The organism is Streptomyces sp. NPDC051822 (assembly GCF_044452745.1).
GTDB lineage: Bacteria > Actinomycetota > Actinomycetes > Streptomycetales > Streptomycetaceae > Streptomyces.
The window spans coordinates 292,065-1,144,557 of the sequence record NZ_JBITBZ010000001.1 but is presented as its reverse complement, the minus strand read 5'-3'; the positions used below and the strand labels follow the sequence as shown (position 1 = coordinate 1,144,557).

The 852,493-nt window shown below is 72.0% G+C and carries 741 protein-coding genes, 13 tRNA genes, 1 other RNA gene, 6 pseudogenes and 3 riboswitches (1 of these 764 running past the window's edge); of the genes and pseudogenes, 416 read left to right on the top strand and 345 right to left on the bottom strand.

What is annotated here, in order from left to right; genetic code table 11:
* A partial coding sequence (locus tag ACIA8N_RS05140; protein ID WP_399415691.1) for a helix-turn-helix domain-containing protein occupies positions 1–183 on the bottom strand: 183 nt, incomplete at its 3' end.
* A 217-nt stretch (positions 184–400) separates the two neighbouring features.
* On the opposite strand from ACIA8N_RS05140, the gene ACIA8N_RS05135 reads away from it, so the two are divergent.
* Positions 401–1,033, top strand: a complete 633-nt coding sequence (locus ACIA8N_RS05135) for an ATP-binding protein (RefSeq protein WP_365777859.1) — start codon at positions 401–403, stop codon at positions 1,031–1,033.
* On the opposite strand, the gene ACIA8N_RS05130 is transcribed toward ACIA8N_RS05135, so the two are convergent.
* Positions 1,009–1,260 carry an HNH endonuclease gene (locus tag ACIA8N_RS05130; protein WP_399415689.1) on the bottom strand — a complete coding sequence of 84 codons (252 nt, stop codon included), beginning with the start codon at positions 1,258–1,260 and terminating at the stop codon, positions 1,009–1,011. The genes ACIA8N_RS05135 and ACIA8N_RS05130 overlap by 25 nt on opposite strands.
* Before the next feature lie 112 nt (positions 1,261–1,372).
* Positions 1,373–1,678 carry a hypothetical protein gene (locus ACIA8N_RS05125; RefSeq protein ID WP_365778213.1) on the bottom strand — a complete coding sequence of 102 codons (306 nt, stop codon included), beginning with the start codon at positions 1,676–1,678 and terminating at the stop codon, positions 1,373–1,375.
* Between the two features lie 714 nt (positions 1,679–2,392).
* On the opposite strand from ACIA8N_RS05125, the gene ACIA8N_RS05120 reads away from it, so the two are divergent.
* From ACIA8N_RS05120 to ACIA8N_RS05105, 4 genes are all read left to right on the top strand, one after another.
* On the top strand, positions 2,393–3,088 hold the full coding sequence (locus ACIA8N_RS05120; protein WP_365778178.1) for a hypothetical protein: 696 nt from the start codon (positions 2,393–2,395) through the stop codon (positions 3,086–3,088).
* Between the two features lie 17 nt (positions 3,089–3,105).
* A complete protein-coding gene (locus ACIA8N_RS05115; RefSeq protein WP_365777861.1) occupies positions 3,106–4,533 on the top strand; it encodes a hypothetical protein in 1,428 nt (475 codons plus the stop codon).
* Positions 4,530–6,356, top strand: a complete 1,827-nt coding sequence (locus ACIA8N_RS05110; protein WP_365777863.1) for a DEAD/DEAH box helicase — start codon at positions 4,530–4,532, stop codon at positions 6,354–6,356. Before ACIA8N_RS05115 ends, ACIA8N_RS05110 begins: the two co-directional genes overlap by 4 nt.
* Positions 6,357–6,598: 242 nt before the next feature.
* Positions 6,599–7,762: a DNA (cytosine-5-)-methyltransferase gene (locus tag ACIA8N_RS05105; protein WP_365777865.1), complete on the top strand. Its 1,164-nt coding sequence runs from the start codon at positions 6,599–6,601 to the stop codon at positions 7,760–7,762.
* On the opposite strand, the gene ACIA8N_RS05100 is transcribed toward ACIA8N_RS05105, so the two are convergent.
* Positions 7,744–8,241, bottom strand: coding sequence for a very short patch repair endonuclease (locus ACIA8N_RS05100; RefSeq protein WP_399415686.1), 498 nt, complete (start codon positions 8,239–8,241; stop codon positions 7,744–7,746). The two genes, ACIA8N_RS05105 and ACIA8N_RS05100, sit on opposite strands and share 19 nt — an antisense overlap.
* Positions 8,242–8,293: 52 nt before the next feature.
* On the bottom strand, positions 8,294–9,325 hold the full coding sequence (locus tag ACIA8N_RS05095) for an SEC-C metal-binding domain-containing protein (RefSeq protein WP_365777867.1): 1,032 nt from the start codon (positions 9,323–9,325) through the stop codon (positions 8,294–8,296).
* A gap of 62 nt (positions 9,326–9,387) precedes the next feature.
* Here ACIA8N_RS05095 and ACIA8N_RS05090 point away from each other — a divergent pair, with 62 nt between their 5' ends.
* On the top strand, positions 9,388–10,197 hold the full coding sequence (locus ACIA8N_RS05090; protein WP_399415684.1) for a class E sortase: 810 nt from the start codon (positions 9,388–9,390) through the stop codon (positions 10,195–10,197).
* Here the strand turns inward: ACIA8N_RS05090 and ACIA8N_RS05085 are convergent.
* A complete protein-coding gene (locus ACIA8N_RS05085) occupies positions 10,155–11,558 on the bottom strand; it encodes an MFS transporter (RefSeq protein ID WP_399415682.1) in 1,404 nt (467 codons plus the stop codon). The genes ACIA8N_RS05090 and ACIA8N_RS05085 overlap by 43 nt on opposite strands.
* Positions 11,559–11,651: 93 nt before the next feature.
* Between ACIA8N_RS05085 and ACIA8N_RS05080 the strand changes: the two genes are divergently transcribed.
* The 4 genes from ACIA8N_RS05080 (at position 11,652) to ACIA8N_RS05065 (ending at position 14,533) form a co-directional block, all read left to right on the top strand.
* Positions 11,652–12,194 (top strand): helix-turn-helix domain-containing protein, encoded by a 543-nt coding sequence (locus ACIA8N_RS05080; RefSeq protein WP_365777869.1) that lies wholly within the window; start codon positions 11,652–11,654, stop codon positions 12,192–12,194.
* 93 nt (positions 12,195–12,287) lie between these two features.
* Complete coding sequence (locus tag ACIA8N_RS05075; RefSeq protein ID WP_030554746.1) at positions 12,288–12,599, top strand: DUF6412 domain-containing protein; 312 nt, start codon at positions 12,288–12,290, stop codon at positions 12,597–12,599.
* A 207-nt stretch (positions 12,600–12,806) separates the two neighbouring features.
* Complete coding sequence (locus ACIA8N_RS05070; protein ID WP_365778186.1) at positions 12,807–13,538, top strand: membrane protein insertase YidC; 732 nt, start codon at positions 12,807–12,809, stop codon at positions 13,536–13,538.
* 137 nt (positions 13,539–13,675) lie between these two features.
* Positions 13,676–14,533, top strand: coding sequence for a fumarylacetoacetate hydrolase family protein (locus ACIA8N_RS05065; RefSeq protein WP_365777871.1), 858 nt, complete (start codon positions 13,676–13,678; stop codon positions 14,531–14,533).
* A gap of 29 nt (positions 14,534–14,562) precedes the next feature.
* Here the strand turns inward: ACIA8N_RS05065 and ACIA8N_RS05060 are convergent, their stop codons facing one another.
* Both ACIA8N_RS05060 and ACIA8N_RS05055 read right to left on the bottom strand, forming a co-directional pair.
* Positions 14,563–15,039, bottom strand: a complete 477-nt coding sequence (locus tag ACIA8N_RS05060; protein ID WP_365777873.1) for a heme-degrading domain-containing protein — start codon at positions 15,037–15,039, stop codon at positions 14,563–14,565.
* Positions 15,036–16,142, bottom strand: a complete 1,107-nt coding sequence (locus ACIA8N_RS05055; protein ID WP_365777875.1) for a Gfo/Idh/MocA family oxidoreductase — start codon at positions 16,140–16,142, stop codon at positions 15,036–15,038. Before ACIA8N_RS05055 ends, ACIA8N_RS05060 begins: the two co-directional genes overlap by 4 nt.
* A gap of 137 nt (positions 16,143–16,279) precedes the next feature.
* Between ACIA8N_RS05055 and ACIA8N_RS05050 the strand changes: the two genes are divergently transcribed.
* From ACIA8N_RS05050 to ACIA8N_RS04990, 13 genes are all read left to right on the top strand, one after another.
* Positions 16,280–17,383, top strand: coding sequence for an ROK family transcriptional regulator (locus tag ACIA8N_RS05050; RefSeq protein ID WP_365777877.1), 1,104 nt, complete (start codon positions 16,280–16,282; stop codon positions 17,381–17,383).
* Between the two features lie 123 nt (positions 17,384–17,506).
* Positions 17,507–19,099, top strand: a complete 1,593-nt coding sequence (locus tag ACIA8N_RS05045; RefSeq protein ID WP_365777879.1) for a hypothetical protein — start codon at positions 17,507–17,509, stop codon at positions 19,097–19,099.
* Between the two features lie 50 nt (positions 19,100–19,149).
* Positions 19,150–19,917: a GntR family transcriptional regulator gene (locus ACIA8N_RS05040; protein WP_365777881.1), complete on the top strand. Its 768-nt coding sequence runs from the start codon at positions 19,150–19,152 to the stop codon at positions 19,915–19,917.
* A gap of 133 nt (positions 19,918–20,050) precedes the next feature.
* Positions 20,051–21,172 (top strand): TIGR03364 family FAD-dependent oxidoreductase, encoded by a 1,122-nt coding sequence (locus ACIA8N_RS05035; protein WP_365777883.1) that lies wholly within the window; start codon positions 20,051–20,053, stop codon positions 21,170–21,172.
* Between the two features lie 5 nt (positions 21,173–21,177).
* A complete protein-coding gene (locus ACIA8N_RS05030) occupies positions 21,178–21,870 on the top strand; it encodes a phosphonatase-like hydrolase (protein WP_365777885.1) in 693 nt (230 codons plus the stop codon).
* Positions 21,867–22,937, top strand: coding sequence for an ABC transporter ATP-binding protein (locus ACIA8N_RS05025; RefSeq protein ID WP_365777887.1), 1,071 nt, complete (start codon positions 21,867–21,869; stop codon positions 22,935–22,937). Before ACIA8N_RS05030 ends, ACIA8N_RS05025 begins: the two co-directional genes overlap by 4 nt.
* Positions 22,927–23,829, top strand: coding sequence for a 2-aminoethylphosphonate ABC transporter permease subunit (locus ACIA8N_RS05020; protein ID WP_365777888.1), 903 nt, complete (start codon positions 22,927–22,929; stop codon positions 23,827–23,829). Before ACIA8N_RS05025 ends, ACIA8N_RS05020 begins: the two co-directional genes overlap by 11 nt.
* Complete coding sequence (locus tag ACIA8N_RS05015) at positions 23,816–24,631, top strand: ABC transporter permease subunit (RefSeq protein ID WP_365777890.1); 816 nt, start codon at positions 23,816–23,818, stop codon at positions 24,629–24,631. The genes ACIA8N_RS05020 and ACIA8N_RS05015 overlap by 14 nt, the downstream gene beginning before the upstream one ends.
* Before the next feature lie 59 nt (positions 24,632–24,690).
* The gene (locus tag ACIA8N_RS05010; protein ID WP_365777892.1) at positions 24,691–25,749 is read left to right on the top strand and encodes a 2-aminoethylphosphonate ABC transporter substrate-binding protein; all 1,059 of its coding nucleotides are present in this window, start codon (positions 24,691–24,693) and stop codon (positions 25,747–25,749) included.
* Positions 25,750–25,899: 150 nt separating this feature from the next.
* Complete coding sequence (locus tag ACIA8N_RS05005; RefSeq protein WP_365777894.1) at positions 25,900–27,435, top strand: alkaline phosphatase family protein; 1,536 nt, start codon at positions 25,900–25,902, stop codon at positions 27,433–27,435.
* A gap of 272 nt (positions 27,436–27,707) precedes the next feature.
* A complete protein-coding gene (locus ACIA8N_RS05000) occupies positions 27,708–28,487 on the top strand; it encodes an HAD-IIA family hydrolase (protein WP_030223957.1) in 780 nt (259 codons plus the stop codon).
* 116 nt (positions 28,488–28,603) lie between these two features.
* The gene (locus ACIA8N_RS04995) at positions 28,604–29,218 is read left to right on the top strand and encodes a hypothetical protein (protein WP_365777896.1); all 615 of its coding nucleotides are present in this window, start codon (positions 28,604–28,606) and stop codon (positions 29,216–29,218) included.
* Positions 29,219–29,220: 2 nt separating this feature from the next.
* Entirely contained in the window at positions 29,221–29,901 is a 681-nt protein-coding gene (locus tag ACIA8N_RS04990) for a class F sortase (RefSeq protein WP_365777898.1), read from the top strand.
* 60 nt (positions 29,902–29,961) lie between these two features.
* Here ACIA8N_RS04990 and ACIA8N_RS04985 read toward each other — a convergent pair.
* Positions 29,962–30,035, bottom strand: a tRNA-Lys gene (locus tag ACIA8N_RS04985).
* Between the two features lie 184 nt (positions 30,036–30,219).
* On the opposite strand from ACIA8N_RS04985, the gene ACIA8N_RS04980 reads away from it, so the two are divergent.
* The 5 genes from ACIA8N_RS04980 (at position 30,220) to ACIA8N_RS04960 (ending at position 37,044) form a co-directional block, all read left to right on the top strand.
* Positions 30,220–31,638 (top strand): peptidoglycan-binding protein, encoded by a 1,419-nt coding sequence (locus ACIA8N_RS04980; RefSeq protein WP_365777900.1) that lies wholly within the window; start codon positions 30,220–30,222, stop codon positions 31,636–31,638.
* A 25-nt stretch (positions 31,639–31,663) separates the two neighbouring features.
* Positions 31,664–34,045, top strand: a complete 2,382-nt coding sequence (locus ACIA8N_RS04975; protein WP_365777902.1) for an SPFH domain-containing protein — start codon at positions 31,664–31,666, stop codon at positions 34,043–34,045.
* Positions 34,046–34,172: 127 nt separating this feature from the next.
* Positions 34,173–34,766 (top strand): lytic polysaccharide monooxygenase, encoded by a 594-nt coding sequence (locus tag ACIA8N_RS04970; protein ID WP_365777904.1) that lies wholly within the window; start codon positions 34,173–34,175, stop codon positions 34,764–34,766.
* 305 nt (positions 34,767–35,071) lie between these two features.
* On the top strand, positions 35,072–36,451 hold the full coding sequence (locus ACIA8N_RS04965) for a sensor domain-containing protein (RefSeq protein ID WP_365777906.1): 1,380 nt from the start codon (positions 35,072–35,074) through the stop codon (positions 36,449–36,451).
* Positions 36,385–37,044: a response regulator transcription factor gene (locus tag ACIA8N_RS04960; protein ID WP_365778188.1), complete on the top strand. Its 660-nt coding sequence runs from the start codon at positions 36,385–36,387 to the stop codon at positions 37,042–37,044. Before ACIA8N_RS04965 ends, ACIA8N_RS04960 begins: the two co-directional genes overlap by 67 nt.
* A 68-nt stretch (positions 37,045–37,112) precedes the next feature.
* On the opposite strand, the gene ACIA8N_RS04955 is transcribed toward ACIA8N_RS04960, so the two are convergent.
* Both ACIA8N_RS04955 and ACIA8N_RS04950 read right to left on the bottom strand, forming a co-directional pair.
* Positions 37,113–37,186, bottom strand: a tRNA-Lys gene (locus ACIA8N_RS04955).
* Positions 37,187–37,262: 76 nt separating this feature from the next.
* Positions 37,263–38,021 (bottom strand): IclR family transcriptional regulator C-terminal domain-containing protein, encoded by a 759-nt coding sequence (locus ACIA8N_RS04950; RefSeq protein ID WP_365777908.1) that lies wholly within the window; start codon positions 38,019–38,021, stop codon positions 37,263–37,265.
* A gap of 419 nt (positions 38,022–38,440) precedes the next feature.
* Between ACIA8N_RS04950 and ACIA8N_RS04945 the strand changes: the two genes are divergently transcribed.
* Both ACIA8N_RS04945 and ACIA8N_RS04940 read left to right on the top strand, forming a co-directional pair.
* A complete protein-coding gene (locus ACIA8N_RS04945; protein ID WP_365777910.1) occupies positions 38,441–39,532 on the top strand; it encodes an LLM class flavin-dependent oxidoreductase in 1,092 nt (363 codons plus the stop codon).
* 258 nt (positions 39,533–39,790) lie between these two features.
* Positions 39,791–41,494: a glycosyl hydrolase family 18 protein gene (locus ACIA8N_RS04940; RefSeq protein ID WP_365777912.1), complete on the top strand. Its 1,704-nt coding sequence runs from the start codon at positions 39,791–39,793 to the stop codon at positions 41,492–41,494.
* Positions 41,495–41,620: 126 nt separating this feature from the next.
* On the opposite strand, the gene ACIA8N_RS04935 is transcribed toward ACIA8N_RS04940, so the two are convergent.
* Complete coding sequence (locus ACIA8N_RS04935) at positions 41,621–43,591, bottom strand: putative bifunctional diguanylate cyclase/phosphodiesterase (RefSeq protein ID WP_399415672.1); 1,971 nt, start codon at positions 43,589–43,591, stop codon at positions 41,621–41,623.
* 356 nt (positions 43,592–43,947) lie between these two features.
* Here ACIA8N_RS04935 and ACIA8N_RS04930 point away from each other — a divergent pair, with 356 nt between their 5' ends.
* Positions 43,948–45,198, top strand: coding sequence for a M6 family metalloprotease domain-containing protein (locus ACIA8N_RS04930; protein WP_365778192.1), 1,251 nt, complete (start codon positions 43,948–43,950; stop codon positions 45,196–45,198).
* A gap of 63 nt (positions 45,199–45,261) precedes the next feature.
* Here ACIA8N_RS04930 and ACIA8N_RS04925 read toward each other — a convergent pair.
* The 4 genes from ACIA8N_RS04925 to ACIA8N_RS04910 form a co-directional block, all read right to left on the bottom strand.
* Positions 45,262–45,335: transfer RNA gene (locus tag ACIA8N_RS04925), tRNA-Lys, on the bottom strand.
* Entirely contained in the window at positions 45,326–46,021 is a 696-nt protein-coding gene (locus tag ACIA8N_RS04920) for a hypothetical protein (protein ID WP_365777914.1), read from the bottom strand. The genes ACIA8N_RS04925 and ACIA8N_RS04920 overlap by 10 nt, the downstream gene beginning before the upstream one ends.
* A 173-nt stretch (positions 46,022–46,194) precedes the next feature.
* Positions 46,195–46,551: a hypothetical protein gene (locus tag ACIA8N_RS04915; protein WP_030552834.1), complete on the bottom strand. Its 357-nt coding sequence runs from the start codon at positions 46,549–46,551 to the stop codon at positions 46,195–46,197.
* A gap of 103 nt (positions 46,552–46,654) precedes the next feature.
* Positions 46,655–47,269 carry a TetR/AcrR family transcriptional regulator C-terminal domain-containing protein gene (locus tag ACIA8N_RS04910; protein ID WP_365777917.1) on the bottom strand — a complete coding sequence of 205 codons (615 nt, stop codon included), beginning with the start codon at positions 47,267–47,269 and terminating at the stop codon, positions 46,655–46,657.
* A gap of 90 nt (positions 47,270–47,359) precedes the next feature.
* Between ACIA8N_RS04910 and ACIA8N_RS04905 the strand changes: the two genes are divergently transcribed.
* Positions 47,360–47,968 carry a peroxiredoxin-like family protein gene (locus ACIA8N_RS04905; protein WP_365777919.1) on the top strand — a complete coding sequence of 203 codons (609 nt, stop codon included), beginning with the start codon at positions 47,360–47,362 and terminating at the stop codon, positions 47,966–47,968.
* 24 nt (positions 47,969–47,992) lie between these two features.
* On the opposite strand, the gene ACIA8N_RS04900 is transcribed toward ACIA8N_RS04905, so the two are convergent.
* Genes ACIA8N_RS04900 through ACIA8N_RS04885 form a run of 4 tightly spaced genes read right to left on the bottom strand, consistent with a single transcriptional unit; the run spans position 47,993 to position 52,880 of the window.
* Complete coding sequence (locus ACIA8N_RS04900) at positions 47,993–49,336, bottom strand: AAA family ATPase (protein ID WP_365778194.1); 1,344 nt, start codon at positions 49,334–49,336, stop codon at positions 47,993–47,995.
* A 5-nt stretch (positions 49,337–49,341) separates the two neighbouring features.
* Entirely contained in the window at positions 49,342–50,931 is a 1,590-nt protein-coding gene (locus tag ACIA8N_RS04895; RefSeq protein WP_365777921.1) for a hypothetical protein, read from the bottom strand.
* 37 nt (positions 50,932–50,968) lie between these two features.
* Positions 50,969–52,120 carry a hypothetical protein gene (locus ACIA8N_RS04890; protein WP_365777923.1) on the bottom strand — a complete coding sequence of 384 codons (1,152 nt, stop codon included), beginning with the start codon at positions 52,118–52,120 and terminating at the stop codon, positions 50,969–50,971.
* The gene (locus tag ACIA8N_RS04885) at positions 52,053–52,880 is read right to left on the bottom strand and encodes a phosphatase PAP2 family protein (protein WP_365777925.1); all 828 of its coding nucleotides are present in this window, start codon (positions 52,878–52,880) and stop codon (positions 52,053–52,055) included. Before ACIA8N_RS04885 ends, ACIA8N_RS04890 begins: the two co-directional genes overlap by 68 nt.
* 144 nt (positions 52,881–53,024) lie before the next feature.
* On the opposite strand from ACIA8N_RS04885, the gene ACIA8N_RS04880 reads away from it, so the two are divergent.
* Positions 53,025–53,621: a histidine phosphatase family protein gene (locus ACIA8N_RS04880; RefSeq protein WP_030213454.1), complete on the top strand. Its 597-nt coding sequence runs from the start codon at positions 53,025–53,027 to the stop codon at positions 53,619–53,621.
* Positions 53,622–53,670: 49 nt separating this feature from the next.
* Here ACIA8N_RS04880 and ACIA8N_RS04875 read toward each other — a convergent pair whose 3' ends face one another.
* Positions 53,671–54,957 carry a tetratricopeptide repeat protein gene (locus tag ACIA8N_RS04875; protein ID WP_365777928.1) on the bottom strand — a complete coding sequence of 429 codons (1,287 nt, stop codon included), beginning with the start codon at positions 54,955–54,957 and terminating at the stop codon, positions 53,671–53,673.
* 224 nt (positions 54,958–55,181) lie between these two features.
* Between ACIA8N_RS04875 and ACIA8N_RS04870 the strand changes: the two genes are divergently transcribed.
* Both ACIA8N_RS04870 and ACIA8N_RS04865 read left to right on the top strand, forming a co-directional pair.
* Complete coding sequence (locus ACIA8N_RS04870) at positions 55,182–55,637, top strand: hypothetical protein (protein WP_365777930.1); 456 nt, start codon at positions 55,182–55,184, stop codon at positions 55,635–55,637.
* 44 nt (positions 55,638–55,681) lie between these two features.
* A complete protein-coding gene (locus tag ACIA8N_RS04865; protein WP_365777932.1) occupies positions 55,682–56,545 on the top strand; it encodes a fused MFS/spermidine synthase in 864 nt (287 codons plus the stop codon).
* A gap of 24 nt (positions 56,546–56,569) precedes the next feature.
* Here ACIA8N_RS04865 and ACIA8N_RS04860 read toward each other — a convergent pair whose 3' ends face one another.
* Positions 56,570–57,184 carry a hypothetical protein gene (locus tag ACIA8N_RS04860; protein WP_365777934.1) on the bottom strand — a complete coding sequence of 205 codons (615 nt, stop codon included), beginning with the start codon at positions 57,182–57,184 and terminating at the stop codon, positions 56,570–56,572.
* Positions 57,185–57,261: 77 nt separating this feature from the next.
* On the opposite strand from ACIA8N_RS04860, the gene ACIA8N_RS04855 reads away from it, so the two are divergent.
* The 3 genes from ACIA8N_RS04855 to ACIA8N_RS04845 all read left to right on the top strand — a co-directional run bounded on the left by ACIA8N_RS04855 (position 57,262) and on the right by ACIA8N_RS04845 (position 61,054).
* Complete coding sequence (locus ACIA8N_RS04855; RefSeq protein ID WP_365777936.1) at positions 57,262–57,969, top strand: response regulator transcription factor; 708 nt, start codon at positions 57,262–57,264, stop codon at positions 57,967–57,969.
* Positions 57,966–59,372: a HAMP domain-containing sensor histidine kinase gene (locus ACIA8N_RS04850; RefSeq protein WP_365777938.1), complete on the top strand. Its 1,407-nt coding sequence runs from the start codon at positions 57,966–57,968 to the stop codon at positions 59,370–59,372. Before ACIA8N_RS04855 ends, ACIA8N_RS04850 begins: the two co-directional genes overlap by 4 nt.
* A 161-nt stretch (positions 59,373–59,533) precedes the next feature.
* Positions 59,534–61,054: a cellulose binding domain-containing protein gene (locus ACIA8N_RS04845; protein WP_365777940.1), complete on the top strand. Its 1,521-nt coding sequence runs from the start codon at positions 59,534–59,536 to the stop codon at positions 61,052–61,054.
* A gap of 90 nt (positions 61,055–61,144) precedes the next feature.
* On the opposite strand, the gene ACIA8N_RS04840 is transcribed toward ACIA8N_RS04845, so the two are convergent.
* The 6 genes from ACIA8N_RS04840 to ACIA8N_RS04815 all read right to left on the bottom strand — a co-directional run bounded on the left by ACIA8N_RS04840 (position 61,145) and on the right by ACIA8N_RS04815 (position 69,628).
* Positions 61,145–62,794 carry a bifunctional aspartate transaminase/aspartate 4-decarboxylase gene (locus ACIA8N_RS04840; RefSeq protein WP_365777942.1) on the bottom strand — a complete coding sequence of 550 codons (1,650 nt, stop codon included), beginning with the start codon at positions 62,792–62,794 and terminating at the stop codon, positions 61,145–61,147.
* 9 nt (positions 62,795–62,803) lie between these two features.
* A complete protein-coding gene (gene aspT / locus ACIA8N_RS04835; protein WP_365777944.1) occupies positions 62,804–64,507 on the bottom strand; it encodes an aspartate-alanine antiporter in 1,704 nt (567 codons plus the stop codon).
* Between the two features lie 16 nt (positions 64,508–64,523).
* Entirely contained in the window at positions 64,524–66,206 is a 1,683-nt protein-coding gene (aspT, locus tag ACIA8N_RS04830; protein ID WP_365777946.1) for an aspartate-alanine antiporter, read from the bottom strand.
* A gap of 114 nt (positions 66,207–66,320) precedes the next feature.
* Positions 66,321–67,145 (bottom strand): carbohydrate ABC transporter permease, encoded by an 825-nt coding sequence (locus ACIA8N_RS04825; protein ID WP_365778196.1) that lies wholly within the window; start codon positions 67,143–67,145, stop codon positions 66,321–66,323.
* A 75-nt stretch (positions 67,146–67,220) separates the two neighbouring features.
* Positions 67,221–68,249: a carbohydrate ABC transporter permease gene (locus tag ACIA8N_RS04820; protein ID WP_399415664.1), complete on the bottom strand. Its 1,029-nt coding sequence runs from the start codon at positions 68,247–68,249 to the stop codon at positions 67,221–67,223.
* Positions 68,250–68,257: 8 nt separating this feature from the next.
* Positions 68,258–69,628, bottom strand: a complete 1,371-nt coding sequence (locus ACIA8N_RS04815) for an extracellular solute-binding protein (RefSeq protein ID WP_365777948.1) — start codon at positions 69,626–69,628, stop codon at positions 68,258–68,260.
* A 167-nt stretch (positions 69,629–69,795) separates the two neighbouring features.
* Between ACIA8N_RS04815 and ACIA8N_RS04810 the strand changes: the two genes are divergently transcribed.
* The gene (locus ACIA8N_RS04810; protein ID WP_365777950.1) at positions 69,796–72,459 is read left to right on the top strand and encodes a cellulose binding domain-containing protein; all 2,664 of its coding nucleotides are present in this window, start codon (positions 69,796–69,798) and stop codon (positions 72,457–72,459) included.
* On the top strand, positions 72,444–73,784 hold the full coding sequence (locus tag ACIA8N_RS04805) for an endo-1,4-beta-xylanase (RefSeq protein ID WP_365777952.1): 1,341 nt from the start codon (positions 72,444–72,446) through the stop codon (positions 73,782–73,784). Before ACIA8N_RS04810 ends, ACIA8N_RS04805 begins: the two co-directional genes overlap by 16 nt.
* Before the next feature lie 58 nt (positions 73,785–73,842).
* Here ACIA8N_RS04805 and ACIA8N_RS04800 read toward each other — a convergent pair.
* The 4 genes from ACIA8N_RS04800 to ACIA8N_RS04785 all read right to left on the bottom strand — a co-directional run bounded on the left by ACIA8N_RS04800 (position 73,843) and on the right by ACIA8N_RS04785 (position 76,799).
* A tRNA-His gene (locus ACIA8N_RS04800) sits at positions 73,843–73,915 on the bottom strand.
* Between the two features lie 120 nt (positions 73,916–74,035).
* On the bottom strand, positions 74,036–74,638 hold the full coding sequence (orn, locus tag ACIA8N_RS04795) for an oligoribonuclease (RefSeq protein WP_030213412.1): 603 nt from the start codon (positions 74,636–74,638) through the stop codon (positions 74,036–74,038).
* A 158-nt stretch (positions 74,639–74,796) separates the two neighbouring features.
* Entirely contained in the window at positions 74,797–75,966 is a 1,170-nt protein-coding gene (locus ACIA8N_RS04790; RefSeq protein WP_365777954.1) for a helix-turn-helix domain-containing protein, read from the bottom strand.
* Positions 75,967–76,343: 377 nt separating this feature from the next.
* Positions 76,344–76,799: a hypothetical protein gene (locus ACIA8N_RS04785; protein ID WP_365777956.1), complete on the bottom strand. Its 456-nt coding sequence runs from the start codon at positions 76,797–76,799 to the stop codon at positions 76,344–76,346.
* A gap of 346 nt (positions 76,800–77,145) precedes the next feature.
* Here ACIA8N_RS04785 and ACIA8N_RS04780 point away from each other — a divergent pair, with 346 nt between their 5' ends.
* Positions 77,146–77,667: a universal stress protein gene (locus ACIA8N_RS04780; protein WP_030552875.1), complete on the top strand. Its 522-nt coding sequence runs from the start codon at positions 77,146–77,148 to the stop codon at positions 77,665–77,667.
* A 154-nt stretch (positions 77,668–77,821) separates the two neighbouring features.
* The gene (locus ACIA8N_RS04775; RefSeq protein WP_365777959.1) at positions 77,822–78,388 is read left to right on the top strand and encodes a GPR1/FUN34/YaaH family transporter; all 567 of its coding nucleotides are present in this window, start codon (positions 77,822–77,824) and stop codon (positions 78,386–78,388) included.
* A 257-nt stretch (positions 78,389–78,645) separates the two neighbouring features.
* On the opposite strand, the gene glmS is transcribed toward ACIA8N_RS04775, so the two are convergent.
* A complete protein-coding gene (gene glmS / locus ACIA8N_RS04770; RefSeq protein ID WP_030213394.1) occupies positions 78,646–80,463 on the bottom strand; it encodes a glutamine--fructose-6-phosphate transaminase (isomerizing) in 1,818 nt (605 codons plus the stop codon).
* 53 nt (positions 80,464–80,516) lie between these two features.
* Positions 80,517–80,792 (bottom strand): hypothetical protein, encoded by a 276-nt coding sequence (locus ACIA8N_RS04765; protein WP_365777961.1) that lies wholly within the window; start codon positions 80,790–80,792, stop codon positions 80,517–80,519.
* 192 nt (positions 80,793–80,984) lie between these two features.
* On the opposite strand from ACIA8N_RS04765, the gene ACIA8N_RS04760 reads away from it, so the two are divergent.
* Positions 80,985–82,598: a beta-N-acetylhexosaminidase gene (locus tag ACIA8N_RS04760; protein ID WP_365777963.1), complete on the top strand. Its 1,614-nt coding sequence runs from the start codon at positions 80,985–80,987 to the stop codon at positions 82,596–82,598.
* 98 nt (positions 82,599–82,696) lie between these two features.
* Here the strand turns inward: ACIA8N_RS04760 and ACIA8N_RS04755 are convergent, their stop codons facing one another.
* On the bottom strand, positions 82,697–83,917 hold the full coding sequence (locus ACIA8N_RS04755) for an FG-GAP-like repeat-containing protein (RefSeq protein ID WP_365777965.1): 1,221 nt from the start codon (positions 83,915–83,917) through the stop codon (positions 82,697–82,699).
* A gap of 57 nt (positions 83,918–83,974) precedes the next feature.
* Complete coding sequence (locus ACIA8N_RS04750) at positions 83,975–84,499, bottom strand: precorrin-3B C(17)-methyltransferase (RefSeq protein WP_365777967.1); 525 nt, start codon at positions 84,497–84,499, stop codon at positions 83,975–83,977.
* A gap of 134 nt (positions 84,500–84,633) precedes the next feature.
* On the opposite strand from ACIA8N_RS04750, the gene ACIA8N_RS04745 reads away from it, so the two are divergent.
* A complete protein-coding gene (locus ACIA8N_RS04745; RefSeq protein ID WP_365777969.1) occupies positions 84,634–84,981 on the top strand; it encodes a hypothetical protein in 348 nt (115 codons plus the stop codon).
* Positions 84,982–85,050: 69 nt separating this feature from the next.
* Here the strand turns inward: ACIA8N_RS04745 and ACIA8N_RS04740 are convergent.
* From ACIA8N_RS04740 to ACIA8N_RS04730, 3 genes and pseudogenes are all read right to left on the bottom strand, one after another.
* A pseudogene (locus ACIA8N_RS04740) lies at positions 85,051–85,649 on the bottom strand (S1 family peptidase); the annotation flags it as partial.
* Positions 85,650–85,715: 66 nt separating this feature from the next.
* Positions 85,716–85,925: a DUF397 domain-containing protein gene (locus tag ACIA8N_RS04735; RefSeq protein WP_365777971.1), complete on the bottom strand. Its 210-nt coding sequence runs from the start codon at positions 85,923–85,925 to the stop codon at positions 85,716–85,718.
* Positions 85,922–86,761 carry a helix-turn-helix transcriptional regulator gene (locus ACIA8N_RS04730; protein WP_365777973.1) on the bottom strand — a complete coding sequence of 280 codons (840 nt, stop codon included), beginning with the start codon at positions 86,759–86,761 and terminating at the stop codon, positions 85,922–85,924. Before ACIA8N_RS04730 ends, ACIA8N_RS04735 begins: the two co-directional genes overlap by 4 nt.
* 100 nt (positions 86,762–86,861) lie before the next feature.
* On the opposite strand from ACIA8N_RS04730, the gene ACIA8N_RS04725 reads away from it, so the two are divergent.
* The 4 genes from ACIA8N_RS04725 (at position 86,862) to ACIA8N_RS04710 (ending at position 89,264) form a co-directional block, all read left to right on the top strand.
* Positions 86,862–87,275: a hypothetical protein gene (locus tag ACIA8N_RS04725; protein WP_321184444.1), complete on the top strand. Its 414-nt coding sequence runs from the start codon at positions 86,862–86,864 to the stop codon at positions 87,273–87,275.
* A gap of 383 nt (positions 87,276–87,658) precedes the next feature.
* A complete protein-coding gene (locus ACIA8N_RS04720; protein WP_365777975.1) occupies positions 87,659–87,892 on the top strand; it encodes a DUF397 domain-containing protein in 234 nt (77 codons plus the stop codon).
* A 66-nt stretch (positions 87,893–87,958) separates the two neighbouring features.
* A complete protein-coding gene (locus ACIA8N_RS04715) occupies positions 87,959–88,852 on the top strand; it encodes a JmjC domain-containing protein (protein ID WP_365777977.1) in 894 nt (297 codons plus the stop codon).
* Between the two features lie 28 nt (positions 88,853–88,880).
* Entirely contained in the window at positions 88,881–89,264 is a 384-nt protein-coding gene (locus ACIA8N_RS04710) for a hypothetical protein (protein ID WP_365777979.1), read from the top strand.
* Between the two features lie 65 nt (positions 89,265–89,329).
* Here ACIA8N_RS04710 and ACIA8N_RS04705 read toward each other — a convergent pair whose 3' ends face one another.
* The 9 genes from ACIA8N_RS04705 to ACIA8N_RS04665 form a co-directional block, all read right to left on the bottom strand.
* Positions 89,330–91,108: an IucA/IucC family siderophore biosynthesis protein gene (locus tag ACIA8N_RS04705; RefSeq protein ID WP_365777981.1), complete on the bottom strand. Its 1,779-nt coding sequence runs from the start codon at positions 91,106–91,108 to the stop codon at positions 89,330–89,332.
* The gene (locus ACIA8N_RS04700; RefSeq protein ID WP_365777983.1) at positions 91,105–91,635 is read right to left on the bottom strand and encodes a GNAT family N-acetyltransferase; all 531 of its coding nucleotides are present in this window, start codon (positions 91,633–91,635) and stop codon (positions 91,105–91,107) included. The genes ACIA8N_RS04705 and ACIA8N_RS04700 overlap by 4 nt, the downstream gene beginning before the upstream one ends.
* A complete protein-coding gene (locus ACIA8N_RS04695) occupies positions 91,632–92,915 on the bottom strand; it encodes a lysine N(6)-hydroxylase/L-ornithine N(5)-oxygenase family protein (RefSeq protein WP_365777985.1) in 1,284 nt (427 codons plus the stop codon). Before ACIA8N_RS04695 ends, ACIA8N_RS04700 begins: the two co-directional genes overlap by 4 nt.
* A complete protein-coding gene (locus ACIA8N_RS04690) occupies positions 92,902–94,341 on the bottom strand; it encodes an aspartate aminotransferase family protein (RefSeq protein WP_365777987.1) in 1,440 nt (479 codons plus the stop codon). The genes ACIA8N_RS04695 and ACIA8N_RS04690 overlap by 14 nt, the downstream gene beginning before the upstream one ends.
* Positions 94,342–94,486: 145 nt before the next feature.
* Complete coding sequence (locus ACIA8N_RS04685) at positions 94,487–95,347, bottom strand: siderophore-interacting protein (RefSeq protein WP_365777989.1); 861 nt, start codon at positions 95,345–95,347, stop codon at positions 94,487–94,489.
* A 153-nt stretch (positions 95,348–95,500) separates the two neighbouring features.
* Positions 95,501–96,661, bottom strand: coding sequence for an acyl-CoA dehydrogenase family protein (locus ACIA8N_RS04680; RefSeq protein WP_365777991.1), 1,161 nt, complete (start codon positions 96,659–96,661; stop codon positions 95,501–95,503).
* 8 nt (positions 96,662–96,669) lie between these two features.
* Positions 96,670–97,599, bottom strand: coding sequence for a hydroxymethylglutaryl-CoA lyase (locus tag ACIA8N_RS04675; protein ID WP_365777993.1), 930 nt, complete (start codon positions 97,597–97,599; stop codon positions 96,670–96,672).
* Entirely contained in the window at positions 97,596–99,521 is a 1,926-nt protein-coding gene (locus ACIA8N_RS04670) for an acetyl/propionyl/methylcrotonyl-CoA carboxylase subunit alpha (RefSeq protein ID WP_399415766.1), read from the bottom strand. Before ACIA8N_RS04670 ends, ACIA8N_RS04675 begins: the two co-directional genes overlap by 4 nt.
* A gap of 38 nt (positions 99,522–99,559) precedes the next feature.
* Positions 99,560–101,167: a carboxyl transferase domain-containing protein gene (locus ACIA8N_RS04665; RefSeq protein ID WP_030552906.1), complete on the bottom strand. Its 1,608-nt coding sequence runs from the start codon at positions 101,165–101,167 to the stop codon at positions 99,560–99,562.
* 86 nt (positions 101,168–101,253) lie between these two features.
* On the opposite strand from ACIA8N_RS04665, the gene ACIA8N_RS04660 reads away from it, so the two are divergent.
* Positions 101,254–101,850 carry a TetR/AcrR family transcriptional regulator gene (locus ACIA8N_RS04660; protein WP_365777997.1) on the top strand — a complete coding sequence of 199 codons (597 nt, stop codon included), beginning with the start codon at positions 101,254–101,256 and terminating at the stop codon, positions 101,848–101,850.
* A gap of 78 nt (positions 101,851–101,928) precedes the next feature.
* Positions 101,929–102,705 (top strand): phosphatase, encoded by a 777-nt coding sequence (locus ACIA8N_RS04655; RefSeq protein ID WP_365777999.1) that lies wholly within the window; start codon positions 101,929–101,931, stop codon positions 102,703–102,705.
* A 4-nt stretch (positions 102,706–102,709) separates the two neighbouring features.
* Here the strand turns inward: ACIA8N_RS04655 and ACIA8N_RS04650 are convergent, their stop codons facing one another.
* The 4 genes from ACIA8N_RS04650 to ACIA8N_RS04635 form a co-directional block, all read right to left on the bottom strand.
* Positions 102,710–103,699: a cation diffusion facilitator family transporter gene (locus ACIA8N_RS04650; RefSeq protein WP_365778001.1), complete on the bottom strand. Its 990-nt coding sequence runs from the start codon at positions 103,697–103,699 to the stop codon at positions 102,710–102,712.
* 24 nt (positions 103,700–103,723) lie between these two features.
* On the bottom strand, positions 103,724–104,593 hold the full coding sequence (locus ACIA8N_RS04645) for an acyl-CoA thioesterase II (RefSeq protein ID WP_365778003.1): 870 nt from the start codon (positions 104,591–104,593) through the stop codon (positions 103,724–103,726).
* A 6-nt stretch (positions 104,594–104,599) separates the two neighbouring features.
* Positions 104,600–105,757 (bottom strand): acyl-CoA dehydrogenase family protein, encoded by a 1,158-nt coding sequence (locus ACIA8N_RS04640; RefSeq protein ID WP_030552914.1) that lies wholly within the window; start codon positions 105,755–105,757, stop codon positions 104,600–104,602.
* Positions 105,758–105,881: 124 nt separating this feature from the next.
* Positions 105,882–107,057 (bottom strand): helix-turn-helix transcriptional regulator, encoded by a 1,176-nt coding sequence (locus ACIA8N_RS04635; protein WP_365778005.1) that lies wholly within the window; start codon positions 107,055–107,057, stop codon positions 105,882–105,884.
* Between the two features lie 163 nt (positions 107,058–107,220).
* Between ACIA8N_RS04635 and ACIA8N_RS04630 the strand changes: the two genes are divergently transcribed.
* The gene (locus ACIA8N_RS04630; protein ID WP_365778007.1) at positions 107,221–107,826 is read left to right on the top strand and encodes a hypothetical protein; all 606 of its coding nucleotides are present in this window, start codon (positions 107,221–107,223) and stop codon (positions 107,824–107,826) included.
* A 29-nt stretch (positions 107,827–107,855) separates the two neighbouring features.
* Here ACIA8N_RS04630 and ACIA8N_RS04625 read toward each other — a convergent pair whose 3' ends face one another.
* On the bottom strand, positions 107,856–109,289 hold the full coding sequence (locus tag ACIA8N_RS04625) for a PucR family transcriptional regulator (RefSeq protein ID WP_365778009.1): 1,434 nt from the start codon (positions 109,287–109,289) through the stop codon (positions 107,856–107,858).
* Positions 109,290–109,435: 146 nt separating this feature from the next.
* Here ACIA8N_RS04625 and speB point away from each other — a divergent pair, with 146 nt between their 5' ends.
* A complete protein-coding gene (gene speB, locus ACIA8N_RS04620; protein ID WP_365778011.1) occupies positions 109,436–110,419 on the top strand; it encodes an agmatinase in 984 nt (327 codons plus the stop codon).
* Positions 110,420–110,523: 104 nt separating this feature from the next.
* Positions 110,524–112,206, top strand: coding sequence for a thiamine pyrophosphate-binding protein (locus ACIA8N_RS04615; RefSeq protein ID WP_365778013.1), 1,683 nt, complete (start codon positions 110,524–110,526; stop codon positions 112,204–112,206).
* A gap of 50 nt (positions 112,207–112,256) precedes the next feature.
* Here the strand turns inward: ACIA8N_RS04615 and ACIA8N_RS04610 are convergent, their stop codons facing one another.
* Entirely contained in the window at positions 112,257–112,631 is a 375-nt protein-coding gene (locus ACIA8N_RS04610) for a hypothetical protein (protein WP_365778015.1), read from the bottom strand.
* 230 nt (positions 112,632–112,861) lie between these two features.
* On the opposite strand from ACIA8N_RS04610, the gene ACIA8N_RS04605 reads away from it, so the two are divergent.
* The 3 genes from ACIA8N_RS04605 to ACIA8N_RS04595 all read left to right on the top strand — a co-directional run bounded on the left by ACIA8N_RS04605 (position 112,862) and on the right by ACIA8N_RS04595 (position 118,783).
* A complete protein-coding gene (locus ACIA8N_RS04605) occupies positions 112,862–116,665 on the top strand; it encodes an ABC transporter ATP-binding protein (protein ID WP_365778017.1) in 3,804 nt (1,267 codons plus the stop codon).
* Between the two features lie 154 nt (positions 116,666–116,819).
* Complete coding sequence (locus ACIA8N_RS04600; RefSeq protein ID WP_365778019.1) at positions 116,820–117,236, top strand: hypothetical protein; 417 nt, start codon at positions 116,820–116,822, stop codon at positions 117,234–117,236.
* A gap of 98 nt (positions 117,237–117,334) precedes the next feature.
* The gene (locus ACIA8N_RS04595) at positions 117,335–118,783 is read left to right on the top strand and encodes an aminopeptidase (protein ID WP_365778021.1); all 1,449 of its coding nucleotides are present in this window, start codon (positions 117,335–117,337) and stop codon (positions 118,781–118,783) included.
* 65 nt (positions 118,784–118,848) lie between these two features.
* On the opposite strand, the gene ACIA8N_RS04590 is transcribed toward ACIA8N_RS04595, so the two are convergent.
* On the bottom strand, positions 118,849–120,663 hold the full coding sequence (locus ACIA8N_RS04590; RefSeq protein ID WP_365778023.1) for a glycoside hydrolase family 3 protein: 1,815 nt from the start codon (positions 120,661–120,663) through the stop codon (positions 118,849–118,851).
* A 556-nt stretch (positions 120,664–121,219) separates the two neighbouring features.
* Between ACIA8N_RS04590 and ACIA8N_RS04585 the strand changes: the two genes are divergently transcribed.
* Positions 121,220–121,774 carry an AAA family ATPase gene (locus ACIA8N_RS04585; RefSeq protein ID WP_365778025.1) on the top strand — a complete coding sequence of 185 codons (555 nt, stop codon included), beginning with the start codon at positions 121,220–121,222 and terminating at the stop codon, positions 121,772–121,774.
* A gap of 89 nt (positions 121,775–121,863) precedes the next feature.
* On the opposite strand, the gene ACIA8N_RS04580 is transcribed toward ACIA8N_RS04585, so the two are convergent.
* On the bottom strand, positions 121,864–122,535 hold the full coding sequence (locus tag ACIA8N_RS04580) for a DUF4097 family beta strand repeat-containing protein (RefSeq protein ID WP_365778027.1): 672 nt from the start codon (positions 122,533–122,535) through the stop codon (positions 121,864–121,866).
* Between the two features lie 278 nt (positions 122,536–122,813).
* The gene (locus tag ACIA8N_RS04575) at positions 122,814–123,860 is read right to left on the bottom strand and encodes a LacI family DNA-binding transcriptional regulator (protein WP_365778029.1); all 1,047 of its coding nucleotides are present in this window, start codon (positions 123,858–123,860) and stop codon (positions 122,814–122,816) included.
* 136 nt (positions 123,861–123,996) lie between these two features.
* On the opposite strand from ACIA8N_RS04575, the gene ACIA8N_RS04570 reads away from it, so the two are divergent.
* The 3 genes from ACIA8N_RS04570 to ACIA8N_RS04560 are packed head-to-tail and all read left to right on the top strand — an operon-like array spanning position 123,997 to position 127,096.
* The gene (locus ACIA8N_RS04570) at positions 123,997–125,148 is read left to right on the top strand and encodes a Gfo/Idh/MocA family oxidoreductase (RefSeq protein WP_365778031.1); all 1,152 of its coding nucleotides are present in this window, start codon (positions 123,997–123,999) and stop codon (positions 125,146–125,148) included.
* Positions 125,145–126,296, top strand: a complete 1,152-nt coding sequence (locus ACIA8N_RS04565) for a dihydrodipicolinate synthase family protein (RefSeq protein WP_365778033.1) — start codon at positions 125,145–125,147, stop codon at positions 126,294–126,296. The genes ACIA8N_RS04570 and ACIA8N_RS04565 overlap by 4 nt, the downstream gene beginning before the upstream one ends.
* Positions 126,297–126,322: 26 nt before the next feature.
* The gene (locus ACIA8N_RS04560) at positions 126,323–127,096 is read left to right on the top strand and encodes a sugar phosphate isomerase/epimerase family protein (RefSeq protein WP_399415764.1); all 774 of its coding nucleotides are present in this window, start codon (positions 126,323–126,325) and stop codon (positions 127,094–127,096) included.
* Positions 127,097–127,210: 114 nt separating this feature from the next.
* Here ACIA8N_RS04560 and ACIA8N_RS04555 read toward each other — a convergent pair whose 3' ends face one another.
* Both ACIA8N_RS04555 and ACIA8N_RS04550 read right to left on the bottom strand, forming a co-directional pair.
* A complete protein-coding gene (locus ACIA8N_RS04555; protein WP_365778037.1) occupies positions 127,211–127,627 on the bottom strand; it encodes a PIN domain nuclease in 417 nt (138 codons plus the stop codon).
* A complete protein-coding gene (locus tag ACIA8N_RS04550) occupies positions 127,624–127,860 on the bottom strand; it encodes a type II toxin-antitoxin system VapB family antitoxin (RefSeq protein WP_365778039.1) in 237 nt (78 codons plus the stop codon). The genes ACIA8N_RS04555 and ACIA8N_RS04550 overlap by 4 nt, the downstream gene beginning before the upstream one ends.
* Before the next feature lie 132 nt (positions 127,861–127,992).
* On the opposite strand from ACIA8N_RS04550, the gene ACIA8N_RS04545 reads away from it, so the two are divergent.
* Complete coding sequence (locus ACIA8N_RS04545) at positions 127,993–130,218, top strand: ATP-dependent RecD-like DNA helicase (protein WP_365778041.1); 2,226 nt, start codon at positions 127,993–127,995, stop codon at positions 130,216–130,218.
* Between the two features lie 179 nt (positions 130,219–130,397).
* On the top strand, positions 130,398–131,687 hold the full coding sequence (locus ACIA8N_RS04540; RefSeq protein WP_030213252.1) for a citrate synthase: 1,290 nt from the start codon (positions 130,398–130,400) through the stop codon (positions 131,685–131,687).
* 543 nt (positions 131,688–132,230) lie between these two features.
* Here the strand turns inward: ACIA8N_RS04540 and ACIA8N_RS04535 are convergent.
* Entirely contained in the window at positions 132,231–134,519 is a 2,289-nt protein-coding gene (locus ACIA8N_RS04535) for a heavy metal translocating P-type ATPase (protein WP_365778043.1), read from the bottom strand.
* An 82-nt stretch (positions 134,520–134,601) separates the two neighbouring features.
* Complete coding sequence (locus tag ACIA8N_RS04530) at positions 134,602–134,826, bottom strand: cation transporter (RefSeq protein WP_365778045.1); 225 nt, start codon at positions 134,824–134,826, stop codon at positions 134,602–134,604.
* 161 nt (positions 134,827–134,987) lie between these two features.
* On the opposite strand from ACIA8N_RS04530, the gene ACIA8N_RS04525 reads away from it, so the two are divergent.
* A complete protein-coding gene (locus ACIA8N_RS04525; RefSeq protein WP_365778047.1) occupies positions 134,988–136,250 on the top strand; it encodes a cation:proton antiporter in 1,263 nt (420 codons plus the stop codon).
* Here ACIA8N_RS04525 and ACIA8N_RS04520 read toward each other — a convergent pair.
* Positions 136,228–136,929 (bottom strand): TetR/AcrR family transcriptional regulator, encoded by a 702-nt coding sequence (locus tag ACIA8N_RS04520; RefSeq protein WP_365778049.1) that lies wholly within the window; start codon positions 136,927–136,929, stop codon positions 136,228–136,230. The two genes, ACIA8N_RS04525 and ACIA8N_RS04520, sit on opposite strands and share 23 nt — an antisense overlap.
* A 163-nt stretch (positions 136,930–137,092) precedes the next feature.
* On the opposite strand from ACIA8N_RS04520, the gene ACIA8N_RS04515 reads away from it, so the two are divergent.
* From ACIA8N_RS04515 to ACIA8N_RS04505, 3 genes are read left to right on the top strand one after another with little or no spacing between them, the layout of a single operon-like run.
* Positions 137,093–139,387: an MMPL family transporter gene (locus tag ACIA8N_RS04515; protein WP_365778051.1), complete on the top strand. Its 2,295-nt coding sequence runs from the start codon at positions 137,093–137,095 to the stop codon at positions 139,385–139,387.
* Between the two features lie 16 nt (positions 139,388–139,403).
* Positions 139,404–140,738 carry a tachylectin-related carbohydrate-binding protein gene (locus tag ACIA8N_RS04510; protein ID WP_365778053.1) on the top strand — a complete coding sequence of 445 codons (1,335 nt, stop codon included), beginning with the start codon at positions 139,404–139,406 and terminating at the stop codon, positions 140,736–140,738.
* A gap of 33 nt (positions 140,739–140,771) precedes the next feature.
* Positions 140,772–142,073, top strand: coding sequence for a tachylectin-related carbohydrate-binding protein (locus tag ACIA8N_RS04505; protein ID WP_365778055.1), 1,302 nt, complete (start codon positions 140,772–140,774; stop codon positions 142,071–142,073).
* A 122-nt stretch (positions 142,074–142,195) separates the two neighbouring features.
* Here ACIA8N_RS04505 and ACIA8N_RS04500 read toward each other — a convergent pair whose 3' ends face one another.
* Both ACIA8N_RS04500 and ACIA8N_RS04495 read right to left on the bottom strand, forming a co-directional pair.
* On the bottom strand, positions 142,196–142,393 hold the full coding sequence (locus tag ACIA8N_RS04500; RefSeq protein WP_030222057.1) for an AlpA family transcriptional regulator: 198 nt from the start codon (positions 142,391–142,393) through the stop codon (positions 142,196–142,198).
* Between the two features lie 262 nt (positions 142,394–142,655).
* On the bottom strand, positions 142,656–143,600 hold the full coding sequence (locus tag ACIA8N_RS04495) for a sugar phosphate isomerase/epimerase (protein WP_365778057.1): 945 nt from the start codon (positions 143,598–143,600) through the stop codon (positions 142,656–142,658).
* A gap of 244 nt (positions 143,601–143,844) precedes the next feature.
* Between ACIA8N_RS04495 and iolC the strand changes: the two genes are divergently transcribed.
* The 6 genes from iolC (at position 143,845) to ACIA8N_RS04465 (ending at position 152,944) form a co-directional block, all read left to right on the top strand.
* A complete protein-coding gene (iolC, locus tag ACIA8N_RS04490; RefSeq protein ID WP_365778200.1) occupies positions 143,845–144,861 on the top strand; it encodes a 5-dehydro-2-deoxygluconokinase in 1,017 nt (338 codons plus the stop codon).
* A 9-nt stretch (positions 144,862–144,870) separates the two neighbouring features.
* Positions 144,871–145,761: a 5-deoxy-glucuronate isomerase gene (iolB, locus tag ACIA8N_RS04485; RefSeq protein ID WP_365778059.1), complete on the top strand. Its 891-nt coding sequence runs from the start codon at positions 144,871–144,873 to the stop codon at positions 145,759–145,761.
* Positions 145,762–145,791: 30 nt separating this feature from the next.
* Positions 145,792–147,660, top strand: coding sequence for a 3D-(3,5/4)-trihydroxycyclohexane-1,2-dione acylhydrolase (decyclizing) (iolD, locus tag ACIA8N_RS04480; protein ID WP_365778061.1), 1,869 nt, complete (start codon positions 145,792–145,794; stop codon positions 147,658–147,660).
* Positions 147,661–147,674: 14 nt separating this feature from the next.
* Complete coding sequence (gene mmsA, locus ACIA8N_RS04475) at positions 147,675–149,177, top strand: CoA-acylating methylmalonate-semialdehyde dehydrogenase (protein ID WP_365778063.1); 1,503 nt, start codon at positions 147,675–147,677, stop codon at positions 149,175–149,177.
* A gap of 189 nt (positions 149,178–149,366) precedes the next feature.
* A complete protein-coding gene (locus tag ACIA8N_RS04470) occupies positions 149,367–152,072 on the top strand; it encodes a CocE/NonD family hydrolase (protein ID WP_365778065.1) in 2,706 nt (901 codons plus the stop codon).
* On the top strand, positions 152,069–152,944 hold the full coding sequence (locus ACIA8N_RS04465) for an ABC transporter permease subunit (RefSeq protein ID WP_365778067.1): 876 nt from the start codon (positions 152,069–152,071) through the stop codon (positions 152,942–152,944). The genes ACIA8N_RS04470 and ACIA8N_RS04465 overlap by 4 nt, the downstream gene beginning before the upstream one ends.
* A 9-nt stretch (positions 152,945–152,953) precedes the next feature.
* On the opposite strand, the gene ACIA8N_RS04460 is transcribed toward ACIA8N_RS04465, so the two are convergent.
* Entirely contained in the window at positions 152,954–153,670 is a 717-nt protein-coding gene (locus ACIA8N_RS04460) for a DNA-binding response regulator (RefSeq protein WP_365778069.1), read from the bottom strand.
* Positions 153,671–153,905: 235 nt separating this feature from the next.
* Between ACIA8N_RS04460 and ACIA8N_RS04455 the strand changes: the two genes are divergently transcribed.
* The 4 genes from ACIA8N_RS04455 to ACIA8N_RS04440 all read left to right on the top strand — a co-directional run bounded on the left by ACIA8N_RS04455 (position 153,906) and on the right by ACIA8N_RS04440 (position 159,517).
* Positions 153,906–155,564: a von Willebrand factor type A domain-containing protein gene (locus ACIA8N_RS04455; RefSeq protein WP_365778202.1), complete on the top strand. Its 1,659-nt coding sequence runs from the start codon at positions 153,906–153,908 to the stop codon at positions 155,562–155,564.
* A 33-nt stretch (positions 155,565–155,597) separates the two neighbouring features.
* The gene (locus ACIA8N_RS04450; RefSeq protein WP_365778071.1) at positions 155,598–156,065 is read left to right on the top strand and encodes an anthrone oxygenase family protein; all 468 of its coding nucleotides are present in this window, start codon (positions 155,598–155,600) and stop codon (positions 156,063–156,065) included.
* 360 nt (positions 156,066–156,425) lie between these two features.
* Positions 156,426–157,310: an AfsR/SARP family transcriptional regulator gene (locus ACIA8N_RS04445; protein ID WP_365778073.1), complete on the top strand. Its 885-nt coding sequence runs from the start codon at positions 156,426–156,428 to the stop codon at positions 157,308–157,310.
* A 182-nt stretch (positions 157,311–157,492) separates the two neighbouring features.
* Positions 157,493–159,517 carry a helix-turn-helix domain-containing protein gene (locus tag ACIA8N_RS04440; RefSeq protein ID WP_399415638.1) on the top strand — a complete coding sequence of 675 codons (2,025 nt, stop codon included), beginning with the start codon at positions 157,493–157,495 and terminating at the stop codon, positions 159,515–159,517.
* A gap of 109 nt (positions 159,518–159,626) precedes the next feature.
* Here the strand turns inward: ACIA8N_RS04440 and ACIA8N_RS04435 are convergent, their stop codons facing one another.
* Positions 159,627–160,889 carry a transposase gene (locus ACIA8N_RS04435; protein ID WP_030553000.1) on the bottom strand — a complete coding sequence of 421 codons (1,263 nt, stop codon included), beginning with the start codon at positions 160,887–160,889 and terminating at the stop codon, positions 159,627–159,629.
* Positions 160,890–161,259: 370 nt separating this feature from the next.
* Between ACIA8N_RS04435 and ACIA8N_RS04430 the strand changes: the two genes are divergently transcribed.
* Together ACIA8N_RS04430 and crcB are read left to right on the top strand one after the other, a co-directional pair.
* The gene (locus tag ACIA8N_RS04430; protein ID WP_365778077.1) at positions 161,260–161,703 is read left to right on the top strand and encodes a CrcB family protein; all 444 of its coding nucleotides are present in this window, start codon (positions 161,260–161,262) and stop codon (positions 161,701–161,703) included.
* A complete protein-coding gene (gene crcB, locus ACIA8N_RS04425; protein ID WP_365778079.1) occupies positions 161,700–162,053 on the top strand; it encodes a fluoride efflux transporter CrcB in 354 nt (117 codons plus the stop codon). Before ACIA8N_RS04430 ends, crcB begins: the two co-directional genes overlap by 4 nt.
* Positions 162,054–162,065: 12 nt before the next feature.
* On the opposite strand, the gene pucL is transcribed toward crcB, so the two are convergent.
* The gene (gene pucL, locus ACIA8N_RS04420; protein ID WP_365778081.1) at positions 162,066–162,983 is read right to left on the bottom strand and encodes a factor-independent urate hydroxylase; all 918 of its coding nucleotides are present in this window, start codon (positions 162,981–162,983) and stop codon (positions 162,066–162,068) included.
* A gap of 413 nt (positions 162,984–163,396) precedes the next feature.
* Between pucL and kdpF the strand changes: the two genes are divergently transcribed.
* The 4 genes from kdpF to ACIA8N_RS04400 are packed head-to-tail and all read left to right on the top strand — an operon-like array spanning position 163,397 to position 167,921.
* Positions 163,397–163,486 carry a K(+)-transporting ATPase subunit F gene (gene kdpF, locus ACIA8N_RS04415; RefSeq protein ID WP_033204243.1) on the top strand — a complete coding sequence of 30 codons (90 nt, stop codon included), beginning with the start codon at positions 163,397–163,399 and terminating at the stop codon, positions 163,484–163,486.
* An 8-nt stretch (positions 163,487–163,494) separates the two neighbouring features.
* Complete coding sequence (kdpA, locus tag ACIA8N_RS04410; RefSeq protein WP_365778083.1) at positions 163,495–165,159, top strand: potassium-transporting ATPase subunit KdpA; 1,665 nt, start codon at positions 163,495–163,497, stop codon at positions 165,157–165,159.
* Positions 165,156–167,261, top strand: a complete 2,106-nt coding sequence (gene kdpB, locus ACIA8N_RS04405; RefSeq protein ID WP_365778085.1) for a potassium-transporting ATPase subunit KdpB — start codon at positions 165,156–165,158, stop codon at positions 167,259–167,261. The genes kdpA and kdpB overlap by 4 nt, the downstream gene beginning before the upstream one ends.
* Positions 167,262–167,267: 6 nt before the next feature.
* Entirely contained in the window at positions 167,268–167,921 is a 654-nt protein-coding gene (locus ACIA8N_RS04400) for a potassium-transporting ATPase subunit C (protein WP_365778087.1), read from the top strand.
* Between the two features lie 35 nt (positions 167,922–167,956).
* Here the strand turns inward: ACIA8N_RS04400 and ACIA8N_RS04395 are convergent, their stop codons facing one another.
* Positions 167,957–169,105, bottom strand: a complete 1,149-nt coding sequence (locus tag ACIA8N_RS04395; RefSeq protein ID WP_365778089.1) for a winged helix DNA-binding domain-containing protein — start codon at positions 169,103–169,105, stop codon at positions 167,957–167,959.
* Positions 169,106–169,236: 131 nt separating this feature from the next.
* Here ACIA8N_RS04395 and ACIA8N_RS04390 point away from each other — a divergent pair, with 131 nt between their 5' ends.
* Positions 169,237–170,574: an esterase-like activity of phytase family protein gene (locus ACIA8N_RS04390; RefSeq protein ID WP_365778091.1), complete on the top strand. Its 1,338-nt coding sequence runs from the start codon at positions 169,237–169,239 to the stop codon at positions 170,572–170,574.
* A gap of 49 nt (positions 170,575–170,623) precedes the next feature.
* On the opposite strand, the gene ACIA8N_RS04385 is transcribed toward ACIA8N_RS04390, so the two are convergent.
* The 5 genes and pseudogenes from ACIA8N_RS04385 to ACIA8N_RS04365 all read right to left on the bottom strand — a co-directional run bounded on the left by ACIA8N_RS04385 (position 170,624) and on the right by ACIA8N_RS04365 (position 174,384).
* Positions 170,624–171,280 (bottom strand): endonuclease, encoded by a 657-nt coding sequence (locus ACIA8N_RS04385; RefSeq protein ID WP_365778093.1) that lies wholly within the window; start codon positions 171,278–171,280, stop codon positions 170,624–170,626.
* 161 nt (positions 171,281–171,441) lie between these two features.
* Positions 171,442–171,936, bottom strand: a complete 495-nt coding sequence (locus ACIA8N_RS04380; RefSeq protein WP_365778095.1) for a hypothetical protein — start codon at positions 171,934–171,936, stop codon at positions 171,442–171,444.
* A gap of 501 nt (positions 171,937–172,437) precedes the next feature.
* A complete protein-coding gene (locus tag ACIA8N_RS04375) occupies positions 172,438–173,658 on the bottom strand; it encodes a lipase family protein (protein WP_365778097.1) in 1,221 nt (406 codons plus the stop codon).
* Positions 173,659–173,828: 170 nt separating this feature from the next.
* Positions 173,829–174,247: pseudogene (locus ACIA8N_RS04370) on the bottom strand (hypothetical protein); the annotation flags it as partial.
* Positions 174,248–174,311: 64 nt separating this feature from the next.
* A tRNA-Arg gene (locus ACIA8N_RS04365) sits at positions 174,312–174,384 on the bottom strand.
* Positions 174,385–174,686: 302 nt separating this feature from the next.
* Here ACIA8N_RS04365 and ACIA8N_RS04360 point away from each other — a divergent pair.
* The 7 genes from ACIA8N_RS04360 (at position 174,687) to ACIA8N_RS04330 (ending at position 183,626) form a co-directional block, all read left to right on the top strand.
* Positions 174,687–176,297, top strand: coding sequence for a dynamin family protein (locus tag ACIA8N_RS04360; RefSeq protein WP_365778101.1), 1,611 nt, complete (start codon positions 174,687–174,689; stop codon positions 176,295–176,297).
* A 133-nt stretch (positions 176,298–176,430) separates the two neighbouring features.
* A complete protein-coding gene (locus ACIA8N_RS04355) occupies positions 176,431–178,200 on the top strand; it encodes a GTP-binding protein (RefSeq protein ID WP_365778204.1) in 1,770 nt (589 codons plus the stop codon).
* A gap of 195 nt (positions 178,201–178,395) precedes the next feature.
* Positions 178,396–178,896: a single-stranded DNA-binding protein gene (locus ACIA8N_RS04350; protein ID WP_365778103.1), complete on the top strand. Its 501-nt coding sequence runs from the start codon at positions 178,396–178,398 to the stop codon at positions 178,894–178,896.
* Positions 178,897–179,272: 376 nt separating this feature from the next.
* Entirely contained in the window at positions 179,273–180,568 is a 1,296-nt protein-coding gene (locus ACIA8N_RS04345) for an LAETG motif-containing sortase-dependent surface protein (protein WP_365778105.1), read from the top strand.
* A gap of 286 nt (positions 180,569–180,854) precedes the next feature.
* Positions 180,855–182,519: an energy-dependent translational throttle protein EttA gene (gene ettA / locus ACIA8N_RS04340; RefSeq protein WP_030219429.1), complete on the top strand. Its 1,665-nt coding sequence runs from the start codon at positions 180,855–180,857 to the stop codon at positions 182,517–182,519.
* A gap of 4 nt (positions 182,520–182,523) precedes the next feature.
* Entirely contained in the window at positions 182,524–182,949 is a 426-nt protein-coding gene (locus ACIA8N_RS04335) for a thioesterase family protein (RefSeq protein WP_365778107.1), read from the top strand.
* Entirely contained in the window at positions 182,946–183,626 is a 681-nt protein-coding gene (locus ACIA8N_RS04330) for a hypothetical protein (protein WP_365778109.1), read from the top strand. Before ACIA8N_RS04335 ends, ACIA8N_RS04330 begins: the two co-directional genes overlap by 4 nt.
* Before the next feature lie 702 nt (positions 183,627–184,328).
* Here the strand turns inward: ACIA8N_RS04330 and ACIA8N_RS04325 are convergent.
* The 7 genes from ACIA8N_RS04325 to ACIA8N_RS04295 all read right to left on the bottom strand — a co-directional run bounded on the left by ACIA8N_RS04325 (position 184,329) and on the right by ACIA8N_RS04295 (position 195,991).
* Positions 184,329–185,321 carry an ABC transporter ATP-binding protein gene (locus ACIA8N_RS04325; RefSeq protein WP_365778111.1) on the bottom strand — a complete coding sequence of 331 codons (993 nt, stop codon included), beginning with the start codon at positions 185,319–185,321 and terminating at the stop codon, positions 184,329–184,331.
* Entirely contained in the window at positions 185,318–188,224 is a 2,907-nt protein-coding gene (locus tag ACIA8N_RS04320) for an FtsX-like permease family protein (protein WP_365778113.1), read from the bottom strand. Before ACIA8N_RS04320 ends, ACIA8N_RS04325 begins: the two co-directional genes overlap by 4 nt.
* A gap of 227 nt (positions 188,225–188,451) precedes the next feature.
* Positions 188,452–191,814: an ABC transporter permease gene (locus tag ACIA8N_RS04315; protein ID WP_365778115.1), complete on the bottom strand. Its 3,363-nt coding sequence runs from the start codon at positions 191,812–191,814 to the stop codon at positions 188,452–188,454.
* 198 nt (positions 191,815–192,012) lie between these two features.
* A complete protein-coding gene (locus ACIA8N_RS04310; RefSeq protein ID WP_365778117.1) occupies positions 192,013–194,349 on the bottom strand; it encodes a hypothetical protein in 2,337 nt (778 codons plus the stop codon).
* A 104-nt stretch (positions 194,350–194,453) separates the two neighbouring features.
* Positions 194,454–195,077 carry an ABC transporter ATP-binding protein gene (locus ACIA8N_RS04305; protein WP_365778119.1) on the bottom strand — a complete coding sequence of 208 codons (624 nt, stop codon included), beginning with the start codon at positions 195,075–195,077 and terminating at the stop codon, positions 194,454–194,456.
* Between the two features lie 62 nt (positions 195,078–195,139).
* Complete coding sequence (locus tag ACIA8N_RS04300; protein WP_365778121.1) at positions 195,140–195,427, bottom strand: hypothetical protein; 288 nt, start codon at positions 195,425–195,427, stop codon at positions 195,140–195,142.
* Between the two features lie 159 nt (positions 195,428–195,586).
* On the bottom strand, positions 195,587–195,991 hold the full coding sequence (locus ACIA8N_RS04295) for a globin (protein WP_030219449.1): 405 nt from the start codon (positions 195,989–195,991) through the stop codon (positions 195,587–195,589).
* 84 nt (positions 195,992–196,075) lie between these two features.
* Here ACIA8N_RS04295 and ACIA8N_RS04290 point away from each other — a divergent pair, with 84 nt between their 5' ends.
* Positions 196,076–197,041: a methyltransferase domain-containing protein gene (locus ACIA8N_RS04290; RefSeq protein WP_365778123.1), complete on the top strand. Its 966-nt coding sequence runs from the start codon at positions 196,076–196,078 to the stop codon at positions 197,039–197,041.
* Positions 197,042–197,050: 9 nt separating this feature from the next.
* Here the strand turns inward: ACIA8N_RS04290 and ACIA8N_RS04285 are convergent, their stop codons facing one another.
* The 14 genes from ACIA8N_RS04285 to ACIA8N_RS04220 all read right to left on the bottom strand — a co-directional run bounded on the left by ACIA8N_RS04285 (position 197,051) and on the right by ACIA8N_RS04220 (position 216,131).
* Positions 197,051–198,436 carry an FHA domain-containing protein gene (locus tag ACIA8N_RS04285; RefSeq protein ID WP_365778125.1) on the bottom strand — a complete coding sequence of 462 codons (1,386 nt, stop codon included), beginning with the start codon at positions 198,434–198,436 and terminating at the stop codon, positions 197,051–197,053.
* Positions 198,437–198,477: 41 nt separating this feature from the next.
* Positions 198,478–199,815, bottom strand: a complete 1,338-nt coding sequence (locus ACIA8N_RS04280) for a VWA domain-containing protein (protein ID WP_365778127.1) — start codon at positions 199,813–199,815, stop codon at positions 198,478–198,480.
* Positions 199,816–199,874: 59 nt separating this feature from the next.
* Positions 199,875–201,263, bottom strand: coding sequence for a PP2C family serine/threonine-protein phosphatase (locus ACIA8N_RS04275; protein WP_365778129.1), 1,389 nt, complete (start codon positions 201,261–201,263; stop codon positions 199,875–199,877).
* A 2-nt stretch (positions 201,264–201,265) separates the two neighbouring features.
* On the bottom strand, positions 201,266–203,905 hold the full coding sequence (locus ACIA8N_RS04270; protein WP_399415626.1) for a tetratricopeptide repeat protein: 2,640 nt from the start codon (positions 203,903–203,905) through the stop codon (positions 201,266–201,268).
* Complete coding sequence (locus tag ACIA8N_RS04265; RefSeq protein WP_365778130.1) at positions 203,902–205,179, bottom strand: hypothetical protein; 1,278 nt, start codon at positions 205,177–205,179, stop codon at positions 203,902–203,904. Before ACIA8N_RS04265 ends, ACIA8N_RS04270 begins: the two co-directional genes overlap by 4 nt.
* A 58-nt stretch (positions 205,180–205,237) precedes the next feature.
* Positions 205,238–206,275, bottom strand: coding sequence for a glutamate ABC transporter substrate-binding protein (locus ACIA8N_RS04260; protein WP_365778132.1), 1,038 nt, complete (start codon positions 206,273–206,275; stop codon positions 205,238–205,240).
* Positions 206,276–206,286: 11 nt separating this feature from the next.
* Entirely contained in the window at positions 206,287–207,714 is a 1,428-nt protein-coding gene (locus ACIA8N_RS04255) for a hypothetical protein (protein WP_399415624.1), read from the bottom strand.
* 297 nt (positions 207,715–208,011) lie between these two features.
* On the bottom strand, positions 208,012–208,986 hold the full coding sequence (locus tag ACIA8N_RS04250; protein WP_365778134.1) for a BadF/BadG/BcrA/BcrD ATPase family protein: 975 nt from the start codon (positions 208,984–208,986) through the stop codon (positions 208,012–208,014).
* Complete coding sequence (locus ACIA8N_RS04245) at positions 208,977–210,242, bottom strand: 6-phospho-beta-glucosidase (RefSeq protein WP_365778136.1); 1,266 nt, start codon at positions 210,240–210,242, stop codon at positions 208,977–208,979. Before ACIA8N_RS04245 ends, ACIA8N_RS04250 begins: the two co-directional genes overlap by 10 nt.
* A 7-nt stretch (positions 210,243–210,249) precedes the next feature.
* Positions 210,250–211,143: a carbohydrate ABC transporter permease gene (locus ACIA8N_RS04240; protein WP_365778138.1), complete on the bottom strand. Its 894-nt coding sequence runs from the start codon at positions 211,141–211,143 to the stop codon at positions 210,250–210,252.
* Between the two features lie 3 nt (positions 211,144–211,146).
* Entirely contained in the window at positions 211,147–212,145 is a 999-nt protein-coding gene (locus ACIA8N_RS04235) for a carbohydrate ABC transporter permease (RefSeq protein WP_399415621.1), read from the bottom strand.
* Positions 212,146–212,164: 19 nt separating this feature from the next.
* On the bottom strand, positions 212,165–213,502 hold the full coding sequence (locus ACIA8N_RS04230; RefSeq protein WP_365778140.1) for an ABC transporter substrate-binding protein: 1,338 nt from the start codon (positions 213,500–213,502) through the stop codon (positions 212,165–212,167).
* 114 nt (positions 213,503–213,616) lie between these two features.
* A complete protein-coding gene (locus ACIA8N_RS04225; protein WP_365778142.1) occupies positions 213,617–214,831 on the bottom strand; it encodes an ROK family transcriptional regulator in 1,215 nt (404 codons plus the stop codon).
* A 205-nt stretch (positions 214,832–215,036) separates the two neighbouring features.
* On the bottom strand, positions 215,037–216,131 hold the full coding sequence (locus ACIA8N_RS04220) for a mechanosensitive ion channel family protein (RefSeq protein ID WP_399415619.1): 1,095 nt from the start codon (positions 216,129–216,131) through the stop codon (positions 215,037–215,039).
* 249 nt (positions 216,132–216,380) lie between these two features.
* Here ACIA8N_RS04220 and ACIA8N_RS04215 point away from each other — a divergent pair, with 249 nt between their 5' ends.
* Entirely contained in the window at positions 216,381–216,944 is a 564-nt protein-coding gene (locus ACIA8N_RS04215) for an HNH endonuclease (RefSeq protein WP_030555638.1), read from the top strand.
* A 94-nt stretch (positions 216,945–217,038) separates the two neighbouring features.
* Here ACIA8N_RS04215 and ACIA8N_RS04210 read toward each other — a convergent pair whose 3' ends face one another.
* Positions 217,039–220,245 carry a beta-N-acetylglucosaminidase domain-containing protein gene (locus tag ACIA8N_RS04210; protein WP_365778146.1) on the bottom strand — a complete coding sequence of 1,069 codons (3,207 nt, stop codon included), beginning with the start codon at positions 220,243–220,245 and terminating at the stop codon, positions 217,039–217,041.
* A 250-nt stretch (positions 220,246–220,495) separates the two neighbouring features.
* Here ACIA8N_RS04210 and ACIA8N_RS04205 point away from each other — a divergent pair, with 250 nt between their 5' ends.
* From ACIA8N_RS04205 to ACIA8N_RS04195, 3 genes are read left to right on the top strand one after another with little or no spacing between them, the layout of a single operon-like run.
* Positions 220,496–220,741: a hypothetical protein gene (locus ACIA8N_RS04205; protein WP_030555635.1), complete on the top strand. Its 246-nt coding sequence runs from the start codon at positions 220,496–220,498 to the stop codon at positions 220,739–220,741.
* A gap of 1 nt (position 220,742) precedes the next feature.
* Positions 220,743–222,836: a 4-alpha-glucanotransferase gene (gene malQ / locus ACIA8N_RS04200; RefSeq protein WP_365778148.1), complete on the top strand. Its 2,094-nt coding sequence runs from the start codon at positions 220,743–220,745 to the stop codon at positions 222,834–222,836.
* Between the two features lie 57 nt (positions 222,837–222,893).
* On the top strand, positions 222,894–223,121 hold the full coding sequence (locus ACIA8N_RS04195; RefSeq protein ID WP_030219499.1) for a hypothetical protein: 228 nt from the start codon (positions 222,894–222,896) through the stop codon (positions 223,119–223,121).
* 77 nt (positions 223,122–223,198) lie between these two features.
* On the opposite strand, the gene ACIA8N_RS04190 is transcribed toward ACIA8N_RS04195, so the two are convergent.
* Positions 223,199–223,705 carry a MarR family transcriptional regulator gene (locus ACIA8N_RS04190; protein ID WP_365778150.1) on the bottom strand — a complete coding sequence of 169 codons (507 nt, stop codon included), beginning with the start codon at positions 223,703–223,705 and terminating at the stop codon, positions 223,199–223,201.
* A gap of 151 nt (positions 223,706–223,856) precedes the next feature.
* Between ACIA8N_RS04190 and ACIA8N_RS04185 the strand changes: the two genes are divergently transcribed.
* The 4 genes from ACIA8N_RS04185 (at position 223,857) to alc (ending at position 228,473) form a co-directional block, all read left to right on the top strand.
* Positions 223,857–224,855: an EamA family transporter gene (locus ACIA8N_RS04185; RefSeq protein ID WP_365778152.1), complete on the top strand. Its 999-nt coding sequence runs from the start codon at positions 223,857–223,859 to the stop codon at positions 224,853–224,855.
* Positions 224,856–224,989: 134 nt separating this feature from the next.
* The gene (locus ACIA8N_RS04180; RefSeq protein ID WP_365778154.1) at positions 224,990–226,252 is read left to right on the top strand and encodes a transposase; all 1,263 of its coding nucleotides are present in this window, start codon (positions 224,990–224,992) and stop codon (positions 226,250–226,252) included.
* A 105-nt stretch (positions 226,253–226,357) separates the two neighbouring features.
* The gene (locus ACIA8N_RS04175; RefSeq protein ID WP_030555623.1) at positions 226,358–227,284 is read left to right on the top strand and encodes a LysR family transcriptional regulator; all 927 of its coding nucleotides are present in this window, start codon (positions 226,358–226,360) and stop codon (positions 227,282–227,284) included.
* Positions 227,285–227,342: 58 nt separating this feature from the next.
* Complete coding sequence (alc, locus tag ACIA8N_RS04170) at positions 227,343–228,473, top strand: allantoicase (protein WP_365778156.1); 1,131 nt, start codon at positions 227,343–227,345, stop codon at positions 228,471–228,473.
* Positions 228,474–228,642: 169 nt separating this feature from the next.
* Here the strand turns inward: alc and pepN (ACIA8N_RS04165) are convergent, their stop codons facing one another.
* Positions 228,643–231,222 carry an aminopeptidase N gene (gene pepN / locus ACIA8N_RS04165; RefSeq protein ID WP_365778158.1) on the bottom strand — a complete coding sequence of 860 codons (2,580 nt, stop codon included), beginning with the start codon at positions 231,220–231,222 and terminating at the stop codon, positions 228,643–228,645.
* A gap of 140 nt (positions 231,223–231,362) precedes the next feature.
* Complete coding sequence (locus tag ACIA8N_RS04160; protein ID WP_365787595.1) at positions 231,363–232,379, bottom strand: aspartate-semialdehyde dehydrogenase; 1,017 nt, start codon at positions 232,377–232,379, stop codon at positions 231,363–231,365.
* Positions 232,380–232,551: 172 nt separating this feature from the next.
* On the opposite strand from ACIA8N_RS04160, the gene ACIA8N_RS04155 reads away from it, so the two are divergent.
* On the top strand, positions 232,552–233,076 hold the full coding sequence (locus tag ACIA8N_RS04155; protein ID WP_399415761.1) for an RNA polymerase sigma factor: 525 nt from the start codon (positions 232,552–232,554) through the stop codon (positions 233,074–233,076).
* Between the two features lie 2 nt (positions 233,077–233,078).
* The gene (locus tag ACIA8N_RS04150) at positions 233,079–233,849 is read left to right on the top strand and encodes a hypothetical protein (protein ID WP_365787591.1); all 771 of its coding nucleotides are present in this window, start codon (positions 233,079–233,081) and stop codon (positions 233,847–233,849) included.
* A gap of 117 nt (positions 233,850–233,966) precedes the next feature.
* Here the strand turns inward: ACIA8N_RS04150 and ACIA8N_RS04145 are convergent, their stop codons facing one another.
* Together ACIA8N_RS04145 and ACIA8N_RS04140 are read right to left on the bottom strand one after the other, a co-directional pair.
* Positions 233,967–237,281 carry a S8 family serine peptidase gene (locus tag ACIA8N_RS04145; protein ID WP_365787589.1) on the bottom strand — a complete coding sequence of 1,105 codons (3,315 nt, stop codon included), beginning with the start codon at positions 237,279–237,281 and terminating at the stop codon, positions 233,967–233,969.
* A 234-nt stretch (positions 237,282–237,515) separates the two neighbouring features.
* Positions 237,516–238,058, bottom strand: a complete 543-nt coding sequence (locus ACIA8N_RS04140) for a CGNR zinc finger domain-containing protein (protein ID WP_365787587.1) — start codon at positions 238,056–238,058, stop codon at positions 237,516–237,518.
* Between the two features lie 142 nt (positions 238,059–238,200).
* Between ACIA8N_RS04140 and ACIA8N_RS04135 the strand changes: the two genes are divergently transcribed.
* The 5 genes and pseudogenes from ACIA8N_RS04135 to ACIA8N_RS04115 all read left to right on the top strand — a co-directional run bounded on the left by ACIA8N_RS04135 (position 238,201) and on the right by ACIA8N_RS04115 (position 242,079).
* The gene (locus ACIA8N_RS04135; protein WP_365787585.1) at positions 238,201–238,656 is read left to right on the top strand and encodes a VOC family protein; all 456 of its coding nucleotides are present in this window, start codon (positions 238,201–238,203) and stop codon (positions 238,654–238,656) included.
* Positions 238,657–238,693: 37 nt separating this feature from the next.
* Complete coding sequence (locus tag ACIA8N_RS04130; RefSeq protein ID WP_365787583.1) at positions 238,694–239,575, top strand: pyridoxamine 5'-phosphate oxidase family protein; 882 nt, start codon at positions 238,694–238,696, stop codon at positions 239,573–239,575.
* A gap of 126 nt (positions 239,576–239,701) precedes the next feature.
* Positions 239,702–240,225: pseudogene (locus ACIA8N_RS04125) on the top strand (HPP family protein).
* Positions 240,226–240,250: 25 nt separating this feature from the next.
* Complete coding sequence (locus ACIA8N_RS04120) at positions 240,251–240,718, top strand: NUDIX hydrolase (protein ID WP_365787581.1); 468 nt, start codon at positions 240,251–240,253, stop codon at positions 240,716–240,718.
* Positions 240,719–240,837: 119 nt separating this feature from the next.
* Positions 240,838–242,079, top strand: coding sequence for a serine hydrolase domain-containing protein (locus ACIA8N_RS04115; RefSeq protein ID WP_365787579.1), 1,242 nt, complete (start codon positions 240,838–240,840; stop codon positions 242,077–242,079).
* 18 nt (positions 242,080–242,097) lie between these two features.
* Here ACIA8N_RS04115 and ACIA8N_RS04110 read toward each other — a convergent pair whose 3' ends face one another.
* Together ACIA8N_RS04110 and pepN (ACIA8N_RS04105) are read right to left on the bottom strand one after the other, a co-directional pair.
* Positions 242,098–243,111, bottom strand: a complete 1,014-nt coding sequence (locus ACIA8N_RS04110) for a hypothetical protein (protein ID WP_365787577.1) — start codon at positions 243,109–243,111, stop codon at positions 242,098–242,100.
* A 155-nt stretch (positions 243,112–243,266) separates the two neighbouring features.
* Positions 243,267–245,813, bottom strand: a complete 2,547-nt coding sequence (gene pepN / locus ACIA8N_RS04105; protein ID WP_365787576.1) for an aminopeptidase N — start codon at positions 245,811–245,813, stop codon at positions 243,267–243,269.
* Positions 245,814–245,956: 143 nt separating this feature from the next.
* On the opposite strand from pepN (ACIA8N_RS04105), the gene ACIA8N_RS04100 reads away from it, so the two are divergent.
* Positions 245,957–246,592, top strand: coding sequence for a DsbA family protein (locus ACIA8N_RS04100; protein WP_365787574.1), 636 nt, complete (start codon positions 245,957–245,959; stop codon positions 246,590–246,592).
* Positions 246,593–246,701: 109 nt separating this feature from the next.
* Here ACIA8N_RS04100 and ACIA8N_RS04095 read toward each other — a convergent pair whose 3' ends face one another.
* The 3 genes from ACIA8N_RS04095 to ACIA8N_RS04085 all read right to left on the bottom strand — a co-directional run bounded on the left by ACIA8N_RS04095 (position 246,702) and on the right by ACIA8N_RS04085 (position 250,394).
* Positions 246,702–247,346: a superoxide dismutase gene (locus ACIA8N_RS04095; protein WP_365787572.1), complete on the bottom strand. Its 645-nt coding sequence runs from the start codon at positions 247,344–247,346 to the stop codon at positions 246,702–246,704.
* Positions 247,347–247,472: 126 nt separating this feature from the next.
* Positions 247,473–248,882, bottom strand: coding sequence for an amino acid permease (locus ACIA8N_RS04090; RefSeq protein WP_365787570.1), 1,410 nt, complete (start codon positions 248,880–248,882; stop codon positions 247,473–247,475).
* A 114-nt stretch (positions 248,883–248,996) separates the two neighbouring features.
* A complete protein-coding gene (locus tag ACIA8N_RS04085) occupies positions 248,997–250,394 on the bottom strand; it encodes an amino acid permease (RefSeq protein ID WP_365787567.1) in 1,398 nt (465 codons plus the stop codon).
* A 273-nt stretch (positions 250,395–250,667) separates the two neighbouring features.
* On the opposite strand from ACIA8N_RS04085, the gene ACIA8N_RS04080 reads away from it, so the two are divergent.
* A complete protein-coding gene (locus tag ACIA8N_RS04080; RefSeq protein WP_365787565.1) occupies positions 250,668–251,261 on the top strand; it encodes a biotin transporter BioY in 594 nt (197 codons plus the stop codon).
* 104 nt (positions 251,262–251,365) lie between these two features.
* Here the strand turns inward: ACIA8N_RS04080 and ACIA8N_RS04075 are convergent, their stop codons facing one another.
* On the bottom strand, positions 251,366–252,811 hold the full coding sequence (locus ACIA8N_RS04075; RefSeq protein ID WP_365787563.1) for an amino acid permease: 1,446 nt from the start codon (positions 252,809–252,811) through the stop codon (positions 251,366–251,368).
* Positions 252,812–253,008: 197 nt separating this feature from the next.
* Between ACIA8N_RS04075 and ACIA8N_RS04070 the strand changes: the two genes are divergently transcribed.
* A complete protein-coding gene (locus ACIA8N_RS04070) occupies positions 253,009–253,503 on the top strand; it encodes a ribose-5-phosphate isomerase (protein ID WP_365787561.1) in 495 nt (164 codons plus the stop codon).
* The gene (locus ACIA8N_RS04065; RefSeq protein WP_365787559.1) at positions 253,503–254,312 is read left to right on the top strand and encodes a DNA-formamidopyrimidine glycosylase family protein; all 810 of its coding nucleotides are present in this window, start codon (positions 253,503–253,505) and stop codon (positions 254,310–254,312) included. Before ACIA8N_RS04070 ends, ACIA8N_RS04065 begins: the two co-directional genes overlap by 1 nt.
* A 36-nt stretch (positions 254,313–254,348) precedes the next feature.
* On the opposite strand, the gene ACIA8N_RS04060 is transcribed toward ACIA8N_RS04065, so the two are convergent.
* Positions 254,349–255,578 (bottom strand): GNAT family N-acetyltransferase, encoded by a 1,230-nt coding sequence (locus ACIA8N_RS04060; protein ID WP_365787557.1) that lies wholly within the window; start codon positions 255,576–255,578, stop codon positions 254,349–254,351.
* A gap of 106 nt (positions 255,579–255,684) precedes the next feature.
* Here ACIA8N_RS04060 and ACIA8N_RS04055 point away from each other — a divergent pair, with 106 nt between their 5' ends.
* Entirely contained in the window at positions 255,685–256,830 is a 1,146-nt protein-coding gene (locus ACIA8N_RS04055) for a PP2C family protein-serine/threonine phosphatase (protein ID WP_359208825.1), read from the top strand.
* A gap of 169 nt (positions 256,831–256,999) precedes the next feature.
* Positions 257,000–257,194: a hypothetical protein gene (locus ACIA8N_RS04050; protein WP_015033610.1), complete on the top strand. Its 195-nt coding sequence runs from the start codon at positions 257,000–257,002 to the stop codon at positions 257,192–257,194.
* A 149-nt stretch (positions 257,195–257,343) separates the two neighbouring features.
* Here the strand turns inward: ACIA8N_RS04050 and ACIA8N_RS04045 are convergent.
* Positions 257,344–257,414, bottom strand: a tRNA-Gly gene (locus ACIA8N_RS04045).
* A 133-nt stretch (positions 257,415–257,547) separates the two neighbouring features.
* On the opposite strand from ACIA8N_RS04045, the gene ACIA8N_RS04040 reads away from it, so the two are divergent.
* The 5 genes from ACIA8N_RS04040 (at position 257,548) to clpX (ending at position 262,206) form a co-directional block, all read left to right on the top strand.
* Positions 257,548–257,624, top strand: a tRNA-Pro gene (locus ACIA8N_RS04040).
* A 171-nt stretch (positions 257,625–257,795) separates the two neighbouring features.
* Positions 257,796–259,181: a trigger factor gene (gene tig, locus ACIA8N_RS04035; protein ID WP_030222582.1), complete on the top strand. Its 1,386-nt coding sequence runs from the start codon at positions 257,796–257,798 to the stop codon at positions 259,179–259,181.
* 239 nt (positions 259,182–259,420) lie between these two features.
* Positions 259,421–260,038 (top strand): ATP-dependent Clp protease proteolytic subunit, encoded by a 618-nt coding sequence (locus ACIA8N_RS04030; RefSeq protein WP_030222580.1) that lies wholly within the window; start codon positions 259,421–259,423, stop codon positions 260,036–260,038.
* Positions 260,039–260,103: 65 nt separating this feature from the next.
* Positions 260,104–260,766 carry an ATP-dependent Clp protease proteolytic subunit gene (locus ACIA8N_RS04025; RefSeq protein WP_030222575.1) on the top strand — a complete coding sequence of 221 codons (663 nt, stop codon included), beginning with the start codon at positions 260,104–260,106 and terminating at the stop codon, positions 260,764–260,766.
* Between the two features lie 156 nt (positions 260,767–260,922).
* On the top strand, positions 260,923–262,206 hold the full coding sequence (gene clpX, locus ACIA8N_RS04020) for an ATP-dependent Clp protease ATP-binding subunit ClpX (RefSeq protein WP_015033605.1): 1,284 nt from the start codon (positions 260,923–260,925) through the stop codon (positions 262,204–262,206).
* Positions 262,207–262,288: 82 nt separating this feature from the next.
* Here clpX and ACIA8N_RS04015 read toward each other — a convergent pair whose 3' ends face one another.
* Positions 262,289–263,251, bottom strand: coding sequence for a hypothetical protein (locus ACIA8N_RS04015; RefSeq protein ID WP_365786082.1), 963 nt, complete (start codon positions 263,249–263,251; stop codon positions 262,289–262,291).
* A 138-nt stretch (positions 263,252–263,389) separates the two neighbouring features.
* On the opposite strand from ACIA8N_RS04015, the gene ACIA8N_RS04010 reads away from it, so the two are divergent.
* The 22 genes from ACIA8N_RS04010 (at position 263,390) to galE (ending at position 295,039) form a co-directional block, all read left to right on the top strand.
* Positions 263,390–266,011 (top strand): valine--tRNA ligase, encoded by a 2,622-nt coding sequence (locus ACIA8N_RS04010; RefSeq protein WP_365786080.1) that lies wholly within the window; start codon positions 263,390–263,392, stop codon positions 266,009–266,011.
* 144 nt (positions 266,012–266,155) lie between these two features.
* On the top strand, positions 266,156–267,298 hold the full coding sequence (locus ACIA8N_RS04005) for an ATP-binding protein (RefSeq protein WP_365786078.1): 1,143 nt from the start codon (positions 266,156–266,158) through the stop codon (positions 267,296–267,298).
* A gap of 68 nt (positions 267,299–267,366) precedes the next feature.
* Positions 267,367–268,866: a folylpolyglutamate synthase/dihydrofolate synthase family protein gene (locus ACIA8N_RS04000; protein WP_365786075.1), complete on the top strand. Its 1,500-nt coding sequence runs from the start codon at positions 267,367–267,369 to the stop codon at positions 268,864–268,866.
* A gap of 5 nt (positions 268,867–268,871) precedes the next feature.
* Complete coding sequence (locus ACIA8N_RS03995; RefSeq protein WP_030550529.1) at positions 268,872–269,237, top strand: DUF4233 domain-containing protein; 366 nt, start codon at positions 268,872–268,874, stop codon at positions 269,235–269,237.
* 66 nt (positions 269,238–269,303) lie between these two features.
* Positions 269,304–269,717, top strand: coding sequence for a nucleoside-diphosphate kinase (ndk, locus tag ACIA8N_RS03990; RefSeq protein ID WP_030550527.1), 414 nt, complete (start codon positions 269,304–269,306; stop codon positions 269,715–269,717).
* Between the two features lie 224 nt (positions 269,718–269,941).
* Complete coding sequence (locus tag ACIA8N_RS03985) at positions 269,942–270,961, top strand: rod shape-determining protein (protein ID WP_030222552.1); 1,020 nt, start codon at positions 269,942–269,944, stop codon at positions 270,959–270,961.
* Between the two features lie 90 nt (positions 270,962–271,051).
* Complete coding sequence (mreC, locus tag ACIA8N_RS03980) at positions 271,052–272,068, top strand: rod shape-determining protein MreC (protein ID WP_365786071.1); 1,017 nt, start codon at positions 271,052–271,054, stop codon at positions 272,066–272,068.
* A complete protein-coding gene (gene mreD, locus ACIA8N_RS03975; protein WP_030550523.1) occupies positions 272,065–272,733 on the top strand; it encodes a rod shape-determining protein MreD in 669 nt (222 codons plus the stop codon). Before mreC ends, mreD begins: the two co-directional genes overlap by 4 nt.
* A 19-nt stretch (positions 272,734–272,752) precedes the next feature.
* On the top strand, positions 272,753–274,936 hold the full coding sequence (gene mrdA / locus ACIA8N_RS03970; RefSeq protein WP_365786068.1) for a penicillin-binding protein 2: 2,184 nt from the start codon (positions 272,753–272,755) through the stop codon (positions 274,934–274,936).
* A gap of 4 nt (positions 274,937–274,940) precedes the next feature.
* Positions 274,941–276,140 carry a rod shape-determining protein RodA gene (gene rodA / locus ACIA8N_RS03965; protein WP_365786066.1) on the top strand — a complete coding sequence of 400 codons (1,200 nt, stop codon included), beginning with the start codon at positions 274,941–274,943 and terminating at the stop codon, positions 276,138–276,140.
* A 19-nt stretch (positions 276,141–276,159) separates the two neighbouring features.
* Positions 276,160–277,692, top strand: coding sequence for a CYTH and CHAD domain-containing protein (locus tag ACIA8N_RS03960; protein ID WP_365786064.1), 1,533 nt, complete (start codon positions 276,160–276,162; stop codon positions 277,690–277,692).
* A 52-nt stretch (positions 277,693–277,744) separates the two neighbouring features.
* Entirely contained in the window at positions 277,745–279,673 is a 1,929-nt protein-coding gene (locus tag ACIA8N_RS03955; protein ID WP_365786062.1) for a TIGR03960 family B12-binding radical SAM protein, read from the top strand.
* 69 nt (positions 279,674–279,742) lie between these two features.
* Positions 279,743–280,408: a hypothetical protein gene (locus tag ACIA8N_RS03950; protein WP_365786060.1), complete on the top strand. Its 666-nt coding sequence runs from the start codon at positions 279,743–279,745 to the stop codon at positions 280,406–280,408.
* Between the two features lie 225 nt (positions 280,409–280,633).
* Positions 280,634–281,422, top strand: a complete 789-nt coding sequence (locus tag ACIA8N_RS03945; protein WP_365786059.1) for a TIGR03936 family radical SAM-associated protein — start codon at positions 280,634–280,636, stop codon at positions 281,420–281,422.
* Between the two features lie 236 nt (positions 281,423–281,658).
* A complete protein-coding gene (locus ACIA8N_RS03940; protein WP_365786057.1) occupies positions 281,659–285,606 on the top strand; it encodes an Rne/Rng family ribonuclease in 3,948 nt (1,315 codons plus the stop codon).
* A gap of 240 nt (positions 285,607–285,846) precedes the next feature.
* Positions 285,847–286,167: a 50S ribosomal protein L21 gene (gene rplU, locus ACIA8N_RS03935; RefSeq protein WP_030217574.1), complete on the top strand. Its 321-nt coding sequence runs from the start codon at positions 285,847–285,849 to the stop codon at positions 286,165–286,167.
* A 13-nt stretch (positions 286,168–286,180) separates the two neighbouring features.
* Positions 286,181–286,435, top strand: a complete 255-nt coding sequence (rpmA, locus tag ACIA8N_RS03930; RefSeq protein ID WP_030317577.1) for a 50S ribosomal protein L27 — start codon at positions 286,181–286,183, stop codon at positions 286,433–286,435.
* Positions 286,436–286,540: 105 nt separating this feature from the next.
* On the top strand, positions 286,541–287,980 hold the full coding sequence (gene obgE, locus ACIA8N_RS03925) for a GTPase ObgE (RefSeq protein ID WP_365786055.1): 1,440 nt from the start codon (positions 286,541–286,543) through the stop codon (positions 287,978–287,980).
* A 167-nt stretch (positions 287,981–288,147) separates the two neighbouring features.
* Positions 288,148–289,794 (top strand): glycosyltransferase, encoded by a 1,647-nt coding sequence (locus ACIA8N_RS03920; protein ID WP_365786053.1) that lies wholly within the window; start codon positions 288,148–288,150, stop codon positions 289,792–289,794.
* A 208-nt stretch (positions 289,795–290,002) separates the two neighbouring features.
* Entirely contained in the window at positions 290,003–292,786 is a 2,784-nt protein-coding gene (locus tag ACIA8N_RS03915; RefSeq protein WP_365786051.1) for a CDP-glycerol glycerophosphotransferase family protein, read from the top strand.
* The gene (locus ACIA8N_RS03910) at positions 292,779–293,933 is read left to right on the top strand and encodes a glycosyltransferase (RefSeq protein WP_365786049.1); all 1,155 of its coding nucleotides are present in this window, start codon (positions 292,779–292,781) and stop codon (positions 293,931–293,933) included. Before ACIA8N_RS03915 ends, ACIA8N_RS03910 begins: the two co-directional genes overlap by 8 nt.
* A 113-nt stretch (positions 293,934–294,046) precedes the next feature.
* Entirely contained in the window at positions 294,047–295,039 is a 993-nt protein-coding gene (galE, locus tag ACIA8N_RS03905; protein ID WP_365786047.1) for a UDP-glucose 4-epimerase GalE, read from the top strand.
* A 70-nt stretch (positions 295,040–295,109) separates the two neighbouring features.
* Here galE and ACIA8N_RS03900 read toward each other — a convergent pair whose 3' ends face one another.
* Positions 295,110–296,663 (bottom strand): DUF6056 family protein, encoded by a 1,554-nt coding sequence (locus ACIA8N_RS03900; protein WP_365786045.1) that lies wholly within the window; start codon positions 296,661–296,663, stop codon positions 295,110–295,112.
* A gap of 241 nt (positions 296,664–296,904) precedes the next feature.
* Here ACIA8N_RS03900 and ACIA8N_RS03895 point away from each other — a divergent pair, with 241 nt between their 5' ends.
* From ACIA8N_RS03895 to ACIA8N_RS03865, 7 genes are all read left to right on the top strand, one after another.
* Entirely contained in the window at positions 296,905–297,900 is a 996-nt protein-coding gene (locus ACIA8N_RS03895; RefSeq protein WP_365786043.1) for a glycosyltransferase family 2 protein, read from the top strand.
* The gene (locus ACIA8N_RS03890) at positions 297,900–298,367 is read left to right on the top strand and encodes a GtrA family protein (protein ID WP_365786041.1); all 468 of its coding nucleotides are present in this window, start codon (positions 297,900–297,902) and stop codon (positions 298,365–298,367) included. Before ACIA8N_RS03895 ends, ACIA8N_RS03890 begins: the two co-directional genes overlap by 1 nt.
* A 124-nt stretch (positions 298,368–298,491) precedes the next feature.
* Positions 298,492–299,595, top strand: a complete 1,104-nt coding sequence (gene proB, locus ACIA8N_RS03885; RefSeq protein ID WP_365786086.1) for a glutamate 5-kinase — start codon at positions 298,492–298,494, stop codon at positions 299,593–299,595.
* Positions 299,596–299,753: 158 nt separating this feature from the next.
* Positions 299,754–300,275, top strand: coding sequence for a hypothetical protein (locus ACIA8N_RS03880; protein WP_359208764.1), 522 nt, complete (start codon positions 299,754–299,756; stop codon positions 300,273–300,275).
* A gap of 105 nt (positions 300,276–300,380) precedes the next feature.
* On the top strand, positions 300,381–301,664 hold the full coding sequence (locus tag ACIA8N_RS03875; RefSeq protein WP_365786039.1) for a glutamate-5-semialdehyde dehydrogenase: 1,284 nt from the start codon (positions 300,381–300,383) through the stop codon (positions 301,662–301,664).
* A gap of 76 nt (positions 301,665–301,740) precedes the next feature.
* Positions 301,741–302,310: a hypothetical protein gene (locus ACIA8N_RS03870; protein WP_365786037.1), complete on the top strand. Its 570-nt coding sequence runs from the start codon at positions 301,741–301,743 to the stop codon at positions 302,308–302,310.
* A 77-nt stretch (positions 302,311–302,387) separates the two neighbouring features.
* Positions 302,388–303,482 carry a hypothetical protein gene (locus ACIA8N_RS03865; protein WP_365786035.1) on the top strand — a complete coding sequence of 365 codons (1,095 nt, stop codon included), beginning with the start codon at positions 302,388–302,390 and terminating at the stop codon, positions 303,480–303,482.
* On the opposite strand, the gene ACIA8N_RS03860 is transcribed toward ACIA8N_RS03865, so the two are convergent.
* Positions 303,467–304,603, bottom strand: coding sequence for a M48 family metallopeptidase (locus ACIA8N_RS03860; protein ID WP_365786033.1), 1,137 nt, complete (start codon positions 304,601–304,603; stop codon positions 303,467–303,469). The two genes, ACIA8N_RS03865 and ACIA8N_RS03860, sit on opposite strands and share 16 nt — an antisense overlap.
* 247 nt (positions 304,604–304,850) lie before the next feature.
* Here ACIA8N_RS03860 and ACIA8N_RS03855 point away from each other — a divergent pair, with 247 nt between their 5' ends.
* The 6 genes from ACIA8N_RS03855 (at position 304,851) to ACIA8N_RS03830 (ending at position 308,835) form a co-directional block, all read left to right on the top strand.
* Complete coding sequence (locus tag ACIA8N_RS03855; protein WP_030550482.1) at positions 304,851–305,012, top strand: hypothetical protein; 162 nt, start codon at positions 304,851–304,853, stop codon at positions 305,010–305,012.
* 51 nt (positions 305,013–305,063) lie between these two features.
* Complete coding sequence (gene nadD / locus ACIA8N_RS03850) at positions 305,064–305,684, top strand: nicotinate-nucleotide adenylyltransferase (protein WP_030217516.1); 621 nt, start codon at positions 305,064–305,066, stop codon at positions 305,682–305,684.
* A gap of 19 nt (positions 305,685–305,703) precedes the next feature.
* Positions 305,704–307,467, top strand: coding sequence for a LytR C-terminal domain-containing protein (locus ACIA8N_RS03845; protein ID WP_365786030.1), 1,764 nt, complete (start codon positions 305,704–305,706; stop codon positions 307,465–307,467).
* Between the two features lie 83 nt (positions 307,468–307,550).
* Complete coding sequence (gene rsfS / locus ACIA8N_RS03840; protein ID WP_037630646.1) at positions 307,551–308,018, top strand: ribosome silencing factor; 468 nt, start codon at positions 307,551–307,553, stop codon at positions 308,016–308,018.
* Positions 308,015–308,668, top strand: coding sequence for a histidine phosphatase family protein (locus ACIA8N_RS03835; RefSeq protein WP_030550477.1), 654 nt, complete (start codon positions 308,015–308,017; stop codon positions 308,666–308,668). The genes rsfS and ACIA8N_RS03835 overlap by 4 nt, the downstream gene beginning before the upstream one ends.
* Before the next feature lie 94 nt (positions 308,669–308,762).
* Positions 308,763–308,835, top strand: a tRNA-Ala gene (locus ACIA8N_RS03830).
* A 3-nt stretch (positions 308,836–308,838) separates the two neighbouring features.
* Here the strand turns inward: ACIA8N_RS03830 and ACIA8N_RS03825 are convergent.
* A complete protein-coding gene (locus ACIA8N_RS03825; protein ID WP_365786028.1) occupies positions 308,839–309,789 on the bottom strand; it encodes a helix-turn-helix transcriptional regulator in 951 nt (316 codons plus the stop codon).
* 101 nt (positions 309,790–309,890) lie between these two features.
* Here ACIA8N_RS03825 and ACIA8N_RS03820 point away from each other — a divergent pair, with 101 nt between their 5' ends.
* Both ACIA8N_RS03820 and ACIA8N_RS03815 read left to right on the top strand, forming a co-directional pair.
* Entirely contained in the window at positions 309,891–311,324 is a 1,434-nt protein-coding gene (locus ACIA8N_RS03820; protein ID WP_365786026.1) for an MFS transporter, read from the top strand.
* A 137-nt stretch (positions 311,325–311,461) separates the two neighbouring features.
* Entirely contained in the window at positions 311,462–311,695 is a 234-nt protein-coding gene (locus tag ACIA8N_RS03815; protein ID WP_015033559.1) for a hypothetical protein, read from the top strand.
* Here ACIA8N_RS03815 and ACIA8N_RS03810 read toward each other — a convergent pair.
* Entirely contained in the window at positions 311,674–312,900 is a 1,227-nt protein-coding gene (locus ACIA8N_RS03810) for a glycosyltransferase 87 family protein (RefSeq protein WP_365786024.1), read from the bottom strand. The two genes, ACIA8N_RS03815 and ACIA8N_RS03810, sit on opposite strands and share 22 nt — an antisense overlap.
* Positions 312,901–313,024: 124 nt before the next feature.
* On the opposite strand from ACIA8N_RS03810, the gene ACIA8N_RS03805 reads away from it, so the two are divergent.
* The 9 genes from ACIA8N_RS03805 to ACIA8N_RS03765 all read left to right on the top strand — a co-directional run bounded on the left by ACIA8N_RS03805 (position 313,025) and on the right by ACIA8N_RS03765 (position 324,880).
* A tRNA-Ala gene (locus tag ACIA8N_RS03805) sits at positions 313,025–313,097 on the top strand.
* A gap of 259 nt (positions 313,098–313,356) precedes the next feature.
* Positions 313,357–316,233 carry a leucine--tRNA ligase gene (gene leuS, locus ACIA8N_RS03800; protein ID WP_365785427.1) on the top strand — a complete coding sequence of 959 codons (2,877 nt, stop codon included), beginning with the start codon at positions 313,357–313,359 and terminating at the stop codon, positions 316,231–316,233.
* 153 nt (positions 316,234–316,386) lie between these two features.
* The gene (locus tag ACIA8N_RS03795; RefSeq protein ID WP_365785429.1) at positions 316,387–317,112 is read left to right on the top strand and encodes a hypothetical protein; all 726 of its coding nucleotides are present in this window, start codon (positions 316,387–316,389) and stop codon (positions 317,110–317,112) included.
* A 49-nt stretch (positions 317,113–317,161) separates the two neighbouring features.
* Positions 317,162–318,007: a DegV family protein gene (locus tag ACIA8N_RS03790; RefSeq protein WP_365785431.1), complete on the top strand. Its 846-nt coding sequence runs from the start codon at positions 317,162–317,164 to the stop codon at positions 318,005–318,007.
* A gap of 108 nt (positions 318,008–318,115) precedes the next feature.
* The gene (locus ACIA8N_RS03785; protein ID WP_365785433.1) at positions 318,116–319,153 is read left to right on the top strand and encodes a ComEA family DNA-binding protein; all 1,038 of its coding nucleotides are present in this window, start codon (positions 318,116–318,118) and stop codon (positions 319,151–319,153) included.
* A 110-nt stretch (positions 319,154–319,263) separates the two neighbouring features.
* Positions 319,264–321,786 (top strand): ComEC/Rec2 family competence protein, encoded by a 2,523-nt coding sequence (locus tag ACIA8N_RS03780; protein WP_365785435.1) that lies wholly within the window; start codon positions 319,264–319,266, stop codon positions 321,784–321,786.
* Positions 321,787–321,842: 56 nt separating this feature from the next.
* Positions 321,843–322,499, top strand: coding sequence for a helix-turn-helix domain-containing protein (locus tag ACIA8N_RS03775; RefSeq protein WP_365785437.1), 657 nt, complete (start codon positions 321,843–321,845; stop codon positions 322,497–322,499).
* A 5-nt stretch (positions 322,500–322,504) separates the two neighbouring features.
* Positions 322,505–323,767, top strand: coding sequence for an MFS transporter (locus ACIA8N_RS03770; RefSeq protein WP_399415591.1), 1,263 nt, complete (start codon positions 322,505–322,507; stop codon positions 323,765–323,767).
* 219 nt (positions 323,768–323,986) lie between these two features.
* On the top strand, positions 323,987–324,880 hold the full coding sequence (locus ACIA8N_RS03765) for a YceI family protein (RefSeq protein ID WP_365785441.1): 894 nt from the start codon (positions 323,987–323,989) through the stop codon (positions 324,878–324,880).
* Positions 324,881–324,888: 8 nt separating this feature from the next.
* On the opposite strand, the gene ACIA8N_RS03760 is transcribed toward ACIA8N_RS03765, so the two are convergent.
* Positions 324,889–325,149: a hypothetical protein gene (locus ACIA8N_RS03760; protein ID WP_399415589.1), complete on the bottom strand. Its 261-nt coding sequence runs from the start codon at positions 325,147–325,149 to the stop codon at positions 324,889–324,891.
* A gap of 33 nt (positions 325,150–325,182) precedes the next feature.
* Here ACIA8N_RS03760 and holA point away from each other — a divergent pair, with 33 nt between their 5' ends.
* A complete protein-coding gene (holA, locus tag ACIA8N_RS03755) occupies positions 325,183–326,175 on the top strand; it encodes a DNA polymerase III subunit delta (protein ID WP_365785445.1) in 993 nt (330 codons plus the stop codon).
* A 694-nt stretch (positions 326,176–326,869) separates the two neighbouring features.
* Here holA and rpsT read toward each other — a convergent pair.
* Positions 326,870–327,136: a 30S ribosomal protein S20 gene (gene rpsT / locus ACIA8N_RS03750; RefSeq protein WP_030217470.1), complete on the bottom strand. Its 267-nt coding sequence runs from the start codon at positions 327,134–327,136 to the stop codon at positions 326,870–326,872.
* A 184-nt stretch (positions 327,137–327,320) separates the two neighbouring features.
* Between rpsT and lepA the strand changes: the two genes are divergently transcribed.
* The 3 genes from lepA to hemW all read left to right on the top strand — a co-directional run bounded on the left by lepA (position 327,321) and on the right by hemW (position 332,588).
* A complete protein-coding gene (gene lepA / locus ACIA8N_RS03745) occupies positions 327,321–329,186 on the top strand; it encodes a translation elongation factor 4 (RefSeq protein WP_365785447.1) in 1,866 nt (621 codons plus the stop codon).
* 221 nt (positions 329,187–329,407) lie between these two features.
* Positions 329,408–331,285: a long-chain fatty acid--CoA ligase gene (locus ACIA8N_RS03740; RefSeq protein WP_365785449.1), complete on the top strand. Its 1,878-nt coding sequence runs from the start codon at positions 329,408–329,410 to the stop codon at positions 331,283–331,285.
* A gap of 61 nt (positions 331,286–331,346) precedes the next feature.
* Entirely contained in the window at positions 331,347–332,588 is a 1,242-nt protein-coding gene (gene hemW / locus ACIA8N_RS03735) for a radical SAM family heme chaperone HemW (RefSeq protein WP_365785451.1), read from the top strand.
* A 24-nt stretch (positions 332,589–332,612) separates the two neighbouring features.
* Here hemW and ACIA8N_RS03730 read toward each other — a convergent pair whose 3' ends face one another.
* The 3 genes from ACIA8N_RS03730 to ACIA8N_RS03720 all read right to left on the bottom strand — a co-directional run bounded on the left by ACIA8N_RS03730 (position 332,613) and on the right by ACIA8N_RS03720 (position 335,585).
* Complete coding sequence (locus ACIA8N_RS03730; protein ID WP_365785453.1) at positions 332,613–333,785, bottom strand: Cmx/CmrA family chloramphenicol efflux MFS transporter; 1,173 nt, start codon at positions 333,783–333,785, stop codon at positions 332,613–332,615.
* A 257-nt stretch (positions 333,786–334,042) separates the two neighbouring features.
* Entirely contained in the window at positions 334,043–334,846 is an 804-nt protein-coding gene (locus tag ACIA8N_RS03725; RefSeq protein ID WP_365785456.1) for a DUF3097 domain-containing protein, read from the bottom strand.
* A 10-nt stretch (positions 334,847–334,856) separates the two neighbouring features.
* Positions 334,857–335,585, bottom strand: coding sequence for an MBL fold metallo-hydrolase (locus ACIA8N_RS03720; RefSeq protein ID WP_365785458.1), 729 nt, complete (start codon positions 335,583–335,585; stop codon positions 334,857–334,859).
* A 148-nt stretch (positions 335,586–335,733) separates the two neighbouring features.
* Here ACIA8N_RS03720 and hrcA point away from each other — a divergent pair, with 148 nt between their 5' ends.
* From hrcA to ACIA8N_RS03675, 9 genes are all read left to right on the top strand, one after another.
* Entirely contained in the window at positions 335,734–336,753 is a 1,020-nt protein-coding gene (gene hrcA, locus ACIA8N_RS03715; RefSeq protein WP_030217447.1) for a heat-inducible transcriptional repressor HrcA, read from the top strand.
* The gene (gene dnaJ, locus ACIA8N_RS03710; protein WP_365785460.1) at positions 336,754–337,893 is read left to right on the top strand and encodes a molecular chaperone DnaJ; all 1,140 of its coding nucleotides are present in this window, start codon (positions 336,754–336,756) and stop codon (positions 337,891–337,893) included.
* Between the two features lie 152 nt (positions 337,894–338,045).
* The gene (locus ACIA8N_RS03705) at positions 338,046–339,143 is read left to right on the top strand and encodes a nitronate monooxygenase (RefSeq protein WP_365785462.1); all 1,098 of its coding nucleotides are present in this window, start codon (positions 338,046–338,048) and stop codon (positions 339,141–339,143) included.
* Complete coding sequence (locus ACIA8N_RS03700; protein ID WP_365785464.1) at positions 339,140–339,883, top strand: 16S rRNA (uracil(1498)-N(3))-methyltransferase; 744 nt, start codon at positions 339,140–339,142, stop codon at positions 339,881–339,883. The genes ACIA8N_RS03705 and ACIA8N_RS03700 overlap by 4 nt, the downstream gene beginning before the upstream one ends.
* A 28-nt stretch (positions 339,884–339,911) precedes the next feature.
* Positions 339,912–341,216 (top strand): ATP-binding protein, encoded by a 1,305-nt coding sequence (locus ACIA8N_RS03695; RefSeq protein ID WP_365785466.1) that lies wholly within the window; start codon positions 339,912–339,914, stop codon positions 341,214–341,216.
* Positions 341,213–342,316: a tetratricopeptide repeat protein gene (locus ACIA8N_RS03690; RefSeq protein ID WP_365785468.1), complete on the top strand. Its 1,104-nt coding sequence runs from the start codon at positions 341,213–341,215 to the stop codon at positions 342,314–342,316. The genes ACIA8N_RS03695 and ACIA8N_RS03690 overlap by 4 nt, the downstream gene beginning before the upstream one ends.
* A gap of 77 nt (positions 342,317–342,393) precedes the next feature.
* Positions 342,394–342,753, top strand: a complete 360-nt coding sequence (locus ACIA8N_RS03685) for a histidine triad nucleotide-binding protein (RefSeq protein WP_365785470.1) — start codon at positions 342,394–342,396, stop codon at positions 342,751–342,753.
* 3 nt (positions 342,754–342,756) lie between these two features.
* Positions 342,757–343,662, top strand: a complete 906-nt coding sequence (locus ACIA8N_RS03680; protein WP_365785472.1) for a ribonuclease Z — start codon at positions 342,757–342,759, stop codon at positions 343,660–343,662.
* A gap of 2 nt (positions 343,663–343,664) precedes the next feature.
* Entirely contained in the window at positions 343,665–344,660 is a 996-nt protein-coding gene (locus ACIA8N_RS03675) for an adenosine deaminase (protein ID WP_365785529.1), read from the top strand.
* A gap of 45 nt (positions 344,661–344,705) precedes the next feature.
* Here ACIA8N_RS03675 and ACIA8N_RS03670 read toward each other — a convergent pair whose 3' ends face one another.
* Positions 344,706–346,037: an MFS transporter gene (locus tag ACIA8N_RS03670; RefSeq protein WP_365785474.1), complete on the bottom strand. Its 1,332-nt coding sequence runs from the start codon at positions 346,035–346,037 to the stop codon at positions 344,706–344,708.
* Between the two features lie 271 nt (positions 346,038–346,308).
* On the opposite strand from ACIA8N_RS03670, the gene ACIA8N_RS03665 reads away from it, so the two are divergent.
* The 5 genes from ACIA8N_RS03665 to ACIA8N_RS03645 all read left to right on the top strand — a co-directional run bounded on the left by ACIA8N_RS03665 (position 346,309) and on the right by ACIA8N_RS03645 (position 350,727).
* Positions 346,309–347,430 (top strand): PfkB family carbohydrate kinase, encoded by a 1,122-nt coding sequence (locus tag ACIA8N_RS03665; RefSeq protein ID WP_365785476.1) that lies wholly within the window; start codon positions 346,309–346,311, stop codon positions 347,428–347,430.
* A 105-nt stretch (positions 347,431–347,535) separates the two neighbouring features.
* Positions 347,536–348,567 (top strand): PhoH family protein, encoded by a 1,032-nt coding sequence (locus tag ACIA8N_RS03660; RefSeq protein ID WP_365785478.1) that lies wholly within the window; start codon positions 347,536–347,538, stop codon positions 348,565–348,567.
* 12 nt (positions 348,568–348,579) lie between these two features.
* Positions 348,580–349,077 (top strand): rRNA maturation RNase YbeY, encoded by a 498-nt coding sequence (ybeY, locus tag ACIA8N_RS03655; protein ID WP_030217410.1) that lies wholly within the window; start codon positions 348,580–348,582, stop codon positions 349,075–349,077.
* Positions 349,078–349,087: 10 nt separating this feature from the next.
* Positions 349,088–350,377, top strand: a complete 1,290-nt coding sequence (locus tag ACIA8N_RS03650; protein ID WP_399415757.1) for a hemolysin family protein — start codon at positions 349,088–349,090, stop codon at positions 350,375–350,377.
* Positions 350,374–350,727, top strand: coding sequence for an MmcQ/YjbR family DNA-binding protein (locus tag ACIA8N_RS03645; RefSeq protein ID WP_365785482.1), 354 nt, complete (start codon positions 350,374–350,376; stop codon positions 350,725–350,727). The genes ACIA8N_RS03650 and ACIA8N_RS03645 overlap by 4 nt, the downstream gene beginning before the upstream one ends.
* On the opposite strand, the gene ACIA8N_RS03640 is transcribed toward ACIA8N_RS03645, so the two are convergent.
* Positions 350,728–352,128 carry an MFS transporter gene (locus ACIA8N_RS03640; protein ID WP_365785484.1) on the bottom strand — a complete coding sequence of 467 codons (1,401 nt, stop codon included), beginning with the start codon at positions 352,126–352,128 and terminating at the stop codon, positions 350,728–350,730.
* Between the two features lie 167 nt (positions 352,129–352,295).
* Here ACIA8N_RS03640 and ACIA8N_RS03635 point away from each other — a divergent pair, with 167 nt between their 5' ends.
* The 6 genes from ACIA8N_RS03635 (at position 352,296) to era (ending at position 357,868) form a co-directional block, all read left to right on the top strand.
* On the top strand, positions 352,296–353,117 hold the full coding sequence (locus ACIA8N_RS03635; protein ID WP_399415755.1) for a helix-turn-helix transcriptional regulator: 822 nt from the start codon (positions 352,296–352,298) through the stop codon (positions 353,115–353,117).
* 129 nt (positions 353,118–353,246) lie between these two features.
* Positions 353,247–353,609, top strand: coding sequence for a cytidine deaminase (locus ACIA8N_RS03630; RefSeq protein WP_365785488.1), 363 nt, complete (start codon positions 353,247–353,249; stop codon positions 353,607–353,609).
* A gap of 196 nt (positions 353,610–353,805) precedes the next feature.
* Entirely contained in the window at positions 353,806–354,285 is a 480-nt protein-coding gene (locus ACIA8N_RS03625) for a hypothetical protein (protein ID WP_365785490.1), read from the top strand.
* A 215-nt stretch (positions 354,286–354,500) separates the two neighbouring features.
* Entirely contained in the window at positions 354,501–355,835 is a 1,335-nt protein-coding gene (locus tag ACIA8N_RS03620; protein ID WP_365785492.1) for a beta-xylosidase, read from the top strand.
* An 83-nt stretch (positions 355,836–355,918) separates the two neighbouring features.
* The gene (locus ACIA8N_RS03615; RefSeq protein WP_365785494.1) at positions 355,919–356,887 is read left to right on the top strand and encodes a WxL protein peptidoglycan domain-containing protein; all 969 of its coding nucleotides are present in this window, start codon (positions 355,919–355,921) and stop codon (positions 356,885–356,887) included.
* A gap of 30 nt (positions 356,888–356,917) precedes the next feature.
* On the top strand, positions 356,918–357,868 hold the full coding sequence (gene era, locus ACIA8N_RS03610; protein WP_399415580.1) for a GTPase Era: 951 nt from the start codon (positions 356,918–356,920) through the stop codon (positions 357,866–357,868).
* Between the two features lie 64 nt (positions 357,869–357,932).
* Here era and ACIA8N_RS03605 read toward each other — a convergent pair whose 3' ends face one another.
* A complete protein-coding gene (locus ACIA8N_RS03605; RefSeq protein ID WP_365785498.1) occupies positions 357,933–358,196 on the bottom strand; it encodes a protealysin inhibitor emfourin in 264 nt (87 codons plus the stop codon).
* Positions 358,197–358,228: 32 nt separating this feature from the next.
* On the bottom strand, positions 358,229–359,281 hold the full coding sequence (locus ACIA8N_RS03600) for a M4 family metallopeptidase (protein WP_365785500.1): 1,053 nt from the start codon (positions 359,279–359,281) through the stop codon (positions 358,229–358,231).
* 298 nt (positions 359,282–359,579) lie between these two features.
* On the opposite strand from ACIA8N_RS03600, the gene leuA reads away from it, so the two are divergent.
* The 3 genes from leuA to ACIA8N_RS03585 all read left to right on the top strand — a co-directional run bounded on the left by leuA (position 359,580) and on the right by ACIA8N_RS03585 (position 363,765).
* Positions 359,580–361,343, top strand: coding sequence for a 2-isopropylmalate synthase (leuA, locus tag ACIA8N_RS03595; RefSeq protein ID WP_365785502.1), 1,764 nt, complete (start codon positions 359,580–359,582; stop codon positions 361,341–361,343).
* Between the two features lie 245 nt (positions 361,344–361,588).
* On the top strand, positions 361,589–362,941 hold the full coding sequence (locus ACIA8N_RS03590; protein WP_365785504.1) for a choice-of-anchor A family protein: 1,353 nt from the start codon (positions 361,589–361,591) through the stop codon (positions 362,939–362,941).
* 131 nt (positions 362,942–363,072) lie between these two features.
* Positions 363,073–363,765: a TerB family tellurite resistance protein gene (locus ACIA8N_RS03585; RefSeq protein ID WP_365785506.1), complete on the top strand. Its 693-nt coding sequence runs from the start codon at positions 363,073–363,075 to the stop codon at positions 363,763–363,765.
* A gap of 19 nt (positions 363,766–363,784) precedes the next feature.
* Here the strand turns inward: ACIA8N_RS03585 and ACIA8N_RS03580 are convergent, their stop codons facing one another.
* From ACIA8N_RS03580 to ACIA8N_RS03555, 6 genes are all read right to left on the bottom strand, one after another.
* Positions 363,785–365,155: an FAD-binding oxidoreductase gene (locus tag ACIA8N_RS03580; RefSeq protein WP_365785508.1), complete on the bottom strand. Its 1,371-nt coding sequence runs from the start codon at positions 365,153–365,155 to the stop codon at positions 363,785–363,787.
* 78 nt (positions 365,156–365,233) lie between these two features.
* Entirely contained in the window at positions 365,234–367,018 is a 1,785-nt protein-coding gene (locus ACIA8N_RS03575) for a LuxR C-terminal-related transcriptional regulator (RefSeq protein ID WP_365785510.1), read from the bottom strand.
* 73 nt (positions 367,019–367,091) lie between these two features.
* Positions 367,092–368,462 carry an FAD-dependent oxidoreductase gene (locus ACIA8N_RS03570; RefSeq protein ID WP_365785512.1) on the bottom strand — a complete coding sequence of 457 codons (1,371 nt, stop codon included), beginning with the start codon at positions 368,460–368,462 and terminating at the stop codon, positions 367,092–367,094.
* 145 nt (positions 368,463–368,607) lie between these two features.
* The gene (locus tag ACIA8N_RS03565) at positions 368,608–369,423 is read right to left on the bottom strand and encodes a hypothetical protein (protein WP_365785514.1); all 816 of its coding nucleotides are present in this window, start codon (positions 369,421–369,423) and stop codon (positions 368,608–368,610) included.
* A 44-nt stretch (positions 369,424–369,467) separates the two neighbouring features.
* A complete protein-coding gene (locus ACIA8N_RS03560) occupies positions 369,468–369,737 on the bottom strand; it encodes a DUF397 domain-containing protein (RefSeq protein WP_365785516.1) in 270 nt (89 codons plus the stop codon).
* On the bottom strand, positions 369,719–370,552 hold the full coding sequence (locus ACIA8N_RS03555; protein ID WP_365785518.1) for a helix-turn-helix transcriptional regulator: 834 nt from the start codon (positions 370,550–370,552) through the stop codon (positions 369,719–369,721). Before ACIA8N_RS03555 ends, ACIA8N_RS03560 begins: the two co-directional genes overlap by 19 nt.
* A gap of 132 nt (positions 370,553–370,684) precedes the next feature.
* Here ACIA8N_RS03555 and ACIA8N_RS03550 point away from each other — a divergent pair, with 132 nt between their 5' ends.
* Together ACIA8N_RS03550 and ACIA8N_RS03545 are read left to right on the top strand one after the other, a co-directional pair.
* A complete protein-coding gene (locus ACIA8N_RS03550) occupies positions 370,685–370,906 on the top strand; it encodes a hypothetical protein (protein ID WP_030217359.1) in 222 nt (73 codons plus the stop codon).
* Positions 370,903–371,124 (top strand): hypothetical protein, encoded by a 222-nt coding sequence (locus ACIA8N_RS03545; RefSeq protein ID WP_030217357.1) that lies wholly within the window; start codon positions 370,903–370,905, stop codon positions 371,122–371,124. Before ACIA8N_RS03550 ends, ACIA8N_RS03545 begins: the two co-directional genes overlap by 4 nt.
* An 18-nt stretch (positions 371,125–371,142) precedes the next feature.
* Here the strand turns inward: ACIA8N_RS03545 and ACIA8N_RS03540 are convergent, their stop codons facing one another.
* Both ACIA8N_RS03540 and ACIA8N_RS03535 read right to left on the bottom strand, forming a co-directional pair.
* Complete coding sequence (locus tag ACIA8N_RS03540) at positions 371,143–371,601, bottom strand: MarR family winged helix-turn-helix transcriptional regulator (protein WP_365785521.1); 459 nt, start codon at positions 371,599–371,601, stop codon at positions 371,143–371,145.
* Positions 371,598–372,209, bottom strand: a complete 612-nt coding sequence (locus ACIA8N_RS03535; protein ID WP_365785523.1) for a maleylpyruvate isomerase family mycothiol-dependent enzyme — start codon at positions 372,207–372,209, stop codon at positions 371,598–371,600. The genes ACIA8N_RS03540 and ACIA8N_RS03535 overlap by 4 nt, the downstream gene beginning before the upstream one ends.
* Before the next feature lie 71 nt (positions 372,210–372,280).
* On the opposite strand from ACIA8N_RS03535, the gene ACIA8N_RS03530 reads away from it, so the two are divergent.
* From ACIA8N_RS03530 to ACIA8N_RS03515, 4 genes are read left to right on the top strand one after another with little or no spacing between them, the layout of a single operon-like run.
* Positions 372,281–373,264: a LysR substrate-binding domain-containing protein gene (locus tag ACIA8N_RS03530; protein ID WP_051751334.1), complete on the top strand. Its 984-nt coding sequence runs from the start codon at positions 372,281–372,283 to the stop codon at positions 373,262–373,264.
* Positions 373,261–374,010, top strand: coding sequence for a DNA repair protein RecO (gene recO, locus ACIA8N_RS03525; protein ID WP_365785525.1), 750 nt, complete (start codon positions 373,261–373,263; stop codon positions 374,008–374,010). The genes ACIA8N_RS03530 and recO overlap by 4 nt, the downstream gene beginning before the upstream one ends.
* A gap of 17 nt (positions 374,011–374,027) precedes the next feature.
* Positions 374,028–374,852 (top strand): isoprenyl transferase, encoded by an 825-nt coding sequence (locus ACIA8N_RS03520; RefSeq protein ID WP_030550367.1) that lies wholly within the window; start codon positions 374,028–374,030, stop codon positions 374,850–374,852.
* A 19-nt stretch (positions 374,853–374,871) separates the two neighbouring features.
* A complete protein-coding gene (locus ACIA8N_RS03515) occupies positions 374,872–375,372 on the top strand; it encodes a YcxB family protein (RefSeq protein WP_365785527.1) in 501 nt (166 codons plus the stop codon).
* Between the two features lie 76 nt (positions 375,373–375,448).
* On the opposite strand, the gene ACIA8N_RS03510 is transcribed toward ACIA8N_RS03515, so the two are convergent.
* The 4 genes from ACIA8N_RS03510 to ACIA8N_RS03495 all read right to left on the bottom strand — a co-directional run bounded on the left by ACIA8N_RS03510 (position 375,449) and on the right by ACIA8N_RS03495 (position 378,654).
* Positions 375,449–375,865, bottom strand: a complete 417-nt coding sequence (locus ACIA8N_RS03510; protein ID WP_365785906.1) for a Fur family transcriptional regulator — start codon at positions 375,863–375,865, stop codon at positions 375,449–375,451.
* 61 nt (positions 375,866–375,926) lie between these two features.
* A complete protein-coding gene (locus ACIA8N_RS03505) occupies positions 375,927–376,826 on the bottom strand; it encodes a metal ABC transporter permease (RefSeq protein ID WP_365785904.1) in 900 nt (299 codons plus the stop codon).
* 2 nt (positions 376,827–376,828) lie between these two features.
* Complete coding sequence (locus ACIA8N_RS03500) at positions 376,829–377,602, bottom strand: metal ABC transporter ATP-binding protein (protein ID WP_365785902.1); 774 nt, start codon at positions 377,600–377,602, stop codon at positions 376,829–376,831.
* A gap of 26 nt (positions 377,603–377,628) precedes the next feature.
* Positions 377,629–378,654: a metal ABC transporter substrate-binding protein gene (locus ACIA8N_RS03495; RefSeq protein WP_365785900.1), complete on the bottom strand. Its 1,026-nt coding sequence runs from the start codon at positions 378,652–378,654 to the stop codon at positions 377,629–377,631.
* A 76-nt stretch (positions 378,655–378,730) separates the two neighbouring features.
* On the opposite strand from ACIA8N_RS03495, the gene ACIA8N_RS03490 reads away from it, so the two are divergent.
* Positions 378,731–380,200 (top strand): hypothetical protein, encoded by a 1,470-nt coding sequence (locus ACIA8N_RS03490; RefSeq protein ID WP_365785897.1) that lies wholly within the window; start codon positions 378,731–378,733, stop codon positions 380,198–380,200.
* A gap of 66 nt (positions 380,201–380,266) precedes the next feature.
* A complete protein-coding gene (locus ACIA8N_RS03485; RefSeq protein ID WP_365785895.1) occupies positions 380,267–381,649 on the top strand; it encodes a glycine--tRNA ligase in 1,383 nt (460 codons plus the stop codon).
* Positions 381,650–381,730: 81 nt separating this feature from the next.
* On the opposite strand, the gene ACIA8N_RS03480 is transcribed toward ACIA8N_RS03485, so the two are convergent.
* Both ACIA8N_RS03480 and ACIA8N_RS03475 read right to left on the bottom strand, forming a co-directional pair.
* A complete protein-coding gene (locus ACIA8N_RS03480) occupies positions 381,731–382,321 on the bottom strand; it encodes a TetR family transcriptional regulator (RefSeq protein ID WP_365785893.1) in 591 nt (196 codons plus the stop codon).
* Between the two features lie 44 nt (positions 382,322–382,365).
* Complete coding sequence (locus ACIA8N_RS03475) at positions 382,366–383,400, bottom strand: aldo/keto reductase (RefSeq protein ID WP_365785891.1); 1,035 nt, start codon at positions 383,398–383,400, stop codon at positions 382,366–382,368.
* Between the two features lie 212 nt (positions 383,401–383,612).
* Here ACIA8N_RS03475 and ACIA8N_RS03470 point away from each other — a divergent pair, with 212 nt between their 5' ends.
* Positions 383,613–383,837, top strand: a complete 225-nt coding sequence (locus ACIA8N_RS03470; protein WP_365785889.1) for a DUF6243 family protein — start codon at positions 383,613–383,615, stop codon at positions 383,835–383,837.
* Positions 383,838–383,912: 75 nt separating this feature from the next.
* On the opposite strand, the gene ACIA8N_RS03465 is transcribed toward ACIA8N_RS03470, so the two are convergent.
* On the bottom strand, positions 383,913–385,271 hold the full coding sequence (locus ACIA8N_RS03465) for an MFS transporter (RefSeq protein ID WP_399415753.1): 1,359 nt from the start codon (positions 385,269–385,271) through the stop codon (positions 383,913–383,915).
* A 217-nt stretch (positions 385,272–385,488) separates the two neighbouring features.
* Here ACIA8N_RS03465 and ACIA8N_RS03460 point away from each other — a divergent pair, with 217 nt between their 5' ends.
* From ACIA8N_RS03460 to ACIA8N_RS03445, 4 genes are all read left to right on the top strand, one after another.
* Entirely contained in the window at positions 385,489–386,352 is an 864-nt protein-coding gene (locus tag ACIA8N_RS03460; RefSeq protein WP_365785912.1) for a helix-turn-helix domain-containing protein, read from the top strand.
* Between the two features lie 93 nt (positions 386,353–386,445).
* On the top strand, positions 386,446–387,582 hold the full coding sequence (dusB, locus tag ACIA8N_RS03455) for a tRNA dihydrouridine synthase DusB (RefSeq protein WP_365785887.1): 1,137 nt from the start codon (positions 386,446–386,448) through the stop codon (positions 387,580–387,582).
* Between the two features lie 356 nt (positions 387,583–387,938).
* Positions 387,939–390,650, top strand: a complete 2,712-nt coding sequence (gene ppdK / locus ACIA8N_RS03450) for a pyruvate, phosphate dikinase (protein WP_365785885.1) — start codon at positions 387,939–387,941, stop codon at positions 390,648–390,650.
* A gap of 624 nt (positions 390,651–391,274) precedes the next feature.
* Complete coding sequence (locus ACIA8N_RS03445; protein WP_030550336.1) at positions 391,275–392,309, top strand: helix-turn-helix domain-containing protein; 1,035 nt, start codon at positions 391,275–391,277, stop codon at positions 392,307–392,309.
* Here ACIA8N_RS03445 and ACIA8N_RS03440 read toward each other — a convergent pair.
* Entirely contained in the window at positions 392,279–393,439 is a 1,161-nt protein-coding gene (locus ACIA8N_RS03440) for an alkaline phosphatase PhoX (protein ID WP_365785882.1), read from the bottom strand. The genes ACIA8N_RS03445 and ACIA8N_RS03440 overlap by 31 nt on opposite strands.
* Positions 393,440–393,702: 263 nt before the next feature.
* Between ACIA8N_RS03440 and ACIA8N_RS03435 the strand changes: the two genes are divergently transcribed.
* From ACIA8N_RS03435 to ACIA8N_RS03425, 3 genes are all read left to right on the top strand, one after another.
* Complete coding sequence (locus ACIA8N_RS03435) at positions 393,703–394,749, top strand: hypothetical protein (RefSeq protein ID WP_365785880.1); 1,047 nt, start codon at positions 393,703–393,705, stop codon at positions 394,747–394,749.
* A 68-nt stretch (positions 394,750–394,817) separates the two neighbouring features.
* On the top strand, positions 394,818–395,270 hold the full coding sequence (locus ACIA8N_RS03430; RefSeq protein WP_365785878.1) for a group III truncated hemoglobin: 453 nt from the start codon (positions 394,818–394,820) through the stop codon (positions 395,268–395,270).
* A 121-nt stretch (positions 395,271–395,391) separates the two neighbouring features.
* Positions 395,392–395,805 (top strand): VOC family protein, encoded by a 414-nt coding sequence (locus ACIA8N_RS03425; protein ID WP_365785876.1) that lies wholly within the window; start codon positions 395,392–395,394, stop codon positions 395,803–395,805.
* A 32-nt stretch (positions 395,806–395,837) separates the two neighbouring features.
* On the opposite strand, the gene ACIA8N_RS03420 is transcribed toward ACIA8N_RS03425, so the two are convergent.
* From ACIA8N_RS03420 to ACIA8N_RS03395, 6 genes are all read right to left on the bottom strand, one after another.
* Positions 395,838–396,599: an SDR family oxidoreductase gene (locus tag ACIA8N_RS03420; protein ID WP_365785910.1), complete on the bottom strand. Its 762-nt coding sequence runs from the start codon at positions 396,597–396,599 to the stop codon at positions 395,838–395,840.
* 24 nt (positions 396,600–396,623) lie between these two features.
* The gene (locus ACIA8N_RS03415; protein ID WP_365785874.1) at positions 396,624–398,036 is read right to left on the bottom strand and encodes an MFS transporter; all 1,413 of its coding nucleotides are present in this window, start codon (positions 398,034–398,036) and stop codon (positions 396,624–396,626) included.
* Between the two features lie 111 nt (positions 398,037–398,147).
* Positions 398,148–398,732: a TetR family transcriptional regulator gene (locus ACIA8N_RS03410; RefSeq protein WP_365785872.1), complete on the bottom strand. Its 585-nt coding sequence runs from the start codon at positions 398,730–398,732 to the stop codon at positions 398,148–398,150.
* A 37-nt stretch (positions 398,733–398,769) separates the two neighbouring features.
* Positions 398,770–399,129 carry a nitrite reductase small subunit NirD gene (gene nirD / locus ACIA8N_RS03405; protein ID WP_365785870.1) on the bottom strand — a complete coding sequence of 120 codons (360 nt, stop codon included), beginning with the start codon at positions 399,127–399,129 and terminating at the stop codon, positions 398,770–398,772.
* Positions 399,126–401,678: a nitrite reductase large subunit NirB gene (gene nirB, locus ACIA8N_RS03400; protein WP_399415566.1), complete on the bottom strand. Its 2,553-nt coding sequence runs from the start codon at positions 401,676–401,678 to the stop codon at positions 399,126–399,128. The genes nirD and nirB overlap by 4 nt, the downstream gene beginning before the upstream one ends.
* A gap of 1 nt (position 401,679) precedes the next feature.
* The gene (locus ACIA8N_RS03395; RefSeq protein ID WP_365785868.1) at positions 401,680–402,870 is read right to left on the bottom strand and encodes an FAD-dependent oxidoreductase; all 1,191 of its coding nucleotides are present in this window, start codon (positions 402,868–402,870) and stop codon (positions 401,680–401,682) included.
* 190 nt (positions 402,871–403,060) lie between these two features.
* On the opposite strand from ACIA8N_RS03395, the gene ACIA8N_RS03390 reads away from it, so the two are divergent.
* Positions 403,061–403,846, top strand: a complete 786-nt coding sequence (locus ACIA8N_RS03390) for a TSUP family transporter (RefSeq protein ID WP_365785866.1) — start codon at positions 403,061–403,063, stop codon at positions 403,844–403,846.
* A 4-nt stretch (positions 403,847–403,850) separates the two neighbouring features.
* Here ACIA8N_RS03390 and ACIA8N_RS03385 read toward each other — a convergent pair whose 3' ends face one another.
* From ACIA8N_RS03385 to ACIA8N_RS03375, 3 genes are all read right to left on the bottom strand, one after another.
* A complete protein-coding gene (locus ACIA8N_RS03385) occupies positions 403,851–404,468 on the bottom strand; it encodes a class F sortase (protein ID WP_365785864.1) in 618 nt (205 codons plus the stop codon).
* A 131-nt stretch (positions 404,469–404,599) separates the two neighbouring features.
* A complete protein-coding gene (locus ACIA8N_RS03380) occupies positions 404,600–405,106 on the bottom strand; it encodes a hypothetical protein (RefSeq protein WP_365785861.1) in 507 nt (168 codons plus the stop codon).
* Positions 405,107–405,352: 246 nt separating this feature from the next.
* Positions 405,353–406,114, bottom strand: a complete 762-nt coding sequence (locus ACIA8N_RS03375) for an aminotransferase class IV (protein ID WP_365785859.1) — start codon at positions 406,112–406,114, stop codon at positions 405,353–405,355.
* Positions 406,115–406,205: 91 nt separating this feature from the next.
* On the opposite strand from ACIA8N_RS03375, the gene ACIA8N_RS03370 reads away from it, so the two are divergent.
* From ACIA8N_RS03370 to cutA, 4 genes are read left to right on the top strand one after another with little or no spacing between them, the layout of a single operon-like run.
* Positions 406,206–406,862 (top strand): NAD(P)H-dependent oxidoreductase, encoded by a 657-nt coding sequence (locus tag ACIA8N_RS03370; RefSeq protein WP_365785857.1) that lies wholly within the window; start codon positions 406,206–406,208, stop codon positions 406,860–406,862.
* Between the two features lie 12 nt (positions 406,863–406,874).
* Positions 406,875–408,608 (top strand): ABC transporter ATP-binding protein, encoded by a 1,734-nt coding sequence (locus ACIA8N_RS03365; RefSeq protein ID WP_365785855.1) that lies wholly within the window; start codon positions 406,875–406,877, stop codon positions 408,606–408,608.
* Positions 408,605–410,491: an ABC transporter ATP-binding protein gene (locus ACIA8N_RS03360; RefSeq protein ID WP_365785852.1), complete on the top strand. Its 1,887-nt coding sequence runs from the start codon at positions 408,605–408,607 to the stop codon at positions 410,489–410,491. Before ACIA8N_RS03365 ends, ACIA8N_RS03360 begins: the two co-directional genes overlap by 4 nt.
* Positions 410,488–411,207, top strand: coding sequence for a divalent cation tolerance protein CutA (gene cutA / locus ACIA8N_RS03355; protein WP_365785850.1), 720 nt, complete (start codon positions 410,488–410,490; stop codon positions 411,205–411,207). The genes ACIA8N_RS03360 and cutA overlap by 4 nt, the downstream gene beginning before the upstream one ends.
* Here the strand turns inward: cutA and ACIA8N_RS03350 are convergent.
* From ACIA8N_RS03350 to ACIA8N_RS03340, 3 genes are read right to left on the bottom strand one after another with little or no spacing between them, the layout of a single operon-like run.
* On the bottom strand, positions 411,194–413,293 hold the full coding sequence (locus ACIA8N_RS03350) for a molybdopterin oxidoreductase family protein (RefSeq protein ID WP_365785848.1): 2,100 nt from the start codon (positions 413,291–413,293) through the stop codon (positions 411,194–411,196). The genes cutA and ACIA8N_RS03350 overlap by 14 nt on opposite strands.
* A 45-nt stretch (positions 413,294–413,338) precedes the next feature.
* Positions 413,339–414,055, bottom strand: a complete 717-nt coding sequence (locus ACIA8N_RS03345; protein WP_365785846.1) for an ElyC/SanA/YdcF family protein — start codon at positions 414,053–414,055, stop codon at positions 413,339–413,341.
* 30 nt (positions 414,056–414,085) lie between these two features.
* Positions 414,086–414,808, bottom strand: coding sequence for an aquaporin (locus ACIA8N_RS03340; protein ID WP_365785844.1), 723 nt, complete (start codon positions 414,806–414,808; stop codon positions 414,086–414,088).
* Between the two features lie 75 nt (positions 414,809–414,883).
* Here ACIA8N_RS03340 and ACIA8N_RS03335 point away from each other — a divergent pair, with 75 nt between their 5' ends.
* The 6 genes from ACIA8N_RS03335 (at position 414,884) to ACIA8N_RS03310 (ending at position 422,194) form a co-directional block, all read left to right on the top strand.
* Positions 414,884–415,345, top strand: a complete 462-nt coding sequence (locus tag ACIA8N_RS03335) for a GNAT family N-acetyltransferase (protein ID WP_365785842.1) — start codon at positions 414,884–414,886, stop codon at positions 415,343–415,345.
* 123 nt (positions 415,346–415,468) lie between these two features.
* The gene (locus ACIA8N_RS03330) at positions 415,469–416,389 is read left to right on the top strand and encodes a sirohydrochlorin chelatase (RefSeq protein ID WP_365785840.1); all 921 of its coding nucleotides are present in this window, start codon (positions 415,469–415,471) and stop codon (positions 416,387–416,389) included.
* 35 nt (positions 416,390–416,424) lie between these two features.
* Positions 416,425–417,783, top strand: coding sequence for a deoxyguanosinetriphosphate triphosphohydrolase (locus ACIA8N_RS03325; RefSeq protein WP_365785838.1), 1,359 nt, complete (start codon positions 416,425–416,427; stop codon positions 417,781–417,783).
* 120 nt (positions 417,784–417,903) lie between these two features.
* Positions 417,904–419,163: an FAD-dependent oxidoreductase gene (locus ACIA8N_RS03320; protein WP_365785836.1), complete on the top strand. Its 1,260-nt coding sequence runs from the start codon at positions 417,904–417,906 to the stop codon at positions 419,161–419,163.
* 29 nt (positions 419,164–419,192) lie between these two features.
* The gene (gene dnaG / locus ACIA8N_RS03315) at positions 419,193–421,091 is read left to right on the top strand and encodes a DNA primase (protein ID WP_030223445.1); all 1,899 of its coding nucleotides are present in this window, start codon (positions 419,193–419,195) and stop codon (positions 421,089–421,091) included.
* Between the two features lie 53 nt (positions 421,092–421,144).
* Positions 421,145–422,194, top strand: coding sequence for an RNA polymerase sigma factor (locus ACIA8N_RS03310; RefSeq protein ID WP_365785833.1), 1,050 nt, complete (start codon positions 421,145–421,147; stop codon positions 422,192–422,194).
* 8 nt (positions 422,195–422,202) lie between these two features.
* Here the strand turns inward: ACIA8N_RS03310 and ACIA8N_RS03305 are convergent, their stop codons facing one another.
* From ACIA8N_RS03305 to ACIA8N_RS03285, 5 genes are all read right to left on the bottom strand, one after another.
* Entirely contained in the window at positions 422,203–423,417 is a 1,215-nt protein-coding gene (locus ACIA8N_RS03305) for a TerD family protein (RefSeq protein ID WP_365785831.1), read from the bottom strand.
* A gap of 60 nt (positions 423,418–423,477) precedes the next feature.
* Positions 423,478–425,409 carry an ABC transporter ATP-binding protein gene (locus ACIA8N_RS03300; protein ID WP_365785829.1) on the bottom strand — a complete coding sequence of 644 codons (1,932 nt, stop codon included), beginning with the start codon at positions 425,407–425,409 and terminating at the stop codon, positions 423,478–423,480.
* A complete protein-coding gene (locus tag ACIA8N_RS03295) occupies positions 425,409–427,142 on the bottom strand; it encodes an ABC transporter ATP-binding protein (protein ID WP_365785827.1) in 1,734 nt (577 codons plus the stop codon). The genes ACIA8N_RS03300 and ACIA8N_RS03295 overlap by 1 nt, the downstream gene beginning before the upstream one ends.
* 89 nt (positions 427,143–427,231) lie before the next feature.
* Positions 427,232–428,671, bottom strand: a complete 1,440-nt coding sequence (locus ACIA8N_RS03290) for an FGGY family carbohydrate kinase (RefSeq protein WP_365785825.1) — start codon at positions 428,669–428,671, stop codon at positions 427,232–427,234.
* Positions 428,672–428,701: 30 nt separating this feature from the next.
* Positions 428,702–429,013: a YtxH domain-containing protein gene (locus ACIA8N_RS03285; protein WP_365785823.1), complete on the bottom strand. Its 312-nt coding sequence runs from the start codon at positions 429,011–429,013 to the stop codon at positions 428,702–428,704.
* Positions 429,014–429,149: 136 nt separating this feature from the next.
* Between ACIA8N_RS03285 and ACIA8N_RS03280 the strand changes: the two genes are divergently transcribed.
* From ACIA8N_RS03280 to ACIA8N_RS03270, 3 genes are all read left to right on the top strand, one after another.
* Positions 429,150–429,222, top strand: a tRNA-Asn gene (locus ACIA8N_RS03280).
* Positions 429,223–429,227: 5 nt separating this feature from the next.
* Positions 429,228–429,300, top strand: a tRNA-Asn gene (locus tag ACIA8N_RS03275).
* Positions 429,301–429,465: 165 nt separating this feature from the next.
* A tRNA-Ile gene (locus tag ACIA8N_RS03270) sits at positions 429,466–429,542 on the top strand.
* A gap of 138 nt (positions 429,543–429,680) precedes the next feature.
* Here ACIA8N_RS03270 and ACIA8N_RS03265 read toward each other — a convergent pair.
* Positions 429,681–430,418, bottom strand: a complete 738-nt coding sequence (locus ACIA8N_RS03265; RefSeq protein ID WP_365785822.1) for a hypothetical protein — start codon at positions 430,416–430,418, stop codon at positions 429,681–429,683.
* Between the two features lie 79 nt (positions 430,419–430,497).
* Here ACIA8N_RS03265 and ACIA8N_RS03260 point away from each other — a divergent pair, with 79 nt between their 5' ends.
* Entirely contained in the window at positions 430,498–431,400 is a 903-nt protein-coding gene (locus ACIA8N_RS03260) for a LysR family transcriptional regulator (RefSeq protein WP_365785820.1), read from the top strand.
* Between the two features lie 58 nt (positions 431,401–431,458).
* Here the strand turns inward: ACIA8N_RS03260 and ACIA8N_RS03255 are convergent, their stop codons facing one another.
* Positions 431,459–431,899, bottom strand: coding sequence for an MmpS family transport accessory protein (locus ACIA8N_RS03255; protein ID WP_365785818.1), 441 nt, complete (start codon positions 431,897–431,899; stop codon positions 431,459–431,461).
* Positions 431,900–432,227: 328 nt separating this feature from the next.
* Here ACIA8N_RS03255 and ACIA8N_RS03250 point away from each other — a divergent pair, with 328 nt between their 5' ends.
* The 5 genes from ACIA8N_RS03250 to ACIA8N_RS03230 all read left to right on the top strand — a co-directional run bounded on the left by ACIA8N_RS03250 (position 432,228) and on the right by ACIA8N_RS03230 (position 444,957).
* Positions 432,228–440,876, top strand: coding sequence for a DNRLRE domain-containing protein (locus ACIA8N_RS03250; protein ID WP_399415556.1), 8,649 nt, complete (start codon positions 432,228–432,230; stop codon positions 440,874–440,876).
* 127 nt (positions 440,877–441,003) lie between these two features.
* Positions 441,004–441,501: a hypothetical protein gene (locus ACIA8N_RS03245; protein ID WP_365777597.1), complete on the top strand. Its 498-nt coding sequence runs from the start codon at positions 441,004–441,006 to the stop codon at positions 441,499–441,501.
* Positions 441,502–441,619: 118 nt separating this feature from the next.
* Positions 441,620–442,456, top strand: a complete 837-nt coding sequence (locus ACIA8N_RS03240; protein WP_365777595.1) for a class II glutamine amidotransferase — start codon at positions 441,620–441,622, stop codon at positions 442,454–442,456.
* Between the two features lie 19 nt (positions 442,457–442,475).
* On the top strand, positions 442,476–443,576 hold the full coding sequence (locus tag ACIA8N_RS03235) for a glutamate--cysteine ligase (protein ID WP_365777593.1): 1,101 nt from the start codon (positions 442,476–442,478) through the stop codon (positions 443,574–443,576).
* A gap of 151 nt (positions 443,577–443,727) precedes the next feature.
* Positions 443,728–444,957 carry a SpoIIE family protein phosphatase gene (locus ACIA8N_RS03230; protein WP_365777591.1) on the top strand — a complete coding sequence of 410 codons (1,230 nt, stop codon included), beginning with the start codon at positions 443,728–443,730 and terminating at the stop codon, positions 444,955–444,957.
* A 57-nt stretch (positions 444,958–445,014) separates the two neighbouring features.
* On the opposite strand, the gene ACIA8N_RS03225 is transcribed toward ACIA8N_RS03230, so the two are convergent.
* From ACIA8N_RS03225 to ACIA8N_RS03200, 6 genes are all read right to left on the bottom strand, one after another.
* Positions 445,015–446,631 (bottom strand): MFS transporter, encoded by a 1,617-nt coding sequence (locus ACIA8N_RS03225; RefSeq protein ID WP_365777589.1) that lies wholly within the window; start codon positions 446,629–446,631, stop codon positions 445,015–445,017.
* Positions 446,632–446,708: 77 nt separating this feature from the next.
* The gene (locus tag ACIA8N_RS03220) at positions 446,709–448,139 is read right to left on the bottom strand and encodes a DUF2252 domain-containing protein (RefSeq protein WP_365777587.1); all 1,431 of its coding nucleotides are present in this window, start codon (positions 448,137–448,139) and stop codon (positions 446,709–446,711) included.
* 3 nt (positions 448,140–448,142) lie between these two features.
* Positions 448,143–448,592: an amphi-Trp domain-containing protein gene (locus ACIA8N_RS03215; RefSeq protein ID WP_365777585.1), complete on the bottom strand. Its 450-nt coding sequence runs from the start codon at positions 448,590–448,592 to the stop codon at positions 448,143–448,145.
* A gap of 54 nt (positions 448,593–448,646) precedes the next feature.
* On the bottom strand, positions 448,647–449,060 hold the full coding sequence (locus tag ACIA8N_RS03210; protein WP_365777583.1) for an SHOCT domain-containing protein: 414 nt from the start codon (positions 449,058–449,060) through the stop codon (positions 448,647–448,649).
* 161 nt (positions 449,061–449,221) lie between these two features.
* The gene (locus ACIA8N_RS03205; RefSeq protein WP_365777581.1) at positions 449,222–451,279 is read right to left on the bottom strand and encodes a phosphocholine-specific phospholipase C; all 2,058 of its coding nucleotides are present in this window, start codon (positions 451,277–451,279) and stop codon (positions 449,222–449,224) included.
* Positions 451,280–451,507: 228 nt separating this feature from the next.
* Positions 451,508–451,924 carry an organic hydroperoxide resistance protein gene (locus ACIA8N_RS03200; protein ID WP_365777579.1) on the bottom strand — a complete coding sequence of 139 codons (417 nt, stop codon included), beginning with the start codon at positions 451,922–451,924 and terminating at the stop codon, positions 451,508–451,510.
* A gap of 118 nt (positions 451,925–452,042) precedes the next feature.
* Between ACIA8N_RS03200 and ACIA8N_RS03195 the strand changes: the two genes are divergently transcribed.
* The 4 genes from ACIA8N_RS03195 (at position 452,043) to ACIA8N_RS03180 (ending at position 458,159) form a co-directional block, all read left to right on the top strand.
* Positions 452,043–452,525, top strand: a complete 483-nt coding sequence (locus tag ACIA8N_RS03195; RefSeq protein ID WP_365777577.1) for a MarR family transcriptional regulator — start codon at positions 452,043–452,045, stop codon at positions 452,523–452,525.
* 85 nt (positions 452,526–452,610) lie between these two features.
* Positions 452,611–453,057: a GNAT family N-acetyltransferase gene (locus tag ACIA8N_RS03190; protein ID WP_365777575.1), complete on the top strand. Its 447-nt coding sequence runs from the start codon at positions 452,611–452,613 to the stop codon at positions 453,055–453,057.
* Positions 453,054–454,316 (top strand): MFS transporter, encoded by a 1,263-nt coding sequence (locus tag ACIA8N_RS03185; RefSeq protein WP_365777573.1) that lies wholly within the window; start codon positions 453,054–453,056, stop codon positions 454,314–454,316. Before ACIA8N_RS03190 ends, ACIA8N_RS03185 begins: the two co-directional genes overlap by 4 nt.
* A gap of 156 nt (positions 454,317–454,472) precedes the next feature.
* Positions 454,473–458,159 (top strand): S8 family serine peptidase, encoded by a 3,687-nt coding sequence (locus tag ACIA8N_RS03180; protein WP_365777571.1) that lies wholly within the window; start codon positions 454,473–454,475, stop codon positions 458,157–458,159.
* An 85-nt stretch (positions 458,160–458,244) separates the two neighbouring features.
* On the opposite strand, the gene ACIA8N_RS03175 is transcribed toward ACIA8N_RS03180, so the two are convergent.
* The 4 genes from ACIA8N_RS03175 to ACIA8N_RS03160 all read right to left on the bottom strand — a co-directional run bounded on the left by ACIA8N_RS03175 (position 458,245) and on the right by ACIA8N_RS03160 (position 463,758).
* Complete coding sequence (locus tag ACIA8N_RS03175; RefSeq protein ID WP_365777569.1) at positions 458,245–459,693, bottom strand: acyl-CoA synthetase; 1,449 nt, start codon at positions 459,691–459,693, stop codon at positions 458,245–458,247.
* 78 nt (positions 459,694–459,771) lie between these two features.
* Positions 459,772–460,956 carry a NarK/NasA family nitrate transporter gene (locus ACIA8N_RS03170; protein WP_365777655.1) on the bottom strand — a complete coding sequence of 395 codons (1,185 nt, stop codon included), beginning with the start codon at positions 460,954–460,956 and terminating at the stop codon, positions 459,772–459,774.
* Positions 460,957–461,141: 185 nt separating this feature from the next.
* On the bottom strand, positions 461,142–462,599 hold the full coding sequence (locus ACIA8N_RS03165) for a GAF domain-containing protein (protein ID WP_399415549.1): 1,458 nt from the start codon (positions 462,597–462,599) through the stop codon (positions 461,142–461,144).
* Between the two features lie 97 nt (positions 462,600–462,696).
* The gene (locus ACIA8N_RS03160; RefSeq protein ID WP_365777567.1) at positions 462,697–463,758 is read right to left on the bottom strand and encodes a rod shape-determining protein; all 1,062 of its coding nucleotides are present in this window, start codon (positions 463,756–463,758) and stop codon (positions 462,697–462,699) included.
* A gap of 453 nt (positions 463,759–464,211) precedes the next feature.
* Here ACIA8N_RS03160 and ACIA8N_RS03155 point away from each other — a divergent pair, with 453 nt between their 5' ends.
* The gene (locus ACIA8N_RS03155; protein ID WP_365777565.1) at positions 464,212–465,126 is read left to right on the top strand and encodes a hypothetical protein; all 915 of its coding nucleotides are present in this window, start codon (positions 464,212–464,214) and stop codon (positions 465,124–465,126) included.
* A 30-nt stretch (positions 465,127–465,156) separates the two neighbouring features.
* On the opposite strand, the gene ACIA8N_RS03150 is transcribed toward ACIA8N_RS03155, so the two are convergent.
* Positions 465,157–466,041: an NAD(P)-binding domain-containing protein gene (locus ACIA8N_RS03150; RefSeq protein ID WP_365777563.1), complete on the bottom strand. Its 885-nt coding sequence runs from the start codon at positions 466,039–466,041 to the stop codon at positions 465,157–465,159.
* Between the two features lie 50 nt (positions 466,042–466,091).
* Between ACIA8N_RS03150 and ACIA8N_RS03145 the strand changes: the two genes are divergently transcribed.
* Positions 466,092–466,499 carry a MerR family transcriptional regulator gene (locus ACIA8N_RS03145; RefSeq protein WP_365777561.1) on the top strand — a complete coding sequence of 136 codons (408 nt, stop codon included), beginning with the start codon at positions 466,092–466,094 and terminating at the stop codon, positions 466,497–466,499.
* Positions 466,500–466,512: 13 nt separating this feature from the next.
* Here the strand turns inward: ACIA8N_RS03145 and ACIA8N_RS03140 are convergent, their stop codons facing one another.
* On the bottom strand, positions 466,513–466,941 hold the full coding sequence (locus tag ACIA8N_RS03140; RefSeq protein ID WP_365777559.1) for a MarR family transcriptional regulator: 429 nt from the start codon (positions 466,939–466,941) through the stop codon (positions 466,513–466,515).
* Between the two features lie 106 nt (positions 466,942–467,047).
* Here ACIA8N_RS03140 and ACIA8N_RS03135 point away from each other — a divergent pair, with 106 nt between their 5' ends.
* From ACIA8N_RS03135 to ACIA8N_RS03120, 4 genes are all read left to right on the top strand, one after another.
* Positions 467,048–468,061 carry an NADP-dependent oxidoreductase gene (locus tag ACIA8N_RS03135; protein WP_365777557.1) on the top strand — a complete coding sequence of 338 codons (1,014 nt, stop codon included), beginning with the start codon at positions 467,048–467,050 and terminating at the stop codon, positions 468,059–468,061.
* Positions 468,062–468,133: 72 nt separating this feature from the next.
* The gene (locus ACIA8N_RS03130) at positions 468,134–468,556 is read left to right on the top strand and encodes an organic hydroperoxide resistance protein (protein WP_365777555.1); all 423 of its coding nucleotides are present in this window, start codon (positions 468,134–468,136) and stop codon (positions 468,554–468,556) included.
* A gap of 118 nt (positions 468,557–468,674) precedes the next feature.
* Positions 468,675–469,514 carry an EI24 domain-containing protein gene (locus ACIA8N_RS03125; protein ID WP_365777553.1) on the top strand — a complete coding sequence of 280 codons (840 nt, stop codon included), beginning with the start codon at positions 468,675–468,677 and terminating at the stop codon, positions 469,512–469,514.
* 11 nt (positions 469,515–469,525) lie between these two features.
* A complete protein-coding gene (locus tag ACIA8N_RS03120; RefSeq protein WP_365777551.1) occupies positions 469,526–470,353 on the top strand; it encodes a pectate lyase in 828 nt (275 codons plus the stop codon).
* 60 nt (positions 470,354–470,413) lie between these two features.
* Here ACIA8N_RS03120 and ACIA8N_RS03115 read toward each other — a convergent pair whose 3' ends face one another.
* Positions 470,414–471,127: a carbon-nitrogen hydrolase family protein gene (locus tag ACIA8N_RS03115; RefSeq protein WP_365777549.1), complete on the bottom strand. Its 714-nt coding sequence runs from the start codon at positions 471,125–471,127 to the stop codon at positions 470,414–470,416.
* A gap of 8 nt (positions 471,128–471,135) precedes the next feature.
* Entirely contained in the window at positions 471,136–471,705 is a 570-nt protein-coding gene (locus tag ACIA8N_RS03110) for a TetR/AcrR family transcriptional regulator (protein WP_365777547.1), read from the bottom strand.
* A gap of 154 nt (positions 471,706–471,859) precedes the next feature.
* On the opposite strand from ACIA8N_RS03110, the gene ACIA8N_RS03105 reads away from it, so the two are divergent.
* On the top strand, positions 471,860–474,295 hold the full coding sequence (locus ACIA8N_RS03105) for a glycoside hydrolase family 3 C-terminal domain-containing protein (protein ID WP_365777545.1): 2,436 nt from the start codon (positions 471,860–471,862) through the stop codon (positions 474,293–474,295).
* Positions 474,296–474,355: 60 nt separating this feature from the next.
* On the opposite strand, the gene ACIA8N_RS03100 is transcribed toward ACIA8N_RS03105, so the two are convergent.
* The gene (locus ACIA8N_RS03100; RefSeq protein ID WP_365777543.1) at positions 474,356–475,267 is read right to left on the bottom strand and encodes an SGNH/GDSL hydrolase family protein; all 912 of its coding nucleotides are present in this window, start codon (positions 475,265–475,267) and stop codon (positions 474,356–474,358) included.
* A 259-nt stretch (positions 475,268–475,526) separates the two neighbouring features.
* Here ACIA8N_RS03100 and ACIA8N_RS03095 point away from each other — a divergent pair, with 259 nt between their 5' ends.
* Positions 475,527–476,021: a DUF3145 domain-containing protein gene (locus tag ACIA8N_RS03095; RefSeq protein ID WP_030220896.1), complete on the top strand. Its 495-nt coding sequence runs from the start codon at positions 475,527–475,529 to the stop codon at positions 476,019–476,021.
* A gap of 87 nt (positions 476,022–476,108) precedes the next feature.
* Here the strand turns inward: ACIA8N_RS03095 and fabF are convergent, their stop codons facing one another.
* From fabF to ACIA8N_RS03070, 5 genes are all read right to left on the bottom strand, one after another.
* Positions 476,109–477,371 (bottom strand): beta-ketoacyl-ACP synthase II, encoded by a 1,263-nt coding sequence (gene fabF, locus ACIA8N_RS03090; protein ID WP_359210699.1) that lies wholly within the window; start codon positions 477,369–477,371, stop codon positions 476,109–476,111.
* 79 nt (positions 477,372–477,450) lie between these two features.
* Positions 477,451–477,699: an acyl carrier protein gene (locus tag ACIA8N_RS03085; RefSeq protein ID WP_030220891.1), complete on the bottom strand. Its 249-nt coding sequence runs from the start codon at positions 477,697–477,699 to the stop codon at positions 477,451–477,453.
* A 56-nt stretch (positions 477,700–477,755) separates the two neighbouring features.
* Positions 477,756–478,787: a ketoacyl-ACP synthase III gene (locus ACIA8N_RS03080; protein WP_030547933.1), complete on the bottom strand. Its 1,032-nt coding sequence runs from the start codon at positions 478,785–478,787 to the stop codon at positions 477,756–477,758.
* 18 nt (positions 478,788–478,805) lie between these two features.
* Complete coding sequence (locus ACIA8N_RS03075; protein WP_365777540.1) at positions 478,806–479,747, bottom strand: ACP S-malonyltransferase; 942 nt, start codon at positions 479,745–479,747, stop codon at positions 478,806–478,808.
* A gap of 89 nt (positions 479,748–479,836) precedes the next feature.
* Entirely contained in the window at positions 479,837–481,018 is a 1,182-nt protein-coding gene (locus tag ACIA8N_RS03070) for a helix-turn-helix domain-containing protein (protein ID WP_365777538.1), read from the bottom strand.
* 81 nt (positions 481,019–481,099) lie between these two features.
* Here ACIA8N_RS03070 and ACIA8N_RS03065 point away from each other — a divergent pair, with 81 nt between their 5' ends.
* Positions 481,100–481,756, top strand: coding sequence for a pirin family protein (locus ACIA8N_RS03065; RefSeq protein ID WP_365777536.1), 657 nt, complete (start codon positions 481,100–481,102; stop codon positions 481,754–481,756).
* A gap of 92 nt (positions 481,757–481,848) precedes the next feature.
* Here the strand turns inward: ACIA8N_RS03065 and ACIA8N_RS03060 are convergent, their stop codons facing one another.
* The gene (locus tag ACIA8N_RS03060) at positions 481,849–483,021 is read right to left on the bottom strand and encodes an Ig-like domain-containing protein (protein ID WP_365777534.1); all 1,173 of its coding nucleotides are present in this window, start codon (positions 483,019–483,021) and stop codon (positions 481,849–481,851) included.
* Between the two features lie 210 nt (positions 483,022–483,231).
* On the opposite strand from ACIA8N_RS03060, the gene ACIA8N_RS03055 reads away from it, so the two are divergent.
* The 5 genes from ACIA8N_RS03055 to ACIA8N_RS03035 are packed head-to-tail and all read left to right on the top strand — an operon-like array spanning position 483,232 to position 489,052.
* Entirely contained in the window at positions 483,232–484,419 is a 1,188-nt protein-coding gene (locus ACIA8N_RS03055) for a peptidoglycan bridge formation glycyltransferase FemA/FemB family protein (protein ID WP_365777532.1), read from the top strand.
* The gene (gene murJ, locus ACIA8N_RS03050) at positions 484,416–486,131 is read left to right on the top strand and encodes a murein biosynthesis integral membrane protein MurJ (protein ID WP_365777530.1); all 1,716 of its coding nucleotides are present in this window, start codon (positions 484,416–484,418) and stop codon (positions 486,129–486,131) included. Before ACIA8N_RS03055 ends, murJ begins: the two co-directional genes overlap by 4 nt.
* Positions 486,132–486,183: 52 nt before the next feature.
* Positions 486,184–486,867, top strand: a complete 684-nt coding sequence (locus ACIA8N_RS03045) for a response regulator transcription factor (protein ID WP_365777528.1) — start codon at positions 486,184–486,186, stop codon at positions 486,865–486,867.
* Positions 486,864–488,429 (top strand): HAMP domain-containing sensor histidine kinase, encoded by a 1,566-nt coding sequence (locus tag ACIA8N_RS03040; RefSeq protein WP_365777526.1) that lies wholly within the window; start codon positions 486,864–486,866, stop codon positions 488,427–488,429. The genes ACIA8N_RS03045 and ACIA8N_RS03040 overlap by 4 nt, the downstream gene beginning before the upstream one ends.
* Positions 488,426–489,052, top strand: a complete 627-nt coding sequence (locus ACIA8N_RS03035) for a hypothetical protein (protein ID WP_365777524.1) — start codon at positions 488,426–488,428, stop codon at positions 489,050–489,052. Before ACIA8N_RS03040 ends, ACIA8N_RS03035 begins: the two co-directional genes overlap by 4 nt.
* Before the next feature lie 18 nt (positions 489,053–489,070).
* On the opposite strand, the gene ACIA8N_RS03030 is transcribed toward ACIA8N_RS03035, so the two are convergent.
* Positions 489,071–489,901 (bottom strand): serine hydrolase domain-containing protein, encoded by an 831-nt coding sequence (locus ACIA8N_RS03030; protein WP_365777522.1) that lies wholly within the window; start codon positions 489,899–489,901, stop codon positions 489,071–489,073.
* A gap of 50 nt (positions 489,902–489,951) precedes the next feature.
* Here ACIA8N_RS03030 and ACIA8N_RS03025 point away from each other — a divergent pair, with 50 nt between their 5' ends.
* A complete protein-coding gene (locus ACIA8N_RS03025; RefSeq protein ID WP_030547911.1) occupies positions 489,952–490,368 on the top strand; it encodes a MerR family transcriptional regulator in 417 nt (138 codons plus the stop codon).
* The gene (locus tag ACIA8N_RS03020) at positions 490,365–491,405 is read left to right on the top strand and encodes an aldo/keto reductase (RefSeq protein ID WP_365777519.1); all 1,041 of its coding nucleotides are present in this window, start codon (positions 490,365–490,367) and stop codon (positions 491,403–491,405) included. The genes ACIA8N_RS03025 and ACIA8N_RS03020 overlap by 4 nt, the downstream gene beginning before the upstream one ends.
* Before the next feature lie 14 nt (positions 491,406–491,419).
* Here the strand turns inward: ACIA8N_RS03020 and ACIA8N_RS03015 are convergent, their stop codons facing one another.
* From ACIA8N_RS03015 to ACIA8N_RS02985, 7 genes are all read right to left on the bottom strand, one after another.
* Positions 491,420–492,616 carry an acyltransferase gene (locus tag ACIA8N_RS03015; RefSeq protein WP_365777517.1) on the bottom strand — a complete coding sequence of 399 codons (1,197 nt, stop codon included), beginning with the start codon at positions 492,614–492,616 and terminating at the stop codon, positions 491,420–491,422.
* The gene (locus ACIA8N_RS03010) at positions 492,613–493,593 is read right to left on the bottom strand and encodes an alpha/beta hydrolase (protein WP_365777515.1); all 981 of its coding nucleotides are present in this window, start codon (positions 493,591–493,593) and stop codon (positions 492,613–492,615) included. Before ACIA8N_RS03010 ends, ACIA8N_RS03015 begins: the two co-directional genes overlap by 4 nt.
* A 214-nt stretch (positions 493,594–493,807) precedes the next feature.
* The gene (locus tag ACIA8N_RS03005; protein ID WP_365777513.1) at positions 493,808–494,488 is read right to left on the bottom strand and encodes a response regulator transcription factor; all 681 of its coding nucleotides are present in this window, start codon (positions 494,486–494,488) and stop codon (positions 493,808–493,810) included.
* Positions 494,485–495,984, bottom strand: a complete 1,500-nt coding sequence (locus ACIA8N_RS03000) for a sensor histidine kinase (RefSeq protein ID WP_365777511.1) — start codon at positions 495,982–495,984, stop codon at positions 494,485–494,487. Before ACIA8N_RS03000 ends, ACIA8N_RS03005 begins: the two co-directional genes overlap by 4 nt.
* Positions 495,985–496,098: 114 nt before the next feature.
* Complete coding sequence (locus ACIA8N_RS02995; RefSeq protein WP_365777509.1) at positions 496,099–497,085, bottom strand: DUF4429 domain-containing protein; 987 nt, start codon at positions 497,083–497,085, stop codon at positions 496,099–496,101.
* A 65-nt stretch (positions 497,086–497,150) separates the two neighbouring features.
* Complete coding sequence (locus ACIA8N_RS02990) at positions 497,151–498,365, bottom strand: alpha/beta hydrolase (RefSeq protein WP_365777507.1); 1,215 nt, start codon at positions 498,363–498,365, stop codon at positions 497,151–497,153.
* A gap of 63 nt (positions 498,366–498,428) precedes the next feature.
* Positions 498,429–499,115, bottom strand: a complete 687-nt coding sequence (locus tag ACIA8N_RS02985) for a TetR family transcriptional regulator (RefSeq protein ID WP_365777505.1) — start codon at positions 499,113–499,115, stop codon at positions 498,429–498,431.
* Positions 499,116–499,233: 118 nt separating this feature from the next.
* On the opposite strand from ACIA8N_RS02985, the gene ACIA8N_RS02980 reads away from it, so the two are divergent.
* Both ACIA8N_RS02980 and ACIA8N_RS02975 read left to right on the top strand, forming a co-directional pair.
* Positions 499,234–500,859 carry an MFS transporter gene (locus ACIA8N_RS02980; RefSeq protein WP_365777503.1) on the top strand — a complete coding sequence of 542 codons (1,626 nt, stop codon included), beginning with the start codon at positions 499,234–499,236 and terminating at the stop codon, positions 500,857–500,859.
* A gap of 183 nt (positions 500,860–501,042) precedes the next feature.
* Positions 501,043–501,444 carry a peptidase inhibitor family I36 protein gene (locus ACIA8N_RS02975; protein ID WP_365777501.1) on the top strand — a complete coding sequence of 134 codons (402 nt, stop codon included), beginning with the start codon at positions 501,043–501,045 and terminating at the stop codon, positions 501,442–501,444.
* Here ACIA8N_RS02975 and ACIA8N_RS02970 read toward each other — a convergent pair.
* Both ACIA8N_RS02970 and aceE (ACIA8N_RS02965) read right to left on the bottom strand, forming a co-directional pair.
* Entirely contained in the window at positions 501,425–502,246 is an 822-nt protein-coding gene (locus ACIA8N_RS02970) for a potassium channel family protein (RefSeq protein ID WP_365777499.1), read from the bottom strand. The two genes, ACIA8N_RS02975 and ACIA8N_RS02970, sit on opposite strands and share 20 nt — an antisense overlap.
* Positions 502,247–502,365: 119 nt before the next feature.
* Positions 502,366–505,098: a pyruvate dehydrogenase (acetyl-transferring), homodimeric type gene (aceE, locus tag ACIA8N_RS02965; protein WP_365777497.1), complete on the bottom strand. Its 2,733-nt coding sequence runs from the start codon at positions 505,096–505,098 to the stop codon at positions 502,366–502,368.
* A 430-nt stretch (positions 505,099–505,528) separates the two neighbouring features.
* Here aceE (ACIA8N_RS02965) and ACIA8N_RS02960 point away from each other — a divergent pair, with 430 nt between their 5' ends.
* The 6 genes from ACIA8N_RS02960 to ACIA8N_RS02935 all read left to right on the top strand — a co-directional run bounded on the left by ACIA8N_RS02960 (position 505,529) and on the right by ACIA8N_RS02935 (position 509,948).
* Entirely contained in the window at positions 505,529–505,951 is a 423-nt protein-coding gene (locus ACIA8N_RS02960) for a DUF3052 domain-containing protein (protein ID WP_030207808.1), read from the top strand.
* Between the two features lie 131 nt (positions 505,952–506,082).
* Complete coding sequence (locus ACIA8N_RS02955; RefSeq protein WP_365777495.1) at positions 506,083–506,541, top strand: peroxiredoxin; 459 nt, start codon at positions 506,083–506,085, stop codon at positions 506,539–506,541.
* A gap of 137 nt (positions 506,542–506,678) precedes the next feature.
* On the top strand, positions 506,679–507,254 hold the full coding sequence (locus tag ACIA8N_RS02950; protein ID WP_030207810.1) for a TerD family protein: 576 nt from the start codon (positions 506,679–506,681) through the stop codon (positions 507,252–507,254).
* 82 nt (positions 507,255–507,336) lie between these two features.
* Positions 507,337–507,912 carry a TerD family protein gene (locus tag ACIA8N_RS02945; RefSeq protein WP_030207814.1) on the top strand — a complete coding sequence of 192 codons (576 nt, stop codon included), beginning with the start codon at positions 507,337–507,339 and terminating at the stop codon, positions 507,910–507,912.
* Positions 507,913–507,941: 29 nt separating this feature from the next.
* Entirely contained in the window at positions 507,942–509,087 is a 1,146-nt protein-coding gene (locus ACIA8N_RS02940) for a DUF475 domain-containing protein (RefSeq protein WP_365777492.1), read from the top strand.
* 123 nt (positions 509,088–509,210) lie between these two features.
* Entirely contained in the window at positions 509,211–509,948 is a 738-nt protein-coding gene (locus tag ACIA8N_RS02935; RefSeq protein WP_030207819.1) for a Tellurium resistance, read from the top strand.
* Between the two features lie 87 nt (positions 509,949–510,035).
* Here ACIA8N_RS02935 and ACIA8N_RS02930 read toward each other — a convergent pair whose 3' ends face one another.
* Entirely contained in the window at positions 510,036–510,941 is a 906-nt protein-coding gene (locus ACIA8N_RS02930) for a TerD family protein (RefSeq protein WP_365777651.1), read from the bottom strand.
* Positions 510,942–511,118: 177 nt separating this feature from the next.
* On the opposite strand from ACIA8N_RS02930, the gene ACIA8N_RS02925 reads away from it, so the two are divergent.
* From ACIA8N_RS02925 to ACIA8N_RS02915, 3 genes are all read left to right on the top strand, one after another.
* Positions 511,119–512,375, top strand: a complete 1,257-nt coding sequence (locus tag ACIA8N_RS02925) for an HpcH/HpaI aldolase/citrate lyase family protein (protein ID WP_365777489.1) — start codon at positions 511,119–511,121, stop codon at positions 512,373–512,375.
* A gap of 18 nt (positions 512,376–512,393) precedes the next feature.
* Positions 512,394–514,928 (top strand): phosphoribosyltransferase, encoded by a 2,535-nt coding sequence (locus ACIA8N_RS02920; protein ID WP_365777487.1) that lies wholly within the window; start codon positions 512,394–512,396, stop codon positions 514,926–514,928.
* A gap of 104 nt (positions 514,929–515,032) precedes the next feature.
* A complete protein-coding gene (locus tag ACIA8N_RS02915) occupies positions 515,033–515,842 on the top strand; it encodes an HAD family hydrolase (protein ID WP_365777649.1) in 810 nt (269 codons plus the stop codon).
* A gap of 12 nt (positions 515,843–515,854) precedes the next feature.
* Here the strand turns inward: ACIA8N_RS02915 and ACIA8N_RS02910 are convergent, their stop codons facing one another.
* Together ACIA8N_RS02910 and ACIA8N_RS02905 are read right to left on the bottom strand one after the other, a co-directional pair.
* Positions 515,855–516,073: a zinc ribbon domain-containing protein gene (locus tag ACIA8N_RS02910; protein WP_359216438.1), complete on the bottom strand. Its 219-nt coding sequence runs from the start codon at positions 516,071–516,073 to the stop codon at positions 515,855–515,857.
* A gap of 56 nt (positions 516,074–516,129) precedes the next feature.
* Positions 516,130–517,428, bottom strand: a complete 1,299-nt coding sequence (locus ACIA8N_RS02905) for a hypothetical protein (protein WP_365777647.1) — start codon at positions 517,426–517,428, stop codon at positions 516,130–516,132.
* A gap of 304 nt (positions 517,429–517,732) precedes the next feature.
* Here ACIA8N_RS02905 and ACIA8N_RS02900 point away from each other — a divergent pair.
* Positions 517,733–517,807, top strand: a tRNA-Val gene (locus ACIA8N_RS02900).
* A 62-nt stretch (positions 517,808–517,869) separates the two neighbouring features.
* On the opposite strand, the gene ACIA8N_RS02895 is transcribed toward ACIA8N_RS02900, so the two are convergent.
* The 16 genes from ACIA8N_RS02895 to ACIA8N_RS02820 form a co-directional block, all read right to left on the bottom strand.
* The gene (locus tag ACIA8N_RS02895) at positions 517,870–519,012 is read right to left on the bottom strand and encodes a site-specific integrase (protein ID WP_365777485.1); all 1,143 of its coding nucleotides are present in this window, start codon (positions 519,010–519,012) and stop codon (positions 517,870–517,872) included.
* Positions 519,012–519,209, bottom strand: coding sequence for a helix-turn-helix domain-containing protein (locus ACIA8N_RS02890; RefSeq protein ID WP_365777483.1), 198 nt, complete (start codon positions 519,207–519,209; stop codon positions 519,012–519,014). Before ACIA8N_RS02890 ends, ACIA8N_RS02895 begins: the two co-directional genes overlap by 1 nt.
* 85 nt (positions 519,210–519,294) lie before the next feature.
* A complete protein-coding gene (locus tag ACIA8N_RS02885; protein WP_365777481.1) occupies positions 519,295–520,689 on the bottom strand; it encodes a phage/plasmid primase, P4 family in 1,395 nt (464 codons plus the stop codon).
* Positions 520,686–521,558: a DNA primase gene (locus ACIA8N_RS02880; RefSeq protein ID WP_365777479.1), complete on the bottom strand. Its 873-nt coding sequence runs from the start codon at positions 521,556–521,558 to the stop codon at positions 520,686–520,688. Before ACIA8N_RS02880 ends, ACIA8N_RS02885 begins: the two co-directional genes overlap by 4 nt.
* Positions 521,555–522,283: a DNA methylase gene (locus ACIA8N_RS02875; protein WP_365777477.1), complete on the bottom strand. Its 729-nt coding sequence runs from the start codon at positions 522,281–522,283 to the stop codon at positions 521,555–521,557. Before ACIA8N_RS02875 ends, ACIA8N_RS02880 begins: the two co-directional genes overlap by 4 nt.
* 80 nt (positions 522,284–522,363) lie before the next feature.
* Positions 522,364–522,714 (bottom strand): hypothetical protein, encoded by a 351-nt coding sequence (locus tag ACIA8N_RS02870; RefSeq protein WP_365777475.1) that lies wholly within the window; start codon positions 522,712–522,714, stop codon positions 522,364–522,366.
* Between the two features lie 5 nt (positions 522,715–522,719).
* Positions 522,720–523,193 carry a hypothetical protein gene (locus tag ACIA8N_RS02865; protein WP_365777473.1) on the bottom strand — a complete coding sequence of 158 codons (474 nt, stop codon included), beginning with the start codon at positions 523,191–523,193 and terminating at the stop codon, positions 522,720–522,722.
* 10 nt (positions 523,194–523,203) lie between these two features.
* Positions 523,204–523,392 carry a hypothetical protein gene (locus tag ACIA8N_RS02860; RefSeq protein WP_365777471.1) on the bottom strand — a complete coding sequence of 63 codons (189 nt, stop codon included), beginning with the start codon at positions 523,390–523,392 and terminating at the stop codon, positions 523,204–523,206.
* A gap of 33 nt (positions 523,393–523,425) precedes the next feature.
* A complete protein-coding gene (locus tag ACIA8N_RS02855; RefSeq protein ID WP_365777469.1) occupies positions 523,426–523,677 on the bottom strand; it encodes an RRQRL motif-containing zinc-binding protein in 252 nt (83 codons plus the stop codon).
* On the bottom strand, positions 523,674–524,267 hold the full coding sequence (locus ACIA8N_RS02850; RefSeq protein WP_365777467.1) for a hypothetical protein: 594 nt from the start codon (positions 524,265–524,267) through the stop codon (positions 523,674–523,676). Before ACIA8N_RS02850 ends, ACIA8N_RS02855 begins: the two co-directional genes overlap by 4 nt.
* A 228-nt stretch (positions 524,268–524,495) precedes the next feature.
* The gene (locus tag ACIA8N_RS02845; RefSeq protein WP_365777465.1) at positions 524,496–526,829 is read right to left on the bottom strand and encodes an FtsK/SpoIIIE domain-containing protein; all 2,334 of its coding nucleotides are present in this window, start codon (positions 526,827–526,829) and stop codon (positions 524,496–524,498) included.
* Positions 526,830–526,909: 80 nt separating this feature from the next.
* Positions 526,910–527,236 (bottom strand): hypothetical protein, encoded by a 327-nt coding sequence (locus ACIA8N_RS02840; RefSeq protein ID WP_365777463.1) that lies wholly within the window; start codon positions 527,234–527,236, stop codon positions 526,910–526,912.
* A gap of 32 nt (positions 527,237–527,268) precedes the next feature.
* Positions 527,269–528,465, bottom strand: coding sequence for a hypothetical protein (locus ACIA8N_RS02835; RefSeq protein ID WP_365777461.1), 1,197 nt, complete (start codon positions 528,463–528,465; stop codon positions 527,269–527,271).
* A complete protein-coding gene (locus tag ACIA8N_RS02830; RefSeq protein WP_365777459.1) occupies positions 528,462–528,701 on the bottom strand; it encodes a hypothetical protein in 240 nt (79 codons plus the stop codon). Before ACIA8N_RS02830 ends, ACIA8N_RS02835 begins: the two co-directional genes overlap by 4 nt.
* A complete protein-coding gene (locus ACIA8N_RS02825) occupies positions 528,698–528,886 on the bottom strand; it encodes a hypothetical protein (protein ID WP_365777457.1) in 189 nt (62 codons plus the stop codon). The genes ACIA8N_RS02830 and ACIA8N_RS02825 overlap by 4 nt, the downstream gene beginning before the upstream one ends.
* Positions 528,883–529,152, bottom strand: a complete 270-nt coding sequence (locus ACIA8N_RS02820; RefSeq protein ID WP_365777455.1) for a hypothetical protein — start codon at positions 529,150–529,152, stop codon at positions 528,883–528,885. The genes ACIA8N_RS02825 and ACIA8N_RS02820 overlap by 4 nt, the downstream gene beginning before the upstream one ends.
* A 486-nt stretch (positions 529,153–529,638) precedes the next feature.
* Here ACIA8N_RS02820 and ACIA8N_RS02815 point away from each other — a divergent pair, with 486 nt between their 5' ends.
* Positions 529,639–530,772 (top strand): helix-turn-helix transcriptional regulator, encoded by a 1,134-nt coding sequence (locus ACIA8N_RS02815; protein WP_365777453.1) that lies wholly within the window; start codon positions 529,639–529,641, stop codon positions 530,770–530,772.
* Here the strand turns inward: ACIA8N_RS02815 and ACIA8N_RS02810 are convergent.
* On the bottom strand, positions 530,756–531,532 hold the full coding sequence (locus ACIA8N_RS02810) for an NUDIX domain-containing protein (protein ID WP_365777451.1): 777 nt from the start codon (positions 531,530–531,532) through the stop codon (positions 530,756–530,758). The two genes, ACIA8N_RS02815 and ACIA8N_RS02810, sit on opposite strands and share 17 nt — an antisense overlap.
* Positions 531,533–531,662: 130 nt before the next feature.
* A complete protein-coding gene (locus tag ACIA8N_RS02805) occupies positions 531,663–532,964 on the bottom strand; it encodes a hypothetical protein (RefSeq protein ID WP_365777449.1) in 1,302 nt (433 codons plus the stop codon).
* Between the two features lie 413 nt (positions 532,965–533,377).
* Between ACIA8N_RS02805 and ACIA8N_RS02800 the strand changes: the two genes are divergently transcribed.
* Together ACIA8N_RS02800 and ACIA8N_RS02795 are read left to right on the top strand one after the other, a co-directional pair.
* Positions 533,378–533,743, top strand: a complete 366-nt coding sequence (locus tag ACIA8N_RS02800; protein WP_365777447.1) for a DUF6009 family protein — start codon at positions 533,378–533,380, stop codon at positions 533,741–533,743.
* 429 nt (positions 533,744–534,172) lie between these two features.
* The gene (locus ACIA8N_RS02795; protein WP_365777445.1) at positions 534,173–534,901 is read left to right on the top strand and encodes a hypothetical protein; all 729 of its coding nucleotides are present in this window, start codon (positions 534,173–534,175) and stop codon (positions 534,899–534,901) included.
* A gap of 307 nt (positions 534,902–535,208) precedes the next feature.
* On the opposite strand, the gene ACIA8N_RS02790 is transcribed toward ACIA8N_RS02795, so the two are convergent.
* Complete coding sequence (locus ACIA8N_RS02790) at positions 535,209–535,421, bottom strand: hypothetical protein (protein ID WP_365777443.1); 213 nt, start codon at positions 535,419–535,421, stop codon at positions 535,209–535,211.
* Positions 535,422–535,806: 385 nt separating this feature from the next.
* On the opposite strand from ACIA8N_RS02790, the gene ACIA8N_RS02785 reads away from it, so the two are divergent.
* Positions 535,807–536,346 (top strand): DUF4231 domain-containing protein, encoded by a 540-nt coding sequence (locus tag ACIA8N_RS02785; RefSeq protein ID WP_365777441.1) that lies wholly within the window; start codon positions 535,807–535,809, stop codon positions 536,344–536,346.
* Positions 536,347–536,418: 72 nt separating this feature from the next.
* Here ACIA8N_RS02785 and ACIA8N_RS02780 read toward each other — a convergent pair whose 3' ends face one another.
* Complete coding sequence (locus ACIA8N_RS02780) at positions 536,419–536,868, bottom strand: lamin tail domain-containing protein (RefSeq protein ID WP_365777439.1); 450 nt, start codon at positions 536,866–536,868, stop codon at positions 536,419–536,421.
* A 129-nt stretch (positions 536,869–536,997) separates the two neighbouring features.
* Between ACIA8N_RS02780 and ACIA8N_RS02775 the strand changes: the two genes are divergently transcribed.
* Entirely contained in the window at positions 536,998–537,804 is an 807-nt protein-coding gene (locus ACIA8N_RS02775) for an MBL fold metallo-hydrolase (protein ID WP_365777437.1), read from the top strand.
* Here ACIA8N_RS02775 and ACIA8N_RS02770 read toward each other — a convergent pair.
* A complete protein-coding gene (locus tag ACIA8N_RS02770) occupies positions 537,746–538,504 on the bottom strand; it encodes a GntR family transcriptional regulator (RefSeq protein ID WP_365777435.1) in 759 nt (252 codons plus the stop codon). The two genes, ACIA8N_RS02775 and ACIA8N_RS02770, sit on opposite strands and share 59 nt — an antisense overlap.
* A 188-nt stretch (positions 538,505–538,692) precedes the next feature.
* Between ACIA8N_RS02770 and ACIA8N_RS02765 the strand changes: the two genes are divergently transcribed.
* Positions 538,693–538,917 carry a hypothetical protein gene (locus ACIA8N_RS02765; protein ID WP_030207855.1) on the top strand — a complete coding sequence of 75 codons (225 nt, stop codon included), beginning with the start codon at positions 538,693–538,695 and terminating at the stop codon, positions 538,915–538,917.
* Positions 538,918–539,020: 103 nt separating this feature from the next.
* Entirely contained in the window at positions 539,021–539,281 is a 261-nt protein-coding gene (locus ACIA8N_RS02760) for a DUF2277 domain-containing protein (RefSeq protein WP_365777432.1), read from the top strand.
* Here ACIA8N_RS02760 and ACIA8N_RS02755 read toward each other — a convergent pair.
* The 5 genes from ACIA8N_RS02755 to ACIA8N_RS02735 form a co-directional block, all read right to left on the bottom strand.
* On the bottom strand, positions 539,241–539,864 hold the full coding sequence (locus ACIA8N_RS02755; RefSeq protein WP_030207860.1) for a VTT domain-containing protein: 624 nt from the start codon (positions 539,862–539,864) through the stop codon (positions 539,241–539,243). The two genes, ACIA8N_RS02760 and ACIA8N_RS02755, sit on opposite strands and share 41 nt — an antisense overlap.
* A 413-nt stretch (positions 539,865–540,277) precedes the next feature.
* A complete protein-coding gene (locus tag ACIA8N_RS02750; RefSeq protein ID WP_365777430.1) occupies positions 540,278–540,850 on the bottom strand; it encodes a DoxX family protein in 573 nt (190 codons plus the stop codon).
* 184 nt (positions 540,851–541,034) lie between these two features.
* Positions 541,035–541,685, bottom strand: a complete 651-nt coding sequence (locus ACIA8N_RS02745) for an HNH endonuclease family protein (RefSeq protein WP_365777428.1) — start codon at positions 541,683–541,685, stop codon at positions 541,035–541,037.
* A 258-nt stretch (positions 541,686–541,943) separates the two neighbouring features.
* The gene (locus ACIA8N_RS02740; protein ID WP_365777426.1) at positions 541,944–542,612 is read right to left on the bottom strand and encodes an HAD-IA family hydrolase; all 669 of its coding nucleotides are present in this window, start codon (positions 542,610–542,612) and stop codon (positions 541,944–541,946) included.
* A gap of 358 nt (positions 542,613–542,970) precedes the next feature.
* The gene (locus tag ACIA8N_RS02735) at positions 542,971–543,198 is read right to left on the bottom strand and encodes a peptidoglycan-binding domain-containing protein (RefSeq protein ID WP_365777424.1); all 228 of its coding nucleotides are present in this window, start codon (positions 543,196–543,198) and stop codon (positions 542,971–542,973) included.
* Here ACIA8N_RS02735 and ACIA8N_RS02730 point away from each other — a divergent pair.
* The 3 genes from ACIA8N_RS02730 to ACIA8N_RS02720 all read left to right on the top strand — a co-directional run bounded on the left by ACIA8N_RS02730 (position 543,188) and on the right by ACIA8N_RS02720 (position 547,260).
* Complete coding sequence (locus ACIA8N_RS02730) at positions 543,188–543,910, top strand: hypothetical protein (RefSeq protein ID WP_365777422.1); 723 nt, start codon at positions 543,188–543,190, stop codon at positions 543,908–543,910. The genes ACIA8N_RS02735 and ACIA8N_RS02730 overlap by 11 nt on opposite strands.
* A gap of 374 nt (positions 543,911–544,284) precedes the next feature.
* On the top strand, positions 544,285–546,345 hold the full coding sequence (locus ACIA8N_RS02725) for an MFS transporter (protein ID WP_365777420.1): 2,061 nt from the start codon (positions 544,285–544,287) through the stop codon (positions 546,343–546,345).
* Between the two features lie 102 nt (positions 546,346–546,447).
* Positions 546,448–547,260: a hypothetical protein gene (locus tag ACIA8N_RS02720; protein ID WP_365777418.1), complete on the top strand. Its 813-nt coding sequence runs from the start codon at positions 546,448–546,450 to the stop codon at positions 547,258–547,260.
* A gap of 20 nt (positions 547,261–547,280) precedes the next feature.
* Here the strand turns inward: ACIA8N_RS02720 and ACIA8N_RS02715 are convergent, their stop codons facing one another.
* Complete coding sequence (locus tag ACIA8N_RS02715; protein ID WP_399415521.1) at positions 547,281–547,766, bottom strand: GNAT family N-acetyltransferase; 486 nt, start codon at positions 547,764–547,766, stop codon at positions 547,281–547,283.
* A gap of 108 nt (positions 547,767–547,874) precedes the next feature.
* Complete coding sequence (locus tag ACIA8N_RS02710; protein ID WP_365777414.1) at positions 547,875–548,216, bottom strand: antibiotic biosynthesis monooxygenase; 342 nt, start codon at positions 548,214–548,216, stop codon at positions 547,875–547,877.
* Positions 548,217–548,443: 227 nt separating this feature from the next.
* On the opposite strand from ACIA8N_RS02710, the gene ACIA8N_RS02705 reads away from it, so the two are divergent.
* Positions 548,444–549,628, top strand: a complete 1,185-nt coding sequence (locus tag ACIA8N_RS02705; RefSeq protein WP_365777412.1) for a serpin family protein — start codon at positions 548,444–548,446, stop codon at positions 549,626–549,628.
* Here ACIA8N_RS02705 and ACIA8N_RS02700 read toward each other — a convergent pair.
* The 3 genes from ACIA8N_RS02700 to ACIA8N_RS02690 form a co-directional block, all read right to left on the bottom strand.
* Positions 549,621–550,289 carry an O-methyltransferase gene (locus tag ACIA8N_RS02700; protein ID WP_365777410.1) on the bottom strand — a complete coding sequence of 223 codons (669 nt, stop codon included), beginning with the start codon at positions 550,287–550,289 and terminating at the stop codon, positions 549,621–549,623. The genes ACIA8N_RS02705 and ACIA8N_RS02700 overlap by 8 nt on opposite strands.
* The gene (locus ACIA8N_RS02695) at positions 550,286–551,383 is read right to left on the bottom strand and encodes a DUF2330 domain-containing protein (RefSeq protein WP_365777408.1); all 1,098 of its coding nucleotides are present in this window, start codon (positions 551,381–551,383) and stop codon (positions 550,286–550,288) included. Before ACIA8N_RS02695 ends, ACIA8N_RS02700 begins: the two co-directional genes overlap by 4 nt.
* Before the next feature lie 129 nt (positions 551,384–551,512).
* Positions 551,513–552,760 carry a cytochrome P450 gene (locus ACIA8N_RS02690; RefSeq protein WP_365777406.1) on the bottom strand — a complete coding sequence of 416 codons (1,248 nt, stop codon included), beginning with the start codon at positions 552,758–552,760 and terminating at the stop codon, positions 551,513–551,515.
* Positions 552,761–552,987: 227 nt separating this feature from the next.
* On the opposite strand from ACIA8N_RS02690, the gene ACIA8N_RS02685 reads away from it, so the two are divergent.
* Entirely contained in the window at positions 552,988–554,166 is a 1,179-nt protein-coding gene (locus ACIA8N_RS02685) for a steroid 3-ketoacyl-CoA thiolase (protein WP_030547809.1), read from the top strand.
* Positions 554,167–554,272: 106 nt separating this feature from the next.
* Here the strand turns inward: ACIA8N_RS02685 and ACIA8N_RS02680 are convergent, their stop codons facing one another.
* From ACIA8N_RS02680 to ACIA8N_RS02650, 7 genes are all read right to left on the bottom strand, one after another.
* Positions 554,273–554,674, bottom strand: a complete 402-nt coding sequence (locus ACIA8N_RS02680) for a transglycosylase SLT domain-containing protein (RefSeq protein WP_030547800.1) — start codon at positions 554,672–554,674, stop codon at positions 554,273–554,275.
* A gap of 284 nt (positions 554,675–554,958) precedes the next feature.
* Entirely contained in the window at positions 554,959–555,831 is an 873-nt protein-coding gene (locus ACIA8N_RS02675; protein ID WP_365777403.1) for an ECF transporter S component, read from the bottom strand.
* Positions 555,828–557,537 (bottom strand): ATP-binding cassette domain-containing protein, encoded by a 1,710-nt coding sequence (locus tag ACIA8N_RS02670; RefSeq protein ID WP_365777401.1) that lies wholly within the window; start codon positions 557,535–557,537, stop codon positions 555,828–555,830. Before ACIA8N_RS02670 ends, ACIA8N_RS02675 begins: the two co-directional genes overlap by 4 nt.
* Positions 557,534–558,655 (bottom strand): energy-coupling factor transporter transmembrane protein EcfT, encoded by a 1,122-nt coding sequence (locus ACIA8N_RS02665; RefSeq protein ID WP_365777399.1) that lies wholly within the window; start codon positions 558,653–558,655, stop codon positions 557,534–557,536. The genes ACIA8N_RS02670 and ACIA8N_RS02665 overlap by 4 nt, the downstream gene beginning before the upstream one ends.
* A 28-nt stretch (positions 558,656–558,683) precedes the next feature.
* Positions 558,684–559,397 carry an SCO2322 family protein gene (locus tag ACIA8N_RS02660; protein WP_365777397.1) on the bottom strand — a complete coding sequence of 238 codons (714 nt, stop codon included), beginning with the start codon at positions 559,395–559,397 and terminating at the stop codon, positions 558,684–558,686.
* 23 nt (positions 559,398–559,420) lie between these two features.
* Positions 559,421–560,671, bottom strand: a complete 1,251-nt coding sequence (locus ACIA8N_RS02655; protein ID WP_365777395.1) for a prenyltransferase/squalene oxidase repeat-containing protein — start codon at positions 560,669–560,671, stop codon at positions 559,421–559,423.
* Between the two features lie 95 nt (positions 560,672–560,766).
* A riboswitch (cobalamin riboswitch) is annotated at positions 560,767–560,846 on the bottom strand.
* 73 nt (positions 560,847–560,919) lie between these two features.
* Entirely contained in the window at positions 560,920–561,957 is a 1,038-nt protein-coding gene (locus ACIA8N_RS02650; RefSeq protein WP_365777393.1) for an MBL fold metallo-hydrolase, read from the bottom strand.
* Positions 561,958–562,088: 131 nt separating this feature from the next.
* Between ACIA8N_RS02650 and ACIA8N_RS02645 the strand changes: the two genes are divergently transcribed.
* The 4 genes from ACIA8N_RS02645 to ACIA8N_RS02630 all read left to right on the top strand — a co-directional run bounded on the left by ACIA8N_RS02645 (position 562,089) and on the right by ACIA8N_RS02630 (position 565,131).
* Positions 562,089–563,549: an aldehyde dehydrogenase gene (locus ACIA8N_RS02645; RefSeq protein WP_365777391.1), complete on the top strand. Its 1,461-nt coding sequence runs from the start codon at positions 562,089–562,091 to the stop codon at positions 563,547–563,549.
* The gene (locus ACIA8N_RS02640) at positions 563,549–563,785 is read left to right on the top strand and encodes a ferredoxin (protein ID WP_365777389.1); all 237 of its coding nucleotides are present in this window, start codon (positions 563,549–563,551) and stop codon (positions 563,783–563,785) included. Before ACIA8N_RS02645 ends, ACIA8N_RS02640 begins: the two co-directional genes overlap by 1 nt.
* A 110-nt stretch (positions 563,786–563,895) precedes the next feature.
* The gene (locus tag ACIA8N_RS02635) at positions 563,896–564,471 is read left to right on the top strand and encodes a hypothetical protein (RefSeq protein WP_365777387.1); all 576 of its coding nucleotides are present in this window, start codon (positions 563,896–563,898) and stop codon (positions 564,469–564,471) included.
* A 99-nt stretch (positions 564,472–564,570) separates the two neighbouring features.
* Complete coding sequence (locus tag ACIA8N_RS02630) at positions 564,571–565,131, top strand: hypothetical protein (protein ID WP_365777385.1); 561 nt, start codon at positions 564,571–564,573, stop codon at positions 565,129–565,131.
* 47 nt (positions 565,132–565,178) lie between these two features.
* Here the strand turns inward: ACIA8N_RS02630 and ACIA8N_RS02625 are convergent, their stop codons facing one another.
* Positions 565,179–565,811, bottom strand: coding sequence for a TetR family transcriptional regulator (locus tag ACIA8N_RS02625; RefSeq protein ID WP_365777383.1), 633 nt, complete (start codon positions 565,809–565,811; stop codon positions 565,179–565,181).
* A 228-nt stretch (positions 565,812–566,039) separates the two neighbouring features.
* Here ACIA8N_RS02625 and ACIA8N_RS02620 point away from each other — a divergent pair, with 228 nt between their 5' ends.
* The 4 genes from ACIA8N_RS02620 to ACIA8N_RS02605 all read left to right on the top strand — a co-directional run bounded on the left by ACIA8N_RS02620 (position 566,040) and on the right by ACIA8N_RS02605 (position 570,005).
* Positions 566,040–567,359, top strand: a complete 1,320-nt coding sequence (locus ACIA8N_RS02620) for a glycosyltransferase family 4 protein (RefSeq protein WP_365777381.1) — start codon at positions 566,040–566,042, stop codon at positions 567,357–567,359.
* Positions 567,360–567,495: 136 nt separating this feature from the next.
* Positions 567,496–568,236: a class I SAM-dependent methyltransferase gene (locus ACIA8N_RS02615; protein ID WP_365777379.1), complete on the top strand. Its 741-nt coding sequence runs from the start codon at positions 567,496–567,498 to the stop codon at positions 568,234–568,236.
* Positions 568,233–569,333, top strand: a complete 1,101-nt coding sequence (locus ACIA8N_RS02610) for a prenyltransferase (RefSeq protein ID WP_365777377.1) — start codon at positions 568,233–568,235, stop codon at positions 569,331–569,333. Before ACIA8N_RS02615 ends, ACIA8N_RS02610 begins: the two co-directional genes overlap by 4 nt.
* A gap of 120 nt (positions 569,334–569,453) precedes the next feature.
* Positions 569,454–570,005, top strand: a complete 552-nt coding sequence (locus ACIA8N_RS02605) for a hypothetical protein (protein ID WP_365777375.1) — start codon at positions 569,454–569,456, stop codon at positions 570,003–570,005.
* Positions 570,006–570,009: 4 nt separating this feature from the next.
* Here the strand turns inward: ACIA8N_RS02605 and ACIA8N_RS02600 are convergent, their stop codons facing one another.
* From ACIA8N_RS02600 to ACIA8N_RS02590, 3 genes are all read right to left on the bottom strand, one after another.
* The gene (locus ACIA8N_RS02600) at positions 570,010–571,020 is read right to left on the bottom strand and encodes an LLM class F420-dependent oxidoreductase (protein ID WP_365777373.1); all 1,011 of its coding nucleotides are present in this window, start codon (positions 571,018–571,020) and stop codon (positions 570,010–570,012) included.
* Positions 571,021–571,136: 116 nt separating this feature from the next.
* A complete protein-coding gene (locus ACIA8N_RS02595) occupies positions 571,137–572,000 on the bottom strand; it encodes a DUF5336 domain-containing protein (RefSeq protein ID WP_365777371.1) in 864 nt (287 codons plus the stop codon).
* Positions 572,001–572,105: 105 nt separating this feature from the next.
* A complete protein-coding gene (locus tag ACIA8N_RS02590) occupies positions 572,106–572,990 on the bottom strand; it encodes an N-acetylmuramoyl-L-alanine amidase (protein WP_365777369.1) in 885 nt (294 codons plus the stop codon).
* Between the two features lie 444 nt (positions 572,991–573,434).
* Here ACIA8N_RS02590 and ACIA8N_RS02585 point away from each other — a divergent pair, with 444 nt between their 5' ends.
* Positions 573,435–575,219 carry a hypothetical protein gene (locus ACIA8N_RS02585; protein WP_365777367.1) on the top strand — a complete coding sequence of 595 codons (1,785 nt, stop codon included), beginning with the start codon at positions 573,435–573,437 and terminating at the stop codon, positions 575,217–575,219.
* 10 nt (positions 575,220–575,229) lie between these two features.
* Here the strand turns inward: ACIA8N_RS02585 and ACIA8N_RS02580 are convergent, their stop codons facing one another.
* The gene (locus ACIA8N_RS02580) at positions 575,230–575,859 is read right to left on the bottom strand and encodes a class I SAM-dependent methyltransferase (protein WP_365777365.1); all 630 of its coding nucleotides are present in this window, start codon (positions 575,857–575,859) and stop codon (positions 575,230–575,232) included.
* A gap of 57 nt (positions 575,860–575,916) precedes the next feature.
* Positions 575,917–576,324: an ATP-binding protein gene (locus tag ACIA8N_RS02575; protein ID WP_365777363.1), complete on the bottom strand. Its 408-nt coding sequence runs from the start codon at positions 576,322–576,324 to the stop codon at positions 575,917–575,919.
* Between the two features lie 84 nt (positions 576,325–576,408).
* Here ACIA8N_RS02575 and ACIA8N_RS02570 point away from each other — a divergent pair, with 84 nt between their 5' ends.
* The 11 genes and pseudogenes from ACIA8N_RS02570 to ACIA8N_RS02520 all read left to right on the top strand — a co-directional run bounded on the left by ACIA8N_RS02570 (position 576,409) and on the right by ACIA8N_RS02520 (position 590,888).
* The gene (locus ACIA8N_RS02570) at positions 576,409–577,248 is read left to right on the top strand and encodes a helix-turn-helix transcriptional regulator (RefSeq protein WP_365777361.1); all 840 of its coding nucleotides are present in this window, start codon (positions 576,409–576,411) and stop codon (positions 577,246–577,248) included.
* The gene (locus tag ACIA8N_RS02565; RefSeq protein ID WP_365777359.1) at positions 577,217–577,489 is read left to right on the top strand and encodes a DUF397 domain-containing protein; all 273 of its coding nucleotides are present in this window, start codon (positions 577,217–577,219) and stop codon (positions 577,487–577,489) included. Before ACIA8N_RS02570 ends, ACIA8N_RS02565 begins: the two co-directional genes overlap by 32 nt.
* A gap of 2 nt (positions 577,490–577,491) precedes the next feature.
* Positions 577,492–577,953, top strand: coding sequence for a hypothetical protein (locus ACIA8N_RS02560; RefSeq protein WP_365777357.1), 462 nt, complete (start codon positions 577,492–577,494; stop codon positions 577,951–577,953).
* A 344-nt stretch (positions 577,954–578,297) separates the two neighbouring features.
* Positions 578,298–579,515: an RNA-guided endonuclease TnpB family protein gene (locus ACIA8N_RS02555; RefSeq protein ID WP_365777354.1), complete on the top strand. Its 1,218-nt coding sequence runs from the start codon at positions 578,298–578,300 to the stop codon at positions 579,513–579,515.
* A 19-nt stretch (positions 579,516–579,534) separates the two neighbouring features.
* Positions 579,535–583,092: pseudogene (locus tag ACIA8N_RS02550) on the top strand (polymorphic toxin-type HINT domain-containing protein); the annotation flags it as partial.
* 10 nt (positions 583,093–583,102) lie between these two features.
* Positions 583,103–583,777, top strand: coding sequence for a hypothetical protein (locus ACIA8N_RS02545; RefSeq protein WP_365777352.1), 675 nt, complete (start codon positions 583,103–583,105; stop codon positions 583,775–583,777).
* Positions 583,778–583,877: 100 nt separating this feature from the next.
* Positions 583,878–584,849, top strand: coding sequence for an endonuclease/exonuclease/phosphatase family protein (locus tag ACIA8N_RS02540; RefSeq protein WP_365777350.1), 972 nt, complete (start codon positions 583,878–583,880; stop codon positions 584,847–584,849).
* Between the two features lie 54 nt (positions 584,850–584,903).
* Complete coding sequence (locus ACIA8N_RS02535; protein ID WP_365777348.1) at positions 584,904–585,791, top strand: alpha/beta hydrolase; 888 nt, start codon at positions 584,904–584,906, stop codon at positions 585,789–585,791.
* Between the two features lie 121 nt (positions 585,792–585,912).
* Positions 585,913–588,105, top strand: coding sequence for an acyl-CoA dehydrogenase (locus tag ACIA8N_RS02530; protein ID WP_365777346.1), 2,193 nt, complete (start codon positions 585,913–585,915; stop codon positions 588,103–588,105).
* Positions 588,106–588,117: 12 nt separating this feature from the next.
* On the top strand, positions 588,118–589,332 hold the full coding sequence (locus ACIA8N_RS02525) for a lipid-transfer protein (RefSeq protein WP_365777344.1): 1,215 nt from the start codon (positions 588,118–588,120) through the stop codon (positions 589,330–589,332).
* An 89-nt stretch (positions 589,333–589,421) separates the two neighbouring features.
* Complete coding sequence (locus tag ACIA8N_RS02520; protein ID WP_399415508.1) at positions 589,422–590,888, top strand: MFS transporter; 1,467 nt, start codon at positions 589,422–589,424, stop codon at positions 590,886–590,888.
* A gap of 20 nt (positions 590,889–590,908) precedes the next feature.
* On the opposite strand, the pseudogene ACIA8N_RS02515 reads toward ACIA8N_RS02520, so the two are convergent.
* Positions 590,909–591,325: pseudogene (locus ACIA8N_RS02515) on the bottom strand (response regulator); the annotation flags it as partial.
* 301 nt (positions 591,326–591,626) lie between these two features.
* On the opposite strand from ACIA8N_RS02515, the gene ACIA8N_RS02510 reads away from it, so the two are divergent.
* The 3 genes from ACIA8N_RS02510 to ACIA8N_RS02500 are packed head-to-tail and all read left to right on the top strand — an operon-like array spanning position 591,627 to position 594,560.
* Complete coding sequence (locus tag ACIA8N_RS02510) at positions 591,627–592,481, top strand: MaoC/PaaZ C-terminal domain-containing protein (protein ID WP_365777340.1); 855 nt, start codon at positions 591,627–591,629, stop codon at positions 592,479–592,481.
* Between the two features lie 42 nt (positions 592,482–592,523).
* On the top strand, positions 592,524–593,600 hold the full coding sequence (locus ACIA8N_RS02505; protein ID WP_365777338.1) for a Zn-dependent alcohol dehydrogenase: 1,077 nt from the start codon (positions 592,524–592,526) through the stop codon (positions 593,598–593,600).
* Positions 593,601–593,615: 15 nt separating this feature from the next.
* A complete protein-coding gene (locus ACIA8N_RS02500; protein ID WP_365777336.1) occupies positions 593,616–594,560 on the top strand; it encodes a 3-oxoacyl-ACP reductase in 945 nt (314 codons plus the stop codon).
* Between the two features lie 108 nt (positions 594,561–594,668).
* On the opposite strand, the gene ACIA8N_RS02495 is transcribed toward ACIA8N_RS02500, so the two are convergent.
* Together ACIA8N_RS02495 and ACIA8N_RS02490 are read right to left on the bottom strand one after the other, a co-directional pair.
* Positions 594,669–594,797, bottom strand: coding sequence for a hypothetical protein (locus ACIA8N_RS02495; protein ID WP_365777334.1), 129 nt, complete (start codon positions 594,795–594,797; stop codon positions 594,669–594,671).
* A 48-nt stretch (positions 594,798–594,845) separates the two neighbouring features.
* Positions 594,846–596,030 carry a hypothetical protein gene (locus tag ACIA8N_RS02490; RefSeq protein WP_365777332.1) on the bottom strand — a complete coding sequence of 395 codons (1,185 nt, stop codon included), beginning with the start codon at positions 596,028–596,030 and terminating at the stop codon, positions 594,846–594,848.
* Between the two features lie 228 nt (positions 596,031–596,258).
* Here ACIA8N_RS02490 and ACIA8N_RS02485 point away from each other — a divergent pair, with 228 nt between their 5' ends.
* The 4 genes from ACIA8N_RS02485 to ACIA8N_RS02470 all read left to right on the top strand — a co-directional run bounded on the left by ACIA8N_RS02485 (position 596,259) and on the right by ACIA8N_RS02470 (position 600,402).
* Positions 596,259–597,308 (top strand): iron-siderophore ABC transporter substrate-binding protein, encoded by a 1,050-nt coding sequence (locus tag ACIA8N_RS02485; RefSeq protein ID WP_365777330.1) that lies wholly within the window; start codon positions 596,259–596,261, stop codon positions 597,306–597,308.
* 87 nt (positions 597,309–597,395) lie between these two features.
* Positions 597,396–598,214 (top strand): Nif3-like dinuclear metal center hexameric protein, encoded by an 819-nt coding sequence (locus tag ACIA8N_RS02480; protein ID WP_365777328.1) that lies wholly within the window; start codon positions 597,396–597,398, stop codon positions 598,212–598,214.
* Entirely contained in the window at positions 598,211–598,954 is a 744-nt protein-coding gene (locus ACIA8N_RS02475; protein WP_211270337.1) for a zinc ribbon domain-containing protein, read from the top strand. The genes ACIA8N_RS02480 and ACIA8N_RS02475 overlap by 4 nt, the downstream gene beginning before the upstream one ends.
* Entirely contained in the window at positions 598,954–600,402 is a 1,449-nt protein-coding gene (locus ACIA8N_RS02470) for a bifunctional RNase H/acid phosphatase (RefSeq protein WP_365777326.1), read from the top strand. The genes ACIA8N_RS02475 and ACIA8N_RS02470 overlap by 1 nt, the downstream gene beginning before the upstream one ends.
* On the opposite strand, the gene eda is transcribed toward ACIA8N_RS02470, so the two are convergent.
* Positions 600,377–601,060 (bottom strand): bifunctional 4-hydroxy-2-oxoglutarate aldolase/2-dehydro-3-deoxy-phosphogluconate aldolase, encoded by a 684-nt coding sequence (gene eda / locus ACIA8N_RS02465; RefSeq protein ID WP_365777324.1) that lies wholly within the window; start codon positions 601,058–601,060, stop codon positions 600,377–600,379. The genes ACIA8N_RS02470 and eda overlap by 26 nt on opposite strands.
* Before the next feature lie 62 nt (positions 601,061–601,122).
* Positions 601,123–601,890, bottom strand: coding sequence for a peroxide stress protein YaaA (gene yaaA / locus ACIA8N_RS02460; protein WP_365777322.1), 768 nt, complete (start codon positions 601,888–601,890; stop codon positions 601,123–601,125).
* Positions 601,891–602,020: 130 nt separating this feature from the next.
* Here yaaA and ACIA8N_RS02455 point away from each other — a divergent pair, with 130 nt between their 5' ends.
* On the top strand, positions 602,021–603,463 hold the full coding sequence (locus ACIA8N_RS02455) for an RNB domain-containing ribonuclease (protein ID WP_365777320.1): 1,443 nt from the start codon (positions 602,021–602,023) through the stop codon (positions 603,461–603,463).
* On the opposite strand, the gene ACIA8N_RS02450 is transcribed toward ACIA8N_RS02455, so the two are convergent.
* Both ACIA8N_RS02450 and ACIA8N_RS02445 read right to left on the bottom strand, forming a co-directional pair.
* Entirely contained in the window at positions 603,408–604,274 is an 867-nt protein-coding gene (locus ACIA8N_RS02450; RefSeq protein WP_365777318.1) for a hypothetical protein, read from the bottom strand. The two genes, ACIA8N_RS02455 and ACIA8N_RS02450, sit on opposite strands and share 56 nt — an antisense overlap.
* The gene (locus ACIA8N_RS02445; RefSeq protein ID WP_365777316.1) at positions 604,271–605,035 is read right to left on the bottom strand and encodes a MerR family transcriptional regulator; all 765 of its coding nucleotides are present in this window, start codon (positions 605,033–605,035) and stop codon (positions 604,271–604,273) included. Before ACIA8N_RS02445 ends, ACIA8N_RS02450 begins: the two co-directional genes overlap by 4 nt.
* 133 nt (positions 605,036–605,168) lie before the next feature.
* Here ACIA8N_RS02445 and ACIA8N_RS02440 point away from each other — a divergent pair, with 133 nt between their 5' ends.
* Both ACIA8N_RS02440 and rnpB read left to right on the top strand, forming a co-directional pair.
* Entirely contained in the window at positions 605,169–605,747 is a 579-nt protein-coding gene (locus ACIA8N_RS02440) for a Uma2 family endonuclease (protein ID WP_365777314.1), read from the top strand.
* Between the two features lie 46 nt (positions 605,748–605,793).
* Positions 605,794–606,192, top strand: an RNA gene (rnpB, locus tag ACIA8N_RS02435) — RNase P RNA component class A.
* 60 nt (positions 606,193–606,252) lie between these two features.
* On the opposite strand, the gene ACIA8N_RS02430 is transcribed toward rnpB, so the two are convergent.
* Together ACIA8N_RS02430 and ACIA8N_RS02425 are read right to left on the bottom strand one after the other, a co-directional pair.
* Positions 606,253–606,774, bottom strand: coding sequence for a DUF1203 domain-containing protein (locus tag ACIA8N_RS02430; protein WP_399415501.1), 522 nt, complete (start codon positions 606,772–606,774; stop codon positions 606,253–606,255).
* Positions 606,775–606,854: 80 nt separating this feature from the next.
* Positions 606,855–607,847 (bottom strand): YafY family protein, encoded by a 993-nt coding sequence (locus tag ACIA8N_RS02425; RefSeq protein ID WP_365777312.1) that lies wholly within the window; start codon positions 607,845–607,847, stop codon positions 606,855–606,857.
* Positions 607,848–607,973: 126 nt separating this feature from the next.
* On the opposite strand from ACIA8N_RS02425, the gene ACIA8N_RS02420 reads away from it, so the two are divergent.
* Entirely contained in the window at positions 607,974–608,435 is a 462-nt protein-coding gene (locus tag ACIA8N_RS02420) for a VOC family protein (protein WP_365777310.1), read from the top strand.
* A 51-nt stretch (positions 608,436–608,486) separates the two neighbouring features.
* Here ACIA8N_RS02420 and ACIA8N_RS02415 read toward each other — a convergent pair whose 3' ends face one another.
* Entirely contained in the window at positions 608,487–609,644 is a 1,158-nt protein-coding gene (locus tag ACIA8N_RS02415) for a serine hydrolase domain-containing protein (RefSeq protein ID WP_365777308.1), read from the bottom strand.
* 163 nt (positions 609,645–609,807) lie between these two features.
* On the opposite strand from ACIA8N_RS02415, the gene ACIA8N_RS02410 reads away from it, so the two are divergent.
* Positions 609,808–611,043, top strand: coding sequence for a histidine kinase (locus ACIA8N_RS02410; RefSeq protein WP_365777306.1), 1,236 nt, complete (start codon positions 609,808–609,810; stop codon positions 611,041–611,043).
* Entirely contained in the window at positions 611,040–611,756 is a 717-nt protein-coding gene (locus tag ACIA8N_RS02405) for a response regulator transcription factor (protein WP_365777304.1), read from the top strand. The genes ACIA8N_RS02410 and ACIA8N_RS02405 overlap by 4 nt, the downstream gene beginning before the upstream one ends.
* Positions 611,757–611,777: 21 nt before the next feature.
* On the opposite strand, the gene ACIA8N_RS02400 is transcribed toward ACIA8N_RS02405, so the two are convergent.
* Positions 611,778–612,212 (bottom strand): I66 family serine proteinase inhibitor, encoded by a 435-nt coding sequence (locus ACIA8N_RS02400; RefSeq protein WP_365777302.1) that lies wholly within the window; start codon positions 612,210–612,212, stop codon positions 611,778–611,780.
* Positions 612,213–612,343: 131 nt separating this feature from the next.
* On the opposite strand from ACIA8N_RS02400, the gene ACIA8N_RS02395 reads away from it, so the two are divergent.
* Both ACIA8N_RS02395 and ACIA8N_RS02390 read left to right on the top strand, forming a co-directional pair.
* Positions 612,344–613,516 carry an excalibur calcium-binding domain-containing protein gene (locus ACIA8N_RS02395; protein WP_365777300.1) on the top strand — a complete coding sequence of 391 codons (1,173 nt, stop codon included), beginning with the start codon at positions 612,344–612,346 and terminating at the stop codon, positions 613,514–613,516.
* 70 nt (positions 613,517–613,586) lie between these two features.
* Positions 613,587–613,910 carry a nuclear transport factor 2 family protein gene (locus tag ACIA8N_RS02390; RefSeq protein ID WP_030208062.1) on the top strand — a complete coding sequence of 108 codons (324 nt, stop codon included), beginning with the start codon at positions 613,587–613,589 and terminating at the stop codon, positions 613,908–613,910.
* Between the two features lie 24 nt (positions 613,911–613,934).
* Here the strand turns inward: ACIA8N_RS02390 and ACIA8N_RS02385 are convergent, their stop codons facing one another.
* On the bottom strand, positions 613,935–614,711 hold the full coding sequence (locus tag ACIA8N_RS02385; RefSeq protein ID WP_365777298.1) for an SDR family oxidoreductase: 777 nt from the start codon (positions 614,709–614,711) through the stop codon (positions 613,935–613,937).
* Between the two features lie 102 nt (positions 614,712–614,813).
* Between ACIA8N_RS02385 and ACIA8N_RS02380 the strand changes: the two genes are divergently transcribed.
* Positions 614,814–616,457: an alkaline phosphatase D family protein gene (locus tag ACIA8N_RS02380; protein WP_365777296.1), complete on the top strand. Its 1,644-nt coding sequence runs from the start codon at positions 614,814–614,816 to the stop codon at positions 616,455–616,457.
* Here the strand turns inward: ACIA8N_RS02380 and ACIA8N_RS02375 are convergent.
* Positions 616,444–617,472 (bottom strand): Gfo/Idh/MocA family oxidoreductase, encoded by a 1,029-nt coding sequence (locus ACIA8N_RS02375; protein ID WP_365777294.1) that lies wholly within the window; start codon positions 617,470–617,472, stop codon positions 616,444–616,446. The two genes, ACIA8N_RS02380 and ACIA8N_RS02375, sit on opposite strands and share 14 nt — an antisense overlap.
* Before the next feature lie 83 nt (positions 617,473–617,555).
* Between ACIA8N_RS02375 and ACIA8N_RS02370 the strand changes: the two genes are divergently transcribed.
* Complete coding sequence (locus ACIA8N_RS02370; protein WP_365777642.1) at positions 617,556–618,908, top strand: multidrug effflux MFS transporter; 1,353 nt, start codon at positions 617,556–617,558, stop codon at positions 618,906–618,908.
* Between the two features lie 124 nt (positions 618,909–619,032).
* A complete protein-coding gene (locus tag ACIA8N_RS02365; RefSeq protein WP_365777292.1) occupies positions 619,033–620,016 on the top strand; it encodes a small ribosomal subunit Rsm22 family protein in 984 nt (327 codons plus the stop codon).
* Between the two features lie 82 nt (positions 620,017–620,098).
* On the opposite strand, the gene ddaH is transcribed toward ACIA8N_RS02365, so the two are convergent.
* Positions 620,099–620,929, bottom strand: coding sequence for a dimethylargininase (gene ddaH / locus ACIA8N_RS02360; RefSeq protein ID WP_365777290.1), 831 nt, complete (start codon positions 620,927–620,929; stop codon positions 620,099–620,101).
* Between the two features lie 182 nt (positions 620,930–621,111).
* On the opposite strand from ddaH, the gene ACIA8N_RS02355 reads away from it, so the two are divergent.
* Positions 621,112–621,732 (top strand): TetR/AcrR family transcriptional regulator, encoded by a 621-nt coding sequence (locus ACIA8N_RS02355; RefSeq protein ID WP_365777288.1) that lies wholly within the window; start codon positions 621,112–621,114, stop codon positions 621,730–621,732.
* A 113-nt stretch (positions 621,733–621,845) separates the two neighbouring features.
* On the top strand, positions 621,846–622,625 hold the full coding sequence (locus ACIA8N_RS02350; RefSeq protein ID WP_365777286.1) for a bifunctional DNA primase/polymerase: 780 nt from the start codon (positions 621,846–621,848) through the stop codon (positions 622,623–622,625).
* Between the two features lie 70 nt (positions 622,626–622,695).
* On the opposite strand, the gene ACIA8N_RS02345 is transcribed toward ACIA8N_RS02350, so the two are convergent.
* The 7 genes from ACIA8N_RS02345 to ACIA8N_RS02315 all read right to left on the bottom strand — a co-directional run bounded on the left by ACIA8N_RS02345 (position 622,696) and on the right by ACIA8N_RS02315 (position 630,196).
* Positions 622,696–623,730 carry a hypothetical protein gene (locus tag ACIA8N_RS02345; protein ID WP_365777284.1) on the bottom strand — a complete coding sequence of 345 codons (1,035 nt, stop codon included), beginning with the start codon at positions 623,728–623,730 and terminating at the stop codon, positions 622,696–622,698.
* On the bottom strand, positions 623,687–624,568 hold the full coding sequence (efeU, locus tag ACIA8N_RS02340) for an iron uptake transporter permease EfeU (RefSeq protein WP_365777282.1): 882 nt from the start codon (positions 624,566–624,568) through the stop codon (positions 623,687–623,689). The genes ACIA8N_RS02345 and efeU overlap by 44 nt, the downstream gene beginning before the upstream one ends.
* Positions 624,569–624,598: 30 nt before the next feature.
* Positions 624,599–625,852, bottom strand: coding sequence for an iron uptake transporter deferrochelatase/peroxidase subunit (gene efeB, locus ACIA8N_RS02335; protein WP_365777280.1), 1,254 nt, complete (start codon positions 625,850–625,852; stop codon positions 624,599–624,601).
* Between the two features lie 26 nt (positions 625,853–625,878).
* Complete coding sequence (gene efeO / locus ACIA8N_RS02330; RefSeq protein WP_365777277.1) at positions 625,879–627,036, bottom strand: iron uptake system protein EfeO; 1,158 nt, start codon at positions 627,034–627,036, stop codon at positions 625,879–625,881.
* Positions 627,037–627,201: 165 nt separating this feature from the next.
* Entirely contained in the window at positions 627,202–628,059 is an 858-nt protein-coding gene (locus ACIA8N_RS02325; RefSeq protein WP_365777275.1) for a heme ABC transporter ATP-binding protein, read from the bottom strand.
* Positions 628,056–629,165 carry an iron ABC transporter permease gene (locus ACIA8N_RS02320; protein ID WP_365777272.1) on the bottom strand — a complete coding sequence of 370 codons (1,110 nt, stop codon included), beginning with the start codon at positions 629,163–629,165 and terminating at the stop codon, positions 628,056–628,058. The genes ACIA8N_RS02325 and ACIA8N_RS02320 overlap by 4 nt, the downstream gene beginning before the upstream one ends.
* Complete coding sequence (locus tag ACIA8N_RS02315; RefSeq protein ID WP_365777270.1) at positions 629,162–630,196, bottom strand: ABC transporter substrate-binding protein; 1,035 nt, start codon at positions 630,194–630,196, stop codon at positions 629,162–629,164. Before ACIA8N_RS02315 ends, ACIA8N_RS02320 begins: the two co-directional genes overlap by 4 nt.
* Positions 630,197–630,276: 80 nt before the next feature.
* Between ACIA8N_RS02315 and ACIA8N_RS02310 the strand changes: the two genes are divergently transcribed.
* The 3 genes from ACIA8N_RS02310 (at position 630,277) to ACIA8N_RS02300 (ending at position 634,144) form a co-directional block, all read left to right on the top strand.
* Positions 630,277–631,701: an HtaA domain-containing protein gene (locus ACIA8N_RS02310; protein WP_365777268.1), complete on the top strand. Its 1,425-nt coding sequence runs from the start codon at positions 630,277–630,279 to the stop codon at positions 631,699–631,701.
* 58 nt (positions 631,702–631,759) lie between these two features.
* Positions 631,760–633,391: an HtaA domain-containing protein gene (locus ACIA8N_RS02305; RefSeq protein WP_365777266.1), complete on the top strand. Its 1,632-nt coding sequence runs from the start codon at positions 631,760–631,762 to the stop codon at positions 633,389–633,391.
* An 84-nt stretch (positions 633,392–633,475) separates the two neighbouring features.
* Positions 633,476–634,144 (top strand): PhzF family phenazine biosynthesis protein, encoded by a 669-nt coding sequence (locus tag ACIA8N_RS02300; protein WP_365777264.1) that lies wholly within the window; start codon positions 633,476–633,478, stop codon positions 634,142–634,144.
* Here the strand turns inward: ACIA8N_RS02300 and ACIA8N_RS02295 are convergent.
* The gene (locus ACIA8N_RS02295) at positions 634,134–634,784 is read right to left on the bottom strand and encodes a biliverdin-producing heme oxygenase (RefSeq protein ID WP_365777262.1); all 651 of its coding nucleotides are present in this window, start codon (positions 634,782–634,784) and stop codon (positions 634,134–634,136) included. The genes ACIA8N_RS02300 and ACIA8N_RS02295 overlap by 11 nt on opposite strands.
* Before the next feature lie 128 nt (positions 634,785–634,912).
* Positions 634,913–635,770, bottom strand: coding sequence for a type I methionyl aminopeptidase (gene map / locus ACIA8N_RS02290; protein WP_365777260.1), 858 nt, complete (start codon positions 635,768–635,770; stop codon positions 634,913–634,915).
* A 61-nt stretch (positions 635,771–635,831) separates the two neighbouring features.
* Here map and ACIA8N_RS02285 point away from each other — a divergent pair, with 61 nt between their 5' ends.
* Positions 635,832–636,062: a hypothetical protein gene (locus ACIA8N_RS02285; protein ID WP_365777258.1), complete on the top strand. Its 231-nt coding sequence runs from the start codon at positions 635,832–635,834 to the stop codon at positions 636,060–636,062.
* 85 nt (positions 636,063–636,147) lie between these two features.
* Here the strand turns inward: ACIA8N_RS02285 and ACIA8N_RS02280 are convergent, their stop codons facing one another.
* Complete coding sequence (locus ACIA8N_RS02280) at positions 636,148–637,431, bottom strand: MFS transporter (protein ID WP_365777256.1); 1,284 nt, start codon at positions 637,429–637,431, stop codon at positions 636,148–636,150.
* A gap of 85 nt (positions 637,432–637,516) precedes the next feature.
* Positions 637,517–638,119 carry a hypothetical protein gene (locus ACIA8N_RS02275; RefSeq protein WP_365777254.1) on the bottom strand — a complete coding sequence of 201 codons (603 nt, stop codon included), beginning with the start codon at positions 638,117–638,119 and terminating at the stop codon, positions 637,517–637,519.
* Positions 638,120–638,222: 103 nt separating this feature from the next.
* Here ACIA8N_RS02275 and npdG point away from each other — a divergent pair, with 103 nt between their 5' ends.
* Positions 638,223–638,921, top strand: coding sequence for an NADPH-dependent F420 reductase (gene npdG / locus ACIA8N_RS02270; RefSeq protein WP_365777252.1), 699 nt, complete (start codon positions 638,223–638,225; stop codon positions 638,919–638,921).
* Positions 638,922–638,998: 77 nt separating this feature from the next.
* On the top strand, positions 638,999–639,184 hold the full coding sequence (locus ACIA8N_RS02265) for a hypothetical protein (RefSeq protein ID WP_030208108.1): 186 nt from the start codon (positions 638,999–639,001) through the stop codon (positions 639,182–639,184).
* 8 nt (positions 639,185–639,192) lie between these two features.
* On the opposite strand, the gene ACIA8N_RS02260 is transcribed toward ACIA8N_RS02265, so the two are convergent.
* The gene (locus tag ACIA8N_RS02260; protein WP_365777250.1) at positions 639,193–639,987 is read right to left on the bottom strand and encodes a site-2 protease family protein; all 795 of its coding nucleotides are present in this window, start codon (positions 639,985–639,987) and stop codon (positions 639,193–639,195) included.
* Between the two features lie 115 nt (positions 639,988–640,102).
* On the opposite strand from ACIA8N_RS02260, the gene ACIA8N_RS02255 reads away from it, so the two are divergent.
* Positions 640,103–643,564, top strand: a complete 3,462-nt coding sequence (locus ACIA8N_RS02255; protein WP_399415489.1) for a BTAD domain-containing putative transcriptional regulator — start codon at positions 640,103–640,105, stop codon at positions 643,562–643,564.
* 27 nt (positions 643,565–643,591) lie between these two features.
* Here the strand turns inward: ACIA8N_RS02255 and ACIA8N_RS02250 are convergent, their stop codons facing one another.
* From ACIA8N_RS02250 to panB, 3 genes are all read right to left on the bottom strand, one after another.
* A complete protein-coding gene (locus ACIA8N_RS02250; RefSeq protein ID WP_030547635.1) occupies positions 643,592–644,452 on the bottom strand; it encodes an ABC transporter permease in 861 nt (286 codons plus the stop codon).
* Positions 644,449–645,441 carry an ATP-binding cassette domain-containing protein gene (locus ACIA8N_RS02245; protein WP_365777245.1) on the bottom strand — a complete coding sequence of 331 codons (993 nt, stop codon included), beginning with the start codon at positions 645,439–645,441 and terminating at the stop codon, positions 644,449–644,451. The genes ACIA8N_RS02250 and ACIA8N_RS02245 overlap by 4 nt, the downstream gene beginning before the upstream one ends.
* A gap of 107 nt (positions 645,442–645,548) precedes the next feature.
* Positions 645,549–646,412 carry a 3-methyl-2-oxobutanoate hydroxymethyltransferase gene (gene panB / locus ACIA8N_RS02240; protein WP_365777243.1) on the bottom strand — a complete coding sequence of 288 codons (864 nt, stop codon included), beginning with the start codon at positions 646,410–646,412 and terminating at the stop codon, positions 645,549–645,551.
* Between the two features lie 394 nt (positions 646,413–646,806).
* Here panB and ACIA8N_RS02235 point away from each other — a divergent pair, with 394 nt between their 5' ends.
* The gene (locus ACIA8N_RS02235; protein ID WP_365777241.1) at positions 646,807–647,835 is read left to right on the top strand and encodes an endonuclease/exonuclease/phosphatase family protein; all 1,029 of its coding nucleotides are present in this window, start codon (positions 646,807–646,809) and stop codon (positions 647,833–647,835) included.
* A 96-nt stretch (positions 647,836–647,931) separates the two neighbouring features.
* On the opposite strand, the gene ACIA8N_RS02230 is transcribed toward ACIA8N_RS02235, so the two are convergent.
* The gene (locus ACIA8N_RS02230) at positions 647,932–649,695 is read right to left on the bottom strand and encodes an NAD+ synthase (protein WP_365777238.1); all 1,764 of its coding nucleotides are present in this window, start codon (positions 649,693–649,695) and stop codon (positions 647,932–647,934) included.
* A gap of 254 nt (positions 649,696–649,949) precedes the next feature.
* Here ACIA8N_RS02230 and ACIA8N_RS02225 point away from each other — a divergent pair, with 254 nt between their 5' ends.
* Together ACIA8N_RS02225 and ACIA8N_RS02220 are read left to right on the top strand one after the other, a co-directional pair.
* Complete coding sequence (locus ACIA8N_RS02225) at positions 649,950–650,708, top strand: DUF998 domain-containing protein (protein WP_365777236.1); 759 nt, start codon at positions 649,950–649,952, stop codon at positions 650,706–650,708.
* A complete protein-coding gene (locus ACIA8N_RS02220) occupies positions 650,705–651,571 on the top strand; it encodes an alpha/beta hydrolase (protein ID WP_365777233.1) in 867 nt (288 codons plus the stop codon). Before ACIA8N_RS02225 ends, ACIA8N_RS02220 begins: the two co-directional genes overlap by 4 nt.
* On the opposite strand, the gene ACIA8N_RS02215 is transcribed toward ACIA8N_RS02220, so the two are convergent.
* From ACIA8N_RS02215 to ACIA8N_RS02200, 4 genes are all read right to left on the bottom strand, one after another.
* Positions 651,556–651,975, bottom strand: a complete 420-nt coding sequence (locus ACIA8N_RS02215; protein WP_365777231.1) for a CBS domain-containing protein — start codon at positions 651,973–651,975, stop codon at positions 651,556–651,558. The genes ACIA8N_RS02220 and ACIA8N_RS02215 overlap by 16 nt on opposite strands.
* A gap of 124 nt (positions 651,976–652,099) precedes the next feature.
* The gene (locus ACIA8N_RS02210; RefSeq protein ID WP_399415748.1) at positions 652,100–652,759 is read right to left on the bottom strand and encodes a DUF305 domain-containing protein; all 660 of its coding nucleotides are present in this window, start codon (positions 652,757–652,759) and stop codon (positions 652,100–652,102) included.
* A gap of 17 nt (positions 652,760–652,776) precedes the next feature.
* On the bottom strand, positions 652,777–653,424 hold the full coding sequence (locus ACIA8N_RS02205; protein ID WP_365777227.1) for a DUF3105 domain-containing protein: 648 nt from the start codon (positions 653,422–653,424) through the stop codon (positions 652,777–652,779).
* 74 nt (positions 653,425–653,498) lie between these two features.
* A complete protein-coding gene (locus ACIA8N_RS02200; RefSeq protein WP_399415484.1) occupies positions 653,499–653,918 on the bottom strand; it encodes a hypothetical protein in 420 nt (139 codons plus the stop codon).
* A 301-nt stretch (positions 653,919–654,219) separates the two neighbouring features.
* Here ACIA8N_RS02200 and ACIA8N_RS02195 point away from each other — a divergent pair, with 301 nt between their 5' ends.
* From ACIA8N_RS02195 to ACIA8N_RS02185, 3 genes are all read left to right on the top strand, one after another.
* Positions 654,220–655,581, top strand: coding sequence for a glutamine synthetase family protein (locus ACIA8N_RS02195; protein WP_015033133.1), 1,362 nt, complete (start codon positions 654,220–654,222; stop codon positions 655,579–655,581).
* A gap of 240 nt (positions 655,582–655,821) precedes the next feature.
* Positions 655,822–657,153 (top strand): PQQ-binding-like beta-propeller repeat protein, encoded by a 1,332-nt coding sequence (locus tag ACIA8N_RS02190; RefSeq protein WP_399415482.1) that lies wholly within the window; start codon positions 655,822–655,824, stop codon positions 657,151–657,153.
* 94 nt (positions 657,154–657,247) lie between these two features.
* The gene (locus ACIA8N_RS02185) at positions 657,248–657,736 is read left to right on the top strand and encodes a GNAT family N-acetyltransferase (protein ID WP_365777221.1); all 489 of its coding nucleotides are present in this window, start codon (positions 657,248–657,250) and stop codon (positions 657,734–657,736) included.
* Here the strand turns inward: ACIA8N_RS02185 and ACIA8N_RS02180 are convergent.
* The 3 genes from ACIA8N_RS02180 to ACIA8N_RS02170 form a co-directional block, all read right to left on the bottom strand.
* A complete protein-coding gene (locus ACIA8N_RS02180) occupies positions 657,733–657,891 on the bottom strand; it encodes a hypothetical protein (RefSeq protein WP_365777219.1) in 159 nt (52 codons plus the stop codon). The genes ACIA8N_RS02185 and ACIA8N_RS02180 overlap by 4 nt on opposite strands.
* Before the next feature lie 62 nt (positions 657,892–657,953).
* A complete protein-coding gene (locus ACIA8N_RS02175; RefSeq protein ID WP_365777217.1) occupies positions 657,954–658,385 on the bottom strand; it encodes a VOC family protein in 432 nt (143 codons plus the stop codon).
* Between the two features lie 137 nt (positions 658,386–658,522).
* Positions 658,523–660,541: a PIG-L family deacetylase gene (locus ACIA8N_RS02170; RefSeq protein WP_365777215.1), complete on the bottom strand. Its 2,019-nt coding sequence runs from the start codon at positions 660,539–660,541 to the stop codon at positions 658,523–658,525.
* 313 nt (positions 660,542–660,854) lie between these two features.
* Here ACIA8N_RS02170 and ACIA8N_RS02165 point away from each other — a divergent pair, with 313 nt between their 5' ends.
* Complete coding sequence (locus tag ACIA8N_RS02165) at positions 660,855–663,842, top strand: bifunctional [glutamine synthetase] adenylyltransferase/[glutamine synthetase]-adenylyl-L-tyrosine phosphorylase (RefSeq protein WP_365777213.1); 2,988 nt, start codon at positions 660,855–660,857, stop codon at positions 663,840–663,842.
* 70 nt (positions 663,843–663,912) lie between these two features.
* Here ACIA8N_RS02165 and ACIA8N_RS02160 read toward each other — a convergent pair whose 3' ends face one another.
* The gene (locus ACIA8N_RS02160; RefSeq protein ID WP_365777211.1) at positions 663,913–664,857 is read right to left on the bottom strand and encodes a phosphatase PAP2 family protein; all 945 of its coding nucleotides are present in this window, start codon (positions 664,855–664,857) and stop codon (positions 663,913–663,915) included.
* Between the two features lie 89 nt (positions 664,858–664,946).
* Positions 664,947–665,969: a LacI family DNA-binding transcriptional regulator gene (locus ACIA8N_RS02155; protein WP_365777209.1), complete on the bottom strand. Its 1,023-nt coding sequence runs from the start codon at positions 665,967–665,969 to the stop codon at positions 664,947–664,949.
* 349 nt (positions 665,970–666,318) lie between these two features.
* Between ACIA8N_RS02155 and ACIA8N_RS02150 the strand changes: the two genes are divergently transcribed.
* From ACIA8N_RS02150 to pulA, 7 genes are all read left to right on the top strand, one after another.
* Positions 666,319–667,596, top strand: a complete 1,278-nt coding sequence (locus ACIA8N_RS02150; protein ID WP_365777207.1) for an extracellular solute-binding protein — start codon at positions 666,319–666,321, stop codon at positions 667,594–667,596.
* 19 nt (positions 667,597–667,615) lie between these two features.
* A complete protein-coding gene (locus tag ACIA8N_RS02145) occupies positions 667,616–668,632 on the top strand; it encodes a carbohydrate ABC transporter permease (RefSeq protein ID WP_030208160.1) in 1,017 nt (338 codons plus the stop codon).
* Positions 668,626–669,495: a carbohydrate ABC transporter permease gene (locus ACIA8N_RS02140; protein WP_365777640.1), complete on the top strand. Its 870-nt coding sequence runs from the start codon at positions 668,626–668,628 to the stop codon at positions 669,493–669,495. Before ACIA8N_RS02145 ends, ACIA8N_RS02140 begins: the two co-directional genes overlap by 7 nt.
* A gap of 62 nt (positions 669,496–669,557) precedes the next feature.
* Positions 669,558–671,225, top strand: coding sequence for an alpha-amylase family glycosyl hydrolase (locus tag ACIA8N_RS02135; RefSeq protein WP_365777204.1), 1,668 nt, complete (start codon positions 669,558–669,560; stop codon positions 671,223–671,225).
* Positions 671,213–672,298 carry a LacI family DNA-binding transcriptional regulator gene (locus ACIA8N_RS02130; RefSeq protein WP_365777202.1) on the top strand — a complete coding sequence of 362 codons (1,086 nt, stop codon included), beginning with the start codon at positions 671,213–671,215 and terminating at the stop codon, positions 672,296–672,298. The genes ACIA8N_RS02135 and ACIA8N_RS02130 overlap by 13 nt, the downstream gene beginning before the upstream one ends.
* Positions 672,299–672,420: 122 nt before the next feature.
* The gene (locus ACIA8N_RS02125; RefSeq protein WP_365777200.1) at positions 672,421–674,139 is read left to right on the top strand and encodes a carbohydrate-binding module family 20 domain-containing protein; all 1,719 of its coding nucleotides are present in this window, start codon (positions 672,421–672,423) and stop codon (positions 674,137–674,139) included.
* Positions 674,140–674,209: 70 nt separating this feature from the next.
* Positions 674,210–679,501, top strand: a complete 5,292-nt coding sequence (gene pulA, locus ACIA8N_RS02120; RefSeq protein WP_365777198.1) for a pullulanase-type alpha-1,6-glucosidase — start codon at positions 674,210–674,212, stop codon at positions 679,499–679,501.
* Here pulA and ACIA8N_RS02115 read toward each other — a convergent pair.
* Positions 679,488–680,006: a GNAT family N-acetyltransferase gene (locus tag ACIA8N_RS02115; protein ID WP_365777196.1), complete on the bottom strand. Its 519-nt coding sequence runs from the start codon at positions 680,004–680,006 to the stop codon at positions 679,488–679,490. The two genes, pulA and ACIA8N_RS02115, sit on opposite strands and share 14 nt — an antisense overlap.
* Before the next feature lie 65 nt (positions 680,007–680,071).
* Between ACIA8N_RS02115 and ACIA8N_RS02110 the strand changes: the two genes are divergently transcribed.
* A complete protein-coding gene (locus ACIA8N_RS02110) occupies positions 680,072–680,404 on the top strand; it encodes an isomerase (protein WP_365777194.1) in 333 nt (110 codons plus the stop codon).
* Here the strand turns inward: ACIA8N_RS02110 and ACIA8N_RS02105 are convergent.
* Positions 680,389–681,111 (bottom strand): TetR/AcrR family transcriptional regulator, encoded by a 723-nt coding sequence (locus tag ACIA8N_RS02105; protein WP_365777192.1) that lies wholly within the window; start codon positions 681,109–681,111, stop codon positions 680,389–680,391. The two genes, ACIA8N_RS02110 and ACIA8N_RS02105, sit on opposite strands and share 16 nt — an antisense overlap.
* A gap of 37 nt (positions 681,112–681,148) precedes the next feature.
* Between ACIA8N_RS02105 and ACIA8N_RS02100 the strand changes: the two genes are divergently transcribed.
* Positions 681,149–681,553 carry a hypothetical protein gene (locus tag ACIA8N_RS02100; protein ID WP_365777190.1) on the top strand — a complete coding sequence of 135 codons (405 nt, stop codon included), beginning with the start codon at positions 681,149–681,151 and terminating at the stop codon, positions 681,551–681,553.
* Positions 681,554–681,556: 3 nt separating this feature from the next.
* On the opposite strand, the gene ACIA8N_RS02095 is transcribed toward ACIA8N_RS02100, so the two are convergent.
* The 5 genes from ACIA8N_RS02095 to ACIA8N_RS02075 form a co-directional block, all read right to left on the bottom strand.
* On the bottom strand, positions 681,557–682,612 hold the full coding sequence (locus ACIA8N_RS02095; RefSeq protein WP_365777187.1) for a PDR/VanB family oxidoreductase: 1,056 nt from the start codon (positions 682,610–682,612) through the stop codon (positions 681,557–681,559).
* Positions 682,612–683,496: a metal-dependent hydrolase gene (locus ACIA8N_RS02090; protein ID WP_365777185.1), complete on the bottom strand. Its 885-nt coding sequence runs from the start codon at positions 683,494–683,496 to the stop codon at positions 682,612–682,614. Before ACIA8N_RS02090 ends, ACIA8N_RS02095 begins: the two co-directional genes overlap by 1 nt.
* Before the next feature lie 159 nt (positions 683,497–683,655).
* On the bottom strand, positions 683,656–685,890 hold the full coding sequence (locus ACIA8N_RS02085) for a hypothetical protein (protein ID WP_365777182.1): 2,235 nt from the start codon (positions 685,888–685,890) through the stop codon (positions 683,656–683,658).
* 95 nt (positions 685,891–685,985) lie between these two features.
* Positions 685,986–686,786, bottom strand: a complete 801-nt coding sequence (locus ACIA8N_RS02080) for a tyrosine-protein phosphatase (protein ID WP_365777180.1) — start codon at positions 686,784–686,786, stop codon at positions 685,986–685,988.
* Positions 686,787–686,866: 80 nt separating this feature from the next.
* Entirely contained in the window at positions 686,867–687,877 is a 1,011-nt protein-coding gene (locus tag ACIA8N_RS02075; protein ID WP_365777178.1) for an NAD-dependent epimerase/dehydratase family protein, read from the bottom strand.
* A 278-nt stretch (positions 687,878–688,155) separates the two neighbouring features.
* Between ACIA8N_RS02075 and ACIA8N_RS02070 the strand changes: the two genes are divergently transcribed.
* Both ACIA8N_RS02070 and ACIA8N_RS02065 read left to right on the top strand, forming a co-directional pair.
* Complete coding sequence (locus ACIA8N_RS02070) at positions 688,156–688,725, top strand: hypothetical protein (protein ID WP_365777176.1); 570 nt, start codon at positions 688,156–688,158, stop codon at positions 688,723–688,725.
* Positions 688,726–688,768: 43 nt separating this feature from the next.
* The gene (locus ACIA8N_RS02065) at positions 688,769–690,241 is read left to right on the top strand and encodes a PepSY-associated TM helix domain-containing protein (RefSeq protein ID WP_365777174.1); all 1,473 of its coding nucleotides are present in this window, start codon (positions 688,769–688,771) and stop codon (positions 690,239–690,241) included.
* On the opposite strand, the gene ACIA8N_RS02060 is transcribed toward ACIA8N_RS02065, so the two are convergent.
* The 3 genes from ACIA8N_RS02060 to glnII all read right to left on the bottom strand — a co-directional run bounded on the left by ACIA8N_RS02060 (position 690,242) and on the right by glnII (position 693,471).
* Positions 690,242–690,781, bottom strand: coding sequence for a winged helix-turn-helix domain-containing protein (locus tag ACIA8N_RS02060; RefSeq protein WP_365777172.1), 540 nt, complete (start codon positions 690,779–690,781; stop codon positions 690,242–690,244).
* A 316-nt stretch (positions 690,782–691,097) separates the two neighbouring features.
* Positions 691,098–692,267 carry a transposase gene (locus ACIA8N_RS02055; protein ID WP_365777170.1) on the bottom strand — a complete coding sequence of 390 codons (1,170 nt, stop codon included), beginning with the start codon at positions 692,265–692,267 and terminating at the stop codon, positions 691,098–691,100.
* A gap of 172 nt (positions 692,268–692,439) precedes the next feature.
* The gene (gene glnII, locus ACIA8N_RS02050; RefSeq protein WP_365777168.1) at positions 692,440–693,471 is read right to left on the bottom strand and encodes a glutamine synthetase; all 1,032 of its coding nucleotides are present in this window, start codon (positions 693,469–693,471) and stop codon (positions 692,440–692,442) included.
* Between the two features lie 290 nt (positions 693,472–693,761).
* Between glnII and ACIA8N_RS02045 the strand changes: the two genes are divergently transcribed.
* Positions 693,762–694,736, top strand: coding sequence for a Gfo/Idh/MocA family oxidoreductase (locus tag ACIA8N_RS02045; RefSeq protein WP_365777166.1), 975 nt, complete (start codon positions 693,762–693,764; stop codon positions 694,734–694,736).
* Here the strand turns inward: ACIA8N_RS02045 and ACIA8N_RS02040 are convergent.
* Together ACIA8N_RS02040 and ACIA8N_RS02035 are read right to left on the bottom strand one after the other, a co-directional pair.
* Positions 694,667–696,085: a PLP-dependent aminotransferase family protein gene (locus tag ACIA8N_RS02040; RefSeq protein ID WP_365777164.1), complete on the bottom strand. Its 1,419-nt coding sequence runs from the start codon at positions 696,083–696,085 to the stop codon at positions 694,667–694,669. The two genes, ACIA8N_RS02045 and ACIA8N_RS02040, sit on opposite strands and share 70 nt — an antisense overlap.
* A gap of 45 nt (positions 696,086–696,130) precedes the next feature.
* Entirely contained in the window at positions 696,131–696,490 is a 360-nt protein-coding gene (locus tag ACIA8N_RS02035; protein ID WP_365777161.1) for an ArsC/Spx/MgsR family protein, read from the bottom strand.
* A 148-nt stretch (positions 696,491–696,638) separates the two neighbouring features.
* Here ACIA8N_RS02035 and ACIA8N_RS02030 point away from each other — a divergent pair, with 148 nt between their 5' ends.
* Positions 696,639–696,914, top strand: a complete 276-nt coding sequence (locus ACIA8N_RS02030) for a hypothetical protein (RefSeq protein WP_030547551.1) — start codon at positions 696,639–696,641, stop codon at positions 696,912–696,914.
* Positions 696,915–696,991: 77 nt separating this feature from the next.
* On the opposite strand, the gene glnA is transcribed toward ACIA8N_RS02030, so the two are convergent.
* Positions 696,992–698,416 carry a type I glutamate--ammonia ligase gene (glnA, locus tag ACIA8N_RS02025; RefSeq protein ID WP_365777159.1) on the bottom strand — a complete coding sequence of 475 codons (1,425 nt, stop codon included), beginning with the start codon at positions 698,414–698,416 and terminating at the stop codon, positions 696,992–696,994.
* A gap of 221 nt (positions 698,417–698,637) precedes the next feature.
* On the opposite strand from glnA, the gene ACIA8N_RS02020 reads away from it, so the two are divergent.
* Complete coding sequence (locus ACIA8N_RS02020) at positions 698,638–699,105, top strand: RDD family protein (protein ID WP_365777157.1); 468 nt, start codon at positions 698,638–698,640, stop codon at positions 699,103–699,105.
* A gap of 73 nt (positions 699,106–699,178) precedes the next feature.
* Here ACIA8N_RS02020 and ACIA8N_RS02015 read toward each other — a convergent pair whose 3' ends face one another.
* The 4 genes from ACIA8N_RS02015 to lipB all read right to left on the bottom strand — a co-directional run bounded on the left by ACIA8N_RS02015 (position 699,179) and on the right by lipB (position 702,244).
* Positions 699,179–699,883 carry a DUF4191 domain-containing protein gene (locus ACIA8N_RS02015; RefSeq protein WP_030314289.1) on the bottom strand — a complete coding sequence of 235 codons (705 nt, stop codon included), beginning with the start codon at positions 699,881–699,883 and terminating at the stop codon, positions 699,179–699,181.
* A gap of 10 nt (positions 699,884–699,893) precedes the next feature.
* Positions 699,894–700,109: a hypothetical protein gene (locus ACIA8N_RS02010; RefSeq protein ID WP_148004411.1), complete on the bottom strand. Its 216-nt coding sequence runs from the start codon at positions 700,107–700,109 to the stop codon at positions 699,894–699,896.
* 275 nt (positions 700,110–700,384) lie between these two features.
* A complete protein-coding gene (gene lipA / locus ACIA8N_RS02005) occupies positions 700,385–701,332 on the bottom strand; it encodes a lipoyl synthase (RefSeq protein ID WP_365777155.1) in 948 nt (315 codons plus the stop codon).
* Between the two features lie 102 nt (positions 701,333–701,434).
* Positions 701,435–702,244, bottom strand: coding sequence for a lipoyl(octanoyl) transferase LipB (lipB, locus tag ACIA8N_RS02000; RefSeq protein WP_365777153.1), 810 nt, complete (start codon positions 702,242–702,244; stop codon positions 701,435–701,437).
* Positions 702,245–702,539: 295 nt separating this feature from the next.
* On the opposite strand from lipB, the gene ACIA8N_RS01995 reads away from it, so the two are divergent.
* A complete protein-coding gene (locus tag ACIA8N_RS01995; protein WP_365777151.1) occupies positions 702,540–704,084 on the top strand; it encodes a regulator in 1,545 nt (514 codons plus the stop codon).
* 155 nt (positions 704,085–704,239) lie between these two features.
* On the opposite strand, the gene ACIA8N_RS01990 is transcribed toward ACIA8N_RS01995, so the two are convergent.
* Together ACIA8N_RS01990 and ACIA8N_RS01985 are read right to left on the bottom strand one after the other, a co-directional pair.
* Entirely contained in the window at positions 704,240–705,604 is a 1,365-nt protein-coding gene (locus ACIA8N_RS01990) for an NAD(P)/FAD-dependent oxidoreductase (protein WP_399415746.1), read from the bottom strand.
* A 270-nt stretch (positions 705,605–705,874) separates the two neighbouring features.
* Positions 705,875–706,789, bottom strand: a complete 915-nt coding sequence (locus tag ACIA8N_RS01985) for a TIGR01777 family oxidoreductase (protein WP_365777147.1) — start codon at positions 706,787–706,789, stop codon at positions 705,875–705,877.
* A gap of 46 nt (positions 706,790–706,835) precedes the next feature.
* On the opposite strand from ACIA8N_RS01985, the gene ACIA8N_RS01980 reads away from it, so the two are divergent.
* Positions 706,836–707,336 carry a GNAT family N-acetyltransferase gene (locus ACIA8N_RS01980; protein WP_365777145.1) on the top strand — a complete coding sequence of 167 codons (501 nt, stop codon included), beginning with the start codon at positions 706,836–706,838 and terminating at the stop codon, positions 707,334–707,336.
* Here the strand turns inward: ACIA8N_RS01980 and ACIA8N_RS01975 are convergent.
* Positions 707,326–708,009, bottom strand: coding sequence for a TetR family transcriptional regulator (locus ACIA8N_RS01975; protein ID WP_365777143.1), 684 nt, complete (start codon positions 708,007–708,009; stop codon positions 707,326–707,328). The two genes, ACIA8N_RS01980 and ACIA8N_RS01975, sit on opposite strands and share 11 nt — an antisense overlap.
* Before the next feature lie 131 nt (positions 708,010–708,140).
* Here ACIA8N_RS01975 and ACIA8N_RS01970 point away from each other — a divergent pair, with 131 nt between their 5' ends.
* Complete coding sequence (locus tag ACIA8N_RS01970) at positions 708,141–708,935, top strand: SDR family oxidoreductase (RefSeq protein ID WP_365777141.1); 795 nt, start codon at positions 708,141–708,143, stop codon at positions 708,933–708,935.
* Between the two features lie 52 nt (positions 708,936–708,987).
* Here ACIA8N_RS01970 and ACIA8N_RS01965 read toward each other — a convergent pair whose 3' ends face one another.
* Entirely contained in the window at positions 708,988–709,509 is a 522-nt protein-coding gene (locus ACIA8N_RS01965) for a DUF4240 domain-containing protein (RefSeq protein WP_365777638.1), read from the bottom strand.
* Between the two features lie 98 nt (positions 709,510–709,607).
* Between ACIA8N_RS01965 and ACIA8N_RS01960 the strand changes: the two genes are divergently transcribed.
* Positions 709,608–710,528, top strand: coding sequence for an SDR family oxidoreductase (locus ACIA8N_RS01960; protein ID WP_365777139.1), 921 nt, complete (start codon positions 709,608–709,610; stop codon positions 710,526–710,528).
* Positions 710,529–710,587: 59 nt separating this feature from the next.
* Here ACIA8N_RS01960 and ACIA8N_RS01955 read toward each other — a convergent pair whose 3' ends face one another.
* The 6 genes from ACIA8N_RS01955 to ACIA8N_RS01930 all read right to left on the bottom strand — a co-directional run bounded on the left by ACIA8N_RS01955 (position 710,588) and on the right by ACIA8N_RS01930 (position 720,431).
* Entirely contained in the window at positions 710,588–711,553 is a 966-nt protein-coding gene (locus ACIA8N_RS01955) for a WYL domain-containing protein (RefSeq protein ID WP_365777137.1), read from the bottom strand.
* Between the two features lie 42 nt (positions 711,554–711,595).
* A complete protein-coding gene (gene aceE / locus ACIA8N_RS01950) occupies positions 711,596–714,310 on the bottom strand; it encodes a pyruvate dehydrogenase (acetyl-transferring), homodimeric type (protein ID WP_365777135.1) in 2,715 nt (904 codons plus the stop codon).
* A gap of 311 nt (positions 714,311–714,621) precedes the next feature.
* Complete coding sequence (locus ACIA8N_RS01945) at positions 714,622–715,245, bottom strand: GntR family transcriptional regulator (RefSeq protein WP_030208296.1); 624 nt, start codon at positions 715,243–715,245, stop codon at positions 714,622–714,624.
* Positions 715,246–715,365: 120 nt separating this feature from the next.
* Positions 715,366–717,183, bottom strand: a complete 1,818-nt coding sequence (sucB, locus tag ACIA8N_RS01940; RefSeq protein WP_399415466.1) for a 2-oxoglutarate dehydrogenase, E2 component, dihydrolipoamide succinyltransferase — start codon at positions 717,181–717,183, stop codon at positions 715,366–715,368.
* Between the two features lie 62 nt (positions 717,184–717,245).
* Positions 717,246–718,634 carry a dihydrolipoyl dehydrogenase gene (gene lpdA, locus ACIA8N_RS01935; protein WP_365777131.1) on the bottom strand — a complete coding sequence of 463 codons (1,389 nt, stop codon included), beginning with the start codon at positions 718,632–718,634 and terminating at the stop codon, positions 717,246–717,248.
* A 288-nt stretch (positions 718,635–718,922) separates the two neighbouring features.
* Positions 718,923–720,431 (bottom strand): leucyl aminopeptidase, encoded by a 1,509-nt coding sequence (locus tag ACIA8N_RS01930; protein ID WP_365777129.1) that lies wholly within the window; start codon positions 720,429–720,431, stop codon positions 718,923–718,925.
* Positions 720,432–720,746: 315 nt separating this feature from the next.
* Here ACIA8N_RS01930 and ACIA8N_RS01925 point away from each other — a divergent pair, with 315 nt between their 5' ends.
* From ACIA8N_RS01925 to ACIA8N_RS01905, 5 genes are read left to right on the top strand one after another with little or no spacing between them, the layout of a single operon-like run.
* Positions 720,747–722,870 (top strand): hypothetical protein, encoded by a 2,124-nt coding sequence (locus ACIA8N_RS01925; RefSeq protein WP_365777127.1) that lies wholly within the window; start codon positions 720,747–720,749, stop codon positions 722,868–722,870.
* A 26-nt stretch (positions 722,871–722,896) separates the two neighbouring features.
* Complete coding sequence (pelF, locus tag ACIA8N_RS01920) at positions 722,897–724,441, top strand: GT4 family glycosyltransferase PelF (protein WP_365777125.1); 1,545 nt, start codon at positions 722,897–722,899, stop codon at positions 724,439–724,441.
* The gene (locus ACIA8N_RS01915) at positions 724,438–725,877 is read left to right on the top strand and encodes a hypothetical protein (RefSeq protein ID WP_365777123.1); all 1,440 of its coding nucleotides are present in this window, start codon (positions 724,438–724,440) and stop codon (positions 725,875–725,877) included. The genes pelF and ACIA8N_RS01915 overlap by 4 nt, the downstream gene beginning before the upstream one ends.
* A gap of 13 nt (positions 725,878–725,890) precedes the next feature.
* Entirely contained in the window at positions 725,891–726,508 is a 618-nt protein-coding gene (locus tag ACIA8N_RS01910) for a spherulation-specific family 4 protein (RefSeq protein ID WP_365777121.1), read from the top strand.
* A complete protein-coding gene (locus ACIA8N_RS01905; RefSeq protein WP_365777119.1) occupies positions 726,505–727,293 on the top strand; it encodes an endo alpha-1,4 polygalactosaminidase in 789 nt (262 codons plus the stop codon). The genes ACIA8N_RS01910 and ACIA8N_RS01905 overlap by 4 nt, the downstream gene beginning before the upstream one ends.
* Positions 727,294–727,305: 12 nt before the next feature.
* On the opposite strand, the gene ACIA8N_RS01900 is transcribed toward ACIA8N_RS01905, so the two are convergent.
* Positions 727,306–728,070, bottom strand: a complete 765-nt coding sequence (locus ACIA8N_RS01900) for an adenosylcobinamide-GDP ribazoletransferase (RefSeq protein WP_365777117.1) — start codon at positions 728,068–728,070, stop codon at positions 727,306–727,308.
* 76 nt (positions 728,071–728,146) lie between these two features.
* Here ACIA8N_RS01900 and ACIA8N_RS01895 point away from each other — a divergent pair, with 76 nt between their 5' ends.
* Positions 728,147–728,911 carry a hypothetical protein gene (locus ACIA8N_RS01895; protein ID WP_365777115.1) on the top strand — a complete coding sequence of 255 codons (765 nt, stop codon included), beginning with the start codon at positions 728,147–728,149 and terminating at the stop codon, positions 728,909–728,911.
* Here the strand turns inward: ACIA8N_RS01895 and ACIA8N_RS01890 are convergent.
* The 4 genes from ACIA8N_RS01890 to ACIA8N_RS01875 all read right to left on the bottom strand — a co-directional run bounded on the left by ACIA8N_RS01890 (position 728,851) and on the right by ACIA8N_RS01875 (position 733,788).
* A complete protein-coding gene (locus tag ACIA8N_RS01890; RefSeq protein WP_365777113.1) occupies positions 728,851–729,573 on the bottom strand; it encodes a hypothetical protein in 723 nt (240 codons plus the stop codon). The two genes, ACIA8N_RS01895 and ACIA8N_RS01890, sit on opposite strands and share 61 nt — an antisense overlap.
* Entirely contained in the window at positions 729,570–731,333 is a 1,764-nt protein-coding gene (locus ACIA8N_RS01885) for a phosphatidylglycerol lysyltransferase domain-containing protein (RefSeq protein WP_365777111.1), read from the bottom strand. Before ACIA8N_RS01885 ends, ACIA8N_RS01890 begins: the two co-directional genes overlap by 4 nt.
* A gap of 103 nt (positions 731,334–731,436) precedes the next feature.
* Complete coding sequence (gene cobT / locus ACIA8N_RS01880) at positions 731,437–732,528, bottom strand: nicotinate-nucleotide--dimethylbenzimidazole phosphoribosyltransferase (protein ID WP_365777109.1); 1,092 nt, start codon at positions 732,526–732,528, stop codon at positions 731,437–731,439.
* A 57-nt stretch (positions 732,529–732,585) separates the two neighbouring features.
* Positions 732,586–733,788 (bottom strand): bifunctional adenosylcobinamide kinase/adenosylcobinamide-phosphate guanylyltransferase, encoded by a 1,203-nt coding sequence (locus tag ACIA8N_RS01875; protein WP_365777107.1) that lies wholly within the window; start codon positions 733,786–733,788, stop codon positions 732,586–732,588.
* A 91-nt stretch (positions 733,789–733,879) separates the two neighbouring features.
* Here ACIA8N_RS01875 and ACIA8N_RS01870 point away from each other — a divergent pair, with 91 nt between their 5' ends.
* Positions 733,880–734,086 (top strand): hypothetical protein, encoded by a 207-nt coding sequence (locus ACIA8N_RS01870; protein ID WP_030208345.1) that lies wholly within the window; start codon positions 733,880–733,882, stop codon positions 734,084–734,086.
* 517 nt (positions 734,087–734,603) lie between these two features.
* Here ACIA8N_RS01870 and ACIA8N_RS01865 read toward each other — a convergent pair.
* The 3 genes and pseudogenes from ACIA8N_RS01865 to ACIA8N_RS01855 form a co-directional block, all read right to left on the bottom strand.
* A pseudogene (locus ACIA8N_RS01865) lies at positions 734,604–735,245 on the bottom strand (S1C family serine protease); the annotation flags it as partial.
* Between the two features lie 97 nt (positions 735,246–735,342).
* Positions 735,343–736,119: a methyltransferase domain-containing protein gene (locus tag ACIA8N_RS01860; protein WP_365777104.1), complete on the bottom strand. Its 777-nt coding sequence runs from the start codon at positions 736,117–736,119 to the stop codon at positions 735,343–735,345.
* 65 nt (positions 736,120–736,184) lie between these two features.
* The gene (locus ACIA8N_RS01855) at positions 736,185–736,790 is read right to left on the bottom strand and encodes a DUF3043 domain-containing protein (protein ID WP_365777102.1); all 606 of its coding nucleotides are present in this window, start codon (positions 736,788–736,790) and stop codon (positions 736,185–736,187) included.
* Between the two features lie 273 nt (positions 736,791–737,063).
* On the opposite strand from ACIA8N_RS01855, the gene ACIA8N_RS01850 reads away from it, so the two are divergent.
* The 5 genes from ACIA8N_RS01850 (at position 737,064) to ACIA8N_RS01830 (ending at position 743,685) form a co-directional block, all read left to right on the top strand.
* The gene (locus ACIA8N_RS01850) at positions 737,064–737,861 is read left to right on the top strand and encodes a PspA/IM30 family protein (RefSeq protein ID WP_365777100.1); all 798 of its coding nucleotides are present in this window, start codon (positions 737,064–737,066) and stop codon (positions 737,859–737,861) included.
* Between the two features lie 51 nt (positions 737,862–737,912).
* The gene (locus tag ACIA8N_RS01845) at positions 737,913–738,191 is read left to right on the top strand and encodes a hypothetical protein (RefSeq protein ID WP_365777098.1); all 279 of its coding nucleotides are present in this window, start codon (positions 737,913–737,915) and stop codon (positions 738,189–738,191) included.
* Positions 738,192–738,393: 202 nt separating this feature from the next.
* Positions 738,394–739,635, top strand: a complete 1,242-nt coding sequence (locus ACIA8N_RS01840; RefSeq protein WP_365777096.1) for a sensor histidine kinase — start codon at positions 738,394–738,396, stop codon at positions 739,633–739,635.
* The gene (locus tag ACIA8N_RS01835) at positions 739,632–740,321 is read left to right on the top strand and encodes a response regulator transcription factor (RefSeq protein WP_365777094.1); all 690 of its coding nucleotides are present in this window, start codon (positions 739,632–739,634) and stop codon (positions 740,319–740,321) included. The genes ACIA8N_RS01840 and ACIA8N_RS01835 overlap by 4 nt, the downstream gene beginning before the upstream one ends.
* 187 nt (positions 740,322–740,508) lie before the next feature.
* On the top strand, positions 740,509–743,685 hold the full coding sequence (locus ACIA8N_RS01830; RefSeq protein WP_365777092.1) for an efflux RND transporter permease subunit: 3,177 nt from the start codon (positions 740,509–740,511) through the stop codon (positions 743,683–743,685).
* 94 nt (positions 743,686–743,779) lie between these two features.
* On the opposite strand, the gene nadA is transcribed toward ACIA8N_RS01830, so the two are convergent.
* The gene (nadA, locus tag ACIA8N_RS01825; protein WP_365777090.1) at positions 743,780–744,967 is read right to left on the bottom strand and encodes a quinolinate synthase NadA; all 1,188 of its coding nucleotides are present in this window, start codon (positions 744,965–744,967) and stop codon (positions 743,780–743,782) included.
* A 255-nt stretch (positions 744,968–745,222) separates the two neighbouring features.
* Between nadA and ACIA8N_RS01820 the strand changes: the two genes are divergently transcribed.
* Positions 745,223–745,579, top strand: a complete 357-nt coding sequence (locus ACIA8N_RS01820) for an iron-sulfur cluster assembly accessory protein (RefSeq protein WP_365777088.1) — start codon at positions 745,223–745,225, stop codon at positions 745,577–745,579.
* A gap of 92 nt (positions 745,580–745,671) precedes the next feature.
* Here the strand turns inward: ACIA8N_RS01820 and ACIA8N_RS01815 are convergent, their stop codons facing one another.
* Together ACIA8N_RS01815 and ACIA8N_RS01810 are read right to left on the bottom strand one after the other, a co-directional pair.
* On the bottom strand, positions 745,672–747,171 hold the full coding sequence (locus ACIA8N_RS01815; RefSeq protein ID WP_365777086.1) for a hypothetical protein: 1,500 nt from the start codon (positions 747,169–747,171) through the stop codon (positions 745,672–745,674).
* A 67-nt stretch (positions 747,172–747,238) separates the two neighbouring features.
* A complete protein-coding gene (locus tag ACIA8N_RS01810; RefSeq protein ID WP_030547471.1) occupies positions 747,239–747,445 on the bottom strand; it encodes a hypothetical protein in 207 nt (68 codons plus the stop codon).
* Between the two features lie 176 nt (positions 747,446–747,621).
* On the opposite strand from ACIA8N_RS01810, the gene ACIA8N_RS01805 reads away from it, so the two are divergent.
* Positions 747,622–748,596 (top strand): carbohydrate kinase family protein, encoded by a 975-nt coding sequence (locus ACIA8N_RS01805; RefSeq protein WP_365777084.1) that lies wholly within the window; start codon positions 747,622–747,624, stop codon positions 748,594–748,596.
* Positions 748,597–748,654: 58 nt separating this feature from the next.
* On the opposite strand, the gene ACIA8N_RS01800 is transcribed toward ACIA8N_RS01805, so the two are convergent.
* A complete protein-coding gene (locus ACIA8N_RS01800; RefSeq protein WP_365777082.1) occupies positions 748,655–750,040 on the bottom strand; it encodes an aminotransferase class V-fold PLP-dependent enzyme in 1,386 nt (461 codons plus the stop codon).
* A 423-nt stretch (positions 750,041–750,463) separates the two neighbouring features.
* Here ACIA8N_RS01800 and coxB point away from each other — a divergent pair, with 423 nt between their 5' ends.
* From coxB to ACIA8N_RS01780, 4 genes are all read left to right on the top strand, one after another.
* Positions 750,464–751,429 carry a cytochrome c oxidase subunit II gene (gene coxB, locus ACIA8N_RS01795; RefSeq protein WP_365777080.1) on the top strand — a complete coding sequence of 322 codons (966 nt, stop codon included), beginning with the start codon at positions 750,464–750,466 and terminating at the stop codon, positions 751,427–751,429.
* Positions 751,426–753,162, top strand: coding sequence for a cytochrome c oxidase subunit I (gene ctaD / locus ACIA8N_RS01790; RefSeq protein ID WP_030547465.1), 1,737 nt, complete (start codon positions 751,426–751,428; stop codon positions 753,160–753,162). The genes coxB and ctaD overlap by 4 nt, the downstream gene beginning before the upstream one ends.
* Positions 753,159–753,557 (top strand): cytochrome c oxidase subunit 4, encoded by a 399-nt coding sequence (locus ACIA8N_RS01785; RefSeq protein WP_030219715.1) that lies wholly within the window; start codon positions 753,159–753,161, stop codon positions 753,555–753,557. Before ctaD ends, ACIA8N_RS01785 begins: the two co-directional genes overlap by 4 nt.
* A gap of 122 nt (positions 753,558–753,679) precedes the next feature.
* The gene (locus ACIA8N_RS01780; protein ID WP_365777077.1) at positions 753,680–754,936 is read left to right on the top strand and encodes an Ig-like domain-containing protein; all 1,257 of its coding nucleotides are present in this window, start codon (positions 753,680–753,682) and stop codon (positions 754,934–754,936) included.
* 140 nt (positions 754,937–755,076) lie between these two features.
* Here the strand turns inward: ACIA8N_RS01780 and ACIA8N_RS01775 are convergent, their stop codons facing one another.
* The gene (locus tag ACIA8N_RS01775) at positions 755,077–755,478 is read right to left on the bottom strand and encodes a hypothetical protein (RefSeq protein WP_030547461.1); all 402 of its coding nucleotides are present in this window, start codon (positions 755,476–755,478) and stop codon (positions 755,077–755,079) included.
* A gap of 202 nt (positions 755,479–755,680) precedes the next feature.
* Between ACIA8N_RS01775 and ACIA8N_RS01770 the strand changes: the two genes are divergently transcribed.
* The 6 genes from ACIA8N_RS01770 (at position 755,681) to ACIA8N_RS01745 (ending at position 762,864) form a co-directional block, all read left to right on the top strand.
* Complete coding sequence (locus ACIA8N_RS01770; protein WP_030219706.1) at positions 755,681–756,301, top strand: heme-copper oxidase subunit III; 621 nt, start codon at positions 755,681–755,683, stop codon at positions 756,299–756,301.
* A gap of 74 nt (positions 756,302–756,375) precedes the next feature.
* Positions 756,376–757,185, top strand: coding sequence for a c-type cytochrome (locus ACIA8N_RS01765; protein ID WP_030547456.1), 810 nt, complete (start codon positions 756,376–756,378; stop codon positions 757,183–757,185).
* Complete coding sequence (locus tag ACIA8N_RS01760; RefSeq protein WP_365777073.1) at positions 757,182–758,234, top strand: Rieske 2Fe-2S domain-containing protein; 1,053 nt, start codon at positions 757,182–757,184, stop codon at positions 758,232–758,234. The genes ACIA8N_RS01765 and ACIA8N_RS01760 overlap by 4 nt, the downstream gene beginning before the upstream one ends.
* Positions 758,231–759,853, top strand: a complete 1,623-nt coding sequence (locus ACIA8N_RS01755) for a cytochrome bc complex cytochrome b subunit (RefSeq protein ID WP_365777071.1) — start codon at positions 758,231–758,233, stop codon at positions 759,851–759,853. Before ACIA8N_RS01760 ends, ACIA8N_RS01755 begins: the two co-directional genes overlap by 4 nt.
* 132 nt (positions 759,854–759,985) lie before the next feature.
* Positions 759,986–761,050 carry an anthranilate phosphoribosyltransferase gene (gene trpD / locus ACIA8N_RS01750; RefSeq protein ID WP_365777069.1) on the top strand — a complete coding sequence of 355 codons (1,065 nt, stop codon included), beginning with the start codon at positions 759,986–759,988 and terminating at the stop codon, positions 761,048–761,050.
* Between the two features lie 100 nt (positions 761,051–761,150).
* Positions 761,151–761,267, top strand: a riboswitch (SAM riboswitch).
* 205 nt (positions 761,268–761,472) lie between these two features.
* The gene (locus tag ACIA8N_RS01745; protein ID WP_365777067.1) at positions 761,473–762,864 is read left to right on the top strand and encodes an aminotransferase class V-fold PLP-dependent enzyme; all 1,392 of its coding nucleotides are present in this window, start codon (positions 761,473–761,475) and stop codon (positions 762,862–762,864) included.
* A gap of 70 nt (positions 762,865–762,934) precedes the next feature.
* Here the strand turns inward: ACIA8N_RS01745 and ACIA8N_RS01740 are convergent, their stop codons facing one another.
* Both ACIA8N_RS01740 and ACIA8N_RS01735 read right to left on the bottom strand, forming a co-directional pair.
* The gene (locus ACIA8N_RS01740) at positions 762,935–763,216 is read right to left on the bottom strand and encodes an Lrp/AsnC family transcriptional regulator (protein ID WP_030205672.1); all 282 of its coding nucleotides are present in this window, start codon (positions 763,214–763,216) and stop codon (positions 762,935–762,937) included.
* Entirely contained in the window at positions 763,213–763,965 is a 753-nt protein-coding gene (locus tag ACIA8N_RS01735; protein WP_365777064.1) for a rhomboid family intramembrane serine protease, read from the bottom strand. The genes ACIA8N_RS01740 and ACIA8N_RS01735 overlap by 4 nt, the downstream gene beginning before the upstream one ends.
* A gap of 156 nt (positions 763,966–764,121) precedes the next feature.
* On the opposite strand from ACIA8N_RS01735, the gene ACIA8N_RS01730 reads away from it, so the two are divergent.
* From ACIA8N_RS01730 to ACIA8N_RS01710, 5 genes are all read left to right on the top strand, one after another.
* Entirely contained in the window at positions 764,122–764,364 is a 243-nt protein-coding gene (locus tag ACIA8N_RS01730) for a hypothetical protein (RefSeq protein WP_017238847.1), read from the top strand.
* Positions 764,365–764,397: 33 nt separating this feature from the next.
* Positions 764,398–765,762: an NYN domain-containing protein gene (locus ACIA8N_RS01725; protein WP_365777062.1), complete on the top strand. Its 1,365-nt coding sequence runs from the start codon at positions 764,398–764,400 to the stop codon at positions 765,760–765,762.
* Between the two features lie 256 nt (positions 765,763–766,018).
* Entirely contained in the window at positions 766,019–767,068 is a 1,050-nt protein-coding gene (locus tag ACIA8N_RS01720) for an NlpC/P60 family protein (RefSeq protein ID WP_365777060.1), read from the top strand.
* Between the two features lie 192 nt (positions 767,069–767,260).
* Entirely contained in the window at positions 767,261–768,283 is a 1,023-nt protein-coding gene (locus tag ACIA8N_RS01715) for an NlpC/P60 family protein (protein ID WP_365777058.1), read from the top strand.
* 49 nt (positions 768,284–768,332) lie between these two features.
* Positions 768,333–769,547, top strand: coding sequence for a hypothetical protein (locus ACIA8N_RS01710; protein WP_365777056.1), 1,215 nt, complete (start codon positions 768,333–768,335; stop codon positions 769,545–769,547).
* An 84-nt stretch (positions 769,548–769,631) separates the two neighbouring features.
* Here the strand turns inward: ACIA8N_RS01710 and ACIA8N_RS01705 are convergent, their stop codons facing one another.
* Positions 769,632–770,912: a glycosyltransferase family 87 protein gene (locus ACIA8N_RS01705; RefSeq protein WP_365777054.1), complete on the bottom strand. Its 1,281-nt coding sequence runs from the start codon at positions 770,910–770,912 to the stop codon at positions 769,632–769,634.
* An 87-nt stretch (positions 770,913–770,999) separates the two neighbouring features.
* Between ACIA8N_RS01705 and ACIA8N_RS01700 the strand changes: the two genes are divergently transcribed.
* Positions 771,000–772,142: a glycosyltransferase family 4 protein gene (locus tag ACIA8N_RS01700; RefSeq protein ID WP_365777052.1), complete on the top strand. Its 1,143-nt coding sequence runs from the start codon at positions 771,000–771,002 to the stop codon at positions 772,140–772,142.
* A 90-nt stretch (positions 772,143–772,232) separates the two neighbouring features.
* Here ACIA8N_RS01700 and ACIA8N_RS01695 read toward each other — a convergent pair whose 3' ends face one another.
* Positions 772,233–774,029, bottom strand: coding sequence for an AMP-dependent synthetase/ligase (locus ACIA8N_RS01695; protein WP_365777049.1), 1,797 nt, complete (start codon positions 774,027–774,029; stop codon positions 772,233–772,235).
* A 255-nt stretch (positions 774,030–774,284) separates the two neighbouring features.
* On the opposite strand from ACIA8N_RS01695, the gene ACIA8N_RS01690 reads away from it, so the two are divergent.
* The 6 genes from ACIA8N_RS01690 to ACIA8N_RS01665 all read left to right on the top strand — a co-directional run bounded on the left by ACIA8N_RS01690 (position 774,285) and on the right by ACIA8N_RS01665 (position 779,107).
* The gene (locus tag ACIA8N_RS01690; protein ID WP_365777047.1) at positions 774,285–775,052 is read left to right on the top strand and encodes a metallophosphoesterase; all 768 of its coding nucleotides are present in this window, start codon (positions 774,285–774,287) and stop codon (positions 775,050–775,052) included.
* A gap of 91 nt (positions 775,053–775,143) precedes the next feature.
* Entirely contained in the window at positions 775,144–775,584 is a 441-nt protein-coding gene (locus ACIA8N_RS01685; RefSeq protein WP_365777044.1) for an SRPBCC family protein, read from the top strand.
* A 46-nt stretch (positions 775,585–775,630) separates the two neighbouring features.
* Complete coding sequence (locus tag ACIA8N_RS01680) at positions 775,631–776,779, top strand: ArsA-related P-loop ATPase (RefSeq protein ID WP_365777042.1); 1,149 nt, start codon at positions 775,631–775,633, stop codon at positions 776,777–776,779.
* A 43-nt stretch (positions 776,780–776,822) separates the two neighbouring features.
* On the top strand, positions 776,823–777,284 hold the full coding sequence (locus ACIA8N_RS01675) for a DUF5304 domain-containing protein (protein ID WP_365777040.1): 462 nt from the start codon (positions 776,823–776,825) through the stop codon (positions 777,282–777,284).
* 66 nt (positions 777,285–777,350) lie between these two features.
* Complete coding sequence (locus ACIA8N_RS01670) at positions 777,351–778,292, top strand: ROK family glucokinase (RefSeq protein WP_030219647.1); 942 nt, start codon at positions 777,351–777,353, stop codon at positions 778,290–778,292.
* A 71-nt stretch (positions 778,293–778,363) separates the two neighbouring features.
* Positions 778,364–779,107 carry an endonuclease/exonuclease/phosphatase family protein gene (locus ACIA8N_RS01665; RefSeq protein WP_365777037.1) on the top strand — a complete coding sequence of 248 codons (744 nt, stop codon included), beginning with the start codon at positions 778,364–778,366 and terminating at the stop codon, positions 779,105–779,107.
* 12 nt (positions 779,108–779,119) lie between these two features.
* Here ACIA8N_RS01665 and ACIA8N_RS01660 read toward each other — a convergent pair whose 3' ends face one another.
* Both ACIA8N_RS01660 and ACIA8N_RS01655 read right to left on the bottom strand, forming a co-directional pair.
* Positions 779,120–779,815, bottom strand: a complete 696-nt coding sequence (locus tag ACIA8N_RS01660) for a hypothetical protein (protein WP_365777035.1) — start codon at positions 779,813–779,815, stop codon at positions 779,120–779,122.
* Positions 779,808–780,590 carry an alpha/beta fold hydrolase gene (locus ACIA8N_RS01655; RefSeq protein WP_365777033.1) on the bottom strand — a complete coding sequence of 261 codons (783 nt, stop codon included), beginning with the start codon at positions 780,588–780,590 and terminating at the stop codon, positions 779,808–779,810. The genes ACIA8N_RS01660 and ACIA8N_RS01655 overlap by 8 nt, the downstream gene beginning before the upstream one ends.
* 173 nt (positions 780,591–780,763) lie before the next feature.
* Here ACIA8N_RS01655 and ACIA8N_RS01650 point away from each other — a divergent pair, with 173 nt between their 5' ends.
* From ACIA8N_RS01650 to ACIA8N_RS01635, 4 genes are all read left to right on the top strand, one after another.
* Positions 780,764–781,510, top strand: coding sequence for a lysophospholipid acyltransferase family protein (locus ACIA8N_RS01650; RefSeq protein WP_365777031.1), 747 nt, complete (start codon positions 780,764–780,766; stop codon positions 781,508–781,510).
* Between the two features lie 151 nt (positions 781,511–781,661).
* Positions 781,662–782,873, top strand: coding sequence for a MacS family sensor histidine kinase (gene macS, locus ACIA8N_RS01645; RefSeq protein WP_365777029.1), 1,212 nt, complete (start codon positions 781,662–781,664; stop codon positions 782,871–782,873).
* Positions 782,870–783,553 (top strand): response regulator transcription factor, encoded by a 684-nt coding sequence (locus ACIA8N_RS01640; protein WP_365777027.1) that lies wholly within the window; start codon positions 782,870–782,872, stop codon positions 783,551–783,553. The genes macS and ACIA8N_RS01640 overlap by 4 nt, the downstream gene beginning before the upstream one ends.
* Positions 783,554–783,641: 88 nt before the next feature.
* Positions 783,642–784,640 carry a 2-hydroxyacid dehydrogenase gene (locus tag ACIA8N_RS01635; protein WP_365777025.1) on the top strand — a complete coding sequence of 333 codons (999 nt, stop codon included), beginning with the start codon at positions 783,642–783,644 and terminating at the stop codon, positions 784,638–784,640.
* Here ACIA8N_RS01635 and ACIA8N_RS01630 read toward each other — a convergent pair.
* The 3 genes from ACIA8N_RS01630 to ACIA8N_RS01620 all read right to left on the bottom strand — a co-directional run bounded on the left by ACIA8N_RS01630 (position 784,637) and on the right by ACIA8N_RS01620 (position 789,590).
* Complete coding sequence (locus tag ACIA8N_RS01630; protein WP_365777023.1) at positions 784,637–786,508, bottom strand: anthranilate synthase family protein; 1,872 nt, start codon at positions 786,506–786,508, stop codon at positions 784,637–784,639. The two genes, ACIA8N_RS01635 and ACIA8N_RS01630, sit on opposite strands and share 4 nt — an antisense overlap.
* 110 nt (positions 786,509–786,618) lie before the next feature.
* Positions 786,619–786,675 carry a trp operon leader peptide gene (locus tag ACIA8N_RS01625; protein ID WP_071892416.1) on the bottom strand — a complete coding sequence of 19 codons (57 nt, stop codon included), beginning with the start codon at positions 786,673–786,675 and terminating at the stop codon, positions 786,619–786,621.
* A 92-nt stretch (positions 786,676–786,767) separates the two neighbouring features.
* Entirely contained in the window at positions 786,768–789,590 is a 2,823-nt protein-coding gene (locus ACIA8N_RS01620; RefSeq protein ID WP_365777021.1) for an N-acetylmuramoyl-L-alanine amidase, read from the bottom strand.
* Positions 789,591–789,745: 155 nt separating this feature from the next.
* On the opposite strand from ACIA8N_RS01620, the gene ACIA8N_RS01615 reads away from it, so the two are divergent.
* The gene (locus ACIA8N_RS01615; protein ID WP_399415445.1) at positions 789,746–791,098 is read left to right on the top strand and encodes a class II 3-deoxy-7-phosphoheptulonate synthase; all 1,353 of its coding nucleotides are present in this window, start codon (positions 789,746–789,748) and stop codon (positions 791,096–791,098) included.
* Positions 791,099–791,230: 132 nt separating this feature from the next.
* Positions 791,231–791,485 (top strand): (2Fe-2S)-binding protein, encoded by a 255-nt coding sequence (locus tag ACIA8N_RS01610; protein WP_365777019.1) that lies wholly within the window; start codon positions 791,231–791,233, stop codon positions 791,483–791,485.
* On the opposite strand, the gene bfr is transcribed toward ACIA8N_RS01610, so the two are convergent.
* The gene (gene bfr, locus ACIA8N_RS01605) at positions 791,482–791,958 is read right to left on the bottom strand and encodes a bacterioferritin (protein WP_365777017.1); all 477 of its coding nucleotides are present in this window, start codon (positions 791,956–791,958) and stop codon (positions 791,482–791,484) included. The genes ACIA8N_RS01610 and bfr overlap by 4 nt on opposite strands.
* A 177-nt stretch (positions 791,959–792,135) precedes the next feature.
* On the opposite strand from bfr, the gene ACIA8N_RS01600 reads away from it, so the two are divergent.
* Positions 792,136–792,780, top strand: coding sequence for a sulfite oxidase-like oxidoreductase (locus ACIA8N_RS01600; protein ID WP_365777015.1), 645 nt, complete (start codon positions 792,136–792,138; stop codon positions 792,778–792,780).
* A 68-nt stretch (positions 792,781–792,848) separates the two neighbouring features.
* Here the strand turns inward: ACIA8N_RS01600 and ACIA8N_RS01595 are convergent, their stop codons facing one another.
* The 6 genes from ACIA8N_RS01595 to thiO all read right to left on the bottom strand — a co-directional run bounded on the left by ACIA8N_RS01595 (position 792,849) and on the right by thiO (position 798,534).
* Positions 792,849–793,376, bottom strand: coding sequence for a DUF4396 domain-containing protein (locus ACIA8N_RS01595; protein WP_365777014.1), 528 nt, complete (start codon positions 793,374–793,376; stop codon positions 792,849–792,851).
* 68 nt (positions 793,377–793,444) lie between these two features.
* A complete protein-coding gene (locus ACIA8N_RS01590; RefSeq protein ID WP_365777012.1) occupies positions 793,445–794,308 on the bottom strand; it encodes a deoxyribonuclease IV in 864 nt (287 codons plus the stop codon).
* A 6-nt stretch (positions 794,309–794,314) separates the two neighbouring features.
* Complete coding sequence (gene pknB / locus ACIA8N_RS01585) at positions 794,315–796,225, bottom strand: Stk1 family PASTA domain-containing Ser/Thr kinase (RefSeq protein WP_365777010.1); 1,911 nt, start codon at positions 796,223–796,225, stop codon at positions 794,315–794,317.
* A 103-nt stretch (positions 796,226–796,328) separates the two neighbouring features.
* A complete protein-coding gene (locus tag ACIA8N_RS01580; RefSeq protein WP_365777008.1) occupies positions 796,329–797,123 on the bottom strand; it encodes a thiazole synthase in 795 nt (264 codons plus the stop codon).
* A 5-nt stretch (positions 797,124–797,128) separates the two neighbouring features.
* Positions 797,129–797,329: a sulfur carrier protein ThiS gene (thiS, locus tag ACIA8N_RS01575; RefSeq protein ID WP_030219578.1), complete on the bottom strand. Its 201-nt coding sequence runs from the start codon at positions 797,327–797,329 to the stop codon at positions 797,129–797,131.
* The gene (gene thiO / locus ACIA8N_RS01570) at positions 797,326–798,534 is read right to left on the bottom strand and encodes a glycine oxidase ThiO (RefSeq protein ID WP_365777006.1); all 1,209 of its coding nucleotides are present in this window, start codon (positions 798,532–798,534) and stop codon (positions 797,326–797,328) included. Before thiO ends, thiS begins: the two co-directional genes overlap by 4 nt.
* Positions 798,532–798,645, bottom strand: a riboswitch (TPP riboswitch). It overlaps the preceding gene by 3 nt.
* Before the next feature lie 82 nt (positions 798,646–798,727).
* Here thiO and ACIA8N_RS01565 point away from each other — a divergent pair.
* The 5 genes from ACIA8N_RS01565 to ACIA8N_RS01545 all read left to right on the top strand — a co-directional run bounded on the left by ACIA8N_RS01565 (position 798,728) and on the right by ACIA8N_RS01545 (position 803,070).
* Positions 798,728–799,951 carry an FAD-dependent oxidoreductase gene (locus tag ACIA8N_RS01565; RefSeq protein ID WP_365777004.1) on the top strand — a complete coding sequence of 408 codons (1,224 nt, stop codon included), beginning with the start codon at positions 798,728–798,730 and terminating at the stop codon, positions 799,949–799,951.
* A 43-nt stretch (positions 799,952–799,994) separates the two neighbouring features.
* A complete protein-coding gene (locus ACIA8N_RS01560; protein ID WP_030219572.1) occupies positions 799,995–800,360 on the top strand; it encodes an Rv2175c family DNA-binding protein in 366 nt (121 codons plus the stop codon).
* Positions 800,361–800,462: 102 nt separating this feature from the next.
* Complete coding sequence (thiE, locus tag ACIA8N_RS01555) at positions 800,463–801,122, top strand: thiamine phosphate synthase (protein WP_365777002.1); 660 nt, start codon at positions 800,463–800,465, stop codon at positions 801,120–801,122.
* A 154-nt stretch (positions 801,123–801,276) separates the two neighbouring features.
* Positions 801,277–802,194: a methylenetetrahydrofolate reductase [NAD(P)H] gene (gene metF / locus ACIA8N_RS01550; protein ID WP_030211497.1), complete on the top strand. Its 918-nt coding sequence runs from the start codon at positions 801,277–801,279 to the stop codon at positions 802,192–802,194.
* Between the two features lie 54 nt (positions 802,195–802,248).
* Positions 802,249–803,070 (top strand): hypothetical protein, encoded by an 822-nt coding sequence (locus ACIA8N_RS01545; protein ID WP_365777000.1) that lies wholly within the window; start codon positions 802,249–802,251, stop codon positions 803,068–803,070.
* Positions 803,071–803,123: 53 nt separating this feature from the next.
* On the opposite strand, the gene ACIA8N_RS01540 is transcribed toward ACIA8N_RS01545, so the two are convergent.
* The 5 genes from ACIA8N_RS01540 to ACIA8N_RS01520 all read right to left on the bottom strand — a co-directional run bounded on the left by ACIA8N_RS01540 (position 803,124) and on the right by ACIA8N_RS01520 (position 809,245).
* Entirely contained in the window at positions 803,124–804,545 is a 1,422-nt protein-coding gene (locus ACIA8N_RS01540; RefSeq protein WP_365776998.1) for an NAD(P)/FAD-dependent oxidoreductase, read from the bottom strand.
* A gap of 121 nt (positions 804,546–804,666) precedes the next feature.
* Complete coding sequence (locus ACIA8N_RS01535; protein WP_365776996.1) at positions 804,667–805,314, bottom strand: DUF4126 domain-containing protein; 648 nt, start codon at positions 805,312–805,314, stop codon at positions 804,667–804,669.
* A 302-nt stretch (positions 805,315–805,616) separates the two neighbouring features.
* On the bottom strand, positions 805,617–806,228 hold the full coding sequence (locus tag ACIA8N_RS01530; protein WP_365776994.1) for a TetR/AcrR family transcriptional regulator: 612 nt from the start codon (positions 806,226–806,228) through the stop codon (positions 805,617–805,619).
* A 43-nt stretch (positions 806,229–806,271) separates the two neighbouring features.
* On the bottom strand, positions 806,272–808,359 hold the full coding sequence (locus ACIA8N_RS01525; protein ID WP_365776992.1) for a YhgE/Pip domain-containing protein: 2,088 nt from the start codon (positions 808,357–808,359) through the stop codon (positions 806,272–806,274).
* Positions 808,331–809,245 (bottom strand): ATP-binding cassette domain-containing protein, encoded by a 915-nt coding sequence (locus ACIA8N_RS01520; protein ID WP_365776990.1) that lies wholly within the window; start codon positions 809,243–809,245, stop codon positions 808,331–808,333. Before ACIA8N_RS01520 ends, ACIA8N_RS01525 begins: the two co-directional genes overlap by 29 nt.
* 163 nt (positions 809,246–809,408) lie before the next feature.
* Here ACIA8N_RS01520 and ACIA8N_RS01515 point away from each other — a divergent pair, with 163 nt between their 5' ends.
* From ACIA8N_RS01515 to ACIA8N_RS01505, 3 genes are all read left to right on the top strand, one after another.
* Positions 809,409–809,984 (top strand): SAV_6107 family HEPN domain-containing protein, encoded by a 576-nt coding sequence (locus ACIA8N_RS01515; RefSeq protein WP_365776988.1) that lies wholly within the window; start codon positions 809,409–809,411, stop codon positions 809,982–809,984.
* A 66-nt stretch (positions 809,985–810,050) separates the two neighbouring features.
* Positions 810,051–810,839: a methyltransferase gene (locus tag ACIA8N_RS01510; protein ID WP_030211512.1), complete on the top strand. Its 789-nt coding sequence runs from the start codon at positions 810,051–810,053 to the stop codon at positions 810,837–810,839.
* Positions 810,840–811,110: 271 nt separating this feature from the next.
* Entirely contained in the window at positions 811,111–811,518 is a 408-nt protein-coding gene (locus ACIA8N_RS01505) for a DUF3040 domain-containing protein (protein WP_030547372.1), read from the top strand.
* Positions 811,519–811,667: 149 nt separating this feature from the next.
* On the opposite strand, the gene ACIA8N_RS01500 is transcribed toward ACIA8N_RS01505, so the two are convergent.
* The 4 genes from ACIA8N_RS01500 to ACIA8N_RS01485 form a co-directional block, all read right to left on the bottom strand.
* Positions 811,668–814,097, bottom strand: a complete 2,430-nt coding sequence (locus ACIA8N_RS01500; RefSeq protein WP_365776985.1) for a DUF3488 and transglutaminase-like domain-containing protein — start codon at positions 814,095–814,097, stop codon at positions 811,668–811,670.
* On the bottom strand, positions 814,094–815,446 hold the full coding sequence (locus tag ACIA8N_RS01495) for a DUF58 domain-containing protein (RefSeq protein ID WP_365776983.1): 1,353 nt from the start codon (positions 815,444–815,446) through the stop codon (positions 814,094–814,096). The genes ACIA8N_RS01500 and ACIA8N_RS01495 overlap by 4 nt, the downstream gene beginning before the upstream one ends.
* On the bottom strand, positions 815,446–816,465 hold the full coding sequence (locus tag ACIA8N_RS01490) for a MoxR family ATPase (RefSeq protein ID WP_030211521.1): 1,020 nt from the start codon (positions 816,463–816,465) through the stop codon (positions 815,446–815,448). Before ACIA8N_RS01490 ends, ACIA8N_RS01495 begins: the two co-directional genes overlap by 1 nt.
* A gap of 144 nt (positions 816,466–816,609) precedes the next feature.
* Positions 816,610–817,182 carry a carbonic anhydrase gene (locus tag ACIA8N_RS01485; protein ID WP_365776979.1) on the bottom strand — a complete coding sequence of 191 codons (573 nt, stop codon included), beginning with the start codon at positions 817,180–817,182 and terminating at the stop codon, positions 816,610–816,612.
* Positions 817,183–817,508: 326 nt separating this feature from the next.
* Between ACIA8N_RS01485 and rsmH the strand changes: the two genes are divergently transcribed.
* The 16 genes from rsmH to ACIA8N_RS01405 all read left to right on the top strand — a co-directional run bounded on the left by rsmH (position 817,509) and on the right by ACIA8N_RS01405 (position 835,253).
* Complete coding sequence (gene rsmH / locus ACIA8N_RS01480) at positions 817,509–818,465, top strand: 16S rRNA (cytosine(1402)-N(4))-methyltransferase RsmH (RefSeq protein WP_365776977.1); 957 nt, start codon at positions 817,509–817,511, stop codon at positions 818,463–818,465.
* Complete coding sequence (locus ACIA8N_RS01475; protein WP_365776975.1) at positions 818,462–819,064, top strand: septum formation initiator family protein; 603 nt, start codon at positions 818,462–818,464, stop codon at positions 819,062–819,064. The genes rsmH and ACIA8N_RS01475 overlap by 4 nt, the downstream gene beginning before the upstream one ends.
* A gap of 7 nt (positions 819,065–819,071) precedes the next feature.
* Positions 819,072–821,054, top strand: a complete 1,983-nt coding sequence (locus ACIA8N_RS01470; RefSeq protein ID WP_365776973.1) for a penicillin-binding transpeptidase domain-containing protein — start codon at positions 819,072–819,074, stop codon at positions 821,052–821,054.
* Positions 821,055–821,070: 16 nt separating this feature from the next.
* Positions 821,071–822,750, top strand: coding sequence for a UDP-N-acetylmuramoyl-L-alanyl-D-glutamate--2,6-diaminopimelate ligase (locus ACIA8N_RS01465; RefSeq protein WP_365776971.1), 1,680 nt, complete (start codon positions 821,071–821,073; stop codon positions 822,748–822,750).
* Between the two features lie 4 nt (positions 822,751–822,754).
* The gene (gene murF, locus ACIA8N_RS01460) at positions 822,755–824,179 is read left to right on the top strand and encodes a UDP-N-acetylmuramoyl-tripeptide--D-alanyl-D-alanine ligase (protein ID WP_365776969.1); all 1,425 of its coding nucleotides are present in this window, start codon (positions 822,755–822,757) and stop codon (positions 824,177–824,179) included.
* The gene (gene mraY / locus ACIA8N_RS01455) at positions 824,176–825,246 is read left to right on the top strand and encodes a phospho-N-acetylmuramoyl-pentapeptide-transferase (protein WP_365776967.1); all 1,071 of its coding nucleotides are present in this window, start codon (positions 824,176–824,178) and stop codon (positions 825,244–825,246) included. Before murF ends, mraY begins: the two co-directional genes overlap by 4 nt.
* On the top strand, positions 825,228–826,667 hold the full coding sequence (gene murD / locus ACIA8N_RS01450; protein ID WP_365776965.1) for a UDP-N-acetylmuramoyl-L-alanine--D-glutamate ligase: 1,440 nt from the start codon (positions 825,228–825,230) through the stop codon (positions 826,665–826,667). Before mraY ends, murD begins: the two co-directional genes overlap by 19 nt.
* A 55-nt stretch (positions 826,668–826,722) precedes the next feature.
* The gene (ftsW, locus tag ACIA8N_RS01445; protein ID WP_365776963.1) at positions 826,723–828,063 is read left to right on the top strand and encodes a putative lipid II flippase FtsW; all 1,341 of its coding nucleotides are present in this window, start codon (positions 826,723–826,725) and stop codon (positions 828,061–828,063) included.
* Between the two features lie 6 nt (positions 828,064–828,069).
* A complete protein-coding gene (gene murG / locus ACIA8N_RS01440; protein WP_024757246.1) occupies positions 828,070–829,164 on the top strand; it encodes an undecaprenyldiphospho-muramoylpentapeptide beta-N-acetylglucosaminyltransferase in 1,095 nt (364 codons plus the stop codon).
* 28 nt (positions 829,165–829,192) lie between these two features.
* Positions 829,193–829,996 carry an FtsQ-type POTRA domain-containing protein gene (locus ACIA8N_RS01435; RefSeq protein WP_365776961.1) on the top strand — a complete coding sequence of 268 codons (804 nt, stop codon included), beginning with the start codon at positions 829,193–829,195 and terminating at the stop codon, positions 829,994–829,996.
* A 282-nt stretch (positions 829,997–830,278) separates the two neighbouring features.
* Positions 830,279–831,493, top strand: coding sequence for a cell division protein FtsZ (gene ftsZ / locus ACIA8N_RS01430; RefSeq protein WP_030547340.1), 1,215 nt, complete (start codon positions 830,279–830,281; stop codon positions 831,491–831,493).
* Entirely contained in the window at positions 831,490–832,218 is a 729-nt protein-coding gene (gene pgeF / locus ACIA8N_RS01425) for a peptidoglycan editing factor PgeF (RefSeq protein WP_365776959.1), read from the top strand. Before ftsZ ends, pgeF begins: the two co-directional genes overlap by 4 nt.
* An 8-nt stretch (positions 832,219–832,226) precedes the next feature.
* Entirely contained in the window at positions 832,227–832,946 is a 720-nt protein-coding gene (locus ACIA8N_RS01420) for a YggS family pyridoxal phosphate-dependent enzyme (RefSeq protein WP_365776957.1), read from the top strand.
* A 138-nt stretch (positions 832,947–833,084) separates the two neighbouring features.
* Positions 833,085–833,705 (top strand): cell division protein SepF, encoded by a 621-nt coding sequence (locus tag ACIA8N_RS01415; RefSeq protein WP_351819012.1) that lies wholly within the window; start codon positions 833,085–833,087, stop codon positions 833,703–833,705.
* A gap of 80 nt (positions 833,706–833,785) precedes the next feature.
* Entirely contained in the window at positions 833,786–834,076 is a 291-nt protein-coding gene (locus tag ACIA8N_RS01410) for a YggT family protein (RefSeq protein WP_017238790.1), read from the top strand.
* Positions 834,077–834,131: 55 nt separating this feature from the next.
* Entirely contained in the window at positions 834,132–835,253 is a 1,122-nt protein-coding gene (locus tag ACIA8N_RS01405) for a DivIVA domain-containing protein (protein ID WP_365776954.1), read from the top strand.
* Between the two features lie 181 nt (positions 835,254–835,434).
* On the opposite strand, the gene ileS is transcribed toward ACIA8N_RS01405, so the two are convergent.
* Complete coding sequence (gene ileS, locus ACIA8N_RS01400) at positions 835,435–838,578, bottom strand: isoleucine--tRNA ligase (RefSeq protein ID WP_365776952.1); 3,144 nt, start codon at positions 838,576–838,578, stop codon at positions 835,435–835,437.
* A 539-nt stretch (positions 838,579–839,117) separates the two neighbouring features.
* Here ileS and ACIA8N_RS01395 point away from each other — a divergent pair.
* From ACIA8N_RS01395 to ACIA8N_RS01370, 6 genes are all read left to right on the top strand, one after another.
* A complete protein-coding gene (locus ACIA8N_RS01395) occupies positions 839,118–839,927 on the top strand; it encodes a TraR/DksA C4-type zinc finger protein (RefSeq protein WP_365776950.1) in 810 nt (269 codons plus the stop codon).
* Positions 839,928–840,007: 80 nt separating this feature from the next.
* Entirely contained in the window at positions 840,008–840,628 is a 621-nt protein-coding gene (lspA, locus tag ACIA8N_RS01390; protein ID WP_365776948.1) for a signal peptidase II, read from the top strand.
* Between the two features lie 40 nt (positions 840,629–840,668).
* Positions 840,669–841,610, top strand: coding sequence for an RluA family pseudouridine synthase (locus ACIA8N_RS01385; protein WP_365776946.1), 942 nt, complete (start codon positions 840,669–840,671; stop codon positions 841,608–841,610).
* The gene (locus tag ACIA8N_RS01380; protein WP_365776944.1) at positions 841,607–842,074 is read left to right on the top strand and encodes a GNAT family N-acetyltransferase; all 468 of its coding nucleotides are present in this window, start codon (positions 841,607–841,609) and stop codon (positions 842,072–842,074) included. Before ACIA8N_RS01385 ends, ACIA8N_RS01380 begins: the two co-directional genes overlap by 4 nt.
* 103 nt (positions 842,075–842,177) lie before the next feature.
* Complete coding sequence (locus ACIA8N_RS01375; RefSeq protein ID WP_365776942.1) at positions 842,178–843,764, top strand: Na+/H+ antiporter; 1,587 nt, start codon at positions 842,178–842,180, stop codon at positions 843,762–843,764.
* Positions 843,765–843,792: 28 nt separating this feature from the next.
* The gene (locus tag ACIA8N_RS01370; protein WP_365776940.1) at positions 843,793–844,371 is read left to right on the top strand and encodes a dienelactone hydrolase family protein; all 579 of its coding nucleotides are present in this window, start codon (positions 843,793–843,795) and stop codon (positions 844,369–844,371) included.
* Positions 844,372–844,470: 99 nt separating this feature from the next.
* Here ACIA8N_RS01370 and ACIA8N_RS01365 read toward each other — a convergent pair whose 3' ends face one another.
* The 5 genes from ACIA8N_RS01365 to ACIA8N_RS01345 form a co-directional block, all read right to left on the bottom strand.
* Positions 844,471–845,442 (bottom strand): zinc metalloprotease, encoded by a 972-nt coding sequence (locus ACIA8N_RS01365; protein ID WP_365776938.1) that lies wholly within the window; start codon positions 845,440–845,442, stop codon positions 844,471–844,473.
* Between the two features lie 359 nt (positions 845,443–845,801).
* On the bottom strand, positions 845,802–847,451 hold the full coding sequence (locus ACIA8N_RS01360) for an alkaline phosphatase D family protein (RefSeq protein ID WP_365776936.1): 1,650 nt from the start codon (positions 847,449–847,451) through the stop codon (positions 845,802–845,804).
* Positions 847,452–847,619: 168 nt separating this feature from the next.
* Entirely contained in the window at positions 847,620–848,435 is an 816-nt protein-coding gene (locus ACIA8N_RS01355; RefSeq protein ID WP_365776934.1) for a DsbA family protein, read from the bottom strand.
* Between the two features lie 78 nt (positions 848,436–848,513).
* Entirely contained in the window at positions 848,514–849,197 is a 684-nt protein-coding gene (locus ACIA8N_RS01350) for a hypothetical protein (RefSeq protein ID WP_365776932.1), read from the bottom strand.
* Between the two features lie 75 nt (positions 849,198–849,272).
* A complete protein-coding gene (locus tag ACIA8N_RS01345; protein WP_365776930.1) occupies positions 849,273–850,598 on the bottom strand; it encodes a DUF2252 domain-containing protein in 1,326 nt (441 codons plus the stop codon).
* Positions 850,599–850,775: 177 nt separating this feature from the next.
* Here ACIA8N_RS01345 and dnaE point away from each other — a divergent pair, with 177 nt between their 5' ends.
* Positions 850,776–852,493: the 5' portion of a DNA polymerase III subunit alpha gene (gene dnaE / locus ACIA8N_RS01340; RefSeq protein ID WP_030211573.1), read on the top strand. The gene runs 1,822 nt beyond the window's last position; 1,718 of the gene's 3,540 nt are visible here — the first part of the coding sequence; the start codon lies at positions 850,776–850,778; the stop codon falls past the right edge of the window.

Genomic DNA, 852,493 nt, shown 5'->3' with positions numbered 1-852,493 from the left:
GCGGCACAGGGCGTCCACGATGGGCCACTTCACGGGGCCGGACTGGGTTTCGTACCGGCTCACCGTCGCCTTGGATACGCCGACACGGCCGCCGGCTTCTTCCAAGGTCATGCCTGAACGTGCTCGCAGCTTGCGCATGGTCGAGCCGAGCTGGCGGCGGCGGGTCGTCGTCCTCGATGACAAGCGGCTGCCCTTCGTAGCTGTTCAGTGCCCTTCTTCTGGGCTCAATCAGGCTATGTGGCAGGAGCGTTGGCATCTCCTGATTCACTCGATCGAGTCTGGTGAGAAGTTACTTGGCGAGAATTCTCACTGCCATACTCACCTCAGGTCATGGTTACGTAGCGTCCCCGTACAGATGCGGTGGGTTGATCGCTGGCGTGGCCGGAGAGGGAGTCTCGCTATGACTTTCAGGGGAGAGGGCGGTGAGACGCTCCGCTGCGTCCTGCCGTTCGAAGCGGTGCCTGGAGAGTTCAGGCTGCTGCGTGGTGCTGTCCGCTCGACACTCGGGCAGTGGGGTGTTCTGGCAGCAGCTGACGAGGTTGAACTGGTGGTGACGGAACTCGCGACGAACGTCATGAAGCACGTGGGTGAAGGTGCGTCGGCGACCCTCGTCCTCGAACCGCGAGGGAGTCGCCTCAGGGTGGAGTTGCACGACAAGAGCTCTGTGGTGCCGAAGAGGGACGGCATTGCCGATTGCGAGCAGGAGTGCGGCCGGGGGCTGCATCTCGTGGCGTCGATGTCGGTCGACTGGGGCACGCTGCTCACGGGGACGGGCAAGGCCGTCTGGTGTGAGGTGTCGGTGATTGCTGACGCTTTGTACGCGCGAGCCCAGCGTGCGGGCACGGTTCTCGGCGGCTACCGGGAGCTCCTCGGCGTGAGGGTGCCGCGTCAGGTCTCGCGCTCCAGAGTGAACGAGGAGGCGGCCGTCACGCTGATTGCAGACCTTCTCGTCTGGCTCAATCTCCAGGGCAGTGATCCCGATGAGGCGCTTTGCCGCGCGCAGCAGCTCTACGAGGCCGGCGAAGCTGCATGACGGGCGACCGCGCGCATTTTCTCGCGGAGGTCGTCGGGCGTGCGCCAGGCTTCTCCCGTGTAGTTCCTGTGACACATGCGATGGCAGTTCGCGCACAGGAGTGCTAGATCCCCCAGCGGGGTCTCGCTGGGGCCGGCGGCGTGAAGGGGTGTGATGTGGTGCACCTCGATGTAGTCGGCGCCGACGTCGAACGTGCACGTCTCGCGCCGGATCGGCTGGTTTAGCATCGCGACTGCCCTTCGGGAGGTCTTTCGCTCTTGGAGGTGACGGGGTCGAGGGGGAGCAGCGTGAGCGAAGCCGGATGAGCGGTGAAGAAGTCGCACTGACTTCTGTTCTTTGTCAGGTCTGTGCCGGCGTATGCGCAAGCGCGGCCCGGAGGATCGCGCCGGCATCGTCTGCCAAGCCCAAGGCGTGCAGCTCAACTGCGATGCGCATGACGTCCTCTTCGGCGCGGCTTCGGCCGTTAATGGCAATGACTGTGTCTGCGAGGTCATCCTGTCCGTCACGCAGCAGTGCGATGGCCGCCGCACTCTCCAGAGGGGACAGTGATGCCGCAGTGTCCTGGATGAGGGCGACCGCGTGACCGATCTGTCCGCTTCCGTGGAGAGTGGAAGTGCTGGTAGCGAGTTGCTGCGCCGCAGTCACATCACGCGCTCTCCGCTGCCGGTCCCCCGCGAGGCGGGGGACCGGCAGCGGAGTACGGCGCGTGAGAGAGGCCGGATTGCTTCCCTCCGCGGTAGCGGGCCCCAGCGAACTTCTGGAGACCTGACGTGCAAGAAGCCGGCTGTTCTCGCCACGAAGCCGCTGGTTTTCGCTGAGTACCGGACCACAGTTCCGGCAGAAAGTCGTCTCGGCTGACGCATGGAGCCTGCGCAGCTCCGCCGGAGAGAACGTCACTGCGCCGGGTACTGCCCGTTCGGCAGCGAGCCTGTGGAGCACAAGGACCAGTTCTATGGGGGGCTTCCGGCGCCCGCTGCGGTAGCGGGAGAGTTCGCTCGGGTCCTTCTGCCACCCCTCTGACGCCAGGAGTGCCGCAGCCTCGGCCAGCGTTCTGACTGCCAGGTGCTCGTAGAGAGCAGCTATCGCCCCAGCGAGCGCCTTCCGCCCTGGTGGCAGGTCCGGCATTGCCGTAGCCGTGCCCACTGAGCTTTTTCCCGCCATGTCCATTCCTCCTGAAGGCGCGCAGTTCATTGTGCAGCAGAGGGATTTGACTACCTTGCGCGCAAAGCCAGCCGGGGGTAGACGGCGCCTCTGGCCACCGTGCTGAATGGTTGAGCCAGCCGGAAGTCTGGCAGCGCAGGCGCTCTCAGGCCTGTACTGCCTGGTGAACGGCTCTTCAGGGTGTTCGTTGAGCGGAGGATGCAAGTGGCAGTTCCGTCGTGGCTCGACAAGTCGTTCGGCAGCAAGGTCCGTGCTGGCCTGTGGCTGGTGTCGGAGGTCGGGGAAGGCAACATCTTCACCAAGGGGCAGTTGAGGGCCGCGTTCCCGGAGGTGGCACAGATCGACCGCCGGGTGCGCGACCTGCGAGACCACGACTGGCAGATCGACACCAGGCGCGAGGACGAGTCGCTCCACCTCGACGAGCAGCGTTTCGTGAAGAGGGGGGCTGACATCTGGCTTCCCGGGCAGTCGAAGTCCCCGAAGGAGAAGTCCGGGCTGACCGCAGCTCAGCGGACCAAGGTTTTCGTGGCTGACAGCTTCCTGTGCCGGTCCTGCGGCATCGGCGCGGGCGAGTCATTTGGCGACGGAGGCCAGGACGCGCAGCTGGACGTGGCACGGCGGCAGGTGCGGATGCCGGACGGAACGAGCGAGATCCAGCTCGTCACCGAGTGCAACAGGTGCCGGGTTGGCGGCCGCCAGCGTCAGGCGGATCTGGCCGGTGTACTGGGCAGCATCGAGCGTCTTACCCCGCTGGAGCGGAGTGTGTTCCTCGGCTGGCTGAACGCCGATCACCGCGACCCGAGCCCGCTGGAGCGGCTCTGGGGCGAATACCGCACCCTGCCCGAGCCGGCCCGCGAAGCGGTACGGGACGCTGTCCACGGCACGGCCAAGTAACGAACGAGGGGAAGCAGATGAAGCAGGAATTTCCGTTGCCGCCGCGCGCTGCCGAGTTCAGCGAGCTGGTCAGGAAGCGGCTTGAGGACGTGAAGAACGCCGGCGGAACCCGCGAAACGGTCACGGTGGACTGGAACGGCCAGGCGCTTCACTGCGAGGTGATCGACTGCCCCATCAGCTCTGTCTTTTACAACCCCGGAACCCACCGCATCAGGGCACAGCGCAGCCACGACCCCGTCAAGGACGCGGCCCTGACCGCAGACCCCTGGACGGGAGGAAGCCAGGAGTACCTGCGATTCCTCCTCCAGGCCGACCCTGCCGATCCCAACCGCAGGGACCCGGACTTCGACAAACTGAAGGAGAGCCTTGACCAGTTCGGGCAGAACGACCCTGGTCTGATCACCTACAGCGGCATCCTCGTCAACGGCAACACGCGCACGGCAGCACTCCGTGAGCTGGGCCGACAGACGATGCGGGTCGGCGTTCTGCCGGAGTCGTTCAACTGGGACGACATCAGTGCCGTTGAACTGGCCCTCCAGTTGCGCCGGGACCACCGGCGGGACTATTCGTACATCAACCGTCTGCTCGCTATCGAGGAGCAGGCTGGCCTCGGCCGGACGCCCGATGCCATTGCGAAGGACTTCCGTATCCGGCCGTCCACCTACCACCAGGAGCGCTGGATCCTCGGCACGATCCGTGAGCAGATCTCGCGTAGTGCGAACGGTGGTACGACCGGGCTGCGACTCGTCGATTTTGAGGACCACCAGGAGAAGCTCAAGGAACTCCACCGCGCGTACGAGAAGCTCGCTACGGTCGATCCTGACCGCGCGGACGTCCTGAAGGAACTCCGCATGGCAGCCATTGTCATGGGCTTCGCCAAGACGGACGTGCGGCATATCGATGAGGGCTTCCGCGACCGGTACCTGTCCCGGACGATGTCCCCGGACTTCAGCAAGTCGGCGGGCGAGCAGGCGACCGTATCCGTGCCTGGGCTGGGGGGTGTGACGCTTCCTGGAACTTCTTCCGCGGTTTCGGCAGCCCGGTCCTTGAACGACAAGGTGCTCCGTGCGAAGGCGATGGCCAGCGCCTCCAGCGATGTGGCTTCTGAGCAGGACAGGAAGCAGGCTCAGGACGTCTTCCAGGAAGCGCGCGAAGCTTTCGACCAGGCGATTGACGCTGCCGGCCGTGACGCGAGGCTGAAGAAGAGGAAGCAGATGGCACCCGCCCGTATCGCGGATGCCTGCGCCGATATCGACCAGAGCGTCGTGGAACTTGTGCAGGCACGAGCCTCGCGCAGCCTTGACGAGGAAGCTTTCGACGAAGCCGTACTCAAGTTGCGCGAGAGCCTGCGCAAGCTCGCTCAGCAGGCGGGGCGTGGCACCGCGACCCCTGGTGACGGTGTGGCCTGGCTCATCGAGGCTGTTTCCCTGGAGACCTCCGGATGAGTGAGGTCACCGCTGGTATGTCGCTGTGTCTCGATTTCGATGAGACGCGCACGAAGGTCGTTCTCCGGACGACGGAAGAACACCGGGGCGAACTCGTCCAGCTGGCCGCCCGTTTCAGGTCGGGCGGCCAGCTCGGCCCGGTAGCGGCCGTAGTCGAGCTCAATGATCTGCTGGGGGGCCTGAGTGCCCTCTCCTCCTGGTCGGACGCGTCCGGTGTTGAGTGGGCTCCGGAACTTCAGGAACTGGTCGTTGGCGTCCTTCAGGATGCCCAAGCGGTCAAGGAACGCCTGGATGCGCCGGACCATACGGGAGAGATCCATCCGGACGAGGTTCCCTTTCTGCTGGGAGAGGAGTGGAAGGCTGATCTCAGCGATTTCCAGCGGCGTGATGTAGCTAAACTTCTCTCGCTTCAGCACGGGGCCAACTTCAGTGTTCCCGGTGCCGGCAAGACGCGCGTGGGCCTAGCCGTGTACGCCAGTCAGAAGGCGCAGGGGAAGGCCAGCCGACTGCTCATCGTCTGCCCCAAGTCTGCTTACGAGTCGTGGCAGTACGAGAGCGCGGTCTGTTTCCGCCATCCGCTGCGCACGGACATCCTCGGCAAGTCGTACGACCAGTGGGCGGAGGTGCTGATCGTCAACTACGAGCGGCTGGACCGGTCGCTCACGATGCTGGCTGCATGGCTGAAGGCTGCCCCCTCTGTGATCGTCCTTGACGAGGCACACCGCATGAAGCTCGGCGCGCGGGGTACGTACGGCGCTGCCTGCATGGCCCTCGGGCCACTCGCCAGTCGCAGGCTGATCCTTACCGGCACGCCGGCCCCCAACGGGGCCAAGGACCTGGAGAACCTGCTCGGATTTGTCTGGCCAGGGCATGGACAGCGCACGGTCACACAGGCGGTCGCCGGTGGAGACCTGGCGTACGCGAGCACTGTCCTGCGTCCCTTGTTCACCCGCACGACCAAGCAGGAACTCGGGCTCCCGCCGATGTCGCTCCAGATGCGCTACGTGGACATGCCGCCACTGCACGAGGAGATCTACACCTCACTGGTAGGAGGAGAGGCGAGCGGGGCGGCGCGCGAAGATCTCAGCGCGCTCGGGAAGACCGCGCTGCGGCTGCTGATGGCCGCAGTGTGCCCCGCGCTCCTGACCGAGGGGGCGAACCGGTACGACCCGCTTGCTTACCAGCTGCCCCCGCTGGAGGTGCCGCAGGGAAGTTCGCTCTACTCCCTTATGCAGAACCTCCCGGACCATGAGATGTCGCCCAAGTACCAGGAAGCAGCGCTTATCGTGGCGGAGAACGCGGAGAAGGGACGCAAGACGCTTGTCTGGACAACTTTCGTCAGAAGTCTCGCCACTCTTGAGAAGCTCCTCGGAAAGTTCGGCCCTGCGGTGGTGTACGGGGGGACCCCCGACAGGGAGGAGCAGTTGCGCCGCTTCCGTGAAGACCCGGACTGCATGGTGCTGATCTCCAACCCGGCCACCTTGGGCGAGGGGATCAGCCTGCATCAGGTGTGTCATGACGCCGTGTATGTGGACCGGGACTTTATGGCTGGCCGGTTCCTGCAGAGCATGGACCGGATTCACCGCCTCGGGCTGTCGCCGGACACTGAAACCAACGCGACGGTTCTTGTGGCCCGGCACACCATCGATGAAGTGGTGATGACGAGACTGGAGCAGAAACTGGATTTCATGGGGCGGATCCTTGATGACCCCTCGGTGCAGCAGCTTGCGGACCTTGAAGAGGAGCCGGCGGTAGCCGCAGGGCTGGCGCCGAGCGACATGGCTGCCCTGCTGAGCCATATGGGGCTGCCGACAGTCAGGTGAGCAGGCAGATCTGCCGGGTGCGGTCGGAGTGACGTCACTGTCCGTCGCTGTCCTGCGCCATAGTGTGCTGGTGTGCGGGCGGTGCACCTCAGTCATTGTGTGATGTTCGTGCGAAGGGTGGTGGCAACGACATGAAGCGCCGTTCCGGGGCCGCCCATCCTGAGAGACTGTGAGCACTGCCGGGATGTCACCGGTGGATGCGACACTTGCGTGTCTGCAATCAGTCACACCAGGAGGCTTCGATGGGTTCCAGCGGTCAGCCGCTGACATCGATTGAGATCTGCGCAGGAGCGGGGGGGCAGGCTGTCGGCCTGCACCAGGCAGGGTTCCGCCACCTCGCACTCGTTGAGATCGACAGGCACGCAGCGGGGACGCTGGAGCTCAACGTCATCAAGAAGAAGCGCTGGGGAGCCGATGTTGCGGCAGAGTGCGATGTTCTTGAGATGGACGTAACGAAATTCCGCCCAGCGCTGGATCTGAAGAAGTTCAACGCACGCATGAAGCGTCCCATTGCTGAAAAAGAGCTCGGGCTCCTAGCTGGCGGTGTTCCGTGCCCTCCGTTTTCTGTGGCGGGAAAGCAGTTGGGTCGTGATGATGAGCGTGATCTTTTTCCGACGATGCTTGATCTTGTTGATGAGCTGAAGCCCAAGGCGGTGATGATCGAGAACGTTGCCGGACTGGTGAAGCCGCGAGATAAATTCTACGAATATCGCGAAGAAATCAAGCAGCGTTTGCGTGATTCCGGATATGTGGTTTGTGGCTGGAGGCTGCTTGAGGCCGCCGACTATGGTGTGCCGCAACTTCGCCCCCGAGCCATCCTGGTCGCAATTCGAGAGGATCAGTATCGGGGATTCGAGTGGCCTGCCCCTCGGAAGGAAAGGGTCACGGTAGCCGCCGCCCTTGAGCCTTCGATGAAGCGGCGTTTCGTCGAAGCTGGCCGCCCGGAAGGGTTCCATAAGTGGCTGGATGATGCCAGTGCGGGAAGCGTGGCCCCCACGCTGGTTGGCGGCTCGAAGAAGCATGGTGGCGCTGATCTTGGACCTACTCGTGCCAAGAGAGCGTGGGCCGCGCTGGGCGTGAACGGCATGGGCGTTGCCAATGATGAGCAGGACGTAAACCTGGACCGGGATCTCGGGGACCTTCAGAAGGAGATCGGTCCCATGCTGACTGTAGAGCAGGCGGCGATTATCCAGGGCTTCCCTGAGAAGAGTAAGTGGGAGTTCGCTGGCCGGAAGACGGCAAGGTACCGCCAGGTCGGTAACGCTTTCCCGCCGCCAGTAGCTGAGGCTGTAGGGCGTGCGATCAAGGAGGCTCTTGAGCGCGAAGGTGTCATCTCTGAGCCGCCCTTGGGTGACCTGGAGCCCGATGGTACGACGTGGGATTCGGCTCAGAGCACCCTGCTTTGAAGCAGGCGTCTCCTTTCGGTAACGGTTTGAGTGATCTCGGCAGCGCACTCCTCTGCTGCTGAGTGCTCCCAGAAGCGCAATACCAGCCAGCCTGCCTCCGTGAGTTTCAGGTCTGTATCGCGATCCCGGATTATGTTTCCTTCGACCTTCTTTGACCAGTAACCGGGGTTGGTTTTTGGCGGAACGTAATGCTCGGGACAGCCGTGCCAGTAGCAGCCATCGATGAATACGGCTACTTTCGCGGGCCGGAATACCATATCTGCGGTTCGGCGGAGGCCTGGCAAGGGTTTAGCGGCTACGCGGTAGCGGAGGCCCTGTGCGTGAACAAGCCGGCGGATAGCTTGCTCAGGCTTGGTGTCGCGGCTGCGGATGGCCTGCATGTTCCGGCGTCTGGCGGCGGAAGATGCCCAGGACCCTTCAGGTGGAGTCCATTCCACGTCCTCGTGCATCAGCAGGTGCTCAGTGGTGTCTGTGTTCATGCAGATTGCCAAGTTCCTGGAGGGTAAACCGACCCATATCAGGTATTCGTCCTCATTGTGTGGGTCCAGAAGCGAGCTTCTCATGTCCATCCAATGCGTGGCATTCCCCGTACGTCCGGCCCGACCCGCACCAGCACGCCGCCCCCCGCGCCGGCGGCCAGGCCGCCGCGCGGCCGCGGGCCGCCAGGGTTGTCGCGTACTGGGGGAGGAGGTCCGCGTTTGAGGGGTGGGTGGATTCTGAGGCTGCGAAGGCTTCGTACGAGGGGACCGTGGCGCGGACGATGCCCAGGTTGGGGGTGCCCGCCTGGGAGAGTTCGCGGAGGGAGGCCTCGATGTCCGTCAGGTGGGCGCGGTACGTGGGGTACTCCGCCTCCAGTTCCGGGTACGCCGCCAGGAGCTCGTCCAGTTCCGGTTCCGGCCAGTGCAGGACCGCCACCGGGAACGGGCGGGAGAGGGCCGTGCGGTAGGTGCCCAGTTCCGAACGGAGGCGGGTGATCTCCGCCTGGAGTTCCGCCGGGTCCGAGGAGCCGAGCGACCACAGGCGCTTCGGGTCGTGGAGCTCGTCCAGCGGGACCGCCGCCGTGTGGAGCCGGTCCGCCAGGTCGTCCCAGTCGTCGTGCGGCAGCGCCAGCATCCGGCGCACCCTGTGCCGGGTCATCAGGAGGGATTCGGTGGCGTGGGGGAGCTCCGTGGTCGTCTTCACCAGGAGTTCCGCCGCCTCCGTCAGCGTCGACTCCGCCGCCTCAAGCTCGTCGTGCGCCTCCAGCGTCTCCGCCGTGATCTCCCACGGGGTCGCGTCCGAGGGCCGTGCCCTGCGGAGGCCGTCGATGATCGCCCGGGCCTCGGCCTCGTGGCCGTACTCCCACAGGTTCGCCGCCTTCAGCGCCCTGATCAGGTGCGGCTGCGCCGGCTCGGGGGTCAGGAGGGAGTCGTAGAGGGCCGTCGCCCCCGGGCGGTCGCCCGCCAGTTCCAGGTGGGCCGCGGCCTGGAGGAGCAGGGGCTCCCGGTCCTCCGGGTACTGCGTGGCGGTGCGCAGCAGGCGTTCGGCTTCGGTGGTGTGGGCGGCAGGCGTGTCGGGGCGCATGCGTCCCACCGTACTGCCGTGCGGGTCTGGAGAGTTGGTGCCTCAGCGCTTAAGGTGCCCGCGTGCGGGCCAGGGGGCGGGAGCGGGTGCCGGTCGTCGTCCAGTCGCGAGGGCGGCGGCGTACGCCTGCCCGTCTGCTGTGGACGGGTGCCGAGGCCGTCGTCACCTGTGGCGTTGTCCTTCTCCTTCTCGTCGTCCACCAGCTGTGGTGGACCAACCAGGAGGCCCGCGCCGAGGCCCGTGAGCAGGTGCGTGTTCTCGAGCGGGAGTGGGACATCTCTCCACCCCCCGTTCCCCGACCGGTTCCTCCCTCTGTACCTCCGCCCGTTTCTCCGTCTGTACCTGCGGCTGTCTCTCCGTCCGTCTCCTCCTCCCTCTCCCCTCCTGCCGGCCGTGGCGGTTCCCGGCCGTCCTCCGGTCCCTCCTCCTCCGCCGCCTTCGCCGTCCTCCGTATCCCCCGCCTCGGGCTCACCGCCCCCGTCGCCCACGGCGTCTCCAAGCGGTCCGTGCTCGACAGGGGGTACGTCGGCCACTACCCCGGCACCGCCGCGCCCGGCCGGACCGGGAACTTCGCGCTCGCCGGGCACCGGAACACCCACGGCGAGCCCTTCCGGTACCTGAACCGGCTGGTGAAGGGCGACGAGATCTCCGTACGGACCCGGGATGCCACGTACACGTATCGCGTCGACCAGATACTTGCCCGGACCGCTCCCCGCGACGTGGGGGTCATACGGGCCGTGCCGCGGTCGCTCGTCAAGCCCTCGTACGGGTACGGGGCTCCCGGCGCCTACCTCACCCTCACCACCTGCACGCCGGAGTTCAGCAGCGCCTACCGGCTCGTCGTCTGGGCGACGCTCGTCCCGGACCGGTGACCTCGTGCCAGTACGAGGGTGAGTGCCGCGCCGGTCGCCGCCAGGCCCGCCGAAACGAGCAGGGCGGTGTCCGGGCCCGCAGGCCCCAGGGCCAGGGTGAGGGCCACGCCCGCCGAGGATCCGATGTAGCGCGCGGTGTTGTTGGCGCCCGACCCCATCGCCGCGCGTTCCGGAGGCACGGAGTCGACCGCGAGCCGGGGCAGCGCCGCGTTCAGGAGGCCGCTGCCCGCGCCCGCCAGGAGGAGGCCGGGGACGAGGCGTGGCCAGGGGCCGCCCTCGACGCTCCCGAGGAGGGCCAGGATTCCTGCCGCCGACAGGGCGAACCCCAGCGTTAGTTGGTAGGGGGCCGAGACCGCCAGCCGGCGTGCCTGGAGGGCCACCACGAACGCCGTGCCCGACCAGAGCACGAACAGCCACGCCGCCCCCAGCGGTGACATCCCGGCCCCGCCCTGGAGCAGCGCGGGCACCACGCTGAACAGGCCGATCACCGCCAGGCCCGTGAACAGCGCCCCCAGGACCGACGCCAGGAACGCGGGCCTCCGCAGCAACGCCAGGTCCACCATGGGCGTACGGATCCGGTGTTCCACCGCCGCGAACGCCGCCGTGAGGGCCGCGGAGGCCAGGAGCAGGAGGCCCACCTGGGGGCGCAGCCAGCCGTCCCTGCCCAGGGTGAGTGCGGTGAGCAGGGCCGCCAGGGCCAGGCCGAGGGTGGTCGCGCCCGCGATGTCGGGGCGGCGGTCTTGATGGTCGGGTTCCGGCCTGTCGTACGGCAGCCTCCGCGCGCCTGTCGCCGCCGTCACGAGTGCCGCCGCACCCAGTACTCCGTACGCGAGCCGCCAGTCCGCCAGGCTCAGCGCGCCCGCGAGCAGCGGGCCGAGGGCTATGCCGCCGCTGACGGACGCGCCCCAGATCCCGGTCGCCCTGATCCGGTCCCGGCCCGCCGGGTACGCGTGGGCGAGCAGGCCCAGGCTGCCCGCGAGGACGGCCGCGCTCGCCGCGCCCTGGGCGACACGGGCGAGGGTGAAGGTGAGCGTGGAGCCGGCGAGGGCGCCGAGGGCGGTGGTGACGCCAAGGGCGAGGGTGCCGAGGAGGAAGACCCGGCGGCGCCCGTGCGCGTCGGCGAGGCTGCCGGCGACGAGGAGGAGGACGGCGAGGCCGAGCGGCGTTCCGTTGAGGAGCCAGGCCTCGGCGGAGGCGGGGGTCCCGAAGGCGGCGGCCATGTCGGGGAGGGTGAGCATCGGGGCCGTGTAGTTCATCAGCGCGACGGCGGTGGCCGTGGCGGTGACGGCCAGGGTGGTGGCCGGGCTGCGGGAGCCGTGCGGCGGGGCGGCGGCGTGGGCGGCGGGCGCGAGCTCGGGCACGGCAGGAACCTCCACCTGTGAGCGGTTGGGCGGCGCGGACTCAAGCTAGCAGGTGAGTTCATTGAATGAACCTTCGTGGGTACGATGGATCCCATGGCTCTCGGCAAGGACTACGCCCAGCAGCAGTGCTCCATCGCCCGCGCCCTCGAGGTCGTCGGCGAGCGCTGGACCCTCCTCGTCGTCCGCGACGCCTTCTACGGCGTCCGCCGCTACAACGACTTCCTCACCCACCTCGGCGCCCCCCGCGCCGTCCTCGCCGCCCGCCTCCAGGCCCTCGTCGAGGCCGGCGTCCTCGAACGGCGGCGCTACCAGGAGTCGCCCCCGCGCGACGAGTACGTGCTCACCGCGCGCGGGCTCGCCCTCTGGCCGGTGCTGCGCGCGCTCGGCGCGTGGGGACGGGCCGAGGTCCCCGGCGCCGTACCGGTACGCCACTTCCACCACGCCGACTGCGGCACCGAACTCGGCCCGTACGGCGAGTGCCCGGCCTGCCGCGTCCCCGTGCCGCCGGGCGACGTCGAGATGCGCCCCGGCGCCGGGCTCGACCCGGATCCCGGCGATCCGGTCGGCCGCGCACTCCTCGGCGCCCGCCGGCTCCTCGTGCCTCTCCAGCACGATCCTGAGGGCGGGAACTCCTGAAGGAGCCCGTGCGTCTTTTCGGTGAGAGATCACGTGACATCGGTGAGAGACCACGTGACATCACGTGACACACGACGACGAGGAGGTGGCGGGATGACGATCAGGGCACTGGTCCTGCGCGTGCTCGCGCCGCTGTTCTTCCTCCTCGCCCTCGCCGATCTGCTCCTCTCCGACGGCGGCGGTGTCGTCTCCGGTGGCGTCTCCGGCGCCGTGGCCCTCGCCGCGAGCACCGTGGTCTGCGCCCTCTTCGGAGCCCGTACGGCCCCGGCCGTGCCGCCCACCGCCGTCCGTACCGCCATCCGCGACCGCGAGCGGCGCACCGCCTTCCTGCCCCAGCGCGACCCCGACGCCGCAGGGCGCCGCAGACCCCGCGCTCCCGGCCGTCCCCTCCTGACGGCCGTGTAGGGAGCCCCCGCACCACCGGTCCGACCGCCACGCGTCCGGACCACCACGTGTCCGGACCGCCATCGCATCGGACCGGCACCACCACTCCGGACCTATCAGCATCACCCCGGACCAGCTCCCGCGCGGATCCGTCATGCCGAGACCCGAATCTCTTCCGGTTTCCCCCGGCACGACGAGACCCCACGGAGGGCTCCCTTGTCCGACCTCCTGTCCGACCTTCTGTCCGTCTTCGCCTCCCTCGTCGAGCGGCTCGCCGACCTGCTCCAGCCGCTCTTCGCCACCACCGCCACGGCCGCCGCGATCGTCCTCTGCACGATGCTCGTGCGGCTCGCGATCCACCCGCTGTCCCGGGCCTCGGCCCGTGGCCAGAAGGCCCGCACCCGGATCGCGCCGCAGATCGCCGCGCTCCGCAAGAAGCACGCCAAGAACCCCGAGCGGTTCAGGAAGGAGCTCACCGCACTCCACGCGCGGGAGAAGGTCTCGCCCCTCGCCGGGATCCTCCCCAGCCTCCTCCAGGCACCCGCGTTCCTCGTCATGTACCACCTGTTCGCCGGCGACCGGATGAGCGGGCACACCCTCTTCGCCGCCCCGCTCGGCGACCACTGGGCCGACGCCCTCGCGCACGGCGGCGTCGTCGGTCCCGCCGGGCAGGTGTACCTGGTCCTCTTCGCGCTCGTCGCGGGGGTGGCCGCCTTCACCTACCGCCGTACGAAGCGGCAGCTCGCAGCCCAGCCCCTCGACCTGGGGCAGCCCACCCCGGGCGCCGGAGCCATCACCAAGGTCATGCCGCTGCTCTCCTTCGCCACCCTGATCACGGTCGCCGTCGTCCCGCTCGCCGCCGCCCTCTACGTGGTCACCAGCACCACCTGGTCCGCCGTCGAAAGGGCCCTCCTCTTCCGCGAGGAGGCGGAGGCCAAGCCCCTTGCTACTCGCGCGTAAGGGTCCAGGGTGTGAACGGGGTCTTGCAGAGTGACCCTTTGTCTTGGAGGATCGACCAATCCTCCGATGGCCGCACTCCATCGGCCGGGGTACCTCAGGGCCTTTCCCGGGCCCGCCTCGACCACAGGGAGAAGTCCATGAAGCTGCTGCGTGTCGGCCCCCCGGGAGCCGAGCGTCCCGCCCTGCTCGACCGGGACGGGGTCCTCCGCGACCTGTCCGCCCTTGTCGACGACATCGACGGCAGTCTGCTCGCCGACGCCTCCGCCCTCGACCGGATCCGGGGCGCCGCGGGCGCCGGCGTGCTGCCCGCGCTCGACGCCACCGGGCTGCGCGTCGGCCCGCCCGTCGGCCGGATCGGCAAGGTCGTGTGCATCGGGCTGAACTACCACGGGCACGCCGCCGAGACCGGCCAGGCCACCCCCGCCGAACCCGTCGTCTTCCTGAAGGCCTCCGACACCGTCGTCGGCCCCGACGACACCGTGCTCGTACCGCGCGGCTCGGTGAAGACCGACTGGGAGGTGGAGCTCGCCATCGTCATCGGGCGCACCGCCCGCTACCTGGAGACCGACGAGGAGGCCCTCGCGCACGTCGCCGGGTACGCCGTCGCCCACGACGTCTCCGAGCGCGAGTTCCAGATCGAGCGCGGTGGCACCTGGGACAAGGGCAAGAACTGCGAGACCTTCAACCCGTTCGGCCCCTGGCTCGTCACCGCCGACGAGGTGCCCGACCCGCAGGCGCTCGGCCTCCGGCTCTGGGTCAACGGCGAGCTCAAGCAGGACGGCCACACCTCCGACCAGATCTTCCCGGTCGCGGAGGTCGTCCGGTACGTCAGCCGGTTCATGACCCTCTACCCGGGCGACGTCATCAACACCGGCACGCCCTCCGGTGTCGCCATGGGGCAGCCGGAGCCCAAGCCGTACCTGCGCCCCGGTGACGTCGTCGAGCTGGAGATCGACGGCCTCGGCCGGCAGCGGCAGGAGCTGAAGAGCGCCTGACCGACAGGGGGTGCCCGCAGGGGTACCCCCTACACGGAGGCGTACGAGCTGAGCAGGCGTTCCAGCGCCTCGACGACCATGGCGTGGTCCTCGGCCTGCGGCAGGCCCGAGACCGTGACCGAGCCGATCACGCCCACGCCCTCGACCGCGACCGGGAACGAGCCGCCGTGTGCGGCGTACCGGTCGGGGTCGAGGCGCGAGGACGCCTCGAAGGTCGTCCCCTTGGCGCGGAACCGGGCGCCGACCAGGAACGAGCTGACGCCGTACCGCTCGACGACCCGCCGCTTGCGGTCGATCCAGGCGTCGTTGTCCGCGCTGGAGCCGGGCAGTGCGCAGTGGAAGAGCTGCTGCGGCCCGCGCCGGATGTCGATCGCGACCGGGGCCTCGCGCTCGCGCGCCAAGCCGACGAGCAGGGTGCCGAGCGTCCAGGCGTCCTCGTACGTGAACCGGGGGAGGACCAGGCGTGCTTCCTGGGCCTCGATGGCGGTGACCTCCGGGCTGCTCACAGCGTCACCGTGACGTTCTCGCGGGCCGACCGCTTCGCCGCCTCCAGGACGTCGAGCGCGGCGGCGGCCTCGTACGCCGTCACCGGGTTCTCGCCGGTGCCGCGCAGGGCGGCGGCGACGGCCGCGTAGTACGCCGGATAGTCGCCGGGCAGCGACTCGACCGGGGTTCCGCCGCCGCTCAGCGGCGACTCGCCGGCGCCGAGCCGGCCCCACAGCTCCTCCGGTTCCGCGCCCCACACCGCGCCCGGCGCGGGCCGCAGGCCTTCGCGCAGGGCCGCCTCCTGCGGGTCGAGCCCGTACTTCACGAAGCCGGCGCGCTGCCCGAGCACCCTGAAGCGGGGGCCGAGCTGGGCGGTGGTGGCGCTCACGTACAGATGGGAGCGGACGCCGTTCGCGTGGGTGAGCGCGAGGAAGGTGTCGTCGTCGGCGGCCGCGCCCGGCCGGCGCACGTCCGACTCGGCGTACACCGAGACCACCGGGCCGAAGAGGACGAGCGCCTGGTCGACGACGTGGCTGCCGAGGTCGTAGAGGAGCCCGCCGATCTCCTCGGCCGCGCCGGACTCGCGCCAGCCGCCCTTGGGCATCGGGCGCCACCGCTCGAAGCGGGACTCGAAGCGCTGGACCTCCCCGAGCGCGTCCTCGTCGATGAGGCGGCGGAGGGTGCGGAAGTCGTTGTCCCAGCGGCGGTTCTGGAAGACGGAGAGCAGCAGGCCGCGTTCCTCGGCGAGGGCGGCGAGGGTGCGGGCCTCGGCGGCGGTGCCGGCCAGCGGCTTGTCGACGACGACCGGGAGACCGGCCTCCAGGGCGGCCGTGGCGAGGGCCACGTGCGTCTTGTTGGGGGAGGCGATGACGATCAGGTCGAGCCCGTCCGCCCCGTCGGTCCCATCCGTCCCGCCCTCCCACAGCTCCTCGGCGGTGGCGACCACCCGGACCCCGGGGTAGGCGGCGCGGGCCTCGGCGGCCCGCTCGGGGTTGCCGGTGGTGACGGCGGCCAGGACCAGGTCCTCGGAGGCGGCGATCAGTGGGGCGTGGAAGACGGAGCCCGCGAGGCCGTAGCCGACGAGTCCGACGCGGAGGGGGGTGCGGGAGTCGGTGCCAGTCATGCCGCCCACTTAAGCAACGGGGTTGCCAAAGTGCAAGCGGCGGCGACAATGGGCAGGTGACGAGGGATCTGGGTGGAGTGAACGGGCCGACACCGGCACCGGGGGCGGGGTCGGTACCGGTACCGGTACCTGTACTGGTGTCGGCGGCGCGCAGTCGCGGCGCGGCGCTCGTGCTCGACCTGCTGCGCACTGCCGGGGAGCCGGGCATCAGCCGACTGGAGCTGGCCGAGCGGACCGGCCTCACCCCGCAGGCCGTCAGCAAGATCACCGCGCGACTCCGGACGGAGGGCCTCGCCACGGAGGCCGGGCACCGGGCCTCGACCGGCGGCAAGCCGCGCACGGTCCTGCGGCTCGTACCTTCCGCCGGGTACGCCGTCGGCGTCCACCTCGACCGCGACGAGCTGACGACGCTCCTCACCGACCTCGCGGGGGCGGTCGTGGCCCTGCGCCGCCGCCCCCTGGACCTAGGGGAGGGGGCGGGGCCCGTTCTGGACGCGGTGACGGAGGAGGTACGGGCCCTGCTCGCCGGCACGCTCGACGACACGAGTGTCGACGTGCCTGCCGACGTGCCTGCCGACGTGCCTGCCGAGGCGCGTGCCGAGGCGCGTGCCGTCCTCGGCGTCGGGGTCGCCATGCCGGGCCCCCTGGACCACCGCGCGGGCGTGGCGGGCCGGGTGACCGGCTTCCCGCAGTGGGACGGCCATCCCGTACGCGAGGAGCTGGCCGGGCGCCTCGGGCTGCCCGTCGTCCTCGACAAGGACACCAACGCCGCCGCCCTCGGCCTCGCCATCCGGCCCGCCGCCCCCGGCTCCTTCGCCTACGTCCACCTCGGTACGGGGCTCGGCGCCGGGCTCGTCCTCGGCGGGGCGCCGCTGCGCGGGGACAGGACGGGGGCCGGCGAACTCGGGCACCAGATCGTGCAGCTCGACGGGCCCCCGTGCGGGTGCGGCGGGCGCGGCTGCCTGGAGGTGCTGTGCCTGGCGGCGGTCGGGCGCGGCGAACCCGCCGAGGCGGCGCGCATCCTCGGCGCGGGCGCGGCCAACGTCGTACGGCTCCTCGACATCGACCAGGTCCTCCTGGGCGGGCGTGCGGTGCTGGCGGCGCCGGGTGTGTTCGCGGACGGGGTACGGGAGGTCCTGGCGGGGCTCGGCCTGACGGCCCCCGTGGGCGTCGCGGCGGAGCCGGACGCGGTGGCCGAGGGGGCTGCCTGGCTCATCCTCGGTCCGATCTTCGGAAAATAGGCTGATCGGGCGGATTGGGCGGCCGGTCCGGGGCGAGGGCGGTGTCGCTGCCCGGCCCGCTCCTCCGGGCGTGGCAGGGTCGCGGCCGACCCGTACGTCGGCGAGCAGCAAAGGCCAAGGCCCATGGCATCAGCCCCCCTGCGACCGCGCAGCGCCCGCGCCGCCCTGGCGGCGGCAGCCGCGATGGCAGCCACCGCGACGGCCGCGACAGCCGCGATGGCGGCGACTGCGACGACCGCGACGGCGGCCCCCGAGACCGCCGCCCAACGGCCCCTGACGGCACCGGCCACAGGCACCCGTGCGACCGCCCAGGCCCCGGGCTTGGCAGCCCCGCCGGTCGCGTCCGCCGGCCGGGTGGCCCCCGGTCTGGCGGCCCCCGGTCTGGCGAGCCATGGCCTGTCGGCCCCCGGCGTGGCGGCTGCGTCGCTCGCGGCCTCCGGTCTGGCGACCCCCGGTCTGGCGACCCCCGGTCTGTCGGCCCCCAGTCCCGTGGCCCTGTCGGTTGCGGTTCGGGGCTCCGCGGCCCCGTCGCTTCCGGCCCTCGGCCTGGCGCCCCCTGGCCTGCTGCCCCCGGGGGTCGTGGCCCCCGGCCTCGCCGCCCCGTCGTCAGCGGTTCCGGGCCTCGCGGCCCCCGGCCCGACCGCCTTCAGCCCGGCGCCCTCCAGCCGTTCGGGCCTGTCGCTCTCGGTCCCTGGCTTCGTCCCCCCGGCCTTCGCCTTCGTGTCCCCGGCCTCCGCCTCCTTGCCCCCGGCCTCCGCCTCCGTGGCTTCTGGCCGCCTTCAGGTCTCGCCACCCGCATCGCTGAAGCCCGCGCCCTCCACCCGCTCCGGTCTCTCCGCTCCCGCCCCACCAGGTCCCGCCCCCGCAGGTCTCGCTCCCGCCGACCTCGCTCCCGCCCCCGATCCCCCCGCACCCCTCTGCGGTACCGCCGAGGGGTCCGCCTTCCCCCTCGACACCCGGCTGCACGGCGGGCCCGTCGACTATCCGGCCGGCGGGCCCTTCCGGGAGTGGAAGCTCGACCTCACCAACACCACCACCGCACCCTGCTCCGGCGTCCACCCCGTCCTCGTCCTCACCGACCGCGACCGCGCGCTCCGCCCCGAGCAGATCCGCTTCGAGTTCTACGACGAAGGGGCCGCACGGTGGCACCCCGTCACCTTCGAAGGGACCGAAGAGGCGGAGAACGTAGGCGTGTTCACCGACTTCGGCGGCTTCTCGGTTCCCGCGGGCGGGACCGTCACCGTCCCCGTACGGCTGGCCTTCCGCGCGGAGACCGCCCCCGACGAGGTCGTCGTCAACGCCGCCGTCGTGCAGCGCCGCGGCGCCGACGGCGACTGGGTCGGCGAGTCCGGCGACTACCGCCTCACCGTCGGCCCCGCCGACCCCATCGCGCCCGAAGAGCCCACGGCCGACCCGACCGCCCCGCACGACCCGGCCGACCCGTCCGCCCTGCCCGAGCCCCCCGACGCCTCCAGGGCCCCCGGTATCGCGCCGCGCCCACCCGGCTCCACCCCCCGTGACCCGGCCGATCCAGGCCGTGAACTCGCCAGCACCGGCGGCGAGTCGGAGCGGTACGCCCTGGTGCTCGCCCCCCTGGCCGCCGTACTCGTCCTCTCCGGCGCCGCCCTCATCCGCTCCAGCGCGGTCCTCGCCCACACCGGCGCCGTCCTCGCCCGCTCGGGCCGTCGCCACCGTCGCCGCGTCCCGCACCGCTGAGACATGCGGCGTACACCTTCCCGTTCATCCCCGTCTGCGACCATCCCCCGGTGAACTACCAGAACACCCCCGGAGCCCCCGGCGCCCCCGTCCGCTCCGGCATCCCGGAGCACGGCCGCGTGCCCAAGTACTACGCCGTCAAGGCCAAACTGACCGTGATGGTGGACGAGTTGGGGGAGGGCGGGCTGCTGCCCACCGAGCGCGATCTCGCCGTCCGGTACGAGGTGTCCCGCGAGACCGTCCGGCAGGCGCTGCGCGAACTCCTCCTGGAGGGGCGGCTGCGCCGCCAGGGCCGGGGCACGGTCGTCGCGGGCCCGAAGCTCGAACAGCCCCTGTCGCTCGCGAGCTACACGGAGGGCGTGCGCCGCCAGGGCCGCCGCCCCGGCCGCAGTCTGATCTCGCTCGACCGGTTCCCCTGCCCGGAGGCGCTCGCGCCGGAGGTCGGCGCCCGACACGGCGAGCCGGTCTGGCACATGGAGCGGGTGCTGCTCGCCGACGACGAGCGGGTCGGCCTGGAGAGCACGTACGTCTCCGAGGCCCGCGCCCCGCGTCTGGACGTCGAGTTCGACCCGGACTCCTCCTTCTACGCCTACCTCCACGAGCGGCTCGGCATCTCGTTCGGCACGGCCGACGAGCGCATCGAGACGGTGCTCGCGACCCCGCGCGAGGCCCTGCTCATCGGCACGCCGCCCGCCCTCCCGATGCTGCTGCTCCACCGGGTCTCCCGGGACACCGCGGGACGCCCCCTGGAGCGGGTGCGCACGCTCTACCGGGGCGACCGCTTCAGCTTCACGGCCCATCTGGGGGAGCAGGGCTGACAGGGAGTCGGCCGCCCCGACCCACGTAGCATCACGGAACGGTAACGGGTCTGGTCCAAGCTTGTCGGTCCGTTCACCGTCCCGTCGCCCACCGTCCCCGCCAGGGCCACCCGCCGCCGCGACCGTCGTCGGCATGAAGGTGATCGTCGTAGGAGCCGGCGTGGTGGGAACCATGCACGCCTGGCACGCAGTGGAACGCGGCCACGAGGTCGTACACATCGAGCGCGAGGCCGAGGCGCGCGGAGCCTCCCTCCGCAACTTCGGACAGATCTGGGTCAGCGGCCGGGCGGGCGGGGAGGAACTCGACACCGCCCTGCGCGCCCGCGAACTCTGGGAGGGCATCGGGGCCCGCGTCCCCGGCCTCGGCTTCCGGGCCATCGGCTCCCTCACCCCCGTGCGGAACGCCCACGAGCTGGCCGTCGCCGAGGCCGCCGTGACCCGGCCCGACGCCGCCGCCCGCGGCTACGAGCTGCTCACGGCCGACGAGGCCCGCGCGGTCAACCCGGCCCTGCGCGGCGCGTTCGAGGCCGCGCTCTGGTGCGAGCGCGACGCGGCCGTCGAGCCGCGCCTCGCGCAGCTCGCCCTCCGCGAAGCCCTCCTCGCCACCGGGAAGTACACCTTCCTGCCGAACCGCGAGGTCCGGGATGTCGTTGGAGAGAACGCGGTCCGCGACGACCACGGCGACGTCCACACCGGCGACGCCGTCGTCCTGTGCACCGGCGCATCGCTCTCCGGCCTCGTCCGCGAGGTCGCCGGCGAGATACCCGTCCGCAGGGTCCGGCTCCAGATGATGCAGACCGAACCCCTCGGCGAGCCGCTCACCACCTCGGTCGCCGACGCCGACTCCTTCCGCTACTACCCGGCCTACGCCTCCGAGGCCCTCGACGCGCTCCAGGCCGCGCAGCCGCAGGACCCGACCGCCGCCGCCCACAAGATGCAGCTGCTCATGGTGCAGCGCCTCGACGGCGGACTGACCATCGGCGACACCCACGAGTACGAGCACCCCTTCGCCTTCGACACCCTCGAAGACCCCTACGAGCACCTCACCCGCGTCGTCGAGTCCTTCCTCGGCCGGCCGCTGCCGAAGATCAGGCGGCGCTGGGCCGGGGTGTACGCGCAGTGCGTCGACACCAGCCGGGTCGTGCACCGCCAGCGGGTCCGCGACGGCGTGTGGCTGGTGACGGGACCCGGCGGCCGGGGCATGACCTGCTCGCCCGCCATCGCCGAGACCACCGCGAACGAACTGGGCTGGTAGATCACATGAGCATCAAGAAGCAGCAGCGGCACGACCTCGTCGTCCTCGACATGGCCGGCACCACCGTCGCCGACGACGGCCTCGTCGAACAGGCCTTCACCGTCGCCGCCGAGCGCCTCGGCGAAGACCCGGCAACGATGATCGACCACGTCCGCGCCACCATGGGCGAGTCCAAGATCTCCGTCTTCCGCCACCTCCTCGGCGGCGACGAGGACCGGGCCCGGCAGGCCAACCTCGCCTTCGAGGAGGCGTACGGCGAACTCGTCGCCGACGGCCGCATCGCCCCGATCCCGGGCGCCGCCGAGACCATCGCCACGCTCCAGGAGCAGGGCAGGACCGTCGTCCTCACCACCGGCTTCGCCCGGGTCACCCAGGACGCCATCCTCGACGCCCTCGGCTGGCGCGACCTCGTCGGCCTCACCCTCTGCCCGGCCGACGCCGGCGGCCGGGGCCGCCCGTACCCCGACATGGTCCTCGCCGCCTTCCTCCGTACCGGCGCCGTAGACGACGTCCGCCGGATCGTGGTCGCGGGCGACACCTCGTACGACATGCTCAGCGGCGTCCGCGCCGGCGCCGGGATCGTGACGGGCGTCCTGACCGGCGCCCACGGCGAGACCGCGCTCGCCGAGCACGGCGCCGACCGCGTCCTGCCCTCCGTCGCCGGACTGCCCGCACTTCTCCGGGAGTTCGAGGCATGACCAGCGGCATCCGCTTCGACGCCGTGTCCGTCGCGTACGGCGGCACCACCGTCCTCGACCGGCTCGACCTGACCGTCGAGCCCGGCGAGGTCATGGCCCTCCTCGGGCCCTCAGGCTCCGGCAAGACCACCGCGTTGCGGGCCGTCGCCGGATTCGTACGGCCGGTCTCCGGGCGGGTGCTCATCGGCGACCGCGACGTCACCGCCCTCCCGCCGTACCGGCGGGGGATCGGGATGGTCGTCCAGCAGTACGCCCTCTTCCCGCACCTGCGGGTCGAGGCGAACGTCGCCTTCGGCCTGAAGGCGCGGAAGACGCCGAAGGACGAGATCCCCGGCCGGGTCGCCGAGGCCCTGGAGATGACCGGCATGGCGGCCTACGCCCACCGGTACCCCCGCGAACTCTCCGGCGGCCAGCAGCAGCGCGTCGCCATCGCGCGGGCGCTCGCCATCCGGCCCAAGGTCCTCCTCCTCGACGAGCCGCTCTCCGCGCTCGACGCGCAGCTGCGTTCCGGCATGCTCGCCGAACTGGCCCGGCTGCACCGCGAGTTGCCGGACGTGTCGATCCTGTACGTCACCCACGACCAGGTCGAGGCGCTGACCCTCGCCGACCGGATCGCCGTCATGGACAAGGCCCGGCTCCAGGACTGCGGCACCCCGCAGGACCTCTACCGCAGGCCGCGTACGGAGTTCACGGCGTCGTTCGTCGGCAACGCGAACCTGCTGCCGGTGACGGTGACCGCCGACGGGGTCGCCTTCGAAGGGACCGGGCTGAAGGTCGCCCCCGGCGCCGCGGCCCCCGGCGCCGCGGCCCCCGGCGCCGCCGCCACCCTCTGCGTACGCCCCCACCTCGTCGGCCTCGGCGAGGGCCCGAACGCGCTGCGCGGCCGGATCGTCGAGGTCCAGTGGCGCGGGTCCACGCACCGGCTGTACGTCGAGATCGGCGGGCACCGGGTGAAGGCGGACGTGCGGGAGCTGCGGGAGACGCCGCGGCTTGGCGCCGAGGTGACGCTGCACTTCGCGCCTGAGGACGCGGTGGTGCTGGCCGCAGGGGTGAACGATGGCCACTAGGGCTCCAGGTCTCGTCGAGGAGCACCCCGCAACCGGCGTCGTGCCCGCCCCTTCCGCCCCGGCGGAACCCGTGCCCGCGACGGGCGGGCAGCGCACGATCCCCGCCTGGGTCTGGGCCCTGCCCCCCGTCGCCGTCCTCGCCGTCGTCTTCCTCTACCCGCTCGCGCTCGTCGTCCAGGAGTCCCTGGCCCCCGGCGCCTACGCCGACGTCCTCGCCTCCGCGTCCTTCCGCGAGGCCCTCGTCACCACCGTGTGGCTCGCCGTCGCCTCCACCGCCGGCTGTCTGGTCCTCGGCTTCGTGCTCGCGGTCGTGATCGCGTTCGTCCCGTTCCCCGGCGGGAAGGCGGTGTCGAAGTTCATCGACGTCTTCCTCTCCTTCCCGTCCTTCCTGATCACGCTCGCCCTGCTCTTCCTCTACGGCACGGTCGGCATGGCCAACGGCCTCTGGACGGACGTCACCGGTGACTCGACCGGCCCCTTCCACTTCCTGACCACGCCCTGGGGCGTCCTCCTCGCCGAGATCACGTACTTCACCCCGTTCGTGATGCGGCCCCTCCTCGCCGCCTTCTCCCAGATGGAGACGGCCCAGCTGGAGGTCGCCTCCTCGCTCGGCGCCCGGCCGCTGCGGATCGTCCGGCAGGTGATCCTGCCCGAGGCGCTGCCCGCGCTCGCAGCGGGCGGCAGCCTCGTCCTCGTCATGTGCCTCAACGAGTTCGGGATCGTCCTCTTCACCGGCGCCAAGGGCGTCACGACCCTCCCGATGCTCGTCTACGGCAAGGCGATCCTCGAATCGGACTACGCCGCCGCCTGTGTCGTCGCCGTCGTCAACGTCGCCCTCTCCGTGGGCCTCTACGTCCTCTACCGGGGGGTGAGCCGCCGTGCTGGTGCATAGCCGAACGGGCAGGTGGACGGCGTGGGCCGGGTTCGCCGTCCTCTTCGTCCCCCTCTTCGCCCTCCCGCTCCTCGTCATCGTCGCCGCCTCGTTCTCCACGAACTGGTCCGGCGCCTTCCCCTCGGGACCGACCACCGCGCACTACGCGGCGGCCGTGCGCGGCGAGTCCCTCCAGGCCCTCACCACCAGCCTGGTCACCGCCGTCACCGCGAGCCTGATCGCGCTGACCGCCGGCACCTGGGCGGCGCTCGCCGGAGCCGCGCTCGGCGCGGGCGGCCCCTGGGGCAGAAGGGCCAAGAGGGTCCTCGACGCCCTGTTCATGCTGCCGGTCGCCGTGCCGTCCGTGGTCGTCGGCCTCGCCGTCCTCGTCGCGTACTCACAGCCGCCGGTACTCCTCAACGGCACCCGCTGGATCGTGATCCTCGCCCACACCGTCCTGGTCACGGCCTTCGCCCACCAGTCCGTGTCGGCGGCCGTCGTGCGGCTCGACCCGATGTACGAGCAGGCGGCGGCCAGCCTCGGCGCCCGCCCCTCGTACGTCCTGCTCCGGGTGAAGCTGCCGCTCCTCCTGCCGTCCCTGAACGCCGCCGCCGGGCTCTGCTTCGCCCTGTCCATGGGCGAGCTGAGCGCCACGATGATGCTCTACCCGCCGGACTGGACGCCGCTCCCGGTGCTCATCTTCACCCGCACCGACCGCGGTGCCCTCTTCACCGGCTCGGCGCTCGCCGTGGTCCTCATGGCGGCGACCCTCCTCGCCCTGCTCGCCGTCTCCCGCATCCGCACCAAGGCCTCGTACCGCTAGGGCCTGCCGTAGAGCCCCGCTTCCCTGCCGCTTCACTTCCGCTAGGAGAAAACGACGTTATGCGCACGTACGCCAAGCCGATCGCCGCCCTCGCCGGCTCCCTCGTCCTCGCCGGGAGCCTCACCGCCTGCGGCGGCTCCCCCGCCGCCTCCGACGAGAAGATCGTCACCGTCTACAGCGCCGACGGCCTCAAGGGCGAGGCGGGCGACGGCTGGTACGACAAGGTCTTCGCCGACTTCGAGAAGAAGACCGGCATCAAGGTCAAGTACGTCGAGGGCGGCTCCGGGGAGATGGTGCAGCGCGCCCTCCGCGAGAAGAGCAACACCCAGGCCGACGTGATCGTGACGCTGCCGCCCTTCATCCAGCAGGCCGACTCCAAGGGCCTGCTCCAGTCGTACGAGCCCCAGGGCGCCGACCAGGTCGACGGCGGCGACAAGTCCGGCGACGGCAAGTGGACCTCCGTCGTCAACAACTACTTCGGCTTCATCCACAACAAGAAGGAGCTGCCCGCCGCCCCGAAGACCTGGGAGGAGCTGCTCGACGCGAAGTTCAAGGACAAGCTCCAGTACTCCACCCCCGGCGTCGCGGGCGACGGCACCGCCGTCCTCATCAAGGCGATGCACGACTTCGGCGGGAAGGAGCCGGCCATGGAGTACCTGAAGAAGCTCCAGGCCAACAACGTCGGCCCGTCCTCCTCCACCTCCAAGCTCGCCCCCAAGGTGGACAAGGGCGAACTCCTCGTCGCCAACGGCGACGTGCAGATGAACTTCGCCCAGTCCAAGTCCATGCCGAACCTCGGCATCTGGTTCCCGGCCAAGGACGGCGGAAGGCCCACCACTTTCGCCCTGCCGTACGCGGCCGGCCTGGTGAACAAGGCCCCGCACACGGAGAACGGCAAGAAGCTCCTCGACTTCATGCTGAGCGAGGGCGCGCAGCGCGAGGTCAGCGCCATCGGCGGCGGCTTCCCGGCCCGCAAGGACGTCAACGCCACCGACGCCAACGCCATCCAACTCGCCAAGCTGATGGTGGACGTCGAGGTCTTCGAACCGGACTGGTCCGACATCGACCGGAACCTCAAGGCGTATGTGGACGCCTGGAAGTCCGCGACCGGAAGCTGATCGGCACCAAGAGTTCACCGCACGACCCTGGAACACCTCCGTACATCGCGGAAGGATAACGGGTACGGACCAACGCCCCTGAGGAATCGGGGGCGTTGGCGCGCCCGCACCCCCTTCCCCCTTCCACGGACTTCCACGGAGGACTCCGACATGCCGATCACCGGCATCTCCCGCCGCACCGTGCTCGCCGCCGCCGGCGCCACCGCGGCCGTCGCCGCCACCGGCCTCGCCACCGCCCCCGCCGCCCAGGCGGCCTCGCCCACGCTCCCCAACGGCACCAGCAAGGACAAGGTGCTCGTCGTCGGCATGGACGGCCTGCGGTACGACCGGATCGACGCCGCCAAGGCCCCGCACCTCAAGTCCCTGATCGCGAACGGTACCTACGGCCGCTCGCTGCTCTACGCCAACCCGATGGCCGCGACCTCCTCAGGACCCGGCTGGTCGACGATCTCCACCGGTGTCTGGCCCGACAAGCACGGCGTCAAGGACAACAGCTTCACCGGCAAGAACTACGGCCAGTACCCCGGCTTCCTCGCCCGGCTGCACCAGATCCGCCCCGAGCTCTCCCTCTTCGCCGCCGTCGACTGGCCCGAGCTCGACACCCACGGCACGGTCACCCCCGGCGCCGACGCCAAGATCGTCTACAACAACAACTATGTCGTCAATGATCTCGTGATCACCGACATCACCGAGGACATCCTGCGCAACCAGAACCCCGACGTCCTGTTCGTCTACTTCGGCGAGACCGACGAGATCGGCCACAACCACGGCGCCGCGAGCCAGAAGTACCTCGACGCCATCGACGTCCAGGACGCCTACCTCGGCCGTCTCCTCACCGCGATCAAGGCCCGCCCCGGGTACGCCACCGAGCGGTGGACGGTCATCGTCACCACCGACCACGGCCACACCGACGCCGGAGGCCACGGCGGCTCCGCCATCGAGGAGCGCCGCACCTTCGTCCTCGCCCAGGGCCCCGGCATCGCCGCCGGCCTGCGGCCCATCGACACCCGCCTCGTCGACGTCGCCGCCACCGTCTACCACCAGCTCGGCATCACCCCCGACCCGTCCTGGGGCCTCGACGGCAAGCCGATCCAGGAGCGCTCCACCGACCCCTTCGACGCGCTCTACGGGTCCCTCTCCGGCCGCGTCGACGAGACCGGCATCCCCGCCGGGGTCCTCGGCTTCACGCACACCGCGCCCAGCGGCTGGTCCGTCATCAACAACGCCATGGGCACCGGCGGCATGACCGAGTGGCGCGGCTGGTCCTTCGCCACCGACGAGTTCTGGTCCCGCACCCAGCGCGACCAGTCCCGCGAACTCAACGTCCGCGCCCGGGGCGTCTTCGCCGTCGCCGACTCCGACGAGTGGGCCGACAAGACGTTCTCCGGTACGTACGACTCGACCCTCGTGACCCCCGCGTACGGCGTCTCGGGCGCGTCCAGGGTCACCCTCGACTTCACGACCTTCTACCGCCAGGAGGGCGCCCAGTCCGCCCAGGTCCTGGTGAGCTTCAACGGCGGCACCCCGACACCGGTCAGGAGCTACACGGCCGACGTCATCTCCAAGCCGCAGTCCCTCACGGTCGCCGTCCCCGCCGGCGCCTCCAGCGCGAGCTTCCGCTTCCGCTACACCGGCGCCAACAACTGGTACTGGACGATCGACGGGGTCAAGGTCACCGCATCCTGATCACCAGGGTCAACATCAGGACATCCTGACTCAGGACCTCCCCGCCCGCACCGGCTGGGCTCGCGGGCTCTGGCACGCACATCTGCCGCGTTGTCGTCGGTCGCCATGGCTCCGCCATGCCTCCCTCCTCCGCCTTGCAGCTGCACGCACCAGAGCCCGCTCCCTGACCCAGCCTGCGCGGGCGGGCAGGCCCTAGGCTTGGGGGCGTCGCCACAGCGCTGTCGCGGCGCCCCCAGTACACCGCACGTCAGTACGGCAGGAGTCCCGCACCCATGGCAGAGCGCAAGCCGATCGAATCCTGGCTGACCGACATGGACGGCGTCCTCATCCACGAGGGCGTGCCGATCCCCGGCGCCGACGCGTTCATCAAGAAGCTGCGCGAGACCGGGAAGCCCTTCCTGGTCCTCACCAACAACTCGATGTACACGGCCCGCGACCTGCACGCCCGCCTCGCGCGGATGGGCCTCGAAGTCCCCGTCGAGAACATCTGGACCTCGGCCCTCGCGACCGCGAAGTTCCTCGACGACCAGCGCCCCGGCGGCACCGCGTACGTCATCGGCGAGGCCGGCCTCACCACCGCGCTGCACGACATCGGCTACGTCCTCACCGACCACGCCCCCGACTACGTGGTGCTCGGCGAGACCCGTACGTACTCCTTCGAGGCGATGACGAAGGCCGTACGCCTCATCAACGCCGGCGCCCGCTTCATCTGCACCAACCCCGACGAGACCGGCCCCTCCCTGGAGGGCCCGCTGCCGGCCACCGGCTCGGTCGCCGCGCTCATCACGAAGGCCACCGGCAAGGAGCCGTACTTCGCCGGCAAGCCGAACCCGCTCATGATGCGCACCGGCCTCAACGCGATCGGCGCCCACTCCGAGACCAGCGCCATGATCGGCGACCGGATGGACACCGACATCCTGGCCGGTCTGGAGGCTGGCATGCAGACGTTCCTGGTGCTCACGGGCCTGACGACGCAGGCGGAGATCGACCGCTTCCCGTTCCGCCCGTCCAAGATCGTCGACTCGATCGCGGACATCGTCGACCGGGTGTAGCGGCCCTCCGGCCGAGCCCCTGCGGATGCGATCAGTACGGATCCGGGTGACCCTGCCAGTACCAGGAGGTCACGATGCGTTCAGGTCCCATTGCTCTCCGTGCCGCAGGGGCGGCCGTGCTGCTCGTACTGGCGCCCGCCGCCGGCGGCGCGTACGCCCATGACGGGGTGAAGGTCACCGTCACCCCGTCCACCGCCTCGCCCGGCGCCGACATCGACGTGCGCGTCCAGGGCTGCAAGGGCACGACGGGCGCCGCGAAGTCCCAGGCGTTCGTCGCCGACGCGGAACTCACCGGCCGCGACGGCGGGGGCAAGCCGCTCTTCGGCGACACCACGGTGAAGTCCGGTCTCGAGACCGGTACGTACAAGGTCAGCGTGACCTGCGACGGCCACGACCACCCCGACGTCGGCACCGTCCAGGTCCAGCACCGGAAGCCCACGCACGAGCCGACGCACAAGCCGACGGGGAAGCCGACTGAAAGGCCGACCGAGAGGCCGGCCGGCAAGCCGACCCACCACGCGAGCCCGGTCGCCCCGGTCCGCGCGGGCGGCGGCGGCACCGCCGCGTTCGCCGCACCGGCCGCCCCCGGCGTCGCCCAGACCACGAGCGAGAGCGGTCTCGGCACCCCGTACACCCTGCTCGGCCTCGGTCTGGCCGCCGTCGCCGCCGTCGCGGTCGCCTTCCGCAGCTCCCGCCGCCGCACCACCGGCTCCGGTACGGACGCGGAGTGACGATGTCGTCCGGATCCCGCCCGGCGGGCACCGGGCGACTCGTCACCGGCGTGACCTGGGCGCTGCTGCTCGTCGGGCTCTGGCTCTGGGGCCGCGAGGCCACCGAGGGGCCCGGCGGCAGCTCCGCGCCGACCACCGGCGACATCGCCGCCGTCGGCCGACCGCTCGGGGCGGCGCTGCCCCCGGCCCGCGACCCGCTCGCCCCCGTCGCACCGCGACGGATCGAGATCCCCTCCCTCGGCATCAGCGCGCCCGTCGTGGCGCGGGGCCTGGACGGCACGGGGGCGATCGAACCGCCGCCGTACGAGATGCCGCACACGGTCGGCTGGTTCGGTTCCGGCACCCGCCCGGGCGCGGCGGGCCCGGCCCTCTTCGTCGGACACGTCGACACGGACACCCGCCCGGCCGTCTTCTACGGCCTGAGCGCGGCCCGTCCCGGCGCCAAGGTCCGCGTCACCCGGACGGACGGATCGGTCGCCGAATTCACGGTCGACGACGTCCAGGTCCACTCCCGGGAACACTTCGACGCCCGGAAGGTCTACGGCGCCCGCGAGCCGCACCGCGCCGAGCTGCGCCTGATCACCTGCGGCGGGACCTTCGACCGCGCGGCCGGTACGTACTCGGCGAACGTGGTGGTCTCGGCGTATCTGACGGGTTCGGAAAGGGCCCCGGCCGGCGTCTGAGCCGGTGGCCGAAAACGGTCAAGACCCCCTCACCATCGGTGAGGGGGTCTTGACTTTGCGTGCGCCGCCAGGGACTCGAACCCCGGACCCGCTGATTAAGAGTCAGCTGCTCTAACCAACTGAGCTAGCGGCGCCTGCTGACAGAGAGAACTCTACCTGACGTGCGGGCGTGCTCCTGACCAATATCGGTCACCACCGGCCTGTCGGATGGTCGTATAGAGCCTTTAGTTCGTCAAAATGCGATATGACCAGACAGTTGAGACACTGACGCCCAAAACCAAGGGTCAAAAGATCTTGACGAGTGTGGAGGGGAATCGCATGAGCGTGCCGGTCTTCGAGGAGTTCGAACCAGCGGCCGACTGCGGCTGCCCGGGGTGCGCCCGGCAGCGGCGCGACCTCGCGCTTGGCCTGCCCGTCAGAGCGGGTGGCCACCCCGCGGCCCACGGCGCCCGCCGCGCCCTGGTCCTGGTGACGGCGGCGGGCGTGGTCCTGGGCGGAGGCGGGGCCTCGGTGGCGACGGCCCTCCCGCCGCCGGCGGGCCCGTACACCCCGGCGGATACGACGGATACGACGGACACAACGGATGAGACGGACGCGGTGGACTCCACGGATGCGGTCCGCACCGCCACCGTCCCGCGACCCGACACCCCGCAGGGCAGGCCGGAACCCCTGCACGGAGCGCCGGGCCCCGGGCCCCAGCCCTCCCCGATCGCGACTCCGACGACCAGTCAGGTCTCGACCGGCACCCTGCGGAAGACGACCCGGTCCGAGATCATCAACCGCGCCAAGCTGTGGGTGACGGCCCAGGTCCCGTACTCCATGGAGAAGTACTGGTCCGACGGCTACCGCCAGGACTGCTCCGGCTACATCTCGATGGCCTGGAACCTGCGCAGCAACGAGTGGACCGGCAGTCTCGACCGCTTCGCCGACCGCGTCGACCGGACCGAGCTCCAGCCCGGCGACATCCTGCTCTTCCACAACCCGGCCAACCCGACGCGCGGCTCCCACGTCACGATCTTCGGCGGCTGGACCGACTACACCCACACCTCCTACGTCGCCTACGAGCAGACCAAGCCGCGCACCCGCAGGCAGGCGACACCCCTGGCGTACTGGGAGAACTCCAACCGGTACGTGGCCTACCGCTACAAGGGCGTGGTCAGCGGCGGAAGCGGCGGCGGCAGCACCGGCGGCGGGGCGACGCCCACGGCGACGCCGTACCCCGGCACGGCCATGTTCGGTCCCGGCGCCTCCAACGCGTACGTCACCCAGCTCGGCAGGCTCCTCGTCGACCGCGGCGGCAAGAAGTACTACAGCAAGGGACCCGGCCCGAAGTGGGGCGACGCGGACCGGCGCGCGACCCAGGCGTTCCAGCTGGCGCAGGGCTGGAAGGGCAAGGAGGCGGACGGCCTGCCCGGCCCGCAGACGTGGAAGCTCCTCGTGACCGGCGGGGGCAAGAGCATCGGCGGTTCGGGTGGTTCGGCCGGGTCGAGTTCGAATGCGTCGGGCTTTCCCGGGCGTGGCTCCTTCCGTCCGGGCCAATCCAACGCATATGTGGAGAAGCTGGGCAAACAACTGGTGAAGCGGGGCTTCGGCAAGCACTACCTGTCGGGACCCGGTCCGCGCTGGACGGAGGCGGACCGCCGCAACGTCGAGGCGTTCCAGCGGGCACAGGGATGGCGCGGCGCGGCTGCCGACGGCTACCCGGGCCCGGAGACCTGGCGGCGTTTGTTCCGATGACCCCGAGAGCATGAGGTGGACCCGAATGACGGCATCGCTCCCCAACCCCGCGGACTCCGGCGCGGCGGCCTCGCGTGACGCGGCCCGTACCGCCAGACGTCTGACGGACGGCACCCTTCCCCGCACGTCCCCTCCCCAGGACGCACCCCCGGGCACCCCGCCCGGGCCGGCCTCCCAGGACCCGGCGGCGGCTCCCGCCGGGACCGAGGAGGTCCGGGCCACGGGGAGCGAGGCGGCGGACGCGGTCGCCGGGGGAGGGGCGGAGGCTCCGGCCGCCGGTGGCGGGGGAGGGGTGGAGACTCCGGCCGCCGGTGGCGGGGTGGCGGTGCCGCCCGTCGGCGAGGCGCAGGCGCCCGCCCCGGACGGCCCGTCACAGGCCACGGATGTCCTGACGCCCCTCGGGGGGCCGATGCCCCGCGCGACGGACGGCAACGACGGCGGAGCCCCCGCTTCTGCCGTCGTGCGCCCGGTTCCTGGCGGTACGTCACCGGACCTTCCGGGTCTCCCAGGCCTTCCGGTGGCTTCCTCGGGCGTCGTCCCGAAGCTCACGCGGGACGGGTCCGGCTCGGACGCGTCACGGGACGGGCAGGCCGGGCCCGATACGGGCGGAACCGCGTCCGGCGCCTCCCCGGCGCGCCCGGCCGAACGGTCCGGCGAGCCGCCGACGCACCCGGCCGGCCCCGCCCGTACGTCGCCGACGCACCCTGCCGGTTCGTCCGGCATGCCATCGGTCCGTCTGATCGAGGGACCCTCCGGTACGTCGCCGTCGGCGCCGGTCCACCTCACGCCGCCTTCCGCCGTCCGCATCCACAAGGCCACGACCGGCTCGGCCCCCGGTGCGGCCGCCGGTACGCAGCCCGGCACCGCTACCACCCCCCCGGCCGCGGCCGAGCCCACGCCCGCCGTCGGCGTGTCGGCGGGACGGCACCGCGCCTCCCCGCCGGAGGCGGTCACCGACGCGGAGGCCGGCCCGGACGCTCCGAGGGGCCCCGCGCCCGCTCCCGCCACGGGTCCCGCCCGCGCCTCCGCCCCCTCCGCCGGCGTCGCCGAGCGCAGCGGCCCCGCCCCCGACTTCGGGCGGATCACCGGAGCCCGCGTCGGTACCGTCGCCGTGCCCGTCGCCGCCGTCGTGCGGGTGGCACGGCGGAAGAACGTGATCGGGGCGGAGACCACCGGCTCCATCCCGGTCCACCTGCTCTTCCGCGACGAGCCGGAGACCGCCGGGCCCCGGGCGGCGGGCGCCGACGACGGGGGTCCCGACACCGTCGCCATGGCCGCGCCCCTGACGCAGACGAACGGCCGCGGGGCCGCCATTCCGGCCCCGTCGAAGGTCCAGCCGCAGACCGGGACGGCGACCAAGCCCGTATCCGAGCCCGCGACCAGGGACGCGACCAAGTCCCCCAGCAGGTCCACCGCCAAGGCCCCCGCCAAGGCCAGACCCGCGTCCAAGCCTCCTCAGACCAGAGCGACCGCCTCCACCTCCCGGCCCGCCCCCACCGCCGACCCCGGTCTCGTCGAGCGGCCGGGCGCGGTACTGCCGGGGTGGGTCGGGGTGATCGGCGGGGCCGCGGCGCTCGCCGGCTGCGCGGCGATCGTGTGGTGGACCGGGGCGGTGCCGGAGGAGGCGGCGCGGATGCTGCGGCTGCCGGAACGCCCGTACCACGGCATCCACCTCGGCCAGTGGGCGCTGCTCGCGCTCGGCGTCGTGCTCGCCCTGTTCGCGCTCGGCGGTCTCGGCCGGGGCCGGGTCGGCTACGCCTGGGTGCTGACGCTGTTCGGTGACTACCGGGGCACGGTCCGCCGTACCGGTCTGGTCTGGGTCAGCCCGCTCCTGCTGCGCCGCAGGGTCGACGTACGGCTCCGGCACTGGCGCAGCGAGCCGCTGTCGTCCGTGGACGCGAAGGGCACCGCGCTCGACGTCACCGTCCTCGTGGTGTGGCGGGTGCGGGACACGGTGCGGGCGGCCCTGGGGGTCGACGGGCACGAGGACTACCTGCGGGAGCAGGTCGAGGCGGCGATGGCGCGGGTCCTCTCGCAGCTTCCGGCGGACGCCTTCCACGAGGACGCCCCGACGCTCCGGGACGCGGAGGCGGTCGGCGCGGCCCTGACGCGGATGCTGTCGGCGGAGTGCGCCCCGGTCGGGGTGGACGTGTTCTCGGCGCAGCCGACGCGGATCGAGTACGCGCCGGAGGTGGCGGCGGCGATGCGCAGGCGCCGGATCGCGGCGATCGACGCGAAGCACCGGGACAGCGTGCTGACGTCGGTGGTGGACGCGGTGGACGACGTGGTCCACCGGCTGACCAGTCGTGGTCTGGTGGAACTGGACGACTACGAGCGCAAGGCGCTGGTCAAGGACCTGACGGTGGCGTTCTACACGGGTCGGACGGGTCCGGTGGAGGGGGCCTGAGGGGATGGACATGTTCAACTTCCGTCCATACCTTGGTACTTGGTCCAGACCAAAATGAACGACCGCAGGAACCGCACGCGCGCGCACGGCCCAATGGAACTCCCCCACGTTCTCCTGGAGCGACAGCATGCGCAAAAAGTCAGTCGGGGCGGCGGTGGTGGCGCTCGGCGTCGCCGGCGCCACCCTCCTCGCCACCGGTAGCGCCGGAAGTCACGGCTACACCGACTCGCCGATCAGCCGCCAGAAGCTCTGCGCCAACGGCACCGTGACCAACTGCGGCTCCATACAGTGGGAGCCGCAGTCGGTCGAGGGCCTCAAGGGCTTCCCCGCCGCCGGCCCCGCCGACGGCAAGATCTGCTCCGCCGGGCTCACCCAGTTCGCCCAGCTCGACGACCCCCGGGGCGGCACGTGGCCCACCACCCGGCTCACGGCCGGGCAGAGCTACAGCTTCCGCTGGCAGTTCACGGCCCGGCACCGCACCACCGACTTCAAGTACTACATCACCAGGAACGGCTGGGACCCGAGTCAGAAGCTGACCCGGGCCGCGCTCGACCCCCAGCCGTTCCTGACCGTCCCCTACAACAGCCAGCAGCCGCCGGCGACCCTCTCGCACTCCGGGACGGTCCCGGCGGGCAAGACGGGCCGTCACCTGATCCTGGCGGTGTGGACGGTCGCGGACACCGCGAACGCGTTCTACGCCTGCTCGGACGTCCAGTTCTGACGCCGGCCTGACACCACCCGTGCCGGGGGGCGAGCCGCACCCCGGCATCCTGCTCGACCAACCCGCCGGAGCACCCGCTCCGGCCGGCGCGGCGGCCCTCGCGGGGGCCGCCGCCGCCGGAACCAGCCCGCCCAGGCGCCGAACCAGCCCGCCCAGGCGCCGAACCAGCCCGCCCAGGCGCCGAGCCGACCCGCCCAGGCACCGGACCGACCCGCCCCGGTGCCCGGAGGTAGGCCCAGCCCCACCTCCTCCCCACCCCCCAGGCCCATGGCCCCGCCTCCCGCGCCCGCCTACCGTGGGCGTCCATGGACCCCCGTAACCTCTGGCAGGCACTCGCCCGGCCCCGCTTCCCCCGGGGCTCCTGGCCCTGGAGGGCCGCCGGGTATCTCGCCACCGGTGCGCTCGTCGGGGCCGCCGCCTGTCTCGTGCTCCTCGTGCTCGGCGTGTTCTCGCTCCTCCTCGTCGGGCTGCCGCTGCTCCTCCTCTCCGGCACCGCCGTCGGCGGCGTGGAACGGCTCCGGCTCCGGCTCGTCGACCTGGATCCCGCCCCCGACCCGCACCGGGTCCCCGCCGTGCCCGGTCTCGCCGCCTGGCTCCGGCTCCGGGCGGGGGAGCAGGCGACCTGGCGGGAGCTCGCGTACGCCCTGCTCCTCGCCACCGTCCTGTGGCCGCTCGACCTCATCGCGCTCGCCGTCGGCATCGGCCTGCCCGTCGCCCTCCTCAGCACCCCGCTCCAGCTGGCGGTCGACGGCCACGAGGTCAAGGTGGTCAAGGCGTACCTGGTCACCTCCTATCCCGAGGCCTTCGCCGCCGCCCTCCTCGGGGCGGTCCTCCTCGTCCTCCTCGCCTACCCCCTCGCCGCCGTCGCCGGGGCCCGCGCCGCCCTCGCCCGGGCCCTGCTCGCGCCCCGCGAGACCGGGCCGGAGGACGGGATCGGGGAGGTCATCGCCTCCCGGGCCCGGCTCGTCGACGCCTTCGAGGCCGAGCGGCGCCGCATCGAACGCGATCTCCACGACGGGGCCCAGCAACGCCTGGTCGCCCTCACCATGACCCTCGGCCTCGCCCGGCTCGACGCCCCGCCGGGCCCGCTCGCCGACCAGCTGGCGAAGGCCCACGAGGAGGCCGGCCAGGTGCTGACCGAACTGCGCGAGCTGATCCACGGCATCCATCCGCAGGTCCTGGCCGACTACGGGCTCGGCGCGGCCCTCGCCGACGCCGCCGACCGGTCGGCCGTCCCCGTCGACCTCGCCCTCGACAGCGACCTGCCCCGGCTGCCCGCCGCCGTCGAGAGCGCGGGCTACTTCGCCGGCTGCGAGGCGCTCGCCAACATCGGCAAGCACAGCGGCGCCCGCCAGGCGAGGATCACCGCCCGGCACGCGGACGGCGTCCTGCGGCTCGTCGTCGAGGACGACGGGCGGGGCGGCGTGGACCCGGCCAGGGGCAGCGGACTCACCGGTCTCGCCGACCGGATCGCCGTCCTCGATGGCACACTGACGATCATGAGCCCGCCGGGCGGGCCGACCGTCCTGCGAGTGGAGATCCCGTGTCCCGCACCGACCGAGAAGCCGGCACCGACCGAGGAATCGGCATCGACCGAGAAACCGGCACCGACCGAGCGATCGGCGCCGACCGTAGGCTCCGCGTCGTCCTCGCCGAGGACAGCGTCCTCCTCCGGGAGGGACTGATCGGGCTCCTGGCCCGTTTCGGCCACGAGGTCGTCGCCGCCGTCGGCGACGCCGACGCCCTGCGCGAGGCGGTCGCCGCCCATGATCCGGACATCGTGGTCACCGACGTCCGGATGCCGCCCGGCTTCCAGGACGAGGGGCTGCGGGCCGCGGTCGCGCTCCGCGCCGAGCGGCCGGCCCTGCCGGTCCTCGTCCTCAGCCAGTACGTGCAGCGCAGCTACGCCGCCGACCTCCTCGACGCGGGCGACGGCACGGGCGTCGGCTATCTGCTCAAGGACCGGGTGGGGCAGGTGGAGGAGTTTCTCGACGCCCTCGGCCGGGTCGCGGACGGTGGGACGGTGGTCGACCCCGAGGTCGTACGGCAGCTGCTCCGGCGGCACCGCGACCCGCTGGAGGCGCTGACCCCGCGCGAGCGCGAGGTGCTCGGGCTCGTCGCGGAGGGCCTCTCGAACGGGTCGATCGCCCGCCGTCTCGTGGTGACGGAGGCCGCCGTCGGCAAGCACATCGGCAACATCCTGGCGAAGCTGGACCTGCCGCCGGCCGATGACACCCACCGCCGGGTCCTCGCCGTCCTGACGTACCTCAGGGCATGACGGGTGTGACGGCTGTGACGGGGACGACAAGAAAGCCCCTCGCTTCCGCGAGGGGCTTTCTCTGTCTGTGCGCCGCCAGGGACTCGAACCCCGGACCCGCTGATTAAGAGTCAGCTGCTCTAACCAACTGAGCTAGCGGCGCCTGCTGACAGAGAAAATACTACCCGGTCCCGGGGGGTGCTTCCGACCACCCCGCGGGACCGGGTCCCTCCGCGTCCTCAGATCGCCAGGGAGAGCACCACCGGCGCGGCCCTGCGGTTCAGCGTGTCGGCCGCCGAGCGCAGCCGGTGCGCGTGCTCGATCGGCAGGGAGAGCGCCAGGCAGCCCACGGCGGAGCCCGCCGTCAGCGGGACGGCGGCGCAGACGGTGCCCACCGCGTACTCCTGGAGGTCGAGCACGGGGACCGTCGCCGGCTGGCTGTCGAGCTTGGAGAAGAGGATCCGCTCGTTGGTGATCGTCCGGGAGGTCAGCCGGGCGATCTTGTGCCGGGAGAGGTGGTCCCGCCGGCCGTTCAGGTCGAGCTGGGTGAGCAGGCACTTGCCGACCGCGCTGGCGTGCGCGGCCGAGCGGAAGTCCACCCACTCGTTGACCTTGGGTGTGCGCGGGCCGTCGGCGAACTGGGTGATCTTCACCTCGCCGTCGATGTACCGGCTGATGTACACCGCCGCGCCGACGGAGTCGCGCAGCTCGGTCAGGGTCTCCTGGAGCTTGGCCTCCAGGGCTTCGCGGCGGGTCATGCCGGAGCCGAGGAGGACGAGGGAGTCCCCGATCACGTACGCGCCGTCGGCGACCTGTTCCACGTACCCCTCGCGGCGGAGCATGAGGAGCAGCGAGGAGAGGTGGGCGACGGGCAGGCCGGTTTCGCGCGCGATCTGGACGTCTGTCACTCCGCCACCGTGCCGCGAGACCGTCTCGAGGACGCGCAGGGCGTATTGCACCGAGTGGAACGGCGCGGTGGGCTCGGGCTTCAGCGCCACGGTTTCCCCCTACCAGGTTGTGACCGCAAGCTTTCGTCCCACGATAGCCGCCAAGCCCCTTTTTAGGGGCGGCTGTTGGCGAGAATGATGCGGAGCATCCAGGCCCTACGCTGGGGCTCGCCACCCTGGCATATGCCAAGGTCATGAGTGGTTCGTAGACCCTCAGGTCAGGGCCGTGCGGGCGGGTGCTCGGGCGTCAGTTCGGGCCACGGCGGGCGGGAGATTTTTTGCGCGGAATCCAGGGGAAGCGGACGCCGTCGCCGACCTCCGCGGTGGCTGAGAACCGCCGAAACCGGTCGGAATAAACGGAGACCCCCTCCTGTTATGCCTCCGAAGCAGCTGCAGAAGCGGCTGCAGAAGCAGCCGCAGAAGCAGCCGCAGAAGCAGTGACCGTACGTGTGCCGAGGAGGGTCCCGAAGGTGTCCGACGCTATTCGAGGAGAGGTGCGGGGTACCGCGCCCGTTCCGCTGTCCGTACTGGACCTGGTGACCGTCGGCAGCGGCAGGACCGCGACCCAGGCGCTGGCCACCAGCGTCGAGCTGAGCCGGCTCGCCGAGCGGCGCGGCTTCCACCGCCACTGGGTGGCGGAACACCACTCCATGCCCGGCGTCGCCTCCTCCTCGCCGGCGGTGATCCTCGCCCACCTCGCCGCCCACACCAGCCGCATCCGCCTCGGCTCGGGCGGTGTCATGCTGCCCAACCACGCCCCGCTCGTCATCGCCGAGCAGTTCGGCACCCTGGAGGCCCTCGCCCCCGGCCGCGTCGACCTCGGCCTCGGGCGCGCCCCCGGCACCGACGGGGCCACGGCGGCAGCCCTGCGCCGCTCCGACACCCTGCACGAGGGTGCCGACGACTTCCCCGAGCAGCTCGCCGAACTGACCCGGTTCCTGGACGACGACTTCCCCGACGGGCACCGGTACGCCCGGATCCACGCCGTGCCCGGCCCGGTCCAGGGTCCGAAGGGCCGTCCGCCGATCTGGCTGCTCGGCTCCTCCGGCTTCAGCGCCCGCCTCGCCGGTGTGCTCGGACTGCCCTTCGCCTTCGCCCATCACTTCTCGGCCAGGAACACGATCCCGGCGCTCGATCTCTACCGCGACTCCTTCCGGCCCTCCGCCGTCCTCGACGCGCCGTACGCGGTGATCGGCGTGGCCGCGCTCGCGGCCGACGACCCGAAGGAGGCGCACCGCCAGGTCCTCACGGGCGCGCTGTCGATGCTGCGGCTGCGCACCGGCCGGCCGGGGCTCATCCCGACGCCGGAGGAGGCGGAGGCGTACGGATTCAGCCCCGCCGAGCGCGAGTTCGTGGACGGCTGGCTGGCGAACGTCGTGTACGGCACGCCCGACGAGGTCCGTACGGGTCTGGACGACCTGAGGAAGCGGACCGGGGCGGACGAGCTGATGATCACGGCCAACGCGCACGGCGGTGAGGCGCGGCTGCGGAGCTACGAGCTCATCGCCGACGCCTACGAACTCCCGGAGCTGACGGATTCCGAGCCGGGGGCGGCCGGGTAAAAACCTCGGTCCCCGCGCGCGGCTGGTTCCTTCGCGAACGGCCCCCGCGCTCCCCCTAAGTGAACCTTAAACCGCTCGTCACCGATGGTGGCGGGCGGTTCCGCTTTGTGCTGCACCCCTCTGACAAGGGCTTTCGGCAGGGAATTGGTCTAGTCCTCAATCTGGTTCAGACCATTGACGAGGTGTTCACGCGCCGGTTATCACTTCCTCATCTCCTGTACGGCACCACCCAGTTCTCCCCCACTTCGGAGGCCGCACGTGCACCCCCGTAAGCCATTGATCGCCGCGCTCCTCAGCTCGGCCCTCGCCGCCGGCGCCCTCGCGGCGACCGCAGGCCTCGGCTCCGCCCAGGCGGCCGACACGACGACCACTGCCTCTGCGGGCAATGTGCGCATCGCGTACTACGACCAGTGGAGCGTCTACGGCAACGCGTTCTACCCCAAGCACCTCGACACCCGGGGCATCGCGAGCCAGCTGGACGTCATCAACTACTCGTTCGGCAACATCCACCCCACCGACCTCACCTGTTTCATGGCCAACAAGGCCGCGGGTGACGACAACAACCCCAACGCGGGCGACGGTGCGGGCGACTCGTACGCCGACTACCAGAAGTCCTTCTCCGCGGCGGACAGCGTCGACGGCGTCGCCGACAAGTGGGACCAGCCGATCGTGGGCGTCTTCAACCAGTTCAAGGAACTGAAGGCGAAGTACCCCCACCTGAAGATCAACATCTCGCTCGGCGGCTGGACCTACTCCAAGTACTTCCACGACGCGGCGAAGACGGACGCGAGCCGCAAGAAGCTCGTCACCTCCTGCATCGACCAGTACATCAAGGGCAACCTGCCGGTCGAGGGCGGCTTCGGCGGTGCGGGCACGGCGGCCGGCATCTTCGACGGCATCGACATCGACTGGGAGTACCCCGGCTCCTCCGGCGGCCACCTGGGCAACCACTACGGCCCCGAGGACAAGCAGAACTTCACCCTGCTCCTCGCCGAGTTCCGCAAGCAGCTCGACGCGCACGGCGCGGCCAACGGCGGCAAGAAGTACCTGCTGACCTCGGCCCTCCCGGCCGGCCAGGACAAGATCAAGTACATCGAGACCGACAAGATCGGCCAGTACTTGGACTACGCCAACATCATGACGTACGACATGCACGGCGCCTGGGACGGCGACGGGCCCACGTACCACCAGTCCCCGCTGTTCCCCTCCCCGAACGACCCGACCGACGTGATCGCGCCGGGCACGGAGAAGTACAGCATCGACTCGGCCATCGACTCCTGGATCGACGGCAACCCGGCGTACGGCATCGCGGGCGGCTTCCCCGCCAACAAGCTGACCCTCGGCTACGAGTTCTACTACCGCGGCTGGAAGGGCGTCCCGGCCGGCACCACCAACGGCCTCGCCCAGACCGCGACCGGCGGCTCCAACGCCCGCCCGCTCAGCCAGCAGGCCGGCATCGCGCACTACAAGGAGCTCGGCGGCATCGTCGACAACGCGGCGACCACCTTCTGGGACGACCAGTCCAAGTCCTCGTACTTCTACAAGGACGGCGAGTTCTTCACCGGTCTGAACCAGAAGTCCATCCAGGCCCGGGTGGACTACGGCAAGCAGCGCGGTCTGGCCGGCGCGATGATGTACTCGCTCCTCGGCCTGGACAACAACGCCACGCTGCTGACCCAGATCAACACCGCGCTCGGCGGCACCACGGCCCCGCCGACCACGACGCCGCCGACCACCCCGCCGACGACGCCCCCGACCACCCCGCCCACGACCACGCCTCCCACGACCACGCCGCCCACCGGCAGCTGCACCGCCCCGGCGTACGTGGCCGGCACCGTCTACAACGGCGGCGCGCTCGTCTCCCACAAGGGCCGCACCTGGAAGGCCCAGTGGTGGACGCAGAACGAGGAGCCGGGCACGACCGGCGAGTGGGGCGTCTGGAAGGACCAGGGCGCCTGCTGAGGCCCTGACATGACCGGCTGAGCCCCCTCATGAACCGCTGCCCCCGCCCGGGATGTCCCTCCCGGCCGGGGGCAGTTCCATGCCCGAGCCCATGCCCGTGTCCCACGCCCTCGCCATGCGGGAGCTTCAGACGGGCAGCGGTTCCACGCCGATCAGCTCGGCGATGCGGTCGGGGGCCACCGCCCGCGAGTACAGCCAGCCCTGCCCCGTGTCGCAGCCGATCCGGCGCAGCCGGCTCGCCTGCCCTGAGGTCTCGACGCACTCGGCGGTGACCGTGAGGCCCAGCCGGTGCGCGAGCTGTACGAGCGCCTCGACGATCAGCTCGTCCGCCGGGTTGGCGTGCTCCTCGTCCTGGAAGCCGCGCACGAACGATCCGTCGAGTTTCAGCACCGAGACTGGCAGCCGGCTCAGATAGGCCAGGTTCGAGTAGCCCGTGCCGAAGTCGTCGATCGCGATCCGCACGCCCATGTCGCTCAGCGCCTGGAGTGCCTGGAGCGGCCGCCCTGCCGAGCCCATCACGGCGGACTCGGTCAGCTCCAGCTGCAGCAGGTGCGGCGTAAGCCCGGTCTCGGCGAGGATCCCCGCCACGTCCGCGACGAGGTCGGAGTCCCATACCTGACGGACCGCCACGTTGACGCTGACGAAGATCGGCCGCTCGCACGGATGGTCCTTCTGCCACTGCCTGGCCTGCCGGCAGGCCGTGCGCAGCACCCACCGGCCCAGCTCCACGATGGAGCCGTCCTCCTCGGCGATCCCGATGAACCGATTCGGCGCCAGCGTGCCGAACTGCGGGTGGTTCCAGCGGACCAGCGCCTCCACCCCGCGCACCGCTCCGTCCGCCAGGTCCACCAGCGGCTGGTACTCCAGGCCGAACTCCCCCCGCTCCACGGCGGGTCGCAGGGTGGAGGAGAGCGCCTGCCGGGTCATCCGGTGCGCGTTGCGCTCCGGGTCGAAGAGGGTCCAGCGGGCCTTGCCGTCCGCCTTCGCCCAGTACAGCGTGGTGTCGGCGGCCTGCATCAGGGCGGTCGCGGTCGTCCCGTGCCCGGAGCGCTCGACCACGCCGATCGAGGCGGAGACCGAGAGCCGCTGGCCGCCCAGGTCGAAGGGGTCCTGGAGTGCGTCGAGCACCGAGCTCGCCAGGTCGGCGAGTTGCTCGGTGCCGGTGGACTCCTCGACCAGGATCGCGAACTCGTCACCACCGAGCCGCGCCACGAGATGGCCGCCGCTGCGGGTGTAGCCGTCGCTGTCCGCGCACTCGGTCAGGCGGCCGGCGACGGCGGCGAGGAGCCGGTCGCCGACACGGTGGCCGAGGGTGTCGTTGACCGCCTTGAAGCCGTCGAGGTCGAGGTAGCAGAGACCGATCCGCCCTGTTCTGCCATACCCGTAGGACTCGTACGAAGAGCTGATGGTGTCCTTCGCGCCGATGCCGTCCGTACGGTCGGCGCAGGAGCCCCCGACCGCCTCCGTCGCCGCCTCGGCGTCGAGGGTCGAGGCCTCCAGGGCGGCCGAGAGGCGCTCGAAGAACAGGGCGCGGTTGGGCAGCCGGGTCACTGGGTCGTGCATCTGGAGGTGGCGGAGCCGCGCCTGGAGCTCACGCCGGTCGCTGATGTCCGCGATCGACAGCAGGACGCTGCGGCTGTCGGGCACGGGGGCCACGGTGACCTCGGCCCACAGCGAGCGCCCGTCGGGGTGCTTGAGGCGGCGGGTGCAGCGGAAGCGGGAGCGGCGGCCGCGCAGCACCTCGCGGTACGCGTGCCAGGTGCGCCCGTCGGACGCGAGGTCGACGAGGTCGGCGGCGGCCTGCTCCCGCAGGTCGGCGGCCTCGGTGCCGAGGAGCGTGCCGAAGGAGTCGTTGGCGGCGACGACCACGCCGTCCTGGTCGACGACGGCCATGGCGAGCTGCGAGATCCGGAAGGCGGCCATGCAGTCGCGGTGTTCGGCGTCGGGGCGCTCGCCGGGGGGCCGGGGGGCGAGGCCGGGGTGGAGCCCGCAGTGACGCTCGGCGCGGGGCTCGGGGTGACGCTCCGTGAGTGCGGTCTCTGCCGCGTACTTCTCCGGCGGCTCTGGGTGCACCGGTCCTTCGGGGGTTCCGCTCACCGCTCGCTCCCGTAGTGCAGTCGGGCCGGTCACATGTGGTCGGGACGGTCGGCCAAGGAAGAGTGAGCCGATCATAGAGCCAGCGCGGGGGAGCCTTCCAGCTTCGGAGGCCCTCCGGGGGCTCCCCGGCCCTGTGAGGCTGCCCACCGTCGACGACTGCGCGATCGTTTCTGCGCGGGTCTGACACGGGTCGGTGGTGACGTGACCGAATGTGACTTTCCGTGAGCTGAAGCGCGCCCGTGTCGCGTCGACCCCGGGCCGGTCTCTCACCCGACCGGGGCAGTGGAAACGTGCGAAACACCGCAAACCATCACAAGGTGGGTGGGGTGTCCCGCATTCGCGATCCGGAGGTCCACGTGAGGGGTCAGCAGCCACCCGGGGGAGTGGAACGCTCACGGCTGCGCGCCGGAGCGGCCGCCTTCACCTCGTTCGCCGCCCTGGCCGCCACGGGGCTCGTCGCGGGCCCCGCCGTCGGCGCGTCCTCGGCGAATCCCTGCGCCCTGCCCCGTACGACGGCTCACCACTCGCTGGGCCTCGACACCTGGAACAGGTCGTACCCGCGCCCCGACCGCGCCCTCGACGCGGTCATGATCTTCCTGTCCTTCCCGGACGCCGAGCCGCTCACCGAACCGGCCGAGCTCGCCGCCGACCACTTCCCCGCCACCAGCGAGTACTTCTCGCGCGCCTCCTACGGGCGCTTCACCCTGCGCCCGCACATCCAGACGGCCTGGACCCCGATGCCGAAGCCGTCGAGCGCGTACGACATACGGCGTGACTGGGACGCCGGGCAGCGCGCCGCCTACCTCAGGGACGCGGTCGCCGCCGCCGACGGGGGCGTCGACTTCTCCCGGTACGACATCGTCTACCTGGTCGCCGACCCGGACGCGCCCGGCGTCGACTCCGACGCGACGAAGGTCGTCAACCTCGAACGCCCCCTGGAGGTCGACGGCACCGAGATCAAGCGGGTCGTCACCGTCTTCGAGCGGCACCCGCCCGACCGCAACGTCCTCGCCCACGAGACCGGCCACGTCTTCGACCTGCCCGACCTCTACCACCGCCCGGAGGACGGCAAGGGGGACTGGGACACCCATGTGGGCGACTGGGACGTCATGGGCAGCCAGTTCGGACTGTCACCCGACCTCTTCGGCTGGCACAAGTGGAAGCTCGGCTGGCTCTCCCGGGCGCAGATCACCTGTGTCCAGGGCACCGAACCCCGGATGGTCACCCTGGAGCCGACCGACGCCCCGCCCACCGCCGGCGGCACCCTCGGCACCCGGCTCGCGGTGGTCCGCACCGGCCCCGACACCGTCCTCGCGGTCGAGGCCAGGACGGACGCCGGGAGCAACGCCGACACCTGCACCGAGGGCGTGCTCGTCTACCGGGTCCGGGGCGGCGCGGCCTCGGGCGACGGCCCGGTCGAGGTCGTCGACGCGCACCCGCGCACCGACGCCTGCTGGGACCGCTCCGTCTACCCGCCGCTCGCGGACGCACCGCTGGAGGAGGGCGAGACCCTCACCGTGCCGGGGGTCGGGGTCAGGGTCGAGGTCAGGGACCGCACGGAGGCGGACGGCTGGACGGTACGGATCACCCCGCCCCCCGTCGGCTGACCGAGGCGCCCGCTCCGGGACACGAAGAAGCCCCCCGCTTCCGCGAGGGGCTTCTTCCGTCTGTGCGCCGCCAGGGACTCGAACCCCGGACCCGCTGATTAAGAGTCAGCTGCTCTAACCAACTGAGCTAGCGGCGCCTGCTGACGTCGTAGACATTAGCACCCGGATCGGCGGGAGGAAAAATCGATACCCGCACGTCGGCGGCGGAAGCCGCCCGTACGGCGCGCACACAGGCCCAGAGCACGACCTCGGGGCCGGGCAGCCAGGGGTGACGGGTGTCGGGGGCGACCAGCCAGCGCGGTCCGGAGGGTCCGGAGGCGTCGGAGCGGGCGGAGGGGACGAGCGGCGGCACGGTCACCGCGTCGCCGAGCCCGTGGCAGAGCGGCCGGGGGACCGCCTCGCCCCACTCCTCCCAGTCGAGGAGGGCCGGCAGGCGCTGGGCCGTGCCGGGCGCGGCGAACAGCATCATCCGGCCCCGGTGCACGGCGACGGGCCCCGATCCCGGGCCCTCCTCCCAGAGGCGGCCGAGGATCCGGCGCCCGAAGACCGGGTCCACGTTGACGACGTCGAAGGCCGATCCGCACGGCAGCACGGCCGACGAGTCGGGCCGGGCCTCCCAGCGGCCGAGCGCGGCCGCGCCGCCGGCGCCGACGGCCGAGGTGAGCCAGGCGGCTCCGTCGGCGGTCACCCGGGCCGTCTGGTGCCGCCCCTCGTCACCCTCCCGGAGGAACCGGAAGATGTCGTGCGAGGTGTCGGGCGCAATGTCAGGCGCAATGTCGTGCGCAATGTCGTGCGAGGTCTCGTCGCGCAGCCACGTCGTCATGGCTCCAGATCTACCGGGCGTGACGCCTCTGTCGCCGAGGGTTGGCGAATCCCGGACAGGAGGGGTGGGCGAGGAGTATCGTGCGGCCCGCATATGCCAGGAGGCGCTTCCGGCAGCAACCGGAAGCGCCTCCCGACCGGGCCTGGCCCCTATGGGTCCTTGCCGAGCAGGCCCTACTCCTCCGCCGGGCGTCCGTTCGTCCGGATCAGGTCGCGGCCGAACTCGATCATCTTGCGCGCGTAGTCCTCGGTCCACTGCGCCCGGTCGGCGACGTCCGCCTCCGTCAGCCGGTCGAAGCGGCGGGGATCCGCCAGCTGCGCCGCCGCGATGGCCTGGAACTCGGTCGCCCGGTCCGCCGCCGCGCGGAACGCGAGCGTCAGCTCCGTCGCACGGGACAGCAGCTCGCGCGGGTCCTCTATCGACTCCAGGTCGAAGAAGTGCTCCGGATCGGCAGTCGCCTCGGCGGGTTCGAAGATCAGCGGAGCCGGCCTGAGCCGCCGCTGTCCGCTCCGCTCCACGGGTTCCGCCATCGTCCGTTCCTCCTCGCACAGGCACGGCCCGGAGACCCGGGCCGACTTCCATTGTCCCGCGCCCCGCAAGGGGGTGTCGTGGCCAGGGCCGCACTGTCGGTCGTCAGTCGGCGAGCCCGCGCAGGATCAGTCGCAGGCCGCCGAAGAACTCCTCGTCCGGTCCGACCCCGCCGGCGGTCCGTGCCGTCTCCGCGAGGAGCGGGAACCGGTCCTTCGGCAGGTTCGCGATCACCGCCGTTCCCTCGCCGGAGAGCGCCCCGAGGTGTTCGAGCTGGATCGCCCCGGTCACGTACGCGTGGAGGGCGCGCAGGGCGACGACCCGCCGCGCGTCGTCGACGCCGGCCTCGGCCAGGATGCCGAGAACGGTCTCCGACCAGCGCAGGCCGGCGGCGGCGTGGTGGCGGTGGATGACGGTGAGCGGGATGGCCGCCGGGTGCCGGATGACGGCGTCGCGCAGCCGCCCGGCCATCGTCTCCACGCGCTCCTGCCAGGGGAGGTCGGCAGGGGGCGGGGTGGCGTCGACGGCGCCCAGGACGCGGTCGACCACGAGACCCTCCAGTTCCTCGCGGTCGGCCACGTAGCGGTAGAGCCCCATGGGGCTCATGGAGAGTTCCTTGGCGACGGTGCGCATCGAGAGGCCGGCCAGGCCGTCGCGGTCGATGACGGCGAGGGCGGCGAGGGCCAGTCGGTCGAGGGTGAGGGAGCGGGGTCGTGGCATGGCGGTTGACAGCGTACGCCCTACGCTTACGCTGATGAGCATACGCCGTACGCTTACGCGTGCGGTCAGGCCTCGCAAGGAAGGTGTCCCATGCGCGCACCCCGTACCTCGCCGCTGCCCCCCGTCTCCCGGAGCCGACTCGAACCCGGGCACAGCGTGTCCTCCCGGCCCCTGCAGCCGGTCCTCGGCCCTCCGCTGACCCTCCCGGACCCCGAACGGCTCACCCACGTCCAGTTCCGGCGCTTCGCCGGCTGCCCGGTCTGCAACCTCCACCTGCGGTCGGTGGTCCTGCGGCACGAGGAGATCGAGCGCGCCGGGATCCGGGAGGTCGTGCTCTTCCACTCGCCCGCCGACGAACTGCGCGAGCACGTGAGCCATCTGCCGTTCGCCGTGGTCGCCGACCCCGACAAGCTGCTGTACGCCGAGTTCGGAGTGGAGGCCCACCGCAGGGCCCTGCTCGACCCGCGCGCCTGGCCGGCGATCGTCCGCGCCGTGCTCCTCGGCACGGCGGACCTGCTCAGGGGCAGGGGGCGGCTGCCCGCGACCGTGCAGCCGGGCGGCCGGATCGGCCTCCCGGCCGACTTCCTCGTCACGCCCGGCGGCCGGATCGCCGCCGTGAAGTACGGCGAACACGTCTACGACCAGTGGTCGGTCGACGAACTCCTCGCCCACGCGGCGCAGCTCAGGACGGTCGGCTGACGCAGGGCCGTGGACGCGGGAAGGTCACGGCGTCCAGGTCACCCGGTGCTCCTCCAGGTGGGAGAGGACCGCGTGGTTGGCCTCCCAGCCGTCGGGGAACGAGACCACGGCCCCCAGCTGGACCGGATCCGTCGACGGGTGCTCGTCCAGGAGTTCCGCCACGCCCGCCCGGCACACCACCACGCACGCGTGCCGGTGCCGGGAGGCCAGCACGCACAGCCGGCCCGTCTCCAGGTGGAAGGCCGTCGCGTCCGGGCGGCCGGAGAGCGGGTGCAGGACGACCGTCACGTCGTACTCACGTCCCTGCAGCCGGTTCGCGGTGTCCACCGTCACGCCCGTCACGCCGAGGTCCGCGAGCGCCGCCCGGACCGCCGCCGCCTGGTCGCGGTGGGCGGTGCCGACCGCGACCCGGTCCGGTGTCAGCGGCACCGGGGTCTCCGAACGCTCCGAGACCGCAGCCCCACCCCGGTCCAGGAGCCTGCGCACCACCAGGGCGACCGCGCCGACGGCCTCGGGGTCGGTGCGCGGGGTGTGCTGGGCGGGCAGTTCGAGCAGGCCCCAGCCCGACTCCGCCGCCTCGTCGAGGACCTGGTCGGGGCCCGAACCGTCCGACGCCACCCCGAAGGACAGCCTCCGGTCCCCGGGCCCGGTGCCGCTGCGGAACGGCGTGTACGGATAGAAGGCGTCCGAGACCAGCGGCGCCGCCGAGGCGGGCAGCCGCCAGGAAACCGGAAGGCGGTGCTGCGGCAGCTCGGGGTTGTGCGCGAGCAGCGTGGAGACCGCGCTCGCCGACGGGTCGTACGTGAGCCCCGCCCACTGCTCGGCGGCCACCACCGAGAACGGGTCGAGCTGCCCCGGGTCGCCCACGAACAGCGCCCGCTCGAACAGCCCCGCGACGGCGAGCAGCGCGTCCGAGCGCATCTGGTACGCCTCGTCGACGATCGCGTGCGCCCACGGCTCGACGTTCTTCACGTGCCCCCATTTGGCGGACGTGGAGATCACCACCGGAAGCCCGGTCAGCTCACCGGCCTTCGCGGACTTCCGTACGTTCTCCAGGTCGTCGAGCGCCTTGTCGTACGGGTCGCTGTCGTTGGAGTGCAGCCGGCCCACCTGGAGCTCCGGCTCCTTCTCGGCCAGCCGCAGCACCAGGTCGTCCACCTGCGCGTTCGTCTGGGCGACCACCATGAGGGGGCGTCCGGCGGCGGCCAGTTCGAGCGCGGCCCGCACCACGAGCGTCGACTTCCCCGCACCCGGCGGGGAGTCCACGACGACACCGCGCGAGGTGCCGTGCAGGGTGTCCGCCAGGATGGCGGCCGTCGCCCGCCCGGCCTCGGCGGAGGGATCGAAGGCCCCCCGCGCGGTATCGATCCGGCTCACAGCACGTCCTCGGGGGTCACGGCGTCGGGCAGTTCCACGGCGTCCGTCCGGGGCGGACCGCCGTGCGTCCAGGGCGTCTCCTCGGGGTCAGGCAGCTGCGGCCCGACCCGCTGGTCGTGCTCGAACAGCGTCCAGGCGATCCGCTCGCCCTTCTCCGGCACCGAGCCCTCCGCGGGCTCCTTCGACCGGCCCATCCTGTCCAGCAGCCGAAGCAGCAGCGAGCCGTCCTCCTCGTACCGCACGAACTCCGCCGTCTGCGGCTTCCCGTCCAGCGACCGGTACACCCGCGTCTTCTCACCCAGGTGCGGCCGGTCCTCCGTGCGGACCGTGAGGAGCGGGCGCGGCGCGGGTCGCTTCGACTCCGTCCAGGCCATCGTCACCTCGGTCACCTCGGCCGTGAACGCCTCGCCCGCGAGCCTCCGCCCGGCGAGCACCAGCGGATCGTCGAGCGCCTCGTGCGCCTCCAGCTGCCCCTGCGCCTGCTCGCGGGCCGCGAGCTTCCGGGCCGCCGTCACGGCGTCGTCCCGGCGCGGCTGCGGCGGCTCGCCGGCCGCGACCCGGTCGCGGTGGGCGGTGAAGGACCAGCGGTCCCGGGTCCAGCGGTCCTCGACCCTGGACCCCTCGGGCAGCTCCCGCAGCAGGTCGATCGCCCGCCAGACCCCGTCCCAGGTCGGCCTGAGCTGGGAGACGACCAGCCGGCGCAGCTCCCGCTCGGCCCGGTGCAGCTCGCCGAGGCCGATGTCGGCCGCCTCGCCGTCCTGCGCCGCGCCGACCGCCTGGCGGGCCCGGTCGTACCGCTCGATCGCGGGCGCGAGGAGCTTGTTGTCGAAGGCCGGGTCCGTGGCGGGACCGGCCGGCGGGCACAGCAGCTGGCCCCGGGAGTCCCGGCCCGTCTCGGCCCGCAGCGCCGCCTCCGCGCCCGGCTCCCCGTCGTAGGGGTCGATCCACGCGAGCAGCGCGCCCAGGTGCTGGTCCTCAAGGGAGGACTGGCCCGTCGCCCAGTGCCGGTTGAGCAGGTCGGTCGCCGCGAGCAGCAGCGAAGAGCCGGGCACCCGCGCCCGGTCGCCGAAGTGCGTCAGCCAGCGCCCGAGCAGCGGGACGCGCGGAGGCGCGGGGAACGGCGTCTCGGGGTCCTGCTCGGCCGTCCGCCGGAACCGCGTGGAGCGCCCGAGCAGCCGTACGTACTCGACGCCGGCCCGGCTCGGCACGATCAGCTGCGGCGCGTCCGCGCACAGCTCGACCTCGACCTTCACCTTCTTGCCGGTCTCGGGGTCGACCTCGCTCTTCTCCGCAGCCTCGACGACGTCCGCGAACGAGTCGACGTACGGCAGGACCTCCTCCGCCAGGTCGGCGAGGAAAGCGAACCGCAGGTCACGGTCGCGGGGCTGCGCCACCACCAGGAGCCGGGGCTCCTCCCGGTCGGTGCCGACCAGGGCGCCGAGCGGGGCGCCCGCCTCACCGGCCGTCGTCAGCGGCACGAGGACGAGGGGCCGCTCGGAGACCCGGCGGTGGCGGACGGTCGCCAGGGGCTGCGCCCGGCCCGACTCGACGGCCTCCATCCGGGCCAGCGTGGAGATCAGCGACATGCGGGGGCCTTCCGGGGCGCGACGCGGGAACGAGGGGTCAGCAGGGGCATTCGACGCTCTCCCGGGCCACTCGGGCGGGCGCCGACTCCAGCGCCTCCACCCGCAGCGCCCGCGCCCTGCGCAGCGCCGCCACCGCCGGGTCCTCCGGGTCGCCCTCCTCACCGCGCGCCGCCGCGAGGACCGCGCCGACCGTCGTCAGGCCGCCCAGCTCACCCCGTACCGAACGGCCCAGGGTCTCCACGGCGCCCGCCTCCCGGGCCCGCGACCGGCAGTGGAAGGCCAGCTCGCAGGCGGCCAGGCACTCCGGCGCGTACTGATGGGGTACGGACTCCACGGCCGCTGTCAGCTCCGCCGGCGAGCGCTCCGCCACGTCGAAGCTCGTGCCCTCCGGCAGGGCGTCCGCGATCTCGTCGATCCGGGTCAGCCGGGCGAGCTGGCGCCGGGTGACCGACCGCTGCTTGCGCACGTCGACGACCGACGCCGTCGGCACGTTCGAGAAGTCCTTCGGGCAGACCAGGAGCACCGAGTGCGCGACCCGGGCGCCCTCCGTGCGAGCCGCCACCCGCTCAAGGGCGAGGACGTACACCGCGGCCTGGCGGGCCGCCGCGCCCACCTTCGACGCGTCGGCCGCGCCGTCGACCATCGGGAACGACTTGATCTCCACGACCGTCCACCCGCCGTCGGGACGGACCACCACCGCGTCCGGCTCCAGGTACACCGGCGACCCCGCCACCTCCAGGGCGAGCAGCGGATGGTCGAGCAGGGCCCACGCCCCGGCCCCGGTCGCCTCCCGCAGGGCGAGCGCCGTGCGCGCCACCCGCCCCTCGGGCCCGGCCGCCGCCAGGTCGGGCACGGAGACGACGCCCGGCTCCTCGACGCCGATCAGGCGCAGCAGCTCGCGGCCGCCGTCCGCCTTGACCTTCGCCTCGAAGGAGTTGCCCCGGACGATCGCGAACTGCGACTGCCCGAAGGGGGCGGGCGAGCCGAGCTTCGAGGCCAGCGCCGACTTGTCGACGCCGGCGCCGTCAAGCAGGGCCCGCCGCCGGCAGCCGGGGTTCGCGGCGAGCGCCGCGAGCGCCCTCGCGTCCAGCGGGCGCGGTGCGACGCCCGGTCCACGCAGCTCAGCGAGCAGCTGCCGACGTGTCGTCCGCGGTGTTCGTGACAGACCGCTGTCCAGGGATGCGCTCACCCGTGGAAGTCTCGCATCCGCCACTGACAACCGGAGGCGCTTCCGCCGTCCCGCGCCGCCGCAGCACGTACAGGGCGAGCAGCAGACCGGCGCCCATCACCGCCGCACCGGCGACGGCGTCGAGCAGATAGTGATTGGCCGTCCCCATCACCACGAGGGTGGTGAGCAGCGGATACGCCACCCCGAGGGTCTTGAGCAGCGGCGTCCGCCCGTGCCGCCACAGCATCACCCCGCACCACAGCGCCCAGCCGACGTGCAGGCTGGGCATGGCCGCGTACTGGTTCGTCAGCCCGCCGAGACCGCGCGGCGCGCTGGCCTCGCCGCCCCACCAGCCGTACGCGCTGAAGTGGGCCATCGTGTCCGTGAAGCCGTGCGCCGGGTCGAGCAGCCGTGGCGGGCAGGTGGGCAGCAGCGTGAAGCCGACGAGACCGAGCAGGGTGGAGGCCATCAGCCAGGTGCGGGCGGCCCGGTAGTGCGCGGGGCGGCGGTGGAAGAGCCAGACCAGGACCGCAGGGGTGACGAGGTAGTGCAGGGAGGCGTACGCGAAGTCGGCGGGGATGCCGAGCGCGGGGACGCTCGTGAAGAGCCGGTTCAGCGGATGCTCGGCGTCGATCCCGAGGCTCTCCTCCAGGCGCAGGATCGCGAGGCCGTGGTCGACGGCCGAGGCCTCGTCGCCCCGCACGAGCAGCCGTCCGCCGGAGTAGGCGGCGTACACGACGGCGATCAGCGCCAGTTCGGCCCACCAGCGTGGTCTGTGCATCGAAGAAGTTCCCCCCGGACGGTGACGGCCCGGGGGAGGGGACGCCGGTGGCCCCCGGAGGGTTGCCCGGACGTCACCCCGAATCCACGTGGGCGATGATGGAGAGGCACGTCCGCACCGTGAAACCCCTGGAGAGTCCTTCCCATGGCACCGCGCATCCTGCTCGCCCGGCACGGCCAGACCGAGTGGTCACTTCTCGGCCGGCACACCGGCAGGACCGACATCCCGCTGCTCGACGAGGGGCGGCGCGGCGCGAAGCTGCTCGGCGAGCGCCTGCACCGCGGCCCCTGGCAGGGGCTGCCCGGCGTGGAGGTGCGCACCAGCCCGCTGGTCCGCGCGAGCGAGACCTGCGAACTGGCCGGCTTCGGCGACCGGGCCGAGCCCTGGGACGCGCTGATGGAGTGGGACTACGGGGCGTACGAGGGGATGACCCCGCCCGAGATCCAGGCCGTCCAGCCCGGCTGGTTCATCTGGCGCGACGGCGTCCCCGACGGGGAGACCCTGGCGCAGCTGTCGGACCGCGCCGACGAGATCGTGAACTGGGCCCGCTCCGCCGACCGTGACGTGCTGGTCTTCGCCCACGGGCACATCCTGCGTTCGATCGGCGCCCGCTGGCTCGGGGAGGACGTGTCCTTCGCGTCCCGCATCCGTCTCGACCCGACGAGCCTGTCCGTCCTGGGCTGGGCGTACGGCGCCCCGGCGGTCGAGCGCTGGAACGACACCGGCCACCTGGAGCAGTAGGGCCTGTCCGGCGGATCAGGGTCGGACAGGCCCTGGCGGCCGGAGGGCCTCAGTACGCGGCGAGCACCCGGCGGGTCTCGGCGAGCATCCCGCGGATCCGGGCCGAGGCGATGCCGTCCAGGGAGTCCACCACCCGCTTCGCCTCCGCCGCGGCCTCGTCGGGGCGCCCGGCGTGCGCCAGGTCCTTGGCGAGGTGGGCGCGGTAGAGCGCCAGGTTCCGGGCGAAGTACGGATTCTGCAGGACCGTGGCCCGGTGGGCGTGCCGGGACGCCCGGCCCCACTCGCCGAGCGCCGACCAGCACTGGGCCTCCAGGGCCTCGCGCTCCGGCTCGCCGAAGAACGACATCCACTCCGGGTCGCCGTCGGCCGGGCCCCGGTCGAAGAAGCCGTGGGCGCGTCCGAGGGCCTGCTCGCAGGCGGAGCGGTCGCCGATCCCCGCCCACGCGCCGGCCTCGCGCAGCGACAGCAGGGAGAGCAGCCGGGCCGAGTTCAGCGGCTGGGCGGCCCGCAGGCCGGCCTGCGCCGCCCGTACCGCCTCGCGGTACCGGCCGGTGTCCCTGGCCAGGAACGACGTGTTGCAGAAGGCGTGCGCCTCAAGAGCCGCGTTGCCCGACACGCGCGCGGTCGCGAGGGCTTCGGCGTAGTGCGAGCGCGCGTCCTCGTGCCGCCCCGAGTCGTGGGCCAGCCAGCCCACGGAGAGGGAGAGTTCGCCCGCGCCCGCGTGCAGCCGGTCCTCGGTGGAGCGGCGGGTCATGGTGCCCGTGTCGAGCAGCGCGTACGCGGCGCGCAGCGGCTGGGCGGCGACCTTGTAGAGCCCGTCGGCACCGTGCCGGTCGTCGAGCAGCCGGATCTGCCGTACGGCTTCCTCGACGGCCCGCACCTCGGACTCGCCGATCCGGTGGGTGCCGCGGGGGGCGGGGATCGCGACGGCGGGGCCGCCGAGTCCCAGCGAGGCGGTCGCCAGGGTGGCGGAGCCGCTCGCAATGAATGCGCGACGCAGCACGTCGCTCTCCTCATCGTTCCGGGTGGTGATGGCGGCGGGAGGCGCTGCCCCGGCCGGGACGGCCTGCCGCCGGCCGCGTACCGTCTCCCGCGCGGAGAACCCCAGGTCGGCGAGGCCGAGTCCGGGGAACATGTGCAGGAAGACCCGCTCGTACGCGTAGTTGGGGCAGCGGATCTCTCCCGCTTCCACACGCCCGATGTAGCGGGCGTCGCACGCGACCTGTTCGCCGATCTCCCGCGCCGCCCGGCGGACGGCCGCGGCGAACTCCGCCGGCGAATGCTGTCCGCGGAGCCGGCGGAAGGCGAGATTGGGAACTGCCCGTGACGTCGTCATGGCCGAGCCCTCTCCTGAGCTGCCGGGTGGTCCGGCGGCAAGAACGTACCTGCTGTGACCGGATGCGTACGCAGAGTTTGGCTACAAATCGGATATCTCGCCTGTGATCTGCCATGAACTGCCATCCTTTGCGGCGGCATGGCGCCGTAGCCGTTGACGCGCACGGGCGTTGAACCGTAAGGGAGAGACGGAACGTGTCTCCTCTGGAGCGAGGAGGGGTCCCCATGTCGGAGATCGGTTCGCAGTCGTCGGCCACGTGGCACGCGCCCGCCCCGGACGCCGACGGGCCCAAGCCCGCCGCCGGACCCTGGGACCTGGTGACCGTCCCCGTCCGGCAGGGTCTGGAGGCCGTGGACATCCTGCGCCGCGGCGCCGTCCCCTCCGTCGGGCCCGTCGTGCACGACGGCACCTGCGACACCCTGGGCTTCCTCGTCCCGCCGGGCACCGCCGCCGCCTGGGACATGCCCGGCAGCGCCTGTACGAGGACCTCGGGGCGCGGCTTCCGCCTCCCCGAGCTGCCGGAGCTGCCGGAACTGCCCGATCCGGCAGGGGGCGCGCCCCGCCCGGCCGGCTGGCTGCTGCCCCCCGGGGACACCGACCCCGTCACCGACCCCGTCGTCCTGCGCGAGGCGCTCGGCGAGGCGGCCCGGCTCATCGAGGCGGCCGACGGCTGCCACTGAGCCCCTGGGGGCCGTCTTGTCGCGGATGCACCGATAATGGGCCCGTGGCCAGGAACAAGCAGCGCGAGCGGGCGGCCGCCGCCCCCGTCGTCGAGACCGTCGACGGCGGTCTCGCCGAACTCATACCCGACCGGGAACGCCCGCGCGCCTGGACGCTCCTCATCGACGGCGCCCCGCAGTCCCACGTGGACCTCGACGACCCGGCGCACCTCTCCTTCGAGTACCAGCGGCGCCTCGGCCACATCGCCGACCTCGCCGCCCCGCCGAACCGGCCGCTCCAGGTCGTGCACCTCGGCGGCGGCGCCTTCACCCTCGCCCGGTACGTCGCCGCGACCCGGCCCCGCTCCACCCAGCAGATCGTGGAACTCGACGGGCTCCTCGTGCAGCTCGTCCGCCGGGAACTGCCGCTCGACAGCGCGGCCCGCGTCCGGGTCCGCTCCACCGACGCCCGCGCCGGCCTCGCCAAGGTCCAGGACGGCTGGGCGGACCTGGTCATCGCCGACGTGTTCGGCGGCGCCCGCACCCCGGCCCATCTGACCAGCACCGAGTTCCTCGCCGAGGTGCGAAGGGTGCTGCGCCCCGGCGGCTTCTACGCCGCCAACCTGGCCGACGGGCCGCCGCTGACCCATCTGCGCGGCCAGATCGCCACGGCCGCCGCCGTCTTCCCCGAGCTGGCGCTGACCGCCGATCCGACGGTGCTGCGCGGGCGCCGCTTCGGCAACGCGGTGCTCCTCGCCTCCGACCGGGAGCTTCCGGTGGCCGAACTGACCCGCCGGGTCGCCACCGACCCGCACCCGGGCCGGGTCGAACACGGCCGGGCGCTGGCCGACTTCGCCGGGGGAGCGGCGCCCGTCACCGACGCGAGCGCCAAACCCTCACCCGCACCGCCCTCGTCCGCCTTCCAGTGACGGCGGCGAGTGACGGCGGCCGCGTCAGGTGGCGCGGTCCTCGATCTCCACGCGGGGCGCGGTGTCGTGCCAGACGCAGAAGACGGAGAGCTCACGGCCGTCCGCGGTGAAGGTGACCCGGATCCAGGACGGCTGCTTCCACACCTGCATCTGCCAGCCGGCCGCCGGGGTCGCCGAGACCAGTTCGGCCGAGGTCTTCCCGAGGTCGAAGGTGACCCGGCCGCCGTCCACCGTGTAGGTCTTCACGTTCGACTCGTTCGACTCGTCCGAGCCGCCCGATGCCGTACCGCCGGCGGCCGGGGTGGTGGCCGGCGGAGCCGCGGTCGTCGGCTTCGCCGTCCGTGAGGGGGCCGCCGTCGGGGCGGCGGAGCTCGTGGCCCCGTCGCTCGGCGCCGGCTTCGTCGTCACCGGCGCGGAGGGCTCGGTCGTCCCGGGCCGCCGGGTCGACGAGGTCAGCGGATCGCTGCCCGCCGAGACCCGGTCGGCGGTGCCGCCGGCCGGGAGGGGCAGGGCGCGCGGGGGGTCGTACACCGTGCCGGACAGCACCGTGTGCACTCCCCACCAGGACAGGGTGACCGCCGCGCCGGTGGCGAGGGACCAGGCCAGGGCGTGAACGAGTCCTCTTCGCATCCGGGCCATACTGCACCACCCCGAGGGGACCCGTACCGGAGGGTGGTCCGTACCTGACCTCACCCGAATGGCGTACGGTGCCGCCCATGGCAAGTGTGCTCGTGGTCGAGGACGACCAGTTCGTGCGCTCCGCCCTCATCCGGCAGCTGTCCGAAGCCTCCCACACCGTACGGAGCGTCGGCACGGCCCTGGAGGCGCTGCGCGAGGTCGCCCATTTCCGTTTCGACGTGGTCGTCCTGGACCTCGGACTGCCCGACCTGGACGGGTCCGAGGCCCTCAAGATGCTGCGCGGGATCACCGACGTACCGGTGATCATCGCGACCGCCAGGGACGACGAGGCGGAGATCGTACGGCTCCTCCACGCCGGGGCCGACGACTACCTGGTGAAGCCCTTCTCCGTCGACCACCTCTCGGCCCGGATGGCCGCCGTCCTGCGCAGGGCGCGGTCGGCCGCGGGCGAGGTGCCGCCGTCCCGGGTGATCCGGGTCGGCGGGCTCACCGTCGACCCGCTGCGTCGTCAGGCGGATCTGGACGGCACGCCCTTGGACCTGACGCGGCGAGAGTTCGACCTGCTCGCCTTCCTCGCCGGGCGGCCCGGTGTCGTCGTCCCGCGCAAGGAGCTGCTCGCCGAGGTGTGGCAGCAGTCCTACGGGGACGACCAGACCATCGACGTACATTTGTCATGGCTGCGACGCAAATTGGGCGAAACGGCCGCCCGGCCGCGCTATCTGCACACCCTGCGTGGAGTCGGCGTGAAACTGGAGCCGCCCCGGACGCCGGAGCCGCGGCCGTGAGATGGGCCCTCGTCAAGGTGTCGCTCGCCGTCACCGCCATGGTCGTCGTCGCCTTCGCCGTACCCCTCGGGCTCGTCGTCAAGGAGATGGCCCGCGACCGGGCCTTCTCCAACGCCGAACGGCGGGCCGCCGGGCTCGCCCCCGTCCTCGCCATCACCACCGACCGCGACGAACTCGACAAGGCCGTCGCCACCACCGAGGACGGGCCCGCCGGACGGCTCGCCGTCCACGTCCCCGCCGCCGAACCCGGCACCGCCGACCTGGAGATCGGCACCCGGCGGGCCGCCGACGAGGACCTCGCGACCACCCGCGGGCTCGGCCGCGCCACGATCGCCGAGGTCCCCGGCGGCTTCGCGCTGCTCCAGCCCACCGCCCTCAGCAGCGGCAAGGTCGCCGTCCTCGAACTCTTCGTGCCCGAGGGCGAGGTGTCCAACGGCGTCGCCACCGCCTGGCTGGTCCTCGCCGGAGTCGGCATCGCCCTGATCGTCGGCTCCGTCGCCGTCGCCGACCGGCTCGGCGTCCGGATGGTCCGGCCCGCCCAGCGGCTCGCCGGCGCCGCCCACGACCTCGGCGAGGGCAGGCTCGGAGCGCGCGTCCCCGAGGAGGGGCCGCCCGAACTCAAGTCGGCCGCCGTCGCCTTCAACTCCATGGCCGACCAGGTCGTCCAACTGCTCGCCAACGAGAGGGAACTCGCCGCCGACCTGTCCCACCGGCTGCGCACCCCGCTCACCGTCCTCCGGCTCAACGCCGCCTCGCTGGGCTCCGGCCCGGCCGCCGACCAGACCCGGGCGGCCGTCGAACAGCTGGAACGCGAGGTCGACATCATCATCCGCACGGCCCGCGACGCGAAGCCGCAGACCCAGGCGACCGGCCCCGGCGCGGGCTGCGACGCCGCCGAGGTGGTGCGCGAGCGGATGGGCTTCTGGTCGGCGCTCGCCGAGGACGAGGGCCGCCGGGTCCGGATCGCGGGCGTCGAACGCCCGGTCCGCATCCCGGTCGCCCGCCCCGAACTCGTCGCCGCGCTCGACGCCCTGCTCGGCAACGTCTTCCGGCACACCCCCGAGGGCACCGCCTTCTCGATCGACCTCCACAACGGAGACGACGCCGTCATCGTCCTCGTCTCCGACGCGGGCCCCGGCATCGCCGACCCCGCCGCCGCGCTCGCCCGCGGCAACAGCGGTGGCAGGGACGGATCCACGGGCCTCGGCCTCGACATCGTGCGGCGCATGGCGGAGAGCACCGGCGGCGACGTCGCCATCGGCCACTCCGTCCTCGGCGGCACGGAGGTCCGCATCTGGATCGGGCTCGACGGACGCCGCTCGGGCGGCGCGGGACGCCGGGACCGCCGCCCGGCCCGCCGCAGGCGCGGGGGTACGGGCGCCCGCCGCGCCGCCGACGCCTGACCCCGTGGGGGGGAGTGAACCTTTCGTGGTTCCGATGCCCTCCTTAAGCGGACCCTAAGGATCCCCGCCCACGCCCCCGGACACCCCTTTGTCCGTTTTCCGGTCGCTAGCGTGCTGCCGCACCCCCTCCCCACTCCCCAGTACGCAGAGGCAGGCACGCGATGGGCACCAGTTCGCACCGGCGCAGGGCGAGCACCAGGACCAAGGCCGTCGGAGCGGTCGTCGCCGCGGCGGTCGTCGGCGGCGCCGTCTTCGCGCTCACCGGTACGGCCCAGGCCGCCGCCGTCGGCGCCGCGTACACCAGGACGAGTTCCTGGAGCGGTGGCTACACCGGGCAGTACGTCGTCACCAACGAGACCTCCACCGCCCAGTCCGACTGGACCCTGGAGTTCGACCTCCCGGCCGGCACGACCGTCGGCTCCCTCTGGAACGGCGAGCACACCGTCTCCGGCCGCCACGTCACCGTGAAGCCCGCGAGCTGGAACAAGCAGCTCGCCCCCGGCGCGTCCGTCACCGTCGGCTTCGTCACCTCCGCGACCGGAGAGGCGGGCGACCCGGCGAACTGCCTCATCAACAAGGCCACCTGCTCCGTCGGAGGCGCCACCCCCACCCCCAGCGGCCGCCCCACCGACCAGCCCACCGCCACGGCCTCCCCCTCGGCCACCACGAGCCCCGAGCCGACCGCCACGGCCACCACGAGCCCCAAGCCCACCGCCACCGCGACCACGGCGCCCCCCACCGCCACCCCCACCCCGACGCCCACCGCCACCGCGACCGGAGCCCCCGGCGGCGGCGCGAAGTACGCCCCCTACGTCGACACCTCGCTCTACCCGGCGTACGACCTGCTCGCGACCGCCGACGCCACCGGCGTGAAGGAGTTCAACCTCGCCTTCATCACCTCCGGAGGCTCCTGCGCCCCGCTGTGGGGCGGGGTCACCGGCCTCGGAGACGACAAGGTCGCCGCCCAGATAGGCGCCCTGCGGGCCAAGGGCGGTGACGTCCGCGTCTCCTTCGGCGGCGCCGCGGGACACGAGCTGGCCCTGAACTGCTCCTCCGCCTCGGCGCTCGCCGCCGCGTACGGCAAGGTCATCGACCAGTACAGGCTGACCAAGGTCGACTTCGACGTCGAGGGCGCGGCCCTGCCGGACACCGCCGCCAACACCCGCCGCTCGCAGGCCATCGCCCAGCTCCAGAAGTCCCACCCCGGCCTGAACGTCTCCTTCACCCTGCCGGTCATGCCCGAGGGCCTCACCCAGCCGGGCGTCGACCTGCTCGCCGACGCGAAGCGGAACGGGGTCCGCGTCGACGCCGTCAACATCATGGCGATGGACTACGGCCCGGCGTACAGCGCGGACATGGGCACCTACGCGATCCAGGCCGCGACCGCGACCCAGGCCCAGATCAAGGGCGTCCTCGGGCTCTCCGACGCCGCCGCCTGGAAGGCCGTCGCCGTCACCCCGATGATCGGCGTCAACGACGTCACCACCGAGATCTTCAAGGTCGACGACGCCACCCAGCTCGTCGACTTCGCGAAGTCCAAGGGCATCGGCTGGCTGTCGATGTGGTCCTCGACACGGGACAAGCAGTGCGCCGCCGGCGCCGTGAACCACGCCGACGCCACCTGCTCCTCGATCCTCCAGCAGCCCCTGGCCTTCACGAAGGCCTTCGCCGCCTACAAGTAGGCACGGCCCCCGAGTCCCCCCACACCGCGCGCCCCGGCCGGAACCACCCCACCGCCGACCGGGGCGCGCACCCCTTTCCCGTACCGCCGGCTAGGCCTTCGAGGCCTTCCACTCCTCCGCGTAGTCGTTGAAGATCGCCCGCAGGTGGTGGCCGATCTTCAGGTAGTCCAGGTCGTCCAGGTTGGCGAGCGAGACCCGGACCGACCACTCGGGGCCGTCGAAGCCGCCGCCGTTGAGGAGGACGACGCTGGTCTGCTCGGCGAGCCGGAACAGCGGGTCGACCGGCTCGTAGTTCTTCTCCAGGAAGTCCGCGAAGTCCTTCCCGTGCACCCGCTCGGCCTCCGCGACGAGGTCGAGCTCGATGTAGTAGCAGGCCCGCTTCGGGTCATCGGCGATCTTCATCTGGGCGCCTTCGAGCAGCAGGTCGAGACGCTGCCGGACGATGGCACGGATCCTCCGCTTGTACGCCTGGCCCTCCTCCAGCATGTCGAAGAGGGAGAAGAGCGACATCATCACCTGCTGCGGGAGGGAGAGCCCCGCCGTGTGGTTGAGGGCGACCTGCCGGGAGTCGGCCACCAGACGGTCGATGAACCGGATCTTCCCGGGCTCGAGACTCAGCGTCCCGTACCGCTTGTCCAGGCGGTCCTTCTCGGCCTGCGGCAGGTCCGCGAGCATCTCGTCGATGACGTTGTCGTCGTTGAGGCCGATGACGCCGAGGCGGTGGCCGGTGCAGCCGTAGTGCTTGGAGTACGAGTACACGAGGAGCGTGTTGCGCGGCAGGTCGGCGGCGAGGGAGCGGAAGCCCTCGACGAACGTGCCGTAGACGTCGTCCGTGACGATCAGCAGGTTCGGGTTCGGGCCGGCGACGATGTCCTTGATCTGGTTCGTCACCCGCTCGCTCATCGCGAGCGACGGCGGGTTGGACGGGTTGACGACGCAGACCAGCCTCACCGACGGGTCGGCCAGCTTCTCGACCTCCTCGGCCGGGTAGCGCCATTCGCGCACGCCGGTCTCGGTGAAGAGGCTCGCGTTGACGGTGACGACGTCGAACTCGTACGTGTCGAGCTCGGGGATCTCGATGTACGGGGTGAAGACCGGCACCATCAGGGCGACCCGGTCGCCCTTCCTCAGGATCCCGTTCTTCATGAGGGAGTCGAAGATGTAGCACATGGCGGCCGTGCCGCCCTCGGTCGCGAAGAGCGACAGGTTCCCTGCCGGCGGCCGCTTGTCGAACATCTCGTCGCCGACGTAGCCGCGGACGATCTGCTCGGTGTGGGCGAGGATCCGGTCCGGTACGGGGTAGTTGTCGCCGATCGAGCTGTCGGTCAGCTCGTGCACGAAGGCGTCCTTGTCGAAGCCGAAGCGCTCGACCGCGTACTCCACGCAGTCCCGGAGCAGTTCGATCCCCGGCAGGTCCGGGTGCTGCCGTACGAAGGTGTCGAAGCGGGCGCCCGAGCCGGGGAGTTCCGGCATGCCGCCGAGGTTGTCGGCGGTCCACACGCGGCGCGACTCGGAGAGCGCGAAGTAGCCGAGCGCGTGGAAGGCCTCGCGGGGGCCGGTGGCGACCCAGTTCGGGTTGCCGCGGCCCGCGTTGAGCATCTGCGTCTGCGACTTCTCCTTCTGGCCGGGCTTGTCGGCCTGCGCGGCCTGCGCGATCTGGATGAACTTGTCCTTCAGCTCGAACGGCGAGAGCTGCGCGAAGGACTGGATCTGCTCACGGGTGAAGGTGGTCTTGGGCACGGGGCGTCCTTAGTGGTTGAGGATGACGATCACGGCGCCCCAGATGGTCAGCAGGACGTTGCCCACCGCGTAGGGGATCGTGTAACCGAGCGTCGGGATCTGGGACCTGGACTGTTCGTTGATCGCGCCGATCGCGGCGGTCGTCGTCTGGCCGCCGGCCAGGACGCCCATCAGGATCGGGAAGCGGATCTTCTGGACGTGGTGGCCGTACACGAAGCCCACGATCAGCGGGATCACGGTCGCGACCGCGCCCCAGACGAGCAGGCCCCAGCCGGCCGTCGACAGGCCGCTGGTGAAGCTGGGCCCGGCGTTGATGCCGACGACCGCGACGAAGAGGCACAGGCCGAGGGTGTCCATGAACCACTGGGCACCGGGCGGCACGTTGCCGTACGTCGGGTACTTGCCGCGGATCCAGCCGAAGACCAGACCCATGATCAGCGCGCCGCCTGAGGTGGACAGCGAGATCGGCACGCCCGAGACGGTCAGGGCGGGGATGCCGATGCAGCCGCCGAGGAAGATGCCGAGGCCCACCCAGAGCATGTCGGTGGCGAACGAGGTCGGCACCGGCTTGCCGAGCGTCCTGCCCGCCGGGTCCACGAGCCGCTTCGGGCCGGTCAGGACCACCGTGTCGCCGCGCTCCAGCTCCGTCGACAGCCGGTACGGGAACTCGGTGCCCGAGCGGTAGATCTTGTCGATGTACACGCCGACCATGAAGGGCTCGCGGCGCAGGTCCGCGACGCTCTTCCCGAGTTGCTCCTTGTTCGAGGCGACGACGTGCAGCGTCTCGGTCTGGTATCCGAGCAGTTCGACGTCGTCGGTCTCGGCGCCGATGTGGGTCCGGGCGTCGAAGGCGACGAGCGAGCCGCGCAGCGCGCTGACCGCCACGATGTCGCCCTCGCGGAGCACCGTCCGCTGGTCGTGGTCGAGGATCTTCCCGTCGCGCCGCACCCGGGTCAGGTAGATGCGGTGGCCGAGCGTCCGCTGCTGGTCCTCGAAGTCGTCGATGGTGCGGCCGACCAGGTCGGGACGCTCGATGCGGTACGCGCGGAGGACGACCTCGTAGTAGCCCTCGGCCAGGTCCGGGTCGTCGCCCGGGGCGTCCAGCTCCTTGGCGAGCTGCGCGGACTCGGCGGCCAGGTCGCGCTTGTACAGCTTGGGCAGGACGTTGGCGAGGAGCATCGCGCACAGGATGGTGCCGAGCGGGTACGTGACCGCGTAGCCGATCGCGACCAGGTTCTCCTCGGTCTTGATCTGTTCGGCGGAGAGCCCCGGCAGGTTGCCGATGGCGTCCTGGGCGACACCGATGACCGCGGACTGGGTGAGCGCGCCGCCGAGCAGACCGGCGGAGAGCCCGGGGCCGTACCCGAGCATCACGGCGAAGCCCCAGGAGACCAGGAGGCCTGTCACACAGACCACGAGGGCGTTGACGACCTGCGGCAGACCGTCCTTCTTCAGGCCCCGGAAGAACTGCGGGCCGACCTTGTAGCCGAGGGCGAAGAGGAACATCGTGAAGAACAGGTTCTTCACCGTGCCGTCGATCGTGACCTTGAACTGGGCGCCGAGCAGCAGCCCTGCCACCAGGCAGCCGGTGACGGCGCCCAGCGCGATCGCCTTGTAGCGGAGCCTGCCGAAGAGGAAGCCGAGCGCGACGGTGATGAAGACGAGGAGTTCGGGGTGGGGCTGGAAGATGTTCCGGTTGAGGAAGTCGATCATCGGGTGATGCGTCCTCTCACGCTCCGAGGATGCCGACGAGGAGCGGGCCGGTCAGCGGGAGCAGGAAGTTCGAGAGCGTGTACGTGATCGTGTAGCCGAGCATCGGGACCGAGCTCTGGGCCACCTGGGTGATCGAGGTGATCGCAGGGGTCGAGCACTGCTGGCCAGCGATGGCACCGATGAGCAGCGGCTTCTCGATCTTCAGCAGTTTGGTGCCGACGATCAGCGAGATCGTCGCCGGGATCAGGACCATCGCGATCCCCGCGAACGGCAGCAGCGCCCCGTACTCCTTGAGCAGCGGCCAGGCCTGCGGACCCGACACCAGTCCCGTACAGGCGATGAAGATCGCCAGGCCCATGTCCTTGAGCGTGGACGCGGCCTGCGGGGGGAACGCGCCGAAGGTCTGCGTCCGGGAGCGGAACCAGCCGAAGAGCAGTCCGGAGATCAGACAGCCGCCGCCGGTGCCGAGCGACATCGGGACGTCGCCGAACTCGACCACGACCTGCCCGAGGAGCGAACCGGCGACGATGCCGAACCCCAGGTAGATGAAGTCGGTGGCGTCGTTCTTGACGACCGCGCCGACCTTGGAGGCCAGCTTGCCGAGGCCCGAGCGGGAGCCGACCAGGGTGAGCACGTCACCGCGGCCGACGACGGTCTCCGGGGTCGCGGGCAGATGCTGCTCGTTGCGCACCACGTCCGTCACGTACACCCCGCCGGAGGAGAACTCCGGGTGCTCCTTGTTGAGGGTGTCCAGGGACTTGCCGACGATGCCCTTGTCGGTGAGCGAGACCTGGGTGGTGGCGAGCGGGGTGTCCAGGCCGGGTACGGCCGGGGTCTCGGGCCCGATGACCCGCCCCGCCTCGATGATGTTGGCCCGCCGGCCGACCGTGAGCACCAGGTCGGAGAGCGTCAGCTCGAAGTCGGGCGGGGGAGGGGTGAGGACCTTGCTTCCCCGCTTCACCGCCTCGACCGTGACCCGCCCGCCGAGCCGCCGTTCCAGGTCGCCGACCTCGGCGCCGTCCGCGAGCGTCACCAGGAACGTGCGGCCGACCATGCCCGGGAGCGCCTCCCGCTCGTCGTCCTCCAGGCCGCCGCCGGAGCCGCGCATCTTCTCCCAGAGTTCGCGCGAGGCGTCGCGGAGGTTGATCCGCAGCATCATCGGCATGATCTGGCTGGTGTAGATGACGATGGTGATGAGGCCGAAGAGGTAGCAGACGGTGTACGCGGTGGCCACGTGCCCCTGGTACTGGGTGATCTGCTCCTGCGTCAGGTCGGACAGCTTGCCGATGGCCTCGGTGGCCGTACCGACGACCGCCGACTCGGTGGCGGCTCCGGCGAGGATGCCGGCGGCGGTGCCGACGTCGAGGTCGAAGGCCTCCGCGAGGCCGAGGGCGATGCCGACGACACAGACGACCTCGATGAGGCAGAGGGTGAAGAAGCGCAGGCTCTTCTTGTTGAGGTTGGCGAAGAACTGCGGTCCCGCCATGTAGCCGAGGGAGAAGATGAACAGTGCGAAGAAGATCGTCTTCACGTCGTCGGAGACGGTGACCTTGGTCCAGGCGCCGACGAGCAGCGAGACGATGAGGGTGCCGCAGATGCCGCCGAGCGTGATGGGGCCGACCCGGAGCTTGCCGACGAGATAGCCGGCCGCCAGGCAGAGGAAGAGGGCGAGTTCGGGATTGTCACGAAGGATCCCCATCCGCCCTCACCGCGCCCAAGAGGGGCTAAATGTGAGGATATTGGACATAAGGGGACGCTAGCAGGGAGGGTGTGGAAGTGGATCACTCGTTCGCCTGAACGGGTGAGGGGGACATCAGCCCTTCACCGCGCCCCGCATCACCCCGCCCACGATGTGCCGCCCGAACAGCGCCAGCACGACAAGCAGCGGCAGCGTCCCCAGCAGCGCCCCCGCCATCACCACCGACTGGTCCGGCACATGCCCCCGCCCCAGACCCGTCAGCGCCACCTGCACCGTCGGGTTGCCGGCCTGGGTCAGCACGAGCACCGGCCAGAAGAAGTCGTTCCACGCCGCCACGAACGACAGCGTCCCCAGGACCGCCATCGCCGGCCGCGCGGCAGGGAACACCAGGTGCCACACCACCCGGGCCGTCCCCGCCCCGTCGACCCGTGCCGCCTCCAGGAGCTCCGGCGGCAGCGCCCGCTGGAGGTGCTGGCGCATGAAGAAGACCCCGAAGGCCGAGACGAGCGCGGGCAGCACCACCGCCTGCAGCTCGTCCGTCCACCGCAGCCGCGCGATCAGCAGGTACAGCGGAACGACCCCCAGCTGGGGCGGGATCAGCATCGTCGCGCCCACGAGCAGCAGCAGCGCGCCCCGGAACCGGAAGCGCAGCCGGGCGAAGGCGAACCCGGCGAGCGTCGAGAAGAGCACCGTGCCCGCCGCGACCGCGCCCGCGACCAGGGTGGTGTTGACGAGCGCCTCGCCGAGCCCGCCCTCGTTCCAGGCGATCCCCAGGTTCCGCGGCAGGTTCCGCCCGAACCGGAACGGCGGCGGCGCCGACGCGAGCCGCGTGCTCGTCCGCGAGGCCGCCACCGCCGTCCACAGCAGCGGGAAGAGGGACACCGCGGAGAAGAGACCGAGCAGCGTGTACGTACCCCAGCCCGCCCGCACCGTCCGCATCAGGCCGCCCTCCCGGTCTGCTTGGGGCTCGTCCGCATCAGGCACCCCTCCCGGTCCGCTTGAGGCTCGTTCGCATCAGGCACCCCTCCCGCGCAGCACCGGCCGCAGCAGCCGGGCCGCCCCGAACACCACCGCCAGGATCAGCAGCATCGCCCAGGCGATGGCCGCAGCCCGCCCGAGGTGCAGGTTCACCCAGCCCTGCTCGTACAGATAGAGCCCCAGCGTCTGGTACTGGTGGTCCGCACCGCCCGAGGCGCCCGCCCCGCTGCCGAACAGCATCGGCTCACCGAACAGCTGGGTCGCGCCGATCGTCGACACGAGGACCGTGAACAGCAGCGCGGGCCGCAGCCCCGGCAGCGTCACATGCAGGAACTGCCGCCACCGCGAGGCCCCGTCGAGCGCAGCCGCCTCGTACAGCTCGCGCGGGACGGTCTGCATCGCCGCCAGGTAGATGAGGGCGTTGTAGCCCGTCCAGCGCCAGATCACGATCGACGCGACGGCGACCTTCGACGCCCACGGGCCGTTCTGCCAGTCCACCGGGGCGATCCCGGCAAGCCCGATCGCCCAGTTGACCATCCCCTGGTCCCGCCCGAAGAGCAGCGCGAAGACCAGCGTCGCCGCCGCCACCGAGGTCGCGTACGGCGCGAGCGCCACCACCCGGAAGGCCAGCCGCGCGCGCAGCCGCACGTCCAGCAGATGCGCCACGCCGAGGGCGAGCAGCAGCTGCGGCACGGTGGCGAGGACGCCGATGGCGGCGGTGTTGAAGAGGGCGTTCCAGAAGAACTCGTCGTGCAGCAGCCGGGCGTAGTTGTGCAGCCCCACCCACTCCCGGGCCTCCGGCGCCGTCAGCTCCACCCGGAACAGCGAGGTCCACGCGGTGGCGACCAGCGGGAAGAGGCCGAACGCCCCGAACAGCAGGAAGAACGGCGCGACCAGCGCGTACGGCGCGGAGCGGGACCGCAGCCGGCCGAGCCGCTCCCGCCGCACCCGCCCCGGTCCCGGTCCCGTCCGTGGGGGCGCGGCGCCGGGCGGCGAAACGGGCGGCGCGACGGGCGCGCCTGCGGGTGGCAGGAACGGATCCACGGGGTCCCTCGTCTCGGTCACGCGCGCGCTCACCGGTCCAGTGCGTTGTCGATCGCCTTCATCGCCGCCCGCCAGGCCGAGTCGGGCGACCGCCCGGTCTGGTCGACCTGGAGCATCCCGGTGTCGGAGAGGATCTGGTGGACGAGCCCGTCCTTCGGTCCCACCGGGGCCGGCGGCACGCCCCGGGCCGCCGCCGCGAAGAGCGGGCCGGTCGGCGCGTCACCGAAGTAGGGGTGCCGCGCCTCCGCCACCTCCGGCAGCCGGTACGCGGCGGAGGCGCTGGGGAAGGCGCCGCGCCGGGCGAAGAGCCGGGCCTGCTGCTCGGGCGCGGTCAGCCAGGCCGCGAGCCGTGCGGCCTCGGCCCGCTGCCGCCCGGCGGAGGGCACGACGAGGAAGGAGCCGCCCCAGTTGCCGGGCCGGGGCGACACCGCCACGTCCCACCGCCCGCGCGCGGCCGGTCCCGCCTTGTCCTGGATGTAGCCGAGCATCCAGGCCGGGCAGGCGATCGTGGCGAAAGACCCGCGCGCGAACGCCTGGTCCCAGTCGGGCGTGAACTGCTGGAGCCGGGCGGTCAGGCCCTGCCGGGCGAAGCCGGCGGCGAGGTCCCAGGCGGCCCGCACGTACGGGTTGGTAGCCACCACCAGGTCGCCGCGCGCGTCGTAGTAGCGCACCGGCGCACCCGAGACGGCCGCGGCGAACACCCCGGAGGCGGAGTCGGTGAACGCAACGCCCCGCGGGGCCCGTTCGGCGAAGCGCCGCCCCGTCTCCTCGTACTTGCGCCAGTCCCCTGCCCACAGGCGTCCGACCGCCTCCCGGTCGGTGGGAAGTCCGGCCGCCGCGAAGTGGTCCTTGCGGTAGCAGAGGGCGAGCGGGCCGATGTCCGTGCCGAGCCCGAGGGTGCGGCCGTCGGGGGTGGTGGCCTGCGCCCACTTCCACGGCAGGAAGGCGTCCTGGTCGACGCCGGGCGCCGAGCCGAGGTCGTCGAGCCGCCCGGCCTGGGTGGCGACGACCTCGGCGATGTTGCCGCCCTCGACGGCCTGGACGTCGGCGAGTCCCGAGCCGGCGGTGAGGTGGGTGAGCAGCTGGGGGTAGTACACGTCGTTGCGGGTGAGCGAGGTCTGCCGGATCGCGACGTCCGGACGGAGCCGCATGTACGCGTCGTAGAGCCCGGCCTCCTGGTAGCCGAACTCGCCGAAGACGCCGACGGTGAGGGTGATCGGCCGCCCGGCGCCGTCGACGCGCTCGCGGGCGGGCACGGGGGACGGTTCCGGCGGGTCGGTGGCGCACCCGGCGGAGAGCGCGGCGCCCAGGAGGAGCGCGAGGGCGAGGGCGCGGGTGGTGGTGGTGCCGCGTACGGGAGCCCCGTGTCCGGCGGCGCCGGGTCCGCTCCTCCACCACATGGCCCCGACCGTAGTGCGCGGGCCGTCCGGCGGCAGGGACCCACCCGGCCGCGCCACCCGTCCGGCCGAACGTCGTCGAACGTCTTCGACGGGTCGAGCACCTTGACCCTGTTCTGACAGCCGCCCAATAGTGGGAGCGCTCCCATTCAATCTTCGACAGGACACCCATGCGCAGACCACGACACCTCCTGGCGGGGCTCGCACTGACCGCCGGCCTCCTCGCGGGAGCCGTCCCGGCCACCGCCGCACCCGCCCCCGCCCCCGACGCCGCACCCGCCGCCGCCCCGGCGGCAGCCCCCGCGTACACCTGGAAGAACGTCCGGGTCGACGGCGGCGGCTTCGTGCCCGGCATTGTCTTCAACCGCAGCGAGAAGAACCTCGCCTACGCCCGCACCGACATCGGCGGTGCCTACCGCTGGAACCAGGCCACCTCCACCTGGACCCCGCTCATGGACCACATCGGCTGGGACGACTGGGGCCACACCGGAGTCGTCGGTCTCGCCACCGACTCCGTCGACCCCGACCGGGTGTACGCCGCCGTCGGCACCTACACCAACGACTGGGACCCCGGCAACGGCGCCGTCCTGCGCTCCGCCGACCGGGGCGCCACCTGGCAGCGCGCCGACCTCCCCTTCAAACTCGGCGGCAACATGCCGGGCCGCGGCATGGGCGAACGCCTCGCGGTCGACCCGCACAAGAACAGCGTCCTCTACCTCGGCGCCCCCAGCGGCAACGGCCTCTGGCGCTCCACCGACTCCGGCGCCACCTGGTCGAAGGTCACCTCCTTCACCAACCCCGGCGACTACCAGCAGGACCCCACCGACACCAGCGGCTACAACTCCGACAAGCAGGGCATCGTCTGGGTCACCTTCGACGAGTCCACCGGCACCGCCGGCAGCGCCACCGGCACCATCTACGTCGGCGTCGGCGACAAGCAGAACGCCGTCTACCGCTCGACCGACGCGGGCGCCACCTGGACCCGGCTGCCCGGCCAGCCCACCGGCTACCTCGCCCACAAGGGCGTCCTCGACGCCGAGAACGGCTACCTCTACCTCGCGTACAGCGACACCGCCGGCCCCTACGACGGCGGCAAGGGCCAGGTCTGGCGGTACGCCACCGTCACCGGCGCCTGGACGGACATCAGCCCCGTCGCCGAGGCCGACACCTTCCACGGCTTCAGCGGCCTCACCGTCGACCGGCAGAACCCCGGCACGGTCATGGTCTCCGCCTACAGCTCCTGGTGGCCGGACACCCAGTTCTTCCGCTCCACCGACAGCGGCGGTACGTGGACCAGGGCCTGGGACTACAGCTCGTACCCCACCCGCGCCAACCGCTACACGATGGACGTCTCCTCCTCGCCGTGGCTGACCTGGGGCGGCAACCCCGCCCCGCCCGAGCAGACCCCGAAGCTCGGCTGGATGACCGAGGCCCTGGAGATCGACCCCTTCGACTCGAACCGCATGATGTACGGCACCGGCGCCACGATCTACGGCACCACCGAACTCACCAAGTGGGACACGGGGACGAACTTCACCATCAGGCCGATGGTCGAAGGACTCGAGGAGACCGCCGTCCTCGACCTGGCCTCCCCGCCCTCCGGGGCCCCGCTCATCAGCGCCCTCGGCGACGTCGGCGGCTTCCGGCACACGGACCTCACCAAGGTCCCCCCGATGATGTTCACCGGCCCCAACTTCACCTCCACCACCAGCGTCGACTTCGCCGAGACCAAGCCGGCCACCGTCGTACGCGCCGGACACCTCGAAGGCGGCCCGCGCGTCGCCTTCTCCACCGACAACGGCGCCAACTGGACCGCCGGGCAGGAGCCCTCGGGCGTCACCGGCGGCGGCACGGTCGCGGCGTCCGCCGACGGCAGCCGCTTCGTCTGGAGCCCCGAGGGCGCCGGCGTCCACACCGGCACCGGCGGCGCCTGGACGGCCTCCACCGGCATCCCGGCCGGTGCGACCGTCGAGTCCGACCGCGTCGACCCGCTCACCTTCTACGGCTTCAAGGCCGGCACCTTCTACGTCAGCACGGACGGCGGCCTGACCTTCACGGCCAAGGCCACCGGTCTCCCCGCCAAGGGCAACGTCCGCTTCAAGGCCCTCCCCGGCAAGAAGGGCGACGTCTGGCTCGCCGGCGGAGCCCCCGACGCGACGTACGGCCTCTGGCACTCCACCGACGGCGGCGCCGCCTTCACCCGGGTCGCCGGGATCGAGCAGGCCGACACCATCGGCTTCGGCAAGGCCGCGCCCGAAGCCTCGTACCCCGCCCTCTACACCAGCGCGAAGATCGGCGGCGTACGCGGCATCTTCCGCTCCACCGACGCGGGCGCGAGCTGGGTCCGGATCAACGACGACGCCCACCAGTGGGGCTGGACCGGCGGCGCCATCACCGGCGACCCCCGGGTCTACGGCCGGGTGTACGTCTCCACCAACGGCCGCGGCATCATCTACGGCGACACGGCCGAGACCGGCGGCGGCGACGGCGGCACCGAGCCGCCCGCACCCACCGGCGCCTGCAAGGTCACGTACAAGGTGACCAACCAGTGGCAGGGCGGCTTCCAGGCCGACGTCACCCTGACCAACACCTCCACCACCGCCTGGACCGGCTGGAAGCTCGGCTGGGACTACCCGGCGGGGCAGCGGGTCGGCCAGATGTGGAACGCCACCCCGGCCCAGACCGGCACCGCCGTCACCGCCCAGAACGTCGGCTGGAACGGCGCCGTCGCCGCCGGGGCCTCGGCCTCCTTCGGCTTCACCGGCACCTGGACCGGCACCAACCCCGCGCCGGCCGCCTTCACCGTCGGAGGTGCGACATGCTCCGTCGCCTGATCGCGGCGACGGCGCTCCTGGCCGCCGCCCTGACCACCACGCCCGCGAGCGCCGCCACCGCCGCCGACGCCCCGCTGCGGGACCTCGCCGCCGCCCGCGGCGTCTACCTCGGCACCGCCGTCACCGGCGGCAAGCTCACCGGCGGCTACGCGGACACGGCCGCCGCCCAGTTCGACTCGATCACTCCCGGCAACGAGATGAAGTGGGACGCCGTCGAGCCCGTCCGGGGACAGTTCGACTGGGCGGGGGCGGACCGGGTCGTCGCCTTCGCCGAGGCCCACGCCCAGAAGGTCCGCGGCCACACCCTCGTCTGGCACAGCCAGCTGCCGTCCTGGGTGAACAACGGCACCTGGACCGCCGACACCCTGCGCACCGTCATGACCGACCACGTCACCACCGAGGTGAGCCGCTACAAGGGCCGCGTCGACCACTGGGACGTCGTGAACGAACCCCTCGACGAGGACGGCACCCTGCGGCGGTCCGTCTTCGGCGCCACCCTGGGCGAGTCGTACATCGCCGACGCCTTCCGCGCCGCCCGCGCCGCCGACCCGGCCGCGAAGCTGTACATCAACGACTACTCCACCGACGGCGTCGGCGCCAAGAGCGACGGCATGTACGACCTGGTGAAGCGGCTCCTCGCGCAGGGAGTCCCCATCGACGGCGTCGGCTTCCAGGCGCACCTGATCCTCGGCCAGGTCCCCGCGTCCATGGAGGCCAACCTGCGCCGCTTCGCCGACCTCGGCGTGGACGTGGCCGTCACCGAACTCGACATCCGGATGACCCTGCCCGCGACGGCCGAGAAGCTCGACCGGCAGAAGGCCGACTACGCGGCCGTCATGCGGGCCTGCCTCGCCGTCACCCGCTGCGCGGGCGTCACCGTCTGGGGCTTCACGGACTCCGACTCCTGGATCCCGGACTTCTTCCCCGGCGAGGGCGCGGCGACCCTGTACGACGAGGGCCTGAACCCCAAGCCCGCCTACGCCGGAGTCGCCGGGGCGCTCGCTCCCACGACGCCGCCGCCCGCGGGTGTGTGCTCGGTCACGTACACGGTCACGAGTCAGTGGGCGGGCGGCTTCACGGCCCAGGTCACGGTCCGGAACACGGGGACGACCGTGCTGAACGGCTGGACGGTCCGCTGGGCCCAGCCCGCCGGCCAGCGGGTAGCCCAGGCCTGGAACGCGGCCGTGACCCAGACGGGGGAGGAGGTGACGGCCACGCACCTCTCGTACAACGGGACGGTCCCGCCCGGCGGCTCCACCGCCTTCGGCTTCAACGGCACCTGGACGGGCTCCAACCCGCCCCCGACGGCCTTCACCTGCGCCTAGGGAACGGCGAAACGACTCAGGCCCCCGGTTCTTCCGAACCGGGGGCCTGAGCCTTCAGGGTGAGTAACGGGACTTGAACCCGCGACATCCTGGACCACAACCAGGTGCTCTGCCAGCTGAGCTATACCCACCATGACCGGCGTCGGTGTTCCCGAAGGTTTCCCTGACCGGCCGAGAAGAAGTCTACAGGGTTCTGGAGGGTGCTCGCGCCCGCGTTTTCCGAAGGGGCTTTCGAGGGCGCGAGCGGGCGGTCATTCCGCGGGCAGGACGTGGCGGGCCGCGATCTTCTTCGCGGTCTCCGAGTCCGGGCCGGGCTGCGGGACGAAGACCGCCTCCCGGTAGTAGCGCAGCTCCGCGATCGACTCGCGGATGTCGGCCAGCGCCCGGTGGTTGCCGTTCTTCTCCGGACTGTTGAAGTACGCCCTCGGGTACCAGCGCCGGGCCAGTTCCTTGACCGAGGAGACATCGACGATCCGGTAGTGCAGGTGGCTCTCCAGGGCCGGCATGTCCCGCGAGAGGAAGCCGCGGTCCGTGGAGACCGAGTTCCCGCACAGCGGCGCCTTGCCGGGCTCCTTGACGTGCTCGCGGATGTACGCGAGGACCTGGGCCTCGGCGTCGGCGAGCGTGGTGCCGCCGGGCAGCGCGTCGAGCAGACCCGAGGCCGTGTGCATCTGGCGCACGATCTCCGGCATGGTCTCCAGGGCCGCGTCCGGCGGGCGGATCACGATGTCCACCCCGTCGCCGAGCACGTTCAGTTCCGAGTCGGTGACCAGTGCGGCCACCTCGATGAGTGCGTCGTCCGTCAACGAGAGCCCGGTCATCTCGCAGTCGATCCACACCATGCGATCGTTCATGCGTCCACCTTAGGTGCTCTTTCCGCAGGGGGAAGCGGCCCGACGGCCGACGGGCGCCCGGGGGAGGTGTCCCCGGGCGCCCGCCGGTCCTGCTGTGCGCCGCTTGTGGCAGCGCGGGTCGGTGTCAGGGTGTCCGGCGGATCAGGGCCGGACACCCCTTACGGCGCGCTGCGCTGGCCCGGCAGTGACGACGCGCGCCCGGGAGCGAACGCGTCGGACTGCGGCCTGCCGTCCAGCGGGGACGGCTGGCGCCGGATCCCCGCCGAGACCTGGGCGGGCACGACCGCGTCGAGCACCGCCGTGGCGGTCTCGCCCTGCGGCCGCCGGGCACGGTACGCCGCCCGGTAGGCCGCCGGCGAGGAGCCGAGCTGCCGCCGGAAGTGGCCGCGCAGCGCCACCGGGGACCGGAAGCCGCACCTGCCCGCCACCTCGTCGACCGAGTAGTCGGAGGTCTCGAGCAGCCGCTGGGCCTGCAGGACCCGCTGGGTGATCAGCCACTGGAGCGGGGCCGAGCCGGTCAGCGAGCGGAACCGGCGGTCGAAGGTCCGCCGTGACATGTACGCGCGGGCGGCCAGGGTCTCCACGTCGAACTGCTCGTGGAGGTGCTCCAGCGCCCAGGCGACGACCTCGGCCAGCGGGTCGGCGCCGATCTCCTCTGGTAAAGACCTGTCGAGGTAGCGCTCCTGACCGCCGCTGCGCCGCGGCGGGACGACCAGCCGGCGCGCCAGGGCGCCCGCGGCCTCCGTGCCGTGGTCGGTCCGCACGATGTGCAGACACAGATCGATTCCGGCCGCGGTGCCGGCGGAGGTGAGGACGTCGCCGTCGTCGACGAAGAGCTCCCGGGGGTCCACATGGACCGACGGATAGCGCTTGGCGAGCGTCGGCGCGTACATCCAGTGGGTGGTCGCCGGGCGGCCGTCGAGCAGGCCGGCCGCGGCGAGGACGAAGGCGCCGGTGCACAGACCGACGATCCTGGCGCCCTCCTCGTGGGCCCGGCGCAGCGCTTCGAGCGCCTCCGGCGGTGGCGGCGAGGTGATCGACCGCCAGGCCGGTACGACGACGGTGCCCGCGCGGCCGATGGCCTCCAGGCCGTACGGCGCGGTCAGTTCGAGTCCACCGGTGGTCCGCAGTGGCCCGTCCTCGCCGGCGCAGACGAGCAGCCGGTATCTGGGCACCCCGGCGTCCTGCCGGTCGATGCCGAACACGGAGAGCGGGATGGAGCTCTCGAAGATGGGGCCGCCACTGAACAGCAGCACCGCGACGACTTCGCGACGGCGGCGCCCGGTCAGCTTCCGTGCGACCTCCGGTGCGGCGGAGTCCTGGCTCATGACGCTAAGCCCCCCTCGGTGTTCGCGTCTCCCTGGTCGTGTCGCTCCTGCACGTTTCCCCTCGGTTTTGCACGAGACCCCAGTCTTCGGTACCCATGATCGAATCTACTGCGTCCCGTGGCGCCGGCGTGACAAGTTCTCCATCCGGTGGATTGTCGACAAGGCCACTTGGCGCGAAGCGATCGATCGCGAAGTCTTCCGTCCGACGGCCGCCAGGGGAAGAGCGGTGGGACGAACGCCCCCGTACGCGGGGGGTGCGAGCCCCCGGGGCGGGGTATTCGGGGGTGTCGGCACCCGGGTTGGCCAACCGTTTTGCCAAGGACTCGCCGAGAGATGGAAGTTGGCCGAAAACATATGGGTTCGCGTGTACGAACCTGTCAACTCGAAGAGGGGCGGGAGCGGTGCGGGCTCCGATTCGACCCGTTTCGTGACGGGCTGCCCCCTGCGGGCCGCCCGCCGCCGGCGCTCTCGCCCCGCAGCCCCTGCTCCGAGCGGCGCAGAAGCACCCGGCAGGCCGCCGTCACCGAGACCAGGCCGAGCGCGGTTCCGGCGGCCCCGCCGAGCGAGGTGCCGTAGACGACCAGGACCACCGGGACGAGCGCGCAGCAGAAGACCGCCCAGCGGACGACGTCACCGGCCTGCTCGCCCGCGCCCGCGCCCGCAGCCGCGCCCGTGCCCGCCAGCGCTCGCGCCGTCCGGGGCGTCGTCCCGGGGTCCTGCCCGGCCGCCGGGGCCGGGGACGGCACGGGTGCCCTGCGGCGGCCGCGGGGTCCGGCGAGCGGGCCGGCGGGGGCGGTGGAGGTCTGGCCGGCGGCGGTCGATGGTGCGGGCACGGGCGGTCTCCCTGCGACGGTGGGCTGGACCTGTGGGGAACGAGGAGTGGAACGTTCCGGTCACTCTCGGCGACGTCCGTTTGGCCCCCGTACGGACGCCTGTAAGGCACAACCGGCATTGCCATATCCCGAGCCGCTCGTGCATGCTCCCTGGAACGCCGCGTGAGAGCGGCGGGCACGCCGGGAGTGGCGCGGCGGGCTCTGGGCAGGAGAGGAGTGTCGCCGTACCCTTGGGGGTATGGGCTTGGGAAGATGATTCCCGGACACACAGCTCCGCCGCCACCCTTGTTCCGTCCCCCTCCGTTCCCCGTCCCTTCCCACGAGGACTCTCTTCGCCGAGACACCGATGGCCGGTCACGAATTCTCCGAACCCGCGGACCGCAAGCGCGTCGCCGATTCCACGGTCGACCCCCTCGCGGTAGAACAGCCACGTCATGCCTGCGACCCGGCCTTCCGGCACGGGGTCGTGGTCGGCTTCGACGGCTCCACGTCCAGTGAGCGCGCTCTCGCGTACGCGATCGGCATGGCCCGGCGCTCCGGCTCGGGCCTGATCATCGTGCACGTGGCCAACCGGCTGCCCACCACGGTGTGGGCCGGCTGCGAGCCCCCGGTCTTCGTCGACGTGCCCGACCACCGCACCGAGGTCCTCGGCCTGGAGCTGGCCTGCGCCGAGCACCTCTCCGAGGTGCCGTGGATCCTCGTCGAGCGCGGCGGGGACATCTGCCACGAGCTGGAGGAGGTCGGCCGCGAGTACTCGGCCGACGCGATCGTGGTCGGATCCACGCACGGCATCGTCGGGCGGATCTTCGGCTCGGTAGCCGGGCGCCTCGCGCGGCGCGCCAAGCGGCCCGTGATCGTCATCCCGTAGCGCCCCCTTCCACTGCTGCTCGATCCCCAACTGGCGTGCCCCGGCCATAAATTCGGCCTTCCTCAGGTGAATTGTGCGCTTGTGAAGGGTAGATAAGGGTCACCGGATCACAGCAGCTCACGCAGCACGACTGCACTCCTGAAGGGAGCCCGCCGTGGACAATGAAGTCGCCGCGGGAAACAGCACCTCCAATCTCGGCAACCTCGCACTCGGACTGACCCTGCTGGCCTTCGGGCTGGGCGGGACGGGTGTCATCGACAACGTCGCGGCAGCGGATGCCGCGGGCCTCGCCACCTGGGTCGGCGGGGTGGCGCTCTTCCTCGTCGGCCTGCTCGCCCTGCGCGCCGGCAGCACGGGCGAGGGAACGGCGTACACGGCGCTCGGCGCCTTCTGGTTCACCTGGGGGACCGCAGTGGGCAGCGAAGCCTCGGCGGACGCCGTGGGGCTCTTCATGCTCCTGTGGGCGCTCCTCGCGCTCACGCTGACGATGGCCGCGTCGGGCAGCGGTCTGTTCGGGCAGGGCGTGTACGGGCTGCTGTTCGTCGGGCTCCTGCTGCTCGGCATCGGCGCGCTCGCCGACAACGGCGGGCTCGGCAAGGCGGGCGGCTGGGTCGCGGCCCTCGCGGGTCTCCTCGCCTGGTACGGCGCTACGGCGGCGGTGGCGGGCTGGCCGACGGCGCTCCGCCGCTCGGCGGGCACGAGCGCCCCGGCGGCGGGGTGACCCGCAGGGCCGGCGAGTGAGCCGAAGGGGCGCGCGGCTGTCGTAAGGGAGAGCGCGCGGAGGTCCCGAGGGACGAGGGACCGAGCACGGTCGACCGTCGACAGTCGCACCAGCGCCCCGGAGGCGAACCGAGCCCTCAAAAAAAGCGGTCCCCCGCGCACCTGGGTGTGCGCGGGGGACCGCTTTCGTGTCCGGTCGAACCGCCGGGGGACAGGCCCGGCGGCGCGGGGGTCGGGGGGACAGGCCCCGACCGGCTGCTACTCGACCGTGACGGACTTGGCCAGGTTGCGCGGCTTGTCGATGTCGCGGCCCATGGCGAGCGCCGTGTGGTAGGCGAGGAGCTGGAGCGGGATGCCCATGAGGATCGGGTCCAGCTCGTCCTCGTTCTTCGGCACGACGATGGTGTGGTCGGCCTTCGCCTGCGGCTGGTGCGCGACCGCGAGGATGCGGCCGCTGCGGGCCTTGATCTCCTCCAGGGCGGCGCGGTTCTTCTCGAGCAGGTCGTCGTCGGGGACGATCGCGACCGTCGGCAGGGCCGGCTCGATCAGGGCGAGCGGGCCGTGCTTCAGCTCGGAGGCCGGGTAGGCCTCGGCGTGGATGTAGGAGATCTCCTTCAGCTTGAGGGAGGCCTCCAGGGCGACGGGGTAGCCCCGCACGCGGCCGATGAACATCATCGACTGGGCGCCCGCGTACTCCGCGGCGATCTTCTTGATCTCGTCCTCGGTTTCGAGGATCTCGCTGATCTGCGCGGGCAGCTTGCGCAGGCCCTCGATGATCCGCTTGCCGTCGGTGACGGACAGGTCGCGGATGCGGCCCAGGTGCAGGGCGAGCAGCGCGAAGGCGGTGACCGTGTTGGTGAAGCACTTGGTGGAGACGACGCAGACCTCCGGGCCGGCGTGGACGTACACGCCGCCGTCGGCCTCACGGGCGATGGCGGAGCCGACCACGTTGACCACGCCGAGGACGCGGGCGCCCTTGCGCTTGAGCTCCTGGACGGCGGCGAGCACGTCGTAGGTCTCACCGGACTGCGAGACGGCGATGTAGAGGGTGTCGGGGTCCACGACCGGGTTGCGGTAGCGGAACTCCGAGGCCGGCTCGGCGTCGGCGGGGATGCGGGCCAGGGACTCGATGAGCCCGGCGCCGATGAGGCCGGCGTGGTACGAGGTGCCGCAGCCGAGGATCTTGATGCGGCGGATGGTGCGGGCCTCGCGGGCGTCGAGGTTCAGGCCGCCGAGGTGCACGGTGGAGAAGCGGTCGTCGATCCGGCCGCGCAGCACGCGGTCGACCGCGTCGGGCTGCTCGGAGATCTCCTTGTGCATGAAGGTGTCGTGGCCGCCCATGTCGTAGGAGGCGGCCTCCCACTCGACGGTCTCCGGGGTGGCCGTGGTGGTGGCGCCGGAGGTGGTGTACGTGCGGAAGTCGTCGGCCTTGAGGGTGGCCATCTCGCCGTCGTCGAGGGTGACGACCTGGCGGGTGTGGGCGATCAGGGCGGCGACGTCGGAGGCGACGAGCATCTCCTTCTCGCCGATGCCGAGGATGACCGGGGAGCCGTTGCGGGCGACGACGATGCGGTCGTTGAAGTCGGCGTGCATCACGGCGATGCCGTAGGTGCCCTCGATGACCTTGAGCGCCTCGCGGACCTTCTCCTCGAGCGTCGTGGCCTGGGAGCGGGCGATGAGGTGGGTGATGACCTCGGTGTCCGTCTCGGAGGCGAAGACGACGCCGTCGGCCTCCAGCTTGGCGCGGAGCTCCTGGGCGTTGTCGACGATGCCGTTGTGGACGACGGCGACCTTGTTCTCGGGGTCCATGTGCGGGTGCGAGTTGATGTCGCTCGGCGCGCCGTGGGTGGCCCAGCGGGTGTGGGCGATGCCGGTGGTGCCGGTGAAGCGCTTGGGGACGCGGGCTTCGAGGTCGCGGACGCGGCCCTTCGCCTTGACCATCTTCAGGCCGGAGGCCTTCGGGCTGGTGACGACCATGCCCGCGGAGTCGTAACCGCGGTACTCGAGGCGGGCGAGGCCTTCGAGCAGCAGCGGGGCGACGTCGCGCTTACCGATGTAACCGACAATTCCGCACATAAAGGTGAAACCCCTCCAGGTTGGTGAGCGTGCTCGGCCGTGTGGGCCGTGACTCAGCCGTAGACGATGCGCCGCAGCTGCCGGAGCGAGAGCTCCGCCGGTGCCACGGCCCGGTGCGGCAGCTCCGCCGCGATCCGTTCGAAGATCTCGGTGTTCACGGCCCCGCCGGACTGCAGCTCGCGGTGGCGGCGGCGGACGAACTCCTCGGTCGTCTCGTCGAAGTACGCCAGGACGTCGAGTACCACCCGGGCGGCCTCACCGCGCTGGAGCGCGGTGCTGCGGACCAGATGGTCGACGAGGTCGTCGTGGGACGGGCGGCGTTCGAGCACCCGTGAATACTGAGGGGTCGAGCCCGCTCTTCGCAAGAATCCTGCCCGAAATCGGGCAGGGAGGCCATGATCACACCCAAAAACAGGTTCTTTGGTCCAGACCTCGACTCCGCGGAGTGGTGAGGGTACGCATGGTGACGGATCGGATATAGAGACTACGGACGTGTCGATCGCTCGAAGGGGAGCTTGCCTGTGAGACAGCGCCGAAGGATTCCTCGCCTGATCGGATCCCTCCTCCTGTTCGCCACCGCCGGCGTCGCCGTCGGTCAGACACCCGCCCACAGCCGTTCCGCCGCCGAACCCGAGGTCCGCCCGCTCGGCCGCATCGTGCCCGTACCCGCCTCCGTGGCCCCCGGGGGCGAGCCGTACACCCTCACCCCCGCCACCCGCATCGGCGTGGACACCGCCTCCCGCGAGTCCAAGGCCCTCGGCCGCTACCTCGCGGGACTGCTCCGCCCCGCCACCGGCTTCCCGCTCCCCGTCGTCGACCAGGCCGCGGCCCGCGGCGGCATCCGGCTCCGGCTCAGCCCCGGCGAGACCGCGCTCGGCGACGAGGGCTACCGGCTGCGCTCCGCGCCCGAGGGCCTCACCCTCACCGCCCGCGAACCCGCGGGACTCTTCCGCGGCGTCCAGACCCTGCGCCAGCAACTGCCCGCCGCCGTCGAGCGCAAGAGCGTCCAGACCGGACCCTGGAAGATCGCCGGCGGCACGATCACCGACAGCCCGCGGTACGCGTACCGGGGCGCCATGCTCGACGTCTCGCGCCACTTCTTCACCGTCGACGAGGTGAAGCGGTACATCGACCAGCTCGCGCTCTACAAGATCAACACGCTCCATCTGCACCTCTCCGACGACCAGGGCTGGCGCATCGCCATCGACTCCTGGCCCCGCCTCACCACCTACGGCGGCTCCACCGAGGTCGGCGGCGGACCCGGCGGCTTCTACACCAAGGACGAGTACCGGGAGATCGTCCGGTACGCCGCCTCCCGCTACCAGGAGGTGATCCCCGAGATCGACATGCCCGGGCACACCAACGCCGCCCTCGCCTCCTACGCCGAGCTCAACTGCGACGGCGTCGCCCCGCCCCTCTACACCGGCACCAAGGTCGGCTTCAGCTCCCTGTGCGTGCCGAAGCCCGTCACGTACGACTTCGTGGACGACGTGATCCGCGAGATCGCCGCCCTCACCCCCGGCCGCTACCTCCACATCGGCGGCGACGAGGCGCACTCCACCAGCCACGCCGACTACGTGGCCTTCATGGACAAGGTGCAGCCGGTCGTCGCCACGTACGGCAAGAAGGTCGTCGGCTGGCACCAGCTGACCGGCGCGAAGCCCGCCGACGGCGCCCTCGTCCAGTACTGGGGCCTGGACCGCACCCCCGCCGCGGAGAAGGAGCGCGTGGCGGCCGCGGCCCGGAACGGCACCGGCCTGATCCTCTCGCCCGCCGACCGCACGTACCTCGACATGAAGTACACGAAGGACACGCCGCTCGGCCTGGCCTGGGCGGGTTACGTCGAGGTCCAGCGGTCGTACGACTGGAACCCGGCCACGTACCTGCCGGGGGTGCCCGAGAGCGCCGTCCGGGGCGTCGAGGCCCCGCTGTGGACGGAGACCCTGGCCACGACCGACGACCTCGACGTGATGATGTTCCCCCGCCTGCCGGGCGTGGCCGAACTGGGCTGGTCTCCCGCGCGGACCCACGACTGGGAGACGTACAAGGTGCGCCTCGCGGAACAGGCCCCGCGCTTCGACGCGCTGGGCATCGACTACTACCGCTCACCGCAGGTGCCGTGGCCGGCGGGGTAGTACGCCCACGCACGCGGAACGCCCGGCCGGTTCGATTCCGGCCGGGCGTTCCGCGTGGATGGGGGGCGCCAGGAAGGCGCCCAATCCTCGCCGGTGGATCAGAAGGCGCCGTTGAGGCCCCACCATTCGCCGTCGTGGCGCTCGCCGGCCGCGAAGCCGCCGGTGCCGAGACCGCGGTAGCCGACCAGCCATCCCCAGTGCCCGCTGCCGCCGTCGATGACGTAGCTGCTGTTGGTGACGGTGGAGAGGTCGGGCCTGCCGTCGCCGGTGGTGTCACCGACCGCGAGGAAGGTGTCCATGGCGTTCCAGCCGCCGGACCCGATCAGCTTGCGGGCCCCGACGCCACCGGAGGTGGTCCCCGGGTAGAACCAGAGCTTGCCGGTGGACTTCTCCCGGGCGATCAGGTCGACGCGACCGTCGCCGTTCGTGTCGCCGGCGCCGACGAGGGCGTTCATGGCGTTCCAGCCGCCGGTGCCGATCAGCTTGCGGGCCCCGAGGGCGCCCGAGGAGGTGCCGGGGTAGAGCCAGAGCCTGCCCGTGGAGTTCTCGACGGCCACCAGGTCGGCGCGGCCGTCCCGGGTGAGGTCGCCGACGCCGGTGATCCGGTTCATGCCGTTCCAGCCGCCCGAGCCGATGAGCTTGCGCGTGCCGAGCGCGCCCGTCCCCGTGCCGGGGTACAGCCACAGCCTGCCGGTGGACCGCTCGCGGGCGACGAGGTCCTCGCGGGCGTCGCCCGTGAAGTCCCCGTGGCGGGTGAGGGCGTTCATGGCGTTCCAGCCGCCGGAGCCGACCATCCGGCCCGTGCCGTCGCCGGGCAGGAACCAGAGCCGCCCCACCAGGTCCCGTACGAGGGCGTCGGCCCTGCGGTCGCGGTTCATGTCACCGAAACCGGCCACCGTCGGGGACGTCTCCGCGTACCACCGGGGGTACGCGGCCTGGGAGCACTCGCGCTCCGTCCGGACGAACTTCAGCGAGGCGATCGTGGTCGTCCCGCCGGAGGTCCAGGAGCCGTTGGACGACGGCTCCTCCGACCAGTAGCCGTTGTACGCCTTGTAGTCCGAGGACTCGTACAGGCAGGCGTACACGGACGTCCGGTTGATGTACGAACCGAACCGGGTGCCCCACGAGCCCATCGTGGCCATGTTCGTCTTCGTCTTGAGCATCGAGCCCCGGGCGTTCTCCTGCGTCCACGCGCAGAAGTAGCCCGCCGGGCAGTCGCTCACGGCCGCCTGGGCCGGCGCGGCCGTGGTGACGGCGACGGTGCCCAGCGTCGCGAGGCCCAGCAGCGACGCCAGACCCCGCTTCATCATCTTGCGCAATGTGATCCCCTTTCGCCGGGTGAGACTCACGAGCGGGCGAAAGGTTGTACGGGCGGGTCAGTGACCTCCGAGGCCCGGGAGGCACGTGCCGTCCATGGTGCGGCCGGCGACCTCGGCGGTGACCTGGCCCTGCCCGTCGATACCGCCGTTGACGCAGACCTTGCCCTCGCCGCCGCCGAGTTCGACGTACTCACCGCGTTTCCGGTACTCGACCTCGTTCGGCTCCAGGCCGAGAGCGGCGGCGGCCGCCGCCCGGACCTCGGCCTCACCGGCCGGCGTGCCCGCGAGACCCCGCAGGGCCTTGCCAAGGGCCTCCGCCTTGCCCCGCGCCCCAGCGCGCTGCTCCTCGCTGATCGCCATCTGACGCCGGTAGCCGTGGTTCTCCGCGTACTTCTGGGCCGGGTCCTGGGAGATGCACGGCGTCCGCGGGTCGATCGGAGGCTCGTTGGGCCCGGGGCAGTACCGCATGCCCTCGGAGGAGGCCGTCGCACGCGGGTCGTCACGGGGTTCGGCGCAGCCGCCGAGGAGGCCGGCGAGCAGAAGCGTGCCGAGGGCGGCGGTACGGAGGAGGTGACGGCTCATGTCCCTCATCCTGAGGACCGGATCCGATCTCCAGGCCCGTTCCCCCGAGATGTGACCGAGCCGTATCCGGACGGGAGCGCGTGTCGGTCCGGGGCTAAGCTCCGTGGATGGAGCGAGCTGAGATTCTGAGGCGAGTGATCGGCATTCTGACGGAGGCTCAGGAGATCCGGCGGGCGGTGGAGGACGGGGACGCGGAGGTTCCGGAGTCGCCGTCGGAGGTCGCACCCCGGGTGATCACACAGATGCTGAACGAGATGCTGCCCCACATCAGGGTGCCGGCCGACGCCACCCCACAGGAGGTGTCCCGCCTCCTCGCCACGGCGCTCGGTCCCGCGCTGTACACGATGGTCTCCGGGTTCACCCTGGCCTTCACGAGTCTCGCCATGGCGCACGACGAGGGGCGGACCGACGTCTCCTCGGCCGAGGTGCTGCAGACCCTCGCCCTCCAGGTGGAGGCGGGCCGCTTCGACGAGGGGGCCTGAACGGCCCCCTCTCCCGACCGGCCGCGGTCGGGAGGGAAGGCAGGCGCCTCGGCTCGACGGCCGTCAGGGTCAGGCGTCGCGCCTGATGGTCCTACGGATCCAGTCCGCGTAGGCGGGCACATCGGCGTAGAGGCCCGGCCCGGCCGAACAGTCGACCCCCGGGGCGCCGGGACCCGACGTCGCTCCGACGAGCTCCCATCGCCCGTGCCTGCCCTTCTGGAGCTGCGGCCCGCCGGAGTCCCCGAAGCGCGCCATGGTCCGGGGCACACGGCTGATCGTGCACAGCCGGGTCCGGTCCGCCTAGCCGGGAGCGCACTCGCCTGCGGCACCCGTACGCGTCTCCAGCTCCCGCAACCGCTCCACGAACCTCAGCTCGGTGTCGAGGGTGGTTCCGAACCCCAGGATCCGGGTCGGGGTGCCGGGCCGTCCGGCCCGGTCCGCGATCCGGACGGGCTGCTCGTCGACCGGGCGGTCGAGGCGGAGCAGCGCGATGTCGTTCTTGTTGGGGCCGTCCCGTCACCGCTCACGAAGCCGGGGTGAACGACGGTCCGTTCGATGGCCCGGACGGTTCCCCCGGACTTCCGCTCCTCGCTGCCGATCCGGACGATGCCGTCCAGGACCAGGCCGTCCCCCCGCACACAGTGGGCCGCCGCCAGCACCCACTGCGGACCTGCTTCGATCCTCAGGCCGTACCCCCGAGATGTGACCGAGCAGTAGCCGGAGCGCGGCCGAGGTCAGGCGGTGCCGAGTCGGCCGTCCTTGACGCCGGCCACGAAGGCGGTGAAGGCGGTGGGGGTGATGTCGAGGACGGGGCCGGTGGGGCGCTTGGAGTCACGGACGGGGACGGTGCCGTGGGAGTCGGTGAGGTTGGTGGCGACCTCGACGCAGTTGCCGCCGTTGTCGCTGTAGGAAGACTTGAACCAGCGGGGGGAGTCGGTCGTCACGAGGTGCCCTTTCGCGCTTCTTGGATCACGGCCACGGATTCTGCCTGGGAGAGCGATGCGGCCTGAAGCTGATGGTAGGCCGTCAACATGGGCACCACGGACGGCATTTCTCGGTCGAAGTGCCCCTGTGTCTGCGACTCGGCGTAGCACACCACGGCCCGGTCAGCGAGCGTGAGGAGGTTGACCGGCAGGTTGAACGTGCGGCGCTCTCCTATGGCGTACGGGGCGATCTGGAGAAGGGAGGTGGGGCGGTCCGCGTACTCCACGAGCCACTCCAGCTGGGCGTCCATCACCTTCTGTCCTCCGACCGGCCGCCGGACGCAACTCTCGTCCATCACCACGAAGATCATGGGCGGTTGATCCCGTTCCAACGCAGCTTGACGGGCGGTCAGGAAGGCAACCCGCTCGTCGGCCTGGTCGGGGGTGATGGCTCCTCGCTTCACGGCGCTGTTCGCGAGTACCCGCGCGTACTCCGGAGTCTGCAGCAGGCCGGGGATGATTCCGATCTCGAACAGCCGGATCTCCACGGCCCGGCCCTCGTACCCGACGTACTCCGGGAAGCCCTCCAGCAGGACGCCGTGCCGCATGTCCCGCCACTCGCGTTCGAGCGACTCGCTGGTTCCGGCGAGCCCGAAGAGCTGGTCGGCCTTACGCGAGAACGGCAGGGTCGGCGGTTTGCGACAAGTTTCCACGGCGGAGATGTGCTGGCTGGTGCAGCCCATGGGACCGGCCAGGTCCTCCTGGGTCCAGCCCCGCTCCTCCCGCAACCTGCGCAGATGGGCCCCGTAGGCCGCCCGCGGGCTGGATTCAGGCCGTAATTCCTTGCGATTGACCACAACTCATCCTTCGGCTCGGGCTAGTTGAAGGCACGCCAAGCCTAGGCCACCGTAGGCACCCCTGGTAGTGAAATCACTACGGAGAGGAGTCACCGTGCCCGTGCACAGCCAACCCGCCACCGGCGCCTTCGTGGCCGACACCGGCAACGGAACGACCCGGCTCGGCCGGGTGTCGCGCAGTCAGGCGGGGAGTATCTACCTGCGCCCGCCCGGCGGCGGTGCCGAGTGGACCGCCTCGCCCGAGGACCTGCGCGCACCGACCGAGGACGAGTGGTCGAGCATCCGGATCCTCACCACCCCCGTACGCCCCGCGCTCGTCCTCTCCGCCGACCACGGGCTCCGCCCCCGGCCCGAGCCGGTCCCGGACTGCACGCCGTGCGCGTACCTCGTCCAGTGGTTCGACCGCTACATGGGCACCGGGCCGGAGCACGACGAATCCGCCGCCGTCGACTGCGTCGTCGAGATCCGCAACCACCCGCACGACCCGCCGAAGATGCGCATCGAGGCGCCGTGACGGCGGCACCGGTGGACGTACCCGTGACCACCGGATCGGCCCGCACCCGCAGGGGGAGGTCGTCGCGAAGGCCTACTGCCTGGACGGCGAGTGCACCTGGGAGACGCAGCCGACGCCCGCACCCCCGGGCGTGAACGTCGAGTGCCTGGCGCACGCCGTCGCCGCCGGGCACGACACCTTCGCCGTGACGGTCGAGTACGTCGCCCGGGTGACGGACGGGTCCCGGTGAGGCTCCACGCGGTGGCGGTCACGGCCGTGGGGGTCCTCGGCATCCTCGCCATGGCCCTGGCTGTCACGCGGTAGTCCGCGAACACAGACCCCGTTCCCTCCACGAGGGGGAGCGGGTGCATCCCGTCGAAGACAGAGACAGGAGATCAACAGTAATGAGCGATCTGTACGACCGTGAGGTGGCCGGTCCCTTCGCCGCACTTTGCGGGGGCGGAACGGACAACACCGGCAACATGGAGAGCTGCATCACCCTCGCGGAGCTGCACGGAGGTGGGTACGCGCTCGGTGACAACAAGCCCGAGGGGGCCGACCGTGAACTGAGGATGAGCGCGGACGAGATTACTGCGTTCGCGCGGGCTTGGATCGCCAAGGTCGACGCGGCCAACTGACCCATGGCGGGGCCCGCGCCCATGTGACGGGCCCCGTTCGGCTCCCCCCACCCGAAGGAGTCAGCAATGCCGCTGGCTGATCTTGTGGACCGCGTCCCGGAGATCCTGGCGAGGTGGCCCACCCGGCCGACGCTCTTCCGCCGCGACCCCGGCACCCTGGCCCGCCTGTGGTCCATGGGCGAACTCAACGCTCTCGTGGACGCCGAGTGCCTTCCGGCCCGGAACGTCGTCCTGGTCAAGGACGGCAAGGTCCTTGAGCGGTACGCGTACATCGATGGTGACATGCCCCGGTCCGGCGCGATCCGCGACCACCTCGACGACGGGGGCACCGTCTCGGTCCGGCAGCTCCAGACGGTCAAGCCCTCCCTGAGCGTTCTGCGACGCGAGATCCAGGACGAGACGGGTTGCCTGGTTCATGTGAACGCGTACCTGACCCCGCCGGGGGCGCAAGGGCTCAAGTACCACTACGACCCGTACGTGACGCTGATCGTCCAGCTCTCAGGACGGAAGGCGTGGCCGCTGCACCCGCCCTTCGTCGCGAACCCGACGACGGAACACGGCAACTTCCTGGAGAGGGGATTCACTCCGAAGGAGCGGCACTATCTCGCCAACACGCCTCCAGCCCAGTCCTTCACGCTGGAACCCGGTGACGTGTTCTGGCTGCCGCGCGGCTATGTCCATTCGCCGTACACGGTGGGGGACCAGCCCTCGCTGCACCTCACGTTCGCGCTCAAGGAGCGTACGTTCCACTGGCTGGCGTCCGAGATGGCGCGCGAGGTCCTCTCCCAGGCTCTGGTGGACCCCGCGCTGCGGGCCGAGATCGCGCCGGCTGCCCTGCTGGACGCGCCGGAGGAGGCGATCCGGTGGACGCGCGAGTACCTGATCGGCGCACTGCTGCTCCTGGAGTCCGCGGACGTGGCCGAACTCGCACGGAGGACCGCTGTCCGTGTCACGCGGTGAGGACCTCGGGCGGGGCTACGTTGCGCCCGTGACACAGCACTGGCACGCGTACGCGTACACCGGCCGGGCGTATCCGGATTCGGCGGTCCGGCGGAGGGAGGTGCCGGCGGACCATCCGCCGATCGAGATCAAGGACTGGCTGAGGCGGCCCGGTGATCAGGTGGTGGCCACGTTCGCCGACGTGGAGGCGGCAGTCGCCTGGGTCGAGGGGGAGCTGACGCAGAACCCGCCCGTGGACCAGGAGCACTTCCCGGTCTGGGACCGGTTGGAGCGCACTCGGGAGACCTTGCGGCTGGCGGCGGGGAACGATGTCGTCTACGGGCATTACTCCAAAGCCCAGCAGTACGTGTCGCGGGCGCTCATCGCGTGCCCGCGCGAGGCAGGGCAGCACTGCCCTTACGGAGTGACGTAACGAGATCAGATGTGAGCCCCGGCGGGGACCGTACCCGCCGGGGCTCACATCGGTATGGGGAAGGGTTACGCGAAGCGGGCGATCGGGTTCGCCAGGTCGCCGACCAGCTGGAGGGCCGCCGACGGGTCCGCCAGGTCGACCATCTGCTTGTTGTTGCGCAGCTGGAGGCGGTTCAGGGCCGACAGGGCGAACGTCTCCGCGAACATGTCGTACTGGGCGAACCTGTCCGCCAGTTCGGGCTTCGACGCCTCGTAGTCGCGGACGCACTCCGCCACCGTCCGCCAGAAGTCGTCCTCCGCGAGGACGCCCTCCGCCGCCAGGGTCGCGCCCAGGAAGCGGAAGAAGCAGTCGAAGACGTCCGTGAAGACCGAGAGGAGCTTCATGTCCTCCGGGATCTCCGCGCGGACGCGCTCCACCGCCGGCGGCAGGACCGCCGCCGGGTCCATGACGACGATCTCCTCCGCGATGTCCTTGAAGATCGCCCGCGCCACCGCGCCGCGCTCGTCGAGGACCAGGATCACGTTCTCGCCGTGCGGCATGAACGCCAGGTCGTACGCGTAGAAGCTGTGCAGGACCGGGAGGAGGTACGCGTCCAGGTACCGGCGCAGCCAGACGGACGCCTCCAGACCCGATTCCTTGATCAGGGCGCCCGCGAACGACGCTCCCGCGTGGTCCAGGTGCAGGAGCGAGGCCATCGTCGCCAGGCGCTCGCCCTCGGCGAGGGACGGCACGGGGGACTCGCGCCAGAGCGCCGCCAGCATCTTGCGGTACGGCGAGTAGCGGTCGGTGGCGGCCTCGTACTCCAGGTGCCGGTAGCCGACGGCCGCCCGCTCCCGGATGATCGAGAACCGGGCCGCCGCGAAGACGGAGTCCGACTCGATGAGCTGGTGCAGCCAGTCGTTGATCGCCGGCGTCGCCTCCATGTACGCGGCCGACAGACCCCGCATGAAGCCCATGTTGAGGACCGACAGGGCCGTCTTCACGTAGTGCTTCGACGGGTCCGACGTGTTGAAGAACGTACGGATCGACTGCTGCGCCAGGTAGGTGTCGTCGCCCTCGCCCAGGTAGACGAGACGCTGCTGCGCCACCTCGGCGGCGAAGGTCACCGACAGCTTGTTCCACCACTGCCAGGGGTGGCAGGGCATGAGGAGGTAGTCGGCCGGGTCCAGGCCGCGGGCGGCCAGCGTCGCCGCGAAGCCGTCCACCGCCGCGTCGCCCAGCTCCGCGCGGACGAACGTCTCGTACTCGATGTCCGCGCCCGCCGTGAACGTGGTGCGGTCGCGGTGCGCCGCCAGCCAGACCAGGTGGATGTCGCTCGCGGCCTCGGGGGCGTACGCGCGGAACTCGTCGACGCCGAAGCCGAGCCGCCCGTTGTTGGCGACGAAGCAGGGGTGGCCCTCGGTCATGCCCGTCTCGATGGCCTGGAAGCCGGCGTGGGTCAGCTCGGCGGAGGTCACCTGCGGCTTGGTCGACTTGTAGGCCGTGCCGGCGAGGGTGGAGGAGATCTCCTCCAGGTACACCGGCAGGACCTCGTCGCTCAGGCCGAGGGCGCCGCGCAGTTCGGTGATGAACTGCAGCGCGTCGAGCGGGAGCTGCTCGTCGCCGCGGTGCCGGCTGATCGACTCGGGGTAGACCTGCCAGTGGTCGAGGGCGAACCGGTCCGCGGTGAAGCGGTACTCGGTCACGCCGTCGTCGGCGAGGACCTTGTAGCGGCTCTCGCCCAGCTCGCGCGGGTCGAGCAGCCGCTCGTGGGCGAACTCGGCGAGGCCCTTGCGGATCAGGGCGCGGTTGGCGTCGGCCCAGCGCTCGGGCGTGAGGTGGGCGACGGGATCGGTGAGGGTCATACGGTCGCTCCCACTGCGGCCTCGAACTGCTCCCGGGTGCAGAAGCTCAGCAGGGCCTTCTTCTCCGGCTTCTGGATCTCCCGCTCGGGCACGAACCCGACGGCCTCGTTGAGGGCGTGGACGGCCTTGTTGGACACGTCGGGCTCGACGACCACGCGGGCGGTCGCCGGGTCGGCGAACAGCTCCGCCATCACGGCGGTGATCACGGTCCGGGTGAAGCCGTGCACGGGGGTGTCGGTGGGCGCGACGAGGAAGTGCATGCCGACGTCACCGGGCTGCGGCTCGTAGAGGCCGACCAGCTCCAGCTGCGAGGGGTCGTACCGCTCCATCAGGAAGGCGGGCTCGCCGTCGACGAGGCCGATGAAGGCGTCGTGGTGCGGGTGGGCGGTGATCGCCGTGTACTCGCGCTCGACGTCCTGGAGGGTGGCGCCCTGCATCATCCAGAAGGCGGCTTTGGGGTGGGTGACCCACGGATGGATCAGCCGGGCGTCCTTCGACGGGTCGAAGGGACGTATCGATACGGTCATGCCGCGAACTCCTGGAAAGCGATGGTCTTCTCGACGGGGTAGTAGTCGTATCCCAGCATCGCCCCGATGATGTACGCGTTGCGGTACGCCCCCATGCCGAGGTCGGGCGAGGTGATCGAGTGGGTGTGCACGCCGGCGTTCTGCAGGAAGACCCCGCGGCCGGTGGTGTCGATCGCGTAGTTGCGGGCCACGTCGAAGCGGCCCTGGCCGTCCCACTTGAGGCGGTCGCGGACCGGCTCAAGGAAGGCGGGGACGGCGTACTTGTATCCGGTGGCGAGGATCAGGCCCTCGGTCTCCAGGGTGAAGTCCTTCTCCTGCTCCTCCTGGTGGAAGCCGAGGGTGTACGTGCCCGTCTCGGCGTCGTACGCGGCTTCGTGCAGGGCGGAGTTGGTGAGGAGCCGGGTGGGCACGGGGCCGTTCAGGTTCTTCTGGTAGAGCAGGTCGAAGATGGCGTCGATCAGCTCGCCGTCGATGCCCTTGAAGAGGCCCTTCTGCTGGGTCTCCAGGCGGTAGCGGGTCTGCTCGGGCAGCGCGTGGAAGTAGTCCACGTACTCCGGGGAGGTCATCTCCAGGGTGAGCTTGGTGTATTCCAGCGGGAAGAAGCGCGGGGAGCGGGTCACCCAGTTCAGCTTGTAGCCGTGGACGTCGATCTCGCTCAGGAGGTCGTAGTAGATCTCGGCGGCGCTCTGGCCGCTGCCGACCAGCGTGATCGACTTCTTCTTCTGCAGCTCCTCCTTGTTGGGGAGGTAGCGCGAGTTGTGGATCAGGTCGCCGCCGAGGCCCCGGCAGGTCTCGGGGACGTACGCCGGGGTGCCGGTGCCGAGGACGAGCTTCCGCGAGCGGAACGTTTCTCCGGCCTCGGTGGTCACCACGTACACCTCGGTGGCCTCGTCGAAGGTCACGGTGGCGACGGTCGTCGAGAAGCGGACCGAGGAGAGCTTCCCGGCGGCCCAGCGGCAGTAGTCGTTGTACTCGGTCCGCAGCGGGTAGAAGTTCTCCCGGATGTAGAACGAGTAGAGCCGGCCCTTCTCCTTCAGGTAGTTCAGGAAGGAGTACGGCGAGGTCGGGTCGGCCATCGTGACCAGGTCCGACATGAACGGCGTCTGGAGGTGTGCGCCTTCGAGGAACATCCCCGAGTGCCATTCGAAGTCCGGCTTCGACTCCAGGAAGAGGCCGTTCAGCTCGTCGATCGGCTCGGTCAGGCAGGCGAGTCCGAGGTTGAACGGACCGAGCCCGATGCCGATGAAGTCGTACGTCTCGGTCGTCTCAGGCGTGGACAAGGGTCTCTCCCAGGTACTGCTCGGCGTGGCCGGCGATCAGATCGAGGACGGCGGCGATGTCCGCCACGGTGGTCTCGGGGTTGAGCAGGGTGAACTTGAGGTACTGGCGGCCGTCGACCTTGGTCCCGGCGACGACGGCCTCGCCGGAGGCGAACAGGGCCTTGCGGGCGTGCAGGTTGGCGCGGTCGATGTCCTCGGGGGAGGTGACGGCCTCCGGGATGTAGCGGTAGACGAGCGTGGAGAGCTGCGGTTCGACCACGACGTCGTAGCGCGGGTCGGCGGCGAGCAGCGCGAAGCCCTCGGCGGCCAGGTCGCAGACCTCGTCGAAGAGCTGCCCGACGCCGTCGGCGCCCATCACGCGCAGGGTCATCCACAGCTTGAGCGCGTCGAAGCGGCGGGTGGTCTGGAGGGACTTGTCGACCTGGTTCGGTATCTGCTCCGCGATGGTGCGGCGGGGGTTCAGGTAGTCCGCGTGGTAGGTCGCGTGGCGCAGGGTGGCCCCGTCGCGGACCAGGACGGCCGAGGAACTGACCGGCTGGAAGAAGGACTTGTGGAAGTCGACGGTGACCGAGTCGGCCCGCTCGATGCCCTCCAGGAGGTGGCGGCGGGTCGGAGACGCGAGCAGGCCGCAGCCGTAGGCCGCGTCCACGTGCATCCAGGCGCCGTACTCGTCGGCCAGGGCGGCGATCTCGGGCAGCGGGTCGATGGAGCCGAAGTCGGTGGTTCCGGCGGTGGCGACGATCGCCATCGGCACGAGGCCCTCGGCGCGGCAGGCGGCCAGCTCGGCGGCGAGGACGACGGACTGCATCCGCTTGTTCCGGTCGACCGGGATCGAGACGACGGCGTCGTGGCCCAGGCCGAGGAGGGTGGCCGACTTCTGGACGCTGAAGTGGCTGCACTCGGAGGAGAAGATGCGCAGCTTCGCCAGGTCGCGTGTCTTGGCCTCCTCGCGGGCGAGGAGCAGGGCCTGCAGGTTGGACTGGGTGCCGCCGCTGGTGAACACGCCGTCGGCGGCCGGGCCGAGACCGATGCGGCCGGTGGTCCAGTCGACGAGCTTGCGCTCGATGAGGGTGCCGCCCGCGCTCTGGTCCCAGGTGTCGAGCGAGGAGTTGACCGCCGAGAGGACGGCCTCGCCGAGGACGGCCGGGATGACGACCGGGCAGTTGAGGTGGCCCAGGTAGCGCGGGTGGTGGAAGTAGACGGCGTCGCGGAGGTAGACGCTCTCCAGCTCGTCGAGGGCGGCGGAGGAGTCGCCGAGCGGCCGGTCGAGGTCGACGGCGTCGATGACGGGGCCGAGGTCGGCGGGCGTCACACCGGTGAACGGGCCGCGCGTCGAGGCGAGTTTGGCCGCCACGCGCTCGACCCCTTCGGTGACGGAGCGGCGGTAGCTCTCCGCCGTGGCGTCATTGAGCAGGTGCGAGCGCATGTGGGGGGCCTCCGGGCAGCAGAGAGGGGCGAGGGCGGCGATGCGTTATTAGGTTAGCCTAACCTAATAACGCATCGCAACGCCCCCTCGCCCTCTCAGGGCACAACAGTCGTAAGGGAGTTGAACGCCGTGAGGCGCCGAAGGCCTATGCGTCTTCCTGCGTCTCGTCCGGCACCTCGCGCAGCGCGTCCTCGGAGAGGCCCTTGCGCCAGTAGCCGACGAACGTCACCCGGCGGCGGTCGAGTTCGCGCTCCCGCACGAAGTGCCGGCGCAGCGCCTTCACCGCCCCGGACTCGCCCGCGATCCACACGTACGGGGCCTCCCCGGGCAGTTCGACGCCACGCACCGCGTCCACGGCGGACGGCGCCCCCTCCTCGCGTACGAGCCAGGTGACGGTCGCGTCGGCCTGTGTCGCGAGCTCCGTCCGGTCGCCCGAGTACGGCACCTCCAGGAACACCTGGGCGCGGGTCTCGGCCGGCAGCCACTCCAGGATCGCCGAGGCGGCCGGAAGGGCCGTCTCGTCCGCCCAGATCAGCACGGAGTCGGCGTCCTCGGGCAGCTGGAAGCGGACGCCGGTGTTGTCGGCGACCGCCGGGCCGAGCACGACCACCCGGTCGCCGGACCTGGCCTGGGCGGCCCAGCGGCAGGCGGGTCCGCCGTCCTCGTGTAGGGCGAAGTCGATGTCGACGGCGTTCTCGCCGTGCTCCGGCTCCGTGCGCTGCTCGCGCACCGTGTACGAGCGCATGACGGCCCGCTCGTCGTCCGGCAGTGCCCGCCAGGCGCCCAGGATGGCGTACATGTCCGGGTCGTCGAGCGGCGGCAGGACGGGCGCGTCCTGGCCGGGGTGCGGCAGGAAGAGGGAGAGCGACTGGTCGCGGCCGCCGGCGGCGAAGTTCTTCAGGTCGTCACCGGTGAAGGTGACGCGCACCAGGGACGGGCCGAGGCGGCGGGTCCGGTCGACCTGGAGGCGGAAGAACTGGAAGGGGGCGGTCTCGGCGTGCGTCATGGGGCAGGACACCTTTGCGGTACGGGCGAGGGTCGCTCCTAGGGGAGTCAAAGATAGGTTAGCCTAACCTCATGACGCGGGGTAAGGCCGGGGGGCACAGAGCGAGGCCCGCCGCCCCGGAGGGGACGACGGGCTCCGCGCCTGGGGGAGTGCTCAGGCCTGCAGGCCCAACTCCCGTGCGATCAGCATCCGCTGGACCTCGCTGGTGCCCTCGCCGATCTCAAGGATCTTCGAGTCGCGCCACATCCGGGCCACCGGGTACTCGTTCATGAAGCCGTAGCCGCCGTGGATCTGGGTCGCCTCGCGGGCGTTGTCGACCGCCACGGTGGAGGAGTACAGCTTCGCGATGGCCGCCTCCTTCTTGAACGGCTCGCCGAGCACGAGGCGCGAGGCCGCGTCCCGCCAGCCGATCCGGGCCATGTGCGCCCGCATCTCCATGTCGGCGATCTTGAACTGGATGGCCTGGTTGTCGCCGATCGGACGGCCGAAGGCGTGACGTTCCTTCGCGTACTTCACCGACTCGTCCACACAGCCCTGCGCGAGCCCCGTCGCGAGCGCCGCGATGGCGACCCGGCCCTCGTCCAGGATCCGCAGGAACTGCGCGTATCCGCGGCCCTCCTCGCCGAGCAGGTTCGCCGCAGGGACGCGGACGTCGGAGAAGGACAGCTCACGGGTGTCCGAGGCGTTCCAGCCGACCTTCGAGTAGGGCGCGGCGACCGTGAAGCCCGGGGTGCCGGACGGCACGATGATCGAGGAGATCAGCGGACGCCCGTCGGGCTTGCGGCCGGTGACCGCCGTGACCGTCACCAGACCCGTGATGTCCGTACCGGAGTTGGTGATGAAGCACTTCGAACCGTTGATGACCCACTCGTCGCCGTCGCGCACGGCGGTGGTGCGGGTGCCGCCCGCGTCCGAGCCGGCGCCCGGCTCGGTCAGACCGAACGCGCCGAGCAGCTCACCGGCGCAGAGCCGCGGCAGCCACTCGCGCTTCTGCTCCTCGGTGCCGAAGAGGTGGAGCGGCATCGCGCCGAGCGAGACACCGGCCTCCAGGGTGATGGCCACGGAGGAGTCGACCCGGGCCAGCTCCTCCAGGGCGATCCCGAGCGCCAGGTAGTCGCCGCCCATGCCGCCGTACTCCTCGGGGAACGGCAGCCCGAACAGGCCCATGCGGCCCATCTCGCGGACGATCTCGTAGGGGAACTCGTGCCGCTCGTAGTAGTCGCCGATCTTCGGCGCCACCACGTCGTGGGCGAACGCCTCGACGGTACGGCGGAGTTCCTCGTGCTCGGTGGTGAGCCGGTGGTCGAGGGTCATGGCTGGGGTCACTCCTTGTGGGAGAGGGCGCGGACGGTGCGGGAAGGGCTGGGCCTGCCCAGGTGGTCGGCCATCCACGCGCTCGTGGCGGTGAGGGCGGCCAGGTCGATCCCGGTCTCGATGCCGAGACCGTCGAGCATCCACACGAGGTCCTCGGTGGCGAGATTGCCCGTCGCGCTCTTCGCGTACGGGCAGCCGCCGAGGCCTCCCGCGGAGGCGTCGACGGTGGTCACCCCGTGGCGCAGGGCGGCCAGGGTGTTGGAGAGGGCCTGGCCGTACGTGTCGTGGAAGTGCACGGCGATACGGGAGGTGGGGACGCCCGCCTCGTTCAGCGCGGTCAGGAGCGCCTGGACGTGGCCCGGGGTGGCGACCCCGATGGTGTCCCCGAGGCTCAGCTCGTCACAGCCCATGTCGGCGAGCGCCTTGGTGACCCGGACGACCTGCTCGATCGGGACGGCGCCCTCCCAGGGGTCGCCGAAGCACATCGACAGATAGCCGCGGACCCCGAGCCCCGCCTCTATGGCCCGGGTGACCGTCGGGGCGAACAGCGCGAGGGCCTCGTCGACGGTCCGGTTGAGGTTGGCCTTCGCGAAGGACTCGGTGGCCGAGGCGAACACGGCGATCTCCCGGACCCCGAGGGCGAGCGCCCGGTCCAGGCCCCGCTCGTTCGGCACGAGCACCGGGAGGCGGACCGGCAGGTCGCGGACGAGCGGGAACAGCTCCTCCGCGTCCGCCAGCTGGGGCACCCACTTGGGGTGCACGAAGCTGGTCGCCTCGACGGTGGAGAGGCCCGCCGCCGCGAGGCGCCGCACGAACTCCGCCTTCACGGCCGTCGGGACGAGCGCCTTCTCGTTCTGCAGCCCGTCCCGGGCCCCCACCTCGTGGATCCGGACCCGGGTGGGAAGTCCCGGGTCGGGCACGCTCATGGGCAGACTCATGCGGTGTCCTCCTCGCGGGGTGCCACCACGGCCAGGATCTGGTCCATGGCGACGGTGGTGCCGGGGGTGACGTCCAGTTCGGTGACGGTGCCGGCGTGCGGGGCGGAGATGACGTGCTCCATCTTCATCGCCTCCACGACCAGCAGGCTCTGCCCCGCCTCGACCTCGTCCCCGACGGCCACCTTGACGACGGTGACCGTGCCGGGCATCGGCGCGGCGAGCGTGTCGGCCCCGCCGTGCTTCGCCCCGCTGAGCGCGGCCTCGACGGGGTCGTGGTCGAGGACGTGCCAGGAGTCGCCGTCACGGCCGAGCCAGTTGCCGGCGCGGTGGAAGTGGTGGACGAGCCCGTCCACCGTGACCGTCACCGCGGTCTCCGTGACCCGGGCGCCGACCGGCGCCTCGACCGTGACGGGTTCGCGTCCCGACACGCGTACGGGGAAGGGCAACGGAGCCGGACGACCGCCCAGGCGCCAGCCGCTCGGCGCAGAGAACGGGTCCGTCCAGCCGTCCCGGGGTGCCGGGGCCAGCGCAGCGAGCCGTACGGCCGCCGCCGCCGCGTACACCTCCTCCGGTACGCCCTCGGGGATCAGGCTCTCCGCGTCCCGCTCCACCAGGCCGGTGTCCAGGGCACCCGCCACCACGTCCGGGTGGGCGAGGAGCCTGCGCAGGAAGCCCGCGTTCGTCGGGACGCCGAGGGTGACCGTTCCGGCGAGGGCCGCGCGCAGCTTGCGGAGGGCCGTGGGGCGGTCCTTCGCATGGACGATGACCTTCGACAGCATCGGGTCGTAGAGGGAGGAGACCTCCGTGCCCTCGCTCAGGCCCGAGTCGGTACGGACCCCGTCGCCCTGAGGCTCGTTCAGGGACAGGACCGTGCCGCCCGACGGCAGGAAGCCACGGGAGGGGTCCTCCGCGCACAGCCGGGCCTCGATCGCCCAGCCGTCGAGCCGGACGTCGTCCTGCGTGAAGTCGAGCGGCTCCCCGGCGGCCACCCGCAGCTGCCACTCCACCAGGTCGACGCCGGTGACCAGCTCGGTCACCGGGTGCTCGACCTGGAGCCGGGTGTTCATCTCCATGAAGTAGTACGACGAGGGGTCGACGCCCGGCACGATGAACTCGACCGTGCCCGCGCCCACATAGCCGCAGGAGCGGGCCGCCTCGACCGCCGCCGCGCCCATCGCCGCCCGGATCTCCGGGGTGAGGAGGACGCTCGGCGCCTCCTCGATGATCTTCTGGTGGCGGCGCTGGAGCGAGCACTCGCGCTCGCCGAGGTGGACCACGTTCCCGTGGGCGTCGGCGAGGACCTGGATCTCGATGTGCCGGGGCCGGTCGATCCACCGCTCCACGAGCAGCGTGTCGTCACCGAAGGACGAGCGGGCCTCGCGGCGGGCCGCCGCGATCTCGTCGTCGAGCGTCGACAGGTCGCGCACGAGGCGCATGCCCTTTCCGCCACCGCCCGCCGACGGCTTGAGGAGCACGGGCGCGCCGAGCTCGCGGGCCGCCGCCTCCAGTTCGGGGTCGGCCGCGCCGGGGACGACCGGGACGCCCGCCGCCTTCACGGTCTCCTTGGCCCGGATCTTGTCGCCCATCAGGGAGATCGCGGAGGCCGGGGGGCCGATGAAGACCAGACCGGCGTCCGCGCAGGCCTGCGCGAAGGCGGTGTTCTCCGCGAGGAAGCCGTAGCCCGGGTGGACGGCCTGCGCGCCGGTGCGGGCGGCGGCTTCGAGCAGCGCCGGGACGGACAGATACGACTCCGAGGCCGGCGGCGGACCGATCCGTACCGCCGTGTCCGCCTCCCGTACGTGCCGGGCGTCGGCGTCCGCGTCGCTGTACACGGCCACCGAGCGCACGCCGAGCGCCCGCAGGGTGCGGATGACCCGGACCGCGATCTCGCCGCGGTTGGCGACGAGCACGGTGTCGAACATGCTGTGCTGGAACAAGCTGCGCATCTCCTGGGAGCCCCTCACATCCGGAAGACGCCGAACTGGGGGTCACCCAGGGGCGCGTTGGCACAGGCGGTCAGGGCGAGGCCGAGGACCTGCCGGGTCTCCGTCGGGTCGATGACCCCGTCGTCCCAGAGCCGGGCGGTCGCGTAGTAGGCGCTGCCCTGGGTCTCGTACTGCTCGCGGATCGGGGCCTTGAAGGCCTCTTCCTCGTCCGCGCTCCACCCGTCGCCGAGCTGGTCGCGCTTGACGGTCGCGAGGACCGAGGCGGCCTGCTCGCCGCCCATGACCGAGATCTTGGCGTTGGGCCACATCCACAGGAAGCGGGGGGAGTACGCCCGGCCGCACATCGAGTAGTTGCCCGCGCCGTACGAGCCGCCGACGACGACCGTCAGCTTCGGCACCCGGGTGGTGGCCACGGCCGTGACCATCTTGGCGCCGTGCTTGGCGATGCCGCCGTGCTCGTACGCCTTGCCGACCATGAAGCCGGTGATGTTCTGCAGGAAGACGAGCGGGATCCCGCGCTGGTCGCACAGCTCGATGAAGTGCGCGCCCTTCTGGGCGGACTCGGCGAACAGGATGCCGTTGTTGGCGACGATGCCGACCGGGTGCCCGTGGATCCTGGCGAAGCCGGTGACCAGGGTCTGCCCGTACTCGGACTTGAACTCCTGGAAGCGCGAGCCGTCCACGACCCGGGCGATGACCTCGCGCACGTCGTACGGGGTGCGGGAGTCCACCGGCACCGCGCCGTACAGACCGTAGGGGTCGACCTTCGGCTCCTCGACGGGCTCCACCGACCACGGCAGCGGGCCGCGCTCCGGGAGCGTGGCGACGATGTTCCGCACGATCCGCAGCGCGTGGGCGTCGTCCTCGGCCAGGTGGTCGGTGACGCCGGAGATCCGGGAGTGGACCTCGCCGCCGCCCAGCTCCTCCGCCGTGACGACCTCGCCGGTGGCTGCCTTCACCAGGGGCGGTCCGCCCAGGAAGATCGTTCCCTGGTTCCGTACGATCACGGCCTCGTCGCTCATCGCCGGGACGTACGCGCCGCCGGCCGTGCACGAGCCGAGGACGGCGGCGATCTGCGGGATGCCCGCGCCGGACATCCGGGCCTGGTTGTAGAAGATCCGGCCGAAGTGCTCCCGGTCGGGGAAGACCTCGTCCTGCATCGGCAGGAACGCGCCGCCCGAGTCGACCAGGTAGAGGCAGGGGAGACGATTCTCCAGCGCCACCTCCTGGGCGCGGAGGTGCTTCTTCACCGTCATCGGGTAGTACGTGCCGCCCTTGACGGTCGCGTCGTTGGCGACGATCACGCACTCGCGCCCGCTGACCCGGCCGATGCCGGCGATGACGCCGGCCGCCGGGGCCTGGTCGCCGTACATGCCGTTCGCCGCGAGCGGCGCCAGCTCCAGGAACGGGGATCCCGGGTCCAGGAGGGTGTCCACCCGGTCCCGGGGCAGCAGCTTCCCGCGCGCGGTGTGCCGGGCCCGGGACTTCTCACCCCCGCCCAGGGCGGCCGCCGCGAGCTTGGCGCGCAGCGTCGCGGCCAGCTCGTGATGCGCCGCCTCGTTCGCCCGCCAGGCCGGCGAGGCGGGATCCGCCGCACTCGTCAGCACAGGTGCCTGCTGCATCCCTCGAGCTCCCTTGCTCGGTTAATGAGCGTTAACGTATGTCGTTCAGGTTAACGACCGCTAACCGGGTTGTCTAGAATCGACTTATGACCACGACCCCGTTCGCCACCGGCAGGACCGATGCCCCGACGCGGCGCGAGCAGATCCTCAAGCAGGCCGCGCGCCTCTTCGCCGAGCGCGGCTTCCACGGCGTGGGCGTCGACGAGATAGGGGCGGCCGTCGGCATCAGCGGCCCCGGCCTCTACCGGCACTTCCCCGGCAAGGACGCGATGCTCGCCGAACTCCTCGTCGGCATCAGCGAACGGCTCCTCGACGGCGGGCGGCTGCGGGTCGGCGAGACCACCGGCGACCCCGAGGCCCTCCTCGGCGCCCTCATCGACGGGCACATCGACTTCGCCCTCGACGACCGGCCGCTGATCACCCTCCACGACCGGGAGCTCGACCGGCTCAAGGACGAGGACCGCAAGCGGGTGCGGCAGCTCCAGCGGCAGTACGTGGAGCTGTGGGTGACGGTGGTCCGCGAGCTGTACCCGGACGCGGCCGAGAGCGAGGTGCGGACGGCGGTCCACGCCGTCTTCGGCCTGCTGAACTCCACCCCGCACCTGGCGGCGGTCGGCCGCCGGTCCATGGAGGACCTGTTGCGCAGGCTGGCCCACGGGGCGTTCGGGGCACTGGCCGGGTAGCTGTTCCCCGGGCGGGGCGGGGGTCCACGGGGCGAAACGTGTGTCCATCGCGTCCGCCGCTCGGACAGAATGTGGCCCATGCCGATACTCAGCCGTGACGCCCTCGTCGAGCACCTCGTCCGCACCAGGATCGCGGGAGACGTCGCCACCCCGCGCGACAACAACCTCTCCCACTACCGCAGGCTCGCCAACGGCGACCGCCACTACTGGCTCGGCCTGGAGCTCGGTGACCGCTGGGCCGACGAGCAGGACGTGCTCGCCGTCATGGCCGAGCGCTGCGGAGTGATCGACGACCCGGCCCACCGGACCGGCCAGGACACCATCGACCCCGAGCTGACCGTCGACGGCCTCGACCGGATGGCCGCCCGGCTGCGCAAGGCCGCCGCGGGCAAGGAGCGGGTCCTCTTCGCGACCGGCCACCCCGGCGCGCTGATCGACGTGCACAGCCGGGTCGCCGCCGCGCTGCGCGCCCAGGGCTGCGACATCGTCCGCATCCCCGGCGGGCTCGTCGCCGACGAGGGGTACGTCGTGCAGTTCGCGGACGTCGCCGTCTTCGAGCGGGGCGCGAGCCTCTGGCACACCCACTCCCCGGAGCCCATGAACGCGATCCTGGACGCGCTGGGCGAGGACGGCCGGCCCGACCTGGTCATCGCGGACCACGGCTGGGCGGGCCGGGCGGGCCAGCGGGGGATCGACTCGGTCGGCTACGCGGACTGCAACGACCCGGCGCTCTTCCTCGGCGAGGCGGAGGGCACGATGCAGGTCACGATCCCGCTCGACGACCACGTCCTCGACCCCCGCTTCTACGAGCCGATGACGGCGTACACGCTGAACGCGGCGGGCCTGGCGGTCTGAGCGTTCATCCGTCGGTACGGGGCCGTGCCACCCCCGGGGCCGGGTTCACGCCCGGGGTCGGGTCCAGGTAGACCCGGCGGATCGCCGGGAAGCGTTCGCGGAGCTGGGACTCCGCGTCCTCGCAGGCCCATTCCACCTGCGCCGCCGACGCCACGTCCCGGAAGTCGACCTTCGCCGCGATCAGGACCTCCCCCGGCCCCTGGATCAGGGTCGTCAGGTCGAGGACGTCCACGACGTGCGGGACGGAGAGCAGCTCCTCGCGGACCTCGTCCCGCATCTGCCGGGGCAGCGGGCGGCCGATGAGGAGTTCGGCGTTGGAGCGGCCGAGCACCCAGGCCACGTACACGAGCAGCACGCCGATGAGGATCGAGGCGACGCCGTCCCAGACGCCGGATCCGGTGATCTGGCCGCCGAGGAGGCCGCCCGTGGCGAGCATGAGGCCCGCGATCGCGGCGGAGTCCTCCATGACGACCGCCTTGACGGTGGTGTCGGGGGTGAGCCGCAGGTACTTCCCGAAGGGCGCCCTCATCCGCTCCGCCTCGGCCTTGACCTGCCGGATCCCGGTCCGCAGCGAGAAGCCCTCCAGGACGAAGGCGACGGCGAGGACGATGTACGAGATCAGCGGGTCGCCGAGTTCCTCGCCGTGGGTCAGGGTGTGGATGCCGTCGTAGACGGAGAAGACCGCGCCGCCGACGAAGGTGGCGACGGCCGCGAGCATCGCCCACACGTACCGCTCGCCGGCGTGTCCGACCGGATGGTCCTCGTCGGCCGGCTTCTCGCTCCGCTTGAGCGCGGTGAGGAGCATGACCTCGGTGACGGTGTCGGCGAGCGAGTGGGCCGCCTCGGACAGCATCGCGCTCGATCCGCTGACGACACCCGCGACGGCCTTGGCGGCGGCGATCCCGAGGTTCGCCACCGCCGCCACGATCACGGTGAAGGTGCTCTCCCCGTTCCCGGAGTCCTTCCCCGGACCCGTCCCCGAATCTTCTGTCATGACATCGGACGGTATGTCCGGGCGTCAGCGCGGGACGCGAACGACACCCTCCTGGATGACGGAGATCGCGAGCTTCCCGTCCCGGGTGAAGATCCGGGCCTGGCCGAGGCCGCGCCCGCCGGACGCCGTCGGCGACTCCTGGTCGTACAGGAGCCACTCGTCGGCCCGGAAGGGGCGGTGGAACCACATCGCGTGGTCCAGCGACGCCCCGACCACGTCGCCGAGCGCCCAGCCGCCCCGCCCGTGGGCGAGGAGGACGGAGTCGAGCAGGGTCATGTCGGAGACGTACGTGGCGAGGACGACGTGCAGCAGCGGGTCGTCGGTGAGCTTGCCGTTGGTGCGGAACCACACCTGCGAGCGCGGCTCGCGCGGCTCGCCGACGGAGCCCCAGGGCGGGGTGTCGGCATACCTCAGGTCCACCGCGGCGCGCGCCTCGACGAGCCGGGTCGCGATCTCCTCCGGCAGGTGCCGGGGCAGCATCTCGGCGGCCGTCGGCAGCGTCTCCGGGTCGGGCGCGGCCGGCATGTCCGTCTGGTGGTCGAGCCCCTCCTCGTACGCCTGGAAGGAGGCGGAGAGGTGGAAGATCGGCTGTCCGTGCTGGACGGCGACGACCCGGCGGGTCGTGAAGGACCGGCCGTCGCGGATGCGGTCGACCGTGTACACGATCGCCGCGCCCGGGTCCCCGGCGCGCAGGAAGTACGCGTGGAGCGAGTGCGCGAGCCGGTCGTCGGGCACGGTCCTGCCCGCCGCCACGAGCGCCTGGGCGGCCACCTGGCCGCCGAAGACGCGGGGGACGAGCGCGGAGCGGGACTCGCCCCGGAAGATGTCCCGCTCGATCTGCTCCAGGTCGAGCAGATCGAGCAGGTCATCCAGAGCGCTGTGCGCGTCGGGCACCTGTACCTACAGGCCCATCGACTTGGCGATGATCGACTTCATGATCTCGCTGGTGCCGCCGTAGATGCGGTTGACGCGGTTGTCGGCGTACAGGCGGGCGATCGGGTACTCGTTCATGTAGCCGTAGCCGCCGTGCAGCTGGAGGCAGCGGTCGATCACGCGGTGCGCGACCTCCGTGCAGAACAGCTTGGCGCTCGCGGCCTCGGCCGGGGACAGCTCGCCCGCGTCGAGGGCCTCCAGGGCGCGGTCGGCGACGGCCTCGGCCGCGTCGACCTCGGCCTGGCAGGCGGCCAGCTCGAACTTGGTGTTCTGGAACGAGGCGACCGGCTTGCCGAAGACGGTGCGGTCCGTGACGTACTGCTGGGCGAACCGGACGGCGGCCTTGGCCTGCGCGTACGCGCCGAAGGCGATGCCCCAGCGCTCGGAGGCCAGGTTGTGGCCGAGGTAGTAGAAGCCCTTGCCCTCCTCGCCCAGCAGGTCCTCGACGGGCACCTTGACGTCGACGAAGGCCAGCTCGGCCGTGTCGGAGGTGCGCAGGCCCAGCTTGTCCAGCTTGCGGCCGATCGAGTAGCCCTCGGACTTGGTGTCCACCGCGAAGAGGGAGATGCCGAAGCGGCGGTCGTCCTCGGACGGGGCGGAGGTGCGGGCGCAGACGATCACGCGGTCGGCGTGGACGCCACCGGTGATGAAGGTCTTCGAGCCGTTGAGGACGTAGTGGGTGCCGTCCTCGGAGAGCTTGGCGGTGGTCTTCATGCCCGCGACGTCGGAGCCGGTGCCCGGCTCGGTCATCGCGAGGGCCCACATCTCCTCGCCGGTGACGAACTTCGGCAGGAAGCGCTTCTTCTGGTCGCCGGTGGCGAGCATCTTGATGTACGGCAGGGCGAGCAGCACGTGCACGCCGGAACCGCCGAACTGGACGCCCGCGCGCGAGGTCTCCTCGTAGAGGACGGCCTCGAACTTGTGGGTGTCCAGGCCCGCGCCGCCGAACTCCTCGGGGACGTTGATGCCGAAGATGCCCAGCTCGCCGAGCTTGTCGTAGAACTCGCGCGGCGCCTGCCCCGCGGCGAACCACTCGTCGTAGACGGGAACGACCTCGGCCTCGATGAAGGCGCGGATGGTCTCCCGGAACGCCTCGTGGTCCTCGTTGAATACGGTACGGCGCACGAGCCGCCTCCTCGGAGTCCTGGGCGCCTGGCCCACTATGCCTAAGCGCTTGCTCAGTCAAGTTACCCGTCAGTTCGCGTCGCTGTCCAGATCTGCGCGCCCAAGGTTGCCCACGTCACGTCCTTCAGGACGCGGACGCCTCCTGGCGGCTCCAGCGGCGGTTCGCGGTGTCGTACTCGAACGACGGTCTGCCCGTGACGGGAGCGGTGCGGAACGGGGCACCGTCGTCGGTGATCCGGACCGTGCCCCGGCGCCCCTCCGAGCTCCACTCCAGCTCCAGGTACCAGCGGCAGTCGCACCCCGCCGCCCCCGCCGAGACCAGCAGTTCCTCCGGCTCGGCGGCGCTGACCGTGTACGGGAAGGAGACAGCCGGGAGCGTCCGGCCCTCCTGCCCGGAGGCGTCGTACCCGTCAAGGGGCCGCGCCACCGGCCGCGGCCGGTCCAGGTCCACCTCGAAACGGCGCGGCGTCACCGCCCCGCCGCACCCGCCGCCCATCCGGTACGCCGCCCACGGCAGCGGTGCGCCCCGCTCCACCACCCGCACGTGCAGCGCCTGGAGCACCACCGCCGCCGCGCCCTTCCCCTGCACCGACACCCGCACCAGCGTCTCCCCGCCGTCCACGGCCCCCTGCGCCGCCGCCCAGTTCAGCGCGTCGGCCGACTCCGGCGGGGGAGGGGGCGTCCGCTCCACGAGGTAGGTGTGCCCGCACCCGTTCTTCCAGAGGTGCGAGGCGACCGTCCACGTCAGGGGCGCCGGTGGTTCGGCGGCCCGCTCCCGGGTCTTCCCCGGCAGGAGTACGGCTCCGAGCGTCACCGTCGCCACGACGGCCAGCGCCCCGCAGACCACGCCCACCCACGCCCAGCGGCGCCCCCGCCGCCCGGACGGGAGGCCCGGCACGCGCGCGTGCACGGGTTCCAGCTCGGCCTCGGCCACAGGCTCCGTGGCCGGCTCGGGCCCGGGCTCGGGCTCAGGCGCCGACGCCGGCGCCGGCTGCGGTTCCGGGCCGGGCTCGGGCTCCGGCACCGCGCCGGGCTCCGGCACCGGAGGGCGACGGGTGCGGTCCGCGCGGCTCCAGACCACCTCCAGGGCCCGCCGCTCCTCCTCGTCCGCCCCGCACAGCAGGGCGAGGCGGTCGACCACGGCGAACTCCTCCGGGACGGTCGCGCCCGAGCAGTAGCGGTGGAGGGTGGACGCGCTGACGCTCAGGCGCCGGCCCAGCGCCTCGTAACTGCGCCCGTCCCGCGCCTTCAGCGCGCGCACGAGCCGCGCGAACTCCTCGACGGCGGCGTCCTTCGGCATTCCATCCCCCTCGACCCTGCGTCCCACCCTTCACGTCCTTGCACGTCAGCGGGGGTGGAATGGTTCCGGGACGGATGGTGGGCGCGTCACCGTTGCAGCCGGCGGGCGCCGGCCCGACGCTGGTGGAGCACTGACCGAACGACCCGACGGGGGATCCACCACCATGAACAAGCTCCGTACCGCACTCGCCACCGCCGCCGCTGCCGCCCTGGGCCTCGCCGCCCTCGCCACGGCCCCGGCGCAGGCCGCCGCCCAGCCCGCCTTCCTCGCCGCCTCCCAGATGCCGCCGTCGTCGACGCCGTGGACCGCCACCCAGATCTTCACCGGCGTCCCGGAGAACGGCGGCGCCCTCTGCGCCCCGTACAAGATCCCGGCGCAGAACACCCGCTACCGCGAGTTCAGCACCGAGCTCGACACCAACGGCGTCCAGATCACCACCGTCGCCCGCACCGAGGCCGACGCCGTGAAGCTGGTCGACACCCTCCGCAAGGCCCTCGCCGGCTGCGGCCCCCTCCTTGAGCAGCAGAACCCGGGCCTGCACGCCGTCAGCGCCTCCCACGGCAAGCTCGCCGTCGAGGAGGGCGCCTGGGTCTACAGCCTGGACACCGCCGACCCGCAGATCGGCATCACCGACATCCACCTCTTCTCCGTCGGCCGCGACGGCCGCACCGTCACCCTCGTCCGCTGGGGCCAGATGGGCGACTTCGAGGACGCCCCGCTGACCGCCTTCCGCACGACGACGAAGACCGCCGTCAACAAGCTCTACTGAGCCGGGGGCTCCCCCAAGGGCTGACCAGGTCACGAAGCGCGGAGGGCGAACCACAGCTCCATCCGTACGTCGGGATCGTCCAGGTCCCGGTCCAGGAGCGCCGCGCAGCGGGCGATCCGCTGCCGGACGGTGTTGCGGTGGATGTCCATCGCCACCGCCGTCCGGTCCCAGCCGCCGTGCAGGGAGAGCCAGACGCGCAAGGTCTCGGCGAGGGGTTCGGTGAGCGGTGCGAGCAGCGTCCGGGCGTACGCGGCGGCCTCGCCGGGGTCCACGAGACCGGCGAAGCCGCCCGCCCGGTGCCGGATCAGGGACGTGCGGGAGGCCTCCGCCCGGCGCAGCGCCCGTGCCGCCTGCGCGTCGGCGGCCGGCAGCTCCGCCGCCGCCACGGGGGCGCTCGCGCCGAGCATCCACCCCTCCTGCGCGGTGACGGCGGTGGAGGCGGGCAGGAGGAGCCGTACGGTTCCTCCGGCCTGGTCCGTCAGCGGTGTCCCGAGCGCCGCCGCGAGGCTCGCCGTCGCGAACGGGGTGCCGTCGCCGCCCGAGGCGTGGACCACCGTCCACGGGCCGGGACCGAGCGCGCCCGCCACCTCCGCGGGGGGCGCGCCGAGCAGCAGCCGGACCAGGGCCCCGTCCCGTACCGTCGCGTCCGCGCCCCGGTGCGGGGCCGTCAGCAGGGACAGCAGGACGACCGCGACGCCCGCGATGGTGTGGTCTCCGGGGTCCCGCCGCTCCGTCGCGACCCCGAGGGCCAGGCTGTCCCCGCCGCCCAGCGCGTAGGCGGCGAGCCGCAGCCCGTCCGCATCCCCGCTCGCCGAGGCCGGTCCGCCCGGCCCGCCGGAGACCAGACCCGCCAGCTCGGCGAGCGTCCCCGCCGCCTCCGCCGGGATCTCCGGCCCGGCCACCGCCGACTCCGTGCCCTCCGGACCGAAGAGCACCGCCCGTCCCGCCAGGCGCGAGGCCAGCGCGCCGAGGACCGCGGGGACCGGGGCCGGCCGGGCCGCGGCCGTCGCCAGGGACTGCTGCGCCTCCGTCACACGGCGCAGCTCGTGCAGCCGGGCCTCCGCCATCAGCTGCCACAGCGCCCGCGCCACCGCCGTGAACGGCGTCCGCGGCGGCACCTCGACCAGCGGCAGACCCTGACCGGCGCAGGCCTCGACGAGCTCGGCCGGGACCGTGTCGTACACCGGTGTCACCCCGAAGGCCAGCGCCGCCGCCCCCGCCTCCACCACCCGCTCGACGTAGCGCGCCGGATCGGTGAGCTGCACGCCCGCCGTCATGAGCAGCTCGCCGCCGAGGAGGTACGGATAGGGGTCGGCCATCTCCGAGGTGTGGACCCAGTGGAGGGGGACGTCCCCGGGCCCCGCGAGCAGCCGGAGGCCGAGATCCCGGCGCGCGAGCAGCGCGGTCAGCGGCACGGGTGGCGCCGGGGGAGTGGAGGCGGGGTGCGCCGAACGCGTCGTCATGGACTCTTCGTACACCACACGCTCGTACAGTGGAGAAAACGCACACTTCTGCACCGCTTTCCCGCCGCCTACCGTCGTGATGTCCGGCGTGCCGGAGAACCCAGCCGGAGAGCCCAGCCGGAGACACCCCCCAGGAGGACCCGACCATGAGCAGCAGCGACCAGAACACCCCGCGCGGCCCGATCGACTCGTCCCGCATCCCGCGGTACGCCGGTCCCGCGACGTTCGCCCGGCTGCCGCGGCTCGACGAGGTCGGCACCGCCGACATCGCCGTGGTCGGCGTCCCCTTCGACAGCGGCGTCTCCTACCGCCCCGGCGCCCGCTTCGGCGGCAACGCCATCCGAGAGGCCTCCCGCCTGCTCCGCCCCTACAACCCGGCGCAGGACGCCTCCCCGTTCGCCCTCGCGCAGGTCGCGGACGCCGGTGACATCGCCGCCAACCCGTTCAACATCAACGAGGCCGTCGAGACCGTCGAGGCCGCCGCCGACGAGCTGCTCGGCACCGGCGCCCGCATGATGACCCTCGGCGGCGACCACACCATCGCGCTGCCGCTGCTGCGCTCCGTCGCCAAGAAGCACGGCCCCGTCGCCCTGCTCCACTTCGACGCGCACCTCGACACCTGGGACACCTACTTCGGCGCCGAGTACACCCACGGCACCCCGTTCCGCCGGGCCGTCGAGGAAGGCATCCTCGACACCGAGGCGCTCTCCCACGTCGGCACCCGCGGTCCGCTCTACGGCAAGCAGGACCTCACCGACGACGAGAAGATGGGCTTCGGCATCGTCACCTCGGCGGACATCTACCGCCGCGGCGCCGACGAGGTCGCCGACCAGCTGCGCCAGCGCATCGGCAACCGCCCCCTGTACATCTCCATCGACATCGACTGCCTCGACCCGGCCCACGCCCCCGGCACCGGCACCCCCGAGGCGGGCGGCATGACCTCCCGCGAGCTCCTGGAGATCCTCCGCGGCCTCTCCTCCTGCAACCTGGTCTCCGCCGACGTCGTCGAGGTCGCCCCGGCGTACGACCACGCCGAGATCACGGCGGTCGCCGCCTCCCACACGGCGTACGAGCTGACGACGATCATGTCCCGTCAGATCGCGGAGAGCCGCGCCTCCGGCGCGAAGTAACCTCGGTGGGTTGTGGGCATTCGTTCCGCCGGGTGGAACGGGTGGGCACAACCCGCCCACCGGGCCGCACCCGCCCACCGAGCCACGCCCAAGGGGACCCGTTCATGACCCACGACCACGACCTGGTCCTGCGCCCGACCGCCGCACAGACGGAGGCCGCCCTGAACCCGCCCCCCGGGCGCACCGGCGGCGACCTCGTCGTCGAGACCCTGACGGGCCTGGGCGCCACCACGGTCTTCGGCCTCCCCGGGCAGCACGCCCTGGGCATGTTCGACGCCCTGCGCCGCTCGTCGCTGAGGTACGTCGGCCTCCGCGTCGAGAACAACGCCGGCTTCGCCGCCGACGCGTACGGCAGGATCACCGGCGAGGCGGCCCCGCTGCTGCTCTCCACCGGACCCGGCGCGCTCATGTCGCTCGCAGCGCTCCAGGAGGCCGCCGCGGCCTCCGCGCCCGTCCTCGCGATCGGCAGCCAGATCCCGGCGGCCGGCCTCGGCGGCGGCCGCCACGGCTACCTCCACGAGCTGCGCGACCAGCAGGCCTCGTTCCGGGACGTGGTCAAGTCCGTCCACACGGTCCGTACGCAGTCCCAGATCCCCTCCGCCATCGCGGCGGCCTGGGAGTCGGCGCTCACCGCCCCGCACGGGCCGGTCTGGGTCGAGGTCCCGCAGGACGTGCTCGTCGCGGAGACGGCGCTGCCCGTGGTCACCGCGATGGACGCCACGCCCGAGGACATCGCCCCGCGCCCCGAGCTGACGGCGCTCGCGGCCCACCTCCTGGCGAACGCCGAGCGGCCCGCGATCATCGCGGGCGGCGGCGTCGTACGCTCCGACGCCTCCGGCAAGCTCCGCGCGCTCGCGGAGCGCCTGGACGTCCCCGTCGTCACCACCTTCGGCGGCAAGGGCGCCTTCCCCTGGGAGCACCCGCTGTCGCTCCAGTCCTGGCTGGAGGACCGGCACACCACCGACTTCCTGGAGGACGCCGACGTCCTCCTCGTCGTCGGTTCGGGTCTCGGCGAACTGTCCTCGAACTACCACACGTTCGCCCCGCGCGGCCGGGTGATCCAGATCGAGGCCGACGCCGGGAAGCTGGAGTCCAACCACCCGGCGCTCGGCATCCACGCGGACGCCCGCCTCGCCCTCCAGGCGCTCCTGGAGACGGCCCCCGAGCGGCGGGACCCGACGGCCCCCGAGCGGGTGCGTACGGTGCTCGGCAAGGTCAGGGACCGGATCGCCGCGCAGGACCTGGACCTGGAGCAGCAGGTCGTCGCGGCCGTCCGGGCGGCGCTGCCGGCCCGCTCGCCGAGCTTCTGGGACATGACGATCCTGGCGTACTGGGCGTGGTCGGCCTTCGACGCCCGGCACCCCAACACCATGCACTCGGCGCAGGGCGCGGGCGGCCTGGGCTACGCCTTCCCCGCCGCCCTCGGCGCGGCCGTCGCGGACCCGTCCCAGCCGGTCCTCGCGGTCTCCGGCGACGGCGGCGCGATGTACTCGATCGCGGAGCTGGCGACGGCGAGGCAGTACGGACTGGACGTGACCTGGCTGATCGTCGACGACGGCGGCTACGGCATCCTGCGCGAGTACATGACGGACGCCTTCGGCGAGACCACGGGCACCGAGCTGACCCGCCCGGACTTCGTGGCCCTGGCGGAGTCCTTCGGCGTCCCCGGGACCCTGACCAGCCCGGAATCCCTGACCGCGGACCTCACGAAGGCCCTCGCGACCCCCGGCCCGTCGGTGGTGGTCCTCCCGGTCCTGCTGCGGATGTTCGAGCCGACGCACCTCTGACCCGGAAGACCGTCCGGCTCCCGCCGAGGGGGCCGGACGGCCCGGCCCGGTCAGTCGACGAGCTCCCCCCACCGCTCCCGGTACTCGGCGAGCTGTGCCACGTACCCCTGCCGGAACTCCTTCTCGTGCCCCTCACCGAGGCAGCCCCGGCCCATCGGCTCCGGGCGGATCAGCCGCCCGACGTCGGCGAGGACCACGGCGGCGGCCTCGGCGACGGTGCCGCCCTTCTGCCGGGCGGTGAACACGCGGTTCCCCACCTCTCTCAGGAGCTCCTCGCACACCGTGCGGGGCTTGCCGACCGCCGTCCTCATCGCCGCCTCGGGCACGGCCGCGACCCTGCCCGCCCCCGCGAGCCCGCCCAGGGCCCCCAGCGCCGCGTACAACCGTCCCCACGCGTAGTACTTCCCGTCCTCGACCCGCGTCAACGGACCTCCCCTTCTCCTCCGACCCTACGAACCGCCCTCCGACGGCCACCGCTTCCCTACCCAGACCGGGGATGACTTCTCTCCTCCGCGCAACGGCCTGACATCCCCTGAGGTCCTAGGACCAGCGACCGGTCTTGGCCCGTTCTTCGTCGCGGCGGGATGAAATCGCACGTCGGCCGCGTTGGGCCTTCCGGTAGAGCAGGACGGACGGGAGGCCATTCGTGGCGGCGGTGGGGCAGCGACAGGCGGCGGACGGACAACCGGCGGCCGACGGGCGACCGGCGGCGGACGGGCGGCAGGGGTGGGCCCGGCGGCTCACCGGGTACGCCTGGCGGTACAAGGCGAACGTGATCCTCGCGCTCGGCTCCTCCCTGCTCGGGATGGCCGTGCTCGCCCTCGTGCCGCTCGTCACCAAGGTGATCATCGACGACGTCATCGGGACGAAGACCCGCGACCTCGGCCTGTGGACCGGCCTCCTCATAGGCGCCGCCGTCCTCGTCTACGTCCTCACCTACGTCCGCCGCTACTACGGCGGACGCCTCGCCCTCGACGTCCAGCACGACCTGCGTACCGACATGTACGCCACCATCACCCGGCTCGACGGGCGGCGGCAGGACGAACTGTCCACCGGCCAGGTCGTCGGGCGGGCCACCAGCGACCTCCAGCTGATCCAGGGCCTCCTCTTCATGCTCCCGATGACCATCGGGAACGTGCTGCTCTTCCTCATCTCGCTGGCCGTCATGGCCTGGCTGTCGATCCCGCTGACCCTCGTGGCCCTCGCCGTCGCCCCCGCCCTCTGGTTCATCGCCAAGCGCAGCCGCACCCGCCTCCACCCCGCCACCTGGTACGCCCAGCAGCAGGCCGGTGTCGTCGCCGGAGTCGTCGACGGGGCCGTGACCGGCGTCCGCGTCGTCAAGGGCTTCGGCCAGGAGGACCAGGAGACCGGCAAGATCCGCGAGGCCGGGCGGAAGCTGTTCGCGGGCCGGCTGCGGACGGTCCGGCTGAACTCGAAGTACACCCCCGCGCTCCAGGCCGTCCCGGCCCTCGGCCAGGTCGCCGTCCTCGCCCTCGGCGGCTGGCTCGCCTACCGGGGCCAGATCACCCTCGGCACCTTCGTCGCCTTCTCCGCCTACCTGGCCTCCCTCGTCGGCCCGGTCCGCATGCTCGCCATGGTCCTCACCGTCGGCCAGCAGGCCCGCGCCGGCGTCGACCGGGTCCTCGACCTCATCGACACCGAGCCGGTCATCCAGGACGGCACCAGGGAACTCCCGGCCGACGCCCCCGCCACCGTCGAGTTCGACGACGTGTCCTTCGCGTACGAGGACGGCACCCCCGTCCTCGACGGCTTCTCCCTGGAGATCCGCCCCGGCGAGACCGTCGCCGTCGTCGGCGCCTCCGGCTCCGGCAAGTCCACCGTCTCGCTCCTCCTGCCCCGCTTCTACGACGTCTCCCACGGCGCCGTCCTCGTCGGCGGCCACGACGTCCGCGAGCTGACCCTCGACTCGCTGCGCGCCGCCGTCGGTCTCGTCCCCGAGGACTCCTTCCTCTTCTCCGACACCGTCCGCGCCAACATTGCGTACGGCCTCCCCGACGCCACCCAGGAGCAGATCGAGGCCGCCGCCCGCGCCGCCCAGGCGGACCGTTTCATCGCCGAGCTGCCCGAGGGCTACGACACCAAGGTCGGCGAGCACGGCCTGACCCTCTCCGGCGGCCAGCGCCAGCGCGTCGCGCTCGCCCGCGCGATCCTCACCGACCCCCGGCTGCTCCTCCTCGACGACGCCACCTCCGCCGTCGACGCCAACGTCGAGCACGAGATCCACGAGGCCCTCAAGTCGGTGATGGCGGGCCGCACCACCCTGCTCATCGCGCACCGCCGCTCCACCCTCAACCTCGCCGACCGCATCGCCGTCCTGGAGCACGGCCGGCTCGCCGCCATCGGCACCCAGGCCGAGCTGGAGGAGCACTCCCCGCTCTTCCGGCGCCTCCTCACCGACCCCGAGGAGCTGGGCGCCGTCTCGCCCGGCCACATCACCCCGCCCGACGTCCCCGAGGACCGCACCCTGCGGGCCGAGCTGGACGCCGAGTTCGACGCCGAGCGAGGCATCACCCCGGCCCTGTGGGTACGGGACGAGGCCGCCGGCCGGGAGAGCGATCCGCCCGGAGCCACCCCCGAGCTGCTCGCCGCGGTCGAGGCCCTGCCGCCCGCCGCCGACACCCCCGACATCGACGAGGCCCGCGCGGTCTCGCCCGAGGACGCGTACGGGCTCCGCCGGCTCCTCCGCGGCTTCCGCGTCCCGCTGCTCATCAGCCTCGGCCTGGTCGCCCTCGACGCCGGCGCCGGCCTGCTGCTTCCGATCCTGATCCGGCACGGCATCGACGAGGGCGTGAACCGGCTCGCGATCGGGGCCGTCTGGGCGGCCTCCGCGCTCGCCCTGGTCACCGTGCTCGTGCAGTGGGTCGCGCAGACCGCGGAGACCCGGATGACCGGCCGCACCGGCGAGCGGGTCCTCTACGCGCTGCGCCTGAAGATCTTCGCCCAGCTCCAGCGGCTCGGCCTGGACTACTACGAGCGCGAACTCACCGGCCGGATCATGACCCGGATGACGACGGACGTGGACGCCCTGTCCACCTTCCTCCAGACGGGCCTGGTCACCGCCTTCGTCTCCGTCGTGACCTTCTTCGGGATCATGGTCGCGCTGCTCGTGCTCGACCTCCAGCTCGCCCTGGTCGTCTTCGCGACCCTGCCGGTCCTCGCCGTCGCCACGTACTTCTTCCGCCGCTCCAGCGTGAAGGCGTACGAGCTGGCGCGCGAGCGGATCAGCGTCGTCAACGGCGACCTCCAGGAGTCCGTCTCCGGCCTGCGGATCGTGCAGGCCTTCCGCCGCGAGCGGTCGGGCGCGGCCCGGTTCGCCGAGCGGAGCGACTCCTACCGCGAGGCGCGCGTCCGCGGGCAGTGGCTGATCTCGATCTACTTCCCGTTCGTGACCCTGCTGTCCTCGGCCGCCGCCGCCGCCGTCATGATCGTCGGCGCCAACCGGATCGAGGCGGGCACGCTCACCACGGGCGCGCTCGTCGCCTACCTCCTCTACATCGACCTGTTCTTCGCCCCCGTGCAGCAGCTCTCCCAGGTCTTCGACGGCTACCAGCAGGCCGCCGTCTCGCTGAAGCGGATGCAGGAACTCCTCCAGGAGCCGACGTCGACGGCCGCCGCCGACGCACCCCTGGACGTGCTGTCCCTGCGCGGCGAGATCGCCTTCGAGGACGTCTCCTTCGCGTACGGGGGAGAGGACGGCGCCACCAAGAAGGAGACCGCCCTCACCGGCATCGACCTGCGCATCCCGGCCGGGCAGACCGTCGCGTTCGTCGGCGAGACCGGGGCGGGCAAGTCCACCCTGGTCAAGCTGGTCGCCCGGTTCTACGACCCGACCGGCGGCCGCGTCACGGCCGACGGCACCGACCTGCGGGACCTCGACCTCACCGCGTACCGCCACCGGCTCGGCGTCGTCCCCCAGGAGGCGTACCTCTTCGCCGGGACGGTCCGCGACGCCATCGCGTACGGCCGTCCCGACGCGACCGACGCCCAGGTGGAGGCGGCGGCCCGCGCGGTCGGCGCGCACGACATGATCGCCACCCTCGACGGCGGCTACCTCCACGAGGTCGCCGAGCGGGGCCGGAACCTCTCCGCGGGACAGCGCCAGCTCATCGCCCTCGCCCGCGCCGAGCTGGTCGACCCGGACGTGCTGCTCCTCGACGAGGCCACGGCGGCCCTCGACCTGGCCAGCGAGGCCCAGGTCAACCAGGCCACCGACCGCATCTCGGGCCGCCGCACCACCCTGGTCGTCGCCCACCGGCTGACCACGGCGGCCCGCGCGGACCGCGTCATCGTGATGGACCACGGCCGGGTCGCGGAGGACGGCACCCACGAGGAACTCCTCGCCCTGGACGGCCGGTACGCGACGCTGTGGCGCACGTTCATCGGTGAGCCGGGGACGGGGACGGGGACGGAGACGGAGACGGAGACGGAACGGGTCTGAGGCGGGAAGCGCGTACGGGCCGCCGGGTGGGACGAGTACCCCGGCGGCCGGCCCGGCCTCCGTCCGGCGGGGTGGGCCGGCGTGGCCGGAGGCAACCATTCCGGGGTCGGGCGCGTCGTACGCCCGTACGCTGATCCGTTCGGGAGGGGAACGCATGCTCACGGAGACGCAGGACCCACGGCGCGGCCGACGGCTGCTCACCCGGGTCCTCGCCCCGCTCCTCGCGGCCCTCGCCCTGCTCGTGCTCCCCGGCCCCGGGCCCGGCACCGGCACCGCCGAAGCGGCCTCCGTCTGCCAGGGCCGTCCGACCAAGACGTACCGTTTCGCCACCGGCGAGCTGCGCCTCTACAAGACCCGCCACTACGCCTGCGCCGTCACCGTCGCCAAGCGCCCGGGCGCCGCCCGCCCGATGAGCGTCTCGCTCCAGCCGCGCGGCGGCCGGCCCGCCGTCAAGTCCGGCCGGTACGCCCGGCAGACCGGCCCGGTCACCGTCCACGCCCTCAACCGCTGCGTCCGCGCCTCCGGCTCGGTGTCCGGCCGCGGAACGTCCACGGCCTGGATCCTGTGCTGATGTACAGGAAAGTCCAAGGGTAAGGACCAACTGGGTCTGGCGGTCCACACGTTGCCCCGCTAGGTTCGCGACACCGTTGTGAACCAAGGGGAGGACGAATGCGCAAGTCGCTCAGATGGCTGGTGTCGCTCTCGGTGCTCATAGGCACCGTCGGCTCCACGGGCGTGGCCACCGCCGCGAACACGGAGGCCGACAGCAGCACGGCTGTCGCCGACTCGCAGAGCACGGACATCAAGGACCGCATCCTGGCGATTCCCGGGATGAGCCTGATCGAGGAGAAGCCGTACGCCGGCTACCGCTATCTCGTCCTGAACTACGAGCAGCCGATCGACCACCGACGCCCGTGGGCGGGCACCTTCCAGCAGCGGATCTCCGTCCTCCACAAGGGCACGGACCGTCCCACCGTCTTCCGCACCAGCGGTTACGGGCTGAGCACCACCCCCAGCCGGAGCGAGCCGACCCGGATCGTCGACGGCAACCAGATCTCCATGGAGTACCGCTTCTTCACGCCGTCGCGCCCGCAGCCGGCCGACTGGTCGAAGCTCGACATCTGGCAGGCGGCCAGCGACCAGCACCGGATCTTCACCGCCCTGAAGAAGATCTACGCCGAGAACTGGCTCTCCACCGGCGGCTCGAAGGGCGGCATGACCGCCACCTACTACGAGCGCTTCTACCCGAAGGACATGGACGGCGTCGTCGCCTACGTCGCTCCGAACGACGTGGTGAACAACGAGGACTCGGCCTACGACCGCTTCTTCGCGAACGTCGGCACCAAGGAGTGCCGCGACCGCCTCAACGACATGCAGCGCGAGGCCCTGATCCGCCGCGAGCCGCTGCAGAAGAAGTACAAGGAGTGGGCGGAGGGCGAGGGCGCCACCTTCAACACGGTCGGCACCCTCGACAAGGCCTACGAGGCCGTCGTCCTCGACTTCGTGTGGGGCTTCTGGCAGTACTACGGCGAGGACGTCTGCGACCAGATCCCGGACGCGAAGACCGCGACCGACGACGTCGTCTACGAGACGATCGACGCCTACTCCGGCTGGTCCGCCTACGCCGACCAGGGCCTGGAGTACTACACGCCGTACTACTACCAGGCGGCGACCCAGCTCGGCTCGCCGACCATCCAGCAGCCGCACCTCGCGGGCCTCAGCCGCTACGGCTACCAGCCGGCCCGCAACTTCGTGCCGAAGTCCATCCCGATGAAGTTCCAGCCGCAGGTCATGCGGGACGTCGACAACTGGGTCCGCAGGAACGCGAACCAGATGCTCTTCGTCTACGGCGGCAACGACCCGTGGGGCGCCGAGCCGTTCCACCTCGGCAAGGGCGCGCGCGACAGCTACGTCTACACCGCGCCGGGCGCCAACCACGGAGCCAACGTGGCCGGGCTCGTCGACGCCGAGCGGGAGAACGCCACCGCCCGCATCCTGGCCTGGGCCGGCGTCTCCGCCCCGGCCGTCCAGGCGGCGCAGCCGCTGGCGAGCTTCGACGCCCGCCTCGACAAGGCGGTCGACGAGGACGTCACCCGGGAGCACGGCGTGCGGCCGTAACGCGTGACCCGTGGCTCGTCAGGTGCCCGGTGGTCCTCGGCGGAGGACCACCGGGCACCGTCGTGTCAGCTGTACGAGAGTCCGTGGCCGACCGGATACAGCACCTTCGCCGGTTCGTCCGCGTCCTGCACCGGGACCGGGAGCCGGCCCCTCGGCCGCGCCCGGCCCGCCAGGACCCGTACGGCCGCCCGGAGTTCGACGTCCGTCCAGGAGTAGGACGCCAGCGTCGCCCGCTGGCCGGCGATCCGGGCGATGTCGTACGGGTTGCGGATCGCGATCGTCACGACGGGCACCCCGGTCGCGACGAGCCGCGCCACGAGGGTGCGCTGCGGGCTGGCCGCGGTGACGTTGTACGTACCGACGACGACCACGTCCTTCCCGGCGGCCGCCGCCACCGCCTCCTCGATCCTCGCGGCCGTCGGGGTGATCCCGGTGGAGAGCGCGGTGGCGGTGAACCCCAGCTCGCCCAAAGCCGTCGCGAGGGTGGTGGTGGGCGGCCCGGTGGTCCCGGACGGCGAGGCCGGGTCGGCGCCGACGACGAGGACCCGGCCGTGCGAGGCCGGGCTCAGCGGCAGGAAGCCGTCCTCGTTGAGGAGCAGTGTCGTGGTGGCCTCGGCGATCCGGTCCGCCTGGGCGAGGTGGGCGGCGGTGCCGACCACCCGCTCGACACCGGCCCGGGTCGTGTACGCGTTCCGGAACAGGCCGAGCTTCGCCTTGAGGCGCAGGATCCGCAGGATCGATTCGTCGAGCCGGGCCTCCGTCAGCTCGCCGCCTCTGACCGCCGCCATGACCGCGTTCCACGCGACGTCGAGCTTCGGCGGGTTGAGCAGCTGGTCCACACCGGCCTTGAGCGCGAGCACCGGGACCCGGTCGTCGCCGTACTTGGTCCGCACGCCCTCCATGCCGAGCGAGTCGGTGACCACCACGCCGTCGTAGCCGAGCTGTTCGCGCAGGATGCCGGTGAGGATCGGCCGGGACAGGGTCGCCGGGTCCTCGCTCGGGTCGAGCGCCGGGACCACGATGTGCGCGGTCATGATCGAGTCGACCCCCGCGTCGATCGCCGACTCGAAGGGCGGGGCGTCCAGCTCGGCCCACTGCGCCCGGGTGTGGGTGATCGTCGGCAGACCGTAGTGGCTGTCCACGGCGGTGTCGCCGTGCCCCGGGAAGTGCTTGGAGGTGGCCGCGACCCCGGCCCGCTGGTAGCCCTTTATCTGCGCGGCGACCAGACCGGCGACCGCCGCCGGGTCGGAGCCGAAGGAACGGACCCCGATGACCGGGTTGGCGGGGTTGACGTTGACGTCGGCGACCGGGGCGTAGTTCTGCCGGATGCCGACCGCCGCGAGCTCCGTGCCCGCGATCTGCGCGGCCTTGCGGGCGTCCGCGTGCGAGCCGCCGGCGCCGAGGGCCATCGCCCCGGGCACCAGGGTCGCGGGCTCGCCCACCCGGCAGACGATGCCGTGCTCCTGGTCGGTGGAGATGAGCACCGGGACGGGCGTGTCCTGGGCGAGCGCGGCCTGCTGGATGCCGTTGGAGAGCTCGGCGATCTGCTGCGGGTCGCGGGTGTTGTGGGCCCAGGTGAAGTAGATGACCCCGCCCACGTGGTAGCGCTCGACCAGCTCGGCGGCCGTACGGACGCCGATCTCCTTGAGGTTGGCGTCGATGTCGGCCTGGTCGGGGGCGGTCGCGGAGTGGCCGTACACCCGCATCACGAAGAGCTGGCCGACCTTCTCCTCGAGGGACATGCGGTCGATGATCCGCCGGAGCCTGTCGTCCTGGTCGGCTTGGGCGGGCGTGCTCAACCCGGTGACGGCCGCCGCGGCGGCTGCGGCGGTCACCGTGAGGAGGGTGCGTCGGGAGGGGGCGGGGGCGCGGTGGTGCACTGATGCTCCTTCCGGCCGTGCGAGAGGGAGTGAAGGAAACTTCCAAGGAGACACGGATAGCCCGAAAGTAACTGCCAGGTCAAGGACCGCGCACGAATCGTCCAAGCGAGCCGGGCCCGACCGGCAGGGCACCCCCCGGGGCCGCGGCGGACCATTCGGGCGCTTCTCCGCCCCCTCCGGGGGACAGCGCACGCCCGTCTCCCGGCACCCGCGTGCGCCGGACGTTCACTGACGGCATGAACATGAAACCGCCGCGCGCTGTCCGGCGCCCTGATCGCTTCCCGCCTGACGGCGGGACAGGCCTCGGCCGCCGTGCAGCAGAACATCTCGCTCGCCGAGTCCGGCACCGACGGCTCGGTCGTCTCCTGCGAGCCGCGCCGGCCGCTACCACCGGGCGATCGCATCCGGAACCATGACGCTCCAGGACGGGGTCGGCAACACCCCGGGCAGTACGGGCCCGTGGGAGGCCCAGGAGAGCGGAACGCTGACCTACTGATCCGCGCGGCCCCGGTGATCGGCAGGCCTGGGGCCTGTCTCTCGGCCGTAGGGTGCCGGTATGGATCTCGTACCCGTCGACCGCACTCCCGCCCCGGGTGCCGTCCTGCTCAGCGGCATACCCGGCAGCGGCAAATCCACCGTCGCCGCCGCCCTCGCGGCCCGGTTCGCCATGTCCGCGCACATCGAGGTCGACGAGCTCCAGAACCTGATCGTCCGGGGCGGCCACTGGCCGGACCCCGAGGGCGACCCCGAGGCGGACCGTCAGGTCTTCCTCCGGGCCCGCAACGCCTGCCTCCTGGCGGACAGTTTCGTCACGGCCGGCTTCCTGCCGGTCGTCGACGACGTCGTCGTCCGCCGCTCCCACCTCGACTTCTACCGCTCCCAGGCGAAGGCAGGACCGCTCCACGCCGTCTTCCTGGCCCCCGGCCCCGACAAGGCCTGGGAGCGCAACAACGCCCGCCACAAGAAGCTGACGACGAACTGGGCGTTCCTGGACGAGGCGATGCGCGCCGAACTCTCCGGCGAGGGCGTCTGGATCGACAACGCGGACCAGACGGTGGAGGAGACGGTGGACGCGGTCCTGACGGCGACGGGCCTGACGGCGCCGGTCTGACGGAGCCCGGTCCGACGGCGCCCGGCCCGTCTCCGTCGGGGTCGACGGCGACGGGCCGGGCGCCCGAGAAGTGACCTGAAGGACGCGCCCTAGAGGCTGCGGGCCGTGATGTCGCCGTACGACGTGGTGGCCCGGATGCTCAGCTCCGCGGCCGCGCCCTCGGTGTTGGCGAGCGCGTTGTGGATCCGGCCGTAGGCGGTGCCGGCGTCCAGCGTCGCGGAGACGCCGGGGGCGGCGTCGACGGAGATCGCGCCGGACTCGGTGCGCAGGACGACCGTGCCGCGCGTGGCCTCCGCGACGCGGAGGTCGCCCTGCTGGGTGCTGATCTCCGCGGGGCCGCCGAGACGGCCGACCGTGATGTCGCCGGCGAGGAGGGCGAGGCGGGCGTTCGCGGTCTCGTCGAGCGTGACCGTGCCCTGCGCGCCCTCGAAGGTGACGTCGCCGAGCCGTCCGGTGCCGCGGAGTTCACCGGCGGCCGTCTTCGCCTCGACGCGGGAGCCGGCCGGGAGCTGGACGGTCACCTCGACGGACCCGGAGTCGCCCAGGATCCGGTTCTTCGCGGGGGCGGCCGCGATCCGCAGGACACCGTCGCCGTACTCGACCGTGATCTGCTCCGCGGCCTTCACGTCGGCGCCCTTGGCGGCGTTCGCGGGCCGGACGTCGACGGTGGTGTCGGTCCGGTCGGAGGCGGCGAGCCGGATGAGCCCGGCGGGGAAGTCGAGGACGGTGACGATGGCGGCGGGGGTGGCGAACTTGTGCATGATGAGCTCCTTCTCCGTCAGCGTGCACTCTGTCGGCCCGCTGTTTCCGATGAGTGAAAAGCTACGTTGCGTTCGCGTGGCTGGCAACGCTGTTGTTGCCTCAAGTTGGCGTCATTGCAGGTGGATGCGGGAATTTCATTGCAATGATTCTGCGATCTAACGCAACGGCACCTCTCCTGCGCGTTGCAACGAGCTGGAAGTGAAAGCTCCATCGGGCATGCGGAAACGACGAACGCCGCCGCGAGCGCTGCTCGCGACGGCGTTCCGAGGCCGAGTGCCTACTCCCGGGGCCGCCCCGTCGACCCCCGCACCACCAGCTCCCCCGGGACCGTCTCGGGGCCGCCCGCCGGAGGCTCCTCCGTGCCCATCGCCAGGCGGCCCGCGCGGACACCCGCCCCGTGCAGCGGGAGCCTTACCGTCGTCAGGGCCGGGACCGCGTCCACCGAGAACGGCAGGTCGTCGAAGCCCGCCACGGACACGTCGCCGGGGATGTCCAGGCCCCGTTCCCGCAGGGCCGCGCAGACGCCGAGGGCCACCGTGTCGTTGGCGGCGACGATCGCCGTGAGGTCCGGGTCGCGGGCGAGCAGTTCGGCCGTCGCCTCGTGGCCCGCCTGCCGGTCGTACGCGCCGCGGACCGTCGGCCCCTCCGGGACCCCGGCCGCCGCGAGCGCCGCCCGGTGGCCTTCGAGCCGGTGCCGCGTCGTCGTGCGGTCGGCGGGCCCGGCCGCGTAGCCGATGCGCCGGTGGCCGAGACCGAGCAGGTGCTCGGTGAGCTGCCGCGCGCCGGTCCTGTTGTCGAAGACGAGCGCCGCCGTGTTCGCGTCGCCTGGCACCGGCGGGCGTCCGCACAGCACGACCCGGGTCCCCGCCTCCGCCAGCCTGGCCAGCTTGGCCGCGGTGGCCGTCAGGTGCTCCGGGTCCTCCAGTGAGCCGCCCATCAGGATCACGGCCGCGGCCCGCTGCCGCTGGAGCAGGGTGAGGTAGGTCAGCTCGCGTGCGGGGGAGCCGCCCGTGTTGCAGACGACGGCGAGCTTCTCGCCCCCGCCGCGCCCGGCCGCGCCCTCCCCGATCGCGCTCTGCGCCGCGCTCGCCATGATCCCGAAGAACGGGTCGGCGATGTCGTTGACGAGGACGCCGACCAGGTCGGACGTGGCGGCGGCGAGGGAGCTGGCGGGGCCATTGAGGACGTAGTCCAGTTCGTCCACGGCACGCAGGACCCGTTCGCGGGTCGACGCGGCGACCGGGTAGTTGCCGTTGAGGACGCGGGAGACGGTGGCGGGGGAGACCCGCGCGCGGGCGGCCACGTCCGCCAGGGTGACGGTCATCGTGTGTGCGTACCTCCGGGGGCCTTGTCGACGGCGATGTCGGCAGGCTAGCGTCATCCTCGATGGAAAGCGCTTTCTATCCCAGAGAGAAGGCACTTTCCCTCAGGAACGGGAACACCGGGGAGAGGAACACTTCGTGACACGCAGGACAGTCCGCATCGCCATGAACGGCGTCACCGGACGCATGGGATACCGCCAGCACCTCGTCCGCTCGATCCTCGCCCTGCGCGAACAGGGCGGCCTCGACCTCGGCAACGGTGAGACCCTCTGGCCCGAGCCGGTGCTCGTCGGCCGCCGCGAGCCCGCCCTGCGCGCGCTCGCCGAGCGCCACGGACTCACCGAGTGGTCGACCGACCTCGACGCCGTCCTCGCCGACGACAGCATCGACATCTACTTCGACGCCCAGGTCACCTCCGCCCGCGTCGACGCGCTCACCAAGGCCATCGACGCCGGAAAGCACATCTACACCGAGAAGCCGACGGCGGCCGACCTGGCCGGCGCCCTGGAACTCGCCCGGCGCGCCACCGAGAAGGGCATCAGGCACGGCGTCGTCCAGGACAAGCTGTTCCTGCCGGGCCTCCTCAAGCTGAAGCGCCTCATCGACGGCGGCTTCTTCGGCGAGATCCTCTCCGTGCGCGGGGAGTTCGGCTACTGGGTCTTCGAGGGCGACTGGCAGGACGCCCAGCGCCCCAGCTGGAACTACCGCTCGGAGGACGGCGGCGGCATCGTCGTCGACATGTTCCCGCACTGGGAGTACGTGCTCCACGAGCTGTTCGGCCGGGTCGCCAGCGTCAGCGCGCACGTCGCCACGCACATCCCGCGCCGCTGGGACGAGCAGGGCAAGCCGTACGAGGCCACCGCCGACGACGCCGCGTACGGCATCTTCCAGCTGGAGGGCGGCGCCGTCGCCCAGATCAACTCCTCCTGGACGGTCCGGGTCAACCGCGACGAACTCGTCGAGTTCCAGGTCGACGGCACCCACGGCTCCGCCGTCGCCGGACTCCGCGGCTGCCGCGTCCAGCACCGCTCGGCCACCCCGAAGCCCGTCTGGAACCCCGACATCCCCGTCACCGAGTCCTTCCGCGACCAGTGGCAGGAGATCCCCGACAACGCCGAGTTCGACAACGGCTTCAAGGCCCAGTGGGAACTGTTCCTGCGGCACGTCGTCCTCGGCGAGCCGTACCACTGGGACCTGCTCGCCGGCGCCCGCGGAGTCCAGCTCGCCGAGCTGGGCCTGAGGTCCGCCGCCGAGGGCCGCCGCCTCGACGTCCCGGAGGTCGGCCTGTGATCCGCCTGCCGGGACCCGACGGCGGCGTACGGGAGTACGCGCCCCGCGCCGAGCCGCTCGCACTCACCGCGACCGGCCCGCTGACCTCCCGTACGGTCTTCTCCGCCGCCCACGTCGTCGCCGACCCGTACGCCGACACCAGCCCCGACTCGCCCGCCGCCGTCGACTGGGACGCCACCCTCGCCTTCCGCCGCCACCTCTGGTCCCAGGGCCTCGGGGTCGCCGAGGCCATGGACACCGCCCAGCGCGGCATGGGCCTCGACTGGAACGGCGCCGCCGAGCTGATCCGCCGCAGCGCGGCGGAGGCGCGCGGCGTGGGCGGCCTGATCGCCTGCGGCGTCGGCACCGACCAGCTCACGGGACCCGCCGGCCTGGCCGACGTCCGCAAGGCGTACGAGGAGCAGCTCGCCCTCGTCGAGGAGACCGGCTCCCAGGCCATCCTGATGGCCTCCCGCGCGCTGGCCGCCGCCGCTTCCGGGCCCGAGGACTACCTCGACCTGTACGGGCACCTCCTGCGCCAGGCGAGCGAACCGGTGATCCTGCACTGGCTGGGCCCGATGTTCGACCCGGCCCTCGAGGGCTACTGGGGCTCCGCCGACCTCGACGCCGCCACCGAGACCTTCCTCGACGTGATCAAGGCCCACCCCGACAAGGTCGACGGCATCAAGGTCTCCCTCCTCGACGCCCGGCGCGAGGTCGAACTGCGCCGCCGCCTCCCGGAGGGCGTCCGCTGCTACACGGGCGACGACTTCCACTACCCGGAGCTGATCGCCGGCGACGAACAGGGCTTCAGCCACGCCCTGCTCGGCATCTTCGATCCGCTGGCCCCGCTGGCGGCGGACGCCGTCAGGACCCTGGACACCGGTGACGTCGAGGGCTTCCGGGCGACCCTCGACCCGACGGTCGCCCTCTCCCGGCACCTCTTCCAGACGCCGACCCGCTTCTACAAGACGGGCGTCGTCCTCCTCGCCTGGCTGGCCGGCCACCAGGACCACTTCACGATGGTCGGCGGCCTGCAGTCCGCCCGTTCGCTGCCGCACCTGGCGCGCGCGTACGAACTCGCCGACGGCCTCGGCCTGTTCCCCGACCCGGCGCTCGCCGAGGCCCGGATGCGATCCCTCCTGACGGTGTACGGAGTCCCGCAGTGAACCTGGACCGCTTCGGCATCAACCAGATGACGGTCAAGCAGCTCGCCCTGCCCGAACTCGTGGCCCACTGCGTACGCCTGGGCATCCCGGGTGTGGGACTGTGGCGCGCACCGGTCCAGGAGTACGGGGTCGAGGCGGCCGCCGCTCTCGTCCGGGACGCGGGCCTCACCGTCACCACCCTCTGCCGGGGCGGCTTCTTCACCTCGGACGGCTGGGAGGAGGACAACCGCGCGGCGATCGACGAGGCGGTGACGCTCGGCACCGACACCCTCGTCCTGGTCTCCGGCGGCCTCAGCCCCGCCTGCCCGGACCTGCCGTCGGCCAGGGCCCGCATCGCCGAGGCGATCGGCGCACTCGCCCCCTACGCGGGAGAGCGCGGCGTCCGCCTCGCCATCGAACCCCTCCACCCGATGTACGCCTCCGACCGGTGTGCGGTCTCCACTCTGGACCAGGCCCTGGAGATCGCGGAGCGGTTCCCCGCCGAGCAGGTGGGCGTCACCGTCGACACGTACCACCTGTGGTGGGACGACCGCGCCCCGGCGGCGGTGGAACGCGCGGGCGCGGAGGGCCGGATCCACACGTTCCAGCTCGCCGACTGGACCACCCCGCTGCCGGCCGGTGTCCTCAACGGCCGGGGCCAGTTGGGCGAGGGCTGCATCGACCTCCAAGCCTGGGCGGACCTGGTCGAGAAGGCCGGCTACACGGGCCCGGTCGAGGTGGAACTCTTCAACGACGACCTGTGGGCCCGGGACGGCGTGGAGGTCCTGGAGGAGACGCTGGAGCGGTTCCTGGCGGTCTGACCGGTTCCATCGAGCTGCCCGGCCCCGGTGCGGAGGGGCCGAGGCGAGGCCGCCCGGCCGTGCGGGGCCGGGCGGCCGTGGGCGTACGAGGCCCGGCGCGCTGCCCGCGAGCGGTCACCCGCCCAGCTGCCGGACGTCGTGCTGCTCGACCTCCTTGAGGACGCGGGCGACCGTGGCGAAGTCGTTGTCCCTGTGCAGGATGGTCAACCCGTGGTGGACCGCCGTGGCGCAGACAAGGAGATCGACGACGCCCGCCGCGCGGTGCTGCCCCTTCTGCGTCAGCTTGTACTGGGCGGTCTCCACCCACCGCCACGCGTCCTTGGGGACGCGCACCGACGCGAACAGGGCGGTGAGGTCCTCGTCGATCTCTTCGCGGTCGTCCGGACCGACGGCGCTGAAAAGGATCTCCGCCCGGGTGGCCTCGCACATGCCGATGGCGCCGGTCTCGATCTCGGCATCCCAGCGTCGCCGTGCCGCGGGGTCGGTGCCGAAGTGGACGTACGCGCTGGTGTCGATGAGGTAGGTGATCACTCGGCGTCCGCGCCGTGCTGGGCGGCCTTGCGGGCTTCCCAGTCCCGGCGCGTGCGCTCCAGTTCCCCTCGCGCTCCGCGCTCCGCGAGACGCTGGAAGGCCGCCCGGCGGCGGTGACGCCTTATGACCTCTTCCAGCGCTGTGTTGATCGTGTCCTTCTTCGTGGTCGTACCGAGCAGTTTCGCGGCCTCGGCGAGTACATCGTCGTCCACGTCCACGTTCGTCACACCCATGATGACCCTCCAAGTGCACCATGTGGAAAGAACACCCACTCTTCCCACATGGTAGCTCAGGGCCGGTCCCCCGCAGCGGGAGTTGTCCACAGTCCCGCACCCCTTGTCGGTGGGTTTCGCTACGGTCGGCGCATGTCCAACGAGGGTCGTGGTCCGGCAGTGCTCGAAGGGGTCCTGGAGCGGATCACCTATGCCAACGAGGAGAGCGGGTACACGGTCGCGCGTGTCGACACCGGCCGCGGCGCCGGGGACCTGCTCACGGTGGTCGGCGCGCTGCTCGGGGCGCAGCCCGGGGAGTCGCTGCGGATGGAGGGCCGCTGGGGCTCGCACCCGCAGTACGGCAAGCAGTTCACGGTGGACAACTACACGACCGTGCTGCCCGCCACGATCCAGGGCATCCGCCGCTATCTCGGCTCCGGTCTCGTCAAGGGCATCGGCCCCGTCTTCGCCGACCGCATCACCCAGCACTTCGGGCTCGACACCCTCGACATCCTCGAAGACGCTCCCGCGCGCCTGATCGAGGTCCCGGGTCTCGGCCCCAAGCGCACCAAGAACATCACCGCGGCCTGGGAGGAGCAGAAGGCGATCAAGGAGGTGATGGTCTTCCTGCAGGGTGTCGGCGTCTCCACCTCCATCGCGGTCCGGATCTACAAGAAGTACGGGGACGCCTCGATCTCCGTCGTGAAGAACCAGCCCTACCGGCTCGCCGCCGACGTCTGGGGCATCGGCTTCCTCACCGCCGACAAGATCGCGCAGTCCGTGGGCATCCCGCACGACAGCCCGGACCGGGTGAAGGCCGGCCTGCAGTACGCCCTTTCGCAGTCCAGCGACCAGGGCCACTGCTTCCTCCCCGAGGAGCGGTTGATCGCCGACGCCGTCAAACTCCTCCAGGTCGACACGGGGCTCGTGATCGAGTGCCTCGCCGAGCTGGCCGAGGACCCCGAGGGGGTCGTACGGGAAGTGGTGCCGGGCCCCGAGGGGACGCCCGTCACGGCCGTGTACCTGATCCCCTTCCACCGGGCCGAGCTCTCGCTCGCCGGGCAGCTCCGGCGGCTGCTCGGCACCGAGGAGGACCGGATGCCGGCCTTCCGGGGCGTGGCCTGGGACAAGGCCCTCGCCTGGCTCGCGGACCGCACGGGGGCCTCGCTCGCGCCCGAGCAGGAGGAGGCCGTGCGGCTCGCCCTCACCCGTAAGGTCGCCGTGCTCACCGGCGGACCCGGCTGCGGCAAGTCGTTCACGGTGCGGTCCATCGTGGAGCTGGCCCGCGCCAAGAAGGCCAAGGTCGTCCTCGCGGCCCCCACCGGCCGGGCCGCCAAGCGGCTCGCCGAGCTGACCGGCGCCGAGGCCTCCACCGTGCACCGGCTCCTGGAGCTCAAGCCGGGCGGCGACGCGGCCTACGACCGCGACCGGCCCCTCGACGCCGACCTGATCGTGGTCGACGAGGCCTCGATGCTCGACCTGCTCCTCGCGAACAAGCTGGTCAAGGCGGTGGCTCCCGGCGCCCATCTGCTGCTCGTGGGCGATGTGGACCAGCTTCCCTCGGTCGGCGCGGGCGAGGTCCTCGGCGATCTTCTCGCCCCGGGAAGCCCCGTACCGGCGGTCCGGCTGACCCGGATCTTCCGGCAGGCCCAGGAGTCCGGGGTCGTCACCAACGCCCACCGGATCAATGCCGGCACACCGCCCCTCACCCAGGGCCTGCCGGACTTCTTCCTCTTCGTGGAGGAGGAGACCGAGGACGCCGCCCGGGTCGCCGTGGACGTCGCGGCCCACCGGATTCCGGCCAAGTTCGGGCTCGACCCGCGCCGGGACGTCCAGGTCCTCGCCCCGATGCACCGGGGCCCGGCGGGCGCGGGCTCGCTCAACGGACTGCTGCAGCAGGCGATCACCCCGGCCCGCCCGGACCTGCCGGAGAAGCGGTTCGGCGGCCGGGTCTTCCGGGTGGGTGACAAAGTCACCCAGATCAGAAACAACTATGACAAGGGAGCCAACGGGGTCTTCAACGGCACGGTCGGTGTCGTCACCGCGCTCGACGCCGTCGAGCAGCGGCTGACCGTGCGGACGGACGAGGACGAGGAGGTGCCGTACGACTTCGACGAGCTGGACGAGCTCGCCCACGCCTACGCGGTCACCATCCACCGTTCGCAGGGCAGCGAGTATCCGGCCGTGGTGATCCCGGTCACCATGAGCGCGTGGATGATGCTCCAGCGGAACCTGCTCTACACGGCGGTGACCCGGGCCCGGAAGCTGGTCGTCCTGGTGGGCTCCCGCCGGGCGATCGCCCAGGCGGTCCGCACCGTGTCCGCGGGCCGACGCTTTACCGCACTCGCGTTTCGGCTCACAGGTCGCACCCTCGTGTGAAAGATCACGGAGGACTACCGGAACCGGGGCGAAGGGGGCAGGATATGAAGGTTGGCGGCACTGAGTGCCGCCGATTGGCCCAATGGTCGACCCCGAGTGCACTCTCCTGAGCCAAATGGGGGATGGTAGAGACAGTCAGGGCACCTCGAAGAAGAGGCACTACGTCGGTGAGGGATGACGTGAGCGACAACTCTGTAGTACTGCGGTACGCGGACGGTGAATACACCTACCCGGTGGTCGAGAGCACCGTCGGCGACAAGGGCTTCGACATCGGAAAACTCCGAGCCCAGACCGGTCTGGTCACCCTGGACAGCGGATACGGCAACACCGCCGCCTATAAATCCGCGATCACCTACCTCGATGGTGAGCAGGGGATTCTGCGGTACCGCGGTTACCCCATCGAGCAGCTGGCGGAGCGCTCCACCTTCCTTGAGGTGGCGTACCTGCTGATCAACGGTGAGCTTCCCAAGGTCGACGAGCTCGCGACCTTCAAGAACGAGATCACGCAGCACACGCTGGTCCACGAGGACGTCAAGAACTTCTTCCGCGGCTTCCCGCGCGACGCCCACCCGATGGCGATGCTGTCCTCGGTGGTCTCGGCGCTGTCCACCTTCTACCAGGACAGCCACAACCCGTTCGACGAGGAGCAGCGCCACCTCTCCACGATCCGGCTGCTCGCCAAGCTGCCGACGATCGCGGCGTACGCGTACAAGAAGTCGATCGGTCACCCCTTCGTCTACCCGCGCAACGACCTCGGGTACGTCGAGAACTTCCTGCGCATGACCTTCTCGGTCCCGGCGCAGGAGTACGAACTCGACCCGGTCGTCGTCTCCGCGCTGGACAAGCTGCTGATCCTGCACGCGGACCACGAGCAGAACTGCTCGACCTCCACCGTGCGTCTGGTCGGCTCCTCGCAGGCGAACATGTTCGCCTCGATCTCCGCCGGCATCTCGGCCCTGTGGGGCCCCCTGCACGGTGGCGCCAACCAGTCGGTCCTGGAGATGCTGGAAGGCATCAAGGCCAACGGTGGCGATGTCGACTCCTTCATCCGCAAGGTGAAGAACAAGGAGGACGGCGTCCGCCTGATGGGCTTCGGCCACCGGGTGTACAAGTCCTTCGACCCGCGCGCCAAGATCATCAAGGCGGCCGCGCACGATGTCCTCTCGGCCCTCGGCAAGTCCGACGAGCTGCTCGACATCGCGCTCAAGCTGGAGGAGCACGCGCTCTCCGACGAGTACTTCGTCTCGCGCAACCTCTACCCGAACGTGGACTTCTACACGGGCCTGATCTACCGCGCCATGGGCTTCCCGACCGAGATGTTCACGGTGCTCTTCGCGCTCGGCCGCCTCCCGGGCTGGATCGCCCAGTGGCACGAGATGATCAAGGAGCCGGGTTCCCGCATCGGTCGCCCGCGCCAGATCTACACGGGCGAGGTCCTCCGCGACTTCGTCCCGGTCGAGGCCCGCTAGTCGCTTCGCCGTGACTGATGGCGCGCCCCTTTGCGGCGAGTGAGCCGAAGGGGCGCGTCGGTGCTGAGAGGGCGAACGCGCGGAGGCCCGACGAAGGAGGGTCGAGCACGATCGCCCTCTCAGCACCGGCTCCAAGCGCCCCGGAGGCGAACCGAGCCCTAAAAAGAGGTGTGCGAGAAGCGCCCCGCCGCCGATCCCCCCACGGGTCGACGGTCGGGGCGCTTCCCATATCCCGGTGCGGATTCCCCCCACGGGATCCGGGCCGGGCGTCTGCCCGCGTCAGCGGTAGCTGCGCGGAGCGCGGGTGGCGACGACGCGGTCTGCCGGGGTACGTACGGGAGGGCCGCTCAAAGCTCCCCGGTGCACGTCCCCCGGCTCAACGCTTGCCAACACGGGACGTCCCCCAAGACCTCCCGATGAACGTCCCCCAAGACGTTCTCTGGCATCGCCCACTTAGACTCGCGAACAGCCCAGATGGTTACCCCCCAATATCTGTGATCTAGATCTCCTTGTGAAGGTCCTGTGCGTCACGTGTGGGTGAATTCACGCGAAGCGTCGCAGCCGCAGGCTGTTGGATACGACGAACACGGACGAAAGGGCCATGGCCAGGCCCGCGATCATCGGGTTGAGCAGGCCGGCCGCCGCGAGAGGCAGCGCGGCGAGGTTGTAGCCGAAGGCCCAGCCCAGGTTTCCCCTGATCGTGGCCAGGGTCCGCCGGGACAGCCGGATCGCGTCCGCCGCGACCCGCAGATCGCCCCGGACCAGCGTCAGATCGCTCGCCTCGATGGCCGCGTCCGTACCCGTCCCCATGGCCAGACCGAGATCCGCGACGGCGAGCGCGGCGGCGTCGTTCACCCCGTCGCCCACCATGGCGACCGTCCGGCCCTCCGCCTGGAGCCGCCGGACGACCTCGGCCTTCTCCTCCGGCAGTACCTCCGCGATCACCTCGTCGATGCCCACCTGCGCCGCCACGGCCTCGGCCACCGCCCGGTGGTCGCCGGTGAGCAGCACGGGCCGCAGCCCCAGGCCGCGCAGCCGGGCCACCGCCTCGGCGCTGGTGTCCTTGACGGTGTCGGCGACGGTCAGGGTGCCGCGGGCCAGCCCGTCCCAGGCGACGTGTACGGCGCCGGGCTCGGACGCGCCCGCCGGGACCTCGACGCCCTCGGCCGCGAGAAGGGCGGCGCGGCCGACGAGAACCTGATGGCCGTCGACGGAGCCGCGCACGCCGAGCCCGGGGACGTTCTCGAAGGTCTTCGGTACAGGCAGCTCCCCGCACCGTTCGGCGGCGCCGGCCGCGACCGCGCGGGCCACCGGGTGTTCGGAGGCGTGTTCCAGGGCGCCCGCGAGCCGTAGCAGCCGGACCTCGTCGGTGGCGTCGGTGCCGTACTTCCCCCCGTACACGTGGACGCCGGCCAGCCGCATGCGGCCGGTGGTGACCGTCCCGGTCTTGTCGAGGACGACCGTGTCGACGCGGCGGGTGGATTCCAGGACCTCGGGCCCCTTGATGAGGATGCCGAGCTGGGCGCCCCGGCCGGTGCCCACCATGAGGGCGGTCGGCGTGGCGAGGCCCAGGGCGCAGGGGCAGGCGATGATCAGGACGGCGACGGCTGCGGTGAACGCGGCGGTCGGGTCGTCCGTCACGAGCAGCCAGGTGACCAGGGTGCCGAGCGCGATGAGGATGACGGCGGGGACGAAGACGGCGGAGACGCGGTCGGCGAGCCGCTGCACCTCGGCCTTGCCGTTCTGGGCGTCCTCGACGAGCTTCGCCATCCGGGCGAGCCGGGTGTCGGCGCCGACCAGGGTGGCGCGGACGACCAGCCTGCCGGAGACGTTGACGCAGCCGCCGGTGACCGGGTCGCCCTCGGTGACGTCGAGCGGCAGCGATTCGCCGGTGAGCAGGGACGCGTCGACCGCGGACGAGCCCTCGGCGACGGTGCCGTCGGTGGCGATCTTCTCCCCGGGGCGTACGACGAAGAGGTCTCCGGTACGCAGCGCGGCGACCGGGATCCGTACCTCCGTGCCCCCGCGCAGTACGGCGACGTCCTTGGCGCCGAGTTCCATCAGGGCCCGGAGCGCGGCGCCCGCCTTCCGCTTGGCGCGGGCCTCCAGGTAGCGGCCGAGCAGGATGAAGGTGACGACGCCGGCCGCGACCTCCAGGTAGATCGAGGAGGTGGCGTCGGAGCGGTCGACGGTCAGGTCGAAGCCGTGCCGCATGCCGGGCATGCCGGCGTCGCCGAGGAAGAGGGCCCAGAGCGACCAGCCGAACGCGGCGAGGGTGCCGACCGAGACGAGGGTGTCCATGGTGGCGGCGCCGTGCCGGAGGTTGGTCCAGGCGGCGCGGTGGAAGGGCAGTCCGCCCCAGACGACGGCGGGGGCGGCGAGGGTGAGCGAGAGCCACTGCCAGTTCTCGAACTGGAGCGCGGGGACCATGGCGAGCAGGACGACGGGCGCGGAGAGCAGTGCCGTGACGGTGAGCCGCTGCCGGAGCGAGGCGAGTTCGGGGTCCGTCGCGGGCTCGGGGCCGGTCTCCGGCTCGAAGGGTGTCTCCGGCTCCGGTGGTAGTGGCTCCTCGGCGGTGTAGCCGGTCTTCACGACGGTGGCGATCAGGTCGTCGACCGCGATCTCCGGCGGGTGTTCGACCCGGGCCTTCTCCGTGGCGTAGTTGACGGTCGCGGTCACGCCGTCCATCCGGTTGAGCTTCTTCTCGACGCGGGCCGCGCAGGAGGCGCAGGTCATTCCGCCGATGGTCAGCTCGGTGACGGTGGCGGCGACCGGTGCGGCGGTGGTGGCGGGGTCCGCGAGGTGGACGTCCGGGACGGTGGTGCGGGGCATGTGCGGTTCCAGGAGGTGCCGAAAAGGGTGCAGGGCCGTACCCGGTAACGGTACGACCCTGCGAGGCGGTGGGGGCGAGAGGTCAGACCAGCTCGTAGCCGGCCTCGTCGACGGCGGCGCGGACGGCCTCCTGGTCGAGCGGGGCGGCGGAGACGACGGTGACCTGCCCGGTGGCGGCGACGGCCGTGACGGAGGAGACGCCGGGCAGTGCCGAGATCTCGCCGGAGACGGCGCCCTCGCAGTGGCCGCAGGTCATGCCCTTGACCTGGTAGACGGTGGTGAGTTCGGTCTTCGTCTCTGCGGTCATGGCGGTTCTCCTCGTGGGTTCAGGACCGTACACCACGGATTTTATACCCCTAGGGGGTATTAATCCAGTCGGCTCCGGTCGGGGCGCGCCGGAGACGCCGGCAATCCCTCCACCGTCAGGCCGTCGGGCCGTCCGGCCGGAGCCTATGGTAAATAGCCGATATGTCGCATTCGGGGACCACGCTCATCCTGATCATGACCATCGCCGTCCTGGCGCCGCTGCTCGCCTACGGAGTCGGGCGGAAGCTCCCCGTCCCCCTCGTCATCTTCGAGATCCTGCTCGGCATCGTCATCGGCCCCGACGTCCTCGGCTGGGCCCACCCGAGCGAGCTGATCGACGGCCTCTCCGAGCTCGGCCTCACCATGCTGATCTTCCTCGCGGGCTACGAGATCGAGTTCGGCAAGGTCCGCGGCGACACCCTCCGGCGCTCCGTCCAGGCCTGGCTGATCGCCCTCGCCCTCGGGCTCACCGCCGGCATCCTGCTCGGCGGCGGCTACACCAAGGGCGTCTTCATCGGCGTGGCGCTCACCAGCACCGCGCTCGGCACCGTCCTGCCGGTGCTCCGGGACGCCGGCGACCTCCATGGACGGTTCGGGTCGGTCGTCATGGCCTTCGGCGCGGTCGGCGAGTTCGGCCCGATCATCGCGATGGCGCTGCTGCTCAGCGGGCGCGGTGCGGGCGAGTCGACCGTACTGCTCGCGATCTTCGCCGCGCTCACCGCGGGGGCCGTGTACTGGGCGCTGCGGCCGCGCCCGCCGTGGTTCTCCCAGGTCATCGCCAAGACCCTGGACACCAGCGGGCAGTTCGCGGTCCGGTTCGTCTTCCTGCTGCTCGCCCTGATGCTGGCCGCCTCGCAGGCCCTCGGGCTCGACGTCCTGCTCGGCGCCTTCGCGGCCGGACTCATCACCCGGCTCGTGCTGACCGGGGCCGCCCCCGAGTCCGGCCCGAAGATCCTGGAGAAGATCGAGGGCGTCGGCTTCGGCTTCCTCGTCCCGGTCTTCTTCGTCGTCACCGGGATCGAGTTCGACCTGGACTCGCTCCTCGCGGGCGGCCGGACGCTGCTTCTGCTGCCGCTCTTCCTGCTGCTCTTCCTGGCGGTGCGCGGCGGCCCCATCTGGTTCCGCGCCCCGCGCGACCTCGGCCGGAGCGACCGGTCCTGCCTCGTCCTGTACGGCTCCACCGCGCTGCCGCTCGTCGTCGCCATCACCACCATCGGCGTGGACGACAAGACGATGACGGCGGGCGAGGCGGCGGCGCTCGTCGGGGCCGGGATGCTCTCCGTCCTCGTCTTCCCGCTGCTCGCCCTGAAGCTGAGGGGGAGGGCGGGGGCGGAGCCGGGTGACGGACCGGGGGACGAGCCGGGTGGCGATCCGCGGGGCGAGGCCCCGCGCGGGGGAGCCGTCAGTGGCTCCGAGTCGTGGTGAGCGGCCCCTCGGTCAGCGGGGCGAGGTAGCGGAGGAGGAGGGTCTTCAGCTCGGCGATCATGGCGTCCCGCTCGTGCCCCTCGGGCGCGGCGAGGACCAGGTCCAGGCCGCCCTTGAAGGTCGCGAAGGTCATCTCGGCGACGCGGGCCCGCTCCTCGGCGGGCATGGCGGGGGCGAAGTGGGCGAGCACCTCCCGCACCCGGGCGAGCAGCGAGACGTGCAGCGCGTCGTGCTCCTCGGCGATCCGGCCGGGCGCGTCGGAGCCGTGCATCAGGGCGAGGAAGGCCGGGTTGGCGCAGTTGAACTCGATCATCGGATCGACCACGGCGTCGAGGAGATCGGGCAGCGGCAGCGCGAGGTTCTCCGGGGTGAACGCCTGGCCGTGGGCCTCCCGCATCTGGTGCAGCAGGCGCTCGCCCAGCTCGATCGCGATGGCCTCCTTGTTGGGGAAGTACTGGTAGAGCGTGCCGGGCGAGACGTGGGCCTCGCGCGCGATGGCGTTGGTGCTCGCGGCCGTGTAGCCGTTCGCGCAGAAGACGCTCGCGGCGGCCTGGAGCAGCTGCGCGATGCGGCGCTCGCCGCGTGCCTGGCGGCGGCGCGGCTTCGGCTCTTCCGGCGTCGCTTCGGACGCCGCTTCCGACGTCGCTTCGGGCACGTCTTCGGGCACGTCTTCGGACATGGCTGTCCCCAGCTCTCCTCAACACGTTTGACAAATGCGAGCGGTCGCTCGCATTCTTGGGGAACGCGAGTGATCACTCGTGTTTGCCAGTCTATGGCAACGGGCGACCCATGTGACCTGCCGGGAAGCGAGCGCAGGGGTCAGGTGAAGGGGACACCTCGTCATGGCCGAAGTCAAGAAATCAGCGCCCGGGAGCGGATCCCGTGGCGGGGGCGGACTCCGTGGCGGGGGCGGCGGGTGGACGCGGTTCGTCACCGCGCGGCCGCGTCTCACGCTCCTCGTGGCCCTCGTCCTCACCGCCCTCGCCGTCCTCGCCGGCGGCGGGGTCGCCGACCGCATGGGCAGTGGCGGCTGGGAGGACCCGGCCGCCGAATCCACGTACGCGACCGAGGCGCTCGAGCGCCGGTTCCCGGGCTCCCAGCCCAACCTGATCCTGCTCGTGAACGCCGGACCGGAGGGGGTCGACGCCCCGGCGGTGGCCGCCGAGGCCAGGAGGCTCGCCGAGCGGCTCGACGCCGAACCGGGCGTCGACGGCGTCGGCTCCTACTGGTCCACCGGTTCGCCCGCCCTGCGCTCCGAGGACGGCCGGCAGGCCGTGATCGCCGCCCGCATCGCCGGCGAGGAGAAGGGCGCCGCCGCCGTCCTCGACCGGATCGCCCCCGAGTACCGGGGCGCGCACGGCCCCGTGGAGGTCTCCCTCGGCGGTGGCCTCGCCGTCCGCCACGAGATGCAGGTGATCATCCAGGAGGACCTGCTGCGGGCCGAGCTCATCGCCCTGCCGCTCACCCTCGTCCTGCTCGTCATGGTCTTCGGCAGCGCCGTCGCCGCCCTGCTGCCGCTCGGCGTCGGCATCGTCGCCATCCTCGGCACCAACGCCGTCCTGCGCGGCATCACGGAGTTCACGGACGTCTCCGTCTTCGCGCAGAACCTGACGACCGCCCTCGGCCTCGGGCTCGCCATCGACTACGCCCTGTTCGTCGTCCGCCGCTACCGCGAGGAGCTGGCCGCCGGGGCCGACACGTACACCGCCGTCCGCACCACCCTGCGCACCGCCGGGCGGACCGTGCTCTTCTCCGCGCTGACCGTCGCCGTCTCGCTCGCCGCGATGCTGGTTTTCCCGCAGTACTTCCTGCGCTCCTTCGCGTACGCGGGCATCGCCGTCGTCCTGCTCGCGGCGACCGCCGCGCTCACCCTGCTCCCGGCGGCCCTCGTGCTGCTCGGCGACCGGGTCAACGCGCTCGACCTCCGGCGCCTCCTCCGGCGCCGTCGCGCCACCCGGGAGGGCGCGGACACGAACGAAGGCGGCGACGAGGGCGCGGGCTGGGCGCGGGCCGCCTCGCTCGTGATGCGCAGGGCGCCGGTCTTCGCCGTCCTCACCACCGCCGGACTCGTCCTGCTCGGACTGCCCTTCCTCGGCGTGAAGTTCGGCACCGCCGACGACCGCCAGCTGCCCGTCACCGCCTCCTCCCGAGTCGTCCAGGACGAGCTGAGGGACAGCTTCCCCGGCGACCCCGGCGGCGGGATCACCGTCCTCGCCGAAGGCGAGGCCACCCCCGCGCAGTACGCCTCCTACCGCGAGCGGATCGCCGCCCTCGACGGCGTCGCGCGGGCCGAGGGGCCGGTGACCGCCGCCGGCGGCCACGCCTACTTCACCGTCGTGCCCGAAGGCGAGACCGTCGGCGCCGAAGCCCAGCGCACGGTGAGCGAACTGCGCGCCGCACCGGCCCCGTTCGACACCTCCGTCACCGGGCAGGCCGCCGTCCTCGTCGACTCCAAGGACGCCCTCGCCGAGCGGCTGCCCTGGGCGGCGGGCATCGTCGTCCTCGTCACGCTGCTCCTCGTCTTCCTGCTCACCGGCAGCGTCCTCATCCCCGTCCAGGCCGTCGTCCTCAACGCCCTCAGCCTCACGGCGATGTTCGGCGCGGTCGTCTGGGTCTTCCAGGACGGCCACCTCGCCGGACTCCTCGGCTTCACGGCCACCGGCGACATCGAGACCACCCTGCCGGTGCTCATGTTCTGCGTGGCCTTCGGACTGTCCATGGACTACGGGGTGTTCCTGCTCTCCCGCATCAAGGAGGAGTACGACGCAACCGGCGACCACGAGCACTCCGTCCGCTTCGGCCTGCGCCACACCGGCGGCCTCATCACCGCCGCCGCCGTGATCCTCGCCGTCGTCATGGTCGCCATCGGCACCTCGCGCGTCACCAACACCAAGATGCTCGGCCTCGGCGTCGCCCTCGCCGTCCTCATGGACGCCATGGTCGTCCGCAGCCTCCTCGTTCCCTCCGTGATGAAGCTGACCGGCCGCCTCACCTGGTGGGCCCCTGGGCCGCTGCGCCGCTTCCACGACCGGTTCGGAATCAGCGAGACGGATCCGCACAACCATGCGTCGACTCCGGGTGTCATAGAGGTGTCCGAGGAGTTGCGGGAGACCGCTTCCTCACGATCAACAGGCTGAATCCATGGGGGATTTCGTGGCACGTGCACGTGCAGGTCTGGTTCTGGCGACGGTCCTCGTCGCCGGCATCGCACCGGTGGCGGTCGGGGGAGCAGCGGCTGTCGCCGCACCGGTGGAGGCCCGGTCGGGAACGACCTTCGAGCCGGGCACCGTGGTCCAGGAAGGCGGCCGGCTGACCGTGCCGGCCGGCGTGGAGGGACCGGTGACGCTGCGGTTCAAGGCGACGCCGCCGGCCGGCGTCACCGGCCCGGTGCGGGCCCGTGTCACCCTCCCCATCACCAACTGGCCGCCCGGCGGCTGGACCGACCACCGTGCGGCGGCTCAGATCGCATCCACGTGCTCGGTCGGTGGCGGGGCCTTCGCGGCCTGCGCCTGGCAGGGGACGAGCTTCACCGACGACCCCGGCCCGTACCGGATCGTCCTCGACCTGCCCGCCGTGGAGGCCTCGGCGACGCTCGACCACGCCGTCACGATCGACCTGCCGGAGACCCTCGCCTGGATCGGCTCGCTCGACGCGCCCGTCGAGCTGAGGGACGCCGCCGGGACCGTCGTGGCCCAGGGCAAGGTCGGCCTCGACGTCGTGGCCGGCAGCCCGCGGTCGTCCCTGTGGGGCGCCGTGCACGCCGTCGACAAGGACGGTGTCCTCTGGCGGTACGAGGCCACCGGCAAGGCCGACCGGACCCTGACGCCCCGCAAGCGGATCGGCGGCGGCTGGAACGCCTACGACCTGATCGTCCCGCTGAACCGCGCGACCGCCGCCGGCACGGGCGACCTGGTGGCCCGGGACAGGAGGGGCCACCTCTGGTACTTCGAGGGCACCGGCAACCCCGCGGCCCCCTTCCACCGCGCCAGGCGCACCTCAGGCGACCAGATCGGCAGGTGGCAGGAGTACACGTCCCTCGCCTCCAACGGCGAGGGTGGCCTCGTCGCCCGCGACAAGGACGGCGTCCTCTGGAACTTCGAGCGGTCGGACGAAGAGGGCATCAGCCTCTTCGAGCCGCGCGTGCGCGTCGGTGGCGGCTGGAACGTCTACACGCAGATCGCCGCCTTCGGTGACGGCCTGGTCGCCCGCGACGCGGCCGGTGCGCTCTGGAAGTACAACGGGTCCACCTCCACGTCGGCGGCGCGGCCGTTCGACGCCCGCTGGCGGGTCGGCGGCGGCTGGAACATCTACAACACCCTGGCGGGAACGGCCGAACTCGGCGCCGGGACCCACACCGAGCTCATCGCCCGCACCACCAACGGCGACCTCTGGGCCTACGACGCCAAGCCCTCCGGCTACGGCTACACGCCCAGCTCGCTCCGCACCCGGATCGGCTGGGGCTGGAGCATCTACAAGACGGTGATCTGACACCTCTGACCGGCACCTCTTCAAGGGGGATCCATGAGAAACACCCGTACGTTTCTGGTCGCGGCGAGTGTCCTGCTCGCCGCTCTGATCCCCCCGGCCACCGGAGGGGCGCAGGCTCTCGCCGCGCCCCTCACGGCGCGCACCCCCGGCCCGGCCACCGCGGCGCCCGAGCCCGGCACCGTCGTCCAGCGGGACGGCACCGTCGTCGTCCCCGCGGGCGAGGAGGGCCCCGTCACCACCTACCTGCTCGCCACCCTCCCGGCCGGTGCCACCGGACAGGTCTCGGCCCGGATCGACTGGACCAACCTCGAATGGTGGAACAGCGAACGGCCCGGCTGGCTCTCCTACCTCACCTGGTCGTGCTCCGTGAACGGCGGCCCGTTCACGCCCTGCCCGCTCAACGGTCCCCATGACGGGGAGCACCCCTACACCCAACTCCCGACGACCACGGCCGCGCCCACCATCACCTACGCCGTCCGGGTCGACGCGGCCACGTACGGTTCCGTGGGCGTCCCCGCCCGGGGCACCGTCTCGGTCACCGCGGCGGGCGAGAAACTCGCCGACGGGCCCGTCGAGTTCCAGTTCGTCGACGGCACCCCGGAGGCCTACCGGCGCACGGCGCTGCACGCCCGCGACCGGAGCGGCGTGCTCTGGCAGTACGAGGGGACGGGCAAGGAGGACGCACCCTTCAAGGCGCGCACGCGGGTCGGCGGGGGCTGGGGCGTCTACACGGCGCTCACCAAGCTCGGCCCCTCGACGGCGGACGGCGGCGGCGACCTCGTCGCCCGGGACGGCGCCGGCACCCTCTGGTACTACTCCGGCTCGGGCGACCCGGCCGCACCGTACTGGCCGCGCGTGCGGGTCGGCGGCGGCTGGAACGCCTACACCGCCCTCACCGGTACGCCGGGAGGCCTGCTCGCCCGGGACCGTTCCGGTGTCCTCTGGCACTACGTGCGCTCCCACCAGGCCCCGCCCGCGGCCCCCTTCAAGGCACCCGTCCGGGTCGGCGGCGGCTGGAACGCCTACACCGCGATGACCGCGCTCGGCGACGGCCTCGTCGCCAGGGACACGAGCGGAGTGCTCTGGCTCTACCGGCAGAGCCTCCCGCGCGACCCCGCCGTACCTTTCGCGCCGCGCGTCCGCGTCGGCGGCGGGTGGAACGTCTACTCCGGCCTCGTGGGCACCGGGGAGCTCGGGCGCCTCGGTCCGCCGGACCTCGTGGCCCGCGACAGGGACGGCATCCTCTGGACGTACGAGGGCACCTACTACGCGCCCCCGGGACCCATCCGGAAGCGGGTCGGCTGGGGCTGGAACATCTACGACGCCCTCGTCTGACACCGGCTGTCCCCCCCACGACGCGGCGCCGGCACCGGATCCTCCCGGTGCCGACGCCGTGGGGTGACCGTCGTGGCGCGGTTGTCTCAGTCGCGTCAGTCGCGTCAGTCGCGTCAGTCGCGTCAGTCGCGGCGGCCCCGGTTGCCGGGGCGGCTGGCGACCCAGGCGCGGATCGTGTCCGGGTACCAGTAGGGCTTCCCCGATTCGACCTGGTCGGGCGGCGGCAGCAGTCCGTGCTTCCGGTAAGAGCGGACCGTGTCCGGCTGGACCCGGATGTGCGCGGCGATGTCCTTGTACGACCAGAGCCTTCTGTCCGTCATGCCTGGTACCTCCCTGCGCGCCACGCAGCGGCGGCGGGGGTGCCGTTCGGGGGCGCTGCGGGCGGGCGTTGGCGATCACTGAGCCATTGCCCCCTGCAACGACCCCTTCAGACCGCAGGAGAACGCCTGTCGTGCGCCTGTGACGGAAGACCCGCGTAACGGAGACACGTGTGACGCCGAAGGGACGTGCGTGACGAAAGCGGAGTATCGGAACAACGGTGTGTCTCCGTGCGTCCTCCCCGGTCAGAGGGGTATGCGCCGGTCACGCGCCGCAGGAGCGCAGAAAGCGCCGGGTGCGCAGCGCGATCGGGTACGGGACGTCCGGCTCGCACGGGTACATGTCCTGCTCGACGATCGCGAACAGGTCCGCGTCCAGGGCCGACGCGGCGGCGAGCACGGGCTCCAGGGCGGGCACCCCGGACGGCGGCTCGCACATCACGCCCCGCGCCACCGCGGGCCCGAACGGCACCCCCTCGGCCACCACCCCGGCCAGCACCTCCGGGTCGACCTGCTTGAGGTGGAGGTAGCCGATCCGCTCGCCGTACGTCTCGATCAGCTTGACGCTGTCCCCGCCCGCGTACGCGTAGTGCCCGGTGTCCAGGCAGAGCGAGACCGCCTCCGGGTCGGTGGCGTCGAGGAACCGCGTGACGCTCTCCTCGCCGTCCAGATGGGTGTCGGCGTGCGGGTGGACCACGATCCGCAGCCCGTACCGCTCGCGCACCTCCCGGCCGAGACGCTCGGTCAGCCGCGTCAGGTCCCGCCACTGTCCGGTGGTGAGGGTCCGCTCCTCCAGGACCTCGCCCGTGCGGTCGTCGCGCCAGAAGGACGGGATGACGACGAGATGGCCGGCGCCCACGGCCTGGGCGAGGGCCGCGTTCTCCGCGACGTGCGCCCAGGTCCGCTCCCAGACGCCGGGGCCGTGGTGGAGGCCGGTGAAGACCGTCCCCGCCGAGACCCGCAGGCCGCGCCGCTCGGTCTCGTCCCTGAGGACGGCCGGATCGGTCGGCAGATAGCCGTACGGCCCCAGCTCGATCCACTCGTAGCCCGCGCCGGACACCTCGTCGAGGAAGCGCTGCCACGGCACCTGCCGGGGATCGTCGGGGAACCAGACACCCCACGAGTCCGGGGCGGAGCCGATCCGGATCCGGGACGGGGGCGACGGGGGCGGGGGCGACGGGGACAACGACGGCTTCGGCGGCTTCGTCATGCCTGCCACCTTCGCCGGGCCCCGAGAGCACCGTCAAGCGGGCCGCTCCGGCCTCGTCCGGTCCCGCCCGTTCCGCTCCCGCCGATCAGCCCCGGCCCGTCCCGCCCCTTCCGGTCGTCCGAATGTCCGGACATGTCGTTGACACGCCTCCGTACGGCCGACTAGACCTGGGGTGACCGGCCGGGACGGGCAGACCGGACGCGAGAGGTGGCGCGTGGAGACCGAGCCGTACGACCTGATCACCATGGGGCGCCTCGGCGTGGACCTGTACCCGCTCCAGACCGGCGTCGGCCTCGACCGCGTCGAGACCTTCGGCAAGTTCCTCGGCGGCTCCGCGGCCAACGTGGCCGTCGCCGCCGCCCGCCTGGGCCGTCGCACCGCCCTCGTCTCCCGCACCGGCGCCGACCCCTTCGGCACCTATCTGCGCCGCGAGCTCAAGGGCTTCGGCGTGGACGAGCGGTGGGTGGGCGAGGTCGAGGAGTACCCGACTCCGGTCACCTTCTGCGCCCTCTTCCCGCCCGACGACTTCCCGCTCACCTTCTACCGCCGCCCCAAGGCGCCCGACCTGGAGATCCACCCGCACGAGCTCGATCTCGACGCGATCCGCGCCGCCCGCGTCTTCTGGGCGACCGGCACCGGCCTGAGCGCCGAGCCGAGCCGTACCGCGACCCTGGAGGCGCTGCGGGCCAGGTCCGGCCGGGAGGTGACGGTCCTCGACCTGGACTGGCGGCCGATGTTCTGGGCGGACCCCGCCGAGGCCCGCCCGTACTACCGCGAGGCCCTGCGGCACGCGACCGTCGCCGTCGGCAACCTCGACGAGTGCGAGGTGGGGACGGGGGAGCGCGATCCGTACGCCGCCGCCCGCGCCCTGCTGGCCGCCGGCGGGGGAGGACTCCGGCTCGCCGTCGTCAAGCAGGGCCCCAAGGGCGTCCTCGCGCTCGCCGCCGACGGGACCGGCGCCGAGGTGCCGCCGCTGCCGGTGGACGTCGTCAACGGCCTGGGCGCCGGCGACGCGTTCGGCGGGGCGCTCGTCCACGGACTGCTCGCCGGCCGGGACCTCGACACGATCCTGCGCCACGCCAACGCCGCCGGGGCGATCGTCGCGGGCCGTCTCGCCTGCTCGTCCGCCATGCCGTACGCGGAGGAGATCGCCGAGGCGCTCGCGACGGGCACGGGAACGATCCCCGAGCGCCCCCGAAAGATCCCTGAGGGCCCCGGAACGAACCCCGAGAGCACGGGAACGATCCGGGAGAGGGGGTAGGGATCCGCCATGAACGCCGACCCGCCCGCCTCTTCCCCCGACCCGCCCGCCTCTTCCCTCCACCCGCCCGCTCCCTCCCTCCACCCGCCCGCTCCCTCCCTCCACCTGTCCGCCGGGACCGCCACCCAGGGCCCGTACGCGCTCCACATCGATCCCGGCCGGGCCGGATGGGCGTACTCCGCCCTGCGGGTCCTCACCCTCGGACCGGGGGAGATCCACTCCTTCGGGAGCGGGGATTCCGAATGGGTCGTGCTTCCCCTCTCCGGTGCCTGTAGCGTGCGCGTCGACGGCGAGATCCTCGAACTCCTGGGCCGCGCGAGCGTGTTCGACGGAGTGACCGACTTCGCCTATGTACCGCGCGACGCCCACGCCCAGATCGCCTCCGGTGCGGGAGGCCGCTTCGCTTTGGCAGGAGCGAAGTGCGAGCGACGACTCCCCGCCCGCTACGGCCCCGCGCCGGAGGTTCCCGTCGAGACGCGCGGCAGCGGCAACCGCGCACGCCGGGTGCGGAACTTCGCCTCGGCCGACGCCTTCGACTGCGACCGGCTCATCGCCGTCGAGGTCGTCACGCCCGGCGGCAACTGGTCCTCCTACCCGCCGCACAAGCACGACGAGCACCGCCCGGGCGCCGAGTCCGTCCTCGAAGAGATCTACTACTACGAGATCGAGGGCCCGCGGGGCCTCGCCTACCAGCGGATCTCCCCCTCCCGGCCCGGCGGCACGGAGCTCCTCGCCGAGGTGCGCGACGGCGACGCCGTCCTCGTACCGGACGGATGGCACGGCCCCTCGATCGCCCAGCCGGGGCACGACCTCTACTACCTCAACGTGATGGCGGGCCCCGGCCCCGAGCGCGAGTGGAAGATCTGCTTCCACCCGGACCACACGGAGGGATACGCATGAACAGGGGATACCGATGAGCAGGGGATCAGCATGACCATCCGGCTGACCGTCGCCCAGGCGCTCGTGCGCTTCCTCGCCGCCCAGTACACGGAGCGCGACGGAGCCCGGCACCGGCTGATCGCCGCCACCTGGGGCATCTTCGGCCACGGGAACGTCGCCGGGATCGGCCAGGCGCTCCTCGAAGAACCCCGCATGCCCTTCCACCAGGGCCGTAACGAACAGGCCATGGTGCACGCCGCCGTCGGCTACGCACGCCAGCGCAACCGGCTCTCCGCGCACGCCGTCACCACCTCCATCGGCCCCGGCGCCACCAACCTCGTCACCGGTGCCGCCCTCGCCACCGTCAACCACCTGCCCGTCCTGCTCCTGCCCGGAGACACCTTCGCGGGACGCCCCGCCGACCCCGTGCTCCAGCAGCTCGAAGTCCCGTACGCCGGCGACGTCTCCGTCAACGACTGCCTGCGCCCCGTCTCGAAGTACTTCGACCGGATCGGGCGCCCCGAGGCCCTGATCCCGGCCGCGCTCGCCGCGGCGCGGGTCCTCGCCGACCCCGTGGAGACCGGCGCGGTGACCCTCGCCCTGCCCCAGGACGTCCAGGCGGAGGCTTACGACTGGCCGGAGGAGTTCTTCGCCGAGCGGACCTGGCGGGTCCGCCGCCCCTCCCCTGACGAACACGAACTGACCGCCGCCGTCGCGGCGATCGGCGGGGCCACCCGTCCGCTGATCGTCGTCGGCGGCGGGGTCCGGTACAGCGGGGCCGAGGAGGCGCTCCACGACTTCGCCACGCTCACCGGCATCCCCGTCGCCGCCACCCAGGCCGGCAAGGGAGTGCTCCCGCACGGCCACCCCCAGGACGTCGGCGGCATCGGCCACACCGGCACCGCCGTCGCCGACCACCTGGCGCGCACCGCCGACGTGGTCCTCGGCGTCGGCACCCGCTGGACCGACTTCACCACCGCCTCCGGCACCCTCTTCGGCCACCCCGGCCTGCGGTTCGTCAACCTCAACATCGCCGCATTCGACTCCCACAAGATGGCCGCGCTCCCGCTCGTCGCGGACGCCCGCGAAGGCCTGGAACAGCTCCACGCGCTCCTCGACCCGCACCACGTCACCGCGCACTATGTGCACGAGTACGCCGAGGAGAAGCTCCGCTGGCAGACCCGCGCCGACGCCGCGTACGCCGTCCCCGACGAGGACGCCCGCCCCACCCAGGCCCAGGTCCTCGGCGTACTCGACACTCTGGTCGACGCCAGCGACATCCTGGTCAACGCGGCCGGCTCGCTTCCCGGCGACCTCCACAAGCTGTGGCGGACCCGCGCACCGGACCAGTACCACGTCGAATACGGCTACTCCTGCATGGGCTACGAGATCCCGGCGGCCATCGGCGTCCTGCTCGCCGCACCCGACCGGCCCGTCTGGGCCCTCGTCGGCGACGGTACGTACCTGATGAACCCCACCGAAATCGTCACCGCCGTGCAGGAGCGCCTCCCCCTCAGGCTGATCGTCCTCCAGAACCACGGCTACGCCTCCATCGGCGGCCTCTCGGAGGCGGTCGGCTCCGAGCGGTACGGCACCGACTACCGGCACCGCGACGCGGACGGCGGCTTCACCGGCCCGCCCCTCCCCGTCGACCTCGGCGCCAACGCCGCCTCCCTCGGGATGCGGGTGCTGCGTCCCCGCACCATCCGTGACCTGCGGGAAGCCCTCGCCGACGCGCGGGCCGCGACGGTTCCCACATGTGTCTACGTCGAGACCGAAACGCCAGACACTGTGTCGGGCCCGCCCCCGGCGCAGGCGTGGTGGGATGTGCCCGTGGCCGAGACCTCGACCCGCCCGTCGGCGGTCAAGGCCCGGGAGGAGTACGACCGGCACGTCACCGCCCGACGCCGCCATCTCTGAAGGAGTAACTCGTCATGACGAAGACCGTCCACCACTGGATCGGTGGCAAGACCGTCGAGGGCACGTCGGGCAACTGGGGCCCGGTCACGGACCCGGCCACCGGCGCCGTCACCACCCAGGTCGCGCTCGCCTCCGTCGAGGAGGTGGACGCCGCCGTCGCCGCCGCGAAGGACGCCTTCGCGACGTGGGGCACCTCGTCCCTCGCCCAGCGCACCACGATCCTCTTCAAGTTCCGCGCGCTGCTCGACGCCAACCGCGACGCCATCGCCGAGCTGATCGTCGCCGAGCACGGCAAGGTCCACTCGGACGCCCTCGGCGAGGTCGCCCGCGGCCTGGAGATCGTCGACCTGGCCTGCGGCATCACCACCCAGCTCAAGGGCGAGCTGTCCACCCAGGTGTCGAACCGGGTGGACGTGGCCTCGATCCGCCAGCCGGTCGGCGTCGTCGCCGGCATCACGCCCTTCAACTTCCCGGCCATGGTGCCGATGTGGATGTTCCCGATCGCCATCGCGACCGGCAACACCTTCATCCTCAAGCCCAGCGAGAAGGACCCCTCGCCGGCCCTGAAGATCGCCGAGCTGCTCGCCGAGGCGGGCCTCCCGGACGGCGTGTTCAACGTCCTGAACGGCGACAAGGTCTCCGTGGACCGGCTCCTGGAGCACCCGGACGTCTCCGCGATCTCCTTCGTGGGCTCGACGCCGATCGCCCGCCACATCCACACCACCGCCTCCGCCAACGGCAAGCGCGTCCAGGCGCTCGGCGGCGCGAAGAACCACATGCTGGTCCTCCCGGACGCCGACCTCGACGCGGCGGCCGACGCGGCCGTCTCGGCGGCGTACGGCTCCGCCGGCGAGCGCTGCATGGCCATCTCGGCGGTCGTGGCCGTCGGCGCCGTCGGCGACGAGCTGGTCCAGAAGATCCGCGAGCGCGCCGAGAAGATCAAGATCGGCCCCGGCACCGACCCCACCTCCGAGATGGGCCCGCTCATCACGGCCGTCCACCGCGACAAGGTCGCCTCCTACGTCCACGGCGCGGCGGACGAGGGCTGCGAGGTCGTCCTCGACGGCACGGGCTACACGGTCGAGGGCCACGAGGACGGCCACTGGATCGGCCTCTCCCTCCTGGACCACGTGCCGACCACGGCCAAGGCCTACCAGGACGAGATCTTCGGCCCGGTGCTCTGCGTGCTGCGCGCCGAGACGTACGAGGAGGGCCTCGCCCTCATCAACGGCTCGCGCTTCGGCAACGGCACCGCGATCTTCACCCGCGACGGCGGCGCGGCCCGCCGCTTCCAGATGGAGGTCGAGGCCGGCATGGTCGGCGTGAACGTGCCGATCCCGGTGCCGGTCGGCTACCACTCCTTCGGTGGCTGGAAGGACTCGCTCTTCGGCGACCACCACATCTACGGCACCGACGGCGTGCACTTCTACACCCGCGGCAAGGTCGTCACCACCCGCTGGCCGGACCCGTCCGAGGCCCCGGCGGGCGTGGACCTGGGCTTCCCGCGCAACCACTGACGGCACTGAGGTGAGGAAGGCCCCCAGGCCCGCTTCGGCGGATGCCCGGGGGCCTTTCCGCGGCACCGGGAGTACCGGCCGAATACCGCGCCCGTGGTACGGGGCCGCGCCACGTACGACCTCAGGAGGGCGGGCGCCTCCGTCCCCGGGCAGCAGAGGTCCACAGCGAGCCCGCATAGGCTCGACAGCATGCGACTCCGACTTCCCCGGTGGGCCGCGGTCACCGCCGTCCTCGCCGTTCTCGCGGGTGCCGGCACTGTGACCGCCGTCGCCTCGGACGATCCGCCGCCCGTGCACCGCGCGGACCGGATGCTCGACCTCGACGGCGTGAAACTCGACACCTCGTACTTCACCGGGGACGGTGACGGGCGCAGGCCCGCCGTCCTCCTCGGCCACGGCTTCGGCGGCTCGAAGGACGACGTCCGGGCCCAGGCCGAACAGCTCGCCCGCGACGGCTACGCCGTCCTCACCTGGTCCGCCCGCGGCTTCGGCGCCTCCACCGGGCAGATCGGCCTCAACGACCCCGACCACGAGGTCAGGGACGCCAGGAAGCTGATCGACTGGCTCGCCGCCCGGCCCGAGGTCCTCCTCGACAAGGCGGGCGACCCGCGCGTCGGCGTCACCGGCGCCTCCTACGGCGGCGCGATCTCCCTGCTCGCCGCCGGGAACGACCCGCGCGTCGACGCCATCGCCCCGCAGATCACCTACTGGAACCTCGCCGACGCGCTGTTCCCCGAGGGCGTCTTCAAGAAGCTGTGGGCCGGCATCTTCTTCTCCGCCGGAACGACGGCCCAGCCGGGCGCGCAACCAGGCGCACAGCCGGGCGCCCAGCAGGGCGCACAGCCCCGTGCCGCCGCGGGCAAGGCCGCCGCCGACGCCTGCGGGCGCTTCACCCCCGAACTGTGCGCGCTCTACCAGCGGGTCGCCGTCTCCGGGAAGCCCGACGCCGCCGCCCGCGCCCTCCTCGAAGCCCGCAGCCCCTCCGCCGTCGGCGCCAGGATCAAGGTGCCCGCCCTGCTCGTCCAGGGCCAGTCCGACTCCCTCTTCACCCTGGCCCAGTCCGACGCCATGGCCAAGGCCCTCACCGCCAACGGAGCCCCCGTCGCCGTCGACTGGATCTCCGGCGGCCACGACGGCGGCGACCGCGAGACCGAGCGCGTCGAGCGGCGTATCAGCGGCTGGTTCGACCGCTGGCTGAAGCGCGACACCTCCGTCGACACCGGCCCCGCATTCCGCGTCAGCCGCACCGGCGGCGTCGACTCCACCGACGGCCAGGCCACCCTGCGCGCCGCGACCGCCGACCGCTACCCGGGGCTCACCGCCGGCACCACGGCCGTCCCCCTCACCGGACCGGCGCAGACCTTCGCCAACCCCGCGGGCGCCGCACCGCCCGCCGTCTCAGCCGTCCCCGGCCTCGGCGGCGGCGTCGCCGGACTCTCCTCGCTCGGCGTCGGCATCTCCCTCGACTTCCCCGGCCAGCACGCCAGGTTCGACGCGAAGCCGCAGACCGAGCCGCTCCGGATCACCGGCACCCCGACCGTCCGCGTCAAGGTCACCTCCACCGCCGCCGACGGCTCCGCCGTCCTCTTCGCCAAGGTGTACGACGTCGGGCCCGACGGCCGGCAGCAGGTCCTGCCCGCCCAGCTCGTCACCTCCGTCCGCGTCGACGCAGCCAAGGCCGGGAAGGGCCTCACGCTCACGCTGCCGGCGATCGACCACGAGGTGGAGGCCGGGCACCGGCTCCGGCTCGTCGTCGCCGCCACCGACCTCGGCTACGCCTCCCCGGCCGCCCCCGCCGCCTACACCGTCGGCGTAGAGAGCCCGCTCACCGTCCCCACCGCGCCCGGCCTCGACACCCAGGCCGCCACGCTGCCCTGGTGGGTCTGGGGCCTGCCGCTCCTCGGCCTCGCCGTCGCCGCCGCGCTGCTGCTCACCGCCCGCCGCCGTACCACCGCCCCCGCGCCCGACCCCGAACTGGCCGCCGTACCGCTCCAGATCGCCGGACTCTCCAAGAAGTACAAGGGCGGCGACCGGTACAGCGTCCGGGACCTCTCCTTCCGCGTCGAACAGGGACAGGTCCTCGGCCTCCTCGGGCCGAACGGCGCGGGCAAGACCACCACCCTGCGCATGCTGATGGGCCTGATCACCCCCGACGAGGGCGAGATCCGGGTCTTCGGCCAGGCCATCAGGCCCGGCGCCCCGGTCCTCTCCCGGGTCGGCGCCTTCGTCGAGGGCGCCGGCTTCCTGCCGCACCTGTCAGGACGGGAGAACCTGGACCTGTACTGGAAGGCCACCGGCCGCCCCGCCGAGGACGCCCATGTCGACGAGGCCCTGCGGATCGCGAACCTGGGCGGCGCCCTGGAACGCGCGGTCCGGACCTACTCGCAGGGCATGCGGCAGCGCCTCGCCCTCGCCCAGGCCATGCTCGGCCTGCCGGACCTCCTCATCCTGGACGAGCCCACCAACGGACTCGACCCGCCGCAGATCCGCGAGATGCGCGAGGTGATGATCCGGTACGCGGCCGGGGGCCGTACCGTCATCGTCTCCAGCCACCTCCTCGCGGAGGTCGAACAGTCCTGCACCCACCTCGTCGTCATGGACCGGGGACAGCTCGTGCAGGCGGGGCCGGTCGCCGAGATCACCGGCTCCGGCGACACCCTGCTCGTGAGCCTGGCCCGGGAGATCGACGACGCGCTCGTCGAGAAGACGGCCGCCCTGCCCGGCGTCGCCGCGGCCACCCGCGCCGACGGCGGACTCCTGGTCAGGCTCGACGGCACCGACGCGACCGCCCTCATCGGCGAACTCGTCCGCCTGGACGTGCCGCTGACCGGGGTCGGACCGCACCGGCGCCTCGAAGACGCGTTCCTGACCCTGATCGGAGGCGGAGCCGCATGAGCACCCCCACCACCACCCGCACGGGCACGACGGAGTCCGCCCCCGGCTACCGCCCCGGACGCACCCTGCCGCTGCGCGTCGAGGCCCTGCGCCAGTGGAAGCGGCGCCGCACCCTGGTGATGGGCGGCATCCTGGTCGCCCTGCCGTTCATCCTGGTGATCGCCTTCGCGATCGGCGGTGAGGACGGCGACCGCAACGGCCGCATCACCCTGATGGACACGGCGACCGCCTCGGGCGCCAACTTCGCGGCGACCTGCCTCTTCGTCTCGGCCGGTTTCCTCCTCGTCATCCCGGTGGCCCTGTTCTGCGGGGACACCGTCGCCTCGGAGGCGAGCTGGTCCTCGCTGCGCTACCTCCTGGCCGCGCCCGTACCCCGGTCACGGCTGCTCGCCTCCAAGCTGGCCGTCGCCCTCGGCTACAGCGCCGCCGCGATGGTCCTTCTTCCGCTCGTGGCTCTGGCCGTGGGCACGGTCGCCTACGGCTGGGGGCCGCTCCAGCTGCCGACGGGCGGCTCGGTGCCCGCGGGGGACGCGCTGTTCCGCATCGCCGTCGCCGTCGCGTTCGTCTTCGCCTCCCAACTGGTCACGGCCGGCCTCGCCTTCTGGCTGTCCACCCGCACCGACGCCCCGCTCGGCGCGGTGGGCGGCGCCGTCGGCCTGACCATCGTCGGCAACGTCCTGGACGCCGTCACGGCGCTCGGAGACTGGCGCGAGTACCTGCCCGCGCACTGGCAGTTCGCCTGGATCGACGCGCTGCAGCCGCAGCTGGAGTGGGGCGGCATGGTGAAGGGAACCGCGATCTCCCTGACGTACGCGGTGGTCCTCTTCGCGCTCGCCTTCCGGGGCTTCGCCCGCAAGGACATCGTGTCCTGAGGCCAGAGGTCACACCCACCCCCTTCGAGCCGCTTCCGCGCCCGCGCGGAAGCGGCTCGTCGTGCCGAGGGCGGCCATCAGCTCGCCCACCCGGCGGCTGTACGTCCGCGCGGACATGCCGAGCCGGGCCGCCGCCGTCTCGTCCGTGAGCCCCGACAGGAGGGCGTCGAGCACCGGGCGCAGCTGCGGCGGCAGATCGCTCCGAGGGGGAGGCGGCGGTATGTACGTCAGCTCCTCGGCCGCGGCCCAGCAGGCGTGATGGGCGCGGACGAGGGCCTGCACCACCACCGGGTCGCGGATCAGCAGCAGGCCGTTGTAGAGCAGTTCCAGGTCGAGCGGGACCGCGGCCACCGCGCGGTCGACGAGGATCATCTTGAAGGGGATGGCCTCCGCGAGCCGGGCCCGGCCGGGCATCGCGAGCCCGCCTTCGAGCCGGGGCAGGGCGTGCCGCGGCACGATCCTCCTGACCTCGCCGGCCCGCTCGGCCGCCGCCCGCATGCACGCTCCCGCCAGTTCGAGGAACGGCCCCGGGATCGCGCAGCCCGCGGAGGCGACCGGATCGTCGAAGGTCAGCAGCTCGTACCGGGTGGAGGCGGCCAGCCCGGCGAGCGCCGCGCTGATGCGCCGCGCACCCCGGACCGGGCGCCCCGCGGGCCGCTGTCCCTCGGTCGCGGCCCGGTTCATCGCCGAACGGGCGAGCATCACGGAGCCCGCGCTCTCTGCCACCGCTGACCACCCCCGCCCGATCGATGTCCACTCCATGTACGCATGCGACTGCACACGGTGACAAGCCCTGTTGAGAAGGTTGGCGAATCCCTGCCATTGGTCGCCACCCCCTCGCCGTTGCAGCATCGAGATCCATCCGCAACCCCTTCGACGGGTCCCAACGGCCCTCTCGTTCGTCACATTCACAAGTGCCGGATCAAGAGGGGGAGATGACATGGGACGACCCATCGACAGGATGGACAGGACGGGCGGGGCGGACAGGACGGACAGGGGGGACGGTGCGGGCCGACGCAGACGGGGCCGGTTCACGGCCACGATCGCGGGCCTGCTCGCCGCGGGACTCGCCGTCGCGGGCTGCGGGGCGGGCGAGGAGAGGAGCACCTCCGACCGGTCGGACCTGTCGGGCCGGGAGTCCGGCGGGACCGCCCCGGCGGTCCCCGACGGCGGCGGAACCGCCCGCCCCGACGGCGGGAACGAGGAAGGGAAGGACGGCGAGCAGCGCTCACCGGCCCCGGCCCCCGACTACCTGTCCACCTTCGCCCTGGACGTGGACACCGCCTCGTACGGCTACGCCCGCCGCACCCTCGCCGAGGGGCGGCTGCCCGCTCCGGCGACCGTGCGCCCGGAGGAGTTCGTCAACAGCTTCCGCCCGGACTACCCGCGCCCGGCGGACAACGGCTTCAGCGTGACCCTCGACGGGGCCCGCACGGGGCAGGACGGCTGGTCCCTCGTCCGCGTGGGGCTCGCCACCCGGGGCGCGGACCGGGGCGCCGAGCGCCCGCCCGCCGCCCTCACCTTCGTCGTCGACGTCTCGGGGTCGATGGCCGAGCCGGGGCGGCTCGACCTCGTCAAGGAGTCCCTCGGCCTGCTCGCCGACCAGCTCCGCGACGACGACTCGATCGCGCTCGTCACCTTCAGCGACGAGGCCGAGACCCGGCTGCCGATGACCCGCGTGGGGGAGGACCGCGGCCGGATCCGCGAGGTCGTGGGCTCCCTCGCGACGAGCGCCTCCACCAATGTCGAGGCGGGTGTCCGCACCGGTTACGACGTCGCCGTCGAAGGCCACCGCAAGGGCGCCACCAACCGGGTCGTCCTGCTCTCCGACGCGCTCGCCAACACCGGCGCCACCGAGGCCGGGACGATCCTGGAGCGCATCGAGGAGGAGCGCCGGCGGTACGGGATCACCCTGTTCGGCGTCGGCGTCGGCAGCGAGTACGGCGACGAGTTCATGGAACAGCTCGCCGACAAGGGCGACGGCCAGACGACGTACGTCTCCAACTCGGCGCAGGCCCGCAAGGTCTTCGTCGACCAGCTGCCCTCCCACGTGGAGCTGCGGGCCCGCGACGCCAAGGCGCAGGTCGCCTTCGACCGGCGGACCGTGGAGAAGTTCCGGCTGATCGGCTACGAGAACCGGGAGGTCGCCGACGAGGACTTCCGCGACGACCGGGTCGACGGCGGCGAGGTCGGGGCCGGGCACACCGTCACCGCGCTGTACGCGGTCAGGACCAGGCCGGGGGCGACGGGGCCGGTCGCCACCGCCACCGTCCGCTGGCTCGACCCGGCCACGCGGGCGCCGCGCGAGCGGTCCGGCAGCGTCGCTACGGGCGGGCTTACCGGGGACATCTGGGGCGGCGGTCACGACAGCCTGCAACTGACGGCGATCGCGGCCTACTTCGCGGACGCCCTGCGCGGCGGCGGACTGCCGGGCGCCCCGGGGCTGAGGGCGCTTGCGGAGCGCGCCGAGGCGATCTCCGGCCGGTCGGGTTCGGCGGTGGTGCGGGAGCTGGCCGAGGCGGTACGGCAGGCCGAGGGACTGATGGGTCCCGGCGACGGCGCTCCGAGTGAAGGTCCCTCGCGCGAGGGTGAGTTGAGATCAGGGGACCCGTACAGCTGACGCGCGTGGCGGGCAGCGGGTCACAATGACCGCATGGCCTCCCTGCTGCTCGCCCTCGCCGTCGGATGCACCGGTCTGTACGCCGGATTCATGCTGATCTTCCAGACCGGGATCATGCCCGCGCTCGCCCGCCTCACGGACGCCGAGTTCGTCACGGCGATGCGCCGGATCAACGAGTACGTGCCGAAGGGCGTGTTCCTGACCGTCTTCCTCGGCGTCGTCGCCCTGCCCGCCGCCGCCTTCTTCGTCCCGGTCGACGGGCGCACGGACACCCAGAAGTGGCTGGTCCTGGCGGGGCTGGTGTGCGCGGTCCTCAACCACCTGGTCACCATCGGCGGCAACGTCCCGCTCAACAACGCGCTGGCCGCGTCGGAGGCCCCGGGCGACGACCCGGCGTCGGTCCGGGCCGCCTTCGAGAAGCGCTGGAACGGTTTCCACCGTGTCCGTACGGCTCTCATCATCGTCGCGTTCGGGCTGCTGACGGCCGCCGCCGTGCTCTAGAGCCGCTTCTTGAGCCTCTTGAGCCTCTTGAGTCGCCGGCAGAGCCCCTTTAGCCGGACCGGAACCATACCGAGCGCCCGGATTCTGGCGTGAACTCGCGCGTGTCGGCCCCTCCGGCATCCGCAAGGACCCTGCGAAAGCGTACCCCCGAGTCCGGAAACAGCCTTCCGAGGGGTGCAGGTCTGCGCCAGTGACGAAAACCTGACGCACCAATACTCCCGCAAAGGGGGTGAATCACCCCGATATCCCAGACCCGGATTCCGTACCCTCCGGTTTCTTATTGACATGCCTACGGGGGTCTTTTCTAATCAACAAGAGTCATCCCGCGCGCAGACACCGCACAGGCACTGAGGGGGCAAGGTGGACGTCCGGATCCTGGGGGGACTGTCGGTACGTGAGAACGGGGTCTCGATCACCCCGACCGCGGCCGCACCCCGGCAACTCCTCGCCCTGCTCACGGCCAGCGCCGACCAGGTCGTCCCCGTGACCGTGCTGACCGAGGAACTCTGGCCGTCCGGCGCGCCCCGCGGCGCCCGCGCCGAACTCCAGGCCCACATAGCCGAGCTGCGCGCCCTCATCACGGCGGCCCTGCTGCGCGGCACCGAACCTGCGGAATCCGACTCCGACTGGTCCGACCGGCGCACCGCCGACGCCATCCTCGTCTCCCAGCCCGGCGGCTACCGCCTCGACACCGGCGGCGGCGCCCACGACGTCTGGCAGTTCGAGCGCGCGGCAGGCGCCGGCTACCGCGCGATGGAGGCCGGCGACCTCCCGCGCGCCGCGCTCCGCCTCGGTGAGGCGCTCGCCCTGTGGCGCGGCGAACCCTATGCGGGCGTCGCCGCCGGCCCCCGCCTCCGCCGGGAGATCGAACGCCTCGAAACCTCCCGGCTGAGCGTCCTCGACCAGTGGGTGGAAGCACAGCTGGGCCTCGGCCGGCACGCCGACCTCGTCTCCGAACTCTCCGGGCTCGTCGCCCGCTACCGCACCAACGAGCCCCTCCACGCCCACTACATGGTGGCCCTGCTGCGCTGCGGACAGTACGACGAGGCCCTGACCGTGTTCGAGCGGCTGCGCGTGGCCCTCAAGGGGGAGAGCGGCATGGAGCCCTCGGCCCGCCTCCACCGTCTCCAGCGCTCGGTCCTCACGGTGCGGAACACCGTCGCCCGCCCCGTGTACGCGCCCCGCGTCCCCTCCCAGTACGACCCGGCACGGTCCCGGCTCGTCCCGGCGGGCTCCGTCGGCTGACCGCCGGGACGGCCCGGGCGGGCCGCGACCGGCTCCGCCGGACGGGGCTCACGGCCCCGCCACCGGGAATGAAGTGCGGCAACTCACCGTTGACCGACTCCCGAAGCCGAATTAGTTTCGGCGAGCAGTACGGGTTTCCGCCCAGGTGCCCGATTTTCGCTCGACCACGGGGGGACGGGACCATGACCTTGCACGGCGCCGACGGAGCCGGTGGTGCCGACGCGCTGCTCACGGTCCTCGAACTGCTCGCCCAGCAGGCCCCGCCCGCCCGCTTCGACGCGTTCCTCGACGAGGCCCGCCTCTCCGGACTCGCCGGCGAGGAACTCCACCGCCTCGAACGGGCCGTCGCACTCGCCGGCGAGGCCCGCGCCGCAGCCGCGCACGACACGCGCCGCGAAGCCGGACTCGCCACCCTCACCGACACCGCGCGCGACCTGACCTCCTCCTACGACCTCGACAGCCTGCTGCGCGTCATCACCCGCCGGGCCCGCCGGCTCCTCGGCCTCGACCTCGCGTACGTGACCCTGCGCGGCCCGCACGGAGCCTGCTACGTCCACACGACCGAGGGCTCCCGCACCGGCCGCACCGAAGGGCCGCGGCTCGCCCCCGGGCTCAGGATCGCCGAGGGGTACGGGCTCGGCGGCGCCGTACAGCTCCACGGCGAGGCCGTCTGGACCGCCGACTACCTCGCCGACGAGCGCTTCGCCCCCTCCGGCTCCCTCGACGCCGGAGTCCACGCCCCGGCCTTCGACGAAGCCGCCGAAGCGGCCCTGCGCGCCGAGGACCTGCACGCCATGATGGCCGCGCCGCGGCGCAGCGGCGACACAGTGATCGGCGTCCTGCACGGCGCCGACCGCCGCGTCCGCGACCACACCGCCGAGGAGATCGGGCTGCTCTCCGCGCTCGCCGACCTCGCCGCACTCGCGGTCGAGAAGGCCGGACTCCTCGACCGCACCCGGGCCGAGGTCTCCGAACTGGAACGGGACAGCTCCCGGGTCCGCACCAGCCTCACCCGCATGCGGCACGTCAGCGAGGCCCACGGCCGCATCATGAACCTCGTCCTCGCGGGCGGCGACCTGTGCCACGTGGCCAAGGCCGCCGCCGACGCCCTCGACGCCAGCGTGATGATCCGCGACCCCGGCGGACGCTGCCTCGCCACCGCCGGCGACATCCCCGGTCTCGACGAGGAGGCCGTCGCCAAGGCCTCGCTCGACGCGCACGCCCGCCGCCGCCCGGTCCTCGCCGCCGACGACACCTGGGTCGCCCCCGTCATCGCCGGCTCCGAGGACCTCGGCGGCCTGATCATCCGCGCGGCCGGCGGCCTCACCGGCGAGGACGAGCGGCTCCTCGAACTCGCCGCCCAGTCCTTCGCCTTCCTCCTCCTCATGCGCCGCTCCACGGCCGTCGCCGAAGGACCCGTCCGCGACGAGCTCCTCGACGACCTCATCGCCGACCCGCCGCACGCGCCGCAGCAGATCGCCCAGCGGGCCCGCCGCCTCGGCGTCGACCTGCGCAAACCGCACGTCCTCGTGCTCGCGCGGCCCGAGGGCGGCGAACAGGGCAGGGCCGTCGTCTGGGCGTCCTCGTACGCGTACCGCCTCTCCGGTCTGAAGACCGTGCAGGGCGGCTGCATCGTGCTGCTGCTCCCTGGGATCGACGCCTCGGCCGCCGCCAAGGCCGTCGCCGCCGAACTGTCCCCGCTGCTCGGGCACCCCGTCTCGGTCGCCGCCGCCGGACCCGGCTGGAGCCCGGACGGCGTCGTGCGGATGTACCAGGAGGCCGGGCGCTGCCTGGACGCGATGAGCGCGCTCGGCGGCACCGGCTCGGCGGCCTCCGTGCAGGACCTGGGCTTCCTCGGGCTGCTGCTGTCCGACGACAACGACGTCGACGGTTTCGTCGAGGCGGCGATCGGGCCCGTACTCGACTACGACGCCGAGCGGTTCACCGACCTCACGCACACCCTGGAGGCGTACTTCGCCTCCGGCGGCAGCCCGACCAACGCGGCCGAGGCGCTGCACGTCCACCCCAACACGGTCTCCCGCCGCCTCGAACGGATCGGTGAACTCCTCGGACCGGAGTGGCAGAAGCCGGGCCAGGTCCTGGAGGTCCAGCTGGCCCTGCGCCTCCAGCGCACCCGCGAGGTCCTGTCCCGCGGCCGCGCCGCCACCGGCCCCGACCCGTCACCGGGCCCGGCCGGAGCGCGCTGACCGACCGGAGTGCGCCGACCGATGGGAGCTGATCGACCGGAGCCGACCGACGGGAGCGCGCCGACCGGCGGGACCTCCGCGCGTACGGACGTCCCGCCCCGGCGAGCCCTCAGCTGGCCGTGCGGCCCGAGCGGTAGCCGGTGCCGTAGGGCGCGTCCCAGTCGTTCGCGGCCAGGACCGTCGCCGCGTGGGCGGCCGAGGCCAGCGTGATGTGCCGGTGCCAGCCACGGAACGAGCGGCCCACGAAGTCCCGCAGCCCCGCCTCCTCCCCGACCTCGGCGAAGTCCCGCTCCACCCGGCGGCTCAGCTTCGTGAGCCGCACCAGGGAGCCGACAGGCGAACTGGTCAGATCGCTGATCCACACCCGCGCCGGGGCGCGCCGCGGGTCGTCCCACTCGCCGAGCAGCACGAGCGGACGCATCCGCTCCCCGCCCGGCGTGGGCAGCGCCACCCGGACGGCCGTGGCGAGCGAGGTCCGCGAGGTCCGGGCGCCGGCCACGGTGTCGACCCAGCTCACCGGCCTGCGCAGGCCCTTGAGCGAGTCCAGGATCTGCAGGGCGGACAGCGGGCCCGCCCCGAAGCCGGGCAGCGACCGGTCGGCGATGGCGAGCCGGGAGCCCGGGTTGATCCGGGCGACGACCGGCACCCCGGCCGCGGAGAGCCGGGTGAGGGCCGCGCGCCCCGCACCGCCCCGGATGTCGAGCAGCACCGGCTTGCGGGTCACGTCGGACCAGCGGGCGGTGTCGAGCGCCGCGGCGACCGCGCACTCCTCCAGGGTCTCCTCGCCGGCCTCCTGGGGGACCTCCGCGCGGTCGCGCCGGGTGCGGTCGTTGACCCAGGGGTCCGGCAGGAACAGGCGCCAGTTGACGGGAACGCTCAGCTCCTCGCCGGCGAACCACACCCCGAACGCCTGCTGGCCGTGGAAGACCTGGCCGCGCTCCGGGTCGAAGCGCCGGTCCACGCCCACCGAGTGCTCCCCGGCCTTCGGGATCGGCATGGGCCGCACCACCCAGGCCTGCGGGCAGCTGTTCAGCTCCAGGAACCGGGCGAGCGCGGCCCGCATGGGCTGCCAGTCCCAGGTGGAGCTGGACACGAAGTGGTGCAGGCTCTGCTCGGCGGCCGGCCCGCCTATCTGGGCGGCGATGTTGCGGATCGACTTGCGGCCCTGCGCGGTGAGCAGGCCGTGCAGGTACTGCTCGGCCTTCAGGCGCTGGTCGCGGCGCGGGAAGCCGGAGAACAGCGCGGCACACAGCTCGGCGTAGACGTCCTCGCGCGAGCCGCCCGCGCGGACGGACCTGACGACGCCCAGGGGAGCGGCCGGAGGAACAGCCCCGGTGACGGCCCTGCGCTTGATTGCGACGGATGTACTCACGACACTCCTGCCCGAAGGTTGCGCAGCTCCCTCCCGCTGCCCCACCACCGTCCCCCGGCACCACCGTCCGGGACGAGGTGTACCCGGCACCCGAATCGGCCGCCGGATGGTGGCCGGACCACCCCTCGCCGTGTCGTCGCAGGTCGGAAGGGTCTCAAGCCCCCTCCGCGCCTCTCCTGCGGACCCCGGCCACGGCCCTCGGGGACGTCCCGGGGGGATCTGACACACTCGCCCGACCGGCTTTGACCCGTCGCAGGGCGTGGCCGGACCATCGCAGAGCGAGGCAGCACAGGCCGGATCCCGGTTAATGCCCCAGGCCGGGAACCGCGCCTGTGCGCCTCGCCTTGTCCACGCCTCGTAACCTGTGGGAATGCGACTGCGCGCCCAACTGCCGGTCGTCGGGGTGGTGGCCGCCGGCGGCGCCCTCGGCGCGAGCGCCCGCTACGGCGCCGGGCTGCTCTGGCCGACCCCGCAAGGCGCCTTCCCCTGGACGACGTTCACGGTGAACGTGACCGGGTGCGCACTCCTCGGCGTGCTGATGGTCCTTCTCACGGAGCGGTCGACCGAGTGGTCGACGGCCGTCCCGCACCCCCTTCTCCGCCCGTTCCTCGGCACCGGGTTCTGCGGCGGGTTCACCACCTTCTCGACGTACGGCCTCGAAACGGAGCGGCTGTTGAGCGGGGGTGACCCGACCCGGGGCCTGCTCTACCTGGGCGGGACCGCGGTCACCGCGCTCGCCGCCGTCCTGGCCGGGGTCACCGCCGCCAGGGCCGTACGCGCGCGGACCGGCCGGCGGCGGACGGGGCGCGCGTGAACTGGCTGCTCGTCGTCGCGGGAGCCGCCGTCGGCGCGCCCCTGCGCTACCTCACGGACCGTGCGGCACGGGCCCGGTTCGGCCCCGGCTTCCCCTGGGGCACGTTCCTGGTGAACGTGGCCGGCTCCTTCCTGCTCGGACTGCTCACCGGGGTCGCGTCGGTCCACGTCCACCTGTTGCTCGGCACGGGCCTGTGCGGAGCCCTGACGACGTACTCGACCTTCTCGTACGAGACGCTGAAGCTGTACGAGGACGGGGAGAAGGGGTACGCGGTGCGCAACGTCGCCGCGAGCCTGGCCGCCGGACTCGGAGCCGTGTGGCTGGGAGTCCGGGCGGCCGGGCTGCTGTGAGCCGGATACGAATCAGGCACTGATCCAGTCGCTGGTCGCGATCACCGGCCGGACGCCGTCGCGGTGGACGGTGCCCTCGATGAGGCCGTACATCCGGTCGGCGGCGAAGTACACCTCGTTGTCGTTCTTCAGGCCGAACGGCTCCAGGTCCACCAGGAAGTGGTGCTTGTTCGGCAGGTTGAGCCGGACCTCGTTGACCGTGGACACGTGGTCGAGGACCCGGCCGGCCATCGCGTGCAGGGTCTGCTGGAGCGAGTAGCTGTACGTCTCCGCGAACGCCTCCAGCATGTGGCGGCGCACCTTCTCGTAGGAGCGGTCCCAGTCGTGCTCCGCGTCCGCCGCCGTCGAGGCCGAGTTCGCCCAGCGGGCGGTCACCTTGGTGGCCAGGATCCGGTCGTACGCCTCCTTGAGCGTCGTGTACCCGTCCTTGATGAAGCCGTGGAACTCGGAGCCGGTCGAGTTCATCACCGTCAGGCCCTTCAGGCCCGAGAGGACCTGGAGCCCCGTGGCCTCCGAGTACGTGACCTGCGCGGTGCGGACCTCCTGCCCCTTGCGCACGAAGGAGTGCTGCTCCTTGCGCGTCGGGACCGGGATCCGTTCCCAGGCGTACTCCTCGACCCGGATCTGCGCTTCGTGGATCACCGGCTGCGAGGACACGAAGTGCCGGGCGAGGAGGACGGCGAAGGCCTCCGGGGAGGCCACGCCGTGCTCCTTGGCGAAGGCGTAGACCGTGTTCTTGGTGGTGTCCGTCGGCAGGCAGTTGCCGTTGTCGCCGGTCAGGTGGACGTCGCGGTACTCACCGCGCAGCGCCACCGACACGTTCAGGTCGCGGATCTCGTGCCACGCGCCGTCGCCGCCCTTGCGGGTGACCGTGACGATGCGGTTCTCGGCCTTGCCGTACTGGTTCTGGGCCAGGACGTGCTTGCTCATGTGCTGCTCAGCTCCTGCGGGTACGTGGATACGGATATCCCGTACGCCCGGCGTCCAGCTCCCCCGTCGTCCTGAGGGTCCGCTCCCCGCCGTCAGGCCCGTGAACGGCGGACCGCCCCGGGACTGACGAGCATCCCGGTCCGTAGGTTTCGCTCGAAGATATGTCCCCTTCCGGCCACTGGCAATGGGGAGAGCCTCGCGTAGGGGAACCGTCAAGACGGGCATTCGCGGCGTTAGGGGCACGTCAACGGCGGCGGAGAGCGGCTTGGAGAGAGGTTTCCTCATCTCGTCCGAGAATCCGTTCTTCCTTCTTCCTTCATCCGGGAGCTCACGATGGCCGACGTGGCCTTCGTCGTCACCACGGTCGCGGTCTTCGCGCTGGTGGCCTTCATCGCCAAGGGGGTGGCCAAGCTGTGAGTGCCGAGAACATCGTCGGTCTCCTCGTGGCCGCCGCCCTGCTTGGCTATCTCGTCCTCGCCCTCGTCAAGCCCGAGAGGTTCTGAGGTCGACGATGAGTCCTGTTCTTGCCGGCGTTCTCCAGCTGCTGGCGTTGACCGTCGCCCTGGGCCTTTCGTACCGGCCGCTGGGCGACCACATGGCCCGGGTCTACTCCTCCGACAAGCACCTGCGGGTGGAGAAGTGGATCTACAAGGGTATCGGCGCCGACCCGTCGGTGGAGATGCGCTGGCCCGCCTACCTGCGCGGCGTCCTCGCCTTCTCCGCCGTCGGCGTCCTCTTCCTCTACCTGCTCCAGCGGGTGCAGGGATCGCTGCCCGGCTCGCTCGGCTTCGTGTCGATCGACCCGGACCAGGCGTTCAACACCGCAGCCTCCTTCGTCGCCAACACCAACTGGCAGTCGTACTACGGCGAACAGGCCATGGGCCACGTCGTGCAGACCGGCGGCCTCGCGGTGCAGAACTTCGTGTCGGCGGCGGTGGGGATCGCGGTCGCGGTCGCCCTCGTACGGGGCTTCGCCAGGTCCCGTACCGGCGAACTGGGCAACTTCTGGACCGACCTGGTCCGGGGTGTCCTCCGGATCCTGCTCCCGATCTCCGTCGTGGGCGCGGTCGTCCTCGTGGCCTGCGGTGCGATCCAGAACTTCGCCGGGATCCACGAGGTGGGGCAGTTCGCGGGAGGGGCGCAGCAGTGGAACGGCGGCGCCGTCGCCTCGCAGGAGGTCATCAAGGAGCTGGGCACCAACGGCGGCGGCTACTTCAACGCCAACTCCGCCCACCCCTTCGAGAACCCCAGTCCGCTGTCGAACCTCTTCGAGATCTACCTCATCCTGCTCATCCCCTTCGCGCTGACGCGGACCTTCGGCCGGATGGTCGGATCGCTGCGGCAGGGGTACGCGATCCTCGGCACGATGGCGGCCATCTGGCTCGTCTTCACCGGCCTGATGCTGTGGACCGAATTCGCCGGCGGGGGACCGGCCTTCGAGCTGGCCGGCGGGGCGATGGAAGGCAAGGAGACCCGGTTCGGCATCGGCGGGTCGGCGATCTTCTCGGTCGCCACGACGCTGACCTCCACCGGCGCCGTGAACTCCTTCCACTCCTCGTACACGGGCTTCGGCGGCGGCATCACGATGCTGGGCATGCAACTGGGCGAGATCGCGCCCGGCGGGGTCGGCTCCGGCCTCTACGGCATGCTGATCATGGCGGTCATCGCCGTGTTCATCGCCGGGCTGATGGTCGGCCGGACCCCCGAGTACCTGGGGAAGAAGATCGGCACCCGCCAGATCACGTTCGCGGCCTGCTACATCCTCGTCACCCCGGCGCTCGTCCTCGGCTTCACCGCCGTCGCCATGGCTCTCGACACGCCGTCGCACTCGATGACGAACTCCGGCGCGCACGGATTCTCCGAGATCCTCTACGCCTACACCTCGGGCGCCAACAACAACGGCTCGGCCTTCGCGGGTCTGAACGCCGACACCCAGTGGTTCAACTCGACGATCGGCACCGCGATGCTGCTCGGCCGGTTCCTGCCCATGGTGTTCGTCCTCGCGCTCGCCGGTTCCCTTGCCGAGCAGACGCCCGTACCCGAGACGGCGGGCACCCTGCGGACCGAGAAGCCGCTGTTCACCGGCCTGCTCGTCGGCACGATCCTCATCGTCGCCGGACTCACCTACTTCCCGGCCCTCGCCCTTGGCCCGCTCGCCGAAGGACTCGCAGCATGAGCACCCTCACTCCCACCAGGCCCCCGGAGTCGGGGGCGCCCATCGGCCGGCCGGCCGGGGCCGGCCGCGTCGGCGGCGGCCTCTTCGACCCGAAGCAACTGGTCACGTCCCTCCCGGACGCGGTCAGGAAGCTCGACCCGCGGGTCATGGTCAAGTCGCCGGTCATGTTCGTGGTGCTGACCGGTTCGGTCGTGACCACGGTCCTCGCCCTCAAGAACCCGGGGGACTGGTTCGGCTGGGCGATCACCGCCTGGCTGTGGCTGACCACGGTCTTCGCCAACCTGGCGGAGGCGGTGGCCGAGGGCCGGGGCAAGGCGCAGGCCGACACCCTGCGCAAGGCCAAGACCGACACGGTCGCCCGCAGGATCGACGGCTCGCACGAGGAGCGGGTCCCGGGCACGGAGCTGCGCGTCGGAGACCTGGTGGTCTGCGAGGCCGGTGACGTCATCCCCGGCGACGGTGACGTCGTGGAGGGCGTGGCGTCGGTCGACGAGTCCGCGATCACGGGCGAGTCGGCGCCCGTCATCCGCGAGTCAGGCGGCGACCGGTGCGCGGTGACGGGCGGCACGAAGGTCCTCTCGGACCGGATCGTCGTGAAGATCACGACGAAGCCCGGCGAGACCTTCATCGACCGGATGATCAACCTGGTCGAGGGCGCGGCACGGCAGAAGACACCCAACGAGATCGCGCTCAACATCCTGCTCGCCTCGCTGACGATCGTCTTCCTGCTCGCCGTCGTCACCCTCAAGCCCTTCGCGATCTACGCGGGCGCCGACAAGCAGACGTCGATGATCGTCCTCACCGCCCTCCTCGTGTGCCTGATTCCGACGACCATCGGCGCCCTGCTGTCCGCCATCGGCATCGCCGGCATGGACCGGCTCGTGCAGCGCAACGTCCTCGCGATGTCCGGCCGGGCCGTCGAGGCGGCCGGTGACGTGAGCACCCTGCTCCTGGACAAGACGGGCACCATCACGCTGGGCAACCGCCAGGCGGCCGAGTTCGTCCCGGTGCGCGGGACGACGGAGGCCGAGGTCGCGGACGCCGCCCAGCTCTCCTCGCTCGCCGACGAGACGCCCGAGGGCCGCTCGGTCGTAGTCCTGGCCAAGGAGAGGTACGGGCTGCGGGAGCGCCACCAGGGTGAGCTGGCGCACGCCACGTGGATCGAGTTCACCGCGCAGACCCGTATGTCGGGCGTGGACGTGGACGGCCGGAAGATCCGCAAGGGCGCCACCGGTTCGGTCGTCGCGTGGGTGAAGGAGCAGGGTGGCACTGTCGCCGATGACGCACAGGCGCTCACGGACCGGATTTCCGAGGCTGGTGGCACGCCGCTGCTGGTGGCTGTGGAAGACGGCAAGGGCGCGCGTGTCCTGGGCGTCGTCCACTTGAAGGACGTGGTGAAGGAGGGCATGCGGGAGCGGTTCGACGAACTGCGCCGCATGGGCATCCGTACGGTCATGATCACGGGCGACAACCCCCTGACCGCGAAGGCCATCGCCGAGGAGGCCGGAGTCGACGACTTCCTCGCCGAGGCGACGCCCGAGGACAAGATGGCGCTCATCAAACGCGAGCAGGCGGGCGGGAAGCTCGTCGCCATGACCGGCGACGGCACCAACGACGCCCCCGCGCTCGCCCAGGCCGACGTCGGCGTGGCCATGAACACCGGGACGTCGGCCGCGAAGGAGGCCGGCAACATGGTCGACCTCGACTCCGACCCGACGAAGCTCATCGAGATCGTCGAGATCGGCAAGCAACTCCTCATCACCCGGGGCGCGCTGACGACGTTCTCGATCGCCAACGACGTCGCGAAGTACTTCGCGATCATCCCCGCGATGTTCACGGTGGCGTACCCGAGCCTGGACAAGCTCAACATCATGGGCCTGGCCTCGCCCGAGTCCGCGATCCTCTCCGCCGTCATCTTCAACGCGCTGATCATCGTCGCCCTGGTCCCGCTGGCACTGAAGGGCGTCCGCTACCGGCCGTCGAGCGCCGACTCGATGCTCCGGCGCAACCTCGGGATCTACGGACTCGGCGGCCTGATCGCCCCGTTCATCGGCATCAAGCTCATCGACCTGCTCATCTCTCTCATCCCCGGAATCGGCTGATCCACGATGAACAACTCAGCAGCGAACACGGGACGAGTCCTCTGGGCGGGACTGCGCGCCCTCCTCGTCCTCACCGTCGTGTGCGGCGTGCTCTACCCGCTCGCCGTCACCGGCATCGCCCAGGCGGCCTTCCCATGGCGGGCGAACGGCTCCGAGGTCGAGGACGCGAGCGGGAGGACCGTCGGCTCCGCGCTCATCGGCCAGACGTACCTGACCGACGGCAAGCCGGACCTGCGCTGGTTCCAGCCACGCCCGTCCAACGGCCTCGGCACCAACAGCGTCAACACCGAGTACCGGCTGATCCTCTCCGGCGCCACCAACCGCTCGGGCGACAACGCCGACCTGATCCAGTGGGTCGAGGCCGCGAAGGCGGCCGTGATCAGGGACAACTCGGTGAACGGCCACACGGTGAAGCCCTCGGACGTGCCCGCCGACGCGGTCACCTCCTCCGGCTCGGGCCTGGACCCGCACATCTCCCCGGCGTACGCGAAGCTCCAGGCGCACCGGGTCGCGGCCAGGAACCACCTGCCCGTCACGGAGGTCGACGAGCTGATCGCCGCCCACACGGACGACCGCGTCCTCGGCTTCGTCGGCGAACCCCGCGTCAACGTCCTCCAGCTCAACATCGCGCTGCGGGACGTGGTGGAGCGGCGGGGCTGACCGGTACGGGATGCCCGCGCTGTCGAGGCCCCGCGTCAGGCGGCCGGGAGGATCCGGGTCTCGACGCTCGGCAGCCCCTTGGCCCACCAGTGGTCGTAGCGGGCGTAGACCCGGGGGTCCCGCGCGGCGAGGAAGCCGCCCAGGGCGCCGGCCTCGGCCGCGAGGCCCTCCCAGGCCGCGGCGGGCAGCGGGTGGAAGGCCGAGGCCTCGATGCCGCCCTCGACCGGCCGCCACACTCCGGCGACGTACCCGTCGACGAGGAGCGTCGGCAGGGTGTCGCCGTTCACGCGGATGACGTGCTTGCGGTACGCGGGCGGGATGACGCGGCTCCGGTCCGCGTAGGCCAGCAGGACGCTGTCCCACATGGCCATGAGGCGGGGCGGCGCCTGGACCCCCTCGTCGGGCCGGGGCGCGCCGGGCACGTCGTACAGCACCGTGCCTTCGGGCCCCTCCAGCCGCTCCAGCTCCCCGTCGAGGGCCGCCACCGCCGCGCGCACCATGCCCCGGGGCGCCATCGTGAACTGCGCCATGTCGGGAACGGACGCCGGGCCGAAGCCCTCCAGGTAGCGCCGGACCAGGGTGGTGAGCCCCGCGTGCGCCGCCTCCGGGTCGGCGAGAACCGGCGGCGTGCTCGCCGTCACGAACGCCTGCGCCGGCCCGTACGACCACGGCGGCCCCGTCGGCGCGTGCCACAACGGCGCGTACTGGCGCATCATCCGCCACACCACGGCCTCCACCGGCCCGCCGCGCGCCGCCTCCAGGCGGGCCCGCAGCTGGGCCCCGGTCCGCGCCTCCCGGGCGTACGCCAGCAGATCGGGCAGCAGCTCGTCGGCGTCGGCCGCCGTGAACCCCGCCGCCTTGAAACGCGGATCGTGCAGCCGTGAACCGCGCAGCGTCGGCTCCATGCCCTCCCGGAAGGCCCGCCAGTCCTCGGCGTGCACCAGATGGAGGGTGAGCCGCATCAGGGTCGACCTGACCAGCTCGTAATCGGCCACGGCCCCGTCGAGCCGTTCCGGCTCGAAGCCCGCGACCCGGTTCCAGAGCGCGACGTACGGCGAACCCGGCTGCTGCGCCTGGAGCGCCACCACCCGCCGGACGGCCTCCCCGACGCCGACCGGGGTCCGGTCGAGGAGCAACTGCCGGGCGAGAGTGGCGCGGTTGAGCCCGCGCGTGGTGATCACCATGATCCGATTATCCCTGCGCGTTCACCCAGGGCTCATGCCGCCGTCGGGAGCCCGACGCTCGCCGTTGTGGCCGGAAACGGACCATGAGGCGGCCTCCACGGGTGGCATTCCACGTGTTCAAGGGAGTTCAGATGAATCCGCGCCTCCTCCGCAGGCCCGCCGTCGTGGCCCTGCCCCTGACCACCGCGCTCGCGCTCTCGGTGGTCATGGGCACGGCCGAGGCGGAGCCCGCGCGGCACGGCTCGCCCGCCCGGGTCCTCTCCACCTCGACCCTGCCCGACATCCCGCTGGCCGCCTTCAGCAACGGCCTGCTGCCCGGCAGCGTCGACGACGACCGGGACGTCGACCTGGGAGGCATCGGCAGCGACCTGTACCCGGCCGAACGGCGCGGCGAGTACTGGACGGTCACCGACCGCGGCCCCAACGGCCAGATCGCCGTCGGCAAGGACAAGCGGCGCACGTTCCCCGTGCCCGGCTTCGACCCGGCCATCGTGAAGGTCCGCGTCGTCGGCGACCGCGTCGAGGTCCTGAAGTCCATCCCGCTCACCACCGCCTCCGGCGCCCCCGTCACCGGCCTCCCGAACCAGCAGGGCCGCGACGAGGCCCCGTACACGTACGACGCCTCGACCCCCCTCCCGTACAACCCGAACGGTCTCGACACCGAGGGCCTCGTGCGGGACAGGGACGGCGGCTTCTGGCTGGTCGACGAGTACGGCCCCTCGCTCGTGCACGTCTCCGCGAAGGGCCGCGTCCTCGCCCGCCACGTGCCCGAGGGCCTGAACCTGACCGGCGCGGACTACCCGGTCGTCGAGTCCCTGCCGTCGGTCTTCCTCAAGCGCAAGACCAACCGCGGCTTCGAGGGCCTCACCCTGCTGCCCGACGGCGACCTGGTCATGGCCCTGCAGAGCCCCCTGCTCAACCCCGACAAGGCCTCCGGCGAGGACTCCCGGACGACCCGGCTGCTGCGCTTCTCGACGCGCGAGCACCGGGTCACGGCCGAGTACGCGTACCGCTTCGACCCGGTCGGCGTCGTCGAGCCCGGCCAGACCAAGACCTCCGAGCTGAAGATCTCCTCCGTGGTCGCGCTCGGCGGCGACCGCCTCCTGGTCCAGGAGCGCACCGACAAGGCCTCCCGCCTGTACGAGGTACGCCTCCGCCGCGGCTCCGACATCCTCGGCTCGCGCTGGGACACGACGGCTGCCCCCACCCTGGAGCAGCTCGACGACGAGACCGCCGCCGACGCGCCGGTCCTCGGCAAGCGCCTGGTGGTCGACCTGAACACGGTCGCGGGGGTCCCCGGCAAGATCGAGGGCGTCGCCGTCGAAGGCTCGTCGACGCTCGTCCTCCTCAACGACAACGACTTCGGCATGACGGACGGCCCGCAGGCCTTCGACGCGAACGGCCGCCTGGTCGACAGCGACGTGGACACCACCCTGGTACGCGTGAGGCTGCCCCGCCCGGTCCGCTGAGCACGACGCCGGGCTCGCGGGGCTCAGGCGGCGCGCGAGCACCGCTAGCTCAGGCGGCGCGCGACCGCACCGACTCCCGCAGCTCCCGCTCCGCGTCCTTGGACAGGCTGACGCGGACGAGGGCGGCAGCCAGCGGGGCCACGTCCTGGGGCGGGACGTGCCGGGCGAGCCCGGCCGGGGTGCGGGGGAGGCCCAGGCCGGCCGCGGTCGCGCAGGAGCGCTCGTCGAAGAAGGGGCGCAGTTCCGGCCAGACGGCCTGGACCTCCCGGCAGAAGATGTCGGCGCCGACGGGGCCGATCCGGGGCACCTCCCGCAGCAGCCCGCGCAGCTCCTCGACGTCACCGCCCGCCCGCTCCCGGAGCAGACGCAGATCTCCGTGGTACCGGTCGAGGACGAGCTCCGCCCCTTCTCCGAGGGCGGTGGCGGTGCTCTCGTCGTACCGCACGTAGTGGGCCCGCCCGAGCGCGTCCACGCGCTGCTGCCAGGAGGCGTCCAGCATGGCCCGGGGCGCCCGGAAGCCGGCGGAGAACAGCTCCCGGGCGGCGGCGGTGGCGACGTCGGCCCGGATCCGGACCGAGCACAGCACGGTGAGGACGAGCAGCTGGTAGAGCGGCGAGGGCTTGTCCCGCAGCCGTATCCCGGCCTCTGCGGCATAGGTGCGGCCGTGCTCCCGCAGGAGCCGGTCGATCAACGTGGCGGCGTCCACCGAAGACCTCCCTCCTGGGCCCTCCGTCCTTGGGCGCGTACCCGGAGGACGCCCGGGAACACGCCAGGCCGCCGGCGGAAACCGATGGCCTGGCTGCTGAGGGTGGGCGTCAGTGGTTGACGTCGACCGGAAACCGACGGCCTGGCTGCTGAGGGTGGGCGTCAGTGGTTGACGTCGACCACGATCCGGTTGGGCGCCGTCAGCTTGAAGACCTTGTAGGAGGAGTGCGCCCCGAGGGCGAGACCGAAGGTGTTGCTGTCCTCGAAGCTGTAGACGAGCGCCTGGCCCTTGATGCTCGGGAAGGCGAAGGTCTGCGACCGCGGGCTCGTGTAGGTGGACTGGTAATTGACGTCGAAGGCCTCGGCCGGCATCAGCGTGACCTTGAGGTAGGAGTCGCCCTGGATGGGCACCTGGGTCTCCGACCCCTCCTCGCCCCAGTAGAGCGGGGTGGTCTGGACGCTGGTCGTCCACCCGGGGACGGTGCCCTCGCCGAGGTCGATGACGAACCGGTCGAAGGTGGGGTGGGTGGCCGCGCGAACGCCGAGTATGCAGATGTCGGCGCAGGTGGGAGAGGTCACGGCGACGGCGGGCGTCTGGGTGAGCAGGGTGACCCCGAGCGCTGAGGCCGTCAGGGTGGCGAGTGCGGTCTTGCGCATGCGTACTCCTGCAAAGTGATGAAGTGATGATGTGCTGACGACAAATCAAAAAACCTGTAAAAGAAGCGGACTTCAACGCCGCGTGGGGAAGAAATCGCGCCCCCACCAGGCCGTTTCGGGCCTGGAGCCGCGTGACCGTAGCAAGGATCAGGACACCTCGGGCCGCCGCGAAAAGTAGTTGGCCGGTTTTCGCCTGGGGGTGTCCGTCTACGACCGGAGAAACGGGTCTCTTCAGGACCACGCACGTGATGCGGGCGAGTCCGGACGAGCGGGGACGAGTACGGGCACGCAGGCACGGCGGGAGACGTCCCCGAGCCCGTCATCGGGCACCGCCGGTCCGGTGTCCAAGACGATGTGACCGCGGACGAAGCCGGCGCCTTCGCCGTTCGGCGGCGCCCCGGCCGCCGGCAGCGGCCAAAGAGGAGGGCACGCACAAGTGCCTGACCCGGGTGCCCGGCCGGTCCGAGGTGTCCTTCGCCGGCCGGGCTCCCGCCCCCTGGGTCAGCAGGTGCTCGGCGCGGTCCTGCCCGCGAAGCGGTCCGCGAGCCAGGGGAGGCCGTCGGCGCTCGTGCCCCCGGCCGCGGCGATGTGGCCGGGGATGTAGTTGCCGGCGAACCGCACCGTCGCGCCCCGGCGGCACCAGTCGGCGGCCAGATCCTTGCCGACCTGCTGGGGGACGACGTCGTCCAGGGCGCTGTGGGAGAGCAGGACGGGCACGGCCGGCTTGCGCTTGCCGAGCTGCTGGTCGGCCACGATCGCGTCCCACGGGGCGCGCGTGAGGCGCTCGGTCAGCGGGCGCCCGTCCACGGTGAGGAAACGCGAGTTCAGGAACGGGTACTTGGCGAGGGCCTGCGTCGTGCACAGGTTGTCCCGGAGGTCGTTCGTGACGCGCTTCCCGTGGGCGTTCAGGTATGGGTCGATGTCGATGCCGTACGCGGTGGAGAGGCCGGACAGGGCGTAGTTGAAGAACGCTCCGTAGGCGGAGCCGTCCATGCCGGCGGCGACCTTGTTCATGTCCGCGGGCGGGGCGCCGACGACGGCACCCGTGATCTGGAGCTCGGGCGCGTACGTCGGGGCCAGTTCGGCCGCGGACGCCGTCGCGCCGCCGCCCTGGGAGTAGCCGTAGAGCGCGACGGGACCGGCGTCCGGGAGGTCCACCGCGTCCAGGCGCTGGGCCGCCCGGACGGAGTCCAGGACGGCGCGGCCCTGCGCCTCGCGGGTCATGTAGGTGTGGACTCCGGGCGTGCCGAGGCCCTGGTAGTCGGTCACGACGACGGCGTAGCCCTCGTCCAGGAGCTTCTTGACGGGCAGCGCCTCGTACTCGGTGCCGTCGGCCATCTGCCGCGAGGGCGCGCACTTGTCCGCCAGGCCCTGGGTGCCGGGGGCGAAGGCGACGATCGGTCGTCGGCCGTACGGCGAAGTCCTGGGGTTCAGTACGGTGCCGGTGACGGCGATGGTCTTCCCGGCGCGGTCGGTGGTGCCGTACATGATCCGGTGCACGCTCGCGTCGACCTTGAAGGCCTTGAGCGGGTCCAGGTAGAAGACGCCGGCCTCCGAGCTGAGCACGTCGCCGTTCGCCGCGGGCAGGATCCTCGGCCTCTCCGGCGTACGCGACGGGCCGGCGGCCGCCTCGCCGGACGACACGACGAAGGCGAGGGTGGCGGATGCCGCGGCGGCGAGTGCTGCGACAGCACGTCCGGCCGGGGTGCGACGACAAGGCACGAGGGCTCCTCGGTGAGGGAAAGGGAATCGGAAGATCCACTAGCTATCCGAGGCCCGGCACCCCTCCGCGCAGATACGCCGACGCGCCGCATTTATGGCGTGAACTGATCTCTTGCGTTCTTTGCGGCGATTCATCCGTTCTGCCGCCGGGGTGGCGGCGCCACGGGCGCTCAGGGGCTGGCGGTGTCGCGGACGAAGACGGGCTCGAGGTGCTTCTCGGGGAGGGCGTCCGGGATGTGGGCGCGGACGTTGTCGCGGGCGGTACGCGCGCCGAAGCCCTCGGCGAGCGTGCGGTGCCCGGGGTCGGGATCCACGTACAGGACGTCAAAGGCGCCGACGGCGCGGGCGATGTCGCACCCCTGCAGGCCGATGCTGCGGCGGGCGACGCCGAGGCCATGGCGACGACCGGATCGAGGCCGGCGGGCAGCGGGACCGGCATGGCGTCCGCGTACGGGACGTGGACGAGGTCGGAGAAGAGGCCACCCCGGCCGCCGCCGATCGACACCCCGTACATCGCCATGTGCGGGACGGTGGCGCAGCGGGCGGTGAGCCCGTCGCGCCAGCGGGCGCAGGCGCCGCAGCTGACGGATCAAGCCACCTGCGGCACCTCTGACCAGCGAAGAAGACCCTCCCGAAGGAGGGTCTTGATGTTGTGCCCCCGGCAGGACTCGAACCTGCGGCCAAGTGCTTAGAAGGCACCTGCTCTATCCACTGAGCTACGGGGGCCGGGTGGTGGCTGTGTGGCCGGGAACCCCTTGTGGGTGGGGTGTGGCCTGCCGGGACAAGGATAGGGCTCCGATCACCTTGGCCCGCTTGCTTCACCTGCGTGGCACGATGTGGAGGTTCGGTGAAGCGGAACGATAATCGCAGGCAGGTGCGATTCGCGCAGCGCTTTTCGCGCCACTCGGGGCGGGTGTTGTGCACTCGTTATGCCTGAGGTTCCGGCCACCGCCGCTCTCTTCGGCGCGCAGAGCCCTAATAGGCTTCAAAAACACTCATAAATTGGGCATTCTTCGCATGTGGTGACCTTGGACGAACGGCCTCAGCTGATCGACGCACTCTCCGCCCTGCGCGACCGTGTCGCCGCCGTGCGTCTCCCCCTGCCCCTCCCCGACACACCACGCGCCCGGCAGACCAGGGCCGAGCTGCTCGCCCAGCTCGACGACTACCTGGTGCCACGGCTGAAAGATCCCGACGCCCCGCTCCTCGCCGTCATCGGCGGCTCCACCGGAGCCGGCAAGTCCACGCTCGTCAACTCCCTGGTCGGGCGGCGCGTCAGCGAGTCGGGCGTGCTCCGCCCCACCACCCGGACGCCCGTGCTCGTCTGCCACCCCGAGGACCACCACTGGTTCGCCGGGATGCGGGTCCTCCCGCAGCTCACCCGCGTCTGGCTGCCCCAGGCCGACGAGGACCACCCCGCCGACGAGGCGACCCCCGAGGAGAACGCCCTGCGCGTCGAGACGGCCGCGTCCGTCCCCCGGGGCCTCGCCCTCCTCGACGCGCCCGACATCGACTCGCTCGTCGTCGAGAACCGGCTCCTCGCCGCCGAGTTGATCTGCGCCGCAGACATCTGGGTGATGGTCACCACCGCCTCCCGCTACGCCGATGCCGTGCCCTGGCATCTGCTCCGTACCGCCAAGGAGTACGACGCCACCCTCGTCACCGTCCTCGACCGCGTCCCCCACCAGGTCATCGGCGAGGTCTCCCGGCAGTTCGAGGCCCTGCTCGACAAGGCGGGCCTCGGCGACGTGCCCCGCTTCACCGTCCCCGAGCTGCCCGAATCCGCCGACGGCGGCAGCGGGCTGCTGCCCGACAGCGCCGTCGCCGCGCTCCGCGGCTGGCTCGCCCACCGCGCCGAGGACCCGGCCGCCCGGCAGCAGGCCGCCGTCCGGACCGCCACCGGCGTGATCGACTCCCTCGACGCCCGGCTCCCCGAGCTGGCCGCGGCGGTCGCCGCGCAGTACGCCGCCGCCGGCCGCCTCGGCGGCGCCGTCGAGACCGCCTACGGCGAGCAGGGCAAGCGGGTGCGCGAACAGCTCGGCCGCGGCGCCGTGCTCGCCGGGGACGCCCGCACGCGCTGGCGCGGCTACCCCCGCGACAGCACCGCCGACGAACTCCTCGACGCCCTCACCGAATCCCTCGCCGCCCTCCTCCACTGCGCGGTCTCCGCCGCCGAGGAACGCGTCCGCGACGCCTGGCGCCGCGAACCCGCCGCCGGCGCCCTCGGCCCCCTGCGGACCGGCGGCGACCGTGACACGGGCGAACGGATCGGCGTGGAGGCACGGCGCTGGCGCCGCGTACTCGAAGAGCTGGCGGAGGAGGAGGTAGGCGGGGTCGAGCGCCCCTCCACCTCCCGTACGGCCGCCCCCGAGGCCGACACCGTCGCCGCCCTCCTCGCCGCCGCCCTCCTCGGCGGCCGGCGCACCCGGGCCGCGGGCGAACGCCTCGCCGAACTCCTCGGCGCCCAGGCCGCCCTGCGCCTGCGCGACAAGGGCGGCGAACTGGTCCTCTCGTACGTCGACCGTGTCCTGCACGCCGAACGCGACCGGCGGGTCGCGCCCCTCGAAGCGCTCGACGTGACCCCCGAGCCGCAGGCGGAGCTCATCGCCGCGCTCTCCGTACTGCAGAAGGAGAAGTGACGTGGCGGATGGCCGCGACCGTGCCCTTGACCTCGACCCACAGAACCCCGAGCCATACAGCCCCGACCCGCACAACCCCGACCCACAGCACCCCGACCCACGGAACCGTGACCGCGAACGCTGGGACGACGGGCTGATCGCCCGGCGCGCGAGCGAGCGGGCGGCCGACGCCGTCGCGGTCGGCGGCGACACGCGCCCCGGCGGCGGCGACCAACCGGAGGAGGACACGCTGCCGCCCCTCGGCGGGAGTTACGGCGGCCCCCTCCGTACCCGCCTCGACGCGCTCCACGAACTCGTCGGACTCTCCCGTACGCGGGTCGAGAGCGAGGCCCTCGCCGAAGCCGGGCGCGTGCTCGACGAGGCCGCCGCCCGGCAGCGGCTCTCCTCCCGGCACACCGTGGTCGCCATCGCCGGCGCCACCGGCAGCGGCAAGTCCACGCTCTTCAACGCCCTCGCCGGCGTCCCCGTGTCCGAGACCGGCCTGCGCCGCCCCACCACCTCCGCGCCCATCGCGCTCAGCTGGTCCGAGGGCGCCGCCGGGCTGCTCGACCGGCTCGCCGTCCCCAGCCGGCTGCGCCGCAAGCCCCTCGCGGGGGGCGCCGCCGACACCGAACTCCAGGGGCTCGTCCTCATCGACCTGCCCGACCACGACTCCGCGGTCACCGCCCACCGCGACCAGGTCGACCGGGTCCTCGGGCTCGTGGACGCCGTCATCTGGGTCGTCGACCCGGAGAAGTACGCGGACGCCGCCCTCCACGAGCGCTACCTCCGGCCCCTCGCCGGGCACGCCGAGGTCACCTTCGTCGTCCTCAACCAGATCGACCGGCTCGGCACCGACGCGGCCGACCTCGTCCTCGACGACCTGCGCCGCCTCCTCGACGAGGACGGCATGGCCCTCGGCGAACACGGCGAACCCGGCGCCACCGTCCTCTCCGTCTCCGCGCTGACCGGCGAGGGCGTACCCGAACTGCGCGAGATGGTCGCCGCGTTCGTCCAGGAACGCACCGCCCCCGAACGTCGGCTCGCCGCCGACGTGGACGCCGCCGCGGCCCGGCTGCGCCCCGCCTACCTCGCCGACGGAAGACCCGGCCTCGACGAACGCGCCAGGGACGCCTTCACGGACCGGCTCGCGGCCGCCGTCGGCGCCCAGGCCGCGGGCGAGGCCGCCGAGCGGGTCTGGCGCCGGGGCGCCATCCGCGCCTGCGGCACCCCCTGGCTCCGGCTCTACCGCTGGTACGAGCGGCTGCGCGCCCACGGCTCCACCGACCCGCGCCTGAGCTTGCCCGTCGAGGAGGAACTGACGGCGCGACAGCGCGTGGAGCAGGCGGTACGGGCCGTCGCCGACGAGGCCTCGCGCGGGCTCCCGGCACCGTGGGCACAGGCGGTGCGCGAGGCGGCGACCCGTGGGGCGGAGGGGCTGCCCGAGGCGCTGGACGAGCTGACGGTCTCCATCGGCGACCCGGCGGCCCGCCCGCCGCGGCCCGCCTGGTGGCCCGCCGCCGTCCTCGCACAGGTGGTGATGACGTTTCTGCAGATCTTCGGCGCGGTGTGGCTGGTGGGGCAGATCGTCGGCGTCGTGGAGCCGGGACTGCTGCCACCGGTCCTCGTGATGCTCGGCGGGATCGTCGGCGGACCGCTCGTCGAATGGGCCTGCGAGGGAGCGGTGAAGGGCCCGGCGCGCCGGTACGGACAGGAGGCCGAACGGCGCCTGCGGGAGGCGGCGGCGGCCTGCGGCAGGGCCAGGGTGCTCGACCCGGTGGCGGCGGAACTGGTGCGCTACCGGGAGGTGCGCGAGCAGTACGCGACGGTGGCGGGTTCGCGCGCCTCGGCACGGATCGTCGGCGGACTCCGCTCCGGTACGAGCCGGCTGGGCGCGACCCGGGCGGGGGTACGGGGGAGGTAGCAGCGCGGCACCTCGAAATCCCGCGGTATCCCCTACTCCCTCTGGTCACTCCCTCCGGTTGACCCTTCCGGGTGGGGGAGTTGTCCACATCCGTTCCGCCGTCCACAGGCCCCGGCGGGATCTTCCGGAGGGTCCGACGATGGGTGTCGACAGGACAAGGACAGCGAAGTGAACGCAGGGTGGGGGACGGGGACCATGAACGAGACGACCGTGACGCTCGTCGGCAACGTGGCGACGGCGGTGGAGTACCGGGACACGGCGACGGGCGGGGTGGCCCGGTTCCGCTTCGCCGTGACCGCGCGCCGCTGGGACCGCGAGCGGGGACTCTGGACCGACGGGCACACCAGCTTCTACACGGTGTCGGCCTGGCGTTCGCTCGGCGCCAACCTCGCGGCCTCGGTGTCCGTCGGGGAACCCCTCGTCGTGCACGGCCGCCTGAGGGTGCGTGAGGACGAGCGCGACGGGCAGCGGAAGACCTTCGTGGACGTGGCCGCGCTGGCCGTGGGACACGATCTGAGCCGGGGGACGGCGGCGTTCAGGCGGGCGGCGCGGCCGGAGCAGAGGGCGGAGCCGGAGCAGGTGCGGGAAGGGGTACGGGAGGGGGCGGCGCTCGGTCCCGCACCCGGGGACGATCCGTGGACGGAGGCGGCGGCGGCCGCCGCGACCGAGGCGACTCGTTTGGTAACCGTCCCCTGACCTTGTGTTGTGGAGATTTGTCGACCAACTCGCCCTGAGTGATAACGATTCCGAGTCGGAATGGTTATCTGACCGGAAGGCAGGGCACCGGGGGGTTCCGCTTCCCTAGGATTCGCGAGTACTCATGTGGCACGTGAGCCCATCGGGTCTGTGAATTCTGCTGGCGTGCGCTCCCCCCACGCGGATCGACCAAGTTCGCGGAGCGGCTCGCCCGGAGGGGAATGCAATGTTTTCATTTCGTGGGCGAGGCGCTGCCCGCCTTGCCGCCGCGACCCTGGTCTCCGGCCTTGTCGCGGCCGGATCGATAGCGACCGCTGTTCCGGCCTTCGCCGATGACGCGCCGGGAACCGGTGGCGTCACGGCGAAGCTCGGCAGTATGACCGACGCCGGCGCCGTCCAGATCACCGAGAAGAGCGGCAAGTCGTGGCAGCTCGACGGTGGTCTTTTCAAGATGGAGGTCGAGGGCGGGGGAACCCTCTTCACCTACTGCATCGACCTCCGCACCGAGGCGATCCATGACTTCGACTACAAGGAAGTCGGCTGGGAGGAGTCCTCCCTGCACAACAACGAGAACGCGGGCAAGATCCTCTGGATCCTGGAGAACGCCTACCCGAAGCTCTCCGCCGACGCCCTCGGCGGCAAGCTGGGCGTCGACCTCGACAAGAAGGAGGCCGCGGCCGGCACCCAGGCCGCGATCTGGACCCTCTCCGACGACGTCAAGGCGACGCCGAAGGAAGAGGACGCCAAGAAGCTCACCGAGTACCTGCTCGAGAAGGCCGTCCAGCTCGACGAGCCGAAGGCCTCCCTGAGCGTCTCCCCGTCCTCCGTCGCGGGCAAGGCCGGCGGGAAGATCGGCCCGGTCACCGTCGACACCAACGCCGAGACCGCCAAGGTCTCGGTCGCCCCGGGCGCCCCGGCGGGCGTCACGCTCGTCGGCAAGGACGGCAAGCCCGTCACCGAGGTCCCGAAGGGCTCGACCGAGGTCTTCTTCGACGTCCCCGCCGGCACCGCCGACGGTGGCGCCGAGCTGACCGCCGAGGCCACCACCAAGGTCTCCCTCGGCCGCGCCTTCGTCTCCATCGACGGCCCCTCGCAGACCCTGATCCTGGCCGGCTCCAGCGAGTCCACGGTCAACGCCAAGGCCTCCGCGACCTGGGCGAAGACGGGCGCCGTCCCGGCCGTCACGGTCGCGAAGGACTGCGCCAAGGGCGGCCTCGAGGTCATCGCCTCCAACGAGGGTGACGAGGCCTGGACCTTCGACCTGAAGGGCACCTCGCACACGGTCGCCCCGGGCGAGCGCAAGACCATCCCGGTCCCGCTCTCCGAGGACGAGGCGTACAAGTTCACGATCACCGGCCCGAACGGCTTCGAGGAGACCTTCGAGGGCGTCCTGGACTGCAAGACGGCCACCCCCGGCCCGAAGCCGTCCGAGACCCCCACCACGGAGCCCTCGACCGAGCCCACCCCGTCGACCTCTCCGTCGACGTCCACCGGCACCACCGGTGACACCACGGGCGGCACCGGCACGACCGGCACCACCGGTGGCGGCGACCTCGCCGAGACCGGCAGCTCCAACGCCACCCCGATGATCGCGGGCATCGCCGCCGCGCTCGTCCTGGTCGGCGGTGGCGCGGTGTTCTTCCTCCGCAAGAAGAAGACCGCAGGCAACTGACGCGGGTTCCCGGTGCCGGCCCCGTCGGCACCGGGACGGAACCCGGTCCCATGGAGTGATCTGCGTCACATCCGCATCGCTCCGTGAACATCGCACGGCCCCGGACCGCACATCGCGCCCGGGGCCGTCGCACGTCCGGGCCCTGCCCCCGCCCCGAACGCCGCCGCGAACCCCCGGGCGTCCCCCTCGGAAACCCCGGCTCCCGCCTTACCGGTTTCCGCCTGAGGGTGGCGGTCAGGCAAGATGGGGTGTATCTGCCCACTCACTCCTAGCCGGACGGTTTCTCTTGGCTGAGTACATCTACACGATGCGCAAGACGCGCAAGGCGCACGGCGACAAGGTCATCCTCGATGACGTGACGCTGAGCTTCCTGCCGGGTGCGAAGATCGGTGTGGTCGGCCCGAACGGTGCCGGTAAGTCCACCGTTCTGAAGATCATGGCGGGCCTCGAGCAGCCGTCCAACGGTGACGCCTTCCTGTCGCCCGGCTACAGCGTCGGCATCCTCATGCAGGAGCCGAAGCTGGACGAGGCCAAGACGGTCCTGGAGAACGTCCAGGACGGCGCCGCCGAGATCATGGGGAAGCTCAAGCGCTTCAACGAGGTCGCCGAGCTCATGGCGACCGACTACTCGGACGCGCTGATGGACGAGATGGGCAAGCTCCAGGAGGACCTGGACCACGCCAACGCCTGGGACCTCGACGCGCAGCTCGAGCAGGCCATGGACGCCCTGGGCTGCCCGCCCGGCGACTGGCCGGTCACCAACCTCTCCGGTGGCGAGAAGCGCCGCGTCGCGCTCTGCAAGCTGCTGATCGAGGCGCCGGACCTGCTCCTCCTCGACGAGCCCACCAACCACCTGGACGCCGAGTCGGTGAACTGGCTGGAGCAGCACCTCTCGAAGTACGCGGGCGCCGTCGTCGCCGTCACGCACGACCGGTACTTCCTGAACAACGTCGCCGAGTGGATCCTCGAGCTCGACCGCGGCCGCGCGATCCCCTACGAGGGCAACTACTCCACGTACCTGGAGAAGAAGGCCACCCGCCTCAAGGTCGAGGGCCGCAAGGACGAGAAGCGCGCCAAGCGCCTCAAGGAAGAGCTGGAGTGGGTCCGCTCCAACGCCAAGGGCCGGCAGACCAAGTCCAAGGCGCGCCTCGCCCGCTACGAGGAGATGGCGGCCGAGGCCGACAAGATGCGGAAGCTGGACTTCGAGGAGATCCAGATCCCGCCGGGCCCGCGTCTGGGCTCCATCGTCGTCGAGGTCAACAACCTCTCCAAGGCGTTCGGTGACAAGGTCCTCGTCGACGACCTGTCCTTCACCCTGCCCCGCAACGGCATCGTCGGCATCATCGGCCCGAACGGCGCCGGCAAGACCACGCTGTTCAAGATGATCCAGGGCCTGGAGGCCCCGGACTCCGGCGAGGTCAAGATCGGCGAGACGGTCAAGATCAGCTACGTCGACCAGACCCGCGCCAACATCGACCCCAAGAAGACCCTCTGGGCCGTCGTGTCGGACGAGCTGGACTACATCAACGTCGGCCAGGTCGAGATGCCGTCGCGCGCGTACGTCAGCGCCTTCGGCTTCAAGGGTCCGGACCAGCAGAAGCCCGCCGGCGTCCTCTCCGGCGGTGAGCGCAACCGCCTGAACCTGGCGCTCACGCTCAAGGAGGGCGGCAACCTGCTGCTCCTCGACGAGCCGACCAACGACCTCGACGTCGAGACCCTGTCGTCGCTCGAGAACGCGCTCCTGGAGTTCCCCGGTGCGGCCGTGGTCATCTCCCACGACCGCTGGTTCCTGGACCGGGTCGCGACGCACATCCTCGCGTACGAGGGTGAGTCGAAGTGGTACTGGTTCGAGGGCAACTTCGAGTCGTACGAGAAGAACAAGATCGAGCGCCTCGGCCCCGACGCGGCCCGTCCGCACCGCGCCACGTACAAGAAGCTGACCCGAGGCTGAGTCAGTGACCAGGCACATCTACAGCTGTCCCCTGCGCTGGTCGGACATGGACGCCTTCGGGCACGTCAACAACGTCGTCTTCCTGCGGTACCTGGAAGAGGCGCGGATCGACTTCATGTTCCGGCTGGCGCCGGGGGACGGTTCCCCCTCGTTCTCCGGCGGGTCCGTCGTGGCCCGGCACGAGGTCGACTACCTGCGGCCGCTGGTCCACCGGCACGAGCCGGTGACCATCGAGTCCTGGGTCACGAAGATAGGCGCGGCGTCCCTGACGATCGCCTACGAGATCAAGGACCCCGACGTCACGTACGTACGGGCGGCCACGGTCGTCGTGCCCTTCGACCTGCAGGCGCAGCGCCCCCGGCGGATCACCGCCGAGGAGCGCAGCTTCCTGGAGGAGTACGTGGACGACGGGATGACCGTCACCGCATGACCGTGCTCGCTCCACTGCACTTCGCCGACGCCAGGGAGGCGGCGGCCCTCGCCGCCTTCCTGGGCCGGCTGGTCCACTACGACCGCGCCGCCGCCGTCCGCCTTCAGGCGGCCGGCGGAACGCTGGCCGTCTTCGGCCGGCCGCCGTCCTTCGAAGTGCTCGCGATCCGTACGGCCCGACTCGTCGACGCCGTCGGGCTCGACGTCACCGTCTCCGCCGGTGAGCTCCTCGAAGGCATCGAGGAGTCGGCGGGCAAGGCGGTCGTCCCGGACTCCGTCACCGGACCGCCCTGGACCGGGGTGCTCCCGCCGCGCGCCGGCTGGGCGCCGGTCGCCGGGCTGCCGGGTGCCGCGGAGATGCGGGCCGCGGTCGCCGCGGCCGTCGCCGAGTTCCGCGCGCGGGACGAGGAGCTGCCCGAGGAGCGGCGCACCAGGGCCGAGCGTGACCGCATCGGCCACGAGATCTGGTCCCGGACCCTCGGATCCACCGGACTCCCGCTCCGGGCCGTGCACGCCGCCCAGTCGCTGGGCTTCCTGCCGCCCACGCGGGAGGAGTCGCCGGTCGCGGAGTCGCCGGTCGCGCTGTTCGCCTCGGGACCGTGGCTGCGGCTGCGCACCCCGTACGGCTCGATCGCGCTGCGCACCGTATCGCTGTCGCTGGCCGTCTCCCCCCGCTGACGGCTGTCTCCGGCGCCCCGTGCGGCCCCTCGGCGCGGGTGCCGGGCGGCTCTCCCGCCGGCCGACGTGCCTCGCTCCCGCCGTCGCGGCGGTCAGCGTGAGCACGGCCAGGAACGCCGGGAGCCACGGCGAATTCGAGCCCTCTAGGGCCGGATCCACCCGCCGCCGCGGATCGTAGGCCACCCGGACCGTCGCGCCGTCCGGGGCGATCCGGCGGTCCTCCGCGAGGGCCGACGGGTAGCCGCCCGGGCAGCGCAGGGTGTGGTGGTAGAGCGTCGTGTCGAGGCCGCCGTCGACGATCGCCTCGTGGTGCTCCCCTGTGACCTTCACGACGACGCACGCGGCGACCTCCCCGCGCGCGGCCGCCTGGTCCACCGCGGCCGCCGTCAGGAGCATCCCGCCGGCCAGCGCGAGCGCGCCGAAGAAGCCGAGGTTCCCGGTGACGAGGACGAAGTACGTCACCCCCGCGACGGCGATGGCCGTCCCGCCGACCGAGACCGCGACCGTGGTGGACGGTGCCGTGTCGCCCCCGAAGCACCAGGCCGCCCAGAGGGCCAGCGCGACCGCGCCGACGGCCGGCAGGAACATGGCCGGCCGGGCCCGCCGTGCCTTCCTCGACGAGCTCGACGAGCTCGATCCGTTCGACGAGCTCGATGCGTTCGATGACATGGACACCCCCAGAGGGGGACGCCGGGTGCCCCGTCAGCGTTCCACGTCGTCCGGCCAGATCCCGATGTGGTCCTGCTCCAGTTCCAGGGCCACCCGGTGCTCCATGCCGAGGGCCTGCGTGTACTCCGCGGGCAGCTGGAGTCGGCCCGCGCGGTCGAGCATCGCGTACTCCCGCGCCACCAGCGACTCCTGGCCCTGCTCGTCGACCTCCGTGCGGCGCAGTACCTCCGAGGAGGTGCGGCCGTCGCGGATGGCGACCGTGCGGCGCACCTCGGAGGCGACAGCCTGGTCATGGGTGACGATCACGATCGTCGTGCCCAGTTCGTCGTTGGCGCGGCGGAAGGCCGCGAAGACCTGCTCGCCGGTGGCCGAGTCCAGCTCGCCCGTCGGCTCGTCGGCGAGGAGCACGGCCGGGTTGTTGGCCAGGGCGACCGCGATGGCCACCCGCTGCTGCTGGCCGCCGGAGAGCTGGTGCGGGCGCCGGTCGCGGGCGTCGGCGACGTCCAGCAGGGCGAGCAGTTCCTCGGCCCGTTCCGCCTTCCGCTTCGAGCGGCCCCGGAGCTGCATGGGGAGCGCCACGTTCTGCGCCGCCGTCAGGTAGGGGAGGAGATTGCGGGCGGTCTGCTGCCAGACGAAGCCGACGGTCTCGCGCCGGTAGCGCAGCCGCGCCTTGGCGTCCATCGCGACCAGGTCGCATCCGGCGACCCTGGCCGCTCCGGCGGTCGGCACGTCCAGGCCCGCGAGGACGTTCATGAGCGTCGACTTGCCGGAGCCGGAGGCGCCGACCAGGGCCATCAGCTCGCCCTCCTTCACCAGCAGGTCGAGCCCCTGGAGGGCCTGCACCTCCACCCCGTCCGTGCTGAAGATCCGGACCAGCCGGTCGCAGGCGATGAGCGCGTCATGACCGTACGAGGGGCGGTCGCGGCGCGCGGTCGCCCGCCGCTCCAGCTCCTCCAGGGTCGTGGCGCCGCCGGAAGCCGCACCCGTCCCTGCTTCGGTTCCCGTCCCGGTCCCGGCCTTCGTCATCGTGCGTCTCCCGCCCTGAGTTCCTTGATCGAGCCCTTGCGCCCCGCCCACCAGGCCTGTCCTGCCGCAGCCGCCCCGGTCAGGAGCACGACCGCGAGCGCGGGCACCGCCAGCGACCACGGGTCCGCCCGCAGCGGCGCGGTGACCGGCGGGGCCGCCCCCGGCGCCATCGCGAACGCGAGCCGGAACAGGTCGATGCCCGGGGCGAGCAGCGGGACCGTCGCCCAGCCGACCAGCGTGCCGCCGAGCGCCGCCAGGACCGCCTGCGGTACCGCTTCGAGCCCGAGCAGCCGCCGTCCCTGCTTCCGGGTCAGGCCCATCGTCCGCAGCCGCGCGAGGAGCACGGTCCGCTCGGGCGCGCTCTGCATGAGGGAGAGAAGGACCGCCACCACGGCGAATCCGGCGCCCGCGCCGATCGCGCCCAGGTAGATCCGCTCGGCGCCCGACTGGATCGGCGAGTCGACGAAGCCGGCCCGTTCCTCGGTCCGCATCGACACCAGAAGGGCGTCGGACCTCGCCTTCACCGTGGCCCGCAGCGCGGCCCCGTCCCGCGGCCCCGTGACGAGCAGCGTCGTGGGCGCAGGGCGCGTGAGGTCGGCGGTGTTGACGAGGAGGAAGTCGGTGTCGGGCATGGCCGGGGTCGCCGGCCGGACCGCGACCACCTTCACCCGGAACACCCCGGCGGCCGACACGATCTCCTGCGGCGCGTCGCCGAGCCGTTCGGCGACCGAGGGGGAGGCGACGGCGGGCAGCACCCGCTGCCTGTCGGCCGCCGTGTCCGGGCCGCCCTTCCCCGTGGACGCGAGCAGCCCCGCCGGGAACGCGCCGGTACCGGTCCGGCCCGCGAGCCGGGTGTACGAGTCCGGCTCGACGCCCACGAGCAGCGTGGTCATCGGCTCGTCCGCGGCCTGGACGGACGGCAGCGACACCCCGTACTCGATCTGCACGGGCGCCAGGTCCCGTACCCCCGCCGTACCGCGTACCGATGCGGTGAGACCGGCCGGCAACGGCGTCCACGCCACCGAGCCGTCGATCCGGGCGTCCGCGCCGATCGCCAGGAGAGCGGCCCGGTCACGGGCCTCGGCGACCCCCGCGAGCACCGAGCCGCCGAAGGCCGCCGTGGTCAGCGCGAGGACGAGGGCGAGCAGCGGGAGCGTGCCGGCGGCGGAGGAGCGTCCGGCGCGGGCCAGGGCCAGCGGGCCGACCGCCCCGCGCAGCCGGCGCACCGGCCGGCCCAGCCACCGCAGCGGCAGGGGGTAGATCCGCACGAGGAGCGTGGCGGCGATCAGGCCGACGAGTACCGGGGCGGCGCTCACCAGGAAGTCGGCCGAGTCGCCGGTGCCGCGCAGCCGCAGCGAGGAGACCGCGCCCGCGGCGAGGACGAGCAGGGTGAGTTCGACGACCGTACGGCGCGCGGAGGGACGCGCGGTGACCAGGTCGTCGCGCCCGCCGTGCAGGCGCGGGCGCCGGTGGCGTACGACCGCCCGCAGCGGCAGGACCAGCAGGGCGAGCAGGGCGACGGCGGAGGCGGCGAGCAGGGAGGGGAGCAGCGGGATGGCCGCGGCCCCGGCGGTGGCCCCCGCGGCTTCGGCGGTGGACCCCAGGGCCTCGGCTGCTGCGCCGGCGGCCTCGGCTGCGGCCCCGGCCGAGCCGGTGGCCGGCGCGTCGGCCACCGGCGCCCGTACGGTCGTCACCGCGAGCCAGAGGGCGAGCGCCGTCGCCGGCAGGACGACCGCGGAGGTCTCGCCGAGCAGCCGCAGACCGATGCCGGTGAGCGAGGCGCCGCGCGAGCGGATCAGGGCCAGCTCGCCGTCCCTGCGGGTGACGAAGAGGCCGCCGGTCATGGCGAGGACGACCGCCGCGACCGCGCCGATCCCGAAGACGGCGACGGCGACGACCGGATTGATCGCGTCGCGCGTCGCCCGGTACGAGTCGACGATCGTGTCGAGTTCGGTGGTGAGGGCGCCGGTGGGCCCCACGACCTTCCGCATCCTGACGAGATCGGGTCCGGCGGCCGCCGAGTCGAGCGCGGCGGCGAGCCTGTCGGTGTCGCGGCCCGTGAGATGGCCGTACGTGGGCATGAGGCGGACGAAGACCTCCGGTTCGCCGGTGGTGGCGAGCAGACCGGGCGCCGAGGCGGGGGAGACGAGCAGGGCCGCCTGCCAGTAGTACTTGACTTCGAGCCCCACCTGCCGGGAGGCGAACGCCGGGGTGTGGAGCAGCGGCTCGACGGCCCAGTACGGGCTCGCGGGCTCGCGGGGCTCCACGATTCCGGTGATCGTGAAGCTGATCGGCTCCGCGATGCCCCGGCTCGGTACGTGCACGACGGAGCCGGGCTTCAGCCGCAGCGACGCGGCGGTCTTCGCGGTCACCACCGCCTCCGGCGCGCGGGCCGTGCCCGCGGGGAGACGGCCCTTCCGCAGCGTCGCGTGCCGGGTCAGGTCGGACGGCGCGGAGAGCACGAACTCGGGCTGGAGGCCGTCCGGCCGGGGCAGCCACGGGTCGAGCCCGTTGACCCGCTTGACCGTGCGGACGCCCTGGACGGACTGTTCCGGATCGGTGCGCAGCGGCTCGGGCACCAGGGCCCGTACCTTGTCGCGCTGTTCCCGGAGGACGGCGGGCGCCAGGCGCGCCTCGCGTTCGGCGGGGTCGAGCTCCAGTCCGGGCGGGGAGGCGGTCAGTTCGAGGACGCTGTTCCGGGCGGCGGCGGTCCGGATGTCGTGCCGCAGGCTCTCGGTCTCGTACGCGTCCACGGCACGCGGCAGCGCGGCGGCGAGGTACGCGGTGACCAGGACGAGGAGGGCGAGGAAGACGGCGGTCCAGGGCGCGGTCCGCAGCCGGGTCCGCACCCAGGGCGCGGCGGCGCGGGCGGGCTTCTCGGACCGGGGCCGGGGCCGTGGCATGTCGGGGGCCTTTCTGCGTACGGCGGGCACGGCGGCGGGTATGGCTTGCACGGCGGGTGCGGCGGGTGCGGCGGGTGCGGCTGGTGTGGCCGGTGCTGCGGACACGGCAGGCACGGCAGGCCCGTCGGATGCGGCCGGTGCTGTGGGCACGGCGGGGGCGCTCGGCTCGGCGGGAGGCGGCTCCCCGTCCACGCCGGTCACCTCGGGGTTCTCGTCCGCCGCCGGCATCAGTGGTCCCCCTGGTGCCGTAGCGTCACGACCGGGTCGGCGGGGCGGAGGGCGATCACCGCGACGATGGCGAGCGGCAGCGCGGCGACGCCTGCGAGCAGCAGCGTCACCTGACCGAGGGGCAGTTCGACCAGGACCGGGGGGACGGGCCGGGCGGCCTGGCCGGTCAGGACGACGAGCGGCACGACGGCGCGGGCGAGCAGGGCGCCGAGTCCGGCGCCGACGAGCAGGCCGATGCCGATGAGCAGCCCCTGTTCGGCGGCGATCAGCCGGGCGAGGCGGCGGCGTGGCGTGCCGAGCGCCCGCAGCACCCCGAACTCGGCGGACCGTTCCCGCATCGCGGCGGCCGAGCCGACCGCGAAGCCGACGGCGGCGAGCGCCGCGGCCGCGGCGGCGACCCCCATCAGGGCGGCGTTGGGGCCCGCGCCGAGCGGGTCGCCGAGCAGCTCGGCGGCGATCTCGTCGCGTACGAGGATCTGCGCGGGGTCCGCGTCGGGCCGTGCACGCAGGGCCGCGGCGACCTCGTCCGTCCGGCCGGGTTCGACGGCCAGCCACCATTCGTTGGGCGGCACGGTCGAGACGGTGTCCGTGTCCGCAGACAGGAAGCGGTTGACGGACGCCAGGTCGAGAAGGATCGTTCCGCCGTCGTCGGGGGTCGCGGCGGAGCCGGTCGACGGGACCGTCCGGGCGCCGGGGCCGGTGGTGGGGAGTTCGTCGACGACCTGGTCGACGACGGCCCTGACGCGAGCGCCGCCGACGGAGACCTCGACCGGTTCGCCCGGCTCGGCGCCGGCCGCCGCCATGAAGGCCGCGGTGGCCACGGCCGGCACCCGCCCGGGTGCCTTCGGGCCCGGCGCGGCGGTCCGCAGGGTGAACTCCTCGGTGTCCCAGAAGAACTCCCCGCGGGGCGTGCCGGTGAGCGCGAACGAGAAGGCGTACGGGGCGGGCCGGCCCCCGGCGCCCGCGGTGCCGGGGATACCGGGCGTGGGCTTGCCGCCCGTGGGCGTGCCGTACTTGGTCTGCCCGAAGGAGTGCGTCCAGCGGGCGAGGACCCGGCCGGCGGCGTGGACCCGCTCACCGCCGTCGGCGCTGACGACGCCGAACCGTTCGACGTGGAGGGTCTGCGTACGGTTCTCGCCGTCGTCGATGCGGCCCGTGAGCTCCAGGCCGGTGAGGGTGAGGAGCCCGGCGGAGCCGCGGCTGCCCCCGGCGCCGGGGGCGGAGGCCAGGGCGCCGAGGTCGAGGGTCAGCCGGTGCGTCCGGCCGTCGTCGGGCAGCTGCCCCAGGACCTGCCGGTACGGGACGCTGCTCGGGTCCTCCAGGACGGCCGTGACCTGGGCGGCGCCGGTGGGTGCGGCGAGCCGCAGGTCGACGGTGAGGCCGCGGGTCCCGGCGGGCAGCGGGAGGCCCGCGCGGCTGGTGGCCGGAGGGACGAGCGGGGCGAGCAGGGAGCGGACGGGAACGCCGGCGAGGTCGGGGCGCAGCAGCAGGCCGGCGGCGGCGTCGCGGGTGTCCATGACGAGGACGGCCGCGTTCTTCCCTGACACGTCCGTGCTGGTGCGGAACGCCGGGGCCACCGCGCGGACACCGGGTACGGCGGCCAGCTGCGCGGTGTCCGTGGGGCCGCCGGGACCGGCGCCGAGGACGCGGACGGCCGCGCCGGCGCGGAAGTCGGCCTGGTCGCGCTGCGAACGTTCCCACGAGCCGCTCTGCCCGATGGCCAGCATGCCCATCGCCATGGCGAGGACGAGGAGGAGGACGGGGCCGGCCCCGCGCAGCGGCCGGCGGCTGAACTGCCAGCCGGCGAGCGCGGCGGACAGCCCGCGTCCGCCCGCCGCGCGCCGCTCGGCGAGCCTGGCGGCGGGCGGCAGCAGGCGCAGCGTCAGGACGGTGCCGGCGAGCAGCGCGAGGGCGGGCGCCACGACGAGCACGGGGTCGACGGAGCCGCCGCCGGACCCGTCCGCGCCCAGGGTGCCGCCCGTCGCGGAGGGACGTCGCAACTGCCAGTACGCGACGGCGGCGACGGCGAGCAGACCGAGGTCGGCCCCGGCCCGTACGGGACCGGGCAGCGCCGCCGAGCGGGCCTTGCGCAGCGGGACGACGGAGCCGTCCCCCGCGGCGAGCGCGGGCGCGACGACGGCCGCCGCGCAGCACAGGGCCACGGCGGCGGCGACCAGCCACACCTGGAGCGACGGCGTCGTGTCGAGCCGGACGCCGAGGGAGGAGAACGCGGAACGCTCGGCGAAGAGCCGGGTCAGCGGTCCCGAGAGGAGCGGGGCGGCGAGCGCGGCGGGCAGGGCGAGCAGCAGAGCCTCGGTGGCGGCGAGACCGGCGATCCGGCGCCGCGAGCCGCCGCGGGCCCGCAGCAGCGTGGTCTCGGCGGCGCGTTCTGTGCTGAGCAGCCGGGCGACGAGCAGCAGCGCGTACGCGGCGAGGAGCACCAGCTGGACGGCGACGATCAGGAGGGTGGAGCGGGAGACGAGCAGGGCCCGCTGGGTCTGTTCGAGGACGGTCGGGAGCGCGGTGGACGCGGCGACCGTCGTACCGAACCGGTCGGTGGCCCCGACCAGCGCCTTCGGGCCCTCGGTCGCCGTGGCGCGCAGGGTGTCGATGCGGTCGGTGGTGACGCCGGTGAAGTCGGCGGAGCCCAGCCAGGACGTGTCGCCGCGGCTCAGCGCTCCCGAGGTCATGACGGCCGGGTCGACGAGCAGCGGCCCGTACGTCGTGAACGCGACGGTCCGCACCCCGCGGCCGCCGGCGGGATCCAGCCGCCAGTACAGGTCATGGGTGTCGACGGGCCGGTAGACGCCGGTGATCCGGATCGTGACCCGCCGCCGGTCGTCGAGCCGGTCGCCCAGGTCGAGCACCGTCCCGGGGCCTGCCCGCAGTCGCCGCGCCGCCTCTTCGGGCAGCGCCGTCTCGACCACACCGGCGGTCCGGGTGGCCGAGGGCCAGGCGCCCCGGACGAGGGCGAGCCGCGAGCGGTCGAGCGCGGCGAGGTGGGTGAGGTCGGGGTCGCCCTCGCGGGCGGCGGGCGGCTTGAGACTCCGGGGCAGCGCGTACGGCCCCGAGCGTTCGAGCCGCCGCACGGTCACCGGCAGCCCGTCGAAGGTCCGCCGCATCCCCTCCCGGACGGCTTCCTCGGCTCCGGCCCGCCGGTCCGCGGGCACCTGCCCGCTCACGTGCAGCGAGGCGGCGGCCGCGGACCGGCCGCGCAGTCCGGCCTGGAGCGCCGCGTCCCCGACGGCCCCGGAGAACGAGGCGAGGGTGGCGAGCACCGAGGTGGTCAGGAGCACGGCGAGCAGCGCCGCGACGAGAAGCAGCCGGTGCGCCCTGACACGCAGGAATACGAACCCCGTCACTCATCCCCCTGAACCCTGAATCCCCTTGACCGGCCTCGCGCGCTTCGACGCCGCCGGAAGTCGGATGCTTTCAGAATGCACGGGTCGTCGGTAACCGCTTACGGACCGACCTTGATGCGATCGTGACCGTTATTCGGCGCTCCCTCTCCGAAATATGTCCGGCCAGGGAGGGCGGTCGTGTTCTCGGCCGTGCCGTCGTCAGTCGCCGTGGGGGACCCAGCGATGGGTGAACCGGGCCGCAAGCCATCCACCGGCCGCCGTCGCGACCGCGCAGACGGCGGAGGCGAGGACCAGACCGCCCACCAGGAGCCCGAGCGGGGAGTCTCCCGAAGGGGCGAGGAAACCGAGGTTGAACGCCGCGAGCAGCCCCGCGAAGAGTGTGGCGAGCACCAGTGCGGAGAGGGTCGGCACGCCCATGCCCCACCAGGCGACCCGCAGGTGGAACCGTACGCCCGAGGTGTATCCGGCCAGCGGACGCAGGGTTTCGGCCCGGTCCAGGAAGGCGTGCAGCAGGCCCGCCGCCCCCGTCAGGGCCAGGAAGGCGAAACCCGTCAGCGCCACCAGGAGCACCCAGTCGGCGATCCGGGCCCGCGCCGAGGCGCCGACGGTGAACTCGGTGCCGGGGACGCTGACATGCGGCAGCGGGAGGGCGGCGTACGCGGCCCGCTCGACCCGGGCGGCGCCGTCCGGTCCTTCGGTCAGGACGACGAAGCTGCCACCGCCCTCGCGCAGTTCGGCGGGTCCGGTCGCCGCCCGCACCCGCACGTCACCGAAGCTCATCCAGCGCAGGGCCTCCGTGCGGGCGGTGCGTCCTTCGTACGCCTCCGGGACCGGCACCGCGCGGTCCCGGGGGCACGCCCGCAGCGCGCCGAGGGCGGCGAGCGCCCGGCAGTCACCGACGAGGACGGGCTGCCCGGGAGGCGGTTCCGCGGCGGACCCCTCGTCCGCGCCTCCGGGGTTGGGGCCGGTGCCGGGGGCCGGGTCGGGGCCCGGACCGGTGCCGGGGTCGGCGTCAGGACCGTGATCCGGTTCCGAGATCCGCAGCACCAGGTCCCCCGGGCCCAGTCCCGCCAGGAACAGGGTCGCCTCCGCGGGGGTGGAGGCGCCGTCGACCTGGTGCAGACGGCCGTCGAGGCGTCCGGCCAGCGCACCCGCGCGACGGGCCTCGGACGACAGTTCGGTGACGCTCACCTGCACCTGGGCGAGCAGCCCGAGCAGCACCGCGAGCGCCGCGCAGGTGCGGGCGACGACACCGGGGTGCGCGGCGGCCCAGCGGTTCCCGATCAACCGGGCCGCGTCGCCCCGGTGATGCCCGGCCAGGCGTACGGAGAGCCGCGCGGCGGCCCGGCCGAGGAGCGGCGGCAGCCCCGCGAGCGCGACCAGGGAGCCGAGCGTGAAGATCCGTACCCCGACGGCGTCCCCGATCATCGCGCCCCACAGCGCGGCCAGGGTGCCGACCCCGCACAGCGCGCCCGGCCAGGCGGGCGGCCGGTCCCCCTCCCGCCGCGGGCGACTGCCCGTGGCGCGACGGATCCGCAGGTGGAGCGCGGCGAAGACCAGACAGAGCAGGGCCCAGAGGACGAGGAGCGAGAGGGGGAAGGCCCAGCGCAGCGGGGCGAGGTCGCGGGCGGCGATCCCGTACCCCGTGAGGGGGAGCCGGAGTCCGGTGAAGGCGAGGACGGTGAGCGGGACTCCGGCGACGGCCGTCCCCAGCGCCAGCGGGCGCAGGCATTCGCCCGCGGCGATGCGGCCGCGTACGGAAGGACCCGCGCCGATCGCGTGCAGGACGGCGAGCCGCCGGTCCCTGCCCCGCGCGCCGAGACGGGCGGCGACGACGAGGAGGACCAGGGCGGGCAGGCCGAGGAAGGGCACGAGGAGCCAGTGGAAGTCGGCCTCGGCGCGGTCGAAGCCCTGGCTGATGAAGGGCGGGGCGGACCCTGTGGACCCGCCGAAGCCTCTGATCCCGCGGAAGGGGGCGCCGGCCGCCAGCTTGGTGCCGGCTTCAGGGGCCCGGTAGACGAGGAGTTCGCCGGGGTCGGCGAGGCCGTCGGGTCCGATCGTGCCGGCGAGCCGGCCGTAGCGGGTGGCGGCCTCCGGCATCACGGCGAGGAGGGCGGGCGCGACGTAGGTCTCGCTCGGCGCGGGCCAGCGGGGAAGGCCGGGCGGCGGCGGTGCGGAAGCGCCTGCGGACCGTACCGTCACGACGGAGAAGCCGTGGTCGCCCCAGGTGTCCGGCTGTTCCCACCACCAGGCGACGGGCGGGGTTCCCGGGGCCGCGGTGAGCGGCATCCGCGCGGCGATCCGGTCCTCCCGGGCGCCGTACACGGAGTGGGTGGCCTCGGCGCCCCAGAGCAGCAGCGCCGCGGCGACGGCCGCGAGGGCCAGGCACAGGGACTGTACGGCGACCCGAGGATCCCGCCCACCGCCCGCGCCCCGCCGCCCGATGGCCAGCAACTGCGCGGTGGCACCACGCCGCGCCCGGCCTTCCGCCCGCCGAGCGCGGAACTCCGTCACGGGCGCTCCGGACTCCGTCACGGGCGCTCCGGAGCCCGTCACGGGCGTTCCGGACTCCGTCCCAGGCGCTCCGGACTCCGTCTCCAGCTCTTGCGCGCCCGGCTCCGTGCGCCCGGGGGTGCGCCTCACACGTCCGCCGATTCGCTCAGCCGGCCCCCGCGCAGGACGAGCCGGCGGTCGGCCCAGTGTGCGACCGAGGGGTTGTGCGTGACGGTGAGGAGCGTGGTGCCGTACCGGCGCGGCAGTTCGTACAGGAGGGCGCAGACATCGTCGGTGGCGTGCTCGTCGAGCGCGCCGGTCGGCTCGTCCGCGAGGATCAGCGGCGGGCGGGTGGAGAGCGCCCGGGCGACCGCGACCCGCTGCCGCTCCCCGCCGGACAGCACACCGGCGGGGGAGTCGGCCACCTCGGCCACTCCCAGCTCGGCGAGGAGCTGCTCGGCCGTGGCGTACGCGGTCCGGCGCCCGGTCCCACCTATGAGCAGCGGCAGCGCCGCGTTCTCCACGGCGCTCAGCTCGGGCAGCAGCTCGCCGAACTGGTACACGAACCCGATCGTCCGCAGCCGCCAGGCCGCCGCCTTCCCCGCCCTCAGCGCCCCGACGTCGGTCCCGCACACCCGGACGCTCCCCGCCGTCGCCGGAAGCAGCCCGGCGAGACAGGCGAGCAGCGTGGACTTCCCGCTGCCGCTCGGCCCCATGACGGCCAGGGACTCGCCGCTCCGCGCGGTCAGAACGACGTCCCGCAGGAGCACGCGCCCACCGACCGCACAACTGAGACCCCGGACATCCAGGGCGGGGGAGGAGCCCATCGGGATCAGTAGTGCTCCTTCCAACCCGAGCAGGGGTCAGGGGCGAAGGGGATGTTCTCGCAGACGTTGATGCGGTAGACGGAGGAGGTGCCGGAACCCGTCGACTCGCAGTAGCCGGCGCTCTCCTCCACCCGGCCGGACGCCCCCGACAGACGCGTGTACTCGGCGTACACGTTGAATCCGTCGACCTCGCGGTCGCAGACCCCGACGTACTTGTGGTCGCTTCCGATGTAGCCGAAGTCGTCGCCCTGGTAGGCGTAGAAGGTGCTGCCTTCGGCAAGGAAGAGGGGCATCCGCCGTATGCGGATGCCCGTTCGATGTGTTGCGTCCGTGAACCTATGGGGCGCCTGGGGGAGCCACCCCCTCCTTGCCCGTGGTTGGCCGGATATCCCGGCCTGTCGGCGTGAATCGCATGGCGTGCGGATCACCGGCGACGGGAGGAAGAGGGGGCGTCAGCCGGCCGTGTTCACCATCGAGGCCGCCGCGTAGGTCAGGTAGCGCCAGAGTTCCGCCTCGTGCTCCGGGGCCAGGGACAGGTCGTCCAGGGCCGTGCGCATGTGGCGGAGCCAGGCGTCGTGGGCCGCCTGGTCCACGGTGAACGGGGCGTGGCGCATACGGAGGCGGGGGTGGCCGCGGTGGTCGCTGTACGTGCGGGGGCCGCCCCAGTACTGCATCAGGAAGAGGGCGAGGCGCTCCTCCGCGGGGCCGAGGTCCTCCTCGGGGTACATCGGGCGCAGCAGCGGGTCCTCCGCGACTCCTTCGTAGAAGCGGCGGACCAGGCGGCGGAAGGTCTCCTCGCCGCCGACCTGCTCGTAGAAGGTCTGCTCCTGCACTGTTTCCCCGGGAATCTCGTTCACCGTTCCATCGTCTCAGATGACCCGCCCGGGACCTGAGGCCCAGGACCGCTCGCCGGGCTCCCGGGGCGGCGGGACAGTGGAGGCATGAGTGAGTGGCGGGACGAGTTCGCCGAGGCCGGCGCACGGGCGCGACGGGCACTCGTGCGGGAGGTCGTGCGCGAGGTCGAGGCGGACGGCGAGACGGTCGATGCCGCCTGGCGGGACGCCTTCGCCGAGGTCCCGCGCCATCTCTTCGTCCCGTACTACTACGTCCCCGGGGCCGGCGGCTACGAGCGGCTCTGGTGCGGCGACCCGGAGCGCGAGCGGCGGGGACGGTGGCTGAGCGGGGCGTACGAGGACACCGCGCTCGCCACCCGGGTACGCGACGGGGAACTGCTCTCCTCCGCCAGCCAGCCCTCCCTGATGGCGCTGATGCTCCAGGCCCTGGACGTACGCGACGGGGACGACGTCCTGGAGATCGGCGCCGGGACCGGCTACCACGCGGCGCTGCTGTGCCACCGCCTCGGCGAGGAGCACGTCACCACCGTCGACCTGGACGACGAGATCGTCGAGTCCGCCCGCGCCCATCTGGCCGCCGCCGGGTACCGCCCGACGGTGATCGTCGGCGACGGCGCCCGCGGCTGCGCCGAGCGGGCCCCCTACGACCGGATCGTCGCGACCTGTGCCGTGCCCTCGGTGCCGCACCCCTGGCTCGCCCAGTGCCGGCCCTGTGCCCTCGTCCTCGCCCCGCTCTCCACCGGGCTGCTCCTGCTGCGGGTGCGCGACGCGACGCACGCGGAAGGACGGTTCCTGGCGACGTCGGCGTACTTCGTGGCGCTCCGGGGCGCCGCGGGGCGCGCCCCGTACTCCGAAGCGGCCGGGGACGAGGGCTTCCGCTTCCTGTGGGGACTGGTCGGCGGGACCCTCGACAGACGCGAAGCGCTCTCGCTCTGGCTGCGCGAGCGGCGGCCGGAGCGGGAGCGCTTCGGGGTGACGGTCAGCGGCGACCGCCAGTGGTCCTGGCTCGACGACCCCGGAGGGCCGTACGCCTGGCCCCTGCCGGACGCGTGAGCGCGCGGATCAGCCCAGGCGGATCGTGATCGTCGTCCAGGCGCCGACGTGCACCCGGTCGCCGTCCTGGAGCTGGACGGGGACGTAGGGCTGGATCGGCTCCTCGCCGCCGTTGACCGTGGTGCCGTTGGTGGAGTTCTGGTCCACCACCGCCCACGAGCCGTCCGGCTGCTGCACGAGCACCGCGTGCTGGTGCGAGACGCCCGGGTCCTCCGGCGGCACCGACAGGTCGATGTCGGGGGACTCGCCGGTGGAGTGCCGGCGACGGCCGATGGAGATCTGGTTACCCTGGAGCGGCAGGTGCTTGGCCGGCGAGTAGGCGGGCAGGTTGAGACCCGTCGCCTCCGGGCCGCTGCGCTGCATCATCGCCATGAAGTAGTCGCGGTCGGGTCCGATGACCGCGGTCCAGGACAGGGGGCGGTGCGGCTGCTGGAACTGCTGCGGGGGTTGCTGCTGCTGTCCCTGGTGCGGCTGCCCCTGGTGCGGGGGCTGCTGCTGTCCCTGGTGCTGCGGCGGGCCCTGAGGGGGCTGGTGCTGCGGAGGCCCCTGGTGCTGCGGGGGCGCCTGCGGCGCCTGGTGCTGCTGCGGCGGGGGTGCCTGGTGCTGCTGAGGGCCCTGGTGCTGCGACGGCGGGGACAGGACCCAGTCGTCGTCCGCGCGCGGCTGCGGCGGCGCGGGCGGCGCCGGGGCCTGGGCGGGGGCCTGGAGGTACGCGGGCGGGGCCGGCGGCTGTTGCTGCTGCGCCTGCGGGCGCTGCGGCGGGGCCTGGTGGTGCGTGGGATCGCCACCGAGCGGCTCTGCAGGGCGGTTCACCTGCGAGGGCCGCGAACCCTGGTACCCGAACGGGTCCTGCGGCTGCGGCTGCGGCTGCTGGTGCTGCGGCGGCTGCTGCGCGGGCGGCGGCGAGGACTGGAATCCCGGCGGCAGGTTCAGGCCGGGCGGCGGGCCGGGCTGCTGCTGCGGCGGCGGGGCCGGGGCGTTCTGCGGGGCCAGCGGCGTGTACGAGGTCGCCGTGTTCGTGAGGAAGTTCCAGCGGCACTCCTCGCAGAACGGCGCCATGTACTCCCGCGGGGTGCGGCACTGCGGGCAGAGCTCCGCCTGCGCCGTCGCGTTCGGGTCGCCACCGGGGCCGAAGCCACCGGGAGCGGGCGGCGCACCGTGACCACCCGGGCCGGCGTGACCGCCGGGCGCACCGGGGCCGCCGGGCGCACCCGGTGGCGGGCCCGCCGGGGGCTGGCCGGGGCCGCCGGGGCCGGGGTATCCGTACGCGGGAGGCGGCGGCGGGGGAGGCGGCGGTACGGCACCCGCCGGCGCACCCGCCCCGGCCATGCGATGGCCGCAGACCTCGCACCAGTCGTCGGAGACCGACTGGTGTCCGTTCGGGCAGGTCGGCATGTCGGTGCTTCCCCCTCTCGTCGTCCGGCCCGGTGGCCGGGCTACCTCTTGACGCGAACGGTCTTGGTGGAGCGGGTTTCGAGTGTCATCTCGTCCGCTTCCGCGACCTTCGCCTTCAAACGCACAGTACCGGTCGCCGCATCGACGACGTCGACCACCTTCGAAAGCAGTTTCGCCGTATCCGCGTTCCCCGAGGCCGCCGCGAGCTGCACGGCGCGGCCCAGTTTGGCCGTCGCGCCGTCGTGATCACCCGATTTGCGGGCATCCAGACCCTGTTGGATGACGTCCGCCAGCTCCGCCTGCCCCGTGTAGTGCGCGACCTGCGGGTTGATCGACGTGGACATCGCCAGGTCGTCCGTCCACACCGCCCGTACCAGTCCCTGGGACAGCGGACGCGGCTCGCCGCCCGCCGGGTCCGGGGCGATGAGGGAGACCCGGGCGGCGAGCATCTCCTGCCCGATCGCGGCCCGCGGGACCCGCACGCTCACGTGGTAGTCGCGGGACTCGTCGCCCCACGAGCCCGTCGGATAGTCCCCGGCCCGCGGTCCGGCCTCGGTGCGCCGCGCGGTCAGGTCCTCGACCGTCGGCGCGACCTGCTTCACGAAGGAGATCTCCACCCCGACCGGTGTCCACAGGCGCAGCGCGACGTCCGCGACGCCCTTGTCCATCGCGTGTTCCATCATCGCCGTGAAGTCGGCGGCGAGGCCGGACGGGTCGGCGACGATGTCGGCGGTGCCGAGGAGTGCCGAGGCGATCCCGGTGACCTCCTTGACCTCCCAGTCGGTGCCCACCCCGCGCGCGTCACAGGTGAAGCGGCCCGCGCAGGCGTCGAGCGCGGCCCGCAGCTCCTCCGGCGACTCGTGCTCGTTGCGGCCGTCGGTGAGCAGGATGCCGTGCCGGATGGTGAGGTCGGCGGAGGCGAGCAGCCGGTCCGCGAGCCGCAGCCAGGTGCCGATCGCCGTGCCGCCGCCCGCGCTCAGCCGGCGCAGCGACTCCTTGGCCTCGGCACGGGTCCTGGCGTCGGCGACGGCGAGGCCGCCGTTGCCCGGGTAGACCTCCTTCGCCAGGTGCGTACCGGCGACGACGGCGAAGGACGTGCCGTCGCGCAGGGTGTCCACCGCGGCGGCGGTCGCCTCACGGGCGCCGCGCATCTTGGTCGAGGGGTAGTCCATCGAGCCGGAGCAGTCGACCATGATCACGACACCGGCGGTGCCGACGCCCCCGCCCGCCGGACCGAACAGCCGCTGTCCGCTCGTGCCGCCCCCGGTCGACGTGACCGTGACGATCGCGCTGACGTCCCGGCCGCCCTCGGGCAGGAACTCGTTCTGGTAGACGTCCACCGAGAACTGCGGCACGGTCGACTTGGAGAAGTTCGCCATCTGTTACTGCTCCTCGGGCAACAACTTCGAACGGTGAAGGGACGGGGATCGGCGACCGCTCAGGCGGATCCTGCCCCTTGGGAAGCGACGGTGAACGGCACGAGGGCGACCGTGATGTTGTCGTGGCCCCCGCCGTCCAGGGCGTGGCCGACGAGCACCTGCGCCCCGTGGAGCGGGCGCTCCGCCGCATCGGCCGGGACGACCCTGGCCATGTCGTCAGCGCCCTCCGCGTAGTTCCACAGGCCGTCCGTGCACACCACCACCACGCCGGACCGGTCCGGCTTGAACGCCGCCGTGTGCGGCTCCAGTTCGTACGAGTCGGCGCCCAGCCAGCCGGTGATCGCGTGGGCGCGCTCGTCGGCGTACGCCTCCGCCTCGTTCATCAGGCCCGCCGCGACCATCTGCGCCGCCCACGAGTCGTCCTCGGTGAGCCGGACCGGCGCGGTGGTGCGGTCGTCCGGCACCCAGTAGGCGCGGCTGTCGCCGACCCAGCCCACGACGAGCAGTCCGTCGGCGACGACGGAGCCCACGATGGTGCAGGCCGGGGCGTTGCGGTGGCGGTGCGGATCGTGCTCCGCGCCGTCCTGGCCCGGCTCCTCCGCGAGGGAGTTGACGGCCTCGGCGGCGGCCACGATCGCCTCGTGCATCGCCTGCTGCGGGTGGGTGCCCCGGGGCAGCGCCGCGAGCAGCGAGGCACCGGCCGCCTCGGCGGCGGCGGCGGAGGCCTCGTCGGGACGGGTCGCCGAGGACACGCCGTCACAGACGATCGCGACGGTGGCGGGGGAGCCGTCGGGGAGCGTGGTCGCGTACACGGCGAACGCGTCCTCGTTGCGGTGGTGGCGCAGCCCCCGGTCGCTGACGGCGGCGACGCCGCCGAACTCCCGCTCCATGTGGTCCCGTTCACGGGGCTGCGCGTGCCCGCAGTTCTCGCAGTAGCCGTCGGTGTCCACCCGCCCGGCCCGGCAGGCCACGCAAACGGCGGCGGTGGTGGTGGTGGTGGTGGCCGAAGCAGCGGGGACAGCGGGAGGCGAGGCCGGTGCGGGGGCTGGTGCCGAGGCCGGTGCAGGGGCCGCCCGTACCGCCGTACGCGGGTCCGGCGGGGGCAGTTCGAAGTCCCCGCTGCCCGCCGTGGTGTTCCCTCCCGGCGGCAGCGGCTCGTCCGTGCGGACCGGCATCGTGGGCAGGTCACGGCCGCCGGAGTCGGTGCCCGGCAGGTCACCCGGGTGCTGCGTCATGGTGGACAGCGAACCGGGCTCCCGGGGCGGGGCGTCCGGCCAGGCCACGGGGGTGCCGATCGCCACGGTCGGCCGGTCGGGACCGGCCTCGGCGGCCGGCAAGGCCGTGAGGTCGTGACCACACGCCCCGCAGAACCGGTCACCCGACTCCAGAGGCTCCGCGCAGTCCGGGCAGACCACGAGTCCGTGCGACGGCTTCGGCTTCTGGGACATCCTCACACCCACGTCCGGGGGCGGAAGCGGTTGGCCCGCTCCACCAGTTCGATCCTCTCCTCGCCCCGCTGGGCGAGCCGGGCCAGCACCCGGTACGAGCGTTCGAGGCCGAAGCGCAGTCCGCGCTCGTCCAGTTCACTTCCGAGCAGCAGCGCGCCGCCGCCCGGTTCCGCACCGGGACTCCCGGAGAGTACCCAGTCGAGGGCCGTTCCGAGCACCTCCACCGACAACTGCTCCCGGCGCACCGCGTCCAGACCGAAGCCCTGGAGCGCGGAGACCTGCGCCGCGGCCGCCGTCAGATCGGCACCGAGCGGCTCCCACGCCGGGCGCCGCCGCAGCCGCGCCCGCACGGTCGCCACGCGGGCCGCCGTGTAGTGGATCGAGGCCTCCGGTACGGACTCCAGGGTCGCGACGGCACCGGTGCGGTCGCCCGCCGCGAGCCGCACCCTGGCGAGCCCGAAGGCCGCGCTGACGAAGCTCGGGTCGGTGGCCCACACCAGGCGGTAGTACTCGGCGGCGTTGTCCAGCTGACCGAGCACCTCGGCGCAGATCCCGAGGGCCAGCTTCGGGGCCGGCTCGCCGGGGAAGGCGTCGTAGACCGCGTCGAAGGCGAGCGCCGCGTGCTCGTGGTCGCCGGTCACCAGAGAGGTGACGCCCCGGTACCAGACGACCCGCCAGTCGTCCGGGTCACGCTGCTCGATCCCGGCGAGCGTCCGCACGGCGGAGGGCAGGTCGCCCAGCTCCAGCTGGGCCCGCAGGGTGCGCAGCCACAGCTCGGCGGAGGCCACGGGCGCGGCGTGGAGCGCGGCGAGCAGCTCGCCGGGAGCGGCGGCGGCGAGACCGGCGAGGAAGCCGGCGTTGGGATCGCCCGGGTCGACACGCGGTACGGGCAGCGCGAGCGCGGTGGCGGGCGTGTCGAGCGGCGCGAGCAGCTCCCCGAGCCCCGGACCGCGGGACGGCGCGGTACCGGGGCCGCCCCCGGCAACACCTCCAGCAACAGCCCCGGGACCGGCACCCGGAACAGCCCCGGGACCGGCACCCGGAACAGCCCCGGGACCGGCACCCGGAACGCCCCCAGGACCGACCGCGGGCGCCTTTCTCCCACGCTTCCGCGCCCCGAGCAGCGACACGTCCTCCGTCAGCTCGGCGAAGAGCGCCGTGTCCGTGACCCGGACCTCCGTGCCGAACAGCGTCGAGAGCGCCGGGCGAGGCCGCCCCGACTGGAGCGCCACGACCTCCCGCAGCACACCCGTCAGCTGCTCCGCCATCTCCTGCGCGGAGGCGAACCGGCGCGCGGGATCGGGGTCGGTGGCGCGGACCAGGAAACGGTAGAAGGACTCGTACGTCCGGAAGACCGCGATGTTGTCTGGGTCGGGCAGCGAGTCCACGAAGACGTTCGTGTAGCCCTGGAAGTCGAAGGTCATCACGGCGAGGGTGCGCGCCACCGTGTACAGGTCGCTCGCCACCGAGGGGCCCACCTCGGCCACCTCCGGCGCCTGGTAGCCGACCGTGCCGTAGATCGCGGACTCCTCGTCGTCCATCCGCCGGACCGCGCCCATGTCGATGAGCTTGAGCTGGTCCTCGGACTGGATGGCGTTGTCGACCTTGAAGTCGCAGTACAGCAGGTTCCGGCTGTGCAGGTGCCCGAGCGCCTCGAGGGCCTCGATCCCGTACGCGCAGGCCTGCTCGACCGGCAGCGGATCGCGCCGCCCGTCCGGGGTCCGCCGGTCGTTGGCGATCTCCTTGAGCGACTTGCCGCCCACGTACTCCATGACGATGTAGCCGTCCAGGGAGCCGGTGCGCTGGTCGAGGTGCTCGACGAAGTTGTAGATGCGGACGATGTTGGAGTGCTCGATCTCGGCGAGGAAGCGGCGCTCGGAGATCGCGGCGGCCATGGCGTCCTGGTCGCCGGTGTCGAGCAGGCCCTTGAGGACGACCCACCGGTCGGAGACGGCCCGGTCGACGGCGAGGTAGATCCAGCCGAGGCCGCCGTGCGCGAGGCAGCCCGCGACCTCGTACTGGCCGTGGACGATGTCCCCGCCGCGCAGCTTCGGCACGAAGGAGTACGGGTGCCCGCACTTGGTGCAGAAGCCCTCCGTACGGCCCTGCCGGTCACCCCGCGAACGCCCCACGGGCGCGCCGCAGTCGGAACGGGAGCAGAATCGCTTCCGCTCGGGAACCTCGGGGTTGTCCATCACCGCGCCCCGCGGGTCGGGACGCGGGACCTCCGGGATCGACACCAGGCCCGCGCCGAGCCGGTTCCTGGCGGACTGGCCGGTCGACGAGCCCGAGCTGCGCACCGACACCGAGCGGGACGTGGAGGCCCCGGAGAGCGAGCGGGAGAGCCGTCCGGAGACCGAGCGGCGGGACGTGGACGAACGAGACGAGCGCGAGGAGGCCCGCGAGGACGCCCGCGAACTGCTGCGCGAGGAGCCGGAGTCCGGCCCCCCGACACCCGCACCCGTACCGGTGCCCCTGCCGGGCACGGCCACCCCCGTCGGCGTCGAGCCGATGAGCCCTCCGGGCGCCACCACCGGGGCGAGCCCGCAGGTGTCGCAGTACAGCTCACCGCCCCCCATGTCCTCGTACGCGCCCTCGCACGAAGGACGCTGACAGCTCCCCACGCCCGTCTCCCCGCTCACCACTGTCGTCCTCCCGCGTCTCTCGGGCCGGACAGTACGTCCGCCGCCGCCTGCTGGTAGCGCAGCACGGCCTGTTCCGCCACCCGCAGATCGCAGGGCGCGCTCCACAGCATCCTGCGGGCCGCGTCGTACCGCTCCACGAGCAGCGGGTCCTCCGCCGCGCCGAGGCGCGCCACCTTCGCCTTGTACGCGTCGAGCCGGCCGCGCAGCTCGGCCCGGACCGCGAGCGGCGCCGTGACCGCGGTCAGCGACTCCCGCGCACGCAGCAGTTCGTCCTCAGCCTCCCGCTCCAGGGACTCCAGGAGCGGCGAAAGCCGGTGCCACTGGGCGTGCCTGCGGTACTCCGCGGCGGCGGCCAGCCGTTCCTGGAGCACGAGCGAAGGCCCGCTGACGGCCGGCACCTCCGAGGCGGCGATCTTCGCGAGGACCTCGCCGCGCGCGGCCCGCGCCTCGGCGAGCGTACGGTCCGCCCGCGAGAGCACGTCCCGCAGCCGCAGGAGCCGGTCCTCGGAGTCCTGCCGGACCGCGAGCACCGCCTCGATCTCGCGCCGGATGTCCTCGAGGGCCAGGGCGGCCCGGTCGTACCGCACGGTGTCGGGCCTGCCCCCGCCGGGCGCCGAACTGCCCGCCGCGGGACGCCAGAAGGCCAGCGGATCGGTCACCACCTGGGTACGCAGCAGGGTCAGCTCGGCCGTGATCTCCTCGAGCTCGTCCCCTGCCGGGTGCTCCCCCGGCCGCACGCCCACCGAGTGGGCGAGCGAGCGCGTGCGGCCCAGCTCGGCCGCCAGCAGGTCTATCCGGGCGGGCAGCGCCGACCAGACGGCGTCCGCGGTGACCACCAGGTCGAGCGAGGACGCGTACAGCTCGTTCATCCGCCTGACGAGGCCCTCCAGGCTGAACCGCTCGGAGAGCAGCCCCTGCTCACCTGCGCCGCCCGCGACGACGACGCTCTCGCCGCGCAGCCGCTCGGTCAGCTCCACGAGCTCGTCACGGCCGGGCCAGCGGCGCCGGGCGCGCAGCTCGCGGGCGTCCCGCAGGGCGCCCGTGTACACGTCGAAGCAGGTCCAGAGCAGGGTGATGGTCCGCTCGGCCGCGGCCCAGCGGTCCCGGGTCGTGCCGGTCAGCTCGGCCCCTTCGAGCAGCCTGCGGCCCGCGTGGTCCTGGAGCGCGAGGAGCGAGTCCTCGATCGCCTTGTGCTCGGCGCCGAGCCGCGCCAGCGCACGGTCCACCTCGTCCCGGTCCATCACCGGCCCAGGGGGTCCCGTGACGCCCATCGATCACCTCTTCCGCCGCGCGTACAGGGGCTGCTGCATGCCGTGTTCCCCGGCCGGGTCACTTGTACAGGGGGGCGGGCGGCCCGGTTATGCCGGGCAGGTCCGCCTTGAGCCAGTGCTTGTACGCCTCCTGCCACGGCCCGTTGCGGTAGTTCACGAGGACGTGGTTGACCCGGCGGACCAGGTCGTCGTTGCCGAGTTTCGCGGCCACCCCGTAGAACTCGGTGGTGAACGGCCGGCCCTTCAGCTCGACCGCCGGGTCCTGGGCGGCCTGGCCGGCCGCGAGGGCGTTGTCGGTGACGACGGCGTCGACCTCGCCCAGCTGGAGCCTGGCCAGACAGTCCAGCTGGTTGGGGACGGTCAGCAGGTCCTTGTCGTCCTTGGTGCCGTCGCCGTCGTCCTTGAAGACCGCGCCGAAGGAGTTCTTCTCCAGGGCCTCGTAGGCGGTGGAGCCCTCGGCGGTGCAGACCCGCTTGCCGCGCAGCGAGGAGTCGTAGCCGGTGATGTCCTTGGCGCGCTTGGGCGCCAGGACCTGCTGCCCGGCCTGGAAGTAGGCGGTGGAGAAGGCGACCTGCTGGATCCGCCTGCAGTTGATCGTCATCGTGCGCACGACGAGGTCGATCTTGCCGCTGTCCAGGAGGGCGATCCGCTGGTTGGTCGGGATCGCCCGGAAGATGACGGCGTTCTCGTCGCCCAGGATGTCCTTGGCTATCGCCCGCGCCAGGTCGATGTCGAAGCCCTCCAGGACGCCCTTCTCCGGGTTCCGGTAGCCCCAGCGGAAGCTGGACTGGTCGACGCCGACGATCAGCTTCCCGCGGTCCTTGACGGCCTGGATCGCCGGGCCGTCGGCCGTCGAGGGCCGCAGGGACGCCTCCGGGTTCTCGCAGGTGTCCGCCTTGACCTGGACCCCGGTGCCGACGCCGGGTCCGGCCCCGTGCGTCCCGGGCGCTGCCGCCGCGCCGCCGGCGTCGTGGGCCAGCGGAAGAAGGGTGAGCGAGGCGGTGAGCCCGCAGGCCACGGCCATGGCGGCCACCCCGCCCCAGCCCCGGAACCGCATGGCTGCCCGCCGCACCAGCGGGTACGTGCCGTTCGGCATCCCGCCCCCTCTCACCGGTACTCCGACAGTCTGCGGTTGATGCCGAGCACGGCGCCCGCCGCGCCGAGGATCCCGAGGGCCGCCGCGCCGAGGGGCAGCGCCGTCAGCGCGTCCCTGGCGTTCCCGGCGGAGAGGGTGAACTCGTCCTGCTCGTGGTCGAGGGCCTTGTCCAGGGCCGCGTCGACCTGGTCGAAGGACTGGCCGGTCGTCTCCTTCGGGCCGACGATCCGGCCGAGGGCGCCTTCGAAGTCGCCGGCCTCGTCCTTCGCACGGGCGTCCTTGTGGCGCTTCTGCCACTCGCCGGTGCGGGAGGCGGCCTCGTCGACAGGGGTGCGGCCCTGGTCGTCGTCGGCCCGTCCGCGCGCCGTGGCGAGCGCGGTCGTCAGGGCGCCCATGCTCGCCGCGTACTCGGCCTCGTACTTGTCGTTCCTGCCGTCCTCGGTGAGGACGGCGCCCCGGGCGACCAGGGTCAGGTTCTCGTTGGCGCGAGCCGTGAGCGAGCTGATCCGGGCGGTGTTGAGGACCTGGAGGGACTCCTGCCCGTGGGTCCGCGCGCTGTCGAGCCCGGCCCGGGCGACCGTGTGCGCGGCGAGGAGCCAGATCGTGACGACCACGGTCGCGGCGGTGGCGGCGAGCAGGCCGTGGTTGAAGACCCGGTGCGTCCTGGCGTAGTTGCGGCGCTGGGCCCAGACGAGGACGGCGAGGGTGAGGAGGCCGAGGCCGAGGGAGAGGAACGGCCACGTACGGGCCGACTCCTCGTCCTCCTGGAGCCGTACCGTCTCCGCCGCGTACAGCCGCTCGGCGGCGGGCAGCAGGGTGCTGGTCATCTGCTGGTTGGCGTACCGCAGATAGGCCCCGCCCAGCGGGAGGCCCTGCCGGTTGGCGGCCCGCGCGCGCTCGACGAGACCCGTGTAGCGGGGGAGTCCCTCGTTGAGGGTGGCGATCTCGCGGGCCGACTCGCTCGAACCCTCGGTGCTCGCCGCGGCCTTCACGAGGAGCTTGGCGGCGGTGGCGATGTCCAGGTCGTACCGCGCGCGTGAGTCCGCGGGCTCCAGGGTGCCCGCGAGGAAGCCGCTGGCGGCGGTGGTGTCGGCGTCGGCGAGGGAGCGGTAGATCGCGGCGGCGTCGGCGGACAGCGGCTGGCTGCGGCTGACGACGTCGTCGGCTGCGGTGGCCCGGTCGTCGACCTGGAGGGCGGTGACGGCTCCGAACGCGACGACGAGCAGCGCGAGTACGGCCCCGAGGATCTGGAGCCGGCCGGGCTCCGTCGTCGTGGCGACGCGCAGCTTCTCCCGGCCCACGGCCCAGGCTCCGCGTCCCGCGGGCGGGGCGGCGGCGGGCGGGGGCGACGGCTGAGCGGGCACCCCGGCCGGGCGTGCGGGCGCGGGAGCCGTGCTCCGCGCCGCCGAGGCGGCGGGCGCGTTCGGCGGGTGTGTCACTGGACCTCCCCCTCGGTCGCTGACGTCGGCCGGTCCTGCCGGTGCTCCGGTGATCACCGGACCGTTGGACGACCACCCGGCCAGCAGTATGGCCTCAGGGGGCCGCCCGCACACCGGTATTGACTCGATCTTGTTCTTATCGTGCCGTATGCCTCCGGCACATCCCCAGGCGAACCCCCTCACTCTGAATACGTCCCCGGGCGGTGATCGGTTCCTGGCCGGACGTCGCTCGAACAGGTGAACGTGCGAGGGGGGTGCCCCTCCACAGCGGAGAAGCGCCCCCACGATCCGCCTCGTTCAGCCTCCGTAGTGCCCCCGCAGCCGGGCCGCCGCCTCGGGACCCGCCGCCACCTCGTCCAGGGCGAGCAGCCCCGCCCCGAGGACCGGCGGCGCCGTCACGAAGCCGATGACGGCCTTCGGCGCCCGTTCGCCGAGGAGTTCGCGGATCCGCGCCTCCAGCTGCGGGTGCCGGGCGGCGAGCACGCTGCCGCCCAGCATCACCGGGGCCTCCTCGTCGAGGAGACCGAGCCGCCCGAGCGCGACCGCCGAGAGGGCGACGACCTCCTCGGCGAGCCGGTGCACCAGGGCCAGGGCGACCGGGTCGCCGGCCGCGCTCACCCGGAACAGCACGGGCGTCAGCTCGTGCCGCCGCTCGAAGGGGACCCGGCCCAGGTGCAGCGCCTCGATCAGCGCGTACATCGTCTCCAGCCCGAAGTGCGCCGGCAGCGCGTGCGCGAGCGCGGTCGGCTCACCGCGCCCGTCCTCGGCGCGCGCCGCGAACCAGAGCGCCTCCTCGGCCAGACCGCTGCCGCCGCCCCAGTCGCCGGAGATCTTCCCGATCGCGGGGAAGCGCGCGGTCCGTCCGTCCGGGGTCATCCCGACGCAGTTGATCCCCGCCCCGCACACCACCGCCACACCGCGCGGCTCGTCGATCCCCGCCCGCAGGATCGCGAAGGTGTCGTTGTGCACCCGTACCGACCGGCTCCAGCCCCTGCCGAGGACCTCGGCCCGGAGCGCGGTCTCCTCGACGGGCAGGTCGGCGTTGGCGAGACAGGCGGTGACATGGTCGAACGCGGCGGGGACACCGGCCTCTTCGCACGCCCGGCCGACGATCTCCGCGAGCGCGTCGACCGCCGCCGTCACCCCCACCACAGGCGGCTGGAACCCGCCGCCGCGGGCCGCGCCGAGGACGGTGCCGTCCGCGCCGAGGACCGCGACATCGGTCTTGCTGTTGCCGGCGTCGACGGCGAGGACGGTTCCGGTCATGCCCACGCGAGGTGCTCCCGGTTGTGCGCGATCAGCCGGTCGGTGAGCCCGTCGGCGTACGCGTACTGCCCCACCAGCGGGTGTGCGAGCAGCGCCTTGAACACCCGGTCCCGCCCACCGCGCAGCGCCGCCTCCAGAGCCAGATCCTCGTAGGCGGTGACGTTCGCGATCAGACCGGCGTACAGCGGGTCCACCGGCGCGGCCGGCAGCGGCGTGGCGCCGTGCGCGCCCACCGCGGCCTGCGTCTCGATGACGGCGTCGTCCGGCAGGAACGGCAGCGTGCCGTTGTTGTACGTGTTGACCACCTGGTACGGCGAACCGCCCCCGCCGAGGAGCGCCGCCGCCAGGTCCACGGCCGCCTCCGAGTAGAAGGCGCCGCCGCGCTTGGCGAGCAGGGCCGGCTTCTCGTCGAGCGCCGGGTCCCCGTACATCTCCAGGAGCTCCTTCTCCATCGCGGCGACCTCGGCGGCCCGTGAGGGCTTCGTGCCGAGTTCCCGCACCACCTCGTCGTGCGCGTAGAAGTACCGCAGGTAGTACGAGGGGACGACGCCGAGCCGGTCGAGGACCGGGCGCGGCAGGCGGAGGTCGTCGGCGACGGCGTCGCCGTGCTCGGCGAGCAGCCGGGGCAGGACGTTCTCGCCCTCGGGGCCGCCGATCCGTACGGCGCGCTCCCAGGTCAGGTGGTTGAGCCCCACGTGGTCGAGGTGGATCTCCGACGGCGCCACACCGAGGAGCTTGGCGAACTTCCGCTGGAAGCCGATGGCGACGTTGCACAGGCCGACGGCCTTGTGCCCGGCCTGGAGCAACGCGCGCGTGACGATGCCGACGGGGTTGGTGAAGTCGATGATCCAGGCGTCCGGGTTGGTGCGCCGGACCCGCTCGGCGATGTCCAGGACGACCGGGACCGTCCGCAGCGCCTTGGCGAGGCCGCCGGCGCCGGTGGTCTCCTGGCCGACGCAGCCGCACTCCAGCGGCCAGGTCTCGTCCTGCAGACGGGCGGCCTGTCCGCCGATCCGCAGCTGGAGCAGGACGGCGTCGGCGCCCTCGACCCCGGCGTCGAGGTCGGTGGTGGTGACGATCTTCCCCGCGTGGCCCTGCTTGGCGAAGATGCGCCGGGCGAGGCCGCCGACGAGTTCGAGCCGCTCGGCGGCCGGGTCGACGAGGACGAGTTCGGTGATGGGCAGGGTGTCGCGCAGGCGCGCGAATCCGTCGATGAGTTCGGGGGTGTAGGTGGAACCGCCCCCCACGACAGTGAGCTTCATGGTCGATTCAGCCCTTCACTCCGGTCAGTGTGACTCCCTCGACGAACGCCTTCTGGGCGAAGAAGAACACGAGGATCACGGGGGCCATGACCAGTACGGTCGCGGCCATGGTCAGGTTCCAGTCGGTGTGGTGCGCGCCCTTGAAGGACTCCAGGCCGTAACTGAGCGTCCAGGCAGCCGGGTTCTCGGAGGCGTAGATCTGCGGCCCGAAGTAGTCGTTCCAGCAGTAGAAGAACTGGAACAGGGCCACGGCGGCGATGCCGGGCTTCGCCATGGGGAGGACGATCCGGATCAGGGTGCGGAAGTCGCCGCAGCCGTCGATCCGAGCGGACTCGATGTACTCGTTCGGGATGGTCATCAGGAACTGGCGCAGCAGGAAGATCGCGAAGGCGTCGCCGAAGGCCATCGGGATGATCAGCGGCCACAGCGTGCCGGAGAGGTCCATCTGCTTCGCCCAGAACAGGTACATCGGGATGATGACGACCTGAGGCGGCAGCATCATCATCGAGATCACGAGCAGCAGGGACAGGTGCCGGCCGCGGAAGCGGAACTTGGCGAGCGCGTACGCCACGGGGACCGAGGACACCACGACGAGGACGGTGCCGAGGCCCGCGTACAGCAGCGAGTTCCGCCACCAGGTGAGGAAGCCCTCCGTCTCGAAGACCCGGACGTAGTTGTCCCAGTGCCAGGAGTTCGGGGTCAGGTCCGGGGTGAGTGCCTGCTGGTCGCTCATCAGGGAGGTGAGGAAGACGAAGACGAACGGCAGCACGAAGAAGAGCGCGGCGGCGATGCCGAGCGAGTGGACGGCGATCCAGTGCAGCAGCGCCTTGCGGCGGGCGGTCTTCCCGGCCGGGCTCGGCGCGGTCCCGGCGGGAAGGTCGCGTACGGATGTGGTCGTCATGGTTCAGTCACCCGAGCCGATCAGGCCGCCGCGCCGGCGCATGAGGAGCGCGGTGAAGGCCATGGAGAAGGCGAAGAGCACCAGCGCCACCACACAGGCCGCGCCGTAGTTGAACTGGCTGAAGCCGAGGCTGTAGACGAGCTGCGGCAGGGTGAGCGTGGAGTCGTCCGGGTAGCCGGGATGGAAGACCGCTCCGGAGCCGCCCATCTTCCCCGAGGCGACCTTGGCGGCCACGATCGGCTGGGTGTAGTACTGCATCGCGCCGATGATCCCGGTGACGACCGCGAAGAGCACGATCGGCGAGATGTTCGGCAGGGTGATGTAGCGGAACCGCTGCCACGCCGACGCGCCGTCCAGCTCGGCCGCCTCGTACTGCTCCTTCGGTACGTCGAGCAGCGCGGCCATGAAGATGACCATGAGGTCGCCGACGCCCCACACGGCGAGGACGGTGAGGGCGGGCTTGGCCCAGTCGGCGTCGTTGAACCAGGAGGGGGCGGGGATGCCGACCGCCTCCAGGAGCGAGTTGACCGGTCCGGTCCCGGGGTTGAGCAGGAAGACGAAGGCCAGTGTGGCGGCCACCGGCGGTGCCAGGTACGGCAGGTAGAAGAGGGTGCGGAAGACTCCGGCACCCGTCTTGATCTTGGTGATGAGGAGCCCGACGCCGAGGCCGAAGAGCACCCGGCAGGAGACCATCACGACGGCCAGCCAGAGGGTGTTCTGCATCGCCGGCCAGAACTTCGGCAGGTCGGAGAAGACGTACGTCCAGTTCTCCACGCCCCGCCAGGCCGGCGCGTTGAGGCCGTCGTACCGCATGAACGAGAAGTACAGCGTGGAGATCAGCGGATAGGCGAAGAAGAAGCCGAATCCGATCAGCCAGGGCGACATGAACAGCGCGGTGCGCAGCGCGTTGCGCCGGCGCTTCGACCGCAGGGTGTTCCGTCCCTCCGGGGAGGCGGCGGCCGGGGCCGTCGCCTCCTTCGCGGGCAGGGTGTCCGTGCTCATGGGTGTGTTGTCCCGGCCGTCACTTCGCCGCGGCGATGTCGCGGTCGATCTGGGCCGCCGTGTCGGCGAGGCCCTTCTTCAGGTCCGTGACCTGGCCCTTCTCGTACTTGTGGGCGAGGTCGGAGAGGGTCTCCTGGTAGGTGGCGCCGTTCACCGCGCCGGCCATGGTGGTCGACTCGGGGTGCTGGGCGATGTCCAGGAAGGTCTTGAAGCTGTCGTCGAACTTCAGGTTCGGCGACTTCAGCGCCTCCAGGGTGGAGGGGACGTTGCCGATGTCGTTGGCGAAGCTCACCACGGCGTCGGTGTCCGTGGTCATGTACTTGATCAGTTCCCAGGCCGCGTTCTGCTTCTTGCTCTGCGGCGCGATGCCCATGATGGTGCCGGAGAGGTAGCCCTTGCCGTACTCGGCGACCTCGTCGTCGGCGACGGGCATCGGCGCGACGCCGACCTCGAAGCCGACCTTGGCCTCCTTGAGGAAGTTCAGCCGCCACTCGCCGTCCAGCTGCATGGCGACCTGGCCGGTGTGGAAGGGGTGCTTGGCGCCCCACTCGTCACCGAAGGTCGTGCGGTACTTGTCGAGCTTCTTGAAGCCACCCAGGGCGTCCACCAGGGACTTCTGGTAGGTCATCATCTCGGCGAAGGCCGGGTCCTTGGCGACGTTCGACTTGCCGTCCGCGTCGAAGTACGTGTGGTCCCACTGCGACATGTAGTGCTCGACGACGGTCTCGTAGCCGAGGTAGTTCGGCATGAAGCCGAGCTGCTCGTACGAGTCGCCCTTGGACTTGGTGAGCTTCTTGGCGACCTCGGTGAACTCGGACCAGGTCTTCGGCGGCGCCTTGATACCGGCCTTCTCGAAGGCGTCCTTGTTGTAGTAGAGGCCGTACGCGTCGGAGAGCAGCGGCAGCGTGCAGCGCTTGCCCTCGAACTGCGTGTACTCCTGGAGGACCTTCGGGAAGGTCTTGTCGAGGTCCAGCTTGGACTTCTCGATGAACGGCTTGAGGTCCGCGAGGGCGCCCGAGGCGCAGAACTTGCCGACGTTGGAGGTGGTGAAGGAGGAGACGACGTCCGGTCCGTTCGAGCCGCCCGCGCGCAGGGCCTGGCCCAGCTTGTCGTCGTTGATGTTGCCGACGACCTTCACCTTGATGTTCGGGTGCGCCTTCTCGAAGCGGGCGACGTTGTCCTGGATCGCCTTGACCTCGGCGGGCGCCGACCAGCCGTGCCAGAAGGTGATGGTCGTCTCGGCCTTGGGGTCGTCGGAGGACGCGTTGTCCGCGGAGCCGGTACAGGCGGAGGCGAAGAGGGCTATCGAGGCGGTGGCGGCGAGCGCGGCGGCTGCTCTGCGCGGGCGTACGGGCATGACGGTGTCTCCCTGGGCGGGTTTCGGGCGTACGGGGCGGACGTACGGGTCGGGCGTACGTTTCGGGCGAAGGTTTCGGGCGAGCGTTTCGGGCGGACGGAGGAGCGGGGACGGTCAGCGCGAGGTGTCGAAGACCTCGTCGCGCGTGACGGCGAGGGCGCTTTCGAGGGCGCCGCGCAGGACGGGCCGTACCGGGACGGCGGCGAGGACGAGCCGTGGCCGGGAGGCGGCGAGGTCGGCGAGTTCGGACTGCACGCGGGCGCGCAGGGCTTCGCCGCCGGCGACGAGGACGTCACCGGACAGCACGATGAGTTCGGGGTCGAGGACCGCGACGATCGAGGCGAGGCCGGTGGCGACGCGCTCGGCGTACCGGTCGAGCAGCTCCGCGTACCGCGGGTCGTCGCCGTGCGCCTCCGCGGCGTGCGCGAGCAGCCGCGACGCCACCGGTACGTACGGCTGCTCGGGCGTCTCGATCCCGGCGGCGCGGGCGATCCGGGGCACGGACTGGACGCCCGCGAGCTCCTGGTAGCCGCCGGAGTTGGCCTTGGTGACCTGGCGGACGAGCGGAGTGCCGGGCACCGGCAGGAAGCCGACCTCGCCGGCGCCGCCGGTGAAGCCGCGGTGGAGCCGCCCGCCGAGGACGAGGGCGGCGCCGAGGCCCTCCTCGTTCCACAGCAGGACGAAGTCGGCGTGGCCGCGGGCGGCGCCGACGCGCTGCTCGGCGACGGCGACGAGGTTGACGTCGTTCTCGTACTCGAACGGCATGGGCAGCACGGCGGCCAGCTCGTCCAGGAGCGTGGGGGAGTGCCAGCCGGGCAGGTGGGAGGCGTACCGCAGACGCCCGGTGGCCGGGTCGAAGGCACCGGGGGTGCCGATGACCAGGCGCCGGACGTCCGCGCGGGTGATGCCGGCCGCCTTGACGGCCCCGTCGAGGGCCTCGGTGACCTGGCGGACGACGCCGGAGGCGCCGCGGCCGGGGGTGCGGAGCTCGTACTCGCCGACGATCTCGCCCGTGATGTCGGCGACGGCGGCGTGGATGCGGAACTGGTTGACGTCGAGTCCCGCGGCGTACGCGGCCCGCGCGTTCACCGCGTAGAGCTGGGCGTTGGGTCCCGGCCGGCCTTCGGTGGTGCCGGTGGCGACGACGAGCCCGGCCGCTTCGAGGCGGGCGAGCAGCTGGGACGCGGTCGGCTTGGACAGGCCGGTGAGCTTGCCGATCCTGGTGCGGGAGAGCGGGCCGTGCTCCAGGAGCAGGTCCAGGGCGGCCCTGTCGTTCATGGCGCGCAGGACGCGCGGTGTGCCGGGTGTTCCCGGAGTCGTACCGGCCATGACGGTCGCACCTGCCTTCGAGTACCACTGAGCCCCACTGAGCAGCACCCAGCAACACCCAGCAACACTGCCCACACTGTTAGGAAAGTTTCCTATTCGGTGGGAGGAAAATAAGGCGGCCGTCACCGGGGCGTCAAGACCCGGGAACGCGAGACGCCCCCGACGGCAACCGAAGCGTTACCTGCGGGGGCGTCCTGCTGTGGCGCTACTTGTTGAGGTCCGGCTTCGGCAGCGGGGTCGCCGCCGCCGACTGCGGCGAGGTCGCCGAGGCGAACGCCGAAGGCGCCGCCATGCCCGCGGTCGGATCGGCGGCCTGCTCCTCGGCCGGCGCCGGGAGCCCGCCCACGATGCGGATGCCGGCCTCGTCCAGGCCGCGCTTGATGCGCCAGCGCAGCTCGCGCTCCACACCGAGCGCCTGGCCCGGCATCGTCTTCGCCGAGACCCGGAAGGTCATCGAGTCGAGCAGCACCTCGTTCAGACCGAGGATCTCCACCGGGCCCCAGAGGCGCTCGTTCCACGGCTCCTCCTTGGCCATGGAGTCCGCCGCCTCGGAGATCACGGACCGCAGCTGCTCCAGGTCCTCCGTCGGCCGGACCGTGACGTCCACGCCCGCCGTCGCCCAGCCCTGGCTGAGATTGCCTATCCGCTTGATCTCGCCGTTGCGCACGTACCAGATCTCGCCGTCCACGCCGCGCAGCTTCGTCACACGCAGGCCCACCTCGACGACCTCGCCGGAGGCCACGCCCGCGTCGACCGAGTCACCGACCCCGTACTGGTCCTCCAGGATCATGAAGACACCCGACAGGAAGTCCGTCACCAGGTTCCGGGCGCCGAAACCGATCGCCACACCGGCCACACCGGCCGAGGCGAGCAGCGGCGCCAGGTCGATCTTGAACGCGCCGAGGATCATCAGCCCGGCCGTACCCAGGATCAGGAACGACGCCACCGAACGCAGCACCGAACCGATCGCCTCCGAGCGCTGCCGGCGCCGCTCGGTGTTGACGAGGAGACCGCCGAGGGCCGTCCCCTCCACCGCCTGCGCCGATCGGTTCATCCGCTCGATCAGCTTCGTCAGGGCGCGGCGGACGGCCATCCGGAGCAGCAGCGCGACGACCAGGATCAGCAGGATGCGCAAGCCGGTGTTCAGCCAGGTGGACCAGTTCTCCTCCACCCAGCTCGCCGCACTCGTCGCCTTCTCGGCCGCCTCGTCCAGGGTCGTCGGAAGGGGCTCGGGCTCGGTGGCAGCCGCCAGGGCGGACCAGGACACGGAAGACCTCCAGGCATCGCGTACGCAGGCCATCCACAGTAACGGGGCGCCGGGGGTGGTCCCGTTGCCCTGTTCGAGGGAGAGACGGACCTCACCCGGGAAGACAGAAGGCAGACGGAGAAGTCGTCACAGAGAAGACAGACATGCCGATGTGGTCGAGAACACGCGGGGCCCGTCACCCCGATCCCGTTACGTGGTGGCGTTCCGACCAGGCATGAGGAGAGACTGAGAGCAGTTCGTCCCGGCGCGAGCCACGCGCCGCCGGCGTCATAGGAGGCATCCGTGCCGCATGTCCTGGTCCTCAACGCGTCGTACGAGCCGCTCGGCGTCGTACCGCTCCGCCGCGCACTCGTCCTCGTACTGGAGAACAAGGCTCTCTGCCTCGAGGAATCCGGCGCCTTCCTGCACAGCGAGACCCAAGTCGTCCCCGCGCCCAGCGTGGTGCGGCTGAAACGCTTCGTGCGGGTCCCCTACCGGGGGCCCGTTCCCTTGACCCGCAGGGCACTCTTCGCCCGTGACGGCGGGCGCTGCATGTACTGCGGGGCGGTCGCCACCAGCGTCGACCACGTCATCCCCCGCAGCCGAGGGGGCACGCACGCCTGGGACAACGTGGTGGCGGCCTGCCGCCGCTGCAACCACGTCAAGGCCGACCGCCACCTGCGCGAGATCGGCTGGCGGCTGCGCCACCAACCGGCCCCGCCGACCGGCCTGGCCTGGCGGATCATCGGGACCGGACACCGGGACCCCCGGTGGCTGCCGTACCTCCAGCCGTACGGTGCCGAGGACGTGATGGCCCGGATCGACTCCGTCGCAGAAGCCCCCGTGCGGGCGCTGACGACGGGTTGAGCCGGGCCTTTCGCGTACGCGGGGGCCGGCGCGGGCGCACGCGCGCGGGCCCTTCGCGTACGGGGCCGGCCACGGCCCGGGAGCGGCGTGCCCGTCAGGGGGCGGGCCGCTCCTCCGGCGTGTCCGCGGGCGGGGTCACCGGCTCCTCCGGCGGGTCCTGCGGCGCCACCGCGTAGGTCTCCACCGACCAGAGCGAGTAGCCGTACGGGGTGGCCCGCGTCTCGCCCTGCACCCGCAGGAAGCGCGTGTCCGCCGCGTCCATCCGGACCGACTCCCGGCCGCCCCTGCCGTCCGCCACCGTGGCCGCCGTCCGCCAGACGCGCCCGTCGGCCGACACCTGGACCCGGTACCGGGAGGCGTACGCGTCCTGCCAGTGCAGCACCACCTGACCTATCCGGGCCGGTTCGGGCAGCTCCACCTGCCACCAGGCGCCGTCCTCCGCGGGGGACGACCAGCGGGTGGCCGGATCGCCGTCCGCCGCCGAGGAGGCGGGGAAGTCCGGCGTCTCGTCGCCCGACGACGAGGCCGTCGCCGTCCGCGCGAGGTCCGGGCCGGCCGTACGGGGGAAGGCCCGCACCGTCAGGACCCGCTCCTCGCCCGCGAAGGACACGGGCACCCGGTACGCGCCGGCGGGCGCGTCCGGCGCCACCGACACCTCCAGGGGAACGGTCGTCCGCGCACCGCGCTCCACCACTGCCTGCTCCGGCAGCCGCACCGTGACGCCCTTCGGGGCCTTCGCCGTCAGCGGCCCGCGCACCTCGCCCGCGCGCTGCCCCGACAGCTCCACGTCCACCCGCTGGGGCGGACCGCCGATCTCGGCGTCCGTCTCCGTACGGGCCAGGGCGAGGCCCGCCCGCGGCCCGTCCGCGAACCAGGGCACCAGCGAACGCACCTCGGGCGCCGGTCCCTCGCCGTCCCACACCACCCGAAGCGCCTCGGCCCGCAGCCCCTTGAGCTCGGCCTGCGTCCACCCGGACGCCGACAGCGGGCCGAGCGGACGCCAGCCCTCGCCCGGGACATACGCCTCCACGCGCGCGTGGTTCGTGCCCGCGTCCGCGCCCGGCCCACCGGATTCGGCCGGTTCGACCGGTTCGACCGGCTCGGTCATCACCGTCAGGGCCTCCACGGGCCGCGCCCGGTCGAGCCGCACGGTGTACGAGCCGGAGGTGCGGTCGGCGGTGGCCGCCGGGGTGCGGTCGGCGCCCGTCCAGGCCTCGGCCCGGTCCACCGCGCGCGTGAGGAACGGATCCAGCACCCCCGCGCCGACCGTCACCCGGCTCGCCTTCAGGTCCTTCCGCAGCTGTTCGAGGCGCAGCTGCGCCTTCCAGGCCGCCGCTCCGTCACCGGCCGACTGGGCGAGCAGCATGTCGACCGCCGTCTCGCCCGCCAGGCCGTACCGGGAGAGCTGGTCGAGCCAGGGGCCCGTCTCGTCGTCGAGGGCGCCGCCCGCGGTCGCCGCGAGCCGTCCGGGGGCCTGGCGCATCACGGCGAAGGCGGCCCGCAGTTCGCGTGCCGCCTTCGCCCCGCCCGCCCCGTCGCCGCCCGCGCCCGTGCCCGCGGCCGTACGGGTGGCCCAGAAGGCCGCCAGGAGCGGCTTCAGGTAGGCCGATTCGCCCGCCGGGTCGAGGACCGAGGAGGCACCGTTCCCGGCGAGCGCCCGCAGGGCCTCGCGGGCGGCCGGGTCCGGGCCCGCGAGGTCGTCGACGGCCGCCCGCCACGACTCCCGCGGCCGGTAGCCCCGCGGGTTCCAGGCGTAGTCGGCGGTGGTGAAGAGCGGCACGCGGGAGGCCGCGGCCTGCTCCATGGCGTGGGCGAGGAAGGCGGCGGAACCGGCGGCCACGGCCGGCTCCCGCCCCGTGGCGGGGCCGAGGAACAGCCGGTCCTGCGCGTAGTCGTTGACCGGGTAGTTGTCCATGGTGACCAGCGGGTGGCGCAGCGCGCCGCGCGCGCCCGCCAGTTCGCCGCCGGTGATCGTGCGCGGGACGACCCCGACGCCGGTCCACGCCACCCGCACGTCCGCGTCGAGCGCCTCGGCGAGCTTCGTGCGGTAGGCGGTCGCGCCGTCCTGGTAGTACTCCGTCGGCATCACCGTCAGCGGCTCGGCGTCCGGGTGCCGTTCTGCGAGACGGTGGGCGATCGTGTTGGCCACGCGCGCGTGGGCGGCGGCAGCGGCCTCGGGGCCGCGCCCGAAGGTGTCGGCGTCCCGGTCGCAGTGCCACTCGTCGTACGAGGCGTCCTGGAACTGGAGCTGGAAGGAGCGCACCCCGAGCGCCCACATCGCGTCGAGCTTCGCGCTCAGCGCCGTCACGTCGGCGGCCGACGACAGGCACATGGACTGGGCGGGCGCGACGGCCCAGCCGAGCGTCACGTGCCGGGCGCGGGCCCGTTCGGCGAGCGCGCGGAACTCGGCCTGCTGGGCGGCCGGGTACGGCTCGCGCCACTGCACCCCGCGGTAGGGGTCGTCGCCGGGCGCGTACAGATAGCGGTTCTGCTTGGTGCGGCCGAGGAAGTCGATCTGGGCGAGCCGCTGCTCCGCGGTCCAGGGGCGGCCGTAGAAGCCCTCGGTGATCCCGCGCTCGGCCGTTCCCGGCCAGTCGCGGACGACGACCCCGGGGACCTCGCCGCCGGCGCCGAGGAGCTGACGCAGCGTCTGCACGGCGTGGAACAGGCCGTCCTCGCCCACGCCGTCCAGGACGACGGTGTCCCGCCCCTGGAGGCGGCCCGTGGCGAGCCGGTAGCCCCCGTGCGGCAGGTCGACACGGTCGGGCACGCGCAGGGCGGTCAGCGCCGCCCCCGCGGCCTCGCCGGAGGGCCCCGAGGCCCGGAGGACGGGCCCGCGGCCCGGGAGTCCGGTGTGGACGGTCCGCACCCCGGCGGACCGCAGCAGCTCGCGCAGGGCGGCGAGGGCGTACGGATCGGCGTCGTCGTCGGCGAGCAGCGTCACCTCGTCCCCGAGGCGTACGGAGGGCCCGACGGCTGTCAGGGACTGCGGCCGGGGCCAGACGGCGGGAAGCGATGCGGCCGGACGGGCGGGCGAGGCGGTGGGACGGGCGGGCGTGGCGGTGGGACGGGCGGGCGTGGCGGTCGGCGAGGGCGGGGCGCCCGGCGACGGCGAGGCGGTCGACGAGGCCACCGGCGGGGCCGGGTTCCCGGGCGACGGCGGGGCGAGCGGTGTCACGGGCGGGCGCGGCGCCTTCGGAGCCGCCTGCGCCGCCCCCGGCATCACCGCGCCGCCGAGGAGGCCGCCGATGACGGCGGCGGCGACGGCCGTCGCGGTGCGCCTGCTGCGCCCGAGGTGCACGGGATCTCCCTTCGGCCGGTCCGGCCGGTCCAGGGCCTGCGGTCGGTAACGAGTGGGTCACGAGCCCACCACCCGTCGCACTGAGGTGTCAATGAGGGTGGCCGATGTGTCGCCTTTGCCCGGCGAGCCGTCGGCGAGGTGACGTCACTTCGCCACTTTCCGCCGGTAAAACGAGGTGCGGTGGGTAGGGCTCAGTCATTGCCCCAGGTCCCACCTGTCGAGACGAAACCGGGAGACCCCCGTGACCCCCCTGAGCACGACCGCCCACCACCCCGGACGGATACGGATCGCACAGCGGTCGGCCCCGGCCGGCGAACCGCTCACCGGCGAACCGCTCACCGGCGAGCCACTGACCGGTGAGCCGCTGACCAGCGAGCCGCCGCTCCCCGACGCCGCCCCCCTCACCAGCGAACCGCCCCTCACCGTGGCGGCCCCCCTCACCAGCGAGCCCACCGCCCCCGGCAGCGCGGGCGGCCCGGAGTCCCCCGGAGTGTGAAGTGACCCTGGCCCGTCTCGCCGCCCGTCACGGCGTCGCCACCGCCTACAGCCCCTCCGAAGGCGTCACCGTCCCCGTGCCGGACGCCACCGTGGTCGCCGTGCTCGGCGCCCTCGGCGTGGACGCGGCCACGCCCGAAGCGGTCTCCGCGGCCCTCGACGCGGCGGAAAGGGCCGACCGGGAGCGCCTGCTGCCCCCGACCCTGGTCCGGCGCCACGGCGGGGAACCCGCCCGTCCCCCGGCCGGCCTGCCGCCCGGCACCCTGCTCCGGGTCACCACCGAGGACGGCACCGTCGTCATCGGCGAGGACTGGGAGCGGCTGCCCCTCGGTGTCCACACGGTCGAGGCGCAGGCCCCGGACGGCCGCACGGCCACCAGCACCCTCATCGTGAGCCCCGCGCGCGTACCCGGCCCCGAACACCGCACGTACGGGCTCCTCGTCCAGCTCTACTCCCTGCTCTCGCAGCGCTCGTGGGGCATGGGCGACCTCGGGGACCTCCGGGAGCTCGTCACCTGGGCGGGCCGCATCCACGGCGCCGGTTTCGTACAGGTCAACCCGCTCCACGCGGGCGTGCCCGGGGCGCCGAGCGACCCCTCCCCGTACCGCCCCTCCTCGCGCCGCTTCCCTGACCCCGTCCATCTGCGGATCGAGGAGATCCCCGAGTACGCCCTGGTCGGCCCCGAGCGCCGCGAGGAGCTCGACCGGATCCTCGCCGAGGCCGCCGAGCTGCGCGAACGGGTCCTCGCCAAGGGCGCGGCGATCGACAGGGACGCGGTCTGGGAGGTCAAGCGGCGGGCCCTGGAGCTCGTCGTCGAGAGCGTGGAACTCGGCCCCGGGCGCCGCGCCGACTTCCACGACTTCCTCGCCGCGCGGGGCCGCGCCCTGGAGGACCACGCCACCTACCAGGCCCTCGCCGAGCGGCACGGCCACCACTGGCGCGCCTGGCCCGAGGAGCTGCGCGAGCCGCGCACGGCGGAGGCCGTCGTGCGGGACGACCCCGCCCTGTCCGCCCGGGTCGACTTCCACCTGCGGCTCGCCTGGCTGACCGACCGGCAGCTGGCCGACGCCGCCGCGGCCGCCCGGGAGGCCGGGATGGCGGTCGGGATCGTCCACGACCTCGCGGTCGGCGTCCACCCCGAGGGCTCCGACGCCTGGGCCCAGCAGGAGGCCTTCGCGGCCGGCATGTCGGTCGGCGCCCCACCCGACGCCTTCAACGCGCGCGGCCAGGACTGGGGCCTGCCGCCCTGGCGCCCGGACGCCCTCGCCGCCGCCGGCTACGCCCCGTACCGCGGACTCCTCCGGGAACTCCTCCGGCACGCGGGCGCGTTGCGCATCGACCACGTGATGGGTCTCTTCCGGCTCTGGTGGGTGCCGCAGGGCCACGAGCCCACCCAGGGCACATACGTGCGGTACGACGCCGAGGCGATGCTCGCGGTCCTCGTCCTCGAAGCCCACCGCGCGGGCGCCCTCGTCATCGGCGAGGACCTCGGCACGGTCGAACCGGGCGTACGCGAGGAGCTGGCCGGGCGCGGGGTGTTCGGCACGTCCGTGCTCTGGTTCGAGCGGGACTGGGCCGGCACGGGCCGCCCGCTGCCGCAGGACGGCTGGCGCGCCGAGTGCGTGGCCACGGCCACCACCCACGACCTGCCGCCGACGGCCGCGCGGCTCTCCGGCGACCACGTCACCCTGCGGCACCGGCTCGGGCTGCTCCCGGGCGACCTGGAGCGCGAGCGGTCGGCGGACGCGGCCGAGACCGCCGAGTGGCTGGGCCTCTTCCAGCGGCTCGGGCTGCTGCCGGAGGGCCCGGGTGACGAGCAGTCGGAGATCAGGGCCGTCCACCGGTTCCTGCTCGGCACCCCGGCCCGCATGGTGGGGGTCTGGCTGCCGGACGCGGTGGGCGACCGCAGACCGCAGAACCTGCCGGGGACGTGGGACCAGTACCCCAACTGGCGGCTGCCGCTCGCGGGCGCGGACGGGCAGCCGCTCACCCTGGAGCAGCTGGCCGCCTCGCCCCGGGCACACGCCCTGCTGCGCGAGCTGCAGGCCCGAACGGCGGTCGGGAACGTCCGCGCGGGCGCGCCAGGGGGTGTCTGACGCCCGTACGGCACCCCCGGGCGCGCGGCCCGTTTAGGTGTTCGCTACGTTTGCACCGTGGACAAGAAGAACGCTCTGCGCGCCGGCTCGCTCGCGGCCGGTACGACGCTGATGATGCTGCTCATGTCGTCCCCCGCGCTCGCGCTCACCCGCGACGACGGCGACGACCCGGCCCCCAAGCTGGAGGTCGTCGAGACCCTCGGCCTGTTCGTGGCCGCCCCGCTGGTGCTGTTCCTGGTGATCGTCGGCCTCGTGATGGTGCTCGACAAGTCCAAGAAGGCCTGACCGCCTCCTCCTTCTCCTCGCCGAGGGCGCCGCACGGTACGACGTACCGTGCGGCGCCCTCGCGTGCGTCGAGCCCCTCACGCCGTGGTCGCGAGCAGCTTGCGGAGCAGCCCGGCCAGCTGCTCCGCCTCCTCCTCGCCGAGGGCGGCCTCCAGGGCCGCCCGCTGCTCCGCGAGACCGGCCCCCACGGCCTGGTCCACCAGCTCCTTGCCGCGCTCGCTGAGGGTGACCCGCAGGGCGCGCCGGTCGTTCGGGTCGGGGCTGCGGGTGAGCAGCCCGGCCTTCTCCAGTTTGTCGAGCCGGCCCGTCATCCCGCCGGTGGTGATCATCAGCGTGGCGGTCAGCTCGCGCGGCGAGAGCGTGTACGGCTCGCCGGAACGCCGTAGCGTCGCGAGCACGTCGAACTCCCCGAGCGCCATGCCGTAGGGCGCGTACGCCTTGTCGACCCTGCCGCGCATGGCGTTGGCCAGCCGGTAGATCCGTCCGAAGACCGCCATGGGGACGGTGTCCAGGTCCGGGCGGACGGCTGCCCACTGGTCGGTGATGGCGTCGACGGCGTCGTGGGCGGCGGGCTCCGTAGTCATGGATCCAGTGTTCCCTTCACGCCACCTCGATGGCAACTAAGCCACTCGCCACTAAGCCACTTGTAAGTAAGTAGCTTAGTGCTAAGTTAATTACTGCCAAGCCAGTCCGGAACTCCATCTCGGCCGGCACTCCAGAGCAGGGGGAACCGTCATGTCCCGCAAGGCAGCCGTCGTCGCGCTCACCGCCCTCGCCCCCGTCTCCTGGGGCTCCACCTACTTCGTCACCACCGAGTTCCTGCCGCCCGACCGGCCGCTCTTCACCGGCCTGATGCGCGCCCTGCCCGCCGGCCTGCTGCTCCTGGCGCTCACCCGCAAGCTCCCGCGGGGCGCCTGGTGGTGGAAGTCCGCCGTCCTCGGGGCCCTCAACATCGGCGCCTTCTTCCCGCTGCTCTTCCTCGCCGCCTACCGGCTCCCCGGCGGCGTCGCCGCCGTAGTCGGCTCCGTCGGCCCGCTCTTCGTCGTCGGCCTCGCCGCCCTCTTCCTGGGTGACAGGCCCACCGTGAAGTCGCTGCTCACCGCCGTCGCCGCGGCGTTCGGCGTCAGCCTCGTAGTCCTCAAGGCCGGCGCCGCGCTCGACCTCGTCGGGGTGATCGCCGGGCTGCTCTCCGCCCTCTCCATGTCGGCGGGCGTCGTCTTCACCAAGCGCTGGGGCCGCCCCGAAGGCGTCGGCGCCCTCGCGCTCACCGGCTGGCAGCTCACCGCGGGCGGCCTGTTCATCCTGCCCGTCGCCTTCCTGATCGAGGGCGCCCCGCCGGCCCTGACCGGCACTCACCTGGCCGGCTACGCCTACCTCGCCCTCGGCAACACCGCGGTCTCCTACTTCCTCTGGTTCCGCGGCATCGAGCGGCTCAGCGCCTCCTCCGTCACCCTCCTCGGCCCGCTCTCGCCCCTCACCGCCGCGATCATCGGCTGGGCGGCCCTCGGTCAGGCCCTCGGTCCAGTGCAGGTGCTCGGCATGGTGATCGCCTTCGGCGCCACGCTCGCGGGCCAGCTGGACCCCCGTACCCCGAGGGGCGCCGCCCCAGAGTCGGTCGAAGTGCCCAACGCCGCCGGAACGTTCAGCTCAGCTGAAATGAATGGAGCTCGATTGGGGCTCCGGGCGGGTGGTGTGCGGACGGACGCACGGCATCCTGCTCGCGCTCGCCAGTGATCATGATAGGTCATCCTATGAACTGAAAAATAAAGGTACGTGCGTATTGCTGCCCTTAACTTTTCAATTCCTGGCATCGACGCCAAGGGTTCGCCGCTGCGCTCTATCTTCGGGGTGTGAGTGGACGCGCGAGGGTGAAACGACAGTTCGGACATCGCGCCCGGCTGGTGCTTACACCTGCGCAGGTCCTCCTCATGGACGACCAGGCCCACGCTGCACGCGCGATGTGGAACTGCCTTCATGACTGGTGGACGATGCTCTCCCGGGAGCGCAGGTCCCTGGCCGCTGCCGATGCGGCGATCCGCCAGGCGCGGAGGGAGATCGACTGGCTCGCTGTGCTTCCCGCGCAGGCCGCCCAATCGGTGCTGAAGACGTACGTTCAGGCGTGGAAGAACTGTTGGGAGGGCCGGGCTGGCGAGCCGGGATTCAAGGCCCGTTTCCACACGGTCATGTCGGTGGACATCCCACAGGGCCGGGACCTTCAGATCAAGCGTGTGCACCGCCGCTGGGGCATGGCCAACATCCCCAAAGTGGGCCGGGTCCGGTTCCACTGGACGAAGGATCTTCCGGTCGGCAAGCACGCTCACACCGACAACCGGATCACCGGTGCCAGGCTGGTCAAGGACGCGCTTGGTTGGCACATCGCCTTCCGTGTGACAACCCTTGACCCCACTCCTCAACCCCATCAGGGGCCGGAAGTCGGCATCGATGTCGGCGTCACCGTCCCTCTGGCACTCTCCGACGGGACCACACACGATCACGGCAGGTGGCTTACCAAAACGGAACAGGCGACGCTACTCCGCCTGGAGCGGCGGGCCGCCCGCCGCAAGACCTGCCGCAACCGCGGGGAGCAGACCTCCCAGCGCCTGCGGCGCACCTATAACCGGATCCAAGGGCTTCGTGCGAGAGCCAAGCGCAGGCACCTGGACTGGCAGCACAAGACCACCACCGACATCGCCAAGAAGTACGGCACCGTCGTGGTGGAGGCATTGAAGATCACGAACATGACCAGGTCCGCCAAGGGAACTGTGCACTCCCCGGGTAAGAACGTCGCGCAGAAGTCAGGCCTCAACCGCTCCATCCACGCCGAGGCGTGGGGCCGCACGGTGGAGCTTCTGGCGTACAAGACCGCTCGCGAGGGCGGGACCCTGGTGAAGGTGCCCGCCACCGGAACTTCCCAGCGCTGCTCGGCGTGTGGGCACACCACCCCGGGCAGCCGGGAGTCCCAGGCCGTGTTCGCGTGCAAGAACCCCGATTGTGGGTGGACTGGCAACGCCGACCACAACGCGGGCCGGAACATTCTGGACCTCTATCGGATGGGCCTCGCGCTCATCCCGGCTGCCGGGAGGGCAGTCGTCAGGCGCGCGTGCCGCGTCAAGCCCGCCATCGTGAGATAGGTGGGAATCTCCTCCGCTCGCGGAAGAGAGCACTTCAATACCTCCAGCCCGTCTGTGGCCCGAGGCCGCTGAGTGCCGCCCGGCACGCCCGGTAGGTTGCGCCCCATGACCGAGTGGGACATCAAGAAGCTCCAGATCCTCCGCACGCTCCGCGACCGCGGCACCGTCACCGCGACGGCCGAGGCCCTGCTCATGACCCCCTCGGCCGTGTCGCAGCAGCTCACCAACCTCGCCAAGCAGCTCGGCGTACGGCTCCTCGAAGCCCAGGGCCGCCGGGTCAGGCTCACCGACGCCGCCCATCTGGTGCTGCGGCACGCCGAGGTGGTCTTCGCCCAGCTGGAGCGCGCCGACGCCGAACTCGACGGCTATCTGCGGGGCGAGGCGGGGCAGGTACGGGTGGCGGCGTTCCCGACGTCCGTGCCCGCGCTCGTCGTGCCCGCCGTGCGGCAGCTGCGGACCGCGCACCCCGGGCTCGACGTCCGCGTCCGGGAGGCCGAGGCGGCGGAGGCGTACGAGCTGCTCACGGCGGGCGAGGTCGACCTGGCGCTGTCCCTCGCCGCCCACGCGCCGACCGCCCGCGACCCCAAGTTCAGCCGGATGCCGCTGCTCGCCGACCCGCTCGACGTCGCGCTGCCCGCCGGGCACCCGCAGGCCGAGGCCCCCGGCCTGCGGCTCGCGGACCTCGCGGCCGAATCCTGGATCTTCGGCGGCTCGGGGCCCTGGTCCGAGATCACCACCGCGGCCTGCGAGGCGGCCGGTTTCGTCCCCGACCAGGCGCACAGCGCCTCGGGCTGGACCGCGATCCTCGCGATGGTCGAGGCGGGCATGGGGGTCGCCCTCGTGCCCCGGATGGCCTCCGCGGAACGCCGGGGCGGCGCGGGCGTCGTCATGCGCGTCCTCGCCGCCGACCAGCCGCGCCGCCATGTCGTCGCGGCGGTACGGCGCGGGGCGGAGGAGGGCCCGGCGGTGGCACGGGTCCTCGCCGCGCTGCGGCAGGCGGCGGCCGCCCGGGAGACCGTTCAGCAGAGCTGAACATACCCGTCGGAAACATTCGATGGACGCGGGGAAACGGTCGCGGGAGAGTCGTGTCATGAGCTTCGAAGCGAACGACGAGAACACGGACCCGCACGCCAACGACGCCGCCCCCTACTCCGGCGGCGACCCGTACGCCGACTACCGCACCGGTGACTTCCCCTTCACCGAGCTGGTCGACCTCGCCGACCGCCGCCTCGGCGCCGGGGTCGTCGCCGCCAACGACGAGTTCTTCGCCGAGCGGGAGAACCTCCTCGTCCGCGAGCGGGCCGTCTTCGACCCGGAGCACTTCGGCCACAAGGGCAAGATCATGGACGGCTGGGAGACCCGCCGCCGCCGTGGCGCCGACGCGGAGAACGTCTTCCCCGCCCCCGAGGACCACGACTGGGCCGTCGTCCGGCTCGGCGCCCCCGGCGTGATCCGCGGGATCGTCGTCGACACCGCCCACTTCCGCGGCAACTACCCGCAGCGCGTCAGCGTGCAGGCGACCGCCGTGGAGGGCTCGCCCAGCCCCGCCGAGCTGCTCGACGCGAAGTGGGAGGAGCTCGTCCCGCCGACCCCCGTCCGCGGCCACGCCGCCAACGGGTTCACGATCGACGTGGAGCGCCGCTTCACCCACCTCCGGCTCTGCCAGCACCCCGACGGCGGCATCGCCCGCCTCCGCGTCCACGGCGAGGTCGTACCCGACCCCGAGTGGCTGGAGCTGCTCGGCACGATCGACCTGGTCTCCGTACTCAACGGCGGTTCGTACGAGGACGCCTCGGACCGGTTCTACTCCTCGCCGACCCAGATCATCCTGCCCGGCACCTCCCGCAAGATGGACGACGGCTGGGAGAACCGGCGCCGCCGGGTCCGCGGCACCAACGACTGGGTGCGCTTCCGGCTCGCCGCGCAGGGCGCCGTCCGCGCCGTGGAGATCGACACCGCCTACCTCAAGGGCAACTCGGCCGGCTGGATCGCCCTCCAGGGCCGCAACGGCGAGTCCGGCGAGTGGTTCGAGATCATCCCGAGGACCAGGCTCCAGCCCGACACCCTCCACCGCTTCAAGCTCCCCGCCCAGGCCGTCGTCACCCACGTCCGCCTCGACGCCTTCCCTGACGGCGGCGTCGCCCGGATGCGGCTGCACGGCGGGCTGACGGAGCAGGGCGCGGCCGACCTGCGCGCCCGGTTCACGGCGCTCGGCGGCTGACACCCCCAAAACCTCCGCCCGGCGGCAGCGGCAGCGCACCGACGCCCGCCCGCCGGGCGGACACCAAGCGCGGAAGGGGCGCCCCCCGGGGGGAGGGCGCCCCTTCTCCGTACCGGACCGGCGGCGCCTCCGCGCGGGGGCGCCCCTTCTCCGTACCGGATCAGCCGTGTCAGACCGCCGCGGCCGCGTCCGCCGCCCGTGCCCTGAGGGCGCGCTCGATACCAGCGCGGCACTCCGTCACCATGCGTCGCAGCGCCGGGACCGGGTCGTGCTCGGCGATCCACGCGTCCGTCGCGTCCAGGGTCTCCTGCGAGACCTGGAGGGTCGGGTAGAGGCCGACCACGATCTGCTGGATCATCTCGTGGCTGCGGGTCTCCGAGACCCCCTTGATCGACGCGAAGTACTTCGCCGTGTACGCGGCGAGCAGCTCACGCTGGTCGGACTGGACGAACCCGCCGATGACGGCCTCCTGCACCGCGTTCGCCAGCTTGTCGTCCTCGACGACCGAGGCCCAGGCCTCCGCCTTCGCCGCCTCCGTCGGGCGCGCCGCGCGCGCGGTCGCCGCGTGCCGCTCGCCCGCCGCCGTGCGGTCGCGCTCCAGCTCGCCGGCGATCTCCGTCTCGTCGTAGACACCGGTCGCCGCGAGCCGCTGGACGAACGCCCAGCGCAGCTCGGTGTCGACGGCCAGACCCTCGATCGACTCGCGGCCCTCCAGGAGCGCGGCGAGCAGGTCGAGCTGCTGCGGCGTGCGCGCGGTCGCGGCGAAGGCCCGCGCCCACGCCAGCTGGTGGTCGCTGCCCGGCTCGGACGCCTGGAGGTGCGCGAGCGTCGCCTCGGTCCAGCGGGTCAGCCCGGCCTCCCGCCACTCCGGCGCCGCGTACAGGTCGAGGGCCGCCTTGACCTGGCCCTGGAGCGACTGGACCACGCCGATGTCGGACTCCTTGGCGACACCGGAGAGCACGAGCTCCAGGTAGTCACGGGTGGCCAGCTCGCCGTCGCGGGTCATGTCCCAGGCGGAGGCCCAGCACAGGGCGCGCGGCAGGGACTCGGCGAAGTCGCCGAGGTGCGCGGTGACGTTGGTGAGGGACACCTCGTCGAGGCGGACCTTGGCGTACGACAGGTCGTCGTCGTTGAGGAGGACGACGGCCGGGCGGGCCTTGCCCGCGAGCTGCGGCACGGCGGTCAGGCCGGCGGCCTCGACGTCGAGTTCGAGGCGCTCGGTGCGGACCAGCTTGCCGGCCTCGTTCAGCTCGTAGAAGCCGATCGCGATCCGGTGCGGGCGCAGCACGGCCTCGCCCTTGGCGCCGGCGGGCAGCGCCGGAGCCTCCTGCCGGACGGCGAAGGAGGTGATGAAACCGTTCTCGTCGGTCTCGATCTCCGGCCGGAGGATGTTGATGCCGGCCGTCTCCAGCCACGCCTTCGACCAGGTCTTGAGGTCGCGCCCGGAGGTCTCCTCAAGGGCGCCGAGCAGGTCGGAGAGGCGGGTGTTGCCGAAGGCGTGCGCCTGGAAGTAGGCCTGCACGCCCTTGAAGAACTCGTCCTCGCCGACGTAGGCGACGAGCTGCTTCAGGACGCTCGCACCCTTGGCGTACGTGATCCCGTCGAAGTTGACGAGCACGTCCTCCAGGTCGTTGATCTCCGCCATGATCGGGTGCGTCGACGGCAGCTGGTCCTGGCGGTAGGCCCAGGTCTTCTCCGCGTTGGCGAAGGTCGTCCAGGCGCCCGGCCAGCGGGTGCCGGCCACCGAGGCCTGGCAGGCGACCGAGGTGAAGGTGGCGAACGACTCGTTCAGCCACAGGTCGTTCCACCACTCCATGGTGACGAGGTCGCCGAACCACATGTGGGCGAGCTCGTGCAGGATCGTCTCGGCACGCCGCTCGTACGCCGCGTCCGTCACCTTCGAGCGGAAGACGTACTGGTCGCGGATGGTGACCGCGCCCGCGTTCTCCATCGCGCCCGCGTTGAACTCGGGCACGAAGAGCTGGTCGTACTTCGCGAACGGGTAGTCGTACGCGAACTTCTCCTGGAACCAGTCGAAGCCCTGGCGCGTGACGTCGAAGATGTGGTCGGCGTCGAGGAACTCGGCGAGCGACGGGCGGCAGTAGATGCCCAGCGGGACGCTCTGCCCGTCCTTCTCGTACGTCGAGTGCACCGAGTGGTACGGGCCGACGATCAGGGCGGTGATGTACGTCGAGATCCGGGGCGTGGGCTCGAACACCCACACGTCGTCCTTCGGCGTCTCCGGCGTCGGCGAGTTGGAGATGACCTTCCACCCGTTCGGCGCCTTCACGGTGAACTGGAAGGTCGCCTTCAGGTCGGGCTGCTCGAACGAGGCGAAGACGCGACGTGCGTCCGGCACCTCGAACTGCGTGTACAGATAGGCCTGGTCGTCGACGGGGTCGACGAAGCGGTGCAGGCCCTCACCGGTGTTGGTGTACGCGCAGTCGGCGACGACCTTCAGCTCGTTGCGGCCCGCGACGAGGTGGGCGAGGGCGATCCGCGAGTCGCGGAAGACGGCGGCGACGTCGAGCGCGTGGCCGTTCAGGACGACCTCGTGGACGGCGGGCGCGACGAGGTCGATGAACGTCGAGGCACCGGCCTCTGCGGAATCGAAGCGGACGGTGGTGACGGACCGGTAGGTGCCGCCCTCCTGCGCACCGGAGAGGTCGAGTTCGACCTCGTACGCGTCCACGGTCAGCAGCGCCGCCCGCTGCTGAGCCTCTTCACGGGTCAGGTTCGTGCCAGGCACCCGGTCATCTCCTCGGTTTCGTGACGTTTGGCCCATCCTTCCACGGGGCCCTTCCCCGGCGCACGACACATTTCCCAGGGCGAACACGGGAGGGGCGGCCACCCACCCGGGTGGCCGCCCCTCGCTGGTGTCCGTACGGGTCAGCCCTTGAGCTCGGCCGCGACCAGCTCCGCGATCTGCACGGCGTTCAGCGCCGCGCCCTTGCGCAGGTTGTCGTTGGAGAGGAACAGCGCCAGACCGTTCTCGACGGTCTCGTCCACGCGGATGCGACCGACGTACGAGGCGTCCTTGCCGGCCGCCTGGAGCGGGGTCGGGATCTCGGAGAGCTCGACGCCCTCGGCGTCCTTGAGGAGCTCGTAGGCGCGCTCGACGCTGATCGGACGCTCGAAGCGCACGTTCACCTGGAGGGAGTGGCCGGAGAAGACCGGGACGCGCACGCAGGTGCCGGAGACCTTGAGCTCGGGGATCTCCAGGATCTTGCGGGACTCGTTGCGGAGCTTCTGCTCCTCGTCGGTCTCGTACGAGCCGTCGTCGACCAGGTTGCCGGCCAGCGGGATGACGTTGAAGGCGATCGGGCGGCGGTAGACGCCGGGCTCGGGGAAGGCGACGGCCTCGCCGTCGAACGCCAGCTGGTCGGCGGTCTCGGCCACGGCACACGCCTGGGTGCGCAGCTCGGCGACACCGGCCACGCCCGAGCCGGAGACGGCCTGGTAGGTGGTGGCGACGAGCGCGGTCAGGCCGGCCTCCTGGTGGAGCGGCTTGAGGACCGGCATCGCGGCCATCGTGGTGCAGTTCGGGTTCGCGATGATGCCCTTGGGGCGGTCCTTGACCGCGTGCGGGTTGACCTCGGAGACGACCAGCGGGACCTCGGGGTCGCGGCGCCAGGCGGAGGAGTTGTCGATCACGACGGCGCCCTGGGAGGCGACCTTCTCGGCGAGGGCCTTGGAGGTGGCGCCGCCGGCGGAGAAGAGCACGATGTCCAGACCGGTGTAGTCGGCGGTGGAGGCGTCCTCGACCGTGACCCCGTCGACGACCGTGCCGGCGGACCGGGCGGAGGCGAAGAGCCGCAGCTCGTCGACCGGGAAGTTCCGCTCGGCCAGGATGCTGCGCATGACTGTGCCGACCTGACCGGTGGCTCCGACGATTCCGACCTTCACGGGGACTCCTCCGTACGTATGTGCAGGCTGCTGCCGGTCCATGATGCGTATGTCCCGGGGCGCCTTGTCCAATCCATTGTCCACAGGGCGGGACGCTTGCCCGGGGCCGGATCGAACGTTTCGTGCCGCTTCCGCGTCACAGGGGGGACGCGGAAGGGGAGGATGCGCGGTGGTGGTAGTGAGGAAGGCCCGGCGGCCCGGGGCCGACGATCCGCTGGACGCGGCCCTCGTGGACCGGGTGAGAGCGATCCTGGCACTGGGCGGGGTGCCGCACGCGGAGCTCCAGGACGGCGTGCAGCAGGTGCGGCTGAAGCTCCTGGAGTTCCGGGCGGGGGGACGGGAGCCGCTGCGGTCCACCGCCGCCTGGTGCGCGGTGGTGGCCTCCAACATCGCCGTGGACTGGCACCGGGAGCGCCGCCGCCGCGAGCGGCTCGACGAGCGGCTGACCGCGCTGCGGCCGTGGGACACGGAGCAGCCGGGCGTCGAGGAGGCACGGGTCCTGACGCTGTCGGTGGCGCAGGGGCTCGACGCGCTGCCCCTGCCGCAGCGGCAGGTCGTGGTGCTGCGCTTCTACGCGGATCTGGCGGTGGCCGAGATCGCGCAGGCGCTGGAGATCCCCGAGGGAACGGTCAAGAGCCGACTGCACGCCGCCGTGCGCGCGCTGCGTGCCCGGCTGCACACGGACGAGGTGGTGTGAGGGTGGAGAGGGACGAGCGGGACGAGAGCGACGCGGTACGACTGGCGGTGTCCGGCGAGCCGCTGCCCGAGGGGGCCGAGGGGGACCCCGACGTGCGGGCGGCGCTGGCCGACGTGGAGATCCTGCGCGAGCAGCTGGCCTTCATCGCCACGGCGGTGGCGGGGCCGGCACCCGCCCCCGAGGGGCCGCCGCGCCCCCGTCGGCGGCGTGCTCTGCGGCGGGCGCTCGCCGTGGTGGCCGCGGTGGCCGTCCTTGGCGTCCTGGGGACCGCGGGCGCCTACCTCGTGGCCCACAACGGACGGCTTGACGAGGGGATGGAGAGCGCGAAGCTCACCCCCGAGGGCCTGGTCGCGTGCGCCACGGACATCGCCGAGGGAACGGTGACCCGGGTCGAGCGGCTGGGCGGGGACGAGGGGCTCCGCGTCACCCTGAGCGTGGAGCGCAGGTACAAGGAGGGGGCCGAGGGGGAGGCCGAGAAGGAGGCAAGGACGGCGGGGACGGCGGCCGGGGAGTCCCGCCTCGTCTTCACCGCCGGGGACGTGCCCGTGGAGGAGCCTGGCGGCGGATCCTACTTCCGGGTGGGCACGCGCATGCTCGTCGTCGTCTCGCGGTTCCCCGGAGAGGGCCCGCTCACCTACCGGCAGGGGGACCCTCCGCCCCGGGACTCCGGCGAGGACGTCGGAGCGGTGCGCGACGGTCTGGAGTACGGCCGCGCATGGGTGGAGAAGGCGCTCCCCGGGTCCGCCGGAGCCGACTGCCCGCACCCCGGCTGACCGGCGCGCGCGGGAGGAACAGCACGCGGAGGAACGGCGCGCGGAGGAACGGCGCGCGGAGGAACGGGAGAGGGGCGGACACCGGAACCGGTGCCCGCCCCTCACTGTCTCGCGGTGTTACGGGGTGACGCTGCCGATCAGGACGCTGCCGGAGCCCGCGACGGTGCCGCGGGCGTTGAGCAGCTGGACCTCGCCGAAGAACTGGCGGCCCTCGGGAGCCGCCCCGGCGACCAGGACCTCGGCCGTGACCTTGGCGCTCGCGCCGTTGGCCAGCGGGTAGGTCGTGGCGTTGTCGACCTGGACGCTGCCGAGCGCGGCGGAGTAGTACACGTCCTTGTAGTCGAAGGTCGTGCCGCCCTCGGCGTGGACCGCGTAGCCGTCGATGACGACGGTGTACGTGCCCGCGGCCGGCTTGACGAGGGAGACGGACTCCTCCGAGTCGCCGTCCGCCGACTGGCCGACCTGCTTGCCGCCGAAGGAGACGGTCAGGTCGAGGTCGGCGGCCTTGTCGGAGGTGTTGCCGATCGCGATGTCGAGGCGCTCGACGCCCTCACCGATGGTGACGGTCTTCGTCTGCTGCTCGTGGTGCTGGATGGTCGGGGTCTCGACCTTGGCCGAGCCCAGCGGGCCGCCCTTCAGCTTGCCCTCGAGCGCGGCGAACTTGTTGGTGACGGTCCACTCGACGGGGGCCGGCGTGCCGACCTTCGCCTCGGCGACGGTCTGGACGGCCGGGTCGAACGAGGCACCGAGGACGGAGACGCCCAGGGTGAACGGGTTGTCCAGGTCGGGCGAGGTGCGGCGCGACTCGACCTCGATCTCCCAGACGCCCGGCGTCGGGTTGGCGTACGACCGCAGGTCCGGGCGGCAGGTGTTCGCCGGGTTGTAGTGCGGGTAGCACGCGGTGGACGCGGTGGACTCGATGGCCACGCCGTACGGGTGGATCGCGATGAACCGGGTCTGGCTCTTGGCCTTCAGGCCGCCGAGGGCGACCTCGAGGGACTTGGCGCCCTCCGGCACGGTCACGAAGTACGACTTGTGGCTGTTGCGCTGGACGGTGCCGGCGGTGGAGAAGCCGTAGCCGGGGGCGACCAGGTCGCTCGCGACGACCGAGGTGGCGAGGATCTGCTTGTCGACGCCCTCGGTGTCCTCGTCGTCGGCCTCCAGGATCACGCTGTGCACGCCGGCGCTGGTCGGACGGGCCTCGAGCCTGACGGTGACCGGCTTGTTCAGCGGCAGGTCGATCTCGTCGTCGCCCAGGATCCGGAAGGTGCCGTCGTTGTACTTGAGCTCGAGCTCGTGCTCGACCGCCCAGGCCGGGCCGTTCGTGCGCGTGACGGTGACGTCGTAGACCTTCTTCTGGCCGACCTTGAGGCCGCCCTCACGGTCGTACACACCGGTGCCGGTGTGCGGGGCCGGGAAGATGGCGGTGTCGACCGGGGCCTCGACCTTGTAGTCGTGGGCGGTCGCGCCGTCCTTGATGGAGTCCCAGGCCTCGTTGATGTCGATGCGGCCCGAGCCCTGCTCGTGCGCCTTGACGCCGTCGATCCGCCGGGCGGTCGAGGTGAGCGCGGTGCGCAGGGTGAGCGGGGAGAGCTCCAGGCCCCGCTGCTTCGCGGCCGAGAGCAGCAGCGCGCTCGCGCCCGCGACCTGCGGGGAGGACATCGAGGTGCCGTTGAGCATGCCGTAACCGGCGGGCAGCGCGTAGCCGGCCTCGGCGACGCCGGCGCCGGCCTGCCAGGTCGGGATGGTGTTCACGGCCGAGCCCGGACCGGTGATGGTCGGGGTGAAGCCGCCGTCCTCACGCGGGCCGCGGGAGGAGAAGGGGAACATGGCGTACGACTTGGTGACGGCCGAGCCGTAGTTGGCGGCCCAGGTCGACTTGGAGATCGCCGCGCCGACCGAGACGACCTTGTCGGCCAGGCCGGGGTCGCCGATCGTGTTGATGCCGGGGCCGGAGTTGCCGGCCGAGATGACCAGCTGCACGCCGTACTGGTCGATCAGACGGGTGTAGAGCCGGGCGCGGACGTTGTCGCCGTCGTTCTGCGCGGGCAGGCCGCCGATCGACATGTTGACGATGTCGACGCCGCGGTTGACGACGAGGTCCGTCATGCCCTCGGTGAGGGCGGTGTTGGTGCAGCCGCCGGTCCAGGTGCACGCGCGCGAGGAGACGATCTTCGCGCCGGGCGCCGCGCCGTTCATCCGGCCGCCGAACAGGCTGTTGGCGGCGGTGATGCCGGCGACGTGGGTGCCGTGGGAGGACTCGACGATGCCGATGTTGACGAAGTCGCGCTTCTGGCCGACCCAGCTGCCGCCGAGCGGGTCCATCGCGACGTCCTTGCGGATCTCGACGACGAACGGGGTCTTCTCCGCGACCTCGGTGGCCGGGTTGTCGGTACCGAAGTAGCCGACCTGGTGCCCGTCCTTGTACGGCTTCATCGGCGCGTTGTCCGTGAAGTCGTTGTTCTGGTCGGCGTCCACGCGGACGGTGCCGGCGGCCGGGTCGTACAGCATGCCGAACACGTCGGTGGTGTCGCCGTCGCGGTTGATGTCACCGGCCGGGTCGCCGCCCGCGGTGATCGACTCGCTGAAGCGGCTCCACTGGTAGGAGCCCTCGGGCGCCTTCCAGCTCTGGGTGGCCGCGGTGAAGACCGGGCCGGTGACCGGGGTGATCTGGGCGCGCCAGGTGGCGTCGCCCTCGGTCAGCGGGTCGGTGGCGGTGACCCAGTCGACGATCTTGCGCTCGCCGGTGGTGGTCTTCTGCAGGGCCGGGTGGCCCAGGTCGACACCGGAGTCGAGGATGCCGATGGTCACGCCGCGGCCGTCGGCCCGGGGGTGGTCCTCGACGAACTCGACCGCACCCGTCTCGTGGGACGGGTTGTACGGGTTCTTCGCCGGGGTGTTCTTGCCCGGGGCCGGGTACGTCGTGGTGACGGTCGTGCCCTCGACGGCGCCGGTGGTCGCGCCCGCGTCCGGGGTCGGGTCGTCCAGCGGGATCTCGGCCTGGAGGTCGATCGACTGGACGGAGGAGAGCTTCGCCGCGGCCTTGATGGCCGCGTCGGCCTTGGCGGTCGGCAGGGTCGCGCGGACGTAGCCGAGCGCGTCCTGCCGCTTGCCGACCGAGGCGCCGGCGACGGCGTCGAGCTGGCCCGCCACCTGCTCGGTGGCGCCGGGGGCGGTGGCGACGAGGATCGTGACGTTCTTCTCGCCGCTCGCCTCGGCCTCGGTGAGGCGCTGCGCGTCGGTGGCGCCGAGCTTGTCGGCGGCGTCGGTGGCCTTCACCGGGGGAGTGGTGGCGGGAGCGTCGATGGCCAGGACCGGGGCGGCACCTGTCGCGACGAGCGCGGCGACGAGTCCTGCGGCGGCCGCGATGCGGGCCGCACGTCTCCCGGAGGGCGAGCGCCCGGGTATGGAGCTCTGGGGGGTCATGTACATCCCTGATTGTGAAAGAGAGGGTCCGGATTTCGGTACCGGATGACCGCTGAGCCTTTCGCAAGTGACAGGGGTTTGTGGAGACTTGCCGGGTGGCGGAATGCGTCGATGGCGCACATCCGCCAGTGCGGACGATGCGCCATCGGGGATTAATCACCCGCAAACGGGGCGATCTGGCGGGGTGTTCAAGGGGCAGGGGCGTTCAAGGGGCAGGGGTGTTCAGGGCCCGGCAGGGGTTCAGGCGTCCTTCGAGCGGGCGTAGTGGCGCGAGGCCTTGGCCCGGTTGCCGCAGGCCGCCATCGAGCACCAGCGGCGGGTGCCGTTCCGCGAGGTGTCGAAGAAGTGCAGGATGCACGCCTCGTGGGCGCACGCCCTGATGCGGTCGGGCGCGGTGCGGAGCAGGTCGAGGTAGTCGCGGGCGGCGGTCCAGCCGGGGCCGTGGGCCGGGTCCGCGAACTCGACCTGCTCGCCGGGGCCGGCCGCGGTGAGCGTGGCCCGGATGCGGCCGTGGCCGAGGACCGCGTCGACGCGGGCGGTGGCGGCGGGGTCGCCGGGGTGGTCGACGAGCGCGGCGAGCGCGTCCCTCGCGGCGAGGGTGTGGCGCAGGGTGGCGGCGTCGGCCGTGAATCGCCGCTCCAGACCGTTGGCGGCGAGCCACACGGCGAGTCCCTCGACGTCGGAGAGCAGGTCCTGGCGGACGCCCTCCTCGTTCCAGCGGGTGTTGAGGAGGTCGAGCGAGACGGGCTCCCCGGTGAGCGGCCGCGGGTCGGTGGCGGTCATGGCGGGAACCTCCTCGGTGAACTGACCGTGAACTAACCCCTCAAGAGTACGTGAGCGGTTGACGCTCGCAATCCTAACCTCTAAGGTCGAGTTAAGAGGTTAGCCCGAGGGGCTGGCCCGCCATCCCAGGGAGAGCTACGCCATGACCGCGATCGGCACACTCGCCACCCACCACGTCGGCCTCAGCGTCACCGACCTGGACCGCTCCCTCGCCTTCTACGGCGACGTCCTCGGCTTCGACACCCTCGGTGAGGGCGCGGAGGGCGACAGCCGTTTCGCCTTCCTCGGTCAGAACGGCCGCCTGGTCCTCACCCTCTGGCAGCAGGCCGACGAGGCCTACGCCCCCGGCCGCGCCGGCCTCCACCACCTCGCCTTCGAGGCCGAGTCCCTCGACCACGTCCGCGCCGCCGAGGCCGCGCTGACCGCCCGCGGCGCCACCTTCGCGTACGAGGGCGTCGTGGCCCACCGCGAGGGCGCGGCCTCCGGCGGCATCTTCTTCCACGACCCGGACGGCACCCGCCTGGAGATCTCGGTCCCGAAGGGTGCCGAGGGCGCGGAGGCCCCGTCGGAGACGGCCCCCACCTGCGGCTTCTTCTAACAGCCGGCACTCGACCCGCACTCCAGGGAGGCCTGTCATGGACCCGTACACCCCCGGCTCGCTCGCCGTCCAGGCGCGTGTCGGCGTCCGCGAGGTCGCCCAGCACGTGGGCCGCTCCATCACCCCCGGCATCCGCCCCGTCGCCGCCGCCTTCCTGGAGCTCCAGCCGATGCTGATGATCGGCGCGGCGGACGGGGCGGGCCGCGTCTGGTCGAGCCTGCTCACGGGCGCACCCGGCTTCACCCGCGCCACCGGCCCGCACACCGTCTCCGTCGCCGGCGGCGTCCCCGCCCACGACCCGCTCGCCGGCGCGATCACCCACGAGGGCACCCCCGTCGGCACCCTCGCTCTCGACCCCCGCACGCGCCGCCGCATGCGCCTCAACGGCACCGCCCGCCCCAGCGCGCGCGGTTTCACCGTCGAGGCCGAGCAGGTCTTCTCCAACTGCCCGAAATACATCCAGAAGAGGGAGTGGTACGGCTCCGATCCCGACCGCACCGGGACCGGAACCGTCCACCACGGCGAGGCGCTCACCCCCGCCCAGGTGCGCCACGTCCGGGCGGCGGACACCTTCTTCGTGGCCACCGCCGCCCCCGACGGCGTCGACGTCGGCCATCGAGGCGGCAACCCCGGCTTCGTCAGGGTCGACGCGCCCGGGGAGCTCAGCTGGCGCGACTACCCGGGCAACGCGATGTTCCTGACCCTGGGCAACCTGGAGGAGGACGGCCGCGCGGGCCTGCTCTTCCTGGACTGGGAGACCGGGACCACCCTCCAGCTCAGCGGCCTCGCGCACACGGAGTACGGCCCCGGAGGACGCGTCACCCGCTTCCGCGTCGAGCGCGTGGCCGAGACCCCGGCCGGCAGCCCCCTGCGCTGGTCGCCCCCGGAGTACTCCCCGGCGAACCCGTCCGAGGTCTGACCGCCGACCGCCGACCGCCGACCGCCGACCGCGACCCCAGCCCGCCCTGCGGTCGGCCCCGTCGCCGCCCGAACCGACCCCCGAGGACCGCCCGTGCTGCCCACCGTCCCGGCCCCCGGCACCCCTCTGCCCGAAGCCGCCGCCGCCCTTGCCGGCACCCCTCCTCGCACCCGCCCCGGCCCGCCCCCTCGCCCCCGGCCCCGGATCCTGCTCGCCTCCACCGCCGGCAGCATCGCCGCCCTCCTGGTCCTGGTCGCCGTCGGCACCGTGCTCGACCAGCCCCTGCTCATCCCGCCGCTCGCCGCGAGCATGGCGCTCGTGGCGGGCGCCCCCGACCTCCCGCTGTCCCAGCCGCGCTCGGTCGTCGGGGGCCAACTGCTCTCCGCCCTCACCGGGTTCGCCGTCCTCCTCGTGGGGCGGGCCCCGGCCTGTGGGCCGCCGCCGTCGCGGGCGGCCTCGCACTCGGCGTGATGATGCTCGCGCGCACCCCGCACTCGCCCGCCGCGGCCACCGCGGTGATCGTCGCCCTCCAGTCCCCGCCGTTCTGGTCGTTTCTCGGCCTACTCGCCCTCGCCTCCCTCCTCCTGGTCGCCGTCGGCCTCGGCTCGGCCCGCGCCTCGGGCCGCACGTATCCGGCCTACTGGTTCTGACCGGCGGACGCTCTAACCTCTCCTCATGAAGCAGGAGTTGCGGGTGGCGGCCTACGCCGTGTGCGTACGGGACGGGGAGGTGCTCCTCGCCCGCTGGGTGGCGAAGGACGGCACCAGACGGTGGACGCTGCCCGGCGGCGGCATGGACCACGGCGAGGAGCCCGTGCAGACCGTCGTCCGCGAGGTGGAGGAGGAGACCGGCTACCTCGCCGAGCCCACCGCCCTCCTCGGGATCGACTCCATCCGGCGCGGACGGCTGCGCCGCCTCGGCGACCCCGGCGACTTCCAGGGCCTGCGGATCATCTACGAAGCCCAGGTCACCGGGGGTGCGCTGCGCAACGAGACCGGCGGCTCCACTGACCTCGCCGCCTGGCATCCGCTCGACTCCGTCCCCGGCCTGACCCGGGTCGAGCTCGTCGACATCGGCCTCGACCTGTGGCGCGAGCGGCCCCCGGTCGGCCGCTCCCGGCTCGCCGATCCGACCAACGGCTGACCCCGCCGCCGAACGGCTGAAAGACGCTCAACCACCGCACCCCCGCTCAACCGTCCCGCCCGCCCCGTGGTCCTCCCCGCCGACCGCAACACGCACCGCAGAATCTCAGGGGAGCCCGCATGTCAGCCGTACGCACGACCCGCACCGTCCTCGCCACCGCCCTGGTCGCGGGGCTCACCGCCACCGCGCTCGCCACTCCCGCCCTCGCGGCACCGGCGCCGGAGCGGCGCGACCACACGGCCACCCAGCAGGCGCTGCAGGCCGCGGTCGACGCGGGCGTGCCCGGCGCCGTCGCCCAGGCCCGCGACGGAGGCGACCGGTGGACCGGCACCGCGGGCGACCGCGGGGGCGACGACCGCTACCGGGTCGGCTCCATCACCAAGACCTTCGCCGCCACCGTCCTCCTCCAGCTCCAGGCGGAGGGCCGCCTCGACCTCGACGACCGGGTCGAGAAGTGGCTGCCCGGCGTGGTCAGGGGCAACGGCCACGACGGCCGGAACATCACCGTCCGCCAGCTGCTCAACCACACCAGCGGCATCTACAGCTACACCGGCGACCCCGCCTTCCAGGAGAAGGTGTTCGGCCCCGGCTTCCTGGAGCACCGCTTCGACACCTGGACGCCCGGGCAGCTCGTCGGAGTCGCCATGGCCCATGAGCCGGAGTTCGCCCCCGGCGCCGGCTGGAGCTACTCCAACACCAACTTCGTCCTCGCCGGAATGGTCATAGAGAAGGTCACAGGGCGCCCGTACGGAAAGTCCGTCGAGAACCGGATCATCAAGCCGCTGAAGCTCCGCGCCACCAGCGTCCCCGGTACCCGGGTGACCGTGCCGCAGCCCAGCAGCCGCGCGTACTCGCCCCTCTACGTCCAGGGCGGCCCCGTCCACGACGTCACCGAGCTCAACCCCACCCTCGCCCTCGCCGCGGGAGAGATGATCTCCGACTCGGCGGACCTCCAGACCTTCTACCGCGCCCTCCTGAAGGGCCGGCTCCTCCCGAAGTCCGGGATGAGCGAGCTGACCGCCACCGTGCCGGTCGACCCCGAGTACCCCCAGTTCCGCTACGGCCTCGGGATCTCGTGGCAGAAGCTGGGCTGCGGCACGGAGATCTGGGGCCACGGCGGCGGCATCCACGGCTCGATCTCGGAGGCGTACACCACCCGCGACGGGCGGCACACCCTCGCCGGCAACTTCAACGCGGACTGGACGGGCGACACCCAGAGCGTCATCGACGCCGAGTTCTGCGGTACGACCCCGAAGGGCGCCGACCCCAAGGGCCTCACCGCGAAGTCCGGGGAGGCCGCGAAGTTTGTGAAGTCCGCGAGGCCCGCGGTGACCCTGTCCGGCCTGGTCCCCATGAACTGACGCCCCACTCCGCCCCGTTCACCGCGGCAGGACGACGACGTACGCGGCGGGCTGCCGGTCGGGCGAGGCCATCAGGGCCGTACGCACCACGGTGGCCTGCTGGTCCCTCGCCTCGCGCAGCTTGCGCGGGGTGAGGTGGACGACCGTGATGCCGAGCCGTTCCAGGTGCTCCCGCTTGCGGGTGTACTCGGACCACAGCGCGTCGTCCTCCTGCCGCGGCGCCCGGGTGTCCAGCTCGACGGCGACCGCCTGGTCCGGCCAGTAGGCGTCCACCCCGCCCAGGTGCGGGCCGCCCGGCAGCCGCAGGTCCACGTTCCACAGCGGGTCCGGCAGGCCGAACTCCCGCACCATCTCGTACAGGCGCTCCTCGGAGAGCGCCCGTCCCTCGACGAGGAGGGCGTCCACCGCGTCCACCACGTGCGGCCGGGTCAGCAGCCGGGCCCGGCTCAACTCGCGTACGACCGTGGCCGGTTCGCAGTGGCCTCCACGGACGGCCTCGGTGAGCAGCCGGCGTACCGTCTCGGCGTCCGAGAGCCCCGACACCGCGTCGGCGAGGGCGCGGGCGACCGGGGCGACGGGAACGCCCGTCAGCTCCACCGGCTCGGGGGACTCCGGGGCACGCACGATCCGCACCCAGCCGGTCGACCGCAGTCGCCGGGTGCGCGGCACCAGGACGTCGATCCGGTCCAGGGCCGTGAGCGGGGGAGCGGAGGAGAAGCGGTGCAGGGTCAGGGCGGCGAGCCCGGTGATCATCGCCTCGGGTCCCTGCGTGGGGACGGCCCCGGTCCTGCGGGCGTAGAGGAGCGCGGCGCGGAGCCGGTCCTCGCTGGTGGGGGGTCCCGGCTGGAGCAGGAAGACGCCGGGGAGCAGCTGCTGCCAGCCGCCGGGCCCGCAGTGGGCGGCGACCTCGGCGGCGGGAACGCCCTGCGCCCTCAACTGCTCGGCGGAGGCGAGACGTTCGGCGCGACCCGTGGTGCCGATGCGGGAGGCGAGGGGGGCGGGGCGGGGGGTGATGGGGGTGTTGTGGTTCATGCCGGGGGTCTTCCGCTCCCGAAGGCTGCCCTAACCTCTGTTACACGCTCGTCGACAATTGGGGACAAGCCTGCCCTAAAGTACGCGCGTTCGAATGCCGAAAAGGGGCCGCGCGCCGAAGCCCGCGACCCCCTTCGATCTCACCGGTGTGAGGACTACGCCGCCAGGAGGTCGCAGGCCTGCGCGCGCAGCGCCCGCGCCAGGTCGTCCCGCGCCTCCAGGACAAGGCGCCGCAGCGCCGGCGCCGCCGACTCGTGCGCCGACAGCCACGCGTCCGTCGCGGTCAGCGTCGCCTCGTCGTCCTGGAGTCCCGGGAACAGGCCCCGGACCACGTCCATGCCGATCTGGATGGACCGCTCGGCCCACAGCCGCTCGATCGCCGCGAAGTACTTCTCCGCGTACGGGGCGATCAGCTCACGCTGCGAGGGCTGGACGAAGCCCGCGATCGTCGCCTCGACCAGCGCGTTCGACAGGGTGTCCGACTCGACGACCTGCGCCCAGGCCTGCGCCTTGACGGCGGCCGAGGGCCGCGAGGCCAGCAGGCGCACCTGGTGGCGCTTGCCCGTCGCCGTGTCGTCCAGGGCCAGCTCCTCGCCGATCCGGGCCTCGTCGGCCCGCCCGTGCACGGCGAGCGGGGACAGCAGCGCCCAGCGCAGCTCCTGGTCGACGTCGAGCCCGTCGATCTTCGCCGTGCCGTCGAGCAGCCCCTCCAGGAGCTGGAAGTCGGCGTCGGTGGAGGCCGTGGCCGCGAAGAACCGCGCCCACGTCAGCTGGTGCTCGCTGCCGGGCTCGGCGACCCGCAGCTCACTGAGGCCGCCCTCGGCGAGCAGCCGCCCGCCCCGCTCGCGCCACTCTGGGGCCGCGTAGAGGGTGACGGCGGACTTCGTCCAGGCGTGCACCATCTGCAGGACGCCGATGTCCGTCTCTCGGCCCGCGAAGGCCAGGGCCACGGCGACGAAGTCGCGGGCGGGCATCAGCCCGTCGCGGGTCAGGTTCCACAGCGCCGACCAGCACAGGGCGCGGGCGAGCGGGTCGGTGATGTCGCCGAGGTGCGCCCGCAGGGTGGCGAGCGAGCGCTCGTCGAAGCGGACCTTGCAGTAGGTGAGGTCGTCGTCGTTGACGAGGACCAGGTCGGGCTTCTCCTGGCCGGTCAGATCGGCGATGACCGTCCGGGTGCCGGTGATGTCGGCCTCGGCGCGCGCGTACCGCACGAGTTCCCCGCCCGACAGCCGGTAGAGGCCGACGGCGGCGCGGTGCGGGCGCAGCTCGTCGCCCTCCTGGAGGACGGCGAGCTCGGTGATCCGGCCCTCGGCGTCGTAGGTGACGGCCGGGGTCAGCGCGTTCACGCCGGAGGTCTGGAGCCAGGACTTCGCCCACGTCCTCATGTCGCGGCCGGAGGTCTCCTCCAGGATCGACAGGAGGTCGGCGAGCCGCGTGTTCCCGTAGGCGTGGCGCTTGAAGTAGCGGCGCGAGCCCTCCAGGAAGGCGTCCCGCCCGGCGTACGCCACGAGCTGCTTGAGCACCGACGCGCCCTTGGCGTACGTGATGCCGTCGAAGTTGAGCTTGGCGTCCTCCAGGTCACGGATGTCGGCCGTGATCGGGTGGGTGGACGGCAGCTGGTCGGCGCGGTACGCCCAGGACTTGCGGTTGTTGGCGAAGGTCACCCAGCTGTTGGTGAAGCGGGTCGCCTCGGCGTTCACGAAGGAGCCCATGAAGTCCGCGAAGGACTCCTTCAGCCACAGGTCGTCCCACCACACCATGGTGACCAGGTCGCCGAACCACATGTGCGCCATCTCGTGCAGGATGACGTTGGCCCGGGCCTCGTACGCGGCCTGGGTCACCTTGCCCCGGTAGATGTACTCCTCGCGGAAGGTCACCATGCCCGGGTTCTCCATCGCGCCGAGGTTGTACTCGGGGACGAAGGCCTGGTCGTACTTCCCGAAGGGGTACGGGTAGTCGAAGTTGTCGTGGAAGAAGTCGAAGCCCTGCTTGGTGATCAGGAAGACGTCGTCCGCGTCGAAGTGCTTCGCGAGCGACTTCCGGCACATCGCGCCGAGCGGGATCTCGAGGTCGCCGCGCGTGTAGCTGTCGGTCACGTAGTGGTACGGGCCCGCCACGACACACGTGATGTACGTGGAGATCGGCGCCGTCTCCGCGAACCGCCACACCCCCTCGGCATCCTGCTCGCCCGCGCCGTTCGACCAGACCGTCCAGCCCTCGGGCGCGGTCACCGAGAAGCGGTACGGGGCCTTGAGGTCGGGCTGCTCGAAGTTGGCGTACACCCGGCGGGCGTCGGCGGGCTCGTACTGCGTGTAGAGGTAGACCTCGCCGTCCTCCGGGTCGACGAAGCGGTGCATGCCCTCGCCGGTCCTGCTGTAGGCGCACCGCGCGTCCACCACGAGGGTGTTCTCGTCGGCGAGGCCGTCGAGCGCGATCCGTGAGCCGTCGAAGACGACCGCCGGGTCGAGGGAGCGCCCGTTGAGGGTGACCGCGTCCACGGAGGGGGCGATCAGGTCCACGAAGGTGCTCGTGCCGTCGCCGGTGCGGCGGAAGCGGATCGTCGTCTCCGAGCGGAAGGTGCGCACCGCCTCGTCGGAGTCGCCGACCGCCGACCGCAGGTCGAGGACGATCTCGTACCCGTCGACGGACAGCAGCGCGGCCCGCTCCTGGGCCTCGTCGCGGGACAGATTCTCACCGGGCACGGTCACTCCTTCGTGGCGCGTTCGAAACAGCACCGATCCTCCCATGTGCCACTGTCACGCGGCACACGGGAATGCCGTGGGGCGGTCATGGCGTTGGCTCGTTTCGGCCCATCCCCTTCAGCACGGTCGTACCGAGGAGTGACATGTCCGAGAGCAGGACCACCGCCGAGTTCTTCTTCGACCCCCTGTGCCCGTGGGCCTGGATGACCTCCCGCTGGATGCTTGAGGTCGAGAAGGTGCGGCCGGTCGACGTGAGCTGGAAGGTCATGAGCCTGGCCGTGCTCAACGAGAACCGGCTCGACGAGCTCCCGGAGGAGTACCGGGAGATGCTGGAGACCAAGGCGTGGGGCCCGGTCCGGGTCGTCATAGCCGCCCAGCAGCTGCACGGCGACGAGGTCGTCGGCAAGCTCTACACCGCGCTCGGCACCCGCTTCCACAACAACGGCGAGGGCCCGACCCGCGAGGCGATCGTCGGAGCCCTGACGGACGTCGGCCTGCCCGGGGACCTGGCGGACTACGCCGGCAAGGACACGTACGACACGGAGCTGCGCGCCTCCCACAAGGAGGGCATCGACAAGGTCGGCCAGGACGTCGGCACCCCGGTCATCGCGGTTCCGGGCGCGGACGGCGACGAGGTCGCCTTCTTCGGTCCCGTCGTCACCCCGACCCCGCGCGGCGAGGCGGCGGCCCGGCTGTGGGACGGCACGCTGCTCGTGGCGTCGACGCCGGGCTTCTACGAGATCAAGCGCACCCGCACGGCGGCGCCCAGCTTCGAGTAGTCCGGGCCCGCACACGGCGGAACCCCCGCGATTCACGTCATCGCGGGGGTTCCGCCTTCTTCCGCCTGCCCCGTGAAGGCTGAGAAGACGATCACGAGCAGGGCGTCTGTCAGCCGCCGATGAGCGGGGTGCGTCCCTGGGCGTCCGTGTAGCGCCTGCTCACGTCCTGCCAGTTGACGACCTGCCACATCGCCTCGATGAAGTCCACCTTCTGGTTCTTGTACTGGAGGTAGAAGGCGTGCTCCCAGGCGTCGAAGACCAGGATCGGGACGGAGCCCTGGCCGACGTTGCCCTGGTGGTCGTAGACCTGCTCGACGATGAGCCGGCGGCTGACCGGCTCGTACGCGAGGACGCCCCAGCCGGAGCCCTGGGTGGTCGCGGCGGCCTTGGTCAGCTGGGCCTTGAACCCGGCGAAGGAGCCGAAGGACTCGGTGATCGCGTCCGCGAGGTCACCGACGCCGTCGGCGGCCAGCGGCTCGCCGCCGCCACCGTCCTTCGGGCTGTCCATGTTCTGCCAGTAGATGCTGTGCAGGATGTGGCCGGAGAGGTGGAACGCGAGGTTCTTCTCCAGGCCGTTGACCGCGCCCCACGCGTCCTTCTCCCGGGCCTCCGCCAGCTGCTCCAGGCTGTCGTTGGCGCCCTTCACGTAGGCCGCGTGGTGCTTGTCGTGGTGCAGCTCGATGATCTCCGGGCTGATCACCGGTGCCAGCGCCGCGTAGTCGTAGGGAAGTTCAGGAAGTGTGTAGATCGCCATGCCGGGCCCTCCCACTGCTTATTGCACATTCTATGCAAGTGCAGGCTAGCAGCAAGAAGATCGACAGCACACGAAGAACCCCCGAACCGAGTGACGGTCCGGGGGCTTCGGGGAAGAAGGCGGGAATCAGGACGTACGGTCCGCCGTCCTCTGGCGTACGTAGCCAGCGACGGCCAGCAGCAGCGTCAGGCCGCCCGTCCAGTACAGCTGCACCCGGGTGCCCTCCTCGCGGGCCATCAGGACGAAGATCGCCGCCATGCCGGCCAGCGCCACCCACGTCAGAACCGGGAAGGCCCACATCCGCACGACCAGCTTCTCGGGCGCCTCGCGCTCGGTGCGGCGGCGCAGCACCAGCTGGGAGGCGGCGATGAAGAACCAGACGACCAGGATGATCGCGCCGATCGTGTTGAGCAGCCAGACGAAGATGTCCTCAGGGCGCCAGTAGCTGAGCAGCACACAGGCGAAGCCGAAGACGGAGGAGACGAGCACCGCGGGACGCGGGACCCCGCCGAAGGTGCGGCCGAGCGCCTTCGGGCCCTGGCCGCGCGAGACCAGTGAACCGGCCATGCGGGAGGCGCCGTAGATGTTGGCGTTCATCGCCGACAGGAGGGCGACGAGCACGACCACGTTCATGATCTGGCCGGCCGCCGGGATGCCCAGGTGGTCGAGGGTGGCGACGTACGGGCCCTTCTCGACGACCGCCTTGTCGCCCCACGGGACGAGGGTCACGATGACCGCCATCGAGCCGATGTAGAAGAGCGCGATCCGCCACATCGCCGTCCGCACGGCCTTGGCGACACCCTGCACCGGGTGCTCCGACTCGGCCGCCGCGATGGTGACCGTCTCCAGACCGCCGTACGCGAAGACGGAGGCGAGCAGACCCACGATCAGGCCCTCGGAGCCGTGCGGGAAGAAGCCGCCCGCCCCGGTGAGGTTCGCGGTGCCGGGGGAGTCCGTGCCGGGCAGGACGCCGACGATGGCGAGCACGCCGATGCCGAGGAAGAGGACGATCGCGCCGACCTTCAGCGCGGCGAACCAGAACTCGAACTCGCCGAAGTTCTTCACGGCCGCCAGGTTGGTGGCGCAGAAGACCAGCATGAAGAGCGCCACCCAGGCCCACTCGGGGCTGCCGGGGAACCAGCCGGTCATGATCTTCGCCGCGCCGATGCCCTCCAGGCCGACGGCGACACAGAGCAGGAACCAGAAGGCCCACCCGGCCGTGAAACCGGCCCACGGGCCGAGGGCCCGCTCGGCGTGGACGGAGAAGGAGCCGGACGCCGGGTTCGCCGCGGACATCTCGCCGAGCATCCGCATCACGAGCATGACGAGCACGCCCGATATCGCGTACGCGATGACGATCGAGGGCCCGGCGGCGGCGATACCCGCGCCGGAACCGACGAAGAGTCCGGCGCCGATGACGCCGCCGAGGGCGATCATCGACAGATGGCGCTGCTTCAGGCCGTGCGTGAGGCCCCCGGCAGGTGCGGTCGCGCCGTCCTTCCGGTCGGCCGGCGCGGGCGCGGTGGTCCGAGACATGGGCGAGCCCTGTTCACTAGCTGAGACGAGGAGAGCCCACAGTCTGGGCGGGCCCACCGCTCACAGGGAACCGGAGTCCGCTATACGGTCACCGACCTCACACATCGTGAAGGATTAGTTCCGGTTCGTACGCAGTTCCCGCACCCAGGCCACCAGGAGCACCGCCCCGGTCGCCCCCGCCGACCACAGCACCTGCGGCCGCGCCGCGTCGTCGGACAGCATCAGGACGAGCACCGCCCCCATCGCGGCGAGCGCCACCCAGGTCAGCCACGGGAACCCCCACATGCGCAGCGTCAGCGTCTGCGGCGCCTCGCGCTCGATCCGGCGCCGCAGCCGCAGCTGCGAGACCGCGATCAGCGCCCAGACGAAGAGCAGCACCGCCCCGACGGCGTTGAGCATGTAGAGGAAGACGGAATCCGGCCACTTCAGATTGAGCAGTACGGAGACGAAGCCGAAGGCCACCGAGGCGAGCACCGCCCGGCGCGGCACCCCTCCGCCGGACACCCGGAGCAGCCCCTTCGGCGCCTCCCCGCGCTCCGCGAGCGAGAACACCATCCGCGAGGAGCCGTACAGGTTCGCGTTGAGCGCCGAGAGCAGCGCCACGAACACCACCACGTTCATGATCTGCCCCGCCGCCGGCACCCCGATCGAGTCCAGGACCGCCACGTACGGCGACTCGCCCGGCTTCATCGAGGTCCACGGCAGCAGCGTCACGATGACCAGCATCGAACCCACGTAGAAGAGGAGGATCCGCCACACCGCGCTGCGCACCGCCCGCGCCACGTTCCGCGCCGGGTCGTCCGACTCGGCCGCCGCGATGGTGACGACCTCCAGGCCGCCGAAGGCGAAGACGACGGCGAGGACGCCGGAGACGACGCCCTCCCAGCCGTTCGGCAGGAAACCGCCCTGCCCGGTCAGGTTCGCGAGCCCCACGGGGTCCGTGTCGGGCAGCCAGCCGACGATCGCGAGCGTTCCGAGGATCAGGAAGAGCACGATCGCGCCGACCTTGAGCGCCGCGAACCAGAACTCGAACTCACCGAAGTTCTTCACCGCCGCCAGGTTGGCGAGGGTGAACACGATCATGAAGATCAGTACCCAGCCCCACTGCGGGACCTCCGGCACCCAGCCGTTCGCGATCCGCGCCGCGCCCGTCGCCTCCACGGCGAGCACCACCACGAGCAGGAACCAGTACAGCCAGCCCACCGAGAAGCCCGCCCACCGGCCGAGGGCCCGCTCGGCGTGCACCGAGAAGGCCCCCGAGGCCGGCATCGCCGCCGACATCTCGCCCAGCATCCGCATGACGAGCATCGCGAGCGCGCCGGCGAGCAGGTACGAGACGACGATGCCGGGCCCGGCGACGGCGATGCCCGCGCCCGAGCCGACGAAGAGCCCGGCGCCGATCACACCGCCCAGCCCCAGCATCGTCAGGTGACGCTGCTTCAGGCCGTGGGAGAGGGGCTCCGGTTCGGTGAGGGGGCCGGTGGCCCGGGGGGACGGCGGGGCGTCGCGCATGGTGGGGGCTCGCGCTCTCGGGGAGTTGACACTTTATGGAGACCCCACAGTCTCTCTGGTGACGTCCCTCCGACGCAAAAGGGACGTCTCGCGGAGAGCGCCAGTGACAAGGGTCACGTGGTGGGAAGCAGGGAATCCGGCATGGAATCCGTCCTTTGTCGGAACCCGATGAAGCGGCTGGCTCCCGCTTTGTCGGCGGCTGACGGTGATCGAGCGTTCACTCCTGGCATACCGTCAATCCGTCCCCCTCACCCTCACCCTCGCGGAGTACCGATGAGCACCGCCGCCGCCCCTGTCCGTACCCTCCGTGCGGGCACCGTCCTCGCCGACCTGCTCCCGGCGAGCCGCACCCGCGACATCGCCCTCGTCGTCGGAGGCGCCGCCCTCACCGGCCTCGCCGCACAGCTCTCCGTCCCGGTCCCCGGCTCCCCGGTCCCGGTCTCGGGCCAGACCTTCGCCGCCCTGCTCGTCGGCACCGCGCTCGGCGCCCGCCGCGGCTTCCTCGCCCTGGCCCTGTACGCGGTGGCCGGCATGGCGGGCGTGCCGTGGTTCGCTCAGGCCACCTCCGGCTACGGCATGCCGTCCTTCGGCTACATCCTCGGCATGCTCCTCGCCTCGACCGTCGTCGGCGCCCTCGCCCGCCGCGGCGCCGACCGCTCCGTGCTCCGCACGGCCGGCGCGATGGTCCTCGGCTCGGCGGTCATCTACGCCGTCGGCGTGCCGTACCTGGCCCTCGCCACCGGCATGACCCTCGGCCAGGCCGTCGCCGCCGGTCTCACCCCCTTCCTCATCGGCGACGCCCTCAAGGCCGCCCTCGCCATGGGCGCCCTCCCGGCCGCCTGGAAGCTCCTCGACCGCAAGGCCTGAGCCCCTCGGCACGGAAAAGGGCCCTGCCGCTCCCGGAGGAGCGACAGGGCCCTTTCGCGTACGAGCGGTCGTACGAGCAGCCGTAAGGGGAGCCGTACGAGGAGCTACACGAGGTCCCGGCGGCGGGCCGACTTCGCCACGCGCTCCTTGACCAGCGCGATGGCGATCACGAGCGCGGCCACCAGGAGCGAGAGCACGACCTGCTCACGGGCGCTGCCGCCGTCGTACAGCATGTAGCCGAGGACGAAGACGATCATGAAGATCGTCGCCCAGGTCAGGTACGGGAAGAGCCACATCTTCACGACCAGCTTCTCCGGCGTCTCGCGCAGGATGATGCCGCGCATCTTCAGCTGGGTCACGCAGATGACCAGCCAGACGAAGAGCGCCACGGCGCCGGAGGAGTTCAGCAGGAAGGCGAAGACGGTGTCCGGCCACTTGTAGTTGAAGAAGACCGCGACGAAGCCGAAGACGACCGAGCCGAGGATCGCCGCCGTCGGCACGCCCCGCTTGTTGACCTTGGCGAAGGCCTTCGGCGCGTCACCGCGCCGGCCGAGCGAGAAGGCCATGCGGGAGGCGGTGTAGAGGCCCGAGTTCAGGCAGGACAGGACGGCCGTCAAGACGATCACGTTCATGACCTGGCCGGCGTGCGCGATGCCGATGGAGTCGAGGGCGGCGACGTACGAGCCCTTGTCGACGATCGACTTGTCGTTCCACGGCAGCAGGGTGAGGACGACGAAGATCGAGCCCAGGTAGAAGACGCCGATGCGCCAGATCACGCTGTTGGTGGCCTTGGTGACCGCCTTCTGCGGGTCCTCGGACTCGCCGGCGGCGAGGGTGACGATCTCGCTGCCCATGAAGGAGAAGACGACCATCAGCACACCGGTGAGGATCGCGCCCGCACCCATCGGGAAGAAGCCCCCGGAGTCGGTGAGGTGGGCGAATCCGGCGCCCGGGTTGTCCGAGCCGGGCAGCACGCCGAAGACCGCGAGCAGTCCGATGCCGACGAAGGCGGCGATGGCGACGACCTTGATGCCGGCGAACCAGAACTCGAACTCGCCGTACGAGGCGACGGAGCCGAGGTTGGTCGCGGTGAGTACCACCATCACGATGAGGGCCCAGGCCCACTGCGGGACGGCCGGTACCCAGCTCTCCAGGATGACCGCGCCGGCGGTCGCCTCTACGGCGAGGACGACGACCCAGAAGAACCAGTAGAGCCAGCCGATACTGAAACCGGCCCAGCGGCCGAGGGCCTGGTCGGCGTAGGCGGAGAAGGAGCCGGAGGAGGGCCGGGCGGCGGCCATCTCGCCCAGCATCCGCATCACGAAGACGACCATGGTGCCGACGAGTGCGTACGAGAGCAGGATCGCGGGGCCGGCCGCGGCGATGCCGGAGCCGGAGCCGACGAAGAGGCCGGCGCCGATGACACCGCCGATGGCGATCATCGACAGGTGGCGGTTCTTGAGCCCGGCCTTGAGGCCGTCGGAGGAGTGCGACGTCCCGGGGGTACCGGTCTCCTCGCCGTCCTTCGTCAGGGTCGGTTGCGTGTTCATGGACGCTTCCTCGTGTCTGTGGGGGCGCTCGGGTCGCGAGCCTGAGCATTGAACACTGTGGACAGGGGTGATCGGAAGCCCGCATTCCGGAACGCCGTACGGGCGACCGCGCGAGAGTCGAAGGTCCGTACCAGACCGGGTGAACGTCCCGACCCCGCTGCCTGCTACCCGGCCCCTGACATGCCACACTCGGCACCATGCGCGTCTACATCGGTTCCGACCACGCCGGATACGAACTCAAGAACCACCTCGTCGAGTGGCTCACCGCACACGGCCACGAGCCGGTCGACTGCGGTCCCCACATCTACGACGCCCTCGACGACTACCCGCCGTTCTGCCTGCGCGCCGCGGAGAAGACGGCCGCGGACCCGGACGCCCTGGGCATCGTCATCGGCGGCTCCGGCAACGGCGAGCAGATCGCCGCGAACAAGGTGAAGGGGGTGCGCGCCGCCCTCGCCTGGAGCGAGCAGACCGCCGCCCTCGGCCGCGAGCACAACAACGCCAACGTGATCTCCGTCGGCGGCCGGATGCACACCCGGGAAGAGGCGACCAAGTTCGTCGAGATCTTCCTGAACACCCCGTACTCCGGTGACGAGCGTCACACCCGGCGCATCGACATGCTCAGCGCGTACGAGACCACCGGCGAGCTCCCCCCGATCCCGGCCCACCACCCGCAGGAGCCGACCGCCTGATGCCCGAAGGGCACACGATCCACCGACTGGCCGCCGACCACCGGGATCGGTTCGGCGGCCGGTCCGTGCAGGTGACCAGCCCGCAGGGGAAGTTCGCGGACTCGGCGGCACTGCTCGACGGCACCGTCCTCGAGACCACCGAGGCCCACGGCAAGCACCTCTTCCTCGGCTTCGCCGGCATGGGCTGGGTCCACATCCACCTGGGCCTCTTCGGCAAGGTGAACTTCGGGACGTCGCCCGCCGCGCCCCCCACCGACACCGTCCGGCTGCGCATCGCCCACGAGGACGGCCACGTCGACCTGCGCGGCCCCACCACGTGCGCCCTGATCACGGACGCCGAGAAGCGGGCGATACACGACCGCCTCGGCCCCGACCCGCTCCGCGAGGACGACGACCCCGCGAGGGCCTGGCACCGGATCTCGAAGTCCCGCACCACCGTCGCCGCCCTGCTCATGGACCAGAAGATCATCGCCGGCGTCGGCAACGTCTACCGCGCCGAGGTCCTCTTCCGGCACGGCATCGACCCGTACCGCGCCGGCAGGGACCTCACGGCGCGGGAGTGGGACACGATCTGGACCGACCTGGCGATGCTGATGCGCGAGGGCGTCCGACTCAACCGCATCGACACCGTCCGCCCCGAGCACACCCCCGAGGCGATGGGCCGCCCGCCCCGCGTCGACGACCACGGTGGCGAGGTGTACGTCTACCGCCGCGCGCACCAGCCGTGCCACATCTGCGCCACGGAGATCCGCACGGCGGACCTGGCGAACCGCAACCTCTTCTGGTGCCCGCGCTGCCAGGAACGCTAGACCGCCACAACGCTGCCCCGCTGGAACCCGCTCCCGCTAGAACCCGTGCGGCAACCACGGAGCGACCGGCGATCCGAGCGCCACCGACGCCTCGACCAGCGCCCCCTCCCGCAACTCCCGCACCCGTCCGGCCCCGGCCAGCGACACCAGCGAGTTCCCGCCGAGGTACGCCGCCCCCAACTCCCTTACGGACAGCGCCAGGTCCGGCGCGTCCTCCGTACGGACACAGCTCGCGCCCTTCTGGTCCCCGGTGAGCCGCCACCGCCCCGCGTTCCACGGGCAGAACGCGTCCTCGACCTCGAACACCACGTCCACCGGCGCCTGGTACGTCCGCGCCTCGAGGGCCGCACCCACCTCCACCAGCCGTACGTGCAGCGAGTCCCGCAGGGTGGGGGCACACCGCCGTACGTCGCTCACCAGGTGCTGCCAGCCGTCGTCGACCGGCCGGCTCCGGATCTGCACCTCCGAGACCAGGTCCACCGAGCAGAGGAAGCGCCACAGGGCCGCCTCCGCCGCCGGATCGAGCCCCATCAACTGATGGACCTGCACCGCCCCCTGGGCCCCCGCGGGCGACCAGTCCGGCTTGATCGCGTAGTGCGTGAACCCCACGACCTCCCCGTCCCGCTCCGCCAGCACGCACAACCGGGCCGAGGCCCCGTCCCGGTCGCCCGGAGGATCGATCAGCGGCAACCGCTCCCAGTGCGGCTGCCGGGCCGGCATCCCCGGCCGCCTCGGAACGAGCCGCGCGTACACCGCCTCGCAGGCGGCGGCGGACTCCGTCAGGTCGGCCTGCCGCAGCGCCACCCCGTCCGTGCCCTCCGGCACCGACAGCCGCACCCGCGTCGTGTCGATCGTCGCCCGCGCCCCGTACGCGCCGACGCCGTACCCGAACCGCCCGTAGATCTCCGGCTCCGAGGCCGTCAGCACGGAGAGGAACTCACCCGCGGCCCGCAGGTCGTCCAGCTGCCGCCGCATCATCGAGGTCAGGATCCCGCGCCGCCGGTGCGTGCCCGCCACGCTCACCATCGTCACGCCGGCCGCCGGGACCGACGCCCCGCCCGGCACCGTCAGCCGGAACGTGAACGCTCCCGCCGTCCCCACGCACAGGTCACCGTCCCAGGCCCCCAGGAACCGGTCGAACTCGGTCAGATCACGCCACAGCCGCCGCTCCTCCGGCGACTCCGGCACACCCCCGAAGGCGAGTTCGAGAACCCCGTACCAGCGGTCCCAGTCGCTCGGGTCGAGAACCCGCAGTTCAGTCGTCATATGCCATCGATATCAGCGGCGCGCGTCCAGGGCGACCCGATTTCGAGCGCATTGTCACCGGGGTACCCCTGCGCGATGTCGGACGGGATGGATAGGGTCCAGGCCAATGGGACACCGCGCCGGAGTGAACACGTACGCGGCCCGGACGCGCAGACGCGCCCGCCGGGCCCGCATCGCGCTGCGCAAGTCCGGCGTCGACTACTTCCGCGGCGACGGCTCCGACTGGCTCGCCTTCGCCGGACTCCTCCTGATGATTCCGGCCATCGCCGTCGGCACCCTCCTCGACCCCGTCTGGTGCTCGCCCGCCGCGCTCGTGCTGCCCATCGTGGCCGGCGGACTACTGCTGCGCCCCGCCAGCCTCCTCGGTCTGTACGCGACGGCCGCCGGCGCCCTCATCGTCGAATCCGTCGTCCTCGGCCCGTACACCCAGGGCCCGGCCAGGGTCACCCCCGGCACCGTCCTCGTCGTCGCCGCCTGCGGCCTCTTCGGTCTGCTCATCGCCCAGTTCAGGGCCCGGGTCGGAGTGCCCTGGCGGCGCGGCGGCACCATGCTCTTCGACCTGCGCGAACGCATCCGCGTCCAGAGCGCCCTGCCCCGGCTCCCGCAGGGCTGGCACCGCGAGATGGCGCTCCGCCCGGCCGGCGGCCAGTCCTTCTCCGGCGACTTCGTCGTGGCCGCGCGCACCCACGGCGGCCGCACCCTGGAGGTCGTCCTCACCGACGTCTCCGGCAAGGGCATGGACGCCGCCTCCCGCTCCCTGCTGCTCTCCGGCGCCTTCGGCGGCCTCCTCGGCTCGCTCCCGCCGCACGGCTTCCTCCCCGCGGCCAACGGCTACCTGCTCCGCCAGAACTGGGACGAGGGCTTCGCCACATCCATCCACCTCGTCCTCGACCTGGAATCCGGCGACTACGAACTCTTCTCCGCCGGCCACCTGCCCGCCCTCCAGCTCCACGCGGGCGGCGGCCGCTGGGAGGAGAAGGCCGCCGAAGGACCCCTCCTCGGCGTCTACGACGGCGCCGAGTTCCACCCGGTGAAGGGCTCCCTGCGCCCGGGCGACGTGCTCATGCTCTTCACCGACGGCCTGGTCGAGGCCTCGGACCGGGACATCGCCGAGGGCATCGACCGCCTCACCGGCGAGGCCGACCGCTGCGTCACCGAGGGATTCGAGGGCGTCGCCTGGCACCTGATCGAAGCCGTGGCCAAGGACGTCAACGACGACCGCGCCCTGCTGCTCATCTCGCGCCCCGCATAGGGAGCGTCGCTACCAGACGTCTCGCATTTTCCGCCAGCCGCAGACGAGACGATTCGTCACCGTGCAGCGGGGGCAGGGGGGTTGGTGGCACGATGGAGGCAGCGGGGGGTGTTCCGGGACTCGGACTCCCTGGTGGGCAAGGCGGGACCGACCGAGGGTGTGATCAGTTGTGGCCATTTCACTGTCTGTGGTGTTGCTGTTGGCAATCATCCTGGTGGTGCTGATCCGCGGGGGAAACCTCAAGGGCGGCCCGGCGGTGGTCGCGGTGCTCTTCGGCTTCTTCCTCGCCTCCACCGGCATGGCCGACGACATCCAGCGCTTCCTGGACTCGATAACGCAGACGGTGGCCTCCATCAAGTTCTGAGCGACGCCGCCGGGCCCCCGCCGACACCGGCGGGGGCCCGACGCGCGCGCGAGTGGTTTCGAGAACTGGGACGGGGGCGTCAGGGGCATGCCCCTGACGCCCCCGGAAACGAAGAAAACCCCAGGGTGACCTGGGGTTTTCCTCATAAGAGCGGGTGACGGGAATCGAACCCGCGTAGCTAGTTTGGAAGACTAGTGCTCTACCATTGAGCTACACCCGCACAGCATCGCGCCGCAGGTCAGAAGGACCGCGGCACGAAGAGCATGGTAGCGGTTCCGGGGCCGTTCGCGCACACCCGTAAAAACAGGGGGCGCCGCACAGTCCCCGTCCATGTACCCTACGTGTCGCACCGACGGGGTGTGGCGCAGCTTGGTAGCGCGTCCGCTTTGGGAGCGGAAGGCCGTGGGTTCAAATCCCGCCACCCCGACCATGACGATCACGCGCTCACCTTGCGCACCCTTGATCACGTTGTGGGCGTCATCCCGCTTGCGGTTACTATGCAAGCTGCGTGCCCGTGTGTCTTTCTGACCGGGCCGACCTGCCGGAACCGCTTCACGTGGTCCCGGTGGATTCCAGGAATCAGCCACAAGGAGACCGAACCGTGAAGAGCGCCGTGGAGACCCTGAACCCGACTCGGGTTCGGCTCACTGTCGAGGTGCCCTTCGAGGAGCTCAAGGACAGCCTCGACGCGGCGTACAAGAAGATCAACCAGCAGGTCACGGTCAAGGGCTTCCGTAAGGGCAAGATCCCTGCTCGCGTGATCGACCAGCGGTTCGGCCGCGGCGCCGTGCTGGAAGAGGCCGTCAACGACGCGCTCCCGAAGTTCTACACCGAGGCCGTCAACGAGGCCTCCGTCAACCCGCTCGGCCAGCCCGAGGTCGACATCACGGAGCTGAAGGACGGCGAGCTGCTGGCCTTCACCGCCGAGGTCGACATCCGCCCGACGATCGAGATCCCGGACTACTCCGGCATCGAGGTCACCGTCGACGCGGTCGAGGTCACCGACGAGGACGTCGAGAAGTCCGTGGAGCAGCTCCGTGAGCGCTTCGCCTCGACCTCCCCGGTCGAGCGGGCCGCCCAGGACGGCGACGTCGTCACCATCGACCTGGAGGCCAAGGTCGACGGCGAGGTCCTGCCCGACGGTGTCGCCGACGGTGTCTCGTACACCATCGGTTCCGGCGAGCTGCTCGACGGCATCGACGAGGCCGTCAAGGGCCTGGAGGCCGGTGGCGAGGCCACCTTCACCTCGCAGCTGAAGGGCGGCTCCGCCGAGGGCAAGGACGCGGAGGTCACCGTCAAGGTCACCACCGTCGCCGCCCGTGAGCTCCCCGAGCTCGACGACGAGTTCGCGCAGATGGCGTCGGAGTTCGACACCCTCGACGAGCTCAAGGCCGACAGCCGCAAGCGCCTCGAGAACATGAAGCAGTTCGACCAGGCCACCCAGGCCCAGGAGCGCGTCCTCGACGAGCTCCTCAAGCTGGTCGAGGTCCCGATGCCCGAGAAGCTTCTCGAGGACGAGATCAACACCCGCAAGCACAACCTGGAGCACCACCAGCTCGGTCAGATGGGCCTCGACCTCGCGAAGTACCTGGAGATCCAGGGCAAGACCGAGGAAGAGTTCCTGGCCGAGACCAAGGAGCAGGCCGAGAAGGGCATCAAGACGCAGTTCATCCTCGATGAGCTCGTCAACAAGGAGAAGCTCGACGTCTCCCGCGAGGAGCTCACCGAGCACCTGTTCCGCCGTGCCGCCTCCTCCGGCATGAGCCCCGACCAGTTCGCCCAGGCCGTGGCCGAGGGTGGCCAGGTTCCGATGCTCGTCGGCGAGGTCGCCCGCGGCAAGGCCCTCGCGGTCGTCGTCGAGGCCGCCAAGGTCGTCGACACCAACGGTGAGGTCGTCGACCTCTCCGACGACGAGGACGAGGTCGAGGCCGCCGCCGACGCCGTCGAGGCCGTCACCGGCGAGACCGAGGTCTCCGAGGACAAGTAAGGGCCCCCGCCTCACGCGGACCCCGTTCCACGGGCCCGTACGCACCCCTGTGCGTACGGGCCCGTGGACGTACGCGGACCCGCTCGTACGCCCCAACTACCTTGCGCTCCCAGCGAACAGTTCGGGAACCGGGATGGCGTTGTCCTACCTGCGCGTTAGGGTCCATGAATACGAGGGCAGTGCCCTCTGAACGAGACGCTGAGACGGCCCCCGGCCGTCGGAGACGAGCAGGTGGATACGTGACGAATCTGAAGCCTTACGCCGCGGGTGAGCCGTCCATCGGTGGCGGCCTCGGCGACCATGTCTACAACCGGCTGCTCGGCGAGCGCATCATCTTCCTCGGTCAGCAGGTCGACGACGACATCGCCAACAAGATCACCGCCCAGATGCTCCTCCTGGCCGCCGAGCCGGAGAAGGACATCTTCCTGTACATCAACAGCCCCGGCGGCTCCGTGACGGCCGGTATGGCCGTCTACGACACGATGCAGTTCATCCCGAACGACGTCGTCACCATCGGTATGGGCATGGCGGCCTCGATGGGCCAGTTCCTGCTCACCGCCGGCACCCCCGGCAAGCGCTTCGCGCTGCCGAACACCGACATCCTGATGCACCAGGGCTCCGCCGGCATCGGTGGCACGGCCTCCGACATCAAGATCCAGGCCGAGTACCTTCTCCGTACGAAGAAGCGCATGGCCGAGATCACCGCGCACCACTCCGGCCAGACCATGGAGACGATCATCCGCGACGGCGACCGCGACCGCTGGTTCACCGCGGAGGAGGCCAAGGACTACGGCCTCATCGACGACATCATCACGCACGCCGCGGGTGTTCCGGGCGGCGGCGGCACGGGCGCCTGAGCGCCGGCAGCCCCCCGAAGAGCCCCAGCCCCCCGCCGAACGCCACCAGGACGGTGAACACCCAGATGCAGAACAACCTCTCCCCGAGCGGCCTCTACACCGGCGCGCCGATGGACAACCGCTACGTCGTGCCGCGCTTCGTCGAGCGCACCTCGCAGGGCGTGCGCGAGTACGACCCGTACGCGAAGCTCTTCGAGGAGCGCGTGATCTTCCTCGGCGTGCAGATCGACGACGCCTCCGCCAACGACGTCATGGCGCAGCTGCTGTGCCTGGAGTCGATGGACCCCGACCGTGACATCTCGATCTACATCAACAGCCCCGGTGGCTCCTTCACCGCGCTGACCGCGATCTACGACACGATGCAGTTCGTGAAGCCGGACATCCAGACGGTCTGCATGGGCCAGGCGGCCTCCGCCGCGGCCGTGCTGCTCGCCGCCGGCACCCCCGGCAAGCGGATGGCCCTGCCGAACGCCCGCGTGCTGATCCACCAGCCGTCCGGCGGCACCGGCCGTGAGCAGCTCTCCGACCTGGAGATCGCGGCCAACGAGATCCTGCGCATGCGCAGCCAGCTCGAGGAGATGCTGGCCAAGCACTCCTCGACGCCGATCGAGAAGATCCGCGACGACATCGAGCGCGACAAGATCCTGACGGCCGAGGACGCCCTGGCGTACGGCCTGATCGACCAGATCGTCTCGACCCGTAAGACCACGTCCGCCGCGGCACACTGACGCCGACCTTTCCCCAGGCACGGTCCGCGTGGCCGAATCGCGACCATGTGAACCGTGCCAAGGGGGGCCCGAACGGGGGGCCCGGCAAGGTACCGTCGAATATGAGGCACCAGGAGTCGCTGAACCAAGCACTCCCAGGCGAAGGGGAAGCACCTCGTGGCACGCATCGGTGATGGCGGCGATCTGCTCAAGTGCTCGTTCTGCGGAAAGAGCCAGAAGCAGGTGAAGAAGCTCATCGCGGGACCCGGTGTGTACATCTGCGACGAGTGCATCGACCTCTGCAACGAGATCATCGAGGAAGAACTCGCGGAGACGAGCGAGGTGCGCTGGGAGGAACTTCCCAAGCCCCGCGAGATCTACGAGTTCCTCGAGGGATACGTCGTGGGGCAGGAGCCCGCGAAGAAGGCCCTCTCGGTCGCGGTGTACAACCACTACAAGCGCGTCCAGGCCGGCGAGAACGGCGGCGCGCAGGGCCGTGACGACGCCATCGAGCTGGCGAAGTCCAACATTCTGCTGCTCGGCCCCACGGGCTCCGGGAAGACGCTGCTCGCGCAGACCCTGGCCCGGATGCTGAACGTCCCGTTCGCCATCGCCGACGCGACGGCGCTGACGGAGGCCGGCTATGTCGGCGAGGACGTCGAGAACATCCTGCTCAAGCTGATCCAGGCGGCCGACTACGACGTCAAGAAGGCCGAGACCGGGATCATCTACATCGACGAGATCGACAAGGTCGCCCGCAAGAGCGAGAACCCGTCGATCACGCGTGATGTGAGTGGTGAGGGCGTCCAGCAGGCCCTCCTGAAGATCCTGGAGGGCACGACGGCCTCGGTTCCGCCCCAGGGCGGCCGGAAGCACCCGCACCAGGAGTTCATCCAGATCGACACGACGAACGTGCTCTTCATCGTGGGCGGCGCCTTCGCCGGCCTGGAGAAGATCATCGAGTCGCGGGCGGGCGCCAAGGGCATCGGCTTCGGGGCGACCATCCGCTCCAAGCGCGAGATCGAGGCGAGCGACCAGTTCCAGGAGGTCATGCCGGAGGACCTGGTGAAGTTCGGGATGATCCCGGAGTTCATCGGCCGTCTCCCGGTCCTCACCTCGGTCCACAACCTGGACCGCGAGGCGCTCCTCCAGATCCTGGTCGAGCCGCGGAACGCCCTGGTGAAGCAGTACCAGCGCCTCTTCGAACTCGACGGCGTGGAGCTGGACTTCGACCGCCCGGCCCTGGAGGCCATCGCCGACCAGGCGATCCTGCGCGGCACCGGCGCGCGCGGCCTGCGCGCCATCATGGAGGAGGTCCTCCAGTCGGTGATGTACGAGGTCCCGTCCCGCAAGGACGTGGCCCGGGTCGTCATCACGGCGGACGTCGTCCGCAACAACGTCAACCCGACGCTGGTCCCGCGGATCGTGAAGAACGACGGCAGGCACGAGAAGTCCGCCTGAGCCGTACGGACAACGAAGGGGCGCCCCACCGGACCGGTGGGGCGCCCCTTCCACGTGCGCCGCGTGCGCCGCGTGTGCCGCGTCAGAGCTTGACGCGGACTTCCTTGCGGAGCTTGGCGGCGATGCCGGCGGCGTCCTCCATGGAGCCCGCCTTGCCCGCGACCATGGCGGCCATGTCGACCGGGGTCACGAAGCCGACCGTGCTGTGGTCCGCCCACACGCAGACCGTCATGGAGAATGCCGGGGTGGCTGCGGAGGGGTTGGCCTCGGACTTGGCCTGCTGGCACTTGAGGACCGCGCCGTCGAGCTCCGCCGGCGTGAACTCCTGGGGGCTGCCGACGAGTTCCGGCTCACCCTCCTTCGCCGCGGCCTTGTCCTTCTCCGCGTTGGCCTTGATGCTCGCGAAGACGTTGTCGACGACCTTCTCGGGGTCCTCGATCTCGCCGTAGAGGCCGCTGAAGGAGATCAGCTTTCCGGCGAGCGGGTTGGCGGCGTTCTTCACCTCGTAGGTGGCGCCGACGTTCTTGGCGTTCTTGACGCCGTTCTGCTCGGCCTCCTTGAGGGAGTCCTTGTCCTTGTTCTCACCGGGCTTCTTCTTGTACTCGCCGAGCACCGTCTCCGGCGTGATCAGCTTGTGCGGGCCGTCGTTCGCGACCGAGGAGCCGCCACCGCCGAGCAGGAAGTACGCGCCCACACCGAGCGCCGCGACCACCGCGACCGCGCCGATGATGATGCCCGCCTTGGACTTCTTCGGGGCCGGCGGGTGCGGTACGTAGCCGCCGGGGCCCTGGGGGGCGCCGTACGGCGGCTGCTGGCCGTACCCGGGCTGCTGGGGCTGCTGGGGGTAGCCGTAAGGGGGCTGCTGCTGCGGCGGGACGCCCTGCGGGGCCTGCTGGGGGTATCCGTAACCCGGCTGCGGAGCCTGCGGCGGCTGACCGTACGGGCCCGGCTGCTGCGGCTGCTGGCCGTACGGGCCCGGCTGGCCGTAGGGGCCGGGCTGCTGGGGCGGTTGACCGCCGTACGGGCCGGGCTGGTTGTAGCTCATCGACAGGTTCCCCTCACAGAATGCTTATGGCTACCGAACATCCTGGCGGAACCGTCGAGCGGTCCGTGCGGCGGGGGCCACACCGTTACCGAACCAAAGCGTTTCAGGACAGGGCCGCAACACCCCTAAACTGGCCCGGTGACCGAGAACACTCAGCAGCAGACAGCGCCCACCACCGAACTGCCGACCCAGTACGCGCCGGCCGAGGTAGAGGGGCCGCTGTACGAGCGCTGGGTAGAGCGCGGGTACTTCGAGGCGGACGCGAAGAGCGAGAAGCCGCCGTACACCATCGTCATCCCGCCGCCGAACGTCACCGGCTCGCTCCACCTGGGCCACGCCTTCGAGCACACGCTCATCGACGCCCTCACCCGCCGCAAGCGCATGCAGGGCTTCGAGACGCTGTGGCAGCCGGGCATGGACCACGCCGGCATCGCCACCCAGAACGTCGTCGAGCGCGAGCTCGCCAAGGAGGGCAAGTCCCGCCACGACCTGGGCCGCGAGGCGTTCGTCGAGCGCGTCTGGCAGTGGAAGGCCGAGTCCGGCGGCCAGATCTCCGGCCAGATGAAGCGCCTGGGTGACGGCGTCGCCTGGTCCCGTGAGCGCTTCACCATGGACGAGGGCCTGTCCCAGGCCGTCCAGACCATCTTCAAGAAGCTCTACGACGACGAGCTGATCTACCGCGCCGAGCGCATCATCAACTGGTGCCCGCGCTGTCTGACGGCGATCTCGGACATCGAGGTCGAGTACCAGGACGACGACGGCGAGCTCGTCTCCATCCGGTACGGCGAGGGCGACGAGTCCCTGGTCGTCGCCACCACCCGGGCCGAGACGATGCTCGGTGACACGGCCGTCGCCGTCCACCCCGACGACGAGCGGTACAAGCACCTGGTCGGCAGGCAGATCAAGCTGCCGCTGACCGACCGCACCATCCCGGTCGTCGCCGACACCCACGTCGACCCCGAGTTCGGCACCGGCGCAGTCAAGGTGACCCCGGCGCACGACCCCAACGACTTCGAGATCGGCCAGCGCCACAACCTGCCGAACCTCGCCGTCATGGACGAGCGCGCGGTCATCACCGTGCACGGCCCCTTCCAGGGCCTGGACCGCCTGGAGGCCCGCTCCGCCATCGTCGCCGCGCTGCGCGCCGAGGGCCGGATCGTCGCCGAGAAGCGGCCGTACGTCCACTCCGTCGGCCACTGCTCGCGCTGCAAGACCACCATCGAGCCGCGCCTTTCGATGCAGTGGTGGGTCAAGGTCGGCCCGCTCGCGCAGGCCGCCGGTGACGCGGTCCGCGACGGCAAGGTCAAGATCCACCCGCAGGAGATGGAGAAGCGGTACTTCGACTGGGTCGACAACCTGCACGACTGGTGCATCTCGCGCCAGCTGTGGTGGGGCCACCGCATCCCCGTCTGGTACGGCCCGAACGGCGAAGTGGTCTGCGTCGGACCGGACGAGCAGCCGCCGGCGGGCGAGGGCTGGCACCAGGACACGGACGTCCTGGACACCTGGTTCTCCTCCGGCCTGTGGCCGTTCTCCACGCTCGGCTGGCCCGAGCGGACCGAGAGCCTCGAGAAGTTCTACCCGAACTCCGTCCTGGTCACCGGCTACGACATCCTCTTCTTCTGGGTCGCCCGGATGATGATGTTCGGTCTGTACGCGATGGACGGCACCCCGCCGTTCCACACCATCGCCCTGCACGGCATGGTCCGTGACCAGAACGGCAAGAAGATGTCGAAGTCCTTCGGCAACGTGGTCAACCCGCTGGACTGGATGGACGAGTACGGCTCCGACGCCGTCCGCTTCACCCTGGCCAACGGCGCCAACCCGGGCGTCGACGTCCCCATCGGCGAGGACTGGGTCAAGGCGTCCCGCAACTTCGCCAACAAGATCTGGAACGCGACCCGCTTCGCGCTGATGAACGGCGCGACGGTCGAGGGCCCGCTGCCCGACGCGTCGCAGATGTCCGCCACGGACCGGTGGATCCTCTCCCGTCTCAACAAGACGGTCGCCGAGGTCGACGCGTTCTACGACGACTACCAGTTCGCGAAGCTCGCCGACGCCCTCTACCACTTCGCGTGGGACGAGGTCTTCGACTGGTACGTCGAACTGTCGAAGACCACGTTCTTCGCGGGCGGCGAGCAGGCCAAGGTCTCCGGCCGGGTCCTCGGCGAGGTCCTGGACGTCATGCTGCGCCTGCTGCACCCGATCGTCCCGTTCGTCACCGAGACGCTCTGGACCACGCTCACCGGCGGCGAGTCCCTCGTCATCGCCGACTGGCCCAAGGACAGCGGCTTCCGCGACGAGGCCGCCGAGCGGGAGATCGAGCTCGTCCAGCAGGTCGTCACCGAGGTCCGCCGGTTCCGCTCGGACCAGGGCCTCCAGCCCGGCCAGAAGGTCCCCGCCCGCCTCGACGTGACCGGCACCGCGCTCGCCCCGCACGAGGCGGCCATCCGCCAGCTGCTGCGCCTCCAGCCGGAGGGCGAGGGCTTCTCCGCCACCGCCTCCCTGCCGGTCGCCGGCGCCACGGTCGCGCTCGACCTGTCGGGCACGATCGACGTGGCCGCGGAGCGCAAGCGCCTCGCGAAGGACCTCGCCGCCGCCGAGAAGGAGAAGGCCCAGGCGAACGGGAAGCTCGGCAACGAGGCCTTCCTCGCCAAGGCCCCGGACAACGTGGTCGACAAGATCCGTACCCGCCTCGCCAAGGCGGACCAGGACATCGCCCGCATCGAGGCCCAGCTGGCGAACCTGCCGCAGGCCTGACCCGTACGCGAAGGGGCCCGGAACCGGTACACGGTTCCGGGCCCCTTCGCATAAACCCCGAAGACGGGCGAAGTGCCCGAACTCACAACAGACGGGACTTCAGGTCCACGGCACCGGGCCGAAAGACCCTGGATGATGGAGGGCATGCTCCGCCTCCCCGCCGTCCCCGCGCTGCGCCGCCGCGTGGACCGATGGGCCGGCACCCCCCGCGCGCTCGACGTCGTCGCCGCCCTCAGCGCCTTCGGCCTCATGCTCCTGGACGTGCCGGGGCTCGCCCGCGCCGACAACTCCCTCACCGGCCTCACCGCGACCCTGGTGCTCGCGGCCGGAGCGGCGACCCTGGTGCTCCGGCGCCGATTGCCGGTGCTCCCTTACCTGGTGGCGCTGGTCCTGCTGGGCTGGCTGCACGAGCTGACCATGATCCAGTTCTCGCTGTACTCCATCGGCCGCTTCCGGGGGCGCCGCGCCGCCGTCGTCGCGACCCTGCTGTACGTCGGCGTGGCGTACGCGCTCTTCCAGACGCCAGGCTGGCCCGCCCGGCACGGCGACACCCTCAGCGACTTCCTGAGCCTGGTCGTCCCGATCGGCGTCCTCGCGGCGGGCGTCGGCGTCGCCGCGTACCGGCAGGACCTCGTCCGGGCCCTGGAGGACCAGCGGCGCGAGGCCGCCGCCCGGCAGGCCGTCCAGGAGGAGCGGATCTCCGTCGGCCGGGACGTCCACGACCTGGTCGGCCGTGAGCTGACCGTCCTCGCGGTACGGGCCGAGGTCCTCGCCGTACGGGCCAGGGGAGACGCCCACCGGAAGGACTTCGAGGAACTCGCGGACACCGCCCGGCGCGCCCATCTGATGCTCAACGAGACGATCGTGCGCCGAGCCGACCGGGACGCGGCCACCCCCTGCCTCGAAGGGCTCGCCGCGCTCGCGGGGGAGAGCGAGCGGATGGGCAGCCCCGTGGAGCTCGCGGTCGCCGAGGAGGCCAAGGCGCTGTCGCCGCTGCGGCAGGCCGCCGTCCACCGGGTCGTCCAGGAGTGCCTGACGAACGCGGCCAAGCACGCACCGGGCCTGCCGGTGACGGTCGCGATCACGGTGGAGGGCCCCGGTCTGCGGATCGAGGTCCGCAACCCGCTGCCGAAGACCCCGCCGGACCCGGCCCCCGTCTCGACCGGCACCGGCCTGCTCTCCATGGAGGAGCGGGTCACCAGCATGGGCGGCACGCTCAGGGCCCGCCAGGAGGACGACGGCTACGTGGTGACGGCGCTGCTCCCGACAGGCCTCCCCGGCCCCTAGGGGGTGACCGAAAGTCCCGAAAGGGGTGGGTCCATCGTCCTGTCGGTACCCCTCCGTAGACTGGGCCCGTGAGCGAGCCGAGCGACCCGAGTGACCAGTTCGACGACATCGTCGACGCCGAGACAGACCGAGACCCCGACCTCGCGGTGATCGAGGCCGGCAGCCGTACCCTGCGCACGCAGGCCGGGCCGCCTCCGGGCGACCCCGTCCCCGGCCGGCCCGAGGACCCGGAGCTGGACAAGGCGCTGCGCGAGGTCGAGACCGAGCTGTCCACCCGCTGGGGCGAGACCAAGCTGGAGCCCTCGGTCACCCGGATCGCGGCCCTGATGGACGTCCTCGGCGACCCGCAGCGCGCGTACCCCTCGATCCACATCACCGGCACCAACGGCAAGACGTCGACGGCCCGCATGATCGAGGCCCTGCTCGGCGCCTTCGAGCTCCGCACCGGGCGGTACACCTCGCCGCACGTGCAGACCATCACCGAGCGGATCAGCCTGGACGGCGCCCCGATCTCCGCCGAGCGGTTCGTCGAGACGTACCAGGACGTCAAGCCGTACGTGGAACTGGTCGACGCCCGCGAGGAGTACCGGCTCTCCTTCTTCGAGGTCCTCACCGGAATGGCGTACGCGGCCTTCGCCGACGCCCCGGTCGACGTGGCCGTCGTCGAGGTGGGCATGGGCGGCACCTGGGACGCGACGAACGTCATCGACGCCTCCGTCGCCGTCGTCACCCCGATCGACCTCGACCACACCGACCGGCTCGGCGGGACGACCGGCGAGATCGCCGGCGAGAAGTCCGGGATCATCAAGCAGGGCGCGACCGTGATCCTGGCGCAGCAGCCGGTGGACGCGGCGCAGGTCCTGCTCAAGAAGGCCGTCGAGGCGGACGCCACCGTCGCCCGCGAGGGCATGGAGTTCGGCATCGTCTCCCGCGAGGTCGCGGTCGGCGGGCAGCTCCTCACCCTGCGCGGTCTGGGCGGCGAGTACGACAACGTCTTCCTGCCGCTGCACGGTGCCTACCAGGCGCACAACGCGGCGGTGGCGCTCGCGGCGGTCGAGGCCTTCTTCGGGATCGGCGCCGACCACGCCAGGACCCTGGACCAGGACACGGTCCGCCGGGCCTTCGCCCAGGTGGCCTCGCCCGGACGGCTCGAGATCGTCCGCACCTCCCCGACGGTGCTCCTGGACGCCGCGCACAACCCGCACGGCGCGCGGGCGACGGCGGAGGGCGTCAGCGAGGCCTTCGGCTTCTCGCGGCTGATCGGTGTGGTCTCCACGAGCGGAGACAAGGACGCCAAGGGTCTCCTGGAGGCCTTCGAGCCGATCTTCGCGGAGGTCGTGATCACGGCGAACTCCAACCCGCGGGCCACGGACGTGGACGTGCTCGCCGCGGCCGCGGTCGAGGTCTTCGGCGAGGACCGGGTCGTCGTCGAGCCGCGACTGCCCGACGCCATCGAGGCGGCCATCACCCTCGCGGAGGAAGAGGCCGAGTACGGCGGCGCGGGTGTCCTGGTGACCGGTTCGATCTTCACGGTCGGCGACGCCCGGCTGCTGCTGCGAAGGGGCTGAACGGTATGCGCACGCTCTGTTCGTCGACGCTCATCGGCGAGTTCTTCGTGATCGGTTTCGCCGGGCTCGTCGCCATGAAGGACGACAGCCTCGCGATGTCCACCGTCTGGTGGGTCTGCGGTGTCGCGATGGTCTTCTCGGTGCTGCTGTGCGGGATGGTCACCCGGCCCGGTGGGGTGCAGCTCGGCTGGGCCCTCCAGATCGGCCTGGTCCTCAGCGGCTTCTTCGTCCCGACCATGTTCTTCCTGGGCGCGGTCTTCGCCGGCCTGTGGTGGGCCTCGGTGCACTACGGGCGCCGGATCGACGACATCAAGGCCCGCTGGGCCGAGGCGCAGACCGCCGGGGCCTCGGCAGGGCCTGACGCTGCGTAATCGAGGGGCGTGCGGGGCCTGTAGCCTCGGAGGTCCCGCACACCGCTTTTCCGAAGGAGTTCCCCCGTGAGCCAGCGCACGCTCGTCCTGCTCAAGCCCGACGCCGTCCGCCGTGGCCTGGTCGGCGAGATCATCGGCCGTATCGAGCGCAAGGCCGGCTGGACCCTGGCGGCCCTGGAGCTGCGCGAGCTGGACCAGGAGACCCTGGAGCTGCACTACGGCGAGCACAAGGGCAAGCCCTTCTACGAGCCGCTGATGGGCTTCATGTCCTCCGGTCCCGTCGTCGCGCTCGTCGTCGAGGGCGAGCGGGTCATCGAGGGCGTCCGTCAGCTGGCCGGCCCGACCGACCCGATCGCCGCCGCTCCCGGCTCCATCCGGGGCGACTTCGGCACCATCGTCCGGGAGAACCTGATCCACGCGTCCGACTCGGAGGAGTCCGCCCTCCGCGAGCTGAAGATCTTCTTCCCGGGTCTCGTCTGACCCGAAGAGACTGACCCGGCGTCAGCCGAACGCAGGACCCTGTGGGGCGACCGAAGGAATTCGGTCGCCCCCAGGCATATGAACGCCGATGGCGGGAACGGATCGCCGCGTCCTTCCGTCACCTGTACATGAGGTGGACCACCGCGCGGTATCCGGGCGGGCGGCACTACGATGGAAAACTCCACGCCGCACCACCCTTAGCCATGGGAAACAAGGGGAACTCAATGTCGTTCATCGGCCGTGACATGGCTGTCGACCTCGGGACCGCCAACACGCTGGTGTACGTGAGGGGTCGAGGCATCGTCCTGAACGAGCCGTCCGTCGTCGCCATCAACACCAACACCGGCGGAATCCTCGCGGTCGGCTCCGAGGCGAAGAAGATGATCGGCCGGACCCCCGGCAACATCGTCGCGGTCCGGCCCCTGAAGGACGGCGTCATCGCCGACTTCGAGATCACCGAGCGGATGCTCCGCTACTTCATCCTCAAGATCCACAAGCGCCGCTACCTGGCCCGCCCCCGCGTCGTCGTCTGCGTCCCCTCCGGCATCACCGGAGTCGAGCGCCGCGCCGTCATCGAGGCCTCGACCCAGGCCGGTGCCCGCCAGGTGCACATCATCGAGGAGCCCATGGCGGCGGCCATCGGCGCGGGCCTCCCCGTCCACGAGGCCACCGGCAACATGGTCGTCGACATCGGCGGCGGCACCACCGAGGTCGCGGTCATCTCCCTCGGAGGAATCGTCACGGCACAGTCGATCCGGGTCGCCGGCGACGAGTTGGACAACGCGATCATCCAGCACATCAAGAAGGAGTACTCGCTCCTCCTCGGTGAGCGGACCGCCGAGCAGATCAAGATCACCATCGGCTCCGCGTACGACCTCGACAACGACGAGCACACCGAGATCCGCGGCCGCGACCTCGTCTCCGGCCTCCCCAAGACGGTCGTCATCTCCGCCGCCGAGGTCCGCAAGGCCATCGAGGAGCCGGTCAACGCGATCGTCGACGCCGTGAAGACCACCCTCGACAAGTGCCCGCCGGAGCTGTCCGGTGACGTCATGGACCGCGGCATCGTTCTCACAGGTGGCGGCGCCCTGCTGCGCGGCCTCGACGAACGCCTCCGCCGTGAGACCGGCATGCCGATCCACATCGCCGAGGACCCGCTGGACTCGGTGGCGCTCGGTTCCGGCAAGTGCGTGGAGGAGTTCGAGGCCCTCCAGCAGGTCCTGGACGCCCAGCCGCGCCGCTAAGGGACGGCGTTCACCCGTACGCTCCACCCGCACGCGTTTCACCCGCACAGCCGAACAACCGAACCACGAGGAAAGGCACGGCCGCCGCACGTGAGGGACACACGAGAGAGCCGGCTGCTCCTGGTGCTGCTGATCGCCATCGCGTTCGCACTGATCACGGTGGACATCCGCGGCGGTCAGGAGTCACCCGTCGACGGTGCCCGGCAGGCCGCAGCGGCGGTCTTCGGGCCGGTCGAGAACGGTGTGGCGGCCGCCGTCGATCCCATCGGCAACGCCATAGGCGCGGTCCGGGACTCCGGCGAGCGGCACACCCGGATCGCCGCCCTGGAGAAGGAGAACGCCGAGCTCAAGGCCGAACTCGGCAGCGACGACCGCAACCGCAACCGGCTGCGTGAACTCGACTCCATCCTGAAGACCGCCGGCGCCGGGCAGTACGGCATCAAGGGCGCGCAGGTCATCGCCATAGGAGCGGCCCAGGGCTTCTCCTGGACGGTCACCATCGACATCGGCGCGCGCGACGGCGTCCAGCGGGACATGACCGTCCTCAACGGCTCGGGTCTCGTCGGGCGCGTGACCACCGTCGGCCCCTCGACCTCCACGGTCCTGCTGGCCAACGACCCCGACTTCACCGTCGGCACCCGCATGGAGAAGTCGAACGAACTCGGCTTCGCCACCGGCCAGGGCGACCGGCCGCTGCTTGTCCAGCTGCTCAACGGCAAGGCCAAGGTGAAGGCCGGCGACCGGCTCGTCACCTTCGGCTCCGCGGGCGACAGGCCCTTCGTGCCCGGGGTTCCGGTCGGCGAGATCGTGCGCGTCGACCCGGCGGGGGGCGGCCTGACCCGTAACGTCTACGTCCGTCCGTACGTCGGCTTCACCAGGCTCGACATCGTCGGCGTCGTCGTCCAGGCCCCGCCCTCGGACCCGCGCGACACGGTCCTGCCGCAGAAGCCCAAGCCCGCTCCGACCGTCACCGTGACGGTCACGCCACCGCCACCGGACGGCCAGGCGAACCAGCAGAACCAGGGCGAGAACCAGACGCGGGACCAGGGCCTGAACCAGGGTCAGAACCAGCAGGCACCGCAGGACCAGGGGGACGCGACACCGTGAAGTTCAACCGCATCCTCCTCTCAGCGACCCTGATCGTGGTGGCCCTGGTCGTCCAGGTCTCCGTCCTCGCCCGCCTCCAGCTCCCCGGAGCCGTCCCCGACCTGGTCCTCCTCACCGTCGTCGGCCTCGCCCTCGTCTACGGACCCGTCAGCGGCTCCCTGATCGGCTTCAGCGCCGGCCTCCTCGCCGACCTCGCCCCGCCCGCCGACCACGCCGCCGGGCGGTACGCCCTCGTGCTGTGCGTCATCGGCTACCTCGTCGGCCTGGCCCGGCCGGAGAACGGCCGGCTGACGTCCGCCGCCGGCCCCATGGCGGTCGTCGTCGCGGCGGCCGTCGGCTCCACCCTCCTGTACGCGGGTGTGGGCGCCCTCGTCGGCGACACCGCCGCCCGCCACGTCGGCCTGGGCTTCCTGCTGTTCACGGCCGCCGTCTACGACCTGCTCCTCGCGCCCTTCACGGTGCCGCTCATCATGGCGCTGGCCCGCAGAGCGGAGAACGACCCGCTCGCCGACGCCGGCGGGGGCAACGGCACCGACGTGGCCTCCGGCTGGCTCTCGTCGGGCACCGGCCTGCGGATCGGCACCCAGCGCGGCGGCCTGCGGGTGAAGACCGCCCGGAGCCGCGCCTCACGGGCCGGACGCATCAAGGGAGTCAAGCGACTGTGACCGAGGGGGCACCGGCGGTATGAGCAACATCCCCGAGACAGGACGGACCCCCCGGGTCCAGATCCGGCTCGTCGTCATCCAGATCCTCGTCTTCTCGCTGCTGCTGACCCTGGGGGGCCGGCTCTGGTACCTCCAGATCCGCAACGGCAAGGAGTACACGGACGAGGCGAAGAACAACCACGTCCAGCAGGTCGTGCAGCCCGCCGTGCGCGGCTCCGTCCTCGACGCCCGCGGCGTCCCGCTCGCCGACAACGAGACCCGGCTCGTCGTCTCCGCGTCCCGCACCGAGCTGATGAAGATGAAGGACCGGGGCAAGGGCGTCCTGACCCGGCTCGCCGGTGTCCTGGAGATGAAGCCCGACGAGGTCATCAACAAGATCCGGCTCTGCGACTCCAAGACCCCGAAGCCCTGCTGGAACGGTTCGCCCTACCAGCCGATCCCGGTCACCGACGACGCCACCACCCAGCAGGCGCTGACGATCCGTGAGGCCTCCGAGGACTTCCCCGGCATCACCGCCGAGCCCACCGCCGTCCGCCGCTACCCCGCGCCCGGCAAGGCCCGTACGGCCCAGGTGCTCGGCTACCTCTCGCCCGTCACCGACGGGGAGATCGAGAAGGCCAAGGACAGCGACTCGCCGTTCCTCCGCTCCGACCAGGTCGGCCGCTCCGGCATCGAGCGCACCTACGACAAGGAGCTGCGCGGCAAGGCGGGCGTGACCCGCTACGAGGTGGACAACCTCGGCCGCGTCATGGGCCAGACGAAGTCCGACCCGGGCGTCGCCGGCTCCACCCTCGTCACCAGCATCGACGCCCGCGTCCAGGCCGTCGCCGAGTACGAGCTGAACGCGGCGATGAAGCTCGTACGGGGCGAGACCGACAAGATCACCGGCCGCAAGTACGAGGCCGACGCCGGCGCCGTCGTCGTCATGGAGACCAAGACCGGCCGTGTCGTCGCGATGGCCTCCCAGCCCGACTACGACCCCAACGCCTGGGTCGGCGGCATCTCCGCCAAGGACTACGCCGCGATGACCAGCAAGGGGTCCAACTACCCGCTGCTCAACCGGGCGATCCAGGGCCAGGCGCCCGCGGGCTCCATCTTCAAGGTGGTGTCGGCGAGCGCCGCGGTGCGGGCCGGCCACGACTTCAACGACAAGTACAACTGCAGCAGCTCCTACAGCCTCGGCAGCCGCAGCTTCGCCAACTTCGAGTCCAAGGGCCACGGCCCCATCACGCTCGGCGAGGCGCTCAAGTTCTCCTGCAACACCGTCTTCTACGCCCTCGGTCACCAGGAGTGGCAGCGCGACGGCGGCCTCAAGGCCAAGCCGGGCGCCCACGACTGGTTCTACAAGACCGCCCGCGACTTCGGCCTCGGCTCCGAGACCGGCATCGACCTCCCCAACGAGGTCACGGGCCGCATCCCGGACCGCCAGTGGAAGCAGAACTTCTGGGAGGCGAACAAGGACGCCTGGTGCAAGCAGGGCAAGAAGGGCGGCAGCTACGTCGAGCAGATCGCGTACGAGAGCTGCCTCGAAGGCAACCAGCTGAAGGCCTACGACAGCATCAACTTCGCCATCGGCCAGGGAGACGTCCTCGTCACCCCGATCCAGATGGCCACCGCCTACTCCGCGATCTCCAACGGCGGCACCCTCTTCAACCCCACCGTCGGCAAGGCCGTGATCAGCCCGGACGGCAAGTCGGTCCGGGAGATCAAGCCCACCGCCCACGGCAAGCTGCCCGTCGGCGCCCAGACGATCCGCGACCTCGACAAGGGCCTGCGCTCCGTCGTCGAACCCGGCGGCACCGCCGCCTGGCGGTTCGGCGGCTGGCCCCAGGACAAGATCCCGATGCGGGCCAAGACCGGCACCGCCCAGGTCTACGGCAAGCAGACCACCTCGTGGCTGGCGACGTACACCGACGACTTCACCATCGTCATGACGATCTCCCAGGGCGGCACCGGCTCCGGCGCCTCGGGACCCGCCGTGCGCAACATCTACGACGCCCTCTACGGCCTCGACGACGCGGGCAACCAGGACCTCAAGCGGGCCCTGCTGCCCAAGCCGCAGAAGGCCCTGCCGAAGATCAACGCCGACGGCACCATCGACGCCCCCGACATCAAGCCGTACGACCCCAAGGCGCAGCTGGTCGACCCCGCCGACGGCGGCGTGCCTCCGCTCGCGGGCCCGCCTCCCCACCTGAGGGACTGACACGATGACGACCCGCACGAGCTTCTCCGTGTCCCGTTACGCCCCCGACCGCGGGCCGGTCGCACGCCTCACCGCCCGGGACTCCGTGCTGCGCCGGCTCGACTGGCCGATCCTCCTGTCGGCGCTGGCGCTGTCCCTCCTCGGCGCCCTGCTCGTCTGGTCCGCCACCCGCGGCCGCACCGAGCTCAACCAGGGCGACCCGTACTACTTCCTCTTCCGCCACCTGCTCAACACCGGCATCGGGCTCGTCCTGATGGCCGGCACGATCTGGCTCGGCCACCGCACCCTGCGCGGGGCCGTGCCGGTCCTCTACACCCTTTCGATCGTGCTCATCCTCGCCGTGCTCACCCCGCTCGGCGCCACGATCAACGGCGCCCACGCGTGGATCGTGATCGGCGGCGGCTTCTCGCTCCAGCCCAGCGAGTTCGTGAAGATCACGATCATCCTGATCATGGCGGTGCTGCTCGCCGCCAAGGTCGACGCGGGCGACCAGGTCCACCCCGACCACCGCACCGTCGCCAAGGCCCTCGTCCTCGCCGCCCTGCCCATGGGCATCGTCATGCTGATGCCCGACCTCGGCTCGGTCATGGTCATGGCCGTCATCGTGCTCGGCGTCCTGCTCGCCTCCGGCGCCTCCAACCGCTGGGTCCTCGGTCTGATCGGCGCCGGCGTCGGCGGCGCGGTGCTCGTCACCGCGCTCGGCATGCTCGACGAGTACCAGATCAACCGCTTCGCCGCCTTCGCCAACCCCGAGCTCGACCCCGCCGGCGTCGGCTACAACACCAACCAGGCGCGCATCGCGATCGGCTCCGGCGGTCTGTACGGCACGGGCCTCTTCAAGGGACACCAGACCAGCGGCCAGTTCGTGCCCGAACAGCAGACCGACTTCATCTTCACCGTCGCGGGGGAGGAGCTCGGCTTCGTCGGCGCAGGCCTCATCCTCGTCCTCCTCGGCGTCGTCCTCTGGCGTGCCTGCCGCATCGCCCGCGAGACCACCGAGCTCTACGGCACGATCGTCGCCGCGGGGATCATCGCCTGGTTCGCCTTCCAGTCCTTCGAGAACATCGGCATGACCCTCGGCATCATGCCGGTCGCCGGCCTGCCCCTTCCCTTCGTCTCGTACGGCGGCTCGTCGATGTTCGCGGTCTGGGTGGCGATCGGGCTGCTCCAGTCGATCAGGGTGCAACGGCCCATGACGGCCTGACCGACGCTAGATTCGAGGTATGGCCGAGACGAAACGCGAGATCGAGCGGAAGTACGAAGCCACCGGAGAGACCCCGGTACCGGACCTCGCACGGGTCCCCGGGGTCGGGGCCGTCGTGGACCGGGGCGTCATGGAACTCGACGCCGTCTACTACGACACGCCCGACCTGCGCCTCGCCGCCGACGCACTGACGCTGCGCCGCCGCACCGGAGGGGACGACGCCGGCTGGCACCTCAAGTTCCCCGTCGGCACCGGGATCCGCGACGAGATCAGGGCCCCGCTGGCCGACACCCTGCCGGGTGAGCTGGCGGGGCTGCTGCGTTCCCGGGTCCGCGGCGGCGAGGTCGTCCCCGTCGTCCGGCTCCGCTCCGCACGGGACGTCCGCCACCTCGTGGACGCGGACGGCACCCTCCTCGCCGAACTGTCCGTCGACACCGTCCACGCCGAACGGCTGCCGAAGGGCAAGGGTGAGGGCAAGGGCCGGGAGGCGACCTGGACCGAGATCGAGGTCGAGCTCGCGGACGGCACCGACCCCGCGCTCCTCGACGCCGTCGAGAAGCGCCTCGGGAAGAAGGGCATCAAGCCCTCGGCCTCCGCGTCGAAACTGGCCAGGGCCCTCGCGGACACGGGAGACGAGCCCCGCACACAGGCCGCTCCGGGGGAGCCGGGCACCGCCGCAGCCGCCGTCCTCGCCTACGCACGCCGGCAGATCGAAGCGATCGTCACCCAGGACCCCGCCGTACGGCGCGACCTGCCCGACGCCGTCCACCAGATGCGCGTCGCCTGCCGCCGGCTGCGCAGCGCCTTCAAGACGTACCGGCGCGTCCTCGACCGGGACGTCACCGACCCCCTCGGCGAGGAACTGAAGTGGCTCGCCGGGGAGCTCGGCGTCGCCCGCGACCAGGAGGTCCTCGACGAGCGGCTGCGCGCCCGCGTCGACGACCTCCCGCGCACCCTCGTCCTCGGCCCGGTCAAGGCCCGGCTGCGCCGCAGGGACGCCGCCCGGGGCAGGAGCGCCCGGCACCAGGCCCTCGCCGCGCTGGACTCCGCCCGCTACCTCTCCCTCCTCGACGGCCTCGACGCGCTCCTCGCCGACCCGCCGCTGCGCAAGGCCGCGGGCAGGGACGCGGAGAAGGTCCTCGCCAAGGCCGTCCGCAAGGACCACGGCAGGCTCGCCACCCGGATCGAGCGGGCCCTCGCCCTCGACCCGGGGGAGGAGCGCGACCTCGCCCTGCACGAGGCCCGCAAGGCCGCCAAGCGGGCCCGGTACGCGGCCGACGCGGCCCGCCCCACCCTCGGAAAGCCCGCCAAGCGGCTCTCGAAACGGGTGAAGGCGGTCCAGTCCCTGCTCGGTGAGCACCAGGACGCCGTCGTCGCCCGCGGCGCCGTGCGTGAGCTCGGTCTCGTGGCCCACGGCGTCGGCGAATCGGCCTTCACCTGGGGACTTCTGTACGGACACGAGGAGGCCGCGGCCGAGGCCGCCGAGCGCGAGCTGCCGGAGGTCTGGGCCCGGGCGTCGGCCCCGGGGCTCACGGCGGCACTGACCCGCTGAGCACCGGGGTACGCTTGAGAGTCGCCCCCCTGCCAGCTCACGAAGGTTCGAGATGTCTGCTGCCGAGTCTGTCTTCCCGCAGCTCGAAGCTCTGCTCCCGCACGTGCAGAAGCCGATTCAGTACGTCGGTGGAGAGCTGAACTCCACGGTCAAGCCGTGGGAGTCCGCCGACGTCCGCTGGGCGCTGATGTACCCGGACGCGTACGAGGTCGGACTGCCCAACCAGGGCGTCATGATCCTTTACGAGGTGCTGAACGAGCGCGAGGGCGTCCTCGCCGAGCGCACCTACAGCGTGTGGCCGGACCTCGAAGAGCTGATGCGCGAGCACAAGGTCCCGCAGTTCACGGTGGACAGCCACCGGCCCGTCGGCGCCTTCGACGTCTTCGGCCTCAGCTTCTCCACCGAGCTGGGCTACACCAACATGCTCACCGCCCTCGACCTGGCCGGCATCCCGCTGGAGTCCAAGGACCGGACCGTCGACCACCCGATCGTGCTCGCGGGCGGCCACGCGGCCTTCAACCCCGAGCCGATCGCGGACTTCATCGACGCGGCGATCATCGGCGACGGCGAGCAGGCCGTCCTCGACATGACCGAGATCGTCCGCGCGTGGAAGGCGGAGGGCAGGCCGGGCGGCCGCGAGGAGGTCCTCTTCCGCCTCGCGAGGACCGGCTCGGTCTACGTCCCGCGCTTCTACGACGTCGAGTACCTCCCGGACGGCCGCATCGGCCGGGTCGTCCCGAACAAGTCGGGCGTTCCCTGGCGCGTGTCGAAGCACACCGTCATGGACCTCGACGAGTGGCCGTACCCCAAGCAGCCCCTCGTCCCGCTCGCGGAGACCGTCCACGAGCGCATGTCCGTCGAGATCTTCCGCGGCTGCACCCGAGGCTGCCGCTTCTGCCAGGCCGGCATGATCACGCGCCCCGTGCGGGAGCGAAGCATCACCGGCATCGGCGAGATGGTCGAGAAGGGCCTCAAGGCGACGGGCTTCGAGGAGGTCGGCCTGTTGTCCCTCTCGTCCGCGGACCACACCGAGATCGGCGAGATCGCGAAGGGCCTGGCGGACCGCTACACGGAGGACAAGGTCGGCCTGTCCCTCCCCTCGACCCGCGTGGACGCCTTCAACGTCGACCTGGCCAACGAGCTGACGAGGAACGGCCGCCGATCCGGCCTCACCTTCGCCCCCGAGGGCGGCTCCGAGCGCATGCGCAAGGTCATCAACAAGATGGTCTCGGAGGAGGACCTCATCCGGACCGTCTCCACCGCGTACGGCAACGGCTGGCGCCAGGTGAAGCTGTACTTCATGTGCGGCCTGCCGACGGAGACCGACGAGGACGTCCTCCAGATCGCCGACATGGCGATGAACGTGATCGCCGAGGGCCGCAAGGTCTCCGGCCAGAACGACATCCGCTGCACCGTCTCCATCGGCGGCTTCGTCCCCAAGCCGCACACCCCCTTCCAGTGGGCGCCGCAGCTCTCCGCCGAGGAGACCGACGAGCGTCTGCGCAAGCTCCGCGACAAGATCCGCGGTGACAAGAAGTACGGCCGCTCGATCGGTTTCCGCTACCACGACGGCAAGCCCGGCATCGTCGAGGGCCTCCTCTCCCGCGGCGACCGCCGCATCGGCGCGGTCATCCGCGCGGTGTACGAGGACGGCGGCCGTTTCGACGGCTGGCGCGAGCACTTCTCGTACGACCGCTGGATGGCCTGCGCCGAGAAGACGCTCCCCGACTTCGGCGTGGACGTCGCCTGGTACACCACCCGCGAGCGCACCTACGAGGAGGTCCTGCCCTGGGACCACCTGGACTCCGGCCTCGACAAGGACTGGCTCTGGGAGGACTGGCAGGACTCGCTCGACGAGACCGAGGTCGAGGACTGCCGCTGGACCCCCTGCTTCGACTGCGGCGTCTGCCCCGCGATGCAGACCGAGATCCAGGTCGGCCCGACGGGCAAGAAGCTGCTGCCCCTTTCGGTGATCAAGTAATCGCGTAACGCTCTGGTGACGGCCCGGCAAAGGGGAAACTCTTTGCCGGGCCGTCGCGTCATTCTCGGCATGAACACGGAGATGCCCAGGTCGCAGCCCCCTCACGAGCCCGCGGGCTGTCTCACCGGAGTGGCGAGGGCGATCGCCCTCGTCGTCGTCCTGCCGGTCCGGCTGGTCTGGGACGCCCTCGTCTGGTGCCTGAAGCAGCTGTGGCGCTGGGTCCTCGCCCCGATCGGCCGAGCCCTCGGCTGGCTGATCGAGTACCTGATCGTCATCCCACTGCGCTGGCTGTGGGAATGGGTCGTCGTCCCCGTCGCCCGAGCCCTGTGGTGGGTGCTCGACCTGCTGATCGTCACCCCGCTCGGCTGGCTCTGGCGCTGGGTCCTCCTGCCCGTCGGGCGAGCCCTGTGGTGGGTCGTCGACCTGCTGGTCGTCACTCCGCTCAGCTGGCTCTGGCAGTACGTCCTCGCCCCCGTGGGCCGCGCGATCGGAGCGGCGCTCGCCTGGGCCTGGCGGATCGCAGGACAGATCTCGCGGGCCGTCGGCCGGGCGGTCGGATGGGTGCTGTGGCACGCGATCGGCCGCCCCGTCGCCTGGGTGTACCGGGTGATCCTCACGCCCGTCGGCCACTGGCTGCGGACCTGGGTCTGGAGGCCCGTCGCCGCCGTCGCGCGCGCCGTCCGCAACGCCGCCCGGGAGGTGCGTGTCGCCCTCTTCGGCGGGCCGTCCCGCTGACCTCGGGGAACCGCAGGTGGCTCAGGCGCGTACTCTGGGTAGTACAACGAACGTCCCCGGCGCGGCGCCCGCCCCCGAGATCTCCCCGCGAAAGCGGGGGTGAACCGGGCGGGACTCCCGGGGCCACCCGCACATCTCGTGGACGGCGTCACCCCCGCCGCCCCGCACCGAGGAGAAGAACCACTGGGCAAGCGACAGCCCGAAGGCCCGCCGCCCGCACCGGCGGTGCAGCGCATCCGACTGCGCTACACCAAGCGCGGCCGCCTCCGGTTCACCAGCCACCGTGACTTCCAGCGCGCTTTCGAGCGTGCCCTGCGCCGTGCCGAGGTGCCCATGGCGTACTCGGCCGGCTTCACCCCGCACCCCAAGGTGTCGTACGCCAACGCCGCCCCTACGGGTACGGGCTCCGAGGCCGAATACCTGGAGATCGCCCTCACCGAGACGCGCGACCCGGAGACCCTCCGGGCCCTGCTCGACGAGTCCCTCCCGGCCGGCCTCGACATCACCGACGCCGTCGAGGCCAGGACCTCGGGCCTCGCAGACCGGCTCACCGCCTCCGTGTGGGAGCTGCGGCTCGAAGGCGTCACCGTCGAGGACGCGACGAAGGCCGTCGAGGCGTTTCTCGCGGCCGAGACCGTGGAAGTACAGCGCAAGACCAAGAACGGCGTCCGCACCTTCGACGCGCGCTCCGCGGTCACCGAGCTGACGGCAGCCCGTCCCCAGGGCGATCCCCAGGGTGATGCGCCGCCGGACAGCGCCTGTGCGATACTGCGCCTGGTTGTTCGGCACGTGACACCTGCCGTGCGACCCGACGACGTCCTGTCCGGTCTCCGAGCCGTGGCCGACCTGGCGCCGCCGGTCCCCGCTGCGGTGACCAGGCTGGCGCAGGGGCTCTTCGACGAGGAGTCCGGCACGGTGACCGACCCGCTCGCGCCCGACCGCGAGGCAGTCAAGGCCGCATCTACCACGGCCGCCGCGACCGCCTCTGCGACGGCGCCGGGTGGCACCGCGTAGGGAGCGGTCGTCGTAGCGCAGCCCTGGTACTCGGGAGCCACCTGGGTCGGGCCGCGCACTGACCACAAGACTTTCGCCAGGCCGTCCGCACAGGGCGTACGGAACCGGCGAGCCAGACATAGAGCTCCCGTGCGGCGCCCGCGCCCCGGACGGCGGCACCGCGCCACAGGCGCGACTCGTGCCGCCGGACCGGAACCAGGCGCGGCGCCCGGGAGCGTGACGGGAGAACCGCCCGCATGCCCGAGTCCAACGAAGACGTCAACGCCCCCGGTGACAAGCTGCCGCCGCGCCGCAGGCGCCGCGCCGCTTCCCGCCCCGCCGGTCCGCCGGTGACGGGCGCGACCGCCGAATCCACCGAGACCACGGTCGTCGAGACCGCACCCGCCGCCGAGGCCGCCCCGGCCGCCGAGGCCGACGCAGCACCCGCCCCGCGCACCCGCCGCCGGGCCACCCGCAAGGCCACCGCACCGGTCGCCGAGGCCGCCCCGGCCGCCGCCGTGGAGAGCCCGGAGCCGGTCGTCGAGACCGCCGCGGCCGAGGCCGTCGAGGAGGCCCCCGAGGCCGCCCCCGCCCGCCCGCGCCGCCGCGCCACCCGTAAGGCCACCTCGCCAGTGACCTCCCCGGCCGCCGCCGACGAGCCCGCGGAGGCCGTCGCCCAGACGCCCGAGGCCGCCCCGGCCGCCGAGGCCGTCGAGGAGGCCCCCGAGGCCGCTCCGCCGGCCCGGACCCGCCGCCGCGCCACCCGCAAGGCCACCGCTCCGGCCGGCGCCCCCGCCGCCGCGGAGGAGACCGTGGCCGCGGCCCCCGCCGAGCCGGTCGCGGCCGCCGAGCCGGTCGCGCCTGCCGCCGAGGCCGCGGAGGAGGCCGCCGCGCCCGCTCCGCGTACCCGCCGCCGTGCCACCCGTCAGGCCACCTCGCCCGAGGCGACCACCGAGGCGCCCGCCGAGGCCCCCGCCGCCGGTGAGTCGCTGCCGACGTCGACCGTCGCGCAGATCGCCGCCGAAGAGGCCGAGGTCACCGCCGCCGAGACCGCCGCCACCCGTGGCCGCGGCCGCCGTCGCGCGACCTCCCCGCAGTTCACCTCCGAGCCGGCCCCGGTCCGGGAGACGCGCCGTGCGGCGCGCCCCGCCGTCGCCGTCTTCCAGGCCCCGGTCTTCGCGGAGCCGATGTTCCAGACGCCGGAGACCGCGGCCGCCGCGGCCGCCGCCGGTGTGGCGGAGCCGGAGGACGAGGAGACGGTCGAGGAGATCGAGCCCGCCGAGGCCGCGGCCGAGGCCGTGGAGGCCCCCGAGCCCGCCGAGACCGGCGGACGTCGTCGCCGTCGCCGCCGTGGCGAGCCCGTCGCCGTCGAGCCCGTCCCGGCCACCGTCGCCGACGAGCCCGAGGTCGAGGCCGTCTCCGACGAGATCGACGAGTCCGTCGAGACGGACGAGCCCGAGGCGGCCGCGGAGGCCGAGGACGCGGACGAGTACGAGGACCGCCCCTCCCGCCGTCGCCGCCGTGGCGGCCGTCGCCGCCGTCGCGGTGAGCTCGCCGAGGTCGACGAGGCCGAGGAGGGCGAGGAGCCGCACGCGGAGGACGAGTCCGCCGAGGCCGAGGAGGGCGAGGAGGAGCCGGACGACGCCGACGCGTTCGCCGGCGGCTCCAGCAGCTCCCGCCGCCGTCGCCGCCGCCGCCGTCGCAGCGGGGACGCCTCCGCCGACGTCGAGGGCGCCGAGGAGGAGGGCGTTCGCACGGTCGTCAAGGTCCGCGAGCCCCGCCCGGCCCGCGAGAAGGCCGAGCCCGGCACCGGCGCCGACGAGGTCCAGTCCATCAAGGGCTCGACCCGCCTTGAGGCCAAGAAGCAGCGCCGCCGCGAGGGTCGCGAGCAGGGCCGCCGCCGCGTCCCGATCATCACCGAGGCCGAGTTCCTGGCCCGCCGTGAGGCCGTCGAGCGCGTCATGGTCGTCCGCCAGAACGGCGAGCGCACCCAGATCGGCGTTCTGGAAGACAACGTGCTCGTCGAGCACTACGTCAACAAGGAGCAGGCCACCTCGTACGTCGGCAACGTCTACCTGGGCAAGGTCCAGAACGTCCTGCCGTCCATGGAGGCCGCCTTCGTCGACATCGGCAAGGGCCGCAACGCGGTCCTGTACGCCGGCGAGGTCAACTTCGAGGCCCTCGGCATGGGCAACGGCCCCCGCCGCATCGAGACCGCCCTCAAGTCCGGCCAGCCGGTCCTCGTCCAGGTGACGAAGGACCCGATCGGCCACAAGGGCGCCCGTCTCACCAGCCAGGTCTCGCTGCCCGGCCGCTACCTCGTGTACGTGCCCGAGGGCTCGATGACCGGCATCAGCCGCAAGCTCCCCGACACCGAGCGCGCCCGTCTGAAGACCATCCTCAAGAAGATCGTCCCCGAGGACGCGGGCGTCATCGTGCGCACCGCCGCCGAGGGCGCGAGCGAGGACGAGCTGCGCCGTGACGTCGAGCGTCTGCAGGCGCAGTGGGAGGACATCCAGAAGAAGGCGAAGAGCGGCAACGCCCCGACGCTGCTCTACGGCGAGCCGGACATGACCGTCCGGGTCGTCCGCGACATCTTCAACGAGGACTTCTCCAAGGTCATCGTCAGCGGTGACGACGCGTGGGAGACCATCCACGGGTACGTCCACCACGTCGCCCCCGACCTGACCGACCGCCTGTCCCGGTGGACGAGCGAGGTCGACGTCTTCGCGACGTACCGGATCGACGAGCAGCTCATGAAGGCGCTCGACCGCAAGGTCTGGCTGCCGAGCGGCGGCTCGCTGGTGATCGACAAGACCGAGGCGATGATCGTCGTCGACGTCAACACCGGCAAGTTCACCGGCCAGGGCGGCAACCTCGAAGAGACCGTGACGAGGAACAACCTCGAAGCGGCCGAGGAGATCGTGCGCCAGCTGCGGCTGCGCGACCTCGGCGGCATCGTCGTCATCGACTTCATCGACATGGTCCTGGAGTCCAACCGCGACCTGGTGCTCCGCCGCCTCCTGGAGTGCCTGGGCCGCGACCGGACCAAGCACCAGGTGGCCGAGGTCACCTCGCTCGGCCTGGTCCAGATGACCCGCAAGCGGGTCGGCCAGGGCCTCCTGGAGTCCTTCTCCGAGACCTGCGTCCACTGCAACGGCCGCGGTGTCATCGTCCACATGGAGCAGCCGACCACCGCCGGCGGCGGTGGCGGCGGCAAGCGTGCAAAGAAGCGCGGCCGCGGCGGCGCCGAGCACGTCCACGAGCACGAGCACGAGCACGCCGAGGTGACCGAGACCGAGGCCGACGTCCTGGAGACCGAGGCCGAGGTCGCGGCCGAGCTGGCCGCGCCCATCGCGCTGCCCGAGCCGATCGCCGCCGACGAGGAGCTGTACGGCTCCATCGCCGAGGCCGAGGCCGCCGCCACGCGCGGTCGTGGCCGTCGTCGTGCGACCCGCAGGGTGTCCGCGCCGGTCGCCGCGCGGCCGGTCGTGGAGACCGAGGCGGTCGACTTCGAGGCGAAGCCGAAGGCCGAGCCAAGGCGCGAGCCGAAGCCGGAGCCCGTCGCGGCGCCGGAGCCGGTCGCCGAGCCGGTCGTCGAGCCCGTGGCCGAGCCGGTCGTCGAGTCCGTGGCCGAGCCGGTGGTCGAGGAGACCCCGGCCCCGGCCCCGCGTGGCCGTCGCCGTGCCACCCGCCGGGTGACCTCCCCGGTCGTCTCGACCACGGAGCCGGCCGCCGAGCCGGCCCCGGAGCCGGCCGTCGCGCCGGTCGTCGAGGCCGCCCCGGAGCCGGAGCCCGCCGTGGCGCCGGTCGCCGAGCCCGTCGCCGAGCCCGTCGTCGAGGAGGCCCCCGTGGCCGCCCCGCCGCGTGCCCGTCGCCGGGTGGTCCGTAAGGCCACCGCGCCCGCCGGTTCGCCCTCGGGCGCCGAGGAAGCGGCGGTCGTCGTGGTGACCACGGCCCCGGCCGAGGCCGCCGAGGCGCCCGCGGAGGCCGCGGAAGCGGTCACCGAGGCACCCGCCGAGGACGAGGCCGCCCCCGCCAAGAAGACGGCGGCGCGCAAGACCGCGGCGAAGAAGGCCACGGCCAAGAAGGCCGCCACCAAGAAGACGGCGGCGACCAAGAAGACCGCGGCGAAGAAGACCACCGCCAAGAAGGCCCCGGCCAAGAAGGCGGCGGAGAAGACCGCCGCCCCGGCCCAGGACTGACCGGCGGGTACGGGCCGCTCCTCCGGGGGCGGCCCGTACCGCACGGGCGAATTTGACCCCCCGAGGCAGCCGCCCGTAACCTAGACCGTCGGCGTGTCTGTAGATACGCCACGCCTCTGAGCACCTCCCTCCCGCTCGTCGGGAGAGGCCGCTCGTCCGATTCCGGAACGCCGCGGGCCCTCGGGTCCGTGTGAGTGGCTGGCTTCAGAGGTTTCGATCCCGAGTGAGAGAGAGATCCGCGTGTACGCCATCGTGCGCAGCGGTGGTCGCCAGCACAAGGTTGCTGTCGGCGACATCGTTGAGGTTGACAAGATTTCCACTGCCAAGGTTGGCGACACGGTCGAGCTCTCGACCCTGCTCGTTGTCGACGGCGACGCCGTGACCAGCGACCCGTGGGTCCTGGCCGGCATCAAGGTCACGGCCGAGGTCGTCGACCACCACAAGGGTGTCAAGATCGACATCCTGCGTTACAAGAACAAGACCGGCTACCGCCGTCGCCAGGGTCACCGCCAGCAGTACACGGCGATCAAGGTCACCGGTATCCCCGCGGCTGCGAAGTAAGAGGGACTGAGACATGGCACACAAGAAGGGCGCATCGTCCACCCGTAACGGGCGTGACTCCAATGCCCAGCGGCTCGGCGTGAAGCGCTTCGGCGGTCAGGTCGTCAACGCGGGTGAGATCCTGATCCGCCAGCGTGGCACCCACTTCCACCCGGGCTCCGGCGTCGGCCGTGGCGGCGACGACACGCTGTTCGCCCTGCAGGCCGGTTCGGTGCAGTTCGGCACCCACCGTGGCCGCAAGGTCGTGAACATCGTTCCGGTCGCCTGATCGGTTCTTTGCGGAGGCGGACCTCACTTCCCGTTACGGGAAGCGGGTCCGCCTTTCGCGTGTTACTAGATAGACATTCCGCACGTATGTAATGGAGGCACAACCATGACCACCTTCGTGGACCGCGTCGAGCTGCATGTCGCCGCGGGTAACGGAGGCCACGGCTGCGCCTCCGTTCACCGGGAGAAGTTCAAGCCGCTCGGCGGCCCCGACGGCGGCAACGGCGGCCGTGGCGGCGATGTGACCCTGGTCGTCGACCAGGCGGTCACCACGCTCCTCGAGTACCACCACTCCCCGCACCGCAAGGCCACCAACGGCCAGCCCGGCGCCGGTGACAACCGCTCCGGCAAGGACGGCCAGGACCTGGTCCTCCACGTGCCCGACGGCACCGTCGTCCTCGACAAGCAGGGCAACGTGCTCGCCGACCTCGTCGGCCAGGGCACCACCTTCGTCGCCGGCCAGGGCGGCCGCGGCGGCCTCGGCAACGCCGCGCTGTCCTCGGCGCGCCGCAAGGCCCCCGGCTTCGCGCTCCTCGGCGAGCCGGGCGAGGCGCGGGACATCGTCCTGGAGCTGAAGACCGTCGCCGACGTGGCGCTCGTCGGCTACCCGAGCGCCGGCAAGTCCTCGCTCATCTCGGTCCTGTCGGCCGCCAAGCCGAAGATCGCGGACTACCCCTTCACCACCCTGGTGCCGAACCTCGGCGTCGTCACGGCCGGCTCGACGGTCTACACGATCGCCGACGTGCCGGGCCTGATCCCGGGCGCCAGCCAGGGCCGCGGCCTGGGCCTGGAGTTCCTGCGCCACGTCGAGCGCTGCTCGGTCCTGGTGCACGTCCTGGACACGGCGACGCTGGAGTCCGACCGTGACCCGGTCACCGACCTCGACATCATCGAGGAGGAGCTGCGGCAGTACGGAGGCCTGGAGGACCGGCCCCGCATCGTCGTGCTCAACAAGATCGACATCCCGGACGGCCAGGACCTGGCGGAGATGATCCGCCCGGACCTGGAGCAGCGCGGCTACCAGGTGTTCGAGGTCTCCGCCGTGGCCCGTCTCGGCCTCAAGGAGCTCTCCTTCGCCCTCGCCGGCATCGTCGCCGAGGCGCGCGCGTCCAAGCCGAAGGAGGAGGCGACCCGTATCGTCATCCGCCCGAAGGCCGTCGACGACGCGGGCTTCACGGTCACGTACGACGAGGCCGAGGACGTGTACCGGGTGCGCGGCGAGAAGCCGGAGCGCTGGGTCCGCCAGACCGACTTCAACAACGACGAGGCCGTGGGCTACCTGGCCGACCGCCTCAACCGCCTCGGTGTCGAGGACAGGCTGATGAAGGCGGGCGCCCGTGCGGGCGACGGCGTCGCCATCGGCGCCGAGGAGAACGCGGTCGTCTTCGACTGGGAGCCGAGCATGATGGCCGGCGCCGAAATGCTCGGCCGCCGTGGTGAGGACCACCGGCTCGAGGCCCCGCGTCCGGCGGCCCAGCGCCGCCGCGACCGCGACGCGGAGCGCGCCGACCCGGACCGCGAGTTCGACGAGTTCAACCCGTTCTAGCGGGCGGGGCGGCGTCCGCCGCCCCTCGGCTCGGACGGCCGGGCACCTTCGGGTGTCCGGCCGTTTCCGTGCGGGCTCGGGCCGTCCTCCTTCGTGCGGGCAGGGCCGGGCGTTTCGCCGGACTCCGGCCCTCCGGAGGCCGTTCGGGGGACACGTAGGATTCACGGGTGAGTGAGACCCCGCAGCCGCAGACCCCCGCGCGCGCCGGCGCCGTCAGCGTGATCGTCATCGCGTACAACGACGCGGCGCACGTCGGCGACGCCGTCCGTTCCGCCCTCGCCCAGGGCGAGGCGGTCGGCGAGGTGATCGTCGTCGACGACGCCTCAGGGGACACGACCCCCGAGGTGCTCGCCGGGTTCGCCGACGAGCCGCGGGTACGGCCGCTGATCCGGCGGGAGAACAGCGGCGGCTGCGGCACCCCCCGCAACGACGGCATCTCCGCCGCCGTCCACCCGTACGTCCTGTTCCTCGACAGCGACGACCTGCTGCTGCCCGGAGCCGTCGACGGACTGCTCGCCGTCGCCGCCGAGCGGCGCGCCGACGTCGTCGCCGGGATCTGTGTGCGACGCGAGCTCCCCGAGGGCCGCGAGACCGTCTGGGCGCCCTCGCTGTACGACGTGTCCCAGGGCGCCACGCTTCCCGGCACCGTCCTCGACGGCGTCGAGAAGCACCCGGAGTTCGTCCTCGACACGCTCTCCGTCAACAAGCTCTACCGCCGCGACTTCCTCGACCGGCACGCCATCCGCTTCCCCGACGGCGCCTTCCACTACGAGGACTTCGTCTTCAGCGCCCGGGTGCAGGCCGCCGCCCCCCGGCTCGCCGTCACCGACGTCCCCGTCTACGTGTGGCACGTGCGGCGGCAGGCCGCCACCCTGTCGATCTCGCTGCGCCGCGCCTCCCTGGCCAACTGGGAGCACCGGATCGCCGCGCACGCCGCCGTCCTCGACGTGTTCCGTACGGCCGGACGCCCCGCGCTCGCCCGCGCCGCGCAGACGAAGTTCCTCGACTACGACCTCCCCATGTACCTGCGCGAGCTGCCGCAGCGGACCGCCGCCTACCGGGCCGACTGGTGGACCGCCACCCGCGCCCACCTGGCCGGGTTCGAGGCCGGAGCGGTCGCCGAAGCCCAGGCGCCGTCCCGCTGGCTGCACGCCGCGCTCACGGCGCTCGCCGTCGTGCCCGAGGGGTGGGAGCTGACGCGGTTCGTCGAGCTGGCCGCGCCCCTGCCCCGGCTCGTCCCGCCGTACCCGCGCGCAGGGGACGGCACGCCGGTCCTCGCCGCCGCGCCCGCCGACGTACCCCTGGAGGGTCTCGCGGAGATCGCGCCGGCCGAGCTGCCCGTGGCCGTGGACGGTTCCGTGACCGTCGGCGCGTCGACCCGGCTGACCCTGACCGTTCACGATCTGTACGGGCGCGTCGCCGAGCTGGGCCCCACCGCCGTGCGCGTGGTCTTCACGGAGCGGGTCTCCGCGGCCGAGGTGGCCCTCGACGCGCCGCTGCTCCCCACCGACGAGGGCTGGACGGCGACCGTGTCGCTGCCGACCGCGAAGCTGCTCCGCGCGGGCCGGCTCGCCGCCTGGTCGCTCCGTGCGGAGCTGCGGTGCGCGGCGGGAACGATCGGAAACGCCGAGGTCAGAGCCCCGCAGGGAGCCGTGGACCGGCGTGGCATGGTCCTCGGGCGACTGGGCAGGGTGCTGCTCGTCCAGGTCGTGGCGTCGGCGCGGCGCGGGCTCGTCCTGCGCTTCGCGGGCGGTGTGGTCGGCGCCCGGCAGGTGGTGTCGGGCCGCTTCCGGAGGCTGCTTGCGATGCGGTGAACATCACCGAAGGTCCGGGAGAGCAGGTATGGAACAATTCCTCCTGCCGGGTAATCTTTCCGGTCGCCGGGTGGCGCCCATGGAAAACGCGGGGCGGCACCCTTCACCACTGAAGGCAGTAGTGCGCCATCGACCATGGCGCAGGCAGCGCCGCGCCTGGCCGGAACGCGTGCCAGTTGTTGCCGCCCGCACTTGTGAGAGGACTTGGATGCCGACTAGCGACGTCCCTGATGTGAGCGTCGTCGTCATCGTCTACAACGATGAGGAACGGCTCCCGCGAGCGGTTGGGTCACTTCTGGACCAGACCCTGAACAACCTCGAAGTGATCATCGCCGACGACTGCTCGACCGATGGCACCGAGCGGGTCGCTCGCGCCCTCGAGGCATCCGACCCGCGCGTGCGCTACGTACGCCTGGAGCAGAACAGCGGCGGCTGCAGCGCCCCCCGAAACCGCGGCATCGAGGTCGCGCGCGCGCCGTACGTCATGTTCCTCGACAGCGACGACGAGCTGCCCCGGCACGCGTGCAAGAGCCTGCTGCTGGTCGCCGAGGAGACCGGCGTCGACTTCGTCACCGGTGAGGTGACCCGCCTCTTCGAGGAGTCGAACACCACCGGCCTCTGGTACCCGCACCTCTTCACCGAGAAGCGGGTCGTGAACGGCATCGCCGAGCGCCCCGAGTACTTCTTCGACCACCTGTCGACGAACAAGCTCTACCGGACCGCCTTCATCCGGGACAACGCGCTCACCTTCCCCGAGGGCATCCACTACGAGGACCAGCTCTTCTCCGCGCAGGCCTTCTCGCTCGCGGAGACCTTCGCCGTCGTCCCGTGGTCGGTCTACACCTGGCGTCTGGCGCCCGAGAGCGTCTCCATCTCCTCCAGCCGTCACAAGATCCAGAACGTCGCGGACCGCATCGGCGTGGCCCGGCTCATCGACACCTGGTTCACGGAGAACGGCCGCGCGGAGCTGCGCCCGGAGAAGGACTACAAGTTCCTCCGGCACGACTTCCGGCTGTACCTGGGCGACCTGCCGTTCCGCGACGCCGACTGGGTCGCCGAGTTCGCCGACGTGGTCAACCCGTACCTGGACGAGATCTCCGACGAGACCTACGCCCGGCTCTCCCGCGAGGAGCGCATCTGCATCCACCTGCTGCGCACCGGCCGTCTGGACGAGCTCCAGGTCGCCGCCCGCCAGCTGGGCCGGCCGCAGCTCGCCCCGCGCTTCGTGACGGAGGACGGCGAGGTCGCCTACTGGGGTGCCGTCGCCCCCGCCGACGACGCGAGCCGCGCCGAGCTGGACATCAGCGAGTGGTACATGCGCGACCAGGTGCTCGCCACCGGCCGCATCCGCCACGAGCTGACCTCCGTGGCGATGCGGGGCCCGGTCCTGCACCTGGAGATCCGCACGTACGACCCGGCCGGTCTGATCACCGAGGGCACCAAGGCCTCGGTGAAGCTGGCCGCGCACAAGACGCCGCTCACGGTGCCGCTGACCCTCCACCCGGAGGGCGAGGGGCAGTACGTCTCCAAGGCCGCGCTCGACTTCCGCAAGGTGCCCGTCGGCAAGGTGGGCGTGGCGACCCGACGCCACCCCGTGGTCTCCCTGGAGCGCGACGGCGGCCGCCGTACGGACATCCTGCTGGCGAAGCACGACCAGCCGGACTTCCGCGCCACCGTCACGTACCACACGTTCGGCATCCACCACCTCCGCGTCAAGGCGGAGCAGAAGGGTGCCGGACGCCTTGAGGTGACCTGGCAGCGGTCCGGTGTCCTGAAGTCCCTCGAACCGCTCGGCCCCTACGCCCGCAAGGCCAAGGGCAAGGTCGGCAAGGTCAGGAAGATCCTCGTCGGCAACGAGGGCAAGGCCACCGCGTACGACGCCGTGTCCAAGCTCCCGCGCAAGCGCAGCCTCGCCGTGTTCGAGGCGATGGAGGGCCGCGGCTACGCGGACAGCCCGCGCTACATCTACGAGGAGCTCAAGCGCCGGAACCTCCCGATCGACGTGGTCTGGGCGTACTCCGGCGACCGCTCGTCCTTCCCGGAGGACGTCACCCTCGTCAGGCGCGGAAGCTTCGCGTACGGACGTGCGCTGGCCCGTGCCACCTACTGGGTCGACTCGCACAACCTGCCGTACCTGTACCCGAAGCCGAAGGGCACCCGGTACCTGCAGACCTGGCACGGCCAGACCTTCAAGGCGATGGGCTTCGACGTGCCCTCGCTGCGCGGCGCGTCGGAGATCGAGAAGGGGCGCTTCCGCTCCGCGGTGGGCCGCTGGGACGCGCTCGTCTGCCCGAGCGCCGAGTTCGAGCGGACCTTCGTCCCGGCCTTCGAGGTCTCGGCCGACCTGATCCGCTCCGGCTACCCGCGCAACGACGTGCTGGTGCGCTGGGCCGAGCCCGAGCAGCAGGCCAGGGCCGCCTCCGTCCGCGAGGCGCTGAACATCCCGGCCGACAAGAAGGTCCTGCTCTACGCTCCGACCTTCCGTGACGCGGCGCGCCGCACCGGTCAGTCGGTGCGCGTGGACTTCGAGTCGCTGGCCCCGCACCTGTCCGACGAGTGGATCATCGTCGTGCGGACCCACCCGTACGACCGGTTCACGATCGCCCCGGAGCTGGGTCACTTCCTGCGCGACGGCTCCTCCTACGCCGACATCAACGACGTGATGCTGGCCTCGGACGCGGTCCTCACGGACTACTCGTCGCTGATGTTCGACTACGCCAACACGGGCCGTCCGATCATCCTCTACACGGACGACTACGAGGCGTACAAGGGCGGCGACCGCGGCACGTACTACGACCTCGAGGAGATCGCGCCGGGGCCGATGGTGACGACCACCGAGGACCTCGCCGCCGCCGTGCGGGACCTGGAGGGCACCCAGGAGCGCCACGCCCAGCGGTACGCGCGCTTCCAGGAAATGTTCTGCTCGTACGAGACCGGCCACGCCAGCAAGATGGTGGTCGATGCTTTTTTCGAAGGCGGCACCCATGAGTGAGGCATCCCCTGTCCGCAACGTGTTCTTCGTCGGCATCGACGTCGACTCGATGGGCGGATCCCAGCGGGTGCTGCACACCCTGGCCCAGGGCATGGGGGAGCGGGGCCACCGCGTCGAGCTGATCGGCATCCGGCCGAGCCCGGAGCCCTTCCCGTACAACGCCACGCGCGCGTACCGGCACTCGACGCTCTACCCGGCGCCCTCCGAGCCCAAGCCGCCCGTGCGTACGGTCGGCGACCGGATCAGCCTGGCCCGGCGCGCCGACGCCCGGCGGGCCCGGGCCGACCGCGACAACGCGCGGGCGGAGTTCGAGCGGAAGCTCGCCGAGGTCGAGGACGGCTACGTCGTCTTCGGCTCGCCGTGGGCGGTGGACTGGGTCATGCCGCTGAAGTGGCGTCACCTCAAGGGCATCGGGCAGTACCACGAGTCCTTCGCGCAGGCGAAGCGGAGCGCCAACCTGGGCCTGATCCGGCGCCACTACCCGGCGCTCGAACAGACCCTGGTGCTCTCCGAGGGCGACGCCGTCGAGTTCGTCAACCAGCGCGTGCCGAACGTGCGGGTCATGCCGAACCCGCTGCCGTTCTTCCCGGACGAACTGGCCCCGCTCGACACCCGCAAGATCGGTGCGGTCGGCCGGCTCGACCCGATCAAGCGGTACGACCGGATGATCGAGGCCTTCGCGCAGGCGCACAAGGGCCGCGACGGCTGGGAGCTGCACCTCTTCGGCGAGGGCCCGCTGGAGGACGAGCTGCGGATGCGCGCCGAGGACCTCGGCGTCGCCGAGCAGGTCGTCTTCCGGGGCACGGCGCAGGACATGGCCGCCGCGTACCGCGAGCTGTCCGTCGTCGCGATCAGCAGTGAGCGCGAGGGCCGCCCGATGGCGCTGGCCGAGGCCGCCGCCTGCGGTGTGCCGTGTGTGAGCTTCGACGTCTCCGGCGGTGTCCGGGAGCTCGTCGCGGACGGTGTCTCCGGCACCCTGGTGCCGCCGGCCGACGTGCCGGGGCTCGCCGCCGCGCTCGGTGAGCTGATGGACGACGGCGACATGCGTCAGCGGTACGGCAGGGCCGGGCGCGAGCACGTCGCGCACCTGGCGCTGCCGCACGTCCTCGACCAGTGGGAGGCGGCGTTCGAGGAGATCGAGCGCTAGACCCGTGTGACCCCCGAGCCCCGTCCGACCACCTGTCAGGGCGGGGCTCCGGCGTGTCCGGGGCCACTTCCCGGCCTCCGGGAGGGCCCGGAGGCTGTGGCTACACTGTCGGAATGACCTGGCTCATCACCGGCGGCGCCGGTTACATCGGTTCCCACGTCGTCAAAGCAATGACCGAGGGCGGCGAGCACGTCGTCGTGGTCGACGACCTCAGCACCGGCAACCCGGCACGTCTTCCCGAGGGCATCGTCCTCGAAGAGGGCACGGTCCTCGACCGCGCGTTCCTCGACCGCGTGCTGCGCGAGCACCAGATCAAGGGCATCGTCCACCTGGCCGGCAAGAAGCAGGTCGGCGAGTCCGTCGAGAAGCCGCTGTTCTACTACCACGAGAACGTGACGGGTCTCCAGACCATCCTGGACGCGGCGGCCTCCGCGGGCGTGAAGAGCTTCCTCTTCTCCTCCTCCGCCTCCGTCTACGGCATGCCCGACGTGGACCTCGTCACCGAGGACACCGAGTGCCTGCCCCTCAGCCCGTACGGCGAGACCAAGCTCGTCGGCGAGTGGATGGCGCGCGCCGTCGGCAAGGCCCACGGCCTGTCCACGGCCTGCCTGCGCTACTTCAACGTGGCGGGCGCGGCGGCCCCGGAGCTCGCCGACACCGGCGTCTTCAACCTGGTGCCGATGGTCTTCGAGCGTCTCGACGCCGGCGAGTCCCCGCGCATCTTCGGTGACGACTACCCGACGCCGGACGGCACCTGCATCCGCGACTACATCCACGTCGCCGACATCGCGGACGCGCACCTGGCCGCGGCCCGCGCGCTCGCCGCGGCGGGCGAGGCCGGCGAGACCGCCACGCTGACCCTGAACATCGGGCGCGGCGAGGGCGTGTCGGTGCGCGAGATGGTCGACCTGATCAACGAGATCACCGGGCACAGCGTCGAGCCCGTGGTCACCCCGCGCCGCCCGGGCGACCCGGCCCGTGTGGTGGCTTCGGCGGAGCGCATCGAGTCCGAGCTGGGCTGGAAGGCGCAGCACGACGTCCGCACCATGATCAGCTCGGCCTGGGAGGGCTGGGGCGCGAACCGCGCGGCCCGCGCGGCCGTCTGACGTTCTTCTTGAAGCGGGGCGCCCCGGGTGCGGGGTGCCCCGCTTTCGCGTGCGTGGGGGCCTGTGCGGGTCACGGCCGGTGGATGCGGTCCACGCCGTAGTACGTGGCCGTGCACCGCGCCGCCCAGTCCCGCTCGTACGAGGACGCGAAGAGGGGTTCGCTGAGGCGTCCGATGAGGAGCGGCTGGTACGCGACCTCGCGGGCGCCCGCCGCCGCCTCCCCCCGGATGCGGGCGTCCTGGCGGTCCCAGGCGACCGCGCGTACCACCGTGCTCGTGGTCAGTTCGTACACCGGCCGCACCAGGGCGGCCGTGCTGCCGACGGCGATCGCGCCGACCGCCACGAGGGCGGCGACGCGCCCGGCGGGGCGGGGGTGGGCGGGCGCCAGGAGGCGCCGTCCGAGAAGGTGGCCGCCCCACGCCCCGTACGCGCAGAGGACGAGCAGCAGCGGCAGGAGGAAGCTCACCCAGGCGCGGCCGTACGACCATCCGCCGTCTCCGTACCCGCTCCGCAGTCCGAACACGACGGCCAGCGAGGCCAGGCCGATCAGCGGCAGCGGCAGGAGCACGGCGGCGCGGAACAGGGCGTGCGCGCGGACGCCCGTGGGGCGGCGCCGGGCGCTCCCGGCCCGGTGGGGGCCGGCGGCGGCGAGCGCCAGGCCGAGCAGCGCGCCGACGGCGACGGCTCCCAGATAGGCCCACTGGCCGCCGATCGTCAGCCAGAGGCGACACCAGTCGCGGAGCGCTTCCCCGATCCCCTCGGCCGACAGATGCTCCTGCGGACGCTGGGCGCGGCGCCAGCGCGCGCCCGGTGAGGTGTAGAGGAGGACGAGGCCGCAGAGGAGCCCGAGGCAGGCCGCCGCGCACCAGGTGGACACGTATCTGTCCCGCGCCCAGCCGAACCGGGGCAGGCAGAGGATGCCCACGGTGACCGCGAACACCCCGGCCACCAGGGCGAACGGTTCGCTCAGCATGCCGACCGCCGCTCCGACCAGGAGCACCGAGACCACCGCCGCGCTCCTGGCCCACCGCGCACCGCGACGCGCGGCCCGGACGGCGCCGAGCACGGTCCAGAGCCCGATCACGCTCGGCACGGTGTGGGAGATCGTGGCCGGCGCCCAGAGCAGGACCTGGTACGCGCGCGTACCGGCGAAGAACAGCAGGGCTTCGAGCATCAGGACCGCCGCCGCGGTCGCCACCACCGGGAGCGGCAGTCGCAGGGCGCGCAGCACCTCCCGGGCGAGGAGGAACAGGCCGACGCCGAGCGCGACCACGAGGAAGGCGGGCAGCAGTTTCGGCCCGCGCATGTCGTCGGAGTAGAGCAGACCGGTCAGGAAGGCGTTGGTGACGCGCCCGTTCTGGGTGCGGTAGAAGTCCGCGGTGATGCCGAGGACACCCATGTCCCGGCTCTTCCATAGGGCGCACCAGTCGTCCGACGTGGGGCGGACGTAGAAGCCGAGGAAGGCGCCGACCGCGAGCAGCGCCCCGGTGCCGGCGGCGACGACGAGGGCGACGCCGCTCAGTGCCCGGCGCTGCCGGCCCCCGTGGTCGGTGTCGACGTCGGTGTCCTCTCCGTCCTCCGGTCTCCGTGCGTCACCGCGTTCCGAGATGGTCGTCCTGCTCACCGTGATCGCTCCCGCCGGCCCGAGGGTCGTCCCTATGGGTGACAAATGGTGTAAAAATGCCAGGTATATCAATATCTGGCGCGCATGCTTTGCTGCATGGACGACATGCCGACCGGGGGTGGTCACTCGGGAGACGCCGGGCGGTCACCGCCGCTCCGTACCCTGGCCGCGCTGCTCGAAGGAGAGTTCGGTGGCGGTCCCTCAGGACGTACTCTCGCCCATCCCTCTGGAGTGACCGTTCATGACCAGGCTTTCCGTCGTCGTCCCCTGCTTCAACGAGGAGGACGTCGTCGACCGCTTCGACGCCCGGATGCGTCAGGTGCTCGACTCCCTGCCGGTCGGCTATGAGATCTGCTACGTCGACGACGGCAGCTCCGACGGAACGCTGGACAAGCTCCGCGCCATCGCCGCCCGGCACCCGCACCGGACCCAGTACGCCTCCTTCAGCCGCAACTTCGGCAAGGAGGCCGCCATGCTCGCCGGCCTCCGCAAGTCCACCGGCGACGCCGTCGTCATCATGGACGCCGACCTCCAGCACCCGCCCGAGCTCCTCGCGCGCATGCTGGACCTGCACCACCAGGGCCACGACCAGGTCATGGCGCGCCGGACCCGCGAAGGGGACAAGAAGCTCCGCTCCGCGCTCAGCCGCGTGTACTACCGGGCCGTCAACCGCTGGGTCGACGTGGAACTCACCGACGGCGTCGGCGACTTCCGGCTGCTGTCCCGCCCCGCCGTCGACGCCCTGCTCTCGCTGCCGGAGTACAACCGCTTCTCCAAGGGGCTCTTCTCCTGGATCGGCTTCGACACCGTCACCTTCGACTACCAGAACGCCGCACGCGAGGGCGGTGAGACGAAGTGGAAGTTCAGCTCCCTGGTCAACTACGGCATGGACGGGCTGATCTCCTTCAACAACCGTCCGCTGCGCATCGCCCTCTGGCTCGGGATGATGCTCACCGGCCTCGCCGCCGTCTACGCCGTCTGGGTGACCGCCGCCGCCCTCAGCCAGGGCGTCACCGCCCCCGGTTACGTCACCCTGGTCGCGATCATCGTCGGTCTCGGGGGCGTGCAGATGGTGATGCTGGGCCTGATCGGCGAGTACATCGGCCGCATCTACTACGAGACCAAACGCCGGCCGCACTTCCTCGTGAAGGAGACCCACCGCTCCTTCGGGCGCGGGGCCGCCGAACGCGCCGCCGCCGAGCGGATCCGCGTCCCGGCCACCGAGCGGGAGCACTGATGGGCGACGGCCCCCGCACGGCGCGGCGCGCACGGTTCGCCGAGATCCTCCGCTTCGCCCTGGTCGGCGGGGTCAACACCGGCACCTTCTTCGGGTGTTACCTGCTGCTCCACCCCTGGATGCCGTACTTCGCCGCGTACTCCCTCGCCTTCCTCCTCAGCATGATCGGCTCCTTCTTCCTCAACACCTACTTCACCTACCGCACCCGCCCGACCTGGAAGAAGTTCGCCCTCTTCCCCCTCACCAACGTCACCAACTACCTGGTGCAGAGCGTCGGTCTGTACGCGCTCGTCACCTGGGCCGGAATGGACGACAGGATCGCGCCCCTCGTCGCGGCGGTCGTCGCCATCCCGTTCACCTACCTCATCTCCCAGCGGATCCTCGTCCCCCGGAACACCGGGACGGATCCCGCCGACCCCGGTCCAGGGACCGAAACGGACGAGCGGCAGCCCTCCCGGCTCGCGTAGATTGCCTGGCAGCCGCGGCCGGCGAGAACCATGCGGCGCGCGGGAAAGCCGAGTGAGGACGACGCAGGTGGCGGCACAGGTGACGACGCGGGTGACGGGACAGACGGACGTGGCAAGGCAGTACGTGACGGAGGCCCGCAGGATCGTCGTCAAGGTCGGCTCCTCCTCGCTCACCACGGCCTCCGGGGGACTCGACGCCGACCGCGTCGACGCCCTCGTCGACGTGCTCGCCAAGGTGCGCAGCGGTGGCGAGAAGGAGATCGTCCTCGTCTCCTCCGGCGCCATCGCCGCGGGTCTCGCACCGCTCGGCCTCACCCGCCGCCCCAAGGACCTGGCCCGTCAGCAGGCCGCCGCCAGCGTCGGCCAGGGCCTCCTCGTCGCCCGCTACACCGCCTCCTTCGCCCGCTACGGCGTCCGCGTCGGACAGGTCCTCCTCACCACCGACGACACCAGCCGGCGCGCCCACTACCGCAACGCGTACCGGACCCTCGACCAGCTCCTCGCGATGGGCGCGCTGCCCGTCGTCAACGAGAACGACACCGTCGCCACGGACGAGATCCGCTTCGGCGACAACGACCGGCTCGCCGCCCTCGTCGCGCATCTGGTCCGCGCCGACCTGCTCGTCCTCCTCTCCGACGTCGACGGTCTCTACGACGGGGACCCGTCCAAGCACGGCACGTCGAGGATCACGGAGGTCACCGGGCCCGAGTCCATCGCCCACGTGGAGATCGGCTCGGCCGGCAAGGCGGGCGTCGGCACCGGCGGCATGGTCACCAAGGTCGAGGCCGCCAGGATCGCCGCGGCCGCCGGCATCCCCGTGGTCCTCACCTCCGCGAGCCGCGCCGCCGACGCCCTCGCCGGCCGTGACACCGGCACGTACTTCCACCGCACCGGCCGCCGCTCGGCCGACCGGCTCCTCTGGCTCGCCCACGCCTCCACCCCGCAGGGCTCCCTCACCCTGGACGACGGAGCCGTGCGAGCGGTCGTCGAGGGCAAGAAGTCCCTGCTCGCGGCCGGTGTCGCGGGCGTCGAGGGCGACTTCGTGGCCGGCGACCCCGTCGAACTCCGCGACACCGCGGGCCGGGCCGTCGCCCGCGGTCTCGTCAACTTCGACGCCAAGGAGATGCCCCGGATGCTCGGGCGCTCCACCCCCGAGCTCGCCAAGGCGCTCGGACCCGAGTACGAGCGCGAGGTCGTCCACCGCGACGACCTGGTCGTCATCCGCTGACCCCCCGCTCCCCTCCTGAAACGGCTGAAAGTGCGGCCATCCGGAAGGGACGTTTACCAAAACCGCCCCACGTGCCGCCTCGGACTGGTCAACTTTGTCTCGGGGGTAAGAGAGCAGGGCGGGGTACAGCACCACACGCATCACACAGGAGGCCGCCGGTGAGACGAGCGCGCCCAGGGGCACCGCCCCGAGGGACTGCCGAACGCGCCCTGACCAGTGTCGAGGCCGGAGCCGACTTCGACGAGGCACGGGACAGGTCCACGGACAGAAAGACCGAGACCACCACCGAGACACGAGAGGTTCGCGAGGCGCGTGAGGCACGCGTCAGGGAACAGCCCGTGTCCAAACTCTGGCACATCACCCTCAGCGTGTCGGGTGTGGAGTCACCGCTGAAGGAGGTGCGCCGCGGGCTCGAACAGCTGGCCCATGACCACCCCTTCCTGCTGACCAGCCGGTACGCCAACGACCATGCCGAGATCAGGTACTGGGAGGAGGCCCGCGACCTGCACGACGCCGCGGCCGTCGCCCTGCGCCTCTGGGGCGAGCACCGGCAGACCGCCAAGCTGCCGCCATGGGAGATCGTCGGCCTCGAGGTCATCGACCGCGAGACCTACCACCAGCGGATCGCGGAGGGCTACGGCCCGCCGCCCGCCGCTCCGGTCGGCGTCCACCCGTACTGAACCGCGAAGACCCGTCCCGGGACGTGCGTCCCGCGGTCGGAGACGCACGTCTCGGAGTGCGGGATACGTGAGGGATGTCCGCAGGGCTGCCAGTACCCTGCGGGCATGACCTCGCTCACGCCCCTCGACAACCTCTCCCCGGTCACCCGGGCCGCCTACCGGGCCCGTGGCGCCGCCGCCGAAATCGCGCCACTCCCGCGCGCGGCCAAGGACGACGCCCTGCTGGCGATCGCGGACGCCCTCGAAGTCCGCACGGCCGAGATCGTCGAGGCCAACGCCGAGGACATCGCCAAGGCCCGGGCAGCCGGGACCAGCGAGTCGATCATCGACCGGCTCACCCTGACCCCCGAGCGCGTCCGCGCCATCGCCGCCGACGTCCGTGACGTCGCCGCGCTGCCCGACCCCGTCGGCGAGGTCGTCCGGGGCTCGACCCTCCCCAACGGCATCGACCTGCGCCAGGTCCGCGTGCCGCTCGGCGTCGTCGGCATCATCTACGAGGCCCGCCCCAACGTCACCGTCGACGCCGCGGCCCTCTGCCTCAAGTCCGGCAACGCCGTCCTGCTCCGCGGCTCCTCCTCCGCCTACGCCTCCAACACCGCCCTGGTGACGGTCCTGCGCGACGCCGTCGGCGGCGCCGGCCTGCCCGCCGACGCCGTCCAGCTCGTCCCCGGCGAGTCCCGCGAGTCGGTCCGCGAGCTGATGCGCGCCCGCGGCCTCGTCGACGTCCTCATCCCGCGCGGCGGCGCCTCCCTGATCAGGACGGTCGTCGAGGAGTCCACCGTCCCCGTCATCGAGACCGGCACCGGCAACTGCCACGTCTACGTGGACGCGCAGACCGACCTCGACATGGCCGTCGACATCCTGATCAACTCCAAGGCCCACCGGGTCAGCGTCTGCAACGCGGCCGAGACCCTCCTCGTCCACCAGGACGTCGCCGCGGCCTTCCTGCCGAGGGCCCTCGACGCCCTCGCGGAGGCCGGCGTCACCGTCCACGCCGACGAGCGGGTCCTCGCCCTCGCCGAGGGCTCCAAGGCCACCGTCGTACCGGCCACCCCCGAGGACTGGGAGACCGAGTACCTGTCGTACGACATCGCCGCCGCCGTCGTCGACTCCCTCGACAAGGCCGTCGAGCACATCCGGACGTGGTCCTCCGGCCACACCGAGGCGATCGTCACCACCTCGCAGGCCGCGGCCCGCCGCTTCACCCAGCTGGTCGACTCCACCACGGTGACCGTGAACGCCTCCACCCGGTTCACGGACGGCGGACAGTTCGGCTTCGGCGCGGAGATCGGGATCTCCACCCAGAAGCTGCACGCCCGCGGCCCCATGGGCCTTCCGGAGCTGACCTCGACCAAGTACATCGTCACCGGTGACGGTCACGTGCGGTAAACACTCCTTTCGGTACGGGCGGGGAGGTCTCGCACTCTCCCTGCCCAAAACCACCTCGCGGGTCTACTCTGAATCCGTGCCGGACGACGTGGGGGGCAGGCCGTTCCAGGACGGCGGGGACCCCGAGGACTCTGTCGACCGCGGAGGCGCCGACGAGGTCTACGCCGACGTGGTGTTCGACGAGGACTTCGTGCGGGCCGCGGCCGTTCACGAGCCGACCGCCGTGGAGCGCCTCCTCGCAGCCGCCCAGGCCCGCGCCGAGGCGGAGGCCGCCAAGGCCCGCGCAGGCGGCGGACCGGGCGAGGACGACCCCTACGAGGGCTCCCACGACCACAGCGGCCTCACCTACGAGCCTGACGACATCGGCGACGACGCCAGCCCCTACGGACGCCACGGCGGCGCCCTGCGGCCCTACCGGGGCAGCCCTCGGTGGCACCGGCCCGTCGCCTGGCTCCTCGCGCTCCTCATGGGGATCGGCATGGTCGCCCTGGCCTTCAGCGCCGTCTACCGGGGAGCCGCCGCCAACCGCCAGGACCCGGTCCCCCCGCCGGCCACCACCGGCGTCGACACCCCGAGTCCCAACCCGGCCCCACCGGCCCCACCGGCCGCCCGCGCACCCGTGGCCCGCTCGGCGTCCGCCGAATAGCCCTGACGGCGGAATTCTTCCGCACTTGGCGTGTACCTGGGCGTTTACCGAGGCCCCCGCAGACCTACCCTGAAGGTATGGCAGGGCGTGGCGACCCGCCTGAGGGGACGCCCGAGGGGTTCCCCGGCGGTGGTGAGGACGAGTACCGATCCGTCGTCTTCGACGAGGCGTTCATCCGTGCTGCCCGTCTCCAGGAGTTCTCGGCCCAGGAACGGCTGGGTGAGCACTCCGCGGCCGTCCGCAGCCGCTCGTACTCCGGCTCCGGGGAGGGCCGCAGCGGCTCCCGACAGGCCGTCCTGCTCGTCCTGCTGATCCTCCTCGCCTTCGGCACCGCCATCTATCTGGGCGTCCGCAACCCGTACCAGCCCCCCGTCGACCAGCGGGCCGAGCCGCTCAGGACCACCGTGGTCCCGCTCGCCCCCCAGGGCCCCGTCGCGGGCGGCGTGCCCGCCCGGCTCCTCGACCACAGCCCGGCCGCCGAGCACCGCACGGGGGCCGCCGGCATCAACCTGCCCGTCGTCGGACGCACCACCCACTTCGCGGAGAGCCAGGTCGTCACCGCCCTCAGCATCGCCAAGGACTACCTGGTGGCCTCGTCCCTCGAACCCGACGTGCTGTCCGGGGCGACCGTGAGGCCCGCGCGCCTGCTGATCGATCCGGACCAGCTGCAGCAGTTCGACCGGAGCGTCGAGACACCGGCCGACGACGGCCGCCACGCCCTCGCCGGCTGGCTCGTCCGCTTCGACCCCCGGCACGTGGCCCTCGCGGACCCCGCCGTCCGCGTGCAGGGCACCCTCCGCTTCGAGGAGACCAGCCCCGACACGCTGGACGTCACCGCCGACCACACGTACACCTATGCCGTACGCCCGGCCGTCCAGGGCGCGGGACCGGTCGCCGGGGCGTCCCTCTTCACCGTCCACCGCGAGGTGCACTTCCGCTTCGACCGGGAGGACCTGCGCATGCACCGCGCCGAGCTGGTGACCAGCACTGCCGAGGCCGGCCCCCAGGCGTGCGGCGCGGACACCACCGGCTCCCTGAAGCCCCTCCTCGCCGGAGCACGGGTCCCCGAGGCGGGCGGCGGCCCGGCGGTCACCGACCCGTATGCCACGGGCCGCCCCGCCGCGCCCTCGCTGTGCGGGGCGCTGGCCCCGAGCGCTCAGCCCTCGCTCTGACCGTCCCCGGAGGCGCTCCGCGGACCGCCTTCGCCGCCCTTGTCGTCCGCGGACGGCGTCCCGCCGTCGGCCGGCTTCGCCGGGCCCTGACCACCGCCGAACCGGCTGCGCAGCCGGCCGCCCAGGTCGCCCGCCAGGTCACCGGCGCCCCCGGCTATGTCCCCGACGAGCTTCATCAGCGGATCCTTGCTGGTCCGCACCGTGTCGGCGTAGTGCCCCGCCGACTCGCGGAAGGAGTCGGTGACCGAGGTGTCCTTGTCCTCCGAGCGCTTCGGGTAGTGACCGTCCATGATCCGCTGGAAGTCGCGGCTCTCCGACCACTTCCGCAGCTCCGCGGCCCGGACGGTGGTGAAGGGGTGCGTGCGCGGCAGCACGTTGAGGATCTTCAGGACCGAGTCCCGCAGGTCCCCGGCCTTCTCGTACTCGTCGGCCTGCGCGAGGAACGCGTCCACGTTCATCTCGTGGAGGTGGTTGCCGCCGGCGATCTTCATCAGACCGCGCATCGATGCCTGCGGGTCCTGCCCGACGAGGAGCCCGGCCCGGTCGGCGGAGAGCTCCGACTTCCGGAACCACTCGCGCAGCGCCGTGACGATGGCCATGATCGCCACGTTCCCCAGCGGAATCCAGGCGATCTTGAGCGCCAGGCCGGTGAGGAAGAGCAGTACCGTGCGGTACACGGAGTGCCCGGAGAGGGCGTGTCCCACCTCGTGGCCGACGACCGCCCGCATCTCCTCCTCGTCGAGGAGCTCCACCAGACCGGTGGTGACGACGATGATCGGCTCGTCCAGACCGATGCACATGGCGTTGGGCTTCGGGTCCTGCGTCACGTACATCGGCGGGACCTTCTCCAGGTCCAGGATGTAACAGGCGTCCCGCAGCATGTCGTTGAGATGGCTGAACTGCGCGTCGCTCACCCGGACGGAGTCCGAGAGGAAGAGAAGTCGCAGGCTGCGCTCGGGCAGCAGTCCGCTGAGCGCCTTGAAGACCGTGTCGAAGCCGCTGAGCTTGCGCAGCGCCACCAGCGCCGAGCGGTCGGCCGGATGCTCGTAGGCCCGCGAGGAGATGCCGGGGAACCGCTTCCGCTGCCTGCTCGGCACGTTCCCCTGGTCGTTCTCGGTCATGGATGCCCCCTGTTCTTACGAGTCGGTGCTCGTCCCCCTGACGCACCCCAGCCTAGGCGTTGGCGCCATCGAGTGCCGGGGCCTGTGGATAACCCCGGCACCGCGGACGACGACAGCGTCGGCGCGGCGCGGACGGCGGCACGTGGCGGGACGCCAACGCCTGAGTCGGCGTGAGTGCGTCGGGACGGCCCGCATACGATGTGCGCGAAGTCTCCGCTCCCATCCCCGATCGATAGGTCTGTCGAAGATGAGCCTCCACAGCACCGCCGCCAACCTGGTCTCTCTCGCCGAGGGCGCCGAGCACGGCGGCAACCACGAAAGCCTCAGCCCCTACCTCACCGGCTTCGGCGCCTTCGGTGCCCTGATGCTGCTGCTGTGGATCACGACCCGCTTCAACCGCGACCGCTGAACCGGCGACCCTGATCAGGCGTCCGCTGCCGTGCCAGTAGGCTCTGCACGCATGGGAGAGCAGGAAATGCCTACTGGCGGGCGCGGGAAGCGCCGACTCGGGGTGATGGGCGGAACCTTCGACCCGATCCACCACGGACACCTGGTGGCGGCCAGTGAGGTCGCCGCCCTGTTCCACCTGGACGAGGTGGTGTTCGTGCCGACCGGGCAGCCGTGGCAGAAGAGCGACAGGGCCGTGTCGGCCCCCGAGGACCGCTATCTGATGACGGTCATCGCGACGGCGTCCAACCCGCAGTTCTCGGTCAGCCGGATCGACATCGACCGCGGCGGTGCGACCTACACCATCGACACCCTGCGGGACCTGCACGCCCTCAACACCGACTCGGACCTCTTCTTCATCACCGGGGCCGACGCCCTCTCGCAGATCCTCACCTGGCGCGACGCCGAGGAGCTGTTCTCGCTCGCCCACTTCATCGGCGTCACCCGGCCGGGCCACGACCTCACCGACGACGGACTGCCCAAGGGCGGGGTGTCGCTGGTCGAGGTCCCCGCGCTCGCCATCTCCTCCACCGACTGCCGGGCCAGGGTCGCGCAGGGCGATCCCGTCTGGTATCTGGTCCCAGACGGCGTGGTGCGCTACATCGACAAGCGCCAGTTGTACCGCGGCGCGTGAGCTTCGGGGAGGGGCACCGGTGAACGATCAGCAGCATCCGTACGACCCGTACTATCCGCAGCCGCAGATCATCGGCTACGACGAGTACGGGCAGCCGGTGTACCAGCAGCAGGCGCCGCAGCAGGCGCCCGGGCAGCACTACGACCCCTACGGCCAGTCGCAGCAGTCGCAGCAGGGGTACGGGTATGACCCGTACGCTCAGCAGCAGCAGCAGCAGCAGCAGCAGCAGTCGCAGCCTCAGCAACAGCCCCAGCAGCCTCAGCAGCAGTCGTACGACCCGTACGACCCCTACGGGCAGCAGGGCTACGCCTACCCCTCCTACGACACGGGGCAGCAGTGGGCCGCCCAGGCCGAGCCCGCCCCCGCACCCCCGCAGGCCGCGCCGGTCGCCCCGTCGGCTCCGGCCGCGCCCGTCGCCGCCCCGGCCGGCGTTCCCGGGCAGCGCCCCGCGTCCGAGCGGACCGCTCCGGCCCGGCCGTCCGCCGACGGCGACGGCGACGGCCGTGGTCATGGCGAGGGGCGGGAGTACCGCACCGAGCAGTTCTCGTTCATCGAGGAGCCGGACGAGGACTCCGAGGACGTCATCGACTGGCTGAAGTTCACCGAGAGCCGTTCGGAACGGCGCGAGGAGGCCAGGCGGCGCGGCCGCAACCGGATCGTCGCACTCGTCGTCGTGCTCGTCCTCGCGGTCGTGGGAGGCGTCGGCTACCTCTGGTCCGCGGGTCTGCTCCCCGGCTCGTCCGAGGAGAAGCCGCAGGGGAACACCGCGACCGGCCCGCAGAAGCGCGACACGATCGTCATCCATCTGCACGACCTCAAGAGCGGCGGCACCTCCACCGCCCTGCTCGTGAACAACACCAGCACCCGCCAGGGCACCACGGTCCTGCTCCCCAACTCCGTCCTCGTCGCCGCCGGAGACGGCTCCGTGACGACCCTCGCCAAATCGGTCGAGGACGACGGGGCCGGCGGGACCCGGGAGGCCATCGACAATCTCCTCGGCACCCGGATCACCGGCACCTGGCGCCTGGACACCCCGTACCTGGAGAACCTCGTCGAGACCGTCAGCGGTATCGAGACGGACACCGACACGGACGTGCCCGACACCAAGAAGGGCGCCGAGCCGCTCGTCAGGAAGGGCGAGAAGCAGGGGCTGAACGGCCGCGCCGCCGTCGCCTACGCCACCTACCGGGCACCCGGCGAGGCCGAGGCCAAGCAGCTCCAGCGCTTCGGGCAGGTCCTGCTGGGCGTCCTGCGGAAGATCTCCTCCGACCCGGAGGCCGCCACGGTCACCATCGAGACCCTCCAGCAGATCCTCGACCCCTCGCTCCCCGAGAAGGACCTGGCCGCCTCCCTGGCCAGGCTCGCCGAGCACGCCAAGATCGGCGACCACAAGACGGCCCTGCTCCCGGTCGCGCAGGACGGCACGCTGACCGAGGACGCCGGCGGCAGTGTGGTGAAGGACATCCTCGGCGGAAAGGTCACCGCTCCCGAGGCGGGCGACGTTCCCCGCGTCTCGGTGCGGGACGGTTCCGGGAAGAAGGCGACAGAGGCGGCCAAGGTCGTCCTGATCAACGGCGGCTACGCCTTCGTGGGCGGCTCGGAGACGGCCACCCAGGAGAAGTCGCAGGTCGTCTACGGTGACGACGCCCAGAAGGCGACGGCTGCCGAGGTCGCCAAGACACTGGGTCTGCCGGCCCGCTCGGTCGTCAAGGGCAAGACCTCGGCATCGGCCGCGGTCACCGTGGTCCTGGGCCGGGACTACGAGGTCCGGGGGGCTCCGTAAAGGCGCTCCGTAAAACGTTGGCAGGGCCGTCGGCGGTCCGTGAGACCCTGGAGGGGTACTGGACCGCCGACGAAAGCCTGCATGTGACCGCCACGGATCGCTCCATCGAACTCGTCAACGCCGCCGCTCAGGCGGCCGCCGACCGGCTCGCGCACGACATCATCGCGTACGACGTCAGTGATGTGCTGTCGATCACCGACGCCTTCCTGCTCGCCTCCGCGCCCAACGACCGCCAGGTCAAGTCGATCGTCGACGAGATCGAAGAGCGCCTGAACAAGGACCTCGGCGCCAAGCCCGTCCGCCGTGAGGGCGACCGGGACGCCCGCTGGATCCTCCTGGACTACGTCGACATCGTCGTCCACGTCCAGCACAGCGAGGAGCGGGTCTTCTACGCCCTGGAGCGGCTGTGGAAGGACTGCCCCGAGCTGCCGCTTCCCGAGGACGCGCGCAACACCCGCGGCAAGGCCGCCGAGCACGCCGAACTGACCGGTGTCGACCTCAACGACCACGCCGCCGGCCTCCCCGACGAAGCGGACGGTGAGCTGCGCTGAGCACCACCAAGGGCGGCAGAGGCCGCCGTATCGTCCTGTGGCGCCACGGCCAGACCTCCTGGAACCTGGAGCGCCGCTTCCAGGGCTCGACTGACATCGAGCTGACGGAGACCGGTGTCGCCCAGGCGCGCCGGGCCGCACGGCTGCTCGCCTCGCTGAGGCCGGACGCCATCGTCGCCTCCGACCTGAAGCGGGCGGCGGCCACCGCCGCCGAGCTGGCCGCGCTCACCGGACACGCCGTCGCCCACGACTCCGCGCTGCGTGAGACGTACGCGGGGGAGTGGCAGGGGCTGACCCACGACGAGATCGTCGCGCGGTACGGCGAGCAGTACGCCGCCTGGAAGCGCGGCGAGCCCGTGCGCCGGGGCGGCGGCGAGCTGGAGACCGAGGTGGCCGACCGGGCCGCCCCGGTGGTCCTGGAGCACGCCGACAAGCTTCCCGAGGACGGCACGCTCGTCGTCGTGAGTCACGGCGGCACGATCCGCACCACCATCGGCCGGCTCCTGGACCTGGAGTCCCAGCACTGGGAGAGCCTCGGTGGCCTCTCGAACTGCTGCTGGTCGGTCCTCGGTGAGGGCGCCCGTGGCTGGCGGCTGATGGAGCACAACGCGGGCACGCTGCCCGAGCCGGTCCTCGGCGACGACGACTGAGCCCCGTGGTCGGCCTGCCGGGCCGGATTTCGCTTTCCGGCAGGTCACAGGCTAAAGTTCTTCTTGTTCGCAGCGCAGAGCGCGAAGAACACGAGGGGCTATAGCTCAGTTGGTAGAGCGCCTGCATGGCATGCAGGAGGTCAGGAGTTCAATTCTCCTTAGCTCCACAGTCACCGAATCCCGTCCCCAGCAGGGGGCGGGATTCGTCGTTCCGTCACCTCGCGCAGGGACGCGAGCCCCTGGCGGCTCTCCTCGTCGTTCGGCGTGTACGTCACGATCCGGCACTCCGGCATCCCGTTGACGGAGAGGGAGACCGAGGTCAACCGCACCTCGCCCACCCGCTCGTGGCGGAAGGCCTTCACCCGCGTCCCCGGTGGGACCACGTCGCCACTGCGCCACAGCCGGCCGAACTCCGCGCTGGCCTCCGCGAGGCGCCGCACGAACTCCTCCCAGGCGGGCTCGCCCACATGGCGCCCGTACGCGCCCCTCAACTGGGCCACCATCAGCGGCAGCTCCCGTTTCCGGTCGACCAGCGGGCACGTGGCTCCGGGCACGGTGAAGAGCGCCCACAGCACGTTGCGTATGCCGAACGGGCCGGTGTCCATAGCCTGTCCGCCCCGGCTGCCATGGCTGTCCCGTCTCTCCCGGCTCTCCTGTTCGTCCTGGAAGAAGAGGCGCTCGTACATGGCGTTGGTCGCGAGCACGTCGTACCGCGCGTTGTAGAGCACCGCCGGGTGAGGGTCCAGGGCGTCGAGGATGCCCTGGAGCTCAGGACTGACCACCGCGATGTCCGCGGCCGACCGCTCCGGGGCGTACGGCACCTCGGCCAGGTGGTAGAGGTGCTCGCGCTCGGGCCGGTCGAGGCGCAGCGTGCGGGCGACCGCGTCGAGGACCTGCGCGGAGGCGTTGATCGGACGGCCCTGCTCCAGCCAGGTGTACCAGGTGACGCCGACCCCGGACAGCTGGGCGACCTCCTCGCGGCGCAGCCCGGGCGTACGGCGGCGGAGACCCGGCGGCATCCCCACGTCCTCCGGGGTCACCCTGGCCCGTCGGCTGCGCAGGAACGCGGCCAGTTCCGGCCGCCGGCGCCGCTGTGTCGGTACTGCTGCCACGATCGTCACACCCCCATGGTCGAGTCCCCGTGCCGCCGCTGCCAGGTGGTGTCAGTACCAGCATCAGCGGGCTCTCGTTACCCGTATCCGATCGCGGTCACGCTCGACGCATGACCTCGACCGCATCACGTCCCGTACTCAGTAAAGACGGTGGCACCGACAACCGCCCCGGACCACTGCTCGGCGTGGTGCTCGCCGCCCAGTTCATGGCGCTCCTCGACGTCTTCATCGTCAACGTCGCCGCCCCCACGCTCCGCGAGGAACTCTCCGCCTCCGGGGCCGAACTCCAGCTCGTCGTCGCCGGATACACCATCGCCTACGCGGTGCTGCTGATCACCGGAGCCCGGCTCGGCGACCTGCTCGGGCACCGGCGGGTCTACCTCGGCGGCCTCGCCGTCTTCACCGCGGCCTCCCTCGCCTGCGGACTGGCCACCGGGCCCAGCCAGTTGATCGCCTTCCGGCTCGCGCAGGGCGCGGGCGCGGCCCTGATGATCCCGCAGGTGCTCAGCCTCATCCAGCGGAACTTCACCGGCGAAGGCCGGGTCCGGGCGCTGAGCGCCTACTCCGCGGTCCTGGCCACGGGCGCCGCCGCGGGGCAGGTCGTCGGCGGGGTCCTGGTGAGCGCCGACCTCTTCGGCACCGGCTGGCGGCCCGTCTTCCTCGTCAACGTCCCGATCGGCGTCGGCCTGCTCGTGCTCGGCGCCCGGGTCCTGCCCCGCGACAACCCGACAGGACCCACGCGCGCGCGTGCCCTCGATCTGCCGGGCCTCCTCCTGCTCGGCGCCGCCGTGTCCCTGCTGACCGTGCCCCTGGTCCTCGGCCAGGAGCAGGACTGGCCGTTGTGGTCCTGGTTCTCGTTCGGCGGCTCCCTGGTGCTCCTCGTCCTCCTCGGGGCGTACGAGTCGCGGCTCGCCCGGCGCGGTGGTGCGCCGCTGATCGCCCCGCGCGTCCTGCGCCTGCCCGGCATGGGGCGGGCGGTCCTCTTGATCACCGTGGCCATGGGCGTCAACGCCGGCTTCCTGTTCACCCTCACCCTGCACCTGCAGGGAGGGCTCGGTCACAGCGCCCTGCGCGCCGGACTCACCTTCGGTCCCGCGGCCGTCGTCTTCGGCGCGGTCGGACTGACCTGGCGGAGCTGGCCCGCCCGGCTGCACCGCACGCTGGTGCCGGGCGGGTTCCTGCTCGCGGCCGCCGCGGCGGTCGCCATCGGCGGGCTGCTCAAGGGCGGCGGTACGGGCGGCTGGGCGCTCTACCCCGCACTGGGCGTGTTCGGAGCGGGTATCGCGCTGGCCTTCAGCCCCACCCTGACCGGCGCCCTGGCCACCGTGCGGGCCGAGGACGCGGCCGACGCCAGCGGGCTGCTGGCCACCGTCACCCAGCTCGGCCAGCTCATCGGGGTGGCCGCCTTCGGCACCCTCTTCCTCGGCGGCACCGCCGGAGACGGAGCGGGGGACTCCGCGGGCGCGCTGTGGGTGACCACCCTCGCCCTCGCCGTCGCCGCGATCGTCGGGGCGGCGGCCGGACCACCACGCCGAGCGCGCTGACGCTCTTGCGGGGCCATGGCAGAATCGGACGGCCGGAGGGGGACGAGGATCCGGACGGGAGGGTGGCCCAAGTGCTCGGCGAAAACGGCGGGGTGTCCTATGGGTGCACGGCCTGCGGCCACAGCTGGAGCTGACTGATGGGTGCACACAGGCGGAAATGCGACTGGTGCGGCAGCGGCACGCCCATCGTGCGCGACATGGACCCCGTCAACCCGGGGTTCCAATACTGGTGCGAGGAGTGCGCGCGGGCGCTGATCATAAAAGGCGACCCCATCGAGACGTACCGCGAGCTGGAGGGGGAGCCGATCTACGGCCGGCTCCTCGACGAGCACTGCACCCTCAAGCGGTTCTACTCCTTCGCCACGGCCTGAGCCTGACGCCGCAGCGTCAGCACGTACCCCACGAGCAACGCCGTCGCCGTCAGGGGATAGACGGCTGACAGCACCATCTGACCCGCGTTCTGGTCCAGTTCGGGCCGGCCCGGGTCGTGCGGGACCCACCACAGCGCGAACGACGCGAAGGCCAGGCCGACCGCCCCCGTCACGGGCCACGCGCGCGTGGCGCGGTCCGCGAGCAGGATCAGCAGCGGGACGCACCAGACCCAGTGGTGGGACCAGGAGATCGGGCTGATCATCAGCGCCGTGAACGCGCAGACGACCACCGCCACCGCCTTGTCGCCGCGCAGCGCGGCCCGGACCGCCAGCACCATCGCCGCGCCGCCCAGGACGGCCGCCGCCACCGCCCACCACATGCCTGGATCGTCGGTGTGCATCAGCCGGGCCAGGACCCCTCGGATGGACTGGTTGGCGGTCTCCTCGGCGAAGCCGACCCGGCCGGTCTCGAACAGGGTCTCCGTCCAGAACCGCTTCGAGTCGGCCGGCAGCACGAGCGCCACGGCCAGCGTCGTCCCCAGGAACACCCCGGTCGCCGTCACGGCCGTGCGCAGCCAGGTGTTCCGGACCCGGTCACGGCGCCACAGCAGCAGACCCGCGACGAGCAGCAGGACCACGAACAGGCCCGGTGTGAGCTTCACCGCGGTCGCCAGGCCGATGCCGAGCCCGGCCCAGCGGCTGTCCCGGCGGCGGGTGAGGTCCCAGAGCACCGCCACCGCTATGAGCAGGTTGATCTGGCCGTACCGCAGGGTCGTCCACACCGGCTCGCACCAGACCAGGACCGCCGCGACCCACAGTGTCGTGCGCCACAGGTCCGTACGGGACAGCGAAGGGCGGACCAGCTGCAGCGACAGCTGCACCAGGGCGACCACGAGGAGCAGGTTCCCCGCCGTGCTCAGCGTCCGCATCAGCGGCACGCTCACCAGGGTCAGGGGAACGAACAGCAGAGCCGCGAAAGGCGGGTACGTCATCCCGAGGTTCGCGGAGGTGGCGCGCATCGCGTACAGATCGCCGCCGGCCCGGACCGTCTCGCCCTCGGCCCGGTAGACCATCACGTCGAGCATGTTCACGTGGGCGAGGCGTTGCGCCACCCAGAAGGCCGCGAACGAGAGCAGACAGACCGCCGCGGCGGTGGCCAGGGGCCACGGCCGGGCGCGGGTTTTGGAGAGCACGGAGACGGACACAGTCGGCGACCCTACCCGGCAGGTCAGGAGGGCTCCGAGAATCGATTTGGAGTTCTGCCGGGGAGCCGGTTAATGTTCTGTCTGTCGCCGCGAGGGAAACCGAAACGGAGACGGAGACAAGCAAGGGGCTATAGCTCAGTTGGTAGAGCGCCTGCATGGCATGCAGGAGGTCAGGAGTTCAATTCTCCTTAGCTCCACAGAAGAGAAGCGGGCCACCCGGATCGGGTGGCCCGCTTCTTCGTTCTCGGAACGCCGGTGCGGCCGCCGCGGGCCCTGCGGTACCCTGGCGCCATGCGTGCCGTACGCCTTCTGCTTACCGAGCCGCGCTGATCAGTCCCGACGGATGACAGACATCCCGTCGGAGTCGGCGCGGCGTCCCCTCCTGTGCGAGGGGATTTTTCATTTCACGGCAGTCCGTGGCAGTGGGCAGAGACGATCGATGGAGCTTCAAGGACCATGACCGAGATCAATACGGCCGCCGAGACGGCGGCCCCGCATCGCTACACGGCGGCCATGGCCGCCGACATCGAGGCACGCTGGCAGGACTTCTGGGACGCCGAGGGCACGTACGAGGCCCCGAACCCCACCGGTGACCTGGCGGGCGACCCCGTGATCGCCGCCCGGCCCAAGAAGTTCATCATGGACATGTTCCCGTACCCCTCGGGTGCGGGTCTGCACGTCGGCCACCCGCTCGGCTACATCGCCACGGACGTCTTCGCCCGCCACGCGCGCATGACCGGCCACAATGTGCTGCACACCCTGGGCTTCGACGCCTTCGGCCTGCCGGCCGAGCAGTACGCCGTGCAGACGGGCACGCACCCGCGCGTGTCCACCGAGGCCAACATGGAGAACATGAAGGTCCAGCTGCGCCGGCTGGGTCTGGGCCACGACAAGCGCCGGTCGTTCGCCACGATCGACCCGGAGTACTACAAGTGGACCCAGTGGATCTTCCTGCAGATCTTCAACTCCTGGTATGACGAAGAGGCCGACAAGGCCCGCCCGATCGCCGAACTGATCGAGCAGTTCGAGAACGGCACCCGTGACGTTCCCGGCACCACGCGCGCGTGGAGCGAGCTGAGCGCCGCCGAGCGCTCCGACGTCCTCGGCGAGTACCGCCTGGCGTACGCCTCCGACGCGCCCGTCAACTGGTGCCCCGGCCTGGGCACGGTCCTGGCCAACGAGGAGGTCACCGCCGACGGACGCTCCGAGCGCGGCAACTTCCCCGTCTTCAAGTCCAAGCTGCGCCAGTGGAACATGCGGATCACCGCCTACGCGGACCGCCTCCTGGACGACCTGGACGCGCTGGACTGGCCCGAGGCCATCAAGCTGCAGCAGCGGAACTGGATCGGCCGCTCCGAGGGTGCCCGCGTCGACTTCCAAGTGGGCGACACCGGCGCCATCACCGTCTTCACCACCCGCCAGGACACCCTGTTCGGCGCGACCTACATGGTCCTGGCGCCCGAGCACGACCTGGTCGAGAAGATCGTCCCGGCCATGTGGCCCGAGGGCACCCACGACGTGTGGACCGGCGGGCACGCCACCCCGTCCGAGGCCGTCGACGCCTACCGCAAGCAGGCCGCCTCTAAGTCCGACGTCGAGCGGCAGGCCGACGCCAAGGAGAAGACCGGTGTCTTCACCGGCGCGTACGCGACCAACCCGGTCAGCGGCGAGCGGGTCCCGGTCTTCATCGCCGACTACGTCCTGATGGGCTACGGCACCGGCGCCATCATGGCCGTCCCGGCGCACGACAGCCGCGACTTCGCCTTCGCGCGCGCCTTCGAGCTGCCGATGCGCTGTGTCGTGGAGCCCAGCGACGACCGCGGCACCGACCCGTCCACGTGGGACGAGGCCTTCGCCTCCTACGAGGCGAAGCTGGTCAACTCCGCGAACGACGAGATCTCCCTGGACGGCCTGGGCGTCGTCGACGCCAAGGCGAAGATCACCGCCTGGCTGGCCGACCGCGGCATCGGCGAGGGCACCGTCAACTTCCGGCTGCGCGACTGGCTGTTCAGCCGCCAGCGGTACTGGGGCGAGCCCTTCCCGATCGTCTACGACGAGGACGGCGTCGCCCACTCGCTGCCCGAGTCGATGCTGCCGCTGGAGCTGCCCGAGGTCGAGGACTACTCGCCGCGCACCTTCGACCCCGACGACGCGGACACCCAGCCGGAGACCCCGCTGTCCCGCAACGAGGACTGGGTCAACGTCACCCTGGACCTCGGCGACGGCACCGGCCCGCGCCGCTACCGCCGCGAGACCAACACCATGCCCAACTGGGCCGGTTCCTGCTGGTACGAGCTGCGCTACCTCGACCCGCACAACTCCGAGAAGCTGGTCGACCCGGCCGTCGAGCAGTACTGGATGGGCCCCCGCGAGGGCATGCCGACCGGTGGCGTCGACCTGTACGTCGGCGGCGCCGAGCATGCGGTGCTGCACCTGCTGTACGCGCGCTTCTGGTCCAAGATGCTGTTCGACCTGGGCCACATCTCCTCGGCCGAGCCGTTCCACAAGCTCTACAACCAGGGCATGATCCAGGCCTTCGTGTACCGCGACGCGCGCGGCATCGCCGTGCCCGCGGCCGAGGTCGAGGAGCGGGACGGCGGCTTCTGGTACCAGGGCGAGAAGGTCAGCCGCGTCCTGGGCAAGATGGGCAAGTCCCTGAAGAACGCCGTCACGCCGGACGAGATCTGCTCCGAGTACGGCGCCGACACCCTGCGCCTCTACGAGATGGCGATGGGCCCGCTGGACGTGTCGCGTCCCTGGGACACGCGCGCGGTGATCGGCCAGTACCGGCTGCTGCAGCGGCTGTGGCGCAACATCGTCGACGAGTCGACCGGCGAGGTCACCGTCGTCGACACCGCGCCCGACGAGGACACGCTGCGTGCCCTGCACAAGGCGATCGACGGTGTCGCGCAGGACATGGTCGCGATGCGCTTCAACACCGCCATCGCCAAGATCACCGAGCTGAACAACCACCTGACCAAGTCCGGCGGTGCGCTCTCCCGGCCGGTCGCCGAACAGCTGGTGCTGCTCGTCGCCCCGCTGGCCCCGCACATCGCCGAGGAGCTGTGGCGCAGGCTGGGCCACACCGACTCGGTCGTCCATCAGAGCTTCCCGGTCGCCGACCCGGCGTACGTCGTCGACGAGACCGTCACCTGCGTCGTGCAGATCAAGGGCAAGGTCAAGGCCCGCCTGGAGGTCTCGCCTGCGATCACGGACGCCGACCTCGAGACGCTGGCGCTCGCCGACCCGCACGTGGTCGCCGCGCTGGGTGGCGCCGAGATCCGCAAGGTGATCGTGCGGGCGCCGAAGCTGGTCAACATCGTCGCCGGCTGACGGGGGTTTCCCGAAATAGGGGGCTTCCCCGCATAGGGGGTTTCCCCTACGGGCAGGTTGGGGGTTCCAATGGAACCCCTGGCCTGCCCCTTCCGTTTACGGTGGAAGGAACCACATCCGTGGGGACTCGACGAACGCCGGAGGGGCGCGCACATGGAAGCCGCGATTATCACGATCATGGCGCTGCTCTTCTTGTCGTTCGTGGCGCTCGGGGCCTACGTCACCGTGAAGGCGGCCAAGGCCGCCGCGCGGGGCGTCGACCGCACCCTGGACCAGGCCAGGCGCACGGTCGAGGACACCACCCTGAGGGCCAAGAGCTTCGGCCAGACCGGAGTGGCGGGCGAGCTGACCAGACTGCGGCTCGCGCTGCGCACCTCGATGCGGGCCACCCAGGAGGCGCTGCAGGCCGGTGTCGGTGAGGACGCCTCGCTGAAGGAGTCGCTCGCCCTGTTCCACCGGCTCAGCGCGCACGCGCGTGAACTGGACGAGGACCTCAAGCGTCTTGAGAAGGAGCCGGACCGGGCATGGGTGTCCGGTCAGCTCCCCGAACTCGCCGCGCGGACCGAGCGCATCACGAGCTCGGCCGACGCGCTGCGCAGGGCCGCGAGGGAACGGGCCGTGAAGTTCGCCGAGGACGACCTGTCGACGCTCAGCGCCCAGATCGACGTCGAGGCGGGCGCGCTGCGCCACTGGACCGAGCCGGAGACGACGCAGGGCCCGGTGCCGGATGCCGCTTCCGACAGGGCCACCGGCGCGTCGGGACAGTCCGGTCAGGCAGCTCCGCGGGACGGCGGCGAGCCGTCCGCGATCACCGCGCCCGATCCCCGGCGGACCGCCTATCCCTGGGAGAAGTCGGCGCGCCCCGAGACCACCACCTGACGGGGGGCCGGGCTGCCCTGCGGCGGCCTCGGCGGGTAACCTCCCGCTCATGTCCCGGCATGTCGCGATCGTCACCGATTCCACGGCCTACCTGCCACGCCAGACGAGGGAGCGGCACGCCGTCACCACGGTCCCGCTGACCGTCGTCATCGGCGACCGCGCCCTCGAGGAGGGCACCGTGATCTCGGAGCAGGCCCTCGCGGAGGCCCTGCAGAAGAGGCGGGCCGTCACCACCTCACGGCCGAGCCCCGAGACCTTCGCCGAGGCCTACCGCGTGGCCGCCGCCGCCGGCGCGCGGAGCATCGTGTCGCTCCACCTCTCCGCCGAGGTCTCGGGAACCCATGACGCGGCCGTACTGGCCGCCAAGGACGCCCCCGTGCCGGTACGGGTGGTGGACACCCGCATGGTCGGCATGGCGCTGGGGTTCTGCGTCCTGGCGGCGGCGCAGGTCGCGGAGGCGGGCGGTTCGCTCGACGAGGTGGTGGCGGCGGCCGAGAAGCGCGCGGCGGGCACCTCCGCCTACTTCTACGTCGACACCCTGGACTACCTGCGCCGAGGCGGGCGCATCGGCGCCGCCCAGGCGCTGCTCGGCTCCGCGCTCGCGGTGAAGCCGCTCCTCGAACTCGACGGCGGCCGGATCGAACTGCGGGAGAAGGTGCGGACGGCCTCGAAGGCCATCGCACGGCTGGAGGAGATCGCGGTGGAGCGGGCCGGCTCCGGCGCCGTCGACATCGCCGTCCACCATCTCTCCGCGCCCGAGCGGGCCGCGGTCCTCGCCGACCGGCTCCGGGAACGGCTGCCCGGCATGGGGGAACTCCACGTCAGCGAGGTGGGGGCGGTCATCGGCGCCCACACGGGACCGGGGCTCCTTGCGGTCGTCGTCTCGCCGCGCTGAGGCCGCACGTCCCCCGGGGGAGTGACGGAGTTTTCCACAACGGGGTCCTTGTGTACGGAATGGGAGCGAGGCCCGCACGGCACGGCGGCGATCCCTACCGTCACCCGCATGACTCCTCGTACACGCATCGCATCGACCACCCCCGACGTCCTGGGCGCGCCGGGTGCTCCGTCCAGTGGACCGGGCCGGGCGCCGGGCTCCGACGGGCGGAGCCGCCCCGGGGCGCGTGGCGGGTCTCCCGGACGTGCCAGGAGGCGGGCCCGGGTCAGGAGGACCGCCACGCCTTCCGAGGCCGTCGTACGGCGGCGGGGGGACGCCCTGTTTCCGGCGGCGGGGCCGCCGGTGGGACGGCCCGGGGCGCACGTGGGAGCGGCTCCCGACCCTGATCCGGGGGTTCTGGGTGGTCCGAGGGCTCCTGAGGCGCTGGAGAGGGGATCCCCGCCCGGGATGCGGGAGCGGTGGGCGGCGGTGGTGCGTGAGCGGACGCCGGTGTGGGCGCAGACGCGGTTCGGGCTGGAGCCGAGGGCGCTGGCCGCACTGACGGTGGTCCTGCTCGCGGCGGCGGGTCTCGCGGGCGGGTACTTCTGGACGGGACGGCCGGAACCGGTGCGCGCTCCCGAACTGGTCCGGGCCGCGCCCGCAGCGGTCGCGCCCGCCACACCAGCGGGGCCGGCGGCGGGCTCGGCGGCGCGGCCCGCGGGGGGCGGGGCCAGGGTGATCGTCGACGTCGGCGGCAAGGTGCGCAGGCCGGGGGTGCTGACCCTGCCCGCGGGCTCGCGTGTGGCGGACGCCTTGCGCGCCGCGGGCGGGGCGAAGCCGGAGGCCGATCTGACCGGGCTCAACCGGGCCCGCGTGCTGTTCGACGGTGAGCAGGTTCTCGTCGGCCTGCCGGGGACGCCGGTCGGCGGCTCCGGCTCCGGTGCCGGGATCGGAAGCGGTGGTGGTGGGCCGGCGGTGCCGCTGAGCCTCAACACGGCGACGGTGGAGCAGCTCGACACGCTTCCCGGCGTCGGACCGGTCCTCGCCCGGCACATCGTCGACCACCGCACGGAGCACGGCGGGTTCCGGTCCGTCGGGGAGCTGCGGGAGGTCAACGGCATCGGTGAGCGCAGGTTCGCCGACCTCGAACCGCTGGTCCGGCCGTGAACCGGGGGACGACGGCGGCCGAGGAGAGCGGGACGGAGGAAAGGACGACGCGGGAACGGGAGACGGAGGAGGGCGGGGCTGGGGACACGGGAGTCGGGGCGCCTCCGTGGGTGGAGGGGCCGACCGATCTGCGGCTCGTCCCGCTCGCGGTGGCGGCCTGGGTCGCGGCGGCCTGGGCGGTGGGCGTCAGCGGGTGGTGGACGGTGGTGGTCGTCGGCGTCTGTCTGGCGGGAGCCGCCTTTCTGCTGGCACCGGTCCCGGCCCGGTGGCTCCGCGACACGCAGGCCGTTCGGGGTCCGTCCGGCCGGCGGCTGTGGACGACCGCCTGCGCGGGGGTCCTGCTGTGTGCCGCGGCAGGGGCCACGTCGGCGGGGCTGCATACGGCGGACCTGCGGCGCGGGCCCGTACCGGCGCTGGCCCGGGAGGACGCGCGGGCGCGGCTGGAGGTGACGGTGACCTCAGATCCCCGGCTCACGCGGCCCCGGGTGCGGGGCAGTGCGACGGTCCCGGTCTCCGTGGTCCTGGACGGCGAGGTGACCCGGGTCGAGCGGCCGGACGGCACGGTCCACCGGACCAGGGCGCCGGTTCTGCTCATCGTGCCGCCGGGGGAGGGGCGGGAGGAGTGGCTGCGGCTCCTGCCCTCCACCCGGCTGGGTGTCGGCGCTCGGCTCGCGCCGCCCTTCCGCCCCGGCGATCCCTTCGCGGCGGTGCTCAAGGTCGACGGGGCGGGACCGCCTCGCGTACTCGGACCTCCGAGCACGCTGCAGCGGACGGCGGGGGAGCTCCGGGCCGGGCTGCGGCGGGCGACCGAGGGGCTCGCCCCGGACGCCAGGGCCCTGCTGCCCGGCCTGGTGGTGGGGGACACGTCCAGGGTCGGGCCCGAGCTGCGGGACGCCTTCGAGGCCACCGATCTCACTCATCTTCTGGCCGTCTCCGGCAGCAACCTCTCCATCGTCCTGCTCCTTCTCGTCGGGCGTCCCGGGCGGGCGCACCAGGTCGAGCGCGGTGGGCTCGCACCCCGGCTGGGGATGTCGTTGCGGGTCACGGCGCTGGCCGGGGGAGCGCTGACGCTGGCCTTCGTGGTCGTATGCCGCCCCGATCCGAGCGTGCTGCGTGCCGCGGCCTGCGGGCTCGTCGTGCTCCTCGCGATCGGGACGGGCCGCAGGAGATCGCTGATCCCCGCGCTGGCCGCCGCCGTGCTGGTCCTGGTGCTCTACGACCCTTGGCTCGCGCGGAGTTACGGGTTCCTTCTCTCGGTCCTGGCCACCGGCGCCCTGCTCACGGTCGCCCCGCGGTGGAGCGAGGCCCTGCGGCGACGCCGCGTGCCGGGCAGGCCGGCGGAGGCGCTCGCGGCGGCCTTGGCGGCGCAGGCGGTGTGCGCACCGGTCGTGGTCGTGTTCGCGGCCCGGGTGAGTCTGGTCGCGATCCCGGCGAATCTGTTCGCCGAGCTCGCGGTGGCGCCCGCGACGGTGTTCGGCTTCGCCGCGCTGGCTGTCGCACCCGTGTGGGCGCCGGCCGCGGAGGGTCTGGCGTGGGTGGCGGGGTGGCCGGCCGGGTGGATCGCTCGGGTGGCCCGTACCGGGGCTTCCCTGCCGGGGGCGGAGCTGGCGTGGCCCGGCGGGTGGTGGGGCGGTTTCGCCCTCGCGCTGCTGACGGCCCTCGTGGTGCTCGCGGTGCGCAGGCTGCCGCACCGGGGGCCGGTCGGTGCGCTCGTCGCCCTCCTGCTCCTGCTGGTGGTGGTGCGACCGGTGCCGCTGGCCCGGTGGGTCACCGGATGGCCGCCGCCCGGCTGGGTGTTCGCGATGTGTCAGGTGGGGCAGGGGGACGCGACGGTGCTGGCGGCGGGCGGGGACGCGGCCGTCGTGGTGGACGCTGGTCCCGACCCCGTACCGGTGGATCGCTGTCTGCGTGAACTCGGTGTGCGGCGGGTGCCGTTGTTGGTGTTGACCCACTTCCACGCGGACCATGTGGCCGGTCTTCCCGGGGTGCTGCGGGGGCGGTCTGTGGGGGCGATCCAGGCGACGTGGCTCGAAGAGCCGCCCGCGCAGGTCGCGTTCGTCCGGCGGACGGCCGCAGCGGCGGGTGTGCCGCTGATCCGGGCGGGGCCGGGGGAGCAGCGGCGGGCCGGGACGCTGGAGTGGCGGGTGCTCTGGCCCATGAAGGGTGCGACGGGTGCGGAGAGGGCGGCGGGTGCGGAGAGGGCGGCGGGTGCTGGAGGAGCGGCGGGTTCCGGGGCGCCGGCCGGTCACGGGGAATCGGCCGGAGGGCCGAACGACGCCAGTGTCACCCTGCTCGTCCGGACTGCCGGAGGGCTGACGCTGTTGCTGCTCGGCGATCTGGAACCGCCGGCCCAGCGGGGGTTGCTGCGGGCCCATCCGGAGCTTGCGCCGGTGGACGTCCTGAAGGTGGCGCATCACGGTTCCGCCCATCAGGACCCGGGACTGATACGGACCGTGCGGCCGCGGCTCGCGCTGGTCTCCGCGGGGCGGGACAACCCGTACGGACACCCGTCGCCCCGGACGCTGGAGTCGTTGCGGGCCGGTGGGGCGCGGGTGCTGCGGACCGACGAGGACGGGGCGATCGCGGTGGTGGGGGCGGGGAGAGGGCTGGTGGCCGTACCGCGAGGAGGGTGAGGGCGGGACTGTAGGCGTTGCTTGTAAAGGAGTCTTTCTAAAGATATCTTTACATCATGCCGGAGATCAGCGACCCGCACCCCGGGGACGAGCAGCCCCGCAGTATCCGACTCACCGACCCGCGCGCCCTGCGGGCCTACGCCCATCCCCTCCGGATGACGCTGGTGGGGATGCTGCGCGCCAACGGGCCGTTCACCGCGACCCGGGCCGCCGAGCTGACCGGGGAGTCCGTGGCCAGCTGCTCCTACCACCTGCGGATACTCGCCAAGTACGGGCTCGTGGAGGAGGCGCCGGGCGGTCGCGGCCGGGAGAAGCCCTGGCGGGCGACGGCCCGGTACACCGAATGGCCCGAGTACAGCGAGGACGCGGCGGTCTCGCAGGCGGCCGACGCGCTGGGTGTCGCCATCGCCGAGCGGTACTTCGAGCGGGTCACCCGCGCCATGGAGAACCGGCACCGGCTCCCGAAGGAGTGGCGGGAGGCCGAGCAGTTCGGCGACTCGCTGCTCCACCTCACACCTGAGGAGCTGGCCGTCCTCGGAGAGCGGATCGACGCCCTGCTCCTGCCCTACGAGGCGCGCGCCTCCGACCCGTCCCTCCGGCCGGAGGGCGCCCGGCCCGTCATCGTCCTGCGGATCGCCTACCTGGACCAGGACACCCCCGAAGGCGAAGACGCCCCCGAGACCGAAGACACCCCCGAAACCGAAGAGGAGTGAGCGGCGTGGCCCTCGTGGAACGCATACCGGCGCTGCTGCGCGAGCGGACCTTCCGCCGCTACTGGACCGGGCAGACCATCTCCCTCGCCGGGGACCAGATATCGCTGATGGCGATCCCGCTCGCGGCCGTCCTCGTCCTCGGGGCCGACGCCGCGGCGATGGGCTGGCTCAAGGCCGCAGAACTCCTGCCCGCCCTCCTGCTCAACCTTCCGCTCGGCGCCTGGGCCGACCGGCAGACCAGCCGCAGGCGCGCCATGATCGCGGCCGACCTCGGGCGGGCGGCCCTGGTGCTGACGCTGCCCGTCGCCTACATGCTCGACGCGCTGACGCTCACCCAGCTCTACGTGGTGGCCTTCGGGATCGGCGGGCTCACCGTGCTCTTCGACGTCTGCAACGCGACGCTCTTCGTGGCGCTCGTCCCCACCGAGCGATATGTGCAGGCGAACTCGTTGGTCAACGGCAGCCGTTCGACGGCGTGGCTGGCGGGGCCCGGTATCGGCGGCCTCCTCGTGCAGTTCCTCACCGCGCCCTTCGCCCTGGTCGCGGACGCCCTCACCTATCTGGTGTCGGCCGGGTACCTGGCCCGGATCAAACCGGTCGAAGCGCCACCGGCCCCCGTGGCCAAGGGGCACTTCACCGAGGGGTTGCGCTGGCTGTTCCGGGAGCCCTCGATGCGCGCGCTGTTCGCGGCCTCCGGCACGGTCCAGTTCTTCAACTACATGTTCCACACCCTCTTCGTGCTCTACGTGACCAGCGAACTCGGCATCAGCGCCGGCCTGCTCGGGCTGATACTCGGAGCCGGAGCCGTGGGCGGCCTCCTCGGGGCGGTGGTCAGCGGGGCGGTCGTCCGAAGGATCGGCATCGGGGGCTCGCTCGTCACCGGCTTCCTCGGATTCACGCTGCCGCTGCTTCTGGTGCCCCTGGCGGACGGGCCGCTTCCGCTGGTGGTCCTCGTGATGTTCGTGGCGGAGTTCCTCTCCTGCGTCGGGGTGATGATCGTGGACGTCGCCGCGGGATCGTTCCAGATGGCGCTGATACCGGACGCCGTCCGAGCTCGGGTCATGGGCGCGTTCCGGACGCTCAACCACGGGTTCCGCCCGATCGGCGCGCTCGTCGGCGGTCTGCTCGGCACCGCGATCGGGCTGCGCCCGACGCTGTGGATCGCCACCGCGGGGGCCGTCCTCGCCGTGCTGTGGGTGCTGCCCTCACCGCTGGCGCGCATGCGTGAACTGCCGGCCCGGGAAGGGGAATCGGCACCCGTCGGCTAGGACTCCGGCAGCGGCCGGCTCCGCCTGCGCATTCCCCGAGGCGCGCCTCGGCATCGCCGTCGTACCCGGTGATGTCGCCCGCTGGACGCGGGGTGGGAAATCCGATTCGGGCCCTCGGTCGCACTTGCTGCCGGTTGCCCGGTTTGCCTCGAACGTACCGGCGATGATCGAATGCGACTTCGTTACACAGTGAACGAGTCGCACGGGGGTGCGTGAAGAATGTTCGATCGTCTCTTCGGGAAGCGCGCGGGGGGCGCCGCGCGAGGCGGCCCGCTCGCCGGTGTCGCCGTCCCCGCCTCGGCGGGGGTCCTGAGCTGCAGGGTGCTCGACCCCGTGCACGAACCCCTCCGGCAGGCCGAGTTCGTCGTCAGTGACGCCGCCGGCCGCAAGGTGCTCGGCGGCGAGACCGACCCGTACGGTACGGCGCTGGTGACCGTGCCGGCGGGGGAGTACCGGCTCGCCGTGACCGCCGAGGGCTACACGCCGCACCACGGCAGCGCCGTCGTCACCGAGGGCGTCCACACGGGTCTGGGCGACGTACTGCTCCAGGTCGCCCCGCAGCCCCAGCTCCCCGAACCCGGCGACTGGGAGATCGACCCCTCGCATTCGCAGATCGGCTTCACGGCACGCCACATCGGCCTCGCCCGGATCCACGGCCGCTTCAACAGCTTCGCCGGCGCGGTGCGGATCGGTGACCGGATGGAGCACTCGGCGATGCACGTCGTCATCGACGCGGCCTCCATCGACACCGGGGTGCAGATGCGCGACGACCACCTGCGCTCCGGGGACTTCCTCGACGTCGGCGCCTACCCCACGCTGGAGTTCTTCAGCGAACGCTTCACGCACAAGGGCGGCACCCGGTGGGCCGTCACCGGGGCGCTCACCCTGCACGGAGTGAGCCGTACGGTCACCCTCGACACCCAGTACCTCGGCCTCGGGAGCGGTCTCGAAGGCGAGGCACGGTGCGCCTGCCGGGCCACCACCGAGCTGCACCGGGAGGACTTCACCCTCACCTGGCAGACGCTCCTCGCGCGCGGCATCGCGGCCGTCGGGTCCAGCATCAGCATCGACCTCGACATCCAGATCGTGCCCAAGGCGGCGGGCCGGGGCTGACGGAGGCGTTACGGGGCTTCCAGCCAGCCCTCGTACTCGGCTGCCAGGTCGTCGAGCGCCGCCGGGTCCAGACGGCCCGCCGGATCCTCGACGACGACCAGCCACTGGGCGTCCTCGGCGTCGTCCTCGCCGGCCAGGGCGTCCCGTACGAGCTGCGGTTCCTCGGCCAGGCCGAAACGGTCCGGGAGCTCGCCCGCGACCTCCTCGGCGGCGTCGCGGTCGGGGAGTACCAGTACGTGTCGTTCACTCACCCCGCCATTCTCGGGCATCGCTGTCAGTGGCCCGTGGGATGCTGGATCGCGATGGCCACCAGAAAGACTTCCCCCGACGACCTCCTCGGCCCCGTGACGCTCGCCGTGGGCCAGGAGGACCTGCTCCTCGACCGCGTCGTCCAGGAGGTGGTGCGCGCCGCCCGCGCCGCCGACGCCGACACGGACGTGCGCGACCTCGCGCCCGAGCAGCTCCAGCCCGGCTCACTGATGGAGCTCACCAGCCCCTCGCTCTTCGCCGAGCGCAAGGTGCTCGTCGTGCGGAACGCCCACGATCTCTCCGCCGACACGATCAAGGACGTCAAGGCCTACCTCGACGACCCGATCGAGGACATCTCGCTGGTTCTGCTGCACGCCGGCGGCGCCAAGGGCAAGGCACTGCTCGACGCGGCGCGCAAGGCCGGGGCGCGGGAGGTGGCCTGCCCGAAGACGACGAAGCCGGCGGAGCGGCTGTCGTTCGTGCGGGCGGAGTTCCGGACGCTCGGGCGGTCGGCCACGCCGGAGGCCTGCCAGGCGCTCGTGGACTCGATCGGCAGCGACCTGCGGGAGCTCGCGTCCGCGGCGGCGCAGCTCACGTCCGACGTGGACGGGACGATCGACGAGGCCGTCGTCGGGCGGTACTACACCGGCCGCGCCGAGGCCTCCTCCTTCAACATCGCGGACCGCGCGGTCGAGGGGCGCACGGCGGAGGCCCTCGAGGCCCTGCGCTGGTCGCTCTCGACCGGGGTCGCGCCGGTGCTGGTCACCAGTGCGCTCGCCCAGGGCGTGCGGGCGATCGGCAAGCTGTCCTCGGCCAGAGGCGGCCGGCCCGCCGACCTGGCGCGGGAGCTGGGCATGCCGCCCTGGAAGATCGACCGGGTGCGGCAGCAGATGCGGGGCTGGACGCCGGACGGGGTGTCGGTGGCGCTGCGGGCGATCGCCGAGGCGGACGCGGGGGTGAAGGGCGGCGGGGACGACCCGGAGTACGCCCTGGAGAAGGCGGTGGTCGCGGTGGCGCGGGCGGCGAGGATGCGGCGCGGGGTCTGAGGGGCGTCTTCCCCCACCCCGCCCCTTCCCGAGACCCTGCCGGGGGCTGGTGGGGGTGAGGCTTCTTCCTGGGGCTGCGCCCCAGGACCCCGTGCCGTCTGGCGGCGGCTTCGCGCCGTGTCCCGTGCCGTCTGGCGGCGGCTTCGCGCCGTGTCCCGTCCGGGTTGGCGGCGGCTTCGCGCCGTGTCCCGTCCGGGCTGGCGGCGGCTTCGCGCCGTGTCCCGTCCGGGCTGGCGGCGGCTTCGCGCCGCCCACGGCGGTCGGCGCTCCGGGCTTGGCTCTGCCCGGAGGCTTCGCCCCGGGCCCGCGTGCTTCAGCGGCGGCTTCGCGCCGCCGGGTCGACCTGGTGCTCTGGCCTCGGCCGGGAGGCTTGCCTGGGGGCTTCACCCCGGGGCCCGTGCCGTCTGGTGGCGGCTTTGCGTCGCCGAGCCTCTTTCCCGGTGCTTTCCCGGTGCTTTCCCGGGGCCCGAGCCCTCCGGCGGCCGCTTCGCGGTGCCGGGGCGGAGCCAGGCCTTCGGTGCCGGGACGCGGCGAAGGCCCCGTCGCTCCTGGGGAAGGAGAGGCGGGGCCTTCGTCGTACAAGCTGGGTGGGCTCGCACCCGCGTGGCGAACGCGTCCGCGTGCGAGTCCTGGTGGCCGGGCGGGAGCGGGAGAGAGGGCCCGCTGGGTCCCGTACGGCCGGTCACATCAGAGCTCAGCCCTGGAGAGCGGCAGCCTTGGTGGCCAGCGCCGACTTCTTGTTGGCGGCGGCGTTCTTGTGGATGACACCCTTCGAGACAGCCTTGTCGAGCGCGCGGGAGGCGGCGCGAGTGGCCACGACGGCCTTCTCGACGTCACCCGCGGCGACGGCCTCGCGGGCCTTGCGGATCGCGGTCTTGAGCGAGGACTTGACGGCCTTGTTGCGCAGGCGCGCCTTCTCGTTCGTCTTGTTCCGCTTGATCTGGGACTTGATGTTCGCCACGAAAAGAGCCTTTACAGGTTCGATGTTCCTTCTGGAGTGTGACCCGCGGCTGAGAGGGCGCACGAGACACAGCTGTCCACAGTATCAGTCACCCTCACGCCCGCCCAAACCGGGCGCAGGGCGACGGGCATGGGACCATGGAGCCTACGTATCGATCCGACATCGCCCCGAGACGAGACCCTGCGTGCCCGCGACTCCTACCAACGTGCCCGAGCCGAGCCGTACCGACCCGGCTCTGATCCGCAACTTCTGCATCATCGCGCACATCGACCACGGCAAGTCCACGCTCGCCGACCGGATGCTCCAGCTGACCGGTGTGGTCGACCAGCGGCAGATGCGTGCCCAGTATCTCGACCGGATGGACATCGAGCGGGAGCGCGGCATCACGATCAAGTCCCAGGCGGTCCGGCTGCCGTGGGCGCCGACCGAGGGGCCGTCCCAGGGCGCCACGCACATCCTGAACATGATCGATACCCCCGGGCACGTCGACTTCACGTACGAGGTCTCGCGTTCGCTCGCGGCCTGTGAGGGCACGGTCCTGCTGGTCGACGCGGCCCAGGGCATCGAGGCGCAGACCCTCGCCAACCTGTACCTGGCGATGGAGAACGACCTCACCATCGTCCCGGTCCTGAACAAGATCGACCTGCCGGCCGCCCAGCCGGAGAAGTTCTCCGAGGAGCTCGCGAACCTCATCGGCTGCCAGCCGGAGGACGTCCTCAAGGTCTCGGCGAAGACCGGTGTCGGTGTCGACGCGCTGCTCGACCGGGTCGTCCGCGACGTCCCCGCGCCCGTCGGTGTCGCCGACGCGCCCGCACGCGCGATGATCTTCGACTCCGTGTACGACTCGTACCGCGGCGTGGTGACCTACGTCCGTGTCGTCGACGGGCAGCTCAACAAGCGCGAGCGCATCAAGATGATGTCGACCGGCGCCACCCACGAGCTCCTGGAGATCGGCGTCTCGTCCCCCGAGATGACGTCGGCCGACGGCATCGGCGTCGGCGAGGTCGGCTACATCATCACCGGCGTGAAGGACGTCCGTCAGTCCAAGGTCGGTGACACGATCACCTCGCTGAACAAGGGCGCCACCGAGGCCCTCGGCGGCTACAAGGACCCGAAGCCGATGGTGTTCTCGGGCCTCTACCCGCTGGACGGCTCGGAGTACCCGGACCTCCGCGAGGCCCTCGACAAGCTCCAGCTCAACGACGCCGCCCTCGTCTACGAGCCGGAGACCTCCGCCGCGCTCGGCTTCGGCTTCCGCGTCGGTTTCCTGGGACTGCTCCACCTCGACGTGATCCGTGAGCGGCTCGAGCGCGAGTTCGGGCTCGACCTGATCGCCACCGCGCCGAACGTCGTGTACCGCGTGGTCATGGAGGACGGCAGCGAGCACACGGTCACGAACCCGAGCGAGTTCCCCGAGGGTAAGATCAACGACGTGTACGAGCCCGTCGTACGCGCCACGATCCTGGCCCCGAGCGAGTTCATCGGCGCGATCATGGAGCTGTGCCAGACCCGTCGCGGCACCCTTCTCGGCATGGACTACCTCTCCGAGGACCGGGTCGAGATCCGCTACACCCTGCCCCTCGCGGAGATCGTCTTCGACTTCTTCGACCAGCTGAAGTCCAAGACGCGCGGTTACGCCTCCCTCGACTACGAGCCCACCGGCGAGCAGGCCTCCAGCCTGGTCAAGGTCGACATCCTGCTGCACGGCGACAAGGTCGACGCGTTCTCCGCCGTCACCCACAAGGACGCCGCGTACGCCTACGGTGTGCGGCTCGTCGCCAAGCTGCGCGAGCTCATCCCGCGGCAGGCCTTCGAGGTGCCGATCCAGGCCGCGATCGGCTCCCGGGTCATCGCCCGCGAGACCATTCGCGCCATCCGCAAGGACGTCCTCGCCAAGTGCTACGGCGGTGACATCTCCCGTAAGCGGAAGCTGCTCGAGAAGCAGAAGGAAGGCAAGAAGCGCATGAAGATGGTCGGCTCGGTGGAGGTGCCGCAGGAGGCCTTCATCGCCGTCCTGTCGAGCGACGAGTCCTCCGGCAAGAAGAAGTAGCCGCGGCAGACGCGGTCGATGAACGGGTCCACGTGCCGAGTGCGCGCGGGCCCGTTCCGCGTCGGTACGCGGGTTCGTTCGTTATTGAAGCGACGTCAAGCGACGCCCTGTAGACCCTTACGCGCCAGACCCCGGGCCTTTACTCTGATCCCGGCTCGAAGGTTACTCGCCAGTTAGTTTTACGAACCACCAGAAGGCACCGCCGCCGCCCGGAGGACGTCGTGAGCGACACACAGACCCAGATCGAGAACCGGCCGCCCTCCGTGGCTGCCCTCTTCCTTGAGCGCGTCGAGCGGACTCCGGACGCCGAGGCCTACCGCTATCCGGTGCCCGCCGCCTCCGGCACCGGTCCCGACGACTGGAAGTCGCTCAGCTGGGGGCAGGCCGCCGAGCGGGTCTACTCCATCGCCGCCGGCCTCGCCGACCTCGGCGTGCAGTCCGAGGAGCGCGTCGCCCTCGCCTCCGCCACCCGCGTCGAGTGGATCCTCGCCGACCTCGGCGTGATGTGCGCCGGCGCCGCGACCACCACGGTCTACCCGCAGACCAACGCGGAGGAGTCGGCGTTCATCCTCTCCGACTCCGAGTCGAAGGTCCTCATCGCCGAGGACGCGGCCCAGCTCGCCAAGGCCGTGGAGCGCCGCGCCGAGCTGCCGAACCTCCACCACGTGGTCGTCATCGACGCCACCGGGGTCGAGAGCGACGGCGAGTTCGTCCTCTCCCTCGCGGAGCTGGAGGCGCGCGGCAAGGCGTACCTGGAGAAGCACCCCGAGGCCGTCAAGGAGCGGGTCGCGGCGATCACCCCGACCCAGCTCGCGACCCTCATCTACACCTCGGGCACCACCGGCCGCCCCAAGGGCGTCCGCCTCCCGCACGACAACTGGTCGTACATGGCGAAGGCCATCGCCGCCACCGGACTCGTCACCCAGGACGACGTCCAGTACCTGTGGCTGCCGCTCGCCCACGTCTTCGGCAAGGTCCTCACCTCGGGACAGATCGAGGTCGGGCACGTCACCGCCGTCGACGGCCGGGTCGACAAGATCATCGAGAACCTGCCGGTGGTCCAGCCGACCTACATGGCCGCCGTCCCCCGCATCTTCGAGAAGGTCTACAACGGCGTCGCCGCCAAGGCCCGCGCGGCCGGCGGAGCCAAGTACAAGATCTTCCAGTGGGCAGCGGGCGTCTCCCGCGACTACGCCAAGGCGACCCAGGACAACTTCCGCCGCACCGGCACCGCCTCCGCGCCCTTCGGCCTCACCGCCAAGCACAAGGTCGCCGACGCCCTCGTCTACGCCAAGATCCGTGACGCCTTCGGCGGCAACCTGCGCGCGTGCATCTCCGGATCAGCCGCGCTCGCCCCCGAGATCGGCTACTTCTTCGCCGGCGCGGGCATCCACATCCTGGAGGGGTACGGACTCACCGAGTCCTCCGCCGCCTCCTTCGTCAACCCGGGCGAGGCCTACCGCACCGGCACCGTCGGCAAGCCGCTCCCCGGCACCGAGGTCCGGATCGCCGACGACGGCGAGATCCTGCTGCGCGGCCCCGGCATCATGGAGGGCTACCACGGCCTGCCCGAGAAGACGGCCGAGGTCCTGGAGTCCGACGGCTGGTTCCACACCGGTGACATCGGCGAGCTGTCCGCCGACGGCTACCTGCGGATCACCGACCGCAAGAAGGACCTGATCAAGACCTCCGGCGGCAAGTACATCGCGCCGGCCGAGGTCGAGGGCCAGTTCAAGGCCGTCTGCCCGTTCGTCTCGAACATCCTGGTCCACGGCGCCGACCGGAACTTCTGCACCGCGCTGATCGCCCTCGACGAGCCCTCCCTCCTCGGCTGGGCCGCCGAGCACGACCTCGCGGGCAAGCCGTACGCCGAGATCGTCGCCGCCCCGCAGACCGTGGCGATGATCCAGGGCTACGTCGACCGCCTCAACGCCGGCCTCCAGCGCTGGCAGACGATCAAGAAGTTCCGCCTGCTGCCGCGCGACCTCGACATCGAGCACGGCGAGCTGACGCCTTCGCTGAAGCTGAAGCGACCGGTCGTCGAGCGCGAGTACAAGGACCTCATCGAGGAGATGTACGCGGGGTCCCGCGAGTCCTGACCCTCGCTCCTGTGGAGAGGTTGTCCACAGGCCGGCCGTTCACCTCGGGCAGTACGGGACAATGGGGCTCATGCCTTCCGTACTGCCCGATGGTGAGACCGTTCCCGACGACGGGGCGCTGCCCCCGCACGCCCTGGAAGGGGCAGGGGAGCGGCCGCTCGGGTTCTACCTGCACGTGCCGTACTGCGCGACGCGCTGCGGCTACTGCGACTTCAACACGTACACGGCGAGCGAGCTGCGCGGCACCGGGGGCGTACTGGCCTCCCGGGACAACTACGCCGACCAGGTCGGCGACGAGATCCGGCTCGCCCGGAAGGTGCTCGGGGACGACCCCAGGCCGGTGCGGACCGTGTTCGTCGGCGGGGGTACGCCGACACTGCTCGCCGCCGGCGACCTCGTACGGATGCTGGGGGCGATCCGCGACGAGTTCGGGCTCGCGGACGACGCCGAGATCACGACCGAGGCGAACCCGGAGTCCGTGAACCCGGCGTACCTGGCGGAGCTGCGGGCCGGGGGCTTCAACCGGATCTCCTTCGGCATGCAGAGCGCCAAGCAGCACGTCCTGAAGGTCCTGGACCGCACGCACACCCCCGGACGGCCCGAGGCGTGCGTGGCGGAGGCGCGGACGGCCGGCTTCGACCACGTGAACCTGGATCTCATCTACGGCACGCCGGGGGAGTCCGACGACGACTGGCGGGCCTCGCTCGACGCGGCCATCGGAGCCGGACCCGACCACGTCAGCGCCTACGCGCTGATCGTCGAGGAGGGTACGCAGCTCGCGCGCCGCATCCGGCGCGGCGAGGTGCCGATGACCGACGACGACGTGCACGCCGACCGGTACCTGATCGCCGACTCCGTCCTCGCCGAGGCCGGTTTCGAGTGGTACGAGGTGTCCAACTGGGCCACCTCCGAGGCCGGTCGCTGCCTCCACAACGAGCTGTACTGGCGCGGCGCCGACTGGTGGGGCGCGGGGCCCGGCGCCCACAGCCACGTCGGCGGCGTCCGCTGGTGGAACGTGAAGCATCCCGGTGCGTACGCCGCCGCGCTGGCCGCGGGGAAGACGCCGGGGGCCGGACGGGAGCTGCTCTCCGACGAGGACCGGAGAGTCGAGCGCGTGCTCCTCGAACTGCGGCTCAAGGAGGGCGTCGAGCTGTCCCTCCTCAAGCCGGCGGGCCTCGCGGCGTCCCGCAAGGCCCTCGCCGACGGACTGCTCGACGACGGGCCGTACGCCGCCGGGCGGGCGGTACTGACCCTGCGGGGTCGGCTGCTCGCCGACGCGGTCGTGCGGGACCTCGTGGACTAGGTGGACTAGGGGGTGTCTTGCCGATCAGGCCGGGCCGGCCTGGTGCGCCGAGAGCACCTCGCGTGACGGCAGGGCGATGAGCAGGGCGCCCAGGACGAGAAGGCCGCTCGCCCACAGCGGTCCGAGCGTCCCCGCCCCGGTTTCGAGGGCGACGGCGGCGGCGAGCGGTCCGCCGGCCGCCCCGACGTTGAGTGCCGCGGTCGCGTAGGAGCCGGCCATGGTGGGGGCTCCCGCGGCCTCGTGGAGGACCCGCGCGATCAGAGTGCCGCCCAGCGCGAACGACGCCGTGCCCTGCACGAACACGAGGGTGAGCAGCGCGACCGGCATGTCGGCCAGCACGGCCAGGGCGGGCCAGCCGACGAGCAGCAGTGGACCGCCGACCGCCACGACCCGGCCCGGGTACCGGTCGGACCACCGCCCCGCGAGGGTGATCCCCGCGAAGGAGCCCACCCCGAAGAGGACCAGGGCGACCGGGACCCACAGCTCGCCGAGCCCGGCGGAACCGGTCACGACGGGCGCGAGGAACGTGAAGCCGGCGAAGGTCGCCGCGTTCACCAGGGCTCCGAGCAGCATCACCAGGAGCAGCCGCGGTCGCCTGAGCCGCGCCAGCTCCGCACGCAGGTCCGGCACCTCGGCCATGCCCTCCCGAGCGGGCCGTGCCGGGAACCCCAGGAGGACGCCGAGGGCCGCGGGCAGGCAGAGCGCGGCGACGGCCCAGAACGTGGCCCGCCAGTCGAGCAGCGTGCCGAGCAGCGATCCGGCGGGGACCCCGGCGATCGTGGCCACCGTCGTACCCGACAGCAGCACGGCCAGCGCGCGCCCCTTCCGGTCCGGCGGCACGAGCCGGGCGGCGGTGGTCAGGGCCAGGGCCAGGAACCCGGCGTTCGCGAGGGCCGCGACCACCCTGGTGGCGAACAGGACGGCGAAGCTGGTGGTGACGGCGCCCAGGACGTGCGCCGCCGAGAACACGAGAACGAACCCGAGCAGGCTCGCCCGCACCGCCCAGTTGCGGGCGAGGGCGGCCAGGAGCGGCGCGCCGACGATCATTCCGACGGCGAAGGCCGACGTGAGCAGGCCCGCGCTGCCGACGTGGACACCGAGGTCTGAGGCGATGTCCGGCACGAGGCCGGCGAGCATGAACTCCGAGGTGCCCATGGCGAAGACCGCCAGGGCGAGCAGAAGGAGCGGGAGGGGCATCGAGTGGCTCCGGGGTGAGGAGAATGACGACAGAGGCATCTCGTCACCGCGGTCAGCACCCACGGGGCACACGCGTCCGGCCGCGGAGGGCGGCGGGACGACAGGGCGGCAGGGACCCGGGAGAACTCAGGGGTTCAGGGGGCTGACGGCGTGACCGAAAGCCCCCGACGTGTCCGACTCGGGGCTCGACATGCCGCGCACGCTACCCGAGCGAGCGACGGCGGGGCACCCCCGTTCGTACGCGGGAGGCGAGGCCCCTACGGCGCCGTCACGAAGTCGATCAGTTCCTCCACGCGGCCCAGGAGTTCCGGTTCCAGGTCCTTGTACGTCGTGACCCTCGACAGGATGTGCTGCCAGGCCGCACCCGTGTTGTCGTGCGGCCAGCCCAGCGCGCGGCACACGCCCGTCTTCCAGTCCTCGCCCCTGGGGACCCTCGGCCACGCCCGGATGCCCACCGAGGACGGCTTCACCGCCTCCCAGATGTCGATGTACGGGTGGCCGACGACCAGGACGTCAGGAGAGGTCACCTGGGCGGCGATCCTCGACTCCTTCGAACCCGGGACCAGGTGGTCCACCAGGACCCCCAGGCGGGCGTCCGGTGCCGGGGCGAAGTCGGCCACGATCGACGGCAGGTCGTCGACGCCCTCCAGGTACTCCACGACCACGCCCTCGATCCGCAGGTCGTCGCCCCAGACCCGCTCCACGAGCTCGGCGTCGTGGCGGCCCTCGACGTAGATCCGGCCGGCCCGCGCCACGCGCGCGCGTGCGCCCGGCACCGCGACGGAGCCCGAGGCCGTACGGGTGGGGCGGGCGGGGGCCGCGACCGGGCGGACCAGCGTCACCACCCGGCCCTCCAGGAGGAAGCCGCGCGGCTCCATCGGGAACACCCGGTGCTTGCCGAAGCGGTCCTCCAGCGTCACAGTCCCCGCCTCGCAGCGGATCACCGCCCCGCAGAAGCCCGTGGCGACCTCCTCGACGACGAGGTCGCGGTCGGCCGGGATCTCCGGGACGGGCTTCGGCTTCTTCCAGGACGGCGTCAGGTCCGGGTTGTAGCTGCGCATTCCGGTGACGTTAGGTCACGTGGAAGCGGTGTGCCAGTTCATCGCGCTGTACCCGTACGAACGTGGCGTCCACCACGGCCCCGTGCCCCGGCACGTACACCGCGTCCTCGCCGCCGAGCCGCAGCAGCCGGTCGAGCGCGTCCGGCCAGCGGGAGGGGATCGCGTCCGGGCCCGCCTGCGGCTCGCCCGACTCCTCGACCAGGTCGCCGCAGAACACCACCTCCCGCTCGCCCGGCACCAGGAGCACCAGGTCGTGGCCCGTGTGGCCGGGGCCCACGTTCGCCAGGAGGACCTGCCGGCCTCCCAGGTCGAGCGTCCACTCGCCCGAGACCACGTGCCGCGGGACCACCAGGGCGTCCACCGCCTCCGCGGCCGCCACCGGGTCGAGCCCGTGCCGTACCGCGTCCCCGCGCAGCTCGTCCCGGTCCCGCACCCGGCCGAGCAGCTCGTCCGAGCCGACCGCGCCGAAGACCTCCGCGTCCGCGAACGCCGCCGTGCCCAGCACATGGTCGAAATGGGGATGACCGAGTGCGATGTGCGTCACTTCGCGACCGCTCGTGAGCCCCGTGATCTGGGCCCGCAGCTCGGCGCCCTCCGCGAGCGACGAGCCCGTGTCGTACAGCAGCACGGCCCGTTCACCCAGGACCAGCCCGACCGTGGCGTCCCAGCGGGGCAGCCGTCGCCGGCCCACCCCGTCCGCGAGCCGCTCCCATCCGTACGCTTCCCAATCCACGTCCATGAGGCGACGCTAGCCGGTGGGAGCGCCGCCACCTTGCCAGGAGCGACGCCCGCCGCCGTACACTGGCCGGGGGATCGCTGGCACTCGAACAGGCCGAGTGCCAAATGCGGAGCAACCGGAACGACGACGAGAGCTGGAGGTGCGCACGATGCTCAGCGAACGCAGACTCGAGGTGCTGCGCGCCATCGTCCAGGACTACGTCGGGACGGAGGAGCCGGTCGGCTCCAAGGCGCTCACCGAGCGCCACAAGCTCGGCGTCTCGCCGGCCACGGTGCGCAACGACATGGCGGTCCTGGAGGAGGAGGGCTTCATCGCCCAGCCCCACACCAGCGCCGGCCGCATTCCGACCGACAAGGGCTACCGGCTCTTCGTCGACCGGCTCGCCGGCGTCAAGCCGCTGTCGACGCCCGAGCGCCGGGCCATCCACAACTTCCTCGACGGCGCGGTGGACCTCGACGACGTCGTCGGCCGCACGGTCCGGCTGCTCGCCCAGCTGACCCGCCAGGTCGCCGTCGTCCAGTACCCCTCGCTGACCCGCTCGACCGTCCGGCACGTGGAGCTGCTCTCGCTGGCCCCCGCCCGCCTGATGCTGGTGCTCATCACGGACACCGGCCGCGTCGAGCAGCGGCTCATCGACTGCCCCGCGCCCTTCGGCGAGACCTCGCTCGCCGATCTGCGGGCCCGGCTCAACAGCCGGGTCGTCGGCCGCCGGTTCGCCGACGTGCCGCAGCTGGTGCAGGACCTCCCCGAGTCCTTCGAGGAGACCGAGGACCGCGCCACGGTCACGACCGTGCTCGCGACCCTCCTCGAAAGCCTCGTCGAGGAGCACGAGGAGCGGCTGATGATCGGCGGCACCGCCAATCTCACCCGCTTCGGACACGACTTCCCCCTGATGATCAGGCCTGTCCTCGAAGCTCTGGAGGAGCAGGTCGTGCTCCTCAAGCTGCTGGGCGAGGCCAAGGAATCGGGCATGACCGTACGCATCGGGCACGAGAACGCCCACGAGGGGCTGAGCTCCACGTCCGTCGTCTCGGTCGGCTACGGTTCGGGCGGCGAAGCAGTCGCCAAACTCGGCGTGGTCGGACCGACCCGCATGGACTACCCCGGAACGATGGGAGCGGTACGCGCAGTGGCACGTTACGTCGGACAGATCCTGGCGGAGTCGTAAGTGGCCACGGACTACTACGCCGTACTCGGCGTGCGCCGCGACGCTTCCCAGGACGAGATCAAGAAGGCCTTCCGGAGGCTCGCCCGCGAGCTGCACCCGGACGTCAATCCCGATCCCAAGACGCAGGAACGCTTCAAGGAGATCAACGCCGCCTACGAGGTCCTCTCGGACCCGCAGAAGAAGCAGGTCTACGACCTCGGCGGCGACCCGCTCTCGGCCTCCGGCGGAGGCGGCGCGGGCGGCTTCGGAGCCGGTGGCTTCGGCAACTTCTCCGACATCATGGACGCCTTCTTCGGGACGGCCTCGCAGCGCGGCCCGCGCTCGCGGACCCGTCGTGGCCAGGACGCCATGATCCGTCTGGAGATCGACCTCAACGAGGCGGCCTTCGGCACGACCAAGGACATTCAGGTCGACACGGCGGTCGTCTGTACGACCTGCTCGGGCGAGGGCGCCGCACCCGGCACCACCGCGCAGACCTGTGACATGTGCCGCGGCCGCGGCGAGGTCTCGCAGGTCACCCGGTCGTTCCTCGGCCAGGTCATGACCTCGCGCCCCTGCCCGCAGTGCCAGGGCTTCGGCACCGTCGTCCCGACCCCGTGCCCCGAGTGCGCGGGCGACGGCCGGGTCAGGTCCCGTCGCACCCTCACGGTCAAGATCCCGGCCGGTGTCGACAACGGCACCCGGATCCAGCTCGCGGGCGAGGGAGAGGTCGGCCCCGGCGGCGGCCCCGCCGGCGACCTGTACGTCGAGATCCACGAGACCCCGCACGACATGTTCCAGCGGCGCGGCGACGACCTGCACTGCACGGTCACCCTGCCGATGACGGCGGCCGCGCTCGGCACCAAGGTGCAGCTGCAAACCCTCGACGGCCTCGAGGAGATCGACATCCGGCCGGGCACCCAGTCCGGCCAGTCGATCCCGCTGCACGGCCGTGGCGTCACCCACCTCCGCGGCAACGGCCGGGGCGACCTGATCGTGCACGTCGAGGTGCAGACCCCGGGCAAGCTCGACGCGGAGCAGGAACGCCTCCTGCGCGAACTGGCCAAACTGCGCGGCGAGGAGCGGCCCACCGGCCAGTTCCAGCCCGGTCAGCAGGGGTTGTTCTCGCGGCTCAAGGACGCCTTCAACGGGCGGACCTGACCCGGTCCGTACACCGGAGTGGGAGGGGCGGGACGGTGCTGAGCCGTCCCGCCCCTCCGCGTTTCCCCGAACGGCGAGCACGTCCCGGAGCCGCCCTTCCTGACATGACGTACGGATTCGGCCCCGAAGCAGGGGCATGGCACGATGCCCATATGTCCACCACCGCACTGAACGATCTCTCTCGGTTTCCGATCGTGCAGGCCCCCATGGCGGGTGGCGCCTCCTGTCCCGAACTGGTCGGAGCCGTCTGCGAGGCCGGGGCGCTCGGCTTCCTGGCCGGCGGCTACAAGACGGCCGGAGGCCTGTACCAGGAGATCAAGCAGGTACGCGGGCTCACCGCGCGCCCCTTCGGCGTCAACCTCTTCATGCCGCAGACCGGGCGGCCCGCCGACCCCGCCGCCCTCGAGGTCTACCGCCACCAGCTCGCCGGCGAGGCCACCTGGTACGACACCCCGCTCGGCGAGGCCGACGACAGCCGCGACGACGCCTACGACGCCAAGCTGGCCATCCTCCTGGACGACCCGGTCCGCGTCGTCTCCTTCACCTTCGGCTGCCCCGAGCCCGAGGTCCTCACCTCCTTCGCCCGCGCCGGTACGTACACGATCGTCACTGTCACCTCCGCCGACGAGGCCCTCACCGCCCAGCAGGCCGGCGCCGACGCCGTCTGCGTCCAGGGCGTCGAGGCCGGCGGGCACCAGGGCGCGTACCGCGACGACCCCGCCGACGACGCCCCGGGCACCGGACTGCTCGCCCTCCTCACCCAGGTCCGCGAGAGCGTCGCCCTGCCGATCGTCGCCACGGGCGGGATCATGCGCGGCGCGCAGATCGCCGCCGTCCTCGCCGCCGGGGCCGACGCCGCCCAGCTCGGCACCGCGTTCCTCTGCTGCCCCGAGTCGGGCGCCCACCCGCTGCACAAGCGGGCCCTGACCGACCCGCTGTTCACCAGGACCGCCTTCACCCGGGCCTTCTCCGGGCGCCCGGCGCGCGGCCTCGTCAACCGCTTCATGCGCGAGCACGGGCCGTACGCCCCCGCCGCCTACCCCGAGATCCACCACCTCACCGCCCCGATCCGCAAGGCCGCCGCCACCGCGGGCGACGCCCAGGGCATGGCCCTGTGGGCCGGCCAGGGCCACCGGCTCGCCCGCGAACTCCCCGCGGGCCAGCTGGTCGAGGTACTGGCCGCCGAACTCGACACCGCACTCGCCGACCTCCGCGACACCTCCCGGTTCGCCCACAGGAGCACCTCATGACCGCACCCGTCTTCGTCGTCGACGCCGTCCCCGGCGCCGGCACCTTCGTGCTCGAAGGGCCCGAAGGGCGGCACGCCGTCTCCGTGAAGCGGCTCCAGGGCGGTGAGGACCTCGTCCTCGTCGACGGCCGCGGCCGGTGGGCCGACTGCGTGGTGCTCGCCGCCGAGGGCAAGGACCGGCTGACCGTGCAGGTGTCGGGCGTGTACGAGGACCCCGAGGAGGAGCCCCGGATCACCGTCGTCCAGGCGCTGCCCAAGGGCGACAGGGGCGAAGTGGCCGTCGAGACGATGACGGAGACCGGGGTGGACGCCGTCGTGCCGTGGGCCGCCTCCCGCTGCATCACCCAGTGGAAGGGCGACCGGGGGTTGAAGGCGCTCGCCAAGTGGCGGTCCACCGCGCGCGAGGCCGGCAAGCAGTCGCGCCGCACCCGGTTCCCCGAGGTCTCCGACCTGATGACGACGAAGCAGGTCGCCGCGCTGCTCGCGGGCGCCGACTTCGCGGCCGTCCTGCACGAGGACCGGGACCACCCGAGCGGCGCGCTCGCCACCGCCGAACTCCCGGAGAAGGGCTCGATCGTGCTGATCGTCGGCCCCGAGGGCGGTGTCTCGCCGCAGGAACTCGCGGCGTTCGAGGAGGCCGGGGCGAAGCCGTACCGGCTGGGCCGGAGCGTGCTGCGGACCTCCACGGCGGGTACGGCGGCGACGGCGCTGGTCCTGGGGCGCACGGGCCGCTGGAGCTAGCCCGGCCCCCCCGCCTTAGGGTGGCCGCATGGCCGACGAGTCCCCCCTGATCCGCAGTCTGCGCGCCGCCGTGGCCGCCGCCCCCGGTGACGTACCCCTGCGTCTTCACTTCGCCGAACTCCTCCTGTCCGACGGGCGGAACGACGAGGCCGTCGCGGAGGCGGCGGTCGCGCTCCAGCACGCGCCGGGGGACGCGGACGCGCGCGCCCTGATGATGCGGGCGATGGGGATGCCGCAAGTCACCGCGCCCACCACGCCGGCCGCGCCCACCACGCCGGCCGCGCCCACCGCGCCCACCACGCCGACCGCGCCGACCGCGCCGGCCGCGCCCACGAACGGGTTCGACTGGGACGCCGCCGAGCAGCAGGTCCAGGACCTCGTGGGACCCCGTTTCCTGGAGGACCCGCAGGCCGCCGACGGCGAGGGGCCGGCAGGGGACGCCGCCGCCTGGGACGTCGACGCCCCCGGTTCCGTACGCCTCGCCGACGTCGGCGGCATGGAGGAGGTCAAGGACCGGCTCGAAGCCGCCTTCCTCGCCCCCATGCGCAACCCCGAACTGCGCCGCCTGTACGGCAAGTCGCTCCGCGGCGGCCTGCTCCTCTACGGGCCGCCCGGCTGCGGCAAGACCTTCATCGCGCGCGCCGTCGCCGGTGAACTCGGCGCGAACTTCCTCACCGTCTCGCTCTCCGACGTCCTCGACATGTGGATCGGCGCCTCGGAGAAGAACATCCACGACATCTTCGAGACCGCCCGCCGCCAGGCCCCCTGCGTCGTCTTCCTCGACGAGCTGGACGCCCTCGGCGCCAAGCGCTCCCGTACGCACCACAGCGGCCTGCGCAACGTCGTCAACCAGCTCCTCACCGAGCTCGACGGCATCGCGAGCGGCGCCGGCAACGAGGGCGTCTTCGTGCTCGCCGCCACCAACGTCCCCTGGGACGTGGACATCGCGCTGCGCCGCCCCGGGCGTCTCGACCGCACCCTGCTCGTGCTCCCGCCGGACGCCACCGCCCGCGAGTCGATCCTCCGCTACCACCTGCGCGAGCGCCCCATCGAGGCCGTCGATCTCGGCAAGCTGGTCAAGGCCACCGAGGACTTCTCCGGCGCCGACCTCGCCCACGTCTGCGAGACCGCCGCCGAGGCCGCGCTCCTCGACTCCGCCCGCACCGGCTCCGTACGCCTCATCACCACCAAGGACCTGCTCGGCGCGGCCAAGCAGATCAAGCCGTCCACGGAGCCGTGGTTCGCCGCCGCCCGGAACGTCGCCATGTTCGCCAACGAGGGCGGCCTGTACGACGACCTCCTCGCCCACCTCAAGCGGAAGCGCAAGCTGTGACCACCCCGGCCACCCCGACCGCCCTCCTGCGCGCCGAGGCCCTCTACGACACCGGGCGGTACACGCAGGCCGGCGAGCTCGTCGCCCAGCACCTGGCGACCGAACCGGAGGACGCCGAGGCGCTCGTCCTGCTGGCCCGCTGCCACCACCGCGCCGAGGACCACCCGGCCGCCCTCGCCGCCGTGGACCGGGCGCTCGCCGCCGAACCCGAGCTGCTCATGGCCTGGCTGATGCGGGTGCAGATCCTGCTGGGCCTGCGGCGCTTCCAGGACGCCGAGACCTCCGCCCGGTACGCCGTCCGACTCGCCCCGCAGTACTGGGGCACCCACTACGCCCTCGGCACCGCCCTCGCCCAGTTCGGGGAGCACGCGCGCACGCCCGCGCGTGCCGTCGAGGCGTACGAGGCGGCGCGGGCCGCCGTCGCCCTCGCCCCCGAGGAGGACGCGGCCCACTTCCTGGTCGGGCTCACCGCCCAGCGCCGGGGCGACCACGCCACCGCGCAGCGGGCGTACGAGACGACGCTGCGGCTCAACCCGCAGAGCAGCGAGGCCCACAACAACCTGTCGCTGCTGCGGCTTCGGCGCCGCTGGTTCCGGCGCGGGGCCTGGACGCAGGCCGCCGAGGGCTTCGTCGCCTCCGCCGCGCTCGACCTCCAGGACCGCAAGGCCCGCTACAACCTGGAGGCCATGGCCTGGAACACCGTCGCCGGAGCCCGCTGGGTGGCCCTGATCGGCTTCGTCGCCGCCGCGCTCGGCTCCGCCCCGGTCCGCACCGGAGCCACCGGCACGGAGGCGGTCGTGCCCTTCGTGATCGGCGCGGCCGTGCTCCTCGGGTCCTGGGGCGGCTGGGTGCTGTGGATGGGCCGCCGGGTGCCGCCCCGGCTGCGCCGCCCCCTGCTCCTCGTGGCGCGTTCCTGCCGGCCGGTGATCGCGATGGCCGCCGCCGTGGGGCTGCTCGGGCTCCACTCGGTGGTGACGATGGCCCTCTGGTCGTTCGGCGGGGGAGTGGTCGGCGGACTGGGGACGCCGCTGTTCTGGGCCGTGGTCATCACGTACTGGGTGAGCCGCTCGGCCCTGAACCGGCGCGCGCCGAAGGACTGACCGGGGACGCGTTCCCGTCGGTGACGGCGGATAGCATTCCCGTAGTACCCATCGACAGAGGCGAGGAGGCCCGGGCCATGGCCGGAGAGCCGCAGAGCGACTGCCTGTTCTGCAAGATCTCGGAAGGCGAGGTGCCGGCGACGATCGTTCGCGAGACGGAGACCACCGTCGCCTTCCGCGACATCAACCCGCAGGCACCCACCCACGTCCTCGTGATCCCGCGCCTCCACTACCCGGACGCCGCGTCCCTCGCCGCCGCCGCGCCGACCGTCGCCGCCGACGTGCTGCGCGAGGCCGGTGAGATCGCCGCCCAGGAGAAGATCGAGGGCAGCGGGTTCCGGATCATCTTCAACACCGGCGCCGGCGCCGGCCAGACCGTCTTCCACGCCCACGCGCACGTGCTGGGCGGCCGGGGCCTCAACTGGCCCCCCGGCTAAGCCGTGTCCGTACGCGAACTGGTCGTCCTCGGAACCGCCAGCCAGGTCCCGACCCGGCACCGCAACCACAACGGCTATCTGCTGCGCTGGGACGGGCAGGGCATCCTCTTCGATCCCGGCGAGGGCACCCAGCGGCAGATGCTGCGCGCCGGGGTCGCCGCGCACGACCTCGACCGGATCTGCGTGACGCACTTCCACGGCGACCACTCGCTCGGCCTGGCCGGGGTGATCCAGCGGATCAACCTCGACCAGGTCCCGCACCCGGTCACCGCGCACTACCCGGCGAGCGGGCAGCGCTTCTTCGAGCGCCTGCGGTACGCGACGGCCTACCGCGAGACGGTGAAGCTGACCGAGTCGCCGGTCGCCGCCGACGGGCCGGTCGCCGTCACCGGCACGTTCACCCTCGACGCGCACCGGCTCTCGCACCCCGTCGAGTCGTACGGCTACCGGCTCACCGAGCCCGACGGGCGCCGCATCCTGCCCGAGCGGCTCGCCGCGCACGGCATCAAGGGCCCCGACGTGGGCCGGATCCAGCGCGACGGCGTCCTGGACGGCGTCACCCTCGACGAGGTCAGCGAGATCCGGCGCGGGCAGCGCTTCGCCTTCGTCATGGACACCCGGCTCTGCGAGGGCGTGCACACCCTCGCCGAAGGCGCCGACATGCTCGTCATCGAGTCGACCTTCCTCGACGAGGACGTCCGCCTCGCCACCGACCACGGCCATCTGACGGCCGGCCAGGCCGCCGCCGTCGCCCGCGACGCGGGGGTGCGGCACCTCGTCCTCACCCACTTCTCGCAGCGCTACTCCGACCCGGCCGCGTTCGAGCGCCAGGCGCGGGCGGCCGGATTCGACGGCGAACTGAGCATCGCCCAGGACCTCATGAGGGTCCCCGTACCGAAACGAACGTGAACATGCCCGTACCCAAGGCCGAACTGCACCTCCACATCGAAGGCACCCTCGAACCCGAGCTGGCCTTCGCGCTCGCCGCGCGCAACGGCGTCACCCTGCCGTACGCGGACACCGACGAGCTGCGCGGGGCGTACCGGTTCAGCGACCTGCAGTCCTTCCTCGACCTGTACTACGGCCTGATGGCCGTCCTGCGCACCGCCGAGGACTTCACCGAACTCGCCGACGCCTATCTGGAGCGGGCCGCCGCACAGGGCGTCCGGCACGCCGAGATCTTCTTCGACCCGCAGGCGCACACCGCCCGCGGTGTCCCGATCGGCGCCGTGATCGAGGGCCTGGGCGCCTCCCTCGAACGCTCCGAGGAGCGGTACGGGATCTCCACCCGGCTCATCATGTGCTTCCTGCGCGACGAGTCCGCGGAATCGGCGCTCGCCACCCTGGACGCCGCCCAGCCCTACCTGGACCGGATCACCGGAGTCGGCCTCGACTCGGCGGAGGTCGGCCACCCGCCGGCCAAGTTCCGCGAGGTGTACGAGGCCGCCGGGGCGCTCGGTCTGCGCAAGGTCGCCCACGCGGGCGAGGAGGGTCCCGCCGCGTACATCCGCGAGGCCCTCGACGTCCTCGGCGTGGAGCGCGTCGACCACGGCCTGCGCTGCATGGAGGACGCGGACCTGGTCGACCGTCTCGTCCGCGAGCGGGTGCCGCTCACCCTCTGCCCGCTGTCGAACGTACGGCTCCGCACGATCGACACGCTCGCCGACCACCCGCTGCGGGCGATGATGACGGCGGGCCTCCTCGTCACCGTGAACTCGGACGACCCGGCGTACTTCGGCGGGTATGTGGGCGACAACTTCGACGCGGTGCGCGAGACGCTCGGCCTTGAGCCGGAGCACCTCCGTGAGCTGGCCCGCAACTCCTTCCTCGCGTCGTTCCTGGAGGACGACGAGGAGCGCAGGGCGCGGTACCTCGCGGAGGTGGAGGCCTACGCGTTCGAGGCGTAGGCCCCGGTACGGCACGGGCCGCGGAGCCGGCCCGTGCGGCGGGCGCTATCCCCGGTCCGAGGGGCGGGCGAGCCGGTACGCCGCCTTCGTGAGGCGACGGCGGCCCGCGGGGACGGCGATGGCCGCCACCTCCTGCTCGGGGGCGCCCATCTGGGGGACCAGGGCGGGGGTCGCCGAGGCGTTCCCCGCCAGGACCGCCGCCGGCGCGCCGCCCCTGCGCCGCACCGAGCCGGGGACCAGCGGGCGGCCGGACACGTGGCGGGCCACCGCCGTCATCGGGAGCGCGACCAGGATCAGCAGGGCGCACAGGACCAGGCCCATGCCCGGGTAGCCGGCGCTCTCCGACAGCAGGCTCCCGGTCACCGGGCCGCAGGCCACGCCCAGGGAGGACGCCGAGCCGACGAGGACGGCCCAGCGGCCGCGCGGGTCGAGCGAGGCGGCGAGGCCGAGCAGGTACGACAGGACCACCGGGTAGACGGCGTTCCACAGGATCTCGCCGGTCGCGAACGGGACCAGGCCTTCGGCGGCCGAGCTGAGCAGCACGCAGCCCGCGATGAGGACGGTGCCCGCGCCGATGGGCACGGCCCGGCCCAGGCGGGAGCCGAGCACCCCCGCCGCCGTGACGCCGAGGAGCCCCGCGCCGAGGGCGGCGGCGAAGACCGCGCCGACGGTCACCTCGGAGAGCCCCGCCTGGGTGAGTCCGATGCGGCCGCTCACGCCCCACAGCGCGTTCTGCGCGAGGGACCAGCACAGGATGCCCGCCGCGAGCACCACCCCCGCCCGCCGGTGGGGGAGCGGGCCGGAGACCGTCGGGGCCTCCCTTACCGCGCGCGTGCGCCCCGGCAGCCGGCCGGTCAGCGGCCACACCAGGGCCGCCGCGCAGGCGATGGCGAGGAGCGCGGGCGCGTGGCCGCCGGCCAGGTGCGGGAGGGTGAGGTAGAGGGCGCCCGCCGTCGCCGAGACGGACAGCAGGCCGAGCGTCGCGGCCCGGTGCGGGTCCCGCTGCCCGGCGATCCCGGCGGCGGCCACCGCCGTCGCCGTACCCGAGCCGAGGCCGCCGAGGACGGCGCCCGCCACCACCAGCGGCACGAGGCCGGTCGCGGCGGCGGAGCCGTATCCGACGGCCATCGCGAGCAGGCCCGCCCGGGCCGCCGTGCGGGGGCAGAGCCGCTCCCCGTGCGCGGCGAGGACGAAGCCCGCGCACGAGGAGCCGAGCAGGAGCACGGAGCCGACCAGGCCCGCCTGCGCCGGGGTCAGACCGAGACCGGCGGAGAGCCGGCCGACGACGGTCGGCAGCAGGTACGGGGCCAGGTAACCGGCGGTGAAGAGGGCGACGAGGGCGGCGAGAGCCCCCGGGACGCGCGGGCGCGACGACATGGGCGTTCCAGGAACTGAACAGGGAAATGAGACGGCGCCCGGAGATCCGCGGGGTCGCGGCACCATGTGTATCAAGCATCCGAGTGAGCGGAGAAGGCGGTATCCCCCGATTCGGCCTGTGATACGGGTCACCATCGGTTTGGGGGCGGAACGGCGGGGGAACGCGTGGCGGGCCGTGTTGCGTAACCCCCGTCTCTCCGCCCCCATCGGGCACACTGTCCAGATCGGCATCAAGGTGCCGATCCGCCGCACCACGACCGGGGAGTCCGCCGTGACCACAGCAAGGGGAGACCAGCCGCAACCCGACGCCGAGGTCGACCCGTTGGTGTGTCTGCGCGAGCCGACCGACCCCGCCTGTGACGTCTTCCTGACCGGCACGGTCTTCCTCGACATCATCTTCACCGGCCTCGACAGCGCCCCCGTCCGCGGCACCGAGTCCTGGGCCCGCGGCATGGGATCGAGCCCCGGCGGCGTCGCCAACATGGCCACCGCCCTCGCCCGCCTCGGCCTGCGCACCTCCCTCGCCGCGGCCTTCGGCGACGACCACTACGGCGAGTACTGCTGGGACGCCCTGGAGCAGGGCGAGGGGATCGACCTGTCGCTCTCGCGCACCGTCCCCGGCTGGCACTCGCCCGTCACCGTCTCCATGGCCTACGAGGGCGAGCGGACCATGGTGTCCCACGGCCACGAGGCGCCGCCCGATGCCGCCGCCGCCCTGCCCGCCTACCCGCCCCACGCGCGCGCGGCCGTCGCCTCCCTCGCCCCCGGCCGCAGCGAGGAATGGGTCGCCCGCGCCGCCCGCGGCGGCGCCAAGGTCTTCGCCGACGTCGGCTGGGACGACACCGGCCGCTGGGACCTGGCGGGACTCGCCGACCTGGCGCACTGCGAGGCCTTCCTTCCGAACGCCGCCGAGGCCATGCGCTACACCCGCACCGACTGCCCCCGGGCCGCCGCCCGCGCCCTCGCCGACAAGGTCCGCTACGCCGTCGTCACCCTCGGTGCCGAAGGCGCCTACGCCGTCGACGGCGCCACCGGCGAGACCGCCGAGGTGCCCGCCATCCAGGTCTCCGCCCTCGACCCGACCGGCGCGGGGGACGTCTTCGTCGCCGGATTCGTCACCGGCACCCTCGCCGACTGGCCGCTCGCCGACCGGCTCGCCTTCGCCGGGCTCACCGCCGCCCTCTCCGTCCAGGAGTTCGGCGGCTCCCTGTCCGCCCCCACCTGGGGCGAGATCGCAGCCTGGTGGCAGCACGTCCAGGGCCACGCCATGCAGGACCCCGAGACCCTGCGCGACCGCTACGCCTTCCTCGAACGGCTCCTGCCGGCCCCGGACCGGCCCTGGCCGCTGCGCAGGGCGGTGCCCACGATCGGGTTCCGTGCGGCCGCTTCGTAAATCCCTTCGGGCTGTCGGTACCAAGTCGTAGGCTGGGAGCCCAGAGGTTGTCGAGCAGCGAGAACCCCTGCAACGGGAGGTATGCGCAGGCCTCAGTGCCGGCCCATGACTCAGACACCCACAGCCCACGACGACGCGCCCGGACAGGCCCGCGCCCATTTCGTCGTCCCCGCCAAGCACCCGATGGTCACCCTGCTCGGCTCCGGTGACGCGCTGCTCCGTGTGATCGAGCGCTCGTTCCCGCGCGCCGACATCCACGTCCGGGGCAACCAGGTCAGCGCGGTCGGAGACGCGGCGGAAGTCGCTCTCATCCAGCGCCTGTTCGACGAGATGATGCTGGTGCTCCGCACCGGTCAGCCGATGACGGAGGACGCAGTGGAACGCTCGATCGCCATGCTCAGGGCGAGCGAGAACGGTTCGGCGGAGGGCGGGGACGAGACCCCCGCAGAGGTCCTCACGCAGAACATCCTGTCCAGCCGGGGCCGCACGATCCGCCCCAAGACGCTCAACCAGAAGCGGTACGTCGACGCGATCGACAAGCACACCATCGTCTTCGGCATCGGCCCCGCGGGCACCGGCAAGACCTATCTCGCCATGGCCAAGGCGGTCCAGGCCCTGCAGTCCAAGCAGGTCACCCGGATCATCCTGACCCGTCCGGCCGTCGAGGCCGGCGAGCGCCTCGGCTTCCTGCCGGGCACGCTCTACGAGAAGATCGACCCGTACCTGCGCCCGCTGTACGACGCCCTGCACGACATGCTCGACCCCGACTCGATCCCCAAGCTCATGGCCGCGGGCACGATCGAGGTCGCGCCGCTGGCGTACATGCGCGGCCGCACCCTGAACGACGCCTTCATCATCCTCGACGAGGCGCAGAACACGAACCCCGAGCAGATGAAGATGTTCCTCACCCGCCTCGGCTTCGACTCGAAGATCGTCGTCACCGGTGACGTCACCCAGGTCGACCTGCCGAACGGGACGAAGAGCGGTCTGCGGCAGGTCCGCGACATCCTGGACGGGGTCCAGGACGTCCACTTCTCGACGCTCACGTCGCAGGATGTCGTCCGGCACAAGCTCGTCGGCCGTATCGTCGACGCGTACGAGCAGTACGACAGCCGTAACGGCCGCAACGGGAAGTAGCAGAAACCGCACATGTCGATCGACGTCAACAACGAGTCCGGTACCGAGGTCGACGAGCAGGCGATCCTCGACATCGCCCGCTACGCGCTCGCGCGCATGCGTATCCACCCGCTCTCCGAGCTCTCGGTGATCGTCGTGGACACGGAGGCGATGGAGCAGCTCCACATCCAGTGGATGGACCTGCCGGGGCCGACGGACGTCATGTCCTTCCCGATGGACGAGCTGCGTCCGCCGGCGAAGGACGACGAGGAGCCCCCGCAGGGGCTCCTCGGCGACATCGTGCTCTGCCCCGAGGTCGCCACCCAGCAGGGCAAGGACGCGCCGACGGAGCACTCCATGGACGAGGAGCTCCAGCTGCTCACCGTCCACGGCGTGCTGCACCTCCTCGGGTACGACCACGAGGAGCCCGACGAGAAGGCCGAGATGTTCGGCCTCCAGGCGGCGATCGTCGACGGCTGGCGCGCGGAGAAGGGCCTGACCGGCCCGTCCCCGGCGCCGACCGTCTCCTGACCCCGTGGACATGTCGCTGGTCCTCGGCGCGGTCGCCCTGGTCGTAGTGGCCTGGCTCGCGGCCTGCGCCGAGGCCGGTCTCGCCCGTGTCTCCAGCTTCCGCGCCGCCGAGGCCGTACGGTCCGGGCGGCGCGGCGGGGAGAAGCTGGCCCAGGTCGCCTCCGACCCGACCCGCTATCTCAACGTGGCCCTGCTCGTGCGGGTCGCCTGCGAGATGGCGGCCGGCGTCCTCGTCACGTACGCCTGCCTGGAGGCCTTCCCGGAGACCTGGGAGGCCCTGCTCGTCGCCATCGCCGTCATGGTCCTCGTCTCGTACGTGGCCGTCGGCGTCTCGCCGCGCACGATCGGCCGCCAGCACCCGATGAACACGGCGACGGCCGCCGCGTACGTGCTGCTGCCGCTGGCCCGGATCATGGGCCCGATCCCGCAGCTGCTCATCCTCATCGGCAACGCGCTGACCCCGGGCAAGGGCTTCCGGAAGGGCCCGTTCGCCTCCGAGGCGGAGCTGCGGGCCATGGTGGACCTCGCCGAGCAGGAGTCGCTGATCGAGGACGACGAGCGCCGGATGGTGCACTCCGTCTTCGAGCTGGGCGACACGCTCGTACGGGAGGTCATGGTGCCCCGCACCGACCTGGTCTCCATCGAGCGGTACAAGACGATCCGCCAGGCCCTCACCCTCGCGCTGCGCTCCGGTTTCTCCCGGATCCCGGTCACCGGGGAGAACGAGGACGACATCGTCGGCATCGTGTACCTGAAGGACCTGGTCCGCAAGACGCACATCAACCGGGACTCCGAGGCCGACCTGGTGTCGACCGCGATGCGGGCCGCCGCCTTCGTGCCCGACACGAAGAACGCGGGCGACCTGCTGCGCGAGATGCAGCAGGAGCGCAACCACGTCGCCGTCGTCATCGACGAGTACGGCGGCACGGCCGGGATCGTCACCATCGAGGACATCCTGGAGGAGATCGTCGGCGAGATCACCGACGAGTACGACCGCGAGCTGCCGCCGGTCCAGGACCTCGGCGAGGACCGCCACCGGGTCACCGCCCGGCTCGACATCGGAGACCTCGGCGAGCTGTACGGCCTGGGCCCCGACGAATACGACGACGAGGACGTGGAGACCGTCGGCGGGCTGCTCGCGAAGGCGCTCGGCAGGGTCCCGATCGCGGGGGCGAAGGCGGTGGTGGAGCTGCCGGACGGGCGCTCGCTGCGGCTGACGGCCGAGTCCCCGGCCGGCCGGCGGAACAAGATCGTCACCGTGCTCGTGGAACCGCTGGAACCGGAGGAGAAGCCGGAATGACCCCTGAGCGGCTGCGAGCCCTCTGCCTGGAGTTCAACGACGCGTCGGAGGAGTTCCCCTTCGGCCCCGACGTCTCCGTCTTCAAGGTCGCCGGGAAGCTGTTCGCGCTGTCGTGGCTCGACTCCGAGCCGCTGCGGGTCAACCTCAAGTGCGATCCGGACGAGGCGGTACGGCTCCGCGAGGAGCACCCGGCGATCGCCCCCGGCTATCACATGAACAAGCGGCACTGGAACACGGTGACCGTCGGAGAGCTCCCGGACCGGATGGTCCGGGAGCTCGTCGAGGACTCGTACGACCTGGTGGTCGCGGGTCTGCCGAAGGCCGTACGGCTCCGCCTCGATCGCCCCTGATCACCTGCGCCGCAGGCCCAGGGCGACGAGCGCCGCCGCGCCCAGCACGATCGCCGCGTCCAGGACGAGGACCGTGCGGACACCCCCGTACAGGTCCCCGCCGGTGGTGGCGAGCACACCGAGCAATGGGATGCCAACGGTGAGGCCGACCTGCTGGGTCGTGGTCACCAGACCCGTCGCGAGCCCCTGCTCCTCGTCCGGGACGCCGGAGGTGACGGTCAGGCCGTACGAGATGATCGCGCCGAGATGGCACATGGAGGCCAGCGAGACCGCGACGGTCGCCAGGACCACGCCCGACTCCTCGCCCAGACCGATCAGCGCCGCCGTGAGCAGGCCCTGCCCGACGAGCGAGCCGACGAGGGTGCGGCGGGCGCCGATCCGGCCGATCACCTTCGACGCGAACAGTCCGGCCACGACCGACGCCACGCCCTGCACGCCGAAGACAAGACCGGTCGCGAAGGCCGACAGGCCCAGGGTCTCCTGCAGGTACAGCGTCAGGACGAAGACGACCGCCGACATCATCGAGAAGGTCACGAGACCGCCCAGGTTGCCGAAGGCGACCGTGCCGCGCCGCAGCATCGGCAGCGACACCAGCGGGGCCGAGTGCCGGGACTCGACCCGTACGAACACGGCGAGCAGCACGATGCCCGCCACAAGCGTGACAAGCACGTCCGTGCCGCCGAAGCCGCGCTCGGCCGCCGTCGACAGGGCGTAGATCAGGGCGAGCAGACCGCCCGTGACGGTGACCGCGCCGGGCACGTCGAGTCGCGGTCGCTCGGAGGTGCGGGACTCGGGGAGCAGGCCAGGGGCCAGGGGCAGCACGACCACGCTGAAGAGGGCGAGCAGGCCCATGGTGGAGCGCCAGCCGAGGGTGTCGGTCATGACGCCGCCGAGGATCATGCCGACGGTGAAGCCGAGCGAGAGCAGCGTGCCGGAGATGCCGAGCGCCCGGTCGCGCAGCGGCCCCTCGGGGAACGTGGTGGTCAGCAGGGACATGCCGGTCGGCACGATCGCGGCGGCGCCGATGCCCTGGAGGGCGCGTGCGGTGAGGAACGCGGCCGGGTTCCAGGCGAAGGTGGCGAGCAGCGAGGCCGCGCCGAAGAGGGCGAGTCCGGCGAGGAACAGCTTCTTGCGTCCGTAGAGGTCGCCGACGCGCCCGAAGAGGAGCAGGAAGCCGCCGGAGGGAAGCGCGAAGGCGGTGACGGCCCACTGGAGGGCGGACTGGTCGAGGCCGAGGTCGGCGCCGAGGACGGGCAGCGCCACGTTCAGTACGGAGAAGTCGAGCGACACCATGAACTGGGCGGCGCACAGCACGAAGAGGATGAGCCGGGTGCGGCCGGTGATGGCCGGGGGAGCGGTCTTGTCGGTGGGGGTGGTCGGGGCGGAGGTCGTCGTTGCCATGGCCCCACCCTCGGCGTCCGGGAACAAGGCTGGGGAGCGGGAACTTATCCTGTTGGTCGCACCACCAGGCACCACCAGGCGTCCAGGGGGAGGAAGCACACGTGGCCACCGCTCTCGAGAGCACCAGCGCGAAGCAGCACCGACTCGGCGAACTGCGCGAGTTCCTGATGAGCCGTCGGGCCCGGATCAGCCCGGCCGAGGCGGGACTGCCCGACGGCGGCGCGCGGCGCCGCACGCCGGGCCTTCGCCGGGAGGAGGTCGCGGTCCTCGCCGGTGTCGGGGTCTCCTGGTACCAGTGGCTGGAGCAGGGCCGGGACATCACGGTCTCGCCGCAGGTCCTCGACTCGGTGGCGCGGGTGCTGCGGCTGAGCCCGGCGGAGCGGCGCCATCTGTACGTCCTGGCGGCGCTGAACCCGCCGGCCCTGGAGGCGGCTCCGGAGGACCGGGACATGTGCGAGGGGCTGCGGCGCCTCATCGACGCGTGGATGCCGTTCCCGGCGCACATCATGGACGTCTACTGGAACACGGTCCTGTACAACGACGCGGCGGCGATCGTGCTCGGGATGCGGCCGGAGATCTCGCAGAACTGCCTGGTGAACTTCTTCACCGACCCGCTGTACCGCTCGCGGGTGGGGCACTGGGAGGAACTGGCGCCGAAGGTCGTCGCGCAGTTCCGTTCGGCCTGCTCGGAATGCCCGGACGACGAGGGGTTCCGCGCGGTGGTCGAGGAGGCCAGGGAACTGAGCCCGGAGTTCGCGGAGCTGTGGGAGCGGCGGGACATCCTGCCGGGCGGCCAGAACCGCAAGGAGATGGAGCATCCGCTGGTCGGCACGCTGGTCGTCGAGGCGACACAGCTGCGGGTCCCGGCCAGGCCGGACCTGGTGATCGTGATGCACACGCCGCTGCCGGAGGCGGACACGGCGGAGAAGCTGGAGTGGCTGGTGTCTCCCGCGGGGCGCCGCGGGGCGATGTACCCGGTCGCGGGCTGAGACGGGCGGCTCGCGGGCCGGGACGGGCCGGGGCGCGCGGCGAGCCGGCCCGGTCGCGGGCTGAGACCGGCCGGGCCGTGGGATGAGACGGGATCCGGGTGCGCCCGGCCCGCGACCTATGCTCGGGCCATGACACTCAGCAGCGAGCACGGCGACCTCGGCGCCGAGGACCTCAAGATCATCACTCTGGCGCGGAGCGCCCGCGCCCGCAACGGCGTACCCGAGGGGGCGGCGGTGCGGGACGAGACCGGCCGTACGTACGTGGCGGGGACCGTGGAGCTGGAGTCGCTCAAGCTGAGCGCGCTGCGGACCGCGGTCGCGATGGCGGTGGCCAGCGGCGCCCAGTCCCTGGAGGCGGCGGCCGTCGTGTCGAGCGCCGAGGCCGCCACGGACGAGGACCGCGCGGCGGTACGGGACCTCGGCGGCCCGGAGACCCCGGTGCTGCTCGCGGGTCCGGACGGGCAGCTGCGCACGGCGGTCACCGCGGGCTGACCCCCGAACGGCAAGAGGGTCCGGCGTCTCGACGCCGGGCCCTTGCGCGTTTGTGAAGGATCACCGCAACTTCTCTTGCCTTCCCCGGCGGGCTGCGTATCAATGGCAGCGACCGGTCCGACGGACCGTCAGATCCACGTCCTCCACGCAGAGTCCGCACCCCTGCGTTCGTCATCGGAAGGGGTACGAACCCGCCATGAGAAGCAGAAGCACCTTAGGGACCGTCGCGGTCCTCACCGGAGGCCTCGCCGCCGCCGCGCTCGCCTTCGCGCCGACGGCCGCGGCCGTCTCGCCGGGGTCGGCCACGGCGACCTACGACTGCGGCAGCTGGGGCGGCGGCACCGCCACCCTCGCCGCGACCCAGAGCGGCACGGCCGCGACCATCACCGTCACCTCGGCCGTCACGACGCCGATCGCGGTCGGCGTCGACCAGATCAACGCCACGCTGACGATGGCCAAGGCCGGTGGCGGCACCCGGGTCTTCACCGGCAAGAAGAACCCGGCGCTCGGTGCCGGGCAGTCCGTCGTCATCGGCCCGCTGAGCGGGACCGTGGCCTCGGGTGACAGCCTCAACTCGTACTTCGCGGGCGTCGCCCTCAAGATGGTGATCTTCGGGATCACGGTGAACTGCGACGCGGTGACCTCGCAGTCGCCGGGTCCGTTCGTCTTCAGCTGATCCCCGTGCAACCCGGACCGGTGTCGCCGTCGGCGGCACCGGTCTCCGTCGTGTCCGGGAGGCGAAACCGGCCCTGTGACCTGGGGAAACGCCGACCCTCCGGGGATCTTGCCATTATCTGATGGGTCATCAGTCGATGGCTTTCGCTTGCATTGACTTCTCTCGGCCCGCAGCCGTCAATGGCGCCCACTCATCCCTCAGGAGGGGGCACATCCATGGCACTCACCCGATCCAGGGCGGCGGCCCGAAGACGGCGCTGGACCGCCGTCCTCGGCGCCACCGCCCTCGCGGTCACCGCGGGCGGCGCACTCGCCGCCCCGGCCGGCGCGACCAGCACGTCCGTGGAGGTCCAGTTCCCCACGCGCTGCGTCCCGCCGCCGATCGCCGGCATCCCGGCCATCGAAGGCACCACCACCGCCGCGATCACGGTCGACAAGAGCAGCCCCAAGGTCGGCGACACCGTGACCGTCACCTACACGATCACCAAGCCCGCCGCGTCCAACCCGGTCGACCTCGCGCTCCCGGCCGACATCATGACGCCCAGCGGCAAGGTCGTCGTCGGCGGCGCCCAGACCGGCGCGGTCAACGTCACCGGACCCAAGAAGAACCCGCCGGTCCCCGGCAAGGGCTCCTTCCCCGCCTTCTCCATGACCGGCACCTTCACGGTCACGCAGGCCGGATCGATCACTCTCTCGCCCGGCGACTACAACATCCACACCAGCTACCTCATGGAGCTGGACACCCCCTGCACGGTGCTCAGCCCGCCCGCCCCGGTCTCCGAGACGGTCGTCGCGAGCCCCGTCACCAGCCCCAACGCCCGCACGCTCCAGCTCGACAGCGCCTCGGGGGACGCCGGTGTCCGGGTCACCGTCAATGGCGCCAAGTTCACCCCGCTCACCGAGGTCACCGTCGCCGGCCGCGCCGGAGCGGCGGAGACCGCCGACCGGATGACCGTCACCACCGACAGCGAGGGCGGGTTCGCCGCGCGCCTGAAGGTCAACGACGTGGCGACGACTGGGATCGTGGCGTACGAGGGCGCGGCCTGGGACCCCGAGAAGGGCGCGGGACCCGCCGCGTACAAGGTCGTCGTCCCGGCCCCGCCGAACAGCCAGACGATCACCGCGGCCGTCACGGCGGGCGAACTGTCCATGACCCAGGCCGGGGACGCCGTCCAGCTGTCCTCCGTCGACTTCGGTCAGGGCGGCGCCGCCACCGGCGACCTCAACACGGTGACGGTCAAGGACTTCCGCGGCGGCCCCGCGGGCTGGTCCCTCACCGGCAAGGTCACCGACTTCACCGGCCCCGGCGGCTCCATCGGCGCCGGGAACCTCAGCTGGACCCCGGCCTGCACCGCCAAGGCCGGCAGCCCCAGCACCTGCGCGGCCGGCTCGTCAGGACCGGTCGGCAGCGGCGGCGCGACCCTCGCCTCCACCCCGAACGGCACCCTCACGGGCGGCGAGTTCACCGTCGGCGCCGGGCTCTCCCTGGACGTCCCGGCGTTCACCGCGCCCGGCGCGTACGCGGGCGTGCTCACCCTGACCCTGTCCTGACCGTCCGGCGGGCCGGGCGCGCACCCGCCCTGCCCGCACCTGCCCTGCCCGCTCCCATCCGCACCCCCGGGGGGTCCGCACCCGTGCGCACCAAGCCGTACGTCCTCCTCCTGAGCGCCCTTCTCGCGGGCCTGTGCCTGGGCCCCGCGCCGAGCGCGGGGGCCGCCGAGAACGGCGAGTGGGCCGTCTACCCGGCCGCCGCCCGGCTCGGCAGCCGCCCCTACTTCTTCCTCACCGCCGACCCCGGCTCCACCCTCACCGACCGGGTCACCGTGGCCAACAAGACGGCCGCCCCGCTGACCTTCCGGCTCTACGGCGCCGACGCCTACAACACCGACCGCGACGGCGGCTTCGCCGTCCGCACCCAGCGCGAGAAGCAGACCGGCGCCGGGGCCTGGATCAAGCCCGCTCAGAGCCGGATCACCGTCCCGCCGGGCAAGGCCGTCACCGTCCCGTACACCCTGACCGTCCCCGCCGACGCCGACCCCGGCGACCACCCCGGGGCCCTCGTCGCCCTCGACGAGCGGATCAGCCCCGGCGGGAAGGGCTCCGTCGCCGTCGGCGTGCGGCGCGCGGTCGCCGCCCGGCTCTACCTGCGGGTCAGCGGCCCCACCGTCCCCGCCCTCGCCGTCGAGGACGTCACCCTCGACCAGGACCGGCCACTGGTCCCCGGCACCCGGGCCGGCAGCGCCGTCGTCTCGTACACCCTGCACAACCGGGGCAACGTCACCCTCGACCCCGAGGTCGTGCTCCGCGCCGAAGGCCTCTTCGGCCGCACCCTCCTCGAACGCGACCTCACGAAGGTGCCGTCCGAGCTGCTGCCCCGGCAGAAGATCCGGCTCACCGAGCGCTGGACCGGCTCCCCGCACCTCGACTGGGGCGACGTCACCCTCACCGCCACCGCGAAGAACGTGCGGGAGACCGGCACGGTGTCCTTCCTCGCCGTGCCCTGGGCCGCCGCCACGACCCTGCTCGCGGGGGCCGCCGCCGGCCTCTTCGGACTGCGGATCCGACGGCGCCGGGCGGCCCGTACGGCCCCGGATCCGCACTGAGGTACGTGAGGCGGGCGTCCATCGGGGACAATGGCCCCCATGAGCGCTCGCAACCAAGAAACCGAAGCCGTCCACCGGGCCGGCTTCGCCTGCTTCGTAGGCCGCCCCAACGCGGGCAAGTCCACTCTCACGAACGCTCTGGTCGGCCAGAAGGTGGCCATCACCTCGAACCGGCCGCAGACCACCCGGCACACCGTCCGGGGCATCGTGCACCGCCCCGAGGCGCAGCTGATCCTGGTGGACACCCCCGGCCTCCACAAGCCGCGCACCCTCCTCGGCGAGCGGCTCAACGACGTCGTGCGCACCACCTGGGCCGAGGTCGACGTGATCGGCTTCTGCCTGCCCGCCGACCAGAAGCTCGGCCCCGGTGACAAGTTCATCGTCAAGGAGCTCGCCGCGATCAAGAAGACCCCCAAGGTCGCGATCATCACCAAGACCGACCTGGTCGACTCCAAGACGCTCGCCGAGCAGCTCATCGCCGTCGACCAGCTCGGCAAGGAGCTGGGCTTCGAGTGGGCGCAGATCGTCCCGGTCTCGGCCGTCGGCGACAAGCAGGTCCAGCTCGTCGCCGACCTGCTGATCCCGCTGCTCCCCGAGTCCCCGCCGCTCTACCCGGAGGGCGACCTCACGGACGAGCCGGAGCAGGTCATGGTCGCGGAGCTGATCCGCGAGGCCGCGCTCGAAGGCGTACGGGACGAGCTGCCGCACTCGATCGCGGTGGTCGTGGAGGAGATGATCCCCCGCGAGAACCGCCCCGCGGACCGGCCGCTGCTCGACATCCACGCCAACGTGTACATCGAGCGCCCCAGTCAGAAGGGGATCATCATCGGCCCCAAGGGCAGCCGTCTGAAGGAGGTCGGCATGAAGTCCCGCAAGCACATCGAGGCGCTTCTCGGCACGCCGGTCTTCCTCGACCTGCACGTGAAGGTCGCGAAGGACTGGCAGCGGGATCCCAAGCAGCTGCGCAAGCTGGGCTTCTAGAGCGGGAGCCCGGGCCCGTATCCGCGCCGGACAGGCCACGGGGCCCGGATCCGCCGGACGGGGCCTACGCGCCTTCCTTGAGGACCCTCGCGATGAGGGTCCTCTGCGCGTCCGAGAGGCGGGGGTCGCAGCAGCGGATCGTACGGTCGTCGATCGTGATCTCGTACGCGAAGCCGTCCGGTACGCCCCGGCTCTCGTCGCTGCCCCCGTCGAGGACCTGCCCGGCGAGGGCCTGCCAGTCGCCGGCATCGGGCAGGCCCGAGGTGTCCACCTCCGCCGACCGCTCGATGCCCGCGAAACCGCCCGTGCGCCGCACTCGAATCCGCATGGGACCTGTCTACCAGGGTCCGGCGCGCCGGGTCAGTCGGTCGGTACGCCGACCGCCGCCCAGCCCTTCAGGACGGCCTGGATCTCCTCCCCGTCGCCGTACCGGGCCCGCGCCGCCGCCACCGTGGCCGCCGCGAACTCGGAGAAACGGGCCTCGGGGGTCAGCGTCCCGCCGGTCATCACGTCGTACCAGATCTGCCCGGCCCGCTCCCAGGCGTTGCCGCCGAGCTCGGTCGCGGCCAGGTAGAAGGCGTGGTTGGGGATGCCGGAGTTGATGTGCACCCCGCCGTTGTCACGGCCGGTGCGGACGTAGTCGTCCATGTGGGCGGGCTGCGGGTCCTTGCCGAGGACGTCGTCGTCGTACGCGGTGCCGGGGGCCTTCATGGAGCGCAGCGCCGTGCCCTGCACGTTCGGGTGGAAGAGGCCCTCACCGATGAGCCAGTCGGCCTGCTCGGCGCTCTGGCCGCGGGCGTACTGCTTGACCAGCGAGCCGAAGACGTCGGAGACGGACTCGTTGAGGGCGCCGGACTGGCTGAAGTACTCCAGGTTCGCCGAGTACTGGGTGAAGCCGTGGGCCAGCTCGTGGCCGATGACGTCCACGGGGAGGGTGAAGTCGAGGAAGATCTCGTCGTCGCCGTCGCCGAACACCATCTGCTCGCCGTTCCAGAAGGCGTTGCCGTAGTTCTCGTCGTAGTGGACGGAGGCGTGCAGCGGCAGCCCCGCGCCGTCGATCGAGTCGTGCCCGAAGACGTTCATGAAGAGGTCGAAGGTGGCGCCGAGGCCCGCGTACGCCCGGTTGACGGTGGCGTCCCCGGTCGCCTCCTCGCCCTCGGCGCGGACCCGCTCGCCCGGCAGGTCGGTGCCCTGCAGGCAGTCGTAGACGGTGCGGTGCGGCCGGCCGGCCTCGCCGGGGGCGAGCGTGGGCGCCGTGCCGGGCAGCGGCAGCACCCGGAAGGTACGGGCGGAGGCGTCGGCGATCAGGGTGCGTCGGGCGGCGGCGGCGACGGCCGGGTTCGAGGAGTGCGCCAGGTGCTCCAGGAGGTGCGGGGGGACGATCGAGCAGAAGGCATGCGTGTGGGGAGTCATCTCCGCAATGTGGCACTGCGTGAGGTCACTGTCACGAGATGCGACGAGGATTGGCGAAATGGAGTGATCCGTCACTGATCAGGCTTGACGCGCGAGCCGTCCCGCATACTGGAACGGAACGTCGGTCTCCGACGTCCCTGAGCTAGGCTGCGGCACATCATGCGTTTCGGGCTGCTTCTCCTTAGCTGCCGCGGCGAGGGCCTGTAGTCGTAGGCCGACCCCCTCCCCGCGGGACCTGGTGTTGCGTTCGACAGTCGGCCGTCCCTCCCTCTCGCAGGATTTCGAGGAGCCCAACGCAATGAGCCAGTCGCCCTTCATCGAGCGCCCCACGCCCGTCACCAACGCCACGCAGCTGCAGAAGCCGTCCGGGATGCCGATCCACAAGTACGGCCGCTACGAGGCCGTGGTCATCCCCGACCGCACCTGGCCCGAGCAACGCATCACCAAGGCCCCCCGCTGGCTGTCCACCGACCTGCGTGACGGCAACCAGGCCCTGATCGACCCGATGAGCCCCGCCCGCAAGCGCGAGATGTTCGACCTGCTGGTGCGCATGGGCTACAAGGAGATCGAGGTCGGCTTCCCGTCCTCCGGCGAGACCGACTTCGCGTTCGTGCGCTCCATCATCGAAGAGGGCGCGATCCCGGACGACGTCACCATCTCCGTACTGACCCAGGCCCGCGAGGACCTGATCGAGCGGACCGTGGAGTCCCTGGTCGGCGCGAAGCGCGCCACCGTCCACCTGTACAACGCCACCGCGCCCACCTTCCGCCGGGTCGTCTTCCGCGGCTCGAAGGAGCAGATCAAGCAGATCGCCGTGGACGGCACCCGCCTGGTCATGGAGTACGCGGAGAAGCTGCTCGACGAGCGCACGGTCTTCGGCTACCAGTACAGCCCCGAGATCTTCACCGACACCGAGCTGGACTTCGCCCTGGAGGTCTGCGAGGCGGTCTGTGACGTCTGGCAGCCGGGTCCCGGCCGCGAGATCATCCTCAACCTGCCCGCCACCGTGGAGCGCTCGACGCCGTCCACGCACGCGGACCGGTTCGAGTGGATGTCCCGGAACCTGACCCGCCGCGAGCACGTCTGCCTGTCGGTCCACCCGCACAACGACCGCGGTACGGCCGTGGCCGCCGCCGAGCTGGCCATCATGGCCGGCGCCGACCGCATCGAGGGCTGCCTGTTCGGGCAGGGCGAGCGCACCGGCAACGTCGACCTGGTGACCCTGGGCATGAACCTGTTCTCGCAGGGCGTGGACCCGCAGATCGACTTCTCCCAGATCGACGAGATCCGCCGCACGAGCGAGTACTGCAACCAGATGGAGGTCCACCCGCGCCACCCCTACGCGGGCGACCTGGTCTACACCGCCTTCTCCGGCTCCCACCAGGACGCCATCAAGAAGGGCTTCGACGCGATGGAGGCCGACGCGGCCGCCAAGGGCGTCACCGTCGACGACATCGAGTGGGCCGTGCCGTACCTGCCGATCGACCCGAAGGACGTCGGCCGCTCCTACGAGGCCGTCATCCGGGTCAACTCGCAGTCCGGCAAGGGCGGCATCGCGTACGTCCTGAAGAACGACCACAAGCTGGACCTGCCGCGCCGGATGCAGATCGAGTTCTCGAAGATCATCCAGCAGAAGACCGACACCGAGGGCGGCGAGGTCACCCCGGCCGCGATCTGGTCCGTCTTCCAGGACGAGTACCTGCCCAACCCGGACAACGCCTGGGGACGCATCCAGCTGCGCTCCGGCCAGACCACCTCCGACACGGACGGCACGGACACGCTGACCGTCGAGGCGGTCGTCGACGGTGTCGAGACCGTCCTGACCGGCTCCGGCAACGGCCCGATCTCCGCCTTCTTCGCCGCCCTGCAGGCGATCGGCGTGGACGCCCGACTGCTGGACTACCAGGAGCACACGATGAGCGAGGGCGCCTCCGCGCAGGCCGCCTCGTACATCGAGTGCGCCATCGACGGCCAGGTCCTGTGGGGCATCGGCATCGACGCCAACACGACCCGCGCCTCCCTGAAGGCGGTCATCTCGGCGGTCAACCGCTCCGCCCGCTGACGCACTGATCCGCTGACCCGTTCGGCAGCCGCTGCCCCGTACCTCTCCGTGAGGTGCGGGGCAGTCGCATGTGTGAGCTGCCTCACGGTTTCAGGTTCACTTAAGGAAGATGATCCCGCCATGCCGGAATCGGCGTCATATGAGGTGAGTTGACGGTACATCGGGGAATGGCGGAAGGTCGGCCCGTCCCCTTCGGACACACCCCCCACGCGCCCCCTTCGCACCTCCCTGACCTGGAGTTCCGCATGCGTACGACCGCTGCCGTGGCCACTGTTCTCGCGGTGACCGGCGCCGCCCTCGCCTGGGCCCCCGCCGCTTCCGCCGCCGGATCCGCGACCACCACGGAGTGCGTGACGCAGCCGCTCGGCACCGCCGGCCGCTACGCCGAGTTCGTCGAGAAGGACTCCACCCGCCACTCGGACTCCGAGGGCGCGGTCGCCGTCGGCGGCGACGCCGCCTTCGGCGACCCGAAGCAGCGCTCCGGCTTCTCCATCGGCCACAAGCTCACCGGTGCCGACCTCGCGAAGCTGCCCGGCGGCCACAGCCTCGTCGTCGGCGGCACGCTGTACGCGAACCAGGTCGTCCTGGACCACGGCACCGGCGTCGCGGGCAAGGTCGTCGACCGTTCCACCCCGGGCCAGGGCTTCGGCGTCGACGGCGGCAAGGTCACCGAGGGCGCCTCCCCGGTCGACTTCGCGAAGGAGTTCGCGAAGCTGCGGGCGCTGTCGGCCGGCTGGGCGGGCGTCGAGCCCACCGGCGAGGTGGCCGCCTCCGGCGACGGCCTCTTCCTGACCGGCACGGACGAGAAGCTCAACGTCTTCGCCGTGAACGCCTCCGACCTGGAGAAGGCGGGCGCCGTCTCGGTCAAGGTGCCGGCCGGTTCCTCGACCCTGGTGAACGTGCTCGGCGCTACGTACGACATGCAGGCCGAGCCCACCTACGGCGTGTGGCTCTGGGACGAGCAGGCCGGCGCCTTCGTCCAGGACGACTACGCCTCCGGCAGCGCCGCCTTCAAGCAGGTCCGCTCCCGGCTCCTCTGGAACTTCCCGCAGGCCGAGACGGTGAAGAAGAACTACTCGTCCTGGCCCGGCACGATCCTCGCGCCGAACGCCGCCGTCTCCATGGGCGGTACGGGCTACGGCCCCGGCCACGTCAACGGCTCCGTCATCGCCGAGTCGCTCGACACGGTCCCCGGCGCCGAGACCCACCAGATGAACTTCGCCGGCTGCCTCCCGGAGGAGACGAGCCCCGGCCCGGTCGTCACCCCGGAGGCCCCGAAGCCGACGGAGACCCCCGTCCCCACCCCCTCGGCGACCCCCGGCGAGGGCGGCTCCACGCCGACGGCCACGCCGACCGGTACGCCGACGTCGCCGCAGGAGTCCGCGTCGCCGTCCGCCCCGGGCACGCCCACCGCCCCGGGAGAGGCCACCACCGTCCCCGCCGCGACGCCGACCGCGGCCCCGTCCGCCACCCCGGAGGGTGATCTCGCGACGACCGGTTCGGCCATCGGTCCCGGTGTGATCGGCGCCGCCGTGGCGGCCGTCCTCGTCGGCGGAGGCTTCCTGGCCTTCGCAAAGCGCCGTCGCCGCGCTTCCTGAGGACCGCCCGGCGATGGCATGTCTCGGCCAACTCCCCACCGAAGTCGTGACGAGGTGCTGACGCCACATCAAGGATGTGGCTAACATCACGCCAACGCCGGCAGTGCAGCCGGGCCGTTGAGGAGGTGCGTATGCCGTCTGCCCGGAATTCACGTGGTGCGAAGGTGGGCGTCTGCGGAATCCGTACCTCCTGGAACACCGTGGGAGACGGCGAGTTCTTCTGCGAGGAGTGCGGGGGCGACCGCAACTACCGGCGGCGCACCGGCCGCCGCAGGTTCGCCGTCCTGGGCGTCCCGGTCCTGCCCCGCGGCTGTACGGGCCCCGTCGTCGAGTGCGCGGCCTGTCACACGCACTTCGGTACGGAGGTCCTCGACCGCCCCACGACCAGCCGTTTCTCGGCGATGCTGCGGGACGCCGTGCACACTGTCGCCCTGGCCGTGCTCGCGGCCGGCGGCACCGACTCGCGCGCGGTCCTCGACCGGGCCGTACGGGCGGTCAGGTCCGCCGGCTTCGCCGAGTGCACGGCCGTCCAGCTCGTCGACCTCGTCGAGGCCCTGGAGGCCGACACCGGGCGCTTCATGCCCGAGGTGAACCCCGAGGGGGCGCTCCTCGCGATCGAGCTGCACGAGGCCCTGGAGCCGCTCACCCCGCACCTGGCGCCCGCCGGGCGGGAGTCGATCCTGCTCCAGGCCGCCCGGATCGCCCTCGCCGACGGGACCTACAGCCCGGCCGAGCAGGAGGTCCTCGGCACGGTCGGGAACGCGCTCGCGCTCGCTCCCGACGACACCATCCGGCTGCTCGCCTCGGCGAGGACCGTGCCGTAGACGGGACTCCTCGGTACTCCTAAGGAACGATGTTCTGGTTGAGCCGGAACACGTTCCCGGGGTCGTACCGGCGCTTCACGCTCCGCAGCCGGTCGAAGTTCTGCCGGTAGTTGACCCGCACCCGGTCCTGGTCGTCGGTGTCCATGAAGTTCACGTACCCGCCCTCCTGGGTGTGCGGGCGCAGGGCCCTGTCGTAGTCCCGGGTCCAGGCGATGTTCCGCTCCGTGTCCGCCGCGTCGGTCCAGGTGCCGCCGAAGGAGTGCGAGAAGAAGGCGTCCCGGTAGGCGAACGCGGTGTCCTCCGCGCCGACCCGGTGGCAGGCCCCGTCGATCGGGAAGATCGCCGTGTCCGACTCCAGGGACGGCATGGTCGCGCCGTACTCCATGTGGGCCGCGATGGCCCCGTCCGACATCTCGCGGCTGAAGTTGCCCTTCCAGTAGTGGAGGAGCCCTGGCGGCAGCTGCTCGTCGAAGAGGGTGTTGACGACCGGGTACGGCATGCGCTCCATGAAGCGGCCGATCACCGGGCCGAGACCGTCCAGGCGGGCCAGGACCTTGTCGTCCTCCGACACAGGTCCGCTGTGGCAGGTGAAGGCGGCGCAGATCGGGCGGCCGTGCCAGCGCTCGGGCAGGAACGGCTCCTCGGGGCCGAGCGCCAGGACCATGATCACGTTCAGCTCCTCGGGGGAGTCCGCGATCAGCTCCGCCCACGCGCGGACCACGTCCCCGTCGAGCGGGTAGCAGGTCAGGCCGCCGAAGACGTCCGCGACCGGGTGCAACCGGTACGCGAGCGAGGTGGCGACGCCGAAGTTGCCGCCGCCGCCCCGCAGCGCCCAGAACAGGTCCGGGTGCCGCTCGGCGTCACAGGAGACGAGGGTGCCCTCGGCGGTCACCACGTCGGCCGCGATCAGGTTGTCGCAGCTCAGGCCGCAGCGGCGGGCCAGGTGGCCCATGCCGCCGCCGAGCGTCAGACCGCCGACGCCGGTCGTGGAGATCACCCCGCCGGTGGTGGCGAGGCCGAAGGCGTGGGTGGCGTGGTCGAAGTCGCCCCAGGTGGCGCCGCCCTCCGCCCGCGCGGTACGGGCCTCCGGGTCGACCCGGACGCCCCGCATCCGGGACAGGTCGACGACGAGCCCGTCGTCCACGGTGCCGAACCCGGCCACCGAGTGGGAGCCGCCGCGCACGGCGAGCGGCAGGCCGTGCTCCTGGGCGTACAGCACCGCCGCGATCACGTCGGCGGTGTCCACGGCGTGGACGACGACGGCGGGGCGACGGTCGTGCAGGGCGTTGTAGACCCGGCGGGACACGTCGTACGACGGGTCGCCACGGGTCACGACGGTGCCGCGCACGGCACCGCGAAGCGTGTCCAGGGGATCGGTGATGGTGGTCATGTCTCCGGTCTATCCGCCGGGCCCGGCGACCGCATCGCCCGAACCGCCCATGGCCGGCGACGCTCCCGGATGGGCCGTTCAGACCAGACCGTGGGCGTACGCGTAGGCCGTCGCGGCGGCGCGGGAGCCGACGCCCAGCTTGGCGAAGATGTTGTTCAGGTGCCGGGCGACCGTGTGCTCGCTGATCACCAGGGTGCGGGCGATGTCCTTGTTCGTCCCGCCCGACGCGACGAGCCGCAGCACCTCCGCCTCCCGTGCCGTGAGCCCGCCGGGCAGCCGCCGCCGCGCCCCGGCGGAGAGCAGCGCCGCCGCGCGCCGGGCGTCCGGTACGGCCCCGAGCCGCTCGAACACGGCCCGCGCGGTGCCCAGTTCGAGGCGGGCCGCCTCCTCGTCGCCCGCCGCCCGGTCGGCCGCCGCGAGCAGCATCCGTACCTGCGCGGCCTCGTACGGCACCCGGAGCTCCAGCCAGCCGGCGAGCGCCCGCCGCAGCGGCGGCAGTGCGTCGGGGGTCCGCCGGGCCAGGGCCACCGAGCCGAGCGCCGTGTCGGCGAGCGCGCGCAGCAGCGGTACGTCCCCGGCCAGCGCGTCGAGATCCGCAGCCGCCTCCGCCGCACGGGACACGTCGCGGACGGCGAGGGCCACCTCGGTACGGGCGGCGAGCAGCCGGGCCAGGCCCAGGAGGTCGTGGTGGGCCTCGCCCCGGCAGGCCAGGGCCAGGTCGACGCCGGCCACCGCCGCGTCGGCGCGGCCCTGCGCGAGCCGCAGCAGCGCGAGGCCCGGCTGCGGGATCCTGCCCAGCTCGTGGGCGTGCCCGTACGACACGGCGGCCTCGTCCAGGCGGCCCTGGCGCCGCTGGACGTCACCGGCGGCGTAGTAGGCGGCGGCGGCCGACTCCAGGCAGTCCACCGGCACCTCGCGGCAGGCCTGCCGGGCCTCCGCCTCGGCGAGCGCCCAGGCGCCCAGGAGGTCGAGGACCTCGACCCGGTGGGCCCGGCAGACGCCACGGAACGGGTTCTCGCCGGAGGGCACGCTCATGGGGAGCGGCGTGGGGGCGGATGCGAGCGGCGTCGGGGCGGTTGCGAGCGGCGCGGGGGCGGATGCGTCGGCCGGTTCCGTACGGGCTTCCCGGCCGTCCTGCGGCGGGTGGCCCGACCAGGGTGGGGCGCACCACTCCATCGCCGCGTTCGTCCACTCCACGGCCCGGCCGAAGTCTGCCGCCTCCATGCACTGGGTCAGGGCCAGGCAGAACAGCCAGCCCGTGAACATGCCGCTCAGCTCGTCCGCCGACACCGCGCACATCGCGTCGTCGAGGAGGGCGAGGGCCTCGGTCCTGCGGCCCGCTGCGAGGAGGACGCCCGACTCGGCCTGACGGCTGAGGGCGAGGAGGTCGGGGCTGCCGGAGTCGAGGGCGAGGCCGGTCATCCGGCGGGCGGCGGCGAGGGCGGCCTCGTGGTCGCCGCGCGCCTGGGCCTCCTCGGCGTCGCTCCAGGCGAGGAAGCACTGCTCCGGGCAGTCCGGCAGGCCCTCCAGGTGGTGCCGGGCCCGGTGGAGCCAGCCGGCCGCGGCGGCGGGGCGGCCGAGGCCCAGGTACTCGTAGTGCAGCCACCAGGCGGCGAGCCCGGCGCCCCGGTGGTCGTCGGCCGCGAGGTAGGCGGCGTGCGCCCTGAGCCGGGCGGTGACGGACTCGTCGACGTGCCCCGACCACCAGGCGGCGTCGGCGAGCACGGACAGGTCGTCGGCGGTCAGGCCGCGCGAGGGGTGCCTGTCGTGGGCGTGGAGCAGCGCGTACGCCTCGGCCCAGGACTCACGGGCCGCCGCGTCCCTGGCTCGCTCGACAGGGTCGATCGTGGTGGGTGCGGACATGGCCGCTCACCCCTTTCCCGGCCTTTTCAGAATAGGACCGGGGAGGGGTGAGGGCCCGCCGCGAGGGCGGCGACTACTGGATCGCGCCGCTCGCGCGCAGCATGTCCTCGCGCTCGACGATCTTCACGCGCTCGCGGCCCTGCGGCTCGCCGAGCGCCATCTCGGCGGCGTCCAGGGCGTACCAGCCCTCCCACGTCGTGTACGTGATGCCCTTGCCCTCCAGGAAGGACACGACCGCGTCCGTCTCCGGGGACTCGGGCGTCAGCAGGCGGCCGTTGGCGAAGTCGTCCAGGAGGTTCGCGACGGTCTCGTTGGCGTCGCCCTTGGTGTGACCGATGAGGCCCACCGGGCCGCGCCGGATCCAGCCGGTGCAGTACGTGGAGGCCATGTGCGCGCCGCCCTCCTCGATCACGCGACCGCCCTCGTCGGGGACGGTGCCGGAGACGGCGTCCCAGGGGAGCTTGGGCAGCTCGTCGGAGAGGTAGCCGACGGCGCGGTAGACGGCCTGGACGTCCCAGTCGGTGGTGGCGCCGGTGCCCTTGACGTTGCCGGTGCCGTCCAGCTCGGTGCGCTCGGTGCGCAGGCCGACGACCTTGCCGTCCTCGCCGAGGATCTCGACGGGCGACTCGAAGAAGTGCAGGAAGAGCTTGTGCGGGCGGTCGCCGATGTCGCGGATCGCCCAGTTCTCCAGAGTCTTCGCGACCATGTCGGTCTGCTTGTTCTTGCGGCGCTCGGCGATCGAGCCGTCGTCGTAGTCGATGTCCTCGGGGTTGACGATGACCTCGATGGTGGGGGAGTGGTCCAGCTCGCGCAGCTCCATGGGGCTGAACTTCGCCTGCGCCGGGCCGCGGCGGCCGAAGACGTGGATCTCCAGGGCCTTGTTGGCCTTGAGGCCGTGGTAGACGTTCGCCGGGATCTCGGTCGGCAGCAGCTCGTCGCCGGTCTTGGCGAGGATGCGGGCGATGTCGAGGGCCACGTTGCCGACGCCGAGGACGGCGACCTTCTCCGCTTCGAGCGGCCAGGTGCGCGGCACGTCCGGGTGGCCGTCGTACCAGGAGGCGAAGTCGGCGGCGCCGTACGAACCGTCGAGCTCGACGCCCGGGATGGCCAGCGGGCGGTCGGCCATGGCGCCGGTCGAGAAGACCACGGCGTCGTAGAAGGCGCGCAGGTCGTCCAGGTGGACGTCGGTGCCGTAGTCGACGTTGCCGAAGAGGCGGACCTGCGGCTTGTCGAGGACCTGGTGGAGGGCCTTGACGATGCCCTTGATGCGCGGGTGGTCGGGGGCGACGCCGTAGCGGATGAGGCCGAAGGGGGCGGGCATCCGCTCGAAGAGGTCGATGGACACACCCGGCTCGGCGGCGGCCTCGGACTTCAGCAGCGCATCGGCGGCGTAGATTCCGGCGGGGCCGGCGCCGACGATCGCGACCCGGAGGGGGCGGGGCATGACGGTTTCCCTTCGCAAGCGACATGGCGGCGAGGCCGCCGACACTTAGGCCACCCTAAATAACGCCTGGTATGGATCGGTACCCGCCCCCGGTCTATGGACTCATAAGGCGAACTTATGACTTCCATAAGTGAAGGTGTCGACCTCAGAAATCCCCCATGCCGAGGAGGCTGGTCACGACGAGCGCGATCACCCCGGCGGTGAAGAGCAGGCCGATGCCGAGGCTGAGCGCCGCCAGGATGCCGTCGTAGCGCAGCCAGGGCCGCTTGCCGAGCGTGGTCACCCGTCCGGGGTCCTCCGGATCGTAGGCGACCTCGATCGTCCACGCGGCGGCGGTCGAGTTCACGTTGCGCCGCAGACCGGTGGGGTCCATGTAGCCGAACAGGCCCGGCTCGCCCATGATCCGCTCGGCGACGACCGTGACGCCGTGCTTGCGCATGTGCCACTCCCGGTAGGGGAAGTACGCCACCGCCGAGCCGCCCGCCAGGAACCCGAGTCCCATGAACCCGAACGGGATGATCAGGATGATGGCGCCCGCGTGCCCGGTGACGATCACGAGCGCGCAGAGGGCGACGATCGCGAGGGCGCCGTACAGCGTCCACCGCTTGAGCGCGCGCAGGGCCTTCGTGGTGTGCGGGTCACCGCCCAGGCGGTCGCCCGAGAGGTGCTCCGCGCCGTCGGCGAACTTCCCCTCCGCCGGCAGGGCCGCGTTCACGGCCTCGGCGAACGCGACGGCGGCGGCCTCGTCCACGCCCTCGAAGCGCTGCACGCTCGGCGTCGTCCCCGCCGGGGCCGTCAGCTCGACGGCGACGCCCCGGCCCTCGGCGCGGACGCGCTCGATCGCCTTCAGCGGGATGTGCATCTCCTCGCGGGGGCGACGCAGGATCAGAGCCTGGCCCTCGGCCCGCAGGAAGGTGCCTTCGGGCCCCTGGAGGCGGGGTATCGGGGAAGTGATCGACATGGCCGGGATCGTACGACCGGCCGGCCGCCCGCGTCAGCCCTTCGTCACCCGGCGATGCCCGCGACGAAGGCGGACCAGGCGGCGGCGGGGACGATCAGGGCGGGGCCGGTGGGGTTCTTGCTGTCCCGGACGGGGACGACACCGGGGACGTCGTCGAGGACCTCGACGCAGTTGCCGCCGTCGCCGTCGCTGTAGCTGCTCTTGCGCCAGGCGGCGCCGACGAAGTCGTACGAGACTTCGACGCAGTCGCCGCCGTCGCCGTTGCTGAAGGAGCTCTTGAACCAGTGGGCGTTGGTCAGGTCGTACTGGCGCATCGTCTGTAGTCCTCCGCCGCCGACTCGATCAGTGCGAGGGACGCCTCCGGCGACAGCGTGGCGACCCTGAGCAGATCGTAGGCGCGCTGTGCCTGCTTCACCACCGCCGGATCGTCGAGCAGCGTCCCTGAAAAAGCCGTTTCCGCATAGGCCGTTGGCGGCTGGTCCTCGAACTCCATGAGCTTGAGCGAGCCGGTCATGTAGGCGTGTGCGCCAACTGCGCGAGGCAGGACGGTGACCAGCACCCGCCGCTCCCGGGCCGTCGTGGCGATGTGGTCCAGTGTCGCCGCCATCACCGACCGGCCTCCGACAGGGGTGAGGACCGCGTTCTCGTGCAGCACGGCCCAATACTCAGGCCTTGTAGTGCCTCTGAGGATCGCCGCCCTGTCGATCCGTGAGGTGACCTTCTCCTCGATGAACTCCTCCGTGGCGAACGGGTGCGTCGCCACCGTCACCGCCCGCGCGTACTCCGGCGTCTGGAGCAGCCCCGGCACGACCGTCGGCGCGAACTCGCAGATCTTCGTCGCCACCAGTTCCAGCTCCGCCACCTCGCTGAAATAGGAGGCGTACGGCGACTTGTTGATGAGCTTTCGCCACGTGCGTTCGAAAATACCGCCGGTTTGTAGGACTTCGTCGATTCGCATCGCCACATCCAGCTGCGGCTTTCGAATTCCCTGCTCGAACAGGCCGATGTACCCACCGGAGACGAACACCAGTCCGCCCAGTTCCTCCTGGGTGAGGCCCGCGGCCTCCCTGCGTTCCTTCAGGACCTCGCCGAAGAACACCCACGCGTCCTGCTGCTTGCCTTTGGCCATGAACTAACTCCCCGACCCTACGCCGCAGTTGTACGGCCTGCGCATCTGCCGATTCTACGGATCCCGACCCACTCTGGAGAGGCGAAGCAGGAAATGGATTCAGAAAGGCATACGTTGGTGAAGGAAGACATCATGAAGACGACCACGGGGACACTCGAAGCCGCACAAGAGGCAGTGACGGAATTGCGCGAGGCGCTTGCGAGGGCGGGAATCACGCTCCCCTCGCTCGGGCTCGACGTCGTCACCCTCGCCGCAGACCCCCCGAGGCCGCTCGTCGAATTGGGATGCTGCACGGCGGAAACGGCGCGGCTCATCGCCGCAGCCCTACTGCCGGGGGAGGAGAGCCGGTCATGACAGCCGCACTGCCCATCGGGTCGTACGTCGTGGAGATCCGCACCGGGCGGGTCGGGAGAGTGATGGGCCACGAGGGGCCGTACGTCCAGATCCGCCCGCTCGGTGGCGGACGGGAGTGGGACGTGGAGCCCGAGGACGTCCGGGAGGCGACCTCGTCGGAGCGCCTGAGCGCCGCCACGGCGCACGTCAACGCCCGGAGCCGGGGCGAGGTGCCCTGAACCACCCCCGTACGGCTGTCAGGCCGGTGACACGTCTCCGCCCGCGTTGCGGATCATGCGCTGAAGGACCTTCAGAGTGATCAGGTACTCCTCGTCCGTGATGCCGGCGTGTACGTGTTCCCGGCCGGCCCGCTGCGTACGGGCGGCGTGCGCGTGCAGCGCCCTGCCGTCGTCGGTGATTTGGAGGCGGCCGTCCGCGTCCAGGACGAGCAGGGTCCGTTCCATCAGGAGGTTGATGTCGGGCGCCAGGCCGGCGGCGCCGACGTCCAGGTTGGCCTGCTGGGCTGTGATCACCTCGTCCCGGGTGGCACCGTCCTCGCCGTACAGCACCTGGTGCAGCACCCACCACTGGGGCTGGGTGATCCCGATCGCCGCGAGCCGTCCCCTGACGAAGGCCGACAGGGTCTTGTTCGCGGCCCACGTCCAGTAGCCGATCGGCTGCTTCACCAGCTCCTCGTCCTCGTGCGAGTACGTCATGACGCTTCCCTCTCTGCCGGTCGGTGGAGTGTGCGTCCGTAGGCGAGCAGCAGGAGTTCCTGGGCGGGGCGGCGCACTACCTGAACTCCTGTTCCGTACGACCAGTCCAGGTCCGTGGCCCGCAGCGTGACGCCTTCGAGGTCCGCCTTGAAGAAGCGGAGCGTCCGAGGGGTCACGGTCGCCAGCAGGATCCGCAGGCGCTTCTCCGGGACCCGGCGCCCGAGGCCGAGCGGGACGGTGATGTCCAGGCCGTGGATCACGTCGTGGCCGAGGGCCGCCGGCAGACCGCCCACCGGCGGCTTCCAGGGGTGACGGGCGTTGTCCCGCAGGGCCGCCGCGAGTTCGCGAGGGGTGAGGGCAGCGGCGTCCCGGCGCGCGAGGCGGTCGGTCATCCGGTGCAGGTTGCCGCGTGCTCGGGCGATTTCCAGCGCCGTCCTGCCGAACGAGTACCGGAACCCCATGCTCATATGGCCGGCGACCTCCCGTACGCGCCAGCCGCCGCACAACGACGGCACGTCCCACTGCTCATCGGTCAGTCCGTCCAGGACGTCCGCCAGTTCGCGCCGCTCGGCCGCGATCTCCGCGCGTATCCCCGCCGTGGTCTCCATGATCGCCAGCGTGCCGAAGCATCTGCCAGAAGTCCAAGACCGGGTACTTCTCCTCACTAGAATCACTGCTTATGGAGCTTCGCCAGCTGCAGTACTTCCTCGCCGTCGTCGAGGAGGCCAATTTCACCCGCGCCGCCGCCCGCCTCCACCTCGCGCAGCCGGGGGTGAGCGCCCAGATCCGGCAGCTGGAGCGGGAGCTCGGGCAGCCGCTGCTCGACCGCTCCGGCCGGACCGTGACCACGACCGCCGTCGGTGAGGCGGTACTGCCCTTCGCGCGGGCGGCGCTCGCGGCCGTCGAGGGGCTGCGGCGGACCGTGGACGAGTTCGCCGGGCTCGTCCGGGGGCAGGTCACCATCGGGCTCGTGTCCGGCGCCGCCGCCGCCGACGAGTTCGACGTCGCCGCCGCCCTGGCCGACTTCCACGACGACCACCCGCAGGTGGAGATCTCTCTCACCGACGACACGTCGGAGCGGATGCTCGACGCCCTGCGCCGCGGCGAACTCGACCTCGCGGTGATCGGCCTCGCCGAGGAGGAGCCCCCGCAGGGCGTCAGTCTCCAGGTCCTCGTCGACGTGCCCCTGGTCGCCGCCATGGCCCCGGACGACCCGCTGCTCACCACCCTCGACGGCCGCACGGCCGTCCCGCTCGCCGCGCTCGCGGGCCGTCCCCTTATCAGCCTTCCGCGCGGCACCGGCCTGCGAGGCGTCCTGGAGCGCGCCTGTACGCGGGCGGGCTTCCGGCCCCACATCGCCTTCGAGGCCGCCGTTCCGCACGTCCTGGCGCGGCTCGCCGCCCGAGGCCTCGGTGTCGCGGTCCTCCCGGATCCCCCGCCCGGGGCGGCGGACGCGCTGGGGCTCCGTACCCTTCCCCTCACCGAACCGGACCTCCGCGGCCGGGTCGCCCTCGCCTGGCCGGCGGACGGCCCCGCCGCCCCGGCGGCCGCGGCCCTCCTCGCCCGTATGCGCGAAGCCTTCCCGGATGTCCGGCCGGAGGGCTGTCCCGAGATCCGGCCCGTGGTCGGCGCGCCCCCGCCGTACGGGAGAATGGGCCCATGAGTCTGTTCCGCGACGACGGCATCGTGCTGCGCACCCAGAAGCTGGGTGAAGCGGACCGCATCATCACCCTCCTCACGCGCGGTCACGGCCGCGTACGCGCCGTGGCGCGCGGGGTGCGGCGGACGAAGTCGAAGTTCGGGGCCCGGCTCGAACCGTTCTCGCACGTGGACGTGCAGTTCTTCGCCCGGGGAAGCGAGCTGGTCGGCCGCGGTCTGCCGCTCTGCACGCAGAGCGAGACCATCGCCGCGTACGGCAGCGGCATCGTCACCGACTACGCCCGCTACACCGCCGGCACCGCCATGCTGGAGACGGCCGAGCGGTTCACCGACCACGAGGGCGAGCCCGCCGTGCAGCAGTACCTGCTGCTCGTCGGCGGCCTGCGGACGCTCTCCAGGGGCGAGCACGCCCCCCACCTCATCCTGGACGCCTTCCTGCTCCGCTCGCTCGCCGTGAACGGCTACGCCCCCAGCTTCGACGACTGTGCCAAATGCGGACTCCAAGGCCCCAACCGGTTCTTCTCGGTCGCGGCGGGCGGCGTCATATGCGGCGACTGCCGGGTGCCCGGAAGCGTCGTACCCTCCTCGGAGGCCGTAGGCCTGCTCAGCGCGCTGCTCACCGGCGACTGGGCGACGGCGGACGCGTGCGAGCCGCGTCACGTCAGGGAGGGCAGCGGACTCGTGTCCGCCTATCTGCACTGGCACCTGGAGCGCGGCCTGCGCTCCCTGCGGTACGTCGAGAAAAGCTAGGTAGGAGAGACCACGTCATGGCCATCGCACGACTGCTCGGTCGCCAGCGCCGGGAGTACAGCACCCCCGAGCCGCACCCGTCCGGCGCCCGTCCGCCGAAGCTCCAGCCCGAGTTCGTCCCGGAGCACGTCGCGATCGTCATGGACGGCAACGGCCGCTGGGCCAAGGAGCGCGGCCTGCCCCGCACCGAGGGGCACAAGGTCGGCGCCGAGCAGGTGCTCGACGTGCTCCAGGGCGCGCTCGAGATGGGCGTGGGCGCGATCTCGCTGTACGCCTTCTCCACCGAGAACTGGAAGCGCTCGCCCGAGGAGGTGCGCTTCCTGATGAACTTCAACCGCGACTTCATCCGCAAGACCCGCGACCAGCTCGACGAGCTCGGCATCCGCGTGCGCTGGGTCGGCCGGATGCCCAAGCTGTGGAAGTCGGTCGCCAAGGAGCTCCAGGTCGCCCAGGAGCAGACCAAGGACAACACCAAGCTCACGCTGTACTTCTGCATGAACTACGGCGGACGCGCCGAGCTCACGGACGCGGCGCAGGCCCTCGCGGAGGACGTGAAGGCGGGCCGGCTCGACCCGGCGAAGATCACCGAGAAGACCATCCAGAAGTACCTGTACTACCCGGACATGCCGGACGTGGACCTGTTCCTGCGGCCCAGCGGCGAGCAGCGCACGTCCAACTACCTGATCTGGCAGAGCGCGTACGCCGAGATGGTCTTCCAGGACGTGCTGTGGCCGGACTTCGACCGCCGCGACCTGTGGCGCGCCTGCGTCGAGTACGCGCAGCGCGACCGGCGCTTCGGCGGCGTCGACCCGGCCGACATGGCCGTCCTCGACAAGGCCTGAGGCCGCCGTGGGGGAGGGCGTGGAGCTCGTCTACTCGGCCGAGTTCGCCGAGGTGAACGAGGCCGTACGGGTCAGGCTGCGGGCCACCCGCTGGTGGCGGCTGCTGCGGTGGACCGCGCGCGGCGCGTGTGGGCTGTCGGTCCTGGTCGCCGGCTTCGCCCTGCTGTCCGGGGACCCGGGCGAGGCGGTCCTCCTCGCGTTCCTCGGCCTGGTGGCCGTGGCCGCCGCCGAGCTGGTTCCGTGGGCGACGGCCAAGAGCCTCTTCCGGCTGATCGGGTCCCAGGGCGAGGCGCGGGCGGTCGTGGACGAGGACGGCGGGCGGTGGACGTCGCGGGACACCGACACGACGATCCGGTGGGCGCTGCTGACCCGGTACGCGGAGACGCCCCGGCTCTTCGTCCTGTTCACGGACCGCACGTCCGGCACCGGCCTCGCCTACCTGCCCAAGCGCGGGCTCGCCGGCCCGGCCGACGCGGACCGGCTGCGGGCGATCCTGGACCGGAACACCGTACGGGTGTGACATGCGGGTGTGACATCAGGGCCTGACATGCGAGTGGGCCCGCACCGGAGGATTCCGGTGCGGGCCCACTCGCATGTCAGGTCGACTTCTCCGCGCAGTCCGCGCACGTGCCGAAGATCTCGACCGTGTGCGCCACGTTCACGAAGCCGTGCTCCGAGGCGATCGTCTCGGCCCACTGCTCCACCATCGGGCCCTCCACCTCGACGGCCTTGCCGCAGACGCGGCAGACCAGGTGGTGGTGGTGGTCGCCGGTCGAGCAGCGGCGGTACACCGTCTCGCCGTCGCTGGTGCGCAGCGCGTCCACCTCGCCCGCGTCCGCGAGGGACTGGAGCGTGCGGTAGACGGTGGTGAGGCCGACCGAGTCGCCGCGGTGCTTGAGCATGTCGTGCAGCTCCTGGGCGCTGCGGAACTCGTCCACCTCGTTCAGCGCCGCCGACACGGCGGCCCGCTGCTTGGTCGAGCGGCCTCGTACGGGGGGTCCTGCCGTCACCACGGGGGCCTCCTTGAATGCTTGTCTGCCCCCGCCATTCTGCCAGTCCCGCGTGTGTCCCAGATCAGAGCACCTTCACGTCGTCCGTCGGCTGCCGGGTGGTGGGCACGCAGCGGGCGTCGCAGTCCGCCGCCGCCTGCTCCGCGGCCCGGGCCCGTCGGCGGGCGAGCGGGGCGGCGAGCAGGGTCAGGAGGACGAAGATCCCGATCGCGTACAGGACGATCGTCGCGCCGGGCGGGACGTCCTGGTAGTACGAGGTGACCGTGCCCGCCAGGGTGACCGTGACGCCGGTCGCCACCGCGAGGACGAAGGTCGCCCGGAACGACTTCGACAGCTGCTGGGCCGCCGCCACCGGTACCACCATGAGCGCGCTGACGAGCAGCAGGCCCACGACCCGCATCGCGACCGTGACCGTCACCGCGGCCGTGACCGCGATCAGCAGGTTCAGGGCGCGCACCGGCAGGCCGGTGACCCGGGCGAACTCCTCGTCCTGGCTGACCGCGAAGAGCTGCTTGCGCAGGCCGACGGTGACCAGGACCACGAAGGCGGCCAGGATGCTGATCGCCGTCACGTCCTCGGTGGAGACCGTGGAGAGCGAGCCGAAGAGGTACGAGGTCAGGTTGGCGTTGGAGCCGGTCGGCGACAGGTTGATCAGCAGGACGCCGCCGGCCATGCCGCCGTAGAAGAGCAGGGCGAGCGCGAGGTCGCCGCGGGTCTTCCCGTACGCCCGGATCAGTTCCATCGCGACGGAGCCCGCGACGGCGACGAGGGTCGCCATCCAGACCGGATTGGAGTTCAGCAGGAAGCCGAGGCCGACACCGGTCATGGCGACGTGGCCGATGCCGTCGCCCATCAGCGCCTGGCGGCGCTGGACGAGGTAGATGCCGACGGCGGGGGCGGTGATGCCGACGAGGACGGCCGCGAGGAGCGCCCGCTGCATGAAGGCAGGTTCGAGGAAGTCCATGGTCAGGTCAGCAGTCCCGTGCGGAGCGGCTCGTCGGCCGCGTGGGGGTGGACGTGGTCGTGGCCCGGCAGGGCGTGCTGGCCCAGGGCCTGGGGCGGCGGGCCGTCGTGGACGACACAGCCGTCGCGGAGCACGACCGCGCGGTCGATGAGCGGTTCGAGGGCGCCCAGCTCGTGCAGGACGAGGAGGACGGAGGTGCCGCCCGCGACCTGCTCGCGCAGGGTCGCGGCGAGGATCTCCTGGCTTCCGAGGTCCACGCCGGCCATCGGCTCGTCCATGATCAGCAGATCGGGCTCGGAGGCGAGCGCGCGGGCGATCAGGACCCGCTGGTGCTGACCGCCGGAGAGGGCGGTGACGGAGTCCTTGGCGCGGTCGGCGAGGCCGACGAGCTCCATGGCCCGCTCGACGGCGGCCCGGTCCTCCTTCGTCGTCCAGCCGAACCTGCGGCGCGCGAGCCGGCCCGCGGAGACGACCTCGCGGACGGTGGCGGGGACGCCGCTCGCCGCGGTCGTGCGCTGCGGTACGTAGCCGACGCGGGCCCAGTCGCGGAACCGCTTCTGCTCCGTGCCGAACAGCTCGATCCGGCCGCCGGTCAGCGGCACCTGGCCTATGACGGAGCGGACGGCGGTGGACTTGCCGGAGCCGTTGGCGCCGAGCAGCGCGACGACCTCACCGGTGTGGACGGTGAGGTCGACGCCCCGGAGGACGGGCCGGGCGCCGAGGGCCGCCGTGGCTCCGCGGACGGATATGACGGGGGCTGGTTCCGGGGCTGCCATGGCTCGTACCTCCTGCTGTGCTGCGGTCACTTGGCGCCGAGGGCCTTCTTCAGCGCGGTGAGGTTGGACTGCATGACCTCGATGTAGTCATCGCCCTGGGACTTGTCCGTGATTCCCTCGAGCGGGTCGAGCACGTCGGTCCTGAGACCGGTGTCGGAGGCGAGGGTCTTGGCGGTCTTGTCGCTGGCGAGGGTCTCGAAGAAGACGGTGGTGACCTTCTCCTTCTTCGCCTTGTCCTGCAGTTCCTTGATCCGGGCGGGGCTCGGCTCGGACTCGGGGTCCATGCCGGAGATGCCCTCCTGGTCCAGGCCGTACCGCTCGGCGAGGTAGCCGAAGGCGGAGTGGGTGGTGATGAAGGTCTTCGTCGTGGTGTTCTTCAGACCGGTCGCGAAGTCGGTGTTCAGGTCGCCGAGCTTCTTGACGAGCGCGTCGGTGTTCTTCTTGTAGTCGGCGGCGTGGTCCGGGTCGGCCTTCTCCAGGGCGGTGCCGACACCCTTGGCGACCTCGGCGTACTTCACGGGGTCGAGCCAGACGTGCGGGTCGGCGCCGGCCTCGGAGCCGTGGTCGTGGCCCGCTTCCTCTTCCGCGTGCTCCTCGCCGGCGTGCCCGGCGTGCTCCTCGGCGGTCTCGCCCTCGTGGCCCGCCTCGCCCTCGTGGCCGCCGGTCGAGGTGCCGTGGGCTTCGAGCTCGGTGAGGGTGGCGGCGTCGACGGTGTTCTCGACGCCGGCCTGGGAGATGGCCTCGTCGACGGCGGGCTGGATGCCCTTGAGGTAGAGGATGACGTCGGCCTCGCCGAGCTCGCCGATCTGCTTCGGCTTGAGCTCCAGGTCGTGGGGTTCGACGCCGGGCTTGGTGAGCGTGTTGACGGCGACGTGGTCGCCGCCTATCTGCTCGGCCAGGTACTGCATGGGGTAGAAGGACGCCACCACGTCCAGCTTGCCGCCGCTGTCCTTGCCCGCCGCGTCGGACGTTCCGCAGGCGGAGAGGGAGACGAGGCCGAGGGTGACGGCTCCGGCGAGAGCGGTGCTGGGTATCAGGCGACGTACGTTCATGACACTCATTTTCAACAAAACTGGAAACGATTGTCAATTGTCGGACGTGTGTTCCGCCGCACTACAGTGCGGGCCCATGCAGCGCACGGTGATCAACGGCATGCCCCTGTACTGGGACGACGTCCCCGGCCCCTTCCGGGCCTGGCTGGTGCTCGGCGCGGGCATCGAGGACGAGCCGTTCACCCGCCTCGGCCTCACCGACCTGGTCCTCCGGCTCGCCGTCGCCGCGGTGCGCGACTCGGGCGTACGGGTCGACGGCATCGAGTTCGTCACCGAGGCGCAGGACTGCAGCGTCCTGATCGACGGAGACCCCGAGCAGGTCGCCGAAGCCGTGAACCGGCTCTGCCGGACGCTGTCCGACCTCCCCGTGGACGGGCTCGCGGAGGCCGTGCGCCTCGTCACCGCCCGGAAGCGCCGCGAGAGGCCGTGGGAGGACCTCCAGGAGAGGGAGCTCCTGGACCGCTACGGGCTGCGCGGCATCGGCAAGATCGGCTGGGGCTTCCCCGCCCTCGGGGCGGTGGACGCCGACGACCTGCGCGCCTGGGCCGCGGAACGCTTCACCCGCGCCAACGCCGTCCTCGCGCTCTCCGGCCCTCCCCCCAAGGCGCTCGACCCCCGGCTCCCCGACGGTCCGCGCGTCGAGCGGCCCGTCCTCCACCCCCTCCCCGGCGTATCCGGCCGCTGGACCGGGGTTCCCGAGGAGTACGGCATGCCGGTCGCCGTCTCCTTCGAGATCCCCCGCCCTCCCGCCGGGGTCTTCTCCGTGGAGGTCGCCCGGAACCGGGCGGCGCGGGACCCGCGCGTCGCCCGGAACGTCACCGGCGAGGTGGAGATCCTCGGCGCCTACGCCGGAGGCGGCCGCTCGTTCTGCTGGCTGGTCGCCCAGACCGACGCCGAGGGCGCCGCCGAGGTCGCCGCAGGGTTCGACGCGGCGCTGCGCGAGCTGGCCGACGACGGGCCAACCGACGCCGAGGTGCGGGACGTCGAGCGGGTCTGGAGCGAACGCCTCGACACCGGTGAGGGGCGCTTCCGCCAGCTCACCGCCGCGGCCTGGCAGCACCTCCTCGGCCACGAGGTCCAGGACGTCGCCCTGGTCCGCGACAGGATCGCCTCGTTCGGCCCCGGCGTCGTCCGCGCCGCCCTCGCCGCGTACCCCTCGACCGCCGTGCTGACCGTGCCCGAAGGCTGCGAACCCGGCCAGGACCTTCCCTTCGAGGAGGAGGCCTGCGCCCTGGACGAGAACTTCCACGAAGGGCACGAGTACCGGCCGAGGTTCTTCGGACCCGTCGGGCGCTCCGAACGGATGTACCTGAGCGACGAGGGCCTGATGCACTGGACCGAGTCCCACGCGCACGGGGTGCGCTGGCACCGGGTCGTGGGGCTCGGGATCTTCGCCTCCGGGGCGCGGCGGCTCTTCGGGGAGAACGGCGCCTGTATCGATTTCGCGGCAGACTGGTACAAGTCGGGGCGCGACCTGGTCAGTGCCGTCGACAGCCGCGTACCGGCCGCCCTCCACTTCCCGATGGACGAGGTCGAACCGATTTGATTCCGGCCCCGCGGGCGCCGGTAACCTGTGGCATTCGCACTTCGTCGTCGTAATGAAGAGAGCACCGTGGCCGCCGACAAGATCGACACCATCGTCAGCCTGAGCAAGCGCCGTGGCTTCGTCTACCCGTGCAGTGAGATCTACGGCGGCCAGAAGGCCGCCTGGGACTACGGACCGCTGGGTGTCGAACTCAAGGAGAACATCAAGCGTCAGTGGTGGCGTTACATGGTCACCGCGCGCGAGGACGTCGTCGGCATCGACTCGTCGGTCATCCTGGCCACCGAGGTCTGGGAGGCCTCCGGTCACGTCGCCACCTTCACGGACCCGCTGACCGAGTGCACCTCCTGCCACAAGCGTTACCGCGCCGACCACCTGGAGGAGGCGTACGAGGAGAAGCACGGCCGTCTCCCCGAGAACGGCTTCGCCGACCTCAACTGCCCCAACTGCGGCAACAAGGGCACCTTCACCGAGCCCAAGCAGTTCTCCGGCCTGCTCTCCACCCACCTCGGCCCGACCCAGGACACCGGCTCCGTCGCCTACCTGCGTCCCGAGACCGCGCAGGGCATCTTCACCAACTTCGGTCAGGTGCAGCAGACCTCGCGCAAGAAGCCGCCGTTCGGCATCGGCCAGATGGGCAAGTCCTTCCGGAACGAGATCACTCCGGGCAACTTCATCTTCCGCACCCGCGAGTTCGAGCAGATGGAGATGGAGTTCTTCGTCAAGCCGGGCGAGGACGAGCAGTGGCAGGAATACTGGATGGAGCAGCGCTGGAACTGGTACACGGGCCTGGGTCTCCGTGAGGAGAACATGCGCTGGTTCGAGCACCCGCAGGAGAAGCTCTCCCACTACTCGAAGCGCACCGCCGACATCGAGTACCGCTTCTCGTTCGGCGGCAGCGAGTGGGGCGAGCTCGAGGGCGTCGCCAACCGCACCGACTACGACCTGAACGCGCACTCCAAGGCCTCCGGCGCCAACCTGACCTACCTGGACCAGGAGACCGGCGAGCGCTACACGCCGTACGTCATCGAGCCCGCCGCCGGTGTCGGCCGCGCGATGCTGGCCTTCCTCCTCGACGCGTACAACGAGGACGAGGCCCCCAACGCCAAGGGCGTCATGGAGAAGCGCACCGTCCTGCGCCTCGACCACCGCCTGGCCCCGGTCAAGGTCGCCGTCCTGCCGCTGTCCCGCAACCCGCAGCTCTCCCCGAAGGCCAAGGGCCTGGCGGCGGACCTGCGGCAGAACTGGAACATCGAGTTCGACGACGCCGGCGCCATCGGCCGCCGCTACCGTCGCCAGGACGAGATCGGCACCCCGTTCTGCGTCACCGTCGACTTCGACACCCTCGACGACAACGCGGTGACCGTGCGTGAGCGCGACACCATGAAGCAGGAGCGCGTCTCCCTCGACCAGATCCAGGGCTACCTGGGCAGCCGCCTGCTCGGCTGCTGAGTCTGTTCGTCCGCTGAGTCCGTTCGTCCGTACGGCGAAGCCCCCGGTTCCTTTCGGAGCCGGGGGCTTTCCCGTACGCGGTCAGGGCCGCAGCGCGCGCTGCACCAGGGAGACGACCGCCGCGAACGCGTCCCCGATGTCCGGGGCGGACCAGTCGCCGGCGTGCGCCGGGTCGTGGAAGCGGTCCGTGGCGTCGAAGACCGCGCGGGCCGTCGTCGCGAAGTCCCGCTCCGGGGCGGCGAACACGCCCTCCCGGTGCCCGTCCTCGACGATCCGGGCGATCTGGCCCACGAGATGGTCCACGTGCCGGTCGACCACCGCGCTGTTCTCGCCGATGAGGACCTGGAAGGTGGCCATCAGCTCCGGGTCGCCGCCCGCCTTGTGGCGCTTGAGGCCGAAGAGGGCGGTCAGCCAGCCGGTGAGCCGCTCGTCGGCGGGCCCGCCGTCCTCGACGTACGGGCGGAGCTCCACGACCGTCCGCTCCAGCCACCGCTCGGTGACCGCCTCGCGCAGCGCCGCCTTCGTGCGGAAGTGGCGGTAGACGCTGCCGTGGCTCACGCCGAGCACCCGGGCCACGTCCACGACGGTCGCCTTCGCCGGGCCGTAACGCCGCAGCACCTCCTCGGTGGCTTCGAGGATGCGCTCTGCGGTCAGGGTCTCGGTGGCGGCCATGGAATGACAGTACTTGTTAGCCGTGGAGCCCCGGTGGCGGCCGGTCAGTGCTCGCTGTCCAGGTGTGCCATCTGCGCCGCCGGGTACCGCTCGCCGGCCGCCGCGCCGGCCGGGACGGCCTCCTCGATCGCGGCCAGGTCCGCGGCGTCGAGCGTGACGTCCAGGGCGCCGAGCGCCTCCGCGAGCCGGTCCCGGCGCCGGGCGCCGACCAGCGGGACGATGTCCACGCCGTACCGTCCCGCCTGCGCGAGGACCCAGGCGACGGCCGTCTGTGCGACCGAGACGCCCTTCGCGTCGGCGAGCGCCCGCAGCCGTTCCACCAGGTCCAGGTTCCGCTGGAGGTTCTCGCCCTGGAAGCGCGGGCTCATGCCCCGGAAGTCGCCGGGCGCCAGCTCCCGGTCCCGGGTGAAGTGGCCGCTGATCAGGCCGCGGGACAGGACTCCGTACGCCGTGATCCCGATGCCCAGCTCGCGCGCGGCCGGGAGGATCTTCTCCTCGATCGACCGGGAGATCAGCGAGTACTCGATCTGGAGGTCCGCGATCGGGGCCACGGCCGCCGCCCGGCGCAGGGTGTCCGCGCCGACCTCGGAGAGACCGATGTGCCGTACGTGGCCCGCCTCGACCAGCTCGGCGATGGCGCCGACGGTCTCCTCGATCGGCACGTCGGGGTCGACGCGGGCGATCCGGTAGATGTCGATGTGGTCGGTGCCGAGCCGCTGGAGCGAGTACGCCGCGAAGTTCTTCACGGCGGCCGGGCGGCCGTCGTAGCCGGTGAACCCGCCCTCGACCGTGCGAAGCGCACCGAACTTGACGCTGGTCAGCGCCTGTTCGCGGGCGGCGGCGGGGGCGGTACGGAGCGCCTCGGCGATCAGGAGTTCGTTGTGGCCCATCCCGTAGAAGTCGCCCGTGTCGAGCAGGGTGACGCCCGCTTCCAGGGCGGCGTGGAGGGTCGCGATCGACTCGGCGCGGTCGCTCTCGCCGTACAGCGCGGACATGCCCATGCAGCCGAGACCGAGGGCGGAGACGCGGGGGCCGGTGGTGCCCAGGGGGCGGGTGGGGACGGTCTGGGTGGTAGTCATGCATCAAGAGTGACATGACCGATGACAGATTTCAATATTTGTCATTCCGTGAGGGGTGGGGAGAGGCGGGTGGCCGGGAAATGTGGTGCTGGGCGGTTCGCGGCCGGGGTACCGTCACCGGCATGTCTTCGTTCTTCCAGATCTACGAGTGAGCGCCCAGCCCAGCTGATCGAGCTCGACCACCGCCCACCTCACTGCACGGGAGAACCCCCATGGCCAAGCGCAACAACCTCCTCGGCGTCGGCGGACAGCGCAAGAAGCTGTCCCGCGACGAACAGCACGGCGGCGTCCAGAGCGCGGGCGCCGCCCGTCGGACGGCCGACGAGCAGAAGCAGGAGCTCCTGAAGAAGATGCGCGAACGCGCCCAGGGCACCGAGAACAGCGAGAGCGCTGAGAGCGCCGCAGGCGCCGAGACCGGTGAGGCCGGTCAGAAGTAGCCTCACCTGTACGACGAAGGGCCCGGGGCGCGCGCCGCCCCGGGCCCTCTGTCGTGTCCGCTACCCCACCGTCCTTTACCCCACCGTCCTCGGCAGCCGCAGCGACAGCGCCGCCGTGAGCAGGACGAGCGCCAGCTGGACCAGGAGCGTCACCGTCAGGGCCGTGCCGGAGCCTGCGGACGGGGCCAGACCCAGGAACAGCGAGCCGAGCGTCGCGACGCCCAGGGCCAGGGCGGACTGCTGGGTCGTCACCATGACACCGCTGCCCACGCCCGACCGCTCCGGCGGGACCTCGGAGAGCACCACCCGGAACAGGACCGGCAGCTGGAGACCCTGCCCCAGGCCCGCGACGGCCATCCCCGGCAGCAACAGCCAGACCGAGAGGTCCGGCCAGGCGCGCCGGACCGTCAGGGCGAGCAGCCCGATGCCCAGGGCCTGGACCAGGCCGCCCGCCGTCACCACCCGCGTGCCCCAGCGCCGTACGAGCCGGGGACCCGCGAGCGAGGCCGCGAAGAAGGCCACCGCCATCGGGGCGAGCGCCAGGCCCGAGACCACCGCGCCGAGCCCCAGGCCCTGCTGGAGCGCCACCGCGATCACGAACACGAAGCCGCCGAAGCCCATCGAGAGCGGCAGGATCAGCACGAGCCCGCGCCGCAGCGGGACCAGGCCGAGCAGGCTCGGCGGGACCAGGGGAGTGCGCCCCGCGCGGTCCGCCCGCAGCTCCACCCGCCAGAACGCCCACACAGCGACCGGGAACACGGCCAGGGCGATCCAGGTCCACAGCGGCCAGCCGGCCGCCCTGCCCTCCGTCAGCGGGGCGAGCAGGGTGAGCAGCGCGACGCCGAGCAGCAGCGTGCCCGGCACGTCCACCGGCGCCGGGCGCTCGGACCGGGTCTCCGGGACGGTACGCAGGGCGAGGAGCAGGCCCGCCACCGTCACCGGCACGTTCACCAGGAACACCGCCCGCCAGCCGGAGCCCGCGACGTCGGCGGCGACGAGCAGCCCGCCCAGGATCTGGCCCACCATCATCGAGAGGCCCACGGTCGCCCCGTACAGGCTGAGCGCCCTCGCCCGCCGCGGGCCCGCCGTCGAGGAGTGGATGGTCGCGAGGACCTGCGGCAGCATCAGGGCCGCAGCCGCGCCCTGGGCCACCCGCGCCCCGACCAGCGTCCAGGCGCCGGGCGCGAGGCCACAGGCCAGGGAGGTCAGGCCGAAGGCCGCCATGCCGGCGAGGAAGAGCCTGCGGCGGCCGAAGAGGTCGCCCAGGCGCCCGCCGAGGACGAGAAGGACGGCGTACGACAGGCCGTACCCGGCGACGACGAGTTCGAGCAGGGCCGGTCTCGCGGCGAGGTCGTGGCCGATGGACGGCAGGGCGACGTTGACGACGGAGAAGTCGATCAGGGGGAGCGAGGCGCCCAGGAGCACGGTGAACAGACCGAGCCGGCCGAGTGCGGGGCCTGTGGGGCCGGTGGGGGTTGTGGTGTCCGCGGGGCCTTTCGTACCGGCCGGAGAAAGCGGTGCGGGAGTCGGAGTCGTGGTCACCCCCCGACCATCCGACGCCGCTCAGCCTGGTACCAGAGTGTCTCTATCCTGGTACAAGCACCACCTGGCAACGGGCTGAAGGCCCCGGCACCCTGGAGACGTGACGACGATGACGACGGCCGCCCCCGGCACCCGGCGGCGCGAGCTCGCCGCCTTCCTGCGCAGCCGCCGCGAGCGCATCACGCCCGAACAGGTCGGCCTGCCGCGGGGGCGCCGCCGCCGCACCCCCGGACTGCGCCGCGAGGAGGTCGCCCAGCTCTCCGCCGTCGGCGTCACCTGGTACACCTGGCTCGAACAGGCCCGGGACATCCAGGTCTCCCCGCAGGTCCTCGACGCCCTCGCCGACGCCCTGCTCCTCGACCCGACCGAGCGGAGTCACCTCTTCGCCCTCGCGGGCCAGGCCGACCCGCACCCCGGCGCCGTCTCCCCGGCCGTGACCCCGGCCCTCCGGGCGCTCCTGGAGCAGCTGGAACCCGTCCCCGCCGCCGTCCAGAACAGTCGCTTCGACTTCCTCGCCCACAACCGGACCTTCGGGCGGCTCTTCTGCGACCTGGACGCCCTGCCCCGCGAGGACCGCAACTCCCTCTGGCTGGCCTTCACGAACGACGACTTCCGGACGGCGGCCACCGATCTGCCGGAGCTGCTGCCGCTGCTCGCGGGGAAGCTCAGGGCCTCCATGGCCGAGCACCTGGCGGAGCCCGCCTGGAAGGCGCTGGTGCGGCGGCTCGAAGAGGCGTCGCCGGAGTTCCGGGAGATCTGGGCCCGGCACGACGTGGTCGCCCCCGGCGGGCGCACCAAGGTCGTCCGCAACGCCCACGTGGGCCTGCTCAGGTTCGAGCACACCAACCTCTGGCTCGGCCCGACCCCCGGGCCGCACCTCGTCACCTACGTCCCGCTCGACGACGAGACGAGGGCCGGTGTCGAGCGGCTCCTCGGCATCGTGGTCCGCGAGCGGGCGGGGGCACGGCTGTGACGGCCCCGGCTGTGAGGGGCCCGGCTGTGAGCTCGGCCATGCGCGGACGGTACGGCTGACGGAAGGCCGCCGCGGTGCGGGACAATGGGACGCATGACCGCGTTCACCCCTCTCGCCATCGGGCCGCACATCGTGCAGCCGCCGGTGGTGCTCGCCCCCATGGCCGGCATCACCAACGCCCCCTTCCGTACCCTCTGCCGCGAGTTCTCCGGCGGCAAGGGGCTGTTCGTGAGCGAGATGATCACGACGCGCGCCCTGGTCGAGCGCAACGAGAAGACGATGCAGCTGATCCGCTTCGACGCGACGGAGCAGCCGCGCTCGATCCAGCTGTACGGGGTCGACCCCGTGACGGTGGGCAAGGCCGTGCGGATGATCGTCGAGGAGGACCTGGCCGATCACATCGACCTGAACTTCGGCTGCCCCGTCCCCAAGGTGACCCGGAAGGGCGGCGGCTCGGCCCTGCCCTACAAGCGGCCGCTGCTGCGCGCGATCCTGCACGAGGCCGTGACGGGCGCGGGCGACCTGCCGGTCACGATGAAGATGCGCAAGGGCATCGACGACGACCACATCACGTACCTCGACGCGGGCCGGATCGCGGTGGAGGAGGGCGTCACGGCGATCGCCCTGCACGGGAGGACCGCCGCCCAGCACTACGGGGGCACCGCCGACTGGGACGCCATCGCGCGCCTCAAGGAGCACGTGCCCGAGATCCCGGTCCTCGGCAACGGCGACATCTGGTCGGCCGACGACGCCCTGCGGATGATGAGCGAGACCGGCTGCGACGGCGTGGTCGTCGGGCGCGGCTGCCTGGGCCGGCCGTGGCTCTTCTCGGACCTCGTGGCGGCCTTCGAGGGCACGGGTACGTACGCGCAGCCGGGGCTCCGCGAGGTCGCGGACGCGATGGTGCGGCACGCGCGGCTGCTCGGCGAGTGGCTGGGCGACGAGGCACGCGGTGTCATCGACTTCCGCAAGCATGTCGCCTGGTACCTGAAGGGCTTCTCGGTGGGTTCCGAGATGCGTAAGAAGCTGGCGATCACCTCGTCCCTGGACGAACTGCGCGCTCAGTTGAGCGAGCTGGACCTGGACCAGCCGTGGCCGGTGGGTGCGGACGGTCCCCGGGGCCGTACGTCCGGAAACAACCGAGTCGTCCTGCCGGACGGCTGGTTGAAGGACCCCTACGACTGCGCGGGCGTGAGTGAGGACGCCGAGCTGGACACGTCCGGCGGCTGAGATGAGGGCATTCCGGGGGAGTGATCCTCGCCACCCCTGAGGGGGGTGCCGCTCACATGAGCAGGTTACGGTCGACTGCACCGCCTGAAGGGGTGGCACTGGGTGCCACCCCTTTTGCGTTCAAGACTTGAACGCAGATGCACGAATGCGCGCTCAGGTGAGCGATGAAATACTGGTTTGGGTCAAGGAGCCTTCGGGCCGTGAAAGCGGAAGCTGCCGCTCGGTAACTTTCGAAGCGCTGGCGGACGGGTGGTTAAGACCGGGTGTCCGCTAGGCGTACCTCCCCAGAAGCCTTCGATCTGGGTATGTTCCTCGCCGTCAGGGCAGCCAACCGAGTCATCGAGGAGTCGGGACCCGTGTCGGAAAACAATGATCAGAAGTTCGTGTACGACTTCACCGAGGGCAACAGGGACCTGAAGGACCTGCTCGGTGGCAAGGGCGCGAACCTGGCCGAGATGACCAACCTCGGTCTCCCGGTCCCCCCCGGCTTCACGATCACCACCGAGGCGTGCAAGGTCTACCTCGAGAGCGGTTCGGAGCCTGTCGCGCTCCGCGACGAGGTGTCCGCCCACCTCGACGCCCTCGAGCAGAAGATGGGCAAGAAGCTCGGCCAGGCCGACGACCCGCTGCTGGTGTCGGTCCGCTCCGGAGCCAAGTTCTCCATGCCGGGCATGATGGACACGGTCCTCAACATCGGCCTCTCCGACGAGTCCGTCGTGGGCCTCGCCCGCCAGGCCGACAACGAGCGCTTCGCGTGGGACTCGTACCGCCGGCTCATCCAGATGTTCGGCAAGACCGTCCTCGGCGTCGACGGCGAGCTCTTCGAGGAGGCCCTCGACGAGGCCAAGGCCGCGAAGAAGGTCGCCAGCGACACCGACCTGGACGCCGCCGACCTGAAGAAGGTCGTCAAGCACTTCAAGAAGATCGTCAAGGCCCAGACCGGCCGCGACTTCCCGCAGGACCCGCGCGAGCAGATGGACCTCGCCATCGAGGCCGTCTTCAACTCCTGGAACACGGACCGCGCCAAGCTGTACCGCCGCCAGGAGCGCATCCCGGGTGACCTCGGCACCGCCGTCAACGTCTGCTCGATGGTCTTCGGCAACCTCGGCCCGGACTCCGGCACCGGTGTCGCCTTCACCCGCGACCCCGCCTCCGGCCACCAGGGCGTCTACGGCGACTACCTGCAGAACGCGCAGGGCGAGGACGTCGTCGCCGGTATCCGCAACACCGTGCCGCTGGCCGACCTCGAGTCGATCGACAAGACGTCGTACGACCAGCTGATGCACATCATGGAGACCCTTGAGACCCACTACAAGGACCTCTGCGACATCGAGTTCACCATCGAGCGCGGTCAGCTCTGGATGCTCCAGACGCGCGTCGGCAAGCGCACCGCCGGTGCCGCCTTCCGCATCGCGACCCAGCTCGTGGACCAGGGCCTGATCGACGAGGCCGAGGCGCTCCAGCGCGTCACCGGCGCCCAGCTCGCCCAGCTGATGTTCCCGAAGTTCGACGAGGACGCGAAGGTCGACCAGATCGGGCGCGGCATCGCCGCCTCCCCGGGCGCGGCCGTCGGCAAGGCCGTCTTCGACTCGTACACCGCCGTCAAGTGGTCCCGGTCCGGCGAGAAGGTCATCCTGATCCGCCGCGAGACCAACCCGGACGACCTGGACGGCATGATCGCCGCCGAGGGCATCCTCACCTCCCGCGGCGGCAAGACCTCGCACGCCGCCGTCGTCGCGCGCGGCATGGGCAAGACCTGTGTCTGCGGGGCCGAGGAGCTGGAGGTCGACACCAAGCGCCGCCGGATGACCACCTCCGACGGCCAGGTCGTCGAGGAGGGCGACGTCGTCTCCATCGACGGCTCCACCGGCAAGGTCTACCTCGGTGAGGTACCCGTCGTACCGTCCCCGGTCGTCGAGTACTTCGAGGGCCGGATGCACGCCGGCGCCGACGACGCCGACGAGCTCGTCGCCGCCGTCCACCGGATCATGGCCTACGCGGACCGCGTCCGCCGCCTCCGGGTCCGAGCCAACGCCGACAACGCCGAGGACGCGCTGCGCGCCCGCCGCTTCGGAGCCCAGGGCATCGGCCTGTGCCGCACCGAGCACATGTTCCTCGGCGAGCGCCGCCAGTACGTCGAGCGGCTGATCCTCGCGGACACGGACGCCGAGCGCGACCAGGCCCTCGAAGCCCTGCTGCCGCTCCAGCAGACGGACTTCGTCGAGCTCTTCGAGGCCATGGACGGGCTGCCCGTCACGGTCCGGCTGCTCGACCCGCCGCTGCACGAGTTCCTGCCCGACATCACCGAGCTGTCGGTGCGCGTCGCCCTCGCGGAGTCCCGCAAGGAGCCGCACGAGAACGACCTGCGCCTGCTCCAGGCCGTGCACCGGCTGCACGAGCAGAACCCGATGCTGGGTCTGCGCGGCGTCCGCCTCGGCCTGGTCATCCCCGGCCTGTTCACCATGCAGGTCCGGGCGATCGCCGAGGCCGCGGCCCAGCGCATCGACGCCAAGGGCGACCCGCGCGTCGAGATCATGATCCCGCTCGTCGGCACCGTCCAGGAGCTGGAGATCGTCCGCGAGGAGGCCGAGACGGTCATCGCCGAGGTCCAGGCCCGCACCGGCGTCGAGCTCAGGCTCGCGCTCGGGACCATGATCGAGCTGCCGCGCGCCGCCGTGACCGCCGGTCAGATCGCCGAGGCCGCGGAGTTCTTCTCCTTCGGCACCAACGACCTGACGCAGACGGTGTGGGGCTTCTCCCGCGACGACGTGGAGGCCTCGTTCTTCACCGCGTACCTGGAGAAGGGCATCTTCGGCGTCAGCCCCTTCGAGACCATCGACAAGGACGGTGTCGGCGCGCTCGTGCGCAGCGCCGTCCAGGCCGGCCGGGCCACCCGCCCCGACATCAAGCTCGGTGTCTGCGGCGAGCACGGCGGCGACCCGGAGTCGGTGCACTTCTTCCACGAGGTCGGTCTCGACTACGTCTCCTGCTCGCCCTTCCGGATCCCGGTGGCGCGGCTCGAGGCGGGCCGCGCGGCCGCCGAGTCCAAGGGCAGCGACAGCCGCTGAGCCCTGCTGACCCCCGGTTCAGGAGTGGCGGTCGGGCCCTCCTGAACCGGGATCCAGGTACGGCCGCCGGATCCTGCTGAACCCCCGTTCAGCAGCGGATTCACCGGAACCCCCGGGGCCGCCGCCGGTCAGCTTTCCACCCTCACCGGCGGGCGGCGGCTCCGGATTCACAGGAGACGGGACGGACACCTTTGTGCGGAGGTGTCCGTCCCGTCGTTTTTCACCCTGAACGCGGCCGCTCATTCGCGTGATCGTCGGCCAGATGTGAGTTCGTGTTCAATTACGGCCGATTGAATTATTGGCCGTTGAACTTTTCCGTTTACGCGCCGCAAAGAACGGAGCGGGCGCGACCCCCGGATCCCCACCCGGAGGCCGCGCCCTTTACCGATGTCGGGCAGGTGAGCCGCAACCCTCGCCGACCGCCGCCGGACGGGCAAAGCCCCCCACGGTCTTCACCACGTCACCTCGGTCCTGAAGGTTTCCTGCCCGACCCGTACAGCTTTTCGGTTCCGGGCCGATCGCCGCGATGCTTTTCAACTGTGGCTGAAACACCCTGGTAACGTGCAGTGATGCTGTGCATACTCGTCGTCGGGGGCGGTTGCGAGTGCACAGGTGGGGACGTTCATGCTGCGGATTCATTTCACAGGAAACGACTTGGCGGGGGTGCGTACGGCCGCCCGGCCGGATGTTCTGTGGGAAACGATTCTGAGCTTTCACCGTTTAAGAGACCGGCGCGGCCATGTCGTCTTCGGAGAATGGCGCTCCGAAGCCCGGATGCGGCTCGGCGGTGAGACCCGCCTCCTCGCCGCGCTCGTTCCGAGCCGCGGGTATTTTCCCGACTTCCTGACGCCGGCCGAGGGCGTCCAGGGGCTCGACGAAGGCCTCCAGGCGATCCGTGCGACCGACCCCGGACGGCTGCGCGCCGAGCTGTCGCTGCTCGCCGCGGACCGCTCGGGGGCCCGGACCGTACCGCACTCGCTCCGTGCCCTCGCCGACGGCGGCGCGGAGCCCTTCGACCGGCTCGTGGGGGCCCTGCGGAGCTATCACCGGGCGGCCGTCGAGCCGTACTGGCCGCACATCCGGGCCCGGGTCGAGGCCGACCGTGCCCGGCGCGGGCGCGCCCTCCTGGACGGCGGCGCCGACGAACTGCTCGCCTCGCTGCCGCCGATGCTGCGCTGGCGCGCGCCCGTCCTGGAGGCCGACTACCCGGTCGACCGGGACGTCCACCTCGACGGGCGTGGGCTGCTGCTGCAGCCGTCGTACTTCTGCCGGGGGACCCCGGTGGTGCTGCGCGATCCCGCGCTGCCGCCCGTCCTCGTCTATCCCGTCACGCACGGGGAGGCGCCGACCGTCCGCGCGCCGGGCGGCTCCTCGCTCGCCAAGCTGGTCGGCCAGACCCGCTCGGCCGTCCTGCACGCGATCGGCGACGGCGGGACGACCAGCGAGCTGGCCCGCAGGGCCGGGGTGTCGCTCGCCTCGGCGAGCCAGCACGCGGGCGTGCTGCGCGAGGCCGGGCTCATCGCGACCCTCCGCCACGGCAACGCGGTCCTGCACACCCTGACGCCGTTGGGCGCCGCCCTGCTCGGCGGCGCCCAACGGACGGTGGAACCGGGGTGCTACGCGCGGAGCTACGCGCGGAACGGGCCGGTCACCTCGTAGGTGATGCCGCCGGAGGAGCTGCCGGACGTGCCCCGCTGGCTGGAGAAGTACAGCCGCTTGCCGTCGGGGGAGAAGGCGGGGCCGCAGATCTCGGAGGAGGACTGGCCGGTGATCCGCAGGAAGGGCGCCACGACGTCGTCCGGGGTGATGACGCAGATCTCCATGTTGCCGCCGTCCTCGGCGACGAAGAGGTCACCGGAGGAGGAGCCGGTGACGTTGTCGACGCCGGTCAGCGGGGCGCCGCCGCCGGAGACCAGCGAGTCGTCGTAGGCCAGCTCGTAGGTGCTGTTCGCCAGGTTGAGCTGCCACAGCCGGTTGTCGCCCTTGGTGGTGAACCAGACGGTGTCGTTGGCGTAGTGGCAGCCCTCGCCGCCGTTGAACTTCTTGGCGGCCGAGACCTGGTAGCGGGTGGCGGTGGGGGAGCCGTCCACGTCCGGCACGTTCTGCCAGGTGAACGAGCCGGAGGTGGCGGTCCCGGCCACCAGGACCTGGAGGGTGCCGGCGGAGAGGTTGCCCCAGGTGGACGGCACGAAGCGGTAGAGGCAGCCGTCGGACTTGTCCTCGGTCAGGTAGATCACCCGGCGGACCGGGTCGGCGGCCGTCGCCTCGTGGTTGAAGCGGCCCATCGCGGGCCGGCGCACGGCGGCGTTCACACCCCACGGGTCGGTCTCGTAGACGTAGCCCGTGTCGACCTCCTCGCAGGACAGCCAGGTGTTCCACGGGGTGGCGCCGCCCGCGCAGTTGCGGTTGGTGTTGGAGAGGATGCGGTACGCCGAGGTGACGGTGCCCGAGGAGTTGAACTTCACCGCGCTCGCGCCGCCGGTGCTGGAGATCTCCGAGTTGGAGACGTAGATCCAGCCGGTTCCGTCGGCGAAGCAGGCGCCGCCGTCGGGGGCGTTGTGCCAGGTGTACGAGGTGCCGGCCACGGTCTGGCCGGACCGGGCGATGATCCGGCTGGTGAACCCGGCGGGCAGCTGGATGCCGTTGGCGTTCGCGGCGCCGAGCGCCCCGTACGGGCCCGCGCCCGGCTGGGCGGGGGCCGCGTAGGCGGCGCCGTGCATCAGGGTGCCGCCGAAGGCCGCCGCCGACGTGCCGATGACCGCTCCACGCAGGAAACTGCGTCGCTCCACGTCTCACTCCTGAGAAGGGTGGTGAACCGCCCCGCCAGGCCGGTCGGCGGCGGGGTCGCGCGCTTCCGGAACTTAGGAGTACCGAATTGACTGTGCATCAACAAGCGGTGAAGGGGAAGCGGCGGGCGCCCGGAGCTTGGGAACCGGGGATGCGAGGAGCGTGGGAACCGGCGGCGCGAGGAGCGTCGGAACCGGAAGGCGAGGAGCGTCGGAACCGGGTCCCCAGAGGCGTCGGTGTCGGGGCGGGGCGCTAGGTTCCCGCCATGAATGTCGACGCACGCCTGCTCGATTCGGTCGCGCTCCCGGGAGCGCGCGAACTGGTCCACGGCATGCCTTTCGAGCGCCGGGGGGCCGGTCGTAGCAGGGCCCTGTTCCTGCACGGGGCCGATCTGGAGGTCCACGACCTCGGGGCCCTGTTCGCCGGTGACAGGGCGCCGGGCGCCGTCTTCCCGCTGCCGTGGCCGGGCTGGGGCGGGGGAGCCCACTCGGTGGCCCCGGACGGCACCTTCGCCGCCTTCTCCGGACAGAGGTCGGTGCGCGCCGTGGACGCCGGCGGCGCGACCCGGTGGACGTACGGGCACGCCTGCTGGGACCAGCGGGTCGGCCACCCGCACACCGGCGACGAGCTGCAGATATGCGGAGGGATCGAGTCCGGTTCCTGCCGGGTGTCCGACGACGGACGGTTCGTGTGGGCCCATGTCGTCCTGGAGGCGGGCGACGACCCGGACGACTACGAGGAGGGCTGGGTCGTCCTCGACGCCCGGGACGGCCGCGAGCTGGCCCGGCTCCCGCTGCCGGACAGCGTGGCCTCCGGCTCCTGGCACCTCAGCCACCCCGACGGCGTGCACATGGGCCTCTGCGTCGGCATGGGACAGGACGGCGTCCTCGTGTACTGGGGGCGCCGGGACGGAGGGGAACTGATCGTCCACGACGAGCTGAACGACGGCCTCGACCGCATCCTGTACGACGTCCACCCGGACCACCCCGGATTCCTGACCCTGGAGCACAACGGCAACGACCTCCAGCAGCACGCCCTCGACGGCACGGTCCTCGCGGAGAACGACGAACTGCGGTGGGACCACTCCTGCGGTTTCCTCGACGGCGACACCGTCCTGGCCACCAGCGACGTCGGGTACGCCGCCGCCCCCGAGGAACAGACCACCTGGCTCCTCGCGGCCCGCACCCTGGAGATACGCGGGCACGTCCGCTACCCCGGGGGCGCGGTCGACGGTCCGGTCCGCCCCCTCGGCGACGGCAGCTGGCTCACGTACGACGCCACGACGGACACCGTCCACCGCTGGACGGTCTGAGGCCCCTCCGGCGACCCGGAGGACCTTCGCCACTTGGGCGGGCGGGGGCCTCCGGGGACACTGGAGGCATGCCTGCCGCCACCCGGGACATCCGCGACCGCGACGACCTCGACGTCCTGCTGCGCCGCTTCTACGGCGCGGCCTTCTCCGACCCGCTCATCGGGCCCTTCTTCACCGGGATCGCCGGCACCGACCTGGAGGCCCACCTCCCGCGGATCACCGACTTCTGGGAGCGCGCCCTCTTGCGTACCGCCACCTACGGGCGCGACGCCTTCGCCCCGCACGCCGCCCTCCACTCCGCCGAGCCCCTCACCGCCGCCCACTTCGGGCGCTGGGTGCAGCTCTGGCGCGCGACCGTGGACGGCCTCCACACCGGGCCGCGGGCCGAGCGTGCCAAGGCGCAGGGCGAGCGGATCGCCCTCGCGATGCTGCGGCGGCTCGCCGGGCCCGCGCCGGAGACCGGCGGCGGGAGCGGGGGATTCGTCCCCTTGGCGGCACTACGGCTCCGCTCGGTGGCCTGAGCGGAGAATTCTTCGAAGAATCTTCCGGAGAGCGATGAGTTCCGGGCAGGACGCCCGTCCTACCTCTTGAACGCGCCGGAACGCAGCGAGCGGGCCGGACCGAAGGAAGAGAGAGAACACCATGGCCCCGCAGATGATCTTCGTGAACCTGCCCGTGAAGGACCTCGACGCCAGCAAGGCGTTCTACGAGAAGCTCGGCTACTCCATCAACCCGCAGTTCAGCGACGAGACCGCCGCCTGTGTGGTCATCAGCGACACGATCTTCGCGATGCTGCTCACCGAGGAGAAGTTCAGGAGCTTCACCGCCCCGGGCAAGGACATCTCCGACGCCACGAAGGCCACCGAGGTGCTCATCACCCTGAGCGCGGAGAGCCGCGCGAAGGCCGACGAGCTGGCCGACGCGGCCCTCGCCGCCGGCGGCAGCCCGGCGAAGGAGCCGATGGACATGGGCTTCATGTACGGCCGCTCCTTCGCGGACCTGGACGGCCACCACTGGGAGGTCTTCTGGATGGACCCGGCGGCCACCCAGGGCTGAACCCCGCACGGACCCCCGGGCCCCGGCGTACGTCAGGCGGAGACCCCGCCGTCGATCACCAGGTCGGTGCCGACGGCGGAGCCCGCCGCGTCGGAGGCCAGATACAGCACGGCCGCCGCGATCTCGTCGGCCGACGAGATCCGGCCGAGCGGCGACTGCTCCTTCATCCGGACCGCCCGCTCCGCCTCGGTCTCGCCGGGCAGCAGCGACATCGTGGACTCGGAGGCGCCGGGGCTGACCGCGTTGATCCGGACGCCGTCGGCGATGTGGTCCAGGGCAGCGGCCCTGGTGAGGGCCGAGACGGCCGCCTTCGAGACCTGGTAGCCGAAGACCCCGGGGATCCGGACGTGCGGGCCCAGGTTGGACGAGATGTTCACGATCGCCCCGCCGCCGTGCGCCCGCATGTGCGCCACCTCGGCCTGCAGGGCGTGCAGCACCCCCGTCACGTTGATGTCGAGCAGCGTCTGCCAGTCCTCCAGGGGGAAGTCGGCCGCGCTGTGGCCGCCCCGGAAGACGCCGGCGTTGTTGACGGCGACGTCGAGACCCCCGAAGAGCTCGACCGTGCGCCGGACCAGCTCCCGCGTGGACTCGGCGCCGGACACGTCGGCCGTGACCGCGGCCGCGGTGCCTCCGGCGGCCTCGATCAGGGCGACCGTCTCTTCGAGGGGCCCTGCGGTACGGCCGGCGACGACGACCTTCGCGCCCTCGGCGGCGAAGGCGAGCGCGATGGCCCGGCCGAGGCCTGAGCCGCCGCCGGTGACGAGGGCGGTGCGGTCGGTGAAGCGTGCGGACATCATGAGACTCCCTTGGAGATGTGTTTACCTGACGCGGATCGTGACGGCGGCGAGAGCGGTGAACAGGGCGGCCGCGGCCGCCAGCGACACCGCGTCGCCGCCGAGGGTGAGCAGTGCGGCGAAGAGCACGGTCGGCCCGAGCTCCATCGCCGTGTTCAGGACGCCGCCCGCGAGCCCCGCGCGGTCCGCGGGGACGCCCTCGACGGCGAGGACGGCGGCGCCCGCGAAGGACAGCGCGCAGCCGGCCGGCAGCAGCACGAGGCCGGGCAGCAGCCCGTACGCGTACGGGACGGAGCCGTCGAAGCCGGTCGCGGCGAGCAGGCCGAGCCCGGCGGCGGCCGTGCCGAGCCCGGCCCCGGTCACCCGCCCTGGGCCGTACCGCCCGATCAGCGCACCCGCGAGCCGGCCCGAGCCGAGCAGCGCGACCGCGAAGGGGACGAAGGCGGCCGAGGTGAGCAGCGGGGACCAGCCGCGCCCCTCCTGGAGGGCGAGCGACAGGAGCACGAAGACCGTGGCCGTGCCGGCCGCCGTGAGCCCGATCGCCGCGAGGCCGAGGGCGCGGCGGCCGTCGCGCAGGAAGTCCGGCGGCAGGAGAGGGTCGGCCGTCCGCCGCTCCACGGCCGCGAAGGCGGCGAGGAGCGCAAGGCCGGCGAGCAGCGGGACGAGGACCGGGGCCGAGCCCCAGGCGTGGGCGTCGGTGAGGACGAGTCCGAAGCTGGCGAGCGTGATCCCGGCGGTCGCGAGCAGCGCGCCGGGCAGGTCCAGGGCACGGCGCGGCCCGGGCGGGCTCGCGGGCTGCGGCCCGGGCGGGGTCGCGGTCGGCAGCCGGGGTGGTGTCGTGGGCAGCAGCCGGGGCGCGAGGAGCAGCGCGGCGAGGGTCACGGCGACCGGTACGGCGAAGGCGCCGCGCCAGGAGGTGGCGGCCGCGATCACCCCGGAGAGCAGGTTCCCCGCGGTCGCGCCGAGCACGGAGAGCCCGCCCCAGGTGGCCATCGCCCTGCCGTACGCGACCGGTGCGGGGAACAGCGCCCGGAGGACGGTCATCGCGGCCGGGGCGACGAGCGCCGCTCCGACGCCCTGCGCGAAGCGGGCGGCGAGCAGCGCCTCGTACCCGGGGGCGAGCGGCGCGAGGGCGGAGGCGGCGCCGAAGAGCACGAGTCCGGCGGTGAGGGCCCGGCGTCCGCCGAACCGGTCGGCGAGCCGGCCGCCGAGCAGGAGCAGCCCGGCGAAGGTCAGCCCGTAGGCGGCGCTCAGCAGGATCAGGTCGGCGCGGTCGAGCCGGAACTCGGCGCCGATGCGGGGGAGGGGGACGGCGAGGGAGGCGAGCGTGAAGATGAGCGTCATCTGCACGCCGCCGAGGAGGACGAACCCGCCGCGGGTGCGGGCACGGTCGTGGACCGTTGTCCTGTCGTGCTCGCGCGCCTGTGCCGTGTGCATGGATCCGTCCCCCGAGCAGTGCCGTATTTGACCGTACGTTCCAATATGAGGGCCGAAGAAAAGGGCGCCCACGGGGGCGCCCGCTCCTCGGCGGAGAAAGCCGGTGTCCGTTCAGTCCAGCAGGCTCAGCGCCTGTTCCGTCGCGTCCCGCACCCGGGCCGGATCGCTCGACACCTTGCCGACCACCCGGATGCCCTGCATCAGGACGAGCAGCATCCGCGCCAGGGCGCGTGGGTCCCGGTCGGCCGGGAGCTCGCCCCCGGCGCGGGCCCGGGTGAGCGCCGCGTACAGGAGCGTCTCGATCAGCTCCCAGCTCAGCTCGACCCGGCGGGCGACGGTGGTGTCACGCGGCCCCAGTTCCGCCGCCGCGTTGGTGACGAAGCAGCCGTTCAGGCGTTCCCCGTCCGCCGACGCCTGGGCGGCGAAGCGGCGGACGAGCCCGCGGACGGCCGGCAGGGCCGGGCCCGGCGCCGACAGTTCCTCGACCATTGCCGGGTCGCGCGTCTCCAGGTAGCGGTCCATCGCCTTCAGGTACAGGTCGTGCTTGTTCCCGAAGGTCGCGTAGAGGCTGGCCCGGCCGATGCCGAGGTGCTCCACGAGGTCCGACAGGGTCGTCGCCTCGTAGCCCCGCGCCCAGAACAGCCCGAGGGCTGCGTCGAGCGCGGCGTCGGGATCGAATTCCTTGGTCCTGGCCACGAGAGGACCGTACGACTATCTGGAACGAACGGTCAAGTCACTTGCCGCGTACGGGATAGACCGCCACCGCGACCTCGTCGTCGTCCAGGCACCGCCCCGTCTCCAGATCGAAGCGCTGCTTCAGGAGCGGCGAGGCCACGAACGGCCGCCCGTCCGCCGAGCCGACGAGTCCCCGGGACAGCACCTGCGCCCCCGTGAACGGGTCACGGTTGTCGATCGCGTACAGCCGCCCCGACCGGTCGCGGAAGACCGCCACCTGCCGGCCGTCCGGCAGCAGGGCCGCCACACCGCGCCCCGGCGTCAGCCGGGACTCCTCGCAGACCGGCACCCAGGAGTCGTCGGAGGAGCGGATCTCGAGTGTCTTCGTCGTGGGGGGAGAGCTGAGAGTCGTCGTCATCGGGAAGCCCCTTCCAGCGTGCTGTTCGTCCTGCCGAGCGTCAGGATCGTGAGGTCCGGCTTGATCTGGTCGCGCTCCGGCACGAACCGGACCGAGGGGTCCGGCGCGTCCGGCGCGTTCACGAAGGACACGAAGCGCCGCAGCCGCTCCGGGTCGTCCAGGGTCTGCGCCCACTCGTCCTGGTAGTCGTCGACGTGCGCGGCCATCAGTGCCTCCAGCTCGTCGCAGAGCCCGAGCGAGTCGTGCACCACCACGTCCTTGAGGTGGTCGAGCCCGCCCTGCAGGCGCTCCAGCCACGTCGACGTCCGCTCAAGACGGTCCGCCGTCCGGATGTAGAACATCAGGAAGCGGTCGATCAGGCGCACGAGTTCGGCGTCCGACAGGTCCTGCGCGAGCAGGTCCGCGTGGCGCGGGGTCGCGCCGCCGTTCCCGCCGACGTACAGGTTCCAGCCGTTGGCCGTCGCGATGATCCCGAAGTCCTTCGACTGGGCCTCCGCGCACTCGCGGGCGCAGCCCGAGACCGCCGACTTCAGCTTGTGCGGGGCGCGCAGGCCCCGGTAGCGCAGCTCCAGCTGGATCGCCATCTTCACCGAGTCCTGGACGCCGTACCGGCACCAGGTCTGCCCCACACAGGACTTCACCGTGCGCAGCGACTTGCCGTAGGCGTGCCCCGACTCGAAGCCCGCGTCCACCAGGCGGGTCCAGATCGCCGGGAGCTGGTCCACCCGGGCGCCGAAGAGGTCGATCCGCTGGCCGCCGGTGATCTTCGTGTAGAGGCCGAAGTCGCGGGCGACCTCGCCGATCACGATCAGCTTGTCCGGGGTGATCTCCCCGCCGGGGATGCGCGGCACGACCGAGTAGGAGCCGTTGCGCTGCATGTTGGCGAGGAAGTGGTCGTTGGTGTCCTGGAGGGAGGCCTGCTCGCCGTCCAGGATGTAGCCGTTGTTCAGGCTGGCCAGGATCGAGCCGACGGTCGGCTTGCAGACCTCGCAGCCCTCCCCGCCCTTCGCCGCGTCCCGCCCGTGCGAGTCGAGCAGCGCCGCGAACGAGGTGATCCGCAGGGTGCGGGCGACCTCGTACAGCTCGCTCCGGGTGTACGAGAAGCAGCCGCAGAGCCCCTTGTCCTTGGGCGCAGGCAGCAGCTTCTCGATCACCTTCACGCAACTGCCGCAGCCCGTACCGGCCTTGGTGCACTTCTTCACCTCGGCGAGGGACTCGCACTGGCCGATCGCGTGCTTCGTCACGTTGTGGCAGGAGCAGATCACCGCGTCGTCCGGCAGCGCCGAGGGGCCGAGCGCCACCGGCGCGCCCGCGCCCGCCGGAAGCACCAGCTGCTCGGGGGAGACCGGCGGCACCGTACCGGTGAGCGGCCGGAGCAGTCCGTACTGCTCGGCGTCGCCGACCAGGACGCCGCCGAGCAGCACCCCGTCACCGGAGATCACCAGCTTCTTGTAGACGCCCGAACGGGAGTCGGAGTAGACGACGTCGAGGCAGCCCTCGGCCGTGCCGTGCGCGTCGCCGAAGGAGGCCACGTCCACGCCGAGCAGCTTCAGCTTCGTCGACATGTCGGCGCCCGTGAAGCCGTCGACCGTCTCGTCCGTCGCGTCGGCGATCGTCGCCGCCGCCGTCTGCGCCATCTCGTAGCCCGGCGCCACCAGGCCGTACACCCGGCCGTCGGAGGCGAGCGCGCACTCGCCGATCGCGAAGACCGCGGGGTCGGACGTACGGCACAGCTCGTCGACCGCGATGCCGCCGCGCTCGCCGACGGTGAGGCCGCAGTCGCGGGCCAGCTGGTCCCGGGGGCGTACACCGGCCGAGAAGACCACCATGTCGGTGGCGACCTCGGAACCGTCCGACAGCTTCATCCCCGTCACGGCGCCGTCCGCCGTCACGACCTCCTGCGTGCCCGTCCCTGTGTGGACGGTGAGACCCATCCGCTCGATCGTGCGGAGGAGCGCGGCGCCGCCGCCCTCGTCGACCTGCACCGGCATGAGGCGCGGCGCGAACTCCACCACGTGGGTGTCGAGGCCGAGGCCCTTGAGCGCGCCCGCCGCCTCCAGGCCGAGCAGACCGCCGCCGACCACGGCGCCGGTCGTCGCCGTCTTCGCGTACTCCTCGATCGCGAGCAGGTCCTCGATCGTCCGGTAGACGAAGCAGCCGCGGGCGTCCTTGCCGGGCACCGGCGGGACGAACGGGTACGAGCCGGTGGCGAGCACGAGCGAGTCGTACGCGAAGACCTGCCCGGAGCGGGCGGTGACCGTACGGGCCTCCCGGTCCACCGACTCCGCCGGATCCCCGACGTACAGCTCGATGCCGTGCTTCTCCATGAAGCCCGCCTCGACCATCGACAGGTCGTCGGGGGTCTTGCCGGAGAAGTACGAGGTCAGCTGCACCCGGTCGTAGGCGGGACGCGGTTCCTCGCACAGGACCACGATCCTGGCCCGCTCGGTGACGCCACGGTCGGCGAGCGACTCCAGGAACCGCTGGCCGACCATTCCGTGGCCGACCAGGACGATCGTCGGGGTGTGCGCGGTCATGTCAGCGCTCATGTCAGGAGCCTCCGTCGTGGGTGAGCAGGTGGAGCAGGGGGGCGTCGGGGAGGGCCTCGTCGCCCTCCCACGCCTGGGCGAGCGAGCCGACCGCGGCCAGATCGCCGAGGAGGACGCCCCCGACGAGCCGGTCCCCGCGGACGACGACCTTGCGGTACGCGCTCCGCGTGGCGTCGGTGAGCTGGACGACGTCGTCGCCCGGCCGGGGGGTGGCGTCGCCGAAGGCGGCGAGGTCGAGCGGGCGGGCGCCGCCGAGCGTGAGCCGGGTGAGGGCGCGGGTGCCGGTGTAGCCCGCCGCCGGGACGACGCGGGCGAGCACGTCCGCCAGGACGTCGGCCTGTTCGAGCGCCGGGCCCGCGAGGCCGTACACGCGGCCCGCGTGCTCCGCGCAGTCGCCGATCGCGTGGATGTACGGGTCCGAGGTGCGCAGCTCGTCGTCGACCACGATCCCCGTGCCGACGTCGAGCCCCGCCTCCCGGGCCAGGGCGACCCTGGGGCGGACCCCGCAGGCCAGGACCACGACCTGGGCGTCGAGGACGAAGCCGTCGGCCAGTTCGACCGCCGTCACCGCCCCGTCCCGCTGCCGCAGGCCGCTCACCCGGCACTCGGTGTGCACCTCGACCCCGAGGGACTCGACGTGCTCGCGCAGCAGGCCTGAGGCGTGCTCGTCGAGCTGGCGCTCCATCAGGCGCTCGCCCTGCTGGGTGAGCACCACCTCCGCGCCGAGGGCCGCGAGGGCCCGCGCCGCCGAGACCCCGAGGAGTCCGCCGCCGATGACCACCGCCCGCGTCCCGGGCCGGACCCGGTCGCGCAGGGCGAGGCAGTCGTCGAGGGTGCGGAAGGCGTGGACGCCCTCCGGGAGCTCCGCCCCGCGCAGGCCGCGCAGCGGCGGCAGCACCGGGTTGGAGCCCGTCGCCAGGACCAGCCGGTCGTAGCCGACGACCGAGCCGTCCGCGCACTCCACCGTCCGCGCCGCCCGGTCGATCCGCACCGCCCGCACCCCGAGCCGGGCCGGCTCGCGGGTCCCGGGCAGGGCGATTACCTCGGAGGCGTACCGCCCGGCGAGGACGTCGGCGAGCAGCACCCTGTTGTAGGGGGCGTGCGGCTCCTCGCCGAGGAGGGTGACGGGCAGGCGCTGGGCGAGCCGGGCGCCCGCCGTTCCGCCCCCGACCACCACGATCCGTGTACTCATAACGGGAAGCGTGCGCGGCCGGTGTTACCCGACGGCATCCCGACTGTTTCCCGTACGGAACGCTGATCTCCGTCCCGGCCCCGGCCCGCTGTGAGGGCGCGGGACGGCCGACGGGCCGCAACCTCAGAGATTGCTCAACGATCAGGGGATCGATGGACGGGCCATCCATCCCCTCCCTAGGCTCACGGCCATGCCCGAGATCACCCTGACGACCCTTGTCCTGCTCTGCCTCGCCGCGCTCGTGGCGGGCTGGATCGACGCCGTGGTCGGGGGCGGCGGACTGCTCCTGCTGCCCGCCCTGCTGCTCGGGCTGCCGAACGTCCCGCACACCTACGCCCTCGGCACCAACAAGGCCGTCGCGATCGTCGGCACCACCGGGGCCGCCGTCACCTTCGTCCGCAAGGCGCCGGTCCAGGTGTGGACGGCGGTACGGGTCGGGCTCGCCGCCCTCGCCGGATCCATGGGCGGGGCCTTCTTCGCGGCCGGGATCAGCGACGCCGTCCTGCGCCCCGTGATCATGGTGGTGCTCGTCGCGGTGGCGGCCTTCGTCATCCTGCGGCCCTCCTTCGGAGCACGGCCCGAGGGGGTGGACCGGGCGCCGCTGACCCGGGCGAGGATCGTCACCGCGATCGTCGTGGTGGGCGGCGGGATCGGCTTCTACGACGGCCTGTTCGGGCCGGGCACGGGCACCTTCCTCGTCCTCGCCCTGACCGCCGTGCTCCACCTCGACCTGGTGACGGCCTCCGCCACCGCCAAGATCGTCAACGTCTGCACCAACGCCGGAGCCCTCGCGATGTTCGCCTATCAGGGCACCGTGTACTGGCAGCTCGCTGCCGTCATGGCCGTATTCAATCTGGCGGGCGGGATGCTCGGGGCGAGGATGGCGCTGAGCAAGGGCACCGAGTTCGTGCGCGGGGTGCTGCTCGTCGTGGTCTTCTCGCTGGTCGCGAAGCTGGGCTTCGACCAGTGGGCGTGACCGGCTACCTGACGCCGATGAGGTGGCCGAAGGCGACCACGTTCCCCTGGTAGCCGTTCTTCTTCGAGAAGCCGCCGCCGCAGGTGATCACCCGGATCTCGGCCCGGTCGGCCTCGTCGTACACCTTCCGGTCCGGGAAGTCCTTGTTCCCGTACACCTCGACCGCGTCGACGGTGAAGACGGCGGTCCTGCCGTCCTGCCGGTCGACCTCGATCCGGTGGCCCTTCTTCAGCGCGCCGAGCGTGTAGAAGACGGCGGGCCCCTCGGCGTTGTCGACGTGGCCCGCGACGATCGCCGTGCCCTTGGCGCCGGGCGTCGTGCCGTCCTCGAACCAGCCGGCCATGTTCCGGTTCCCGGCCGGCGGTACGTCGAGCGAACCGTCCGCGGCCAGACCGAGCCGCATCATCGGGGTGTCCACGTCGGTCTCCGGGATGCGCAGCCGGACCGGCGCCGAAGGCGGCAGCGGGTCGGCGGCGGCGTCGGTGTGCACGCTCGGCCCGGCGGCGAAGGCCTGCGCGGCCGACGGCACGGGGGGAGTGACGTGCTCCGAGCCGTTCTGGACGAGCCAGAGGCCGACGCAGGCGGCCACGGCTATGCCCCAGCCCTTGCTCCTGTTGCTCACGGGGTCCCCTCGGTCGGTTCGCTTTCCCTGCTGCCGGCGGATGTGGCCCTGCCCCCGCCGGGCCGTATGCGGGCGCGCGGCGGGGGCAGGACAGGCGGGTGGTCCGGGGCCTGTCTTTCGGGTCAGGCGCCCTAGTGCCCCTGCGCGCCGCTCGCCCGGCGGCGCAGAAGCAGGACCCCGCCCACGGCAGCCGCGGCCAGCACCGCCGCACCTGCCGTGACCTGGGCGGTGTCGGGGCCGACGCTGCCCCCGACACCGGTCTGGACGTGGCCGCTCGGCCGCCGGTGCTTGACGATCAGATCGCCCCGGGCCGTCTTGCCGTTGTCGCAGGCCACGCTGATGCCGTACGTGCCGGGCTTGACGTGCTCCGGCACGGTGAACTGTCCGACCACGACTTCCTTGTGCGTGCTCGGGTTCAGGTGGAACTCGCCCGCGCCCAGCGAGTTCGCGTCCCCGACGCCGCGGCCGTGCTTGCCGCAGGCGAGGGTGTTGACGGTGACGGTGGTGCCGGGCGTGGCCTCGGAGGGGTAGATCTCGAGCGTCTCGGAGTTCCCGGCGTACGCCGGGGGGACGGCGAAAGCTCCGATCGCCGCGACCGTCAGCGCGGCACGGGTGAACAGACGGACAGTGGTGCGCATGGGGGGCCTCCGGGGCGCGCGAGCGGTCGAGCGGATCGGGCCTCCCGGGAGGGACTTCCCGAACGGCCTTCTGTGACCGAGATAAAAGCCGTCACGCGCCCCGCGCCTGCTGATGAGGCATCAGGATTGGGCCGTCCGATACGGTGTGTCGCCTGGATTACGGACGTTTGCGCAGCTCAGGCGGGGTTTCGTTGCGTCAGCTGACGCTCCGTGCCGAACGGGTGACCGGCCACCCCCGCGCCCTTCTCACAGTGCGTCCCACTCCACCGCGTCGTACGCCGCGAGGACCCGCCCCATCAGCTCCTCGTCCACCCCGTACGTGACCTCGTCGATCGACGTCACGGGTGCGATCGACCGGGAATTGGTCACCAGGGCGGCCCGGTAGCCCGACAGGCCGGCCACGGTGACCGGGCGCCGGACCGAGCCGAGGCGGGTCTCCAGGAGGCTCATGGTGATCCCCTCCAGGCAGGGCGCCGACGGCCAGACCAGGGAGGCGCCGTCCCAGAAGGCGATGTTGGTGATCGCGCCCTCGGCGATCTCGCCGGACGGGGAGGTCAGTGCGGCCTCGTCGTAGCCGGCGCGGACGGCCGCCTCGCGGTGGTAGCTCTGGCCGAAGCCGCCCAGGTGCTTGATGTGCGGCGCGGGACGCCAGTACGCGACGGTCCTCAGCCGCTGCGGGGCGCCGGGGCCGTCCGGGGCCGGCGCGGCGACGGTCACCGCGACGCGGACACCCGGGTACACGTACACCCGCACCGAGGCGTCCCGCCGCCCGGCCGCCTCCAGGGCTCCGGCGATCAGCGCGCGGACCCGCTTCCCTTCGAGGTCCCGGCCGAAGAGCTCGCGGGTGGAGCGGTCGAGGCGGGCGAGGTGAAGGCCGAGGCCCTTCACGCGGCCGTCCCGTACCTGCATGGCGGTGAAGTGGCCGAAGCCGCTCATGAGGGCGGCGAGCAGGGTCGGGTCGGCGGCCGGGACGCCGTCGATCTCGATGTGTCCGGGCGGGGTCGTCATGCCCTCACCGTACGGCCGGGAAAAGCGACTTGAGAAAGACCGGCGATCATCGCTTGACCTCAACCAAACTTGAGGTACCACGATCAAGGGCATGGACATCACGAGCGCCGCAACGGCCACCGCTTCCGCCGCCCCCTCCACCGACTTCGCCTCCGACGGCTCCCACGCCGCCGCCCCCCTCTCCCTCGCCCTGGTCGTCGCCAGCGACCGCGAAGGCCGCTTCGCACCCGTCATCACCGACTGGTTCCGCTCCCGCCTCGCCGAGCGCGAGGACTTCACCGCCACCGTCGTCGACCTCGCCGAGACCGACCTCCCCACTTCCCTCTCCCACAACCCGTCCCCGGCCGTCCGCGCCGAACTCGCCAAGGTCACCCCCGTCCTTGCCGCCGCCGACGCCTTCGTCGTCATCACCCCCGAGTACAACCACTCCTTCCCCGCCGCCCTCAAGAACCTCATCGACCGGCACTACGCCGAATGGCAGGCCAAGCCCGTCGGCTTCGTCTCCTACGGCGGCATCTCCGGCGGCCTGAGGGCCGTCGAGCAGCTCCGCCAGGTCTTCGCCGAGCTCCACGCCGTCACCGTCCGCGACTCCGTCTCCTTCCACTCCGCCTGGGGGCTCTTCGACGACGAGGGACGCCACAAGGACCCGGCCGGCGCCGAGGCCGCCGCCAAGGTCCTCCTCGACCAGCTCGGCTGGTGGGGCCGCGCCCTCAAGGACGCCAAGGCCGTCCGCCCCTACGGCGCGTGAGGGACCGTCACCATGCTGCTGCGGCTCCTCGTTCCCCGCCTCAGGCCCTACCGGCCCCTCCTCGCCCTCCTCGTCGCCCTCCAGCTGGTCCAGACCCTGTCCTCCCTCGCCCTGCCCACCCTCAACGCCGGCGTCATCGACCAGGGCGTCCTGCGCGGGGACACCGGCCGTGTCCTCGGCGGCGGCGCCACGATGATCGCCGTCACCCTCCTCCAGGCGGCGGCCGCGGCCGCCGCCACCTACACCGGCGCCAGGATCGCCATGGGCGTCGCCCGCGACCTGCGCTCCGAGGTCTTCCGCCGGGTCCAGGACTTCTCGGCGCGGGAGCGGGGCCGCTTCGGCGCCGCCTCCCTCATCACCCGCACCACCAACGACGTCCAGCAGATCCAGACGTTCGCCGTCCTCGTCCTGACCATGCTGGTCGCCGCGCCGCTCCTCTGCTTCGGCGGCATCGTCATGGCCCTGCGCCAGGACGTGCCCCTCGCCCTGGTCCTGCTGTTCTTCATGCCCGTGATGGCGGGCGCCGTCGGCGCCGTCGTGCTGCGCATGCGGCCCCTCTTCCGCGGCATGCAGGAGCGCGTCGACCACGCCAACCGGGTGCTGCGCGAGCAGATCACCGGCGTCCGGGTGGTCCGCGCCTTCGTCCGCGACCGGCACGAGCGGGAACGGTTCGCCGCCGCCAACGACGACCTGCTCTCCGTCGGCCTCCGGGCCGGCCGGCTCCAGGCCCTCATGTTCCCGACCGTGCTCATCGTCTGGCAGCTGACGACGGTCGCCCTCGTGTACGTCGGCGCCGGCCGCATCGACACCGGCGACCTCCAGCCGGGCGGCCTCGTCGCCTTCCTCGGCTACCAGCTCCAGATCTCCATGTCCGTGATGATGGTCCTCTTCATGCTCATGCACATGCCCCGGGCCGAGGCGGGCGCCGAGCGCGTCCGCGAGGTCCTGGCGACCGAGTCCAGTGTGGTGCCGCCGAAGGACCCGGTGAAGTCCCTCGAAGCGCAGGGGCGTCTGGAGGTCCGCGGCGCCGACTTCCGCTACCCGGGTGCCGAGGAGCCGGTCCTCAGGGACGTCGGGCTCGTCGCACGGCCCGGTGAGACGACCGCGATCATCGGTTCGACCGGCAGCGGGAAGTCCACGCTGCTCGGGCTCGTGCCCCGGCTCTTCGACGCCACCGGCGGACAGGTCCTCGTCGACGGCGTCGACGTCCGCCGGCTCGACCCCGCACTGATGGCCAGGACCGTCGGGCTCGTCCCCCAGAAGCCGTACCTCTTCTCCGGGACCGTCGCCACGAACCTGCGGTACGGCAGACCCGACGCCACCGACGAGGAACTCTGGCACGCCCTGGAGGTCGCCCAGGCCGCCGGCTTCGTACGCGAACTCGACGACGGCCTCGACGCACCCGTCTCCCAGGGCGGCACCAACTTCTCCGGCGGCCAGCGGCAGCGCCTCGCCATCGCCCGGGTCCTCGTCGCCCGCCCCCGCCTCTACCTCTTCGACGACTCGTTCTCCGCGCTCGACCCCCGCACGGACGCCCGGCTCCGCGCCGCCCTCCGGGAGGAGACGGCCGACGCGACCGTCGTGATCGTCGCCCAGCGGGTCTCCACCATCCGCGGCGCCGACCGGATCGTCGTCCTCGACCGCGGCCGGAACGTCGGCACCGGCACCCATACGTCCCTGATGGCGGACAACCCCACGTACCGGGAGATCGTCCTCTCCCAGCTCACCGAGGAGGAAGCCGCATGAGCACGGCCACGGAGAGCCGCACGGAGGAACCGGCTCCGGCGCCCACCGCCCCCGCCCGCACCGGCCCCCCGCCGCAGCGCGGCCCCGGCCTCCCCGCCGCGCCCGCCCTCGAACGCTCCCTCTCCTTCCGCGCCTCCGGCCTCCGCCTCCTGCGCACCCTCACCCCCGACCGGCCCCGGCTCCTCGGCGTCCTCGCCGCCGGTGCCACGGCCGTCGCCCTCACCGTCCTCGGCCCGCTGCTCCTCGGCCGCGCCACGGACCTCGTCATCACCGGCGCCACCGGACCGGCCGGCGTCGACTTCGCGGCCGTCGGCCGGGTCCTCGCCCTCTCCGTCCTCGTCGTCGCGGGCTCGTCCCTGTTCACCTGGGCGCAGCTGCGGATAGCCACCACCGTCGTCCAGCGCGCCGGGCACCGGCTCAGGGAACGGGCCCAGCACAAGCTGGCGAAGCTGCCCCTCACCTACCTCGACCGGCAGTCCCGCGGCGAGGTCCTCTCCCGCACCACCAACGACATCGACAACATCGTCCAAACCCTCCAGCAGGCCTTCAGCCAGATGGTCAGGGCCCTCCTCACCCTGGTCGGCGTCCTCGTGATGATGTTCTGGATCTCGCCGGTCCTCGCCCTCGTCGCCCTCGCCACCGTGCCCGTCTCGGTCGCCGTCGCCGCCTACGTCGGCCGCCGCGCCCAGCCGCAGTTCGTGAAGCAGTGGGCCGTCACCGGCCGGCTCGGCAGCCACGTCGAGGAGATGATCACCGGCCACACCGAGGTCGTCGCCTTCGGGCGGCGCGCCGAGGCCGTGCGCCGCTTCGACGAACTCGGCGAGGAGCTGTACCGGGCGAGCTTCCGCGCCCAGTTCGTGTCCGGCTTCATCCAGCCCGCCCTGACCCTCGTCGGCAACCTGAACTACGTCGTCATCGCCGTGGTCGGCGGGCTGCGGGTCGCGAGCGGCACCCTCTCCGTCGGCGACGTCCAGGCCTTCATCCAGTACTCGTACGACTTCAACGGCCCCATCACCCAGGTCGCCGCCATGGCCAACCTCCTCCAGTCGGGAGTGGCCTCCGCCGAGCGCGTCTTCGACCTCCTCGACGCCGAGGAGGAGTCCCCGGACCCCGAGGCGCCCGAGAAGCCCGCCGCACTCCGCGGCCGGGTCTCCTTCGAGAAGGTCGCCTTCCGCTACGAGGACGGCAAGCCGCTCATCGAGGACCTGTCGCTCACCGTCGAACCCGGCAGGACCGTCGCGATCGTCGGCCCCACGGGCGCGGGCAAGACGACCCTGGTCAACCTGCTGCTCCGGTTCCACGAGGTCACCGGCGGCCGGATCACCCTCGACGGCCTCGACACGGCCGCGATGACCCGGGAGGAACTGCGCTCCGGCATCGGCATGGTCCTCCAGGACACCTGGCTCTTCGGCGGCACCATCGCCGACAACATCGCCTACGGGGTGCCCGGCGAGGTCTCCAGGGAGCGGATCGTCGAAGCGGCGCGGGCCGCGCACGCCGACCGGTTCGTACGGACCCTGCCCGCCGGGTACGACACCGTCCTCGACGAGGACGGCGGAGGCCTCAGCGCGGGGGAGAAGCAGCTGATCACGCTCGCCCGCGCGTTCCTCTCCGAGCCGGTGATCCTCGTCCTCGACGAGGCCACCAGCTCCGTCGACACCCGCACGGAACTCCTCGTCCAGCAGGCGATGGCCTCCCTGCGCGCGGGCCGCACCAGCTTCGTCGTCGCCCACCGGCTCTCCACGATCCGCGACGCGGACACCATCCTGGTCATGGACCGCGGCGCCATCGCCGAACAGGGCACCCACGAGGAGCTGCTCGCGGCCGGCGGCGCGTACGCCCGCCTGCACGCGGCCCAGTTCGCCCTTACGGTGGAGACGTGATCGTCACCGTCACCACCACCACCGACGCGCGCGCCAAGGCCGACGCCCTGGCGCGCGGCGCCGTCGAGACCCGGCTCGCCGCCTGCGCGCAGATCGTCGGGCCCGTCACCTCCGTCTACCACTGGCGGGGCGCGATCGAGACCTCCCAGGAGTGGCAGGTGGTCCTCAAGACCACCGAGGCCCGCTACCCGGCCCTGGAGGCGCACCTCCTCGCCGCCCACGACTACGAGACGCCCGAGATCCTCGCCACCCGGGTGAACAGGGTCGCCGAGGGCTACGCCCGCTGGGTCGAGGAGGAGACCGCGGCGGCCGTGGTCCCCGAGACCCCGGCGGCGGACGAGCGGCCGTTCTTCATGTACGGGACGCTGCGCCCGGGCGCGTACAACCACGACCGGTTCCTCCGCGGCCGGATCGGCACCGAGGCGGACGCCGTGCTGCACGGGGCGGTCCTGCACGACGGGCCCGGCTATCCGTACGCCGTCCCCGCGGACGGGGGCCGGGTGGTCGGCTCCCTGCTCACGCCCTCCCCCGGCTCGTACGGCGAGCTGTTCGGCCTGCTCGACCGCCTCGAGCTGCCCGTCGGGTACGAGCGGGTGGCGATGGACGTCGTACGGGTACGGGACGGGGCGAGGGTGTCCGCCTGGGTGTTCCTCGCGGCGCCGGACGCGCCCCTCGGCCCGGTCATCGAGAGCGGCGACTGGTTCAGCCGGCCGTAGGGTCCCCCGCGCGCTCCAGGCGGACCGCGCACACCTTGAACTCGGGCATCCGGGAGACCGGGTCGAGCGCCGGGTTCACCAGGGTGTTGGCCCGGCCCTCACCCGCCCAGTGGAACGGCATGAAGACGGTGTCCGGCCTGATCGCCGTGGTGATCCGGGCCGGTGCGACGGCCCGGCCGCGCCGCGAGACCACCGCGACCCGCTCGCCCTCGGCCACCCCGAGGCGTTCGGCGACCCGGGGGTGGAGCTCGACGAACGGGCCGGGCGCCGCCGCGTTCAGCTCGTCGACCCGACGGGTCTGCGCCCCCGACTGGTACTGGGACACGACCCGGCCGGTGGTGAGGACGACCGGGTACTCGGCGTCCGTCTCCTCGGCCGCCGCCCGGTGCACCACCGGCACGAACCGGGCCCGCCCGTCGGGCGTCGCGAACCGGTCGAGGAACAGCCGGGGCGTCCCCTCGTGTCCGGGCGTGGGGCAGGGCCAGAACACGCCCTGCTCCTCCTCGATCCGGCGGTAGCTGATGCCCGCGTAGTCGGCGGGCCCGCCCGCGGAGGCGCGGCGCAGCTCCTCGAAGACCTCCTCGGGATCGGCGGAGAAACCCTTCTCCCAGCCGAGGAGCCCGGCGAGCGCGTGCAGCACCTCCAGGTCGCTGCGGACCCCGGCGGGCGGGGTGAGGGCGCGCCGGCGGAGCAGTACCCGGCCCTCCAGGTTGGTCATGGTGCCGGTCTCCTCCGCCCACTGGGTGACGGGAAGCACGACGTCGGCGAGCGCGGCGGTCTCGGAGAGCACGACGTCCGCGACGGCGAGGAAGTCGAGGGACCGCAGCCGCTCCTCGACGTGTGCGGCGCGGGGCGCGGAGACCACCGGGTTGGAGCCCATGAGGAGCAGGCTCTTCACGTCGCCGCCGAGCGCGTCGAGGAGCTCGTACGCACTCCGCCCCGGTCCCGGCAGCGACTCCGGCTCCACGCCCCACACGCCGGCGACGTGCGCGCGGGCGGCCGGGTCGTCGAGCTTGCGGTAGCCGGGCAGCTGGTCGGCCTTCTGGCCGTGCTCGCGGCCGCCCTGGCCGTTGCCCTGGCCGGTGAGGCAGCCGTAGCCGCTGAGCGGCCGGCCCGCCTTTCCGGTCGCCAGGCACAGGTTGATCCAGGCGCCGACGGTGTCCGTCCCCTTGGACTGCTGCTCGGGGCCGCGCGCGGTCAGGACCATGCCGGTGGGCGCGTCGGAGAACAGCGCGACGGCCTCCCGGATCCGCGGCACCGGTACGCCGGTGATCCGCTCGACCTGCTCCGGCCAGTGGGACATGGCCCCGGCCCGCGCGGCCTCCCAGCCGGAGGTGCGCGTCGCGACGAACTCCTCGTCGACGCGCCCCTCGCTCACCACGAGGTGCAGCATGGCGAGGGCGAGCGCGAGGTCGGTGCCGGGGCGCGGCGCGAGGTGCAGATCGGCCTGTTCCGCGGTCCGGGTGCGGCGCGGGTCGATGACGATCAGTTTCCCGCCGTTCTCCTTGAGCTCGGTGAGGTAGCGCAGGGCGGGCGGCATGGTCTCGGCGAGGTTGGAGCCGACGAGGATGACGCACCCCGTCTTCGGGATGTCCTCGAGGGGGAAGGGGAGTCCCCGGTCGAGGCCGAAGGCCCTGCCGTGCGCGGCGGCCGCCGACGACATGCAGAAGCGGCCGTTGTAGTCGATCTGCGAGGTGCCGAGGACGAGCCGGGCGAACTTCCCGAGGGTGTACGCCTTCTCGTTGGTGAGGCCGCCGCCGCCGAAGACCCCCACGGCATCGGGACCGTGGTCGGCGCGGGTCCGGCGCAGCCCGTCGGCGACGGCGGCGAGTGCCTCCTCCCAGGTCGCGGGTGCCAGGACCCCCGTGTCAGGGCATCGGACCAGGGGCTCGGTGAGCCTGACCCGGGAGGAGAGTACGGAGGGGGCGGTGCGGCCCTTGCCGCAGAGCGCGCCCCGGTTGACGGGGAAGTCGGTCCGGTCGACCACCTCGGCGGGCAGCTCCGGGTCGCCGGTGGGGCGGAGCGACATGCCGCACTGCAGGGCGCAGTAGGGGCAGTGGGTGGGTACGGCGGTGACCTCGGACATGCCGCCAGCGTGCGTCAGCCGTGTTACGCGGGGCGGCGCCCCGTATTACGGGCGGGGGGCTCTCCGCTCAGCTCGGGGTCGGGCCGGAGGTGAGGCGAGTGCCTCGGTGACGCCCTGCTCCGCCGGTCCGAGGAACTTCGGGTCGGGCCGCAGGGCGGCGTCCAGGGAGGCCTTCCCGGCGGCGAACAGCTCCCGGGTGGTGCCGTAGTACCAGGTGGCGTCGTGGGGTTCGGGGACCCCGACGCCGTACGCGTCGACGCCCGCGCGCCCGCACAGCGCGACGGCCCGCTTGATGTGGAAGTCCTGGGTGACGAGCACGGCCCGGTCGACCCCGAAGACCTTCCGGGCCCGGACGCAGGAGTCCCAGGTGTCGAAGCCCGCGTAGTCGCTGACGATCCGGCCGTCCGGCACCCCGCGCGCGGTGAGGTACGCGCGCATGGCGCTGGGCTCGTCGTACGCGGTCCTGCTGTTGTCGCCGGTGACGAGGAGGACCCGGACCTTGCCCGTCCGGTACAGCTCGGCGGCGGTGTCGAGCCGGTGCGCGAGGTACGGGGTGGGGCGCCCGTTCCACAGGCCGGCGCCGAACACGACGGCGACGTCCCGGGCGGGCACGTCGGCGGTGGTACGGAGCTTCCCCGCGGCGGCGGTGTGCATCCAGGTGGACGGGAGGAGGGCGAGGACGGCGCCCGCCATCACGGCCTGGACGGTACGGCGGCGGGCCCGGGTGGTGCGGGGGACGAACCGGGTGAGCCGTGCCGGCATGCGGAAACCTCCGTGGATGACTGGACTCTGTCACCCCGTCCGACGCGCGGCGGCGGGATTCGGTTCGTCGGCGCCCCGGTCTGTTCCGTACAACACACCGGCGAGGACGAGGCCGAGCAGCATCCCGAGCAGCTGGGCGGCGGCGAAGGCGGGCACCGAGGCGGGCGCGATCCCGGTGAAGGAGTCGGAGAAGGAGCGGCCGAGGGTGGCGGCCGGGTTGGCGAAGGAGCCGGACGAGGTGAACCAGATCGCGGCGCCGATGTACCCGGCGACGGCGACGGGGGCGAGTCCGGGCCGGCCGATGTGGCGCAGCCCCTGCACGACGAGGACGAGCCCGGCGGTGGCGACGGCCTCGCCGAGCAGCAGGTGCGGCGCCGAGCGCGGCTCGGTCGCCCAGGCGCCGGGCGCCCGGCCGAACATCGCCTCGGCGAGCAGGGCCCCGGCGACGGCCCCCGTGAGCTGGGCGCCGATGTAGGCGAGGGCCTCGCGCCCGCCGCGCTCGGGGCGCCGGGACCACCACTCCGAGAGGGTCACGACGGGGTTGAAGTGGGCTCCGGAGAGCGGCCCGATGAGGGCGATGAGCAGCCCGAGGCCGAGCGCGGAGGCGGCGGCGTTGGCGATCAGCCGGACGCCGATGTCCTGGCTGAGGGAGTCGGCGCGGATGCCGGAGCCGACGACGACGGCGACGAGGGCGGTGGTGCCGATGAACTCGGCGGCGACGCGCCGGGGGAGCGCGGGCGAGGACATTCTCATAGTGGAAAAGATATTCCGTGATTCGGAAGGAAAAAAGGGGGCAGGGAAGGTGTGAAGCCCCGTACGATCCGCGCCATGAAGATCGACGACCTCGACATCCGCCGTGCGGTCGACTCCGACGCCGCCGAAGTGGCCGACGTCTGGCTGCGCTCCTACACGGCGGCGCTCCCGGACGTGCGCCGGGCGCACACGGACGACGAGGTCAGGGCCTGGTTCCGGCACGTGGTCGTCCCCGGCCAGGAGACGTGGGTGGCCACCCTCGAAGGCGCGGTCGTCGGCCTGATGGTCCTCGACGGCGAAGACCTGGAGCAGCTCTACATCGACCCGCCGTGGCGCGGCCACGGCATCGGCGACCGGCTCGTGGACCTGGCCAAGCAGCGCCGCCCGGACGGACTGACCCTGTGGACCTTCCAGGTCAACGCCCCGGCCCGGCGCTTCTACGAACGGCACGGCTTCGCCGCCGCCGAACACACCGACGGCAGCCGCAACGAGGAACGCGAACCGGACGCCCGATACGTATGGCACCCGGCCACCTGATCCCGCCCACCCCGGCGGGCGGTGCCTGGACCCGCACCCACGTGTCGGGCGGTGTGAGGTCACGGCAAAGACCCGTCACCGGCCCGAAACGGGCAGGCAACGTGCCGCCGTCAGGATCGGTCCATGACGGAGCCGGACAGCACGTTCGACAGCGCCGCCGAGCTGCTCGGAAGGATCACCGAGCAGCTCGGGACCCAGCTCGGCCACGTGCATCCGTACGGCCGTCGGCCACGGAAGCACGACGAGGAGGTACGCCCACCCATGAACGTCCCCACCCTCGTCACGCCCGCCGCCGCCCCCGCGGCAACCGCCCCCACCCTCGTCGCCGTCGGCCACGGCAGCCGCGACCCCCGCGCCCGCGCCACCCTGAACCGGCTCCTCGACCGGGTCCGTGAGCTGCGGCCCGGCCTCGACGTGCGGCTCGCCCACATCGAGCTGAACGCCCCGCTCCTCGACGCCACCCTCGCCGAGCTCGCCGCCGAGAGCCGGGACGCCGTCCTCGTCCCCCTCCTCTTCGCCCCCGGGTACCACGTCACCCACGACCTGCCCGCGGCCGTCGCCGCCGTACCGGCCCTCAGGGCCCACGTCGCCGAACCCCTCGGCGCGCACCCGCTCCTCGTCGAGGCCCTCGCCGACCGGCTCGCGCAGGCCGGCTGGACCCCCGAGGACGACACCTCGCGCGGCACCGGGGTGGTCCTGGCCTCCGCGGGCTCCCGCGACCCCCGGTCGGGCGCCGAGATCCGCCGTATCGCCGCCCTCCTCAGCGAGCGCCTCGGCGGCGCCCCCGTCGTCCCCGCCTACGCCTCCGCCGCCGCGCCCACCGTCGCCGAGGCCGTCCGCACCTTCGCCGCCCGCGGCCGGCACCGGGTCGCCGTCGCCTCCTGCTTCACCGCCCCCGGCCTCTTCGCCACCCGCGCCGCCGCCGACGCCCCCTGGATCGCCGCCGCCCCCCTCGGGGCCCACCCGGCCCTCGCCCGCCTGGTCCTGCACCGCTACGACCGGGTCCGCACTACCCTTGCCACGAGGGAACTCGCCGCCGTTTGAGCGCTTCTGTCGGTCCCTCCGGTTACCGTCGGAGCATGGAAGGCATCGCAGACAGCAAGGACACCCCCGGCACCATCGACACCCCTGGCAGCACCGACACCGCCGGCAGCACCGACACCCCCGGCTACGACTCCGCCGCGACCGACCGCTGGGCCGCGGAGCCCGACAAACGCCCCGGACGCACCGCCTTCCAGCGCGACCGCGCCCGCGTGCTGCACTCCGCCGCGCTCCGCAGGCTCGCCGGCAAGACCCAGGTCGTCACCCCCGGCACCCGCGGCAACGCCTGGGACGCCAGCCCCCGTACCCGGCTCACGCACTCCCTGGAGTGCGCCCAGGTCGGACGCGAGCTCGGCGCCGCCCTCGGCTGCGACCCCGACCTCGTCGAAGCCGCCTGCCTCTCCCACGACATGGGCCACCCGCCCTTCGGGCATAACGGCGAGCAGGCGCTCAACGACGTCGCCAAGGACTGCGGCGGCTTCGAGGGGAACGCCCAGTCGCTGCGCCTCCTCACCCGCATCGAGCCCAAGCGCTTCGTGAAGGACGCCGAGGGCGAGCAGGTCAGCGTCGGGCTCAACCTCACCAGGGCCGCCCTCGACGCCGCCACCAAGTACCCCTGGGCGCGCGGGGCCCACCCCGAGGACCCGGGCTCGCCCAAGTTCGGCGTGTACGAGGACGACCTGCCCGTCTTCGCGTGGATCCGGCAGGGCGCCCCCGCCCACCGCAAGTGCTTCGAGGCCCAGGTCATGGACTGGTCCGACGACGTCGCCTACTCGGTGCACGACTTCGAGGACGGCCTGCACGCCGGGCACATCGACCCCAACCTGCTGCTCGCCGAGCCCGAGCGCGCCGACATCTGCTCGGTCGCCATCGGCCGCTACGTACCCGAGGACACCGACCCGCGGGAACTGGCCGAGGCCCTCGACCGGCTCCTCGACCAGGAGTGGTGGCCGCACGGCTACGACGGCTCGGCCGTCGCCCAGGCCCGCCTCAAGGACGCCACCAGCCAGCTCATCGGCCGCTTCTGCCTCGCCGCCGAGGCCGCCACCCGGCAGACCTGGGGCTCCGGCCGCCTCACCCGCTACGGCGCCGAGCTCGTCGTCCCCCGCGAGACCCGCAACGAATGCGCCGTTCTCAAGGCCGTCGCCGACCGGTATGTGATGCAGCGCGCCGAGCAGGAGGCCCTCCGCGCCGACCAGCGGATCGTCGTCGCCGAACTCGCCGAGGCCCTCGTCCTGCGGGCCCCCGACGGCCTCGAACCGCAGTTCCGGTCCCATTTCGACGCCGCGCGCGACGACCGGGCCCGCAAGCGCGTCATCGTCGACCAGATCGCCTCCCTCACCGACGCCTCCGCCCGCCACCTCCACGCGTACCTCCGCCCGCCCCGTTCGCTGTGAGCGACCCTCTTCCCGTCACACCGTCCGTGCGGGACGCTCGCATGCACGGCCCGAGGCGGTACGGTCCGGCGAACGCCCGGGGGCGTAGGTTGGAACCGGTCGCAAAGAGGAGGAAACGACGTGGTCGACGCAGATCAGACCTTTGTCATCGTCGGCGGGGGCCTGGCAGGGGCCAAAGCGGCGGAGACCCTGCGCGCCGAGGGGTTCAACGGCCGGGTGATCCTCATCGGCGACGAACGCGACCACCCCTACGAGCGCCCACCCCTGTCCAAGGGCTACCTCACGGGCGCCAAGGAACGCGACAGCGTCTTCGTCCACGAGGCCCCCTGGTACGCGGCGAACGACATCGAACTGCACCTCGGGCAGTCCGTCACCGCCATAGACCGCGAGGCCCGCACCGTCCGCCTCGGCGACGGCACCGTCATCCGCTACGACAAGCTGCTCCTCGCCACCGGCGCCGAGCCGCGCCGCCTCGACGTCCCCGGCACCGAGCTCGCCGGCGTCCACCACCTGCGCCGGCTCGCCCACGCCGACCGGCTCCGCCAGGTCCTCGCGGGACTCGGCCGGGACAACGGCCACCTGGTGATCGCCGGCGGCGGCTGGATCGGCCTCGAAGTCGCCGCGGCCGCCCGCGGCTACGGCGCCGAGGTCACCGTCGTCGAAGCGGACCCCACCCCGCTCCACCGGGTCCTCGGCCCCGAGCTCGGCCAGCTCTTCGCCGACCTCCACACCGACCACGGCGTCCGCTTCCACTTCGGCGCCCGGCTCACCGAGATCGTCGGCCAGGACGGCATGGTCCTCGCCGTCCGCACCGACGACGGCGAGGAGCACCCGGCGCACGCCGTGCTCGCCGCGATCGGCGCCGCCCCCCGCACCGCCCTCGCCGAGAACGCCGGGCTCGCCCTCGTCGACCGCGCCGACGGCGGCGGCGTCGCCGTCGACGAGTCGCTTCGCACCTCCGACCCCGACATCTACGCCGCGGGCGACGTGGCCGCGGCCCACCACCCGCTGCTCCACACCCGGCTCCGCGTCGAGCACTGGGCCAACGCCCTCAACGGCGGCCCGGCCGCCGCCCGCGCCATGCTCGGACAGCACGTCTCCTACGACCGCGTCCCCTACTTCTTCACCGACCAGTACGACCTCGGCATGGAGTACTCAGGCTGGGCGCCCCCCGGCTCGTACGACCAGGTCGTCGTCCGCGGCGACACCGGCAAGCGCGAGTTCGTCGCCTTCTGGCTCAAGGAGGGCCGGGTCCTCGCGGCCATGAACGTGAACGTGTGGGACGTCACAGACGCCCTCCAGAAGCTCATCAGGTCCCGCAAGGCCGTGGACCCCGACGCCCTCGCCGACCCCTCCGTACCCCTGGACGGCCTGATCTGATCACCCCCGCGCCCACGTAGACTTCATGCGTGGCAGGCAGGATCAACGATGACGACGTGAAGGCGGTCCGGGACGCGGTCCCGATCGACGCCGTCGTGTCCGAGTACCTCCAGCTCCGCAACGCGGGCGGCGGCAACCTCAAGGGCCTCTGCCCCTTCCACGACGAGAAGTCGCCCTCCTTCCAGGTCAGCCCCAGCAAGGGACTCTTCCACTGCTTCGGCTGCCAGGAAGGCGGCGACACCATCGCCTTCGTGATGAAGATCGACCACCTCTCCTTCTCGGAGACGGTCGAGCGCCTCGCCGCCAAGGCGGGCATCACCCTCCGGTACGAGGAAGGCGGCTACAACCCCGGCCACCAGCGCGGCGAACGCATCCGCCTGGTCGAGGCCCACAAGGTCGCCGCCCAGTTCTACGTCGACCAACTCGACTCGCCCGAAGCCGAGATCGGCCGGAAGTTCCTCGCCGAGCGCGGCTTCGACCAGTCCGCCGCCGCGCACTTCGGCGTCGGCTACTCCCCGGCCGGCTGGGACCACCTCACCCGCTACCTGCGCGGCAAGGGCTTCTCCGACAAGGAACTGATCCTCTCCGGGCTCTCCCAGGACGGCCGCCGCGGCCCCATCGACCGCTTCCGCGGCCGCCTCATGTGGCCGATCAAGGACGTCGGCGGCGAGATCGTCGGCTTCGGCGCGCGCAAGCTCCGCGACGACGACAACGGCCCCAAGTACCTCAACACCCCCGAGACCCCGATCTACAAGAAGTCCCAGGTGCTCTACGGCATCGACCTGGCCAAGAAGGACATCGCCAAGGTCAGCAGGGCCGTCGTCGTCGAGGGCTACACCGACGTCATGGCCTGCCACCTCGCCGGCGTCACCACCGCAATCGCCACCTGCGGCACCGCCTTCGGCGGCGACCACATCAAGATCCTCCGCCGGCTCCTCATGGACAACGGCTCGGCCCGCGTCATCTTCACCTTCGACGGCGACTCCGCGGGCCAGAAGGCCGCCCTGCGCGCCTTCGAGGACGACCAGAAGTTCGCCGCCGAGACGTACATCGCCATCGCCCCCGACGGCATGGACCCCTGCGACCTGCGGCTCGCCAAGGGCGACGAGGCCGTCGCCGACCTCGTCCAGCCCCGCACCCCGCTCTTCGAGTTCGCCCTCCGCCAGATCGTGAAGCGGTACGACCTGGAGACCCCGGCCGGCCGCGCCGCCGCCCTCGACGAGGCCGCGCCCGTCGTCGCCCGCATCAAGAACATCGGCGCCCAGCACGAGGTCGCCGTCCAGCTCGCCGGCATGCTCGGCATCCTCGACACCCAGTTCGTCGTCAAGCGCGTCGCCCAGCTCGCCCGCTGGGCCCGCGACCGCGGCGGCAAGGGCCCCGAGCGGCAGACCCCCCAGCGCGGCTACGACACCGGGGCGGCGACCGGCGGCCCCACCGGGCCCTCCGGGCCCGCGCTCAACCTGCGCAGCCCCGCCCACCGCACCGAGCGCGAACTCCTCAAGCTCGCCCTCCAGCGGCCCGAACTGGTGTCCCCGGCGTTCGACGCGTACGGCGCCGACGAGTTCACCGCCCCTCCCTACGCGGCCGTCCGCCAGTGCGTCCAGGACGCGGGCGGCGCCACCGGCGCCCCCTCCGACTACCTGGACACCGTCCGCGAGGCGGCGCCCAACGACACCGTCCGCGCCCTCGTCACCGAACTCGCCGTCGAGACGATCTTCGCCAAGAACGTCGACGAGGCCTACGCGGGCGACCAGCTCGTCACCGTCCGCCTCCGCGCCGTCGACCGCCGCATCCGCGAGGTACAGGGCACCCTCGCCCGGCTCGGCCCCAACGGCGACCCCGAACAGCTCGCCGCCGTGCAGAACGAACTGTGGGTCCTCACCCAGTACGGCCAGTCCCTGCGGAACAACGGCGCCGCCGCGCTCTGACGTTCGGTGACCCGGCGGTCTCAAAAAGTCACCGCACGCCCCTCGTGGCGGCGATGTGTCGTACCCCACACTGGGTGACGGAGCCGTTCCGCCCCGCCTGGAGGTCGCCCGCCGTGCAGACCGAGACCCGGACCGTGTCCCAGGAGCCGCCACCGGAGGTCACGCGCCGCCGCCCCGACCCCGGTGGGAACGGGCCCTCCTCCGACCTCTTCCGCCAGTACCTCCGCGAGATCGGCCGCATCCCGCTGCTCACCGCCGAGGAGGAGGTCGACCTCGCCCGCCGGGTCGAGGCCGGGCTCTTCGCCGAGGAGAAACTCGCCACCACGCCCGACCTGGACTCCCGGCTCGCGGGCGACCTGGACCGGCTCGTCGTCCTCGGCCGGATCGCCAAGCGCAAGCTCATCGAGGCCAACCTCCGCCTCGTCGTCTCCGTGGCCAAGCGGTACGTGGGCCGCGGCCTGACCATGCTCGACCTGGTCCAGGAGGGGAACCTCGGCCTCATCAGGGCCGTCGAGAAGTTCGACTACGCGCGCGGCTACAAGTTCTCCACGTACGCCACCTGGTGGATCCGCCAGGCGATGTCCCGGGCCCTCGCCGACCAGGCCCGGACCATCCGCGTCCCCGTGCACGTCGTCGAACTCATCAACCGGGTCATCCGCGTCCAGCGCCGCATGCTCCAGGAACGCGGCTACGAACCCACCGCCGAAGAGGTCGCCGCCCAGCTGGACCTGGCCCCCGAGCGGGTCGGCGAGGTCCTCCGCCTAGCCCAGGAACCCGTCTCCCTGCACGCCCCCGTCGGAGAGGAGGACGACGTCGCCCTCGGCGACCTCATCGAGGACGGCGACGCCACCTCACCCGTCGAGTCAGCCGCGTTCCTGCTGCTCCGCCGCCACCTGGAGGACGTGCTCTCCACCCTCGGCGAACGCGAACGGAAAGTCGTCCAGCTCCGCTACGGCCTCGACGACGGCAGGCCCCGCACCCTGGAGGAGATAGGCCACATCTTCGGCGTCACCCGCGAACGCATCCGCCAGATCGAGTCCAAGACCCTCGGCAAACTCCGCGACCACGCGTACGCGGACCAGCTGCGGGGCTATCTGGACTAGGGCGGGTTCTAGAACGCCACCTCGCGGACCTTGACGGTCCAGGCGCCGTCCGCCTGCAGGAGCAGCAGCAGCGGACCTTCCGGGATCGGCACGGTGTGCCGGCCCTTGCCCTCGGCCGAGGTCAGGATCAGGGTGCGCGGCCCGGTCAGGTCCGTCTGCCCGAGGACGTGGTAGCCGTTGATACCGATGTAGCCGCCGCCGTTCATCGACGGGTCGCCGTCGAAGTCCACCCGGAGGTCGGCCGGTCCGCCCGTGTACAGCAGGGCCCCGGAGCAGTACCCGCGGACCGTTCCCTCCAGCCGGGGGGCGGCGGCGACGGGCCTCACCCGCAGGGTCCACTCGTTGTCGGCCTGGAGACGCATCCGCAGGGGGCGGCCCGCGGGGGCCATGGTGACCTGGCTGCCCTGGAAGTCGGGCAGGGTCGAACTGAAGATGTAGCGCAGGCTCTTGTTCTGCTCGTCGAGCGGGTTGAGGCCGACATAGCCGCCGCCCTTGTGCGCGAGGTCGACGAGGACGGGACCGGCGGGGACGCGGGAGTCCGTGGTGATGACGTCGTTCGCGCGTCCCTTGACGGTGAACGGCTCGAAGACCGGACCGAAGTCCCAGGCCTCGGCGCTCCGGTGCTTCCGCTCGCCCGGCTTGCGCTTCTCGTACGGGGACGGCGGGGAAGAGGGCGACGGGGACGGCGCGTGCGCCGGTGTCGCCACCTTGGCGACGCCCGTCAGCGGGACAGGGCCGGCGGCGGCCGGGGGAGCCACCGGTTCCGCGACCGCGTCCTCCTCCGCGACCTCTACCCCGTACGCCGTGACGAGCCCGGCGAGCCCGGAGGCGTACCCCTCCCCGATCCCGGTGAACTTCCAGCCGCCCGACTCGCGGAAGAACTCACCGAAGACGACGGCCTTCGCGTCGTCCGGATGCGCGATCAGCCAAGCGACGACCACCGCCCTGTCCGGGGCCATCGCCGCCAGCGAGCCGGTGACCGCCGGACCGGCGATCACGATCCGCTCGACCTCCGGCTCCACCTCGTGCAGCGCGAGGGCCAGCGACGCCCTGTCGTGCCGTACCGCGCCGGAAGGGTGGACGGGCTGCCCCTCGAAGACCATGTCCGCGTCGCCGCGGACCCGGCCGTTCGCGCCGAGAAGCAGCGCCGCTATGCCCGCGTTTCCGATGCCGACCCGCAGGGTGACCGACGGCACCCAGGAACTCTCCTTGATGTGACCCATGCCGCACATCATGCGGCACGGGCCACAGCCGAGTCGATCATGGTGAGCCGACCATCCGGATCAGTCGACCTCGGCGACCGCCTGGGCGAACTGCGCCGCGTACAACCGGGCATACGCCCCGTCCGACGCCAACAGCTCCTCGTGCGTGCCCTGTTCCACGATCGAACCGTTCTCCATCACCAGGATCACGTCCGCGTCCCGGATCGTGGAGAGCCGGTGCGCGATGACGAACGAGGTCCGCCCGTGGGCCAGTCGGGCCATCGCCTTCTGGATCAGGACCTCGGTGCGGGTGTCGACCGAGCTGGTGGCCTCGTCGAGGACGAGTATCACCGGGTCGGACAGGAACGCCCGCGCGATGGTGATCAGCTGCTTCTCGCCCGCGCTGACCCCCGCCCCGTCGTCGTCGATGACCGTGTCGTACCCCTCGGGCAGGGTGCGGACGAACCGGTCGGCGTGCGCGGCCCGCGCCGCCTCCTCGATCTCCGCCCGCGTCACCTCGCGCGTCGCGCCGTACGCGATGTTGTCGGCGATGGTGCCGCCGAACAGCCAGGTGTCCTGCAGGACCATGCCGATCCCGCTCCGCAGCTCCTCCCGGGACATCTTCGCGATGTCGGCCCCGTCGAGGGTGATCCGGCCGCCCGTCACCTCGTAGAACCGCATGAGCAGGTTCACCAGGGTCGTCTTCCCGGCGCCCGTCGGGCCGACGATCGCGACCGTCTGCCCCGGCTCCACCGCGAGCGACAGGTCCTCGATGAGCGGCTTGTCGGCCTCGTAGCGGAAGGACACGTCCTCCAGGGCGACCCTGCCCTTGAACTCCGTGGGCGTCTCGCTCTCGCTCTTCGGGGCGTCCGGCTCCTGCTCCTCGGCGTCGAGCAGCTCGAAGATCCGCTCGGCCGATGCGACGCCGGACTGCACCAGGTTCGCCATCGACGCGACCTGCGTCAGCGGCATGGAGAACTGCCGCGAGTACTGGATGAAGGCCTGCACGTCACCGATGGAGAGGGTGCCGCTCGCCACCCGCAGACCGCCGACCACGGCCACCAGGACGTAGTTGATGTTCGAGATGAAGAACATCACCGGCTGCATCACACCACTGTTGAACTGCGCCTTGAACCCGGCCTCGAACAGCGCCTCGTTCTGCTCGCGGAAGTCTCGCGCGGACTCCTCCTGCCGGCCGAAGACCTTCACCAGGGTGTGCCCGCTGTACATCTCCTCCACGTGCGCGTTGAGCGTGCCCGTGGACCTCCACTGCTGCACGAAGTGCGGCTGCGAGCGCTTGCCGATCCGCGCCGCGACGAAGACGGACACCGGCACCGTGACCAGCGCCACGAGCGCGAGCAGCGGCGAGATCCAGAACATCATCGCGAGCACGCCGACGATGGTGAGCAGCGAGTTGATCAGCTGCCCCATCGACTGCTGGAGCGTCTGCGAGATGTTGTCGATGTCGTTGGTCGCCCGCGACAGCACCTCGCCGCGCTTCGCCTTGTCGAAGTACGACAGCGGGAGCCGCGACAGCTTCGTCTGGACGTCCTCCCGCATCCGGTAGACCGTCCGGTTGATCACCTTGATCGACATGCGGGTGGAGACCAGCATGAGCAGGCCCGCCGCCACGTAGACGCCGAGGACCACGAGGAGCACGTCGCCGACGGCGGAGAAGTCGATCCCCTGCCCGGGCGTGAAGTCGACCCCGGACAGCATGTCCGCCATGCCGGAGTCGCCGGACGCGCGCAGGTTCGCGATCGCCTCCGCCTTCGTGCCGCCCTCGATCTGCCGGCCGACCACGCCCGCGAAGACGAGGTCGGTCGCCTTGCCGAGGATCTTCGGGCCGACCACGGAGGCCGCCACCGACAGCGCGACGGCGATCATCATCACCCAGAGCGCGCCGCGCTCGGGCGCCAGCTGCTTGAGCAGCCGCTTTCCCGAGCCCTTGAAGTCCATCGACCGCTGGTCGGGGCCGCCACCGGCCATCATGCGTCCGCCAGGACCGGCCATCAGGCTGCCTCCGCCTCGGTGAGCTGGGAGAGGACGATCTCCCGGTACGTCTCGTTGTCCGCCATCAGCTCCTGGTGCCGTCCGGTGCCGACGACCCGGCCCTCGTCGAGGACGACGATCCGGTCGGCGTCCCGGATGGTGGAGACCCGCTGGGCGACGATCACGACGGTCGAGTCGGCGGTCTCCTCGGCGAGCGCGGCCCTGAGCAGGGCGTCCGTCTCGTAGTCGAGCGCGGAGAACGAGTCGTCGAACAGATAGATCTCCGGCCGCTGCACCAGCGTCCGCGCGATGGCGAGCCGCTGCCGCTGCCCGCCGGAGACGTTGGTGCCGCCCTGGGCGATCGGGGCGTTCAGCCCGTTCTCCAGGTTCCGTACGAAGTCGGCGGCCTGGGCGACCTCCAGGGCGTGCCAGAGCTCCTCGTCGGTGGCGTCGGGCTTGCCGTACCGCAGGTTGGTGGCGACGGTCCCGGAGAAGAGATACGGCTTCTGGGGGACGAGCCCCACCGTCCTGGCCATCAGTCCGGGATCGAGCTTCCGCACGTCGACGCCGTCGACGAGGACCTCTCCGCCGGTGGCGTCGAAGAGCCGGGGCACGAGCCCGAGCAGCGTGGACTTCCCGCTGCCGGTCGACCCGATGATCGCGGTGGTCTCACCGGGCCGTGCGACGAGCCCGACGTCCTTGAGCACGGACTCCTCGGCACCCGGGTAACGGAAGTCCGCGCTCCGGACCTCCAGATGCCCCCGCCGGTCCAGGGTCTTCACCGGCTCCGCCGGCGGCACCACGCTCGACTCGGTCCCGAGGACCTCCTCGATGCGCTCCGCGCAGACCTCGGCCCGCGGCACCTGCATGAACATGAAGGTGGCCATCATGACCGCCATCACGATCTGCATCAGATAGGCCAGGAACGCGGTCAGCGCGCCGATCTGCATCCCGCCGCTGTCGATGCGGTGCGCACCGAACCAGACGACGGCGACGCTGGAGATGTTCACGACGGTCATCACCGTCGGGAACATCAGCGCCATCAGCCGGCCCGTGGCCATCGACACGTCGGTCAGGTCGGCGTTGGCCCCGCGGAACCGCTCCTCCTCGTACCCGTCCTTCACGAACGCCCGGATCACCCGGTTGCCGGTGATCTGCTCGCGCAGCACCCGGTTCACCGTGTCGAGCCGCTCCTGCATCGTCCGGAAGAGCGGCCGCATCCTCCGCACGATCAGCGAGACGGAGATCCCGAGGACCGGCACCACGGCGAGCAGCACACCCGAGAGCGGCACGTCCTGGCCGAGGGCCATCACGATGCCGCCGACACACATGATGGGCGCGGAGACCATCAGGGTGAACGCCATCAGGACCAGCATCTGGATCTGCTGCACGTCATTGGTCGTACGCGTGATCAGCGAGGGCGCGCCGAAGTGCCCCAGCTCCCGCGCCGAGAACGACTGCACCCGGTCGAAGACCGCGGCGCGCACGTCCCGGCCCAGGGCGGAGGCCGTCCGGGCGCCGTAGAACACCGCCCCGACGTTGCAGACGACCTGGACGACGGAGACGCCGACCATCAGGGCGCCGAACCGCAGGATGTAGCCGGTGTCCCCGTCGACGACACCGTTGTCGATGATGTCCGCGTTCAGGGTCGGCAGATAGAGGCTCGCGCAGGTCTGCAGGAACTGCAGCAGCACGAGCAGGGCGATGGGTTTTCGGTAGGGCCCGAGGTGGGTTCGCAGGAGTCTTATGAGCACGGCTCCTACTATCGCCCGCACCCCCGGGACGTTACGACTCGGTTCGGCGGCGCGGTGCGAGCCCTGGCGAAGACTTTACGAAGGCGTGCTCACGAACCGAACGCGCCGGGGTGGATCTGCTCCCGGGTCGCCACGTACTGCTGCCGCACGGCCTGCCCCGCCGCGAGTTCCCCGCCCGGCTCCAGGACCTGGGCGGCGGCGCCCTGCCAGGCCGGGGGAGCGGAAGGCGACAGCGTGCCCCGGGCCACCCCGAGCGCCCAGGCCGCCTGCCGGGCGGCACCGAGCGCCGCGTAGTCGGCCGGCTGGGGGACGACGACCTGCGCGCCGAACAGCGCGGGCGCGAGTGCCTGCACGGCAGGCAGCGCGGCCGCCGCGCCGAGCAGGAAGACCCGCCGCACCTCGACGCCCCGCCCGCGCAGGACGTCCATGGCGTCGGTGAGCGCGCAGAGCATCCCCTCGAACGCCGCCCGCGCCAGGTGCTCGGGCTTCATCGACTCGCGCCGCAGCCCGCTGAGCGTGCCCGCCGAGTGCGGCAGGCTCGGGGTCCGCTCGCCCTCCAGATAGGGCAGCAGGACGAGACCCGAGGCGCCCGGGGTCGACTTCAGGGCGAGCGCGGACAGCTCGTCCAGGGAGTCGAGGCCCAGCATCTCGGCGGTGCCGCGCAGCGCCCGTACCGCGTTGGAGGTGTGGACGACCGGCAGGTGCATGCCGGTGGCGTCGGCGAAGGAGGTGATCATGCCGCCGGCGTCGGCGAGGGCCTCGTGGTGCACGGCCATCACGGAGCCGGACGCGCCGAGCGAGACCACCGCGTCGCCGCGACCGAGCCCGAGGCCGAGCGCGGCGGCCATCGTCTCTCCCGTACCGGCGGAGACGAGGAGGCCCTCGGGGGTGATGCCGGCCGGGTCCGCGGGGCCGAGGACCTCGGGCAGCACGGCCTGGTGGCCGAGGGCCAGCTCGACCAGGTCGGGGCGGTACGTGCCGGTGCGGGCCGACCAGTAGCCGGTGCCGGAGGCGGCGCCGCGGTCGGTGGTGCGCCGGGCGGGTCGGCCGAGGAGCTGCCAGACCAGCCAGTCGTGCGGCTGGAGGACCATGGCGATCCGCCGGGCGTGCTCGGGTTCGTCACGGGCCAGCCAGCGCAGCTTGGCGACGGGCTGACCGGCGCCGGGCACCGAGCCGACGGCCTCGGCCCAGGCCTGCCGGCCACCGAGCGCCTCGACGAGGTCGGCGGCGGCGATCTGCGCCCGCTTGTCGTTGCGGACGAGCGCGGGCCGCACCAGGCCGCCCTGCGCGTCCAGCGGCACGAGCCCGTGCTGCTGCGCGGACACGCCGATGGCCTCCACGCCCTCCAGGAGCCCGCCGGTGGCGGCCTCCCCGAGCGAGAGCAGCCAGGTCTGCGGGTCGACGTCCACGGCCTTCGGTTCGCCCGGATGTGGGGCGTACCCCTGCCGCAGTACGGCACCCGTGTCCGTGTCACAGACGACGATGCGTGTGAACTCCGCTGAGCTGTCGAGTCCGGCGACTATCCCCATGACACCTGATTCTGCCGCACGTGGGGCGGTTCAGGTGTTACTGGTGCCCCACTCGTCGTCCGGGACCTTCCCGTTGCCCATGCTCCGCGCGCGCATCGCGTGAACCTTGTCGGTCACGGACGACGGCAGGCGGTCGCCCATCCTGTCGCCGACGACGTGCACGGCCTTGCCCGCGACCTGGCGCCCGGTCTGGGCGGCGGACTCGGCGGCGTTGCGCACGGCCGGGTTCCGGGAGAGGTCCTTGGCGGACTTCTTCATCTGCTCGTACCGCTCGCGACCGGCACGCGTGCCCAGCACGTAACCGAGGGCGAGTCCCACGACGAACGTCAGCTTGTACCGCACGGCTGCGATCCTTCCCTGGAGGCCCTGGGGATACCGATTGGCGGAGCACCCCCCTGCTTGCGCTAATGTATGTCTCGCAGCGAGCGAGCGCCCTCCCGGTTCAGCCGGACTGGGTACGTTCGGTGCAACGCAGCAATCCCCTGTAGCTCAATTGGCAGAGCAGCCGGCTGTTAACCGGCAGGTTACTGGTTCGAGTCCAGTCGGGGGAGCGCGATCCCCTGTAGCTCAATTGGCAGAGCATTCGGCTGTTAACCGGAGGGTTGCTGGTTCGAGTCCAGCCGGGGGAGCGAGACGGAAGAGGACCCTTCGGGGTCCTTTTTCGCGTCCCAGGGAACCATGCGGGGCGCGCCGGGGTCTTCATGGTCGGCAGAGCCGATCTTCCGGAGCAGGAGATCGTATGAGCGGCTATGCTGCGGCAGACGGCGCGCACACATGTACGCGCCTCACCGATCGGGGCGGTAGCTCAGCCGGTTAGAGCAGCGGACTCATAATCCGTCGGCCGTGGGTTCGAGTCCCACCCGCCCCACCACGCGCCCGTGGTCGCAGGAAGGTTTTTCCCTGCGACTGCGGGCTCTTCCGTGTCCCCGTCCACGGTGCCCCCGCGATGACCTGCGCCACCGCAGCGACACGCCGGGATCACCCGGATGCCTCACGTTTCCGGCGGCCGTCACGAGGCCGGAGCACTGGTCAACGCGGCGACGTGCTCGGCGAATTCCGTACGTTCCCGGGCGGTCAGTGTGGCGTACAGCGGCGCCTGCAGTTCGTCGGTGAGACGCTCGGCGCCCAGCCGGCGGGAGGCCATGGTCGCGGCGACGGGACGTGGCTCTCGCCAGCCGTAGTGGGTCGCCCGCTCGACGCCCAGGTTGACGACCATCGCCTCCCGGGCGCTCAGCCCGCTCAGGCGCACCGCCGTCAGATGGCAGGCGCCACGGTGTTCCCGCAGGACGTGGACGCGCTGCATGGCCGCCCCCACCGGGTCGTCGTCGGGTACGGGCTGCGCGCGCCAGCCGGCGAACAGCGGCAGTCCGTCGGCGTCGGCGGCGTCGATCAGCCGCTGCGCCAGGCGGTTGAAGTGCTCCACGTCGGCGTGGGCGGGGATGTTCGCGCGTCCCCACGTCCGGACGGCCTGTGCGTAGCAGGCGGCGGCTTCCTCCGGCGGCATCACCGGTCGTCCGGCCAGCCAGCCCACGGTGACCAGGTCGGGGCCGAGGAAGCCCTGTACCGCCTGGACCACCGAAGCCGGTGCCTCGCCGAGCACTCCGAACCGGCCGCGGCAGTAGAAGCCGCGCCCCGGGGCGAACCCGGCGCGCAGGCCGACGGCGGCGGTCGCGTCGTCGGACATGAACTCGTCGCCGAAGTCGTGGAGGGGCCGGGCCACCGCGGAGACGCAGTCGAGGATTTCCATGCGCAGAAGGTCGCTCGACTCGACTCAGCAGGTCAAGGGGCGGATTCCTGAGGGGACTCTTTAGGTAATCTATCGAGTCATGCTGGATGCCCGCCGTCTGTACATGCTCAAGACCGTCGCCGCCCGGGGTTCCATCACCGCGGCCGCCCAGTCCCTGGCGCTGTCTCCCGGTGCCGTGTCCCAGCAGCTGGCCGCACTGCGGCACGACGTGGGCGTCGATCTGCTGCGTCCCGACGGGCGAACCGTCGCGCTCACGGAGGCGGGCCGCGTCCTCCTCGATCACGCCGACCGGATCCTCGCCGCCATGGAGGAGGCCGAGTGCGCTGTCGCAGCGGTCAAGGGCACGGTCGGCGCCACCGCCACGCTTGCCGCGTTGCCGTCGACTGTCGCCGGGATCGTGGCCCCCGCGCTGACCGCCCTGGGCTCCCGGCATCCGCAGCTCGCCGTGACCTGTCTCGTCAGCGACCAGGCACAGCTGCGGGAACTGACGCTCGGCACCGTCGATGTGGTGTTGGGCCAGCGCTACCACCACCTGCCGGAGACCCGGCCCACAGGCGTCGAGGTGTCGCCGCTGCTCGACGATCCACTGCTCGTCGTCACCGCCGCCGACGGCTCCGGCGAGCGCCCCGTCGCCCTGCGCGACCTGTCCACGCACCACCTCGTCGTACCGCCGCCGACCACGGACTGCGGACAGGCCGTCCTGCACGCCTGCCGGCAGGCAGGCTTCACACCCACGACGCGGTACGTCACCGCCGACATCGCCGCCCAGCTCGCCCTCGCACGAGCCGGCCTCGCCACCGCCTTCGTCCCCCGGACGGCCATCGACCCGGCCACACCCGGAATTCGCACGGCGCCCATCGAGGATCACCCGATCCTGCGCCTCCTGTTCGCCGCGACCCGTCGCACAGAGACGGCCGACCCGACGACCACGGCTATCGTCGCGGCACTGCGCGCGCAGCGCGACGGAATCGCAGGAGATTGATTTCGGAACGCTTCAGGGTTCCGGGTGAATTGGTTTTCCGGAATTCGGGCGGACGTATTTATTCCTGTGCAGTCTGAGCCTCTGCCGAGCATGTGGCGCGGCCGAATGCGCCCGTGGTGGTGGCGCGCTGGACGTGCTTGTTGCGAACGGCGAGCGTGCAGGACGCCTGTCCGCCCTTGTCGTCGAGGACCACGGTGACGGTCGGGGCCTTGCCCAGGGGTATCTGGACCGACTTGGTCCAGGGGAGCGTGACGCTGTTCTCGACGGTCGCCGTACCCGTCTCGCTCTGGGTGAGATAAGAGATCTCGGCCGTTCCCGTTCCCGTGACCTCGTACTTCACCTCTGCCGTCGGTGCGGCGGAAGGCTTCGACTGCTCGTCGGTGCCGAGGATGCCGTAGCCGACCAGCCCGAAGCAGGCGAGCAGGGTGATGCCCGCGATCAGCAGGCCCCGCCGGTCCGGGGACCCCTCCGTGTTCTCGGGTCCGTTCTCCTCCCGCACCGGGCTTTCCGCAAGTTCATTGGACGACATGAGAGAGCCCGACTTTCGGTTGGTTGGCGCATGAACCGGGTCGTTATACACCACGTCACCGGACGAGTGCGAGCGACCGGAAGAAAAGGGCGAACCGCACCCCTACGGCCATTTATTTGTCCTTTATGTCGTGGGGGTTGCCCGGGTCTCACGAGAGTGTTAGAACGCCTGCTGCAATGCTCGTGATCATGGTTCGCGCCATCTGAGCGATCACTCCGCATTGCTCCAAGCTGGGCGGAGATCTCCGCACCAGCTCGTTCGGCATGCCCATTTCGCGCGCAGCGAAGCGGGTGTGTCGATGCCGAAAGGTATTGAGGTGAAAGTTCCGTACAGGAGATATGTCTCCTGTCTGGTCGTGGCGGCGGTAGCAGGCACGCTGCTGCCGCAGGCCGCCTATGGGGCTCCGCAGGCACCGGAGACGAACGACGACAAGGGCGTCTTCGACACGGTCGCGGGTTGGTTCTCGGACGATGAGGGCGAGACGAAGCCTCCCGCCGACGAGAGCCGGGAACTCCCCAGCCGGCAGAAGCTGCCGGCCGGCAAGGCGGCGGCGAAGCCGAAGCGGGTTGCCGAGCTGACCGGGAAGCGTTCGGCGAACGCCCGTTACTGGATGCTGTCCGACGGGCGGGTGCAGGCCGAGGTGTCGGCCGTCCCGACCGGCTACCTGGCGGGGAAGTTCTGGAAGGACATCGACCCGACGGTCGTCGCCTCCGATGCCCAGGGCTTCGCGTTCTCCAACAAGACGAATGCCGCCCGTAGTTCTTTCGGTACGGATGCCGAGCGGCTGTTGCGGTTCGAGGCCGGCGGTCACACGGTGACCCTGGGTCTGGTGGGTGCGGGGAAGCTCGTTCCGGTTGCCAAGGGTGACACCGTCACGTACAAGGACGCGGTCCGCGGTGCGGATCTGTCGTATGTGGTCGGGCCTGGGCGGGTGAAGGAGAACATCGTCCTGGACGCGAAGCCGTCCGGTCCGGTGTCCTTTACCTTCACCCTTGATGCCGGTGGGCTGACGCCGAAGGCGAGCAAGGACGGTTCCATATCGTTCTTCGGTGAGGGTGCGGATCCGGTCCTGATCATCCCCGCGGCGTTCATGACGGACGCAGGGAAGGACGCGAAGGCTCCTTACGGTTCCGGTTACAGCTCGGCCGTGCGGCAGAAGCTGGCGAAGGCCGGTGGGGGCTGGACGCTGACGGTGACTCCGGACGCGAAGTGGCTTGCGGCGCCTGAGCGGCAGTATCCGGTCACGATCGATCCGACGATCTCGATCGCTCCGACGCCGTCGACGGCGCAGGACGTGATGATCTCGTCGGACGGTCCGACGACGAATTACAAGGACAACTGGCGTCTGTCGGTCGGTAACACCAGCACGGGTGCTTCGCGTGCGCTGTTGCGGTTCCCTGTGGGCGGTATTCCGGCCGGGACGAAGATCGATTCGGCTGATCTGAAGCTGTACTTCGATCAGTTCCATACGACGGGTGACTCCGAGGTCCAGCTGGAGGCGCACCGTGCCACCAGTGCGTGGACCGAGGAGAGCGCGACGTGGAACAGCGCGAGCACGTTCACCGGTGAGCTGTCGGGTACGTCGGTCGTGGTGGACAACGGTGAGGCCGGGCGTACGGCGGCGGTGGGTGCGTGGCCTGCGTCGGGGAACACGGCGTACACGCAGTACGCGGTGAATCAGACGTACATGTACAACAAGGATGCGGTCGCGGGCGACACCTACGCCTGGCAGCCGAGCCTGCCGGAGGACGGCACGTACCAGGTCGAGACGCATTACATTCCGGCGTCCGACCGTGCGGCGAACGCTCCGTACACCGTGACGTATGACGGTGGGTCGAAGGCGTACACGGTCAACCAGCAGGCCGGTACGGGCGGTGTGTGGAAGACGCTCGGTTCGCATCCGTTCAAGGCCGGCACGCTCGGCAAGGTCGTCCTCGGCGACGGACCCGTCACGACCGCCACCTCGGTGATCGCGGACGCCATGCGGTTCACCAAGGGCGGTGTGGTCACCAAGCAGCCCGGCGAGCTGAACGCCTGGCACTCCTTCCCGGTGACCAAGACGGTCCAGCAGTGGATCGACGGCACCTACACCAACAACGGGTTCGTCATCAAGGCCGGTGACGAGTCCGCAGGCGGCCCCAAGGGCGGCCCGCGTTACGAGGGCAGTGAGTTCGGCTACGGCGGCGAAGTCGCCAACTACCCGCGACTCGTCCTCACCTACGGCCGTCAGGGTGTCGACCTCGCGGCTCCGACCACCATTCATGACACGGGTGCCGAGCTGAACTGGTCCGCCTACCAGGACAAGGACCCGGTCGCGACCGGTGACGATCTGGTCGAGTACCAGGTCCACCGCTCCATCAGCCAGACCTTCACCCCGTCGGCCGCGACTCTGGTCGCGCCGGTCGCGCCGGGGACGACGGCGTTCACCGACTCCTCCGCCACGCCGACGAAGGGTGACGACCCCGATCCGTTCGGCCGCGCGTACTACTACATGGTCGCGGTCAAGACGAAGGACGGCCAGGTCGTCGCCGCCCCGACGCAGCTCGTGCGTCTGCCGAAGGCCGGCCGTACGACGAAGGTCCTGGACGCGACGCAGGACACCACCCTGTCCTCCGCCCGCACCACCACCACGCACGACACCATCGACGACGGCGGCCCCAAGAACTGGCTCAGCGTCGGCAACAACTCCGCCACCTACGGCGACACCCGCGCGGTCCTGAAGTTCCCCGCCCTCGGCATCCCCACCACCGCCCGGGTCCTGGACGCCAAGGTACGCCTCTGGTCCACCCAGACCGCCCAGGACACCACGGGTGCGGTCTACGAACTCCGGCCGCTCAGCCGTGACTTCGACGAGGCCGCGGCCACGTGGGTGAAGGCCGACGCCACCACCAACTGGACGGCCGCGGGCGGCGACTTCGGTGCTGTCGCGGGCGACACCGGGGCCAAGACCAACGACCCCGCACGCCACGACTGGAGCGTCACCTCCCTCGCCCAGTCCTGGGTGAGCGCCCCCGCCTCCCAGCAGGGCGTGCTCCTCAAGATGGCCGACGAGGCCGCTTCGCAGGAGCGGACGCTGTTCCTGTCCTCCGAGGGCACCGAGCAGCGGCTGCGTCCGCGCATTGTGGTCACGTACATCGATTCGACGACCGAGTCGACGTACTTCGCGCCGCAGACCCCTGCGCGGATGACGCCGAACACCGACTACACGGTCGACTTCACCCTCACCAACACCACCGCCTCCTCCTGGAACGCGGCCGACCATGTCCTCAGCTACAAGTGGGCCCTGCCCGACGGCACGGACGTGACGACCGGCGGCAACCAGGTGCAGACCGCTCTGCCGTCGACCGTCGCGCCCGGTGACAGCGTCGATCTGCGGGCCGTGGTGAAGACCCCGATCAACTCGGACAACGGCAACAAGCGCACCGACTACGTCCTGACCTGGGACGTCTACAACAAGACCACCGGCACCTGGACGTCCGGCACCTCCGGCATCCCCGGCCTGAAGCAGAACGTGGCCGTGGAGGACCCCACCTCCAACCAGCTCGGTCTCGAAAAGTTCTACGGCTACACCGGCAAGAACACCGGCGCCGGCGCCAGCCTGATGAACAACCTCTCCTCCGGCAACGTGTCCTGGTCGTACAACGCGTTCAACAACCCCGGCCGGGGCCTGAACACGTTCTTCAGGCTGGCCTACAACAGCCTGGACACCTCCGACACCGTCTCCGGTGCGGGCTGGTCCATGCAGGCGTCGGGGCCGATCCGGCTGGGCGCGCCGCTGGAGTTCCACCCGAAGCCGCACCCGACGGAGATCCGCCTCCCGGACGGCGACGGCACCACGCACGTGTTCCGCTGGGACAGCGTGAACAGCGTCTGGAAGGCGCCGGCCGGCGTCCACTACAAGCTGACGGCGAAGGCCGGCCTCGACTGCACGCCGCTGAAGGACCCGATCCCGGACGCCTGGACCATGGCCAGGCCGGACGGCACTCGCTTCCTGTTCGGCTGCGACGGCTACCTGACCTCCACGGTGGACAAGAACGGCAACACCATGCTGTTCACCTACGAGGAGCGGAAGTCCAACAACAAGCCGACCAAGTTCCTGACGTACATCACCGACCCGGCGTCGCGGCAGACGCTGACGGTGGACTACTTCAAGAAGGGCGACGCCTCCTACGAGTACGTCTCGGGCACCGGCACGATCGCCACTGGCTCGAACCTGACCAACTCGAAGATCTACGACCACATCAAGTCGGTCACCGACGTGTCCGGCCGTAAGATCAACTTCTGGTACACCGACAAGGGCCTGCTCGGCCAGTTCACCGACGGCGCGGGCTCCTCGCAGCCGAAGGTGTTCAAGTTCACCTACGACGCCACCCAGGGCAACAAGAACGTCAAGCTGGTTGCGGCCACCGACCCCCGGGGCAACGCCACCAAGCTGGACTACTACGCCCCGCAGGCCGGCGACGACCCGAAGTACCACTGGTGGACCAAGACCATCACGGACCGGCTGAACAGCAACACGACGTTCGCCTACAAGGCGAACGCGACGAATGCGAAGTTCACCGACACCAAGGTCACGGATGCGGAGTCGCACTCCACGGACTACGTCCTGGACGACTTCGGCCGCCAGGTGAAGTCGACCAACGCCAAGTCCGAGTCCATGGACCTGTCCTGGGACGCGGACAACAACGTCATCCTGCAGAGGGAGGCGAACGGCTCCCAGACCACCTGGACGTACGACCCGAAGACCGGCAACCCGCTCACGATGAAGGACGCGGAGGCCAACAAGAACGGCACCGCGGCGACGGTCTACACGTACCAGACCCGTGCGGACGGCTTCTCGGCCGACCTGTCCACCAAGACCAGCCCCGAGGGCCGCAAGTGGCAGTTCGGCTATGACGCCTTCGGCAACCTCAAGACGGTCACCGACCCCAAGGGTGCCGCCACCACCGCGGTGGCCGACGACTACACCACCAAGTACGACTACGACGCCTACGGGCAGTTGACGAAGGCCACCGACGCCAACGGCAACTCCACCGTCAACTCCGACTTCAGCGTCATGGGCTACCCCAGGACGATCACCGACGCGGAGAACCACGCCACCTCGTTCGTCTACGACGAGCGTGGCCAGGTCACCTCGGTGACCGACACGCTGGGCACCACCACCACCCAGACCTACGACGTCTTCAAGCGTCCGCTGGTCAACAGGCTGCCCAAGGACCAGGCGCAGGGGGTGTTCATCACCACTCCGGCCCCGGTGTACGACGCCAACGACAACGTCACCACCAGCACCGCCGCGGACGGCGTGGTGTCCACCGCGGTCTACGACCCCGCGGACCAGGTGACCCAGTCGACCGGCCCGGACAACAACCTGAGCGGTCGCACGACGCGCTACACCTACGACAAGGTCGGCAACCTCAAGACCACGACCGAGCCCAAGGGCGTGGCGACGACCTCCGTCCCGGACGACTACGTCACCACCAACACCTACAACGAGATCTACCAGCTCATGGCGGTGGTGAACGCCCAGGGCGACAAGGTCTCCTACGAGTACGACAACGTCGGCAACGCGGTCACGGTCATCGACCCGAAGAAGAACGCCACCGCCGACACCACCGACTACACCAGCAAGAGCACCTTCGACCTCAACCACCGCGTCACCAAGGTCACCGACGCGGCGGGCAAGTTCACCACCAACACGTACGACAAGGACTCCCTGGTCGTCGAGACCACCGACAAGGAAGGCAACAAGTCGCAGGTCGTCTACGACGAGCGCGGCAAGGTCGTCGAGCAGAAGGTTCCCTATGAGGGCACCACGGTCCGGTCGACCAAGTACGAGTACGACCAGATGGGCAACACCACCAAGGTGATCACTCCGCGCGGCGCCGCCACCGCGGCCGTGGACGACTTCACCAGCCGCACCGAGTACGACAAGCTCAACCGCCCGGTCAAGCGGTTCCAGCCCTACGACCCGGCGGACACGCGCTACAACGACCCCAACGTCTACACCCAGACGACCTACGACGCGGTCGGCCGCCCCGCGCGCGTCTCCGCGCCGCCGTCGGCGGGTCAGACGGTCCGCAACGACACCGACTACACCTACTTCGACAACGGCTGGACCAAGACGTCCACCGACCCGTGGGACATCGTCACCTCCTACGGCTACAACCAGACCGGCCAGCAGGTCTCGCGCACCCTCACCTCCGCCGGCGGGTCCAGCTCGCGGACCCAGGGCTGGGCGTACTACCCCGACGGCAGCCTCCAGGCCCGCTCCGACGACGGCGTGCCGGTCGGTGCCCACGTGGTGGTGGCGGACAACTCCGACACCCAGACCGTCTCGGCGACCGGCACCTGGGCCACGGCTTCGGCCACCGGCCAGCAGGGCTACGACCACCGCACCCACGCGGCGGGCGCGTCGACGGACACCTTCACCTGGACCCTGAACGTCCCGCAGGACGGCAGCTACACCGCCTACGCGAAGTACCCGACGACCTCGGGCGCCTCCACGGCAGCGAAGTACACCGTCACCCACGGCAGCGGCACCACGGACAAGGCGGTCAACCAGACCACCGGTGGCGGCACCTGGGTCTCGCTGGGCGCGTTCACCTTCAAGCAGGGGAACACGTCCAAGATCACCCTGGCGACCGACGCCTCCGGCAAGGTCGTCGCCGACGCCGTGAAGATCGTCCGTACCGTCACCGAGACGGACAACGAGAAGAAGAACTTCACCTACTCGTACGACCTCAACGGCAACCTCACCTCGATCGGGGACACCTCCTCGGGTGCCGAGGTCGACACGTACTCGATGACCTACACCGGCCTCAACCAGGTCCAGAAGGTCAGCGAATCCCTGTCCGGCGTCGAGAAGAAGGCCACGTCGTTCACCTACGACGCCAACGGCCAGAAGCAGACGACGACCCACCCGGACCAGTACGCGCAGTACATCTACGACCTGCGTGAGCTGGTCACGACGGTGAAGGTCGGCAAGTCCGCGTCGGACGCCTCGCCGAAGACCACCGGCTACACCTACACCGACCGCGGCCTGCGGCTGAAGGAGACCAAGGCCAACGGCAACACGGTCGACTACACCTACTACCTCAACGCGGCGCTGAAGAGCCAGAGCGAGAAGAAGCCCAACGGGATCCTGGTCTCCTCGCACACCTACACCTACGACGCCAACGGCAACCAGGCGCAGGACGTCGCGTCCAAGATGAACGCCGACAACCACGGCGCGTATCTGAACTCCACCACGAACTACACCTACGACCCGGTCAACCGGCTGTCCCAGTCCGTGAAGACGGGCACCGGCGCGGGCACCGAGACCTACGTCCACGACAACAACGCCAACGTCGTGACCCAGACGATCAAGAACGTCACGACCAACTACACCTACGACCGCAACCGGCTCCTCAGCTCGAGCATCGGCGCCGCGAGCAACAGCTACAACTACGACCCGTACGGCCGGCTGGACACGGTCGTCGCGGCCGGCAAGGTGGCCGAGGACAGGGACTACGACGGCTTCGACCACGTGGTCAGGAACGCCAAGCTGCAGGCCGACGGCGTCACGACGAAGACGACCACCTACGTCTTCGACCCCCTGGACCGCACGGCGTCCAAGACGGAGGGCGGCAAGACCACCGACTTCAACTACCTCGGTACCTCCAGTGAGGTTCTCAACGAGGCCGTCGCCGGTGAGATCACCAAGTCCTACCAGTACAGCCCGTGGGGCGAACGGCTGACGCAGCTGAAGCGCAACACCGACGGTTCCGAGGAGCTCGGCGTCTACGGCTACAACGGCCACACCGACGTCGAAACCCTCACCGACTCCACCGGTGACACCAAGTCCACCTACGGCTACACCGCCTACGGCACCAACAACGACGCCGAGTTCACCGGCGTCGACAAGCCCGACACGGCCCAGCCCGACAAGGAGGCGTACAACCCCTACCGCTTCAACGGCAAGCGCTGGGACTCCGCCACCGGCACCTACGACATGGGCTTCCGTGACTACAGCCCCGGCCTGAACCGCTTCACCAGCCGGGACATGTACAACGGCGCCCTGTCCGACATGCGCCTGGGATCGGATCCCTTCACGGGGAACCGCTACGCCTTCACCGGCGGCAACCCGATCAGCGGCATCGAGATCGACGGGCACAACTGGTGCGAAGGGGGCTCGTTCTGCCCCTGGGACGACAACTTCGCCTCCGCCTGGGTCGGCACCGTCACGACGGTCGCCGACACGCTTGCCGCGCCCGTTCTCGCCGCGGAGCCGATCCTTCGGGACCAGTGCCCTTCGTGCTTCGGAACCGCCGGTAATCCCAATGGAGTGGATCTGGGATTCGAATGGGTCTCGGGCGAAGGACCCAAGCAACGGGACTTCGGTGGAAACGACGCCTTCACTCAGACGCTCATGGACCACTATCATGTCCAGCGCGTCCGGGAGATCGCGGCCGACAACATCAACAGCGGAAACTACAACCTGGGTGCGAATGTCGCCCAGACGTGGAACGAAGACGCGAAGATGATGGAGAACAACGGGCTGAACCACTCGTTGAACTCCAAGACCGTCTTCATGGACTTCACGTCGAACATGTCCGCGGCGTTCCTGGGTTCCTACAACATGGACTACACCGTCAAGTCCATCGACAAGGAGGCGGGGACGGCGACCATTCAGTTCCACGTGCACAACAACAGCACCATGAACTCCGGATCGCACATCGCCCCGGAGCTCGGTGGGTACAGCGATTGGTGGAGCGAAAACATCGCCGCCCCGCTCAACGACTATTACAGTACGGGGCGTTTCAGCAAGCAGGAGCAGGACATCACGTGGACGGAGACGGTCGATCTCAACGACCCCGCGGCTCCGTCGCAGTCGTCGTCATCGTCGTCGGGGGACTCGGGGGGTGGCTTCCTGGACAGCGTGACAAGTTGGCTGGGCAGCCTCTTCTGACGACAGGCTGACGTGTTCACTCCCACCGGTCCGCCCGGTCGGGACGCGCCTTGAAAAACGGCGGGGCCGCCCCTCAGGGATTCCTGGGGGGCGGCCCCGCCGCCCGCAACGACTGGAAGCAGATCGCGTGAAGCTCGACGTATTTCGCATCGGTACAGGCCTTGGGGCTGCAATTCTGACAGTACTCACCTCGACCGCTTGCGGCATCATTCAACCCGCCCCCGCCCGCGCGGAGACCCCGGAGTCCGTAGAGCATTCGGAATTGGTCGGTCGATGGGACGGAGGGCAGGAATGCAGATCGCCGCTTCCGGTCATTCGTCTGCATGACGACTACACCTTCTCCGTCAAGGATTTTCCGGTCGAGTGGGAAGGTCCCGGTCCTGAGGACTGGAAGGTGACGCGTCGTACGACCGACGGGAAATGGCATGCGGTCAACAAGGACCCCGGCCTGACACCCTATCTGGTGCTCAAATTCGACAACGGGAAAGACAACAAGTTGCTGCCGTTCTATATGGAGAAGGGAGAGCTGCGGATGAGCCGCAGCGTCCCGGTGCTCGGGGAGCCCGGTCAGTCCTACCCATGTCGTTACAAGCGCACTTCCGCCGACCCCGAATTCGGCGAATAGGGGTCCGTCGACCCCGGTGCCTCGGCGGATGTGGCAGAGGAACGGCGAGCCGGGGGCGCAGATGCCATGCTGGAAGGCGGAGGGGGGCCGGCGGCGGCAAAAACACAGGTGATCGCTCATGTGCCGATGGCTCGCATACTCGGGTACGCCCCTGCTGCTCGACACCATCCTCTACAAACCCGCCCACTCGCTGATCGACCAGAGTCTCCACTCCCGTCTGGGCGTCGAGACGACGAACGGCGACGGCTTCGGTGTCGGCTGGTACCCGCAGGAGGACGGAGCCACCCCCGCCCTGCTCCGGGACATCGGCCCCGCCTGGAACAACCGCAACCTGAGGGAGATCGCTGATCACGTCCGCTCACCCCTGTTCTTCGCCCACATCAGGGCGTCGACCGGCACGGCGGTCCAGCAGTCGAACTGCCACCCGTTCCGGCACGGCCGCTGGATGTGGATGCACAACGGCGCCATCGCGGACTTCCCTCTCCTGCACCGCGACCTGTCCCTGCTCATCGACCCCGCGCTGTACTCCGACGTCGAAGGAACGACGGACTCGGAGGTGATGTTCTACCTGGCGGTCACCTTTGGCCTCGACCAGGACCCGCCGGGTGCCGTGGCCCGGATGGTCGGAGTCGTGGAGCGCATCGGCCGCGACCACGGCGTGGAGTTCCCGATGCAGATGACGATCGCCGTGACCGACGGCGACCGGCTCTGGGCCTTCCGTTACTCGAGCGCGGGCCATTCCCGGTCCTTGTTCTACAGCACGCGTGTGGACGCCCTGCGCAAGCTGCACCCCGACGTCGCGTTCCTGCGGGAAGTGTCCGACGAGTCCCGCCTCATCGTGTCCGAACCCCTCGGTGATCTGCCCGGTGCCTGGAACGAGGTACCCGAGAGCAGCTACGGCGTCGTCCAGGCGGGCGGCGACGAGTTGCGTCCCTTCGTCCCGGAACCGGCATGACGAGCTGCCGGCACCCGTCGTGATCACGGTCGGGGTCGAGGAGGAGTACCTGCTGGTCGACCCGGCGACGCTGCTTCCCGTACCGCTCGTGCGGGAGGTACGGGCGACCGCCGGCCTGGCGACGATCGCGGAGGCGCGGGAGGTCCAGGACGAGCTGCTGCAGGCGCAGATCGAGGTCGCCACCCCCGTGTGCACGGCCCTCGAAGAGGTGGGGGGCCATCTGCTGCGGCTGCGCCACGCGGTCGCCTCCGCGGCGGAGGCCAACGGCTGCCGCATCGCGCTCTCCGGCGCCGCCCCGGTCAGGGACGCCGCACCCGTACCCCTCACACGTACGGACCGGTATCTGAAGATGCGGGACGAGGCCCGACTGCTCGTCGACGAGCAGCTGATCTGCGGCATGCACGTCCACGTGGGGATCCCCGACCGCGCGACGGGAGTCGCGGTCCTGAACCGGTTGCGCCCCTGGCTTCCGACCCTGCTCGCGATGTCCGCGAACGGGCCCCTGTGGGACGGCCGGGACACCGGGTTCGCCAGTTGGCGCACGATCATCTTCGGCCGCTGGCCGGTCAGCGGCCCCCCACCGCATTTCGAAGGAGCGGCGGACTACGAGGCGCTGGCCGACGCTCTGGTGGAACCGGGGCTGATCCCGGACCGGGGGCAGTTGTACTGGCAGGCCCGGCTCTCGGAGCGGTACCCGACCGTCGAGGTGCGCTGCTGTGACGTACAGGCGGAGGCGGACGACGCGGTGATGCTCGCCGGCGTCGTCCGCGGGCTCACGGCCACCGCGATGGCCGAGGAGAAGGCGGGGGTCGGCGCCGCGCCCTGCCGGCCGGAGGTGCTGCGCGCCGCGACGTGGCACGCGGCCCGGCACGGGCTGAGCGGCACGCTGGTGGACGTGGCCGGCGGAGGCAGGCTCCGGAGCAGCGACGCCGTGCTGCGCGCGCTCCTGCGGTACATCCGCCCCGCCCTGGAGGACAACGGTGACCACCGCGAGGTGGCCTCGCTCGTCCAGCGGCTCATCCGGCGGGGGACGGCGGCCGACCGCCAGCGCCGCGCCCTGGCCGAGGCCGGTCTGCCGGGGGTCGCGGCGCTCTTCACCGCAGGAGCCACCACCGCCTGAGGCACATACGTGCCCGGGCGCCGCGACCACCGGCCGGGCCGCCGGGCGGCCCCGCCGGCGGCTCCGGCCTTTCCCGCCGGGCCGACCGGCCCGTCCGTGCCTATGGTGAGAGGGCGGAAGACCGCAGAGGTCTCGCGTGGGCAGGTGGAACGTGGGCACAACCGGCATCGACTTCGAAGCGGTCTTCCGTGCCCTGCCGGGCGCGGTCGCCCTGCTGGACAGGGACCTCGTGTTCGTCGACGTCAACGAGGCGTACAGCGCGCTGTCCGGGCTCACCCGCGAGGAGATGACGGGCCGTTACCTGTTCGACGTCTTCCCCGACAACCCGGGCGACCCGGCCGCGAGCGGCATGCGCAACCTGCACGCGTCCCTGCACAGGGTCGTGACCACCGGGGAGAGCGACAGCATGGCGCTCCAGCGCTACGACGTGGAGGATCCCGACCGGCCGGGGGAGTGGGAGGAGCGGTACTGGAGCCCGGTCAACGTCCCGGTGCTCGGGCCCGACGGCGCCGTGGCCCTGGTGCTGCACCGGGTCGAGGAGGTCACCGAACTCATCCGCGCCCGCGGCACCCGCGGCGGTTCCGGGGCCCGGGTCCTGGAAGCGGAGCTCTACACGCGAGCCCGTGAGCTGCAGGAACTCAACCAGCGCCTGCGCGAGGCCCACGCCCGCGAACGCGAGGTAGCCCTCCATCTGCAGCAGGCCATGCTGCCCGCGCCCGGCCCGCTCGACCACCATCGCGCGGCCGTGCGGTACCGGCCCGCCACCGGCTCCCTGAACGTGTGCGGTGACTGGTACGACCTGATCGACATGCCCGACCGCGACCGCACGGCCGTCGCCGTCGGCGACGTCGTCGGCCACGGGCTGCAGGCGGCCGGGGTCATGGGCCAGCTCCGCAGCGCCCTCTCCGCCGCGTCGAGGGTGGCGACCGGTCCCGCACAGGCCCTTGAGGTGCTCGGCCTGTACGCCCGGCATGTCGACGGTGCGGAGTCCACCACCGCCGTGTCGGTCTTCATCGACCGGGCCGGGCACACCCTCACGTACAGCAGCGCCGGGCACCTCCCACCGGCGCTCTGCCACCCGGACGGCACCGTGACGTTCCTGGACCGGGCGACCGACCCCCCGCTCGGGGCCCGGCCGGAACACGAGTCCCGCCCCCAGAGCCGGACGGCCTTCACGGCCGGATCCACCCTCGTCCTCTACACCGACGGGCTCGTCGAGCGCCGCCACGAGGACATCGACACCGGCCTCCGGCGGCTCGCCGACTCGCTCTCGCGCCATCGCGCGGCCGAGCCCGACGACCTCGCCGACGCTCTCCTGACCGACCTGATCCCGCCCGCCGGCATCACCGACGACACCGCCCTGGTCATCCTCCGCCTCTGACCGCGCGGTCGCGACGAACGGCCGTGACCGCTCGTCACCGTTCGGTCGTCCGGGCCGTCACCGCCTGGCCGAGCGGGGCTGGGTGGTGGGGACGCGCTGGGTGAAGAACAGGGCGATCAGCGCGGCGAAGGCGAGGATGGCGAGTGCGGCGCGAAGGCCGTCGAGGCGCGCCGCGGCGTTCGCCTCCAGCGCTTCCTGTGTCAGCTGCTCGCTGGTGCCGGCCTCGTCGAGCGCGCTCTCCAGCTGGACGTCGGAGAGGAACGGCACGCCGCTCTGGAGTTCCACGGCCGTCTGACTCTTCACGCTGGCCGGAACGGCCGGATTCTGCTCCACGTTCGCCAGGAAGGACGAGGTGAGCGAGGCGATCAGGACCGATCCGGCGAGTGCGGTGCCGATCGAGGCGCCGAGGTTGGTGACGGCGTTCTGGACGCCTCCGACCTCCGCGCTCTGTTCCTCCGGCAGCGCGGAGACGGTGACGGACCCCAGCTGGGAGGCGAGTGCCCCCATCCCGAGCCCGATCAGGAGCATGGGGACCGTCACCACCTCCGCGCCGGCGTCCGCGTCGAGTGCGGCCATCAGGGTCACCGCGCCGAGGAGCAGCGCGGTGATCCCGCTCCGTACCACCCGTCGGGGGGAGACGTCCGGGAGGAAGCGGGGGATGAGGACCGCGGCCGCGAGCAGGGTCGCCGAGAGCGGCAGGAGCCGGACACCGGTGGAGAGGGCGGAGAGGCCCAGGGCGACGGAGAGGTAGAGCGGGACGACGAAGAACACGCCCATCTGGACGAGGTACTGGAAGAAGAACATCGTCAGGCCGCCGTTCAGCTGCTTGTTCTGCAGCATGGCGGGGTCGAGCAGCGGTTCCTTGCCCTGCCGGACGAGGCGGGCCTCCCAGCGGAGGAACAGCCATGTGATCCCCATGCCGAGCAGCATCAGCCACACCGTCAGGGACACCCCGAGCAGTGCGGGTGCGTCGGGCTTGGGCCGGAACCAGCCCCACTCGTCCGATCGGAGCACGCCGTAGACGAAGCTCCCGAGCCCGAGGGCGGAGAGCGCCGTGCCGACGAGGTCGATGCGGGGACGCACGTCACTCACCGCGTCGGCGATCGGGCGGGCGAGGACGAGGATGCCCAGGACCACGAGGACCTCGCCGGCGAAGACCCAGCGCCAGGAGAAGTACGTCGTCGCGACACCGCCGACGAGCGGACCGACCGCGATGGCGATCGCGCCGGCCGCGGCGACGAGCCCGTACGCGGCGGGACGGCGCTCCGCGGGGAAGTTGCCCGCCACGAGCGCCACGATCGCCGGCAGGATCAGCGCGGCCCCGATGCCCTCCAGGAACGCCCAGCCGATGAGCAGCACCGGGAGGTTGGGTGCGAGGGCCGTGGTCAGGGAGCCGCAGCCGTAGATGACGCAGCCGATCATGAAGGCGCGCTTGCGGCCGATCAGTGCGCCGATCTTGCCGCCGGGGATCATGAACATCGCCATCACCAGGGTGTAGGCCGTGATGGCCCCCTGGATCCCGACCACCGTCGTGCCGACGTCCTCCGCCACCGTCGCGATGGAGACGTTCATGACGGAGCTGTCGAGCGCCATCAGGAACTGGCCGGCCGCCAGCGTCAGCAGCACGAGGCGCGCCTTCGCGGCGCCCTCGGCGGTGCCGTTGTGTGATGCCATGGTTGTCTTGTCCTTGCGCTTCGACGTCCGGACGCCCCCGGGTCAAGCCGCCCCCCGGGTCAAGCCGCGCCCCCGGGTCAGGCCTCGGGCAGTTCCTCCGCGGGCAGCCGGCCCGCCCGCACCGCGTCCTTCAGCGCCCGGTGGTCACGCTCGTTCTGGTCGGCGTACGCCTCCGCGAAGGTGGCGAGGGCGCGGTCGAACGCGTCGCCGCCGCCCAGATAGGCGGCGATGGCGATCCGGTCGCCGGACCTGGCGTGCGCGCGGGCCAGCGTGACGCCGCACAGTTCGCCGAACGCCGTCATGCGCCTCGGGTTCATCGTCTCCGGCATGGCGATGCCCTTCCAGTCGCGCAACTGCCGTACGTAGAAGTCGCGCTGGCGGCCGTCGATGCCGTCCACCCGTTCCCAGCCGAGGAAGATGTCGCTCGTGGCCTGCATCAGCCGCTGGCCCGAGACGACCCGCTCACCCTGGTTGCGGTACTGGCTCGCGCCGACGTGCGCCGCGAGCACGGAGGTGTCGGCCTCCTTGGCCTGGAGAAAGAGGGGGTCCTTGTCGTCCCTGCCGAGGAGCAGGAAGATCCAGCAGCGGGTGCCGACGCTGCCGACGCCGACCACCTTGCGGGCGACGTCCACGAGGCGGTAGTCCTCCAGGAGCGTGCGCCGGTCGGAGGGCAGGGTGCGTCCGTACCGCTCGATCAGGCCGCGGAACTGACGCTCCAGCGCGCCGCGTTCGACGTCCGGCAGGAGGTCGGCGATGGGGACGAGCAGCGGGGGATCCGCCGCGATCAGGGGCTTGCCGTCGACCGAACGGGTGACTTTGGCGAAGGCCTGCAGACTGTCGCGCGTACGGGCCTTCGCCATGACGTCGGCCAGTCTCTTCCGCCCGCCCTTGTGGAGCCGGTCCGCGGCCAGGGCCTCCAGGCCGGCCGCGTCGATCTTCGCGTACCAGACGTCGATGGTGCGCATGCCCGCGAAGCGGATCATCGCCTCGCGGTACGAACGGACCGTGGCGCGGACGATGCGGGCCCGCTCGGCGTCGTCGAAGCCGTTCGCCCGGGCCGCGATGACGAAGCTGGCCGACAGCCGCTTGACGTCCCACTCCCAGGGGCCGGGAAGGGTCTCGTCGAAGTCGTTGATGTCGAACATCAACTGCCGCTCCGGCGAGGCGAGGAGCCGGAAGTTGAGCAGGTGGGCGTCCCCGCAGAGCTGGGCCGTGAGCCCGGAGCTCGGGGTGCCGGCCAGGTCGGAGGCCATGATCGCTGCGGCGCCGCGGTAGAAGCGGAACGGGGACTCGATCATGCGGCCGTAGCGGATCGGTACGAGTTCGGGGACCCGTGTCGCCGACTGCGTCTCCAGGACCGTCAGCGGGTCCGGTCTGCCGGCGGCCGGCCGGTACTCGGCGTGGCCGGACCGCGGCGAGCGGCGCCGGGCCTCCTTGCCGAGTGCCGCGCGTTCCCCGGGCGTGGCGTGGTGTGCCGCGCGCAGCGCCGTGGCCGCGTTCCGGGCCACCGGTCAGGACTCCTTCGGAGCGGGCGGCTTGACCGGCGTGTCCGTCTTTTTGGTACCCGTACCGTTCCGTGCGGTGCGGGTACCGGCGCCGGCGCCGTTCCGTCCGGGCTCGGCGGGCGCGCTCTTCCGCTTCCGCGGGGCCGCCTTCTTCCCCGAGTCCCCGGCCTTCCCCGTGTCCCCGGCCTTCTCCGGGTCCGCCGCCTCCTTGGACGGGGCGCGCCTGGTCGGTCCGGTCGACCACTTGAACTCGATCTCCAGCTCCACCTCCCCGTCGCCGATCTCGATCTCGACCTCGCCGCGGAGGTCGTCGGGGATCTGCAGGCTCAGCGTCCCGAGGCCGAACTCCATCTCGGCCTCGCCGCCCTGCCGCAGCGCGGCCGCGAGCGCCGCGAGCTGGTCAGCGGCCTCGAGCCGTGACATCGCGCGCTTCTGCTCGAACTTGAGATCCTTCATGTGGCGTTTCCGATCAGGTAGGAACGGCGGACGGAGCCGAGGTCTTGCGACCGCTCAGGTCGCGAGGACCTTGGCCTTGGCCTGCGCGAACTCGGCCTCCGTGATCGCGCCCCGGTCCTTGAGCTCGGCGAGCCTGGCCAGTTCCTCCGCGTGCCCGCCGCTCCCGGCGGTCTCCCGCACGTACGAACGGAACTGCTGCTCGTTCTGCCGGACCCGGTTCAGCTCGCGCTCGCCCATGCCGCGCCCGCGGGCGATCAGGTAGACGAACACGCCGAGGAAGGGCAGCAGGATCACGAAGATGGTCCACCCCGACTTGCCCCAGCCGCCGAGCGAGTCGTCGCGGAAGATGTCGCCGATGATGCGGAAGAGGAGCATGAACCAGAGGACCCAGCAGAAGATCAGCAGCATGGTCCAGAACATGTTCAGCAGCGGGTAGTCCACTGCCAGCTGCACCATCGAGTCGCTCATGGCTGATCTCCTGCCGGTCGTGACCGGCCGCGGCCCCTTGGTTCCGGAAGCCGCGGTCCGGTGGGAAGAACTGCCTCCAGGGTGGGGTGCGCCCGTGCTTTCCGCATTCCGGGCGCTCGGTAGGGCGGGGCGCCCGTGTACGTCAGGACGCCCCGTGCGGATCAGTACGTCAGGATGCCCGGGTCCGTGACGCCGGGTGCGCCCGTCTCCACGTGGCCCGCGAGGCGGCGGAGGTAGTCCGCGTTCGCCGGGATCGCGATGGTCACGTCGTACCAGCGGGCCGCCGTCGTCAGGTCGACCGTGTGGGTGACCGTCGCTCCCTTCGGGACGGTCACCGTCTGCGGGGTGCCCGCGTAGGTGTTCGTGACCGTGAGGGTGGCCGCCGCCGCGGTGCCGTTCGTCAGCGTCAGTTCCAGGTTGCCCGTGGAGGCGTCGTGGCGGGCCGTGACCTCGGGGACCGCCGTCTTGCCGGGGGAGCGGAAGCGGCGGAGGAAGCCGTTGGGGCCGTGGACCGTGAGGTCGGTGACGCCCTTGGAGTACTTGGTGTTCCAGGTGTCCGAGAGGGTCCTGGCCGCCTCGGTCGTGTACGTCCAGGGCGCGTCCGTGCGGTTCGCGGAGGTCACGTAGAACTGGGCGCCGGCGGCCGGGCCGCCGCTGAAGGTGAGGCGGTAGGTGCCCGCCGTGGTGTCGGCGGCGCCGTCCACGTACGGGGCGTACTTGAGCGGGCGGGTGGGCTTGGTGCCCGGCTCCTGGCGGGGCATGGTGCCGGACGCGGGGGCGGTGGCGAGGAAGTCGGGGTGGCGGCTCCGGTCCGGCGGGTAGTAGCCGTCGGTCGGCGGCAGCGGGGCGGGCTGGGCGTTGGTGCTCGTGAAGTCGAAGGCCGAGGTCAGGTCGCCGCAGACGGCCCGTCGCCAGGGCGATATCTGGGGTTCGAGCACGCCGAAGCGCTGCTCCATGAAGCGGATGACCGAGGTGTGGTCGAAGGTCTCGGAGCAGGTGTAGCCGCCGGTGGACCAGGGCGAGACGACGATCATCGGGACGCGCGGGCCGAGACCGTACGGGCCGGCGACGTACCCCGTCTTCCCCGGGAAGTGGTCGAGCGCCGTCGGGGTCGTGGAGAGGCCCTGCGCCGCGGAGGCCGGGACGTACGGCGGGACGACGTGGTCGAAGAAGCCGTCGTTCTCGTCGTACGTGATGAACAGGGCGGTACGGGCCCACACGTCCGGGTTCGAGGTCAGCGCGTCCAGGACCTGCGCGATGTACCAGGCGCCGTAGTTCGAGGGCCAGTTGGAGTGCTCGGAGAAGGCCTCGGGGGCGGCGATCCAGGAGACCTCGGGCAGCCGGCCGGCCTGGACGTCCGCGCGGAGGTCGGCGAGGTAGGCCTCGCCCTTGGACGCGTCCGTGCCCGTGCGGGCCTTGTCGTACAGCGGGTTGCCGGGCTGGGCGTTGCGGTAGGTGTTGAAGTAGAGGAGGGAGTTGTCGCCGTAGTTGCCGCGGTAGGCGTCGTTGATCCAGCCCCAGTGCCCTGCGGCGTTCAGGCCGTCGCCGATGTCCTGGTAGACCTTCCAGGAGACCCCGGCCGCCTCCAGGCGCTCGGGGTACGTCTTCCAGCCGTAGCCCGCCTCGGCGTTGTTGAGGACGGGGCCGCCGCCCGTGCCGTCGTTGCCGGTGTGGCCGGACCACAGGTAGTAGCGGTTCGGGTCGGTCGAGCCGATGAACGAGCAGTGGTACGCGTCGCAGACCGTGAAGGCGTCGGCGAGCGCGTAGTGGAACGGGATGTCCTCACGCGTGAGGTACGCCATGGTGGCCGGGGTCTTGGCCGGGACCCACTGGTCGTACTTGCCGCCGTTGAACGCCTTCTGGCCGCCCGCCCAGTCGTGGTTGAGGCCCTGGAGGAACTCCATGCCGAGGTCGTCGCTCGGCGGCCGGAACGGCAGGGTCACCTTCCTGCCGTCCGTCTGGTTCCAGACGGACTTGCCGCTGGGCAGGGTCACCGGGCGGGGGTCGCCGAAGCCGCGCACGCCCTTCATCGCGCCGAAGTAGTGGTCGAAGGAACGGTTCTCCTGCATCAGGACGACGATGTGCTCGACGTCCTGGATGGTGCCGGTGGAGCCTTGCGCCGGGATGGCGGCGGCCCGCGCGATGCTGTCGGACAGCATGGTCAGGGCGGCGGCGCCGCCTGCGAGCTGGAGGAACCTGCGGCGATCGAGGTCGACCATGGGGAGTTGCCCTCCGGAGGGAAGCGGACGAGTACGGGTGCGGGTGCGCGCGGCCGACCGGTCGAACGGGCCGCGAAGCGCCCCAAGGACAGCGCCCGCGCCCCACCACCCGGCGGCCGCCCCATGACTGCCCGCCGTACAGGAGGCGAACCCCTCGTGCGCGTACGGGAAAACCCCCGGCGCGGGTTGTCGCGCGCCGGGGGTCTTCCGGTGTCCGTGCCGGGGGGACTACTCGACGACGAGGTCGACCTTGATGTTGCCGCGGGTCGCCTTCGAGTACGGGCAGAAGGCGTGGGTCTTCTCCAGGAGGGTCAGGCCCGCCTCGCCCTGCAGGTGGTCGGGGAACTCGGCGCGCATCACGACCGCGAGGCCGAAGCCGCCGTCCGTGGCGTCCTTGCCGATGGAGACCTCGGCGGTGATGGAGGCGTCGGAGATGTCGATCTTCTCCTGGCGGGCGACCAGGTTCATGGCGCTGGCGAAGCAGGCCGCGTACCCGGCGGCGAAGAGCTGCTCGGGGTTGGTGCCCTGGCCGTTGCCGCCGAGCGCCTGGGGGTGGGCGAGGGGGAGGTCGATGTGGCCGTCGGAGCTGACGGCGCGGCCCTCGCGGCCGTTGGCGGTGGCGACTGCGGTGTAGATCGCGTCCATGTTCTCTTCCGTTCCTGTCCTCGGGAGGCCGTGTCGTGCGGTGGCCTCTATTGATAGCGCACTATTCAGTTGTGCACAACTCAATCGTGCGCGAGGCGGCCTCGCGTATCCTGGAGACATGGAGACGCTCGACACGGTCCCGGACGAGGACTTCCTCCGGCTCGACCACCAGATCTGCTTCTCGCTGCACGCGGCGACCCGCGCCTTCAACGGCGTCTACCGCGAGGCCCTCAAGGACCTCGGGCTCACCTACCCGCAGTACCTCGTCATGCTCGTGCTCTGGGAGCACGGCGAACTGCCCGTGAAGGGCATCGGCGAACGCCTCCGGCTCGACTCCGGGACCCTGTCGCCGCTGCTCAAGCGCCTGGAGGCGGCCGGCTACGTCGAGCGGCGCCGCAGTCCCGAGGACGAGAGGTCCGTCACCGTACGGCCCACCGCCGAAGGGGCCGCGCTGAAGGCGAAGGCCCGCGCCGTGCCCCGCCGGATCGCCACCGCGACCGGCCTCGACCTGGACGAGATCCGCGAGCTGCGGGAACGCCTGGACGCGCTGGCCGTCCGACTCGACGGCGTCGACCCGGACGACCTCGCCTCCTGCGGCTGACGGTCGCCCGGTCTCGCCCGCACGGCCGGTCGACGGTCACCAAAACGTAAGGATCGATCTCCACCCACGCCCCTATACTCACCCCATGCCCGACATCACCATCCGGCGCGCCACCGCCGACGACTCCAAACGGCTCACCCGGCTCGTCCGGGGTTCCCGGGCCTACCGGGGGGACTACGCCGGCATGGTCGACGGGTACCAGGTCGGCGGTCCGTACATCGAGCACCACCCCGTCTTCGTCGCCGTCGACGAGGACGGCCGCGTGCTCGGGTTCTACGCGCTCCTCGTCGACGACGCCGAGCTCGACCTCGCCTTCGTCGCCGACAGCGCCCAGGGCCTCGGCATCGGGCGGCGGCTCATGGCGCACATGAGCGGGCAGGCCAGGGCCGCCGGGCTGCGGTCCGTACGCGTCGTCTCGCATCCGCCCGCCGAGGAGTTCTACCTGCGCACCGGCGCCGTCCGCACCGGGACGGTCCCGCACGCCGGGCACATCCACTGGGACCGCCCCGAGCTCCGGTACGACGTCGCGTGACGGCCACCAAGGAGGAGCGGGAGGAGCAGGACCGCCGCCGGGTCTTCGCCGACCTCACCCCGCTGCGCACCTCCCCGCACTACCGCCGTCTCTGGTTCGGCAGCACCATCTCCTGGGTCGGCCAGGGCATGACGGCCCTCGCCGTCTCCCTCCAGGTGTACGACATCACCCGCTCGCCCTTCTCCGTCGGGCTCGTCGGGCTCTTCTCCCTCGTGCCGCTGGTCGTCTTCGGCCTGTACGGCGGCGCCATCGCGGACACCGTCGACCGCCGCAAGCTCGGTCTCTACAGCGCCTGCGGCTCCGCCGTGCTCTCGATCGCCCTCGCCGCCGCCGCGTTCGCCGGCTTCCACCGGGTCTGGTTCCTGTACGGGATCGTCGCCCTCCAGGCCGTCTGCGCCGCCCTCAACTCGCCCGCCCGCACGTCGATGATCCCCCGGCTCCTGCCGCCCGAGCAGCTGCGCGCCGCCAACGCGCTCAACTCGATGGTCATGACCTTCGGGATGCTGGTGGGGCCCAGCCTCGGCGGTCTGATCGTCGGGTTCGCCGGGTTCCAGACCGCGTACCTGATCGACGCCGTCGCCTTCTCCGCGAGCCTCTACGCGATGTGGCGGCTGCCGTCGATGCTCCCCGACCGCAAGGGGGGCAAGCGGGCCTCGGTCCTCGACGGGCTGCGGTTCCTCGCCACCCGCCCCAACCTGCGCATGACGTTCCTCTCGGACTTCTGCGCGATGATCCTGGCCCACCCCCGCGCCCTGTTCCCGGCCGTCGCCGTGGTCTGGTTCGGCGGCGACGCCAAGACGGCCGGACTCCTCGTCGCGGCGCCCGCGTTCGGGGCGCTGCTCGGCGGAGTACTGTCCGGCTGGCAGGGCCGTATCCGCCACCACGGGCAGGCGATCCTGATCGCGGTGGCCTGCTGGGGCACCGCCATCGCCGTCTTCGGGCTCACCAGGAACCTCTGGCTCGGGCTGCTCCTGCTCGCCCTCGCGGGATACTCCGACACCGTCTCGATGATCTTCCGCAACACGATGATGCAGGTCGCCGCGCCGGACGAGATGCGCGGCCGGCTCCAGGGCGTGTTCATCGTGGTCGTCGCCGGAGGCCCTCGCCTCGGCGACTTCCTCGCCGGCTCGGTCGCCGACCTGACCTCGCCGGCCGTCGCCGTCACGGGCGGCGGGATCGCCTGCGTCCTCGCGGTCGGCGTCCTCGCCCTGTACGGGCGCGGTTTCCGCCGGTACGACGCCCTCGACCCGACTCCGTGAGCAATTCTCCCCGAACGGCACGTCCTGTTCTGGCGGTTGGCCGCCACGGCACATAACCGCCAGGAGTGAGCGGACCCAACTCCCGCCACCTGGGCCAAGACTCCTCGCAGCACCCGGAAAACACCCCCGACCCCGGGTCCGCGAGGAGTTCCAACGATGACGTCGAGGACCACACCCTTCGGCAGAGGGAGAGTCGCGCTGCTCGCCGCGGGCGTCTCCCTCGTGCTGCTCCCGGCCGGGCAGACCGCCGCCGCCGGGACCGCCACCTCCGCCGTACCGGAGACGTTCAGGGCGCCGACGAGCGCCACCGTCACCCTGGTCACCGGCGACCGCGTGACCCTCACCGACCTCGGCGGCGGACAGCAGACCGTCACCGTCGACCGGGCCGAGGGCGCCACCGGCGCGATACGCAGCCGGATCGCCGACGGCCGGGTCACCGTCGTCCCCGACGAGGCCCGCCCCTACCTGGAGTCCGGCGCCCTCGACCCGCGTCTCTTCGACGTCACCGGCCTCGTCGAGCAGGGCGTCACCGGCGAACTGCCACTGATCGTCACGTACGGAGGCAGTCGCGCGCGGACCGCATCGGTCACCCCGCGCGGTGCCCAGACCGTCCGCGCGCTGCCGAGCATCGGCGGCGCCGCCGTCACGGCCACCGACCCCGCCGCCTTCTGGCGCGGCTTCACGGCCGCCCCGAATGCCCGGGCCGCCGCCGCCCCCGCCAAGGTCTGGCTCGACGGCAGGGTCGACGTCGCCATGGCCGAGTCCAACGCGCAGATCGGCACCCCGAAGGCCTGGGAGGCCGGGCTCACCGGCAAGGGCGTGAAGGTCGCCGTCCTCGACACCGGCGCCGACCTCGGCCACCCCGACCTGGCGGGCCGGGTCGCCGAGTCGAAGTCCTTCATCGAGGGCCAGGAGGTCGCCGACCGCGACGGCCACGGCACGCACGTCGCCTCCACCGTCGGCGGCAGCGGCGCGGGCTCCGACGGCAAGGAGAAGGGCGTCGCCCCCGGCGCCACCCTCGCCGTCGGCAAGGTCCTCAGCGACGAGGGCTCCGGCTCCGAGTCGCAGATCATCGCCGGCATGGAGTGGGCCGCCAAGGACATCGACGCGAAGATCGTCTCGATGAGCCTCGGCTCGCGCGAACCGAGCGACGGCACCGACCCGATGGCCCAGGCCGTCGACACCCTGTCCGCCGAGACCGGCGCCCTCTTCGTCATCGCCGCGGGCAACTCCGGCGCCCCCGGCTCCATCGGCTCGCCCGGCGCCGCCGACTCCGCCCTCACCGTGGGCGCCGTCGACCCGTCCGACGATGCCGCGTACTTCACCAGCCAGGGCCCCCGCCACGGCGACCAGGCCCTCAAGCCCGACCTGTCGGCCCCCGGCGTCGACATCCTCGCCGCCCGCTCGCAGCTCGCCGCCGGAAGCGGCCTCTACACCTCCATGAGCGGTACGTCGATGGCGACCCCGCACATCGCCGGTGTCGCCGCCCTGCTCGCCGAGAAGCACCCCGACTGGACCGGCGCCCGGCTCAAGGACGCGCTGATGTCGTCGTCGAAGACCCTCGACGCCTCCTCGTACGCGCTCGGCTCCGGACGGGTCGACGTGGCCGCCGCGATCTCCGCGAACGTCACCGCGACCGGCTCCGCCGACCTCGGCTTCTTCTCCTGGCCCTACGAGACGAACAAGCCGGTCACGAAGACCGTCACCTACACCAACTCTTCCGACGCGCCGGTCGAGTTGAACCTCGCCGTGGAAGGCATGCCGGCCGGGGTCACCGCCCTCGCCGACACCGCCCTCACCGTCCCCGCCCACGGCACCGCGTCCACCACCGTCACCGGCGACGGCGCCGAGGCCCCCGTCGGGCAGTCCTCCGGCCGGATCACCGCCACCGCAGGAGGCGCGCCCGTCGCGCACACCGCGCTCGGCCTGGTGAAGGAGGAGGAGCGCTACACCCTCACCGTCCACGTCAAGGACCGCGACGGCGCCCCCGCCCCCGCCTACCTCGGCGTCCAGAAGCTCGCCCGGGGCGAGGACCCCTTCCCGGCCACGGTCGGCGAGTCCGGCACCCTCGAACTGCGCCTCAAGCCCGGCACGTACACCGTCGACACCTTCCTCGACGTGCGCGGCTCCCACGGCGCCGACTCCCTCGGCCTCGGCTTCCTCACCGAGCCGGAGATCACCCTCGACCGCGACCGCGAGATCACCCTCGACGGCCGGCGGCTGCGCGAGATCCGCGCCGAGGTCGAGAGGCGCACCGAGACCCGGCAGCTCCTCATGGAGTTCGACCGGCAGGCGAACGGCGCCTCCTACGGAGGAGCCGTCCAGGTCCCGCCGCTGTACGACTCGGTCTTCGCCGCGCCCACCCGTGAGCCCGCGACCGGCACCTTCGAGTACCGGACCGTCTGGCGGCTGGGCAAGCCCGTGCTCGACGCGAGCGTCGGCGGCGTCCGGCTCTCCGGCGCCACCCCGCAGGGCGGCACTGGCCTCCTGGAGGGCGGTCACCGCCTCGGCCTGGTCGACGCGGGCACCGGCACCCCCGCCGAGTACGCGGGCAGGAACGTCACCGGCAAGGCCGTCCTCGTCCGGCTGACCGGCGGCGCCGACCCGACCGCGCTCGCCCAGACCGCCCAGGACGCCGGCGCCAAGGTCCTGTTCGTCACCGACGACCGGGCAGGCCGCCTGATGAAGTGGTTCGGCACCGCCGACTACCAGGACCGGCCCCTGCCGGTCGCCACCGTCAACACCGCCGACGCGAACCGGCTGGCGGCCGGTGCGGCCCGGGGCGGCCGCGTCGACCTGACCGGCACCCGCTTCACCCCGTTCACGTACGACCTCTCCGAGGGGCACCCCGGCGCCATCGGGACCGACCTGGTCTTCCGCCCCGACGAGGACGAACTCGCCACCATCGGCTCCACCTTCCGCATGCCGACCAAGCGGAAGGAACTGGGCGGCGAGTTCCGCTACTCGATCACCGACACCTTCCCGATCGGCTTCGGCTTCAAGGAGTGGATCGCCTTCCCGACCGAGCGCACCGAGTACGTCTCCACCGGCACCGGCCAGCGCTGGCACGAGTCCGTCGACCTCGGCGACTCCCTGGAGCAGCGCGGCGGCACCCCCTCCTACCGGGGCGGCAGCCGGGTCGCGCTCGACTGGTTCGGCCCCGTCTGGCACCCCTGGCTGGGCACCGGCCTCGGCTGGGGCCAGCAGCGCACCGGCAACGACCTGCGCTTCAACACCCCCGGCTGGGGCGACTCCGGCACCGACCACACCGGCTTCGGCAACGTGTGGAGCGACGACACGATGACCCAGTACACCGAGGTGTACGTCGACGGGGTCCGCGTCGACCGGAAAATGAGCTCCGGCGCCTACGCCTGGGACGCGCCGGCCGAGGAGGCCACGTACAAGGTCGTCACCGACACCGCGCTCGACCCGGCCCGCTGGCGGCTCGGGAGCAAGGGCCACAGCGAGTGGACGTTCCGCTCCGCCGAGACCCCGGCCGACCGGATCACCTACCTGCCGATGCTCAACCTCGGCTTCGACCTGGACACCGACCTCAACGGTGACGTCCGGGCCGGGAGCAGGCTGCCCGTCGGGATCTCCGCCGAGTACGTCGAGGGCGCGACCGGCACCGGCACCATCGCCTCCGGCACCCTGGAGGTCTCCTACGACGAGGGCGCGACCTGGACGAAGGTCGCCCTCAGGAAGTCGTGGCGCGGCGCGGCCTGGACCGGCGAGCTGCGCGTCCCGTCCGGCGCCGACTCCGTCTCGCTGCGGGCCGGCGCGAGCGACGACCGGGGCGGCTCGGTCAAGCAGGAGCTGATCCGCGCGGTCGGCGTGAGGTGACGCCCGGCACGCTCAGGGCCGGGCCTCCTTCCCGCGAGGAAGGGGGCCCGGCCTTTCGGCGAGGAGGGGTCCGGCCTCCGCGCCGTCAACTCCTGGCCGGGAGCGCCTTCTTCAGGACCTTGCCCATGTCGTTGCGGGGGAGCGCGTCGAGATAGCGCACCGTCCGGGGCCGCTTGTGCGGGGCGAGGAGACGCGCCACGTGATCGGCGAGCTCCGCCGCCGCAGGGGGCGCCGACGCGTCCGCCGGCACCACCCAGGCCACGATCCGCTCGCCCAGGTCCGGGTCGGGCTCGCCGGTGACGGCCGCCTCGCGTATGCCGGGGTGGTCGAGGAGGGCGTTCTCTATCTCGCCCGCACCGATCTTGTAGCCGCCGCTCTTGATCAGGTCGGTGGCCTTGCGGCCCACCAGACGCACCGCGCCGTCCGCCTCCCGGACCGCCATGTCGCCGGTGCGGAACCAGTCGCCGTCGAAGGCCTCCGCCGTCGCCTCCGGCCGGTTGAGGTAGCCGGAGAACAGGTTCGGGCCCCGCACCTGCACCTCGCCGACCGTCTCCCCGTCCAGCTCCTTCAGTACGGAACCGTCCTCGTCCACGAGCCGCAGGTCGACCCCCGCGAGCGGGGTCCCGACGGTCCCGGGGCGCGGCCCGGCGCCCGGCCGCACGCTGGTGTTCATGAGCGTCTCGGTCATCCCGTACCGCTCGACCACCGTCCGGCCCGTCGCCGCCGTGATCCGTTCGTGGTCGTGGACCGGCAGCGCCGCCGAACCCGACACGAGGAGCCGCGCGCCCGCCATCGACGCGACGAGCGCCGGGTCGGCGGCGAGCGCGTCCGCGAGCCGGTGGTACATGGTCGGTACGCCGAACAGCATGGTGCCGCCCCCGGCGCCCAGCTCCCGCGCCACGCCCTCCGCCGAGAACGCGCCCAGGTGCCGCACCTCGCCGCCCCGCCGCAGCGGCCCCAGGATCCCGAGGATCAGCCCGTGGACGTGGAACAGCGGCAGCGCGTGCACGAGGACGTCGTCGGCCGTCCACGACCAGGCGTCGGCGAGCGCGTCGAGGGACGCGCCGATCGCCCGCCGGGACAGGACGACTCCCTTCGGGGGGCCGGTGGTGCCGGAGGTGTAGACGACGAGGGCGGGGGACTCGGGGTCGGCCGGTTCCGCCGGTAGGGGCCCTGCGGGCCCCGCGAGGTCCACGTCGATCCGGGGAAGCCCCGCGAGACCGGCGGGCAGCTCGTCCCCGGGCCCGGCGAGCACCACCGTGGGCTCGCTGTCGCCGAGGATGTGCGCCAGCTCCCGCTCGCCCGTCCGCGGATTGAGCGGTACGGCGGGAACGCCCGCCATCAGGGTGGCGACCACCGCGACCGCCGTGTGCGCGGTCGGCGTGGCCCGGACGGCGACCCGCCCCGCGCCCCCGATCCGGGCCGCCAGGGCCCCGGCGGCCCGCGCCAGTTCCTCGTACGTCAGGGTGTCCGTGCCGAAACGCAGCGCGGGCCGGGCGGAAGGGGCCGCAAGGGCCGGGAAGAGCGCACTCACCGGTCGTACTCCTCGGGGTCGAGGTCGAGGGTTGCCGGGGAGCATTCTCCGGGGTGAGGAGTACGTTCCGCCGGGCAGTCAGGGCCTGCCGGCCGTGACCTTCGTCGCTTCCGGCGCCGGCTCCCCGCCGTCCGGCCGGATTCCGCGCATCCGCCCGTACGCGTACACGCAGCCCGCGAGCGCCAGGTCGGACAGCAGCATGAAGCCGATCGAGTACGAGCCCTTGGAGCTGTAGATCGCGCCCATCACGAGCGGCGGCAGGAAGCCGCCGAGCCCGCCCATCGCGCCGACGATGCCGGTCACGCTGCCCACCTTGGCCTGCGGCGTGACCTGGGAGACCAGGGCGAAGACGGAGCCGCTCGCCGTGCCGAGCCCGGCCGCCATGATGAGCAGGGCGGTCGTGCCGCCCGGGTTCAGCGGCGGGTCGAAGGCCTGGACGATCGCGAGCAGGGCGACCGTGCCGAGCGCGACGGCCGTGACCTGCGCCGGGTGGACCCGGTCCGACAGCCAGCCGCCGATCGGCCGGAAGACCACCGTGACCAGGGCGAACCCGGCGGCCTTGGTGCCCGCGTCCGTCGGGTCGAGCTCGTACCAGGTTTTGAGGTACGTCGGCAGGTAGACGCCGAACGCGACGATGCCGCCGAAGCCGATCGCGTACAGCGCCGACAGCTCCCACGTCACCCGCAGCCGGCCCGCCGAGCGCAGCCGGATCCCGAGCGGCTCCGTCGGCACGGGCCGGTCGGGCCGGTCCGTGATGAGGAACGTGGCGAGCACCGCGTACGCGGCCAGCGCGACGGCCACCACGATGAACGGCAGGTTCTCGCCGTGCTCGGCGATCCGGGGCGTGAAGTAGCCGGAGAGCGCCACACCGCCCATGCCCATGCCGAACACCCCGAGCGCCAGGCCGCGCTTCTCGGGCGGGAACCAGGAGTTGACCAGCGGGATGCCGATGGCGAACGTCGTGCCGCCGAGGCCCAGGAGGAAGGCGACCACCAGCAGCAGGCCGTAGCTGTCCTTGACCACGATGAGGAGCAGCACGGGGATGATCGTGAGCGCGGAGACGAGCGGGAACATCAGCTTCGCCCCGTAGCGGTCCGTCAGCGCCCCGGCCGGAATGCGGCCGACCGAGCCGACCAGGACGGGGACCGCGACGAGCAGCGACTGCTGGAAGGAGCTGAGGTCGAGCCGGTCGCCGTACCAGCTCGCGATCGGCGCGATCAGGTCCCACGCCCAGAAGGTGAGCGTGAAGCCGATCGTGGCCATCGCCAGATTGCGGTAGGCCGCCGCTGCCGGGGCCTTGCTCTCGGTCGTCACGCCCCCAGTCAAGATCGGGGCGACGGGGGCGGCGCGCCGGGCTGCTCCGTACGGGTAGCCGCGCGCGCCGGCGTCTGAATGCCTTTACGGCCAGGTCACCCGAATACCTTTACGGCCAGGTCACCCGAATACCTCTACGGCCAGGTCACCACCGTCGGCGGGGTGCCGTCGTCCTCGACCCGGAGGCGGACGCCCCCGGCCCCGGCCGACACCTCGACCGTGAGCGCCCCGACCCCCGACCGCCGGTGCGCCGCCGCGAGGGCTCCGCGCAGGGCGCCGAGGAGCTTCCCCTCCGACTCCTCGTCCACGAGGGTGTCGACCGCACCGGAGAAGTGCACGGACGGCTGGAAGCCGAGCAGGACCGCGGCCCCGCCGGTCTCCCTGAGCACCTTCCCGCGGAAGGACGCCGGCGCGTCCGCGGGCGGCTGCTGAAGCGCGAAGATGGTCGTACGGACCTCCTGGATCGTGGAGTCCAGCTCGTCCACCGCCCGACCGAGCAGCTCGTTCTCGTCGGCGGAACCGGCCGCCCGCCGCCGGGTGGACTCCAGCATCATCTCCGTCGCGAACAGGCGCTGGACGACCAGGTCGTGCAGGTCGCGGGCGATCCGGTCCCGGTCCTCGAACACCGCGAGCCGTTCCCTGTCGTGCCGCGCGTCCGCGAGGACGAGCGCGAGCGCCGCCTGCGAGGCGAACTGCGAGGCGAGGAGCCGGTCCACCGCCGAGTAGGGAAGGTCGCCGCGCCGCCGGGGGAGGGCGAGGGTGCCGATGAGCTTCCCGCCGCTCTGCAGCGGCAGCATCATCGACGGGCCGAAACGGGACCGCACATGGGTGGTCATCCGGGGATCGGTGGCCGAGTCCTCCACGAACACCGGCTCGCCGCCAAGCAGTTGGACGAGGACGGGAGAGCCGGGCGCGATCGTCGTACCGACCAGATCACCCGGGTCGTCCGTCGTCGACGCGGCGACGATCTCCATCCCGCCCTCCGTGGTGGGCTGGAGGACCACCCCCGCCGAGGCGCCGGCGAGGATCCGGGCCTGCTCGGCCACGGTCATCAGGGCGTTCTCGGCGGACGCGCCGGTGAGCAGGGCCGTGGTCACCGCCGCCGCGCCCTCGATCCAGCGCTCCCGCTGCCGGGCGGTCTCGTACAGACGGGCGTTGCCGATGGCGATCCCGGCCTGCGAGGCGAGGACGCGGAGCAGGCCCTGGTCCTCGTCGGTGAAACCGCCCGTTCGCCTCTCGGCGAGGTACAGATGGCCGAAGACCTCGGTGTGCACGCGGATCGGGACGTCGAGCAGCCCGGTGTGGTCGTCGGGGAGACGGGCGAGGCGCTGCCGCTCCTCCTCGGGCACGCCGGAGGTGAGGAGTCCGGTGAGCCGGCGGCGCTCGGGGTCGACGACCCCGAGCGCGCCGTAGCGGGCCCCGGTCAGCTCGGTGGCGGAGTCCACGATGTGCTGGAGGGTGGTGCGGAGTTCGAGGTCCGTGCCGACGCTGAGGACCGCTTCGAGCAGCATGGGCAGACGGGGGCTGTCCCCCGGGTCCGAGTCGGTGCTCTCGTCCCGGGCCTCGTCCCTGTCCTCGTCCATGATCGTCATGGTCTCATCGTCATACGAATCGGGTCGTTTCGTCGGGTCGTTTCGTCGGGTCGTTTCGTCGGGTCGTTCCGCCGGTTCGTTTCGGGGTCGCCGAGGCTCAGTCGTCGTCGGCCAGCGGGTCACGCTCCGCCAGCGGGTCGAGGATCATCGGCTGGACCCTGCCCTCCAGCATCGCCCCGAGCCCCAGCACCGCGCACACGTCCGGGCGTTCCGCGATGTGCACCGGCATGCCGGTCGCCTCGCGCAGCATCTGGTCGAGCCCCGGCAGCAGGGCGCTGCCGCCCACCATCATGATCCCGCGGTCCGCGAGGTCGGCCACCAGATCCGGCGGGCAGTCCCGCAGCACCTTCCCGATGCCGTCGAGGACCGCCGTCAGCGGCGTGTGGATCGCCTCCCGTACGGCGGCGGTGTCGACGGTCACCGAACGGGCGAGGCCCGTCGCGACGTCCCGGCCGTGGATCTCGGTCCAGGCGGGGCCGTGCGGCGTCAGGCCGTTCCCGCTGAGGGCCAGCTGCAGCGGACGCACCGACTGGCTCGGCAGCATCAGCTCGTGGTGGTGGCGCAGGTGCTGGATGACGGCGTGGTCGATGGCGTCGCCGCCGACCGGCATCCGCTCCGCCGTGACGATCGCGCCGAGCGAGAGCACCGCGACCTGCGTGGTCGCCGCCCCGCACACCATGATCATGGTCGCCGTCGGCTGCTCCACCGGAAGCCCGCAGCCCACGGCCGCCGCGATCAGCGTGTCGACCAGCTCGACCCGGCGCGCCCCGAGACCGACGAGGGTCTCCACGGCGGCGCGCTGCGCGAGCGGGTCGCTGTCGTGCGGGGTGCAGGCGGCGGCGCGCAGCCGCGGCTTGCGGCGCAGCTGGCGGCGGAGCTTCTCGCCGAGGAGGTGACGCAGCATCCGCTGCGCCATCTCGATGTCGACGACCGTGCCGCCCGACACCGGTCTGACGACCCGGATGTAGTCGGGGGTGCGGCCGGTCATCTTCTCGGCGAGCGCGCCGACGGCGATCAGCGCTCCGGTACGGGTGTTGACGGCTGCGACGCTCGGCTCGTCGACGACGAGTCCGGCGCCCTTGACGAAGACCCGGGTGCGGGCGGCACCCAGGTCGACGGCGACATGGCAACGACGCAGCTGCTCAAGGCTGACGGTCACGGCGGATCCTCCGGAGTGCGGTGCTGGCACGGGCGAGGTGTTTCGCGTTTCGCGGTCCTGTTCGCATCGTCCGGCCGTCAGCGGCGTGGCGCGCGCTGGGATGCGCCGCCCGGGGTCAGGGCCTGCCTTTCGGATCGTGCCGGGCTCGCGGGGCCTGGCGCGCACGCTCGCCGCGTCGTCGTCACTCTCCCCCAAGCTCTCGGCTTCGCTCGAGCAGGGCGGTACCCCCACCGCTCCGCGTCGGCTCCCTCCTCCGCCTTGCGATCGCACGCACCAGGCCCCGCTCCCTGATCCGGCCTGATCCGAGAGGCAGGCCCTGCCGAGGGACGGGCAACCAGGAAGGCCCGAAGCGGGAGAATCGCGGCGCACCGCCGTCGACCTGCGGTTTCCTCACAGGATCCTCACTTCCGCGCCTACCTGGGGCCGTGCTGGGCCGCATAGCCTGCGGGGCCCATGGACTACTGCCACGCGTGCCGGCGGCATCTCAACGGGGCCCTCGCCTGTGCCGGGTGCGGGACTCCCGTCGAGGAACTGCGGTACGAGACCCCCCACATACCCGTCCAGCCGACGTACCCGACTCAGCCGACCCAGTCGACCTACCCGACCCCGCGGGTCGATCCGGTCGAGCAGGCCGAGCAGTTCGAGCCGGTCCCGCCCGTCGGGTCCGAGCACGTCTACGAACTCGACGTCGTCGAGCGTCCCCGCCCGGCCTCCGGCGGACGCCGCGCCGCCCGCGGCCGCCCGGCCGCCCAGGGCCGCGCCGCCACGCGCAGGGGCAGACGGGCGAGGGGAAGCCGTGCTCGTACGGTCCTGGTGGGAACCCTCGGCCTGGTGCTCGCCGCCGGGACCCTGAGCCTCGTGCGCATGGCCCTGGAGGAGCCGGAGGCCCTGGGCGCCGCCTCGGCCGTCGAGGAGCAGGACGTCCCCGAGGTCACGCTGTCCCCCGAGCCCGTCGCGAGCGACCTCCCGGACGGCTCGGGCCCGTCCCCGGTCGCCTCGGAGACGTCGACGCGCCCCCGCCACGTGAGCGCGGCCCCGGCGACGGGCCGCCCGGTCGCGGGATCCAGCGCGGGCACGGGATCGGGACCGGGTACGGGATCAGGTACGGGTACGGGTATGGGACCCGGCACGGGAAGCGGGGGAGAGGGTGCCCCCACGGGATCGCCGACCGCCACCGACCCGGCGTCCCCGTCCGCCACGCCCACCGCGACCCCCTCGGCCACGGACGGCGACGGGACGCCGTCCCCCTCGGCGACGACCGGCGGCCCCACCCCCTCGACCACGAGCCCCGCACCGACCGCCACCACTCCGCCCCCGACCCCGACGCCGTCCCCGAACTGCACCCGCTTCCTCTGGTGGTGCGTCTGAAGCCCGCCGTCCGGGTCCTGCCGGTCCCCCTCAGGCGCCCCGGGGCGTGACGAACTCCTCGATCAGCACCGGGTACTGCTCCTTGCCGTGCCCGGCGGCGACCGAGCGGTCCGCCATCGCCTTGAGCAGCCTGGGCAGTTCGGCGTTGATCCCGGCGGCCTCGCTCTCCTCCACCAGGTGCGCCATCGCCCGTACGTCGGTCTCCAGGGCCGCCACCTCGGCGGGGAAGGAGCCGCTGTCGACCTGCTCGGCGTACCCGGGCAGCCAGTCGGCGACCCCGGCGGCGATCTGCCGCGCGAACGGCGCGTACGTCCTGGCGTCGACGCCGGCCGTCCTGAGCAGCGCGGTGCCCTGGAGCCAGGCGTTCAGGACGCTCCACATCATGGCGAGGCCGGCCACGTCGTACAGGGAGGCGAGGCCCGGGTCGTCGCCGAGGTGGGTGACGGCGCCGAGCGCGCCGAGCGTGGCGGCGTGCGCCTCGAAGACCGCGGCCGGCCCGCTGTGCAGGATCACCGCGTCGGCGGTCCCGATCACCGGCGGGACGGCCATGACGGCGCCGTCCAGGTAGCGGGCGCCCCGCTCCCCGGCCCAGCGGGCCGTCTCCCTGGCCTGGACCGAGTCGCCCGAGGTCAGGTTGACGAGGGTCGTGCCGTCCAGGGCGACGTCGCTCGCGCCGAGCAGCTCGCGCACGGCCCCGTAGTCGGTGACGCAGATGACCGTCAGGCCGCCGGCCGCGACCGCGTCGCCGACCGACGCCGCCCGCAGCGCGCCTTCGGCCACGAGCCGGTCGGCCTTGGCGGACGTCCTGTTCCATACGGTCGTGGGGTGTCCGGCCCTCAGGAAGGCGCCGGCGAGTGCCTGGCCCATCAGCCCGAGTCCGATGACTGTCACAGGTGTGGTGGTGGTGTCGTTCATGGCAGCATCGTCGACGTTGATACCGGTGTGAAGGTCAAGGGGGAACTTCGATGCGGATCGGGGAGCTGGGCCGCCGGACGGGTCTGAACACCCATCAGCTGCGCTACTACGAGGCCCAGGGCCTGCTTGAGGCGGGGCGGGGCGCGAACGGCTATCGCGAGTACGACGAGAGCGCCGTGCTGCGGGTGCGGCAGATCCGGCACCTCCTCGACGCGGGCCTGTCCTCGGAGGACATCGCGTACCTGCTGCCGTGCGCGGTCGGCGAGGCGCCGGAGTTGCTCGGATGCCCTGAACTCCTGGCCGCGATGCGGTCGCGGATGGGGCGGATCGACGAGCAGATGGACCGGCTCGCCCGGTCGCGCGGGGCCCTCGCCGCGTACATCGACGCTGCCGAGCGGACGAGCGACGAGAACTACCCGCCCTTCGACGGCGCCGCCCCGGAGCCCGCCACCGTCTGAGGCTTTGAGAGCCTCAGACCTCGCCCAGCATGCGCTTCAGCAGGTCCCGCAGCACGGTGCGCTCGGCCTCGGTGAGCTCGCCGAGGGGCTCGCGGGCGAAGTCGAGGGACTCGCGCAGCCGGCGGGCCGTGTCGCGGCCCTCGTCGGTGGGGACGGCCAGCTTGACGCGGCGGTCGGCCGGGTCGGGGCGGCGCTCGACCAGGCCGCGCGCTTCCAGCCGGTCCACGATCCCGGTGATGTTCGACGGCTCGCACTTCAGCTTCTGGGCGATGCGGCGCATCGGCAGCGGGTCGAGCGTCAGCAGACCGAGGACCCGGGCCTGCGCGCCGGTCAGCGCGTGCTGTCCGGCCGCCTGCTCGTACTCCGCGTGGTAGCGCGCCACGACCGCGCCGATGAGCTCGACGACTTCGAGGGTGACGGGGTCCGTGCGTGAGGTGGCCATGGGATCCATCGTACCCGGATGCTTGACAACATGAAATATGTAGGCGCATGGTTGTTTCAGTCAGTGAATCGTTTGTGATCTCAAGCTTTTATCGGAGGCCGTGCTCATGTCCGTTCTTCCCGCGTCCAGCCGTGAGTGGCACCTCGTCGCCCGTCCGCACGGCTGGCCGACCCCCGCGGACTTCGCCCTGCGCGAGACCCCGGTCACCGAGCCCGCCGAGGGTCGCGTCCTGGTGCGCAACCTGCACTTCTCCGTCGACCCGTACATGCGGGGCCGGATGAACGACGTGAAGTCCTACATCCCGCCGTTCAAGCTGGACCACCCGATGGACGGCGGCGCGGTCGGCGAGGTCGTCGCCTCCAACGCCGAGGGCTTCGCCGTCGGCGACCACGTCCTGCACGGCCTCGGCTGGCGCGAGTACGCCGAGGTCCCGGCGCAGCACGCGACCAAGGTCGACCCGGCGCTGGCCCCCCTCTCCGCCTACCTGGGCGTGCTCGGCATGACGGGCCTCACGGCCTACGCGGGCCTCTTCGACGTCGCCTCCTTCAAGGAGGGCGACGCGGTCTTCGTCTCCGGCGCCGCCGGTGCCGTCGGCAGCCAGGTCGGTCAGATGGCGCGCCTCAGGGGCGCCTCCCGGGTCATCGGCTCGGCCGGATCCGACGAGAAGGTCAAGTTCCTCGTCGAGGAGCTCGGCTTCGACGCCGCCTTCAACTACAAGAACGGCCCGGTCAAGGACCAGCTCCGCGAGGCCGCCCCCGACGGCATCGACGTCTACTTCGACAACGTCGGCGGGGAGCACCTCGAAGCCGCGATCTCCACGCTCAACGTGCACGGCCGCGCCACCATCTGCGGCATGATCGCCCAGTACAACGACACCGAGCCGGTGGCGGGTCCCCGCAACATGGCGATGATCATCGGCAAGCGGCTGCGTCTCCAGGGCGTCCTCGTCGGCGACCACTACGGCCTGCAGCAGCAGTTCGTCCAGGAGGTCGGCGGCTGGCTCGGCTCCGGCGAGCTGAAGCACCGCGAGACCTTCGTCGACGGGATCGGGAACGGCGTGGAGGCCTTCCTCGGTCTGCTCCGCGGTGACAACACCGGAAAGATGATCGTCTCGGTGTGACCCGTTAGTCTTCCCTCAGCCGTCGCGATCGTGGGCGCGAGTCGCGGCGAACCCATGAAGGAAGTACCTCGCATGTCGATCCAGCACTCCGACGTCCTCTACACCGCCGTCGCCACCGCCGAGAACGGGCGTGACGGCCGTGTCGCCACCGACGACGGCCGGCTCGACGTCGTCGTCAACCCGCCCAAGGCCATGGGCGGCTCCGGCGCGGGCACCAACCCCGAGCAGCTCTTCGCGGCGGGCTACAGCGCCTGCTTCCAGGGCGCCCTCGGCGTCGTCGCCCGCAACGAGAACGCCGACGTCTCGGGCGCGACGGTCACCGCCGAGGTCGGCATCGGCAAGAACGACGACGGCTTCGGCATCATCGTCAAGATCTCGGCGACCATCCCGAACGTGGACGTCGAGACCGCGAAGAGCCTGATCGAGAAGGCGCACCAGGTCTGCCCGTACTCCAAGGCGACCCGGGGCAACATCACGGTCGAGCTCGCCGTCTGAGTCCAGGCGCGCGGAGTCCGGACCGCGGTACGGAACGAGGACCGCACCCCTCCCCGGGGTGCGGTCCTCGCCGCGTTCGGCCCGCCGCCGGTCCGGGGACCCCCGATAAAGTGGCTCCATGCGCGATTTCGGGGTGGGTTTCGGTTACCTGGTACAGGGCCAGAAGTGGGTGGGCCGGCACGGACGGTGGTTCGGCTTCGGGCTGCTCCCGGGGCTCGTGACCCTGGTCCTCTACGCGGGCGCGCTCGTCGGTCTCGGTTACGGCGCCGACGACCTGACCGCCTGGGCGACGCCGTTCGCCGACGACTGGACCTCGCCCTGGGTCGACGTCTTCCGCGGCACCCTGACCGCGCTGGTCTTCGCCTTCGGGCTGTTCCTCGCGGTCATCACGTTCACCGCCGTCACCCTGCTCGTGGGCCAGCCGTTCTACGAGTCGCTGTCCGAGGCCGTCGACCGCAGCGAGGGCGGCGAGGTGCCCGAGTCGGGGCTGCCGCTCTGGCGCGAGCTGTGGATCTCCGCCCGTGACAGCCTGCGCGTCCTGCTGCGCGTCGCGTTCTACGGCATCCTGCTCTTCGCCTGCGGTTTCATCCCGGTCGTCGGCCAGACCGTCGTCCCCGTCATCGGCTTCTGCGTCTCCGGCTTCTTCCTCGCCGAGGAACTGACCGCGGTCGCTTTCCAGCGCCGGGGCGTCGAGCTCAAGGAGCGCCTCGGGCTGCTGCGCGGGCGCCGGACCGCCGTCCTCGGCTTCGGCGTGCCGCTGACCCTCGCCTTCCTGGTGCCGTTCGTCGCCGTCTTCCTGATGCCGGGAGCCGTCGCGGGCGCCACCCTGATGGCCCGTGACCTGCGCGGCGAGACGGCCGACGACGACCGTGAGGGCGACGCGCAGGAAAACGATCAAGAACGCGGCAACCTTCCTTCCTCCGGTGGCGACAAGGGGATGCACCACCTCCCCCACTGAAGGAAGAGCACATGACGTCCCACAAGCGGAAGACGGGCCGCCGCCGCGCCCTCATCGGCGGCCTGAGCGCCCTCGGCATCACGGGTGCGGCCCTCGTCACCAGCTCGCTGCTCGCCCCGGCGGGCGCCGCGCCCGCCGCCCCGACGGTGGCCGCGTGGCCCCAGGCGAAGGGCAGCAAGCCGGTCCCCGCGTCCATCGAGGTCTCCGGCACCTACGACGGCAAGCTCAAGCGCTTCTACGGCACCGGTGAGCTGGGCTCCGACGGCCAGGGCGAGAGCCAGAAGCCCGTCTTCGTCCTCAAGGACGGCGCGGTCCTCAAGAACGTGATCCTCGGCTCGCCGGCCGCCGACGGGGTCCACTGCCTCGGCAGCTGCACCCTGCAGAACGTCTGGTGGGAGAACGTCGGCGAGGACGCCGCCACCTTCAAGGGCACCTCGGCGTCGTCGGTGTACGCGGTCTACGGCGGCGGCGCGAAGAGCGCGTCCGACAAGGTCTTCCAGTTCAACGGCGCGGGCAAGCTGGTCGTGACCAAGTTCCAGGTCTCCGACTTCGGCAAGCTGGTCCGCTCCTGCGGGAACTGCAAGAAGCAGTACCCGCGCACCATCCTGATCAACGACGTCGACATCACCACGCCCGGCAAGTCGATCGTCGGCGTCAACGCCAACTACGGCGACACCGCCACCCTGCGGAACATCCGCGTCCACGGCGACGCCGGCAAGAAGATCAAGCCGTGCACCCGCTTCACCGGCAACAACACCGGCAAGGAGCCCAAGGAGATCGGCACCGGCCCCGATGGCGTCACCTGCCGTTACGCGGCCGGAGACCTGTCCTACGACTGATCCCGAAGCCGGGCGGCCGCACTCCCGCGGCCGCCTGGCCCCGGCGCGTTCCCGGGGGCATCAGCCGACCTCGGCGAGGACGAACCCCGCCGTGTCGGGGCCCGCGTCGGCGATCCGCTCACCGTCCGGGCCCCAGGCCCCGGCCAGGCCGGTGCCGACCCCGTCCTCGTTGGCGCCGAGGACGTTGCCGAGGACCACGTACAGACCGAAGTCCCGGGCCCGTACCGGATACACCTTCTCGAACGAGTCGTTGTCGGCGGAGAGCACCGAACTCGCCAGGTAGACCGCGCAGCCGTCGGCGGCGGCCCGCTCGGCCAGTTCGGGGAAGCGGTTGTCGTAGCAGGTGGCGGTCGCGAACCGCACCCCGTCGAGCGTGAACCGCCCGTCGGCGGTGCCCGCCGCGAAGACGTCCAGCTCGATCCCGTACAGGTTCTGCTTGTCGTAACGGGCGAGGAGCGACCCGTCGGGGCCGATCACCAGCGAGGCGAGTCCGGTCCGCCCGTCCGCCGTCCGCACCGGCCCGTTGACCACGGCCGCGGCCGAGACCTCCCGGCAGGCCTCCCGTACGGGTTCGAGCCGTGGGTCGTCCTCGGTGAGGACCAGACCCGGGGTGTCCCTGATCAGGGTCGGCTCGTACCCGCTGAGGCAGAGCTCGGCGAAGACGACCACTCGGGCCCCCTCCGCCCCGGCGGCCCTGACCAGACCGGCGACCGTACGGACGTTGGCGTCGATGTCCCCTGCGACCGGGGCGAACTGGGTGGCTGCGACGATCATGCCCGCCATCATCGCTCATCCCCTCGCAGCAGCCGCAGGAAGTCGCGGAAGGCCGACGGCATGTCCACCGCCGACGGGTCCAGGAGCCACTGGTACTGGAGGCCGTCCATCACCGCCGTGAGCAGCGGGGCCGCCCGCTCCGGGGTGAGTCCGCCGGGCAGCCGCTCGCCGAACTCCAGGCGCAGCACCCGCGCCATGTTCGCCCGCACCTGCGCGTACCGCTCGGTGAAGAACTCCCGCGCCGGGTGCCCCTCGGTCACGCTCTCGCCAAGCAGCGCGGAGAAGGTCTGCACGATGCCCGGCCGCATGGCGTTGTACTCGACGAGGGAGTCGATCAGGTCGAGCCGCCAGCCCTCGGGGTCCCGGCCGCCGCTGGTGTCCCAGCGGTCGCGCTCCTCCAGGACGGCGACGAGGAGCGCCTCCTTCGTCGGGAAGTAGTGCAGGAGTCCCTGCTGGGTCAGCCCGACCCGTTCGGCGACGGAGCCCAGGGTGGCGCCCCGGTAGCCGCGTTCGGCGATCACTTCGAGGGATGCGCGGAGGATGTCCGCCCGCCGTTCCTCGCTTCTGGCCCGCACCATCGCCGTGGCCCCCTTCCGAGCGTTCGAGTGTCCGACAGGACCGTACCCTCCCGGTAAAAATAACAAGACGATCACGTTACCTACCGTTCTACAGGCGGATGGGTGCACCATGACCGCATCGGGGTCACCAGTACGTCAACGAGGAGGTACGGCCATGACGCAGACCGGCGCGGACACGGCACGGGAACAGGCCGTCGAGACGGCGCTCGCCAAGCTCGACCTGGACGCCAAGGCGAGGCTGCTCGGCGGCCAGGACATGTGGTCCCTGCCCGCGCTGCCCGAGATCGGCCTGAAGTCCCTGGTCATGTCCGACGGCCCCATCGGCGTCCGAGGCGTCCGCTGGACCGCCGACGACCCGTCCGTCGCCCTGCCGTCCCCGACCGCCCTCGCCGCCGCCTGGGACCCCGCGCTCGCCCGCCGCGCCGGCCGCCTCCTCGCCCAGGAGGCCCGCCGCAAGGGCGTCCACGTCCTCCTCGCACCCACCGTCAACCTGCACCGCACCCCGCTCGGCGGCCGCCACTTCGAGGCCTACAGCGAGGACCCCTTCCTCACCGGCGAGATCGGTACCGGCTACGTCCAGGGCGTGCAGGACGGCGGCGTCGGCACCACGGTCAAGCACTTCGTCGCCAACGACGCCGAGACCGACCGCTTCACCGTCGACAACAGGATCGCCCCGCGCCCCCTCCGCGAGCTCTACCTCGCCCCCTTCGAGGCCATCGTCAGGAACGCCCACCCCTGGGGCATCATGACCGCCTACAACCAGGTCAACGGCGTGACGATGACCGAGCACCGGTACCTCGTGAACGGGGTCCTGCGCGGCGAGTGGGGCTTCGACGGCTTCAACGTCTCCGACTGGATGGCCGCCCGCTCCACCACCGGCGACATCGAGGGCGGCCTCGACGTCGCCATGCCCGGCCCCGTCACCGTCTACGGCGAGGCCCTCGCCGCCGCCGTCCGCGCCGGCGAGGTCGAGGAGTCCGCCGTCGACACGGCCGTACGCAACGTCCTGCGGCTCGCCGCCCGCGTCGGCGCCCTCGAAGGCGCCCCGCCGGTCGTCACCGAACCCCCCGCCCCCGTCGACGGCGACGCCCTCGCCCGCGAGATCGCCCGCCGCGGGTTCGTCCTCGTACGCAACGAGAACGCCGCCCTGCCCCTCGGGAACGGCACCGTCGCCCTCTCCGGCGCCGCCGCCCGCGACGCCCGCGTCCTCGGCGGCGGGTCCGCCCAGGTCTTCCCCGACCACGTCGTCTCCCCGCTCGACGGCCTCACCGCCGCCCTGCCCGAAGGGACCCTGACGTATGTGACCGGCGCCGACCCCAGCGACGAACTCGCCCCCGCCGAACAGGGCTTCACCCTCCGCGCCCGCTGCCGTGACGCCGAGGGACGACTCCTCGGCGAGGGCTCCCTGCCCAACGGACAGGTCCAGTGGATCGGTGACGACCTCCCGGCCGGCGTCACCCACGAGACCCTCGCCTCCATCGAGGTCGTCGGCACCTTCACCCCGCGCGAGACGGGCCCGCACTCCTTCGGCACCCGCGGCCTCGGCGCCTACACCCTCACCGTCGCCGGCGAGACCGTCTTCGACGGCGTCCAGGCCATGGGCCCCGAGACCGACCCCTTCGAGGCCCTCTTCGGCGCCCCGGTCGAGCGCGCCAAGGTCACGCTCACCGCGGGCGAGACCGTCGAGGTGTCCCTGCTCCACACCCTGGACAAGGAGTTCGCGGTCCCGCTGCCGGCCGTCGTCTTCTCCTTCGTCCACCTCGGTCCCCGCCGTGACCCCGACGAACTGATCGCCGAGGCCGTCGAGGCCGCCCGCGCCGCCGACACCGCCGTCGTGGTCGTCGCCACCACCGAGCGCGTCGAGTCCGAGGGCTTCGACCGCAAGGACCTCGCCCTCCCCGGCCGCCAGGACGACCTCGTACGGGCCGTGGCCGCCGTCAACCCGAACACCGTCGTCGTCGTCAACGCCGGCTCCCCGGTCGAACTGCCCTGGCGCGAGGACGTGGCCGCGATCCTGCTCAGCTGGTTCCCCGGCCAGGAGGGCGGCGCGGCCCTCGCCGACGTCCTCACCGGCGCCGAGGAGCCCGGCGGCCGCCTCCCCACCACCTGGCCCGGCGCCCTCGCCGACGTACCCGTCACCGACGTCACCCCCGTCGACGGCCAACTCGCCTACGAAGAGGGCCTCTTCATCGGCTACCGCGCCTGGGACCGGCTGCGGACGGCCCCCGCGTACGCCTTCGGGCACGGCCTCGGCTACACCACCTGGTCGTACGACTCCCTCGACGCCCGCCCCGACGCGGTCACCGTCCGGGTCACCAACACCGGCGACCGGCCCGGCCGCGAGGTCGTCCAGATCTACCTGGCGCCCCACGCCGACGGCGTCGACCGCCCCGAACGGTGGCTGGCCGGCTTCGGCGGCGTCGAGGCCGGCCCCGGCGAGACCGTCGAGGCGGAGATCACGCTGCCCCGCCGCGCCTTCGAGATCTGGGACGAGGCGAAGAACGACTGGACCCTCGTCCCCGGCGCCTACGAGGTGCGGGCCGCACACTCCCTCACCGACACCCGCCTGACCGCGACCCTGGAGGTCTGACCCCCGGGGAGACCCTGCGACCGGCCCCGGGGCGGCACCTGACAACCGCCCCGGGGTCCCTCACTCCTTCGTGATCCGCCGGTACGCGAGCTCCGCGAGCCGCGCCTGCCCGTCCCTGCTCGGATGGAACCAGTCCCAGGGGCTCAACTGCCCGCCGTCGAAGCGGAAACCGAAGACCGCCCCGCCGTCGTACCGGCACCGCGCGTCCTTCGCGCACACGTCCCTCAGGACCCCGTTGTACGCCACCACCCGCTCCTGGACCGCCGCACGCCGCCGCTCGGCCGCCGGACCCAGGTCCTCCGCGTCCGCCAGCATCGAGCCGCAGATCCCCAGCTTCCACACCTGGAGCCCCCGCGGGCTCAGCCGACCCGTCGACCACAGGTGCTTGAGGTCGGGCACGCTCGCCACGTACACCTGCGCCTTCGGCGCGCCCGCCCGCAGCCGGGCGAGCGCCGCCTCGAAGGAGACGCGGAAGTCCTCGACCGGCGTCATCAGTTCCGGGGTGGGCCGGCAGGCGTCGTTCGCGCCCATCATGACCGTCACGAGCTCGGGCTTCTCGGCCGCCGCCCCCGCCATCTGCTCGGGAAGCTCCGCCATCCGCGCGCCCGTCCTGGCCAGGTTCCAGCTGCGGGTGGCGACCTTCGCCGGGCCGAGGAGGCGCAGGGCCAGGCTGTTCACGGCGGCGTCCGTGCCGGTGGCCCAGGACGCCTCGGGGCAGTCCGCGAGGACCGCGCAGGCGTCGAAGGCGCGGGTGACGGAGTCGCCCACGGCGGCGACGGAGGCGGGGGAGACGTCCCACAGCGAAGCCGGCTTCGGCTTCGGCGTCGGTCTCGGCGCCGCGCTCGCCGTGGCGGCCTTCGCCACGGACTCTCCCGCGGGCTCGTCCGAGGCGCAGCCGGACAGTGCCCCCGCGCACAGCAGCGCGGCCGTCGCGGTGACGGCAGCGGTACGGAATCGGCGTCGGCCGCGCATCCCCGGCCCCTCCTTCGGCGTCCTGGCGAGTGAAAGCTTCGTGTTCACCCGCCCCCGGACCGACCGTACGTCACACCGATGACGGCGCGGCACGGTAGCTTTTCCCCCGTCGAACCAGAGGCACCTTTGCCGACCGGCTCCGGTAAATTACATCACGTCACATACTGTCCTCTTTTTAGGGGTTTGTGACGTTTTACTCCTGATGCTGTTTACTGAGGCCGCTGGGAAAGGCGAACCTCGTCCCACACTGGAGGTCCCGGTGACGACACGTGGAGTCCTGTACGTACACTCCGCACCGCGCGCGCTGTGCCCGCACGTCGAATGGGCGGTGGCGGGCGTCCTCGGTGCGAGGGTCCAGCTCGACTGGATCCGCCAGCCGGCGTCCCCCGGCACCTGGAGAGCCGAGTTCTCCTGGCAGGGCCGCACCGGCACCGCCTCCGAACTCGCCTCCGCGCTGCGCGGCTGGCAGATGCTCCGCTTCGAGGTCACCGCGGAACCCTGTCCCACCGCCGAGGGCGAGCGCTACAGCGCCACCCCCGACCTGGGCATCTTCCACGCGGTCACCGGCATGCACGGCGACATCCTGATCCCCGAGGACCGGCTGCGCGCCGCCCTGGCGCGCTCCCTGCAGGGCGAGACGCAGCTGGAGGCCGAGATCGCCAAGCTCCTCGGCAAGCCCTGGGACGACGAACTGGAGCCCTTCCGCTACGCGGGCGAGGGCGCCCCGGTCCGCTGGCTCCACCAGGTCGTCTGAGGGCCCACCATGCCCCGCGGCGGCGGACGCACGCGAAAGGCCCGCCCCCTGACCGGGGGACGGGCCTCGTGCTTGTGCGGGTGTGGGTCAGACGGAGCGGAACGCCAGGACCACGTTGTGTCCGCCGAAGCCGAACGAATTATTGATCGCGGCGATCGTCCCCTGCGGGAGGGCGCGGGGCTCGTCGCGGACGATGTCCGCGTCGACGTCCGGGTCCAGCTCGTCGACGTTGATCGTCGGCGGGGCCAGGCGGTGGTGCAGCGCCAGGACCGTCGCGACGGTCTCGATGCCGCCGGCGCCGCCCAGGAGGTGACCGGTCATCGACTTCGTCGCGGAGATCGCGACGTGGTCGAGGTCGTCGCCCAGGACCTTCCGCAGCGCCTTGATCTCGGCGACGTCACCCTGCGGCGTCGACGTGGCGTGCGCGTTCAGGTGGACGACCTCGGACGGCTTGAGGTCCGTCGCGTCGAGCAGGTTCTGCATCGCGGCGGCGATGCCCCGGCCGGTCGGCTCGGGCTGCGCGATGTGGTGGCTGTCGGCCGACAGGCCCTGGCCGAGGACCTCGCAGTAGATCCGCGCGCCGCGCGCCTTCGCGTGCTCCTCGGACTCCAGGATCACGACGCCCGCGCCCTCGCCGAGCACGAAGCCGTCACGGCCGGTGTCGTAGGGACGCGAGGCCTTCGTCGGCTCGTCGTTGTTCTTGGACATCGCCATCATGTTGGCGAAGGCGGCGATCGGCAGCGGGTGGATCGCGGCCTCGGTACCGCCGGCGACGACCACGTCGGCACGGCCGGTACGGATCATCTCGACGGCGTAGCCGATCGCCTCGGCGCCCGACGCGCACGCGGAGACGGGGGTGTGGACGCCGGCTCGGGCGTTCACCTCCAGGCCCACGTTGGCGGAGGGGCTGTTCGGCATGAGCATCGGCACGGTGTGCGGCGAGACACGGCGGACGCCCTTGTCCTTCAGCACGTCGTACTGGTCGAGCAGGGTGGTGACTCCGCCGATGCCGGAGGCGATGACGGAACCGAGCCGCTCGGGCACGATCTTGTCGTCCTCGCCGGCGGGCGCGGTGTAGCCCGCGTCGGCCCAGGCCTCACGGGCCGCGATCAGCGCGAACTGCGCCGAGCGGTCCAGCTTGCGGGCGAGCGGGCGGGGCAGGACGTCACCGGGGTCGACGGCGGCGGTCGCGGCGATCTGCACGGGCAGTTCGGCGAAGCGCTCGCCCTCCAGGGGCTTGACGCCGGAGCGCCCCGCGAGAAGACCTTCCCAGGTCGACGCGGAGTCGCCACCCAGCGGTGTGGTTGCGCCGATACCGGTGACGACCACGGTGCGATTGGTCGAGCTCACAGGAATTCGTTCTCCATGTGTGTGATGGTCGGAATACGGCGCCACCGCCGGGTGGCGGACCGAGTCAGCGAGGGCCGAATCAGGCCTGGTGCTTCAGGATGTAGTCGGCAGCGTCGCCGACCGTCTTGAGGTTCTTGACGTCCTCGTCCGGAATCTTGACGTCGAAGCGCTCTTCGGCGGCGACGACGACCTCGACCATGGAGAGCGAGTCGACGTCCAGGTCGTCGGTGAACGACTTGCCCAGCTCGACGTCCTCGACCGGGATGCCGGCGATCTCGTTGACGATCTCGGCGAGGCCTTCGACGATCTGGTCCTGGGTGGCGGCCATGGTGGCGCTCCTTCTTGTGATTGCTTGGGAATGGGCTTCCGGGAGAACCGGAGTGCCTAGGGGAGGGTAACGACCGTCGCGGCGAAGACGAGACCCGCCCCGAAGCCGATGATGAGCGCCGTGTCGCCGCTCTTCGCCTGGCCGGTCGCCAGGAGTCGTTCCATGGCGAGCGGAATCGAGGCCGCCGACGTGTTGCCGGTGGTCTCGACGTCACGGGCGACCGTGACGTGCTCCGGCAGTTTCAACGTCTTCACCATCGAGTCGATGATCCGCATGTTCGCCTGGTGCGGGATGAAGACGTCCAGGTCGTCCGCCGAGATGCCGGCGGCGTCCAGCGCCTGCTGGGCGACCTTCGCCATCTCGAAGACGGCCCAGCGGAAGACCGCCTGACCCTCCTGCGTGATGGCGGGGAACTTGATCTCGCCCCGCTCGTTCAGCGGCAGCTTGGAGACGTCGCCAACGTGGAACTCGTTCCACGGGACGGTCTGCTTGATCGTCTCCGACTTGTCGCCCTCGGAGCCCCAGACGGTGGGGCCGATGTGCGGTTCGTCGGAGGGGCCGACGACCACGGCGCCGGCGCCGTCACCGAACAGGAAGGCCGTCGCGCGGTCCTCCAGATCCGTCAGGTCGCTGAGCCGCTCGACACCGATGACGAGGACGTACTCCGCCGAACCCTCGACGATCATCCCCTTGGCGAGGGTCAGGCCGTAGCCGAAGCCCGCGCAGCCGGCGGAGATGTCGAACGCGGCCGGCTTCCCGGCGCCGATCTTGTCGGCGATCTCGGTGGCGACGGCCGGGGTCTGCTTGAAGTGCGAGACCGTGGAGACGATCACGGCGCCGATCTGCTCCGGGCTGATCCCGGCGTCGGCGATGGCCTTGCCCGAGGCCTCCACCGACATGGCGGCGACGGTCTCCTCGGGCGAGGCCCAGTGGCGCGTGGCGATACCGGAGCGCGAGCGGATCCACTCGTCGGACGAGTCGATCGTCTCGAGGATCACCTCGTTCGGCACGACCCGGGTGGGGCGGTAGCCGCCGACACCGAGGATCCGCGCGTACGGGGCGCCCTTGCTGGGCTTGATCTTCGACATGCTTCTCGACACTCCTCGTCAGACGGCCGCGTGCTCGGCGATGAGCGTACGGGCCGCGTCCAGGTCGGCAGGAGTCTTCAGGGCCACTGTGGCGACTCCGGGCAGGGCGCGCTTGGCGATGCCGGTGAGGGTGCCGCCGGGGCACACCTCGATCAGCGCGGTCGCGCCCAGCGCCTGGAAGGTCTCCATGCACAGGTCCCAGCGGACCGGGTTCGCGACCTGGCCGACCAGGCGGGCCAGGACCTCGGCGCCGTCGGTGACGACCTGCCCGTCCTTGTTGGAGACGTAGCGAGTGGCGGGGGCGGCCGGGGACAGCTCCTTCGCCGCCTCGTCCAGCTTCGCCACGGCCGGGGCCATGTGGTGCGTGTGGAAAGCGCCGGCGACCTTGAGCGCGACGACCCGGCGGACGCCCTCGGGCTTGTCGGCCTCCAGGGCCGCCAGCTGCTCCAGGGTGCCCGCGGCCACGATCTGGCCGGCGCCGTTCACGTTGGCCGGGGTCAGGCCGAGCTTCTCCAGGTGCGGGACGGTCACCTCGGGGTCGCCGCCGAGCAGCGCCGACATGCCGGTGGGGGTGATCGCGGCGGCCTCGGCCATCGCGAGCCCACGGGTACGTACGAGACGCAGCGCGGCGGTCTCGTCGAGGACGCCCGCGAACGCGGCGGCGGTGAACTCGCCGACGCTGTGACCGGCGACGACGCCGGGCGACCCCGCCGCGTCAGCGGCTGATGTCGCCGTACCCAGGGCCGCTGCGGACAGCAGGCCGGCGGCGACGAGGAGGGGCTGGGCGACGGCGGTGTCACGGATGTCGTCCGCGTCCGCCTTCGTGCCGTAGTGGGCGAGGTCGAGCCCGATGGCGTCGGACCAGGCCGCGACGCGGTCGGCGGCGCCGGGGAGTTCGAGCCAGGGGGTCAGGAAGCCGGGCGTCTGGGCGCCTTGGCCGGGAGCGACGAGTACGAGCACCCTCACACTCTCTCTTGGGGACGGCTCCCGGCGCCCGTGGGGACAGGGACGAAGAACCGTCGGGGGAATTGTTGGTGTCCGACAAAAGTCTAGGACTGCGGATCTCCGTCGGCCAAGCGTCCGAGGATGAGCGCGATCCGCAGCGTGAACGCGGAGCGTACGTCAGAGGGTGACCAACCGGTGACGTCGGTCACACGTCGAAGCCGGTAGCGCACGGTGTTCGGGTGGACGAAGAGCATCCGGGCCGCGCCTTCCAGGCTGCTGGCCTGCTCCAGGTAGACACTGAGCGTTTCCAGGAGCGCCGAGCCCGCCTCCTCCAGCGGTCTGTAGATCTCCTCCACCAGCTGCTCGCGCGCCGAAGGGTCCGACGCGATGGCGCGCTCCGGCAGAAGATCGTCCGCCAGGACGGGGCGCGGGGCGTCCTGCCACGCCGTGCACGCCTTGAGGCCGGCCGCCGCCGCCTGCGCGGAGCGGGTCGCGGCGAGCAGGTCGGGGACGACGGGACCCGCGACGACCGGACCGGCCGCGTACGGGCCGATCAGGGCCTTCGCCACGGCGAGCGGGTTGTCGTTGCCGCCCGCGATGACGACGAGACGGTCGCCGAGCACGCCGGTGAGGACCTGGAGCTTGGCGTGCCGGGCTGCCCTGCGGATCGCCTCCACCGTCAGCTCGCTGTCCCCGTCGGGGGCGGTGCCGAGGATCACGCACACGTGGTCGGGGGAGTTCCAGCCGAGGGCCGCCGCGCGGGAGACGGCGCCCTCGTCGGCCTCGCCGGAGAGGACCGCGTTCACCACGAGGGATTCGAGGCGCGCGTCCCAGGCGCCCCGGGCCTCGGCGGCCTGCGCGTACACCTGGGCCGTCGCGAAGGCGATCTCCCGGGCGTAGACGAGCAGCGCCTCACGGAGGACCGACTCGTCGCCGGGGGCGGCGACCTCCTCGATCGCCGACTCCATGACCTCGATCGTCGTACGGACCATCTCGACGGTCTGGCGCAGGGTGATCGCCCGGGTCAGCTCGCGGGGCGCCGTGCCGAAGACGTCCGTCGAGATCGCCTGGGGGGTCTCGGGGTGCCGGAACCACTCGGTGAACGCGGCGATACCGGCCTGGGCGACCAGACCGATCCACGACCGGTTCTCGGGAGGCATCGCCCGGTACCACGGAAGCGTCTCGTCCATGCGGGCGATGGCACCGGCGGCGAGCCGCCCGGCGGACTGTTCGAGGCGCTTCAGGGTCGCGGTGTGCGGGTGAGGGCGGTTCGTGGGTTCTGGCACGGGACAAGACTGCCTTATCGGGACGGCGGCGTGCGGGGCCGGGGCGGCTTCCCCTCCGGGAGCGGCACTACCGTGGGGCCCGTGATACGCATCCAGCGCGCCGCCGAGCGGTACCCCGGGGGCGACCCGGCGGCCGGGATCGAGACCCGGCACGCCCTGTCGTTCGGGCCGCACTACGACCCCGACAACCTCCGCTTCGGCGCCCTCCTCGCCTGCAACGAGGAGCGGCTCGCGCCCGGCGCGGGCTTCGACGAGCATCCGCACAGCCACACCGAGATCGTCACCTGGGTCGTCGAGGGCGAACTCACCCACCACGACACGGCCGGCCACACCACGGTCGTCCGCCCCGGCGACCTCCAGCGGCTCAGCTCGGCGGGGGGCGTCCGGCACGTCGAGCGCAACGCCGCCGCCGTCCCCCTGGTCTTCGTGCAGATGTGGCTGGCACCGCTGTCGCCGGGCGGGGAGCCGTCGTACGAGGTGGTGAGGGACCTCGACGGCCCGTACGACCTCCCGGAGGCGGGCGCGACGCTGCACCCCCACCGCCTGAGGGCGGGCGCGCAGGTGTCCGTACCGGAAGCCCACCACGTCTACGTCCACGTGGTGCGGGGGACGGTGCTGCTGGCCGGCGAGGAACTGGGAGCGGGCGACGCGGCCCGGCTGACGGGTGCGAAGGGCGAGGAACTGCTGGCCACCTCCGACGCCGAGGCCCTGCTGTGGGAGATGCGCGCCGCCCTGTAGGCCCCCCGTGTGGGCAATCGTCCCGCGGGGCGGGACGGGTGGGCACACGGGACGGCGCCCTGTGCGGGCGCCTCCGCTACCGCGCCCCGACCTCAGCGCACCGCACTCTTCGCCTGCCAGTCGGCCCAGCTCAGGTTCCACGCCCCGTACCCGTTCCCCTCGGCGACCGTCCCCTTCGTATCCCGGCCGCTGATCTCGAAGGGATCGCCCACGTTCACCGAGGCGTAGAAGGAGGCGGCGTCGGCATCGCTCATCCCGATGCAGCCGGAGCTCCTGTTGGCGCGGCCGAAATACGCCGCGTTCCACGGCGCCGCGTGCGCGTACATGCCCGACCAGGTCAGCCGCATCGAGTAGTCGACCATCTTGTCGTACGCGTCCCCGAGCCCCACCGTCTCCGAGTTCATGTTGATGGTGCCCTCCTTCGCCATCAGCACGGCCGTGCCCCGCCAGGACCGCTTGTCGCCGCCAGGCGTACCGCCGGAGACCGGGATCGTACGGACGACGCGCCCGTCCCGGTTCAGGGTCAGCTTCTGTCGGTCCAGGTCGACCTTGACGACCTGCGCGGCGCCGACCGTGAAGCCGGTGCGGTAGTCCCGTACGAACCAGCCGCCGCCCGAGTCCGTGCCGTTCAGGTCCGCTTCGAGGGTGACCTTCGTGCCGGGCTTCCAGTACTCCCTGGGCCGCCAGTCCGCCCTGTCGCGGCCCGAGTGGTCCTTGACCCAGCCCCAGGACCCCTCGGTGCGGTTCGACGTGGTGACCTTCAACTGCCGCTCCACGTCCGCCTTCCGCGTCACCGGCAGGTCGAAGACGATCGAGAGGGGATGGGCGATGCCCACGGTGGTGTTCTTGCCGGGGGCCAGGGTCAGCTTGTTGACCCGGGCGGCCTCGGGGGTGGTGAAGGAGGACCGGTGCGTCGCCGACTCCCGGCCGTCGGCCGTACGGGACGTCACCTCCACCGTGTACGAGGAGCCCGGCACCGCCTTGCGGTCCGACGTCCAGCGCGCCCCGCCCGTCCCCGTACGGCCGGTGAGGGTCCCGCCGTCCGCGTCGACGACCTTCACCCCGGCGATCGTGCCGCCCGTGACGGTCACGGTCACCGGCCGCCCGGCCGCAGGGTCCACGACGGTCACCTTCGCCGGCGGGGTCTTCGACGCTGGGGCCTCGGACCCCGCCGGGCCGTTCGCCGCCTGCGCCGTGCAGGCGGTGAGGGAGACGGTCAGAGCGACCGCCGCGAGAACGGGACGGGGTGTGCGTATGAGCAGCACGGAAGACCTCCGCGGTGGTGAGGGATCGAGGTGGGATGTTCTGGACTGTAAGTCGCCCCCGATGCCGCGAGGCCGCCCGGAGCCCATGTGACGAGGGCTGCGGCACAACGGTCATCGTCCGGTCACAAACCCCGCGCCGGTCCGTCGAATTCGGCTGTGAGCCTGCTGTGCGCCCCGACCACCGAGGGGCGGAACCAGGAGGCTCCCGTTGTGTCAGCACTGCTCGTGACGGCCGCACCCACCGAGCGCCGCGCCCCCGCGGGACCGGTCAGGCTCGGCCCCGTGACCCCCGAGGTCTACCGCGCCTTCCTGGCGTCCCGCACCGGCGCGGACGGACCCAGCTTCCTCCAGGTCCCCTCATGGGCCCAGGTGAAGGACGGCTGGAACCACCAACTGGTCGGCTGGGGGCCCGAGTCCGGCGAGCTGGCCGGCGTCGCCCTCGTCCTCCTGCGCCCCTTCCCCGGCACCCGCAAGTACTTCGCCTACCTGCCCGAAGGGCCCGTCGCCGACTGGGCCGACCCCGACGTCGACGGCTGGCTCTCCCCGCTCCTCGGCCATCTGCGCGCCTCCGGCGCCTTCGCCGTGCGCATCGGCCCCGGCCCCGCCCACCGCCGGTGGAGCGCCGCCACCGTCAAGGCCGGCACCGGACCAGGCCGCCGCCTCGCCGACGTACTCGCCGACGAGGTCGACCCGCTCGGCACCGTCGTCGCCGAACGCCTGCGGGCCCGCGGCTGGCGGCGCTGCGGCGGAGAGTCCGAGGACGGCGCCGACGCCCAGCCCCGGCACGTCTTCCAGGTCCCGCTCACCGGACGCACCCCCGACGACCTGTGGACCGGCCTCAACCAGGAGTGGCGGCGCAACGTCCGAAAGGCCCGCAAGTCCGGCGTCGAGATCACCCTCGGGTCCGCCGCCGACCTGCCCGAGTTCTACCGGCTGCTCCGCATCACCGAGGAGCGCGACGGCTTCCGGCTCGGCCGCTCCCTCGCGTACTACGAGCGCCAGTACGCCGTCCTCAACGCCGAACACCCCGGCCGCATGAAGCTCTACCTCGCCCGCCACGAGGGCGAGATCCTCGCCGCCCACACCATGGTCACCGTCGGCGGACGCGTCTGGTACCAGACCGGCGCCTCCGCCGACCACCGGCGCGAGGTCCGCCCCTCCAACGCCCTCCAGTGGTGCATGCTGCTCGACGCGCACGCCCTCGGCGCCGCCGTCTACGACCTGCGCGGGGTACCCTCCACCCTCGATCCGGGCGACCGCGCCCACGGGCTCCTGCGCTGGAAGCTCGGCACGGGCGGACAGGTCGTCGAGACGCTGGGGGAGTGGGAGACACCGATGCAGGGCACGACCAACCACGCGCTGTACCGGGCCTTCACGGCCTACATGGCCCGCCGATGACGACCGCCGCCGCCACGCTCACCGCCGACCGCCCCGGGCCTTCCGAGCCGAAGGCCGCGCCGTCCGCACTCCGCAGCGGCGCCCTGATGGCCGCCGGGTCGCTCGTCTCCCGCGCCACCGGCTTCGTCCGCGCCGCCGTCGTCGCCGCCGCGCTCGGCGCGGGCTACGTCGCCGACGGCTACGCGGTCGGCAACTCCGTCCCCACCATCGTCTACATGCTGCTCCTCGGCGGCGCCCTCAACGCCGTCTTCGTCCCCGAACTCGTCAAGGCCGCCAAGGAGCACGAGGACGGCGGCGTCGCCTACACCGACCGGCTCCTCACCCTCTGCGCGCTCGCCCTCACCGTCCTCACGGCGGCCGCGGTCCTCGCCGCGCCCCTCATCGTCGACCTGTACACCGACTACACGGGCGACCGGCGCGAGATGACCGTGGCCTTCGCGCGCGCGTGCCTCCCGCAGATCCTCTTCCTCGGGCTCTTCACCCTCCTCGGCCAGGTCCTCAACGCCCGTGGCCGGTTCGGCGCCATGATGTGGACCCCCGTCCTCAACAACGTCGTCGTCGTCGCCGTCTTCGGCCTCTTCCTCGTCGTCGGCGACGGCGGCACCCTCACCCCCGGCGAGACCGCCCTGCTCGGGTGGGGCACCACCGCCGGCATCGCCCTCCAGGCCCTCGCGCTCCTGCCCTCGCTGCGCGCCGCCGGCTTCCGCTGGCGGCCCCGCCTCGACTGGCGCGGCAGCGGCCTCGGGGCGCCGCTGCGCTCGGCCGGCTGGCTGGTGCTGCTCGTCCTCACCAACCAGGGCGCGTACTGGGTGACCACCCTGCTCGCCACATCGGCGGGCTCAGGACCCGGCGTCGGCGGCGGCTCGGGTCTCGCCGCGTACAACAACGCCTATCTGCTGTGGACCGTCCCGCACGGCATCATCACCGTCTCCCTCGTCACCGCGCTGCTGCCCCGGATGAGCGGCGCCGCCGCCGACGGCGACCTCGCCGGCGTGCGACGGGACGTCTCGTACGCGCTGCGGACCAGCTCGGCGGCGGTCGTCCCCGCCGCCTGCGCCCTCCTCGCCCTCGCCGTACCGCTGATGACGGTGGTCTTCCGGTACGGGGCGACCAGCGCCGACGACGTCCGCGCGATGTCCTGGATCCTGATGGCGTTCGCGCCCGGCCTCGTCGCCCTGTCCGGCCAGTACGTGTGCACGCGCGCGTTCTACGCCCTCCGCGACACCCGCACCCCGTTCCTGCTCAACCTGGTGATCGCCGGCCTCAACGCGGCGCTCTCCTTCGCCGCCTACCACTACCTGCCCACCCGGTGGGCGGTCGCGGGCATGGCGGCCGGATACTCGCTGGCCCTGTGGGCGGGCTGGGCGCTCACCGCGTACGTGCTGCGGCGCCGGCTCGGCGGGACCCCGTCCGCGGGAGGCGGGACCGCTTCCGCAGGTGGCGGGACCGCGTCCGCGGGCGGCGCGACCCCGTCCGAGGGCGGCGCGCTCCCGGGCCTGGTGCGGCTGCTGCTCGCGGCCGTGCCCGCCGCCGGTTACGGGCTCCTCGTCACCGACCTCACGGGTCCCGCGGGGGCGGTGCCCGCGGGCGTCGCCGGGGCGCTGACCGTCCTCTGCGCCTTCGCCGTCCTCGCCCGGCCGCTCCGCCTCACCGAGGTCAGGACACTCCTCGCGGCGGGCTCCGGCCGCCTCCGCGCCCTCCGCCGCCGGTGACGGACACCCGCCCCCGCGCATCACCCCGCACCGACCTTGGGATACTCCACAGATGCCCCGCGTGCTCCTCATAGAAGACGACCCCTCCGTCCGGGAGGGCGTCGAACTCGGCCTGCGCCGCCGCGGGCACGAGGTGCGGACCGCGCCCACGGGAGAGGCCGGGCTCGAAGCGCTCGCGGAGTTCCGCCCTGACCTGCTCCTGCTCGACCTGATGCTGCCCGGTATGAACGGCGTCCAGGTCTGCCACCGCGTCCGCGAGAGCAGCCAGCTGCCGATCATCATGCTGACCGCCCGCGGCGACGACTTCGACATCGTCATAGGCCTGGAGGCCGGGGCCGACGACTACATCGTCAAGCCCGCCCGCACCGAGGTCATCGAGGCCCGGATACGGGCCGTGCTCCGCCGCATCGAGGAGCCAGGCGGCAGCCGCTCCGCCGTGGAGTTCCACGGCGAACTGGCCGTCGACCGGGCCGGTCTCACCGTCGCCAAGGCGGGCGAGCGCATCGCCCTCGCCCCCTCCGAGATGAAGCTGCTCCTGCACCTCTCGGCCGCCCCCGAGCAGGTCTTCAGCAGGCAGCAGCTCCTCGAACACGTCTGGGAGCACAGCTACCACGGCGACGCCCGGCTGGTCGACGCCTGCGTCCGCCGGCTGCGGAACAAGATCGAGGACACCCCGGGCGAACCCCGCTACATCCAGACCCTGCGGGGCTTCGGCTACCGCTTCGGACCGCTGTGAAGGCCTGCGTAGGACCCGAACCGGACACCGGACGGTCCGAACCTGACGCCGGACGGTCCGAACCGGATACCGGCCGGCCAGGGGCGGAAGGAACGGGCCGCGCGTCGCGGCGCAGGGCCCGCGGTCCGCGTCTGCGCCCGCACCCCTTCGGGCTCCGCACCCGCCTCGTCCTCGCCTTCCTGCTCGTCGCCGCCGTCGGCTGCGGCACCACCGCCGCCCTCACCTACCGGGCCGCCCGCAACGCCATCCTGGAACAGGCACAGGACACGGCCGTGTCCGCCTTCCGCGAGCAGGTCGAGGACCTCAGAACCGATCTGCCCGTCGTGCAGGACGACCTGCGGGACTCGCTCATGCGGATCGCCCGCCAGGGCAAGCCCCACCCGTGGCGCGTCTACGCCGAGTACGGCACCGTGCGCGTCTCCTCCACCGACCGGCCCGCCTCCTCCGTCATCACCCCGGAGCTACGGGCCCGCGCCGCCGACGACACCCTCCAGCACGGCAGCTTCCAACGGGTGGTCAAGGGCGGCACCCCGTACCTCACCATCGCCGTCCCCGCCGTCTTCCACGCCCGCTCGGCCGACGGGCCGCCCCAGCGCACCGGCCTCGTCCTCTACGCCGTGATGGACCTCCGCGCCGAGGAGGCCAACGTGGAGGCCATGGTCATGGCCGCCCGCGACGGAGCCCTCCCCGCCCTCGCCGTCGCCCTCATCCCCGCGCTGATCGCCGCACGCGGTGTGCTCCGGCCCGTACGGGAGCTGCGCCGGGCGGCCCACAGCATGGGCCGAGGCCGGCTCGACACCCGTATCCACGCCAAGGGGAGCGACGAACTCTCCGACCTCGCGCGGACGTTCAACGAGTCCGCCGCCGCGCTGGAACGTTCCGTCGCGGAACTCCGCAACGCCGAGGCCCGCGCCCGTCGCTTCGCCTCCGACGTCTCGCACGAACTGCGCACCCCCCTCGCCGGGATGCTCGCCGTCACCGAGGTCCTCGACGAGGACGCCGACGGCCTCGACAGCGACACCGCCCGCGCCGTCCGACTGATCAGCGCCGAGACGGGCAAGCTCGCGGTGCTCGTCGAGGACCTCATGGAGATCTCCCGCTTCGACGCGCGCGCCGCCGAACTCCACACGGACGAGGTCGACGCCGCCGACTGCGTCCGCAAGACCCTCCAGCACCGGCGCTGGACCGACCCCACCCAGGTCGTCCCGCACCTCACCGAGGGGATCAGGGCCCGGCTCGACCCGCGCCGCTTCGACGTCGTCGTCGCCAACCTCGTCGGCAACGCCCTGCGGCACGGCGGCGCGCCGGTGACGGTCCGGCTGTACGCGGAAGGGGAGCAGCTCGTGACGGAGGTCGCCGACCGGGGCCCGGGCATCCACCCGGACGTCCTGCCGCACGTCTTCGACCGCTTCTACAAGGCGGACCAGGCCCGTACCCGCTCGGCGGGCAGCGGCCTCGGCCTCGCGATCACCCTGGAGAACGTCCGGCTCCACGGAGGCACCGTCACGGCCGCCAACGACCCCGTGGGCGGGGCCGTCTTCACCGTACGGATGCCGCTGTGAACCGCCGGACGGCCGCCGCGGCCCTGTCCGCGGCCCTGCTGGCCGCGGCGGTCGGCTGCGGCATCCAGGAGACCGACGTCGTCGAGGCGGGCGGGGCCGCGACCGTCCTCGTCGCGCCGATACCCGAGAACCGGATCGTGCTCTACTTCCTCGGCCCCGACGGCCGGTCGATGCCGGTGGCCCGCGACGTCGGCCCCGTCTACCCCGAACCCACGGCCCCGGCGGACGGCACGGGAGACGCCCGGCTCCCCTACGAGGGGTTCGGTCCGGGATACGAGATAACCCTGGAGGACCTGCGCAGCTCGGACGCCGCCGACAAGATCCTCGCCGCGCTCCTCGCGGGGCCCAGGGAGAACGAGGCCGCGGCGGGCATCACCACCGCCCTGCCGGAGAGCGAGATGCGGGGGCCGGGACTGGTACCGCGCATCGAGATCGCGGCCAGGACCGACTCGGCTCGCCTGCTCCTTCGGCTCAGGGCCCCCTTCCCCGTCAAGGAGCTGCCCGAGGCGGCGGTCCGCCAGCTGGTGTGCACGGCGGCCTACGCGAAGCACCCGGCCGGCCGGGTCGACGTGTCGGTCGGCGGCCCCGACGGCCTGCTGCCGACAGCGCGCTGCGACGACTAGGGCCTCGCCGCACGCCCCTCAGGCGGTACGCAGGTCCGCGAGCACCGCGTCCGTGAACGGCGGCCAGACCTCGACCGCCCACGCCCCGAAGGGCCGGTCGGTGAGCGCCACGCACGCGGCCCGCGCGTCCGGGTCGATCCACAGGAACGTGCCGGACTGCCCGAAGTGTCCGAAGGTGCGCGGCGAGGAGCCGGCGCCCGTCCAGTGCGGGGACTTGCCGTCGCGGATCTCGAAGCCGAGACCCCAGTCGTTCGGCCGCTGGTGCCCGTAACCGGGCAGGATGCCGGTCAGGCCGGGGTACGCGACGCTCATCGCGTCGAGGACGGTGCGCGGGTCGAGCAGCCGCGGCGCCTGCACCTCGGCGGCGAACCGCACCAGGTCGTCGACGGTCGACACGGCGTCCTTGGCGGGCGAGCCTTCCAGGCTCGTCGCCGTCATGCCGAGCGGCTCGAGGACGGCCTGACGCAGGTACTCGGCGAAGGGGATGTCGGCCGCCTTGGCGACATGGTCGCCGAGCGCCTCGAAGCCGGTGTTGGAGTAGATCCGGCGGGTGCCGGGCGCGGCCATCACCCGGTTCTCGTCGAAGGCGAGCCCCGAGGTGTGTGCGAGGAGATGGCGGACGGTCGCGCCCTCGGGCCCGGCCGGCTCGTCGAGGTCGATCGCCCCCTCCTCGTACGCGACGAGGACGGCGTACGCCGCGAGCGGCTTGGTCACCGAGGCGAGCGGGAAACGCCGTCCGGTGGGGCCGTGGGACCCGGCCAGGGTGCCGTCCGCGCGGACGACGGCCGCCGCCGCGGTGGGAACGGGCCAGTTCTCGATCGACGCCAGGCTCGGCAAGCTGCTCTGCATGGGCCGAGCCTACTTGCTTCGAGTGCACTCCAACGTTTTAGCGTGGAGGCATGAGCGTGATCGCGAGCACGGCCGCCGGTCCGAGCGGAACCCGGGCGCACTACACCATCAGCGAGGTCGCCGCCCTGACCGGCCTCTCGGCGCACACCCTGCGCTGGTACGAGCGCATCGGCCTGATGCCGCACGTCGACCGTTCGCACACGGGTCAGCGCCGCTTCACCGAAGGGGACCTGGGCTGGCTGGGGTTCGTCGGCAAACTGCGCCTGACCGGCATGCCGGTCGCCGACATGGTCCGGTACGCGGAGCTGGTACGGGAGGGTGACCACACCCGCGAGGAGCGCCGGGAGCTCCTGGAGGCGACCCGGCGGGACGTGCTCTCGCGGATCACCGAGCTCCAGGACACGCTCGCCGTGCTCGACATCAAGATCAGTCATTACGGGACCGCATGCGGAGGCACTTCTTCATGACCAGCGCGAACAGGACCAGCGAGACCAGGATCGACACCGTACGGCTCGGCGGCCAGGACGGACCCGAGGTCGGCGTCCAGGGCTTCGGCGCCATGGGCATCAGCGAGTTCTACGGCGAGACCGACGAGGCAGCCGCCCGGGACACCCTCGACGCGGCCCTGGAGGCCGGCGTCACCCTGATCGACACCGCCGACATCTACGGCAGCGGCGCCAACGAGGAGTTCCTCGCCCCCTTCCTCGCCGCCCACCGCGACGAGGTCACCCTCGCGACCAAGTTCGCCATCGAGCGGCGCGCCGACGACCCGTCCTACCGGGCCGTCCGCAACGACCCCGCCTACATCCGGAAGGCCGCGGAGGACAGCCTGCGCCGCCTCGGCGTCGAGACCATCGACCTCTACTACATGCACCGGCGCGACCCGGAGATCCCGTTCGCCGAGTCCGTCGGCGCGATGGCCGAACTCGTCAAGGAGGGCAAGGTCCGGTACCTCGGCCTCAGCGAGGTCACAGGACCCGAACTGCGCGAGGCCCACGCCGTGCACCCCATCGCCGCCCTCCAGTCGGAGTGGTCGCTCTTCTCCCGGGACGTGGAGCGCAGCGCCGTCGCCGCCGCCGCCGAACTCGGCGTCACCTTCGTGCCGTACTCGCCGCTCGGCAGGGGATTCCTGACCGGGGCGTTCGCGGACGCCGCCAAGGACCTGTCGGGCGGGGACTTCCGCAAGTACCAGCCCCGGTTCACCGGCGAGAACGCGGAGCGGAACGCCGCCCTGCTCGAACCGGTCCGCGGGATCGCCGCCGCCCACGGGGCGACCCCGGCGCAGATCGCCCTCGCCTGGGTGCATCAGCGGGCGTCCGTGCACGGTCTGACGGTCGTCCCGATCCCCGGCACCCGCAAGCGCTCCCGCCTGGAGGAGAACGCGGCCGCGACCCGGATCACCCTGACCGGGGAGGAGCTCGCCGAACTGGAGCCGATCGCGGGCCTGGTGGCGGGCGACCGCTACCCGGACATGCGCTTCACGTCCGCCTCGCGCGAGGTCTGAGCCTCTCCGCGCTCTCACGCCAGCCCCAGGGCGAAGACCGCGAACCCCGCCGCGAGCATCCCCGCGAGCGTGCGGCGGGCCGTTCCGGTCTTCGTCCACGGCGACTCGAAGCCCCGCGCGAACCGCCCGATCAGGACCAGCAGTCCGGCGAAGACCGGCATCCACGCCAGCCGTGCGAGGATCCAGCCGACCGAGTCCGGCGCGCCGACCAGACCGGGGATCTCCCCGAGGTACGAGGCGGGGATCGCGGCGGTGAGCATGGCCGTCTGGTGCCAGCAGAGGATCGTCATCGCGGACAGGTTGACGACCACGACAGGGGCCCACAGCGCGGGCCGCCTCAGGAGCGCGCCGAGCCGGTTCCTGAGCAGGATCGCCGCACCGCTCTGCGCGGCGGCGAGTGCGAGGACCAGCAGCGACGGCGGGTGCGAGTTGGTGCGGGCCTCACCGGGGACGCCGACCATCGACGCCGGGTAGCCGAACCAGACGAGGAGAGCCGCGAAGAGCGCGGCCCCGCCGAGCAGCAGCGCCCAGGCGTGGCGCCGGGTCACCCGGCCCTCGCCCCAGGAGACGCCGAGCTGGTAGGCGAAGAGCCAGCCGGGCAGGATGTTCAGGAGGCTCAGCCAGGACGGCACGCCGTCGGCGTACGGCCCGTACCGCAGGAAGTCGACGACGGCGACCGAGCCGAGCAGCGGCGCCGCGGCCCACACCCCGAGGCGGCGGGCCGCCCGCACGCACAGCGGGGTGAGCGCGGTGACCACCGTGTAGACGCCGACGAACCAGAGCGGCTGGATGACGAGGGTGGACGCCGTCCGCAGGCTGTCCACGGGTACCCCGAGGCCGAAGTGGAGCACGGGGAGAAGCGCCGCCCAGACGGCGGTGACCCCGAGGACGGGCCGGCCGAGCCGGGCGAGGCGGGCCTTGAGCCACTCGCCCGTGGATCCCTTCCTGCGCCGGTACGAGAGCACCGAGGCGTAGCCGCCGACGAGGAAGAAGATCCCCAGCATCTGGAGGACCCAGCTGACCGGGGCGAGACCGGCGAACGCGCCCAGCGGGCTCGCGTTGTGGATCGCGCCGTCGGAGGAGAGCGTGAACCCGCCGAGCAGCCAGTGCCCGGTGGGCACGGCGAGCAGGGCCAGGGCGCGGAGCCCGTCGATCGCCCGGTCGCGGTGGGCGGGGGTGCGGGACTCGATCCGCTCGGCGAGCCTGTTCATCGGACGTCTCCCTCGGCGATGGCGGCGAAGGCGCGCAGCGAGCTGGTGCCGGGCGCGAAGTAGCCGCCGTGGCCGGCGGCGTCGTCGGCCGGGACGCGGCGGGCGCCGAACGCCGGGTCGGTGGGGTCGGTGCCGTGCCCGAGACCGGCGACCTCGACGTTCGGGATCCGGTCGATCCAGTCGGTGGGGTCCTTCGCGGCCCAGACGCGGGCGGAGGTGCCGAGTCCGGCGACGTTCTCGGCGCGCATCCCGGGGGAGCCGAGGACCACCAGGTCCTTGGCCTTCAGGTCGCGGGCGGCGAGACCGCAGACGACGGAGCCGTAGCTGTGGCAGAACACGGACGGCTCGGCGGCCCCGACGGCCGCGAGCCCGTCGGCGAACCGGGTGAGCCGGTCCGCGCCGATCTCGGCGAGCCGGCCGGTGGCCGCGTCCAGGCCGACGCCGACGGGCGTGGTGTACCCGGCCCAGGCGACGACCGCCGTACGGCCGCCGGTCGCCCGGCGCAGTTCGGTCGCCATGTCCGCGAGCGGCCGTACGTGCGCCGCGTCGGTGTCCGATCCGGGCACGATCACCGCCACGTGCTCGGCCCGCGCCAGGTCCCCGTACACGAGGGCGACCTGCCCCCGGCCGCGCGGATCGTGGGCCAGGACCCGTGCCCCTTCGAACCGTCCCTGCGTGGCGCGGGCGTTGGCCTCGTACCGCAGGGCCAGGGGCGCGCCGTCGAGGTTCCCGACGACCGTGGGGTGCGTGCGGGCCAGTTCACGCTGTCGTACGGGGCCGAGGCCCGCGAAGAACCGACTGACCTCGGCCGGGCTCATCCGCTCGGGGTCCGGCAGCCCCGCAGCCCGCCAGGCCGCGGTCCCGACCGGGGCGCCGGTCACGGCCTGCTGCGCGTTCCCGGACGCCCAGCCGGCCGTTCCGGCGATCACGGTGGCCACCAGGGCCACGGTGGTCAGGGTCCTCGCAAAGCGGCGCATGGGCTCGCCCTCCCTCTTCGGATCTCGCTCGTTCGTCGGCGAGAGGAAGGTAGGAAGACGACGGGTGACGGCACGTCACACCGGGGAGCCAACCGTGTGCTGATACCCGGGTAGGGGGTGGAGGAGCGGCCAACACCAGGGCGGGGGTGGGGTTTTCCCCCGGGGGGTGGCTGGGGTGGCGGGGGTGGCCGGGGCGCGGAAGGGCCCGGGAGGGTCAGGACGTGCCGGGGGTCACGAGGCCCGACTCGTACGCGAAGACCACGGCCTGTGCCCGGTCGCGCAGGTCCAGCTTGGCGAGGACCCGCCCGATGTGGGTCTTCACCGTCTGCTCGGCGAGGACCAGGTGGTCGGCGATCTCCTGGTTCGACAGGCCCCGGGCGATCAGCTCCAGGACCTCCGTCTCCCTCGGGGTGAGGCCGTTCAGGCGCAGGGCCGTGGTGTCCCGGCGCGGGGCGGGCCGGGACGCGGCGAAGTCGGCGATGAGCCGCCGCGTCACGGACGGGGCGAGCAGCGCCTCGCCCGCCGCCACCACCCGTACCGCCGAGATGAGATCGGCCGGCGGCGCGTCCTTCAGGAGGAAGCCCGACGCGCCCGCGCGCAGCGCCTCGTACACGTAGTCGTCCACGTCGAAGGTGGTGAGCATGAGCACCTTCGGCAGGTGGGTGACACCGGTCGGCGGGTGCAGGATCTCCCGGGCGGCGGCGAGCCCGTCGAGCTCCGGCATCCGCACGTCCATCAGGACGACGTCCGGGTGCGTGGACCGCGCCACGTCCACGCCCTGCCGTCCGTCCGGCGCCTCGCCCACCACGTCGATGTCGGGCTGGGCGGAGAGCAGCGCGGCGAAACCGGCCCGCACCATGGCCTGGTCGTCGACGATGATCACGCGGATGGTCACTCGGGTTCCTTGCCGGTCGTGGGGATCTTCGTGCTGGTCGCGGTCGTGACCGTCGTCGCGGTCGGGACGGTCGTCGCGCTCGTGACGGTCGTCGTGGCGGGGTCCTGGGCCAGCGGCATCCGTGCGGCCACCCGGAAACCGCCGTCCGGCAGCGGACCGGTGTCGAGCGAGCCGCCGGTCAACCGTACGCGCTCCCGCATGCCGACGAGCCCGTGCCCGGTACCGGACGCGCCCCGCTCGACCGAGGAACCGGGCTCCGTGGCGGGGCCGTTGACCACGAGGACCGTCAGCCACCCCTCGTCCGCCCGGACCGAGACCCGGGTCGAGGCCCCGGGGGCGTGCCGGACGACGTTGGCCAGGGCCTCCTGCACGATCCGGTACGCGGACAGGTCCACCGCCTGCGGTACGTCCCCGAGGTCCGCGGCGAGCCGCAGTTCGGCCGGCACCCCGGCCCGTACCGTCGCCTCGACCAGCTGCTGGACCCGGTCGAGCCCCGGCTGCGGGGCCCGTTCTCCCTCACTGCCGTCACTGCGGAGCACGGACAGCAGCCGTCGCATCTCGGCCAGCGACTCGCGCGCGCTCGCCGCGATCGAGGTGAACTCCTCGCGGGCGGCCTCCGGAAGCTCCGGGATGCGGTACGGGGCCGAGTCGGCCTGCACGGTGATCATGGACATGTGGTGGGCCACCACGTCGTGCAGCTCGCGCGCGATCCTGGCCCGCTCCTCCAGGAGGGTGCGGTGGGCCCGTTCGGCCTCGCTGATGGTCTCCTGCTCCCGCAGCAGCCGCTGGGCGTCGCCCCGCGCGCGTACGGCCGAGGTGAGGAGCAGCAGCACCCCGGTCAGTACGAACAGGAGGGTGTGGATGCTGCTGTACCCGTCGGGCCGGAAGGCCTCCATGGCGTAGCCGGCCGCGCCCGTGGCCAGCCAGACGCCGAACAGCGTCCGGCGGGACTCGCGCAGGCCGAGCGCGATCATCAGCGCGCAGTAGCCGACGACGCTCGGCGGGGTCCAGGGCCAGAGGTGGGCGCGCGGGCCGTCCGAGGCGAGCAGGACGAACGCGCCGAGGAGGTTGGCGGGGAAGATGATCCACCAGGCCTGCAGGGGGCGGGCGACGGCGAGCAGCAGCGGCGCGGTCTGGGCGGTGCCGATCGCGCCGGCGAGGGCGCCGTTGACGCCGTAGTCCCCGCTGAGGAGGTGGACGGTGGTGGGCAGGAGCGACGCGACGAGCGCGAGGCCGAAGACGTACGGCAGCAGCCGCACCCAGCGCGAGGAGGCGTCGGAGAGCAGGGGCGCGCCGGGCGTGCTGGGGGTGGTGAGCGCGGACGCGAGCCCCTGGAACGTCTCGCCCGTGCGGGCGCCGAGGCCCTGGAACGACGCGCGCGTCCGGGCGCCGAGCCCCTGGAACGACGCACGTGTCCGGGTGCCGAGCCGGCTGGTCCGGTTCGGCTGTTCGGGCCGGGGGGAGGATGGCGGCTCGTGCCGCGGGTCGGTAGCCATGACCCGCCCAGGGTAGGCAGCGTGCCCGGCCCCCGACGTCATACCGGGGACCGGGCTGCGGCCTGATACCCGGGTATGAGATCGGGGCCCGGGACGGCCCGGACGGCCCGGGGCTCACAGCTCCGCGAGGAGTTCCGCCTTCTTCGCCGAGAACTCCGCGTCCGTCACCAGGCCCGCCTGGTGCAGTTCGCCCAGGTGCCGAATCCTTTCGGCAACGGCTCCGGCAACCGCTCCGGCATCGGCTCCGGGGGCGGCCACGCGCGCGGGGACGCGGTCCGTCGTCGCCCGGATCGCCGCGAGGACCGCCGCGGCGAAGGGGAGGGACAGGTGCACCGGCCCGTAGCCCAGGCCGAAGAGCACGGATGCGGGGTCCCGGTCCGGCTGGGACGGGCGCGGCTCGCCGCCCCTCGGCACCAGACGTAGATGCCCGCCGAGGACGTCCGGAGACCGCCACTCGACCCCGCAGAGGTCGCGTACCTGGAAGAACTGGTCGCCCGCCTTCCACTTCTCGGAGGACGCGCCCGTCGAGGACCAGCGGAACGCGACCTCCGACCGGCCGTCGAAACTCGCCTTCCCGTCGTATGCCTTGAAGGCCTGCGGCCCCGGCGGCGGCGCCACGAGGAAGCGCTCGGCGGGCGCCACGTCCACGGTGTCGAAGGCCCCGGCTTCGAAGGCCCCGGCTTCGAAGGCGCCCGCTTCCAGGAGGTCCGGGGAGGCCTCGATGAGGTCCGGGACGTCCCAGGCGGCGGTCGTCCGCGGCGCGAGGACCTTCCGCAGCTCGTCCCGGTAGTACTCGGCGAGCGTCTCCCGATCCGCCGTGAGCACCAGGCGGTACGGATCGCAGTGTTCCGCGAGCTGCCCCGCGGCCGCCTCCATCAGCGGATCGGCACCCGGTCTCGGCACGGCGTGCAGCACGACGGTGTCCCGTTTGCCGGGCGCGAGCGTCACGGACGCCAACGCCTCGTACGGTATCCGTCGCTCGCGCAGCACGTGGAAGAGCTTCGGCGTGCGGTTCCCCCGTTCGAAGCGGATGACGAGGGCGTCGCTCTCGAACTCCCAGGTGGCATGAATTCCGGCCAGCACATCACCCATACGCCTCATCGTAGGCGGCTCGTGCCCGTGCGTCGCCCCTGTGAAAGGTCCCGAAATCACGTGATCTACGCGCGTCAGAGCCCTTCCGTGCCGGATATTCCGTCGTGGCAAGCGCTGTCGGCACGTGCGCAGACCAGGTTCCGATAGGCGCCGACCCCTATCGCGGCCAAGTTTCCGAGGCTCTCGGTGCCCGGCTCGAAATAGCCGCTGTGGCCGAGCGCCCCCCGCGCCGAGAGCAGCCGGGCGCCGAACTCCGGGGCCACCGGATCGGCGCCGTGGCCGATGCCGCCCAGCTCGACGTGGGGCACGTCCCCGATCCAGTCGTCCGGGTCCCGCATCGCCCACACGCGCGCGGGGGTGGCGAGTTCGGCCGCCCGCTCCACTCTCATCCCGGGACTTCCGGCCACCGTCAGGTCGGTCACCCGGGCGGGCAGCCGCGGTGCCGCGAGCCCGCAGAGCACGGAGCCGTAGCTGTGGCAGAACAGCGCCACGCGCGCGTTGCCCGGCAGTGCCTTGGTCAGCCCGACGAGCCGTACGGCGCCTCCCTGCGCGAGCCGGCCCGTCACCGCGTCGACGCCGACCCCGACGGGCGCGGTGTAGTCGGCCCAGGCGATCACCGCGACCCGCCCGCCGGGCGCCGCCCGCCGCTCGGCGGCGTAGAGGGCTTCGGCCATGCCGACGGGAGCCCCGTACCGGCCGTGGGTCTTCTGGAAGGTCAGGAGGTTGGTGTCGACACCGGGCACGATCACGGAGACCCGCCGGGCCCGCTCCAGGTTCCCGAGGACCTCGGCCGCCCGCCCCGCACCGGTCGGGTCGAAGGCGAGGATCTGACGGCCGGGCCGCAGCAGCGAGGTGAAGCGGTCGAACCGGCGCCGCGCCTCGTGCCGGCCTTCGGCGGAGAGCCGGAGATCGTCGACCCTGCCCCGCTCGACGGCGAGCGCACGGCCGAGGGTGATCCGGTTGGCGCGGTAGCGCAGCCCGACCGGGGCGCCGTTGAGATTGCCGACGACGAGCGGATGCCGCTCGGCGAGCGCGGCAGCGTGCGCGGGCCCGAGCCCGGCGAAGTACGCGGCGACGGTACGGGAGGGGGAGCCGGGGCCCGGCAGCGGACGCTGGTCCATCCGGTCGCGCGCCCAGTCGGCGAACGCGGCCTCCAGGGAAGGACCCGGCGCGGGGCGGTGCCGGATCGTGGTCCACCCGGTGGTCGCGAGGAGCGCGAACACGACGCCGAGCGCGAGCAGGGCGCGCACGACGGTCAGGGAGGGCGAGGCGGCTTCGGCTGACGTCACGGGCCGCCACCCTACGGGGCGCGGGTGAACACCCACGGATCAGGCCCCTGGGATGCCGGGACCTTAGGACCTGTCCTTCGGATCACGCCGGGGCCTGTCCTTCGAATCATGCCCCGGCCTGTCGTCCCGCCAGCTCGGGGCGAGCGCGGGACCGAGGTGGTCGAGGTACTCCTCGGTGAGGGCGCGGATCGCCTCCAGGCTCTGGTCCGTACCCCTGCCCCACAGCTGGCCCGTCACCCGCATCACGCCGCTGAACGCCGCCACCGCGATCCGGGGGCGCGGGTCCGCGTCCACGTCGAGGCCCTCGCGCTCGGCGATGATCCCGGCGATGGTCTCCTCCATCTCGGTCGAGCGGCGCAGATGGACGGCGAGCAGCGCGGGCGTCGACTCGATCATCTGGAAGCTGCGCAGGTACAGCTCGACCGGCACGACCTCGGTGATCGCGTCGCCGATGGTGTCCCAGGCGGAGAGCACGGCGTTGCGCATCGCGTCGAAGGGGCCCTCGCCCGGCGGCCGCCGCCCGAGGGCGTCGACGAAACGCTCCTCCACCATCTGCTGGACGGCGAAGGCGACCTCCTCCTTGGAGGAGAAGTAACGGAAGAACGTGCGCTGGGAGACCTCGACGGCGTCGACGATCTCGTCGACGGTGGTCCGCTCGTACCCCTGGGCCGTGAAGAGTTCCAGGGCCACCCGGGTCAGCTCGTCGCGCGTGCGCTGTTTCTTCCGCTCGCGCAGGCCGGGCAGGGTCACGTCTCGGTCCTCTTTTCAGGCATTTCGTCCGGGCTCAGCCTACCTGTGAGCTACGTGACAGTTACCGGCGTGTGAATCGCTTTGTCAATTGTCAGTGACTGTCACTAGCCTCTTTCGCATGACTAGTCAGACCACCGTGGAAAAGGCCCCGCAGGGTCAGGGGAGTGCCCGGGAACCCGTTCCGGGCCCGGCGAAGGGACTGCGCGGCCACCCCTGGCTGACCCTGTTCGGCGTGGCCGTGGGCGTGATGATGGTCGCCCTCGACGGCACCATCGTCGCCATCGCCAACCCCGCCATCAAGACCGACCTCGGCGCCTCCCTCGCCCAGGTCCAGTGGATCACCAACGGCTACCTGCTCGCGCTCGCCGTCGCCCTGATCACCGCGGGCAAGCTCGGTGACCGCTTCGGCCACCGGCAGACCTTCCTCATCGGCATCGCCGGCTTCGCGCTGGCCTCCGGCGCGATCGGCCTCTCCGACTCCATCGGCGCCGTGATCGCCTTCCGCGTCCTCCAGGGCCTCTTCGGCGCCCTGCTGATGCCGGCCGCGCTCGGCCTGCTGCGCGCCACCTTCCCCGCCGAGAAGCTGAACATGGCCATCGGCATCTGGGGCATGGTCATCGGCGCCTCCACGGCGGGCGGCCCGATCGTCGGCGGCCTGCTCGTCGAGCACGTCAGCTGGCAGTCCGTCTTCTTCATCAACGTCCCGGTCGGCGTCCTCGCCCTCGTCCTCGGCCTGGTCATCCTCAAGGACCACCGCGCCGAGAACGCGCCGCGCTCCTTCGACGTCCTCGGCATCCTGCTGCTCTCCGGCGCCATGGCCTCCCTCGTCTGGGGCCTCATCAAGGCCGGCGAGTCGTGGGGCTGGACCGGCGGCAAGACCTGGGGCTGTCTGCTCGGCGCGGTGCTCCTCTTCGCGGTCTTCGCGTTCTGGGAGACCAAGGTCAAGGAGCCGCTCGTCCCGCTGGCCATGTTCCGCTCCGTGCCGCTCTCGGCCGGTGTGGTCCTCATGGTCCTCATGGCCTTCGCCTTCATGGGCGGCCTGTTCTTCGTGACCTTCTACCTCCAGGGCGTGAAGGGGCTCAGCCCGGTCGACAGCGGTCTGCGCCTGCTGCCGCTGACCGCGATGATGATCGTCTCCTCGCCGCTGGCCGGCGCCCTGATCACCAGGTTCGGACCGCGCGTGCCGCTGGTCGGCGGCATGGTCTGCACGGCCGTCTCGATGTTCGGCATGATCACGCTCTCGGCCGGCACCAGCACCCTCGTGATGTCCCTCTGGTTCGCGCTCCTCGGCCTCGGGCTCGCCCCGGTCATGGTCGGCGCCACCGAGGTCATCGTCGGCAACGCGCCGCTCGAACTGTCCGGCGTGGCCGGCGGTCTGCAGCAGGCCGCCATGCAGGTCGGCGGCGCGCTCGGCACGGCGGTGCTCGGCGCCGTCATGTCCTCCAAGGTCGCCGACGCCTTCGAGGGCAACTGGAAGGACGCCGGCATCCCGGCCCCGGCCAACCCGCAGCTGGAGCAGGCCGCCGAGTTCGGCATGGCGCCGCCGGAGCTGGCGCAGGCGCCGGGGATGACCCCGGACCTCGTCCAGCAGATCACCGGGGTCATCCACGACACCTTCCTGGACGGCATGGGCCTGGCCTTCACCGTCGCCGGTGCCGTCGCCGTCGTCGCGGCGCTCGTCGCCACGCTCACCAAGCGCGGGGAGAACGCGGAGGCGGGCGGCATGGGCGGCGGTCACATCTGACGTCCGCCTGAGGGCCGTCTGAGGGTCGTACCGACGGCCGTCGGGCGTCCGCCGGGCGCCTGTCGGGGTTCCCGTAGGGGGCCGTCACCCGTTCGCGTGAACGGGGGCGGCCCCTCTTCCGTCGGAGGGTGACCTCCGCCATTCTCGTGATTACAGAGAGTCACGAAACGGGGGTCCATCAGCATGTATACGAAGAAGGCCGTGCTGGCCGTCGCGGCCGTCCTGGCCGCCCTGCTTGCCGCGGTGGCGGCACCGGCGGCGGCTGCGGCACCGGCGCCGGCCGCGCCGTCCGGCGGGACCGTTCTCGGGCCCTGCGGCCCCGGCCGGCTCTGTCTCTGGGCCAAGCCCGACTTCAAGGGCCGGGCGCAGACCCACGAGCTGGCCACGACCGACATCGACAGCTGTGTCGCCCTGCCACCGGGCACCTCGGCCCAGTCCCTGGCCAACCGCACGGGACGGCCGGTGACCACGTACCAGTCCGCCGAGTGCGCCGAGGCGGGGGAGTTCGAGACCTACCCGGGGCGGGGAACCTGGGTGCCGCAAATGCCTTACGAGGTCAGAGCGTTCAAGCTGTGGGAGCGGTAGGCGCGGAGGCGGAGGCGGAGGCGGAGGCTGAGGCAGTGGGGGCAGGGGCCGGGACGATGGCCTCCGCCGGGACGGCGGCCTCCGCCGGGGGAGCGAGCCGCGCCACCTCCGCGCGCAGCTCGCGCACCTCCCGGGTCAGCGCCTCCAGAAGCTCCGTCTGCCGGCGCTCCACGGCGTCGTCGCGGTCGAAGCGGGAGATGAACCAGGCGGCGATGTTGGCGGTGACGACACCGAGCAGGGCGATGCCCGAGAGCATCAGGCCCACCGCGAGGACCCGGCCGAGGCCCGTGGTCGGGGCGTGGTCGCCGTAGCCGACGGTGGTCATCGTGGTGAACGACCACCAGACCGCGTCCCCGAGCGTCTTGATGTTGCCCTCGGGGGCGTCCCGTTCGACGTGCAGCACGGCCAGCGAGCCGAACATCATCAGCCCGACGACCGCGCCCGCCACATAGGTGGTGAGCGTTATCTGCGGGGCCATCCTGGCCCGTCGGCCCACCAGGAGGAGCGTGGACACGAGCCGCAGCAGCCGCAGCGGCTGCACCATCGGCAGCAGGACCGCGATCAGATCGAGGGGGTGGGAGCGGACGAAGGCCCAGCGCGACGGGGCGATGGCGAGCCGGACCAGGTAGTCGAGGGCGAAGGCCGCCCAGACCGCCCACTCGACATGGGTGCACAGCCGGTGCACCCAGGGATCGGCGTCCGGAGCCACGATCGGCACGGCGTAGGCGACGCCGAACGCCACGGCGAGCACGAGCAGCGGTGCCTGTGTGCGTTCTTCCCAGCTGTACCGGCGTTCCTTCATGCGGGGAATCGTAGAGAACGCCGAAGGGCGGCGGGACCAGGGTCCCACCGCCCCTCACCAGGCGCTCCGTGCTACGGGAGCACGGTGTCGACCAGACGATCACGATCAGGCGATCACGATCAGGCGTCGCCGCCCGCGGGGCCCGGATCGGCCGCCGCCACGTCGAGCAGCTGGTAGCGGTCCACCGCCTGCTTCAGGACCGACCGCTCGACCTTGCCGGCACGCGCCAGCTCGGTCAGCACCGCGAGGACGATCGAAGGAGCGTCGATGTGGAAGTGCCGACGGGCCGCGCCGCGCGTGTCCGCGAAGCCGAAGCCGTCCGCGCCCAGCGAGGTGTACGGGCCAGGCACCCAGCGGGAGATCTGGTCGGGCACCGCACGCATCCAGTCCGAGACCGCCACGAACGGGCCCTCGGAGCCCTGGAGCTTGCGCGTCACGTACGGGACGCGCTGCTCCTCGTCCGGGTGGAGCAGGTTGTGCTCCTCGACGGCCACGGCCTCGCGGCGCAGTTCGGTCCAGGACGTCGCGGACCAGACGTCGGCCCGTACGTTCCACTCCTCGGCGAGGATCCGCTGCGCCTCGATCGCCCACGGCACGGCGACGCCGGAGGCCATGATCTGCGCGGGGATCGAGCCCGCCTCGGCCGGCCTGAAGCGGTGGATGCCCTGGAGGATGCCCTCGACGTCCACGTCCGACGGCTCGGCCGGGTGCTGGATCGGCTCGTTGTAGACGGTCAGGTAGTAGAAGACGTCCTCGGCCTCGGAGCCGTACATGCGGCGCAGACCGTCCTTGACGATGTGCGCGATCTCGAAGCCGAACGCCGGGTCGTAGGCGATGCAGGCCGGGTTGGTCGAGGCGAGCAGGTGCGAGTGGCCGTCCGCGTGCTGGAGGCCCTCGCCGGTCAGCGTCGTCCGGCCGGCGGTGGCGCCGAGCACGAAGCCCCGCGCCAGCTGGTCGGCCATCTGCCAGAACTGGTCGCCGGTCCGCTGGAAACCGAACATCGAGTAGAAGACGTACACGGGGATCAGCGGCTCGCCGTGCGTGGCGTACGCGGAACCGGCGGCGATCAGCGAGGCCGTGCAGCCGGCCTCGGAGATGCCGTCGTGCAGCATCTGCCCGGTCGGCGACTCCTTGTAGGCGAGGAGGAGTTCGCGGTCCACCGCCTCGTACTGCTGGCCGAGCGGGTTGTAGATCTTGGCGCTCGGGAAGAAGGCGTCCATGCCGAAGGTGCGGTACTCGTCGGGGGCGATCAGCACGAAGCGCTTGCCGATCTCCTTGTCCCGCATGAGGTCCTTCAGAATGCGGACGAAGGCCATCGTGGTCGCGATCGACTGCTGCCCGGAGCCCTTCTTGGCCGCCGCGTAGGCCTTGTCGTCGGGAAGCACCAGCGGCTTCGCCCGTACGACCCGGGTCGGGACGTACCCGCCGAGACCGCTGCGGCGGTCGTGCATGTACTGGATCTCCTCGGAGTTCCGGCCCGGGTGGTAGTACGGCGGCAGGCCGTCCTCCAACTGCCGGTCGGTCACCGGGATGTGCAGCCGGTCGCGGAAGCGCTTCAGGTCGTCGACCGTCAGCTTCTTCATCTGGTGGGTCGCGTTGCGGCCCTCGAAGTTCGGACCGAGCGTCCAGCCCTTGACGGTCTGCGCGAGGATCACGGTCGGCTGGCCCGCGTGGGCCTTCGCCGCCGAGTAGGCCGCGTAGATCTTCTTGTGGTCGTGACCGCCACGGCCCAGGTGCAGGATCTGCTGGTCCGACATGCCCTCGACCATCGCCCGCAGCCGGTGGTCGTCGCCGAAGAAGTGGTCCCGGATGTAGCCGCCGGTCTCCGTGGCGTACGTCTGGAACTGACCGTCCGGGGTGGTGTTGAACTTGTTGACCAGGATGCCGTCGCGGTCCTGCGCGAGCAGCGGGTCCCAGGAGCGGTCCCAGATCAGCTTGATGACGTTCCAGCCGTTGCCCCGGAAGATCGACTCCAGCTCCTGGATGATCTTGCCGTTGCCGCGCACCGGGCCGTCGAGCCGCTGCAGGTTGCAGTTGACGACGAAGGTCAGGTTGTCCAGGCCCTCGCGGGCGGCGATGGAGAGCTGGCCGACCGACTCGACCTCGTCCATCTCGCCGTCGCCGAGGAACGCCCAGACGTGCGACCTGGAGGTGTCGGCGATCCCGCGCGCCTCCATGTAGCGGTTCATCCGGGCCTGGTAGATCGCGCCGAGCGGGCCGAGGCCCATGGACACGGTCGGGAACTCCCAGAAGTCCGGCATCAGCCGCGGATGCGGGTACGACGAGAGCCCGTTGGGGAACTTCGACCTCTCCTGGCGGAAGCCGTCGAGCTGGGTGTCGTTCAGCCGGTCCAGGAGGTAGGCGCGGGCGTAGATGCCGGGGGAGGCGTGGCCCTGGAAGAAGATCTGGTCGCCGCCGTCACCCTCGTCCTTGCCGCGGAAGAAGTGGTTGAAGCCGACGTCGTACAGCGAGGCCGAGGAGGCGAAGGTCGCGATGTGACCGCCGACGCCGATGCCGGGACGCTGGGCGCGCGACACCATCACGGCCGCGTTCCACCGGGTGGCGTTGAGGACCTTGCGCTCGATCTCCTCGTTGCCGGGGAAGAACGGTTCGTCCTTGGTGGCGATGGTGTTGACGTAGTCCGAGCTGCGCATCTCGGGCACGGCCACGCGCTTCTCGCGGGCGCGCTCGATCAGCCGGAGCATGAGGTAGCGGGCCCGTTCCCGGCCCCGCTCGTCGACGGCCGCGTCGAGGGAGTCGAGCCATTCCTGGGTCTCTTCCGGGTCGAAATCCGGGACCTGGCTGGGAAGGCCGCCAATGATGATCGGGTTGCGATCGGATCCGGGAGCCACGCTGTTCCTTCGCTGTTCGGTGGTGCCCACGGGGCCACGGGGTGGTCGGGATGTTCCATCGTGTACCCCGCCGACGCCAGACGTCACATTTACCGAGGGGTAACCCCCAGGGGGTGTCTCCCGGTGCCCTCCACGTGTCTGGTTACGGTCAAATCGCAACCTTACGCCCAACTCGCGCATGCGTTTCGTCCGGGTGTTCGGCAGACTGAAGCCTCGGAAACAAGTAAACCGGGATGAATCATGTGTGTCCGATCACGGAGCGGGTATCCGCGGTGCCGGAAGTTGCGGCGAGACGGCCCCAAACGTCACCGTTTCGGCGGTCTCCACGGCCGGGCACTTGCGCGATCCACCCCGGCACGTGTGGACTACGGCCAGCGCCGCGCGCATACGCGCGGCCCAAAGCATTTACCGAATGAGCAGGAGGCAAGCCGTGAGCGCGACCGCGGACCACGCGGAGGAGCGGACCAACCCGGCCGGAAGGCTGGGGTTCGAGCCCGGACAGGTGGTCCAGGAGATCGGCTACGACGAAGACGTCGACCATGATCTCCGTGAAGGCATCGAGTCCATCATCGGGGCCGATCTCGTGGACGAGGAGTACGACGACGTCGCCGACGCCGTCGTGATCTGGTTCCGCGACGAGGACGGCGATCTCACCGACGCCCTGGTGGACGCCATCGGTCTTCTGGAGGACGGCGGCACCATCTGGCTGCTGACGCCGAAGACCGGCCGCGACGGCTACATCGAGCCGAGCGACATCAACGATGCCGCGCAGACAGCTGGTCTCTCCCAGACCAAGAGCATCAGCGTCGCCAAGGACTGGACGGGCACCCGCCTGACGGCCCCCAAGCGCTGATCACCACGCTGCGACGAGCCCCCGCCGGTACGCCGGCGGGGGCTTTCGTGCACAGGCCGTAGGCTGGGATTCACCGATTCGGCCCAAGGGCATGCGCAAGGCCGGGGCTCCGTCGAAGGGACGCGTACGCGATGGCGATCGAGGCCGGCACCGAGGCCCCGGAATTCGAGCTGAAGGACAACCACGGGCGCACCGTGCGGCTCTCCGACTTCCGCGGCGAGAAGAACGTGGTGCTGCTCTTCTATCCGTTCGCCTTCACCGGCGTCTGCGCCGGTGAGCTCGGCGAGCTGCGCGACAACCTCCCCAGATTCGTCAACGACGACACCCAGCTGCTCGCCGTCTCCAACGACTCCATCCACACCCTGCGCGTCTTCGCCGAGCAGGAGTCCCTGGACTTCCCGCTGCTCTCCGACTTCTGGAAGCACGGCGAGGCCTCCCGTGCCTACGGTGTCTTCGACGAGGAGAAGGGCTGTGCGGTGCGCGGCACCTTCATCATCGACAAGGAGGGCGTCGTCCGCTGGACCGTCGTCAACGCCCTCCCCGACGCCCGCGATCTCGGTGAGTACGTCAAGGCGCTCGACGACATCTGAGGCGCATCCGGCCGACATCTCCGATTCGTGGGGCGAATCGACTGTTTCGACCGGGAACCCGTCACTAGGATCCAGTCGTTGATCCGAATGCCAACGCACGACTGGGGCGCTGCCCCTGGAAACCAATGGAGGGACTCGTGGGAGTCAGCCTCAGCAAGGGCGGCAACGTCTCGCTGACCAAGGAGGCCCCTGGCCTCACCGCCGTGACCGTCGGTCTGGGCTGGGACGTCCGCACCACCACCGGTACGGACTTCGACCTCGACGCCAGCGCCATCCTGGTGACCGAGGAGGGCAAGGTCCGCAACGAGCAGGACTTCGTCTTCTTCAACAACCTGAAGAGCGGCGACGGCTCCGTCGAGCACACCGGTGACAACACCACCGGTGAGGGCGAGGGCGACGACGAGCAGGTCAAGGTCAGCCTGGCCACCGTGCCGGCCGATGTCGCCAAGATCGTCTTCCCGGTGTCGATCTACGACGCCGAGAACCGCCAGCAGTCCTTCGGTCAGGTGCGCAACGCGTTCATCCGCGTCGTGAACCAGGCCGGCGGAGCCGAGATCGCCCGGTACGACCTCTCCGAGGACGCCTCGACCGAGACCGCCATGGTCTTCGGCGAGCTGTACCGCCACGGTGCCGAGTGGAAGTTCCGCGCCGTCGGCCAGGGTTACGCCTCGGGTCTGCGCGGCATCGCGCAGGACTTCGGCGTCAACGTCTGAGCCGATTCGTTCGAACCGTCCGGCGCCGCACATCCCGTGCGGCGCCGGACGTGCCTCATCACCACCGGGGAGGAACCGAAACATGGGCGTCACGCTCGCCAAGGGAGGCAATGTCTCCCTCTCCAAGGCCGCACCCAATCTGACGAAGGTCCTCGTCGGGCTCGGCTGGGACGCGCGCTCCACGACCGGAGCCCCCTTCGACCTCGATGCCAGCGCTCTGCTGTGCCAGGCCGGACGGGTGCTCGGGGACGAGTACTTCATCTTCTACAACCAGCTCCGCAGCCCCGAGGGCTCCGTCGAGCACACAGGTGACAACCTCACCGGCGAGGGTGACGGGGACGACGAGTCCCTCATCGTGGACCTGTCCATGGTGCCGGCCCACTGCGACAAGATCGTCTTCCCGGTGTCGATCCACGACGCCGACAACCGCGGCCAGAGCTTCGGCCAGGTCAGCAACGCGTTCATCCGCGTCGTGAACCAGCTGGACGGCCAGGAGCTCGCCCGCTACGACCTCTCCGAGGACGCCTCCACCGAGACCGCGATGATCTTCGGCGAGCTCTACCGCTACAACAGCGAATGGAAGTTCCGCGCGGTCGGCCAGGGGTACGCGTCGGGGCTGCGGGGCATCGCTCTAGACTTCGGGGTCAACGTTTCGTAAAGCCAAGCAGTTTCACGATGGGGTAGAGAGTGGTTCTGAAAACCTTCGGCTGGTCGTTCGCCATCACGGCGCTCGGCCTGGCCTTCGCCGCTTGGCAGTGGGGGTGGGAGGCGTTCGGGGTCGTTCTGATCCTGTCGATCCTCGAGATCTCGCTGTCCTTCGACAACGCCGTGGTCAACGCCGGAATCCTGAAGAAGATGAATGCCTTCTGGCAGAAGATCTTCCTCACGATCGGCATCCTGATCGCCGTCTTCGGCATGCGACTGGTCTTCCCCGTCGCGATCGTCGCCATCAGCGCCAAGGTCGGCCCGATCGAGGCCATCGAGCTGGCCCTGGACGACCCCGAGCGGTACGAGTCCCTGGTCACGGACGCCCACCCGGCGATCGCCGCCTTCGGTGGCATGTTCCTGCTGATGATCTTCCTCGACTTCATCTTCGAGGACCGCGACATCAAGTGGCTCGGCTGGCTCGAGCGCCCGCTGGCCAAGCTCGGCAAGGTCGACATGCTGTCGGTCTGCGTCGCGCTCATCGCCCTGCTCGTCACGGCGATGACCTTCGCGACGCACGCGCACACCAGCACCGGCGTGGCGGACAAGTCCGGGACCGTGCTGCTCGCCGGCGTCGCCGGCCTGATCACGTACCTCATCGTCGGCGGTCTCTCCGGCTTCTTCGAGAACAAGCTGGAGGAAGAGGAGGAGCGCGAGCACGAGGAGGAGGAGAAGGCCAAGGCCGCGGGCAAGCCCGTCTCGGCGGTCGGCCTCGCGGGCAAGGCCGCGTTCTTCCTGTTCCTGTACCTGGAAGTGCTCGACGCCTCGTTCTCCTTCGACGGTGTCATCGGTGCCTTCGCCATCACCAACCACATCTTCTGGATGGCGCTCGGCCTCGGTATCGGCGCCATGTACGTCCGTTCGCTCACGGTCTACCTGGTCCGTGAGGGCACCCTGGACGACTACGTCTACCTGGAGCACGGCGCGCACTACGCGATCGGCGCGCTGGCCGTCATCCTGCTCATCACCATCCAGCACGAGATCAGCGAGCTCATCACCGGTTCCATCGGTGTGGTCCTGATCGCCCTCTCCTTCTGGTCCTCCGTCCGCCGCAACAAGGCGCAGGCGGCGGCCGAGGGCGGGTCCGGCTCCTCGGGGGACAAGACCGAGGTGTCGTCCGGGGTGTGACACCCCCGGCAATGAGGAACGCTTCACTGCGGGGCGGCCGGTGCACCCGGCCGCCCCGCAGGCATGTGCGCGGTGCGATGCGACGACCGGTCGCGTCGACGACCAGTGGGGGGTGAAGGCGGCATGGCCTTCTGGGACAACCTGTTTCCGGGGAGGGCGGCGCAGTTCGAATCGGGCAGCGCCGCGTCGAACACCATCGACCTGACGAGACGGCGTCCGTCCGTCTCGCTCACCAAGCAGGGCGCCGCCACCGGCAACCTCCGGGTGAACCTCTCCTGGCGGATGCGGACCTCGGACCTCGAAGGACGCTCACGCCAGAGCGGGCGGCTGCTCCGCAACCCGTCGCAGCTCTTCAAGCCGGAGGTCGTCCAGGCGCACACCCAGGGCATGGTGAACGTCGACCTGGACCTGGGCTGCCTCTACGAGCTGACCGACGGCAGCAAGGGCGTCGTGCAGCCGCTCGGCGGCTTCTTCGGCGACCTGAACACCGCCCCGTACGTGAAACTCAGCGGCGACGACCGCTTCGGGGGCTCCTCCGGGGAGACGATATTCGTCAACCTGGACCAGAAGGACGAGATCAAGCGGCTGCTGTTCTTCGTGTACATCTACGACCAGACACCGGCCTTCGACCGTACGCACGCCAAGATCACCCTCTACCCGAGCAACGGGCCCCGGATCGAGATCGAGCTCGACGAGCGCGCCCCGCAGGCCCGCTCCTGCGCGGTCTTCTCCGTGGACAACAGCAAGGGCGAGCTGACGGTCCGCCGTGAGGTGCGCTTCGTGTACGGCTTCCAGGCCGAACTGGACCGGCTGTACGGCTGGGGCCTGCAGTGGGGGCGCGGCTACAAGACGAAGGCGTAGGCCGTGGCGTCGGCCGCGTCCTACGCCGGGCCCTCGGGCCTCTTCAGGCCCTCGGCCCTCTTCCGCTACTCAGGCCCGCCGAGGTCCTCAGGACCGGACGAACTGTGGGCCCATGGGCGGCATCCGGAACTCCGGCGCCGGGTTCTGGTCCGGGCCGCCCACCGGCTGCGGGTAGCCGTACGCGGGAGCGGGGGAGTCCGCCTGGGGCCGGGGGTACCCGTACGCGGGCGCCTGGTCGGGCACGGGCGGCGGCACGGTCGGCCGCGGGGGTACGGGGGTGTGGACGAGGGTCAGGTCGAGGTCCGGGCCCGGTCGTGGGGAGCCGGGCGTGGCCGTGGCGCCTTCCGAGGCCTCCGGAGCCCTCTGGGAGCCCTCCTGGCCGTCCGGACGTCCGGCGGGGGAGCTCGACCCGTCCAGGCCCTCCAGGCCGTCCTGGGCGTCCTCGTCGACCGAGATGCCGAAGTCGGTGGCGAGGCCGACGAGGCCCGTCAGGTAGCCCTGCCCCACCGCGCGGAACTTCCAGCCCTCCCCGCGCCGGTACAGCTCGCCGCAGATCACCGCGGTCTCCTCGCCCGTCTCCGCCGTCACGGAGAACAGCGCCAGCGGCTCGCGGTCGGGGCCGGCCGTCGCGTCGTACAGCAGGATCCGCAGGTCGGAGACGGAGCGGAAGGTGCCGCCGTCGGAGGAGGCCGCGATCACCACCCGGTCGACCGACGGGTCCAGACTGCCCAGATCGGCCTCCACGGTGTCCGTGAGGCCCTGGGAGTCCCGCTTCTTCGGCAGCCGCCGCACCAGGCCCGAGGGGTGGCGCGGCTGGTTGTAGAAGACGAAGTCCTCGTCCGACCGCACGCGACCGGAGGGCCCGAGCAGCAGAGCCGAGGCATCCACGTCGGGGACCCCGGAGCCCGGGGTCCAGCGGAGCACGGCCCGTACGGCCGCGGTGTCGAGAGGGACGTTGGAGCCCTTCAGCATCGCGTGCGTCATGACCGTAATCCTGCCCTCCCGGCAGACCCGCGGACAACGCGGGGGCCGTCACCGATACCGGGCCGAGACGACGGATGCTGACGAGTTACCTGAATTTCATGCATGAAGGGAACTGCGGACACCCGCACCTACGTACTATTACCGGCCACATGTCGTCAGGTCGAGAAAGGTAGACGGGGGACTTATATGCGTCATTTCGGACACATCCCGTCCGCGACACGGGCCGGGTTGTTCCACCGCGAGCCGGCCGAGTTCACGGCCGACTCACCCGCGCGCACGCTCGCCGTGGCCCTGGGTGCCACGCTCTACAGCCCGGCCACCCGGCCGCGGCTCGCGGACGACGTGCGCAAACAGGCGGCCCGCGGAGTGGTCTCCATGGTCCTCTGCCTGGAGGACTCCATCAGCGACGCCGACGTCGAGGACGGCGAGGCCAACCTCGTCCGCCAGTTCGCCGACCTCGCCGCCGGAACCGTGACGGACGCCGACACCGCCACGGGTTCCGACGGCGCGACGGGCACGGGGTCCGACAGCGCGACGGGCAATACGCCGGACGCCGGAGCCGCCACCGACGTCCCCCTGCTCTTCATCCGGGTCCGCGAGCCGCGCCAGATCACCGACCTCGTCACCCGTCTGGGCGAATCGGCCCGTCTGCTGTCCGGATTCGTGCTGCCCAAGTTCACCGAGACCCGCGGCCGGGCCTTCCTCGAAGCGCTCACCCAGGCGGAGCGGACGAGCGGCAGACGCCTCTTCGCCATGCCCGTCCTGGAGTCCCCCGAACTCCTCCACCTGGAGACACGGGCCGAGACCCTGGCCGGGATCGCCTCGATCACCGACAAGTACCGCGACCACGTCCTCGCCCTGCGGCTCGGCGTCACCGACTTCTGCTCCGCCTACGGACTCCGCCGCTCGCCCGACATGACGGCCTACGACGTCAAGATCGTCGCGAACGTCATCGCCGACGTCGTCAACGTCCTCGGCCGCTCCGACGGCACCGGCTTCACCGTCACCGGACCCGTCTGGGAGTACTTCCGACCCGGCGAGCGCATGTTCAAGCCACAACTTCGCCGCAGTCCCTTCCTGGAAGGCCGCGCGGAGGACCTGCGCACCGCCCTCATCGAACACGACCTCGACGGTCTGCTGCGCGAGATCGAGCTCGACCGCGCCAACGGACTGCTCGGCAAGACCTGCATCCACCCCACCCATGTGGTGCCGGTGCACGCGCTCTCCGTCGTCAGCCACGAGGAGTGGAGCGACGCGCAGGACATCCTGCGGCCCGAACAGTGCGGCGGCGGAGTGCTCCGATCCGCCTATACGAACAAGATGAACGAAGTGAAGCCGCATCGCGCGTGGGCCGAGCGCATCCTCCAGCGCGCCGAGGTCTTCGGCGTCGCCCATGAGGACGTCGGCTTCGTGGATCTGCTCACCGCCGGACTTGCCGGCTGACGAAGGGACGTCGACGAAGTGGTGTGGACCGGAACGTGGGTCGCGGAGCGACTGGGCGTCGAACTGATCGGCGACGAGGAGCTACCGGCCCTGTTGGGCCTCGCACTGCGTCGCAACCCCAAGCGGGCGCACCTGCTGGTCTCCAGCGTGCTCGGCAAGCACGTGCCCCAGCGGCCGTCCGTGGTGTACGGCTCCGGCCTTGACCTCGGGCGGCGCGTCCGCGCCCTCCTGGGCGACGAGGAGGCGGCGCGCTCCGTCGTCCTCGGCTACGCGGAGACCGCCACGGCCCTCGGCCACGCGGTCGCCGACGGCCTCGGCCCGGCCCCGTACCTGCACTCCACCCGGCGGCCGGTGGCGGGCGTCGCCCGCGCGGGCGGCTTCGAGGAGTCGCACTCGCACGCCACCTCGCACCTGCTGCTGCCCGAGGACCCGAAGCTGCTCGCGGGCGACGGGCCGCTGGTCCTCGTCGACGACGAGTTCTCCACCGGCAACACGGTCCTCAACACCGTGCGGGCCCTGCACGAGCGCTACCCGCGCGACCGGTACGTCGTCGTCGCCCTCGTCGACATGCGCGCGCCCGCCGACCGGGACCGCCTCGACGCCTTCGCCTCGGAGATAGGCGCCCGCGTCGACCTGATCGCCGGCGCCGCCGGAACGGTACGCCTCCCCGAGGGCGTACTCGAAAAGGGCCAGGCGCTCGTGGCGGAGCACGAGCGGGCGTACGGGACGGTGGGCGGCGTCGCCGTACCCGCGCACCCCACGGCCCCCGTGCGGATCGAACTGGCCTGGCCCGGGGGCGTACCCGACGGCGGACGGCACGGCTTCACGCCGGAGCACCGCGCCGGCCTGGAGGCCGCCCTGCCCGCCATGGCGGACAGGATCGCCGAGGCACTGCGCGACCCGGCCGCACCGCACGCGCCGGCCGCACAGGACGCTGCGAGTCCCGCCGCCACGGCCCGGCCCACCGCCCCCGCCCAGCCGCCCGCAGGGCCCCGCGTCCTCGTCCTCGGCTTCGAGGAGCTGATGTACGCGCCGCTCCGCCTCGGCACCGCCCTGGAGGACGCCGGACACGACGTCCGGTACTCCACCACCACCCGTTCGCCCGTCCTCGCGGTCGACGACCCCGGTTACGCGATACGCACCCGGCTCGTCTTCCCCGCCCACGACGACCCCGCCGACGGACCCGGCGAGCGCTACGCCTACAACGTGGCGGGCGCCGGCTTCGACGCCGTCGTGGCCGTCGTCGACTCGACCGCCGACACCCCGGCCCTGCACGCCCCCGACGGCCTCCTCGCGCAGCTGACCGCACACGTCCCGCGCGTGGTGCTCGCCGTCGTCCCCTCGTACACGCCCCAGGTCTCCGACTCCGAAGCTCCCGAAAGGAGCTCCATGCTGCCCGAGCCCCTCCGCGGCCCCGCCTTCTCCTCGTACGCACCCGAGGAGGTCGGCTGGCTGCTCCAGGACCTCTCGGACGTCGAGCTCGAGGCGCCCACCGAGGAACGCGAGGAAGCCATCCAGAGCGGCGGCGCGCACTACGCCGAGTCGCTCCCGGTCGAGTACCAGCCCAGCGCCCGCTACCAGGAGCTCTTCCACACCGCCCTGGAGGGCTCCGCCGCCCGCATCGCCCGCGCCGTCGGCACCGTCACCGAGACCGTCCTCGCCGAGCGGCCCGGCCGCGCCCCGGTGCTCGTCTCGCTCGCCCGCGCAGGAACGCCCGTCGGCGTCCTCATGCGCCGCTGGGCGCAGGCCCGCCACGGCCTCGACCTGCCCCACTACGCGGTGTCCATCGTGCGGGGCCGCGGCATCGACGCCAACGCGCTGCGCTGGCTCGCCGCCCACCACGACCCCGCCGACGTCGTGTTCGTCGACGGCTGGACCGGCAAGGGCGCCATCACCCGCGAACTCGCCGACGCGATCAGCGCGTTCGAGGCGACCGAGGGCATCAAGGGCTTCGACCCGGAGATCGCGGTCCTCGCCGACCCCGGCTCCTGCGTCCGCACGTACGGCACCCGCGAGGACTTCCTCATCCCCTCCGCATGCCTCAACTCCACTGTCTCCGGCCTGATATCGCGCACGGTCCTGCGCGCCGACCTCGTCGGCCCCGACGACTTCCACGGCGGCAAGTTCTACCGCGAACTCGCCGGTGCCGACGTGTCGAACGACTTCCTCGACGCGGTGGCCGCCCGCTTCGACGAGGTCACCGGAACCGTCGACACCGACGTCAAGGAACTCCTGGCCGCCGACCGCACCCCCACCTGGGAGGGCTGGGCCGCGGTGGAGCGGATCAGCGAGGAGTACGGCATCCACGACGTCAACCTGGTCAAGCCGGGCGTCGGCGAGACGACCCGGGTCCTGCTCCGGCGCGTCCCCTGGAAGATCCTCGCCAAGCGGGGCGCCGACGCCGACCTCGCGCACGTCCGCCTGCTCGCGGAGCAGCGCGGCGTACCGGTCGAGGTGGTCGACGAACTCCCGTACAGCTGCGTGGGACTGATACACCCTCAGTACACCAGGGGAGCGACAGGCGCCGACGGCAAGGCGGTGGTGTCCCAGTGAGTACGACCCCGGTCACCCAGGTGACGACGACGCAGACGCAGACGCAGGCGCTGGCACCGGCGCAGGCACCGGCGCTGGCACCGGCCACGACCCTGACCACGGCGGTGGGCACGACGCTGGTCGCGAGCGACCTCGACCGCACCCTCATCTACTCGTCCGCGGCCCTCGCCCTCGGCATGCCCGACGCCCAGGCGCCCCGGCTGCTCTGCGTCGAGGTCCACGAGTCCAAGCCGCTCTCCTACATGACCGAGGACGCCGCCGAACTCCTGGCGCGGCTGACCGGCGAAACGGTCTTCGTCCCCACCACGACCCGCACGCGCAAGCAGTACCAGCGCATCCAACTCCCCGGCACCGCACCGAAGTACGCGATCTGCGCCAATGGCGGGCACATCCTCGTCGACGGCGTCACCGACGAGGAGTGGCACGCCTCCGTCCTGGAGAGGCTCGCCGAGGAGTGCGCGCCGCTTTCCGAGATCCGCGCCTACCTCACCGCCACCACGGACCTGTCCTGGGTGCGCAAGCACCGGGTGGCGGAGGACCTGTTCGCCTACCTGGTCGTCGAGCGGGAACGGCTCCCCGAGGAATGGCTGGCGCGCTTCGGCGCGTGGGCGGGGGACCGCGGCTGGACGGTGTCGCTCCAGGGCCGCAAGGTGTACGCGGTGCCGAAGCCGCTCACCAAGAGCGCGGCCGTCCGCGAGGTCGCCCGCCGCGCCGGCACCACGCTCACCCTGGCCGCCGGCGACTCCCTGCTCGACGCCGACCTGCTGCTCGCCGCGGACCGGGCCTGGCGCCCGGGCCACGGCGAACTGGCCGACAGCGACTGGACGGCCCCCCACCTCGACGTCCTCGTGGAACGAGGGGTCGCGGCGGGGGAGGAGATCCTGCGCCGCTTCCGGGCGGCCGCCGCGGTGTGAAGTACCCGGGGGTCAGCCGCAGCAGCCCCCACCACAGCAGCCGCCACCGCCCCCGCCGCCGCTCGGCGCGGGGGCGCCGGCGGCCGAGCCGCCGACGGCCACGGCCGAGAGCAGCTTCACGGTGTCGTCGTGCCCGGCGGGGCAGGAGGCCGGATCGGAGGACTCGGCCATCGGACGGCTGAGCTCGAAGGTGTCGCCGCAGGTGCGGCAGCGGAATTCGTAACGAGGCATGGGTCCAGGCTAGAGGGTGCGCCCACGCACGGGCAGCCTCTTGGCGCAGGCCCGGCTCAGTGGCCGGTGCCGCGCTCCTCCCTGATCTGACCGACGACGTGCGCGGCGGCGGCCCGTACGCCCTCCAGCTCGGTCAGGAAGTGCCAGTAGTCCGGGTGCCGGCCCTCCAGGCCGTCGACGGCCCGGTCGAGGCGGGCGACGGCTTCGTCGAGGGGCCGGGCATGGCGCGGGTCGGGAGTGCTCCGCCCGGCCATCGCGAGCCGCTGGGCGTCCCGTACGGCGAACCGGGCGCGGTCGATCTCGGCCTTCGGGTCCTTGGCGACGGCGTCCAGGCGGCGCAGCCGGTCACCGGCGGCCGAGACGGCCTCGTCGGTGGAGTCGAGCAGCGCCCGGACCGTCGACAGGAGCGAGGTCGCGTCGGGCCAGCGCTGCTCGGCCCGCGCCTTCGCCGCCTCGGCGAGCCGCTCCTCGGCCTGCCTCAGCGTGACGGCGGCCTGCTCGGGCACGTGCTGGAGGTCCTGCCAGCAGGGCGCCGTGAAGCGCCGCCGCAGCTCGGACAGGACCGGCTCGACGCCCCCGGCGCGGGTGCCGAGCGCCTCGGTGCGGGTACGGAGGGAGACGAGCCGCCGATCGATCTCGGCGGCCCGCTCGGGCAGGCGCTCCGCCTCGGCCCGTACTGCCTCGGCGTCGCGCAGGACCCGGTCGGCGCGCTGGAGGGTCTCGGGGACGCCGTGGCGTCCGGCGCCTTCGTTGAGCCGGGTCAGCTCGGGCCCGAGGGCGGCGAGCCGGGTGGCGAGGTCGTCGGCACGCAGCCCGCTCTCCCGTACGGCGTCCAGGGCGCCGCTCGCGCCGCGCAGGGCCTGCCGGGCCCGCTCGACGGCGGGGGCGAGGCGGGCGAGCTGGGTCTCGGCGCGGTCGAGCAGCGGCCCGAGACCCTGCTCGAACCGGTCGAGCTCGCCCTTCACCCGGTCCAGCTCCTCCTTGGCGCGGGCGAGCTCCGTGCGGGCCCGGCCGGCGGTCGCGGCGTCGAGCTCGTCACGGTCGAGGTCGTGGGCGTCGACGGCGCTGATGTAGAGGTGGCTCACCTCGTCGATACGGCGCCCGAGGCCCTCGAAACCCTCGACGGCGCGGCGCGCCTCGGGGGAGCTGTCGACGGCGGTGATGGTCTCGATGGAGATGCGCAGCCCGCGCTGGGCGGTGTCGAGCTCGTAGAAGGCCGCGGCGGCGGCGTCCTTGGCGGCCTGCGCCTCGGCCCGCTGCCCCTCGCCGCGCCCGCCGAACCAGCGACGGGTTCCGCCGCCGGCGAAGGCGTGCGGCAGCAGGGCCCCGACGAGCAGCGGCAGGACGAGCCCGATCCCGAACGCCGAAAGCCCACCCCCGGCCCGCGGCTCCGCCCACTCCCCCCGGCTCGGCACGTCACGACGCCGAACGCCGCCGTCCCCCCTCGCGTCGCTCGCCGCCACGTACCTCTCCCGTGCTGTGTCCGCCGTGCCCGGTCCGGTTCATTCTCCCACCTGGTAAGGACGAACACACGGACAGATCAGTTCGCCCGGAACACCCCCACCACGGAGCGTGACGCCCCGAAGACGCCCCTGCCGCCCCCGCGGTATCGGTTTGCGGCACCCACGGGTCCGCCATGTAGGCTGTTGCCTCTTCCACGGGTGCGTAGCTCAGGGGTAGAGCGCTGCTCTTACAAAGCAGATGTCGGCGGTTCGAAACCGTCCGCGCCCACCAGGGAAAAGGCCCCCGCAGCTCACCGCTGCGGGGGCCTTTGACGGTAGTAGCTGACGGCAGTCTCACTCGGGACGGCGCCGGCGGAGCAGCCGGTCCATGTGCCCCATCGCCTCCCTCCGACGCTCGTCGGAGACGTGGGTGTAGATGTTCATCGTGACGGCGATCTGTGAGTGCCCCAGGATCTCCATCACGACCCGCGCCGGCACGCCTGCGGCGAACAGGAGCGTCGCGCACCCGTGCCGGGCGTCGTGCAGCCGGATCCGGGGGAGCCCGGCCGCTTCCGTGATGCGCTGGAACGAGCGGCTGAGGTTCATCGGCTCGACCGTGCGGCCCGTCCGTGTCGTGAAGACGTAGTCACTGTCCTGCCACTGCTGCCCCGCCGCGTCCCTCTGCGCGGCCTGCCGGAGGCGCTGCCAGCGCAGCGGCGGCAGGCACATGAGGGGGAGGGGGATGACGCGGCTCCGACGGTTCTTCGTGGAGTCCGCGTACAGCTCTTTCTGCACCCGCTGGATCTGGTTCCGCACGGTGAGGGTGCGACGGTCCAGGTCGATGTCCGACCAACGCAGCCCGAGAACCTCCCCGCGGCGCAGTCCGAGGGCGACGGCGAGAACGAACGCGGCGTACAGCGCGTCCCTCCTCGCCGCTTCCAGGAAGGTAGTCGTCTGCTCCAGGTCCCACGGTTTCAGCTCCCGCTGCTCCGCCCGTGGGGCCGGTACGAGCTTGACCACGTTCCGGCTGATGAGCTCCTCCCGGCAGGCGGCGCTGAGCGCGCTGCGCAGAACGCGGTGCGACTCCTTGGCCGTGGCCGGCGACGCCTTGGCCGAAACGGCGGCGAGCATCCGGCGCACGTCCGCGGCTCCCAGGTTCTCCAGGCGCTTGGTCCCGATGTTGGGGATCAGGTAGAGGCGGATGTGGGTCTCGTACTTGGCGTACGTCGTCTTCTTGCGGTCATCCTTGACGAACTGCTCCAGCCAGTACGGCAGCCACTCGGAGAGCTTGGCCGAGCGGGTCGGGGTCGGGATGCCCTGGCGGTCCCGCAGGACGAGTTCCTGCCGCTTGGCATCGCACTCCTCCCACGTGGCCCCGTACACCGTCTTCCTCTTCCGGGTGCCGTCGGGCTGTGGGACGTACACGCGGGCCTCGTAGCGGCCGTCCTTACGCTGCCAGATGCTGCCGGCGCCGTTCGGGTTCCTCTTGCGTGCCATCAGGCGGATTCCTCCAGGCGGTTGTTCATGTAGGTGCGGAGTGCGTCGAGGGGGATGCGGCGGCAGCGACCCTCGGTGTAGCTGGGCAGGGCGCGGGAGCGGATCAGGTCGTAGACCTTGCCGCGGCTGAACTTCAGGGCGGCCATGACCTCAGGGACGGTCACGGCGGTGTGACTGGTCGGGAACGGGGTCGTCAAAGCAAGCCTCCTCGGCCCCTTCTTGAGGGGCGAAAAAGTTGGAGTGACATTGCGCTGAGTCGCGACTCATCGCGACTCAAGCGACTCAGGGAGTCGGGTTTAGGGCGATTCCGGCGTATGTGGCCACCTGTCGGCCGTACGCGTCGCGGGGCCGGGTGCGGTGGAGCTGGGGGACGACAGAGAGCAGGTTGCGGCCGAAGAGCTGCTTGGTCCCGATGGCCCTCACGCCGTTGTCCTCGGCCCACTCCCGCCAGGCACCCCACAGTGCGTCCACGGGGACTTCGCAAGCGGGGCCGGTGGTGCAGCGCTCCCGGACGAACGCGGAGGTGGGCGAGGCGGTGTCCTGCATCATCGTGACCGCGTCCTGCGAGGAGGCCGGCTCGGTGATCCGGCCGACGCGCTCCAGGCGGGCGAGGCCGTCGAGAGCCCAGTTGATGATGCCGGGCATCTCCGCGGCGAGCTTGCCGGTCAACTCGGTGTCCTCCTTGCCGAGCCAGGAGACGGTCATGTTGAGGACGATGAACCGGCGGGCGATGACGCCACTGCTGTCACCGAAGTTCGGCAGCTCGTTCGTGAGCACCATGAGCCGGGTCGGCAATTTCCCGGTCCAGGGCTCGCGGTACTTGCGGTCGATGTCGAGGGTGTCCTCGCCGGAGATCGTGAGGAGCCGCTCGACGACCTGCCCGCCGCCGTCCTTGTTGGAAAGGCGGGCGTCGGAGATGACGGCGAGAGGCTTGCCGATGAGGGTGGAGAGCCCGAAGTTCGTGCCCAGCCCGGCGAGCGTGGGCCCGGCGAGGTTCTCCTTGCCAACTAGCTCTTTCAGGATCCTGGCGATGGTGCCCTTGCCGGAGCGAGAGGGCCCTTTCATGAGCAGGATCTTCTGTTGGTCGGTCCGCCCGGACAGGACGTAGCCGAACCACTCCTGAAGCGCGGCGATGGACTCGGGGTCGTCCGGCCAGATCCCTGCCAGGAACGCCTCCCAGGTGGGCGCGGTGGCGTCGGAGTCATAGTCGTAGGGGACGGAGACGAGGTTGAAAAAGCCGGGACCGTGCGGCAGCAGGGCCCGGTCCCGGATGCGCAGCAGCCCGTTTCGGCAGGCGACGATGGGGCTGGTGTCGTGCTTGCCGCTCTCGCCGTCGATCCAGGACGGTGCGTCGGTCTCGGTGGGCAGGAAGGTGATCGCACTCAGCGCGTCGAGCAGGTTGCTGATCTTCGTCTTCGTCGGTGCCCACTCCCGCATCTCGGGAAAGCCGTCCTTATCGGTGCCGGCGCAGAAGGTGGTGTGCTCAAGGCGCTTGTAGAGCCCGGCGCGCATCTGCTGCTCGTCGTACTCCCGCCAGCACGTCCCGGTCCAGCGCATCCACGATCCGCGCCAGCGGCGCAGCCGCAGGTGCCCGTCCTCGGTGTGCCAGTCGGGCACGAGCCGGCGGGCGACGGCGAGCGGGTTGGACGGCGAGGGCAGCTCCTCGGCCGCGCTCATGCGACCGTTCCCAGGACGGCGCCCATGCCATTGGTGACGGCGCGGCGAGCGTAGGGCTCGGGGACGCCGACGGACACGGCGGCGTCGATGATCTGTGCGCCCAGGATGTCCAGGCCGCACGGACCGGGGCAGGTGATGTGCTGCTTGGCCAGGAACCGGGCGACCCCGTAGGCGGCCGTTCCGGCACCGGTCTCACGGTGGGTGCGGACGCGGGCGAGGCCACGTTCCAGGCCGGTGCGGACGTAGGCGTCGGTGTGGCGGCAGCCGGTGGCCACGCTCCGGCCCCACCGGGCCGGGGCGGAAGAACCCACGGCCCCGCGGGCGGGGGTGGACTCTTCCTTCTTCACCAGGGCGAGGACGGCCCGGGGCAGGCTGGTCATGGTGCCGGTGCCGGTGCCGAGCCAGCGGGCGTAGGACATGAGGGACTTGATGTCCACGCCGTCCCGGACGTGGTTGGCGGAGGACATCGTGCCCCGGTAGATCCAGTGCTCCCCGCGCGTGGTGACCACCACGCGGGTCGGGGGCAGGGTCTGGCGGGCCCAGCCGACGGCGGCGGTGTCGTCGAGGTCGACCACGGTCACCTTGGCGCCGCCCGGGTGGTAGGCGACGACCCCGGCCCGGTGCCACGCACTCACCCAGGCCGGGGAGGTCAGGACCTGGGGGTCGGTGGTGGCGGCGGCCCAGGCGTGGCAGGGACGCGGGCAGGCGCAGGGGCCGGGGGTCTTCATGTTCGGCCGGCCGCCGCACGCGTTCTTGGCGCAGGTGGGGCAGTTGCCGAAGGGGCCCTTGTCGGCCCGCAACGGCAGCACTGGCACCCCGCCAGCGGCGAGGAAGAGCGCGGTGTCCAGCACGTTGCTCTGGCGGTTCACGCGGCCACCTCCGTCCGGGGGTGGGTGAGGAACTGGACACCGAGCCACTGGGAGAAGGCCGGGGGAATGGCCTCGGTCAGTTCCTCGCGAACGTCGGTCCAGTCGATGCCCATGGCGGCCTGGAGTTCGGGGACGCTGGGCTTGCCGCCGCCGTTGCCATAGGCGGCGACGTAGGGGCCGTCGTGGAACTCGCCATGGCGCCAGCCTCGGACCCGTCCCCGATGCTTGGGATGGGCGGGCTGGACAGCGGTCCAGCGGCCGAGTTCGAAGTTGCGATGCCGCAGGACACCGAGGGAGAACATCTCGCCGCACAGCCACACGTCCTTGCGGATCTCCGCCCGCCCATTGGGCTGCTCGATGACGTACGGCAGACCGGACGCCTCCAGCAGGACCCGCGTGGGCGGGACGAGATCGACGTGCGTACCGCCCCAGCCACGGGAGGCGTTGGTACCCACCGTCAGGGCGCACTTGCCCTGGCAGGGCGGGGAGGTGTGGACGAACGAGAACCGCTCGATCTCCCCGGTGGTGATCAGGTCCGCCAGGTACTCCAGGGCGTCGGCCTGGTGGAAGGCGAAGGGGTAGTTCGGGCGCGGGGCGATGTCGACGCCGACGACGTCGAACCCGGCGCGGCGGTAACCGGTGGCCGCGCCGCCGGCGCAGCAGAACAGGTCCAGCAGCAGCGGCCGGGCGGCGCGCTCTCGCCGGAAGAGGGTCGGATGAGTCATGCTGGAGACCTCCAGGTCAGCTAGATCGGGAGTGAGGGCGGCCCCGGACTTTGGCGAGACGGGGGCCGCCCTTCTTGCTGTCACGCGGCGAACAGGCCGCGCTGCTCCCGCTCGACGTCGATGTCGACGACGGCGGGCGGGGGATCGGTGGGGATGACCCGACCGAGGAGCGGCAGGCGCTTGTCGGTGACGGGTCCGTCGTTGTGGAACCGCCAGGTGCCGGCATCGTGCTGTACGGGTCGGGCCTTGGTCGGCACGGTGTAGCGGCGGGCCTCGTCGGGGTGTGTCGCGTTCCACGCCTCTGCGCACACCTTGTGAGCGGGTTCTCCGGCGTGGGACCGCATCGGGGTGGGCCTGCCGCACAGGTGGCAGGCCCGGTTGCGGGCGGGGTCGAAGTGGGTGGCGTCGCCCCAGTCCAGAAGTGGGTCCATGCCCGTCAGGAGGCCGACTCGGTGGTCCGGCGGGCGTACTGCTGGCGGACGTAGTGGCGCGGGTCGCAGATCACGGCCGCGTCGTCGACGTCCATGAGCCGCCGGGCGGCCCGGTCGGCGTCCACGGTGGCGTCACTGATCGGCGGGGCGACCTCGTCACCGAGGGCGATGCGGTCGAGCAGGGCGGCCTTGCGGAGCCAGAACTCCCGGCTCGTCTCGGTGCCGAACGGCCGGTCGGCGGCGGTGCGGGCGACCCAGCCGATCTCCCGGATGATGCTCGGGGCGGTGGCGTAGGCCTGCTCCGGCGTCGGCCACTCCTGCGTGATGGCGGGGCGGTGGTCGGCGGACAGGTAGACACGGATGCGGTCACCGTCGCGGGTGGCCGTGCGGTGGGCGGACCAGGTGGTGAAGACGCTGCCGAGGGCGTCGATGACGCGGTCGGTGTCGTCGGGGCCGCAGATGACGCGGATCTCGAACACGGAGGTCTCCTCAGAGGTTGGAGGCGGCGTCGATGAGGCTCTGGGCGAGGCGGTTGATGGGGCCGGCGGCGCCGGTGGAGGCGAGGAAGAAGCCGAACCCGGCAGCGATGAGGGCGCTGCCGTAGCCGAGGTTTCCGGCGCGCAGGAGGAAGTACAGGACGAGTCCGAAGAGGGCGACGAGCGAGACGGTTATGGCCATGCGGGGCCTCCCAGGTGGTGGGCGATGGGCGGGTCAGACGGTGACGCAGTCGGGGCAGGTGCGGCGGGCGCGCATCATGGCCTCGTGCGAGCGCCAACGACCCGGCGTCACCTGCCTCACGGGCAGGGCGTGCTGGGTGTCGTAGAGGTAGGCGTAGCGCCAGCCGTGGCGCCAGTAGCGGATCTGGGCGACCGGGTCGTGGCCGCCGGGGCGCAGACCGGCGGCGCGGAGCTGGCGGCGGGTCATCAGCCCGGCCGGGGCGAGGTTCTTGCGGTAGGTCGTCACCGGTCCTCCCGCCGGGCGTGGGCGGCGGCGGTGCGGACCAGGGCGAGGACTTCGGTGCGGGTGCGGCCGGTGGCGTCGTTCCAGCGGTGGTACGGCTCGCTGATCCCCCGGGCGGCGAGGACGGTCTGGAGGTGGTGGCCGGCGGTGCGGGCGGTGGTCTCGTCGCCGTAGCCGAGGCGGAACAGCACGGCCTGGGCGCCGAGGATGCACCGGCGCCCCGACGTCGAGCGCAGGGAGCCGCGGTGCCAGCCGTAGCGCTCGATGACCAGCGCGGTGAGCTCCAGGTGCTCGGCGACGCCGACCTGCCGTCCGCCGCCGTGGAGCCGGCGCAGCAGCGGGAAGTCGAGCACCCAGTCGGGCAGGAGGCGCAGCGCGCGGGCCGGGGCGGCCAGGACCGGCGCGGCCACCGCCGGGGCCGGGGTGCCGAGGGCCTCGGCGACGAGTTCGGCGGTGGTCTTGGTGACGAGCGGGTGGGCGGTGGTGCGGACGCGGGCGGTGAGGTACTGCTCGATCTCGCGGACCAGCAGCGCCGCCTCGACGGCGAGCTCCGGGGCCGGAGCGGCGGGGGCGGTGAGGGCCTGGGCGGTCACGGTGCCTGACTCCTTATGTGCCGGTTTGGACTAGGACGGAGACCCGGACACAGCCCGGACGGCTCCGCATTCGTGCAGGTCAGAGCGTTGGGCGACCCGGACGGATCCAGGCCCGACCCGGACGCGGCTGTCCGGGTCGGGCCCTCCGGCGTCCGGGTCGGAGCCCGGTCCGCCCGGGGGCATTCCGGGTCAATCCGGGCGCTCGTCCGGGTCGTGTCCGGGTCGGAATCAGGCGGTGAGCCCGAATCGGCCGGTGGCGGCGGCCTCGACCCGGGCGAGCGGGTAGCCGGTGACTCGGTTGCCCTTCTCACCCCACGGCCGCTTGGCCTTCTCCTCGTCCGTGCGGACGATCAGGGCGCCGAGCTTCTCGGCGGTGACCGGGTGGCCGGCGGCCTTGAGCTCGTCGACGAGGAGCTGGCCGGGCAGCCAGTCGGCCGGGCCGTCGGCGGTGGCGTGGGCGGCGAAGGTGTCCAGGACGGCGGCCAGGAGCAGCGCGTCGTCCTCGCCCCGGGCGCGGAGCTGGTCGACGAGTGGGACCGGCCCGTTCGGTAGAGTCCCGGCCGTGCGGCGCCACTCGGTGGCGCGCTCCAGGAGTGTTTCGACCTGCTCGTCGGTGTAGTAGTCGGCGCGGACCATGGTCGGGTTGGTGCCCTCGGCCCACAGCAGGCCGGCGCCGCGCATCTCGGACTGGATCGTCTTCGCCGAGTAGCCGCTCGCGGCGGCGCCCTTGCCGAGGATCGTGTCGGAGGCCTCCGGGGTGGTGCAGCGCAGCGCCCACCGGATGGACAGCAGGTCGCGAAGGCTGGTGTCGACGACGTCGGAGCCGGGCTTCTGGGTGGCGCAGAAGGTGATGATCCCGGCCGCCCGCCCACGCGAGACGAGGTTGCGGAGCTTGCGCGTGATCTTCTTCCCGAACTCGTCGTCGGTGGTGTAGAGCATCAGCTCGTCGACCCACAAAAGCAGCTGGCGCAGCTCCGGGTGCTTGCCCGCGAGCTCCTCGGTGACCTTGCGCTTGCCGAGCTTCTTCAACAGCGCGTACCGGGCCTTCATCACGCCCAGGAGCTCATCCAGCATGGCGCTGAAGGCCTCGGGGTCGGCGTCACCTTCGTAGCGCTCGCAGAGGTGCTCGAACGGTTCCAGGTCGCCGCCGCCCTTGCCGTCGGCGAGCCAGAGGATGACCCGCGGGTCGAGCGCGGCCGCCAGCAGGATCGTGTTCCCGGAGGCGGACTTGCCCGCGCCCGGCTCTCCGCCGATCAACCCGGACCGCTCCACCACCGAGATGGACTGATGGATGCCCCGCACGTCGGGGCCGATGGAGATCCGGCCCCAGAAGTCGGCGGCCGACTCCAGCGCGAGGAGCGGCCCCGGTGCGGCCTTGTCGGTGAACGGCAGGTCCCGCGAGACGTAGAGCTCGATGCGTCCGGCCCGGCCGCGCTTGGCGACCGAGACCTGGGCCTCCTCGACCCCGAATGCGGCCGCGAGTTCGTCGGTGGCGCGGATGGCCTTCTTCGCCGGTACGCCGGGCGGCAGGTCGAGGATCGCCGTCCAGGCGCCCCGGGTGTCGAGCATCGGCATCTGAACGACGCCGAGGGTCTCCTCGGCGCCGATGACCTTCGCCGCACGGAAGGAGGCGTCGAGCATGGGGGCGGTCATCCGGTCGCCGTCGCCCAGCGAACGCCAGTCGCTGGTCCAGTCGGCCTCCTCGTCGTACGGCTTGCGGCCGACGAACGCACCCCCGGCGAACGTGGAGAGAAGGCCGGCCGTCAGGCCGAGGCCGCCGCCCATGACGTAACCGGTGCCGATCGCGGTGAGCGGCGGGCCGTAGACGACGCCGGCGCGCAGGTTGCGGGCCCGGTTGCGGTCCTTCTTCGCCTTCTTGTGCAGTGCGACGGCCTCCTCGGCGGCCTTCGTGGCGCGCTCGGCCGCCTTCATGGCGAGCTCCTTCTTGGAGCCGAGGATGCGGGGGGTGAAGCGGGCGTGCCGGGCGGCGAGCCGGGCCTCACGGGTCAGGACATGGGCGGTGTGGGCGGCGGACTGGACGCGGACGCCCTCGAAGCCGACCACCCACTCGTGTGCGCGGCGGGTGCCGCGGCCGAACTGGCGGACGTGGCCGTGCTGGGTGGGCTGGCGGCGCACCCAGCGGCGGAAGTCCCGGCGCCGGGCCCGGTAGAACACCCCGGACCAGGCGGCCCAGCCCTCCGGCGAGTACATCCAGGCGGGGATGAGCGGGGCGTCGTCGAAGTCGTCCAGGTCGACGGTTCCGGCGAACTTGCCCGACCGGACCACCGGCTCGGCCGCCGGGGCGGCGGGCTTGTCGAGGATGATCCGGGCGGTCTCCAGGACCACGGTCCGCTCGTCCGGGCCGATGGCCGGCGCCACGGTCGGCATCGGCGGGACGACCACGACCGGGTCACTGTCGTCGGGCAGGTCCGACCAGTCGTCACCCGCCGGAGCCGGGGCCAGGACGGTGGGGTGGAGGAAGGTGACGGTCGCGAGCGAGTCGGGGTCGGCCGGCGGGGGCGGGCTGGAGGGGGCGTGCGGTTCGGCATGGTTCTCGGTCATGCTTGCGGTGCCTCCTGGTGAGGTAGCGGGGCCCGGCCGGTGCTGCCAGGCGAGGGCCGGGCCCCGCGTACTGGGATGGGTCAGGACTGGGCGAGGCGGGGGCCGGTCACGTGCCGGGCCCCGGCGGAGTCGATGAGCCAGATCTCGGGCGTCGACTCGAAGCGGACGCGGTAGCCACGCGTGGTGGTCCGCTCGATGCCCCGCCGGTCGCGCAGGGCCCGGGCGACGGCGTCCTGGGGAGAGCGGGCGCCCTCGACGAGGACGGTGCGGATGCCGGACGGCGCGACCGGCCACGTGACGGTGTGCGCGGGCTTCTTCCGGGTCACGGACGTGTCCGGCTTGTCGGCGGCGGCCACGTTCTCGGTGACGAATCGGGGGTCGGGCTGCTTGCGGCTGAACAGACCCATGACGGGCGCTCCCTGGTATGCGGTGGGGTGGGTCAGGCGACGTGCAGGCGGCGCTGTTCGATGACGCGGTCGCGGAGGACGACGGCGTCCTCGCGGCGGATCTGGAGCTTCTTCGCCAGCCCGGTCGCGGAGATCTGCTTGCCCTCCGCGACGAGGTCGGCGGCGGCGGTCAGGGCGTCCGGCAGGAGCGCGTCCAGCTCCTCATCGGACCGTCCCCGCGGCCCGCTCTCGCGGGGCTTCTCGGCGGGCGGTTCGGGAGTGTTCGACCCAATTCCCGCTTGGGATCCGGGGGTCTGGGTCAGTTCGGGGAAGGGGTTGAGCCGGGCGGCCTTGAAGCCGGTCTCCAGCAGCTCGTCGCGAACGTTGTCGCCGAGCTCGAACGCCGCCCCGAGCTGGAGCACGGCCTCGGTTGCGGTGGCGTAGAGCTGGGCGGACAGACCCGGCTCGGCGCCGGTGTGGATCCGCCAGGCAGCGGCGAACGCCGCCTCGTCGTCCAGCACCCCGTAGGGCAGGGCGGCCTGGAGCTTGACGGCCTGCTCGACGATCTGCGGGTGGTGCTTGCGGCGGGCGGCCACATGCTTCGCACGGGCCTTCTCCGCCCGCTTCTGCTCCCGGGTCTTGCCGTGGGATCCGTGGGTCTTCAGGTCCCAGATGTAGATCGCGAACAGCGAGGATGCGCCGAGCACGAACGCGACCCACGGGTGCGCGCCGTACTGCTCCCAGCCGTGCCAGAAGTTCACCGCGGCCGCCACGGCGGCGACGGCCCAGGTGCCGATCCGGTACTTGCGGGGTTCGCGGCCGGAGTCCTCGGCCTGCTTGCCCATGAACGTGATCGCCCAGGCGCCGCCCTCCAGCATCGCGGCGAGCAGGCCGGCCATCCCCGCGTTCACGCTCGCGCCGGTCAGGGCGCCGATCTGGGAGAGGAGCGCCGGGACGATCGAGGCGACCATCACGAAGCCGACGAACAGCGTCGCCGGGTTCGCCTTCAGCCAGCGGACCAGCTTGGCGCGCTTGGCGGCGGCGGCCGCCTTCTTCGCCGCTGCCTCGGCCGCGCGGGCTTTCTTCTCGGCCTGCTCCTGGCGGCGCTTGGCCTCGGCGTCCTTGCGCTTCTCCTCGGCCTGGATCTGCTCGCGCCGGGCGGCGGCTTCGAGCTCCAGGCGCCGGTCCTCGCGGTCCTGGGCCCGCTCGGCGGCCTGGTCGGCCCGGCGGTCTTCGCGGTAGCTGCTCATCGGGCGCCTCCGGCAGGGGTCGTGATCCCGTACAGGACGTCGGCGAGCTCCTGGCGGAGCTTCGGGGAGACCCGGTCCAGCCGGAACCGGCGGGCGAACCGCTCGTCGGCGGCCGCAGCGGCCCGGGCGATGGTCTCGGTGATCAGGCTCAGCAGCGCCACCGTCCCGGCCAGCAGGCCGAGCGCGAGCTCCAGGACGGTCAGCACGAACAGCAGGATCTGGGCGAGGGTCTTCACCGCTCCTCACCCGCCTCGGCGAACTCCTCGTACCGGTCGGCGCGGAGCAGCAGCCGGTCGACGCCGATCACGCCGAGCGCGGCGATGGCACCGACGAGGGTGACGTCCTGGACGCCGATGACCACGCCCCAGACCTCGGCGGCGACGCACAGGACCAGCAGCAGGTAGTAGGCGAGGGTGTTCACGCGGCACCTCGCACGGAGCCGAGGGCGGAGCGGCGGGGGAAGGCCAGCACCCGGGCGCCGAGCAGGCCCCGGTAGTGCGCGACGTCCTCGGCGTCGACCTCGGTCGCGGCCTCGGCCTCCAGGACGGCGACGATGTCGCGCAGCGCATCCTGGCCGGCGGCGGAGTCGAACTCCAGCGGCCCGACCGGGTCGGCGTCGAAGCCGAGCGCGGCCTCGATCAGCTCGGTCTGCGTAACGATCCTCTGACCAGCAACGATCACGTTCATGGGTCGTACTTCCTCTCGGGTGGGACGGCCCGAACCGAGGCCCCGGAGTTGCACCTCCGGGGCCTCTCGCCGTCAGAACCAGGAATCTCCGGCTCCCCTCGACCCCGCCCGTACGAGACGGGCGGAGGAGGCAACCGGCCGCAACAGATGCGGAGTTGAGTGGTGCTCTGCTTGGCGGCCGCTCTCCCCTGGTGCGGGTTGCGGTTCGCCCTCTGTTCAGTTCTCAAGCCATCTGTCGCTTCCTTCGAGCCGACCCGCCTTCACGGAGCTCTCCGGGCGTTGGGGCACACCGGATCCGGACCTTGCGGCCCATCTGGTGCGCACCAACAGATTGACATCTGGTGCGCACCAGATGCAACCCTTCCTGCGAGTTGCGCGCCGGTGTGCATCTCCAGAGAACGGCCCAAGTGGGGTGTCTCGGTAGCCAACTGGGGTTAACCTCAAGGGGGTTAACCGGCTCTCACCTGGGGCTTTACGGGAGGCAGCGTGGCTACGGGGTTAAAGGCAGTGAGGACCGCGCGAGGGTGGTCGCAGGATCGATTGATCTACGAGATGCGGCGGTTCGCGGAACAACGGCTGCTCGACATCGCCTCGGCGGCGAGCCTCAAGACCTACATCTCGGAGTGGGAAAACGGCCGGCGCGCCATCACGGACCGGTACGCCGCGATCCTCCGGCCGCTCCTGGGCATCACGGACGACGAACTGCGTGGCACGGTCGACGCACAGGAGTCGCAGGCGGACGGCTACGCGGACTTGCTGAGCCGGATCGATGCGGCGGGCAGCCTGAGTGAGTCCATGGTGCCGTCGTTCCTGGCCCAGACGGAGCTACTCCGCACCATGGACCGTCAGATGGGCGCGACTGGCTTGGTCGACCAGATGAACGGCCACTTGGCGGCCATGGAAGAGGCGCTCACCTTCGCCGTATTGCCGGGGATGCGGAGGCCCATCGCGACAGCGCTCGCAGGGGCGTCCACCCTTGCCGCATGGCAGGCGCTGGACGCCGGCGCCGTGGACAGGGCATGGCGGAGGTATGAGCTTGCCAAGAAGGCCGCGCAGGATGCCGAGTCCCCGCTCTACCTTGCGCACGCCATGGGGGAGCAGGCGTACGTACTCGCGGATGCCGGCCGACCCCAGCTCGCAATCGAGCTGGTGCGAGACGCGCAGCGCGTCCAGCCTGAGCGTCAGTCGCCGCGGCTCCAGGCTTGGCTCGCGGCTGCCGAGGCCGAGTTGTGTGCGGCGGCTGGGGAGGGAAGGGAGTCGGAGGCGCAGACGGCGCTTGAACGAGCGGCATCCCTGCTACCCGACGATGGGGAGGTGCGTGATGCCGACATGCTGAGCATCTTCCTCAACACGGACCACCTGGCGAGGTGGCGTGGGAACGTCCTTGCCAAGCTCGGAGACGCCTCGGCGATGGGTGAGCTGTACGCCTCCTTGGACAGTGCGGACGCGTCCTTCGTGCGCGCGAGATCCGGGCTGCACTGCGATCTCACGCAGGCGCATCTGGCTCGGGGGGAGCTGGACGACGCCCGATCCCACCTGCAAAAGGCTCGGTTGCTGGCGAACCGCACGGGGTCCGTGCGGTATCGCCGTCGCGTGGAGCTGCTTACCGGTCGCCTCTAGTGCGGGACGCCAGGATGTGGAGCAGAGCCACGAGCGTGCCCGATCCCATCAGCTTGCCCTCGGACATGAGTCGGGGGATGTCGTCGAGGGAAATCCACGCGACCTCGCCAGCCTCCTCCGCGTCCGTGGGCTCACCGACCTTTTCGGCGCCACGGGCCACGAAGATTTCGTGCGGCGAGTCGACCATGCCGATCATCGGCTGGTAGCTCACGACGTGCTCAACGGGGCCAGGCCTCCATCCCGTCTCTTCCTCGGTTTCGCGTGCGGCCGTGGCGGCAGCGTCTTCACCCGTATCCACGATTCCTCCGGGCAACTCCCAGCCCCATTGCTGGGGCACGAAGCGGTATCGCCACAGCATGAGCACCCGGTCTTGGTCGTCGATCACGGCGGTCACCGCCACGCGGAAAAGCCGGACGACGTGGTGCTCGAACCGGTCGACACCAGGAGGCTCGACGTCTACCAAGTCCAACGTCACCCACGGGTTCTCGTAGATGTGGCGGGAGCCGTGAATCTTCCACGGCTCCATCTCCGCCGGCGTTGGGACGCTCTCGCCGCCCAGGACGCGGTAGGAGCTGCGGTCGTGAGCCTTGATGAAGTGCTCGCTCGCTAGGCGGGCGAGCACCTGACGCAGGGCGGTACGACCGATCTCAAGCTCGGCGCTCAAGGTCCGTTCGGACGGCAACTTGTCGCCAGGACTGTACCGACCCTCCTCGATCCACCCTCGAATCACCTCGTAGACCCTCTGGGTTTTGGGTCCCATCTCTGATGCACACTCCCCGATCCGTGACTCTGATGATCAGCGTAGCGATGTTTGCGGAGTCGAGTCCGGATTGACCCGGGGCGCTGCTCACCTCGCCGTCTTGCTTAGTGCCGAGCCGGTAGTCACCGATTTACTCGTCGTTCTCGCTTCCTCTGCAAGAGTTCGAATCGAACGAGGGATTAAGAACAAACTCTCTAACTTCCGAGTAGATGGGTTCAACCGCCACCTCGAAAGTGGTGAGCACGCCTTCAGCGATCAGCTTATTAATTTCAGCTACAGCCGCATCGGTTTCATTGAGTAGAACGCTCTTCTGGTGTGCGAATTTCGCCACCAATCCTGTCGTATCCCATCCTTCCACCTCTCCTCGGATTTCGTCGACGCCCAATAGAGATTTTCTTGCCACCCACGCGGAAACTTGTGCACTGATCTGATCGCTGCGAGGAAGGTTGTACTTCAGGGCGTACTCCGCAGTGTGCCTTACGGATCTCCAGTGACCCGCCATGAGGTTTCTTCTAATATCTCCAAGAAGAGCCAGCAGGAAGATTCTCTCGTCTTGCTTTCTCATCCTGACCCCCACCCCAACGCAAAGCATCCTTCCGAGGGCCATCAGCTCTTCGAGAAATTCCGTCAGGTATTCACCGCTGACTCCAATCTTTTCCCCCGCCTTGGCGCCCCAGTCTCGGCGACCGTCAAGCTTTTTCAAAATCCCAAGATAAATTTGATTAACAACTCCATCTGAATGAACGAGGAGGTTCCTTCTTGCGAACCCTTCGCGCACCACCGTCCAGTCAATTGGCAACTCGGACATCGAGAGTCCACCACTTGCGCGCTTTAGCCACTTATCCCATCCGTCTACGCTCTCATACAGCAGCTTGGACACCTGGCGCTCGATCAGGAACTCGCGAGCGTCTTCCAGGGAGTTGAATTCGAAAAGTTGCTGAAGCGTAAACCCGTGATCTGATTCCGTGAACGCTGCCCGGTTAATGTCCAGGATGGCGCGCGCTACTCGACCGAATAGAATCTCAAAACTGGAAACCGACGAGACAAGTAGTGCGTTTCGCAGAAGTTGATGCTGCGGGTCGGCATTCATGAATCTTGTACCGTGGGTGACCATATGTGCAATCACCGCTCCCGCCGAGCCGTGAAGCTGCAGGTTGACTTCTGCGTTTGTCTCCCCACGTTCCGCCATTTCGGCGACCTTTGCCAGTCCTTCGGCGAACTCTCTGGCGCCCTCAGCGAAGGCAATCTTCTCCTCCGGTGAGAGGTACTCGTCGATCTCCCTTGTGGGGGTACGGAAGCGTCCTTTCTCCTCTCTCTCCATTTCGGGGATCACGGTACTGTTGATTTCCGCGATCGATGCGACCTGAGCGACAAATTGGTCGGCGGTACGCATAACCCCTTCGCTCCAGTCGCTTGCGATATTGCTCGGCATGGCGTTTATTTTGGGCCCCCTCAGGCTGAGAATCTGTGCCTTTGTTGAGGTTAGCGTCAGAGGCGTCGGGGGTGCGGGGGTTTCGGCACAGAAGGGTCTAGGGAGCGACGCGATGGTGCCTGGGAGGCTGTCTCGCCACTCAGCCGGAGGTGGTTAGGCCCGATGTGGTGGCTGTCGCTGGGCCGTCCGAAGGTAGCCTGAGCCGCCATCACCCACGAACAGCCCTTACTGGGCAGCCGCTTGCACCGGGGCTAGGGATGATCGGCGGAGGAAGATGGAGACTTCCTCCGCAACGAGAAGCAAGCAGCCTCCCCGGCCCCCGTGGTGGCGCCGACCTGATGGACCAGGTATGCGGAGCATGGGACTTGGGGAGGTTGCCGGGCGGGGCAACTGTGTCTAGATCAGGAGGGGCCTTGCTGGAGGATCGTGCAGCTTTGGAGCACGAGGAACAGATCGTCTGGACCGAGGACGTGGGCGGCTTCGACTACGTCCGCCAGACGGTAGCTCGCTTGTCCACGACCCGGCGGAAGCCGGTGGGGTGGCATGGAGTGGGCCGGCGGGTGGGCTACTCCGTGCTCAAGTCGGATGCTCCGAGCGGAGACACGACTGGCAGGTTTGTCCGCCGCGTGTTCTGGGTGAAGGACTACGACCGATCCGAGCAGCCCGATGGTACGTACAAGACGTCCGCGCCCAGTGAGGCGGTCGACCCGCGGACGGTCGCGCCGGGCGTCTGGGGCGAGCTGACCGAGCGTGCCTGGGGCGGCCCGCTGCCTGACTGAGCGGTCATCCGGGCAAACCAACGATGACGGCTGCCGGTGCAGTCGAGAAGAGACCACCGCCGCGCGCGGTGGTCTCTTCTGCGTTGCGGGCTGAGTCGCGATCCGAGGCGCGGTGAGTCGCGATGCTCGTCTCCTGGGCACCCCCTCTGATCTGCACTGAGACGCGATGAGTCACTTGAGCCGCGATAATTCAGAAACTAGATGGAACATGCTCTACCGGCGCCCGGAATCAGGCTCTCCGGAGGATGCGTGGGGAAGGCTCCGGGAGAGCGCGTCAGAGAGCACCGAAGTGCCTGGTCAGCGGCCTAGGGCCGCTGCTGCGGCCAAGTCTCTTCTGAGCGCTGAGGCTCTGTGCTGGTCTAACGGCATTGCATGCTGCAGTGTTGATGCAGTTGCGTACCTACGGGACCCTTCGGCCTTGATCACTCCATGACTACGACCGTGTTCGTGAGGCCAGGCATATGGCTGGGCGAACTGGATGTACTGAACCTCAGCGTGGAGGTCGTGGTATGCCTCAGACTCTCGGCCATGGACCCGACGATCAAGGGCGCGATCATAGGCGCCGTAGCGACTGCCGTAGGTGGTGCGATTGCCTGGTTGGGAGCTAGGAGCCAGGCGAAAGCCGCGTTGGAGGCCGTACGAATCCAAGCCCGGTCTCAGCGCATGGATGGACTCTGGCAGATGCGCCGGGCGGCTTACGGCGACTTGTTGGACAGCGTCGAGACTCTCCGCTCTAAGATCGGCGCGGCGGCCGATGCCGTCGGGGATGCCAACAGGCATGGGGCCCACACCTTGGCGGGGAGCCAAGCGAGGGACAGGGCACGAGTGGCCCGGGAAGAGATGCATGTGGCCTTAGCTGCCATGAGGCACAAGTGCACCGTCCTCGGCTTGTCCGTCACCCCGCTGGAGGCCGAGACGGCTGAGAGCTTCAGCTCCGTCGTGTCTGGGGTCGCTCACGATCTGATCACGTGGGAGGACGCCATAGAGGTGCTGGACGGAGACCGGGACGAGCTGCGGCGGATCTTCTTTGCTCGGATGGAATCCTTGCCGCAGTCCGTGGACCACTTCATTGACATGACTCGCGGCTACCTTCAGACGTTGCAGGACGTAACTCCGGAGCGGCGCCGGCGGTTTTGGCAGCGGAGCTCTGTCGAGTAGAGACCAGTGTCCGCAGTGGGGTCCAAGCACCGAAGCGCGTTGGTGAGGTGACGGCAATCTGTGACGGCAACGTCGGTGCACTTGAGTGGTTGCGCGCGCCCTCTGGTGCTCAGAACAGCCCTCGACTGCGAGCTTGGCCTTGAGGCGGATGACCTAGCTGGGCGAACTTACAAAGCAGATGTCGGCGGTTCGAAACCGTCCGCGCCCACCAGTGCGAAGGCCCCTCGCCGATCACGGCGAGGGGCCTTCGGCGTCTGCTTCCGCCATCATGTCCAGCCGGAGCCGACGCTCCGAGCGGTAGCCCGCCTCAGGCTCGTAGGTCGGGCCAGCCGACCTTGTTGGAGTAGCTCTCGGAGCAGTAGCGGGTCGTGTGGTTCCACTCCTTGCCGGTGGTCAGCTCGTAGGCCTTGTCCGGTACGTACAGGAGCCATTCGCCGTCGCGCTCGCTTGAGGTGTACGGGGTGAACTTGTCGGCGTCGAAGAAGACGCTCTCCCACGCCGCTTGCCCTGCTGCGACCACAGCGCAGCGCGTGTAGGTAGAGAGCCTCTGACAGGCGCTCAGCGAAGCCGATGACGTCGGAGGTGGGGCGGCGGCCCAGCTCCCCGGCGAGGCGCCGGCATTTCTCCTCGGTTGCTTCGCCGTCCAGGGTGGCTATCAGTTCCCAGAAGTCGGCCCATGTCATTCTCACGGGGCCCAGGGTGTCAGGGCGGTCTGACATCTGCCTGCGGCGGTCGTGTACCGCTGGAGCATCGTCTCTCGGCTCACGATGTGTGTGGTGGACCATTCCCCACTTGAGCGGCTCCGGTGTCGCTCGCGATGGGTTTGTCGGTTGTTCGGGTTGATGCTCGGTTCCCGTGGGTGGCTTTGGTTGACGTGGACCTGGCGGAGTGGGTCTACTTCGCTCATGGCTGAGGTGGGGGACGCGCCCGATATCGGGTTGCAGGGCGGTGAGATGACGCCGCAGCGGTACGTCGAGACGAGGCTCTCGCAGTACCAGGAGTGGTACGACTCCAAGGCGACCCGGATGAAGGCGATGCATCTGCGTATGCGGACCGTGTCCGTCGTCGGTGGGGCGCTCGTGCCCGTGTTCGTGAATCTCGACCTGGTCTTCGCCCGGGTCACGGCCACGGTGCTGAGCCTCGTCGTCGTCGCCGCCGTCTCGCTGGAGAGCGTGTACCGGTACCGGGAGCAGTGGAAGAACTACCGGTCGACCGAGCAGCTCCTCGGACACGAGCGCGTCTACTTCGAGACGAAGGTCGGGCCGTACCACGACCTGTCGAAGCGGGACGCGTTCTCGACGCTGGTCGCGCGGGTCGAGAAGGCCATCGCCAACGAGAACTCCGCGACCCTGAACGTGATGACGCTCGGCGGGCAGGTCGGCGCCGATGTGCAGCGGCATGGGATTCCCTCCCCGCGGCTGCCGGCTGACGACGGTCCGCAGTAGTCGCGGGGGAGGTCGAGCGGGCCCCTGGGTGCCTGTCCCTGGGGCCCGTGGTGTGTCAGGCGCGCTGCGGGGTCAGCACCACTTGTAGTCGACCTGCGTCGAGTTGTACGAGCAGCCGTCGACCCACGTGCCGGTCGACTTCCGCAGCGTCGCCGTGTCCTTGTCGTTGTTCCAGACGTACCAACCGCGGTTCTGGAAGACGCTCGTCGCGTTGTTGATGCCCTTGCCCGTGCGGACCGTGACGATCTTGCCCGCGCCGAGCGTGAAGGTGCCGAAGGTGTACTTGTGGTTCGCCGCGTCGGTGAGCGTCCAGCCCCGCAGGTTCACCGCGTACGCGGTCGTGTTGCGTATCTGCACCCACTCGCCGTTGAGGCTGTAGTTGCCGCCGCGGTCCGTGCCCGGGCTGTCGTAGTAGATCTTGTACAGGTGGACCGAGCCGGCGGCCTGCGCCTGCGTGGGCAGCAGCAGGATGCCGGAGGCGGCGGCCGCGGTCAGGGCCGCGAGCGTGCGTACGCGAAGCATGAATGTCCCTCGATCTTCTCTGCCGGAGCACCCGCCGATGGGGCCCGGCGAGCACACAGAATACGCATGACCTTCACGTAATCCGCACAGTTTCCCGTGAGTTGGTCGGGTGTGACCTAAAGTCGTCCCATGGCCGACGAATCCCTGCGTCTCACCGTCCTCGGCTCCGCGACGCCCTTCGCCCGGCCGGGCAACGCCTGTTCGGGCCACCTCGTCGAGGGCGGCGGCGTGCGGGTCTGGGTCGACGCCGGGAGCGGCACCCTCGCCGAACTCCAGCGGTACGTCGCCCTCGCTGACGTCGACGCCGTGTGGATCTCCCATCTGCACGCCGACCACTCCGCAGACCTCCTCACCGCCTACTACGCCTTGCTGTACGCGGGACTCGAACTTCCCTTGCCGGTACAGCTGTACGGGCCGGAAGGAACAGCTGATCGGCTCGCCGGCTTCCTCACCAACGGGCCCGACCGCAGCCCCGTCGAAAGCGCTTTCCGTTGCGAGGAGTTGTACGACGGACATGTCGCCCGGGTCGGCGGACTCACCCTTCGGTCGCGGGCCGTCGAGCACGGGATGCCGGCCTTCGCGCTGCGCGTGGAGGACGAGGAAGGGTGCTCGCTCGTCTACTCCGGGGACTGCGAACCCTGCCCCTCCCTCGTCGAACTCGCCCGCGACTGCGACCTGTTCCTCTGCGAGGCCGACGGGGCAGGGGGCGGGCACCACTCGGCCGCGCAGGCCGGCCGGAGTGCGGCCGAGGCCGGTGCCGGCCGGCTCGTCGTGACCCATGTGGGGCCGGGCGTGCCGCCGGAAGAAGCCGTCGCACTGGCCGCCGCCGAGTTCTCCGGCGAGGTCGCCCACGCCGACCCGGGGCTGCGGTTCGAGATCACGCGTCGAAGTCGTATTCCAGGACGTACGCCGACGAGTCCAGCGTCATCTCGTTGAGCTCCACGGCCGTCCCCGGCCCGCTGAACGCCGTACGCCCGATGAGGACCACCGGCGTCCCGAACTCCAGGGCCAGCCGGTCCGACTCCTCCGCCGTCGGCATCCGGCAGCGGATCTCCTCGCGGAACCGCACCGGCCGGTGGCCCAGCTCGGTCAGCCGGGCGTAGGTCCCGCCCGGCCCGGTGTCCGGCTCCGTGATCGGCGTACCGCGCACGAGATCCGCGGAGAGGTACGAGACCGAGAGCAGCACCGGCTTCGCGTCCAGGACGAAACGGCGGCTGCGGACGCAGACGGGAGCGCCCGGCGGCAGGTTCAGCGCCCCCGCGACCCGCGCGCCGGCCGCCGTCTCCGCCACCTCGATCTGGTCGACGACCAGATCCCGGTCCTCCACGTCCGCCGACCAGACCGAACGCCCGTTGCCCCACCGCTCGCCCGACAGGCGCGGGATGCCCCGGCGGCGCAGCGGGCGGAAGACCCGGACGAAGACCCCGGCGCCCTTGCGGGCCTCCGCGAGACCCTCGTTGCGCAGCACGGCGAGGGCCTGGCGCGCCGTCATCCGGGCCACCTCGTACGTCGTCATGAGGTCGTTCTCACCGGGGAGCCGGTCGCCCGGCGCGAAGGCGCCTGACTGGATCGCGGTTCTCAACTCGTCGGCGATGCGCTGGTACTTGGGCCGACGAGCGCTTTCCTGGTCAGTCACGGGTGGACCACTCCCTTCATTTGCGGGACACCATACGGCGCACCCCGCGGCCAGGGTGCACACGTGTACGCCGCCCCGCCCGGTCGATCCATCCATCGGGGGACATCTCTAGAGATACGTTGACAGGGCGGGGTCGTAGGGCTTCTCTGGGTGTCCCCACGTTTCAGGGAGATCGGGACGGAGGATGCGTGCAGCCACTTCCCGAGGTCGGTGACCTCGTCCGCGACAACGCCACCGGGCGGGTCGGTTTCTATGTGGAGAGCGTCTCCGGGCGCTTTCTGATCCGCGCCGTCCACGGCGGCGCCGAGTGGGAGGCCGAGCCCACCGACGTCCAGCCGGCCACGCCCCTGCGGGAGCTGCGCGCCCGAGCCGCCGAGATCAACGCGCGTAGCCGGCGGGGGCTGGGCGCCTGAGGGGCCCGAGGGGGCCGGTTACCGGAAGGCCCCGTGGCCGGTCGGTCTGGTGGCCCGTCGTGCGGGCTCGGCGGTTGTCAGTGGGGCGGGCCACACTGGAGGCATGTGCCGCAGCATCAAGACGCTCCGACCGCCCGCGCTGCCCGAGGAGGCGACCGAGGAGGACATCCGCGCCGCCGCCCTGCAGTACGTCCGCAAGGTCTCCGGGTTCCGCGCCCCCGCCGCCCACAACCGCGAGGTCTTCGACCGGGCCGTGGACGAGATCGCCGACGCGACCGCGAGACTCCTCGACGACCTGGAGGTGCGCGGGGCGCACCCCGGGGTCAGGAGGCAGGAGCGGGAGCCGCAGCCGGACGCCGTATGAGATAGGCGGCGAGACCGCCGGCCAGGAAGAGCGCCAGGGTCGACACCCCCGCGCTGAACCAGGTCGCGCCCAGCCACTGCCCGCCGAGCCAGCCGAGCCCCACGCTGTACGAGGCCCAGGTCACGCCCGCCAGCGCCGACCACGGCAGGAACTCCTCGACCCGCCGCTTCGCCGCGCCCGCGCCCAGTGAGACCACGGAGCGGCCCGCCGGGGCGAAGCGCGCGAGGACCACGAGCAGGCCGCCGCCCCGCGTCAGCGCGGTGCCGAGACGTTCCTGCGCCAGGGACAGGCGCTTCGACCGGGCGATGGCCCGGTCCAGCCGGGCCCCGCCCCGGCGTGCGAGCCGGTACGCGAGGAAGTCGCCGAGCACGGATGCCGTGGCCGCGCAGAGGAGCAGGGGCAGCAGCGACGGCATGCCGGGGGTCGCCGCGGTGGCCGTGGCCGCCGCCGTGGCCGCGGTGATCACCAGGAAGCCGCTCGGCAGCACGGGCAGGAAGACGTCGAGCAGGATCGACGTCGCCACCACCGGGTAGATCCATGGGCCGGCGGTGAGCGACCGCAGCGATCCCAGGCTGTCGAGCAGATTCACAGGGCCTGAGCCTACGCGGGGGCGGGAGCCCGTCCGTCGGGCGGGTGCCGGTGGGACGTCAGGCGGACGCCGGTGGGACATCGGGCGGGTGCCGCATGGGTGATGCGGCGGGTGCCGCGTGTGCGCCGGTGGGGTGCGGGGTGGGGTTCCGGGGGCGAAAGGCCGGAAGACGTGCTGCGGATTCCGGCCCGTTGCGGTACGGAGACGAGTCCCGTTGCGGTACGGAGACGAGTCCCGGTTCGGTACGGAGACGAGTCCCGGTTCGGTACGGAGACGGGAGCCGTCCCCGTACGGAGACGGCTCCCGTCTTCGTACGGAAACTGCTCCCGTTCCCGACGGAATCGGTTCCCGTACGGAATCGGTTCCCGTTCCCGTACGGAGACGGCTCTTCTGTCTTACGGTCGTGCTCAGGCGGCCCCGACCGGCGTGCCCTGCTCCTCGCGGTCCTCGTTCGTCCTGCGGGTCGTCGAGCCCGTCGCGACCCGGGCTCCGAAGAGCCGGTCCACCGCCAGCGCGCCCGGGCCGGTGAACACCAGGAGCGCGAACGCCCAGCAGAACAGAGCCGCGGTCTCGCCGCCGTTCTGGAGCGGGAAGAGGGACTCGGGCTGGTGGACCTTGAAGTACGCGTACGCCATCGAGCCGGAGGCGAGGAACGCGGCGCTGCGCGTGCCGAGTCCGGCCAGGACCAGGACGCCGGCGCCCAGCTGGATCACGGCCGCGTACCAGCCCGGCCAGGTGCCGGCCGGGATCGTGCCGCCGCCCATCGCGCCGCCGAGGACGCCGAAGAGCGAGGCGGCGCCGTGGCAGGCGAAGAGGAGGCCGATGACGATGCGGAAGAGGCCGAGCGCGTAGGGCTGCGCCTGGTTCAGGCGGTCCGTGAGGCTGCCCGTGTCGCTCTGGCCTCCCTGGCCGCCGGGGCCGCTGTCGCCGCTGCCGCCGCTCGGATTGTCCGTGGTGCTCAGGTTGTTCGGGTTCTTCATGGGGGACTCCTTCGGCCTGCCTCGTCCGTGGGGTGGACGGGGAGTGGGGGACGGAAACCGATGAGGCCGCAAGGTTAGGCATCCCTCAGTAATACTTGCAAGTTCAACATTCGGCCACCGGGGAGCGTGTGGCGCGGTTCGCTCCCCGGCGGCCTCTGTCGAAGCCGGTTCAGGAGGGTGGCTGTCAGCAGGCGTTGAGGACGGACTGCAGGGCGCTCTTCTCGGCGGAGTCGACGCTGAGGTTCCAGTGGTACTTCACGTGCACCCACGCGCGGGCGTACGTGCAGCGGTAGGCGGTGCGCGGCGGCAGCCACTCCGCCGGGTCGAGGTCGCTCTTCGCCTGGTTCACGTTGTCCGTCACGGCTATGAGCTGCGGCCGTGTCAGGTCGTTGGCGAAGGCCTGGCGCTGCGAGGTGGTCCAGGAGCTGGCGCCCGAGCGCCACGCCTCTGCGAGGGCGACGACGTGGTCGATGTCGAGGTCGGAGGCTACGGTCCAGGTGGCGCCGTCGTACTGGGAGTACCAACTGCCGCTGATCGAGGCACAGCTGGAGTCCGTGACGACGTTCACGCCGTCTCGCTTGAGGACGGTCTCGCGGGTGTTGCAGGCGCCGGACTGGGTGATCCAGTGCGGGAAGAGGTCGCGGCTGTAGCCCGTGGAGGAACCTTCCGCCTTCACGGTGAGGGCGGCCAGGTAGGTGCGGGCCGTGGTGGCGCTGACCGGCGTGGGCATGGCGGCCTGCGCGGCGGGCGCGGTGGCGAGGAGGCCGGTCACTGTGAGGGCGGCGGAGGCGGCGAGAACGCCGAGTCGACGCGCGTAGATCATGCCGACGGGCATGTGAACTCCCTTGAGCTGGGGGGACCTTGGCTGTACGCCGTCCCCGTGGGGTGCCGGGCGGTGGCCCGGTCATCGTGGCGGCGCCAGGTTTCGGTGGGGGGTGCGCCAGGTAACAGAGTGGCGACATGGACACGTCACATCAAGGGGTGTGCGGTGTCCGATGGAGTGAAAGATTCCGTACCGGGACCCGAGGTTGGGCGTACGACGAGGCCCCGGGCCGTTTCCCGGCCCGGGGTCTCGTCGTCGTATGCGGAGGTTCTACGGAAGGACGGTCAGGGTGATCGATCCGTCGGCCGCGGCCTCGACCCGCAGGTGGTCGAGGTCCGGGATGTGCACGTCCGGCGCGAAGGCCGCCGCGCGCGGGCCCACGCCCACGATCCTCATGCCGGCGGCGCGGCCCGCCTGGATGCCGGCCTCCGAGTCCTCGAAGACGATGCAGTCCGCGGGGCCGAAGCCAAGCTCGGCCGCGCCCTTGAGGAAGCCCTCGGGGTCCGGCTTGCTGGCCCCGACGCGCTCGGCGGTGACCCGGGTCTCCGGCATCGGCAGCGCCGCCGCGCCCATCCGCGCCTGCGCGAGCGCCTCGTCCGCCGAGGTCACCAGGGCGTGCGGCAGCTCCGCGAGCGCGGCCATGAAGGCCGGGGCGCCGGGGACGGGTACGACGCCGTCGAGGTCGGCGGTCTCCTCGGCGAGCATGATCCGGTTGTCGGCGTGGTTCTGCGCCATCGGGCGGTCCGGGAGGAGGACGGCCATCGTCGCGTACCCCTGGCGGCCGTGGACCACCTTGAGCACGGCGTCCCCGTCGAGGCCCTGCCGCTCCGCCCAGCGTCGCCAGCAGCGCTCGACGACGGCGTCCGAGTTGACGAGGGTGCCGTCCATGTCGAGGAGGAGGGCGCGAGCGGTGAGCGTTGCCGGGGTGGTGGCAGGCATGGGTCTCCAGAGGGGTGGTGCGGAGAACGAAGCGGTCCCGCCCACCGGTCAGGGTTTCGCGGGCGGGGCCACTTTGTTCTTCTACGATACAAAACCGGGGGCCGTCTTGGCCAACCCGGTCCGCATGGCGGGACCGGGGTGGAGCCGGGGCGGTACCGGGGCGGTACCGGGGCGGTACCGGGGCGAGTGCCGGGGCGAGCCCGGGGCGGGTGTCGGGGAGGGCCGGGATGGGCCCGGATGAGGGCAGGCAGGGGCGAGGCCGGGTCGGGGCCCGGACGAGGCCGGAGGGCAGGGATGAGGCCGGATCCAGGTCCGGATGAGGCAGGGGCGAGGTCCGGTCCACGGGAGGGGAGGCCCGTCAGATGTTCGGTGTGTTCTCCTCCAGGACCCGGCGCGTGGCCGGGCCGTACACGCCCTCCGGGTCGCTCAGGCCGTAGTGCCACGTCTGGTAGCGGGCCACCGCCTCCCGTACCTCCTCGTCGTACCGTCCGTTGACGGGGCCGTCGTAGACCCACACGGCGGTCAGCCGCCGCTGGAGCTCCTTCACCTCGTGCCCGGTGGAGCCGAGGCTCAGGGTGACCTCCACCTCGCCCTTTCCGGGTGACTCCGAAGGAGAAGCCGACGCGGTCGGTCCCGTCGTCGTCGGTCCGGCCCCCGGCGCCGACGAGGAGCCGGTCGGAGGCGCCGCCGGACCCGTCGCGCTCGGGGACGCACTCGGCAGTGCGGTGGTGCGGCTCGCGGTGGGGGTGGGCGTCGGCGACGCGGACGTCGGGCGCGTGGTGGGGGAGGACGACGTCGGATCCGGGCTCTCGGAGGAGGGGGACGGGGCCTCGGACACGGCGATGTTCAGGGACGCGCTGGTGGTGACCTCGGGCACGTCCGCCCGGTCGTCGCGCTCCTCCCCGCCGCCGAGCAGCGCCGCCGCCAGGGCCGCCGTGCCCGCCACGGCGGCGGCGGCCACCACGGCCACCACCGCGCCGCGCCTGCGGCCCCGTCCCGGAGCCTGCCCCAAGTCATGGCCGGGCGGCGGCGGTACGGCGCCCACGCCGCCCAGCAGCAGCGGCATGGTCTCGGAGGGGTCGCCACCGGGGTACGAGCCCGCGTGCGCGCCGGGACCCGCTTGCTCCCCGTACGCCCCTGCCCCGTACGCCTCCGCCCCGTACGCCCCTGCCCCGTACGCCTCCGCCCCGCTCACCCCCGCCCCGTACGCCCCCGGCGGCGGCGCCGTGACGGACGAGGAACCCCCGTCCGGGCGGATCGCCGCCAACTGGGCCGTCGGCGGATCGTCGGCCCCGTGAGAGGAGGCGTCACCCCCGGACGGGCCCCCCGCGCCATACGACCCGTACGGGCTCGCGTCCTCCCCCGAGTCCAGCGTCACGTAGGGCCTGATCCGTAGGGGATCGAAGTCCTCGGCCGCCGCAAGCTCCGCCTGGGCGCAGGCGCAGCCAGGTCTTTCCGCACCGCATTCAGGACAGACGTGTCCGGTCATCATGGGTCCCCTCCCCGATACAACTGCGAGCGATTATGCAGCCCGCCCCTTGCCGGTAGGCGAACAGCCGTGCCCTTCGGGAGGCCATAACCGGACATTCGGACCAGGATGGAGGGGCCGTCCCATGGGCCGTCCGGCGGGACGCCTGACGACACGCCCGACGACACGCCCGAGGAGACGCCCATGGCTCAGGAAGTGAGCCCCTCCCAGCTCGGCGGCGCCCCCGCGCCCGGCGAGGGACAGAGCCACCGCACCGTCCTCGTCGCGATCGGCGCGCTGCTGCTCGGCATGCTGCTCGCCGCCCTCGACCAGACCATCGTCTCCACCGCCCTGCCGACCATCGTCAGCGAGCTCGGCGGCATGGAGCACCTCTCCTGGGTGGTCACGGCGTACATGCTGGCGTCCACGGCCGCGACACCCCTCTGGGGCAAGCTCGGCGACCAGTACGGCCGCAAGAAGCTCTTCCAGGCCGCCATCGTCATCTTCCTCATCGGCTCCGCCCTCTGCGGCATCGCCCAGAACATGCCGCAGCTCATCGCCTTCCGCGCGATCCAGGGCCTCGGCGGCGGCGGCCTCATGGTCCTGTCGATGGCGATCGTCGGCGACCTCGTGTCGCCCCGGGAGCGCGGCAAGTACCAGGGCCTCTTCGGCGCCGTCTTCGGCGCCACCAGCGTCCTCGGCCCGCTGCTCGGCGGCCTCTTCACCGAGCACCTCTCCTGGCGCTGGGTCTTCTACATCAACCTGCCGATCGGGATCGTCGCGCTCTTCGTCATCGCGGCCGTGCTCCACATCCCGGTGCGCTCGACCCCGCACGCCATCGACTACCTCGGCACCTTCCTCATCGCCTCGGTCGCCACCTGCCTGGTCCTCGTGGCCTCCCTCGGAGGCACCACCTGGCCGTGGGGCTCGGCGCAGATCATCGGCCTCGCCGTCCTCGGCTGCGTACTCCTCGCCTGGTTCGTGTACGTCGAACGGCGGGCCGCCGAACCCGTGCTGCCGCTCAAGCTGTTCAGGATCCGGACCTTCACCCTCGTCTCGGTCATCAGCTTCGTCGTCGGCTTCGCGATGTTCGGCGCGATGACCTACCTGCCGACCTTCCTCCAGGTCGTGCAGGGCGTCACGCCGACCATGTCCGGCGTGCACATGCTGCCCATGGTCGCCGGCATGCTGATCACCTCGACCGCCTCCGGCCAGATCGTCTCCCGTACCGGCCGCTGGAAGGTCTTCCCCATCGCGGGCACCGCGCTCACGGCCCTCGGCCTGCTCCTCCTCAACGAGCTGACGGAGACCACCTCCACCTGGGTGATGAGCGTCTACTTCTTCGTCTTCGGCGCCGGACTCGGCCTGGTCATGCAGGTCCTCGTCCTGGTCGTGCAGAACGCCGTCTCGTACGAGGACCTCGGCGTCGCCACCTCCGGAGCCACCTTCTTCCGCTCCATCGGAGCCTCCTTCGGTGTCGCCGTCTTCGGCACGATCTTCACCAACCGGCTCACCGCCAAGCTCGACGACGTGTTCGCCTCTGCCGGACAGGACCTCCCGCCGGGCGTCGGCCCCGAGGAGGTCGCCGCCGACCCACGCACCCTGGGTGAACTGCCGGCCGAGCTGCGCCCCTCCGTCCTGCACGCGTACGCCACCTCGATCACCGACGTCTTCCTGTACGCGGCCCCCGTCGTCCTCGTCGCCTTCGTCGTCGCCTGGTTCCTCAAGGAGGACAAGCTGCGGGCCTCGGTCACCGCGCCCGACACCAGCCAGACGCTCGCCTCCAACCCCGTCGAACGCTCCTCGTACGACGAATGCGCCCGCGCCCTCTCCGTCCTCGGCTCCCGCGAAGGACGCAAGGCGATCTACGAGAAGATCACCGCCCGCGCGGGCCTCGACCTGCTGCCCGCCGCGAGCTGGCTGCTGCTCCGCATCCGCCGCCACGGCACGGTCGAGCCCGCCCGGCTCGCCGAGACCGTGCCCGTACCGCTGCGGGTGATCACGGAGGCGGCCCGGCAGGTGGAGGAACGGCACCTGGCCACCCGGGAGGGACTCCAGCTGATCCTCACGGAGGAGGGCGTACGGGTGGCGACCCGGCTCGCGGCCGCCCGGGAGGAGTCGCTCGCCGAGCTCCTCGGCGACTGGTGGGGCCCGGACCGGCCCACCGACCTGGTGCAGCTGGTGGAGCAGCTGACGGCGGAACTGTCCGGCTCGGACGGGGAGCGGCCGCACGACCCGGAGCCGCCCCGCGACCACCACGCGTAGCAGTCAGCCGTAACTCCCGCTCCGCAAACCCTCTGTGACCAGCACTCAGACGCCCTCAGTACGCTGTCCCCTCCAAGATCACGTCACAGGGGGACGGGCAGGATGAGCAGCGAACAGCCACACCAGGGCGGGTACGACGGGCAGCCCGGGTACGGCGGTCAGCCGGGATACGGCGGACAGCCCGGATACGGTGGACAGCCCGGCTACGGAGCACCCGGAGCACCCGGCGGCTACGGAGCACCGGCCCACCCCGCCCCCGCCCGCCCGGCCGCCTCCCATCGAGGGGCCTGGATCGGCGCCGGAGCCACCCTCCTCGCGGCGGTGATCGGCGTCGTCGGTACGTACGTGGTGACCAGCGGCAACGCCAAGCCCGTACCGCCCGCCGCACAGGGACCGGCGCCCTCGGCCACCACGGCCGGCGCACCGGGCGGCGGGTCGGCCGCCCCGGACGCGTCGCGGAGCGCGGACGCCTCGCCGTCCCGGTCCCCGGAGGCACAGGCCTCCGAGACCGCGGGGAGCCCGTCCGCGAAGCCGGCCGACACCGTCCAGTGGCAGGGCGCCCTGGCGATCACGTACGCGGACGCGAAGGACCTGGACTCCGCGCCCCCCGTGGAGTCCGAGATCAACGAGGAGAACGACTTCTCCGTCCACCCCTTCGGTACCAGTCACATGCTGAGCCCCGACGGCGGGGCCAAGGCGCTGGTGTGGAAGGACTCCACGAAGGCGCCCTCGCACGCGGACTGCGCGGGCGTCGTCGACACCCTGGGAACCACGACGGCGATGAAGACGAAGACCGGCCTGGTGCTCTGCGCCCGCACGAACGACGGCCGCGTCGCCCGGCTGACCGTGAAGGAACTCACCGGGCAGGCGAGCGACATGAGCGTGGTCCTCGACGTCGTCGTCTGGAGCGGCTGACCGCGACCGGCCCCGGCGGGTCAGAGGTCCTTGCCGTACCAGACGTCCATGTACGGCCCGGAGCAGTACGCCGGTATCTCCGCGTACCCGTGCCGCGTATACAGGGCGCGTGCCTCGACCAGGTCCAGGCGCGTGTTGAGGACCATCCGGCGTGCGCCGAGCGCGCGGGCCGCGTCCTCGAGGCCGTCCATCAGGACGCCGGCGCCGCCGAGGCCGCGAAAGGCGTGGCGCAGGAAGACCCGGGTCAGTTCGGCGCGTTCCCCGTCGAGGAGCAGGACTCCTCCGCAGGCGGCGGGCTTCCCCTCGTAGCGCCCGACGAGGAACTGCCCGGTCGGCGGGGTCAGCAGCTCGACCCCGTCACCGGCCAGCCCCTCGTCGATCTCCGCCTCGGTCGCGGGGCGCTTCCAGTAGCGGCTGGCGACGTCGTAGTAGTAGTCACGGCGCAGCGCGGTCGCGTCCGGGGTGTCGACGCGCTCGGGGGAGAAGGTCCAGGTCATGCGTGCCATTGTGCGGCGCGCACGACCCGGGACGCAGCTCCGTTTCCCCGGCCGGCCCGGCGGGGGCGCAGCTTCATTTCCCCAGCCCGGCCCGGCCCGACTCCGCAGGGGCGCGGATCAGTTCTTGGGGGACGCCTGCTGGACGACCTCGAACGACCAGAGGGTCGACCCGGAGGCGGCGGGCTTCGGCCGCTCACCGCCCTCGCTGCCCCCACCCTGGCCGCCGCCCTGGTGAGCGGCCTTCATGGAGCCGTTCATCCACGCCTGGAAGTCCTCCTCGCTGCGCCAGCGGGTGTACACCAGGTACTGGTCGGTGCCTTCCAGCGGGCGCAGCAGCTCGAACCACTCGAACCCGTCGGACCCCTCGACGGCCCCCGCGCGGGACGCGAAACGCTGCTCCAGCACCTCGCGCTGCTCGGCGGGAACGGTCAGGACGTTGATCTTTACGACGCTGGGCACATGACACCTCTCGGGAAGCACAGGCCGGGCACCGCACCCCGCCTTGATCACGTCCGTGCAGTCTCCTACATCCGCCGGTCAAAGCGGCGTGAGGACGACGCGCGGGCACCGCCCGTGGCGCGATCGCGACGGCCCCGCGCGGCGGGCAGCGGTCGCTCGCGAGTGAGGCTCTGCGAGAGTGGCTCGGTGCTTCCTTTCCCCCTCACGACGCTCACGGAAGGCACGACATGACGCAGACCCCCACCACCCCCCGGGCGGACGCGGTACGGGAGTTGGCCGCGCGCTGGTTGCCTCTGCTCGGGGACGGCGACTTCGTCGTCTCGCCCGTCGGGTTGTGGCTGGCCCTGGGGGCCGTCGCCTCCGGGGCAAGGGGGCGGACCGCCGAGGAGATGGGGGAGCTGCTCCGGGTCGAGGGGGCGGCTGCCGCCGAGGCCGTGACTTTCGGCGGGCGGTGGCTCGGACAGGCGCCCGGCGTGGCGGTGGCGACCGGGGTGTGGAGCCGGGTGCCGGTGCTCGACGCCTTCCGGGCGGGGCTGCCCGACGTGCGGTTCGGGCTGCTGCCAGGGGCGGTGTGGTCCGCACTGCCCGACGAGGCCTTCGGGGCGACGGACGACATGTCCCTCGGCGAGATCTCCGACGCGCAGGAGGAGCTCGACGCCTGGGTGCGCCGTGCCACCGGAGGGCGGATCACGCGGCTGCCGCTCGATCTGGACGGTTCCGAGGATCTGGTGCTGCTCAACGCCCTCGCGCTGAAGGCCTCATGGCTGACCGCCTTCCCCCGGCGTCTCACCCGTGACGAGCCCTTCACCGACGGAGACGGGAACACCCGGCCCGTGCCGACCATGCGGCAGCGGATCCCGGCCGGGTGGGTCTGGCACGTGGGCGGGGTCACCGTCGTCGAGCTGCCCTGTGCGGGGGAGGGCGGCGTACGGGTGCGCCTCGTGCTCGGGGCCGAGGGGGCCGGACCCGACTGGCCCGGGGCCGACGGGCCTGGCGACGTGCTGCCCGCCGCCTGGGCCGGGGCCGACGCGCGGCGGCCGCTCGTCGCGGACGCGGCCGATCTCAGCCTGCCGCGCTTCACCCTCCGTACGAAGACCGACGCGAGGAAGCAGCTGGCCGCACTCGGCCTGACCCGGGCGGTCGACCCGCGTCAGGCCGACTTCTCGGGCCTCTCCCCGGCGGACCTGTACATCGCCAAGGTCGTGCAGGAGGCGGTGGTCGAGGTCGCCGAGGAGGGCGTGGAGGCGGCGGCCGTCACCCAGGTGACGATGCCGCGCAGCGCCGCCCCGCCCCGTCACGAGGTGGTGGAACGCATCGCCTTCGACCGGCCCTTCGGCGTGGTCGTCCTCGACGGTTCGGGCGAGGTGCCGCTGTTCACGGGCTGGCGGCGGAGCGCGCCTCCGGTCAGCTGACGACCCGGGCGAGCAGCAGGCCGTCGTAGCCCTTCGCGCCGACCGTCTGGAGGGCCGTCGCGTCCAGTCGGGGTTCGCGGGCGACGAACTCGAACAGTTCGCGGGTGCCGGTGATCGCCGGGTCGTCCGGGTCCGGAGTGGCGACCCTGCCGCCGCGCACCACGTTGTCGACGATGATCACCGTGCCGGGGCGGGAGAGCTTCAGGGCCCATTCGGCATAGCGCGGGTTGTTGACCTTGTCGGCGTCGACGAAGACCAGGTCGAAGGGGCCGGCGCCCTCCGCCTCCAGCTGCGGCAGGGTGTCCAGGGCCGCGCCCGTGCGGACCTCGACGAGCTTGTCGAGGCCGGCGCGGGCGATGTTGGCGCGGGCGACGTCCGCGTGGGCGGGGTCGTACTCCAGGGTGATCAGCCGGCCGTCGGCGGGCAGGGCGCGGGCCAGCCAGATCGTGCTGTATCCGCCGAGGGTGCCGATCTCCAGGATGTTCCGGGCGCCCTGCGTCAGGGCGAGCAGGTGGAGCAGCTTCCCCTGGTTGGGGGCGACGGCGATCTCGGGCAGGCCGGCCGCCGTGGAGGCGGCGAGCGCGGCCGTGAGCACGTCGTCGGCCGGTGCGACGGTCCGGCTGATGTAGTCGTCGACCGCGTTCCACTGAGGGTTCGTCATGTCATCGAACGTACACCGGTGTCCACTGCCGGACGGCGCCGTGCCACGCGTACGAGCAGCAGTGCCGCGACCGCCACGAGCAGCAGACCGCCGCCCACCGTGAGGAGCCACACGGGGATGCCTCCGGCGACGGTGAGGAGTCGGTCGGTGTACTCGACCTGGCGGTACGGGGTGTCCGCGACGGTCCTCAGGCGGTGGTCGTCGTCGATCCGCGCCGGATCGGGGAACTCCTGTTCCATGACCGTCAGATGCACCGGGCGTCGCCCCGCGAGTCCGGCGAGGGCGCCCTCGGGGCGTTCGATCCGGCCGGCGAAGGTCACCTCGTGGGGGTCGCCGCCGATGGCGGAGCGGGGTTCCATCCGGTGGTCGGCCAGGATGGAGAGGCCGAGGGTCTGGGAGTTCGCCGCGAGGCGGGAGAGCCTCATGGGGTAGACGAGTTCGGGGGAGGCGAAGGTGATGCGGAGGGGCGTCAGTTCGCCCTTGAGGACGGTGTCCTTGTCCTCGGGTGCGAGGCGGACGGCGACGTACTCCCACTTCCGGTCCACGTACGGCTGGAGCGCGCCGGTCAGCCGGTCGGGCAGCTCGAAGCCGTGGGTGCGCAGCCAGTCGCCGAGGGCCTCCGGGTCGGTGGCCGTCAGCCGGGCGACGTCGAAGGGGCCGAGCCGCTCGCGGCCGACGACCCCGACGCCGGCGCCCTTGCCGGGCGAGGCGCCGGCCCCGTCGCCGTAGCCGCCCGCGAACGGCCAGTCGTCCTCGCGCGGCCAGAAGTGGAAGCGGTCGCGCTGCTCGGGTTCGGTGAGCCGTGCGATCTCGTCGAAGAGCGCCGGGTCGCCGAGGGCGACGTCGGCCCGGCTCGGCACCGGCATGATCCAGGCGGCGTGCCGGGCGTCGCCGTGGACGTTGAAGCGCATGACGATCGTCTCGGTGCGGCCGTCCCAGTGGACGGCCGACTCCTCCCGGTCGACGCCGATGCGCTCGGACTTCGACGGGATCATGGCGCCGCAGCCGCAGGCGTACGCCGGTGCGACGAGCGAACCGAGCTGGAGCGCGAGCAGCGCGACGATGGTGGTCAGGAATCTGTGTGTCCCCCGCATGCGGGGTGGGACGTCCCCGGCGGTGATCCGGTTCCGGGTCCGGTTTCGGGTCCGGGTCCGGGTTCGGTTGCGGGTTCGGGTTCGGTTCCGGGTTCGGTTCTGGTTCTGGTTGCCGGTTCCGGTCGGGGGTCAGGTGCCCGCGCGGACCCGGAGTTCCTTCACGCCGTTCAGCCAGGCGGCCCGCAGCCGGCGCGGTTCGCCGGCGAGCGTCAGGTCGGGCAGGGCGTCCGCGACGGCGTTGAAGATGAGCTCGATCTCCTTGATCGCGAGGGCCTTGCCGAGGCAGAAGTGGGGTCCGCCGCCGCCGAAGCCGAGGTGGGGGTTGGGGTCGCGGGTGATGTCGAAGCGTTCGGGGTCGGTGAACACCTCGGGGTCGTTGTTGGCGGAGGAGTAGAACAGGCCGATCCGGTCGCCCTTGGCGATCTTCTGTCCGCCGAGTTCGGTGTCCTGGGAAGCGGTCCGCTGGAAGGAGACCACGGGGGTGGCCCAGCGCACGATCTCCTCGGCGGCGGTCGCCGGCCGTTCCCGCTTGAACCGCTCCCACTCCTCGGGGTGGGTGAGGAAGGCGTGCATGCCGTGGCTGATGGCGTTGCGGGTGGTCTCGTTGCCGGCGACGGCGAGCAGCAGGACGAAGAACCCGAACTCGTCGGAGGACAGATTGCCCTGGCCCTCGGCGGCGACGAGCCGGCTCACGATGTCGGCGGCGGGGCGTTCCTTGCGGGCGGCGGCCATGTTCATCGAGTAGCCGATGAGTTCCATGGCGGCCTCGGCGCCGATCTCCTCGGTGATGGCGTATTCGGGGTCGTCGTACGCGACCATCTTGTTCGACCAGTCGAAGATGCGGGAGCGGTCCTCCTGGGGGACGCCGATGAGTTCGGCGATGGCCTGGAGGGGCAGTTCGACGGCGACCTTGGTGACGAAGTCGAAGGTGCCGTCGGCGTCCGCGCCGCGTTTCGCCTCGTCGACGATGGCGTGGGCGCGGTCGCGCAGCGCGGTCTCCAGGTTCCGGATCGCCCGGGGGGTGAAGCCGCGCTGGACGATCTGGCGGACCCGGGTGTGCTCCGGAGGGTCCATGTTGAGCATGATCAGCTTCTGGACCTCGATCTGATCCCTGGTGATGTGCTCGTTGAAGCGGATGACGGCCGTGTTCTCGTTCGAGGAGAACAGCTCGGGGTGGGTGGAGACGTACCTGACGTCCGCGTGGCGCGTGACGGCCCAGTACCCGGCGTCCTCGAAGCCCGTGATGCCGGGCGGCTGCGGGCACCACCAGACGGGTGCGGTCTGCCGCAGCCGGGCGAACTCGGGCAGCGGGACGCGGTCGCGGAGCAGATCCGGGTCGGTGGCGTCGAACCCTTCGGGGATGTGGGGGCAGGGCATCGGCAACACACTCCATATCTGATGGACCGTCAGGAGATGCCAGGGAAGTTAGTAACGAGTTCTACAAGTAGCAAGAGGCAGAACGGGAAGTGTTGCCTCCCGGACCCTTGCGTACCCGCGGTAGCAGTCATAAGACTGCACAGAGAACTAGAACGCGTACTAGTTCCCCGTGACGCCGACCGACGGGCTGCCGGGACGCCCCGTCCGGTCGAGGAGAGGACGAGCTCATGGCCGCGGAACCCGTCATCGTCGAAGCCGTACGCACCCCCATCGGCAAGCGCGGAGGCGCGCTCGCCAACCTCCACCCCGCCTACCTCCTGGGCGAGACCTACCGCGAGCTCCTCGGCCGCACCGGCATCCACGCCGACTGCGTCGAGCAGATCGTCGGCGGTACGGTCACCCACGCCGGCGAACAGTCCATGAACCCGGCGCGCACCGCCTGGCTCACCATGGGCCTCCCCTACGAGACGGCCGCCACCACCGTGGACTGCCAGTGCGGTTCCTCGCAGCAGGCGAGTCACATGGTCGCCAACATGGTCGCGGCCGGGGTCATCGACATCGGCATCAGCTGCGGCGTCGAGGCCATGTCGCGCGTGCCGCTCGGCTCCGGTTCCAAACACGGGCCGGGCAAGCCCTTCCCCGACGAGTGGAACGTCGACCTCCCCAACCAGTTCGAGGCGGCCGAACGCATCGCCCGCCACCGCGGCCTCACCCGCGAGCGCGTCGACTCCCTCGGCCTGCTCTCCCAGGAACGGGCCGCGAACGCCTGGGCCGAGGAGCGCTTCAAGCGCGAGACCTTCGCCGTTCAGGTCCCCACCACCGAGGAGGAACAGGCCGCGGGGCAGGGCATGTGGCGGCTCGTCGACCGGGACGAGGGCCTGCGCGACACCACCATGGAGGGGCTCGCCCGCCTCAAGCCCGTCATGCCGACCGCCGTCCACACGGCTGGGAACTCCTCCCAGATCTCCGACGGTGCCGCCGCCCTCATGTGGGCCTCCAAGCGCATGGCGCGCGCCCTCAAGCTCCGCCCCCGCGCCCGGATCGTCGCCCAGGCCCTCGTCGGCGCCGATCCGCACTTCCATCTCGACGGGCCGATCGACGCCACCCGCGCCGTCCTCGGCAAGGCCGGGATGTCGCTCAGGGACATCGACCTCGTCGAGATCAACGAGGCCTTCGCCTCGGTCGTGCTGAGCTGGGCGCAGGTCTTCGAGCGGGACCTGGACGGCCTGGAGAAGGTCAACGTCAATGGCGGCGCCATCGCCCTCGGCCACCCGGTCGGCGCGACCGGTGCACGGCTCATCGCCACGGCGCTGCACGAGCTGGAGCGCTCGGACAAGGAGTTCGCGCTCATCACGATGTGCGCGGGCGGGGCCGTGGCGACGGGGACGATCATCCAGCGGCTGTAGCGGCCGGTCGGTGCCTGTGTGGCGGACCGGCCCGGGAACGCCGCAGGCCCCGCCCTCCCTGTACGGGAGGCGGGGCCTTGCGGGTGCGCTGTGCGGCGGGTGTCTCTTAGTACCAGCCGTTGGCCTGCCAGAACGCCCAGGCGGCGTTCGGGGAGCCGTAGCGCTCGTTCATGTAGTCGAGACCCCACTTGATCTGCGTGGCGGGGTTCGTCTTCCAGTCGGAACCGGCCGAGGACATCTTCGAGGCGGGCAGGGCCTGGACCAGGCCGTAGGCGCCGCTGGAAGAGTTGGTGGCCTTGTGGTTCCAGCCGGACTCGTGCGAGACGATCTTGCTGAAGGACGCGTACTGCGAAGCGGGAACGATCTGTCGGGCGAGCTCCTGCGGGCTGGCGGCGGAAGCCGTGCCCGTCGTGCCCAGCACCGCACCGGACGCGCCCAGCAGCACGGCTGCGGAGGCGGCGATCTTCTTGTTGCGGGCAGAGACACGAGTGGTGAGCGAGCGGAACAACGTATCGACCTAACGTCGGGAACAAGGGCCGCGCCAGACGATTTCGGCAAGCCGGAACCAGGGCCCGGGGAATCCGGGAACTGGGGGGACCGGCCGTCCGAGGCGCTGTGGTGAGCACCGGCTGCCTGGCGACGTCCACCAGACAACCAGGGCTGGAACGCCGATGCAACGACCCCCTGTACGAGGGAGGTTCGGACTCGCGGGGGAACGACCCGGGGCCGGGCTTGGGATGTTTCCGCAGGTCGTGGGGGTATGTGGGGTGATTCGGGTGGCTTCGTCGTCTACTATTCCGCGTCGTACGTGACGTAGGTCCTGTGGGGCGCCTCACCCGGGGCACCCGTCTCCGGCCCCTTGAATGTGACCTGGGCCTCGAAGTTCGCCCGTCGTGTGGCCCGCCGCAGCGCCTTCAGGAGGGTGCCGCCGACCGTGAGGGTGAGGACGACGGTCAGGGCGGCCCTGCCGAGGTCCCAGCCGAGGGAGGTCGCCACCACGTAGGCGAGGAAACGGACCAGGTTCTCGCCGAGCGGAGCCCCCGGCTGGAACGAGACCCCGCTGCTCAGGCCCTGCAGCAGCACCCAGCCCTGCAGATTCATGACGGTCCCGTACGCGAACGCCGCCACGAAGCCGTACGCCGAGAGCATCAGCAGCTCCCCCCGGCCCCGCAGCCGGTCCGGGCCCGGCAGCAGGCCCGCACCCATCGTGAACCAGCCCATCGACAGCATCTGGAACGGCATCCACGGCCCCACACCGCCCGTGAGCAGGGCCGACGCGAACATCGTCACCGCGCCCAGGACGAAACCGAAGCCCGGCCCGAGGACCCGGCCGCTCAGCACCATCAGGAAGAACATCGGCTCCAGACCGGCCGTCCCCGCCCCCAGCGGCCGCAGGGCCGCGCCCACGGCGGCCAGCACCCCCAGCATCGCCACCGCCTTCGCGTCCATCCCGCAGTCCGCGATCGTCGCCACGACCACGGCGACAAGCAGCGGCAGCAGCGCCGCGAACAGCCACGGCGCGTCCCCGGCGTGCGAGGTGACGGCCGAACCCGCGTCCGCGAAGAGCGGCCAGCAGAAGGCGATGATCCCGACGAGGGAGACCAGGACGAGCGCGGTGACGGAGCGCGGTCCCAGGCGGACGGGGCGTGAGCTCGTCGTCCTCACAGCGCCTCCTCCACCTGCTCGACGGTGAGCCAGTGCCGCGGCGCCAGGATCTTCGCCACCTGCGGGGAGAACGCGGGGGAGGAGACGACGACCTCGGCCGTCGGGCCGTCCGCCACCACCTCGCCGTCCGCGATGATCACCACCCGGTGGGCCAGCTCCGCCGCCAGCTCCACGTCGTGCGTGGCGAGCACGATCGCGTGCCCGTCCGCCGCGAGGGTCCGCAGATGGGCGACCAGCCGGGCCTTCGCCGCGTAGTCGAGACCGCGCGTCGGCTCGTCGAGGAGGAGCAGCGGCGGGCGGCCGGTCAGGACGACGGCCAGCGCGAGCGTCAGGCGCTGCCCCTCGGACAGGTCCCGCGGATGCGTCCCGTCCGCCACCCCCGGCAGCAGCTCCGACACCAGCGCCCGGCAGCTCCCGGGCGCCGCGCCGGCGTCCGCGTCGGCCGCCGCGCACTCGGCGGCGACGGTGTCCGCGTACAGCAGGTCACGCGGCTCCTGCGGGACCAGGCCCACCTGGCGGATCAGCTCGCCGGGGGCGGTGGAGTGCGGGGCCCGCCCCGCGACGCGGACGGTGCCGGAGGTCGGGGCGATCATTCCGACCAGGGTCGACAGGAGGGTGGACTTCCCGGCGCCGTTGCGCCCCATGAGCGCGACCGTCTCGCCCGCGTGGACCTGGAGGTCGATGCGGCGCAGGGCCTCTACCCGGCCGCGGCGGACGGCGAGGGCCGTTACGTGGAGCAGAGGGGTGGGGGTGTCGGGTGCGGTGCGGCGCCGTTTGAAGAGAAACCCGGCCCCGCCGGCGTTTGAGGCGCGGGGTACGGGGCGGAGCCCCGAAAGCGGGGCCTGGGGCGCAGCCCCAGTTCGGGAAGGGGCGGGGTGGGGAAGAAGCCCCGCAGGGTCCCGCCCCTCCAGCCGTGCCTTCAGCCCGCCCGCCCTCCGTCGCGCGTCCCGCACCGTCAGCGGCAACGGCTCCCAGCCCGCGAGGCGCCCGAGCCCGACCACCGGCGGATACACCGGCGACACCGCCATGATCTCCGCGGGGGACCCCATCACGCCCTCCGGCAGCAGCATCACCTGATCCGCGTACTGCACCACCCGTTCAAGCCGGTGCTCCGCGAGCAGCACCGTCGTGCCCAGGTCGTGCACCAGCCGCTGGAGGACCGCGAGGACGTCCTCCGCCGCCGACGGGTCGAGCGCGGACGTCGGCTCGTCGAGGACGAGGACCTTGGGGTGCGGGGTGAGGACGGAGCCGATCGCGACCCGCTGGCGCTGGCCGCCGGAGAGCGTGGCTATCGGCCTGTCGCGGAGCTCGGCGAGACCGAGGAGGTCGAGGGTCTCCTCGACGCGCCGCCGCATGACGGCGGGCGCGAGGCCCAGGGACTCCATCCCGTACGCCAGCTCGTCCTCGACCGTGTCGGTGACGAAGTGCGCGGACGGGTCCTGGCCGACCGTGCCCACCAGGTCCGCGAGCTCGCGCGGCGGATGGGTGCGGGTGTCGCGGCCGTCGACGGTGACGCGGCCGGTCAGCGTGCCGCCGGTGAAGTGCGGGACGAGCCCGGACACCGCGCCCAGGAGGGTCGACTTGCCGACGCCCGAGGGGCCGACGAGCAGGACCAGCTCGCCCTCGGGGACGGTGAGGTCCACGTTCCGCAGGGTCGGTTCCGTATCGTCCTCGTATGTGACCGAGACGTTCTCGAAGCGGATCACGCGTTCTCCTTCGGAGCGGGGGCCACGAACGCGGGCAGCAGCCCCACCAGGATCGATACGGCGGGCCAGAGCGGAAGCTCCGGAGCTTCCAGCGGGACGACCCCGGGGTGCAGGGCCTCCGGGGCGTACGCGTTCGCCCAGATCATCAGGACGGCGACCGCCACCCCCGAACCGGCGACCAGCCAGGCCCTCGGGCCCCAGCGGTCCGGCCGGTAGCGGGTGCGGACCGTCCTGCGCCCGCCGAGCCGCAGCCCGGCCATGGCCGCCAGGAGCCCGGCGCCGAGCAGCGGAAGCCCGTACCCCGCGCCCTCGGCGGCGAGCAGCCCGTACGAGCCGGCGCAGACGCCGAGCAGCCCGCCAAGGGTCAGTACGTTCGTGGTGCGCCGTACGGAGGCGGGGACCAGCGCCGTCCGCCCGTACCCGCGCGCGTCCATCGAGGCGGCGACGGCGATCGACCGTTCCAGCGCACCCTCCAGGACCGGCAGGCCGATCTGGACGACCGCCCGTACGCCGCCGGTGGGGCGGCCCCGCAGGCGGCGGGCGGTACGCAGCCGGGCCACGTCGGCGACCATGTTCGGCGCGAAGGTCATCGCCACCACGACGGCGACCCCCACCTCGTACAGCGCCCCCGGCAGCGACTTCAGCAGCCGCGCCGGGTTGGCGAGGGCGTTCGCCGCGCCCACGCAGATCAGCAGGGTCGCCAGCTTGGCTCCGTCGTACAGCGCGAACACCAGCTGCTCGGCCGTGACCCGCCCCCCGATCCGTACCCCCTGCGCCCAGTCGGGCAGCGGCACCTCGGGCAGCGTGAACAGCTCGTGCGTCCCCGGGATCGGGGAGCCGAGCAGCAGCGAGAAGACGACCCGCAGGAAGACGACGAACAGGCCCAGCTTCACGAACGCGCCGTACGAGCGCGCCCAGGGCGCGTCCGTACGGCGGGCCGCCACGACATAGCCGGCGACGCCGACGAGCAGCCCGAGCAGGAGCGGGTTGCTGGTCCTGGACGCGGCGACGGCGAGGCCGAGCGCCCACAGCCACCAGGCGCCGGCGTGCAGGGCGTTGGCCCGGCTCGCCTCGGGGGCCGTGAACGCGCCGAGGCCATGGCCTGTCTTCTGGATCATGCCGGGCTCGCAGGATCTGCCGGCGCGCTCATGCGCGGCGGCGGGCCTTCCAGATCGCCGCCCCGCCGAGTGCCAGGACGGCCGCCCCGCCGGCGAGCACGCCGAAGGACGGGCCCCCGCGCTCCTCCCCGGCGGTGGAGGCGGCGGGAGCAGGGGACACGGAGGGTGCGGCCGACGGCGGCGAGGCGTCCTCCGCGACCTGCTCGCCGCAGCCCCGGGCCGGGTAACCGGCGATCCCGCAGAGCATGGCCGCGCCGTCGTACCGCAGCGGTTTCGCCACCGTGGCCAGCGCCTCCGCGCCCGTCGCGTCCTCGCGGACCTGGGCGCAGCCGGCCTCGACCGGCTTCGCCGGCGGGGTCTCGCCGGGCGGCGCGTCGGCCGGGCCGCCGAAGTCGACGACGACCGCGACCCGCTTGGAGCCGTCCTTCTTCTCCACCGCTCCGCAGATCTCGGTGAAGTCGGGGGCGACGGAGGGCAGGGAGGTGTCGGCCGTGCCGTTGCTGATCGCGAAGCGGAAGCCGATCACGTCACCTTCGGCGGGACGGGCCGTCGCCGGCCCCTGGGTGGCGTACGCCCACGGCTTGCCGCCGGAACTCTCCCAGAACGACCAGTAGCGGTAGCCGGCGGCCTGCGCCGGAGCCGCCGCGACCGACGTCAGGGTGAGCAGGGCTCCGGCCGCGGCGCCCGCGGCGAGGGCGCCGCGACGTCTCCCGGCCGCCTTCCCGGCCGCCTTCCCGGCCATCCTCCCGGCCGCCTTCACGGTCGTCACTTCTTGCGGCCGCTGACGAGGAAGCCGATGCCGACGCCGACGACCATGCCGATGCCGATGATCCACCAGACGTCGAAGCCGCGGCCCTCGTCCTCGGTCGTCGAGGACGCGGAGGTGTCGGGGGCCTTGGGCGCGGGACCGGTGGCGTTGAGCTGCTCCACCAGGTCCGCCGTGCCGAACTCGCGCGGGTCGGTGTCCATCGCGCGGGCGGCGAGGATCAGCTGCGCGTAGGCGGCGGGGCCGCTCTCCTTCGCCCAGGCGGCGGAGTTCTTCTCCAGCCACTCCAGGGCGGGCTTCGCCTCCTTCGCGGCGCCGGAGGCGGCGAGCGCGACGACGGCGTCGGCGGTGTTGCCGACGTCGGGCTTGTCGGCGGTGTCGGTGGCGCCCGGCATCGGCGGCAGGGTCAGGTGGCCGGTCTTCGCGAGGGCCTTCGTCAGATAGGAGGCGCCGTTCAGGGCGGCCCGGTCGATCGTCGGCTTCGCGAGATCGGTGCAGGCCGGGGGCTGTTCCGGGGAGGCCTTGGTGGCGACGACGCTCTTGCCGAGTCCGGCGAGGGTGGCCGCGGCGGTGGCGTCGGCGTTCGCGAGGAGCTTGCCGGTCTTGTCCGGCTGGTACGCGAAGGCGCCCGCGCCTTCCTTGTCCGTGCAGGGCAGCGCGAAGGTGAGGAGCGCGTCGTAGGGCGTACGGCCCTCGGCGGAGGTGAACGAGCCGGGCTTCACGCCCGTCGCGGCGATCGCGCCGATGACGACGGAGGTGGAGTTGGCGTCGCTGGCGCCACCGGCGCCGTAGCCCCAGCCGCCGTCCTTGTTCTGCACGGACCGCAGCCAGTCGCTGCCCGCCTTGACGGCGGCGTCGAGCTTCTCCGGTTCGGCGGCCTGGCGGCGGACGGCGCGGAGCGCCTGCACGGCGACGGCGGTGGCGTTGGTGTCGCGCATCGTCTTCGCGTCGCAGGGCTTCGTGACGTCCGCGCGGTACGAGCTGAAGGAGCCGTCCTCGCACTGCTGGCCCCGCAACCAGTCCACGGCCTGGTCGGCGGGCTGGAAGCCGGTGGCGCGCTGGGCGAGGAAGGCGAGCGACTGGCGCCAGACACCGTCGTACGTCGGGTCCTTCGTGCCGTACGGGCCGACCGGGGCCGTACCGGCCGAGGGGGAGGGCGAAGGCGCGGCGGTGGCGGCACCGGTTGCTCCGGTGCCGAGCAGGACGGCGGCGGCGGCGAGCGCGGCGGCGCCGCGGCGGACGGTGTTCATGGGGCCCTCTCGTGCGGCCGGGCACCGGCACGCCTCAGGGGCACCAGGCTCCGGCTCCGTATTCCTCGACGGTGCCGGCGGTCACGTCCCGGACGGGGCATTCCGACTCGCCGCTCCCCTGGAGGGGTACGGCTCACGGTTGCGGGATCAGTGCCGGATTCGCACCGGCTTCCCCCCGTACGGGCATGATGACGACGTGGGCCCACTCTACCGGCCCCCAGGTGCCCCACCCGGGGGTGGGACCTGCCTCACACGGCCACGTACTCCACGGGGTCCGTGCCCGTCACCGCTTCGGCGCGGCCCAGTTTCACCAGGCGGCGGACGTGGGCCTCGGCCTCGCTGACGGCGATGTTCCGGGAGCCGTAGGGGATCTGTTCCCAGGGACGGTTCCACTCCATCCGCTCGGCGAGCTGCCAGGGGGTGAGCGGGGTGGCGAGGAGGCCGAGGAGTCCGGTGAGCCGCTCCTCGTGGTGGTCGAGGAGCGCGCGGACGCGGCCGGCGGCGTCCGGGAAGGCGTGCTGGTGGGCGGGGAGGACTTCGGCGACGCCGAGGCGGCCGACGCGTTCGAGCGAGTCCAGGTAGTCCCCGAGGGGATCGGTCTCGGTGTGGTCGTCGGGGTCCTCGTAGAGACCGATGTGCGGGGAGATCCCGGGCAGCAGGTGGTCGCCGGAGAACAGCCGGCCGTGGCCGGGCAGCCGGGAGGGGTGCTCCTCCTCCAGGTGGAGGCAGACGTGGCCGGGGGTGTGGCCGGGCGTCCAGATCGCCCGCAGCCGCCGTCCGGCGAGGTCGAGCAGCTCACCGGGGACGATCTCGCGGTCGGGGAGGGCGGAGCGCAGCCCGGGGAGGGTGGCCATGCGGCCGGAGGTGCGCGCGGCCCGGAGCGGGGCGAGATGGTCCTCGGGTGCGCCGGCGGTGGCGAGTTTCCGGGCGAGGTAGTCGAGCCAGGTGCCGGGATCGGACTCGCGGGTGCGGCGGACGACGGCGGTGTCGGCGGCGTGCATGGCGATCCAGGCCCCGGACTCCTCGCGGACGCGCCCGGAGAGACCGTGGTGGTCGGGGTGGTGGTGGGTGATGACGACCCCGTGGACGTCCGCCACACCGAGGCCGAGCGCACCGAGCCCGCCGGCCAGTTCGGCCCAGGAGGCCGGGTCGTCCCAGCCGGTGTCGACGAGGACGGGACCGCGGTCGGTGTCGAGGACGTGGACCAGGGTGTGGCCGAGCGGGTTGTCCGGGATGGGCACCCGGAGCGACCAGACGCCTCCGCCGTGCTCGGTCACCTGGGTCATGTGCCCTCATCTCTCCAAGACCGTACGGAGCTTGCCCGACCGTTGCCCATCATAACTAGAACTGGTATCAGTTCTGGGTGTCAGTACTGATACATCGTCAGGGAATTCCTGCTCCTCTGGAGGCGGCGGTCATGACCGAGCTTGTCGAGCACGGAAAGCTTTTCATCGGCGGGGAGTTGACCGACCCGCTCGGCGAGGAGGTCATCGAGGTCATCTCCCCGCACACCGAGGAGGTCATCGGGCGCGTCCCGCACGCCTCCGCCGCCGACGTCGACCGGGCCGTGGCCGCCGCCCGCCGGGCCTTCGACGAGGGGCCCTGGCCCCGGATGACACTGGAGGAGCGGATCGCCGTCATCACCCGCGTCAAGGACGGGATCGCCGCGCGGTACGAGGAGATCGCCCGCTCCATCAGCGCCCAGAACGGCTCCCCGTACTCCTGGTCCGTCCTCGCCCAGGCGCTCGGCGCGATGATGGTCTGGGACGCGGCGATCACCGTCGCCCGCGGCTTCGTCTACGAGGAGCGGCGCGGCGGCGTCCTCGGGCCGCTGCTCGTCCGGCGCGAGCCGGTCGGGGTCGTCGCGGCCGTCGTCCCGTGGAACGTGCCCCAGTTCACCGCCGCGGCCAAACTCGGGCCCGCGCTGCTCGCCGGCTGCGCGGTGGTCCTCAAGCCCTCGCCCGAGACGCCCCTCGACTCGTACATCCTCGCCGAGATCGCCACCCAGGCCGGGCTGCCCGAGGGCGTGCTCAGCATCCTGCCCGCCGACCGGGAGGTCAGCGAGTACCTCGTCGGCCACCCGGGCGTCGACAAGGTCTCCTTCACCGGCTCGGTCGCGGCGGGCAGGCGCGTCATGGAGGTCGCCTCCCGCAACCTCACCCGCGTCACCCTCGAACTCGGCGGGAAGTCGGCCGCGGTGATCCTGCCGGATGCGGACCTGGAGGCCGCCGTCGCCGGGATCGTGCCCGCCGCCTGGATGAACAACGGCCAGGCATGCGTGGCCCAGACCCGTATCCTCGCCCCCCGCTCCCGGTACGAGGAGATCGCCGAGGCCTTCGCCGCGGCGGCCGGCGCGCTCGTCGTCGGCGACCCGCTCGACCCGGCCACCCAGGTCGGCCCGCTCGTCGCCCGGCGCCAGCGGCAGCGCTCCCTCGACTACATCGGCATCGGCCAGGAGGAGGGCGCCAAGGTCCTCGCGGGCGGCGGCCGGCCGGCCGGGCTCGACCGCGGCTGGTACGTCGAGCCGACGCTCTTCGGCGGCGTCGACAACTCCATGCGGATCGCCCGCGAGGAGATCTTCGGCCCGGTCATCTGCCTCCTGCCGTACGGGGACGAGGCCGAGGCCGTCCGGATCGCGAACGACTCCGAGTACGGTCTCAGCGGCAGCGTCTGGACCGGCGACGTCGAGCACGGCATCGACTTCGCCCGCGCCGTGCGCACCGGCACCTTCAACGTCAACACCTTCAGCCTCGACATGCTCGGGCCGTTCGGCGGCTACAAGAACTCCGGCCTGGGCCGCGAGTTCGGCCCCGAGGGCTTCGGCGAGTACCTGGAGCACAAGATGATCCACCTGCCGGCCGGCTACGGGGACGCGTGATGGGGGACCGCTGGCACATCGAGGTCGACCGGGGCGTCTGCATCGGCTCCGGCATGTGCGTCAACCACGCCCCGGACGGCTTCCGTCTCGACACGGCCCGCCAGTCCCATCCGCGGGAGGCGGAGACCGACGCGGGCGAACTGCTGCTCGCGGCGGCGGAGGGCTGCCCCGTGGAGGCCATCCAGATCACCCTGGCGGCCGGCGGCGAGCCGGTGTTCCCGCCGGAGGAGGGGTAGCCACCGTCCGACCCTGGCCGCGCCCGCCCGCCCTTGACCGCCTGTGACCTGCCCGTACGTCGTGTGTGACACTCCTCCGGCACAGCGGACGCACAGGGAGTGGGGCAGACATGCGGGGTCGGGGTACACGGTGGGCGGCGGTCGCCGGCGCGACGGCGGCGGCGCTTCTGGCGGCGGGCTGCGGGCCCGGTGCGAAGGCCGAGGCCTTCGGCCGCCAGGCGGCGCACGCCGAGATCACCGCTGCCGTCGAGGGGGCGGGGCTGCCGGAGTCCGGCCTCAAGGGGGCCGGCGGGCCGACGCCCACGGACTCGGCCCCCGGGCCCACGCCGAGCACGGAGCGGGAGCGGGTGGCCGAGCGCATGGCCGCCTGCTCCGCCGGCTGGCAGTACGTCGGCCCTCTCGTCGAAGGGTCGCGCGGCGGCTTCGACAAGGCGGTCGCCGCCCTCGTCGGCGAGAAGTGGGTCCAGGAGCGGCGCCAGGTCGAGAAGCTCGACGACAAGGGCAGCACCATGGTCGGGGTCACTCTCAAGAAGCGGGGCTGGACGATGCTCGCGCGTCACCACAGCTCGCGGCAGACGCTGAGTCTGGAGGTGATCTCCCTCCAGGCGTCGGACGACTCGTGCATGAAGCAGTTCACCGAGAAGGACCTGGACGTCCTGGAGAGCGAGGACGGCGAACAGCCCTGACACGACGCGCCTTTGCACACGCAGTTCGTTCCCACGTGCAAAACTGTGCCCTTGTCAGCGGGGGCAAAAGGTCTTCGTGCGGGCCGATTTGGGAGTGTTGTGCGCAAGCTGAAGTTGGTGGCCGCGGCCGCCGGTGTGGTGCTGCTGGTCGCGGGCTGTGGCAGTGAGGGCGGTACGGACAAGGGCGGTTCGTCCTCCGCCGGTTCGTCCTCCGCCGGTTCGGCCGCCACGGGCGGCGCGGGAGGCTCCGGCGGCTCCGGCGGTTCGAGTGACGCGAAGCTGGACGGGGCCGCCGTCACCAAGGAGCTGACCGACGCGGCCACGGCGGCCGGGTTCACGAAGGACTCCTCGGGCGACGAGGTGCCGCCGGAGCTCAAGGACTGCATGGTCAGCTGGTCGGCCGACGTCGAGAAGGCCGCCGACCCGAAGAAGGCCTACGCCGCCACGATCACGGCCCTGACCAAGGGTGGCTGGCAGGAGGAGCGGAGCACCGAGCAGAACGGCTCGGTGATCAAGTCCCTCAAGAAGGGCGGCTGGCAGCTCAACGCCAGCGACCACTCCACCGGCCCGGTCAAGCTGGTCATGTTCATCGGCGCGGACAGCAGCCCGACGTGCGCCGCGCTCATCGCGAAGGACAACGCGAAGCACCAGAAGCCCTGAGCCGGCGCGCCGCCCGCGCCCTCACGCGGGGGCGCGGGCGGCGTACGTCAGGCCCGCCTGCCGCCGGCCTCCGGCGCCGTCAGGTCGATCAGCCGGCAGACCGTCTCGATGTCGATCTTCACCTGTGCGATCGAGGCGCGCCCGGACAGCCAGGTGATCAGCGCCGAGTGCCAGGTGTGCTCGATCACCCGGACCGCCGACAGCTGCTCCGGTGTGGGGTGCTCCGTCCCCATCGCGTCCAGGATGATCGCGGTCGTCAGCCGGGAGACCGTGTCGACCTCGGGGCTCACGCTGCGGTCGGCGAAGGTCAGGGCCCGCACCATCGCGTCGGCGAGCTGCGGTTCGCGCTGGAGCGCGCGGAAGGTCCGCATCAGGGTCTCCGCGACCCGCTCCGACGGGTCGGTGCCGGCGGGCGGCCGCTTCCGCAGGGTGGTGTGCAGGTGCTGGAGCTGGTCCTGCATCGTCGCGACAAGCAGGTGGATCTTGGACGGGAAGTAGCGGTACAGCGTCCCCAGCGCCACCCCGGCCGCCTCTGCGACCTCCCGCATCTGCACGGCGTCGAAGCCGCCCCGCGCCGCGAGCTGGGCGCTGGCGTTCAGGATGCGGCGCCGCCGCGCCTCCTGGCGCTCCGTGAGGGGCGGCGACGCGGGTCTGTGGTCCGCTCTGTTGTCTGCGGTCATGGGGTCCCGTTCCGTGCGGTGGGGAGCGACAGTATGGCGGGGTGGGCGCCGTGGCGCGAATCACCTGTTCCGGCTCTCACCACGGGGCTACCTGCCGGTAGATTCTGTCCTCCTTGAAGGATCAAGAAGATCAGGCCAGAAGATCAAGAACGATCAAGTCTGTAACTTGTTCTAGATTAGCGCGAGCGGTTACGCTCCGGCGAAACGCACGCTCGAAGGGGGTCGCGCATGACCGCTGAGGCCATAGAGGCAGGCCCCCGCCAGGGCGTCACCGCGACCGGTGACACTCCGCTGCGGATCGCTCTCCTCACGTACAAGGGAAACCCCTTCTGCGGCGGTCAGGGCGTCTACGTCCGCCACCTCTCCCGTGAACTGGCCCGCCTCGGCCACCACGTCGAGGTCATCGGCTCGCAGCCGTACCCCACCCTCGACGAGGGCGTCCCGCTCACCGAGATCGCCAGTCTCGACCTCTACCGCTCGCCGGACCCGTTCCGGACCCCGAAGCGCGACGAGTACCGGGACTGGATCGACGGTCTCGAGGTCGCCACCATGTGGACCGGCGGCTTCCCCGAGCCGCTCACCTTCTCCCTGCGGGCCCGGCGCATGCTCGCCGCCCGCCGCGGGGACTTCGACGTCGTCCACGACAACCAGACCCTCGGGTACGGGCTCCTCGGCGGCCCGGGCGCGATCGGCGCCCCGCTCGTCACCACGATCCACCACCCCATCACGGTCGACCGGCAGCTCGAACTCGACGCCGCCGCCGACTGGAAGCGCCGCGCCTCCGTCCGCCGCTGGTACGCCTTCACCCGCATGCAGAAGCGGGTCGCCCGCCGGCTGCCGTCGGTCCTCACCGTCTCCGGCACCTCCCGGCAGGAGATCGTCGACCACCTCGGCGTACGCGACGACCGCATCCGGGTCGTCCACATCGGCGCCGACACCGACCTCTGGTCCCCCGACCCGGCCGTCGCCGAGGTGCCCGGCCGGATCGTCACCACCTCCAGCGCCGACGTCCCCCTCAAGGGCCTGATCCACCTGATCGAGGCGCTCGCCAAGCTCCGCACCGAGAACCCGGTCGCGCACCTCGTCGTCGTCGGCAGGCGGGCCGAGGACGGGCCGGTCGCCGCCGCCATCGAGCGGTACGGGCTCGACGGCGCCGTCGAGTTCGTCAAGGGCATCAGCGACGCCGAGCTCGTCGACCTGGTCCGCTCCGCCCAGGTCTCCTGCGTGCCCTCCCTGTACGAGGGGTTCTCGCTGCCCGCCGCCGAGGCGATGGCCACGGGCACCCCGCTCGTCGCCACCACCGGCGGGGCCATCCCCGAGGTCGCGGGGACCGACGGCGAGACCTGCCTCGCGGTGCCGCCGGGCGACGCGGGGGCGCTTGCCGCCGCGCTCGGGCGGGTGCTGGGCGACGAGGGCCTTCGGGCCAGGCTGGGGGCGGCCGGGCGCGCCCGGGTGCTTGAGCGGTTCACCTGGGCGCGGGCCGCGCAGGGCACCGCCGAGCTGTACCGCGAGGCGGTCGCCGCGCAGGGCGCCGGAGTCCGCCGGTGACCGTTCGCTGTCGTTGCCGGGTGCGGCCCGGTGGTCGGGTTGTGCCCACCCGTTCCGCCCTGCGGAACGCCTGCCCACAACCATGCGGCGGCGCCCGCCCACAACTACCCTTCCACCGCGAAAGCAGGACGACCCCGTGCTGACCGTCGACTTCACCCGCTTCCCGCTCGCCCCCGGCGACCGTGTGCTCGATCTGGGCTGCGGTGCGGGCCGGCACGCGTTCGAGTGCTACCGGCGCGGCGCCCAGGTCGTGGCCCTCGACCAGAACGGCGACGAGATCCGCGAGGTCGCCAAGTGGTTCGCGGCCATGAAGGAGGCCGGGGAGGCCCCCGCGGGCGCGACCGCCACCGCGATGGAGGGCGACGCCCTCAACCTGCCCTTCCCCGACGAGTCCTTCGACGTCGTCATCATCTCCGAGGTCATGGAGCACATCCCGGACGACAAGGGCGTGCTCGCCGAGATGGTCCGCGTCCTCAAGCCCGGCGGCCGGATCGCGATCACCGTGCCCCGCTACGGCCCCGAGAAGGTCTGCTGGGCGCTCTCCGACGCGTACCACGAGGTCGAGGGCGGCCACATCCGCATCTACAAGGCCGACGAGCTCCTCGGCAAGATCCGGCAGGCCGGCCTCAGGCCGTACGGCACCCACCACGCGCATGCGCTGCACTCGCCGTACTGGTGGCTGAAGTGCGCCTTCGGAGTGGGCAGGGACGGTAAGGACGCAGCGCTGCCCGTCCGGGCGTACCACAAGCTCCTGGTCTGGGACATCATGAAGAAGCCGGCCCTGACCCGGGTCGCCGAGCAGCTGCTCAACCCGGTCGTCGGCAAGAGTTTCGTGGCGTACGCGACCAAGCCCCACCTGCCCAAGGCGCAGGCGTGACGAGTCCCGAGCGGATCGCCGAGCACCTCGTGCTGCCCGGCGTCCTCACCGCCGAGCAGGCCGCGGAGACGGTCACCGGGATACTCGCCGTCCAGCGCGAGGACGGCGCCATACCGTGGTTCCGCGGCCACCACCTCGACCCGTGGGACCACACCGAGGCCGCCATGGCCCTGGACGCGGCGGGCGAGCACGCCGCCGCCACCCGCGCCTACGAGTGGCTCGCCCGGCACCAGAACGGCGACGGCTCCTGGTACGCGGCCTACCGTGACGGCGACCCGGACGACGTCACCGACCGGAGCCGCGAGTCCAACTTCGTCGCCTACATCGCGGTCGGCGTCTGGCACCACTACCTGTCGACCGGCGACGACGCCTTCCTCGACCGGATGTGGCCCGTCGTCTACGCCGCCGTCGAGTTCGTCCTCGGGCTCCAGCAGCCCGGCGGCCAGATCGGCTGGAAGCGCGAGGCCGACGGCACCCCGGTCGACGACGCGCTGCTCACCGGCAGTTCGTCGATCCACCAGGCGCTCCGCTGCGCCCTCGCCATCGCCGAGACCCGCGAGGAGCCGCAGCCGGACTGGGAGCTGGCGACCGGGGCGCTCGCTCACGCGATCCGCAGCCACCCGGAGCGCTTCCTCGACAAGTCGCGCTACTCGATGGACTGGTACTACCCGATCCTCGGCGGCGCGGTCACCGGACCGGACGCGCTGGCCAGGATCGAGGCCGACTGGAACGCGTTCGTCGTGCCCGGCCTCGGGGTGCGGTGCGTGATCCCCAACCCGTGGGTCACCGGCGGCGAGAGCTGCGAACTCGCCCTCGCCCTCTGGGCGATGGGGGAGTCCGACCGCGCCCTCACGATCCTCCAGGACATCCAGCACCTGCGGGCAGGGAACGGCATGTACTGGACGGGATACGTATTCGAGGGCGACGAGGGCGACGAGGGGGCCGGCAAGGCGTTCTGGCCCGAGGAGCAGACCAGCTGGACCGCCGGCTCCCTGCTGCTCGCGGTCGCGGCCCTGGGCGGCGAAGAGGCGACGGGCGCCGTCTTCGGCGGCGAGCGCCTCCCGACGGGCCTCGAACCTGACTGCTGCGAGGCCTGAGCGGGCAAGGGCGCCCCCGCCTTCGCGCGTGCCCGTGCCCGCACTCGTACGGAGTCGTCCGGGTGGCGGGTGCCCGGGCCCCGGGTGAGGCTGACGCCATCACCCCAGGGAGGTCCCGTCGTGCCCAGAAGTCTTTCGCGCGGTGTCGTGGCGCTGCTGCTGTCCTGCACCCTGCTCCTGACCACCGCCGCCTGCGGAGGCGACGGCGAGGCCCAGAGCGTGAGCGGCGCCCCGACCCCGACGGCGTCCGCGAGCTTCGAGCAGCAGAGGCTGGCGAAGACGCGGTTCGTGGCCAACGCCGGTCTGGCCGCGGGTGCCACGTACCAGTGGATCGTGAAGCCGTACCGCGCGGGCAAGTTCAAGAAGGGCGCGGACGGCCGGACCTTCGCCCTGGTGAAGGCGGGCCTCGCGGGCGCGTTCACCTACAACCGGCTCAAGGCGGCGACGAACAACGCCAAGGGCGACCCGCTGCTCTCGAAGGCGGTCGCGCCGCTCACGGCCGGGATCGAGTCGCTCAAGGACCTCGGGACGAAGCTCCGCAAGGGCGAGGTGGGCGACGCGGACGTCGGCGCCTTCGAGGGTGTCATCAACAGCGTCAAGGACGCGGGGAAGAGCGCGGGCGCCGAGGTCGTCGACAAGGTGCCGAGCGCCTCGCAGCTCAGCGGCGGCTGACCGGTCAGGCGTTGAGCTCCGCGAGGAGCCGGAGCGTGTCGGGGTCCGGTGACGTGACGAGGAGGTCCGTCACCGGGCCCCGCCGCCATGTCTCCAGGCGGGCGGCGATCCGCCGCCGGGGGCCGACGAGGGAGATCTCGTCCGCGAAGGCGTCCGGCACCGCGCGTACGGCCTCCTCGCGCCGCCCGGCCGCGAACAGCTCCTGGATGCGCCGGGCCTCCTTCTCGTACCCCATCCGCCCCATCAGGTCGGCGTGGAAGTTGCGGGCCGCGTGCCCCATGCCGCCGATGTAGAAGCCGAGCATCGCCTTGACCGGCAGCAGCCCGGCCGCCACGTCCTCGCAGAGCCGGGCGCGGACCATGGGCGCGACGAGGAAGCCCTCGGGGAGCGCCTCCGGCAGGGCGTACACCTCGGCCCAGCGGTCGGGCGTCCAGTACAGCGGCAGCCAGCCGTCGGCGATGGTGAGGGTCTGCGCGATGTTCCTGGGGCCCTCGGCGCCGAGGAGGACGGGGACGTCGGACCGGAGCGGGTGGGTGATCGGCTTGAGCGCCTTGCCGAGGCCGGTGCCGTCCGCCCCGGTGTACGGGTGGGAGTGGTGGCGCCCGTCGAGCCGGACGGGGCCCTCGCGGCGCAGGACCTGGCGGACCACGTCCACGTACTCGCGGGTCGCGGTCAGCGGGGAGCGGGGGAAGGGGCGCCCGTACCAGCCCTCGACGACCTGGGGCCCCGACAGGCCGAGCCCGAGCAGGACCCGCCCGCCGGAGAGGTGGTCGAGCGTGAGGGCGTGCATCGCGGTGGTGGTGGGGGCGCGGGCCGCCATCTGCGCGACGGCGGTGCCCAGCCTGATGCGGCTGGTGTGGGCGGCGATCCAGGTGAGCGCCGTGAAGGCGTCGGAGCCCCAGGCCTCGGCCGTCCACACGGAGTCGTAGCCGAGCCGTTCGGCCTCGCGGGCGAGGTCGAGATGGGCGGGGGAGGGGCCGCGGCCCCAGTAGCCGAGGGCGAGTCCGAGTCGCATGCCCCGCATCCTTTCTGACGGTCCGTCAGTTCGGGTGTTGCGGGGACTGTACGGCAACGGCCCCCCGCCCGGAAGGGATTCCGGACGAGGGGCCGTGCGTACGGGGTACGGCGGGATCAGCCGCGCTGGATGCCCGTCGTGTCCTGGAGGACGCCGCGACGGCCGTCCTGCGTCTGCGCCACCAGAGCGGCACCGCGCTGCTCGACCGCCAGGTACCACGTACCCGGGGCCAGCTCGGCGATCGGCGCCTGCGAGCCGTCCTCCGCGTACAGCGGGCGGGCGACCGGGACGGCGAACCAGAACGGCGCGAAGTCCCCGGCCGGCTGCGCCTGCGGGGCCTGCTGCTGCGGCTCCGGCTGGTGCGGGGCCTGCTGCTGCGGGGCGCCGACCTGCGCGCCGAACGGCTGGCCCGCACCCTGCGAGGGATCCTGCGGACCGCCGTACGGCTGGTGCTGCTGCTGCACGCCCGGGTAGCCGTAGCCGCCGGGGACGCCCTGCTGGCCGGGCTGGCCGGGCTGCATGCCGTACGGCTGCGGGGCCGCCGGCTTGGGCGCGGGGAGGAGCGGGCCCTTGAGGGCGGGGACCAGCGGACCGGCCACGGCGGCACCGGCCGCGACCAGGGAGGCGATCAGGCCGAGGATCAGACCGGCGCCGGCGCTGTTCGCCTCGAAGATCCACATGAGCAGGGTCCAGGCCGAGGCGATGGTGAACGCCGTGCCGACCTGGCCGAGCTCGAGACCGGCCACCTTGCGCTGCTGCGGCAGGGCGCGGGAGGCGACGACGAGCGCCACGCCGGCGATGCCGAGGAAGAAGGAGCCCCAGCCGAGCGGCGACGCCTCCCACGAGTTCGGGGAGTCGAAGCCGTCGCAGAACGACGCCGGGCCGTCACAGCCGGCGTAGCCGAGGAACGAGGCGATGAACAGCACCACCGCTGCACCGATCAGCACGCCATCGCCTCGGGTGAGGGAGCGGATATTCACGTAAGAAGTCCTTCGTCGGTCGTCGGTCGTCGCGTCGGGGTGGCGCTCAAGTTCATGGCACGGGGGAGGCCCCATCGTACGGAGCGAATCTATCGCCCGCCGGTTCTACCCCTTGAGGTAGGTGGCGATGCCGTCCGCGATCCCCTGGGCCGCCTTCTGCCGCCACGTCGCCGACGTGAGCAGCGTCGCATCCTTCGGGTCACGCATGTTGCCGCATTCGACGAACACCTTGGGGACGGTTGAGAGATTGAGTCCGCCGAGATCGTCGCGGACGTCCAACCCCGTACCGTCGCCCAGGTAGTTGGAGGGAGCCGTTCCGGTGGCGCGGGCGAACCGGTCGGCGATCCGCTCGCCCAGCTCACGGGAGGGGCCGACGATCTTCGCGGTGTCGGCGGAGCCCCCGCGCACGGATGCGGGAAGGATCACATGGAATCCGCGGTGGCCGACGGCGGAACCGTCCGCGTGGACGGAGACGACGGCGTCGGCGCGGGCCTCGTTGCCGATCCGCGCCCGCTCGTCGATGCACGGCCCATAGGGGCGCTCGGCGTCATGGGTGAGGACGACGGTGGCGCCGCGGGCGGTCAGGAGGTCGCGGAGCCGGTGGGAGACGTCGAGGGTGAACGACGCCTCGGTGTATCCCGCGTTCGTGGAGGTGCCGGTGGTGTCGCACTCCTTGCGGTTGGTCCCGATGTTCACCTTCTGGTTGATTTCCGTGGAATGACGGAAATTTCCGGGGTTGTGACCGGGGTCGATGACGACGGTCCGCCCGGCGAGGGAGCGGGCCGGCTCGGGCGAGGCGGAGGCCGCGGGGGGCCGGGACGCGGTCGCGCTCGCGTGCCCGGTCGTCGGGGACTGCGGGCTCTGCCCGGACTTCCCCGTCGGCGGCGAGGCCTGGGAGGCCCCGCACCCGGCGAGCACGGCGCAGCAGCCCGTGGCGGCGAGGGCGAGGGCGAGGGTACGGCGGGCGGTGTTCCGGTGGTCGTACGGCACGCCCGCGACTTTAGGGCCTTGGAAAGGAGAAACCGCGCAGGGATAGGTCGCAGGTTGGTCACCGGCTTCGCGGATCGGTGGACGCGTGTGAGCGAACCGTGAAGGGTAGGGGGGAAGAGGCGACGGTGGCGTGTCACCGCGCATGGACCACGAGGGGGAACCGTGGTGGGGGAAGAACCGACCGACGCACGTCCCGAACCGAACGACGCCCGTCCCGAACCGAATGATGCTCGGCCGGAGCCGACGGATGCCCGTCCTGAGCCGAACGACGCCCGTCCTGAGCCGATCGATGACCGTCCCTGGGCCGCGCCCGTTCCGGCTGCACCGGCTGCACCGGCTGCACCGGCTGCACCGGCTGCACCGGTGCCTCCTGCCGCTCCTGCCGCTCCGGCCGCACCGCCCGCACCGCCCGCACCCGTGCCTCCCGTGACTCCGGCCCCGCCCGTGGCTCCGGCCCCGGTCGCCGGGCCGCCCACGCTCGCCTTCGGGGCTCCGGCCGCCGCGGCCGCCGCCCCACAGGGCGCCGCGCCCGGCCCCGTACCCCAGCCCGGTCCCGCGCCCGGTCCCGCGCCCGGTTCCGGCTGGGCGGAGGCGGGGGCGGGAGCCACGCCGCCGCCCGGCACCCCGCCCGGCTACGGTCCGCCGCAGGGCGGTTACGGCGGTCAGCCGCCCGGCTACGGTCCGCCCCCCGGCTACGGCGGTCAGCCGCCCGCGCAGCCGCCCGCCCAGCCGCGCGGGGAGGCGAACCCGGCGCAGGCCGCCATGATCGGCCTGCTCAACCTCTCCTGCCTGGGCCTCGGTTACGTCCTCCTGCGCAACTGGGTCGGCGCCGCGCTCTGCTGGATCGCCACCGCCGCCCTGCTCGTGATGGCGCTCCCCGCCGACGTCGACGGCGTGCCCCAGGGGCTCCTCGTCGGCTACGGCGTCTTCCTGCTCTCCGTCGCCGCCGACGGGGCCAGGCGCGGGCTGCGCGCGACCCTGCGGATCGGCGCCGGCTTCCGCCGCCTGGCACTGCCGCTCGCGCTCGTGCTGCTCGCCGTGCCCGCGGGCGGTTCGCTCGCGTACGGCTCCGCCCGCGACGAGGCGAAGCAGCAGGCCCTGCTCGAACAGCTCGCCGCCGCCGACGCACTCGTGAAGTCCGCCGAAGGTCTCCCCTTCGACAAGGCCGAGCCGACCTTCCGCAAGGCACTCACCGCCTACCAGGACCTCGGGACGAAGCACGCGGGATCGCGGGCGGGGAAGCTCGTGCCCGCACGGCTCGACACGTACTACGAGACGCTCTCCGCCCCGTACACCGAGAAGAAGTACTGCGCGGCCGTCCCGCAGCTCACGCACCTGCGGGGGCTCCCGGACACGGTCGACAAGACCCTCCTCGGCACCCGGCCCGCCAAGACCGACGAGCCGCTGGCCCACTCGCTCTACGAGTGCGGGGCGGCGGCGCTCGGCGTGGCGACGTCCACCCCGAACGCCAGGGAGAGCTTCAACAAGCTCCTCGGCGACTTCCCGAAGTCGAGCCACGCGGCCCGCGTCGCTCCGGCCGTCGAGGCGTCGATCAAGACCCGGTCGGCCGCCCTCGCCGGGAGCGCCGAGCCCTGCGACACCACCGCCGAGCTGCACGTGATCAGCGCCTCCCTCGACGGCATGCCGGACCCCTCACTTGAGGACGCCGGCGACCAGGTCGCCGCGGCGGTCCAGAAGGGCGACTTCGCCTGCGGGACGGACCAGTTCAAGGACAAGGACTTCAAGAGCGCGCTCGACACTATGACGGCGTACGCCAAGGACTACCCGACGAGCCCGCAGGCCGCGCACGCCCGCTCCATCGCCATCGCCGCCGAGATCGCCGAGGAGGAGGCCGACGCCGGGAAGAAGCTGCCCCCGGCCGACGTCCCCGGCGGCGCCCGGATGGTGATGGTGGTGAGCAACGACGGCCCCGGCGAGGTCGAGCTGCTCTACACGGGCCCGATGACCGGCAAGGTCACCCTGAAGGCGTGCGGGACCTGCACGAAGTACAAGACCCCGCTGCTGGTCAACTCGCCCAAGATCAAGGCCTGCACGGGACCGGCCTCGAAGTACCCGAAGGCGACCCTGCTGCTGCCCGCCGGCGACTACCACTTCCTCCAGAAGCGGGCCGCCGGCATCTCCTCGGCCGGTGACACGAAGTCGAGCAAGGCGAAGATCGAACCGGGCTACTCCTACACCAACTGCCTGTACGTGACCTCGCTGTACTGACCTCCCGTGCTCAGCGGCGGCGCAGCACCCGCATCGAGTCGGTGACCGAGATCTCCTCGAAGTCGCCCGACTCGACCGCGCGGAGGTAGATCCGGTACGGGGCCTGGCCGCCGTCCGCCGGGTCCGGGAAGACGTCGTGGATGACGAGCAGGCCCCCGGGGGCGACCTTGGGGGCCCAGCCCTCGTAGTCGTTCGTGGCGTGCTCGTCGGTGTGCCCGCCGTCGATGAACACGAGGCCGAGCTGCCCGCCCCACACCTTCGCGACCTGCGGCGACCGCCCGACCACGGCGATGACGTGCTCCTCAAGGCCTGCCTTGCGCAGCGTCCGGCGGAAGGTGGGGAGCGTGTCCATGAGCCCCACCTCGGGGTCGACCACGGACTCGTCGTGGTACTCCCACCCCGGCTGCTGCTCCTCGCTGCCCCGGTGGTGGTCGACGGTCACCGCGACCGTCCCCGCCTGCCGGGCCACGTCCGCGAGCAGGATCGTCGAACGCCCGCAGTACGTGCCGACCTCAAGGAGCGGCAGCCCGAGCTTCGCGGCCTCCGAGGCCGCCTCGTACAGCGCGAGCCCCTCCCCGGCGGGCATGAACCCCTTCGCGGCCTCGAAGGCGGCAAGGATCTCGGGCGCGGGCACGGACATGGTGACTCCTACTGGCGGGTACGCGGCTACGGGCGCCCATCGTGCCCTACGCGCCCCCTAGGCGTCGCACTCGAACCACACCGTCTTGCCGCCGGCCGTCTCGTCGGCCCCCCACCGGTCCGTCACGGCCTCCACGAGCGCGAGTCCCCGTCCGCGCTCCTCCAGCGGGCCGGCAAGCTTCGCGATCAGGGCCCCTGGGACGGCGTCCGTGACCTCGACCCGCAGCCCGTACGGCTCGCGCAGCATCAGCACGGAGCACCGCCGGTCCGGCACGTGCCGGACGACGTTCGCGACCAGCTCGGTGAGCGCGAGGGTCGCCGGGGCGGCGAGGCGGTCGAGTTCCCAACGCGTGAGGAACATGCGGAGGATGCGGCGCATGTGACCGGCGGAGTGCTCACCGACGGTGAAGCCCATGCGGTAGCTCGTCGCAAGAGCCGCTGGATAGAGGTCCGTTGTCTGATTCATGCCACCAGAGTGGGGTCGCTTCGTTACGCTCGGCTACGGACTGAACGCAACGCCTCACCGCGTGAGCTTGGGGGTGACCTGGCCGTGGTCAACATCCGCAACCTGGATCCGAGTGCCTCGCCGCTGGACTATTACGGATCCGAGCTTCGTCGCCTGAGAGAGGAGGCGAACCTCAGCCAGGCGGAGTTGGGTTCGATCCTCTACTGCACGGCCTCGCTCATCGGTCAGATAGAGACGGCGAAGAAGGTCCCGACGCGCCAGTTCTCGGAGCGGCTCGACGCGGCGCTGCTGACGGGTGGGGTCTTCTCGCGGCTCGTGGGGCTGGTGCTGAAGAGCCAGCTGCCGACGTGGTTCCAGCCGTACGCGGAAATGGAAGCGAAGGCGACGTTCATCTCGACGTACCAGTCGCAACTGGTCTACGGCCTGCTCCAGACGCCCGAATACGCCCGAGCGGTGCTGAGCGTCGAGAACCCTCAGCGGCTGGAGGAGCTGGTGGCGGCCCGGATGGAGCGTCAGCGAATCCTGGAACGGGAACACCCGCCGGTGTTGTGTGTCGTGCTGGACGAGGCGGTGCTGTACCGGGAGATCGGTGGTGCCGAGGTCATGCGAAACCAACTCGCCCACTCGTTGGGATTTCTGGACCATCCGTGGATCCAGGTGCAGGTGCTTCCTTTCGAGGTGGGGCAGCACGCGGCGATGATGGGTTCGTTCAATGTTCTGCGCTTCGACGACGACCCGGACCTCTTCTATGCGGAGAGCTACGACTCGGGCCATATGACCGCCAATCCGCAAGTGATCAGGGAGCGTTCCGTCGGCTACGCTCGGCTGCAGGCCTCGGCACTCTCCCGAGAGGACTCGCCGGGGCTGATCGAACGCGTGATGGAGGAACGGTATGGGCACCAGCCAGGACCTGCGGTGGCGTAAGTCGTCCTACAGCGGCTCCAGTGGCGGCGACTGCGTCGAATGCGCCCCGCTCGGCGCCGCCGCCTGGCGTAAGTCGTCCTTCAGCGGCCCCAACGGCGGCGAATGCATCGAGGTCGCCGACCTCACCGCTCACGTCGCCGTCCGGGACTCCAAGAACCCCGAAGGCCCCGCCTTCCTCACCGGCCCGGCCGCCTTCACGGCGTTCGTGCGGGCCGCCGCCGAGGGGCGTATCGGTCGCTGACCATGGCGACCCTCATAGGGATGATGGTCCTCGCCATCGGCCTGCCGGCCTGGGCGGGGATCACCTACGTCGGACTCGTCCGGGCCCGCCGTGGCAACGACCTCCCGCAGCCCGACCCGCCCCGCCCCAGCCGTACGCCCGCCAAGAAGGCGGCGTGGGTCGCCGGGCTCGCGTACGTCGCGGGCGGTGCGCTGCACGTGTACGGCATGTCCTACCTGCCGTTCCTCTTCCCGGAGGACGCATGCTGGTTCAACGCGGGGCACAAGGCCGTCCCCGACTCCAGCAGCGCGCTCCCCGTCAGCCTGGTGTGCGCGGGCGAGGAGATCGTCCCGTGGTGGGTCAACCCCGGCTTGCTCGTCCTCGCGGTCACCGCCGTCACCGCGACCGTCGCGAGCGTCGTCCTCGCCCTGCGGAGCCGTACCGCGCGACGAGGTCACCGGTCAGCGGATCCCGGTTCCGCGTAACGGACTTCCGGTCAACTCTTGCCGAGCGATGTTTACTCGGGGTTAAGTAGCGTCGCGTGCGTCGGGGACTGACCATCCCGTGCCGACGCGCGCAACGTCATCGGCGGTCGGGGAGACGGCACCGCCACGGGGAAGGACGGCCTCGCCATGTCGTGATGCCGGCTCACTGTGAACGTCGCCCAGGTCACCCTGCCTGCCCTGGTTCACTGTGAAGGACGCCTTCCTTGCGGCTCAAACCAGGTTTGTTCAACTCTCGACCACGCTCATCCACTCGTACGACGACTGCCTACCAGTACGAATGTTCTGATACTCGGCCATGAACCAGCCGTAATACGGTGGCTGGCATGCAGCTTCGGTACAGCTTCCGCCTGTACCCGAACGGTCCCCAGCGTTCCGCGCTGGCCAGGGCGTTCGGGTGTGCGCGGGTGGTCTACAACGATGCGCTTCGCGCTCGTGAGACCGCCCGCACCGCAGGCCAGGCGTTCCCGAAGGCCGGGGACCTGTCCAGGCTGCTGATCACCGAGGCCAAGCAGACCAACGAACGGGCCTGGCTCGGCGAGGTGTCCGCCGTGGTCCTTCAGCAGTCCCTTCGGGACCTGGACACCGCCTACCAGAACTTCTTCGACAGCCTCACGGGCAAGCGCCCGCGCATGGGCGCACCTCGGTTCAAGAGCCGCAAGGACAACCGGCAGGCCGTCAGGTTCACCGCGAACGCCCGATGGAAGATCACCCCGGGCGGGGACCTGTCTCTTCCGAAGATCGGCGATGTACGGGTGAAGTGGTCCCGCGCACTGCCCTCGGTCCCGTCCACGGTGACCGTGGTCAAGGACGCGGCCGGCAGGTACTTCGCGAGCTTCGTCGTGGAAACCGGCACCGGCGATCTGCCCGAGGCTACGCCCGAGGTGGGTATCGACCTGGGACTCACCCACTTCGCGATCCTCTCGGACGGCACGAAGATCGAGTCCCCGCGCTTCCTGCGCCGGGCGGAGAAGAAACTCAAGCGGGAACAGCGACGACTGTCCCGTAAGACCAAGGGCTCCAGCAACCGGGCCAAGGCGCGCATCAAGGTCGCCCGCGCTCACGCGCGGGTGGCCGACGCGCGGCGCGAGTTCCACCATCAGCTCTCAACGAAGATCATCCGCGAGAACCAAGCGGTTGCCGTTGAGGACCTGGCGGTCAGGGGACTCGCCCGTACACGGATGGCCAAGTCCGTCCATGACGCCGGATGGTCCGCGTTCCTCGCGATGCTGGAATACAAGGCCGTCCGGTACGGGCGCACCTTCGTACGCATCGGACGCTTCGAGCCGACCTCTCAGGTCTGCTCGCAGTGCGGCGTCAAGGACGGCCCCAAACCGCTGCACGTCCGCATCTGGCAGTGCCAGGCGTGCGGCGTATGGCTGGACCGGGACATCAATGCGGCGGTCAACGTCGCCAAGGCCGCCGGACTGGCGGTGTCAGCCTGTCGAGCGCGGGTAAGACCGGGACTTGTCCCGGCGCAGCGCGGAGAAGCAGGAACCCCCCGAGACGGTCAGACGACCGTGGTAGGAATCCCCGGCCTTTAGGCCGGGGAGCGGAAGTCAAAGCACCAAGGGCCAGTCGTGGAAGGGCGATGTCCGCGCCGCCTCGCCGCTGAAGAGCCTGACCACCGGCAAGTGCCTGGACCTGAGCGCCTTCACCAAGAGCACGGACACGCGGCTGTGGGACTGCAAGGGCACCAGTGCCCAGAAGTTCCTGGTCAAGCCGTCCGGCCACAAGGGCACCGACAGCCTCTCGTACCCGGAGAAGGGGCAGTTCGACGCGGCGAAGAAGGGCCTCGTCGACGCCCAGGCGGCGGCGAAGAAGCATCTGGCCACGGTCAAGGCTCAGCTGGAGACCGCCAAGAAGTCGGCCGTCTCCTCCGACGCGGCCGTGCAGGCCTCGTACGGCATCGCGGACGCCGCCGGCGCCCCGCGCGGCCGTGGTCTCCTGGTCGGCCAGCAGAAGGCCCAGGTCACCAAGGGGGCCGTCGCCGCGCTGACGGCGATGGTCAAGGCGGGCGAGACCGCCGAGGCCGCGACGAGGGCGGCGGCCGGCGACAGCGCGACCATCGCACAGCGCGCCCTCGCCCAGACCGCCCAGGTCAACGCCGAGTTCCGCAAGGAGGCCGCGCGCACGGCCGAACTGCAGGCGAAGGCGGCGGCCGACGGGGCCAGGCTGCACCGCGACAACGCCAAGAAGGACAAGGAGACGGCGGAGGCCAAGCTCGCCGTCGCGCTGAAGGCGGAGGGCGACGCCAAGGCCGCCGCCGCGGACGCGCACGCCAAGCGGCTTGCCGCCGAGGCCGAGGAGGCCAAGGCGAAGGCGGAGAAGGACACCGCCGCCACCAAGCAGAACGAAGCGGCCCAGCACAAGAAGACCGCCCAGACCGAAGCGGAGAATGCCCAGGACGCCAAGGAGAAGGCCGAAGCAGCCGAGTCGACGGCGGTCGCGCGGAAGAACGACGCGGTCAAGGCGCGCGACAACGCCCGTGACCTCAACGCCGACGCGTGGGACGCCGCCCAGAAGGCGGACGCGGCCCGCGCCAAGGCGGACGCCAAGAAGGCGTACGCGCAGGCTCACGAGGCCGACGAAAGCGCCCAGGAGTCCAGGGCGGCGGCGGACGCGGCCAACACGTACGCGAACAACGCCGAGGCCGCCGCGGGCCGGGCCCGTACCGCCGCGGACGCCGCGAGTGAGGCAGCCGCCGAGGCGGACGCCGCGGCCACCCGTGCCGAGGCCGCCGCCAAGCGGTCCCGCGCGAACGCGGACGCCGCCCAGGCCGCCAAGTTGAAGGCCGACGCCGCGGTGAAGACCGCGACCAGCGCCGCCGCAGACGCCATCCAGGCATCCGCGCACGCCGCCGCGGAGGCCACGGCCGCCGTCAGACTGGCAGAGGAGGCGGAGGCGCTGGCCAGGACCGCCAAGGCGGAAGCGGACGCGGCGAGCAGGGAGGCCGCCAAGGCTCTGGCGGCCTCCGCGAAGGCTGCGGGCTTCGCGTACGTCACCGCTCAGGCCGCCGTGGACGCGGGCAACGCCGCCGTACAGGTCGCCAAGCCCGCCAACGACGCGATCCAGCTCGGCTCGCCCTACGCCACCACCGACTCGGCCGCAGGCCTGGTCGTGCTGACCGGGCAAGCCTCCAAGACGATCGCCGACCAGCAGAAGGCCGTTGCCGACGCCCACGCCAAGAACGCGCAGGCTGAGGCCGCGGCTGCCAAGAATCTCGCCGACCAGGCGGCCGGCGACGCGAAGATCGCCTACCAGCACGCGGCCAACGCCGCCGGACACGCGGCGACCGCCCGCACCTACTCCAAGGAGGCCCTCGGCTACGCGGCCGACGCCGCCGTGGCCGCCGCGAAGGCCACGCAGTCCCTGGCCCGCACCGTCGAGTACGACCGCAAGGCCGCTGCGGACGCCGCAGCCGCCGACCAGGCGGCCGGGCGCGCCGAGGGCTATGCCAGGCAGGCCCGCGACTCCGCCGACCAGGCCGCCCTCGACGCCCAGGCGGCCCGTGAGGCCGCGGCCGCGGCCGAACAGTCAGCCAAGGACGCACGCGCCGCCGCAACCCGTGCCGCCACCGCCGCCACCGAAGCGGAGGAAGCCGCCAAGGAGGCACTGAAGTACGCCAAGGACGCGCAGAAGGCTGTCGACGAGGCTCTGCGCAACTCCGCGAACCAGCAGGTCTCGACCGGCGCGGGAACCGGGGTCGGCGGCACGTGGTACGTCGTGAACGAGGACACCGTCGAGATCACCGACGCCAAGCAGCATGAGCCCTGCGTGATCACCGTCGGCTTCGAGGGCTGCACCACCACCTTCACGGTCACCTTCAGCGCGGTGGTCGACTTCTTCCTCTGCACCGACCCCGAGGCGGCCACCGGCGCGGGCAGCTGCCCGAGGGCCGACACCCTGCTCGTCGAGAGCAAGCGCATCCCGGGCCTGAAGAAGGACGTCACCCGGTATTTCTCCAAGCTGGAGCTCATCCAGGAGACCCTCACCTACAAGCTCATCAAGGCGGTTCTGGTCCAGGACTTCGTCGACTGTTGGCACGGCAGCGCGAGCGCCTGCGGCTGGGCGGCGAGCAACTTCATCCCCGGCAAGGCGTTCGGCAAGGTCTTCGAGGGGATCCGTGCCCTCGACGCGGCCATGAAGACGGGCGTCGGCGTACGTGACGCCTTCAGGGCCCTCAACGCCCTGGATCTGGACCCCGGGACGCTCGCCAAGCTCAACGCCATGGTCAACGCCCACGAGGACCTGTACACCGCCTGCAAGGTGAACAGCTTCCCCGGCACTACCCGGGTGCTGATGGCGGACGGCTCGCAGCGGCCCATCAGCCGGGTGGCCGTGGGGGACCTCGTCAAGGCCACGGACCCGGCCTCCGGCCGGGTGGAGGCCCGCCGGGTCACCGACACCTTCGCGCACGACACCCGGCGGCTGGTGGACATCACCGTCGCCGGCGGAGGGAAGCTGTCCAGCACCGCCGGTCACAAGTTCTACGTGGTGAAGCGTGGGTGGACCTTGGTCTCCGACCTGACCGTCGGTGATCGCCTGCGCACTCCCGATGGCTCCGTCCGGGCGGTGACCGCTCTCCTGGACCGCTCGGGTCTGACTCCTCGCACGGTCCACGACCTCACGGTCGACGACCTGCACACGTTCTTCGTACTGGCGGGTGCCACCCCCGTCCTCGTCCACAACTGCAACGTGGCCCTGGGGTGGCAGCGGGGCGGCGCGCTCGACGAGTGGGCCAGGGCGAACGAGTTCGCCACCTTCTCCATCGCGTCCCCGGCCGATTTCGCCCGGATCGCCGAGATGGCCATCGCCGACCCGAGCGTGACGCTGCACATCAACATGACGGGGCTTACCGAACTCGGAGGCTTCGTGAAGGCCGCGCAGCGCGGTCTGATCGCCGGCGAGCACGGAAAGGCCACGGACTACGAGATGTCGATGATCGCGAGGGCGCTCGTCAACGGCCAGCGCCCATGGAGTTCGATCAACTTCTACACACCGACAGGACCGAACGGGGCCATGGAGCTGGCACCTCGGATGGACATGCCGGACCTGTCGGTGTTGAAGGGGGACATGCCCAAGGTGAAGGGTTCGGTCATTGGCTACTGCCACTGCTGAGGAGGCGGACATGAACTCCATGGATTCCCATGAGGAGGATCTGTACCCGGACGTGACCGCCGCGGGTGGCCTCGCGGCGGCCGCCCGCCAGGCGGCGGAGCTGCGCGGCCGTGACATCGGCATCGAGCCGTGGGAGACGGACGCCGTCTGTATCGATACGGCGAGGGGCTACCTGTCGGTCGACACCGCGGCGGAGGAGCGCCTGTTCCGGCTGCGCGTCCACATTCCCGAGTGCGGCTGGGACATCGGCTCCACGGACGATCTCGGAACGCTTGTGGAGGCGATCGCCGCGTGGCGTGAGGGCGTGCCGTCGGACGAGTTGAAGGCGAGATTCGACTTCCTGACCCTCGACGACTTCACGAGGGCGCTCGAAGCTGGAGAACCCACTGCCGCTCAGTGGGCCGACCTTCTGTCGTCCTCGTACTACGAGGGGCAGCGGAACCTTCTGCGCCGCCTCCATGCGGACGAGGTGCTGCGGAACACGTTCCCCACGATGACCCACCGCGCCGTCCGCTTGCGGGTGGACCCGATGCACTGGATGAGCCGCCAGATTCTGGTGCGCGAGCCGGAGGAGGGACGCTATGAGGTCGTGCGCGTCGGGGTACCCGGGACGGACTGGACGGAGGTACCGGGGGACGAGCTGATCGCCTACTTGCGGGCGGCGCTGTACGACCAGTCGTCGTGACGTCCCGATGACGCAGAATCCCCGCCGGGCGAGCCCGGCGGGGATTCTGCGTCCTGTGCGAGGATGCGCCGTCCGTTGCCGATCATGAAAGGACGTGCCCATGCGCGCGTCGTTCAGAGCGCTGCTCGCCGCGCTCTTCTCGATAGGTCTGCTCCTCGGTGCGGGGACCGGACCGGCCCAGGCCGACGAGGTCACCCCGCGGACCGCGCCGGAGCTGCGCTTCGTCTCGTACAACGTGTGCGGGGCGAAGTGCCCGCTGCCGGAGGCCACCGACGCGGCCAGGTCGGCGTGGGTCTCCGGTCTGGTGCAGGAGATCGACGCCTGGGACACGGACCTGATCATGCTTCAGGAGCTCTGCTACGGACAGTGGAAACTGATCCGCGACGCCCTCGCGGGGCGTACCGGCGAGGACTCCTACGGCACCGTGTGGGGCGCGTCGCTGCCCTCCGCCTCCGGGTGCGACCAGTGGGACCCGGTCGACCGGCGCTTCGGGCTCGCGATCTTCTCCAAGGGCGCGGGCTCGATCGTCGCGGGGACGCGGAGCGTCACGTTCCTCCCCGAGGCGCCCACGAAGGACACGGAGGACCGCATTCTGCTCTGTGCGCGGGCCGAGCTGGACGCCCGCGTGGTCCGCGCCTGCAACACCCACGTCGACCCCAGTGACGCGGCCACGGCCGTGCAGGTCCCCGAGGTGGCGAGGCTCGTCGAGGCCGGCAGGTCGGCGGGGGAGCCCGTGGTCCTGGCGGGGGACTTCAACCAGGTGCCGGGGCACGCCGACATGAACTCCCTCTACAACCACGGAACGGGTTCCACCGGCCGGTTCCAGGAGGCCGACGAGAACGACAAGGAGCACTTCACGGACGTCGACTGCCCGCAGACGGCGGCCCGTTGCCGCAGCGGCGAGGCGACGGCCAGCCCGGCCTGCTCGCCGCACACGGCCGCATCCGCCAAGATCGACTACGTCTTCCTGGGCTACGAGTGGTTCAAGACCGTGCGCGGGGACGCGCTGCCCTGCCCGCCGGGCATGTCCGACCACCACCTCCTGCGCGGCGCGGCGGCCTGGGAGCAGTAGTCCGTTCGAATCCGTGAGCGAAGCGGCACAAGACACCCCCTAGGGTGGCGGGCGATGACTCCCTTACGCGTACACGACTTCGGGGGCGACGGCCCCCAGCTGGTTCTTCTGCACGGTTACGGACGTTCGCTCCACGACTGGGACTTCGCGGCACCGCTGCTCGCCGCCGCGGGTCACCGGGTCCTCGCCGTCGACCTTCCCGGGCACGGAGGCTCGCCCTCGATCTCCCCGTGGACCCTCTCCACGGTGGTCGAGCACCTCGCCGACACCCTCGACGCGCACGGGGTGCCCGAGGCCGTCGTGGTCGGCCACTCCCTCGGGGGCATCGTCGCGGTCGAGTACGCCCGCGCCGACCCCGACCGGGCCCGCGCCCGTGCCGCCGTCGATCTCGACGGCTTCTGGTGGCCGCGTGACCGCCCCGGCGGCGCGCAGGTGACCGAGGGGCTGCTCGCGAGGGCCGGGGTCGTCGCGCCGCCCGGGTACATCGAGGCGCAGGTCGCCCACTCCGCCCGGTCCGGGATTCCCGCCGACCGGGCGGAGGCCGCCGCCCGCGCCGCCGCCCGCCCGCTGCCCGACGGCAGCCGGCAGACGCTGCCGCGGCGGGAGGCGGCGCTCGAACTCGTCGACGAGCTCCACGCGCTCGGCGAACTCGGCGTGACGGCCTGGCTGGGCGGCGTCGAGCGGCCGCTGTACGTGGTCCAGGCCGCCCGGCGGCCGGCGCCCACGCCCGGCATGGAGTGGTTCGACGAGTTCAGTGCCCGGTGGGCGCGCGAGGTCTCCGACGAGCTGGACGCGCTCTCCCGTGACCGGCCGACGATCAGCGTCGACCGGATCGACGCCACCCATCCGATGATCCTGGAGGCTCCGGAGCTGGTGGCGAAGCTGGTCGCCGCGTTCGTCGGGGGACTGCCGCCCGGCTCAGGAGCGCCACGCGAAGCCTGAGCCCCGTCGATCCGTCCGCGCGGACCGACGGGGCCTTTCGTTGTGCGCTCGCGGGACGCCGGCACCACCGATTGCGGATCTGACCTTCCGTCAGAATGGAACGTGTTCTAGTCTGCGCGCCATGGGCATCGCCATCACGCACGAACAGCGGGAGCTCGCCCGATCCGTCCGCGGCCTGCTCGCCCGCGCCGTCCCCCCGGAGGACGTCCGCAAGGAACTCGACGCCCCCGAGCCCGCCACCGGCAGGCCCGGGTACTGGGACACCCTCGCCGGACAGGGCCTCCTGGGGCTCCACCTGCCCGAGGAGTACGGGGGAGGCGGCGGCGACCTGGGAGACCTGGCCGTCGTCGTGGAGGAGGCCGCCCGGGCGCTGCTCCCGGGGCCGTACCTCTCCTCAGTCCTCGCCGCCGAGGTGCTGCACCGGGGCGGCCTCAAGGAGTTGGCGGGCGAGATCGCCTCCGGCGAGCGGATCGGCGCCGTGGCCCTCGCGGACACCGGCTCCCTCACCGCCGTCCGTACCGCCGACGGGTACCTCCTCGACGGCACCGCGCCCCCCGTCCTCGGCGGCGCCCAGGCCGACCTGGTGATCCTGCGGGCCGCCACTCCCGCCGCCGACTCCGCCGCCGACTCCGCCGCCGACGGCGCCGTCTGGCTCGTCGTGGACGCCGCCGGGCTCCTCGTGCGGCCTCACGCCGGTGCCGACCCCACCCGGTCCACCGCCGAGGTCACCGCCAGGTCCCTCCCTGTCCCCGCCGCTCGCCGGCTCACCGCCGACCCCGCCCTCGTCCACGACCTCGCCGCCGTCCTCCTCGCCGCCGACGCCTGCGGCACCGCCGCCCGCGCCGTCGACACCGCCGCCGAACACGCCCGTACCCGCGAGCAGTTCGGTCGGCCCATCGGACAGTTCCAGGGCGTCAAACACCTCTGCGCCGACATGCTCGTCCGGCTCGAACAGGCCCGCGCCCTCACCTGGGACGCCGCCCGCGCCACCCGCAGCGAGGCCCGGTCGCTCACCGCCGCGCTCGCCGCCGCCACCGCCCTCGACACCGCGTACACCTGCGCCAAGGACTGCATCCAGATCCTCGGCGGCACCGGCTTCACCTGGGAACACGACGCCCACCTCCTGCTCCGCCGCGCCGTCGTCGCCCGCCAGCTCCTCGGCACGGGCGACCACCACCGCCTCGCCGCCCTCCGGCACGCCGCCGCCGGCGTCCGCCGCGGTCTCCGGCTCGACCTGCCGCCCGAGGCCGACGCCTACCGCGCCGCCGCCCGCGAGGCCCTCGCCCCCGCCGCCGGACTCGAACCCGCCGCCGCCCGGCGCGTCCTCGCCCCCACCGGGTACGTGGCCCCGCACCTCCCGGAGCCGTACGGACTCGGCGCGGGGCCCCTCCAGCAGCTCGCCGTCCAGCGGGAGATGGACGAGGCCGGCATAGGAGTCTCCGGGCTCGGCATCGGCGCCTGGGTCGTTCCCTCGCTCCTCGCCCACGGCACCCCCGCCCAGCAGGCCGAGCACCTCGGCCCGACCCTTCGCGGCGAGCGCCTCTGGTGCCAGCTCTTCTCCGAACCCGGCGCCGGCTCCGACCTCGCCTCCCTCCGCACCCGCGCCGAACGCACCGACGACGGGCGCTGGCGGATCAACGGCCAGAAGGTGTGGACGAGCGCCGCCCAGTGGGCCCACCACGGCATCCTGCTCGCCCGTACCGACCCCGCCGCCCCCAAGCACCAGGGGCTCAGCTACTTCCTCGTCGACATGCGGAACACCCCCGGGATCGACGTACGGCCGCTCAAGGAGATCACCGGGGAGTCCCTCTTCAACGAGGTCTGGTTCGACGACGCGGTCCTCCCCGCCGACGCCGTCGTCGGCGAGGTCGGCGACGGCTGGCGGGTCGCCCGCAACACCCTCGGCAACGAACGCGTCCACATGGCCGACCAGGTCGTCTTCGACAGCGGCCTCGAAGCCCTCATCGAACGCGCCGCGCCGCACGACGGCTCCGTGCGCGTACGGGTCGGGGCCCTCCTCGCCGAGGCGCACGCGCTCGCGTGCATCGGCCTGCGCACCACCCTGCTCCAGGTGTCCGGGCTCGAACCGGGCGCGGGCGCCAGCGTCCGCAAGCTCGTCCAGACCCTCCACCAGCAGAAGGTCGCCGAACTCACCCTCGAACTCCTCGGCCCCGAAGGCGCCGTGCGCGAGGGCCCCGGCGAACGGGCCGTCCACGGGCTCCTCATGTCCCGCTGCCTCACGATCGCGGGCGGCACCACCCAAGTACAGCTCAATGTCGTCGCCGAGCGGCTGCTCGGCCTCCCCAGGGACTGAGAGGGGCACGTGATGAAGGCGTACGTCGTCGGCGTCGGGATGACGAAGTTCGAGAAGCCGGAGACCCGGGACTGGCAGTACTGGGACATGGTGCGCGAGGCCGGCACCGCCGCCCTCGACGACGCCGGCGTCCCCTACGCGCGCGTGGAGCAGGCCGCCGTCGGCTACTGCTTCCAGGCCTCCACCGCGGGACAGCGCGCCGTGTACGAACTCGGCCTCTCCGGCATCCCCGTCTACAACCTCAACAACAACTGCGCGACCGGCGCCACCGCCCTCATGACCGCCCGCCAGTTCGTCGAGGGCGGCATCGCCGACTGCGTCCTCGCCCTCGGCTTCGAGAAGATGAGCCGGGGAGCGCTGGGGGGTGGCTCGGGGGCAGGGGCCCGCGGCGGAGCCGCTGACGTCGGGGGCGCGACCTCCCCCGTCGCGCGGCACTACGGCATCATGGCCGCCGCCCACGGCTTCGAGGCGAGTCCGCCCACCGCCCAGATCTTCGGCAACGCGGCCCGTGAGCACATGGAGCGGTACGGGACGACCGAGGTGCAGCTCGCGGCCGTCGGCGCCAAGAACCACCAGCACTCGGCGAACAACCCCAACGCCCAGTTCCAGGACGTCTACACCGTCGACGAGATCCTCGCGGCGAAGACCGTCCACCGGCCCCTCACCAGGCTCCAGTGCTCGCCCACCTCCGACGGCGCGGCGGCGGCCCTCGTCGTCTCCGAACGCTTCGTCGACGCGCACGGGCTGCGGGGGAGGGCCGTGGAGATCGCCGGGCAGGCCATGACCACCGACACCGAGGAGTCCTTCGCCTCGGGCTCCTGCATCGACGCCGTCGGCCGCCCGATGTCCCGGGCCGCCGCCCGCCAGGCGTACGAGCGCTCCGGGCTCGGCATCGAGGACGTCGACGTCGTCGAACTCCACGACTGCTTCTCCGTCAACGAACTCCTCACCTACGAGGCCCTCGGCATGTGCGAGGACGGCGCCTCCGGCAAGCTCGTGGAGTCGGGCGCGACCACGTACGGCGGGCGCTGGGTCGTGAACCCCTCCGGCGGTCTCATCTCCAAGGGCCACCCGCTGGGCGCGACGGGCCTCGCGCAGACCGCCGAACTGGTCTGGCAGCTCCGGGGCGAGGCGGGCGCGCGGCAGGTGGCGGGCGCGCGGGTCGGACTCGCGCACAACATCGGCCTGGGCGGGGCGGCGGTGGTGACGCTGCTGCGCAAGCCGTAGCGGCGGCGGACGCCCGGCCCTCCTGCTGCGCAAGCCGTAGGACTCACGGCGTATGTACGGGGTGGAGGCCGTCTGCGACCATGACATCCATGTCGCAGACGGACTCCGCCACGAGCACCTCCCCCACCCCCTCCATACCCCCGGCCCGCCCGTGGAAGGTCGTCCTGACCGCCTGCGCGGGCCAGTTCCTCGTCGTCCTCGACGTCTCCGTCGTGAACGTGGCACTGCCGTCGATGCGGACCGACCTCGGGCTCTCGGCCCTCGGGCTGCAATGGGTGCTCAACGCGTACGCCATCGCCTTCGCCGGTTTCATGCTGCTCGGCGGGCGCGCCTCCGACCTCTACGGGCGGAAGGCGATGTTCCTGCTCGGGCTCGGGCTCTTCACCGCCGCCTCCGCCGCCGGCGGCCTCGCCGAGGAGGGCTGGCAGCTCGTCGCCGCCCGCGCCGCGCAGGGCCTCGGCGCCGCCGTCCTCTCCCCGGCCACCCTCACCCTGGTCACCAGCGCCGTCCCGGCGGGAGCCGCCCGCACCCGGGCCATCGGCACCTGGACGGCGGTCGGCGCGGCCGGCGGCGCGGCGGGCGGATTCGTCGGCGGCGTCCTCGTCGAGCTGCTCTCCTGGCGCTGGGTCCTCCTCATCAACGTCCCCATCGGCGTCCTGGTCCTCGCGGGCGGACTGCTCTGGCTGCGCGAGTCCCGCACCGGCGCGGGCCGCCGCCTCGACCTGCCGGGAGCCGTCCTCGTCACCGCCGGTCTCGCCACCCTGGCGTACGGCATCGTCGAGACCGAGGCGGCGGGCTGGACGGACCCGGCGACCCTGCTCACGCTCCTCGGCGGCGTGCTGCTCCTCGCCGTCTTCGTGGCCGTCGAGGCCCGGACGGCGGCCCCGCTCATGCCGCTGAAGATCTTCCGAACGCGGGCGGTCACGGCGGCCAACGTGGCGATCCTGCTGTGCGGTTCGAGCTCCTTCGGCATGTGGTTCTTCATGACGACGTACGCGCAGAGCGTCCTCGCCTACACCCCGCTCCAGGCCGGCCTCGCGCTCGTCCCCAGCTCCGTCGCCGTCATCGTGGGCTCCAAGCTGGCCCCCCGGCTGATGCCGGCGGTCGGCGCGCGGAACCTGGCCGTGCTCGGCACCCTCGTCGCCGCGGCGGGCTTCGCCTGGCAGTCGACCCTCACGGCCGACGGCACCTTCCTGGGGACGATCCTGGGCCCCGGTGTCCTGATGATGGCCGGCCTCGGCCTGGCCACCACCCCGCTGGCCGCCCTCGCCACCTCCAGCGCCTCCCCGTCGGACGCGGGCCTGGTCTCGGGCCTCGTCAACACGTCCCGCACGATGGGCGGCGCCCTCGGCCTCGCCGTCCTCTCCACGGTCGCCGCGGCCACGTCCGGACCCGCCGCCCCCGACTTCGGCGCCGCGTCCTCCGACCACCTGGTCCCCGGCTACGCGATGGCGTTCCGCGTCTCGACGGCCGTCCTCGTCGCTGCGGCGGTCCTGATGCACCTCTGGCTCCCGAAGCCGGCGGGCCGCGGCGGGGCGCGGGTGAAGGGGGCCTAGCCGGCCGCCGGGTCCACGCCGGTCGCAGGGTCTGCGCCCGCCGTCCCGGCGAGTGCCGGGTCGATGACCGTCTCGCCGCGCAGGGCCTTGCGGATCGCCTCGGCCAGCTCCTCCACGGGCCCGTCCTTCACCAGGAACCCCGCCGCGCCGGCCTCCATCGCCCGGCGCAGGGAGCCCGGGCGGCCGAAGGTCGCGAGGATCAGGACCCGGCAGTCCGGGGCCTCGGTCCGCAGGTCGGCCGCCGCGTCCAGGCCCGAACGGCCCGGCAGCCCGATGTCGAGGAGGGCCACGTCGGGCCTGGAGAGCAGGGCGGCGTCCACGACCTCGTCACCGCGGCCCACCTGCGCCACGACCTCCATGTCGTGCTCCATGCCGAGCAGCAGCGCCAGCGCCCCGCGCGTCATGCCCTGGTCCTCGGCGAGCAGCAGTCTGATCATTCCGTCGGCTCCCCTCGTGCGGTCGTCCCGAGTCAAGGGTGCGTCCTTCGGCGGCGGACCGCTCGCGCAGACGCGCTTCCGGGGGCGTACCGACGCTCTGTCTGACGTATCGTCAGGTATGGCGGCCCGGGAGGGTTCACAACCCTCTCCGCCTCGGCTATACATGGGGACCACCGACCTAGAACGCGTTCTAGAACGGCCGCGTACGGGACGGTCCCCGCACGGCCTCGGTGCGGCCGACGGTGCGGACGGCCGCGCCGAGGTCTTCCACCGCACGAGGAGCCACGAGGAGCAGCAGCCGATGCCCATCGACCCCGCAAAGGCCGTCGCCGCCGAACCCCGCAGCGCCGAGATCTCCTGGGACCACAAGGACGTCCAGCTCTACCACCTCGGCCTGGGGGCGGGCATCCCCGCGACCGACCCCGACGAGCTCCGCTACACCCTCGAATCCCGGCTCCACGTCCTGCCCAGCTTCGCCACCGTCGCGGGCGCCGGCATGGGCGTCGTCGGCGGACTCTCCGCGCCCGGCATCGACATCGACCTCGCCTCCGTCCTGCACGGCGGCCAGTCGGTCACCCTCCACCGTCCCGTACCCGTCGCCGGCCGTGCCGTCTCCACCTCACGCGTCGCCGCCGTGTACGACAAGGGCAAGGCCGCCGTCCTCGTCCTGCGCACCGAGGCCGCCGACGCCGAAGGGCCCCTCTGGACCAGCGACGCCCAGATCTTCGTCCGCGGCGAGGGCGGCTGGGGCGGCGACCGCGGCCCGTCCGAGCGCCTCGCCCTCCCCGACCGCGCGCCCGACGTCACCGTCGAACGCCCGATCCGCGAGGAACAGGCCCTGCTCTACCGGCTCTCCGGCGACTGGAACCCGCTCCACGCCGACCCCGAGTTCGCCAAGCTCGCCGGCTTCGACCGGCCGATCCTGCACGGCCTCTGCTCGTACGGGATGACCCTCAAGGCGGTGGTGGACACGGTGCTCGGCGGGGACGTCACCCGGGTCCGCTCGTACCGCACCCGCTTCGCCGGGATCGCCTTCCCGGGCGAGACCCTGCGCGTCCGGATGTGGGCGGGCGAGGGCGGCGTCCAGGTGACGGTCACCGCGGTGGAGCGCGACGACGCCCCCGTACTCGCCGACACCCTCGTCGAACACTCGTAGATCCGTCAGATCCGTCAGATCCGTCCCGGAGGGAGCCGCACCATGCGCGCAGCCGTACTGCACGAGATCGGCCAGGACAAGCTCGAAGTCGTCGACGACGTCGAGGCGGTGGGCTTCGGCCCCGGCAAGGTGCGGATCCGGGTCCGGGCCACCGGCCTCTGCCACTCCGACGTCTCCGCGATGAGCGGCGTCCTCCCGCAGCCCGCCCCCTTCATCCCCGGCCACGAGGGCGCCGGCGAGATCCGCGACATCGGCGACGGCGTCACCGGACTCGACCAGGGCCAGCGGGTGCTGCTCTGCTGGCTGCCCGCCTGCGGCAGCTGTCCCGCCTGCAAGCGCGGCCAGACGCAGCTGTGCCTGGCCGGGTTCATGAACGCCGGCACGCCCAACTTCAAGCGCCCCGGCGGTGACGTCTTCGGCTTCGCCGGCACCGGAACCTTCACCGAGGAGGTCGTCGTCGACGCCGGCTGCGCCGTCCCGATCCCCGACGACGTGCCCTTCGAGATTGCCGCCCTCATCGGCTGCGGCGTCACCACCGGCCTCGGCGCCGCCATCAACACCGCCAAGGTGGAGGCGGGTTCGTCGGTCGCCGTCATCGGCTGCGGCGGCGTCGGCATCTCCGCCATCCAGGGCGCCAAGCTCCAGGGCGCCGCCCAGATCATCGCCGTCGACCCCGTCGAGTCCCGCCGCGAGGCCGCCCTGCGCTTCGGCGCCACCGAGGCCGTCGCCCCGGACGCGCTCGCCGACGCCAAGCAGCGGATCACCGGCGGGGAGGGCTTCGACTACGTCTTCGAGGTCGTCGGCAAGTCCGCCACCGCCCGCACCGCGTACGAGACGACCCGCCGCGGCGGCACCCTCTGCGTCGTCGGCGCGGGCGCCCTCGACGACTACCTCCAGCTCAGCATGTTCGAGCTGTTCTTCGACGAGAAGCGGATCCTGCCGTCCATGTACGGCGGCGGGGACGTGCTCCGGTCGTACGAGCGGGCCATCGCGCTCTGGCGGGCGGGCCGCATCGACCTGGAGTCGCTCATCACCCACCGGGTGCCGCTCGCGGGCATCAACGAGGCCCTGGAGCAGATGCGCACGGGCGTGGCGCTCCGCACCTGCATCGAGATCTGAGAGGACCCCCACGCGATGTCACTCCCCCTGGAAGGGCTGAGCGCGATCGTCACCGGCGCCGGGCGCGGTCTCGGCCGCGCCGAGGCCCTCGAACTGGCCCGGCTCGGCGCCGCCGTCGTCGTCAACGACTACGGGCAGCCCGGCCGCGACGGCTCCGGAGCCGCCTCCGCCGCGCCCGCCGTGGAGGTCGCCGCGGAGATCCGCGCGGCGGGCGGCCGGGCGGTCGCGCACCTCGGCGACGTCTCCGACTTCGAGACCGCGCGGGCTTTGGTCGACCTGGCCGTCGCCGAGTTCGGGAAACTGGACGTCCTGGTCAACAACGCGGGCATCCTGCGCGACCGGATGGTCTTCTCGATGAGCGAGGACGAGTGGGACTCGGTCGTACGGGTCCACCTCAAAGGCCACTTCAACACCACCCACTTCGCCGCCGTCCACTGGCGCGGCCGCGCCAAGGCCGGGGAGGCCGGCGTCTACGGCCGGATCGTCAACACCTCCTCCGAGGCCTTCCTCGCGGGCTCGGCCGGTCAGCCCAACTACGCGGCGGCCAAGGGCGGCATCGTGGGCCTGACCACCTCGACGGCGCTCGCGCTCGCCCGGTACGGGGTCACCGCCAACGCCATCTGCCCGAGGGCCAGGACGCGGATGACGGAGGACGTGTTCGCCAGCTTCGCGGAGCCGGAAGCCGAGGGGGAGCTCGACCCGCTGTCCCCGGAGCACGTGGCGCCGCTCGTCGGCTATCTCGCCTCCCCGGCCGCGTCCGGGGTCAACGGCCAGCTGCTCGTCGTGCACGGCGGGATGGTGGCGGTCGTGGACCGGCCGCGGGTTTCGGCCAAGTTCGACACGGCCAAGGAGGCGTTCACGTACGAGGAACTGGACGCCCTGCTCACCCCGCACTACGCGTCCCGCCCGGCGGGCGAGACCTTCGCCGCGGCGGAGGTGCTGGGGCTGAAGAAGGGCTGAGGACGGGCCGTCGGACGATGACGGTCAGCGGTGGGGAAGGACGAGGGCCCCGGGGAGACCCCGGGGCCCTCGCGCCACTGGACTTACCGCGCCACTGGACCTACCGCGTCACTGCGCGTCCGGCTCGCGGCGGTGGCGGCCGTGCGGGGAGGACGCGGAGTCCTCCGTCGGCGAGGCCTCACCGCGGTGCTTGCCGGAGCCGTTCCGCTCCTGCCCGTGCGTGCTGTTTTCCGACATGGTCGAACTCACCCCGTTGACATCGGTCTTGCTGTGCAGCCCGAGATTCTAGCCAGCGGGTCTCCGGTCGGTGAGAGGCGCCTGCTGCAACGGCACCGGACGGCACACCCGGGGCTCCTCGGCGACCGCCGCCACCGTCACCGGCGGCTCGGGCTCCGGTTCCGGCGGCGCCTCCATGTCCGCGAGCCCGCACGGCGCCCCGGCCGTCACGTACGGCAGCCGCAGCACGCCCCCGGCCGTCCACAGGCCCGCACCGGCCAGCCAGCCCGCGGGTGCGGCCAGATGGCCCAGTCGGCGTGCCGACGGCCGCCAGACGCCGACCCAGCTGCCGCCCGCCGCGTCGATCCGCAGCGCCACCGAGCAGCTCTCCGGCATGAGCACCTGCCCCGGCTGCACCGCGAACGGCGTCACGGCCGCGTCGTCGAGCCGCAGGCACTCCGGGAACCGCACCGGCAGCAGGCTTCCGAGCACCCCCCAGCCGAGCCGGTCGTGCCCCGGCGACGGCGCGTCGGAGCGGATAAGGAGCAGCCCGCTGTCCGGGTCGGCGAGGAGCAGCCGGTCGTCGCTCTCCTCGGTGATCTGCAGCAGCGGCGTCACCTCCCCGCCCCGCTCCAGGTCGACGGCGACGGCCTTCACGGGACCGTCGCCGAGCCGCCGGTCGAGCGCGAGCATCCGGCCCGTACGGTCGAGCCACACCCCGCCCGTGCAGCTGCCCCTGACCTCCGCCACCTGCTCGGGGCCGAAGGCGCCGCCCGCCACCAGCCACAGCGTCGTCGTGTCGGGGCCGACGCACATCGCGTACGCGCAGATGCCGTCGGGCGAGGGCGGCAGCAGCACCAGGTGCTCGGAGCCCGGGGCCTCCACCGCGCCGAGCTGGAGCTCGCCGGTGGCCGGTCCCGTGGGGTAGAGCAGCGAGAACGTGTTCCGCCGCCCGTCCACGCGGCGGGCGACGAGGACGCGGCCGTCCGCGAGGGGCAGCAGCCTGGTGCCCGGCTCCTCCGGCTGGTCGAGGGGGAGCGGCACGGCGTACGGCTCCGGGCCGTCGAGCGTCCACCTCTCCACGTACAGGGCGTCTCCGGCGCCCGCGAGCCGGGCCGCGTACGCGCCGTTCGCCGTGATCGTGAACCCCGTCGGCCAGTCGGCGCCCCCGGGGCGCGCCCCGTCCCGGTGCCCCTCCCGGTGTCCCTCGCGGTCGTCGTCCTCGGCCGCCGTCTCGATGGCACACACTGTCATCGACTCGTCACCTCCGGCCACGAAGCTAGTTTTCGCACTTCCAGCCGAACAACACGAGCAGGGTCACTTCACACATAAGGGTGGCCGTGGGCGTGTTCGCCTGAGGGGTGGGGGCCGGTTGTGCTGGAGTTTCCCGTGATGAGTAAGGTAAGGCGAACCTAAACGGAGTCTGTGGCTCCGGCCGGTCGTGCCCGAAATCCCCGCCAGGACCCGTACAGGAGCCTTCTCATGTCCCTCCGCCGCCGCGGCACCGCCGCCGCCGTCGCCCTCGCCGCCGCGCTCTCGCTCGCGGCCTGCGGCGGAGGCGACACCGGATCCGACTCCTCCAAGGAGGACACGACCAAGGGCGACACGACCAAGAAGAAGGACGTCGCCACCGGCGGCAAGGACTTCGGCGACGCGGCGGCCAAGACCGCGGCCATGGGCACCGACGCCAAGGCGGGCCAGTTCCCCCGCACCCTGACGCACGCCCTCGGCAAGACCGAACTGAAGGCCGCCCCCAAGCGGGTCGTCGTCCTCGACGTCGGCGAGCTCGACAACGTGGTCTCCCTCGGCTTCCAGCCCGTCGGCTACGCCCCCTCCGAGGGCGACGACGGCATCCCCGGCTACCTCGCGAAGAACGCCGGTGCCCCGAAGTCCGTCGGCACCATCAACAACCTCAACCTGGAGGCCATCGCCAACCTCCAGCCCGACCTGATCCTCGGCAGCCAGCTCCGCGCCGCGGACAAGTACGACGAGCTGTCGAAGATCGCGCCGACCGTGTTCTCCATCCGTCCGGGCTTCACCTGGAAGGAGAACTACCTCCTCAACGCCGCCGCGCTCGACAGGACCGCCGAGGCGAAGGAGAAGCTCGCCGCGTACGAGACGAAGGCGAAGCAGCTCGGCGCCGACATCGGAACGAACAAGCCGACCATCTCGATGGTCCGCTACCTCCCGGGCAAGATCCGCCTCTACGCCAAGGCGTCCTTCATCGGCACGATCCTCGAGGACGCGGGCCTGCCGCGGCCCAAGAACCAGCAGATCGACGAGCTGGCCGCCGAGATCAGCCCCGAGAAGATCGACGAGGCCGACGCCGACTGGATCTTCACCGGCGTGTACGGCGACGCCAAGGCCACCAAGAAGGACACCGCCCAGGCCAACCCGCTCTGGAAGAACCTCAAGGCGGTCAAGGCCGGCCAGGCCAAGGACGTCCCGGACGAGACCTGGTACCTCGGCCTCGGCGTGACCGCGGCGAACAGCGTCCTCGACGACCTGCGCGCGGACCTCGTCGAGAAGTAGTCGCAGGCCCCTGGCCCGCGGGTTGTCCCCAGTGGGTTGTCCACAGGCCAGAACGGTGGGGCACGTGAGGAAGGTAGCCTTTCCTCCGTGCCCCGTCTGTCTGAAGTAACCGCCGCGCTCGACGCCCTCTGGCCGCCCGAGCGGGCCGAGTCGTGGGACGCCGTCGGCACCGTCTGCGGCGACCCCGACGCCGAGGTCACCCGCGTCCTCTTCGCCGTCGACCCCGTGCAGGAGATCGCCGACGAGGCCGTCGCCCTCGGCGCCGACCTGATCGTCACCCACCACCCGCTCTACCTGCGCGGTACGACGACGGTCGCGGCCGGCCACTTCAAGGGCCGCGTCGTGCACGGACTCATCAAGCACGACATCGCCCTCCACGTCGCGCACACCAACGCCGACACCGCCGACCCCGGCGTCTCCGACGCCCTCGCCGGCGCCCTCGACCTCCGCGTCACCGGCCCCCTCGTGCCCGAGAACAACCTCGGCCGGATCTGCGAGCTGGACCGCCCCGAGACGCTCGCCGAGTTCGCCGCCCGCGCCGCCGCGCGGCTGCCCGCCACCGCGCAGGGCGTCAGGGTCGCCGGAGACCCCGGCATGTCCGTCCGCCGCGTCGCCGTCAGCGGCGGCTCCGGCGACAGCCTCTTCGACGCCGTGCGGGCCGCGGGTGTGGACGCCTTCCTCACCGCCGACCTGCGCCACCACCCCGTCTCCGAGGCCACCCAGCACTCTCCGCTCGGGCTCGTCGACGCCGCCCACTGGGCCACCGAATGGCCCTGGTGCGAGCAGGCGGCCGCACAGCTCGACGAGATTTCCGACCGTCACGGCTGGGACCTGCGCGTCCACGTCTCGAAGACGGTCACCGACCCCTGGTCCTTCCACCACACCTCCCCTGGAGCCCCCAACTGAACGCCGCGCCCGCCGATCAGATCCGCCTCCTCGACGTCCAGGCCCTGGACGTCCGCCTCCAGCAGCTCGCCCACAAGCGCGGCTCGCTGCCCGAGCACGCCGAGCTGGAGTCGCTCTCCAAGGACCTCACCCAGCTGCGCGACCTCCTCGTCGCCGCGCAGACCCAGGAGAGCGACTGCGGCCGCGAGCAGACCAAGGCCGAGCAGGACGTCGACCAGGTCCGTCAGCGCGCCACGCGCGACCAGCAGCGCCTCGACTCCGGCGCCGTCTCCTCCCCGAAGGACCTGGAGAACCTCCAGCGCGAGATCGTCTCGCTCGCCAAGCGCCAGGGCGACCTGGAGGAGATCGTCCTCGAGGTCATGGAGCGCCGCGAGGCCATCCAGGAGCGCCTGACCGAGCTGACCGAGCGGGTCTCCGCCGTCCAGGCCAAGACCGACGCCGCCACCGCCCGGCGCGACGCCGCCGAGGCGGAGCTCGACGCCGAGGAGGCCTCCGTGGCCAAGGAGCGCGAGCTGATCGCGGGCTCCGTCCCGGCCGACCTGCTCAAGCTGTACGAGAAGCTGCGCGAGCAGCAGGGCGGCGTCGGCGCGGCCCGGCTCTACCAGCGCAAGTGCGAGGGCTGCCACATCGAGCTCAACATCACCGAGCTGAACGACGTCCGCGCCGCCGCCCGTGACGCGGTCGTCCGCTGCGAGAACTGCCGCCGCATCCTCGTCCGCACCTCGGAGTCCGGTCTGTAATGTCCGTTCCTCCGTCTTCGCGCGAGCTGATCGTCGAGGCCGACGGGGGCTCCCGGGGCAACCCGGGACCCGCTGGCTACGGGGCGGTCGTCCTGGACCCCGCCACGGGCGAGACGCTCGCGGAGGCGGCCGAGTACATCGGCGTGGCGACGAACAACGTCGCCGAGTACAAGGGCCTGGTGGCGGGCCTGAAGGCGGCCCGGGCGCTGTTCCCCGACGCCACCGTCCACGTCCGCATGGACTCCAAGCTGGTCGTCGAGCAGATGTCCGGCCGCTGGAAGATCAAGCACCCGGACATGAAGCCGCTCGCCGCCGAGGCCGGCCGGGTCTTCCCGGCGGGCCGGGTCCGCTACGAGTGGATCCCGCGCGAGCGCAACAAGCACGCGGACCGGCTCGCGAACGAGGCGATGGACGCGGGCAAGCTGGGCCGCCGCTGGGAGCCGTCCGCCTCCACGGCCGGCCTCGACGCCATGGCCGCCCGCAACGCCGCGACTCCGGCGGGCCCGCCGGGTGACGCGACGGCGGGCGCGGCCCGCGCGAGGGCGGCGCTGGGGGCACGGCCGGCCGCCGGGACCGGCACGAGCGTGACGGGGACCGGAACGGCCGCCTGGCCCAGCACGGCGTCCCGGCCGTCCACCCCCGGCGACCTGCCGGACGAGGGCCTGTTCACGGAGGAGGCCCTCGGGGCCCCGGGCGACTTCGGGGCCACGGGGGACTTCGAGGCCGAGGCGGGCACGAGGTCCGCGACGCCCGCCGTTCCCGAGCGAGCGGCCACCGCCACCGTCCCCGCCGCCCCCGGGCAGGGCTGGACCGGACCCGACATGGGTGCGCCCGCGACCTTCGTGCTGCTGCGGCACGGGGAGACCGCGCTGACGCCCGAGAAGCGTTTCTCCGGCAGCGGGGGCACCGACCCCGAGCTCTCGGCGGCCGGGCAGCGGCAGGCCGAGGCCGTCGCGGAGGCGCTGGCCGCGCGCGGCACGATCCAGGAGATCGTCAGTTCGCCGCTCACCCGGTGCCGGCAGACCGCCGCCGCCGTCGCCGCCCGCCTCGGACTCGACGTCCGTGTCGATCAGGGGCTGCGCGAGACCGACTTCGGCGCGTGGGAGGGCCTGACCTTCGGCGAGGTGCGGGAGCGGTATCCCGAGGACCTCGACGCCTGGCTGGCCTCGCCGAAGGCCGCGCCGACCGGCGGGGGCGAGAGCTTCGCCACCGTCGCCCGGCGGGTCGCCGCGACCCGCGACCGGCTGACCGCCGCCCACGCGGGCCGCACCGTCCTCGTCGTCACCCACGTCACGCCGATCAAGACCCTGGTCCGGCTCGCGCTCGGCGCCCCGCCGGAGTCCCTGTTCCGGATGGAGCTGTCGGCGGCGTCGATCTCGGCGGTGGCCTACTACGCCGACGGCAACGCGTCCGTACGCCTTCTCAACGACACCTCGCACCTGCGCTGACCCCCGTGAGGCGGGACGCCTCGCGCGCCAGGGACTCGACGCGGGCCCAGTCGCGGGCCGCGAGGGCGTCGGGCGGCAGCATCCACGTGCCGCCGACGCAGCCGACGTTCGGCAGGGACAGGTAGGCCGGGGCGGTGGCGAGGGAGACGCCGCCGGTCGGGCAGAAACGGGCCCGGGGGAGCGGCCCCGCCAGGGACTTCAGGTACGGGACGCCGCCCGCCGCCTCGGCCGGGAAGAACTTCATGGTGTCCACCCCCCGTTCGAGCAGCGCCACGACCTCCGAGGCCGTCGACACCCCCGGCAGGAACGGCACGCCCGAGTCCCGCATCGCGCCGAGGAGCCGGTCGGTCCACCCCGGGCTGACCAGGAACCGGGCGCCCGCGCCGACCGCGTCCGCGACGCCGGCCGCCGACACGACCGTCCCCGCGCCGACAACCGCGTCCGGCACCTCGGCCGCGACGGCCCGGACGGCGTCCAGCGCGGCCGGGGTGCGCAGGGTGATCTCGATGAGCGGCAGACCGCCCGCCACCAGCGCCCGCGCCAGGGGCACGGCGTCGGCGGCGTCCTCGACCACGACGACCGGGACGACGGGGACGGGAGCGGGGCCGGCTTCCGGGGCAAGGCCGCCAGGCACGGCAAGGTCGAACACGCTCGTCATGGCATCATCCTGGCCACGGCGAGCGCAATGCGCAATGACTGTTGCGCAGGGTGCAACGAGTCCTAGTGGATCTCGTCCACCAGGACGTCCAGCGAGCCCGCCTTACCGGTCTCCTCCACCACGTACCCCAGGTCCCGCAGCGCCTCCACCAGCTCCCCGGGCGACCGCGGCCCCGCGCCCGCCTCCATGAGGCTCCGCACGATCCGCCCCTTCGTCGCCTTGTTGAAGTGGCTGACCACCTTCCGGGTCGGCGCGTGCAGCACCCGCACCGTCGCCGTCCGCGCCGCCACCTCGCCCTTCGGCTTCCACGCCGACGCGTACGCCGACGAGCGCAGGTCCAGAACCAGACCGTCCCCGGCCACCTCGGGAAGAACGGACGCCATGGCACCCCGCCAGTGCGCGCCGAGCGCGCCGAGACCCGGCAGCTTCACCCCCATCGAGCAGCGGTACGACGGAATCCGGTCCGTCACCCGCACCGCGCCCCACAGCCCCGAGAACACGAGCAGCGACCGCCCCGCCCGCTTGCGGGACGCCGCGTCCAGGGTCGCCAGACCCAGCGCGTCGTACAGCACGCCCGTGTAGACCTCGCCGGCCGGACGCGCGCCCGCCGTCCGCAGCTCCACGTTCTTCGCGACCTCGCCGCGCAGGCCCTCGCTCAGGCCGAGCACCTCGCGCGCCTTCTCCTCGTCGGCCGCGCACAGCTCGACCAGCTCGTCCAGGACCGCCGCCCGCGCCTCCGCGAGCCCCGGCAGGGACAGCGATTCCGGCTTGAGCGGCGCCCCGCGCCCCGAGGAGGCCTTGCCTTCGGAGGGCGGCAACAGCACGAGCACGGCGGTTCTCCTTCATACGTACGGGATCGGGGGTGCGGCCCCGCCCGTCAAGACTACAAAGGGCGAGCCCCCGCCCCCGACGTACCGCCTTCCGGGTGCCGTCCCCGGAACCCAGCCATACGCTCGGTCCATGCCACGCCGCCCCCTTCACGTGACCGGCCCAGCCGAGACTCCGCTGCGGGCCGCCCTGCGCGCACTCCGTACCGAACTCGCGATCCCCGACGCCTTCCCGAGCGCCGTCCTCGCCGAGGCCGAGGCCGCCGCGAAGGCCCCCCGGCTCCCCACCCACGACGCCACCGACCTGCCCTTCTTCACCGTCGACCCGCCCGCCTCCACCGACCTCGACCAGGCCATGCACCTGGCCCGCCGGGCCGACGGCGGCTACCGCGTCCACTACGCCATCGCCGACGTCGCCGCCTTCGTCACCCCCGGCGGCGCGCTCGACGCCGAGGCCCACCGGCGCGTCCTCACCCTCTACTTCCCCGACGGCCGGATCCCGCTCCACCCGGCCGTCCTCTCCGAAGGCGCCGCCAGCCTCCTCCCCGGCGACCCCCGCCCCGCCCTGCTGTGGCGGATCGACCTCGACGCAGAGGGCCGCCGCGTCGCCACCGACGTCCGCCGCGCCATGGTCCGCAGCCGCGCCAGACTCGACTACGAGGAGGTGCAGCGCCAGATCGACACCGGGACGGCGGAGGACCCCGTCGCCCTGCTCCGGGACATCGGCCGGCTCCGCGAGACCCTCGAAGCCGAACGCGGCGGGATCTCCCTCAACGTCCCCGAACAGGAGATCGTCGCGCAGGACCACGGCTACTCCCTCGCCTACCGCGCCCCGCTCCCCGCCGACGGCTGGAACGCCCAGATCTCCCTCCTCACCGGCATGGCCGCCGCCGACCTCATGACCGCCGCCGGGACCGGCATCCTGCGCACCCTCCCGACCGCCCCCGACGGCGCCGTCGCCCGCCTGCGCCGCTCCGCGCGGGCCCTCGGCGTCGACTGGCCGCACCACGTCTCGTACGCGGACGTCGTCCGCGCCACCGACCCCACGAACCCGCGCCACGCCGCCTTCCTCCAGGAGTGCACCACCCTGCTGCGCGGCGCCGGGTACACCGTCTTCACCGACGGCCTCGTCCCCACCCCGGCCGTGCACGCCGCCGTCGCGGACGAGTACACCCACTGCACCGCTCCGCTGCGGCGGCTCGTCGACCGGTACGCGGGCGAACTGTGCGTGGCGGCGGTGGCGGGCGACGAACCGCCCGAGTGGGTACGGGCCGCCCTGCCCACGCTCCCCGACGAGATGGCCATGGGCACCCGCCGCGCCAACACCGTCGAGCGCGAGAGCGTCGACATCGTCGAGGCGGCCCTGCTCGGCGAACGGGTCGGAGAGGTTTTCGACGCGTACGTCATCGACGTGAAGGAACGCGATCCGGCCGTCGGCACCGTCCACCTGGAGGACCCGGCCGTCGTCGCCCGCGTCGCGGGCGGGGACCGCCCGCTGCCGCTGGGGGAGTGGCTCCGGGTCAGACTGACGGCGGCGGACCCTGGGACGGCGAAGGTGCTGTTCGCGCCCGCGTGAGCTGCCTGTACAGGGCGCGCGCGTCGTCGGCGTGGACCCGGATCAGCCGTACGGGCCGGGGCGCCCCGCTCAGGAACCGCGGCACGTCGACCGGCTCGGCCAGCTCGATCGTGACGGAGGTCTGCGAGCCGACCGCGAGGTTCAGCTCGCCCTCGGCCTTCTCGTGCGTGAACAGCAGCTCCTGGCGGACCGCCGCGATCTGGTCGAGCGGCACGCGCACGTCGACGTGCGCGGCCTGCCGCAGCCGCAGGACGTCCCCGCTGAGGGTGTGCGGACGGGTCGCGGCAGCGGCGTGCAGTCCGAGGACGAACAGCACGGTGTAGACGTCCAGGACGAGGACGACCGCGTGGACGAGGGGCCAGTCGGCGAGCAGGTACGACATGCCGACCGTCTCGACGAGACACACGAACGCGAAGCCGTACATCAGCGCCGCCTGGTCCCGCGCGTGCGGGAACACGCCGTCGGCGCCCTCGACCCCGTGAGGCCGCCGCGCCACCCAGCGCACCACGGCGGCCATGATCCGCAGCTCGTGTCCCATGATCCGTAGCACGGGCCCGGGCACCAGCTCGGCCAGGGCCTCCCGCCGCGAAAGGCCGCGCCGCCGCAGCCGCGCCCAGACGACGCCCTCGGCCGCGAGCAGCCCCAGGACGAGCAGCTCCCCGACGAGGAGCACGCCCACGGGTATGCGTACCCCGGCGAGAAGACAGACGAAGAGCACTACCTCGGCGGGCAGCGCGGCGTACGCGACCCCGCGAAGCAGCCGCAGCCCCCGTCCGCGCCGCGGCCCGCCCGCCGCACCGGTACTCGTCATGCTTCCGCCTCCGTCGACTCGTCGTCACCTCGTGCCAGGACCAGCTCGATCGCCCGCCGTACCGCCGCCGACTGGGCCGGGGCCAGGTCGGCGAAGAAGGCGTCGGCGATGCCGCCGGAGCCCTCGGGAGGCAGCTCCACGGCCAGCCCGTCCGGCAGGACGCCGGCCAGGGCGCGGGCGGCCCCGTCCACCCGGGGGTCGTCCGGCTCCGCGTCGGCGAGGGCGTCGAGGAGCCCGTACACCTCCCGCGCGCTGCCGGCCACCCCGTGCATGAGGCTCATCAGCCGGGCCCGCTCGGCCTCGGGGACGACGGTGTCGAGGAGGGCCAGGATCTCCCGGTCCTTCGCCGCCATCGGGGACTCGGGCAGCTCGCCCAGGCCCGCCAGCAGCGCCGCGAGCTCAGGGGACACGGGCCCGTCGGCGGGCAGGCGCCCGGCCCGCGCCTCGGTGAGGAGCGGGGCGAGGCGTTCCCGGCGCTCCCGGATCACCGCCTCCTGCCGGGCCAGGTCCTCGTCCAGTTCCTCCAGGACCTCCACGAGGCCCCGCCCCTCGTCGTCCGCGAGCACACCGCGTACCTCGTCGAGCCCGAGCCCCAGCTCGGTCAGCCGCCGGATCCGGGCGAGCAGCACGGCGTCCCGGACCCCGTACTCCCGGTACCCGTTGGCCCGCCGCACGGGCTCGGGCAGCAGCCCCGCCTGGTGGTAGTGCCGCACGGCCCGGGGGGTGACCCCTACCAGGGCGGCGATCTCGCCGATACGCATGCGCCCAGTAGAAACCCTGACGCTGCGGCAAGGTCAAGCGTGATCCACCGCTCTGTCCGGATCATGTGCCACGATCGAGGGAACGCCCCTGATCCGACGGACGGCCGGTGCCTCGATGTCCGAGTCTGACGACATGACTGCCATGCCGCACGAACCGCTTACGCAGGCGGACACCCTGCTTGAGGGCTTCCTGGCGCTGGACACGCCGGAGGGCTTCCGCGCGGAACTGGTCGAGGGGGAGATCGTCGTGACGCCGCCGCCGGACGGGGACCACGAGGACTACATCGGGCTGATCGTCGGGCAGGTGTACCGGCGGTCCCGGACCGAGATGCAGTTCTCGGGGAACAAGGGACTGACACTCAAGGAGACGCCTGGCGCCCCGAGGGATCACGTCATCCCGGACGGCACGTTCGCCCCACAGGCCCAGCGTCTGTATCGAGGAGCGGCATCCTGGATGCCGTGCGCGGGCGTGGCGATGGTTCTGGAGGTCACCTCCAGTCGTCCGAACGCCGATCGGGAGGCCAAGCGTCGCTGCTACGCCCGGGGCGGCATCCCGCTCTACCTGCTGGTGGACCGGGACACGTCCACGGTGACGCTCTTCACCGACCCGGAGGACGGCGACTATCGCGAGCACCACGCCGTGCCGTTCGGCAAGTCCCTCAGCCTCCCCGCCCCCTTCGGCTTCGACCTGGAGACGGCCGAGTTCCTCTGAGGGCGGCTTCCTCCGTATCGGCGGGTAGCATGGTCGGCACGGCAGACGAGCCGGGCGGACGGCCGCGTGGAGATCTTCGGATCTTCCCGAGGAACGTCCGGGCTCCACAGAGCAGGGTGGTGGCTAACGGCCACCCGGGGTGACCCGCGGGACAGTGCCACAGAAAACAGACCGCCGGGGATTTCGGTCCTCGGTAAGGGTGAAACGGTGGTGTAAGAGACCACCAGCGCCTGAGGTGACTCAGGCGGCTAGGTAAACCCCACTCGGAGCAAGGTCAAGAAGGGACACCTCGGTGTCCCTGCGCGGACGTTCGAGGGCTGCTCGCCCGAGTTCGCGGGTAGACCGCAGGAGGCCGGTGGCAACGCCGGTCCTAGATGGATGGCCGTCGCCCCGACGACCGCGAGGTCCCGGGGCACAGAACCCGGCGTACAGCCCGACTCGTCTGCCGGCCCACGCGGAAGGGCCCCTGACCAGGTGCAAACCTGGTCAAGGGCCCTTTTCCGTGTCAGGGGCGCCGCACCTCGAAGTGGAAGCAGCCGTACTCGACCGCCCGGACGTGCACCAGGGCCACGGCCGGGTCCGTGAAGGCCTCCGTGAGGGCGGTGTCCAGGCCCTCGTCGGGGGCTTCCGGGAGTTCCAGGAGACGGCCTCCGACGATGTGGCCCGCCGCGTCGTAGCGGCGGAGGGCCCGGAGCGCCCCGGGGCGGGTGAAGGGGTACGCCTGCGAAGGGGCGGGGCCGCCGCAGTCCTCGGCGTGGATGAAGACGGGACCCTGTTCGTCGTACGCGCCCGGGTCCGCCCCGGTCTCGGCGGCCCAGCGGCGCAGCGGGGCGTACGAGACCAGCGCGATCCGCTCGCCGGGGGCGGCGGCGCGCAGGCAGCAGCGGAGCGGGTCGCCGCCGTCGGTGGCCGTCCGCGGCACGCAGGGGTGCCCGGCGTCGTCGGAGGCGCGCAGCTCGGCGAGCGCCGAGGGAGCGATGGGGCGGGCGGGGTACGCGGTGATGAGGTGGGTGGCTTGGGTGCTCATGTGGCCAGGCTCGCGCGCGAGCCGCCGCTGCGCTGGCGCAATTCGGACGGCGAGCTGCCCCGGTGTTAAGGGCCGTCCCGTCACTTCGCGCGTGTACGCCCGTCCGGTGGTGCGGGCGTCGCGCCGGCCTTCAGGAGTCGGTCCGCCAGGGCACGGCAGCGGCCGGAGAGTTCCGGTGGGTCGAGCGGCTCGAAGTCGTGCCCGAGGAGGAGGACGTGCAGGATCAGCGCGTCGAGGCCGGCGGCGCCGCTGAGCACCTCGCAGCGGTCGTCCCCCCGTGGCCGTACGACCGCCGCCGACGCCGGGACCTGCGCGCGGACCGTGTCGGCCGGCGCGTGCACGAGGAAGCGCGCCTGGTGGGCGTAGACCCGGCCGGCCACCCCCTCCTGCACGTACGTCGCCGCGTCGGGTGCCTCACGCGGGCGGAACCGCCAGGTCCTGGCGGACACGTCCGTCATCCTGTCGACGCGGAAGCTGCGCCAGTCGGCACGGTCCAGGTCGTACGCGAGGAGGTACCAGCGGCGGTCGGAGGCGACCAGGCGGTAGGGCTCGACCCGCCGTCGGCGCACCTCGTCCCCGGAGGGGTAGTCGAAGCCCGCCTCGACCTCGTCGCGGCAGGCCCCGGCGAGGGCGGTGAGCACCTCGGGGTCGACGGGCGTACGGCCCCGGCCGAAGAACTCCACGGAGCCGGAGAGGGCGCGCACCTCGTGCCGCAGCCTCGTGGGCAGCACCCGGTCGAGCTTCGTCAGCGCCCGGAGCGCCGCGTCGCCGGGGCCCGCGGCCGCGCCGGCGAGCAGCGAGACCGCCGTGGCGATGGCCTCCTCGTCGTCGAGGAGCAGCGGCGGCAGGTCTCGCCCGGGGCCGAGCCGGTAGCCGCCGCCGACGCCCTGGCCCGCGTGCACCGGGTAGCCGAGCGAGCGGAGCCGTTCGACGTCGCGCCGGACCGTGCGGGTCGTCACCCCGAGCCGGTCGGCGAGTTCGGGGCCGCTCCAGGTGTGGCGCTGCTGCAGCAGTCCGAGCAGGGTCAGGACCCGTTCGGTGGTGCCCCGTTCGGCGCCGGTCGATGCGATCACGGGGCCACCCTGGCATGCCCTTGCACGCCCTTGCACGCCCTGGGCATGGCGGACCGATTCTGTCCGCCATGGGTGTCAGGGTGGATTCACAGGACGAGGAACCCCCGTAACGAACGGAGCGGCACGATGAGCCGTCACTTCCAGGTCACCTTCGACGCCCACGACCCCCGCGCGCTGTCGTCCTTCTGGCGCGACGCCCTGGACTACGTCCACCCCGGCCCGCCCGGGGTCGAGCTGCCCGAGGGCGCCGACCCGCTGGCCGCGTGGGACGACTTCCTGGCGAGGATCGGCGTACCGGAGGAGCAGCGCAACACGAGGTCCGCCATCGAGGACCCGGACGGGCAGGGCCCGCGGGTGTTCTTCCAGCAGGTGCCGGAGGACAAGGCCGCCAAGAACCGCGTCCACCTCGACGTCCGCGTCGCGCCCGGCCTCGAGGGCGAGGAGCGGATGGCGGCCCTCGAGGCCGAGTGCGACCGGCTCGTCGCGCTCGGCGCGAAGCGGGTGCGCCGCTTCGAGCCCGAGCCTCCGATGGGCACCGGCTGGATCGTGATGACCGACCCCGAGGGCAACGAGTTCTGTCTCGACTGACGCCCTGCCCGGGCGGCCCCGGACGGCCCTGGGCGGGCCCGTCGGTCCGACTCAGCGGCAGAGCGCCTTGTCCACGACCGCCTCGACGCGCCTCGTGCCCGCGATCTCGGTCGGGATGCTCGTCACCGCGATGTTCACGGCGCGGCCGTCGTCCGTGGCGCCGCCCCGGGTCTCGTACCCCACGATGTCCCCGCCGTGCCCCCAGTAGACCCCGCCGCAGGTCAGCGGCCGGCTCATGAGCCCCAGGCCGTAGCCGGCGCCGGTATCCCCGACCGGGACCGTGGTGCGCATCTGGGCGAGCTGGGCGGCCGGGAGGAGTTCGCCGTCGAGGAGCGCGGTGAAGAAGCGGTTGACGTCGGAGTTGGTGGAGATCATCTGGCCGGCCGCCCCGCCCGCCGACGGGTCGATCTCGGTGAAGTCGCGCAGCGCCTCCTCCGTCGTGAGCCGGTGGTAGCCCCGGGGGTGGGCTTCCCGGATGGTCTTGTCGCCGGGCGCGGGGAAGTAGGTGTGGCGCAGGCCCAGGGGCCGGACGATCCGCCGGTCGATCTCCTCGGCGAGCGGGCGGCCCGTGACCTTCTGGACGATCAGACCGGCCACGATGTAGTTGGTGTTGCTGTACGACCATTTCTCTCCCGGCGGGAACCCGGCCTTGTGCCGGAGGGCGATGTCGACCAGGTCGCGGGGCTCGAAGTACCGGTGCGCCATCTCGTCGTCGCCGATGTACGTGCCGTACTCCGGAAGTCCGCTGGTGTGCTGGAGGAGCTGACGGACTGTGATGCGGCGTCCGTCGATGCCGTCCCCGCGTACGAGGCCCGGCAGATAGGTGTCGACGTCGGCGTCGAGGTCGACCTTCCCCTCCCCGACCAGCTGCAGGACGACCACCGCGGTGAACGTCTTGGTGTTGCTGCCGATCCGTACCTGGCCGTCCCTCGGCACCTTCGCGCCGGTGGCCAGGTCGCCGACCCCCGCGGTGTAGGTACGGCTGCGGCCCGAGCGGTCCTGGACGGTCGCGAGCGCGGCGGGCTGCCCGTCGCGGACCAGCGCCTCCAGGCCCTGCCGCACGGTGTCCGGCCGCGGGGCGGCGAACGCCGTCGGCGGCGCCAGGGCGCCCGTGGCCACGACGGCGAGGGCCACCCCGGCCGCGGCCGCCAGGGCTCCGCGCCGCCGGCGCCCGGAGGGGTGGGGACGGTGGGCTGTCTGCTCACGCATGGACGGTCAACTCCCGTGTGGTCGTGGTCGTTCGTGCCCTTCGACCGGGCAGGACACGATCATGGGTTCGGGGGGCTGCGGCGCGCATCGCGGGAAAGCGGGAGAAGACGCTCCCCCGATCGGGGGAGGCCGGGCGTGAGCCGCCCGTCCATACTGGCTGATCATGATCAAGCCAATGCGGCCGCTGCTGCGGCGCTCCACGTACTCGGGTGCGCTGTTCGGCTACGGCGCCGTTCTGGCGAGCCTTCCCCTGCTGTCCTTCGCGCTGCTCCCCGCGCTCGCGTGGCGGTCCGCTCCCGAGGGCGTGCAGATCGGCCTGGCCGTGCTCGTATGGGCGGTGCTGATCGGCCTGGTCGGCCTCGCCCGCACCACCCGGCGGGTGCTCGTCCTGTCCGCCCGGCGGCTGTTGAAGGTGCCGCTGCCCGATGCCGATGCCGTACGGGCCGCCGGCTCCCGTGCCGGCCGCTGGCGGACCCCTCTCTGGCTGCTGCTGCACGTGGCGGTCGGCTGGACGGGTGCGCTGGCGAGCGGTCTGCTGCTCTTCGTGGGCCTGACCCTGCCGGGAGGATGGCTCGGCGCCGAGCTGGGGCTGAGTCTCTTCGGCCGGTCGGTACGGGTCGGGGGCGGCTGGCAGAGCTGGGCGGCCGGGCTCGGCTGCCTGCTGCTCGCGGGGGCCGTGTGCGTCCTGGTGACGAGGACGCTGCGATGGTCGGCGCCCAGGCTGCTCGGGCCGTCCACGGCCGAGCGGCTCGCGGCGGCTGCCGAACGGGAGCTGCGCCTCGCCGAACGCAACCGGCTCGCACACGAGCTGCACGACTCCATCGGGCACACGCTGACGACGACCACGATCCAGGCGGCGGTCGCCGGCGAGGTGCTCGCCACCGATCCGGTCGCGGCCAGGGCGGCCCTGCGCAGCATCGAGGAGTCGGCCAGGGCCGCCCTGGAGGACCTGGACTACGTCCTCGGGGTCCTGCGGGAACGGGAGGCCGAGACGGCGCCGACCCGCACCCTGGCCGATCTGCCCGAACTGTTCGACCGGGTACGGCACACGGGCGCGGTGGTGGAGCCGGACCTCTCGGGGGACCTGGCCCACGTCCAGGGAACGTTGTCCCGGGCCGCGTACAGGATCCTGCAGGAGGGGTTGACGAACGCGATGCGGCACGGAGCGGGCGGGCCCATCGCGGTCCGCGTGCGGGCCGGGGCGGAGGCACTGGAGCTCGGCGTGGTCAACGGAACGGCGCAGGAGGGCGAGGGAGCCGGTGCCTTCCCGTCGTCCGGGCACGGCCTGTCCGGTCTCGCCGAACGCGTACGGCTCCTGAACGGGGACATCGAGACCGGGCCTGACGGGCCGCGGCACTGGCGCCTGGCGGTCCGGCTTCCCGTACGGCCGTCGGCATGAGCGGGACGAGTGCGGCACCCGTCACCCTCCTGATCGCGGACGACGACGAGGTGACCCGCAGCGGCCTGCGCACCCTGCTCGCGGCGCAGCCGGGGATCGCGGTGGTCGGCGAGGCCGCCGACGGCGTCGAGGTCGTCGAACAGGCGCGGCGGCTGCGGCCCGACGTGGTCCTGATGGACGTGCGGATGCCGCGCCGCAACGGGATCGAGGCCACCCGGCACCTCCTCGCGGAAGCGGACGGTTCCGCGGCGGCCGGGCCGGCCGGGGAGTCCCGCGCGTACGACCCGCCGAAGGTCGTCGTGATCACCACCTTCGAGAACGACGACTACGTGACGGCCGCGCTCGGCGCGGGCGCCAGCGGGTTCGTGCTGAAGAGGCTGCCGGTCCGGCAGATCGCGGAGGCGGTACGGGTCGTGGCGGCGGGGGAGGCGATCCTCTTCCCGGCGACGCTGCGCCGGATGGTGGCCGCCCGCCCCAGGGACTCCGCCGACGCGCTGCCGGGGGCGGCGCTCACGGGGCGGGAGGAGGAGGTCCTGCGGCTGATGGCCACCGGCCTGTCCAATCCGGAGATCGCGCAGACCCTCACCGTCAGCCTGGAGACGGTGAAGACGCACGTCGGCAACGTGCTGACCAAGCTCGGCGCCCAGAACCGGACCCACGCGGTGGTCATCGCGTACGAGTCCGGTCTGGTGGTGCCGGGGTTCACCGGCTGAGTCCCCGTATCCGTCCGAGGGTCAGTCGAGGACCTCGATCGTCCACTGCGGGTCCCGGTCGTCCGTACGGACGAAGATCCGCTTGGGGAGCAGGGAGCGGTCCTCGAAGAGGTCGCGGCCGAGGGCCAGGCCGTGCTGGTCGATCATGTACGTCCCGGTGCGGAGGTCGGCGAGCGAGGTGACCGTGGCGGTGCCGTCGTCGTCGACGCGCTGGATCCGCCAGACGGACGCGGGGGAGTCGTCGCCGCGGACACCCACCGGGGCCCGCTCGGTGCCCTCCGCGACGATGGTCTCCTCGGTGCCCTTGGCGGTGAAGCGGAAGCCCTGGCCCTCCCGGGTGACCACCCACTCCGCCGAGCGCCCCTGGTCCACGAGGAAGCCGACCAGGGCTCCGTCCTCGACTCCGACCGGGGCCCCCTTCGCGTACAGCTTGACGACCTTGCCGGTGTCTGACATCTGTCCTCCTGGGCTGATTGCGGCAGTTGGGGCGATAGTGCCCGGTCGGGCCTGGGCGGGGCCAGCGAACACGCAGGTCATAGGCTGCGCGGTGCTGGGAAGTCGTCAGGGAGGGGAAGGTTCCGCACGCCGTGGAGCACGATCGGACGCAGGGCCGGCCGCAGGGCAGGACACAGGGCTGGGAGCAGGGGCCGGCGCAGGGCCGGGAGCAGAGGCGGCGCGACTGGGGGCCGATCGGCCCGGCCGGCGTGTCCCTGGACAAGCGGGCAGCGGCCTCGAAGCCGGCCGGGGAACGGTGGTGGCGGCGGCCGGGGTTCGTCGTCCTCTGTCTGGTTCTCATACCGCCGGCCGGCATGGTGCTCGCCTGGCGGACCCGGTGGACGCCGGGCCGGAAGGTCGTCGCGACCGTCCTGTCGGGGGTGTGGTTCGTGGCGGTGGGGACGAGCGAGCCGTCGGCGGAGGAGCCCGCGACGGCCGCCGCCGGGTCCCGGGCGACCGCGTCCGCGACCGCCCGCGCACCGTACGGTCGCTACACCCCGCCGACGCCCACGCCGCGCCCGACCGTGCGGCGGGTCGTGGCCGACTACACGGGCCGGAACCTGGAGACGGCGACGAGGGCCGCGTACGAGGCGGGCTTCAGGACGCGGTCGCACGACGCGACCGAGGACGACAGGATGCAGCTCGTGGACGGCAACTGGAAGGTCTGCTTCCAGGAGCCGGCGGCCGGTGTGACGGTCGTGGCGGAGGAGGGGCGGCGGAGCAGGATCGAGTTCGCCGTCGTCGAGAAGAGCAGCCCCTGCCCGGCGCGGGACGGCGAGGCCGTGGTGTTCCCCAAGATGCCGGACGTGGTCGGCAAGACCTTCGCGAACGGCTCGGCGGTGCTCAGGAAGCTGGGCCTCACCCGGATCACGGGCACCAGCGTGTACGCGGACGTCGACCTGGCGGCCGGTCACGAGGACTGGCGGATCTGCTTCCAGGACCCGGAGGCGGGCGAGGACGTCGAGCGGCCGGAGTACCTGTCCGTACGGCTGTCCCTCGCCCGGCCGGGACTCGCCTGCCCGAGCGAGGAGTACGCCCGGCTGAACCCGGACCCCGACCCGGACCGGCACGGCTCCGGAACGGGCACCGGATCCGGCTCGGACACCGGGTCGGGTTCGGACTCCGGCTCCGGTGGCGGCCTCGCGTACTACAAGAACTGCGACGCCGTCCGCGCGGCCGGCAGGGCCCCTATCTACCGGGGGCAGCCCGGCTACCGCTCTGGCCTCGACCGCGACGGCGACGGCAAGGCCTGCGACTGGTCCTGATGGGCGGACGTGACGGACGGGACGGCCCGGTTCCCCGGGGATGCCGGGCCGCCGGGTGTACGGGTGGGGCATGACGATTCCTGTGAACCAGCTCAGCGACCCCGCCGTGCGCGCCTTCGTCACGGCCCTCAACGCGAACGACGAGGAGGCCTTCCGGGCGGCTCTCGTGCCCGGCGCGACCATGTCCGACGACGGGTCCGAGCGGGACGTGGAGCAGTGGACGGAGAAGGAGGTCTTCGCCTCGCGCGGGCACATGGAGATCGAGTCCGAGAAGGGCGACGGGCGCGACCTCGTCGCCCGGTACCGCAACGACACCTGGGGCGAGATGCGGACCCGCTGGCGCTTCACCGTCGAGGACGGCAGGATCGCCCGCTTCGAGACCGGACAGGCCTGACGCCCGTACCGTCGGCCGGGGGCCCTACCCCCGGCCGATGTACGGCATCGTCGTCGCCATGACCGTGGCGAACTGGACGTTCGCCGCCAGTGGCAGGGACGCCATGTGCACCACCGTCGCCGCCACGTCCGCCGCGTCCATCACCGGTTCGGCCGCCAGTTCGCCGTAGGCCTGGAGGATGCCGGTCTGCATGCGGGCCGTCATCTCGGTCGCCGCGTTGCCGATGTCGAGCTGACCGCAGGCGATGCGGTACGGGCGGCCGTCGAGCGACAGGGACTTCGTCAGGCCCGTCATCGCGTGCTTCGTCGCCGTGTACGCGATCGAGTGCGGGCGCGGTACATGGGCGGAGATCGAGCCGTTGTTGATGATCCGGCCGCCCTGCGGGTCCTGATCCTTCATGGCCCGGAAGGCCGCCTGGGCGCACAGGAACGCGCCCGTCAGGTTGACGTCGACGACCGCGCGCCAGGTGTCCGGGTCCAGGTCCTCGACGGGGACGCCGCCGCCGGCGAACGTACCGGCGTTGTTGAAGAGCAGGTCGACGCGGCCGTAGCGGTCCCGTACCGCCGCGAAGAGGGCCGCCACCTCCTGCGCCGAGGTCACGTCCGTGGGCACGGCCAGGAAGTCGCCGGCCGGGAGGGCCGCCGCCGTCTCCTCCAGGGCCTCCGCCCTGCGCCCCGCCAGGGCCACCGACCAGCCCGCCTCCGCGAGGGCCAGTGCCACGCTCCGGCCGATGCCCGATCCCGCTCCCGTCACCACTGCGATGCTCATGGGCGCGCAGCGTACGCGAGACGCGTGCCCCATGAACTCATTGTCCCGACACGTGGATGTTCTGTACCCGACAACGTGAGGTCGTCCCGTCCCCCTCGAATGGCGGAAGCGCAACATCCGTCCGGGGAGGGGCACATGACCCACGTACACGACGACGTACAGAACCACTCCGAGGAACTCCGCGCCGCGGCACGCCACTTCGGCCGCCGCCGGTTCCTCACCGTCTCGGGCGCCGCGGCCGCGCTCGCCTTCGCCACCCAGCTGCCCGCGGCGGGCGCCGCGGCCGCCGCCGAACTCGACGGCCGGCGGGTCGGCGCGTACCCGTTCACCCTGGGGGTGGCCTCCGGCGACCCCCAGCCCGGCTCCGTACTCCTGTGGACCCGGCTCGCGCCCCGCCCCTTCGAGCCCGGCGGCGGACTGCCCGCGCGCCGGGTCGGGGTCCGCTGGGAGCTCGCCCACGACGAGCGCTTCACCCGGATCGCCCGGCGCGGCCTGGCCACGGCCCACCCCGAGTTCCGCCACGCGATACACGTCGAGGTCGAGCACCTCTCCCCGGGCCGCGTGTACTTCTACCGCTTCCGCGTCGGCGACTGGACCAGCCCGGTCGGCCGCACCCGCACCGCCCCCGACCCGGGCGCCCACAACACGAGCCTCAAACTCGCCGCCGTCTCCTGCCAGGCGTACCACGACGGTTACTTCACGGCCTACCGCCACCTCGCGGACGAGGACCTCGACGTCGTCTTCCACCTCGGCGACTACCTGTACGAGTACGCCGTGAACGCCACCGGCGGCGCCCGCGCCTACACCGACCGCGTCCTCCCGGCCGTCTTCAACCGCGAGACGGTCACCCTGGAGGACTACCGGCTGCGCTACGGCCTCTACAAGTCCGACCCCGACCTGCGGGCCGCGCACGCCGCCCACCCCTTCGTCGTCACCTGGGACGACCACGAGACCGAGAACAACTACGCGGGCGGCATCCCCGAGAACGGCGTCCCGCCCGAGGAGTTCCTGCTCCGCCGCGCCTCCGCCTACCGCGCCTACTGGGAACACCAGCCCCTGCGCGCGCCCCAGCGGCCCGAGGGCCCCGACATGCGGATGTACCGGCGGCTGCGCTTCGGGCGGCTCGCCCAGTTCGACATCCTCGACACCCGCCAGTACCGCTCCGACCAGGCCTACGGGGACGGCTGGCACGTCCCGGGCCCCGTGCTCGACGACCCGGCGCGGACCCTGACCGGCGCCGAGCAGGAACGCTGGCTGCTGGCCGGCTGGCGCGCCTCGCAGGCCCGCTGGAACGTGCTGCCGCAGCAGGTGGTGTTCTCCGAGCGCCGCGACCGTCCCACCGCCGACTACACGGTCTCCATGGACGCCTGGGACGGGTACGCGGCCTCCCGGCGGCGGGTCCTCGCGGGCGCCGAGGCGGCGGGCGTCGAGAACCTGATGGTGCTCACCGGCGACGTCCACGTCGGCATCGGCCTCGACATCAAGGCCGACTTCCGCGACCCGGGCTCCAGGACCGTCGGCACCGAGATCGTCACCACCTCGATCGCCAGCGGGAAGAACGGCGCCGACCGCCCCTCCAACTACGACCGGATCACCCAGGCCAACCCGCACGTGAAGCTCTACAGCGGGCGGCGCGGCTACGTGACGGTTGCGCTCGGGACGGAGAGCGCCCGAGCCGACTTCCGTACGGTCCCGTACGTGACGGCCCCGGGCGCCCCCGTCGCCACCGCCGGCTCCCTCGTCACGGAAGCCGGCGACCCCGGTCTCAGGCCTGCGTGACGAGCGCCACCCGAGGCTCTTCCCGCCGGTCCTCCTGCGGGTAGCGGACGCCGATGCGGTCCCGTACCGCGTCGAGCGTCCGCATCACCGCGAGCGAGCCGTCGAGCGGCACGAGCGCCGACTCCGTCGCGCCCGCCCGCAGACAGCGCATCACCTCGGCGGCCTCGTGCCGCAGGGAGTGCGGATCGTCCTCGTTCACGAACTCCTCCGGCTCCTCGCCGTTGCGGTGGAGCGTGAACCGCTCGGGGAAGAAGAAGCCGCGCGGTACGTCGATCCGGCCGAGGGTGCCCGTCACGGACGCCGTCAGCGGGGTGTCCGCGACGAGCGAGCAGGACAGCAGGGCCGAGGCGCCCTTGTCCGACCAGCCGAGCAGCATGCTGGTGTTGACGTCCACGCCCAGCGGCGAGAGCAGCGCGTGCGCCTGGACGGAGTCCGGCTCACCGAGGAGCAGCTGCGCGAACGACACCGGGTACACGCCCAGGTCGAGCAGCGCACCGCCGCCCACCGCCGGGTCGAGGAGCCGGTGGTCGGCGGGGAACGGGCCCGCGAGCCCGAAGTCCGCCTGCACGGTGCGGATCTCGCCGATCGCCCCCTCGCGGACCAGCTCCACGAGCCGCCGGATGAGCGGGTTGCAGTACATCCACATGGCCTCCATGAGGAAGAGGCCACGGTCCCGGGAGAGAGTGACGAGTTCCTCCGCCTCCCCGGCGTTCAGCGTGAGAGCCTTCTCGCAGAGCACCGCCTTGCCCGCCTCCAGGGCGAGGCCGGCCGCCTCCCGGTGGGCGTGGTGCGGAGTGGCCACGTACACCACGTCGACGTCCTCGTCGGCGAAGAGCCCGGCCCACTCCCCGTACGCCCGCGGGATCCCGAACCGGTCCGCGAAGGCCTTCGCCGACGCCTCGGTGCGGGACGCCACGGCGACGACCTCCGCACCGTCGAGCGTCGTGACGTCCGTCGTGAACCGCTCCGCTATGCCGCCCGTCGCCAGGATTCCCCAGCGCACCTTCTGACTCATGTTCCCCACCCGTCCCACAGAGGTCTCGACCATGCCGATCGAGCTGAGAGCATAGGCAAGGTTTCAACGAAATGGAGCAGTCGATGCCGGAGAGCGGCCAGAAAGCAACACAAGGACACATAACCGATACCGCGCCCGAGAGCGCCGCGGGCCAGGCGAAGGCCGCCGGCACCGGGACCGCCGCCGGCACCGGCAGCGCCGCCGGCACGACCGCCGCACGACGGACCGGGCTGCTCGTCACCCTCGTGCTCGGCGGGCTCACCGCCCTCCCCCCGCTCTCCATGGACATGTACCTTCCGGCCCTGCCGGAGGTCACCGGAGCGCTGCACGCCCCCGCCGCCACCATCCAGCTCACCCTCACCGCCTGCCTCGCCGGCATGGCCCTCGGGCAGCTCGTCGTCGGCCCCATGAGCGACAAGTGGGGCCGCCGCCGCCCCCTGCTCATCGGCATGATCGTGTACGTCGTCGCCACCGCGTTCTGCGCGCTCGCGCCCACCGCCGGGCTCCTCATCGGCTTCCGGCTGCTCCAGGGCCTCGCGGGCGCCGCCGGCATCGTCATCGCCCGCGCCGTCGTCCGCGACCTGTACGACGGCGTCGAGATGGCCCGCTTCTTCTCGACCCTGATGCTGATCTCCGGCGTCGCCCCGATCATCGCGCCCCTCATCGGCGGCCAGATCATGCGGCTCACCGACTGGCGGGGCGTCTTCCACGTCCTCACCCTGATCGGCGTCCTCCTCACCGTCGTCGTCTGGCGCTTCCTCGGCGAGACCCTGCCGCCCGAGCGGCGCCACGAGGGCGGCGTCGGCGAAGCCCTGCGCACCATGAGGGGCCTGCTCGCCGACCGGGTCTTCACCGGCTACATGCTGACCGGCGGACTCGCCTTCGCGGCCCTCTTCGCCTACATCTCGGCCTCGCCGTTCGTCGTCCAGGAGATCTACGGAGCCTCCCCGCAGACCTTCAGCCTGCTCTTCGGGATCAACTCGATCGGCCTCGTCGCCGTCGGCCAGATCAACGGCAAGCTCCTCATCGGCCGCGTCAGCCTCGACAAGGCGCTCGGCTGGGGCCTCGGGACCATCCTCCTCGCCGCCCTCGCGCTGCTCCTCATGACCAGCGGCGTCTTCGGCGAGGTCGGGCTCGTGCCCGTGGCGGCCGGACTCTTCGTCCTGATGTCCGCGATGGGCCTCGCCATGCCGAACACCAACGCCCAGGCCCTGATGCGCACCCCGCACGCCGCCGGGTCCGCCTCCGCGCTCCTCGGCACCACGTCGTTCCTCGTCGGTGCCGTCGCCTCCCCGCTCGTCGGCATCGCGGGCGAGCACACGGCCGTCCCGATGGCGGTCGTCCAGCTCACCTGCGCCGTCCTGGCCGTCGCCTGCTTCCTGGGCCTGTGCCGCCCGTGGCGCACCAGCGGCAAGGCGGCGGTCGCGGGCGCCTGACGGCAGGCGACCACGGGACTGACGGCAGGCGGCCACAGACCTGACGGGGCCGGTCGGAAGCCGGGGTCTCCGGCCCGCGACCCGACGGGCCGGAGAGCGTGACCCGGCCGCCTAGACTGTCTCGGTGAACGCCTCCGCCCCCTCCGCCGACTCCCTGCGCGCCGCCCTCGCCGGGCTTCTCGAAGGGCTGCCGCCCCGCCGGGCCGCCCAGGCCGTCGAGCGGCTGATCGCCAGCTACCGGGGCACCACCCCGACGGACGCGCCCGTGCTGCGCGACCGCTCCGACGTCGCCGCGTACGCCGCGTACCGGATGCCGGCGACCTTCGAGGCGGTACGGGGCGCCCTCGGCGCGCTGTGCGCGGCCATGCCCGACTGGGAACCCCGTACCCACACGGACGTCGGCGGCGGTACGGGCGCGGCGAGCTGGGCCGTCGCCGAGGCCTGGGAGGACGCGCCGCCCCGCACCACCGTCCTCGACTGGGCGGAACCGGCCCTCGCGCTCGGCCGCGAACTCGCGGCCGGCACCCTGGACGCCGAGTGGCGCACGGCCAGGATCGGCGGCGCGCTCCGGCTCGCGGACACGGACCTCGTCACCGTCTCGTACGTCCTCAAGGAGCTGACCGAGGCCGACCGCGCGGCGCTCGTGGCCGAGGCGGCGCGCGCGGCCCGGACCGTGGTGATCGTCGAGCCCGGCACCCCCGACGGCTACGAGCGGATCATCGCCGCCCGCACCCTCCTCGTCGACGCCGGATTCACCGTCGCCGCGCCCTGCCCGCACAGCGGGGCCTGCCCGATCGAGCCGGGCACGGACTGGTGCCACTTCTCGGCCCGGGTGAGCAGGTCGTCGCTGCACCGGCAGGTGAAGGGCGGCTCGCTGCCGTACGAGGACGAGAAGTACAGCTACGTGGCGGCGACCCGCGAACCGGCCGCCCCGACGGTCTCCCGCATCACCCGCAGGCCCCAGATCCGCAAGGGCCTGGTGCTCCTCGAACTGTGCGGCCCCGAGGGGCTCGGCAGGGAGAACGTCACCAAGCGTCACGGGCCCCTGTACAAGCAGGCCCGTGACGCCGAGTGGGGCGACTCCTGGCCCCCGGACGACGAGGGCTGAGGCGACCGGCCGGCCGCAGGTCCTCGGCCGTGTCCGGAAAGTCCTGCCCTCCGGGCAGACGGCGCTACTTTCCGGACACGATCTAGGGCCGCAGCTCCTGGGTGCAGCACTTCACGCTGCCGCCGCCCTTGAGCAGTTCGCCGAGGTCCATGCCGACCGGCTCGAAGCCCCGCTCGCGCAGCGGGCCGAAGAGGCCCACCGCCGTCTGCGGGAGGAGGACGTGGAGGCCGTCGCTCACCGAGTTCAGACCGAGGGCCGCCGCGTCCGCCGCCGTCGCGATCAGGGCGTCGGGGAAGAGCCGGGCCAGCACCGCGCGGCTGCCGGGGGAGAAGGCGTCCGGGTAGTACATGATCTCGTCGCGTGCGTCGTCCAGGACGCACAGCGCGGTGTCCAGGTGGTAGTAGCGCGGGTCCACCAGTTCGAGACCGATCACCGGGCGGCCGAAGAACTCCTGCGCCTCGCCGTGGGCGAGCGGGCTGGAGCGGAAGCCGCGTCCTGCGAGGATCCAGGAGGCGGTGACGGCGAAGTCGCCCTCGCCCTCGTTCACGTGCTCCGGGACCCGCACCGCGTCGTCCGCCCAGCCGTTTCCGTGGAACCAGGCCAGGTGCGCCCCGGCCTCGGCCGCGCGCTCCGCGTGGGCGAACTTCGCGCCCAGGACCCGGCCGCCGAGGACGGTCGCACCGTTCGCCGCGAAGACCATGTCCGGCAGCGCCGGGTCGGGGGTGAGGAGCTCGACGGTGTGGCCGAACGCGCGGTAGCGGTCGCGCAGGTCCTCCCACTGGGCGAGGGCCAGCGGCAGGTCGACCGGTTTCGTGGGGTCCATCCAGGGGTTGATGGAGTACGTCACCGCGAAGTGCGTGGGTGGGCACATCAGGTAACGGCGGGGCGAGGACGAGCGCGGGGTGGGGCGCAATGAGGGCTCCTCACGGACGGGCGGACGTAAGACCGACCGGCAATCGGGGGCGGTCCGAGAACCGAAGATCGGTGGACCCCATGGTCCGCCCTCGGAGCCCCGCGCGCTGTGGACCGTTCGGGTGGTTCGGGGACCACCCGCACACGCGAGACGTGCCGTCTCGGCGCTGTTAGATTGGGGCCATGTCCGACACCAAGGCCCCCGACGCCTCCCGGCGCAGCGAGCGCTCCCGCCGTGCCATCTTCGACGCCGCCCTCGCCCTCGTCTCCGAGACCGGCTACGCCAGGACCACCATCGAGGGCATCGCCGCCCGCGCCGGCGTCGGCAAGCAGACCATCTACCGCTGGTGGCCCTCCAAGGCCGCCGTCCTCCTCGACGCCTTCCTCGACCTCGCCGCGCGGGCCAACGAAGCCCTGGGCGGCACCGCCGACAGTGAGATCCCGAACACCGGCGACCTCGCCACCGACCTCAAGTACGTCCTGCGCGCGACCGTCGACGAGATGAACGACCCCGCCTTCGACCTGCCCACCCGCGCCCTCGCCGCCGAGGGCATCGTCGACCCCGAACTCGGCGCCCGCTTCACCGAGGCCCTCCTCGAACCCCAGCTCCAGTACTACGCCCGCCGCATCGAGGCCGCCCAGGCCGCGGGCGACGTCGACCCCGACGCCGACCCCCGCATCGCCCTCGAACTGCTCGTCGGCCCCCTCCACCACCGCTGGGCGCACCGCACCCTGCCGCTCACCCACGGCTACGCCGACGCCCTCGTCGACCAGGTCCTGCGCGGGCTCGCCCCCCGCGGCTGACCCCTTACGCACACCGGTTCCCCACCCCGGTTCCACACTCCGGTCACCTGAGGCGCAGGATGGTGGGACCATGGGCAGAGCCGAACGGGCGAGCATGAGCTGTGAGGGGATAGATGGGCGACGGCATCGGCCGCTACCGCGGCACGGAGAGCAAACTCGCACAGTGGCTGCGCAGGCGCCCGAAACGCACCGCGGCCGACGACGAGAACGACCGCGAGAAGCTGCTCCTGGCCGTCGCCGCCGCAGGGTTGCCCCTGGCCCCCGCCGCGTACCCCGTCGGCTACAGCTGCTCCTGTGAGCGGATCGGCTGCCCCACCCCCGGCCGGCACCCGGTCTCCTTCGCCTGGCAGACCCAGTCGACCACCGACCGTGCCCAGATCGAGCGCTGGGCCCGCAACGAGCCCGAGGCGAACTTCGTCACCTCCACCGGCATGGTCCACGACGTCCTCGACGTACCGATGGCAGCCGGCCGGGCCGCCCTGGAGCGCCTGCTCGCCGACGGCGTCGAGGTCGGGCCCGTCGCCGAGTCCGCCGACACCGACACCTCCGGCGGGCGGATGCTCTTCTTCACCGCCACCCGCGGCACCCCCGAGGACGAGGACGAGTGGTGGCCGTGTGAGCTCGACTGCCATCCGGAGACGATGGACGAGCACCCGGGGCTGCGCTGGCACTGCCGCGGCAGCTACGTCCTCGTACCGCCCGCCCGGCTTCCCGGGGACGAGAGCGCCCATCCGGTCGTCGCCTGGCTCCGCGGCCCCGAGCACCCGCTGCCCGACCCGCTGAACCTCCTGGACACCCTCCAGGACGCCTGTGCGCGGCACGCGGCGGAGCGCGAGGCGGACGGGGACGGGGAGCACACGGCCCACGAGATCGCCTGGCCGCTGACCCGCTGATCCCCGCTGCCCCGCCGATCCAGCGGGCCGGACGACGGGGCTCCGTGCGCTCCCCGGCCTCCACGGGGTCCTACGAGCCCTGTGCGCCCACCACGCCCTGGAGCCGGCCCGTGACCGTCACCGCGTCGCGGTCCGCGCCCGCCGGCTTCACCAGGACCACCTGGTCGGACACCCATTCCTTGGTGACCGTGTTCTCGACCTCGCCGGTCAGCAGCGCCTTGACGCCCGGGTCGACCTTCGGCCGGTAGCCCGGTGCCGCCGTCTGCCGCTCGAAGTACCGCGTCGCGAAGAAGACGAGCGCGCCGCCGTCCTTCGTCCGCAGCCCGAGCGGCGCGAAGTCGCCCTGGTTCGCGGTCCGGTCGAGGTACTGGGTGGCGAGCCCCGGCCGCTTGGCCGCCTTCTGCCGCTGCTCGCGCCACGCCGTCGTGTGCGGCCCCGCCGCGAACGTCCCCGGCTGCCCGTCCTTCAGGAACGAGGCGTACTGCTCGCCGAGGTCCTCGGGCGCGACCGCGAACGCGTCGCTGTCCGCCGCGACCGGCACCGCGTACCCGTCCTCCTCGGCGAACTCCGGCACCTCGGACGGGGTGAGGATCACCAGGTGCGCGACCTCCCACAGCTGCTGCGGCCCGTTGCGGACGAAGACCAGGATCCAGCGCTGGTCCTCGGAGCCCGCGGCGTCCCGGTTGGCGTCGGTGTCCGCGAGGAACCAGCGCGGCCAGCCCGCCTTGCGGGGCAGGACGAACCGCGCGTCGGTCAGTTCGAGGGGCTGGTGATTCGGGTTGCCGCCCGGGCTCGTGACCGCCCCCGCGCGCAGGCCCGCCTGGTTGATCTCCCCGAGCGGACCGGTGACCCGGCCCGCGACGAGGGCGGGGTCGTACGCCTTGTCGGCCCGGTTGTAGGCGCTCGTGAAGTCGGCGAGGGCCTGCGCGGCCTCGGCCTTCGTCGCCGGCGGCATCAGGGCGAGCTCGCCGTGCACCGTCACACAGCCGCTCGCCGTCAGGGCGAGGGCGGTCGCGGCCGCCGTCGCCGCAAGGAGCCTCACAGGCCGTGCCGACCACCGCTCAAGCGGTCGTCCCGGCGCTCGCCCCAGCGTCAGCCTTCTCATCGGTCGCCTTCTGCTTCTTCACCCGCGCGGACGGACCCGACCCTATCGGGGCGAGGAACAGCGCGAGCGTCGGGACCAGATACAGCGCCCACACCGTGACCTGAAGGACCGTCGGGTCCGGCTGGAAGTTGAAGACGCCCTTGAGGAGCGTGCCGTACCAGCTGTCCGGCGGGATCGTCGCCGAGACGTCGAAGGCCTTGTTCGCGAGGCCGTCGAGGAAGCGGGCCTCCTGGAGGTCGTGCACGCCGTACGCGAGCACCCCCGCCGCCACCACGACCAGCATCCCGCCGGTCCACGTGAAGAACCTCGCCAGGTCGATCCTGACCGCGCCCCGGTAGAACAGCCAGCCGAGCAGCACCGCCGTGAGCAGCCCGAGGAGGACCCCGGTCAGCGGCGCGTACGAGCCGTCCGAAGAGGCGCGTACCGAGGCCCAGACGAAGAGGGCCGTCTCCAGGCCCTCGCGGCCCACCGCCAGGAAGGCGGTGGCGACGAGGGCCCCCGTACCCATCCGCAGGGCCGCGTCCAGCTTGCCGTGCAGCTCGTCCCTGAGGTGCCGGGCCGTGCGCCGCATCCAGAAGACCATCCAGGTCACGAGGACGACGGCGACGATCGAGAGCGTGCCGCCGAGCAGTTCCTGCGCCTCGAACGTCAGCTCCTGCGAGCCGAACTCGAGACCGGCGCCGAAGGCCAGGGAGACGCCGACGGCCACGCCGACGCCGATCCAGATCGGCTTCAGCGCGTCCCGCCGGCCGGTCTTCACCAGGTACGCGATGAGGATGCAGACGACCAGACTGGCCTCAAGGCCTTCGCGCAGGCCGATCAGATAGTTGCCGAACACGCCGGTTCCCTCCCTGGGGTACCTGAGGAGTCACGAGAACAGCGCACGGCCCCACCAGTCGTCCTTGTCCCGGACGCCCGGCGGGATCGCGAACAGCGCCGAACCCACGTGCTGGATGTACTCGTTGAGGACGTCGGACGCCAGCGAGGTCTGCACCGGGACGAAGCCGGTACGGACGTCCCGCTGGTACGCCAGGAAGAACAGGCCCGCGTCGAGCCGCCCGAGGCCGTCCGTGCCGTCGGTGAAGGAGTAGCCGCGCCGCAGCAGCGTCGCCCCGCCGTTGCTGTCCGGGTGGGCGAGCCGGACGTGCGCGTCGGGCTTCATCGCCTTCAGGAACGGCTCGTCGTGCTCCCTCGCCTTGCCGACGGGAGCGCCCTCGCGCTTGTCGCGGCCGAAGATGTCCTCCTGCTCGGCGAGCGGCGTGCGGTCCCAGGTCTCGACGTTCATCCGGATGCGGCGGGCGACGAGGTACGAGCCGCCGTCCATCCAGGCGGCGCCGCCCCCGGCGTCCTTGCCGGAGACCCACACGTGCTTCGCGAGCCGCTCGGTGTCGGTGCCCGCGATGTTGCGGGTGCCGTCCTTGAAGCCGAACAGGTTGCGCGGGGTCTGGGCGTCGGGGGTCGTCGACGACGTCTTGCCGAAGCCCAGCTGGGACCAGCGCACCGCGACCTTGCCGAAGCCGATCCGCGCCAGGTTCCGGATGGCGTGCACCGCGACCTGCGGGTCGTCCGCGCACGCCTGGACGCACAGGTCGCCGCCGCTGCGCGCCGGATCCAGGTTGTCGCCGGGGAACCTGGGCAGCTCCACCAGGGCCCCGGGCCGTCTGTCCTTCAGTCCGAAGCGCCCGTCGAAGAGCGTGGGGCCGAAGCCGATGGTGAGCGTGAGACGGGACGGCTTGAGGCCCAGGGCCTCGCCGGTGTCGTCGGGCGGCGCCTCCGGCAGCCCGCCGTACGCGCCGCCGCCCACCTCGGCGCCGGCCGTCATGCGCTCGGCGGCCCGTGTCCAGTCCTTGAGGAGCTGGACGAGTTCGGCGCGGTCCTCCGTCCGCACGTCGAAGGCCGCGAAGTGCAGCCTGTCCTGTACGGGGGTGGCGATGCCGGCCTGGTGCGTGCCGTGGAACGGCACGGCGGAGCCGCTGTCGGCGACCGTGACGGGGGTGTCCCCGCCGGCGGTCAGCAGGGCCGCGCCGCCGGCCGCCGCGGCGGCGAGCCCGGCACCGCCCAGGGCGATCACCGTACGGCGGGAGGGCGTCGTGGCTTCGGCTCCCCTGTCGTCCTCGGACATGTTCCCGTCCTTCCGTGAGCGCTCGGCTACTTGACGACGGCGGCGGCGAGCTTGGAGAGCGGCTCGGCCAGCGCGTTGACGCCGTCCGACAGCTCCTTGCGCCCGGCCGGGCCGACCTTGTCGTACGAGGTGAAGACGTAGCTGTTCTTGTCCGTGCGGTACGTGTCGAGCAGCGTGTTCAGCGCGGCGAACTGCTCGTCCAGTTCGGCGACGAGCTTCGCGTCGTTCTTCGCGGCGACCGGCTTGAGCAGCTCGAAGGACTTCTGCGCGCCCTCGACGTTCGCCTTGAAGTCGACGAGGTCGGTGTGGGAGTAGCGCTCCTCCTCGCCGGTGACCTTGCCGGTGGCGACCTCGTCCAGGAGTTCCTTGGCGCCGTTGGCCATGGAGGTCGGGGTGATCTCGGCCTTGCCGACCCGCTTCACCCAGTCCGCGAGGTCCTTGTCGAGGGTGTCGGCGAGGGTCTTCTCGGCGGCGCCGATCTTCTTGTCCTTCCAGAGCGCCTTCTCCAGGCGGTGCCAGCCGGTCCAGTCCTTCGCCGGGTCCTGGCCCGCTTCGAGGCCGTCCTCGCGGACGTCGACCTTGGGGTCGATGTCGCCGAAGGACTCGGCGACGGGCTCCGTGCGCTCCCAGCCGATGCGGGACTCGGCGTAGGCCTTCTTCGCGGCCTCGATGTCACCGGCGCGGACGGCGTCGGTGAACACCTTCACCTTGGGGAGGGTCGCGTCGGCCTGCGCCTGGACGTACTGGCGGTAGGCGGCGACGGCCGCGTCCATCTCGGGGGAGCGCGGGACGGCCGAGGCGCCGGCGCCGGTGGCCCTGACCTGCTGGCGGATGCCCGCGCCCGTCATGCCGGGCTTGCAGACGATCGCGTAGTCGCCCGGCTTGATCTCGGCGGTGACGGTGGCCTTGGTGCTGGGGCCGATGTTCTCGCGCTCGGTGACGATCCGGTCGTCCGGGTAGAGGACGTAGACCTCGGTGACCTTGGAGCCGCGGTTCTCGACGGCGAGCCTGAGGTGACCGGCCGGGAAGTCCTTCTTCGACACCTCGCAGGAGTCGTCCTTGGCGACGACGGTGATCGTGCCGTCCTCCCCCTTGGCGTCGCTCTTCTCGGTGCAGCCCGTGACAGCGGTCAGAGCGGCCGCGGTCGCGGCGGCGGTGACGACGGAGAGGCGGACGGCTCGCATGAGGGCTCCAGGAAGGGCGGGAACGGGGCTGAGGCGGACCTAACTTAACCGAGGCTTACCTCAGCTGAACCCGGCCGGTGGGTGATTCACCTCTCAGCCCCCAGGCCCGGACACGGGGGGATCACAGGGTGCCCACGGTCCCGCCAAGGGACAGTCAACGACTGGTCAAGCGTCCCGAATCGTCCTGTTCGGTACGACGAGGGGGACCCCGGTCCGCGGGTGCGGGAACACCTCCACGGGCTGCCGGTACACCCGGCCGAGCAGCTCCTCGTCGAGGACGTCCGGCGGCGGCCCGTCCGCCGCGACCCGGCCTCCGTGCACGATCGCGACCCGGTCGGCATGGGCCGCGGCGAGCCCCAGGTCGTGCAGCACCACCACCACCGCGGCCCCGGCCGCCGCGCGTTCCCTGCAGAGCCGCAGGACCAGTTCCTGGTGGCGCAGGTCGAGCGCGGCCGTCGGCTCGTCGAGGAGCAGCAGCCCCGTCCGCTGGGCGAGCACCCGGGCCAGGGCGACCCGGGCCCGTTCGCCGCCCGACAGTGCCAGGAAGGGGCGGGCGGCGAACTCCGTCACCTCGGCCGCCGCCATGGCCTCGACCACGGCCGCCTCGTCCTCGTCCTCCCGGTCCGTCCCCGCCCACGGGGCCCGGCCCATCCGCACCACGTCGGCGACGGGGAAGGGGAAGGACAGTACGGCCGCCTGCGGCAGCACGGCGCGGCGCAGGGCGAGTTCGGGCGCGGTCCATCCGGCGATCGGCCGGTCCCCGATCCGTACCTCCCCCGCGTCCGGGACGAGGTCCCCCGCGAGGACGCCGAGCAGCGTCGACTTGCCGGCGCCGTTCGGCCCGACGAGCGCGAGCACCTCCCCGGCCCGCACCGCGAGCCCGGCCCCGTCGAGCACCGGCCGCTGCCCGAGCGCCATCCGCGCGCCGACGACCTCCGCGACGAGGCCGCCGACCGGGACGGGAGCGGGGAGGGTGCGCGTACGACCCCTGAGACCGCCCCTTCCGAGAATGGCGCGGATCATGCCCAACCACCCTGCTTGCGACGGGTCCTGCGCAGCAGCCAGAAGAAGAACGGGCTGCCGATGAGGGCGGTGAGCACGCCCAGGGGGAGTTCGGCCGGAGCCGCGATCGTCCGGGCCGCCAGATCGCCCGCGGTGAGCGCGACCGCTCCGCCGAGCGCGCTGCCCGGGATCAGGAAGCGGTGACCGGGACCGTTCGCCATCCGCAGCACGTGCGGGACGACGAGACCGACGAAGGTGACGATCCCGGAGACCGCGACGGCCGCCGCGGTGAGCAGCGCCACGACCAGGATCAGGGCGATCCTGAGCCGTTCCACGTCCACGCCCAGGTGGCGCGCGGGCCGTTCGCCGAGCGCGAGCAGGTCGAGGCGGCGGGCGTGGAAGGGGGCGACCGCCAGACCGATCAGCGCGCAGGGCAGCACGGCGAGGACCTTGGGCCAGGTGGCCTGGGCGAGCGAGCCCAGCTGCCAGAAGGTGATCTGGCCGATCTGCGCGTCGTCGGCGAAGAAGAGGAACAGGCCGATCAGGGCGCCCGCGAAGGCGGTGACCGCGATACCGGTGAGGATCAGCGTCACCACCTCGGTCCGGCCGCCCGAGCGGGACATCGCGTAGACGAGCAGCACGGTGACGAGGCCGCCGGCGAAGGCACAGACGGACACGGTCCAGTTGCCGAAGAAGGTGATCCCGAGCACGATCGCGCCGACCGCGCCGACGGCGGCTCCCGAGGAGATGCCGATGACGCCCGGCTCGGCGAGCGGGTTGCCGAACACGCCCTGCATCAGGGCGCCCGCGCAGCCGAGCGAGGCGCCGACGAGGACGGCGAGGACGACCCGGGGGAGCCGGATGTTCCACAGGACGCTCTCGGCCGTGCGGTCGAGCGCGTGCCCGCCGAGCCCGATCCGGTGCTGCACGGAGGAGAGGACGTCACCGAGCGGGATGCCGTACGCCCCGGTCCCGGCGGAGAGCAGCGCGAGCAGGAGCAGGGCGGCGAGCAGACCCGCGGTGAGGAGGGTGGCGGTGGGGCGGCGCCGTGGGGTCTCCGGGCTCTCCGGGTTCTCCGGGTTCTCCGGGCTCTCCGCGGCCTCCGGAGTCCTCTGGAGCGCCGTCACTTCCTCTCCCCGTACAACTGGCCGACCAGGGACTTCAGCACCTGGTCGGTGCGCGGGCCGTAGTTGAGGAGGACGCCGTCGTCGACGGTGACGACCCGGCGGTCGGCGCCCGCCGGGGTCTCCGCGACGCCCGGGACCTTCACCAGGCCGTCGATCCCGCCGACGGAGGCGAGGCCCTTGCTCATGACGAGGATCGCGTCGGGCGCGGCCTTGGCCAGGGCCTCGCTGGTGATCGGGGTGAAGTCCTTCGTCAGGCCCGACTCCTTGCCCGCGTCGACCGCTCCCGCCGCTTCGAGGAGGGAGCTCGCGCCGGACCCGGCCCCGCCGAGGAGGTAGACGGCGGCCGAGCCGCGTACGTACAGGAACGCCACCCGGGGCTTCTCCTCGCGGGCCGGGATCCCCTTCCGTACGGCGTCGATCCGTTCCCGGGTGCGCTTCCCGAGCGCCGCGCCGGCGTCCGGTACGCCGAGGGCGGCGGCGACGGCGTCGATCCGGGTGCCGACGTCGGCGAGTCCCTTCGCGGGCTTCACGACCACGACGGGGACGCCCGCGTCCCGGATCTGGGCGACGGCTTCGGCGGGTCCCGTGGTGCTCTCGGCGAGGACGAGGGTGGGCCGGAGCGAGAGCACGCTCTCGGCGGAGACGTCATGGGCGCGGGTCACCACCGGGAGGTCCGCGGCCTGTTCGAAGGTGGCGGTGATGTCGCGGGCGACGACCCGGCCGCCGAGACCGAGGGTGAAGACGATCTCGCTGAGGCTGCCGCTGAGCGGCACGATCCGCTCGGTGGACGTGACGGTGACCGTGCGTCCTCCGGCCGAGGGGACGGTGACGGGCAGTCGGGGCGAGGCCGGGGCGGCGAGCGGCTCGACCCGGTCGGGGGCGGCGGCGGTTCCGGTGGCGGCGCCGGCGGGGCGTGCGCCGCCGCTGCCTCCTCCGCCGGGGCCGCCCCCGCTTCCGTCACCGCAGCCGGTCGCCGCTAGGGCGAGGGCGAGCACTGCTGTCAGCGCTCCCGCGAGGCGAGTTCTGCGCACCGGACACCGTCCTGTCGTTCGTTTCCTTCGATGTAGCTTAGGTTAGCCTTACCTCACTAGCCAGCCCTTGGAGGGGTTCCATGCCGCTGTCCAGACCTGTCCGCGCGCTCGCCGTGACCCTGTTCGCGGCCCTGCTCGCCGCCCTCGTCCCGGCCGGTGCCGCCCACGCGGAGAGCCGCACGGTGCAGGGCGGACGGCTGGACTGGGGCATCAAGTCCTCCTTCCAGAGCTACGTCACCGGGCCCATCGCGCAAGGGAGTTACGGCCTCACCGGCGGAGCCGCCACCGTCGGCGGCAGCCAGTTCCGCTTCCACTCCGCGCAGGGCTCGTACGACCCGGACGGCGGCGCCTTCGAAGCCGCCTTCTCCGGCGGCGTCCGCTTCACCGGCCACCGCAAGGCGGACGGCACCGACGAGCTCGACCTCACCATCAGCCGCCCCCGGGTCCGGATCCAGGGCGGACAAGGCACCCTCTACGCCGACATGGCGAGCAAGGCCAAGGGCAGCGGCAAGGTGACCGTCACCGCCCGGGTGCCGCTCGCCACCCTGGACCTCGGCGGCATCGACATGCGCGGCGGCGGCAGCCCCGTCTCGCTCGCGGGAGTACCCGCCACCCTCACCGCGCAGGGCGCCACCGCCTTCGCCGGCTACTACCCGGCCGGCACCCCGCTCGACCCCGTCTCCCTCACGGTCGACGTCAAGTCGCCTCGGCAGGGGCCGGCTTCAGCGCTGCCGGGCGCCGAACCGACCGCCAAGCCCGCCGCGACCCCCTCGGCCACCGCGGACGCCACCCTCGGAGGCCTGCGCGCCGCGGCCGTCGACTGGGGCGTGCGCCGCACCTTCCGCGAGTACGTCACCGGCGCCGTCTCCCAGGGGAAGTGGACCCTCGCGGGCGGCGCCCAGGACGGCGGTGCGCTCTTCCGTTTCCCGAGCGGCAAGGGCACGTACGACCCGGAGAAGGGCACCCTGGACGCCGCGTTCGCGGGCGGCGTCCGCTTCACCGGCGCCCACCTGGACCTCACGCTCGACCGGATCACCGTGAAGGTGAGCGGCGGCACCGGCACCCTCGGCGCCGACGTGACCAGCGCGGGGAAGACCGAGAAGGCCGTCCCCCTCGTCACCTTCGCCGCCCCGGACCTCACCCCGAAGCACGGCCTCGCCGCCGTCCGCGAGGCCCCCGCCACCCTCACCGAAGGCGGCGCCAAGGCCTTCGGCGGGATGTACAGGGCCGGGACCGCGATGGACCCGGTGTCCCTGGCCGTCGCCGTCGACACCAAGGCCCAGCTGCCCCCGCTCCCGGACCTCGGCAGCGCGACCACGCCGTCCGCCGCCCCGTCGAAGCGGGCCACCGCCTCCGCCGTGACCACCGCGACCACCGCGACCGCCGCGACCTCCGGCTCCTCCACCGGCGTGTACCTCGCGATCGGCGCCTGCGTGCTCCTCGTCGCCGTGCTCGCGGTCCTCACCGCGGTACGCCGTCGCCGTACCGGCACCCCCACGCACTGACACTCCCCGCGCGCACCCCCCCCGTCGCGCCCGCGTCCCCCCTAGGAGAACCACCGCCATGGCCACGCCCTCGCGCCGTTCCGTCACCCTGGCCGCCGCCGTCACCACGGCCGCCGCCCTCGGTACGGGCGCCCTCGTCCTCGCCCTCCCCGCCGCCGCCGACACCGCCTCGCCGCCCCCGATGACGCTCAGCGACGGCACCCTCGACTGGGGCATCAAGCAGTCCTTCCGCTCGTACCTGGCGCAGCCCTTCGCCCACGGGAGGACCACTGTCGACGGCGGTGCCACCCAGGCCGCGAACCACGGGGTCTTCACCTTCGTCGACGGCACCGGCACCTACGACACGACCACCCACGGCACCGCCAACTCCTTCAAGGGCGGCGTCCGCTTCGAGGCCCACGCGGGCGTCCTCGACATCCGGATCTCGGACGTCAGGCTGTCCACGAAGGGCTCGGCGGCGCCGACCGGTGAGATCACCGCCGACGTCGTCACCAAGGAGAAGGACGGCTCCTTCAGCACCCGCCAGGACATCGCCTTCGCCGCCCTCGACATGACCGGCGTCCGGCCGGCCCAGGGCGCGGGCGGCGCCATGGTGTTCAAGGACATACCGGCGAAGCTGACGAAGGACGGCGCGGCGGCGTTCGCGGGCTTCTACAAGGAGGGCGACGCGCTCGACGCCGCCACGCTCACGGTGAAGGCCGGCGGCAGGCCGACCACCGCGCCCCCGACGACCGCCCCGCCCACGACCCCGCCGCCGACCACCGCCCCTCCGACGACCGCCCCTCCGACGACCGCCCCTCCGACGACCGCCCCTCCCACGACGGCGCCCCCGACCACCCCGCCCGCCACCACGGCGCCGCCGACCACCGCGCCGACGAGCCCCGCCCCCACCGCCACCACTCCAGCCGGTGTCGTCGACGGCAGGCTGACCTGGGGGGTGAAGCAGAGCTGGCAGAACTACATCCGCGACCTCTGCGGCGGCACGGTCACCCCCTCCGGCGGCGTGACGAGGAACGGCTCGTCCTACGAGTTCGGCTACGCCAAGGCGGACCTCGACGCCGACGCCCGCAAGCTGGACGCGGCCTTCACCGGCAAGCTCGCCTTCGTCTGCGCCGCGCACGGTATCGACTGGACCATCGGCGACGTGAAGGTGAAGGCGACGGGGTCCACCGGCACCCTGACCGCCGACGTCACCACCGCCACCGGCACCAGCAACGACGTGGCCTTCGCCGACCTGGACCTGTCGAAGGCCGACTGGACGGCCCGCGGAGGGGTCGTCACCCTCGCGAACCTCCCGGCGAAGCTGACGACGGCCGGGTCCGCGACCTTCACCGCCCCTGGCGGCCAGGGCGGTTACCCCGCCGGCACCGTCATGGACCCGCTGACCGTGACCCTGTCGGCCGACGAGGACGCCCCGCTGCCCACCGCCTCCGGCGGCCCGTCCACGACGGGCGGCTCCGGCGCCACCGGCGGAGCCGGTACGGCCGACGGCTCGTCCACCACGGGCGGCGGCGGAACCGTCGGAGGCGCGGGCACGGTCGGCGGCTCCGGTACGGCCGGCGGCTCCGCCGCCCTCGCCGCCACCGGCTCCGGCACCCCGACCGGCCTCCTGCTCGGTGCCTCCGGGCTGCTCGCCGCCGCGGGCGCGGCCGTCGTCGTCGCCGTACGCCGCCGCGCGACGGAGTCCTGAGCCGCCACCCCGACACACAGGGCCGCACCCCGGAAACGGCGGTGCGGCCCTGCCGCCATGTCGTGGAATGGTTCAATTCCTGCCATGAACACGACCGCCACTGACATCGACGTGCTCCGGGTCTTCTGCGCGGGCGACGGCCGGTACGGCAACGCGCTCGGAGTCGTACGGGACGCCCGTACCCACCCCGACGAGTCCTCCCGGCAGGCGCTCGCCAAGGAACTCGGATTCAGCGAGACGGTGTTCGTGGACGACCCGGAGCGCGGGATCGTCGACATCTACACCCCCGGCCTGCGGCTGCCGTTCGCCGGACACCCGCTCGTCGGCACCGCCTGGCTGCTCGACCTGGAGGTCGTGTGCCCGCCCGCCGGCGAGGTGTGGGTGCGTGGCGACGGGGAGTTCACCTGGATCGAGGCGCGCGCGGAGTGGGCGCCGTCGCGGACCCTGCGCCAGTACGGCACGGCGGCCGAGGTGGACGCCCTGGACGTGCCCGAGCCGGGGGAGTGGATCTACGCCTGGGCGTGGGAGGAGGAGGCCGCGGGCCGCGTCAGGGCGCGGGCGTTCCCGGGGCGCGGCGACGGCATCGACGAGGACGAGGCGACCGGCGCGGCGGCCCTGCTGCTCACGGCGGAGCTCGGCCGGGCCCTGAACATCACGCAGGGCCGGGGGTCGCAGCTGCTCACCGCCCCCGGCCCTGACGGCATCGTGGAGTTGGGCGGACGGGTCCGCCTGGAAGGAACGCTCACGCGCTGAGCGGGAACTCGCCCCCCAGCTGGTGGAAGACGGCGCTGTTGAAGTCGAAGGCGCGCTTGCACTCGTCGACGATCCGCTGCTTCTCCAGGTCGTCGGCCTTCACCCCGTCGAGCAGTTCCCGGTACGCCCGCTTGAACGCGGCCGGGTTGGAGATCTCGTCGAAGACGTAGAAGCGGACGCCGTCGCCCTTGCGGTCGAAGCCCCAGGTGCGCTCCGCCTTGTCGCGGATGATCTGACCGCCCGACAGGTCGCCCAGATAGCGCGTGTAGTGATGGGCCACGTACCCGGCCGGCCAGTCGCGCGCGCACTCCGCGACCCGCTCGGCGTACGCCGCGGTGGCGGGCAGCGGGGAGAGCCCGGCGCGCCAGCCGGGGCCCCGCAGATGCGCGAGGTCCTGTTCGAGGGCGGCCGTGCGGAACAGCTCGGGCTGTATGAACGGCCCGGCCACCGGGTCCTCGCGGAGCGCCTCCGCGCCCTCCTCCAGGGCGCGGTACACGAACCAGAGCTGCTCCGTGTAGCGCGCGTACGCGTCGACCGCCAGACGTCCACCCAGCAGGTCACCCATGAAGGACGACGTCTCCGCCTCGGTGTGCTGCTCGTGCGAAGCCGTACGGATCAGGGTGGAGAAGGGGGTGTCCAAGGCGTGCCTCCGAGGCCGATGGGACGGGAACCAGTGACGATCCTGCCAAGTTAGGCTTACCTAAGTCAACTGGTTCCCGACGTCCTGTCGGTAAAAAGCTACCCATCCGGAGGGACGGCGCAACGTACTCAGGGCAAGGTGAGGATTTCGGCCCCGTTCTCCGTCACGACGAGCGTGTGCTCGAACTGCGCGGTCCGCTTCCGGTCCTTGGTGACCACGGTCCAGCCGTCGTCCCACATGTCGTAGTCGTGCGTGCCGAGTGTCAGCATCGGCTCGATGGTGAAGGTCATGCCGGTCTTGATCTCGGTGGTGTGGTGGGGCGAGTCGTAGTGCGGGACGATCAGACCCGAGTGGAAGGACGAGTTGATGCCGTGCCCGGTGAAGTCACGGACGACGCCGTATCCGAACCGCTTGGCGTACGACTCGATGACCCGCCCGATGATGTTGATCTGACGGCCGGGACGCACCGACTTGATGGCCCGGTTCAGGGCCTCCCTGGTCCGCTCGACGAGCAGCCGCGACTCCTCGTCGACGTCACCGCAGAGATAGGTGGCGTTGTTGTCGCCGTGGACGCCGTTGATGTACGCCGTGACGTCCAGGTTCACGATGTCGCCGTCCCGCAGCACCGTGGAGTCCGGGATGCCGTGGCAGATGACCTCGTTGACCGAGGTGCACAGCGACTTCGGGAACCCGCGGTAGCCGAGTGTGGACGGGTAGGCGCCGTGGTCGCACATGAACTCGTGCGCGACCCGGTCGAGCTCGTCGGTGGTGACACCGGGGGCGATGTGCTTGGCGGCCTCCTCCATCGCCTGCGCGGCGATGCGGCTGGCGATCCGCATCCGCTCGATGGTGTCGGAATCCTGCACCTCGGGCCCGGTGTACGGGGCCGGGGCGGGCTTCCCGACGTACTCGGGGCGGCGGATGGAGCCCGGAACGGAACGATGGGGGGAGAGCTCCCCCGGTACGAGAAGCGACTGGCCAGACATGACAGCGAGTCTAACGACCGGGTCTGGGGCAGCATGGTCTCGGAGGAAGGAGCCGACGACGATGGCCCTGTTCAAGAAGCGCACCGTGGGCAAACCGGGCGAGTGGTACTACTGCCTGGAACACAAGAAGGTCGAAGAGGGCCCCGAGTGCCCTGCGAAGAACCGTTTCGGCCCGTACACCACCCGTGAGGAGGCCTCGCACGCCATGGAGACCGCCCGCGAGCGGAACCTGGAGTGGGAGACCGACCCCCGCTGGCACGACAAGAGCGGGACGCAGGAGCCGCCCGACTGACGCCTGTCCGGCGGATCATGGCCGGGTCCGACCCTGATCCGTCGGACAGGCCTAGGAGAGCGACCGGCCAGGAGGCCGCCCGGTGCTACCGGGCGGCCTCCTGCTGGGCCTTGCGGCGCAGCGAGTCCTCGTCCGTCTCCGAGTCGTACGTGAGCAGCTTCGGCAGCGCCAGGCACAGCAGCCCCACCGAGGCGACACAGGCCACGCCACCCGACCAGACCGCCGCCCGTGTGCCGGTCCAGCCGGCCATCGCGCCCGCCCTGACCTGGCCCAGCTGCGGGCCGACGCTGTACGAGAGCACCTCGATGCCGGCGAGCCGGCCGCGCAGCTCCTCGGGGATCGTCTGGTTCCAGATCGTGGCGCGGCCCAGCCCGCTCAGCATGTCCCCGGCCCCCGCGAAGGCCAGACAGAGCAGGACCAGCCAGATGTTCCCGAACCAGCCCGCCGCCGCGATGGCGAGACCCCAGCCCGCCGCGCCGCCGGCGACGAGCAGCCCATGCCGCCGCACCTTCGACGTCCAGCCGCTGGTCAGCCCGATGGCCAGGGAGCCGACCGAGCCCGCCGCGTACATCAGACCGAGCGACCAGTCCGCGTCCAGCTCGTCCGCGAGGAACGGGAAGATCGTGTTCGGGAAAGCGAAGAACATCGCAGCCAGGTCGATCGCGTACGTGCCGAGCAGCACCGGCCGCGACCAGGCGTACCGCGCCCCCTCCGCGATGCCCCGCAGCGAGGGCTTCTCCGCGTCGTGCGCGGGCGGCGCGGGGGAGAGGCGGCGGCACAGGAGCACCGAGGCGGCGAAACCGGCGATCGTCACCCCGTACGCGGGCGCGTGACCCGCGTACGCCACGACCAGACCCGCCAGGGCCGGGCCCGCGATCGAGCCGATCTGCCAGCGCAGCGAGTTCAGCGCGGCCGCCGCCGTCTGCTGCTCGTGCGGCACGATCCGGGCCAGCAGCGAGTCCAGGGCCGGCCGCTGGAGCCCCGCGAGCGCCGAGACCCCCGCCGCCACCACGTACAGCGGCCAGAGCATCGGCTCCGGGAGCAGCGCGTTGACCAGCAGGATCAGGCCGAGGACCCCGAGGCCCGCCTCGGTCGCCAGAATCACCTTCCGCCGGTCGACCGCGTCGGCGAGCGCCCCGCCGTACAGGCCGAACACCACGAGCGGCACCAGCTCGACCGCGCCCATCGCGCCGACGGCGAGCGGCGACCCCGTCATCTCCTTGATCTGCAGCGGCAGGGCGATCATCGCCATCGCGCTGCTGAAGTACGTGACGAGTCCCTGGACCCAGAGGAGCCGGAAGTCGGGGGAGGAGCGCCACGGCGCCAGATCGGGCAGCAGGGCGGAGATCTTCGCGAGGGGGGAGGCCACGAGGGGACATGCTGCGGCGGGAATGTGCCGCGGGCAACCGAATTACGGGCGGGCGGCTCCCGGGTGCCGTGCCCCCCGTCCCCGCCTACCAGCGGGACGGCGGCGGGGCCGTCAGGCGGTCCGCGAGAGCCGAGAGGCGGTCCCGGAAGCGACGGGCCCCGCGCGGCGCCGGCAGGCTGTTCTCCCCGGCCGCCGCGCTCACCAGGTGCTGCACCGTGTCCAGGTCCACCCCCGCCCCCTCCGGCACGGTGAGCGTCTCGTGCGCGAGCCCCCGCACCTCCTCGTCGCCCCCGTCGAGCGACAGCACCGTCGCCCCCGCCCGCCGGGCGTCGTGCACCCGCTGGAGCAGCCCCGGATCCGGCCGCTCCGGCGCCACCATGAGCAGCGTCGCCCCGCGCCCCGCCGCCTCGATCCGGCCCAGGCCGACCGCCAGATGCGCCGGATCACCTGGCCGCACCCGGTGGCGCACAAGCGTCGGCGCCAGTTCCGGCAGCCCCGACCAGGCGGACTCGTCGACCAGGTGCGCCGCCAGGTGCCAGGGCTCGTACTCCTCCGTGCCGACCAGGAGCAGCCCGTCCCGGTGCGGGACGAGCGAGGACCGGAGCGTGCCCGCGAACCGGCGGGCCGCCCGCGGCCACTCCGTCCCGGCGAGCACTTCCCGCAGCAACGCGACCCGTACGGCATCCATGGGCCCGCATTTTGCACCAGCCGGCGCCCGGCCCGCGGCCGGTTGCCAGGGTTCCACCCGTACGGGAGTACCGACGGCCCGACCGGTCGGTAATGTCGGGGCCATGACTACGACTGACAGCAAGCCCGCCCCCAAGGACCCGTGGGACCTCCCCGACGTCTCCGGTCTCGTCGTCGGCGTCCTCGGCGGCACCGGCGAGCAGGGCCGCGGCCTCGCCTACCGCCTCGCCAAGGCCGGCCAGCAGGTGATCATCGGCTCCCGCGCCGCCGACCGCGCGCAGGACGTGGCCGCGGGGATCGGCCACGGAGTCGAGGGCGCCGACAACGCCGAGTGCGCCCGCCGCAGCGACATCGTGATCGTCGCCGTGCCGTGGGACGGCCACGCCAAGACCCTGGAGTCGCTGCGCGCGGAACTCGCGGGCAAGCTCGTCGTCGACTGCGTCAACCCGCTCGGCTTCGACAAGAAGGGCGCCTACGCGCTCAAGCCGGAGGAGGGCTCCGCCGCCGAGCAGGCCGCCGCGCTCCTCCCGGACTCCCGGGTGGCCGCCGCCTTCCACCACCTCTCGGCCGTCCTCCTCCAGGACACCTCCCTGGAGGAGATCGACACGGACGTGATGGTCCTCGGCGAGGAGCGCGCCGACGTCGAGCTGGTGCAGGCCCTCGCCGGCCGCATCCCCGGCATGCGCGGCGTCTTCGCCGGCCGGCTGCGCAACGCCCACCAGGTCGAGTCGCTCGTCGCCAACCTGATCTCGGTCAACCGCCGCTACAAGGCCCACGCGGGGCTGCGGGTCACCGACATCTGAGCCGGTCCCGGCGGAGCCGAGGGCATGGGGGACACTGGACGGGCACCAGCAGCCGTACCGGACAGGAGCCGACCCCCATGCCCCGCCTCGCCCTCTACGCCCTCGTGGTCTGCGCGCTCGCCGTCACCGCGGCCGTCGTCTCCTTCGTCGAGGGCAGCTTCCTCGGCATCGTCTGGGTCCTGCTCGCCGGCCTCTCCTCCAACATGGCCTGGTACCACATCCGCCGCGCCAAGATCGAGAAGACGGCCGCCGCCGAGGGCTGAACCCGCCGTCAGACCTGGCAGAGCTCCGGCGTCTCCTGCCAGAACCGGAACAGCTGCGAACCGCAGTACCGGGTGGCCTCCGGCACCCCGAGCGACCGCATCAGCGCGTCGATCGCGTCGAAGAAGGCCCCGTTGACCGCCGGCACGAACAGCAGCGCGATCACGATGAAGAAGCCGTACGGCGCGTACGGCTCGATCTGCCGCTTCACCTTGTACGACAGCCAGGGCTCGAGCACCCCGTAGCCGTCGAGCCCCGGCACCGGAAGGAAGTTCAGGAGCGCCGCGGTCACCTGGAGGAACGCCAGGAAGGCCAGCGCGAACTGGAACGCGAGCGGCACCCCGTCCAGGGCGTCGAGCCAGAACGGGGCCGTGCAGACCAGGGCGAACAGCACGTTCGCCAGCGGGCCCGCCGCCGAGATCAGGCTGTGCTTCCAGCGGCCCCTGATCCGGCCCTGGTCGATGAAGACCGCGCCGCCCGGCAGACCGATCCCGCCCATGATCACGAACAGCACCGGAAGCACGATGCTCAGGAGGGCATGGGTGTACGCGAGCGGGTTCAGGGTCAGATAGCCCTTCGCCCCGACCGTGATGTCGCCGCCGTGCAGGGCCGTACGGGCGTGGGCGTACTCGTGCAGACAGAGCGACACGACCCACGCCGAGGTCACGAAGAGGAACACCGCCAGGCCGGGCGAGGCGGCGAAGTCCGTCCACACCGCCCAGCCGGTGACGGCCATGACGGCGAGGATCGCCAGGAAGACGGGACTGATCCGCCGTTCGTGACGCCGGGTGGTGGCCGTGGTCATCTCGGAAGCTCCCAGGGGACGGAGGGGGCCCGACACACGGGCCCGATGTGCGGGAAACGTACCGGGAGACGGGGGGAGTTCCGGAGCCGGGGACCCACTCACGGAGAATGGGCCCGTGCACTACTCCGTCCTCGGCCCGTCCCTCGCCCATGCCGCCGACGGCACCGACGTGGCCGTCGGCGGTCCGCGGGTCCGCGCGCTGCTCACCGTCCTCGCCCTGCGGGCGGGCCGGACCGTGCCCGTGGCGGAGCTCGTCGACGAGGTGTGGCACGGCGACGAACCGCCCGCCGACGCGGTCGCCGCGCTCCAGGCCCTCGTCGGACGCCTCCGCAAGGCGCTCGGCCGGGACCGCGTGATCTCCGTCGAGGGCGGCTACCGCCTCGACGCCCGGCCCGAGGACGTGGACGCCCACCGCTTCGAACGCCTCACCGTCGAGGGCATGGCCGCGCTCGGCACCGACCCGGCGCGGGCCGCCGCCCTGCTCGACGAGGGCCTCGCACTGTGGCGCGGGCCCGCCCTCGCCGACCTGCCGGACCGGGACGCGGAGGCCGCCCGCCGGGAGGCCCGGCGCCTCGACGCCCGCAGGGCCAGGCTCGACGCGGCCCTCGCGCTCGGGGAGGCGCGGGCGGCCCTGCCCGAGCTGACCGCCCTGTGCGCGGACCACCCCCTCGACGAGCCCCTCCAGGCCCTGCGGATTCGCGCCCTGCGGGACACCGGACGCCCGGCCGAGGCCCTCGCCGCGTACGAGGCGGTGCGCCGCGCCTTCGCCACCCGCCTGGGCACGGACCCGTCGCCGGCCCTGCGCGCCCTCCACGCGGAGCTCCTCGCTCCGGAGCCGGCGCCCGCGGGGACTCCGTCGCCCGGTCCCCCGCCGTCGCCCGACCCCTCGGCAGCGCCCGCCGCCCCCGTCCCCGGGAACCTGCGGGCACGGCTCACCAGTTTCGTCGGGCGCGACGAGGAGATCGTCGCGCTCCGGGAGGACCTCCGTACGGCCCGGCTCGTCACCCTGCTCGGCCCTGGCGGGGCCGGGAAGACCCGCCTCTCTCAGGAGGCGGCCGAGCGCGGGGCCGGGGCCTGGCCGGACGGGGTCTGGGTCGCCGAGCTCGCGCCCGTCACCGACCCGGAGGCCGTCGCCGAAGCCGTCCTCGCGGCCGTCGGCGCCCGCGAGACGGTGCTGCGCGGCGCCGGAGCCGAGGAACTCCGGGCCGGCGGCGACCCGCTGTCCCGGCTCGTCGAGCACTGCGCGGGGCGCCGCATGCTGCTGCTCCTCGACAACTGCGAGCACCTCGTGGCGACCGCCGCCGCACTCGCCGAGACGCTGCTCGCCCGCTGCCCCGGGCTGCGGGTCCTGGCGACGAGCCGGGAGCCGCTCGGAGTGCCGGGCGAGATGGTCCGGCCGGTGGGCCCGCTGAGCACGGAGACGGCCCTGCGCCTGCTCGGCGAGCGCGGCGCGGCGGTCCGGCCCGGGTTCCGCGTCGAGGAGGACCCGGAGGCGGCGGCCGAGATCGTGCGCCGCCTGGACGGGCTGCCCCTGGCGATCGAACTGGCGGCCGCCCGGCTGCGGATGCTGACCCTGCGACAGATCGCGGAACGGCTCGACGACCGCTTCCGGCTGCTCACCTCGGGAGCGCGGACGGTACTGCCCCGCCAGCAGACCCTGCGGGCGGTCGTCGACTGGTCCTGGGACCTCCTGGACGACGCCGAACGGGCGGTCCTGCGCCGCCTCTCGGTGTTCACAGGCGGCAGCGACCTGGAGGCGGCTGAGGCGGTGTGCGCCGAAGCCGCCGAGGGAGGAAGCCCGGCGGCCGGAGCGACGCCCGCCGGGGCCACCGGGCCCGCCGGAGCGACCGGGCCCGCCGGAGCGACCGGGCCCGCCGGAGCGACCGGGCCCGCCGGAGCGACCGGACCCGTCGCCCTCCGTCCCTCCGACGTCCTCGACCTCCTCGGCTCCCTCGTCGACAAGTCCCTCGTCGTCTCCGCCCCCGGCGACGCCGGCATGCGCTACCGGCTCCTGGAGACCGTCGCCGAGTACGCGGGGGAGCGGCTCGACGAGGCCGGGGAGCGGGCCGCGACCGAGCGGCGGCACCTCACGTACTACCGGGAACTGGCCCGCCGCACCGACCCCGAGCTGCGCCGCTCCGGCCAGGTCGCCGCCATCGCCCGCTTCGGGACCGAGTACGGCAACATCCGCACCGCCCTGCGCCGGGCCCTCCGCGCCCGCGACGAGGACGAGGCGCTCGTCCTCGTCCACTCCCTTCTCTGGTACTGGCAGATGCGCGACCTGCGCACCGACGCCCTGTACTGGTCGAAGGCCGTCGCCGCCCTCGGACCCGACCCGTTCGCACCGCCCGCCGCCCCCGTCGTCCCCCTGCACGAGCCGTGCACGGCCGCGCCGCCGCCGCTCTCCGAGGCGCAGCGCTGGGAGGCCCGGCGCGGGGTGCGGCTCGTCGAGCTGATCAACATGGACCACGAGACCGGCCGCTGGACCACCCCGGACGGCGTGCGGCGGCTCCGTGAGATGACCGCCGTCTACGAGCCCGGCCTGCCGCAGACCTGCCGGCTGCCCGGCTCCTTCGCCGTCTTCGCGGTCCTCCTCATCGGCGAGGCGGGCCGGCTGATCGAGCTTCTCGACACGAACGTCGAGGCCTGCCGCCGCCACGGCTACGTCTGGGAACTGGCCAACGCCCTCCAGCTGCGCGCCAACATGTTCGCCAACCGGGCCGACCTGGCGGTCGAGGCGAGCGCGGACGCCGACGAGAGCCTGGAGATCTTCGTCCGCCTCGGCGACGCCTGGGGCGCGGCGGAGGCGCTGCAGTCCCGCGCGGAGGCCCGGGAGCGGCGGCTCGAATTCGAGGGCGCGGCCGAGGACTTCGCCGCCGCGATCGGCTACGCGGAGCAGATCGGCGCCCAGTCGCAGATGGCCTTGCTGCGCGCCCGCTACGCCGGGATCCTCGTCGAGACCGGGCGGGTCGACGAGGGGGAGGCGATCCTGCGGGAGATCGTCGCCGGGCGGTACGGCTGGGGCCATGAACCCATGGTCGGCGCCCGGCTCTTCCTCGGCATGACGCTCGGCCGCACCGGCCGCACCGCCGAGGCCCGGGAGCAGTTCCAGGCGCTGCGGAAGCAGTTCCACTCCGAGACCCTCTCGCTCTTCGAGGGCTTCACGCTCGGCAGCCTGGGCTGGCTGGACAACCTCGACGAACGGTACGACTCCGCGCTCGCCCTCGCCGCGGAGGCGTACGCGTGTTCCCTCGCCCCGCTGTCGATGATGGTCGCCCCGGCGATGCCGTCGAGCCATCTCGTCGTGGCGGCCTGGGCGCTCGCCGGTCTCGGCGGGCCGGAGGCGCGGACCGGGGCCGTGCTGCTCGGGGCCAGGGAGGGGCTGCTGCCGCCGGGGCACCGGGTGGCGCCGATGGAGCGGGAGAACCTGGAGCGGGCGACGGAGCTGGCCCGGTCCGTCCTGGGCGAGGACGCGTTCGCGGCGGCGTACGCCGAAGGCGGCGGCCTCTCCCTGGAGGAGGCCGCCGCCCTGCTCGGTCGCGCCGCCGACGCGATCAGTGAGCGCGCCGAGTCCTGAACCCCCGTGGGGAGTCCCGTACCGGACTCAGGTCTTCTTGCGGAACTTGGTCACGGCGAGCGGCGCCGTGACGGCCGTGATGACCAGGGCCCAGCCGAGGGTCATCCACACGGAGTGGGCGACCGGACCGCCGTTGATCAGGTTGCGGGCGGCGTCGGCGAGGTTCGACAGCGGGTTGTAGTCGGTGAAGGCCTTCAGCCAGTCGGGCATCGACGTCGGCGGGGCGAAGATCGACGAACCGAACTGCAGCGGCATCAGGACGATCATCGCCATGCCCTGGACGGCCTGGGCGGTCTTCAGGGTCAGGCCGAGCAGGATGAAGATCCACATCAGCGAGGCGCCGAAGACCATCGAGAGACCGATCGCGGCGAAGAGGTGGAGGACCGAGGTGTGGATCTCCAGGCCGAGCAGGAAGCCCATGCCCAGCAGGATCGCGGTGGCGATCAGCATCCGGCCGACCTCGACGACGATCTTCGCGATGAGGACGGAGGACCGGGCGATCGGCATCGTCCGGAACCGGTCCATGACCCCCTTCTTGAAGTCGTCGTTGATGCCCACGCCGACGGCCATGGCGATGTTCATGCCCATCATCGCCATCAGGCCCGGCGTCACGTAGTTGACGTACACCTCGTTGTTGCCCTTGCCGGCGATGGCGCCGCCGAAGACGTACACGAAGAGCAGGATGAAGATGATCGGCATCAGGACGGCGTCGAACATCGACTCCGGGTCCTGCTTGATCTGCAGGGCGTTGCGCCGGGCGAGGGCGCCGATGTGGCGCAGGTTGCCCCGCAGGCCGATCCGGCCCTCGGCGACGGGCGCGCGCCGCGCCGGGGCGCGGCCCGGACCGCCGGTCTCGGCGGGGGACTTGGTGACCGTGGTCGTGCTCACGCGGCGACCTCCTCGGTGATCTCGTCGGAAACGGCGGTCTTCTGGCCGGTGATCGCCAGGAACACCTCGTCCAGGCTGGGCAGATGGGTGCCGATGTGGGCGATGCCGAAACCGCGCGCGCCGAACAGGGCCACCACGGCCGTCAGCTGCTGGTCGGTGAGGATCGGGACGTACAGCGCGCCCTCGTCGGGCACGACGGTCGCCCCGGCGACGCCGTCGAGCCCGGTCTCGCGGAGCGCCGCGGCCATCTCCGACAGCTGGTCGGGGTCCACCGGGCGGACCTTCAGGGTCCGGCCGCCGACCTTGGCCTTCAGCTCGTCGACGCCGCCCTTGGCGATGACCTTGCCCCGGTCGATGACGGTCAGCTCGCTCGCGAGCTGCTCCGCCTCCTCCATGTACTGGGTGGTGAGGAGGACGGTGACGCCCTCGGAGACCATCCGCTGGACCTCGTCCCACACCTCGTTGCGGGTGCGGGGGTCGAGTCCTGTGGTCGGCTCGTCCAGGTAGAGGACGGCCGGCTGCCCGATCATCGAGGCGGCGAGGTCGAGGCGCCGCCGCATGCCGCCGGAGTAGTTCATCGCGGGCCGCTTGGCGGCCTCGGTGAGGGAGAAGCGCTCCAGCATCTCGTCGGCCCGGCGGCGGGCGTCGGCGCGGGAGAGGTCGAGCAGCCGCCCGATCATGTACAGGTTCTCCCAGCCGGACAGCTTCTCGTCGACCGATGCGTACTGGCCGGTGAGGCCTATGGTGCGGCGCAGCTGGCGGGGGTGCTTCACCACGTCGTACCCGGCGACGGTGGCGGTCCCGGCGTCCGGGACGAGGAGGGTGGACAGACAGCGGACGAGGGTGGTCTTCCCTGCGCCGTTGGGCCCGAGCACCCCGAGGACCGTGCCCTCCCTCACGTCGAGGTCGACCCCGTCGAGGGCCTTGGTGGCGCCGAAGTGCTTCACGAGGCCCCGGACCTCGACGGCGTTGGTGTGTGATCGCGTCATGCCCTCACTACACCAGGCGCCACCGACAATCCCCCGACAGACGACCGACAGCCCGCCGATGGGGGATGTCGGCGGGCTGTCGGCCTCTTCGGTGGAACCGCGGTGGACTAGTGGAAGGTGTGCTCCTCGGCGGGGAACGACCCCCCGCTGACGTCCTCCGCGAAGGCGCGCGCGGCGTCGCCGAGCGTCGCGCGGAGGTCGGCGTACTGCTTGGTGAAGCGCGGCACCTTGCCGCCGGTGAGACCGGCCATGTCGGTCCAGACGAGGACCTGGGCGTCGGTGCCGGCGCCCGCGCCGATGCCGATGGTCGGGATGTGCAGCGAGCGGGTGACCTCGGCGGCCAGCTCGGCCGGTACGAGTTCCAGGACGACCGCGAACGCGCCCGCGTCCTGCGCCGCCTTCGCGTCGCGCAGCAGCTTGTGCGCGGCCTCGTCGGAGCGGCCCTGCACCCGGTAGCCCATGGTGTTCACGGACTGCGGGGTGAGGCCCAGGTGGGACATGACGGGGATGCCGGCCTGCACGAGCAGCTCGGTCTGGGGCAGCGAACGCTCGCCGCCCTCCAGCTTGATCGCGCCGACACCCGCGTCCTTGACCAGCCGGGTGGCGTTGCGCAAGGCCTGGACGGGCCCCTCCTGGTACGAGCCGAAGGGCAGGTCGCCGACGACGAGGGCGCGCCTGGTGCCCCGGACGACGGCGGCGGAGAGGATCGTCATCTCGTCCATCGTGACCGGCACGGTGGTCTCGTAGCCGAGGTGACAGTTGCCCATGGAGTCGCCGACGAGGATCACGGGGATGCCGGCCTCGTCGAAGACGGAGGCGGTCATCGCGTCGTAGGCGGTGAGCATGGGCCACTTCTCGCCGCGGGTCTTGGCGGCGGCGATGTCGTGGACGGTGATGCGGCGCGTGCCCTTGCCGCCGTACAGCGCCTTGCTGCTGTCGGCGGGAGTCTTCTGGGCAGGCTGAAGCGTCATGGTGAAGCTCCTAGTGTCATCTCGAGGCGCCCTGACGGCGTCCCCGGACCACATCCATGGTGGCACTTCGCCGGGCGGGCGGGGAAGTGGGCCGGAGTGGCGCTGTTCACACCGGCGCGGCGCGCCGGTCCCCGGAAGCCCCCCATCCCCCTGGAGCCCCTTCATCCCCCGGGGGCGCGACCCGCGCGACCGGCCGGAACCCGGTCCGGACCCGTACGGAACCCGGTCCGGACCCGTACGAATGTGCGCGTTCTGTCACAGGTCCGCCGCCCGTGCCACCTGCAGGAACCCGCCACGCACCAGTCTCGTCCCTGGGGGAGTACGACGGACCCGGGATCGCCTAGTGTCGACATCGGGTCACGCGAGACGGCAAGGCAGCAGTGAGGACAGTGCGATGGCGCGGGTGGACATGACGGAGACCGAGCACGGCGGCGCAGGCAACGAGCGCTCCGGTTCCGGATCCAGAATCCGGACCGCACTCGCCGGCCTGCGCCACGACCGGGGCATCTGGCGCAGGGGCGTCCTGGTCGCCGCCGTGGCCGTGGCGCTCACGCTCCTGATGGTCTTCCACGCCGAGATCCCCAACCGGATCGGCAACCTCGGCAGCCTGACCGAGACCTTCCTGCCCTGGCTCGGCCTCTTCGTGCCGTTCCTGCTCGTCCTCGCCCTGCTGCGGCGCTCCGCCACCGCCCTGATCGCCCTGCTGCTGCCCGCCGTGGTGTGGCTCAACATCTTCGGCGGGCTCGTCGCCGACAAGTCGGCCGCGGGCGGTGACCTGACCGTCGCCACCCACAACGTGAACGCCGACAACCCCGACCCCGAGGGCACCGCCCGCCAGCTCGCCGGGTCCGGCGCCGACGTGCTCGCCCTGGAGGAACTGAAGGGCGACGTCGTCCCGGCCTACGAACGCGGCCTCGCGGAGGCGTACCCGCACCACTCCGTCCAGGGCACCGTCGGCCTGTGGAGCAAACTGCCCCTGCGGGACGCCCGGCCGGTCGACATCCGGATGGGCTGGACCCGCGCCATGCGGGCCACCGTCGTCGCGCCCCAGGGCGAGGTGGCCGTGTACGTCGCCCACCTGCCGTCCGTGCGGGTCAAGCTGAACGCCGGCTTCACCGCCAGCCAGCGCGACGTCAGCGCCGACGCCCTCGGCGAGGCCATCGCCCGCGACCGGCACGAGCGGCTCGTCCTCCTCGGCGACCTCAACGGCACCATGAACGACCGCGCGCTCAACGCCGTCACCTCGCAGCTCCGCTCCACCCAGGGCGCGGCGGGCGACGGCTTCGGATTCAGCTGGCCCGCGTCCTTCCCGATGGCCCGGATCGACCAGATCATGGTCAAGAACGTCGAGCCGATGTCGTCCTGGGCCCTCCCGGAGACGAAGAGCGACCACCTCCCCGTCGCCGCCCGGGTGAAGCTCTGACCAAGCTCCGGGACGTACGCCGCCGCCATCGTCAGCGCCCCCACCGACGCCGCGTCCGGCTGACCGAGTCCTCCCGGCCGCTTGGACCGGCCGCCGTCAGCGTGCCGTCGGCGTCTCCCGCCAGCGGTTCGTGATCGGCAGGCGCCGGTCCTTGCCGAAGCCCTTCGCCGAGATCTTGGTGCCCGGCGGGTACTGCCGCCGCTTGTACTCCGCCGTGTCCACCATCCGCAGCGTCCGCGTCACCAGCTCCTCGTCGAACCCGGCGGCCACGATCGCGTCCCTGCCCTGGTCCTGGTCCACGTAGAGCGCGAGGACGGCGTCCAGGACGTCGTAGTCCGGCAGCGAGTCCGTGTCGACCTGGCCGGGGCGCAGCTCCGCGCTGGGCGGCTTGGTGATCGAGCTCTCCGGGATCGGCGGGGTCTGGCCGCGTTCCTCGGCGGCCCGGTTCCGCCAGCGCGCGAGCCGGAACACGGTCGACTTGTAGACGTCCTTGATGGGGCCGAACGCGCCGACGGAGTCGCCGTACAGCGTCGAATAGCCCACCGCGAGCTCGGACTTGTTGCCCGGCGCGAGGACGATGTGGCCCTCCTGGTTGGAGATCGCCATCAGCGTCGTGCCGCGCAGCCGCGACTGGAGGTTCTCCTCCGCGAGGCCGGTGAGACCGAGGGCGCCCATGTACGCGTCGAACATCGGCTCGATCGACACCGTGCGGTAGTTCAGCCCGGTGCGGCGGGCCAGTTCGGCGGCGTCGCCGCGCGAGTGGTCGGAGGAGTACTTGGAGGGCATCGACACCCCGTACACGTTCGCCGCACCGAGCGCGTCGCAGGCGATGGCCGCGACGAGCGCCGAGTCGATGCCGCCGGAGAGCCCGACGAGCACCGAGCGGAACCCGTTCTTCGCGACGTACGCGCGCACCCCGATCACCAGGGCGGAGTACACCTCCTCGTCGTCGTCGAGCCGGTGCGCGTAGCCGCCGGTCAGCTCCGGCTCGTACGCGGCCAGCGGCTCCTCGGAGAGCACCACGCGGTCGATCCGCAGTCCGTCGTGCACCAGGCCCTCGGGCGCGTCGGCCGCGGCGGCCGGCAGGTCCAGGTCGAGGACGACGCTGCCCTCGACGAACTGCGGGGCCCGCGCGATCACCTCGCCGTCCGCGTCGACCACGATCGAGTCGCCGTCGAAGACCAGCTCGTCCTGACCGCCCGTCATCGCGAGATAGGCCGTGACGCATCCGGCCTCCTGCGCCCGCTTGCGGACCAGTTCCAGCCGGGTGTCGTCCTTGTCCCGCTCGTACGGCGAGGCGTTGACGGACAGGAGCAGCCCGGCCCCCGCGCTGCGCGCCGCCGGCACCCGGCCGCCCTCCTGCCACAGGTCCTCGCAGATCGCGAGGGCCACGTCGACCCCGTGGACGCGGACGACGGGCATGGTGTCGCCCTGGACGAAGTAGCGGTACTCGTCGAAGACGCCGTAGTTCGGCAGGTGGTGCTTGGCGAAGCGCAGCACCACCTCGCCGCGGTGCAGCACGGCGGCGGCGTTCTCGGGAGACCCCGCGGGCCTGCCGAGCCTCGGCTCGGCCCGCTCGGAGCGGTCCAGGTAGCCGACGACGACCGGCACCTCGCCGAAGCCCTCGTCGGCGAGCCGGCGGGCGAGGCCGTGCAGGGCCGCGCGGGACGCCTCGACGAAGGAGGAGCGCAGGGCGAGGTCCTCGACGGGGTATCCGGTCAGCGCCATCTCGGGGAACGCGACGAGATGCGCGCCCTGTCCGGCGGCGTGCCGGGTCCAGTGCACGATCGCCTCGGCGTTTCCGGCGATGTCTCCGACGGTCGAGTCGATCTGATTCAGGGCGAGGCGTAGTTGAGGCACCCGGCCAGTCTAATCGTCAGACCGACGTTATGTCCTGGGATACGGGCGCCGAGTCCGGAACTCCGCGCACGGCGGAGAGCGCTGAGTCCCGGATCCCCGCCACGGCGGGCGGGCACGGAGTCGTGGATCTTCGACATGCGGGGCGGCCGTGGCCCGCTGATCATGACCCCATGACGATGACTGACGATCCGGCAGAGTCGGTACCCCCCACCGGGACCGGCAACCCGCCGAGACCCCGTAGCGTCTGATCCACCATGCCCAAGAAGGTGACGCGAGCCTCCGCCGCCCTGCTCGCGCTCGGCGCGCTCGCGTACACCGCGTGGGTCCTGGAGGTCGTCGTCAGGACCGGGCTCGACCCGGTGCGGACGTACGTCTCCGAGCTCGCGGCGGCCGACCAGCCCCTCGGCGGCCTGTTCCGGGCGACGGACCTGGTGGCGGGACTCCTCGTCCTGGCGGGGGCGGCGACGGGTCTCGCCGCCCGGGTCGCGTCCGTCGGCCGGGCCGAGTTCGCCGGCCGGGTCGCGCTCGATGGCCGGCCCCGGGTGTCCGCCGGCCGGTTCACGACCGCCGGATGGGTCGCGCTCGCCGTCTTCGGGGCCGCCACCGCCGTCGACTCGCGCCTTCCGCTCAGCTGTGCCCCGACCGCCGACCCCGTGTGCGCGGCCCGCGAGACCGCCGGACTGGTGCCCGCCACCCATACGGCCCATGCGGTCAGTTCCGGGCTCGCCATGACCGGGGCGCTCGTCGCCATGGTCGCCCTGACCGTCGCCGCCCGCCGCCACGGCCGATGGCGGCCCCTGGCCCGTACCGGCCCGGTTCTCGTCGTCCTGGAACTGGTGGCCACCGGCTGGACCCTGGCCGCCGTCGCCGCCTTCGAGGCCGGGAAGGGCATGTGGGCGCTCGGCGCGGGCCAGCGGTCCCAGGTGCTCCTGGTGGCACTGTGGCTCGCGGTCCTCGCGTACTCCCTGGCCACCGAGAAGGACCCGGTCCCCACTCCCCAGGAGGAACGGTGACCTTCGTACGCGTCGGGGGAGTCGCCCACCACGTCACCGTCGAAGGCTCGGGGCCCGTCTGCGTCCTCAGCGCCGGACTCGGCCTGAGCTGGTTCGACTGGGACCCCGTGGTCCCGCTCCTCGCCCCGCACCGCACGGTCGTCCGCTTCGACCGCCCGGGCCACGGCCTCTCCGCACCCGCCACCGCCCCGCCCACCGCCGAGGGCGAGGCCCACCGGATCGCCGGCCTCCTCGACGCCCTCGGACTTCCCGGGCCCGTCACCGTCGTGGGGCACTCGATCGCCGGGTTCCACGCGGAGGCCTTCGCCCGGCTCCACCCGGACAGGACCGCCGCCCTCGTCCTCGTCGATTCCTCGGTGGAGGAACACCCCCGCCCCGGGCGCACCACCGCCGCGGCCCGCCTCCTCGGCGCCGTCCTCTGCGCCGCCGGCGTCCCGGCCGCCCTCGGCCCGGCGGCCCGCCGCGCGTCCGTGCGCCTCGCGACCGCGCGACAGCCGACCGTGCGCCAGCCGACCGTGCGCCACTCGGCCGTACGCCACGACCCGGCCCCCGCCGACCTCGTCCGCCGCGTCTACCGCACCTCACGCGTCCTGCGCGGCACCCTCCTGGAGAACGCGCGCTACGGAGCCGTCGCCGCCGGACTCCTCGCCCTCCGCGACCGGCACCCCCTCCCGCCGGGCCTCCCCGTCACCGTCCTCGCCGCCCCCGACGGCTCGGCCCGCTGGGAGCGGCGCCAACGCGCGCTGGCCCGACGGCTCGGCGCCCACTACGTGGCGGCCGTGCCGTCGGGCCATCTGGTCATGCTGGACCGCCCGGACACGGTGGCCCTGGCGGTCCTGCGACCGGGTCAGGGAGTGGCGTAGACGCTCGTACAGAACGCCTTGATCTGCTCGTCCGACAGGTGCTGCGCCAGATCGGCCTCACTGATCATGCCGACGAGCCGCTTGTCCTCGATGACGGGCAGGCGCTTGATCCGGTGACTCTGCATCTCCTCCAGGACGGCGCCGACGTCCGCGCTCGCCTCGACCCAGCGCGGGGTGCCCTTCGCCATCTCGCCGCAGGTGACCTTGGCCGGGTCGTGGCCCATGGCCACACAGCCGACGACGATGTCGCGGTCGGTGAGGATGCCGCAGAGCCGTTCGTTCTCGTCGGCGATCGGCAGCGCGCCCACGTTCAGTTCGCGCATCAGCTGCGCGGCGCGGTCGAGCGTCTCGTGTTCCGGGATCCACCGGGCCCCGCGGTGCATGATGTCCTTCGCCGTGGTCATGAGGTGAGTACCTTTCGTCGTACGCGGTCACCTTTGCGTCCCCGAGCAGACTCATTCTCGGCGTACGACACGGCCCCCGCGACCGCAAGGGTCACGGGGGCCGAAGGCCGCACGGGCCGGCCGATCAGGCGGCGCCGCGCTTCTTCAGCATGTTCGCCATCAGCAGGATCTCGGACTCCTGCGCGTCGACCATGCCCTGGGCGAGGTTGCGCTCGATGTCCACGGAGCACTTCTGGACGCAGCCCTGGGCCATGTGGACCCCGCCCCTGTGGTGCTCGGTCATGAGCTTCAGGTACAGGATCTCGGCCTCGCGGCCACTGGCCTTCCGCAACTCGTCGAGCTGCGCGTTGGTCGCCATGCCCGGCATGAGCGCCCCGTCGAGCGGCCCGGTGTCACCGGAGCCGCCCATGCCCATCCAGGCCATCGGCTCGACGCCGGACTGGACCTTGGGCAGCTCCCACAGGTCGAGCCAGCCGAGCATCATGCCGCGCTGGTTGGCCTGCGTGTTGGCGATGTCGTACGCGAGGCGGCGCACCTCCTCGTCCTGGGTGCGGTCCCGGACGATGAACGACATCTCGACGGCCTGCTGGTGGTGGACGGACATGTCCCGGGCGAAACCGGCGTCCGCGGAGGCGGTGGACGGCGTGCCCGGTGCCTCCTCGCGCTCGGCGGAGGCGACGGTGACGGCGCCCCCGGCGAAGAGCAGGGCGAGCGCGACGGCGGTGACCGCCGCCCACTGGGTCCGGTTCGGCCGCCGGGCCTGAGCCGGTGCCGGGAACGTCAGGTCGTCCTCGTCGCCGGTCACTTGTCGAGTCCGCCGGTGCACGCGGCGCCGGGCTCGGGGGTCTGCGGGCCCTGGACGTACTTCGTGAAGAAGGCGTCGATCCGGGGGTCGGAGGCGTTGTCCACGGTCACCTGCTTGCCCCAGGCGGACAGCATGATCGAGCCGGCCTGGTCGTCCACGGGGCTCATCAGCGTGTACTTGGTCTTGCCGACCTTCTCCTCCAGCTTCTTCACGTCACCGGCGGGGGCCTTCTTGTTGTACGTCACCCAGACGGCGCCGTGCTCGAGGGAGTGGACGGCGTTGACCTCGGAGATGGCCTGCTTGTAGACCACGCCGTCGCAGTTCATCCAGACCGGGTGGTGGTCACCGCCGACCGGCGGCTTCATGTCGTACTTCACGGCCGTCTCGACGTGGTTGCGGCCGAGCTTGGCCGCGTCCCAGGACTTCTCGGCGGCGATGGGGGCCTTCGCCGCGGCTTCCTTCTTGTCCTGCTCGTCGGACTTCTTCATCAGCACGAAGGTGCCGAAGCCGACGAGACCGAGGACGACGATCCCGGAGACGCCGACGGTGATCAGACGGTTGCGGCGCTCACGGGCCTGCTCGGCGCGGCGCATTTCCTCTATTCGGGCGCGGCGGTCGGCGTTGGCGGAGCGGTTGGCGGCCATGGTGATGTCGTCCTTCTTCAGGGGTGGGGGTGGAGTTCGGGGGTGGACGTGCGGGGGCGGTGCGCCCGCCGCCGCTAGGTCCGGAGAACTTGAAGGACGTGCAGGTCCGGCGCGCGCGGCTGGGCGCAGGAACGGCGTGCCGGGCCGTCGTCGGACGGCGGGTCGAGACGCGGGAGCCCGCCCTCCGCGTGCAGCGGCGGGTCGAGCGGGGGCGCGCTGAGCACCGCGGGGGAGAGGGAGGGGAAGAGGGAGCAGCCACCCCGGTCGTACGGGCAGACGTACTCGCGCACGACGGCGGAGCCCCGCGAGGCGGCGGCCCGGGTGGCGTCGGCCCGGACGGCGTCGGCCCGGACGGTACCGACCCGGGCGCCGTGGGCGCGCGCGGCGTCGGCTGGCGGATGGTGGGCGTCCGGTCCGACGCCCGGTCCCGGTCCCGGCCCCAGACAGAAGAAGAGCGCGGCGAGGAGCGTCGCCACGGCACTCACCAGTGCCATGGGACGCGCGTGCCGGGACAGGCGTTCGAGCCGTGGGGCCCCCATGGGCGGAGATCGTAGTGTGCGTGGGCCCTCCGTGGGCCGAACGGGGTGCCACTCGGTACGAGGCCGAGGGCCCGCCGGAGGTCCGACGGACGGACGGAGACCCGGACCCGGCCCTTCCCGCGTTACCTGAGTCACACCGGAGCGGGCAGTATGGGTGTGCAACGTGCGCGAAACCATGTGGTGGGATGCTCAGGTGCCCCCCGATGTGCCGAGGCGGTGGGAGCAGGCGGCCTGACCAGCGAGGATGGGTGTGGAAATGGACAAGCAGCAGGAATTTGTGCTCCGTACGCTTGAGGAGCGCGACATCCGCTTCGTACGTCTGTGGTTCACCGACGTGCTGGGCTTCCTCAAGTCGGTGGCCGTGGCGCCCGCCGAACTGGAGCAGGCCTTCGACGAGGGCATCGGGTTCGACGGTTCGGCGATCGAGGGCTTCGCCCGCGTGTACGAATCGGACATGATCGCCAAGCCGGACCCGGGAACCTTCCAGATCCTGCCGTGGCGCGCCGAGGCCCCGGGCACGGCGCGGATGTTCTGCGACATCCTGATGCCGGACGGTTCGCCGTCCTTCGCGGACCCGCGCTACGTACTGAAGCGGGCGCTCGCCAAGACCTCGGATCTGGGCTTCACCTTCTACACCCACCCCGAGATCGAGTTCTTCCTGCTGAAGGACAAGCCGCTCGACGGGACGAGGCCGACCCCGGCCGACAACTCGGGCTACTTCGACCACACCCCGCAGAACGTGGGCATGGACTTCCGCCGGCAGGCGATCACGATGCTCGAGTCGATGGGCATCTCGGTGGAGTTCAGCCACCACGAGGGCGCGCCGGGCCAGCAGGAGATCGACCTGCGGTACGCCGACGCCCTCTCCACGGCGGACAACATCATGACCTTCCGCCTGGTCATGAAGCAGGTGGCGCTGGAGCAGGGCGTCCAGGCCACGTTCATGCCGAAGCCGTTCTCGGACTACCCCGGCTCGGGCATGCACACCCACCTGTCCCTCTTCGAGGGCGACCGGAACGCTTTCTACGAGTCGGGCGCCGAGTACCAGCTGTCGAAGGTGGGCCGCTCCTTCATCGCGGGCCTCCTGAAGCACGCGGGCGAGATCTCCGCCGTCACCAACCAGTGGGTCAACTCGTACAAGCGCATCTGGGGCGGCTCCTCCCGTACGGCCGGCTCGGGCGGCGAGGCCCCCTCGTACATCTGCTGGGGCCACAACAACCGCTCGGCCCTGATCCGCGTCCCCATGTACAAGCCGGGCAAGACGGGCTCCTCCCGCGTCGAGGTCCGCTCCATCGACTCGGGCGCCAACCCGTACCTGACCTACGCGGTCCTCCTCGCCGCCGGCCTCAAGGGCATCGAAGAGGGCTACGAACTCCCGGCCGGCGCCGACGACGACGTCTGGGCCCTCTCCGACGCCGAACGCCGCGCGATGGGCATCGAACCGCTCCCGCAGAACCTGGGCGAGGCGATCGCCCTGATGGAGAAGAGCGAACTGGTCGCGGAGACCCTCGGCGAGCACGTCTTCGACTTCTTCCTCCGCAACAAGAAGCAGGAGTGGGAGGAGTACCGGAGCGAGGTCACCGCCTTCGAACTCCGCAAGAACCTGCCGGTGCTGTAGGCGCAGGCCATGAGTAGTGCGACCCTGACGCGATCCTGGGCCGTCGGCGGACACCGCCGGCGGCCCGGCCCCGTTCCGGTCGCCCCCCGCCGGACCGGCATGGACCGCGGGCAAGCCTCGCCCTCAGCCTGACCGTCGTTCGAAGACCGACGTGTCGGGCGGGTCTCCGGAACACCGCTCGCAGGGGGTGTGCCGTGCACGGTAGGGGGAGCGCGTGATGTCGCGGGCAGAGCAGGGCTCGTGAAGGCGCTGGTGGTGATCGGGCTCGTACTCGGGTTGATCGGTTCCATCACCGCCTGGTTCCTGTCGTTCGAGGGCTATCTGCCGGGCGACTCCGTGGTGCGGACCTGGGCCACCGCGAAGGACCGGCCCGGCGATGGCAAGGCCAACGGCAGTCGGGTCGACGGGGAGGTCGCCGTCCGCAGCCGGTTCGACGCGGTGACCGGCTTCGGCATCGCCGACGGGCAGGACGGGACGAAGCTCTGGGAGTTCGTACCGCCCGGCCGCGCCCAGATCTGCGGGAGCGCCCGTCGCGCGGGCGAGGGGGTCCTCCTGGTCGCGTACGGCACGGAGAGCAGCGCCACCACCTCGCCGGGCAAGGGCAAGGGCTGCTCGACCGTCCTCGCCTTCGACATGAAGGACGGGCGGGAGTTGTGGAGCGTCCCGCGGACCGTCTCGCACGGCCGGTTCCCCGGGGACGGATTCCTGGATGCGGGAGGCGGCCTGGCAATGATCCACGACGACGAACGGACCCAGCCCTCCGCCGAGCAGGAGGCGCGGACGCCGGGTGGCAACCGTTCCCTGCGCGCCCTCGACCTCCGCACGGGCAAGGCCCGTTGGACGGCGGCCGTTCCCGGCACGTGCGGGGCGGGGGAGACGTTCGTGGGCAAGGACCAGGTCCACGCAGTCCTGGCCTGCGGCGGGGAGGGCGCGGACGCCCCGGGCTCCGACAGCGGCGGGGACGTCGAGCCGATGGCGGCGGCCTTCGATCGCGGCACCGGCGCCCTGAAGTGGAACGTTCCCATCGACGCCCGTCGCCCCGTGTCGACGGACTCCAGCGTGTTCATCGAGTCGGCCGACCCCTTCGTGCTGAGGGTCGTGCGGTCCTCGAACGGGAACTCCGGCGAGGCGACGGGCACGTTCGTCTCCTTCGACCAGGACGGGCGTCCTCGGCCGGGCATCGAACTCAGCGGGGACTACGGCCAGATCGACGCGGCGGAGGTCGTCGGCGAGCGGATGTACGCGCTGGCCTGGACCTATCACAAGGGACGGCACTACCGGCTGGTCGCCTTCGACCTGGAGACCGGTGCAGAGGTGTGGAACGACGAGTTGGACGAGCCCGCCGCCGGGCTGGCCGTGCGGGGCGACCGGGTCACCGTGCTGTGCGAGTGGTCGACCCAGGCCAGCGCCATCACCGAGCTGCTCGTGTACGACGCCGGCGACGGCGAGCAACTCGACGAGCGCCACTTCCGTGAGGAAGCGCCCAGCGGCCACTTCTTCGAGCACGACGGGCGGATCATCGTCGCCGGGGCGTCCGGCGACCACGCCTTCACCGCGTTCGAGCGCTGGTGAGCCGCCGGCCGTCTTCCTGCCGGGCGGCCCGGTGTTCGGCTCCTGGCGGGGGAAATCCGTTGCCGTCGGGTGGAGGGCCGTTCAGACTGCCCCGGTGAAGATCGATTCCGTCGCCACCGCGCGTCTCCTGCTGCATCCCCTGACCGTCGCCGACGCCGAGCGTGTCGTGGCCCGGGAGCCCGGGCCGGGGGACCAGTGGGGGGAGGGGTATCCCGGGGACGGTGATGTCCGGTCGGCCACCGGGTTTCTGCGCGGGGTCGCCGAGCGGGGCGATCCGGGGGTGTTCCGGCCCTATGCGATACGGCTCGACGGCGTCGTCGTCGGCGGCATCGGGTTCCACGGGCCGCCGGACGCGCACGGCGTCGTCACCGTCGGGTACGGGCTCCTGCCCGGCGCGCGCGGGAAGGGGTACGCCTCCGAGGCCCTGCGGGCCCTCGTCGAGGTGGCGCGGCAGGCCGGCGCCGCCGGGGTGAAGGGCGACGCCGACCTCGACAACCTGGCGTCCCACCGGGTGATGGAGGCCGCCGGGATGCCGGGCGTGGCGCAGGACGCCACGCTCCGCCACTTCTACCTGGCGCTCTAGCGTCCGAAGCCGTGCCGGCGGGCCAGGGCCGCCATGAGGGCGGCCGTGGCGAGGAGTGCCCCCGCCGTCCACGGCAGGGCCCTCGTCCCCGCGCCGTTCAGGACGGCGCCGCCGAGGAGCGAGCCGCCCGCCATGGCGACGTGCCGGTCCGTCACCCGAACCGGGCGCGCGGCGGGACCGACGAGACGCGCGGCGGGACCGACGAGACGCGCGGTGGTCAGCGTTCCGAAAGATCCGAGGGGGCCTCCTGGACCACCCAGCCGTTGCCGTCCGGGTCCTCGAAGGCCATGAACGAGTTCCACGTCTGGCCCTTGCCGTCCTCCCAGCCCGACTCGCCGACGTGCCGGATCGGGGTGACGTCCACACCCCGGTCGACCAGCTCCGCCCGCGCCGCCTCGATGTCCGTGACGCAGAGCTGCAGGCCCTGCAGGCTGCCCGGCGCCATGTCCCTCGTGCCCGGCATCGCCGGCATCCCGCTCAGCATCGCGATCGAACAGCGCGAGCCCGGCGGCGTCGCCTGGATGATGCGCATGCCCGGCGCCACCTCGTCGTCCAGGTCGATCTTGAAACCGCACTTGTCGCCGTAGAACTCCTTCGCCCGGTCCATGTCGGTGACAGGTACCGGGACGACTTCCAGGGTCCAGTTCATGGGGGTCTCCTCAGAAAGGCCAGCAGAGTCGTACCACCGTCGCCCACGAACACCCCCTGGCGCACCTCGAATCGCCAGTCCGGTCCCTACTTCTCGGCGTACGCCCCCGAGGAACCCAGCCGCCCCCCGCGAGGAACTCAGCGCTCCGCCGGCGTCCAGTGCAGCCGGCCGTCCAGACCGATCGCCGCCACCCCGTCCGTCCCCGCGTCCGGCGCCCCCGAGAACAGGAACCCCTCAAGGCTCCACACCGGCCGCGCCCCCGTCCGGCCGTGCGGCGCCGTCGCCAGGAAGCCCGTCCGCGAGCGGACCGCAAGCAGGCCGTCGCCCCCGCTCACCGGGCCGAAGCCCGCGACGCCCGCGCCCGGCAGCTCCGTGACCGGCGAGACCGGGGCGACGCCCGAGAAGTCGGCGCTGCGCAGGTCGCCGGAGGACGGCTTGCGGAACCAGAGCCGTACCCCGTCGCCGTCGGGCGCCGCGCTCGCGCTCAGCGCGAGCGTCGTCGCCGGAAGTCCCGTCCGCACCGGACCGGTGAGCGGCCCGCCGGGTCGCTGCTGCGCCCACGCCAGGACGGTCTTCGGGGTGCTCGCGAAGACGTATCCGCGCCCGGTCCCGTCCGTCGCCGCGACCGGATCGCCGTACACGTCCGTGCCGCCGAGCACCCGCCACGGCCCCCAGCCGCCGTCGGCGAGCTGCTCGCGGGCCGTCAGCCGGTGCCGGCTGTCCCGCAGCAGCACGGTCGCCCGGCCGTCACCGGCCACGGTCACGGCGGGCGCGCTGATGTCCGACGTCCCGTCCGTGTCGCCCCGTTCGGGCGTGCCGAGGGAGCGCCACGCGGCGAAGACGCCGCCCGGCGCCGCCTGCGCGGTGGTGACGACCTCGCGCCGGTAGCCGGCCGGGCCGTCCGCGAGGACCGTCCTGGTGCCGAAGACCGCGATACGGCCGTCGGGCAGGGCCACGGAGGTGACCCCGCTGTCCAGGCCGCCGCCGGGCAGCAGCGTCGGGCCGCGCCACGCGCCGCCGTCCGCGGGCTTGCGCCAGGCCGCGAGCCGGCCGTCGAGGACGGAGAAGGCGTGGAGCCCGCCGTCCCCGTCCCGCTGCACCCAGGAGGTGGAGGTGCCCCGGGCGTACCGGACGGTCTGGGTCCAGCCGCGCCCGCCGGGCCGCGCGGCCACCTTGAGGTCCCCGCAGCCGGCGGCGGTCCCGCAGTCGTTGACGCCGTCGAGCCAGGCGTACGTCTCCAGGGTCTTCAGCTTCGCGCCCGCCGTCTCGGGGTCGAGCGTGTGCGGCAGGAGGCTGGTGGGGTAGCCGAGGTAGTTCTGCACGCCGACGTGCGGATGCCCGGGGACCTCGGCGTACCGGGCGAGCGCGGCCTGCGTGAACCTCGCCCCGTACAGGTGGTCCTGGTGGTCCCTGAGCTTCCCCGTCTCCGGGTACGTGCCCGGGCTCGGGTCCTGCATCCGGACGAAGGTCGGCCGGAACCGGTCGAGCAGCCCCGCGATCGTCGCCACGACCTGGTCCTTCGTGTACGTGAAGTCGGCGCCGACCGGGGTGCCGGAGGAGCGCTGGGAGCCGAGCGCGGGGATCCGGCCGTGCCAGAGGCCGTTGAGGCTGTGCGGGCGGTCGCCGGTGGTCGAACCGGCCTCGCGTATCTGCAGCCACACCAGCTTGACCTGCGGATCGGCGCGCAGCGTGTCCATCTCGGCGGTCGCGCCGCCGGCCGTGGGGATCGCGACCCGCTCCCAGGGGCTGGTCCGGCTGCCGGTCGCCATCTCGGCGTACGCGGCACGGATGCCGTTCTGCCGGGCCTCGGCGTAGTCCGCCTTGTCGGCCAGGGTCCGGGCGGCGTCGCGCGGGCGCGCGTTGACGCCGTCCGACTCGCCGGCCGTGAGGTAGACGGAGGTCAGGGGGCTGCCGGAGCGGAGGGACTGGGAGACGTCCGGGTTCATGAAGAACAGGTCGTCGTCCGGGTGCGCCACGATCTGCACGACCGACGTGGGCGCCTTCGGGGCCCGCACGGGCTGCGAAGGCCCCGCCTGGGAAGGCACCGGCGTCTTCGCCTTCGGCTGCGCCGCGTGTGCCGTCGGCGTCCGGGGCGCTCCCGTCACCGACAGCAGTCCGGCGAAGGTGCCGCCCACCAGGACGGCGGTCACGCCCACGGAGGCGGCCCTGCGGGGGGACGGGAGGAGACGGCGACGGGGGCGGACGGGCATGTTCGGCGGCGCGCTTTCGACAGAGGGAGGGCAGGAGAGAGGCGGCGGAGGTCCGCCCACGAGCGGGGCGGACCCTCGGAACCAGCAAGACGGACTTTCAAGAAATACGGTTCATCGGGCCCGAAAAGCGATCAATGTGCGAGACGTCACGTGTGATCCGCTGCGAACCGAAGGCCCGGCCGCCCCCGCCCCCCGCTCCGGATAGGCTCGATCCGCCCGGTCACCACCCGGGGTCGACCTGCACGGAGGGAGCGGCGGAATGACGGTGCCGGGGCGCAGGAGCAGCACCTTCTCACGTCTGCTGCGGCACGGGTTCACCGACCCCTCCGCGGCCGAGCGGCTCCTGGACGTGCCCGAGCTGTCCGCCCTGCGCGGCGACTCCGTCCTCCTCGACGCCCTCGGGGCCACGGCCGACCCCGACCTCGCCCTGCGCGGCCTGGTCCGGCTGGCCGAGGCACAGCCGGAGACCGAACGGCAGACGTTCACGACCACGCTGCTCTCCGCCAAGCCGTTCCGTGACCGGCTCCTCGGGGTGCTCGGCGCCTCAGAGGCGCTCGCCGACCACCTGGCCCGGCACCCCCGCGACTGGGAGTCCCTCGTCACGTACGAGGCGGTCGACCTGCACCCGGGGGTCGCGGAGTTCGAGCGGGGGCTCGCCGAGGCCGTCGACGCGGTCACGCTGCGGGTCGCCTACCGCCGCTGCCTGCTCGCCATAGCGGCCCGTGACGTGTGCGGCACCATCGACGTCGCCGAGACCGCCGCCGAGCTCGCGGACCTGGCGACGGCCACCCTGCGCGCCGCGCTCGCCATCGCCCGTTCCGCCGAGCCCGCCGACGCCGCCCAGTGCCGGCTCGCGGTGATCGCGATGGGCAAGTGCGGCGGCCACGAGCTGAACTACGTCTCGGACGTGGACGTGATCTTCGTGGCGGAGCCGATGGAGGGCGCCGACGAAGGGAAGGCGCTGCAGGCCGCGACCCGGCTCGCCTCCCACCTGATGCGGATCTGCTCCGAGACGAACATCGAGGGCACCATCTGGCCGGTCGACGCCAACCTCCGCCCCGAGGGCCGCAACGGCCCCCTCGTCCGTACGCTCTCCTCCCACCTCGCCTACTACCAGCGCTGGGCGAAGACCTGGGAGTTCCAGGCCCTCCTGAAGGCACGCGCCGTGGCCGGCGACCCGGAGCTCGGCGCCCAGTACATCGACGCCGTCTCCCCGCTCGTCTGGCAGGCCGCCGAGCGCGAGAACTTCGTCCCCGACGTGCAGAAGATGCGCCGCCGCGTCGTCGACAACATCCCCGCCGCCCAGATCGACCGCGAGCTGAAGCTCGGCCCCGGCGGTCTGCGGGACGTCGAGTTCGCCGTACAGCTCCTCCAGCTCGTGCACGGCCGCAGCGACGCGGGACTGCACAGCGCCACCACCCTCGACGCGCTCGCCGCCCTCGCCGCCGGCGGCTACGTCGGCCGGGCCGACGCCGCCCAGCTCGACGAGGCGTACCGCTTCCTGCGGGCCATGGAGCACCGCATCCAGCTGTACCGGCTGCGCCGCACCCATCTCGTCCCCGAGGACGAGCCCGGCCTGCGCCGCCTCGGCCGTTCGCTCGGACTGCGCACCGACCCGGTCGCCGGGCTGAACAAGGAGTGGAAGCGGCACGCCGCCGTCGTCCGCCGCCTCCACGAGAAGCTCTTCTACCGGCCGCTGCTCGACGCCGTCGCCCAGCTCGCCCCCGGCGAGATCCGGCTCAGCCCGAAGGCGGCCGGACAGCGGCTCGAAGCGCTGGGGTACGAGGACCCCGCCGCCGCCCTGCGGCACCTGGAGGCGCTGGCCTCCGGCGTGAGCCGGAAGGCCGCGATCCAGCGGACGCTGCTGCCGGTGCTGCTCGGCTGGTTCGCGGACTCCGCCGACCCGGACGCCGGCCTGCTGGGCTTCCGCAAGGTCTCGGACGCGCTCGGCAAGACCCCCTGGTACCTGCGGCTCCTCAGGGACGAGGGCGCCGCGGCCGAGAACCTCGCCCGGGTGCTGTCGGCCGGCCGGCTCACCCCCGACCTGCTGCTCCGCGCCCCGGAGGCGGTCGCGCTCCTCGGCGACCCGGAGGGGCTGAAGCCGCGCGGCCGGGACCATCTGGAGCAGGAGGTCCTGGCGGCGGTGGGCCGGGCGGGCGACGCCGAGCAGGCGGTCGCGGCGGCGCGCGGGGTGCGCCGCAGGGAGCTGTTCCGTACCGCGGCGGCCGACCTCATCGGCTCGTACGGCACGGAGGACAACCCCCGCGAACGCGATCCCGGCGCCCTGGTCGACCGGGTGGGGGACGCCGTCACCGATCTCAACGCGGCGACGATCGCCGGCGCCCTGCGGGCCGCCGTGCGCGCCGAGTGGGGCGAGGAGCTGCCCACCCGGTTCGCGGTCATCGGCATGGGCCGCTTCGGCGGTCACGAGCTGGGGTACGGCTCCGACGCCGACGTCCTGTTCGTGCACGAGCCGCGCGAGGGGGGCGACGAGCAGGAGGCGGCCAGGGCCGCGAACCGGGTGGTCGCCGAGATGCGCAGGCTCCTCCAGCTGCCGACCGCCGACCCGCCGCTGCTGATCGACGCGGACCTCAGGCCGGAGGGCAAGAGCGGCCCCATGGTCCGCACCCTGAAGTCGTACGAGGCCTACTACCGCCGCTGGTCCCTCGTCTGGGAGAGCCAGGCGCTGCTGCGCGCCGCCCCCATGGCGGGCGACCGGGAGCTCGGGGAGCGGTTCATCGCGCTCGTCGACCCGCTGCGCTATCCCGCGGAGGGCCTCGGCGAGGACGCGGTCCGCGAGATCCGCCGCCTCAAGGCCCGGATGGAGTCCGAGCGGCTGCCACGCGGCGCCGACCCGACGCTCCACGCCAAGCTGGGGCGCGGCGGCCTGAGCGACGTCGAGTGGACGGTCCAGCTGCTCCAGATGCGGCACGGCTGGGCCGAGCCGGGGCTGCGGACGACCCGGACCCGCGAGGCGCTCCGGGCGGCGCACGCCGCGGGCCTGATGGCGGCGGAGGAGGCGCAGACCCTGGACGAGGCCTGGGTCCTGGCCAGTCGCGTCCGCAACGCGGTCATGCTGGTCCGCGGCCGGCCCGGCGACACCTTCCCTTCGGACCCGCGGGAGCTGGCGGCGGTGGGGCGGTACCTGGGGTACGGCCCAGGGCGCGTCGGTGAGCTGGTGGACGACTACCGCCGGATCACCCGCCGGGCCAGGGCCGTCGTCGACGAGCTGTTCTACGGGGGCTGACGAGCTGTTCTACGGGGCCAGGGGTGTCTGGCCGATCAGGCCCCGCCGTCGCCGGCGGGGCCTGGTCAGGTCACCTGCCGGAGGTGACCCGCGGCTGTTCCGTCGGCTCGCCCGTATCGCCGGTGGCCTCGTCGGCCGCCGCGCTCTCGCGGTCCGTCCCCTTCGCCCGGGGCGGACCGCCCGCGGCGATCGGCGCCGCCGGCTCCACCAGCTTGGGCAGGTGGTGCGGCCGGGAGCCGTACCAGAAGTACGAGACGAGGAAGCCGAAGGCGAGGCAGATCATGCCGCCGACCGCGTCCAGCCAGAAGTGGTTCGCGGTGGCGACGATCACCACGAGCGTCGCCACCGGGTAGAGCACGCCCAGCATCTTCGCCCAGGGCGCCTTGGCCAGCAGGAAGATGGTCAGCCCGCACCAGAGCGACCAGCCGATGTGCATCGACGGCATCGCCGCGTACTGGTTCGACACGTGCTTGAGGTTCCCCGAGGCCATCGAGCCCCAGGTCTCGTGCACGAGGACCGTGTCGACGAAGTTCAGGTCGGTCATGAGCCGGGGCGGCGCGAGCGGGTACAGGTAGTAACCGACCAGCGCCACACCGGTGGTGGCGAACAGAACGGTACGGAACGCCCCGTAACGGCCCGGATGCCATCGGTAGAGCCATACGAGTACACCGATGGTCACGATGAAGTGCAGCGTGGCGTAGTAGTAGTTCATCGAGACGATCAGCCAGGTCACCGAGTTCACGGCGTGGTTGACGGTGTGCTCGAAGGCCAGGCCGATGGACTGCTCGGCCTGCCAGATCCAGTCGGCGTTCTTGAACGCCTGGGCCTTCTGCTCCGGCACCGCGTTGCGGATGAGGGAGTACGTCCAGTAGCTCACCGCGATGAGCAGGATCTCGAACCAGATCGTGGGGCGCCGGGGCCCGCGCGTCCGCAGCCGCGACAGCCTGCCGTCGGCCACAGTGGGTGACGACGGGGTCGTCCGGTCGTCCAAACTCTTCACGGTCGTTTCACCCATAGGCAGAGAGTGTGCCAGATCCCCTCCCCCCGACCGATCATCCTACGGACGGGTGACGGGCGCACCCGCTCCCCCTCAGGGAGGAGCCCTCAGGGACGAGAGGGAGCCGAGGCCGTTGAACCGCGAACGACCAGCTCAGGCATGAAGACGAACTCCGAGTGCGGGGCCGGTGTGCCCCCCACCTCTTCGAGCAGCGCGCGGACCGCGGCCTGTCCCATCGCCTGCACGGGCTGCCGGATGGTGGTCAGCGGCGGATCGGTGAACGCTATGAGGGGAGAGTCGTCGAAACCGACGACGGAGACGTCCCGCGGCACGTCGAGGCCCTGCTGCCGGGCGGCCCTGATCGCGCCGAGCGCCATCATGTCGCTCGCGCAGACGACCGCCGTGCAGCCCCGGGAGATCAGCGCCCCGGCCGCCGCCTGGCCGCCCTCCAGGGTGTACAGGGAGTGCTGGATCAGTTCCTCGGACTCCTCGGGGCTGAGGCCGAAGCGCTCCGCCATGCCCTGCTGGAAGCCCTCTATCTTGCGGAGCACCGGCACGAACCGCTTCGGTCCCACGGCGAGCCCGATCCGTGTGTGCCCGAGCGAGGCCAGGTGCGTCACGGCGAGCCGCATCGCGGCCCGGTCGTCGGGGGAGACGAAGGGCGCCTGGACCTTGGGGGAGAAGCCGTTGAGGAGGACGTACGGGACGCCCTTGCCGCGCAGCTGGTCGTAGCGGGTCATGTCGGCGGTCGTGTCGGCGTGCAGTCCGGAGACGAAGATGATGCCGGCGACGCCGCGCTCCACCAGCATGTCGGTGAGCTCGTCCTCGGTGGACCCGCCGGGGGTCTGGGTGGCGAGGACCGGCGTGTAGCCCTGCCGGGTCAGGGCCTGCCCGATGACCTGCGCGAGCGCGGGGAAGATCGGGTTGTCCAGTTCGGGGGTGATGAGGCCGACGAGCCCCGCGCTGCGCTGGCGCAGTCGTACGGGCCGCTCGTAGCCGAGCACGTCGAGCGCGGCGAGGACGGATTCACGGGTGGCCGTGGCCACGCCGGGCTTGCCGTTGAGCACGCGGCTGACTGTGGCCTCACTGACCCCCGCCTGGGCTGCGATGTCGGAAAGCCGCGCGGTCATGGGGATGGACTGTACCGGTCACGCGGCGTATTGCCCACCGCACGGATGATGCAAGCCACCTCGCAAGGTCTTGCAGTCCTTGCAGGGCGTACGGGGTCGGTCACGGGGCGCACGCGGACACCGGAGGGCGCGCGAGAGGCGTGTGTCACCTGGTGTCAAGCGATGCGATGGCAACCTTAGGGACACGTCGATGTAACGATCGCCGGTGCTTGCAGAAAGTTCTCGCAAGGTCTTTCGGCTCGTTTTCATCTTTGTTACGTTCCTGGCAACCCGGAGCGCCGCGAGGGAGCGGTCGCAATGAGGAAGGTTCCAGCCCCTCGTCCCCCCGGGATCAGTTGAAGGAGTTCACATGCGGCGTGGCATAGCGGCCACCGCTCTGGTCGCGGCCCTGGGCGTGACCCTGGCGGCGTGCGGGAGCGACAGCGGTTCGAACGGCGGCGGCTCCAAGAGCTCGGGCGAGCTCTCCGGCACCGTGACCTGGTGGGACACCTCTACGGTCGGCTCCGAGGACAAGGTCTTCAAGAAGATCGCCGAGGACTTCGAGAAGAAGCACCCCAAGGTCACCGTCAAGTACGTGAACGTGCCGTTCGGTGAGGCGCAGAACAAGTTCAAGAACGCCGCGCAGTCCGGTTCCGGCGCCCCCGACGTCATCCGCTCCGAGGTCGCCTGGACCCCCGAGTTCGCGGACCTCGGCTACCTCGCCCCGCTCGACGGCACCGCGGCCCTGAAGAACAACGAGGACTTCCTCAAGCAGGCCGCCGCCTCCACCCAGTACAAGGGCAAGACCTACGGCGTCCCGCAGGTCATCGACTCCATGGGCATCTTCTACAACAAGAAGATCTTCAAGGAGGCCGGCGTCGAGGTCCCCAAGACCATCGACGAGCTCAAGACCGTCTCCGCCAAGATCAAGCAGAAGACCGGCAACCCCGGCCTGTACCTGCGCGGCGACGACGCCTACTGGTTCCTCTCCTTCCTGTACGGCGAGGGCGGCGACCTCGTCGACGCCGAGAAGAAGTCGATCACCGTCGACAACGCCGCCGGTGTGAAGGCCTTCAAGGTCGTCAAGGACCTGGTGGACTCGGGCGCGGCCAAGACCGACGCGACCGACGGCTGGAACAACATGCAGACGGCCTTCAAGGACGGCAAGGTCGCCATGATGATCAACGGCCCGTGGGCCGTCTCCGACACCTACGCCGGCAAGGAGTTCACCGACAAGGCCAACCTGGGCATCGCCCCGGTCCCGGCCGGTTCGGCCGGCCAGGGTGCCCCGCAGGGCGGTCACAACCTCGCCGTCTACGCGGGCTCCAAGAACCTCGACGCCTCCTACGCCTTCGCCGACTACATGACCTCGGCCGAGACCCAGGCGACGGTCGCGAAGGAGCTCAGCCTCCTCCCGACCCGCGAGTCCGTCTACATCAAGCCGGACGTGGCGACCAACGAGATGATCACCTTCTTCAAGCCGGTCGTCGACAAGGCCGTCGAGCGCCCCTGGATCCCGGAGACCGGCAGCCTCTTCGCGCCGCTCGTCACCGAGTACACCAAGGTCCTCACCGGCCAGACCACCCCGGACGCGGGAGCCAAGGCGACGGGCGACGCCTACCGCAAGCTCCTGAAGGACTGGAAGTAACAGGAAGGCAGGCCGGCTGATGGCTGTGGACACCCCCAGCCAGTCGGTGGTGAAGGCCGCGGGCGACAGCGTCGCCCGCGGCCGGAGCCGCGGAACTGGTAAGCCCCGGCGCGCGGCGAAGAAGCGCTCCCTCTCCACCCACTGGTACGCCTGGGCGATGGTCGCCCCGGTGACCGTCGTGATCGCCGTGATCATCGGTTACCCGCTGGTCCGCGGCGTCTACCTGTCGTTGACGAACGCCAACGAGCGGAACGTCGCCCGCTCGATCGGTGTCAACGAGATCCCGGCCACCTACGAGTTCGTCGGCCTGGACAACTACGCCGACGCGATCACCGGCAGCCAGTTCCTCGCGACGCTCGGCTGGACGATCCTCTGGACCGTGTCCTGTGTGGCGATCACCTTCGTCCTCGGCCTGAGTCTCGCCAACGTCCTCAACCGCAGGATCGCCGGCCGCTCCGTCTACCGGATGCTGCTCATCCTGCCCTGGGCCGTGCCCGGTTTCGTCTCGGTCTTCGCCTGGCGCTTCCTCTACAACCAGGACAACGGTCTCCTCAACCAGATCCTCGCCGGCGGCGGCATCGACGCCGTCCCGTGGCTGAACGACCCCACCTGGGCCAAGTTCTCGGTCATCCTCGTGAACGTCTGGCTCGGCATCCCGTTCATGATGGTCGCCCTCCTCGGCGGGCTCCAGTCCATCCCCGGCGAGCTGTACGAGGCCGCCGAGATGGACGGCGCCAACGCCTGGCAGCGCTTCCGGCACATCACCATGCCCGGGCTCAGCTCGGTGTCCACGACGGTGATCCTGCTCTCCACCATCTGGACCTTCAACATGTTCCCGGTGATCTTCCTGCTCACCCGGGGCGGACCCGGCGAGGCCACCCAGATCCTCGTCACCCAGGCGTACAAGTTCTCCTTCGAGATCAGCCCGCGCGACTTCGCCCAGTCGTCCACGTGGGGCGTCCTCATCCTGGTCCTCCTGATGATCTTCGCCGCGATCTACCAGCGCGTCCTCCGCAAGCAGGGAGAAGTCTGGTGACCACCACGACCCCCGTCCCCACCGAGAACATCCAGGTCCGCGGCCGCCGTTCGCCGCTCGCCTCGGTCGCGCTGCACGTCACGCTGATCGTGGCGTCCGTGATCGCCGTCTTCCCCGTGCTGTGGGTCCTGCTGACCTCGCTCAAGCCGGCGCAGTACGCCACGACGACGGACTTCTTCAAGGAGACGACGCTCGCGAACTACACGAACCTCCTGAACGACACCCCGTTCCTGACCTGGTTCGCCAACTCGCTGCTCGTCGCCGGTCTCACCACCGTCATCGGCGTCTTCATCTCCGCCACCACGGGCTACGCCGTCAGCCGCTTCCGCTTCCCCGGCAAGCGCGGCCTGATGTGGACGCTGCTCATCACCCAGATGTTCCCGGTCGCCGTCCTCATCGTGCCGATCTACAACATCATGGCGTCGATGGGCCTGCTCAATCAGCCCGTCGGCCTGGTCATCACGTACCTGACGATCGCGGTCCCGTTCTGCGCGTGGATGATGAAGGGCTTCTTCGACACCATCCCGCGCGAGATCGACGAGTCCGGCTACGTCGACGGCCTCACCCCGTTCGGCACCTTCTGGCGGCTGATCCTGCCGCTGGCCAAGCCGGGCATCGCCGTCACCGCCTTCTACTCCTTCATCACCGCCTGGGGCGAGGTGGCCTACGCCTCCGCCTTCATGGTCGGCGACGAGAACCTCACCCTGGCCGGCGGACTGCAGAAGTTCGTCAACCAGTACGGCGCCCAGTGGGGCCCGATGGCCGCGGCCTCCGTGCTCATCGCCATCCCCGCCGCCCTGGTGTTCCTCTTCGCCCAGCGGCACCTGGTCACCGGCATGTCAGCCGGTGCCGTCAAGGGCTGACGGCCCTGAGCGCCCCTTCTGTACGCACCCCTGTACGCACCTCCTTACCTCCCAGGGAAGACATGACCCAGCATCTCGCCACCCCGGCCGACGCCCCGACCACCGGCACGCACACGGGCTGGTGGAGAGACGCGGTGATCTACCAGGTCTACCCGCGCAGCTTCGCCGACGGCAACGGTGACGGCATGGGCGACCTGGAGGGCATCCGCAGCCGGCTGCCGTACCTCAAGGAACTCGGCGTCGACGCCGTCTGGCTCTCCCCGTTCTACGCCTCGCCGCAGGCCGACGCCGGCTACGACGTCGCCGACTACCGGGCCATCGACCCCATGTTCGGCTCGCTCCTCGACGCCGACGCCGTGATCCGCGACGCCCACGAACTGGGCCTGCGCATCATCGTCGACCTGGTCCCCAACCACTCCTCCGACCAGCACGAGTGGTTCCAGCGCGCGCTGCGCGAGGGCCCCGGGTCCGTCCTGCGGGAGCGCTACCACTTCCGCCCCGGCAAGGGGAAGAACGGCGAACTGCCGCCGAACGACTGGGAGTCCATCTTCGGCGGCCCGGCCTGGACCCGTACCGAGAACCCGGACGGCACCCCCGGCGACTGGTACCTGCACCTGTTCGCCCCGGAGCAGCCCGACTTCAACTGGGAACACCCCGCCGTACGGGACGAGTTCCGCTCGATCCTGCGCTTCTGGCTCGACATGGGCGTCGACGGCTTCCGCGTCGACGTCGCCCACGGCCTCGTCAAGGCCGAGGGCCTCCCCGACCTCGGCGCCCACGACCAGCTGAAGCTGCTCGGCAACGACGTCATGCCCTTCTTCGACCAGGACGGCGTCCACGAGATCTACCGCTCCTGGCGGCAGGTCCTCTCCGAGTACGACGGCGAGCGCATCCTCGTCGCCGAGGCCTGGACCCCCACCGTCGACCGCACCGCGAACTACGTGCGCCCCGACGAGATGCACCAGGCCTTCAACTTCCAGTACCTGGGCACCCACTGGGACGCCGCCGAGCTGCGCCGCGTCATCGACGAGTCGCTGGAGGCGATGCTCCCCGTCGGCGCCCCCACCACCTGGGTGCTGTCCAACCACGACGTCACCCGGCACGCCACCCGCTTCGCCAACCCGGCGGGCCTCGGCACCCAGCTGCGCACCCCCGGCGACCGCGCACTCGGTCTGCGCCGGGCCCGCGCCGCGACCCTGCTGATGCTGGCGCTGCCCGGTTCGGCGTACGTCTACCAGGGCGAGGAGCTCGGCCTGCCGGACGTCACCGACCTGCCCGACGAGGTCCGTCAGGACCCGTCGTTCTGGCGGGCCAGCGGCCAGGACGGCTTCCGCGACGGCTGCCGGGTCCCGATCCCGTGGACCGTCGAGGGCTCCTCGTACGGCTTCGGCGACGGCGGCTCCTGGCTGCCGCAGCCCGCGGCCTGGGGGGACTTGAGCGTCGAGGCCCAGACCGGCGACCCCGGCTCCACCCTGGAGCTGTACCGCAGCGCGCTCGCCGTGCGCCGCGAGCGCCCCGAACTCGGTGCGGGCGAAGGCGTCCAGTGGCTGGAGGCACCCGAGGGTGTGCTCTCCTTCCGCCGCGACGGCTTCGTCTGCACCGCCAACACCACCGGCCGGGCCATCTCCGTCCCGCTGCCCGGCCGGTATCTCCTCTCCAACGAGGAAGTGCGGATCGTCGACGACGAGGCACTCGTGCCCGCCGACACCACCGTCTGGTGGGCGGTGTGACGATCCCCCTGCCGCGGGGCACCGGAAACGGTGCCCCGCGGCTCGCGGACATCGCGGCCCAGTCCGGGGTCAGCGAGGCCACCGTCAGCCGGGTCCTCAACGGCAAGGCGGGAGTGGCCGGCGCGACCCGGCACAAGGTGCTCGCGGCCCTCGACGTGCTCGGTTACGAGCGTCCCGTACGCCTCAAACGCCGCAGCGCGGGCCTCGTCGGGCTCGTCGTGCCCGAGCTGACCAACCCGATCTTCCCGGCGTTCGCGCAGGTCGTCGAGCAGGTCCTCGCCGGGCACGGCTACACCCCGGTGCTCTGCACCCAGATGCCCGGCGGCGCCACCGAGGACGAGCTCGTCGAGCAGCTCGTGGAGCGCGGGGTGGCCGGCATCGTCTTCCTCTCCGGGCTGCACGCGGACGCCTCCGCCGACCCGGCCCGCTACGCCCGGCTGACCGCCCGCGGCGTGCCGTACGTCCTCATCAACGGCTACAACGAGAACATCGACGCCAACTTCGTCTCCCCCGACGACCGGGCCGCGGCCCGCATGGCCGTACGCCACCTCGTCGAGCTGGGCCACGAGCGGATCGGGCTCGCCATCGGCCCCACCCGCTACGTCCCCTCGCGCCGCAAGGCCGAGGGCTTCGCCGCCGAGCTGTACGAGCTCCTCGGCGTCGAGCGGGCTGACGCGGAACGGTTCATCAGACCCACGCTCTTCGGCGTCGAGGGCGGCCACGCCGCCGCCGACATCCTGCTCCGCGAGGGGTGCACGGGCATCGTCTGCGCCTCCGACCTGATGGCGCTCGGCGTGATCCGCGCCGTCCGCGCCCGCGGTCTCGACGTGCCCGGGGACGTCTCCGTCGTCGGCTTCGACGACTCGCCCCTGATCGCCTTCACCAGCCCGCCGCTGTCCACCGTGCGCCAACCGGTCCAGGCCATGGCCACGGCCGCCGTCGGCGCGCTCCTGGAGGAGATCGAAGGCAATCCGGTGCAGCGCACGGAGTTCGTCTTCCAGCCGGAACTGGTCGTCCGCGGCTCCACCGCGCAGCCGCCGGCCAAGGCCCCCCGGCTGCAAGCTCTTTCGTAACAAGTTACGCGGAGGTGTCCGGAGGGTTGACCGGGCGTCGGGTCACTCGTACGGTCACGGCTGAAAACAGTTGCTGAAGCTTTCGGCAACTTCTTGCGACAGTGAAGTCAGCAGGAGGAAGCATGGCCAGAAGAACCGTGGCCGCTGCACTCGCCCTCGTGGCGGGAGCCGCCGCTGTGGCCGTCACGGGAAACACCCCGGCGCAGGCCACCCCACCCGGCGAGAAGGACGTCACCGCGGTGATGTTCGAATGGAACTTCGCCTCGGTCGCCCGCGAGTGCACCGACCGCCTGGGCCCCGCCGGATACGGATACGTGCAGGTCTCCCCGCCCCAGGAACACCTCCAGGGCGGCCAGTGGTGGACCTCGTACCAGCCGGTCAGCTATAAGATCGCCGGTCGTCTCGGCGACCGCACCGCCTTCAAGAACATGATCGACACCTGCCACGCGGCGGGCGTCAAGGTCGTGGCCGACTCCGTCATCAACCACATGGCGAACGGCTCCGGCACGGGAACGGGCGGGACCCCGTTCTCCAAGTACGACTACCCGGGCCTCTGGTCCGGCTCCGACATGGACGACTGCCGCTCCTCGATCAGCAACTACGGCGACCGAGGCAACGTCCAGAACTGCGAACTCGTCCAGCTCCCCGACCTCGACACGGGTGAGGAGTACGTCCGCGGCAAGATAGCGGGCTACCTGAACGACCTCCTCTCGCTCGGCGTCGACGGCTTCCGGATCGACGCCGCCAAGCACATGCCGGCCGCCGACCTCGCCAACATCAAGTCCCGGCTGACGAACCCGAACGCGTACTGGAAGCTGGAGGCCATCCACGGCGCAGGCGAGGCCGTCTCCCCGAGCGAGTACCTCGGCAGCGGAGACGTCCAGGAGTTCCGCTACGCCCGCGACCTCAAGCGCGTCGTCCAGAGCGAGAAGCTCGCCCACCTCAAGAACTTCGGCGAGGCCTGGGGCTACATGCCCTCCGGCCAGTCCGGCGTCTTCGTCGACAACCACGACACCGAGCGCGGCGGAGACACCCTCTCCTACAAGGACGGCGCGAACTACACCCTCGCCTCCGTCTTCGCGCTCGCCTGGCCCTACGGCTCCCCGGACGTCCACTCCGGCTACGAGTGGAGCGACAAGGACGCGGGCCCGCCCAACGGCGGCCAGGTCAACGCCTGTTACGCCGACGGCTGGAAGTGCCAGCACGCCTGGCGCGAGATCTCCTCCATGGTGGCCTTCCGCAACACCGCGCGCGGCCAGGCCGTCACGAACTGGTGGGACAACGGCAACAACGCCATCGCGTTCGGCCGCGGCTCCAAGGCGTACGTGGCCATCAACCACGAGTCCTCCGCGCTCACCCGCACCTACCAGACCGCCCTGCCCGGCGGCACCTACTGCGACGTCCAGTCGAACACGCCCGTGACGGTGAACTCGTCCGGCCAGTTCACGGCCACCCTCGCCGCGAACACGGCCCTGGCCCTGCACGTCAACGCCACCGGCTGCGGCGGCACCACCCCCACCACGCCGCCGACGACGACCCCGCCCGCCACCACCGGCGCCTCGTTCAACGTCAACGCCACCACCGTGGTCGGCCAGAACATCTACGTCACCGGCAACCGCGCCGAGCTCGGCAACTGGTCCACCGCCGCCGCCCTGAAGCTCGACCCGGCCACGTACCCCGTCTGGAAGCTCGCCGTCGGCCTCCCCGCCGGCACGGCCTTCGAGTACAAGTACGTCCGCAAGGACGCCGCGGGCAACGTCACCTGGGAGTCCGGTGCCAACCGCACCGCGACCGTCCCCGCCTCGGGCCAGATCGTCCTGAACGACACCTTCCGCAACTGAGCCTCCCCCTCTCCGCAGGGCCGCCCCCACCGGGGCGGCCCCCCTTCCCGTACCTCCAGGGAGCACCCCCGTGACACGCAAGAGAACGGCGGTCGCGCTCGCCGCCGCCCTGTGCGCCGCCCTCGCGCCCGCCGTCCCCGCGTCCGCCGCGCCCCGGCCCCCCGCGCCGCCCTCCGACCGGGCACTCGCGGCCGAGCCCGCCCGCCAGGACCTCACCCGCGAGCAGTTCTACTTCGTGCTGCCCGACCGGTTCGCCAACGGCGACACCTCCAACGACCGCGGCGGCCTCACCGGCAGCCGTGACCGGACCGGCTTCGACCCCACCGACAAGGGCTTCTACCAGGGCGGCGACCTCAAGGGCCTGACCCAGCGGCTCGACTACATCAAGGGCCTCGGCACCACCGCCATCTGGATGGCGCCGATCTTCAAGAACCGGCCCGTCCAGGGGGAGGGGAAGGACGCCTCCGCCGGCTACCACGGCTACTGGATCACCGACTTCACCCAGGTCGACCCCCACTTCGGGACCAACGAGGACCTGGAGAAGCTGATCGCCGCCGCCCACGCCAAGGGCATGAAGGTCTTCTTCGACGTCATCACCAACCACACCGCCGACACCGTCGACTACGCCGAGAAGAAGTACGGCTACCGCCCCAAGGGCGCCTACCCGTACCTCGACAAGGACGGCCGCCCCTTCGACGACCGGGCCGCCATCGGGAAGGTGGACGCGGACTCCTTCCCGTACACCCCCGTCGAGAAGGCGAACACCAAGGTCCCGGCCTGGCTCAACGACCCCACGATGTACCACAACCGGGGCGACTCCACCTGGGCCGGGGAGTCCGCCGAGTACGGCGACTTCGTCGGCCTCGACGACCTGTGGACCGAGCGCCCCGAGGTCGTCGAGGGCATGAAGAGGATCTACGAGACGTGGGTCCGCGACTTCAAGATCGACGGCTTCCGTATCGACACCGTCAAACACGTCGACCTGGACTTCTGGACGCAGTGGGCCACCGCCCTCGACGCGTACGCCAAGGAGCGGGGCCGCGAGGACTTCTTCATGTTCGGCGAGGTCTACTCCGCCGACACCACCGTCACCGCCCCCTACGTCACCCGGGGCCGGCTCGACGCCACCCTCGACTTCCCCTTCCAGGACGCGGCCCGCGCCTTCGCCTCCCAGGGCGCCGGAGCCGACCGCCTCGCCAAGGTCTTCGCCGAGGACTACCGGTACACCACCGACAAGGCCAACGCCTACGAGCAGGTGACCTTCCTCGGCAACCACGACATGGGCCGCATCGGCACCTTCCTCAAGCAGGACAACCCGAACGCCTCCGACACCGAACTCGTGCGCCGGGCCACCCTCGCCAACGAGCTGATGTTCCTGTCCCGCGGCAACCCGGTGATCTACTCCGGCGACGAGCAGGGCTTCACCGGCGCCGGCGGCGACAAGGACGCCCGCCAGCCCCTCTTCGCGGCGCGGTCCGCCGACTACCTCGACGACGACCAGCTCGGCACCGACCGCACCCACGCCACCGACGCCTACGACACCACGCACCCGGTGTACCGGTCCGTCGCCGCCCTGTCGAAGCTGACCCGCGAACACCCGGCGCTCCGCGACGGCGTCCAGCAGGAACGGTACGCCGAGGGCTCCGTCTACGCCTTCTCCCGTACGGACGCCACGCAGCGGACCGAGTACCTGGTCGCCACCAACAGCGCCACCACCGCGAAGACCGTCACCCTCCCCGTCGACTCCGCGAACCTCCGCTTCCTGTACGGGGGACAGGGCGCCGTGACCGCTTCCGGCGGCGAGATCACCGTCACCGTCCCGGCCCTCTCCTCCCTGGTCCTCAAGGCCGACAAGCCCCTCGCGAACCCGGCCGCCGAGCCCGCCGTGTCCCTCAAGGCCCCGGCCGCCGGCTCCACCGGCACCGTCGAACTCACCGCCGACGTCACCGGCGGCGGCCTCAACCGGGTCGTCTTCGCCGCCCAGACCGGCAACGGCCGCTGGCAGACCCTCGGCACCGCCGACCACGCCCCCTACAAGGTCACCCAGCACGTGACCGCCGCCGCCGGCACCCCGCTCCGCTACAAGGCCGTCGTCGTCGACAGCACCGGCCGCACCGCGAGCGCCACCGCCGCCACCACCGCCGGCGCGCCCCCGGCCCCCGAGAAGCCGGTCGCCGTCGAGCGCACCCACGCGATCGTCCACTACAAGCGCCAGGACGGCGACTACGCAGGCTGGACCCTGAAGGCCGCGGGGCAGGAGGCCGCGTTCACCGGCCGCGACGCCCACGGCGCCTTCGCCTGGGTCAAGGTCCCCGAAGGCGCGTCCACCGTCACGTACACCGTCGAGAAGGACGGCACCGCCGACGGCCCGCAGCGGAGCATCACCCTCGGCCGCACCGGCGAGGTCTGGATCACGCAGGGCGCCGAAGGCCAGTCCGACACCGACCCGGCCCCCGTCCCGCAGGACAGGACCAAGGCGCTCATCCACTACCAGCGCCCGGACGGGAACTACGACGGCTGGGGCCTCCACACCTGGACCGGCGCCGCCCAGCCCACCGACTGGTCCAAGCCCCTCATGCCCGTCCGCACCGACGCGTACGGCGCCGTCTACGAGGTGCCGCTCGCCGAGGGCGCGACCTCCCTCTCGTACATCCTCCACAAGGGCGACGAGAAGGACCTCCCCACCGACCAGTCCCTCGACCTCGCCACCTACGGCCACGAGATCTGGACGCTCTCCGGACAGCAGAAGTACCTCCTCCCGACCGTCGGCGGCGCCCCGAACCTCGACCTCGCCAAGGCCGAGGCCCAGTGGATCGACCGGAACACCGTCGTCTGGAAGGTGAAGGCCACCGAGGCCACCAGTCAGCAGCTGGTGTACGCGAAGGACGGCGGGATCACCGTCACCGACGGGTCGCTCAGCAGCGAGGGCCAGTGGCTCCGACTCGCCTCCGCCACCCTCACGGACGCCCAGAAGGCGAAGTACCCGCACCTCAAGGACTACCCGGCGTTCACCGTCGACCCGCGTGACGCCGACCGCGTCCGCGCCTCCCTGCGCGGCCAGCTCATCGCCACCCAGCGCGCCGCCAACGGCGCCCTGCTCGCCGCCACCGGCGTCCAGACGGCGGGCGTCCTCGACGACCTGTACGCGCCGAAGGCGACGAAGGCCGCACTCGGCCCGGTCTTCCGCGCCGGCCGCCCCACCCTCTCCCTCTGGGCCCCCACCGCCCAGTCCGTCGCCCTCGAACTCGACGGGAGGACCGTGCCCATGCGGCGCGACGACTCCTCCGGCGTCTGGTCCGTCACCGGCCCCAGGACCTGGACGGGCAAGCCGTACCGGTACGTCGTGAAGGTCTGGGCGCCCACCGTCCAGAAGGTCGTCACCAACAAGGTCACCGACCCCTACTCCACCGCCCTCACCACCGACTCCGCCCGCAGCCTGGCCGTCGACCTCACCGACACGGCCCTGGAGCCCAAGGGCTGGGACGGCCTGAGGAAGCCGGCCGCCGTGCCGCTGCGCGACGCCCAGATCCAGGAACTCCACATCCGCGACTTCTCCGTCGCGGACCCGACGGCGAAGCCCGGCCACAAGGGCACCTACCTCGCCTTCACCGACAAGGACAGCAAGGGCTCGAAGCACCTCAAGGCGCTCGCCGACTCCGGCACCTCCTACGTCCACCTCCTCCCGGCCTTCGACATCGGCACCATCCCCGAGAAGAAGTCCGACCAGCAGACACCCGCCTGCGACCTGAAGGTCTACGCCCCCGACTCCGAGGAGCAGCAGGCCTGCGTCACCGCCGCCGCGGCGAAGGACGCCTACAACTGGGGCTACGACCCGCTGCACTACACCGTCCCCGAGGGCTCCTACGCCACCGACCCGAACGGCACCCGCCGCACCGTCGAGTTCCGGCAGATGGTCCAGGCCCTCAACGGCCAGGGCCTGCGCACGGTCATGGACGTCGTCTACAACCACACCGTCGCCGCCGGACAGTCCGACAAGTCCGTCCTCGACCGGATCGTGCCCGGCTACTACCAGCGCCTCCAGGCCGACGGCTCCGTCGCCACCTCCACCTGCTGCGCCAACACCGCGCCCGAGAACGCCATGATGGGCAAGCTCGTCGTCGACTCCGTCGTCACCTGGGCGCGCGACTACAAGGTCGACGGCTTCCGCTTCGACCTCATGGGCCACCACCCCAAGGACAACATCCTCGCCGTGCGCAAGGCCCTCGACGCCCTGACCGTCGAGAAGGACGGCGTCGACGGCAAGGCGATCGTCCTCTACGGCGAAGGCTGGAACTTCGGAGAGATCGCCGACGACTCCCGCTTCGTCCAGGCCACCCAGAAGAACATGGCCGGCACCGGCATCGCGACCTTCTCCGACCGGGCCCGCGACGCCGTCCGCGGCGGCGGCCCCTTCGACGAGGACCCCGGCGTCCAGGGCTTCGCCTCCGGCCTCTTCACCGACCCCAACACCTCCACCGCCAACGGCACCCCCGAGCAGCAGAAGGCCCGGCTCCTCCACTACCAGGACCTGATCAAGGTCGGCCTCACCGGCAACCTCGCCGGCTACACCTTCACCGACACGTCGGGCCGTACGGTCAAGGGCTCCGAGGTCGACTACAACGGCGCCCCGGCCGGATACGCCGCCGCCCCCGGCGACGCCCTCGCCTACGCCGACGCCCACGACAACGAGACCCTGTACGACGCGCTCGCCTTCAAGCTCCCGGCCGGCACGTCGGCCGCGGACCGCGCCCGCATGCAGGTCCTCGCCATGGCGACCGCGACCCTCTCGCAGGGCCCGGCGCTCTCCCAGGCCGGCTCGGACCTGCTGCGCTCCAAGTCCCTCGACCGCAACTCGTACGACAGCGGCGACTGGTTCAACGCGATCCACTGGGACTGCCGTGAGGGCAACGGCTTCGGCATCGGCCTCCCGCCGGCCCCCGACAACAAGGCCAAGTGGGGCTACGGGAAGCCGCTCCTGGTCAACCCGTCCCTGACGGCCGGCTGCGAGCAGATCGACGGCGCCTCCGCCGCCTACCGCGACCTGCAGAAGATCCGCACCACCGAGCCGGTGTTCTCCCTCGCCACCGCCGGACAGGTGCAGGAGGCCCTCACCTTCCCGCTCTCCGGAAGCGACGAGACCCCGGGCGTGATCACCATGCGCCTCGGCGACCTGGTGGTCGTGCTCAACGCGACCCCGGGAAGCACCTCGCAGAAGGTCACGGACCTGGCGGGCAAGGCCTACGGCCTCCACCCCGTCCAGGCCGCAGGCACCGACATGGTCGTCAGGTCCGCCTCCTACGAGACGGCTTCGGGCACCTTCACGGTCCCGGCCAGGACGGTGGCGGTCTTCAAGGCCGGGTGACCTGGCGCTCCCACAGCAGGACCCCGTACAGGGTGCCGTCGGCGGCGAGCTTGCCCGGCTCCTCGCCGACCACCCGGTAACCCGCGGCTTCGTAGTACGTACGAAGCCGCGGGTTGCTCGTCATCGAGTCCAGCCGGGCGACCGACCGCCCCCGGGCCGCGATCCGCTCCTCGGCGTGCGCGAGCAGCACCCGCCCGGTGCCGGCGGGCGCCGTCTCCCGGTCGGTCATCAGCCGGTGCACGTAACCGGCGACCGGCGGCTGCGGGCCCCAGGCCTGCTCGTCCTCCCACCACAGCTCGTACGCGCCCACCACCCGGCCCCCGAGGCACGCGAGCCACACCTCGCCGGCGGCGATCCGCGTCCGGAAGTGCCCGGCGCCCTTCGCGCCCGGCTTCCACTGCTCTATCCCGTTCCGCACCATCCAGTGGGCCAGCCCGTCGAACAGCCCCACCAGAAGGTCCAGATCGCGCTCGTCCGCCTGTCGGAAGGTCACTTGTGTCGTCATGGCGATCACCGTAAAGGTGTGGCCAGACATCCGTCCGTCGCACCCCTCTGGCCCGGAGGCCCCTCATGCCGCAGATCACCGTCGACTACTCCGCGCCCCTCGACCGGCGAGGCTTCGCGCTCGCCCTGCACCCGCTCGTCGCCGAGACGGTCGACACGACGGTCGACGCCTGCAAGACCCGGTTCCGGGAGATCGAGGAGCTGGTCGTCGCCGACGGGGCGGCCGACGACGTCATCGTTCACGTCGAGATCGCCCTGCTGTTCGGCCGCACCGACGACGTCAAGGCACGGCTCTCGAAGGCCGTCCTCGCCCTGCTGCCGGAGTACCTCAAGGCGACGGAGGGCGTACGCCTCTCCGTGGAGGTCCGCGACCTCGAATCGTCCTACCGCAAGCGCTGACCGGGGACGGCGGACAGCGTGGGCACCAGCGCGACGAGCCGGGCGACCAGCTCCCCGAAGGGACCGTCGGCGGGCTCGTCGGCGAGGATGCCGACGAGGATCTCCGCCATCTCCGGGTCGTAGGCGGCACTCACCGCGGCGAGCGCCGCGAAGTCGTGCACGAGCTGCAACTCCAGCTCCGCGCGCGGCACCCGGCGCCCGTCCAGCCACAGGAGCGCCGTCGACTCGGCGAGCGACACCCACGAGCGGACGACCAACTCCAGGCGCGCGGAAGGCTTGTCGACCCGCAGGTGGGCCAGGATCTGCTCGTACGCGGCCTGCCGCACCTCGTCGATCATCGCGTTCGTCGTGGAGGAACCCACCGCGGGCCCGCCCCGCATCAGCGCCGCGAACCCCGGGCCGTGCTCGTCCACGAAGTCGAAGAACCGGCCCATCACCCGCAGCAGCCGGGCCCCGAGGGGCCCCTGCGGCGGCTCCACGAACCTGGCCGCCAGCTCGTCGGCGGCCCGGCGCAGCGCCGCCTCGTAGAGGCTCTGCTTGCCGGGGAAGTAGTGGTAGACCAGCGGCCGCGAGATGCCCGCGGCGGCGGCGATCTCGTCGATGGAGACCTCGTCGGGAGAGCGGTGGCTGAAGAGTTCGAGAGCCACCCCGATCAACTGCTGCTTGCGCTCCTCGACGCCCATCCTGCGGCGTACCCCGGTCGTCATACGAACAGCCTAACGGGGTCGGTTACTGTGCTGCTTCATGAGCGCTTCCGACCAGGACACCACGGCCGCCGGGGCCCGGGAGGCCGCAGAGGCCTCCGAGGCCGACGAGAACCACGAGACCGGCGAAGAGATCTCCAGCGAGGAGACCTCCGGCGAGAAGACCTCCGGCGAGGAGGTCCCCGCCTCGGGTCTCACCCCCAAGCAGGCGCGGCGACTGCGCGTCGCCGTCGCCTCCGTGCTGCTCGTGGCGATGGCCGTGGTCCTCGTCGTCCGGCTCGCGAGCCGGACGTCCGTCCTGGTCGTCGGCGTGTACGGCCTCGCCATGATCCTCTGCGGGATCGTGATCGAGCTGTCCCGCAACGGCCGTACGCGCCTTGCGACCTGGCTCCTGACGGGAGGCCTGGCCGCCGCGCTCGCCTTCGACTGGCTCATCCTGCCCTGAGGCCTACAGGTCGAGGACGAGCCGCTCGCCCGCGCAGCGCGAGACGCAGATCAGCATCGAGTCGTCCCGTTCGGCGTCGGTGAGCAGCTCGTCCCGGTGGTCGATCTCGCCCTCCAGGACGTGCTGCCTGCACGTTCCGCAGAACCCCTGCCGGCAGGAGTACATGAGGCCGGGGACCTCCTCCCGGACCGCCGCGAGCACCGACTGGTCGGCCGCCACCGTCACCGTGCGTCCCGAGCGGCGCAGTTCGACCTCGAAGGCGGTGCCGCCGGTCGTCGCCGCGGCCGAGAAGCGTTCGAGGAGCGGCGTCCGGCCCTCCGGCACCGCCGCCGCCACCGAGTCCATGAGGCCGTCGGGTCCGCAGCAGTACACGAGGGTCTCGGCGGGGACGTGCCCGAGGAAGCCGAGGTCGGGGTAGCCCGACTCGTCCTCGGCGACGACGGTCACGCGGTCGCCGCCAAGCGCCTCGATCTCCTTCAGATACGGCAGGGTGGCCCGGCTCCGCCCGCAGTACACGAGCCGCCAGTCCGCCCCGGCCGCCTCGGCGGCGCGCAGCATCGGCAGGACCGGGGTGATGCCGATGCCGCCGACGACGAAGACGTACGAGGGTGCCGCGAGGAGCGGGAAGCGGTTGCGCGGGCCCCGGATCTCGATCTCCGCGCCCTCGTGGAGCCGCTCGTGGACCTCGCGCGAGCCGCCCCCGCCGTCCTCGACGAGACGCGTGGCCACGGTGTACGAGGAGAGGTCGGCCGGATCGCCGCAGAGCGAGTACTGCCGGACGAGCCCGGAGGGCAGGACGAGCTCGATGTGGGCGCCCGGCTGCCAGGCGGGCAGGTCCCGCCCCGAGAGGCGGAGTTCGACGACGCCGTCGGCGGGCGCGGCACGGCCGGTCACCCGGACCTTTCGGGGCACGGTGCTGCCCCGGCCGTACCCGGACACGGGCTCGTCGAGCGCGGGCATCGGCCACAGCGGGGCCGTGGACATGCGGCTGCGGACGGCCCTGCGGACCAGCAGCGCGGCGGCCCCCGCGGCGAGGGCGACGGTGGTGAAGCGGGGCATCAGCGGCCTCCGTTGGCGCCGGGGGAGGCGGCCAGGTAGGCCGTGGCCTGCGCGGTGTCGCCCTCCTGGGAGGGGTGGTAGGCACGGCTGAGGTAGCGGGGTATCGAGCGCAGCATGGCGGGGGTGGAGGGCAGCACGCCCTGCCGGCCCTTGCGGACGAACTGGCCGAAGGAGGCCTTGCCGTCGAGGAGCGTCGGGTCGTTGTCCATGAAGAAGCGGACCCCCCGCTGCCAGAGGAACAGGAGCGTGGAGAAGGCGAGCGCCCAGGTGCGGGCGCGGCGCCGGTAGCCGCCGTCGAGGTGCATGAAGAGCTCGAAGGCGACCGAGCGGTGCTCCACCTCCTCCGCGCCGTGCCAGCGCAGCAGGTCGAGCATGACCGGGTCGGCGCCGACCCGGTCGAGCTCGTCGGCGTTGAGGACCCAGTCGCCGAGGAAGGCGGTGTAGTGCTCGATGGCGGCGATCATCGCGACCCGCTCCATCAGCCACCAGCGGCGCGGCCTGCCCGGCGGCAGCGTCCGGTCCCCGAGGAGCTTCTCGAAGAACCAGTCGACCTGCGCGGTGTACGGGGTGGGGTCGAGGCCCTGCGCGCGGAGGTGGGGGAGGACGTCGTCGTGGGCCTGGGAGTGGACGGCCTCCTGGCCGATGAAGCCGATGACGTCCGCGCGCAGCCGGTCGTCGGTGATGTACGGCAGCGCCTGCTTGTAGACGTGCACGAACCAGCGTTCGCCGGCCGGGAGCAGCAGGTGCAGCACGTTGATGGTGTGCGTGGTGAAGGGATCGCCGGGCACCCAGTGGAGGGGGGTCTCGTCCCAGTCGAAGGAGACCTTGCGGGCCTTGAGCTCGACGTGCTCCGACGCCACCGGTGCAGGCTGCGTATTAGACATGGCGTCAATGTACTGAGAGGTACGGCGATGACAACAGGCCTGTGCACCCGATTATCGCTCCGCCCCTCGCCCTCTCCTCGTCCTCCCCTCCTCCCGGCCTCCTCCCTGTCTCCTCCGCCGCTCACCCTCTTCTCACCCTTCTCACCCTCCCCGGCCGGGTCAGCGCAGGGCGGCCACCCGCGTCCCGTCCCGCAGGGTGCCGTCCAGGTCCGCCCGTGCCCCCGCCTTCGCCTTCACCGCGAGGAACGGGCCGTCCGACCGCCCCTTCACCCCGCCCGAGGTCTCCAGGGCGGTGAAGTCCGGGCTGCCCGCCGCCAGGACGTACCAGCCGCCGCTCGGCGCCTGCCACAGCACACCCGCCAGGACCCGGGGGTCCCGCACCCCGCACGCGGGCGACCCCTCGGAGCGGGCCGCGAGCGCCGCCGGGACCGTGGGCGACGGGACCAGGAACTGGGCGAGGACCCTGCCGCCCGTGCCCCGCCAGGTCTCCGCGCGCGTGCACAGCCAGGTGGCCGGCCCCGCCCCCTCCGGGAGCGGCTGCCGGGCGAACCGCCAGGCGTTCACCGACCGCACCCCGTTCCCGCCCACCGCCGTCAGCTGGCACGCGGTCCGGGCCCACGCCTCCCGCGCCTGCGGCCCCGTCGCGTCCGCCGGCGCCGCGGGCGGACCCCACAGGAGCCGGGCGGGGGCCAGCTCACCCAGGTCGGCGAGGAGCCGCAGCCCCGAACCGTCCCGCACCTGAAGGGTGTTCCAGCGGGTGCACCCCTTCGCCAGGGCGGGGCTCGGCACCGGATCGGTCATCCCCTGCGCGTCCCGCACCAGCGGCCGGGGCGCCTTCGCGGGCGCGAGGAGATCCCGTACCGCCGTCTCCTTCACCCAGGGCGCGGTGAGATAGCGGACGTTGCCCGCCGCACGGGACAGCACGAGCGCCGCCGAACCGATCGAGTCGGCCCCGTCGGTCCGCGCGAAGTCGAGCGCCGCGCCCGCCGTGCCCTCGACCGGCTCCGCGTACCGCACGGCCCGCAGCCCGTCGTGCAGGAGCACCACCCGGGCCCCGTCCACCACCCCTGCGAACAGCAGCTGCGGCGGTCCCATCGGCGGACCGACCGGCGTCCCCGGCGTCGCCGACGAGCGTACGGAGGCGCCGGGCCTGGCCCACACGGCGAGCGCGCGCCGCAGCAGCGCGCTGTCGCCGGTCAGACCGCCGCGCGCGGGCCACACGGAGAAGTCCTGCCGGGTCGAACCCGGCCAGGCCGCCGGAGCGACCCGCTTGAGCGCCCCGGGGTCGAGAGCGGCCTCCGCGGCCGGATTACGGGCGTACGTGGGCGCCGCAGCACCGTTTCTTCCCCACCCGTCCCCGGGCAGCCCGAGCAGCGTCCCGCACACGGCGAGCGCGGCGGCGGCGACGAGCGCGGCCCGGACGTGCTGCCGCCGCCGCATGAGATCGGTGGGCCGGGCCTGGAGCGCGCAGGGATCGAACTCGTCGGATTCGAGCAGTGCGGCGCCGCTGACGCGACCGGAACGGACGAGGGGGCCGGGGCCGGGGGCGGCGCCGGGGCGGGGCGCCAAGGGCCCGCCGACCGAGGGCCCGCCCGGTCCGGCCGCGGAGCCCTCCCGGCCGCCGTCACGGGGTACGGCCCCGTCCGTGCCCCCGGTTCCCTCCGGGGTCCGAGTCCCCGCCGGCTTCCCGGTCCTTCCCGGTCCGCCGGGCGCGCGGGGCCCTCCCTGCTCGCCGACCCTCTCCGCACGACCGCCCCGGCCGAAGCCCTCGGCAGCGCCCGGACCGGCGGCGAGGCCCGCGGGCGACGAGGCCACGGCCCCGGTCTCCACGTCGTCCAGCGTGTCCGCCTCCGCCAGGGCCGCCGCCGGGTCCTCCACGCCGACCGACGCCAGGACGCGCAGCACCTCGGGGTCGCCCTGGCGTTCAAGACCGCGCAGGACGTAGGCCGCGCGGCCCGGGCCCGAGAGCCGGGACAGCCTCTGGTCCAGGGCGAGTTCGTCGGCGCCGCCCACCCGGGGGAACAGCCGCAGCCCCCACACGTGCGGAAGCAGCGGCGGGAACTGCGCCCGGCGCGGCAGCGCGAGCCGCCGCAGCGGAAGCCCGGCGATCAGCGCCTGCCGCAGCACCTCGCCCCGTACGTACGCGTAGCCCGGATCGACCGCGTCCTCGGCGAGCCGCGGCTCCGGCACGGCGGGCCCCGGCACCCGGCGGCGCGGCAGCGAGCGCTGGACGAGCGCGTGCGCGGACAGCACCCGGCGGTTGCGGCCGAGCGAGGGCGGCAGGACGAGGTAGGCGATGCGGACGAGCCGCGGATAGCGCTCGACGAGCGCGGCCTCGGCCTGCTCGACGTCGACGGGGCCCACGGGCGAGGGAACGAGATCCTGGGTGCTCACGTTCAGCAGAACGAGCGATTCTTCCGATGGTCACCCCGGCCGGCTCCGGCCCCCGCCGCGCCCCCGGACGCGGCGCCGGCCCGGCACCGCCCCGCTCAGCCCGCCTCCACCGTCAGCCGCTCGCGGATCCGTTCCGTCACCTCGTCAGGAACGCCGAGCCCCTCCCGTACGTACTTCTCCATCGACCCGTGCCGGACCTCCACCTCGTCGAGGGCGGCCGCCAGGTACTCCGGCACGACCCCGATCATGTCGAGCGCGAGGTCGGGGTCGCCGCCCTGCGCGGTGAACCCCTCGATCATCGGCGCGAACGCCTGCCGTACCGCCGTGTTGACCGACAGGTACTCGCTCCGCACGGTCTCCTCGTCCGCGCCCAGCAGGGACAGCACGACCGTCGCCGCCCAGCCCGTCCTGTCCTTGCCCGCCGTGCAGTGGAAGAGCAGCGGCCCGGCCCCCGGAGCGCCCAGCTCGGTGAGGAGGGCGTGGTAGGAGGCGCGGCCGGAGTCGCTGGAGACGAAGGCCCGGTAGGTCCGGGCGAAGGCCTCCCTGACCTGGCCCCCGCCGAGGTACTCCTCGGCGAGTGCCGGGTCCGTGAGCAGCTCCTTCAGGCGCGCGGCGGGCGGCAGCCCGCTGACGGCGAGGTGGTCGGCGAGCACGTCCGCGACGAGCAGCCGCGCCCCGGCGGGCAGCCGGTCGGGCCGGTCGCCGCGCTCCGTCTCCGTACGGAGGTCGACGACCGTACGGATGCCGAGTCCGGCCAATGCCGGCTCGGCCGGTTCGAGCCGGTCGAGCTGCGCGGAGCGCAGGACGAGGCCGGGGCGGACGGCCCGCCCGGCACCGAGAGGCAGGCCGCCGAGATCCCGGAGGTTGGCGACGGAGGTGGCGGGAAGGGCGGGCATGGCGGCGACTCCTCCGGGTTCGTGCACGTTCGTGTCGACCGTAGACGATCACCCCGGTTCGGGCAGCTCCGCGCGGTTCCTCACCCGGCCGGCAGCGCCGAGAGCTTCGCCAGGACCTCCGCCTCCCGCTCGGCGGACAGGCCGGCCCCCGCCCGGTCCGGGCGCTGCGGCGCGACGCCGCCGAGCGATTCCAGCCACGCCCAGGTGTCGGCGACGGTCTCCGCCACCGGGCGGCAGCGCAGTCCGGCCTTGAGCGCCTTGGTGACGTCGGCGGTGTGCATCGCGTCGTACATCTCGCCCGGCGGCAGCCAGACGGGCAGCTCCGACCACGGTTCCGCACCGGCCGCGAGCAGCGCTTCCGGGGCGGTCCAGCGGAGTTCGGCGTCCGCGCCGGTGACCCGTACGCAGGCGTCGAGCAGCTCGCCCATGGTCGTGTGTCCGGGCGGCGAGACGAGGTTGTACGGCCCGGAGAGCCCGGTGGCGATCGCGTCGAGGGTCCACTCGGCCAGGTCGCGGACGTCGATGTACTGGATCGGCGAGTCCGCGGGCCCGGGGGCGAGGACCGGGCCGCCGCGCGCGATCCGGCCGAGCCACCAGGGAAGGCGGCCCACGTTCTCGTACGGGCCGATGATCAGACCCGCGCGGACGAGCAGCGTCCGGTCCGCGCCGAACGCGGCGGTGGCGGCCAGCTCACCGCCCCGCTTGGACTCCGCGTACGGCATGTCCCCGTCGTCCGGAGAGCCCTCCACCAGCGGGCCGTCCTCCGCGAGCCCGGCGGCGGGCGGCCAGGCGTACACGGAACGGCTCGACACGTACGCGTACCGCCCGACCCGGTCGGCGAGCAGCCGGGCCGCGTCCCGCACCGCCGAGGGCGCGGCCGACCAGGTGTCCACGACGGCGTCCCACGAACCCGTCGCGAGTGCGGCGAGCCCGTCGGGTCCTGTGGTGCGGTCGCCCAGCAGCGAGGTGACCCCCGCCGGCGGCGCGTGCCGGCCCCGGTGGAAGACGGTCACCTCCCAGCCCCGTTCGAGCGCGGCCTCGACGACCGCGCGCCCCACGAACTCCGTACCTCCGAGCATCAGCAGTTTCATGATCCGAGACTGCCCGGCCGCCCGGTGCGGGGCCAAGGCATTCCGCTCCCGGAGGATTCCGCCAGGGGAGGAACGCAGGGGAGGAACGCCACGGGAGGCCCGCCACGGGGAGGCATCGCGTCACGGGGAGACATCAGGGCCGCAGGCGGTCTCGTGCGCCGGATGGCGGGGTGACACCATGACGGGCGATGACGGATGCCCGGTCGCCCCTGCGCGCCTTGCGAGCCGCCCTGTTCGCGGTCGTGTGCGTGACTCTGGCCGTCGTGGGGCATTCGTCCATGTCTGCGCACCGACTCCCGGCGCTCGCGCTGCTCGGCGCCTTCGCCGTGACGGCGGCGGCCGCCTGGGCGGCGGCGGGCCGGCGCCGGGGCGCGCCGACGATCGCGGGCGCGCTGCTCACCCTCCAGGGCGCGCTGCACCTGGTGTTCTCGATGGCCGGGAGCCACCCGGGGGCGGCACACGCGCACGCCGGAAGCGGCGGGGCGCACGCGACGCACGGCGCGGAGCCGCTCTCCGCGACGACATCCGCCGCGACCGCGGTCACCGGCACGGACACCGTCGGCATGCTCGTCGTCCACCTCCTCGCCGCGCTCCTCTGCGGTCTCTGGCTGGCCCACGGCGAAGCGGCGCTCTTCACACTGGCCCGAGCAGCCCTCGCGTACGCCTTCACGCCCCTGCGCCTGCTCCTCGCGCGGGTCCGCGTCCCCGACGCTCCGCGCCGCGCGGTCCGCAGGACCCGCCGGAACACCCACCGGCCGCGCACCCTCGTCCTCGCGCACACCCTCTCCCGGCGCGGCCCGCCCCGCCCGCCCGTACCCCGTGCCACGGCCCTCGGAGCACACGTCTGACCCGGGGGTCTTCCCCCTGTCTGCACCGACTCCCAGGACAGCCATGACCATCGATGATCCCGCACGCCCGGAAACGCCCGAGGCGCCACCGTCGGAAGCCGCCCAGGCGCCCGCCCCCGCGCCCGTCCCCACCCCCGCCACGGCCCCGCGCAAGGCCGGCACCTGGAGCGCCCTGCGCCCCCTCGTCCTCCGCGTCCACTTCTACGCGGGCGTCCTCGTCGCCCCGTTCCTCCTCGTGGCCGCCGTCAGCGGCCTGCTGTACGCGCTCTCCTTCCAGGCGGAGAAGGCGGTGTACGCCCACGAACTCGAAGTCCCCGTCGGCGACACCGCCCTGCCGCTCTCCCAGCAGGTGAACATCGCCCGCAAGGTCAACCCGAACGGCACCGTCACCGCCGTCTGGCCCTCCGCCGAACCCGGCGCGACCACCCGCGTCCTGATGGCCGACCCCGACGTCCCCGAGGGCACCTCGCTCGCCGTCTTCGTGGACCCGTACACCGGGGACGTACGCGGGCAACTGCCCAGCTACGGCAGCTCGGGCGCCCTCCCGCTGCGCACCTGGATCGACGGCCTGCACCGGGACCTGCACCTCGGGGACCTCGGCCGCAACTACAGCGAACTCGCCGCGAGCTGGCTGTGGGTCATCGCGCTCGGCGGCCTGCTGCTCTGGCTCGGCCGGCGCCGGAAGAACCGCCGCGCCCTGTTCGTCCCCGAGGGCGGCCCGGCCTCCCGCCGCCGCACCCTGTCCTGGCACGGCTCGGTCGGCCTGTGGGCGGTGACCGGACTCGTCCTGCTGTCGGCGACCGGCCTCACCTGGTCGCGCTACGCGGGCGAGAACATCGGCGCGCTCCAGGACGGCCTGGGCGGCGCGACGCCGACCCTCTCCGCGACCGTCGGCGGCGCGGCGGCCGGCGGCTCCTCGGAGCACGAGGGCCACGGCGGCGCGCACACCGGGGGCGGCACCACCGCCCAGGGGCCGGACATCGGCCTCGACAAGGCGCTGGAGGCGGCCCGCGCGGCCGGCATCGACAGCCCGAAGGTCTCGGTCGTCCTGCCGGCCGAGGGCAAGGGGTACGTGGTCAAGGAGACGGACACGCAGTTCCCGCTCCAGCTGGACTCGGCGGCCGTGAACCCGGCGGACGGCACGGTCGTCGACCGCCTCGCCTTCGCCGACTACCCGGTCCTCGCCAAGCTGACCCGCATAGGCATCGACGCCCACACCGGCGTCTTCCTGGGCCTGTTCAACCAGCTGGCCCTGGCGGCCCTGGCGCTCGCCCTGATCCTGCTGATCCTCTGGGGCTACCGCATGTGGTGGCTGCGCCGCCCGGGCCGCCCGGCGGCGCGCGGGGCGTGGCGGCGGATCCCGGTGACCCTGCTGCTGCCGCTCGCCGCGGCCACGGCCCTGGTGTCCTGGTTCGTCCCGCTGCTCGGCCTCAGCCTGCTGCTGTTCCTGGCGGCGGACCTCGCCCTGGCCCTCGTGGCGAGGATCAGGGCGAGGTCCGGCACGCCGACGACCTGATCAGGGCGTGTACTTGTAGCCGACCCGCCGCACGGTCTGGATCGTGTGGCGGTGCTCGGCGCCCAGCTTGCGCCGCAGCCGGGCCACGTGCACGTCGACCGTACGGCCGTCGCCGACGTGCCCGTACCCCCACACGGTGGTGACCAACTGGTCGCGCGTGTGCACCCGGTGGGGGTGCGCCACGAGATGGGCCAGCAGCTCGAACTCCAGATAGGTGAGTTCGAGCTCCCGCCCGTCGACGACGGCGATCCGCCGGACCCCGTCGATGGCCACCGGCCCCTGTGCCTCTTCGGCAGGGGCGGGTGCGGCGACGGGGGCCTGGGGCTGCTGGTCGGCCGGCAGGAGGACCAGGTACCCGACCATCGGCGGCCGCCCGGGCAGCGTCGGCAGGGCGTGCGGGGGAGCGGGCAGCAGGGTGGCGCCGGGCGGCAGGAAGTCCGCGACCCGGGCGAAGTCGACGACCTCGTTCGGGTCGACGGCGCGCAGCCGGTGGCGACCGGGGCGGACGGCGGTGAGGGAGGCACTCGGGGCAGGGGCCATGGGAGGTCAGCTCATTTCGCGCGGAGAAACGGACGGACAGGCGTCGTACGTCGTGCGCGTGGGCCGAAGGCCGTGGACCGGACCGTACCGATCGGGGCTTTAGAGGGCCGACGCGTTCCTCGCGCGGCAACACACCCGGTCGAAGTCGTGATGCTGCCGGGAAGGCCAGAACGGCTCGAGGTCGTGACGACCTGTCGCGGTGTCGTTCTGTGTGTGGGCCATTTCCCTAGTCTACTACTCGGGAAAGAGATCGGTCCCCGAGTTGCGGCTCGGTTCGCCGACGGCTTCGACGGTGACCGGCTGCGTCCAGCCCTCTCTACCCGGTGAGCGCGAGGGCAGGGACCTGTGACTCGGCCCCGCGAACCCACGTCCACCAGCCGCGGGCGGCGATGTTGTGGGACGAGTTCAGGTCCGCGTGCTCAACGAAGCCGCAGGCCTGGCATGCGAACACGGCCTGGGAGGGCCGGTTTCGACGATCGACGTGATGGCATCGGGAGCATTCCCGGCTGGTGTTCGCCGGGTCGACGTACACCACCGGCACCCCGGCGCGCCGCGCCTTGTAGGCGATGAACGTGCCGAGTTGCCGGAAGGGCCAGGAGTGCAGCGTGACGCGTTGGGGCTTGCGTAGCCGTACCCGTTCGCGGATACCCGTGAGGTCTTCCAGGGCGATTCCACGACCGGTGCGTTGAGCCTCCGCCACGATGTGCTTACTGATCTTGTGATTGACGTCCCGGGCCCGACGGGCCTCCCTGCCCGCGTGCCGCTTCGCCCGCCTCCTGGCGGACTTCGTGCCCTTGCGCTGCAGCTTCGCGCGCAGCCGGCGCTCCGCTTCCCGGCATCGGTTGAGGCGACGGCCGCTGAACCGACTGCCCGTGGAGGTCGTGGCGATGTTCACGATCCCCAGGTCCACTCCCACGAAGCCGTCAGGGGCGGTGTTCAGGGCGGCTGGGGGCACCTCACAGGTCGCGAGCAGGTACCACCGCCCGCCTTCGTGGAGGAGGTCCGACTCGCCTTTGCGGCGAGAGGCCAGCAGTGTCAGCTGTTCGGCCTGGCCGGTGAAGGCCAGCCCCCTCATCCGCCCGGACGTCGTCCAGACCGACACCGTGCCTTCGTCCCACTGCCAGGACAGGCACCTGTCGTCGTACGGCTGCGCCGCATCGGGCCGGAACGCAACCGGCCTGCCGGCCTTCCTGGCGTCACGGTCCGGCCCCCGTCTTTTCAGGTTCCCGGTCCTCGGGTTCGCGTGGAGTGCGCTGTAGGCGTCGGCGACCTTCCGCAGCACATGCAACGCGGGCTGGGCCGACAGTCCCCGTGCCTTCAACCCGGCGTACCACAGGGCCTGGAGCGAGGCACGCGAGGTTCTGCCGCCTTCGAAGGCCCGGACCGAGAGCCAGTTCGCCGCCTCGTTGCAGGCACGCAGGGTCGTGGCGAGCGCTGACGCCTGTTCAGGCGTCGGCAGCAGTTTCACCCGGACCACCAGCTTCACCGTGGCGACGATACCTGTCGTCACGCGGGTCAGCGGCGGAATCCTCCGACGTCAACAGACCGTGTGGTGAGCGGAACGGAGGTTCGATTCTCCGCTCTCCTGGGCGTCCGCATATGACGGAAAGGGCGCCCACCGTGTGAAACGGTGGGCGCCCTTCCGGATGAGGTGCGGATCAGACCTGGCCGGCCTTCTCCAGGGCCTCGCAGCAGGTGTCCACCAGAAGGCGGGTCACCACGTACGGGTCCACGTTCGCGTTCGGGCGACGGTCCTCGATGTAGCCCTTCTGGTCCTGCTCGACCTGCCACGGGATGCGGACCGAGGCGCCGCGGTCCGAGACGCCGTAGGAGTACTGGTCCCACGGGGCGGTCTCGTGCAGACCCGTCAGGCGGTCGTCGATGCCGGCGCCGTAGTTCTTGACGTGGTCGAGCGGCTTCGAGCCCTGGCCGAGGGACTCGGCGGCGGTGATGATCGCGTCGTAGCCCTCGCGCATCGCCTTCGTGGAGAAGTTGGTGTGCGCGCCCGCGCCGTTCCAGTCGCCCTTCACCGGCTTCGGGTCGAGCGTCGCCGAGATGTCGAAGTCCTCGGCCGTGCGGTAGAGCAGCCAACGGGCGATCCACAGCTGGTCGGAGACCTCCAGGGGCGCCAGCGGGCCGACCTGGAACTCCCACTGGCCCGGCATGACCTCGGCGTTGATGCCGGAGATGCCCAGACCCGCCGCGAGGCAGTTCTCCAGGTGCGCCTCGACGACGTCACGGCCGAAGATCTCGTCCGCGCCGACACCGCAGTAGTAGCCGCCCTGCGCGGCCGGGAAGCCGGCCTCGGGGAAGCCGAGCGGGCGCGAGCCCTTGAAGAAGGTGTACTCCTGCTCGATGCCGAAGATCGGCTCCTGGGAGGCGTACTTCGCGGCGACCTCGGCGAGCGCGGCGCGCGTGTTGGACTCGTGCGGCGTCATGTCCGTGTTGAGGACCTCGCACAGCACCAGGATGTCGTCGCCGCCGCGGATCGGGTCCGGGCAGGAGAAGACCGGCTTGAGGACGCGGTCCGAGGCGTGGCCCTTGGCCTGGTTCGTGCTGGAACCGTCGAAGCCCCAGATCGGCAGCTGGTCGAGCGCGAGGGCGTCGCCGACGATGATCTTCGTCTTCGAGCGAAGCTTCGCGGTCGGCTCGGTGCCGTCGATCCAGATGTACTCAGCCTTGAAGGTCACGGGCCTCATCCTTTGGGCGTGCTGCTGCGGGAGTCGCAACGGCTCGCGGCGCTGCGAGAAGCTGCGGTGTGTCGGTGTCCGGTCGCAGCTTCGCAACACGGGATTTCCCGTCGGTTGCCCGAATGTGAACCCCGTGTTACTCAGCTTTCCTGTGTTTCCCGCGGCCGCTGTGCGATGTCGTCGAGACGAGGTACGTGGATTCCCGCCGCGTCGTATACGGGGCGCCGGGGGCTCATCGGTCACTGGGCCGCCGTCGGGGGCTGTCGGTGGCACCCTGCAGACTGGGGGCCATGGCGAAGCACCCGGGCGCGAAGCCCCGTATCGGACTCCTCGGCACCGGCCCCTGGGCCGCGCGCACACATGCCCCCGCGCTGGCCGGGCATGCCGGGATCGAGTTCAGCGGGGTCTGGGGCAGACGCCCGGAAGCGGCCGCCGGGCTCGCCGCCTCCTCGGGCACGCGCGCGTACGACGACGTGGACGCCCTCTTCGCCGCCAGCGACGCCGTCGCCCTCGCGCTGCCGCCGGACGTCCAGGCCCCGCTCGCGGTGCGGGCCGCGGAGGCCGGGTGCCACGTCCTGCTCGACAAGCCGGTCGCGACGACGGTCGCGGGGGCGCGGGAGGTCGCCGAGGCGGTCGAGGCGGCAGGGGTCGCCTCCGTGGTCTTCTGCACGCTGCGGTTCGCCGAGCCGACGGCCCGCTGGATCGACGCGCAGGCGGCGGCGGGCGGCTGGTTCCTCGGCGAGGCGCACTGGCTCGGCTCGCTTTACGGACCGGGTTCCAGCAGTGCGTACGCGGCCTCGCCGTGGCGGCGGGAGAAGGGCGGCCTGTGGGACGTGGGCCCGCACGTCCTCTCGGTCTACCTGCCGGTCCTCGGCGACGTCACGGAGATCACCGCGACGCCCGGGCCGGCCGACACCCACCACCTGGTGCTGCGGCACACCTCGGGCGCGAGCAGCACGGCCACCCTCACCCTGAGCGCGCCACCGGAGGCGGCGGGGGCGGCCCTCAGCCTGTACGGCTCCGCGGGCAGGGCCGAACTGCCGCGCTGGGAAGGGGCGGTGGGAGCGTTCGGCGCGGCCGTCGACGCCCTCGTCACGGCGGCCCGCACGGGCGACCCCCACGCGTGCGACGCCCGCTTCGGCCTCCGCCTCACCGAGATCCTGACGACGGCGGAGGCCCAGGTGGCCGGCCTGCGTCAGGAGCGTCCGTCACACGAGGCCGTCTCCTCCAGCGCACCGCACAGCGCGTCCACGGCGGCCCCGTAGAGCCGCTCCGGCGGCGTGGCGTAGCCGACGACCAGGCCGTCCGGGTGGGCGGGGCCCCGGGCGTCGGGATGGCGGTACGAGGCCAGACCCTCCACGGCGACACCGTGCCGGGCCGCCGCGGCGAGGGCGGCCCGCTCCGTACCCGGCGGGAGTTCCACCACGGCGTGCAGCCCGGCGGCGATCCCCGTCACCCGTACCTCCGGCACCCGTTCGGCGAGCACGGACACCAGCCGGTCGCGCCGCGCCCGGTGCCGCTGGCGCATCCGCCGGACGTGCCGGTCGTACGCGCCGGAGGCGAGGAGGTCGGCGAGGGTGAGCTGGTCCGGCGCGGAGGCGTACGGCTCGCGCTCGCCCTTCGCCGCGACCACCCCGTCCACGAGCGCCGACGGCAGGCACATCCAGCCGAGCCGCAGCGTGGGGGAGAGGCTCTTGCTGACGGACCCGACGAGGACCGTCCGTTCGGGGTCGAGCCCCTGGAGGGCGCCCACCGGCCGCCGGTCGTAACGGAACTCCCCGTCGTAGTCGTCCTCGACGACCAGCCCGCCCGAGGCCCGCGCCCACTCCAGGACACCGGCCCGGCGCTCGGGGTGCAGCGGGCCGCCCGTGGGGAACTGGTGGGCGGGCGTGAGCAGTACGGCGTCGGCCCGCCGGGGGATGTCCCCGGCCCGTATCCCGTCGTCGTCGACGGCCACCGGCACCGTGACGACACCGGCCTCGGCGAGGAGCCCCCGGTGGAAGGGCAGCCCGTACGCCTCGACCGCCCACGGGCCCGGCGCGCCGAGCACGCGCGCGAGCAGTCGCAGCGCGTGCGCGGCGCCCGAGCAGATCACGATCCGCTCGGGGGAGGTCCGTACGCCCCGCACGCGCGCGAGGTACTCGACGAGGGCCAGGCGCAGTTCGATCCGGCCGTGCGGGTCGCCGATCCCGAAGGCCTCGTGCGGCGCGGCGGTCAGCGCCCGCCGGGCCGCCGCCAGCCAGGCGGCGCGCGGGAAGGTGCCGGGGTCGGGCTTGCCCTGGACGAGGTCGTACGGGAGCGGGGGCGGCGCGGCGGGCCGCACGGGCCCGGGGGCGGGCGCGGCGACCCGGTCGGCGACCCGGGTCCCGGAGCCCTGGCGGGAGGTGAGCCAGCCTTCGGCGACGAGTTCGGCGTACGCGTCGGCGACGGTGTTCCGGGCGATCCCGAGGTCGGCGGCGAGCGCCCGGTAGGGCGGCAGCCGGGTCCCGGGGGCGAGCCGCCCGCCGCGTACGGCTTCGCGCAGCGCCCCGATGAGCGCGGCCCGCCGCCCGCCGCCCGCGCGCAGCTCCAGATGCAGATCGACCCCGAGCCCGCCGCTCCCCGTCCCGCTCACTCCCTCACTCCTTCTTCCGCCTGGTCAGCGGGACCTTCCCCCTGGTCAGCGGGACAGCGCGTCCCGCACGGCTTCCTCGGTCCTGCCGACGACGGCGGTGCCGTCCTCGGCGGTGATGATCGGCCGCTGGATGAGCTTGGGACGCGCGGCGAGCGCCTCGACCCACCGGTCGCGGTTCTCGGCGTCCCGGGGCCACTCCTTCACCCCGAGCTCCTTGGCGTCGGCCTCCTGGGTCCGGGTGATGTCCCACGGTTCGAGCCCGAGCCGGTCGAGCACCTGCCGGATCTCGTCGGGCGAGGGGACGTCCTCCAGGTAGCGCCGCACGGTGTAGTCGGCGCCCTCGGCGTCGAGAAGGGTGAGGGCGCTGCGGCACTTGGAACAGGCGGGATTGATCCAGATCTCCATGGCCCTCACGGTACCCCCCCGACCTCGCTCCACCACCCCCCAAACCCTGTCTGGCCAGGGGCGATTGTCAGTGGGGGCCACTAAAATAGGGGGTGAAGGTGAGGGTCCCGGGGAGGGCCCGCACCTACCGTTCGCCAGGAGGTAGCCCATGGCTCTCGCCGTGATCCGGACGCCGTCCATCGAACCCTGGAAGCCCCTCCAGAGGAAGCCCCTGCCCGCGGGCCGCCCCCGCGAGTGGTACGTCACGCACAACCGGCGCCTGAAGGCCATGCGCCTCGCGATCGCCCTGCTCGACGCCGGCGTCTACGTCCCGTCGAAGGCCACGAACGCGACGATACGCACCACGGCCGACCGCATCGGCATCCACCCGCCCTCGGACTCCACGTGCCGGATGGTCCGCGCCCTGATCCGCTACGGCCGCTGACCGGCGGGGAAGAAAACGGCGAGGGCCGCCGCCCCCGGAGATCCGGGGGCGGCGGCCCTCACTGGTGAGGCTCCGGCCTAGAGGTCGAAGTAGAGCTCGAACTCGTGCGGGTGCGGGCGCAGCTGGATCGGGGCGATCTCGTGGGTGCGCTTGTAGTCGATCCACGTCTCGATCAGGTCGGACGTGAAGACGCCACCGGCCTGCAGGTACTCGTTGTCGTCCTCGAGGGCGTGGAGGACGGCCTCCAGGTTGGTCGGGACCTGCTGGACGTTCGCGTGCTCCTCGGGAGCGAGCTCGTACAGGTCCTTGTCGATCGGCTCCGCCGGCTCGATCTTGTTCTTGACGCCGTCGAGGCCCGCGAGGAGCAGCGCCGAGAAGGCGAGGTACGGGTTCGAGGACGGGTCCGGCGCGCGGAACTCGACGCGCTTGGCCTTCGGGTTCGAGCCCGTGATCGGGATGCGCATGGCGGCGGAGCGGTTGCGCTGCGAGTACACCATGTTGACCGGGGCCTCGAAGCCCGGGACCAGGCGGTGGTACGAGTTCACCGTCGGGTTGGTGAAGGCGAGCAGCGACGGGGCGTGCTTGAGGATGCCGCCGATGTAGTAGCGGGCGGTGTCCGAGAGGCCCGCGTAGCCCGTCTCGTCGTAGAACAGCGGGTCGCCGTTCGCCCACAGCGACTGGTGGACGTGCATGCCCGAGCCGTTGTCGCCGAAGATCGGCTTCGGCATGAAGGTCGCGGTCTTGCCGTTGCGCCAGGCGACGTTCTTCACGATGTACTTGAAGAGCATCAGGTCGTCGGCCGCGGCGAGCAGCGTGTTGAACTTGTAGTTGATCTCGGCCTGGCCGGCGGTGCCGACCTCGTGGTGCTGGCGCTCGACCTGCAGGCCGACGTTCTCCAGCTCCAGGGAGATCTCGGAGCGCAGGTCGGCGAAGTGGTCGACCGGCGGGGCCGGGAAGTAGCCGCCCTTGTAGCGGACCTTGTAGCCGCGGTTGTTCTCCTCCGCGCCGGTGTTCCAGGCGCCGGCCTCGGAGTCGATGTGGTAGAAGCCCTGGTTCGCCGAGGTCTCGAAGCGCACCGAGTCGAAGACGTAGAACTCCGCCTCGGGGCCGAAGTACGCGGTGTCGGCGATGCCGGTGGAGGCGAGGTACGCCTCGGCCTTCTTCGCGATGTTGCGCGGGTCACGGCTGTACTGCTCGCCCGTGATCGGGTCGTGGATGAAGAAGTTGATGTTCAGCGTCTTGTCGCGGCGGAAGGGGTCCACGCGGGCCGTCGACAGGTCGGCGCGGAGCGCCATGTCGGACTCGTGGATCGCCTGGAAGCCGCGGATCGACGAGCCGTCGAAGGCGAGCTCCTCCGCCGGGTCGAAGGCCGTCGCCGGGATCGTGAAGTGCTGCATCACGCCCGGAAGGTCGCAGAAGCGGACGTCGACCATCTTGACGTCGTTGTCCTTGATGAACTTCTTGACCTCGTCGGCGTTCTGGAACCCGTGCTTCTCGGACATCCAACTCCTCCTACTCCCGGCCCGGGGAGGGGCGGGGTTGCAGCTCGGTCGTGCGGCCAGTGCGGTGGCACACGCTGGACCCGACCATAGGCAGACGGGATTTCTCAAGCATGACCCATTTGTTTCGTCCAAGTTAACCGGGGCGGGTGCGCGCCGCGCCCCGGTGTGTCTGTGTCGACCCGGACGGAAGTGATCGAAAACGGGCGCAGTACCGTGGTCGGGTGGACAACAGGCAAGCACTCGGATCGTGGCTCTCCGGCCCCCGTGCCGCGGCGGAGCAAGCAGGCGTGGACTTCGGTTACCGGGGTCAGCAGCTGGGACTGCCCGAGGAGGGACCCGGCTCGATCGCCCGCCCGGGCCGCCGGCTCGGCGCCCTCGCCGTCGACTGGGGTCTCTGCCTCTTGATCGCATACGGCCTCATCACCGACGGCTACGGCCAGGCGACCAGCAACTGGGCGCTGCTCCTCCTGTTCGTCGTGAGCGCGCTGACCGTCGGCTCCGTCGGCGCCACGCCGGGCAAGGTGCTCTTCCGCCTGCGTGTCGTCTCCGCGAACGGGGGCCGCCTCGGACCGTTCCGCGCGGTGCTCCGCTCCCTGCTCGTCTGCCTCGCCATCCCGGCCCTCATCTGGGACCGCGACGGCCGCGGCCTCCACGACCGCCTCTCCGGCGCCGTCCAGGTCCGTATCTGAACCCGAGGACGCCAGACAGAAGGGCCCCGGACCAGACGGTCCGGGGCCCTTCTCGTGTGCTCGGTCGGGCGCGTCAGCGCATCTTTCCGCCCCGCGGCATCCGCATGCCCTTCGGCATCGGACCCTTCGGCAGCGGCATGTTGCTCATCAGGTCGCCCATCGCCCGCAGTCGGTCGTTGGCCGCCGTCACCTGCGGGCCGGTGAGCACCCGAGGCAGCTTGAGCATGGTCGTACGGACCTTCTTCAGCGGCACCTGGCCCTCGCCGTCGCCGACGATGATGTCGGTCACCGGCACGTCCACCACGACGCGGTTCATCCGCTTCTTCTCGGCCGCCAGCAGAGGCTTCACCCGGTTCGGGTTGCCCTCCGCCACCAGCACGATGCCGGCCCGGCCGACCGCCCGGTGCACGACGTCCTGGCTGCGGTTCATCGCGACCGCGGGGGTCGTCGTCCAGCCGCGCCCGACGTTCTGCAGCACCGCCGCGGCCGCGCCGGGCTGGCCCTCCATCTGCCCGAAGGCCGCGCGCTCGGCGCGCCGCCCGAACACGATGGCCGCCGCCAGGAGCGCCAGGACGAAGCCCAGGATGCCCAGGTAGACCGGGTGCCCGATCAGGAAGCCGATCGCGAGGAGGACACCGAGTACGACGATGCCCACGCCTGCGACGACAAGTCCGACCTTAGGGTCGGCCTTCCGGGTCATCTTGTACGTGAGGGCGATCTGCTTGAGCCGCCCCTGGTTCGCAGCGTCAGCGCTGCCCGTGTTTGCCTTCCTCGCCATGTCCTGAAGTTTACGTGGCCCGGGAAGTCCGGCCCGACGCGACCTCCATCACGTGCTGGGCCTCGACCCGGTCCTTGGCGCGGCGGCGGTCCTCCAGGACGGAGTTCCAGGCGTTGCGCCGCGCCGTGCGCTGCCCGGCGCCGAGGAGCAGTGACTCCACGGCCTTCAGGGCGTCGGTGACGGACGGGATCGCGGTGACGCGGACGTGCGTCGATGCGGCCGGCATGTCGGGGTCCTTCCTCGATGGCGGGTGGGACGAGGCGGGGGCGTGAGCGGGTGGTGGCGGTGAGTGAAACCAAGCTCACAGATCGGTGTTACCAGGGCGTGACCCGGTGGTCAAACACTGATGAAACGTTGATGCGCCCAGGCGGGGGACGGCGGGAACGCCGACGCGGCCCGTACATCCCCGCTGAGCTGCGGGGGTGTACGGACCGCGTCGAATCCGGCCAATACCGGCCGGTCACTTCTTGTGCTCGGTTTCACGCAGCCTGCAAGCCTCGCTCAAGCGCGGCTGCGGTGCTCCATCGCCTGCTGGAAGAGACGACCCGCCCGGTACGAGGAACGGACCAGCGGGCCCGACATGACGCCGGAGAAGCCGATCTCGTCGGCCTCCTCCTTCAGCTCCACGAACTCCTGCGGCTTCACCCAGCGCTCCACGGGGTGGTGCCGGACCGAGGGGCGCAGGTACTGGGTGATCGTGATCAGCTCGCAACCGGCGTCGTGGAGCTGCCGGAGCGCCTCGCTGACCTCCTCACGGGTCTCGCCCATGCCGAGGATCAGGTTCGACTTCGTGACCAGACCGTAGTCCCGCGCCTGGGTGATGACGTCGAGCGAGCGCTCGTACCGGAAGCCGGGACGGATCCGCTTGAAGATCCGCGGGACCGTCTCCACGTTGTGCGCGAAGACCTCGGGGCGGGAGGCGAAGACCTCCGCCAGGAGCTCCGGCACCGCGTTGAAGTCGGGCGCGAGCAGCTCGACCTTGGTGCGGCCTTCGGCGCGGTCCGCGGTCTGCTGGTGGATCTGGCGCACGGTCTCGGCGTACAGCCAGGCGCCGCCGTCCTCCAGGTCGTCGCGCGCGACGCCCGTGATGGTGGCGTAGTTCAGGTCCATCGTGACGACCGACTCGCCGACGCGGCGGGGCTCGTCCCGGTCGAGGGCCTCGGGCTTGCCCGTGTCGATCTGGCAGAAGTCACAGCGCCGGGTGCACTGGTCACCACCGATGAGGAAGGTCGCCTCGCGGTCCTCCCAGCACTCGAAGATGTTGGGACAGCCCGCCTCCTGGCAGACCGTGTGCAGGCCCTCGCTCTTCACGAGGCTCTGCATCTTCGTGTACTCGGGCCCCATCTTCGCCCGCGTCTTGATCCACTCGGGCTTGCGCTCGATGGGGGTCTGGGCGTTCCGGACCTCCAGGCGCAGCATCTTGCGTCCGTCGGGTGCGACTGCGGACACATCGGCTCCTGTAGCTTCGATTCTTCGGCGCCCCCCAGGGTACGCCGTTGCTTTCCATGCCTTACTACCTCTGGCCAACCTCTGGCCAGCGCCCTGCATTCCTCAGGCCGAGGCCGTCTCCACCGGACGCTCGATCTCGCGCGGCTTCAGGTCCGCCTGTTCGAGCACCTCCCGCAGGTGGCGCTCCACCACGGGCAGCACGTCCGCGATCGAGACGTCCCGGCCCAGCTCGTTGGCGAGCGAGGTCACACCCGCGTCGCGGATGCCGCACGGGATGATCCGGTCGAACCAGGCGTTGTCCGGGTTCACGTTGAGGGCGAAGCCGTGCATGGTGACGCCCTTGGCGACCCGGATGCCGATGGCGGCGAGCTTGCGGTCCTCGCGGCGCTGGCCGGCGTTGGACGGGGCGTACTCGGGGCCGTTCAGGCGCGGGTCGAACTCCTCGTCGTTCAGCCGCGGGTCGAAGTCGAGCGACAGACCGCCGAGCGACGGCCGCTGCTCCACCGGGTCGCCGAGGACCCAGACCCCGCTGCGGCCCTCCACCCGGCTCGTCTCGACGCCGAACTCGGCGGCCGTGCGGATCAGCGCGTCCTCCAGGCGGCGGACGTGCGCGACGACGTCCACCGGGCGGGGCAGCTTCATGATCGGGTAGCCGACCAGCTGGCCGGGGCCGTGCCAGGTGATCTTCCCGCCGCGGTCGACGTCCACCACCGGGGTCCCGTCGAGCGGGCGCTCGCTCTCCGCCGTACGCCGGCCGGCCGTGTAGACCGGCGGGTGTTCGAGCAGCAGGCAGGTGTCGTCGATCTCGTCCGCGAACCGCGCGGCGTGCACCTCGCGCTGCTTGTCCCAGGCCACCTGGTAGTCGACGGCTTCCGCGCCGAACCCAAGGCGGACGAATCGCAGCTCACTCACGGCCATGCCTCCTCCTGGATGCCGTATGCCGGACGCGGGGAACCGGGGATCGTCCCGGGCCGGCTCGGCACCATGCGTCATTCGCGCCCATGCCACTGTACGGCGGTGCGGCGGACACCCCTCCGGCAGGTGGACGGGGGCACCTACGTCAGCGATGCCGTCAATCCTCACACGATCGGATGAATGTGGGGCGAAGGTGGCGGTACGGGCCGTGAGGACCGCTAAATTCACGCCGTTCCATGAGGGTCCGACGGGGCTGCCGTCCGGACCCGGAAGGCAGGAGACCGCACAGCTGATGACGGAACGACCACCGCAGCGCATCCCGAACCGCCAGCTCGCCGCGCTCATCGCCGAAGCCGGGTTCTCCCACGCCGGGCTCGCGAGACGGGTGGACCAGCTCGGTCTGGAGCACGGTCTCGACCTGCGGTACGACAAGACCTCGGTGACCCGCTGGCTCCGCGGGCAGCAGCCGCGCGGCACCACGCCCGCGCTCATCGCCGAGGTCTTCACCCGCCGTCTCGGCCGCCGTCTCTCCGCCCAGGACCTCGGCCTGGACGCCTGCGCGCCGGTCTACGCGGGTCTGGAGTTCGCGGCCACCCCCGAGGAGGCCGTCGACATCGTCAGCGGGCTGTGGCGCAAGGACTCCGGCAGCCACGCCGAACTCCGCAAGATCGCCTTCACCCCGGCGGGCCTGGTCGTCCCCAGCCGGGACTGGCTGATCGGGCGGGCCGACGACCGGGTCGCGCGCGGGGACCAGGCGTCCGCCCCCCGCCCCTCCGCCGCCGGCGCGACCGTCGAGCCCCGCCTCCCGCACGACCCGCGCCTGGCGCAGCACCCCGGCCTCCCGCACGACCCGCGCCTGGCGCACGACCCCCGGGTGCCGCCCCAGGGCCGCTTCTCCGTGCCCCGGCAGCGCGGCACGGACCGGGGGCCCGGCCAGCGGGTCTCCACCGGCGACATCGCCGCCCTCCGCTCGGTCGGCGAGCTGTTCCGCACCCTCGACCACGCCTACGGCGGCGGCCACGCCCGGCAGGCCCTCGTCCGGTACCTGGAGCACGAGGCCGAGCCGATGCTGCGCGGCACCTACGGCGAGTCCGTCGGGCGCCGTCTCTTCGCCGCCGTCGCCGACCTCACCCGGCTCGCCGGGTGGACCTCGTACGACATCGCCGCCCACGGCCTCGCCCAGCGCTACTTCGTCCAGGCGCTGCGGCTCGCCCAGGCCGCCGGGGACCGGGCCTACGGCTCGTACGTCCTGCTCACCATGAGCTGCCAGGCCGTCTACCTCGGCCACGGCCGGGAGGCCGTACAACTCGCCCGGGTCGCCCAGCAGGGCGTCGGGCCCGCCGCGCCGCCCGTCGTCCAGGCGATGCTGCACGCGATCGAGGCCCGCGGGCACGCGGTCCTCGGTGAGGCGCGGGTGTGCAGCGCCTCGCTCGTACGGGCCGAGCGGGCCCTCGAAGCGGCCAGGCCCGGCGACGAGGTGCCCTACTGGGCCCGGATGTTCGACGAGGCCCAGCTCGCCGACGAGCTCGGGCACTGCCACCGCGACCTCCAGCAGTACCGCCCCGCCGCCCAGCACGCCGAACGCGCCCTCCAGCTCCGCGCCCCCGGCTTCGCCCGCAGCCGCCTCTTCTGCCGGGTCGTCCTGGCCACCTCCCGCCTCGCCCTCGGTGAACTCGACCAGGCGTGCGCCCTGGGCGCCGAGGCCGCCCAGCAGGCCTCGGAGATGCGCTCGGCGCGGGCGGTGGAGTACGTACGCGACTTCGAGCGGCGCCTGGAGCCGTACCGCGACGCGGCGGCGGCCCGCACGTACCGAGACCGCGTGGCAGCCATCGGCTGAGCCTTGGTCCGCCTGCCCCGCCGCCACCCCCGGTGGGGCGCGAGCCCGCTGTGGGCTGGGCCCGCGCCCCTCGTCACGGGGCACGACGGGACGGCGCCCATGCCGGGTCCAGGCTTCCGTGCCCGGACCCGGCACCACAGGTGCGGCGCCGTCCGTCAGGCCGCCGCCTCGGCCCTCTTCTCCTCCAGCGGCAGGCGGACGCCCAGGTCCCTCAAGAGGGCCCCGGCGGCCCGGGTGCCCGAGGCGAGGGCGCCCTGGGGGGTGCTCGTGGCGCGGTGGTCGCCGCAGACGTAGAGGCCCGCCAGCAGCCGGACCGAGCGGCGCGCGTCGTGCGGCGGCGCCATCGCGGGGAACGCGTCCGGCGTGTGGTGCTGGGCGAGCAGCTCCCACTCGTCCGTCGACGAGCCGTACAGCGTGGCGAGGTGCTTGCGGACCCGCCGCTCCGTGTCGTCCGGCGGTGCGCCGAGCACCGTCGAGGTGATCAGCGCCCGGCCCTCCGGCGCCCGGCTCGGATCGACGGCGCTCATCACGGCGGTGTGCGCCACCGGCCCGCCCGGGTCGGACTCCAGGAGCAGCGTCGGCTCCCCCGTCGGTGCCACGGGCGCCGTGTGATGGAGCACCGTCACGGAGTGGAAGGCGGGGGTCCGCAGCCCCGGCAGGAGGGCGGCGGCCGTCCGCGCCCCCGTGGCGAGCACCACCGACCGGCAGCGGAACACCCCGTGGCCGGCCGTCGTGACCCGGGAGACGGACGCCTCCGTGACCCGGACGCCGGTACGGACCGTGCCCGGTGGCAGCGTGGCGGCCAGGCGCTCCGGGAGCGCCGCCGAACCGCCCTCGGGGACGGCCAGTCTGCCCCGGGCGAAGGCGCGGAGCGCGAGGTCCGCGTGCCGGCTCGACGTGCCGAGGTCCGGGTCGCCGAGGAGCGCCGCGAGCAGCGGGCGCAGCACCCCCTGCACGGTCCGGGCGGGCAGCCGGGCGGTGAGGGCCTCGCGCGCGGTCCGCTCGGGGCGGGCGAGGAGCCGCTGCGCCGGGGTCGCGGCGAGCCGGACGAGGGAGGCGCCGAGCCGCGCCTGGTCGAGCGAGGCGGCCGGATGACGGGGGGCGCTCGCGAGGGCGCGTGCCACGCTGAACGCTCCCCCCACGCTCCGGTGGCCCGCGCCCCGGCTGCCTCCGGCCGTCCGGCGCGGGTGCGGTGCGCCCCAGCGCGCGTACCGGCCGTCGCTGTGCACGAGCACCCCCGGCGCGAAGGGGCGCAGCACCAGTCCGTCGAGTCCCGGGGTGGCCCGCAGCTCCTCGTGCGACAGGGCGAGCAGGGGCCCGACCCGGTCGAGCAGGAAGCCGTCCACGGCCTCGGTCGCCAGCCGGCCCCCGATCCGGGGTTCCGCCTCCAGGACGGCGACGGAGAGCCCGGCGCCGGTCAGCCGGTGGGCTGCCGCCAGCCCCGCGACCCCGGCACCCACGATGACGACGTCGACGGCGTCTCTCGCGTCACCGGCGTCCGCGCCGTCTGCGCGGTCGATGTGGGCTGTGACGTCGACCGCCTCCGCGATGTCGACGTCCGTACGCTGTGCGGTCCTTGCGCTGTCTGCGCTGTTGAGCACGTGCCCCTCCCCAGGTCGGCGCGGCCGGTGGGAGGCCTATGCCCCCAACACGCCTCCGGAATGCCCGAGTTCGCCGTTCGGGTCGAGCCTAGGCAGCGCTCCCACGGGTGCCAGCCGCGCGCACCGGGGTGCGTGCGGCACGGGGGAGCGCAGGGGGGGCGGCGGCCGGGTGTGCGGGGAGGGTGCCGCTCAGCGGGCCGCCGCTCGGATCGAGTCGTCGATCGTCGGGAAAGCGAACTCGAAACCGGTCTCCAACAGCCGCCCCGGCAGCACCCGCTGACTCCCCAGCACGTCCTGCGCGAAGTCCCCGAGCACCACCTTCAGGGCGGACGCCGGCACCGTGAACAGGGTCGGCCGGCGCAGGACCCGCCCCATCGCCGCCGTCACCTCGCGGTTGGTGACCGGCTCGGGGGCCGTCAGGTTCACCGGGCCCGAGAGCGAGGGCGTGTCGACCAGATGACGCAGGGCGGCAACCTCGTCGTGGAGGGAGATGAACGACCAGTACTGGCGGCCGTCGCCCATCCGGCCGCCGAGCCCGGCGCGGAAGACGGGGAAGAGCCGTCCCCAGGCCCCGCCCTCGCGGGCCACCACCAGGCCGGTACGCGCGTACGTGACCCGGATGCCCGCCTCCTCGGCGGGGGCCGCCGCGGCCTCCCACTCCACGCAGACCGAGGGAAGGAAGCCCGAGCCCGCGGGGGCGCTCTCGTCGACCGCGCGGCTGCCGGTGTCCCCGTACCAGCCGAGCGCCGTGCCGCAGACCAGGCTCTCGGGCGGCTCCGCGAGCGAGGCGAGGGCCTGGGAGATCGCCGTCGTGCCGAGCACCCGGCTGTCCCGGATCTCCTGCTTGTACGCCTCGCTCCAGCGGCGCTCGCCGACCCCGGCGCCCGCCAGGTGCACGACGGAGTCCACGCCGACGAGCCCGGCGGCGTCCACGTACAGCCGTTTGGGGTCCCATTCGACCTCGTCGGCCGTCCTGGCCGGCCTGCGGACGAGACGGAGGACGTCGTGGCCGTCGGCGCGCAGGGAGCGGACCAGGGCCGAGCCGATGAGCCCGGAGGCGCCGGTGACGGCGACACGCTTGCGGTGGGAAGCGGAACGCTGCATGGGGCCATCCTGCCCCCTCGCGGGCCGCGCATGGCACAGTGGCGCCATGATCGTGGAAGAGACGCGGATACGTGGTGCGGAAGCCGGTGACGGGGACGTCCTCGCCGAACTCGACCGGGCCGTCTGGTCGCCCCTGCACGCGGTGCTGCCCCCGGTGACCCCGCCGTACGAGCCCTTCTTCGACGCCCGCCACCGGCCCGAGGACTACCTCGTGGCGGTGCTCGGGGGCGCCGTCGTCGGCTACGTCCGGGTGGTGCCGCCGACCCCGCTCGCGTCCAACGCCCACGTCCGCCAGATCCAGGGCCTCGCGGTCGCCGACTCCGCCCGGGGGCGCGGCGTGGCCAGGGCGCTGCTGCGGGCGGCGATGGACAAGGCCCGCGCGGACGGCGCCGTCCGGCTCACCCTCCGGGTCCTCGGCCACAACGCGCCGGCCCGTGCGCTCTACGTCTCCGAGGGCTTCGCGGTCGAGGGCGTGCTGCCGGGGGAGTTCCTGATCGACGGCGCGTACGTGGACGACGTCTGCATGGGCCGGTCGCTCACCGGCTGACCGCGGCACCCGGAGCGTCGCCGGCAGGGTGCAGCAGCCGGATCCCGCCCATCAGTTCGCGCAGGCACCGGACCGCGAGCTGGGCCGGTGCGCCCGCGCCGCGTACCGGCGCGTCCGTCTCCGCCCAGGCCTCCAGGGCGATCCGGATGGCGTCCGTGGCCGCCGCCGCCGCGAGCCGTACCTCCAGCGGGTCGGCGTCCGGCCCGGCGAGCCCGGCGACGACCTCGCGCAGCCGCTCCTCGGACTCCTGGTTGACCCGGTACCAGACGGCCCGGAGCGCCGGGTCCTCGGCGGCCGCGCGCAGCAGCCCGCGCGTCCAGCGCAGCCCCTCCTCCGCCGCCTCGTCCGCCGGGGTCAGCGAGGCGGCGATCGAGCGTTCCAGGGCCTCGGGCAGCCCGGCGCCGGGCTCCGTCGCGGCGAGGATCTCCCGCCAGCGGTCGGCGCCGCCCGCGAGGAGCGGGGCCACGGCGTCCTGCTTGGAGCGGAAGTACCGGTAGAAGGTGCGCAGGGCGACGCCGGCCCGCAGGGAGATGTCCTCGGCCGTGGTGCCGTCGGGACCGTGCTCGGTGAAGAGCTCAGCCGCGGCGCGCGCGATGTCCAGCTGGGTGGCGGCCTTGCGGCGTTCCGTCAGCGTCCGGGTGGGGGGCGTGGCGCCCTCGGGCTTGGTGCTCACCGTACGAAGCGTACGCCCGCGCCTGCCTTCGATGCGTGACGTGCAGTTATGGCAAAACGTGCCACTTGGGCGTACGGTGGCGGCATTCCGCACGGCTCGGCACCCCGGGCCGACATCGAGAGGTAGCCGCCATGAACCAGCTGACCCGTTACGAAGGACGCCGCGCCCTCATCACCGGCGGCGGCTCCGGCATCGGCCAGGCCACCGTCCTGCGCGTCCTGGCCGAAGGCGGCCGGGTCGTCGCCGCCGACATCAGCGAGGACGGCCTCAAGGACACCGTCGCCAAGGCCGGCGACGCCGCCGGCCGGCTCACCACCGTCGTCGTGGACGTCGCGGACGAGGCCTCCGTACGCGCCGGCGTCGCCGCCGCCGTCGAGGCGCTGGGCGGCCTTGACGTCCTGGTCAACGCGGCCGGCGTGCTGCGCTCCTCGCACACCCACGAGACGAGCCTCGACTCCTTCGAGCAGGTGATACGGATCAACCTCACCGGCACCTTCCTCGTGATCCGCGAGGCGATCCCCGCCCTCCTGGAGGGCGAAGGCTCCGCCGTCGTGAACTTCTCCTCCACCTCCGCGATGTTCGCCCACCCCTACATGGCGGCCTACGCGGCCAGCAAGGGCGGCATCCAGTCCATGACGCACGCGCTCGCCGCCGAGTACGCCAAGCAGGGCATCCGCTTCACCGCCGTCCAGCCCGGCTCCATCTCCTCCGGCATGACCGACGGCAGCGGCGCCAGCCGCCAGAGCGTCGGCCCCGGCCTGCCCGAGGACACCGACTGGTCCCTCTTCGCGAAGCTCGCCCCCGCCCTCGGCCAGGGCTTCGCGGGACCCGAGACCGTCGCGGGCGTCGTCGCCATGCTGGCGAGCGAGGACGGGAAGTTCATCACCGGCACCGAGGTCCGCGTCGACGGCGGAACGCACTTCTGACGCGTACGGGGCAGGGGCGCCGCCCCGGTCACCCGGCCGGCGTCCTCCCGTCCTACCCCGCGCCGAAGCGCTCCCACAGCCGCGGGAAGCGCGACGCGAGCACGTCGTCGTCCGACAGGTCGAAAGGGGTGCCGAGCGGCTCCCCGCCCGGCATCGGAATGCCAAGGTCAGGGGTCTCCGCACCGGTCAGCCGCTCGTACGCCTCATCCGCGGCGAACCCGATCTCCTCGCCGTCCCCGTCGATCTCCGCGTCGAAGTCGTCGAGCAGCTCGGCGAGCGCGTCCGGATCGTGCACCGCGCCCTCGTAGACCTCCCGGCCCTGGCCGATGAGCCAGCAGCGGAACGAGTCGAAGGCCTCGTCCCCCGCCCCGTCGAAGAGCACGGCCGCCGCGCCCCACAGATCCCAGAGGTACGCGCGGTTGTAGCGGGCCTCGAAATGGCGCGCGTAGTCGAGCACGGAGTCGGGATCCAGCCGGGTCAGCCGTTCCACGAGCAGATCGGCCTGTTCCTCGGGGTCGCCCTCGGCGTCCTCGCGGCTGGCATCGATGATCTCCCAGAACTCCGTCTCGTCCATCACGGCACCAGCATCGTGGCTCGGGGGGTGCGACGCACCCGGAAAGCCCGAAACGAAACCGGACACAAGGTGTCGTACTTTCCTGCGAGCCTGGGCCCATGACAACCGAGACGAAGCCGCTGCACGGACGGATCTGCCTGGTCGCGGGCGCCACACGGGGAGCGGGACGGGCCATCGCCGTCCAGCTGGGGGCCGCCGGAGCCACCGTGTACGTCACCGGCCGCACCACCCGCGAGAAGCTCAGCGAGGTCGGCCGGGCCACCGAGACCATCGAGGAGACCGCCGAACTGGTGACGGCCGCGGGCGGCGAGGGAGTCGCCGTCCCCACCGACCATCTGGAGGCCGACCAGGTCCGGGCCCTCGTCGGCCGGATCGACCGGGAGCGCGGGCGGCTCGACGTCCTCGTCAACGACGTGTGGGGTGGCGAGCACCTCCTCGTCTTCGGCAGGAAGACCTGGGAGAACGACCTCACCGGCGGTCTGCGGATGCTCGAACTCGGCGTGCGGACCCACGCCATCACCTCGCACACGGCACTGCCGCTCCTCGTCCGCGAGCGCGGCGGCCTCGTCGTCGAGGTCACCGACGGCACCGCCGCGTACAACGGCACCCGCTACCGCGAGAACCTCTTCTACGACCTCGCCAAGAACGCCCCCATCCGGATGGCCTTCGGCCTCGGCAAGGAGCTGGAGGAGTACGGCGGCACGGCGGTCGCGCTCACCCCCGGCTGGCTCAGGTCCGAGCAGATGCTCGCGGGCTTCGGGGTCACCGAGGAGAACTGGCGCGACGCCGTCGAGAAGATCCCCGACTTCGCGGTCTCCGAGTCCCCGGTGTACGTGGGCCGGGCGGTCGCCGCCCTCGCCGCCGACCCCGACCGCCACCGCTGGAACGGCCAGTCGCTGTCCAGCGGGCAGCTGGCGAAGGAGTACGGCTTCACCGACGCCGACGGCTCACAGCCGGACGCCTGGGGCTTCATCGTCGCCGGGGAGACGGGCACGCCGGACGTGAACGACTACCGGTAGACCGCCGGCCCGGACGGCTCACCGCCCGTACGCCTCATGCGTACGCCTCATCCCTCGCCTCACCCGTACGCCTCCGCCATCGCGCGGGCCGCGTCCCGGAAGCGGGCGCGCAGGGCGGCCGGGGCCAGCACCTCGGCCTCGGCGCCCAGCGTGAGCAGTTGGGAGAAGGCGACCTCCTCGCTCTCCACCGGAAGCGTCGCCGTCACCCGGCCCTCCGCATCCCGCGTCCCCGCCGCCAGAGCCTCCTCCGCGGCCGCGCGGTCCGTCACGTACGGCAGCCGCCGGGCCCCGGCCCCCGAGAGCCGTACGACGACCTCGGCGCGCAGGATCGACCGGGCGAACTCCGCCGCGCGTTCGGCCCAGAAGGCCGCCAGGTCGAAGTCCTCGTCCCGGACGAACCGCTCCTCGCCCACGGCCACCGCCGCGAAGCGGTCCACCCGGTACGTACGGAAGACCTGGCCCGAGCGGGCGCACACGTACCAGACGCCCGCCTTCAGGACGAGTCCGTACGGCTGGAGCTCCCGCTCCACCTCCTCGCCGTCACCGCGCCGGTAGCGGGTCGAGACCCACCGGTCGTCCCAGACCGCCTCCGCGATCGGGGCGAGGAGCTCCGGGGTCTCGGGCTCCTGGTACCAGCCGGGCGCGTCCAGGTGGAAACGCCGGCCCACCGCGTCCGGGGCGTCCCGCAGCGAGGGCAGCAGCGCCGCCGACACCTTGAGCCGGGCCGCCGACGCCGCGTCCGCGAGCCCCAGGTCGCGCAGCGCGCCCGGCAGCCCCGACAGGAACAGCGCCTCCGCCTCGCCGCGCGCCAGGCCCGTCAGACGCGTGCGGTAGCCGCCGACGAGGCGGTAGCCGCCGGCCCGCCCCCGGTCGGCGTAGACCGGGACCCCCGCCTCGGAGAGCGCCAGGGCGTCCCGTGTGATGGTGCGCTCCGACACCTCCAGCTCGGCGGCGAGTTCGGCCGCCGTCATCGACGGGCGCGACTGGAGCAGGAGGACCAACTTGATGAGGCGGGCGGCGCGCATGAGTCCATCATGCGTGCCGCCCGCCTCACGGAGTGCGTGCCTCTACAGGCCGTAGCGCTCGCGCGCCTCCTTCACGGCCGTCGCACGGACCTCGCCGCGCCGCGCCAGCTGCGCGAGCGCCGCGACGACGATCGACTGGGCGTCGACGCCGAAGTGGCGGCGGGCCGCGTCACGGGTGTCCGAGAGGCCGAAGCCGTCGGCGCCGAGCGAGGACCAGTCCTGCTCGACCCACTGCGCGATCTGGTCCGGGACCTGGCGCATGTAGTCGGAGACGGCGAGGACCGGGGAGGTGACGCCTTCGAGCGCCCTGCGCAGGTACGGCACCTGCTCCTCGCCGCGCAGCAGCGCCGCGTCGGCCTCCAGGGCGTCGCGCCGCAGCTCCGTCCAGGAGGTCGCGGACCACACGTCGGCGCCCACGCCCCACTCGGCGGCGAGCACCTTCTGCGCCTCCAGGGCCCAGTGGATGGCCGTACCGGAGGAGAGCAGCTGGATGCGCGGGGCGTTCGCGGGCAGGTCGAGACCGGCCGACTCCGCGGTGTTGAAGCGGTAGAGGCCCTTGACGATGCCCTCGTCGACGCCGGACGGCTTGGCCGGCTGCGGCATCGGCTCGTTGTAGACGGTGAGGTAGTAGAAGACGTTCTGGTCCTCGCCCTCGGCGGCCTCGCCGTACATCCGGCGCAGACCCTCCTTGACGATGGCCGCGACCTCGTAGGCGAACGCCGGGTCGTACGTCAGGGCCGCCGGGTTGGTCGCCGCGATCACCGGCGAGTGGCCGTCGGCGTGCTGGAGGCCCTCACCCGTCAGGGTCGTACGGCCCGCGGTGGCGCCGACGAGGAAGCCGCGGCCGAGCTGGTCGCCGAGCTGCCACATCTGGTCGGCGGTCCGCTGCCAGCCGAACATCGAGTAGAAGATGTAGAACGGGATCATCGCCTCGCCGTGCGTGGAGTACGCGGTGGAAGCGGCGATGAAGTCGGCCATCGAACCGGCCTCGGTGATCCCCTCGTTGAGGATCTGGCCGTTGACGGCCTCCTTGTAGTACATCAGCTGGTCGCGGTCGACCGGCTCGTACGTCTGGCCCTTCGGCGAGTAGATGCCGAGCGACGGGAACAGCGACTCCATACCGAAGGTACGGGCCTCGTCCGGGACGATCGGGACCCAGCGCTTGCCGGTCTCCTTGTCGCGGATCAGGTCCTTGACCAGGCGGACGAACGCCATCGTCGTGGCCATCGACTGCGTGCCGGAGCCCTTGTCGAAGGCGGTGAAGGCCTTCTCGGCCGGGGCCGGCAGCGGCGCGAGCGGCTGGGTGCGGCGGGCCGGGGCCGGGCCGCCGAGGGCCGCGCGGCGCTCCTGGAGGTAGCGGACCTCGGGGGAGTCGGCGCCGGGGTGGCCGTAGGGCACCTGGCCGTCGACGAACTGCGCGTCCGAGATCGGCAGTTCAAGGAGGTCACGCATGTTCTTGAACTCGTCGGTGGAGAGCTTCTTCATCTGGTGGTTCGCGTTCTTCGACGCGAAGCCCTCACCGAGGGTGAAGCCCTTGACGGTCTGCGCGAGGATGACCGTCGGCGCGCCCTTGAACTCCACGGCGGCCTTGTACGCGGCGTACACCTTGCGCGGCTCGTGGCCACCGCGCGAGAGGTGGAAGCACTCCAGGATCTTGTCGTCGCTCAGCAGCTGCGCCATCGCGACGAGCGCCGGGTCCTTGCCGAAGAAGTCCTGGCGGATGTAGGCGGCGTCGCGGGTCTGGTACGTCTGGACCTGCGCGTCCGGCACCTCGCGGAGGCGGCGGACGAGGGCGCCGGTGGTGTCGAGCGCGAACAGCTCGTCCCAGGCGTTGCCCCACAGCGACTTCACGACGTTCCAGCCGGCGCCCCGGAACTGGGCCTCCAGCTCCTGCACGATCTTGAAGTTGGCGCGGACCGGGCCGTCGAGGCGCTGCAGGTTGCAGTTGATGACGAAGGTCAGGTTGTCCAGACCCTCGCGGGCGGCCAGGGCGAGGGCCGCGGTCGACTCGGGCTCGTCCATCTCGCCGTCACCGAGGAACGCCCACACGTGCGAGGCGGAGACGTCCTTGATGGCGCGGTTGGTCAGGTAGCGGTTGAAGCGCGCCTGGTAGATCGCGGAGAGCGGGCCGAGACCCATGGAGACGGTGGGGAACTCCCACAGCCAGGGGAGGCGCCGCGGGTGCGGGTAGGAGGGCAGGCCGTTGCCGCCGGACTCCTGCCGGAAGTTGTCGAGGTGGGCCTCGTTCAGACGGCCGTCCAGGAACGCGCGGGCGTAGATGCCGGGGGCGGCGTGACCCTGGATGTAGAGCTGGTCGCCGGAACCGACCGCGTCTCCGGAGTCCTTGCCCTTGAAGAAGTGGTTGAAGCCGGTCTCGTACAGCCAGGCGGCCGACGCGAAGGTGGCGATGTGGCCGCCGACGCCGTACTTGGAGCCGCGGCTGACCATCGCGGCCGCGTTCCAGCGGTTCCAGGCGGTGATCCGGCGCTCCATGGCCTCGTCGCCGTCGAAGGCGGCGCCCGTCGGCTCGGCGGAGGTCGGGATGGTGTTGACGTAGTCCGTCTCCAGGAGCTTGGGCAGGGCCAGGCCCGCGCCCTCGGCGTGCTGGAGCGTGCGGCGCATCAGGTAGGCGGCCCGGTGGGGGCCGGCGGCCTTGGTGACGGCGTCCAGGGAGGCCGCCCACTCGGCGGTCTCCTCGGTGTCACGGTCCGGGAGCTGGTCGAGCTCGCTCGGAATCTTGCCTACGGGATCGGTCATGATCGCCGCCTTCCGGACAGGTGGGGGTGGAGAAGGGGTGCCTTGTCTGGCAGGACAGGGCGAAGGGCCGGGTAGCGGCCCGCCGAAGACTGTAAACCGGCGATCGATGATCGATCAAAGGGTTGAAGGGGAAAACCTCTTCAGATCGAGAAAGTCGGCACAGGGTGCCGCGAAACAGGGCACCCGGTGCCTCGATTCGGCTTGTTTTCGCAGGTGGGGACGGCTGTATGAGAAGGCACTCGCACGGATGAGCGGGTCCACCGTACGGCGGACCCGCTCACCACCCGCTCACTCTGCGTACACGCGTGGACTCAGGCCCGGGGCGCGCAGCCGAGGACGTGCGCCTTCACGAGCGCCCCGATGTTCGGATCGCCCCGGCGGAAGGCCTCCACCAGCTCCTGGTGCTCCTCCGCGTACGACTTCTGGACCGTGCCCAGCCAGCGGATCGACAGGGCCGTGAACACCTCGATGCCGAGTGTCTCCCAGGTGTGCAGCAGGACCTTGTTCCCCGCCGCCTTCACCAGCTCCCGGTGGAAGGCCACCGTGTGCCGCACCTGCGCCGTACCGTCGGCCGCCGCGTCCGCCTCGTACAGCGCCGCCACGTGCGGCTCCAGGGCCGAGCAGTCCGTCGCGAGCCGGCCGGCCGCCAGCTCGGCCGCGATCTGCTCCAGACCGGCGCGTACGGGGTAGCTCTCCTCCAGGTCCGCCGCGGTCAGGTTCCGCACCCGGACGCCCTTGTTCGGCGCCGACTCGATCAGCCGCAGCGACTCCAGCTCCCGCAGCGCCTCGCGGACCGGGGTCTGGGAGACCTCCAGCTCGGTCGCGATCCGACGCTCCACGATCCGCTCTCCCGGCTTCCAGCGGCCACTGACGATCCCCTCCACGATGTGCTCGCGGATCTGCTCGCGCAGCGAGTGGACGACGGGGACGGTCATGACGCGGCTCCTCGGGGAGTGTTGACTCTCAAGACAATACGGCGGCGCCCCCGCCCGGAAACACTTCCGGACGGGGGCGCCGCAGGTGAGGCTCGTTACGTTGCCAGGACGGCGACGTGTTTACAGACCGAGGTCGACCTCGAACTCGCCGGCCTCGAGGATCGCCTTGACGGCCGTCAGGTAGCGGGCGGCGTCGGCGCCGTCCACCAGACGGTGGTCGTAGGACAGCGCGACGTACGTCATGTCGCGGATCGCGATCGTCTCACCCAGGTCCGGGTGGTTGATGACGACCGGACGGCGCACGGTGGCGCCGATGCCCAGGATGGCGACCTGGTTCGGGGGCACGATGATCGTGTCGAACAGCGCACCGCGCGAACCGGTGTTGGAGATGGTGAAGGTCGCACCGGCCAGGTCGTCCGGCGTGATCTTGCTGGCGCGCACGGCGCCGGCCAGCTCCGCGGTCTTCTTCGAGATGCCGGCGATGTTGAGGTCGCCCGCACCCTTGATGACCGGGGTCATCAGACCCTTCTCGGAGTCCACCGCGATACCGATGTTCTCGGTGTCGAAGTAGGTGATCGTGCCCTCGTCCTCGTTGATCCGGGCGTTGATGACCGGGAAGGCCTTCAGCGCCTGGGCCGCGGCCTTGACGAAGAACGGCATCGGGGAGAGCTTGACGCCCTCACGGGCCGCGAACGCGTCCTTGGCACGGGCGCGCAGCTTCATCAGCTTGGTGATGTCGACCTCGACGACCGAGGTCAGCTGGGCCTGGCCGTGCAGCGCCTTCATCATGTTGTCGCCGATGACCTTGCGCATGCGGGTCATCTTGACGGTCTGACCGCGCAGCGGCGAGACCTCGAGCGACGGGGCCTTCGGGGCGGCGGCGGCCGGAGCAGCGGCGGCGGGAGCGGCCGCGGCGGCCTTCTTGGCCTCGGCGGCCGCGAGGACGTCCTGCTTGCGGATACGACCGCCGACGCCGGAGCCCTTGACGGCCGCGAGGTCGACACCGTTCTCGGTGGCGAGCTTGCGGACGAGCGGGGTCACGTACGCGCCATCCTCCGACGGCGCGGCCGGAGCCGGGGCGGGCGCCGCGGGAACCGGGGTGACCACGGCCGGGGCGAGGGACGGGGCGGCGGCGACCGGAGCCGGAGCGGCGGCCGGGGCGGCCGGCGCGGGAGCCGGGGCCGGAGCCGGAGCGGCAGCCGGGGCGGCCGGCGCGGGAGCCGGGGCCGCGGCCGGAGCCGGAGCGGCGGCGGGGGCGGCCGGAGCCGGAGCCGGGGCGGCGGCCGGAGCGGCACCCGCGGCGCCGATGACGGCAAGCTTGGCGCCGACCTCGGCGGACTCGTCCTCGGCGACGACGATCTCCAGGAGGACACCGGAGACCGGGGCCGGGATCTCGGTGTCGACCTTGTCCGTGGAGACCTCGAGCAGCGGCTCGTCGGCCTCGACGGACTCGCCGACCGACTTCAGCCAGCGGGTGACGGTGCCCTCGGTGACGGACTCGCCGAGCGCCGGAAGCACGACGTCCGTGCCCTCGGCGGAACCGCCGCCGGCGGCGGCCTCGGCCGTCGGGGCCGGAGCCGGGGCCTCGGCCTCGGTCGACGGGGCGGCCTGCGGCGCGGGGGCCGGGGCCTCCTGCTGCGGGGCGGCCGGGGCCGGAGCGGCCTCGGCGGCCGGGGCGGCGGCAGCGGCGGGGGCACCGGAGCCGTCGTCGATGATGGCCAGCTCGGCACCGACCTCGACCGTCTCGTCCTCGGCGACCTTGATGGAGGCCAGGATGCCCGAGGCGGGGGCGGGGATCTCGGTGTCGACCTTGTCGGTCGAGACCTCGAGCAGCGGCTCGTCGGCCTCGACACGCTCACCCTCGGCCTTGAGCCAGCGGGTGACGGTGCCCTCGGTGACGCTCTCGCCGAGCGCCGGCAGGGTTACGGAAACCGACATGGTTTCAGTTGCTCCTAACGAATTGCGGAAAGTGGTCGTCGCGCCCTGTGATGACGTGAGCGTCAGTCGTGGGAGTGCAGCGGCTTGCCGGCCAGGGCCAGGTGGGCCTCGCCGAGCGCCTCGTTCTGCGTCGGGTGGGCGTGGATGAGCTGCGCGACCTCGGCCGGCAGCGCCTCCCAGTTGTAGATCAGCTGCGCTTCGCCGACCTGCTCGCCCATGCGGTCACCGACCATGTGGACGCCGACCACGGCACCGTCCTTGACCTGGACGAGCTTGATCTCGCCCGCGGTCTTGAGGATCTTGCTCTTGCCGTTGCCCGCGAGGTTGTACTTCAGGGCGACGACCTTGTCCGCGCCGTAGATCTCCTTGGCCTTCGCCTCGGTGATGCCGACGGAGGCGACCTCGGGGTGGCAGTACGTCACCCGCGGCACGCCGTCGTAGTCGATCGGGACGGCCTTCAGGCCGGCCAGGCGCTCCGCGACGAGGATGCCCTCGGCGAAGCCGACGTGCGCGAGCTGGAGCGTCGGGACGAGGTCGCCCACGGCCGAGATCGTCGGCACGTTGGTGCGCATGTACTCGTCGACCAGGACGTAGCCGCGGTCCATCGCGACGCCCTGCTCCTCGTAACCGAGCCCCGCGGAGACCGGGCCGCGGCCGATGGCGACGAGCAGCACCTCGGCCTCGAAGGTCTTGCCGTCGGCCAGGGTGACCCTGACGCCGCTGTCGGTGTACTCGGCGGACTGGAAGAACGTGCCGAGGTTGAACTTGATGCCGCGCTTGCGGAACGCGCGCTCAAGAAGCTTCGAGCTGTTCTCGTCCTCGACCGGGACGAGGTGCTTCATGCCCTCGATCACCGTGACGTCGGTGCCGAAGGACTTCCAGGCGGAGGCGAACTCGACGCCGATGACGCCGCCGCCCAGGATGATCGCGGACTCCGGGACCCGGTCCAGGGTCAGCGCGTGGTCCGACGTGATGATCCGGTTGCCGTCGATCTCCAGGCCCGGGAGCGACTTCGGCACGGAGCCCGTGGCGAGGAGGACGTGACGGCCCTCGACGCGACGGCCGTCCACGTCGACGGAGGTCGGGGAGGAGAGGCGGCCGGCGCCCTCGATGTAGGTCACCTTGCGGGAGGCGACGAGACCCTGCAGACCCTTGTACAGGCCCGAGATCACGTCGTCCTTGTACTTGTGCACGCCCTTGATGTCGATGCCCTCGAAGGAGGCCTTGACACCGAACTGCTCGGCCTCGCGCGCCTGGTCGGCGATCTCGCCGGCGTGGAGCAGGGCCTTCGTCGGGATGCAGCCGTTGTGCAGGCAGGTGCCGCCGAGCTTGTTCTTCTCGATCAGTGCGACGTCCAGGCCCAGCTGCGCTCCGCGCAGGGCCGCGGCGTAACCGCCGCTACCGCCGCCGAGGATCACTAGGTCGAAAACGGTGCTGGCGTCGTTCGCCACGTCACGTCCTCCATGCATGTGCGCTCGTCGCCGGTCGTCGAAGACCGGGCGGCGGCTGGTGTCCGGCCGCTTTATTTCGGCCCTGTGGTGGGGGCCCTGTCCTGCCGAGAACCCATCTTCGCACTTGTTGACGGACGGCGGGACGCGGGGCCGTGCTCTGAGACGGCCGATCGTCCGTACGGCGGGGTCCCGGCGGCGTACGAACCTACGGATTTCGTCGCGAGCGAACGGGCGGCGAACAGTACGGCCCCGGGCGCGAAGCCCGGGGCCGTACCGTCACGCCACTGCTCAGAGCTCGCCGGCGGCGGTGCGCTCGGCCAGCTTCACCAGGGTGCGGACCGAGGAGCCGGTGCCGCCCTTGGGGGTGTAGCCGTAGGGGGCGCCCTCGTGGAAGGCGGGGCCCGCGATGTCCAGGTGGGCCCAGGTGATGCCCTCGCCCACGAACTCCTGGAGGAAGAGACCGGCGACCAGGCCGCCGCCCATCCGCTCACCCATGTTGGCGATGTCGGCGGTGGGGGAGTCCATGCCCTTGCGCAGGTCCGCGGGGAGCGGCATCGGCCAGGACTGCTCGCCGACCTCCTCGGCGATCTCGTGGATCGCCGAGCGGTAGTCGTCGTCGTTGGCCATGATGCCGAAGGTGCGGTTGCCGAGCGCCAGGACCATGGCGCCGGTCAGGGTCGCCACGTCGACGATCGCGTCCGGGTGCTCCTCGGAGGCGCGGGTCAGGGCGTCGGCGAGGACGAGCCGGCCCTCGGCGTCGGTGTTCAGGACCTCGACGGTCTTGCCGCTGTACATGCGGAGCACGTCACCCGGGCGGGTGGCGGAGCCGGACGGCATGTTCTCGGCGAGGGCGAGCCAGCCGGTGACGTTGACCTCCAGGCCGAGGCGGGCCGCGGCGACGACGGCGGAGAACACGGCGGCGGCGCCGCTCATGTCGCACTTCATCGTCTCGTTGTGGCCGGCCGGCTTCAGGGAGATGCCGCCCGAGTCGTAGGTGATGCCCTTGCCGACGAGGGCGAGGGTCTTCTCCGCCCGCGCGTGGGTGTACGCGATCCGGACCAGGCGCGGCGGGTTCTCGGAGCCGTTGCCGACGCCCAGGATGCCGCCGTAGCCGCCCTTGGCGAGCGCCTTCTCGTCGAGGATCTGGACCTTGAGGCCGTGCTCCTTGCCGGCGGTCTGGGCGGCGGCGGCGAAGGCGGCCGGGGTCAGGTCGTTCGGCGGCATGTTGATCAGGTCGCGGGCGCGGTTCATCTCCTCCGCGACGGCCTGCGCGCGCTCGGCGGCGGCCTTGAAGGCCTTGTCGCGCGGCTTGGCGCCGAGCAGGGCGACCTCGGCGAGGGGCTTCTTCGCGTCCTTGCCGTTCTCCTGGTAGGCCGTGAAGGCGTACGCGCCGAGCAGGGCGCCCTCCGCGATGGCGGCGGCGTCGTCGGCGGTGGCGATCGGCAGCGCGAACGCGGCCTTCTTCGCACCGGTCAGGATGCGGGCGGCGGTACCGGCGGCGCGGCGCAGGGTCTCGGCGCCGAAGGACTCGCCGTCCTCGGGGGCGGAGCCCAGGCCGACGGCGAGCACGACGGGGGCCTTGAGACCGGCGGGGGCGGGCAGCTTGGTCGCCTCACCCTCGGCACCGGAGGCGCCCAGGGTCTCCAGGACGGCGGCGAGCCGGCCTTCGAAGGCCTTGTCGACGGCCTCGGCGCCCGGGGCGACGACGAGCGTCTTCCCGGACTTCGCGACGCCGACGACGAGGGCGTCGGCGCGCAGCGTCGCCGCGCCGGCAGTACTGAGAGTGAGAGCAGTCACGGTGGTGAAATCTCGCTTCCATTGAGTTCTGTGGCGGTCGAGGGATAGGCCGACCGTGCCCGCCGCATCGTATTTCGGCCCGGAGAGCGCCGAGAACGAGCCTACGCTCGCTCGCCCGGTTCGCTCACGGCGGCGGTGATTCACTCATCCGTGGTGTCTCTTTCATGTTTACCGTTCTGGCTCGGAGCGCTCCTCCACACTCGCCTCAGTCACGCAAGGACGACCCGCTCGTCTTCGCATCATCTGCAGCATCTCCACAGCTCCCCCCGCCCCGGTCAGGGCGCGGGCGGACCTGCCGAGGGGGGACACCACCCGATGGACTCCGGCCGAATCCGTACGCCCAGAACCGCGCTCCGCACCAGCCGCGGCGCCCGCTCCGCACCCCGTACCACCGGCGGCGCACCCCGCACCGCCCGGGTCGCGGCCCTCGCCGCCGCCGCGCTGCTCGCCACCGTCGTGCCGTCCGCGCAGGCCGTCGCGGCGACACCGCCCCGCGTCGACCTCACCGTCCTCGTCGTCGACGACGGCGGCAGCGCGGTTGGGGCGATCACCGCCGAGCTGAAGGGCTCCGGCGTCCCGTACCGCAGGATCGACCTCAACGACCCGAACCGGCCGGTGCTGAACACGGCCTTCCTCAGCGACACGGTCGACGGGCGGCCCCGCGCCAAGTACCAGGGCGTCGTCCTGCCGCACGAGACCGCCTTCGGACCCGACTCCGCCGAGCACACCGCCCTCCAGACGTACGAACGGACCTTCGGCATCCCGCAGGTCGACGCCTACACCTGGTCGCACCCCGGCGTCGGACTCGACTACACCAACGAGGGCGGCTGGTCCGGCGTCCTCGACGGCACCACCGCGGGCGTCACCGCAGCCGGCAAGGCGGGCCCCTTCCGGTACCTGTCCGGGGCGCTCACCTTCGAGGACAACGACCCGTCCATCGCCGAGAGTTACGGCTACGCGGGCCGCCCGCGCGCCGGCTACACCAGCTACCTCGACGTCCCCGTCGCCGGCTCCGAAGGCGGCCGGGCCAGCCTCGTCGGCGAGTACGCCGCCGACGGGCGCCGCGAACTCGTCGTCACCTTCGCCTACAACCAGCACCAGCGGCAGTTCCGGGCCCTCGCCCGCGGCATCGTCGAATGGCTCACCCAGGGCGTACACCTCGGCCAGAGCCGCAACTACCTCTCCGTCCACGTCGACGACGTCTTCGCCCCCGACGCCCGCTGGGACACGGCCCTCAACTGCACCCCCGGCGACTTCGACTGCGTCGGCGACGACGGCGAGGGCGTGAACCCGATCCGGATGACGGTCGCCGACGCCCAGTACGCCGCCGCCTGGCAGAAGGCCTCCGGCTTCACCCTCGACATGGTCTACAACGGCGGCCAGGGCGAGCAGTGGAGGACCGAGCACGGCGGCAGCGATCCGCTCACCGACCGGCTCGTCGCCGACCGCGCCCAGTACCGGTGGATCAACCACACCTACACCCACCCCTTCCTCGGCTGCGTCCAGGACAACGCCGTCGTCCCCTGGCAGTGCGCCAAGGACACCGCGGGGAACACCCTCTGGGTCAGCCGCTCCACACTCTCCGGCCAGATCCGCAACAACCACAACTGGGCCGTCGGCAAGGGCATCTCCGTCGACCGCGCCGAACTCGTCACCGGCGAGCACTCCGGCCTCAAGACCCTGCCCCAGCAGCCCGTCGACAACCCGAACCTCGCCGGAGCCCTCGCCGACAACGGCGTCAAGTGGATCGCGAGCGACAACTCCCGCGAACCGCAGCAACGTTCCCTCGGCACCACCACCGGCGCCGCGAAGACCGTGCCCCGCCACCCCATGAACGTGTACTACAACGTGGGCACCGCCGCCGAGATGACCGACGAGTACAACTGGGTCTACACCTCCCGCGCCGACGGCGGCAGCGGCGTCTGCGAGATCAACCCGGCCTCCACCTGCCTCCCCGCCCCGCTCCCCGCCACCACCGGATACGCGGACCACATCGTCCCGCAGGAGGCCCGCACCGCCCTCTCGCACGTGATGGGCAACGACCCCCGCCCGCACTACGTCCACCAGTCCAACCTCGCCGAGGAACGCCTCCTCTACCCCGTCCTCGACAAGGTCCTCACCGACTACCGGGCCCTCTTCGCACCCAGCGCCCCCGTGGTGAACCCCCGTCAGAGGGACGTCGGCACCGAACTCAACCGCCGCGCCGCCTGGGCCCAGGCCGTCGCCGCCGGGAAGGTCACCGCCTACCGCATCGGCTCCACGGTCACCGTCAAGGCGCCCGCGGGCGTCACCGCGCCGATCACCGCCCCCGAGGGCACCCGCAAGCAACTCCTCCTCGGCTCCACCGCCTTCGGCGCGCCCTACGCGGGCACCCGCTCCGCCTGGACCGCGCCCGAAGCGCTCCAGACCAGCGTCACACTCACGCTCCCGACCGCCTGACCAGCACGTTCTGGGGGGAACCGCACATGCCGAGCAGTGGCCGTCACGTCACCATGCTCACCGAAGGCACCTACCCGCACGTCCACGGCGGCGTCAGCACCTGGTGCGACCAGCTCGTCCGCGGCATGCCCGAGGTCGACTTCGAGATCCTCGCCCTCACCGGCAGCGGCCGCGAACCCGTCACCTGGGAGCTGCCGGACAACGTCACCCGGCACACCGCGTACCCCCTCTGGGGACTCTCGCAGGGACCGGCGCCCATGCGCGCGCGCCGGCCCCTGCGGGGGCGCGACCGCCGCCGCTTCCTCGACACGTACGAACGGCTCCTGCTCGCCCTCCTCGACCCCGGGGCCGGCTACGACTTCGGCACCAGCCTGTACGAGCTGGCCGCACTCGCCCGGCAGGGACGGCTGACGACCGCCCTGCGCTCCGAGACGGCCCTGCGGTCCCTGATGTGGATCTGGACCATGCCGCACCTGCCCACGACCGCCGCCCGGCCCACCGTCCACGACGCGCTCACCGCCACCGACCTCCTCGAACACGCCCTGCGCCCGCTCGCCGCCCGGATATCCGCCGACGGCGTCGCGCACGCCGTCTCCAGCGGCCTCGCCACGCTGCCCGCGCTCGCCGCCCAGCACTTCGAAGGAGTGCCCTTCCTGCTCACCGAACACGGCATCTACCTCCGCGAGCGCTACCTCGGCTACCGCACAGAGGCGCAACGCTGGCCCGTCAAGGCCCTCATGCTCGGCTTCTACCGCGAGCTCAACACCCTCGGCTACCGCAAGGCCGACCTCATCACCCCCTGCAACCAGTACAACCGGCGCTGGGAGGAGCGCGGCGGAGCCCCCGCCGACCGCATCCGCACCGTCTACAACGGCGTCGACCCGGCCCTCTTCCCGGAGGCGGGACCCGAACCCGAGACCCCCACCCTCAGCTGGTGCGGGCGGATCGATCCCATCAAGGACCTGGAGACCCTGATCAGGGCGTACGCGATCTGCCGTGCCGAACTGCCCGCGCTGCGGCTGAGGCTGTTCGGCCCGGTCCCCGCCGGGAACGAGGACTACCTGACGCGCCTGGAGAAGCTCGCCGCCGAACTCGGCGTCACCGACGGCGTCCGCTTCGAGGGCCGGGTCTCCGAGGTGCCGCGCGCCTACGCGGCGGGCAGCGTCGTCATGCTCTCCTCCATCAGCGAGGGCTTTCCCTTCTCCCTCATCGAGGCCATGTCCTGCGGCCGGGCCACCGTCTCCACGGACGTCGGCGGGGTACGGGAGGCCGTCGGCGACACCGGGATCGTCGTCCCGCCCCGCGAACCGGCCGTGATGGCCGCCGCCGTCACCGAACTCCTCAGGAACGGCGCCCGGCGCGCCGAACTCGGACGCCTCGCCCGGCAGCGGGTCATCGACCGGTTCACCCTGAACCGCTCCGTGGACGGCTTCCGCCAGATCTACCGCGAACTCGCGGGCGCCCGCCGACCGCGCCCGGCCCCGGCCGTCACCCCCGAACCGCTCCGCCTGCGCATCCCCGCCCCGCGCCGCACCCCCACGGCCCTCGTCCCGGGAGGCACCCCGGCATGAGCGGCTCCCTCTGGCTGAAGCCCCCGGACACGGTGACTCCGCTCCCGGCGATCCCGCGCCCCCGCACCGGGGCTCCACCCCCGGACACCACCCGACCCGCCGGAGGCGACCTCGCCGCCGACCCGCTCGACGCACTCGTCGAGCGGCTCGACCCGTTCGTCGCCGTCGCCGTGCACCCGGACGAGATAGCCGCCCTCCTCGAATCCGACGGCATGACCGACGACCACATCCGGCTCACCTACGGCCGCGCCGACTCCTTCGCCCTCGCCGAGGACCTCTACGCGCGCGTGGAGCGGCGCCACCCCGCACCGGAGGCACCGCGGGGCGACGCCTGGCACACCGGGCTCGCCGGCTGTCTCCTGCGCGGCCTCGTCTTCGCGCTGCCCGGCCTCGCGTACGTCCTCGCGGCGCCGTTCCTCGCCGCCGAACAGGGCAGGTTCGGACTCCCCGGCGGAACCGTTCCGCTCCTCGGCGGCGCCGTCACCGGCTGGGTCTGGAACCAGACCCTGTCCCACCGCGCGTACACCTGGCTCGGCCTCGGCGACCGGCCCGCCGCCGCCCGCGCCCTGCTCACCGGCGCCCCTGCGGGCGCCCTCGCCGGCACCGCCGTCGCCTTCGCGACCGCCGCGCCCGGCGAGACCCCGGCGGCGCTCTTCGCCGCCGGGCAGTCGCTCTACCTCGCCGCCGCGACCGTGCTCCTGGTCCTCGGCCGCGAACGCGCCCTGCTCTGGGCCCTCCTGCCGCTCGCCGGCGCCGTCCCCGCCTTCCGCTGGGACCTGCCCGACCTCCTGCGCGCCGCACTCCTCCTCACCTCGCTCACGGCAGGCGTCGCCTTCGCCGCCCTCGTCCTGCGGCCCGGCGCCCGGCGCGGTGCGGCGGGCCGCGGCGGGCCACCGCGCGCCGCCTCCCTTCCGTACGGCCTCTTCGGCCTCGGCAGCGGCCTGCTCGTCCTCCACGCCGGCGTCGGCGACACCCTGGTCAGCGGGGCAGGGGCGGTCATCGCGCTCACCCTCTCCATGGGGCCCGCCGAGTGGCTGCTGCACCGCTTCCGGGGCGAGAGCCTGACCCGGCTGCGGACGCTCACCACCGCCCGCGAGTTCCGCCGCGCGGTCACCGGAACCCTCGTGCTCTGCCTGGGCGGCTACCTCACCGTCCTCTTCGCCCTCACCCTCGCCGCGACCCTCGCCTGGCCGGGCGCACCCTGGCCGACACCGGTACGCCTCATCACCCTGCTCCTCCTCGGAACGGTGCTCTGGCTGGGCCTGCTGCTCCAGGCCTTCGGCGCGGTGGTGAGCGCGGCGGCCGTGTGCCTGCTCGCGGCCGCCGCGCAGACCGTGGAACCCGCGGCGGGCCCGGTGGCGGCCGGGGGAGCGGCGGCGGTGCTCGCCCTCCTCAGCTGTGTTCTGCTGGTACGACCGACCGCCCACCGCGTCTAGAGGAACCGGGACCTTGAATCGTCTCCTCCTGGTGCCGTTCTACGAGCACCCGGCCGACCGCCCCGAGGCCTGGTCGGCCCTCGTCGACGCGGCGCCGTCGCTGTACGGCGTCGTCGTCAACCCGGCGAGCGGCGCGGGCGACGCTCCGGACCCGGCGTTCGCGGCGGCGGCCGGGCGGCTGAGGGCGGCCGGTGTACGGCTCCTCGGGTACGCGGACACCGCCTACGGGCGCCGCCCGCACGCCGAGGTCGTCACCGACCTCGTCCGGCACCGCGACTGGTACGGCACCGACGGCGCCTTCCTCGACCAGGTGGCGACCGCGCCCGGCGCCCTCGCCCACTACCGGCGGATCGCGGTCGCGGCCAGGTCCGTCGGCGCCGCGACCCTCGTCCTCAACCACGGCGCCCACCCCGACCCCGGCTACGAGGAACTCGCCGACCTCCTCGTCACCTTCGAGGGCCCCTGGGACACGTACCGGACGCTCGACCTGCCGGTCGCCGCGCACTACTGCCACCTCGTCTACGCGGCCCCGCCCGGTACCCGCCCCGCGACCCCCGTCCACTGCGCCGTCCCCGGCACCGGGGCGCACCCCTGGGGCACCCTTCCGCACCTCCTGGAGCCCGCCCGATGAGACGCCTCCTGCCGCTGCTCGCGGGCCTGCTGCTCCTCGCCACGGCCTGCACGGCGGGCCCAGGACCCGACCCGAAACGGGCGGAGGAGCGGTGGCGGCCGGCGCCGGGCCTCGCCTGGCAGTGGCAGCTCAGCGGCCGGCTCGACCCGACCGTCGACGTCCCCGTGTACGACATCGACGGCTTCGACCATCCGGCGTCGACGGTCACCGACCTGCACCGCAGGGGCCGCAAGGTCATCTGCTACCTGTCCACCGGCGCCTGGGAGGACTTCCGCCCCGACGCCGGCCGCTTCCCGAAGTCCGTGCTCGGCAAGGGCAACGGCTGGGAGGGCGAGCGCTGGCTCGACATCCGCCGCACCGACGTCCTCGAACCCCTCATGGCCGAACGCCTCGACATGTGCCGCGACAAGGGCTTCGACGCCGTCGAACCCGACAACATGGACGGCTTCGAGAACCGCACCGGGTTCCCCCTCACCGCCGCCGACCAGCTCCGCTACAACCGCCTGATCGCCCGTCTGGCCCACGAGCGGGGCCTCGCGGTGGGCCTCAAGAACGACCTGGACCAGATCCCGGAGCTGCTTCCGGACTTCGACTTCGCGGTCAACGAACAGTGCGCCGAGTACGACGAGTGCGACCGGCTCGTCCCGTTCGTCGCGGCGGGCAAGGCGGTCTTCCACGTCGAGTACGAAATGGATACCGCCGAGTTCTGTCCGCAGGCCAGGGAACTGGGCCTCAGCTCCATGCTGAAGCGGTACGACCTCGGGGTCTGGCGCCGGGCCTGCTGACGCGCCGGAGGGTCACCCCAGGGTCAGTGCGACGAGCGCGACTGTCGCCGCCGTCTCCTCCACCGCGCCGAACACGTCCCCCGTCACCCCGCCGAACCGCCGTACGCACCGCCGGAGCAGCAGCGCCGCGACGGCGAGCGCCGCGCCGGCCGCCAGGACGTTGCGCACCGCGTCGTACGGGGAGAACAGCAGGCCCGTCGCCGCGCACGCCACCAGGACGAGCGCGGTCGTGAGGGTCGCGGAGCGCACCGGGACCGTGGCCGCGACGATCGCGCCGAGGCCTTCTGGGCGGGCGGCGGGGACGCCGTGGCGGGAGGAGTGGGTGAGGGCGAGGCGGGCGACGGTGGCGGCGAGGACGGCACCGGCCGTGCCGTGCGCCCAGCTCTCCCCGTACAGCTCGAAGAGGGCGGCGACCTGGGCGAGCAGGACGAGGAGCAGCACGATGACGCCGAACGGGCCCACGTCCGACTGCTTCATGATGCGCAGCGCGTCCTCGGCGGGCTTGGCGCTGCCCAGGCCGTCGGCGGTGTCCGCGAGGCCGTCGAGGTGGAGGCCGCGGGTGAGGGCGGCCGGTGCGGCGGTGGTGACCACGGCGGCGAGCAGCGGTCCCGAGCCGAGTGCGAGGAACGCGCCGCCGAGCGCGGCGGCGCAGAGCCCGACGGTCAGACCGGCCAGCGGGGCGCAGAGCATGCCGGCGCGCGCCGCGTCCCGGTCCCAGCGGGTGATGCGGGCGGGGAACACGGTGAGGGTGCCGAAGGCGAAACGCAGGCCGTCCATCCGGGCAGGGTAATGGCCGCTCCGGGACGGTAGATTGCGCATACCGCGCATTCCAGGCACTTCGGAACGGGGTGGCATGGGTCACTGGTTCTCCCGCAACATCGTCGAACCGGGAAAGCTCCCGATGCTTCTCGCGCTGACCTCGTTCGTCGTGACGTTCCTGGTCACCCGGACCGTCACCCGGATGATCCGGGCGGGGAAGGGGCCCTTCCGGAACGTCTCCTCCGGCAGCGTCCATATCCATCACGTCGTGCCGGGGGTCGTGCTCGCCGTCCTCGGCGGCTTCGGCGCGGTGGGCAGTGGCCGGCACGGGCTCGGGGCGGCCGTGTTCGCGGTGGTCTTCGGGGTGGGTGCGGGGCTCGTCCTCGACGAGTTCGCGCTGATCCTGCACCTCGACGACGTGTACTGGAGCGACGAGGGCCGCAAGAGCGTCGAGGTGGTCGTCCTGACGGCGGCCCTGGTGGGGCTCGCCCTGAGCGGTTTCTCGCCGCTCGGGGTCGACGACATGACCGCCGACGAGCGCCAGGACCGGACCACCTTCCTCCTGACCCTGGCGGTGAACTTCCTCTTCATCCTGATCGCCCTGGTGAAGGGGAAGTTCCGGATGGCCGTCCTCGGGGTCCTCGTCCCGTTCGTGGCGCTCGTCGGCGCCGTCCGCCTCGCCCGCCCCGGTTCCTGGTGGTCACGGCGGTTCTACGGCCGCCGCCACCGGGCACGGGCCCGCTCCCGGATCCGTACGTACCGCCACGACAAGCGCTGGACCAAGGTCCGGCGCCGCGCTCAGGACTTGATCGGCGGCTTCCAGGAGCGGGTCCCGGGGCGAGGCTCCACCCCTTCCTGACCGCGCTCCTGAAGGCGCTCGCGCCAGGCCTCGACCGCGATCAGGACGAGGACGCCCGCGATGGCGGCGAGGTGCTCCTTGCCCGCCAGGTTCGGCTTGACGATCACCTCGACGACCATGGCCACGACCACCGCCCCACCGGTCCGGAAAGCCCGGTAGCGCCAGCAGACGTACACGGCGAGGCCCACCACGGCCGCCGAGGGACCGGTGTCGACCACCTGCGCGTCGGTGGCGGGCAGGCCGAGCGGGGTGCCCGGGCCGAGGGCGATGCCCACGCGCGCGTACAGCGTCCCGCAGAGGGTGGCCAGATAGGCCACGGCGAGCGTCCGCCCCCGCCCGAGACAGATCTCGGCGATCCCGAACACCAGCAGGACCTGGGCCAGGGCGCCCCACACGGGCAGGTCGAGCGCGGGGACGAAGAGCGAGAGCGGGGTCCGCAGGAGCGCGAGCCACAGCGGGTCCTCGGCCCGTACGGAACCGATGTTCTGGACCGGCTGATAGCCCCAGTCCTGGTTCTGGACGACCTGGAAGAGGGCGGTCAGGCAGACGGCGGCCAGGGTCATCGGGACCGCGCGCCACCTCCTCGTCACGAGCGCCGCCCTGACGGCGGTGGACAGCGGACCCCACTCGCGGCGCGCGAACCCGCCCGCGGTCCCGCTCAACGGCCGCTCTCCAGATGCCTGCGGTGCATCCACTTCGGCAACCCGGGGGCCTCCAGGAACCCTTCGGCGCGCCCGGCGGCGAGGCCGATGCGCAGCAGGTCCGCACTCTTCTCGAAGAGCATGAATCGGGGCTCCCAGATCGGTCGGTACTTGGCGTTGGCGCGGTACAGCGACTCGATCTGCCACCAGCGGGAGAAGAAGCTGAGCAGCGAACGCCACATGCGCAGCACGGGCCCCGCCCCGAGCTTCGAGCCACGTTCGAAGACGGAGCGGAACATCGCGAAGTTCAGTGAGACCTGAGTGATCCCGATCTCCTCGGCCCGCTGGAGGAGTTCGATGACCATGAACTCCATCAGGCCGTTCTCGGAGTCCCGGTCACGGCGCATCAGGTCGAGCGAGAGTCCCTTGGGCCCCCAGGGGACGAAGGACAGCACGGCGCGCAGCTCGCCCTGCCCGTCGGTGCACTCCAGCATCACGCAGCGCCCGTCGCGCGGGTCGCCGAGCCGCCCGAGCGCCATCGAGAAGCCGCGCTCGGTGGCCCCGTCCCGCCAGTCGTCGGCCTTTCCGAGCAACTCGGCCATCTCCTCGGCCGGAATGTCCTCGTGGCGCCGGATACGGACCTCGTACCCGGCCCGCTTGACCCGGTTGAACGCCTGCCGGACCGTCCTCATGGCCCGCCCGTCGAGGGTGAACTCAGCGGTCTCCACGATCGCCTCGTCGCCCAGTTCCAGGGCGTCGAGGCCGTGCCGGGCGTAGATGGTGCCGGCCTCCTCGCTCGCTCCCATCACGGCCGGGATCCAGCCGTGCTCGCGCGCCTCCGCCAGCCAGGGTTCGATGGCGCCCGGCCAGGCCTCGGGGTCGCCGATCGGATCGCCCGAGGCGAGCGACACCCCGCCGACCACCCGGTAGGTGATCGCGGCCTTCTCGCTCGGCGACCACACGACGCTCTTCTCGCGGCGCAGCGCGAAGTAGCCGAGCGAGTCGCGGTCCCCGTGCTTGTCAAGCAGGATCCGCAGCCGTTCCTCGTCCTCCTCGGTCAGCGGGTCGACCGCCCGGCGGGAGCGGAACGCGGCGAAGAGCACCGCGAACAGCAGCAGCGTGGACAGGACGTTGATGGTGACGTCGACCCAGCCGGGGGTGGCGATGCCGGCGAACCGGGAGTCGTCCGCGGCCAGGGTGATCAGCCGCATCACGCCGTACCGCCAGCGCTCCAGGAAGGTGGAGGACCCGGTGGCGGTGTTGGTGGCGGTGACCAGGACGGCCGCGAGCAGCGAGGTGACGAGCAGTCCGCCGACCGCCACGATCGCCGCGAGCAGCGGGTTGGAGCGGTCGCCCTTCGCGTAGAACTCCTTGCGGCCGAACAGCAGGGCGAGGACGAAGGCGGCGGTCAGGACCAGCGAGATCCAGTTCTGGGCGTGCCGGCGGACCTCCGGGAAGAACATCACCAGCGCGAAGAGCAGCAGGAAGAGCCCGCTGAGCACCAGGTTGAGAATCCACGCGGCCCGTTTGCGGCGCCGCATGGTGATCGCCAGGAACAGGGTGAAGACCCCCGAGGCGAAGCCGGCCGTGAGCATGTACGGGGTGAAGTAGTTGTCCTCGTTGTGCCGGCGCAGGTCCTGTCCGAGGGAGACCCAGACGGCACTCAGGAAATTGATGAACGTGACGACGCGCAGGTACCAGACGGCGAACGCGGCGCTGCGCCGCGAACGGGCGGTGGTGCCCCGGGGTGCTGCTTCGGCAGACAAGCGGACTTCTCCCATGAAAAGCGATCATATGGGGCAGTGCTTGCCGTGCGGAGACGCCTGAGACGGCCACGCGCGCGTCGCGCGTGACCGCCTCCGGAGTCGACGAGTCCGTCTTCGCTCAGTTCTCCCCGCCAGGCCCCTCGGACCCGTCCGACGCCTCCGGAGTGGTCGGATCCGGACGCTCGGGCAGCTCCGCGGCGAACGCCGCCGCGGCCTGGACGAGGGGAAGCGCGAGCAGTGCCCCGGTTCCCTCACCCACATGGACGCCGTGGTCGAGCAGAGGGTTGAGCGCCATCCGGTCCAGGGCCTTCGCCTGCGCCGGCTCGCCGCTCACCTGGCCCGCCAGCCACCAGTCCGGCGCCCGGAACGCCGCCCGCTGCGCCACGAGCGCGCACGCCGCCCCGACCACACCGTCCAGGATCACCGGCATCCGCCGCACCGAGGCCTGGAGCAGGAAACCGGTCATCGCCGCCAGGTCCGCCCCGCCGACCGCCGCGAGCAGCTCCAACTGGTCGCCCAGGACCGGCCGGGCCCGCCGCAGCGCGTCCCGGATCGCCGCGCACTTGCGCATCCACGCCAGATCGTCGATCCCGGCGCCGCCCCGGCCCGTCACCACGGACGCATCCGTCCCGCACAGGGCCGCGATCAGGGTGGACGCGGGCGTCGTCCCACCGACGCTCAGATCCCCGAGCACCACCAGATCGGTGCCCGAGTCCGCCTCCTCGTCGGCGATCGCGATCCCGAGCCGGACCGCCGCCTCGGTCTCCTCGGCCGTCAGCGCGTTCTCCACGTCGATCCGGCCGCTGCCGCGCCGCACCCGGTGGCGTACCACCTCGGCCGGCAGCAGCTCCGGGTCGCAGTCGAGACCGGCGTCCACGACGCGCACCGGCACGCCCGTCGACCGGGCGAGCACGGCCACCGGGCTCGCCCCGTCGAGCACCGCCCGCACCAGCTCGTGCGCGGTACCCGCCGGGCGGCCCGACACGTCCAGCGAGGCCACCCCGTGGTCGCCCGCGAAGAGCACCACCTTCGGCTGCTCGATCGCCCGCACCTTGACCGAGGCCTGTGCGGCCGACAGCCACTCACCCAGCTCGTCGAGCCGGCCGAGCGCCCCCGGCGGCACGATCAGCCGCTCACGGCGCTCCTCGGCGTCGCGCCGGATACCGCCGTCGGCGCGCTCGATCAGATCGGAGAAGTCGTCCAGATTCACGGGTTCCGCCTTGAGACAAATCAGCGAGCGCTTGGGGCCTGTCGTTTGGCTCGCACCCTACCCGCGCAGCACCAGAGCCTGACCGGCGACCACGAGGACGACCTCCTCGCACTCGTCGGCGAACGCCGCGTTCAGCCGGCCCAGCTCGTCCCGGAACCTGCGCCCGGCCGCCGTCGCGGGCACCACCCCCGAGCCGACCTCGTTCGTCACCGCCACGACGGTACGGCGGGTCGCCCGCACCGCCGCCACCAGCTCCGCCGTCCGCTTCCGCAGCGCCGTCTGCCCGCCGGCCGCCCACCGCTCGTCGTCCCAGGCGCCGACCCGGTCCATGGCGTCCGTCAGCCACAGGGACAGACAGTCGACGAGCAGCGCGGGCCCGTCCTCCGCGAGCAGGGGTACGAGGTCACAGGTCTCGGCGGTACGCCAGGAACCCGGCCGCCGCTCCCGGTGCAGGCCCACCCGCTCCGCCCACTCGGGATCGCCCTCCCGGCTCCCGCCCGTCGCCACGTACAGCACCTCGGGGAACGACTCGAGGCGCCGCTCGGCCTCCACCGACTTCCCCGACCTGGCCCCGCCCGTCACCAGGGTCCGCCGGGGCACCTCCGGCACCTCGTGGTACTCGCCCACGTACAGCGTCGTCCCGTCCGGCACCGCCCGCGCCCCCGCCGACGCGAGCCGCCGGTCCAGCTCGGCGCCGGTCGGCGCGTCGTGGTCCAGGTGCACCGCGATCACCTCGGTCGCCGGTCCGACCGCGCCCGCCGCCCGCAGCCGCGCGAGAGCGTCCGGGCGGCCCGTCACATCGGCCAGCACCATGTCGTACGGCACCCCGTGGTCCTCAGGGAGCCCCGCCGGGGCCCCGCCCGGCGGCAGATAGAGCAGCCGCTCGCCCTCGGCCGAGGTCACCTCGTACCCGGTGCCGGGGGAGTCCATCGCGACGGCCCGCACCCGGTGCCCGCTGATCAGCGTCAACTCCTGTCCGTCCGGCACCCGCCCGGCGGTCGGAAGCCCCGCGGGCAGTTCGACGGCGGGCCCGTCGTGCGGATGGGTCAGCAGGACCTGCCGCACCCCGACCAGCGAATGACCCGAACGGGCCGCCGCGAGCGGGGCGCCCGGCGTCAGATCGAGCAGCAGGGCCCCGTCCACGAGCAGTGCCGTCGCGGCGCGGGCCCGGGGCCCGCGGGAGAGCGCGCACACGGCGCAGGGACAGTCGGGGCGGGGGAGCCCGAGCGGGGCGCCGGTGCCGAGCAGAGTCAGTTCCACCCTCAGATCCTCCCGCGCCACCGCGAGCCGTGCGCGCCCGGCTACGCTGCGGGCAGGAAACCGATCATCCGGTGAGCGCCAGGAGGCGGACATGGCATGGACGTGGCGGTTCGAGAAGTCCGACGGCACGGAGGTCGAGCCGGTGGTGACTCCGGAGGAGTTCACCACCCAGGGCGACGCGGAAAGCTGGATCGGCGAACACTGGCGTGACCTCCTGGGGGGTGGCGCGGCCCAGGTGACCCTGTCGGAGGACGGCACGAAGATCTACGGCCCGATGCCCCTGGACGCGGAGGGCTAGAGCGCCCGGCAGCCGGGGGGTGCGGGGACCTCGGCCCCCGCACCGCCGCCGCGTGACCGTCGCTACCCCCGTCGTTCGCCCGGTGTGCAGCCGTTCCGCCGGGGCGGGCCCACCCACCCCGTTGCGGACAGCCGCCGCCGGGGCGGGCCCACCCCCGTTGTGGGCAGTCGTTCCGCTGGGGCGATGGGGGTCCCCCCTGCTCGAGCGAAGCCGAGAGCTTGGGGGAGGGTGGGCACAACGGACGGCGCCCCTTGCCGGGCCTAGGCTTTCGCGCCTGAACCCGCACCCTGGGTGCGCCGCGCTGCTGGTGTGGGTCCAGGCGCAAGGGGCGAGGCGCCGCCATGGGCGCCGTCCCGTGTGCCCACCCGTCCCGCCCAGCGGGACGACTGCCCACACGGTGGGGCGCGGCCCCGCTGAACGGAGGCCCGTGGGGCCTTCATCTCGCCGAGCGTGACCTCCGCCTTCTTCGTGGACCCGCCCCGCACGTACACCACCGTCACCTCCTCGCCCGGCCGGCGATCGCGGCCGACGTCTGGACCATGTTCCCGATGGTCGCGCCGGTGCCGCCCCCGGTCCGTCCCTCACTGACCGTTCGGCCGGTCGCGGAGACGATGCCCTGGGTGACGCTCCCGGAGAGCCCGAGGGGCGAGCCCATCGCGAGGACGATCTGTCCCATGTCGACGGCCGTCGAATCGCCGAACTTCGCCGGCTTGAGGCCCTGGGGAGGGGACTCCAGCCGGATGACGGCGAGGTCCTGCTCGGGGTACGTGGAGACGAGCCGGGCGTCGACCGGCTGCCCGCCCGTGGCGGCCGTGACCTTGAAGGTCTTCTCCTGGCCGACGACGTGCGCGTTGGTGACGATGTGCCCCTCGGCGTCGTAGACGACGCCGGAGCCGAGACTGTTCTCGGCGTCGATCTGCACGACCGACGGCAGGACGTTCTTGATGACGGCCTGGTAGTCGTCCTGGAGGTCGTTCGCGGCGAGCGCCGCCGCCTGGGTGGAGCGTTCCGGCGCGGCCGTGTCCCCGGTGGCCGAGGAGCAGCCGCCGACGAGCGTGACGGCGCATGCCGCGGCGGTCAGCGGCAGAAGGAGGCGCGGGACACGAGTACAGGCATGTGTACGGGTACGGGTACGGGCCTGGGCACGGAAGACGTCCATGCCCGGAGTGTCTGTTTCCTCCCCGCCCGGGGCCCGGCGAGCGCACCCGATCAGGGGTGCCGAACCCGCACGTCCAGGTCCGGGCCCCGCGGGGCGATCAGCCCCGTACCCCGCACAGGTGCAGCAGCGCCGCGATCCGCCGGTACGGCTCCGTGCGCCCCGCCCGGTCCTCGGCGGCGAGCAGCCGCTCCAGTTCCTCGGCGGCCGGCAGACCCGCCGCCGCGGGGATGCCGTCCGTGAAGACCCGTACCCCGTACCAGGCGTGCAGCGGCGCCGCGATCCCGGCGAGCGTCGCCGTCAGCGCGTCCAGCCGGTCGGCCCGCACCTTGATGCCGAGGTCGTCCGTGTAGACGTCCGAGTCGAAGCCGGTGAGCGCACCGGACCAGTCCCCGGCGAGCCCCGGCCGCATGGCGAGGGCGTCGGCGTTGCGCACGACCAGGGAGAGCAGTCCGCCGGGCGCCAGCATCCGCGCCAGGCCCGCGAGCAGCGCGTCCGGCTCGTCCGCGTACATGAGGACGCCGTGGCAGAGGACCACGTCGAAGCTGCCGGGCAGGAAGTGCACCCCGGTCTCGCGACCGTCGCCCTCGATCAGCCGGACCCGCTCACGGATCCCGGCGGGCTCCGTGGCCAGCGAGTCGCGGGCCGCCTTGAGCAGTTCGGGATCGGCTTCGAGGCCGGTCACGGTGTGGCCGGCGCGCGCGAGGCGCAGGGCCTGCGTGCCCGGCCCCATGCCCGCGTCGAGGATCCGCAGCCGCTGCCCCACGGGGTAGCGGCCCGATATCTGCTCGTCGAGCTGCCGGGCGACGATCTCCTGCCGGATGGTGTCGCGCAGCCCGCCGGAACCGGCGGGCCAGTGCGCGACGGCGGGCAGCACCGGGCCGCCCGCCTCCGACGTCGCCGCGCCGAACGCCCGCTCGACGGGCTCCGAACTGTCGGCGCTCAGGGCCGCTCTCCGCGCTTGACCTGCGGCTTCGGCAGTCGCAGTCGGCGCATCTGAAGCGTGCGCATCAGGCCGTAGGCGATGGCGCCGCGCTTCGGCTCGTCCGGGAAGCGCTCGCCCAGCTGCTTCCGCAGGCGGAGCCAGATGCCGACGGAGTCGATGACGATCAGGATGATCACACCGAGCCAGAGCAGCAGGGAGATGTTCTGCAGCGCCCGGTTGGTGTTGCCGAACAGCGACAGCACGAGGATCACCACGGCCATCGGCAGGAAGAACTCGGCGATCGCGAACCGGGAGTCGACGAAGTCGCGCACGAAGCGGCGGACCGGACCCTTGTCGCGGGCCGGCAGATAACGCTCGTCGCCACTGGCCAGCGCTTCGCGCTGACGGGCCAGGTCCGAGCGGCGTGCCTCGCGCTGGCGCTTGGCGGCCTCCTTGCGGTCGGTCGGCACCGTCGCGGCGCGCCGGCGCTGGGTCTGCGCCTCACTCCGCTTCGGGGTCGGGCGGCCCTTGGGGGCCTCAGGGTCGCGGGGCTGCTTGCTGGAGAGGTCATCCGTCACCTTGGCGGTGGGGGCCTTCTCGTCCTTCGAACGGCTACGGAACACAAAACCCAAGGGTACGGGGTGACGAGCATGAACCCCATGTCGGGCGGGAACGATCCGCTAACGGACTGCGTCTTCGGCGGTACGTACCGGAGGACGTGCGTGTTCTCCCCTAGATCCGTCTACACCCTGCGCGGGAGGGATCACCGGGCGCAGTCGTCCTTGGGGAGGAGCGCATCCCGCTCCGAACAGTGCGGTAATGGAGACAGGGCCCGTAGTGTGGATCCTGTCGAAGAGCTGGAGCCGAAGTCCGTCAGAAGGGGGCGCGCGAAGCCCATGAGCGGTGTCATGAAGCGTATGGGGATGATCTTCCGCGCGAAGGCGAACAAGGCCCTTGACCGGGCCGAGGATCCGCGCGAAACGCTCGATTACTCCTACCAGAAGCAGCTGGAGCTGCTGCAGAAGGTGCGGCGGGGTGTCGCCGACGTCGCCACCTCCCGCAAGCGGCTCGAACTGCAGCTGAACCAGCTGCAGGGCCAGTCCGCCAAGCTGGAGGACCAGGGCCGCAAGGCGCTCGCGCTCGGCCGTGAGGACCTGGCGCGCGAGGCGCTGTCCCGGCGTGCCGCGCTCCAGCAGCAGGTCAGCGACCTGGAGGTGCAGCACCAGACGCTGCAGGGCGAGGAGGAGAAGCTCACTCTCGCCGCCCAGCGTCTGCAGGCGAAGGTCGACGCCTTCCGCACCAAGAAGGAGACCATCAAGGCGACCTACACGGCCGCCCAGGCCCAGACGCGGATCGCCGAGTCGTTCTCCGGCATCTCGGAGGAGATGAGCGACGTCGGCCTCGCGATCCAGCGGGCCGAGGACAAGACCGCGCAGCTCCAGGCCCGCGCGGGCGCGATCGACGAGCTGCTCGCCTCGGGCGCCCTGGACGACCAGTCCGGTCTGGCGAAGGACGACATCCAGGCGGAGCTGGACCGGCTCTCCGGCGGTACGGACGTCGAGCTGGAGCTCCAGCGCATGAAGGCGGAGCTGGCCGGTGGCCCGTCGGCGCAGCAGCAGGCCCTCGAGGGCGGCGGTGCGGCGGCGCCGCAGGACCGCGGCCAGCAGCAGTCCCACCCGCGCTTCGAGAAGTAGCTTCGAGAAGCAGCTCCGAGAAGTCGCGGCAGCCGACAGACAGGACGCGTCATGATCGTACGGATCATGGGGGAGGGCCAGTGGGTACTGGCCGACAGCCACTTCGTCGAGCTGAACAAGCTCGACGACGAGCTGCTCGACGAGATGGAATCGGGGGACGGGGAAGGGTTCCGGCGCACGCTGGGTGCCCTTCTGGACGCGGTCCGGCGGATCGGTGAGCCGCTCCCGGACGACGCCCTGGAGCCTTCGGAGCTGATCCTCCCGGCTCAGGACGCGAGCCTCGACGAGGTCAGGGAGATGCTCTCCGACGACGGCCTGATCCCCGGCTGACGCACCAACGACGCACCACCGTCCCGCCACCCCGCCAGGGGCGGCGGGACAGCGCGCTGTCCGGGGGCCGCGGCCCCGCGCCCGTTCCCCCGCCCGTACCGGTGCACCCGCACGGAGACACACCGGCGCACCGGCACACCACCCCCGCCCCCGTACCGCCCGAGCCCCCGGCCCAGGGTTCCGCCCCGTACCGTGGTGCCCCGTGACCTCCACCGGCCCCGCCACCGGCACGCTCTACACCCGCGTCCGCGACTGCTTCCGCGACCACCCGCTCGCCTTCGACGCGACCATCGCGTTCGGCGCGCTCGTCGCGATGATCGCCGGGTCCTTCACCGACCCGCACGGCAGTCCGGACGGGCCGACCTTCGGCGACCACACGCCCGACGTGTGGAGCGTGCTGATCATGGTCGCCGGGGCGGCCGCGCTCGTGCTGCGCCGCCGCCACCCCTTCCGCGTGCTCTGCTTCACCGTGACGATCACGCTCTTCGAGCTGATCAACGACACCAGGCCCGCCCCCATCGCCATGAGCGCCGTCGTCGCCCTCTACACGGTCGCCTCCCGCACCGACCGCCCCACCACCTGGCGCGTCGGGCTCGTCACGATGGCCGTGCTCACCGCCGCCGCCATGATCTTCGGCCCGACCCGGTGGTACGCGCAGGAGAACCTCGGCGTCTTCGCGTGGACCGGCATGGCCGCGGCCGCCGGGGACGCCGTCCGCAGCCGCCGGGCCTTCGTCGACGCGATACGGGAGCGCGCCGAACGCGCCGAACGCACCCGCGAGGAGGAGGCGGGCCGCCGGGTCGCCGAGGAACGGCTGCGGATCGCCCGCGACCTCCACGACGTCGTCGCCCACCACATCGCCCTGGTGAACGTCCAGGCCGGCGTAGCGGCCCATGTCATGGACAAGCGCCCCGACCAGGCCAAGGAGGCCCTCGCACACGTGCGGGAGGCCAGCCGCTCAGCGCTCGACGAGCTCCGCGCCACCGTGGGTCTGCTGCGCCAGTCCGGCGACCCCGAGGCCCCCACCGAACCGGCCCCCGGCCTCGCCGTGCTCGACGGGCTCCTCGACACCTTCCGCAAGGCCGGGCTCCCGGTGACCCTGGCCCGCTCCGACGGGGACAGGCCGCTGCCCGGGACCGTCGACCTCGCCGCGTACCGGATCGTGCAGGAGGCCCTGACCAACGTGCGCAAGCACGCGGGACCGGACGCCCAGGCCGAGGTGAGCGTCGTCCGGGTGGGCTGTACGGTCGAGATCACCGTCCTCGACAACGGCGCCCCGCAGCCGCAGGCCGCCCCCGTGGACTCCGGCGGCCACGGCCTGCTCGGCATGCGCGAACGGGTCGGCGCGCTCGGCGGCACCCTGACCGCCGCCCCCCGGTACGGCGGCGGTTTCCGCGTACAGGCGATACTGCCGGTGACGTCCCGTACGGGGGAGGACACATGACCATCCGGGTACTGCTCGCCGACGACCAGGCCCTGCTGCGCAGCGCCTTCAAGGTCCTGGTGAACTCCGAACCGGACATGGAGGTCGTCGGCGAGGCGGCCGACGGCGCCGAGGCGCTGGACCTCGCCCGCTCGGAGCGGCCCGACGTCGTCCTGATGGACATCCGGATGCCGGGCACCGACGGCCTCGCGGCCACCCGCATGATCACGGCCGAACCCGGACTCTCCGACGTACGGATCGTCATGCTGACCACCTTCGAGGTCGACGAGTACGTCGTGCAGGCACTGCGCGCCGGGGCGTCCGGCTTCCTCGGCAAGGGGGCGGAGCCCGAGGAGCTGCTCGGCGCGATCCGGATCGCCCACGCGGGCGAGGCGCTGCTCTCCCCGGCCGCGACGAAGGGCCTGATCGCCTCCTTCCTGGCGCAGGGCGGCGGCGCGCAGGCGGAGGGCCCGGGCGGCGGGGCCCGCACGGAGCGGCTCGCCACGCTCACCGCCCGGGAGCGGGAGGTCCTCGTCCTCGTCGGGGGCGGCCTGTCGAACGACGAGATCGCCGAGCGGCTCGACGTCAGCCCCCTCACCGTGAAGACGCATGTCAACCGGGCCATGGCCAAGCTCGGCGCCCGCGACAGGGCCCAGCTGGTGGTCACCGCCTACGAATCGGGACTGGTACGTCCGAGGGTGGAGTGACCGGGGGCTCCCGCGTACTCCAGACGCGGTATGCGCGGGATAAGGATGTGGACCCGGGGGCCGAGGACTTCCGGGCGGCGATGGCAGATCGTATAGGTGGGGGGCGCCCCCGGCGGATCCAGCGGATCAGGGCCGGGGTCTTGGCTGCTCCCGCCTGCCGACGAGTACGCCACAGAAGAGAGACCCCATGTCCTGGCTGTCCAGATTCAGCCTCGCGCAACGGGCCCTGATCGGTCTGATGTCCATCGTCGCGCTCGTGTTCGGGGCGATCGCGATACCGCAGCTGAAGCAGCAGTTGTTCCCCTCGATCGAGCTGCCCATGGTCTCGGTCCTCGCCCCGTACCAGGGTGCCTCTCCCGATGTGGTCGAGAAGCAGGTCGTCGAGCCCCTGGAGAACAACCTGAAGGCCGTCGACGGCCTCACGTCGGTCACCTCCACCGCCTCCGAGGGCATGGCCCTCGTGATGGCCACCTTCGACTACGGCGACCAGTCGACGAAGCAGCTCGTGGCCGACGTCCAGCAGGCGGTCAACCGCGCCCGTGCGCAGCTGCCCGACACGGTCGACCCGCAGGTCGTGGCCGGTTCGACGGACGACATGCCGACCGTGGTCCTCGCCGCCTCCTCCGACAAGGACCCGCAGGCCCTGGCGGACCTGCTCGAACGGACCGTCGTGCCCACCCTGGAGGGCATCGACGGCGTCGCCCAGGTCTCCGTCAGCGGTGTCCAGGACCTCCAGGTCTCCGTCACCCCCGACGAGCGGAAGCTCGCCGCGGCCGGGCTCAGCGGCATGAAGCTGGCCGAGGCCCTGCGCTCCGGCGGCGGCACCATGCCGGCCGGCTCCTTCGCGGAGGACGGCAAGAACCGCACGGTCCAGGTCGGCGGCGGCTTCACCTCGCTGCGGCAGATCGAGGACCTGCGCATCCCGGCGGCCGTCCCCGGCAAGGGCAAGGCCGTCCGCCTCGGCGACGTGGCCACCGTCCGTCAGGAGGAGTCCCCGCGCACCTCCCTGACCCGCACCAACGGCAAGCCCAGCCTCGCCGTGATGGCCACCATGGACAAGGACGGCAGCGCCGTCGCCATCTCCGACGCCGTCCAGGAGAAGCTGTCAGGGCTGCGCGAGGACCTCGGCGCGGGCGCCGAGCTGACCGTCGTCTCCGACCAGGGCCCGGCCGTCGCGAAGGCCGTCTCCGGACTGACCACCGAGGGCGCGCTCGGCCTCGTCATGGCCGTCCTGGTGATCCTGGTCTTCCTCACGTCGATCCGCTCGACCCTGGTCACCGCGGTGTCCATCCCGCTCTCGGTCGTCCTCGCCCTCATCGTGCTGTGGACGCGGGACCTCTCCCTGAACATGCTGACCCTCGGCGCGCTCACCATCGCCATCGGCCGGGTCGTCGACGACTCGATCGTGGTCCTGGAGAACATCAAGCGTCACCTCGGCTACGGCGAGGAGCGCCGCGAGGCGATCCTCACCGCGGTCCGTGAGGTGGCCGGCGCCGTCACCTCCTCGACCCTCACCACCGTCGCCGTCTTCCTGCCGATCGGCCTGGTCGGCGGCATCGTCGGCGCGATGTTCGGTTCCTTCTCGCTGACGGTGACGGCCGCCCTGCTGGCCTCGCTGCTCGTCTCCCTGACCGTGGTCCCCGTCCTCTCGTACTGGTTCCTCCGCGCCCCCCAGGGCACCTCGGAGGACCTCGCGGAGGCCCGCAGGCTGGCCGAGGAGAAGGAGGAGAAGAGCCGCCTCCAGCGCCTGTACGTGCCGGTCCTGCGGTTCGCGACCCGTCGCCGCCTCGCGAGCCTCGGCATCGCGTTCGCCGTCCTGGTCGTCACCCTCGGCATGACCCCGCTCCTGAAGACGAACTTCTTCGAGCCGGGCGACCAGAACGTCCTCAGCATCAAGCAGGAGCTGGCGCCCGGCTCCAGCCTGAGCGCCTCCGACGAGGCCGCGAAGAAGATCGAGAAGCTCCTCGGGGAGACCGAGGGCGTCAAGGACTACCAGGTCACCGTCGGCTCCTCCGGATTCATGGCGGCCTTCGGCGGCGGCACCGGCTCCAACCAGGCCTCGTACCAGGTCAGCCTGGAGGAGTCCGCCTCGTTCGAGAAGACGCGCGACGCCATCGAGAAGGGCCTCGGCGCCCTCGACGGGGTCGGCGAGACCACCCTCACGGCAGGTGACGGCTTCGGCAGCCAGGACCTGAGCGTGGTCGTCAAGGCCGCCGACCCCGAGGTCCTCAAGAAGGCGTCGGAGCAGGTCCGGGCGGCCGTCGCCGGGCTCAAGGACGTCACCGACGTGCAGAGCGACCTCTCGCAGTCCGTGCCGCGCGTCTCCGTCACGGCGAAGCCCGCGGCGGCCGACGCCGGGTTCGACTCCGGCTCGCTCGGCATGATCGTGGCCCAGGCCGTCCGGGGCACCCCGGCCGCCAAGGCGACCCTCGACGACAGCGAGCGGGACGTCCTCATCACCTCGGCCCGCCCGGCCACCACCCTGGCCGAGCTCAAGGCGCTGCCCCTCGGCCCGGTGAAGCTCGGTGACATCGCCACCGTCGAGCTGGTCCCCGGTCCGGTCTCCATGACCAGGGTCGACGGCGCCCGCACCGCGACGGTGACGGCCAAGCCGGTCGGCGACGACACCGGCGCGGTGAGCCTCGCCCTCACGCAGAAGATCGACGCGCTCGACCTGCCGACGGGCGCCACGGCCACCATCGGCGGTGCCTCGGAGGACCTGGAGGAGGCCCAGCTCAGCCTGGCCCTGGCGATGCTCGCGGCCATCGCGATCGTCTTCATGCTGCTGGTGGCGACCTTCAGGTCGCTGATCCAGCCGCTGATCCTGCTGGTCTCCATCCCGTTCGCGGCGACCGGCGCGCTCGGTCTGCTCATCGTCACCGACACCGCGATGGGCGTCCCGGCGATGATCGGCATGCTGATGCTCATCGGCATCGTCGTCACCAACGCGATCGTCCTGATCGACCTGATCAACCAGTACCGGGCCAAGGGCCTGGGCGTCGTCGAAGCGGTGATCGAGGGTGGCCGGCACCGGCTCCGCCCGATCCTGATGACCGCCCTCGCGACCATCTTCGCCCTGCTGCCGATGGCCCTCGGCATCACCGGCGAGGGCGGCTTCATCGCCCAGCCGCTGGCCGTGGTGGTGATCGGCGGTCTGATCACCTCGACGCTGCTGACCCTGCTCCTCGTCCCGACGCTCTACGCGATGGTGGAGCTCCGCAAGGAGCGCCGCGCGAAGAAGAAGGCGGCGAAGCGGACGGCGAAGGCCGAGACGAAGGCCAAGGCGAAGGACGACGTGACGCGGAACCCGGAGCAGCCGGACGTCACCCCGGTCGACGCGGGCCTGCTCGACGTCCTGGACTGAGTCCGAGCCCCGGCAGGTACGGCGAAGGGCGCCCCGCGATCGTGCGGGGCGCCCTTCGGCGCAGGCGGCGGAGAACCGTGACGGCGGAGAACCGTTACGGCAGAGCGAGCATCCGCTCCAGGGCCAGCTTCGCGAAGCTCTCCGTCTCCGTGTCGACCTGGATCTGGTTGACGAGCTTGCCGTCGGCCAGGGACTCCAGGGTCCACACCAGGTGCGGCAGGTCGATGCGGTTCATGGTCGAGCAGAAGCAGACCGTCTTGTCGAGGAAGACGATCTCCTTGCCCTGGTCGGCGTAACGGTTCGCCAGGCGGCGGACCAGGTTCAGCTCGGTGCCGATCGCCCACTTCGAGCCGGCCGGGGCCGCCTCCAGGGTGTTGATGATGTACTCGGTCGAGCCCACGTAGTCCGCGGCGGCGACGACCTCGTGGCGGCACTCGGGGTGGACGAGCACGTTCACGCCCGGGATGCGCTCGCGCACGTCGTTCACCGAGTCCAGCGAGAAGCGGCCGTGCACCGAGCAGTGGCCCCGCCACAGGATCATCCTGGCGTTCCGCAGCTCCTCGACGGTCAGGCCGCCGTTGGGCTTGTGCGGGTTGTACAGGACGCAGTCGTCGAGCGACATTCCCATGTCGCGCACCGCGGTGTTCCGGCCCAGGTGCTGGTCGGGCAGGAACAGCACCTTCTCCCCCTGCTCGAAGGCCCAGTTCAGGGCCCGCTCGGCGTTGGACGAGGTGCAGATGGTGCCCCCGTGCTTGCCGGTGAAGGCCTTGATGTCGGCCGAGGAGTTCATGTACGAGACCGGCACGACCTGGTCGGCGACACCGGCCTCGGTCAGCACGTCCCAGCACTCGGCGACCTGCTCGGCGGTGGCCATGTCGGCCATCGAGCAGCCGGCCGCGAGGTCGGGCAGGACGACCTTCTGGTCGTCGCCGGTGAGGATGTCGGCCGACTCCGCCATGAAGTGCACACCGCAGAACACGATGTACTCGGCCTCGGGCTTGGCCGCCGCGTCACGCGCGAGCTTGAAGGAGTCGCCGGTGACGTCGGCGAACTGGATGACCTCGTCGCGCTGGTAGTGGTGGCCGAGCACGAAGACCTTGTCCCCGAGCCTCTCCTTGGCCGCGCGGGCGCGCTCCACGAGATCCGGGTCGGACGGCGACGGCAGATCGCCGGGGCACTCCACGCCGCGCTCGCTCTTCGGGTCGGCCTCGCGGCCGAGCAGGAGAAGGGCGAGCGGCGTCGGCTGCACATCGAGCTCATGACGGGCATGGGCGGTGGTCACGTCACGCACCCTTTCTTCGGGGTGTTCGGGGTCTTCGGGCAACGCCTTTTCGTCGAAATGACGCTATCTATCATAACCGCTTCACGTCACCATGACGATGTCCATAGTGTCGATGTGACGAATTCGCCGTCCGCGCACTTGGACAGGGTGTGCGAGCATGAAGGAGGGAAACCCCACTCCGCCCGGAATGAATCCGGGGCACCGTCGGTTGCAACCGTCGGCAAGCAGTCTCCGTACACACCGGGAGAGAAGCAGATGTCCGTATCGGACGAGAAGACCACTGTCAGCGACGGCATCCTCCTGTCCGACGCCGCCGCGGCCAAGGTCAAGGGCCTCCTCGACCAGGAAGGCCGCGAGGACCTGGCCCTGCGCGTCGCCGTTCAGCCCGGCGGCTGCTCCGGCCTGCGTTACCAGCTGTTCTTCGACGAGCGTTCGCTCGACGGCGATGTCGTGAAGGACTTCGACGGCGTCAAGGTCGTCACCGACCGCATGAGCGCCCCGTACCTCGGCGGTGCCTCGATCGACTTCGTCGACACCATCGAGAAGCAGGGCTTCACCATCGACAACCCCAATGCCACGGGCTCCTGCGCCTGCGGCGACTCGTTCAGCTAAGCCGCACAGGCTGTACGCGTGAGGGCGGCGGCCCGGGAGAGATCCCGGGCCGCCGCCCTCACGTATGCCCCGCGGCGCGAATCAGACACGACCTAGCGCCGAGGCACCGCTTCCCCGCTGGCCGCGTCCACCACGGGCCGGTCGCCCAGCGGGCTCTGGAGCGTCACGGTCCGCGTGATCTCCTTGGCGACCAGGATGCACACCCGGTCCGGGTCGATCGGCTTCTCGGCGACCCGCACCGACACCCGCGACGGGCTCTCCTCCGCCGTCACGGTGTACGTGCTGCACACCCCGCCCCAGAAGCTGACCGTCAGCTTCCGGCCGTCGCCCTCCGTCCGGAACGACTCGATCTGCCGCACCGGCGCGGTGGCGTCCGGCTGGGAAGGCGTCGGCGAGGGCTTCGCCGGCGGCGTCAGGTACTCGGGAGCCACCGCCGGCTGCACCACCGTGTACGGCGCCCCGCCCGCCGGATCCGCCGTGAACAGCCATGACGGTACGAGCAGCCGCTCGCCGTCCACGTCCCGCGCGGCGAGACCGAACACCGCACCCGTCACCGGCACCTGCTCCGGGGGCGCCATGTCCACGATCGACTCGCAGGGCGGGGTCGGGGCGGCGTTCCCCGGCGCCGGCTCCTGGCCGGTCCCGACGTCCGGCCGGCCCGCGTCCGGCGCCTGGCCGGCGGGCGGGGCGGTGGCGCAGCCCCCGATGCCGATCGGGCCGGTGCCCTTCGAGTCCTCGTTCAGCCGGGCCAGCGCCTTCGCGGCCCCGATCACCGGATACACGGCACCCTCGGCCGGCTCCTTGAGCGTCCCGCTCCCGGCCACCGTCCGGCCGTCCCGCGCGATGTGCAGCCCGGTGGACCAGCCGTAGGTCGGCAGCCCGCCCACCACCGGATCGGCGTTGACCACCCGTACCGAACCGTTCATCACCTGGGTCGCGGAGACCTTCGCGTCGTCCTGCCCGAGGACCTTCAGGACGGGGGCGGCCGCCGCCTTCGCCGCCGCCTCGCTCAGCGGCGTACCGCCCGGCGAGGGCTTCGTCTCTCCCGGCGGAGGACAGGCCTTGCCCTTGAGACAGGTGTCACCCGCGGGGCCGCCCTCGTACCAGGAGTACGTCCAGTTCCCCGGCGCCTTCCGCGTCACGTCGAGGCGCGGCCCCGAACCGTCCTTCTCGGGCCGGATCGTCCAGACGTCGCCCACGAGGGCGGGGCTCCCGGGGACACCGAGCGCCTCGGCCAGCCTGGTCACCTCCGCCGAGGTGACCAGGCCCCCGGGCCGGTGGACCGCGGCCGAGGAGGGCCCCTGGGGGAGTGGGCCCTTGGCTGTGTAGACGGTCCCGTTCGGGCCGCCGCCGGGGTCCGGCTCGCCGGGCGCGATCCCCGGACCGCCCCGTGTCTCGGCGCCGTCGCTCCCGAGCCGCAGCGGCGGGGGCGGCCCGGCCGCGTCGCCGGCCCGTGCCTCGGTCCCGCTCCCGCTGCCACCGGACGCCGCGGTGGCGAGGTAGACGCCACCGCCCCCGGCGAGCAGCACACCCGCCGCCACCGAGGCGGCCAGGACGTTCCGTCGCCTCCGTACGTTCTCCGTACCGCTCACCGCACAGCTCCCTCGTCTCGACCGGACGCCGATGGGACGGAGCGGAGGGCCGGACGGTTCCCGTCCGTCAGCCGCCGTACTCCGCGGTGGCGTCGATCAGCCGCGCCGAGGCGGCCGGCACGACCACCCCGTGGATCAGTGCGGGGGACACCGGAGCGGGGGCGGGGGAGACCTCGGTGACCCAGTGGGGGGCCATCCGAGCGCCGTCGCCGCACAGCTCGGCGAGGCTCGACTCGGACTCGTGTCGCTCACGTGGAGCGGGGTACGTGGTCATGGCCGCACCGTATGCACCGCACCACTCCGGAGAAAAGCCCTACTCTGGGGTAGTTTCCACTGCTCGGCAGTCCGCGACCGAACGGGTAGCGTGAACTGTCGCCCGCCCGTCGCCCACCACCACCCTTCATTCGAGCGCTTCGCGCGCCCCTATCGATTCCCGCAGGAGCACCCGCCGTGCGCATCGCAGTCACCGGCTCCATCGCCACCGACCACCTCATGACCTTCCCCGGCCGGTTCGCCGACCAACTGGTGGCCGACCAGCTCCACACGGTGTCCCTCTCCTTCCTCGTCGACAACCTCGACGTCCGGCGCGGAGGCGTCGGCCCCAACATCTGCTTCGGCATGGGACAGCTCGGCGGCAGCCCCATCCTCGTGGGCGCGGCCGGCTACGACTTCGACGAATACCGCGCATGGCTCGACCGGCACGGCGTCGACACCGCCTCGGTGCGCATCTCCGAGGTCCTGCACACCGCCCGCTTCGTCTGCACCACCGACAAGGACCACAACCAGATCGGCTCCTTCTACACGGGCGCGATGAGCGAGGCCCGGCTGATCGAGCTCAAGGCCGTCGCCGACCGGGTGGGCGGGCTCGACCTGGTCCTGATCGGCGCCGACGACCCCGAGGCGATGCTCCGCCACACGGAGGAGTGCAAGACGCGGGCGATCCCCTTCGCCGCCGACTTCTCGCAGCAGATCGCGCGCATGAACGGCGACGAGATCCGCACCCTCCTCGACGGGGCGACCTACCTCTTCTCCAACGAGTACGAGAAGGGCCTCATCGAGTCCAAGACGGGCTGGACCGACGCCGAGATCCTCGGCCGCGTCGGCCACCGGGTCACCACGCTCGGCTCGCGCGGTGTGCGCATCGAGCGCGTCGGCGACACCCCGATCGAGGTCGGCTGCCCCGAGGAGACCGCCAAGGTCGACCCGACGGGCGTCGGCGACGCGTTCCGCGCCGGCTTCCTCACCGGTCTGTCGTGGGGCGTCGGCCTGGAGCGGGCCGCGCAGGTCGGCTGCATGCTCGCCACCCTCGTCATCGAGACGCTGGGCACCCAGGAGTACACGCTGCGCCGCGCCCACTTCATGGAGCGCTTCACGAAGGCGTACGGCGAGGACGCGGCCACCGAGGTCCAGTCCCACCTGAGCTGACCCCTGACCCCCCGGGCCCCGTGGCGACCGCTCGCCACGGGGCTCTCCGCTGCCCGCCTCACGTCACCCGGCGGACCACGTACGCCGAGCCGCCCCGCGGCGACGGCTCCTCCCCCACGTACTCCTGCCCCCGCATCTCGCACCACGCCGGAATGTCGAGCCGAGCCGCCTCGTCGTCCGACAGAACCGTCACCGTGCCGCCCACCGGCACCTCTCCGAACACCTTCGCCAGTTCGATCACCGGGATCGGGCAGCGCTTGCCCAGGGCGTCCACGACGAGCGGACCGGCAGCCGCCGCGGGGGCCGCGGCCGCGGCCGGGGCGCCGAGCCGCTCCCGTACCTCCGCCACCACCCGCGGCAGGACGTCGAGGAAGCCGTCCACGTCCTCCGCCGCGGTCCCGGCCGGCAGGGACACCCGTACGTTCCCCTCGCTCAGCACCCCCATGGCGCGCAGCACATGGCTGGGCGTCAGCGTCGAACTCGTACACGACGAACCGGACGAAACGGAGAAACCCTCCCGGTCCAGCTCGTGCAGCAGCGTCTCCCCGTCGACATAGAGACAGGAGAACGTGACCAGGTGGGGGAGCCGCCGCACCGGATCGCCCACCACCTCCACGTCCGGCACCAGCTCCGGCACCCGCGCCCTGATCTGGTCCACCAGGGCCCGCAGCCGCGCCCCCTCGGTCTCCGCCTCCGCCCGGACCGCCCGGAGCGAGGCCGCCGCCGCCACGATCGCCGGCAGGTTCTCGAAGCCGGGCGCCCGGCCCGACTCCCGCTCGTCGGAGGGGCCTTGGGGCGCGAACCTGACCCCCTTGCGTACGGCGAGCAGGCCCACCCCCGCCGGACCGCCCCACTTGTGCGCGCTCGCCGTGAGCAGCGACCAGTCGCCGTCCACGGGTCCCCAGCCGAGCGACTGGGCCGCGTCCACGAGGAGCGGCACGCCGGCCGCCCGGCAGGCCTCGGCCGTCTCGGCCACCGGCTGCTCGGTGCCCACCTCGTGGTTGGCCGACTGGAGACACGCCAGGGCCGTCCCGGCATCGAGGGCCGCCGCGAACCGGGCCGCGTCCACCGCCCCGGACCGGCCCACCGGCACCTCGGTCACCGCGCCGCCCGCCGCCGCGTGCGTCTCGGCGGCGTGCAGGACGGAGGAGTGTTCGACCGCGGAGACGACGAGCCGGTTCCCGACACGCCGACGCGCCGCGAGGACTCCGGAGATTCCGGCGTGAACCGCACGGGTCCCCGAAGGAGTGAACACCAGCTCGTCCGGACGGCAGCCCACGGCCTCCGCCGCCGCCTCCCGCGCCGCGTCGAGGAGCAGCCGGGCCCGCCGTCCCTCCCGGTAGAGGCGGGCCGGATCGGCCCAGCCCTCGTCCAGGGAGGCGAGCAGTGCCTGGCGGGCGACGGGGTGCAGCGGGGCGGCGGACGCGGCGTCGAAGTAGGGCATCCGCCCACGGTAGAGGCTGCCGTGCGGTGATCCGCGCCCGCCCGCGCCGAGTCCCCGGGGCGCCCGGCACCGGGTCCCGTGACACCCGCGCCGGGTCCTGCCGACGCCCGCGCCAGGTCCTGCCCACGCGCCCCGAGCGATCCCGCCGCGGCCCCGTGAGCCCTCGTCAGAAGCAGGTTCCCGCATACCGGCAGACCGCCGAACGGACGCGTCCGACCCCCCTGCGGAACCCCGGAGTCCACCCCTTCGGGGACTCGGACGGCGCGTTGGGCACCCTCCCCGCGCGACCCCAAATAGCGTCCAGTAGGGTTTGGTCCGCATAAACATCCAAACCCCTGCCCGCGGCACGGGGCGGCGACCGACCAGCGAGACGGACGGCCGTGGCCGACCAAGCGCGGGCCGAGACTCTCGGGAAGGCGCTACGTGAGTCCCAACGGCTCCGACCGCTCGTCGCGGCGCCCGATGCGGCGGAAGCTGCCGCAGGTGCTGACTGCGGGCCTGATCCTGGCGACAGCCACGGGCTGCTCGTACAACTGGGAAGACTTCCCCCGCCTCGGTATGCCCACCCCTGTGACGGAAGAGGCGCCTCGGATCCTCTCCCTCTGGCAGGGTTCGTGGGCCGCCGCGCTCATCACCGGAATCCTGGTGTGGGGCCTGATCATCTGGTCAGTCATCTTCCACCGGCGCAGCCGGACCAAGATCGAGGTACCTCCGCAGACCCGGTACAACATGCCCATCGAGGCGCTGTACACGGTCACCCCCCTCATCATCGTCTCGGTGCTCTTCTACTTCACCGCGCGTGACGAGTCGAAGCTCCTCGAGCTCTCCCCGAAGCCTGCCCACACGGTCAACGTGGTCGGCTACCAGTGGAGCTGGGGCTTCAACTACGTCGAGAACGTGCCCGGTGTGACGGGTGACGCCAAGACGGACAAGAACCTCGCCTCGATCCCGGACAAGTTCCTCGCGGACTTCCCGGAGAACGCCGGCGGCGTCTACGACGCCGGTATCCCGGGCGACCGGAACCCGCAGAACGGCAACCCGGGTCCGACCCTGTGGCTGCCGAAGGGCGAGAAGGTCCGGTTCGTCCTGACCTCCCGTGACGTCATCCACTCCTTCTGGGTGGTCCCCTTCCTGATGAAGCAGGACGTCATCCCGGGTCACACCAACTCCTTCGAGGTGACTCCGACCCGTGAGGGCACCTTCATGGGCAAGTGTGCCGAGCTGTGCGGTGTCGACCACTCCCGGATGCTCTTCAACGTCAAGGTGGTCTCCCCGGAGCGCTACCAGCAGCACCTGAAGGAGCTGGCCGAGAAGGGGCAGACCGGCTACATCCCGTCTGGCATCGAGCAGACGGACCCGGCCAGGAATGCGGAGAAGAACCAACTGTGAGCATCCACAACGAAACCCAGGGTGCCGCCGCAGCTGAGGACTCGTACGAGAACGAGCTGCCCGTACGGCGCAAGCAGCCCGGCAATGTCGTGATCAAGTGGCTGACCACCACCGACCACAAGACGATCGGCACGCTCTACCTGGTCACGTCGTTCGTCTTCTTCTGCATCGGCGGACTCATGGCGCTCTTCATGCGCGCCGAGCTGGCCCGTCCGGGTACGCAGATCATGTCGAACGAGCAGTTCAACCAGGCGTTCACGATGCACGGCACGATCATGCTGCTGATGTTCGCGACGCCGCTGTTCGCCGGATTCGCGAACTGGATCATGCCGCTGCAGATCGGCGCGCCCGACGTGGCGTTCCCGCGGCTGAACATGTTCGCCTACTGGCTGTACCTCTTCGGCTCGATCATGGCGGTCGCCGGCTTCCTCACCCCGCAGGGTGCGGCCGACTTCGGCTGGTTCGCCTACTCCCCGCTGTCGGACGCCGTCCGCTCGCCGGGTGTCGGCGCCGACATGTGGATCATGGGTCTGGCCTTCTCCGGCTTCGGCACGATCCTCGGTTCGGTCAACTTCATCACCACGATCATCTGCATGCGCGCTCCGGGCATGACGATGTTCCGCATGCCGATCTTCACCTGGAACGTGCTGCTGACCGGTGTCCTGGTCCTGCTCGCCTTCCCGGTGCTGGCGGCGGCGCTGTTCGCCCTCGAGGCGGACCGCAAGTTCGGCGCGCACGTCTTCGACGCGGCCAACGGTGGAGCGCTGCTGTGGCAGCACCTCTTCTGGTTCTTCGGCCACCCGGAGGTGTACATCATCGCGCTGCCGTTCTTCGGCATCGTCTCCGAGGTCATCCCGGTCTTCAGCCGCAAGCCGATGTTCGGCTACATCGGTCTGGTGGCCGCGACCATCGCGATCGCGGGTCTGTCCGTGACCGTGTGGGCGCACCACATGTACGTCACCGGTGGCGTGCTACTGCCGTTCTTCTCCTTCATGACGTTCCTCATCGCCGTACCGACGGGCGTGAAGTTCTTCAACTGGATCGGAACGATGTGGAAGGGCTCGCTGTCCTTCGAGACACCGATGCTCTGGACGATCGGCTTCCTGATCACCTTCACCTTCGGTGGTCTGACGGGTGTCATCCTGGCCTCGCCGCCGATGGACTTCCACGTCTCCGACTCGTACTTCGTCGTCGCGCACTTCCACTACGTCGTCTTCGGCACCGTGGTCTTCGCGATGTTCGCCGGCTTCCACTTCTGGTGGCCCAAGTTCACCGGCAAGATGCTGGACGAGCGGCTCGGCAAGATGACCTTCTGGACGCTGTTCATCGGCTTCCACGGCACCTTCCTGGTGCAGCACTGGCTCGGTGCCGAGGGCATGCCGCGTCGTTACGCGGACTACCTCGACGCCGACGGCTTCACCGCGCTGAACACGATCTCGACGATCTCCTCCTTCCTGCTCGGCCTGTCGATCCTGCCGTTCCTGTACAACGTCTGGAAGACCGCCAAGTACGGCAAGAAGATCGAGGTCGACGACCCGTGGGGCTACGGCCGTTCGCTCGAGTGGGCGACGTCCTGCCCGCCGCCGCGGCACAACTTCCTCACCCTGCCGCGGATCCGTTCCGAATCCCCGGCGTTCGACCTGCACCACCCCGAGATCGCCGCTGTCGACCAGCTGGAGAACAAGGGGCACGAGGCCGAGGCCCTCACGGGCGCGAAGGAGGCCGGCAAGTGAAGATCCAGGGCAAGATGTTCATCTGGCTGAGCGTCTTCATCCTTGCCATGGCCGTCCTCTACGGCGTCTGGTCCAAGGAGCCGGTCGGTACGACGGCGCTCTTCCTGGCCTTCGGCCTGTCCATCATGATCGGCTACTACCTGGCCTTCACGGCCAAGCGTGTCGACGCGATGGCGCAGGACGACAAGGAGGCCGACGTCGCGGACGAGGCCGGTGAAGTGGGCTTCTTCGCCCCGCACAGCTGGCAGCCGCTGTCGCTGAGCATCGGCGGCGCACTCGCCTTCCTCTCGATCGCGATGGGGTGGTGGATCATGTACTTCTCCGCCCCGCTGATCCTCGTCGGCCTGTTCGGCTGGGTCTTCGAGTTCTACCGCGGCGAGAACCAGAACCAGTAGCGGTACCCCGCTCCGCACCGGAGCACACCGAGGGGCCCGGACACTTCGTCACCGAAGTGCCCGGGCCCCTCTTTTGCAGCACTCGGCGCGCTGGCGCCGGGGATTCTTCTTACGGTGAGTCCATGAACGACACGCCGCGCATTCGGACTGTTCTGAGCTGCACGCTTCTGGCCGTCACCGTCACCGCCGGCGCGACCGCCTGTGCCGGCGGCGACGGACATCCGCTGTCGGCGAGGGCCTACGACGCGGCGGACCAGGTCGCGTTCAACGCCCCCGCCGACGGCGCCAAGGCGGACCCCGAGAAGCCCCTGGAGATCACCGCCAAGGGCGAGGACGGCCGGATCACCGACGTCACCGCCACCGACGAGGCGGGACACCACCTGGCGGGCGAACTCACCGCGGACGGACAGCGCTGGCGCTCCACGGCCGCCCTCGCGGCCGGCGCCCGCTACACCGTCCGGGTCGCCACCGAGGACGAGGACGGCGCCCCAGGGGCCCGTACGTTCACTTTTGAGACGGCTCCGGCCAAACGGGCCCTGACCGTGACCTTCGGCCCGGAGGCGGGCACGTACGGCGTCGGACAGCCCATCACGGCCGACCTCAGCCTCCCCGTCAAGGACCGCAAGGCGCGCGCGGTCGTCGAACGGGCCCTCAAGGTCCGCTCCACGCCCTCCGTCGAGGGCTCCTGGTACTGGGTGGACGACAAGAAGCTGCACTTCCGCCCGAAGGAGTACTGGCCCGCCGGCGCGCGCGTCACGGTCACCGGCAACCTGGACGGCCTCAAGGTCGGCGACAAGCTCTACGGTGGCGCGTCCAAGCCGCTGAAGCTCGCCATCGGCGACCGCATCGAGGCGGTCGCGGACGCCGGATCGCACCACATGACCGTCAGACGCAACGGAGAAGTGATCAAGACCATGCCGGTGACCACCGGCAAGCCGGGCTTCTCCACCCGTAACGGCATCAAGGTGATCCTGGGCAAGGAGTACTACGTCCGGATGCGGGGCACCAGCGTCGGCATCGCCGAGGGCAGTTCGGAGTCCTACGACCTGCCCGTCTACTACGCGACCCGCGTCACCTGGAGCGGCGAGTACGTCCACGCCGCGCCCTGGTCCGTCGGCTCGCAGGGCGTGGCGAACGTCAGCCACGGCTGTGTCGGCATGTCGACGGGAAACGCCGCCTGGTTCTACGAGACCGTCCGCCCCGGCGACATCGTCAGAACCGTCAACAGCCACGGCGACACGATGGACCCCTTCGGCAACGGCTTCGGCGACTGGAACCTGCCCTGGGCCAAGTGGCGCCAGGGAAGCGCCCTGGTGGAAGCCGCGGAGAACCCCGTGGCCCCCACCGAAAGAGCCCGCCTCAGGCCCCTCCCTCTCTAGAGGGCTCGGTTCGCCTCCGGGCGCTTCGAGCCGGGGGGACAGGGCCGACCGTGCTCGACCCGCTCGTTCCTCACGGGCCTCCGCGCGCTCGGCCCTGTTCCCCCGACGCGCCCTTCGGCTCACTCGCCAGGCGCTGGCGGTTACGCGTCGAGCGACAGGCGCGAGCGCAGGAGACCCGCCAGGGACGCCGCGAACTCGACCGGTTCCACCGGAAGGGTGACCGCGGCGTCCGCGCGGCTCCAGGTGGCCAGCCAGGCGTCCTGCGGACGCCCGATGAGCAGCAGCACGGGCGGGCACCGGAAGATCTCGTCCTTGATCTGACGGCAGACGCCCATGCCGCCCGCGGGCACCGCCTCGCCGTCCAGGACGCAGACGTCCACGCCGCCCTCGTCCAGGCGCTTCAGCACCGCCGGCAGCGTCGCGCACTCCACGAACTCCACCGGGGGGACGTCGGACGCGGGCCTGCGCCCGGCCGCCAGCCGTACCTGCTCGCGGGTGTTCGCGTCGTCGCTGTAGACCAGGACCGTGGCACTCGACTGCATCGTTCCTCCGGCTGGGAAGGCGGGTGGGTCGTCGTCGACCGATGCGCGGATGCTACTCCGGTCCACACCCCGTCAACACCCGTTCAACACCTGTTCGAAGGGTGCCCGGAGGCCCTCGCACTGGGCCGTTCGGGCCTGACACACCCCTCTGACACCCCGAACGGCACCCCCCGGAGTGAGGGCGGGATAAGCGACCGACATAATGTCGGTCGTGGCGACAGTAACGACAGTAGAAACAGGGCACGCGCACCCGTCGGTCAATCGACCGAACCTCACCAGCGTCGGAACCATCATCTGGTTGAGCTCCGAGCTGATGTTCTTCGCGGCCCTCTTCGCGATGTACTTCACCCTGCGATCGGTGACAGGTTCCGAATACTGGGAGGCTCAGGCAGAACACCTGGCCTTCCCGTTCTCGGCGACCAACACCACGATCCTGGTGCTCTCCTCCCTCACCTGTCAGCTCGGCGTGTTCGCCGCCGAGCGGGGCGACGTGAAGAAGCTCAGGACGTGGTTCATCATCACGTTCGTGATGGGTTCGATCTTCATCGGCGGCCAGGTCTTCGAGTACACCGAGCTGGTCAAGGACGCGGGCATGTCGCTCTCGTCCGGACCGTACGGCTCCGTGTTCTACCTGACCACCGGCTTCCACGGCCTGCACGTGACAGGCGGTCTCATCGCCTTCCTGCTGGTCCTCGGCCGGACGTACGCCGCCAAGAGGTTCACTCACGAGCAGGCAACCGCCGCCATCGTCGTGTCCTACTACTGGCACTTCGTCGATGTCGTCTGGATCGGCCTCTTCGCCACGATCTACATGATCAAGTAATCGGCGCCGCCGACACGGCGGACCGAGACATCCAGCAAGCATCGACGCAGAAGATCCTGACACCGGGGTAATCCGTGAAAAAGCTCTCCGCACGACGACGCCATCCGCTGGCGGCGGTCGTCGTCCTACTTCTCGCGCTGGCGGCCACTGGGGGGCTGTACGCCGCGTTCGCGCCCGCGGGCACGGCGAAGGCCGATGAAACCGCCCAGTCCCTCGCCATCGAGGAGGGGAAGAAGCTCTACTCCGTCGGCTGCGCCAGCTGCCACGGAACCGGCGGTCAGGGAACCACCGACGGCCCGTCCCTCGTCGGCGTAGGTTCGGCCTCGGTCGACTTCCAGGTCGGCACCGGCCGCATGCCGGCCCAGCAGCCGGGCGCCCAGGTCCCGAAGAAGAAGGTCATCTACTCGCAGGCTGAGATCGATCAGCTCGCGGCGTACGTCGCCTCTCTCGGGTCCGGCCCGATCACGCCGACCGAGGGTCAGTACGACACGGCCGGCGCCAACATCGGCCGCGGTGGCGAACTGTTCCGCAACAACTGTGCCCAGTGCCACAACTTCACCGGTGAGGGTGGCGCGCTGACCTACGGCAAGTACGCCCCGAGCCTCGAAGGCGTGAGCCCGAAGCACATGTACGAGGCCATGCAGACCGGCCCTCAGAACATGCCCTCCTTCCCGGACACGACCATGCCGGAGAAGGAGAAGAAGGACATCATCGCGTACGTCCAGGCCGTCAACAGCGACAAGGCCGACAACCCGGGCGGTCTCAAGCTCGGTGGTCTCGGTCCCGTCAGCGAGGGCCTGTTCGCCTGGATCTTCGGTCTGGGCGCGCTGATCGCAGTTGCCATCTGGGTCGCGGCCCACACCGCTAAGGCCAAGAAGTCATGAGTAGCCAAGAGATTCCAGAAGAGACCCTGCCGGCAGGGCAGGACACCGCGCACGGCGCGGTGAAGGTCGCCGACGACCCGTTCGCCGACCCGGGCCTTCCGCCCCACAAGCCCCGCATCCAGGACATCGACGAGCGGGCCGCCCGTCGGTCCGAGCGCGCGGTCGCCTTCATGTTCGTGCTGTCGATGCTGGCCACGGTCGGCTTCATCGCCTCGTACGTGATCTTCCCGGTCGACAAGATCGTGTACATCTGGCCCTTCGGCCGGGTGTCCGCGCTCAACTTCGCGCTGGGCTGGACCCTCGGGCTCGCCCTCTTCTTCATCGGCGCGGGCGCGGTCCACTGGGCCCGCACCCTGATGTCCGACGTGGAGGTCGCCGACGAGCGCCACCCGATCGAGGCGTCGCCGGAGACCAAGGCGAAGGTCATGTCGGACTTCGCGGCCGGTGCCGCCGAGTCGGGCATGGGCCGCCGCAAGCTCATCCGCAACACGATGTTCGGCGCGCTGTCGCTCGTACCGCTCTCCGGCCTCGTGCTGCTGCGTGACATGGGCCCGCTGCCCGAGAAGAAGCTCCGGACCACCATGTGGGCCAAGGGGCTTCAGCTCATCAACATGAACACGCACGAGCCGCTGCGTCCCGAGGACGTCGCCGTCGGTTCGCTGACCTTCGCGATGCCCGAGGGCCTCTCGGAGCACGACCACCACTTCCAGACCGAGATCGCCAAGGCCGCCCTGATGATCGTCCGGATCCAGCCGGAGGACATCAAGGACAAGCGCGAGCTCGAGTGGTCGCACGAGGGCATCGTCGCCTTCTCGAAGATCTGCACCCACGTGGGCTGCCCGATCTCCCTGTACGAGCAGCAGACGCACCACGTCCTCTGCCCGTGCCACCAGTCCACCTTCGACCTCTCCGACGGCGCCCGCGTCATCTTCGGCCCGGCCGGTCACGCCCTCCCGCAGCTGCGGATCGGCGTGAACGACAAGGGCTTCCTGGAGGCGCTCGGCGACTTCGACGAGCCCGTCGGTCCTGCCTTCTGGGAGCGCGGATGAGCACCGTGACCGATACCAAGAAAGCACCCGCCGGTGAGCGGGTCGCCGACTGGGCCGACGGCCGCCTGGGGATCTACTCCCTGGCCAAGGCCAACATGCGGAAGATCTTCCCGGACCACTGGTCCTTCATGCTGGGCGAGATCTGCCTCTACAGCTTCCTCATCATCATCCTGACGGGCGTCTATCTGACGATGTTCTTCCACCCGTCGATGAACGAGGTGGAGTACGTCGGACCGTACGTCCCGCTCCAGGGACAGCTGATGTCCGAGGCGTTCAACTCGACCATGCACATCTCGTTCGAGGTGCGCGGTGGTCTGCTGATCCGGCAGATCCACCACTGGGCGGCGCTGATCTTCCTCGCCGGCATGTTCGTGCACATGATGCGCGTGTTCTTCACGGGTGCGTTCCGCAAGCCCCGTGAGATCAACTGGCTGTTCGGCTTCCTGCTGTTCTTCCTGGGCATGTTCACCGGTTTCACCGGTTACTCGCTCCCGGACGACCTGCTCTCCGGCACCGGTGTCCGCTTCATGCAGGGCGCGATCCTGTCCGTGCCGGTCGTCGGCACGTACCTGTCGATGTTCCTGTTCGGCGGCGAGTTCCCCGGCGGCGACTTCGTGGCCCGGTTCTACTCGGCCCACGTGCTCCTGCTGCCCGGCATCATGCTCGGCCTCGTGGTGGCCCACCTCATCCTGGTGTTCTTCCACAAGCACACGCAGTTCGCCGGCCCCGGCCGCACGAACAACAACGTCGTCGGCATGCCGCTGCTGCCGGTCTACATGGCCAAGGCCGGAGGCTTCTTCTTCCTGGTCTTCGGTGTCATCGCGGTCATCTCGGCGATCGCCTCGATCAACCCGATCTGGGCGCTCGGCCCGTACCGTCCGGACCAGGTGTCCACCGGCGCCCAGCCCGACTGGTACATGGGCTTCGCCGAGGGTCTGATCCGTGTCATGCCGGGCTGGGAGATCAACCTGTGGGGCCACACGCTGGTCCTCGGCGTGATGATCCCGCTGGCGATCTTCCCGGCGGTCCTCGCGGCGATCGCGGTCTACCCGTTCATCGAGTCCTGGATCACCGGCGACAAGCGCGAGCACCACATCGCGCAGCGCCCGCGCAACGCTCCGACGCGCACCGCCTTCGGTGTCGCCTGGATCACCGCGTACATGATCATGCTCGTGGGTGGTGGAAACGACCTCTGGGCGACCCACTTCCACCTGTCGCTCAACTCGATCACCTGGTTCGTGCGGATCTTCTTCTTCGTCGGCCCGGTCATCGCGTTCATCGCCACCAAGCGGATCTGCCTCGGCCTCCAGCGCCGCGACAAGGACAAGGTGCTGCACGGCCGCGAGTCCGGCATCATCAAGCGCCTGCCGCACGGTGAGTTCGTCGAGGTCCACCAGCCGCTCAGCCAGGGCGAGCTGCACCGCCTCACGGCGCACGAGCAGTACGACGCGGCGGAGCTTCCGCCGGCCGTCGACGAGAACGGTGTGGAGCGGAAGATCGGGCGCATGGAGAAGCTCCGGGTCAAGCTCAACAAGGGCTACTACGGCGACGACAGCCAGGTCGCCAAGCCCACGGTCGAGGAGTACAAGGAGATCCAGAGCGGCCACGGCCACCACTGATCGAGCTGAACTCCTGACTTCCTGAAGTCGCCACGGCGAGAGCCCCGTCCATTCGATGGACGGGGCTCTTTGCCGTCCCCCGGGGTCGATAGGGTGGGACCGTATCCGTCACGTGACGATCCAGGAGCTGCCATGAGCGCTGTGACCCCCGCTGGAGGACCTACGTCGGCGGACCGCTCCTGGCCCGTCGTCCTGGAGGGTCTGCTGACCGGCCGCGACCAGAGCGCCGAGGACACCGCCTGGGCGATGGACAGGATCCTGCGCGGCGAGGCCACCGACGCCCAGATCGCCGGCTTCGCGGTCGCCCTGCGCGCCAAGGGCGAGACCGTCGAGGAGATCTCCGGGCTCGTCCGCACCATGTACGAGCACGCCAACACGATCGAGGTGCCCGGGCCCTCCGTCGACATCGTCGGCACCGGCGGCGACGGCGCCAAGACCGTCAACATCTCCACCATGTCCGCGATCGTCGTCGCCGGCACCGGTGCCAAGGTCGTCAAGCACGGCAACCGGGCCGCGTCCTCCGCGTCCGGCGCGTCCGACGTCCTGGAGAAGCTCGGCGTCAACCTGGAGCTGACCCCGCGGCGGGTCGCCGAGGTCGCGGAGGAAGCCGGCATCACCTTCTGCTTCGCGGTGAAGTTCCACCCGGCGCTGCGACACGTCGCCGCCGCCCGCAAGGAACTCGGCATCCGGACCACCTTCAACTTCCTCGGCCCGCTGACCAACCCGGCCCGTGTCCGGGCGCAGGCCACGGGTGTCGCCGACGCCCGGATGGCCCCGATCATGGCGGGGGTGCTCGCCGAGCGGGGCTCCTCCGCGCTGGTCTTCCGCGGCGACGACGGGCTCGACGAGCTGACCACCACCGCCACCTCCAAGGTGTGGGTGGTCCGTGACGGCTCGGTCCGTGAGGAGGCCTTCGACCCACGGGACGTCGGCATCGACCTCGTGCCGGTCGAGGCGCTGCGCGGCGCGGACGCCTCGTACAACGCGGACGTCGCCCGTCGGCTGCTCGCGGGGGAGACCGGTCCCGTAAGGGACGCGGTGCTGCTCAACTCGGCCGCCGCGCTGACCGCGCTCGCCCCGGGCGAGGGCACCCTGGCGGAGCAGATCCGGGCGGGCATGGAGAAGGCCGCGGAGGCGATCGACTCCGGCGAGGCCCGCAGGGCCCTGGAACGCTGGATCGCCGTCAGCAACGCGTGACTTCCGGACGAAGGGCCCCGCCACGGCGGGGCCCTTCGTCGCGTCCCGGAATCCGGACACGGGTTGCGCCCGGGCGATCACGTGGCATAGCTTCGGGTCAGGTCATGAGTGACAGCTACGAAGCCCCGGCTTGCTGTCCGGCAACCCTCCGTCCGTGGCGGGGTGCCCCGGGTGAAGACCAGGTCGTAGGCAGCGAGGTCTACGGCAAGCGCGGACCCCTGCACATGTCGAACGTGTGCGGCCCTGGGGTCCTGGTCCTCAAGGGAGCAGTCTCGTGAGCAAGCGAATGCGTTAGGGCTTCCGGCCCCTTTTCCCCTCCTCCGCACGAACACCGTGCGTCGAGGCAACACCCGTATGAGGCACCCCGCTTCGCGCTGCCCTGCGGGCCTTTCGCTGCCCTTTCCTGCCAGGGAGATACCGCCATGTCCGCGTACCCGAACGCCGCCGCCACCGCCGTCGCCCCCGAGTCCGCCGATCCCTGCTGCGCCGCCCCGCTGCCCGTGCTCGGCCGGGACGTCACCGTCCCGCTCGTCACCGGTGGCGAGGTGACCTACGCGGCGCTCGACTACGCGGCCAGCGCGCCGGCCCTCCAGCGGGTCTGGGACGACGTCGCCGCCTACGCCCCCTACTACGGCAGCGTCCACCGTGGCGCCGGCTACCTCTCCCAGCTCTCCACCGACCTCTTCGAGAACAGCCGCGCCACCGTCGCCGAGTTCCTCGACTGCCGCCCCGGCGACCAGGTCGTCTTCACCCGCTCCACCACCGACTCGCTCAACCTGCTCGCCGCCACGCTCCCCGCCGACTGCCGGGTCTTCGTCTTCGAGACCGAGCACCACGCCTCGCTGCTCCCCTGGCAGGACGCCCGGGTCACCTACCTCGACGCGCCCCGCACCCCCGAGCAGGCCGTCGCCACCCTGGAGCGCGCCCTCGCCGACCGCGAGCCGTACGGCCCCGCGCTGGTCTGCGTCACCGGAGCCTCCAACGTCACCGGCGAGCTGTGGCCGGTGAAGGAGCTGGCCGCCGCCGCGCACGCGCACGGCGCCCGGATCGTGCTCGACGCCGCCCAGCTCGCGCCCCACCACCCGGTCTCCGTCCAGGACCTCGACGTGGACTGGATCGCCTTCTCCGGGCACAAGCTGTACGCGCCCTTCGGCTCGGGCGTCCTCGCGGGCCGCGCCGACTGGCTCCAGGAGGCCGAGCCCTACCTCGCGGGCGGCGGCGCGTCGAAGAAGGTCGCCCGCCGCACCGACGGCGGGGTGGACGTCGAGTGGCACACCACAGCCGCCCGGCACGAGGCAGGCTCCCCGAACGTCATCGGCGTGTACTCCATCGCCTCCGCCTGCAAGGCGCTCACCGAGGCCGGCTTCGACACCCTCGTCGAGCGGGAGCGGCACCTGATCGCCAAGGTCCGCACGGGCCTCGCCGAGGTCCCCGAGGTCAAGGTGCTGTCGCTGTTCGGCGACGACGCCCCCCGGGTCGGCGTCATCTCCTTCGTGGTGGAGGGCTGGAACAGCTCCCACTTCGCCGCCGCGCTCTCCGCCGAGTACGGCATCGGCGTCCGCGACGGTCTCTTCTGCGCCCACCCGCTGGTCCGCACCCTGCTCGGCAGCGACCCGCAGACCCAGGGCGAGTGCGGCGCGCCCGAGGCGGCCCCGGGGGAGCGGTCCCTCAACGCCATCCGGGTCAGCTTCGGCGCCGGTACGCCGGACGAGCACGTCGAGCGGTTCGTCGGCGCCGTGAAGGAGCTGGTCCGGGACGGCGCGCAGTGGAAGTACCGCACCGAGGACGGCCGCTGCGTCCCCGACCGCGGCTGAGTGCTCACTCGTACGGGTGAAGGGGGCCTCCCGACCGGGAGGCCCCCTTCACCTTGACGCGTGTGCGGCCTCAGGACTCCAGACCGATGGCGAAGGCCGCCTCCAGGTCGTGCTGGGAGTAGGTGCGGAAGGCGACGTGGGTGTCCGTGGCCTCGACGCCCGGGATCTTGCTGATGCTGCCGGGGATCACGTCCGCCAGGTCGTCGTGGCGCGGCACCCGGACCATGGCGATCAGGTCGTACGTACCGGTCACCGAGAAGACCTCGCTGACGCTGTCGAGCGCGGCGATCGACTCGGCGATCTCGGGGATGCGGTCCACGCTGGTCTTGATGAGCACGATCGCGGTGATCACGGCTGGCTTTCTCCCTCGGTCGCCGCGGTTTGGGCCTTCACTCTATCCCCACCCCGGTAGCGCCCCCAGGCGTAGAGGAAGCCGACGGAGAAGCCCACCACATGGGCCAGATAGGCGACGCCGGGACCGGCGCCCGCTGCTTGCGCGGCCAGCCACTGCAGCACGAACCAGAAGATCAGCACGATCCAGGCGGGGAAGCGCAGCGGCAGGAAGAAGAGGAAGGGGAAGAGGCTGGTGACCCGGGCGCGCGGGAAGAGGAAGAGGAAGGCCCCGAGCACCGCGGAGATCGCCCCGGACGCCCCGACGAGGGTCTGCTCGCTGTGCGCGTGCGCCACCGCGTACCCGAGCAGGGCCAGGTAACCGGTGCCCAGGTAGAAGAGGGCGAACTCGACCGGACCCATGCGCTCCTCGGCCATCGCGCCGAAGACGTACAGGAACAGCATGTTGCCGAGCAGGTGGAGCCAGCTCCCGTGGACGAAGAGCGCGGTCAGCGGGGTGAGCAGGGCGCGTGGATCGCCGGCCATCAGCTCGGCGGGGACGACGCCCCAGCGGCGGAAGTACGCGCCCTGCGCCGCGAGGAGCTCGTCCCCGGTGCCGTACACCGGGTTGAGCCCGGAGACCGGACTGACCACGAAGAGGAGGCAGCACGCGGCGATCAGTCCGTACGTCACCGTGGGTCCGCCGCGGGTGCCCCGGCCGGACCCCGGTCCGGCGCGGACGGCGCGGACGGCGCCTCGCCAATCGATCATGGACAGATCATGGCGTACCAGGGCCGAACTGGACAGAGTGCCTCGCCGTGCCCCCGGCCACCCGTGAGGCCGTAGGGTTACGGGCAGTACACCGCAGTTCGACGGCGCACCGCGGCTCCCGCACCTGGTACACGCAACAGGAAGAAGGACGGCACGATGACGACGGTTCCCCTGCCGACCGCCGAGACCCGCTGGCGCTGCACGCTCTGCGGCAACCTGACCCGCTTCGACGTGACCCGCTCCTCCAAGGTCGTGGAGTACGTCCATCTGGACCTCGCGGGAGACCCGACTGTCGAGGAGCGGCAGGTGGTCAGTGAGACCATCGAGTCGGTCCGCTGCCGCTGGTGCAACGCGGTGGACCAGATCGAACTGGTGGACAGGCCGGGCGCCGCTTCCTGAGGGACGGCGCGGACGACATAGGGGTGACGGATCGTGGAGCAGCCCGCGCACGGTGAAGAGCCGGCCGGCGCGGCAGGTGACGCTGCCGAGGCGCTCGACCACCCACTGCCGGAAGGCGTACGGCGGCGGGTCGTCGCGCTGGTCGCGGACGCCTTCGGCGGGCTGACCGTCGCCGAGCTGCCCGCGCCCCTGAGGCAGTACGCCCGGTTCACCGCCAGCCGACGGGCCAAGTTCGCCGGCAACGCGATGGCCGCTGCCCTCGACAGCGACCCGCTGTTCCGGCAGCGGATCGGCGAGCGGCTCAAGCAGGGCCAGCCCGAACTCGCCGGAGCCGTCGAGACCGGCACCCCGCCCGCCGCCGCCGACCCGGTCGACGTGGCGGCGGCCGCCTATGTGCTGCGCCCGCCCGGCTGGGTCAAGCTCGTGGCCGCCGCGGGCGAGGAGGCGCTGCGCGTCGACGCCGAGCGGGCCGACGAGGCCGGCCGGCGCGAACTGGAGCGGCTGCGCGAGGAGCTCGCCGCCGCGCGGGACCGCTCCCGGGACGAGACCGAGCAGCTGCGGCGCGACCTGGAGACGGCCCGGAAGGAAGCGGAATCGCTTCACCGCAAGCTGCGCAGCGCCCAGAGCGACGTGAAGCGCGGCGAGGCCGCGCTGCGCCGTTTCCAGGGCGAGATGGAGACCGCGCGGGCGGAGGCGGCGGCCCAGGTGTCCTCGGCCGAGAGCGAGAGCCGGCGGCTCAAGGCCCGGCTCGGCGAGGTCGAGGCCGCCCTGGAGGCGAGCCGCAGGACGGCCCGTGAGGGGCGTTCGGTGGAGGACATGCGGCTGCGGCTGCTGCTCGACACCGTCCTCGACGCGGCCCAGGGGCTGCGCCGTGAACTGGCGCTGCCGCCCGTCTCGATGCATCCCGCGGACACGGTGGACGCGGTGGAGCCGGGGCGGATGTCCCCGAAGGACATCGCGGCGCGGGCGCTCTCCGAGACCGATCCGGCCCTGCTCGACCAGCTCCTCGCGCTGCCGCAGGCCCATCTGGTCGTCGACGGCTACAACGTCACCAAGACCGGCTACCCGACGATGCCGCTGGAGAAGCAGCGGCTGCGGCTGCTCGGCTCCCTGTCGGCCCTCGCGGCCCGCTCGGGCGCCGAGGTCACCTGTGTCTTCGACGGGGCGGAGCTGGCGGCGCCGGTGCTGCTCGCGCCGCCGCGCGGGGTGCGGGTGCTGTTCTCCAAGCCCGGCGTCACGGCGGACGAGTTGATCCGGCAGCTGGTGCGGGCGGAGCCGCCCGGCCGGCCGGTCGTGGTGGTCTCCACCGACCGAGAGGTGGCCGACGGGGTGGCCAAGGCGGGTGCGCGGCCGGTGGCGTCCGCCTTGTTGCTGAAGCGGCTTTCGCGGCTCTCGTGACGCATCGCAACTCCTGGGCGGTATGCCCGAATTCTGGACGGCGCACCGTCAATTGCTCATCACTGCCCGTGTGATGCGTGGAAATAAAGTGGTGCCCGAGCGATATTTTTGCCAGTGGGATTTGAACTGATCACAACTTGGTCACTAGGGTCGGCCTTCGAACCTTCGCGCGGTTGATCACCCATCCGGGGTGACGGCGGAGGAACCGCCTGCCCCTGACCGGTTGGGCGGCTCGAGGAAGAAGGAGCTCGCCTTCGTGGCGTCCCACCGTCGACCCAAGCAGCCGAGCCGCATGCGCGTGACCGTGCTCACCGCGACCGCGGCCGCCGCCGTCGCCCTCACCGCCCAGGGCGGTGCCCAGGCGGCCCCCGCCAAGCCCAAGATCGACGAGGTCAAGTCGAAGGTAGACGCACTGCACCACGAGGCCGAGGAGGCCACGGAGCAGTACAACCTCGCCGAGGAGCGCCGCGGCAAGCTGCAGCAGGAGATCGGTCAGCTCCAGGACAAGGTGGCCCGCGGTCAGCAGGAGCTCAACACCCTGCGCGACCAGATCGGTTCCGTCGCCAGCGCCCAGTACCGCTCCGGCGGCATCGACCCGGCGCTCCAGCTCTTCCTCTCCGCCGACCCGGACACCTACCTCGAGAAGGCGTCCGCGATCGACCAGTTGAGCGCCCAGCAGGCCGACGTGCTCACCTCGATCCAGGCCAAGCAGCGCACCCTCGCGCAGCAGCGGACCGAGGCCACCACGAAGCTGGCCGACCTCGAGGACGTCCGCAAGACGCTCGGCGAGAAGAAGAAGAAGTTCCAGACCAAGCTGGCCGAGGCGCAGAAGCTCCTCAACACCCTCACCGCGGCCGAGAAGGCCAGGCTGGCGGAGGAGGAGCGGGCGAAGGAGCAGCGTGCCAGCCGCGACGCCGGCGAGCGGATGAACCTCGGCAACGAGGTCCCCGCCAACGGCTACGGCGCCGCTGCGCTCGCCGCCGCCGCCACCCAGATCGGCGACCCGTACGTCTCCGGTGCCGAGGGCCCCAACGCGTACGACTGCTCCGGTCTGACCCAGTGGGCGTACGGCCAGGCCAACGTCCAGCTCACCCGCACCACCTACACGCAGCAGAACGACGGCGTGAAGATCGGCCGCAGCCAGCTCAAGCCGGGCGACCTCGTCTTCTTCAACAGCCTGTCGCACGTGGGTCTGTACGCGGGCAACAACACGATCCTGCACGCCCCCAAGCCGGGCGCCAGCGTCCGCTACGAGTCCATGGACTACATGGGCACGTTCCAGTTCGGCGTCCGGATCGGCGGCTGACCCACGACCCGCTGCGGCACACCGCCCGAACGGGTGGTTCGCCGCGACGCGTACTGACCCGACGCCCCGCCGGTGACCTGTGTTCTCCGGCGGGGCGTCACTTTGTGTGCCCATCGGCTTCGTTGGACGCGGACTGATCAGCGGCTACTGTCTGCCGCGCCAGTCTGCGTCGAGCCGAACGGAGCGCGATTCGTGGCGTCCCACCGCCGACCCGCCAGGGTCACCGTCCTCACCGCCGCCGCGGCCACCGCGGCGGCGTCCCTCGGGGCAGTCCCCGCGAGCGCCGACCCCGGGGCCGGACCCGCGGCCACCCGCGCCACGGTCGACCGGCTCTTCGAGGAGGCCGAACAGGCCACCGAGGGCTACAACCGGGCGGACGAGAAGGCGGACGCCCTGCGCCGGACCGTCGCCCAGGCACGGGACGGCCTCGCCCGCGGCCAGGAGCGCATCAACCGCATGCGGGGCGTGATCGGCCTGGTCGCCGGGGCCCAGTACCGCTCCGGCGGCATCGACCCCGCCCTTGCCCTGCTGCTCTCCTCCGACCCGGACAGCTACCTCGAGCGCGCCACCGCCCTCGACCGGATGACCGCCCGCCAGAGCGCCACGCTCGCCGAACTCCAGCGGGAGCAGCGCCGGCTGGACCAGAGGCGCTCGGAGGCCCGCACGGCCCTGACCGAGCTGGAGCGCAGCCGCGCCGAGGTCGCCCGACACAAGCGCACCGTCGAGCGCAAGCTCGCCGAGGCCCGCCGGGTGCTCGCGAGCCTCACCGCCGAGGAGCGCGCCGACTTCGACCGGGCCTCCCGCACCGCCGGACGCGACGGGGGACCCGCCGATGAGCTGCCGCCCATGGCCGACCTGCCCGCGGGCTCCTCACGGGCGTCCGCCGCGGTGATCGCGGCCCGCAGCATGATCGGCAAGCCGTACGTGTGGGGGGCGACCGGCCCCTCCGGCTTCGACTGCTCGGGCCTGATGGTCTGGTCGTACCGCCAGGCCGGGATCAGCCTGCCGCGCACCTCCTCGGCGCAGCGGTACGCGGGCCGTCAGGTGCCGCTGTCGCAGGCGCAGCCCGGGGACATCGTCACGTACCGCGGCGACGCGAGCCACGTCGGGATCTACGCGGGCAACGGGCAGGTCATCCACGCCCCCTACCCGGGCGCGCGGGTCCGCTACGACCCGGTGAACATGATGTCGCACGTGACGGTGACCAGGGTCTGACCTCCGTTCCCCGGGCCGCGGCCCCTCGGCGCCCCGTACGATCGGGGGCGTGGCAGGTCAGGGGAGTGGAGCGGCGCGCGGCGCCGCCGCGTGTCTGCTCGCCGCCCTGCTCGCCCTCGCCGGATGCGGCGCTCCCGAGCCGGCCGGCCCGGCGCCCGGGGTGATCCAGAGCCTGCTCGACCGGCACGCGCGGGCGCTGCTCGACCGTGACGAGGCGGGCTATCTCGCGGCCCTCGACCCCGCGCTCGTACCGGCCGCGCGCACCGAGTTCGGGCGGCTCTCGAAGATCCCGCTCGGCGGCCTGAGCTACCGGGTCACCGACGTCGACAGGACCGGTGAGGGCAGGGCCACCGCCGAGGCCGAGCTGGGATACCGGATCAAGGGCTACGACTCGGGGCCCGCCACCACCGAGCGGGTCCTGGACCTCGCCGAGCGTGACGGGCGCTGGTACGTCACCGGAGACCGTGCCGCCGACGGCGCCCCGCAGCAACTGTGGCAGCAGGGCGACGTCCAGGTGGTGACCGGACGGCGCGGCCTCGTCCTCGGCGTGGGCCAGAGCGCGGAGCGGCTGCGGGAGATCGCGGCGGCGGTGGACCGGGCGGTGCCCGCCGTGGAGGACGCCTGGCGCGGCGCATGGGCGGGCCGGGTCGTGGTCCTCGTGCCGGCGTCGGTCGAGGCGATGGGACGGCTCCTCGGCGGACCCGCCGCCTCCTACCGGGGCATCGCGGCCGTCACGACCGGCGAGGTGGGCGGCGGCCCGTCGGCCCCCGCGGACCGGGTGATCGTGAACCCGGACGCGTACGCGCTCCTCGGCTCCTTCGGCCGGCAGCTGGTGCTCACCCACGAGACCACCCATGTCGCGACCCGGGCCCGGACCACGAAGGCCACCCCGGTCTGGCTCTCCGAGGGCTTCGCCGACTGGGTCGCCTACCGGGGCACCGGCCGGACCGCCGCCCAGGCCGCGCCCGAGCTGCGCCGCGCGGTCCGCGCGGGCGAGCTTCCCGCCCGGCTCCCCGAGGATCCCGACTTCGCCTTCGGCGGGGACGCGGAGGCCCTGGGACGGGCGTACGAGGGCGGCTGGCTGGCCTGCGAGCTGATCGCGGAGCGCTGGGGCGAGGCGAAGCTGACGGACTTCTACCGGGCCGTGGGCGCGCACCCGGGCCGTGAGGGCGCGGTGGAGAAGGCGCTCCAGGAGGTGCTGGACACCACCCCGGAGGACTTCACCGCCGACTGGCGGGCCTATCTGGGGGAGCGGCTCCGGTAGATGCCGGTCCGGTAGGTGCCGCTCCGGTACGCCCGGGCCCCGGCGCGTACCGGCAGGGACCGCGTGCGTACCCGGCCCGGAACCTCAGTGCGTGCCGGAGAGGACCTTCTCGCGCTCCGGGCTGGCCGCCTGCGAGGGCACCACCGCGAGCGCCGCGAGGCGCGGCTCCGTCACCGTCTGGCGCCACAGGATCCGGCAGGCGATGAGCGTGGCGGCGACGAGGAGACCGTTCCGGCTGAACAGCACCGCCATGCCCAGCGGATCGCTCCGCGTCACGTGCGAGAACCACACGGGGAACTCGAACTGCGTGATCGCCGTCGCCCACAGGACCAGGTGCACCGGCCGCTCCATCCGGCTCGACCGGTACGCCATGCACACCGCGGCGAGACCGACCAGCCACAGCATGTACTGCGGGGAGAGCACCCGGCTCGTCGTCGTGAACAGCAGCACCGCCACGAAGGCCGCGTCCGCCACCGTCGAGGAGGTGAAGCGGCGGGCCCGGAACCGCCAGAGCACCAGCCAGCCGAAGGCGGCGAAGGTGAGCCCCATGGCGGCCGTCGACACCGTGGACACGTACGGGCCGAGGAACTCGATCGAGCCGTAGTTCATCCGCGCCTCGCCGTCCCAGCCGAAGTGCCGGGCCACGTGGAAGACCATCGAGCCCAGCGACTCGACCTCCGTGCCCCGGTCGCGCTGGAAGGAGAGGAAGGCCAGCGCCCCCGGCATCCACAGCACGCAGAACAGCAGGACGGCCGCGGCCGCGCCCACCGCCGCCGGCCAGGAGCGGAGGGTCGCCCGCCCCTTCGGAGTGCCCGCGAGCACCAGCACCGGCCACACCTTCAGGACCGCGCCGAACCCGGCGAGGGCGCCCAGGACGCGCGGGCTGCGGCCCGCCGCGAGCAGCGCCGCCACCGCGACGGCGGTCACCATCACGTCGTACCGGGCATAGGCGGTCGGGCCGAGCAGGGCGATGCCCGCGATCCACATCCAGGCGCCGCGCGAGGAGCGGCCGGCCCGGCGGCCCGTGTACAGCAGCAGCCCCAGGACGAGCGCGTCACAGAGAAAGGCGAGGACGAAGAAGGCGGCCGAGTAGCCGAGGAAGGGCAGCAGACCGGGGGCGAGGACCGCGAACGCGGCGGCCGGCGGGTACTGCCAGGTCACGTCGTCCAGCGGATACGTGCCGGTCCGCAGGACCTCGTACCAGCCCTGGTAGATGGACTCGATGTCGAACGTGATGTCCGGTCCCGGGATCACCACGACCTTGAAGACGAGCAGCAGCAGGACGATCCGGGTCAGAGCCCAGAGTCCGAGCGGCAGCCGCAGTTCCGCGAGTGACCGTGACCACTTTCCCACTGCGCCCGTCATCACTGGCTCGTCCTTGTCCTGTCGGCCCGCTGCCGCGGGGAGTGGTGGTGCTGGGCGGTGGATGCGCGCGCGGTACTGTCGGCCACGATGCACAAGACCCTGATCGTAACCAACGACTTCCCGCCGCGTCCCGGCGGAATCCAGGCCTTCCTGCACAACATGGCACTCCGCCTGGATCCCGAACAGATCGTGGTCTACGCCTCCACCTGGAAGCGCAGCCGCGAGGGAATCGAGGCGACGGCCGCGTTCGACGCCGAACAGCCTTTCACGGTCGTGCGGGATCGCACCACCATGCTGCTGCCGACTCCTCGGGTCACCTCACGGGCCACCGCGCTCCTCCGTGAGCACGGCTGCGAGTCCGTGTGGTTCGGCGCCGCCGCACCCCTCGGCCTGATGGCCCCCGCGCTGCGCCGCGCGGGCGCCCGGCGGCTCGTCGCCACCACCCACGGCCATGAGGCGGGCTGGGCCCAACTTCCCGCCTCCCGGCAGCTGTTGAGGCGGATCGGCGAGGGTACGGACACCATCACCTACCTCGGTGAGTACACCCGATCCCGGATCGCCGCGGCCCTCACACCCGCCGCCGCGGGCCGGATGACACAGCTCCCGCCCGGCGTCGACGAGAAGACCTTCCACCCCGACTCGGGCGGCGCGGAGGTCCGCGCCCGCCTCGGGCTCACCGACCGCCCCGTCGTCGTCTGCGTCTCCCGGCTGGTCCCGCGCAAGGGCCAGGACACCCTGATCCGGGCGATGCCGCGGATCCTGCGCCGGGTCCCGGACGCGGTCCTCCTGATCGTCGGCGGCGGCCCGTACGAGAAGGATCTGCGCCGCCTCGCCGCCGAGACCGGAGTGGCCGGATCTGTTCGCTTCACCGGCGCCGTCCCCTGGTCCGAGCTGCCCGCCCACTACGGTGCCGGAGACGTCTTCGCCATGCCCTGCCGCACCCGGCGCGGCGGCCTCGACGTCGAAGGTCTCGGCATCGTCTACCTGGAGGCCTCCGCCACCGGCCTCCCGGTCGTCGCGGGCGACTCCGGCGGTGCCCCCGACGCCGTCCTCGACGGCGAGACCGGCTGGGTCGTCCGCGGCGAGTCCGCCGAGGACACCGCGGACCGCGTCACCACCCTCCTCCTCGACCCCGAGCTGCGCGCCCGCATGGGCGAGCGGGGCCGTGCCTGGGTGGAGGAGAAGTGGCGCTGGGACCTGCTGGCGGAGCGGCTCAAGGAGCTGCTGTAGGCCCGCGCAGGCCACGTGCACGGACAGGAACGGCCCGGAGGCCCGGAGCGATGTCGCTCCGGGCCTCCGGCTGTACGTGCGCCCTTCGGATCAGGCGCTGTAGATCGCCTCGATCTCGTCCGCGAAGTCCTTCGCCACCACGTTCCGCTTCAGCTTCAGGGACGGGGTGATGTGGCCCGCCTCCTCGGTGAACTGGGCCGGAAGGATACGGAACTTGCGGACCGACTCCGCCTTTGAGACGGCCGCGTTGCCGTCGTCGATCGCCCGCTGGACCTCCGCCACGAGCTCCGCGTCGTCGCGCAGCGACGCCGCCGTCGAACCCGTCGGCTTGCCGTGCTCGGCGGCCCAGCGGCCGAGGAACTCCTCGTCGATCGTGACCAGCGCGCCCACGAACGGGCGCCCGTCGCCGACCACCATGCACTCCGCGACGAGCGCGTGCGCCCGGATCCGGTCCTCGATGACCGCCGGGGCGACGTTCTTGCCGCCCGCCGTCACCAGGATCTCCTTCTTCCGGCCGGTGATCGCCAGGTAGCCGTCCTCGTCGAGGGTGCCGATGTCCCCCGTGTGGAACCAGCCGTCCGCGAGGGCCTCGGCCGTCGCCGTCTCGTTGTTCCAGTACCGCGAGAAGATGTGCTCGCCGTGCAGCAGCACCTCGCCGTCGTCGGCGATCCGCACCACCGAACCCGGCAGCGGCTGACCGACCGTGCCGATCTTCTGCCGGTCCCAGGGGTTGAACGCCGTCGCCGCGCACGACTCCGTCAGGCCGTAGCCCTCCAGGACCGTGAAGCCGATGCCGCGGAAGAAGTGGCCGAGCCGCTCGCCGAGCGGCGCGCCGCCCGAGATCGCGTACTCGCCGCGCCCGCCGAGCACCGCCCGCAGCTTGCTGAAGACCAGCTTGTCGAAGACCTTGTGCTTCAGCTTCAGGCCGAAGGACGGACCGCGCGGGGTGCTCAGCGCCCGGCTGTACGCGATGGCCGTGTGCGCGGCCTTGTCGAAGATCTTGCCCTTGCCGTCGGCCTGCGCCTTCGCCCGGGCCGAGTTGTAGACCTTCTCGAAGACCCGCGGCACGCCCAGGATCAGCGTCGGCCGGAACGAGGCCAGCTCGTCCGTCAGGTTCTTGATGTCCGGGACGCAGCCGAGACGGATCGGCGCCATCACGGACGCGACCTCGACGAGCCGCCCGAAGACGTGCGCGGCGGGCAGGAACAGCAGCACCGAGCACTCGCCGGTACGGAAGAGGGGCTTCAGCCGCTCCACCACGTTGCCGCACTCGGCGAAGAAGGCCCGGTGGGTCAGGACACAGCCCTTGGGGCGGCCCGTCGTGCCCGAGGTGTAGACGATCGTCGCCGGGTCGTCCGCGTTCGCCGCCGACATGCGCGCGTCCAGCAGCTCGTCGGAGACGTCCGCGCCGGTGGCGGTGAGCCGCGCGACCGCGTCGTCCTCGATCTGCCACACGCCCTTGAGCTGCGGAAGGTTCGCCCTGACGGACTCCACCGACTCCTGGTGGGCCGCGCTCTCGACCAGTACGAGGGTCGCGCCCGAGTCGCCGAGGATCCACTGGACCTGCTCCGGCGAGCTCGTCTCGTACACCGGTACGGTCACACCGCCCGCGCTCCAGATCGCGAAGTCGAGGAGCACCCACTCGTACCGCGTGCGTGACAGCAGCGCGACCCGGTCGCCCGGCTCGACACCGGCGGCGATCAGGCCCTTGGCGGCCCCCCGGACCTCCGCGAGGAACTCCGTGGCCGTCACGTCGGTCCAGGCGCCGTCGACCTTGCGGCCCATCACGGCGACATCTGGGTGCTGGGAGGCGTTGCGGCGGATGAGATCCGTCAGATTGCCGTCCGCGGGGACCTCGTACAGGGCCGGAAGGCTGAACTCGCGCAAGACTGCTGCTCCTCATCGGGCGCCGGCGCCACGGCTCTGTGTGATGCACCGGTGAAGTCCAAGAACTGGCGGGCGCTCAGTGGGGGTGAGCACGACTGGACTGCCCGGACGTTACCCATCAGTACGTGGTTCCCGATAGGGGGTCCCGGTCAGATGTTCGGTGCGTCACACATGTATGGCGGTGCTCTGCGCAGAGTAATCCACAGGTTTCCCGACTCGGAAGTAACCGCAGGTCGCACCCCCTAAAGTAGGCCCATGCGAGTCCATGTGGTCAGTGACGTGCACGGGAACGCCGACGACCTCGCCAAGGCGGGGAACGGCGCCGACGCCCTCATATGCCTGGGTGACCTGGTCCTCTTCCTCGACTACGCCGACCACAGCCGCGGGATCTTCCCCGACCTCTTCGGCGTCGAGAACGCCGACCTGCTCGTGGAACTGCGCACCGCCCGCCGCTTCGACGAGGCCCGTGACCTGGGCCGCCGGCTCTGGGCCGAGCTCGACGTCGACCGCGAGACCGCGATCGAGGCCGCGGTCCGCCGCCAGTACGCCGAACTCTTCGCCGCCTTCCCCACCCCCACGTACGCCACCTACGGCAACGTCGACATCCCCCGGTTCTGGCCCGACTTCGCCCGGCCCGGGACGACCGTCCTCGACGGAGAGCGGATCGAGCTCGGCGGCCTCGTCTTCGGCTTCGTCGGCGGCGGCCTGCGCACCCCGATGCGCACCCCGTACGAGATCTCCGACGAGGAGTACGCGGCGAAGGTCGAGGCCCTCGGCGACGTCGACGTCCTCTGCTCCCACATCCCGCCGGACGTGCCGGAGCTCACGTACGACACCGTCGCCCGCCGCTTCGAGCGCGGCAGCCGCGCCCTGCTCGACGCCGTCCGCCGCACCCGGCCCCGCTACGCCCTCTTCGGCCACGTCCACCAGCCGCTCGCCCGGCGGATGCGGATCGGCGCGACCGAGTGCGTCAACGTCGGCCACTTCGCCTCGACGGGCACGCCCTACGCCCTGGAGTGGTGACGGGCCCCGCGCCGCAGCGCGATAGCCTTCCGGTCGGCACGTCTGTGCCCCTTCGACTCCCGCCGGACCGCACAGTGGAGGAGCCACCACGATGGCCGAACACACCAGCTCGAGCATCACCATCGAGGCGGCGCCGGCCGACGTCATGGGCGTGATCGCCGACTTCGCCCGCTACCCCGAGTGGACGGGCGAGGTGAAGGAGGCCGAGGTCCTGGAGACGGACGCCTCCGGCCGCGCGGAGAAGGTCCGGCTGCTCCTCGACGCCGGTGCGATCAAGGACGACCACACCCTCGCCTACACCTGGACCGGTGCCGACGAGGTCAGCTGGACCCTGGTCAAGTCCCAGATGCTCCGCTCCCTCGACGGCTCCTACCGACTCGCCCCGCTCGGCGGCGACCGCACCGAGGTCACCTACCAGCTGACCGTCGACGTCAAGATCCCCATGCTCGGCATGATCAAGCGCAAGGCGGAGAAGGTCATCATCGACCGCGCCCTCGCCGGCCTGAAGAAGCGCGTCGAGTCCAGCCGGTAGCCCCTCCCGGCCGGTGAGCGGCCCGGGGCCGGTAACGTTCCGCGGCATGCGGATCATCCTTGTCACCGGCCTCGGCGGCGCCGGACGCACCACCGTCGCCGCCGCCACCGCCCTCGCCGAGGCGCGGGCCGGTCGCCGCGTCCTGCTCGTCTCCGAGGACGCCGACCCGCTCCTGGGCGGTGAAGGACTCCGCGTCCTGCGCCCCGCACCGGCCGCCGACTTCCGCCGCGAGTTCCTGGCCCTCCAGGCCCGCTCCGCCACGGCCCTCGACCTGCTCGGCGCCACGCCCTTCGAGGACGCCGAACTCACCGAACTCCCCGGCAGCCGCCAGTTCGCCCTGCTGCGCTCCCTGCGCGACGCCGCCGACGGCGACCACGAGCTCGCCGTCGTCGACCTGCCGCCGCTCCCCGAGGCCCTCGCCGTCCTCGCCCTGCCCGAGCAGCTCCGCCGCTACCTGCGCCGCCTCCTGCCCCCCGAACGGCAGGCCGCCCGCGCCCTGCGCCCGATGCTCGCCCAGCTCGCCGGCGTCCCGATGCCCGCCCAGTGGCTGTACGAGACCACCGCCCGCTGGGAGGCCGAGCTCGCCGCCGTGCAGGCCGTCGTCGACGCCCCCACCACCAGCGTCCGCCTCGTCCTCGAACCGGGCCCCGCCGCCGGCCGCGCCCTGCGCACCGCCCGGCTCGGCCTCGCCCTCCAAGGGCTGGCCCTCGACGCCGTCGTCGCCAACCGGCTGCTGCCCGCCGACTCCGAGGACCCCTGGCTCGCAGGGCTCACCGCCCAGCAGCACCGGCACCTGGCGCAGCTCCGTACCGTCACCGGCACCGCCGCCGGGTGTCTCCTCGACGAGCTGCCCCACCTCGGCCGGGACCCGCGCGGGCCCGAGGACCTCGCGCTGCTCGCCCCCGCCCGCCCCGCCGCCCAGGACCCCGTCCCCGCCCCGGAGTGGCCCGTGGAGGACCGGCGCGAGGAGGACGGCGTCCTCGTCTGGCACATCCCCCTGCCCGGGGCCGTCAAGGAAGAGCTGTCCCTCGTCCGTCGGGGTGACGAACTGCTCCTCACCGTCGGCGCCTTCCGCCGCAACGTGCCCCTGCCGGGCGCCCTGCGGCGCTGCGCCGTCACCGGAGCCGGGCTCGTCGAAGGAGACCTCCGGGTGCGCTTCACCCCGGACCCCGGCCTCTGGCCCCGTACCCCCTGAGCGGGCGTGTACCTTCGAAGTACCAGCCAGTGAGGAGTACGCCATGAGCGATTCGGACGCCTGGGCCAAGGCGTGCGCCGAGGACCTGGAGGCGGAGAAGGCCCGCCGCAGGGCAGAGCGCGGAGACGGACCCGGCTCGCCCGCGGAGGAGTTCCGCAAGCTCTTCGACGCCGTCGCCGGCAAGGTCGCCGGCGGCCTCGGGAACCCGCTGCTCGCCGGCCAGGCCGCGCAGACCGTACAGCAGATCGTCAGCCAGGCGAAGGCCGCCGTCGAGCCCGTCATCGAGCGCAACCCGCAGGTCTTCGACCACCTCGCCGCCGCCGGAAACGAACTGCTCGCCGCCTACCGCTCCGCCGTCGAGGGCCACGAGCGGCGCTGGACCCGCGAGGGCACGGTCCCGGCGGACGACCCGCGCGACCCGCGCCGCGAGACGGACGGGCCGGGCGAGGACGGCCGCAAGGACGACGAAGGGCCGGGAACCGGTCAGCACATCGACCTCGACTGACCGGGACGCCCGTCCCCCTCGGGTACGGTGGGCCCTAGCGGGGCTCGACCGAAAACTGAGGGACACATGGGACTCACCATCGGCGTCGACATCGGCGGCACGAAGATCGCGGCCGGCGTGGTCGACGAGGAGGGCAACATCCTCGACACGCACAAGGTGCCCACCCCGCCGACCCCCGAAGGCATCGTCGACGCGATCAGCGCCGCCGTGTCCGAAGCCGGCAAGGGCCACTCGATCGAGGCCGTCGGCATCGGCGCCGCCGGCTACGTCGACGACAAGCGTGCCACCGTCCTCTTCGCGCCGAACATCGACTGGCGGCACGAGCCGCTCAAGGACAAGGTCGAGCAGCGCGTCGGCCTGCCCGTCGTCGTCGAGAACGACGCCAACGCGGCCGCCTGGGGCGAGTACAGGTTCGGCGCCGGCCAGGGCCACGAGGACGTCATCTGCATCACCCTCGGCACCGGTCTCGGCGGCGGCATCATCATCGGCAACAAGCTGCGCCGCGGACGCTTCGGCGTGGCCGCCGAGTTCGGCCACATCCGGGTCGTCCCCGACGGACTTCTGTGCGGCTGCGGCAGCCAGGGCTGCTGGGAGCAGTACGCCTCCGGGCGCGCCCTCGTCCGGTACGCCAGGCAGCGCGCCAACGCCACCCCCGAGCGCGCGGAGGTCCTGCTCGCCCTCGGCGACGGCACCCCCGAGGGCATCGAGGGCAAGCACGTCAGCCAGGCCGCCCGCGCGGGCGACCCGGTGGCCATCGACTCCTTCCGGGAGCTGGCCCGCTGGGCGGGCGCCGGTCTCGCCGACCTGGCCTCGCTCTTCGACCCCTCGGCGTTCATCGTCGGCGGCGGCGTCTCGGACGAGGGCGACCTCGTCCTCGACCCGATCCGCAAGTCCTTCCGGCGCTGGCTGATCGGCGGACAGTGGCGTCCGCACGCCCAGGTCCTCGCCGCCCAGCTGGGCAACAAGGCCGGCCTGGTCGGCGCCGCGGACCTGGCCCGCCAGGGCTGAGGGCCTGCTTCACACCATCCGCCCGTCGCGTCCGCGAGGACACGGCGGGCGGTTGTCGTACGTTACGTGGCATGGCGATCAGTGAGCTGCCCAACTCCCGGACCGAGGCGGACGGTTCGGCCGTCCTCAGGGTCCTCAGCTACAACGTGCGCTCGATGCGCGACGACGAGGACGCCCTCGCCCGGGTGATCAGGGCCTGCGCGCCCGACCTCGTCTTCGTCCAGGAGGCCCCGCGCTTCTTCCGCTGGCGCAAGCACGCTGCCCGGCTCGCGGCCAAGAGCGAGCTCGTCATCCTCAGCGGCGGCGCCACCGCCGCGGGACCGATGCTGCTCTGCTCCCTGCGGGCCACCGTGGAACGCACCGAGGACGTGCTGCTGCCGCTCACCCCCGGCCTCCACCGGCGCGGGCTTGCGACGGCCGTCGTCCGCTTCGCCGGGGCCCGGGTCGGACTCGTCAGCTGCCACCTGAGCCTGCGGAAGGAGGAGAGGTACGCCCAGGCCGGAATGGTCCTCGACCAGGTCGCCGCCCTGGGGACCCCGTACGCCCTCGTCGCGGGAGACCTCAACGAACGGCCCGACGGCCCCGCCTTCCGCCGGCTGACGAAGGAACTCCAGGACGGCTGGGAGGTCAGCCCCTGGGGCGGCGCGAACACCTCGACCCCCGCCGACCCGCACCAGCGGATCGACGCGATCATGGCCACCTCGGGCGTCGAGTTCCTCGGCTGCGGGGTGCCCACCGACCTCGACCCGGCGGATCTGCGGGCCGCCACCGACCACCTTCCGGTGCTCGCGGCGGTCCGCGTCCCCGCGTCGTAGGAGAAGGGCGGCTTACACGACCGCGCCGCGGCCCGGGTCGTCGAATCCGTCGTCATCGTCGTCGTGCTTCATGCGCCCCACCAGGGTGGCGAAGCCGCCCAGGAAGCCGCCGACACACAGCGTGGTCAGCCACCACGTCATGTCCCACCGGAGCAGGACCGCGAGCAGCATCAGCACCGGGCCGCCGACCACGGCGAGCCAGGCGAACTTGGTCGTCGTGTCCGCCTCCGGCAGCGGCGGCGGCTCCGGCGGGACGAAGTGGCCCTCCTCGGAGCCACCGGGCGAGTCCTCCGGTTCGGCGGGCGAGTAGTCCCGGGGGCCGGTGGGCCGGACCCCGGGCGCGAAGACGACGGAGCTGCCGAGCGCGGGGCGCGCGGGACCGTCGTCCTCCTCCGGACCCTCGTCGGCGGCCTCCGATTCCCCGGAGGCCTCCGGCGTGGTCCCGGCGGTGTCGGGCTTGGGCTTCGGCTTCCAGGGCGTGCCCTCGCCGACCGTCGGCCGCGGCTTCACGGGCCGGACCTCACCGGCGCCGCCTTCGTCGTTCGAGTCTTCCGGTTCCGGCAGCGACAGGTTCTCGATGGTCCGGAACGGCTTCGCCTCCGGCGGATCCACGGGCTCGTCGCCGTACCCGGCGACGATCGCGGCCCAGGCCGCCTCCTCGTCGATGGGCTGCGGCTCCCGTTCGCCGCCGTCCTGCTGTTCAGCCACCGCTCCTGCTCCCCTTTCCGTCGACCAGACCCGGAGCGAGACGCTCGACGAAGGCCAGGCTCTCGTCGAAGATCCGCTCCGCGTCAAGGTCCAACGTCGCCACGTGGTAGCTCTGTTCCAGGAGGATCTCCCGGACATCCGTCGAGGAGATGCGGGAGAGGATCCGGGCCGAGTCGGCCGGCGGCACGACATGGTCCTGCGGGCTGTGCAGCAGCACCACCGGCTGAGTCACCTGAGGGAGCTCCGCGTCCACGGTCCGGAAGAACCGGCGCAGGGAGTACGCGGCGTGCAGCGGCACCCGGTCGTAGCCGACCTCCTTCACGCCCTCCTTGGCGATGTCGCTGGCGATGCCCGGGTTCGACGGGATCAGATGGCGGACGATCGGCAGCGCGTGCGCGGCCAGGCCGTGCACCTTGTTGGCCGGGTTGACCAGGACGATTCCGCGCACGGCGTCCCCGTGCTGGGCGGCGAGCCGCAGGGTCAGCGCCCCGCCCATCGACAGGCCGAACACGAAGACGGTCTCGCACCGCTCCAGGAGCTCGCGCAGCGCTCGGTCCACCTCCGCGTACCAGTCGTGCCAGGTGGTGAGCTGCATGTCCTGCCAGCGGGTGCCGTGGCCGGGCAGCAGGGGCAGGGACACCGTCAGGCCGCGCTCGGCGAGGTACTCCGCCCACGGGCGCAGTGACTGCGGGGAACCGGTGAATCCGTGACAGAGAAGAACGCCGACCTCTCCGCCCTCGTGGCGGTACGGCTCGGCTCCGGGAAGGACCGGCACCGGGGTCTCCTGTTCGGTTGCGACTTCGGCGTCTTCAGGTGCGCCGGAGCGACGGAAAATGGGGAAGGACCTTCACGGTACGCGACCGGACCGACACCGACCAGGGCCGTAGCGGGGGCCGTACGCCGGTACGGGATAAAGTCGTCGCCACGGCACACGGAAGGCATGGCGAGTTGATCTACGGCGCAATGAAGTTCTCCCTCGGAGGGTCCCTGAAGCTTGCCTTCAGGCCCTGGGTGGAGGGTCTGGAGAACGTGCCCGCCGAGGGTCCCGCGATCCTGGCGAGCAACCACCTGTCGTTCTCCGACTCCTTCTTCCTGCCCGCCGTCCTCGACCGCAAGGTCACCTTCATCGCCAAGGCGGAGTACTTCACCTCGCCGGGCGTGAAGGGCAAGCTGACGGCCGCCTTCTTCAAGGGCGTCGGCCAGCTCCCGGTGGACCGTTCGGGTGCGCGGGGCGCGGGCGAGGCGGCCATCAAGGCCGGTATCGACGTCATCGAGAAGGGCGGGCTCTTCGGGATCTACCCCGAGGGCACCCGCTCGCCCGACGGGCGGCTCTACCGGGGCAAGCCCGGCGGTCTGGCGCGGGTGGCCCTGGCCACCGGCGCGCCGGTGATCCCGGTCGCCATGATCGACACCGAGAAGATCCAGCCGCCCGGCAAGGTCGTCCCCAAGCTGATGCGGCCGGGGATCCGGATCGGCAAGCCGCTGGACTTCACCCGCTACCAGGGCATGGAGGGCGACCGCTTCATCCTCCGCTCGGTGACCGACGAGGTCATGTACGAGATCATGAAGCTGTCCGGCCAGGAGTACGTCGACATCTACGCGACCGCCGCCAAGCGGCAGATCGCGGACGCGGAGAAGGCGGCCAAGGAGGCCGTCAAGGCCGAGATCGCGGCCCGGGAAGAGTCGGGCGCGTAAGGTCCCGGGCCGGGGAAGAGTCCGGCGCGTGAGCACGGGGGCGTAGGAGTCCGGCGGGCAGGCCGGGCACGCAGGAGTCCGGCGGGTAGGCCGGGCACGCAGGAGTCATGCGGGTTAGGCGTCCCTCGCGGGACGTCCGGGGGTGGGGGAGATGGCCAAGCGCGAGCGTGTCGTGCGCATGTCGGTCGAGCAGCCGTTGTGGCGGGCGCTCACCGGCTACCGCGTCCTGACGATGGTCTACGCCGTCCTGCTGTTCGCCTTCGGGCGGGAGCGGTACGAGCGGCCCTGGGTCGCCGTCGCCTATCTGGCGGTGATGTGCGTCTGGACCCTCGCCACCCTCCCCAAGGTGGCGAACGCGGCCAGCTGCACCAAGCGCTTCCTCGGCGTCGACCTCACCGTCGCCCTCGTCGGCATCCTCCTCACCCCCCTCGCCGACGCCCACGCCCAGACGATCGACGGCCCCACCCTGCCGTCGATATGGACCGCGGGATCCGTCCTCGCGTTCGCCATCAAGGGCGGCTGGCGCTGGGCCGGCGTCGCCTCCTCCGTCGTCGCCGTCGCCAACATCGTCGAGCGCGGCCATCCCAGCCGGGACACCTTCCACAACGTCCTGCTCGTCTGGGTGGCCTCCATCGCCATCGGATACGTCGTCGAGGTCGCCCGCGCCTCCGAGCGCACCCTCGCCCGCGCCCTGGAGATCGAGGCCGCGACCCGGGAGCGGGAGCGGCTCGCCCGGGACATCCACGACAGCGTCCTCCAGGTCCTCGCGATGGTGCAGCGGCGCGGCACGGCGCTCGGCGGCGAGGCCGCCGAACTGGGCCGGATGGCGGGGGAGCAGGAGGTGGCCCTCCGCACCCTCGTCGCGGGCGGACTGACCCGGCCGAGCCTGGTCTCCGAGGACGAGTCGGAGGGGGCCGTCGTCCGCGTGGTCGAGGTCGAAGACCCGGACGACGGCACTCCCGTCGACCTGAGGGTCTTCCTCGCGCCGCGCGCCGGGGCCCGGGTCACCCTCTCCGAGCCGGGCGCGCCGGTCCTCCTGCCGCCGCCCGCCGCCCGCGAGCTGGCCGCCGCCGTGGGCGCCGCCCTGGACAATGTGCGGGTGCACGCGGGGGAGGACGCCCAGGCCTGGATCCTCGTCGAGGACTGGCCGGACGAGGTGATCGTCACCGTCAGGGACGACGGCCCCGGCATCCCGGAGGGCCGCCTCGCGCAGGCGGAGGGCGAGGGCCGGATGGGCGTCGCCCTCTCCATCCGGGGGAGACTGCGGGAGCTGGGCGGCACGGCCGAGCTGGTCTCGGTACCCGGCCAGGGCACGGAAGTCGAGTTGAAGGTTCCACGGGGGAAGGCAGGACGAGGAAGATGAACGAGCAGCGGGCCGAGCGGCCGATCAGGGTGATGGTCGTCGACGACCATCCGATGTGGCGGGACGCGGTCGCCCGCGACCTGGCCGAGGCGGGCCTCGACGTGGTGGCCACCGCGGGCGACGGCGAGCAGGCGGTGCGCCGTGCCGGGACGGTGACCCCGGACGTCCTGGTCCTGGACCTGAACCTGCCGGTGAAGCCGGGCGTCCAGGTGTGCAAGGAGCTGGTCGGCAGCCGGCCCGAGCTGCGGGTCCTCGTCCTCTCGGCGAGCGGTGAGCACGCCGACGTCCTGGAGGCGGTCAAGTCCGGCGCCACCGGCTACCTCCTCAAGTCGGCCAGTACGGAGGAGCTGATCGACGCCGTGCGACGGACCGCGGTCGGCGACCCCGTCTTCACCCCCGGTCTCGCCGGTCTGGTCCTCGGCGAGTACCGCAGGCTCGCGTCCGAGCCCGTCCCGGCGACGGGCGGCGACGAGCCGAAGGCCCCGCAGCTGACCGAGCGCGAGACGGAGGTCCTGCGGCTCGTCGCCAAGGGGCTCAGCTACAAGCAGATCGCCGAGCGGCTCGTCATCTCGCACCGCACGGTGCAGAACCACGTCCAGAACACCCTGGGCAAGCTGCAGCTGCACAACCGGGTGGAACTCGTCCGGTACGCCATCGAGCGGGGCCTCGACGACGCCTGAGTCCCGGGGCCGGGCACGCCGACGGAAGGGGTCGTATATTCGCGAGGAGTGCGGACATGCGGCCCATCACCGTCCTGAGGGGAATCTCGTGGAAATCCTGGCCTTCGGCGTGCAGGCGGACGAGAAGCCCCTGATCGAGAAGGCGTTCGCCGGCCACCACGACGTCCGCTGTCTGAGCGTCTTCCTCAGCGAGGACACCGCCCCCATCGCGGCCGGCTACGAGATCGTCTCCACCAGCGTCAACGCCAACCTGAACAACCGGGTCCTGCAGACCCTCGCCGCCGGCGGCACGCAGATGATCGCCCAGCGCTCGACGGGCTTCAACAACATCGACCTGGAGGTCGCCGAGCGCCTGGGCCTCACCGTCGCCCGCGTCTCGTCCTACTCGCCGTACTCCGTCGCCGAGTTCGCGTGGACCCTCGCCATGGCCGTCAACCGCCGGATCGTCCGCGCCTCCAACCGCACCCGCGACTTCGACTTCCGGCTCGACGGACTGATGGGCCGTGACCTGCGGGGCCGTACCGTCGGCGTCCTCGGCACCGGCAAGATCGGCGAGGCCTTCACCCGGATCGCCCACGGCTTCGGCATGAACCTCCTCGGCTGGGACGTCGCCGAGAACCCCGCCTGCCTCGCACTCGGCATGACGTACGTCGAGAAGGAGCGGCTCCTCGCGGAGGCCGACCTCATCAGCCTCCACGTGCCGCTGCTCCCCTCCACCCAGCACCTCGTCGACGCCGCCGCGCTCAAGATCATGAAGGACGACGCCATCCTGGTGAACTCCAGCCGGGGCGGCCTCATCGACACCGACGCGCTGGTCGTCGAACTCCGGGGCGGACGCTTCGCCGGTGTCGGCCTCGACGTCTACGAGGCGGAGGCCGGGCTCTTCTTCCTCGACAAGTCCCTGGAGGTCGTCGAGGACGACACCCTGGCCCGCCTGGTCACCTTCCCCAACGTGGTGGTCACCTCCCACCAGGCGTACTACACCGTGGACGCGGTCGGCCAGATCATCGACACCACGGTCCGGAACGTCCTCGACTACACCGCGGGGCGGCGCAGCGAGAACGTCCTGGTCCCGCGAGCGTTCTAGACCAGCACCCCGGCGAGGAGCGAGGCGGTCAGCGCGGCCCCTTCGAGCGTCAGGACGGACTCGGGGTGGAACTGCACCCCGGCGAAGCCCGGCCCGCGCAGCGCGTGCACCTCGCCGGTCTCCGCGTCCCGGCTCACCTCGATCCGGTGCAGCGCCAGCTCCGTCGCCGTCCGGTCGTCGCAGCGGGCGGTGAAGCTGTTGTAGAAGCCGACCGTCCGCTCCTGCCCGAACAGGTCGATCCGCATCTGGGCCCCCTGGAACGGGGTCCGCTTGCGGACGATCTCCAGGCCCAGTTCGGCGGCGATCAGCTCGTGCCCGAGGCAGACGCCGAGGAGACCGTGCCGGTGGTCCCGTACGAGGTCGGCCGTCAGACCGCGCAGGAAGCGCATCTTGGGGTCGGCGGCGTCCGAGGGGTTCCCGGGCCCGGGGCCGAGGACCACCGGCCCCTCGTGGGTCAGCGCCAGCTCGCGCAGCCCCGGCTCGGCGTAGCGGAGCACCGACACGTCGAGGCCCGAGGAGCGCAGGACGTGCGCCAGCATCGCCGTGAAGGTGTCCTCGGCGTCGATCACGAGCGCGTGGCCCGACAGCTCCGCCGACCGGACCTGCATCTTCAGCCAGAACGGCGCCAGATCGGCCCGCCGCGCGTCCAGGGCTGCCCGCACCCGCGGATCGTCGGCGAGTAGGGCGGGGGCCGGGGCGGCGCCGTCGGACGGCCGTCCCTCCCGTACCCCGAGGGCGGTGAGCACACCGGCCGCCTTCGCATGGGTCTCCGCGACCTCGCCCGCCGGGTCCGAGTGCCGGACGAGGGTCGCGCCGACCGGCACCCGCAGCCGTCCGGCGGCGTCGATGTCGGCCGTCCGGATCAGGATGGGCGAGTCGAGCGTCTGGGCGCCGCCCTCGTCCGTGCCGAGCAGGGCGAGCGCCCCCGCGTAGTAGCCGCGCCCCCCGGCCTCGTGACGCTCGATCACCCGGCAGGCGTTCTGCACGGGCGAGCCGGTCACGGTCGCCGCGAACATCGTCTCCCGCAGTACCTCCCGCACGTCGAGCGAGGATCGGCCGCGCAACTCGTACTCGGTGTGCGCGAGATGGGCCATCTCCTTCAGGCGCGGGCCGATCACCACCCCGCCCATGTCGCCGACCGTGCACATCATCTTGAGCTCCTCGTCGACCACCATGGAGAGCTCCTCCGTCTCCTTCCGGTCGGCGAGGAAGTCGAGGAGGCCCTCGGCGGTGGGGGCGGTCCCGGCCGGGTAGCGGTACGTGCCGCTGATCGGGTTCATCACGACCGTGCCTCCCGACATCCGGACGTGCACCTCGGGGCTCGCCCCGACGAGCGTCCGGTCGCCGGTGTGCACCACGAAGGTCCAGTACGCGCCGCGCTCGCCGGCGAGCAGCCGCCGGAAGAGCGCGAGGGCGTCGGCCCGGCCGAAGCCCGGGATCTCGCCGGTGTACGTCCGCCGGATGACGAAGTTCGCGCCCTCGCCGGAGCCGATCTCCTCGTCGATGACCCGCCGCACGGTCCCCGCGTACTCCTCGTCGGAGACGTCGAACCCGCCGCCCTCGACGGTCACGTCGTGCGCGGGCAGCTGGGCGAGTGCCTCAGCGAGCGGCAGCTCGTACGTCTCGTCGGCGACGAGCACGGAGAGCGGGGTGCCGTCGTCCCGCACGTCGAAGCCGCGCTCCCGGATCTGCCGGAACGGCACGAGCGCGAGCGTCGGCAGCGGGCCGACGGGCAGCTCGGCGAGGCGCTCGGCCTCGTGGACCCGGCCGATCAGCACCTCGACGGTGTCGTGGACACGGCCGGGGGTGCGCCTGCGGAGCACGGCGAAGGGCGGGCAGGAATCGTCGAGGAGACGGGAGAGGTCCATGGGGCGGGTCGGTTCCTTCCGGGAGGACTACGGAGAGGAGGGGAGCGGCCCGGGTACGAGAAAAGGCCGCCCCTCGGGCGGCCTTCGCGTGTCAGTCGGTGTACGCGCGATCAGTGGGCCGCCGGATGAGCGGTCCACCACCAGTTCTGGATCTGAGGCGCGAACATGCGAGCACTGTAACCCGACGGGACACGGAAACGGGGCCCGGTCCGCACCGTGGACGGTGCGAGCCGGGCCCCGAGGCCGTCGGACTACCCGATCAGAAGATCAGGTTGTAGCTCTGCCAGCCCGGACCGACCTGCACGCGCGGGGCGTACGGGGCGGTCGCGCTGCCCGTGCCCTTGTACAGCCACAGGACGCCGGAACCGTCGCGGGCCACGAAGTCCACCTTGCCGTCGCCGGTGAGGTCGCTCGGTCCCACGATGCTGTCGTAGATCTTCCAGCCGGTGCCGACCTGGACGCGGGGGGCGTACGGGGCGGTGGCGCTGCCGCTGCCCTTGTACAGCCAGATGATCCCGTTGGCGTCGCGGCCGATCAGGTCCGGCTTGCCGTCGGAGGTCAGGTCGCCGGTGCTGACGATGTTGTTGTAGATCTGCCAGCCGGTGCCGACCTTCACGCGGGGCGCGAACGGTACGGCCGGGGTGCCCGTCCCCTTGTACAGCCAGATGACGCCCGACTTCTCACGGGCGATCAGGTCGGCCTTGCCGTCACCGGTCAGGTCGCGGACGCCCATGATCTGGTCGTAGACCTGCCAGCCGCCACCGGTCCTCAGCCGCGCCTTGAACGGCGCGGAGGGGTTGCCGCTGCCCTGGTAGTACCAGAGCACGCCGGAGGCGTCGCGAGCGACGGCGTCACCGGTGCCGTCGGCGTGCAGGGCGGTCATCGCCGTGACGGCGTTGTAGACCCCCCAGCCACCCCCGACCCGGTACCGGGTCAGGAACGGGGCGGCGGCGCTGCCGGTGCCCTGGGACTGCCAGAGGACACCGGAGGTGTCACGGGCGAGGAGGTTGTAGCGGTTGTTCGCGGGGACGGGGGGCAGGGTGGCGACTTCCTTGATGTCGCTCGCCTTCACGAACCCCAGGCGGTGGTTGTAGCGGATTGGGATGAAGACGTTGGTCGTGCCCGCGACCCGGGTGCCGTCGACGTTGAACGCGCTGGAGTAGTAGTCGCCCGCCACGGGGTCGCCGGCCTTGGTGTACAGCTGGCCGGCGGGGATGCTGTACCTCGTCAGCGACTCGTTGTTCCTCGACTGGACCGGGACACCGGTTCCTGCGTAGGCGGCGTCCTCGGGGTACGCGCGGCCGTACACCGGGATCGAGGTCGCGCCGTCCTTGGCGGTGATCGCGTTCTTCACGCCGACGACGGCCGTGTACTGGCCACCGGGGTTGTGGAACCAGGCCTTCTTGCCGCCGTACCAGATCGCGGTCCAGTCGCTCCGGGACTCGGCGACGACATGGGCGCTGCCGGCCGTGACCTTGTTCGCCCAGTTGGAACCGTACTGCCAGCCCTCCGTGAAGTACGGGTCGGTCAACGCCTTGGTCTGGTCGGCCACGGGCTCCGAGTAGAGGTACCCGAAATTGACCGGCAGCGGGATGGTCGTCTTGGTGACGAGCACCCCGTCCACTTTCTCCCTGTACTTCATCGCCTGCTGGTTCGCCGACGTGAACGGGGGGACGATCCGCACCAGCTGGCCGGGCTGGAGGAGACCGCCCGCGTTGCCGGCACCGGTGGGGGCGCCGAGCAGCTGCATGAAGTGGTTCCAGTCCCAGAACGGGCCTGCGTCCCAGTGGTCCTGGGTCAGGGCGTCGTGGACGCTCGGGGCTTCGTCGTGCCCGATGACGTGCTCGCGGTCCAGCGGAATGCCGTACTTCGCGGCCACGAACTTCACGAGGTTCTTGGAGGACTCGTACTGCGGCTCGGTGTACCAGCCGCCGTCGCCCTTGATCGCGTAGCCCTCGTGCTCGATGCCGATCGAGTGCATGTTGATGGTCTTGTTGTTGGCGTGGAACGCCTCGTTCTTGGTCTCGACCATCTGGGTCACGCGACCGTCGGCGCGCACGATGTAGTGCGCACTCGCCCACGCGTTCGGGGTCTTGAAGACGTTGACGGCAGCGTCGTGACTGCCCTCGATGTCATGGATGACGATCTGGCGGACGTCGAAGCCACCGCTGCCGTTCGGGGTACGGCTGGCGATGTTGTAGTTGCCCAGGTCCTCCGAGTAGAGGGCGGGAGTGAAGGTGCAGGCCACGGTGGTCGGGCATTCGGCCGCCGGAGTCTCGGTCGTGCTCGCGAAGCTCGCGGCCAGCGGCACGTTCGACGGCTTGACCGGCTCCACCGAGGGGTCCGCCGGCAGGACGACCTGCTCGCCGTCCGCCGTGATCTCCTGCTCACCCGTCTTGATGGACTCGAAGACGCGCTGCGCGAAGACGTCGGAGCCCTTCCGGTCGGACTGGCTGAAGCGGGCCACGGCCGGGTACCAGGCGCCCGGGTCGTCGGACAGCTCCGCGCCCGCCTGCTTCTGGTACTCCGCGAGCAGCGCGGCACCCGCGCGGATCGACGCGGCGCTGTCCTTCTGGACGGTGTCGGTCGAGCCGTCGATCAGCTCGGCGGCCTTGTCCAGGGTGTGCAGCTTCGGGTCGTCGGTGTCGACGGTCTCCTTGGGGAGCGACGCCAGCACCTTCTTCTTGTCGATCTTCTTGTCGATCGACGGGTCGCCCGTGCCGTTGATGAGGTGGGCGAGGTCCTCGCCCGCGTCCTCCTCGATGTCCTCCGGGTCGACCTTCGTCAGACCCATCACGTTGTACGCGCCGGAGACGCTCGGCAGCCCGTCGTGCGACTCCCACCGCGTCTGGCGGTACGACACCGCCATCAGCACGCTCTGCGGCACATCGAACTCGCGCGCCGCGTTTGCGAACTGCGACTGCAGGGAAGTGTCCCCAGCAGCCTTGCCGTCGTCCGCCGCGCCCAGGAGGCCCGGGGAGGCGACCGCGATGGTGCCGATCGTGGCCGTGGCGACGACAGCTGCCGCCGCTCCGTACAAGAGTCGTTTCTTCTTGCGGTCCCTGCGGTGCCTCTGGGTCACGCCCACCCCTGTAGTTCGACTGTGAACTTGTTGAAACGGGCCAGAGGGTAACACCACCCCAAGGCGTGAAGATCACCCTCGGACATTTCGGGCGCGCGTCTCAGCCACTGGTCAGGGGGACAGGACCGGACGAAGAACCCCGTAATGTGGTGGTCGTGACCGTGAACGCTGATTCCCACGCCGTCGCCAAGGCGACCTGGCGAGACCTGCCCGCGGCGCAGCAGCCCGAGTACCCCGATGCCGAGGCTCTGCGCGACGTGATCGCGGACCTCGAGTCGTATCCTCCGCTCGTCTTCGCCGGCGAGTGCGACCAGCTGCGCGCCCGGATGGGAGCCGTCGCCCGTGGCGAGGCGTTCCTGCTCCAGGGCGGCGACTGCGCCGAGGCCTTCGACGCCGTGTCCGCCGACCACATCAGGGCCAAGCTCAAGACGCTGCTCCAGATGAGCGCCGTCCTCACCTACGCGGCCTCCGTGCCCGTGGTGAAGGTCGGCCGCATCGCCGGCCAGTACTCGAAGCCCCGCTCCAAGGGCACCGAGACCCGCGACGGCGTGACTCTGCCGACGTACCGGGGCGACTCGGTCAACGGCTTCGCCTTCGACGAGAAGTCCCGCATCCCGGACCCCGAGCGCCTGAAGCGGATGTACAACGCCTCCGCCTCCACGCTCAACCTGGTGCGCGCCTTCACCACCGGCGGCTACGCCGACCTGCGCCAGGTGCACGCCTGGAACCAGGACTTCGTCAAGGCGTCCCCCTCCGGACAGCGCTACGAGCAGCTGGCCCGCGAGATCGACAACGCGCTGAACTTCATGAAGGCCTGCGGCACCGACCCGGCCGAGTTCAAGGCCGTCGAGTTCTACGCCTCCCACGAGGCGCTGCTGCTCGACTACGAGGGCGCCCTCACGCGTACGGACTCGCGCACCGGCAAGCTGTACGACACCTCCGGCCACATGGTCTGGATCGGTGAGCGCACCCGCCAGCTCGACCACGCCCACATCGAGTTCGCCTCGCGGATCGCGAACCCGATCGGCATCAAGCTGGGCCCGACCACCTCGGTGGACGACGCGCTGACGTACATCGACCGTCTCGACCCCGACCGCGAGCCCGGCCGGCTGACCTTCATCGTCCGCATGGGCGCCGACAAGGTCCGTGACAAGCTCCCCGAGCTGGTCGAGAAGGTCACCGCCTCCGGTGCGGTCGTCGCCTGGGTCACCGACCCGATGCACGGCAACACCTTCGAGGCCGCCTCCGGCCACAAGACGCGCCGTTTCGACGACGTGCTGGACGAGGTCAAGGGCTTCTTCGAGGTCCACAAGGGCCTCGGCACCCACCCGGGCGGCATCCACGTCGAGCTCACCGGTGACGACGTCACCGAGTGCGTCGGCGGCGGCGACGAGATCTTCGTCGACGACCTGCACCAGCGCTACGAGACGGCCTGCGACCCGCGCCTCAACCGCAGCCAGTCCCTCGACCTGGCGTTCCTGGTGGCGGAGATGTACCGCGATCAGTAAGTAGGTACCTACGACGACGGGGCGCGGATCCATGTGATCCGCGCCCCATCGTCGTATCCAGGGCTTTTACGGTCCCGCCGTGCCGGGTAAGGTTAGGTTAGCCTTATCGATCACGACGGGAGGTGAACCGCGTTGTACGTCTGCTCATGCTTCGGTGTGACGGAGAAGCAGGTCAAGGAGCATGCGAGCGCGGGCGCCTGCACGCCTCGCCAGATCGCCTCCGCCTGCAAGGCCGGCACGGACTGCGGTTCCTGCGTCCGTCGTATTCAGGCCATTCTCGGCCGCGGCAACTGCCCCCGGCGCGAACTCCTCGACCAGGGCGTTCCCGCGCTGACCGCCGAGCCCGCCGTCGTCGGGGAAGTCGTACAGCTCGGGGAAGCCGCCTAGCTCGGCTGCTCGATGAGCGTCGAGATGTACAGCGCCTCGCCCAGGGACTCGATCAGCTCCAGCTGCGTGTCCAGGTAGTCGATGTGGTGCTCCTCGTCGGCGAGGATCTCCTCGAAGAGGTTCGCCGAGGTGATGTCGCCCTTGGCGCGCATGACCTCGACACCGCGCTTGAGGCGGTCGATCGCCTCCACCTCGACCTGCCGGTCCGCCTGGAACATCTCGGTGATGGTCTGGCCGACCCGTACATGGAAGAGCCGCTGGTAGTTGGGCAGACCGTCGAGCATGAGGATGCGCTCGGTGATCTTGTCCGCGTGCTTCATCTCATCGATGGACTCTTCGCGGGTGTACTTGGCGAGCTTCGTCCACCCCTTGTTGTCCTGGATGCGGTAGTGCAGCCAGTACTGGTTGATGGCCGTCAGCTCGCCGGTCAGCTGCTCGTTGAGGAACTCGAGGACCTCGGGGTCGCCCTGCATCGCAGAGGCTCCTTCCACGTTACGTGTTTATGCCGTCACTGGGCAGGATGGCCGCATCCTCGCACCCCGAATGGGGGGCGTCCAGTAAGTGCAGGCTTAGTGGGAGTTGCCCGAATCCCCTGGTGGGCAAGGTCTCCTGGTCATGACCACCCCTCGCCGTCTGTCACCATGGATGGCATGGGTCAGCCGGAGAGCGGAGTACACCGGGAAGCGGGGCAGCCGGATCGTTCACCGGACCTTCCGCCGGGTCAGCGGCTCCAGCGCGGCTGGCCGGTCACCCATTACGGGCCCGTCCCCAAGTTCAAGCCGGACCGCTGGGAGTTCCGTGTCTTCGGGGCGACGGCGGACGGTGACAAGCGGTGCTGGAACCACGAGGAGTTCTCGGCGCTGCCGTTCTCCACGGTCGTGGCCGATCTGCACTGCGTCACGAAATTCAGCATGCTCGGGGCCGAATGGGGTGGTGTCGCCGCCCGGACGGTCCTGGACCTCGCGCCGCCCGCTCCCCAGGTCACGCACGTGATGGTCTGGGCCGAGTACGGCTACAGCGCCAACATGCGGCTCGCCGACTTCGCCGCGGACGGCACGATCTTCGCCACCCACAAGGACGGTGAGCTCCTCACCGCCGAGCACGGCTTCCCGCTGCGGCTCGTCGTCCCCCACCTGTACGCCTGGAAGGGCCCGAAGTGGGTCCGGGGCGTGGAGTACATGGCCGCCGACCGCCGGGGCTTCTGGGAGGAGCGCGGCTACCACAACCTCGGCGACCCCTGGAAAGAGCAGCGGTACTCGTACCAGGAGGAACCGGGAGACGGCCCGGAACTGTAGGGCTGTGTTGTCGATCGGCCCCTAGGGGCTCCGGACCGTCCGCAGGCCTTTTGGCCGGTTCTTTTCGGTCAGTGGTGGTACTGGTGGACCACCGCGTGGCCCTTGCCGCGGCCGATCATCCACTTGTTGATCGGCGTGGTGATCACGAAAGCGGCGGCGAGCGCGATGGCGAGCACGATCCAGAAGAACGGCTCCGAGAGGTGCGCGTCCATGGCGCCGGGCCAGAGGGCGAGCACGCCGTTGTCGATGGTCTCCATGACCGCGATGGAGAGGGTGTCGGCGGCGAGGGCCACCTTGAACGCCGTCCTGAAGTCGACGCCGGCGACCAGGATGCCGCGCAGGGTGAGCGCGTAGCCGAAGAAGAAGGCCAGGGCGATCGCGAGGATCATCGTCTCCATGTTCCCCCAGCCGAGCGAGGTGCCGATGACCATGCCGAGCACCTCGCCGATGGCGCAGCCGGTGAGGCAGTGCAGCGTGGCCTTGGCGGCCATGGCCCAGGAGACCTTGCCGGAGTGGCCGGAGTGGCCGGAGTGCTCGTGGCCGGCGTGGTCGGCGTGAGCGTTGTGGTCGTGGTGGGTGTGCGCGTCGTGGTTCATCGGGTGCCCCCCATGCCGGGTAGCGGTTCCTGCCGTTACAGGAACCGTATACCCCCTAGGGGTATTCCTCAACGGGAAACGGCGTCCCTGAGCTTCTTCAGCAGTTCCACGTCCGCGAGATGCCCGTCCTTGCCGCCCGGCGTCTCGATGACCAGCGGCACGCCGTCGGTCGCCGGATGGCGGAGAAGGTTCCGGAAGCCGTCCTCCCCGATGTGACCCACGCCGATGTTCGCGTGCCGGTCCTTGCGCGCGCCGACCACGTCCTGGGAGTCGTTGGCGTGGATCAGCTTCAGGCGGCCCTCGCCCACCGTCGCCACCAGCTGGTCGAGGGTCTGCGTCGCTCCGTGCGGGCCGGTCAGGTCGTGGCCGGCGGCGAAGATGTGGCAGGTGTCGAGGCAGACGCCCAGCTTGGGGTGGTGGTCGAGCGCGTCGAAGTACGGGCCGAAGTCCTCCGCGCGAGAGCAGAGCGAGAAGCCCTGCCCGGCCGTCGACTCCAGGAGCAGGTACGGATCGTCCTCGTGCGTCAGCTCGTCGAGGAGCGGCAGCAGCCGCTCCCGCACCTGGGCGAGCGCCACCGCGCGGGGGCGGCCGCCGGTCGCCGAGCCGGTGTGCACCACCACGCCCTTCGCGCCGATCTCCCGGCCGCGCCGCAGCGAGTGCCGCATCGACTCCACCGACTTCTCCGCGGTGGCCTCGGTGTGCGAGCCGAAGTTGATCAGGTACGGGGCGTGCACCCAGGCCGAGATCGACTCGGCCTCGCACTCCGCCCGGAACCGCTCGTCCTGGGCCGGGTTGCCGACCGGGGTGGCCCAGCCGCGCGGGTTGGCGACGAAGACCTGCACGGTCTCCGCGCCCAGCTCGCGGGCGTAGCCCAGACCGGTCGTGGCGAGCCCACCGGCCACGGGGACATGGCCGCCGACGGGATTGCGCATCGGTTTCTACAGTCCCTTGATCGTGATCGTGACGGTGGAGCCCTCGGGAGCGGTGGAGCCGCCCTCCACGGACTGGCTCGCGACGGTGTCGCCGAGGTAGGGGAAGGACTTCTTGACCTCCACCTCGAAGCCCGCGTCCTCCAGGGCCGTACGGGCGTCGTCGGCCTTCTCCCCGGTGACGTCCGGGACCTCGACCTGCTTCGGGCCCTTGGAGACGGTGAGCGTGATGGTGTCGCCGTCGGCGGCCCGGCTGCCCTCGGCGAGGGACTGCGCGGCAACCGTGCCGGCGGCCTCGGGGGAGTGGATCCGCTCCGGGGCGACGCGGACGGTCAGCCCGTCCTCCTGGAGCAGGGCCGTGGCGTCCGCGACGGTCTCGCCGGTGACGTCGGGTACGTCGATCGGCGCGCCCCTGCTGACCAGCAGGGCGACGGCCGAGTCGGGGGCGCGCTCGGTGCCGGGCTCGGGGTCGGTGCCGATCACGGAGCCCTGCGCGACGGACTCGCTGAACGCGGTGGTGATCACCCCGGGCAGCAGGCCCTCCCGTTCGAGGGCGGCCTTGGCCTCGGTGAGCGGCTTGTTCCTGAGGTTGGGCACCTTCACGACCTCGGGGCCGCGGGAGAGCGTCAGGGTGACCGTGTCGTTGTCCCGGATGCGCTCGCCCGGTGCCGGGTCCACGGCCATGACGGTGCCGCGCTCGTACACCTCGCTGAACGCGCGCTTCGTCGTGCCGACCTCCAGGCCGGCGTCGGTGATCCGCTGCGTCGCGGCGGCCTCGGTCTGGCCGAGGACGGCGGGGACGCGGGTGAACTGGCCGGAATTGATGTACCAGACACCGGCGCCGAGACCGAGCGCGAGCAGGACGGCGGCGACCACGAGGAGCGGGCCGCGCGGCGGGCGCCTGCGGGCCGTGGACGCGGGGGGCTCCGGCGCGGGCAGCCGGTTCGTGTGGAGGACCTGCTGTGCGTCGTCCGCCCCGGCCGCCGGTACGGGCCGGGCGATCACGCTGGTCCGGTCCTCGGCCGTGTCCCTGGCCTCGGACCGCGCCTGCGGGGGCACGGCGTCCAGCTGGTCGTCGCCGAGCGCGGCGCGGGCCTCTCGGAGAAGGGCGAGCAGGGCGACGGCGTCGTGCGGACGGGCCTCGGGGTGACGGGCCGTGGCCGCCGCCACCAGCTCGTCCAGCTCCAGGGCGAGCCCCGGGACGGCGGCGGAGGGGGCGGGCACGTCCGTGTGGAGGTGCTGGTAGAGGACCTGCGCGGGGGTGTCGCCGGCGTGCGGCTTGCCGCCGGTCAGCATCTCGTACAGGACGACACCGCAGGCGTACACGTCGGCGCGGGTGTCGGCGGTGCCGTGCTCGATCTGCTCGGGCGCGAGGTACGAGACCGTGCCGAGGACCGAGCCGGTGGTCGCGGTCGCCGAGCCCACGGCCCGTACGAGACCGAAGTCGGCGACCTTGACCCGGCCGTCGTCCCCTATCAGCACGTTCTCGGGCTTCATGTCGCGGTGCACGAAGCCGGCCCGGTGCGCGGCGCCGAGCGCGGCGAGCACGGGCTCCAGGATGTCGAGGGCGGCCCGGGGCGCGAGGGCGCCGCGCTCGCGCAGCACGTCACGGAGGGTGCAGCCCGCGACGTACTCCATCGCCAGGTAGACGTACGCGCCCTCGGCGCCCTGGTCGAAGACGCCGACGACGTTCGCGTGCGAGAGCCGGGCGACGGACTTCGCCTCGCGGATGAAGCGCTCGACGAAGGCCGCGTCGGTGGCGAGGGCGGGGTGCATCACCTTGAGCGCGAGGACGCGGTCGAGGCGGGTGTCCACGGCCCGGTAGACCGTGGCCATCCCGCCGACGGCGATGCGCGCGTCGACGCGGTAGCGGCCGTCGAGCAGCCGCCCGACGAGGGGGTCCTGGAGGGTCGTGTCCACGACGACGAGTCTACGAGCCGGTCGGCGGGGCCTCGGCCGGGTGGCCCCGACTGCGACGGAGCTGTGACGAGCTCCGCACCCCCGCCCCCCCCCGCCGTCCGCGTCAGAACGCCGGGCGTTCCGGGTCCAGGGCGGGTCGGCCCTCCATCGGGGAGGACGCCTCCGCGAAGTGGCGGCGGGGGATGCGGCCCGCCCGGTGGGCGAGGCGGCCCCCCTCCACCGCGTGCCGCATCGCCGCCGCCATCAGGACCGGCTCCTGCGCCCGGGTCACCGCCGATGCCAGCATCACCGCCGCGCAGCCCAGCTCCATCGCGAGCGCCGCGTCCGACGCGGTGCCCGCCCCCGCGTCGAGGATCACCGGCACCCCCGCGCGTTCCGCGATCAGCTGGAAGTTGTGCGGGTTGCGGATGCCGAGCCCCGAGCCGATCGGGGAGCCGAGCGGCATGATCGCCGCGCACCCCGCGTCCTCCAGCTTGCGCGCCAGGACCGGGTCGTCGTTGGTGTAGGGGAGGACGGTGAAGCCGTCGTCGACGAGGGTCTCGGCCGCGGCGAGGAGCTCCTCCCCGTCCGGCAGCAGGGTCCGCTCGTCGGCGACGACCTCCAGCTTGATCCAGTCGGTGCCGAGCGCCTCCCGCGCGAGCCGGGCGGTCAGGACCGCCTCCCCTGCCGTGAAGCAGCCCGCCGTGTTGGGCAGGACCCGGATGCCGAGCCGGTCGAGGACGGAGAGGACCGAGCCCTGGACCGTCGGGTCCAGGCGCCGCATGGCGACCGTCGTCAGCTCCGTACCGCTGGCGATCAGCGAGCGCTCCAGGACGTCGAGGCTGGGTGCCCCGCCGGTGCCCATGATGAGGCGCGAGGTGAACTCCGTACCCCCGAGGGTGAACACGTCGTCGGACATCGCGCTCAGCCCCCCTGCACCGCGGTGAGGACCTCGACCCGGTCGCCCTCGCCGAGCGGCGTCGCCGCCCACTCGCCGCGCGGCACGACCGTCTCGTTGAGGGCGGCGGCCACCCCGGAGCGGGACGTGGTCAGGGTCGCGACGAGGGCGTCGAGGGTGAGGGGGCCGGAGAGCTCGCGCGGTTCTCCGTTCACGGACACGTTCATGCGGGCTGCTCCTGACGTACGGGGAGTGCGGGGGAGAAACGGCGGGGGGTGAAGGGGCGCGCCTCGTCCGGGAGGACGCCCGTGGTGAGCACCTCGGCCATGACGTCGCCGGTGACGGGGGTGAGGAGGACCCCGTTGCGGTAGTGGCCGGTGGCCAGGTGGAGGCCGGGCAGAGCGGTGGGGCCGAGCAGCGGCGCGTTGTCCGGGGAAGCGGGGCGGAGCCCGGCGAGGGTCTCGGTGAGCGGCAGTTCGGTGAGGCCGGGGACGAGTTCGTGGGCGTCGCGCAGCAGCTCGTACACCCCGCCCGCCGTCACCGTGGTGTCCCAGCCCAGCTCCTCGCTGGTGGCGCCGACGACGAGCTCGCCGTTCGCGCGCGGCACCAGGTAGACGTGGCTGCCGCGGACGACGGCCCGGACGGTCCGGGAGAGGAAGGGGGCGTACGGGGCCGGCACCCGCAGCCGCAGCACCTGGCCCTTCACGGGGCGGACGGGCGGCAGGACCTCGGCGGGCACGCCCGCGAGCCGCCCGCTCAGGCTTCCGGCGGCGAGGACGACCTGGTCGGCCGCCAGTTCCCGGCCCCCGGCGAGCACGGCACCGCGCGCCCGGTCCCGTACCACCGTCAGGCTCTGCGCGAGCGCGCGGTGGAAGACCACCCCGGCCCGTTCGCAGGCGACGAGGAGCGCGGCGGCGAGCCGGCGCGGGTCGACCTGGTGGTCGCCGTCGACCCGCAGCCCGCCCCGCACCCCCGGGGCGAGCATCGGTTCGAGGCGGCGGCACTCGCGGCCGCTGAGCCACTCGGAGGTGAGCCCGCAGCGGGTCTGCAGGGCGTGCAGTTCGCGCAGGTGGGCCCGGTCGTCGGCGTCGAGGGCGACGGCGAGGGTGCCGCAGGCGCGGTAGCCGACGTCGTGGCCGGTGAACTCCTCCAGCTCGGCGACGAACGCGGGATAGCGCGCGGCGGAGGCGAGGTTGAGCCCGAGCAGGGTCTCCTCGCCGTAGTGGAGTTCGGTGACGGCGGCGAGCATCCCGGCCGCGACCCGTGCGGCGCCGCCGCCCGGGTCCGGGTCGACGACGGCGGTGCGCAGTCCGCGCCGCGCGGCCCGCCAGGCCGTGACCAGACCGATGATGCCGCCGCCGACGACGAGGACGTCGGCGGTATCGGTGGCACGGGTAGCGTCAGTGGCTCCACTGACATCGGAAGAACGCATGGGCGTCCAGCCCCTCCCTTCGCCGGCATGACCCGGATCAGGTTCGTACGGTCGGAGGCCGTCCCAGCCTCCCTCTCAGCCCGGTGCGTCCGGGCTCCCGCGAGTGCTTTACGCCCGCCAGACTAACCGCAGGCCCTTTCGGGGCCCAGGCCCCTCCCTGGCTGACGGTGTGTCAGGAACGTAAGGTGGGCGGGTGAGCGAGCAGAAGCAGGCCCAGCAGCATGTCGTGATCGTCGGCGCCGGGATGGCGGGCGTGCAGACCGCCGTCGCCCTGCGCGAACAGGGCTTCACCGGCCCCGTGACCCTCATCGGGGCCGAGTCCCACCAGCCCTACGACCGGCCCCCGCTCTCCAAGGCCATCCTCCTCGGCAAGGCCGAGGACTCCGCCTTCGACGTCGACTTCGAGGACCTCGGCATCGAGCTGCGTCTCGGCCTCGACGTCACAGGGCTGCGCGCCGCCGACCACGAGATCGACACCGAGGCGGGGCCCGTCCCGTACGACATCCTGGTCGTCGCCACCGGGGCCCACCCGGTCACCCTGCCCGGCACCGAGGGCGTCCCCGGGGTCCACCTGCTGCGCACCCTCGACGACGCCGTGCGCCTCGGCCCCGTCCTGGAGCGCCGCCACGCCGTCGTGGTCGTCGGCGCGGGATGGATCGGCGCCGAGTTCGCCACCGCCGCGCGCGAGGCGGGCTGCGCCGTCACCGTCGTCGAGGCCGCCGACCGCCCCCTCGCCGGCGCCCTGCCCGCCGAGGTCACCACCCCCATGGCCGAGTGGTACGGGGCCGGCGGCGCCGAACTCCTCACCCACGCGCGCGTGCACTCCGTCGAGCCGGGCGCGCCCGGCCGGGTGGTCCTCGCCGACGGCCGCGAGCTCCCCGCCGACGCCGTCGTCGTCGGCATCGGCGCCCGCCCCGCCACCGACTGGCTCGCGGACTCCGGCATCGCCCTCGACCCCAGCGGCGCCGTCACCGCCGACGAGCGGCTGCGCACCTCCCTGCCCGACGTGTACGCCGTCGGCGACTGCGCCTCCTTCCCCTCCGCCCGCTACGGCAAGCGCCTCCTCGTCCACCACTGGGACAACGCGCTCCAGGGCCCCCGCACGGTCGCCGCCACGATCACCGGGGCCGACTCCGGGCCGTACGACCCCGTCCCGTACTTCTGGTCCGAGCAGTTCGGCCGCTTCGTCCAGTACGCCGGGCACCACGCGGGCGCGGACGAGCTGCTGTGGCGCGGCGACCCCGCCGGTGAGGCCTGGTCAGCGCTCTGGCTGCGCGCCGGGGTGCTCGTGGCCCTCCTCGCCGTCGGCCGCCCCCGCGACCTGGCCCAGGGCCGCAAGATCATCGAGACGGCCACCCCCGTGGACCCGGAGCGCGCAGCCGACCCCTCCGTACCCCTGAAGGCGGCGGTCCGGTAGGGCCCGGGTACCGGCTGTCGGTCCGGGATGGCAGGCTTGTCCTGTGACCGAGATTGACGTAAAGATCGATGCGCTCGTCCCCGCCTGGCTCTACGTGCCCGACATCGCGGAGATGCTCGATGTCGAGGTGACGCGCGTGCGGCAGCTGATCAAGGAAGGTCAGCTCATCGCCGTGCGCCGTGGAGAGAACAACGCCCTGCAGATTCCCGCCGCCTTCATCCAGGGCGACAAGATCGTCAAGGGCCTCGTCGGGCTCCTGACCGTGCTGCGGGACGACGGCTTCACCGACGAGGAGATGCTGGAGTGGCTCTTCACTCCGGACGAGAGCCTGCCGGGCACGCCCGCGCAGGCGCTCAACGAGAACCGCGGCACGGAGGTGAAGCGCCGCGCCCAGGCGCTCGCCCTCTGAGGCACGCACGCACCAGGACACCATCAGCGGGTGTCGCGGCGACCGGCCCCCTCACGGGCCGGCCGCCGCGGCGCCGGCGACACCGACGGGGGGAACCCACCCATGCCCACGCCTCGTGAGCGGCTCGCCGACGCCCGGCTCTACCTCTGCACCGACGCCCGGAAGCGCCAGGGCGACCTGCCCGCCTTCCTCGACGCCGTGCTCTCCTCCGGCGTGGACATCGTGCAGCTCCGCGACAAGGGCATGGAGGCCGGTGAGGAGCTGGAGCACCTCGCCGTCTTCGCCGACGCCGCCCGCCGGCACGGCAGACTGCTCGCCGTGAACGACCGGGCCGACGTCGCCCACGCCATCGGCTCCGACGTGCTCCACCTCGGCCAGGGCGACCTGCCCGTGCCCGCCGCCCGGGCGATCCTCGGCGGCCCCGACGACGTACTGATCGGCCGTTCCTGCCACGCCGAGACCGAGGTGGCCGCGGCCGCCGCGGAACCGGGCGTGGACTACTTCTGCACCGGCCCCTGCTGGCCCACCCCCACCAAGCCCGGACGGTACGCGCCGGGCCTCGGTCTCGTGCGGTACGCGGCCGGGCTGGCCCAGGACCGGCCCTGGTTCGCCATCGGCGGCATCGACGAGACCAACCTCGACGAGGTCCTGGACGCGGGCGCGCGCCGGATCGTCGTCGTCCGCGCGATCACCGAGGCCGACGACCCGGCCGCCGCGACGGCCGCCCTCGCCAAGCGGGTACGGGAGCGCGCGGAGGCCTAGGAAGTGTCCTGCCGGCGCACCCGGAGGGGCCCGCGAGGACGTCCACCGGGCGTCCCCCCGGCGTCCGGCGGCGTGCCCGGCGGGGTGTCCGAAAAGGTGTCCAGCACTCGGACGCCGTTTACGCGGCTTCCCGGACCGCGTCTAACCTGCCCGTATGGCCCTTGGTACCGCTTCCGTCCGCTCCGACCGCGCTCGCACGGTCCGCGACATCCTCGCCTCCGGCGGCACGTCGTACTCCTTCGAGTTCTACGCGCCCCGGACCGAGAAGGGCGAGCAGGGCCTCTGGAACGCCATGCGGCGGGTCGAGGCGGTCGGACCGAGCTTCGTCTCCGTGACCTACGGCGCCGGCGGCTCCACCCGCGGCGGCACCGTGAAGGCCACCCAGAAGATCGCCTCCGACACCACGCTCACCCCCGTCGCGCACCTCACGGCCGTCGACCACTCGGTGGCCGAGCTGCGCAACGTCCTCGGCCAGTACGCCGACGCCGGCATCCGCAACATGCTCGCGCTGCGCGGCGACCCGGCGGGCGACCCGCTGGGCGAGTGGGTCGAGCACCCCGAGGGCGTGCGGTACGCGGCCGACCTCGTCCGGCTGATCAAGGAGTCGGGCGACTTCTGCGTGGGCGTCGCCGCCTTCCCCGAGATGCACCCCCGCTCCACCGACTGGGACACGGACATCCGGCACTTCGTGGACAAGTGCCGCGCGGGCGCCGACTACGCGATCACCCAGATGTTCTTCGATCCGGAGAACTATCTGCGGCTGCGCGACAGCGTCGCGAAGGCGGGCTGCGAGACCCCGATCATCCCCGAGGTCATGCCCGTCGTGAACGTGAAGACCCTCGACCGGCTGCCCCAGCTGAGCAACGCGCTCTTCCCCCCGGACGTGAAAGAGCGCATCCTCGCCGTCAAGGACGATCCCGCCGCTGTACGCTCCATCGGTATCGAGTTCGCGACGGAGTTCTGCGCGCGGCTGCTCTCCGAGGGTGTCCCCGGACTGCACTTCATCACGCTGAACAGCTCCACCGCGACGCTCGAGATCTACGAGAATCTCGGACTGCACCAGCAGTCGTGACCGGTCGTACCCGCCCCGACCCGCGGCGGTGACCGTGGAGAGGGGCGGCGGGGCATGGGGTGGACGGTCCTCTACATCGCGTTCGGCGTGGTCGCACTGTGGCTGCTGGGGGAGGTGCTCCTCCAGTACAAGGCACGGCTGCGCTGGCGGGTGCTCGCCTTCTGCGGCTTCCTCGGCGTGGTCCTGGGCGTACTGCTGCCCTCGGTGGCGGTCATCATCGCGGGGGCGGTCGCGTTCGCCGTCGGCCAGACCTATGTGACGCTCTCGTTCCGCCGCGGCTTCTCCACCGGCTGGGCGATCGGCGGCAACCCGGGTGCGAGCCGTCGCCGCCGGTCCGGTGGGGCGGCCAAGGCCGGGCCCACCCTCGAGGTCACCGAGCTCTCCTACGACGGCCAGGACCCCGCGTACGCCGTGCCGGACGAGGCCGGCCTCCACGCGGCCGCCGAGACCACCCCGGTCTACGAGCCGCTGCCGATTCCCGAGGACACCGGCCAGTACGCGGTCTACGGCGGCGCGCACCAGGGCGCCGGTCAGGGCGGCGGGTGCGAGCCGCAGCAGCCCGCCTACGACCCGTACGCCCCCGGCTACGAGCAGCAGCAGCCCGCCTACGACTACGGCGCCGCCGCCGGGCAGCAGCAGTACGCCGCCTACTCCGACCCGTACATCGGCCCGGGCACGGACGGCCAGCAGTACGGCTCCTACTACGGCGACCCCTACGCCCCCTCGTACACCTACGACACGCCGCCCGGCGGGGTCTGGGTCCCGCAGCAGCGCGACGCCGAGCCGGCGCCCCAGCCGCCGCAGCAGCAGCCGGACGCCCCGGGCCCGTACGGCTACGAGCCGCACCCGGACGACCAGCAGCAGTACCGGTACTGAGTGACCGTGAGACGGGAGAGGCCCCGGCGCATCGCGCCGGGGCCTCTCCGCGCTCACCGCGAGCCGCGGAAGTCCGCGCCCTCCACGATGAATCCCGCCACGAGCGCGCCCGACATGCCCGCGTGCGCCAGCCCGCCGCCCGGATGGGACCAGCCGCCCGCGAACCAGAGGCCCGGCAGCGGGGACCGGTTGGCGGCCGGGAGCAGCAGGCCGTCGGCCCCGGCGAGCGCCGGTCCCGGCACCTCGGCGGCGCCCGTGTCCCGCCGCACGTCCTCCGGGGTGCGGACGTGCCGCCAGAGGAGCCGCTCGCGCAGCCCCGGGACCGCCCGTCCGGCCGCTTCGACCATCCCGTCGGCGAAGGCCTCCCACGCGCCCGCGTCCCGCTCCGGAGACGTGCGGACGGTCGCCGTGACCGTCACCGGCTCGTGGTCCGCGTCGGGGCGCAGCGCCGGGTCGTCCGGGCGCAGCACGGTCACCGTCGGCCGATCGCCGTCCGCGTGCACGACCGTGCGGTGGACCGCCGCCGACTCGCGGGGGCCGCGCAGCGCCAGACAGACCGTCACCCGGCTCGTGCCGAGCACCTGATGGCGCGGCCGGCCGTCGCTCTGCGGGGGGAGGGCCGGCACCGGGGCCCCGGAGACGACGTGGTCGGCCTCGACGATGTCGCCTCCGGCCGGCCGGACGCCGACCGCCCGGCCGTGCTTCTCCAGGACTTCCTCCACGGGCGTGTCGAAGACGAACTCGACACGCCGCTTCAGGCACCGCTCGTACACCGCGTCCGCGAGCGCCCGCAGCCCCCCGCCCACGTACCAGCTGCCGAAGGTCTGCTCCATGTACGGCAGGACGGCGGCCGCGGCCGGGGCGGTCGCCGGGTCGAAGCCGTACGTCCACGCGTACGCGTCGAGGAGGGCGGCCAGCCGCGGGTCGCGCAGCTCCCGCGTGCCGATCCGCGCGAGCGTCGTCGTCGGGCGGCGCAACAGGCCCGGCTTCAGGGCCGGGTACGGCTCACGGGCCAGCGGCGCGGGGTCGGCCGGCTGGGGCTCCTCGAGGAGCGGGCGGCGGGTGCGGTCCCAGGCCTCGCGAGCGCGGACCAGGAAGTCGCCCCAGCGCTCGCCCGCTCCGGCTCCCAGGGCCGCGTCCAGGGCGGCGACCGTGCCGGCCCGGGAGGCGTTCGGCAGGTCCACGCGGGTGCCGTCGGCGAAGACGTGCCGGCTCGCCGGGTCGACCTGCGTCAGCGCGACGCACTCCTCGAGGGGCTCCTTGCCGGTCTTCACGAACAGGTCCCGGTACACGGCGGGCAGGTGCAGCAGGCCGGGGCCCGTGTCGAAGGCGAACCCGTCCCGCTCGAAGCGGCCGACCGCGCCGCCGTACGTCGCGCCCCGCTCGTACACCGTCACCCGGTGGCCCGCCACGGCCAGCCGGGCCGCCGCCGCCATGGCGCCGAGTCCCGCGCCGATCACCACAATCCGTGCCATGCCGGCGACTCTATCCGGCCCCTCGGACACTGCCGGAAGGCCGGTCGGACGTGGGTCGGGGAGCCGTCGGAGAATGGTCGGCGAGCGGTGGGGGAGCGGTCGGCCGTCGGCGGAGGGCCGGTCAGAAGTGCTCGGAGCCGTCCTCCGACGGTGGTCGCGAGCGGGCCCCGGCCGTCACGTCCACGAGCCGTCTCTCCTCCCGGCGCTGGGACCTGCGGCGCAGGAAGCGGCGGATCCGTTTCGCCAGGAAGACCAGTATCGCCAGACCGAGGGCGAGCAGGACGGCCGCGATGACCGCCGCCGCCACCGGGTTGAAGATCGCGAAGGTGACGATCGCCGCGACCCCGAGGTCCTCCGCCAGGCTCAGCGCGACGTTGGTGAACGGCTCGGGCGAGGTGTTGACCGCCATCCTCGTCCCCGCCTTGACGAAGTGGCTCAGCAAGGCCGTCGAACCGCCGACGGCGCCCGCCGCCAGCTGGGGCAGCGAACCGTCCTGCCCGGCGAGCAGGGCGCCGACGACGGCCCCCGAGACCGGCCGGATCACCGTGTGGACCGAGTCCCATATCGAGTCGAAGTACGGGATCTTGTCCGCCACCGCCTCGCACAGGAAGAGCACGCCGGCGACGACGAGGACATCGGTGCGCTGCAAGGACTCGGGCACCTCGTCGGTGAGCCCGGTCGCGCCGAAGACGCCGAACAGCAGGACCACCGCGTAGGCGTTGATCCCGCTCGCCCAGCCGCTGGTGAACACCAGGGGGAGTACGGACACGCCCGCGATCGTAACCAGGACTGAGTACCCGTACCTAGGGGTCGAGATGAGTAGATGCGCGGATGGGCCGGGGAGCCCCCGCGGGAGAGAGTGGAGTCACGGAAGGGGCGCGGCTCCGGCACCGCCGGCACGGGGCTGCGGAACGGGGCCGCGCACCTGACGGCACGGGGGTGCGTGATGGAAGAAGCCGGTGCGGCGAGGCTCGGGGGGATCGAGCCTCGCCGCACCGGTCTTTTCGTGATCTGCGCGCGATCCGCGCGCGCGTGTCGCCGTCCGGCCGAGGCACGCGCGCGTGCTGTTCGCTACCTGCCGCCGCCCACCCGGCCGTGCAGCAGCCGCGAGAGCGCCGCGTGCACGTCGTCGAGCGACCGCTCGCTCTGGAAGGCCTGCCAGTCGAGGGCCGCCACGAGGACCATGCCGACGAGCGCCGCCGCCGTCAGCTGCACGTCGATGTCCTCGCTCAGCTCACCGGCCTCGACCCCCTCGCGCAACACCCCCTCGACCACCGCGACGGCCTCCTGGCGGACCACGAGGAGCGTCGAGTTCCAGGCCCTGTTGGTGCGCCAGAGCTCGGCCACGTACAGCTGGGTGAAGGCCGGGTAGCGGTCGATGAAGACGAGGCCCGCCCGGATCATCGCGTCGAGCGCGTCGACCCGGCTCCCGCCGCGCTCGGCGGTCTCCTCGGCCGCCGAGCGCAGCGAGGCCGTGAGCAGCGACACGCCGTGGCGCAGCAGCTCCTCGAAGAGCTCGGTCTTGCTCTTGAAGTTGTAGTAGACCGTGCCCTTGGCCACGCCGGCCCGCTCGGCGATCTCGTCCACCGTCGTCGCGGAGAAACCCTGCTCCGCGATGAGGGTGACGGCCGCCTCGTAGAGCTTCGCGCGCGTGGCCTGGCGTCGGGTGCTGCTGCTGTCCATGGGGTCGATTCTCACAGGTGTGGCGGGGGGCACCGGACCGCTCTCACAGGGTCAGTTCGGGGTGGAGGCGGTCGAGCGTCCAGACCTGGCGCTTGCGGGCCGAGACGGCGGTGAGGGCCAGGGCGCCCAGGGTGAAGGCGGTCAGGACCGCGCAGGCCTGCCAGACGGGCCCGATCCCGCCGCCCGTGATCAGCCGGCGCAGCGCCTCGACCACGTAGGTCATCGGGAGGAACGGGTGCACGGCGTTGAAGAAGCCCGGACTGGTCTGGACGGGGTACGTGCCGCCCGCCGAGGTCAGCTGGAGCATCAGGACGGCGAGGACCAGGATCCGGCCGGCCGCGCCGAAGCGGGCGTTGAGCCACTGGATGATCGCCGCGAAGCAGCAGGTGACCAGGGCCAGGAAGCCGACCGTACCGGCGGCCCGGTCCATCTGGAGGCCGAGGCCCCAGTGCAGCACGGACATGAGGGCGGCGACCTGGAGGATGCCGATCGCCGCCACCGGGAACCAGCCCGCGAGCGCGATCCGCCAGGCGGAGGCACCGGCGGCCAGGGCGCGCCGGTTCATCGGCTGGATGATCATGTACGCGACCATCGCGCCGACCCAGAGGGAGAGCGGGATGAAGTACGGGGCGAAACCGGTGCCGTAGTTCGGCGCCTTGTGGAGCGACTGGGAGGCCAGCTGAACGGGGTCCGCCATGACCTCCGTACGCCGGTCACGGTCCTGCTTGTCGTAGTCCGGGATCTGCTCGACGCCGTCGTGCAGACCACCGGCCAGCTCGCCCGAGCCGTCCGCCAGCTTGAACAGACCGCCGTCGAGGGCTCCGGCGCCCTTCTTGAGCTTGCCGACCCCGGTGTCGAGGCTGACGGAGCCGGCCTTGGCGTCGGTGATGCCGGTGTGCAGCCGGTCCGCGCCCGCCGCGACCTTCTTCGCGCCCGCGTTCAGCTCGTTGATCTTCCGGATGGCGTCCTCGACGTCCTCGTCGAGGTGCGGGGCGCGGGTGGCCAGCTCGTCGGCCTGCTTCTTGAGCGTGACGAGGCGGGCGTCCAGGACCTTCAGGTCGCCGCCGCTGTCCTTGGTCAGCTCGTGCACGTCGTCCGCGATGGTGGCCACGTCGTCGGCGGTCACCGAGGCCTTCTTCAGCTTCTCGCAGATCCGGGCGTCGGCCTCCGGCTTCAGCTCGCACTCCTCCCGGTGGATCGCGGCCAGACCGTCGTCCGCCTCGTGGGCGGCGGCGCGGAGCGCCGGAGCGCGCTTGACCAGGTCGGCGAGGTTGTTGCGGACGGCGGTGGTGGAGTCCGAGACGAGACGGGCGGTGTCACGGATCGACTTGCCGTTGTTCGCCAGGTAGGGGCGGACCTTGTCGGCGGTGCCGTTGACCTTGTCGGCGAGCGACTGCGTGCCGGTCGCGACCTGGCGGGAGCCGCTCTCCAGGTCCTTGGCGCCCTTGTCGAGCTTCTTCAGGCCGGCGGCCAGGTCGCCGCTGCCGGTCTTGGCGGTCTTGAGACCGTCCGCCAGGTCCTTGGAGCCCTTCTTCGCCTTGTCCACGCCCTGCTTGAGGTCGTCGGCGCCCTTGGCGGCCTTCGCGGTCGCGTCGTGGATGTCGGAGAAGGAGATGAAGATCTTGTCGAGGAAGGAGCGCGAGGACTTGGTGGAGGCCGCGGTGCGCACCTCGGAGAACACCGTCCGGGAGATCTGGCCGACGATGTAGTTGTTGGCGTCGTTCGTCCGCACCCGGAGGGCGCCGGTCTCGGGGGAGTCGCCGGAACTGGAGGCGATCCGCGAGCTGAAGTCGCCGGGCATGGTCAGGGACAGGTAGTACGTCCCGTTCTCGACGCCCTCCCGCGCCTCGGCGTCGCTCACCCGGTGCCAGGCGAAGGTGCTGCTCTCCAGGAGCCCCTCGGTGATGTCGTCGCCGGCGTTGATCGGCTTGCCGTCGGCGGTGGCGCCCCGGTCCTCGTTGACGAGGGCCACGGGGATCTTGTCGAGCCTGCTGTACGGGTCCCAGAACGAGTACAGGTACAGGGCGCCGTACAGCAGGGGCAGCAGCAGGATCGCGACGAGCGCGGCGCGCGGCAGCTTTCCCCTGCCGAAGCGCTTCAGCTCAAGCGCGGCCAGTTTCGGCGAGCGCATCGGCCGCCCCCTCCTCGGTCGTGTCGTTCTTGTTCTCGGTGTCGTTCTCGGCGTCGGCGTCGGCGTCGGCGTCGGCGTCGGCGTCGGAGTCCGTGTCGGATTCGGCTTCGTCGCCGCTGTCGCCGCTGTCGTCATCCGGGGCCGTCTGCGCGGCGGGTGTCTCCGGCTCCGCGGTGTCCCCGCGCGTGGTGATCCGCAGGGCGTCCTCCGGAGCCTCGCTGCAGACGGCCAGGACGGTGGTCCCGGAAGCGGCCACCGAGCGCAGCAGCGCCCAGGCCTCGGCCCGGTCGGTGTCCGAGAGCTTCAGGTCCGCGTCGTCCACGGCGAGCAGCCGCGGGCGGCCGATCAGGGCCAGGGCGATCGAGAGCCGCAGCGCCTCAAGGCGCTCCAGGTCCCGTACGGACGTCCGCTCGCCCTTCGGCAGCGTGGCCAGGTCGAGCCCCGCGGCCTCCAGGGCCTCCTCGATCCGGGCCCGCGTGGCCGCGGCCCGCTCGGCCGGGCGCCGCAGCAGCCCGCGGACGGAACCGTCGTAACGGCGCTGGAGCAGGGCCCGCTCGCCCAGATGCTCGGCGACCGTGAAGGCCGGGTCCAGCTCGCTGACGCCCGGCACGTGTCCGAGGGCGCCGATCCGGCGCACCGCGGCCATCTTCCGGGGCAGCGGGAGGCCGCCCACCTCGGCGGTGCCCTCCTTGGCCTTCATCCGGCCGGTGAGCGCGAGCAGCAGACAGGTGCGGCCCGAACCCGAGGGCCCCTCGATCGCCACCAGCGCCCCCGGCTCGGCCTGGAAGGACACCCCCCGGAAGGCCCAGCCGCGCGGCCCCTTCAGCCCGAAGCCGTCCGCGACGACGGCGGCGCCACGCGGCCGCTCATCGGCTCCCGCTCCCACGGCCCCCACCCCCTGTTCCCCTTTTGAACTGACTGGTCAGTGCAAAAACTACCCCGGTCCTGGATTTCGAGCAAAAGCCCAGGTCAAGGGCGTTGTCAGTGGGGCCGGGCACGATGGACACATACGGCCACGACGCCGTCACGCGACGACAGGAGGACTCGTCATGGCAAGCCCTTCCGCAGCAGCCGCGCCCCGCCGCGACCCCGGAGGCCGACCCGCCCCCGCCGCACTGTTCGCCCATGCCGCGTCCGGGCCGGCGGCGTCCGGCTCCGTGTCCGGGCCCGCGTCCGACGTCCACCCCGTGCCGCGCCGCGCCTCCGCCCCGCCCGCCGCCCTCGACCTCCTCGCCAAGTCCCGCGCGGGACTGGCCGAGGCCGCCACCCTCGACCGTCCCCACGAGCGGTACGCCGCCGCCCACCTCGCCGCGCTCAGAGCCGCCGCCGCCGTGCTCGCCGCCCGCGCCAGGCCCCTGCCGGGCCCCCGCCGGAGGCAGCCGATACGGAGCGCCTGGGAGCTCCTCGCCGGGCTCGCGCCGGAGCTGACCGAGTGGAGCGCCCTCTTCGCCTCGGGCGCCGGGCGCAGAGCCCGGGCCGAGGCCGGGATCACGAGCGCGGCGACCCCGCGCGAGGCCGACGACCTGCTCAGGGACGCCGCCCACTTCCTCCGCCTGGTCGAGCGGCTGCTCGCCCTCCACCCGCTGCCGCCCCGCAGGACCGGGACGGACGAGGCGGACGGATGATCCGCAACGCGGGACCGAGGCCATAGGGTGGGGAGGTCCGTACCCGTCACCGAGGAGTCAACAGCCGTGCCGGACCCTTCCTCTGTCTTCGGTCGAGAGGCGACGTCACGTCCGTCGCGCGCCTCCCTTCGTACCGCCGTCGTCTGGGACGTCCTCAAAGACGCCCTCGACCGCCGGATCGAGGCCACCGGGAAGGACAGCCTCGACGTCCTCGACACGGGCGGCGGCTCCGGGAACTTCGCGGTTCCGGTCGCCCGCCTCGGCCACCGGGTCACCGTCGTCGACCCCAGCCCCAACGCGCTCTTCGCGCTGGAGCGCCGGGCCGCCGAGGCCGGCGTCGCCGACCTGGTGACCGGTGTCCAGGGCGACATCAGCGGCCTCTTCGACGTCGCCGGCCGAGAGGGATACGACGCCGTGCTCTGCCACGGGGTCCTGGAGTACGTCGACGACCCCGCCGAGGGCGTACGCAACGCGGTCGCCGCGCTGCGGCCCGGCGGGAGCCTCAGCCTGCTCGCCGCCGGACTCGGCGGCGCCGTCCTCGCCCGCGCGCTCGCCGGGCACTTCACCGAGGCCCGGCACGCGCTCTCCGACCCGGCGGGCCGCTGGGGCGCGGGCGACCCGGTACCCCGGCGCTTCACCGCCGAGCAGCTCGGTGAACTGGCCGAAGCGGCCGGAATCGACATCGGCGCCGTACACGGCGTCCGGGTCTTCGCCGACCTCGTCCCCGGCGTCCTCGTCGACACTGAGCCCGGTGCGGCGGAGGCCCTGCTCAAGCTGGAGGCGGCGGCGGCCGAGCTGCCCGCCTTCCACGCGATCGCCACGCAGCTGCACGTCCTGGGTGAGAAGCGGGCCTGAGCTGGACCCCACCCGTTCGGCGGTGCGGGCCGCGGCGCTCGATGGAGTACGCCACAGCCCGCCCCGTATCGGGCTTCGCCCCGTATGATCGGGGGACAGCATCCGGCATGACGGAGGAGGGGCTGGGGAATCAACGCCTCAGCAACCGATCCGCATGGCGGCCCGGATTGGCTAATCGGCATTGAGGGCGGGTTTCACGGGGGCGAATCCCTGCCTATCCTGAAAGGGCCGCAAACCGGTCGCCCCCGCGACCGACGACTAGGAGGACTCCGTGCCGCTCTCGGAGCACGAGCAGCGAATGCTCGAGCAGATGGAGCGAGCGCTGTACGCCGAAGATCCCAAGTTCGCGACAGCGCTCGAGGGAAGCGGACTGCGTACGTACACCCGGCGACGGGTCTACCAGGCAGTCGCCGGCTTCCTGGTGGGTATCGCGCTCCTCATGGCCGGAATGGTCGCACAGCAGATCTGGATCAGCGTGGTGGGGTTCCTCGTCATGCTGGGCTGCGCGGTCCTGGCCGTCACCGGGTGGCGCAAGGCGCCGAAACCGGGTGAGCAGCAGGCCGGGGGTGGGACGGCGGCAGGTGGCCGTCAGACCCGGCAGCAGCGACGCTCCATGATGAACCGAATGGAAGAGCGGTGGCAGCGCCGCCGCGACGAGCAGCAGGGCGGCGGCCACTGACGGGCCCCGAGCGGTAGCCCCGCACCCGCACATGACCGAGCCCCGCAGGCCGCGCCACTCGCGCGACCGGCGGGGCTCGGTCGTATCCCCACCCACGGGCCGCGCCCTGCCCTCCGTGGATGCCGGGAGCCCCGGCATCCACGGAGGGGTCAGTTCGGGTTGTGGGTGGGGCGGCGGAACAGGGCCGCCGCCCGGGTCGACAGGCCATGGCGGCGTACCGACCAGGCCGTCGACACCTCCGACCGGCGGGCCGACGCCGCCCAGCGCAGACGGGCCGCCGAGCGCGGGGCCAGCGTCGCGCGCAGCCGGGTGCGGCGGTCGGAGATCGCGTGGAAGCCCGCCCTGATGCGGGCGGCGTCGTCCGCCAGGCCCGCGGCCGGACGCGGGTGAGGCGCGTACAGCACCTCCTCGACCGCCCGCGCCACCCGGTGCACCGCGCCCGCGGCCTCGTCCGGCAGCTCCCCCAGGCGGACGATCCGGGCCGCCGTCATCCGCGGGGTCCGCGACTCGTCCGGCTCGACCCCGTAGTCCCAGGCCGTGTCGTTGATCTCCTGCCAGGCGGCGAGTGTCCGCGCCGCCGTCTCCTCGGGGCCGCGAGACCCGTCCGAGCCGAGCCGCCGGGCCCGCACCCGCGTCCGCCAGAGCAGCGGGAGGAGGGGGAGAGAGAGCACGAGCAGGGCCGCGAGGGTCACCAGGACCACCGTCAGGGGGTTCGTGCCGGAGCCGTCCGACGACGCACCGCCCACCGCCGCGTCCGGACCGCAGTCACCGAGCCTCCGCATCTGCGGGGTGCAGCTCTCCGAGGCGCTCGGCGCGGCGGAGGGCAGCGCCGACGCGCTCTGCTGGGGCTGCGCGGGACCGGTGGCCGCACCCGAGGGCGTGTCCGCCCGGGTGTACTCGGGGGTGGAGCCACGCGAAGGAGTCGGCTCGAACCGCGTCCACCCGGCACCCTCGAAGTACAGCTCGGGCCAGGCGTGCGCGTCCCGGATGCCGACCGAGAGGGAGCCGTCGGACTGCGCCGTACCCGGCATGAAGCCCACGGCGACCCGGGCCGGGATGCCGAGGGTGCGGGCCATCGCCGCCATGGTGAAGGAGAAGTGGACGCAGAAGCCCTCCTTGTCCTTCAGGAAGCGGGAGATCGCCTGCACTCCGGTGCCGGACACCACGTCGACGTCGTAGCGGAAGCCGCCGTCCCGGGCGAACCAGTCCTGGAGCTTCACCGCCTGCTCGTAGTCGCTCGACGCGCCCTGGGTGATCCGCAGCGCGGTGGCCCTCACATCGGCCGGGAGCGAGGCGGGGACCTTGGTGTAATCGCGGCGCAGCTTCTCCGGGGCGGGGCCGGCCGCGGCCAGCTCCTTCGCCGTGGGCCGTACGTCCAGGCTGGCGACCTGGTAGCGGGCGCCGCGGGTGGTCTGCTTGTCGTCGCCGACGAGCATCCGGCCGGCCGGTTCGTACCGCCAGCGCCCGCCGATGTCGACGCGGCCGGCCGGGTACGGCATCGGCAGCCACTTCTGCTCGTAGTTCTCGGAGGCGACGAAGTTGCTGGTCACCTCGGTGACCGCGACGTCCTGCGAGAGCCCCTCGGGCCAGGGCAGCTGCTTGGGCACGTCCTCGATCGGGCGGACCGAGGACTTCCACGAGGTGCCGTCGAACTGGTCGAGCGACACGAGCCGCAGATACATGCCGGAGGTGTCGCGGGCATTGGTCCGGTAGCGCAGGACCTCGCGGTCCTCCGGCTGGCGCAGGTTCTCCTGGAGGGAGACCAGCGGGTTCACGGCCGAGATCGTGCCGCCCTTGCCCGCGCCCCCCGTGCCCTCGCCGTCACCGGCGCCGCCGAACAGCCCGCCGGTGAAGCCGGGCAGCGCGAGCGGCACCACCAGGGCGACGCCCATGGCCACGGCGCCGATCCGGCGGCCCGTGCGGGCCGGGGCGAAGGCGTTGCCGCCGCTCCCGGTGGCCGAGCCGCCGCGGCCGGGGCGCTGGGCGCCGCCGAAGACCCGCCCCCACTGGGAGAGCCGGTCGCGGCTCTCCGCGAGGAGCAGCAGCAGATAGCCGGAGGCGGCGAGGAGGAACCAGAGCCAGCCCGCGCCGCCGCCGGAGAGTCCGGCCGCCACCGAGTACAGGGCGAGCAGCGGAAGACCGGCCGGGGCCGCCTTGCGGAAGGTGACCGCGAGGGTGTCCACCAGGAGGCCGATCGCGACCACGCCGCCGACCAGCATGAGCCGGATGCCCTCGGTGTCCGGCGCGGGGACCGCGTACGTGCCGACGTCCGCGGCGCCCGCCCGGAACAGGTCGACGGCGTGGCCGATGGCCTGCGGCCCGGGGAGGAACCAGAGGATCGCCTGCTCCCGGGCGAAGATCGCGGTCAGCGCGACCAGCGTGACGGCGATCTGGGCGAGCAGTGTCACCGGCCGGGCGAGCGGCGCCCGCCTGGCCAGCGTCCCCACTCCGCTCACCAGGGCGAGGACGAAGGCCGCCGTGAAGATCCAGTTCGCCGGCTTCACCAGGGGGAGCATCGCTCCGGCCGCCATCAGGGTGGCGCCCCAGGCGGCCAGGGTCAGCCGTGCGCGCCCGCTCATGACCATCCTCCGTAGGTGTCGGCCGCGGACTCCGCGCGGACTCCGGCAGCCTGCTGCCACAGGTCGGCGAGCCGCGCGCCCGGCGGTACGGCCAGCGCCGTCCAGCCCGCCTCGCGCAGCTGCTGCACCCGGTTCTCGACGGCGCCGGCGGCCGTGCCGCCGGTCACCCAGGTCCCGGAGTCCAGGACGAAGGCGACGGCCGCGCCGGCGCGGCCGCGCATCCGGGCGGTGAGGGCCGCCTGCTCCTCGTCGAGGTCGCCGACGAAGGCGACGAGCAGCCCCTCGTCGCCGCCGCGCAGCACGTCGGAGGCGCGGGAGAGACCGCCGCCCTCGGAGTGGTCGACGACCGCGAGGGTGTCCATCATCAGACCGGCCGACTCGGCCGAGTCCTGTGCCGAGCCGGCGAAGCCCTCGGCGCCCTCGCCGGGCACCGCGCTGCCGGTGTCGGTGACCAGCCGGACGGCGTAGCCGCGCTCCAGCATGTGGACCAGGGCGGAGGCGGCGCCGGAGACCGCCCACTCGAACGCGGAGTCCGGGCCCGAGCCCTGGTAGGCGACCCGGCGGGTGTCGAGGAGGACGGTGCAGCGGGCCCGCTGCGGCTGCTCCTCGCGGCGGACCATCAGTTCGCCGTAGCGGGCGGTGGAGCGCCAGTGCACCCGGCGCAGGTCGTCGCCGTGGCGGTAGGCGCGCGGGATGATGTCGTCGTCGCCGGCGAGGGCGAGCGAGCGCTGCTGCCCGTCGCCGTACCCCGAGGCCTCGCCGAAGAGCTTCACCGGCGGCAGGACCTCGGTCCTGGGTACGACGGTGAGGGTGTCGTACGCGCTGAAGGAGCGGGTCAGCTCGCACATCCCGAAGGGGTCGTTGAGCCGCAGCTGGAGCGGGCCGAGCGGGAAGCGTCCGCGCAGGTCGGAGCGGACCCGGTAGGAGACCTCGCGCCGCCCGCCCGCCTCGACCCGGTCGAGGACGAAGCGGGGCCTGGGCCCGAGCATGTACGGCACGTGGTCCTGGAGCATGAGCAGCCCGGTGGGCAGCTTGGAGACGTTCTCCATCCGGAGCTGGACCCGGGCCTCGGTGCCCGCCTCCACCCGCTGGGGGGTGAGCCGGCGGGAGGCCGCGACCCGGTAGCGGGTGCGGTGCAGCACGAGGACGCAGATCAGCGGCAGCGTGGCGAGCAGCAGCCCGACCCGCAGCAGGTCGGCCTGGCCGAGGACGTACGCGCAGACGGCGGCGGCCACGCCCGCGGCGAGGAAGGAACGGCCACGGGTGGTGAGACCGCCGAAGGCGGCCCGCAGACCGCCCCGGTCGTCGTCGTCGCCCCGCTGCCCGTCCGGAACGGCAGCGGCACTCATCACAGCCGCCGGGCGCCGGGCTGCTGGCCGTAGAGCGGTCCGGCGGCGGGCGGGGCCGCGGCCGGGACGGGGGTGCGCTGCAGGATGTCCTGGACGACCTGCTCGGCGGTACGGCGGTTCAGCTGGGCCTGCGCCGTCGGCAGCAGCCGGTGGGCGAGGACCGGCGCGGCGAGGGCCTGGAGGTCGTCGGGCAGCACGTACTCACGGCCGCTGAGCGCGGCGGAGGCCTTGGCGGCCCGCAGCAGGTGCAGCGTGGCCCGCGGGGAGGCGCCGAGCCGCAGGTCGGGGTGGGTGCGGGTGGCGGAGACCAGGTCCACCGCGTACCGCCGTACGGCGTCGGCGACGTGGACGGCGCGCACCGCCTCGATCAGCTTCAGGATGTCGTGGGCGTGGGCGACCGGCTGGAGGTCGTCGAGCGGGGAGACGGAGCCGTGCACGTCGAGCATCTGGAACTCGGCCTCGGCGCTCGGGTAGCCGATGGAGACCCGGGCCATGAAGCGGTCGCGCTGGGCCTCGGGCAGCGGGTAGGTGCCCTCCATCTCGACCGGGTTCTGCGTGGCGACCACCATGAACGGGCTGGGCAGCTCGTAGGTCTGGCCGTCGACGGTGACCTGGTGCTCCTCCATGGACTCCAGGAGGGCGGACTGGGTCTTCGGCGAGGCGCGGTTGATCTCGTCGCCGATAACGATCTGCGCGAAGATCGCGCCCGGCTTGAACTCGAAGTCCCGCCGCTGCTGGTCGAAGATCGACACGCCGGTGACGTCCGAGGGCAGCAGGTCGGGGGTGAACTGGATGCGGCGCACCGAGCAGTCGATGGACCGCGCCAGGGTCTTGGCGAGCATGGTCTTGCCGACGCCGGGGACATCCTCGATGAGGAGGTGCCCCTCGGCGAGCAGCACGGTCAGCGAAAGCCGAACGACCTCGGGCTTGCCCTCGATCACGCTCTCCACCGACCTGCGGACACGCTCCACAGTGGTGGTCAGATCAGTGAGGCTCGCTCGATCGTCATAGGTCGTCACCCGGCCCTCCTCGGCCTTCCGGAACACGGACACCTGCCCCCGGTGGAATTTTCGGGGGGTGTCACCCGAGCATTCTTGTTCGCTTCGCCGGGTCGTGTCACTCGCCTGTGGACAAGTGCGAGGGAAATGCCGGGCTTTGGGTGGTTACGCCTGGTCGGCGGGACCGTCCGCCGAGTCGGTCGCCGGGTCGATCTCGCGCAGCTGGCCCGTCCTCACGTCGAAGACGAAGCCCCGGACGTCGTCCGAGTGCAGCAGGAAGGGGGAGGTCCGCACCCGCTGCATCGACTGCCGGACGTCCTGGTCCACGTCACGGAAGGACTCGACCGCCCAGGCCGGCCGCTGGCCGACCTCCATCTCCAGCTCGTGCCGGAACTCCTCGGTGAGGGACTCCAGGCCGCAGCCCGTGTGGTGGATCAGCACCACGCTGCGGGTGCCGAGGGCCCGCTGGCTGATGGTGAGCGACCTGATCACGTCGTCGGTGACCACGCCGCCCGCGTTGCGGATGGTGTGGCAGTCGCCGAGTTCGAGGCCGAGGGCCGCGTGGAGGTCGAGGCGCGCGTCCATGCAGGCGACGACGGCGACACCCAGGACGGGCCGCGCGTCCATGCCGGGGTCGGTGAAGTCGGCGGCGTAGCGTGCGTTCGCCTCGACGAGACGGTCGGTGACCGTGCTGCTGGTGCGCACGGCGTCGGCAGAGGAGTGCGTAGAGGTCGACATGAATCCGACGTTAATGGTCACAGGCCTTCCAGGCCCGCTGTGAGAGGGGACAAAGAACGCCATTGAGGCTTGTTGTGAGCTAACCCACAGCCGTCGGCCGCCCGGACCCCGAACGGGTGCGCCGTCCGGAATGTCGGGGCGGGTCCCCGGCGCCGTGCGACGCGCCAGCCGGTTGATTGACCGGCGGGTCCCGTGGACTAAAGTGACGCGAAGTTCACGGAGACAACGAGCGATTTCCGCGGTTTCTCCCCCGTGTGTGCGGCGGTACCTACGGCTCGGCCTCCTCCCGCTCGCCCGTACCTCCGCGCCGGATCTGAGAGGGCGCATTGAGCAACGACCGACACGTCCCGGTCATGCTCCAGCGGTGCCTGGACATGTTGGCCCCCGCCCTGGAGCGCCCCGGCGCGGTCGTCGTCGACTGCACCCTGGGCCTCGGCGGACACAGTGAGGCACTCCTGAAGCGGTTCCCCGAGGCGCGGCTCGTCGCCCTCGACCGCGACAAGGAGGCCCTGCGGCTCTCCGGCGAACGGCTCGCCCCGTACGGAGAGCGCGCCACCCTCGTCCACGCCGTGTACGACGAGCTGCCCGAGGTCCTCGACCGGCTCGGCGTCCCCACGGTCGACGGCGTCCTCTTCGACCTCGGCGTCTCCTCCATGCAGCTGGACGAGGCCGACCGCGGCTTCGCCTACGCCCAGGACGCCCCGCTCGACATGCGCATGGACCAGACGACCGGCATCAGCGCCGCCGAGGTCCTCAACACCTACCCGCCGGGCGAGCTGGTCCGCATCCTCCGCGCGTACGGCGAGGAGAAGCAGGCCAAGCGGATCGTCTCCGCGATCGTGCGCGAGCGCGAGAAGGAGCCGTTCAGCAACAGCGCCCGGCTCGTCGAGCTCATCCGCGACTCCTTGCCGCAGGCCGCCAAGCGCACCGGCGGCAACCCGGCCAAGCGCACCTTCCAGGCCCTGCGCATCGAGGTCAACGGCGAGCTGAGCGTCCTGGAGCGGGCGATCCCGGCGGCCGTGAAGGCCCTCGGCGTCGGCGGCCGGATCGCCGTCCTCTCGTACCACTCCCTGGAGGACCGGCTGGTCAAGCAGGTCTTCGCGGCCGGCGCGGCCAACACCGCCCCGCCCGGCCTGCCGGTCGTCCCGGAGAAGTACCAGCCCCGCCTGAAACTGCTCACCCGGGGCGCGGAGCTGCCCACCGAGGAAGAGGTCGCCGAGAACCGGCGCGCCGCCCCGGCCCGGCTCAGGGGCGCCGAGCGGATCCGGGAAGACGTCCTGTGAGCACGGCGAAGGGGCCGCTCAAAGGGCGGGCCGCGCGGCTCGGACGGCTCATGCCGTCGGGGCCCAGCTCGGCCGCCCGCACCCCCTTCGTCCTGCTCGTCGTGGTGCTGCTCGGCGGCGGCCTGATCACCCTGCTGCTGCTGAACTCGGCCCTCAACCAAGGCTCCTTCCAGCTCAACGAGCTCAAGAACAAGACCACCGAGCTCACCGACGAGGAGCAGGCGCTCCAGCGGGACGTCGACGACTACGCGGCCCCCGACGCCCTGGAGCGGCGGGCCCGCGAGCTCGGCATGGTCCCCGGCGGCAGCCCCGCGTTCCTCGGCCCCGACGGCAAGGTGCTCGGCGAGCCCTCGGTCGCGACCGCTCCGAAGCCGAGCCCGACCCCGAGCGCCACGGCGACGCCGAAGAGCCCGCCGCCGGCCCCGACGGGCTCCCGGGCGGCCTCCTCGGCGGCCTCCCCGAAGCCGCCGGCGGACCCCGGCACGGACGCGGCCGACGCCCTTCCCGCCGGCGGGGCTCCCACCGGCCCGGACCCGACACGGACAGGTCCCGCGACCGCGCCCGCAGAGACCCCCACCCCACCGACCTCCGGCAGGTGACCGAGCAGTGCCCCCCAAGGAGCCCCCGCGCCGTCGCGTCCCCGGCCCCGCCAGGCCCGCACGCCCCCGGCCCGCCTCCGCCGGAGCCCGCCCGTCCCGTCCGGCACCGCGCCCGGCCGCGAAGCGGACCGCCCCCCGGCCGCCCGCCCGGCAGCCCCGCACCATCCGGCTCGGCAGCCCCAGGCCCCGGCTGCGCCTGATCTCCCTCGGACTGACCCTCGTCATGCTGGCCTTCGTGGTGCGGCTGCTCCAGGTGCAGGCCGTCGACGCCAGCGCGTACGCGGCCAAGGCCGACAAGTACCGCTTCCAGGAGTACACGCTCTCCGCCGAGCGCGGCGAGATCACCGACCGCAACGGCATCGCGCTCGCCGCCAGCGTCGACGCGTACGACATCACCGCCGACCCCAAGCTCTTCACCCCCGAGGAGGCCAAGGTCCCCGACGCGCCCGAACAGGCCGCCGCCCTCCTCGCCCCGCTCCTCGGCAAGGAGCCCGCGGAGCTCGCGAAGAAGCTCCGTACCCCCAAGTCCCGTTACACCCTGCTCGCCCGCAAGCAGACCCCGCAGGTCTGGAACCAGATCAAGGACCTCAGGCGGGTCTACGGGCAGAAGGCGCAGCGCTCCGCCGGGGGCAACGGCGTCAACCTCCTCGGCGGCATCCTCAGCGAGCCCAGCACCAAGCGCGTCTACCCGAACGGCGAACTGGCCGCCGGGATACTGGGCTACGTCAACGCCGAGGGCAAGGGCGCCGGTGGCGTGGAGTCCATGCTCGACCCGGAACTCGCGGGCAAGGACGGCAAGATCCGCTTCACCCAGTCCGGCGGCCGCCAGGTGCCCACCGCGGGCTCCCAGGGCACCCCCGCCGTCCCCGGCTCCGACATCGAGCTCACCATCGACCGGGACATCCAGTGGGCCGCCCAGCAGGCCATCACCGAACAGGTGAGGAAGTCCAAGGCCGACCGGGGCTACGTCATCGTGCAGGACACCAGGACCGGCGAGGTCCTCGCCATGGCCAACGCCCCCGGCTTCGACCCCAACGACCTCTCCGCCGCCAACGCCGCCTCCATGGGCAACGCGGCCCTCCAGGACGCCTACGAGCCCGGCTCCACCAGCAAGGTCATGTCCATGGCCGCCGTCCTGGAGGAGGGCAAGGCGACCCCCGACACCCATGTCACCGTCCCCAACCGGCTCCACCGCGGCGACCGGCTCTTCAAGGACGACGTCGACCACAAGACCTGGTACCTGACCCTCAACGGCGTCCTCGCCAAGTCCAGCAACATCGGCACCATCCTCGCCACCGGCCGGCTCGGCGCCACCCAGGCCGAGTCCAACCGGGTCCTCCACGGCTATCTGCGCAAGTTCGGCATCGGCAGCCCCAGCGGCCTGGACTACCCCGGCGAGACCTCCGGCATCCTCGCCAAGCCCCAGGACTGGTCGACCTCGCAGCAGTACACGATCCCCTTCGGCCAGGGCCTCTCCGTCAACGCCCTGCAGGCCGCCTCCGTGTACTCGACCATCGCCAACGGAGGCGTACGCGTCGAACCGACCCTGGTCCGCGGCACCAAGGGGCCCGACGGGCGCTTCGCACCCGCCCCCACGCCCAAGGAGACCCGCGTCGTCAGCGAGAAGACCGCCGACACCCTCGCCAGGATGCTGGAGTCCGTCGTCGACGACCGGGAGGGCACCGGCACCAGGGCGGCCATCCCCGGCTACCGCGTCGCCGGCAAGACCGGTACCGCCAACCGCGTCGACCCCGAACTCGGCCGCTACAAGGGCTACACCGCCTCCTTCGCCGGGTTCGCCCCCGCCGACGAACCACGGGTCACCGTCTACTGCGCCATCCAGAACCCCACCAAGGGCAGCTACTTCGGCGGCCAGATCTGCGGACCCATCTACAAGAAGGTCATGGAGTTCGCCCTCAAGACCCTCCACGTCGCCCCCACGGGCAGCGCACCCGCCCGCCTGCCGGTCTTCTCCGAACCCACCCCGTGACACTCCGGGAGCACCAGTGACAACGATCACCCCCCATTCCGGGAACCGGAAATCGAACTCCGGCGAGGCCCCGGGCGCTTTTGGCCCCCCACAGGGTGCGCCCGGTACGCTCACCGCCGTGCCACACGCTGATCAGTACCGAACCGCCCCGCCCCGGCCGGAGCAGGCCCGCCCGACACCCCTGGGCGACCTGGCCGCGCAGCTGGGGGTCGACGTCCCCCAGACCGCCGAGATCTCGGGCATCACCCACGACTCGCGGGCCGTGCGCCCCGGCGACCTGTACGCGGCCCTGCCCGGCGCCCACACGCACGGCGCCGACTTCACCGCCCAGGCAGCCGGACTCGGCGCCGCCGCGATCCTCACCGACCCGGCGGGCGCCGAGCGCGCCGCCGCGACCGGCCTGCCGGTCCTGGTCGTCGAGAACCCGCGCGGCCGGATGGGCGAACTCGCCGCCGAGATCTACGGGCGGCCCGGCGCCGACCTCCTCCAGATCGGCATCACCGGCACCTCCGGCAAGACCACCACGGCCTACCTCGTCGAGGGCGGACTGCGCGGCTCCGGCCACCACACCGGCCTCGTCGGCACCGTCGAGATGCGGATCGGCGACGAGCGCATCAAGTCGGAGCGGACCACCCCCGAGGCCACGGACCTCCAGGCGCTGTTCGCCGTCATGCGCGAGCGCGGGGTCGACGCGGTCGCCATGGAGGTCTCCAGCCACGCGCTCGTGCTCGGCCGGGTCGACGGCTGCGTCTTCGACGTCGCCGTCTTCAACAACCTCAGCCCGGAGCACATGGAGTTCCACTCCGACATGGACGACTACTTCCGGGCGAAGGCCGGGCTCTTCACGCCCGAGCGCAGCCGCCTCGGTGTGGTCAACCTCGACGACGCGTACGGCCGCAGGCTCGTGACGGAGGCGACCGTCCCGGTCGTCACCTTCTCCGCCGAGGGCCGCGCCGACGCCGACTGGCGCGCCGAGGACCTCGTCCTCGGCTCCCACGACTCGACGTTCACCGCCGTCGGCCCCGAGGGCGTGCGGATCGCCGCCACCGCCCCGCTGCCCGGCCCGTTCAACGTCGCCAACACCCTCGCCGCCATCGCCACCCTCGCCGCCGCGGGCATCGACCCCAAGAGCGCCGCCGAGGGCGTCGCGGCCGTCCCCGGCGTACCGGGGCGCCTGGAGCGGGTCGAAGCCGGCCAGCCGTACCTCGCCGTCGTCGACTACGCGCACAAGACGGACGCCGTCGAGTCGGTCCTGCGCTCCCTGCGCGAGGTCACCGAGGGCAGGCTGCACGTGGTCATCGGCTGCGGCGGCGACCGCGACACCACCAAGCGCGGCCCGATGGGCGCCGCCACGGCACGGCTCGCCGACACCGCCGTGCTGACCTCCGACAACCCCCGCTCCGAGGACCCGCTCGTGATCCTCACCGCCATGCTCGCGGGCGCCGCGGAGGTTCCCGCTGGGGAGCGCGGCGACGTCCTGGTCGAACCCGACCGGGCCGCCGCCATCGCGGCGGCCGTCGCCCGCGCGCGGCCCGGCGACACCGTCCTCATCGCCGGCAAGGGCCACGAACAGGGCCAGGACATCGGCGGTGTGGTCCGCCCCTTCGACGACCGCGAGGTCCTGCGCGCGGCGATCCTCCGACAGAACGCCCGGGACCTCCCCGGCGAAGCCAGCCACCAGAACAGTCAGGGATGAAGCAGTGATCGCCCTCTCCCTCGCCGAGATCGCCGAAATCGTCGGCGGGCAGGCGCACGACATACCGGATCCGGCCGTCCGGATCACCGGGCCCGTCGTCATCGACTCCCGCGAGGTGCGGGCCGGCAGCCTCTTCGCGGCCTTCGCCGGTGAGCGCGTCGACGGCCACGACTACGCGGAACGCGCGGTCGCCGCGGGAGCGACGGCCGTGCTCGCGACCCGCCCCGTCGGCGTCCCCGCGATCGTCGTGGACGACGTCCAGACCGCCCTCGGCGCCCTCGCCCGCACGGTCGTCGAACGCCTCGGCACCGACGTCGTCGCCCTCACCGGCTCGGCGGGCAAGACCTCCACGAAGGACCTGATCGCCCAGGTCCTCGACCGGCACGCGCCCACGGTGTGGACGCCCGGCTCCCTCAACAACGAGATCGGCCTGCCGCTCACCGCGCTCCGCGCGAGCGACGAGACCCGCCACCTGGTCCTGGAGATGGGTGCCCGCGGGATCGGGCACATCCGCTACCTCACCGGCCTCACCCCGCCGCGCATCGGCCTCGTCCTCAACGTGGGCACCGCCCACATCGGCGAGTTCGGCGGCCGGGAGCAGATCGCCGTGGCCAAGGGCGAACTCGTCGAGTCGCTGCCGTCGGCCGAGGAGGGCGGTGTGGCGGTCCTCAACGCCGACGACCCGCTCGTCCGCGCGATGGCGAGCCGCACCAAGGCCCGCGTGACCTTCTTCGGCGAAGCGGACGAAGCGGCCGTACGGGCCGAGAACGTCCACCTCACCGAGACCGGACAGCCTTCTTTCCGGCTTCACACACCCACCGGGTGCAGCGACGTGACCTTGCGCCTGTACGGTGAGCACCACGTGTCGAACGCGCTCGCAGCGGCCGCCGTCGCGCACGAGTTGGGCATGCCTGTCGAGGAGATCGCCACCGCGCTCTCCGAGGCCGGCACCCTTTCGCGCTGGCGCATGGAGGTCACCGAGCGTCCGGACGGCGTGACGATCGTCAACGACGCCTACAACGCGAACCCCGAGTCCATGCGAGCCGCCCTGCGCGCGCTCGCGGCCATGGGCAGGGCCGCACAGGCCCGAGGGGCTCGTACGTGGGCGGTGCTCGGCAAGATGGCCGAGCTCGGTGACGCATCGCTCGTCGAGCACGACGCGGTCGGACGGCTCGCCGTCCGGCTCAACGTCAGCAAGCTCGTCGCGGTCGGGGACAGGGAAGCGTCCTGGCTGCAACTGGGCGCATATAACGAGGGTTCGTGGGGTGAGGAGTCGGTGCACGTGTCCGACGCGCAGGCGGCTGTCGACCTGTTGCGCAGTGAGCTGCGCCCGGGGGACGTCGTCCTTGTGAAGGCTTCCAGGTCGGTCGGTCTCGAACAGGTCGCCCTGGCTCTCCTCGACACCGAGGGCGAGGTCACCGGCCGATGAGGCAGATCCTCTTCGCGGGGGCCATCGGGCTCTTCCTGACCCTGATCGGCACGCCGCTGCTGATCAAGCTCCTCGCCCGCAAGGGATACGGGCAGTTCATCCGCGACGACGGCCCGCGCGGCCACGCCGGGAAGAAGGGCACGCCCACCATGGGCGGCATCTCCTTCATCCTGGCCACGCTCATCGCGTACGCCCTGGCCAAGGTCATCACCGGCGAGGACCCGACGTACTCGGGCGCCCTGGTGCTGTTCCTGATGGCCGGCATGGGCCTCGTCGGCTTCCTCGACGACTACATCAAGATCGTCAAGCAGCGGTCGCTGGGCCTGCGGGCCAAGGCGAAGATGGCCGGCCAGCTGATCGTCGGCATCGCCTTCGCCGTGCTGTCGCTGCAGTTCGCGGACCTGCGCGGGCTCACGCCCGCCTCCGAGAAGCTCTCCTTCATCACGGACTTCGGCTGGACCATCGGCCCGGTGCTGTTCGTGGTCTGGGCGCTCTTCATGATTCTCGCCATGTCCAACGGCGTGAACCTGACGGACGGTCTGGACGGCCTGGCCACCGGCGCGTCGGTGATGGTCTTCGGCGCGTACACCTTCATCGGGCTCTGGCAGTTCCAGGAGTCCTGTGCGAACGCCATGACCCTGACCAACCCGAACGCCTGCTTCGAGGTCCGCGACCCGCTCGACCTCGCGGTCGTCGCCTCCGCGCTGATGGGCTCCTGCTTCGGCTTCCTCTGGTGGAACACCTCACCGGCCAAGATCTTCATGGGTGACACCGGCTCGCTCGCCCTCGGCGGCGCCCTCGCCGGCCTCGCCATCTGCTCCCGTACGGAGCTCCTGCTTGCCCTGCTCGGCGGCCTGTTCGTGCTGATCACGATGTCCGTGGTCATCCAGGTCGGCTCGTTCAAGATGACCGGCAAGCGCGTCTTCCGGATGGCACCCCTCCAGCACCACTTCGAACTCAAGGGGTGGTCCGAGGTCCTTGTCGTCGTCCGGTTCTGGATCATCCAGGGCATGTGCGTGATCGTGGGCCTGGGCCTCTTCTACGCGGGATGGGCATCGGAGAAGTGACAGAACAGCTCGACTGGACCGGCAAGAACGTCACCGTCGCGGGGCTCGGGGTGTCCGGCATTCCGGCCGCCCGCGTCCTGCACGGACTCGGCGCGGTCGTGACCGTGGTCAACGACGGCGACGACGAGCGCTCCCGGGCGCAGGCCGCCGCACTGGAGGCGGAGGGCATCACCGTCCGCCTCGGCGACGGGGAGACCCTGCCGTCCGGTACCGAGCTGATCGTCACCACCCCCGGCTGGCGGCCCGACAAGCCGCTCTTCACGGCCGCCGCCGAGGCGGGCGTGGAGATCTGGGGCGACGTCGAACTGGCCTGGCGGCTCAGGGGCCCCGACGCGGCCCCCTGGCTCGCCGTCACCGGCACCAACGGCAAGACCACGACCGTACGGATGCTCGCCTCGATCCTGGAGGCGGCAGGCCTGCGGACCGCGGCCGTCGGCAACATCGGCGTCTCGCTGCTCGACGCCGTCCTCGGCGAGGAGCGGTACGACGTGCTCGCCGTCGAGCTCTCCAGCTACCAGCTCCACTGGGCGCCGTCCGTGCGCGCCCACTCGGCCGCCGTGCTCAACCTGGCGCCCGACCACCTCGACTGGCACGGCTCCATGGAGGCGTACGCGGCCGACAAGGGCCGGATCTACGAGGGCAACCGGATCGCCTGCGTGTACAACGTCGCGGACAAGGCGACCGAGGACCTGGTCGTGGAGGCCGACGTCGTGGAGGGCTGCCGGGCGATCGGCTTCACCCTCGGCACCCCCGGCCCGTCCCAGCTCGGCGTCGTCGAGGGCATCCTCGTCGACCGGGCCTTCGTCGAGAACCGGCAGAAGAACGCCCAGGAGCTCGCCGAGGTCGCCGACGTCCAGCCGCCGGCCCCGCACAACATCGCCAACGCGCTCGCCGCCGCAGCCCTCGCCCGCGCCTTCGGCGTCGACGCGAAGGCCGTACGGGACGGCCTGCGGGCCTTCCGGCCCGACCCGCACCGCATCGAGCTGGTCGAGGAGGTCCGGGGAGTCACGTACGTCGACGACTCCAAGGCCACCAACACCCACGCCGCCGAAGCCTCGTTGGCGGCCTACGACCCGATCGTCTGGATCGCCGGCGGACTCGCCAAGGGCGCGACCTTCGACGAGCTCGTGGAGAAGTCGGCGAAGCGCTTGCGCGGCGCCGTCCTGATCGGCGCCGACCGCGCCCTGATCCGCGAAGCCCTGGCGCGACACGCCCCGGAAGTACCGGTGGTGGACCTCGACCGGACCGACACTGGGGCGATGTCCGAGGCGGTCCGCGAGGCGGCCCGGATGGCCCGCCCGGGGGACACGGTGCTCCTCGCCCCGGCCTGCGCCTCGATGGACATGTTCACCAACTACAACAAGCGCGGCGAGGCCTTCGCGGACGCGGTCCGCGCCCTCGCCGCCACCGGGGACGCCTGACCTGCCCAGTGGGAAGGTCCGGCAGGACCGGGCACGACCGGAGGGGGCAGCGACCATGCCGAGCAAGATCGCAGGGACACGCCGGCCTTCCGCCGTACGCGGCGGAGGGCGGGCCCCCGCGACCCCGCGGCGGGTACGCGGCGGAGGGGTGCGGCGGCTCCACGAGCGGGCACGGAAGGCCTGGGACCGGCCGCTGACGGCCTACTACGTGATCATCGGCGCGGGGATGCTCATCACCGCGCTCGGCCTCGTGATGGTCTACTCCGCCTCGATGATCACGGCGCTCCGCTACGACCTGGTGCCCTCGTACTTCTTCCGGAAGCAGTTCTTCGCCGCCCTGCTCGGCACCGGACTCCTCCTGGTCGCCTCCCGGATGCCGGTGAAGCTGCACCGGGCCCTCGCCTACCCGATCCTGGTCGGCGCCGTCTTCCTGATGGTGCTCGTGCAGATCCCCGGGATAGGGCACGCGGTCAACGGCAACCAGAACTGGATCTCCCTCGGCGGGCCCTTCCAGCTCCAGCCCAGCGAGTTCGGCAAGCTGGCGCTGATCCTGTGGGGCGCCGACCTGCTCGCCCGCAAGCACGACACCCGGCTCCTGACCCAGTGGAAGCACATGCTGGTGCCCCTGGTCCCGGGAGCCTTCATGCTGCTCGGGCTGATCATGCTCGGCGGCGACATGGGCACCTCGATCATCCTCGCCGCCATCCTCTTCGGGCTCCTGTGGACCGCCGGAGCACCCACACGGCTCTTCGTCGGGGTGCTCACGGTCGCCGGCGCGATCGGCGTCCTGCTGATCAAGACGAGTGACAACCGGATGAAGCGCTTCGACTGCATCGGAGCGACCGACCCCGGCGGGGAGGGAGCCCCCTGTCTGCAGGCCGCGCACGGAATCTATGCTCTGGCGTCGGGTGGATGGTTCGGTTCCGGTCTCGGTGCGAGCGTCGAGAAATGGGGCCAACTGCCCGAGGCGCACACCGACTTCATCTTCGCGGTCACCGGTGAGGAACTGGGTCTCGCGGGGACGCTGTCGGTACTCGCCCTGTTCGCGGCTCTAGGCTATGCGGGTATCCGCGTGGCCGGAGGCACGGAGGACCCCTTCGTGAGGTTCGCCGCGGGAGGTGTGACCACCTGGATCACGGCTCAGGCCGTGATCAACATCGGTGCGGTGCTCGGTCTGCTGCCGATCGCCGGGGTCCCGCTCCCGTTGTTCTCCTACGGTGGGTCGGCCCTGCTGCCGACCATGTTCGCCGTCGGGCTCCTCATCGCCTTCGCGCGACAGGAACCCGCCGCGAAAGCGGCCCTGGCCATGCGCCGCCCCGGCTGGGGCAAGCGGGCCGGGGTGAGATGGAAGTCGATGCGACGGCGCGTCAAGAAGCGCCCGTCCGGAGAGCGGTGAATTTCGGTGCATGTCGTACTCGCCGGCGGGGGGACCGCCGGCCACATCGAGCCGGCGCTGGCCCTCGCGGACGCCCTGCGCAGGCAGGACCCCAGCGTGGGGATCACGGCGCTCGGCACGGAGAAGGGTCTGGAGACCCGGCTCGTGCCCGAGCGCGGCTATGAGCTGGCCCTGATCCCCGCCGTACCGCTGCCCCGCAAGCCCACCCCCGAGCTGATCACCGTCCCCGGGCGGCTGCGCGGCACGATCAAGGCCGCCGAGCAGATCCTGGAGCGCACCAAGGCGGACTGCGTGGTGGGCTTCGGCGGCTACGTGGCGCTGCCCGGCTATCTCGCGGCCAAGCGGCTCGGTGTGCCCATCGTGGTCCACGAGGCCAACGCCCGGCCCGGGCTCGCCAACAAGATCGGCTCGCGGTACGCGGCCGGGGTCGCCGTCGCCACCCCGGACAGCAAGCTCCGCAACGCGCGCTACATCGGCATCCCGCTGCGGCACACCATCGCGACCCTCGACCGGGCGCGGGTGCGTCCCGAGGCGCGCGCCGCGTTCGGGCTCGACCCGAACCTGCCGACGCTGCTCGTCTCGGGCGGCTCGCAGGGCGCCCGGCGGCTCAACGAGGTCGTCCAGCAGATCGCCCCGGTGCTCCAGCGCTCGGGCATCCAGATCCTGCACGCGGTCGGCCCGAAGAACGAGATGCCGCGCGTCGACAACATGCCCGGAATGCCGCCCTACGTGCCGGTACCGTACGTGGACCGGATGGATCTCGCTTACGCCGCGGCCGACATGATGCTCTGCCGCGCGGGCGCGATGACCGTCGCCGAGCTCTCCGCCGTCGGGCTGCCGGCCGCGTACGTCCCGCTGCCCATCGGCAACGGCGAACAGCGGCTCAACGCCCAGCCGGTGGTCAAGGCCGGCGGCGGACTCCTCGTCGACGACGCGGAGCTGACGCCGCAGTGGGTGCAGGGCAACGTCCTGCCCGTACTGGCCGATCCGCACCGGTTGTACGAGATGTCCCGCGCCGCCGCCGAGTTCGGCCGCCGGGACGCCGACGACCTGCTCGTCGGCATGGTGTACGAGGCGATCGCCGCCCGCCGGCAGGCGTAGCGCGGCGGCTGAGGGCAGGAGACGCCAGGTGGCAGCCGGACCGACGACCGCCGAGAAGAGCGGCGCCAGCACGTCGAAGGGGTCGTCGGACGGTCCGTCCCGCACGGGTGCCCGGAATCGAAAGTTCCGGGTACCCGGCGCCCGGGTGCTCCTGATCGCCCTCGCGGTCCTCGCGCTCGCGGCCGGCGGGGTCTGGGCGCTCTACGGCTCGGCCTGGTTCCGTGTGGAACGTGTGAAGACTTACGGCACCTCGGTCCTGACCCCGCGTGAGGTCGAGGAGGTCGCCGCCGTCCCGGTCGGCGCCCCACTCGTCTCGATCGACACCGAGGCCATCGAGGCCCGGCTCCGTCAGAGGCTGCCGCGCATCGAGTCGGTGGACGTCGTGCGGTCCTGGCCGCACGGAATCGGGCTGAAAGTGACGGAAAGGAAGCCCGTTCTACTGATGAGAAAGGGCGGAAAGTTCGTCGAAGTGGACGCGACCGGTACGCCGTTCGCCACGGTCGACACCGCCCCCCGAGGCGTTCCCCTGCTCGTCCTCGACGCCGCCTCCTCCCCGAGCCTGCGCCGCTTCGACGGAGACCGGCTGCTCAGGGAGGCGGTCCGCGTCCGGGGTGAACTCCCGGCGGAAATCGCCCGCGACACTCGTGTCGTACGCGTCACCTCGTACGACTCCGTCACTCTGGAGCTGACCAGGGGGCGCAGCGTCTTCTGGGGGAGCGGCGAGCACGGTCCGGTCAAGGCCCGGGTGCTCACCGCGCTCCTGAAGGCCACTCCCAAAGCGGGGCACTTCGATGTAAGTGCCCCCACGGCGCCCGCCTCGTCCGGAAGTTGACGGGTATCGCCCCTGGCCAGCACCCTGGTTGGCCAGCGCTACGGGTGATCACATAGGGTGAAAAGAAAAACGGGAGGTTCGGCGTGTTCGTTGAACGTGCGCCGCTTGTCGACTTAGTGTCTCGTTCGGAAGAGTCCAGCGAACAGAGACACTGGTAACCCTAAACTTCAACGTTAGGGTTTGGGTCGGCGTTTCGGACCGTCCCAATCGGCATCCGTCGTCAGCAGCGCGCCCAACCACCGCGCGGCGACGACACGTAACTCGAGGCGAGAGGCCTTCGACGTGGCAGCACCGCAGAACTACCTCGCAGTCATCAAGGTCATCGGTGTCGGCGGCGGTGGTGTCAATGCCATCAACCGAATGATCGAGGTCGGTCTCAAGGGCGTCGAGTTCATCGCGATCAACACCGACGCGCAAGCGCTGTTGATGAGCGACGCCGACGTCAAGCTCGACGTCGGCCGTGAACTCACCCGCGGCCTGGGGGCCGGGGCCAACCCGGCCGTCGGTCGCAAGGCGGCAGAGGACCACCGTGAGGAGATCGAGGAGGTCCTCAAGGGGGCCGACATGGTCTTCGTCACCGCCGGCGAAGGCGGCGGCACCGGCACCGGCGGCGCACCCGTCGTCGCCAACATCGCACGCTCGCTCGGCGCCCTCACGATCGGTGTGGTCACCCGGCCGTTCACCTTCGAGGGACGCCGTCGTGCCAACCAGGCGGAGGACGGCATCGCCGAACTCCGCGAAGAGGTCGACACCCTCATCGTCATCCCGAACGACCGGCTCCTGTCGATCTCGGACCGTCAGGTCTCCGTGCTCGACGCCTTCAAGTCGGCCGACCAGGTGCTGCTGAGCGGTGTCCAGGGCATCACCGACCTGATCACCACCCCGGGTCTGATCAACCTCGACTTCGCCGACGTCAAGTCGGTCATGTCCGAGGCGGGTTCGGCACTCATGGGCATCGGCTCCGCACGCGGCGACGACCGCGCGGTGGCGGCGGCGGAGATGGCGATCTCCTCGCCGCTCCTGGAAGCCTCCATCGACGGCGCCCGCGGCGTGCTGCTCTCCATCTCCGGCGGCAGCGACCTCGGTCTCTTCGAGATCAACGAGGCCGCGCAGCTGGTCAGCGAGGCCGCCCACCCCGAGGCCAACATCATCTTCGGCGCCGTCATCGACGACGCCCTCGGCGACGAGGTCCGGGTCACCGTCATCGCGGCAGGCTTCGACGGCGGCCAGCCGCCGGCCCGCCGGGACAACATCATCGGCTCGGTCTCGGCCAAGCGCGAGGAGCCGGCCCCGGCGCCCCGCCACGTCGAGAACTCCCGCCCGCTGGGCGGCCTCGGCACCGTCGCCCCGCGCGAGGAGCCGGCCCCGGCTCCGGCCGAGCCGGCCCCGGCTGTCAACGAGACCCCGCTGTCGTCGGCCCCTCCGGTCGTCCCGCCGGCCCGTCCGTACGCGGACAGCCAGGCCGAAGAGCTGGACGTCCCGGACTTCCTGAAGTGATAGGACAGCGCTTCGACGCGAACGGCGCGCACTTCGCCTTCACCGACAGGTGGGGCGGGGTGAGCGCCGTTCCGTACGAGGAGCTCAATCTCGGCGGCGCGGTGGGCGACGACCCCGAAGCCGTACGGACCAACCGGGCGCTCGCGGCCGGCGCCCTCGGGCTCGACCCGGCGCGGGTGGTCTGGATGAACCAGGTGCACGGCGCCGACGTCGCCGAGGTCGACGGGCCGTGGGGCGCCGCCGGGATCCCCTCGGTCGATGCCCTCGTCACCACCCGGCCGGGTCTCGGCCTCGCCGTCCTCACCGCGGACTGCGTTCCCGTCCTCCTCGCCGACCCGGTTGCCGGAGTCGCCGCCGCCGCCCACGCCGGACGCCCCGGAATGGTGGCGGGAGTGGTCCCGGCCGCGGTCGCGGCCATGATCGAACTCGGCGCCGATCCCGCCCGCGTCGTCGCCCGCACCGGCCCCGCCGTCTGCGGGCGCTGCTACGAGGTGCCGGAGGCCATGCGGGCCGAGGTCGCCGAGACCGAACCGGCCGCCTGGGCCGAGACGAGCTGGGGAACCCCGGCCGTCGACGTCACCGCCGGAGTGCACGCCCAGCTCGAACGGCTCGGCGTCACCGACCTGCTGGCCAGTACGGTCTGCACCCGGGAATCCGGTGACCACTACTCGTACCGCCGCGATCGCACCACGGGGCGACTCGCGGGATATGTCTGGTTGGACTGAGAAGAGACATGACGGACCGCACGTCGGAACTCGCCGAGAATCTGGCCCTGGTGGAGGCGCGCATCGCCGCGGCCTGCGCCGCCGCCGGACGCCCGCGGGAAGAGGTGACGCTCATCGTGGTCACCAAGACCTACCCCGCGAGCGACGTGAGGATCCTTCACGGACTCGGGGTCCGGCACGTCGCGGAGAACCGCGACCAGGACGCCGCCCCCAAGGCGGCGGCCTGTGCCGACCTTGATCTGACCTGGCACTTCGTGGGCCAGTTGCAGACCAACAAGGTCAGATCCGTGGTGGGTTATGCCGATGTGGTGCAGTCTGTCGACCGCTTGAAGCTCGTTTCCTCCCTCTCCGCCGCGGCGGAGAAGGAGGGCCGCGAACTCGGCTGCCTCCTCCAGGTCGCCCTCGACGCCGGGTCCGGCGAGCGGGGTGAGCGCGGCGGTGTCGCGCCCGACGGGATCGAGGAGTTGGCGGTCGCGGTGGACGCCGCACCCGGACTGCGGCTCGACGGTCTGATGACCGTCGCTCCGCTCGCCGGTCCGTACGCGGGACGGCAACGTGCCGCCTTCGACCGGTTGATGGATTTGTCGACTGCCCTGCGCGCGACCCGTCCGGCTGCGAACATGGTGTCGGCAGGGATGAGCGCGGACCTCGAGGAGGCCGTCGCCGCCGGGGCGACACACGTACGCGTCGGTACGGCGGTACTCGGCGTCCGCCCGAAGCTCGGGTAACGTCGCGAAGCAAGTCGGACCACAGCAGAAAATATGGTCATTCCGCAGAACGGCGGGATGGCTCGTGGATCGCGGGCACTTGGTGACGCTGCGAATTGGCCAGTAGGGCGATCCACCACAGAGCGGAGGAATCGGAGAATGGCCGGCGCGATGCGCAAGATGGCGGTCTACCTCGGCCTCGTGGAGGACGATGGGTACGACGGCCGGGGCTTTGACCCCGACGACGACTTCGAACCCGAGCTGGAGCCGGAGCCCGAGCGCGAACGGCGTCACACCCCTCCGCGCCAGGTGGAGCGCGAGGAGCCGGTACGAGTGGTGCAGCCCCCGGCTCCCCGGGAACCGATCGCCCATTCTGTCCCGGTACTCGCCGAAAGTGGACGTCCGGCCCGAATTGCCCCCGTGGCATCCATCACACCCGAACGTCCGAGCATGGAGAAGAACGCACCGGTGATCATGCCCAAGGTCGTGTCCGAGCGGGAGCCCTACCGCATCACCACGCTGCACCCGCGGACCTACAACGAGGCCCGTACCATCGGGGAACACTTCCGTGAGGGCACCCCGGTGATCATGAACCTCACGGAGATGGACGACACGGACGCGAAGCGACTTGTCGACTTTGCCGCCGGACTCGTCTTCGGGCTCCATGGCAGCATTGAGCGCGTGACGCAGAAGGTGTTCCTGTTGTCGCCTGCTAACGTCGATGTCACGGCGGAGGACAAGGCCCGGATCGCAGAGGGCGGATTCTTCAACCAGAGCTGAGAACACGAGAACCGGACGGGCCGGTCGCGAAGCGGCCGGACAAGTAAGAGCACGTAAGTCAGGGGAGAGGGAAACGCGGGATGGGCGTCGCACTACAGGTGGTCTACATCGTGCTGATGTGCTTCCTCGTCCTCCTGATCGTCCGACTTGTCATGGACTACGTCTTCCAGTTCGCCCGTTCATGGCAACCCGGTAAGGCGATGGTGGTCGTTCTCGAGGCCACTTACACTGTCACCGATCCACCGCTCAAGCTTCTGCGGCGACTCATCCCGCCGCTGCGTCTCGGGGGCGTGGCACTCGACCTGTCCTTCTTCGTTCTGATGATCATCGTCTACATCCTGATCTCCATCGTGAGCAGCTTCGCGAGGTGAATGTGGACGATACGGTCTTGCCGACTGCCGACGACTACGTAGAGGTGAAGAAGAGATGCCGCTGACCCCCGAGGACGTGCGGAACAAGCAGTTCACGACGGTCCGCCTCCGAGAAGGCTATGACGAGGACGAGGTCGATGCCTTCCTCGACGAGGTCGAGGCCGAGCTGACCCGCCTGCTCCGCGAGAACGAGGACCTGCGCGCCAAGCTGGCCGCCGCGACGCGTGCCGCCGCGCAGAACCAGCAGCAGCAGGGGATGCGCAAGCCCCCGGAGCAGCAGGATCGTCCCGTCGGTCCCGGCGCCCCCGTGCCCGCGGCCATATCCGGACCGCCGGTCCAGCAGCAGCCGCCGCAGATGGGCCCGCCGCAGCTTCCGTCCGGTGCCCCGCAGCTTCCCGCCGGCCCGATGCAGGGCGGCCCCATGCAGGGTGGGCCCATGCAGGGCGGCCCGATGCAGGGTGGCCCGATGGGCCCCGGCCCGATGCAGGGCGGCCCGATGGGTCACCCGCAGCAGCAGCAGATGCAGCAGATGCAGCAGCAGCAGATGCCGCCGCAGATGCAGCAGCAGCCTGCCCAGGGTCCCGGTGGCGACAGCGCCGCGCGTGTCCTCTCGCTGGCCCAGCAGACCGCCGACCAGGCGATCGCCGAGGCCCGCTCCGAGGCCAACAAGATCGTCGGCGAGGCGCGTTCCCGCGCCGAGGGTCTGGAGCGGGACGCCCGCGCCAAGGCGGACGCTCTTGAGCGGGACGCCCAGGAGAAGCACCGCGTCGCCATGGGCTCCCTGGAGTCCGCCCGCGCCACGCTCGAGCGCAAGGTCGAGGACCTGCGCGGCTTCGAGCGCGAGTACCGCACGCGGCTGAAGTCGTACCTGGAGTCGCAGCTGCGTCAGCTGGAGACCCAGGCCGACGACTCGCTGGCCCCGCCGCGCACCCCGGCCGCGGCCTCGCTGCCGCCGGCCCCGTCGATGGCCTCGGCCGGCGCGGGCGCGCCGTCCTACGGTGGGAACGGCTCCATGGGCGGTGCGCCGATGGGTGGCGCCCCCTCCTACGGCGGCCAGCAGCAGATGTCCCCGGCGATGACCCAGCCGATGGCTCCGGTCCGCCCGCAGGCGCCGCAGCCGATGCAGCAGGCGCCGGCGCCGATGCGCGGCTTCCTGATCGACGAGGACGACAACTGACGGCGCCCGGTCGCGCGATGAGCGCGTAGCCGTCGGCAGGCTGAAAGGGCCGGTCCCCCACGGGGGGCCGGCCCTTTGCCGTGGGTCAGGGCCTGTCTTCCGGATCGGGCCGGGCTCGCGCGTCCGGGGTACGGAGAAGGGCCCGGCACCACCACTGGTGCCGGGCCCTTCTCCGTATCGCCTACGCCTTGCGGAGGCGGAACGTCAGGGACAGGCCCTCGTCCTCGAACGGGGCGCCGTACGTGCCGTCCGCGTCGCCCCGGGCGTGGTCCGTGGCCAGGACCTCGTCGGCGATGAGGTCCGCGTGGGCCGTGAGGGCCTCGACGGTCTCCGGGGACTCCGACGTCCAGCGCAGGGCGATACGGTCCGCGACGTCCAGACCGCTGTTCTTGCGGGCCTCCTGGATCAGGCGGATCGCGTCACGGGCCAGGCCCGCCTTGCGCAGCTCCGGGGTGATCTCCAGGTCCAGGGCGACCGTCGCGCCCGCGTCGGAGGCGACCGACCAGCCTTCGCGCGGGGTCTCCGTGATGATGACCTCCTCGGGGGTGACGGTGATCGTCTCCCCGTTCACCTCCAGGGTCGCCTCGCCCTCGCGCAGGGCCAGCGAGAGCGCCGCCGCGTCGGCCGCCGCGACCGCCTTCGCCACGTCCTGGACGCCCTTGCCGAAGCGCTTGCCGAGCGCGCGGAAGTTGGCCTTCGCCGTCGTGTCGACGAGCGAGCCGCCGACCTCCGACAGGGACGCGAGGGAGCTGACGTTCAGCTCCTCCGTGATCTGGGCCTGGAGCTCGGGGGAGAGGGACGCGAAGCCCGACGCCGCCACCAGCGCGCGGGAGAGCGGCTGGCGGGTCTTCACCCCCGACTCGGCGCGGGTCGCCCGGCCCAGCTCCACCAGACGCCGGACGAGCAGCATCTGCTCCGAGAGCGTCTTGTCGATCCGGGTCGTGTCCGCCTCGGGCCAGGTGGCCAGGTGGACGGATTCCGGGGCGTCCGGCGTCACCGGCGCCACCAGGTCCTGCCAGACCCGCTCCGTGATGAACGGGGTCAGCGGCGCCATCAGGCGGGTGACCGTCTCGATCACGTCGTGGAGGGTGCGCAGCGCCGCCTTGTCGCCCTGCCAGAAGCGGCGGCGGGACCGGCGTACGTACCAGTTCGACAGGTCGTCGACGAAGGCCGAGATCAGCTTGCCGGTGCGCTGGGTGTCGTACGACTCCATCGCCTCGGTCGTCTCGGCGACCAGCGTGTTCAGCTCGGAGAGCAGCCAGCGGTCGAGGACCGTGCGGTCGGCCGGTGCCGGGTCCGCCGCGCTCGGCGCCCAGCCGGACGTACGGGCGTACAGCGCCTGGAAGGCGACCGTGTTCCAGTACGTCAGGAGCGTCTTGCGGACGACCTCCTGGATCGTGCCGTGGCCCACCCGGCGCGCCGCCCACGGCGAGCCGCCGGCCGCCATGAACCAGCGGACGGCGTCGGCACCGTGCTGGTCCATCAGCGGGATGGGCTGGAGGATGTTGCCCAGGTGCTTGGACATCTTGCGGCCGTCCTCGGCGAGGATGTGGCCCAGGCAGACCACGTTCTCGTAGGACGACTTGTCGAAGACGAGGGTGCCGACCGCCATCAGCGTGTAGAACCAGCCGCGGGTCTGGTCGATGGCCTCGGAGATGAACTGGGCCGGGTACCGGGACTCGAACAGTTCCTTGTTCTCGTACGGGTAGCCGTACTGCGCGAACGGCATCGATCCCGAGTCGTACCAGGCGTCGATGACCTCGGGTACGCGCGTCGCCGTCTTCCCGCAGCCCCCGGTCGGGCAGGCGAACGTGACCGCGTCGATGTACGGGCGGTGCGGGTCGAGCTCCGACTGGTCCGTGCCGGTCAGCTCGGTCAGCTCGGCGCGCGAGCCGGCGCACGTCAGGTGGTCGTCCTCGCAGCGCCAGATCGGCAGCGGGGTGCCCCAGTAGCGGTTCCGGGAGAGCGCCCAGTCGACGTTGTTCGTCAGCCAGTCGCCGAAGCGGCCGTGCTTGACCGAGTCCGGGAACCAGTTGGTCCGCTCGTTCTCGGCGAGCATGCGGTCCTTGACCGCGGTCGTGCGGATGTACCAGGACGGCTGCGCGTAGTAGAGCAGGGCCGTGTGGCAGCGCCAGCAGTGCGGGTAGCTGTGCTCGTACGCGATGTGCCGGAAGAGCAGGCCGCGGGCGTCCAGGTCGGCGGTGAGCGCCTCGTCGGCCTTCTTGAAGAAGACGCCGCCGACCAGCGGCACGTCCTCCTCGAAGGTGCCGTCGGGGCGGACCGGGTTCACGACCGGCAGGCCGTACGCCTTGCAGACCTTGAGGTCGTCCTCACCGAAGGCGGGGGACTGGTGGACCAGGCCCGTACCGTCCTCGGTCGTCACGTACTCGGCGTTGACGACGTAGTGCGCCGGGGCGTCGAACGGGATCAGCTCGAAGGGGCGCCGGTACGTCCAGCGCTCCATCTCGGCGCCCGTGAACGACTCGCCGGTGGTGACCCAGCCCTCGCCGAGGGCCTTCTCGAGCAGCGGCTGCGCGACCACGAGCCGCTCGTCGCCGTCGGTGGCGACCACGTAGGTGACCTCGGGGTGGGCGGCGACCGCCGTGTTGGACACCAGGGTCCACGGGGTCGTCGTCCAGACGAGGAGCGCCGCCTTCCCGGCCAGCGGTCCCGAGGTCAGCGGGAAGCGGACGTAGACGGAGGGGTCGACGACCGTCTCGTAGCCCTGGGCCAGCTCGTGGTCGGAGAGGCCGGTGCCGCAGCGGGGGCACCAGGGGGCGACGCGGTGGTCCTGGACGAGGAGGTCCTTGTCGAAGATCTGCTTCAGGGACCACCAGACCGACTCGATGTACGAGGGGTCCATGGTCCGGTACGCGTCGTCCAGGTCGACCCAGTAGCCCATGCGGGTCGTGAGCTCGGCGAAGGCGTCGGTGTGGCGGGTCACGGACTCGCGGCACTTGTCGTTGAACGCGGCGATGCCGTATTCCTCGATGTCCTTCTTGCCGGAGAAGCCGAGCTCCTTCTCGACGGCGAGCTCGACCGGCAGGCCGTGGCAGTCCCAGCCGGCCTTGCGGGCCACGTGGTAGCCGCGCATGGTCCGGAAGCGGGGGAAGACGTCCTTGAAGACGCGGGCCTCGATGTGGTGCGCACCGGGCATGCCGTTGGCCGTGGGCGGGCCTTCGTAGAACACCCACTCGGGGCGTCCTTCGGACTGTTCGAGGGTCTTGGCGAAGACCTTGTTCTCGTGCCAGAAATCGAGCACGGCGTGCTCCATCGCGGGCAGGTCTACCTGGGCGGGCACCTGGCGGTACTGCGGCGGTGTCATCGAGTTCCTCCGGCGGACTGTCGTCGTTCCGTCGGAGGGACGAGAGCGCTGCTCCCGCGGTACCACCCTCCTTGGCCCGGGGCGCACCCGCCCTGAGCCCCCTCATTGGGGTCGCGACGCCGGGTCTAGTCACCGCGCTTTCGTGCGGCTTTCTTCCGACGGCTCCGGGGTGATGCTTCACATCGGGCTCGCCCCCGGGCTCTCACCGTCCCCGGGTCGCTCATGGCTGCGTACGACGCTACTCGTCCCCATCCAAGCCTTTCGCTGGGCCCAGTGTACGGGCCCCGGAGCCCGGCGGCAGACCGGTTTTCCGTGACCCGAATGGCCATACGGGCGGGCGGGACTCGGGGTACGGCCATGTGGGGGAGGGGCGGGACGGATTACCCGGCGGGGAGCTGGGCACAACGGAGGCAGGCCCGCCCCGAGGGGCGCGGGGGCGGGTGGGAACGGCGGCGTGCCCCGTTGCCGCGGGCCTTGGGCCGATTTATCGTCCCAGCACGATTCGCGAGCAAGATCACAAAATGTGAAGGGGCCGCGACATGGTGGCGAAGAAGACCGCCGCGAAGAAGACCTCGACCGCCGGTTCCACCGGTTCGGCCGAGGGCACCAAGGACGTGGCCGGGAAGAAGACGACGGTCGCGGAGCCGCCGACGGTCGCGAAGAATGCGAGGACCACGAAGAAGGCGCACGACGCGAAGGAGCCGGCAGCCGCGCGGAAGTCGGTCGTGAAGAAGGCGGCCACGGAGGACACGGCCGCGGAGGACGCGGTCACCGCCGCCGAGCGGACGCCCGCCGAGCAGACGCCTGCCAAGAAGGCCGTGGCGAAGAAGGCGGCCGCCAAGAAGGCGCCCGCCGCGAAGAAGCAGACAGGAGCCAGGACGGTGGCAGCGAAGAAGACCGCGGGTGGCGTCACGACCGCCGGGGACGAGACCGCCGTGCCTCCGGCCCGTACCGGCGAGCTCGCGGTGCGGCCGGGCGAGGACCCCTGGACCCCGGCGGAGGTCACCGAGGCCCGCACCGTGCTCCAGTCGGAGGTGCTCAGGCTCCGCAGCGAGCTCGCGCACTCGCAGGAGGAGCTCACCGGCCTCATGCGGGACTCCGGTGACGGTGCGGGGGACGACCAGGCCGACACGGGCACCAAGAACATCACCCGGGAGCACGAGCTGGCCCTGGCGGCCAACGCGCGGGAGATGCTGGAGCAGACCGAGCACGCCCTGGAACGGCTCGACGCCGGCACGTACGGGCTCTGCGAGGTGTGCGGCAAGCCGATCGGCAAGGCGCGGATGCAGGCCTTCCCGCGGGCCACGCTCTGCGTCGAGGACAAGCAGCGGCAGGAGCGGCGTGGCTGACGATCTCGGCTGACGGTCTCGTACGCCTGTGCCGTACCCTCGGTGCACGGTCAGGCATCGAGGTCGAGGGACTCACTCACGTGGCAGAGGCGGAGCGCATCATCGGTACGCCGGATTCAGCAGGGGCCGACGGGTCGGTCCCCTCCGACGAGACGGCCGTCCCCGACGGGTCGGCCGCCTCCGACGGGTCGGCCGCTTCCGGGGAGCGGCCGCGCGGCAGGCGCAGGATCCTCGCCCTGTTCGTGGTGGCCGTCGTCGCCTACCTGCTCGACCTGGGCAGCAAGATGCTCGTGGTCGCCAAGCTGGAGGGCCGCGAGCCGATCCGGGTGATCGGCGACGTGCTGCGCTTCGACGCCATCCGGAACCCGGGTGCCGCGTTCGGCATGGGCGAGGCCTTCACGATTATCTTCACCTGTATCGCCGTCGCCGTGATCGTCGTGATCATCCGGCTCGCGCGCAAGCTCTACAGCCTGCCCTGGGCCATCGCGCTCGGCCTGCTGCTGGGCGGCGCGCTGGGCAACCTCACGGACCGGATCTTCCGCTCGCCGGGGGTCTTCGAGGGCGCCGTGGTCGACTTCATCGCCCCCGCGCACTTCGCCGTCTTCAACCTCGCCGACTCGGCGATCGTGTGCGGCGGCATCCTCATCGTGATCCTGTCGTTCCGGGGTCTGGACCCGGACGGAACGGTCCACAAGGACTGACGCCGGACGGAGCACCTCGCGCACCAGGCATACTCGACGGGTGAGCATGAGTCCCGAGATCCGCACGCTGCCCGTTCCCGATGGCCTTGAGGGCGAGCGCGTCGACGCCGCCATCGCCCGTATGTTCGGGTTCTCCCGTACGAAGGCGGCCGAGCTGGCCGCCGCTGGGAAGGTCCAGGTCGACGGCTCCGTCGTCGGCAAGTCCGAGCGGGTGAGCGGCGGGGCGTGGCTGGAGGTCGAGATGCCGGGCGCGGCCGCGCCCGTCCAGATCGTCGCCGAGCCCGTCGACGGCATGGAGATCATCCACGACGACGACGACATCGTCGTGATCATGAAGCCGGTCGGCGTGGCCGCGCACCCCAGCCCCGGCTGGACCGGCACCACGGTCATCGGCGGCCTCGCCGCCGCCGGCTACCGCATCTCCACCTCCGGCGCCGCCGAGCGCCAGGGCATCGTGCACCGCCTCGACGTCGGCACCTCCGGTCTGATGGTGGTCGCCAAGTCGGAGTACGCGTACACCTCGCTCAAGCGCCAGTTCAAGGAGCGCGTGGTCGACAAGCGCTACCACGCCCTGGTGCAGGGGCACCCCGACCCGATGAGCGGCACCATCGACGCCCCCATCGGCCGGCACCCGAACCACGACTACAAGTGGGCGGTCACCGCCGAGGGCAAGCCCTCGGTCACGCACTACGACCTCATCGAGGCGTACCGCTCGGCCTCGCTGCTCGACATCAAGCTGGAGACGGGCCGCACCCACCAGATCCGGGTGCACATGTCCGCCCACCGCCACCCCTGCGTCGGCGACCTCACCTACGGCGCCGACCCGACGATCGCCAAGCGCCTCGGCCTGACCCGGCAGTGGCTGCACGCCGTCCGCCTCGGCTTCGAGCACCCGGGCGACGGCTCGTGGGTCGAGTTCGCCAGCACCTACCCCGAGGACCTGCGCAAGGCCCTCGACCGGATCGCGGCGGAGAGCCAGTGAGTGCCGCGTTCGGCGTCCGCGAGGCGCTGGACCCCGAGGACCGGGAGGCGTGCTTCGCGGTGCGCCGTGAGGTCTTCGTCGAGGAGCAGGGCGTTCCGCAGGAGCTGGAGTACGACGCGTACGACGCGACCGCGGCGCATGTGCTCGCCGTGCGCGAGGACGGGCTGCCGCTGGGCACCGGGCGCCTTCTGTTCGGGGCGGACGCGGTGGGGAAGACCGGCGGCGACGCCTCGGTGGGCTCGCTGGGCCGGCTCGCGGTCGCCAAGGCGGCCCGCGGCCTCGGCGTCGGCGCCGCGCTCGTCCGGGCGGTCGAGGGCGTGGCGCGCGAGCGCGGTCTGACCGCCGTCGACCTGCACGCGCAGACCCACGCGCTGGGCTTCTACGAGCGCCTCGGCTACGAGGCGTACGGCCCTGAGTTCCCCGACGCGGGCATGCCGCACCGGGCGATGCGAAAGGTCCTGTAGGCGGAGGTCTCTCCGGGCGTGGGCCGGGCGCCGTCGTTGTCCGTCTCCTGATGCCCCTTCGGGGCGAAAGGGCTCAAACGGGCATACGTGGCAGGGTGGGGCCGTGGATCAATTGGCCCTGTTGTTCTTGCTGCTGCTCGGCGCCCTGCTGACCGTCCCCCTCGGTGAGCGGCTCGGGCTGCCCGCCCCCGTCCTGATGACCCTCATCGGGATCGTGCTGGCCTTCCTGCCCTTCGTGCCGAACGTCGAGATCCCGCCGGAACTCATCCTCCCGCTGGTCCTGCCCCCGCTGCTGTACGCCTCCGTGCAGCGCACCTCCTGGCGCCAGTTCGCGGCCAACAGACGGCCCATCTTCCTGCTCGCCGTCGCCCTGGTCTTCGTCACCACGGCCGCCGTCGGCGCGGTCGCGCACTCGCTCGTGCCCGGTCTGCCGCTGGCCGCCGCCATCGCGCTCGGCGCCCTCGTCGCGCCGCCCGACCCGGTCGCGGCGACGGCAGTGGCCGGCTCGCTCGGACTGCCCCGCCGTCTGGTGTCGATCCTGGAGGGCGAGGGCCTCTTCAACGACGTCACGGCGATCGTGCTCTACCACGTGGCCATCGCCGCCGCCGTCAGCGGCTCCTTCTCCTGGCCCGAGGCGGTCGGCGCGCTGGTGCTCTCCGCCGTGGTCGCCCTGGTCGTCGGTCTGGGGCTGGGCTGGCTCTCCAACAAGCTCATCGGGGTCCTGGGCGACGCCACCCTCCAGACCGGCCTCACCCTCCTCGTGCCCTTCGTGAGCTACGTGCTCGCCGAGGAACTGCACGGCTCCGGCGTCCTCGCCGTCCTGGTCACGGCCCTCTTCCTCGCCGAGCACGCGGCCGACGCCGACGACGTGATGGGCCGGCTCGCAGGGCAGACCTTCTGGCAGATCGTCGACACCCTCGTCACGGGCATCGCCTTCGGCCTCATCGGACTCGAACTCGTCCACGTCTTCGGGGTGGCGGACGGGCACGGCCTGGAGATGCTCGGCTGGGGCGCCGCCGTCGTCGCGGTGGTCGTCGGGGTCCGGCTCCTCTGGCTGCTGCCCGCCACCTGGCTCGCGAAGCGGCTGCACACGCGCCGGGACGTCGACGAGGAGATCCCGACGAGCTGGCGGGAGACCGTCGTCATGTGGTGGGCGGGGATGCGCGGCGTGGCCTCGGTCGCCCTCGCGCTCGCCATCCCGCTCCGTACCGACGACGGCTCTCCCTTCCCCGGCCGCGACGAGATCGTCTTCATCGCCTTCTGTGTGATCATCGCCACCCTCGTCTTCCAGGGGCTCACCCTGCCCTGGCTGGTGAAGCGGCTCGGGGTGCGGGCCGACGCGGACGCCGAGCGGGCCCTTGAGCGAGATCTGGCCATCCGGGCCGCGAAGGCCGCCAAGCGCAGGCTCAGGGAGATCGAGGAGGTCGAGGAGCTGCCCGAGGACCTCCAGGAGCGGCTGCTGCGCGGGGCGTACGACATCGGGGCGCGGATCAGCCCCGACATGGTCGACGAGGAGCGGAAGACCGCCTTCGCCGAGCGCTCGAAGCGGTTCAAGGCCGTGCAGCGGATCCAGCGCGAGCTGATGTCGGCCGCCCGGCACGAGGTCCTCTCGGCGCGCAGCGAGCCGGGCGCCGACCCGGAGGTGGTGGACCGGGTGCTGCGCCAGCTGGACGTGCGCAGCCTGCGGTGAGGCCGGTGGCCCGGGGCCGGATGGCAGGATGGGACGCATGGACATCATGCTCTTCCACTCGGCCTACGGGCTGACCCCTTCCGTCGAGGCCGCTGCCGAGCGGCTCCGCGCCGCCGGGCACCAGGTCTGGACACCGGACCTCTACGGGGGCCGGACGGTCGGGACCGTGGAGGAGGGTGTGGAGCTCCGGGACGAGATCGGCAAGGACGAGCTGCTGAAGCGGGCGGTCCTCGCCGCCGCCCCCTACTCCGAGCGCGGACTGGTCTACATGGGCCTCTCCCTCGGGGCCTCTATCGCGCAGACGCTGGCGCTCGGGGACGAGAAGGCGCGCGGTCTGCTGCTGTTCCACGGCACCTCGGACCTGGCGGAGTCCGCGTCGGTGGACGAGCTGCCGGTGCAGCTGCACGTGGCCGATCCCGACCCGTTCGAGACGCACGACTGGCTGTCCTCCTGGTACCTCCAGATGCGCAAGGCGGGGGCGGACGTGGAGATCTACCGTTACCCGGGCGCCGGGCACGTGTTCACGGACGCGGAGCTGCCGGACTGGGACGAGGAGGCGGCCGAGCGGTCCTGGTCGGTGGCGCTGGCCTTCATCGAGGACCTGTAGGACCTGTTGGGCTCGCAGGAGGTGCAGGACCTGGCGAACGGGTGTGGCCCCCGGGGGAGTTCCCCCGGGGGGCCACACCTCTGTCCGGCCGGATCAGGATCAGGCGCGGTAGGCGGTCCAGTACTCGTTCATCCGGGTCACCTGGCCGGAAGTGAACTGGTACATGCACGCGTCGTACGTGTAGTCCATGAAGTTGTGGATCGGGTCCACACCGGTCTTGGAGGCGCAGGAGTCACGGCCGGTCGGGCACTGGTACGCCGGGCTCTTCTCGGCCGGAGTGTCGGTGACGTAGTCGCCGTTTCCGTTGCAGCCGCCCTGGAAGGTGTGGTACAGGCCCATCCAGTGGCCGACCTCGTGGGTCGCGGTGTCACCCTCGTTGTAGTTGGCCGCGGAGCCGCCCGGGAGCGAGGTGTCGAGGACGACGACGCCGTCCATGGACGGGTTGGACTGGTACGAGGACGGGAAGGTCGCCCAGCCGAGGAGGCCGCCGCTCAGGTTCGCCGTGTAGAAGTTCAGCGCGCCGGCGCCGCCCTTGCGGAGGGTCTGCTTCATCGCCTTCTCGGCGGTGGAGCCGGAGGCCAGGTTGTACCAGGAGGCGTTGTCCGTGTAGTCGGTCGAGGCAAGGGTGAACTGGAAGTTGGAGTTCACGTTGCCGGTGCCCTGGCCGGCGTACGCCGAGTTCAGGACCGCCATCTGGTTGTTGATCTGGGTGGCGGTGAGCTTGCCCGTCGTACCGGAGTGGATGACGTGGAAGTAGACCGGGATGTTCACCACCGCGGCGGCGCCGGCTTCGGCGGAGGCGCTGAGGCGGCCCTCGGCGCGGGCGGCGTCCAGCTTCTTCTTGAAGTCCTCGTCCATGGCCTTGGCCTGGGTGGCCGTGACCTCGTTGGGCTCGTGGGCGTGGCTCTCGGCGCCGCGCGCCTTGCGGGCACCGGAGAGGGCCTCGTCGTGGCCGTCCACGCATTCCTCGGCCGAGGCGCCGGCCAGGGTGGTGGTGGCGGCGCCGGTGGCCACCGGGGCGGAAAGGGGTGCCAGGGCCAGGGTTCCGGCCATCACGGCAGTGCCGAGCATACGACGTGACATACGCGGCGATATACGGACAAGAGCACGCACGGTGACTCCTCGCGGGGGGTGGTGGCGAGGAACTTCCTGGCCACTGCGGGGAGATTACGCGTCCATGTCAGGCGTCGTTGAGAAGCGATCAGGCCCAATCATTCATGGAGCAATTCGGGGCATCGGGAAGAAAATCTGGGGTGGCTTCCGGAGTTTGAGACGCCGACGTAACAGTCGAAGTGGCGGAGGCGGGTGGTGTGTCCGGATTCGATCTCGAAAACCGGCCACCCGCCGTAGCGATGTGAGCTTCTGTTAACAGAAGCGATCATGGCTGAAAATCGACCCTGATAGTCCGCCAGGGGAACAACAGGGAAACGTCAGCGGACGGGCTGGTACGCCCGCTCCACCCGCTGCGTGCCACTGAGCGTCCGGTACGAGCGTGCCCAGGCCGTCGACGCGGCCGGATCCGTCTTGTCGGAGACCGTGTAGTAGTCCATCTGCGAGCGCTCGGCGGTCACGTCGAGGACGCCGTACCCGTGGTGGTCCATGTCCACCCACTTCACATGCCGGTTGGCGGCCTTCACGGCGCCCGCGGCCACCACCGAGACCGTCCCCGGCGCCACGTGCAGCAGGTCGTCGAGGTTGTCCGAGGTCACCGAGGTGACGACGAACTCGGTCGCCGCCGAGGCCGAGAACGGGTACGTCGCCGCCTTCACCGGGACGTCGTTGGCCCAGGCCATGTGGATGTCGCCGGTCAGGAAGACGGTGTTGCGGATGGCCCGTGAGGTCAGATGGGCAAGGAGTTCCTTCCGGTCGTCCGTGTACCCGTCCCACTGGTCGACGTTGACCGCCAGCCCCTCCTTGGGCAGGCCCATCAGCTCCGCGAGCGGCTCCAGGAGGTGGGCGGGCAGGGCGCCGAAGGCGACCGGCGAGATCATCACCGAGGTGCCGACCAGCTGCCAGGTCGCGGCCGAGCCCGCGAGCCCCGACTTGAGCCAGTCGAGCTGGGCGCGGCCCGTGATGCTCCGCTCCGGGTCGTCGACCGAGCCGCTGCCAGCCTTCGCCGGGGCCGAGCGGAACGAGCGCAGGTCGAGCAGGTGCAGATCGGCCAGCTTTCCGAAGCGCAGGCGCCGGAAGACGGTTCCCTCGGTGGAGGCGCGGACCGGCATCCACTCGAAGTACGCCTGCTTGGCGGCGGCCACCCGCGCCGCCCAGTCGCCCTCGGCCTCCGGCGTGTGGTTCTCGGCCCCGCCCGTCCAGGCGTCGTTGGCGAACTCGTGGTCGTCCCATATCGCGATCACCGGGTGGGCCGCGTGCAGCGCCTGGAGGTCCGCGTCCGTCCTGTAGTGGCCGTGCCGGGTGCGGTAGTCGGCGAGCGAGACGATCTCGTGGCGCGGCTCGTGCTGCCGGACGGTGTACTTCGCCTCGGGGTAGGTGCCGCTGCCGTACTCGTACAGGTAGTCGCCGAGATGGAGGATCGCGTCCAGGTCGGCGCGGGCGGCGAGGTGGCGGTACGCGGCGAAGTGGCCGGCCTCCCAGTTCGCGCAGGAGACGACACCGAAGCGGACGCCGGGAGCGGCGGCGTCGACCGCCGGCGCCGTACGGGTACGGGCGGCGGGGGAGACGGCGGAGTCCGCGGTGAAGCGGAACCAGTAGGAGGTGGCCGGGCGCAGACCCCGGACGTCCGCCTTAACGGTGTGGTCGGAGGCGGCGCTCGCCGTGGTCGTGCCGGAGGCGACGACCCGGGCGAAGCCGCGGTCCTCGGCTATCTCCCAGCCGACCTGGACGTCCGGGCCTAGGCCCGATCCCGGCACGGCCTCGGGGGTGGGGGTGACGCGCGTCCAGAGCAGGACGCCGTCGGGCAGCGGGTCGCCGGAGGCGACGCCGTGGAGGAACGCGGTCGCCGCGGGGGCGGCCTGGGCCGTGGAGGCCGCGCCGAGCAGGGCGGGCGCGACGGCGGCGGTGACGGCGGCGGCCTTGACGACCGTGCGCCGGCTGGGGGAAGGAAGATCGAATCGACTGGTCACGGCCAGTCAGATTACTGGCGGGTACGCCCGAAAGGCAGGCGATATCCGGAAGTTCGCCGGCCCGTCGCCCACCGGCCGCACCCCGGCAGCGCACGCGCCGCCGCACAGGGACGCCCCCCGACCCGCGGGGGGTCAGGGGGCGATTCCGGGCGCGGCGGTGAACCCGTGTCAGGCCTTGAGGGCCGCGTCGACCGCCGTGGTGAACTCGGCCGGCGTCATCGGCGGGTTGTCGGTGCCCGCGACCGTCACCGGCTTGCCGTTCATCTTCAGGGTCGGGGTGCCCGTCACGCCGCTGGCGTCGAAGGCCTCGGACATCTTCATCGCCCAGGCGTCGAAGGTGCCGTCCTCGACGTTCTTCTTGAACTCGGCGTTGCTCTTGAGGGCCGGTACGGAGTTCGCGATCTCCAGGAGGTAGGAGTCCTTGGCGAACTTGTCGTCGTTCTCCTCCGGGTGGAACTCCTCCGAGTAGAGCGCCGCCTTGTACTTCAGGAAGGCCTCGGGGCTCAAGTCCAGGGCCGCGCCGAGCGCGGACAGGGCGTTCTTCGAGCCCTCACCGGTGGCGGCGTCGTCGATGAAGGTGGCACCCACGTACTTGATCTTGTACTTGCCGGCCTCGACGTCCTTCTCGACCGTGGAGCCCACGGACTGCTCGAAGGTCGCGCAGACCGGGCAGCGCGAGTCCTCGTACAGCTCCAGGGTCTTCTTCGCCGACTCCTTGCCGACCACGACGGTCGTGCCGTTCGTACCCGAGGTGTTCTTCGGGGCCTTCACCGTCGAGGCCTCCGCCACCGACTCCCAGTGGGAGGGCTTGTTGGACTGCACCACGGCGTAGCCGATGCCGCCGGCGGCGGCGAGGACGGCCAGCGCCGAGACGCCGACGACGAGCTGCCGGCGCGCCCTGTCCTTCTTCGCCTGGCGCTCGCGCTCGACGCGCAGCCGCTCGCGGGCGGCGGCCTTGTTGGACTGCGAGTTGCGTGCACTCATGATCGTGTTCTCCGTGGGGTGAGGTCCGTCGGGACCGGGAAGCCGAGAGGGGACTGCGTGCTCGGGGGCCTGCGCTGCTCAGACGAGAGCGAGGCTCGGGCACGGGGGTCCCCGCCGTCCCACGGAGTGCGTGAGGAACCGTGTGCGGGAGGGCCGGGGCCGTCCCGCGGGCCGCGGTGCGCGCCGCGGCGCCGGACCGGTGCGGAAGAGGGCCGCCATGAGCAGCAGCGGCCGGAAGGCGCAGGCGGCCGTCGCGCCGAGCAGCCGGACGAGCGCCCGCTCCCCGCCGCGCAGCCAGAAGGCGGCCGAGAGGCCCACGCCCACATGGGCGAGGAGCAGCAGCCACGGCAGCGACGGGTCCGGGGAGTCGAGCAGGGCGGCCGCGGTGCCGCTCTCGGGAGCCGCCACGCCCGGCAGCGGGGTGCCCACGGCGCCGCCGCAGAACACCTCCAGGCCCACCGCGCGCAGCGATCCGGCGACCGGGCCGCCGGCGGCCCCGTAACAGACCGCCTGACCGCTGGTGAAGAGCGTGTCGGCCGCCAGTTCCAGCGGCACGAGGAGCCCGGCGATCGGGCCGAGGCCGCGCTCGCGGCCGGCCAGCGCGTACGCCACGGCGTAGACGCCGACGGCGACCGGGACGACCGTGCCGAGCGGCAGCGGCACGCGGGAGAGCAGCACGTGGGAGGCCACGGACAGCGTCACGACCAGTGCCGTGAAGAACGCCGCCCGCAGCGCCCTCAGCTGCGTCCCTGCCATGTCCATCGTCGTGGAGTGTGCCATGCCGGGCCGTAAGGAGTCGCTAAGCGCGAGCTGTGCGAAGCCTCACCGGCCCCACCGTCACAGCCCGGGGATCCGGCCGTTGCGGAAGAGGTCCACGAAGATCTGGTGGTCGGCCCGCGCCCTTGCCCCGTAGGCGTGCGCGAAGTCCACCAGGAGGTCCGCGAACCCCTCCTCGTCGGCGGCGATCGCCGCGTCGATGGCCCGCTCGGTCGAGAACGGCACCAGCGAGTGGCCGCTGGAGTCGTCCGCCGCCGCGTGCATGGTCGCCGTGGCCCGCCCGAGGTCCGCGACGGTCGCGGCGATCTCGTCCAGGTCGTCGATGTCGGACCAGTCCAGGTCCACCGCGTACGGCGAGACCTCCGCGACGAGCTGCCCGGCCCCGTCGAGCTCCGTCCAGCCCAGCCAGGGGTCGGCGTGGGCCTGGAGCGCCCGCTGCGAGATCACGGTGCGGTGGCCCTCGTGCCGGAAGTACTCCCGTACCGCCGGGTCCGTCACATGGCGGGAGACCGCAGGCGTCTGCGCCTGCTTGAGGTAGATCACGACGTCGTTCTCCAGGGCGTCGCTGTTGCCCTCCAGGAGGATGTTGTACGAGGGGAGGCCGGCCGAGCCGATGCCGATCCCGCGCCGCCCGACGACGTCCTTGACCCGGTACGAGTCGGGGCGGTCCAGGCTGGACTCCGGCAGGGTCTCCAGGTAGCCGTCGAAGGCCGCGAGGACCTTGTACCGCGTGGCGGCGTCCAGCTCGATCGCCCCGCCGCCCGCCGAGAAGCGCCGCTCGGAGTCGCGGATCTCCGTCATCGAGTCGAGCAGCCCGAAGCGGGTCAGCGAGCGGGCCTCGCGCAGGGCGCCCAGGAGGGCCCCTTCGGCGGTCTCCAGGGTGAAGGAGGAGACGTCGTCATCCTTGGCGCCGGTCGCGAGGGCGTGGATCCGCTCCCGGTAGGCGGTGGCGCAGATCCGCACCAGGTCGGTGATCTGGCCGTCGCCGAGCGCCTTCGCGTACCCGAGGAGCGCCAGGGAGGCGGCGAGCCGCTTGAGGTCCCAGGTGAAGGGGCCGACGTACGCCTCGTCGAAGTCGTTGACGTTGAAGATCAGCCGCCCGTTGGCGTTCATGTAGGTGCCGAAGTTCTCGGCGTGGAGATCGCCGTGGATCCAGACCCGGCCGGTGCGTTCGTCCAGGTAGGGGCCCCCGTGGGCCTCCTGCTCCAGGTCGGAGTAGAAGAGGCAGGCCGTGCCCCGGTAGAAGGCGAAGGCGGAGCCGGCCATCTTCCGGAACTTGACGCGGAAGGCGGCGGGGTCGGCGGCGAGGAGCTCGCCGAAGGCGGTGTCGAAGACGGCGAGAATGTGCTCACCGCGCTCGGCGGCGGTGGGCTGGGGGACCGACATTCGAGGTGCCTCCTGGTACCGGGCGTACTGACAAGCTGTTCATGACAAATGGGACAGGTGTTCCCTGTCTCTCAACGCGCGACCCTAGCCCCGAGTGCCCCTCGGCTGTCAGTCGCCCGACGTAGACTTCCACGGTCCCCCCAGCCACCCCTGTGACCGCTACGGAGACCTCTCGCCGTGACCAAGCCGCCCTTCACGCACCTCCACGTCCACACCCAGTACTCGCTGCTGGACGGTGCCGCGCGGCTGAAGGACATGTTCAACGCGTGCAACGAGATGGGCATGACCCATATCGCCATGTCCGACCACGGCAACCTGCACGGGGCGTACGACTTCTTCCACACGGCGAAGAAGGCCGGGGTGACGCCGATCATCGGCATCGAGGCGTACGTCGCCCCCGAGTCCCGGCGCAACAAGCGGAAGATCCAGTGGGGCCAGCCGCACCAGAAGCGGGACGACGTCTCCGGTTCCGGTGGCTACACCCACAAGACGATCTGGGCGGCGAACGACACCGGGCTGCACAACCTCTTCAAGCTCTCCTCCGACGCGTACGCCGAGGGCTGGCTCCAGAAGTGGCCCCGGATGGACAAGGAGACCATCTCCAAGTGGTCGGAGGGGCTCATCGCCTCCACCGGCTGCCCCTCCGGCGAGCTGCAGACCCGGCTCCGCCTCGGCCAGTTCGACGAGGCCCTCAAGTCGGCCTCCGAGTACCAGGACATCTTCGGCAAGGAGCGGTACTTCCTGGAGCTGATGGACCACGGCATCGAGATCGAGCGCCGGGTCCGCGACGGGCTCCTGGAGATCGGCAAGAAGCTCGGCATCCCGCCGCTGGTCACCAACGACTCGCACTACACGTACGCGCACGAGTCGACCGCGCACGACGCCCTGCTCTGCATCCAGACCGGCAAGAACCTCTCCGACCCGGACCGCTTCCGCTTCGACGGCACCGGCTACTACCTGAAGTCCACGGACGAGATGTACGCGATCGACTCCTCGGACGCCTGGCAGGAGGGCTGCCGCAACACCCTCCTGGTCGCCGAGCAGGTCAGCACCGAGGGCATGTTCGTCGAGAAGAACCTCATGCCGAAGTTCGACATCCCGGAGGGGTACACCGAGGTCAGCTGGTTCCGCGAGGAGACCATGCGGGGCATGCACCGCCGGTTCCCGAACGGCATCCCCGACGACCGCATGAAGCAGGTCGAGTACGAGATGGACACCATCATCTCGATGGGCTTCCCCGGCTACTTCCTCGTCGTCGCCGACTTCATCATGTGGGCCAAGAAGCAGGGCATCGCCGTGGGCCCCGGCCGAGGCTCCGCGGCCGGCTCGATCGTCGCGTACGCCATGGGCATCACCGACCTCGACCCGATCCCGCACGGCCTGATCTTCGAGCGCTTCCTCAACCCCGAGCGCATCTCGATGCCCGATGTCGACATCGACTTCGACGAGCGCAGGCGCGTCGAGGTGATCCGGTACGTGACGGAGAAGTACGGCTCCGACAAGGTCGCCATGATCGGCACGTACGGCAAGATCAAGGCGAAGAACGCGATCAAGGACTCGGCGCGCGTCCTCGGCTACCCGTACGCCATGGGCGACCGGCTCACCAAGGCCATGCCCGCCGACGTCCTCGGCAAGGGCATCGACCTCAACGGCATCACCGACCCCTCGCACCCCCGCTACAGCGAGGCCGGCGAGATCCGCGCGATGTACGAGAACGAGCCGGACGTCAAGAAGGTCATCGACACCGCCCGGGGCGTCGAGGGCCTGGTCCGCCAGATGGGCGTCCACGCGGCCGGCGTGATCATGTCCAGCGAGCCGATCGTCGACCACGCGCCGATCTGGGTCCGGCACACCGACGGCGTCACCATCACGCAGTGGGACTACCCCCAGTGCGA

What these genes read in the sequence shown, in the direction of transcription:
- ACIA8N_RS01800 (WP_365777082.1), bottom strand. Translation starts at nt 750,040, where the DNA reads ATGCCCTACTTCGACGCCGCGTCCGCCGCCCCGCTGCACCCCGTCGCC.
- ACIA8N_RS04660 (WP_365777997.1), top strand. Translation starts at nt 101,254, where the DNA reads ATGACCACGACCCCGTTCGCCACCGGCAGGACCGATGCCCCGACGCGG.
- mraY (WP_365776967.1), top strand. Translation starts at nt 824,176, where the DNA reads ATGAGGCAGATCCTCTTCGCGGGGGCCATCGGGCTCTTCCTGACCCTG.
- ACIA8N_RS02995 (WP_365777509.1), bottom strand. Translation starts at nt 497,085, where the DNA reads ATGAGGCGTATGGGTGATGTGCTGGCCGGAATTCATGCCACCTGGGAG.
- glmS (WP_030213394.1), bottom strand. Translation starts at nt 80,463, where the DNA reads ATGTGCGGAATTGTCGGTTACATCGGTAAGCGCGACGTCGCCCCGCTG.
- ACIA8N_RS04440 (WP_399415638.1), top strand. Translation starts at nt 157,493, where the DNA reads ATGACCTTGCACGGCGCCGACGGAGCCGGTGGTGCCGACGCGCTGCTC.
- ACIA8N_RS01870 (WP_030208345.1), top strand. Translation starts at nt 733,880, where the DNA reads ATGGCATGGACGTGGCGGTTCGAGAAGTCCGACGGCACGGAGGTCGAG.
- ACIA8N_RS03960 (WP_365786064.1), top strand. Translation starts at nt 276,160, where the DNA reads ATGGCCGAGACGAAACGCGAGATCGAGCGGAAGTACGAAGCCACCGGA.
- obgE (WP_365786055.1), top strand. Translation starts at nt 286,541, where the DNA reads ATGACCACCTTCGTGGACCGCGTCGAGCTGCATGTCGCCGCGGGTAAC.
- ACIA8N_RS02885 (WP_365777481.1), bottom strand. Translation starts at nt 520,689, where the DNA reads ATGAGCGCGGCCGAGGAGCTGCCCTCGCCGTCCAACCCGCTCGCCGTC.
- rodA (WP_365786066.1), top strand. Translation starts at nt 274,941, where the DNA reads ATGACGACCCGCACGAGCTTCTCCGTGTCCCGTTACGCCCCCGACCGC.
- ACIA8N_RS03140 (WP_365777559.1), bottom strand. Translation starts at nt 466,941, where the DNA reads ATGGCCACCTCACGCACGGACCCCGTCACCCTCGAAGTCGTCGAGCTC.
- ACIA8N_RS03015 (WP_365777517.1), bottom strand. Translation starts at nt 492,616, where the DNA reads ATGAACAGGCTCGCCGAGCGGATCGAGTCCCGCACCCCCGCCCACCGC.
- ACIA8N_RS01690 (WP_365777047.1), top strand. Translation starts at nt 774,285, where the DNA reads ATGCGAGTCCATGTGGTCAGTGACGTGCACGGGAACGCCGACGACCTC.
- ACIA8N_RS04635 (WP_365778005.1), bottom strand. Translation starts at nt 107,057, where the DNA reads ATGCCGAAGGACGCCGCCGTCGAGGAGTTCGCGCGGCTCGTGCGCGCG.
- ACIA8N_RS04685 (WP_365777989.1), bottom strand. Translation starts at nt 95,347, where the DNA reads ATGACGCACGCCGAGACCGCCCCCTTCCAGTTCTTCCGCCTCCAGGTC.
- ACIA8N_RS02820 (WP_365777455.1), bottom strand. Translation starts at nt 529,152, where the DNA reads ATGAACGTGATCGTTGCTGGTCAGAGGATCGTTACGCAGACCGAGCTG.
- ACIA8N_RS04245 (WP_365778136.1), bottom strand. Translation starts at nt 210,242, where the DNA reads ATGAAGCTCACTGTCGTGGGGGGCGGTTCCACCTACACCCCCGAACTC.
- ybeY (WP_030217410.1), top strand. Translation starts at nt 348,580, where the DNA reads ATGTCGATCGACGTCAACAACGAGTCCGGTACCGAGGTCGACGAGCAG.
- ACIA8N_RS04750 (WP_365777967.1), bottom strand. Translation starts at nt 84,499, where the DNA reads ATGAGCCGTCACCTCCTCCGTACCGCCGCCCTCGGCACGCTTCTGCTC.
- ACIA8N_RS02780 (WP_365777439.1), bottom strand. Translation starts at nt 536,868, where the DNA reads ATGCTTCGCGTACGCACGCTCGCGGCCCTGACCGCGGCCGCCGCCTCC.
- ACIA8N_RS04500 (WP_030222057.1), bottom strand. Translation starts at nt 142,393, where the DNA reads ATGACGGACAGAAGGCTCTGGTCGTACAAGGACATCGCCGCGCACATC.
- ACIA8N_RS03560 (WP_365785516.1), bottom strand. Translation starts at nt 369,737, where the DNA reads ATGCGCCAGTACGACCTGACCAACGCCCACTGGTTCAAGAGCTCCTTC.
- ACIA8N_RS05075 (WP_030554746.1), top strand. Translation starts at nt 12,288, where the DNA reads ATGACGATCAGGGCACTGGTCCTGCGCGTGCTCGCGCCGCTGTTCTTC.
- ACIA8N_RS03535 (WP_365785523.1), bottom strand. Translation starts at nt 372,209, where the DNA reads ATGGAGACCACGGCGGGGATACGCGCGGAGATCGCGGCCGAGCGGCGC.
- ACIA8N_RS05110 (WP_365777863.1), top strand. Translation starts at nt 4,530, where the DNA reads ATGAGTGAGGTCACCGCTGGTATGTCGCTGTGTCTCGATTTCGATGAG.
- ACIA8N_RS03815 (WP_015033559.1), top strand. Translation starts at nt 311,462, where the DNA reads ATGGGTGCACACAGGCGGAAATGCGACTGGTGCGGCAGCGGCACGCCC.
- ACIA8N_RS02530 (WP_365777346.1), top strand. Translation starts at nt 585,913, where the DNA reads ATGGGCATCGCCATCACGCACGAACAGCGGGAGCTCGCCCGATCCGTC.
- ACIA8N_RS03260 (WP_365785820.1), top strand. Translation starts at nt 430,498, where the DNA reads ATGCTGGATGCCCGCCGTCTGTACATGCTCAAGACCGTCGCCGCCCGG.
- speB (WP_365778011.1), top strand. Translation starts at nt 109,436, where the DNA reads ATGAGCAGCAGCGACCAGAACACCCCGCGCGGCCCGATCGACTCGTCC.
- ACIA8N_RS04875 (WP_365777928.1), bottom strand. Translation starts at nt 54,957, where the DNA reads ATGACGACGTCACGGGCAGTTCCCAATCTCGCCTTCCGCCGGCTCCGC.
- ileS (WP_365776952.1), bottom strand. Translation starts at nt 838,578, where the DNA reads ATGACACCGCCGCAGTACCGCCAGGTGCCCGCCCAGGTAGACCTGCCC.
- ACIA8N_RS01945 (WP_030208296.1), bottom strand. Translation starts at nt 715,245, where the DNA reads ATGACCGTCCCCGTCGTCCACTCGCTGCGCGAGCAGATCCGCGAGCAC.
- ACIA8N_RS03530 (WP_051751334.1), top strand. Translation starts at nt 372,281, where the DNA reads ATGGAGCTTCGCCAGCTGCAGTACTTCCTCGCCGTCGTCGAGGAGGCC.
- ACIA8N_RS04625 (WP_365778009.1), bottom strand. Translation starts at nt 109,289, where the DNA reads ATGACGACGCGTTCGGCGCACCCCGCCTCCACTCCCCCGGCGCCACCC.
- ACIA8N_RS02490 (WP_365777332.1), bottom strand. Translation starts at nt 596,030, where the DNA reads ATGACAGTGTGTGCCATCGAGACGGCGGCCGAGGACGACGACCGCGAG.
- ACIA8N_RS02540 (WP_365777350.1), top strand. Translation starts at nt 583,878, where the DNA reads ATGCGCGCGTCGTTCAGAGCGCTGCTCGCCGCGCTCTTCTCGATAGGT.
- ACIA8N_RS02300 (WP_365777264.1), top strand. Translation starts at nt 633,476, where the DNA reads ATGAACACGACCGCCACTGACATCGACGTGCTCCGGGTCTTCTGCGCG.
- ACIA8N_RS02390 (WP_030208062.1), top strand. Translation starts at nt 613,587, where the DNA reads ATGACGATTCCTGTGAACCAGCTCAGCGACCCCGCCGTGCGCGCCTTC.
- ACIA8N_RS03115 (WP_365777549.1), bottom strand. Translation starts at nt 471,127, where the DNA reads ATGATCGTCGCAGCCACCCAGTTCGCCCCGGTCGCAGGGGACATCGAC.
- ACIA8N_RS02205 (WP_365777227.1), bottom strand. Translation starts at nt 653,424, where the DNA reads ATGGCCGCCAACCGCTCCGCCAACGCCGACCGCCGCGCCCGAATAGAG.
- kdpB (WP_365778085.1), top strand. Translation starts at nt 165,156, where the DNA reads ATGAGCACCCTCACTCCCACCAGGCCCCCGGAGTCGGGGGCGCCCATC.
- ACIA8N_RS03375 (WP_365785859.1), bottom strand. Translation starts at nt 406,114, where the DNA reads ATGACGACCCCGCCCGGACACATCGAGATCGACGGCGTCCCGGCCGCC.
- ACIA8N_RS02375 (WP_365777294.1), bottom strand. Translation starts at nt 617,472, where the DNA reads ATGAGTCAGAAGGTGCGCTGGGGAATCCTGGCGACGGGCGGCATAGCG.
- ACIA8N_RS02510 (WP_365777340.1), top strand. Translation starts at nt 591,627, where the DNA reads ATGCCCATCGACCCCGCAAAGGCCGTCGCCGCCGAACCCCGCAGCGCC.
- ACIA8N_RS02690 (WP_365777406.1), bottom strand. Translation starts at nt 552,760, where the DNA reads ATGCCCTGCCCCCACATCCCCGAAGGGTTCGACGCCACCGACCCGGAT.
- ACIA8N_RS01965 (WP_365777638.1), bottom strand. Translation starts at nt 709,509, where the DNA reads ATGGACGAGACGGAGTTCTGGGAGATCATCGATGCCAGCCGCGAGGAC.
- ACIA8N_RS03380 (WP_365785861.1), bottom strand. Translation starts at nt 405,106, where the DNA reads ATGCGCACCACTGTCCGTCTGTTCACCCGTGCCGCGCTGACGGTCGCG.
- ACIA8N_RS04400 (WP_365778087.1), top strand. Translation starts at nt 167,268, where the DNA reads ATGAACAACTCAGCAGCGAACACGGGACGAGTCCTCTGGGCGGGACTG.
- ACIA8N_RS05080 (WP_365777869.1), top strand. Translation starts at nt 11,652, where the DNA reads ATGGCTCTCGGCAAGGACTACGCCCAGCAGCAGTGCTCCATCGCCCGC.
- ACIA8N_RS03340 (WP_365785844.1), bottom strand. Translation starts at nt 414,808, where the DNA reads ATGAGAATGTCCTCGCCCGCGCTCCCCCGGCGCGTCGCCGCCGAGTTC.
- ACIA8N_RS02305 (WP_365777266.1), top strand. Translation starts at nt 631,760, where the DNA reads ATGGCCACGCCCTCGCGCCGTTCCGTCACCCTGGCCGCCGCCGTCACC.
- ACIA8N_RS04070 (WP_365787561.1), top strand. Translation starts at nt 253,009, where the DNA reads ATGCGCGTCTACATCGGTTCCGACCACGCCGGATACGAACTCAAGAAC.
- ACIA8N_RS02090 (WP_365777185.1), bottom strand. Translation starts at nt 683,496, where the DNA reads ATGTCTAATACGCAGCCTGCACCGGTGGCGTCGGAGCACGTCGAGCTC.
- ACIA8N_RS04290 (WP_365778123.1), top strand. Translation starts at nt 196,076, where the DNA reads ATGAGTGAGTGGCGGGACGAGTTCGCCGAGGCCGGCGCACGGGCGCGA.
- ACIA8N_RS01595 (WP_365777014.1), bottom strand. Translation starts at nt 793,376, where the DNA reads ATGAACCACGACGCGCACACCCACCACGACCACAACGCTCACGCCGAC.
- ACIA8N_RS03685 (WP_365785470.1), top strand. Translation starts at nt 342,394, where the DNA reads ATGGCCGGAGAGCCGCAGAGCGACTGCCTGTTCTGCAAGATCTCGGAA.
- ACIA8N_RS04870 (WP_365777930.1), top strand. Translation starts at nt 55,182, where the DNA reads ATGTCGGAGATCGGTTCGCAGTCGTCGGCCACGTGGCACGCGCCCGCC.
- ACIA8N_RS03290 (WP_365785825.1), bottom strand. Translation starts at nt 428,671, where the DNA reads ATGGGGATAGTCGCCGGACTCGACAGCTCAGCGGAGTTCACACGCATC.
- ACIA8N_RS01365 (WP_365776938.1), bottom strand. Translation starts at nt 845,442, where the DNA reads ATGCTCGGCACTGCCGTGATGGCCGGAACCCTGGCCCTGGCACCCCTT.
- ACIA8N_RS02945 (WP_030207814.1), top strand. Translation starts at nt 507,337, where the DNA reads ATGGGCGTCACGCTCGCCAAGGGAGGCAATGTCTCCCTCTCCAAGGCC.
- ACIA8N_RS05105 (WP_365777865.1), top strand. Translation starts at nt 6,599, where the DNA reads ATGGGTTCCAGCGGTCAGCCGCTGACATCGATTGAGATCTGCGCAGGA.
- ACIA8N_RS04285 (WP_365778125.1), bottom strand. Translation starts at nt 198,436, where the DNA reads ATGCCGACCTGCCCGAACGGACACCAGTCGGTCTCCGACGACTGGTGC.
- ACIA8N_RS02925 (WP_365777489.1), top strand. Translation starts at nt 511,119, where the DNA reads ATGCGTCATTTCGGACACATCCCGTCCGCGACACGGGCCGGGTTGTTC.
- ACIA8N_RS02385 (WP_365777298.1), bottom strand. Translation starts at nt 614,711, where the DNA reads ATGGGGCACGCGTCTCGCGTACGCTGCGCGCCCATGAGCATCGCAGTG.
- ACIA8N_RS01820 (WP_365777088.1), top strand. Translation starts at nt 745,223, where the DNA reads ATGTCCGTATCGGACGAGAAGACCACTGTCAGCGACGGCATCCTCCTG.
- ACIA8N_RS03955 (WP_365786062.1), top strand. Translation starts at nt 277,745, where the DNA reads ATGTCTGCTGCCGAGTCTGTCTTCCCGCAGCTCGAAGCTCTGCTCCCG.
- ACIA8N_RS04450 (WP_365778071.1), top strand. Translation starts at nt 155,598, where the DNA reads ATGGCCTCCCTGCTGCTCGCCCTCGCCGTCGGATGCACCGGTCTGTAC.
- ACIA8N_RS03910 (WP_365786049.1), top strand. Translation starts at nt 292,779, where the DNA reads ATGAGTGAGGCATCCCCTGTCCGCAACGTGTTCTTCGTCGGCATCGAC.
- ACIA8N_RS02370 (WP_365777642.1), top strand. Translation starts at nt 617,556, where the DNA reads ATGCCGGAGAGCGGCCAGAAAGCAACACAAGGACACATAACCGATACC.
- ACIA8N_RS02355 (WP_365777288.1), top strand. Translation starts at nt 621,112, where the DNA reads ATGTCCGACACCAAGGCCCCCGACGCCTCCCGGCGCAGCGAGCGCTCC.
- ACIA8N_RS02485 (WP_365777330.1), top strand. Translation starts at nt 596,259, where the DNA reads ATGTCCCTCCGCCGCCGCGGCACCGCCGCCGCCGTCGCCCTCGCCGCC.
- aceE (WP_365777135.1), bottom strand. Translation starts at nt 714,310, where the DNA reads ATGACCGATCCCGTAGGCAAGATTCCGAGCGAGCTCGACCAGCTCCCG.
- ACIA8N_RS04595 (WP_365778021.1), top strand. Translation starts at nt 117,335, where the DNA reads ATGCGCAAGTCGCTCAGATGGCTGGTGTCGCTCTCGGTGCTCATAGGC.
- ACIA8N_RS01700 (WP_365777052.1), top strand. Translation starts at nt 771,000, where the DNA reads ATGCACAAGACCCTGATCGTAACCAACGACTTCCCGCCGCGTCCCGGC.
- ACIA8N_RS04580 (WP_365778027.1), bottom strand. Translation starts at nt 122,535, where the DNA reads ATGCACAAGTTCGCCACCCCCGCCGCCATCGTCACCGTCCTCGACTTC.
- ACIA8N_RS04630 (WP_365778007.1), top strand. Translation starts at nt 107,221, where the DNA reads ATGAACAAGCTCCGTACCGCACTCGCCACCGCCGCCGCTGCCGCCCTG.
- ACIA8N_RS02645 (WP_365777391.1), top strand. Translation starts at nt 562,089, where the DNA reads ATGACCGAGCTTGTCGAGCACGGAAAGCTTTTCATCGGCGGGGAGTTG.
- ACIA8N_RS01345 (WP_365776930.1), bottom strand. Translation starts at nt 850,598, where the DNA reads ATGTCGGTCCCCCAGCCCACCGCCGCCGAGCGCGGTGAGCACATTCTC.
- ACIA8N_RS02260 (WP_365777250.1), bottom strand. Translation starts at nt 639,987, where the DNA reads ATGACCACGGCCACCACCCGGCGTCACGAACGGCGGATCAGTCCCGTC.
- ACIA8N_RS01485 (WP_365776979.1), bottom strand. Translation starts at nt 817,182, where the DNA reads ATGTCGACCTCTACGCACTCCTCTGCCGACGCCGTGCGCACCAGCAGC.
- ACIA8N_RS04300 (WP_365778121.1), bottom strand. Translation starts at nt 195,427, where the DNA reads ATGCCCCTCTTCCTTGCCGAAGGCAGCACCTTCTACGCCTACCAGGGC.
- ACIA8N_RS02665 (WP_365777399.1), bottom strand. Translation starts at nt 558,655, where the DNA reads ATGATCCAGAAGACAGGCCATGGCCTCGGCGCGTTCACGGCCCCCGAG.
- mrdA (WP_365786068.1), top strand. Translation starts at nt 272,753, where the DNA reads ATGAGCAACATCCCCGAGACAGGACGGACCCCCCGGGTCCAGATCCGG.
- ACIA8N_RS02345 (WP_365777284.1), bottom strand. Translation starts at nt 623,730, where the DNA reads ATGAGAAGGCTGACGCTGGGGCGAGCGCCGGGACGACCGCTTGAGCGG.
- ACIA8N_RS04140 (WP_365787587.1), bottom strand. Translation starts at nt 238,058, where the DNA reads ATGACCGCCACCGACCCGCGGCCGCTCACCGGGGAGCCCGTCTCGCTC.
- ACIA8N_RS03820 (WP_365786026.1), top strand. Translation starts at nt 309,891, where the DNA reads ATGACCTCGACCGCATCACGTCCCGTACTCAGTAAAGACGGTGGCACC.
- trpD (WP_365777069.1), top strand. Translation starts at nt 759,986, where the DNA reads ATGAGCGCTGTGACCCCCGCTGGAGGACCTACGTCGGCGGACCGCTCC.
- ACIA8N_RS04700 (WP_365777983.1), bottom strand. Translation starts at nt 91,635, where the DNA reads ATGACCGTATCGATACGTCCCTTCGACCCGTCGAAGGACGCCCGGCTG.
- ACIA8N_RS03195 (WP_365777577.1), top strand. Translation starts at nt 452,043, where the DNA reads ATGGAGACGCTCGACACGGTCCCGGACGAGGACTTCCTCCGGCTCGAC.
- ACIA8N_RS05130 (WP_399415689.1), bottom strand. Translation starts at nt 1,260, where the DNA reads ATGCTAAACCAGCCGATCCGGCGCGAGACGTGCACGTTCGACGTCGGC.
- ACIA8N_RS04265 (WP_365778130.1), bottom strand. Translation starts at nt 205,179, where the DNA reads ATGGGCGTCACGGGACCCCCTGGGCCGGTGATGGACCGGGACGAGGTG.
- ACIA8N_RS02350 (WP_365777286.1), top strand. Translation starts at nt 621,846, where the DNA reads ATGGGCGACGGCATCGGCCGCTACCGCGGCACGGAGAGCAAACTCGCA.
- ACIA8N_RS04190 (WP_365778150.1), bottom strand. Translation starts at nt 223,705, where the DNA reads ATGACTACGGAGCCCGCCGCCCACGACGCCGTCGACGCCATCACCGAC.
- ACIA8N_RS03640 (WP_365785484.1), bottom strand. Translation starts at nt 352,128, where the DNA reads ATGGCAACGACGACCTCCGCCCCGACCACCCCCACCGACAAGACCGCT.
- ACIA8N_RS02065 (WP_365777174.1), top strand. Translation starts at nt 688,769, where the DNA reads ATGACCATCGATGATCCCGCACGCCCGGAAACGCCCGAGGCGCCACCG.
- ACIA8N_RS04005 (WP_365786078.1), top strand. Translation starts at nt 266,156, where the DNA reads ATGCTCCGCCTCCCCGCCGTCCCCGCGCTGCGCCGCCGCGTGGACCGA.
- ACIA8N_RS02795 (WP_365777445.1), top strand. Translation starts at nt 534,173, where the DNA reads ATGACTACGACCGTGTTCGTGAGGCCAGGCATATGGCTGGGCGAACTG.
- ACIA8N_RS05055 (WP_365777875.1), bottom strand. Translation starts at nt 16,142, where the DNA reads ATGACTGGCACCGACTCCCGCACCCCCCTCCGCGTCGGACTCGTCGGC.
- ACIA8N_RS04895 (WP_365777921.1), bottom strand. Translation starts at nt 50,931, where the DNA reads ATGTCGCTGATCTCCACGCTGGCCCGGATGGAGGCCGTCGAGTCGGGC.
- ACIA8N_RS03670 (WP_365785474.1), bottom strand. Translation starts at nt 346,037, where the DNA reads ATGTCGTCGCGCCCGCGCGTCCCGGGGGCTCTCGCCGCCCTCGTCGCC.
- ACIA8N_RS03795 (WP_365785429.1), top strand. Translation starts at nt 316,387, where the DNA reads ATGGAAGCCGCGATTATCACGATCATGGCGCTGCTCTTCTTGTCGTTC.
- ACIA8N_RS04395 (WP_365778089.1), bottom strand. Translation starts at nt 169,105, where the DNA reads ATGGTGATCACCACGCGCGGGCTCAACCGCGCCACTCTCGCCCGGCAG.
- ACIA8N_RS04530 (WP_365778045.1), bottom strand. Translation starts at nt 134,826, where the DNA reads ATGACCGCAGAGACGAAGACCGAACTCACCACCGTCTACCAGGTCAAG.
- orn (WP_030213412.1), bottom strand. Translation starts at nt 74,638, where the DNA reads ATGAACGATCGCATGGTGTGGATCGACTGCGAGATGACCGGGCTCTCG.
- ACIA8N_RS04130 (WP_365787583.1), top strand. Translation starts at nt 238,694, where the DNA reads ATGGACCCGTACACCCCCGGCTCGCTCGCCGTCCAGGCGCGTGTCGGC.
- ACIA8N_RS03120 (WP_365777551.1), top strand. Translation starts at nt 469,526, where the DNA reads ATGACGTCCCACAAGCGGAAGACGGGCCGCCGCCGCGCCCTCATCGGC.
- ACIA8N_RS03895 (WP_365786043.1), top strand. Translation starts at nt 296,905, where the DNA reads ATGACCAGGCTTTCCGTCGTCGTCCCCTGCTTCAACGAGGAGGACGTC.
- ACIA8N_RS05025 (WP_365777887.1), top strand. Translation starts at nt 21,867, where the DNA reads ATGACCAGCGGCATCCGCTTCGACGCCGTGTCCGTCGCGTACGGCGGC.
- ACIA8N_RS03250 (WP_399415556.1), top strand. Translation starts at nt 432,228, where the DNA reads ATGCCGAAAGGTATTGAGGTGAAAGTTCCGTACAGGAGATATGTCTCC.
- ACIA8N_RS04655 (WP_365777999.1), top strand. Translation starts at nt 101,929, where the DNA reads ATGCCGATACTCAGCCGTGACGCCCTCGTCGAGCACCTCGTCCGCACC.
- ACIA8N_RS02635 (WP_365777387.1), top strand. Translation starts at nt 563,896, where the DNA reads ATGCGGGGTCGGGGTACACGGTGGGCGGCGGTCGCCGGCGCGACGGCG.
- ACIA8N_RS03660 (WP_365785478.1), top strand. Translation starts at nt 347,536, where the DNA reads ATGACTCAGACACCCACAGCCCACGACGACGCGCCCGGACAGGCCCGC.
- ACIA8N_RS04135 (WP_365787585.1), top strand. Translation starts at nt 238,201, where the DNA reads ATGACCGCGATCGGCACACTCGCCACCCACCACGTCGGCCTCAGCGTC.
- ACIA8N_RS01980 (WP_365777145.1), top strand. Translation starts at nt 706,836, where the DNA reads ATGATCGTGGAAGAGACGCGGATACGTGGTGCGGAAGCCGGTGACGGG.
- ACIA8N_RS02565 (WP_365777359.1), top strand. Translation starts at nt 577,217, where the DNA reads ATGGGCACCAGCCAGGACCTGCGGTGGCGTAAGTCGTCCTACAGCGGC.
- ACIA8N_RS01915 (WP_365777123.1), top strand. Translation starts at nt 724,438, where the DNA reads ATGAGCGGCTCCCTCTGGCTGAAGCCCCCGGACACGGTGACTCCGCTC.
- ACIA8N_RS01670 (WP_030219647.1), top strand. Translation starts at nt 777,351, where the DNA reads ATGGGACTCACCATCGGCGTCGACATCGGCGGCACGAAGATCGCGGCC.
- ACIA8N_RS05115 (WP_365777861.1), top strand. Translation starts at nt 3,106, where the DNA reads ATGAAGCAGGAATTTCCGTTGCCGCCGCGCGCTGCCGAGTTCAGCGAG.
- ACIA8N_RS02860 (WP_365777471.1), bottom strand. Translation starts at nt 523,392, where the DNA reads ATGGCCATAACCGTCTCGCTCGTCGCCCTCTTCGGACTCGTCCTGTAC.
- ACIA8N_RS04855 (WP_365777936.1), top strand. Translation starts at nt 57,262, where the DNA reads ATGGCAAGTGTGCTCGTGGTCGAGGACGACCAGTTCGTGCGCTCCGCC.
- ACIA8N_RS03915 (WP_365786051.1), top strand. Translation starts at nt 290,003, where the DNA reads ATGCCGACTAGCGACGTCCCTGATGTGAGCGTCGTCGTCATCGTCTAC.
- ACIA8N_RS03425 (WP_365785876.1), top strand. Translation starts at nt 395,392, where the DNA reads ATGGCCCCGCAGATGATCTTCGTGAACCTGCCCGTGAAGGACCTCGAC.
- ACIA8N_RS05135 (WP_365777859.1), top strand. Translation starts at nt 401, where the DNA reads ATGACTTTCAGGGGAGAGGGCGGTGAGACGCTCCGCTGCGTCCTGCCG.
- ACIA8N_RS03570 (WP_365785512.1), bottom strand. Translation starts at nt 368,462, where the DNA reads ATGCCCCGCCCCCTCCGGGTCGCGATCGTCGGCGCCGGCCCCGCCGGA.
- ACIA8N_RS02775 (WP_365777437.1), top strand. Translation starts at nt 536,998, where the DNA reads ATGGCCGACGAATCCCTGCGTCTCACCGTCCTCGGCTCCGCGACGCCC.
- ACIA8N_RS01850 (WP_365777100.1), top strand. Translation starts at nt 737,064, where the DNA reads ATGAGCGGTGTCATGAAGCGTATGGGGATGATCTTCCGCGCGAAGGCG.
- ACIA8N_RS02045 (WP_365777166.1), top strand. Translation starts at nt 693,762, where the DNA reads ATGGCGAAGCACCCGGGCGCGAAGCCCCGTATCGGACTCCTCGGCACC.
- ACIA8N_RS02835 (WP_365777461.1), bottom strand. Translation starts at nt 528,465, where the DNA reads ATGAGCAGCTACCGCGAAGACCGCCGGGCCGACCAGGCCGCCGAGCGG.
- ACIA8N_RS04615 (WP_365778013.1), top strand. Translation starts at nt 110,524, where the DNA reads ATGACCCACGACCACGACCTGGTCCTGCGCCCGACCGCCGCACAGACG.
- ACIA8N_RS04860 (WP_365777934.1), bottom strand. Translation starts at nt 57,184, where the DNA reads ATGGCCCGGATGCGAAGAGGACTCGTTCACGCCCTGGCCTGGTCCCTC.
- ACIA8N_RS04350 (WP_365778103.1), top strand. Translation starts at nt 178,396, where the DNA reads ATGAACGAGACGACCGTGACGCTCGTCGGCAACGTGGCGACGGCGGTG.
- ACIA8N_RS02145 (WP_030208160.1), top strand. Translation starts at nt 667,616, where the DNA reads ATGGCTGTGGACACCCCCAGCCAGTCGGTGGTGAAGGCCGCGGGCGAC.
- ACIA8N_RS05010 (WP_365777892.1), top strand. Translation starts at nt 24,691, where the DNA reads ATGCGCACGTACGCCAAGCCGATCGCCGCCCTCGCCGGCTCCCTCGTC.
- iolB (WP_365778059.1), top strand. Translation starts at nt 144,871, where the DNA reads ATGAACGCCGACCCGCCCGCCTCTTCCCCCGACCCGCCCGCCTCTTCC.
- ACIA8N_RS04920 (WP_365777914.1), bottom strand. Translation starts at nt 46,021, where the DNA reads ATGACGACGTGGCTGCGCGACGAGACCTCGCACGACATTGCGCACGAC.
- mmsA (WP_365778063.1), top strand. Translation starts at nt 147,675, where the DNA reads ATGACGAAGACCGTCCACCACTGGATCGGTGGCAAGACCGTCGAGGGC.
- ACIA8N_RS04525 (WP_365778047.1), top strand. Translation starts at nt 134,988, where the DNA reads ATGTCGCATTCGGGGACCACGCTCATCCTGATCATGACCATCGCCGTC.
- galE (WP_365786047.1), top strand. Translation starts at nt 294,047, where the DNA reads ATGACCTGGCTCATCACCGGCGGCGCCGGTTACATCGGTTCCCACGTC.
- ACIA8N_RS04585 (WP_365778025.1), top strand. Translation starts at nt 121,220, where the DNA reads ATGGATCTCGTACCCGTCGACCGCACTCCCGCCCCGGGTGCCGTCCTG.
- npdG (WP_365777252.1), top strand. Translation starts at nt 638,223, where the DNA reads ATGACTACGACTGACAGCAAGCCCGCCCCCAAGGACCCGTGGGACCTC.
- ACIA8N_RS02545 (WP_365777352.1), top strand. Translation starts at nt 583,103, where the DNA reads ATGAACTCCATGGATTCCCATGAGGAGGATCTGTACCCGGACGTGACC.
- ACIA8N_RS03165 (WP_399415549.1), bottom strand. Translation starts at nt 462,599, where the DNA reads ATGACGATCATGGACGAGGACAGGGACGAGGCCCGGGACGAGAGCACC.
- ACIA8N_RS02505 (WP_365777338.1), top strand. Translation starts at nt 592,524, where the DNA reads ATGCGCGCAGCCGTACTGCACGAGATCGGCCAGGACAAGCTCGAAGTC.
- ACIA8N_RS02725 (WP_365777420.1), top strand. Translation starts at nt 544,285, where the DNA reads ATGGCTCAGGAAGTGAGCCCCTCCCAGCTCGGCGGCGCCCCCGCGCCC.
- ACIA8N_RS02555 (WP_365777354.1), top strand. Translation starts at nt 578,298, where the DNA reads ATGCAGCTTCGGTACAGCTTCCGCCTGTACCCGAACGGTCCCCAGCGT.
- ACIA8N_RS03085 (WP_030220891.1), bottom strand. Translation starts at nt 477,699, where the DNA reads ATGGCCGCCACCCAGGACCAGATCGTCGAAGGCCTCGCCGAGATCGTC.
- ACIA8N_RS03435 (WP_365785880.1), top strand. Translation starts at nt 393,703, where the DNA reads ATGAATGTCGACGCACGCCTGCTCGATTCGGTCGCGCTCCCGGGAGCG.
- ACIA8N_RS04175 (WP_030555623.1), top strand. Translation starts at nt 226,358, where the DNA reads ATGACCGAGTGGGACATCAAGAAGCTCCAGATCCTCCGCACGCTCCGC.
- ACIA8N_RS05020 (WP_365777888.1), top strand. Translation starts at nt 22,927, where the DNA reads ATGGCCACTAGGGCTCCAGGTCTCGTCGAGGAGCACCCCGCAACCGGC.
- ACIA8N_RS04095 (WP_365787572.1), bottom strand. Translation starts at nt 247,346, where the DNA reads ATGGCGATCTACACACTTCCTGAACTTCCCTACGACTACGCGGCGCTG.
- ACIA8N_RS01580 (WP_365777008.1), bottom strand. Translation starts at nt 797,123, where the DNA reads ATGTCCGACGACGTGTTCACCCTCGGGGGTACGGAGTTCACCTCGCGC.
- ACIA8N_RS02840 (WP_365777463.1), bottom strand. Translation starts at nt 527,236, where the DNA reads ATGGGTCTGTTCAGCCGCAAGCAGCCCGACCCCCGATTCGTCACCGAG.
- ACIA8N_RS03605 (WP_365785498.1), bottom strand. Translation starts at nt 358,196, where the DNA reads ATGCGGATTCGAGTGCGGCGCACGGGCGGTTTCGCGGGCATCGAGCGG.
- ACIA8N_RS04665 (WP_030552906.1), bottom strand. Translation starts at nt 101,167, where the DNA reads ATGCAGCAGGCACCTGTGCTGACGAGTGCGGCGGATCCCGCCTCGCCG.
- ACIA8N_RS02400 (WP_365777302.1), bottom strand. Translation starts at nt 612,212, where the DNA reads ATGTCAGACACCGGCAAGGTCGTCAAGCTGTACGCGAAGGGGGCCCCG.
- ACIA8N_RS04780 (WP_030552875.1), top strand. Translation starts at nt 77,146, where the DNA reads ATGGCCGGTCACGAATTCTCCGAACCCGCGGACCGCAAGCGCGTCGCC.
- pelF (WP_365777125.1), top strand. Translation starts at nt 722,897, where the DNA reads ATGCCGAGCAGTGGCCGTCACGTCACCATGCTCACCGAAGGCACCTAC.
- ACIA8N_RS02660 (WP_365777397.1), bottom strand. Translation starts at nt 559,397, where the DNA reads ATGGCCGGGAAGGCGGCCGGGAAGGCGGCCGGGAGACGTCGCGGCGCC.
- hemW (WP_365785451.1), top strand. Translation starts at nt 331,347, where the DNA reads ATGGGGCTCATGCCTTCCGTACTGCCCGATGGTGAGACCGTTCCCGAC.
- ACIA8N_RS03125 (WP_365777553.1), top strand. Translation starts at nt 468,675, where the DNA reads ATGCGCGATTTCGGGGTGGGTTTCGGTTACCTGGTACAGGGCCAGAAG.
- ACIA8N_RS05030 (WP_365777885.1), top strand. Translation starts at nt 21,178, where the DNA reads ATGAGCATCAAGAAGCAGCAGCGGCACGACCTCGTCGTCCTCGACATG.
- ACIA8N_RS02745 (WP_365777428.1), bottom strand. Translation starts at nt 541,685, where the DNA reads ATGCCCGTCGGCATGATCTACGCGCGTCGACTCGGCGTTCTCGCCGCC.
- ACIA8N_RS03395 (WP_365785868.1), bottom strand. Translation starts at nt 402,870, where the DNA reads ATGAGTACACGGATCGTGGTGGTCGGGGGCGGAACGGCGGGCGCCCGG.
- ACIA8N_RS03365 (WP_365785855.1), top strand. Translation starts at nt 406,875, where the DNA reads ATGCTGCTGCGGCTCCTCGTTCCCCGCCTCAGGCCCTACCGGCCCCTC.
- ACIA8N_RS04015 (WP_365786082.1), bottom strand. Translation starts at nt 263,251, where the DNA reads ATGAGCTACAACCAGCCCGGCCCGTACGGCGGTCAACCGCCCCAGCAG.
- ACIA8N_RS04075 (WP_365787563.1), bottom strand. Translation starts at nt 252,811, where the DNA reads ATGAACACGCAACCGACCCTGACGAAGGACGGCGAGGAGACCGGTACC.
- ACIA8N_RS01830 (WP_365777092.1), top strand. Translation starts at nt 740,509, where the DNA reads ATGTCCTGGCTGTCCAGATTCAGCCTCGCGCAACGGGCCCTGATCGGT.
- ACIA8N_RS03985 (WP_030222552.1), top strand. Translation starts at nt 269,942, where the DNA reads ATGTCGTTCATCGGCCGTGACATGGCTGTCGACCTCGGGACCGCCAAC.
- leuS (WP_365785427.1), top strand. Translation starts at nt 313,357, where the DNA reads ATGACCGAGATCAATACGGCCGCCGAGACGGCGGCCCCGCATCGCTAC.
- thiS (WP_030219578.1), bottom strand. Translation starts at nt 797,329, where the DNA reads ATGAACGTGTCCGTGAACGGAGAACCGCGCGAGCTCTCCGGCCCCCTC.
- ACIA8N_RS04575 (WP_365778029.1), bottom strand. Translation starts at nt 123,860, where the DNA reads ATGACCGTCACCCTGGCGGACGTGGCCGCCCGCGCGCGGGTCTCCCCC.
- ACIA8N_RS03080 (WP_030547933.1), bottom strand. Translation starts at nt 478,787, where the DNA reads ATGTCGAAGATCAAGCCCAGCAAGGGCGCCCCGTACGCGCGGATCCTC.
- ACIA8N_RS04560 (WP_399415764.1), top strand. Translation starts at nt 126,323, where the DNA reads ATGACGGTCAAGCAGCTCGCCCTGCCCGAACTCGTGGCCCACTGCGTA.
- ACIA8N_RS03310 (WP_365785833.1), top strand. Translation starts at nt 421,145, where the DNA reads ATGTGTCGTACCCCACACTGGGTGACGGAGCCGTTCCGCCCCGCCTGG.
- ACIA8N_RS03520 (WP_030550367.1), top strand. Translation starts at nt 374,028, where the DNA reads ATGGCCATCGCACGACTGCTCGGTCGCCAGCGCCGGGAGTACAGCACC.
- ACIA8N_RS02285 (WP_365777258.1), top strand. Translation starts at nt 635,832, where the DNA reads ATGGCCCTGTTCAAGAAGCGCACCGTGGGCAAACCGGGCGAGTGGTAC.
- ACIA8N_RS04230 (WP_365778140.1), bottom strand. Translation starts at nt 213,502, where the DNA reads ATGCCCGTACGCCCGCGCAGAGCAGCCGCCGCGCTCGCCGCCACCGCC.
- ACIA8N_RS02845 (WP_365777465.1), bottom strand. Translation starts at nt 526,829, where the DNA reads ATGACCGAGAACCATGCCGAACCGCACGCCCCCTCCAGCCCGCCCCCG.
- ACIA8N_RS02100 (WP_365777190.1), top strand. Translation starts at nt 681,149, where the DNA reads ATGAGCGCTTCCGACCAGGACACCACGGCCGCCGGGGCCCGGGAGGCC.
- ftsW (WP_365776963.1), top strand. Translation starts at nt 826,723, where the DNA reads ATGCCGAGCAAGATCGCAGGGACACGCCGGCCTTCCGCCGTACGCGGC.
- ACIA8N_RS02155 (WP_365777209.1), bottom strand. Translation starts at nt 665,969, where the DNA reads ATGACCGCGCGGCTTTCCGACATCGCAGCCCAGGCGGGGGTCAGTGAG.
- ACIA8N_RS04115 (WP_365787579.1), top strand. Translation starts at nt 240,838, where the DNA reads ATGTCAGCCGTACGCACGACCCGCACCGTCCTCGCCACCGCCCTGGTC.
- ACIA8N_RS01640 (WP_365777027.1), top strand. Translation starts at nt 782,870, where the DNA reads ATGAACGAGCAGCGGGCCGAGCGGCCGATCAGGGTGATGGTCGTCGAC.
- ACIA8N_RS03045 (WP_365777528.1), top strand. Translation starts at nt 486,184, where the DNA reads ATGCCCCGCGTGCTCCTCATAGAAGACGACCCCTCCGTCCGGGAGGGC.
- alc (WP_365778156.1), top strand. Translation starts at nt 227,343, where the DNA reads ATGAGCTTCGAAGCGAACGACGAGAACACGGACCCGCACGCCAACGAC.
- ACIA8N_RS03695 (WP_365785466.1), top strand. Translation starts at nt 339,912, where the DNA reads ATGGCCGACGAGTCCCCCCTGATCCGCAGTCTGCGCGCCGCCGTGGCC.
- ACIA8N_RS02265 (WP_030208108.1), top strand. Translation starts at nt 638,999, where the DNA reads ATGCCCCGCCTCGCCCTCTACGCCCTCGTGGTCTGCGCGCTCGCCGTC.
- ACIA8N_RS03460 (WP_365785912.1), top strand. Translation starts at nt 385,489, where the DNA reads ATGACGACGGCCGCCCCCGGCACCCGGCGGCGCGAGCTCGCCGCCTTC.
- ACIA8N_RS02495 (WP_365777334.1), bottom strand. Translation starts at nt 594,797, where the DNA reads ATGTCGGAAAACAGCACGCACGGGCAGGAGCGGAACGGCTCCGGCAAG.
- ACIA8N_RS01905 (WP_365777119.1), top strand. Translation starts at nt 726,505, where the DNA reads ATGAGACGCCTCCTGCCGCTGCTCGCGGGCCTGCTGCTCCTCGCCACG.
- ACIA8N_RS03300 (WP_365785829.1), bottom strand. Translation starts at nt 425,409, where the DNA reads ATGGCCGGTCCTGGCGGACGCATGATGGCCGGTGGCGGCCCCGACCAG.
- ACIA8N_RS04825 (WP_365778196.1), bottom strand. Translation starts at nt 67,145, where the DNA reads ATGCGGACGGTGCGGGCGGGCTGGGGTACGTACACGCTGCTCGGTCTC.
- ACIA8N_RS01420 (WP_365776957.1), top strand. Translation starts at nt 832,227, where the DNA reads ATGACGGACCGCACGTCGGAACTCGCCGAGAATCTGGCCCTGGTGGAG.
- ACIA8N_RS04080 (WP_365787565.1), top strand. Translation starts at nt 250,668, where the DNA reads ATGAGCACCGCCGCCGCCCCTGTCCGTACCCTCCGTGCGGGCACCGTC.
- ACIA8N_RS03215 (WP_365777585.1), bottom strand. Translation starts at nt 448,592, where the DNA reads ATGAAGGATCTCAAGTTCGAGCAGAAGCGCGCGATGTCACGGCTCGAG.
- ACIA8N_RS03490 (WP_365785897.1), top strand. Translation starts at nt 378,731, where the DNA reads ATGCAGCGCACGGTGATCAACGGCATGCCCCTGTACTGGGACGACGTC.
- ACIA8N_RS03775 (WP_365785437.1), top strand. Translation starts at nt 321,843, where the DNA reads ATGCCGGAGATCAGCGACCCGCACCCCGGGGACGAGCAGCCCCGCAGT.
- ACIA8N_RS02525 (WP_365777344.1), top strand. Translation starts at nt 588,118, where the DNA reads ATGAAGGCGTACGTCGTCGGCGTCGGGATGACGAAGTTCGAGAAGCCG.
- ACIA8N_RS04845 (WP_365777940.1), top strand. Translation starts at nt 59,534, where the DNA reads ATGGGCACCAGTTCGCACCGGCGCAGGGCGAGCACCAGGACCAAGGCC.
- ACIA8N_RS04505 (WP_365778055.1), top strand. Translation starts at nt 140,772, where the DNA reads ATGAGAAACACCCGTACGTTTCTGGTCGCGGCGAGTGTCCTGCTCGCC.
- ACIA8N_RS03350 (WP_365785848.1), bottom strand. Translation starts at nt 413,293, where the DNA reads ATGTCCGAGGTCACCGCCGTACCCACCCACTGCCCCTACTGCGCCCTG.
- ACIA8N_RS02070 (WP_365777176.1), top strand. Translation starts at nt 688,156, where the DNA reads ATGTCTGCGCACCGACTCCCGGCGCTCGCGCTGCTCGGCGCCTTCGCC.
- ACIA8N_RS01415 (WP_351819012.1), top strand. Translation starts at nt 833,085, where the DNA reads ATGGCCGGCGCGATGCGCAAGATGGCGGTCTACCTCGGCCTCGTGGAG.
- ACIA8N_RS02805 (WP_365777449.1), bottom strand. Translation starts at nt 532,964, where the DNA reads ATGCCGAGCAATATCGCAAGCGACTGGAGCGAAGGGGTTATGCGTACC.
- ACIA8N_RS02980 (WP_365777503.1), top strand. Translation starts at nt 499,234, where the DNA reads ATGACTAGTCAGACCACCGTGGAAAAGGCCCCGCAGGGTCAGGGGAGT.
- ACIA8N_RS03345 (WP_365785846.1), bottom strand. Translation starts at nt 414,055, where the DNA reads ATGCCGGCACGGCTCACCCGGTTCGTCCCCCGCACCACCCGGGCCCGC.
- map (WP_365777260.1), bottom strand. Translation starts at nt 635,770, where the DNA reads ATGTCTGGCCAGTCGCTTCTCGTACCGGGGGAGCTCTCCCCCCATCGT.
- ACIA8N_RS02165 (WP_365777213.1), top strand. Translation starts at nt 660,855, where the DNA reads ATGACGGTGCCGGGGCGCAGGAGCAGCACCTTCTCACGTCTGCTGCGG.
- ACIA8N_RS04690 (WP_365777987.1), bottom strand. Translation starts at nt 94,341, where the DNA reads ATGCGCTCGCACCTGCTCAATGACGCCACGGCGGAGAGCTACCGCCGC.
- efeB (WP_365777280.1), bottom strand. Translation starts at nt 625,852, where the DNA reads ATGTCCGAGGACGACAGGGGAGCCGAAGCCACGACGCCCTCCCGCCGT.
- ACIA8N_RS01885 (WP_365777111.1), bottom strand. Translation starts at nt 731,333, where the DNA reads ATGGGAGAAGTCCGCTTGTCTGCCGAAGCAGCACCCCGGGGCACCACC.
- ACIA8N_RS01370 (WP_365776940.1), top strand. Translation starts at nt 843,793, where the DNA reads ATGGGACGCATGGACATCATGCTCTTCCACTCGGCCTACGGGCTGACC.
- ACIA8N_RS01540 (WP_365776998.1), bottom strand. Translation starts at nt 804,545, where the DNA reads ATGGCACGGATTGTGGTGATCGGCGCGGGACTCGGCGCCATGGCGGCG.
- ACIA8N_RS01745 (WP_365777067.1), top strand. Translation starts at nt 761,473, where the DNA reads ATGTCCGCGTACCCGAACGCCGCCGCCACCGCCGTCGCCCCCGAGTCC.
- ACIA8N_RS04520 (WP_365778049.1), bottom strand. Translation starts at nt 136,929, where the DNA reads ATGTCCGAAGACGTGCCCGAAGACGTGCCCGAAGCGACGTCGGAAGCG.
- ACIA8N_RS04060 (WP_365787557.1), bottom strand. Translation starts at nt 255,578, where the DNA reads ATGACGACTGAACTGCGGGTTCTCGACCCGAGCGACTGGGACCGCTGG.
- ACIA8N_RS02705 (WP_365777412.1), top strand. Translation starts at nt 548,444, where the DNA reads ATGACGCAGACCCCCACCACCCCCCGGGCGGACGCGGTACGGGAGTTG.
- ACIA8N_RS03180 (WP_365777571.1), top strand. Translation starts at nt 454,473, where the DNA reads ATGACGTCGAGGACCACACCCTTCGGCAGAGGGAGAGTCGCGCTGCTC.
- ACIA8N_RS05005 (WP_365777894.1), top strand. Translation starts at nt 25,900, where the DNA reads ATGCCGATCACCGGCATCTCCCGCCGCACCGTGCTCGCCGCCGCCGGC.
- ACIA8N_RS01755 (WP_365777071.1), top strand. Translation starts at nt 758,231, where the DNA reads ATGAGCACCGTGACCGATACCAAGAAAGCACCCGCCGGTGAGCGGGTC.
- ACIA8N_RS04680 (WP_365777991.1), bottom strand. Translation starts at nt 96,661, where the DNA reads ATGACCCTCGACCACCGGCTCACCACCGAGCACGAGGAACTCCGCCGT.
- ACIA8N_RS03995 (WP_030550529.1), top strand. Translation starts at nt 268,872, where the DNA reads ATGCGCACGCTCTGTTCGTCGACGCTCATCGGCGAGTTCTTCGTGATC.
- ACIA8N_RS04885 (WP_365777925.1), bottom strand. Translation starts at nt 52,880, where the DNA reads ATGCACAGACCACGCTGGTGGGCCGAACTGGCGCTGATCGCCGTCGTG.
- ACIA8N_RS04055 (WP_359208825.1), top strand. Translation starts at nt 255,685, where the DNA reads ATGGGACACCGCGCCGGAGTGAACACGTACGCGGCCCGGACGCGCAGA.
- ACIA8N_RS02380 (WP_365777296.1), top strand. Translation starts at nt 614,814, where the DNA reads ATGACCCACGTACACGACGACGTACAGAACCACTCCGAGGAACTCCGC.
- ACIA8N_RS03265 (WP_365785822.1), bottom strand. Translation starts at nt 430,418, where the DNA reads ATGGAAATCCTCGACTGCGTCTCCGCGGTGGCCCGGCCCCTCCACGAC.
- ACIA8N_RS01960 (WP_365777139.1), top strand. Translation starts at nt 709,608, where the DNA reads ATGACAACCGAGACGAAGCCGCTGCACGGACGGATCTGCCTGGTCGCG.
- ACIA8N_RS02935 (WP_030207819.1), top strand. Translation starts at nt 509,211, where the DNA reads ATGGCCTTCTGGGACAACCTGTTTCCGGGGAGGGCGGCGCAGTTCGAA.
- ACIA8N_RS03210 (WP_365777583.1), bottom strand. Translation starts at nt 449,060, where the DNA reads ATGAGCGACTCGATGGTGCAGCTGGCAGTGGACTACCCGCTGCTGAAC.
- ACIA8N_RS01665 (WP_365777037.1), top strand. Translation starts at nt 778,364, where the DNA reads ATGGCGATCAGTGAGCTGCCCAACTCCCGGACCGAGGCGGACGGTTCG.
- ACIA8N_RS02640 (WP_365777389.1), top strand. Translation starts at nt 563,549, where the DNA reads ATGGGGGACCGCTGGCACATCGAGGTCGACCGGGGCGTCTGCATCGGC.
- ACIA8N_RS02135 (WP_365777204.1), top strand. Translation starts at nt 669,558, where the DNA reads ATGACCCAGCATCTCGCCACCCCGGCCGACGCCCCGACCACCGGCACG.
- ACIA8N_RS03625 (WP_365785490.1), top strand. Translation starts at nt 353,806, where the DNA reads ATGAGAAGCAGAAGCACCTTAGGGACCGTCGCGGTCCTCACCGGAGGC.
- thiE (WP_365777002.1), top strand. Translation starts at nt 800,463, where the DNA reads ATGCCCACGCCTCGTGAGCGGCTCGCCGACGCCCGGCTCTACCTCTGC.
- iolC (WP_365778200.1), top strand. Translation starts at nt 143,845, where the DNA reads ATGGGGCGCCTCGGCGTGGACCTGTACCCGCTCCAGACCGGCGTCGGC.
- ACIA8N_RS03550 (WP_030217359.1), top strand. Translation starts at nt 370,685, where the DNA reads ATGAAGACGACCACGGGGACACTCGAAGCCGCACAAGAGGCAGTGACG.
- ACIA8N_RS03360 (WP_365785852.1), top strand. Translation starts at nt 408,605, where the DNA reads ATGAGCACGGCCACGGAGAGCCGCACGGAGGAACCGGCTCCGGCGCCC.
- ACIA8N_RS03420 (WP_365785910.1), bottom strand. Translation starts at nt 396,599, where the DNA reads ATGTCCGCACGCTTCACCGACCGCACCGCCCTCGTCACCGGCGGCGGC.
- ACIA8N_RS04880 (WP_030213454.1), top strand. Translation starts at nt 53,025, where the DNA reads ATGGCACCGCGCATCCTGCTCGCCCGGCACGGCCAGACCGAGTGGTCA.
- ACIA8N_RS04915 (WP_030552834.1), bottom strand. Translation starts at nt 46,551, where the DNA reads ATGGCGGAACCCGTGGAGCGGAGCGGACAGCGGCGGCTCAGGCCGGCT.
- ACIA8N_RS04675 (WP_365777993.1), bottom strand. Translation starts at nt 97,599, where the DNA reads ATGAGTCTGCCCATGAGCGTGCCCGACCCGGGACTTCCCACCCGGGTC.
- ACIA8N_RS03480 (WP_365785893.1), bottom strand. Translation starts at nt 382,321, where the DNA reads ATGGCCGCCACCGAGACCCTGACCGCAGAGCGCATCCTCGAAGCCACC.
- ACIA8N_RS02105 (WP_365777192.1), bottom strand. Translation starts at nt 681,111, where the DNA reads ATGACGACCGGGGTACGCCGCAGGATGGGCGTCGAGGAGCGCAAGCAG.
- ACIA8N_RS03765 (WP_365785441.1), top strand. Translation starts at nt 323,987, where the DNA reads ATGTTCGATCGTCTCTTCGGGAAGCGCGCGGGGGGCGCCGCGCGAGGC.
- ACIA8N_RS04905 (WP_365777919.1), top strand. Translation starts at nt 47,360, where the DNA reads ATGCGCGCACCCCGTACCTCGCCGCTGCCCCCCGTCTCCCGGAGCCGA.
- ACIA8N_RS02500 (WP_365777336.1), top strand. Translation starts at nt 593,616, where the DNA reads ATGTCACTCCCCCTGGAAGGGCTGAGCGCGATCGTCACCGGCGCCGGG.
- ACIA8N_RS05120 (WP_365778178.1), top strand. Translation starts at nt 2,393, where the DNA reads ATGCAAGTGGCAGTTCCGTCGTGGCTCGACAAGTCGTTCGGCAGCAAG.
- ACIA8N_RS01515 (WP_365776988.1), top strand. Translation starts at nt 809,409, where the DNA reads ATGGCAAGCCCTTCCGCAGCAGCCGCGCCCCGCCGCGACCCCGGAGGC.
- ACIA8N_RS04390 (WP_365778091.1), top strand. Translation starts at nt 169,237, where the DNA reads ATGAATCCGCGCCTCCTCCGCAGGCCCGCCGTCGTGGCCCTGCCCCTG.
- murD (WP_365776965.1), top strand. Translation starts at nt 825,228, where the DNA reads ATGGGCATCGGAGAAGTGACAGAACAGCTCGACTGGACCGGCAAGAAC.
- ACIA8N_RS03030 (WP_365777522.1), bottom strand. Translation starts at nt 489,901, where the DNA reads ATGCAGAGCAGCTTGCCGAGCCTGGCGTCGATCGAGAACTGGCCCGTT.
- ACIA8N_RS04025 (WP_030222575.1), top strand. Translation starts at nt 260,104, where the DNA reads ATGCAGAACAACCTCTCCCCGAGCGGCCTCTACACCGGCGCGCCGATG.
- ACIA8N_RS02580 (WP_365777365.1), bottom strand. Translation starts at nt 575,859, where the DNA reads ATGTCCGTGCCCGCGCCCGAGATCCTTGCCGCCTTCGAGGCCGCGAAG.
- ACIA8N_RS02405 (WP_365777304.1), top strand. Translation starts at nt 611,040, where the DNA reads ATGAGCGGGACGAGTGCGGCACCCGTCACCCTCCTGATCGCGGACGAC.
- ACIA8N_RS04535 (WP_365778043.1), bottom strand. Translation starts at nt 134,519, where the DNA reads ATGCCCCGCACCACCGTCCCGGACGTCCACCTCGCGGACCCCGCCACC.
- ACIA8N_RS02445 (WP_365777316.1), bottom strand. Translation starts at nt 605,035, where the DNA reads ATGCGTATCGGCGAGATCGCCGCCCTGGTAGGGGTCACCCCCCGGGCC.
- ACIA8N_RS03620 (WP_365785492.1), top strand. Translation starts at nt 354,501, where the DNA reads ATGGCACTCACCCGATCCAGGGCGGCGGCCCGAAGACGGCGCTGGACC.
- ACIA8N_RS04705 (WP_365777981.1), bottom strand. Translation starts at nt 91,108, where the DNA reads ATGACCCTCACCGATCCCGTCGCCCACCTCACGCCCGAGCGCTGGGCC.
- ACIA8N_RS01355 (WP_365776934.1), bottom strand. Translation starts at nt 848,435, where the DNA reads ATGAGTGCACGCAACTCGCAGTCCAACAAGGCCGCCGCCCGCGAGCGG.
- ACIA8N_RS02430 (WP_399415501.1), bottom strand. Translation starts at nt 606,774, where the DNA reads ATGAGCACCCAAGCCACCCACCTCATCACCGCGTACCCCGCCCGCCCC.
- ACIA8N_RS03415 (WP_365785874.1), bottom strand. Translation starts at nt 398,036, where the DNA reads ATGCACACGGCACAGGCGCGCGAGCACGACAGGACAACGGTCCACGAC.
- ACIA8N_RS05035 (WP_365777883.1), top strand. Translation starts at nt 20,051, where the DNA reads ATGAAGGTGATCGTCGTAGGAGCCGGCGTGGTGGGAACCATGCACGCC.
- ACIA8N_RS03785 (WP_365785433.1), top strand. Translation starts at nt 318,116, where the DNA reads ATGACTCCTCGTACACGCATCGCATCGACCACCCCCGACGTCCTGGGC.
- ACIA8N_RS01775 (WP_030547461.1), bottom strand. Translation starts at nt 755,478, where the DNA reads ATGCAGTCGAGTGCCACGGTCCTGGTCTACAGCGACGACGCGAACACC.
- ACIA8N_RS04455 (WP_365778202.1), top strand. Translation starts at nt 153,906, where the DNA reads ATGGACAGGACGGGCGGGGCGGACAGGACGGACAGGGGGGACGGTGCG.
- panB (WP_365777243.1), bottom strand. Translation starts at nt 646,412, where the DNA reads ATGACGCTTCAGCCTGCCCAGAAGACTCCCGCCGACAGCAGCAAGGCG.
- ACIA8N_RS04330 (WP_365778109.1), top strand. Translation starts at nt 182,946, where the DNA reads ATGACCGTGCTCGCTCCACTGCACTTCGCCGACGCCAGGGAGGCGGCG.
- ACIA8N_RS02535 (WP_365777348.1), top strand. Translation starts at nt 584,904, where the DNA reads ATGACTCCCTTACGCGTACACGACTTCGGGGGCGACGGCCCCCAGCTG.
- ACIA8N_RS04085 (WP_365787567.1), bottom strand. Translation starts at nt 250,394, where the DNA reads ATGCGCGACGCCCCGCCGTCCCCCCGGGCCACCGGCCCCCTCACCGAA.
- ACIA8N_RS02470 (WP_365777326.1), top strand. Translation starts at nt 598,954, where the DNA reads ATGTCCGTTCCTCCGTCTTCGCGCGAGCTGATCGTCGAGGCCGACGGG.
- ACIA8N_RS03390 (WP_365785866.1), top strand. Translation starts at nt 403,061, where the DNA reads ATGCCCGAGATCACCCTGACGACCCTTGTCCTGCTCTGCCTCGCCGCG.
- ACIA8N_RS03500 (WP_365785902.1), bottom strand. Translation starts at nt 377,602, where the DNA reads ATGGCAGCCCCGGAACCAGCCCCCGTCATATCCGTCCGCGGAGCCACG.
- ACIA8N_RS04980 (WP_365777900.1), top strand. Translation starts at nt 30,220, where the DNA reads ATGAGCGTGCCGGTCTTCGAGGAGTTCGAACCAGCGGCCGACTGCGGC.
- ACIA8N_RS04715 (WP_365777977.1), top strand. Translation starts at nt 87,959, where the DNA reads ATGCCGCTGGCTGATCTTGTGGACCGCGTCCCGGAGATCCTGGCGAGG.
- ACIA8N_RS01675 (WP_365777040.1), top strand. Translation starts at nt 776,823, where the DNA reads ATGAGCGATTCGGACGCCTGGGCCAAGGCGTGCGCCGAGGACCTGGAG.
- aspT (WP_365777946.1), bottom strand. Translation starts at nt 66,206, where the DNA reads ATGGGGATCCTTCGTGACAATCCCGAACTCGCCCTCTTCCTCTGCCTG.
- ACIA8N_RS01735 (WP_365777064.1), bottom strand. Translation starts at nt 763,965, where the DNA reads ATGATCGATTGGCGAGGCGCCGTCCGCGCCGTCCGCGCCGGACCGGGG.
- pucL (WP_365778081.1), bottom strand. Translation starts at nt 162,983, where the DNA reads ATGAGCAAGCACGTCCTGGCCCAGAACCAGTACGGCAAGGCCGAGAAC.
- ACIA8N_RS04670 (WP_399415766.1), bottom strand. Translation starts at nt 99,521, where the DNA reads ATGTTCGACACCGTGCTCGTCGCCAACCGCGGCGAGATCGCGGTCCGG.
- ACIA8N_RS03205 (WP_365777581.1), bottom strand. Translation starts at nt 451,279, where the DNA reads ATGGTCGACCTCGATCGCCGCAGGTTCCTCCAGCTCGCAGGCGGCGCC.
- ACIA8N_RS04910 (WP_365777917.1), bottom strand. Translation starts at nt 47,269, where the DNA reads ATGCCACGACCCCGCTCCCTCACCCTCGACCGACTGGCCCTCGCCGCC.
- ACIA8N_RS03650 (WP_399415757.1), top strand. Translation starts at nt 349,088, where the DNA reads ATGTCGCTGGTCCTCGGCGCGGTCGCCCTGGTCGTAGTGGCCTGGCTC.
- ACIA8N_RS03325 (WP_365785838.1), top strand. Translation starts at nt 416,425, where the DNA reads ATGGAAGGCATCGCAGACAGCAAGGACACCCCCGGCACCATCGACACC.
- ACIA8N_RS01410 (WP_017238790.1), top strand. Translation starts at nt 833,786, where the DNA reads ATGGGCGTCGCACTACAGGTGGTCTACATCGTGCTGATGTGCTTCCTC.
- ACIA8N_RS02625 (WP_365777383.1), bottom strand. Translation starts at nt 565,811, where the DNA reads ATGACCGCAGACAACAGAGCGGACCACAGACCCGCGTCGCCGCCCCTC.
- holA (WP_365785445.1), top strand. Translation starts at nt 325,183, where the DNA reads ATGGCCACCAGAAAGACTTCCCCCGACGACCTCCTCGGCCCCGTGACG.
- ACIA8N_RS03145 (WP_365777561.1), top strand. Translation starts at nt 466,092, where the DNA reads ATGCGGATCGGGGAGCTGGGCCGCCGGACGGGTCTGAACACCCATCAG.
- ACIA8N_RS01680 (WP_365777042.1), top strand. Translation starts at nt 775,631, where the DNA reads ATGCGGATCATCCTTGTCACCGGCCTCGGCGGCGCCGGACGCACCACC.
- ACIA8N_RS02875 (WP_365777477.1), bottom strand. Translation starts at nt 522,283, where the DNA reads ATGACTCATCCGACCCTCTTCCGGCGAGAGCGCGCCGCCCGGCCGCTG.
- ACIA8N_RS03105 (WP_365777545.1), top strand. Translation starts at nt 471,860, where the DNA reads ATGACGCAGACCGGCGCGGACACGGCACGGGAACAGGCCGTCGAGACG.
- ACIA8N_RS03135 (WP_365777557.1), top strand. Translation starts at nt 467,048, where the DNA reads ATGTCCGTTCTTCCCGCGTCCAGCCGTGAGTGGCACCTCGTCGCCCGT.
- ACIA8N_RS01780 (WP_365777077.1), top strand. Translation starts at nt 753,680, where the DNA reads ATGAACGACACGCCGCGCATTCGGACTGTTCTGAGCTGCACGCTTCTG.
- kdpA (WP_365778083.1), top strand. Translation starts at nt 163,495, where the DNA reads ATGAGTCCTGTTCTTGCCGGCGTTCTCCAGCTGCTGGCGTTGACCGTC.
- ACIA8N_RS02450 (WP_365777318.1), bottom strand. Translation starts at nt 604,274, where the DNA reads ATGACGAGTACCGGTGCGGCGGGCGGGCCGCGGCGCGGACGGGGGCTG.
- murJ (WP_365777530.1), top strand. Translation starts at nt 484,416, where the DNA reads ATGACGACCGCCGCCGCCACGCTCACCGCCGACCGCCCCGGGCCTTCC.
- ACIA8N_RS01545 (WP_365777000.1), top strand. Translation starts at nt 802,249, where the DNA reads ATGGGGTGGACGGTCCTCTACATCGCGTTCGGCGTGGTCGCACTGTGG.
- ACIA8N_RS03565 (WP_365785514.1), bottom strand. Translation starts at nt 369,423, where the DNA reads ATGTCGATCACTTCCCCGATACCCCGCCTCCAGGGGCCCGAAGGCACC.
- ACIA8N_RS02715 (WP_399415521.1), bottom strand. Translation starts at nt 547,766, where the DNA reads ATGGCACGCATGACCTGGACCTTCTCCCCCGAGCGCGTCGACACCCCG.
- ACIA8N_RS01985 (WP_365777147.1), bottom strand. Translation starts at nt 706,789, where the DNA reads ATGCAGCGTTCCGCTTCCCACCGCAAGCGTGTCGCCGTCACCGGCGCC.
- ACIA8N_RS04990 (WP_365777898.1), top strand. Translation starts at nt 29,221, where the DNA reads ATGTCGTCCGGATCCCGCCCGGCGGGCACCGGGCGACTCGTCACCGGC.
- ACIA8N_RS03025 (WP_030547911.1), top strand. Translation starts at nt 489,952, where the DNA reads ATGAGCGTGATCGCGAGCACGGCCGCCGGTCCGAGCGGAACCCGGGCG.
- ACIA8N_RS02910 (WP_359216438.1), bottom strand. Translation starts at nt 516,073, where the DNA reads ATGCCTCGTTACGAATTCCGCTGCCGCACCTGCGGCGACACCTTCGAG.
- macS (WP_365777029.1), top strand. Translation starts at nt 781,662, where the DNA reads ATGGCCAAGCGCGAGCGTGTCGTGCGCATGTCGGTCGAGCAGCCGTTG.
- ACIA8N_RS03555 (WP_365785518.1), bottom strand. Translation starts at nt 370,552, where the DNA reads ATGGCCAAAGGCAAGCAGCAGGACGCGTGGGTGTTCTTCGGCGAGGTC.
- ACIA8N_RS03200 (WP_365777579.1), bottom strand. Translation starts at nt 451,924, where the DNA reads ATGGACGCGATCTACACCGCAGTCGCCACCGCCAACGGCCGCGAGGGC.
- ACIA8N_RS04965 (WP_365777906.1), top strand. Translation starts at nt 35,072, where the DNA reads ATGGACCCCCGTAACCTCTGGCAGGCACTCGCCCGGCCCCGCTTCCCC.
- ACIA8N_RS03675 (WP_365785529.1), top strand. Translation starts at nt 343,665, where the DNA reads ATGCCCGTACCCAAGGCCGAACTGCACCTCCACATCGAAGGCACCCTC.
- ACIA8N_RS04065 (WP_365787559.1), top strand. Translation starts at nt 253,503, where the DNA reads ATGCCCGAAGGGCACACGATCCACCGACTGGCCGCCGACCACCGGGAT.
- ACIA8N_RS03130 (WP_365777555.1), top strand. Translation starts at nt 468,134, where the DNA reads ATGTCGATCCAGCACTCCGACGTCCTCTACACCGCCGTCGCCACCGCC.
- ACIA8N_RS03010 (WP_365777515.1), bottom strand. Translation starts at nt 493,593, where the DNA reads ATGCGCCGCTTTGCGAGGACCCTGACCACCGTGGCCCTGGTGGCCACC.
- ACIA8N_RS03580 (WP_365785508.1), bottom strand. Translation starts at nt 365,155, where the DNA reads ATGACCACCATCACCGATCCCCTGGACACGCTTCGCGGTGCCGTGCGC.
- ACIA8N_RS05000 (WP_030223957.1), top strand. Translation starts at nt 27,708, where the DNA reads ATGGCAGAGCGCAAGCCGATCGAATCCTGGCTGACCGACATGGACGGC.
- ACIA8N_RS03170 (WP_365777655.1), bottom strand. Translation starts at nt 460,956, where the DNA reads ATGGCCACGATCGGCTTCACGCTCACCTTCTGGGCGTGGGACCTGATC.
- ACIA8N_RS03760 (WP_399415589.1), bottom strand. Translation starts at nt 325,149, where the DNA reads ATGCCCGAGAATGGCGGGGTGAGTGAACGACACGTACTGGTACTCCCC.
- ACIA8N_RS01590 (WP_365777012.1), bottom strand. Translation starts at nt 794,308, where the DNA reads ATGCGCAATCCCGTCGGCGGCCATGTCCCCGTGGCCGGTGGGCTCGCC.
- iolD (WP_365778061.1), top strand. Translation starts at nt 145,792, where the DNA reads ATGACCATCCGGCTGACCGTCGCCCAGGCGCTCGTGCGCTTCCTCGCC.
- nirD (WP_365785870.1), bottom strand. Translation starts at nt 399,129, where the DNA reads ATGACGACGACTCTCAGCTCTCCCCCCACGACGAAGACACTCGAGATC.
- ACIA8N_RS02575 (WP_365777363.1), bottom strand. Translation starts at nt 576,324, where the DNA reads ATGAATCAGACAACGGACCTCTATCCAGCGGCTCTTGCGACGAGCTAC.
- ACIA8N_RS02010 (WP_148004411.1), bottom strand. Translation starts at nt 700,109, where the DNA reads ATGCCGGCCGCATCGACGCACGTCCGCGTCACCGCGATCCCGTCCGTC.
- ACIA8N_RS02195 (WP_015033133.1), top strand. Translation starts at nt 654,220, where the DNA reads ATGGACAAGCAGCAGGAATTTGTGCTCCGTACGCTTGAGGAGCGCGAC.
- bfr (WP_365777017.1), bottom strand. Translation starts at nt 791,958, where the DNA reads ATGCAGGGCGACCCCGAGGTCCTCGAGTTCCTCAACGAGCAGCTGACC.
- ACIA8N_RS02310 (WP_365777268.1), top strand. Translation starts at nt 630,277, where the DNA reads ATGCCGCTGTCCAGACCTGTCCGCGCGCTCGCCGTGACCCTGTTCGCG.
- ACIA8N_RS01730 (WP_017238847.1), top strand. Translation starts at nt 764,122, where the DNA reads ATGACGACGGTTCCCCTGCCGACCGCCGAGACCCGCTGGCGCTGCACG.
- ACIA8N_RS03790 (WP_365785431.1), top strand. Translation starts at nt 317,162, where the DNA reads ATGTCCCGGCATGTCGCGATCGTCACCGATTCCACGGCCTACCTGCCA.
- eda (WP_365777324.1), bottom strand. Translation starts at nt 601,060, where the DNA reads ATGACGAGCGTGTTCGACCTTGCCGTGCCTGGCGGCCTTGCCCCGGAA.
- ACIA8N_RS01970 (WP_365777141.1), top strand. Translation starts at nt 708,141, where the DNA reads ATGAACCAGCTGACCCGTTACGAAGGACGCCGCGCCCTCATCACCGGC.
- ACIA8N_RS02110 (WP_365777194.1), top strand. Translation starts at nt 680,072, where the DNA reads ATGCCGCAGATCACCGTCGACTACTCCGCGCCCCTCGACCGGCGAGGC.
- ACIA8N_RS02600 (WP_365777373.1), bottom strand. Translation starts at nt 571,020, where the DNA reads ATGCGACTCGGACTCGCCCTCGGCTACTGGGGCCGCGGCCCCTCCCCC.
- ACIA8N_RS01835 (WP_365777094.1), top strand. Translation starts at nt 739,632, where the DNA reads ATGACCATCCGGGTACTGCTCGCCGACGACCAGGCCCTGCTGCGCAGC.
- ACIA8N_RS03370 (WP_365785857.1), top strand. Translation starts at nt 406,206, where the DNA reads ATGGACATCACGAGCGCCGCAACGGCCACCGCTTCCGCCGCCCCCTCC.
- ACIA8N_RS01705 (WP_365777054.1), bottom strand. Translation starts at nt 770,912, where the DNA reads ATGACGGGCGCAGTGGGAAAGTGGTCACGGTCACTCGCGGAACTGCGG.
- ACIA8N_RS02970 (WP_365777499.1), bottom strand. Translation starts at nt 502,246, where the DNA reads ATGAAGGAACGCCGGTACAGCTGGGAAGAACGCACACAGGCACCGCTG.
- ACIA8N_RS03475 (WP_365785891.1), bottom strand. Translation starts at nt 383,400, where the DNA reads ATGACTACCACCCAGACCGTCCCCACCCGCCCCCTGGGCACCACCGGC.
- ACIA8N_RS02975 (WP_365777501.1), top strand. Translation starts at nt 501,043, where the DNA reads ATGTATACGAAGAAGGCCGTGCTGGCCGTCGCGGCCGTCCTGGCCGCC.
- ACIA8N_RS03100 (WP_365777543.1), bottom strand. Translation starts at nt 475,267, where the DNA reads ATGCGCGGCCGACGCCGATTCCGTACCGCTGCCGTCACCGCGACGGCC.
- ACIA8N_RS03890 (WP_365786041.1), top strand. Translation starts at nt 297,900, where the DNA reads ATGGGCGACGGCCCCCGCACGGCGCGGCGCGCACGGTTCGCCGAGATC.
- recO (WP_365785525.1), top strand. Translation starts at nt 373,261, where the DNA reads ATGAGTCTGTTCCGCGACGACGGCATCGTGCTGCGCACCCAGAAGCTG.
- ACIA8N_RS03700 (WP_365785464.1), top strand. Translation starts at nt 339,140, where the DNA reads ATGACCGCACCCGTCTTCGTCGTCGACGCCGTCCCCGGCGCCGGCACC.
- ACIA8N_RS02410 (WP_365777306.1), top strand. Translation starts at nt 609,808, where the DNA reads ATGATCAAGCCAATGCGGCCGCTGCTGCGGCGCTCCACGTACTCGGGT.
- ACIA8N_RS05065 (WP_365777871.1), top strand. Translation starts at nt 13,676, where the DNA reads ATGAAGCTGCTGCGTGTCGGCCCCCCGGGAGCCGAGCGTCCCGCCCTG.
- ACIA8N_RS02075 (WP_365777178.1), bottom strand. Translation starts at nt 687,877, where the DNA reads ATGAAACTGCTGATGCTCGGAGGTACGGAGTTCGTGGGGCGCGCGGTC.
- ACIA8N_RS01685 (WP_365777044.1), top strand. Translation starts at nt 775,144, where the DNA reads ATGGCCGAACACACCAGCTCGAGCATCACCATCGAGGCGGCGCCGGCC.
- ACIA8N_RS01525 (WP_365776992.1), bottom strand. Translation starts at nt 808,359, where the DNA reads ATGCGCTCGCCGAAACTGGCCGCGCTTGAGCTGAAGCGCTTCGGCAGG.
- ACIA8N_RS01955 (WP_365777137.1), bottom strand. Translation starts at nt 711,553, where the DNA reads ATGCGCGCCGCCCGCCTCATCAAGTTGGTCCTCCTGCTCCAGTCGCGC.
- ACIA8N_RS03855 (WP_030550482.1), top strand. Translation starts at nt 304,851, where the DNA reads ATGAGCCTCCACAGCACCGCCGCCAACCTGGTCTCTCTCGCCGAGGGC.
- ACIA8N_RS02720 (WP_365777418.1), top strand. Translation starts at nt 546,448, where the DNA reads ATGAGCAGCGAACAGCCACACCAGGGCGGGTACGACGGGCAGCCCGGG.
- ACIA8N_RS03505 (WP_365785904.1), bottom strand. Translation starts at nt 376,826, where the DNA reads ATGGACTTCCTCGAACCTGCCTTCATGCAGCGGGCGCTCCTCGCGGCC.
- ACIA8N_RS04515 (WP_365778051.1), top strand. Translation starts at nt 137,093, where the DNA reads ATGGCCGAAGTCAAGAAATCAGCGCCCGGGAGCGGATCCCGTGGCGGG.
- hrcA (WP_030217447.1), top strand. Translation starts at nt 335,734, where the DNA reads ATGCTCAGCGAACGCAGACTCGAGGTGCTGCGCGCCATCGTCCAGGAC.
- ACIA8N_RS01495 (WP_365776983.1), bottom strand. Translation starts at nt 815,446, where the DNA reads ATGAGTGCCGCTGCCGTTCCGGACGGGCAGCGGGGCGACGACGACGAC.
- rpmA (WP_030317577.1), top strand. Translation starts at nt 286,181, where the DNA reads ATGGCACACAAGAAGGGCGCATCGTCCACCCGTAACGGGCGTGACTCC.
- ACIA8N_RS05100 (WP_399415686.1), bottom strand. Translation starts at nt 8,241, where the DNA reads ATGAACACAGACACCACTGAGCACCTGCTGATGCACGAGGACGTGGAA.
- ACIA8N_RS02095 (WP_365777187.1), bottom strand. Translation starts at nt 682,612, where the DNA reads ATGCCCCGCTTCACCACCGTCGCCCTCGCCGCGGGGGCCGCCGCGCTG.
- ACIA8N_RS02560 (WP_365777357.1), top strand. Translation starts at nt 577,492, where the DNA reads ATGGCGACCCTCATAGGGATGATGGTCCTCGCCATCGGCCTGCCGGCC.
- ACIA8N_RS04470 (WP_365778065.1), top strand. Translation starts at nt 149,367, where the DNA reads ATGCGACTCCGACTTCCCCGGTGGGCCGCGGTCACCGCCGTCCTCGCC.
- ACIA8N_RS04720 (WP_365777975.1), top strand. Translation starts at nt 87,659, where the DNA reads ATGAGCGATCTGTACGACCGTGAGGTGGCCGGTCCCTTCGCCGCACTT.
- era (WP_399415580.1), top strand. Translation starts at nt 356,918, where the DNA reads ATGGCCCCCATGAGCGCTCGCAACCAAGAAACCGAAGCCGTCCACCGG.
- ACIA8N_RS03875 (WP_365786039.1), top strand. Translation starts at nt 300,381, where the DNA reads ATGACCTCGCTCACGCCCCTCGACAACCTCTCCCCGGTCACCCGGGCC.
- sucB (WP_399415466.1), bottom strand. Translation starts at nt 717,183, where the DNA reads ATGTCGGTTTCCGTAACCCTGCCGGCGCTCGGCGAGAGCGTCACCGAG.
- ACIA8N_RS05095 (WP_365777867.1), bottom strand. Translation starts at nt 9,325, where the DNA reads ATGCGCCCCGACACGCCTGCCGCCCACACCACCGAAGCCGAACGCCTG.
- ACIA8N_RS02125 (WP_365777200.1), top strand. Translation starts at nt 672,421, where the DNA reads ATGGCCAGAAGAACCGTGGCCGCTGCACTCGCCCTCGTGGCGGGAGCC.
- thiO (WP_365777006.1), bottom strand. Translation starts at nt 798,534, where the DNA reads ATGCGTTCTTCCGATGTCAGTGGAGCCACTGACGCTACCCGTGCCACC.
- ACIA8N_RS03720 (WP_365785458.1), bottom strand. Translation starts at nt 335,585, where the DNA reads ATGGACGTGGATTGGGAAGCGTACGGATGGGAGCGGCTCGCGGACGGG.
- ACIA8N_RS02080 (WP_365777180.1), bottom strand. Translation starts at nt 686,786, where the DNA reads ATGCCCGCCCTTCCCGCCACCTCCGTCGCCAACCTCCGGGATCTCGGC.
- ACIA8N_RS03645 (WP_365785482.1), top strand. Translation starts at nt 350,374, where the DNA reads ATGACCCCTGAGCGGCTGCGAGCCCTCTGCCTGGAGTTCAACGACGCG.
- ACIA8N_RS03305 (WP_365785831.1), bottom strand. Translation starts at nt 423,417, where the DNA reads ATGGGTCACATCAAGGAGAGTTCCTGGGTGCCGTCGGTCACCCTGCGG.
- ACIA8N_RS04120 (WP_365787581.1), top strand. Translation starts at nt 240,251, where the DNA reads ATGAAGCAGGAGTTGCGGGTGGCGGCCTACGCCGTGTGCGTACGGGAC.
- ACIA8N_RS03705 (WP_365785462.1), top strand. Translation starts at nt 338,046, where the DNA reads ATGTCCACCACCGCACTGAACGATCTCTCTCGGTTTCCGATCGTGCAG.
- ACIA8N_RS02870 (WP_365777475.1), bottom strand. Translation starts at nt 522,714, where the DNA reads ATGGACCCACTTCTGGACTGGGGCGACGCCACCCACTTCGACCCCGCC.
- ACIA8N_RS01770 (WP_030219706.1), top strand. Translation starts at nt 755,681, where the DNA reads ATGTCGGTCGTGGCGACAGTAACGACAGTAGAAACAGGGCACGCGCAC.
- ACIA8N_RS03865 (WP_365786035.1), top strand. Translation starts at nt 302,388, where the DNA reads ATGGCAGGGCGTGGCGACCCGCCTGAGGGGACGCCCGAGGGGTTCCCC.
- ACIA8N_RS01500 (WP_365776985.1), bottom strand. Translation starts at nt 814,097, where the DNA reads ATGAGCGGGCGCGCACGGCTGACCCTGGCCGCCTGGGGCGCCACCCTG.
- ACIA8N_RS04320 (WP_365778113.1), bottom strand. Translation starts at nt 188,224, where the DNA reads ATGCCACGGCCCCGGCCCCGGTCCGAGAAGCCCGCCCGCGCCGCCGCG.
- ACIA8N_RS03445 (WP_030550336.1), top strand. Translation starts at nt 391,275, where the DNA reads ATGCTGCGGATTCATTTCACAGGAAACGACTTGGCGGGGGTGCGTACG.
- ACIA8N_RS03630 (WP_365785488.1), top strand. Translation starts at nt 353,247, where the DNA reads ATGACACTCAGCAGCGAGCACGGCGACCTCGGCGCCGAGGACCTCAAG.
- ACIA8N_RS04550 (WP_365778039.1), bottom strand. Translation starts at nt 127,860, where the DNA reads ATGGGTGTGACGAACGTGGACGTGGACGACGATGTACTCGCCGAGGCC.
- ACIA8N_RS02695 (WP_365777408.1), bottom strand. Translation starts at nt 551,383, where the DNA reads ATGCGGGGGACACACAGATTCCTGACCACCATCGTCGCGCTGCTCGCG.
- ACIA8N_RS03155 (WP_365777565.1), top strand. Translation starts at nt 464,212, where the DNA reads ATGGACTACTGCCACGCGTGCCGGCGGCATCTCAACGGGGCCCTCGCC.
- ACIA8N_RS02035 (WP_365777161.1), bottom strand. Translation starts at nt 696,490, where the DNA reads ATGGAGATCTGGATCAATCCCGCCTGTTCCAAGTGCCGCAGCGCCCTC.
- ACIA8N_RS03590 (WP_365785504.1), top strand. Translation starts at nt 361,589, where the DNA reads ATGCGTACGACCGCTGCCGTGGCCACTGTTCTCGCGGTGACCGGCGCC.
- ACIA8N_RS03730 (WP_365785453.1), bottom strand. Translation starts at nt 333,785, where the DNA reads ATGCCCCTCCCGCTCCTTCTGCTCGCCCTGGCGGTCTTCGCCATGGGC.
- ACIA8N_RS01600 (WP_365777015.1), top strand. Translation starts at nt 792,136, where the DNA reads ATGGGTCAGCCGGAGAGCGGAGTACACCGGGAAGCGGGGCAGCCGGAT.
- ACIA8N_RS02810 (WP_365777451.1), bottom strand. Translation starts at nt 531,532, where the DNA reads ATGGGACCCAAAACCCAGAGGGTCTACGAGGTGATTCGAGGGTGGATC.
- ACIA8N_RS02750 (WP_365777430.1), bottom strand. Translation starts at nt 540,850, where the DNA reads ATGAAGAACCCGAACAACCTGAGCACCACGGACAATCCGAGCGGCGGC.
- ACIA8N_RS03585 (WP_365785506.1), top strand. Translation starts at nt 363,073, where the DNA reads ATGCCGTCTGCCCGGAATTCACGTGGTGCGAAGGTGGGCGTCTGCGGA.
- ACIA8N_RS02150 (WP_365777207.1), top strand. Translation starts at nt 666,319, where the DNA reads ATGCGGCGTGGCATAGCGGCCACCGCTCTGGTCGCGGCCCTGGGCGTG.
- ACIA8N_RS03600 (WP_365785500.1), bottom strand. Translation starts at nt 359,281, where the DNA reads ATGACTCCCCACACGCATGCCTTCTGCTCGATCGTCCCCCCGCACCTC.
- ACIA8N_RS02115 (WP_365777196.1), bottom strand. Translation starts at nt 680,006, where the DNA reads ATGACGACACAAGTGACCTTCCGACAGGCGGACGAGCGCGATCTGGAC.
- ACIA8N_RS03000 (WP_365777511.1), bottom strand. Translation starts at nt 495,984, where the DNA reads ATGGCTACCGACCCGCGGCACGAGCCGCCATCCTCCCCCCGGCCCGAA.
- ACIA8N_RS02760 (WP_365777432.1), top strand. Translation starts at nt 539,021, where the DNA reads ATGTGCCGCAGCATCAAGACGCTCCGACCGCCCGCGCTGCCCGAGGAG.
- ACIA8N_RS04430 (WP_365778077.1), top strand. Translation starts at nt 161,260, where the DNA reads ATGCGACTGCGCGCCCAACTGCCGGTCGTCGGGGTGGTGGCCGCCGGC.
- ACIA8N_RS02415 (WP_365777308.1), bottom strand. Translation starts at nt 609,644, where the DNA reads ATGCGTGAGCAGACAGCCCACCGTCCCCACCCCTCCGGGCGCCGGCGG.
- ACIA8N_RS03950 (WP_365786060.1), top strand. Translation starts at nt 279,743, where the DNA reads ATGAACACGGAGATGCCCAGGTCGCAGCCCCCTCACGAGCCCGCGGGC.
- ACIA8N_RS04805 (WP_365777952.1), top strand. Translation starts at nt 72,444, where the DNA reads ATGCTCCGTCGCCTGATCGCGGCGACGGCGCTCCTGGCCGCCGCCCTG.
- ACIA8N_RS02245 (WP_365777245.1), bottom strand. Translation starts at nt 645,441, where the DNA reads ATGACGCGATCACACACCAACGCCGTCGAGGTCCGGGGCCTCGTGAAG.
- ACIA8N_RS01630 (WP_365777023.1), bottom strand. Translation starts at nt 786,508, where the DNA reads ATGGACCTCTCCCGTCTCCTCGACGATTCCTGCCCGCCCTTCGCCGTG.
- dusB (WP_365785887.1), top strand. Translation starts at nt 386,446, where the DNA reads ATGACCGCGTTCACCCCTCTCGCCATCGGGCCGCACATCGTGCAGCCG.
- ACIA8N_RS04545 (WP_365778041.1), top strand. Translation starts at nt 127,993, where the DNA reads ATGTCCAACGAGGGTCGTGGTCCGGCAGTGCTCGAAGGGGTCCTGGAG.
- ACIA8N_RS04465 (WP_365778067.1), top strand. Translation starts at nt 152,069, where the DNA reads ATGAGCACCCCCACCACCACCCGCACGGGCACGACGGAGTCCGCCCCC.
- ACIA8N_RS02215 (WP_365777231.1), bottom strand. Translation starts at nt 651,975, where the DNA reads ATGACCACGGCGAAGGACATCATGCACCGCGGGGCCCGGTGGATCCCG.
- ACIA8N_RS04810 (WP_365777950.1), top strand. Translation starts at nt 69,796, where the DNA reads ATGCGCAGACCACGACACCTCCTGGCGGGGCTCGCACTGACCGCCGGC.
- ACIA8N_RS03110 (WP_365777547.1), bottom strand. Translation starts at nt 471,705, where the DNA reads ATGGTGCGGGCCAGAAGCGAGGAACGGCGGGCGGACATCCTCCGCGCA.
- ACIA8N_RS01995 (WP_365777151.1), top strand. Translation starts at nt 702,540, where the DNA reads ATGACGGAACGACCACCGCAGCGCATCCCGAACCGCCAGCTCGCCGCG.
- ACIA8N_RS01350 (WP_365776932.1), bottom strand. Translation starts at nt 849,197, where the DNA reads ATGGACATGGCAGGGACGCAGCTGAGGGCGCTGCGGGCGGCGTTCTTC.
- ACIA8N_RS04145 (WP_365787589.1), bottom strand. Translation starts at nt 237,281, where the DNA reads ATGTACATGACCCCCCAGAGCTCCATACCCGGGCGCTCGCCCTCCGGG.
- ACIA8N_RS02620 (WP_365777381.1), top strand. Translation starts at nt 566,040, where the DNA reads ATGACCGCTGAGGCCATAGAGGCAGGCCCCCGCCAGGGCGTCACCGCG.
- aspT (WP_365777944.1), bottom strand. Translation starts at nt 64,507, where the DNA reads ATGATCGACTTCCTCAACCGGAACATCTTCCAGCCCCACCCCGAACTC.
- ACIA8N_RS04235 (WP_399415621.1), bottom strand. Translation starts at nt 212,145, where the DNA reads ATGAGCACGGACACCCTGCCCGCGAAGGAGGCGACGGCCCCGGCCGCC.
- ACIA8N_RS02650 (WP_365777393.1), bottom strand. Translation starts at nt 561,957, where the DNA reads ATGACCCAGGTGACCGAGCACGGCGGAGGCGTCTGGTCGCTCCGGGTG.
- ACIA8N_RS04220 (WP_399415619.1), bottom strand. Translation starts at nt 216,131, where the DNA reads ATGGCCTGCGTACGCGATGCCTGGAGGTCTTCCGTGTCCTGGTCCGCC.
- ACIA8N_RS02160 (WP_365777211.1), bottom strand. Translation starts at nt 664,857, where the DNA reads ATGGGTGAAACGACCGTGAAGAGTTTGGACGACCGGACGACCCCGTCG.
- glnA (WP_365777159.1), bottom strand. Translation starts at nt 698,416, where the DNA reads ATGTCCGAGAAGCACGGGTTCCAGAACGCCGACGAGGTCAAGAAGTTC.
- nirB (WP_399415566.1), bottom strand. Translation starts at nt 401,678, where the DNA reads ATGAGCGCTGACATGACCGCGCACACCCCGACGATCGTCCTGGTCGGC.
- ACIA8N_RS02030 (WP_030547551.1), top strand. Translation starts at nt 696,639, where the DNA reads ATGGCTCTCGCCGTGATCCGGACGCCGTCCATCGAACCCTGGAAGCCC.
- ACIA8N_RS04240 (WP_365778138.1), bottom strand. Translation starts at nt 211,143, where the DNA reads ATGACGACCACATCCGTACGCGACCTTCCCGCCGGGACCGCGCCGAGC.
- ACIA8N_RS03725 (WP_365785456.1), bottom strand. Translation starts at nt 334,846, where the DNA reads ATGCGCAGCTACAACCCGGACCTGACGCCGTCCTGGAAGAAGCCGAAG.
- ACIA8N_RS01925 (WP_365777127.1), top strand. Translation starts at nt 720,747, where the DNA reads ATGGACTCCGGCCGAATCCGTACGCCCAGAACCGCGCTCCGCACCAGC.
- ACIA8N_RS02235 (WP_365777241.1), top strand. Translation starts at nt 646,807, where the DNA reads ATGGCGCGGGTGGACATGACGGAGACCGAGCACGGCGGCGCAGGCAAC.
- ACIA8N_RS01900 (WP_365777117.1), bottom strand. Translation starts at nt 728,070, where the DNA reads ATGGACGGCCTGCGTTTCGCCTTCGGCACCCTCACCGTGTTCCCCGCC.
- ACIA8N_RS03430 (WP_365785878.1), top strand. Translation starts at nt 394,818, where the DNA reads ATGCCTGCCGCCACCCGGGACATCCGCGACCGCGACGACCTCGACGTC.
- metF (WP_030211497.1), top strand. Translation starts at nt 801,277, where the DNA reads ATGGCCCTTGGTACCGCTTCCGTCCGCTCCGACCGCGCTCGCACGGTC.
- ACIA8N_RS02700 (WP_365777410.1), bottom strand. Translation starts at nt 550,289, where the DNA reads ATGACGAACCCTCAGTGGAACGCGGTCGACGACTACATCAGCCGGACC.
- ACIA8N_RS02455 (WP_365777320.1), top strand. Translation starts at nt 602,021, where the DNA reads ATGCCACGCCGCCCCCTTCACGTGACCGGCCCAGCCGAGACTCCGCTG.
- ACIA8N_RS01810 (WP_030547471.1), bottom strand. Translation starts at nt 747,445, where the DNA reads ATGACCACGTACCCCGCTCCACGTGAGCGACACGAGTCCGAGTCGAGC.
- ACIA8N_RS03540 (WP_365785521.1), bottom strand. Translation starts at nt 371,601, where the DNA reads ATGACGTACTCGCACGAGGACGAGGAGCTGGTGAAGCAGCCGATCGGC.
- ACIA8N_RS03495 (WP_365785900.1), bottom strand. Translation starts at nt 378,654, where the DNA reads ATGAACGTACGTCGCCTGATACCCAGCACCGCTCTCGCCGGAGCCGTC.
- ACIA8N_RS01395 (WP_365776950.1), top strand. Translation starts at nt 839,118, where the DNA reads ATGGTGGCGAAGAAGACCGCCGCGAAGAAGACCTCGACCGCCGGTTCC.
- ACIA8N_RS03860 (WP_365786033.1), bottom strand. Translation starts at nt 304,603, where the DNA reads ATGACCGAGAACGACCAGGGGAACGTGCCGAGCAGGCAGCGGAAGCGG.
- ACIA8N_RS04380 (WP_365778095.1), bottom strand. Translation starts at nt 171,936, where the DNA reads ATGCGCAAGACCGCACTCGCCACCCTGACGGCCTCAGCGCTCGGGGTC.
- ACIA8N_RS01530 (WP_365776994.1), bottom strand. Translation starts at nt 806,228, where the DNA reads ATGGACAGCAGCAGCACCCGACGCCAGGCCACGCGCGCGAAGCTCTAC.
- ACIA8N_RS02325 (WP_365777275.1), bottom strand. Translation starts at nt 628,059, where the DNA reads ATGATCCGCGCCATTCTCGGAAGGGGCGGTCTCAGGGGTCGTACGCGC.
- ACIA8N_RS04970 (WP_365777904.1), top strand. Translation starts at nt 34,173, where the DNA reads ATGCGCAAAAAGTCAGTCGGGGCGGCGGTGGTGGCGCTCGGCGTCGCC.
- ACIA8N_RS04650 (WP_365778001.1), bottom strand. Translation starts at nt 103,699, where the DNA reads ATGACAGAAGATTCGGGGACGGGTCCGGGGAAGGACTCCGGGAACGGG.
- ACIA8N_RS03330 (WP_365785840.1), top strand. Translation starts at nt 415,469, where the DNA reads ATGACGGAGCCGGACAGCACGTTCGACAGCGCCGCCGAGCTGCTCGGA.
- ACIA8N_RS04110 (WP_365787577.1), bottom strand. Translation starts at nt 243,111, where the DNA reads ATGAACCACAACACCCCCATCACCCCCCGCCCCGCCCCCCTCGCCTCC.
- ACIA8N_RS03190 (WP_365777575.1), top strand. Translation starts at nt 452,611, where the DNA reads ATGCCCGACATCACCATCCGGCGCGCCACCGCCGACGACTCCAAACGG.
- ACIA8N_RS02685 (WP_030547809.1), top strand. Translation starts at nt 552,988, where the DNA reads ATGGCCGCGGAACCCGTCATCGTCGAAGCCGTACGCACCCCCATCGGC.
- ACIA8N_RS04090 (WP_365787570.1), bottom strand. Translation starts at nt 248,882, where the DNA reads ATGTCTCGGACCACCGCGCCCGCGCCGGCCGACCGGAAGGACGGCGCG.
- nadD (WP_030217516.1), top strand. Translation starts at nt 305,064, where the DNA reads ATGGGAGAGCAGGAAATGCCTACTGGCGGGCGCGGGAAGCGCCGACTC.
- ACIA8N_RS03150 (WP_365777563.1), bottom strand. Translation starts at nt 466,041, where the DNA reads ATGAACGACACCACCACCACACCTGTGACAGTCATCGGACTCGGGCTG.
- ACIA8N_RS03940 (WP_365786057.1), top strand. Translation starts at nt 281,659, where the DNA reads ATGCCCGAGTCCAACGAAGACGTCAACGCCCCCGGTGACAAGCTGCCG.
- ACIA8N_RS03545 (WP_030217357.1), top strand. Translation starts at nt 370,903, where the DNA reads ATGACAGCCGCACTGCCCATCGGGTCGTACGTCGTGGAGATCCGCACC.
- ACIA8N_RS04260 (WP_365778132.1), bottom strand. Translation starts at nt 206,275, where the DNA reads ATGCCGAACGGCACGTACCCGCTGGTGCGGCGGGCAGCCATGCGGTTC.
- ACIA8N_RS02060 (WP_365777172.1), bottom strand. Translation starts at nt 690,781, where the DNA reads ATGGCCCCTGCCCCGAGTGCCTCCCTCACCGCCGTCCGCCCCGGTCGC.
- ACIA8N_RS02655 (WP_365777395.1), bottom strand. Translation starts at nt 560,671, where the DNA reads ATGAACACCGTCCGCCGCGGCGCCGCCGCGCTCGCCGCCGCCGCCGTC.
- ACIA8N_RS04345 (WP_365778105.1), top strand. Translation starts at nt 179,273, where the DNA reads ATGACCGACGCCGGCGCCGTCCAGATCACCGAGAAGAGCGGCAAGTCG.
- ACIA8N_RS03470 (WP_365785889.1), top strand. Translation starts at nt 383,613, where the DNA reads ATGGCCAAGCGCAACAACCTCCTCGGCGTCGGCGGACAGCGCAAGAAG.
- efeO (WP_365777277.1), bottom strand. Translation starts at nt 627,036, where the DNA reads ATGCGAGCCGTCCGCCTCTCCGTCGTCACCGCCGCCGCGACCGCGGCC.
- ACIA8N_RS04975 (WP_365777902.1), top strand. Translation starts at nt 31,664, where the DNA reads ATGACGGCATCGCTCCCCAACCCCGCGGACTCCGGCGCGGCGGCCTCG.
- ACIA8N_RS02520 (WP_399415508.1), top strand. Translation starts at nt 589,422, where the DNA reads ATGTCGCAGACGGACTCCGCCACGAGCACCTCCCCCACCCCCTCCATA.
- ACIA8N_RS02420 (WP_365777310.1), top strand. Translation starts at nt 607,974, where the DNA reads ATGAGCCGTCACTTCCAGGTCACCTTCGACGCCCACGACCCCCGCGCG.
- ACIA8N_RS04495 (WP_365778057.1), bottom strand. Translation starts at nt 143,600, where the DNA reads ATGACGAAGCCGCCGAAGCCGTCGTTGTCCCCGTCGCCCCCGCCCCCG.
- ACIA8N_RS04325 (WP_365778111.1), bottom strand. Translation starts at nt 185,321, where the DNA reads ATGACGAAGGCCGGGACCGGGACGGGAACCGAAGCAGGGACGGGTGCG.
- ACIA8N_RS02275 (WP_365777254.1), bottom strand. Translation starts at nt 638,119, where the DNA reads ATGGATGCCGTACGGGTCGCGTTGCTGCGGGAAGTGCTCGCCGGGACG.
- ACIA8N_RS02440 (WP_365777314.1), top strand. Translation starts at nt 605,169, where the DNA reads ATGACTGCCATGCCGCACGAACCGCTTACGCAGGCGGACACCCTGCTT.
- ACIA8N_RS04100 (WP_365787574.1), top strand. Translation starts at nt 245,957, where the DNA reads ATGTCCGAGAGCAGGACCACCGCCGAGTTCTTCTTCGACCCCCTGTGC.
- ACIA8N_RS01895 (WP_365777115.1), top strand. Translation starts at nt 728,147, where the DNA reads ATGGGTCACTGGTTCTCCCGCAACATCGTCGAACCGGGAAAGCTCCCG.
- ACIA8N_RS02175 (WP_365777217.1), bottom strand. Translation starts at nt 658,385, where the DNA reads ATGAACTGGACCCTGGAAGTCGTCCCGGTACCTGTCACCGACATGGAC.
- ACIA8N_RS02955 (WP_365777495.1), top strand. Translation starts at nt 506,083, where the DNA reads ATGGCGATCGAGGCCGGCACCGAGGCCCCGGAATTCGAGCTGAAGGAC.
- ACIA8N_RS01405 (WP_365776954.1), top strand. Translation starts at nt 834,132, where the DNA reads ATGCCGCTGACCCCCGAGGACGTGCGGAACAAGCAGTTCACGACGGTC.
- ACIA8N_RS04275 (WP_365778129.1), bottom strand. Translation starts at nt 201,263, where the DNA reads ATGTCCCAGAAGCCGAAGCCGTCGCACGGACTCGTGGTCTGCCCGGAC.
- ACIA8N_RS02015 (WP_030314289.1), bottom strand. Translation starts at nt 699,883, where the DNA reads ATGGCGAGGAAGGCAAACACGGGCAGCGCTGACGCTGCGAACCAGGGG.
- ACIA8N_RS03240 (WP_365777595.1), top strand. Translation starts at nt 441,620, where the DNA reads ATGTGCCGATGGCTCGCATACTCGGGTACGCCCCTGCTGCTCGACACC.
- ACIA8N_RS04185 (WP_365778152.1), top strand. Translation starts at nt 223,857, where the DNA reads ATGTCCCGCAAGGCAGCCGTCGTCGCGCTCACCGCCCTCGCCCCCGTC.
- ACIA8N_RS01760 (WP_365777073.1), top strand. Translation starts at nt 757,182, where the DNA reads ATGAGTAGCCAAGAGATTCCAGAAGAGACCCTGCCGGCAGGGCAGGAC.
- ACIA8N_RS03635 (WP_399415755.1), top strand. Translation starts at nt 352,296, where the DNA reads ATGAGCCGTCGGGCCCGGATCAGCCCGGCCGAGGCGGGACTGCCCGAC.
- ACIA8N_RS02740 (WP_365777426.1), bottom strand. Translation starts at nt 542,612, where the DNA reads ATGCCTGCCACCACCCCGGCAACGCTCACCGCTCGCGCCCTCCTCCTC.
- ACIA8N_RS02895 (WP_365777485.1), bottom strand. Translation starts at nt 519,012, where the DNA reads ATGGCACGCAAGAGGAACCCGAACGGCGCCGGCAGCATCTGGCAGCGT.
- ACIA8N_RS04225 (WP_365778142.1), bottom strand. Translation starts at nt 214,831, where the DNA reads ATGGCCGGTACGACTCCGGGAACACCCGGCACACCGCGCGTCCTGCGC.
- ACIA8N_RS03575 (WP_365785510.1), bottom strand. Translation starts at nt 367,018, where the DNA reads ATGTCCGCACCCACCACGATCGACCCTGTCGAGCGAGCCAGGGACGCG.
- ACIA8N_RS05045 (WP_365777879.1), top strand. Translation starts at nt 17,507, where the DNA reads ATGGCATCAGCCCCCCTGCGACCGCGCAGCGCCCGCGCCGCCCTGGCG.
- ACIA8N_RS02200 (WP_399415484.1), bottom strand. Translation starts at nt 653,918, where the DNA reads ATGGCACTGGTGAGTGCCGTGGCGACGCTCCTCGCCGCGCTCTTCTTC.
- ACIA8N_RS04815 (WP_365777948.1), bottom strand. Translation starts at nt 69,628, where the DNA reads ATGTGGTGGAGGAGCGGACCCGGCGCCGCCGGACACGGGGCTCCCGTA.
- ACIA8N_RS04600 (WP_365778019.1), top strand. Translation starts at nt 116,820, where the DNA reads ATGCTCACGGAGACGCAGGACCCACGGCGCGGCCGACGGCTGCTCACC.
- ACIA8N_RS01845 (WP_365777098.1), top strand. Translation starts at nt 737,913, where the DNA reads ATGATCGTACGGATCATGGGGGAGGGCCAGTGGGTACTGGCCGACAGC.
- leuA (WP_365785502.1), top strand. Translation starts at nt 359,580, where the DNA reads ATGAGCCAGTCGCCCTTCATCGAGCGCCCCACGCCCGTCACCAACGCC.
- ACIA8N_RS04790 (WP_365777954.1), bottom strand. Translation starts at nt 75,966, where the DNA reads ATGAGCCAGGACTCCGCCGCACCGGAGGTCGCACGGAAGCTGACCGGG.
- ACIA8N_RS03225 (WP_365777589.1), bottom strand. Translation starts at nt 446,631, where the DNA reads ATGGCATCACACAACGGCACCGCCGAGGGCGCCGCGAAGGCGCGCCTC.
- ACIA8N_RS03335 (WP_365785842.1), top strand. Translation starts at nt 414,884, where the DNA reads ATGAAGATCGACGACCTCGACATCCGCCGTGCGGTCGACTCCGACGCC.
- ACIA8N_RS02785 (WP_365777441.1), top strand. Translation starts at nt 535,807, where the DNA reads ATGGCTGAGGTGGGGGACGCGCCCGATATCGGGTTGCAGGGCGGTGAG.
- ACIA8N_RS03020 (WP_365777519.1), top strand. Translation starts at nt 490,365, where the DNA reads ATGACCAGCGCGAACAGGACCAGCGAGACCAGGATCGACACCGTACGG.
- ACIA8N_RS04280 (WP_365778127.1), bottom strand. Translation starts at nt 199,815, where the DNA reads ATGGCGAACTTCTCCAAGTCGACCGTGCCGCAGTTCTCGGTGGACGTC.
- ACIA8N_RS02225 (WP_365777236.1), top strand. Translation starts at nt 649,950, where the DNA reads ATGCCCAAGAAGGTGACGCGAGCCTCCGCCGCCCTGCTCGCGCTCGGC.